Annotated in this window: 784 protein-coding genes, 10 tRNA genes, 3 rRNA genes, 7 pseudogenes and 2 riboswitches (2 of these 806 only partly in view); of the genes and pseudogenes, 358 read left to right on the top strand and 446 right to left on the bottom strand. The window is 69.3% G+C overall.

Features of this window, described 5'->3' with window-relative positions; translation table 11 throughout:
• From OHA77_RS32565 to OHA77_RS32545, 5 genes are all read right to left on the bottom strand, one after another.
• Nucleotides 1–230, bottom strand: the 5' end (the start) of a protein-coding gene (locus OHA77_RS32565; RefSeq protein ID WP_406313136.1) for an ROK family protein. Its footprint begins 688 nt before the window's first position; 230 of the gene's 918 nt are visible here — the first part of the coding sequence; it begins with the start codon at nucleotides 228–230; the stop codon falls past the left edge of the window.
• A gap of 110 nt (nucleotides 231–340) precedes the next feature.
• Entirely contained in the window at nucleotides 341–712 is a 372-nt protein-coding gene (locus tag OHA77_RS32560) for a hypothetical protein (protein WP_406313135.1), read from the bottom strand.
• Complete coding sequence (locus tag OHA77_RS32555; RefSeq protein WP_326824385.1) at nucleotides 713–1,171, bottom strand: peroxiredoxin; 459 nt, start codon at nucleotides 1,169–1,171, stop codon at nucleotides 713–715.
• A gap of 85 nt (nucleotides 1,172–1,256) precedes the next feature.
• A complete protein-coding gene (locus tag OHA77_RS32550) occupies nucleotides 1,257–1,685 on the bottom strand; it encodes a DUF3052 domain-containing protein (protein WP_184752577.1) in 429 nt (142 codons plus the stop codon).
• A gap of 123 nt (nucleotides 1,686–1,808) precedes the next feature.
• The gene (locus OHA77_RS32545) at nucleotides 1,809–2,237 is read right to left on the bottom strand and encodes a secondary thiamine-phosphate synthase enzyme YjbQ (protein WP_406319915.1); all 429 of its coding nucleotides are present in this window, start codon (nucleotides 2,235–2,237) and stop codon (nucleotides 1,809–1,811) included.
• A gap of 448 nt (nucleotides 2,238–2,685) precedes the next feature.
• Here OHA77_RS32545 and aceE point away from each other — a divergent pair, with 448 nt between their 5' ends.
• Both aceE and OHA77_RS32535 read left to right on the top strand, forming a co-directional pair.
• Nucleotides 2,686–5,433, top strand: a complete 2,748-nt coding sequence (gene aceE, locus OHA77_RS32540) for a pyruvate dehydrogenase (acetyl-transferring), homodimeric type (protein WP_406313134.1) — start codon at nucleotides 2,686–2,688, stop codon at nucleotides 5,431–5,433.
• Between the two features lie 88 nt (nucleotides 5,434–5,521).
• Entirely contained in the window at nucleotides 5,522–7,090 is a 1,569-nt protein-coding gene (locus OHA77_RS32535) for an alpha/beta hydrolase (protein WP_406313133.1), read from the top strand.
• 154 nt (nucleotides 7,091–7,244) lie between these two features.
• On the opposite strand, the gene OHA77_RS32530 is transcribed toward OHA77_RS32535, so the two are convergent.
• On the bottom strand, nucleotides 7,245–7,961 hold the full coding sequence (locus OHA77_RS32530) for a helix-turn-helix transcriptional regulator (protein ID WP_406313132.1): 717 nt from the start codon (nucleotides 7,959–7,961) through the stop codon (nucleotides 7,245–7,247).
• A 156-nt stretch (nucleotides 7,962–8,117) separates the two neighbouring features.
• Here OHA77_RS32530 and OHA77_RS32525 point away from each other — a divergent pair, with 156 nt between their 5' ends.
• The 9 genes from OHA77_RS32525 (at nucleotide 8,118) to OHA77_RS32485 (ending at nucleotide 16,699) form a co-directional block, all read left to right on the top strand.
• Nucleotides 8,118–8,510, top strand: coding sequence for a hypothetical protein (locus OHA77_RS32525; protein ID WP_406313130.1), 393 nt, complete (start codon nucleotides 8,118–8,120; stop codon nucleotides 8,508–8,510).
• A 10-nt stretch (nucleotides 8,511–8,520) separates the two neighbouring features.
• Nucleotides 8,521–9,681, top strand: coding sequence for a glutathionylspermidine synthase family protein (locus tag OHA77_RS32520; protein WP_326824390.1), 1,161 nt, complete (start codon nucleotides 8,521–8,523; stop codon nucleotides 9,679–9,681).
• A 16-nt stretch (nucleotides 9,682–9,697) separates the two neighbouring features.
• The gene (locus OHA77_RS32515; RefSeq protein WP_326824391.1) at nucleotides 9,698–10,183 is read left to right on the top strand and encodes a DUF350 domain-containing protein; all 486 of its coding nucleotides are present in this window, start codon (nucleotides 9,698–9,700) and stop codon (nucleotides 10,181–10,183) included.
• A gap of 298 nt (nucleotides 10,184–10,481) precedes the next feature.
• On the top strand, nucleotides 10,482–11,591 hold the full coding sequence (locus OHA77_RS32510) for a helix-turn-helix domain-containing protein (RefSeq protein ID WP_326826877.1): 1,110 nt from the start codon (nucleotides 10,482–10,484) through the stop codon (nucleotides 11,589–11,591).
• 117 nt (nucleotides 11,592–11,708) lie between these two features.
• Nucleotides 11,709–12,614: an ACP S-malonyltransferase gene (locus OHA77_RS32505; RefSeq protein ID WP_326824392.1), complete on the top strand. Its 906-nt coding sequence runs from the start codon at nucleotides 11,709–11,711 to the stop codon at nucleotides 12,612–12,614.
• Between the two features lie 74 nt (nucleotides 12,615–12,688).
• On the top strand, nucleotides 12,689–13,645 hold the full coding sequence (locus tag OHA77_RS32500) for a beta-ketoacyl-ACP synthase III (protein ID WP_406313129.1): 957 nt from the start codon (nucleotides 12,689–12,691) through the stop codon (nucleotides 13,643–13,645).
• A gap of 94 nt (nucleotides 13,646–13,739) precedes the next feature.
• Nucleotides 13,740–13,979, top strand: coding sequence for an acyl carrier protein (locus OHA77_RS32495; protein WP_184752598.1), 240 nt, complete (start codon nucleotides 13,740–13,742; stop codon nucleotides 13,977–13,979).
• A gap of 52 nt (nucleotides 13,980–14,031) precedes the next feature.
• Complete coding sequence (fabF, locus tag OHA77_RS32490) at nucleotides 14,032–15,264, top strand: beta-ketoacyl-ACP synthase II (RefSeq protein WP_406313128.1); 1,233 nt, start codon at nucleotides 14,032–14,034, stop codon at nucleotides 15,262–15,264.
• 34 nt (nucleotides 15,265–15,298) lie between these two features.
• Nucleotides 15,299–16,699: an acyl-CoA carboxylase subunit beta gene (locus tag OHA77_RS32485; protein WP_406319914.1), complete on the top strand. Its 1,401-nt coding sequence runs from the start codon at nucleotides 15,299–15,301 to the stop codon at nucleotides 16,697–16,699.
• Nucleotides 16,700–16,823: 124 nt separating this feature from the next.
• On the opposite strand, the gene OHA77_RS32480 is transcribed toward OHA77_RS32485, so the two are convergent.
• On the bottom strand, nucleotides 16,824–17,318 hold the full coding sequence (locus tag OHA77_RS32480) for a DUF3145 domain-containing protein (RefSeq protein ID WP_406313127.1): 495 nt from the start codon (nucleotides 17,316–17,318) through the stop codon (nucleotides 16,824–16,826).
• A 204-nt stretch (nucleotides 17,319–17,522) separates the two neighbouring features.
• Here OHA77_RS32480 and OHA77_RS32475 point away from each other — a divergent pair, with 204 nt between their 5' ends.
• From OHA77_RS32475 to OHA77_RS32460, 4 genes are read left to right on the top strand one after another with little or no spacing between them, the layout of a single operon-like run.
• Nucleotides 17,523–18,575, top strand: coding sequence for a S8 family peptidase (locus OHA77_RS32475; protein WP_406313126.1), 1,053 nt, complete (start codon nucleotides 17,523–17,525; stop codon nucleotides 18,573–18,575).
• A 34-nt stretch (nucleotides 18,576–18,609) separates the two neighbouring features.
• Complete coding sequence (locus tag OHA77_RS32470; protein ID WP_406313125.1) at nucleotides 18,610–19,200, top strand: RNA polymerase sigma factor; 591 nt, start codon at nucleotides 18,610–18,612, stop codon at nucleotides 19,198–19,200.
• Complete coding sequence (locus OHA77_RS32465; protein ID WP_326824397.1) at nucleotides 19,197–19,658, top strand: hypothetical protein; 462 nt, start codon at nucleotides 19,197–19,199, stop codon at nucleotides 19,656–19,658. The genes OHA77_RS32470 and OHA77_RS32465 overlap by 4 nt, the downstream gene beginning before the upstream one ends.
• A gap of 48 nt (nucleotides 19,659–19,706) precedes the next feature.
• Nucleotides 19,707–22,139: a CHAT domain-containing protein gene (locus OHA77_RS32460; RefSeq protein WP_406313124.1), complete on the top strand. Its 2,433-nt coding sequence runs from the start codon at nucleotides 19,707–19,709 to the stop codon at nucleotides 22,137–22,139.
• Here the strand turns inward: OHA77_RS32460 and OHA77_RS32455 are convergent.
• The 4 genes from OHA77_RS32455 to OHA77_RS32440 form a co-directional block, all read right to left on the bottom strand.
• Entirely contained in the window at nucleotides 22,079–22,891 is an 813-nt protein-coding gene (locus OHA77_RS32455; protein WP_406313123.1) for a sulfurtransferase, read from the bottom strand. The two genes, OHA77_RS32460 and OHA77_RS32455, sit on opposite strands and share 61 nt — an antisense overlap.
• 103 nt (nucleotides 22,892–22,994) lie before the next feature.
• On the bottom strand, nucleotides 22,995–24,110 hold the full coding sequence (locus OHA77_RS32450; RefSeq protein WP_406313122.1) for an alkaline phosphatase family protein: 1,116 nt from the start codon (nucleotides 24,108–24,110) through the stop codon (nucleotides 22,995–22,997).
• Nucleotides 24,107–24,697: a DUF5998 family protein gene (locus OHA77_RS32445; protein ID WP_326824401.1), complete on the bottom strand. Its 591-nt coding sequence runs from the start codon at nucleotides 24,695–24,697 to the stop codon at nucleotides 24,107–24,109. Before OHA77_RS32445 ends, OHA77_RS32450 begins: the two co-directional genes overlap by 4 nt.
• A gap of 259 nt (nucleotides 24,698–24,956) precedes the next feature.
• A complete protein-coding gene (locus OHA77_RS32440) occupies nucleotides 24,957–27,578 on the bottom strand; it encodes a GNAT family N-acetyltransferase (RefSeq protein ID WP_406313121.1) in 2,622 nt (873 codons plus the stop codon).
• Nucleotides 27,579–27,753: 175 nt separating this feature from the next.
• Here OHA77_RS32440 and OHA77_RS32435 point away from each other — a divergent pair, with 175 nt between their 5' ends.
• Entirely contained in the window at nucleotides 27,754–28,647 is an 894-nt protein-coding gene (locus OHA77_RS32435) for a sugar kinase (protein WP_326824403.1), read from the top strand.
• A 74-nt stretch (nucleotides 28,648–28,721) separates the two neighbouring features.
• Here the strand turns inward: OHA77_RS32435 and OHA77_RS32430 are convergent, their stop codons facing one another.
• The gene (locus OHA77_RS32430) at nucleotides 28,722–30,791 is read right to left on the bottom strand and encodes a RecQ family ATP-dependent DNA helicase (protein WP_406319913.1); all 2,070 of its coding nucleotides are present in this window, start codon (nucleotides 30,789–30,791) and stop codon (nucleotides 28,722–28,724) included.
• Between the two features lie 410 nt (nucleotides 30,792–31,201).
• Between OHA77_RS32430 and OHA77_RS32425 the strand changes: the two genes are divergently transcribed.
• Nucleotides 31,202–31,816 carry a GNAT family N-acetyltransferase gene (locus OHA77_RS32425; protein ID WP_406313119.1) on the top strand — a complete coding sequence of 205 codons (615 nt, stop codon included), beginning with the start codon at nucleotides 31,202–31,204 and terminating at the stop codon, nucleotides 31,814–31,816.
• Between the two features lie 308 nt (nucleotides 31,817–32,124).
• Entirely contained in the window at nucleotides 32,125–34,623 is a 2,499-nt protein-coding gene (locus tag OHA77_RS32420; protein ID WP_406313118.1) for a DNA topoisomerase (ATP-hydrolyzing) subunit A, read from the top strand.
• Nucleotides 34,624–34,712: 89 nt separating this feature from the next.
• Here OHA77_RS32420 and OHA77_RS32415 read toward each other — a convergent pair whose 3' ends face one another.
• Together OHA77_RS32415 and OHA77_RS32410 are read right to left on the bottom strand one after the other, a co-directional pair.
• Nucleotides 34,713–35,078: a VOC family protein gene (locus OHA77_RS32415; RefSeq protein WP_406313117.1), complete on the bottom strand. Its 366-nt coding sequence runs from the start codon at nucleotides 35,076–35,078 to the stop codon at nucleotides 34,713–34,715.
• A gap of 278 nt (nucleotides 35,079–35,356) precedes the next feature.
• Complete coding sequence (locus OHA77_RS32410) at nucleotides 35,357–35,674, bottom strand: hypothetical protein (protein WP_406313116.1); 318 nt, start codon at nucleotides 35,672–35,674, stop codon at nucleotides 35,357–35,359.
• Nucleotides 35,675–35,839: 165 nt separating this feature from the next.
• On the opposite strand from OHA77_RS32410, the gene OHA77_RS32405 reads away from it, so the two are divergent.
• Complete coding sequence (locus tag OHA77_RS32405) at nucleotides 35,840–36,370, top strand: carbonic anhydrase (protein ID WP_326824408.1); 531 nt, start codon at nucleotides 35,840–35,842, stop codon at nucleotides 36,368–36,370.
• Nucleotides 36,371–36,463: 93 nt separating this feature from the next.
• Here OHA77_RS32405 and OHA77_RS32400 read toward each other — a convergent pair whose 3' ends face one another.
• Entirely contained in the window at nucleotides 36,464–38,536 is a 2,073-nt protein-coding gene (locus tag OHA77_RS32400) for a DNA topoisomerase IV subunit B (protein ID WP_326824409.1), read from the bottom strand.
• 239 nt (nucleotides 38,537–38,775) lie between these two features.
• Here OHA77_RS32400 and OHA77_RS32395 point away from each other — a divergent pair, with 239 nt between their 5' ends.
• Nucleotides 38,776–39,006: a hypothetical protein gene (locus OHA77_RS32395; protein WP_326824410.1), complete on the top strand. Its 231-nt coding sequence runs from the start codon at nucleotides 38,776–38,778 to the stop codon at nucleotides 39,004–39,006.
• Between the two features lie 430 nt (nucleotides 39,007–39,436).
• Nucleotides 39,437–40,177 (top strand): YaaA family protein, encoded by a 741-nt coding sequence (locus OHA77_RS32390; protein ID WP_406313115.1) that lies wholly within the window; start codon nucleotides 39,437–39,439, stop codon nucleotides 40,175–40,177.
• A gap of 99 nt (nucleotides 40,178–40,276) precedes the next feature.
• Here the strand turns inward: OHA77_RS32390 and OHA77_RS32385 are convergent, their stop codons facing one another.
• Complete coding sequence (locus OHA77_RS32385; RefSeq protein WP_406313114.1) at nucleotides 40,277–41,917, bottom strand: RNA polymerase sigma factor; 1,641 nt, start codon at nucleotides 41,915–41,917, stop codon at nucleotides 40,277–40,279.
• A 242-nt stretch (nucleotides 41,918–42,159) separates the two neighbouring features.
• Entirely contained in the window at nucleotides 42,160–44,253 is a 2,094-nt protein-coding gene (locus OHA77_RS32380) for a SpoIIE family protein phosphatase (protein ID WP_406313113.1), read from the bottom strand.
• A gap of 737 nt (nucleotides 44,254–44,990) precedes the next feature.
• Here OHA77_RS32380 and OHA77_RS32375 point away from each other — a divergent pair.
• From OHA77_RS32375 to OHA77_RS32345, 7 genes are all read left to right on the top strand, one after another.
• Nucleotides 44,991–45,233, top strand: coding sequence for a hypothetical protein (locus OHA77_RS32375; protein ID WP_326824414.1), 243 nt, complete (start codon nucleotides 44,991–44,993; stop codon nucleotides 45,231–45,233).
• A gap of 197 nt (nucleotides 45,234–45,430) precedes the next feature.
• Nucleotides 45,431–46,942 (top strand): hypothetical protein, encoded by a 1,512-nt coding sequence (locus tag OHA77_RS32370; protein WP_406319912.1) that lies wholly within the window; start codon nucleotides 45,431–45,433, stop codon nucleotides 46,940–46,942.
• A 7-nt stretch (nucleotides 46,943–46,949) separates the two neighbouring features.
• The gene (locus tag OHA77_RS32365; RefSeq protein WP_406313112.1) at nucleotides 46,950–47,705 is read left to right on the top strand and encodes a LamB/YcsF family protein; all 756 of its coding nucleotides are present in this window, start codon (nucleotides 46,950–46,952) and stop codon (nucleotides 47,703–47,705) included.
• A 4-nt stretch (nucleotides 47,706–47,709) separates the two neighbouring features.
• Nucleotides 47,710–48,408: an allophanate hydrolase subunit 1 gene (locus OHA77_RS32360; protein ID WP_406313111.1), complete on the top strand. Its 699-nt coding sequence runs from the start codon at nucleotides 47,710–47,712 to the stop codon at nucleotides 48,406–48,408.
• A complete protein-coding gene (locus OHA77_RS32355; protein ID WP_406313110.1) occupies nucleotides 48,405–49,262 on the top strand; it encodes a biotin-dependent carboxyltransferase family protein in 858 nt (285 codons plus the stop codon). The genes OHA77_RS32360 and OHA77_RS32355 overlap by 4 nt, the downstream gene beginning before the upstream one ends.
• Nucleotides 49,263–49,300: 38 nt before the next feature.
• The gene (gene pnuC, locus OHA77_RS32350; RefSeq protein ID WP_326824418.1) at nucleotides 49,301–49,942 is read left to right on the top strand and encodes a nicotinamide riboside transporter PnuC; all 642 of its coding nucleotides are present in this window, start codon (nucleotides 49,301–49,303) and stop codon (nucleotides 49,940–49,942) included.
• Complete coding sequence (locus OHA77_RS32345; protein ID WP_406313109.1) at nucleotides 49,939–51,015, top strand: AAA family ATPase; 1,077 nt, start codon at nucleotides 49,939–49,941, stop codon at nucleotides 51,013–51,015. The genes pnuC and OHA77_RS32345 overlap by 4 nt, the downstream gene beginning before the upstream one ends.
• A 220-nt stretch (nucleotides 51,016–51,235) precedes the next feature.
• On the opposite strand, the gene OHA77_RS32340 is transcribed toward OHA77_RS32345, so the two are convergent.
• The 6 genes from OHA77_RS32340 to OHA77_RS32315 form a co-directional block, all read right to left on the bottom strand.
• Complete coding sequence (locus OHA77_RS32340) at nucleotides 51,236–52,969, bottom strand: ABC transporter family substrate-binding protein (protein ID WP_406313108.1); 1,734 nt, start codon at nucleotides 52,967–52,969, stop codon at nucleotides 51,236–51,238.
• Nucleotides 52,970–52,982: 13 nt separating this feature from the next.
• Nucleotides 52,983–55,115, bottom strand: a complete 2,133-nt coding sequence (locus tag OHA77_RS32335) for a dipeptide ABC transporter ATP-binding protein (protein ID WP_406313107.1) — start codon at nucleotides 55,113–55,115, stop codon at nucleotides 52,983–52,985.
• Complete coding sequence (locus tag OHA77_RS32330; protein ID WP_326826882.1) at nucleotides 55,112–56,023, bottom strand: ABC transporter permease; 912 nt, start codon at nucleotides 56,021–56,023, stop codon at nucleotides 55,112–55,114. Before OHA77_RS32330 ends, OHA77_RS32335 begins: the two co-directional genes overlap by 4 nt.
• 8 nt (nucleotides 56,024–56,031) lie before the next feature.
• Entirely contained in the window at nucleotides 56,032–57,015 is a 984-nt protein-coding gene (locus OHA77_RS32325) for an ABC transporter permease (protein WP_326824421.1), read from the bottom strand.
• Nucleotides 57,016–57,259: 244 nt separating this feature from the next.
• Entirely contained in the window at nucleotides 57,260–59,602 is a 2,343-nt protein-coding gene (locus OHA77_RS32320; protein ID WP_406313106.1) for an AAA family ATPase, read from the bottom strand.
• 357 nt (nucleotides 59,603–59,959) lie between these two features.
• Nucleotides 59,960–61,705 (bottom strand): hypothetical protein, encoded by a 1,746-nt coding sequence (locus OHA77_RS32315; protein ID WP_406313105.1) that lies wholly within the window; start codon nucleotides 61,703–61,705, stop codon nucleotides 59,960–59,962.
• A gap of 353 nt (nucleotides 61,706–62,058) precedes the next feature.
• On the opposite strand from OHA77_RS32315, the gene OHA77_RS32310 reads away from it, so the two are divergent.
• The 3 genes from OHA77_RS32310 to OHA77_RS32300 all read left to right on the top strand — a co-directional run bounded on the left by OHA77_RS32310 (nucleotide 62,059) and on the right by OHA77_RS32300 (nucleotide 67,417).
• On the top strand, nucleotides 62,059–63,666 hold the full coding sequence (locus tag OHA77_RS32310; RefSeq protein ID WP_406313104.1) for an MFS transporter: 1,608 nt from the start codon (nucleotides 62,059–62,061) through the stop codon (nucleotides 63,664–63,666).
• 169 nt (nucleotides 63,667–63,835) lie between these two features.
• Nucleotides 63,836–64,597, top strand: a complete 762-nt coding sequence (locus OHA77_RS32305; protein WP_406313103.1) for a DoxX family protein — start codon at nucleotides 63,836–63,838, stop codon at nucleotides 64,595–64,597.
• A 1,704-nt stretch (nucleotides 64,598–66,301) separates the two neighbouring features.
• Nucleotides 66,302–67,417 carry a hypothetical protein gene (locus tag OHA77_RS32300; protein WP_406313102.1) on the top strand — a complete coding sequence of 372 codons (1,116 nt, stop codon included), beginning with the start codon at nucleotides 66,302–66,304 and terminating at the stop codon, nucleotides 67,415–67,417.
• Between the two features lie 369 nt (nucleotides 67,418–67,786).
• Here OHA77_RS32300 and OHA77_RS32295 read toward each other — a convergent pair whose 3' ends face one another.
• Nucleotides 67,787–68,062, bottom strand: a complete 276-nt coding sequence (locus OHA77_RS32295; protein WP_326824427.1) for a hypothetical protein — start codon at nucleotides 68,060–68,062, stop codon at nucleotides 67,787–67,789.
• A gap of 300 nt (nucleotides 68,063–68,362) precedes the next feature.
• The gene (locus tag OHA77_RS32290; protein ID WP_406313101.1) at nucleotides 68,363–71,902 is read right to left on the bottom strand and encodes a protein kinase domain-containing protein; all 3,540 of its coding nucleotides are present in this window, start codon (nucleotides 71,900–71,902) and stop codon (nucleotides 68,363–68,365) included.
• Between the two features lie 91 nt (nucleotides 71,903–71,993).
• Here OHA77_RS32290 and sigJ point away from each other — a divergent pair, with 91 nt between their 5' ends.
• The 3 genes from sigJ to OHA77_RS32275 all read left to right on the top strand — a co-directional run bounded on the left by sigJ (nucleotide 71,994) and on the right by OHA77_RS32275 (nucleotide 73,806).
• The gene (gene sigJ, locus OHA77_RS32285) at nucleotides 71,994–72,860 is read left to right on the top strand and encodes an RNA polymerase sigma factor SigJ (RefSeq protein ID WP_406313100.1); all 867 of its coding nucleotides are present in this window, start codon (nucleotides 71,994–71,996) and stop codon (nucleotides 72,858–72,860) included.
• On the top strand, nucleotides 72,857–73,321 hold the full coding sequence (locus OHA77_RS32280; protein ID WP_406313099.1) for a carboxymuconolactone decarboxylase family protein: 465 nt from the start codon (nucleotides 72,857–72,859) through the stop codon (nucleotides 73,319–73,321). Before sigJ ends, OHA77_RS32280 begins: the two co-directional genes overlap by 4 nt.
• A 329-nt stretch (nucleotides 73,322–73,650) precedes the next feature.
• The gene (locus OHA77_RS32275; RefSeq protein WP_406313098.1) at nucleotides 73,651–73,806 is read left to right on the top strand and encodes a hypothetical protein; all 156 of its coding nucleotides are present in this window, start codon (nucleotides 73,651–73,653) and stop codon (nucleotides 73,804–73,806) included.
• Nucleotides 73,807–73,954: 148 nt separating this feature from the next.
• On the opposite strand, the gene OHA77_RS32270 is transcribed toward OHA77_RS32275, so the two are convergent.
• Nucleotides 73,955–75,271, bottom strand: a complete 1,317-nt coding sequence (locus tag OHA77_RS32270; protein WP_406313097.1) for an MFS transporter — start codon at nucleotides 75,269–75,271, stop codon at nucleotides 73,955–73,957.
• 81 nt (nucleotides 75,272–75,352) lie between these two features.
• Here OHA77_RS32270 and OHA77_RS32265 point away from each other — a divergent pair, with 81 nt between their 5' ends.
• From OHA77_RS32265 to OHA77_RS32250, 4 genes are all read left to right on the top strand, one after another.
• Complete coding sequence (locus OHA77_RS32265) at nucleotides 75,353–76,180, top strand: LysR family transcriptional regulator (RefSeq protein ID WP_326824433.1); 828 nt, start codon at nucleotides 75,353–75,355, stop codon at nucleotides 76,178–76,180.
• 266 nt (nucleotides 76,181–76,446) lie between these two features.
• Nucleotides 76,447–77,082, top strand: a complete 636-nt coding sequence (locus OHA77_RS32260; protein WP_406313096.1) for a TetR/AcrR family transcriptional regulator — start codon at nucleotides 76,447–76,449, stop codon at nucleotides 77,080–77,082.
• Nucleotides 77,083–77,202: 120 nt separating this feature from the next.
• Nucleotides 77,203–78,231 carry a DUF418 domain-containing protein gene (locus tag OHA77_RS32255; protein WP_406313095.1) on the top strand — a complete coding sequence of 343 codons (1,029 nt, stop codon included), beginning with the start codon at nucleotides 77,203–77,205 and terminating at the stop codon, nucleotides 78,229–78,231.
• Nucleotides 78,232–78,384: 153 nt separating this feature from the next.
• Complete coding sequence (locus OHA77_RS32250; protein WP_406313094.1) at nucleotides 78,385–79,857, top strand: AlkA N-terminal domain-containing protein; 1,473 nt, start codon at nucleotides 78,385–78,387, stop codon at nucleotides 79,855–79,857.
• Nucleotides 79,858–80,014: 157 nt separating this feature from the next.
• On the opposite strand, the gene OHA77_RS32245 is transcribed toward OHA77_RS32250, so the two are convergent.
• A complete protein-coding gene (locus tag OHA77_RS32245; RefSeq protein WP_406313093.1) occupies nucleotides 80,015–81,292 on the bottom strand; it encodes an MFS transporter in 1,278 nt (425 codons plus the stop codon).
• A 108-nt stretch (nucleotides 81,293–81,400) separates the two neighbouring features.
• Between OHA77_RS32245 and OHA77_RS32240 the strand changes: the two genes are divergently transcribed.
• On the top strand, nucleotides 81,401–81,787 hold the full coding sequence (locus OHA77_RS32240; protein ID WP_406313092.1) for an ArsR/SmtB family transcription factor: 387 nt from the start codon (nucleotides 81,401–81,403) through the stop codon (nucleotides 81,785–81,787).
• A 414-nt stretch (nucleotides 81,788–82,201) separates the two neighbouring features.
• On the opposite strand, the gene OHA77_RS32235 is transcribed toward OHA77_RS32240, so the two are convergent.
• The 5 genes from OHA77_RS32235 to OHA77_RS32215 form a co-directional block, all read right to left on the bottom strand.
• On the bottom strand, nucleotides 82,202–83,140 hold the full coding sequence (locus OHA77_RS32235; protein WP_406319911.1) for a PQQ-binding-like beta-propeller repeat protein: 939 nt from the start codon (nucleotides 83,138–83,140) through the stop codon (nucleotides 82,202–82,204).
• 329 nt (nucleotides 83,141–83,469) lie between these two features.
• Nucleotides 83,470–83,808 carry a hypothetical protein gene (locus tag OHA77_RS32230; protein WP_406313091.1) on the bottom strand — a complete coding sequence of 113 codons (339 nt, stop codon included), beginning with the start codon at nucleotides 83,806–83,808 and terminating at the stop codon, nucleotides 83,470–83,472.
• A 306-nt stretch (nucleotides 83,809–84,114) separates the two neighbouring features.
• Nucleotides 84,115–86,934: a vitamin B12-dependent ribonucleotide reductase gene (locus tag OHA77_RS32225; RefSeq protein ID WP_406313090.1), complete on the bottom strand. Its 2,820-nt coding sequence runs from the start codon at nucleotides 86,932–86,934 to the stop codon at nucleotides 84,115–84,117.
• Nucleotides 86,935–87,019: 85 nt separating this feature from the next.
• Nucleotides 87,020–87,481 (bottom strand): transcriptional regulator NrdR, encoded by a 462-nt coding sequence (gene nrdR, locus OHA77_RS32220; RefSeq protein WP_326826883.1) that lies wholly within the window; start codon nucleotides 87,479–87,481, stop codon nucleotides 87,020–87,022.
• Nucleotides 87,482–87,745: 264 nt separating this feature from the next.
• The gene (locus tag OHA77_RS32215; protein ID WP_406313089.1) at nucleotides 87,746–88,135 is read right to left on the bottom strand and encodes a LysM peptidoglycan-binding domain-containing protein; all 390 of its coding nucleotides are present in this window, start codon (nucleotides 88,133–88,135) and stop codon (nucleotides 87,746–87,748) included.
• Nucleotides 88,136–88,350: 215 nt separating this feature from the next.
• Here OHA77_RS32215 and lexA point away from each other — a divergent pair, with 215 nt between their 5' ends.
• The gene (gene lexA / locus OHA77_RS32210; protein WP_326824443.1) at nucleotides 88,351–89,061 is read left to right on the top strand and encodes a transcriptional repressor LexA; all 711 of its coding nucleotides are present in this window, start codon (nucleotides 88,351–88,353) and stop codon (nucleotides 89,059–89,061) included.
• 246 nt (nucleotides 89,062–89,307) lie between these two features.
• Here lexA and leuS read toward each other — a convergent pair whose 3' ends face one another.
• A complete protein-coding gene (gene leuS / locus OHA77_RS32205; RefSeq protein WP_406319910.1) occupies nucleotides 89,308–91,776 on the bottom strand; it encodes a leucine--tRNA ligase in 2,469 nt (822 codons plus the stop codon).
• Between the two features lie 556 nt (nucleotides 91,777–92,332).
• Here leuS and OHA77_RS32200 point away from each other — a divergent pair.
• Nucleotides 92,333–94,234, top strand: a complete 1,902-nt coding sequence (locus OHA77_RS32200; protein ID WP_406313088.1) for a hypothetical protein — start codon at nucleotides 92,333–92,335, stop codon at nucleotides 94,232–94,234.
• Nucleotides 94,235–94,285: 51 nt separating this feature from the next.
• On the opposite strand, the gene OHA77_RS32195 is transcribed toward OHA77_RS32200, so the two are convergent.
• The 3 genes from OHA77_RS32195 to OHA77_RS32185 form a co-directional block, all read right to left on the bottom strand.
• A complete protein-coding gene (locus OHA77_RS32195; protein WP_406313087.1) occupies nucleotides 94,286–95,560 on the bottom strand; it encodes a cytochrome P450 in 1,275 nt (424 codons plus the stop codon).
• A gap of 28 nt (nucleotides 95,561–95,588) precedes the next feature.
• Complete coding sequence (locus tag OHA77_RS32190; protein ID WP_406313085.1) at nucleotides 95,589–96,839, bottom strand: cytochrome P450; 1,251 nt, start codon at nucleotides 96,837–96,839, stop codon at nucleotides 95,589–95,591.
• Nucleotides 96,840–98,341: 1,502 nt separating this feature from the next.
• Nucleotides 98,342–99,886, bottom strand: coding sequence for a GMC family oxidoreductase (locus OHA77_RS32185; RefSeq protein WP_406313084.1), 1,545 nt, complete (start codon nucleotides 99,884–99,886; stop codon nucleotides 98,342–98,344).
• A 186-nt stretch (nucleotides 99,887–100,072) separates the two neighbouring features.
• Here OHA77_RS32185 and OHA77_RS32180 point away from each other — a divergent pair, with 186 nt between their 5' ends.
• A complete protein-coding gene (locus OHA77_RS32180; RefSeq protein ID WP_326824448.1) occupies nucleotides 100,073–101,608 on the top strand; it encodes a long-chain fatty acid--CoA ligase in 1,536 nt (511 codons plus the stop codon).
• Between the two features lie 62 nt (nucleotides 101,609–101,670).
• On the opposite strand, the gene OHA77_RS32175 is transcribed toward OHA77_RS32180, so the two are convergent.
• From OHA77_RS32175 to OHA77_RS32160, 4 genes are all read right to left on the bottom strand, one after another.
• Nucleotides 101,671–102,930 (bottom strand): cyclopropane-fatty-acyl-phospholipid synthase family protein, encoded by a 1,260-nt coding sequence (locus OHA77_RS32175; protein ID WP_326824449.1) that lies wholly within the window; start codon nucleotides 102,928–102,930, stop codon nucleotides 101,671–101,673.
• 12 nt (nucleotides 102,931–102,942) lie between these two features.
• A complete protein-coding gene (locus tag OHA77_RS32170) occupies nucleotides 102,943–104,292 on the bottom strand; it encodes an FAD-binding oxidoreductase (protein WP_406319909.1) in 1,350 nt (449 codons plus the stop codon).
• Between the two features lie 119 nt (nucleotides 104,293–104,411).
• Nucleotides 104,412–105,392: an NAD(P)-dependent oxidoreductase gene (locus OHA77_RS32165; RefSeq protein ID WP_406313083.1), complete on the bottom strand. Its 981-nt coding sequence runs from the start codon at nucleotides 105,390–105,392 to the stop codon at nucleotides 104,412–104,414.
• A gap of 1 nt (nucleotide 105,393) precedes the next feature.
• Nucleotides 105,394–106,962: a serine/threonine-protein kinase gene (locus OHA77_RS32160; protein ID WP_406313082.1), complete on the bottom strand. Its 1,569-nt coding sequence runs from the start codon at nucleotides 106,960–106,962 to the stop codon at nucleotides 105,394–105,396.
• A gap of 221 nt (nucleotides 106,963–107,183) precedes the next feature.
• Between OHA77_RS32160 and OHA77_RS32155 the strand changes: the two genes are divergently transcribed.
• The 5 genes from OHA77_RS32155 (at nucleotide 107,184) to OHA77_RS32135 (ending at nucleotide 110,966) form a co-directional block, all read left to right on the top strand.
• A complete protein-coding gene (locus OHA77_RS32155) occupies nucleotides 107,184–108,317 on the top strand; it encodes a CaiB/BaiF CoA transferase family protein (protein ID WP_406313081.1) in 1,134 nt (377 codons plus the stop codon).
• A gap of 100 nt (nucleotides 108,318–108,417) precedes the next feature.
• Complete coding sequence (locus OHA77_RS32150; protein WP_406313080.1) at nucleotides 108,418–109,263, top strand: ABC transporter ATP-binding protein; 846 nt, start codon at nucleotides 108,418–108,420, stop codon at nucleotides 109,261–109,263.
• Entirely contained in the window at nucleotides 109,260–110,093 is an 834-nt protein-coding gene (locus tag OHA77_RS32145) for an ABC transporter permease (protein WP_406313079.1), read from the top strand. Before OHA77_RS32150 ends, OHA77_RS32145 begins: the two co-directional genes overlap by 4 nt.
• 22 nt (nucleotides 110,094–110,115) lie before the next feature.
• On the top strand, nucleotides 110,116–110,352 hold the full coding sequence (locus OHA77_RS32140) for a helix-turn-helix transcriptional regulator (RefSeq protein WP_326824456.1): 237 nt from the start codon (nucleotides 110,116–110,118) through the stop codon (nucleotides 110,350–110,352).
• On the top strand, nucleotides 110,352–110,966 hold the full coding sequence (locus OHA77_RS32135) for a hypothetical protein (protein ID WP_406313078.1): 615 nt from the start codon (nucleotides 110,352–110,354) through the stop codon (nucleotides 110,964–110,966). The genes OHA77_RS32140 and OHA77_RS32135 overlap by 1 nt, the downstream gene beginning before the upstream one ends.
• On the opposite strand, the gene OHA77_RS32130 is transcribed toward OHA77_RS32135, so the two are convergent.
• A complete protein-coding gene (locus tag OHA77_RS32130; protein WP_406313077.1) occupies nucleotides 110,936–111,403 on the bottom strand; it encodes a GyrI-like domain-containing protein in 468 nt (155 codons plus the stop codon). The genes OHA77_RS32135 and OHA77_RS32130 overlap by 31 nt on opposite strands.
• Nucleotides 111,404–111,538: 135 nt before the next feature.
• On the opposite strand from OHA77_RS32130, the gene OHA77_RS32125 reads away from it, so the two are divergent.
• Entirely contained in the window at nucleotides 111,539–112,978 is a 1,440-nt protein-coding gene (locus tag OHA77_RS32125) for a GuaB1 family IMP dehydrogenase-related protein (protein ID WP_406313076.1), read from the top strand.
• Between the two features lie 100 nt (nucleotides 112,979–113,078).
• The gene (locus OHA77_RS32120) at nucleotides 113,079–113,825 is read left to right on the top strand and encodes a general stress protein (protein WP_406313075.1); all 747 of its coding nucleotides are present in this window, start codon (nucleotides 113,079–113,081) and stop codon (nucleotides 113,823–113,825) included.
• Here the strand turns inward: OHA77_RS32120 and OHA77_RS32115 are convergent.
• From OHA77_RS32115 to OHA77_RS32105, 3 genes are all read right to left on the bottom strand, one after another.
• On the bottom strand, nucleotides 113,783–114,733 hold the full coding sequence (locus OHA77_RS32115; protein ID WP_406313074.1) for a carbohydrate ABC transporter permease: 951 nt from the start codon (nucleotides 114,731–114,733) through the stop codon (nucleotides 113,783–113,785). The genes OHA77_RS32120 and OHA77_RS32115 overlap by 43 nt on opposite strands.
• Before the next feature lie 73 nt (nucleotides 114,734–114,806).
• The gene (locus OHA77_RS32110) at nucleotides 114,807–115,778 is read right to left on the bottom strand and encodes a sugar ABC transporter permease (RefSeq protein WP_326824462.1); all 972 of its coding nucleotides are present in this window, start codon (nucleotides 115,776–115,778) and stop codon (nucleotides 114,807–114,809) included.
• A gap of 86 nt (nucleotides 115,779–115,864) precedes the next feature.
• A complete protein-coding gene (locus OHA77_RS32105; protein WP_406313073.1) occupies nucleotides 115,865–117,223 on the bottom strand; it encodes an ABC transporter substrate-binding protein in 1,359 nt (452 codons plus the stop codon).
• Between the two features lie 193 nt (nucleotides 117,224–117,416).
• Here OHA77_RS32105 and OHA77_RS32100 point away from each other — a divergent pair, with 193 nt between their 5' ends.
• Together OHA77_RS32100 and OHA77_RS32095 are read left to right on the top strand one after the other, a co-directional pair.
• Entirely contained in the window at nucleotides 117,417–118,796 is a 1,380-nt protein-coding gene (locus OHA77_RS32100; protein WP_406313072.1) for a GH1 family beta-glucosidase, read from the top strand.
• Nucleotides 118,793–119,806 carry a LacI family DNA-binding transcriptional regulator gene (locus OHA77_RS32095; protein WP_406313070.1) on the top strand — a complete coding sequence of 338 codons (1,014 nt, stop codon included), beginning with the start codon at nucleotides 118,793–118,795 and terminating at the stop codon, nucleotides 119,804–119,806. Before OHA77_RS32100 ends, OHA77_RS32095 begins: the two co-directional genes overlap by 4 nt.
• On the opposite strand, the gene OHA77_RS32090 is transcribed toward OHA77_RS32095, so the two are convergent.
• The 5 genes from OHA77_RS32090 to OHA77_RS32070 all read right to left on the bottom strand — a co-directional run bounded on the left by OHA77_RS32090 (nucleotide 119,775) and on the right by OHA77_RS32070 (nucleotide 125,487).
• On the bottom strand, nucleotides 119,775–120,770 hold the full coding sequence (locus OHA77_RS32090; RefSeq protein WP_406313069.1) for a LacI family DNA-binding transcriptional regulator: 996 nt from the start codon (nucleotides 120,768–120,770) through the stop codon (nucleotides 119,775–119,777). The genes OHA77_RS32095 and OHA77_RS32090 overlap by 32 nt on opposite strands.
• Complete coding sequence (locus OHA77_RS32085) at nucleotides 120,767–122,194, bottom strand: GH1 family beta-glucosidase (RefSeq protein WP_326824467.1); 1,428 nt, start codon at nucleotides 122,192–122,194, stop codon at nucleotides 120,767–120,769. The genes OHA77_RS32090 and OHA77_RS32085 overlap by 4 nt, the downstream gene beginning before the upstream one ends.
• Nucleotides 122,195–122,252: 58 nt before the next feature.
• Nucleotides 122,253–123,035 carry a carbohydrate ABC transporter permease gene (locus OHA77_RS32080; protein WP_406319908.1) on the bottom strand — a complete coding sequence of 261 codons (783 nt, stop codon included), beginning with the start codon at nucleotides 123,033–123,035 and terminating at the stop codon, nucleotides 122,253–122,255.
• A gap of 101 nt (nucleotides 123,036–123,136) precedes the next feature.
• Nucleotides 123,137–124,102: a sugar ABC transporter permease gene (locus tag OHA77_RS32075; RefSeq protein ID WP_326824469.1), complete on the bottom strand. Its 966-nt coding sequence runs from the start codon at nucleotides 124,100–124,102 to the stop codon at nucleotides 123,137–123,139.
• Nucleotides 124,103–124,179: 77 nt separating this feature from the next.
• Nucleotides 124,180–125,487: an extracellular solute-binding protein gene (locus OHA77_RS32070; RefSeq protein ID WP_406313068.1), complete on the bottom strand. Its 1,308-nt coding sequence runs from the start codon at nucleotides 125,485–125,487 to the stop codon at nucleotides 124,180–124,182.
• Nucleotides 125,488–126,096: 609 nt separating this feature from the next.
• On the opposite strand from OHA77_RS32070, the gene OHA77_RS32065 reads away from it, so the two are divergent.
• From OHA77_RS32065 to OHA77_RS32055, 3 genes are all read left to right on the top strand, one after another.
• A complete protein-coding gene (locus OHA77_RS32065) occupies nucleotides 126,097–126,471 on the top strand; it encodes an FKBP-type peptidyl-prolyl cis-trans isomerase (protein ID WP_406313067.1) in 375 nt (124 codons plus the stop codon).
• A gap of 115 nt (nucleotides 126,472–126,586) precedes the next feature.
• Nucleotides 126,587–128,113, top strand: a complete 1,527-nt coding sequence (locus OHA77_RS32060) for an ATP-dependent DNA ligase (protein ID WP_406313065.1) — start codon at nucleotides 126,587–126,589, stop codon at nucleotides 128,111–128,113.
• Nucleotides 128,114–128,722: 609 nt separating this feature from the next.
• Complete coding sequence (locus OHA77_RS32055; RefSeq protein WP_406313063.1) at nucleotides 128,723–129,478, top strand: septal ring lytic transglycosylase RlpA family protein; 756 nt, start codon at nucleotides 128,723–128,725, stop codon at nucleotides 129,476–129,478.
• A gap of 180 nt (nucleotides 129,479–129,658) precedes the next feature.
• On the opposite strand, the gene OHA77_RS32050 is transcribed toward OHA77_RS32055, so the two are convergent.
• Nucleotides 129,659–130,207: a DUF1707 and DUF4870 domain-containing protein gene (locus OHA77_RS32050; RefSeq protein WP_406313062.1), complete on the bottom strand. Its 549-nt coding sequence runs from the start codon at nucleotides 130,205–130,207 to the stop codon at nucleotides 129,659–129,661.
• Nucleotides 130,208–130,442: 235 nt separating this feature from the next.
• Between OHA77_RS32050 and OHA77_RS32045 the strand changes: the two genes are divergently transcribed.
• Nucleotides 130,443–130,781 (top strand): hypothetical protein, encoded by a 339-nt coding sequence (locus OHA77_RS32045; RefSeq protein WP_326824475.1) that lies wholly within the window; start codon nucleotides 130,443–130,445, stop codon nucleotides 130,779–130,781.
• 4 nt (nucleotides 130,782–130,785) lie between these two features.
• Here the strand turns inward: OHA77_RS32045 and OHA77_RS32040 are convergent, their stop codons facing one another.
• The 6 genes from OHA77_RS32040 to OHA77_RS32015 all read right to left on the bottom strand — a co-directional run bounded on the left by OHA77_RS32040 (nucleotide 130,786) and on the right by OHA77_RS32015 (nucleotide 136,889).
• The gene (locus tag OHA77_RS32040) at nucleotides 130,786–131,895 is read right to left on the bottom strand and encodes a DUF4192 domain-containing protein (protein ID WP_406313061.1); all 1,110 of its coding nucleotides are present in this window, start codon (nucleotides 131,893–131,895) and stop codon (nucleotides 130,786–130,788) included.
• Between the two features lie 175 nt (nucleotides 131,896–132,070).
• Complete coding sequence (locus tag OHA77_RS32035) at nucleotides 132,071–132,820, bottom strand: EI24 domain-containing protein (protein WP_406313060.1); 750 nt, start codon at nucleotides 132,818–132,820, stop codon at nucleotides 132,071–132,073.
• Between the two features lie 101 nt (nucleotides 132,821–132,921).
• Nucleotides 132,922–133,515: a Maf family protein gene (locus OHA77_RS32030; RefSeq protein WP_406313059.1), complete on the bottom strand. Its 594-nt coding sequence runs from the start codon at nucleotides 133,513–133,515 to the stop codon at nucleotides 132,922–132,924.
• A gap of 124 nt (nucleotides 133,516–133,639) precedes the next feature.
• Nucleotides 133,640–134,599: a hypothetical protein gene (locus OHA77_RS32025; RefSeq protein WP_406313058.1), complete on the bottom strand. Its 960-nt coding sequence runs from the start codon at nucleotides 134,597–134,599 to the stop codon at nucleotides 133,640–133,642.
• 258 nt (nucleotides 134,600–134,857) lie between these two features.
• Entirely contained in the window at nucleotides 134,858–135,559 is a 702-nt protein-coding gene (locus OHA77_RS32020) for a peptidyl-tRNA hydrolase (protein WP_406313057.1), read from the bottom strand.
• 55 nt (nucleotides 135,560–135,614) lie between these two features.
• Nucleotides 135,615–136,889 (bottom strand): MFS transporter, encoded by a 1,275-nt coding sequence (locus OHA77_RS32015; protein ID WP_406313056.1) that lies wholly within the window; start codon nucleotides 136,887–136,889, stop codon nucleotides 135,615–135,617.
• Between the two features lie 717 nt (nucleotides 136,890–137,606).
• On the opposite strand from OHA77_RS32015, the gene OHA77_RS32010 reads away from it, so the two are divergent.
• From OHA77_RS32010 to OHA77_RS31985, 6 genes are all read left to right on the top strand, one after another.
• On the top strand, nucleotides 137,607–139,355 hold the full coding sequence (locus tag OHA77_RS32010; RefSeq protein ID WP_406313055.1) for an ABC transporter family substrate-binding protein: 1,749 nt from the start codon (nucleotides 137,607–137,609) through the stop codon (nucleotides 139,353–139,355).
• A gap of 140 nt (nucleotides 139,356–139,495) precedes the next feature.
• Nucleotides 139,496–141,004, top strand: a complete 1,509-nt coding sequence (locus OHA77_RS32005; RefSeq protein WP_406313054.1) for an ABC transporter permease — start codon at nucleotides 139,496–139,498, stop codon at nucleotides 141,002–141,004.
• A gap of 19 nt (nucleotides 141,005–141,023) precedes the next feature.
• The gene (locus OHA77_RS32000; RefSeq protein WP_406313053.1) at nucleotides 141,024–142,001 is read left to right on the top strand and encodes an ABC transporter permease; all 978 of its coding nucleotides are present in this window, start codon (nucleotides 141,024–141,026) and stop codon (nucleotides 141,999–142,001) included.
• Nucleotides 142,001–143,158, top strand: coding sequence for an ABC transporter ATP-binding protein (locus OHA77_RS31995; RefSeq protein ID WP_406313052.1), 1,158 nt, complete (start codon nucleotides 142,001–142,003; stop codon nucleotides 143,156–143,158). The genes OHA77_RS32000 and OHA77_RS31995 overlap by 1 nt, the downstream gene beginning before the upstream one ends.
• Nucleotides 143,155–144,189 (top strand): dipeptide ABC transporter ATP-binding protein, encoded by a 1,035-nt coding sequence (locus OHA77_RS31990; protein ID WP_326824486.1) that lies wholly within the window; start codon nucleotides 143,155–143,157, stop codon nucleotides 144,187–144,189. Before OHA77_RS31995 ends, OHA77_RS31990 begins: the two co-directional genes overlap by 4 nt.
• Nucleotides 144,190–144,394: 205 nt before the next feature.
• A complete protein-coding gene (locus OHA77_RS31985) occupies nucleotides 144,395–144,787 on the top strand; it encodes a DUF3224 domain-containing protein (protein WP_326824487.1) in 393 nt (130 codons plus the stop codon).
• A gap of 59 nt (nucleotides 144,788–144,846) precedes the next feature.
• Here the strand turns inward: OHA77_RS31985 and OHA77_RS31980 are convergent.
• Together OHA77_RS31980 and OHA77_RS31975 are read right to left on the bottom strand one after the other, a co-directional pair.
• A tRNA-Ala gene (locus tag OHA77_RS31980) sits at nucleotides 144,847–144,919 on the bottom strand.
• Between the two features lie 89 nt (nucleotides 144,920–145,008).
• Entirely contained in the window at nucleotides 145,009–146,487 is a 1,479-nt protein-coding gene (locus OHA77_RS31975) for a von Willebrand factor type A domain-containing protein (protein WP_326824488.1), read from the bottom strand.
• Nucleotides 146,488–146,706: 219 nt separating this feature from the next.
• Between OHA77_RS31975 and OHA77_RS31970 the strand changes: the two genes are divergently transcribed.
• Complete coding sequence (locus tag OHA77_RS31970) at nucleotides 146,707–148,476, top strand: asparagine synthase-related protein (protein ID WP_406313050.1); 1,770 nt, start codon at nucleotides 146,707–146,709, stop codon at nucleotides 148,474–148,476.
• Nucleotides 148,477–148,563: 87 nt separating this feature from the next.
• Here OHA77_RS31970 and OHA77_RS31965 read toward each other — a convergent pair whose 3' ends face one another.
• Entirely contained in the window at nucleotides 148,564–148,992 is a 429-nt protein-coding gene (locus OHA77_RS31965; protein ID WP_406313049.1) for a MarR family winged helix-turn-helix transcriptional regulator, read from the bottom strand.
• Nucleotides 148,993–149,121: 129 nt separating this feature from the next.
• On the opposite strand from OHA77_RS31965, the gene OHA77_RS31960 reads away from it, so the two are divergent.
• Nucleotides 149,122–150,012, top strand: coding sequence for an MBL fold metallo-hydrolase (locus tag OHA77_RS31960; RefSeq protein ID WP_406313047.1), 891 nt, complete (start codon nucleotides 149,122–149,124; stop codon nucleotides 150,010–150,012).
• A gap of 14 nt (nucleotides 150,013–150,026) precedes the next feature.
• Entirely contained in the window at nucleotides 150,027–151,283 is a 1,257-nt protein-coding gene (locus OHA77_RS31955) for an MFS transporter (protein WP_406313046.1), read from the top strand.
• 11 nt (nucleotides 151,284–151,294) lie between these two features.
• On the opposite strand, the gene OHA77_RS31950 is transcribed toward OHA77_RS31955, so the two are convergent.
• Nucleotides 151,295–151,756: a MarR family winged helix-turn-helix transcriptional regulator gene (locus OHA77_RS31950; RefSeq protein WP_406313045.1), complete on the bottom strand. Its 462-nt coding sequence runs from the start codon at nucleotides 151,754–151,756 to the stop codon at nucleotides 151,295–151,297.
• Nucleotides 151,757–152,372: 616 nt separating this feature from the next.
• Here OHA77_RS31950 and OHA77_RS31945 point away from each other — a divergent pair.
• The 4 genes from OHA77_RS31945 (at nucleotide 152,373) to OHA77_RS31930 (ending at nucleotide 158,412) form a co-directional block, all read left to right on the top strand.
• Nucleotides 152,373–153,857 (top strand): sulfatase, encoded by a 1,485-nt coding sequence (locus OHA77_RS31945; protein ID WP_406313044.1) that lies wholly within the window; start codon nucleotides 152,373–152,375, stop codon nucleotides 153,855–153,857.
• 739 nt (nucleotides 153,858–154,596) lie between these two features.
• Complete coding sequence (locus tag OHA77_RS31940; RefSeq protein ID WP_406313043.1) at nucleotides 154,597–155,793, top strand: hypothetical protein; 1,197 nt, start codon at nucleotides 154,597–154,599, stop codon at nucleotides 155,791–155,793.
• Between the two features lie 596 nt (nucleotides 155,794–156,389).
• On the top strand, nucleotides 156,390–157,775 hold the full coding sequence (locus OHA77_RS31935) for a selenium-binding protein SBP56-related protein (RefSeq protein WP_406313042.1): 1,386 nt from the start codon (nucleotides 156,390–156,392) through the stop codon (nucleotides 157,773–157,775).
• 37 nt (nucleotides 157,776–157,812) lie between these two features.
• On the top strand, nucleotides 157,813–158,412 hold the full coding sequence (locus tag OHA77_RS31930; RefSeq protein ID WP_406313041.1) for a hypothetical protein: 600 nt from the start codon (nucleotides 157,813–157,815) through the stop codon (nucleotides 158,410–158,412).
• Nucleotides 158,413–158,477: 65 nt separating this feature from the next.
• Here the strand turns inward: OHA77_RS31930 and OHA77_RS31925 are convergent, their stop codons facing one another.
• From OHA77_RS31925 to OHA77_RS31910, 4 genes are all read right to left on the bottom strand, one after another.
• Nucleotides 158,478–159,320: an SCO6745 family protein gene (locus OHA77_RS31925; RefSeq protein WP_406313040.1), complete on the bottom strand. Its 843-nt coding sequence runs from the start codon at nucleotides 159,318–159,320 to the stop codon at nucleotides 158,478–158,480.
• Nucleotides 159,320–160,111, bottom strand: coding sequence for an SDR family oxidoreductase (locus OHA77_RS31920; RefSeq protein ID WP_406313039.1), 792 nt, complete (start codon nucleotides 160,109–160,111; stop codon nucleotides 159,320–159,322). Before OHA77_RS31920 ends, OHA77_RS31925 begins: the two co-directional genes overlap by 1 nt.
• Before the next feature lie 61 nt (nucleotides 160,112–160,172).
• Nucleotides 160,173–160,913, bottom strand: coding sequence for an SAM-dependent methyltransferase (locus OHA77_RS31915; protein ID WP_406313038.1), 741 nt, complete (start codon nucleotides 160,911–160,913; stop codon nucleotides 160,173–160,175).
• Nucleotides 160,914–161,042: 129 nt separating this feature from the next.
• Entirely contained in the window at nucleotides 161,043–161,963 is a 921-nt protein-coding gene (locus OHA77_RS31910; protein WP_406313037.1) for a diacylglycerol/lipid kinase family protein, read from the bottom strand.
• Between the two features lie 274 nt (nucleotides 161,964–162,237).
• Here OHA77_RS31910 and OHA77_RS31905 point away from each other — a divergent pair, with 274 nt between their 5' ends.
• Both OHA77_RS31905 and OHA77_RS31900 read left to right on the top strand, forming a co-directional pair.
• Entirely contained in the window at nucleotides 162,238–163,605 is a 1,368-nt protein-coding gene (locus OHA77_RS31905; RefSeq protein ID WP_406313036.1) for a hypothetical protein, read from the top strand.
• 410 nt (nucleotides 163,606–164,015) lie between these two features.
• Nucleotides 164,016–164,822 (top strand): inositol monophosphatase family protein, encoded by an 807-nt coding sequence (locus OHA77_RS31900; RefSeq protein ID WP_406313035.1) that lies wholly within the window; start codon nucleotides 164,016–164,018, stop codon nucleotides 164,820–164,822.
• Between the two features lie 155 nt (nucleotides 164,823–164,977).
• Here the strand turns inward: OHA77_RS31900 and OHA77_RS31895 are convergent.
• The 7 genes from OHA77_RS31895 to OHA77_RS31865 all read right to left on the bottom strand — a co-directional run bounded on the left by OHA77_RS31895 (nucleotide 164,978) and on the right by OHA77_RS31865 (nucleotide 170,600).
• Nucleotides 164,978–165,050 (bottom strand) — tRNA-Ala (locus OHA77_RS31895).
• Between the two features lie 19 nt (nucleotides 165,051–165,069).
• Complete coding sequence (locus OHA77_RS31890; protein WP_406319907.1) at nucleotides 165,070–166,491, bottom strand: MFS transporter; 1,422 nt, start codon at nucleotides 166,489–166,491, stop codon at nucleotides 165,070–165,072.
• A gap of 294 nt (nucleotides 166,492–166,785) precedes the next feature.
• Nucleotides 166,786–167,628 carry a metal-dependent hydrolase gene (locus OHA77_RS31885; protein ID WP_406313034.1) on the bottom strand — a complete coding sequence of 281 codons (843 nt, stop codon included), beginning with the start codon at nucleotides 167,626–167,628 and terminating at the stop codon, nucleotides 166,786–166,788.
• 66 nt (nucleotides 167,629–167,694) lie between these two features.
• Nucleotides 167,695–168,924: an MFS transporter gene (locus tag OHA77_RS31880; protein ID WP_326824505.1), complete on the bottom strand. Its 1,230-nt coding sequence runs from the start codon at nucleotides 168,922–168,924 to the stop codon at nucleotides 167,695–167,697.
• 180 nt (nucleotides 168,925–169,104) lie between these two features.
• Entirely contained in the window at nucleotides 169,105–169,797 is a 693-nt protein-coding gene (locus OHA77_RS31875; protein ID WP_406313033.1) for an SRPBCC family protein, read from the bottom strand.
• Nucleotides 169,798–169,860: 63 nt separating this feature from the next.
• On the bottom strand, nucleotides 169,861–170,241 hold the full coding sequence (locus OHA77_RS31870; RefSeq protein ID WP_326824507.1) for a hypothetical protein: 381 nt from the start codon (nucleotides 170,239–170,241) through the stop codon (nucleotides 169,861–169,863).
• Nucleotides 170,238–170,600, bottom strand: a complete 363-nt coding sequence (locus OHA77_RS31865) for a hypothetical protein (protein ID WP_326824508.1) — start codon at nucleotides 170,598–170,600, stop codon at nucleotides 170,238–170,240. Before OHA77_RS31865 ends, OHA77_RS31870 begins: the two co-directional genes overlap by 4 nt.
• 86 nt (nucleotides 170,601–170,686) lie before the next feature.
• On the opposite strand from OHA77_RS31865, the gene OHA77_RS31860 reads away from it, so the two are divergent.
• Nucleotides 170,687–171,202 (top strand): DUF523 domain-containing protein, encoded by a 516-nt coding sequence (locus OHA77_RS31860; RefSeq protein ID WP_406313032.1) that lies wholly within the window; start codon nucleotides 170,687–170,689, stop codon nucleotides 171,200–171,202.
• A 127-nt stretch (nucleotides 171,203–171,329) separates the two neighbouring features.
• Here OHA77_RS31860 and OHA77_RS31855 read toward each other — a convergent pair.
• The 4 genes from OHA77_RS31855 to nadD form a co-directional block, all read right to left on the bottom strand.
• A tRNA-Ala gene (locus OHA77_RS31855) sits at nucleotides 171,330–171,402 on the bottom strand.
• A gap of 124 nt (nucleotides 171,403–171,526) precedes the next feature.
• The gene (locus tag OHA77_RS31850; RefSeq protein WP_406313031.1) at nucleotides 171,527–172,159 is read right to left on the bottom strand and encodes a histidine phosphatase family protein; all 633 of its coding nucleotides are present in this window, start codon (nucleotides 172,157–172,159) and stop codon (nucleotides 171,527–171,529) included.
• Entirely contained in the window at nucleotides 172,156–172,563 is a 408-nt protein-coding gene (rsfS, locus tag OHA77_RS31845; RefSeq protein WP_184752866.1) for a ribosome silencing factor, read from the bottom strand. Before rsfS ends, OHA77_RS31850 begins: the two co-directional genes overlap by 4 nt.
• Nucleotides 172,564–172,704: 141 nt before the next feature.
• Nucleotides 172,705–173,325: a nicotinate-nucleotide adenylyltransferase gene (gene nadD / locus OHA77_RS31840; RefSeq protein ID WP_406319906.1), complete on the bottom strand. Its 621-nt coding sequence runs from the start codon at nucleotides 173,323–173,325 to the stop codon at nucleotides 172,705–172,707.
• 77 nt (nucleotides 173,326–173,402) lie between these two features.
• Here nadD and OHA77_RS31835 point away from each other — a divergent pair, with 77 nt between their 5' ends.
• Nucleotides 173,403–174,428: a M48 family metallopeptidase gene (locus tag OHA77_RS31835; RefSeq protein WP_326824511.1), complete on the top strand. Its 1,026-nt coding sequence runs from the start codon at nucleotides 173,403–173,405 to the stop codon at nucleotides 174,426–174,428.
• A 64-nt stretch (nucleotides 174,429–174,492) separates the two neighbouring features.
• Here the strand turns inward: OHA77_RS31835 and OHA77_RS31830 are convergent, their stop codons facing one another.
• The 3 genes from OHA77_RS31830 to OHA77_RS31820 form a co-directional block, all read right to left on the bottom strand.
• Nucleotides 174,493–176,292: a protein kinase domain-containing protein gene (locus OHA77_RS31830; RefSeq protein WP_406313030.1), complete on the bottom strand. Its 1,800-nt coding sequence runs from the start codon at nucleotides 176,290–176,292 to the stop codon at nucleotides 174,493–174,495.
• Between the two features lie 151 nt (nucleotides 176,293–176,443).
• Nucleotides 176,444–177,040 carry a DoxX family protein gene (locus OHA77_RS31825; protein ID WP_406313029.1) on the bottom strand — a complete coding sequence of 199 codons (597 nt, stop codon included), beginning with the start codon at nucleotides 177,038–177,040 and terminating at the stop codon, nucleotides 176,444–176,446.
• Nucleotides 177,037–177,228 carry a hypothetical protein gene (locus OHA77_RS31820; RefSeq protein WP_326824514.1) on the bottom strand — a complete coding sequence of 64 codons (192 nt, stop codon included), beginning with the start codon at nucleotides 177,226–177,228 and terminating at the stop codon, nucleotides 177,037–177,039. Before OHA77_RS31820 ends, OHA77_RS31825 begins: the two co-directional genes overlap by 4 nt.
• 274 nt (nucleotides 177,229–177,502) lie before the next feature.
• On the opposite strand from OHA77_RS31820, the gene OHA77_RS31815 reads away from it, so the two are divergent.
• Nucleotides 177,503–178,486, top strand: a complete 984-nt coding sequence (locus OHA77_RS31815; RefSeq protein ID WP_406313028.1) for an ornithine cyclodeaminase family protein — start codon at nucleotides 177,503–177,505, stop codon at nucleotides 178,484–178,486.
• 166 nt (nucleotides 178,487–178,652) lie between these two features.
• Here OHA77_RS31815 and OHA77_RS31810 read toward each other — a convergent pair whose 3' ends face one another.
• The 27 genes from OHA77_RS31810 to OHA77_RS31680 all read right to left on the bottom strand — a co-directional run bounded on the left by OHA77_RS31810 (nucleotide 178,653) and on the right by OHA77_RS31680 (nucleotide 214,509).
• On the bottom strand, nucleotides 178,653–179,948 hold the full coding sequence (locus OHA77_RS31810; RefSeq protein ID WP_406313027.1) for a glutamate-5-semialdehyde dehydrogenase: 1,296 nt from the start codon (nucleotides 179,946–179,948) through the stop codon (nucleotides 178,653–178,655).
• 17 nt (nucleotides 179,949–179,965) lie between these two features.
• Nucleotides 179,966–181,090, bottom strand: a complete 1,125-nt coding sequence (proB, locus tag OHA77_RS31805) for a glutamate 5-kinase (RefSeq protein WP_406313025.1) — start codon at nucleotides 181,088–181,090, stop codon at nucleotides 179,966–179,968.
• Nucleotides 181,091–181,125: 35 nt separating this feature from the next.
• Nucleotides 181,126–182,478 carry a GTPase ObgE gene (gene obgE, locus OHA77_RS31800; RefSeq protein ID WP_326824518.1) on the bottom strand — a complete coding sequence of 451 codons (1,353 nt, stop codon included), beginning with the start codon at nucleotides 182,476–182,478 and terminating at the stop codon, nucleotides 181,126–181,128.
• Between the two features lie 103 nt (nucleotides 182,479–182,581).
• The gene (gene rpmA, locus OHA77_RS31795) at nucleotides 182,582–182,839 is read right to left on the bottom strand and encodes a 50S ribosomal protein L27 (protein ID WP_012893687.1); all 258 of its coding nucleotides are present in this window, start codon (nucleotides 182,837–182,839) and stop codon (nucleotides 182,582–182,584) included.
• A gap of 19 nt (nucleotides 182,840–182,858) precedes the next feature.
• Nucleotides 182,859–183,161, bottom strand: a complete 303-nt coding sequence (gene rplU, locus OHA77_RS31790) for a 50S ribosomal protein L21 (RefSeq protein WP_326824519.1) — start codon at nucleotides 183,159–183,161, stop codon at nucleotides 182,859–182,861.
• A gap of 216 nt (nucleotides 183,162–183,377) precedes the next feature.
• The gene (locus OHA77_RS31785; RefSeq protein WP_406313024.1) at nucleotides 183,378–186,110 is read right to left on the bottom strand and encodes an Rne/Rng family ribonuclease; all 2,733 of its coding nucleotides are present in this window, start codon (nucleotides 186,108–186,110) and stop codon (nucleotides 183,378–183,380) included.
• Between the two features lie 95 nt (nucleotides 186,111–186,205).
• On the bottom strand, nucleotides 186,206–186,985 hold the full coding sequence (locus tag OHA77_RS31780) for a TIGR03936 family radical SAM-associated protein (protein WP_326824521.1): 780 nt from the start codon (nucleotides 186,983–186,985) through the stop codon (nucleotides 186,206–186,208).
• A 103-nt stretch (nucleotides 186,986–187,088) separates the two neighbouring features.
• Entirely contained in the window at nucleotides 187,089–188,999 is a 1,911-nt protein-coding gene (locus OHA77_RS31775) for a TIGR03960 family B12-binding radical SAM protein (RefSeq protein ID WP_406313023.1), read from the bottom strand.
• A gap of 18 nt (nucleotides 189,000–189,017) precedes the next feature.
• A complete protein-coding gene (locus tag OHA77_RS31770) occupies nucleotides 189,018–189,932 on the bottom strand; it encodes a phosphotransferase family protein (RefSeq protein WP_406313022.1) in 915 nt (304 codons plus the stop codon).
• 10 nt (nucleotides 189,933–189,942) lie between these two features.
• Entirely contained in the window at nucleotides 189,943–191,106 is a 1,164-nt protein-coding gene (gene rodA, locus OHA77_RS31765) for a rod shape-determining protein RodA (protein WP_326824524.1), read from the bottom strand.
• 109 nt (nucleotides 191,107–191,215) lie between these two features.
• Nucleotides 191,216–193,279 (bottom strand): penicillin-binding protein 2, encoded by a 2,064-nt coding sequence (mrdA, locus tag OHA77_RS31760; RefSeq protein ID WP_406313021.1) that lies wholly within the window; start codon nucleotides 193,277–193,279, stop codon nucleotides 191,216–191,218.
• Between the two features lie 67 nt (nucleotides 193,280–193,346).
• On the bottom strand, nucleotides 193,347–193,877 hold the full coding sequence (gene mreD, locus OHA77_RS31755; protein ID WP_406313020.1) for a rod shape-determining protein MreD: 531 nt from the start codon (nucleotides 193,875–193,877) through the stop codon (nucleotides 193,347–193,349).
• A gap of 2 nt (nucleotides 193,878–193,879) precedes the next feature.
• Nucleotides 193,880–194,833, bottom strand: a complete 954-nt coding sequence (mreC, locus tag OHA77_RS31750; RefSeq protein WP_326824527.1) for a rod shape-determining protein MreC — start codon at nucleotides 194,831–194,833, stop codon at nucleotides 193,880–193,882.
• Entirely contained in the window at nucleotides 194,833–195,864 is a 1,032-nt protein-coding gene (locus OHA77_RS31745) for a rod shape-determining protein (protein WP_326824528.1), read from the bottom strand. The genes mreC and OHA77_RS31745 overlap by 1 nt, the downstream gene beginning before the upstream one ends.
• Nucleotides 195,865–196,055: 191 nt before the next feature.
• On the bottom strand, nucleotides 196,056–196,466 hold the full coding sequence (gene ndk, locus OHA77_RS31740) for a nucleoside-diphosphate kinase (RefSeq protein WP_326824529.1): 411 nt from the start codon (nucleotides 196,464–196,466) through the stop codon (nucleotides 196,056–196,058).
• A 91-nt stretch (nucleotides 196,467–196,557) separates the two neighbouring features.
• A complete protein-coding gene (locus OHA77_RS31735) occupies nucleotides 196,558–198,162 on the bottom strand; it encodes a hypothetical protein (RefSeq protein WP_406313019.1) in 1,605 nt (534 codons plus the stop codon).
• An 11-nt stretch (nucleotides 198,163–198,173) separates the two neighbouring features.
• Nucleotides 198,174–198,512 carry a DUF4233 domain-containing protein gene (locus tag OHA77_RS31730; protein WP_326824531.1) on the bottom strand — a complete coding sequence of 113 codons (339 nt, stop codon included), beginning with the start codon at nucleotides 198,510–198,512 and terminating at the stop codon, nucleotides 198,174–198,176.
• Between the two features lie 26 nt (nucleotides 198,513–198,538).
• The gene (locus OHA77_RS31725; RefSeq protein ID WP_406319905.1) at nucleotides 198,539–199,831 is read right to left on the bottom strand and encodes a bifunctional folylpolyglutamate synthase/dihydrofolate synthase; all 1,293 of its coding nucleotides are present in this window, start codon (nucleotides 199,829–199,831) and stop codon (nucleotides 198,539–198,541) included.
• A 315-nt stretch (nucleotides 199,832–200,146) separates the two neighbouring features.
• Nucleotides 200,147–200,263: ribosomal RNA gene (gene rrf / locus OHA77_RS31720) — 5S ribosomal RNA — on the bottom strand.
• Nucleotides 200,264–200,400: 137 nt separating this feature from the next.
• A 23S ribosomal RNA gene (locus tag OHA77_RS31715) occupies nucleotides 200,401–203,527 on the bottom strand.
• A 385-nt stretch (nucleotides 203,528–203,912) separates the two neighbouring features.
• Nucleotides 203,913–205,433 (bottom strand): 16S ribosomal RNA (locus tag OHA77_RS31710).
• The 16S, 23S and 5S rRNA genes sit together here, the layout of an rRNA operon.
• A gap of 569 nt (nucleotides 205,434–206,002) precedes the next feature.
• Entirely contained in the window at nucleotides 206,003–208,579 is a 2,577-nt protein-coding gene (locus OHA77_RS31705; RefSeq protein ID WP_406313018.1) for a valine--tRNA ligase, read from the bottom strand.
• 276 nt (nucleotides 208,580–208,855) lie between these two features.
• Nucleotides 208,856–210,136: an ATP-dependent Clp protease ATP-binding subunit ClpX gene (gene clpX / locus OHA77_RS31700; RefSeq protein WP_326824533.1), complete on the bottom strand. Its 1,281-nt coding sequence runs from the start codon at nucleotides 210,134–210,136 to the stop codon at nucleotides 208,856–208,858.
• Nucleotides 210,137–210,329: 193 nt separating this feature from the next.
• On the bottom strand, nucleotides 210,330–210,974 hold the full coding sequence (locus OHA77_RS31695) for an ATP-dependent Clp protease proteolytic subunit (protein WP_406313017.1): 645 nt from the start codon (nucleotides 210,972–210,974) through the stop codon (nucleotides 210,330–210,332).
• 11 nt (nucleotides 210,975–210,985) lie between these two features.
• Entirely contained in the window at nucleotides 210,986–211,630 is a 645-nt protein-coding gene (locus OHA77_RS31690) for an ATP-dependent Clp protease proteolytic subunit (RefSeq protein ID WP_312881951.1), read from the bottom strand.
• Between the two features lie 415 nt (nucleotides 211,631–212,045).
• On the bottom strand, nucleotides 212,046–213,434 hold the full coding sequence (gene tig, locus OHA77_RS31685; protein WP_406313016.1) for a trigger factor: 1,389 nt from the start codon (nucleotides 213,432–213,434) through the stop codon (nucleotides 212,046–212,048).
• A 208-nt stretch (nucleotides 213,435–213,642) separates the two neighbouring features.
• Entirely contained in the window at nucleotides 213,643–214,509 is an 867-nt protein-coding gene (locus OHA77_RS31680) for a helix-turn-helix domain-containing protein (RefSeq protein WP_406313015.1), read from the bottom strand.
• A 243-nt stretch (nucleotides 214,510–214,752) separates the two neighbouring features.
• On the opposite strand from OHA77_RS31680, the gene OHA77_RS31675 reads away from it, so the two are divergent.
• Nucleotides 214,753–215,262: an ATP-binding protein gene (locus OHA77_RS31675; RefSeq protein ID WP_326824536.1), complete on the top strand. Its 510-nt coding sequence runs from the start codon at nucleotides 214,753–214,755 to the stop codon at nucleotides 215,260–215,262.
• A 220-nt stretch (nucleotides 215,263–215,482) separates the two neighbouring features.
• Nucleotides 215,483–215,830, top strand: a complete 348-nt coding sequence (locus OHA77_RS31670; RefSeq protein WP_406313014.1) for a DoxX family protein — start codon at nucleotides 215,483–215,485, stop codon at nucleotides 215,828–215,830.
• A gap of 95 nt (nucleotides 215,831–215,925) precedes the next feature.
• Here the strand turns inward: OHA77_RS31670 and OHA77_RS31665 are convergent.
• Nucleotides 215,926–215,999: transfer RNA gene (locus OHA77_RS31665), tRNA-Pro, on the bottom strand.
• Nucleotides 216,000–216,087: 88 nt separating this feature from the next.
• Here OHA77_RS31665 and OHA77_RS31660 point away from each other — a divergent pair.
• From OHA77_RS31660 to OHA77_RS31640, 5 genes are all read left to right on the top strand, one after another.
• Nucleotides 216,088–216,158: transfer RNA gene (locus OHA77_RS31660), tRNA-Gly, on the top strand.
• Nucleotides 216,159–216,394: 236 nt separating this feature from the next.
• Nucleotides 216,395–217,234, top strand: coding sequence for an SMI1/KNR4 family protein (locus OHA77_RS31655; RefSeq protein ID WP_406313013.1), 840 nt, complete (start codon nucleotides 216,395–216,397; stop codon nucleotides 217,232–217,234).
• Nucleotides 217,235–217,655: 421 nt separating this feature from the next.
• Nucleotides 217,656–219,242 carry a phytoene desaturase family protein gene (locus OHA77_RS31650; RefSeq protein WP_406313012.1) on the top strand — a complete coding sequence of 529 codons (1,587 nt, stop codon included), beginning with the start codon at nucleotides 217,656–217,658 and terminating at the stop codon, nucleotides 219,240–219,242.
• The gene (locus OHA77_RS31645; protein WP_326824540.1) at nucleotides 219,239–220,960 is read left to right on the top strand and encodes a SpoIIE family protein phosphatase; all 1,722 of its coding nucleotides are present in this window, start codon (nucleotides 219,239–219,241) and stop codon (nucleotides 220,958–220,960) included. The genes OHA77_RS31650 and OHA77_RS31645 overlap by 4 nt, the downstream gene beginning before the upstream one ends.
• A gap of 94 nt (nucleotides 220,961–221,054) precedes the next feature.
• Nucleotides 221,055–221,627: a TIGR03086 family metal-binding protein gene (locus OHA77_RS31640; RefSeq protein ID WP_406313011.1), complete on the top strand. Its 573-nt coding sequence runs from the start codon at nucleotides 221,055–221,057 to the stop codon at nucleotides 221,625–221,627.
• Here the strand turns inward: OHA77_RS31640 and OHA77_RS31635 are convergent.
• A complete protein-coding gene (locus tag OHA77_RS31635) occupies nucleotides 221,624–221,701 on the bottom strand; it encodes a 50S ribosomal protein bL37 (RefSeq protein WP_406319904.1) in 78 nt (25 codons plus the stop codon). The two genes, OHA77_RS31640 and OHA77_RS31635, sit on opposite strands and share 4 nt — an antisense overlap.
• 191 nt (nucleotides 221,702–221,892) lie before the next feature.
• On the opposite strand from OHA77_RS31635, the gene OHA77_RS31630 reads away from it, so the two are divergent.
• The 4 genes from OHA77_RS31630 to OHA77_RS31615 all read left to right on the top strand — a co-directional run bounded on the left by OHA77_RS31630 (nucleotide 221,893) and on the right by OHA77_RS31615 (nucleotide 225,633).
• Nucleotides 221,893–222,489: an HD domain-containing protein gene (locus OHA77_RS31630; protein ID WP_406313010.1), complete on the top strand. Its 597-nt coding sequence runs from the start codon at nucleotides 221,893–221,895 to the stop codon at nucleotides 222,487–222,489.
• A gap of 83 nt (nucleotides 222,490–222,572) precedes the next feature.
• Nucleotides 222,573–223,373 carry a DeoR/GlpR family DNA-binding transcription regulator gene (locus OHA77_RS31625; RefSeq protein ID WP_406313009.1) on the top strand — a complete coding sequence of 267 codons (801 nt, stop codon included), beginning with the start codon at nucleotides 222,573–222,575 and terminating at the stop codon, nucleotides 223,371–223,373.
• Nucleotides 223,370–224,449 carry a galactose-1-phosphate uridylyltransferase gene (gene galT / locus OHA77_RS31620; RefSeq protein ID WP_406313008.1) on the top strand — a complete coding sequence of 360 codons (1,080 nt, stop codon included), beginning with the start codon at nucleotides 223,370–223,372 and terminating at the stop codon, nucleotides 224,447–224,449. The genes OHA77_RS31625 and galT overlap by 4 nt, the downstream gene beginning before the upstream one ends.
• Nucleotides 224,450–224,520: 71 nt before the next feature.
• Nucleotides 224,521–224,656: riboswitch (cyclic di-AMP (ydaO/yuaA leader) on the top strand.
• Nucleotides 224,657–224,697: 41 nt separating this feature from the next.
• Complete coding sequence (locus tag OHA77_RS31615) at nucleotides 224,698–225,633, top strand: coiled-coil domain-containing protein (RefSeq protein WP_406313007.1); 936 nt, start codon at nucleotides 224,698–224,700, stop codon at nucleotides 225,631–225,633.
• A gap of 260 nt (nucleotides 225,634–225,893) precedes the next feature.
• On the opposite strand, the gene OHA77_RS31610 is transcribed toward OHA77_RS31615, so the two are convergent.
• Genes OHA77_RS31610 through OHA77_RS31600 form a run of 3 tightly spaced genes read right to left on the bottom strand, consistent with a single transcriptional unit; the run spans nucleotide 225,894 to nucleotide 227,406 of the window.
• Entirely contained in the window at nucleotides 225,894–226,841 is a 948-nt protein-coding gene (locus tag OHA77_RS31610; protein ID WP_406313005.1) for a CU044_5270 family protein, read from the bottom strand.
• The gene (locus tag OHA77_RS31605; protein ID WP_406313004.1) at nucleotides 226,834–227,232 is read right to left on the bottom strand and encodes an RNA polymerase sigma factor; all 399 of its coding nucleotides are present in this window, start codon (nucleotides 227,230–227,232) and stop codon (nucleotides 226,834–226,836) included. Before OHA77_RS31605 ends, OHA77_RS31610 begins: the two co-directional genes overlap by 8 nt.
• Before the next feature lie 33 nt (nucleotides 227,233–227,265).
• Nucleotides 227,266–227,406: a hypothetical protein gene (locus OHA77_RS31600; protein WP_406313003.1), complete on the bottom strand. Its 141-nt coding sequence runs from the start codon at nucleotides 227,404–227,406 to the stop codon at nucleotides 227,266–227,268.
• Between the two features lie 373 nt (nucleotides 227,407–227,779).
• Here OHA77_RS31600 and OHA77_RS31595 point away from each other — a divergent pair, with 373 nt between their 5' ends.
• A complete protein-coding gene (locus OHA77_RS31595; protein WP_406313002.1) occupies nucleotides 227,780–228,286 on the top strand; it encodes a DinB family protein in 507 nt (168 codons plus the stop codon).
• Here the strand turns inward: OHA77_RS31595 and OHA77_RS31590 are convergent.
• Both OHA77_RS31590 and OHA77_RS31585 read right to left on the bottom strand, forming a co-directional pair.
• Nucleotides 228,273–228,803 (bottom strand): MarR family winged helix-turn-helix transcriptional regulator, encoded by a 531-nt coding sequence (locus tag OHA77_RS31590; protein ID WP_326824549.1) that lies wholly within the window; start codon nucleotides 228,801–228,803, stop codon nucleotides 228,273–228,275. The two genes, OHA77_RS31595 and OHA77_RS31590, sit on opposite strands and share 14 nt — an antisense overlap.
• A gap of 64 nt (nucleotides 228,804–228,867) precedes the next feature.
• Nucleotides 228,868–230,178, bottom strand: a complete 1,311-nt coding sequence (locus tag OHA77_RS31585) for a M50 family metallopeptidase (protein WP_326824550.1) — start codon at nucleotides 230,176–230,178, stop codon at nucleotides 228,868–228,870.
• 192 nt (nucleotides 230,179–230,370) lie between these two features.
• Here OHA77_RS31585 and OHA77_RS31580 point away from each other — a divergent pair, with 192 nt between their 5' ends.
• Nucleotides 230,371–230,976 (top strand): response regulator transcription factor, encoded by a 606-nt coding sequence (locus OHA77_RS31580; protein ID WP_326824551.1) that lies wholly within the window; start codon nucleotides 230,371–230,373, stop codon nucleotides 230,974–230,976.
• Nucleotides 230,977–231,060: 84 nt separating this feature from the next.
• Here the strand turns inward: OHA77_RS31580 and OHA77_RS31575 are convergent, their stop codons facing one another.
• On the bottom strand, nucleotides 231,061–232,176 hold the full coding sequence (locus tag OHA77_RS31575; RefSeq protein ID WP_326824552.1) for a PP2C family protein-serine/threonine phosphatase: 1,116 nt from the start codon (nucleotides 232,174–232,176) through the stop codon (nucleotides 231,061–231,063).
• Between the two features lie 139 nt (nucleotides 232,177–232,315).
• On the opposite strand from OHA77_RS31575, the gene OHA77_RS31570 reads away from it, so the two are divergent.
• Both OHA77_RS31570 and OHA77_RS31565 read left to right on the top strand, forming a co-directional pair.
• Entirely contained in the window at nucleotides 232,316–233,524 is a 1,209-nt protein-coding gene (locus OHA77_RS31570) for a GNAT family N-acetyltransferase (RefSeq protein ID WP_406313001.1), read from the top strand.
• 51 nt (nucleotides 233,525–233,575) lie between these two features.
• Nucleotides 233,576–233,752, top strand: a complete 177-nt coding sequence (locus OHA77_RS31565) for a hypothetical protein (RefSeq protein WP_406313000.1) — start codon at nucleotides 233,576–233,578, stop codon at nucleotides 233,750–233,752.
• 133 nt (nucleotides 233,753–233,885) lie between these two features.
• Here OHA77_RS31565 and OHA77_RS31560 read toward each other — a convergent pair whose 3' ends face one another.
• On the bottom strand, nucleotides 233,886–234,353 hold the full coding sequence (locus tag OHA77_RS31560; RefSeq protein ID WP_326824555.1) for a ribose-5-phosphate isomerase: 468 nt from the start codon (nucleotides 234,351–234,353) through the stop codon (nucleotides 233,886–233,888).
• Nucleotides 234,354–234,450: 97 nt separating this feature from the next.
• On the opposite strand from OHA77_RS31560, the gene def reads away from it, so the two are divergent.
• Complete coding sequence (gene def, locus OHA77_RS31555) at nucleotides 234,451–234,939, top strand: peptide deformylase (protein WP_326824556.1); 489 nt, start codon at nucleotides 234,451–234,453, stop codon at nucleotides 234,937–234,939.
• A 60-nt stretch (nucleotides 234,940–234,999) separates the two neighbouring features.
• On the opposite strand, the gene OHA77_RS31550 is transcribed toward def, so the two are convergent.
• The 3 genes from OHA77_RS31550 to OHA77_RS31540 all read right to left on the bottom strand — a co-directional run bounded on the left by OHA77_RS31550 (nucleotide 235,000) and on the right by OHA77_RS31540 (nucleotide 237,856).
• Nucleotides 235,000–235,428: a hypothetical protein gene (locus OHA77_RS31550; RefSeq protein WP_406312999.1), complete on the bottom strand. Its 429-nt coding sequence runs from the start codon at nucleotides 235,426–235,428 to the stop codon at nucleotides 235,000–235,002.
• Nucleotides 235,429–235,547: 119 nt separating this feature from the next.
• Nucleotides 235,548–236,957: an aldehyde dehydrogenase family protein gene (locus tag OHA77_RS31545; protein WP_406312998.1), complete on the bottom strand. Its 1,410-nt coding sequence runs from the start codon at nucleotides 236,955–236,957 to the stop codon at nucleotides 235,548–235,550.
• A gap of 278 nt (nucleotides 236,958–237,235) precedes the next feature.
• Nucleotides 237,236–237,856, bottom strand: coding sequence for a disulfide bond formation protein DsbA (locus tag OHA77_RS31540; protein WP_326824559.1), 621 nt, complete (start codon nucleotides 237,854–237,856; stop codon nucleotides 237,236–237,238).
• A 221-nt stretch (nucleotides 237,857–238,077) separates the two neighbouring features.
• On the opposite strand from OHA77_RS31540, the gene pepN reads away from it, so the two are divergent.
• The 4 genes from pepN (at nucleotide 238,078) to OHA77_RS31520 (ending at nucleotide 243,971) form a co-directional block, all read left to right on the top strand.
• Nucleotides 238,078–240,645: an aminopeptidase N gene (pepN, locus tag OHA77_RS31535; protein ID WP_406312997.1), complete on the top strand. Its 2,568-nt coding sequence runs from the start codon at nucleotides 238,078–238,080 to the stop codon at nucleotides 240,643–240,645.
• A 248-nt stretch (nucleotides 240,646–240,893) separates the two neighbouring features.
• Nucleotides 240,894–241,856: a hypothetical protein gene (locus OHA77_RS31530; protein ID WP_406312996.1), complete on the top strand. Its 963-nt coding sequence runs from the start codon at nucleotides 240,894–240,896 to the stop codon at nucleotides 241,854–241,856.
• 170 nt (nucleotides 241,857–242,026) lie between these two features.
• Nucleotides 242,027–242,623, top strand: a complete 597-nt coding sequence (locus tag OHA77_RS31525; protein WP_326824562.1) for a TetR/AcrR family transcriptional regulator — start codon at nucleotides 242,027–242,029, stop codon at nucleotides 242,621–242,623.
• Between the two features lie 154 nt (nucleotides 242,624–242,777).
• Complete coding sequence (locus OHA77_RS31520; RefSeq protein ID WP_406312995.1) at nucleotides 242,778–243,971, top strand: MFS transporter; 1,194 nt, start codon at nucleotides 242,778–242,780, stop codon at nucleotides 243,969–243,971.
• 112 nt (nucleotides 243,972–244,083) lie between these two features.
• Here the strand turns inward: OHA77_RS31520 and OHA77_RS31515 are convergent, their stop codons facing one another.
• From OHA77_RS31515 to OHA77_RS31505, 3 genes are all read right to left on the bottom strand, one after another.
• Entirely contained in the window at nucleotides 244,084–244,794 is a 711-nt protein-coding gene (locus OHA77_RS31515; RefSeq protein ID WP_326824564.1) for a hypothetical protein, read from the bottom strand.
• Nucleotides 244,795–244,898: 104 nt separating this feature from the next.
• On the bottom strand, nucleotides 244,899–245,261 hold the full coding sequence (locus OHA77_RS31510; RefSeq protein ID WP_326824565.1) for a DUF5130 family protein: 363 nt from the start codon (nucleotides 245,259–245,261) through the stop codon (nucleotides 244,899–244,901).
• Nucleotides 245,262–245,266: 5 nt separating this feature from the next.
• Nucleotides 245,267–245,563 (bottom strand): hypothetical protein, encoded by a 297-nt coding sequence (locus OHA77_RS31505; RefSeq protein ID WP_406312994.1) that lies wholly within the window; start codon nucleotides 245,561–245,563, stop codon nucleotides 245,267–245,269.
• Between the two features lie 575 nt (nucleotides 245,564–246,138).
• Between OHA77_RS31505 and OHA77_RS31500 the strand changes: the two genes are divergently transcribed.
• From OHA77_RS31500 to OHA77_RS31490, 3 genes are all read left to right on the top strand, one after another.
• Entirely contained in the window at nucleotides 246,139–246,750 is a 612-nt protein-coding gene (locus tag OHA77_RS31500) for a nuclease-related domain-containing protein (RefSeq protein ID WP_326826891.1), read from the top strand.
• 158 nt (nucleotides 246,751–246,908) lie between these two features.
• A complete protein-coding gene (gene ilvD / locus OHA77_RS31495) occupies nucleotides 246,909–248,747 on the top strand; it encodes a dihydroxy-acid dehydratase (RefSeq protein WP_326824567.1) in 1,839 nt (612 codons plus the stop codon).
• Nucleotides 248,748–248,831: 84 nt separating this feature from the next.
• The gene (locus OHA77_RS31490; RefSeq protein WP_326824568.1) at nucleotides 248,832–249,335 is read left to right on the top strand and encodes a WYL domain-containing protein; all 504 of its coding nucleotides are present in this window, start codon (nucleotides 248,832–248,834) and stop codon (nucleotides 249,333–249,335) included.
• Here the strand turns inward: OHA77_RS31490 and OHA77_RS31485 are convergent.
• The 3 genes from OHA77_RS31485 to OHA77_RS31475 all read right to left on the bottom strand — a co-directional run bounded on the left by OHA77_RS31485 (nucleotide 249,332) and on the right by OHA77_RS31475 (nucleotide 251,058).
• Nucleotides 249,332–249,544 carry a zinc ribbon domain-containing protein gene (locus tag OHA77_RS31485; protein WP_406312993.1) on the bottom strand — a complete coding sequence of 71 codons (213 nt, stop codon included), beginning with the start codon at nucleotides 249,542–249,544 and terminating at the stop codon, nucleotides 249,332–249,334. The genes OHA77_RS31490 and OHA77_RS31485 overlap by 4 nt on opposite strands.
• A 129-nt stretch (nucleotides 249,545–249,673) precedes the next feature.
• Nucleotides 249,674–250,495 (bottom strand): GNAT family N-acetyltransferase, encoded by an 822-nt coding sequence (locus OHA77_RS31480; RefSeq protein WP_406312992.1) that lies wholly within the window; start codon nucleotides 250,493–250,495, stop codon nucleotides 249,674–249,676.
• Between the two features lie 53 nt (nucleotides 250,496–250,548).
• Nucleotides 250,549–251,058, bottom strand: coding sequence for an HNH endonuclease (locus OHA77_RS31475; protein ID WP_326824570.1), 510 nt, complete (start codon nucleotides 251,056–251,058; stop codon nucleotides 250,549–250,551).
• A gap of 333 nt (nucleotides 251,059–251,391) precedes the next feature.
• Here OHA77_RS31475 and OHA77_RS31470 point away from each other — a divergent pair, with 333 nt between their 5' ends.
• The gene (locus OHA77_RS31470) at nucleotides 251,392–253,464 is read left to right on the top strand and encodes a prolyl oligopeptidase family protein (protein ID WP_406312991.1); all 2,073 of its coding nucleotides are present in this window, start codon (nucleotides 251,392–251,394) and stop codon (nucleotides 253,462–253,464) included.
• A 177-nt stretch (nucleotides 253,465–253,641) separates the two neighbouring features.
• Here the strand turns inward: OHA77_RS31470 and purU are convergent, their stop codons facing one another.
• A complete protein-coding gene (gene purU, locus OHA77_RS31465; protein ID WP_406312990.1) occupies nucleotides 253,642–254,496 on the bottom strand; it encodes a formyltetrahydrofolate deformylase in 855 nt (284 codons plus the stop codon).
• A 495-nt stretch (nucleotides 254,497–254,991) separates the two neighbouring features.
• Here purU and OHA77_RS31460 point away from each other — a divergent pair, with 495 nt between their 5' ends.
• Both OHA77_RS31460 and OHA77_RS31455 read left to right on the top strand, forming a co-directional pair.
• Nucleotides 254,992–255,930 carry an anion permease gene (locus OHA77_RS31460; RefSeq protein WP_406312989.1) on the top strand — a complete coding sequence of 313 codons (939 nt, stop codon included), beginning with the start codon at nucleotides 254,992–254,994 and terminating at the stop codon, nucleotides 255,928–255,930.
• Nucleotides 255,927–256,559: a DUF47 family protein gene (locus OHA77_RS31455; protein WP_326824574.1), complete on the top strand. Its 633-nt coding sequence runs from the start codon at nucleotides 255,927–255,929 to the stop codon at nucleotides 256,557–256,559. Before OHA77_RS31460 ends, OHA77_RS31455 begins: the two co-directional genes overlap by 4 nt.
• 91 nt (nucleotides 256,560–256,650) lie before the next feature.
• Here the strand turns inward: OHA77_RS31455 and OHA77_RS31450 are convergent, their stop codons facing one another.
• On the bottom strand, nucleotides 256,651–258,234 hold the full coding sequence (locus OHA77_RS31450; RefSeq protein ID WP_406312988.1) for an alkaline phosphatase family protein: 1,584 nt from the start codon (nucleotides 258,232–258,234) through the stop codon (nucleotides 256,651–256,653).
• Between the two features lie 168 nt (nucleotides 258,235–258,402).
• On the opposite strand from OHA77_RS31450, the gene OHA77_RS31445 reads away from it, so the two are divergent.
• Complete coding sequence (locus OHA77_RS31445) at nucleotides 258,403–258,897, top strand: NUDIX hydrolase (RefSeq protein ID WP_406312986.1); 495 nt, start codon at nucleotides 258,403–258,405, stop codon at nucleotides 258,895–258,897.
• A 276-nt stretch (nucleotides 258,898–259,173) separates the two neighbouring features.
• Here OHA77_RS31445 and OHA77_RS31440 read toward each other — a convergent pair whose 3' ends face one another.
• Together OHA77_RS31440 and OHA77_RS31435 are read right to left on the bottom strand one after the other, a co-directional pair.
• Nucleotides 259,174–259,668 (bottom strand): GNAT family N-acetyltransferase, encoded by a 495-nt coding sequence (locus OHA77_RS31440; RefSeq protein ID WP_326824577.1) that lies wholly within the window; start codon nucleotides 259,666–259,668, stop codon nucleotides 259,174–259,176.
• A complete protein-coding gene (locus OHA77_RS31435) occupies nucleotides 259,665–261,224 on the bottom strand; it encodes an XRE family transcriptional regulator (protein WP_326824578.1) in 1,560 nt (519 codons plus the stop codon). The genes OHA77_RS31440 and OHA77_RS31435 overlap by 4 nt, the downstream gene beginning before the upstream one ends.
• A gap of 340 nt (nucleotides 261,225–261,564) precedes the next feature.
• On the opposite strand from OHA77_RS31435, the gene OHA77_RS31430 reads away from it, so the two are divergent.
• From OHA77_RS31430 to OHA77_RS31415, 4 genes are all read left to right on the top strand, one after another.
• Nucleotides 261,565–261,849 carry a hypothetical protein gene (locus OHA77_RS31430; RefSeq protein WP_406312985.1) on the top strand — a complete coding sequence of 95 codons (285 nt, stop codon included), beginning with the start codon at nucleotides 261,565–261,567 and terminating at the stop codon, nucleotides 261,847–261,849.
• A gap of 514 nt (nucleotides 261,850–262,363) precedes the next feature.
• A complete protein-coding gene (locus OHA77_RS31425) occupies nucleotides 262,364–263,239 on the top strand; it encodes a mechanosensitive ion channel family protein (RefSeq protein ID WP_406312984.1) in 876 nt (291 codons plus the stop codon).
• A 123-nt stretch (nucleotides 263,240–263,362) separates the two neighbouring features.
• The gene (locus OHA77_RS31420; RefSeq protein WP_406312983.1) at nucleotides 263,363–263,761 is read left to right on the top strand and encodes a globin; all 399 of its coding nucleotides are present in this window, start codon (nucleotides 263,363–263,365) and stop codon (nucleotides 263,759–263,761) included.
• A gap of 23 nt (nucleotides 263,762–263,784) precedes the next feature.
• Entirely contained in the window at nucleotides 263,785–265,320 is a 1,536-nt protein-coding gene (locus OHA77_RS31415; protein ID WP_406312981.1) for a glycoside hydrolase family 13 protein, read from the top strand.
• 84 nt (nucleotides 265,321–265,404) lie between these two features.
• On the opposite strand, the gene ettA is transcribed toward OHA77_RS31415, so the two are convergent.
• From ettA to OHA77_RS31355, 12 genes and pseudogenes are all read right to left on the bottom strand, one after another.
• Entirely contained in the window at nucleotides 265,405–267,069 is a 1,665-nt protein-coding gene (gene ettA, locus OHA77_RS31410; RefSeq protein WP_326824582.1) for an energy-dependent translational throttle protein EttA, read from the bottom strand.
• A 26-nt stretch (nucleotides 267,070–267,095) separates the two neighbouring features.
• On the bottom strand, nucleotides 267,096–268,394 hold the full coding sequence (locus OHA77_RS31405; protein ID WP_326824583.1) for a GGDEF domain-containing protein: 1,299 nt from the start codon (nucleotides 268,392–268,394) through the stop codon (nucleotides 267,096–267,098).
• A gap of 358 nt (nucleotides 268,395–268,752) precedes the next feature.
• A complete protein-coding gene (locus OHA77_RS31400; protein ID WP_406312980.1) occupies nucleotides 268,753–269,448 on the bottom strand; it encodes a single-stranded DNA-binding protein in 696 nt (231 codons plus the stop codon).
• Nucleotides 269,449–269,584: 136 nt separating this feature from the next.
• Nucleotides 269,585–271,228: a GTP-binding protein gene (locus OHA77_RS31395; protein WP_406312979.1), complete on the bottom strand. Its 1,644-nt coding sequence runs from the start codon at nucleotides 271,226–271,228 to the stop codon at nucleotides 269,585–269,587.
• Nucleotides 271,229–271,414: 186 nt separating this feature from the next.
• A complete protein-coding gene (locus OHA77_RS31390) occupies nucleotides 271,415–273,775 on the bottom strand; it encodes a dynamin family protein (protein ID WP_406312978.1) in 2,361 nt (786 codons plus the stop codon).
• A gap of 761 nt (nucleotides 273,776–274,536) precedes the next feature.
• Nucleotides 274,537–275,769, bottom strand: coding sequence for a uroporphyrinogen-III C-methyltransferase (cobA, locus tag OHA77_RS31385; protein WP_326824587.1), 1,233 nt, complete (start codon nucleotides 275,767–275,769; stop codon nucleotides 274,537–274,539).
• Nucleotides 275,770–275,922: 153 nt separating this feature from the next.
• Nucleotides 275,923–277,041 carry a nicotinate-nucleotide--dimethylbenzimidazole phosphoribosyltransferase gene (cobT, locus tag OHA77_RS31380; protein WP_406312977.1) on the bottom strand — a complete coding sequence of 373 codons (1,119 nt, stop codon included), beginning with the start codon at nucleotides 277,039–277,041 and terminating at the stop codon, nucleotides 275,923–275,925.
• A gap of 40 nt (nucleotides 277,042–277,081) precedes the next feature.
• On the bottom strand, nucleotides 277,082–277,909 hold the full coding sequence (locus OHA77_RS31375; RefSeq protein WP_326824589.1) for a sirohydrochlorin chelatase: 828 nt from the start codon (nucleotides 277,907–277,909) through the stop codon (nucleotides 277,082–277,084).
• A gap of 149 nt (nucleotides 277,910–278,058) precedes the next feature.
• On the bottom strand, nucleotides 278,059–278,601 hold the full coding sequence (locus OHA77_RS31370; protein ID WP_326824590.1) for a GNAT family protein: 543 nt from the start codon (nucleotides 278,599–278,601) through the stop codon (nucleotides 278,059–278,061).
• Nucleotides 278,602–278,784: 183 nt separating this feature from the next.
• Nucleotides 278,785–279,090, bottom strand: a pseudogene (locus OHA77_RS31365) (lactate utilization protein C); the annotation flags it as partial.
• A 572-nt stretch (nucleotides 279,091–279,662) separates the two neighbouring features.
• Nucleotides 279,663–281,075, bottom strand: a complete 1,413-nt coding sequence (locus OHA77_RS31360) for a lactate utilization protein B (RefSeq protein ID WP_406312976.1) — start codon at nucleotides 281,073–281,075, stop codon at nucleotides 279,663–279,665.
• Nucleotides 281,076–281,154: 79 nt separating this feature from the next.
• Nucleotides 281,155–281,871 (bottom strand): (Fe-S)-binding protein, encoded by a 717-nt coding sequence (locus OHA77_RS31355; RefSeq protein ID WP_326824592.1) that lies wholly within the window; start codon nucleotides 281,869–281,871, stop codon nucleotides 281,155–281,157.
• Between the two features lie 69 nt (nucleotides 281,872–281,940).
• Here OHA77_RS31355 and OHA77_RS31350 point away from each other — a divergent pair, with 69 nt between their 5' ends.
• Complete coding sequence (locus tag OHA77_RS31350) at nucleotides 281,941–282,783, top strand: FadR/GntR family transcriptional regulator (RefSeq protein ID WP_406312975.1); 843 nt, start codon at nucleotides 281,941–281,943, stop codon at nucleotides 282,781–282,783.
• Between the two features lie 87 nt (nucleotides 282,784–282,870).
• On the opposite strand, the pseudogene OHA77_RS31345 reads toward OHA77_RS31350, so the two are convergent.
• Nucleotides 282,871–284,100: pseudogene (locus OHA77_RS31345) on the bottom strand (sulfatase); the annotation flags it as partial.
• Nucleotides 284,101–284,308: 208 nt separating this feature from the next.
• On the opposite strand from OHA77_RS31345, the gene OHA77_RS31340 reads away from it, so the two are divergent.
• Entirely contained in the window at nucleotides 284,309–285,328 is a 1,020-nt protein-coding gene (locus OHA77_RS31340) for an LLM class F420-dependent oxidoreductase (protein WP_406312974.1), read from the top strand.
• Nucleotides 285,329–285,366: 38 nt separating this feature from the next.
• Here OHA77_RS31340 and OHA77_RS31335 read toward each other — a convergent pair whose 3' ends face one another.
• On the bottom strand, nucleotides 285,367–286,044 hold the full coding sequence (locus OHA77_RS31335; RefSeq protein WP_406312973.1) for a TetR/AcrR family transcriptional regulator C-terminal domain-containing protein: 678 nt from the start codon (nucleotides 286,042–286,044) through the stop codon (nucleotides 285,367–285,369).
• A gap of 103 nt (nucleotides 286,045–286,147) precedes the next feature.
• On the opposite strand from OHA77_RS31335, the gene OHA77_RS31330 reads away from it, so the two are divergent.
• From OHA77_RS31330 to OHA77_RS31320, 3 genes are read left to right on the top strand one after another with little or no spacing between them, the layout of a single operon-like run.
• Entirely contained in the window at nucleotides 286,148–287,581 is a 1,434-nt protein-coding gene (locus OHA77_RS31330; protein WP_406312972.1) for an APC family permease, read from the top strand.
• Entirely contained in the window at nucleotides 287,574–287,792 is a 219-nt protein-coding gene (locus tag OHA77_RS31325) for a hypothetical protein (RefSeq protein WP_406312971.1), read from the top strand. Before OHA77_RS31330 ends, OHA77_RS31325 begins: the two co-directional genes overlap by 8 nt.
• A gap of 32 nt (nucleotides 287,793–287,824) precedes the next feature.
• Nucleotides 287,825–288,610 carry a sugar isomerase domain-containing protein gene (locus tag OHA77_RS31320; RefSeq protein ID WP_406312970.1) on the top strand — a complete coding sequence of 262 codons (786 nt, stop codon included), beginning with the start codon at nucleotides 287,825–287,827 and terminating at the stop codon, nucleotides 288,608–288,610.
• 90 nt (nucleotides 288,611–288,700) lie between these two features.
• On the opposite strand, the gene OHA77_RS31315 is transcribed toward OHA77_RS31320, so the two are convergent.
• Together OHA77_RS31315 and OHA77_RS31310 are read right to left on the bottom strand one after the other, a co-directional pair.
• Nucleotides 288,701–290,671, bottom strand: a complete 1,971-nt coding sequence (locus OHA77_RS31315; protein ID WP_406312969.1) for an FtsX-like permease family protein — start codon at nucleotides 290,669–290,671, stop codon at nucleotides 288,701–288,703.
• A complete protein-coding gene (locus OHA77_RS31310) occupies nucleotides 290,668–291,438 on the bottom strand; it encodes an ABC transporter ATP-binding protein (protein WP_406312968.1) in 771 nt (256 codons plus the stop codon). The genes OHA77_RS31315 and OHA77_RS31310 overlap by 4 nt, the downstream gene beginning before the upstream one ends.
• 114 nt (nucleotides 291,439–291,552) lie before the next feature.
• Here OHA77_RS31310 and OHA77_RS31305 point away from each other — a divergent pair, with 114 nt between their 5' ends.
• Both OHA77_RS31305 and OHA77_RS31300 read left to right on the top strand, forming a co-directional pair.
• A complete protein-coding gene (locus OHA77_RS31305; protein ID WP_406312966.1) occupies nucleotides 291,553–292,203 on the top strand; it encodes a response regulator in 651 nt (216 codons plus the stop codon).
• 88 nt (nucleotides 292,204–292,291) lie between these two features.
• A complete protein-coding gene (locus OHA77_RS31300; RefSeq protein ID WP_406312965.1) occupies nucleotides 292,292–293,029 on the top strand; it encodes a DUF4328 domain-containing protein in 738 nt (245 codons plus the stop codon).
• A 28-nt stretch (nucleotides 293,030–293,057) separates the two neighbouring features.
• Here the strand turns inward: OHA77_RS31300 and OHA77_RS31295 are convergent, their stop codons facing one another.
• Both OHA77_RS31295 and OHA77_RS31290 read right to left on the bottom strand, forming a co-directional pair.
• A complete protein-coding gene (locus tag OHA77_RS31295; protein WP_326824603.1) occupies nucleotides 293,058–293,312 on the bottom strand; it encodes a DUF6504 family protein in 255 nt (84 codons plus the stop codon).
• A gap of 130 nt (nucleotides 293,313–293,442) precedes the next feature.
• Nucleotides 293,443–293,736, bottom strand: coding sequence for a hypothetical protein (locus OHA77_RS31290; RefSeq protein ID WP_406312964.1), 294 nt, complete (start codon nucleotides 293,734–293,736; stop codon nucleotides 293,443–293,445).
• A 63-nt stretch (nucleotides 293,737–293,799) separates the two neighbouring features.
• On the opposite strand from OHA77_RS31290, the gene OHA77_RS31285 reads away from it, so the two are divergent.
• Nucleotides 293,800–295,503 carry a serine/threonine-protein kinase gene (locus tag OHA77_RS31285; RefSeq protein WP_406312963.1) on the top strand — a complete coding sequence of 568 codons (1,704 nt, stop codon included), beginning with the start codon at nucleotides 293,800–293,802 and terminating at the stop codon, nucleotides 295,501–295,503.
• Nucleotides 295,504–295,597: 94 nt separating this feature from the next.
• The gene (locus tag OHA77_RS31280) at nucleotides 295,598–296,557 is read left to right on the top strand and encodes a quinone oxidoreductase family protein (protein ID WP_406312962.1); all 960 of its coding nucleotides are present in this window, start codon (nucleotides 295,598–295,600) and stop codon (nucleotides 296,555–296,557) included.
• 159 nt (nucleotides 296,558–296,716) lie between these two features.
• Here OHA77_RS31280 and OHA77_RS31275 read toward each other — a convergent pair whose 3' ends face one another.
• From OHA77_RS31275 to OHA77_RS31260, 4 genes are all read right to left on the bottom strand, one after another.
• Nucleotides 296,717–297,757 (bottom strand): PucR family transcriptional regulator, encoded by a 1,041-nt coding sequence (locus OHA77_RS31275; protein ID WP_406312961.1) that lies wholly within the window; start codon nucleotides 297,755–297,757, stop codon nucleotides 296,717–296,719.
• Nucleotides 297,757–298,557, bottom strand: a complete 801-nt coding sequence (locus tag OHA77_RS31270; RefSeq protein WP_406312960.1) for an ABC transporter permease subunit — start codon at nucleotides 298,555–298,557, stop codon at nucleotides 297,757–297,759. Before OHA77_RS31270 ends, OHA77_RS31275 begins: the two co-directional genes overlap by 1 nt.
• Nucleotides 298,538–299,446, bottom strand: a complete 909-nt coding sequence (locus tag OHA77_RS31265; protein ID WP_406312959.1) for an ABC transporter ATP-binding protein — start codon at nucleotides 299,444–299,446, stop codon at nucleotides 298,538–298,540. Before OHA77_RS31265 ends, OHA77_RS31270 begins: the two co-directional genes overlap by 20 nt.
• A gap of 263 nt (nucleotides 299,447–299,709) precedes the next feature.
• Nucleotides 299,710–301,011, bottom strand: coding sequence for an FAD-dependent oxidoreductase (locus tag OHA77_RS31260; RefSeq protein ID WP_406312958.1), 1,302 nt, complete (start codon nucleotides 301,009–301,011; stop codon nucleotides 299,710–299,712).
• 121 nt (nucleotides 301,012–301,132) lie between these two features.
• Here OHA77_RS31260 and OHA77_RS31255 point away from each other — a divergent pair, with 121 nt between their 5' ends.
• Nucleotides 301,133–301,966, top strand: coding sequence for a patatin-like phospholipase family protein (locus OHA77_RS31255; RefSeq protein ID WP_406312957.1), 834 nt, complete (start codon nucleotides 301,133–301,135; stop codon nucleotides 301,964–301,966).
• Nucleotides 301,967–302,145: 179 nt separating this feature from the next.
• Nucleotides 302,146–303,180 carry a 1-acyl-sn-glycerol-3-phosphate acyltransferase gene (locus tag OHA77_RS31250; protein ID WP_326824613.1) on the top strand — a complete coding sequence of 345 codons (1,035 nt, stop codon included), beginning with the start codon at nucleotides 302,146–302,148 and terminating at the stop codon, nucleotides 303,178–303,180.
• Nucleotides 303,181–303,333: 153 nt separating this feature from the next.
• On the opposite strand, the gene OHA77_RS31245 is transcribed toward OHA77_RS31250, so the two are convergent.
• From OHA77_RS31245 to OHA77_RS31220, 6 genes are all read right to left on the bottom strand, one after another.
• Nucleotides 303,334–306,708 carry an NACHT domain-containing protein gene (locus OHA77_RS31245; RefSeq protein ID WP_406312956.1) on the bottom strand — a complete coding sequence of 1,125 codons (3,375 nt, stop codon included), beginning with the start codon at nucleotides 306,706–306,708 and terminating at the stop codon, nucleotides 303,334–303,336.
• Nucleotides 306,709–306,858: 150 nt separating this feature from the next.
• The gene (locus tag OHA77_RS31240; RefSeq protein WP_406312955.1) at nucleotides 306,859–307,062 is read right to left on the bottom strand and encodes an SHOCT domain-containing protein; all 204 of its coding nucleotides are present in this window, start codon (nucleotides 307,060–307,062) and stop codon (nucleotides 306,859–306,861) included.
• Entirely contained in the window at nucleotides 307,059–308,588 is a 1,530-nt protein-coding gene (locus OHA77_RS31235) for a cobyric acid synthase (RefSeq protein WP_406312954.1), read from the bottom strand. The genes OHA77_RS31240 and OHA77_RS31235 overlap by 4 nt, the downstream gene beginning before the upstream one ends.
• Nucleotides 308,585–308,812 carry a hypothetical protein gene (locus OHA77_RS31230; protein WP_406312953.1) on the bottom strand — a complete coding sequence of 76 codons (228 nt, stop codon included), beginning with the start codon at nucleotides 308,810–308,812 and terminating at the stop codon, nucleotides 308,585–308,587. The genes OHA77_RS31235 and OHA77_RS31230 overlap by 4 nt, the downstream gene beginning before the upstream one ends.
• A gap of 52 nt (nucleotides 308,813–308,864) precedes the next feature.
• Nucleotides 308,865–309,773 carry a cobalamin biosynthesis protein gene (locus OHA77_RS31225; RefSeq protein WP_406319903.1) on the bottom strand — a complete coding sequence of 303 codons (909 nt, stop codon included), beginning with the start codon at nucleotides 309,771–309,773 and terminating at the stop codon, nucleotides 308,865–308,867.
• A 76-nt stretch (nucleotides 309,774–309,849) separates the two neighbouring features.
• Nucleotides 309,850–310,650, bottom strand: a complete 801-nt coding sequence (locus OHA77_RS31220) for a phosphotransferase enzyme family protein (protein ID WP_406312952.1) — start codon at nucleotides 310,648–310,650, stop codon at nucleotides 309,850–309,852.
• 251 nt (nucleotides 310,651–310,901) lie between these two features.
• Between OHA77_RS31220 and OHA77_RS31215 the strand changes: the two genes are divergently transcribed.
• A tRNA-Arg gene (locus OHA77_RS31215) sits at nucleotides 310,902–310,978 on the top strand.
• A gap of 242 nt (nucleotides 310,979–311,220) precedes the next feature.
• Here the strand turns inward: OHA77_RS31215 and OHA77_RS31210 are convergent.
• Complete coding sequence (locus tag OHA77_RS31210) at nucleotides 311,221–312,126, bottom strand: tyrosine-type recombinase/integrase (protein WP_406312951.1); 906 nt, start codon at nucleotides 312,124–312,126, stop codon at nucleotides 311,221–311,223.
• 357 nt (nucleotides 312,127–312,483) lie between these two features.
• On the opposite strand from OHA77_RS31210, the gene OHA77_RS31205 reads away from it, so the two are divergent.
• Entirely contained in the window at nucleotides 312,484–313,026 is a 543-nt protein-coding gene (locus tag OHA77_RS31205; protein ID WP_406312950.1) for a hypothetical protein, read from the top strand.
• 162 nt (nucleotides 313,027–313,188) lie between these two features.
• Here OHA77_RS31205 and OHA77_RS31200 read toward each other — a convergent pair whose 3' ends face one another.
• A complete protein-coding gene (locus OHA77_RS31200; protein WP_406312949.1) occupies nucleotides 313,189–313,485 on the bottom strand; it encodes a hypothetical protein in 297 nt (98 codons plus the stop codon).
• An 81-nt stretch (nucleotides 313,486–313,566) separates the two neighbouring features.
• Nucleotides 313,567–314,502 carry an IS3 family transposase gene (locus OHA77_RS31195; RefSeq protein WP_406319902.1) on the bottom strand — a complete coding sequence of 312 codons (936 nt, stop codon included), beginning with the start codon at nucleotides 314,500–314,502 and terminating at the stop codon, nucleotides 313,567–313,569.
• A 143-nt stretch (nucleotides 314,503–314,645) separates the two neighbouring features.
• Here OHA77_RS31195 and OHA77_RS31190 point away from each other — a divergent pair, with 143 nt between their 5' ends.
• Nucleotides 314,646–315,950: an ISAs1 family transposase gene (locus tag OHA77_RS31190; RefSeq protein ID WP_406311517.1), complete on the top strand. Its 1,305-nt coding sequence runs from the start codon at nucleotides 314,646–314,648 to the stop codon at nucleotides 315,948–315,950.
• Between the two features lie 166 nt (nucleotides 315,951–316,116).
• Here the strand turns inward: OHA77_RS31190 and OHA77_RS31185 are convergent, their stop codons facing one another.
• From OHA77_RS31185 to OHA77_RS31175, 3 genes are all read right to left on the bottom strand, one after another.
• Nucleotides 316,117–316,293 (bottom strand): hypothetical protein, encoded by a 177-nt coding sequence (locus OHA77_RS31185; RefSeq protein WP_406312948.1) that lies wholly within the window; start codon nucleotides 316,291–316,293, stop codon nucleotides 316,117–316,119.
• A 346-nt stretch (nucleotides 316,294–316,639) separates the two neighbouring features.
• The gene (locus tag OHA77_RS31180; RefSeq protein ID WP_406312888.1) at nucleotides 316,640–317,464 is read right to left on the bottom strand and encodes an IS3 family transposase; all 825 of its coding nucleotides are present in this window, start codon (nucleotides 317,462–317,464) and stop codon (nucleotides 316,640–316,642) included.
• Between the two features lie 47 nt (nucleotides 317,465–317,511).
• Nucleotides 317,512–317,799 carry a transposase gene (locus OHA77_RS31175; RefSeq protein WP_406312792.1) on the bottom strand — a complete coding sequence of 96 codons (288 nt, stop codon included), beginning with the start codon at nucleotides 317,797–317,799 and terminating at the stop codon, nucleotides 317,512–317,514.
• Between the two features lie 213 nt (nucleotides 317,800–318,012).
• On the opposite strand from OHA77_RS31175, the gene OHA77_RS31170 reads away from it, so the two are divergent.
• Nucleotides 318,013–319,131, top strand: coding sequence for an IS630 family transposase (locus OHA77_RS31170; RefSeq protein WP_406311807.1), 1,119 nt, complete (start codon nucleotides 318,013–318,015; stop codon nucleotides 319,129–319,131).
• On the opposite strand, the gene OHA77_RS31165 is transcribed toward OHA77_RS31170, so the two are convergent.
• Nucleotides 319,132–319,365: a hypothetical protein gene (locus OHA77_RS31165; RefSeq protein WP_406311808.1), complete on the bottom strand. Its 234-nt coding sequence runs from the start codon at nucleotides 319,363–319,365 to the stop codon at nucleotides 319,132–319,134.
• A 414-nt stretch (nucleotides 319,366–319,779) separates the two neighbouring features.
• Complete coding sequence (locus OHA77_RS31160) at nucleotides 319,780–320,598, bottom strand: nucleotidyltransferase domain-containing protein (protein ID WP_406312947.1); 819 nt, start codon at nucleotides 320,596–320,598, stop codon at nucleotides 319,780–319,782.
• Nucleotides 320,599–320,742: 144 nt separating this feature from the next.
• On the opposite strand from OHA77_RS31160, the gene OHA77_RS31155 reads away from it, so the two are divergent.
• The 4 genes from OHA77_RS31155 to OHA77_RS31140 all read left to right on the top strand — a co-directional run bounded on the left by OHA77_RS31155 (nucleotide 320,743) and on the right by OHA77_RS31140 (nucleotide 324,283).
• Nucleotides 320,743–321,498, top strand: coding sequence for an SDR family oxidoreductase (locus tag OHA77_RS31155; protein ID WP_406312946.1), 756 nt, complete (start codon nucleotides 320,743–320,745; stop codon nucleotides 321,496–321,498).
• A gap of 26 nt (nucleotides 321,499–321,524) precedes the next feature.
• Nucleotides 321,525–322,070, top strand: coding sequence for a hypothetical protein (locus tag OHA77_RS31150; RefSeq protein ID WP_406312944.1), 546 nt, complete (start codon nucleotides 321,525–321,527; stop codon nucleotides 322,068–322,070).
• A 70-nt stretch (nucleotides 322,071–322,140) separates the two neighbouring features.
• The gene (locus tag OHA77_RS31145) at nucleotides 322,141–323,427 is read left to right on the top strand and encodes a low temperature requirement protein A (RefSeq protein WP_406312943.1); all 1,287 of its coding nucleotides are present in this window, start codon (nucleotides 322,141–322,143) and stop codon (nucleotides 323,425–323,427) included.
• A gap of 118 nt (nucleotides 323,428–323,545) precedes the next feature.
• Nucleotides 323,546–324,283: an SDR family NAD(P)-dependent oxidoreductase gene (locus OHA77_RS31140; RefSeq protein WP_406312942.1), complete on the top strand. Its 738-nt coding sequence runs from the start codon at nucleotides 323,546–323,548 to the stop codon at nucleotides 324,281–324,283.
• Between the two features lie 285 nt (nucleotides 324,284–324,568).
• Here the strand turns inward: OHA77_RS31140 and OHA77_RS31135 are convergent, their stop codons facing one another.
• The 5 genes from OHA77_RS31135 to OHA77_RS31115 all read right to left on the bottom strand — a co-directional run bounded on the left by OHA77_RS31135 (nucleotide 324,569) and on the right by OHA77_RS31115 (nucleotide 332,186).
• Nucleotides 324,569–325,228, bottom strand: coding sequence for a sigma-70 family RNA polymerase sigma factor (locus tag OHA77_RS31135; RefSeq protein ID WP_406319901.1), 660 nt, complete (start codon nucleotides 325,226–325,228; stop codon nucleotides 324,569–324,571).
• 503 nt (nucleotides 325,229–325,731) lie between these two features.
• Nucleotides 325,732–326,961: a cytochrome P450 gene (locus tag OHA77_RS31130; RefSeq protein ID WP_406312941.1), complete on the bottom strand. Its 1,230-nt coding sequence runs from the start codon at nucleotides 326,959–326,961 to the stop codon at nucleotides 325,732–325,734.
• Nucleotides 326,962–327,202: 241 nt separating this feature from the next.
• Nucleotides 327,203–327,970, bottom strand: a complete 768-nt coding sequence (locus OHA77_RS31125) for an SDR family NAD(P)-dependent oxidoreductase (RefSeq protein WP_406312940.1) — start codon at nucleotides 327,968–327,970, stop codon at nucleotides 327,203–327,205.
• A 645-nt stretch (nucleotides 327,971–328,615) separates the two neighbouring features.
• Nucleotides 328,616–331,381 carry an AAA family ATPase gene (locus OHA77_RS31120; RefSeq protein ID WP_406312939.1) on the bottom strand — a complete coding sequence of 922 codons (2,766 nt, stop codon included), beginning with the start codon at nucleotides 331,379–331,381 and terminating at the stop codon, nucleotides 328,616–328,618.
• A gap of 583 nt (nucleotides 331,382–331,964) precedes the next feature.
• Complete coding sequence (locus OHA77_RS31115; RefSeq protein WP_406312938.1) at nucleotides 331,965–332,186, bottom strand: hypothetical protein; 222 nt, start codon at nucleotides 332,184–332,186, stop codon at nucleotides 331,965–331,967.
• Between the two features lie 183 nt (nucleotides 332,187–332,369).
• On the opposite strand from OHA77_RS31115, the gene OHA77_RS31110 reads away from it, so the two are divergent.
• The 3 genes from OHA77_RS31110 to OHA77_RS31100 all read left to right on the top strand — a co-directional run bounded on the left by OHA77_RS31110 (nucleotide 332,370) and on the right by OHA77_RS31100 (nucleotide 337,069).
• Nucleotides 332,370–333,059: a GNAT family N-acetyltransferase gene (locus OHA77_RS31110; protein ID WP_406312937.1), complete on the top strand. Its 690-nt coding sequence runs from the start codon at nucleotides 332,370–332,372 to the stop codon at nucleotides 333,057–333,059.
• A 796-nt stretch (nucleotides 333,060–333,855) separates the two neighbouring features.
• Entirely contained in the window at nucleotides 333,856–334,284 is a 429-nt protein-coding gene (locus tag OHA77_RS31105) for a peptidase inhibitor family I36 protein (protein WP_406312935.1), read from the top strand.
• A 496-nt stretch (nucleotides 334,285–334,780) separates the two neighbouring features.
• Nucleotides 334,781–337,069 (top strand): exo-alpha-sialidase, encoded by a 2,289-nt coding sequence (locus tag OHA77_RS31100; RefSeq protein WP_406312934.1) that lies wholly within the window; start codon nucleotides 334,781–334,783, stop codon nucleotides 337,067–337,069.
• A gap of 142 nt (nucleotides 337,070–337,211) precedes the next feature.
• Here the strand turns inward: OHA77_RS31100 and OHA77_RS31095 are convergent, their stop codons facing one another.
• Entirely contained in the window at nucleotides 337,212–337,451 is a 240-nt protein-coding gene (locus tag OHA77_RS31095; RefSeq protein ID WP_406312933.1) for a transposase, read from the bottom strand.
• Nucleotides 337,452–337,487: 36 nt separating this feature from the next.
• Nucleotides 337,488–338,168, bottom strand: coding sequence for a TetR/AcrR family transcriptional regulator (locus OHA77_RS31090; RefSeq protein WP_406312932.1), 681 nt, complete (start codon nucleotides 338,166–338,168; stop codon nucleotides 337,488–337,490).
• Between the two features lie 114 nt (nucleotides 338,169–338,282).
• On the opposite strand from OHA77_RS31090, the gene OHA77_RS31085 reads away from it, so the two are divergent.
• The gene (locus OHA77_RS31085; RefSeq protein ID WP_406312931.1) at nucleotides 338,283–339,362 is read left to right on the top strand and encodes an amidohydrolase family protein; all 1,080 of its coding nucleotides are present in this window, start codon (nucleotides 338,283–338,285) and stop codon (nucleotides 339,360–339,362) included.
• Between the two features lie 849 nt (nucleotides 339,363–340,211).
• Nucleotides 340,212–341,609, top strand: coding sequence for a group II intron reverse transcriptase/maturase (gene ltrA / locus OHA77_RS31080; RefSeq protein ID WP_406312929.1), 1,398 nt, complete (start codon nucleotides 340,212–340,214; stop codon nucleotides 341,607–341,609).
• Between the two features lie 394 nt (nucleotides 341,610–342,003).
• Here ltrA and OHA77_RS31075 read toward each other — a convergent pair whose 3' ends face one another.
• The 3 genes from OHA77_RS31075 to OHA77_RS31065 all read right to left on the bottom strand — a co-directional run bounded on the left by OHA77_RS31075 (nucleotide 342,004) and on the right by OHA77_RS31065 (nucleotide 344,147).
• The gene (locus tag OHA77_RS31075; protein ID WP_406312928.1) at nucleotides 342,004–342,150 is read right to left on the bottom strand and encodes a hypothetical protein; all 147 of its coding nucleotides are present in this window, start codon (nucleotides 342,148–342,150) and stop codon (nucleotides 342,004–342,006) included.
• A gap of 88 nt (nucleotides 342,151–342,238) precedes the next feature.
• Nucleotides 342,239–343,234, bottom strand: coding sequence for a hypothetical protein (locus tag OHA77_RS31070; RefSeq protein WP_406312927.1), 996 nt, complete (start codon nucleotides 343,232–343,234; stop codon nucleotides 342,239–342,241).
• A gap of 220 nt (nucleotides 343,235–343,454) precedes the next feature.
• Complete coding sequence (locus tag OHA77_RS31065) at nucleotides 343,455–344,147, bottom strand: hypothetical protein (protein WP_406312926.1); 693 nt, start codon at nucleotides 344,145–344,147, stop codon at nucleotides 343,455–343,457.
• A gap of 117 nt (nucleotides 344,148–344,264) precedes the next feature.
• On the opposite strand from OHA77_RS31065, the gene OHA77_RS31060 reads away from it, so the two are divergent.
• Nucleotides 344,265–345,044, top strand: coding sequence for a TetR/AcrR family transcriptional regulator (locus OHA77_RS31060; RefSeq protein ID WP_406312925.1), 780 nt, complete (start codon nucleotides 344,265–344,267; stop codon nucleotides 345,042–345,044).
• 111 nt (nucleotides 345,045–345,155) lie between these two features.
• On the opposite strand, the gene OHA77_RS31055 is transcribed toward OHA77_RS31060, so the two are convergent.
• The 7 genes from OHA77_RS31055 to OHA77_RS31025 form a co-directional block, all read right to left on the bottom strand.
• A complete protein-coding gene (locus tag OHA77_RS31055; protein WP_406312924.1) occupies nucleotides 345,156–346,259 on the bottom strand; it encodes an SGNH/GDSL hydrolase family protein in 1,104 nt (367 codons plus the stop codon).
• Nucleotides 346,260–346,499: 240 nt separating this feature from the next.
• Nucleotides 346,500–346,997 (bottom strand): MarR family transcriptional regulator, encoded by a 498-nt coding sequence (locus OHA77_RS31050; protein WP_406312923.1) that lies wholly within the window; start codon nucleotides 346,995–346,997, stop codon nucleotides 346,500–346,502.
• An 86-nt stretch (nucleotides 346,998–347,083) separates the two neighbouring features.
• Nucleotides 347,084–347,929 carry an alpha/beta fold hydrolase gene (locus OHA77_RS31045; RefSeq protein ID WP_406312922.1) on the bottom strand — a complete coding sequence of 282 codons (846 nt, stop codon included), beginning with the start codon at nucleotides 347,927–347,929 and terminating at the stop codon, nucleotides 347,084–347,086.
• Nucleotides 347,926–348,486 (bottom strand): anthrone oxygenase family protein, encoded by a 561-nt coding sequence (locus tag OHA77_RS31040; RefSeq protein ID WP_406312921.1) that lies wholly within the window; start codon nucleotides 348,484–348,486, stop codon nucleotides 347,926–347,928. The genes OHA77_RS31045 and OHA77_RS31040 overlap by 4 nt, the downstream gene beginning before the upstream one ends.
• Nucleotides 348,487–348,523: 37 nt before the next feature.
• On the bottom strand, nucleotides 348,524–348,820 hold the full coding sequence (locus OHA77_RS31035; protein WP_406312920.1) for a hypothetical protein: 297 nt from the start codon (nucleotides 348,818–348,820) through the stop codon (nucleotides 348,524–348,526).
• Between the two features lie 27 nt (nucleotides 348,821–348,847).
• A complete protein-coding gene (locus OHA77_RS31030; protein WP_406312919.1) occupies nucleotides 348,848–349,702 on the bottom strand; it encodes an NAD(P)H-binding protein in 855 nt (284 codons plus the stop codon).
• A 277-nt stretch (nucleotides 349,703–349,979) separates the two neighbouring features.
• Complete coding sequence (locus OHA77_RS31025) at nucleotides 349,980–350,975, bottom strand: zinc-dependent alcohol dehydrogenase family protein (protein WP_406312918.1); 996 nt, start codon at nucleotides 350,973–350,975, stop codon at nucleotides 349,980–349,982.
• A gap of 105 nt (nucleotides 350,976–351,080) precedes the next feature.
• Here OHA77_RS31025 and OHA77_RS31020 point away from each other — a divergent pair, with 105 nt between their 5' ends.
• Nucleotides 351,081–352,088 (top strand): AraC family transcriptional regulator, encoded by a 1,008-nt coding sequence (locus tag OHA77_RS31020; protein WP_406312917.1) that lies wholly within the window; start codon nucleotides 351,081–351,083, stop codon nucleotides 352,086–352,088.
• Here OHA77_RS31020 and OHA77_RS31015 read toward each other — a convergent pair.
• Nucleotides 351,979–352,398 carry a TolB family protein gene (locus OHA77_RS31015; RefSeq protein WP_406312916.1) on the bottom strand — a complete coding sequence of 140 codons (420 nt, stop codon included), beginning with the start codon at nucleotides 352,396–352,398 and terminating at the stop codon, nucleotides 351,979–351,981. The genes OHA77_RS31020 and OHA77_RS31015 overlap by 110 nt on opposite strands.
• A 356-nt stretch (nucleotides 352,399–352,754) precedes the next feature.
• Here OHA77_RS31015 and OHA77_RS31010 point away from each other — a divergent pair, with 356 nt between their 5' ends.
• On the top strand, nucleotides 352,755–354,173 hold the full coding sequence (locus OHA77_RS31010; protein ID WP_406312915.1) for a hypothetical protein: 1,419 nt from the start codon (nucleotides 352,755–352,757) through the stop codon (nucleotides 354,171–354,173).
• Nucleotides 354,174–354,323: 150 nt separating this feature from the next.
• On the opposite strand, the gene OHA77_RS31005 is transcribed toward OHA77_RS31010, so the two are convergent.
• Nucleotides 354,324–354,944 carry an L-threonylcarbamoyladenylate synthase gene (locus OHA77_RS31005; RefSeq protein ID WP_406312914.1) on the bottom strand — a complete coding sequence of 207 codons (621 nt, stop codon included), beginning with the start codon at nucleotides 354,942–354,944 and terminating at the stop codon, nucleotides 354,324–354,326.
• 110 nt (nucleotides 354,945–355,054) lie between these two features.
• The gene (locus OHA77_RS31000; protein WP_406312913.1) at nucleotides 355,055–355,903 is read right to left on the bottom strand and encodes a hypothetical protein; all 849 of its coding nucleotides are present in this window, start codon (nucleotides 355,901–355,903) and stop codon (nucleotides 355,055–355,057) included.
• Nucleotides 355,904–356,404: 501 nt separating this feature from the next.
• Between OHA77_RS31000 and OHA77_RS30995 the strand changes: the two genes are divergently transcribed.
• Nucleotides 356,405–357,364 (top strand): helix-turn-helix domain-containing protein, encoded by a 960-nt coding sequence (locus OHA77_RS30995; RefSeq protein WP_406312912.1) that lies wholly within the window; start codon nucleotides 356,405–356,407, stop codon nucleotides 357,362–357,364.
• 736 nt (nucleotides 357,365–358,100) lie between these two features.
• Here the strand turns inward: OHA77_RS30995 and OHA77_RS30990 are convergent.
• Together OHA77_RS30990 and OHA77_RS30985 are read right to left on the bottom strand one after the other, a co-directional pair.
• Nucleotides 358,101–358,655: a hypothetical protein gene (locus OHA77_RS30990; protein ID WP_406312911.1), complete on the bottom strand. Its 555-nt coding sequence runs from the start codon at nucleotides 358,653–358,655 to the stop codon at nucleotides 358,101–358,103.
• A 46-nt stretch (nucleotides 358,656–358,701) separates the two neighbouring features.
• Nucleotides 358,702–359,280, bottom strand: a complete 579-nt coding sequence (locus OHA77_RS30985; RefSeq protein WP_406312909.1) for a hypothetical protein — start codon at nucleotides 359,278–359,280, stop codon at nucleotides 358,702–358,704.
• 43 nt (nucleotides 359,281–359,323) lie between these two features.
• Between OHA77_RS30985 and OHA77_RS30980 the strand changes: the two genes are divergently transcribed.
• The gene (locus tag OHA77_RS30980; RefSeq protein ID WP_406312908.1) at nucleotides 359,324–360,724 is read left to right on the top strand and encodes a hypothetical protein; all 1,401 of its coding nucleotides are present in this window, start codon (nucleotides 359,324–359,326) and stop codon (nucleotides 360,722–360,724) included.
• Between the two features lie 292 nt (nucleotides 360,725–361,016).
• On the opposite strand, the gene OHA77_RS30975 is transcribed toward OHA77_RS30980, so the two are convergent.
• From OHA77_RS30975 to OHA77_RS30950, 6 genes are all read right to left on the bottom strand, one after another.
• Nucleotides 361,017–363,065, bottom strand: coding sequence for a dipeptide ABC transporter ATP-binding protein (locus OHA77_RS30975; RefSeq protein ID WP_406312907.1), 2,049 nt, complete (start codon nucleotides 363,063–363,065; stop codon nucleotides 361,017–361,019).
• A gap of 29 nt (nucleotides 363,066–363,094) precedes the next feature.
• A complete protein-coding gene (locus tag OHA77_RS30970) occupies nucleotides 363,095–363,994 on the bottom strand; it encodes an ABC transporter permease (protein WP_326824642.1) in 900 nt (299 codons plus the stop codon).
• Complete coding sequence (locus OHA77_RS30965; RefSeq protein ID WP_326824643.1) at nucleotides 363,991–364,938, bottom strand: ABC transporter permease; 948 nt, start codon at nucleotides 364,936–364,938, stop codon at nucleotides 363,991–363,993. The genes OHA77_RS30970 and OHA77_RS30965 overlap by 4 nt, the downstream gene beginning before the upstream one ends.
• 30 nt (nucleotides 364,939–364,968) lie before the next feature.
• Nucleotides 364,969–366,870: an ABC transporter substrate-binding protein gene (locus OHA77_RS30960; protein ID WP_406312905.1), complete on the bottom strand. Its 1,902-nt coding sequence runs from the start codon at nucleotides 366,868–366,870 to the stop codon at nucleotides 364,969–364,971.
• 106 nt (nucleotides 366,871–366,976) lie between these two features.
• Nucleotides 366,977–368,047, bottom strand: a complete 1,071-nt coding sequence (locus tag OHA77_RS30955) for a membrane dipeptidase (RefSeq protein ID WP_326824645.1) — start codon at nucleotides 368,045–368,047, stop codon at nucleotides 366,977–366,979.
• Nucleotides 368,044–369,399, bottom strand: coding sequence for an amidohydrolase family protein (locus OHA77_RS30950; RefSeq protein WP_406312904.1), 1,356 nt, complete (start codon nucleotides 369,397–369,399; stop codon nucleotides 368,044–368,046). The genes OHA77_RS30955 and OHA77_RS30950 overlap by 4 nt, the downstream gene beginning before the upstream one ends.
• A 156-nt stretch (nucleotides 369,400–369,555) precedes the next feature.
• On the opposite strand from OHA77_RS30950, the gene OHA77_RS30945 reads away from it, so the two are divergent.
• Both OHA77_RS30945 and OHA77_RS30940 read left to right on the top strand, forming a co-directional pair.
• Nucleotides 369,556–370,320 (top strand): IclR family transcriptional regulator, encoded by a 765-nt coding sequence (locus OHA77_RS30945; protein WP_406312903.1) that lies wholly within the window; start codon nucleotides 369,556–369,558, stop codon nucleotides 370,318–370,320.
• Nucleotides 370,313–371,269, top strand: coding sequence for an ornithine cyclodeaminase family protein (locus tag OHA77_RS30940; protein WP_406312902.1), 957 nt, complete (start codon nucleotides 370,313–370,315; stop codon nucleotides 371,267–371,269). Before OHA77_RS30945 ends, OHA77_RS30940 begins: the two co-directional genes overlap by 8 nt.
• Nucleotides 371,270–371,288: 19 nt before the next feature.
• On the opposite strand, the gene OHA77_RS30935 is transcribed toward OHA77_RS30940, so the two are convergent.
• Nucleotides 371,289–371,726, bottom strand: a complete 438-nt coding sequence (locus OHA77_RS30935; RefSeq protein ID WP_326826895.1) for an Lrp/AsnC family transcriptional regulator — start codon at nucleotides 371,724–371,726, stop codon at nucleotides 371,289–371,291.
• Nucleotides 371,727–371,880: 154 nt separating this feature from the next.
• On the opposite strand from OHA77_RS30935, the gene OHA77_RS30930 reads away from it, so the two are divergent.
• A complete protein-coding gene (locus OHA77_RS30930; RefSeq protein ID WP_326824649.1) occupies nucleotides 371,881–372,756 on the top strand; it encodes a tryptophan 2,3-dioxygenase family protein in 876 nt (291 codons plus the stop codon).
• 77 nt (nucleotides 372,757–372,833) lie between these two features.
• Here the strand turns inward: OHA77_RS30930 and OHA77_RS30925 are convergent, their stop codons facing one another.
• Nucleotides 372,834–373,763: a LysR family transcriptional regulator gene (locus OHA77_RS30925; protein ID WP_406312901.1), complete on the bottom strand. Its 930-nt coding sequence runs from the start codon at nucleotides 373,761–373,763 to the stop codon at nucleotides 372,834–372,836.
• 70 nt (nucleotides 373,764–373,833) lie between these two features.
• Between OHA77_RS30925 and OHA77_RS30920 the strand changes: the two genes are divergently transcribed.
• Nucleotides 373,834–374,742 (top strand): NAD-dependent epimerase/dehydratase family protein, encoded by a 909-nt coding sequence (locus OHA77_RS30920; protein WP_406312900.1) that lies wholly within the window; start codon nucleotides 373,834–373,836, stop codon nucleotides 374,740–374,742.
• 1 nt (nucleotide 374,743) lies between these two features.
• Nucleotides 374,744–375,637: an aldo/keto reductase gene (locus OHA77_RS30915; RefSeq protein WP_406312899.1), complete on the top strand. Its 894-nt coding sequence runs from the start codon at nucleotides 374,744–374,746 to the stop codon at nucleotides 375,635–375,637.
• Nucleotides 375,638–375,748: 111 nt separating this feature from the next.
• On the opposite strand, the gene OHA77_RS30910 is transcribed toward OHA77_RS30915, so the two are convergent.
• A complete protein-coding gene (locus tag OHA77_RS30910) occupies nucleotides 375,749–376,798 on the bottom strand; it encodes a hypothetical protein (protein ID WP_406312898.1) in 1,050 nt (349 codons plus the stop codon).
• A 290-nt stretch (nucleotides 376,799–377,088) separates the two neighbouring features.
• Here OHA77_RS30910 and OHA77_RS30905 point away from each other — a divergent pair, with 290 nt between their 5' ends.
• From OHA77_RS30905 to OHA77_RS30875, 7 genes are all read left to right on the top strand, one after another.
• Nucleotides 377,089–377,829: a Mut7-C RNAse domain-containing protein gene (locus OHA77_RS30905; RefSeq protein ID WP_406312897.1), complete on the top strand. Its 741-nt coding sequence runs from the start codon at nucleotides 377,089–377,091 to the stop codon at nucleotides 377,827–377,829.
• A 173-nt stretch (nucleotides 377,830–378,002) separates the two neighbouring features.
• Nucleotides 378,003–378,407, top strand: a complete 405-nt coding sequence (locus OHA77_RS30900; protein ID WP_406312896.1) for a hypothetical protein — start codon at nucleotides 378,003–378,005, stop codon at nucleotides 378,405–378,407.
• A 192-nt stretch (nucleotides 378,408–378,599) separates the two neighbouring features.
• Nucleotides 378,600–379,553, top strand: coding sequence for a S41 family peptidase (locus tag OHA77_RS30895; RefSeq protein WP_406312895.1), 954 nt, complete (start codon nucleotides 378,600–378,602; stop codon nucleotides 379,551–379,553).
• A gap of 304 nt (nucleotides 379,554–379,857) precedes the next feature.
• The gene (locus OHA77_RS30890) at nucleotides 379,858–380,280 is read left to right on the top strand and encodes a PPOX class F420-dependent oxidoreductase (protein WP_326824658.1); all 423 of its coding nucleotides are present in this window, start codon (nucleotides 379,858–379,860) and stop codon (nucleotides 380,278–380,280) included.
• A 291-nt stretch (nucleotides 380,281–380,571) separates the two neighbouring features.
• Entirely contained in the window at nucleotides 380,572–381,303 is a 732-nt protein-coding gene (locus tag OHA77_RS30885; RefSeq protein ID WP_406312894.1) for a class I SAM-dependent methyltransferase, read from the top strand.
• Between the two features lie 183 nt (nucleotides 381,304–381,486).
• Entirely contained in the window at nucleotides 381,487–382,116 is a 630-nt protein-coding gene (locus tag OHA77_RS30880) for an HAD-IA family hydrolase (protein ID WP_406312893.1), read from the top strand.
• A gap of 574 nt (nucleotides 382,117–382,690) precedes the next feature.
• A complete protein-coding gene (locus tag OHA77_RS30875) occupies nucleotides 382,691–383,110 on the top strand; it encodes a DUF3291 domain-containing protein (RefSeq protein WP_326824662.1) in 420 nt (139 codons plus the stop codon).
• Nucleotides 383,111–383,319: 209 nt separating this feature from the next.
• Here OHA77_RS30875 and OHA77_RS30870 read toward each other — a convergent pair whose 3' ends face one another.
• On the bottom strand, nucleotides 383,320–383,904 hold the full coding sequence (locus OHA77_RS30870) for a TetR/AcrR family transcriptional regulator (protein ID WP_406312892.1): 585 nt from the start codon (nucleotides 383,902–383,904) through the stop codon (nucleotides 383,320–383,322).
• A gap of 84 nt (nucleotides 383,905–383,988) precedes the next feature.
• On the opposite strand from OHA77_RS30870, the gene OHA77_RS30865 reads away from it, so the two are divergent.
• The 5 genes from OHA77_RS30865 to OHA77_RS30845 all read left to right on the top strand — a co-directional run bounded on the left by OHA77_RS30865 (nucleotide 383,989) and on the right by OHA77_RS30845 (nucleotide 387,452).
• Nucleotides 383,989–384,450: a DoxX family protein gene (locus OHA77_RS30865; protein WP_406312891.1), complete on the top strand. Its 462-nt coding sequence runs from the start codon at nucleotides 383,989–383,991 to the stop codon at nucleotides 384,448–384,450.
• Between the two features lie 64 nt (nucleotides 384,451–384,514).
• Nucleotides 384,515–385,402 (top strand): VOC family protein, encoded by an 888-nt coding sequence (locus tag OHA77_RS30860; protein WP_406312890.1) that lies wholly within the window; start codon nucleotides 384,515–384,517, stop codon nucleotides 385,400–385,402.
• Between the two features lie 173 nt (nucleotides 385,403–385,575).
• Nucleotides 385,576–386,148 (top strand): hypothetical protein, encoded by a 573-nt coding sequence (locus tag OHA77_RS30855; protein ID WP_406312889.1) that lies wholly within the window; start codon nucleotides 385,576–385,578, stop codon nucleotides 386,146–386,148.
• Nucleotides 386,149–386,292: 144 nt separating this feature from the next.
• Entirely contained in the window at nucleotides 386,293–386,580 is a 288-nt protein-coding gene (locus OHA77_RS30850; protein ID WP_406312792.1) for a transposase, read from the top strand.
• Between the two features lie 47 nt (nucleotides 386,581–386,627).
• A complete protein-coding gene (locus OHA77_RS30845) occupies nucleotides 386,628–387,452 on the top strand; it encodes an IS3 family transposase (protein WP_406312888.1) in 825 nt (274 codons plus the stop codon).
• 42 nt (nucleotides 387,453–387,494) lie between these two features.
• On the opposite strand, the gene OHA77_RS30840 is transcribed toward OHA77_RS30845, so the two are convergent.
• Nucleotides 387,495–387,890, bottom strand: coding sequence for a hypothetical protein (locus OHA77_RS30840; RefSeq protein ID WP_406312887.1), 396 nt, complete (start codon nucleotides 387,888–387,890; stop codon nucleotides 387,495–387,497).
• 256 nt (nucleotides 387,891–388,146) lie between these two features.
• The gene (locus OHA77_RS30835; RefSeq protein WP_406312886.1) at nucleotides 388,147–389,361 is read right to left on the bottom strand and encodes an MFS transporter; all 1,215 of its coding nucleotides are present in this window, start codon (nucleotides 389,359–389,361) and stop codon (nucleotides 388,147–388,149) included.
• Between the two features lie 86 nt (nucleotides 389,362–389,447).
• Between OHA77_RS30835 and OHA77_RS30830 the strand changes: the two genes are divergently transcribed.
• Nucleotides 389,448–389,900 carry a helix-turn-helix domain-containing protein gene (locus OHA77_RS30830; protein WP_326824668.1) on the top strand — a complete coding sequence of 151 codons (453 nt, stop codon included), beginning with the start codon at nucleotides 389,448–389,450 and terminating at the stop codon, nucleotides 389,898–389,900.
• A gap of 45 nt (nucleotides 389,901–389,945) precedes the next feature.
• A complete protein-coding gene (locus OHA77_RS30825; protein ID WP_406312885.1) occupies nucleotides 389,946–390,494 on the top strand; it encodes a hypothetical protein in 549 nt (182 codons plus the stop codon).
• A 160-nt stretch (nucleotides 390,495–390,654) separates the two neighbouring features.
• Here the strand turns inward: OHA77_RS30825 and OHA77_RS30820 are convergent, their stop codons facing one another.
• From OHA77_RS30820 to OHA77_RS30810, 3 genes are all read right to left on the bottom strand, one after another.
• Complete coding sequence (locus tag OHA77_RS30820) at nucleotides 390,655–390,888, bottom strand: hypothetical protein (protein WP_326824669.1); 234 nt, start codon at nucleotides 390,886–390,888, stop codon at nucleotides 390,655–390,657.
• A gap of 29 nt (nucleotides 390,889–390,917) precedes the next feature.
• Nucleotides 390,918–391,358, bottom strand: coding sequence for a hypothetical protein (locus tag OHA77_RS30815; protein ID WP_406312884.1), 441 nt, complete (start codon nucleotides 391,356–391,358; stop codon nucleotides 390,918–390,920).
• A gap of 97 nt (nucleotides 391,359–391,455) precedes the next feature.
• Entirely contained in the window at nucleotides 391,456–392,676 is a 1,221-nt protein-coding gene (locus tag OHA77_RS30810; protein ID WP_406312883.1) for a helix-turn-helix domain-containing protein, read from the bottom strand.
• A gap of 193 nt (nucleotides 392,677–392,869) precedes the next feature.
• Between OHA77_RS30810 and OHA77_RS30805 the strand changes: the two genes are divergently transcribed.
• Nucleotides 392,870–393,214 (top strand): MmcQ/YjbR family DNA-binding protein, encoded by a 345-nt coding sequence (locus OHA77_RS30805; RefSeq protein WP_326824674.1) that lies wholly within the window; start codon nucleotides 392,870–392,872, stop codon nucleotides 393,212–393,214.
• Nucleotides 393,215–393,478: 264 nt separating this feature from the next.
• Here the strand turns inward: OHA77_RS30805 and OHA77_RS30800 are convergent, their stop codons facing one another.
• The 9 genes from OHA77_RS30800 to OHA77_RS30760 all read right to left on the bottom strand — a co-directional run bounded on the left by OHA77_RS30800 (nucleotide 393,479) and on the right by OHA77_RS30760 (nucleotide 405,053).
• Entirely contained in the window at nucleotides 393,479–394,618 is a 1,140-nt protein-coding gene (locus OHA77_RS30800) for an esterase-like activity of phytase family protein (RefSeq protein ID WP_406312882.1), read from the bottom strand.
• A gap of 272 nt (nucleotides 394,619–394,890) precedes the next feature.
• Nucleotides 394,891–395,574 carry a sulfotransferase gene (locus tag OHA77_RS30795; RefSeq protein WP_326824676.1) on the bottom strand — a complete coding sequence of 228 codons (684 nt, stop codon included), beginning with the start codon at nucleotides 395,572–395,574 and terminating at the stop codon, nucleotides 394,891–394,893.
• A gap of 156 nt (nucleotides 395,575–395,730) precedes the next feature.
• Nucleotides 395,731–397,092: an LLM class flavin-dependent oxidoreductase gene (locus OHA77_RS30790; protein WP_406312880.1), complete on the bottom strand. Its 1,362-nt coding sequence runs from the start codon at nucleotides 397,090–397,092 to the stop codon at nucleotides 395,731–395,733.
• Nucleotides 397,089–398,312 (bottom strand): SfnB family sulfur acquisition oxidoreductase, encoded by a 1,224-nt coding sequence (locus OHA77_RS30785; RefSeq protein ID WP_406312879.1) that lies wholly within the window; start codon nucleotides 398,310–398,312, stop codon nucleotides 397,089–397,091. Before OHA77_RS30785 ends, OHA77_RS30790 begins: the two co-directional genes overlap by 4 nt.
• 10 nt (nucleotides 398,313–398,322) lie before the next feature.
• Nucleotides 398,323–399,921: a dipeptide ABC transporter ATP-binding protein gene (locus tag OHA77_RS30780; RefSeq protein ID WP_406312878.1), complete on the bottom strand. Its 1,599-nt coding sequence runs from the start codon at nucleotides 399,919–399,921 to the stop codon at nucleotides 398,323–398,325.
• Nucleotides 399,918–400,760, bottom strand: a complete 843-nt coding sequence (locus tag OHA77_RS30775) for an ABC transporter permease (protein ID WP_406319900.1) — start codon at nucleotides 400,758–400,760, stop codon at nucleotides 399,918–399,920. Before OHA77_RS30775 ends, OHA77_RS30780 begins: the two co-directional genes overlap by 4 nt.
• Nucleotides 400,761–400,765: 5 nt before the next feature.
• The gene (locus tag OHA77_RS30770) at nucleotides 400,766–401,740 is read right to left on the bottom strand and encodes an ABC transporter permease (protein ID WP_406312877.1); all 975 of its coding nucleotides are present in this window, start codon (nucleotides 401,738–401,740) and stop codon (nucleotides 400,766–400,768) included.
• Nucleotides 401,737–403,377, bottom strand: coding sequence for an ABC transporter substrate-binding protein (locus OHA77_RS30765; RefSeq protein ID WP_406312876.1), 1,641 nt, complete (start codon nucleotides 403,375–403,377; stop codon nucleotides 401,737–401,739). The genes OHA77_RS30770 and OHA77_RS30765 overlap by 4 nt, the downstream gene beginning before the upstream one ends.
• Nucleotides 403,378–403,391: 14 nt before the next feature.
• Nucleotides 403,392–405,053, bottom strand: coding sequence for an ABC transporter substrate-binding protein (locus OHA77_RS30760; protein ID WP_406312875.1), 1,662 nt, complete (start codon nucleotides 405,051–405,053; stop codon nucleotides 403,392–403,394).
• Between the two features lie 244 nt (nucleotides 405,054–405,297).
• On the opposite strand from OHA77_RS30760, the gene OHA77_RS30755 reads away from it, so the two are divergent.
• The 4 genes from OHA77_RS30755 (at nucleotide 405,298) to OHA77_RS30740 (ending at nucleotide 410,441) form a co-directional block, all read left to right on the top strand.
• Nucleotides 405,298–406,521, top strand: a complete 1,224-nt coding sequence (locus OHA77_RS30755) for an SfnB family sulfur acquisition oxidoreductase (RefSeq protein WP_406312873.1) — start codon at nucleotides 405,298–405,300, stop codon at nucleotides 406,519–406,521.
• Nucleotides 406,522–406,595: 74 nt separating this feature from the next.
• Nucleotides 406,596–407,753 carry an LLM class flavin-dependent oxidoreductase gene (locus OHA77_RS30750; protein WP_406312872.1) on the top strand — a complete coding sequence of 386 codons (1,158 nt, stop codon included), beginning with the start codon at nucleotides 406,596–406,598 and terminating at the stop codon, nucleotides 407,751–407,753.
• A complete protein-coding gene (locus OHA77_RS30745; protein WP_406312871.1) occupies nucleotides 407,750–408,967 on the top strand; it encodes an acyl-CoA dehydrogenase family protein in 1,218 nt (405 codons plus the stop codon). Before OHA77_RS30750 ends, OHA77_RS30745 begins: the two co-directional genes overlap by 4 nt.
• Before the next feature lie 262 nt (nucleotides 408,968–409,229).
• On the top strand, nucleotides 409,230–410,441 hold the full coding sequence (locus OHA77_RS30740) for a cytochrome P450 (RefSeq protein ID WP_406312870.1): 1,212 nt from the start codon (nucleotides 409,230–409,232) through the stop codon (nucleotides 410,439–410,441).
• Nucleotides 410,442–410,470: 29 nt separating this feature from the next.
• On the opposite strand, the gene OHA77_RS30735 is transcribed toward OHA77_RS30740, so the two are convergent.
• Genes OHA77_RS30735 through OHA77_RS30725 form a run of 3 tightly spaced genes read right to left on the bottom strand, consistent with a single transcriptional unit; the run spans nucleotide 410,471 to nucleotide 414,190 of the window.
• Nucleotides 410,471–411,565: an ABC transporter permease gene (locus OHA77_RS30735; RefSeq protein ID WP_406312869.1), complete on the bottom strand. Its 1,095-nt coding sequence runs from the start codon at nucleotides 411,563–411,565 to the stop codon at nucleotides 410,471–410,473.
• Entirely contained in the window at nucleotides 411,558–413,156 is a 1,599-nt protein-coding gene (locus tag OHA77_RS30730) for a sugar ABC transporter ATP-binding protein (RefSeq protein WP_406312868.1), read from the bottom strand. The genes OHA77_RS30735 and OHA77_RS30730 overlap by 8 nt, the downstream gene beginning before the upstream one ends.
• Nucleotides 413,153–414,190: an ABC transporter substrate-binding protein gene (locus tag OHA77_RS30725; RefSeq protein ID WP_326824689.1), complete on the bottom strand. Its 1,038-nt coding sequence runs from the start codon at nucleotides 414,188–414,190 to the stop codon at nucleotides 413,153–413,155. Before OHA77_RS30725 ends, OHA77_RS30730 begins: the two co-directional genes overlap by 4 nt.
• A gap of 340 nt (nucleotides 414,191–414,530) precedes the next feature.
• On the opposite strand from OHA77_RS30725, the gene nhaA reads away from it, so the two are divergent.
• Nucleotides 414,531–416,423 carry a Na+/H+ antiporter NhaA gene (nhaA, locus tag OHA77_RS30720; protein ID WP_406312866.1) on the top strand — a complete coding sequence of 631 codons (1,893 nt, stop codon included), beginning with the start codon at nucleotides 414,531–414,533 and terminating at the stop codon, nucleotides 416,421–416,423.
• A 96-nt stretch (nucleotides 416,424–416,519) separates the two neighbouring features.
• Here nhaA and glpK (OHA77_RS30715) read toward each other — a convergent pair whose 3' ends face one another.
• Both glpK (OHA77_RS30715) and OHA77_RS30710 read right to left on the bottom strand, forming a co-directional pair.
• Nucleotides 416,520–418,037 (bottom strand): glycerol kinase GlpK, encoded by a 1,518-nt coding sequence (glpK, locus tag OHA77_RS30715; protein WP_406312864.1) that lies wholly within the window; start codon nucleotides 418,035–418,037, stop codon nucleotides 416,520–416,522.
• Between the two features lie 45 nt (nucleotides 418,038–418,082).
• Entirely contained in the window at nucleotides 418,083–418,910 is an 828-nt protein-coding gene (locus tag OHA77_RS30710) for an MIP/aquaporin family protein (RefSeq protein ID WP_406312862.1), read from the bottom strand.
• 319 nt (nucleotides 418,911–419,229) lie between these two features.
• Between OHA77_RS30710 and OHA77_RS30705 the strand changes: the two genes are divergently transcribed.
• Nucleotides 419,230–419,997: an IclR family transcriptional regulator gene (locus OHA77_RS30705; protein ID WP_406312861.1), complete on the top strand. Its 768-nt coding sequence runs from the start codon at nucleotides 419,230–419,232 to the stop codon at nucleotides 419,995–419,997.
• Nucleotides 419,998–420,034: 37 nt separating this feature from the next.
• A complete protein-coding gene (gene glpK / locus OHA77_RS30700) occupies nucleotides 420,035–421,552 on the top strand; it encodes a glycerol kinase GlpK (protein ID WP_406312860.1) in 1,518 nt (505 codons plus the stop codon).
• 143 nt (nucleotides 421,553–421,695) lie between these two features.
• Here glpK (OHA77_RS30700) and OHA77_RS30695 read toward each other — a convergent pair whose 3' ends face one another.
• The 5 genes from OHA77_RS30695 to OHA77_RS30675 all read right to left on the bottom strand — a co-directional run bounded on the left by OHA77_RS30695 (nucleotide 421,696) and on the right by OHA77_RS30675 (nucleotide 430,874).
• Entirely contained in the window at nucleotides 421,696–425,709 is a 4,014-nt protein-coding gene (locus tag OHA77_RS30695) for a S8 family peptidase (protein WP_406312859.1), read from the bottom strand.
• A gap of 100 nt (nucleotides 425,710–425,809) precedes the next feature.
• Nucleotides 425,810–425,935, bottom strand: a complete 126-nt coding sequence (locus tag OHA77_RS30690) for a hypothetical protein (protein WP_406312858.1) — start codon at nucleotides 425,933–425,935, stop codon at nucleotides 425,810–425,812.
• A gap of 73 nt (nucleotides 425,936–426,008) precedes the next feature.
• Complete coding sequence (locus OHA77_RS30685) at nucleotides 426,009–428,900, bottom strand: AAA family ATPase (protein ID WP_406312857.1); 2,892 nt, start codon at nucleotides 428,898–428,900, stop codon at nucleotides 426,009–426,011.
• 181 nt (nucleotides 428,901–429,081) lie between these two features.
• Complete coding sequence (locus OHA77_RS30680; protein ID WP_406312856.1) at nucleotides 429,082–429,900, bottom strand: SGNH/GDSL hydrolase family protein; 819 nt, start codon at nucleotides 429,898–429,900, stop codon at nucleotides 429,082–429,084.
• 137 nt (nucleotides 429,901–430,037) lie between these two features.
• Nucleotides 430,038–430,874 (bottom strand): TIGR03619 family F420-dependent LLM class oxidoreductase, encoded by an 837-nt coding sequence (locus OHA77_RS30675; protein ID WP_406312855.1) that lies wholly within the window; start codon nucleotides 430,872–430,874, stop codon nucleotides 430,038–430,040.
• 300 nt (nucleotides 430,875–431,174) lie between these two features.
• On the opposite strand from OHA77_RS30675, the gene OHA77_RS30670 reads away from it, so the two are divergent.
• Nucleotides 431,175–432,647, top strand: a complete 1,473-nt coding sequence (locus OHA77_RS30670) for a M48 family metalloprotease (protein ID WP_406312854.1) — start codon at nucleotides 431,175–431,177, stop codon at nucleotides 432,645–432,647.
• Between the two features lie 149 nt (nucleotides 432,648–432,796).
• Nucleotides 432,797–434,026, top strand: a complete 1,230-nt coding sequence (locus OHA77_RS30665; RefSeq protein ID WP_406312853.1) for a hypothetical protein — start codon at nucleotides 432,797–432,799, stop codon at nucleotides 434,024–434,026.
• Nucleotides 434,027–434,045: 19 nt separating this feature from the next.
• Here the strand turns inward: OHA77_RS30665 and OHA77_RS30660 are convergent, their stop codons facing one another.
• On the bottom strand, nucleotides 434,046–434,675 hold the full coding sequence (locus tag OHA77_RS30660) for a TetR/AcrR family transcriptional regulator (protein WP_406319899.1): 630 nt from the start codon (nucleotides 434,673–434,675) through the stop codon (nucleotides 434,046–434,048).
• Between the two features lie 154 nt (nucleotides 434,676–434,829).
• Here OHA77_RS30660 and abc-f point away from each other — a divergent pair, with 154 nt between their 5' ends.
• The 6 genes from abc-f to OHA77_RS30630 all read left to right on the top strand — a co-directional run bounded on the left by abc-f (nucleotide 434,830) and on the right by OHA77_RS30630 (nucleotide 441,441).
• On the top strand, nucleotides 434,830–436,422 hold the full coding sequence (abc-f, locus tag OHA77_RS30655; RefSeq protein WP_406319898.1) for a ribosomal protection-like ABC-F family protein: 1,593 nt from the start codon (nucleotides 434,830–434,832) through the stop codon (nucleotides 436,420–436,422).
• Nucleotides 436,423–436,488: 66 nt separating this feature from the next.
• Entirely contained in the window at nucleotides 436,489–437,394 is a 906-nt protein-coding gene (locus OHA77_RS30650) for a virginiamycin B lyase (protein ID WP_406312852.1), read from the top strand.
• Between the two features lie 292 nt (nucleotides 437,395–437,686).
• On the top strand, nucleotides 437,687–437,992 hold the full coding sequence (locus OHA77_RS30645) for a hypothetical protein (RefSeq protein WP_406312851.1): 306 nt from the start codon (nucleotides 437,687–437,689) through the stop codon (nucleotides 437,990–437,992).
• Between the two features lie 69 nt (nucleotides 437,993–438,061).
• Nucleotides 438,062–440,653 (top strand): hypothetical protein, encoded by a 2,592-nt coding sequence (locus OHA77_RS30640; protein WP_406312850.1) that lies wholly within the window; start codon nucleotides 438,062–438,064, stop codon nucleotides 440,651–440,653.
• A 153-nt stretch (nucleotides 440,654–440,806) separates the two neighbouring features.
• Entirely contained in the window at nucleotides 440,807–441,043 is a 237-nt protein-coding gene (locus OHA77_RS30635; RefSeq protein ID WP_406312849.1) for a hypothetical protein, read from the top strand.
• Between the two features lie 152 nt (nucleotides 441,044–441,195).
• Nucleotides 441,196–441,441 carry a hypothetical protein gene (locus tag OHA77_RS30630; protein WP_326824707.1) on the top strand — a complete coding sequence of 82 codons (246 nt, stop codon included), beginning with the start codon at nucleotides 441,196–441,198 and terminating at the stop codon, nucleotides 441,439–441,441.
• 81 nt (nucleotides 441,442–441,522) lie between these two features.
• On the opposite strand, the gene OHA77_RS30625 is transcribed toward OHA77_RS30630, so the two are convergent.
• The gene (locus tag OHA77_RS30625; RefSeq protein WP_406312848.1) at nucleotides 441,523–442,152 is read right to left on the bottom strand and encodes a uridine kinase; all 630 of its coding nucleotides are present in this window, start codon (nucleotides 442,150–442,152) and stop codon (nucleotides 441,523–441,525) included.
• A 426-nt stretch (nucleotides 442,153–442,578) separates the two neighbouring features.
• Between OHA77_RS30625 and OHA77_RS30620 the strand changes: the two genes are divergently transcribed.
• Entirely contained in the window at nucleotides 442,579–442,869 is a 291-nt protein-coding gene (locus OHA77_RS30620) for an isoamylase early set domain-containing protein (RefSeq protein WP_326824709.1), read from the top strand.
• 188 nt (nucleotides 442,870–443,057) lie between these two features.
• Here the strand turns inward: OHA77_RS30620 and OHA77_RS30615 are convergent, their stop codons facing one another.
• Nucleotides 443,058–443,507 (bottom strand): DUF6789 family protein, encoded by a 450-nt coding sequence (locus OHA77_RS30615; RefSeq protein WP_406312847.1) that lies wholly within the window; start codon nucleotides 443,505–443,507, stop codon nucleotides 443,058–443,060.
• A 27-nt stretch (nucleotides 443,508–443,534) separates the two neighbouring features.
• Nucleotides 443,535–444,674, bottom strand: coding sequence for an acetate/propionate family kinase (locus OHA77_RS30610; protein WP_406312846.1), 1,140 nt, complete (start codon nucleotides 444,672–444,674; stop codon nucleotides 443,535–443,537).
• 400 nt (nucleotides 444,675–445,074) lie between these two features.
• Here OHA77_RS30610 and OHA77_RS30605 point away from each other — a divergent pair, with 400 nt between their 5' ends.
• Both OHA77_RS30605 and OHA77_RS30600 read left to right on the top strand, forming a co-directional pair.
• The gene (locus OHA77_RS30605) at nucleotides 445,075–445,446 is read left to right on the top strand and encodes an STAS domain-containing protein (RefSeq protein WP_406312845.1); all 372 of its coding nucleotides are present in this window, start codon (nucleotides 445,075–445,077) and stop codon (nucleotides 445,444–445,446) included.
• A 236-nt stretch (nucleotides 445,447–445,682) separates the two neighbouring features.
• Nucleotides 445,683–445,955, top strand: coding sequence for a hypothetical protein (locus tag OHA77_RS30600; RefSeq protein WP_326824713.1), 273 nt, complete (start codon nucleotides 445,683–445,685; stop codon nucleotides 445,953–445,955).
• Nucleotides 445,956–446,197: 242 nt separating this feature from the next.
• Here OHA77_RS30600 and OHA77_RS30595 read toward each other — a convergent pair whose 3' ends face one another.
• Nucleotides 446,198–446,641, bottom strand: a complete 444-nt coding sequence (locus OHA77_RS30595) for an ATP-binding protein (RefSeq protein WP_406312844.1) — start codon at nucleotides 446,639–446,641, stop codon at nucleotides 446,198–446,200.
• Nucleotides 446,634–446,960: an STAS domain-containing protein gene (locus tag OHA77_RS30590; protein WP_406312843.1), complete on the bottom strand. Its 327-nt coding sequence runs from the start codon at nucleotides 446,958–446,960 to the stop codon at nucleotides 446,634–446,636. Before OHA77_RS30590 ends, OHA77_RS30595 begins: the two co-directional genes overlap by 8 nt.
• Before the next feature lie 65 nt (nucleotides 446,961–447,025).
• Here OHA77_RS30590 and OHA77_RS30585 point away from each other — a divergent pair, with 65 nt between their 5' ends.
• Entirely contained in the window at nucleotides 447,026–450,148 is a 3,123-nt protein-coding gene (locus tag OHA77_RS30585) for a SpoIIE family protein phosphatase (protein ID WP_406312842.1), read from the top strand.
• Between the two features lie 157 nt (nucleotides 450,149–450,305).
• Here the strand turns inward: OHA77_RS30585 and OHA77_RS30580 are convergent, their stop codons facing one another.
• Nucleotides 450,306–450,524 (bottom strand): EF-hand domain-containing protein, encoded by a 219-nt coding sequence (locus OHA77_RS30580; protein ID WP_326824717.1) that lies wholly within the window; start codon nucleotides 450,522–450,524, stop codon nucleotides 450,306–450,308.
• A 142-nt stretch (nucleotides 450,525–450,666) separates the two neighbouring features.
• Here OHA77_RS30580 and OHA77_RS30575 point away from each other — a divergent pair, with 142 nt between their 5' ends.
• From OHA77_RS30575 to OHA77_RS30545, 7 genes are all read left to right on the top strand, one after another.
• Entirely contained in the window at nucleotides 450,667–451,152 is a 486-nt protein-coding gene (locus OHA77_RS30575; protein ID WP_406312841.1) for a GNAT family N-acetyltransferase, read from the top strand.
• 106 nt (nucleotides 451,153–451,258) lie between these two features.
• Nucleotides 451,259–451,693: a Scr1 family TA system antitoxin-like transcriptional regulator gene (locus OHA77_RS30570; RefSeq protein ID WP_406312839.1), complete on the top strand. Its 435-nt coding sequence runs from the start codon at nucleotides 451,259–451,261 to the stop codon at nucleotides 451,691–451,693.
• 205 nt (nucleotides 451,694–451,898) lie between these two features.
• Nucleotides 451,899–453,128, top strand: a complete 1,230-nt coding sequence (locus OHA77_RS30565; RefSeq protein WP_406312838.1) for an AAA family ATPase — start codon at nucleotides 451,899–451,901, stop codon at nucleotides 453,126–453,128.
• Nucleotides 453,125–453,796 (top strand): hypothetical protein, encoded by a 672-nt coding sequence (locus OHA77_RS30560; RefSeq protein ID WP_406312837.1) that lies wholly within the window; start codon nucleotides 453,125–453,127, stop codon nucleotides 453,794–453,796. The genes OHA77_RS30565 and OHA77_RS30560 overlap by 4 nt, the downstream gene beginning before the upstream one ends.
• A gap of 427 nt (nucleotides 453,797–454,223) precedes the next feature.
• Nucleotides 454,224–455,318, top strand: coding sequence for a lytic polysaccharide monooxygenase (locus OHA77_RS30555; protein ID WP_406312836.1), 1,095 nt, complete (start codon nucleotides 454,224–454,226; stop codon nucleotides 455,316–455,318).
• Nucleotides 455,319–455,376: 58 nt separating this feature from the next.
• Nucleotides 455,377–455,883: a cellulose binding domain-containing protein gene (locus OHA77_RS30550; protein WP_406312835.1), complete on the top strand. Its 507-nt coding sequence runs from the start codon at nucleotides 455,377–455,379 to the stop codon at nucleotides 455,881–455,883.
• A gap of 248 nt (nucleotides 455,884–456,131) precedes the next feature.
• Complete coding sequence (locus OHA77_RS30545; protein WP_406312834.1) at nucleotides 456,132–457,283, top strand: hypothetical protein; 1,152 nt, start codon at nucleotides 456,132–456,134, stop codon at nucleotides 457,281–457,283.
• Between the two features lie 174 nt (nucleotides 457,284–457,457).
• Here OHA77_RS30545 and OHA77_RS30540 read toward each other — a convergent pair whose 3' ends face one another.
• The 4 genes from OHA77_RS30540 to OHA77_RS30525 all read right to left on the bottom strand — a co-directional run bounded on the left by OHA77_RS30540 (nucleotide 457,458) and on the right by OHA77_RS30525 (nucleotide 461,845).
• The gene (locus OHA77_RS30540) at nucleotides 457,458–457,739 is read right to left on the bottom strand and encodes a type B 50S ribosomal protein L31 (protein ID WP_406312833.1); all 282 of its coding nucleotides are present in this window, start codon (nucleotides 457,737–457,739) and stop codon (nucleotides 457,458–457,460) included.
• Nucleotides 457,740–457,741: 2 nt separating this feature from the next.
• On the bottom strand, nucleotides 457,742–457,906 hold the full coding sequence (gene rpmG / locus OHA77_RS30535; protein ID WP_326824724.1) for a 50S ribosomal protein L33: 165 nt from the start codon (nucleotides 457,904–457,906) through the stop codon (nucleotides 457,742–457,744).
• Nucleotides 457,907–458,037: 131 nt separating this feature from the next.
• The gene (locus tag OHA77_RS30530) at nucleotides 458,038–459,042 is read right to left on the bottom strand and encodes an NADPH:quinone reductase (protein ID WP_406319897.1); all 1,005 of its coding nucleotides are present in this window, start codon (nucleotides 459,040–459,042) and stop codon (nucleotides 458,038–458,040) included.
• Between the two features lie 235 nt (nucleotides 459,043–459,277).
• A complete protein-coding gene (locus OHA77_RS30525; protein WP_406312832.1) occupies nucleotides 459,278–461,845 on the bottom strand; it encodes a glycosyl hydrolase family 18 protein in 2,568 nt (855 codons plus the stop codon).
• Between the two features lie 221 nt (nucleotides 461,846–462,066).
• On the opposite strand from OHA77_RS30525, the gene OHA77_RS30520 reads away from it, so the two are divergent.
• The 4 genes from OHA77_RS30520 to OHA77_RS30505 all read left to right on the top strand — a co-directional run bounded on the left by OHA77_RS30520 (nucleotide 462,067) and on the right by OHA77_RS30505 (nucleotide 466,622).
• Nucleotides 462,067–462,582 (top strand): histidine kinase, encoded by a 516-nt coding sequence (locus tag OHA77_RS30520; RefSeq protein WP_326824726.1) that lies wholly within the window; start codon nucleotides 462,067–462,069, stop codon nucleotides 462,580–462,582.
• A 55-nt stretch (nucleotides 462,583–462,637) separates the two neighbouring features.
• The gene (locus tag OHA77_RS30515) at nucleotides 462,638–463,702 is read left to right on the top strand and encodes a DUF4097 family beta strand repeat-containing protein (RefSeq protein WP_406312831.1); all 1,065 of its coding nucleotides are present in this window, start codon (nucleotides 462,638–462,640) and stop codon (nucleotides 463,700–463,702) included.
• A 76-nt stretch (nucleotides 463,703–463,778) separates the two neighbouring features.
• Nucleotides 463,779–463,988 carry a hypothetical protein gene (locus OHA77_RS30510; protein ID WP_326824728.1) on the top strand — a complete coding sequence of 70 codons (210 nt, stop codon included), beginning with the start codon at nucleotides 463,779–463,781 and terminating at the stop codon, nucleotides 463,986–463,988.
• A 243-nt stretch (nucleotides 463,989–464,231) separates the two neighbouring features.
• Nucleotides 464,232–466,622: a Tex family protein gene (locus OHA77_RS30505; RefSeq protein WP_406312830.1), complete on the top strand. Its 2,391-nt coding sequence runs from the start codon at nucleotides 464,232–464,234 to the stop codon at nucleotides 466,620–466,622.
• A 73-nt stretch (nucleotides 466,623–466,695) separates the two neighbouring features.
• Here OHA77_RS30505 and OHA77_RS30500 read toward each other — a convergent pair whose 3' ends face one another.
• A complete protein-coding gene (locus OHA77_RS30500; protein ID WP_326824730.1) occupies nucleotides 466,696–467,769 on the bottom strand; it encodes an AI-2E family transporter in 1,074 nt (357 codons plus the stop codon).
• 26 nt (nucleotides 467,770–467,795) lie between these two features.
• Complete coding sequence (locus OHA77_RS30495; RefSeq protein ID WP_406312829.1) at nucleotides 467,796–468,431, bottom strand: DUF998 domain-containing protein; 636 nt, start codon at nucleotides 468,429–468,431, stop codon at nucleotides 467,796–467,798.
• Between the two features lie 267 nt (nucleotides 468,432–468,698).
• Here OHA77_RS30495 and OHA77_RS30490 point away from each other — a divergent pair, with 267 nt between their 5' ends.
• From OHA77_RS30490 to OHA77_RS30480, 3 genes are all read left to right on the top strand, one after another.
• Nucleotides 468,699–469,061, top strand: coding sequence for a MerR family transcriptional regulator (locus tag OHA77_RS30490; protein ID WP_406319896.1), 363 nt, complete (start codon nucleotides 468,699–468,701; stop codon nucleotides 469,059–469,061).
• The gene (locus OHA77_RS30485; RefSeq protein ID WP_406312828.1) at nucleotides 469,058–470,038 is read left to right on the top strand and encodes an aldo/keto reductase; all 981 of its coding nucleotides are present in this window, start codon (nucleotides 469,058–469,060) and stop codon (nucleotides 470,036–470,038) included. Before OHA77_RS30490 ends, OHA77_RS30485 begins: the two co-directional genes overlap by 4 nt.
• A 193-nt stretch (nucleotides 470,039–470,231) precedes the next feature.
• The gene (locus OHA77_RS30480; RefSeq protein WP_406312827.1) at nucleotides 470,232–471,989 is read left to right on the top strand and encodes a bifunctional metallophosphatase/5'-nucleotidase; all 1,758 of its coding nucleotides are present in this window, start codon (nucleotides 470,232–470,234) and stop codon (nucleotides 471,987–471,989) included.
• Between the two features lie 93 nt (nucleotides 471,990–472,082).
• Here the strand turns inward: OHA77_RS30480 and OHA77_RS30475 are convergent, their stop codons facing one another.
• Nucleotides 472,083–472,841: a hypothetical protein gene (locus OHA77_RS30475; protein ID WP_406312826.1), complete on the bottom strand. Its 759-nt coding sequence runs from the start codon at nucleotides 472,839–472,841 to the stop codon at nucleotides 472,083–472,085.
• A 21-nt stretch (nucleotides 472,842–472,862) separates the two neighbouring features.
• A complete protein-coding gene (locus OHA77_RS30470; RefSeq protein WP_406312824.1) occupies nucleotides 472,863–474,008 on the bottom strand; it encodes a branched-chain amino acid ABC transporter substrate-binding protein in 1,146 nt (381 codons plus the stop codon).
• Between the two features lie 343 nt (nucleotides 474,009–474,351).
• On the opposite strand from OHA77_RS30470, the gene OHA77_RS30465 reads away from it, so the two are divergent.
• Together OHA77_RS30465 and OHA77_RS30460 are read left to right on the top strand one after the other, a co-directional pair.
• A complete protein-coding gene (locus OHA77_RS30465; protein WP_326824739.1) occupies nucleotides 474,352–475,014 on the top strand; it encodes a response regulator transcription factor in 663 nt (220 codons plus the stop codon).
• 68 nt (nucleotides 475,015–475,082) lie between these two features.
• Nucleotides 475,083–476,336: a sensor histidine kinase gene (locus tag OHA77_RS30460; protein ID WP_406312823.1), complete on the top strand. Its 1,254-nt coding sequence runs from the start codon at nucleotides 475,083–475,085 to the stop codon at nucleotides 476,334–476,336.
• A 2-nt stretch (nucleotides 476,337–476,338) separates the two neighbouring features.
• On the opposite strand, the gene OHA77_RS30455 is transcribed toward OHA77_RS30460, so the two are convergent.
• The 3 genes from OHA77_RS30455 to OHA77_RS30445 form a co-directional block, all read right to left on the bottom strand.
• Nucleotides 476,339–476,854: a hypothetical protein gene (locus tag OHA77_RS30455; RefSeq protein ID WP_406312822.1), complete on the bottom strand. Its 516-nt coding sequence runs from the start codon at nucleotides 476,852–476,854 to the stop codon at nucleotides 476,339–476,341.
• Between the two features lie 159 nt (nucleotides 476,855–477,013).
• Nucleotides 477,014–477,919, bottom strand: coding sequence for an aminoglycoside phosphotransferase family protein (locus OHA77_RS30450; RefSeq protein ID WP_326824742.1), 906 nt, complete (start codon nucleotides 477,917–477,919; stop codon nucleotides 477,014–477,016).
• Nucleotides 477,919–479,352 (bottom strand): helix-turn-helix domain-containing protein, encoded by a 1,434-nt coding sequence (locus tag OHA77_RS30445; protein ID WP_406312821.1) that lies wholly within the window; start codon nucleotides 479,350–479,352, stop codon nucleotides 477,919–477,921. Before OHA77_RS30445 ends, OHA77_RS30450 begins: the two co-directional genes overlap by 1 nt.
• Before the next feature lie 227 nt (nucleotides 479,353–479,579).
• Here OHA77_RS30445 and OHA77_RS30440 point away from each other — a divergent pair, with 227 nt between their 5' ends.
• The 4 genes from OHA77_RS30440 (at nucleotide 479,580) to OHA77_RS30425 (ending at nucleotide 481,757) form a co-directional block, all read left to right on the top strand.
• A complete protein-coding gene (locus tag OHA77_RS30440) occupies nucleotides 479,580–479,864 on the top strand; it encodes a hypothetical protein (protein WP_326824744.1) in 285 nt (94 codons plus the stop codon).
• Nucleotides 479,865–480,220: 356 nt separating this feature from the next.
• Nucleotides 480,221–480,952, top strand: coding sequence for a glycosyltransferase family 2 protein (locus tag OHA77_RS30435; RefSeq protein ID WP_406312820.1), 732 nt, complete (start codon nucleotides 480,221–480,223; stop codon nucleotides 480,950–480,952).
• A gap of 131 nt (nucleotides 480,953–481,083) precedes the next feature.
• Entirely contained in the window at nucleotides 481,084–481,335 is a 252-nt protein-coding gene (locus OHA77_RS30430) for a type II toxin-antitoxin system Phd/YefM family antitoxin (protein WP_406312818.1), read from the top strand.
• A complete protein-coding gene (locus OHA77_RS30425) occupies nucleotides 481,335–481,757 on the top strand; it encodes a type II toxin-antitoxin system VapC family toxin (RefSeq protein ID WP_406312817.1) in 423 nt (140 codons plus the stop codon). Before OHA77_RS30430 ends, OHA77_RS30425 begins: the two co-directional genes overlap by 1 nt.
• On the opposite strand, the gene OHA77_RS30420 is transcribed toward OHA77_RS30425, so the two are convergent.
• The 4 genes from OHA77_RS30420 to OHA77_RS30405 all read right to left on the bottom strand — a co-directional run bounded on the left by OHA77_RS30420 (nucleotide 481,758) and on the right by OHA77_RS30405 (nucleotide 483,721).
• Nucleotides 481,758–481,907: a DUF427 domain-containing protein gene (locus tag OHA77_RS30420; RefSeq protein WP_406312816.1), complete on the bottom strand. Its 150-nt coding sequence runs from the start codon at nucleotides 481,905–481,907 to the stop codon at nucleotides 481,758–481,760. It lies immediately after the preceding gene.
• Nucleotides 481,908–481,974: 67 nt separating this feature from the next.
• On the bottom strand, nucleotides 481,975–482,457 hold the full coding sequence (locus OHA77_RS30415; protein WP_406312815.1) for a DUF6036 family nucleotidyltransferase: 483 nt from the start codon (nucleotides 482,455–482,457) through the stop codon (nucleotides 481,975–481,977).
• 70 nt (nucleotides 482,458–482,527) lie between these two features.
• Nucleotides 482,528–482,893: a hypothetical protein gene (locus OHA77_RS30410; protein WP_406312814.1), complete on the bottom strand. Its 366-nt coding sequence runs from the start codon at nucleotides 482,891–482,893 to the stop codon at nucleotides 482,528–482,530.
• Nucleotides 482,894–482,992: 99 nt separating this feature from the next.
• Nucleotides 482,993–483,721 (bottom strand): DUF427 domain-containing protein, encoded by a 729-nt coding sequence (locus OHA77_RS30405; protein WP_406312813.1) that lies wholly within the window; start codon nucleotides 483,719–483,721, stop codon nucleotides 482,993–482,995.
• Nucleotides 483,722–484,196: 475 nt separating this feature from the next.
• Here OHA77_RS30405 and OHA77_RS30400 point away from each other — a divergent pair, with 475 nt between their 5' ends.
• A complete protein-coding gene (locus tag OHA77_RS30400) occupies nucleotides 484,197–486,161 on the top strand; it encodes an FHA domain-containing protein (protein ID WP_406312812.1) in 1,965 nt (654 codons plus the stop codon).
• 45 nt (nucleotides 486,162–486,206) lie between these two features.
• Here the strand turns inward: OHA77_RS30400 and OHA77_RS30395 are convergent, their stop codons facing one another.
• Nucleotides 486,207–486,497, bottom strand: a complete 291-nt coding sequence (locus OHA77_RS30395) for a DUF1330 domain-containing protein (RefSeq protein ID WP_406312811.1) — start codon at nucleotides 486,495–486,497, stop codon at nucleotides 486,207–486,209.
• 193 nt (nucleotides 486,498–486,690) lie between these two features.
• Between OHA77_RS30395 and OHA77_RS30390 the strand changes: the two genes are divergently transcribed.
• The 5 genes from OHA77_RS30390 to OHA77_RS30370 all read left to right on the top strand — a co-directional run bounded on the left by OHA77_RS30390 (nucleotide 486,691) and on the right by OHA77_RS30370 (nucleotide 488,763).
• Nucleotides 486,691–487,101, top strand: a complete 411-nt coding sequence (locus OHA77_RS30390; protein ID WP_406312810.1) for a VOC family protein — start codon at nucleotides 486,691–486,693, stop codon at nucleotides 487,099–487,101.
• 83 nt (nucleotides 487,102–487,184) lie between these two features.
• Nucleotides 487,185–487,649 carry a helix-turn-helix transcriptional regulator gene (locus OHA77_RS30385; protein ID WP_406312809.1) on the top strand — a complete coding sequence of 155 codons (465 nt, stop codon included), beginning with the start codon at nucleotides 487,185–487,187 and terminating at the stop codon, nucleotides 487,647–487,649.
• Between the two features lie 5 nt (nucleotides 487,650–487,654).
• Nucleotides 487,655–487,969 (top strand): hypothetical protein, encoded by a 315-nt coding sequence (locus tag OHA77_RS30380; protein ID WP_406312808.1) that lies wholly within the window; start codon nucleotides 487,655–487,657, stop codon nucleotides 487,967–487,969.
• Between the two features lie 55 nt (nucleotides 487,970–488,024).
• Nucleotides 488,025–488,477 carry a pyridoxamine 5'-phosphate oxidase family protein gene (locus OHA77_RS30375; protein ID WP_406312807.1) on the top strand — a complete coding sequence of 151 codons (453 nt, stop codon included), beginning with the start codon at nucleotides 488,025–488,027 and terminating at the stop codon, nucleotides 488,475–488,477.
• Nucleotides 488,478–488,532: 55 nt separating this feature from the next.
• Nucleotides 488,533–488,763 (top strand): hypothetical protein, encoded by a 231-nt coding sequence (locus OHA77_RS30370; RefSeq protein WP_406312806.1) that lies wholly within the window; start codon nucleotides 488,533–488,535, stop codon nucleotides 488,761–488,763.
• On the opposite strand, the gene OHA77_RS30365 is transcribed toward OHA77_RS30370, so the two are convergent.
• Nucleotides 488,750–489,829 carry a LacI family DNA-binding transcriptional regulator gene (locus OHA77_RS30365; protein WP_406312805.1) on the bottom strand — a complete coding sequence of 360 codons (1,080 nt, stop codon included), beginning with the start codon at nucleotides 489,827–489,829 and terminating at the stop codon, nucleotides 488,750–488,752. The two genes, OHA77_RS30370 and OHA77_RS30365, sit on opposite strands and share 14 nt — an antisense overlap.
• Nucleotides 489,830–490,053: 224 nt before the next feature.
• Between OHA77_RS30365 and OHA77_RS30360 the strand changes: the two genes are divergently transcribed.
• From OHA77_RS30360 to OHA77_RS30335, 6 genes are all read left to right on the top strand, one after another.
• Nucleotides 490,054–491,355, top strand: a complete 1,302-nt coding sequence (locus OHA77_RS30360; RefSeq protein WP_406312804.1) for an ABC transporter substrate-binding protein — start codon at nucleotides 490,054–490,056, stop codon at nucleotides 491,353–491,355.
• A complete protein-coding gene (locus tag OHA77_RS30355; protein ID WP_406312803.1) occupies nucleotides 491,352–492,287 on the top strand; it encodes a carbohydrate ABC transporter permease in 936 nt (311 codons plus the stop codon). Before OHA77_RS30360 ends, OHA77_RS30355 begins: the two co-directional genes overlap by 4 nt.
• Nucleotides 492,284–493,111 carry a carbohydrate ABC transporter permease gene (locus OHA77_RS30350; RefSeq protein WP_406312802.1) on the top strand — a complete coding sequence of 276 codons (828 nt, stop codon included), beginning with the start codon at nucleotides 492,284–492,286 and terminating at the stop codon, nucleotides 493,109–493,111. Before OHA77_RS30355 ends, OHA77_RS30350 begins: the two co-directional genes overlap by 4 nt.
• A gap of 21 nt (nucleotides 493,112–493,132) precedes the next feature.
• Nucleotides 493,133–495,760: a family 78 glycoside hydrolase catalytic domain gene (locus tag OHA77_RS30345; RefSeq protein WP_406312801.1), complete on the top strand. Its 2,628-nt coding sequence runs from the start codon at nucleotides 493,133–493,135 to the stop codon at nucleotides 495,758–495,760.
• A gap of 427 nt (nucleotides 495,761–496,187) precedes the next feature.
• Nucleotides 496,188–496,748: an RNA polymerase sigma factor gene (locus tag OHA77_RS30340; RefSeq protein WP_406312800.1), complete on the top strand. Its 561-nt coding sequence runs from the start codon at nucleotides 496,188–496,190 to the stop codon at nucleotides 496,746–496,748.
• Complete coding sequence (locus OHA77_RS30335) at nucleotides 496,745–497,425, top strand: hypothetical protein (RefSeq protein ID WP_406312799.1); 681 nt, start codon at nucleotides 496,745–496,747, stop codon at nucleotides 497,423–497,425. The genes OHA77_RS30340 and OHA77_RS30335 overlap by 4 nt, the downstream gene beginning before the upstream one ends.
• A 613-nt stretch (nucleotides 497,426–498,038) precedes the next feature.
• Here the strand turns inward: OHA77_RS30335 and OHA77_RS30330 are convergent.
• Together OHA77_RS30330 and OHA77_RS30325 are read right to left on the bottom strand one after the other, a co-directional pair.
• Entirely contained in the window at nucleotides 498,039–498,593 is a 555-nt protein-coding gene (locus tag OHA77_RS30330; protein ID WP_406312798.1) for a putative toxin-antitoxin system toxin component, PIN family, read from the bottom strand.
• Between the two features lie 2 nt (nucleotides 498,594–498,595).
• Nucleotides 498,596–499,051, bottom strand: a complete 456-nt coding sequence (locus OHA77_RS30325; RefSeq protein WP_406312797.1) for an excisionase family DNA-binding protein — start codon at nucleotides 499,049–499,051, stop codon at nucleotides 498,596–498,598.
• Between the two features lie 248 nt (nucleotides 499,052–499,299).
• On the opposite strand from OHA77_RS30325, the gene OHA77_RS30320 reads away from it, so the two are divergent.
• On the top strand, nucleotides 499,300–500,418 hold the full coding sequence (locus OHA77_RS30320; RefSeq protein WP_406311807.1) for an IS630 family transposase: 1,119 nt from the start codon (nucleotides 499,300–499,302) through the stop codon (nucleotides 500,416–500,418).
• Here OHA77_RS30320 and OHA77_RS30315 read toward each other — a convergent pair whose 3' ends face one another.
• The 3 genes from OHA77_RS30315 to OHA77_RS30305 form a co-directional block, all read right to left on the bottom strand.
• Nucleotides 500,419–500,652, bottom strand: a complete 234-nt coding sequence (locus OHA77_RS30315) for a hypothetical protein (RefSeq protein WP_406311808.1) — start codon at nucleotides 500,650–500,652, stop codon at nucleotides 500,419–500,421.
• Between the two features lie 86 nt (nucleotides 500,653–500,738).
• Nucleotides 500,739–501,056, bottom strand: coding sequence for a type II toxin-antitoxin system VapC family toxin (locus tag OHA77_RS30310; RefSeq protein ID WP_406319895.1), 318 nt, complete (start codon nucleotides 501,054–501,056; stop codon nucleotides 500,739–500,741).
• 95 nt (nucleotides 501,057–501,151) lie between these two features.
• Nucleotides 501,152–501,358, bottom strand: a complete 207-nt coding sequence (locus OHA77_RS30305; protein WP_406312796.1) for a hypothetical protein — start codon at nucleotides 501,356–501,358, stop codon at nucleotides 501,152–501,154.
• 345 nt (nucleotides 501,359–501,703) lie between these two features.
• On the opposite strand from OHA77_RS30305, the gene OHA77_RS30300 reads away from it, so the two are divergent.
• Both OHA77_RS30300 and OHA77_RS30295 read left to right on the top strand, forming a co-directional pair.
• Nucleotides 501,704–502,843, top strand: coding sequence for a histidine kinase (locus OHA77_RS30300; RefSeq protein WP_406312795.1), 1,140 nt, complete (start codon nucleotides 501,704–501,706; stop codon nucleotides 502,841–502,843).
• Nucleotides 502,840–503,496, top strand: coding sequence for a response regulator transcription factor (locus tag OHA77_RS30295; protein WP_326824783.1), 657 nt, complete (start codon nucleotides 502,840–502,842; stop codon nucleotides 503,494–503,496). The genes OHA77_RS30300 and OHA77_RS30295 overlap by 4 nt, the downstream gene beginning before the upstream one ends.
• On the opposite strand, the gene OHA77_RS30290 is transcribed toward OHA77_RS30295, so the two are convergent.
• From OHA77_RS30290 to OHA77_RS30265, 6 genes are all read right to left on the bottom strand, one after another.
• Nucleotides 503,486–504,235, bottom strand: coding sequence for a DUF2306 domain-containing protein (locus OHA77_RS30290; RefSeq protein WP_406312794.1), 750 nt, complete (start codon nucleotides 504,233–504,235; stop codon nucleotides 503,486–503,488). The genes OHA77_RS30295 and OHA77_RS30290 overlap by 11 nt on opposite strands.
• A gap of 303 nt (nucleotides 504,236–504,538) precedes the next feature.
• Nucleotides 504,539–505,363 carry an IS3 family transposase gene (locus tag OHA77_RS30285; protein WP_406312793.1) on the bottom strand — a complete coding sequence of 275 codons (825 nt, stop codon included), beginning with the start codon at nucleotides 505,361–505,363 and terminating at the stop codon, nucleotides 504,539–504,541.
• Between the two features lie 47 nt (nucleotides 505,364–505,410).
• Nucleotides 505,411–505,698 (bottom strand): transposase, encoded by a 288-nt coding sequence (locus OHA77_RS30280; RefSeq protein WP_406312792.1) that lies wholly within the window; start codon nucleotides 505,696–505,698, stop codon nucleotides 505,411–505,413.
• Between the two features lie 247 nt (nucleotides 505,699–505,945).
• Nucleotides 505,946–506,749 (bottom strand): hypothetical protein, encoded by an 804-nt coding sequence (locus tag OHA77_RS30275; RefSeq protein ID WP_406312791.1) that lies wholly within the window; start codon nucleotides 506,747–506,749, stop codon nucleotides 505,946–505,948.
• Between the two features lie 626 nt (nucleotides 506,750–507,375).
• A complete protein-coding gene (locus OHA77_RS30270) occupies nucleotides 507,376–507,741 on the bottom strand; it encodes an STAS domain-containing protein (protein WP_406312790.1) in 366 nt (121 codons plus the stop codon).
• 248 nt (nucleotides 507,742–507,989) lie between these two features.
• Entirely contained in the window at nucleotides 507,990–509,360 is a 1,371-nt protein-coding gene (locus OHA77_RS30265) for an APC family permease (RefSeq protein WP_406312789.1), read from the bottom strand.
• 134 nt (nucleotides 509,361–509,494) lie between these two features.
• On the opposite strand from OHA77_RS30265, the gene OHA77_RS30260 reads away from it, so the two are divergent.
• Entirely contained in the window at nucleotides 509,495–509,878 is a 384-nt protein-coding gene (locus OHA77_RS30260) for a hypothetical protein (protein WP_406312788.1), read from the top strand.
• A gap of 199 nt (nucleotides 509,879–510,077) precedes the next feature.
• Here the strand turns inward: OHA77_RS30260 and OHA77_RS30255 are convergent, their stop codons facing one another.
• On the bottom strand, nucleotides 510,078–511,187 hold the full coding sequence (locus OHA77_RS30255; RefSeq protein WP_406312787.1) for a glycosyltransferase family 4 protein: 1,110 nt from the start codon (nucleotides 511,185–511,187) through the stop codon (nucleotides 510,078–510,080).
• A 109-nt stretch (nucleotides 511,188–511,296) separates the two neighbouring features.
• Here OHA77_RS30255 and OHA77_RS30250 point away from each other — a divergent pair, with 109 nt between their 5' ends.
• The 3 genes from OHA77_RS30250 to OHA77_RS30240 are packed head-to-tail and all read left to right on the top strand — an operon-like array spanning nucleotide 511,297 to nucleotide 516,609.
• On the top strand, nucleotides 511,297–512,088 hold the full coding sequence (locus tag OHA77_RS30250) for a PIG-L deacetylase family protein (RefSeq protein ID WP_406312786.1): 792 nt from the start codon (nucleotides 511,297–511,299) through the stop codon (nucleotides 512,086–512,088).
• A 34-nt stretch (nucleotides 512,089–512,122) separates the two neighbouring features.
• The gene (locus tag OHA77_RS30245; RefSeq protein ID WP_326824792.1) at nucleotides 512,123–513,184 is read left to right on the top strand and encodes a lysylphosphatidylglycerol synthase transmembrane domain-containing protein; all 1,062 of its coding nucleotides are present in this window, start codon (nucleotides 512,123–512,125) and stop codon (nucleotides 513,182–513,184) included.
• 41 nt (nucleotides 513,185–513,225) lie between these two features.
• On the top strand, nucleotides 513,226–516,609 hold the full coding sequence (locus OHA77_RS30240) for a BTAD domain-containing putative transcriptional regulator (protein WP_326824793.1): 3,384 nt from the start codon (nucleotides 513,226–513,228) through the stop codon (nucleotides 516,607–516,609).
• Here the strand turns inward: OHA77_RS30240 and OHA77_RS30235 are convergent.
• Complete coding sequence (locus tag OHA77_RS30235; protein ID WP_406312785.1) at nucleotides 516,599–517,129, bottom strand: hypothetical protein; 531 nt, start codon at nucleotides 517,127–517,129, stop codon at nucleotides 516,599–516,601. The two genes, OHA77_RS30240 and OHA77_RS30235, sit on opposite strands and share 11 nt — an antisense overlap.
• Nucleotides 517,130–517,277: 148 nt before the next feature.
• On the opposite strand from OHA77_RS30235, the gene OHA77_RS30230 reads away from it, so the two are divergent.
• Nucleotides 517,278–517,802 (top strand): DedA family protein, encoded by a 525-nt coding sequence (locus OHA77_RS30230; RefSeq protein ID WP_406312784.1) that lies wholly within the window; start codon nucleotides 517,278–517,280, stop codon nucleotides 517,800–517,802.
• A 210-nt stretch (nucleotides 517,803–518,012) separates the two neighbouring features.
• Nucleotides 518,013–518,912 (top strand): D-alanyl-D-alanine carboxypeptidase family protein, encoded by a 900-nt coding sequence (locus tag OHA77_RS30225; protein ID WP_406312783.1) that lies wholly within the window; start codon nucleotides 518,013–518,015, stop codon nucleotides 518,910–518,912.
• 172 nt (nucleotides 518,913–519,084) lie between these two features.
• On the opposite strand, the gene OHA77_RS30220 is transcribed toward OHA77_RS30225, so the two are convergent.
• The 3 genes from OHA77_RS30220 to OHA77_RS30210 all read right to left on the bottom strand — a co-directional run bounded on the left by OHA77_RS30220 (nucleotide 519,085) and on the right by OHA77_RS30210 (nucleotide 521,930).
• Nucleotides 519,085–520,176, bottom strand: a complete 1,092-nt coding sequence (locus OHA77_RS30220) for a winged helix DNA-binding domain-containing protein (RefSeq protein ID WP_406312782.1) — start codon at nucleotides 520,174–520,176, stop codon at nucleotides 519,085–519,087.
• A gap of 157 nt (nucleotides 520,177–520,333) precedes the next feature.
• Nucleotides 520,334–521,164: a TrmH family RNA methyltransferase gene (locus tag OHA77_RS30215; RefSeq protein ID WP_406312781.1), complete on the bottom strand. Its 831-nt coding sequence runs from the start codon at nucleotides 521,162–521,164 to the stop codon at nucleotides 520,334–520,336.
• A complete protein-coding gene (locus OHA77_RS30210) occupies nucleotides 521,157–521,930 on the bottom strand; it encodes a DUF4184 family protein (protein WP_406312780.1) in 774 nt (257 codons plus the stop codon). The genes OHA77_RS30215 and OHA77_RS30210 overlap by 8 nt, the downstream gene beginning before the upstream one ends.
• Nucleotides 521,931–522,237: 307 nt before the next feature.
• On the opposite strand from OHA77_RS30210, the gene OHA77_RS30205 reads away from it, so the two are divergent.
• From OHA77_RS30205 to OHA77_RS30140, 14 genes are all read left to right on the top strand, one after another.
• Nucleotides 522,238–524,049, top strand: coding sequence for a substrate-binding and VWA domain-containing protein (locus OHA77_RS30205; RefSeq protein WP_406312779.1), 1,812 nt, complete (start codon nucleotides 522,238–522,240; stop codon nucleotides 524,047–524,049).
• A gap of 187 nt (nucleotides 524,050–524,236) precedes the next feature.
• Entirely contained in the window at nucleotides 524,237–525,838 is a 1,602-nt protein-coding gene (locus OHA77_RS30200) for an RNA polymerase sigma factor (RefSeq protein WP_406312778.1), read from the top strand.
• Nucleotides 525,839–526,234: 396 nt separating this feature from the next.
• On the top strand, nucleotides 526,235–526,408 hold the full coding sequence (locus OHA77_RS30195) for a hypothetical protein (protein ID WP_406312777.1): 174 nt from the start codon (nucleotides 526,235–526,237) through the stop codon (nucleotides 526,406–526,408).
• A gap of 17 nt (nucleotides 526,409–526,425) precedes the next feature.
• On the top strand, nucleotides 526,426–527,529 hold the full coding sequence (locus OHA77_RS30190; protein WP_406312775.1) for a GNAT family N-acetyltransferase: 1,104 nt from the start codon (nucleotides 526,426–526,428) through the stop codon (nucleotides 527,527–527,529).
• A 181-nt stretch (nucleotides 527,530–527,710) separates the two neighbouring features.
• Nucleotides 527,711–528,541, top strand: a complete 831-nt coding sequence (locus tag OHA77_RS30185) for a glycosyltransferase family 2 protein (protein WP_406312774.1) — start codon at nucleotides 527,711–527,713, stop codon at nucleotides 528,539–528,541.
• Between the two features lie 2 nt (nucleotides 528,542–528,543).
• Nucleotides 528,544–529,485, top strand: a complete 942-nt coding sequence (locus OHA77_RS30180; protein WP_406312773.1) for a glycosyltransferase family 2 protein — start codon at nucleotides 528,544–528,546, stop codon at nucleotides 529,483–529,485.
• Nucleotides 529,482–530,306 (top strand): polysaccharide deacetylase family protein, encoded by an 825-nt coding sequence (locus OHA77_RS30175; RefSeq protein ID WP_406312772.1) that lies wholly within the window; start codon nucleotides 529,482–529,484, stop codon nucleotides 530,304–530,306. Before OHA77_RS30180 ends, OHA77_RS30175 begins: the two co-directional genes overlap by 4 nt.
• Nucleotides 530,299–532,413: a lipopolysaccharide biosynthesis protein gene (locus OHA77_RS30170; protein ID WP_406312771.1), complete on the top strand. Its 2,115-nt coding sequence runs from the start codon at nucleotides 530,299–530,301 to the stop codon at nucleotides 532,411–532,413. Before OHA77_RS30175 ends, OHA77_RS30170 begins: the two co-directional genes overlap by 8 nt.
• Nucleotides 532,414–532,480: 67 nt before the next feature.
• Nucleotides 532,481–533,392, top strand: coding sequence for a glycosyltransferase family 2 protein (locus OHA77_RS30165; RefSeq protein WP_406312770.1), 912 nt, complete (start codon nucleotides 532,481–532,483; stop codon nucleotides 533,390–533,392).
• The gene (locus OHA77_RS30160) at nucleotides 533,389–534,480 is read left to right on the top strand and encodes a GNAT family N-acetyltransferase (protein WP_406312769.1); all 1,092 of its coding nucleotides are present in this window, start codon (nucleotides 533,389–533,391) and stop codon (nucleotides 534,478–534,480) included. Before OHA77_RS30165 ends, OHA77_RS30160 begins: the two co-directional genes overlap by 4 nt.
• The gene (locus tag OHA77_RS30155; protein ID WP_406312768.1) at nucleotides 534,477–535,637 is read left to right on the top strand and encodes a DegT/DnrJ/EryC1/StrS family aminotransferase; all 1,161 of its coding nucleotides are present in this window, start codon (nucleotides 534,477–534,479) and stop codon (nucleotides 535,635–535,637) included. Before OHA77_RS30160 ends, OHA77_RS30155 begins: the two co-directional genes overlap by 4 nt.
• 168 nt (nucleotides 535,638–535,805) lie before the next feature.
• Nucleotides 535,806–536,906 (top strand): glycoside hydrolase family 26 protein, encoded by a 1,101-nt coding sequence (locus OHA77_RS30150; RefSeq protein WP_406312767.1) that lies wholly within the window; start codon nucleotides 535,806–535,808, stop codon nucleotides 536,904–536,906.
• A gap of 213 nt (nucleotides 536,907–537,119) precedes the next feature.
• A complete protein-coding gene (locus tag OHA77_RS30145) occupies nucleotides 537,120–540,659 on the top strand; it encodes a glycosyltransferase (protein ID WP_406312766.1) in 3,540 nt (1,179 codons plus the stop codon).
• Between the two features lie 14 nt (nucleotides 540,660–540,673).
• Nucleotides 540,674–541,096: a hypothetical protein gene (locus OHA77_RS30140; protein WP_326824813.1), complete on the top strand. Its 423-nt coding sequence runs from the start codon at nucleotides 540,674–540,676 to the stop codon at nucleotides 541,094–541,096.
• A 95-nt stretch (nucleotides 541,097–541,191) separates the two neighbouring features.
• Here the strand turns inward: OHA77_RS30140 and OHA77_RS30135 are convergent, their stop codons facing one another.
• Nucleotides 541,192–542,223, bottom strand: a complete 1,032-nt coding sequence (locus OHA77_RS30135; protein WP_406312765.1) for a phosphotransferase family protein — start codon at nucleotides 542,221–542,223, stop codon at nucleotides 541,192–541,194.
• A gap of 27 nt (nucleotides 542,224–542,250) precedes the next feature.
• A complete protein-coding gene (locus OHA77_RS30130) occupies nucleotides 542,251–543,750 on the bottom strand; it encodes a PLP-dependent aminotransferase family protein (protein WP_406312764.1) in 1,500 nt (499 codons plus the stop codon).
• Between the two features lie 67 nt (nucleotides 543,751–543,817).
• On the opposite strand from OHA77_RS30130, the gene OHA77_RS30125 reads away from it, so the two are divergent.
• The 7 genes and pseudogenes from OHA77_RS30125 to OHA77_RS30095 all read left to right on the top strand — a co-directional run.
• Entirely contained in the window at nucleotides 543,818–544,462 is a 645-nt protein-coding gene (locus OHA77_RS30125) for a pyridoxamine 5'-phosphate oxidase family protein (RefSeq protein ID WP_406312763.1), read from the top strand.
• A 274-nt stretch (nucleotides 544,463–544,736) separates the two neighbouring features.
• Nucleotides 544,737–546,587, top strand: a complete 1,851-nt coding sequence (locus tag OHA77_RS30120; RefSeq protein ID WP_406319894.1) for a serine/threonine-protein kinase — start codon at nucleotides 544,737–544,739, stop codon at nucleotides 546,585–546,587.
• 20 nt (nucleotides 546,588–546,607) lie between these two features.
• Nucleotides 546,608–547,993 (top strand): hypothetical protein, encoded by a 1,386-nt coding sequence (locus OHA77_RS30115; protein ID WP_406312762.1) that lies wholly within the window; start codon nucleotides 546,608–546,610, stop codon nucleotides 547,991–547,993.
• 58 nt (nucleotides 547,994–548,051) lie between these two features.
• Nucleotides 548,052–549,134, top strand: coding sequence for a DUF2510 domain-containing protein (locus OHA77_RS30110; RefSeq protein ID WP_406312761.1), 1,083 nt, complete (start codon nucleotides 548,052–548,054; stop codon nucleotides 549,132–549,134).
• A gap of 22 nt (nucleotides 549,135–549,156) precedes the next feature.
• Complete coding sequence (orn, locus tag OHA77_RS30105) at nucleotides 549,157–549,759, top strand: oligoribonuclease (protein ID WP_326824818.1); 603 nt, start codon at nucleotides 549,157–549,159, stop codon at nucleotides 549,757–549,759.
• Nucleotides 549,760–549,835: 76 nt separating this feature from the next.
• Nucleotides 549,836–549,911 (top strand) — tRNA-His (locus tag OHA77_RS30100).
• Between the two features lie 208 nt (nucleotides 549,912–550,119).
• Nucleotides 550,120–550,323, top strand: a pseudogene (locus OHA77_RS30095) (LuxR C-terminal-related transcriptional regulator); the annotation flags it as partial.
• Nucleotides 550,324–550,505: 182 nt separating this feature from the next.
• Here the strand turns inward: OHA77_RS30095 and OHA77_RS30090 are convergent.
• The 4 genes and pseudogenes from OHA77_RS30090 to OHA77_RS30075 all read right to left on the bottom strand — a co-directional run.
• Nucleotides 550,506–550,813, bottom strand: a pseudogene (locus OHA77_RS30090) (recombinase family protein); the annotation flags it as partial.
• Between the two features lie 283 nt (nucleotides 550,814–551,096).
• Nucleotides 551,097–551,951, bottom strand: a complete 855-nt coding sequence (locus tag OHA77_RS30085; RefSeq protein WP_406312760.1) for a haloalkane dehalogenase — start codon at nucleotides 551,949–551,951, stop codon at nucleotides 551,097–551,099.
• Between the two features lie 31 nt (nucleotides 551,952–551,982).
• A complete protein-coding gene (locus OHA77_RS30080; protein WP_406312759.1) occupies nucleotides 551,983–552,165 on the bottom strand; it encodes a hypothetical protein in 183 nt (60 codons plus the stop codon).
• A gap of 163 nt (nucleotides 552,166–552,328) precedes the next feature.
• Nucleotides 552,329–552,757, bottom strand: a complete 429-nt coding sequence (locus tag OHA77_RS30075) for a nuclear transport factor 2 family protein (RefSeq protein ID WP_406312758.1) — start codon at nucleotides 552,755–552,757, stop codon at nucleotides 552,329–552,331.
• A 91-nt stretch (nucleotides 552,758–552,848) separates the two neighbouring features.
• On the opposite strand from OHA77_RS30075, the gene OHA77_RS30070 reads away from it, so the two are divergent.
• Complete coding sequence (locus OHA77_RS30070; RefSeq protein ID WP_406312757.1) at nucleotides 552,849–553,352, top strand: MarR family winged helix-turn-helix transcriptional regulator; 504 nt, start codon at nucleotides 552,849–552,851, stop codon at nucleotides 553,350–553,352.
• A 291-nt stretch (nucleotides 553,353–553,643) separates the two neighbouring features.
• Here the strand turns inward: OHA77_RS30070 and lat are convergent, their stop codons facing one another.
• Nucleotides 553,644–554,945 (bottom strand): L-lysine 6-transaminase, encoded by a 1,302-nt coding sequence (lat, locus tag OHA77_RS30065; RefSeq protein WP_326824820.1) that lies wholly within the window; start codon nucleotides 554,943–554,945, stop codon nucleotides 553,644–553,646.
• Nucleotides 554,946–555,046: 101 nt separating this feature from the next.
• Nucleotides 555,047–555,640: an HdeD family acid-resistance protein gene (locus tag OHA77_RS30060; protein ID WP_406312755.1), complete on the bottom strand. Its 594-nt coding sequence runs from the start codon at nucleotides 555,638–555,640 to the stop codon at nucleotides 555,047–555,049.
• A gap of 135 nt (nucleotides 555,641–555,775) precedes the next feature.
• Here OHA77_RS30060 and OHA77_RS30055 point away from each other — a divergent pair, with 135 nt between their 5' ends.
• Nucleotides 555,776–556,972 (top strand): M20 family metallopeptidase, encoded by a 1,197-nt coding sequence (locus OHA77_RS30055; protein WP_406312754.1) that lies wholly within the window; start codon nucleotides 555,776–555,778, stop codon nucleotides 556,970–556,972.
• 13 nt (nucleotides 556,973–556,985) lie between these two features.
• On the opposite strand, the gene OHA77_RS30050 is transcribed toward OHA77_RS30055, so the two are convergent.
• Nucleotides 556,986–557,660 (bottom strand): hemolysin III family protein, encoded by a 675-nt coding sequence (locus OHA77_RS30050; protein WP_406312753.1) that lies wholly within the window; start codon nucleotides 557,658–557,660, stop codon nucleotides 556,986–556,988.
• Between the two features lie 199 nt (nucleotides 557,661–557,859).
• Here OHA77_RS30050 and OHA77_RS30045 point away from each other — a divergent pair, with 199 nt between their 5' ends.
• The 3 genes from OHA77_RS30045 (at nucleotide 557,860) to OHA77_RS30035 (ending at nucleotide 560,209) form a co-directional block, all read left to right on the top strand.
• Nucleotides 557,860–558,681 carry a fused MFS/spermidine synthase gene (locus tag OHA77_RS30045; protein ID WP_326824824.1) on the top strand — a complete coding sequence of 274 codons (822 nt, stop codon included), beginning with the start codon at nucleotides 557,860–557,862 and terminating at the stop codon, nucleotides 558,679–558,681.
• A gap of 284 nt (nucleotides 558,682–558,965) precedes the next feature.
• Nucleotides 558,966–559,271 carry a hypothetical protein gene (locus OHA77_RS30040; protein ID WP_406312752.1) on the top strand — a complete coding sequence of 102 codons (306 nt, stop codon included), beginning with the start codon at nucleotides 558,966–558,968 and terminating at the stop codon, nucleotides 559,269–559,271.
• Complete coding sequence (locus OHA77_RS30035) at nucleotides 559,268–560,209, top strand: hypothetical protein (RefSeq protein ID WP_406312751.1); 942 nt, start codon at nucleotides 559,268–559,270, stop codon at nucleotides 560,207–560,209. Before OHA77_RS30040 ends, OHA77_RS30035 begins: the two co-directional genes overlap by 4 nt.
• A gap of 53 nt (nucleotides 560,210–560,262) precedes the next feature.
• Here OHA77_RS30035 and OHA77_RS30030 read toward each other — a convergent pair whose 3' ends face one another.
• The gene (locus OHA77_RS30030) at nucleotides 560,263–562,029 is read right to left on the bottom strand and encodes a sensor histidine kinase (RefSeq protein WP_406312749.1); all 1,767 of its coding nucleotides are present in this window, start codon (nucleotides 562,027–562,029) and stop codon (nucleotides 560,263–560,265) included.
• Nucleotides 562,030–562,212: 183 nt separating this feature from the next.
• On the opposite strand from OHA77_RS30030, the gene OHA77_RS30025 reads away from it, so the two are divergent.
• The 4 genes from OHA77_RS30025 (at nucleotide 562,213) to OHA77_RS30010 (ending at nucleotide 566,080) form a co-directional block, all read left to right on the top strand.
• Nucleotides 562,213–563,571 carry a serine hydrolase gene (locus tag OHA77_RS30025; RefSeq protein WP_406312748.1) on the top strand — a complete coding sequence of 453 codons (1,359 nt, stop codon included), beginning with the start codon at nucleotides 562,213–562,215 and terminating at the stop codon, nucleotides 563,569–563,571.
• Nucleotides 563,572–563,865: 294 nt separating this feature from the next.
• Nucleotides 563,866–564,126, top strand: a complete 261-nt coding sequence (locus tag OHA77_RS30020) for a hypothetical protein (RefSeq protein ID WP_406312747.1) — start codon at nucleotides 563,866–563,868, stop codon at nucleotides 564,124–564,126.
• 34 nt (nucleotides 564,127–564,160) lie between these two features.
• Complete coding sequence (locus tag OHA77_RS30015) at nucleotides 564,161–565,132, top strand: pirin family protein (RefSeq protein ID WP_406312746.1); 972 nt, start codon at nucleotides 564,161–564,163, stop codon at nucleotides 565,130–565,132.
• A gap of 699 nt (nucleotides 565,133–565,831) precedes the next feature.
• Nucleotides 565,832–566,080, top strand: coding sequence for a hypothetical protein (locus tag OHA77_RS30010; protein WP_406312745.1), 249 nt, complete (start codon nucleotides 565,832–565,834; stop codon nucleotides 566,078–566,080).
• A 242-nt stretch (nucleotides 566,081–566,322) separates the two neighbouring features.
• Here OHA77_RS30010 and OHA77_RS30005 read toward each other — a convergent pair whose 3' ends face one another.
• Entirely contained in the window at nucleotides 566,323–568,101 is a 1,779-nt protein-coding gene (locus OHA77_RS30005) for a recombinase family protein (RefSeq protein ID WP_406312744.1), read from the bottom strand.
• 92 nt (nucleotides 568,102–568,193) lie between these two features.
• On the opposite strand from OHA77_RS30005, the gene OHA77_RS30000 reads away from it, so the two are divergent.
• Nucleotides 568,194–568,712 carry a pirin family protein gene (locus OHA77_RS30000; protein WP_406312743.1) on the top strand — a complete coding sequence of 173 codons (519 nt, stop codon included), beginning with the start codon at nucleotides 568,194–568,196 and terminating at the stop codon, nucleotides 568,710–568,712.
• Between the two features lie 21 nt (nucleotides 568,713–568,733).
• Here the strand turns inward: OHA77_RS30000 and OHA77_RS29995 are convergent, their stop codons facing one another.
• From OHA77_RS29995 to ngcE, 6 genes are all read right to left on the bottom strand, one after another.
• Nucleotides 568,734–568,898, bottom strand: coding sequence for a hypothetical protein (locus OHA77_RS29995; RefSeq protein ID WP_406312742.1), 165 nt, complete (start codon nucleotides 568,896–568,898; stop codon nucleotides 568,734–568,736).
• Between the two features lie 39 nt (nucleotides 568,899–568,937).
• Nucleotides 568,938–569,504, bottom strand: a complete 567-nt coding sequence (locus OHA77_RS29990) for a hypothetical protein (protein ID WP_406312741.1) — start codon at nucleotides 569,502–569,504, stop codon at nucleotides 568,938–568,940.
• Nucleotides 569,505–569,631: 127 nt separating this feature from the next.
• Complete coding sequence (locus OHA77_RS29985; RefSeq protein ID WP_326824832.1) at nucleotides 569,632–569,922, bottom strand: 4a-hydroxytetrahydrobiopterin dehydratase; 291 nt, start codon at nucleotides 569,920–569,922, stop codon at nucleotides 569,632–569,634.
• Between the two features lie 78 nt (nucleotides 569,923–570,000).
• The gene (locus OHA77_RS29980) at nucleotides 570,001–570,906 is read right to left on the bottom strand and encodes a carbohydrate ABC transporter permease (protein ID WP_406312740.1); all 906 of its coding nucleotides are present in this window, start codon (nucleotides 570,904–570,906) and stop codon (nucleotides 570,001–570,003) included.
• A complete protein-coding gene (locus tag OHA77_RS29975; RefSeq protein WP_406312739.1) occupies nucleotides 570,906–571,817 on the bottom strand; it encodes a carbohydrate ABC transporter permease in 912 nt (303 codons plus the stop codon). Before OHA77_RS29975 ends, OHA77_RS29980 begins: the two co-directional genes overlap by 1 nt.
• A 6-nt stretch (nucleotides 571,818–571,823) precedes the next feature.
• Nucleotides 571,824–573,278 carry an N-acetylglucosamine/diacetylchitobiose ABC transporter substrate-binding protein gene (ngcE, locus tag OHA77_RS29970; protein ID WP_406312738.1) on the bottom strand — a complete coding sequence of 485 codons (1,455 nt, stop codon included), beginning with the start codon at nucleotides 573,276–573,278 and terminating at the stop codon, nucleotides 571,824–571,826.
• A gap of 319 nt (nucleotides 573,279–573,597) precedes the next feature.
• Between ngcE and OHA77_RS29965 the strand changes: the two genes are divergently transcribed.
• The 6 genes from OHA77_RS29965 to OHA77_RS29940 all read left to right on the top strand — a co-directional run bounded on the left by OHA77_RS29965 (nucleotide 573,598) and on the right by OHA77_RS29940 (nucleotide 577,818).
• The gene (locus OHA77_RS29965) at nucleotides 573,598–574,251 is read left to right on the top strand and encodes a class II aldolase/adducin family protein (protein WP_406312737.1); all 654 of its coding nucleotides are present in this window, start codon (nucleotides 573,598–573,600) and stop codon (nucleotides 574,249–574,251) included.
• A 151-nt stretch (nucleotides 574,252–574,402) separates the two neighbouring features.
• Complete coding sequence (locus tag OHA77_RS29960; RefSeq protein ID WP_406312736.1) at nucleotides 574,403–575,614, top strand: DUF4032 domain-containing protein; 1,212 nt, start codon at nucleotides 574,403–574,405, stop codon at nucleotides 575,612–575,614.
• A gap of 153 nt (nucleotides 575,615–575,767) precedes the next feature.
• A complete protein-coding gene (locus OHA77_RS29955) occupies nucleotides 575,768–576,145 on the top strand; it encodes a roadblock/LC7 domain-containing protein (protein ID WP_406312735.1) in 378 nt (125 codons plus the stop codon).
• A gap of 3 nt (nucleotides 576,146–576,148) precedes the next feature.
• Nucleotides 576,149–576,994, top strand: coding sequence for a hypothetical protein (locus OHA77_RS29950; RefSeq protein WP_406312734.1), 846 nt, complete (start codon nucleotides 576,149–576,151; stop codon nucleotides 576,992–576,994).
• A gap of 10 nt (nucleotides 576,995–577,004) precedes the next feature.
• A complete protein-coding gene (locus OHA77_RS29945) occupies nucleotides 577,005–577,433 on the top strand; it encodes a roadblock/LC7 domain-containing protein (protein ID WP_406312733.1) in 429 nt (142 codons plus the stop codon).
• Nucleotides 577,434–577,446: 13 nt separating this feature from the next.
• A complete protein-coding gene (locus OHA77_RS29940; protein ID WP_326824841.1) occupies nucleotides 577,447–577,818 on the top strand; it encodes a hypothetical protein in 372 nt (123 codons plus the stop codon).
• Between the two features lie 50 nt (nucleotides 577,819–577,868).
• Here the strand turns inward: OHA77_RS29940 and OHA77_RS29935 are convergent, their stop codons facing one another.
• The 5 genes from OHA77_RS29935 to OHA77_RS29915 form a co-directional block, all read right to left on the bottom strand.
• Nucleotides 577,869–578,723, bottom strand: a complete 855-nt coding sequence (locus OHA77_RS29935) for an alpha/beta fold hydrolase (RefSeq protein WP_406312732.1) — start codon at nucleotides 578,721–578,723, stop codon at nucleotides 577,869–577,871.
• A gap of 161 nt (nucleotides 578,724–578,884) precedes the next feature.
• Nucleotides 578,885–579,556: a hypothetical protein gene (locus tag OHA77_RS29930; RefSeq protein WP_406312731.1), complete on the bottom strand. Its 672-nt coding sequence runs from the start codon at nucleotides 579,554–579,556 to the stop codon at nucleotides 578,885–578,887.
• Nucleotides 579,557–579,775: 219 nt separating this feature from the next.
• Nucleotides 579,776–579,925, bottom strand: a riboswitch (cyclic di-AMP (ydaO/yuaA leader).
• Between the two features lie 686 nt (nucleotides 579,926–580,611).
• Nucleotides 580,612–581,463, bottom strand: a complete 852-nt coding sequence (locus tag OHA77_RS29925; RefSeq protein WP_406312730.1) for a DUF4253 domain-containing protein — start codon at nucleotides 581,461–581,463, stop codon at nucleotides 580,612–580,614.
• Nucleotides 581,464–581,554: 91 nt separating this feature from the next.
• The gene (locus OHA77_RS29920; RefSeq protein WP_406312729.1) at nucleotides 581,555–582,187 is read right to left on the bottom strand and encodes a DUF4142 domain-containing protein; all 633 of its coding nucleotides are present in this window, start codon (nucleotides 582,185–582,187) and stop codon (nucleotides 581,555–581,557) included.
• Nucleotides 582,188–582,527: 340 nt separating this feature from the next.
• Entirely contained in the window at nucleotides 582,528–583,046 is a 519-nt protein-coding gene (locus OHA77_RS29915; RefSeq protein WP_326824846.1) for an SPW repeat protein, read from the bottom strand.
• 338 nt (nucleotides 583,047–583,384) lie between these two features.
• Here OHA77_RS29915 and OHA77_RS29910 point away from each other — a divergent pair, with 338 nt between their 5' ends.
• Entirely contained in the window at nucleotides 583,385–584,167 is a 783-nt protein-coding gene (locus OHA77_RS29910; protein WP_406312728.1) for a methylenetetrahydrofolate reductase, read from the top strand.
• A gap of 38 nt (nucleotides 584,168–584,205) precedes the next feature.
• On the opposite strand, the gene OHA77_RS29905 is transcribed toward OHA77_RS29910, so the two are convergent.
• Together OHA77_RS29905 and OHA77_RS29900 are read right to left on the bottom strand one after the other, a co-directional pair.
• Complete coding sequence (locus OHA77_RS29905) at nucleotides 584,206–584,643, bottom strand: ester cyclase (RefSeq protein WP_406312727.1); 438 nt, start codon at nucleotides 584,641–584,643, stop codon at nucleotides 584,206–584,208.
• Between the two features lie 183 nt (nucleotides 584,644–584,826).
• The gene (locus OHA77_RS29900) at nucleotides 584,827–585,702 is read right to left on the bottom strand and encodes a LysR family transcriptional regulator (RefSeq protein ID WP_406312726.1); all 876 of its coding nucleotides are present in this window, start codon (nucleotides 585,700–585,702) and stop codon (nucleotides 584,827–584,829) included.
• A gap of 98 nt (nucleotides 585,703–585,800) precedes the next feature.
• On the opposite strand from OHA77_RS29900, the gene OHA77_RS29895 reads away from it, so the two are divergent.
• The 3 genes from OHA77_RS29895 (at nucleotide 585,801) to OHA77_RS29885 (ending at nucleotide 587,234) form a co-directional block, all read left to right on the top strand.
• Nucleotides 585,801–586,166, top strand: a complete 366-nt coding sequence (locus OHA77_RS29895; protein ID WP_406312725.1) for a YybH family protein — start codon at nucleotides 585,801–585,803, stop codon at nucleotides 586,164–586,166.
• 152 nt (nucleotides 586,167–586,318) lie between these two features.
• Nucleotides 586,319–586,993: an alpha/beta fold hydrolase gene (locus tag OHA77_RS29890; RefSeq protein WP_406312724.1), complete on the top strand. Its 675-nt coding sequence runs from the start codon at nucleotides 586,319–586,321 to the stop codon at nucleotides 586,991–586,993.
• A complete protein-coding gene (locus tag OHA77_RS29885; RefSeq protein WP_406312723.1) occupies nucleotides 586,971–587,234 on the top strand; it encodes an iron chelate uptake ABC transporter family permease subunit in 264 nt (87 codons plus the stop codon). The genes OHA77_RS29890 and OHA77_RS29885 overlap by 23 nt, the downstream gene beginning before the upstream one ends.
• A 210-nt stretch (nucleotides 587,235–587,444) precedes the next feature.
• Here OHA77_RS29885 and OHA77_RS29880 read toward each other — a convergent pair whose 3' ends face one another.
• The 3 genes from OHA77_RS29880 to OHA77_RS29870 all read right to left on the bottom strand — a co-directional run bounded on the left by OHA77_RS29880 (nucleotide 587,445) and on the right by OHA77_RS29870 (nucleotide 589,923).
• On the bottom strand, nucleotides 587,445–587,840 hold the full coding sequence (locus OHA77_RS29880; RefSeq protein WP_406312722.1) for a PepSY domain-containing protein: 396 nt from the start codon (nucleotides 587,838–587,840) through the stop codon (nucleotides 587,445–587,447).
• 110 nt (nucleotides 587,841–587,950) lie between these two features.
• Nucleotides 587,951–589,228 carry a sensor histidine kinase gene (locus OHA77_RS29875; RefSeq protein ID WP_406312721.1) on the bottom strand — a complete coding sequence of 426 codons (1,278 nt, stop codon included), beginning with the start codon at nucleotides 589,226–589,228 and terminating at the stop codon, nucleotides 587,951–587,953.
• Nucleotides 589,225–589,923 (bottom strand): response regulator transcription factor, encoded by a 699-nt coding sequence (locus OHA77_RS29870; RefSeq protein WP_406312719.1) that lies wholly within the window; start codon nucleotides 589,921–589,923, stop codon nucleotides 589,225–589,227. The genes OHA77_RS29875 and OHA77_RS29870 overlap by 4 nt, the downstream gene beginning before the upstream one ends.
• 192 nt (nucleotides 589,924–590,115) lie before the next feature.
• On the opposite strand from OHA77_RS29870, the gene OHA77_RS29865 reads away from it, so the two are divergent.
• Complete coding sequence (locus tag OHA77_RS29865; protein WP_406312718.1) at nucleotides 590,116–590,568, top strand: hypothetical protein; 453 nt, start codon at nucleotides 590,116–590,118, stop codon at nucleotides 590,566–590,568.
• Between the two features lie 57 nt (nucleotides 590,569–590,625).
• Here the strand turns inward: OHA77_RS29865 and OHA77_RS29860 are convergent, their stop codons facing one another.
• Nucleotides 590,626–591,963, bottom strand: coding sequence for an FtsX-like permease family protein (locus tag OHA77_RS29860; protein ID WP_406312717.1), 1,338 nt, complete (start codon nucleotides 591,961–591,963; stop codon nucleotides 590,626–590,628).
• The gene (locus OHA77_RS29855; RefSeq protein WP_326824862.1) at nucleotides 591,960–592,784 is read right to left on the bottom strand and encodes an ABC transporter ATP-binding protein; all 825 of its coding nucleotides are present in this window, start codon (nucleotides 592,782–592,784) and stop codon (nucleotides 591,960–591,962) included. The genes OHA77_RS29860 and OHA77_RS29855 overlap by 4 nt, the downstream gene beginning before the upstream one ends.
• Nucleotides 592,785–592,931: 147 nt before the next feature.
• Here OHA77_RS29855 and OHA77_RS29850 point away from each other — a divergent pair, with 147 nt between their 5' ends.
• The 4 genes from OHA77_RS29850 to OHA77_RS29835 all read left to right on the top strand — a co-directional run bounded on the left by OHA77_RS29850 (nucleotide 592,932) and on the right by OHA77_RS29835 (nucleotide 595,853).
• A complete protein-coding gene (locus OHA77_RS29850) occupies nucleotides 592,932–593,855 on the top strand; it encodes a TetR/AcrR family transcriptional regulator (RefSeq protein ID WP_406312716.1) in 924 nt (307 codons plus the stop codon).
• Between the two features lie 155 nt (nucleotides 593,856–594,010).
• Nucleotides 594,011–594,460 carry a hypothetical protein gene (locus OHA77_RS29845; protein WP_326824864.1) on the top strand — a complete coding sequence of 150 codons (450 nt, stop codon included), beginning with the start codon at nucleotides 594,011–594,013 and terminating at the stop codon, nucleotides 594,458–594,460.
• 10 nt (nucleotides 594,461–594,470) lie between these two features.
• Complete coding sequence (locus OHA77_RS29840; RefSeq protein WP_326824865.1) at nucleotides 594,471–595,067, top strand: cell wall protein; 597 nt, start codon at nucleotides 594,471–594,473, stop codon at nucleotides 595,065–595,067.
• A gap of 9 nt (nucleotides 595,068–595,076) precedes the next feature.
• Nucleotides 595,077–595,853, top strand: coding sequence for a MauE/DoxX family redox-associated membrane protein (locus OHA77_RS29835; protein ID WP_406312715.1), 777 nt, complete (start codon nucleotides 595,077–595,079; stop codon nucleotides 595,851–595,853).
• 94 nt (nucleotides 595,854–595,947) lie between these two features.
• On the opposite strand, the gene OHA77_RS29830 is transcribed toward OHA77_RS29835, so the two are convergent.
• Together OHA77_RS29830 and OHA77_RS29825 are read right to left on the bottom strand one after the other, a co-directional pair.
• Nucleotides 595,948–597,474 (bottom strand): protein kinase domain-containing protein, encoded by a 1,527-nt coding sequence (locus OHA77_RS29830; RefSeq protein WP_406312714.1) that lies wholly within the window; start codon nucleotides 597,472–597,474, stop codon nucleotides 595,948–595,950.
• Nucleotides 597,475–597,483: 9 nt separating this feature from the next.
• A complete protein-coding gene (locus tag OHA77_RS29825; protein ID WP_406312713.1) occupies nucleotides 597,484–598,890 on the bottom strand; it encodes a DUF4407 domain-containing protein in 1,407 nt (468 codons plus the stop codon).
• A gap of 235 nt (nucleotides 598,891–599,125) precedes the next feature.
• Here OHA77_RS29825 and OHA77_RS29820 point away from each other — a divergent pair, with 235 nt between their 5' ends.
• The 4 genes from OHA77_RS29820 to OHA77_RS29805 are packed head-to-tail and all read left to right on the top strand — an operon-like array spanning nucleotide 599,126 to nucleotide 605,250.
• A complete protein-coding gene (locus tag OHA77_RS29820) occupies nucleotides 599,126–600,556 on the top strand; it encodes a hypothetical protein (RefSeq protein WP_406312712.1) in 1,431 nt (476 codons plus the stop codon).
• Between the two features lie 8 nt (nucleotides 600,557–600,564).
• On the top strand, nucleotides 600,565–601,575 hold the full coding sequence (locus OHA77_RS29815; protein ID WP_406312711.1) for a hypothetical protein: 1,011 nt from the start codon (nucleotides 600,565–600,567) through the stop codon (nucleotides 601,573–601,575).
• Nucleotides 601,572–604,097: a hypothetical protein gene (locus OHA77_RS29810; RefSeq protein WP_406312710.1), complete on the top strand. Its 2,526-nt coding sequence runs from the start codon at nucleotides 601,572–601,574 to the stop codon at nucleotides 604,095–604,097. The genes OHA77_RS29815 and OHA77_RS29810 overlap by 4 nt, the downstream gene beginning before the upstream one ends.
• A gap of 52 nt (nucleotides 604,098–604,149) precedes the next feature.
• Nucleotides 604,150–605,250 carry a PLP-dependent cysteine synthase family protein gene (locus OHA77_RS29805; RefSeq protein ID WP_406312709.1) on the top strand — a complete coding sequence of 367 codons (1,101 nt, stop codon included), beginning with the start codon at nucleotides 604,150–604,152 and terminating at the stop codon, nucleotides 605,248–605,250.
• 91 nt (nucleotides 605,251–605,341) lie between these two features.
• Here the strand turns inward: OHA77_RS29805 and OHA77_RS29800 are convergent, their stop codons facing one another.
• Nucleotides 605,342–605,938, bottom strand: coding sequence for a GNAT family N-acetyltransferase (locus tag OHA77_RS29800; protein ID WP_406312707.1), 597 nt, complete (start codon nucleotides 605,936–605,938; stop codon nucleotides 605,342–605,344).
• Between the two features lie 52 nt (nucleotides 605,939–605,990).
• On the opposite strand from OHA77_RS29800, the gene OHA77_RS29795 reads away from it, so the two are divergent.
• Nucleotides 605,991–606,596, top strand: a complete 606-nt coding sequence (locus OHA77_RS29795) for a TetR/AcrR family transcriptional regulator (RefSeq protein ID WP_406312706.1) — start codon at nucleotides 605,991–605,993, stop codon at nucleotides 606,594–606,596.
• Between the two features lie 74 nt (nucleotides 606,597–606,670).
• Here OHA77_RS29795 and OHA77_RS29790 read toward each other — a convergent pair.
• Nucleotides 606,671–606,744: transfer RNA gene (locus OHA77_RS29790), tRNA-Lys, on the bottom strand.
• A gap of 101 nt (nucleotides 606,745–606,845) precedes the next feature.
• Here OHA77_RS29790 and OHA77_RS29785 point away from each other — a divergent pair.
• From OHA77_RS29785 to OHA77_RS29770, 4 genes are all read left to right on the top strand, one after another.
• Nucleotides 606,846–607,697 carry a MoxR family ATPase gene (locus OHA77_RS29785; RefSeq protein ID WP_326824875.1) on the top strand — a complete coding sequence of 284 codons (852 nt, stop codon included), beginning with the start codon at nucleotides 606,846–606,848 and terminating at the stop codon, nucleotides 607,695–607,697.
• Nucleotides 607,694–609,067, top strand: coding sequence for a vWA domain-containing protein (locus OHA77_RS29780; protein WP_406312705.1), 1,374 nt, complete (start codon nucleotides 607,694–607,696; stop codon nucleotides 609,065–609,067). The genes OHA77_RS29785 and OHA77_RS29780 overlap by 4 nt, the downstream gene beginning before the upstream one ends.
• Nucleotides 609,068–609,202: 135 nt before the next feature.
• Entirely contained in the window at nucleotides 609,203–609,562 is a 360-nt protein-coding gene (locus OHA77_RS29775) for a hypothetical protein (RefSeq protein ID WP_406312704.1), read from the top strand.
• Between the two features lie 477 nt (nucleotides 609,563–610,039).
• Complete coding sequence (locus OHA77_RS29770) at nucleotides 610,040–610,867, top strand: SDR family NAD(P)-dependent oxidoreductase (RefSeq protein WP_406312703.1); 828 nt, start codon at nucleotides 610,040–610,042, stop codon at nucleotides 610,865–610,867.
• Nucleotides 610,868–610,988: 121 nt separating this feature from the next.
• Here OHA77_RS29770 and OHA77_RS29765 read toward each other — a convergent pair whose 3' ends face one another.
• The 7 genes from OHA77_RS29765 to OHA77_RS29735 form a co-directional block, all read right to left on the bottom strand.
• Nucleotides 610,989–612,107, bottom strand: coding sequence for a HEPN domain-containing protein (locus tag OHA77_RS29765; protein ID WP_406312701.1), 1,119 nt, complete (start codon nucleotides 612,105–612,107; stop codon nucleotides 610,989–610,991).
• A gap of 302 nt (nucleotides 612,108–612,409) precedes the next feature.
• Entirely contained in the window at nucleotides 612,410–613,987 is a 1,578-nt protein-coding gene (locus OHA77_RS29760; protein WP_406312700.1) for an N-6 DNA methylase, read from the bottom strand.
• Nucleotides 613,984–615,510 (bottom strand): restriction endonuclease subunit S, encoded by a 1,527-nt coding sequence (locus tag OHA77_RS29755; protein WP_406312699.1) that lies wholly within the window; start codon nucleotides 615,508–615,510, stop codon nucleotides 613,984–613,986. Before OHA77_RS29755 ends, OHA77_RS29760 begins: the two co-directional genes overlap by 4 nt.
• On the bottom strand, nucleotides 615,507–618,995 hold the full coding sequence (locus OHA77_RS29750) for a DEAD/DEAH box helicase family protein (protein ID WP_406312698.1): 3,489 nt from the start codon (nucleotides 618,993–618,995) through the stop codon (nucleotides 615,507–615,509). Before OHA77_RS29750 ends, OHA77_RS29755 begins: the two co-directional genes overlap by 4 nt.
• A 221-nt stretch (nucleotides 618,996–619,216) precedes the next feature.
• Nucleotides 619,217–619,423, bottom strand: a complete 207-nt coding sequence (locus OHA77_RS29745; protein WP_406312697.1) for a DUF397 domain-containing protein — start codon at nucleotides 619,421–619,423, stop codon at nucleotides 619,217–619,219.
• Nucleotides 619,424–619,452: 29 nt separating this feature from the next.
• Nucleotides 619,453–619,659, bottom strand: a complete 207-nt coding sequence (locus OHA77_RS29740; RefSeq protein ID WP_406312696.1) for a DUF397 domain-containing protein — start codon at nucleotides 619,657–619,659, stop codon at nucleotides 619,453–619,455.
• The gene (locus tag OHA77_RS29735) at nucleotides 619,650–620,477 is read right to left on the bottom strand and encodes a helix-turn-helix domain-containing protein (protein ID WP_406312695.1); all 828 of its coding nucleotides are present in this window, start codon (nucleotides 620,475–620,477) and stop codon (nucleotides 619,650–619,652) included. Before OHA77_RS29735 ends, OHA77_RS29740 begins: the two co-directional genes overlap by 10 nt.
• Before the next feature lie 222 nt (nucleotides 620,478–620,699).
• Here OHA77_RS29735 and OHA77_RS29730 point away from each other — a divergent pair, with 222 nt between their 5' ends.
• Together OHA77_RS29730 and OHA77_RS29725 are read left to right on the top strand one after the other, a co-directional pair.
• Nucleotides 620,700–621,047: a hypothetical protein gene (locus OHA77_RS29730; protein ID WP_326824889.1), complete on the top strand. Its 348-nt coding sequence runs from the start codon at nucleotides 620,700–620,702 to the stop codon at nucleotides 621,045–621,047.
• 86 nt (nucleotides 621,048–621,133) lie between these two features.
• Entirely contained in the window at nucleotides 621,134–621,499 is a 366-nt protein-coding gene (locus OHA77_RS29725) for an ATP-binding protein (protein WP_406312694.1), read from the top strand.
• 21 nt (nucleotides 621,500–621,520) lie between these two features.
• Here OHA77_RS29725 and OHA77_RS29720 read toward each other — a convergent pair whose 3' ends face one another.
• Nucleotides 621,521–621,781: a helix-turn-helix domain-containing protein gene (locus tag OHA77_RS29720; RefSeq protein WP_406312693.1), complete on the bottom strand. Its 261-nt coding sequence runs from the start codon at nucleotides 621,779–621,781 to the stop codon at nucleotides 621,521–621,523.
• Between the two features lie 514 nt (nucleotides 621,782–622,295).
• Between OHA77_RS29720 and OHA77_RS29715 the strand changes: the two genes are divergently transcribed.
• Nucleotides 622,296–624,074, top strand: a complete 1,779-nt coding sequence (locus tag OHA77_RS29715) for a hypothetical protein (RefSeq protein WP_406312692.1) — start codon at nucleotides 622,296–622,298, stop codon at nucleotides 624,072–624,074.
• Nucleotides 624,075–624,230: 156 nt separating this feature from the next.
• Here the strand turns inward: OHA77_RS29715 and OHA77_RS29710 are convergent, their stop codons facing one another.
• Nucleotides 624,231–624,992: a nuclease-related domain-containing protein gene (locus tag OHA77_RS29710; RefSeq protein WP_406312691.1), complete on the bottom strand. Its 762-nt coding sequence runs from the start codon at nucleotides 624,990–624,992 to the stop codon at nucleotides 624,231–624,233.
• 187 nt (nucleotides 624,993–625,179) lie between these two features.
• Between OHA77_RS29710 and OHA77_RS29705 the strand changes: the two genes are divergently transcribed.
• A complete protein-coding gene (locus tag OHA77_RS29705) occupies nucleotides 625,180–625,782 on the top strand; it encodes a TetR/AcrR family transcriptional regulator (RefSeq protein WP_406312690.1) in 603 nt (200 codons plus the stop codon).
• 122 nt (nucleotides 625,783–625,904) lie between these two features.
• On the opposite strand, the gene OHA77_RS29700 is transcribed toward OHA77_RS29705, so the two are convergent.
• Entirely contained in the window at nucleotides 625,905–626,861 is a 957-nt protein-coding gene (locus OHA77_RS29700; protein WP_406312689.1) for a helix-turn-helix transcriptional regulator, read from the bottom strand.
• Nucleotides 626,862–627,137: 276 nt separating this feature from the next.
• Here OHA77_RS29700 and OHA77_RS29695 point away from each other — a divergent pair, with 276 nt between their 5' ends.
• Nucleotides 627,138–628,580, top strand: coding sequence for an MFS transporter (locus tag OHA77_RS29695; protein WP_406312688.1), 1,443 nt, complete (start codon nucleotides 627,138–627,140; stop codon nucleotides 628,578–628,580).
• A gap of 174 nt (nucleotides 628,581–628,754) precedes the next feature.
• Here OHA77_RS29695 and OHA77_RS29690 read toward each other — a convergent pair whose 3' ends face one another.
• From OHA77_RS29690 to OHA77_RS29675, 4 genes are all read right to left on the bottom strand, one after another.
• Complete coding sequence (locus tag OHA77_RS29690) at nucleotides 628,755–629,849, bottom strand: acyl-CoA dehydrogenase family protein (RefSeq protein WP_406312687.1); 1,095 nt, start codon at nucleotides 629,847–629,849, stop codon at nucleotides 628,755–628,757.
• 42 nt (nucleotides 629,850–629,891) lie between these two features.
• Nucleotides 629,892–631,058 (bottom strand): acyl-CoA dehydrogenase family protein, encoded by a 1,167-nt coding sequence (locus OHA77_RS29685; RefSeq protein WP_326826902.1) that lies wholly within the window; start codon nucleotides 631,056–631,058, stop codon nucleotides 629,892–629,894.
• A gap of 99 nt (nucleotides 631,059–631,157) precedes the next feature.
• Nucleotides 631,158–632,363, bottom strand: a complete 1,206-nt coding sequence (locus OHA77_RS29680) for an acyl-CoA dehydrogenase family protein (RefSeq protein ID WP_406312685.1) — start codon at nucleotides 632,361–632,363, stop codon at nucleotides 631,158–631,160.
• A gap of 79 nt (nucleotides 632,364–632,442) precedes the next feature.
• Nucleotides 632,443–633,321: a hypothetical protein gene (locus tag OHA77_RS29675; RefSeq protein WP_406312684.1), complete on the bottom strand. Its 879-nt coding sequence runs from the start codon at nucleotides 633,319–633,321 to the stop codon at nucleotides 632,443–632,445.
• Nucleotides 633,322–633,451: 130 nt separating this feature from the next.
• Between OHA77_RS29675 and trpB the strand changes: the two genes are divergently transcribed.
• From trpB to OHA77_RS29655, 4 genes are all read left to right on the top strand, one after another.
• On the top strand, nucleotides 633,452–634,669 hold the full coding sequence (gene trpB, locus OHA77_RS29670; RefSeq protein ID WP_406312683.1) for a tryptophan synthase subunit beta: 1,218 nt from the start codon (nucleotides 633,452–633,454) through the stop codon (nucleotides 634,667–634,669).
• On the top strand, nucleotides 634,666–635,451 hold the full coding sequence (trpA, locus tag OHA77_RS29665; RefSeq protein WP_406312682.1) for a tryptophan synthase subunit alpha: 786 nt from the start codon (nucleotides 634,666–634,668) through the stop codon (nucleotides 635,449–635,451). Before trpB ends, trpA begins: the two co-directional genes overlap by 4 nt.
• Nucleotides 635,448–636,194, top strand: coding sequence for a GntR family transcriptional regulator (locus tag OHA77_RS29660; RefSeq protein WP_406312681.1), 747 nt, complete (start codon nucleotides 635,448–635,450; stop codon nucleotides 636,192–636,194). Before trpA ends, OHA77_RS29660 begins: the two co-directional genes overlap by 4 nt.
• A 126-nt stretch (nucleotides 636,195–636,320) precedes the next feature.
• On the top strand, nucleotides 636,321–636,905 hold the full coding sequence (locus OHA77_RS29655; RefSeq protein ID WP_406312680.1) for a GNAT family N-acetyltransferase: 585 nt from the start codon (nucleotides 636,321–636,323) through the stop codon (nucleotides 636,903–636,905).
• Nucleotides 636,906–637,044: 139 nt separating this feature from the next.
• Here OHA77_RS29655 and OHA77_RS29650 read toward each other — a convergent pair whose 3' ends face one another.
• On the bottom strand, nucleotides 637,045–637,707 hold the full coding sequence (locus OHA77_RS29650; RefSeq protein ID WP_406312679.1) for a TetR/AcrR family transcriptional regulator: 663 nt from the start codon (nucleotides 637,705–637,707) through the stop codon (nucleotides 637,045–637,047).
• Nucleotides 637,708–637,780: 73 nt separating this feature from the next.
• On the opposite strand from OHA77_RS29650, the gene OHA77_RS29645 reads away from it, so the two are divergent.
• Complete coding sequence (locus OHA77_RS29645) at nucleotides 637,781–639,166, top strand: FAD-dependent oxidoreductase (protein ID WP_406312678.1); 1,386 nt, start codon at nucleotides 637,781–637,783, stop codon at nucleotides 639,164–639,166.
• Here OHA77_RS29645 and OHA77_RS29640 read toward each other — a convergent pair.
• Nucleotides 639,132–640,040 carry a DMT family transporter gene (locus OHA77_RS29640; protein WP_326824912.1) on the bottom strand — a complete coding sequence of 303 codons (909 nt, stop codon included), beginning with the start codon at nucleotides 640,038–640,040 and terminating at the stop codon, nucleotides 639,132–639,134. The genes OHA77_RS29645 and OHA77_RS29640 overlap by 35 nt on opposite strands.
• A 177-nt stretch (nucleotides 640,041–640,217) precedes the next feature.
• Nucleotides 640,218–640,580: a VOC family protein gene (locus OHA77_RS29635; protein WP_406312677.1), complete on the bottom strand. Its 363-nt coding sequence runs from the start codon at nucleotides 640,578–640,580 to the stop codon at nucleotides 640,218–640,220.
• 368 nt (nucleotides 640,581–640,948) lie between these two features.
• On the opposite strand from OHA77_RS29635, the gene OHA77_RS29630 reads away from it, so the two are divergent.
• On the top strand, nucleotides 640,949–642,004 hold the full coding sequence (locus tag OHA77_RS29630) for a DMT family transporter (RefSeq protein ID WP_406312676.1): 1,056 nt from the start codon (nucleotides 640,949–640,951) through the stop codon (nucleotides 642,002–642,004).
• A gap of 194 nt (nucleotides 642,005–642,198) precedes the next feature.
• Nucleotides 642,199–642,558, top strand: coding sequence for a hypothetical protein (locus tag OHA77_RS29625; protein ID WP_406312675.1), 360 nt, complete (start codon nucleotides 642,199–642,201; stop codon nucleotides 642,556–642,558).
• Nucleotides 642,559–642,634: 76 nt separating this feature from the next.
• Here the strand turns inward: OHA77_RS29625 and OHA77_RS29620 are convergent, their stop codons facing one another.
• A complete protein-coding gene (locus OHA77_RS29620) occupies nucleotides 642,635–643,426 on the bottom strand; it encodes a class II aldolase/adducin family protein (RefSeq protein ID WP_406312674.1) in 792 nt (263 codons plus the stop codon).
• A gap of 335 nt (nucleotides 643,427–643,761) precedes the next feature.
• Here OHA77_RS29620 and secA2 point away from each other — a divergent pair, with 335 nt between their 5' ends.
• Nucleotides 643,762–645,975: an accessory Sec system translocase SecA2 gene (secA2, locus tag OHA77_RS29615; RefSeq protein ID WP_406312673.1), complete on the top strand. Its 2,214-nt coding sequence runs from the start codon at nucleotides 643,762–643,764 to the stop codon at nucleotides 645,973–645,975.
• A 24-nt stretch (nucleotides 645,976–645,999) separates the two neighbouring features.
• Here secA2 and OHA77_RS29610 read toward each other — a convergent pair whose 3' ends face one another.
• Nucleotides 646,000–646,275 (bottom strand): type II toxin-antitoxin system RelE/ParE family toxin, encoded by a 276-nt coding sequence (locus OHA77_RS29610; protein WP_406312672.1) that lies wholly within the window; start codon nucleotides 646,273–646,275, stop codon nucleotides 646,000–646,002.
• The gene (locus OHA77_RS29605) at nucleotides 646,272–646,550 is read right to left on the bottom strand and encodes a type II toxin-antitoxin system Phd/YefM family antitoxin (RefSeq protein ID WP_406312671.1); all 279 of its coding nucleotides are present in this window, start codon (nucleotides 646,548–646,550) and stop codon (nucleotides 646,272–646,274) included. The genes OHA77_RS29610 and OHA77_RS29605 overlap by 4 nt, the downstream gene beginning before the upstream one ends.
• Nucleotides 646,551–646,786: 236 nt before the next feature.
• Here OHA77_RS29605 and OHA77_RS29600 point away from each other — a divergent pair, with 236 nt between their 5' ends.
• Nucleotides 646,787–647,524 carry a transcriptional regulator gene (locus OHA77_RS29600; RefSeq protein WP_326824918.1) on the top strand — a complete coding sequence of 246 codons (738 nt, stop codon included), beginning with the start codon at nucleotides 646,787–646,789 and terminating at the stop codon, nucleotides 647,522–647,524.
• A 69-nt stretch (nucleotides 647,525–647,593) separates the two neighbouring features.
• Here the strand turns inward: OHA77_RS29600 and OHA77_RS29595 are convergent, their stop codons facing one another.
• Nucleotides 647,594–648,070, bottom strand: coding sequence for a MarR family winged helix-turn-helix transcriptional regulator (locus OHA77_RS29595; protein WP_406312670.1), 477 nt, complete (start codon nucleotides 648,068–648,070; stop codon nucleotides 647,594–647,596).
• Between the two features lie 68 nt (nucleotides 648,071–648,138).
• Between OHA77_RS29595 and OHA77_RS29590 the strand changes: the two genes are divergently transcribed.
• Complete coding sequence (locus OHA77_RS29590) at nucleotides 648,139–648,291, top strand: hypothetical protein (RefSeq protein WP_406312669.1); 153 nt, start codon at nucleotides 648,139–648,141, stop codon at nucleotides 648,289–648,291.
• A 12-nt stretch (nucleotides 648,292–648,303) separates the two neighbouring features.
• Nucleotides 648,304–648,951 (top strand): nitroreductase family protein, encoded by a 648-nt coding sequence (locus OHA77_RS29585; RefSeq protein ID WP_406312668.1) that lies wholly within the window; start codon nucleotides 648,304–648,306, stop codon nucleotides 648,949–648,951.
• 71 nt (nucleotides 648,952–649,022) lie between these two features.
• Here the strand turns inward: OHA77_RS29585 and OHA77_RS29580 are convergent, their stop codons facing one another.
• Both OHA77_RS29580 and OHA77_RS29575 read right to left on the bottom strand, forming a co-directional pair.
• The gene (locus OHA77_RS29580; protein WP_406312667.1) at nucleotides 649,023–649,901 is read right to left on the bottom strand and encodes an NADP-dependent oxidoreductase; all 879 of its coding nucleotides are present in this window, start codon (nucleotides 649,899–649,901) and stop codon (nucleotides 649,023–649,025) included.
• A 37-nt stretch (nucleotides 649,902–649,938) separates the two neighbouring features.
• Nucleotides 649,939–651,111, bottom strand: coding sequence for an MFS transporter (locus OHA77_RS29575; RefSeq protein WP_406312666.1), 1,173 nt, complete (start codon nucleotides 651,109–651,111; stop codon nucleotides 649,939–649,941).
• A gap of 59 nt (nucleotides 651,112–651,170) precedes the next feature.
• Here OHA77_RS29575 and OHA77_RS29570 point away from each other — a divergent pair, with 59 nt between their 5' ends.
• Nucleotides 651,171–651,572 carry a MerR family transcriptional regulator gene (locus tag OHA77_RS29570; RefSeq protein ID WP_406312665.1) on the top strand — a complete coding sequence of 134 codons (402 nt, stop codon included), beginning with the start codon at nucleotides 651,171–651,173 and terminating at the stop codon, nucleotides 651,570–651,572.
• 156 nt (nucleotides 651,573–651,728) lie between these two features.
• Here OHA77_RS29570 and OHA77_RS29565 read toward each other — a convergent pair whose 3' ends face one another.
• Nucleotides 651,729–652,364: a hypothetical protein gene (locus OHA77_RS29565; RefSeq protein ID WP_406312664.1), complete on the bottom strand. Its 636-nt coding sequence runs from the start codon at nucleotides 652,362–652,364 to the stop codon at nucleotides 651,729–651,731.
• A 137-nt stretch (nucleotides 652,365–652,501) separates the two neighbouring features.
• Here OHA77_RS29565 and OHA77_RS29560 point away from each other — a divergent pair, with 137 nt between their 5' ends.
• Both OHA77_RS29560 and OHA77_RS29555 read left to right on the top strand, forming a co-directional pair.
• Nucleotides 652,502–652,819 (top strand): hypothetical protein, encoded by a 318-nt coding sequence (locus tag OHA77_RS29560; RefSeq protein ID WP_406312663.1) that lies wholly within the window; start codon nucleotides 652,502–652,504, stop codon nucleotides 652,817–652,819.
• A gap of 129 nt (nucleotides 652,820–652,948) precedes the next feature.
• Nucleotides 652,949–654,016, top strand: coding sequence for an ADP-ribosylglycohydrolase family protein (locus tag OHA77_RS29555; RefSeq protein ID WP_406312662.1), 1,068 nt, complete (start codon nucleotides 652,949–652,951; stop codon nucleotides 654,014–654,016).
• A 3-nt stretch (nucleotides 654,017–654,019) separates the two neighbouring features.
• Here OHA77_RS29555 and OHA77_RS29550 read toward each other — a convergent pair whose 3' ends face one another.
• Together OHA77_RS29550 and OHA77_RS29545 are read right to left on the bottom strand one after the other, a co-directional pair.
• Nucleotides 654,020–655,870: an asparagine synthase-related protein gene (locus OHA77_RS29550; protein WP_406312661.1), complete on the bottom strand. Its 1,851-nt coding sequence runs from the start codon at nucleotides 655,868–655,870 to the stop codon at nucleotides 654,020–654,022.
• 113 nt (nucleotides 655,871–655,983) lie between these two features.
• Complete coding sequence (locus tag OHA77_RS29545; protein ID WP_406312660.1) at nucleotides 655,984–656,454, bottom strand: MarR family winged helix-turn-helix transcriptional regulator; 471 nt, start codon at nucleotides 656,452–656,454, stop codon at nucleotides 655,984–655,986.
• A 102-nt stretch (nucleotides 656,455–656,556) separates the two neighbouring features.
• Between OHA77_RS29545 and OHA77_RS29540 the strand changes: the two genes are divergently transcribed.
• Together OHA77_RS29540 and OHA77_RS29535 are read left to right on the top strand one after the other, a co-directional pair.
• A complete protein-coding gene (locus OHA77_RS29540) occupies nucleotides 656,557–657,993 on the top strand; it encodes an MFS transporter (protein ID WP_406312659.1) in 1,437 nt (478 codons plus the stop codon).
• Between the two features lie 114 nt (nucleotides 657,994–658,107).
• Complete coding sequence (locus OHA77_RS29535) at nucleotides 658,108–658,944, top strand: NAD(P)H-binding protein (protein ID WP_406312658.1); 837 nt, start codon at nucleotides 658,108–658,110, stop codon at nucleotides 658,942–658,944.
• A 92-nt stretch (nucleotides 658,945–659,036) separates the two neighbouring features.
• Here OHA77_RS29535 and OHA77_RS29530 read toward each other — a convergent pair whose 3' ends face one another.
• A complete protein-coding gene (locus OHA77_RS29530; RefSeq protein WP_406312657.1) occupies nucleotides 659,037–661,409 on the bottom strand; it encodes a hypothetical protein in 2,373 nt (790 codons plus the stop codon).
• Nucleotides 661,410–661,839: 430 nt separating this feature from the next.
• Complete coding sequence (locus tag OHA77_RS29525; protein ID WP_406312656.1) at nucleotides 661,840–662,565, bottom strand: SDR family NAD(P)-dependent oxidoreductase; 726 nt, start codon at nucleotides 662,563–662,565, stop codon at nucleotides 661,840–661,842.
• Between the two features lie 64 nt (nucleotides 662,566–662,629).
• Between OHA77_RS29525 and OHA77_RS29520 the strand changes: the two genes are divergently transcribed.
• The 4 genes from OHA77_RS29520 to OHA77_RS29505 all read left to right on the top strand — a co-directional run bounded on the left by OHA77_RS29520 (nucleotide 662,630) and on the right by OHA77_RS29505 (nucleotide 666,442).
• Complete coding sequence (locus OHA77_RS29520) at nucleotides 662,630–663,187, top strand: MarR family winged helix-turn-helix transcriptional regulator (RefSeq protein ID WP_406312655.1); 558 nt, start codon at nucleotides 662,630–662,632, stop codon at nucleotides 663,185–663,187.
• Nucleotides 663,188–663,385: 198 nt separating this feature from the next.
• Entirely contained in the window at nucleotides 663,386–664,315 is a 930-nt protein-coding gene (locus tag OHA77_RS29515; RefSeq protein ID WP_406319893.1) for an SGNH/GDSL hydrolase family protein, read from the top strand.
• Nucleotides 664,316–664,556: 241 nt separating this feature from the next.
• Nucleotides 664,557–665,729, top strand: a complete 1,173-nt coding sequence (locus OHA77_RS29510; RefSeq protein WP_406312654.1) for a hypothetical protein — start codon at nucleotides 664,557–664,559, stop codon at nucleotides 665,727–665,729.
• Nucleotides 665,726–666,442, top strand: a complete 717-nt coding sequence (locus OHA77_RS29505; RefSeq protein ID WP_406312653.1) for a hypothetical protein — start codon at nucleotides 665,726–665,728, stop codon at nucleotides 666,440–666,442. Before OHA77_RS29510 ends, OHA77_RS29505 begins: the two co-directional genes overlap by 4 nt.
• 109 nt (nucleotides 666,443–666,551) lie before the next feature.
• Here OHA77_RS29505 and OHA77_RS29500 read toward each other — a convergent pair whose 3' ends face one another.
• Nucleotides 666,552–666,995, bottom strand: coding sequence for a nuclear transport factor 2 family protein (locus OHA77_RS29500; protein WP_326824943.1), 444 nt, complete (start codon nucleotides 666,993–666,995; stop codon nucleotides 666,552–666,554).
• 86 nt (nucleotides 666,996–667,081) lie between these two features.
• Between OHA77_RS29500 and OHA77_RS29495 the strand changes: the two genes are divergently transcribed.
• Nucleotides 667,082–667,639 carry a PadR family transcriptional regulator gene (locus OHA77_RS29495; RefSeq protein WP_326824944.1) on the top strand — a complete coding sequence of 186 codons (558 nt, stop codon included), beginning with the start codon at nucleotides 667,082–667,084 and terminating at the stop codon, nucleotides 667,637–667,639.
• Between the two features lie 336 nt (nucleotides 667,640–667,975).
• Here the strand turns inward: OHA77_RS29495 and OHA77_RS29490 are convergent, their stop codons facing one another.
• Genes OHA77_RS29490 through OHA77_RS29455 form a run of 8 tightly spaced genes read right to left on the bottom strand, consistent with a single transcriptional unit; the run spans nucleotide 667,976 to nucleotide 677,691 of the window.
• Nucleotides 667,976–669,283, bottom strand: a complete 1,308-nt coding sequence (locus OHA77_RS29490) for an aminopeptidase P family protein (RefSeq protein ID WP_406312652.1) — start codon at nucleotides 669,281–669,283, stop codon at nucleotides 667,976–667,978.
• Nucleotides 669,276–670,541, bottom strand: a complete 1,266-nt coding sequence (locus OHA77_RS29485; protein WP_406312651.1) for an alpha/beta fold hydrolase — start codon at nucleotides 670,539–670,541, stop codon at nucleotides 669,276–669,278. The genes OHA77_RS29490 and OHA77_RS29485 overlap by 8 nt, the downstream gene beginning before the upstream one ends.
• Nucleotides 670,538–671,356 carry an ATP-binding cassette domain-containing protein gene (locus OHA77_RS29480; protein WP_406312649.1) on the bottom strand — a complete coding sequence of 273 codons (819 nt, stop codon included), beginning with the start codon at nucleotides 671,354–671,356 and terminating at the stop codon, nucleotides 670,538–670,540. The genes OHA77_RS29485 and OHA77_RS29480 overlap by 4 nt, the downstream gene beginning before the upstream one ends.
• A complete protein-coding gene (locus OHA77_RS29475; protein WP_406312648.1) occupies nucleotides 671,353–672,153 on the bottom strand; it encodes an ABC transporter ATP-binding protein in 801 nt (266 codons plus the stop codon). The genes OHA77_RS29480 and OHA77_RS29475 overlap by 4 nt, the downstream gene beginning before the upstream one ends.
• Nucleotides 672,150–673,139: an ABC transporter permease gene (locus OHA77_RS29470; RefSeq protein WP_406312647.1), complete on the bottom strand. Its 990-nt coding sequence runs from the start codon at nucleotides 673,137–673,139 to the stop codon at nucleotides 672,150–672,152. The genes OHA77_RS29475 and OHA77_RS29470 overlap by 4 nt, the downstream gene beginning before the upstream one ends.
• Nucleotides 673,139–674,095, bottom strand: a complete 957-nt coding sequence (locus OHA77_RS29465) for an ABC transporter permease (RefSeq protein WP_406312646.1) — start codon at nucleotides 674,093–674,095, stop codon at nucleotides 673,139–673,141. Before OHA77_RS29465 ends, OHA77_RS29470 begins: the two co-directional genes overlap by 1 nt.
• A 9-nt stretch (nucleotides 674,096–674,104) precedes the next feature.
• Nucleotides 674,105–675,802: an ABC transporter substrate-binding protein gene (locus OHA77_RS29460; protein ID WP_406312645.1), complete on the bottom strand. Its 1,698-nt coding sequence runs from the start codon at nucleotides 675,800–675,802 to the stop codon at nucleotides 674,105–674,107.
• 32 nt (nucleotides 675,803–675,834) lie between these two features.
• The gene (locus OHA77_RS29455; RefSeq protein ID WP_406312644.1) at nucleotides 675,835–677,691 is read right to left on the bottom strand and encodes a glycoside hydrolase family 127 protein; all 1,857 of its coding nucleotides are present in this window, start codon (nucleotides 677,689–677,691) and stop codon (nucleotides 675,835–675,837) included.
• A gap of 405 nt (nucleotides 677,692–678,096) precedes the next feature.
• On the opposite strand from OHA77_RS29455, the gene OHA77_RS29450 reads away from it, so the two are divergent.
• Entirely contained in the window at nucleotides 678,097–678,624 is a 528-nt protein-coding gene (locus tag OHA77_RS29450) for a calmodulin-binding protein (protein WP_406312643.1), read from the top strand.
• Between the two features lie 141 nt (nucleotides 678,625–678,765).
• Here OHA77_RS29450 and OHA77_RS29445 read toward each other — a convergent pair whose 3' ends face one another.
• The 4 genes from OHA77_RS29445 to OHA77_RS29430 form a co-directional block, all read right to left on the bottom strand.
• On the bottom strand, nucleotides 678,766–678,912 hold the full coding sequence (locus OHA77_RS29445) for a hypothetical protein (protein ID WP_406319892.1): 147 nt from the start codon (nucleotides 678,910–678,912) through the stop codon (nucleotides 678,766–678,768).
• Nucleotides 678,913–679,101: 189 nt separating this feature from the next.
• Nucleotides 679,102–681,183, bottom strand: coding sequence for a prolyl oligopeptidase family serine peptidase (locus OHA77_RS29440; protein WP_406312642.1), 2,082 nt, complete (start codon nucleotides 681,181–681,183; stop codon nucleotides 679,102–679,104).
• Nucleotides 681,180–681,518, bottom strand: a complete 339-nt coding sequence (locus OHA77_RS29435) for a hypothetical protein (protein WP_406312641.1) — start codon at nucleotides 681,516–681,518, stop codon at nucleotides 681,180–681,182. The genes OHA77_RS29440 and OHA77_RS29435 overlap by 4 nt, the downstream gene beginning before the upstream one ends.
• Nucleotides 681,518–681,658 (bottom strand): hypothetical protein, encoded by a 141-nt coding sequence (locus OHA77_RS29430; RefSeq protein ID WP_406312640.1) that lies wholly within the window; start codon nucleotides 681,656–681,658, stop codon nucleotides 681,518–681,520. Before OHA77_RS29430 ends, OHA77_RS29435 begins: the two co-directional genes overlap by 1 nt.
• Before the next feature lie 938 nt (nucleotides 681,659–682,596).
• Between OHA77_RS29430 and OHA77_RS29425 the strand changes: the two genes are divergently transcribed.
• Both OHA77_RS29425 and OHA77_RS29420 read left to right on the top strand, forming a co-directional pair.
• A complete protein-coding gene (locus tag OHA77_RS29425; RefSeq protein WP_326824955.1) occupies nucleotides 682,597–684,192 on the top strand; it encodes an alkaline phosphatase D family protein in 1,596 nt (531 codons plus the stop codon).
• Between the two features lie 27 nt (nucleotides 684,193–684,219).
• Nucleotides 684,220–685,104: a hypothetical protein gene (locus tag OHA77_RS29420; RefSeq protein ID WP_406312639.1), complete on the top strand. Its 885-nt coding sequence runs from the start codon at nucleotides 684,220–684,222 to the stop codon at nucleotides 685,102–685,104.
• Nucleotides 685,105–685,392: 288 nt separating this feature from the next.
• Here OHA77_RS29420 and OHA77_RS29415 read toward each other — a convergent pair whose 3' ends face one another.
• The 5 genes from OHA77_RS29415 to OHA77_RS29395 are packed head-to-tail and all read right to left on the bottom strand — an operon-like array spanning nucleotide 685,393 to nucleotide 691,591.
• Complete coding sequence (locus OHA77_RS29415; protein WP_406312638.1) at nucleotides 685,393–686,298, bottom strand: polysaccharide deacetylase family protein; 906 nt, start codon at nucleotides 686,296–686,298, stop codon at nucleotides 685,393–685,395.
• Nucleotides 686,282–687,301, bottom strand: a complete 1,020-nt coding sequence (locus OHA77_RS29410) for an asparaginase (protein ID WP_406312637.1) — start codon at nucleotides 687,299–687,301, stop codon at nucleotides 686,282–686,284. The genes OHA77_RS29415 and OHA77_RS29410 overlap by 17 nt, the downstream gene beginning before the upstream one ends.
• Nucleotides 687,298–688,623 carry an MmgE/PrpD family protein gene (locus OHA77_RS29405; protein WP_406312636.1) on the bottom strand — a complete coding sequence of 442 codons (1,326 nt, stop codon included), beginning with the start codon at nucleotides 688,621–688,623 and terminating at the stop codon, nucleotides 687,298–687,300. The genes OHA77_RS29410 and OHA77_RS29405 overlap by 4 nt, the downstream gene beginning before the upstream one ends.
• A gap of 8 nt (nucleotides 688,624–688,631) precedes the next feature.
• Nucleotides 688,632–689,957: an MFS transporter gene (locus OHA77_RS29400; protein ID WP_406312635.1), complete on the bottom strand. Its 1,326-nt coding sequence runs from the start codon at nucleotides 689,955–689,957 to the stop codon at nucleotides 688,632–688,634.
• Nucleotides 689,951–691,591 (bottom strand): thiamine pyrophosphate-binding protein, encoded by a 1,641-nt coding sequence (locus tag OHA77_RS29395; RefSeq protein WP_406312634.1) that lies wholly within the window; start codon nucleotides 691,589–691,591, stop codon nucleotides 689,951–689,953. Before OHA77_RS29395 ends, OHA77_RS29400 begins: the two co-directional genes overlap by 7 nt.
• A gap of 197 nt (nucleotides 691,592–691,788) precedes the next feature.
• Here OHA77_RS29395 and OHA77_RS29390 point away from each other — a divergent pair, with 197 nt between their 5' ends.
• The 3 genes from OHA77_RS29390 (at nucleotide 691,789) to OHA77_RS29380 (ending at nucleotide 694,332) form a co-directional block, all read left to right on the top strand.
• Entirely contained in the window at nucleotides 691,789–692,499 is a 711-nt protein-coding gene (locus tag OHA77_RS29390) for a GntR family transcriptional regulator (RefSeq protein ID WP_406312633.1), read from the top strand.
• A 33-nt stretch (nucleotides 692,500–692,532) separates the two neighbouring features.
• Entirely contained in the window at nucleotides 692,533–694,017 is a 1,485-nt protein-coding gene (tcuA, locus tag OHA77_RS29385) for an FAD-dependent tricarballylate dehydrogenase TcuA (RefSeq protein ID WP_406312632.1), read from the top strand.
• Nucleotides 694,018–694,101: 84 nt separating this feature from the next.
• Nucleotides 694,102–694,332, top strand: coding sequence for a hypothetical protein (locus OHA77_RS29380; protein WP_406312631.1), 231 nt, complete (start codon nucleotides 694,102–694,104; stop codon nucleotides 694,330–694,332).
• Nucleotides 694,333–694,360: 28 nt separating this feature from the next.
• Here OHA77_RS29380 and OHA77_RS29375 read toward each other — a convergent pair whose 3' ends face one another.
• Both OHA77_RS29375 and OHA77_RS29370 read right to left on the bottom strand, forming a co-directional pair.
• Nucleotides 694,361–695,329 (bottom strand): hypothetical protein, encoded by a 969-nt coding sequence (locus OHA77_RS29375; protein WP_406312630.1) that lies wholly within the window; start codon nucleotides 695,327–695,329, stop codon nucleotides 694,361–694,363.
• Between the two features lie 24 nt (nucleotides 695,330–695,353).
• A complete protein-coding gene (locus OHA77_RS29370; protein WP_406312629.1) occupies nucleotides 695,354–696,511 on the bottom strand; it encodes a LuxR C-terminal-related transcriptional regulator in 1,158 nt (385 codons plus the stop codon).
• 189 nt (nucleotides 696,512–696,700) lie between these two features.
• Between OHA77_RS29370 and OHA77_RS29365 the strand changes: the two genes are divergently transcribed.
• Nucleotides 696,701–698,140, top strand: coding sequence for an FAD/NAD(P)-binding protein (locus tag OHA77_RS29365; RefSeq protein ID WP_406312628.1), 1,440 nt, complete (start codon nucleotides 696,701–696,703; stop codon nucleotides 698,138–698,140).
• Between the two features lie 64 nt (nucleotides 698,141–698,204).
• Here the strand turns inward: OHA77_RS29365 and OHA77_RS29360 are convergent, their stop codons facing one another.
• Nucleotides 698,205–698,864, bottom strand: a complete 660-nt coding sequence (locus tag OHA77_RS29360; protein ID WP_406312627.1) for a helix-turn-helix domain-containing protein — start codon at nucleotides 698,862–698,864, stop codon at nucleotides 698,205–698,207.
• 198 nt (nucleotides 698,865–699,062) lie between these two features.
• Between OHA77_RS29360 and OHA77_RS29355 the strand changes: the two genes are divergently transcribed.
• From OHA77_RS29355 to OHA77_RS29320, 8 genes and pseudogenes are all read left to right on the top strand, one after another.
• Nucleotides 699,063–700,337: a serine hydrolase domain-containing protein gene (locus OHA77_RS29355; RefSeq protein ID WP_406312626.1), complete on the top strand. Its 1,275-nt coding sequence runs from the start codon at nucleotides 699,063–699,065 to the stop codon at nucleotides 700,335–700,337.
• Nucleotides 700,338–700,545: 208 nt separating this feature from the next.
• A pseudogene (locus tag OHA77_RS29350) lies at nucleotides 700,546–700,881 on the top strand (transposase); the annotation flags it as partial.
• 407 nt (nucleotides 700,882–701,288) lie between these two features.
• Nucleotides 701,289–702,134: a helix-turn-helix domain-containing protein gene (locus tag OHA77_RS29345; RefSeq protein WP_406312625.1), complete on the top strand. Its 846-nt coding sequence runs from the start codon at nucleotides 701,289–701,291 to the stop codon at nucleotides 702,132–702,134.
• A gap of 14 nt (nucleotides 702,135–702,148) precedes the next feature.
• The gene (locus tag OHA77_RS29340; protein WP_406312624.1) at nucleotides 702,149–702,358 is read left to right on the top strand and encodes a DUF397 domain-containing protein; all 210 of its coding nucleotides are present in this window, start codon (nucleotides 702,149–702,151) and stop codon (nucleotides 702,356–702,358) included.
• A gap of 62 nt (nucleotides 702,359–702,420) precedes the next feature.
• Nucleotides 702,421–702,750, top strand: a complete 330-nt coding sequence (locus OHA77_RS29335) for a type II toxin-antitoxin system Phd/YefM family antitoxin (protein WP_406312623.1) — start codon at nucleotides 702,421–702,423, stop codon at nucleotides 702,748–702,750.
• 53 nt (nucleotides 702,751–702,803) lie between these two features.
• The gene (locus OHA77_RS29330; RefSeq protein ID WP_406312622.1) at nucleotides 702,804–703,172 is read left to right on the top strand and encodes a hypothetical protein; all 369 of its coding nucleotides are present in this window, start codon (nucleotides 702,804–702,806) and stop codon (nucleotides 703,170–703,172) included.
• A gap of 143 nt (nucleotides 703,173–703,315) precedes the next feature.
• A complete protein-coding gene (locus tag OHA77_RS29325; RefSeq protein WP_406319891.1) occupies nucleotides 703,316–706,042 on the top strand; it encodes a MinD/ParA family protein in 2,727 nt (908 codons plus the stop codon).
• Nucleotides 706,043–706,392: 350 nt separating this feature from the next.
• Nucleotides 706,393–706,812, top strand: a complete 420-nt coding sequence (locus OHA77_RS29320; RefSeq protein WP_406312621.1) for a PPOX class F420-dependent oxidoreductase — start codon at nucleotides 706,393–706,395, stop codon at nucleotides 706,810–706,812.
• Nucleotides 706,813–706,825: 13 nt separating this feature from the next.
• Here the strand turns inward: OHA77_RS29320 and OHA77_RS29315 are convergent, their stop codons facing one another.
• On the bottom strand, nucleotides 706,826–708,385 hold the full coding sequence (locus OHA77_RS29315) for a protein kinase domain-containing protein (RefSeq protein ID WP_406312620.1): 1,560 nt from the start codon (nucleotides 708,383–708,385) through the stop codon (nucleotides 706,826–706,828).
• A 545-nt stretch (nucleotides 708,386–708,930) separates the two neighbouring features.
• On the opposite strand from OHA77_RS29315, the gene OHA77_RS29310 reads away from it, so the two are divergent.
• The 3 genes from OHA77_RS29310 to OHA77_RS29300 all read left to right on the top strand — a co-directional run bounded on the left by OHA77_RS29310 (nucleotide 708,931) and on the right by OHA77_RS29300 (nucleotide 711,806).
• A complete protein-coding gene (locus tag OHA77_RS29310) occupies nucleotides 708,931–709,317 on the top strand; it encodes a hypothetical protein (RefSeq protein WP_326824964.1) in 387 nt (128 codons plus the stop codon).
• Between the two features lie 43 nt (nucleotides 709,318–709,360).
• Nucleotides 709,361–710,641, top strand: coding sequence for a hypothetical protein (locus OHA77_RS29305; RefSeq protein ID WP_406312619.1), 1,281 nt, complete (start codon nucleotides 709,361–709,363; stop codon nucleotides 710,639–710,641).
• 526 nt (nucleotides 710,642–711,167) lie between these two features.
• Nucleotides 711,168–711,806, top strand: coding sequence for an LGFP repeat-containing protein (locus OHA77_RS29300; protein ID WP_406312618.1), 639 nt, complete (start codon nucleotides 711,168–711,170; stop codon nucleotides 711,804–711,806).
• A 191-nt stretch (nucleotides 711,807–711,997) separates the two neighbouring features.
• On the opposite strand, the gene OHA77_RS29295 is transcribed toward OHA77_RS29300, so the two are convergent.
• A complete protein-coding gene (locus OHA77_RS29295; RefSeq protein ID WP_406312617.1) occupies nucleotides 711,998–712,408 on the bottom strand; it encodes a spore-associated protein A in 411 nt (136 codons plus the stop codon).
• Between the two features lie 332 nt (nucleotides 712,409–712,740).
• Between OHA77_RS29295 and OHA77_RS29290 the strand changes: the two are divergent.
• A pseudogene (locus OHA77_RS29290) lies at nucleotides 712,741–713,103 on the top strand (response regulator transcription factor); the annotation flags it as partial.
• 24 nt (nucleotides 713,104–713,127) lie between these two features.
• Here OHA77_RS29290 and OHA77_RS29285 read toward each other — a convergent pair.
• The 4 genes from OHA77_RS29285 to OHA77_RS29270 form a co-directional block, all read right to left on the bottom strand.
• On the bottom strand, nucleotides 713,128–713,817 hold the full coding sequence (locus OHA77_RS29285) for a DUF4097 family beta strand repeat-containing protein (RefSeq protein WP_406312616.1): 690 nt from the start codon (nucleotides 713,815–713,817) through the stop codon (nucleotides 713,128–713,130).
• A 204-nt stretch (nucleotides 713,818–714,021) separates the two neighbouring features.
• On the bottom strand, nucleotides 714,022–714,426 hold the full coding sequence (locus tag OHA77_RS29280; protein ID WP_326824969.1) for a hypothetical protein: 405 nt from the start codon (nucleotides 714,424–714,426) through the stop codon (nucleotides 714,022–714,024).
• Between the two features lie 96 nt (nucleotides 714,427–714,522).
• Complete coding sequence (locus OHA77_RS29275; RefSeq protein WP_406312615.1) at nucleotides 714,523–715,122, bottom strand: RDD family protein; 600 nt, start codon at nucleotides 715,120–715,122, stop codon at nucleotides 714,523–714,525.
• 227 nt (nucleotides 715,123–715,349) lie between these two features.
• Nucleotides 715,350–716,288 (bottom strand): MerR family transcriptional regulator, encoded by a 939-nt coding sequence (locus OHA77_RS29270; protein ID WP_406312614.1) that lies wholly within the window; start codon nucleotides 716,286–716,288, stop codon nucleotides 715,350–715,352.
• Between the two features lie 238 nt (nucleotides 716,289–716,526).
• Between OHA77_RS29270 and OHA77_RS29265 the strand changes: the two genes are divergently transcribed.
• The 3 genes from OHA77_RS29265 to OHA77_RS29255 are packed head-to-tail and all read left to right on the top strand — an operon-like array spanning nucleotide 716,527 to nucleotide 717,904.
• Nucleotides 716,527–716,889 carry an ArsR/SmtB family transcription factor gene (locus OHA77_RS29265; RefSeq protein WP_406312613.1) on the top strand — a complete coding sequence of 121 codons (363 nt, stop codon included), beginning with the start codon at nucleotides 716,527–716,529 and terminating at the stop codon, nucleotides 716,887–716,889.
• Nucleotides 716,886–717,494, top strand: a complete 609-nt coding sequence (locus tag OHA77_RS29260) for an SRPBCC family protein (protein WP_406312612.1) — start codon at nucleotides 716,886–716,888, stop codon at nucleotides 717,492–717,494. Before OHA77_RS29265 ends, OHA77_RS29260 begins: the two co-directional genes overlap by 4 nt.
• A 14-nt stretch (nucleotides 717,495–717,508) precedes the next feature.
• Nucleotides 717,509–717,904, top strand: a complete 396-nt coding sequence (locus OHA77_RS29255; RefSeq protein ID WP_406312611.1) for a VOC family protein — start codon at nucleotides 717,509–717,511, stop codon at nucleotides 717,902–717,904.
• 319 nt (nucleotides 717,905–718,223) lie between these two features.
• On the opposite strand, the gene OHA77_RS29250 is transcribed toward OHA77_RS29255, so the two are convergent.
• Together OHA77_RS29250 and OHA77_RS29245 are read right to left on the bottom strand one after the other, a co-directional pair.
• Nucleotides 718,224–718,517, bottom strand: a complete 294-nt coding sequence (locus OHA77_RS29250) for a DUF397 domain-containing protein (RefSeq protein ID WP_406312609.1) — start codon at nucleotides 718,515–718,517, stop codon at nucleotides 718,224–718,226.
• A gap of 20 nt (nucleotides 718,518–718,537) precedes the next feature.
• Nucleotides 718,538–719,446, bottom strand: a complete 909-nt coding sequence (locus tag OHA77_RS29245) for a helix-turn-helix domain-containing protein (RefSeq protein WP_406312608.1) — start codon at nucleotides 719,444–719,446, stop codon at nucleotides 718,538–718,540.
• A 150-nt stretch (nucleotides 719,447–719,596) separates the two neighbouring features.
• Between OHA77_RS29245 and OHA77_RS29240 the strand changes: the two genes are divergently transcribed.
• Entirely contained in the window at nucleotides 719,597–719,902 is a 306-nt protein-coding gene (locus tag OHA77_RS29240) for a hypothetical protein (RefSeq protein ID WP_406312607.1), read from the top strand.
• On the top strand, nucleotides 719,899–720,306 hold the full coding sequence (locus OHA77_RS29235; protein WP_406312606.1) for an ATP-binding protein: 408 nt from the start codon (nucleotides 719,899–719,901) through the stop codon (nucleotides 720,304–720,306). Before OHA77_RS29240 ends, OHA77_RS29235 begins: the two co-directional genes overlap by 4 nt.
• A gap of 60 nt (nucleotides 720,307–720,366) precedes the next feature.
• Here the strand turns inward: OHA77_RS29235 and OHA77_RS29230 are convergent, their stop codons facing one another.
• From OHA77_RS29230 to OHA77_RS29220, 3 genes are read right to left on the bottom strand one after another with little or no spacing between them, the layout of a single operon-like run.
• Nucleotides 720,367–720,960: a hypothetical protein gene (locus tag OHA77_RS29230; protein ID WP_406312605.1), complete on the bottom strand. Its 594-nt coding sequence runs from the start codon at nucleotides 720,958–720,960 to the stop codon at nucleotides 720,367–720,369.
• Entirely contained in the window at nucleotides 720,957–723,185 is a 2,229-nt protein-coding gene (locus OHA77_RS29225) for a hypothetical protein (protein WP_406312604.1), read from the bottom strand. Before OHA77_RS29225 ends, OHA77_RS29230 begins: the two co-directional genes overlap by 4 nt.
• A complete protein-coding gene (locus OHA77_RS29220) occupies nucleotides 723,182–723,424 on the bottom strand; it encodes a hypothetical protein (protein ID WP_326824981.1) in 243 nt (80 codons plus the stop codon). Before OHA77_RS29220 ends, OHA77_RS29225 begins: the two co-directional genes overlap by 4 nt.
• Nucleotides 723,425–723,726: 302 nt before the next feature.
• Here OHA77_RS29220 and OHA77_RS29215 point away from each other — a divergent pair, with 302 nt between their 5' ends.
• The 3 genes from OHA77_RS29215 (at nucleotide 723,727) to OHA77_RS29205 (ending at nucleotide 725,740) form a co-directional block, all read left to right on the top strand.
• Nucleotides 723,727–724,692 (top strand): D-isomer specific 2-hydroxyacid dehydrogenase family protein, encoded by a 966-nt coding sequence (locus OHA77_RS29215; protein ID WP_406312603.1) that lies wholly within the window; start codon nucleotides 723,727–723,729, stop codon nucleotides 724,690–724,692.
• Between the two features lie 155 nt (nucleotides 724,693–724,847).
• Nucleotides 724,848–725,060: a hypothetical protein gene (locus OHA77_RS29210; protein WP_406312601.1), complete on the top strand. Its 213-nt coding sequence runs from the start codon at nucleotides 724,848–724,850 to the stop codon at nucleotides 725,058–725,060.
• Nucleotides 725,061–725,098: 38 nt separating this feature from the next.
• On the top strand, nucleotides 725,099–725,740 hold the full coding sequence (locus OHA77_RS29205) for a hypothetical protein (protein ID WP_406312600.1): 642 nt from the start codon (nucleotides 725,099–725,101) through the stop codon (nucleotides 725,738–725,740).
• 112 nt (nucleotides 725,741–725,852) lie between these two features.
• Here the strand turns inward: OHA77_RS29205 and OHA77_RS29200 are convergent, their stop codons facing one another.
• Nucleotides 725,853–726,704 carry a PHP domain-containing protein gene (locus OHA77_RS29200; RefSeq protein ID WP_406312599.1) on the bottom strand — a complete coding sequence of 284 codons (852 nt, stop codon included), beginning with the start codon at nucleotides 726,702–726,704 and terminating at the stop codon, nucleotides 725,853–725,855.
• Nucleotides 726,705–726,965: 261 nt separating this feature from the next.
• Between OHA77_RS29200 and OHA77_RS29195 the strand changes: the two genes are divergently transcribed.
• Nucleotides 726,966–727,433, top strand: coding sequence for an ATP-binding protein (locus OHA77_RS29195; protein ID WP_406312598.1), 468 nt, complete (start codon nucleotides 726,966–726,968; stop codon nucleotides 727,431–727,433).
• 186 nt (nucleotides 727,434–727,619) lie between these two features.
• Here the strand turns inward: OHA77_RS29195 and OHA77_RS29190 are convergent, their stop codons facing one another.
• Genes OHA77_RS29190 through OHA77_RS29180 form a run of 3 tightly spaced genes read right to left on the bottom strand, consistent with a single transcriptional unit; the run spans nucleotide 727,620 to nucleotide 729,605 of the window.
• The gene (locus tag OHA77_RS29190) at nucleotides 727,620–728,222 is read right to left on the bottom strand and encodes a response regulator transcription factor (RefSeq protein ID WP_326824986.1); all 603 of its coding nucleotides are present in this window, start codon (nucleotides 728,220–728,222) and stop codon (nucleotides 727,620–727,622) included.
• A 19-nt stretch (nucleotides 728,223–728,241) separates the two neighbouring features.
• The gene (locus OHA77_RS29185; RefSeq protein ID WP_406319890.1) at nucleotides 728,242–729,360 is read right to left on the bottom strand and encodes a sensor histidine kinase; all 1,119 of its coding nucleotides are present in this window, start codon (nucleotides 729,358–729,360) and stop codon (nucleotides 728,242–728,244) included.
• Between the two features lie 26 nt (nucleotides 729,361–729,386).
• On the bottom strand, nucleotides 729,387–729,605 hold the full coding sequence (locus OHA77_RS29180) for a hypothetical protein (protein ID WP_406312597.1): 219 nt from the start codon (nucleotides 729,603–729,605) through the stop codon (nucleotides 729,387–729,389).
• 162 nt (nucleotides 729,606–729,767) lie between these two features.
• Here OHA77_RS29180 and OHA77_RS29175 point away from each other — a divergent pair, with 162 nt between their 5' ends.
• Both OHA77_RS29175 and OHA77_RS29170 read left to right on the top strand, forming a co-directional pair.
• On the top strand, nucleotides 729,768–730,652 hold the full coding sequence (locus tag OHA77_RS29175; RefSeq protein WP_406319889.1) for an ABC transporter ATP-binding protein: 885 nt from the start codon (nucleotides 729,768–729,770) through the stop codon (nucleotides 730,650–730,652).
• Nucleotides 730,653–730,689: 37 nt separating this feature from the next.
• Nucleotides 730,690–731,409 carry an ABC transporter permease gene (locus tag OHA77_RS29170; RefSeq protein ID WP_406312596.1) on the top strand — a complete coding sequence of 240 codons (720 nt, stop codon included), beginning with the start codon at nucleotides 730,690–730,692 and terminating at the stop codon, nucleotides 731,407–731,409.
• 60 nt (nucleotides 731,410–731,469) lie between these two features.
• Here the strand turns inward: OHA77_RS29170 and OHA77_RS29165 are convergent, their stop codons facing one another.
• The 9 genes from OHA77_RS29165 to OHA77_RS29125 form a co-directional block, all read right to left on the bottom strand.
• Entirely contained in the window at nucleotides 731,470–732,666 is a 1,197-nt protein-coding gene (locus OHA77_RS29165) for a M20 family metallopeptidase (protein WP_406312595.1), read from the bottom strand.
• Between the two features lie 115 nt (nucleotides 732,667–732,781).
• Complete coding sequence (locus OHA77_RS29160) at nucleotides 732,782–733,942, bottom strand: amidohydrolase family protein (RefSeq protein ID WP_406312594.1); 1,161 nt, start codon at nucleotides 733,940–733,942, stop codon at nucleotides 732,782–732,784.
• 446 nt (nucleotides 733,943–734,388) lie between these two features.
• Nucleotides 734,389–734,535, bottom strand: a complete 147-nt coding sequence (locus OHA77_RS29155) for a hypothetical protein (protein ID WP_406312593.1) — start codon at nucleotides 734,533–734,535, stop codon at nucleotides 734,389–734,391.
• Nucleotides 734,536–734,564: 29 nt separating this feature from the next.
• The gene (locus OHA77_RS29150) at nucleotides 734,565–735,212 is read right to left on the bottom strand and encodes a response regulator transcription factor (RefSeq protein ID WP_326824991.1); all 648 of its coding nucleotides are present in this window, start codon (nucleotides 735,210–735,212) and stop codon (nucleotides 734,565–734,567) included.
• Complete coding sequence (locus OHA77_RS29145) at nucleotides 735,197–736,444, bottom strand: histidine kinase (RefSeq protein ID WP_406312592.1); 1,248 nt, start codon at nucleotides 736,442–736,444, stop codon at nucleotides 735,197–735,199. Before OHA77_RS29145 ends, OHA77_RS29150 begins: the two co-directional genes overlap by 16 nt.
• Nucleotides 736,445–736,844: 400 nt before the next feature.
• Nucleotides 736,845–740,678, bottom strand: a complete 3,834-nt coding sequence (locus OHA77_RS29140) for a S8 family peptidase (protein ID WP_406312591.1) — start codon at nucleotides 740,676–740,678, stop codon at nucleotides 736,845–736,847.
• Between the two features lie 70 nt (nucleotides 740,679–740,748).
• A complete protein-coding gene (locus OHA77_RS29135) occupies nucleotides 740,749–740,910 on the bottom strand; it encodes a hypothetical protein (protein ID WP_406312590.1) in 162 nt (53 codons plus the stop codon).
• A 29-nt stretch (nucleotides 740,911–740,939) separates the two neighbouring features.
• Nucleotides 740,940–743,861 (bottom strand): AAA family ATPase, encoded by a 2,922-nt coding sequence (locus tag OHA77_RS29130; protein ID WP_406312589.1) that lies wholly within the window; start codon nucleotides 743,859–743,861, stop codon nucleotides 740,940–740,942.
• A gap of 134 nt (nucleotides 743,862–743,995) precedes the next feature.
• Complete coding sequence (locus tag OHA77_RS29125; RefSeq protein ID WP_406312588.1) at nucleotides 743,996–745,222, bottom strand: MFS transporter; 1,227 nt, start codon at nucleotides 745,220–745,222, stop codon at nucleotides 743,996–743,998.
• 259 nt (nucleotides 745,223–745,481) lie between these two features.
• Here OHA77_RS29125 and OHA77_RS29120 point away from each other — a divergent pair, with 259 nt between their 5' ends.
• On the top strand, nucleotides 745,482–745,949 hold the full coding sequence (locus OHA77_RS29120; RefSeq protein WP_406312587.1) for a MarR family transcriptional regulator: 468 nt from the start codon (nucleotides 745,482–745,484) through the stop codon (nucleotides 745,947–745,949).
• Nucleotides 745,950–746,053: 104 nt separating this feature from the next.
• Here the strand turns inward: OHA77_RS29120 and OHA77_RS29115 are convergent, their stop codons facing one another.
• From OHA77_RS29115 to OHA77_RS29105, 3 genes are all read right to left on the bottom strand, one after another.
• Complete coding sequence (locus tag OHA77_RS29115) at nucleotides 746,054–746,692, bottom strand: hypothetical protein (RefSeq protein WP_406312585.1); 639 nt, start codon at nucleotides 746,690–746,692, stop codon at nucleotides 746,054–746,056.
• 66 nt (nucleotides 746,693–746,758) lie between these two features.
• Complete coding sequence (locus OHA77_RS29110; protein WP_406312584.1) at nucleotides 746,759–747,595, bottom strand: NucA/NucB deoxyribonuclease domain-containing protein; 837 nt, start codon at nucleotides 747,593–747,595, stop codon at nucleotides 746,759–746,761.
• A gap of 191 nt (nucleotides 747,596–747,786) precedes the next feature.
• Nucleotides 747,787–748,230: a LamG-like jellyroll fold domain-containing protein gene (locus OHA77_RS29105; protein ID WP_406312583.1), complete on the bottom strand. Its 444-nt coding sequence runs from the start codon at nucleotides 748,228–748,230 to the stop codon at nucleotides 747,787–747,789.
• A gap of 445 nt (nucleotides 748,231–748,675) precedes the next feature.
• Here OHA77_RS29105 and OHA77_RS29100 point away from each other — a divergent pair, with 445 nt between their 5' ends.
• Together OHA77_RS29100 and OHA77_RS29095 are read left to right on the top strand one after the other, a co-directional pair.
• On the top strand, nucleotides 748,676–749,638 hold the full coding sequence (locus tag OHA77_RS29100) for an NADP-dependent oxidoreductase (RefSeq protein ID WP_406312582.1): 963 nt from the start codon (nucleotides 748,676–748,678) through the stop codon (nucleotides 749,636–749,638).
• A 358-nt stretch (nucleotides 749,639–749,996) separates the two neighbouring features.
• Nucleotides 749,997–750,641 (top strand): helix-turn-helix domain-containing protein, encoded by a 645-nt coding sequence (locus OHA77_RS29095; protein WP_406312581.1) that lies wholly within the window; start codon nucleotides 749,997–749,999, stop codon nucleotides 750,639–750,641.
• Here the strand turns inward: OHA77_RS29095 and OHA77_RS29090 are convergent.
• Together OHA77_RS29090 and OHA77_RS29085 are read right to left on the bottom strand one after the other, a co-directional pair.
• Nucleotides 750,616–751,080, bottom strand: coding sequence for an ATP-binding protein (locus tag OHA77_RS29090; RefSeq protein WP_406312580.1), 465 nt, complete (start codon nucleotides 751,078–751,080; stop codon nucleotides 750,616–750,618). The genes OHA77_RS29095 and OHA77_RS29090 overlap by 26 nt on opposite strands.
• Before the next feature lie 194 nt (nucleotides 751,081–751,274).
• Complete coding sequence (locus tag OHA77_RS29085) at nucleotides 751,275–752,231, bottom strand: TIGR03885 family FMN-dependent LLM class oxidoreductase (protein ID WP_406312579.1); 957 nt, start codon at nucleotides 752,229–752,231, stop codon at nucleotides 751,275–751,277.
• A 360-nt stretch (nucleotides 752,232–752,591) separates the two neighbouring features.
• Here OHA77_RS29085 and OHA77_RS29080 point away from each other — a divergent pair, with 360 nt between their 5' ends.
• The gene (locus tag OHA77_RS29080) at nucleotides 752,592–754,121 is read left to right on the top strand and encodes an N-acetylmuramoyl-L-alanine amidase (protein WP_406312578.1); all 1,530 of its coding nucleotides are present in this window, start codon (nucleotides 752,592–752,594) and stop codon (nucleotides 754,119–754,121) included.
• A gap of 135 nt (nucleotides 754,122–754,256) precedes the next feature.
• Here the strand turns inward: OHA77_RS29080 and OHA77_RS29075 are convergent, their stop codons facing one another.
• The 4 genes from OHA77_RS29075 to OHA77_RS29060 all read right to left on the bottom strand — a co-directional run bounded on the left by OHA77_RS29075 (nucleotide 754,257) and on the right by OHA77_RS29060 (nucleotide 761,588).
• Nucleotides 754,257–755,438, bottom strand: a complete 1,182-nt coding sequence (locus OHA77_RS29075; protein WP_406312577.1) for a hypothetical protein — start codon at nucleotides 755,436–755,438, stop codon at nucleotides 754,257–754,259.
• 351 nt (nucleotides 755,439–755,789) lie between these two features.
• Nucleotides 755,790–756,167: an STAS domain-containing protein gene (locus OHA77_RS29070; RefSeq protein WP_406312576.1), complete on the bottom strand. Its 378-nt coding sequence runs from the start codon at nucleotides 756,165–756,167 to the stop codon at nucleotides 755,790–755,792.
• Nucleotides 756,168–756,355: 188 nt separating this feature from the next.
• On the bottom strand, nucleotides 756,356–758,275 hold the full coding sequence (locus tag OHA77_RS29065; protein ID WP_406312575.1) for an amino acid transporter: 1,920 nt from the start codon (nucleotides 758,273–758,275) through the stop codon (nucleotides 756,356–756,358).
• A gap of 361 nt (nucleotides 758,276–758,636) precedes the next feature.
• A complete protein-coding gene (locus OHA77_RS29060) occupies nucleotides 758,637–761,588 on the bottom strand; it encodes a glycosyl hydrolase (protein ID WP_406312574.1) in 2,952 nt (983 codons plus the stop codon).
• A gap of 413 nt (nucleotides 761,589–762,001) precedes the next feature.
• On the opposite strand from OHA77_RS29060, the gene OHA77_RS29055 reads away from it, so the two are divergent.
• Complete coding sequence (locus OHA77_RS29055; protein WP_406312573.1) at nucleotides 762,002–762,364, top strand: hypothetical protein; 363 nt, start codon at nucleotides 762,002–762,004, stop codon at nucleotides 762,362–762,364.
• Between the two features lie 175 nt (nucleotides 762,365–762,539).
• Here OHA77_RS29055 and OHA77_RS29050 read toward each other — a convergent pair whose 3' ends face one another.
• From OHA77_RS29050 to OHA77_RS29025, 6 genes are all read right to left on the bottom strand, one after another.
• The gene (locus tag OHA77_RS29050) at nucleotides 762,540–764,294 is read right to left on the bottom strand and encodes an acetyl/propionyl/methylcrotonyl-CoA carboxylase subunit alpha (protein ID WP_406312572.1); all 1,755 of its coding nucleotides are present in this window, start codon (nucleotides 764,292–764,294) and stop codon (nucleotides 762,540–762,542) included.
• 25 nt (nucleotides 764,295–764,319) lie between these two features.
• Nucleotides 764,320–764,508: an acyl-CoA carboxylase subunit epsilon gene (locus tag OHA77_RS29045; RefSeq protein ID WP_406312571.1), complete on the bottom strand. Its 189-nt coding sequence runs from the start codon at nucleotides 764,506–764,508 to the stop codon at nucleotides 764,320–764,322.
• Complete coding sequence (locus OHA77_RS29040) at nucleotides 764,508–766,052, bottom strand: acyl-CoA carboxylase subunit beta (RefSeq protein ID WP_326826907.1); 1,545 nt, start codon at nucleotides 766,050–766,052, stop codon at nucleotides 764,508–764,510. Before OHA77_RS29040 ends, OHA77_RS29045 begins: the two co-directional genes overlap by 1 nt.
• Nucleotides 766,053–766,233: 181 nt before the next feature.
• Nucleotides 766,234–769,041, bottom strand: a complete 2,808-nt coding sequence (locus OHA77_RS29035; protein ID WP_406312570.1) for an AAA family ATPase — start codon at nucleotides 769,039–769,041, stop codon at nucleotides 766,234–766,236.
• Between the two features lie 42 nt (nucleotides 769,042–769,083).
• Nucleotides 769,084–770,880 (bottom strand): 2-isopropylmalate synthase, encoded by a 1,797-nt coding sequence (locus tag OHA77_RS29030; protein ID WP_406312569.1) that lies wholly within the window; start codon nucleotides 770,878–770,880, stop codon nucleotides 769,084–769,086.
• 31 nt (nucleotides 770,881–770,911) lie between these two features.
• Complete coding sequence (locus OHA77_RS29025; protein WP_326825014.1) at nucleotides 770,912–771,250, bottom strand: hydroxyisourate hydrolase; 339 nt, start codon at nucleotides 771,248–771,250, stop codon at nucleotides 770,912–770,914.
• 361 nt (nucleotides 771,251–771,611) lie between these two features.
• On the opposite strand from OHA77_RS29025, the gene OHA77_RS29020 reads away from it, so the two are divergent.
• From OHA77_RS29020 to OHA77_RS28980, 9 genes are all read left to right on the top strand, one after another.
• Nucleotides 771,612–771,800 carry a hypothetical protein gene (locus OHA77_RS29020; RefSeq protein ID WP_406312568.1) on the top strand — a complete coding sequence of 63 codons (189 nt, stop codon included), beginning with the start codon at nucleotides 771,612–771,614 and terminating at the stop codon, nucleotides 771,798–771,800.
• Between the two features lie 417 nt (nucleotides 771,801–772,217).
• Entirely contained in the window at nucleotides 772,218–775,202 is a 2,985-nt protein-coding gene (locus tag OHA77_RS29015) for a BTAD domain-containing putative transcriptional regulator (RefSeq protein ID WP_406312567.1), read from the top strand.
• A gap of 108 nt (nucleotides 775,203–775,310) precedes the next feature.
• Nucleotides 775,311–776,165: a metallophosphoesterase gene (locus tag OHA77_RS29010; RefSeq protein WP_326825017.1), complete on the top strand. Its 855-nt coding sequence runs from the start codon at nucleotides 775,311–775,313 to the stop codon at nucleotides 776,163–776,165.
• A complete protein-coding gene (locus tag OHA77_RS29005) occupies nucleotides 776,162–776,872 on the top strand; it encodes a 4'-phosphopantetheinyl transferase (RefSeq protein ID WP_406312566.1) in 711 nt (236 codons plus the stop codon). The genes OHA77_RS29010 and OHA77_RS29005 overlap by 4 nt, the downstream gene beginning before the upstream one ends.
• Before the next feature lie 172 nt (nucleotides 776,873–777,044).
• On the top strand, nucleotides 777,045–777,620 hold the full coding sequence (locus OHA77_RS29000; RefSeq protein ID WP_406312565.1) for a sigma factor-like helix-turn-helix DNA-binding protein: 576 nt from the start codon (nucleotides 777,045–777,047) through the stop codon (nucleotides 777,618–777,620).
• A 123-nt stretch (nucleotides 777,621–777,743) separates the two neighbouring features.
• Nucleotides 777,744–778,508: a thioesterase II family protein gene (locus OHA77_RS28995; protein WP_406312564.1), complete on the top strand. Its 765-nt coding sequence runs from the start codon at nucleotides 777,744–777,746 to the stop codon at nucleotides 778,506–778,508.
• Between the two features lie 86 nt (nucleotides 778,509–778,594).
• Nucleotides 778,595–779,359 carry an ABC transporter ATP-binding protein gene (locus OHA77_RS28990; protein ID WP_406312563.1) on the top strand — a complete coding sequence of 255 codons (765 nt, stop codon included), beginning with the start codon at nucleotides 778,595–778,597 and terminating at the stop codon, nucleotides 779,357–779,359.
• Nucleotides 779,326–781,950, top strand: coding sequence for an FtsX-like permease family protein (locus OHA77_RS28985; protein WP_406312562.1), 2,625 nt, complete (start codon nucleotides 779,326–779,328; stop codon nucleotides 781,948–781,950). The genes OHA77_RS28990 and OHA77_RS28985 overlap by 34 nt, the downstream gene beginning before the upstream one ends.
• A gap of 1,107 nt (nucleotides 781,951–783,057) precedes the next feature.
• Nucleotides 783,058–784,386 (top strand): MFS transporter, encoded by a 1,329-nt coding sequence (locus OHA77_RS28980; RefSeq protein WP_406312561.1) that lies wholly within the window; start codon nucleotides 783,058–783,060, stop codon nucleotides 784,384–784,386.
• Nucleotides 784,387–784,578: 192 nt separating this feature from the next.
• On the opposite strand, the gene OHA77_RS28975 is transcribed toward OHA77_RS28980, so the two are convergent.
• Both OHA77_RS28975 and OHA77_RS28970 read right to left on the bottom strand, forming a co-directional pair.
• Nucleotides 784,579–786,261, bottom strand: coding sequence for an MFS transporter (locus OHA77_RS28975; protein WP_406312560.1), 1,683 nt, complete (start codon nucleotides 786,259–786,261; stop codon nucleotides 784,579–784,581).
• Between the two features lie 94 nt (nucleotides 786,262–786,355).
• Nucleotides 786,356–787,912 (bottom strand): AMP-binding protein, encoded by a 1,557-nt coding sequence (locus tag OHA77_RS28970; protein ID WP_406312559.1) that lies wholly within the window; start codon nucleotides 787,910–787,912, stop codon nucleotides 786,356–786,358.
• A gap of 108 nt (nucleotides 787,913–788,020) precedes the next feature.
• On the opposite strand from OHA77_RS28970, the gene OHA77_RS28965 reads away from it, so the two are divergent.
• On the top strand, nucleotides 788,021–788,269 hold the full coding sequence (locus OHA77_RS28965; RefSeq protein ID WP_326825028.1) for a phosphopantetheine-binding protein: 249 nt from the start codon (nucleotides 788,021–788,023) through the stop codon (nucleotides 788,267–788,269).
• A 65-nt stretch (nucleotides 788,270–788,334) separates the two neighbouring features.
• Here the strand turns inward: OHA77_RS28965 and OHA77_RS28960 are convergent, their stop codons facing one another.
• Nucleotides 788,335–789,276, bottom strand: coding sequence for an ACP S-malonyltransferase (locus OHA77_RS28960; RefSeq protein WP_406312557.1), 942 nt, complete (start codon nucleotides 789,274–789,276; stop codon nucleotides 788,335–788,337).
• A 284-nt stretch (nucleotides 789,277–789,560) separates the two neighbouring features.
• Between OHA77_RS28960 and OHA77_RS28955 the strand changes: the two genes are divergently transcribed.
• Nucleotides 789,561–790,775 (top strand): cytochrome P450, encoded by a 1,215-nt coding sequence (locus OHA77_RS28955; protein ID WP_406312556.1) that lies wholly within the window; start codon nucleotides 789,561–789,563, stop codon nucleotides 790,773–790,775.
• An 88-nt stretch (nucleotides 790,776–790,863) separates the two neighbouring features.
• Here the strand turns inward: OHA77_RS28955 and OHA77_RS28950 are convergent, their stop codons facing one another.
• The 16 genes and pseudogenes from OHA77_RS28950 to OHA77_RS28875 form a co-directional block, all read right to left on the bottom strand.
• Complete coding sequence (locus OHA77_RS28950; RefSeq protein WP_406312555.1) at nucleotides 790,864–792,120, bottom strand: pyridoxal phosphate-dependent aminotransferase; 1,257 nt, start codon at nucleotides 792,118–792,120, stop codon at nucleotides 790,864–790,866.
• Nucleotides 792,121–792,132: 12 nt separating this feature from the next.
• On the bottom strand, nucleotides 792,133–793,452 hold the full coding sequence (locus tag OHA77_RS28945; RefSeq protein ID WP_406312554.1) for a KamA family radical SAM protein: 1,320 nt from the start codon (nucleotides 793,450–793,452) through the stop codon (nucleotides 792,133–792,135).
• Nucleotides 793,453–793,477: 25 nt separating this feature from the next.
• On the bottom strand, nucleotides 793,478–795,022 hold the full coding sequence (locus tag OHA77_RS28940) for an AMP-binding protein (RefSeq protein WP_406312553.1): 1,545 nt from the start codon (nucleotides 795,020–795,022) through the stop codon (nucleotides 793,478–793,480).
• 20 nt (nucleotides 795,023–795,042) lie between these two features.
• A complete protein-coding gene (locus OHA77_RS28935; RefSeq protein ID WP_406312552.1) occupies nucleotides 795,043–800,325 on the bottom strand; it encodes a type I polyketide synthase in 5,283 nt (1,760 codons plus the stop codon).
• A 15-nt stretch (nucleotides 800,326–800,340) separates the two neighbouring features.
• Nucleotides 800,341–816,513 (bottom strand): SDR family NAD(P)-dependent oxidoreductase, encoded by a 16,173-nt coding sequence (locus OHA77_RS28930; protein ID WP_406312551.1) that lies wholly within the window; start codon nucleotides 816,511–816,513, stop codon nucleotides 800,341–800,343.
• Nucleotides 816,514–816,962: 449 nt separating this feature from the next.
• On the bottom strand, nucleotides 816,963–817,799 hold the full coding sequence (locus OHA77_RS28925; RefSeq protein WP_326825036.1) for a mycofactocin-coupled SDR family oxidoreductase: 837 nt from the start codon (nucleotides 817,797–817,799) through the stop codon (nucleotides 816,963–816,965).
• Nucleotides 817,800–817,904: 105 nt separating this feature from the next.
• Nucleotides 817,905–818,810: a proline iminopeptidase-family hydrolase gene (locus OHA77_RS28920; protein WP_406312550.1), complete on the bottom strand. Its 906-nt coding sequence runs from the start codon at nucleotides 818,808–818,810 to the stop codon at nucleotides 817,905–817,907.
• A gap of 23 nt (nucleotides 818,811–818,833) precedes the next feature.
• Complete coding sequence (locus tag OHA77_RS28915; RefSeq protein WP_406312549.1) at nucleotides 818,834–824,989, bottom strand: SDR family NAD(P)-dependent oxidoreductase; 6,156 nt, start codon at nucleotides 824,987–824,989, stop codon at nucleotides 818,834–818,836.
• Between the two features lie 6 nt (nucleotides 824,990–824,995).
• Nucleotides 824,996–846,088, bottom strand: a complete 21,093-nt coding sequence (locus OHA77_RS28910) for an SDR family NAD(P)-dependent oxidoreductase (protein WP_406312547.1) — start codon at nucleotides 846,086–846,088, stop codon at nucleotides 824,996–824,998.
• A 30-nt stretch (nucleotides 846,089–846,118) separates the two neighbouring features.
• Nucleotides 846,119–850,894: a type I polyketide synthase gene (locus tag OHA77_RS28905; protein WP_406312546.1), complete on the bottom strand. Its 4,776-nt coding sequence runs from the start codon at nucleotides 850,892–850,894 to the stop codon at nucleotides 846,119–846,121.
• Between the two features lie 31 nt (nucleotides 850,895–850,925).
• Nucleotides 850,926–854,219, bottom strand: a pseudogene (locus OHA77_RS28900) (type I polyketide synthase); the annotation flags it as partial.
• 51 nt (nucleotides 854,220–854,270) lie between these two features.
• Entirely contained in the window at nucleotides 854,271–855,731 is a 1,461-nt protein-coding gene (locus tag OHA77_RS28895) for an NAD(P)/FAD-dependent oxidoreductase (protein ID WP_406312545.1), read from the bottom strand.
• A complete protein-coding gene (locus OHA77_RS28890; protein ID WP_326825043.1) occupies nucleotides 855,728–856,180 on the bottom strand; it encodes an SRPBCC family protein in 453 nt (150 codons plus the stop codon). Before OHA77_RS28890 ends, OHA77_RS28895 begins: the two co-directional genes overlap by 4 nt.
• A gap of 20 nt (nucleotides 856,181–856,200) precedes the next feature.
• A complete protein-coding gene (locus OHA77_RS28885) occupies nucleotides 856,201–857,460 on the bottom strand; it encodes an LLM class flavin-dependent oxidoreductase (RefSeq protein WP_406312544.1) in 1,260 nt (419 codons plus the stop codon).
• A 208-nt stretch (nucleotides 857,461–857,668) separates the two neighbouring features.
• Nucleotides 857,669–858,178 (bottom strand): flavin reductase family protein, encoded by a 510-nt coding sequence (locus tag OHA77_RS28880; protein ID WP_406312543.1) that lies wholly within the window; start codon nucleotides 858,176–858,178, stop codon nucleotides 857,669–857,671.
• Between the two features lie 213 nt (nucleotides 858,179–858,391).
• Nucleotides 858,392–858,517: a hypothetical protein gene (locus tag OHA77_RS28875; protein WP_406312542.1), complete on the bottom strand. Its 126-nt coding sequence runs from the start codon at nucleotides 858,515–858,517 to the stop codon at nucleotides 858,392–858,394.
• Nucleotides 858,518–858,859: 342 nt separating this feature from the next.
• On the opposite strand from OHA77_RS28875, the gene OHA77_RS28870 reads away from it, so the two are divergent.
• Entirely contained in the window at nucleotides 858,860–859,438 is a 579-nt protein-coding gene (locus tag OHA77_RS28870) for an IS607 family transposase (protein ID WP_406312540.1), read from the top strand.
• Between the two features lie 627 nt (nucleotides 859,439–860,065).
• Here the strand turns inward: OHA77_RS28870 and OHA77_RS28865 are convergent.
• From OHA77_RS28865 to OHA77_RS28845, 5 genes are all read right to left on the bottom strand, one after another.
• Nucleotides 860,066–860,884: a hypothetical protein gene (locus OHA77_RS28865; protein WP_406312539.1), complete on the bottom strand. Its 819-nt coding sequence runs from the start codon at nucleotides 860,882–860,884 to the stop codon at nucleotides 860,066–860,068.
• Nucleotides 860,885–861,082: 198 nt separating this feature from the next.
• Nucleotides 861,083–861,523, bottom strand: coding sequence for a GNAT family N-acetyltransferase (locus OHA77_RS28860; protein WP_406312538.1), 441 nt, complete (start codon nucleotides 861,521–861,523; stop codon nucleotides 861,083–861,085).
• A 171-nt stretch (nucleotides 861,524–861,694) separates the two neighbouring features.
• Nucleotides 861,695–862,135 (bottom strand): VOC family protein, encoded by a 441-nt coding sequence (locus OHA77_RS28855; protein ID WP_326825047.1) that lies wholly within the window; start codon nucleotides 862,133–862,135, stop codon nucleotides 861,695–861,697.
• A 288-nt stretch (nucleotides 862,136–862,423) separates the two neighbouring features.
• Nucleotides 862,424–863,644, bottom strand: coding sequence for an FAD-dependent monooxygenase (locus OHA77_RS28850; protein WP_406312536.1), 1,221 nt, complete (start codon nucleotides 863,642–863,644; stop codon nucleotides 862,424–862,426).
• A gap of 8 nt (nucleotides 863,645–863,652) precedes the next feature.
• Nucleotides 863,653–864,579, bottom strand: a complete 927-nt coding sequence (locus OHA77_RS28845) for a zinc-binding alcohol dehydrogenase family protein (RefSeq protein WP_406312535.1) — start codon at nucleotides 864,577–864,579, stop codon at nucleotides 863,653–863,655.
• Nucleotides 864,580–864,743: 164 nt separating this feature from the next.
• Between OHA77_RS28845 and OHA77_RS28840 the strand changes: the two genes are divergently transcribed.
• Nucleotides 864,744–865,196: a MarR family winged helix-turn-helix transcriptional regulator gene (locus tag OHA77_RS28840; protein ID WP_406312533.1), complete on the top strand. Its 453-nt coding sequence runs from the start codon at nucleotides 864,744–864,746 to the stop codon at nucleotides 865,194–865,196.
• A 90-nt stretch (nucleotides 865,197–865,286) separates the two neighbouring features.
• Here OHA77_RS28840 and OHA77_RS28835 read toward each other — a convergent pair whose 3' ends face one another.
• Complete coding sequence (locus tag OHA77_RS28835) at nucleotides 865,287–865,913, bottom strand: TetR/AcrR family transcriptional regulator (protein WP_406312532.1); 627 nt, start codon at nucleotides 865,911–865,913, stop codon at nucleotides 865,287–865,289.
• 201 nt (nucleotides 865,914–866,114) lie between these two features.
• Between OHA77_RS28835 and OHA77_RS28830 the strand changes: the two genes are divergently transcribed.
• Entirely contained in the window at nucleotides 866,115–867,248 is a 1,134-nt protein-coding gene (locus tag OHA77_RS28830; RefSeq protein WP_406312531.1) for an FAD-dependent oxidoreductase, read from the top strand.
• A gap of 84 nt (nucleotides 867,249–867,332) precedes the next feature.
• Here OHA77_RS28830 and OHA77_RS28825 read toward each other — a convergent pair whose 3' ends face one another.
• The 4 genes from OHA77_RS28825 to OHA77_RS28810 form a co-directional block, all read right to left on the bottom strand.
• Complete coding sequence (locus tag OHA77_RS28825; protein WP_326825053.1) at nucleotides 867,333–867,992, bottom strand: response regulator transcription factor; 660 nt, start codon at nucleotides 867,990–867,992, stop codon at nucleotides 867,333–867,335.
• Nucleotides 867,989–869,146, bottom strand: coding sequence for a sensor histidine kinase (locus tag OHA77_RS28820; RefSeq protein ID WP_406312530.1), 1,158 nt, complete (start codon nucleotides 869,144–869,146; stop codon nucleotides 867,989–867,991). Before OHA77_RS28820 ends, OHA77_RS28825 begins: the two co-directional genes overlap by 4 nt.
• Complete coding sequence (locus OHA77_RS28815) at nucleotides 869,143–869,964, bottom strand: CPBP family intramembrane glutamic endopeptidase (RefSeq protein ID WP_406312529.1); 822 nt, start codon at nucleotides 869,962–869,964, stop codon at nucleotides 869,143–869,145. Before OHA77_RS28815 ends, OHA77_RS28820 begins: the two co-directional genes overlap by 4 nt.
• A 590-nt stretch (nucleotides 869,965–870,554) precedes the next feature.
• Complete coding sequence (locus tag OHA77_RS28810; RefSeq protein ID WP_406312528.1) at nucleotides 870,555–871,376, bottom strand: helix-turn-helix domain-containing protein; 822 nt, start codon at nucleotides 871,374–871,376, stop codon at nucleotides 870,555–870,557.
• A gap of 161 nt (nucleotides 871,377–871,537) precedes the next feature.
• Between OHA77_RS28810 and OHA77_RS28805 the strand changes: the two genes are divergently transcribed.
• Entirely contained in the window at nucleotides 871,538–872,263 is a 726-nt protein-coding gene (locus OHA77_RS28805) for an alpha/beta fold hydrolase (RefSeq protein WP_406312527.1), read from the top strand.
• 548 nt (nucleotides 872,264–872,811) lie between these two features.
• Here OHA77_RS28805 and OHA77_RS28800 read toward each other — a convergent pair.
• Nucleotides 872,812–872,885, bottom strand: a tRNA-Lys gene (locus tag OHA77_RS28800).
• Nucleotides 872,886–873,216: 331 nt separating this feature from the next.
• On the opposite strand from OHA77_RS28800, the gene OHA77_RS28795 reads away from it, so the two are divergent.
• Complete coding sequence (locus OHA77_RS28795) at nucleotides 873,217–873,591, top strand: PRC-barrel domain-containing protein (protein WP_326825066.1); 375 nt, start codon at nucleotides 873,217–873,219, stop codon at nucleotides 873,589–873,591.
• A gap of 399 nt (nucleotides 873,592–873,990) precedes the next feature.
• On the opposite strand, the gene OHA77_RS28790 is transcribed toward OHA77_RS28795, so the two are convergent.
• Entirely contained in the window at nucleotides 873,991–874,587 is a 597-nt protein-coding gene (locus OHA77_RS28790; protein ID WP_406312526.1) for a nucleotidyltransferase family protein, read from the bottom strand.
• A 108-nt stretch (nucleotides 874,588–874,695) separates the two neighbouring features.
• Here OHA77_RS28790 and OHA77_RS28785 point away from each other — a divergent pair, with 108 nt between their 5' ends.
• Entirely contained in the window at nucleotides 874,696–875,259 is a 564-nt protein-coding gene (locus OHA77_RS28785; RefSeq protein WP_406312525.1) for a DUF6328 family protein, read from the top strand.
• A gap of 22 nt (nucleotides 875,260–875,281) precedes the next feature.
• Nucleotides 875,282–875,431 (top strand): GPGG-motif small membrane protein, encoded by a 150-nt coding sequence (locus tag OHA77_RS28780; protein ID WP_175593845.1) that lies wholly within the window; start codon nucleotides 875,282–875,284, stop codon nucleotides 875,429–875,431.
• Nucleotides 875,432–875,836: 405 nt separating this feature from the next.
• Here the strand turns inward: OHA77_RS28780 and OHA77_RS28775 are convergent, their stop codons facing one another.
• Both OHA77_RS28775 and OHA77_RS28770 read right to left on the bottom strand, forming a co-directional pair.
• Nucleotides 875,837–876,550 (bottom strand): metallophosphoesterase, encoded by a 714-nt coding sequence (locus OHA77_RS28775; protein WP_326825069.1) that lies wholly within the window; start codon nucleotides 876,548–876,550, stop codon nucleotides 875,837–875,839.
• Entirely contained in the window at nucleotides 876,547–876,792 is a 246-nt protein-coding gene (locus tag OHA77_RS28770) for a BON domain-containing protein (RefSeq protein WP_406312524.1), read from the bottom strand. Before OHA77_RS28770 ends, OHA77_RS28775 begins: the two co-directional genes overlap by 4 nt.
• A 149-nt stretch (nucleotides 876,793–876,941) precedes the next feature.
• On the opposite strand from OHA77_RS28770, the gene OHA77_RS28765 reads away from it, so the two are divergent.
• Complete coding sequence (locus tag OHA77_RS28765) at nucleotides 876,942–878,162, top strand: glycosyltransferase (RefSeq protein WP_406312523.1); 1,221 nt, start codon at nucleotides 876,942–876,944, stop codon at nucleotides 878,160–878,162.
• Between the two features lie 75 nt (nucleotides 878,163–878,237).
• Here the strand turns inward: OHA77_RS28765 and OHA77_RS28760 are convergent, their stop codons facing one another.
• From OHA77_RS28760 to OHA77_RS28710, 11 genes are all read right to left on the bottom strand, one after another.
• Entirely contained in the window at nucleotides 878,238–878,489 is a 252-nt protein-coding gene (locus OHA77_RS28760; RefSeq protein ID WP_326825072.1) for a DUF4235 domain-containing protein, read from the bottom strand.
• Between the two features lie 139 nt (nucleotides 878,490–878,628).
• Nucleotides 878,629–878,892 carry a DUF6458 family protein gene (locus tag OHA77_RS28755; RefSeq protein ID WP_326825073.1) on the bottom strand — a complete coding sequence of 88 codons (264 nt, stop codon included), beginning with the start codon at nucleotides 878,890–878,892 and terminating at the stop codon, nucleotides 878,629–878,631.
• Between the two features lie 219 nt (nucleotides 878,893–879,111).
• Nucleotides 879,112–879,714: a DUF305 domain-containing protein gene (locus OHA77_RS28750; protein ID WP_406312522.1), complete on the bottom strand. Its 603-nt coding sequence runs from the start codon at nucleotides 879,712–879,714 to the stop codon at nucleotides 879,112–879,114.
• Nucleotides 879,715–879,799: 85 nt separating this feature from the next.
• Complete coding sequence (locus tag OHA77_RS28745; RefSeq protein ID WP_406312521.1) at nucleotides 879,800–880,666, bottom strand: lytic polysaccharide monooxygenase; 867 nt, start codon at nucleotides 880,664–880,666, stop codon at nucleotides 879,800–879,802.
• 293 nt (nucleotides 880,667–880,959) lie between these two features.
• Entirely contained in the window at nucleotides 880,960–881,325 is a 366-nt protein-coding gene (locus OHA77_RS28740; protein WP_406312520.1) for a hypothetical protein, read from the bottom strand.
• Between the two features lie 213 nt (nucleotides 881,326–881,538).
• Nucleotides 881,539–881,612 (bottom strand) — tRNA-Lys (locus OHA77_RS28735).
• A gap of 242 nt (nucleotides 881,613–881,854) precedes the next feature.
• A complete protein-coding gene (locus OHA77_RS28730) occupies nucleotides 881,855–882,763 on the bottom strand; it encodes an NADP-dependent oxidoreductase (RefSeq protein ID WP_406312519.1) in 909 nt (302 codons plus the stop codon).
• Between the two features lie 179 nt (nucleotides 882,764–882,942).
• Nucleotides 882,943–884,118: a ThuA domain-containing protein gene (locus OHA77_RS28725; protein WP_326825079.1), complete on the bottom strand. Its 1,176-nt coding sequence runs from the start codon at nucleotides 884,116–884,118 to the stop codon at nucleotides 882,943–882,945.
• The gene (locus OHA77_RS28720; protein WP_406312518.1) at nucleotides 884,111–886,912 is read right to left on the bottom strand and encodes a PQQ-dependent sugar dehydrogenase; all 2,802 of its coding nucleotides are present in this window, start codon (nucleotides 886,910–886,912) and stop codon (nucleotides 884,111–884,113) included. The genes OHA77_RS28725 and OHA77_RS28720 overlap by 8 nt, the downstream gene beginning before the upstream one ends.
• A 215-nt stretch (nucleotides 886,913–887,127) precedes the next feature.
• Nucleotides 887,128–888,888: a discoidin domain-containing protein gene (locus OHA77_RS28715; RefSeq protein WP_406312517.1), complete on the bottom strand. Its 1,761-nt coding sequence runs from the start codon at nucleotides 888,886–888,888 to the stop codon at nucleotides 887,128–887,130.
• 312 nt (nucleotides 888,889–889,200) lie between these two features.
• On the bottom strand, nucleotides 889,201–890,262 hold the full coding sequence (locus OHA77_RS28710; protein WP_406312516.1) for an ArsR/SmtB family transcription factor: 1,062 nt from the start codon (nucleotides 890,260–890,262) through the stop codon (nucleotides 889,201–889,203).
• 195 nt (nucleotides 890,263–890,457) lie between these two features.
• On the opposite strand from OHA77_RS28710, the gene OHA77_RS28705 reads away from it, so the two are divergent.
• Nucleotides 890,458–890,859 (top strand): hypothetical protein, encoded by a 402-nt coding sequence (locus OHA77_RS28705; protein ID WP_326825083.1) that lies wholly within the window; start codon nucleotides 890,458–890,460, stop codon nucleotides 890,857–890,859.
• A gap of 673 nt (nucleotides 890,860–891,532) precedes the next feature.
• On the opposite strand, the gene OHA77_RS28700 is transcribed toward OHA77_RS28705, so the two are convergent.
• From OHA77_RS28700 to OHA77_RS28690, 3 genes are read right to left on the bottom strand one after another with little or no spacing between them, the layout of a single operon-like run.
• The gene (locus tag OHA77_RS28700; RefSeq protein ID WP_406312515.1) at nucleotides 891,533–891,934 is read right to left on the bottom strand and encodes an OsmC family protein; all 402 of its coding nucleotides are present in this window, start codon (nucleotides 891,932–891,934) and stop codon (nucleotides 891,533–891,535) included.
• 59 nt (nucleotides 891,935–891,993) lie between these two features.
• Nucleotides 891,994–892,278 (bottom strand): hypothetical protein, encoded by a 285-nt coding sequence (locus OHA77_RS28695; protein WP_326825085.1) that lies wholly within the window; start codon nucleotides 892,276–892,278, stop codon nucleotides 891,994–891,996.
• A gap of 45 nt (nucleotides 892,279–892,323) precedes the next feature.
• A complete protein-coding gene (locus tag OHA77_RS28690) occupies nucleotides 892,324–893,373 on the bottom strand; it encodes an NADP-dependent oxidoreductase (protein ID WP_406312514.1) in 1,050 nt (349 codons plus the stop codon).
• A 256-nt stretch (nucleotides 893,374–893,629) separates the two neighbouring features.
• Between OHA77_RS28690 and OHA77_RS28685 the strand changes: the two genes are divergently transcribed.
• Together OHA77_RS28685 and OHA77_RS28680 are read left to right on the top strand one after the other, a co-directional pair.
• Entirely contained in the window at nucleotides 893,630–893,998 is a 369-nt protein-coding gene (locus OHA77_RS28685; protein WP_406312513.1) for a phage holin family protein, read from the top strand.
• Nucleotides 893,999–894,002: 4 nt separating this feature from the next.
• Nucleotides 894,003–895,391, top strand: coding sequence for an aromatic amino acid lyase (locus OHA77_RS28680; RefSeq protein ID WP_406312512.1), 1,389 nt, complete (start codon nucleotides 894,003–894,005; stop codon nucleotides 895,389–895,391).
• A 12-nt stretch (nucleotides 895,392–895,403) separates the two neighbouring features.
• On the opposite strand, the gene OHA77_RS28675 is transcribed toward OHA77_RS28680, so the two are convergent.
• A complete protein-coding gene (locus OHA77_RS28675) occupies nucleotides 895,404–896,393 on the bottom strand; it encodes a LacI family DNA-binding transcriptional regulator (RefSeq protein ID WP_406312511.1) in 990 nt (329 codons plus the stop codon).
• Between the two features lie 192 nt (nucleotides 896,394–896,585).
• On the opposite strand from OHA77_RS28675, the gene OHA77_RS28670 reads away from it, so the two are divergent.
• Nucleotides 896,586–897,476, top strand: a complete 891-nt coding sequence (locus OHA77_RS28670; protein ID WP_406312510.1) for an amidohydrolase family protein — start codon at nucleotides 896,586–896,588, stop codon at nucleotides 897,474–897,476.
• 52 nt (nucleotides 897,477–897,528) lie between these two features.
• Nucleotides 897,529–898,035: a cysteine dioxygenase gene (locus OHA77_RS28665; protein ID WP_406312509.1), complete on the top strand. Its 507-nt coding sequence runs from the start codon at nucleotides 897,529–897,531 to the stop codon at nucleotides 898,033–898,035.
• A gap of 216 nt (nucleotides 898,036–898,251) precedes the next feature.
• Here the strand turns inward: OHA77_RS28665 and OHA77_RS28660 are convergent, their stop codons facing one another.
• Nucleotides 898,252–899,889 carry a cytochrome bc complex cytochrome b subunit gene (locus OHA77_RS28660; protein WP_406312508.1) on the bottom strand — a complete coding sequence of 546 codons (1,638 nt, stop codon included), beginning with the start codon at nucleotides 899,887–899,889 and terminating at the stop codon, nucleotides 898,252–898,254.
• A gap of 271 nt (nucleotides 899,890–900,160) precedes the next feature.
• Complete coding sequence (locus OHA77_RS28655) at nucleotides 900,161–901,369, bottom strand: CynX/NimT family MFS transporter (protein ID WP_406312507.1); 1,209 nt, start codon at nucleotides 901,367–901,369, stop codon at nucleotides 900,161–900,163.
• 155 nt (nucleotides 901,370–901,524) lie between these two features.
• On the opposite strand from OHA77_RS28655, the gene OHA77_RS28650 reads away from it, so the two are divergent.
• Nucleotides 901,525–902,514: a LacI family DNA-binding transcriptional regulator gene (locus OHA77_RS28650; RefSeq protein ID WP_406312506.1), complete on the top strand. Its 990-nt coding sequence runs from the start codon at nucleotides 901,525–901,527 to the stop codon at nucleotides 902,512–902,514.
• Nucleotides 902,515–902,560: 46 nt separating this feature from the next.
• Here the strand turns inward: OHA77_RS28650 and OHA77_RS28645 are convergent, their stop codons facing one another.
• The 8 genes from OHA77_RS28645 to OHA77_RS28610 all read right to left on the bottom strand — a co-directional run bounded on the left by OHA77_RS28645 (nucleotide 902,561) and on the right by OHA77_RS28610 (nucleotide 908,966).
• Complete coding sequence (locus tag OHA77_RS28645; RefSeq protein ID WP_406312505.1) at nucleotides 902,561–903,043, bottom strand: hypothetical protein; 483 nt, start codon at nucleotides 903,041–903,043, stop codon at nucleotides 902,561–902,563.
• A gap of 12 nt (nucleotides 903,044–903,055) precedes the next feature.
• Nucleotides 903,056–903,376, bottom strand: coding sequence for a hypothetical protein (locus OHA77_RS28640; protein ID WP_406312504.1), 321 nt, complete (start codon nucleotides 903,374–903,376; stop codon nucleotides 903,056–903,058).
• Between the two features lie 44 nt (nucleotides 903,377–903,420).
• Nucleotides 903,421–904,131 (bottom strand): hypothetical protein, encoded by a 711-nt coding sequence (locus OHA77_RS28635; protein WP_406312503.1) that lies wholly within the window; start codon nucleotides 904,129–904,131, stop codon nucleotides 903,421–903,423.
• A 227-nt stretch (nucleotides 904,132–904,358) separates the two neighbouring features.
• Complete coding sequence (locus tag OHA77_RS28630) at nucleotides 904,359–904,961, bottom strand: GNAT family N-acetyltransferase (protein WP_406312502.1); 603 nt, start codon at nucleotides 904,959–904,961, stop codon at nucleotides 904,359–904,361.
• 279 nt (nucleotides 904,962–905,240) lie between these two features.
• The gene (locus OHA77_RS28625; RefSeq protein ID WP_406312500.1) at nucleotides 905,241–906,158 is read right to left on the bottom strand and encodes a carbohydrate ABC transporter permease; all 918 of its coding nucleotides are present in this window, start codon (nucleotides 906,156–906,158) and stop codon (nucleotides 905,241–905,243) included.
• Nucleotides 906,155–907,042, bottom strand: a complete 888-nt coding sequence (locus OHA77_RS28620) for a carbohydrate ABC transporter permease (protein ID WP_406319888.1) — start codon at nucleotides 907,040–907,042, stop codon at nucleotides 906,155–906,157. Before OHA77_RS28620 ends, OHA77_RS28625 begins: the two co-directional genes overlap by 4 nt.
• 61 nt (nucleotides 907,043–907,103) lie before the next feature.
• Entirely contained in the window at nucleotides 907,104–908,390 is a 1,287-nt protein-coding gene (locus OHA77_RS28615; RefSeq protein ID WP_406312499.1) for an ABC transporter substrate-binding protein, read from the bottom strand.
• A gap of 135 nt (nucleotides 908,391–908,525) precedes the next feature.
• On the bottom strand, nucleotides 908,526–908,966 hold the full coding sequence (locus tag OHA77_RS28610; RefSeq protein ID WP_406312498.1) for a winged helix-turn-helix transcriptional regulator: 441 nt from the start codon (nucleotides 908,964–908,966) through the stop codon (nucleotides 908,526–908,528).
• Nucleotides 908,967–909,045: 79 nt separating this feature from the next.
• Here OHA77_RS28610 and OHA77_RS28605 point away from each other — a divergent pair, with 79 nt between their 5' ends.
• Nucleotides 909,046–909,915 carry an NAD(P)H-binding protein gene (locus OHA77_RS28605; protein ID WP_406312497.1) on the top strand — a complete coding sequence of 290 codons (870 nt, stop codon included), beginning with the start codon at nucleotides 909,046–909,048 and terminating at the stop codon, nucleotides 909,913–909,915.
• Nucleotides 909,916–909,994: 79 nt separating this feature from the next.
• Here OHA77_RS28605 and OHA77_RS28600 read toward each other — a convergent pair whose 3' ends face one another.
• From OHA77_RS28600 to OHA77_RS28590, 3 genes are all read right to left on the bottom strand, one after another.
• Nucleotides 909,995–910,771, bottom strand: a complete 777-nt coding sequence (locus tag OHA77_RS28600; protein WP_326825105.1) for an AMP-binding protein — start codon at nucleotides 910,769–910,771, stop codon at nucleotides 909,995–909,997.
• A 168-nt stretch (nucleotides 910,772–910,939) separates the two neighbouring features.
• A complete protein-coding gene (locus tag OHA77_RS28595) occupies nucleotides 910,940–911,071 on the bottom strand; it encodes a hypothetical protein (protein ID WP_326825106.1) in 132 nt (43 codons plus the stop codon).
• 108 nt (nucleotides 911,072–911,179) lie between these two features.
• Nucleotides 911,180–913,672 (bottom strand): ATP-binding protein, encoded by a 2,493-nt coding sequence (locus OHA77_RS28590; RefSeq protein WP_406312496.1) that lies wholly within the window; start codon nucleotides 913,670–913,672, stop codon nucleotides 911,180–911,182.
• Nucleotides 913,673–913,991: 319 nt separating this feature from the next.
• Between OHA77_RS28590 and OHA77_RS28585 the strand changes: the two genes are divergently transcribed.
• The gene (locus OHA77_RS28585) at nucleotides 913,992–915,917 is read left to right on the top strand and encodes an ABC transporter ATP-binding protein (RefSeq protein ID WP_406312495.1); all 1,926 of its coding nucleotides are present in this window, start codon (nucleotides 913,992–913,994) and stop codon (nucleotides 915,915–915,917) included.
• Between the two features lie 141 nt (nucleotides 915,918–916,058).
• Here OHA77_RS28585 and OHA77_RS28580 read toward each other — a convergent pair whose 3' ends face one another.
• Together OHA77_RS28580 and OHA77_RS28575 are read right to left on the bottom strand one after the other, a co-directional pair.
• Nucleotides 916,059–917,525 (bottom strand): peptidoglycan D,D-transpeptidase FtsI family protein, encoded by a 1,467-nt coding sequence (locus OHA77_RS28580; RefSeq protein WP_406312493.1) that lies wholly within the window; start codon nucleotides 917,523–917,525, stop codon nucleotides 916,059–916,061.
• Nucleotides 917,526–917,623: 98 nt separating this feature from the next.
• Complete coding sequence (locus tag OHA77_RS28575) at nucleotides 917,624–917,998, bottom strand: MerR family transcriptional regulator (protein ID WP_326825110.1); 375 nt, start codon at nucleotides 917,996–917,998, stop codon at nucleotides 917,624–917,626.
• 79 nt (nucleotides 917,999–918,077) lie between these two features.
• Between OHA77_RS28575 and OHA77_RS28570 the strand changes: the two genes are divergently transcribed.
• The gene (locus tag OHA77_RS28570; protein ID WP_406312492.1) at nucleotides 918,078–919,016 is read left to right on the top strand and encodes an aldo/keto reductase; all 939 of its coding nucleotides are present in this window, start codon (nucleotides 918,078–918,080) and stop codon (nucleotides 919,014–919,016) included.
• A 29-nt stretch (nucleotides 919,017–919,045) separates the two neighbouring features.
• On the opposite strand, the gene OHA77_RS28565 is transcribed toward OHA77_RS28570, so the two are convergent.
• Nucleotides 919,046–919,702, bottom strand: coding sequence for a TetR family transcriptional regulator (locus OHA77_RS28565; RefSeq protein ID WP_326825112.1), 657 nt, complete (start codon nucleotides 919,700–919,702; stop codon nucleotides 919,046–919,048).
• 70 nt (nucleotides 919,703–919,772) lie between these two features.
• Here OHA77_RS28565 and OHA77_RS28560 point away from each other — a divergent pair, with 70 nt between their 5' ends.
• Nucleotides 919,773–921,086 carry a GH1 family beta-glucosidase gene (locus OHA77_RS28560; RefSeq protein WP_406312491.1) on the top strand — a complete coding sequence of 438 codons (1,314 nt, stop codon included), beginning with the start codon at nucleotides 919,773–919,775 and terminating at the stop codon, nucleotides 921,084–921,086.
• Between the two features lie 139 nt (nucleotides 921,087–921,225).
• On the opposite strand, the gene OHA77_RS28555 is transcribed toward OHA77_RS28560, so the two are convergent.
• Nucleotides 921,226–922,038, bottom strand: a complete 813-nt coding sequence (locus OHA77_RS28555) for an aldo/keto reductase (protein WP_406312490.1) — start codon at nucleotides 922,036–922,038, stop codon at nucleotides 921,226–921,228.
• A 355-nt stretch (nucleotides 922,039–922,393) separates the two neighbouring features.
• Nucleotides 922,394–922,746: the 3' portion of a hypothetical protein gene (locus OHA77_RS28550; protein ID WP_406312489.1), read on the bottom strand. The gene runs 97 nt beyond the window's last position; 353 of the gene's 450 nt are visible here — the last part of the coding sequence; its start codon lies off the right edge, out of view; the stop codon is at nucleotides 922,394–922,396.

Below are 922,746 nucleotides of genomic sequence, written 5' to 3'. Positions count from 1 at the left end.
GCGTCGGCGGTGACCAGCCCCGGCACGGCCAGGCCGACTCCGGCGGGGGTGCCGCCTCCCGCGACTGCGAGGTCGGCGATGAAGGACCTGATCACCTCGACGACGACGGCGGGTCCCTCGTCGCGCGGTGTCGCGCGGCGTTCGGCGAGCACGATCTCTCCCGAACGGGTGACGAGACCGCCCTTCATGGACGTGCCGCCGACGTCAAGGGCTACAACGAAGGAGCTCATGCACGCATCCAGCAGATCGAAGGGGCGGGATCGAGGCCGACCTTAGCGCACGGAAATATCGACAGATCACACCGTATGCCCCGAATGCGGCCAAAGCTGAGTTGTGGGGATCAATGGACCCGCCTCAGGACCCGGTTCAGTGCGGCTTCGACCTCGTCCGCCAGACCCGGGGCGCAGGAGACGGCGAGCTGCTCACCGGTCTGCGCCGGCCGTACCGACCCGCAGGACCGGCACTCCACCTCACCGAGCCGGCAGATGAGCGCGACGGAACCGCACGAGGAGCACGTGTCGAGGTCGAGATCGTGGGTGCGCTGGCAATCCGGGCAGATGAGCACCTGGGTCTCCCGGCGCACCCCTCGCTTCCAGGGGCTGGCGCCACGGACCGGGTCGGTCTGCCTGGCCCCGCAGGAGAAGCAGGGCATGAGCGCCTCCGGGAGATCCGAGACCGGCGGACGCTCGGTGAGCGTCCGCCGGGTCACCACTTAGGGAAGTTCGGCGAGCACCTTGCGGTACTCGGCGATGTCGCGCGGCTCTGGAATCGGGTTCACGACGTTCCAGCGGATCACGCCCTCGCCGTCGATGATGAAGGTGCCCCGCGTGGCGAGTCCCTTCTCCTCATCGAACACACCGTACGCCTGAGCGACCTGTCCATGTGGCCAAAAGTCGGAGAGCAGAGGGAATGTGTATCCCTCCTGATCGGCCCAGGCGCGGTGGGTGAACACCGAGTCGACCGAGACGGTCAGCACCTGGACGTCCTCGGGCGCGGTAGCGATGAACTCGTCGCGGATGGCGCAGAGCTCACCGTGACAGACGCCGCTGAACGCGAGGGGGTAGAAGATCAGTACGACCTTTTTGCCCTGGTAGTCCGAGAGCTTGACCGGAGTGCCGTGCTGATCCTTCAGCTCGAAGTCCGGAGCCGGGGAACCTACCTCGACTGCCATGTGAAAGGTCCTTTCGTCGGATGACCGGAACGCGTCATCATGCTGCCGTACGGCTCGCGCGAGCCGTACGGCAGAGCGGGAGCCCTCAGCGGCGCGCCTTGGGCGTGGCCAGCCTCGTTCCCGACCAGTCGGGGGCGGCACTGATACTGCTGGTCTGCGAGAGACCCGCGGTAGTGGCATCTTCCCCGATGTCGCTTGGCTCCACGTGCCCGTCCCGCCCGGCCTTGGGGGTCAGCAGCCAGATCTGGCCCCCCTCGCTCAGGTTGGTCAACACACCGCTCAGGGCGTCGAACAGATCGCCGTCACCGTCACGCCACCACAGCAGCACGATGTCGACGACGTCCTCGAAGTCCTCATCGACCAGCTCGTTGCCGGTCAGTTCCTCGATGGAGTCGCGCAGATCGTCGTCGGTGTCCTCATCCCATCCGATCTCCTGCACCACCTGACCCGGCTTGAGACCGAGTCGTTCGGCCAGGCCGCGTTCGCCCTGCGCCTGACCCGCGGTCGCGCTCACGTTTGTCCCTCCTGCTTGGATGGCCCCGTGATTACACGGTGCTCAAAGTGCTTCGGCACAGTCCACACGCTGTGACCCTCGGTCGTCAACGGTCGCCACGGCAACGACTGGGCTACGTATGAATTAGCCCGACAAAAATGACAAACGGACCTGGCGTTCCTGATTGTCGACGTTGAGATCCACAACGGCAATGGACTGCCAGGTGCCCAGTGCGAGCCGCCCGGACAGAACCGGGACGGTGGCGTACGGAGGTATGAGAGCAGGCATGACATGCGACCGGCCATGCCCTCTGGATCCGTGCGCATGCCTCCATCGCTCGTCGGCCGGAAGGAGCTCCTTCAAGGCCGCGATCAGGTCGTCGTCACTGCCCGAGCCGAGCTCGATCAGCGCGACCCCCGCGGTCGCGTGCGGCACGAAGACGTTCAGCAGACCGTCCCCCCCACACGACCGGACGAAGCTCTCGCACTCGGAGGTAATGTCGTGCACCCGCTCGCGGGAACCCGTTACCACCTCGATTGTCTGAGATCTCACATACCCGATCCTACGATCCATCCTGAGCTGGGACGACGACCGCGCGCGGTCCGCACGGCACCGGATGCGCACAACCACCGGCGAACCGCACCATATAAGGGGGTACATACTTTATGTCCCTCTGGCTGAATGATCTTTCTTTGCCGCCCCGGAGGGACTGGTTTCCGGTTTCGGCCGCGCCGCCGTACGGTCCGCCGGCTCGGCCGTACAGGGTCCTGCCGCACCCCCGGAGACCGGCCCGCACCAGGGATTACGGGATTCTTCCACCCCGGATCTCCAGAAACGGGGGAGAGACATGTACCCTTTGGTGGAAATTCGTCCTACCATCGGTGGTCTAGGCCACTTATATGCCCCTGCCAGCAGGGACCTCCTGGTTACCGGTCAGTAGAGATGCACTTTCCGGAGTAAGAGACCAGGATGGAAGACGACCTACACCAGACAAAAGTCCATCCTCGGAAGGCGAGACCCAGTGGCTTCCGGACGCCAGCGTTTCTCGGTCATCAGCGACGGCCTACCCAGCCAGCTCCCTGATGTCGATCCCAGTGAGACCCAGGAGTGGCTCGAGTCGCTCGACAACGTCATCAAGACGGAAGGCCGCACTCGGGCCCGTTATTTGATGCTTCGCCTGTTGGAGCGGGCCCGCGAAAACCAGGTCGGTGTGCCCGGCCTGCGCAGCACCGACTACATCAACACCATTCCGCCGGAACGTGAGCCCTGGTTCCCCGGCGACGAATACGTCGAGCGCCGGATCCGCGCCTACATCCGGTGGAACGCCGCCGTCATGGTGACCCGGGCCAACGCCCGCACCAACGTCGGCGGGCACATCGCCACCTACGCCTCGGCCGCATCGCTCTACGAGGTGGGCTTCAACCACTTCTTCCGCGGCAAGGATCACGGCGAGTCCGGCGACCAGGTCTTCATCCAGGGCCACGCCGCGCCGGGCATCTACGCCCGGGCATTCCTGGAGGGCCGCCTCAACGAGGCCCAGCTCGACGCCTTCCGGCAGGAGCTGTCGCACGGCTTCAAGGGCCTGCCCTCCTATCCGCACCCGCGCCTGATGCCGGACTTCTGGGAGTTCCCCACGGTCTCCATGGGCCTCGGCCCGATCGGTGCGATCTACCAGGCCCGGTTCAACCGCTACCTGCTGAACCGGAAGATCAAGGACACCAGCCGCAGTCATGTCTGGTGTTACCTGGGCGACGGCGAGATGGACGAGCCGGAGTCGCTCGGCGCGATCGGCGTGGCGGCCCGCGAGGAGCTCGACAACCTCACGTTCGTCATCAACTGCAACCTGCAGCGGCTCGACGGACCGGTGCGCGGCAACGGAAAGATCATCCAGGAGCTGGAGTCCTACTTCCGGGGCGCCGGCTGGAATGTCATCAAGGTCGTCTGGGGCCGCGACTGGGACCCGCTGCTGGCGGCCGACGTCGACGGTGTCCTGGTCAACAAGATGAACACCGTCCCCGACGGCCAGTTCCAGACATACTCCGTCGAGAGCGGCGAGTACATCCGCGAGGACTTCTTCGGCGGCGACCCCCGGCTGCGCAAGATGGTCGAGCACCTGTCGGACGAGGACATCCGCAAGCTGTCGCGCGGCGGCCACGACTACCGCAAGGTCTACGCGGCCTACAAGGCGGCCCGTGAGCACGTCGGCCAGCCGACGGTCATCCTCGCCCAGACCATCAAGGGCTGGACGCTGGGCAAGGACTTCGAGGCGCGCAACGCGACGCACCAGATGAAGAAGATGTCCAAGGCCGAGCTGAAGGAGTTCCGCGACCGGCTCTACCTGCCGATCCCGGACTCCGCGCTCGAGGCGGATCTGCCGCCCTACTTCCACCCGGGCGAGAACGACCCCGAGATCGAATACATGAAGGAGCGTCGCGCGGCTCTGGGCGGTTTCCTGCCCAAGCGCGTGATCCGCACCAAGCCGGTCAAGCTTCCGGGCGACGCGGCCTACGCTCAGCTCAAGAAGGGTTCGGGCAAGCAGAACGTCGCCACCACCATGGCGTTCGTCCGGCTGCTGAAGGACCTGATGCGCGATAAGGAGATCGGCCACCGGTTCGTACCGGTCATTCCGGACGAGGCGCGCACCTTCGGTCTTGACGCGATCTTCCCGACCGCCAAGATCTACTCGCCGCACGGCCAGACCTACGACGCCGTGGACCGGGATCTGCTGCTGTCCTACAAGGAGTCGACCGAGGGTCAGATCCTGCACGAGGGCATCAGCGAGTCGGGCTCGATGGCCTCGACGATCGCGGTGGGCTCGTCGTACGCCACGCACGGGGAGCACATGATCCCCGTCTACATCTTCTACTCGATGTTCGGCTGGCAGCGCACCGCCGACCAGATGTGGCAGCTCGCCGACCAGATGGGCCGGGGCTTCCTGCTCGGCGCCACCGCCGGCCGGACCACGCTGAACGGTGAGGGCCTGCAGCACGAGGACGGTCACACCCCGCTGATCGCCTCGACGAACCCGGCGGCGGTGTCCTACGACCCGTCGTGGGGTTTCGAGGTGGCCCACATCGTCAAGGACGGTCTGCGGAGGATGTACGGCGAGCAGCCGGAGAACGTCTTCTACTACCTGACCGTCTACAACGAGCCCTACCCGCAGCCGGCCGAACCCGCCGGCCTGGACGTGGAGGGCCTGCTCAAGGGCCTCTACCGGTTCGCCGCGGCTCCGGCCGCACCGGGCCCGAAGGCGAACATCCTGGTGTCCGGCGTCGCCGGCCCGTGGGCCATGGAGGCCCAGCGGATGCTGGCCGAGGAGTGGGGCGTGGCGGCCGAAGTCTGGTCGGCCACCTCCTGGGCGGAGCTGCGCCGCGAGGCGCTGGCAGCCGAGGAGCACAACCTGCTCAACCCCGACTCCGAGCAGCGCGTGCCGTACGTGACCCAGGCGCTGTCGGCGGCCCAGGGGCCGTTCGTGGGCGTCAGCGACTACATGCGCGCGGTGCAGGACCAGATCGCCCAGTGGGTTCCGGGTGACTGGACCTCGCTCGGCACCGACGGCTTCGGCCTGTCGGACACCCGGTCGGCGCTGCGCCGCCACTTCCATGTGGACGCGGCGTCCATCACGCTCGCCGTGCTGACCCAGCTCGTCAGGCGCGGTGAGCTCAACGCGACGGTGCTGAACGAGGCGATCGCCAAGTATCACCTGAAGAACGGTGTTACCGAGGCGGGCGGCGCGGAAAGCAACGACACTCAGTCCATGGGGCTGTGATCCTTGCCGGGTGGGTCCTTCTTTGGAAGGTCCCGCCCGGTTAGTGTTGAATCGCTTCCCCCGGTGAATGATTCGAGGGGAGCATTCCGTGCGAAAAATCCTGGCGGCCGCCAGCGCGACGGCGATCCTGGCCGGTGCGCTGGCCGCCTGCGGCAACGGTGCCGCGACCGACGGCTACGGTGCCGCGGGTGGCCCTTCCACCCCGGGTTCCGTGCAGAGCCCGGGGGCGAGTTCGGCCGAACCGGCGGGCCCGATCGCCTGGAGCACCTGCACGGACCTCGAGCGTCCGGACGGGCAGGCTCCCGCCAAACCCGACCCGAGCCTGCAGTGCGGAAAGCTGAAGGTCCCGCTCGACTACGCCAAACCCACCGGTGAGATGCTGGACATAGCCGTGATCAAGGTCAGGGCCACCGGCCCCGGCGAGCGGCTCGGTTCCCTGGTCTTCAACTTCGGCGGCCCCGGCGCGTCCGGCGTCGACACCATGGCCAGAGCCGCCAAGGTCTTCGACACGCTGCGCGCCCACTACGACCTGGTCAGCTTCGACCCTCGCGGAGTGGAGCGCAGCTCCGGCGTCAGGTGCGGCGACAACAAGATCATGGACAAGTTCACCTCGATGAACAGCCTGGCCACCACACCGGCGGAGCAGGCCGAGATGGACCGGACCATCAAGGAGTTCGCCGACGCCTGCGGGCAGACCTCCGGCAGGATCCTCCCCTATGTCGGCACGGTGAACGCCGCCCGGGACATGGACCGGCTCCGCGAGGCGGTGGGCGACAGACAGCTCAACTACTTCGGCATCTCGTACGGCACGCAGCTCGGCGCGGTCTACGCGACCCAGTTCGCCAAGAATGTGGGCCGTTTCGTGCTGGACTCGCCGCTCGACCCCAGCGTCGGCCTGGACAAGCGCACGCTGGTCCAGACCCGGGGGTTCCAGCACGCCTACGAGGCCTTCCTGAAGGACTGCGTCAAGGGGCCCGGCCCGTGCGAGATCGGCGCCGACACGACCATCGCGAACAAGAACGTCGACACGTTCCTGGCCGACCTGAGGAAGAAGCCGCTGCAGGTCGGTGCCCGCCAGGTCACCCAGGGGCTCGCCAGCACCGGTATCTCCGCCGCGCTGTACTCCGCCCTGACCTGGCCGCTGCTGGAGCAGGGCCTGACCCAGGGGTTCAAGGGTGACGGCCGGATCCTGCTGACCCTGGCCGACAGCTACAACGGCCGTAAACCCGACGGGTCCTACTCGACCCTCATGAGCAGTTTCCCCGCCATCAGCTGCGTGGACACCGCCGAACGACCGACTCCCCAGGAGCTGGCCGCGGTCCAGGCCGAGGCGGAGAAGATCTCCCCGCTCTTCGCCAGCCAGGGCATGGGCAGCATCTGCCGGGTGTGGCCGGTCCCGGGCAGCGACGAGGCCAGGAAGGTGAACGCCACCGGCTCCGGGCCGATCGTGGTGGTCGGCGGCACCGGCGATCCCGCCACGCCGTACGAGTGGGCGCCGAAGCTGACCGAGAAGCTCACGACCGGGGTGCTGATCACCTACAAGGGCGAGGGCCACGGCGCCTACCTGTCCGGTGACGCCTGCGTGAAGAAGGCCGTCGACAACTACCTGGTCGGCGGGAAGACTCCCGCGAAGGGCACCACCTGTCCCACGTCCTGACCGGCGGGAGACCCGCTGGGGAACCGGACTCCTGGCCGGCCGGGAAGGCGATGGAGGCCTGCCAGGAGCACCTGCCCGGCTACGGGCACGCCGTCCGCCGGGATCGCGCTCGCGAGCTGCGCGTCACGGACCGGCCGGCCCGGCGCTCCTGATCTCACTCGAGATCGGGGGCGCCGGTGAGCACCTGGGGAATCTGCGGGGAGAACCGCTCCGGCGGATGGTCCGGAGAGACCTCCTCGGTCTCCTCCGCCCAGCCGATGCGGTCGAGCCGGAAGATCCGCGCGTCCTGCCGGAGGCGGCACAGACCCACGAGATACCAGTGCCCGCCGCGCCCGCCCACGAAGACCGCCGGTTCCACCTCCCGTGTGGTGGTCCGGCCCTTGCGGTCCTCATACTCGATCCGCAGCACCCTGCGGTGCAGCAGGGCCTGCTCGATGACCCGCGACACCCGGGGATAGGGCTCCGGCTCGATGACCGCGCGCCCCCGGGTGGGCCACTCCCCGTCCCCGCCACCCCCGTCCCCGCCGCCCTCGGAGGGCGCCAGCGCGACGGTCAGCTTGCGCAGGGCGCTACGGGCATGGAGGGCGAGGGGATCCTTGCCCGACCGTTCGAGCGCCGTGGCCACCGCCACCGCCTCGGCCGGGGTGAAGTTGAGCGGAGGCAGGGACAGGCTCTTGTCGAGGACGTAGCAGCCGCGCCTGCCCGGCTCGGTGTGTATCGGCACCCCCGACCGCTGGAGCACCGACAGATCACGCTCGACCGTGCGGACGCTGACCTCGAACCTGGCGGCGAGCTCACGTGCCGACAGGGGCCGGGGCGAGATCGCGCGAAGCTCCTCGGCAAGGGCGTAAAGCCGGTCGGTGCGGTCCACATCTATGACGTTACGCGGCGATACCGACAGTCTCGATCCTTTTACCGTGGTTGAACAGACAAAACTACATCGATAGCCTGTGGCGACACATCTCATTGGAGTTCGATGGCCTCATGACAAGACCACCCAACGCCAGCAGGACGGAACCCCTCACCCATGCCTGAGTCCAAGTCCTCGGGCTTGAAGGCGTCCAAGGTCATCACGCTCACCGGGATCGGTGTCGTCTCGCTGCTCCTCATCGGCTACTGCGCCGCGCAGGACGACTACGAGGAGGTGGGAGCGGACTGCGTGGACCTCGACAGCCGCCAGCCCGACGGGTCCTACACGGTCGTGGACGATGATTACTGCGACGACGACTCCTCCTCCACTTCTCACTACTACGGCTCCCGCGGCGCCTACGGGTGGTACTACGGAGGCGTGAGGTCCGGAACGCGGATCGTGCACGGCACCACCGTCCGCCCCTCGGACGTCCACATCACCAGCCGCAAGGGCACCGTCATCCAGCGCGGCGGCTTCGGCGGGCGCAGCGGCTGGGGCAGCGGGAGCTGAGCCCGGACAGATGAGACGCGACACTTCACTCCCCCGGGACGGCTGGGAGAGCATCATCGAGGGCCACGGCCTGGCCTATCATCGTTCGGCCCATCCCGAGGGCCTCGACCGCCCCTACTGGGACGAGGGCGTGCAGTACGTCTTCTCCATGGACGAGGTCCTCGACCTGGAGAACCAGGTGGAAGACCTGCACCGGATGTGCCTGCACGCGGTCGAGCACGTCGTCGAGCACGGCCGCTACGCCGAGTTCGCCATTCCCGAATGGGTGGCGCCGGAGATCGCCCGTTCCTGGGAGCGGAACGATCCGCACCTGTTCGGCCGGTTCGACCTGCGCTACGACGGGACCGGCCCCGCCAAGCTGCTGGAGTACAACGCCGACACCCCGACGAGCCTGCTGGAGAGCTCGGTCGTGCAGTGGTTCTGGCTGCGGGACCGCTACCCGGACGACGACCAGTGGAACTCCATCCACGAGCGGCTGATCGCCCGATGGCAGCAGATCGCGGCCGCCCTGCCCACCGGACCGGCGCACTTCGCCTGGACCTCCATGGACGAGACCGGCGAGGAGGCGATGACCCTCGCCTACCTTCAGGAGACCGCCGACCAGGCCGGGCTGAAAACGATCGCCGTGGCCATGGAGGACATCGGCTGGGACGGGCTCAACCTGCGGTTCGTGGACATGGAGCGCCGGGTGATCCGCTCACTCTGCAAGCTGTACCCGTGGGAGTGGGCGGTCGCCGACCCGTTCGGCGCCCACGCCATCCGCCAGCAGCCCTCGATGACCTGGATCGAGCCGCTGTGGAAGATGCTGCTCTCCAACAAGGCGCTGCTCGCGGTGCTCTGGGAGCTGTACCCCGGCCATCCGAACCTGCTCCCGGCCTACCTCGACGGCCCCCGCGGCATGTCCTCCTACATCGTCAAGCCCCTGCTCGGCAGGGAGGGTGCGAGCATGCGGATCGTCACTCCGGGCGACCGGGTCGAGACCGCCGGCGGCTACGGCGCCGAGGGCCACGTCTACCAAGAGTTCCAAGCCCTTCCCGTCTTCGACGGCTGGCGTCCCGTGCTCGGCGCCTGGGTCGTCCACGACGAGGCTGCCGGGGTCGGCATCCGTGAGACCTCAGGGTTCATCACCGACGACACGTCGTCCTTCGTCCCCCACCGCATCGAACTGTGAACCTGGAGAGAACCCCATGAGCCCCACCCCCCTGCCCGCACCGCTTCCGAGCACCGTCGACACCGTGACGACCTCCCTGGCCGAGACCCTCGGGCGGGGCGCGCTCGCCGTCGTCTCCTACGCCGCACTCGGCGTGATCCTGCTGGTCATCGGTTTCTACGTGATCGACCTGGCCATCCCCGGCAAGCTCAGCCGGCTGATCAAGTCCGACCGCAATCCCAACGCCACCCTGCTCACCACCTCCGGTCTGGGCGCCGTCGGACTGATCGTCGCGGCCTCCATCTGGTCCTCGGGCGGAGCGCTGCACGAGGGCCTGCTCGCGACCGCGGTCTTCGGGCTGGTGGGCATCGCCGTACAGACGGTGGGGATGGTGGTGTTCGACAAGGTCGCCGGGATCTCGGTCCGCGAACTGGTCCAGGAGCCCGACCTCCAGCCCGGTGCCCGTCTGCTGGCGGTCACCCACCTGGCCATCGGCCTGATCACCGCGGTAGCCGTCATCTGACCCGGCACCGGCGAGCCGCGCCTCCCGCCGTACGGTCCGCGCACCCGTGCCGGCACGCCCCGGCCGTCCGGACCGTACGGCCCCGTCCGGACCGTCACCCGGACGCCCTGCGAGCTGGGCAGACCGGCGACGTTCGGGACAATGGCCGGCGCACCTCACGCGACCTGGCAGTCTTAGTGACGTGAGGGAGCGGAACGAGCGAGCCGGAAAACACAGCGACGTCGTGGTCAAGCTCGACGGAGAAGAGCTCGACCAGGATCGGATACGAGAAGACACCACGCTCAGGCTCGAACGGGCGATGGGCACGCTGGGCACGGCCGCCATGGCGAGGATGGACGAGCGGCTGATGTGGTTCCGTGCCCTGTCGGCCGAGGACAGATCCTGGGTCGGGCTGGTGGCCCAGGCGGGGATCGCCGCGTTCGTGGAGTGGTTCCAGCACGCCGGGGAGGGCCGTCCGACCCCGAGCATCGAGTTCTTCGGCACCGCCCCACGGGAACTGAAGCGCTCCATCTCGCTGCAGCAGACCGTGGACATCGTCCGGGTGGTGGTCGAGGTGGTCGAGGCGCAGACCGGAGATCTGGCCGCGCCTGGCGGGGACGACCAGCTCCAGCAGGCCATGCTCCGTTACACCCGAGACGTGGCGTTCGCCGCCGCCCAGGTCTACGCGCGTGAGGCCGAGGCACGCGGCGCCTGGGACGCGCGGCTGGAGGCGTTGATCGTCGACGCACTGGTCCGGGGTGAGGTCGACGACGGGCTGCACTCGTGGGCCGCCGCGCTCGGCTGGACCTCCTCCCCCATCGTGGTGCTGGCCGGGCAGGCGCCTGACGACGACCCGCAGGCGGTGGTCGACGGGCTGCGCGACCGGGGCCGCAGAACCGGGCTGGACATGCTGGCCGGGGTCCAGCACGACCGGCTGATCGTGATCGTGGGCGGTGCGGACAGCGTCAGCGCCGCCGCCCGGCACGTGCTGCCGCGCTTCGGTCCCGGCCCGGTCGTGATCGGGCCGGAGGTGAACGACCTGCAGGCGGCGGCGAGTTCGGCGCGGGCGGCGATCGCCGGTCTGCGGGCCGCCTCGGGGTGGCCGGACGCGCCCCGGCCGGTCCACGCCGAGGACCTGCTGGCCGAGCGGGCGATCGACGGCGACGCCGACGCCAGGGGGCAGCTGATCGAGAACGTCTACCTGCCGCTGGTGGGCACACCGCTCCTCGACACGCTCGCGACCTACCTTGAGCAGGGCACGTCCCTGGAGGCCACGGCCCGGCTGCTCTTCGTCCACCCGAACACGGTGCGCTACCGTCTCCGTAAGATCACCGAGCTGACCGGATACCAGCCCACAGAAGGACGGTCCGCCTTCACCCTGCAGGTCGGGCTCATCCTCGGCCGACTGTCCGAAACAACCGTAATCTAGAGCCCTCTACTTAACGTCCGTGAAACTCCCACTGTAGGTTTCCTACAAGAAGAAGTGGATAAAGTTCGTTCGTATCCTTATCCGGGTAGCGAACTTCTACAGGGCAGGCTTGATTTCGTGCTCGTCATCGTCGCTCCGGGCCAAGGCGCCCAGACTCCAGGCTTCCTCTCTCCATGGCTTGAACTGCCAGGCCTGGCAGACCGCCTGTCTGCCTGGTCCGACCTTGTCGGCCTCGACCTGATCACCTACGGGACCACCGCGGACGCGGACGAGATCCGTGACACCGCGGTCGCGCAACCACTGCTCGTAGCCACCGGGCTGGCCGTCGCCGAGGTCCTCGGCGCCTCGCCCGGCATCGTCGCCGGGCACAGCGTCGGGGAGCTGACCGCCGCCGCCCTGGCCGGAGTGCTCACCGCGGAGCAGGCCCTGACCTTCGTCCGCGAGCGCGGCCAGGCCATGGCCAAGGCCGCCGCGGTCACCGAGACCGGAATGGTCGCCGTGCTCGGCGGCGCCGAGGAGGACGTGCTGGCGGCCATCGGCAGGCACGGCCTCACCCCGGCCAACATCAACGGCGCCGGACAGATCGTGGCGGGTGGGACGCTGGCGCAGTTGGAGGCGTTCAAGGCGGAGCCGCCCGCGCGCGCCCGGCTGATCCCGCTCTCGGTCGCCGGCGCGTTCCACACCGTGCACATGGCCTCGGCGGTTCACCACCTGCGCGAGGTCGCCGCCGAAATCACGCCCCGCGACCCGTCCACCACCCTGCTGTCCAACGCGGACGGCGCGGTGGTCACCAGCGGCGCCGCGTTCGTGGAGCGTCTGATCGACCAGGTGGCCAGCCCGGTCCGCTGGGACGCCTGCATGGCCACCATGGCCGACCAGGGGGTCACCGCGATGATCGAACTGGTTCCCGGCGGCACACTGGCCGGCCTGGCCAAGCGCGCTCTGCGCGGGGTGACCACCGTTGCCCTGAAGACCCCCGACGATCTGGACGCCGCTCGTAAGGTTCTCCATGAACCGGCGTGAGCCCGACGCGGCAAGCGCCGCGGCCCGCAAGACACACCTGGCTTACGCAGCGAACGAGAAATGGTGAGCGACGGATGAAGACCCTGCAGGGCGCTCCTGGTGCCAAGATCCTGGCTCTCGGCCACTACCAGCCGTCCAGGGTGGTCACCAACGACGAGCTGTCGGCCACCATCGAGACCAACGACGAGTGGATCCAGAGCCGCGTCGGCATCAAGGAGCGCCGGATCGCCTCCGAGGGCGAGTCGGAGATCGACCTGGCCGTACAGGCCGGCGGCAAGGCCCTGGCCGCGAGCGGGCTGTCGGCCGACGACATCGACCTGGTGATCGTCGCCACCTGCACGCTGGAGACGCAGATCCCCAACGCGGCCGGCCGGGTGGCCAACCGGCTGGGCATCGACGCCCCCGGCGCGTTCGACGTGAACACCGCCTGCTCCGGCTTCTGCTACGCGCTCGCCGTCGCCGACGACGCGATCCGCGCGGGCTCGGCCACCAACGTACTGGTCGTCGGCACCGAGAAGCTCTCCCAGTGGATCGACTGGACCGACCGGACCACTGCGGTGATCTTCGCCGACGGCGCCGGCGCGGCGGTCGTCGGCCCGTCCGACGTCCCGCGCATCGGGCCGGTGGTGTGGGGCAGCGCGGGCGACAAGTCCGACGCGATCATCATCAAGGACCGTGACTCCTTCCTGCACCAGGAGGGTCAGACGGTGTTCCGCTGGGCCACCACCGCGCTTCACCCGGTGGCCAGGCAGATCTGCGAACGCGCCGGAGTGGACCCCGCCGACCTCGCGGCCTTCGTGCCCCACCAGGCCAATCTGCGCATCATCGAAGCCATCGCACGCAAGATCGGCGCCGACAACGCCGTCATCGCCAAGGACATCGTGCTGGCGGGAAACACCTCCGCCGCGTCGATCCCGCTGGCGCTGTCCCGGATGGTGGAACGCGCCGAGGTCCCCTCGGGCGGGCTCGCCCTGCTGCTGGGCTTCGGCGCCGGCCTGACCTACGCCGGTCAGATCGTCGAGATCCCCTGAGGTTCCGTACGGCGCGGCCGTACGGAACCCATGAAGCTTGTACGGCTCCGCCGTGCAGAACAAGAAGAAACCGAATTCAAGGAGAACACGCGACATGGCCCTGACCGAGCAGGAGATCCTCGCTGGTATCGGCAAGATCATCAACGAGATCACCGGCATCCCGGCATCCGAGGTCAGCCCGGAGAAGAACTTCGTGGACGACCTCGACATCGACTCGCTGTCCATGGTCGAGATCGCCGTCGCCGCCCAGGACGAGTTCGGCGTCGAGATCCCGGACGAGCAGCTCAAGCACCTCAAGACCGTCAAGGACGTCATCAACTTCATCCAGAGCTAGGACGTCTGAGATTTTCCCGGCTTTGACCCGCGAATCACAAGGAGCGCAGAACGTGAACACAGACCAGGTACGTGTCGTCGTCACCGGGCTCGGCGCGACGACGCCCCTCGGTGGAGACGTCGCCTCGACCTGGTCGGCGCTCCTCGCCGGTCAGTCGGGGGTCCGCACCCTCACCGAGGACTGGATCGACTCGGTCCCGGTGAAGTTCGCCGCCCGCGCCGCCGTGGACCCGACCGAGGTGCTCCCCCGGCCGGAGGCACGGCGGCTCGACCGGGCCGAGCAGTTCGCACTGGTCGCGGCCCGTGAGGCCTGGGCGCACGCCGCGATCGACAAGATCGACCCGGAGCGTCTCGGCGTGGTCGTGGGCAGCGGGATCGGCGGCATCACCACGATCCTCGCCGCCTACGACACCTTCAAGGAGAAGGGGTGGCAGCGGCTCTCGCCCTACACCGTCCCGATGCTGATGCCGAACGGCGCGGCGGGTTGGATCGGCATCGAGATCGGCGCCAGGGCCGGCGTGCACGCCACGGTGAGCGCCTGCGCCACCGGTGCCGAGTCGATCGGCTACGCCATCGAGATGATCCGCTCCGGGCGCGCCGACGTGGTCGTGGCCGGCGGCACCGAGGCGGCCATCCACCCGTTGAACGTCGGCTCCTTCGCCGCCATGCGTGCCATGTCCACCCGCAACGACGAGCCTGAGCTGGCCTCCCGCCCGTGGGACAAGGGCCGGGACGGCTTCGTCCTCGGTGAGGGCGCCGGCATCGTCGTGCTGGAGTCGGAGGAGCACGCCCGCGCACGCGGCGCCAAGATCTACGCGGTGGCCGCCGGCGTCGGATACTCGGCCGACGCCCACCACATCGCCCAGCCGGAGCCGACCGGTGCCGGGGTCATGCTGGCCATGCGCCGCGTCCTGGAGAACGCCGGTCTCACCGGCCAGGACATCAAGCACGTGAACGCGCACTCCACCTCCACCCCCGCGGGTGACGTGGTGGAGACCATCGCGATCAAGGAAGTCATCGGCGCCCACCCGCTGGTCAGCGGCACCAAGTCGATGACCGGTCACCTGCTCGGCGGCGCCGGCGGCATCGAGTCCGTCTTCACCGTCCTCGCGCTGCACGAGCGGATCGCACCGGGCACGATCAACGTGGACGACCTCGACGACGGCGTCGAGGTGGACATCGTGATCGGCGCGCCCCGAGCGCTGCCCGACGGCCAGATCGCCGCGATCAACAACTCTTTCGGGTTCGGTGGACACGACGTCGCTGTGGCCTTCACGAGCATCTGACAAGGAGCCGGTGACGACTGTGCTCGACAACGGGGTGGTGACCGACGCCTCCGGCAAGGAGGTTGTCGATCCTCGTGATCCTCAGGTGCGTCTCGCGGCCCTCTTCGACGAGGGCTCCGTCCGGCTGATCACTCCCGTGGACCGCAGCGGTGTGCTCTCCGCGATGGGCCGTGTCGAGGGCGTACCCACCGTGGCGTTCGTCAGTGACGCCCGCGTCCAGGGTGGCGCGATGGGCAGCGAGGGCTGCGAGCACATCGTGCACGCCTACGACGTCGCGGTCCGCGAGCGCGTTCCGGTCATCGGTGTGTGGCATTCGGGCGGTGCCCGGCTCGCCGAGGGCGTCGAGTCGTTGCACGCGGTCGGCCGCGTCTTCGCCGCGATGACCCGCGCCTCCGGCGTGATCCCGCAGCTGTCGGTGGTGGTCGGCCCCGCGGCCGGCGGCGCCGCCTACGGCCCGGCGCTGACCGACATCGTGATCCTGGCCGACGAGGGCCGCATCTTCGTCACCGGCCCCGACGTCGTCCGCAGCGTCACCGGCGAGCAGATCGACATGGCCGCCCTCGGCGGTCCCGAGCCGCACAGCAAGCGCAGCGGCGTGGTCCACGTGGTCACCAAGTCGGAGACCGAGGCCTATGTCCAGGCACGGCGCCTGACCGTGCTCCTCGGTCACCAGGGCCGGATCCGCACCACCGTCGACGAGGTCGACTTCGGAGACGTGCTGCCGGAGAACCCGCGCCGCGCCTACGACGTGAAGCCGCTGGTCAACGGCCTTCTCGACGAGCCGGGCGTCGAGCTGCACCCCAAATGGGCGCCGAACATCGTCACCACGCTGGGCCGTATCGGGGGCCGGACCGTCGGTGTGATCGCCAACAACCCCATGCGCCTGGGCGGCTGCCTGGATTCCACCTCCGCCGAGAAGGCCGCGCGGTTCGTCCGCATGTGCGACGCCCTGGGTGTCCCGCTGGTCGTCCTGGTGGACGTCCCGGGCTATCTTCCCGGCGTCGGCCAGGAGCACGGCGGTGTGGTCCGCCGCGGTGCCAAGCTCCTGCACGCCTTCGCCGAGGCCTCCGTGCCACGGGTCACGCTGGTGACCCGCAAGGCCTACGGCGGCGCGTACGTCGCGATGAACTCCCGCTCGCTGGGCGCCACCAAGGTCTTCGGCTGGCCGACCACGCAGATCGCGGTCATGGGGGCGGTCGCCGCCGTCCGCGTCCTCAAGCGCCGCGAGCTCGCGGCGGCGCCCGACGAGGAGCGCGCGGCTCTGGAGACCAGGCTCGCCGAGGAGCACGAGATCCTCGCCGGCGGCCTCGACCGGGCCATCGAGCTCGGCGTGGTGGACGAGGTCATCAAGCCCGGGGAGACCCGCGGGGCCATCGCCAGGGTCCTGGCGCAGGCCACCCCGGCCCGCGGCGCCCACGGGAACATCCCGCTCTGACCTGCTTCGACGAGGCCCCCGCCGGCTGCTGCCGGCGGGGGCCTCGTGATCTTCCCGGTCGCATGGTCGAAGCGCTTAACGAAGGGCCCCGGCAGCCCGATGGCGGGGCCCGGCGAAGTCCGGGTCAGACCGCGGCGTGCAACCAGCGGACCGGGGCGCCCTCACCCGCATAACGGAACGACTCAAGCTCCGCGTCCCACTGCTTGCCGAGAAGACGGTCCAGCTCCTCCTCCAGCACCACGCGACCCTGCCGCGCCATGAGCATGGCGGAGCGCAACCGGTCTTCGGGCACCAGGATGTCACCCGTGGCACCGATCACCGCCGTGAAGGCGCCAAGGGACGGTGTGTAGGCATGACGGGATCCGTCGGCGCCCGGCGAGGCGTCCTCGGTGACTTCAAAGCGGATCCGCTGCCAGCCCATCAACGACGAGGTGATGGCCGCCGCCGTCCCCTGACGTGCCTCCCACTCGGCTTGTGCGCGCACATGGCCGGGAGCGGCGGGCTGCGGAGTCCAGGTCAGGTCTACGGGCACGCCAAGGACACCCGCGACGGCCCATTCGATATGAGGGCACAGCGCAGGCTGAGCTGAGTGGACGTAAAGCACGCCACGAGCAGACACCGGACCTCCCGTTTCGTACGAGGTGCGCCTTCCCCAACGGCCTCGTCCCAGGATGATCACAAGTGACTGAAGGAGAGACTACCGTCGGTTGTGACGCGGCACCAGAGGGGGGTCATACCGAGATGTTGTGCGACCGACGCCCCGCTCGGGGCATGCTCGGATGGAAATACCCAGCGACCTGGTGATCACCTCCCGGAGGACCGGATGGACGCCGACATCAAGCGGGTGGAACCCGTTCCCGGAGCGCCTGCCCTGATCAGGCCGGGAGAACTTCTGACAGACGCCGCGGGGGCGGCCGCCGTCGCCCGGTGGACCACCGCCGTGAGCGAGGCCGACGGGATCTTCCGCGTACGGCTCTCGCCCGGGGTGGACGTCTGCGACCTGGCGACCACGGTACGCGCTCAGGGTAATCTCGCCTCTCCCAACCACATCCTGGTAGGGCAGCCGCTCTTCTTCGGCGGGCCCGCCTCCCGCCCCTTTCCGGCCGCTCCCCCTCCTCCTCCCGAGGCTCCTGAGAGCGCCGTGACCGTGGCGATACCCGATACCGGGCTGACCGCGCATCCCTGGTGGCAGGAGCGCCCCTGGTTCCTGGAGCAGCGGCGTGAGGCCGCCGGACCGCCCGACTCGGACGGCGACGGGAAGCTGGACGCCCAGGCCGGCCACGGCACGTTCGTCGCCGGGCTTGTCCTGCGGTCGGCCCCCGGCGTGCGGGTGCGTCCGATGCGGGTGCTGGACAGCCACGGCGTCGGAGACGAGGCGGGGGTGCTGCGGGCCCTGGCGCGGCTCGGTGACGACCCGCCCCAGGTGCTCAACATCTCCTTCGGCGGGCACACCTTCGACGATCGCCCGTCCCCGTTGATGGAGGCCGCGCTGGCGGGGCTGGCGGACACCGCCGTGGTCGCCTGCGCGGGCAACACGGCGTCGGACCGCCCGTTCTGGCCCGCGGCGCTACCCGAGGTGATCGCCGTCGGCGCGCTGGACGCGGCCGAGGAGGAGAGGGCCCCCTTCTCGGCACACGGCCCATGGGTGAACGCCTGCGCCCGAGGCGAGTGGCTGACCAGTTCCTTCATCGATTACGGGGCGTTCCGGGGTTACGCGCGCTGGAGCGGGACCTCCTTCGCCGCGGCCGTGGTCAGCGGGGCCGTCGCGGCGGCGGCCGGGGGCCGGACACCGAAGGAGGCCGCGGCGCACATCCTCGATCCGGCGCGGACCCGGCAAATTCCCGATCTGGGGGCTGTCGTGGCCATCCCAAGGTAAAGTCTCACCCAAAGTATTCACCCGGACGCTCAGCGTGTCCGACGTGACCTCGGGGGCGCCGGTGAGTGACCAGCACGGGATCAGCGCCGCACTGGCAGGTGATCAGGCGGCATGGGACATGCTGGTCAGCCGTTTCTCGGGGCTGCTGTGGTCCGCCGTACGGGCTTATGACCTGAGCGCGGCCGACGCGGCCGACGCGGTGCAGGGGACGTGGCTGCGGCTGATCGAGAGCCTGCACACCATCCGCGACCCGGACCGGATCGGCACCTGGCTGTTCACCACGGCCAAGCGCGAAGCCTCCCTGCTGAGCAGACGCAACCGGGGCGAACGGCTGGTGGCCGACGCCGAGCACGCCCATCCCGACCCGGCGCTGACCGGGCATGTCCACCCCGACCCCGCGGTAGCCGTGCTCACCGCCGACGAGGGCCGCCGGCTGTGGCGGGCTGTCGAGGAGATGCACGAGCCCTGCCGTTCACTTTTCCGGTTGATGGCGGCCGCGCCGGACGCGGGCGTCCACCAACTCGCGGGCCGTCTGGGTATGCCCAGCGGCAGTTACGGCCCCACCCGGGGCCGTTGCCTGAACCGGCTACGCACCATGCTCACCGCCCAGGAGGCGACGCAGTGACCCACCCTCCTTCGATCGACGACGAGTCCCTCATCGCCGCGCTCCGTCTGTCAGGGGGCCGCGACCCCGTGCCGGCCCACGTCGCCGCCGCGGCGCAGGCGGTCTTCGGGTTGCGGCTGCCGGAGGCCGTCACGGCCCGGTCGACGGTCACGACGGCCCCGGCGGGCATCCGATCCTCCGATGAGACACGGCTGCTCCGGTTCGCAGCGGCCGAGCTCACCGTGGACCTGGAGGTCACCTCCATGGACGGTCTGGTGGACCTGGCCGGGCAGGTGTCCCCTCCGCCGGAGGCGGGCGCGCGGGTGGAGGTGCGCACCCTGCATCTCACCGAGGCGCGCGAGCTCTCCCCGACCGGCCAGTTCGCCGTCACCGGCCTGCCCCCGGGCTGGTTCAGCGTGGTGTGCCACCGGCCGGAGCACTCCTCTGTCGCCACCAGCTGGACCCGTATCCGCCTGTAGGTCAACGCGCCCCGCCCTGAGGGAGGGGTCCCATGCTGGAGGCAGCTGGTGATCATTGACGCGGTCGCCGCCGCAGAGCACGCCGTGGACCTCTCCAGCAGGGCCCCGACACGTGCGCTGGCGCTGGCACGCAGTGTGCTCCGCCATGTGTCGGTGGGTGATCCGCACGGGGAGGCCGCCGTGATCGCCTACCGAGCGCTGGCGGTGGCCGCCCGTGAGCTGGGTGACCTGCCACTGGCCGAGGAGCACCTGCGCCAGGCCGTGAGCCTCGCCGTCTCGGCGGACCTGCCGCACCGGGCCGCCCAGGCACGGCTGTCACTGGTCCACATCCGCACCGAACTCGGCCACCCGCAGCAGGCTCTGACCATCGCCGACGCCGCCGAACCCCATCTCACCCCGGTCGAGGTGGCCAAGCTCGGCGTCCACCGGGCGGTGGCACTGGCCCGTCTCGGCAGATACGCCGAGGCCGTCGGCCACTGCGACCGCGCTGTGGAGGCCCTCGGCGACGACGTCGGATTCCTGGCAGGGGCGATGCTCAACCGAGGGCTGGCCCGGGTGTTCCTGGGCGAGTTCGAGGCGGCGGAGGCCGATCTCACCCGGTGCGCGGAGCTGGCGAGAGGGGCGGGCCTGGACCATGTCCTCACGCTCGCCGAGGGCAATCTGCCGTTTCTGGCAGCGAGGCGCGGCGATCTGCCCGCGGCGTTCACGGCCTACCGTCGTGCGGAGAGCAGTCTGTCCGGTTACCCGGAACGGCTTGCCACGATGCGCTGCGACCTGGCCGAGGCGCTGATCTCCGCGCACCTGCCCGGAGAGGCCCGGGTGCTGCTGGACCTGGCGGTGCCGGAGCTGGCCGCGGCGGGAGCGAACATCGCCTTGGCCGAGGCCCGCCTCCTGCTGGCTCAGGCCGAGCTGCACACCGGTGATCCGCATCTCGCGCGGCAGAGCGCGGAGCGGGCCGCCGTCGATCTGGCCGCGCAGGGCCGGACGGTCCTGGCGCCGCTCGCCGCCGAGATCCTGCTGCGTGCCCGGCTCATGCTCGGTCCGCCCAGCGGGGAACTGCTCGCCGAGCTGCTCCTGTGCGTGGAGGCCCTCGACGCCGCAGGCCACCGGCAGGTCTCCCGCGCGCTCAGATTCGCCGCCGCCGAGGTCGCGCTTCAGCTCGGCGCCCGCCCCACCGCCGACGAACAGCTCGCCCACCTGGCGTCCTCGGGTCCGGACGTGGTGACGCGCCAGGCGACGGCGCTGCGGCGGGCGCTGGCGGGAGACCGGCGCGGGGCCTTCGCGGCGGTCCGGGCCGGACTGGCGGAGGTGGGGGCGGGAGCGACGGCTTTCGAGGATCCGATGCTGCGCGCCCACGCCGTCCGGGCCGGTGAGCCGCTGGCGAGATTCGGGCTGGCCCTGGCCTTGAAGACCGGGCGCGGCCGTACGCTCCTGGCCTGGACGGAGCGGTGGCGGGCGGTTGCCGGAGGTCCCGGCAGGCCCGTCGCGCCCGACGTGGACGAGCTGTGTGCGGCGCTGGGGGACGCGGCGCTGGTGGAGTTCGTCCGGCACGCCGACGAACTGGTGGCCGTCGTGGTCACCCGGGACCGTGTCGCGCTACGCCGGCTCTGCCCCTTCCCCGCAGCCGCCGAGGCCACGGTCAGGCTCCGGTACGGCCTGCGCCGGGCGCATCTGCTCGACGGGAGGGCACCCGGGCTGGCCGGGGAGGCGGCGCTGCTGGAGCGGCTGCTCTTCGGCTCGATGCGCGGCCGGCTGGGCGATCGGCCGCTGGTGATCGTGCCGACCGGGGCGCTGCACACGCTGCCCTGGCCGATCCTGCCGATGAACGCCGGGCGTCCGGTGACCGTGGCCGCCGGAGCCGCCGCCTGGCTGGCCGGCCGCCGGACGCGAGCCGTACGGGAGGGTGGCGTCGTGGCCGTCGCCGGTCCCGGGCTGCGGTGCGCGGAGGCGGAGGCGGACATGGTCGGGAGCTGCCATCCGGGCGCGGAGCGGGTCACGGCGCAGCGGGGGGAGGTGCTGGCGGCACTGGACCGCGCCGGGGTGGTGCACCTGGCCGCGCACGGGACGTTCGCGCCGCGTAGCCCGCTGCTGTCCGGCATCGACCTCGACGACGGCCCGCTGATGGCCTACGACCTGTTACGGCTGCGCACCCCGCCGTCGCTGGTGGTGCTTTCGGCGTGTGACACGGGCATGGCGCGCGCGCCTGCCGACGGGGCACCGCTGGGGCTGGCGGGCACCTTCCTGTCGCTGGGCTCGCAGTGCGTGGTGGCCAGCCTGGTCCCGGTGCGCGACGAGGAGACCCTGACGTTGATGACGGTCTTCCACGGGCTGCTGGCCACCGGTCACCCACCGGCCCGAGCGCTGGCCATGGCGAGCGGGAAGACCGGTGTGGCGGGGTTCGTCTGTTTCGGCTACGGAGATCAGCCGGTGGCGACCGGCCGCGAGGAATCGGTGACCCAGTTGGACCAGGATCCGACGTAGAGGGCGGCCGGGATTCCGGCCACCTCCAGGGCCAGCACCTCGTGGGCCGCCGTCACGCCGGAACCGCAGTAGGCGCCGACCCGCACGCCGGGAACGGCGCCGAGGGTGTTGAACCGCTCACGGAGGAAGTCGGGCAGGTGAAAGCGCCCCGCCGGGTCCACGTTGTCGCTCGTGGGGGCGCTGACCGCACCGGGGATGTGTCCGGCGACGGGGTCGATCGGCTCGACCTCGCCCCGATAGCGCTCGGCGGCGCGGGCGTCCATGAGCACCCCGTCGGAGGCGAGCTCCAGGGCCTGCGCGGCTTCGAGCACGGGCATGCCCCCCGGGCGTGCCGTGAAGTCGCCGGGCGAGGTCGTCTGCCCTCCCTTGTCGACCGGCAGTCCTTCGGCGGTCCAGGCGCGGAGACCGCCGTCGAGCACCCGGACATCCGGGTGGCCGAAGTGGCGCAGCATCCACCAGGCACGGGCGGCGATGGTGGAGTCGGCCTCGTCGTAGACGACGACGGTCCGGGAGCCGGACACGCCCAGGCGGCGCATGGCCTCCTGGAACGGCTCGGCGGAGGGCAGCGGATGGCGGCCGCCCGCCCCCGCCGGGGCGGCGAGGTCGGTGTCGAGGTCGCAGAAGACGGCACCGGGGATGTGCCCCTCGCGGTAGGAGTCGATGCCGGGCGGGCCGCCGAGCTTCCAGCGCACGTCCAGGACGGTCGCGTCGGCCAGGCCGGCCAGGTCGGATGCGGTGATCAGCGGGCTCATCGGATCTCCTTGAGCGTGGCGGCCCCGGGGCTCGGCCCCGGGGAGGAAACACGGGACGGCGCCATGCCCTGGGTGCTCCGCAGGCGCCCGGACGGGAGTGGCCTCAACGGGTGCTCACCTCCAGCAAGGGGATGCGCTGCTCGGCAGGCGTGAGAGAGCCGTGGCAGCCGATGAACGATGACTCGTGGGGCTCGGCGACCGAGGCGGTGACGGCGCAGTCGGTGTACGGCACGGCGAGGACGTCGCCGATCCGGGGCAGCCATTCGGCGCGCACCCGCGGCCCGAACCAGCCTGACTCGACGGCCTCGTCCCGGGAGACCACCCATGCCTTTCCGTCCAGGATGTCGCGCCACGTTTCGAGGACGGTCCCCGTGGCGCCCGGGGCGGTGTAGACGTGCCGGGCGCGGGTCTCGCCGCCGAGCAGCGCGACGCCCTCGCGCAGCGCGGGCAGGGTGTCCGCATCGATCCGTTCGGTGACGTTGACCATGCCGTGGTCGGCGGTGACGTACATCACCGAGCCCGGCGGGAGCGTGGCCGCCAGCCGCTCAGCCATCCGGTCGACGACGGCGAGCTGGTCCAGCCACTGCGGGCTGCCCCAGCCGGTCCGGTGGCCGACGGCGTCGAGGTTGCCGTAGTAGACCGTGACGTGGGAGCGGGGCTCGGCCAGAGCGTGGCGTACCCCTTCGACGCGGTCGTCGATCCCGTCTGCGCCGACGAAGCGCACACCGCGGTAGACGGCCTGGTTGAATCCGGTGGTCTCGAACTTCGACGGGGCGACGTAGCTCGCGGAGACTCCCGCCGCCGTGGCGCGCTGGTAGACGGTCGGGGTGGGCTGCCATTCGTCCGGGAGGATCGGCGGGCCCGGGACGGTCCAGCGCAGGCAGTTGAGGAGGTAGCCGGCGCCGGGCACGGCGAGCTGGTAGCCGAGCATGCCGTGCTCTCCCGGCGGCCGGCCGGTGCCCAGGCTGCCCAGGCTGGTGGCGGTGGTCGCGGGGAAGCCCGCGGTGAGCACCCTGATCGGCCGGGCGGACAGGAACGGCGCGGCCTCCGGATGGGCGCGGAGCAGATCGGCGCCCAGGCCGTCGACGAGGAACAGCAGGACCCGCTCAGCCGGGGCCAGTCCCAGCGGGTTGTTCCCGTCCACCCCGACAACGGTGAGCAGGGAGGAGGACAGATCGGCGAGCGAGACCGTGCCGTACGCGGGGATCAGGGGGGTCACGAGGCGGCGCGCGCGGTAGCCTCCGACAGTGCCTTGGCGAAGGCGAGCACGTGGGAGACGGCCTCGGGGCCGTCGGCCGCCTCGCTCACCCGCAGGGAGAGGTCGTCGGCCGTCACGGCGCCGGTGTATCCGTGGTCGGCCTCGCAGTTCTCGTCACCACAGGTGGCCGGCTCCAGGTCGACGTGGGAGATGGCCCCCCAGCCGATGGTGAGCGTGACCTCCGTGGGGGGCACGCCCGGCACGTAGGAGGCGGGGTCGGGGACGACACGGGTGACGGCGACAGACTGGATGCGGCTGAGGCGCACGGCCTCGGTGGTCGTGGAGGCGTGGGAGGCCGACACCCCCTCCACCGGTGGATGCTCGTCGGTGTGGCAGACGAGGAGCCGGGTGGGTGAGAGCACGAGCACGGTGACGTGCCTGCGCACCTCCATCGCCGGGTCGAAGGTGGCTTCGTGGTGCACCACGTAGGCCCCCACCTGCTCCTTGCCCAGGGCGGAGTCAACCGCGTCGGCGACCAGGTCGGGATAGTAGCCACTGCGGTCGATGGCGTCACGCAGGCCGGCGGCCGAGAGTCGGGTTTCCCTCATGGGTCCATCCTGCCCTGTCCGGGGCAGCGCTTTCACCGTGTGCGCACCCGGTTCGGCCGTCGGCGCAAATCGTGACCCTGGCCGACTATGACTGCCTTTACCCGCCACAAGGATTTAATTCGATTCTTTATAGAAATATGTAGGTATTGGGCTGGTCATGAGCCTCTCCCAGGGGACCGGTTGACCGAACCGCGTCAAGCAGGTTCCGTACCCTCGGGCGTGTCCGGCCGGGCCGTCCACGACCGGAACGGGCCGGGCCTCAGCCGAGGCGGCGCGGCCCGCCGTCGCGCCGGGGCCCCTCCGGGCTGCTCAGTACGGCGCGCGCGCCCAGCACGATCACCCCGGTCTCTCCCACCAGCACCGGGTCGAGGTCGAGCCTGGCCACTTCGGGAAGGTCGTCCGCCAGCCGTCCAACCCGGATCAGCAGATCCTCCAGCGCCTCGACGGCGACCGGGGGGTAACCGTACTCGCCGAAGAGCAGGGGGGCCGCACGCGGCGAACCGACCAGTTCGGCGGCGTCCTCGCGGGTCAGCGGGGCAAGCCGGTAGGCCTCGTCACGCAGCAGCCTCGCGGTGACCTCACCGAGTCCGAAGGAGACGACCGCGCCGAACGCGGAGTCCTCGATGACGCCGACCACGGTGGGCACCGCGGGCTGGGGGGCCATCCGCTGCACCGCCAGCACGGCGTCGGGACCGAGCTGCTCCCTCAGACCCGCGAACGCCTCGCGGACCCCGTCGGGGCCGGAGAGCCCGAGACGTACGGTGCCCGCGCGTTTGGCCGCCTCCGGATCGGCCGCCTTCAGCACCACCGGCCAGCCCAGCCGCTCGGCCGCCCCGACCGCCTCCTCCGGGGAGTCCACCACCCGTGCCGGCCACACGGTCAGCCCGTAGCAGGCGAGCAGCTCCGAGGCGTCGATCTCGGCCGGGGCCTCCCCCTCCAGGCCGGCCAGCACGAGCCGCCGCGCCGCCGCCGTGTCGACGTCCTCGATCTCCTCGTGCACGCCGGCGGGCTGCTTGAGCCAGCGTGCGTACCGTACGACATGGGCCAGCGCGCGGACAGCCTCCTCCGGCGCCGCGTAGGACGGGATCGAACCGTGTTCGGGGACGGTGCCGACCTGCAGCTCCGGCAGCATGCCGATTCTGCCCTCGAAGGTGGCCAGCACCGGCTTGCCGCTGTCACGGGAGACGCGCAACAGCTCGGCGGCGACCTCGTCGGCCCCGCCGGGGATCGGCGGCATGTAGATCGCGACCACCGCGTCCACGTCCGGGATCAGCGAGGCGAGGGCCGTGCCGAACTCGGCGGCTCCGGCCCGCGCACCGAGGTTGACCGGCGGGCGTGGTTCGAGCCCGGCCCGCGCGCAGGCGTCGACCGCGAGCAGGGCCAGCGCGTCGGAATTGCTCACCAGGCCGACCCTGGACCCCTCGGGCAGCGGCTGGTAGGCCAGGAGTTGCGCCACGTCGAACTGCTGGATCAGGTCGTCGACCCTGATCACCCCCGCCTGCTCGAACAGCGAGCTCAGCACGGGGTCGGGCAGGCCCAGCACGGGCGCGGCATGGCCGAGGGGCACGCCCTGGGTGGTGCCCCCGCTCTTGACCACCACGATCGGCTTGCGCCGGGAGATCCGCCTGGACAGGCGGGCGAACTTGCGGGGGTTTCCCAGCGACTCCAGATAGAGCAGGATCACATCGGTCTGCGGGTCCTCCTCCCAGTACTGAAGCAGGTCGTTGCCGGAGACGTCGGCGCGGTTGCCCGCCGACACGAACGAGGAGATGCCCATGCCGCGCTGGGCCACCCGCTGCAGCAGCGCCGTCCCCAAGGCGCCGGACTGGCTGAAGAAGCCGACACGGCCCCGCCCGGGGACGGTCGCGGCGAGCGTGGCGTTCAGCCGCACCGCCGGGTCGGTGTTGGCGATGCCGAGGCAGTTGGGGCCGACGACGCGCAGGCCGTACGCGCGGGCGATGCGGACCAGCTCGTCCTGCCTGGCCCGCCCCTCCGCGCCGGTCTCACCGAAGCCGGAGGAGACCACGATCAGCCCGCGCACGCCCTTCTCCGCGCACTCCTTCACCACCTCGATCACCCCGTCGGCGGGTACGGCCAGCACAGCGAGGTCCACCTCACCGTCGATGGCCGTCACACTCGGGTAGGCCCGCACTCCGGCGACGGCCCGTACCTCGCGGTGGACCGGATAGACCGGACCGGTGAAGTCCGCGCCGAGCAGGTTGCGGAGAACGGTCTGGCCGACGCCACCCGGCTCCCGGCCCGCACCGACGACCGCCACCGAGCCCGGGGAGAGCAGCCGCTCGATCGAACGCGACTCGGCCCGGTGCTCCCGGGAGGCGGTCACCTCCTGGGCCGTCTCGGTCGGGGTGAGGTCGAGGGTCATCCGGACCACGCCGTCGGCGAAACGGCTCTGCGCGGTGTAGCCCGCCTGTTTGAGCACCGCCATCATCTTCTGGTTGGCGGGCAGCACGTCGGCGACGAACCGGCCGATCCCGTGCTCCCTGGCGGTCGCGGCCAGGTGCTCCAGCAGCACGGAGGCGACTCCGCGCCCCTGATGGGCATCCTCGACGAGGAAGGCCACCTCCGCCTCTCCGGCCTCGATCCGGTCGTAACGGATCACCGCCACCATCTCCGTGCCGATCGTCGCGATCAGCGCGACGCGGTCGACGTAGTCGACGTTGGTGAACCGGGAGATCTCCCGGTCCGACAGCCGGGGCCGGGGTCCGAAGAAGCGGAAGTAGATCGACTCCTCGGACAGCCGGGAATAGAAGGAGCGCAACCGGTCGGCGTCGGCGGACCGGATCGGGCGCACATGGGCGGTGCCGCCGTCCGACAGGACGACATCCGCCTCCCAGTGAGCAGGATACTGAGAAACCTCCACAGTCCCGAGAGTAAACGCGAATCCCACATGACGGACCAGCGGGGCAAGCTCACGCAACGCTTGTGCATCGACTATGGCCCGGTGTCCGATCCCGACCCCATACGCTTGTCGGAAGCTGTTAAGTTTTTCGCGGCTAGAGGCACGTCAGCATCGAAGGCAGCAAGGTGGTGACATCATGGCGCGGGTGGTCGTGGTGGGTGATCTCATGACCGACGCGGTTGCGCGGGCTCGCTACCCACTGGCCAGAGCCAGTGACACGCCGGCGATCGTCACCATGCACGGCGGGGGCTCGGGTGCCAACATCGCCTCCTGGCTCGCCGTCGAGGGCGCCGAGGTGGCCTTCATCGGACGTCGCGGCGCCGACATCACGGGACGCAACCGTGACATGGAGCTGATGGGCTACGGCGTCGACGCCCGCCTCGTCATGGACCCCGAGCGGCCGACGGGCACCTGCGTGGTGCTCGTGACCCACAAGGGCGAGCGCACCATGCTCTCCGACCCCGGGGCGAACGCCGCCCTGGCCCCCGAGGATCTGCCTCGTGACCTGTTCTCCCCGGGCGGTCACCTGCACCTTTCGGGATACACCCTGATCAACGAGGGTTCCCGCGATGCGGGTCTCGCCGCCCTGGAGATGGCGCGGCGCGCGGGGATGTCCGTCTCGGTCGACTGCTCCTCCTCGGCCCCTCTGGAGCGCACCGGGGCCGAGCCCTTCCTCGAGTGGACCCAGAACGTCAAGCTGCTGTTCGCCAACGCCGACCAGGCCAAGGTCCTGACGGGCCGCGACGATCCCGCCGCGGCCGCGAAGGTGCTCACTGCCTGGTTCCCCCAGGTCGTCGTCAAACTCAACGACGAGGGCGCCCTGTGGTACGCCAACAACCGCACCGATCCGGTCCGGGTCTCGGCGGAGAGCGTGGAACGCGTGGCCGACGGCACCGGTGCCGGTGACGCGTTCACCGCCGGTTTCCTGCCCGTCTGGCTGGACGGCAAGCCCCCCGCCGAGGCGCTGGCCTCCGGCTGCCGCCTGGCATCCAGGGCCATCTCCCACCTGGGCGCCCGCCCCCGCCTCTGATCTCCGTACGGCCCGCCTCTCCGGCTTCGGGTGGAGCCGGAGAGGGTGCCCATCGGCGCCACGGCCGACTACGGTCAGCTCGTCACCGCGAGGGCCAGCGGCAGTACGGCGGGAGCCCCGGCATGGCGGATCATGGCGGCGGCGAGCGTCATGCTCCAGCCGGTGTCGACGCGGTCGTCGACCAGCAGGACCGGACCGCCCGCCCCGGCGATCGCCGCGCCGAGCGCCGCGGGCATGGCGAGCGTGCCGCGGACGGCCTGCACCCGCTGAGCGCTGTTGAACTGGCGGCCGGGCGAGCCCGACCGGTAGCCGAGGTCTCCCAGATAGGTCAGCCGGCCGACCTCCGCCAGCCGCTCGGCCAGGCTGCGCACCAGCTGGGGGCGGCCCGCGGAGGGCATCGCGACCACGGCGACCGGGCGCTGCGCCCACTGCCAGGACGACAGCACGGTGACCACCGCGGCGAAGACGTCGTCGGGGACCGGGCCGTCCGGGGAGCCTTCGGCGAGGAGCCCGCGCAGCCGGTTGCCCCAGCCGATGTCGGTCAGCCGCCCCAGGACCCGGCCCGGCTCGGCGCCCAGCTCGGGCTTGATCCGGCCCTTGAGATCGGCCAGCCCGGTCGGCCACTGCCTGCGCGCCTCGATCTCCACTCCGGGCCGCTGCAGGCTCTCCGCGGCCCGCTCCACCGCCCGCGCCTCGACCTCTGGCGAGCGGTGCGTGCCCGTGCAGTTGTCGCAGCGCCCGCACGGAGTGGCGGTCTCGTCGTCCAGGCGGTGGCGGAGGAACATCTCCCGGCATTCGGTGGTGTCGAGATAGTCGAGCATGGCCCGCTGCTCGGCCTCGCGCTCCGCGGCGACCCGGGCATAGCGGTCGGCGTCGTAGGCCCACTCCTCCCCGGTGGCCTCCCAGCCGCCCTTGACCCGCCGGACCGCGCCGTCCACGTCGAGCACCTTGAGCATGCTCTCCAGCCGGGTGCGGCTGAGGTCCACCCTGTTCTCCAGGGCGGCCGTGGACAGCACTCCCCCTTCTTCCAGAGCGGCGAGCACGGTCCGCACGACCTGCTCGGGCGGAAAGGCCAGCGAGGCGAAATAGGCCCAGATCTCCCGGTCCTCGGCGCCGGGCAGCAGGATCACCTCGGCCCGCTCGACCCCGCGTCCCGCACGGCCGACCTGCTGGTAGTAGGCGACCGGCGACGGCGGCGCGCCGACATGGACGACGAATCCGAGGTCGGGCTTGTCATATCCCATGCCGAGCGCCGAGGTGGCGACCAGCGCCTTGATCTTGTTGTCGAGCAGGGCCTGCTCGGCGGCGAGCCGCTCTGCCTGCTCGGTCTGCCCGGAGTAGGCCGCCACCTCGTGTCCCTGCTCACGCAGGTAGGCGGCGATCTCCTGGGCGGCGGCCACGGTGAGTGTGTAGATGATCCCGGAGCCGGGCAGCTCGTGCAGGGTCTGGGCGAGCCAGGCCAGGCGCTGCTCGGCACCGCGTAGCCGTACCACCCCCAGATGGAGGCTCTCACGCTCCAGCGCGCCGCGCAGGACGAGCGTCTCCTCGCCCATCTGCTCGGCGACGTCGTGGGTGACGCGGGCGTTGGCCGTGGCGGTGGTGGCCAGAATCGGCACGCCTCCGGGCAGGTCCTCGAACATGGTCCGCAGCCGGCGGTAGTCGGGACGGAAGTCGTGGCCCCAGTCGGAGATGCAGTGCGCCTCGTCCACCACGACCAGGCCTGCGCTCTCGGCCAGCTCGGGCAGAACCTGGTCGCGGAAGTCGGGGTTGTTGAGCCGCTCGGGGCTGACCAGCAGCACGTCGACCATGCCCTCGGCGACCTGGCCGTAGACCTGCTCCCACTCCTCGGGATTGGCCGAGTTGATCGTCACCGCGTTGATCCCGGCCCGCTCGGCGGCGGCGATCTGGTTGCGCATCAGCGCCAGCAGCGGCGACACGATGACGGTCGGCCCCTCGCCCAGCTCGCGCAGGAGCGCGGTGGCGATGAAGTAGACCGCCGACTTGCCCCAGCCGGTCCGCTGCACCACGAGCACCCGGCGGCGGTCCATGACCAGTGCCTTGATGGCCGCCCACTGGTCCTCACGCAGCCGGGCGTGCTCACCGGCCAGCGCCCGCAGCCGTCCCTCGGCCTCTTCTCGCAGCATCTGCTCTTCGCTCACCGGTCATTGGTACCAGGTCCCGGCGACTGTTTCCTGCCGGTACGGCCCACCGGCCATAACGGATCGCGCATCGGCGACCGCCCGCGGCGCCCCGAACCCGGGATGAGCACCGTGACCGCGGAGCCGCCGGACGGGATACGGGCGAGCCGGGCGGCGGACCGTCATGCCGCCGACACCGAAAAGGCCGTACCGGCGGCGCATCCGGTTCAGGGTAGATCTTCCGCACCTTGTGGAAACCTGAGCCGCGCGGGCCCACCCGGCCGGCCCCGCGCGCCGTCGCCGGACCGGCTCGTCCTCCGTGCGACGGCCGACCTCCCAGGACGTGACCGGGATATGACCGGGACCTGAAGGGACGGACCGGTCAAGCTCCGCACCGTGGTTTGATGCATCTTTATATGGACGTCACGACGTGGTACCTGGAACAGACCTCACGCTCCGACCTGCTCCCCGCGAGACCACCGGAGGTCGAGGTCGACATCGTGCGTGCCGAGGTCGTCTCACCCGAGTTCAGCCGGTTCCTGAACACGGCCGTGGGCGGCGACTGGCACTGGACCAACAGGCTGCCGTGGACCTGGCAGCAGTGGGCCGACTGGCTGGACCGGGGCGTGGAGACCTGGGTGGCCTACCACCGGGGCACTCCGGCGGGCTACGCCGAGCTGCTGCCCGGCGACGACGCGGCGGTCGAGATCGCCTCCTTCGGCCTGCTGTCCTGGGCCGTCGGCAAGGGGGTGGGCGGCCACCTCCTCCAGGCCGGTACGGCCCGCGCCTGGGATCTCACCGAGCGGCAGCCGGACCGGGAGCCCACCCGGCGGGTGTGGCTGCACACCTGCTCCCTCGACAGCCCGGTCGCGCTCGCCAACTACCGGGCACGGGGGTTCCGGGTCTACGACAGCAGGATCAACGCGCCCGGCGACGAATACGAGGGCCCCGCCCCAGGCCCATGGCCGGGAGCCGGCCCCCGTCACCACCGGGCGTCCGATCTCCCGCCCGCGGACAGCAGGCGGTCCTGAACTGTCGGGCGGCGTGAGTATGGTATCCATTCGCGGCGCAGCATCCGATCATGGTGATCGGGGTTGAGCACGTGGATCAGCCCCGTCATCATCAAGGAGGTGTCCGGCGGCTCCGTTCCCCGCGCGTGAGCGCACAGGACGCGCCGCCGTACGCTACCGCATCGCCACCGGCACGGGATATACCGATACCCCGCCCACCGGCCTGACGCTCCTCCAGCGAGCCGACGACCACCGTTACACCACGCAGACAGAAGGAGGATGCGCTTACCTCTCGGCCTGAAAGCCGAGGTGCCCGCGCAGGAAATCAGATGGCCCGACGGACGACCACACCCCCGACTGACGAGGACTTCGAGGAGCGGATCGTCGACATCGACGTCTCCGCCGAGATGCGCACCAGCTTCCTCGAATACGCATATTCGGTCATCTACCAGCGTGCGCTGCCCGATGCCAGGGACGGCCTCAAGCCGGTCCAGCGCCGCATTCTCTACTCCATGAGCGAGATGGGCCTGCGGCCCGACCGGGGGCACGTCAAGTCGTCACGAGTCGTCGGCGATGTGATGGGCAAGCTGCATCCGCATGGTGACACCGCCATCTACGACGCGCTGGTTCGCATGGCCCAGCCGTTCTCGATGCGGCTGCCGCTGATCGACGGGCACGGCAACTTCGGCTCCCCCGACGACCTGCCCGCCGCGATGCGTTACACCGAGGCCCGGCTCGCCGCCGCGGCCATGGCCGTGGTGCAGTCGATCGACGAGGACACCGTCGACTTCAAGCCCAACTACGACGGCCAGGAGACCGAGCCCACGGTCATGCCGTCGGCGTTCCCGAACCTGCTGGTCAACGGTGCCACCGGTATCGCCGTCGGCATGGCGACCAACATGGCGCCGCACAACCTCGTCGAGGTCGTCGCCGCCGCCCGCCACCTGATCAAGAAGCCGGACGCCACGCTCGACGACCTGATGCGGTTCATCCCGGGTCCCGACCTGCCCACCGGCGGCACGATCATCGGCCTGGAGGGGGTGCGCGACGCCTACGCCAAGGGCCGCGGGACCTTCCGGATGCGTGCCAAGTGCTCGGTGGAGCAGGTCAGCCCCCGGCGTAAGGGCATCATCGTCACCGAGCTGCCGTTCAACGTCGGTCCCGAGCGCGTGGTCACCAAGATCAGAGAGCTGGTCACCGCCAAGAAGCTCCAGGGCATCTCCGACCTGAAGGATCTCAGCGACCGGCACCGGGGCCTGAACCTGGTCATCGAGATCAAGAACGGGTTCATCCCCGAGGCCGTCCTGGAGGAGCTCTACCGGCTGACGCCGATGGAGGAGACCTTCGGCATCAACAACGTGGCCCTGGTCGACGGCCAGCCGCGGACACTGGGCCTGCGCGAGTTGCTCCAGGTCTACGTGGACCACCGCCTCGACGTGGTCCGCCGCCGCTCCGCCTACCGTCGCCGCAGGCGGGAGGAGCGCCTGCACCTCGTCGAGGGCCTCATCATCGCCCTGCTCAGCATCGACGAGGTCATCCAGGTCATCCGCTCCTCGGACGACTCCTCCCAGGCGCGCGAGCGGCTGATGCAGGTCTTCGAGCTGTCGGACATCCAGGCCGCCTACATCCTGGACACCCCGCTGCGCCGCCTGACCCGCTTCGACAAGCTGGAGCTGGAGAAGGAGAAGGAGACCCTGGAGAACGAGATCGCCGAACTGACCGCGATCCTGTCCTCCGAGGACAAGCTCCGCAAGGTCGTCTCCGACGAGCTCGCCCAGATCTCCAAGACCTTCGGCACGCCCCGCCGTACGGTCCTGCTGGAGTCCTCCGGCGTCACCAGGAACGTCTCGGTGCCTCTGGAGGTAGCCGACGATCCGTGCCTGGTGCTGCTGTCGTCGACCGGTCTGCTGGCCCGTACGACCGACGCCTCCCCGCTGGCGGGCGAGGGCGAGCGCTCGGCCCACGACGTGCTGGTCTCCGTGGTGAACAGCACGGTCAGAGGCGAAGTGGGCGTGGTGACCAACCAGGGACGGATGGTCCGCGTCCAGGTGGTCGACCTGCCGACGCTTCCCCCGTCGGCCAACCCGCCGTCACTGGCCGGCGGTCATCCCGTCTCCGAACATGTCGCCCTGAACGCGGATGAGACGGTCGTGGGCATCGGTTCTCTCGATCCCGACGGCCCCGGTCTGGCTCTGGGCACCGCCCAGGGCGTGGTCAAGCGCGTCGTCCCCGACTATCCCGCGAACCGCGACGACTTCGAGGTCATCGGACTGAAGGAGGGCGACACCGTGATCGGGGCGGTGGAGCTGACCGCCGAGGACCACGACCTGGTCTTCATCACCTCCGACGCCCAGCTCCTGCGCTATCCCGCCGCCAACGTCCGCCCGCAGGGTCGCCCGGCGGGCGGCATGGCCGGCGTCCGGCTGGACGGTGCGACCACCGCGATCTGGTTCGGTGTGGTCGATCCGGCACAGGAGGCGCGGGTCGTGACGATCGCGGGTTCCTCGACCGCGCTGCCCGGCACCCAGGTCGGCGGCGCGAAGATCTCCGACTACGCCGAGTATCCCGCCAAGGGGCGCGCCACCGGCGGTGTCAGGGTTCAGCGCTTCCTCAAGGGCGAGGACGTGCTGCTGCTCGCCTGGGCCGGGCCGGCTCCGGCCCGGGCGGTCTCCACGGTGGGCAAGCCGGTCCCGCTCCCCGAGGAGCTGGGCCGCCGCGACGGCTCCGGTGTCCGCCTCACCCACACGGTGGCGGCCATCGGCGGTGCCCTCGGCGCGACCGGTGTGGCCGGCGAGACCGGCGGGGGACCGACTCCCGCGGAGCAGTAGTCCTCCGGGCCTCACGGAGCCCTCAGGTGCGCGGAACGCCCACCCCTCCGGGAGGCCCGGCCCATGCGGCTCGGCCTGTGCTGAGCCGTTCAGTCAACGCAGAGGCAGAACGGATGCCCCGCCGGGTCGAGAAAGACGCGGAAATCGTCCTTCTCGCTTGGTTGGTGCGTGTGCTTGACCGCGCCCAGCGCGAGCACCTCGGTCTCGGCCGTATCGAGGTCGTCCACCGTCACGTCGATGTGGAACTGCTGGGGCCGGTCCGGGTCGGGCCAGTCGGGCGCCTGGTAGTCCTCGGCGAGCTGAAAACAGAGCCGCCCAGGCTGCCCGTCGGTGACGACCACCCAGTCGTCCTCGACAGAGGTGACCTCCCAGCCGAGGAGCGCACTGTAGAAGCGGGCGAGACGACCGGGGTCGGGACAGTCGAGGACGATCGACCGCATCCGTGCGATTGCCATGATCAGCTTACCTCCTTGCAACACCACTGTTAAGTCAATGGCGGTGTTTCCCGAGGATTCAACGGGACACGGTGTCACGCCTTCGCACCGGCAAGGCCCCTCCTGGCCGGTGCCACCGCCAGGGCCTTGATCCCGTTTCCCCGACGGGCGGCCTCAAACCTCGTGCCACCGCGTCTTCCGACCCCGGCGCATCTCGGACGGCCACGGCGACCGGAGCGACACGTCAGGCCAGGTCACGCCAGTTCGGGTCAGTTCGGGTCAGATCAGGTCAGGTCAGGTCAGGTCAGCGAACCTTGCAGGGCGAAACGGATCGCCGCCAGCAACTGCCCGGGCTCACCGGACTCCCAGGATCGGATGAGCCCCACGATCCGCCGGTCCGGCCGGAAGCCGTCGAGACCAGGTGGGCCGAAACATCCGGCCTCAGCGAGAACGGCCACAAGCGGATCGTCGTCACCGAGCGACCGGGTGTAGGCCGCCGCATCGAGCAGAGCGAGCGCCGAACGCGCGTTACGCCCCCCGTCGCGGACTTCCACCCGGTCCAGTTTCCGCCTGCCCTCGGCACGCAGATAGTCGGCCAGGGATTCGATCCTGCTCATGACCCTCTCCAGTTTTCGCACTTTACGTCACACCATGATTACGTACAGCGCGCGGAGGCTGTGGGATCTTCCTCAAGTCGGGCCGGAGAGAGGCACCCAGCAACTCAGATGAAACGGGCATGCGGGATTATTAGCAGGTTGATCCGTTGACCGAGAGGTGTACCCGTGGGTTCCTTCGACGACCTGCTGGCCGCAAACGAAGAGTTCTCCGCCACGTTCACTGACGCCGCGCTGACCGGTAGGGCAGCACGCGGCCTGGCGGTGGTCACTTGCATGGACTCCCGCATCGATCCACTGGGGGTGTTCGGTCTGAAGGCCGGTGACGCCAAGATCCTGCGCAACGCCGGAGCCCGGGTGACCGACGACGTCCTGCGGACGCTCGTGCTGGCGGTCTATCTTCTGGATGTGAAACGAGTGCTGGTCATGCCGCACACCGACTGCGGCATGTCGAAAGCCACAGACGACGACGTACACGGACTCGCCGCCCAGCACGGCGTCGACACCCGGAGCCTGGAGTTTCACACCGTCCCCGACCAGAGGGCCGCCCTGCGCCATGACCTGACACGCATCAGGACCAGCCCGTTCCTCCCACCGGACCTGCCCGTCGGCGGTGCCATCTACGATGTCCGCACTGGCAGGATCATGCCGATCGACATACGGCGTCCTACCGACGATCGGAGCCCGGCGGAGCACTGACCGACCCGGCAATCGCCCACGGGCCTCGGACCCGTGGGCGGAAGCCGGCCCTCGCCCACGGGCGGGCAGCCGCGCACCCTCGCCGGGGCGAGGTCAGGCGTCGATGTGGTCGCGGTCGATCTCGGCCGCGCTGCCCACGATGAACTCCCTGCGCGGCGCCACATCACTGCCCATCAGGAGGGCGAAGATACGCTCGGCCTCCTCGATGTCCTCGATCCTGACCCGGCGCAGGGTTCTGTGGCGAGGCTCCATGGTCGTCTCGGCCAACTGGTCGGCGTCCATCTCCCCCAGCCCCTTGTAGCGCTGCACAGGGTCCTTCCAGCGCTTGCCACGGCGCTCCAGATCACGCAGGACTCGGTGCAGCTCGGCGTCGGAGTAGCAGTAGATGTATCTGCTCTGCCCACGGCCGGGGTTGGAGACCTCGATCCGGTGCAGCGGCGGGACGGCGGCGAAGACACGGCCGGCCTCGACCATCGGTTTCATGTAGCGGTGGAACAGGGTGAGCAGCAGGCAGCGGATGTGCGCGCCGTCGACATCGGCGTCGGCCATCAGGATGACCTTGCCGTAGCGTGCGGCCTCGATGTCGAACGAGCGGCCCGAACCCGCTCCGATGACCTGGATGATCGCAGCGCACTCGGCGTTCTTGAGCATGTCGGCGACGGACGCCTTCTGCACGTTCAGGATCTTGCCGCGGATCGGCAGGAGGGCCTGGAACTCCGAGTCACGCGCCGCACGGGCGGTGCCGAGCGCCGAGTCTCCCTCGACGATGAACAGTTCGCTGCGGTCCACGTCGTCACTGCGGCAGTCCACCAGCTTGGCCGGGAGCGCCGAGTTCTCCAGGGCGGTCTTACGTCGCTGATTGTCCCGGTGCTCACGGGCGGCGATGCGCGCCTTGGCCGCTGCGACGATCTTCTCCAGCGCCGCCCGTAGCTGCGGTTTGAGCACGCGCGACGGGTTGGAGAACAGCTCTTTGATCTCCCTGGAGACGACGTGGGCGACGATCCGGGACGCGGCCGAGGTGCCCAGGACCTCCTTGGTCTGGCCCTCGAACTGCGGCTCCGGCACTCGGACGGTCACCACACCGGTGAGGCCCTCCAAGATGTCCTCCCGGCTGACCGGGGCGTCGCCGTTCTTCAGCAGGCGGGTCTCGCGCAGTTGCTCGTTGAGCGTGCGGACCAGGGCCCGCTCGAACCCGTTGACGTGAGTGCCCCCCTTGGGGGTGGCGATCACGTTGACGAAGGAGCGGACGGTGGTGTCGTAGCCCTTGCCCCAGCGCAGCGCGACGTCCACGGTGAGCTCGCGCTGGACCTCGGTGGGGGTCATGTGCCCCAGGTCGTCGAGGACCGGCACGGTCTCGTGGAAGTGACCGACGCCCTGCAGCCGCAGCACCTGGCAGACGGCTTCGTCACGGGCGAGGAACTCGGTGAACTCCGAGATGCCGCCGTCGAAGTGGAACTCCTCTTCGACGGCCTCCTCACCGCGGCTGTCCCGCACGGCCAGGGTGAGACCGGGGACCAGGAAGGCGGTCTGGCGGAGGCGGACATGGATCTCGTCGAGGGAGACCTCGGCCTCGGGCAGGAAGATCTGGTGATCCACCCAGAAGCGGACCCGGGTGCCGGTGACCTTGCGGGCGAGCGTGCCACCGTCGCGCAGACCGGACTTCTTCTTGAACTTGGCAGTGGGCCCGTCTCCGTCGAAGACGCCCGGGACACCCCTGCGGAAGCTGATCTCATGGATCCGGCCGTCGCGGTCGACCTCGACGTCCAGCCGCGAGGACAGGGCGTTGACCACGGACGCGCCGACACCGTGCAGGCCGCCCGAGGCGCCGTAGGAGCCGCCGCCGAACTTACCGCCCGCGTGCAGCTTGGTGTAGACGAGCTCGACTCCGGCCAGGCCGCTCTTGGGCTCGACGTCGACCGGGATGCCGCGGCCGTTGTCGCGCACCTCGATGGACCCGTCGGGGTGCAGCTCGACCTCGATGCGGGTGCAGTAGCCGGCGAGGGCCTCATCGACCCCGTTGTCAACGATCTCCCAGAGGCAGTGCATGAGACCGCGACTGTCGGTTGACCCGATGTACATGCCCGGGCGCTTGCGGACGGCTTCGAGACCCTCCAGCACCGACAGATGACGGGCTGTATAACCCGTCTCCACGCTAACTGCGGTCACACCCACTCCCACTCTGCTCGAACACGTGTGCGCAGCCTACCGTTCTTCCCGCTGCACCGCGTACAAGCTTGCCATCAGGGAGCCAACGGCGTTACCTCCGGCGTGCTCACCGTTACTTCCGGACACTTTCCGCTCTCGGCGTAGCGGGGGGTCGGTTGGGAAGGTTCCCATGGGGTTAGATGTTCTCTCAAGTGACTGACGCCAGATCCTCCGCAAGGGGATGACCTGAAAGGCGATACGTGACTGGAACCCTCGCCCCCGCCAAGCAGCTGAAGGCCACGGACCGCTGTGACCGGTGTGGCGCCCAGGCCTACATCCGCGCGACCCTGCCCGTAGGTGGGGAGCTGCTCTTCTGCGCCCACCACGGGCGGCAGCACGTAGCTGTGCTGCGAGCCAAGGGCGCCGACATCCAGGACGAGTCGGCGCGCCTCAGCGACACCTCTTCAACAGCAGAAAACAACGAACGGTAGGAGTCATCGGACCCGATAGGGATATCGGCCTGACATCGTGAAGCCCCGCCGCTCCCAGAGCGGCCGGGTCGCGGTGTTTGACTCCACCACGATCAAATATGTCTTCCGTGCGCCTCGCTCTCACCTGTGTGAGAGCGGGGCGCACATCATGTCTCGCATGTCTGCGGCGCCATGACGATGCAGACGTGCTCGAAGCGCGCCATCCGCCTCGGGAGCGGTGCCGTCACGGGCGGAGCGTACATCGCGGCCCGCTGCCGGCGCACCTCATCGCGAGCGTGCCCAGACCTCCGGCCTGCGGTGACGGTCCTCCGGCCTTCGATGGCATCATCGCGGCATCCACCCGATCCCCGCTGTGCGGTCGGCCGGAAAGCCCCCCTCGATCACAGCCTGAGGATCCCGGGATCCGGCCCTCGCACTACGCTCGGCGACTGTGCTGATTCTGCTGCCTCCCTCAGAGGGAAAGGCCAAGCTGGGCGACGGCCCGCCTCTTGACCTGGACCGGATGAGTTTCCCGTCTCTGAACGCGCCCCGTGAGGCCGCTGTGAACGCGCTCGTCGCGCTCTGTGCGGGACCTCGGGCACAGGCCGTGCTCGGGCTGTCTCCAGGGCAACTCGGCGAGATCGGCAAGAACCGCGAGCTGCGAGCCGCTCCCACGTTGACCGCCGCCGAGCTCTACACCGGGGTCCTCTATGACAACCTCGACCTTTCCTCGCTGACCCCCGAGGCGGCCGAGCGGGCGGCGGAAAGTATCGTGATCTTCTCCGGGCTGTGGGGGCTGCTCCGGATCGGCGACCGGGTGCCGCCGTATCGCCTGTCCATGGGCGTGAGGCTGCCGCCTCTGGGCGGGCTGGGGGCCTACTGGCGCCGGACGGTCACCCCCGTGCTCGATGACCGAGCCGGTCTGGTGGTGGACCTGCGTTCCAGCACCTACACACCGGCCTGGCAGCCCGGCACCCGGGCGGTGGCGGTGCGGGTACTGAGGGACGGCAAGGTCGTCAGCCACATGGCGAAGGCCACCCGGGGAGTGATCGCCCGCTCCCTGCTGGAAGGGGACGGCGACCCGCGGACGCCGGAGGACCTGGTCAAGGCCCTGGACAGCCTGGGACACGCCGTCAGCCTCGGTCCGGCTCCCACCGGCAGGCGCCCGTGGACCCTGGACGTCATGGTGTGACCCGAAAGGACGCCCCCGTCCGATGACCTCGGTCGGGGGCTCCTCTCCCGATGATGAGGGGTCCGCACCGTACGGCGCGGACCCCTCATCGGGATGACCTCAGTCCAGATAGTCGCGCAGCACCTGGGACCGGGACGGGTGACGGAGCTTGGACATGGTCTTGGACTCGATCTGCCGGATACGCTCACGCGTCACCCCGTAGACCTTGCCGATCTCGTCCAGGGTCTTCGGCTGACCGTCGGTGAGACCGAACCGCATCGAGACCACACCCGCCTCGCGCTCGGACAACGTGTCCAGAACGGAGTGCAGCTGCTCCTGCAGGAGCGTGAAGCTGACCGCGTCAGCCGGGACGATCGCCTCGGAGTCCTCGATGAGGTCACCGAACTCGCTGTCTCCCTCCTCACCCAACGGGGTGTGCAGGGAGATCGGCTCACGGCCGTACTTCTGGACCTCGACGACCTTCTCCGGGGTCATGTCGAGCTCGCGGGCCAGCTCCTCGGGAGTGGGCTCACGACCGAGGTCCTGGAGCATCTGCCGCTGCACGCGAGCCAGCTTGTTGATCACTTCGACCATGTGGACCGGTATGCGGATGGTCCGCGCCTGGTCGGCCATGGCGCGGGTGATCGCCTGCCGGATCCACCACGTGGCGTAGGTGGAGAACTTGTAACCCTTGGTGTAGTCGAACTTCTCGACCGCACGGATCAGGCCCAGGTTGCCTTCCTGGATCAGGTCCAGGAAGAGCATGCCGCGGCCGGTGTAGCGCTTGGCCAGCGAGACCACCAGGCGGAGGTTGGCCTCCAGCAGGTGGTTCTTGGCACGGCGACCGTCCTCGGCGATCCATTCGAGCTCGGCCCGGACGTCCACCGGAAGCCTGGGCCCGTCGGTGCCGAGCTGCTCCTCGGCGAACAGACCCGCCTCGATGCGCTTGGCGAGCTCGACCTCCTGCTCGGCGTTGAGCAGCGGAACCTTGCCGATCTGCTTCAGGTAGTCCTTGACCGGGTCGGCGGTGGCACCGGCCGCCGCGACCTGCGCCACGGGAGCGTCGTCGTCATCGTCGGAGAGGATGAGGACCTCATCCTCGTTCTGCCCGACGACCTCGACCTTCGGCTCCTCTTCGGTCTCGGTCTCGGTCTCGGCTTCGGTCTCGACTTCGGCCTCCCCTTCGGTCTCGACCTCTACCTCGATTTCGAAGTCCTCGATCTCGACGTCGTCCTCAAGGTCGATGACCTCGTCGTCCTCGCCCCCGGCCGGCTTCGGCTTGGGGTCGGACGCGGCCGCGAGTGCGGGCGCCTCTGATCCCGCCTTCTTCGGCGGGCCGGGGATGGGCTTCTTGGCAGCCGGGGCGACCTTCTTGGCCGGAGCCGCCGGCTTCTTGGCCGCGGGCGCGGGATCGGAGCCGCTGACGACCGCGGTGACGGTCTCCGGCTGCTCCTTGGCCGCCGCGGCGGTCTTGGTCTTCTTGATTGTGGCGGGAGTGGCGGGGGTGCGGCGCTTGTTCGAAGTCCGGGACTTCTTGGGAGCCGCAGAGTCCTCAGCGGTCAGCCGTACGGTGATGCCCTCTTTGCTGAGGCTGCGCAGGATTCCAGCGACCTGCGCCATCGGAATGTCCGCTTCCTCGACGGCCTTGCGGACATCCTCGGACTCGAGGAACCCCTGCGAGCGCCCCCGCTCCATCAGCTGCTGAATGACGGGCTCGTTCAGCTCGGATGGCTTCGAGCGAGTCGAACTTGCAGGCGACACGAACACCTCTCGAAGGAAAGCGTGACGAGAATGGACCCAGATGCCCACTAGGGGCGGATACCTCTAGCTGTCATGATGAACAAGGCCGCGAACCGCGACGCACCTGTCCAGCATTGTGGCACGACACCGTGATCCATACGGCCGCCTCCTGGCGGTTGCCCTCCACCCTAGGCCGACCAAGAGAGTAGTGCGTACGGAAGCGAGGCACCGATACCCGAAAGCAACCCTTATGACTGTTTCATTCAGTCACTCTTCGTGGCTGGAGGAACATGAATCGCCAGCACCGTGACGTCGTCATCCTGCTCATACCCGGACAACATCCGATCTACAAGGAAATCCAGCAACATGTGCGGGCTTCCGACGACTTCGGGTGGCGCTTCGGTCACAACAGAGCAAAGTTCAGCGAGCCCGGCATCCAGCCCACGCTTCCGGTTCTCCACCAGACCATCCGAATACAGGACAGCGGTGTGGCCGGGCGGGACGCAGAACCGGAACTGCCTGCGGCTGGTCGGCCAGCCGAGCGGAGTGCCCGGCTCACCCTCGCACAGCAGCGGCACCCCCTGCGGCGAGACCAGCAGCGGCGGCGGGTGGCCGGCCAGCGCCAGCGTGCCCTCCCCCGTGCCGGGCTCCACGACCATGTAGGCGAGGGTCGTGACCTGCTCTTCTTCCTCCGTGGCCTCAAAGACCCTGTCCAGGCCGGTGAGAACGGCCGCAGGCGGCGGGTTGGTCAGTGCCAGGGCCCGCATGGCGTTGCGAATACGGCCCATTCCGGCTGCGGCCTTGACGCCCTTGCCCATGACGTCGCCGACGACCGCCGCGACCCGGCCGTCCTGCAGCACGAACGCGTCGTACCAGTCACCGCCGACCTGCACGTGGCGGCTTCCCGAGCGGAAGCGCTGAGCCAGCACGAGGCCGCGCACCACCGGCAGGCGGTCGGGCAGCAGGCTGCGTTGGAGCGTCTCGGCGGTGCGGTGCTCACGCTCGAACAAGGTGGCCCGTTCGACGGCCAGCGCGCACTGGCCGGCGAGCGCCTCCAGGAACACGCCGTCTTCCTGGGAGATCTTCTGCGAGCGGGTGAAGGAGAACCGCAGCGCGCCGAGCGCGCGCCCCGCGGCCAGCAGCGGCAGGCCGACCCAGGCCCGCTCATCGCTGTAGACGACGAAGTCGTTGACGGTCTCCTCGTCGCCTCCGGCGTCCACAAGCTGGGAACGCAGGCTTTCCGGTGATTCGGCGAAAACCGGGCGGCGGCTGTTCACCGCCATGGTCATCACGCTGGAGTGCGAGAGCGGGATCTCCTCACCGGGCGCGCCGGGAACATCCGGGATGCCACCGCTGTTGACCAGCTTCAGCACGGCCCGGTCGACATCGAGCAAGGCCACGGCCGAACGGTCGGCCGCCAGTGCCGTACGGCCCACATCGATGATGACCTGGACGACCTGCTCGACGGTCAGCGCCTCGGCAAGCAGCGCCGTGGCGCCCTGCAGCCGCGCTGTCCGCAGCGCGGCGGCGCCGAGCTGGTCGGTCAGCCGGCCGCGCATCTCCTCGGCCTCGCGCTGCGGGGTGACATCGGTGTTGGCACCCACCCACTCGACCACCCGGCCGTGCCGGATGATCGGGACCGCGCGCACCTCGAAGTGGCGGTAACCGCTGGCACGGGTGCGGACCCGGTAGTTCCACTCGAACATGATCCGGCCGCGCAGCGCCTCCCGCCAGGCCTCCTCCGCGTGCGGACGGTCGTCGGGGTGGACGGCCTCCAGCCAGCCGTGCGCGAGGTATTCCTCCAGGCCCTGGCCGGTGATGGCACGCCACTGCGGCGCGTCCTCCAGCACGGCCCCGCTCGGGGCGGTGATCCACACGAGCTGGGACTGGGCCTCGACCAGCGAGCGGTAACGCTCCTCGCTGCGCCGCAGGTCCTCCTCGATCTGCCTGCTCTCGGTGATGTCCACGCCGACCAGGCAGACCGCGCGGAGCGTGCCCTTCTCGTCGTGGATCGGGGAGAACGTCAGCGACCAGTGATGGGTCTGCCCGTCCGCGGTGCGCACCCGGATCCGCTGGTCCGTCTCGACGTGGCTGCCCTCGACGACGCCACGGACCGAGTCCTCCACGAGCGCGGTGAGGTCGGCGGAGAGCAGCTCGCCCGGGGCCCGGCCCACCAGGCGCTCGACCGGGAGGCCCACCACGTCGGCGAAGACCTCGTCGACCCGCTGGAAACGGCCGTCGGGGTCGAAGAACGCGAAGGCGAACGGCGACTGCGACAACAAGCCCTGCAACAGGCCAGGGTCTGAGATGTCCATACCCGACTCCCGGGGACGGGGCACGGAGGTCTCGGCGCTCATGGTCGGCACCTCCGTCGCGTGCCAGGGTCTCCCACGAGGCACATCTCCAAACTTGCGAATTGGCGTAGCGCGGCTCCGGGGGACCGGATCCTGCAGTACATCATCGGCGATGGGTGTGTGCGGACGGAAGCCCCGCCCATGATGCGGTCGGCGCATACTACGGACCTTCCCGGTCCGGAGGCCGGGAGTTCCGCGCTAACGCGCCAGGTTCCCGGTGTGGGCATCACCCGGCCACCGTTTCGCCGGAGCCGAACGGCGGCGCCGTCTCCCACCGTGTCCGCCCTCCTCCGAGGGTCGCGGCGGCACCCGCGCCGCGGTGCGGGTGGTCCGGTCCCTCCCGCGTGTCTCACGTCCTCGCCCTCGCCGACCTGCGCCGGCCCGAGCCCGACGCCGCTCCCACTGCCCTTTCGAAACGCCGGCATGATCGTCACCGACGCCATCGAACGTATGCGGCCAGGACCCTAGCAGGATCAAGCCGGACCGTCCCGACAACTGCCCACCTCGTCTCCGCCGGTGCCCCAAGCAAGATCAGGCTACTGACTGATTGGCGATTTGGCTCCCCCTTCGGGGACACTCGTTTACTTCGGAGTCGACAAATCGAGTCAGGATCGGGGTCAGCTTCGGACGTTACGCGCAGAAGGCTTGACACCCGCTTGATAAGTTGTGGAATGAGAACGCACGCCCCGCTGTCCATCCGGGGGATCGCTCCCCGGACAAACCGGAGGAATGCGACACACATGCCCGCTCTCGTCATCAGCTTCGCCGACGGCACAGCGACGTTCCACGACTCCGTGAACAGCGCTCTGACCGCTGAGTTCGTCACCGTTCCGCTCGACACCGTGGCACGGTGTGTGGCCGACGTACGAGCCTGCGCCGAGCATCTGGGGGTCGACGCGACGCCCGAGATAGTCGAGCGTGTCGCTCGCGAGCATCTGCTCGCCCTCGTGAACTCCGCGCCGCCGCCGCGAAGTCCCCGGTAACATCGGGGTCACCGGGCCGTGTTCTACGCACCGTTTGGCCCGGGAATGCGAGAAGGTTGGGGCGTGAGCGAGCAGAGCGAGCGAGCCAATCAGCGCAGCGGCACCAGGCTCATACGGCCGACGGAGGAGCCCGCTTGAGTCGGCGACACCGTCGAGATCCCAGAGAGAGCCAGTCCCCGGACGAGGTGTTCTCCGAGATGTTGGTCGCCGCCCGCGAACTGCTGGCCGTGCGCAGCCCGCTGGACGCCGAGCTCATGGTCTCCGACATGGTCGGAGCCTGGTGGGGGCGGCGTCTCCGGCGGGGGGACGCCGAGCAGGTTCTCGGCGAGGGACTGGTCGACTACGCGGCCAAGGCGGGCTCACCCGCCGCGCTGACCCTGCTGATCGCGCTGGCCTATCTCGGCACCGCCCGCCAGGCCGCCAAGGCCGAGGGAGCGGCGCTGGCGCTCATCGAACGCGACGTGGCCCGGCCCCGCTGGGCCGACCGGCTGGGCGCGGTCAAGCCGACCGGGTGCTTCGTCTCCCGCGACGCCTACGGCGACCAGGACACCGTGGTGTGCACCTTCGCCTACCGGGGCGCCGACAGCGGCGAGGACCGGCACGCGCTGGTCCTGGTCGTCGACTACAACATGCGGGGGATCGCCCGCGACGCCTGGGTCTCCTCGCACGTGGAGAAGCTGCTGGAGCAGGCCGGGGCCGAGGCCGGGGCCAACCCGATGCTGAGGTTCGAGGAGATCGAGCCGCAGCAGGCCAGGGCGCTGCTCGAATCGGCCATGAAGGCCACCCTGGAGTACGGCGACCGCAGGACGACCGCGCCGGTCAGCGACAGCTACAGCGCCTACCACGCCTTCGCCCGGTCCCGGATCAAGGCGCTGCCCCCCGGCCGCAAACGTCCGGCCCCGCTCCACAGTGAGGCTCCCTACAGCCGCGACCGCCGGGCGATGCTGGCGGCGGAGTTCCTCTCCTCGGACGCGGCCGAGCACCTGTCGGACCCCTCGGCGGCCTCGCGATGCGCCGACCACATCATCGACTACGGCTGTGACCAGGATTTCGGCCGCCCGCTGCGGGTGAGCCCGACCAAATGCCGGACGTTCCTGCTGGACTGGCTGCCGCGCAAGGTCATGCTCAGCCCGGCCGAGCAGGAAGCGGTGCCGTACGTGCTGGGAGCCTGGGCGCGCTTCGCCGCGCGCCGGACCGGGCTGGCCGACGAGGGCGTGCGGGCCACGCTTGACGCGATCTGGGAGGCGACGGCCGGTTTCGCCGAGGCCTATCGCGATCCGACCACCTTCGGCCTGGACCGCGACCTGCTGGAGCGGCTGCTGCCGGACGGCGACCTGTCGGCGCTGGCCCGGCGGGTGTTCGCCTTCCCTTTCCTGCTGGGCACCCACGGCGAGGTGAAGCTCGACCTGCTCAACCCGGCGGACGAGACCGACCGGCGGACCCTGCTCGGCATCGACCACGGGGCCGATCTCAACAGACCCGACTACGACGAGCATCTGGCCTGGCACGAGGAGATCGCCGGCCGGCTCTGGGAAGGTGACCCGCCGCAGCTCTGGGAGGCCGCCCAGCGGCTGCTGGATCTCGGTCACGACCGGCACGACGTGTTGCACGTGCTGATCGAGATCGCCGAACGGATCGGCGACGATCCCGAGGAGCTGGCCATCGCCCTTGATGACATAGCGGACATTCCCGACGAACCTCCGATGTAGGTGAGCCATGACGATCGATCTCAACGCCGACCTCGGCGAAGGTTTCGGTAACTGGCGGCTGGGTGACGACGCGGCCCTGCTCGCCGTCGTGACCAGCGCGAACGTCGCCTGCGGGTTCCACGCCGGCGATCCGCTGATCATCCGCCGCACCTGCGCGGCGGCGGTGGACCTGGGGGTGGCCATCGGCGCCCAGGTCTCCTACCGGGACCTGGCCGGATTCGGGCGGCGCGAGATGGAGGTGGACGCGGAGGAGCTCTGCGCCGAGGTGCTGTACCAACTGGCCGCGGTGGACGGGATCGCCAGGGCGATGGGCGGCCGGGTCTCCTACGTCAAGCCGCACGGTGCGCTCTACAACCGGATCTGCCGCGATCCCGAGCAGGCGGAGGCGGTGGTGGCGGCCGTGGTCGACTACGACCGCGGCCTGCCCGTGCTCACCCTGCCCGTCTCCGCCGTCCACGAGATCGCCGCCCGCGAGGGGCTCTCCACCGTCGTCGAGGCCTTCGCCGACCGCGCCTACACCCCCGCCGGGACTCTGGTGCCCCGCCGCTCCCCCGGCGCGGTGCTGCACGACCCCGCCGCGGTCGCCGCCCGCGCCGTACGCATGGCGACCTCCGGGACGGTGACCGCGGTGGACGGCTCCGAAATCGCAGTGAACGCGCGCTCGATCTGCGTGCACGGCGACACCCCGGACGCCGTACTGCTGGCGCGGACGGTCCGTGAGAGTCTGACGGCCGCCGGTGTGACGCTGAAAGCGTTCCGGTGAGGTCATGACGTTCCACCGGAACGACCCCGCCGAGGAGGGGACGACATCTTCCCCGGCCGCCGTCTCCGGCCACGGGACGGTGATCCGCCGGGCCGGAGACGGCGCCCTGCTGGTGGAGACCGGCTCGCTGGAGGTCTCCCATCGGCTGGACGCCCTCCTGCGGGCCCACCGTCCGGCCGGAGTGGTCGAGATCGTGCCCGGCCCGGCCACCGTTCTCGTCGCCGCGCCGGGTGCGGACCTGCCCCGGCTCCGTTCCCGGCTCTCCCATCTGCTGGTCACGGCGCATGACGCGGGTGGCGGTCCCCGCGCATCCGAAGAGATCGTGACAGTCCCGGTGGTCTACGACGGCGCGGATCTCGACGACGTGGCCACCCTGACCGGGCTGTCCGCGCGGGAGGTGGTCGAGCGGCACACCGGCAGGGAGCTCGTGGTGGGCTGGCTCGGCTTCGCACCCGGATTCGCCTACCTCACCGGGCTGGATCCGGCGCTGCACGTGCCCCGGCTGCCCACCCCCAGGATCGCTGTGCCGGCCGGGGCCGTGGCGGTCGCCGGCCCCTACTCGGCGGTCTACCCCTCGACCTCGCCGGGAGGCTGGCGGCTGCTCGGGCGTTCCCTGCTGACGGTGTGGGACGTGGCCGCCGATCCGCCGGCCGTGCTGACCCCGGGCACCCGGGTGCGTTTCCTGGCGGTCGCCGATTCATGATCGAGGTCATCGCGCCGGGCCCGTACGCCACCGTGCAGGATCTCGGCCGTCCCGGTTACGGCCATCTCGGCGTGCCCCGATCTGGCGCCGCCGACGCGCCGAGCCTGCGGCTGGCCAACCGGCTGGTCGGCAATCCGGAGAGTGCCGCCGGCATCGAGCTGACCTTCGGTGGCGCCCGCTTCCGCTTCACCACCGGGGCCTGGGTCGCCGTCACCGGAGCCCCCTGCCCGCTGGAACCGCTGTGGCCCGGCCGGGCGGCGGTGCCGGGAATGGGCGCGCCGTTCTGGGTGCCGGCGGGCGGTGAGATCCGCGCCGCGGCCCCCTCCGCCGGTCTGCGGACCTATGTCGCGGTCCGCGGAGGCGTCGACACGCCTGCCGTGATGGGCAGCCGGTCGACCGACTCGCTCTCCGGCCTGGGCCCTCCCCCGCTGCGCCCCGGCACGGTCCTGCCGGTGGGACCGACCGGCGGTCTGCCTCCCCTGACCGTGGACGCGGCACCGCCGCGCGCGGCCCCACCGGATGTGCTGCGGATCCTGCCCGGCCCCCGTGACGACTGGTTCGTCCCCGGGGCGCTGGCCGCCCTGTGCGCGCGGCCGTACCAGGTGAGCCAGAACAGCAACCGGGTCGGTGTGCGGCTGGAGGGCGCCCGGCTGGAACGCGCCCGCGAAGGAGAGCTGCCCAGCGAGGGCATGGTCGCCGGGGCCCTTCAGGTGCCGCCCGACGGTCAGCCGATCGTCTTTCTCGCCGATCACCCCCCGACAGGCGGCTACCCGGTCATCGCCGTGCTCGTCTCGGCCGACCTCGCCGGAGCCGCCCAGCTCCGCCCAGGTGATCGACTCCGATTCCACATGTGATCATTCGTTATCGTGATATCGCCGATCAGGGAGATCTCATGACGCTCACCGGGCTTCTGGCCCCCCTCCTTCAGCCCGCGTTCACCGTCGCGGGGGCGCCCACCAGCTGGGCCGAGTTACTGGGTTTCGCCACCGGGATCCTCACGGTCTGGCTGGTGGCCCGCCAGCACGTGTGGAACTGGCCGATCGGTGTCGCCAACGTCGTCCTGCTCGGGCTGGTCTTCATGGCCGTCGGACTCTACGCCGACGCGGCTCTCCAGGTGATCTACGTCATACTCGGCCTGTACGGCTGGTGGCAGTGGTTGTACGGCGGAGCGGGACGGACCCGGTTGACGGTCCGCCGGACCGGCCGCGCCGAGTGGGCGGTGCTGGCCGGCTCCGGCATCGTCACCGTCGCCGCCCTCACGTTCGCCCTTGCCGCCTGGACCGACTCGACCGTGCCCTTCTGGGACGCCCTGACCACCGCGCTCTCTCTGGTGGCCACCTACGGGCAGACCCGCAAACTGGTGGAGTCGTGGTGGCTGTGGATCGCCGCCGACCTGGTCTACATCCCCCTCTACGCCTACAAGGGTCTCTATCTCACCAGCGCCCTCTACGTGATCTTCCTCGCGCTCTGCGTCTCGGGGCTGCTGGCCTGGCGCAGCGAACTCACGGTCCGGCGGGTCCGGGTGGCGGCATGAACACGACCTTCGCTCACGGCCTGGTGATCGGGAAGTTCTACCCTCCCCATGCGGGCCACCACCATCTCATCGACACCGCGGCGGCACGGTGCGCCCGGGTGAGTGTGGTGGTCGCCGCCTCGACCGCCGAGAGCATCCCGCTGGCGCTGCGCGCCGCCTGGCTGCGCGAAGCGCATCCGCAGGCCGGGGTGACGATCGCCCCGGTGGTCGACGACGTCGAGATCGACTATGACGACCCGGAGATCTGGTCGGCGCACATCGAGGTGTTCCGGCACGCTCTCGCCCTCGCACACGGCGGCCCCCCGGAGATCGACGCGGTCTTCTCCTCCGAGAAGTACGGCCCGGAGCTGGCCCGCCGGTTCGGTGCCGTCCACGTCGACGTCGACCCGGACCGGGAGCGCTTCCCGGTGAGCGGGACGATGGTCAGGCACGACCCGGCCGCGTGCTGGCGGTGGCTCTCCCCCGGGGTCCGCGGCCATCTGGCGCGCCGCGTGGTGGTCGTCGGCGCGGAGTCCAGCGGGACCACCACCCTGGCCAGAGAGCTGGCCGGCCACTACTCCGCCCGGGGCGGGCCGTGGGCGGCGACCCGGTGGGTGCCGGAGTACGGCAGGACCTACTGCGAGGAGAAGCTCGCCCTGGCCCGCCGCCGTGCCAAGGCCGCGGGCCTGCCCGAACCATGGCTGGACGAGCTGGAGTGGGAGTCCGCGGAGTTCGCGACGATCGCCGAACGCCAGCTTCTCTGGGAGGACGCCGCCGCCCGCACCGGCTCTCCCCTGTTGGTGTGCGACACCGACGCGTTCGCCACCTCGCTGTGGCACGAGCGCTATCTCGGCGTGGCCTGCGCCGTGCATCCGCGGGCCCGGCACGATCTGTGGATTCACACCTCGGTGGAGGGCGTGCCGTTCGAGCAGGACGGCTGGCGGGACGGCGAGGCGGTCCGGCACGGGATGGACGTCCGCTTCCGGGAGGAGCTGGCCCGGCGGAGGCTGCCCCACCTGACCGTGTCCGGACCGCCACGCGCACGGCTGGAGCAGGCCGTCGAAGCGGTCGACGCCCTGCTCGCACGGTGCTAGGCGTTCGCCGCACCGCTCTGAACGGCCGGCGTCCCGGCGCGGAGGATCACCTGCCGTCCCGGACCACCGGCACCGCGCCGGGTCCGGCCGCCGGGCCGACGAACCGCCGCTTCAACCGCCGGACGAGCACCTGAGGCCAGGTCACCGCAGTAGTCATGCGCCGTTCTCGCCACCACCACCCCGGCAGGACCGTGGCAGCGGATCCGCCACCGGGTGAGGACTATTTGACGAAGCCGATGTCCTGGTACTTCAGGTCGTAGAAACCTCGGGCGCCGTAGTTGACGACGGTGTCCTTGACGGCGACGTTCTGCGGGCGCTGGTAGAGGGTCACCACGTTCACCGCCTGCCAGATCAGCCTGTCCGCGGCGTTGGTGTCGGCGATGGCCCGGGTGCCGTCGAGATCGGCGGTCGCCTTGCTCATGGCCGCGTCGATCTGCGGGGAGCCGATACGGCCGAGGTTGGCGTTCCACCGCGGCTGCCCCTTGGCGTCCCTGGTGGCGTCGGCGTACTGGCCGTAGCTGCTGGAGACGGGGAAGGGCGTGCCCACGTAGGCGAAGGCGGTGATGTCGTAGTTGCCGGGGATGATGTATCTGGTGAAGTAGTCGTCGCCGGGCACGGCATGGAGGGTCACCTTGACGCCGAGCTGGGACAGCATGCTCTGGGTGATCTCAGCCTCGGACTTGGTGAGCTGCAGACCGGACGGCATGACGAACCGCAGGGTCAGCTCCTTGCCGTCCTTCTTCCGGGTCTGTCCGGAGAGCCGCCAGCCGGCGGCATCGAGCAGTTGCCCGGCTTTCTGGACGTTGTAGACACCGATCTCGCCGGCGTTGTCCTGGTATCCCTCCTGGGTGTTCATGAAGAAGTGGTTGTTGAGCAGGACGATGGGCCAGTCCAGGCCCTGCAGGTCGGACTGGGCGATGGCCTGGCGGTTGATGCCCATCGCGATGGCCCGGCGGACGTTGACGTCGGAGAGCACCGCGCTCTCGCCGTTCATCGTGATGTGCCGGAAGTCGGGTCCGGCCGCCTGCCGTACGATCGCCCCCGGGGTGCTCTTGGCCCGCGTGTAGTCGGGTGCGGACGGGCCGACGTCGAAGGTGTCGAGTTCTCCGTTGCTGAAGGCGCCGACCAGCGCGTCGCTCTCCAGCGCCCGGTAGATGATCTGGTCCAGCTTGGCCTTCTCCCCCCACCAGGCGTCGTCCCTGACGATGGTGATGGTCTTGGCCGTCTGGTCGAAGGACGCGAACCTGAACGGGCCCGCGGTCACCGGGATCTTGTTCAGCCAGCCGTCGTTGAACGTGGCGGGGGTGGCGTTGGTCGCCTTGGGGTACAGCGGCCCGAACAGCGACTGCCAGTCGCCGAAGGGCTTGGCGAAGGTGACGACGACCTCGTAGGCGTCCTTGCCCTTCCGCACACTCTCGATGTCCTGGTAACCGGTGGTGCCCGCCACGCGGTAGTCGCCGTTCTTGCCGTTCAACGCCTGCCACTGGGCTCGGTAGTCCTCCCAGGTGATCGGTTTGCCGTCGGACCACCTGGCGCTCCGGTTGAGCGTCAGCCTGACGACCTGCTTGGGCCGGTCAGCCGTGATCTTCCCTTCCGACAGGTAGTCGGTGTTCGGCGAGATCTCCCCCTTCTCGTCGGACCGGAAGGCCGAGGGCATGAGCGCGTCGATGACCTTCTTGACCATCGCCAGGTTTCCGTCGACGTGGTTGAGGTTCCAGTTGGTCGGATACTCGTTGAGTCCCCAGCGGAGCAGCCCTCCGTCCCGGACCCGGTCCCGGGCGACCGGGTTGATGTCGTAGGCCTTGACGGCTGAGGCGGAACCGGTCGAGGACTCGTCTCCGTCGCTCGGCCCGCCTCCACCGCTCCCGCCCTGGCCGCCGCAGCCGGCCAGGGCCAACGCGCCGGCCACGCCCAGAGTGGCGGCGAACACGCCCACGCGCCGGATTGATGTCACAGTTCCTCCTGGGTCATACGACTTTTAGCTTCTCGGCGAAATGACATGCGGAGCCGTGGTCCTCCTCAAGCCGGCGGACCTGGGGCTCTTCGTGCACGCACCTTGCCCGGCCGGCCTCGTCGAGGGTCGTGAACAGGGGGCAGCGGGTGTGGAAGCGGCAGCCGGAGGGAGGCGCGGCCGGGCTGGGCAGGTCGCCTTCGAGCAGGATGCGCCTCCTAGAACGCTCCTTCTCGGGATCGGGCAACGGGATCGCCGACAGCAGCGCCTGCGTGTAGGGGTGCAGCGGGGTGTCGTACACCTGGCCGACCTGCCCGATCTCAGCGATCTTGCCGAGATACATGACCGCTACCCGGTCGGCGATATGCCGGACGACGGCCAGATCGTGCGCCACGAACAGATAGGACAGGCCCAGGCGGTCCTTCAGGCCCTCCAGCAGGTTGATCACACCTGCCTGGATGGACACGTCGAGCGCCGAGACCGGCTCGTCCAGCACGAGCAGCCGGGGTTCGAGCGCGAGCGCCCGGGCGATACCGATGCGCTGGCGCTGCCCGCCCGAGAAGTCCTGCGGGTAGCGGGCGGCGTGGCCGGGGTCGAGACCGACGAGATGGAGCAGCTCCCGGACTCTCGGGCCGGGATCCCTGGTCCCGTGTGTGCGCAGCGGCTCGGCGACGATGTCGTAAACGGTCATCCTCGGGTCCAGCGACGCCAGCGGATCCTGGAAGACCACCTGCATGTCCCGCCGGATCGCCATCCGGTCGCGGCGGCCGAGCCTCGCCGTGTCGTGTCCCAGCACCGTTATCGTGCCGCTCTGCGGTCTGGCCAGTTCCAGGATCTCCATCAGCGTGGTCGTCTTGCCACAGCCCGACTCACCGACCAGGCCGAGTGTCTCCATCCGGCGGATGTCGAAGCTGATGCCGTCCACCGCGTGGACCGTGCCGACCCGATGCCGCAGGACCGTCCCTTTCATCTGGGGGTAGTGCCTGGTCAGGTCCTTGACCTCCAGCACCACGTCACGCCCGTCACGCGGCGGCCGTACCGGCGGCGGCCCGGTCTCGTGCGCGTCCGGACCGCCGGACCCCGATCGGTAGATCCGCGCGGGCGTCCAGCCCTCCGCCTCGATCTCGGCCGAGCGGACGCAGGCGGCCCGGTGACCGGGGGAGCCCACCGGTTCCAGCGGCGGTTCCGCCTCGGCGCAGACCGGGACCGCCATCGGACAGCGCGGCTCGAACGGGCAGCCGGGCGGCAGCGCCGCCGGCGACGGAGGGTTTCCCTCGATCGGCACCAGCGGCTGCCCGGCGCCCCGGTCCAGGCGCGGGACCGAGGCGAGCAGCCCCATGGTGTACGGCATGCGCGGGCGGTAATAGACGTCGTCCACCGACCCGATCTCGACGGGCCGCCCGGCATACATGACCAGGACGCGGTCGACAGACCCGGCCACCACCCCGAGGTCATGGGTGATCATGACGATCGCCGCACCGGTCTCGCGCTGTGCCCTCTTCAGCACCTCCAGCACCTGGGCCTGGATGGTGACGTCGAGCGCGGTGGTCGGCTCGTCGCAGATGATCACGTCGGGGTCGTTGGCGATCGCCATCGCGATCATCACGCGCTGACGCATGCCGCCGGAGAACTCGTGCGGGAACGCCTTGGCGCGCTGGGCGGCGCTGGGGATGCCGACCAGGTCGAGCAGTTCGACGGCCCGCTCCGCGGCCCGCCTCCTGGTGACCTTCTGGTGGATCCGCACGGCCTCGGCGATCTGGTCCCCCACCCGGTAGACCGGGGTGAGCGCGGAGAGCGGGTCCTGGAAGATCATTGAGATCGTCTTGCCCCGGAAGGCGGCAAGGGTCTTCTCGGACGCCCCGAGGATCTCCCTGCCCCGCAACCGCACCGAGCCGGTGGCGTGGGCGTGCGGCGGGAGCAGGCCCATCACGGCCAGCGACGTGACCGACTTGCCGGACCCCGACTCCCCGACGACACCGAGCACCTCGCCGGGGCGGACGGTGTATCCCACCCCGCGGACGGCGCGCACCGCGGCGGGACCGGAGCCGAAGGTCACGTTGAGGTCGGTCACCTCGAGGACCGGGTCGGCCAGGGCCGCCGCACCGGACCGGGCCGCCGTGCCCGACCGGCGCTCGTCACACTCTCTCATCGTCCGTCCCTCTTCGCCCCGGGGTCGAAGGCGTCACGCAGGGAGTCGCCGACCAGGTTGACCGCGAGCACGGTGACGATCAGCAGTCCGGCGGAGAACCAGAACGTCCACGGGGCGTAGACGGCCGTCTTGGCACCGTCGGCGATGAGGCTGCCCAGCGAGACGTCGGGCGGCTGGATGCCGAAGCCGAAGTAGGACAGGGAGGTCTCGGTGAGGATCGCGGCGCTGACGTTCAGCGTGGCGTCCACGGCCAGCAGCGAGGACATGTTCGGGATGACGTGCCGGAAGATGATCGTGGCCGGGGGGACGCCCATGAACCTGGCCGCCTGGATGAACTCCCGCTCCTTCAGGGAGATAGTCATGCTTCGGACGATCTTCGAGGTGACCATCCAGAGGAAGAGCGCCAGCACGAACACGAACAGCACCCACTGCCCCTCGGCGAAGAGCGGCGACATGATCGCCAGGATCAGGAAGGCCGGGAGCACCAGCAACAGGTCGGTGACCCAGGTCAGCGCCCTGTCGGTCCAGCCCGTGAAGTATCCGGCGAAGGCACCGACCACCGCTGCCAGCGTGGTGCCGATCACCGCCGCGAGCAGGCCGACGACCAGTGACTTCTGCATGCCGCGCAATGTGACCGCGTACACGTCGGCGCCGGTCTGCAGGGTGCCCCACCAGTGCTCGGCGGAGGGGGGCTGCAGGAACGCCATGAAGTCCTTGTCGGTGTAGCCCCACCTGCCGAGGTAGGGGCCGACGAACGCCAGCAGGAACATCAGGGCCAGGAGCGCGGCCCCGATCCTGCCCTGGGTGGAACGGAGGAAGCGGCCGGCGACCACCCGCAGCCGCGACGGTGCCCTGATTCTGCCGACGGCCGCCGCCTGCTCGGCGAGCTCTTCGTCTGAGATGGTCAACTTCTCGCTCACCCCACCCTTACCCGGGGATCGAGGACGGCATGGAGCACATCGGAGGCCAGAGAGGCCACCAGCACGGCGAAGGCCGCGAAACAGCTGATCGCGGCCACGGTGTTGACGTCGTTGGTGGAGATGGAGTTGACGAGCTGCTCCCCCATGCCGTGCCAGCCGAAGATCTTCTCCGTGAAGGTCGTACCGACCAGCAGCGACCCGAAGGTGAAGGCGAAGTAGGTGACCGCCGGGATCAGCGCCGTGCGCAATGCGTGCCTGACCAGCGCGGTACGGCGGCGCAGCCCCTTGGCCATGGCCGTGCGGATGAAGTCGGCGCCGAGCACGTCGAGCATCATGTTGCGCTGGTAGCGGCTGTAGACGGCGACCAGTCCCAGCGAGAGCGAGAGCGTCGGCAGGATCAGATGCCGGCCCCGGTCCGTCAACTGGGTGAGAAGGCCCCCCTGCAGCCCGGGGGTCGCCTCACCGCTGACCAGGAAGACCTGGCCTCCGACCAGCTCGTTGAACCACACTCCGGTGATGATGAGGATGTTGGCCAGCACGACCGTGGGGACCGCGAGGACGACGAAGGAGGCACCGGTCGACAGCCGGTCGAACGCCCCGTACTGCCTGACCGCCGCACCGGCACCGATCAGTACACCGGCGACACTGCCCAGGACCAGTCCGATGGTGATCAGGCGCAGGGTGACACCGGCCCGTCGCGCGAGGTCGTCCCTGACCGAGTCACCGGTCACCGTCCGGCCGAAGTCACCGTGGGCGACACCACCCGCCCAGGTCAGGTAGCGCTCGAACAGCGGGGTCCGGTCGTTCAGGTTGAGCTCGGTGAGACGCGCGTCGACGACCGCCTGGGGGATCGGCGGGTTGCGGCCCTCGTAGTTCGACCGGGGATCGAGTGCGGCCGCCGCCAGCATGTAGGCCAGGCTCGTGGCGACGACGATCAGCACCAGGTAGTTGAGCAGCCTGCGAAGAAGGAATCCTGCCATCGTCTCCCCTCCGAGATCCTGCCGTCGATGGCCATCCTGCTACAAGTTGCGCCCGAACAACTACAGAGAGTCCTCAATCGGGGGTGCGATCTCGGTCAAGGGCCGTGTCCGCCACCCGCGCCGCGGTAGTCCGCCGGGCGGTGTACGGGTCACCCGCGACGGAACCGGCCGGGATGCGCCCGGTGGGCAGGGCCGTACGTCATGCGGGTCAACACCCGGCGGACAGGGCCGTACGTCACGCGGGTCAACGCCCGGCGAGCTCGTCCACGGCGGCGCGCAGGTCGGCGCTGGTGATCGTGGTCAGATCGGCGGCGCTGGCGGTGCCGCCTCCCAGGGCGGCCAGGCGCACGTCACGGCGCATCGCGGCCCGCTCGAACAGCGAGCGCGCGAACCGGCCGTTTCCAAGGCCGTCGATCAGGCCTTCGTCGCAGACCCAGGTGAAGACCTCGGTCAGATCCCGGTGGGCGGCCTCGTCGAAGCGGTCCCCCGACTGTTCGGCCAGCAGCCCCGCGATCTCGGCCAGCTCGCCCGGCTCGTAGGAAGGGAACAGCACGCGCTGGCTGAACCTGCTGGCCAGGCCGGGATTCGTCGCGAGGAACCCGTCCATCTCCCGCTCGTATCCGGCCAGGATGATCACCAGCCGGTCGCGGTCGTCCTCGGCCCGTTTGAGCAGCGTCTGCACGGCCTCGGAGCCGAAGGCGTCGCCCCCGGCGTAGCCGGTGTTGACCAGGCTGTAGGCCTCGTCGATGAACAGCACCCCGCCGAGCGCCCGGTTCACCAGCTCGTTCGTCTTGATCGCGGTGGCCCCGAGGTGCTGGCCGACCAGATCGGCCCGCTGGGCCTCCACCACGTCGGACTGGGTGAGCAGCCCCAGCGCCGCGAAGATGCGGCCGAGGATGCGGGCCACCGTGGTCTTGCCGGTGCCCGGCGGTCCGGCGAAGACGAAGTGCCGCATCTGCGGCGGGGTCGGCAGGCCCCGCTCCTGGCGCATCCTGGCCACCCTGAGCTGCGCGGTGATCGCGTGAACCTGCCGCTTGACCGGCTCCAGGCCGGCCATCCGGTCGAGGTCGGCGAGCGCCTCCTCCAGTGTGGGTGTGGCCTGGTAGGCGTGGAAACGGACGGTGAGCTCGTCGAAGGCCTTGACGACATCCTGCGCGGAGGTGGTCACCAGGTCCTCGGTCGTGGGTGAGCCGCCCGCACCCACCACCCGCACGTCCCGCGCCTGGGCCGCGGCCTCCACAAGGCTGCGGACGAACCGGGCGTTGCCCAGCTCGTCCACGATCGCGCGCCTGTGCACGTCCTCGAAACGTGCGAGCAGCGCGGGCCCGGCGTCCCCGGCCAGCCGGTCACCGCGCCGTCGCTGCAACAGCTCGGTGATCTGGAGCAGCTCCTCCGGTGCGTAGCTGGGGAAGCGGACCCGGCTGGCGAACCGGCTCGAAAGGCCGGGGTTGGAGGACAGGAAGGCGGACATCTCCTTCTCGTATCCGGCCAGGATGATGATCAGACGGTTGCGGTCGTCCTCGGCCCGTTTGAGCAGCGTCTGCACGGCCTCGGAGCCGAACCGGTCGGGCTGGCCGTCACCGGAGTTGATCAGACTGTAGGCCTCGTCGATGAACAGCACCCCGCCGAGCGCCCGGTCGATCAGCTCGTTCGTCTTGATCGCGGTGGCCCCGAGATACTCCCCGACGAGGTCGGCACGCTGGGCCTCCACCACGTACGGCGTCTCCAGCAGTCCGAACGCGTAGAAAATCTTCGCTACGGTCCTGGCCACGCTGGTCTTGCCGGTGCCCGGAGGGCCGACGAACACGAAGTGGCGCATCGGCGGATCGTTGGAGTATCCGGCCTCCCTGCGGAGACGGGAGGCCTCGATCGAGGCGGCGATGGAACGCACCTGCTCCTTCACCGGAGCCAGTCCGATCATGCTGTCGAGCTCGCCGAGGGCCTCCTCCACCGAGATCGGGGGCGGCGTGGTCCGGTCGCCGGTCACGGCGACCGGCTGGCCGCCCTCGCGGGCCCGCAGCCGGGCCGGTTGTTCCTCCCCACCCAGCGCGGCTCTGACCTGACGGGCCTGGACGAAACGGTAGACCAGCACCGCGGCGGCCACTCCGTACGCGGCCCACAGGACGCCGCCGGGCCACAGCGCGGCGCACACGGGGGCCACCAGGGCAGCCGGAGCCAGCGCCATGAGCGTGGTCAGCCACGGGGGGACCCAGCGGATGAGGTGGGCGGCACCGGCCACGGGCAGGGCGAGGAGCATCAGCCCCGCCGGGGGGGTCGGCTGCGTGCCGTACAGGCTGTGGAAGAGCAGCAGGAACAGCGGCCAGGCGGCCACCACCACCAGGGTCGCGGCGGCGCGGGGAAAGCGGAGGGTCAGGGACATGAAGGCGAGCAGGGTGAGCATGCCGAGGAACGCGTTCAGCGGCGACCAGCCCATGCCCAGTGCCAGGCCGACCGCGCCGATCAGCGGCACCACGTAGATCAGCCTGCGCAGGAAGGGTGACAGCTGGAAATAACGCAGCCTGACGTGTTCGAACGCATCCCGTGCCGCCGCGCGCCCCGCCGGCCGGGCCCTGTCGGGCTCCCGCATCACGCCTCCCCGGTCCGACCCCGGTTATACCGCACCGGGAAGACGTTTGCGCGTGCCTGGGCAACGCGCCACGCCGTCGGACGACACGATCAGATAAACGGATGAGACCGGATGAATCCTATGATCCTGACCGCGCCTTCCGGTGACCTGTCCCACCGTGGGAGGAAGCCGGCTCCCGCCGGGCCACTCGCACCGGTGGCCCGGCAGACCGGAGCGGGCTCGCCCGTCACGGTCCGCCGCCACGGCACCGGTTGCCGGGCATGGGAATGTCACCCGCGGGAAAGGGGTCGCCCGGGTCTCTCGGCCGAGGTCCGGGCGACCCTGGACGCGAGCCGGGATACCCACCTCACCCGGGCCTCACCCGGGCCGTGGGCGACCCTGATGACGGCCGGGATACTCGCCGACCACGACGTGTTCGGGAGTGACCCGGAGTACGGCGGCCTCGGTGTCGCCGACGGCGATGCCCCGCACCTCGGCCCAGAACCGGCGGTCCAGGGGATCCGCGACGAACACCGCCACCCTGGGGTCACGCTCGGCGGCCTCCCACGCGTCGTTGCCGGCGATGAGGCGGAGCTCGCCGTCCGGACCGACCGAGCTGACCGAGCCGACGGCCAGTGCTCGGGGCCCGGTGGAGTCGGCGTAGGCGAGCACCACCTCGCGGGCGTGGGTGAAGGCCCGGCGCACCTCTCCGCTGAGCCCCACCGGGGGCCTGACATCGCCCGGCAGGCGGCGGTCACCGCTCTCGGACATGATCAGGGATGCCCGCCACGGCCCCGGCACGCCCCGCCACCAGGCCCACGCCGACCTTGCGGCGAAGACCGCCACCAGCGCGGCCAGCATCCCGATCCCGATCAGCCGGAACCAGCCGCCGGCCGTTCCGGGAAGTCCCGGTCCGGGTACGGCGGCCGCCGCGCCGAGCGCCAGAGAGGCGGTCGTCAGGAGGGCCAGTGCCGCCTTGAGCCAGCGATCGGCGGCGAGCACCTGGTGGAGGCAGAGGGCAAGACCGCCCCGGGCTCGGGCCCAGCCGAGCGCGAGCGGGACGGCGAGCGCGGCAAAGGCCCATCCCGGCTCGTCCAGGACGACGGTCATCCCCACGATCAGGGCAAGCGCCGACCACGCACGACCCGCCATCAGCCAGAGGGTCACGTCGATGTCCCGCCGGGCCGTACGGTCCCCGTGCACCGCGGTGAACTCGGCCATCGCCCTGACCGGCCGTCCCCGCCACGCCTCGACCAGCACGCGCAGGACGATCACGAACGCGCCGTTGAAGACGACCAGCGCGGCGAGAGCCGCCCACACACCGTCCACCGGCTCCGGCGCGGGACCGAGGAGGGGTGGAAGGGCCGCCCGGGGAAGGGTGGTGATCGCAGCGACGTAGGCGGCGACGGCGAGCAGGGTGATCGAGACCGACACGCCGAGCCACGGATCACGGGAGAGCATGCCGGGGACATAGGGCCAGAGTCTGACCCGGTGGGCCTGCCGGAGGGTGATCACCAGGACGGCGGCCAGCATCGCCCCGCCGCCGATCCCCGCCTCGGTGGTGACACCGGCCCCGAGGACCACCGCGACGACCGCGGTGAGCGACACGGCGAGCAGGACACGGACCTGACGGGACCATACCTCCAGGGCTCGCCTGGCTCTGCCGGTCTCGCGAGGATCGACCGGCCAGGCGGGGTCGTGATGCCCTCGGGGACGTTTCCAGCGCAGGAAGGCCAGGCCGAGGTTGACCCTGGCACCCGGATGGTCGTCCAGGTGGCGTAGCGCGTTGCGGTAGGCGGCCTCCGCACGGCGGTGCTCGCCGCGCAGCAGTGCGAGATCCCCGATGAGTACGTGCGGATCGGGCTCCTCGGGCGCGTAACGGACAGCCCTGGTCGCCTGAGCCCACGACTCCCGCCAGCGTCCCGGTATCCGGCGGAGGGCCGCACCGAGGCGCAGCCGCGCGGTCCAGGAACCCGGCGCCAGCCGTACGGCCTCCTCTGCGGCGGCCACGGCCTCCGCGTCACGGCCGAGCCGTTCGAAGGCGAGGCTGGCGAGGCGGTATCCCCAGTCGGTTCCGGATCCGGCCTGTGGATCACGCTCCACCGCCTGACGGGCGGCTTCCAATGCGCTCTCCGGCCGGCCTCGGTCCAGCCATGCGGCGGCGACAGCACACCATTCACGGGGGTCGTCAGGATCCGGCGGGGCCGGGACCTGAGCGGAGTCCTGCCCGCTGGCACCGCTCACCACGATGGCTCATGGACCTTGCGCTGACTCACCACGACCGCAATGGTCCGTGCGAGATCGCCGTTTGCCTAGATGGCGGATATATGCCTGTATCTCTCTAGAGAGGTCGCCTCTGGCGCACGATGGAGGCGCGCGTCCGTACCAGCGGATCACCCAATGCCGTCTCGTGCAGTGCCCCACTTCGCCTAGGCTGCGACACATGTCCGTCAAGGCTGGTAACTTCTGAGCCGCCCATGACCACTACGGGGATCGTGAGCGGCCCGACTCGCGGCGGAATCGATCCGCAAGCGGGTGGGGCCGGCCGCTGGTCGGTTCTGACACTCCTCTGCTTCAGTCTGCTGCTGATCGCGGTGGACGCCACGGTGCTGCACATCGCGGTCCCGGCGCTGACCGCCGCCCTGGAGCCGAGTTCGGTCGAACTGCTGTGGATCATCGACGCCTACTCCTTGGTGGTGGCGCCGCTGCTGTTGACCTTCGGCACGCTCGGCGACCGCCACGGACGGAAACGGCTGGTGCTCGCCGGATACCTGGTGTTCGGTGCCGCCTCCGCGGCGGCCGCGTTCGCGCCGACTCCAACCACCCTGATCGCCGCCCGGGCGCTCCTCGGCATCGGCGGTGCGATGATCATGCCTGCCACGCTGTCCATCATCCGGCAGGTGTTCACCGACCGCCGGGAGCGCGCGCTCGCGCTGGGTGTGTGGAGCGCGGTCGCGGCTGCCGGAGCCGCCGTCGGGCCGCTCATCGGCGGCCTGCTCGTGGAGCACCTCTGGTGGGGCGCCGTCTTTCTGATCAACGTGCCGATTCTGCTGGTGCTGCTGCCCACCGCCGTCAGGATTCTGCCCGAGTCGCGCCCGCGCACCTCACAACCCTGGGACGCGCCCAGCGCGTTGCTGTCCGTGCTCGGCGTTCTCGCCCTGGCCTTCGGCCTCAAGGAGGCGGGATCCGGACAGCTGGGCGGGGTGGCCGCGTTTCTGTGCGGGGCCGGATTGCTGGTCTGGTTCGTGCGCAGACAGCGGCGGCTGCCCTTCCCCCTACTCGACCTCGGCCTGTTCAGGCAGCGGGCGTTCTCCGTCGGGGTGGCCGCCGTGCTGTTGACCGTCTTCGCGCTGGTCGGCCTGGAATTGATGCTCGCCCAGTATCTGCAGCTCGTGCTCGGTGACAGCCCGCTCGCCGCCGCGGTCCGCATGCTGCCGTTGATGATCGCCTCTGTCGCGGGCGGCCTCGCCGGGGCACGGCTGCTGCGCCGGGTCGGACTACGCGCCACCATGAGCGGCGGCCTCGCACTGACCACCCTGTCCCTGTTCCCCCCGCTGGGCTGGGGCACCGAGCCACATCCCCTGGTGCTCGCGCTCTGCTTCGTCGGCATCGGCTTCGGCATCCAGGTCACCCTGCTGGCGGCCTCCGACACGATCATGTCCTCCGCCCCGGAGTCGCGTGCGGGTTGCGCCGCGGCGATCGAGGAGACCGCCTACGAGCTCGGGGCCGGGCTCGGCGTGGCGGTCCTCGGCACTGTCACCACCATCGTCTATGCGCCCTCGCTGGCCTCGGTGCCCGGCGTGTCCCCCGATCTGATGAGTCTGGCCCGCCAGTCGCTCGCCGCCGCCGCGCATGCGGCGCAGGAACTCGGCGGCGCCGCCGGGACGGCCCTGCTCGGAGCCGCCCGTGTCGCGTTCGTCTCCGGGCTGCACTCCACGATCATCGTGAGCGTGCTCCTGCTGGGTGCGACGACCGTGGCGGTGGCGCTGCTGGTCCCCGGCGACCGGCCGACCCGGGCGGCTTCGGCTGACCGGACTCTTGCGGGGCGCACGCCCGGTCGTTCGGAGCGGATCGGCCCGGAGTGATCCCGTAGAGGCTGGACGGTGCGCTCGGCCACCACGACCGCCTGCCAGGCGTACCGGGCGGCACGGGGAATCCCGGTCCCTTGAGGGCCGGGTGGAGGTCAAGGGTTTGGACGGCCTCTGTTCGGTCAGCTATGGGCAACGACGGGGAATCTGACCAGAATGAGGAACCGTGCGACAGACTCTTCACGATCTCGCCACCTTCGCCGCCAGGCTTGGCGTGGGTGGAATCTTCTTCGCCAACGGCTGGCACAAACTGGAAGCGGGACTGACCGCCACCGGTGACCAGTTCGCGACTCTGGGCGCTCCGGCCCCTGGAGCCTGGGCGGCCACCACGATGTTGATGGAACTCATCGGCGGAGCCCTGCTTGTGGCGGGGCTCGCCGTACCAGCCTGCGGGCTGCTGTTGTTCGCCGAGGCCGTCGCCGTGTTCGTCGTGGCCAGCGGCGAGCAGGGGCTTCCCCTGACCGGCGGCGACGTCAATCTGATCGTGGCACTGGGTGCGGCCTCCATCCTTCTGGCAGTCGGCGGCGCGGGCCGCCTGTCGGTCGACCACATGGTGGTGATCAAACGGCGTGAGGCCGAGGCCGCCGAGGACTTCGCCGCCGATACCGAGGCCGACGACGTCATCGCCGCACTGCGCGAACCCGAATCCGGCGACCTCACCCGGGAGGGGCCGACGCAGGCCGAGAAGCCGGTCCGACGGGAAGACCCGGCCCAGACCACCAGGACGGGCAAGACCCCTCGGGCTGAGAAACCGGCCAGGGACGGCCGTGTGGAGACCTCCGAGACCGGAAAGGACACCGCGGAGTTCCCAGCCGTCCCGTCCCGGCCCCGCCGGAGCACGACGAGCGAGCAGGGGGCCACCTCGCGGCCGAGCAAGGACGCCGACGCCCTGGTAGCCGGCCGGAAAACCGAATCGGCCGACGACTGAACAGCACCGCCCGGCGGACATCCGTCGTACCGGAGAGGGCCGGAATACCCGGAGGCCCGCCGACCGCAGGGGTTGGGCCGATCAATCGCTAGCAATAGAACAGATGCTGCTATTTTCTGGCACTAGCGACATTCTACGGTCAGATTAAATTCTTGCAGGTATTCACCTGGTTTTAGGAAGCTTCACGTCGGCAACCCGCGCCCCGCACGGGTATCACGCGTTGATGGATCTTGAACTTCTGTTCACCATCACATTCTGGTCACTCACTTGCTTCTGGGTACGGAATTCCCTGGTGAAGACATTCGGCGGAGAGAACTGAACTCAACGGACATTCTTAGCGCATATGGGTGCTATCAGGCGTTGAGTGGCGATTCACCAATCCCATCATCAATTCATCTCACCGATCATTCACCAGTCAGATTTCGATCGAGACATGCAGAATTGAGACAAGAGTGGTACAGCAATCAAAAATCCTCCGGGGTAGCCGACTGCTTGCTGTCGCAGTCGCGATGGCGGCCGCCCAAGCCGGCGCCCTGACCGGCGCGACATCCGCGCTGGCCCAGCCGGCCACTACCGCAACGACGGTTTACGCCTGTGTGAAGGCCTACGGGCCTTCCCAGGGAAGGCCCCGCATTCTCGGCGCCGGGATCGCCCTGTGCTACATCGACGAAACGCTGATTCTGTGGAACATCGAAGGCCCCGAGGGCCAACCCGGTCCGCGAGGACCTCAGGGCCCCGTCGGCCCGCAGGGGCCCAAGGGTGACACCGGACCGCAGGGGGCCCGGGGCAGCACCGGACCACAGGGCTCCCGAGGCGACACCGGACCCCAAGGACCACAGGGATCCAATGGTGACACCGGACCACAGGGGGCCCGGGGCAGCACCGGACCACAGGGCTCCCGAGGCGACACCGGACCCCAAGGACCACAGGGACGCCAGGGGCCGCAGGGGGCTGAAGGCCCACGCGGCACCAAGGGCGACACCGGAGCCACCGGAGCCACCGGACCCCAAGGTGACACCGGCCCCCAAGGGCCCAAGGGCGACACCGGCGACACCGGGCCGCAGGGCGACACCGGCTCCCAGGGGCCGCAGGGCGACACTGGACCCCAAGGACCACAGGGTGACACCGGTGACACCGGACCCAGGGGCGACACCGGCGACATAGGACCCCAAGGCGTCCAAGGCGACACCGGACCCCAAGGACCTCAAGGTGACACCGGTGACACCGGACCCAGGGGCGACACCGGCGACATAGGACCCCAAGGCGTCCAAGGCGACACCGGACCCCAAGGACCTCAAGGTGACACCGGTGACACCGGACCCAGGGGCGACACCGGCGACATAGGACCCCAAGGCGTCCAAGGCGACACCGGACCCCAAGGACCCAAGGGCGACACCGGCGACACCGGATCCCAGGGACCGCAAGGCCCGCAGGGCGACACCGGACCTCAAGGCGACACCGGACCTCAAGGCGACACCGGACCTCAGGGGCCGCAGGGCGACACCGGACCCCAAGGGCCTCAAGGCGACACCGGTGACACCGGACCCAAGGGCGACACCGGCGACATAGGACCCCAAGGCGTCCAAGGCGACACCGGACCCCAAGGGCCTCAAGGCGACACCGGTGACACCGGACCCAAGGGCGACACCGGCGACATAGGACCCCAAGGCGTCCAAGGCGACACCGGACCCCAAGGACCGCAGGGTGACACCGGACCGGCAGGTGACACCGGACCAGCAGGACCGCAAGGCGACACCGGACCCGCAGGTGACACCGGAGCCACCGGACCAGCGGGACCGCAAGGCGACACCGGAGCCACCGGACCGGCAGGACCGGCAGGACCGCAAGGCGACACCGGACCCGCAGGTGACACCGGAGCCACCGGACCAGCGGGACCGCAAGGCGACACCGGAGCCGCCGGACCAGCGGGACCGCAAGGCGACACCGGACCCGCAGGTGACACCGGAGCCACCGGACCAGCGGGACCGCAAGGCGACACCGGACCCGCAGGTGACACCGGAGCCACCGGACCAGCGGGACCGCAAGGCGACACCGGACCCGCAGGTGACACCGGAGCCACCGGACCAGCGGGACCGCAAGGCGACACCGGAGCCGCCGGACCAGCGGGACCGCAAGGCGACACCGGACCCGCAGGTGACACCGGAGCCGCCGGACCAGCGGGACCGCAAGGCGACACCGGAGCCGCCGGACCAGCGGGACCGCAAGGCGACACCGGACCCGCAGGTGACACCGGAGCCACCGGACCAGCGGGACCGCAAGGCGACACCGGACCCGCAGGTGACACCGGAGCCACCGGACCAGCGGGACCGCAAGGCGACACCGGAGCCGCCGGACCAGCGGGACCGCAAGGCGACACCGGAGCCGCCGGACCAGCGGGACCGCAAGGCGACACCGGACCCGCAGGTGACACCGGAGCCGCCGGACCAGCGGGACCGCAAGGCGACACCGGAGCCGCCGGACCAGCGGGACCGCAAGGCGACACCGGACCCGCAGGTGACACCGGAGCCGCCGGACCAGCGGGACCGCAAGGCGACACCGGACCCGCAGGTGACACCGGAGCCACCGGACCAGCAGGACCGCAAGGCGACACCGGAGCCACCGGACCGGCAGGACCAGCAGGACCGCAAGGCGACACCGGACCCGCAGGTGACACCGGAGCCACCGGACCGGCAGGACCGCAAGGACCACAAGGAACGGCGGGGGTCGTCGTGGCCCCTCAGGATGTCAACGAGACCGTCGTCGTCGGAAGTGCTGACACCGGGACGGCCAGTGCCATATGCCCGATCAACACCACGCTGATCAATGGCGGATACGAGAACCCGGACAGCCTTCTTATCACCGGCAATCTCGCCAACCTGACCGGCAACTCCTGGACGGTGACAGCCAGGAACCCTGGTCTTCTACCTTCGCAGATCACCTCCCACGCCACCTGCTGGCCGCTGAGCTGATCTGAGTTTCCGATAGTCAACGGGCCCGGCGCGATCATTCGTGCCGGGCCCGCCGCCTGTGCGTCACCGTAAGGTCTGCCCCCGGAGTCCTGTCCCGGTCACACCCGACAGTGAACGGTGCACTTCCGGTAACGAGTGGCGAAGCGCCGTATGTTGCCGATGTGCTGCGACGATGACGAATTTCACCGCCGGAGACGCTCCCGTCCAGGCCGTCGACAGCCTAAGCGGTGGTCGTCTCCTGCGCACCCTGCTGGGTGGGAATTCCGGCCCGGTCGACGATCGCCTCCGCGCCCTCTCGGCGGGCGCAGTGCGCGCAGCAGAACCAGCGCCGGCCGGCCTGGACGCCGTGCCCGACGATACGGACCCCGCAGTGCTCGCATATCGGCGCCATGCGCTGGATGGCGCATTCGAAGCTGTCGAAGACATGCACGACCCCCTGGGCGTGCACCTCGAAGCTCATGTCATAGTCATTGCCACAGACTTCACATTGCGCCATGTCTCCCCCTAAAATCACGGCGACCTGCGGTGAGTCTTCCCAGGCCGGATGTGTCCTACCCCGGGTCGCAAGGGGCCGGGGTTCCCAGGCCGCCGGCACACCGTCTCGTGTGACGCGCAAAGCCCTGCGGGGCGGTCTGCGCCACTGGACGGCCGAGGGCCTCCACGCCCTGAGACGGCGGGCCCTGCCTCCTCGACACTTTTATCGTGTTCATAGGGGTATGCCCTCGATGTGTGCAGGAAACGCAGGCAGAGAACACGTGGCCTTCACGGATGTCGGACCCACCGTCCTCCAAAGGCTCTAGGCGGGACAGACATCGCGGTACGGAACATCGCCGAGGTAGGCACGCCACTCGTCCCGTGACAGGGTACGGCCGGCCCGCTCGCACACCGCGAGCGCCACCGCCTCCGGATCGACCGGCTGCTCGGTCAGGATGCCCGCGGAGTCGACCGCGACCAGTCTGGAGCCGTCGGCGCTGAACGCCAGGGATTGCAGATCCCCGGTCCCCGTGATGATCGGCTGGCCGAGACGGCGGGCGGTCGCGACGTCCCAGAGCGCCACCGACCGGCTGTCGATCCCGGCGGCGATCACATCGCTGTGTGGTGAGTAGGCCAGTTCCGCCCCGGCGCCGGCGCCACCACGGATCGGGGTGCCGACCGGCCTCCTGGAACCGGTCTCCCACACCGACATCCGCCCGACCTGGTCGGCGGTGACGAAGCGGGCACCGTCCGCGCTGAAGGCCAGTGCCTCCACCGGGGTGCCGACGGTCGGCGAACCGTACGCGTCTCCGAACGGTCTCCCGGTCGCCGTATCGAGGAGGCGCTGCTCTCCTCCGGCGACCCCGATGGCTCTGCCGTCCGGGGTGAACCTGAGCTCCTCGACGTAATCCTGGGGGCGGGACCAGCGGTGACGGCCACCGGGCACGTCCCACAGGTGGATCTCCCCGCCGGGTGCCTTCGTCGAGTCGTAGTACAGGACGTAGGAGGCCACGGCCGTGCCGTCGGCGTTCATCGCCAGGGCGGGCACCTGCCCCTCACGCACGGTCTGCACGGTGGCGAGCCGCCTGAATGTGGTGGTGTCCCAGATCGTCAGCCTGGAGCTCTCCCCGCCGGTGTTGACCGCCAGCCGTCCGCCGTCCCCGCTGAAGGCCATCGCGAAGTATCCGTCGGCGCCCTTGGGACCGATGGTCAGAGCCGCGAGGAGCCTGCGCCGCCGTACGTCCCAGAGGCGGACCTCGCTCGCCTGGCTGTCCCTGGAGGCGAGCAGACGTCCGTCCGGACTCAGCCGCGCCCAGCGGGTTCCAGCGCCTTTGAGCGGAACCGGCCGGGTCAGCGCGGTGATGTCGAGGGCGGTGACCGATCCTTCGGAGAGGTAGCGCAGCGTGCGCCCGTCCGGGTCGAAGGCCGTGACCGGCATGAACGCGTCGATCTGCTGAGTGAGCAGGAGTCTGCCGTCCTGAACGCGCCAGAGCTTGATGCTCGTGTCGTCCGTGGCGGACAGGAAACGGCCGTCGGGGCTGAAGCGCAGCTTCCCGCCGTTGCCCGCGGTGAACGGGCGTTCCAGGTCGGTCCCGGTGCGGGCGTCATGCAACCGGACTGTCTTCCCGCGGCTGACCGCGACGGTCCTGCCGTCGGGACTGTAGGCGACACGCGGCCCACAGGCCTTGCACCTGTCTCCCAGTGGGGTCCGGTCGAGGCCGTCCAGGACGAAGACCGCCGCGTCCCCGTCGAGGGTGCCCACCACGAGGCTCCGTCCGTCGGCGGCGGTGTCGAAGTCCAGGCCGGCGGCGGGCGGGAACCGCTTCTGGCCGGTCAGGGGGTTCCAGACGGTGAGGCCCTCCCCCTGGGTGACCAGCACCCGGTTCTCTGCCTGGCCGAAGAAGACCTGGGTGTCACCGCCGGCTTCACGCCCCTGAACGGCCAGGGTCGCGCCGGTCGGCCTGCCCCGGGCCACGTCCCAGATCGTGAGCTCCAGGCCGTTGACCACCGCGAGGGTCCTGCCGCTCGGGCTCAGCGCGATCCCTCGCAGGTCGTCCCCGATTCCCTTGAACCCGCCGACCCGCCGGCCCGTCCGCACATCCCAGATCCGCGCCTCGCCCCCGCCCGCGCTGACGAGTGTGCGCCCGTCGCGGCTCAGCGCCCGGAGCGTCTGGATGGCGGTGGCCGGGTCGTGGAAGGTGGTCGTCTCGCGCTGGGCGAGCGAGCCTGCCAGGCTCGCCCGGGCCTCCACCACCGGGGCCAGCCGCCAGGCCGCCACGCTGAGCAGCATGGCCTTGACCGGTTCGGCCACCCGGAGCGAGTCGGCCGTCGCGGCGAGCTGGCGGGCCTCCGCCTGGTCACGCTGAAGCGCGATGGTGACGCTGCGCGCGCCGGCCACTCTGTTCTGCTGTACGGCGAGCGCCCCGGCGGCCAGCGCGACCACCAGCAGCACGGCCAGCGTCATGGAGAGCAACCGTCCCCGGCGGGCGCGGAGCCTGGTGAGCGCGGCGCCCGCCTCTAGGAAGTCGCGCTCGACCGGGCTCAGGGTGATGGCGCGGCGGCCGGTGGCCGCCCAGTGCATGGCGTTCTCCAGGGTGTCGCCCTGGAACAGGTCACCGTCCCTGCGACCCTGGGACTGCCAGCGCCACGCGGCGGTGAGGATCCCCCGATGAACGGCCAGGCCGTCCCGGTTGGCCTGCACCCACAGGCGCAGCCGGGGCCATGCCTGTGGCAGGGCGGGCCGCGACAGCCAGACCTCTCTGTCGTCGTGGGCGACCAGATAGGCGAAGACCTGGACCACCCGGCGGATGGCGGCGGTCTCGTCCTCGTGCCGCCCGTCGAGGAGTTCGGCCCACTGTGCCCGCCGTACGGCCGGCTCGCCGTCGTCGGTCACGGTGACCAGCCGGAGGAAGACCTCGGGGGCGAGGTCCCGCTCGGCCGGACCGAGCGCGGCATAGGCGTCCTCGGCGAGGGTGCCGAGCGCCGGGTCGGCGGAGACGGCCCGGATCCGGGCTCCGGCATCGCTGCCCGCCGCGAGCAGGCGGGGTGTGTCGAGCCGGTTGTCGCCGCTGACAAGGGCGAGCAGCAGTTCCTTCGCCGACGGTCTGGCCTGCGGTTCCTTGGCGAGCGAGGCCGCGATGAACGGGCGGAGCCGCTCGGGCAGCATGTCCAGCTGGGGCTCGACGGAGAGCACCCGGTGCATGACCCCGCCCAGGCTCTCGGCCCGGAACGGGTCGACTCCGGTTGCGGCGAAGACCATGATCCCGCCCCAGGCGAACACGTCGGCCGGTGTGTCCGCACGCCGGCCCATGAACACCTCGGGGGCCATGTAGGTGGGGGTGCCCGCCACCATGCCGGTCGCGGTCAGCGACATGTCCACCGTGCGGGCGACGCCGAAGTCGATGACCCGGGGGCCGTCCGGGCCGAGCAGCACGTTGTCGGGTTTGAGATCGCGGTGGATGACTCCGGCGTCGTGGATGGCGGTCAGCGCGGTGGCGATCGCGGTCGCCAGGCGGTGCAGGTCGCCTCCGGTGAAGCGGCGCCCGTCGGCGACCGCTCTGCGCAGGCTGGGACCCTCGACGTATTCGGAGACGATGTAGGGCCTGGGCCCGTCGAGGTCGGCGTCGATCACGCCTGCCGTACAGAACGAGGCGACCCGCCGGGCGGCGGCCGCCTCACGTCCGAACCTGTCGCGCAGTTCGGGGTCGGTGCCCGCGTCGCCGTGCAGGACCTTGACCGCGACCCGCGTGCCCTCGGCGTCGTACGCCTCGTAGACCACTCCCTGACCGCCCGCGCCCAGCCGCCCGGCCAGCCAGTAGTCGCCCAGCCGCTGCGGATCCCCGTCGATCAGTCCGGTGCTCATCGAATCTCCGTTCACCGGCTTGTTGAACGTGCCGGTGGACACCATAGTTCGCCCGGTGTCACAGACTGGGAAGATGTCTCGTCCTTGTTGTGTGAACGGCGATGAAGATCTCGCAGCCGAGTTCGAGGCCATCCGGCCGCGGCTGGTGGGCGTGGCCTACGGCCTGCTCGGCAGTCTCGACGAGGCCGAGGACGTGGTCCAGGACGCCTGGTTCCGGTTGGGCCGGGCAGAGCGCGGGCAGCTCCAGGACGTCACCGGCTGGCTGGTGGTGACGGTGTCCAGGCTCGCGCTGGACGTACTGCGCTCGGCGCGGGTGCGCCGGGAGGAGTACGTCGGGCCGTGGCTTCCCGAGCCGGTGGTGGCCGAGGCCGACCCGGCGGACCGGGTGACGCTGACCGAGTCGATGAGCATGGCGATGCTGGTGGTGCTGGAGTCGCTCAGCCCGGCCGAGCGCACCGCGTTCGTGCTGCACGACGTGTTCGGGCTGTCGTTCGATGAGGTGGCCCAGGCGGTCGGGCGCTCCCCTGCGGCCTGCCGCCAGCTCGCCACCCGGGCCCGCAAGCACGTCGCGGCCCGGGCGCCCCGCTTCGAGGTGGACGCGACCGAGCACCGCAGGGTGGTCGAGGCGTTCGCCCGCGCCAGCACGGGCGACGACATCGACGCCTTGGTGGCGCTGCTCGATCCGGACGTGGTGCTCCGCAGCGACGGCGGCGGCGTGGTCCACGCGGCCAGACGGCCGATCCACGGTGCCGAGCAGGTGGCCCGCTTCCTGATCAGGGTGGCCGTTCGGCTCGGTGTCTCCAGCCGGTTCGCTCCGGCAACGGTCAACGGCTGGCCGGGGCTCCTGCGGTTCCGGAACGGCGAGCTGAGCGGCGTCTTCGGGCTGACCGTGGCCGACGGCCGGGTGACGGAGATCTTCATTGTGATGAACCCGGAGAAACTGAGGAGTGTGCGATGAAGGCACGGATCAACGTCGGGGAACTCGCCCCCGAGGGCTACCAGGCCATGCTCGGCCTGGAGAAATACCTGGCCACGTGCGGGCTGCCGCACGCCACGCTGGAACTGGTGAAGCTGCGGGACAGTCAGATCAACGGCTGTGGCTTCTGCGTGGACATGCACAGCCACGACGCCAAGAAGGCGGGCGAGAGCGACGAACGGCTGTTCTCGGTGGCCGCCTGGCGGGATGCCCCGTACTACACCGACGCGGAGCGGGCCGCGCTGGCCCTGGCGGAGGAGGCCACCCGGCTCAGCGACCGCGGGGAGACGGTGCCGGACCACGTGTGGGACGAGGCCGCCAGGCATTACGAGCCGGAGGCACTGGCCGCACTGGTGATCGCGATCGCGGCGATCAACGCATGGAACCGGATTGCCGTCACCACGCGTTCGGTCGCGGGTTCCTTGCGTAACCAAACCGGTTGATCGGCGTCGTGCCACCGGGCTAGGTTGGCTCGCACGGGCATCCGTGCGAGCCGATCGGCCGTACCTGCCCACAGCAGTGGATCATGATTGGCCCGGGGAACGGTGAGCACGAGAGAGCGGGAGAGCGCATCCATGCGACGAATCAGGATCAACCGGCCACAGAGCCGGCACCGTCCCGCCCGCACGCCCGGCCTGGACCTGCGGTCGCCGTCAGGCCGCCGCCTCCCTTACTGAGCGGAACTTTACAGCGGTTTTACGCGTCTCTCTGTAGAGATATCTCGCATAACGGATTCATCACGCCGGGGGGCCCAATGAGGAGATTCGCAGTCGTGCCGCCATATGTCACGCGGCTCAAGATCAGAGATATCCGTTCGGCGACCCGCCGGAAGTCGGTCACGGACGCCAAGGTCGTCGACCTGCGCGCCTACACCGGACGGAACATCCTGCGCTTCCCACTCGCCGGCGATCCCACCCCCGCCGCCTGACCTCACCCTGCGAAAGACCCGCCGCGCGCGGGTCTTTCCCCTTTTCCGGCCCCGGCCGGATGCCGACCGGGGCCGCGTCCGAGGCCGTCGGCCGGAGCCTGACCACGAGAGGGCCCACCTGATCCGGGACCCGGAACAGGGCTCTCGATCATGTCGACGGCTGTACGGGAACCCGGCCCTCCCGACCTGACGTACGGCGCCGGGCAGCGAGAGCAGAACCGGCGAGGCCCACGAGAACGAGCCCGGTGAGGCCCGCGGCCACGAGCAGGGCGTGGGAGGTGCCGTCGGCCGTACCGTGCGCGACGACGCCCATCACCGCCACTCCGAGGATCGCGCCGGTCTGACGTGCCGCGTTGAGCAGGCCGCCCGCCGTGCCCGCCGTACCCGGCGGGGCCATCGCGACGACGCCGGCCATCAGGGCGGGCAGGCAGCACGACAGCCCGAAACCTATAATGATCATTCCAACTATCGAGGGGGCCAGGAGCAGGCCTCCCGTCAGCAGGACGAGACCTGCCAGGATCGAGGGCCTCGGGCCGTACCGGGCGACGAGACGACCGGTGAAGAAGGCGTTGAAGGTCATCGGGACGGTCAGCGGCAGAAACGCCAGTCCCGCCTCCAGCGGGGTGAAGCCCCGTCCGTCCTGCAGCAGAAGGGTGATCACGAAGAGCGCGCCGGAGAAGGCGAAGTTCACCACCGCGCCGGCGAGCATAATCGTCCAGGAGGCTCGGAGCAGCCCGCCGGGCAGCGCGGGCACGGCGGCGCCCCGCTCCAGCAGGACCAGCACGGCGAGCGCCACCAGGGCGAGCGCCCCGGCGAGGACGGAGGCCTCGGTGATCGCCGCGGCGAGCAGTGCGAGAAAGGCGCAGGCCGCGGCCTGCGTCCGCCAGCCGATCCCGCGTGTCCCGGGGCCGGACACCAGCCCCCGGACCGCGACGAGACTCACGAGCGCGAGCGGCGGGTTGATGAGGAAGACCGCGCGCCAGCCGTAGGACTCCACGAGCAGGCCGCCGAGCAGCGGGCCCGCGGCGAGCGCGGTGCCGGTGAGGGCCGCCCACGTTCCCATGGCCCGCGCCCGCCGGGCGGGATCGGGATTGAGCTGGGCGATCAGTCCGAGGGAACTGCCCAGGCAGAGCGCGCCCGCCAGACCCAGCAGCGCCCGCAGGACGATGAGGATCTCCAGGCCGGGAGCGAACGCACAGATCAGGGACACGATCCCGAACCCGGCGACACCCACCCGGAACACCCGGGCCGCGCCGTACCGGTCGGAGATCGCACCACCGGTCAGCAGGGACGCGGCGAAGGCGACCGTGTATCCGTTGACGGCCCACTGCTGCCCGGCGAACGACCCGCCCAGTGAGGCGCGCAGGTCGGGCAGGGCGACGGTGAGCACGGTGGTGTCAAGGAGAACGAGGAAGTAGGCGAGAGAAATCCCGACGAGCCGCCGGGAGGATGATGTCGCGAGCATGCCGCAACTCTGCTGAATCAGACATTCCACCTCAACCGTCGCAGCCGTACAGGGCATTCGGGAAAACCGTATGCTTCACCCATGGATTTGCGACAGCTACGAGGTTTCGTCGCGGTGGCCGGGACGGGCACGATCACCGGGGCGGCGCAACTGCTCGACCTGGCTCCGGCGACGACATCGGAGCAGATCCGCAGGCTGGAGGGGTCTCTCGGGGTCACGCTCTTCGACCGCACCGCGCAGGGCATGCGGCTCACCGAAGCCGGACGGATCCTGCTCACCCAGGCCCGCGGACTGCTCGACCACGCCGAGTCGGTACGGCTCGCGGTGACCGGGCGGAGGCGGAAAGTTCGGGTGGGCGCGCTGGAGATGCTGGCGGCGACCCGGCTGCCCGGCATCATGCGACATCTGGCGGAGCTCCGCCCCGACATCGATTTCGACGTCATCGTGCTCACCCGGCAGCTGATGTTCGACGGGATCGCCCAGGGCACCCTCGACGCCGGTCTGCTGCTCGACTCCGGCGTACAGCTCGGCGCCCTCGGGTTCGCACCCCCGCCGGGACTGGACTTCCTCGATGTCGGAGACGTGCGGCTGGCCATGGTCGCGTCCCCGGCGGAACACGCCGACACACTGCTGACGACCGGTCCGGGCTGCTCGATCCGGATGGCCTGTGACCGGCTGACCGACCTCGGCACCGGACGGCGGGAGCTGTCCAGCGTCGTCGCCGTCAGGGAATGGGCCAAGCAAGGGCTGGGCATCGCCCTGCTTCCCGACTTCGCGATCGCCGAGGACCTGGCGGCCGGCGCCCTGGTGGAGCTCGAATGCCCCGCCCCCGCCCTGGCCCTGCGCCTGGTCTGGCTCGGCGATCGCGAGGAGGCTCTTCGTGACGTGCTCTACGCGTTGAGCTCCTGACCGATCATCGGACCGGCAGCCCGCGGGGCGGGCGTTCCTTCGGCCGCGCGTCTCCTCGCCCTGCTGCCCCATGGCTGCAAAACAGGCAGGCCCCTGATTGTCGACAACCCATCCGGGAGAGGAACGACGCCACGGGGACCCATCGACGACCGACGTGGCCCCGCGCAGGCTCGGCACCCAGACAGGGCGGTCGGCGCGATGGATTTTCTCAGGTTTTTGTTCATCAATAGAACGGAACATACTGTTCCATTGGTTATATTGGCGTGATGGAGACAACCACCACGCCCATGAACGGGCGCAGAGCCCAGGCCGCCCGTAACGACCAGGTGATCCTCGATGCCGCCCGCGCGGTCTTCGTCGCCGACCCGGGTGCCCCCATCGCGGCGGTGGCGGAGCGTGCCGGAGTGGGCATCAGCGCGCTCTACCGCCGTTACGCCGGCAAGGAGGACCTGCTGCGGCAGCTGTGCTCCGACGGCTTGGAAACCTTCGCCGCCGAGGCGGAGGCCGCCCTGGCCGAGGAGGGCGACCCATGGAACTCCTTCGCCGGCTTCATCCGCCGGATCGTGGACGCCGACGTCCACTCCCTGACGATCAATCTGGCGGGCACCTTCACCCCCGACGAGCACCTTCGCCGCGCGGCCGCCCACGCCTCCGATCTCGCCACGCGGGTCTTCGACCGCGCCGTCCAGGCCGGGGTGCTCCGCCCCGGTCTGGACGCCACCGACATGTCGATGATCTTCGAGCAGCTCGCCGCCCTGCATCTCGGCGACAAGGAGCGCACCTCGCAGATCAGACGGCGGTATCTGACCTTGATGCTCGACGCCCTGCGCCTGACCGAGGCCGCCTCCCCGCCCGGCCCGGCACCGAGCGCCGAGGAGATCGGCAGACGCTGGGTCGTCTGACCCGTCTTCTCCCGGGTCTTCCCGGACCGGCGGCCCGGCTTCTCCGCGTTGGTCGATCGACGGGCAAACTAACCGGAAGGAGGCGGCGGCGAACATCGGGGGACCACCAGGCTGTGGATCATGTCCTTGTCCCTTTCTCCGTCACGGCCCTCTCTCCGGCGGGCACGTGTCCAGGCTCTGGACGCGCTGCGCGGACTAGCGCTGGGCGGCATCCTGGTCGTCAACATCACCCAGCTCGCGCAGATGTACCGCTACGACGCCACCGTCTCGGGGCTCATCGTCGACGTCGGCTTCCACCAGCGGTTCTTCCCGATCTTCTCGTTCCTGTTCGGGATCGGATTCGCGCTCTTCCTGGAGTCGGCCCGAGGGCGGGCCAGACGGCCGAGGCTGGTGCTGCTGCGCAGGCTCGTCATCCTGGCCGGGTTCGGGATACCGCACCACCTCGCGCAGCCGGGTGAGGCGCTGCTGCCGTACGCCCTCTTCGGGATCCTCTTCCTGCTGCCGGCCTCCTACCTGCCGCGTACGGCGGTGCTCGTGCTCGGCGCCGTCGGTTCGGCGGCCGCACTGGTCGTGGCCGGGGGCGGCGTTCTCCTGGTCCCCGGCCTTTTCCTGCTCGGGATGGCCGCCGCCCGGTCCGGCCTGGTCCGGGACGTCGAGCGGCGGCCGGGAATGCTCACCGGGCTGCTGGTGGCCGGACTGGCCATCGCCGTCCCCCTGACGATCTGGTATCTCACGATGCCGCTCCGCGAACGCTTCGCCGGGTACGGCGGGCCGGTCGCCGCCGTCGCCGGACTGTCCGCGGCCATGGCCTACACCGGCGGATTCCTGCTGTGGCTGCGCACCCGGGCCGGAGCGGTCGCCTGCCGCGCCCTGGCGCCACTCGGCCGGATGGCCCTGACCAACTACGTGGTGGCCACCGCCCTCGTACTGCTCCTCATCGGACCGCTGGGGTTGGTGGGATCGGAGTCCTACGGGGTGGTCTTCGCCCTGGCCGCCTCGGTCATCGCGGCACAGGCCGGGTTCAGCGTCTGGTGGCTGGGCCGGTTCCGGTACGGGCCGCTGGAATGGCTGTGGAGATGCGGCACCTGGTGGCAGGCCGTACCACTCCGCGTGCCCGGTCCGGGGGAGCCTCCGGAGCCGGTCGGCTGAGGGCCCGCGCAACGGCTCGGGTCCGGTGCGGCGGCTCATCCGCGGCGGCCTCCGGACCCGGATGAGCTCGCGGATGAACCGGTGCCGGGCCGCCGCCGAGGTCATGTCGGTTTTCCGCCAGCACCCGGAGTGAGCACGGGGAATGCTGACGATATGCATGACGACGTGGCCCGGTGTATCCGGGCGGTGCAGTCCAAGGACGCCCGGTTCGACGGCTGGTTCTTCGGCGGGGTGATCACCACCGGGATCTACTGCAGGCCCAGCTGTCCGGTGGTACCTCCCAAGATCGAGAATATGCGCTTCTATCCCAGCGCCGCCGCGGCGCAGTCGGCCGGGTTCCGGGCGTGCAAGCGCTGCCGGCCCGACGCCAGTCCGGGCTCTCCGGAGTGGAACAGGCGCGCCGACGTCGTAGCACGGGCGATGCGCCTGATCGCCGACGGGGTCGTCGACCGCGAGGGGGTGTCCGGCCTGGCCGCGCGGCTCGGCTACAGCACCCGCCAGATCGAACGGCAACTGCTCACCGAACTCGGAGCGGGCCCGCTCGCACTGGCACGGGCACAACGGTCCCAGACCGCCCGGCTACTGATCGAGACCAGCGCCCTGCCCATGGGCGACGTCGCCTTCGCCGCCGGGTTCTCCAGCATCCGGGCCTTCAACGACACCGTGCTGCAGGTCTTCGCCCTGACCCCGACCCAGCTACGGGAGCGCGCCGCCCACGGACGTCCGGCGGTCACCCCCGGGATTCTGTCGCTGCGGCTGCCGTTCCGGGCCCCGCTCTGCCCGGACAACCTGTTCGGGCATCTCGCTGCGACCGCCGTACCCGGAGTGGAGGAGTGGCGGAGCGGTGCGTACCGCCGTACTCTGCGCCTGCCGCACGGCCACGGCATCGCCGATCTGCGCCCCCTGTCCGATCACGTCGGTTGCCGGCTGGCCCTCACCGACCTCCGCGATCTCTCCACCGCGATCGGCCGGTGCCGGCGGCTGCTCGACCTCGACGCCGATCCCGTCGCCGTCGACGGTCTTCTCTGCGGCGACCCGGTGCTCGCCCCCCTCGTGGAGGAGGCTCCCGGCCGCCGAGTGCCCCGCACCGTCGACCCGTCCGAGTTCGCGGTGCGCGCGGTGCTCGGTCAGCAGGTGTCCACCGCGGCCGCCCGCACCCACGCGGCCCGATTGGTCACCGCCCATGGCGAACCGATCACGGACCCCGCCGGAGCCCTCACCCATCTTTTCCCCGACCCTGCGGCACTCGCCTCGATGGACCCCGCGGCGCTCGCGCTCCCTCGGGCCCGCCGCACCACACTGGCCACGCTGATCGCCGCCTTGGCCGCCGACGAGATCGACCTCGGCGTCGGAGGCGACTGGCATCGAGCCCGCGCCCAGTTGTCGGCGCTGCCGGGGTTCGGGCCCTGGACCGTCGAGACCATCGCGATGCGCGCTCTCGGCGACCCCGACGCCTTCATACCCACCGACCTGGGGATCCGCGCCGCCGCCCGCGTGCTCGGCCTTCCCGTCACCCCTGCCGCGCTCATCCGCCGTGCCGCCGCATGGCGACCCTGGCGCGCCTACGCCGTCCAGCATCTCTGGGCCACCGGCGACCACGCCGTCAACCGGCTGCCTGCCGGCTGAACTCCCGTACCGGCCAGACCGACCCGAAGAATCTCCGATGTCCCAGGTGGGACACGGGCCGCACACCGTGGTGGCCGGCTCTGCCGACCCGTTCACCCACGTGGCGGCCAACCGGCCGCTATCTGTCCCGGTCCCAGCAGGGACCGGGACAGTGCGCTCATTCCTGGGGTGCGGCGTTCATCCGCTCCCGCCCTCGGGTACCGACGAAGGCAGCGCCTACGGCCGCCATGACGATCATGACTACGCCGAAGATCGTCGAGCTGGCCGTCAGCCCGACCGCGTCGCCGAGATACCCGGCGGTGACCGGAAGGAGCGCCGCCGGCACGTAGCCGCCGACGTTGAGAGCCGCGTTGGCCTCGGCCCGGCGGTGCGGCGGCACGGCCACGCCGATCAGCGACAGGCCACCGAACTGCCCAAGCCCCTGGGCGGCACCGGCCAGGACCGCGGCCACGATCAGCCAAGTCGCCGACTGGACGTGCACGGCGAGGATCAGTGCGGCCATCGACACGACGGTGGAGACGCTCCCGCCGAGCAGGACGGAGCGCACGCCCAGCCGTCGCGCGGCGAACTGCACGCCCGTCGCCGCCGCGAACATCACGAACGCCATCCCTCCGGCGACAAGCCGGCTGTCCGTGGCGAGGAGGTCGGCCAGCAGCGACGGCCCCAGCGACAGCACGAACGAGGTCGAGGTGATTCCCGGCGCGAACACCGCGATCCCCAGAGCCACCTGCACGCGGTTTCGCGGCGGCACCGACGGCAGCCGCAGCCATCCTCCGCCCGTATCCGTACCAGGTCGCGACAGCGGCAGCCAGAGCACCACCGCGACGGCGGAGAGCAACAGCACGATCTCCACCAGGAAGATCGTGACAGTCGGCCCCGGCAGTGCCTGCGACAGCAGACCCGCCGACAGGGGCCCCAGCCCGGCTCCGAGGACCATCGCCGTGGACGCCGCCAGGGTGGCCTGCCGGACCCGCGACGCTCCGCCCATGTCGACGACGGCCGCCATGCCCGCCGACACCGTTATGCCGATCGCGATACCGGTCAGCAGCCGCGCGACGGCCAGTTCGGGTACGGAGGTCGCCGTGGCGAAAGTGACGCACGCCGCGACCGCGAGCAGCAGTCCCGGCAGCAGCACGGGCTTGCGGCCGATGCGGTCCGACAGCCGTCCGGCCACCATCAACGCGGCGAGCAGTCCGACGATGTAGCAGGCGAAGATGACCGTCATCGTCCCGGCGGAGAAGCCCATCCGCTGTTTCCACAGCGGATACAGCGGAGTCGGCATGTTGGACAGTACGAAGACGCCGGTCACCGGCCATGCCGCCAGCCAGATCTTCCAGCGCGGCGGTTCGCCACCGGTGGCGACGGCCTTCGCCGCCCGCGCCTCCGGAGCGGGCCGGAGTGTGTCAACGTCTGATGTGCCGGAACCGGTCACCATGAGGTCCTCCCTCGTCCGACGATGTACGAAAAAACTCGAACTTGTACGAGCAAAGTCGAACTTAACACATGTACGACTGAAGTCGTACATGTGTGATTCAATGGGGGTATGGCAGCGAGCTACCGAACGACCATCGCCGGACGCGATACCGCGCCCCCGGACCTGCCCGAGCCGCTACCCGAGCCCGCGCGCGACGAGCTGCGCCTGGAAGTGGTCATGGGCGCGCTGAGCGACCCGCTGCGCATGACCATCGTGCGCAAGCTCCTCCTGGAGGCGGAAGACTTCGACCACACCTGCGGCTGGTTCGGACTGGACCGGCCGAAGTCCTCGCTCACCCATCACTTCCGGGCCCTCCGCGAGGCCGGGCTCACGCGCCAGCGCCAGTACGGCCTCGAACGACGGAGCCGGCTCCGTATCGACGACCTCAACGCCCGCTTCCCCGGCCTGCTGGACCTCGTCGCCGCCTGGACGCCCCCGCAACGCGCCGACCGCTAGAACCCAGCCCCGACCCGGAGCTCCGGTCGACGACCACTGCCCGCAGCGGACTACCGGGCCGGTGACCGGCCTGGGCTCGTGCGCAGGGAATGCGATGGGCGCGGTGCGGGACACGGGACTCTTCCGATAGCACCGCCGGGTATCTCCACGGGTCACCTGAAGCCCGCCGGACCTGCGGACCGCTCCGCACGCATGGATGACTCGACAGCGGTCGAGGAAGGATCCGGCACGGGCGTACATTCTCCGGCCACGGGCGGATACAACGGTTGCAGCACCTGCGACGACAGGCGAGGGACAACCCGAACGGGGCGCCGGCCTGTCGCCGACGCCCCGCCCTGACCAGATGTTTCGCGCCTGAAAGGCGCCCGGAATACTGGAGCAGTGCACTTATTCGAGAGGTGCAGTATTCCTGCGTCATTCACCTCGCTGGCATGGGTCGATGGCGATCATCCTCAGAGTTCCCTTGGTCACCATGAGCATTCCCCCCGCTCCGAGGTCTCGTAGTGCGGCCACCCGGGCGACCGATGATGGGGACCGCTCCAGAATGTGCCCGTCAGACCGCAGGCGGAAGAGCACGCCGCCTTCGCTGGCTACCACGAACCCCTCCCCGTCTCGAACCACCCCACGGACGAGTGGCTGCCTGACGTCCACCTTCCACAATGCCGATCCATCCGCAGGGTCGACAGCGAGATAACCGGCCCTTCGCTCGCGCAGCCACACCACACCACCGGTGAACTCGGCAGCCCAGGGCAAAAGGTCGGCGTCGTGACTGAAGAATTGATCAACGAACTCCGATGACAGTCGAATGCACATAACGGATCGCAGGCCGCACCGCACCAGGCAACGGCCAGAGTCGATCATGGTGAACGCCGGGACATCGTCTACGTCCGTCAATGGCTCCGGCAACCGCCGGCGGACCAGTTCCCGGCCGTCACGTGGATCGATCAGCCATGTTTCCGAACCGCTCCCCAACAGCACACCGCCACCCCACGGCAGAGGAAGCACCGTGGCCATGCGCCGCGGTGTCTGCCACAGAGGCCGTCCGTCCTTCAGGTTGAAAGCAGCCATAGGTGTGTAGCCACGCCAGCCGCCGACGACGACCGTCTCTCCGCTGGCCACGACATGCCCCGAGTACGGCCGCAACCCGGCGCACCACACCACAGATCCCGTCGCGAGATCAAGACAGGATAGTTGATCGGTGTTCTGCGCCACGACCAGGCAATAATCGCCGGCGACCACGACGGCACGCGGCCAGGTTCCTATCGGAATGTCCCAGCGGACCGAGCCGTCGTAACGATTCAGGCAGACGAGCCGGGAGTGACGCTCGTGAATGATGACGCGGTCTTCCGTCACCGCCAACGCCGAAGCGGAACCTCTCTGATGAAGCTGCCGCTCCCACAGTATGTTCCCGATCATCTGCCGAGCTCACCAGGAAAGCGCCGGTTGCACCAGTCGCATCAACAAGGAAAGCCACACCGGCCAAAGCAAGGATCGAAACTCAACCATCCCTGCTTGACCAGGAGCTACATGGCCTTCTGGACTCGTTCACGAAGACTTGGCTGGGTCCCGGCTGACTCCGACCAGTCGCCCCGACGACTTGCAGCATGGCGAACTCCCAGGTACGCGGCGGCTCCTTGCCGGGTAAGTACTCATGCCCGAGGTGTGCGGCGTTCCGCACGCGTTCACGCCAGCCAGATCGCACTGCGGCGATGGGTTGCCGGTGGGACGTCGAAATCTTCCACTGCCTCGACGGCAAGACGGCCGTCGACCCTGGCGTTGACCATCTGGCGGATCACTCCAGCGGAACGGCGAAGGAGCTGTCGTTCCCGACGCTCCTCGATGGCCGCCCATCGAGATACGAATCGATCACAGGGATCGGCCCTCGCCCAGGAGTAGACGACGGTCCTACGGCCGACGAGCGTCGGGTGCGGCCGGCGACCGTCCTGGACGGCCTCCTTCAGACACGCGTCGCCGTAGCGCAGATCGACGAGGGTGATCGACCGCCAAGGCCCACCGGACACATAACCGATGCCGGAACGCGAGCGGGAAACATGATGGACGGTGCGGGACATGGGGCTCCCCGGGTAACACCGCCAGGCATCTCCTGGCGGGCTACCTGAAGCCCGTCGGCCCCGTAGATCGCTCTTCGTTCATCGCCGATGACGATAACAGCCGGAGCAAGGACGATCACGCGACCGTTTCCCGGCGCCTGCGAGACCAGTTACGCCGAATACGACAGCAAGGCTGTAGACGGCACAGACAGGGAACCGAACCTTCGTCCGGTTCCCTGCCCTGACCAGCCGATATAGAGCTTTCAGCGCCTGAAATCAGCTGCAGCCGCTGGTGGAGCCGCAGCCCTCACAGACGTAGCAGCTACCGGCCGGGCGCATCTTGGTGCCACAGGTCATGCAGAGCGGCGCGTCGGCGGTGCGGCCCTGGTGGGACTCCAGGGAACCGACCCGTTCCGGCGCGGCCTGGACCGGAGCCTCCAGCTGCGGCTGCTCGATCGGCGCCGAGGTGGCCAGCTCGGCGATGACCTCGTCGGTCTGGATCGGGGTCGGGTCCTCGCCGCGCTGCTGGGCGGCGCGCTCGGAGGCGGAGAAGATCCCGAGGGCGGCCCGCTCGTCGTAGGGCAGATGATCCAGGGCCAGCCGACGGAAGATGTAGTCCATCACCGAGGCGGCCATGCGGATGTCCGGGTCGTCGGTCATGCCGGCCGGGTCGAAGCGCATGTTGACGAACTTGCCGACATAGGTCTCCAGCGGCACGCCGTACTGCAGGCCGATGGAGATGGCCACCGAGAAGGCGTCCATGACGCCCGCGAGGGTCGAGCCCTGCTTGGACATCTTCAGGAAGACCTCGCCGAGACCGTCGTCGGGGTAGGACGAGGCGGTCATGTAGCCCTTGGCCCCACCCACGGTGAAGCGGGTGGTGGTGCTGGGACGCTGGTTCGGCATCCGGCGACGGGTCGGGCGGCTGATCTCCACGACCTGGATCTCCGGCTCCGCGGGTGCGACCTTCTCCTCGGTCTTCTTACCGGCGACCGAGAGCGGCTGGCCCACCTTGCAGTTGTCACGGTAGACGGCCAGGGCCTTGAGGCCGAGCTTCCAGCCCTCCATGTAGACCTGCTCGATGTCCTCGACCGTCGCGGACTCGGGCAGGTTGACCGTCTTGGAGATGGCGCCGGACAGGAACGGCTGGGCGGCGGCCATCATGCGGACGTGGCCCATCGGGGCGATCGCCCGCTCCCCCATCGCGCAGTCGAACACCTCGTAGTGCTCGGGCCTGAGCCCGGGGGCGTCCACGACGTGGCCGTTGGCCGCGATGTACTCGACGATCGCCTCGACCTGCTCCTCCGGGTAGGACAGCTGCCGCAGTGCCCGGGGAATCGTCTGGTTGACGATCTGCATGGAGCCGCCGCCGACGAGCTTCTTGAACTTGACCAGGGCGAGGTCGGGCTCGATGCCGGTGGTGTCGCAGTCCATCATGAGCCCGATGGTCCCCGTGGGCGCCAGCAACGAGGCCTGCGCGTTCCGGTATCCGTTCTTGTCTCCGACGCGGAGGCATTCCTGCCACTGCTTGGAGGCCTCGGCGTGGATCGCCCCGTCGATCGCGTCCAGCGTGCGCAGGCCGTCGTTCGCCTCCGCGTGCTTGCGCATCACGCGCTTGTGCGCGTCGGCGTTGCGCGCGTAGCCGTCGTACGGACCGACGACTCCGGCCAGTTCGGCGCTGCGGCGGTAGGAGGCGCCGGTCATCAGCGAGGTGATGGCTCCGGCGACGGCCCGGCCGCCCTCGGAGTCGTAGGCGTGGCCGGTGGCCATGAGCAGCGCGCCGAGGTTGGCGTAACCGATGCCGAGCTGGCGGTAGGCGCGCGTGGTCTGCTCGATCTTCTCGGTCGGGAAGTCGGCGAAGGTGATGGAGACGTCCATCGCGGTGATGATCAGCTCAGTGATCTTCACGAAGTTCGCGATGTCGAAGGAGTTGTCGTCCTTCAGGAACTTCATCAGGTTGATGCTGGCCAGGTTGCAGGAGGAGTTGTCCAGGTGGAGATACTCCGAGCACGGGTTGCTGGCGGTGATGCGGCCCGTCTCCGGGCTGGTGTGCCAGTCGTTGATCGTGTCGTCGTACTGGACACCGGGGTCGGCGCACTCCCATGCGGCCGTCGCCATCTTACGGAACAGCGCCCTGGCGTCGATCTTCTCGATGACCTCGCCGGTGAGGCGGGCACGCAGGCCGAACTGGTCGCCCTTCTTCACCGCGTCCATGAACTCGTCGGAGACGCGCACGGAGTTGTTGGCGTTCTGGTACTGGACGGAGACGATGTCCTTGCCGCCCAGGTCCATGTCGAATCCGGCGTCGCGCAGCGCGCGGACCTTGTCCTCCTCACGCGCCTTGGTCTCGATGAACTCCTCGATGTCGGGGTGGTCCACATCCAGGACGACCATCTTGGCCGCGCGGCGGGTGGCGCCACCGGATTTGATGGTGCCCGCAGAGGCGTCCGCGCCACGCATGAAGGAGACCGGGCCGCTGGCTGTGCCGCCGCTGGAGAGCAGCTCCTTCGACGAACGGATCCGGGAGAGGTTGACACCGGACCCCGAACCGCCCTTGAAGATCACACCCTCTTCCTTGTACCAGTCGAGGATGGACTCCATCTGGTCGTCGACGGCCAAGATGAAGCAGGCGCTGACCTGCTGCGGCGAAGCCGTGCCCACGTTGAACCAGACCGGCGAGTTGAAGCTGAAGACCTGGTTGATCAGCGCATGCTTGAGCTCGTGGTCGAAGATTTCGGCATCCTCGTCGCCGGCGAAGTAGCCCTCCTCGATCGCGGTCCTGGTGTAGACGCCCACCACCCGGTCGACGAGCTGCTTCAGGCTCCACTCGCGCTGCGAGGTGCCGACCGCGCCACGGAAGTATTTGGTGGTCACGATGTTGGCGGCGTTGACCGACCAGGAGTCGGGAAACTCCACGTCCCGCTGCTCGAAGTTGATCGAGCCGTCCCGCCAGTTGGTCATCACGACGTCACGGCGCTCCCAGCGCACCTCGTCATAGGGATGCACCCCGGGGGTGGTGAAGATCCGCTTCATCTTCAACCCCTTGCGCAACCGCTTGCCCCCACGCGCGGCTGCGCCACTGACCGTCTCTGTCATGACTTCCCCCTTCCGGAGCTCCGCGGAGCCCTCGAGTCGGACCACATCAACGCGCCGCCTTGTCCCCCGGCGCTCGGGGTGTGATTCAGTCCTGCTCAGCGGGACGATCCGCCCGCAGTTGCATGATCTCGGTCTCGAAATCCGCCAGGGTCTCGAAACTCCGGTAGACCGAGGCGAATCTCAGGTAGGCCACCTCGTCCAGCTCGCGGAGCGGCCCCAGGATCGCCAGCCCGACCTCATGGGCCGCGATCTCCGCCGACCCGGTCGCCCGGATGCCCTCCTCCACTCGCTGGCCCAGCTGGGCCAGCGAGTCTTCACTGACCGGGCGTCCCTGGCATGCCCGCCGGACGCCCGCGATCACCTTTTCCCTGAAGAAGGGCTCGGTCACCCCACTGCGCTTGCTGACCATGAGCAGCACGGTCTCCTGAGTGGTGAACCTGCGCCCACACTCCGGACACGTGCGCCTGCGGCGGATGGCCCCGCCGTCCTCGGTGGACCGGCTGTCGATGACCCGCGTGTCAGGGTGCCTGCAGAACGGACAGTGCACGCGTGTCGCCTCCTTGGCCCGGCCAGCGGCCCACTTCCACAGCGTCCATGCCGAGATGCTCGTGCACACACCTCAAACGGTCGAGATGCGGTAATGGAAACACAATCTATGGTGAAGCGAGCAGATGTTGCCACTAGATGTTGTGGTCCAACGGTAGGAGGGTCGACCCATGAACGCAAGTTGAGAAGCCCCCGCCGAGCGAAGTCGCTGATCAGCGCGCCACATTCACCCGAGTCGGGCGTGTCGCGCCTGAAGGAGGCCACTTCAGGAGGAGGGACCGCCGGGGAGATAGAGCCGGGCCCCCGGCTGGATCACCGAGCCGGACAAGTCGTTGAGATCCATGATCCGGTTGACCGTCGGGGTGAGGTCATTCTCCTTGGTGACCGCGTCCGCGATCTCCCACAGCGTGTCACCGCCACGCACCACGACCCGCGGCAGCCCCGCCCGCCCCTTCTGCTCGACCGCCGAGGCGGCGTCGATGCGCGCGGCAGCCCAGAGCACCCCCAGGGCGATCAGCGCGAGAGCCGCCAGCACCACTCCCCTCCCCCGCCTGGTGAGCCGGAAGGGCGCACCAGCGTATCGGATGTTCCCCACCGGACCCGGCCGCCGGGCGCCCGCCCGCCCGGCTCCCCCTGCCGCCACAGCCGTTTTCATGATGGCCTCCCCCGAGCCTTCGACCTGGCCGAACACATATCGAAGAAAGATCAGCGAATCGAACACGATGTCGATCGAACTCCCGTACGATGTTGTACACCACGCCGCCGCCGATTTCCTGAACGACTCGAACAATTGTTTGAATATGATCTTCAACGGGAGTACGGTCGCCGTGTGCGACGGAAGAAACACAGGCCGGGAGGCGAGGAGATCGTATGAGCGAGCATGACAAGAACGGTTCGGCCGTCAGTGACCTGGCGGTGCGCAGGCGTGACTCCCTTGGCCTCACCCCCAGGCAGCGGAAGATCCTTGAAGTGATCCGCGATTCGGTGCAGCAGCGCGGCTACCCGCCCTCCATGCGAGAGATCGGCGAGGCGGTGCAGCTCACCAGCACCTCCAGCGTGTCACACCAGTTGACGGCGTTGCAGCGCAAGGGATATCTGCGCCGCGATCCGCACCGCCCCCGTGCGCTCGAGGTCCGCCTCCCCGGAGAGCCGGCGTTGTGGATGGATCCCGCCACGGGCGACGACGAGACCCCGATCAGCCGCCCGACCGCCGCCTACGTGCCGCTCGTCGGCCGGATCGCCGCCGGTGGCCCGATCCTCGCGGAGGAGAGCGTCGAGGACGTCTTCGCCCTCCCCAAGCAGCTCGTCGGTGAGGGCACGCTCTTCCTGCTCCAGGTGACCGGTGATTCGATGATCGAGGCTGCCATCGCCAACGGCGACTGGGTGGTCGTCCGCCAGCAGCCCGTCGCGGACAACGGCGACGTGGTCGCCGCCATGATCGACGGCGAGGCCACGGTCAAGACTTTCAAGCGCAAGGACGGCCACGTCTGGCTCGTCCCGCACAACCCGAACTACGACCCGATCCCCGGCGACGATGCCACCGTCCTGGGCAAGGTCGTGGCGGTGCTGCGCAAGCTCTGAGACGGCGCAGCGGAGTTCTCCGCCGTGCCCACCTTCCGGCGCTCCCGTGACGGCCGGTCGTCGCCTCTGAGCGACCAGGTATCGGTGTCGCCGGAGGACTCCCGCCGTCTGAAGGTGATTCCCAGTCCGGTCGCGGGTTCGATCCGCAGTCCGAGCGTTGCGAAGAAATCGTTGTGCCCCGGAGTTTCGAGTCGTCAAACGGGTGATCAGGCTCGGGGCGCCCGCCGTACGGGCGCCCCGGCATGACTACGGGACGATGTTGACCAGCTTGGGCGCGCGGACGACGACCTTGCGAGGGGCGCCGGACAGGAAGGCCCGGACCTTGTCCGAGGCGAGTGCCAGAGCCTCCAGGTCGGCGTCGGAGATCTCCGGAGAGACCTCCAGCCGGTCGCGGACCTTGCCCGCGACCTGGACGACGCAGGTGACGGAGTCCTGGACCAGCAGGGCCGGCTCGACGACCGGCCATCCGGCCCTGGCGACCGAGGCGGGGTGGCCCAGACGCTCCCAGCCCTCCTCCGCGGCGTACGGCGCGACCAGGGAGAGCATGACCGCCAGAGTCTCGGCGGCCTCGCGGACAGCCGGGTCGGCGGCGCCGGGACCGGAGTCGATGGCCTTGCGGGCCGCGCTCGTGAGCTCCATCATGCGGGCCACCGCAACGTTGAACCGGTGGGAGTCGACCAGCTTGGTGACCTCGTCGACGGTCCGGTGGACGACCTTGCGCAGTTCCAGGTCCCCGGTGGCGGCGTCCACACCCGGCGCGGAGGCCGCACCGGCCTCCGCCATCACGCGGAACGCGCGGGCCAGGAACTTCTGCGAGGCGGCCGGGGAGACGTCGGCCCAGTCGATGTCGTCCTCCGGCGGGCCGGCGAACACCATGGTCAGCCGGACGGCGTCCACACCGTAGGCGTCGATCTGCTCCCCCAGGTCCACACCGTTGCCCAGGGACTTGGACATCGCCTTGCCCTGGTTCACCACCTGGCCCTGGTTCAGCAGGCGGGTGAAGGGCTCGGTGAAGTCGACCATGCCCATGTCGTGCAGGACCTTGGTGAAGAACCGGGAGTACAGCAGGTGCAGCACCGCGTGCTCGACACCGCCGACGTACTGGTCGACGGGGCCCCACTGGCGGATCTTCTCCACGTCGAACGGGCCGTCCTCATAGGACGGGTCCGGGTAGCGCAGGAAGTACCACGAGGAGTCGACGAAGGTGTCCATCGTGTCGGTGTCGCGCCGGGCCGGGCCTCCGCACTTGGGGCAGGAGACGTTGACCCAGTCGTCGGCCGACGCCAGCGGGGAGACGCCCTTGGGAGCGAGCGCCTCACCGCGCAGGTCGGGCAGGGTGACGGGCAGTTGGTCGTCCGGGACGGGGACCTCGCCGCAGTCGGCGCAGTGGATGATCGGAATCGGGCAGCCCCAGAAGCGCTGGCGGGACAGCAGCCAGTCGCGCAGACGGAAGTTGACCGTCGGCTTGCCGGTGCCGCGCTGGGTCAGCACCTCGATGATCTTGGAGATCGCCTCGGCCTTGGGGAGGCCGTCCAGCGGGCCCGAGTTGACCAGGGAGCCCTCTCCGGTGGTCGCGACACCGGTCTCGCCCGGGTCGGCCAGACCGGTGTGGACCACGACCCGCACCGGCAGGCCGAAAGCGCGGGCGAAGTCCAGGTCGCGCTGGTCGTGCGCGGGGACCGCCATGATGGCGCCGTGGCCGTAGTCGGACAGGACGTAGTCGGCCGCCCAGATCGGCATCCGCTCGCCGTTGACCGGGTTGATCGCATAACGGCCCAGGAAGACGCCGGTCTTCTCCTTGTCGGTGGCCAGCCGGTCGATGTCGGACAGCTTGGACACCTCCGTCCGGTAGGCCTCGAAGGCCTCCAGCCGGTCGTCCGTGACGATCTCCTCGGCCAGCGGCGCGTCCGGAGCGACCACGAAGAAGGTCGCACCGTACAAGGTGTCGGGACGGGTGGTGTAGACGGTGACCGGCTCGTCGCGGCCCTCGATCACGAAGTCGACGTCGGCGCCCTCGGACCTGCCGATCCAGTTGCGCTGCATGGTCAGCACGCGCTCCGGCCAGCCGCCCTCCAACTGGGCCATGTCGTCCAGCAGCCGGTCGGCGTATTCAGTGATCTTGAAGTACCACTGGGTCAGTTCGCGGCGGACGACGACGGCCCCGCAGCGCTCACACTTACCGGCCACGACCTGTTCGTTGGCCAGCACGGTCTGGTCGTTGGGGCACCAGTTGACCAGACCGCCCTTGCGGTAGGCCAGACCGCGCTCGAAGAAGCGGGTGAACAGCCACTGGGTCCATCTGTAGTACGCGACGTCGCTGGTGTGCAGGCGCCGGGACCAGTCGACGGAGACCGCGTAGCGCTTGAAGGAGTTGGCCTGGGTCTCGATGTTGGCGTAGGTCCACTCGGCCGGGTGCGCGTTCCGGCGGATCGCGGCGTTCTCGGCGGGCAGTCCGAAGGAGTCCCACCCGATGGGGTGCAGGACGTTGTAACCCTTCTGGAACCAGTAGCGCGACAGAACGTCGCTGAGACCGAAGGCCTCGGCGTGCCCCATGTGCAGATCGCCCGAGGGATAGGCGAACATGTCGAGCAGATAGCGCCGCTCACGGGGGTCGGCGGGATCGTCGGAAGCCCGGAAGGGGTCGAGTTCCTCCCACCGCTGCTGCCACTTTACCTGCAGGACCTGCGGGTCGTAGTGCTGCTCGTCGCTCTGCATGTCGGCTCGCTCGCTCACGTCAATCTTCCCTCGGTATACGTCTGCGCAGATGATCTGGCTCATCCGACCCAATAGAAAAACCCTCCGCTCACGCGAAGGGCAGCCGCATCGGCGGGCGTCTAACGCCGGGAAGGCCGATGCGGCCCGATAAGCAGCAGGGTCTCGGCACGCATACGTCAAGACTATCGCAGTCCGCAAGCCGTATTCATGGCCTGGGGAAACAAGTCTGATCACGGTAAACCGGGGACACGGGCACCGGCAGGTCAGCACAATGGAAACCGGTGAGTCCGGGACAGATGGCGAGTCGACGGCGGTACGTCCGTTGTGAGCTCACATGTCTCATCAGTTTACTCTTTTCAACGTGGCACACTCAGTCGAGCCGGGGCAGGGCCCGGATCCATCGGAGGTCGGCCTGCCGATGCAGGACCCGCCCACCGACCCCACCGGGCTCCAGTTCAGGGGGGCGTTCTCCAGTTTCCCTGCAAACCCCCCCGTCTCACGTGAGACCATGCCCAATACCCCTAATTCGGGCGCTCGCCCGGGAGGTAAGGAAGCCATGGCCTCGGAGCAGTCCAGCCAATCCCACCTGCCTCCGGCATGGCCGGAGGCAGCCGATCCGCCGCCCGCCTGGGCGAGAGACTCTTCGGGCACCGGTCCACGGCTCCCCCTTCCTCCGGAGGAGCCCCCCGGAGGCGGCACCTCGTGGCAGGCCAGCGTTCCCGGCAACGGCTCCTGGCAACAGATCTTCGGGACATCGGCCTCCGCCTCCCCGCATCCGCGATCCCCGGATCGGCAGCCCGGCGGCGACTCCCCGCAGGCCGTACCGCAGGGCAGCCCCGACCCCTGGCCGTCTGCCCAGCCCTCCCCTCCGGCCGAGAACGGCGGCTGGGGCACGCCGCAGACCGCTGACAGCCAGGGCTGGAACACGGCTCCGGCCACCGAGAACGGCGGCTGGGGAGCGGCCCAGAACACCGGCAACGGAGGGTGGGACACCGCCTCGACGGCGAGCGGCGGCGGATGGAACGCCTCCTCGGCGACCGACAACGGGGGGTGGGGCAGCCCGCCGGCCGAGCCTCCGAACCACGCCTCCTCGCCTTCGTGGCCGGTCCCCCCGGGTGCCGGCCCGGCCCCCTTCACGGGCCCGGACCCCCTGACCAGCCCCAACCCCTTCGCGGGCCAAGGACACCCCAGCAGCCCCGCCAACCCCAACCCCTTCGCGAACCAAGACCCCCTCACCAGCCCCAACCCCTTCGCGGGCCAAGGACACCCCAGCAGCCCCGCCAACCCCAACCCCTTCGCGGGCCAGCAGGAGGCGTTCCGGAACCCGCTGGGTGACGGCGCCGGCCCGGACGGCCCGCCTGTGTGGACCACGGCGGGAGCAACAGCCCCTCCCGGCGCCCCGGCGCAGGCTCCGCCGTACGATCCCGCACAGGGGGCACCCACGCACGGCCAGCCCCATCCCGGGCAGCCCCATCCCGGGCAGCCCCATCCCGGGCAGCCCCATCCCGGGCAGCCCCATCCCGGGCAGCCCCATCCCGGGCAGCCTCCGATGCAGGGGCAGTCGGCTCCGCCGGGTGGCCATCTGAGCCGGGACCCCTCCGACCCCAACAGGCCCTTCGTCACCGCCGGTCAGATCAGCGGGCCGAAGACCCCTCCGCCGGAGCGTCAACAGGAGCTGTGGAATACGGTCTTCGGCGACAACTACCAGGCCATGGACGACGGACAGGACCTTGACGAACAGGGCAGACCGGTCTGGGTCTTCGCGCTCGCGGGTTCCGTGGCGATCGCCTTGGTCGGTGCCGTGCTCTGGGCCTTCCTGGCCGGTCCGCTGGCCTCCACCGAGGAGGAGGCCGCTCCTGCGGTGAAGCCCTCCGCGACCGCCAAGAAGCCCGCCAGGTCCCAGGCCGTGGGTCGCCTGCCGCGCTTCCCCGGCAAGGCCTCGGCGGTCGCGGGCACCCTGCCCGATCAGGCTGCGGCGATCAGTGTGGCGAGGCTCGGCACTCCCTGGCGCCAGGACCAGCGGCAGAGCATGTCCATCAGCTACGGTTTCACCACGCGTCAGTATGTCCCGGCCGGAACGGACTCCCTGGGCAAGGCCCAGTTCGCCCAGGTGATGTCGGGTGCGCTGTCGCCCCGGCTGAAGAGCAAGTACACCTCGCCGGACAAACTGGCCCCGGTGATCAACGCGGTTGCCTCCGCCGGACGCAAGAAATTCTTCCCCGAGGACAACACCGCGCGCAAGACCGCCCAGCAGACCCTGTCCGTCAACGGCCTGGCCGGGCAGCTCGCCGCCTACGAGATCACCTCCGGCACGTCCAAGACGACCATGGTCGTGGCGGCCGTGAACACCGGCGCCGAACTGCCCGTGATCGTCTACATGTCGGTCCCGGACAGCAAGAAGGAACTGCTGCCCGACATCAACACCGTGTTCAAGTCGATTCGGAAGACGACCACCTGACATCGTCCGGTTCCGAAGAACGGAACGTTCGCGCTCCGGATGCTTGACGGCTCAGAACGCACAGTCCATGTGCTTGATGCCGTTGATGAAACTGGAGTAGAGCCGCTCCGGCCTGCCGCCCTCGATCCGCGGTATGCGCCGGAGCAGCTCGCGGAACATCACGGTGATCTCCCGGCGGGCCAGGTGGGCGCCGAGACAGAAGTGCGGTCCCGGGCCGCCGAAGCCCACATGGGGCCCCTCAGTCCGCTGGATGTCGAACCGGTAGGGGTCGGTGAAGACCGCCTCGTCGCGGTTGGCCGCCCAGTAGTAAAGGACCACCTTCTGACCCTTGCGGTAGAGGTGACCGTTCATCTCGTGGTCGCGGGTCACCTTGCGGCGCATGAAGTTCACCGGGGAGGCCAGCCGGACGATCTCCTCGACCGCGCCGGGGAGGCGGCCGTCCAGATCGGCCAGGAGCAGCTCCCGCTGGTCCGGATTCTGGGTGAGCAAGCGCAGGCCGTAGGAGATGGCGTTGCGCGTGGTCTCGTTGCCCGCCACGACCAACAGGATGAAGAACGACCCGAGCTCCTGAGCGGTGAGCTGCTCCCCGTCGATGTTGGCGTTGACCAGCGACGAGGTGAGATCCCCCGTGGGCTGCTCGACCCGGTGCGCGGCAAGGTCCTGGACGAGCTGCTGCAGCTCCATGCCGGCGGTCAGCAGTTTCTCGGCGACCGTGGTCATGTCGTCGCCGCCGTATTCGGGATCGAACCCGCCGAGGATCACATTGGACCGGTCGAAGACGGAACCGTAGTCCTTCTCCGGGATCCCCATCATGTCGCAGATGATCTTCAAGGGCAGCTTGGCGGCGACCTCGGTGACGAAGTCGCAACCGGGTCCGGTCGCGACCAGGTCGTCCACGATCCGGATGGCCGCCGCATCGACGTCGGCCTCGAACTGCTTGATCATTTTTGGGGTGAACGCCCGGGAGACGATCCGGCGAAGCCGGGCGTGCCTCGGGTCGTCCATATTGATCATCGACCCGAAGTACTCGGTGAACTCCGGCGGCATGTCCGGGATGTTGGTGGCTCCGCCCTCTCCTGAGGAGAACACCTCGGGGTTACGGCTGGCTTCCAGGATGTCGGCGTGTTTGACCAGTGCGTAGTAACCGGGCCCCCGTGGCGCGAAGGAGATCTCCGCCTCCTCGTAGAAGGCGGGGCGGTCCAGGCCGCGCAGGAGCTGGAAGGCGTGTTCCCGTTCCGCCATGGGTCTGGCCCAGAAGTCGTAGTCCGACAGGTCGAAGTCGGCGACCGAGACGATGGGCTTCCGTTCGGCTGGCGTTACGCTCATATCGTCAATCATTTTCGCGAGCAGCCGCTCACGTCAATGGAGCGCTTCCGAAGTCGCAGTCAAGGTGCTTGATGCCGTTGATGAAGCTGGAGCGGAGGCGGTCGGGCTCGCCGACGGAGCGGATGTCCGGGATCCGGGTGAACAGCTCGCGGAACATCACGGTGATCTCCCGGCGGGCCAGGTGGGCGCCGAGACAGAAGTGCGGTCCCGGGCCGCCGAAGCCCACATGGGGCCCCTCGGTCCGCTGGATGTCGAACCGGTAGGGGTCGGTGAAGACCGCCTCGTCACGGTTGGCCGCCCAGTAGTAGAGCAGGACCTTGTCGCCCTTGCGGTAGAGGTGCCCGTTCATCTCGTGATCACGGGTGAGGGTGCGGCGCATCCAGGCAACCGGGGAGGCCAGCCGGACGATCTCCTCGACCGCGCCGGGGAGGCCGCCGTCCAGATCGGCCAGGAGCAGCTCCCGCTGGTCCGGATTCTCGGTGAACAGGTGCAGGCCATGCGAGATCGCGTTGCGCGTGGTCTCGTTGCCCGCCACGACCAACAGGATGAAGAACGACCCGAGCTCCTGCATCGTCAGCTTCTCGCCGTCGATGTTGGCGTTGGTCAGGGAGGTGATGAGGTTGTCGCCGCCTTCGGCGGCCAGGGAGACGACGAAATCCTGGAGGCGTTGCCCGGCGCCGAGGAGCAGCTCGGCCGCGCGGCTGATGTCCTGGATGAACTCCGGGTCGCCGCCGGACAGAATGATGTTGGAGGCGTCGAAGACCGTCTGGTAGTGCTCGGGGCCGATGCCCATCATGTCGCAGATGACCTTCAGCGGCAGCTTGGCGGCGACCTCGGTGACGAAGTCGCAGCCGGGTCCGGTCGCGATCAGGTCGTCCACGATCCGGGTGGCCTCGACCTGGACGTCGGCCTCGAACTGCTTGATCATCTTGGGGGTGAACGCCCGGGAGACGATCCGGCGGAGCCGGGCGTGCCTCGGGTCGTCCATATTGATCATCGACCCGAAGTATTCACCGAACTCCGAGCCCAGGTCCTGGATGGAGGTGGAGCCCCGGCCCGAGGAGAAGACCTCGGGGTTGCGGCTGGCCTCGATGATGTCGGCATGCCTCACCACGGCGTAGTAGCCCGGACCCGGAGGGGCGAAGCTGATCTCCGGCTCGGCGAACCGGACCGGAGCCGCCTGGGCGCGCAGCAAGGCGAAGGCCGCCTCACGCTCGGCCATCGGCCGCTCCCAGAAGGCGATGTCCGACAGATCGATGTCCGACAGTGAAACCGTCACACCAGCCCCCAGTAGAACCAAATTCGGTTTTTCTGATCCTGCCACAGGATCATCGACCTAACCAGTCCAGGATGAGGTCGTTGCCCTTGCGAGGCCGCTCCGGACGGAGAGGGTGATCCGCGCTCGGGGCGTGTGCCATCCTCGCGCGGACGACGCCGACACCGTTGGCGACCGAAGCTCCCTGGGGCGGAACCTAGCACCCGCTCGGCGAAAGGGTCGGCGGTACCCGGAAACCACTCGGGACAACAGAAGTCACCCTGTACGGCGACGCCCCATCCAACAGCGGCCCGTATCGCTCCCCGTGACCATTCACGGAGCTGTGAGGCATTCGTTCATATCTGTGGATGGTCGCGCTGCGGTGGGCTGTTCCGGAAGGGTGAAGGGCTGTTCGCGGTGGGCTGTTCCGGAAGGGTGAGTGGCCGTTCGCGCTGCGGTGGGTGGGTGTTCCGGCCGGCCGTCGCAGTCACCGTCTCGTTTTTCAGGCCTCCGGCCTGGCGGGCGCGACGGTTGCGCTTTTTTATAAGCCGGCCGGAACACCCACCCACCTCCGCGCCAGACGGCCCCGCCGTACGGCGTGCGGACCGTAGCCGCTCCCTTACCGGCCGCCCATGGATCTCACGGACGCTGAAGCAATCCGTACAGGACCGTTCAGGGCCGATCGCCGTAGCTGACGCGTTCCTCTCCGACCAGTGCAGGGCCGAGCAGCGCTCGGGAAGCACGTCTCACCATCGGAACATGATGATCGTCATCGCCGGACGTGGTCCCTGCCTTCCGCCGTTGTACTTCCGAGATCGACGCCTGGCGCGGCACCGGTCCCGAGCAGAGCCGCCGCGTGCTCACCAAGCATCTCAGCCGGATCGCCGACCAGAGGCTTCTCGATGTAGCAGACCTGGACAAAGCCACCCGCCATCTCACCACGCTCATCTGCGATCCGCCGCAGACTCTCGTTCTTTGGTGTCCTGCCCCTCGCCGAGGAGTGCACCCGACCGAGGAGTGACGGCCAAGCGTCCCTCTGCCGGAGCCTCTGATGCGGCGCCATGTGAGCAGCTCTTGACGACCCCGCCCGCACCGTGACGGTGATCGGCCCTGCACTGGTCGGAGAGGAACGCGTCAGCTACGGCGATCGGCTCTGAAGGGTCCTGTACGGATTGCTTCAGCGTCCGTGAGATCGCTGGGCGGTCGGAGAGTGAGCGGCTACGGTCCGCACGCCGTACGGCGGGGCCGTCTGGCGCGGAGGTGGGTGGGTGTTCCGGCCGGCTTATAAAAAAGCGCAACCGTCGCGCCCGCCAGGCCGGAGGCCTGAAACACCAGACGGCAACTGCGACGGCCGGCCGGAACACCCACCCACCGCAGCGCGAACGGCCACCCTGAGCTTCCCCAACACCGCAGCGCGCACGGCCACCCACCCTTCCGGAACACCCCACCGCGAACGGCCACCCACCCTTCCGGAACACCCCACCGCACGGCGACGACCAAGCAGCCCAAAACCCGAGAGCGGCCGTTCAGCGGGTGGAGGCGATGAGATCGGCGGCCCTTTCGGCGATCATCACGGTGGGAGCATGGGTGTGGCCCCGGTTGATGACCGGCATGATCGAGGCGTCGACGACCCGGAGGGCGTCGACGCCGCGGACCCTCAGCGCCGGATCCACCACCGCGTCCGCGTCCTCGCCCATCCGGCAGGTCCCCACCGGGTGGTAGAGGGTCTCGCTGCGCTCGCGAATCCAGCGGGCGAGCTCCTCGTCGCTCTCCGCACCCCAGTACGGATCCATCGGCGCCCCGGCGAACGGGCTGAGCGCTACGGTGGCGAACAGTTCCCTGGCCTTTCTCAGTCCGGCGACCTGCCGCCTGACATCGGCCGCCGCCGTCAGGTAACCGGGGTCGATCACCACGTCGCGGCCGGCGAGGAAGATGCGGCCACGGCTCTCGGGCCGGAGCAGGATCGAGGCGATGGTCAGTCCGTGACCGGGCGGCGGAGTGAGGCCGTGGTCGATGAAAGGCCCCGGAGCGAAGATCAACTCAATGTCAGGGGCGGGCTCGCCGGGAGAGGTGCGGACGAAGGCCACGGCCTCCCCGACGTTCGAGGTCAACATGCCGCTGCGGCCGACCAGAAATCGGAGCAGGTTTCCGGCCGACTCGGCGCCCGTGAGCGTGACCGGCCTGGGACAGTGCAGGATGATGCCCGAGGCCAGGTGGTCCTGAAGGTTTCTGCCGACCTGGGGCAGCTCGTGGACCGGCTCCACGCCCTCGGCACGCAGTTCGTCGGCCGCTCCGACGCCCGACAGCATCAACAGGTGCGGCGAGCCGATCGCCCCGGCCGACAGGATGACCTCCCTGCGCGCCCGAACCACTGTGCCGTCGCCGTAGCGTACGCCGATCGCACGCCCGTCCTCGATCAGCACCACGCTTACGTGCGAGGAGGTCAGCACGGTGAGGTTGGGCCGTTTCATGGCGGGCCGGAGGTAGGCGTCCGCGGAGCTCCAGCGGCGGCCCTGGTGCTGGGTGACAGGGGTCGGGGAACAGCCCTCGTTGGAGGGGCCGTTCAGCTCCTCCAACCGGGCGATTCCCAGTTCCTCGCACGCCCTGAGGAAGACCGCGGTGACCGGGTTCGGGGTGCGCAGCTCGGAGATGTGGATCGGGCCCGCGGTGCCGTACACGGCGGCGCGGTTGGAGCCGGCGCGGCGCTCGGCCCGCTGGAAGTAGGGGACGACCTCGTCGTAGGACCAGCCGGGCACGTCCCAGCCGTCGTAGTCGGCCCGGTGGCCGCGCACCCACATCTGGGCGTTCATCGAAGAGGAGCCGCCGAGCATCCGGCCACGTGGCCAGTAGAGCTCGCGGCCGGACAGTTCGGGCTGTTCGGCGGTGGTGAAGTTCCAGTCGCGGTCGGTCTTGAACAGTTTGGAGAAGCCGGCGGGCATCCTGACCTCCAGCCCGCCGTCGTGCCCTCCCGCCTCCAGGAGGACCACCGCCGTCGAAGGATCGGCTGAGAGCCGGTTGGCCAGCACGCATCCCGCCGAGCCCGCGCCCACGATCACATAGTCGTACTCCATATGGCCAACGACCCTTCGTCGTACGAACGCACCGACAGCCGGCCCACCCCCGTAAGCGAACTTTTATCTGATCTGCTTACTCCCCGCTGCTTTTCACGTCAATTCGTAACCTTAGTTACCTACCGGTAGGTATTTCGGGGCTGCGATTATGGGCGCGTCAGAGCTTGTCCGGAGGAGGACCCCACCATGCTCAACCTGTCGATCACGCTGGAGGACAGCGCCCGCGATCAGCCCGACCGCACCGCACTGGTCTTCGGCGATCTGCGGCTGTCTTACTCCCTGGTCAACACGGTCGCGAACCAGGTTGCCAACCTGCTGGTCTCCAGGGGCGTCGGCAAGGGCGACAAGGTCGCACTGGCCTGCCCGAACCTGCCCTACTTCCCCTTCGTGTACTACGGGATCCTCAAGGCCGGCGCCACGGTCGTACCGCTCAACGTGCTGCTGCAGCCCAGGGAGATCGCCTACCATCTGGCGGACTGCGAGGCCAAGGCGCTGTTCTGCTTCGAGGGCACCCCCGAACTGCCGCTGGGCGAGCGCGGGCGGGCGGGATTCGACCAGGCGGAGGCCACTGAGCACTTCTTCGTGCTGCCCGCCGCCGCGTTCGCCACCGAGTCCGAGCACGGCGAGACGCTGTGGGCGGCGCTGGACGGTGTGTCCGGCGAGTTCTCGACGGTGCAGACCGCACCGGACGACACCGCGGTGATCCTCTACACCAGCGGTACCACCGGCCAGCCCAAGGGCGCCGAGCTCAGTCATCTGAACATGCTGCTCAACGCCATGGTCTCGGATGAGATGTTCCCGCGTGGCGAGGACGGCGACGTCTTCCTGGCGGCGCTGCCGCTGTTCCACTCCTTCGGCCAGACCGTCGTCATGAACCTCGGCTTCCGCCGCGGGGCCACCGTCGTGCTCGTACCGCGCTTCGATCCGGGCCCCGCCCTGGAGTTGATGCGCACCGAGAACGTCACGTTCTTCGCGGGTGTGCCGACCATGTACTGGGCCATGCTGACGAAGATCCACGCCGATGGCGACGAGGTGCCCACCTCCCTCAGGGTCGCGTGTGCCGGCGGCGCCTCCTCACCGGTCGAGGTGCTCAGGGACTTCGAGGCCACCTTCGGCATCGGCATCCTTGAGGGCTACGGCCTGTCGGAGACCTCCCCGGTGGCCAGCTTCAACCAGCTGGGCAGGCCCACCAAACCCGGCACGATCGGCACCCCGCTCTGGGGAGTGGAGATGAAGCTGATCGACAGCGAGTGGAAGACGGTCGAGGGTCAGGGACCCGGCGAGATCGCGATCCGCGGGCACAACGTGATGAAGGGCTACTACAACCGCCCCGAGGCGACCGCCGAGGTCATGAACGACGGCTGGTTCCGGACCGGCGACATCGCCACCCGCGACGAGGACGGCTACTACGCCATCATCGACCGGGCCAAGGACATGATCATCCGTGGCGGTTTCAACGTTTACCCGCGCGAGTTGGAGGAAGTCCTGACAACCCACCCCGAGGTCTCCCTCGCCGCGGTGGTCGGGGTCTCCCACGAGTCACACGGTGAAGAGATCAAGGCCTACATCATCCGCACCCCCGGGGCGTCCGTCACCGAGGAGGAGCTGATTGGCTGGTGCAGGGAGAACATGGCGGCCTACAAGTATCCGCGGATCGTCGAGTTCCGCGACGCCCTGCCGATGACCGCCACCGGGAAGATCCTCAAGCGCGAGCTCAGGTAACCGTCCGGAACGCGGTACGGCCCGTGCCCACGAGGGGCCCGGGCCGTACCGCAGAACCTCGATCAGGGCCAGTCGAGGGAGGGGCGGAGCGGCATGTGCGCCGCGCCCCTGTCGTCGAGCTTCACACCGAGGACCTGGTGGAGCTGAATCTTGTTGCGTTCGAAGCCGACCACGCAGCCGGCCATGTAGAGCCGCCAGACTCTGGCCGTACCCTGACCGACCTCCTCGACCGCCTCGTCCCAGTGCTCGTCGAGGTTGGCGCACCAGTAACGGAGGGTCTGGGCGTAGTGCTCACGCAGATTCTCCTCGTGGCGGATCTCGAAACCGAGATCCTCCATCTGGCGGATCAGGTAACCGACCGACTCCAGCTCCCCGTCGGGGAAGACGTAGCGGTTGATGAAGCCGCCGGCGTTGATGGTCTTCTCGGTGCCGGTCGGCCGGGTGATGCAGTGGTTGAGGATCCGGCCGCCGGGGTTGAGCTTGTCGTAGAGGAACCGGAAGTAGAACGGCAGCTGTTCCTTACCGATGTGCTCGGTCAGGCCGATCGAGCTGACCGCGTCGAATCCGGTCTCCCGGACGTCCCGGTAGTCCATGTAACGGACCTCGGCCAGCTCGTTCAGCCCCGCGTCGGCGATGGCCTTCTGCGCCCACTCGGCCTGCTGGCGCGAGAGGGTGACCCCCAGCGCCTTCACACCGTACTCACGGGCCGCGTGGATGACCATGCCGCCCCAGCCGCAGCCCACGTCCAGCAGCCGCATCCCGGGCTTGAGGTCCAGTTTCCGGGCGACCAGGTCGAACTTGGCGTACTGCGCCTCCTCCAGCGAGGACTCCTCGCCGGGGAAGACCGCGCAGGTGTAGGCCATGGACGGGCCCAGCACCCACTCGTAGAACGCGTTGGAGACGTCGTAGTGGTGGTGGATCGCCTCGGCGTCGCGCTGCTTGGCGTGCCTGCTGCCCATCTTGGCCAGCATGCTGCGCCGCATCTCCTGGGGAGGCAGCGGCACCCGCATCAGCAGGGGCTTGACGCCGAGGGCACGGATGGCCGCCAGCTTCTCGCTCGCCGGGATGTCGTTGATGGTCAGCGACCACATCCGCGACAGCAGCTCGTACATGTCGCCCTGGACGTCGAGATGGCCGGAGACGTACGCCCGCGCGAGACCCAGTTCTCCGGGAGCCTGCGCCAAGTAGGCGACCGCGGCCGGGGACTTCACCTCAACGCTGATGTCCGCGTCTTCCGGACCGACCATGCTTCCGTCATAGGCGGTGAAACGGATGTCCGCTTCATTTCCTATGACCTTCTCGAAGATCTCTGCCAGCTTCACAGAAACAACCTCCTAACGCCCCCGTACACATTTGTCGTAGAGGTCGAGCAACCGGCCACCCGCGTCGTATGCCCGTTTGACCGACCAGTAGGCAATACCGTTATAAAACCGCCAGAAATCATCACGGGTGTAGAACGATGTCGAGTAGAGCGACTTGTGCCCGTCCAACTCGTGGACCTTGTTCTCGATGAGACGGTTGTAGTAGCCGTCGAACTGGCCCCGGGGCAGGGGAACCGTGCCCCAGAAACCGAAGTTAACGTACAGCCGTCCGGGCTCCAGCGGGTAGAGCGGCCACTCGCCGGTGGACTTCAGCGGGCACATCCACACCGGCTCCATGCCGACCTTGTCGTGGAAGAACTCCAGGAACTCCGCGCCGCGCTCCACGGGCACCTCGATGTCCTGGATGACCGACTCCTGGATCGGTTGCCCCCGCCACCGGTCCACTCGGGCGATCACCCCGTACTTGCGGTCCAGGCCGACGAGCTTGCGATAGACGTCCGAGCGCATCCACTTGCGCGGCATCAGGGAGCGCACCAGCGCACTCTGCACGCCGAACGCGCGCGAGCACCAGAACCAGTCGGTGTCCCAGCGCCACAGGTAGTCGCGGATGCTCAGCCAGTCGCGCGTCCTGGTCTGGATCGACCGGTAGTAGATGCGCATGCCGGTGTAGTCGGAGAGATAGGGAGCGCGCTCGGCGAACCGGCCGACGGTCACATAGAGCTCGCCGGGGCCGAAGAACGTGCCGTCCACGAAGTCGATCGGCTCACCGTCGTGCTCGCCGCTCTCGCAGATCTCCTTCATCGCGATCATGCACTTGTCGGCGTCGGTGAACGGGATGTGGGTGAGCCGGACGTACGGCTGCACGGGCTTGAGCTTGATCCGGATCCGGAGCGCGTAGCCGAGCGTGCCGTAGGAGTTGGGAAAAGCGCGGAACAGGTCGCGGTGCTCGTTGTCGTCGCGCGCCACGACGATCCGGCCGTCGCCGGTGAGGATCTCCAGCTCCTCCACGGACTCGTGCGGAAGTCCGTCACGGAAGCTGGTGGACTCGATGCCCAGCCCGGTCACCGCGCCGCCCAGCGTGATCGTCTTCAGCTGCGGCACGACGTACGGCATGAGCCCGTGCGGGAGCGTGGCGTCCACCAGATGCTCGTAGGTGGTCATGCCCTGAACCTCGGCGGTCATGGTCACCGGATCCACCTCGATGACCTGATCCAGGTCCCGGGCCGACAGCTTCGCTCCGGAAGCTCCGTCCCGGAAGCGGAACAGGTTGGTGGTGGCCTTGGCCAACCGGGGCACCGCGCCCTCGGGGATCGCGGCGTAGGACTCTCTGATCTGCTCCACGGCGCGCCGATGCGCCGACATCTGTGTCATCTGTTGCACAGGACCTCACCCCCAGAGCCCTCATAGTAAAGATCGCCCCTAGCACGTTATATCTCGGGTCTCTCCGGGGCCAGGTGGGACACGTTAAACGCGCGAAAACTCTACACGGGCCCCGTTCGAAGGCGACGGCGGGCCACCGGTTCCACTCCGTTGAGCACGCCGGCCACCGGCCTGCCCTCCACCGCCGCCGTCAGATTGTCCAGGACGCGGCGGATCAGACGGCCGGTGGACTGCGGGGTCACCCCGGCCACATGTGGTGACAGCAGCACCCGGGGGCTGTCGCGAAGCGGGTCGCCGGGCGGGAGCGGCTCGGTCGCGAACACGTCCAGTGCGGCGCCGCCCAGGTGCCCGGACCCCAGGGCGGCCAGCAGCGCGGTCTGCTCCACCACCTCCCCGCGGGCGGCGTTGACCAGCAGCGACCCCGCGGGCATCCGGGAGGGGTCGACCAGCCCCCGGGTCTCCTCCGACAGGGCGATCACCACCACGAGCACGTCGGAGCCGGCGACGAGCTCGGCCGGCTCACGGTAGGTGTAGGGCACCTCCCGGGGCCGCCTCGTCCAGTAGGAGACCTCGCAGCCGTGCCCGTGGAACATCCGGGCGCACGCCTCGCCGATCGGGCCGAGGCCGACGATGCCCACGCGTGAGCCGTACAGCTCCCTGGGCCCGAGGTCGAGCTGCGGCCAGCCGCCCGCGCGGACCGCGGCGTCGGCATCGAGCAGCCGCCGCGACAGCGCGAGCGCCGCCGTGAAGCACCACTCGGCCACCGCGACCGTGTTCACCCCGGCGGTGTTGGCGAGCGGCACTCCCGCGGCGGCCAGTGCGCCGAGATCGTGTCCGTCCACGCCCACCGAGGGCTGCTGCACGAACGCCAGGCGCGGAGCGACTCGGACGGCGTCGGCGTCCAGCGCGAGCCCGCCGCTCCAGTCGCCGAGCACGATCTCCGCCTCCGGCAGGGCGGCGAGCAGGGACGCGCGGTCCCGGCCGGCCGGGACGGACACGCTGACCCGATCGCCCAGCGGGCCGAGCAGGTTGCGCAGCGCCTTCTCGGGCAGCGGCGGTAACGCCAGCACCCTCCAGCTCATGTCACTCGCCGCCGCGCGGGTGGAAGCTCTTGAACGCCAGGTTCATCTGACCCAGCTGGCTCTTCCACTCGCTGTCGGTGGTGGTCCAGCTCAGCACCATGACCGTGTCGCCGACCCCGATGAACCGGCGCGTCTCGTGGTAGGTCACTCCGGGACGGGCCCACGGCGCGCCGCCGCCGTCCTTCATCGTCCAGGTGAACTCCCAGTCGAGTCCGGTGCCGTAGGGCAGGGGGACCCGCGCGGTGTCGTCGGAGGCGATCTCGCTCCACTGCTCCGCGTCGGCCTTGACGGTCTCCTGGAACGCGTTCAGGTCGTCGTACGGGCCGGGAAGCACCTCCACCGACAGGTGCGCGTTACCGTCGCGGCGCAGCCACTGGGTGTAGCCCGTCTCGGGGGCCCAGTCCCCCTTCCAGCCGGCCGGATACCGGATGGACCAGTTCTCCGGGGCCTTGGCCTGCCACGGCTTCCACTGCGGTGCGGACTCGGCCGGACGCTGGGATCTCGACGGACGGGGCGAAGGGGAGCGGCTCGGCGGTTCCGTCTCGGCGACCGAGGCCGCGGCGGTGGAGGTGTCCGAGGCGGGAGCGGCCTGCGCGGTGTCCGGCGTGTCGGGCTGTGTCATCGCCACGGCCGCCGCCGCGCCCCCGCCGGCCAGGACCACCACCGCGGCCACGATCAGCGGGATCCGGCCGCGGCTGCCGTCCCGGCGCCGCCGGGTGGGCATCGCCGAGGTGGGCGTCTCCTGCCTGCGGTGCCGCTCGGTACGGCGCGGCGCCTCCGTGGGAGCACCGCCCGCCTCCGCGAGGAGCCTGTCGGCCTGATCGGGACTCAGCCGGTGGGCGGGATCGCGCTGGAGCATGCCCGTGAGCACCTCCCGCATCGCGGGAGGCACCCGGCTGAAGTCGGGCTCCTCGGTGAGGAGGGCGCCGAGGGTGGCGATGGCGGTGGTGCGCTCGAAGGGGCCGTGGCCCAGCAGCGCCGCGTAGAGGGTGGCGCCGAGCGACCACAGATCGGACCAGGGACCGGCTTCGGTGCCCGTGGCGCGTTCGGGCGGCAGGAAGCTGGGCGAGCCCGTCACCATGCCGGTCTGGGTCAGCGAGGCATCGCCCTCCACGGTCGCGATGCCGAAGTCGGTCAGCACGGCCCGGCCGTCGGGGGTGACGAGGATGTTGCTGGGTTTGACGTCGCGGTGCAGGATCCCCGCCTCGTGCGCCGCCCGGAGCGCCGAAAGCACCTGACGGCCGATGTCGGCGGCCTGACCGACCTGCAGGGGGCCGAACTCGTCCAGTCCTCGGGCCCTGACCAGCTCCATGACGATCCAGGGGCGGCCGTCCTGCTCGGCGACGTCGTAGACCGCCACGATGCCCCGGTGGTTGAGCCGGGCCGCGGTCCGGGCCTCACGAGAGGTGCGGGCCAACTGACGCGCGTGCTCCTCCGGGTGGAGGTTCGGCGGGAGCAACACCTCTTTGACGGCGACGGGGCGGTCGAGGAGCGTGTCGTATCCCTCCCACACCACGCCCATGCCGCCCCGGCCGAGCTCCCTCAGCAGTCGGTACCGCCCAGCGACCACCCGTTCACTTTGCGGATATGTCATCGAGCAACCCCTCGGTCCCATTCGGCTAAGGCGCAAGTTTCCCATACACCCACGCGCCACGCGGCCGCATGCCGGATGTCTTGCCACCGAAAGCCGAATGTTGTTCTACTTGCCCCGTGGGGAGGTCGCATGACACCGAGCGATCGTCTGTCGAAGCCGCCCCGGACCGTGTCGAGACCGCACCCGAGGAGATGGCGATGGAGCGCGTGACCAGGAAGGGCCCACTGGCCGGAGTACGCGTGCTCGAACTGGCCGGCCTGGCCCCCGGGCCGTTCGCCGGGATGATGCTGGCCGACCACGGCGCGGAGGTGCTGAGGGTGGAGCGCACCGCCGCCGTCACCGCCGCCGGAGACCGGCCGCGCGCCGACGTGATGGACCGGGGCAAGCGGACGATCGGCCTCGACCTGAAGTCGCCCGAGGGCGTGTCGGCGTTCAAGAAGCTGGCCGGGAACGCCGACGCGGTCATCGAGGTCTACCGGCCGGGCGTGGCCGAGCGGCTCGGCATCGGCCCCGCCGACCTGCACGCGGTCAACCCGCGGCTGATCTACGGACGGATGACCGGCTGGGGCCAGGAGGGCCCGCTGGCGCCGACCGCCGGGCACGACATCGACTACATCGCGGTCTCCGGCATCCTGTCGATGCTGGGCCGCGAGGGCGACAGGCCCACTCCGCCGATCAACATCCTCGGCGACTTCGCGGGCGGCGGCTTGATGCTGGCGTACGGCGTGCTGCTGGCGCTCATCGAGCGGGAGCGGACCGGCGAGGGCCGGGTGGTCGACGCGGCCATGGTCGACGGGGCGGCGACCCTGTTCGCGATGTTCTACCAGGGCGTCCAGAGCGGTTTCTGGGGGCCTCGCGGGACCAACCTGCTCGACACCGGCGCGCCCATGTACGACACCTACGAGACCGCCGACGGCCGCTTCCTCGCGGTCGGGGCGCTGGAACCGCAGTTCTGGGCGGAGATGGTCACGCTGATGGGGCTGGCGGACCTGCCCGACCGGAACGACAGATCCCAGTGGCCCGCCCTGCGCGAGCGGCTGGCCGAGGCGTTCCGGTCCAGGACCCGCACCGAGTGGGAGGCGGTGTTCGACGGTTCGGACGCGTGCGTCTCCCCCGTGCTGGAGATGACCGAGGCCGCCGACCACCCGCACAACAAGGCGCGCGGCACCTTCGTCGAGGTCGGCGGCGTCCGGCAGCCCGCCCCCGCGCCACGCCTGCTCGGCACCGCCGAGCAGGACCTCTCCCCCGCGACCCGGCTGGCGGACCTGTCCTCCTGGGGGCTGCCTGAGGAGGTCGCCGCCGGGCTGCGCGCGGCGGGGGTGCTCGCGTGACCTGATCCTCGCAGCTCAAGGGCGGTACACCTGGCACAGGTGTACCGCCATTTGTCATAGATGTTGTTATGAATGTAGTAGATGTACTACATTCATACACATGAGTACTGCGGTGAGTGTTCGCGGACTGCGGATGACATACGGCGCGGCCGAAGTGTTACGAGGGGTCGACCTTGAGATCGAGCAGGGCGAGATCTTCACACTGCTGGGGCCCAACGGAGCGGGCAAGACCACCACGATCGAGATCCTGGAGGGTTTCCGGAACAGGACGGCGGGCGAGGTGAGCGTGCTGGGGACGGACCCCGCGGACGGCACCGACGTCTGGCGGGCCAGGCTCGGCATCGTGCTGCAGAGCTGGCGCGACCACCCCCGCTGGAGCGCCAGGGATCTCCTTGCCCATCTCGGCGAGTTCTACGACGACCCTCGCGATCCGGACGAGCTGCTGTCCGCACTCGGCCTGACCGCGCAGGCCGGGCAGCGGGTGAGCCGCCTGTCGGGCGGCCAGCGCCGCCGGCTGGACGTCGCACTGGGCATCGTGGGCCGCCCCGAACTGCTGTTCCTCGACGAACCCACCACCGGGTTCGACCCGGAGGCGCGCCGGGAGTTCCACCTGCTGATCGAGAAGCTGGCCGCCGACGAGGGCATCACGGTGCTGCTGACCACCCATGACCTCGTCGAGGCCGAGAAGCTGGCGCACCGGACCGCGATCCTGGTCGGCGGGGAGATCGCCGTGTGCGGGACCCCGGCCGAGCTGGCGGAGGCCGTACAGGCCCAGTCGCACGTCCGCTGGCTGGAGGACGGCCGGGAGCGGGTCGTGACCACCTCGGATCCGTCCCAGACGGCGTGGGAGCTGCACCGTAGGTTCGACGGTCCGGTGCCCGGCCTGGAGATCCGGCGCCCGTCGCTGGAGGAGAACTACCTGAGCCTCATCGGGAGGGCCGCATGAACGTCAAGGCACTGCGCATCGGGGTACGGCGAGGCTGGAGAGAGCAGCTGCACCTGATCAAGGACCGCAAGGAGCTGATCACCAACCTGGTCGGCACGGTGGGGGTCTTCGCCCTGCTGATCCTCTGGATCGGCGACGGCCCGGTGAAGGGGACCGGCGTCTCGCAGGGCACCTTCATAACGATCGGCTTCCTGGCCTTCACCGTCTTCTCCAACGGCCTGATGACGCTCCCGATGGCGATCGCCGCCGACCGTGAGGAGGGCACGCTCCTGCGGCTGCGGACCATTCCCGGCGGGATCCCGGCCTATCTCACCGGGCGGGCGGTGACCATCCTGTGCCAGATCGCCCTGCAGAGCGTGCTGATCCTGGGCACCGGCGTCGCCATGGGCGGGGTGACGCCGCCCCGCGACTGGCTCACCCTGGCGTGGGTGCTGCTGCTGGGCACGGTCGCCGTGGTACCGCTGGGAGCGGCGATCGGCTGCCTGGTTCCCGGGCCGAAGGCCGCGGCGGGGCTGCTGGGACTGCCGATGATGGTCCTGATGGTCACCTCGGGGGTCATGGTCCCCATCACGTTCATGCCCGAGGCCGTCCAGTGGATCTCCCAGGCGTTCCCGCTCTACTGGCAGGGGCTCGGCCTGCGGGCCGCGTTCATGCCCGACACCATGCTCGCCGCCGAGATCGGCCGGAGCTGGCGCCTGCCCTGGGTGGCCGTCGTGCTCGCGGCCTGGACGGTCGTCGGGATGCTGGCGGCGCCGGGACTGATCCGCCGGGTCACCCGCCGCGAGTCCGGCTCCAGGCTCGCCGAGCGGCAGCTCGTCGCCCAGGGCTAGTGAGTGCTGGGAGACTGCAGGGATGTCCGCGGAAGATGTGTACAACCGGATCTCGGTGCTGAGAGCCGAGCGCGGTGTCTCACGCAAGGATCTGGCGGCCGCGCTGGGGGTCCACTACCAGACGATCGGCTACCTGGAACGCGGCGAGTACAGCCCGAGCCTGTTCCTCGCCCTGCGCATCGCCGAGTACTTTGAGGTTCCGTTGGAGGTCGTTTTCTCGTTGCGGCCGTTCCCCCGGCTGGGCAGTGAGGTGAAGTGATGGGTGAGCTGAACCCCGAACGGCTGGAGACCCGCTATCGCGACTGGCCTCCGCGCTCCTGGTACGCCACCCGCAGGAGCCGCCGGATCCTGGTCGGAGCCGGCGCCTGCTCCGCCGGGCTGATCTGGGTCAGCGCGATCGTGTGCTGGTATCTGGCGCCGAGCGACCTCGCCATGTGGACCACCTTCGCCCTGGGAGGGTCCGCCCTGGCGATCTACATCGTGGTCTACTCGGCGCTGGTCGGAGCCACCCGCGGCGTGGTCGGCCTCGCCGAGCACTACCTGGACGAACGCCAGTCCCTCGAGCGTCAGAAGGTCCAGGCCGACGCCCGGCGGGGGACGACGGTGATCCTCGTGGTGCTCGGGGCGGTGTTGACATTCGCCGTGTCCGGGTCCGAGATGACCATCCGGATCCCGAGCGCGGCGATCGTCATGCTCACGTACGCCCTGGTCACGACGCATCTCATCCTGCCGTCGCTCCTGATGGGCTGGCGGATGCCCGACCCTCCGCCGGACGACGAAGACGACCGGGACGACGAGGGACAGGACCGGAGCGGCGAGGCCACCGGCCGGACCGGGAACGGTCAGCCCATCGACCCGAACACCGCCACGTAGAGGTCCACGCCCGCCGGGTGGTGGATCTCCACGTCGGTGGTGAAGGCACGGGGCGGGGTGCCGCCGGACTCGGTGTGCTTCCACACCCGCTGCCACGCCTCCTGGAGCGCTCCAGGCATCGGCCCACGGGCCTCCAGCTTCAGCGCCTGGCTCCTGGGCACCCGGACCGCGACCATGCCCTCGGGCAGCGCGGCGGCGGTCCGGACGGCCACCCCGACGATCTGGGTGTAGGCGCCGTGATGGTCGCTCTCGTAGTCGGTCAGCACGGCGTAGATGTTCTCGTCCACCCGTCCGGGGACATGGGCGAAGGCGCCGGGCACCCCCGCGCGCGCCCACAGCGCGCCGAGCCGTCCCCTGCCGGGCTCCGTCTCATCGGCGTTGGAGGTCCGTACGGCATGGCCGACGACAATCATCTCGGGCCGATCAACGACGATCACAGCGCCTCCTCATGGCCACCCATTGAATTCAAGCAAATGGGATCTTAGCCTCCGTTTCGACTGGTAGATCCCTCTTCGGCCCCCTGAAACAGGGAACGTTCACCATGGCCCATGCACCGGATAAGGTGGACGAACGTGAAATTCCTCAATGAGATGGCGCCCGCTCACGACCTGACCTACAGCGACGTGTTCATGGTTCCGTCGCGGTCCTCCGTCACCTCCCGGCTCGCCGTCGACCTCTCGACCGACGACGGCACCGGTACCACGATCCCGATCGTGGTCGCCAACATGACGGCGGTCGCGGGACGCCGGATGGCCGAGACCATCGCCAGGCGCGGCGGCATCGCCGTGATCCCGCAGGACATCCCGATCGACGTCGTCGCCGACGTCGTCAGCTGGGTCAAGGCGCGGGACCTGATCCACGACACCCCTCTCACGCTCACCCCGCACGACACCGTCGGCGAGGCGCTCAACCTGCTGCCCAAGCGCGCCCACGGCGCGATCATCATCGTCGACTGGGAGAACCGCCCGGTCGGCGTGGTGACCGAGGGCGACTGCAGTGGCGTGGACATGTACACCCAGCTCTCCCAGGTCATGTCCGACCACCTGCTCACCCTGCCCGCCGGCCTCGACCCGCGGGAGGCCTTCGACCGGCTCCACGGGGGCCGGCACCGGCTCGCCCCGATCGTCGACGGCGAAGGCCGCCTGGTCGGCATCCTGACCCGGACGGGCGCGCTGCGTGCCACGCTGTACCGGCCCGCGCTCGACGCCTCCGGCAGGCTGCGCGTCGCCGCGGCCGTCGGCGTCAACGGCGACGTGGCCGCCAAGGCCAAGGAGCTCCTCGAAGCCGGGATCGACTGCCTGGTCGTGGACACCGCCCACGGCCACCAGGAGAAAATGATCAGTGCGCTGCGGTCGGTCAGGGCACTCGACCCGGGCGTGCCGGTCGCGGCGGGCAACGTCGTCACCGCCGAGGGCGTGCGCGACCTGGCCGAGGCCGGGGCCGACATTCTCAAGGTCGGCGTCGGTCCGGGCGCGATGTGCACCACCCGGATGATGACCGGCGTCGGCCGCCCGCAGTTCTCGGCCGTCCTGGAGTGCTCCGCCGAGGCCCGCCGCCTCGGCCGTCACGTCTGGGCCGACGGCGGCGTCCGCCACCCCCGCGACGTGGCCCTCGCCCTGGCCGCCGGAGCGGCCAACGTGATGATCGGCTCCTGGTTCGCCGGGACCTACGAGTCGCCCGGCGACACCCGTACCGACGCCGACGGACGCAAGTACAAGGAGAACTACGGCATGGCCTCGGCCCGTGCGGTGAAACTGCGCACCTCCGAGGACTCCCCCTTCGAGCGGGCCCGCAAGGCGGTGTTCGAGGAGGGCATCTCCACCTCCCGGATGTATCTCGACCCGGTACGGCCCAGCGTCGAAGACCAGGTCGACGCCATCGTGGCCGGTCTGCGCTCCTCGTGCACCTACGCGGGCGCCTCCACCCTGCAGGAGTTCCACGAGCGCGCGGTGGTCGGCATCCAGAGCGCGTCCGGCTACACCGAGGGCATGCCGCTCCACCAGAGCTGGTAGTCCCCGCCAGGAAGATCTCTCCCGAAGTCCCGCATTGTCGGCGGGGTGGGGGGTAGTCGCCGGGCCGGATCACTCCCTACGCGTGGGAAGGCGAACGGACATGGCAGAGCTCTCCACCCCCCTGGCGGCGACTCAGGTCGTCGTGGACCGAAGAGTCCTGGTCGGTTACGACAACTATCTGGCCGCGCAGCGAGCCGTGGACTCGCTCTCCGACGCGGGCTTCCCCGTCGAGCACGTGGCGATCGTCGGCAGCGACCTGAAGCTGGAGGAGACCGTCACCGGCAGGATGACCAACGGACGCGCCGCGCTCGCCGGAGCCGGGAGCGGTGTGGCCTTCGGCGCCGTGGTGGGGATGTTCCTCGGGCTGTTCACCTCGACCACGATGTCGTTCGTCGTGCTCGTCCTCTGGGCGGCGCTCTGGGGCGCCGTGATGGGTGCCGCCTTCGGGTTCATCAACCACTTCTTCACCCGCGGCAAGCGCGACTTCGCCTCGCGCAGCGCCATCGTCGCCGGCCGCTACGACGTGCTGGTCGCGGCGTCCCACCTGGATCACGCCCGCGCCGTCATGGACGGGGCCCCCGGACCGGCCGACACCATGGTCGTCGAGGTCCCGCCGTCCGCCGGACCCTACGATCCGTCAGCGGTGCAGCCCACCGCCCCGAGCCAGCCCCCTCTCACCCAGCCCGGCGTCGCCGAGCAGGCACCCGCCGCTCAGCCGGCCGCGGCCCCCGGCCACGCCCCCGAGCAGAGCACGGGCCCGGTCCAGGCGGCAGCCCCGGAACAGACCTCCGCCGCACCGGAGGATCAGCCCTTGACGCTGCCCGCCAGCAGGCCGCGGACGAAGTAGCGCTGCATCGACAGGAAGACGGCCAACGGGATGACCACCGAGACGAACGCGCCCGAGGTCAGGCGCTGCCACTCGTTGCCCTTGGTGCCGGCCATCTGCGCCAGCCGTACCGTCATGGGTGCGGTCTCGGCGGTGCCGCCGGCGAAGATCAGGGCCACCAGCAGGTCGTTCCAGACCCAGAGGAACTGGAAGATGCCGAAGGTGGCCAGCGCGGGTCCGACCAGGGGCAGGACGAGCTTGCGCAGGATGGTGCCGTGGGTGGCGCCGTCCACCCTGGCGGCCTCCATCAGCTCACCGGGCAGTTCGGCCATGAAGTTGTGGATCAGGAAGATGCCCAGCGGGAGTGCGAAGCAGGTGTGGGCGAACCAGACCTGGACGAAGCGACCGGAGCCCTCCAGGTCCCAGGCGGGCAGGAGGTGGACGCCGAAGACGTCCACGCCCTGGGAGAAGAACGACAGCAGCGGGACCAGCGCCATCTGCAGCGGCACGATCTGGAGGGCGAAGATGCCGATGTAGATCCATTCGCGCCCCCGGAACGGCAGCCAGGCCAGCGCGTAGGCGGCGAAGGTGGCCAGGGCCAGCGGGAGGAGCACCGAGGGGACCGTGATGACGATGGAGTTGATCAGGAAGCTGGCCATCTGCCCGGAGGACGAGGAGGTGCCGAACAGCACCTGCTGGTAGTTCTCCAGGGTGAGCTGCGGGTCGGAGAAGAACGTCCACCAGCCGGTGGACTTGATCTGGTCCTCCGGGCGCAGCGAGGAGAGCAGCAGGCCGAAGGTCGGGGTGGTCCACAGGACCGCGATGACGATCGCCGCGGCACTGGCGACCTTGCCGCTGAGCCCCCGCCGGACGCGCTGCGGCGCGGTCGTGGCCCGGGGGCGCACCGCGGTCTGGGTCAATGTGGTCACGCGGACTCCTTCGCCGGCCACACTGCTGTGGCGCCGTGCATGTCGACCCGCCCGCGCATCCCGGCTCGCTCGCTCACCGGACCTCCCGGCGCTGGCGGATCTGGTAGATCACAATGGGCGTCACCAGGGCGAACAGGAAGACGGCGAGCGCCGCGCCCTTGCCGGTCTCGCCGTAGCGGAACGCCTGGTTGTACATCTCGTTGGCGATGACGCTGGTGTCGAACTGGCCGCCGGTCATCGTGCGCACGATGTCGAACAGCTTCAGCGTGGCGATCGACTGGGTGACCGCGACCACGACCACGGCCGAGCGGATGGAGGGCAGCGTCACGCGGAAGAACATCTGCGCCGGGCTCGCCCCGTCCAGCCGGGCGGCCTCGACGATCTCCGCCGGGATTCCCTTGATCGCGGCGGAGAGCACCACGGTGGCGAAGCCGGCCTGGATCCAGACCATCACCACGATCAGGAACAGCGTGTTCGTCGGAGATTCCTGCAGCCACTGCTGTGGTTCGCCGCCCATGGCGACCACGAGCTGGTTGAGCAGGCCGATCTGGTCCTGGTCGTCGGCGCGGTAGGCGTAGACGAAACGCCAGATGATGCCGGCGCCGACGAACGAGATCGCCATCGGCAGGAAGACCAGCGACTTGGCGAGCGACTCGAAGCGGGTGCGGTCCACCATGACGGCGTAGAGCAACCCGACGGAGGTCACCAGCAGCGGCACGAGCAGGACCCAGATGAGCGTGTTGCGCAGCACGGTCAGGGCTTCGGGCTGGGTGAACATCCAGGCGTAGTTGTCCAGGCCCACCCACCGCATGCCGTCGCCGCTCATGAACGACAGCAGGGTCGTCCGTACGGCGGGCACCACCAGGCCGATGGAGAGAAGGGCGACGGCGGGCAGGAGCAGGATCGTCGCGTGGGTCCAGGCCCGCCGCCGCATCGGGGCGCGGTCGACCAGCAACAGGATCACCGCGACCACCACGAGGAAGGCGGCGACGCCGATCAGCAACTGGACGAGTTTGGGCTGTTCGGCGGCGAAGTCGAAGTCCATCGGAGGGATCTCCCGGGATGATCATGCCGATACGGGCGATGCATCCGGTCGCGTGAGCTGCGCGCGACCGGATGCATCGTCACATATCAGGACTTGGGCCAGGAGGCATCGATGTAGTCGAGCACCGTCTTGGTGTCCTTGCCGTTGATCCAGTCGGTCATGCCCTTCCAGAAGGTGCCGGCGCCGACCGCGGCGGGCATCAGGTCCGAGCCGTCGAACCGGAAGACCGTGTCGGGGTTCTGCAGCATCTCCATGGAGAGCTTGTCGATCGGGTTCTGCGCCAGGGCCGGGTCCACGCCCTTGCGCGCGGTGACGTAGGTCGCCAGCTTCATCCGGGCCGCGGGGAACTCCGCCGAGGCGAGGTACGCCTGCACGGCCTGGACCTCCGGACGGTCGGCGAAGGCCGCCACGAACTCGCCCGCGCCGAGGACCGGCTTCTTGGCCGGGTCGTTGCCCGGCAGGTAGAAGGCGAACACGTCACCGTCCTCGGCCACCTTGGTGCCCTCCGGCCAGAAGTTGGCGTAGAAGGACGCCTGGCGGTGCAGCGCGCACTTGCCCTGCGTGATCGGGACGCCGCCCTCCTGGAAGGCGGTGCTGACGATCGACTTCACCGGACCGTAGCCGCCGTTGACGAACTTCTCGTTCTTGAGGATCGCACCGACCTTGTCCGCCGCGGCGACGACCTTGGGGTCGTTGAACGCGAGCTTGTGGCTCACCCAGTCGTCGTACCCCTCGGGGCCGACCTCGCGGAGGATGATGTCCTCGATCCAGTCCGTGGCCGGCCAGCCGGTCGCGTCACCGGACTCGAGGCCGACGCACCACGGCTTGACGCCGGAGGCCGCGATGGTGTTGGTGAGGGTCATCAGCTCGTCCCAGGTCGTGGGGACGGTCCAGCCCTTCTCCTTGAACATGCCCGGCGAGTACCAGACGAAGGACTTCACGCTGGCGCCCAGCGGCGCGCCGTAGAAGGTGCCGTCGACGGTCGAGTACTTGGCCCAGTCCGGCGACCAGCCCTCGTCGGCCAGTTTCTTCACCTCGGCCGAGGCGGGCTTGAGCTTGCCGGCCTTGGCGAAACGCTCCAGCAGGCCCGGCTGCGGGAAGAAGGCGATGTCCGGCGGATTTCCGCCGTCGGCGCGCACCTGGATCTGGGCCTCGAACTCGCCGGTGCCCTCATATGTGATCTTCATTCCCGTGCATTTCGCGAACGGCTTCCACGCCTGCTCGAACAGGTCGGCCTCGGTGTCGCGGATCGGGGAGTAGATGCTGACGGTCTTGCCGGCGTGGTTACCGTACTTGGTGAAGGCCGCGCAATCAGCCGACGTGCTGCTGCCGCCTCCGCCCGCCGACGGCTTGTTCTCCGTTGATGCGCAGGCGGTGGCGACCAGCGCCAGCCCAATGGTGCCCGCCACCAAGGTGACGCGGTTGGTCCGCGAGAGGAGCGACATGGACCTTCCTCCATATAAAGTTGCCGGGAAGCTTGAGAGCGCTCTCTGGAGAGAGTCGTCTGCGCACATCTCAATGTCAATAACTGTGATATTACGGTTACAGCCCCATTTTTCTTGACATGCAACTCCGACAGACGTGATTCTCAAGAGAGCGCTCTCACAGAACCGCGGAACAGAATGGAGCGGCGAGGATATGACCATCTCCGCTGAGAAATCCCCCGTCCTCAAGGACTCCAGCGCGCTGAGATTCCCCGAGGGATTCGTCTGGGGCGCCGCCACCGCGGCCTACCAGATCGAGGGCGCGGCCCGGGACGACGGCAGGGGTCCCTCCATCTGGGACACCTTCTCCCGGACTCCCGGCAAGGTGCATGCCGGGCACACCGGCGACGTGGCCTGCGACCACTACCACCGCTACCCCGAAGACATCCGCATCATGGGCGACCTCGGTCTGGCCGCCTACCGCTTCTCCGTCTCCTGGCCCCGTATCCAACCCGACGGCTCAGGCCCGGCCAACCCGCGCGGCCTGGACTTCTACGACCGCCTGGTGGACGGGCTGCACGGAGCCGGCATCACCCCGATCGTGACGCTCTACCACTGGGACCTGCCGCAGACCCTGGAGGATCGAGGCGGCTGGACCAACCGGGAGACCGCCGAACGGTTCGCCGAATACGCCGAGATAGTACACGCGCGGCTGGGTGATCGGGTCGAGACGTGGACCACACTGAACGAGCCCTGGTGCTCGGCCTTTCTCGGCTACGCCTCGGGCATCCACGCGCCGGGCCGTACCGAGCCGGAGCTGAGCTTCGCCGCCGTCCACCACCTGCTGCTCGGCCACGGGCTGGCGACCGGGGCGCTGCGCGCGGCGGGAGCGGGCCGGATCGGCATCACGCTCAACCTCTCGCCGGTGCTCGGTGACGACGCCGAGGCGGTGTCCGTCGTGGACGGCCTGCAGAACCGGATCTTCCTTGACCCGGTGCTGCGCGGGGAGTATCCCGCCGACGTGGTCGGGCGGGCCGGCCGCTTCACCGACTGGTCCTTCGTCAGGGAGGGCGATCTGGAGATCATCAGCCGGCCGATCGACCTGCTGGGGGTGAACTACTACAACCCGCAGACCGTGGCCGCCCGCACCGGCGAACCCGCCAACCCCGTCTACCCGGGCAGCGAGGGCATCTCCTTCCCCCGCCCCGACGTACCGAAGACCGCGATGGGCTGGCCGGTCCAGCCGTTCGGGCTGACCGACCTCCTGGTACGGCTGTCGCGGGACTACCCCGGCACTCCGCTGGTCATCACCGAGAACGGCGCGGCCTTCGACGACGTCGTGGAGGCCGGCCGGGTCCACGACACGGACCGCGTGTCCTACCTCGACGGGCACCTGCGCGCCGCCCACGCCGCCATCGAGGCGGGCGCCGACCTGCGCGGCTACCTGGTCTGGTCGCTGCTGGACAACTTCGAGTGGGCCGAGGGCTACGCCAAGCGGTTCGGCATCGTGCACGTCGACTACGCCACGCAGCACCGCACCCCCAAGGACAGCGCGCTCTGGTACCGCGAAGTCGTCGGCCGGAACGGCCTGTGAGGGTCCGGCCGACCCTGGAGAAGGTCGCCGCCCGGGCTGGGGTGTCCCGGGCGACCGCCTCCCGGGTGGTCAACGGGTCCTCCCGGGTCGCCCCGCAGATCCGTGAGGCGGTGAACCGCGCCGTGGAGGAGCTGGGCTACGTCCCCAACCAGGCGGCGCGGAGCCTGGTCACCCGGCGGGCCGACTCGATCGCCCTGGTGTTCCCCGAACCGGCGACCCGCGTCTTCTCCGACGACCCGACCTTCGCCGGGATCATCCGGGGGGTCAGCATGGAGATCGAGAAGGCCGACAAGCAGCTCGTGCTGATGCTCACCGGCCCGGACGGCGGCTATCACCGGGTCGAGCGCTACGCGACCAACGGGCACGTGGACGGTGTGATCATCGCATCGATGCACGGGACCGATCCGCTACCGGGCATCCTGTCCCGGCGGGGCGTCCCGGTGGTCTGCGGCGGCCGGCCCGGCGTGCCCAGCGAGCTGCCGTACGTGGACATGGACAACTCCGGTGGCGCCGAGCGCGCGGTCCAGCACCTGGTGGAACAGGGGCGCCGGCGGATCGCGACCATCGCCGGCCCGCAGGACATGATCGCCGGGATCGACCGGCTCTCCGGCTACCGCAACGTGCTGCGTGACTCCGACCGCCGCTCCATCGTCGCGGTCGGCGACTTCACCCGCGAGTCCGGTGCGATCGCCATGCGCCAGCTGCTGGCCGACGACCCGGAGCTGGACGCGGTGTTCGTGGCCAACGACCTGATGGCGCTGGGCGCGCTGCGGGCGCTGCGCCGGGCGGGCCGGAGGGTCCCCGACGACGTCGCCGTCGTCGGCTTCGACGACATCCCGGCCGCGGCCTATGCCGAGCCGCCGCTGACCACCGTCCGCCAGCCGACCGTGGAGATGGGGCAACGGCTGGCGCGCATGGTGCTGGACCCCGGGGAGAGGGCGCCACTGGTGCTCCCCACCGAACTGGTGGTGCGGGAATCTACGAAGACGCCCTTACGACGAGCTCCGTAGGCATGATCACCGGTTCGGTGGGGCCGTCCGCCAGGAGGCCGAGCAGCAGGCGGACCATGGCGGCGGCCTGCTTCGCGTGCGAGGTGTGGACAGTGGTGAGCGGCGGGTCGGTGTAGCGGGCGGCCTCTATGTCGTCGTAACCGACGACGGCGACGTCGTCGGGGATGCTGCGGCCGGCCTGCCGCAGCGCGTGCATGGCGCCGATCGCCATCAGGTCGTTGGCGGCGAACACCGCGTCCAGCTCCGGGTCGTCGGCCAGCAGCTGGCGCATGGCGATCGCACCGGACTCGCGGGTGAAGTCGCCGACCGCGATGATGGAACGGCGGTCGGAGTCCTGGAGCACCTGCCGGTACCCGGTCAGCCGGTCCTGCCCGCCGATCATGTCCAGTGGCCCGGCGATCGTCGCGATCCGCCGTCGCCCTTGCTCCAGCAGGTGACGTACGGCGACGGCCGCGCCGCCCACGTTGTCGTTGTCCACGTAGGGGATGTCGACCGGCACGGCCGGCCTGCCGTACGAGACGACCGGGACGCGCAGCCGGGTGAGCGCGACGGGCAGCGGATCGGCGCCGTGGCTTGACACGAGCATGACACCGTCCACGTGACCGCCGGCGATGTAGTTCTCCGCCCGCGCGTGACTCTGCGGAGACCCGGCCAGCAGGAGCACGACCTGCATGTTGACGGCCTCCAGCTCGATGCTGGCCGAGCGGATCACGGTGGAGAACATCGGATCGTCGGAGAACACCCGGTTCGGCGACTCCGAGACGACGAGCGCGACCGAGTTGGTCCGCTGGGTGACCAGGTTCCGTGCCGCCCCGTTGGGGACGTAGCCCAGCTCGTGCACCGCTCGCAGGACTATGTCGCGGATGTCCGGAGTCACTGTGGTCTGACCGTTCACCACCCGGGAGACGGTCGACCGGGAGACCCCGGCTCGGGCGGCGACCGCCTCCAAGGTGGGTCGTCTCATCTGGTCCCCCGTAGTCCGTTCCCCTTGATGACCTCGCGATACCACAGCGCGCTGTCCTTGAGCAGGCGGCGCTGGGTGGCGAAGTCGACGTGCACGATGCCGAACCTGCGCCGGTACCCCTCGGCCCATTCGAAATTATCCAGCAGAGACCAGACCAGATAGCCCCGCACATCCGCACCCTCGGCGATCGCCGCGTGTACGGCGCGCAGATGACCGTCCAGATAGCCGGTCCGGCCGGTGTCGTGGACCCGGCCGTCCTCCACGACGTCGTCGAAGGCCGCGCCGTTCTCGGTGACGATCAGACCCACCTCGGGATAGTCGTCGGCCAGCCGCAGGAGCAGCCGGGACAGCCCGTTGGGCACGATCGGCCAGCCCATGGCGGTGACCGGCGCGTCGACCGTGCAGAAGCGGACGTCCTCGCTGCCCGGCCACGCCGCGTCGGCCGCCTCCCCGGGACCGGACTCGACCACACACGGGTTGTAGTAGTTGATGCCGATCGCCTCGATCGGCTGGTTGATCGTTTGGAGGTCGCCGTCACGGATGTGGGCGAGACCGCCGTTGCGTTCGACGACCGCCAGCAGCTGCGCGGGATACTCCCCGCGCAGCGCGGGGTCGAGGAACTGCCGGACGAGCAGGGTGTCGATCCGGTCCACCGCCTCGGTGTCCGCCGCCGACGGCTCGGCCGCCGGGTCGCGCACCTGCTCAGGAGTGATCACCGGCGCGAGGTTGAGCACCAGCGCGACCTCCTCGGCTCCCCCGGCGCGGAGCGCCTGCGTCGCCAGCCCATGCCCCAGCAGCAGGTGGTGGGCCGCTCGCAGCGCGGCGGCGGGGTCCTGCCTGCCCGGCGCGTGGACCCCGTTCCCGTAGCCGAGGAAGGCCGACACCCACGGCTCGTTGAGGGTGCTCCAGTGCTGGACCCGATCCCCCAGCCGCTCGTGTACGGCCCGCGCGTAGTCGGCGAACCGGTGGGCGGTGTCCCGCGCGGGCCAGCCGCCGGCGTCCTCCAGCGTCTGGGGCAGGTCCCAGTGGTAGAGGGTGGCGTACGGCGTTATCCCGGCCTCCAGCAGCCTGTCGACCAGGCGGCTGTAGAAGTCCAGGCCCCGGGGGTTGATCCGGCCGGTGCCGTCGGGCTGGACGCGAGGCCAGGCGACGGAGAAACGGTAGGCGGCCAGGCCCAGCTCGCTCATCAGCCGGACGTCGTCGGCGTAGTGGAAATAGTGCTCGCAGGCCACGTCACCGGTGTCGCCCCCGGCGACCTTGCCCGGCGTACCGGAGAAGGTGTCCCAGATCGAGGGCTGCCTGCCGTCCTCCTTGACCGCGCCCTCGATCTGGTAGGACGCGGTGGCGGCGCCCCAGACGAAACCGGTGGGGAAGTCCGCGCGCCCCTGCGTGAGGGTCGCCCCCCGAATACCCGCGACGGTCATCGAATCTCCTTGAGCGTGGATACCCCCACCTCCGGGCGGGGGAGGAAACGGGAGGAGGTCAACCCTTTACAGCTCCTTGCATGATTCCTCCGATGATCTGTTTTCCGAGCAGTGCGAACACCGCGACCAGTGGCAGGGTGCCGAGCGTGGTGCCCGCCAGCCCGAGCACGTAGTCGTTGACGTATCCGCTGGCCAGTGTGGACAGGGCGACCTGCACCGTCGGGTCCTCCGGGGTCAGGACGACCAGCGGCCAGAAGTAGTCGTTCCAGGCCGACATGAAGGTGAGCATGCCGAGCACGGCCGCCGCGGGGCGGGCGACCGGGAGCACGACGTGCCAGAAGAGGCCCCAGGTGGTGCATCCGTCGACCCGGCCGGCCTCCAGCAGCTCGGTCGGCAGCGCCCGGGACAGATACTGGGTCATGAAGAACACGCCGAACGCGTTGACGAGCGCGGGCACGATCAGCGCGTACATGGTGCCGGTCCACTCCAGCTTCACCATCAGCATGTACAGCGGGATGATCCCGAGCTGGGCCGGCACCATCATGGTCGCCACGGTGAGCACCAGCAGGGCGTTCCTGCCGCGGAAGCGCAGCTTGGCGAAGGCGAACCCGGCCAGCGTGGAAAGGAACATCACCGCGAGCGCGATGGAACCGGAGACCAGGACGGAGTTGACCATCGCCAGGGCGAAGGGGACGGTGTCGAAGACGCGGGCGATATTGGCGAAGAGGTTGCCGCCGGGCAGCAGCGGGGGCGGGACCTCGGCCAGGGCCGCGTTGTCGCGGGAGGCCACCACGACGCTGTAGTAGAGCGGCAGTGCGGAGAAGAACGCCACTGCGACCAGGGTGAGGTAGGTGAGCCGGCGGGCGGCGCCGGAGCGGGGACGCCGGCCCGCGGGGACGGCGGCGCGATGACGCCGGTCGGTGCGGACGGCGGTGCGGGCGTTCACGTCAGCCCTCCCTTCGCGCGGCGGGTGAGCAGGTAGTTGACGCCCGCGACCAGGACGATGAAGGCGAACATCATCCAGGAGATGGCCGAGGCGTAGCCGAAGTCGAGCTTGGTGAAGTTCTCGTAGATGAACAGCGAGAGCGTCTGGTACTGCCGGTCCGGGCCGCCGGAGATGCTGTAGGAGCCGAACAGCAGCGGCTCGGCGAGGATCTGCATCGCACCGATCGTCGAGGTGATGACGACGAAGACGGTGGTGGGCCTGATCATCGGAATGGTGATCTTGCGGAGCTGGGTGAACCCGCTCGCACCGTCGAGGGTGGCCGCCTCGTACAGTTCGCGCGGTACGGCCTGCATGGCCGCCAGGAAGATCAGCGTGTTGTAGCCCGTCCACCGCCACATGATCATTACGGAGATGGCGGCGTGGGAGGTGGCCACCCCCTCGTTCCAGGCGACGCCGCCGACGCCGAACCAGGAAAGCATCCAGTTGATCATGCCGAAGTCGCGGCCGAACAGCTGGCTGAAGATGACCACCACCGCGACCACGCTGGTCACGTTGGGCAGCAGCAGCGTGATGCGGAAGAAGGTCTGCGCCCGCAGCGGCCGGTTCAGCAGGTGAGCCAGCCAGATGGCCAGCAGCAGTTGCGGCGCGGTGGACAGCACTCCGATGGACAGGGTGTTGAAGGTGGCGTTCCAGAAGTAGTCGTCGGCGAGCAGCGTCCTGAAGTTGTCCAGGCCGACGAAGGTCTGCTCATCTGACAGCAGGGTCCACTCATGCAGGCTCACCCAGGCGGTGTAGGCCAGGGGGAACAGCCCGAACGCGGAGAACAACAGGAAGAACGGGGCCACGTAGGCGTACGGCGAGCCTTTGACGTCGAGCTGGTGGACCAGATGGCGGCGGAGACGGCGGGATCGCACCGGCCTGTTCGGTGGGACCGCCAGGCGGTCCGGTGCGCGGGTGGCCATGGCAGCTCCTTTCGGCGATTCGTCGGGGAGGGCAGGTGGCCGGCCGGTGCGGGGCCGGCCGGCCGGGGAACGACGGGCTACTTGATCCTGCCGACGTCCTTCAGCGCCTGTGCCCAGGCCTCCTCGGCGTTCTGCTTGCCCTGCTCCACCCGCTGGAGGCCGTTGTTGAACGCCAGCAGGACGTCGCCGGCCTTGGGACCCACGTGCTGCGCCTTGAGCGCCTTCGCCGCACTGGTGAAGATCTTGCCGATCGGCGCGTTGCCGAAGTAGGGGTTGACGTAGTCCGCCACCGCGGGGTCGTCGTACAGGACGGGCAGCGAGGGCAGCGCGCTGGCCTCCTTGAAGAGCATGATCTGGCTCTCCTTGTTGGTCAGCAGGTCGATCAGCTCGGCGGCCTCCTTGGGGTGCTTGCCCTGCTTGGGCAGCATCAGGTGAGTGCCGCCCTGGTTGCCGCCGCCACCGGGCACCGCGGCGATGTCCCAGGTGCCCTCACCGGGCTTCTGGTCCTTGATCGTGCCGGTCTTCCAGGCCGGGCAGACCATGGTGGCGAAGGTGCCCTTGGCGATCCCGGTGTTCCACGGCGGGGTGAAGGCGGCGAGCTTGGCGGACAACCCCCCGTCAATGATGTTCACGGACATGTCGTAGGCCTTACGCACCTCCGGGTTGGTGCCGGCGACGATCTTGTACTGGTCGTCGTAGAACCCGACGGGGGCCTGCTCGACCATTGCGCGGAAGTGCTCACCGGGGCCGTCGGTGAACTTGGCGCCCGCGACCTTGGCCGCGACGAACTTCTTGCCGGTCTCGACGTAGGCGTCCCAGGTCGGCCAGAGCGCCGACACCCCTTCGCGGTCACTGGGCAGACCGGCCTTCTTGAACAGGTCGGGGCGGTAACACATGGCGAGTCCGCCGACGTCGGTGCCCAGCCCCATGAGCGAGGAGCCGTCGTTGGAGACGCCCAGCTGCCACTTCCAGTCGAGGTATTCGCTCTGGCGCTTGTCCAGGCCGTAGTCCTTGAGGTTGTAGAACTTGCCGGGTACGGGGGTGAAGGCGCCGACGTAGCCGCCCTCGACGGCGACGACGTCCGCGGCGCCCGCGCCGGTGGTCAGCTGCGTGATGAGGTTGGTGTGGTGGTCGTTGAACTGCGAGCGGCGCTCCACGATCTCCACGTTGGGGTGGGTCTTCTTGAACTCCTCATACAGCGGCGCGTAGTGGAAGTCGCTGAAGAGCGCGACGGTCAGCTTGATCTTCTCCCCTGGCTGGGAGGCCGCCGCGCTGCTTCCTGTGGTGCCGCCGCCGCCGTCGCCGCCGCCGCAGGCGGCGAGGCTCATGGCCAACGCCGACACGGCGACCATCGGGGTGAGGAACCGCTGACGTAGCTTGCGCATGGAACCCTCCTAGGGTCCTCATAAGTGATCATGGAGAGAGCGCTCCCTGAGCAGATTGATGGCAGTGGAGTTACCTGTCAACGACATCTCGGATAACGATCGCTGTTATCAATCGACCAAGAATTGGAGAGCGCTCTCCAAAAATGCGTCGGGTTTTCGCAGGTCAAATAGGCGCAGGGAGATCGTTTATGCAATTGTGGGAACGCTCCCATCAAAAAAGTCAGATGAACGTCGCGTGGCGGCCATATTTCGCGGCGGCGGTCCCGGCGCCGCCGACTCTGACCGTCGTCGCCGGCCTCTGATGCGGGGAGCGCTCCCCGTGTTTCTTCACCGGCTTGCCGCGGATCGGCCGACCACCCGCCCGGCTCACCGAACCAGCCGCATCCGCTTCGCGGTCAGCCGCCCGGCTCACCGCATCGCACGCAAGGGGATCCCGGCGGTGGAGCCGCGCCTCCGGGGTGCGGGACCGTACGTCCCCGCCACGGCCTACCTGGGAAGTGCGACGCCGGCCCCGGCGTGTCCCTCTGTCTCTCATCCGCCCGCCGGACCCCGTAGAGTCATCCGGCCGGTCGGAAACCAACCGGCGCGTATCCAACCAAGGAGAACCACGTGGCACTGGAGAAGCCGGAGATCGACTTCCCGGAGGGCGACGCGCCCGCGGAGCTGCAGATCGTCGACATCGTCGAGGGGAACGGCCAGGAGGCCAAACCCGGGCACAGGGTCAGCGTGCACTACGTCGGCGTTGCCTTCTCCACCGGCGAGGAGTTCGACGCGTCGTGGAACCGCGGTGACGCCTTCGACTTCCAGCTGGGCGGCGGTCAGGTCATCACGGGCTGGGACCAGGGGGTGGCGGGCATGAAGGTCGGCGGCCGCCGCCGTCTCACCATCCCGCCCCACCTCGGCTACGGCAGCCGCGGCGCGGGTGCCCGTATCAAGCCGGGCGAGACGCTCATCTTCGTCGTGGATCTGCTCGGCGTCAGCTGACGGGCCGCTGACGGGCCGTCCCTCCGAGGAGGGACGGCCCGTGTCTCCGAGGATCACTCCGAAAAGCGGGATCCGCACTCCCGGAATGTCACCCCCAGCTCTTAGGCTGGGCCTTGTGCTGTTGATCGATCTTGCCCGCACCTCCGCCGCCGTCGCCGCGGGCTCCGCCCGGCTGGCCAAGGTCGGCCATCTCGCGGAGTTGCTCGGCCGGGTCACCCCGGACGAGGCGGAGATCGCCATCGCCTATCTCTCCGGCGAGCTGCCACAGCGCCATATCGGTGTGGGCTGGGCCGGCCTGCAGGACCCGCCGGACCCGCGGCTGGCCGCGACCGCCACCCTGCGCCAGGTCAACGACCTCCTCGACCGGGTCAAGGCCCAGTCCGGTCCGGGCTCCCAGGCGGCGCGTAAGGTCCTGATCACCGAGCTGTTCGGAGCACTCACCCGCCAGGAGCAGACCTTCCTGTTCCGCCTGCTCCGCAGCGAATTGCGGCAGGGCGCGCTGGACGGGGTGATGGTCGAGGCCATCGCGAAGGCGGCCGCGGTGCCGGTGGCCGAGGTCCGCCGGGCACTGACCCTCCGCGGCTGGCTGCCCGCCGTCGGCGCCGCCGCGCTGAGCGGCGGGATCGAGGAGCTGCGCGCCTTCCACCTGGAGGTGGGCCGTCCCGTGTCACCGATGCTCGCGCAGAGCGCCACCTCCGTCGCCGCCGCCATGGGCAAGCTCGGCGGCCCGGTGGCGATCGAGTGGAAGCTCGACGGTGTCCGGGTGCAGGCGCACCGCTCCGGTGACGCGGTGCGTGTTTTCACCCGGACCCTCGACGACATCACCGCCCAGGTGCCCGAGCTGGTCGAGGCGGTCCGGGCGCTGCCCTCCGATGACCTCGTCCTGGACGGCGAGGTCATCGCGCTCCGTCCCGACGGCAGCCCCGAGCCCTTTCAGATCACCTCAGGCCGGGTGTCCAGCCGTATCGACGTGACCGGGGCGCGCGAGAAGACCCCGCTCCGGGTCTTCTTCTTCGACGCCCTCCGGGTGGACGGCGCCGATCTGCTCGAGCTGCCGGGCGAGACACGCCATTCGGCGCTGGTCGCGGCCGTCCCCCCGGAGCTGGTGACCCCCCGTCTGGTCACCGACGACGTCACGCACGGGGAGGCGTTCTTCAAGGAGGTCGTCAGGAGCGGTCACGAGGGCGTGGTGGTCAAGTCGCTGCACACGCCCTACGCCGCCGGACGACGCGGTGCCGGCTGGATCAAGGTGAAGCCCCGGCACACTCTCGATCTGGTCGTCCTCGCCGTCGAGTGGGGCAGCGGCCGCCGCGAGGGCAGGCTCTCCAACCTGCATCTGGGCGCCCGCGATCCGCAGAGCGGTGAGTTCGTCATGCTCGGCAAGACCTTCAAGGGGCTGACCGACGAGCTGCTCGCCTGGCAGACGGAACGCTTCCTGGAGCTTGCCGAGGGCCCCACCGACGGCTGGACCGTCGTCGTCCGCCCCGAGCTCGTCGTCGAGATCGCGTTCGACGGGGTCCAGCAGTCCAGCCGTTACCCCGGGGGAATGGCACTCCGCTTCGCGCGGGTGATCCGCTACCGCCCCGACAAGAGCACCGCCGAGGCCGACACCGTGGAGACGGTGCGCTCCCTCATGCTCTGATCTGCCCTGCCCTGTTTTGACCTGCGCTGCGCCGACCTTGTCCTGATCTGCGCTGCGCTTGCCCTGACCTGTGTCGACCTGGCCTTGCCTGCTCGGACTGCGCCGCCTTGCCCTGTTCTACTCTGCCCTGACCTGCGATGACCCGGTCTGTCCTGTTCTACTCTGACCTGCCCTGATCCGGCCCATGCCGCCCCGATCCGTCGGCCACGTACCGGACAGAAGGGCACGTCGACGTCTCACCCCGGGATCACGATCCAAGACCCGAGGCCGCATCTGCGCGACGTCCTGGATATGGGCCTTCACCGAAGTCTCAGGGGTGCGGTCCATCAATCCTGACCGGACCTCGACGTCGGGCCGCAGCCGCAAATGATCGACATTGCCGATTTTGGCGCGATTTGTCTGATCTTCTCCTAAATGATCCATTTCGTTGACAAAAGTGGTATAAGTCACCATCATTCCATTAACTTGCCTTTACTGATGGTTTGTCGCATATTGTCAACCGCATCGCTGCGGGGCACCCCTGTACCCCCGGCTGCTGAGGTCGGCCCTGGCACGCCCGTCTCCCCTGTGCCATACGGCCTTCCTCTGTCCTGTCCCCGACTTTGGACCGTGGTTTCCTTGGGCCTGCACTCCTCCCCCTCGTCCCCCGGCACCTCACCCTCGAAGAAGAAATCGCCGACGAACCGGCAACTCCTGGCCACACTGGCCGCCGGGGTCATGGTGGTGGCCGTGGCCTCGGCCACCATCTGGGCGCTCTCCGCCGACGGCGACACTTCGCGGACGACCGCCTCCGTCGGTCTGGCCGCCGCACGCTCTCCCCAGCTCGCCTCCCCTACCGGCTCCCCCTCCCTCCAGGAGGCGACGGCAGGGAGCACGACGGCCACCACCGACCAGATCGCCACCCCACCGCCCGGCCCCTCCGCCACCCCCACGGCGACACCGGGCGAGAGCCGTACCTCCCAGGCGAAGGACACACCGGGCGAGGCGGGGACCGCCACGCCGAAGACCAGGCCGAAAGCGGCGAAGCCCCACACCCCCAAGTCCCCCAAGTCCCCCGCCAAGCCGAAGGCCCACGTGGTCTCCACCGGGTCCTGCGGTGCTTCGTTCTACGACGAGGGGCAGATGACGGCCAGCGGCGAGCGCTTCAACCCCCAGGCGATGACCGCCGCTCACAAGTCCCTCCCCCTGGGGAGCAAGGTCCGGGTGACCAACCCCGCCACCGGCGAGTCGGTGACGGTCCGGATCAACGACCGCGGACCCTATGTGGGCGGCCGTTGCCTCGATCTGTCCAGGGCCGCCTTCTCCGCCATCGGCAGCACCGGCGCCGGTGTCATGCGGGTCAGATACGAGGTCCTCGGCACCTGAACGCGCCCCTCCGCCCCACGACATGAGCGGTGTCGAAGCAGCCGGACGCGTCCTCCGCCGTGCGGTATGAGCGGTGTCGAGCAGCCAGGCGCGTCCTCCGCCGTGCGGCATGAGCGGTATCAAGCCGCCAGGCGCGTCCTTCCGCCCTGCGGCATGAACCGATACCGGCCCCGGACCGGACTACTTCACCGGACGCAGCGTGAGCGGATAACGGAAATCGCCTTCGCCCAGGGCCGCCAGACCCCCCACTACGGACAGGACCACGCCTCCGATCCAGAGCACGGGCAGCAGCACGACGCCCACGAAGGTGATCGACAGCAGCACGGTGGCCCCGAGCAGGGTCAGTTGGAAGTTGAGCGCCTCCACCGCGTGCTTGCGGATGTAGGGCGAGGTCCTGCCCCCGGTGAGCATCATGATCAGCGGTCCGATCGCCAGCAGGCCGGTCAGCGGCAGCAGGTGTGCCGCCGCCGCTCCCAGGCGTTCTCCTCCCGTGTCCGCCCGCACCTGGTGGTGGCGGCCCGGTGCTGCCCAACCCGTCACCGGCGGATAGGGGGCGGGGGCGACCGGGCGCGAGCCGTAGAGCTCATGCATGATCGGCAGCAGGTCACCGTGGACGCGTGCCGTCATCGCGCGGTCCAGACGGTCGTCGAACTCGAACTTGTCGAACCGCCCCTCCGCGTAGGCGGCCTTGACATGCTCGACCACCTGCTCCCGATCCTGGTTGCTCACTCTGAGATCAACATGGTCGGGCCGGACACCGGGCGCCGACATGCTCCCGCCCCACGGGCTCCCCGATGGTCTCACTGCGCCTGCCATGGACCGACACCCCTTCTTCCGTCGCCGCTCTGTCTCCCATATTTGTCGACGACTTTCGTCCGGTCCATCCGGACTAACCCTTGGATGTCCCTTAGAGTCCACCCTGACCTTCTGCCATGAAACGTCCTGGAGATGTATACAAGTAGCCATGAGATGGCGGGATCGCTACGGGTTAAGACGTCTTCGCGGGCCGAAGATCGCCAAGTTCGACCGCGAGGCGACCGACGCGGACGTGGAGGCGCTCATCGCCTTCGCGAAGTCCCGTCGTGGTGTGGAGTTCTACGTCGAACCGGAGACATTCGCGACCGACACCACCGCGATGGCCGTCGCCGACGACGGCGAGTGGACCCGGCGGAGAGTCGGCTCACCCGCGGTGATCCGCAAGGTGGCCCGTGACCTGTCTCTTCCCGTCTATGACGTGCAGCTGACCGGTTACCCACCCCGGGTGCGCGCCTACAACGAGCGCCGCAAACGCGCCGAGAGCTGATCTCTCACTCCTCCGTGGCCTCCGGCTCCTCCAATAAGGCGATCATGGGAAGCAGCCATGCCATCCGGGGGCTGCCCATCTCCTCGTCCAGTTCCTCGGGGCTGGGCATCCTCGCTCTCAGCACGTGCGGTGGGAGCAGGTGGTGGAGTGCGTGCCTGAGCAGGTTCGCCATCGAATATCCCGGGGCGATCTCGCATGCGCGGATGACGGCGATGCCGGCCAGCGCGGAGTCGCCGTCACACCAGGCGGCCACGCCGAGCAGGGAGGCGGCCGGAGGCACGAATCTCGGCTCCAGCCGCCGGGTGAGGTCCTGCCAGAGCCTACGGTGGACGTCGTGGGTGTCGTCGGTGAGAAGGGCCCATGCCTCGTCCCTGACCCGGATCACCGCGAGGTCCAGTCCCAGCCTGGCCACCTGCTCGTCGTCGAGTCGCCCACCGCGGGCGTACACGGCGATCGCCCCGCGGACCCGGGCCACCCCGTCGGCGACGAACTCCGCGGCGAACCCTTCCAGGTCCGTGCAACCGGCGAGCCTGCCCCGCAACTCCTCCGTGACGCGGGCCGTGGCCTGGCGCATGGCCAGCCGTGCACTGCCGCCGACGGAGTCGAGCGAGTGCTCCAGGGTCTCTCGGTCGGGCAGGGCGACCAGTCCGTGCGCGACGGCCTCGGCGGCGATCATGGTGGCCTCCTGCTCGTATGGCGTGCCGTCGGCCGGGCAGCAGTCGGAGCGGGAGCAGATGAAGGACCAGTAGCGGCCGTTCTCCGCCCGGAGCGCGTCGACGATGGTGACGTCGCCCCGGCGCAGCAGCGTGAGGGCCGCGTCCATGGCAGGGGTCACCAGCGGACCCGGGCCATAGCCGATGACGATGACCTGACCGATCCGCTCCTTGCGGAGCAAGGTGATGATCTGGCCGAGCCCGGGGGCGACCAGCGGCAGATCCCACCGGACGGTCAGGTGGAGCCGCCCTCGGGGCGGGCTTCCCTTCAGCCCGATCACGATCAGGCTGTCAGCGGGATGGAAGCCCACGAGGTAGGGCACGGCGCCGAGGACGTCCTCGGTGGAGCCGAGAAGCAGATGGGGCTGCGGGTTGGCCGGGGCCGGGATGTCGGTTGTCATGGCCGAGAGCCTCGCCGGATTTCGGCCGGCTCATCGCGCCGAACCTCGATCTGTGGACGCCCGGTCCTTCATGCGGCGCCCCTGTGGAAATCGGCCCCCAGGCCGGCGGGGAAGGCGAGATTCCCCGCTCAGCGGGCACGCCGCCCGCTGAGCGGGCACAGCGGTACAGGGTCGGTCAGACGGGGGCCAGGCGCGTTCTGACCATGATCGTCCCACCTGCGACGGCGGCGGGCATCGCGACCACCGCGCCCAACGGGATGAGGAAGACCAGGAAGAGAAGCCCTCCGAAGCCGAGTGCCGCGGCCTTGTTCCCCCGGAGGACGGCGAAGCGGTTCTTGCGTGCCATTCCCCGGCGCTCCATGGCCAGCGTGGTGAGTTCGACCGTGAGGAAGAAACCCGAGACCAGGGCGCCCAGCACCGGCACCACCGTCTGCCCGATCACCGGCACGAAGCCGAGGAAGAACAGCGGGACGGTGAACAGCAGCACGTATCCGAGAGTGATCAGGCTGTCTCTGACGGACCTGGGAATCGACTTCCAGAGAGGGACTTCGTGCCCGCCCGGCACCTCGCCGTAGCTCTCCTCGACCTTTTCCGAGAGCTTCTCGTAGAAGGGGTCTCCGACGATCAGGGTCACCGCGGTGAAGGTCACCACGGCCAGTACCAGCCCGGCACCGACGATCAGCAGTCCGACCAGGGTCCGGAGGGTGTTCCGCGCCGCCTGGCCCCATCCGTCGGCGAACGGCGTCGCCCACTCGGCGAGGTCTCCCGCGTTGGTACCGAGGAGATAGAGGGCGACCACGTAGAGCACGGACACGATCAAGGCGGGGATCAGCCCGAACAGCCACCACCGAGGGGTGCGCGCGACCCAGCCCAGCCCCTGGAAGAAGAACCTCATGCCGTCCGTAAAGGAGCGGAAATGACCCATGTCCGGAAGATTAGCGGGATCGCAGGATCATCGCGCACGGTGCCGGAGAGCGCCGCACAGCGCTCCGCCGTACCCGGGTCGCGCGAGACGGCAGGGAGCGCTCAGCCGTTCCGCCAGAGAGTGGGCACGGAGACGTCGAGGGCGGCGAAGAGGCGGCGGAGGAGAGGGAGGGAGATGCCCAGCACGTTGCCGTGGTCACCCTCGATGCCGTCGACGAACCAGCCGCCCGCTCCGTCCAGGGTGAAGGCACCCGCGACCCGGAGGGGCTCGCCGGTGGCGACATAGGCGGCGATCTCGGCGTCGGTCGGGGAGCCGAAACGGACGACCGTGGCCCCCACCTCCGCCACCTCCCGCCCGCCGGCGACGTCGATCACACAGTGGCCGGTGAGCAGGCGCCCCGTACGGCCGCGCATGCTCTCCCAGCGTGAGACGGCCTCCTCGGCCGACAGGGGCTTGCCGTAGGCCTGACCGTCGAGCTCCAGCACCGAGTCGCAGCCGATGACCAGGCCGGCGGTCAGGTCCCGTGCCACCACCGCGGCCTTGGCGCGGGCCAGCGCGAGACAGAGTTCGCTCGGACTGTCGGCGACGACGGCCTCCTCGTCCACACCGCTGACGATCACCTTGGGATCGAGTCCGGCGCTGCGGAGCAGGGCGAGACGGGCGGGCGAGGCGGAGGCGAGAACGATCTGGGTCACGTCAATCGAGCCTAGGCCCTGTCCGGCGGACGGCGGACCATCCTGACGACACCGGGGAGGGAAGCCGTGGCCACCCGCTTCTGCCCGGCCCGAACGGCTGGGACGCTTCCGTACCGGGGCGGGGTCACTTCAACCGGATCGAGGTGACCGCGGTGTTGATGTCGCGCCAGTATGCCCGCTGGGTGTCGGGGATCGTCACGAAGACCATGGCGGGTTTGGCACCGGGGACCTCCGTCACGGCGACGGCGGCCATGGAGAAGCGGGACTTGGCCTTGATCTTGTATTTCACCCGGTAGGCCAGCAGCCAGCCGTCCTTGGTCGCCTGGGAGGCGGTCCAGGCGATCGTGCTGCCCTTGGGGTGGTGGTTGAGCGTCCAGCGAGCGGCCAGCAGCGCGGTCTCCTCCGGGCTCTCCTGCACCTTGATGGGCACCGGACAACTCACGACCATCGCCCGGGTGGCCCCGCCCTTCACCTTCGGCAACACCTGCTTGGTGGAGAACGGCGGGGCGCCGTAGGTCTTCCACGGCTTGGCGAGCCGGGCCAGTGAGACGCCCGACTTGGCGTCCTGCAGCCGGAGTTTGGTCTTGTGCTCCTTGCCGGGCAGCCGGGCCAGCCGCTTACCGGGCGGCATCCCGGGAACACGCGGGTCGGACAGGGCCACGACCACGGCCGCGCTCCGCTCCGGCGTCCGGGCCGCGCTCACCGTCGGCGAAGGCGCCGGGGAAGCCGACACCGACGCCGACGCCGACGAAGAGGGCGCCGGAGACGCCGAGGACGAGGACGCCGGGGAACCGAAACCGGGCGAGGGCATCGCGGCAGATGGCGCGGCGATCGGCCCCGACGCCTCCTCGCCCGGTTGATCTGAGGAGCCGGAGTACACGAGTCCGGCCACGGCCGCGACGGCCCCCACGACCACCACGGTGACCGCGGCCAGAATCCGGTAGATGACGCGCATCGGCAGGTCGCCGATGCGGGACCTCTTGACCGGTGATCCCAGCGGATTGATCGATGACTTCGGCGGGCCGTCGACGACCACCTTCGGCAACTCGGACGTATCCGCCTCAGCGGTCACATACGCCGGCACAGAACCCGCCCCCCGGGTCCCCGGAGTCCCACCCAACCCATCGAGCACGATCGGGAGCGTACGACAAATCCGGTTTTCCCGTGCGCGATCCCCATCACACTTCGGGAACGAGTGCCTTCCCAGATGGGGGTGGAACGCCGGTCTGCGCGGGCCCCGCGGTGCTCCTGCCGTACTCCCGGAGAATCCCTCCGGGAGTACGGCCGGGCAGCCCCTCCGCGGCCTGCCCGGCCGCCACGAGAGGAGCGTTCACCCGCACCGTCACGGCGACCTGAGCGGCCCGGAACCCGCGATCCGGAAACCGCCGTGCCGCAGCCACGGCGCGTCCGCGACGACCGTGCACGACCCGGGCTCGACCTCGGTGAACCCCGCGTCGCGGACCACCGGCAGGCCCGAGTCGACCAGCGCGGCCCACCCGGTGGGACCGGCGGTCCGTACGGCGGCCGCCCGCCCCCGGTCCCGCCACTCCTGCCGGGCCCGCTCGCCGCTCCCCCACCAGGCCAGCTGGGCCGCGTGCCCGGCCTGCGCCATCGCCTTGCCCGCCGACATCGCAAGCCCCGGGTTGATCCAGAGCACCACCTCTCCCGATGGCGCCGGGGCAACCGGTGGGACCGAATCGGTCAGGTCGGTGCCGGAGACCTGCAGCCTGGACAGGTCCCTGGGCCAGTCGTCGAGCGGCACCGGCGGGTGGACCCGGACCTCGGCGGTGCCGGAGACGACGGTGATGCCGGGCAGGTCGAGCACCCGGCGCCACTCGGCGCCGCGCGCCCGCCGGACGACCTTCCTGATCCCGATGCTCTCCCAGGAGCGGACCGGTTCGGCCCATTCGCCGTCGCCGAGGGCCCGGGGGTCGTCGAGGAGCGTCAGCACCGCGAGCGCGGCCGCCTCCAGGGCGTCGGTGCGCTCCGGTGGGGCCGCCCGCTCGATCCTGACCACGATCGGGAGCACCTTCTGCCCGGTCATGCGGCCTTCGCCCGCCGCGTGCTCCGGTGCCCGCCGGCTGTCTCTCTTCGCTCGTTCACGCTTTCAAGGATGCCTTCCTGGCGATGGCGACCGACATCAGGGCGGCGATCAGGCAGAGGAATCCGGCGGCGTACCAGGCGAGGTCGTAGGCGCCGAAGTGGTCACGGGTGAGACCCGCGCCCACTGCGGCGACGGCCGCGCCGATCTGGTGGGAGGCGAAGACCCAGCCGAACACCACCGCGCCGTCGGCGCCGTAGATCTGCCGGCACAGGGCCACGGTGGGCGGGACGGTGGCCACCCAGTCGAGGCCGTAGAAGACGATGAAGACGAGCATGCTGGGCTCGGTGGTCGCTCCGAACAGGCTGGGCAGAAGCATCAGCGACAGACCGCGCAGCCCGTAGTAGGCGCCGAGCAGGATCCGCGAGTCGACCTTGTCGCTCAGCCAGCCGGACGCGATGGTCCCGACGACGTCGAAGATCCCAACCAGTGCGAGGAGTCCCGCGGCGGTCGGCTCGGCCATCCCGTGGTCGTGGGCCGCTGGGATGAAGTGGGTGCCGACCAGGCCGTTGGTGCTCATACCGCAGATCGCGAACCCGCCCACGAGCAGCCAGAAGGGCCTGGTCCGCGCGGCGCTCCACAGCACGGTGAGTGCGTGGGCGGCGGCTCCGCCGGCCCTGGCGGGCGGGGGGACCGTGACCGCGGCCGGGTCGGCGCCCAGAGCGGTGGTGCCCACCTCCTCCGGGCGGTCACGCAGCAGGAACCAGACGAGGGGGACCACGACGAGCGCGGCGGCGGTGACCGTGACGGCCGCCGAACGCCACCCCTGGGCGACGGCCAGGTGGGCGAGGAGGGGCAGGAAGACGAGCTGCCCGGTGGCACCGCCCGCGGTGAGGACTCCGGTGACGAGGCCACGGTGGCGGACGAACCAGCGCTCGGTGAGTGTGGCGGCGAAGACCAGGGCCATCGACCCGGTGCCGAGACCGACCAGGACACCCCAGCAGAGGATGAGCTGCCAGGGTGCGTTCATCAGGATGGTGAACCCGCTGCCCGCCGCGACGAGCAGCAGCGCGCCGGACACCACCCGGCGCATGCCGAAACGGTTCATGAGGGCGGCGGCGAACGGGGCGGTCAGGCCGTAGAGCATGAGGTTGACCGAGACCGCCAGCGAGATCGTGCCGCGGGACCAGCCGAACTCCTCCTGGAGCGGGGTGATCAGCACCCCGGGAGTGGCCCGGAACCCCGCTGCGCCCAGGATGGCCACGAACGCGACTCCCGCCACGATCCAGGCGCGGTGCAACCCCCGCGTACGCGTCTGAAGAGTCGTTGTCATGCCGCCAATCATGGAGCCCGCCCCCGGGGGCTCACGAGTGGCCCGGATGCCATTATCCGCAAATATCGGGCCATGCGACAGCCGTACCGGACCCGCCGGCCGACGTACCTGAGACGCCTCCGTCAGGCACTCCTCGCCCTCGCCCGACGGACGGGCGGACGGGCGGCGCGGGGAACAGGGAAAAGAGCCACCCGGAACGGGTCTCCGCACAGAAGTTCCGCACGCGAGATGCGTCCGCAATCCGATATGCGGCGGAGAAAACCCTGCGAAAAAAGAATTCCCGTACAGCCCGCACCCCACAACCCCCACGAGACGGCCCGCGCCACTTCGGGAGAGCACGACGTGAAGGTTGCCGACGACGGGAAAAGCCGATCGGCCGACTACTCTGGGTGATATGGCTTGTGGGTTTCGGTGAGTTTCCCAGCAGGGACAGTCGTGGTTTTTCCACACATCCGAGCCCTTTTGATCACCCGCGCGACTACTCTCCGCTGTCTACCGTACTGGGACTATTCGGTCAAACGTTACGTTTTTCCTGATTTTCACTGATTGGGGAGTTTCGCGCTCTGCGCCCGACTTTGTTACAGCTTGGGGCGGCGCCGGTATCAGGTCTGCAACACCCCAGTCGCCCCACTTGTCCAAGGGAGAGTCCTGGTGCTCAGCTTTGTTCGACCAGTGCTTGCGGCTGACCTCAGACCGGACGATTAAAGGAGTACCGCCGTGTTCCATGCGCGGACATCTGGCAAGTTTCTAGCGGTGGTGGCGGGAGGTGCACTCCTGCTGACTGCCTGCGGGGGCAACGACTCGGCGAGCAAGCCGGCGGCGTCGGGCTCCGCCGCCGCCTCGGCCCCTGCCTCGGCGCAGAGCATCAACTACGCGTTCGACCAGGAGTTCAGCTCCTACAACGGCAACACCAGCGCGGAGAACGCGGCCCGTAACAACCAGCCGCTACAGCGCGTGCTGACCGGTTTCTGGTACTACGGCGGCGACGGCGCGGTGACGCCGGACACGGACTTCGGCACCTACGAGAAGGTCTCCGACGACCCGCTGACCGTCAAGTACACGATCAACCCCGCGGCCACCTGGTCGGACGGCACGCCGATCGACTGTGACGACCTGGCGCTGTCCTGGGCGGCGAACTCCGGAAAGGTCGAGGGCTTCTCCACCGCCGGCACCACCGGCTGGGAGCTCACCGACGCCCCCAAGTGTGACAAGGGCGGCAAGGAGATCACCCACGTCTACTCCGAGCCCTTCGCCGACTGGCGCGGCGGCCTCTACGCCCAGGGCCAGATCATGCCCGCCCACGTGGTGGAGAAGAAGGGCAACATCTCCGAGGAAGAGCTCATCGCCGCCGTCAAGGACGGCGACGCCAAGAAGCTCGCCGACGCGATCAAGTTCTACAACGACGGCTGGATCATGAAGGGCACGCTGCTCAGCGAGGACCTGATCCCCTCCTCCGGCCCGTACAAGCTCTCCAAGATCGACGCCGGTCAGTCGCTGACCCTGGTCGCCAACGACAAGTACTGGGGCGCCAAGCCGGCGATCCAGACGGTCGTCGAGCGCTACATCGCGCTGGACCAGCAGGCTCAGGCGCTGCAGAACGGTGAAGTCAACATCGCCGTCCCGCAGCCCGGCCCCGACGTCCTCAACCAGCTGAACGCCCTCGAAGCCGTCACGGTCAAGTCCGGTCCGCAGTATTTCTTCGACCACCTGGACTTCAACTTCGACTCCAGCCCGTTCAAGGACAAGACCCTGCGCGAGGCGTTCGCCAAGTGCGTGCCGCGGCAGCTGATCGTCGACAACCTGATCAAGCCGCTGAACCCCGAGGCGAAGATCCTGCAGGCCCGCATCACCTCCAGCGTGCAGGCCAGCTACGCCGACATCATCACCGGCCTGGCCGGCGAGGAGAAGAAGTACGACGCGGTCGACATCGACGGCGCCAAGGCCCTGCTGGAGAAGGCCGGCAAGACCGGACTCGAGGTCAAGATCGGCTACAACACCCCGAACCCGCGCCGCACCTCGGTCGTCCAGCTCATCAGCGACTCCTGCAACAAGGCCGGCTTCAAGGTCAAGGACAACGGCGCCGAGGACTTCTTCGGCACCGGCCTGGCCAACAACACCTACGACGTCGCCCTCTTCGGCTGGACCGGTTCCGCCCTGATCAGCGGCAGCACCTCGACCTACACCTCGGTCAAGAAGTGCGACTCCGAGCACAAGGGCAACAACAACGGCTGCTACGCGAACAAGAAGGTCGACGAGCTGCTGAAGAAGGCCAACGCCACGGTTGACGAGGCCGGCCAGACCCCGCTGCTCGCCGAGGCCGAGAAGATCATGTGGCAGGACCTGGCCACCATCCCGCTCTACGAGAACCCGAACCTGACCGCGTGGTCCGAGGGCGTCGGCAACATCGTTCCGAACCCGACCCAGGCGGGCATCGGCTGGAACATGGACAAGTGGACCATCAGCTGATCTCATCACCCCTGTCCGTCGACCGCCTCGGCGGTTGACGGACGCCATCCATGTCAGGGCCGGGACCGGCGAGGCCACGAGCCTCGCCGGTCCCGGCCCTGATCCACGCAGTCCCTCTTCCAAGAACGGGAGGTGACGAAGTGATCGTCTTCATCGCGCGGAGACTGGTCATCTCGTTCTTCGTCCTCCTGGCGGCGACCTTCATCATCTTCGTCCTCACGGCGCTCTCCGGCGACCCTCTTGAGGACCTCCGCCAGGATGCCAGCCCACAGAAGGCACTCAAGATCGCTGACCGCGTCGAGCGGATGCAGCTGGACCTCCCCGTCCTCCTGCGCTACGTAGGATGGCTCGGCAGAATCGCCCGCGGCGACCTCGGGGTGAACCGCGACGGGCAGGACGTCGCCACCTTGCTGGGCGACTCGCTGTCCTCCACCCTGCAACTCGTGCTTGCCGCCACCGTGCTGGCGATCACGGTCGGCATCGTGATCGGCATCGTCTCCGCGCTCCGTCAGTACAGCGGCTTCGACTACACCGTCACCTTCGCCGCCTTCGTCTGCTTCTCCCTGCCGCTCTTCTGGGTGGCGGTCATGCTCAAGCAGTACGTCGCGATCGAGTTCAACAACTGGTTGAAGGACCCGAACATCCCACCCATGGTGATCGGGCTCCTGGCGCTGCTCGGCGGTCTGACCTTCGGTGCGCTCACCATGGGCGAACGCAGACGGCGACTCATCGGCTTCGCCGTGGGACTCGTGGTCAGCGGCACGTTGTTCACCATCCTGTCGGTGACCCGCTGGTTCGCCGATCCGGGCCTGGGCACCCCGCTCATCCTGGCCTTCGGCCTCGCCGCCGCGGTCGGCTTCACCGTCCTGTCCGCCGGGCTGCAGTATCGCGGCCCGCTGTACGCGGCCCTCGGTGCTGCTCTGATCGGCGCACTGAGCTCGCAGGTGCTCGGCTCCGCGCTCACCGACCCGACCTGGCTGGAGATCGGTGGCCTGCTCCTGCTGACGATCGCGGTCTGCGTCGGTCTCGGCTACGCCTTCGGCGGCCTGCAGCGTCAGCAGGCGATCACCGCAACCGTGCTGACCGGCGTGTTCACCGGCGGCATGGTCTTCCTGGACCGGATGCTCCAGGCCTTCGCCACCTTCACCACCACCGTGCGCGGCCGTCCCATCTCGACGATCGGGGCCCGCACCCCCAACTACAACGGCGACTTCTGGCAGCTCAACCTCGACAGCGCCGGCCACCTGCTGCTGCCGACCATGGCTCTCATCCTGATCTCGCTGGCGACCTATACGCGCTACAGCCGGGCCAGCATGCTGGAGGTCATGAACCAGGACTACGTGCGCACCGCCCGGGCCAAGGGACTGCCCGAGCGCACCGTCGTGGTCAAGCACGCCTTCCGCAACGGCCTCATCCCGATCACCACCCTGATGGCCTTCGACCTCGCCGGAGTGATCGGCGGGGCGGTCGTCACGGAGAACGTCTTCGGCTGGCGGGGCATGGGCTTCATGTTCACCAAGGGGCTCCAGGAAGTGGACCCGGGGCCGGTCATGGCGTTCTTCCTCGTCACCGGGACGACGATCGTCGTCTTCAACATGCTCGCGGACATCCTCTACGCCTACCTCGACCCGCGTATCCGGTTGTCGTGAAAGCATCGGAGATCCACTCATGACACTCAGCGCACAAGCGCCGGCGCCGGACAGCGCCGCACAGGGCATAGCGATCGTCGCCCGCACCCAGGCCCAGATGGTCCGACGCCGGTTCTTCCGGCACCGGGCCGCGCTGGCCGGGATGATCGTCTTCGGTGCCGTCATCGTGCTGGCGTTCACCTCCATCGGCTTCGCCGGTATATCCGGCTGGTGGGGCCAGAGTTATCTGACCACCGGCGCGCTGGTGAACCAGGGCAAACCGACGCTCAGTGTGGTCCCCGAGTTCCTCGGCGGGTCCGGGATCCACTTCGGTGCCCACCCCTTCGGCCAGGACGACATCGGCGTCGACTACTTCGCCAAGACCATGCGCGGCGCCCAGCAGTCGATCATCGTCGCCTTCCTGGTGGGCATCGTGGCGACCACGGTCGGCGCCGTCATCGGCGCGCTGGCCGGCTACTACCGCGGCCGGACCGAAGCCGTCCTGATGCGTCTCACCGACGTCATGATCACCATTCCGGTTCTGATCATCGCGGCCGTCGTCGGCCGCCGGTTCGGCGACAGCGGCGTGGTGCTCCTCGGCATCGTCCTCGGTCTGGTGATCTGGCCGAGCATGGCCCGGCTGCTGCGCGGCGAATTCCTCTCCCTGCGGGAGAAGGAGTTCGTGGAGGCGGCCCGTGCGGTCGGTACCTCCGCAAGCCGGATCATCTTCCGGCACATCCTGCCGAACACCGTCGGCGTGATCATCGTCAGCGCGACGCTGGCCATCGCGAACGCGGTGCTGCTGGAGTCGGCGCTGTCGTTCCTCGGCCTGGGCGTGCAGGCTCCCGACACCTCTCTCGGCCAGCTGGTCAACGAGTACCGCAGCGCCTTCAGCACCCGTCCGTGGCTGTTCTGGTGGCCGGGCATCTTCATCATCGCCATCGCGTTGTCGATCAACTTCATCGGTGACGGCCTGCGTGACGCCTTCGACCCCCGACAGACCCGGGTGCGTGCCTAATGACGACTCCCAACGTGCCGATCGAACCCCGCAAGGGCGACGTGCACACCTACGACATCGCTCCCAACGTGCTCGACTCCGCCGGGGAGGTGCACGTCGGCCTGACCCTGGACGCCGTGCGGCCGCCCTCGGAGGAGGAGATCCTCAAGGTCGACAACCTGACCGTGGAGTTCCCCACGGAGGACGGCGTCGTCCACGCGGTCCGGGGCGTCTCCTACAGCCTGCGCGAGCGCGAGGTGCTGGGCATCGTCGGCGAGTCCGGCTCCGGCAAGTCGGTCTCCTCCCTGGCCGTCATGGGCCTGCTGCCCAGGGGCGCCCGGATCAAGGGGCAGATCCTCTTCCGCGGTGAGGACATGCTGAAGATGTCGCCCCGCAAGCAGCGCGGTCTGCGGGGCCGCAAGATCGCGATGGTCTTCCAGGACCCGATGACCGCGCTCAACCCGGTGCACACGATCGGCGACCAGCTCGCCGAGGCGGTGCTCGCCCACGAGCTGATGCCGCGCAAGGCCGCGCTGGCCCGGGCCAGGGAGATGCTCGACCTGGTCGGCATCCCGCAGGCCGAGGCGCGGCTGCGCAGCTACCCGCACGAGTTCTCCGGCGGCATGCGCCAGCGCGCGATGATCGCCATGGCGGTCATCAACAACCCGGACGTCATCCTCGCCGACGAGCCGACCACGGCCCTCGACGTGACCGTCCAGGCGCAGATCCTGGAGAAGCTCCTGGAGGTCAAGGACGCGGTCAACGCGGCCATCGTGCTCATCACACACGACCTGGGCGTCATCGCGGGCATGGCGCACCGGGTGCTGGTCATGTACGCCGGCCGCCCCGTCGAGATCGGTGACACCGATCCGGTGTTCGAGGAGCCCCGCATGCCGTACACGGCGGGCCTGCTCGGTTCGATCCCCTCCCTGGAGAACTCCAGCAGCGGCCGGCTGCGTCCGATCAAGGGCACTCCCCCGTCCCTGATCAACCTGCCGACCGGCTGCCCCTTCTCACCGCGCTGCCCGCTCGCCGACGACACCTGCAGAACGGCCGAGCCGGAGCTGACCGAGACCGACAGCGGCGGGCACTTCGCGGCCTGCCACCACTGGGACAGGCTGGCCGCGGTCGAGGACCCGACCGTGTTCTTCCGCACCGAGAGCGAGACCCTGGCATGAGCGCGACGACCGAGGAGACGCCCGCTCCGGAGCTGGAGCCGGTCGGCGGCGACCACCTGCTGGAGGTCAACGACCTGGTGATGAACTTCCCGGTCAGGGGCGGCGGTTTCCTGCGCCGGGTGGTGGCCCAGGTCCAGGCCGTCAGCGGGGTGTCCATGTACGTGGACGAGGGCGAGACCCTCGGCGTGGTGGGCGAGTCCGGCTGCGGCAAGTCGACGACCGGCCGGGCGATCCTGCAGCTGCACAAGCCCACGTCGGGCTCGGTGCGGTTCCAGGGCAAGGAGCTCACCACGCTGTCGTCCAAGCAGCTGCAGCCCGTACGGCGCGACATGCAGATCGTCTTCCAGGACCCCTATGCGTCGCTCAACCCGAAGATGCCGGTCAACGACATCATCGCCGAGCCGCTGAAGGTTCACGACCGCTGGAAGAACAACGGCGCGGAGCGGGTGGCCGAGCTGCTGCGGCTGGTCGGCCTGAGCCCCGAGCACGGCAACCGCTACCCGCACGAGTTCTCCGGCGGGCAGCGCCAGCGCGTCGGCATCGCCAGGGCACTGGCGCTGGAGCCGAAGCTGCTGGTGCTCGACGAGCCGGTGTCCGCGCTGGACGTGTCGGTCCAGGCAGGTGTGGTGAACCTGCTGGAGGACCTCCAGGAGTCGCTGGGGATCGCCTACATCTTCATCGCGCACGACCTGTCGGTGGTCCGCCACATCTCCGACCGGGTCGCGGTGATGTATCTGGGCAAGGTCATCGAGACCGGCCCCCGGGACGACCTCTACGACCGCCCCGCGCACCCCTACACCCAGGCGCTCCTGTCGGCCGCCCCCACGGCCAACCCGAAGGAGGAGCGCGCCAGGGAGCGCGTCATCCTCACCGGCGACGTGCCGAGCCCCCTGGACCCGCCGAGCGGCTGCCGCTTCCGCACCCGCTGCTGGAAGGCCCAGGAGATCTGTGCGGTCGAGGAGCCCCCGCTCGTCGACCGCGGCAACGGCCATCCGGTGGCCTGCCATTTCGCCGAGGTCACCGCGCGCTGATCGGACGGTCGAAGGCCGCAGGCCGTACGGGATCCATCTCCCGTGCGGCCTGCGGCGTCTCCGGGGCGGATGGGCACCGGCACCCTGACCGCCGATCCAGCGCCGGGCCATGCCGGACATCCATGAATGCCGAGACAACCTGACAACAGGTGACAGGTATGGGCGCGAGGATGGGACCAGATCCCGAATCTCGAGGAGAATCTCCATGCCCCGCGCCACCGGCACCTTCAGCATCGACAGCTGGGAACCCCAGCCCTACGACGAGGCCGAGGGAACCGCGCTCTCCCGTGTCCACATCACCAAGACCTTCGACGGCGACCTGCTGGGCACCAGCACCACCGACATCATCACCGCGATGGCCCAGGTCGAGGGCTCGGCGGCCTATGCCGGCTTCGAGCGCTTCACCGGCACCGTACACGGCCGCAAGGGCACCTTCGTGCTCCACCACACCGCCACCAGCCATGCCGGGGAATCAGCTCTGAGCTGGACGATCCTGCCCGACTCGGGAACCGGTGAGCTGCTCGGCATCCGGGGCGGCGGCCAGATCGTCAACGACGACGGCGCCCACTCCTTCCACCTCGACTACGAGCTCGGGTGACCGGCGCGTCCGCCGAAACGCGAGAAGGGCGACCGGATGGTCGCCCTTCTCGGGAAGAGTGGAGCTATGGGGATTCGAACCCCAGACCTCCTCCATGCCATGGAGGCGCGCTACCAGCTGCGCCATAGCCCCTTGCGGTGTTACGTGATGCCACTGGGTTTCACCCAGCGGCACCACGCCAGTGTATAGGACAACGCGCCCTACCCCGTAATCATCGGCGCCTATCCCAGCGAGGCCGCTCGGCCGATCAGACCGGCGAGATCGGTCACCGTGGCGTCCTCGGTGGAGGCGGCCAGGCGCGTGGCGTGCTCGGCGAGCTCTCCGGCCCCCACCCCGGCGATCTGCTCATGGGTGCGGAGATACTCGGCGAAGGCGGCCGCCACCACGTCCACCTGGAACCTCGGCGACGGCCCGCTCCACAGGGAGGCCGACAGGTCGGCCGACTCCAGGGAACGGCTGGCCTCACCGGGGTCGCGGGTGTCGGGGTCCTGCCAGCGTACGGTGGCCATGGCCAGCTGGCCGGAGGCCCCGCTGCGCAGCCGTACCTTGTAGAGGGCCGTCACCGAGTGCCCCGGGCCGATCTCGCCGCCGTCCTTGGCGTCGTCACGGAAGTCCTCGGTGGCGATCTGCCGGTTCTCGTAGCCGATCAGGTGGTAGGACTCCACAGCCGAGGGATTGAACACCACCTGCGCCTTGGCGTCACGGGCCCGGAGGTCGAGGTTGGTGGCGAGCTGTTCGACGAACACCTTGCGTGCGTCGTCGGCCGAGCCGACGTAGACCGCGGCGCCGTCGCCGTTGTCGGCGAGCTGCTCCATCAGCTGGTCGCCGTAGTCACGGCCGACGCCGACGCAGAGCAGGGTCACCTGCCGGCCGGCGAACTCCTTCACCCGGGTGAGGATGCCCTGCCAGCTGGTGTCGCCGGTGTTGGCCAGGCCGTCGGAGAGCAGGATGACCCGGTTGGTGGCCGCCGGGCGGAAGGCGCGCGACGCTTCGGCGTAGCCGGTGGTCAGCCCCGATTCCAGGTTTGTGGACTCCCGTGCGGCGAGGCGCTCTATGGCCGCGTGCAACGCGTCCCTGCCGTCGGCGGAGGTCATGGGGACGACCAGCTCGGCCTCGCCGCTGAAGGCGACGACGGAGACCTGGTCCCCCGGTCCGAGCTGGTCGACGAGCTTGTGCAGAGCCTCACGGACCAGGTCGAGCCGGCCGGGCTCACCCATCGAGCCGGACACATCCACGACGAAGGTCAGGTTCGCCGGACGCCGCGCCTCCGCGTCCGCCTTGCGGGTCTGCAGGCCGACCCGGACCAGCGCGGTGCCGTTCTCCGGCATGCGGGCGCCATCCAGGTGCACGGTGAACCCGTCGTCCCGGGGTTCCTCGTAGTCCTGGCGGAAGGAGTTGACGAACTCCTCCGGCCGGATCTGGCCCGGTTCGGGCAGCCGGCCCTCCTGGAGGACCCGCCTGGCGTAGCCGTAAGAGGCGGTGTCCACGTCGAGGGCGAAGGTGGAGATCTGGTCGGTGGTGGTGTCCCGCTCCTCAGTGGCGCCGGTGTCCCGGTCCTGCGCCTGGGACGGGGCCGCCTGTCCGGGACCGTTCCCCTGGTCGGTGGCAGGCTTGCTGCCACCGCCATCCGATCCGCCGCAGGCGGCGACGAGCAGCAGAGCGATCACGGTGAGGGCAATGGCGAGCGTGCGCGTGTTCATGTCGCCTCCGTAGGATGCGTGTCACCTCCTACGACGACTCCCCCCGAGAGCAAGTCGGGCACTTCACCCAAGCGACTGCAAACCGTGCTCAGCGCGTGATCAAGGCTTCCGATTCGGGTCGCGCCCGCCGAGGCCGAGCAGCCGGTCGAGCGACAGGACGCCCTCATTTCCGGCAAGCTCCCGGCTGTCTTGAAAACATGCACCATAAGATCCCTCAACATGCGCGTATATCTCGGCCTGGCGGCCAAAAACCCGGAAACCGGTATCCCGGACGCGATGCTGCACGCCGTCAGGGGCGCGATCGACGCCGCGTTCCCCGTCCCACCGGAGGTCATCAGGCCCCGCGAGTGGCATCGTCCCGGTGTCTCCCTGTTCGCCTGGACCAACGAGCCGGACGACTCCCGGCAGCCGGCCCTGCTGTCCGCCGGGCATGACCGGGTGACCGGGGTGAACGGCCATCTGGCCGCGCCCGGCGAGATCGACCGGCTGGCGGGCATGCCGGAGCTGAGCACCGAGGCGGTCGGCGGATGCTTCTCGGTGTTCCGCGCGGGCGGCCGCGAACTGTCGGCCGCCACCGCGATCCACCGGGTCTGCCCGGTCTACTACGCCGAGACCCCCGACGTGCACGTGATCGGCAGCCGTGCGCTGCTGGTCCACCTCGCCGCCCGCGGCGACCGGGTCGAGTGGGACGTACTCGCGCTGCAGTCGCTGATCCGGCAGGGCTACTTCCTCTCCGACGAGACGCCCTACCGGGGGGTGACCGCGCTGCCGCCTTCCTCGGCCGTCACCGTCACCGGCGGCCGCCGTACGATCACTCGGACTCCGCTCCCCACCGCGGCGCCGGCACCCACCACGCGCAGGCAGAAGAAGGCACTCGTCGAGGAACTGGCCGGCGCGCTGCTCGCGACCGTGGAGCCGCTGCGCGCGGCGGGGGAGCCGGTGAACCTGGCGCTGACGGGCGGCCGGGACAGCCGCCTGGTCGCCGCGGTGCTGCACGCCGCCAAGGTCCCGTTCCGAGCGACCACCAACGGCCTGGACGACCACCCCGACGTGGTCATCGCCGGCCGGATCGCCAGGGCACTCCGCGTCGAGCACACGGTCATCCCCCCGGTCCGCGCGGAGAAGAAGGACGCGATCCTGGTCGAGCACCCGCTGGCGCGGACCTACGAGACGCTGCGCGCCTGCGAGGGCATGACGTCGGCCTACGAGTCCATCGTCGGCTACCTCCCCTACAACGCCAGGCCGACCATGTCCGGGCAGAGTGGCGAGGTCCTGCGCGCGGGGACCTTCCTGCTGCTCCAGGCGGACCTGAGCGCCAAGGCGCTGGGCCGCCGGGTGGACGCCACGTTCCTGCGTGATCCGGCGCTGTTCGGCGAAGCGGCCAACGCGCACGCACGCGAACTGGCCCGGCCATGGAAGGAACGGCCGGGGCTGGAGGCGCTCGACCACATGTATGTCTCCTACCGGATCGGCCGCTGGCAGGCCGGCTCCCGGGCGGGAGCCCTGCGCCGGGGCGATCCGATCTGGCCCTTCCTCGACAACCGGGTGGTACGCGCGGCGCTGGGCCTCGACCAGACCTGGCGGCTGTCGGAGGAGGCGATCTACGAGCTCATCGCCGGGTTCGCACCGTCGCTCCGGAACATTCCGATCGAGGGCAAGCCGTGGCGCTTCACCGTGGGCAGGCGCTACCACCCCTGGCAGCGGAGACCGCAGTCTCTCACGGCGCCGAAGACCGGCGCCGGCTGGAACTGGCGGACCGGCCCCGGAGAGGCACTAACGGCCGTGCTCCGCGAGCATGTCCTCGACCACCTCGACCTGCTGACCCCGATCGTCGACCCTGACGAGGTCCGCAGGCTGTTCGCCGAACCGGTGCTCAAGAAGCCCACCCAGGCCTGGCATCTCTACACCGTGGCCACGATGCTGGCGGGCGCCTACCCCGGCAAGGCGCCCGAAGGACTCGCCCAGATCCGCGTGCCCATCCCCGCTTGATCTCCTCCCCACGGCTGACGCCGGGGATTCCCACCCTTGCCGGTCGGATCTCCTGCTGCACCGCCGGTCGCCCGGCAGGAGCTCAACTCACGGACGGGTGATGGCCTGCTCGATCAGGCCCTGGAGGACGCCCTGCTGCTCGGAGGTGAGGCCGGCCAGCGGTGAGTCCTGGGTGAGGAGTTCGAGGAGCCGTTCGCGGAGCGCGGTGCCCTCCGCGGTGAGGACGAGTTGCTTGGCGCGGCGGTCGGTGGGGTGCGCACGGCGCTCGATCAGGCGCTGTTTTTCGAGCTTGTCGACGACGAAGGTGGCGTTGGAAGGCTCGCAGCTCATGCGCTCGGCGAGTTCTCCCATGGTCATCGGCCCGGCCATCTCCCGCAGCGCGGTCCCCTGGGCCGCGGTGAGGCCCAAGGCGACGGCGCGTTCGCGCAGGTGATCGGCGATCTGCTGGGCCAGTCCGTTCACCAGACCGCACAGCCGCCGCTCGGCGATGGCCTGCGGCTCTGAGGACGTCGTCATGCATCCCATCCTAGCAAGTCCATCAAGCCATAATATTTACAGCTTGAACATTCCTAGCTTTATGCTTACTGTGGCCTGGTCGCCGCCGGGAGACGCGGCGACGACCTGACGACGAAGAGGAGAGGGACCATGGCGAACTCCGTGGTTGACCAGGACCAGCGACTGCGGCGGCCGGCGGGCATCCGCTCGGTATGGCTGGGCGACACGAAGGTGTCCTACGTGCCGGACGGGGCCGTGCAGGGGAGGCCGCGCGACTGGCTGCCGGACACCACCGATGAGACCTGGGCCGCTCATCCGGAGTACCTGGACGCCTCCGGCTATCTCGTGGCGAGTATCGGCGGCCTCCTGGTGGAGCGCGGCGACCGCGCCCTGCTGATCGATGCGGGATTCGGCCCGCAGTCGCTGCCGGCCGAGCCGGGAAGTCCGAACGGCGCCATTTACGGTGGTGCGCTGCTGGACAGTCTGGCCGAGCTCGGCCGCAGGCCGGCGGAGATCGAGGCGGTGGCCTTCACCCACTTGCACATCGATCACCTCGGCTGGGCCTGGCATTCGGTTCCGGGCGGTGACCGGCCGGTGTTCGCCCATGCCGAGTATGTGGTGGCCGAGCCGGAATGGGCCCAGCGTGACCTGCTGGAGGCGGGGGGTACGACCAAGGAGATCGTCGCCGCGCTGGCACCGCGCGTGCGTACGGTGACCGGCGACCAAGAGATCTTCCCCGGCGTCGAGATGCAGATCACCGGTGGTCACACGGCCGGACACGCGCAGTACGTCATCACCGGGGGCGGAACCCGGCTGATCGCCTTCGGCGACGCCCTGCACTCGCCGATCCAGGTGGACCACCCCGAATGGGGCTGCGTCTACGACGACGACCGTGCCAGGTCCGCCGAGCATCGCCGTCATCTCGTCGCCGAGTTGGAAGAGCCCGACACGATCGGTTTTGGCATCCATTTCGCCGATGTGGTGTTCGGGCAGGTCCGGCGGGATGGCGACGGCCCCGCCTGGCGGCCCCTGAACGCCTGATCCGGCGGGTTCCCGTGACAACGGCGATCACCTCCAACCCGTCCACCCGCTCGCCCGTACGGCACTGGCCGGGAGTTGTCGCGACCGCGCTGATCACGACCGTCGCAGTGATGCCCGGCTTCACCGTCGGCGCCCTCGCCCCGGCCATCGAACAGGACTTACATGTCTCCCGTACCGCCGTCGGACTGACGATCAGTGCCTTCTACGCTGCCACGGCCCTGGGCTCGCCCATCACCAAGCGGGCGGCGGCCCGCCTGCCCACACCCGTGGTGCTCGCCATCGCCGCAGTGGTCGCCTGCGCCGTGATGCTCATCGTCGCCCAGGCGAACGATCTGGCCGCGATGACGGCAGTCTTGGTGGCGGGCGGGCTGAGCAACGGCCTCGTCCAGCCTGCGGCGGGCAGACTGATCGCGGCACGCGTCCCCAGGCGCCGGCGTTCACTGGCCGCCGGCACGATCGGCGCGGCGCTGGGCGCTGCCACTCTCGTCCCTGGCCTGCTCGTCGCCATCGTCGTGCCGGCCTACGGATGGCGCACAGCCATGGTGATCGCCGGCCTGATCGCCCTCATCCCGGTCACGCTCACCCCGCTGACCCGCGGCCTGCTCGACCCGTACCGGGGGCGGGTCGAGCAGGCCGCCACCGCTCGAAGGACCAGCGGCGTGCTGGTGCTGTGGGCTCTGGCCGCCGCCCTATCGGCGACCGGCAACAACGCAGTGGCCACGTATTTCATTCAACTCGGCACCCACTCCGGGCTGCCTGCCACCGTCACCGGGAACCTGCTGTCGCTCAGCGCTCTGCTCGCCATCGCCGTACGACTCATCGCAGGCGCCCTCACCGATCGCGCCCCTCACCGCAACCCAGCGCTGATCACCGCGATGATGCTCACTGGAAGTCTCGGGCTCGTACTCATCGCGATCGGCACGCCGGCGACCTTCGTACTCGGCGCCGCGCTGGCATTCTCCGCCGGGTGGGGCTGGACCGGGCTCCTCCTCGCCACCACCTTGCGACTGGTGCCCCATAAAGCCGAGAACGCCGGCCACACCGTCCAGGTCGGCGTCTACACCGGCGCCACCATTGCCCCCTACACCTTCGCCGCGCTGTCCAGCACCTTCGGCTACGCCGGCGCCGCCCTCATCGCCGCCGTCGCCGCCTTCGCCGCAGCCGCGGCCATGATCACCGGAACGCTGCTGTCCCGACGCCTCGACGAAAGTCCCATCCGAAAGCGGCGATGCCCCCGAGGAGGAGCCGAGCAGGGCATGACTCTCAATTAAGGGTTCGACGGTCAGGGCAAGGCACCGGTCGATGCCGGACCCGTCTGAGCGATGCGGTCGAGAAAGCCGTTGATGAGTGCCAGTTCCGCGGAACTGTAGTCGGCGAGGACGGTCGCGAAGTGCCGGCCCTGCTCCGTGTACAGCGGCGCCAACTCCGTCTCGGACTTGCCCTGATCGAGAACGACGAGGACCTTACGGCGGTCGGCCGTATCGCGTTCGCGGTGGACGAAGCCTCTCCGCTCCAGCCGGTCGACGACTCCGGTCACCGCGCCGGTGCTGAAGCCCGTCAACCGGGACAGACATCCAGGGGTGAGAGGACCGTTCAACTCCAGCAGGTGGAGGAACTGCCCGTCACTCGGACTCAGTCCGATGGTGTCGGCGGTCCGGGCGTTGAAAAGCACCGTGTTCACGATCACCTGCCGCAACGACCGAGCGACCGCCTCCACCGCCGATCGCCGCTCCACATCACTCACAACGCGACAACTCTCTCTTGAAGCAAGACACTCTATAAACGAGTCATCCGTGAAAGTAAATTCTAGACGGTGGCGGCGCGGGTAGGTGCGTCCACCCGAAGGCATTCACGATCGACCGCGACCTCCCCGGCACCCCTACAGGCCCGCACTCCGGGCCGCCGAGTTCGGCCCCATCGGCGCGCGTGTCGACACGATCCCATCGGGTGCCATCCGTACGCCCACGGACGACGGGTCCGAAGAGCATGCGGCCGAGACGATGATGCGCGGCACAGCCGCCATGGCCTGATCGCCGCCCCCCATCCACAGACGGGACACGCAACCGACCTCCTTACAGGAAAAGAAAACCCGGTAATCCCACTTGTTAAGTAGGTATTGTGCGCATTGCACATAAATGTTTAGCTTCTGGTATGCCGACCGAGATCGATCTGACCAGACGGTTGCACATTGATCTGATGCGGGCCGGTGCCACCCGCCGCCTTACCGGCTGAGCACGCCGACGGCTCCCGCGCCTGACGCCGTCCTTCCCTTCGAGCCACGCAGCACGGTTCCGCTTCCACGGGTTCACGATGACCAGGGCCCTGTTCCGCCCTCGCTTCCACCCTTTCGAAGGAGTCGCATGCCCGCACGCCCGCTCCTACGTCAGCTCATTGCAACCCTGCTCGCTCTGACCGGTGTCACCGCACTGACGGCGGCCGCCGCCGCACCGGCCGGCGTACTGGCGGCCAAGCCCAACGTGGTCGTCATCATGGTCGACGACATGAACGCGGCCGCCCTGCAGTACCTGCCCAACGTACGGTCGCTCCTCGCCACGCCGGGTACGACCTTCGACAACAGCGTGGTGTCCTACTCGTTGTGCTGCCCGTCGCGCAGCACCTTCCTCACCGGGCAGTACGCGCACAACCACGGGGTGCTGGGGAACAAGTTGCCGGACGGCGGGTACGAGAAACTGCCCGCCGCGGAGACCCTGCCGGTCTGGTTGCGCCGGGCGGGCTACGCCACCGCGCACGTCGGCAAGTTCCTCAACGGCTACGGCCGCGAGCGACCCACGGAGATCCCGCCGGGCTGGGCCGAATGGTACGGCTCGGTAGACCCGAGCACCTACCGCATGTGGAACTACACGCTCAACGAGAACGGCACCCTGCACACCTACGGAGTGGCCGGAGCGGAGAATCCCGCGCTGTATCAGACCGACGTCTACGCCCGTAAGGCCGTCGACTACATCCAGCGCAAAGCGCCGGCCAACGAGCCGTTCTTCCTGTCCTTCGCACCGCTGGCGCCGCACGGTGAGGGGGCCGCCACCGGATCCGACCTGTCCCAGCGCAACCCCCGCCCCGCGCCCCGGCACCGTGGTGATCTGGAAAGCGTGAAGCTGCCCAAGCCACCCAGCTACGACGAGGCGGATGTCTCCGACAAGCCGGCAGCCATCCGCAGCAAGCCCCGGATCACCCCCGAGAACGAAGACCGGATCGAGAACGTACGGCTCAAGGGGCGGTTGGAGTCCCTGCTCTCCGTGGACGAAGCGGTCGCCGACATCGTGGCCGCGCTGCAGGCGTCCGGCGAGCTGGCCAACACGCTCATCGTGTTCACCTCCGACAACGGCTGGATGCAGGGCGAGCACCGAATCCAGAGCGGAAAGATCGTTCCCTACGAAGAGTCGATCAGGGTGCCACTGATCATCAGAGGACCCGGCCTCCCGGCCGGCGGACACGTCAGCACGCTCGCCGCCAACATCGACCTCGCACCGACGATTCTCGACGTCGCGGACGCGAGCGCCGGGGTGACCGTCGACGGTCGCTCGCTCCTGCCGATCGCCGCCGACCCCGCGTCATCGGCCCGGGGCATCGTGATCGAGACCGGTCCCAAACAGAGCGGCAAGTGGTACGCCGGTCTACGGACCCCACGGTGGAAGTACGTCGAGCACTCAACCGGCGAACGAGAGCTGTACGACCTGCAGCAGGACCCGTACGAGCTCGCAAGCGTGCACAACGACCCACGCTATGCCGCCACGCGGCGGGCACTGGCCGATCGGCTCGCGACCCTGCGGACGTGTGCCGGCGCCGTGTGCCGACAGTGGACCCCGGTGCCCGCGCCGACACTCTGACCGGCGCCACGTCGGCCGACTGCCCGGTCCGTGACAACTTCGCGCACGGGCCGGGCTGCTTACCGACCGAGACCGAGGCTGGTCTGCGGAACATGATGGACACGGTCCAAATAACCCACACACGACATTGTACGGATATAAGTCGCTTATTATAATCGATCGCAACGAAAAGAAAATTGGACACTAAATGGCGATTGAAATTCACGGCAAGTAAAGAAACGCGCATGCGTCGCCAATTATATTCACCATTCTCGAATGGCATTTCTTTCATTTTCGCCCGACCGTCAAAAGAATTATCGTGAGGCGTTTTCTTCGAATGCGATGGGATAGACAAGGCACGTGTCTACTCTCATGAAACGGACCCTTGCGGGCGGTGCTCTCGCCGGGGCCTTCCTTCTTCTGCACTCCCCTGTTCCTGCCTCTGCCTCTACAGATTCGCGACTTCTGGCATCGACGCAGACCCGTCACGGAGCAGCCGGATTCGTCGATTACTCATCGCCGGATCCCTGTGCCCCGCACTATCTCACCGTCTGCCAAAGCCTCGTCGCCGTGCCCCAGCTGGTTCACTCTTATAGCGTCTGGGACACCCAGGTAGTCACTCCTACCCCGTCGGCGCCATCGACGGAGCAGACGGGTTACATTCCGTTGTGCAAGCGACTGGGCTTGCCGATCTACCTCTGCAAGATTCCCCGAGGGCCGGCCGGACCTGCTGGTCCTGCAGGTCCGGCAGGACCGGCGGGTGCCAATGGTCTCCCCGGACCTGCAGGACCGGCAGGACCGGCAGGACCGGCAGGGGCCGACGGCCTCCCCGGACCCGCAGGACCGCAGGGACCGGCAGGGGCCGACGGCCTTCCTGGGGCTCAAGGACCGGCAGGCGCCGACGGCCTCCCCGGTGCTCAAGGACCGGCAGGACCGGCAGGGGCCGACGGCCTCCCCGGTGCCCAAGGACTGGAGGGACCGGCAGGACCCCAAGGACCCGAAGGACCGCAGGGACCGGCAGGACCGGCAGGGGCCGACGGCCTTCCCGGGGCTCAAGGACCGGCAGGCGCTGACGGCCTTCCTGGGGCTCAAGGACCGGCAGGGGCCGACGGCCTCCCCGGTGCTCAAGGACCGGCAGGCGCTGACGGCCTCCCCGGTGCCCAAGGACTGGAGGGACCGGCAGGACCCCAAGGACCCGAAGGACCGCAAGGACCGGCAGGACCGGCAGGACCGGCAGGGGCCGACGGCCTTCCCGGGGCTCAAGGACCGGCAGGCGCTGACGGCCTCCCCGGTGCCCAAGGACCGGCAGGGGCCGACGGCCTCCCCGGTGCCCAAGGACTGGACGGACCGGCAGGACCCCAAGGACCCGAAGGACCCCAAGGACCGGCAGGACCCGCAGGACCGGCAGGACCGGCAGGGGCCGACGGCCTTCCCGGGGCTCAAGGACCGGCAGGCGCTGACGGCCTCCCCGGTGCCCAAGGACCGGCAGGGGCCGACGGCCTCCCCGGTGCCCAAGGACTGGACGGACCGGCAGGCGCTGACGGCCTCCCCGGCGCCCAAGGACTGGACGGACCGGCAGGACCCGAAGGACCCCAAGGACCGGCAGGACCCGCAGGGGCCGGCCTCCCCGGACCTCAGGGACCGGAAGGACCGGCAGGACCCCAAGGACCCGAAGGACCGCAGGGACCGGCAGGACCCGCAGGGGCCGACGGCCTCCCCGGCGCCCAAGGACTGGAAGGACCGGCAGGACCCTCGGGCGCCGGCCTCCCCGGACCTCAGGGACCGGCAGGACCCCAAGGACCCGAAGGACCCCAAGGACCGCAGGGACCGGCAGGACCCGAAGGACCGGCAGGACCCTCGGGCGCCGGCCTCCCCGGGCTCACCGGACCGCAGGGGCCCGAAGGCCCCACCGGTCCCACGGGACCCCAGGGAGTTCCCGGACCGACAGGTGCCATAGGCGCCACGGGACCCGCCGGACCGGCAGGACCGCAGGGTCCGGCCGGAGCGACGGGCACACCGACCTCGACGGGCGCACCCACCTCGGGTGGCACGCCGACCTCGGGTGGCGTGGTAGGAGTACCGGTTTTCGGTCCTCTGAACATCTGCCCGACCGTAACGGTCTGCTCGCCCATGGCCGTCTGCGCTCCCACAAGGTTCTGCTGAGATCCTGGGAGGCCCGGTCGGCCTCCAGTCGGACACGCCGCTCCGGAGTCCTCTGAACCGGACCGCTGTCCGAACGGCTCAGCAGTACAGATGACAAGCAAGTAGGACACCGAGAGGTGCGGGGCGTCATCGCCCCGCACCTCTCCGTTTTTCCGGAACTCGCCGTCGGCACCCCGGTCCGTCACCGGCGCAGGGCCTGCCGGGTCATGGCGGATGTGCCCGTCAGGTCTCCAGGAGTGGTGAGGACCGTGACATCCGGCAGGGCCGGTGGCCGCGAACGTCCCGTCCGCCGGCGCGCATCGGTTACTTGATACGACCTATGGACAACAGAGAGTTTTCCCACAACATTGGTTGGGTACCGGTCCCGGCCTACAAGTCCAGGAGTCCACCGTGCCGCTCATTCAGCCCGACCCCACGTTCTACCCTTCGGCCCGTGAGGCCATGCTGGCCCCTCGGGAGGGGCTCGCCTACGTCGCCCTACTGGACGCCACCGGGGAAGGACGTCCCGACGGGCTCGCCACGATCGACCTGTCCGACGGGACGATCGTCGACGTACACGACATGTCCGTCCCAGGCGATGAGCTCCACCATTTCGGATGGAACGTGTGCAGTGCGGCGCTGTGCCCGTACGCCCCGCATCCGCACGTCGAGCGGCGCTATCTCGTCCTTCCGGGGCTGAGATCCAGCAGGATCTACATCTTCGACGTCAAGGACGACCCCCGGCACCCCAAGCTCGTCAAGACGATCGAACCGGAAACGATCTTCAAAAAGACCGGCTACAGCCGCCCGCACACCGTTCACTGCGGAACCGACGCGATCTACATCAGCGCGCTCGGCAACGTTGACGGTGACGCCCCCGGCGGGGTGTTCACGCTTGACCACGACACCTTCGAGCCGAAGGGCCGCTGGGAGGTGGACCGGGGCTCACAGGAGCTGCACTACGACTTCTGGTGGCACCTCGGCCACGACACGATGATCACCAGTGAGTGGGGCACCCCCAACCAGATCGAGGCGGGGCCGTCACTGGAGCTGCTGGTCGGCCGCCAGTACGGCCACAAGCTACACGTCTGGGACCTGTCCAAGCGCAGGCACCTACAGGAGATCGACCTGGGCGACCAGCACCAGATGGCCCTGGAACTGCGTCCCGCCCACGACCCGGCCAAGACCTATGGCTTCGTCAACACCGTGATCAGCGTCGAGGACCTGTCGGCGAACATCTTCACCTGGCATCTGGAGGACGGCCTCTGGAAGGCCCGCAAGATCATCACCATCCCGGCCGAGCCGGCCTCGGCCGATCTGCTGCCCGAGCCGCTCAAGCAGTTCGGTGCGGTGCCACCTCTGGTCAGTGACATCTCGCTGACCCTGGACGACCGGATCCTGCTGGTCTCCTGCTGGGGCACGGGCGAGCTGAAGGCCTACGACGTCTCCGACCCGTTCAGTCCCCGTGAGACCGGCTCGGTCCGGATCGGCGGCATCGCCGATCGCCGCCCTCATCCGGCCGACCCCGGGAGGGCGCTGAACGGCGGGCCCCAGATGGTCGAGGCCAGCAGGGACGGGCGGCGGGTCTACTTCACCAACTCGCTCTACCGCTCCTGGGACGACGCCTTCTATCCCGACGGAATCTCCGGATGGATGGCCAAGGTGGACATCGCCGACGACGGCTCGCTCTCCCTCGACCCCGGCTTCTTCGTCGATTTCGCCTCCGACGGCCGACGAGCCCACCAGGTCCGCCTGCAGGGCGGCGACTCCTCCTCCGACTCCTACTGCTTCTCTTGACCGCTGCTCGGCTCATGGCATCGGCGGGGCACGCGTCATGGATCTGACCTCCGCGCTGATCCTCGTCGGACTCGGCGCCTTCCATGGTCTGAACCCGGCCATGGGCTGGCTCTTCGCCGTCGCCCTCGGTCTGCAGGAGCGCTCACGGGCGGCGGTGCTGCGCGCACTGCCGCCCATCGTGCTCGGCCACGCGGGATCGGTGCTGATCACGCTCGCGCTGGTTTCGGTCGCGCGCCTGGCCGTACCACCCAAAATCATCTCGTTCGGCGTGGCGGCTCTGGTCTGCGGATTCGGGGTCTGGCGGCTGGTGCGGCGGCGCCATCCCCGCTGGGTCGGGATGAAGGTGACCCGATGGCAGCTGGCCGGCTGGTCGTTCCTGATGGCCACCGCCCACGGCGCCGGCCTGATGGTGGTCCCCATCACCCTGCACAACGGGCACGGCACCGCCGAACTGGCCTCGCAGAGCCTACTGGCCACCGCGATCCACACGCTGTCGATGCTCGCGACGACCACCGCCGTGGCCATGCTCGTCTATGAGCGGCTGGGAGTCGCGGTGCTCCGCAAGGCATGGTTCAACCTCGACTACGTGTGGGCCGTCGCCCTGATCGGCGCGGGGGTCTCCGCCGCCTTCACCTGATCACGGCGGGCCGGCGCCACCGTCGACGGCGCACACCGGAGACGGTGGGCCGGCCGGGACCGGCGTCAGAGGGAATCAGGGGAAAAGGTGAGCAGGCCCGCGTCGACCACAGCCCGGCCGAAGATCCGGGCCAGCTCGGCCAGCCGGGCGAGTTCGGCGTCCGAGAGCGTCGCGTAGGCGGGAAGGGCCAGTTCGTCGGTGCGGTCCTCGATCCGCTGCCGGAACGTCCGGCCCTCCTCGGTGAGCTCGCCGCCGTCCAGCAGACCGCGCCGGCGCAGCGACTCCTCGGCCGCCGCCCATTCCTCCTCCGGCCAGCCCCGGCTGGCCTTCAGGAAGACGGCCGGGGCGCTCCCGGTCGCCCCGTGCAGGATCAGCGCGTCCAATCCGCCGACGCCTTCGGCCAGCAGCGCCGCGACATGTCCGTCGCCGCGGAACTCGCGCAGCAGGGTCTGGGCGTGCCAGAGCTCTAGCACCGGGTGGTCCGGCCAGGGCAGTGCGGCGTGCGCGGCGAACAGCGGCCGGCCCGGCAGGTGCTCCACGGCCCTCTCCGCGGCCCTCCTGGCCAGCGCCGTGGTCTCGGCGAGTTCCGCGATCTCGTGGACACCCGCCCGGCGCAGGGCCGCGGCGGCGGCGTCGAGACGGGCCGCGACCACCTTCTCCGGGGTCGTGATCTCCCAGGCGGCCGGGAGCGCCTGCCGTACCAGGGTGGGGCAGAAGTTGTAGAAGGCCGCGATGACCAGTTCGGGCGAGGCGGCCCCGAAGGCGGCCCCGCGGGAGGCGAAGTAGCCCGCGCGGCCTTTCAGGCCGAGGGCCGCGTAACGCTCGGCGGCCTCGGGCACGAAGTAGATCATGCCGTGCAGTGGTTCCAGGCGGCGCCAGGCCTGACGGGCCAGGTGGACGTCGGACATCAGGCCTCCAATGAGTCGACGAAGCGGGCCATGCCGGCCAGCCAGCGATCCGGATCATCGGCCTTGCGCCGGACGAACTCGGCGACCTCCGGATGCGGGAGGATATGGAACCGTTCGGCGGCGAGGCCCTCGATCACCGTGCCGGCCACGGTGTCCGGATCGAGAATGGCGCCGGAGGCGCCCACCGCCCTGGCCGTGAGATGGTCCTCGGCGATCCCCTGCTGGAACATGCCGGTCCGCACGCCCTGCGGGCAGAGCACGCTGACCTTCACCCCCCTGGTCGCGTAGTGGATGGCCACCCACTCGGCGAAGGAGATCGCGGCCGACTTGGTCACCGCGTAGGGGGCGTCGCCGGGGCAGCTCACCAGCCCGGCCGCCGAACAGGTGCTGAGCAGGTAACCCTCACCGCGCTCCACCATTCCGGGGATGACCGCCCGCGCCGCGTAGACGTGGGCCAGGACGTTGACCGCGATGGTCCGGGTCCACTCCAGGTCGGTCGCGTCCAGCCCGTGGCCGGTGACGATCCCGGCGTTGGAGCAGAACAGGCCGATCGGTCCGAAGGCGCTCTCGGCCGCGGTGACCAGGTCGTGCACGTCGTCCTCGACGGACACGTCGGCCCGTACGGCCACCGCCCTGTCACCGATCTGCTTGGCCACCTCGGTCGCGCCCGTTTCGTCGAGATCTGCCACCACCACCCCGGCGGCGCCCTCGGCGGCGAACCTCAGGGCCATCGCCCGCCCGATTCCGCTCGCGGCCCCGGTCACCACGACGACCTTGTCCCGCACCCGCATTGCAGCTCCCTTAAACCGACCAGTCGGTATCTGGGAACCTATTCTTACCCGCGAGTAGCCGTCAACGGCGGCGCAGCACGAAGACACCCCAACCGAGGTACCGCCTGCCATACTCCACGTGAGAGCGGCGCTCGCGCTCCAGGAACGCGCGCACCTCCGCGGCGTCGGGGTCGGCCGGGTTGTCGCGCAGCCAGTCGCTCAACGTCCACCAGTGGCCCGCCACGTAGCGGTCCCAGCTGTCGGGGTCGGCGAGGACCATCTCCAGCACCTCGACCCCCGCCGCCTCGAACCGGTCGAAGGTCCCAGCCAGCGAGGTGAAATCCGCCGGCTCGGCGCCGAACGCCTCATAGGCCCCGGCAGGCGGTTCGGAGAGCCAGTACGGCTCGCCGACGAGGAGGACACCGTCCTCCTTCAGGGCGGGGAGCATCAGTTTGACGGTGCCCTCGAGACCTCCCCCGATCCAGGTCGCCCCGATGCAGGAGACCACGTCGAATGCCCCCGGATCCGCCCGGTGGGCCCCCGCGTCGCCCCGCTCGAAGCGCACCCGGTCCTCGACGCCCAGTTCGCGTGCCCGTTCCCCGGCCGCGTGCAGGAAGACCTCGCTGATGTCGACCCCGACACCCTCGATCCCGTGCCGCAGGGACCACTGGCAGAGCATCTCCGCCTTCCCGCAGGCCAGATCGAGCTGGCGCATGCCGGGTGCGAGCCGGGCGACCTCCCCCAGCAGCGTCAGCTTCTCGGCGGTGAACGGATTGAGGATGCGATGACCGCTCTCGGCGATCTCATGGAAGCGCAGTGACATGGCGACCATGATTTCGCGGCGTGCCGCTCCGGCCAACCGGTTAAATCATGGACGCCCACCGCGCCGCGGGCCGCTCAAGCCCCGCCGCCCAACTCTGCCATCCGGGCCTCACCGCTCATGCCCCGCCGCTCAAGCCCTGCCGTCCGGGCCGGTCGTTTCGGGAACGCGGACGGTGATGCCGCCGGGCACGACTTTGGCCTTGAGCTCGGTGACGGTGTCCTTGGCGCCGCCGTCCAGCTCGTAGGTCATCGGCGCGCCCAGCTTGACGTCGATCTTGCGGGCCCGGGTCATCCGGACGAAGGGCGACTCGTCCGAGCGCCCGGAACTCATCCGGCCGAGCACCCGCGCCCACTGGATCGGCCCCTTCGCCGTGGTCACGCCGATCTCCAGCCACCCGTCGTCGGGACGCGCGTCGTCGAAGGCCTCGATACCGCCGGTGATGGTCCCGACGTTGCCCAGCAGCAGGCAGCTCGCCTCCCCCTCGAACCACTTCGCCCCGTCGAGCTTGACCTCCATGTGGACGAGCTCTCCCCGGACATGCCGGAGCCCGGTCCAGACGTACGCGGCCCGGCCCAGCCTGTCCTTCAGCCCCCGGTCGGCATCCTTGATCATTTCTGCGTCGAAGCCGAGACCCGCCATGACGGCGAAGTGCTCTCCGTTGACCTTGCCCAGGTCGAGTTTCCTGCTCTCACCGTGGAAGGCGATCTTCACGGCCTCGGGGAGATCCTCGGGGATACCGAGGTTCTGCGCGAAGAGATTGGCCGTCCCGGCGGGGAGGATCCCCACGGTCACCCCGGAGCCGGCGAGCACGTCGACGCAGCGCTGCACCATGCCGTCTCCGCCCCAGATCAGGACCAGATCGGCGCCTTCCTTGATCGCTTTACGTACCTGCTTGGGGGCCTTCTTGCTCTTGGGCACCTCGTACCAGAGCAGCTTGCCGGGCTGCTCGTCGGCGAGGAGGCTGCGCAGCTCGTCCAGCCCGCCGCCGAACGACTTCTTCTGGTGGGCGATCACCGCGACCGTGCCGGGTCCGTTCTTCTCCCGCAGCATGGACATCCTCCTGTAGCGCCACCTTGGATACAGCGACGGCTGCCCCCACACCCGGGCCGCAAACGCCGGACCGCGTCCCCCGCTCCGACGCGCCCGCCCACAGCCGGCCCGGCTGCCAGGTCCCGGCCGCGACCAGGCGGGGCAGCCGCGCCACTTGCCCGACCTGGAGTGGTAAACGCAATTTGTGCGATAGGCGTCACATCTGATGCATGCGACATCTGTCGCAAGAGAACCCGCCGGACATGGAAAGGACCGCATGCTGCCATTACGCGGTGTGACCCAAGGTGAACCGTTCACCCACCCCCAACTCCCCCAGCCTCCGCTCCGCACGACACTGCACCGGTTGATACGACGTGCGTACGGCCGGGTCCAGGCGAACGACCTGGGCGCGTTGCGGGTCGCACTGAACAACGTCGGCGTGGCCACCTACGTCCAGGGCGCCACTCCGCTGAACTACACGACCGCGGCGGCCAACGACACCCTGGAGAAATTGATCGCGGTCTTCGAGGACAAGGTCCCGTACGTCATGCAGGCGGGAGCCCGGCAGCACCAGCCTCCGGCGGGCACCGGTCTGGCGGTGCTGAAGACCATGGTGGACGAGGTGACCACCGTTTTCGACCAGGTCGCGGCGGGCAGCGCCGACGCGCACATCGTCACCGTCTTCAACCTGCCGGACAACACCAAGGTGCCGGAGATCAAGAAGACGTTCACCGAAGCCTCGAAAGGGCTGAAACGTCTCCACGACGGCCGGAGGCTCCTACTGGACAACCGCGGCGAACTGGCCATCCAAGGTGCCGGTGCGGTGACCTCACCCGAGATATCGATCCTTCCCCATACGTTCACGGACGCCCGGACCGACGACCGGGTCCGCACCCTGCTGCACGAGTCCTTCCACATCGTCAGCGAGAAGATCACGGATCACAACTACTTCGGCGCACCGGGCTTCGCGGCGGCCGACTGGCCGACCATGAGCACCAACGCCGACCACTACGCCGAGGTGGCCAGGCGCCATGCGGGCCTGAACCTGCCCGCGCCCGCACCGCTCGCCGTGCTCGACCCGCCGGCCGGCCCGGCCCTGACGCTCGCGCAGCAGACCAAGGTGCGCCAGGCGATGACGGAGGCGCAGGAGCGGCTCACCCGGGGCTGGGCCCGGTCGTTGTGGGTGTGGCAGAACATGGGATACGTGCAGCGGTACCAGAACTCCTACCTGTGGCTGGGCGCCGCGCCGGGTGAGCTGCTGCTGCGGCAGCTCATGCTGGAGTCGGAGCAGGTCTCGATGACCCTGCACTACGGGGCCGGCGGCCGCGCCACCACCCGGGCCGACGTCCCGCCGGTGCTTCCCATGATCACCGCGTACGATCTGGCGGTGCTGGAGGAGGTCCTGGCCGACCTGCACCAGCTGGTGGGGTGGGGCCGCGGGCAGCACACCGTGCACGTGCTGCCGGCCGGGGCGGCCCTGCCCGCGGGGCACGCGGCCTACCTGTGGGCCGCGGACGTGACGAACGCGGCGACACCGATGACCAACCTCGCCGACCAACTCGTCGGTCAGGCCACCCAGTCGCCGGCCAGCCCCTGGCTGCCGACCCCCGCCGCGCTCAAGACCCTGGTGGACGGCATGCGCGTCCGCTACGCCCAGATCTAAAGGAGCAAGTCCGAACTCGTCCAAGCTGCGGACGCGACGAAGGGTGTTGAAGATCCGTCTGAGGCAACCGGCCCCGACGCCCTTCGTACCGTGCCCCACGTCAGGATCGACGACGGGCGGCGGTCCGGCACCTCCGCCGGTGACGCACCCGCTCGCACGAGCCCGTCGACGACCCCATCAGCCGGGGAAACGACGAGATCCCGCCCGATCAGGTCGATCGAGTAGGATCTCGTCAACTTCCTTCAAACCGTCCCGAGAACGGCCCCTCTGCGGGATGTTCACGAGTGGATCCGACCTGGAGATGAACCGAGGATTGGTTGATCGCTTCTCAGAGCCGGATGATCGCTTCTCAGAAGGGGTGAGCCGAAGGGCCTCCACTTACGCCGCAGAGACAGGGAACCATCATCGGCATGCTTGAAGCAGATCTCTCGCTCGCCCAGAAAGCTGCTGTCGCCGGCGCCGAGGTGGGGATGCGGTACTTCGCCCGCGTTCAGGAGCTCCCCCATGAGCAGAAGGTCGACGGTTCGGTGGTGACCAAGGCGGACCTCGCCGTGGAGGAGGAGGTACGCCGCGTCCTGCTCACCGAACGGCCACGGGATGCGTTCCTTGGGGAGGAGACCGGCGAACTCGGAGACGGGAGACGCCGGTGGATCCTTGACGGCATCGACGGGACGCTGGTCTTCGTCCAAGGCGACGATCGTTGGCAGACGCTGATCGCCCTGGAGGAGGACGGCCAGGTGGTCGTCGGGGTCGCAATCGTGCCGGCGCAACGCAGGATCTGGTATGCCGCGCGCAACCAGGGCGCGTTCGTCGCTGACGTGGTGAACGGGCGGATAACCGGCCGGCGGCGCTTACAGGTCGGCGAGCCCTCCTCAGGACTGGAGGCGTGCCGAGTGGGAGTCCTCCCACCGATCGAGATGATCCCCGCACGGTATCGAGCCGAGGTGGACCGATTGGCGAATGCCGCCGTGGTGAGCGACTGGTCAGTGCACGGTGCCTTGCTGGTGGCCTCAGGCGAGCTGGATATGGCGGTTCAGGTGGGTGGGAAGGTCTGGGACTACGCACCGCTGTCGTTAATCGTCACCGAGGCCGGTGGATGCTTCAGCGGAGATCGCGGCCAGCACCATCCAGTCACCGGCACCGCGGTGTTCTCCCGTGATGAGAGGGTGCACAAGGCCGCATGCGAGGTCCTGATCAGTGATGGCACCGGGAGCTGATCTGACGACCTGACCGACCCGGGAACCGGCTCGCCCGCGGCCCAACGAGCCTTCGGACGGCCACGCCAGCCGGGAAAACGGCGAATCCCGTCCGATCAAGCTGATCGGACGGGATCTCGTCGACATCCTTCGGCCATCTCAAGAACGGCTCTCTGTGGAGCTATGGGGATTCGAACCCCAGACCTCCTCCATGCCATGGAGGCGCGCTACCAGCTGCGCCATAGCCCCTTGCGATGCAGATGAAATCTTAGCCGACGTCGGACACCCCGCGCGCCATCATTCCGGCCACGAGGGCGACGGCGGCGGAGGCCACGGCGCTCACCGTGATGATCGCGAAGGACAGGACATAGGCGTCGTGTGACGGGACGGCGGTTCCGGCAATGGTGATCGAGGTCAGCAGCGCGGCGGTGACGGCACTGGAGACACTGCCTCCGATGGCGCGGACCAGGGAGTTGATGCCGCTGGCGATGCCGGTCGAGTCCATCGGCACGTGCTGTACGGCCAGCGCGCCCAGCGCCGCGTAGGCGATCCCGAAGCCCAGCCCCTGCAACGCGTTGGCACCGATCAGGTCGAGCACCGAGGCGTTGAAGAGAGTGAACCAGCCGAATCCGGCCGCGCACAGGGCCGCGCCGAGGGCGAGGGAGCGAGCCGGGCCCAGGCGGGCGGACAACCGCCCGGCCATGAATGAGGCCCCCAGCATGGTCACGGTGCTGGGGAGCGCGTAGAGGCCGACGTCGAGGACCGATCCGCCGAAACCGTATCCCGCGGACGCCGGTGTCTGGACGAAACCGGAGACCAGGGCGAACGAGCCGAACATCGCGAAGCCCAGCAGCAACGAGGCCAGGTTGGCGGGCAGGGAACGACGGCCGACGAGCAGATGGAGCCGGACCATCGGCGCTCGGAGGCGGAGCTGGCTGAACACCCAGACCGCGCAGAACACCGCCGCACCCGTGAACAGCCCGACGACCCGCCCGGAACTCCAGCCCCAGTCGTTGCCCTTGGATATCGCCAGCAGCAGGCAGACCAGCCAGGCGGAGAGCAGTACCGCGCCGACGAGGTCGGGCCGGCCGCCGGCCCGGGCCCCGGTGTCGTGAGCGCTCAGCGCGATGAGCACGAACGCCGCCGCGGCGAGCCCCGCGGTGATCCAGAAGACCGGGTGGTGGCTGGGGGTGCGATCGGCGATGATCCCGGTAACGATCATGCCGAGGTTTCCGCCGACTCCCATGGTGGCGCTCACCACGCCGATGGCCATCATCACCCGGGTGTGCGGGAAACTGTCCCTGATCATGCCGATGGCCAGCGGGATCAGCGCCGCCGACGCGCCCTGCAGAGCTCGGCCGGCGATCAGCACCGCCAGGGAACCGGACAGGGCGCAGATCACCGAACCCAGGACGAGCAGGCCCACGGTGAACAGGATCATCCGCTTCTTGCCGTACATGTCCCCGAGACGGGACAGCAACGGCGTGGCGACCGCGCCGGCGAGCAGCGAGGCGGTGAAGACCCAGGTGACCTCCGCGACCGGCACCCCGAAGGAGACCATCAACCGGGGCAGCAGCGGGATCACCACGGTCTGCTGGACGGAGACGACCATCCCGGCGATGGAGAGCGCCAGCAGGGTCAGCCAGAGCTGCCTGCCCTGACGCACCGTACGTCGTTCGGCGACGGCCATCCCTGTCACAGCCCACCCCTTTGCCGCCGACTTCCGCTATCAGATCGTAGATCATGCGGAGAAAACGTCACCGGCCGGATCATGTCACGCCATGGCCACCGTGATGCGTCTTTCTCCTATGGCCGTTGTGCGCTCGGGAGACACCGCGGCCTGCTGACCGGAGTCGCCTGCCGGACGCCTCACTCGCGCCTGCCGGGCACACCTGGTCCAGATCGGGTTGCCGGTAGGGCGGGGCGAAACCGGAGGGGGACGCGCACGGGCGTACGGCGGCCCGGCCCGCCGCGGCGGGGACTCCTAGCCCGCGGCTGTGTGCATGGTCAGCTCGGAGCCGTCGCCGGACAGCTCCAGGGTGACGGTGAGCGCGCCGAGCTCGGAGGTGCGCGACAGGTGCGTGCCGCCGCAAGGGATGGCGACCTCGCCGCCGGGCAGGCCGCAGTGCCAGGTTCGGCGGGCGGTCAGCTCCGGGCCGGGGCTGTCGATCCAGACGGGGGCGTCCGCGGCGACCCACTCCTTGAGCCGGTCGCCGGCCCGCTGGGCGATCTCCGGCAGTTCCTCGGCCAGTCCCTCGGCGGTGAAGCCCTTGCGCCGCAGGGACTTGCCCAGGCGGTAGACGTCGCGGCTGCCGCCGGGCAGGATCCGGGAGGAGGCGATGGCCGTCTGGTCGAAGTCGGGGTGGCCGAGCGCGTCGCATGGGACCTCCTTGCGCCACCGGCCGGCCAGCGCCGCGTTGAGCGCGAGCGCGGCCAGGTGGCAGGCGGTGTGCCCGGCCGACAGCGCGTGGCGGACCGCCGCGTCCACCACCAGCTCGACCTCTCGGTCCGGCACCGGCGCGTCGGTGACGTGGACGACCAGCCAACTCCAGCCGGGGGTGCCGCGACGCACCGGGATGTCCTCGCCCAGACGGACGGTCTCCCCGCCCTCCTCCACCGCCCCGGTAACGCAGTCGACGACCGCCAGCCCGCCGATCGTCCCGGTGTCGGCGGGCTGGTCCGGCCAGGTGTGGTCCAGCGGGTGGAACGGAGTCTCGGCCACGATCGTCCCGTGCCGGTCCCCCACCGGCACGGTCCCCACGACCGCCGACCGTCCCCGAACCTCACCCTCCGGATAGCTGACCAGCGTCGATCCACCGATATCCATCCCCACATCATGCCAGTACGGCCTGCGCCGCCCCCGAAGGGGCGCAGGCCGTACCGGCAGGGAGAGTCAGCCGGCGAGGACTCGCTCGTCCTCCAGATAGCGGGAGCGGCCGGCGTACCAGCCCGTCGCGAACTGCACGCCCACCACGACGAACAGGAGCAGGAACGGCAGCGTCCAGCCGCCGGTCGACTCATGCATCACGCCGACCACCAGGGGGCCGGCGCCCGCGATGAGGTAACCGGCGCTCTGCCCGAAGGCGGACAGTGCGGCGGTGGCCTCCGGAGTGCGGGTACGCAGGGCCAGCATGGTCAGCGCGAGCGGGAAGGAGCCCATCCCGACGCCGACCAGCATCGCGAAGACCCACGCCAGATCCGCTGGGGCCAGCCAGAGACCGAGGAAGCCGACCAGGTAGAAGACCACGAACGCCGCCACCACGGGCCGCTGGTCGGAGAACTTCGAGGCGATCCAGGGCACGACCATCGAGACCGGGATGCCGATCGCGGTGAAGACGCCCAGCACCAGCCCGGCCTGGCCGGTGGTGTAGCCGCCGTCGATGAGGATCTTGGGCAGGAAGCCGAACATGATGTAGGCGACCATGCTCTGCGTGCCGAAGTACGCGGCGACCGCCCAGGCGAGCTTGCTCCGGACCAGGGCCCGGGGCCCGAGATCCCTGCTGCCCGTGTCCCGCTCCGGCTCACTGCGCAACAGCGCAAGCCACGGAATGGCGGCGACAGCGGCCAGCGCCGCCCACACCCCGAGGGCAACATGCCAGTTGCCGTCGGTGGCCCGCTCGATCGGCACGGTCGCGGCGGCCGCGAGCATCGTGCCCACTGCGAGAGCGGTGGTGTAGACGGTGGTCATGGTCCCGGCCCGGGCCGGGAAGTGGCGCTTGATCAGGGTCGGGATGAGCACGTTGCCCACCGCACCTCCGGACAGCGCCAGGGCACTGCTGAACAGGAACACCCCCGCGGAACCCACCATCGCCCGGATCAGCAGGCCCGCGCCGAGAGTGATCAAGGCGAACAGCAGCAACCGGTGCTCGCCGACCTTCCTGGCCAGCGTCGGCGTCACCGCACCGACCGAAGCGAAAATGAGAACGGGTAGCGTGGTGAGAAGCCCGACGCCCACCCCCGACATGCCCAGACCGGACCTGATCTGGTCGAGGACCGGCCCCACGCTGGTGACGGCGGTGCGCAGGTTGAGCGCGGCGAGGACGATGCCCGCCACGAGCAACCAGGCCAGGGAGCCCGTCGTCTTACCGGTGCGGCCCCGCGTCTCCTGGGTTAGCACGGTCATAGGGGTGTCAGTCCTCCTTCAGTCCGGTCGCCCAATCGTAGGATGATTGGGCGACCGCAACTGTAACAGGAGGGCAATGCCGTTCTGTTCCCGCCCTCACGAAGCCCTGACATCATGCAAGCCGGGCCACGCCTCTCCTTACATGGCGTGACCCGGCTTTTTCGACGTCAGACGCGGCCGTCAGATGAGCGGCCCCGGCGCCGGCGGCGACTCCTCGCCCGGCCGGCGCCCGGCCGGCGGCAGCGGGCCGCTACCGGGCGGCGGCAGCGGGCTCTCCGGCGGATACTCCCCGCCGACCGTACGCGGGGGCGCCGGCTCGTCGAGACCGTAGCCGCTCCCCGTCCCGCCGAAGGGACGCTCGGCCCCGCCCAGGCCTCCACCGCCCGCACCCGCGCCCGGACCGTCCGCACCGCGGTCCTGCGGACCGGGCACGTCGCCGCGCCAGGCTCCGGTCTCACCGCCGCGCGACTCGATGAACGTCTTGAAACGCTCCAGGTCGCCGCGGACGCGCAGGCGGACCAACTGCAGCCAGTCCCCGACGGTCTCGACGACGCCCTCGGGCTCGTACTCCAGTTGGAGCGTGACCCGCGTGGTCTCGGGGCCGAGGTGGTGGAAGGTCACCACTCCGGCCTGGTGCGGCCGGTCGATGGACTTCCAGGCGACCCGCTCGTCCGGGTGCTGCTCGGTGATCTCGGCTTCGAACTCGCGACGGACTCCGGCGATCTCGGCGACCCAGGCAGTACGGGTGTCACTCAGTTGCTTGACCGACTCGACGCCTTCCATGAATTCGGGAAAGCTCTCGAACTGGGTCCACTGGTTGTACACCGTCCGGATCGGGATGTTCACATCGACGGACTGTTCGATGGTGCTCAAAACTCTGCCTCCCTCTCTCTGCGGGTTCGGGGAGCAGACCTGCCCGTGAGCCTCCGGCCCTAACTAGCGACGGCGCAAAAGCCAGTAAAGACCGAGGATCGGCAGCACCAGCGGGATGAACACGTAACCCCTGCCGTAGCCGGACCACACGGTGGCGTGCGGGAACGCCCCGGGGTCGACCATGCTCAGGGTGCCGACGACGAGCACCCCGGCCAGCTCTATGCCGCAGGCGGTCAGCGCCAGCCGCCGGTTTCCCCGCGCCAGTGCCACGGTGAGCACGATGTACACCACCGCGGCGAAGGCCGAGAGCGCGTAGGCCAGCGGAGCCTCACCGAACCGCGTCGCGATCTGCACGCCGGCACGCGCACCGGCGGCGAGGGCGAACACTCCGTATATCGCGACCAGTGCCCGTCCCGGCCCGCTGCCGATCGCCGGCTCGCTCATGCCGCCCCCTGCCAGATCTGCAACAGCCGCCCGACCATGACACAGACCGTGAAGCCCGCCACCGCGATCACGGCCGGTCCCCAGCGGGAGCGTTCACCGACCCCCCAGAAGGCCGCGGCCGGCGGGATCACCAGGGTGCCCGCGAGATAGCCGATGAAGGTCGCCATCTCATCCGGTCGCTCCCCCCGGACCAGCCCGGCGATCGCGAACCCGGCCTGGACCAGCAGGCCGACCTCCAGCACCCCGAGCACCACGAGGAGGACCGTTCCCATCGGCCTGTTACGGGCGGTGGTCACCAGGCTGATCGCCACGACCACCAGGGAGAGAACGATCACACCGGTCGCGAGCGGGCCGATCATCGAGACATCACCGGGACAACGGACATGAGCAGTAGGGTACTGCCCGCCCACCTCGCCCTCCCTTCCGCGGCACGTAGGCTGAGACCGTGGAGAAGATCATGGTCAGCGCCTGCCTGATGGGGAGGAAGGTCCGTTACGACGGAGCCGCCAAAACGAGCGGCGACGCACTGCTGGCCACCTGGCGGCAGGAGGGCCGCCTCGTCCCGTTCTGCCCGGAAGTCGAGGGTGGACTGCCCGTCCCCCGCCCGGCCGCCGAGATCGAGGGCGGCGCCGGTGGCGCGGCCGTGCTCGCCGGGACCGCCCGGGTGCTGGCCGCCGACGGGACCGACGTCACGCGGGCCTTCCTGTCCGGCGCCTGGGCGGCGCTCGCCACCGCCCAGTCCCTCGGCATCAGGGTGGCGATCCTGAAGGAGGGTAGCCCCTCCTGCGGAAGCCTGACCGTCTACGACGGCACCTTCGCCGGTCTCCGCCTGCCCGGCAGCGGCGTCACCACCGCGCTGCTCGAACGGCACGGCATCTCGGTGTTCGGCGAGGACCGCATCTCCGCCGCCGGGGTACGGCTCCGCGAACTCGAAGGAGATCGACTTCCTCCCCGGGGCTGAAGCCCGATGCCCCGGTACGGCGCCGCCGGCGGTGCGGCCCGCTGAAAAAGCAAAATCCCGCCCGATCAGAACGATCAGGCGGGATCCCGTCAGCCGCTCCCCAGCCAGCTCAGGAACGGTCTTGCTGTGGAGCTATGGGGATTCGAACCCCAGACCTCCTCCATGCCATGGAGGCGCGCTACCAGCTGCGCCATAGCCCCTGGTCACCGCTTCGAGTGCTCTCTCTGCGGCGCTCCGGAAGCATATAGGGACATCGACATGTTCACCTAATCGACGGCCGTACGGCTCGCGCCCGCCATTTCGAGCGCAAGCCGTGCCACCAGATCAGTCTTCCGTGGCCTCGGGACTGTCGTCGCTCTGGACCGGCTCGGGAAGCGTTCCGGCGTTGTGCTCAAGCAGGCGCCAGCCCTTACGCCCCTCCTCCAGCACCGACCAGGAGCAGTTTCCCAGTCCTCCCAGAGCGGGCCAGAGCTCCTCCGGAAGGCCCATCAGCCTGGCGATGCCGAGCCGGATCGCCGCCCCGTGGGAGGCGACCACCAGCAGGCCGTCGGAGTCGAGCTCGGCCGCCCAGCGGCGGATCGACGTCGACACCCTCTCGGCCACCTCGGCGACCTGCTCGCCGCCCGGAGCCTCCCAGGAGACGAACTCGCGGGGCCATCCGGCGGAGATCTCCTCACGGGTGAGGCCCTCCCACTCGCCGCCCCCGCGCTCACGCAGGTCCTTGTCCACGGTCACGTCAAGGCCGGCGACGCGGCCGAGCGCCGAGGCGGTGACCAGTGCCCGCTGCAGGTCGGAAGAGACGATCATGCTGGGGCGGAGCGAGGCCAGCAACGAGGCGGCACGGGCCGCCTGTGCCACACCGGTCTCGTCCAGCGGAATATCGCTGTGGCCCTGGAAACGGTGTTCGACGTTCCACAGGGTCTGCCCATGCCTCAGGCAGATGACACGGCGACTCACTCAGTTACCGCCTCGCGGGCACGCTGGGCGGCGGCCTGCCGCACGCTGTCCGGCAGGGAGATGGAAGGACAGTCCTTCCACAGCCGCTCAAGAGCGTAGAAGGTGCGGTCCTCCTCGTGCTGGACGTGCACGACGATGTCGATGTAGTCCAGGAGAACCCAGCGGCCCTCACGCTCCCCCTCACGGCGGACGGGCTTGGCGTCGGCCTCGATCCGCAGCCGGTCTTCGATTTCATCGACGATGGCACGGACCTGGCGGTCGTTGGTGGCGGAGCAGAGCACGAACGCGTCGGTGATGACGAGCTGCTCGCTCACGTCGTAGGCAAGGATGTCGTCGGCCAGCTTGTCCGCCGCGGCCTCGGCGGCAAGCCTGACGAGCTGTACGGATCTGTCGGTTGCGGTCACGGTGTCGGTTAGTCCTCCTGTAGTCGGCGCTGTCACCTATCAGAATGCCCGTTCGGGCACCTCTTGAAGAGGTGCCGTATAGGTATACAACGCCTGTCGTGTGCCACCCGATTCCATGCCGCAGACGGATCAGCGACCCGATCAGGGGCTCACGGAGCGGTAAAGACCGCGCTTGTTGATGTACTGAACGATACCGTCAGGCACCAGATACCAGATCGGCCGTCCGGTGACCACCCGCTCCCGGCATTCCGAGGACGAAATGGACAGTGCCGGGATCTCCACCAGGCTGACCCTGCCCTCCGGCAGCCCCGGATCGTGCAGAGGATGTCCGGGCCGGGTGGCGCCGACGAAATGGGCGATGGTGAACAGTTCGTCGACGTCGCGCCAGCTCAGAATCTGGGCGAGGGCGTCGGCTCCGGTGATGAAGTACAGCTCGACGTCCGGACCCCAGGCCGTGGCGATGTCGCGCAGGGTGTCGATGGTGAAGGTCGGACCCGGACGGTCGATGTCCACCCGGCTGACCGAGAAACGCGGGTTGGAGGCGGTCGCGATGACCGTCATCAGATAGCGGTCCTCGGGCGCGGACACCGTCTTGTCGGCCTTCTGCCATGGGCGTCCGGTCGGCACGAAGACCACCTCGTCAAGGTCGAAGTGGTGGGCGACCTCGCTGGCGGCGACCAGGTGCCCGTGGTGGATCGGGTCGAAAGTGCCGCCCATGACGCCCAGTCGTCGCTTCCCATGACCGGTAGGCGCGTTCATCATCACGAAAGGACCATACGCGTAAGCCGTGCGGGGGGTTTTGGCCACCCCCCGCGCGTGCCCGACAGACCCGACGTAGCATGCCGGTCATGACCACCACCCCGGATCGCAACCGCGTGCAGCTTCCCGGAATCAGCTCACGCGCCTACGAACATCCCACTGACCGGTCCGCGCTGGTCGCCCTGCGCTCGCTCAGCGGATTCGACACGGTGCTCAAGCAGATGTCCGGACTGATCAGCGAGCGCCGTCTGCGCCTGATCTATCTCGCCTCGGCCGTACGCACCAGCGACACCCAGTTCCGCGTCCTGCACGACATGGGCCGCGACGCCGCCTACACACTCGATCTCCACCGCATTCCGGAGATCTACGTCCAGCAGAACCCGCTGGCCCAGGCGAAGGCGATCGGCTTCGACGACCCGTTCATCGTCGTCTCCACCGGCCTGCTCGACCTGATGGACTCAGAGGAGCAGCGTTTCGTCATCGGGCACGAGACCGCGCACATCCTCTCCGGCCACGCCGTCTACCGCACCATGCTGGACATCCTCACCCGCCTGGCCACCCGGGTGGCCTGGATCCCGCTCGGCTACATCGGCCTGCGCGCGATCGTCGCCGGTCTGGAGGAGTGGCATCGCAAGTCCGAGCTCTCCGCCGACCGTGGTGGCCTGCTCTGCGGCCAGGACCCCGATGCCGCCCTGCGGGCGCTGATGAAGCTCGCCGGGGGGTCGCGCCTGCATGAGATGAACATCGAGGCCTTCCTCGACCAGGCACGGGAGTACGACACGGCGGGCGACGTCCGCGACGGCCTGCTCAAGGTTCTCAACCTGCTCGGCACCACCCATCCGTTCGCGGTCTCCCGGGTGGCCGAGCTGGACAAGTGGCGGCGCAGCGGCGAGTACGACACGATCATCGGTGGCGCCTATCCCCACCGCGCCGACGACGCGAACGCCAAGATCTCCGAAGAGGTCCGAGCCGCCGCCAGTTCCTACCGCGAGTCCTGGTCACAGTCCCAGGACCCCTTCATCGGCGTCCTGCGCGACGTGGCCGAGGGTGCGGTCAACGCCGGAGAGCGCATCTTCAACCGCTTCTCCCGCCGTGACGGTAACTAGACGCAACCCACGAAAAGGTCCAGAAGACCATCTTCTGGACCTTTCTGGCGACAGGCCGGCAGCCTCAGATCAGGAGAGCGATCGCACGTACGGCTGCCGCGCACAGGGCGACGAATCCGCCCAGCACGGCGAGTGCCCGCAGGCCCTCCTTGCGGAGTTCAGGGATCTCGGAGCTGATCCGCTCGACCTCACGCCCGATGATCCCGCCGCAGACGACCCCGAACACGATGCCGGCGGCGGCGACAGGCGCGGGGCGCAGCCACCACTCCGGTGGTAGGGATCCACCGAGGATCAGCCACAGCACACCGCCTGCGAGCCCCGCCGCCGGCAGTCCCGGCCAGGCCAGCGCGGCCAGCAACGACACCAGGAAGGTCAACGGGAAGCTCACGACCCGCAGGGCGCCGCGGACCCTGGCCGACGCGTGCTTCCTGACCAGCCAGTGCCCGACCCAGACCGTACGGGCCAGCACGGCGAAGACGCCGGTGACGGCGAAGGTGGCCAGCGGCCACAGCAGGGTGGCCACCACGCACGGCACGGACAGCACGGCCAGCAGGATCAGCGCCGCGCTCCCCGCGGGCAACGGTCCCGCCCGGCCGCCCGTCGCGGCCCCCGCGCCCTTCGCCTGCCGCCTCTTGGACACCTTCCGGACGGACTTGGCCCCCGCCCCCGCCCCCGCCGCGCCGGATCCCGGCCGGGCTCCCCGGGCCGGCTCGCCTGCCCCGGAGGCCGGTCGCCCACCGCGCGTGCCACCGTCCGTCCCGGTGGCGGATCGCCCCGCCCGTACGGCACCGTCGGTCCCGGCCGCGGTCCGCCCCGGCCGCGGCGGCTCACCGGCCAGGGTGGCAGCCGCCCGGCCGCTGCGGGACGTCCCGTCTCCACCGGCGGCCGGACGCGTCACGCGTTCGACCGCGGACGGCTTGGCAGCCGACCGGCCGCCCTTCGACGCCTCGTCCCCCGCCTCACCCCTGGCCCCGGCCCTGGCCCGCGCCTCCGGCTTCTTCGCGGCACCGGAGCCGGCCCGCTCCGCGAGCAGCCGGCCCGTCTTCGGCGGTGCCGGATCGGAGGCGGCGGCTCGGGCGAGACGGGTGAGGCGGGCGGCGAGGAGAGCCGCAGTGGGACGTTTGGCCGCCTCGCGATGGAGAGCGGCCCGGATCAGCGGGAGCAGGGATACCGGAATGCCCGTGAGATCGGCCTGACCGTTGAGGATGGCGTACATCTGCGCCTCAGCCGTACCGCGGCCGAACGTGGGACGACCGGTCGCGGCGAAGGCGACCGTGGCCGCCCACGCGTGCACGTCGGCGGGCTCGCCCACCGGCTCGTCCACGAAGAGCTCGGGAGCGGCGTAACTCGGCGTGCCGAGGAAGGTGCCGGTCATGGTGAGCCGGGTGGCGTCCAGGACCTGGGCGATGCCGAAGTCGATCAGGACAGGTTCGTCCTCGGCGTTGACCAGCACGTTGGCGGGCTTGAGGTCGCGATGGACGACCCCGGCGGCATGGATGATCGACAGGGCGGTGGCCAGTCCCTGGGCGAGGGTGACCAGAGCGGTCCCCTGGAGCGGTCCGTCGCGTCGCACGCGTTCGAGGAGAGTGTCTCCCTCGATGTGCTCCATGACCAGATAAGGCCGTTCGCACGCGAGATCGGCGTCGACGACACGCGCGACATAGGGGCTCTCGACCCTGCGGAGGGCCCGGACCTCACGCTCGAGCCGTATCCGGGCCTCCGAGTCGGCGTCGACGGCGTCATGGAGCATCTTGAGCGCGACGCCCTCACCTCGGCGGTTGGTGGCGAGATAGACATCCCCCATGCCGCCCCGTCCGAGGCGCTCCACCAACGTGTAGGAGCCGACGCGCCCGAGACGACCCACGTGACCTCCTGCGTCGGCCACATGGTCCAAGACCGCTGTGCCTATCGGGTTGCTCGCTCCCGCTCGCTTCCCTGCTCTCCAGCCATAGGAGACAACACCATAGCGGGCAGGTGTGACGAATTTCCGACGGCGCGCCGTACTCGCGGAAACATCAGCGTGACCGGCGTCCGGCGTCAGGCGGCTCGGGGCGGGTGCCCTCCGGTCCGATCGGCGGCTGCGGCTGAGTCGTGACCGCCGCGGCCGGTGGCGGCTGGGCCGCGCTCTGCGGACTCCGCGTCGCGGACTCGTCCTCGATGGGCGGTACGTACGCCGGCGCGTTCTCGCGGTCCCGGCGGCGCTGCCTGCGCCGGCCGAAGATGAGGTGGTCCAGGCTGATCCGGCCCGCGCCTGCGGCGGCCAGCAGCAGCGCGGCCGAGCCCAGTGCCCCGACCAGTTCGAACCCGCCCTCCGAGATGAACACGCCCTTGCGGGAGTGCACGAAGATGAACGCGCCGATCATGTCCACGGCGATCAGAAGACCGACGAGTGGGGTCAGCAGCCCCAGGATCAGCAGGATTCCCCCACCCAGTTCGACGGCCATGGCGAAACCGGCGGATATGCGGGGCATGGGCACACCCGTCGAGGCGAACATGGCGGCGGTGCCGTCCAGGCCCCCGTTGCGGATCTTCTGCCACCCGTGCGCGATGAGGATGACGCCGAGGACGATCCGCGCGATCAGCGCCGCCAGGTCGTACAGGGACCGCCTCATGACCGGCGCTCACGATCACGGAGCGGGCCGCCCAGCAGTGTGTCCAGCCCGGCGGTGGGCTCGGCCGACAGGGTCCGGCGGCGGGTGCGCCGCCAGCTCACATGTCCCCGCGACTCCAGCCAGAGCATCAGCCGATCGAAGCTGAACAACATAAGCGCGACAAGCAGGAACGTGATCACTATTTCCATGAAGCCCAGTCAAACCACAGAGGACCACCATTACATGGAGCGACACGCCGATACCCAGAGTAACCATCAAGGGGTGTGCCTCATCGGCCGCTCACGCCAGGGCGGCTCTCCTAGGACGAGTACGTCCTCAGTCGTCGGGGTGCGGGAACGACGAAGGGTGTTGACGATCGAGGTGTGCCGAACGACCTCAACACCCTTCTCACCGCCTGTATGTGGAGATCGACGACGAGACTCAGATCGGACTGATCCGCATCGAGCTGAAAGCATCATCCGCATGACTCGGATCCTCGCCCACCATGACTTGATCGCCCTACTCGACCCGAACGCCTGCATCGAGGCTTTGCGCGATGGCTTCACCCGAAGCGATGCCGTGGCCATCCCGGGGCAGCGTATCCGTACCGACCTGCCGTTCCCGGGCACCGCCACCGCACTGATCCCGGGACTGCTGCCCGGGATCGACGCCTACACGGTGAAGGTCAACGCCAAGTTCCCCGGAGCTCGGCCCGCTCTGCGCGGGGTCATCTGCCTGCACAGTGGCCAGGACGGCGAGCTGCTCGCACTGCTCGATTCGGCGACCATCACCGCTTGGCGCACCGGCCTGGCCGCGGCGCTCGGCACCCACGTCCTGGCCGCCGACGCAGGGGAAAGTGCCGTCCTCGGTGTCATCGGCGCGGGGGCCCAAGCCGAGCTGATGGTTCTCGGCCTGCGGCGGCTTCGTCGCGTGAGCGGACTGGTCGTGTACGACGTCGACCCGGCCCGCGCGGTTTCCTTCGCCACCCGCCACGGCGGCCACAGCGTCGGCTCGGCTGCCGAGGTCGCCGCCCGCGCCGACATCGTCTTGCTCGCTACGTGGTCGCGCACCCCGCTGCTCCACCTCGCCGACACCCGGCCAGGGCAGCACATCACCAGCCTGGGCGCCGATGAACCCGGCAAGCAGGAACTCGCCCGCGACGTGCTGGAGACCGCCCTGCTCGCCGTCGACGACCGGTCGCTCGCTGCCGCCATGGGCGTGCTCGCCGCGGCCGGACTTCCAGCGGAGGCCGCTCATGCCACTCTCGGCGAGATCTTGCGCGGGGAGTGTCCCGGCCGCACCGATCCCGGCCAGCGCACCGTCTACGCCCCCGTGGGGCTGCCGTGGCAGGACCTCGTCCTGGCCTGGCTCGCCTACCAGCAAGCCGAGCGTCGCGGTCTCGGTCTTGAGGTTGACCTCCTCGGCTCCTCATCCAGGTCAGTGTCGCCCGGGAAAAACCAGAGGTAGGTCCTGTCGGGTCAGTGGTCGTAGGCGATCAGTGATCGGGTGATGGACTGGCCGGTGGCGCGGTTGTGCCAGATCGCGGCGGTCAGCGCGAGGACGCGCTGGGCGACGCGGGCGGCGACGCCGCAACGGATCTCCGCACTCGTTCTGACCTTTAGGACGTACTCGTCTAGCCGCGGTCCCCGTCACCGGCCCTGGAGGCGATGACCGTACCCGCGCCGGTGCGCAGCTGCCCCTCTCCGGTGTAGACCCACTTGGTGGAGGTCAGCTCGGGGAGGCCCATGGGGCCGCGCGCGTGCAGCTTCTGGGTGGAGATGCCGATCTCGGCACCGAAGCCGAACTCACTGCCGTCGGTGAACCTGGTCGAGGCGTTGACCGCCACGGCGGCGGAGTCGACCAGGGCGACGAACCTGCGGGACGCGGTGACCGAGCGGGTGACGATCGCGTCGGTGTGGCCCGAGCCGTACTTCCTGATGTGCGCGACCGCGTCCTCCAGCGAGTCGACCACGGCGGCGGCGATGTCCAGCGAGAGGTACTCCTCGCGGAAGTCCTCCTCGCCTGCCGGCACCACGTCGCCGTAGCCCGAGATCCGGGCGTCTCCGTGCACTGTCACCCCCTCCTCGGCCAGGGCGGCCAGGGCGCGCGGCACGAAGGCGTCGGCCACGGCGGCATGCACCAGGAACGTCTCGGCGGCGTTGCACACCGAAGGCCGCTGGATCTTGGAGTTGAGCAGAATCGCGATCGCGAGGTCGATATCGGCGTCGGCGTCGACGTAGACGTGGCAGTTGCCCACCCCGGTCTCGATGACCGGGACCGTGGACTCCTCGACCACCGAGTCGATCAGAGATGCGCCTCCGCGCGGGATCAGCACGTCCACCAGGCCACGAGCCCGCATGAGCTCCTTGACCGAGTCGCGGGTCTGGCCGGGGACCAGCTGCACCGCTCCCGCCGGGACTTCCGTACCCGCCAGCGCGTCCTGCATGATCCTGACGAGGACCGTGTTCGACTCGTAGGCGCTGGACGATCCCCGCAGCAGGGTGGCGTTGCCGCTCTTCAGGCAGAGCGCGGCCGCGTCCACGGTCACATTGGGACGGCCCTCGTAGATGATGCCGATCACGCCGAGCGGCACCCGGAGCTGACGCAGCTCCAGGCCGTTGGGCAGCGTGTTGCCCCGGATCACCTCGCCCACCGGATCGGGCAGGTCGGCGACCTGGCGGACCGCCTCGGCGATCGCCCCGACCCGGTCCTCGTCGAGCCGGAGCCGGTCGATCATGTATGCGGAGACGCCGTTCTGCCGGGCCTTCTCCACGTCCAGCGCGTTGGCCGTGACGATCTCAGCCGATCGGGCCACCAGTGCGTCGGCGATCACCCGGAGCGCGATGTCCTTCGGAGCCCTCGGCAGCGGGGCCAGCTCGGCGGCGGCCTCTTTAGCCGCCCGGGCTACTTTCAGGAAGTCCTCGGACATCTCGCGCTCCAATGGAACTAGTGGTGGGACTCCAGTATGACGATGTCGTCACGGTGGATGAGCTCGCGTTCATATTCCGGACCGAGGCTGGTGGCCAGCTCGCGGGTGGAACGGCCGAGCAGCTCCGGGATCTCCGCCGCGTCGAAGTTGACCAGCCCGCGGGCGACCACCCGGCCCAGCGGCCCGCACAGGTCCACCGGGTCGCCGGCGGCGAACTCACCGTCGACGGCGGTGACTCCGGCGGGCAGCAGCGACTTGCGGCGGCCCACCACGGCCTCGACCGCACCGGGATCCAGGTGGAGCCGTCCACGGCCGGTGGTGGCGTGGGCCAGCCAGAGCAGGCGGGTGCCGGGGTGGCGGCCGTCCGGATGGAAGTAGGTGCCGACGTCGTTGCCCGCGAGGGCATGGGCGGCGTGCGCGGCCGCGGTCAGGACGACGGGCACTCCGGCGCCGGTGGCGATCCTGGCCGCCTGCACCTTGGTGACCATCCCGCCGGTGCCGACCGCTCCGCCCTTCCCCAACTCGACCCCGACCAGATCGTCCGGCCCGCGTACGTCGCCGAGCCTGCGGGCACCGGGGCGCCGCGGATCGCCGTCGTAGAGGGCGTCCACGTCGGACAGGAGCACCAGCGCGTCCGCGCGGATCAGGTGCGCGACCAGAGCCGCGAGCCGGTCGTTGTCGCCGAAACGGATCTCGTCGGTGGCCACGGTGTCGTTCTCGTTGACCACCGGGACGATGCCCAGCTCCAGCAGCCGGCCCAGAGTGCGCTGGGCGTTGGCGTGGTGCGAGCGGCGCATCATGTCGTCGGCGGTCAGCAGCACCTGGCCGACGCGCAGGCCGTACCGGGCGAAGGAGGAGGTGTATCGGGCGACCAGGACTCCCTGGCCGACCGAGGCGGCTGCCTGCTGGGTGGCGAGGTCACGCGGCCGGGCAGGCAGGCCCAGCGGGCCGAGACCGGCTGCGATCGCCCCGGAGGAGACCAGCACGACCTGCGTCCCGGTCCGGCGCCGGGTGGCGAGCACGTCGACCAGGGCGTCCACCCGGTCGACGTCGATCGTCCCCTGTGCGGTGGTGAGCGAGGACGAACCCACCTTCACGACGAGGCGTGAGGCCGTACGGATCCGATCGCGCACAGACTCCACAACACACACCTTTCTCCCGAGAGCCGGGTGAGCAGTTATCCGAGCCGGTTGTCGGTGCCCCGCGGCCCCTGGTGGACCGCTTCGGCGTTGAGCGTCGGCTGCCAGTCGAAGATGTAGCCGTTCTCCATGGACCCGATGATCACCTCGGCCCCGGCGGTGGCCCCGGCCTTGGTGAGCTCCTCCTCGACGCCGAGCCGTTCCAGCCGGTCGGCCAGGTAGCCGACCGCCTCGTCGTTGGTGAAGTCGGTCTGGCGGATCCAGCGCTCCGGCTTGACCCCGGTGACCTGGAAGGTGTTGTCGTCGACCCGGCGCACGGTGAAGCCCGCGTCGCCGAGCTGCCTGGGCCTGATGACCAGGCGGGTCGGCTCGACCACCGGCGCGGCGGCCCGGGCGGCGGCGACCATCTCGCCCATGGCGTAGGTCAGCTCCTTGAGGCCCTCGTGAGTGGCCGCGGAGATCGAGAAGACCCGCAGTCCCCGCTCTTCGAGCATCGGCCGGACGATGTCGGCCAGGTCGCGGGCATCGGGCACGTCGGACTTGTTGAGAACGGCCAGACGCGGACGGTCCTCCAGCTTGCCGTACGCCTTGAGCTCGGTCTCGATCGCCTCGTAGTCGCTGATCGGATCGCGGCCGGGCTCCATGGTGGCGCAGTCGATCACGTGCACGAGCGTGTTGCACCGCTCGACGTGCCGCAGGAACTCGTGGCCCAGGCCCTTGCCCTCCGACGCGCCGGGGATGAGACCGGGCACGTCGGCCACGGTGAAGATGGTGTCACCCGCGGTCACCACACCGAGGTTGGGCACCAGGGTGGTGAAGGGGTAGTCGGCGATCTTCGGCCGGGCCGCGGAGAGCGCGGCGATGAGGGACGACTTACCCGCGCTCGGGAAGCCCACCAGCGCCACGTCCGCGACGCTCTTCATCTCCAGCATCACGTCGAGCTCGTCACCGGGCTCGCCGAGCAGCGCGAAGCCGGGGGCCTTGCGCTTGGCGGAGGCCAGGGCGGCGTTGCCGAGCCCGCCGTGCCCGCCTTCGGCGATCACGTAGCGGGTGCCGGCGCCGACCAGGTCGATCAGGACCTCGCCGGTGTCGGCGTCCTTGACCACGGTGCCGTCGGGCACCGGAAGGATGATGTCACCGCCGTTGGCACCGTCCCGGTTGGCGCCCGAGCCCTGCTTGCCGTTGTCCGCCTTGCGGTGCGGACGGCGGTGGTACTCCAGCAACGTGGCGGTGTTCGGGGCGACTTCCAGGATCACATCGCCGCCGCGACCGCCGTTGCCGCCGTCGGGGCCACCCAGCGGCTTGAACTTCTCCCGATGCACAGAGGCGCAGCCATGTCCCCCGTCACCGGCCTTGATGTGCAGGACCACCTGGTCCACAAAGTCCGGCATGTCTGCCCTCCTACCCGTCTGCGGAAATATCCGCTTACAACACCAACAGGGGTGGACCGCTGTATGCGATCCACCCCTGCCGTTAACGTCTGTCGGTGCGGATCTACTCCGCGACCGGGACGATGCTCACTGCGCGACGACCGCGCTTGACACCGAACTGCACGTGACCCGCGGCCAGTGCGAACAGCGTGTCATCGCCACCGCGGCCGACATTGTCGCCCGGGTGGAAGTGGGTGCCGCGCTGGCGGACGATGATCTCACCGGCGTTGACCAGCTGACCGCCGAAGCGCTTCACGCCGAGCCGCTGTGCGTTGGAGTCACGGCCGTTCCGAGTGGACGACGCGCCCTTCTTGTGTGCCATCTCGCAAAACTCCCGAAACTCAGGCCTGGTCGATGCCGGTGATCTTCACCTGCGTGTACCGCTGGCGGTGACCCTGGCGCTTCTTGTAGCCGCTCTTGTTCTTGTACTTGAGGATCCGGATCTTCGGACCCTTGGTCTCACCGAGGATCTCGGCGGCAACCATGAACTTGCCCGCCTCGGTGGTCACGTCGCCATCGTTGACGACGAGCACCGTCGGCAGCGAAACCGTGGAACCGACCTCACCGGCGACCTTGTCCACCTCGAGGACGTCACCGACGGAGACCTTCTGCTGCCTGCCGCCGCAACGAACGATCGCGTACACCGCGGAACCCTTCTTCTGACTACTTGCTCGCCGGATGCTGCGCCCCGCAGCCGACTATGGTCACTGATTGACCGACGGACCAGGTAGGCGCGCGAACAGGGCACGCCACGAGCGCACCGGTTCACCAGAGTACCGGATTACCGGTGCCCTGGTCGAACCGGGCGGAACGTCGGAGGTCGCCGACCTGACGGTCGGCTAGGTCTTACCTGTGCCGACCTAGTCGGCCGACTTGGCCTTGCGGGAACGTCGCCGCCCCCGGCCAGAAGCCTGTATGGCCTGCGCGTCCTCAACTGGAACGTCATCAAGCGCATCGGTCACCGTATCACGGCCAGACTGGCCGCTGGCCGCAACCGCATGGCCCGGGTCCTTACCGAGCCTTTCGGCGACCGCCTTCTCCACGGCCATCTTGCCCTGGGTGCCCCGCGGCTCCGGCTTGCTCTCGACCGGCTCGGCCGAGACGTGGAGTCCCCGGCCGTTGCAGCACTCACAGACGGTCGAGAAGGCCTCCAGGAGGCCCTGTCCGACCCGTTTGCGGGTCATCTGCACCAGACCGAGGGAGGTGACCTCGGCCACCTGGTGCTTGGTCCGGTCGCGGGCCAGGCACTCCAGCAGCCGCCGCAGCACCAGATCCCGGTTGTTCTCCAGCACCATGTCGATGAAGTCGATGACGATGATGCCGCCGATGTCCCGCAACCTCAGCTGGCGGACGATCTCCTCGGCCGCCTCCAGGTTGTTGCGGGTGACGGTCTCCTCGAGGTTGCCGCCCTGGCCGGTGAATTTACCGGTGTTGACGTCGACCACGGTCATGGCCTCGGTCCGGTCGATCACCAGCGAACCACCGCTGGGCAGCCAGACCTTGCGCTCCATCGCCTTGGCGATCTGCTCGTCGATCCGGTAGGCGGCGAACACGTCGGCGCCGTCCTCCCACTTGGAGAGCCGGTCGGCCAGATGCGGGGCGACATAGCGGACATACTCGTCAACCGTCTCCCACACGTCGTCGCCCGCCACGACCAGCGAGGCGAAGTCCTCGTTGAAGACGTCGCGGACCACCCGGACGGTCAGGTCAGGCTCGGAGGACAGCAGCTCCGGCGCACTGGCCGACTTGGCCTTGCGCTGGATGTTCTCCCACTGGGCCGACAGCCTGGCCACGTCACGCCCGAGCTCCTCCTCCGACGCGCCCTCGGCCGCCGTGCGGACGATGACCCCGGCGTTCTCCGGCATCACCTTCTTCAGGATGCTCTTGAGACGGGTGCGCTCCTTGTCGGGAAGCTTGCGGCTGATACCGGTCATCGAGCCGTCGGGCACGTAGACCAGGTAACGGCCGGGAAGGCTGATCTGCGAGGTGAGCCGCGCGCCCTTGTGCCCGATCGGATCCTTGGTGACCTGTACCAGCACCGACTGGCCGGACTTCAGCGCCACCTCGATCCGCTTGGGCTGACCCTCCAGCCCGGCAGTGTCGAAGTTGACCTCACCGGCGTACAGGACTGCGTTGCGCCCCTTGCCGATGTCGACGAACGCCGCCTCCATGCTCGGCAGGACGTTCTGCACCTTGCCGAGATAGACGTTGCCCACGTAGGACTGACTCGCCTCACGGTTGACGTAGTGCTCGACGAGGACGCCGTCCTCCAGCACCGCCATCTGGGTCCGGCCACCGGTGCGGCGGACCACCATCATGCGCTCGACGGACTCCCGGCGGGCCAGGAACTCCGACTCGGTGATGATCGGCGGACGTCTCCGGCCGAGCTCGCGACCCTCACGACGGCGCTGCTTCTTGGCCTCCAGGCGGGTTGAGCCACGCACACTCTGGACCTCGTCCACCGAGGTGCTGCGCCCGGCCCTGGGGGCACGGATCCGCACCACCGTGTTCGGCGGGTCGTCCGGGACCTCGCCCTGCTCCTCGGTGCCCCTGCGCCGCCGGCGGCGACGGCGACGCGAGTTACCGCCCTCCGCCTCCTCCTCCTGGTCGGCATCGGAGGTCGTGTCCTCGGACTGCTCGGAGTCGTCCTCCGCCTCGTCCAGGTCACGCGTCTTACCCCGGCCGCGACCGCCTCTGCGGCGGCGACGACGACGGCCACCGGCCTCGTCGTCACCGTCGACGTCGTCATCGTCCTCGGGCTCCTCGGCCTCGGCGGCCTCCGGTTCGGGCTGCTGCACCGCGGGAGGCTGCTGCACCGGCGCGGCGGGCCGGGAGACGGGCTGCTCGGCCCGGTGCGGGTCGGGAGCCTGGAACAGCGGCTGGAACACCGCCGCCGGCGCCTGGAAGGTCACCGAGGGAGCCTCGGCACGCTCCTGCCCGGCCAGCCCGAACGGGTTGACGAACAGTCCCGGCCGTTCCTCGGCGACGTCCTCACCGGCCGGCTCGTCGTCCAGCGGCTCGTTGGCGGGCATCGTGAGCAGCAGCGCCGCCGCGACCTCCTTGGCCTCGGCCGTGGTGATGTCACCGATCGCCTCCGCCTCGACCGGCTCCTCCTGCGGGACGGCCTTCTTGCGGGTACGGCTGCGCTTGACCGGCGCGGGAGCCTCCTCGGCGACCGGCTCCGACCCGGTGACCGGTTCCGACACCGCCGCGCTCTCCGCGATCGGCTCGGAGGCGACCTCGGCGACCGCCTCGGTCTTCTTGGCGCGGCTACGCCGGGTGGTGGTCGTGGACTCCGTCGTGGCCGTCTTACGCCGGGTGGCACGCTTGGGCGCCGGTTCCCGAACCGGCTCGGGCTCGGATTCCACGGTCACCGCGGGGTTCCCGGGCCCCGTGGTCACCTCCGCGGTGACGTCAGGCGCGACGGTCACCGCGGAAGGCGGCTCCGCCACCGGCGGCGGGGCCGACTCGGGCTCCTCCGGCGGAGGTCCCGCGGGCCGGCTGGCAGCCCGCCGCCGACGTGTCGGCTCTGTCTTTTCCTTCATGTCCCCATCAGGGCCATTGACCCCGACGTTGGGCTCGTTGTCGAGCATGCGGGCGTTCTCCCGTCAGCTCCCGGGCGCGTCTCCGCGCCGCGCGGGAGCTCTCGTCTCTCGCTGTACGCCGGGCCTGAGCCCGGCGCCAAGTCCTATAGGTCGCCGCCGATGTACGGGCCCACCGGTTCCGTTTCGCCGCCGCGCGTAATGTCGCGGTCCAGGTCGAACGGGTCGGTGGGCTTACCGGTGTGCACGTCCAGTGGTCCCTGCGCCAGCCTGGTTACCTCGGGGGGCACCGGCGGCGCGAAGTCAGCCACAAGACGCATTCCAGTAAGAACATCGTCGGGTCGAACGGCAGGAGTTGCGTGCCGTACAACCATGCGAAGTATGACACATGGCTGACTGGTCGCCTGACCTGCTGTTGTCTCACTTCCCTCAATAACCTCAAGGCTCAGCACCGCCTCGCGCGCATCGAAGCGGCGCGGCCCTTTTTTGGTCAGGCGCTCCACCTCGATCCGCTCGGTGGTGACGAACCGCTCGACCGCCGCCCGGGCGAGGGCAGGGTCGGCTTCCGGCAGCCGCAACTCCCAGGAGGAGCACTCCAGCCGGTCGGCCAGGCTCCCACTACCCGCCTCGACGACGTCGAGCACGTCGAGACCGGGTGGGAGCGAGGTGTCCAGCGCGGCGCGGAGCCGATCGGGATCACACGCGCGCGTCACGCCGATCTCGAGGTATTCGGCCTCGCTGGCGACTCCGGTGGGTGCCACCGCGCCCACATAGGAGATCCTGGGATGAGGCGAGAAGCCCGCGCTGAAGGCCACCGGCACATCGGCACGCCGGACCGCGCGTTCCACGGCCCGGGAGATGTCGCGGTGGCTGGTGAAGCGCAGGCGCCCGCGTTTGGCGTAGTGGACGCGCAGGCGCTGCGCCACGGGCGCGGGCGGAGGCCCGTCGGGAGCGGGTTTCAGGGTGGTGTCGTCCTTCCCAAGTCGTGGTCGTCGTTTCGGTGCGAACCGCGCTCACGCACGGCCTATCTCAGACAACCGTCAGTGGCAGCAGCTTCTTCCCGGTCGGCCCGATCTGGATCTCCGTACCCATGGTGGGGCAGACACCGCAGTCGTAGCACGGGGTCCATCGGCAGTCCTCGACCTCGACGTCGTTGACGGCGTCCCGCCAGTCCTGCCAGAGCCACTCGCGGTCGAGGCCGGCGTCGAGGTGGTCCCAGGGCAGGACCTCGTTCTCCTCGCGCTCCCGCGTGGTGTACCAGTCGACGTCGATGCCGGCCTTGACGGTGGCGTCCATCCAGCGCTGGTAGGAGAAGTGCTCGCTCCAGCCGTCGAAACGGCCACCGTCCTCCCACACCGCGCGGATGACGTCACCCACCCGGCGGTCACCCCGGGAGAGCAGGCCCTCGATGATCGAGGGCTTGCCGTCGTGATAGCGCAGGCCGATGGCCTTGCCGTACTCCTTGTCGCCGCGCAGTGCGTCCTTCAACGCCTTGAGCCTGCGGTCCACGGTCTCGTGGTCGGCCTGGCCCGCCCATTGGAACGGGGTGTGCGGCTTGGGCACGAACCCGCCGATGGAGACGGTGCAGCGGACGTCCCGCGATCCGGTGGCCTCCCGACCGGCCTTGATGACCTTCTTGGCCAGGTCCGCGATGCCCAGGACGTCGATGTCCTCCTCCGTGGGCAGGCCGCACATGAAGTAGAGCTTCACCTGCCGCCAGCCCTGGGTGTAGGCGGTGGAGACGGTCCTGATCAGGTCTTCCTCGGTGACCATCTTGTTGATCACCTTGCGCATCCGCTCCGAACCGCCCTCCGGGGCGAACGTCAGGCCCGAGCGGCGGCCGTTGCGGGAGAACTCGTTGGCCAGATCGATGTTGAAGGCGTCGACCCGGGTCGAGGGCAGCGACAGCGAGGTGTTGGTGCCCTCGTAACGATCGGCCAGCCCCTTGGCGACCTCGCCGATCTCGGAGTGATCCGCCGACGAGAGCGACAGCAGGCCGACCTCGTTGAACCCGGACGCCTTGACGCCCGCGTCGACCATGTCGCCGATCGTGGTGATCGAACGCTCCCGGACCGGCCGGGTGATCATCCCTGCCTGGCAGAACCGGCAGCCACGGGTGCAGCCGCGGAAGATCTCCACGCTGAACCGCTCGTGCACGGTCTCCGCCAGCGGAACCAGCGGCTTCTTCGGATAGGGCCACTCGTCCAGGTCCATGACCGTGTGCTTGTGGACCCGCCAGGGCACGCCCGACCGGTTCGGCGCGACGCGCCGGATCCGGCCGTCGGCGTGGTAATCGACGTCGTAGAACTTGGGCACGTAGACCCCGCCGGACTCGGCCAGCCGCATCAGCAGCTCGTCGCGTCCGCCGGGCGAGCCCTCGGCCTTCCACTCACGGATGACCTCGGTGATCGCAATGGCGATCTGCTCCCCGTCGCCCAGCACCGCGGCGTCGAGGAAATCGGCGACCGGCTCGGGATTGAAGGCCGCATGGCCGCCGGCGAGGACGATCGGATCGTCATCGCCTCGGTCCACGGCCGCCAGCGGGATACCCGCCAGGTCCAGAGCGGTCAGCATGTTGGTGTAACCCAGCTCGGTCGAGAACGAGAGCCCGAGCACATCGAACGCCCGCACCGGCCGGTGCGCGTCGACCGTGAACTGGGGAACGCCCTCGGACCGCATGAGCGCCTCAAGATCGGGCCAGACCGCGTAGGTCCGCTCGGCCAGTGTCTCCGGCAACTCGTTGAGGATCTCGTAGAGAATCTGAACGCCCTGGTTGGGCAGGCCCACCTCGTAGGCGTCCGGGTACATCAGCGCCCAGCGGACCGAGGTCTCGTCCCAGTTCTTGACGGTCGAGTTGAGCTCACCTCCGACATACTGGATCGGCTTCTGCACCTTGGGCAGGAGCGCTTCCAGGCGGGGAAACAGCGACTCGACAGACATACGGTCAAGCCTATCCGTCTAGAAGAGGTGCCACAGGCGGTCGTCCCCCGCCCGCAGCGAGTCGAGCCGGTTCCGCAACTCCTCGCGGGCGCCGGGATCGTGGTGGGCATTGCGCAACACGGCGCTGAGCGTCTGTAGTTCACGCACGTCACGCAGCACCGGGTAGCCCGCCCAACGGGTCACGTCGTAGCCGTAAGCCTCGCTGAAATTGGACCGCTGCCGCTCGGTGAGCCCGAAACGCGCCCCATGCAGGGTCGGGACCAGGTCGATCTCCCGGGGCCCCGTGCACACCTCGTCCCAATCGCACAGCAGGAAGCCGCCAAGGGTGCGGATCATGTTCCGGTGGTGGGCGTCTCCGTGCGTGAGCCCGTACGGCAGGGCGAACTCCACCCGCTCGTAGTAGGCCTCGGCAAGCGAGTCACACCGGTCGAGCAGCCAGTGGCGGTCGTCCTCGTCGAGCGTCTGCCCGGCCAGAATCGCCTGGCGCACCGCCCCGAACGGGTCGTGGGCCGGCAATTCGAACGGTACGGGCGGCAGGTCGTGCAATCTCCGCAGCAACGGGCCCAGCTGCGCGGGATCGGGAAGCGGTCCGATGTGCTCCTCATGGCGCCAGAAGCTCGCCAGGAACCCCTCCGCGACGACCGGTTGCTTGACGTTCAGCGGCCTGACGGCGGGGAACCCCTGCTCCGCCAGCCATCGGGTGACCCGGACCGACGTCGCCAGCCGGTCGAACCTGCCCGGCGTGGCCGCCTGCGCCAGCCGTACCACCACACCCTGGGCGGGCAGGTGGTAGACGGTGCCGGCGAAGTCACGCAGCAGTACGGGGCCGGCGTCGTCGAGACCGACCTCCCGGCATGCATGGCCGAGGGCGACGGCCGCCTGGGTGAGAAGCGAGCCGGGGCCCTGGCTCACGGACATGCGGGCGGCTCTCATGTCGGCCTGCCTAGAACTGCTGTTCACGGATGTGGATGGCTTGGAGCAACCCCACGGCGATCATGTTGGCGAAGGTCGCGGTGCCGCCGTATGAGACGAACGGCAGGGGAAGACCGGTGATCGGCATGATCCCGATCGTCATCCCGATGTTGACGAAGGACTGGAAGGCCAGCCAGCAGACGATCGCACCGGCGGTCAGCGCGCCGAACCGGTCGTCGCACTGCCGCGCGATCCGCATCCCCCGGAGCAGGACCACACCGAGCAGGGCCACCACGGCGACCGAGCCCAGGAAGCCGAACTCCTCCCCCGCCACGGTGAAGATGAAGTCGGTGTGCTGCTCGGGAACGAACCGGCCGGTGGTCTGCCCGCCGTCGAACAGCCCCTTGCCGAACACTCCTCCCGACCCGATGGCGATCAGCGACTGGGTGCTGTTGTAGCCCACACCGCGCGGATCACTGGCGGGGTTGAGGAAGGCGGTGAACCGGGCGATCTGGTACGGCTCCAGCACATCGAGGAACCAGACGGCCACTCCCGCACCGATCACGCCGAGGGCCAGACCGCAGATCCAGCGTTTGCGGACTCCTGCGATGACGAGCGCGGCAGCCGTGATCACTCCGAGGACCATCGTGGTGCCCAGGTCGGGCTGGAGCATCACCAGGCCCATGGTGAAAGCGGCCACCGCCAGCGCTATCCCGATGTCCAGACCCCGTGGCCTGTCGGCGCCCGTGGCGGACGGGGCCAGCAGCATGGCCAGCATCAGCAGCAGACCGAGCTTGGCGAACTCCGACGGCTGGAAGGCGAAGCCTCCACCCACCATGATCCACGAATGGGCCCCGTTCACGCTGGAGCCGAGGGGCGTGATCACCAGGAACAGCCCGAGCAGGGACAGGCCGTACAGCAGCGGCGCGTAGGCCCGCAGCCTCCGGTGGTTCACCATCGACGCCAAGCCGGTCAGGGCGGTTCCGATGCAGAGGTTGAGGATGTGCTTCTTGACCAGCCCGGTGGCTCCGGGCGCCCAGGTCCTGGTGGACGACCAGACGAGCATCGTGCCGATCACCGCCAGGGCCGCTACGGAGACCAGCATGACCCCGTCCATCCGGCGCACCGCCGAGGACGCCGTGGCCGCCCTGCGGGCGAAGGCTCCTCGCTGCGGTGCCGTCATCGTGCGGGTCATCGCGCCGTCACCGTCGCATACCGGTGAGAACGGCTCCGCCGCTTCGTCGTGCGGGTCCACGGCGTCGTCCCGATGTGACGGAAACGGCTCCACGGTCCCGCTGCGCGGATCATCGGGCCACCGTGCCGTCCCGTTTGATCATCGGTGGTTCGGAGGCGGGACGCCTTGCCGGTAGTGCCGCCGCGGCAGGCCCTCCGGTGGGAGTGAAACCGTAGATGCCTTCGTAGATCTTCCGGGCGGCCGGAGCCGCGGTCTCGGCTCCCATCCCTCCCTGGGAGACCATGACGACGACCACGAAGCGGGGCCTTTCGGTCGGTGCGAACGAGGCGAACCAGGAGGTGTCCGCCTTGCCGTAGACCTCGGCGGTCCCGGTCTTACCGCCGATCCTCACCTTGTCCATGGGGAAACCGACGAATGCTCCGGCAGCCGTGCCGTCGGAGGGAACATCGCTCAGCGCCTTCTTGATGTAGGCCCGCTCCGTGGTGGAGATCGGCAGTCTGCGCACCACCGGCGCCTTGATCTCCTTGACCATGCTGCCGTCCGGCCGCACCAGCGCCCAGCCCAGCCGGGGGCTGCGCAGCTTGCCGTCTCCGACCAGTGCCGCGTAGGCCGCCGCGAGCTGCAACGGGGTCACCAGGACGTCGCCCTGGCCGATGGAGAAGTTGGCCGCGTCACCCGGCCGCCACTGGTAACCCTCGACGCAGTTCTCGTACGCCAGTTGCTTGAGGAAGGCGGCCCGGCTGGGATCGCCCTTGGCGACCTCCGGATATCCGGACTTGGCCCGCTTGCAGTTGTCCGCTCTGGTGACCGCCCACAGGTCCTTCTTCCACCGCCGGTCGGGGATCCGCCCCGCCGACTCGCCCGGCAGGTCGATGCCGGTGGGATGACCGAAGCCGAAGGAGCGCGCCATGTTCGCCATCGGCTCCTTGATCTTCGTCTTCCCCTTCAGCCCGCCGTCGCGCAGCCACTGCTCGTAGGCCGCCCGGTAGAAGATCGTGTCGCAGGACTTCACCAGCGCCGTATGCAGGGTCATCGTGCCCAGCCCGATGCCCCTGAAGTTGTTGAACGGCCGGCTGCCGACCATGAAGGAACCCGGGCAGTCGTACTGGCCGTGCAGGGGATAGCCGTCTTTGAGCATCGCCGACACCGACGAGACCTTGAACGTCGAGCCCGGCGCGAACTCGCCCTTGATGGCGCGCGACACCAGCGGCTTACCGGCCTTGCCGGACAGCAGGCGCTGGTAGTCCTTCTCCGAGATGCCCCCAGTCCAGATCGCCGGGTTGTAGGTCGGCGCGCTGGCCAACGCGATCACCCGGCTGGTCCGCACGTCGAGCACGACCGCCGCCGCACCGTCGGCCCGCGGAGCGGACTTCATGGCCTCGGCCAGTGCCTTCTCCGCCACGCCCTGCACCTTGGCGTCGATGCTGGTGATGAGCGTGTCCCCAGAGGTGGGCGGCACCTGCCGCTCCACTCCGATCACCTTGCCGAGCCGGTCCACCTGCACTCGCCGCAGACCGGGCACGCCCCGGAGCGCGCCGTCGTACACCGACTCCAGCCCGTCCCTGCCGACCAGGTCCACTCCGGAGAACACCGTTCTGGATCCGGCCCGTTTCTCCATCTCGGCCTGGGTGATCGGCTGCAGGTAACCGAGCGCCTGCGCGCCCGCGGTGCTGCCCGGATACTCCCGGACCGCCTGCACCTCGGCGGTCACCCCGGGAAACTCCTCCTGACGCTCCAGTATCTGCAGGGCCTCGCGGGTCGTGACGTGGTCGTCGATCGGGATCGGCTGGTACGGCGATCCCGGCCAGCAGGGCCTGGCGACCCCAGGACCGCATGCCCTGATGCGTTCGCGCAGGTCCGCGGGCCGTCGGTCCAGGACCGCGGCCAGCCGCTGGAGCACGGACCGGCCGTTGCCCTCCATCCGGTTCAGGCTCGTGCGGTCCACCGAGACCACCAGCCGGGTGCGGTTACGCACCAGCGGCCGTCCCGCCGAGTCGAGGATCTGCCCGCGCACCGCGGGCACCACCACGTCGCGGGTGCGCGTCTCCATCGCGGCCGTCACGAACTCCTTACCGCGTACGACCTGCACCTGCCAGAGCCGTACGGACAGCAATACCAGCAGTGAGACCACCAGCACCTGCAGCACGACCAACCGGCCCCGTATCCGGATCATGTCCGCTCCTCGCCTGACGGCGGGTTCGAGCATGAGGGGAAGACGTCGTGCTCGCCGACTCGCCCGTTCATGTGCGGCTCCGCGCCGGATACCTCGTCAGCTGCAAGGCCCGCGTCCGGGGTCCTCGGACGACTCTCGTCACCGCCCACACGATCAGCGGTGCGGCCAGCACGTTGTACAGGACCATCTGGGGCAGCACCGTCGTGAGCATGGACTGGCTGATCCGCTCGTCCCCGAGCAGCCCACCCACCGCCACGGCGACCACCGGACCGACGGCCGCACAGGTCAACGCCGTGATCTGCATGGTTTCGGGGTAGTTTTCAACCATTCGACCGGCCATGAACCCGATCAGGCACAGCACCAGCGCATACTGCCCGAGCACATGCGCGGCGGGTGGCAGTATGTCGCTGAGCAGCCCCCCGCAGAAGCCCATGACCGCTCCGGCCACGGCCCCGCGGACCAGTGCGTAACCCACCACGGTGAGCAGCACCAGATCAGGCGCACCCAGCCCCGGAAGCGGCAGCCGGTTCACGACCGTCATCTGGACGACCATGACCAGCAGGAGCATGCCCACCGAGACCACATCGCGGCCGCCCACCGTCAGACCCCCTTCCGCGGCAGGTCGAGCCTGCGCGACGCCTCGGGTTTCCGCGACGCCTCGGGGCTGTCCGGCTGGTCGGGCCTGCCCGGGGTGTCGGGCCGCACCGCGTCACGCGGATCGCGTCGCGGCGCCTGAACCACCACACCGACCACATCCAGCGCGGTGAGGTCCGCGTACGGCCGCGCGTAGGCCATCCGGGTCAACTCCCCAGGCGTGGCCTCCACCCGCTCCACCACCCCGATCGGCACTCCCGCGACGTACGGCACGCCACGCTGGGAACCGAAGCTCACGATCCTGCGGCCTGGAGCGACCTGAGCGGTCGAGTCGAGCAGCCGGAAACGGACCAGACGGCCGTTCTCCCCTACTCCGTGCACCACTCCGATCTCGTTGCTTCCCTCCAGCCGGGCCCCGACCGCCGAAGCGGGATCACTGAGCAGGACCACGGTCGAGGTGGAGGCCCCCACATGGACCACCCGGCCTACCAGGCCGGCGCCGTTCAACACGGTCATCTCCGACCGCACCCCGTCGGCGCTGCCCACGTCGAGCTCGACGGCCTCCTCGAACCCGGGTGTGCCACGCCGGGCGATCACCTGAGCGGACACGATCCTGTATCCGGCGGTCCCGGCGACCCGGAGCAGGCGTCTCAGCTCGGCTGAGTGCCGCCGATCCATGCTCTGTGCCATCAGATCATGCTTGAGCCGCTGGTTCTCCGCGTTCAGCGCGTCGATGCGGCGCTGCGCGTCGGGCGCTCCCACCATTGCCTCAAAGAACTGCCCGACCGGCCGGACGACACCGGCCCCCGCGCTCTCCGCGGTGCCGAACAGCGCTGTTCCCGCCCCCCGGAGAGAGCTGAGGGGAGAGTCGTCTCCTGCCCGATGGTCCACGGTCATGAGCACGAGTGCCGCGGCCAGCAGCAGCCCTAGGCTCATCCGTGCCCGACGCGTGTCTTTCATCAGTGCCGCGGCTCCGGAACCAGGACCTGCTGCAGGGCGTCGAAGTCCTCGACGCACTTACCCGAGCCGAGAGCGACGGAGTCGAGTGCGTTGTCCACCAGATGAATCGGCATACCGGTCTCGTCCTTGAGCCGCTCGTCCATTCCTTTGAGGAGTGCGCCGCCCCCGGTGAGCGCGATGCCCCGGTCCATCAGATCCCCGGAAAGCTCCGGCGGGCACTTGTCCAAGGTGGTCTTGACCGCGTCCACGATCGCGTTCACCGACTCCTCGGTAGCCTTACGGATCTCATGGGCCGACACGATGATCGTCTTTGGCAGGCCGCTGACCAGGTCACGGCCCCGGATCTCGGCATGCCCCTCATCCGGGAGGACACAGGCGGAGCCGATCGCCATCTTGATCTCCTCAGCGGTCCGCTCGCCGAGCATGAGGGAGTATTCCTTCTTCGCGAAGCTGATGATCGCCTGATCCAGCTCGTCGCCGCCCACCCGGATCGATTGGCTGGTCACCACACCGCCCATCGAGATGATGGCCACCTCCGTGGTGCCTCCGCCGACGTCGACCACCATGTTGCCGGTCGGCTCGTGCACGGGGAGGCCGGCACCGATCGCCGCGGCCATCGGCTCCTCGATGATGAAGACCTGACGCGCTCCCGCCTGGTAACCGGCTTCCTTGACCGCGCGCTGCTCGACCCCGGTGATCCCGCTCGGCACCGCGATGATGATGCGGGGCTTGGCGAAGTGGCGACGCTTGTGCACACGCTGGATGAAGTAGCGCAGCATGCGCTCGGTGACGTCGAAGTCGGCGATGACGCCGTCCTTGAGCGGCCTGATCGCCACAATGTTGCCCGGTGTCCGGCCGATCATGCGCTTGGCCTCGATACCGATGGCGACGATCTTCCCTGAAGTCGTGTTGATCGCGACGACGGACGGCTCGTTGAGCACGATGCCGCGACCTCGGACATAGACGAGTGTGTTGGCGGTGCCGAGGTCGACTGCCATGTCGCGGCCGAGAAAAGAAAGCATGCTGCTCATGGGGAAGGCGGCCCTCCTTCCGTGAGGTCGTCGGCGAAAACTACAGAACGCACTCGAATCGTAACGTGACGTACCCACACTTGAGCGCAATGAGCCCGTCAGTTCCAGGAAAATCTTAAGACGTGCCAAATACGTCGAGCCTCGTCACTCCCTGAGTGACGAGGCTCGACGGCGTCAGAGGCCGATAAGACCTAGAAACGGTCCGGGAAGAAGATCTTGATTTCGCGAGCGGCGGACTCCGGCGAGTCGGAGCCGTGGACCACGTTCTCACCGATCTCCAGGGCATGGTCGCCGCGGATGGTGCCGGGGGCGGACTTGACCGGGTCGGTCAGGCCGGCGAGGGCGCGGAAGGCCTCGATGGCACGAGGTCCCTCCAGAACCAGCGCGACCAGCGGACCGGAGGTGATGAACTCGACCAGCTCCCCGAAGAACGGCCGCTCGGAGTGCTCCGCGTAGTGGGTCTTGGCGGTCTCGACGTCCAGAGTGCGCAGTTCCAGCGCCGCGACCTTCAGGCCCTTGCGCTCGACCCGGGCGATCACATCGCCGATGAGACCACGCGCGACACCGTCGGGCTTGATCAGGACAAGAGTGCGCTCGGACACTGAAGTTCTCCTTTAAGCAAATATGGTTCGTGAACGGTGTTGACCGCGCGAAGTTTACCGTCCTCCACCCGATTCTCCGTGGTCGACGACATCACGGGCGGGCGGGGCCCTCTTCCGGTGTGTCCTCCGGAGAGGGGGCGGGTGGTGGCACCACCAGCGACGTGCCGGTCTTAACCGGCCGCGGGTCCGGCTGTGGCTCCGCTCGGCCCAGCCCGCCGGATCCTTCCGTGGAGGACGGTCCGCCCCAGGGGTCGCCGCCTCCAGCCACCGGTGTCCTCACTCCATCGGATCCGACACCGGAAGAACGACGGCTCAGGACCGCGCAGAGCACGATCGTCACGACCACCAGGCCGCCGCCGATCAGCGCCCACAGATGGAGTGCGCCCACGAACCCGTCGACCAGCGCCTGAGGGGTCTTCGCGTCCTTCAGCCAGATGAACTGGACACCGCCGCCCAGCAGGAAGCCGGAAAGCACCCCGGGGAAGAGCAGCGACAACCCGAAGAGGGCCACACCGGAGCCGCACGAGCGCAACGCGGAGGTGAGGGCCACCGAGGCGCCGACCCCGACCAGAACGAACGGGAGGATCAGCACGGGTCCGTCGGAGGTGGGAAGGAGCAGCCGGACGGCGCACAACCCCGCCACCACGGTCACCAGACCTCCCGCGCCGACCAGAAGCATGCCGCCGTCGCCCATCCGGCTCACCAGCACCGCGGCGACAACACCGATTGCTCCGGCGACCGCGAAAGCGGGCCACAGACCGGACAGGCCAGGCCCGCCCAGACCGCCGAGCTCGACATAGGTGACCTGGGCCGCGGTGGGCAGGACGACGACGCCCACCACGAGCATCGTGTAGGCGGGGGTCCTGCCGCCGGCACCGTCGAGAGCGACCAGGGAAGCGGATCCGAAAAGCGCGAGAACCGACAGCAGCGCCGCGAGGACCAGCAGAGGCGACGGCCAGTCGAAGGTGCTTCCCAGCGCCAGAAGGGCGATGCCCGCAGCGGGCAGGGCCGCCATCAGCAGCGGCCCGCGCTCCGCGGTGCCCGCCCCGCTGCCGCTCCCCGCGCCCTCGCCGCTCCTCATCCAGAGCACAAGGTAGAGAGCGGCCAGGACGAGCGCGGCTCCCGTGAGCATCGGGTACGGCTGGAGCGTGACCCTCCAGGACCTCACCTCGTCAAGCGGCCACAGGGCGAGTGCCTGCGCGGCCAGGAGGCTCAGCGCGAGCACGCCTCCCCACACCGCGCGCAGGAACGGCGACCTCTCCCAGACCGCCATCAGCGTGGCGGGCACCAACAGTCCCGCTCCGATCCCGTGCAGGACCCGCAGGATTCCCACCATCGGCGCGGAGTCCGCATAACCCCCCGCGGCATCGGCCACCGCGAGCAGGGCCAGGCCGACGACCAGGGCCGGCGCCGCCCGCATCCGGCGCACGGCGAGGACAGCCAGTGGCACGGTGAGCACCATCGCGGGCAGCGCCAGCCCATGTGCCCGCACCATCGCGACCTGCGAGATCTCAGGCGGCAGCAGAGCGGCCACCACCGAGATGGTGTTGGGGATGGCGACGACCGCCAGGGGAAGCACCACCGCGACGAGCAACCCGAGAACGACATCGAGCGCCACGGGGACACCGAGCGTGCGCGACAGGCCCTTGGGCCCGGCGGTCACCGCCCGAGTCGGCTGAATGGGAGGCACGGCCATGTTGGCCGACTTTAGCGGGAAGTCACGCCCTCGACACGGCGAGCGACGAATATCGCCGTGATCCACAGCGCGGTGAAGATCACCCCAAGGAAGAACATGGTGGGGACCAGGAAACCCGCGGCAATGGCGAGCACCTGGATCAGACTTCCCAGAACGTAGGCGAAGGGGCGCTTCAACATACCGGCGGCCAGGACGCACAGGACCGCCAGACCGATCCCGACGGTTACCGCCACAGCCGGTTCGATGTCCTGGGTGTTGATCGCCACCGGGGTGAACAGCCCGATGACGATCGCCTCCATGCCCAGCACACTGGCGCAGAGCCGCCGCATGCCCGGAGTAACTGTGATCATCTCTCGCCTTTCCGCTGTCACCCGGCTCACGTGGCCCTGTCGGCCTTGAGCAGCAACCGTGCGTCTCCCGCGGTCACCACCGAACCGGTGATCAACACCCCTGCTCCGCTGAACTCTCCCAAGGCGTCCACCATTTCAATCGCCCGGTCGATGGCACCGTCCAACCGCTCGACCTGGTGGACCCGGTCCATCCCGAAGATCTCCTCGGCGAGCGCCGCGAGCTCGTCCACATCCATGGATCTGGGCGAGGAATTGCGGGTCACCACGATCTCGTCCATCAGCGGCTCCATCAACTCCAGGATGCCCTGGACGTCCTTGTCCTCGAACACCGCGACCACACCGATGAGCTTGGCGAAGTCGAACGACTCCTGAACGGCCTCCAGAGTGGCCTGAATCCCGCCCGGATTGTGCGCGGCGTCTACCAGCACCGTGGGCCCCCGCCGGACGACTTCGAGCCTGCCCGGCGAACTCACCTGAAGGAACGCCTGCCGGACCAACTCGGGATCGAGCGGGTCCTCCCCCACGCTCAGTGCCTCGACCGCGGCGAGCGCGCAGGCGGCGTTACTCGCTTGGTGTGCACCGTACAGCGGGAGCATGATGTCGTCGTAGGTGCCCTTGAGGGTCTGGAGACGGAGCGACTGCCCGCCGATCGCGATCTCTCTGCTGAGCACGCCGAACTCCAGTCCCTCACGCGCCACCGTGGCCCCCATCTCGGCCACCCTGCGCATCAGTACCTCGGCTGCGGGAAGTTGCTGTTGAGCGAGTATCGCCGTCGCACCTGGTTTGATGATGCCAGCCTTCTTCTCCGCGATCGTCGCGATGTCGGGGCCGAGATAGTCAACATGGTCCAGGGAGATGGGGGTGATGACGGCCACCGCGCCGTCTGCGACGTTCGTGGCGTCGAAGTCGCCGCCCATCCCGGTCTCGATGACGGCGACGTCGACGGGGGCGTCGGCGAAGGCCGCGAAGGCCATCGCGGTGAGGACCTCGAAGAAGGAGAGCCGGCGTCCCCGGGCATCGATCATCCCAAAGTAGGGGGCGATGTCCTCGTACACCTCGACGAAGCGCTCCTCGCTCAGCGGGGCACCGTCCACGGAGATGCGCTCCCGCATGGAGACGAGATGCGGGCTGGTGAAACGGCCGACGCGTAGGTTACGCTCGCGCAGAATCGTCTCGATCATGCGGGTCGTGCTCGATTTGCCGTTGGTCCCGGCGACGTGCACGACCGGATAGGAATGCTGTGGGGAACCGAGCAGGTCCATAAGCGCGGCGATCCTGTCGAGAGTGGGCTCGAAGTTCCACTCGACGCCGCGTTCCATGATCGCCCGCTCAACCGCTTGATAGTCCACACCTCAAGCCTACTGACCCCGCCTGCGGGTCCTTGACAGGCCTGGGAAACGTGACCTGCCCGGGAACAGGCCCAAGCCGGGAAATGTGATCAGTCACGGGGAACGCGGCCGGCCCAAGAACAGGCCCGGGAAACGTGACCTGCTCGGGAAACCGCCGGGGGAACGTGGCCGGCTCAGGAACGTGGCCGGGCCGGTAAACGTGACCGGGCCGGGGGAAGGTGACCGGACCCGGGAAAACAGAAAAGGCCACCCCAACCGGGATGGCCTCAACTGCGACAAAAAATTGTCCGGCGGCGACCTACTCTCCCACACCGTCCCCGGTGCAGTACCATCGGCGCTGAAGAGCTTAACTTCCGGGTTCGGAATGTAACCGGGTGTTTCCCCTTCGCCATAACCGCCGTAACCCTATGAAACTGTCAAACACGAGAACGTGTCTGCTGTCTCAGAATCGCATAGTGGACGCGGGCAACAACCTTGGTCTCGCGCTGCTCCGGACCCGGCGAAGGGACAGAGCGCTGCAGAAACCAAGCTTATGCTTTGTGGTCAAGTCCTCGGCCTATTAGTACCGGTCAGCTCCACACGTTACCGTGCTTCCACCTCCGGCCTATCAACCCAATCGTCTATTGGGAGCCTTACCCACTCTCGTGGTGGGAGACCTCATCTCAAGGCGAGCTTCCCGCTTAGATGCTTTCAGCGGTTATCCCTTCCGAACGTAGCCAACCAGCCGTGCTCCTGGCGGAACAACTGGCACACCAGAGGTTCGTCCGTCCCGGTCCTCTCGTACTAGGGACAGCTCCTTTCAAGTCTCCTGCGCGCGCAGCGGATAGGGACCGAACTGTCTCGCGACGTTCTAAACCCAGCTCGCGTACCGCTTTAATGGGCGAACAGCCCAACCCTTGGGACCTACTCCAGCCCCAGGATGCGACGAGCCGACATCGAGGTGCCAAACCATCCCGTCGATATGGACTCTTGGGGAAGATCAGCCTGTTATCCCCGGGGTACCTTTTAGCCGTTGAGCGACGGCGCTTCCACAAGCCACCGCCGGATCACTAGTCCCAGCTTTCGCTCCTGCTCGACCCGTCGGTCTCACAGTCAAGCTCCCTTGTGCACTTACACTCGACACCTGATTACCAACCAGGCTGAGGGAACCTTTGGGCGCCTCCGTTACTCTTTAGGAGGCAACCGCCCCAGTTAAACTACCCACCAGACACTGTCCCTGATCCGGATCACGGACCGAAGTTAGACGTTCAAAACGACCAGAGTGGTATTTCACCAATGACTCCACCACCACTAGCGTGACAGCTTCACCGTCTCCCACCTATCCTACACAAGACGTTCCAAACGCCAATGTCAAGCTATAGTGAAGGTCCCGGGGTCTTTCCGTCCTGCTGCGCGTAACGAGCATCTTTACTCGTAGTGCAATTTCGCCGGGTCTGCGGTTGAGACAGCGGGGAAGTCGTTACGCCATTCGTGCAGGTCGGAACTTACCCGACAAGGAATTTCGCTACCTTAGGATGGTTATAGTTACCACCGCCGTTTACTGGCGCTTAAGTTCTCAGCTTCGCCACACACGTGCGACTAACCGGTCCCCTTAACGTTCCAGCACCGGGCAGGCGTCAGTCCGTATACATCGTCTTACGACTTCGCACGGACCTGTGTTTTTAGTAAACAGTCGCTTCCCCCTGGCCTCTGCGACCCCCACCAGCTCACAGAGCAAGTCTGATCACCAGCGAAGGCCCCCTTCTCCCGAAGTTACGGGGGCAATTTGCCGAGTTCCTTAACCACAGTTCACCCGATCGCCTTAGTATTCTCTACCTGACCACCTGAGTCGGTTTGGGGTACGGGCCGCCACGGCACTCACTAGAGGCTTTTCTCGGCAGCATAGGATCACCCACTTCGCCACAATCGGCTCGGCATCACGTCTCAGGCTCAATGTGCCGCGGATTTGCCTACGACACGCCCTACACGCTTACCCCAGGACTACCATCGCCTGGGCTGGACTACCTTCCTGCGTCACCCCATCGCTTACCTACTACCAGATCAGGCCAGGCGTTCACCCTCACCCCAAGCCCGAAGGCTTTAGGGGGGTTAAGGACCCTTAGTATCACTGGATTCAGTATTGGCGCACCATAGCGGGTACGGGAATATCAACCCGTTGTCCATCGACTACGCCTGTCGGCCTCGCCTTAGGTCCCGACTTACCCTGGGCGGATTAGCCTGGCCCAGGAACCCTTGGTCATCCGGCGCAGAAGTTTCTCACTTCTGATTCGCTACTCATGCCTGCATTCTCACTCGCACAGCCTCCACAACTAGATCACTCTGCTGCTTCGCCGGCTGCACGACGCTCCCCTACCCATCCACACACCTAGACAGACAAGCTGCCAAGCTAACGTGTGAATGCCACGACTTCGGCGGTGTACTTGAGCCCCGCTACATTGTCGGCGCGGAATCACTTGACCAGTGAGCTATTACGCACTCTTTCAAGGGTGGCTGCTTCTAAGCCAACCTCCTGGTTGTCACTGCGACTCCACATCCTTTCCCACTTAGCACACGCTTAGGGGCCTTAGTCGGTGGTCTGGGCTGTTTCCCTCTCGACTACGGAGCTTATCCCCCGCAGTCTCACTGCTACGCTCTCACTTACCGGCATTCGGAGTTTGGCTGACGTCAGTAACCTTGTCGGGCCCATTAGCCATCCAGTGCTCTACCTCCGGCAAGAAACACGTAACGCTGCACCTAAATGCATTTCGGGGAGAACCAGCTATCACGGAGTTTGATTGGCCTTTCACCCCTAAACACAGGTCATCCCCCAGGTTTTCAACCCTGGTGGGTTCGGTCCTCCACGCGGTCTTACCCGCGCTTCAACCTGCCCATGCCTAGATCACTCCGCTTCGGGTCTACAGCATGCGACTAACAACGCCCTATTCAGACTCGCTTTCGCTACGGCTACCCCACACGGGTTAACCTCGCCACACACCATAACTCGCAGGCTCATTCTTCAAAAGGCACGCAGTCACATCACAAACAGGCAAGCCTGCTTACGCTCCTACGGCTTGTAGGCACACGGTTTCAGGTACTATTTCACGACCCCTCACCGGGGCGCTTTTCACCTTTCCCTCACGGTACTTGTTCACTATCGGTCATCAGGGAGTATTTAGGCTTACCAGGTGGTCCTGGCAGATTCACACAGGATTTCTCGGGCCCCGTGCTACTTGGGATCCCCTCAAACAGTCGACAAGATTTCGCCTACCCGGCTCTCACGGTCTACGGCGCAACTTCCCAGAAACTTCGACTATCCCATCGATTTCTCACTGTCTGGAAAAACGGCAGTTCCTCCCAGAGGGTCCCACAACCCCGCACACGCAACGCCTGCCGGCTATCACACGCATACGGTTTAGCCTCTTCCGCTTTCGCTCACCACTACTCACGGAATCACTATTTGTTTTCTCTTCCTACGGGTACTGAGATGTTTCACTTCCCCGCGTTACCACCAACCGCCCTATACATTCAGGCGGAGGCAACACCACATGACTGGTGCTAGGTTTCCCCATTCGGACATCCCCGGATCAAAGTCAGGTTGGCGACTCCCCGGGGCTTAACGCAGCCTCCCACGTCCTTCATCGGCTCCTGATGCCAAGGCATCCACCGTGTGCCCTAAAAAACTTGGCCACAAAGATGCTCGCGTCCACTATGCAAATCTCAAACAACAAACAGCAACCACACCCACCCCACCACCAACACCCACCAAAGGCGAGCTGGTATGACAGGAGGCTGGTCCCGCACGAGGTCAAACAGACAGCAAGCCCGCCACAGCGGGCCCACCAATGTCCGTTTCCTCAGGACCCAACAGTGTGTCCGAACCCATCCGCGCCCCCCAGCCGGCGTTCCCACTCCCGTCCCCCGCGAAGGGTTCAGGCGGTACCAACCGACCCGGGCAGACCCAGATCATCCGATTAACCAGTGCTCCACTAATGAGCGCGCCGAGCGTGAGACATTCGCCCACGGACACGGCTGGACCACGAACCACCAGGTGGCCGCAGTCGATGCTCCTTAGAAAGGAGGTGATCCAGCCGCACCTTCCGGTACGGCTACCTTGTTACGACTTCGTCCCAATCGCCAGCCCCACCTTCGACCGCTCCCCCCAGCAAGCTGGTTGGGCCACGGGCTTCGGGTGTTGCCGACTTTCGTGACGTGACGGGCGGTGTGTACAAGGCCCGGGAACGTATTCACCGCAGCGTTGCTGATCTGCGATTACTAGCGACTCCGACTTCATGGGGTCGAGTTGCAGACCCCAATCCGAACTGAGACCGGCTTTTTGGGATTCGCTCCACCTTACGGTATCGCAGCCCTCTGTACCGGCCATTGTAGCATGTTTGCAGCCCAAGACATAAGGGGCATGATGACTTGACGTCATCCCCACCTTCCTCCGAGTTGACCCCGGCAGTCTCCAATGAGTCCCCACCACCCCGAAGAGCGTGCTGGCAACATTGAACAAGGGTTGCGCTCGTTGCGGGACTTAACCCAACATCTCACGACACGAGCTGACGACAGCCATGCACCACCTGTCACCCGATCCGAAGAGGCACCCATCTCTGAGTGTTTCCGGGCGATGTCAAGCCTTGGTAAGGTTCTTCGCGTTGCGTCGAATTAAGCAACATGCTCCGCCGCTTGTGCGGGCCCCCGTCAATTCCTTTGAGTTTTAGCCTTGCGGCCGTACTCCCCAGGCGGGGCGCTTAATGCGTTAGCTACGGCGCGGAAACCGTGGAAGGTCCCCACACCTAGCGCCCAACGTTTACAGCGTGGACTACCAGGGTATCTAATCCTGTTCGCTCCCCACGCTTTCGCTCCTCAGCGTCAGGTAAGGCCCAGAGAACCGCCTTCGCCACCGGTGTTCCTCCTGATATCTGCGCATTTCACCGCTACACCAGGAATTCCGTTCTCCCCTACCTACCTCTAGCCAGCCCGTATCGAATGCAGACCTGGAGTTAAGCCCCAAGCTTTCACACCCGACGTGACAAGCCACCTACGAGCTCTTTACGCCCAATAATTCCGGACAACGCTTGCGCCCTACGTATTACCGCGGCTGCTGGCACGTAGTTAGCCGGCGCTTCTTCTGCAGGTACACGTCAACTTCGTCCCTGCTGAAAGAGGTTTACAACCCGAAGGCCGTCATCCCCCACGCGGCGTCGCTGCGTCAGGCTTTCGCCCATTGCGCAATATTCCCCACTGCTGCCTCCCGTAGGAGTCTGGGCCGTGTCTCAGTCCCAGTGTGGCCGGTCGCCCTCTCAGGCCGGCTACCCGTCGTCGCCTTGGTAGGCCGTTACCCCACCAACAAGCTGATAGGCCGCGAGTCCATCCCCAACCGAAAAACTTTCCACCACCATCCCATGCGAGAAGTGGTCGTATCCGGTATTAGACCCAGTTTCCCGGGCTTATCCCAGAGTCAGGGGCAGGTTACTCACGTGTTACTCACCCGTTCGCCGCTCGAGTACCCCGAAGGGCCTTTCCGCTCGACTTGCATGTGTTAAGCACGCCGCCAGCGTTCGTCCTGAGCCAGGATCAAACTCTCCAAACAATGTTTGAGAAGTTCTCCCGGCTGAAAGCACCCGGCACCAAATGCCGGATGTTCAACCAAAGGAATCCGTCCTCCCACCAGAAGATGGGTGGGACGGGAGTTGTGCTTCATGCACTGGCTTTTAACACACTGTTGAGTTCTCAAGAAACGGACGCGTTCTCCGTCTTCCCGGCCAGTAGGCCCGGTGTCGGGGCGTTTCGTTCGTTCCGTTGTGCCTTTATTCTTTCAGGCCCGCGTTTTCGTGTCAAACCGGCCCGTTTCGAACCACTTGACTTGATCTCGCCTGCCTTACCGGAATTCCGGCCGCCCCGTTTCCGGAGCAACCCTTCTAACTTACTCCGACATCCCGTTGTTGTCCAATCGATCGGACGCAACCGGATATTTCGGTGATCTTTTAGAGAGGCTGCAGGAACTCGTCCTGCTTGAAGAACTGTAGCAGTCCACTCGAGCTGCCATGACCCAATCGGCGGTAACAACTAGGTCTTCCCTGAGTCAGCGACCTCCAAACGCAAGAGTCCGGAGCCGATGGGCTCCGGACTCTTGATCAAATCTCTGCCTCAGATGCGTGATCAGCCGGCCGGGAGCGCGGCAAGCTGAGCGGCCAGGCGGGCGATGTCCTGGTCTGCCTGTTCCGCACGAGCGCGCACCTTGGTCACCACATCGTCGGGCGCCTTCGCCATGAACTGCTCGTTCCCAAGCTTGGCGGCCACCTGAGCGGCCTCCTTACGCGCCACGGCGAGATCCTTCTCCAGACGCTTACGCTCGGCGGCCACGTCGATCGTCCCCGCAGTGTCGATCTCCACAACGATCCCGCCCACATCAAGGCGTGCGGTGGCGGAGAACGACTCCAAAGGCGGATCAAGCCGGAGAAGCGACCGGATGGCTCCCTCCTGGGAGGCGAGAGCGGTACCCGCGAGTGACAGCTGGGCGGCGACACGCTGGCCGGGCTTGAGTCCCTGATCGGAGCGGAACCTGCGGACTTCGGTGATCAGGCCCTGAACCGCGAGAATCTCCTCCTCGGCCGGAGTGTTCCGCAACGATTCCTGGACCGTGGGCCACGGCGCGACCACGATCGACTCGCCTCCGGTGACCGCCCGCCACAGCTCTTCGGTGACGAATGGCACGAGCGGATGGAGCAGCCGCAGAAGCGAGTCGAAGACATGGCCCAGCACCAACCGGGTGTGCTCCTGGCCGGAAGCAATCTGGATCTTGGCAAGCTCCACGTACCAGTCGCAGACCTCGTCCCAGGCAAAGTGATAGAGCAGGTCGGAGACCTTGGCGAACTCGAATTCGGCGAAGGCCGCGTCCACCGACGAGACGATCTCCTGGAGCCGGGAAAGGATCCATCGATCGGCCGCGGTCAGCTCCTCGACCGGAAGCTCACCGACCGCGGCGCCGTTCATCAGCGCGAAGCGGGTGGCGTTCCAGATCTTGTTGCAGAAGTTGCGGGAGCCACCGGCCCACTCCTCGCTGATCGCGACATCCGAGCCCGGATTGGCGCCGCGCAGCAGCGTGAAACGGGTCGCGTCGGCGCCGAAACGATCGACCCAGTCGAGCGGGTCCACAACGTTGCCGAACGACTTGGACATCTTCTTGCCGTACTGGTCGCGGACCATGCCGTGCAGGGCCACGGTTTGGAACGGGGGCTGACCGTCCATCGCGTAGATGCCGAACATCATCATTCGCGCCACCCAGAAGAACAGGATGTCGTAGCCGGTGACCAGAACGGATGTCGGGTAGAACTTGGCCAGCTCCGGTGTCTTGTCCGGCCAGCCCAGAGTGGAGAAGGGCCACAGCCCAGAGGAGAACCAGGTGTCGAGGACATCCGGATCCTGGACATAACCGGCGGGCGGCTCCTCGTCCGGACCGACGCAGACGACCTCACCGGCCGGGCCGTACCAGACCGGGATCCGATGTCCCCACCACAGCTGCCGCGAGATGCACCAGTCATGCATGTCGTCGACCCAGTCGAAGTAGCGCTTGGCCAGCTCCGGCGGATGGATCTTCGTCTGGCCGTCACGGACGGCGTCGCCGGCGGCTTTGGCGAGTGGGGAGACATTGACGAACCACTGGAGCGAGAGCCGGGGCTCCACCACGGTCTTGCAGCGCGAACAGTGACCGACCGAGTGGAGGTAAGGCCGCTTCTCGGCGACGATCCGGCCCTCTTGGCGCAGGGCGGCCACGACCGCGGGCCTGGCCTCGAAGCGATCGAGCCCCTGGAACGGGCCGTGAGCGGTGATCACTCCGCGCTCGTCCATGACTGTCAGGGACGGCAGGGAGTGGCGACGGCCGATCTCGAAGTCGTTCGGGTCGTGCGCGGGGGTGACCTTGACCGCGCCGGTGCCGAAGGCAGGGTCGACGTGCTCGTCGGCGACGACCGGGACCCGACGCCCGGTGAGCGGGATCTCCACCTCTCGGCCGATCAGGTGTGTGTAGCGCTCATCGGAGGGGTGCACCGCCACGGCGGTGTCACCGAGCATGGTCTCGGCCCGGGTCGTCGCGACGACGATGGAGTCCTCGCCGTCGCCGTACCGGATAGAGACGAGTTCACCCTCGTCCTCACTGTGCTCCACCTCGATGTCCGAGAGCGCGGTCAGGCAGCGCGGGCACCAGTTGATGATGCGCTCGGCACGGTAGATGAGCCCGTCGTCGAAGAGCTTTTTGAAGATCGTCTGAACGGCGCGGGAGAGCCCGGGGTCCATGGTGAAACGCTCGCGGGACCAGTCGACCCCGTCGCCGAGCTTTCTCATCTGGCCGAGGATCCGGCCGCCGGACTCCTCCTTCCACTGCCACACGCGCTCGATGAAGGTCTCCCGGCCCAGGTCGTGCCGGGAGAGACCCTCTTTGGCGATCTCCCGCTCAACGACGTTCTGGGTGGCGATGCCCGCGTGGTCCATACCCGGCAGCCAGAGCGTCTCCTGACCGCGCATGCGGGCTCGACGGGTCAGGGCGTCCTGAATCGAGTGGTCGAGGGCGTGGCCGATGTGCAGGACACCGGTCACGTTCGGCGGGGGCAGGACGATGCTGTACGGCTCGCGTTCGCTGCTCGGGTCCGCGGTGAAGTATCCCTCCGATACCCAGTGCTCGTAGCTCCGGGTCTCCACGTCGGCGGGTGTGTACTGGGTGGGCAGCTCTGGCGTCGTCACGGTGTCCAATTCTAGGGACGTCCGGGTAGTCGATGTCCCATGGTCTCGGGACTTGCGGAAAGGGGGCCCGTACCGCTGGTTGCGCACCCGGTGCCCTCGCGGGGCCGCAGACCCTGTCGCACCCCTGTTACGGGACCGATGAAAGTTCTGGGTGCCGGTCGGCGGCGCGGGGCCGAGAGGAGACGGCACGGCTGACGGCGATGCCGCCGGGTCGGTGCCTGAGAACGGCGGCGCCCCCGCGAGATCCTCGCGGGGGCGCCAGCCGTACGAACAGATTTATGCGGACTTCTCACGCGGCGTGCGCTGCTGCTTGTTGAGCTGGTCGCGCGGCACCAGCGTCGGGTTGACATGCTCCAGCACCGACTCGCGGGTGATGACGACACGCGCCACGTCCTGACGGGAAGGCACTTCGTACATCACGGACAGGAGGACCTCCTCCAGGATGGCTCGCAGGCCACGGGCACCTGTGCCACGGAGGATCCCCTGATCGGCGATCGCCTCAAGGGCGTCGTCGGTGAACTCCAACTCGACGTTGTCCAACTCGAACAGCCGGCGATACTGCTTCACCAGGGCGTTGCGAGGCTCGGTGAGAATCTGGATGAGAGCCTCACGGTCGAGGTTCTGCACACTCGTGATGGCCGGAAGACGACCGACGAACTCGGGGATCATGCCGAACTTCAGCAGATCCTCCGGCATGACGTCGCCGAAGATGTCGGAGGTGTCGAGGTCTTCCTTCGAGTGGATGATGGCGTTGAAGCCGATGCCCTTCCTGCCGACCCGGGACTCGATGATCTTTTCGAGGCCGGCGAAGGCACCACCACAGATGAAGAGCACATTGGTGGTGTCGATCTGGATGAACTCCTGGTGGGGATGCTTGCGTCCGCCCTGAGGCGGCACACTCGCGGTGGTGCCCTCCAGTATCTTCAGCAGGGCTTGCTGCACGCCCTCGCCGGAGACATCCCTGGTGATCGAGGGGTTCTCGCTCTTACGAGCGATCTTGTCCACCTCGTCGATGTAGATGATGCCGGTCTCGGCCTTCTTGACGTCGTAGTCAGCGGCCTGGATCAGCTTGAGCAGAATATTCTCGACGTCCTCGCCCACGTAGCCCGCCTCCGTCAGGGCGGTGGCGTCGGCGATGGCGAACGGTACGTTCAGCATCTTCGCCAGCGTCTGGGCGAGCAGTGTCTTGCCGGAGCCGGTCGGGCCCAGGAGCAGGATGTTGGACTTGGCCAGTTCGAGGCCGTCGTCGCGCCCGCGCTCACCGGACTGCACACGCTTGTAGTGGTTGTAGACCGCCACGGAGAGAGCCTTCTTCGCCTGGTCCTGACCGATGACGTAGGCGTCGAGGAACTCGTAGATCTCTCTCGGCTTGGGCAGACTGTCCCACTTGAGCTCGGAGGACTCACTGAGCTCCTCTTCGATGATCTCGTTGCAGAGATCGATGCACTCATCGCAGATGTATACGCCGGGTCCGGCGATGAGCTTCTTGACTTGCTTCTGACTCTTTCCACAGAAAGAGCACTTCAGCAGGTCTCCCCCGTCGCCGATGCGTGCCACCCCAGATACTCCTTTGCGTGGGACCGCCCTGGCTGTCGCGGTCCGTTTCTTCCGACCGGCCCGATACCCGGTACGAAAAGTCATCCCGCTCAGGTTTCGACGTTACCGTCTTCTGGGCCCTCAGTGAGCCCCCTAGCGGCGAGTCGCACCGGAACGTGCCCAATTGGGCACCGTTCCGGTGCGATAGGCCTCGTTAAGAGGCTATGGCCTTGGCGAGCTTCTTGCGGGACGGGATGATGTCGTCGATCAGCCCGTACGCCTTCGCCTCCTCGGAGTCGAGGATCTTGTCGCGCTCGATGTCCTTGCGGATCGCCGCGGGGTCCTTGCCCGAGTGCCTTGCCAGCATCGCCTCCAGTTGCGCGCGCATCCGCAGGATCTCGCGCGCCTGGATCTCGATGTCGCTTCCCTGGCCGCCGCCCTCGGTGGAGGGCTGATGGATCAGGATGCGGGCGTTCGGCAGGGCGAACCTCTTGCCCGGGGTGCCACCGGCCAGCAGCACCGCCGCAGCGGAGGCCGCCTGGCCCAGGCAGACCGTCTGGATCTCCGGCCGGACGAACTGCATCGTGTCGTAGATCGCCGTCATGGCGGTGAACGAACCGCCCGGCGAGTTGATGTAGATGCTGATGTCGCGGTCGGGGTCGAGTGACTCCAACGTCAGCAGCTGAGCCATGACGTCGTTGGCCGAGGCGTCGTCCACCTGAACGCCGAGGAAGATGATGCGGTCCTCGAACAACTTGGCGTACGGGTTCATCTCCCGCATGCCGTACGACGTGCGTTCGGTGAAGGACGGAAGAACATAGCGGCCGTTGATGTCTCCCGGCCGGATCAACTCACTCACCTTGTGCCCCTTCAGGAGACGGCGCCCGAAGAGGGCACCTGTCGAGCGCTGCGCACGACCTGGTCGATGAAACCGTAGTCCTTGGCCTCCTCGGCCGTGAACCAACGGTCACGGTCGGAGTCGGCCTCGATCTGGTCGAGGTTCTGGCCGGTATGGAAGGCGATGCGCTCGGCAAGAGTCTTCTTGACGTAGAGCATCTGCTCCGCCTGGATGGCGATGTCGGCGGCGGTGCCGCCGATGCCTCCGGACGGCTGGTGCATCATGATGCGGGCGTGCGGCAGGGCGTAACGCTTGCCCCGCTCGCCGGCGCAGAGGAGGAACTGGCCCATGGAGGCGGCCAGGCCCATCGCGACCGTGCACACATTGTTAGGCACGTATTCCATCATGTCGTAGATCGCCATACCGGCGGTCACCGATCCACCTGGCGAGTTGATGTAGAGCCAGATGTCCCGGTCGGGGTCGTCCGCGGCGAGCAGGAGCAGCTCGGCACAGATCCGGTTGGCGATCTCGTCGTTGACCTGAGTGCCCAGCACGATGATGCGCTCACGCAGCAGCCGCTGGTAGAGCTGGTCTTCGAGCCTGAACGAGCCGTTCGGCTGGCTCATCGACTCGGGCCCGGAGCCGGTCGGCTGGTAGAAGGTCGGCGGGCTGGTCACAGCGTCACCTTCCGATGCGTCGTAATCGATTGGCTTTGCTTGTGACCTTAACGCGCGCCGCCTACCGGACATGCCCCCTCAACGTACTGTTCGCTGACGGCGCATGCTCACCACCTCGCCCCAAGCCCGTTCCGCCGCCCCTTCGAGCCCCTTTTTCGCCCGTGCCGTCCAGCGTGTCGGCGCTCATCTCGGCCTTCGGACCCGGCCTCCGAAGCCGGACCTCATGCTTGACCGACTTTTTCCCGTCTCTCGCCGTTCCCGGGAGGAAACCGCCTTCCGGCAGGCGCACCGGCCCCTCGGGGGCCCAGACGACCGCGCACGCCTCGCCACCGGGACGGGGCGCCACAGGCCGGAAAACGACGACGACGTCCCCGCCACAGCCGCGGCGGGGACGTCGTACGCGTCGGAGCTGAGCCTACTTCGCGGCCTCAGCTGTCTCCTCTGCCGACTCCTCGGTCGGCTCCTCGCCGGCCTCTTCACCGTTGATCTCGGTGTAGATGGCCTTGAGGTCCACCTCGTTGCCGGCTTCGTCGGTCACCTTGGCGGCGTCGCCGACAACGCCCTTGGCCTTGTCACGGACGATCTCGACCATGGCCAGCGTGAGCTGGTCGTTGTCGGCCAGGTGCTGGGCGAGCGTGTTCGGAGCCACGTTCATCTGCATGGCGCGGCGCACCACGAAGTTGGTCAGCTCCTGCTCGCTGACACCGAGCTCCTCGGCCTTGACGATCTTGTCGAGGACGAAGCCGGTCTTGAGCGCCTTGGCCGCACTGTCGTCGAACTCGGCGTAACGCTCTTCCTCGGTGGTCTGGTAGAGGCGGAAGTACGCCTCCTTGCTCAGTCCACTCTCGGCGATCTGGTGCTCAAGGTTGTGCCTGCGGTTGTCGACCTCGACCTTGAGCGCGCTGTCCGGCAGCGGAATGTCGATCTTGGCGAGGAGGGCGTCGAGGGCGTTCTCGCGGGCCTGGACGACCTGGTCGATCAGCTTGTTGCGGCGGGCCTGCTCCCGGACGCTGTCCTTGAGCTCATCGAGGCTGTCGAACTCACTGGCGAGCTGGGCGAACTCATCGTCGAGCTCAGGGAGGACCTTCTCCTTGACGCTCTTGATGGTGATGGTGACCACGGCCTCTTCGCCGGCGTTCTCGCCGCCGACCAGGCTGGTGGTGAACTCCTTGGTGTCACCGGCGGACATGCCGACCAGCGCGTCGTCCAGGCCCTGCAGCACCGAGCCGGCGCCGACCTCGTAGGAGACGTCGTTGGCCTGCTGCTCCTCGATGTTCACACCGTCGATCGCGGCGGCGAGGTCCATGACGACGTAGTCGGCGTTGGCGGCGGCGCGCTCGACGCCGGTCAGCGTCGCGAAACGCTGGCGCAGGCCGTCCAGCTGGGCGTCGATGTCCTCGTCGGACACCTCGGCGGCCGGAACCGTGACCTCAAGGCCCTGGTAGTCGGGAACGTCGAAGTTGGGGCGGACGTCCACCTCGGCGGTGAACTCGACCTGCTCGCCGTCCTCGATCTTGGTGACCTCGATCTCCGGCTGGCTGACCGGGAAGATGTCGCTCGCGTCGACGGCCTGGCCGTAGAGCTTGGGCACGGCGTCGTTGAGGGTCTCCTCCAGCACCACCGCGCGGCCGAAGCGCTGCTCGATGATCCGGGCCGGAACCTTGCCCGGCCGGAAGCCGGGCACGCGCACCTGCTGCGCGACCTTCTTGTACGCCGCCTGCAGGCTCTCGCCGAGCTCCTCGAACGGCACCTCGACAGTGAGCTTGACCCGAGTCGGGCTGAGCTCCTCCACAGCGGTCTTCACGGGGTGGTCTCCTTGATCAAGCTTCGAGTGATCGCGGGCGCGTCAAGTCGTACGGCTACCGCGGCAAGCTCGCGCGCCGCGCCCACATGAGCGGCACCGGGCACAGCCGTCGAGACATGCGAGATTAGGGCATGCTCCACTGTGGCGGGTGTCCAGCGCCGCTGGCCAGTCTAGGGCAGACCTACACCTCGGAGCGACCGCTGCCTGTTCAGTTCTCCTTGATAATGCGCCGCAGGATGTCGATGGTCTCCTCCGGGGTGGTGCTTACCGCGCACAGCCGTTCCATGACCTCGCTGTAGCGGTCGACTTCCTCGCGTTTGTCCAGGTAGAGGGCACTGGCCAACTGCTCCACGTAGACCACGTCGGGCAGTTCGTGGTCGTGGAAGCGCAATATGCTGAAGGCGCCGCCCTCGGCGTTGTGGCCGCCGAAACTGAACGGCATCACCTGGATCGTGACATTGGGCCGGCGCATGAGGTCCATCAGGTGCTCCAGTTGGGCCTGCATGACCTCGGTGCCGCCGATGGGACGCCGCAGTGCCGCCTCGTCGATGACCGCCCAGAAGAACGGTCCGTCGGCCCGATTGAGCACCTGCTGGCGCTCCATCCGCAGGTCGACGCGGCGGGCGATCTCCTCGGGGGCGATCCCGGCGCTTCCCGCGGTGATGACCGCCCTGGCGTAATCCTCCGTCTGGAGCAGGCCGGGCACGAACTGCACCTCGTAGGTGCGGATCCGGGACGCCCCCTCCTCCAGACCGACGTAGGTCTGGAACCATGAGGGCAGCAGGTCGTTGAAGCGGTGCCACCAGCCAGGTTCGTTCGCCCTGAGCAGGAGGTCCATCACCGCCGACCGCGCCGCCTCGTCCTCGACCCCGTAGAAGGTCAGCAGGTCCGCGACATCGCGCTCTCTCAGGCCGACCCTGCCGAGCTCCATCCTGCTGATCTTGGATTCGGAGCCGCGGATCAGGTGGCCCGCCTCTTCCCGGGTCAGCCCCTTGGCCTCACGCAGCCGCCGCAGCTGGGAACCCAAGAGGATACGCAGTGCTGTGGGACCTGATCCCGGTTGAACCTGCGTCACTTCGGCTCCCTCTTGACTTGGGCCAGCGCACACAGTGTCACTACTTCCGGCCTCGATGACAAGGTCTCAAAACCGTGGCCGATTCACTAACTCGGCGCTGCAACCGCCCATGCGGTTGCACATTGCACCTGCACGTGCATTTGGGCCTTGCAGCAGACGTTCCAGTGACCCATGATGGCCTAGTGCATATTGGGCTTATGGTGCACAGGCTCTGAAAACTCACAATTGGCACGGAGACTCACGATGGCAGCGGGAGGTACCGGCAGGATGGTGGAGGAGCCACAATCGGCTGTCGACTACCTGCAGGTGACCCGCGACATCGGCTTCGACGACCTCCTCGTGGCCAATCATTCCGACGCCACGGCGTGCCCGCTCCCCAGACAGGCCGACTCGGTGAAAACCGCCCGGGACGTGACCAGGGCGACGCTGAGCGACTGGGGCCTGTCGGAACTGAGCGATGACGCAGCGCTAGTGGTTTCGGAGCTTGTCACGAACGCGGTCCGCTACGCACTGTGCCCGCCCAGCCAGATCGAGACCACCCCGATCACCCTGATGCTGCTGCGTCTGAGCCCCCATGTGCTTCTCGCCGTGGCCGACCCCAGCAACGAGGCCCCCACTCCCAAGAAGCCGGACTTCGTCTCCGAGCACGGCCGGGGACTCTACATCGTGGAGACCTACAGCCAGTGCTGGGGCTGGGACCACCTCAACCGGGGCGGCAAGGCCGTCTGGGCACTCTTCCGCGGCACCGTCTGAGCCGCTCGTCCCACGGACTGCTCACAAGGCCGTTCCCCGTCGTATGACCGGTCGCCCGAGACGTCGGGGGCCGCCTCCGAACATCGGAGACGGCCCCCGACGGTCCTCCGCCGGGTCAGAGGTCGGCCGGGAAGCCGCGCATCGTGAACGCATCGCGGAGCTATCAACCAGGGCTCGCAGGATCGGTGTCACAAGAAAGCACCAGATAGGGAGTGTTCCCATGTCCACCACCGCCACCGTCGTCACCATCCTGGCCGCCCTCTGGGTGGGTTTCTCGGCCTTCTCTCTCCTTCGCCGCGCCGAGTGGGTCGTGAAGCCGCTGATGGACTACGGCGTCCCCCGCTCGTGGTGGACCTGGCTCGGCGCGGCCAAGGCCGCAGGGTCCGTGGGCCTGCTGGTCGGCCTGTTCGTGCCGGTCATCGGCGTCCTGGCCGGGATCTGCCTGATGCTGTACTTCGCCGGGGCCGTCGTCACCGTGCTTCGGGCACGCTCGTACTCGACCGTCGTCTTTCCCCTGCTGTACCTGGGCCCGGTGATCGCCGCCCTGATGCTGGGACACGTCGCCTGACAGCAACGCGGAAGCGTAGTCACGCAGTCGGTCACTCAGAAGCCGGAAGGGGCCGCTTCCGAAGATCGGAAACGGCCCCTAGCTGGCACTACATGTCGGGGTGACAGGATTTGAACCTGCGGCCCCCTGCTCCCAAAGCAGGTGCGCTACCAAGCTGCGCCACACCCCGGTCCGTCGAGTACGCGCACGCTCCGGAACTCCGGTACGATTACGCCCTGACGCCGGATGAAGTCTAGACCAGACGGAGACCGGCTCGCGCGGACGTAGCTCAATGGTAGAGCCCCAGTCTTCCAAACTGGCTACGCGGGTTCGATTCCCGTCGTCCGCTCAGATGGCAGAAGGCCAGGTCAACCGAGTTCGGGAGACCTGGCCTTCTGCTTTCCACATAAACTTTATGATCTTTCGTGCCCGTGGCGTACCCGATGGTTTCTGTGCCCGTCGGCCCGCGTCTTTTCGAAGGCTTGCCCGAGTGCCCGCGCGACGGCCTCGTCCCGGTCCTTGCTCGCGTGCCGGTGGATCAGCGCCGTCCGGGTCGTCCGCGTCGGCTAGCTATAGTCGCGGGCCGTGACGACGATCGACGAATTGATCCGCCTCGTGCCGCCGCCCACGGAACCGGTCGACGCGCAAGGCGACTGGCGTGAGGTCGAGGCCGCCCTCGGGCTTGGGTTGCCCACCGACTTCAAGACACTCATCGAGCGATACGGGCGCGGCCAGTTCGTTGACCTCATCACACCGCTGACTCCGTTCGGCGCTCATGACCTGCTGATCCAGCGTGCTCAGCGGCTGCTGGACAGAGAGCGGTCTTTCCGCGAGAAGCATCCCGACGAATGCCCTTACCCGTTCCATCCGGAGCCCGGTGGTCTGCTGGAGTGGGCCGGCACCGACAACGGCGACTCGCTCTGCTGGCTGACCAAGGGGGAACCGGACGGCTGGGGCGTCGTGGTCTGGAATCCGCGCAGCGTCGCCTACCACGCGTATGACGTCGGCGCGGTGGAGTTCCTCCACGGCTGGTTGAGCGGGCGGATCACCACGCCGATATTGCCCGACGAGGTCGAGATGTCGCCGTGGTTCGAGCCGTTTCGCGAGCGTGAACACGTCTACATCAAGCTGTCCGAGGGTGAGTCGCCCTACCTCGACAGGCTGTGGATCCTGCGCGACGCGCTCGCGCCCACGGCGGACCGAGGCGGCTGCCGCGACGAAGACGGCGAGCGGCAGGACCATTTCGCCGCCACGGACCTCGGCTGGTCGCTGACCTACGAGACGGTCTACGATCATCAGATCCGGGTCGCCTTCCCGCCTGAGGACGAAGAACGGGTTCGCGTCACCCTGTTCGACGCGGCCCGCCGCATGGGCTGCCAGGTGTTGTCGACGACGACGCGCCTCGGAGAGCCTGTCTGGACCTAGGATCCGCTCCTCCGCTCCTCCGGTTCTCCTGCCCGCCTCCGTCCGCTTCGGGACCGTCACCATCTTGATCATCCGGCTCCGCAGCCGGGCCGCGGTGCCCACGCGCCGTGCGGACGGCTTTCATCGTTTGCGTAGGCATATCCATAGTCGTGGGCGTTGCCGCGGCTGACGGTCGGAGAAGTCGCGGGGTTTCGGGAATTCGACGCGGGAGGCCGATCGATCCAGCCGTGACAGAGGGTGGCTCCCTTGCGGTGGAGGCGCGATGAGTGCGAAAGCCTACGATTTCTACACAAACCTCACATATCGGTACATCATCACGAGATCGACAAATATTTAGAAATCTCCGTCAAATGCGGGCTTCGGCATAGATCGTTCTTTACGATTCTCCAGGAAGGGCAGTCAAGTCGCACTGGAGGAGAACGTGACGGAGTTCGACGGCGTCATCATCGGTGGCGGTCACAACGGGCTCACGTGCGCCGCCTATCTCGCCAGGGCGGGTCTGTCCGTCGCGGTCGTCGAGCGCAACGACGAGGCGGGCGGCGGCTGCAGCACTCAGGAGCTGACCCTTCCCGGATTCCGGCACAACACCCACAGCAGCTACCACTTCCTGGAAGAGGGACCGGTCCCGGCCGATCTCGAACTCCAGCGGTACGGCCTGCGTTACGTCTATCCCGAGACCCAGCACTCCACGATCTTCAGGGACGGCCGGGCGATCACGGTCTACACCGACGCCAAGCGCACCGCCGAGTCCTTCGCCCGATTCTCCCGCGCAGACGCGGACCGGTGGCTGGAACTGCACGAGCGCTACGCCGAGGCAGCCCGGGATCTGATGAACGGTTTCCTGTACTCCAGACCGCTGCCGCCTCCTGTGCTCGCCGAACGGCTCCAGGGCGAGTTAGGCCGGGAGCTGTTGAGCTACATGCCCCTGTCGCTGTATGAGGCGGTGGACAGGAACTTCGAGAGCGAGCAGGTCAGGGTGCTGTTCAAGTCCTTCCTACATGCCATCTCGATCGAGAACGTGCCCGGGACCGGCGGTTTCTTCCCTCGCCTGCTCTCCCGGATCGCCAGGCTCGGCGTGCCCGTGGGCGGCGCCGTGAACGTGGCGAACGCGCTGCGGGGCGTCATCGAGGAGCACGGCGGCACAGTGATCACCGGAGCGCACGCCGAGCGGATCCTCGTCGACGACGGCCGGGCGGTCGGAGTCAAGCTGGCCACCGGTCCCCTTCTCCGTGCACGGCGGTTCGTGGCCAGTGCCGTGGACGCCCCCCAGACGGTACGGCTGGCGGGCCCGGAGAACTTCGGCGCCGAGATCGCGGCCAAGGTCGAGGACTACAGATGGGCCGGGCACAGTCTCGTCACCCTGCATCTCGCCCTGGAGGAGGCGCCGCGCTATCGGGCGGCCGAGTTCGAGCCCGATGTGGACCGGGCCTTCCTCGTCGTCCTCGGCGCCGACGACAGCGAGCAGCTCGGCCGTACCTTCGACCAGATCCACCAGGGACGACTCCCCAACCGGCTGGCGGGCAACGGCGCGTGTCCCTCGCTGTTCGACCCCTCCTACGCTCCGGACGGCAAGCATGTGGCCTTCTGGTGGCCGTGGGCCCCCTACGACCTCGACGGTGATCCGGAGAACTGGGACCGCCAACGCGTGGAGGTGGGTGAGCGGCTGCTGTCGGAGTGGGCCGAGTACGCGCCCAACCTCGCCAAAGGCGCGGTGCTCGGCAAACGGGTCTTCTCCCCGCTCGACATCGAGCGGCACTGCGTCAACATGGTCCGCGGCAGCCACCACGTCGGTGCCTACGAACCCGTCCAGCTTGGCGGCAACCGGCCGGTCCCCGAGCTCGGGCAGTATCGCACCCCGATCGACGGCCTCTATCTCTGCGGCGCGAGCAGCCACCCCGGCGGCTCGGTCTCCGCTGCCCCCGGGTACAACGGCGCCAACGCCATCGCCGAGGACCTCGGCCTCACCACCTGGTGGACTCCCGTCCCGGCCCCGCGGTGGAGCGAATGAACCGTCAATTCGTCACCAAGGACCCGGCCGCCGCGGCACCTCGGATGAGCAGCCCCGCCACCATGCACGAGCAGCTGTCCCTGCTCAACGCGGCGAGTAAGCGGATCGGCAGCACCCTCGACATGTTCGAGACCGGCAGGGAGCTGATGGACGTCGCCGTGCCGCGCTTCGCGGACGCGGCGGGCATCCTGGTCCAGGACCGGCTCATGACCGACGGGGAGTTCCCGCAGCGCAGTACCGACGGCACGGCACTGGTGCGGCGGATCGCGGTCGGCGTGTCCGACCCCGAGCCCGGCGAGTACGCCAGGGCGTTCCCAGTCGACGAGGTCGCCGTCTACGAGGCGTGGACGCCCTATGCCCGGTGCATGGCCACCGGCAATCCGATCCTCTACCCCCGGCTGGGCCGCCGGACCGCCGAGGAGATCGGGCGGTTCTGGAAGCGCGACTCGGTGTCCCGGGTGCTGGAAGACAGCTCGTTCCTGGTGGTTCCGCTGAAGGCGCGCGGCCAGGTGCTGGGATTCGTCATCTTCACCCGCAGGCCCGACACGGAGCCGTTCGAGGAACAGGACATCGCCCTCGCCGAGGAACTGGCGGCCAGGACCGCGGTCTGCCTGGACAACGCCCGGCTCTACAACCGCGAGCGCCGTACCGCGCTGACCCTGCAGAGCAGCCTGCTCCCGGCCGACCTCTACCATCCGCTGGGTCTGACGATCGCCTCCCGCTACCTGCCCGCCAGCGACCTGGTGGGGGTGGGCGGCGACTGGTACGACGTGATCCCGCTGCCCGGCTGCCGGGTCGCCCTCGTGGTCGGCGACGTCATGGGGCACGGCATCAGGGCGGCCGCCACGATGGGCCAGCTCCGCACGGCCGCCCGCACCCTGGCCAGCCTCGACCTCAGCCCGGCCGAGGTGCTGTTCCGGCTCAACCGGATGAGCCAGGACCTGGACGCCACCCAGATCGCGACATGTGTCTACGCCACCTACGACCCGGTCACCAGGAGCTGCGCGATCGCCTCCGCGGGGCACATGCCACCGATTCTGGTACGGCCGGGTGAACGGCCCGAACGGTTGGAGCTGCCCCCCGGGCTCCCGCTGGGCATCGGCAACGAGACGGTCGAGATGCACGAGCTCGTCCTTCCGCACGACGCCCTCCTGGCCTTCTACACCGACGGCCTGGTGGAGAGCCGGGAGCGTGACATCGACGAGGGCATCGGCATGGTGTGCGATCTGCTCGCCGACCGGAACCAGGACCTGGAGGAGGTCTGCGACCGTACGATCGACGCGCAGCGCCCGGGGCACGAACGCGACGACATCGCGCTGCTGCTGGCCCGGGTACGAGAGCTGGGCGAGGACGACATCGTCGAGATCACGCTCGACCCGGACCCCCGTTCCGCCTCGACGGCCCGCCGCTCCGTCCGCGCCACGCTGACCGAGTGGCGGCTGGACGCGATCGCCGACGCCACCGAGCTCATGATCAGCGAACTGGTGACCAACGCGATCAAGCATGGTTCGGGCACGGTCGGACTGCGCCTGCTCCGCGGTCCCACACTCGTGTGCGAGGTGACCGACCACTCTCTCGTGATGCCGGTCATGCGTGAGGCCGGCAGCGAGGACGACACCGGTCGCGGACTCCACCTCATCAACTGGCTGGCCCACCGCTGGGGCTCCCGCGTCACGCCGAAGGGCAAGGTCGTCTGGGTGGAGCAGAGCCTGCCGTGAGACCAAGCGCCGAAGGCGCCGAGCATGCCACTTGGGCACGATGACGACGCTCCTCCCAGGAGTTACGGTCGAAATGACGACTCGGGAGGACATGATGACTATCGATGCCCGTGAGGCCTACCGACGCGCGCTGGACCACTTCGGCGCCCTCGTACACCAGATCAGGCCCGAGCACTGGGACAACCGGACACCCTGCGTGGACTGGGATGTGCGCGCCCTGGTCAACCATGTGGTCGGGGAGAGTCGATGGGCCTCCCACCTGCTTGCCGGACGGCCCGTCGCGGACGTCGGTGACGCCTTCGATGGCGACCTGCTCGGTGACGACCCCGTGAAGGCGTTCGACATCTCGGCGATAGCCGCCGTCCAGGCGATGGGCGAGGAACGATCGCTGACACGCGTCGTCCATCTGTCGTTCGGTGACGTGTCCGGCGAGGAGTACATCAACGAACTGTTCGCCGACGCCCTCATCCACACCTGGGACCTCGCACGCGCCATCGGCGCCGACGAGCGGCTCGACCCTGAGCTTGTCGAGGCCTGCGCCATCTGGTCCGCCGATGCGAAGGAGACGGGCGACCGCCCGACCGCGACCACCGGAGAGCCCCGGTCCGCGGCCTCGGCCGCCGACCTCCAGACCAGGTTGCTCGCCTCATGGGACCGGCACGGCTAGTGGGCCGCCGGCCGCCTGCCGTGGTTGGCCTTCCGTTTCCTCCGTGCCCGGCTCTTACGCGCCCGCCTGCCCATGCCGACCGCCCTTCTTCCAAGGTCCGGCCTTCACATTCCTCCCTGCCTGCCCGCCGTACAAGGCCTTGGATAGATCTGTACGGTTATGGCCCATTCATATTGGTTTTCTGGGGTTTTCCTGCCGACCGGATCCCCGCCGGCCCCGGCAGAGCGGTCGACACGACCACCGGCCATGGTTTTAGGGTTCGCACATGAGTACGGAACTGATGGACCGCTGGAGAGCCCTGGCCGGACCCGAGGCGGAGAATCTCGGCCGGGAACTGATCGCCCGGTACGGCGAGCCGCACCGCAGCTATCACACCGCCGACCACTTGAAGGCCACCCTGGCCCACATCGACATGCTGGCCCAAAACGCCGCGGACCCCGACCTCGTACGGCTCGCGGCCTGGTTCCACGACGCCGTCTACGATCCGCGGCGCGACGACAACGAGGAGCGCAGTGCCCGGCTGGCGGAGCGCGCGCTGCCCGAGATGGGGCTGCCCGCCGATGCGGTGGCCACGGTGGCACGGCTTGTCAGGCTCACCGCCACCCACGACCCCGCACCCGACGATCCGGACGGCGCCGTGCTGTGCGACGCCGATCTGGCGATCCTGGCCACCTCGCCCGAGATCTACACGGCCTATGCGGCGGCCGTACGTCAGGAGTACTCCTTCGTCCCGGACGACGCCTTCCGGGAGGGCCGGGCGGCCGTGCTGCGCTCGCTGCTTGACCGGCCTGCGATCTTCCGGATCGCGGATCTGGAGGCGCAGGCCAGAGCGAACATCCATGCCGAGCTTGACCGGCTGTGAACAGCTATTCACCAGGATTCAACACCGGCAACCGATGGGACTTGTGATAATTTGGTGGAATCTGTTTGATTAGGGAGTGGTCAATGCTCGCCCAGCAGCGGCAGCAGGCGATTCTGGACCGGGTTCGCAACAGTGGCGGGGTCAGGGTCGCCGACCTCGTCCGCGAGTTCGGCGTGTCCGACATGACGATCCGTAGGGACCTCGAAGTACTGGCCGAACGCGGGCAGGTGGCGAAGGTGCACGGCGGAGCCACCGCCGCCGGGCCCGGTTCGACCGAGGAGCCGGGATTCGCCGTCAAGTCGATGCGCCAGCAACCGGAGAAGGAGGCGATCGCCCGGCACGCCGCCCGGCTTGTCCGGCCCGGCACGGCGATCGCGCTGTCGGCGGGGACGACGACCTGGACACTGGCCCACTTCCTGGTCGACGTGCCCGATTTGACGGTGATCACCAATTCGATCTGGATCGCCGACGTCTTTCACCGCTCGCCCCGCGCCGACCGCACCGTCGTACTGACCGGCGGCGTCCGCACCCCCTCCGACGCGCTGGTCGGCCCGGTCGCCGTGGCGGCGATCCGCCGGCTCCACGTGGACACCCTTTTCCTCGGCGTACACGGAATGAGCGCCCGCGCCGGGTTCACCACCCCCAACCTGCTGGAGGCGGAGACCGACCACGAGCTGGTCGCCTCCGCGCACCGCCTGGTGGTGCTCACCGACCACACCAAGTGGGGAACGGTCGGGATCAGCACGATCGCCGAACTGGCCCGGGCCCACGTGGTGATCACCGACCCGGGCCTGCCGGACGAGGCCCGCGACGAGCTCGCCGCCCAGGTGGGAGAGCTGATCATCGCTCAGCCGCAGCCAGAGAACGAGGCCCTCATCCGATGAAGCGCACGATCACCCACCTGGCGGACGGCCGGGAACTGTTCTACTTCGACCGGAACGACGACGCCGACCGCGGCGCGCTCGACGAGCGCGATCTTCCGCCCCGCCCACCGGCCTCCGAACTGCGCTACGACCCGCTCACCGAGGAGTGGATCGCGGTGGCCGGACATCGCCAGGGCCGCACCTTCCTCCCACCGGCAAGCGAATGCCCGCTCTGCCCGTCCACTCCCGGCCACCCGACCGAGATCCCTTCGGGGGCCTACGACGTGGCCGTCTTCGAGAACCGCTTCCCCTCTTTCTCCTTCCAGACGGGTGAACACATCGAGGTCGGAGGGCTGAGCGAGGTCCGCCCGGGGATCGGCCGATGCGAGGTGGTCTGCTTCACCTCCGATCACGACTCGTCCTTCTCCCGCCTGTCCGCCGACCAGGTCGAGCTGGTCATGGAGGCCTGGATCGACCGTACGGCGGAGCTGTCCGCGCTTCCCGGCGTGGAGCAGGTGTTCTGCTTCGAGAACCGGGGCGCGGAGATCGGCATCACCCTGGCCCACCCGCATGGCCAGATCTACGCCTACCCCTACGTGACCCCGCGCACCAGGCTGTCCCTCGGCGCGGCCGGGCGACATCGGGAGCGGACGGGCGGCAACCTGTTCGCCGACGTGCTCGCCGCCGAACGCGAGGCGGAGGTCCGGGTGGTGGCGTCGAACGAGCACTGGACGGCCTTCGTCCCCGCCGCGGCGCGCTGGCCCGTGGAGGTCCACCTCTACCCGCATCGGCAGGTCCCGGATCTGTGCGCGCTGGAGGCCGCCGAGCGGGCGGCGTTCGGCCCGCTCTACACGGACGTGCTCCGCCGTCTGGACGGATTGTTCGGTGTGGCCATGCCGTACGTCGCGGCCTGGCACCAGGCGCCGGCGCGTGTCGGCCGCGACCTTTCCTACGCGCATCTGGAACTGTTCAGCATCCGCCGGGCGCCGGACAAGCTGAAGTATCTCGCCGGATCGGAGGCCGCCATGGGCGCCTTCGTGAACGACGTCCTGCCGGAGGAGACGGCACGCCTGCTGCGATCGATTGTCACAGGATGATCACTGATTGATCTCGGATTAAGGTCGCATTACCTCGTATTTACCACTACCATCCTCACCCATCGGACCTTGTGTCCGATATGCCTAATTCCGGGCGCGTCGCCCGGGAGCCGGGGAACCACCGCATCTGGGGTGAACCACTTCGGTGGAAGGGCTTCCTCCAGCCCGAACCCGTCAGCTAACCCGGCAGGCGTAAGGAGAGGAGAGTCGTGGCGGCTCTGTCCCCCACGTTCCGTCGCCATGCGGCCTTGACCGTTTCCGTGATTTCGGCCCTCACGTTCACCCTGGGCACCGTGTCCACCGGCAACGCGGCCCCCAAACCGGACGAGTCCCAGCTCCGTGCCGAACTGACAACGTTGAACAAGAAGGTCGACAAGCTCATCGAGGCCTACGCGGCCAAGCGCGAATCCCTCAAGAAGGCCCAGGACGCCGAGGGAACGGCCAAGACGGACCTGCGCAAGGCCGAGGAGGCCTACGCCGAAGCCGAGCAGCGGGTCGACTCCATCGCACAGCTCAGCTATCAGAGCAACACAGGCGACCTGCCCTCGCTGCTGTTCTCCACCGACCTGAGCGGTGCTGTGATCATGGAGCAGTTCGCCGCCCAGGAGAGCGCCTCCCTGCAGGGCTTCGCCCGGAGCCGGGACCTCAGGAAACAGGCGGCGGACAGGGCGTCCCTGCTCACCAAGCAGATCACCGAGGAGGCCGGAGCGGTGGAGGTTCAGCGCAAGGAGGCCGAGAAGGTGATCGGCGACATCGAGAAGAAGCTCGACGCGCTCGTCCCCACCGGCTCCGGCCGCCGTGCCGACGGCACCTGGTCTCCCCAGTTGCCCACGGGTGCCGACAACATCACCGACCGCACCCGGATCATGCGCGGAGCCGTTCAGAACCGCTTTCCCCTCCCCTACGAGATCGGCTGCTACCGGGCCGAGAACGACGGCGGCGAACATCCGCTCGGCCGGGCCTGCGACTTCATGATGAGCACCGGCGGGTCGATGCCCTCCGCGGCCCACGTCGCCCTCGGCGACGAGATCGCCGCCTGGGCCATCAAGAACAGGGCCACCCTCGGGGTCAAATACGTGATCTGGCGCCAGCGCATCAACTCCGGCTCCGGTTGGAGCTCAATGTCCGACCGCGGCAGCGTCACCGCCAACCATTTCGACCATGTCCACATCTCGATGCTCTGAGAAGGGGTCGAACAGCATCTGATGCGCGATGGTGTCCAGGGTGAAACAGGTCTCGGTGAGAGATGCCGCACACCTGGTGCTCGCGAACGGCGTGGTGCCGCTGCATCCGCAGGACGCGGTGTTGACCGTACGGCGCGGCACGCGCCGGCAGTGGACTCCGACCTGCCCAGGCGAGATGACTCCATCTCATGGATCGGAGCTGACCGAGGCGGACGACGGCCGCACCGAGATCAACCCCTCGCCCTCGCCCCGGTCAGGCCTCAGCGGGGCCGCTTGTCCGTCCATTCGGTCTGCATTGTGACGGTCCCCTTCGTGGCGTGCGTCAGACCGCCGCTCCAGGGGATATAGAAGCTGGTGTCCCGCAACTGCGCGGCCTCCGGGTCCACGACCAGCTCGACCTGACTGGACGACAGGGTGACCTGAAGCCTCTGCCCACCGCCGTCCGTCTCGCCCAGGCTCCGCACGTTCGGCAACGACGCGATCGCCCGGAACGCGGCGGCGCGGAGGTCCGGTTCGACGGGTGCTTGGCTGATCAGCGAGGTCAGCGCGTAGAAGACATAGTCGTCCTGGTCGCCGTCGGACGGCCGCCCGGCGCTCGTCCTGATATCGCCGCTGTCGACAGCGTCGGCGATCCCCGTCCGCAGCCGCTCCACCAGCGCGTCTGGATCGGCCGGGAGCCGACGCAGTTCCTCATAGCTCATTTCCAGGGGACCGAGCCGGAACGGCCGCAGACCGGTGAAACGTAGTATGGTCTCCTTCCGGCTCAGGGACGGTAGCTTGGCCCAGCTCCGACCGTCTCGCCGGAACCAGTACTCCGCCTGCTTGTCTGCGATCACCTGGCCGCTGTCGTCCTTGTACACCTCGGTGACGTGCCAGTATGCGCCGGACGGTTCGGGCAGGTTCTCGGCGGTGGTGGCGGCTACGAGCAGGACATGTGCGGCGGACAGCGCGGACGCGGGAGACTGCGTGGGTTGCGTGGACTGCGCCGATGGCGCCGGGGCGGTGGGGGACATCGAGCCGGTGACGACCACGATCACGGCCGCCGTCGTGGCCGCCACAGCCAGGCCGCCCGCCAGCCAGCCCGGCCGCCGCCGGGACGGGGTGCGGCCGCGCATCGTGCCTTGGAGCCGGCGCCTACCGCGATCGACCGCCTCTCGCGGTGGCTCCGGCTTGGCCAGGAGAGTACCGATCTCGCGCAGCTCATCCATGGAAGGCCTCCTGATCGAGGGAATCGTTGATCTTCTTGCGGGCCCGGCTGAGCCGGGAACCGACCGTCCCGTAGGAGACGCCGAGCGCCTCGGCCACCTCCTGGTGGGTCAGCTGGCCCAGGGAGACGAGCGTGATGACGTCGCGCTCACCCTTGTTCAGAGTGGCGAGAGCCTTGGCGAGCTGCGGCTTCATGCGCTGGGCGGCCACCGAGTCGACGACCGAGTCCTCGTGGCCACCGGCCTCCGGCTCGGCCGACACGCGGGCCAGTGCCCGATAGTGACGGGTCTCCTGGCGCCGGTGCCGGGCCATCAGGTTCGTGGCTATGCCGAACAGCCACGGGCGCAAACCACCGCGTGCAGGGTCGAACCGGTCACGGTCTCGGAATGCCAAGCAGAACGTCTCCGCTGCTATGTCCTCGCCCGCCTACACGTCCAGCCGTCCGGCGACGTACAGGTAGATGTCGCGGAAATAGCGGTCGTAAACGGCCGTGAACAGTTCCGGATCGGCTCGGAACCAGTGCACGAGCTGGGCGTCGCTCACTTCCTCGCGGGTTTCGGCGGTCATGTGCTGATTTCTGTCATACGGGCATCTCCGGCACAGGGCTCAATCTCGGGTATCACGAATGCTGTCACCGGTACTTCGCCGTAACGCGAGATCTCTTTCCCGCTCATCACGCTGACGGCGCTGCGCGCTCGTCGCGCACATGGACGAGGAACTCACCGAGCTTTTCGGCACCGTCCTACGACGCGGCGGGCGCCCGGTCGGCAACGTCTGGAGCTTCGGTCCCTGACAACATGCCGCCCGGTGGGTTCAACCGGACCGAGGCCGATCCTGATGGCTGCCATTCACACACGCTGAAAAGACCCCCCGCCACCAAAGGCGCATCCGGCAGATAACGATGTGACAGTGACCATGCACCCGGTCATGATGGGGCCTCATGACCGACCTCCGCATTGATCCCCCCTATGTCGCCGACGAGCTCCCCATGCTGCACTCCTGGCTGGACTGGCATCGGGAGACCCTGGCCACCAAGTGCGCCGGCCTGTCCGAGGAGCAGCTCCGGCTACGCGCGATCGCACCGTCGACGCTCTCCCTGCTGGGGCTGGTCCGCCACCTGACCGAGGTGGAACGCTACTGGTTCGGCGACATCCTCAACGGCGAGAACAACCCGGCGCTCTACTGGACCGAACAGGAGCCGGACGGCGACTTCGACCTCGTGGACACCGCCTCCGCCGAGGAGGCGTTCGCCCGCTGGCAGGCCGAGATCGACCGCGCCCGTGAGCTCTCCGCCGGCCTGCCCTCCGAGGCCGTGGGCAAGCAGCAGCGCAAGGGAGAGAACGTCTCACTGCGCTGGATCCTCATCCACATGATCGAGGAGTATGCCCGGCACAACGGCCACGCCGACGTCATCCGCGAGCAGATCGACGGCGTCACCGGGGAGTAGTGGGCTCCGAGGTCCCCTCGACCGCCTCGGCGATCATCTGGTCGAGGTTGACCAGGTCTGCCGGATGGGCCACGGCCGCTTTGGCGAAACGGGTGAGCAACCGGGCGAAGATCTCACGATCCGCCTCATCCCAGTCGGCGATCAACCCGTCCAGGTAGATACGCCGGTGCCGGACGACCACATCCAGCACCCGACGCCCCCGGTCGCTCAGCACCAGCCGGGCGCGCCGGGCGTCCACTTCCGACTCCTCGCGTTCCACGAACCCCGCGCCGATCGCATCGTTGACCAGCCTGCTGGCCGTGGACGGATCCACGTCCAACTGCTCGGCGACGGCACCGACGGTCACCTCGGGCAGGTCCAGGCTTAGTTTGTGTACGGCGTGGACGACCATCACGTTCGACAGCTGCACCGGCCGCTGTGGCTCTCCCGGCTTGCGGGAACGCAGTGGCCGCGCCCAGATCCGGCGCAGGCGGAACAGCGCCACGTCGATCGCCGCTCCCGGCGTCCCGTCCCTCACGAGCAAACCCTACCGGTGGGGACGGTCCGGCCCGTGCCCGTCGCGGCCCGGCAGGCCGGCCGGGTCAGCCCGCGAGGCGGATCGGGTTCACCAGGTCGGCGTAGAGAAGCAGGCCGAACAGGATCATCATCGTGAAGGCCAGCGCATAGGTCAGCGGGAGCACCTTGGCGATGTCCACGTGCGCCGGCTCCGGCCTGCGGGTGACACGGGCGAAGGCCCGCTTGATCCCCTCCCAGAGCCCACCCGCGATGTGGCCGCCGTCGAGAGGCAGCAGGGGGATCAGGTTGAACATGCCGATGGCCAGGTTGAATCCGGCGAGCAGGCTCAGCAGGGCGACGAACTTGTTCTCGGCGGGGGCGGCGGAGGCGGCGATCTCACCGCCGATCCGGCCCGCTCCGACCACGCCGACCGGGCCGTTGGGGTCACGTTCGTCCCCGGAGAAGGCGGCGTTCCAGACGCCGACCATCTTCTGCGGCAGATCGACCATCGACTCGGCGACCCTGCCGGTGAGATCCACCATGTGGCCGACCACGTAGCCGAAGTTCTGTCTCTCCATGACCTGCGTGGGCGCGACACCCAGGAAACCGACGTTCTTCTCGATCTTCTCCGGGTCGTCGAGCGTCGGCCGGTCCTGGGAGATCAGGGTGACGTTCAGCGTCTGCGGTCTCCCGTCCCGCACGATGCCGAGGGTGATCGCCCCGGCCCCGTTCGCCCTGATCTTCTTGGTGGCCTCCTCCCAGGAGGAGACCGGCACACCGTCGAACGCCACGATCCTGTCGCCGGGCTTGACACCCGCCTGCGCCGCGGGCGTCGGCGGGTCGGCGGGGGTGCACGACCGGCCCGGCTTCAGCGACTCGCTGTAGGGGATGACGCACTTGGTCATCCCCGAAACGACCGGCTTCAGCACCGGGACGCCGAAGCCCATGATGACGATGGCGAAGATGACGAACGCCAGCACGAAGTTCATCGCCGGGCCGCCGCTCATGATGATGACCTTCTGCCACCAGGGCTTGCGGTAGAAGACCCGGTCCTCGTCACCCGGCCGGACCTCCTCCAGCGCGACCTCGCGGGCGTTCTCGATCAGGCCCTGCCACGGTCCGGTGGCGGTCGAGCGCACCTTGCCCGGAGCGTCGGTGGGCCGGGGCGGGAGCATGCCGATCATGCGGATGTAGCCGCCGAACGGGATCCACTTCACGCCGTACTCGGTCTCGCCCCTGCGCCACGACCACATGGTCGGCCCGAAGCCGATCATGTACTGGGTGACCTTGACGCCGAACCGCTTCGCGGGCACCAGGTGGCCGATCTCGTGCAGCCCGATCGACACCACCAATCCCAGGGCGAAGACGATGACCCCGATCAGGAAGAGCCAGCTCACAGGTCCATACCCCCGGTTGCGGATTATCGACGACGCCCCATACGAGATTAGCCGAAGTATTCGGGACCGGAACCCCCCGGCGGCAAGGCCTGTCGATCGCGCCACTTGCGCGAACTTTGCGAAATGGAGACACTTTGTTTACGTTACGCAGTCGTTTGATCACCCATAGATGACGAGAGTGCGAGGAGTGCTTTGATCGGGATCCTGGTGGCCGAGCACATTCCACTGGTACGGCGAGGCCTGGTGGCGGCGCTGGAGTGTGAGGCCGACCTGAAAGTCGTCGCCGACGTGGACAGCGGAAAAGACGTCGTGCCCTCCGTTCTGGAGCACGGGCCCGATGCGGCGGTCATCAACCTAGATCTCCCCGGGGTCGACGGGTTCACCGCGGCCCTCCGGCTGCACGAGAGCGCCCCCGGCTGCCGGGTCCTGCTGCTGTCGCGAGACCCCAACCCCGGTCAGGTCCGCCGGGCGTTCGCCGTCCACGCGCTCGGATTCATGAGCCTGAACGTGGGGCCCGAGCAGCTGGCCGAAGGCGTCCGCCAGGTCGCGGCCGGCCGGCGGACGGTGGACTCGGAGCTCGCGGTGGCCGCCCTGGAGTCGGCCGAGAACCCGCTGACCCCCCGAGAGCTGGACGTCCTGCGGCTGACCGCCCAGGGGGCGCGCTCCAACGAGATCGCCGACCAGCTGTTCCTGTCGGTGGGAACGGTCCGGAACCACATGTCACGGATCATGTGCAAGACGCACGCCCGCAACCGCCTCGACGCCGTGCGGATCGCCGGCGACTCCGGCTGGCTGTGACGGCGCGCGGATCCACGCCCTCAGGGAGGGCGGACGTGCTCGCTGTGACGGCGCGCGGATCCACACCCTCAGGGGCGGTCGTGCTCAGGGACGCCAGATGAGGATCAGGGCGCAGTCGTCGTTGTGCCCCGCCGACATCGAGGTGACCAGCTCGCGGGCACCTTCGCGGAACCCGGAGGGCAGCATCCGTTCGGCCTCGCCCAGCAGACGGTCGAGGCCCGCGTCGATGTCACGGCCGGGCTGCTCGATCAGCCCGTCGGTGTAGAGCATGAGCGCCTCGCCCTTGCGGAGCGTGCCGCGGTCCGGCTCACAGTGCAGGTCGGGGACGATGCCCAGAACCACGCCCTTGGCCGGAGAGACCCGCCAGGTGCCGGCGCCCGCCTCGAACTTGACCACTGGCGGGTGCCCGGCCGAGGTGATCACGTATTCGCCCGTGACGAGGTTGAGCCGCACATGGACGGCTGTGACGAAGCCCTCGGCCTCGCGCAGACGGTGCAGGTAGGTGTTGCAGGCGGGCAGGAAGTCGGTGACCGAGCCGAGCAGCCCGCCGAAGGTGCCTGACAGCATCAGGGCCCTGGTGCCCGCGTCGACGCCCTTTCCGGACACGTCGACCAGGGCGAGCTCCACCGTGTCGCCCTCGCGCATGGAGACCAGGAAGTCACCGCCGAAGGAGGAGCCGCCGGCCTGTTCGAGCACCACCCGCGAGTCCCAGTCCTTGGGCAGCGGGGGCAGCTCGCTCTGGCTCTTGAGCCGGTCACGCAGCTCCAGCAGCATGACGTCGCCGCGCAGTCCCTGCACGCCGAGCTTGCCCCGGGTGCGGGCCATCAGCGCCGCCAACACGGTGGTGAACCCGAATGTGGCCAGCAGGCCCGGACCGATGTGTCCCACTCCGCGCACGATGCCCACATAGAGCAGGGCGGCCGCGACCGCGCACAGCAGCTTGGCCAGGCTGCGCAGCCTGAGCTGGAGACCACCGACGAGAGTGATCGGGATCATGAGCGCCGGTGAGAACCACTCCATGGAGAACCGGGCGGCCAGGCCGCCGAGCACCAGGCTCAGCACGATCAGCGTGATGAGCAGGTTGCGGTCGCGGGCCAGTGGCCCACGGCGCAGGAAGCGCACGATGGGCACCAGGAGGGGGACCCGCACCAGGAACGCACGGAGCCCCGGAGGGATCAGCGGCACGGGACGGGAACTCATGATGGGTTCGACTGTATAGGGCCGCTCCCCGTTTGGGCAGCCCACTTGACCAATGCCTTGATCATTAAGGGCGGATATTGAATGGCCGGAACGGTTTGCCCCATCTACCGTAGGAAAAATGAGCCTTAATCTGCGCCCGATGACCGAGAACGAGTGGTCCGACTGGATGGCGCTGGACGAGGAGGCGTTCGGCAACGCCGTACCCCCGCACAGGGCGGAGCTGTACCGGGGCACGACCGAGTTCGACCGTTCGCTGGGCGCATTCGAGGACGATCTGCTCGTGGGCGTCACCGCGGTCTGCAGTTTCACCATGACGGTCCCCGGCGGGCCGATCCCGGTCGGCGGCGTCACCGCGGTCGGCGTGCTGCCCTCGCACCGCCGCAGGGGAATCCTGTCCGCGCTGATGACCCGCCAGCTCAACGACCTGCACGAGCGGGGCGAGGCGGTGGCCGCGCTCTATGCCTCCGAGGCGGCGATCTACGGACGCTTCGGCTACGGCAGGGCCGCCGACAACCTCTTCTTCGACATTCCCACGCGGGGTGCGACCTTCGCCGGCCACGCCCCGACCGACCCGGCGCTACGGCTGCGCGTCGTCAGGCCCGCCGAGACCAGGGCGGTCTTCGAGAAGGTCTTCGAGGCCGCGCTCGACAGCCGTCCGGGACTCTACGCACGCACGCCCGGACGCTGGGACGTGGTGCTCTCGGACCACGAGGCCGACCACAGGGGCGCCGGGCCGCTGCGCGCCGTGGTCGTCGAGGACCACGGGGGTCCTCGCGGCTACGCGCTGTTCCGGATCAAGGCGGGTGCCACCGAACACGACATGCCCGACGGCGAGCTGCGGCTCAGGGAGCTGTTCGGCCTGGACCAGGCCGCCTACGCGCTGCTCTGGCGGCACCTGCTCGACCGCGACCTGGTCGTGCGCGTCCGGGCCGCGCAGCGTCCCGTCGACGATCCGCTCATCCACCTGCTGGCCGAACCGCGCCGGCTCAACGCGGGGTGGCTGGACGACCTGTGGGTCCGTGTCGTGGACGTCGAGCGGGCGCTGCCCGCGCGCCGCTACTCGGCACCCGTGGACGTGGTGATCGAGGTCGAGGACGCGCTCTGTCCGTGGAACGCCCGCCGTTGGCGGCTGTCGGCCGACACCTCCGGTGCCCGGTGCGTGCCCACCGAGGAGCCGGCGGACCTGACGCTGCCGGTCGACGCGCTGGGCGCGGCCTACCTGGGCGGCCGTCCGCTCACGCCGCTGCTGGCGGCGGGTGCGGTGCGCGAGGCGCGGGCGGGAGCCGTACGGGAGCTGTCCGTCGCGATGTCGTGGGAGCCCGCTCCCTGGGCCGGTCTGGTCTTCTGACCGGACCGGCGGTGAGCGTGGCACGCGGGGCCGGCGGGTAAGGGTGACGGCATGGCGTTGCAGAGCTTGCAGATAAGCGCGATCACCGCGATGCGGGCCAGGGATGTCTCCCGGCCCACGCAGGAGCAGCAGGACGGCGCCGACCGGCGCCCACTCCGTGACGAGACACCACGCCGGGAGCCCGCACGCAGGGAACCGCCCCGCCCCAGGCCGGCCCCCTCCTCCTGAAGCCCGCCGGGGGAAAGGCCCGGCCGTCGAACCGCCTGCCCGACCGCGACGGGCGAGCGGGCGGGTTCCGGCGGAGGGGCCGGTCCGGGCCTACGGCGAGCGGGCGGGTTCCGGCGGAGGGGCCGGTCCGGGCCTACGGCAGCGAGGGGAGCTGGCCGATGGTCTCGTAGGAGGTGAGCTGCGCGATCCGGCGGTTGTGCCGCTCGGCGCCCGAGTAGGCGGTGCCCAGGAAGACCTCGACGAACCGGGTCGCGTCCTGCTGCGTGTGCATCCGCGAGCCGACGCTGACGACGTTGGCGTTGTTGTGCTCGCGGGCGAGCGTGGCGGTCTCCTCGCTCCACGCCAGGGCGGCGCGGACGCCGCGCACCTTGTTGGCCGCGATCTGCTCCCCGTTGCCCGAGCCGCCGATGACGACTCCCAGGCTGCCGGGGTCCTCCGCGACGCCTTCGGCCGCCCGTAGGACGAACGGCGGATAGTCGTCCTCGGGGTCGTAGACGAACGGCCCGCAGTCCGTCACCTCGTGGCCGTGCTCCTTCAGCCAGGAGACGATGTGATTCTTGAGCTCATAGCCGGCATGGTCGGCACCGATGTAGACGCGCACCCGCCCAGTTTCGCAGGTGTGTGTGGACGGCTCGACCCCCACCCCCACTAGAGTAACGACCGGCATGCCATTCCAACCCTTACAAGAGAGAGTCCCCATGCGTGACATCCGAGTGGTCGGGGATCCGGTCCTGCGCACGCCCGCCGAGCCGATCGTCGACTTCGACCGTGACCTGCGCCGCCTGATCGACGAGATGTTCGCCGCCATGTACGCCGCGCAGGGCGTCGGCCTGGCCGGTCCGCAGGTCGGCGTGGCGAAGCGGGTCTTCGTCTACGACTGCAGCAACCGCAAGGGTCATCTGATCAATCCCGTGCTGACGGTCGACGACGACACGGAGGTCCTCGACGAGGAGGGCTGCCTGTCCGTGCCCGGCCGCGAGACCGGCACACCGATCTACGCCAGGACTCCCCGGGCCGCCGGGGTCACCGTCCGCGGTTTCGACCGTCTGGGCCGGCCGGTCCAGCACAAGGCGCGGGGCCTGCTGGCGCGCTGTTTCCAGCACGAGAGCGACCACCTCGACGGGCGGCTCTACGTCGACCGCCTCGCCAAGGACGCCGCCCGGAAGGTCCTCCTCCAGGCTCCCTGACCGGGCGCCCGGAAGGTCCTCTTCCGGGCTCCCTGAGCGGGCGGGCCGGGCGCCGCGCCCTCAGCCGGCTGGAGCCGCGGCGGTGCTCCGGCGCAGCGGCCAGGCCGCCAGGCCGAGCCCGGCCACGAGGAGCAACGCGATCATGACCCACTCGTTCGAGCCGCCGGGACCGTAGACGTGCCCCCGGCGGCCGGTGTCGAAGGCCCTGACCACCTGCCCCGGGACGAGTGTCCCCCGGTCGGTGCCGTAGAGCGCGACCTCCGGGCGCGACTGCCGGCCGCTCCGAAACTCCCCCAGCCAGCTGCACTGCTCGTGGCCGGGATGCTGGACGCACTCGACCTGACGGGCGGTGAAGGTGCCCCAGGTGCCCTCACCGCGCAGTGCCGCCAGGGCCGGCCCGAGGTTCTGTACGGCGAGCAGCACCAGCGCCAGCCCACCCACGATGATCACCAGGTCGAACGCGCCCAGACGTTTGGTGCCCAGTTTCATTCGGCGCCCTTCGGAGAGGCAGAACATTCCTCAGGACTGGTTTACCCGGAACCTCCCGCGACGGCCATCCCTGCGGCGTCGCTCAGCACTTTCGAAGAAACCGGCAGTGGCCTCCCGGGTCACAACTGAATCGACTTGATCTCCAGATACTCCTCGAGTCCGAACTCGCCCAGCTCACGTCCCAGGCCCGACTGCTTGTAGCCACCGAACGGGGCCAGGGGGTTGAACTGGCCCCCGTTGACGGCCACCTGGCCGGTGCGCAGTCGTCGCGCGACGGAGATCGCGTGCTCCTCGTCGCCCGCCCACACCGCACCGGCCAGGCCGTAGGGAGTGCCGTTGGCGATGGTGACGGCCTCGTCCTCGCCGCGGGTGTAGGGGATGATCGTCAGGACCGGGCCGAAGATCTCCTCCTGCTCGATCACCATTCCCGGCTCCACCCCGGCGAAGACCGTGGGCTCCACGTAGAAGCCCCGGTCCAGGGGCCGGTCGGTGCCTCCGGCGACCAGCCGGGCGCCCTCCTCCTGGCCCCGGTTGATGTAGCGGACGACCCGGTCGCGCTGCGCGGCGGAGACCAGCGGGCCAAGGCGGGTGAGCTCGTCGAAGGGATCACCCACGGTGTATTTTCCGGCGGCCTCGACGGCGAGCCCGACGGCGTCGTCGTACTGGTCCCGATGGACGATCATGCGCGTCCATGCCGAGCAGGTCTGGCCCGAGTTGAGGAAGGCGTTGGCCACGGTCACCTTGGCCGCCACGGCCAGGTCCGCGTCCGGCAGGACCACACTGGCCGACTTGCCGCCGAGTTCCAGGGCCACCCGTTTGACGGTCTCGGCGGCGAGCGAGGCGACCCGCCGGCCGGCGCTCGTGGAGCCGGTGAACGACACCATGTCCACATCGGGGTGGGTGACCAGCGCCTCCCCCGTCACCGGACCGTAGCCGCTCACCATGTTGAACACCCCGGCGGGCAGCCCGACCTCGTCGAAGATCCCGGCGAGCGCGAAAGCCGCCAGCGGCGCCACCTCACTGGGCTTGAGCACCACCGTGCAGCCTGCGGCGAGAGCCGGACCCACCTTGCACACGATCTGGTGGAGCGGGTAGTTCCACGGCGTGATGGCGGCGACCACACCGACCGGTTCGCGGAAGACGCGGGAGTTGCCGACCCGGCCGCCCTCGAAGTCGTAGGTCTCGGCCAGCTGGCCGTAGGAGGCCAGCACCCCGGCCGGCATCAGCGTCTGCACCTTCATCGCCACGCCGTACGGTGCACCCATGTCCGTGGCGATGATCCTGGCTATCTGGTCGGAGCGTTCTCGGATCAGCTCGGCGGCCGCGGCGAGGAGTTTGCCCCGCTCGGCGGAGGGCGTGCTCGACCACGAGGGCAGGGCGGCACGGGCCGCCGCCACGGCGGCCTCGACGTCGGCCGGCGAGCCCGCGGGCACCCTGTCGATCGTCTCCTCGGTCGCGGGGTTGACGACGTCGATGCTCTCGCCCGACGCCGACGCCCGCCAGGCTCCGTTCAGATAAAGGTGACGCATGACTCTCATCCTTGCGTGTGAACTGTCATAAGGCGAGAGCCCAGCAGGTCACGGAAGACCGACTCGACCGCATCGAGATCGCAATTTGGCCGAATACGGCTTTCCCGCTTCGAGTCTGTGGCCGCCCTCCGCGAGGAGGGTACGGCGAAGCACCCTTATAAGTAACAAATTACCGAGATACTTAAAAAGTTGTAATATTCGGATAAGAGTGAATGATCACCTTCACCGAGAACCCGTCCCACCCGGTCAGGCGTTCCAGGAAGGACGGGTCCCGCAGGTCAGTCGAAGATCGGTCCCCGGGTGCGGGAACGCTTGAGCTCGAAGAAGCCGTCGACGCCGGCCACCAGGCGGACACCGTCCCAGAGCCTGCCGGCCTCCTCGCCCTTGGGCGCGGGTGAAACGACCGGGCCGAAGAACGCCACGTCCTCAACCGAGATCACCGGGGTGCCGACCTCCTGGCCGACCCGGTCGATGCCGTCGTTGTGCGAGGCGCGCAGAGCCTCGTCGAACTCCTCGGAGTCCATCGCGTCGGCGAACGCGCGGTCGAGCCCCGCGGCCTCCAGCGCCTCCTCGACGGTCTCGCGGAGCGTGTCGAGCTGCTTGAGCCGGCCCTGGTTGTGGAAACGGGTGCCGAGCTCGGTGTAGAGCCGGCCGACGGTCGCGGAGTCGTACTTCTGCTGCACGGCGGTGACCACGCGGACCGGGCCGAGAGCCTTGCCGATCATCTCGCGGTAGCTCTCGGGCACGTCCTTGCCCTCGTTGAGCACGTTCAGGCTCATGATGTGCCAGCGCGGCTCGATCGGCCGCACCTTCTCCACTTCCAGCAGCCAGCGGGAGGTCATCCACGCCCAGGGGCAGAAGGGGTCGAACCAGAGGTCGACCGGGGTGCGCTCAGTCATCTCTCAGCTTTCTGATCGTGAAGTTTCTTCACGTAACGACAACCCACGGCGCCGAGTTTCCTATTCCGCTTATCGGTTATCCCGTTGACTGGCCGCTTTATCCCCAGATGAAGTGATCTGCTCGTCTCAGGGCCTTCCGGGCGACGATCTTCTGTCTCACGTGGCAAGATTCAGGAACCCCTTCGCAACGGAGCGGGGGAAGTTGTGACGAGGGAGCGGTAGTGGCAGGCAATCTGACCCGTGACGAGGCTCGTGCGCGCGCGCGTCTGCTCAGTGTGCAGTCCTATGCGGTGGAGCTCGACCTGACCGAGGGTGAGGAGCGCTTCGAAAGCGTCACCACGGTCCGGTTCACCAGCACCCGGCCGGGCGCTGACACGTTCATCGACCTAGCCGACGCCAAGGTGCGCAAGGTCGTGCTCAACGGCACCGAGCTGGACGTGAGCGCCTACGACCAGGAAACGGGGCGGCTGCCGCTGCCCGGACTGGCCGAGACCAACGAGCTGCGCGTCGACGCCGACTGCTCCTACACCCGCACCGGTGAGGGCCTGCACCGCTTCGTCGACCCGGTCGACAAGAGCGTCTATCTGCACAGCCAGTTCGAGACGGCCGACGCCCACAGGATGTACGCCTGCTTCGACCAGCCCGATCTGAAGGCCACCTTCGAGCTGACGGTGCTCGCGCCCTCCTACTGGGAGGTCATCTCCAACTCCGCGCCCGACTCCGCCGAGGAGCTGGTGGAGCACCGCGGCCGTCACGGTGCGCTCCAGGCCGCCAAGCGCTGGCACTTCCCCGCCACCCCGGTGCTGTCCACCTACATCACCGCCCTGTGCGCCGGGCCGTACCACAAGGTGACCTCCGAGCACGACGGCATCCCGCTCGGCCTCTACTGCCGGGCCTCGCTCGCCGAGCATCTCGACGCCGACAACCTCTTCGAGATCACCCGGCAGGGTTTCGACTTCTTCCACAAGGTCTTCGGCGTCCGCTACCCGTTCAAGAAGTACGACCAGCTGTTCGTGCCCGAGTTCAACGCGGGCGCGATGGAGAACGCCGGCTGCGTGACCTTCCTGGAGGACTACGTCTTCCGCTCCCGCGTCACCGACGCGATCATCGAGCGGCGCGCCGAGACGATCCTGCACGAGATGGCGCACATGTGGTTCGGTGACCTGGTCACCATGCGCTGGTGGGACGACCTGTGGCTGAACGAGTCGTTCGCCACCTACGCGTCGGTGCTCTGCCAGGCCGAGGCCACCCGCTGGGGCCAAGGCGCATGGACGACCTTCGCCAACGTGGAGAAGTCCTGGGCCTACCGCCAGGACCAGCTGCCCTCGACCCACCCGATCGCCGCCGACATCGTCGACATGCACGCGGTCGAGGTCAACTTCGACGGCATCACCTACGCCAAGGGCGCCTCGGTGCTCAAGCAGCTCGTCGCCTACGTGGGGCTGGACAACTTCCTGGCCGGCGTCCGCGACTACTTCAACGAGCACGCCTGGGGCAACACCACCCTCGCGGACCTGCTGGCCGCGCTGGAGCGCACCTCGGGCCGCGACCTGTCGTCGTGGTCCAAGGAATGGCTGGAGACCTCCTGGGTCAACACACTGCGCCCGTCGTTCACCACCGACGCGGAAGGCCGTTTCCTGGAGTTCGAGGTGCTGCAGGAGGCTCCGGCCGACTACCCGACGCTGCGCTCGCACCGTGTCGCCATCGGCCTGTACTCCATGCAGGGGGACGCGCTGGTCCGCACCAGGCGGGTCGAGCTCGACGTGGTCGGCGCGCGTACGGCGGTGGCCGAGCTGGTCGGCGAGGTCCAGCCCGATCTTGTTCTGATCAACGACGACGACCTCACCTACGCCAAGATCCGGCTCGACGAGCGTTCGCTGCGGACACTGGTGGACGGTGGCATCGCCCGGTTCACCGAGTCGCTGCCGCGCGCCCTGTGCTGGTCGGCCGCCTGGGACATGACCCGTGACGCCGAGATGTCCACCCGCGACTACGTCGCCCTGACCGTCTCCGGCATCGCGTCGGTCAAGGACATCACCGTCGTGCAGTCGGTGCTCCGCCAGGCCCGCCTGGCCGTCCAGCAGTATGCCGACCCGGCCTGGCGTGCCCAGGGGCTGGCCCTGCTGACCTCCTCCCTGCGCTCCCTGGTCGCCGGGGCCGAGCCCGGCTCCGACCACCAGCTCGCCTACGTCAACGCCCTGTCCGCCGCGGCGACCTCCGCCGAGGACCTGACGTTCCTGGCGGGCCTGCTGGACGGCTCGACCGTGCTCGACGGCCTGACCGTGGACACCGACCTGCGCTGGACACTCATCCAGGCCCTGGTCTCCGGCGGCGTGCTCGGCGAGGACGACATCGCCGAGGAGCTCCTGCGCGACGCCACCGCCACCGGTGAGCGCTCCGCCGCGCTGTCGCGGGCGGCGATCCCGACGGCCGAGGGCAAGGCGAAGGCCTGGGCCGCGATGACCGAGGGCAAGCTGAGCGGCGCCGTGCTCCGCTCGACCATCCTCGGATTCATGGACCCGCGTCACCCGGACCTGCTGGAGCCGTACGCCACGGAGTACTTCGAGGCGATCGGCCGGATCTGGAAGACCTGGACCTTCGACAGCGCCCAGAACTTCGCCATCGGCTGCTATCCGGCCCTGGCCATCTCCCCGGCGACCGTCGCCAGGACCCAGGACCTCATCTCCGCCGAGGAGCCCCCGCACGCCCTCAGGCGCCTCCTGCTGGAAGGCGCCGACGGCATCGGCCGCGCCCTGCGCGCACAGGCCAAAGACATCTCTGCGGCCTGACACCCACACTCCGAGCGCCCTCCGCCGCCAGGCGGGGGGCGCTCGCGTGTTCACCGGCCCCGGAGCGACCGAGCCGGTCAAGAGGAGCACGACGCGCATCGCCGCCGTCGTCATCGCACCCTTCGCCCGGTACGGCGACCACCCGCCGATCGGTGGTAAAAATATGCTTTACCTGGGAGAACGGATTAAATCCGTACTATGCGTTGATAGCGCTATTTGCCATTCGGACGCCATGAGAAGGTGATCAAGTGGAATCCGCACGTGATCTACTCGTCTCCCTGGCGCGCCGGTATGCCTTCGGCGACCTCGGAGCGCTCGCCCCGGGCATCGTCGAGGACGCGGGCGAGATCGAGGCGGTGTGCGAGTTCGGGCAGCGACTGCTCTCGCTCGACGCCGAGGACTTCGCCGTCGAGGCGCGGGCCGTACCCAACGACCTGAGGCGCCGGGCACGGGCGTGCACCATGCCGCAGACCCCGCGAGAGCAGCCGCGTGGCGCACTGGAGTCGCTGCGGCCCGCCTACGGGCTGCTGCTGGAGACGATCGCGGTCCGGTGGCACCGGCGGGAGCTGAGCCCCATGGTCGCCGCCGTGCACATCGCCAGCGAATATCTGCCGCTGCTCGCCTTCGAGCCGGTGCTCGGCCACGCGGGCGACCCGGTGCGCTGGCCCCCGGGTCTCAGCGCGCCGGACAGCAGGTTCGGCGTGATCGGCGACCGCGCGTGCGACCACACGAAGTCGGAGCAGTCGGCCGCCAACCGGACCCTGCGGGTGGCCGGGGAACCCGCCGAGGGCTGGCGGGCCTACCTGGACCGACAACACAGCCAGGCCTCGGGCGCGTTCGCCACCTGCGTGGCCACCTGCCGCAACCCCTGCGCCGCGATGGACTGGGTGGAACCCGGCCGCCGCGAAGACCTCTCCGTACGCGCCCGGGTGGCGCTGACCTTCGCCGACACCCCGCTGGTACGGCTGCGCCACGCGGCACCGGTGGGCCACGGATTCGGTGTGCCCTCCCCCGAGGAGGTCCTCGAAGCCTGGCAGCGCAGCCAGACGATCCTGAGTAAGAACGAGGTGGGCAACGAGGCGAGCAGGGACGACGGCTTTCCCCTGCCGGGCCTGCCCAGCCTGTTCTCCGCCATCGCGGCCGCACCCGTGCTCCCCTCGACGGTCCTGAAGGACACCACCGCCCATCTGGTGAAGCTCCTGCGGTCCTGAGGGACCGGGGACCGGAACGTCCGCCGCCGCGGACCTGAGACCGGAGACCGGAGCGTCCGCCGCCGCGGACAGCACGACCATCCGCCCCCACCGGAACGGACACCGCATCTCGACGGGGAGAGCGGGGCACAGTTTTGCATTGATCGATGTAAAACGTGTAGCGTGCCCCCATGGCTCGACCGAGGACATTCGACGAGGAACGGGTGCTGGACGCGGCGATGCGCGCCTTCTGGGCCAACGGCTACGAGGCCACGTCGACCCGGGACCTGTGTGACGCCGTCGGCCTGGACCGCAGCAGCGTCTACAACGCCTTCACCAGCAAGCACGAGCTGTTCAAACGCGCGCTGATCCGTTATATCGACACCATGACCACCGCCCAGCTGGAGATCCTGGAGGACCGGGGGCGGCCGGCCACCGAACGGATCCGCGCGCTGTTCGCCAAGATCATCAATGACGAGTCCGAGAACCGGCGGAACGGCCGCGGTTTCGGCTGCCTGACCGTCAACACCACGGTGGAGCTCGCCGGACGCGACGCGGAGATCACCCGACTGCTGGATCGCGACATGACCAGGCGGCTGGAGTCCTTCCGGGCCGTCATCGAGGCGGGGCAGCGCGACGGCGACATCGCCTCCACCCGGGACCCGGACGCCCTCGCCCGGTTCGTCAACACCGTGATCGCCGGAATCCGGGTGGCCGCCCAGGGCGGCGCGGACCGCGCCGCCCTGGAATCCGTCGCGGAAACGGCACTGGACGCCCTGACCCACTGACCCACCGACCCACCGACCCACCGACCCACCGACCCACCGACCCACCGACCCACCGACCGGTCGGTCCACTGCGGACGCCCCGCGGCGCATCCGCATGCCCGAATTTTGCATCGATCGATGCAAAACAATGGCCACGAACACAGGAGTACCCCTCATGCCCCGTGCTGTCTATGTGCTGGCTCTTGGCATCTTCGCCTTGGTGACCAGCGAGTTCGCCGTCGCCGGACTGATGCCGCAGATGGCCGTCGGACTGGACGCCACCATCCCGCAGATCGGTTATCTGATCACCTATTTCGCGGTGGCCATGGCCGTCGGCGGGCCGTTCCTGACCATCGCGGTGCTCAAACTGCACCCCAGACCCGCGCTGACGGTCCTGTTCGCGATCTTCCTCGCGGGCAACCTGCTGGCCGCCACGGCGCCCTCCTATTCGGTCATGGTCGTGGCCCGCGCCATCACCGGTGTCGCCTCCCAGGCGTTCTTCGGAGTCGCCATCTCGCTGGCGGTCCAGCTGTCACGTCCGCAGGCCCGCGGCCGGGCGATCGCGGTGGTCATGAACGGGTTGATGGTGGGCACCCTGCTGGGGCTGCCGCTGTCCACCCTGATCGGAGAGCAGCTGGGCTGGCGGGCCGCCTTCTGGGCGGTCAGCGCCCTCACCGTACTCGCCGCGCTCGCCACGATGATCGGTGTGCCCCGGCTGGAGCGCGCCGAAGGCCACGGCGGCGGCTTCCGGCAGGAGGTCGCCGTCTTCCGGAACCGCAGGCTGTGGCTGGTGTTCTCGACCAGCACCCTCATCATCGGCGCGACCTTCTCCGCCTTCAGCTACTTCAACCCGATCCTCACCCAGCTCACCGGCTTCAGCGCCGGAACCGTCCCGCTGCTGCTCATCGCCTACGGCGCCGCCACCGTGATCGGAAACCACATCGTCGGGCGCCTCGCCGACCGGCACACCGTCGGCGTCCAACTGTGCGGTCTGGCCCTGAACGTGGTCTTCCTCGTCGGCTTCGCCCTGCTCGCCCACCTCGGCGCCCCGTCCGTGGTGTTCATGCTGGGCATCGGCCTGGTCGGTGTCACCATGAACCCCGCGATGGCCACCCGCGTCCAGCGCACCGGCAACGCCGGGCCACTGGTCAACACCGTCCACTCCTCCTTCATCACCCTGGGCATCATCATCGGCTCCTCGGTCGGCGGAATGGCCATCGACGGCTTCGGCCTGCGGGCCCCGCTCTGGCTCGGCGCCGCCCTGGCCGTACTCGGGCTCCTCACACTCCTTCCCGAACTCGCCCGCCACTCCGTTCCCACCCCCGCGGCCGACGGGCCCGTCCCCGACAGGGCGGAGCAGACGGCCTGAGACCTCCACCCGGGACGGCCGGGCACGACGGCACCCGCCCGGCTCCTCACGCTTCGAGGTGGCCGCCGGAGGCGTGCCCGCCTTTCACCGCCGGAAACCGGCGGCCGGCCGGTCAGGAGCCACCACAGGCGCCGGAAGGGGCGCAGGGGCCCGCCGCGGGCACCGGCTGGACGGCCGGGGCCATCGGCCTGCCGAAGAAGTCCCACACGGTGATGGCCTGGCCGACGGCCAGTGAGAGTGCGCAGCAGGCCACGGAGATCGTCAGCAGGACCGTCCCCCTCCGGACGTAGCGCTTCTTGGCGTCGGCGACGGCGCTGAGGGCCCTGATCCGCAACACGAGCCGATCGGCCCGGATGCGGGTGTCCTGGCCGGCCGTGCGCGCTCGCAGTTCGGCGAGCGCGCTGCGGGCGAAGGCACCGGCCCGGGAGTCCTCGGGTCCGGTGTCATCGGCTTCCACACTCTCGGCGGGCGTACCGGCGGTATAGGAGCGACGGCGCTCCACCGCCCGTCCGGCGAGCCGGGCGCTGTGCGGATAGAGGGCTCCGACCAGCATCAGGATTCCCGTCACGCAGAAGAAGACGCCCGTCCACCAGAGCCACTCCACCTCGCTGGGCAGCCTGTCCGGCCGCCAGCCGTTACCCAGCAGCAGACCGGCGACGGCCGCCGTCAGGAGCACGGCGGCCTTCCGGTTCGCCGTACCGATGTCGGCCCGCACGTCGGCGAGCACCGCTGTGATGTAGGCCGAGGTCTCGTCCTGGCCCTCCTCCACCATGCCTCCCTCCGAGCTCCGGCCCGCCGGCGTGTCCCGTACGGTTTTCAGCACTACCCGATTATGCGAGAAGACGGCCTGCCACGGGCCCCGAGGGAATCGCGGTCCCCGCCGCCGGCCCCATGCGCCGCACCGGACGCGGGGCTTTGCGAGACGGCTCACCGGGAGCGGGCGGCCAGGTCGGCGAGCAGTCCCACGCCGACGACGAGTCCGCCCGCCAGGTCTCCCGCGCCAAGGGCGTGCGCCATCCTCGTGGCGGCCAGACGGCACTCCCCGTCCGGCAGCCTCCATCTGGCCAGCGGCCCTGTGACGATCTCCAGGGCTCTCCCGACCGGGTCGACGAAGACGAGCACGGCCCGTGCGGCCTCCTCGCCCAGTGCGGCGTGCAGCCGTTCGGAGAAGTGGCGGCGCGGGCCGACGGCCGACCCGAGGTAGGCGGCGAAGCGCAGACCGCTGCGATGTTCGGCGACGCGGAGTGCCTCACGGACGCTCTCGGCCTGGGTCGGGCTCAGTGCCCCCATCGCCCTCACCATCCGGCCGACGCCCCGCCGACATGCCGGCCCGGCTCGGAGAGCTCCGCCAGCGAGACCCAGTCCACCTGCGACTCCCGCGACCGGAGGTCGTCGCCGTCCACCGGCATCGGGGCGCCGGCGCTCTCGCTCCGCTCGCTGCGGAACGGGCCGCCGAACCACACCACCCCCACCGAGGTGGTCCGGGCCGCGTTCCGGCGCGCCCTGCCGGGAAGGACCACCAGCAAGGTGATGAGCAGGAACAGGCCCGCCGAGGCTCCGACGAGGAAGCCGAGGACCTGGATCGCGTCCACACCACCAACGGTAGACCTGCGGTGAGGACGCGTCGAGGGCGCTACCGGGCAGCGGGCCGGCGCTCCCCGGAAACCACCGCGCACCGCCTCCGGTGTGGCGCCTCCGGGCTGCGGCCCCGGAGCGGAAACACGGCGCGGTGCCGCGCGGTTTGGTAGGTTCGGGCCCGTCCGGCTGCGGCTGTGGAGAGGAAGTCGCGTACGTGAGTCACGCCCCCGCAGGGCAGGCGCAGGCGGCCCGGTTCTCTAGAGAGGAAATGCGTAGATACCCGGATCAGAACGGCGCCATGCGAGTGATGGTGGTCACAAAAGTATGAGATACCCAATACTAGGCACCCCCGAGGACGTCAGCTACCGTGAGTGACGTGGATTCCGGTCAGGTACCAGAAGACGGTAACACTACGTCACCTATTTGGGTCAATGACCGACCGGCCGAGGACAGGCCGCCGTCTCGACCCACCGCACCCGCGTCTACTTACGCACCCGTTGAGCGCGCCTCGCTGCGCAGCCTGCTCGACCATCCCAAATACCTTCACCTGCGCCGCCGCCTCCTGATCGCGGTCGGTGTGGGCGTGGTCATGGGCATCCTGCTGTCGAGTTGGCGGCTGGGGGTGACCGCCGCCGTCCTGGCCGCGATCGTCGACACGGTGTTACGCGCCCGTACCACCTCGACCGTGCCGGCCTGGCGGCGCGCCTCAGTCGCGGAGCGGCGGACGGAAGCCCAGCTCAAGAGGCTGGAGCGAGGTGGCTACCGCACCCTGCACGCCCGTGCGATCCCCGACAGCGAGGCCCAGATCGACCACCTGGTCGTGGGCCCCACCGGCGTGTACGCCGTGGACTCGGAGAAATGGGACAAGCGACTGCCGGTCCGCGTCCAGTCGCATCGCAAGCTGTTCCACGGGCCGTTCAACCAGAAGCCCCGCCTCGACGAGGCACGCTGGGAGGCGTCCCAGGCGGCCGAGCTGATCGGCACGGCGCTCGGCCACGAGGTGACGATCGTCCCGTCCCTGGCGATCTACGGGCCGGCGATCCCCTGGAAGATCCTCAACGTCCGCGAGGTCGATGTCTTCGACGGCAGTCGCGTCCGTAAATGGATCACCAAGCGGGAGCGGTCACTCACCGACACCGAGATCCAGCGGATTTACGAGGCGGCCGAGCGGGTCCTGCCCGCCCGCTACCCCGAGTCCTGACGCCGCGCCGTCTTCGAACTCCGGCGGGAGCCGTCCTGCGGGACGGCTCCCGCCGGAGTGTCCACGCCCCGAACATCTCGCGTCGTGGACAGACGTCTCACGCACCGGGCGGTGGCCGTACCATTTGAGGACACGGTTTCAATGATGGGAGAAGCCTCATGCCCGCCCTCAGGTCGCGTACGGTCACCCACGGCAGAAACATGGCCGGAGCCAGAGCCCTGCTCCGGGCGACGGGCGTAGCCGGCGGTGACTTCGGCAAACCCATCATCGCGGTGGCCAACAGCTTCACCCAGTTCGTCCCCGGGCACGTCCATCTCCGCGAAGTGGGCGACGTGGTCGCCGGGGCGATCCGCGAGGCGGGCGCGATCCCGCGCGAGTTCAACACGATCGCGGTCGACGACGGCATCGCGATGGGCCACGGCGGCATGCTCTACTCGCTGCCCAGCCGCGAGCTGATCGCCGACGCGGTCGAATACATGGTGAACGCGCACTGCGCCGACGCCCTCATCTGCGTCTCCAACTGCGACAAGATCACCCCGGGTATGCTGCTGGCCGCCTTCCGGCTCAACATCCCCACGGTCTTCGTCTCCGGCGGTCCCATGGAGGCCGGCAAGACGCCCAACGGCAAGCTCGACCTGATCGACCCGATGATCGCCGCGGCCGACGACTCCGTCTCCGACGCGGAGCTGCTGGAGATGGAGGAGAACGCCTGCCCGACCTGCGGTTCGTGCAGCGGGATGTTCACCGCCAACTCGATGAACTGCCTCGCCGAGGCCATCGGCCTGGCGCTGCCGGGCAACGGCACGATCCTGGCCACGCACAAGGCACGCAAGAAGCTGTTCCAGGACGCCGGGCGCCAGCTCGTGGAGATCACCCGCCGCTACTACGAGCAGGACGACGAGACGGTCCTGCCGCGGAGCATCGCCACCAAGGACGCGTTCGAGAACGCCATGACGCTGGACGTGGCGATGGGCGGCTCGACGAACACGATCCTGCACATCCTCGCCGCGGCCCGCGAGGCCGAGGTGGACTTCGGCCTCAAGGAGATCAACGAGATCTCGCTGCGGGTGCCGTGCCTGTGCAAGGTCGCCCCGGCCACCGCGAAGTACCACGTGGAGGACGTCCACCGGGCCGGCGGCATCCCCGCCATCCTCGGCGAGCTCGACCGGGGCGGTCTGATCCACCGCGACGCCTTCACCGTCAACGGCGGCACGATGGGCGACTACCTCGCCGCCTGGGATCCGCAGTCGGCCACCGCGCTGCCCGAGGCGCTGGACCTCTGGCACGCCGCTCCCGGCAACGTCCGGACCGTCAAGCCCTACTCCCAGGAGGCCCGCTGGGAGTCGCTCGACCTCGACCGGTCCGAGGGCTGCGTGCGCGACGTCGAGCACGCCTACACCCGCGACGGCGGCCTGGCCGTCCTCTACGGCAACATCGCCACGGAGGGCTGCATCGTCAAGACCGCCGGGGTCGACGAGTCGGTCTGGAGGTTCTCCGGGCCCGCCGTGGTCTTCGAGTCCCAGGACGACGCGGTCGAGGGCATCCTGAACAACAAGGTCGCGGCCGGTGACGTCGTGGTGATCCGTTACGAGGGGCCGAAGGGCGGGCCGGGCATGCAGGAGATGCTCTACCCGACCTCCTTCCTCAAGGGCAAGGGGCTGGGCAAGGCCTGCGCGCTGGTCACCGACGGGCGCTTCTCCGGGGGCACGAGCGGGCTGTCCATCGGCCACGCCTCGCCCGAGGCCGCCGAGGGCGGCACCATCGCTCTGGTCGAGGACGGCGACACCGTGGAGATCGACATCCCGGGCCGTTCGATCGAGCTGAAGGTCTCCGAGGAGGAACTGGCCGCCCGCCGCGAGCGGCTCGTGGCCGAGCTGGGCGGTTACCGGCCGCGTGACCGCCAGCGACCGGTGAGCGCCGCGCTGCAGGCCTACGCCGCACTGACCACTTCGGCCTCCACCGGCGCCTCCCGGGACCTGTCTCAGCTCTCCCGCTGACGCCCGTCAACCTGTCGGGTACGGCATGCCCCGTACCCGACAGGATTTTCGAAAAATGTCGGTGCTGAGACGTAATATCAGAGTATGGCTACCGTCTTGAAGCCCTCCGCCAGCCCGCTGACAACCGCCGAGATCGCCGCCCTCGCCCTGTCCCTGGCACATCTGGGTTCGGGCCCGCAGGCCACCGCCGCCCGCAGCGGCCTGCGCCACGCGTTCGAGCATCTGGAGCTCGACGACGACGTCATCCTCTCCACCCTGTCGACCCTCACCGACCCGATGCCCGGCCCGGTCGCCGACCGGGCCCGGACCATCGCCGGCGCGATCACCTCGCGTCTCGTGATCCGCCTGCACTACCGGGACGTGTCCGGCCGGATCACCGTCCGCGACGTCGACCCGGTGACGTGCATGGTCCACCGTGACTACTGGTATCTCGTGGGGATGTGCCGCATGCGCGGTGCCATCCGGGCCTTCCGGTTCGACCGGATCGTCGCCACCGAACCCACCTTCATGCCCGCCCAGCAGCATCTGGCCGACCACTTCCTGCCCTTCCAGGGCAAGCGCGCCGTCCAGAGCAGGCACGCGGCCTAGCCGCAGCAGCCTCCACCGCAACATCCGCCGCCATCGGCCGGCCGGGGAGCCGGAGCACCGGACCCGCCGGTGACGGCGACCGTGGACAGCAGCTTGACGGTGTCGTCATGGCCCTGCGGGCAGAGCGCCGGGTCGCCGGATCTGGCCATCGGGCGGGAGAGTTCGAAGGTGGATCCACAGGCACGGCAGCGGAAGTCATAGCGCGGCATGACACCCAGGTTACCCAGGTTGCCGAAGATCCGCCGACCATCTCGGGCCTCAGGGCCCCGCCGGCCGATCCGCCTGATCGTCATCACCCGGATCGGCCGGCGGGGCCGTTCGCGGCGGGAGGACGTCGATCAGGTGAAGCGGATGAAGGCGTAGTCGGCCACCGGCCGGTAGCCGATCGCCTGGTAGATGGAGTTGGAGGTGGGATTGGACAGGTCGGTGAAGAGAAGCACGTCCGTTGCTCCGTCCGCCAGCGCCTTGGCCGTCGCGGCGTGGGTGACCGCCGCGCCGTAGCCCTTCCTTCGAGACTCGCGCGGTGTGTAGACCGGGCCGATCCGGGACATGCCCCCGATGGGTGCGGAGACTCCGGCGAACGCGACGGGCCGCCCGTCCGCCTCCCACAGGACGAGCTCCTCACGGCCGATCCTGCTGGCCACCAGCGGGGTCAGGTTGACGGGAGCGACTCCGCCGGCCTCGACCTGGAAGTCGTTGGACCACTCGACCAGCCGTTCGAGGTCGGCCGGGACGGCCGTCCGCGCGGCCTCCCCCGGCCAGGCGGGAGGCGGCACGAGTGCGTCAAGCCGGTAGAGCCGTTCGGAGCGGCGCTCCGCCTCGGGCCGCCACCAGGCACCGGCGAACGCCTCCGCCTGCGCGAGGGGCCCGGAGACGCCGGAGACCACCCGTTCGGACTCGATCAGCCGGGTGGCGAGGTCGCGGACGGTCTCGGCCGGGATGTCGGCGAGCAGCAGGGGATGCGGGGGCGTCTGGCTCGCCGCCGCGACGGTCTCGCCGTCCCGTTCCAGCCAGGCCAGCAGCACGTCGTCGCCCCACAGTCCGTTGCGGATCCCGCGCAGGACGGTGAGCGGGGCGGTGTTGCGGACCGGATCCTTCAGGAGCCACGGCTCCGCCGCCCCGGCATACACCTCGACATCGGAGGTGAACATCCATCCCATACGTCGATTGTGCCGAACGGGATGGGCCGGGGCGAACGGATGTCGCTCCGCGGTCAGGCCGCGCTCTCCACCAGGTAAGGCGCCCATAGGGGATCGCCGACGCCGTGCGCGCCGATGAGCCGCCAGTGGACGCCGCGTGGCACCACCGGGACGACGCTCAGCGTCCATCCCAGTTCCTCCAGCATCCGGTCCGCCTTACGGTGGTTGCACGTTGTGCACGAGGCGACGCAGTTCTCCCACGTGTGGGGGCCGCCTCGTGAGCGCGGGATCACATGGTCGATGGTCTCGGCCCGCTGGCCGCAGTAGGCGCACCGGTAGTCGTCCCGGCGCATCAACGCGTTACGGGTCAGTGGGATCCGTGACCGGTAGGGGATACGGACATATCGGCGAAGCCTGATCACCGACGGCACGTCGAGCGTGCGGCTCGCCGAGCGGAACACGGCGCCCCGCCCGTCGCGATGCACGACATCCGCCTTCTCCCTGAGCACGAGCACGACCGCGCGGTGCAGGGAGAGGGTGGTCAGGGGTTCGTAGGTGGCGTTCAACAGCAGGACCTGGCGCATCAGCGGGCCCTTCCCGCTGCACTACGCGTCAATTGAGGGGGCACGCTGCCACGTGCCCCGGTTGGCGGCCCCTCCTGGGGCCCGGATGCTTCCGTCACAAGGACCTCCGCCGGACGGCCCAGCGGATGGTCACCACGGCACCGTCCTCAACCAATTTTGGCTTCTGCATCGTCGTTCCCGCCACCCATAAACGAGCCACCCATACATGACTGAAGGGAGGCCTGGTACGTTTTATGCCCGCATTACTGGTTTTTAACTCCTCTGGTGGCGGATCGGACGCACCCCATGCGCAATGGGCCCGTGCTGTCGTCCGGAGGTCGTAGGGTTCCTGCCATGACGCGACAGCCATACCCTCTTGCCGGCCGCGACGGACTCGTCGAGAACCTGCACGGCACCCCGGTCCCCGACCCCTACCGGTGGCTGGAGGATCCCGACGACCCGGCGACCAAGTCGTGGCTGGCCGATGAGGAACAGCTGTTCACCGCCGAGATGGACGCTCTCCCGGGGAGGGAGGGGTTCAAGGCGCGGATCGCCGAACTCCTGCGGTCCGGCTCGATCGGCGCACCGGTGTGGCGCGGTGAACGGCGGTTCTTCATGCGCCGCACCCCCGAGCAGGAGCACGCCGTGCTCTACACCGTCGACCCCGACGGCACCGAGCGAGCGCTGCTGGACCCCATGGCGCTCGACCCGACCGGCCTCACCACCCTCGACTCCTGGCAGCCCGACAAGGAGGGCCGCCTGCTCGCCTACCAGGTGTCGGTGGGCGGCGACGAGGAGTCGAGCCTCTACCTGATGGACGTCGCACTCGGCCACCGGATCGAGGGCCCGATCGACCGATGCCGCTACTCCCCCGTGGCCTGGCTCCCCGGCGGAGACGCCTTCTACTACGTGCGCAGGCTGCCCTCCACCGAGGTGCCCGAGGGAGAGGACCAGTTCCACCGCCGGGTCTACCTGCACAGGGTCGGCACCTCCACCGAGGACGACTTCCTGATCTTCGGTGACGGTCTGGAGAAGACCAACTACTACGGCGTCGCGGTCTCCCGCGACGGCCGCTGGCTGCAGATCTCCGCCTCCCGCGGCACGGCCCCGCGCAACGACCTGTGGGTGGCCGACCTGTCGGTCTCCTCCCTCTCCTCGCCGGAGCTCGTCGTCGTCCAGGAGGACGTGGACGCCCAGAGCGCCCTGCACTTCGGGCGTGACGGCAGGCTCTACGTGTTCACCGACCGCGACGCCCCGCGCGGGCGGGTCTGCGTGACCGACCCCGCCACCCCTCAGTTCGAGCACTGGCGCGACCTGGTCCCGCAGGACCCGGAGGCCGTGCTGTCGGACTTCGCGATCCTCGACGACCTGGACCGGCCGGTCATGCTGGTCGGCTGGACCCGTCATGCGATCAGTGAGATCTCCATCCACGACCTGGTCACCGGCGAGCGTTCCGGGGAGGTGCCGACGCCCGGCCTGGGCACGATCGGCGGCATCAGCGAACGCCCCGAGGGCGGTCACGAGGCCTGGTTCGGTTACACCGACAACACCACCCCGCCCACCATCCAGCGCTACGACGCCCGCACCGGTGAGACCACCCTGTGGGCCGCCTCCCCCGGCGCGGTCGAGGTGCCCGCCGTCGCCACCGAGCAGGTGACCTACCGCTCGGCGGACGGCAGCGAGGTCCACATGCTGGTGATCTCCAAGCCCGGTTCCGAGGGACCGCGGCCGACCATCCTGTACGGCTACGGCGGCTTCGGCATCTCGATGACCCCCGGTTACTCGGCGTCGATCCTGACCTGGGTCGAGGCGGGCGGCGTCTACGCCATCGCCCAGTTGCGCGGCGGCGGCGAGCAGGGCGAGGAGTGGCACCGGGCCGGAATGCTGGCCAACAAGCAGAACGTCTACGACGACCTGCACGCGGCGGCCGAACACCTGATCGCCACCGGTGTCACCACGGCCTCTCAGCTGGCCATCTCCGGCGGTTCCAACGGCGGCCTGCTGGTCGGCGCGGCGCTGACCCAGCGACCCGAACTGTACGCGGCCGTCGTCTGCTCGGCCCCGCTGCTCGACATGGTCCGCTACGAGCTGTTCGGCCTCGGCGCCACCTGGAACGTCGAGTACGGCTCCGCCGAGAAGCCCGACGAGTTCGCATGGCTGTACGCCTACTCGCCCTACCATCGGGTCCGCGAGGGCGTCTCCTACCCGGCGACGCTCTTCACCGTCTTCCAGTCCGACACCCGGGTTCACCCGCTGCACGCCTGGAAGATGTGCGCGGCGCTCCAGCACGCCCAGGCCGGAGACAGGCCGATCCTGCTGCGCACCGAGACCGAGGTGGGTCACGGCGCCCGCGCGGTCAGCAAGACCGTCGAGCTCGCCGCCGACCAGCTCACCTTCCTCGCCCGTCACACCGGCCTGACCGCGTAGCCGGAGACGGTCCGGCTCCCGGGGACCTTGCTTCCTGTCCCGGGAGCCGGACCGGCGCGGCGCGGCGACCTGACGGTCCCCGAAGCGCGGTGACCACGAACGTTCACCGGTGTCCGGGACGGCCCCCGCCGAAATCGTCTCCGGGGCGGCGTGCCGTCGAACCCGGTGAACGCCTCGCTAGCGCGGAAAGACGATGGTCTTGTGGCCGTCCAGCAGGACGCGCTGCTCGGTGTGCCACCGTACGGCGCGGGCCAGCGCCTGGCACTCGACGTCGCGGCCGATGGCGGCCAGGTCCTCGGCCGAGTGGGTGTGGTTGACCCGGGCGACCTCCTGCTCGATGATCGGGCCTTCGTCGAGATCGGCGGTCACGTAGTGGGCAGTCGCCCCGATCAGCTTCACCCCGCGGGAATGGGCCTGGTGGTACGGCTTGGCCCCCTTGAACGACGGCAGGAACGAGTGGTGAATGTTGATCACGTTCCCGGCGAGCTTGACGCAGAGGTCCTCCGACAGCACCTGCATGTAACGCGCGAGCACCACCAGATCGGCCCGGTAGTGATCGACCAGAGCAACGATCTCCGCCTCCTGCCGCGGCTTGGTCTCGGCGGTGACCGGCAGGTGGTGGTAATCGATGCCGTATGACTGGGTCAGCGGGCGCATGTCGGGGTGGTTGGAGGCCACCGCGACGATCTCGATGTCGAGCAGGCCGGAGCGCGTCCGGTAGAGCAGGTCGTTGAGACAGTGCCCGAACTTGCTGACCAGCACCAGCACACGCGGCTTGACGGCCAGGTCCCGCAGCTTGACGTCCATGCCGAAGTCGGGGGCGAGCGCGGCGAAGGCCGTATGGAGTTCTCCGTCGGAGAGGGTGGAGGAGAACTGCACCCTCATGAAGAACCTCTCGGCGATGGGGTCTCCGAACTGCTGGCTCTCGATGATGTTGCAGCCCCGCGCGGCCAGGAGACCGGAGACGGCGGCCACCACGCCCGGCCGGTCCGGGCAGGACAGCGTCAGCACATACTGGGTGACGGGGTTCATACGGCCTCCTCGTCCGACAGCCCGGAGGCCGCGCCCGGCCTGCTGACTCGCTCACTCATCGATTACCTCCAACATGGAGACCTCCGCCTTCGAGGGGTTTGATGACGTATTCACCCTCGGCGCGGTCGGATCTTAGGGTACTTTCAGGCTGACCTGGGCAGGGTACAGCGCGCCGGCCGCCCCTGCCCGCACCCTGTCACGCTGGGTCAGCAGTCGATCACCAGGAGGTCGCATGGCCGGTTCGAATGGCGCGGTCCGGCCAGGACGGCACATTCCCGGCCACGAGGCCTGCCCGGCAGACAGGACACCCGGCGCACCCCGGCCCGGAAACCGGGAGCTCACCGTCCATCATCCGGCCGGTCTCTGGGTAGGCCTCTCCATAGTCGGTGCACGGGGACGCGATTCCCCGGCACCACGAGCGAGGCAGCCGTCCGCCTGTGAGGTCATGGCCGGACCACCCCGTCCTTCGCCCGCTGTCCGGTGGGAGGTGGAAGCGTGAGCGCGGTCGCCCTGTCATCACTTGCCGGACTTTTCGCGATCGTCACCGGGGTCAACGACGGCGGTGCGCTGCTGGCGACCGGCCTGAAGATCTCCAGCATCCCTCCGCTCGCCGGCGTGCTCGTGATGACGGTCATGGTCGCGTTGGTCCCCCTCCTGACCCACCAGGTCGCCACGACCTTCACCACCGGGCTGGCGAGCGCGGAAGGGCCTTCCGGACAGGGCGTGCTGGCCGTCGCCGTGCTCGCCGCGCTGGCCGTCGTCGCGATCCTCAACAACCGGGGGCTGCCCACCAGCCTGACCCTCGCCATCGTGGGCGCCCTCACCGGCGCGGGCCTGGGCTGGGGTCTGCCCGTCTCCGGCGGAACGGTGCTGTTCGTGCTCGTGGTCGCACTGGCGGCGCCGTTCGTGGGAGCCTTGCTGGCGATCCTGGTGCGCCGGTGGCTCATCCACCGGACGCACGGCCGCATGCTGCGGCAGTGGCACCGGGCCGGGTTCACCCTGCAGTGCCTGGCCTACGCGGCCAACGACGGTCAGAAGATGCCCGCCGTCTTCATGCTCGCCCTCGGCCTCTACGCCCCTCCGCTCTCCGTCTGCCTGATCGTGGCGGTGCTGTTCGGGATCGGCGCCCTGTACGGCCTGCCGCGCGCCGGCCGTACCCTCAGCCGGACGATCATCGCCTCGCACCCGCTGGACGGGGTGACCGCCGAACTGGCCAGCGGAGCCGCCGTGGTCGGCTGCGCCGCGATCGGCGCGCCGGTGAGTATGACCCAGACGATCGCTGGCGCCCTCGTCGGAGCGGGGACGGCCAAGGGCTCGGGCCGGGTGCGCTGGCACTCCGCCACGAAGATAGCTCTGGCCTGGACACTGACGCTGCCGGTGAGCGGGCTGCTCGCCGCGACGGCGGCACTCGTCATCCGGGGGGTGACCGCGTGAAACGACTGCGGCGTGTGCGGGATCTCCTGGCGGGCCGGATGGACAGCGCGCTCACCGAGGCACTGATCGGACAGCTTGAGGCCACGAAGGAGGGTGCCTGGCTGGCCATGGCCATGATCGGCGGGGACACCGCCCGCACCGACGCCCACGAGCAGATGCGGGCCATCGAACACCGCGGCGACACCGAACGGGCACGCCTGGTGGAGGAGCTGTCCGAGTCACTGGTGACGCCGATCGACCGTGAGGACCTGTTCCGGCTGTCCCGCTCGATCGACGACGTGCTCGACTCCCTCCGGGACTTCGTCCGGGAGTCGCATCTCTACCGTGTCCGCGACCAGCAGCGTTTCGCCCCCATGCTCGATCAGGTGATCGTCGGTATCGAGGCCCTGGAAACCGCGGTCCGCGACCTGGCGTCCCGTCCTTCCGTGATCACCCACGACGCACTGGAGGCGAAGAAGGCCGGCGGTACCCTCCGGCGCATGTACCAGTACGAGATCGCCCGGATCTTCTCCGGCACGATCAGCGCGGAGACCATGAAGGAACGGGAACTGGTCCGCCGTCTGGAGATCGTCGGCGTCGCGATCGGTGAGGCGGCCGACGCCATCGCCGACGGCGCGATGAAACGCTGATCCCCGCCCGTCCGGTGCCCCGCTTCACCGGCGGGATCCAGAGCGGTCGGAGCCGGGTGCGGGCCGTCCGGTACGGTCCGCACCCGGCGGGTCAGGTGACGCGGAGGTCGTCGATGGCCCAGTACCAGTCGTTGTCGGCATTGGAGTAGCGAAAACGGACGGTCATCCGGGTGGCACCAACCGGGACGGCAACGGGGATGGACTCGACCTTGGAGACGGCGTCGGCGGTGTACGCCTTCACGACCTTGGTGCGACCACGGTCGAAGGAGACCAGGACCTGGGCTTTCTGGGCGCCGCCCTGCCGGTAGTGGGTGACGTAGCCGATCCTCGCCGAGCGACGGTCCGCCAACGGATACGGTGCGCTGGCAAGGGTGGAGCCGAAGGTGCCGGTGCCGTGGGGGCGGTCGTCCCACTCGTCGGAGTCGGCCACCGCGAACACGCCGCGACCGCGGACGAACAGCTCCCGCCACTGGTCCCGCTGGGCGCGTGACCAGAACTCGTCCGTCGTGAACGACCAGCCGCGCCACTCCTCGACGCCGCCGGAGGGCAGCCCCCGGTTGTCCACCGACCAGCCGGGCGGCGCGGTGTGCGTGAATCCCCTGATCCCGGCCGGGACGCCGGTCTCCTGGACCCGTCTGCGGAGCGGGAGCCGGTCGAACGGATCGGTCGAGCGGAACGCGATGGACCTTCCGTCCAGGCCCGCCGGACGCGCAAGCCCCAATTGGCCGAAGACCGTGGCGGCCACGTCGACCAGGCGGATGCCCGCGGGGGTGGCTCCGGCGGGGATGCCGGGCCCGGCCGCCAGGACGAAGGTGCGGCGCTCCTCGACGGTGGAGCCGCCGTGGCCGCCGGCGTCGGTGTGGCCGTGGTCGGTGGTGACGATCACCGTCCATCGCTCGTCATGGTAGGTGGAGCGGCTCTGGACCGCGGCGAGGAGCCGGCCGACATAGGTGTCGACGGTCGCGATCGCGTTCAGGTAGGCCTGGTCGGCGGCACCACTGTCGTGTCCGGCGATGTCGACGTTGCCCAGGGAGACGAAGGCGACGTCCGGGTTGCGGTCACGGAGCACCTTCTCGGAGACCGCGATGATCCGCCCGTCCTCGACGGGGTATCCGTCGGAGTCCCCGTCGAGGACGATCCGCGCGTCGATGCCGCTGCCGAAGGTGCCCTGGTCGCCGAGAGACCGCCAGTCCATGGCGGCGTAGGTGGAGTAGGACGGATCGATCTTCTCCAACCTGGCGAGGAAGCCGGGGTAGAGGTCGTAGCGCTTCCCCGCGAAGGTGTTGTTCCTGACCTTGTGCTTGTCCGGCCAGGTGCCGGTGGCGATCGTGGACCAGCCGGGACCGCTGGAGGTGGCCGCCATCGGTGCGGTGTAGAGCAGGCTGGTGCCGAAGGTGCCGTGGGCGATCAGCGCGTCGAGATTCGGCGCGTCGGCTGCGGCGATGCGGTCGTGACGCAGACCGTCCAATCCGATCACCAGGACCTTGTCGGCGCTGGTGCCGTCCGGGACGGCCGGCACCGGAACAGGTTCGGCCTGGGCGGCCGTGGTGTTCACGGCCTTCGCGGAGACGAGGGCAGGGCGGCTGGGCGTCGGAGCGCCGGATCCGGCCAGAGCGGCCGTCGGGATCAGGATCATGACCGCGACCGCCGCCCCCATCGCGTTGCGTAGACGCATGGAACGTCCTTCCTCACTGGCCGGAGCACTCCGGCTCTACGCGAGGACCTCCGGCACGGTTGACCGCGTAAAGGCTGCCAGGACGAGGGCGTCTCCGCAGGTCATCAGGCTTTTTGGCAGTCGTTATGGAGGCGTTGGAGCAATAGATGGTGATAGCGTCCCAGGCCTATGAGTGACTCACAGGCGAGCGCGAACGACTCACCGGCGAGCGACTCCCCGGCGAGCGACCGGGCAGCGGCACGAGTGGTCTGCGTGAACGGCGAGGGCCGGGTGCTGCTGATGCACTGGCGTGATCCGGTCAGCGACACAACCCTGTGGGAACCGCCCGGTGGCGGGATCGATCCGGGCGAAACGCCCTTCGAGGCGGCGCGACGGGAACTGGCCGAGGAGACCGGCCTGCCGGGTGGGGCGGTTCTGAACCGGTGGCTGCCGGTGCGCCGGGAGTTCGACTGGCTCGGCACCCACTACGTGAAGACCGAGCGGTTCTATCTGGCCAGGTTCGAAGACACCCCCGAGGTGATCCCCACCGCGTTCACCACCGAGGAGGAGGACACCTGCCTGGGATCCGGCTGGTTCTCTCCTACGGAGATGGCGGAGCTTCCCGGCAGGCTGGAGCCGACAGACCTGGCGGAGGTCGTCTCCCGGCTCTCCCGGCTGGCGTAACCTGCCGAAAGTCCCTGACCGACCGGCCGGGGACGGTGGGGACCAGGCGACCGCCGGACGCCGCCGATGCCGGGGCAGCGGATCCGTACGGTCGCGAGGAGGGCCCTCTCACCCCTTGTGGATGACGCTGGATGCCCCTCTCAGCCGGGTGGTGCCAGGTTTGTGAACAATGATCTTCTTCATCGCACCCCCACGGGAAAATGACAACAGGTACGAAGAATAAATACTCTGGTATTTCACTAGATCGCAATGTTTAACTATAAATAATCAGTGAAATCACTCAAACTGACCATTATGCGACATGGCTGCGACGAGATCTTTTTCTCCGTAAAGCACGACGCATCCGCCGCGCTCTTCTCTGCTGATCTCACGCCAGCCGTACTTGCGGTAGAGCTCGATCGCGGCCGGCTGGTTCAGCGTGGTGTCCCCGCAGAGCCGTACGTAACCCAGCTCGATGGCCCGCGCCTCCAGTGCCCCGATCATCTGAGCGCCGAATCCGCGCCGCTGAAACTCCGGATGAACCCGCATACGGCACATCTCGGCGGTCTGGTCGTCGATGCGGCGGAGCCCGCCCATGACGACGACACGCCCGCCGGAAACCTCTCCGACGAGGAAGTCGCCCCGGTTGGCGAGGTAGATCTCGTTGATCCGCGGGAAGTCGTCCTCGTAGTAGACGCCGTCCCCCGGAGCCAGACCGACCTGGGCGAGACAGATCTGGTGCAGTGCCCAGACAGACTCCAGGTCGGACCAGCGATAGCGCCGTATCCTCATATATCGACCTCGGCCGGATCCGCCACCGGTGGGGTGCGCAGCGCTTCCTGATAGACCTTGAGCTCGGGGTGGCCGGGATCCTTGGCCTCCACCGCCTTGGCCACCTCGTGGGCACGCTGCATGAGAATGTCGGGCCGGCAGCCGTCGGCCAGGCCGGCAAGCGCGAGTTTGGCGATGGACAGCGCCTCGTCGAGGTCACCCTCGAGGAGCTTGCACGTCGCCCTGTCGAAGTTGATGAAGGTCGGGTCGAGCCAGTCTGCCGGGCCGTACTTGGTGAGGGCCTGCTCCAAAATGAGATCGGCCTCCATCGCCTGCCCCAGCTTCACCAGGGCGTCACCCTGATGGAAGTAGAGCTGGCGCTCGGTGTAGCCGAAGGTCGAGTCGTCCTGGTCGGCCGCGGCCATCTGGGAGAACGCCGCCCGGGCCCGGGACAGTGCCCGCTTGGCCTGGTCGACCACTTCCTTCTTGCCGGAATTCGACATCATCGCCAGCGCACGGGCCTCCACGACCGGGGCCATGGCCTGAGCCGCACAGGGCGTCTGACCGGCCAGGTCACGGCTCTTCCTGGCGAGGTTGAGCGCCTCGCGCGGGTCTCCGTAGTAGAGCGGGACGAGGGCCTCCCTGGCGATGACCCAGGCCCGCAGCGCCCGGTCCCCGGTGTCGTCGGCGGCCGTCCGGCCGGTCCTGAAGAAGGACCGGGCCATCCGGTGATCGCCGAGGTTCACCATGATCATGCCGCTGAGTCCGGAGAGCTGGGCCGCCATCCGGCACAACCGCTCCTGCAGGTCCACCGGCTGGCGTCGCTCCATGGCCTTGCGCACGGCGCTGAACTCCAGCAGCACGTCGCAGAGCAGCCGCAGCGGCGGGGTGTTCATGTACTGCCGGCCGAAGCCGATGGTGGCTTCCTCCCACTGGTCGAGCATCGCGGGCGAAACGGTGGCCGACACCAGGGTCTCGTCCATCCTTCTGCGGATGTTCTCCACAGATCCGAGCACCTGTCCGTCCAGCGCGATGCCGGTGCCGGCCAGGAGCTGTAAAAGCGTCCTCCGTAGCACGTTCTCGTCCTCCTCACCCCTGTCCGCGGAGGGGTCGCCGCCGGTCGGCTGGATCGACAGCTCGCGCGAACCAGGGGAAGTGTCAGGTCTTCCATCCTGGAGATCGCCTCGGACGACACCGGGCATCTTGTGGCCGTGACCGCAGATGCAGGGGCCGACGTAACCGAGGGAGGCGGGCTCGACCCGGTAGGCGGTGCACAGGTAGTGGAGGTATTCGGGACCCGGTCTCTTGAGCCCGCTCTCGTAAGCGGACAGGAGCGTCTCCCCGATGCCGGGGGCCGCCTTGCCGTCGCGCTCGAACAACGCCCTTATCTGCTCGATCACGTCGGCGAGAGCGACGCCGTGCGCGAGGCGGTGACCCTTGATCCGCGTGGTCCCGAACTGCGGACCGCACTTCTCATAGATCTCCTCGGCTATCTGCGCCGAACCACGCCCCGCAGCCAGGCCTCTGGCCCGGATCTGCCTCGCTAACTCCGTCTCCCTGTGTTGCCTGCCGGACATACCGGCCCCTCTCTCGTGACCAGCTGGGCTGCCTGGCACACTGGTTCCTGACCGGTTCGGTCCCGCTGACTCAGTGTGACGCTAATGTCGCACTGTGCCTACCGAGAATGATGGACCAACTTTGGCTTATCCGGAACGCATGAATAGTGCTATCGGCTAAGGATCGTCCACCACCGGACTGTTTCTTTCAACCCACATGGGAGAAGGCATACCCCAATCTCGATTTTCCCTCCGTTGACCCGCCGGGCCAAGTGAGTCATCTTTGGCCAACCAGCATCGATTCACGCAATGAAGCGAACACGATTCGGTGCGGGAGCAGGCGACTAAGAGGAGGGGCGAGGTGGGGGAAGACGACTTCGGGCACCTGGAGCGACTGGTGTCGGAACTTGACTCTCATGGGCTGCATGCCCGAGTGGTGCGGACCCAGTCAGGCCGTGCCTTCGTGCGCGTGATAAATCCGAACGCGACCAGTCTGGCGGAGAACGTCACCTGCCGAGCACAGGCCGCCCCCAACCCCCGGGATTGGTACTACTGGTGGTCCTGGGGAGAGCGGATGCACACGGCGCACGACCCCGCCGGTGCCGCTACCAAGGTCGCACGCGTGCTTGCCGCGGTGGGGGAGTGAGATAGCGGCGGCCCGGAGGGGGTCGCAGCCATCCGGGCCCGCCGCACTCACTGCGGCTCAAAGGGCCGGCGGGGTGTCCGGTGCGGAGCGTCCTCGGACGCTGGACACCCCGCCGAGTCCGAGACAGCTCACCACAGTCTGCCGTCCGGACCCGTCCGGACGGTGATCGGAGGGATTCCTCTCGGAACGGCACGGGACAGGCTTCCGGGTGCGTGTCCCGTGCCGAGCCGTCTGTCACCGGGGCATCCGGACCCACCCCCGCGGCCCGGGTCCGGATGTCCCCGTCTTCCCCGGCGTGATGTGACGGCGGCCGGTTCGGTCGGCAATATGTATAGGCAAGGTAACTTGCCCCCATGCCGGCTGCCCCGATCCGAGAGGGATCCACTCCGTGTTCCTGTTCGCGTCCGCCCCCACTCCCCCTCCCACCGGTGATTCCGGGTTTGATGAGCTCATCAGAACAGGTGTGGGCTTAACCAGGGGGTGTGAGAACGGGGGTGGGGTAATCTGCGGCCTCATGCAGTCCTTCCTGCCGGACGCCTGGGCACCCGCGATCGCCGGCGCGCTCGCCATCTTGCTCATCGTGGTCATCGCGCTGATCCTGCGTAAGATCGCCAATCGGCTGATCACGAGGGTCGTGCGGCGTGCCTCCTCCTCCAGTGGCGGCTCGATCGCCGGACGGCTGCGCGGCAAGCAGACGACGACGCTGGAAGGACTCGACGCGGTCGCCGCCGAGCGGCGCAGGCAGCGCGCGGAGACCATCGGCTCGGTGCTGCGGCCCGTCGCCTCGATCGTCATCCTCGGCACGGCGGTCCTTACCGTCCTGGACCGGCTCTCCATTCCCATCGCTCCCCTGCTGACCAGCGTCGGCATCGTCGGCGTGGCCGTCGGCTTCGGTGCCCAGGAGCTGGTGAAGGACTTCATCGCCGGCATGTTCATGCTCCTGGAGGACCAGTACGGCGTGGGCGACGTGATCGACGCGGGCGCCGCGGTCGGCACCGTCGAGGCGGTCACCCTGCGCATCACCCAGCTGCGCGACGTCGACGGCCGGGTCTGGTACGTCCGCAACGGCACCATCACCCGCGTCGGCAACGAGTCGCAGGGCTGGTCCCGCGCCACCGTGGACGTCCCGGTGGCCTACGCCTCCGACATCCCCGCGGTCCGCGACCTGCTCAAGGACGTGGTCGAGGAGATGTGGAACGACCGCTCCTACCGCGACAGCGTCATGGTGGAGGAGCCCCAGGTCTGGGGGATCGAGCAGATCTCCGACACGGCCATCGTGTTCCGGATAAGCGCCAAGACGATCCCCGCCCGGCAGGCCGAGGTCGCCCGCGAGCTGCGCGTCCGGATCAAGTTCGCCCTCGACCGGGCCTCCATCCCGATCGTGGGTTGACCTGGATCCCCGGGGCTGAAGCCCGGGGTTTCCACGCTCGTGGAGGCCCCGGGCTTCGGTCCCGTCGCATCGGACGGGGCGGGCCCGGAGCGGTGAGGAGGCCGAGTCGCTTAGGCTTGGGGCGTGTCCGCCATCCCCGAGGAACCCCAGTCCTTCTACGACGCCGTCGGTGGCGAGGTGGCCTTCCGGCATCTCGTCCACCGCTTCTACCAAGGCGTCGTAGGTGACCCGTTGCTGCGACCGCTCTACCCCGAGGACGACCTCGCCGGAGCCGAAGACCGGTTGCGCCTCTTCCTGATCCAATACTGGGGCGGTCCCGGCACCTACAGCGCCCAACGGGGGCATCCGCGGCTACGGATGCGGCACAATCCTTTCGTCATCGGCGCGGCCGAGCGCGACGCCTGGCTGAAGCACATGCACGACGCGGTGGTCTCGCTGCAGCTCCCCGACGACCTGGAGAAGCGCCTGTGGGACTACCTCGTCTACGCGGCGCACAGCATGGTCAACGCCCCTGACGCATAAACCCCGCCGGCTGGGGGCAATCCATGCACATGGAAACCCCCTGGTGGCGTGATGCCGTCGTCTACGAGATCTATGTTCGCAGCTTCGCCGACGCCTCAGGAGACGGCGTCGGCGATCTGACCGGTGTCCGGCAGCGTCTGCCCTACCTCGCCGAGCTGGGCGTGGACGCGATCTGGCTGACCCCTTTCTACCGCTCCCCCATGGCCGACGGCGGCTACGACGTCGCCGACTACCGCGACGTCGATCCGCTGTTCGGCACATTGGCCGACTTCGACGCGCTCGTCGCCGACGCCCACGGTCTCGGACTACGGGTGATCGTGGACATCGTGCCCAACCACAGCTCTTCCGAGCACGAGTGGTTCAAGGCGGCGCTGCGGGGCGAGGGGCGTGACCGCTACCTCTTCCGCGACGGCGGGGACCTGCCGCCCAACAACTGGCAGTCCACTTTCAGCGGTCCGGCCTGGACGAAGGCACCCGACGGGCAGTGGTACCTGCACCTGTTCGCCCCCGAACAGCCCGACTTCAACTGGCGCAATCCCGAGGTGCGGGACGAGTTCCTCGATGTGCTGAGGTTCTGGCTGGACCGGGGGGTGGACGGGTTCAGGATCGACGTGGCGATGGGTCTCTACAAGGCCGAGGGCTTGCCCGACACCCCTCCGGAGGACCAGGCGTTCAAGGCCGAGTCGCCGATCTGGGGGCAGCCGGAGGTGCATGAGGTGTACCGGGATTGGCGCAAGGTGCTCGACTCCTATCCCGGTGAGCGGATGGCCGTCGGCGAGGTGTGGACCGACTCTCCCGAGGATCTCGCCCGCTACGTCCGTCCCGACGAGCTGCATCAGAGCTTCAACTTCTCCTGGTTGGAGGCTCCCTGGTCCGCCCAGGCGTTCCGGACGGTCATTGACGACACCCTGGCCACCGTCACCGCTCCGACCTGGGTGCTCTCCAACCACGACGTGGTCCGCCACGTCACCCGGTACGGCGAGGGCCTGGTCAACTCCACGACGGGCCTGGCCCGTGCCCGGGCGGCTCTGCTGGCCATGCTCGCCCTGCCGGGCTCGGCGTATCTCTACCAGGGGGAGGAACTCGGCCTGCCCGAGGTGCGGGAACTGCCCCCGGAGGCACGCCAGGACCCCATCTTCGCGCGCTCCGAGGGCACTCTGCCCGGCCGGGACGGCTGCCGGGTCCCCATTCCCTGGTCGGGGATCGCCGAGCCGTACGGCTTCTCACCCGACGGCACCCGGCCCTGGCTGCCCCAGCCGGCCGAATGGGTCCCGCTGACCGCCGAGCACCAGGCGAGCGACCCCGGTTCGACGCTGGGCTTCTACCAGGAGGCCCTGCGTGCCCGCCGTGAACTGCGCGGCTCGCTCAGCGACGAGATCACCTGGTTGGACTCCGCGGAGGGCGCGCTCTTCTTCAGCCGCGGGCCGTTGACCTGCGTCATCAACTGCGGCTCCGAGCCGGTACAGCTTCCGCCGCACGACCGGGTCCTGCTCGGCAGCTCCCCCGTGGACGGCTACCTGCTCCCTCCGGACACCGCGGCCTGGCTCCTCACTCCGTAAGGGCCCTCCTGCTCCCGGCAAACGGCAGCGAGTGCCCGGCTCCCACCGGACGGTGGGAGCCGGGCACTCGCTGTGCGGGCCGCGTCAGTCGCGGGTGAGCTTGCGGTAGGTGACGCGGTGCGGACGGGCCGCGTCGGCACCCAGCCGCTCGATCTTGTTCTTCTCGTAGTCCGCGAAGTTACCCTCGAACCAGAACCAGTTCGAGCCTTCCTCCCACGCGAGGATGTGGGTGGCGATGCGGTCGAGGAACCACCGGTCGTGCGAGGTGATGACCGCGCAGCCCGGGAACTCCAAGAGGGCGTTCTCCAGGCTGGAGAGCGTCTCGGTGTCGAGGTCGTTGGTCGGCTCGTCGAGCAGCAGCACGTTGCCGCCCTGCTTGAGGGTCAGCGCCAGGTTGAGCCGGTTGCGCTCGCCGCCGGACAGGATGCCCGACTTCTTCTGCTGGTCCGGGCCCTTGAACCCGAACGCGGCGATGTAGGCGCGGGACGGCATCTCGACCTGGCCGACCTTGATGTAGTCGAGCCCGTCGGAGACGACTTCCCAGACGTTCTTGGCCGGGTCGATACCACCACGGCTCTGGTCGGCATAGGAGATCTTGACGGTGTCACCGACGACGATCCCACCGTCGTCGGGGGTCTCGCTACCGGTGATCATCCGGAACATCGTGGTCTTGCCGACGCCGTTGGGGCCGATGACGCCGACGATGCCGTTACGCGGCAGGTCGAAGGAGAGACTGTCCATGAGGACCCGGTCCTCGAAGCCCTTGGTGAGCTTCTCCGCACGGATGACCGTGGTGCCCAGGCGCGGGCCCGGCGGGATCTGGATCTCCTCGAAGTCGAGCTTGCGGTGCTTGTCGGCTTCGGCGGCCATCTCGTCGTAGCGCTGCAGACGTGCCCGGCTCTTGGTCTGGCGGGCTCGGGCGTTGGAGCGGACCCACTCCAGCTCCTCCTCCAGCCGCTTCTTGCGCTTGGCGTCCTTCTGGCCCTCCAGCTTGAGCCGTGCCGACTTGGCCTCCAGGTAGGTGGAGTAGTTTCCCTCGTAGGCGTGGCAGCGGCCACGGTCGAGCTCCAGGATCCACCCGGCCACGTTGTCCAGGAAGTAACGGTCGTGGGTGACCGCCAGGACGGTGCCGGGGTATTTCTCCAGATGAGACTCCAGCCACTGGACACTCTCGGCGTCCAGGTGGTTGGTGGGCTCGTCGAGCAGGAGGAGGTCGGGCTGCTCGAGCAGCAGCTTGCACAGTGCGACCCGGCGCCGCTCACCACCGGAGAGCTGGGTGACGTCGGCATCGGGCGGCGGGCAGCGGAGCGCGTCCATCGCCTGCTCAAGCTGGCTGTCGAGATCCCATCCGTTGCGGTGGTCCAGCGCGTCCTGCAGCTTGCCCATCTCGTTGAGCAGTTCGTCGCTGTAGTCGGTGGCCATCAGCTCGGCGATCTCGTTGAATCGATCGAGCATGGCCTTGGTCTCGGCGACGCCCTCTTCGACGTTGCCGAGCACGGTCTTGGATTCGTTGAGCGGGGGCTCCTGCTGAAGCATGCCGACGGTGAAGCCGGGCATGAGCCGGGCGTCGCCGTTGGACGGCTGCTCCAGACCCGCCATCATCTTCAGCAGCGTCGACTTTCCGGTGCCGTTGGGGCCCAGGACGCCGATCTTGGCGCCCGGCAGGAACGACAGCGTCACGTCGTCGAGGACGACCTTGTCGCCGTGCGCCTTGCGCACGCGCTGCAGTGTGTAGATGTACTCCGGCATACCGTCTAGCTTAGGGCCTGTCGAGCTTAGCTAGGGGCGGCCTCGGAGCCGGGCCTGCGAGCCGGGGGCACAACCGTCGCGGGCAGGCAGATCCGGTCGCGGCCAAGCTCCTTCGCACGGTAGAGGGCCAGGTCCGCCGCGGCGAGCAGCTCTATCAGGTCGTCGCCGTGCATGCTCATGACCGCCACTCCGACCGAGATGGTCACAGTGATCAGGTTGTCGTCCGCCGGAACCGCCATCCGGCCGATGCGGGACCGCAGCCGCTCGGCGACCCTGCGCGCCTCGGTCACGTCGGCCCGGGGCAGCAGGACGACGAACTCTTCGCCGCCGAACCGGCCCACCACGTCGTAGTCACGGAGCTGGCTGCGGATGGTGGCGGCCACCCCGATCAGGACCTGGTCGCCGATCAGGTGGCCGTAGGTGTCGTTGACCCGCTTGAAATGGTCGATGTCCACGATCAGCAGGGCCAGCGTCTCGCCGGTGCGGCGCGCTCTGACGATCTCGGTGTCCGCTTCGCGCTGCCAGGCCGCGGCGTTGAGCAGGCCCGTCTTGGAGTCGGTGCGGGCCGCCGCCTGGAGCTGGGCGTGCAGCAGACTCCGCTGGAGCAGGACCACCGGGGGCAGCGCCAGCACCAGCAATGCCGGGTTCAGCCCGCAGGTGATGGCGACGAGGACCCCGAGGCAGAGCTCGACCACGTCGAGCAGCAGGCTCTCCCGGTTCCACAGCACCTCCCGCCAGCGGCTGTCGGGGGCGGCGGTGTGCGCGGCGACGGCGATCAGCGCGGTGTTGAGCACGGTGAACAGCACGGCGGCGCCGACGGCGGCGGCGATCGTCAGGCCGTCGCCCGCGGTCAGCGCGGCCAGGTCTCCGGCGACCGTGTGGAACAGCACCGAAGCGGCGCATCCGGCCAGGCCGATCGCGGCGGAGCTGAACACCCGCCGGTAGAGGACGGTCTCCCGCACCCGTTTCTGCAGGAGGATCTGGAGCGGGATGGGGGCGAGAAGCGCGTAGACGGGTGGCAGGAGCAGCGCGGCGGGCAACCACCAGGCGGACAGCAGGTCACGGGAGACACCGGCCGGCATGCCGAGCCTGCGGGTCGCCTCGATGCAGACGGCGCCGCATGCCATCAACGCGGCGAAGGTCGCCAGATCATGCCAGCGAAAATCAGTCGACAGGGCGAAAAGCCCGATCGCGACGAGATCCAGCGCCACGATTCCGCAGAAGTAGACGACCAGTGCGCGACGTTGCCCAAGCAAGGGCCACCGATCGACCAGGACGGTCACACCGCTGCGGGGTTTGACCGAGGTGTGAATGGGTGCCGCCATGTCGCCCCCTTCTCCGACTAACGATGTGTAACACGATAGTTGCGGAGTGTGCGGCGCGCGACGGTAACCGCTACCTTTGGCAGGGTGGGCCTCCTCATCAGGTGGCTCACCACTGGGAATCGCTCACTCTACGAGCGGACCATGAGGGAAGGAGCAGCCATGCTGCGGGGCGTGACCTGGACCTGACAGATGCTCCGAGCATCTGACACAGGCAAGATGACCATCGGCCTGTTTTCTCGGCGTCGCCGCCTTCCTGGCGGGGCACCGACCGCGCTCGGCCGATGCCCCCTCCTCTTTTCGGCCCTCTCCGGAGACCTGCGCACAGCTCGTGTCCGGTGCCGCGCCACTGATGGCCGTCTCAGGCCACCATGTGCGCCTCTGCCGGCCACGGCGTCTCGTCTCTGGATTCTCCGTCTCTCGTCGTCTTCCCGTCGATCATCTTCTCCTGTCCGGCGTCCGTCTCCCTCTCGGACACGCCGTGATCTTCTATGTTGACTCCGTTTCCAGCGGTGCCCTCCTGCGGCAGGCCGCTCCCCGCCTCATCCGTCTCCCCGTCGCCCGTCCCCGCCTTCACCAGGCTCAGGACACCGGAACCGCTCGCCGCGGCGGAGGCGGCGCCGCCCAGCGCCCAGTCGTGGGTCTCGCGGTCGAGCTCGGTCCGCTCCCTGCGACCCAGCGCGGGGGCCGCGCCTCCCCGCTGGGGTTTGCTGAAGCTTCCCAGGCCCCAGCGCAGGTCGTGCCCGAGCGAGTTGGCCTCCACCTCTGGCATGAAACGGCGCTCACCCTCGTGGGTGAACTCGCGGATCCGCAGCCGGCCCTGGACGACGATCGGCTGGCCCACCTGGATCGACTGGGCGACGTTGTCGGCGAGGCCGCGGAAGCAGCGGACGCCGAAGTAGGTCGTCTCGCCGTTGCACCACTGCTGGTTCTCCCTGTCGAAGTAACGGCTTGTGGAGGCGACCTTGAGTGAGGTGACCCGTGACCCGTCGGGGAAGGTGTGCTGGCGCGGCGGAGCCGCGACGTTGCCGGTCAGCGTGACGTGGATGTCGTTCATCGTGTCTCCCTTGAAAGCGGGCGGACTGCCCGTGACATGGAGGACACGATGGCCCGTGCCGTCGCTGGCAGGAGCCGCCGAACCACGCTCTGTGGATTACCTCACGCGGATGCCGCAGAGCTGTGGACGGCAGGGACTAAGCCCGCACACCCCGTAGCGCGGAAGAGAACTCGTTGTATCTGGCCAGTTCGCGCTCCACCGGTTCGATGACCATGGTCGCGGCCACCCCGCCGACCCTGCGGCGCATCTCCCGTTCGAGCCGGTCCCGCTCGTTCCCCGCGCCGAGCGCGACGAAGTTGCGGCTGGCCACCGCCGTGAGCAGGCCGAGCCCGAGGACCGAGCACACCATCAGCACCACCCACGGCAGCGAGGCCACCTCACCGAACACCGCCAGGCCCTCCGGCAGCGTCCCCGCGCCGAACACGCCGTAGGCGAGAGCCGTACCGATCCAGGCGAGCCCCGCGACGGACAGCAGGACCAGCAGGTACTGCCAGACGAGGAGCAGCCGCCACCAGCCGGGAACCCGGTCCAGGCGTGGCGCGATCTCCGACAGTTCCTCGGAGAGCACCTGGGGGAGCTGGACCGAGCGCGAGCGCGCGGCCTCCTTGATCCCGTTGCGCCAGGACTCGTGCATGCCGGAGGTCAGCCCGTCGGCGAGGGCCTGCACCGCGTTGTCCACCTCGGCCGGCTGCGCGCTGACCGAGCCGCCGGCGACGCCCCGGATCTCGTCCCGGAGGTCACCCAGACGCAGGCTGTTGAGCGGGTCGGACCGGAACCTGGCGACCCATCGGGTGTACGGCCAGCCGACCCACTCCATGGATCGCACGCCGTACACGTTCTCCATCGCCTCACCGACGGCAGGCACCCCGACCGCGTCGCAGAGCGCGTCGGTCAGGCCGATCCGGCGGGCGTCGTCGATCGAGGTGGAAACGGCGGGGGTGCCGTCCGCGGGCACGGCCTTCGTCAGGCGGAGCGTGAGCCGGTCGAGGTCGGCTTCCAGACGCTGGACGGCCGCCCTGCGCCTGACCACGGTCTGGGCGAGGACCGCCTTGAGACCGTCCACCCCCCTGCCGGTGATCGCGGAGGTGGTGACGATGACGGGCTTTTCGACACCCTCGCGGCGGAGCAGATCCTCCAGGTCCGCGACGCACTCGACCAGCTCCTCCGGCTCCAGGCGGTCGGCCTGGTTGAGCACGAAGATGGTCACCGCTTCCTGCCCGGCCAGTTCGGTCACATAGCGGCGGTGCGTGGAGGCGTCGGCGTACTTCTGCGGGTCGAGCACCCATACGACCAGGTCGGCGACCTGGATCAGCCGGTCGGCCTCGGTGTCGGTGAGCGCCCGGATGGAGTCGTGGTCGGGCAGGTCGAGCAGGATCAGCCCGTGGAGCTGGCTCTCTCCCCTGTCCAGGGCACTGGCCCTCGCGAAGCGGTGCCGCCACTGGATCTGCAGCCAGTCGAGCAGCGGGCCCGCGCCGTCCAGCCCCCAGACGCAGGCGTGGGTGCGCGCCGTGGTGGGGCGGCGGACCCCGGTCGGCGACAGCTCCAGCCCGGAGATCGAGTTGAACAGCGTCGACTTGCCGCTTCCGGTTCCTCCGGCGAGGGCGACGACGGTGTGCTCGGAGGAGAGCTTGAGCCGGTCACCGGCACGGAGCAGCAGCTTTCCCGACTCCGCCAGGAGCTTGGGGTCGACTCGGCCCGGCCCCATTTCCACGATCCGTGCCAGCGCGGCGAGCCGGCTGCCGAGACCTTGACGGGTCTGGGTGGTGCCAACAGTGGTCATGGCTCGCTTACCGTTCCTTTTTTGCTGCGCGGATCGCTCGGCCCCCGCGGGCCGTGATACCGGGGACACGCCCGGTGAAGGCCGTGCTCGCCACGTCGGCTCCGCCCCCTGCCCTCGATCGCCGCCCCCCGCCCGCCGGTGACGGGCGTGCGGAGAACACCGCGCCCGTCACGGCGGATCCATCCGTCATCGGGCGACCTCAAGGTTGTAGGTCGCCCGATGAAGGCGGGTGGCGGCGGACTCGTCGGGGATGCCCGAGCCGTCGAGGGCCTGGACGTAGCGCGACATCTCATCGTCGAACAGCATGCCGATCCGGGCCCGCAGATCGCTGCGGACCTTGGCGCCGATGGTGCGGAGCGACTCGGCGCCGAGGAGCGCATGAACCAGCCGCTGCGGCAGTGCGCCGGTGACGACCCCCTCGCCCTCGGTGGCGCCGTCTCCGAGAAGCCCGATCGCGAAGATCAGCGACAGGGACTCGACGTCGAACGACACCAGCCTGGCGACCGCCCGTTTGGTGACGCCCTCGGTGCGGATCAGCTCGATGATGTGGTCCTGCCAGGCCGCAACGGTCCGGCCGGTCCTGCGCAGGAGCTCGTCGGAGGCGTGGCCGAGGCCCGGGACGGCCGCCAGAGTCTCTCCGGCGCCGGAACGGTGCAGCCAGCGTGAGACGCTCTCCTCCGCGGCCCGCTGCGCCGCCGAGACGATGAGGGACTCCACCGCGGCCCGGAGGGCGGACTTCAGCGCGCTGAGCCGCTCGGGAGCCTGGTGACTCGCCTTGCCCGCGAATCGGCCGGGCTTGCGCAGGTGCAGTGTCCGCATGAGGTCGCCTGAGGCGGCGAAGTCCTGCCACCGGGCGAGCACCTCACCGCGGAGCAGCGAGCCGTTCCCGGTCGCCTGCTCGATCTCGGCGAGCGCGGCGGCGTAGGCGGCGTCCACGTCACCGCGGAGCTCACTTCTGAGGACCACCTGGGCCTCCAGCTGCCTGGCCAGGGCGGGGATCCGGGTGCGGAAGCTGTCCAGCACCCCGGACAGGGTGGCCTGTACGGCCTGCGCCCGGCGCTGGTCGTCGACCGACAACTCGGTCAGCCACAGCCGGAGCTCGGTGACCTCGTGGTCGGGGAGCATGCCGTCGGTGACCTTGCTCTCATTGATGACGAAGCGGTCGGCATCGCCGAGGCCGTACTCGGTGAGCATCCTGAAGAAGTGCTTGGTGACGACGTCCCGGGACTTGGGCGGCACCCGGGAGAGCACGATGACCAGCCGGGCTCCGCGCTCCTTGGCCAGGCGGAGGAGCCGCCAGGCGGGGGCGTCGGCGTAACGGGCGGCGGTGGTGACGAAGATCCACAGATCGGCCGTGTCAAGCATCCGGTGGGCGATCTCGTGGTGCTCCTCGACGACCGAGTCGATGTCGGGGGTGTCGAGCAGAGCCACGCCCGGAGGGAGGCGTTCGGTGGAGACGAGCACGAGACTGCCGGGAGCCGCCTTGGGATCGGGCTCGGCCTGCCGCCGCAGGCTGCCGAGCAGGTCACCGTCGGCGAACCACTCGTGGTCGTCGGGGTGGCAGGCGAGGACCGGGGTGCCGGTGGTCGGGCGGCGTACGCCGGTGGCGCTGACCTTGGCGTTGGCCAGGGTGTTGAGGAGCGTGGACTTGCCCGCCCCGGTGGACCCGGCGACCACGACGAGCGCCGGCGCGGTGCTGGTGCGGATCCGCGGGATCACGTAGTCGTCGAGCTGAGCCAGGATCTCGCTCTGGGTCCGTCTGGCCTCCTCCGCACCGGGGAGGTCCAGGCCGAAGCGGAGGTCGGTGACGCTGGTGCGGAGAACGGCGAGCGCACCGGTCAGGGCTTCGGAGACGACGTACGGCAGCGGCGTCTCCCGTACTCGGCCACGCCGCGTCCATTCGGCCTGCTCGCCTGGGTAGGCGTCGTCTCCGGCGTCGTCTTCGGCGGTGTCTTTGGCGTTGTCGTCGGCGGCGGGCTCGAAGGCACCTCGGTCCGTGCCCGCGTAGGCTCCGGCCGGGGCCGCCTCAGGATCTTCCTCCCGGTCCGCGTGGATGGGAGGAGCACTCGCACCGGCCTGGGAAGCGGCGGAGGCGTCGTCAGCAGACGGGCTGTCAGGCCTCTCTCCGCGCTGCGGGGGGAGGGCGGGGCCGTCGGCATCCGCCTGGAAGGCGGCGAAGGCGGAACCGGGGGACGGAACGCCCGCGCCGGCCGGCGGAGAGGGGACTGTGGTGCTGTCCGGGGCGGAGCCGGGGGCGTCGTCCTCCTCGTGGGAGCCGGCCGCGTCACCGGTCAGCGACGCGATGGTCGCCTCCGCCGCAGCGGCGGCCGCACGGAAAGCGGCGAAAGCGTCATCCTGCGACCCGCCCGCACCCTCCGCCCCCCGCGAAGCGGCAGCGGAACCCGAAGCAGCACCACCACCCGGCCACGCGGACGAGGACGAGACCCCACCGGCACGGGAAGGACCAACCCCACCCTCCGGAGACGGGTCGGCACCACGCTCACGAGAAGAGGACCCACCAAGTCCACCAGGTCCAGCGGTCCTCAACGACGGAGCGGCATCACCACTCCCGACCGCACCACCCGCACGACCAACTGAAGAAGAGGCGGACCCATCACCCGAAGGAGAAGCGGCCCCACCACCGGTCAGCGACGCGATGGTCGCCTCCGCCGCAGCGGCGGCCGCACGGAAAGCGGCGAAAGCGTCATCCTGCGACCCGCCCGCACCCTCCGCCCCCCGCGAAGCGGCAGCGGAACCCGAAGCAGCACCACCACCCGGCCACGCGGACGAGGACGAGACCCCACCGGCACGGGAAGGACCAACCCCACCCTCCGGAGACGGGTCGGCACCACGCTCACGAGAAGAGGACCCACCAAGTCCACCAGGTCCAGCGGTCCTCAACGACGGAGCGGCATCACCACTCCCGACCGCACCACCCGCACGACCACCCGAAGAAGAAGCCGCCCCACCACCCGCACCACCACCCGAAGGAGAAGCCGCCGCACCATCGGCGCGACCACCCGCACCACCACCCGAAGGAGAAGCCGCCGCACCACCCGTCAACGACGCGATGGTCGCCTCCGCCGCAGCGGCGGCCGCACGGAAAGCGGCGAGAGGGTCGTCCGGAGCCGTGGCGGTCTCCTCACCGGCGGCCGGCGGGCGGGACGCCGAGGCCGCATCGTCGTCGGAACGGATGGCCCTGAACGTAACCGTCTGTTCGTCCGGGAACTCGGTGTCGCCCGACGGGGTGCCGCCGGGCGCCCCCTGGGGGGAGCCGGCGGGGTGGGTGGGCCTGTTGGCAGCCGACTTCACGGTACCCGCTCCGCTCGAACCATCTCGACCTCCTGGCCGACCTTCACGACATCGCCAACGATCACGATCGCAGGTGGCCGGATCCCAGCCGCGGTCACGCGCTCCGCCACGGTGGAGAGCGTGGCGTAAAGAGCGCGTTGGGTGGGAAGAGTACCGTCCTGTACCACCATTACGGGAGTTTCTGGCGAACGTCCGTCACGGATAAGCGTTTCGGCAATCGTTTCGATCCGTTCGACGGCCATCATGAGCACCAGGGTTCCACCGGAACGTGCCAGATTCGGCCAGTCGACGGTGGATCGGTCATCACCGGGTGGGACGTGGACGGAGATCACGTGGAACTCCTGGCTCACGCCACGATGGGTCACCGGCACGCCGGCCGCCGCAGGCACCGCGACCGGGCTGGTGATCCCGGGGACGACGGTCACCGGGATGCCCTCACGGGCGCAGGCGAGCATCTCCTCACCGCCCCTGCCGAAGACGAACGGGTCACCGCCCTTGAGCCGGACCACGAACCTGCCCTTTTTCGCATGCTCGACCAGCAATTCGTTGATCCTCTCCTGGGCCATGTAACGGCCGTAGGGGATCTTCGCCGCGTCGATCAGCTCGACGTCCGGGGAGAGCTCGTCGAGCAGGGCCTGCGGTGCGAGGCGGTCGGCGATGACCACGTCCGCCTGGGCGAGCAGTTGACGCCCTCTGACGGTGATCAGGCCGGGGTCGCCGGGACCGCCGCCGACCAGGGCGACACCGACCGGCTTGGTGCGGTTACGCCGGGCGTCCACCGTCCCGTCACGCAGTGCCTCCACGACGGCGTCCCTGATCCCGGCCGCCCGGCGGGGATCACCACCCGCGGTGACGGCCACGCCGACCTCTCCCACGCGCCCCGTGGCCGGGGTCCAGGCCGCCGACGCGTCCTTGTCGTCGGCGCGTACGCACCAGATCCGCTTGGCCTCGGCCTCGGCGGCCACCGCGGTGTTCACCGCCCGGTCATCGGTGCAGGCCTGGACGAGCCATGCCCCGTCCACGTCACCGACCTGGTACGGCCTAGCCTGCCAGATCACCCGTCCGGTCGCGATGAGATCGTCGAGGGCATGCGTGACACTCGTGGAGACGACGGTGACCAGAGCCCCCGCCTCAAGCAGCGCCGGAACCCGCCGCTGAGCGACGCGCCCTCCGCCCACGACGAGCACCCGCCGCCCGGAAAGGTGCAAACCGAGCAGATAGGGCGACATGGTGACAGATCTCCCGTTCGAGATTAATCGTGAAGCACGACGTGTTAAGAGGTAAACCTACCGGCTAATGGTCCACTGTTTGCTGCCCCCGTGTTAACAGCGTAAAGAAGCGCCTGACCACAATTCACCGGCAGGGTCGTAACCTTTGGCGGATCACGCCTCCTTGTCGGTGACTCCGGCGGAATCAAAGGTCGCCACCTCATGCATCACCCTGACCGCGGCGCAGACGAGCGGGTGGGCGAGCAGCCCTCCGCTGCCCTCTCCGAGCCGGAGCTCCAGATCGACCAGAGGACGCAGGCCCAGGTGGTCGAGCGCTGCGCCGTGGCCGGGCTCGGCCGAGCGGTGCCCGGCCACGCAGTGGTCCACCACGCCGGGGGCCAGCGCGGCCGCCGCCAGCGCGGCCGAGCCCGCGATGACACCGTCGAGGATGACCGGCACCCGCAACGCCGCTCCCCCCAGGATGAATCCGGCGATCGCCGCGTGCTCCAACCCGCCGACCGCGGCCAGCGTCTCCAGCGCCGACATGGCCCCACCGGTCGCCGCGCGCTCCCGCTCCGGCGTCTCGGAGCCGTTCTCCACTCCGCCGTCCAGGCCGTTCACCCGTAGCGCCCGCCGGACCACCTCGATCTTCCGGCTCAGGGTCTCATCGTCGATCCCGGTGCCCCTACCGGTCACACCGGCCGCGTCCAGGCCGGTGAACGCGCAGATCAGGGCGGCGGATGCGGTGGTGTTGGCGATGCCCATGTCCCCGGTGACCAGGCAGCGGGCCCCCTGGTCGACGAGCCTGCGGGCCACCTCGATCCCGGTCTCCAGCGCCGCGACCACCTGCCGGGCGGTCATCGCCGGCCCGCAGGACAGGTCGGCCGTGCCGTACGCGACCTTGCTGACCGTCAGACCCGGCGCGGGGGGCAGGTCGGCGGCCACCCCGACGTCGACGACGGTCACCGAGGCACCGATCTGGGCGGCGAAGGCGTTGGCCACGGCACCGCCCGCGAGGAAGTTGGCGACCATCTGCACGGTGACCTCCTGCGGCCACGGGCTCACCCCTTGAGCATGGACGCCGTGGTCGGCGGCGAAGATCGCCAGAGCCGCGGGGACCGGGAGCGGCGGCGGGCTGACGGCCGCGGCTCCGGCCAGCCGTACGGCCACCTCCTCCAGCACGCCGAGGGCGCCTCGGGGCTTGGTCAGGCTGTCCTGGTGGGCCCGGGCGGCGGCGAGGGCCACCGGATCCGCGGGCCGGATCGCGGCGACGGTCTGCTCAAGAACGGTCATACCACCCAGTGTCCCCTGAGAACGGCGCCGCCAGGGAAGATCACCAGGTGATCCCGCTGAGCGCCTCCTCGTAGCGTTCGACGACCACGTCGGCCAGGCCCTCGCAGTCGCCGATGACCTCGGCGCAGCGGACGTCGAGATCCGGGTGGCCCGCGGCGTAGGCCATGGCCTGGGCCCAGACGCGATCCAGCACGCCACCGGCGAACAGCAGGTAGGGGACGACGATCACGCGCTTGGCGCCCAGGCGGCGGCAGCGCTCGATGCCGCCGGGCACACCGGGCGGGGTGAGGGAGACGAAGGCGGTCTCCACGGTCATGTACTCGTGGGCGTGGGTCTCCCAGAACAGGCGGGAGACCCGGTGCACGTCGGCGTTCGTCTCGGGGCTGGTGGAACCGTCGCCGACCAGGACCACCGCGGTCTCGCCGATCTCGATGCGCTCGGGCTCGTCGTCGAACGGCACGGCGGCCGCGGGGACCAGGCGGAGACTGGCGACCTCGGCCGCGGCGTCGGCCAGGCGCTCGGCGAGCAGGGCCAGCACGCGGGGGTCCGCACCCAGGGGGCGGCCGTAGTCGCAGGTGAGCATGGGATGACGCTCATGCTCGCGGGCCATCGCACCGAGGACGTCGGCGCCGAGCCGCGCGTCCCCGGTGAGACTCAACGACAGCGCCACCATGCGGTGGTGTCCCCGCGCCACCAGCGAGGCGACCGAGTCACTGAGGCGTGGCCTGGCCTTGGAGATGTATCCCCCGGAGACCTCGGCCGCCGTCTGGTCGAGACGGCAGCGGAGCCTATGGACGAACCTGCCGAATTCAGCAGATCCATTGTCATCGTGTGAGCCCTGCCCGATGAGCAGCAGCGGCGGTTTCATCGAAACAGGACTCCAATGACCTTGACCTGGGGATACGCAACGGCGAATCGCGAGGATATCCGATAACGGCACGGCATGGACAGGTAACGGTTCTGCAAAGGTGTGGCCGGTCGCGGCCATGGGCACCGTACGACGCGGACGGCCCATGGTCAGGGGAGGTCGGTTCTGAGCAGGCCGAACACGACGACGTCATGAGGGCCGTCGTCCTCCAGTTCGGCGGCGCGCAGCACCCCCTCCCTGACGAACCCGGCCTTCTCGGCCACCCGGAGTGAGGCGGTGTTGTCCAGGTTGGCGCGGAGCTCGATCCGGCGCAGGGAGGTGGTCGCGAACACCCAGCGGGTCAGGCCGCGCACGGCCTCGGGGGCGTAGCCGCGTCCCCGGTGCAGCGGGTGCACGCCGTACCCGACCTCGGTGGTTCCGGCTCCCCACAGTGTTTTGAAGAGGCTGATCGCGCCCACGACGAGCCCGTCGGCGACCATCGCCAGGTGCACGCCCTGGCCGGAGCGGTGCAACTCGTGCACACCGCGGGCGAGCCACTGGGTGATGCCGGACCGATGGCGGGGCGCGCCCGGCGGGAGGAAGACGTGGCGTGCCTCGATCACGGAGCGGATCCGGTCGGCGTCGGCCGGGGCGAAGGGGCGGAGCGCGAGCCGTGCGGTTGTGACGGATGGATCGGGCATTGACGCGGTCACACGCTCTCCTGACACGGAAACGGGTGACGCACAGCTCACCCCAGCGGGGCATGCCCGCGCAACCCGAGCTCACCCCAGCGGAGCGCGCCCGCGCAACCCGGCGGTTCGACCTCGGGAGCACGGAGTGACAGGCGCGACCTCGGGAGCACGGGGTGACGGACGCGCGGGGTGACGGGCGCGGTCTCAGCGGACGATCACGACCTCCAGCGTGCGGGGGCCGTGCACGCCCTCGACCCGGTTCAGCTCGATGTCGCTGGTCGCCGAGGGGCCGCTGATCCAGGTCAGCGGCCGGGCCGGGTCCAGTCTCCGTACGGCCTCGGGCACGCCCGCGACGATCTGGCCGGCCCGCACCACGCACAGGTGGTAGTCCGGCACCAGGGTCAGCGCCCGCCGTCCCTGGCCGGGGCCGGCGTCCAGCACGATCGTGCCGGTCTCGGCGATCCCCAGCGCGCACCCCGTGACCACACCGTCGGCCGCGTCCAGCGCCGCCGCACTCAGTGCGGGCTCGTCCCCCATGACCGCGGGGGCTCCGGGCCCGGCGGATCCGTCTCGCGTGGCCCCATCGGGTCCGGAGTCGGGGTCGGGTCCGAGATCGGTGTCAGGTCCGGAGTCGGGGTCGGGTCCGAGATCGGTGTCAGGTCCGAGATCGGTGTCAGGTCCGAGATCGGTGTCAGGTCCGGGGTCGGGTCCGGGATCGGGTCCGAGGTCGGGTGCCACGTGCCCGGGCCGGCCGGCCGCCGCCTCGACGACCGCTCGCACGGCTCGCGCCCACTCCTCCGGCAGCCCGCCGGGGACGACCAGCCGGGTCGCCCCCCGGCGGCGCAGCGCCGCCGCGATCGCCTCCGCTGCTTCGCCCTCGTCCACCAGGTGGACGACGGCCCGGTAGTCGGCCACCCGCTCGGCGAACAGCTCCACCACGCCGTCCGTGTCCGGCGACGTGCGGTAGGCGCGGGTGATCGCGACATCGGGGGCGCCGGCCACAGCCGCGCGGATCCGCGACAGGATCAGCTCCCTGGCTCCGGTGGCCGCGCCCGTCCGCGCGTCCCGCGCCTCTCGTCCGTTCATCGGGCGCCTCCGTCGGTACGGTTCCACCAGCCGCGGAAGGACTCGGCGGGGATGTCGGGGATGTCGCGGGTGTCGGTCCAGGCGGACAGCGGACCGGGCAGGTGGCCGGGGACGAACCTGCGCAGCCGGCCGCTGAGACGCTGGGCGCCGGCCAGCCGTGCCGGGCGGTCGAGCACCCAGCCGGCGGCGCGCATGCCCAGGCGTTCGGCACGCGGATGCCGGGCCTTGCCGCGCAGGTGGACCAGCACCTCGGGGATGTCGATCGCCACCGGACAGGCCTCGAAGCAGGCACCGCAGAGGGTGGAGGCGTACGGCAGGGAGGCGTCCAGCTCCGAGCTCATGCCGCGGAGCTGCGGGGTGAGGATCGCGCCGATCGGGCCGGGGTAGACGGAGCCGTAGGCGTGACCGCCCGCACGCTCGTAGACCGGGCAGACGTTCAGGCAGGCCGAGCAGCGGATGCAGCGCAGCGCCTGACGGCCGACCTCGTCGGCGAGGACCCGCGTGCGGCCGTTGTCGAGCAGGACCAGATGGAACTCCTGCCCTTCGACCGCACCGGTCCAGGTGGAGGTGTAGGGGTTCATCCGCTCACCGGTCGAGCTCCGGGGCAGCAGTTGGAGGAAGACCTCCAGGTCCTGCCAGGTCGGCAGCAGTTTCTCGATGCCGACCACGCTGATCAGCGTCTCGGGAAGGGTCAGGCACATCCGGCCGTTCCCCTCGGACTCCAGCACGACCAGTGTGCCGGTCTCAGCGATCATGAAGTTCGCACCGGAGATCGCGACCTTGGTGGACAGGAAGCGTTCTCTCAGGTGGAGCCGGGCGGCCTCGGCGAGGGCACGCGGCTCGTCGGTCAGCCCCTCGGGGGCCGCGCGGCCGTAGGAGGCCATCTTCTCCTGGAAGATCTCGCGGATCTCCGAGCGGTTCCGGTGGATCGCGGGGACCAGGATGTGCGAGGGCCAGTCGTCGCCGAGTTGCACGATCAGCTCGGCGAGGTCGGTCTCGTAGGCGGAGATACCCTGTTCCGCAAGTGCCTCGTTGAGGCCGATCTCCTGGGTGGCCATCGACTTGACCTTGACCACGGTGGTCTCGCCGGTCGCCTTGACGAGGTCGGCGACGATCCGGTTGGCCTCATCGGCGTCGGCCGCCCAGTGGACGTGCCCGCCGGCCGCGGTGACCGCCTCCTCCAGCTGGAGGAGGTAGCGCTCCAGGTTGCGCAGGGTGTGGTCCTTGATCTCCTTGCCCGCGGTCCGGAGCTCCGCCCAGTCGGGCAGTTCGGCCACCACGGAGGCCCGCTTGCCGCGGATCGTGTGCGTGGCCTTGCGCAGGTTGAACCTGAGCTGGGAGTCCTGTACGGCCGCCGCGGCGTTCTGGGGGAACGCGGGCATACCCAGGAACGTGTTGCCGCCGCTCATCGGGCGACCCCCGCCCCGGATGCCTTCTGGCTGTGCGGGGCCCGGTCCGCGGGACGGACCGGGCCGCGCGGGACGTCGATCATCGGGTGGCCTCCGTGGTGGCGAGGATCTCGGCGAGGTGCATGATCCGGACACCGGCGCGCTGGCGTCTGAGGGTGCCGCCGATGTGCATCAGGCAGGAGTTGTCCGCCGCGCAGAGCACCTCGGCTCCGGTGGCCATGATGTTGCCCACCTTGTCGCCGCACATGGCCGCGGAGACGGCCGGGTTCTTCACCGCGAAGGTGCCGCCGAACCCGCAGCACTCCTCGGCGCCGGGGAGCGGGACCAGTTCCAGCCCTCTGACCTGCTCCAGCAGGCGGGTGGGCCGGTCGCCCAGGTGGAGGCCGCGCAGGGAGTGGCAGGTCGGGTGGTAGGTCACCCGGTGCGGGAAGGACGCGCCGACGTCGGTGACGCCGAGGACGTCGACGAGGAACTCGGAGAGTTCGTGGACCTTCGGCACCGTCGCGGCGGCCTCGTCGGCCCCCACCAGCCGGGGGTACTGCTCCCGGACCATCGCGGCACACGACCCCGACGGCGCGACGACCGCGTCGTATCCGGCGAAGACGTCCAGGAAGTGCCGCGCCAGCCGTCTCCCCTCCTCGGGGTATCCGGTGTTGACGTGCATCTGGCCGCAGCAGGTCTGCGCCTGCGGGAACTCGACGTCGCATCCGAGGCGGCGCAGCAGCGTCACGACCGCCCGCCCGGTGCCGGGGAACAACGTGTCGTTCACACACGTGATGAACAGGGCGACGCGCACGGTACTCCTTCCTCTGTTTGGTCAGACCACAGTATGGTCTGACCATATTTCGCCACAAGAGGAGGTCCCTTGAGCGGATGGCAGCCCGTCCGGCGCACCCGGGCGTTCGAGGACGTGATCGCCCGGATCGAGGAGCGCATCGCGGGTGACGGGCTCACGGTCGGCGACCGCCTGCCGGGCGAACGCCAGCTCGCCGAGCAGCTCCAGGTCAGCCGGTCGTCGGTGCGCGAGGCGATGCGCGTGCTGGAGACGCTGGGCGTGGTGTCCTCACAGGCCGGACGGGGCCCCGACGCGGGAGCCGTACTCACCTCCCGGCCCGCCGGGGCCCTGACCGACCTGCTCCGGCTGCACCTCGGCCTGTCGAGCCTCTCCCTTGAGGAGGTCATCGACGCCCGGCTGATGATCGAGCAGTGGTCCGCCGCGCGCGCCGCCGCCCAGCGGGCCGATCCGTCGGCCCTGCGCGACGCGCTGGAGCGGATGGACGGCGCGGCGACGGCCGAGGATTTCGTGGAACACGACACCGCCTTCCACGTCGCCGTCGCCGAGGCCTCGGGGAACCGCCTGATCGCCGCCATGATGCGTTCCCTGCGCGACTCGGTCCGCCGCTACGCCATCGAGGCGGTCGAACGCCTCGGCGACACGAGCGGGCTCAGAGCCGACCATCATCGGATCCATCGGGCCATCGTCTCCGGGGACCACGCGGAGGCGGCGGCCGCCGTCGAGATCCACCTGCGGCGCGCCTATCCGGACATCTCACCCACCCCGGTACCCCCGCGGATTCCGGAGGCCGAAGACCGGGGGCCCGAAGACCGAGGACCCGAAGACCGACTCGGGGCCGAAGAAGGGCGCGGCGGGCGGCACGAGGAACGGCGGCGGCGCGACGAACGGCGGCGGCCGGACGGAGTCGGCTGAACGGCAGGTCGCGCCGGAGCAGACCGCCAGGGCGTCGAGCTGCTGCTCGAACTGGGCGATCACGGCGGGCGCGACCGTGGCCGCGAGGTTGTACAGCTGGTACGGGTCCCTGGTGAGGTCGTAGAGCTGGTACTCACCGGTCGAGTAGCGGACGAAGGTGTGCTGGGAGGTGCGCATGCCCTGGTAGGCGGGGACCGGCGTCTGCCGGCCCGACTCCTCGCTGGTCGGCCGGTAGAACTCCAGCAGGACGTTCTGCCGCCAGGGGGAGGGCGGCCGGCCACGCAGGAGCGGGAGCAGGGACCGGCCCTCGGTGAAGTCGGGCAGCCGGACCCCGGCGAGCTGGGCGAAGGTCGGGGAGAGATCGACGTTGGCGCCCATCTCGCTGACGACGCCGAGCGGCTTGATCCCCGGCCCGCGGACCACGAGGGGCACTTTGATCGACTCGTCAAACGGGGTCGTCTTGCCCTGGGCGAGGCGGTGCTGACCCAGATGGAACCCGTTATCGGAGCTGAAGAATATGTAGGTGTTCTCCAGTTTCCCCGTCACCCGCAGCGTCTCCATCAGGGCGCCGACCATGTCGTCCACGCCGAGCATGGCCCGGAGCCGGCGACGGTAGCGCTCGTCGATCTTCTGGACCGTCCGGGGGGTGAACCTCGGGCGCGAGCTCAGCCAGCGGGGCTCGCCGCTCACGTCCGGCTGGTCGAAGGACGGGGGCCGGGGGGCGAACTCGTCGGCGAAGGCCCCGGCGTGCCGGGGCGCGTAGTTGGCCGGGTTGTGCGGGGCGATCGGGGCGAGATAGAGGAAGAACGGCTCGGTGCTCGCCTGGGAGACGAACGCGCCGGCCTTCTGGCTGAGCACGTCCTCCAGATAGTCCTCCGGCTCGTAGCCGTGGGCGCGCAGCAGTCCGTTCTCATTGAGCGTGTAGCCGTACTCGTTGTAGAGCTGGCGGACCGGAACGTCCCACTCGTCCCAGCCCGGCGGCACATACGTGGCGCCGGCGGCCCCTCCGGGATAGTGATTCAGATATTTGCCCATCAGTCCGGTGCGATAGCCGGCCGACTTCATCCATGTGCCAAGGGTAGAACGTTCCAAATCGGAATTATGGAACTTTGTGAACCCTCCCTCGGGTGCCGTGTTGGTCAGTACGCCATGGCTGTGTACGTACTGGGAACGCAGGATCGACGAACGCGAGGGGCAGCACCAGGAGTTCGACACGAAGAACTGCTCGAAGCTGGTGCCTTGCAGGGCTATTTGGTTCCATATATTTGGAAATTTACTTAAATCGCCGGCCTCCAGATCGTCGACGAGGATGAACACGATGTTCGGGCGTTCGACGTCCTGCGCAACGGCGGGAGCCACCCCCGAAGCCGCGAAAACAGCCAGCAACAGCAGACACAGGGATTTGCGGACAGCATTGAGCACAAAGGCTCGTTTCCCAGAAGCCCGAATATCGACACCTCCCTCTCGACCGGCCAAGGTAGAACGTGTTCTAATCAAGGTGCGTTCATCCGTCTGGAGGCCCCCTGTGAGCACTGACCTGAAGCTCGGCCTGAACCTCGGTTACTGGCAGCGGAACGCCGACGACGCCACCGAGACCGTCCAGGCCGCGGAACGGCTGGGCTACGACTCCGTCTGGACCGCGGAGGCCTACGGCAGCGACGCCTTCACCCCACTGACCTGGTACGGCGCACGCACCTCCCGCATCAAACTGGGCACCTCCGTGGCGCAGATCTCGGCCAGGACGCCGGCCGCGACCGCGATGACCGCGATGACCCTCGACCATCTGACCGGCGGACGACTGCTCCTGGGCATCGGCGCCTCCGGACCGCAGGTGGTCGAGGGCTGGTACGGCATGCCGTTCCCCGGCCCGCTCGCCCGGACCCGCGAGTACGTCGAGATCATGCGCAAGGTCTGGCGCCGTGAGGAGCCGGTGACCAGCGACGGCGGTCACTACCCCCTCCCCTACCCGGGCGGCGCGAACCTCGGCAAGCCGTTGAAGCTGATCACCCACCCGCTGCGCGCGGAGATCCCGCTCTACCTCGGCGCCGAAGGCCCCCGGAACGTGGCGCTCGCCGGCGAGATCGCCGACGGCTGGTTGCCGCTCTTCGCGCTCCCGGAGAAGGTCGAGCAGATGTACGGCCCGTCGCTGGCCGGCGTCAGGCACGGCTTCGACATCGCCGCCATGGTCATGGTGATGATCACCGATGACGTCCGGGGCGCGCTGGACGGGGTGAAGATGATGCTGACGCTCTACATCGGCGGCATGGGCGCCAAGAGCCGCAACTTCCACGCCGACATCATCGGCAGGATGGGATACGCCGAGGCGGCCCAGGAGATCCAGGCGCTCTATCTGGCCGGGCGCAGGGACGAGGCGTTCAACGCGATCCCGGACGAACTGGCCGACGGCATCTCGCTGGTGGGCCCGGTGGACCGGATCCGCGAGCGTCTGGAGCCGTGGCGCAAGAGCCCGGTCACCAGCCTGCTGGTGATGGGGCCGCGCGACGAGGCCTCCCTGCGGACGGTCCGCGACCTCGTCCTGGGCTGACCCGGAGCGGCTCCCGCCCCGGTGCGGCCCCGCCGCCCCTACCGGCCCTGGTGCGAGCCGTCGGCGGGCGGGGCACCGAGGGGCCCGGCCCCGTCGCGGACGGTTTCCCGGCGGAGCACCACCAGACCGCTGAGCAGAGCGGTCAGACCCAGCTCGAAGGTCTCCTTGGCCCGGTCGGGGCGGTCCCCCTTGAGCGCCGCGGCCAGTCGGGGCACGGAGTTGCTCTGCTCGGCCGGATCGATCATGATGCTGGGCGCGACCAGGTCGAGGGCGGAACCGATCGCGAACGACTCGATCACCGTGAACACGGAGACCACCTGGTCCCTCGGCCAGCCCGCGTCTTCCAGCAGGATCACCACCCGTTCGTACATCTCCAGCGACAAGGGTGTCCGGATCGTCGTCGTGGCCAGCAGCTTGGCCGTGTTGGGATGCCGGGCCAGGGCGGCCATGTAGGACCTGGCCCAGGTGGCGAGCGACTCCTGCCACGGGCCACCGCCGAGGACCGCGATGTCCATCTCGGAGACGACCAGCCACCGGATGCCTTCGACGATCTCGTCGCGCCCCGTCACGTGGTTGTAGAGGGAGGCGGCCTGGACGCCCAGCCGCCCGGCCAGCCTCGCCATGCTCAGCGCGTCGGCGCCTTTCTCATCCACCAGGGCCAACGCCTCGGCGAAGATGCGCTCCCGGCTCAGGAGGGACTGGCGAGGCCTGCCCACTCAAACCCCCTACCTCCAGATTTTACCCTTATGGGATTTTTCCGGTCCGAACTCGGCACTACGTTCATGAGAACAAACTAACGCAATTAGTTTAGGAGTGTCCATGGGTGAGAGCCGGAGCTTGGCCCGCAACGCGATCGGCACCGCCGACCTGACCTTCCTCGTCGTGGCGGCCGCGGCGCCTCTCACCGTGATGGCCGGAGTCGCCCCGCTGGCGATCAGCATCGGCGGGATCGCCGCCCCACTCGGCTATCTGCTGTCAGGCGTGGTCGTGGGGCTGTTCGCCGCCGGATTCACCGCGATGAGCGGGCACGTGCGCAACGCCGGCGCCTTCTACGCCTACGTCGGCCGGGGCCTCGGCCGGCCGGCCGGACTCGGCGCGGCCTATGTGGCCGTCATCTCCTACAACCTCATCGGCATCGGCCTGACGGCCGTCTTCGGCGTCTTCGCCGCCTCCACGGCAGCCGACGTCTTCCATCTCAGCGTGCCGTGGCAGGTCTGGACTCTGCTCTGCGTGGCCGTCGTCGGTGTGCTCGGCTACCTGAAGATCGCCTTGAGCGCCAAGGTGCTCGGCATCGCCCTGGCCCTGGAAGTGCTGATCCTGCTCGTCTTCGAGGCGGCGGTCCTGGCCGACGGGGCCCCGTTGTCCGGACAGTCGTTCAACCCGGCGGGACTCCTCTCCGGCGGTGCGGGCGGCATGTTCGTCCTGTCCATCGGAGCCTTCATCGGGTTCGAGGCCACGGCCATCTACGCCGAAGAGGCCCGCGACCCGCAGCGCACCGTACCCCGTGCCACCTACGCCGCCGTCGCCTTCCTCGCGATCTTCTACACCTTCACCGTCTGGATGATCATCAATGCCGTCGGCGCCGGCAGAGCCGTCTCGGTCGCGAGCGGCGCCGGCGGCGCGGACATGGTGTTCGCCTCCACCGCGGACTTCGCGGGCAGATGGGCGGCCGACGTCATGCACCTGCTGATCGTGACCAGCTGTTTCGCCGCCGCCCTGGCCTTCCACAACGCCTCGACACGCTACTTCTACGTCCTCGGCCGCGAAGGCGTCCTGCCGCGCCCGCTCGCCAGGATCTCCCCCCGGCAGGGCTCGCCCGCCGCGGCGGTGGCTCTGCAGTGCGCCCTCACTCTGATCGTCATCATGACCGGGATCATCATCGGATCCGACCCCTACACCGTGATCTTCCTATGGACCAACGGCACCGGGATCGTCGGTGTCATGGCGTTGCAGGCATTGACGGCACTGTCCGTCGTGGCCTTCTTCCGCGGCGACCGCAGGGGGTACGGCGCCGCACGGGTGGTGGTGATGCCCGCCGCCGCATTCCTTCTCCTCATCGCGATCATCTGCCTCGTCCTGGCCGACTTCACCCTGCTGACCAACGCCGCAACGGCCGTCAACGTGCTGCTCGTCGCGCCCATCCCGCTGGTGTTCGGCATCGGCGTGGTGCTCGCCGCGCGGATCCACCGCCGCGACCCCGCCCGCTACGCCGTACTCACCGGCACCGACCTGGAAGAGCCCGTTCATGTCTGACCTGCTGTTCGCCAATGGCACGAGCTGGACCGGGACCGTGACCACCGACGTGCCGGCCGTCTCCGGCGGCCGTGTCACAGCCCTGGGGAAGCAGGCGCTACGGCGAGGTGGCCGCCTCGCCGATCTCGACAGCGGTGCTGCGCGCGTACGACCACCACACCGTCTGGTGCAACACCGCGGGACGTGGATGGCCGGCGAGCGCATCCACTGACACCTCTCCGCACCACCGATGAAAGGTCGATCATGGACTGGATTCAGCAAGCGATCTGGCTGCTCGAGGAGATCGAACGCACGCAGTCGGCGGCCGTCGCCGCGGCGGCCCGACTGTGTGCCGAGACGGTCGCGCGCGGCGGTTCGGTGCACGTCTTCGCCGCCGGACACCCGCACGGACGGTTCGAGGAGATGTTCCCCGACCGCGACGAGCCCCCGGCCGCCCGGCCGGTGGCCACGCCGCCGGGGGTCTCCTGCTCCCGGGCGATGAACACCGCCACCCATCGCACGGTCATGTCCGCGGGGCCGTCCGGGGGATCGGCTGCGGAGATCTGGGCCGGTCTCAGGCTGCGCGACACCGACACGATCATGGTGTGCGGCGCCGGCGAGTCCACCCTGCCGGCCGAGTTGGCGGCGCTCGCGCGCGAGCGGGGCCTTCCGGTGATCGCCGCGATCAGCCCGGCCGAAGCCGGGACCGGCCGGAGCCGGGACGCTTCCGGCGTCCGGCTGCGCGACCACGCGGACATCGTGATCGACCTCTGCGTTCCGGAGCCCGACGCACTGTGTGTGGTGGACGGTGTCGACGCCCCCGTCGGGCCCGGGTCCACGCTGGCGGGCATCGCCGTCGTCAGCGAGATCAAGGTCGAGGCCACCGCGCTCCTCGCGGCCGCCGGTGCCCTTCCACCCGGGACGAACGACGCGGAATGCCCGCAGGAACCGCCCTGCCCGCCCGCCGGGAGCACGGCCTGTCATGCCCCGCAGCCACTGCGGAAGACCGGCGGCCGGCAATCGCTCGGTGCGTTCTTCTCGCGCCGTTGAGCGGACGGACCACAACTATGCCGTCCTCTTCGGCGTCCTGCGTCCCGGCCGGTGCGGAGCCGAGGTCCCCCGCGGCCTGGCGGGGCATCGCTAGTCCGGGCGGGGGGCGGGGTCGGTCGTGACGGAACGCAGCAGCGGGGCACTCGCCGCACCGGCCCCGATCACCCCGGCGAAACCGAGCACCACGCAGCCGAGCAGAGTGATCACGCCGGTGAGGTTCATCACGGAGTACGCGAACGGCAGCGCGCAGAACACCCCGATCGCGATGGCACCGCCGCCCATGACCGTCAGCGGGATCAGCGTCTCGGCGCGCCGGGCCCTGTTCAGCACCTCCAGCGGGGTCCCCGCCAGGCGGAGCAGGGCGTAGGTCTGCCTGCGGTCCAGGATCGAGGAGGCCGCGGTGATCCCGGCGCTGGCGATGGCGACCAGGAACGAGACCGCGAGCACGGTGACCGTCCCGGTGCCGATGTCGCCGAGGAGCCGGTTCGACCGCTCCTCGTCCGCGGCCGAGGTGGCGGCGTGCCCCGGCACGAGGCCGTCGAGCGCGGTGCGGGCCCGGTCGACCGTCTCCGTGTCGCGCTCCTGGAGTGAGGCGGTGAGCACCCTGGTCCTCCCGTCGCCGCGGACATCGACGCCGGCGAGGATCCCCGCCGAGGACAGGCGCTCACGGGCCTCGGTGGTCGCCGCGGCCACCTGGGACGAGGGGACGGACAGGTGCAGGTCGGTGGCGTTCGCGGCGCCGAACAGACCGCTGTCCGGGCTGAGGAAACCGATGAACCCGGCCACGAACCCGGTCATGGCGACGCCGCTCACGGTCCGCCAGGCGGCCCTCGGATCGTCCATCAGGCGCCGCCCGGCCAGCAGGCGGGCCGGGCGGCGGGCCGTACGCGCGGTGATCCGGCCGATCAGGGCGACCACCCACGGGCCCACCAGGTTGACGGCCAGGAAGGCGAGGCCCAGGACGACGGCGATCATCCCGGCTCCGGCGCCCACGCCGAGCGAGGGCACCACGGCGAGGATCGCCAGCAGCGCGACGACCCTGACGAAGCGCATCGCCGGAGGCGTCTCCCGTCTGGCGACGCCGAGCGGGCTGACCACGACCCGGCGCAGGCCGATCACCGCCGACAGGCCGACGAGCAGCGGCACGGCCACCAGGGCGGCGAGTACGGGGAGCACCCCGGGCCACGCGTCGGAGACGAACCAGGTGCCACCGGCGATCTCGATCCCGGTGATCAGCGGGATCGACAGGCCGTAGAGCACGGTGCCGAGCACCGCGCCGCCGAACGCGGTGATCACCGCCTCCGTGACGGTCATCGTGACCACCTGGCCGGGGGTCGCGCCCACCAGCCGGAGCGCGGCCAGGCGCTGGTCCCGGCGGGCCACGGTGAGCCTGGCCGCCGCGCCGCCGAACACCAGCAGCGGCACGACCATGAGAACACTCGCGACCAGCCCCAGCGCCTGGTACGCCGCCGCCGTGCCCGTCGGCTCCCCGGTGAAATCGGAGATCTTCGTCGGTGGGACGGCGGCACCGGCGGGCGCGGTGGTACCGGCGATTCTGCCGTCCGACCCGGTCATCGGCCGGGAGTCCGGCCGCTGCCCGCGGACCGCGACCAGCTCGCCGGGGTGGACCAGCGCCTCGTCGCCGACCGTCCCGCCGACCTTCGCGGGGAACCGGGCGGCGAGCTGGTCGGCCGGGAGCCTTCCGGCGAGCTCGGCCAGCCCGGGAGAGAACCAGACCTCACCCGGGGCGGGGAAGCGGGCCAGTCCCGGGGGCGGGGGCGCCCCCGGCTCCAGCGCCGCCAGGTCCACCACCGTGATCGTCTGGTCGCGTACGTAGTCCGTGTGCACGGCTTCGATCGCCACGGCCTTCCCGGTGGCCCCGACCGGGTTGCGCCACGCCTCCCGGTCGGCCCGGCCCTGGAAGGCGAAGTTGGCCGTCACGGCGAAGAGCAGCAAGGCGGTGGAGACCGCCACCGCGATCACGGTCAGCGCCGCCCCCAGCAGGCCACGGCGGCCCCCGCCGCGCAGCAGCCGCCAGGTCAGACCCATCAGCCCGCTCATCCCGTCATCCCGGGAGTACCGGGAGCCCTCAGCGCACCGGGAAGGAGGGGGGCGGCCGGCGGCCGCGCGGCGTCGCGGCCGGGAGGCGGCGGCTCGCCGTACCCGGCGGGGATGATCTGACCGTCGCGGACCTCGACCACCCGGTCACACCAGCGGGCCACCTCCACGTCGTGGGTGACGACCACCAGCGAGGCGCCGTTGTGCTTGGTGGCCTCCACCAGCAGGCGCATCGTGTCGTGGCCGGTGCTCTGGTCGAGCGCGCCGGTCGGCTCGTCGGCGAAGATCACCGCCGGTCGGGTGACCAGCGCGCGGGCGATCGCCACCCGCTGCGCCTGGCCGCCGGAGAGCTCCCCGGGCCGGCGTCCCTCCATGCCGCCGAGGCCGAGCGGGCCGAACCATTCGCGGGCCCGCCGTACGGCGTCGGCCCGGGACACCTTGCCGAGCATCAGGGGCAGCGCGACGTTCTCCTCGGCCGGAAGCTCCGGCAGGAGCTGGCCGAACTGGAAGACGAACCCGAACCGGCTGCGGCGCAGGGCGCTGCGCTCCCGTTCCCCCATCGTGTCGACGCGCCCACCGAGCAGGTTCACCTCACCCGCGTCCGGCTTCATGATCCCGGCGAGGCAGTGCAGCAGGGTCGACTTGCCCGACCCGCTCGGCCCCATGATCGCCACGGCCTCGCCGGCGTGGACGGCCAGGCCGACGCCGCCCAGCGCCACGGTCGGACCGAACCGCTTGACCAGGCCGGCTCCTTCAAGAACAACGCTCATGCCGCCGACCCTCCCGCGCGGGAGCGGTCCGGCAGATCGGCCGACCGTCCGATTGATCGGGGCCGGTATCGTCCGAAAGTCCGAGAACCATGACGAGCTGGCAGAATCCGTCAGGTGACGATTCGGGTGCTCATCGCTGACGACCAGGAGCTGGTCCGGACCGGTTTCCGGATGATCCTGGATGCCCAGGAGGACATGGAGGTCGTGGCGACCGCCGGGAACGGTGCCGAGGCGGTCGAACACGCTCGGAGGCTCCGGCCCGACGTGTGCCTGCTCGACATCCGGATGCCCAAGCTGGACGGCCTTGAGGTCACCCGGCTCCTGGCCGGTCCGGGCGTGGCCGATCCGCTGCGGGTGGTCATCGTCACGACCTTCGACCTCGACGAGTACGTCTACGGCGCGCTGCGCGCGGGCGCGACCGGGTTCCTGCTCAAGGACAGCGGTCCGGCACTGCTGATCGAGGCGATCCGGGCCGCCGCCGCCGGGGACGCACTGGTGTCGCCGTCGGTGACCGTGCGCCTGCTCGAACAGCTGGCCCACCCCCGGGTCGGCGCCGGCCGGCCGCTCGCCGATCCGCTCACCGAGCGCGAACTGGACGTCGTCCGCCTGGTGGCCAGAGGCCGGACCAACCAGGAGGTCGCCGCGGAGCTGTTCGTCTCACTGTCCACGGTCAAGACGCACCTGGGGAGCATCCAGGCGAAACTCGGCGCCAGGAACCGGGTGGAGATCGCGGCATGGGCCTGGGAGTCGGGCGTGGTGAGCTGAACCGCCGAGTCCGGGGAGCGGATTAGCGGAGGAGCGGACGGGATAGAAAAAGGGCAAGTCCTTCAGCGCATGCCGGGGGGAGACACACATGCGCTTCATCCCATCTCTGCAAAAGTCCGTTGCGACCGTCTATCTGACCCTTTCCGGCCAGGTGACGGCCGCTGCCGCGTTGACGGTCTTCGAACAGGCCCGCGGCCGCCGGCTGGCCCAGGAGATCTCGACGCTCGGAGGCGACCCCCACGCCCCCGGTGCGCAGGCCGTCGTCGGCGCGGTCACCCTCTTCGCCGTCCTGATCATGCTCGTCGCCGTGACCACGGTGGCGGCCGTCGCGGCCTATCTCACCTGGCTGGTCCAGGCCCGCCAGAACGCCGACCCCCGGGTGCGGACGGCGCCGGCCCTGGCCGCATGGCTCGTGCCGGGGGTCAACCTGGTCGCCCCGCCGCTGCTGATGTATCGCCTCTGGTGGGCCTCACGTCCGCCCGCCGACCGTCATGGCCGCTGGGTGGCGCTGCTCGCCGCCTGGTGGCTGAGCTGGCTGGCCGCGCTCGTCCTGGTCCCCGTACGGCTGTCGCTCGACAGCGTTCCGGGGGAGGCCAGCCTGACCGGCCTCGGTCTGCTCGAACTGGCCGCCGTCGCGGTCTCCGCCCTGTTGTGCGCGGCGACCGTCCGGCAGATCACCCGGATCCAGACCGCGGGCACCCGCTACCCACGCCCGGCGCAGGAGGATCCGGTCACTCCGTGGGCCGACCCGGCCGCGCCGCAAAGTGTCCCGCAGCTTCTCACCAGGCAGGTCCCCGCGCAGCAGGCTCCGCACATCGGGCGCTGACCACGCGGGCACCGGCACGGCCGGGGCGTCAGTCCCACGCCCTCATCAGCAGCCAGCCCTCACCGGCGGTGTCGAAACGGAGCTCGTAGGTGCCGGGGTCGGCCTCGACCCGCCAGAACCGGCGCTCCCCCGGATCGGTCTCGGAGAGCTTCCACCCCTCCCGCGCGACGACCCAGTGGTCCAGCACCCGCCGGACGGCGTGCAACCGGTCGCGCCAGAGGAACTGGACCGGCCGGCCCTCCTGGGTCCACACCTGGATCGGATCCCCGTAAAGTCTGCTCAAAACCTGCTTCTCTCCCGTGGCCTTCAATTGGGCACCCGGGGGAAGACGGGCTCTGCGTATCGAACATACGTTCTCACAGGGTCGGGCGCAAGTCCCCCACCCGCCGCACCAATAGACCGGCGTCCAGTTCTCACGGAGTCGGGCGCAAGTCCCCCACCCGCCGCACCGATGGACCGGCGTCCACGGAGTCGCGGATCCCGAAGATCACGCCACCCGCGCGGCAGTGGCCGTCGGACCACTCGACCGGACGGTCCTCGCGAGTGATGGTGACCCGCCCCTGCCGCACCGCGGGCCGCCGGATGGCGGCGGTGGCGGGCGATGCGGCGGCGCCGTACGGCGTGCTGACCGTCGGCAGCCGTGAGAAAGTGAATCTCACACTGTTGCGGCTGCTGACGGCGGGGAAGATCTCGGTAAGCTGAGCCACTTCATCATGTGACGGTATATGCGGTTAGGTAAGACGGTGGACGACCTCACTTCGGATGATCCCGTGCAAATCGGGCGATACCGCGTGCTGAGCAGGCTGGGCCGGGGCGGGATGGGCACGGTCTACCTCGGCGACTCCCCGGAGGGGCAGCGGGTCGCCATCAAGGTGATCAATCCGGAGTACAGCCAGCACGACCAGTTCAGGATGCGTTTTCGCCGGGAGGCGGACGCCGCCCAGCGGGTCCGCCGGTTCTGCACCGCCGCCGTCATCGAGGCAGCGCTCGACGGGGACCAGCTCTACGTCGTCACCGAATACGTCACCGGGCCCAACCTTGAGGAGGCCGTGCAGTCGGGGGGGCCGCTCCGCGGCTCCAGCCTCGACGCGCTGGCGGTCGGTGTGGCGACCGCCCTCACCGCCATCCACGCCGCCGGGGTCGTGCACCGCGACCTCAAGCCGTCCAACGTGCTGCTCTCCCCGTTCGGCCCCCGGGTGATCGACTTCGGCATCGCCCGCGCGCTGGACACGCTCAGCGGGATCACCGGCACCGGGGAGGTCGTCGGCACGCCCCGCTACATGGCACCCGAGGTCCTGCGCGGCGAGCCGGTCTCCCCCGCGTGCGACGTGTTCTCCTGGGGCTGCCTCATCGCCTTCGCCGCGAGCGGCAGGCCGCCGTTCGGCGGGGAGGCGCTGGCCTCGGTGGTGTACCAGGTGATGAACACCGAGCCCTCCCTGGAGAACCTGGAGCCCGCTCTGCGCGAGCTGGTCACCTACGCCATCGCCAAGGACCCTCGGAACCGGCCCACCTCCCAGCAGCTCCTAGACCATCTCGTCGGCCGTTCCGCCGCCCCCGAGCAGACCGCCCACTCGGTCCAGACCGTCTGGCAGCAGAGCCCGCCCACGGTCCACGGGACCGGCTCGTGGGCGGAGGCCCTGGCTGCGGGGCAGCACACCGGTCCGGGTCTGGGAGCCTCCTTCGCGGCCGGACTCGCCGGACGGTCGGCACGGAGGAGGAAACTGATCGCCGGAGCGGCGGTGGCCGGCCTGGTCACGGTGGGCGGCGCCCTCGCCCTCTACCTCGCGCTGTCTCCTCCCGGCCCGCCGGAAGGCCTCTCCTCGATGTACCAGGACGACTTCACCCAGAGCCGGAGCGGCTGGAGCGGCGGCATCTACGACGGGAGCGGCCCCCAGGGCTACGCCCCCGAGGGTTACTACGCCGTCGACGTGGACGGTGACGATCCCGTCGTGCGGCAGAAGGCGCCGATCCCCTTCCTGACCGCTCCGCCCGCCACCCCCGACCCCACGGCCAGCCCCACCCCGGTCATACCGGGACGGCTGCTGCTCGGCGTCGATGTCGGGATCCGGGACGGCAGCAGCGGCCTGGGCGAGTACGGGCTGTTCTGCCGGGGCGAGGACGCCTATGACGCGACCCGCTACGAGTTCCTGCTCGACACCTCCGGCGGCGCCCGCATCCGCAAGAGCGTGAAGAACGCCGGAGGGGAGCTCACCAAGGCCGTCCAGATCGATCTGCCCAAGGGCGAGCCCGCCCGCCTGCAGGCCGAGTGCTCCGGCACTCCTGACGGCGTGCAGCTGACCATGTGGGTCAACGGCGAGCAGGTTCAGTCGGTGCTGGACACCGGCCCGCTGCCCCCGGGCGAGGTCGGCCTGCTCGCCCGGGTCGGCGAGAACGGCAGATCCCAGCTCAGGGCGTCCTTCGACAACTTCACCCTGCATGGCGCGCTTGACGGCGCGGCCTCCACGAATCCCTGAACCGAGAACGCGACCCGCCGACCGGGAACAGCGAGTGACCGCCGCGAGGTTGGGGAAGATCGAAGCACCCGACTGAGCGAAGGAGTCCAGCACGATGCGCGCCATAGTCGTCTCCGCCACCGGCGGTCCCGAGGTCCTCGTCTACACCGACCATCCGGATCCCGAACTGAACCCCGGTGAGGTGCTGGTCGACATCGCGGCCGGCGGGGTGAACTTCGTCGACGTCTACCAGCGGATGGGCCGCTACCCGCTCTCCCTCCCCTTCGTCCCCGGCAACGAGGGGGCGGGCACCGTCGCCGCGGTCGGCGAGGACGTGCGGGGGATCTCCGTGGGATCCACGGTGGCCTGGGCGAACGTGATGGGCAGCTACGCGGAGAAAGCCGTGGTGCCCGCGTCCCACCTGGTCGCCGTGCCCGACGGTGTCACGGCGGACACCGCGGCGGCCCTGATGCTCCAGGGGATGACCGCGCACTACCTGACCCATTCCACCTACGAGGTGAAACCGGGCGACGACGTGCTGGTGCACGCCGCGGCCGGAGGCATGGGCCTGCTGCTCACCCAGATCGCCAAGCTGCGCGGCGCCCGGGTGATCGGCACGGTCTCCACCGAGGAGAAGGAGCAGCTGGCCCGGCAGGCGGGCGCCGACGAGGTGATCCGCTACGGCGGCTTCGCCGAGGCGGTCCACGAACTGGCCGGCTCCGGCGTGCACGTGGTCTACGACGGCGTGGGCGCCGCCACCTTCGAGGGCAGCCTCGCCGCCCTGCGCCCGCGCGGCATGATGGCCCTGTACGGCCAGGCCAGCGGCCCGGTCCCGCCCGTCGACCCGCAGGTCCTCAACAAGGGCGGCTCCCTCTTCCTGACCCGGCCCACCCTCGTCCACTACATCGCCACCCGCGACGAGCTGACCTGGCGGGCCTCCGACCTCTTCAACTGGGTCGCCTCGGGACAGCTCAAGGTGCACATCTCACACCGCTACCCCCTGGCCGAGGCCGCCCGCGCCCACGAGGACCTGGAGGCGCGCCGGACCACGGGCAAGCTCCTGCTCATCCCCTGAGCCGCCACCCCCGCGTACGGCGGTGGGCTGATCTTCAGGACCGTGAACCCGAGCTGGGCCGCCGGAGTGGCGAGCAGAGCCGTCTCGCTGAATGACCGGGCAGCGGACAAGGCGGCCCCGGCCCGGGCCGATCGTCAGACGATCCACCCAGGCGGATGATCAGGACAGCGGGTGGGCGGGCCAGTCCAGCAGCCGGGCGCCCAGCACCGCGGTCTCCAGGGTGAACCGCTGGGTGGGGTCGTCGGGTGAGAATCCGGTGAGGCGGCGGATCCGCTCCAGCCGGTAGGTCACCGCCCGGGTGCTGACGCCGAGCCTGCGCGCGGCGGCGGTCTGGTTGCCCTGGGAGGCGAAGACGGCCTCCAGCGTGCCGAGCAGCGACTCCGGTCCGCCCCGGGTCTCCAGCAACGGGCTGAGCACGGTCGTCACCAGATCCTCGATCGCCGCCCTGTCCCGCAGGAGCACCGGGAAGACCAGCAGGTCGGCGGCCTTGAGCACGGAGGCCCGCAGGCCCAGCCGGTCACCGAGCTCGATGGCGCCGGCGGCCTCCCGGTAGGAGGTGACCACCCCACCGGGCCCCCGGTGGGGCCGCCCCAGCCCGACCCGCCAGCCGGGCGCGAACAGCTGCCTCACGTGGTGGGTGAACTCCCCCGTCGCGACGGTGAGGCTGCCCGGCACGACGCACACCAGCCCGCCGTCGCGGACCGCGACCAGCACGTTGTGCGAGCCGAACCGGGAGACCATCGCCTCCTCGATCCGCCGGGCCGTCGTGTCGCCGTCGCCCGGCGGGCCCGAGGGGCGGGCGACCGCGACCACGTAGGCCTCGGCCAGCCGGAGGCCGAAGTGCTCGGCCCGTTCGGCGAGCCGGTCGGCCCGGCCCTGGAGCAGGTCGTCGACGAACTCCCGGCGCGCGGTCTCCTCCTGGCGCAGGGCCAGCCGCTGGGCGTTCTCGTAGCCCTCCATCAGGGCCGAGACCGTCCGTCTGAGCGCGGGGAGCGGGACCGGGGCCACGGATTCGGCCATGAGCAGGGCGGCCTCGACGAGGGCGCGCAGCGGCACGCCCGACTCGGCGGCCCGGGTGCCGGCGGCGCGGTAGTCGTCCAGCGCGTCACGGTCGGGCAGCCACCCGGTCGCGGCGGCGGCCTTCAGCACACGGAGGTGCCCGCCGAGCAGGTCGGCGGGCACCCCCGGGACCTCGTCCATCAGACTCCTACGTCACGCCGATCGAAGGCGAGGATCGCGGTCAGCAGCAGCACCACCGTCGCTCCCGCGAGAATCAGGTAATCACCGGTGGGGAAGCCCTGGTGGAGAGGCCTGCCGTCGAGGTAGTAGTGGAACGGCGAGACCCACCGGAGCCAGGCGATCGCGTCCACGTCCCTGCCCAGGGTCTCGATGACGTAGCCGCCCACCACGGCCACCCCCACCACGGCCATGGCGATGTTCCTGCGCCCCGCCGCGGCGCCCACCGTGAGGGCCAGCGTGCCGAAGAACAGACCGAGCAGGAGGATCCCGGTGTGACCGGCGAGGATCCGGTCGGGCGCCACGTTCAGCCCGACGGCGGCCGTCAGCGCCCACACCACGAGGAACGTCACCACCGCCAGGCCCAGCAGGCCGAGGGCGAGGGCGGCGAAGCGCTCGAAGACCAGCCGCCTGCGGTCGATCGGCAGCGTGAGGGTCAGTTCCAGCGTGCCGGACTCCTCCGGCTGCGCGAGGGCCCGGTTGCCGAGGATCGCGGCGCAGACGACGAACAGCATCGGCCCGAACAGCTGGTAGACCACGCTGTGCAGATAGCCCACTCCGCTGGTGAAGTCCTCCATACCTCCCATCAGGTCGCGCATGGCACCGGGGAACTTGGCCAGCGCGGCCTGGCCGTACACCTCGGGGTTCCTGGTCATGCTGGGATAGAACGACAGGTACATCCCGCAGAACGCGGTGATGCCGATGGCCCAGCCCACCAGCGCCCTCCGGTAGTCCCGCAGGCTCTTAGACACCAGTACGGGCATGGCGCTCCCCCTCCTCGCTGTAGTAGGTGAGGAAGATCTCCTCAAGATCGGGATCGGCGCTGACCATGTGCACCACCGTGAACCGCGCCGCCGCCTTCACCAGCGCGTCGGGACGGCCGTCGATCGTACAGCGGACGCTCGCGCCCTCCACCCGCAGGTCCCGCACGCCCGGGAGGTTCTCGAACGCCTCGCGGGGCACCGGCGCGTCGAAGTGGAACTCCACCAGCCGCACCGCCTTCTCCCGCAGCGCGGCGATGTCCTCCACCGCCACCAGCCGTCCGGCGCGGACGATCCCCACCCGGTCGGAGACGTCCTCCACCTCGGCGAGCACGTGTGAGGACATCAGCACGGTCCGGCCCGAGGCGCGGACCTCCCGGACCATCGCCAGGAACTCCTGCTGCACCAGCGGGTCCAGGCCGCTGGTCGGCTCGTCCAGGATCAGGAACTCCGGCTCGTGCATGAAGGCCTGGATCAGGCCCACCTTCTGCTTGTTGCCCTTGGAGAGCTTGCCCATGGGCACCGACAGGTCGGCTTCCAGCCGTTCGGCCAGCCTGGTGATCCGCTCCCTGGGCACGCCGCCGCGCATCCCGCCCAGGAAGGCGAGATAGTCCTTCGCCTTCTCCCTGCCCTCCAGGGTCAGCTCCCCGGGCAGGTAGCCGATCCGGCTGCGCACCCTCGCGTCGCGCGGGTCGACGCCGAGCACGGTCACCCGGCCGGCGGTCGGCCTGATCACGTCGAGGAGCAACCTGATCGTGGTCGTCTTCCCCGCACCGTTCGGGCCGAGGTACCCGAACACCTCTCCGGGATGGATCACGAGGTTGAGATCCTCGAGTCCCCGGCGCCTACCGTAGAACTTGGTAAGTCCCTCGGTCTCCACTACCGCTGTCATGCCGTCGATGGTGCCCGCCCGTCCCTGCCCCGGCCATTACCGGAGTCGGACAGTTGGCCGCCCGTTCGTTGCCCGTATCCGGAGCCCACCGCCCGATCTCCGGCCGCACGGCGCCGCCGCACGGCCCGCACGACCGGGTGGCCCGGCCGTACGCGGCCGCGGTACGCGGTATGACCCGCCACGCGGCCGTGCACGGCCGTACGGCTACACGGCCCGCCGTACGCACCGCCGCACGCGGTACGGCACCGCGACGTGGCCGGGGGTCAGCCCCGCATGGCCCGCCACACCACGGCCGGCCGCATCAGCGCCGAGGGCGGGTCGAGCAGGCCGCTCACCCGGCTGAAGGCGACCGCGACCCGCGGATCGCGCGCGGCGACCCGCTGCAGCCTGCGGATGTAGGCGTTGAGCGCCCGGACCTGCAGGGGCCGCGCCCCCTCGGCCTCGCGCAAGGCCAAGTCGGCGCCGGTGGAGAGTTGCCAGGCGGGGTCCAGGGCCCTGGCGACCGCCGCGAAGTAACGGTGGGCGAGGTCACGGGTGCCCTCACGCAGGCAGTCACGGAGTGCGAGCGCGTCCAGCGCGCCGACCGACATGCCCTGGCCGTAGATCGGGTTGAAGTTGCAGATCGCGTCCCCGGTGACGAGCAGTCCCTCGGGGAAGCGGCTCAGCCGTTCGTACCGGCGGCGCACGCTGGTCGGGATCCTGGCCGTGCCGATCTCGCCGAGAGGTTCGGCCGCGCGGACCGCGGCGGCCACGTCGGCGGGTGCCACCTCGTCGATCCAGCCGAAGAACCCCTCCGGATCGGTCGGCGGGCGCACCCCCGCGTTGCCGCCCAGCGTCACCAGCCAGCGGTCGCCCTCCACCGCGCAGAGCGCGGCCCCCTTGGGCTGACCCCGGTAGGTGCCCACGAGGACCATGCGATCCTCCCCCAGGGCGCCCTCGGCGAGCCTGAGATACCAGGTGGCGTAGGCCACCTCGACCTTGACGGTCTCCTCCTCCGGCCGGTCGAGCCCCATGGACTCCAGCCAGGCGAGGGTCCGGCCGCCCCGGCCCATCGCGTCGACGACGAGGTCGGCGGGCAGCTCCCGCTCACCGTCCTCGTCGGCGATCCGCGCTCCGGTGACCGCGCCCTCCCCGGTCAGGATCCCGGTGACCTGGCTGCGGTCCGCCGTCACCAGACCCGGCAGGTCGCGCACCCTGCGCAGGACATGACTCTCCAGGAACGGCCGGGTCGCCGACACCCCCTTCTCGCCGGTCGGCATCCGCGCGAACTCGTGACCCCCCATGATCATCCGAAGCTGCACGATCATCTCGTACGGCATGGCGCCCCCGGCGACCAGTTCCCCGGTGAGGCCGGGGAACAGCTCCTCCAGGATCTGCAGGCCGCGCGGGAGCAGGGCGTGCGCGTGGAAGCCCTGCGGCACCCCCTTGCGGGGGAGGCCCACCCCCAGCGCGTCGCGTTCGACGAGGGTCACCCGGCCGTAGAAGTCCGTCAGCACCCGGGCGGCGAGCAGGCCGCTGATCCCGGCCCCGAGGACGATCGCGTGCTCTCCGACTTTACGGATCATTCGGGCCTCCACGGCGGCGGGGATGGTGCCTTGCAATCTGCCGCAAAGAACGAGAAAGATCGAGACTTGACGATCTCCACGATGTGGGGGCGGCCGGGCAGACCGGGTCTATCGTGAAGTCATGAACGTGGATACGGCCTTCGTGCTCGGCGGTGGGGGGGTGCTCGGCGCGCACGAGGTGGGCATGCTGCGCGCGCTGGACGAGGCGGGCATCAAGCCGGACGTGATCGTCGGTACGTCCGTGGGCGCGCTGAACGGCGTCATGCTCGCGGCCGCCCCCGGTGACGCGGTCACCGCCCTGACCGAACTGTGGAGCTCCGACGTGGTCCGCACGGCCTTCGGCGGGTCGTGGATGACCCGGCTGTCCACCCTCGCCAGGAGCGGCACCCACCTGCACTCCCCCAGCCCGCTGCGCGACCTGCTGACCGGGATGCTCCCGGTCTCCCGCATCGAGGACCTGGCCGTGCCGTTCCAGTGCGTGGCCGCCTCCATCGAGCGCGCGACCGCCCACTGGTTCACCGAAGGCCCCCTCGTCGACGCGGTCCTCGCCTCCTGCGCCGTCCCCGGGCTGCTGCCCCCCATCCGCATCGGCGACGACCACTTCCTCGACGGCGGCCTGGTCCACAGCATCCCGGTCGGCCGCGCCGTGGCCCTCGGCGCCCGCCGCGTCTACGTCCTGCACGTCGGCCGGATCGAGCGGCCCCTGGTCGCCCCGCGCCGCCCGTGGGAGGTCGGCCTGATCGCCTTCGAGATCGCCCGCCGTCACCGTTTCGCCGAGGAGATGGCCACGCTGCCCGCTGACATCGAGGTCCACGTCATGCCCACCGGCGGCGAGACCCGTCCCGGAGTGGATCTCTCCCAACTGCGCTACCGGGATTCATCGCGTATATCTGGATATATAGAGCGTGCCTATCAGGCTTCGTCCCACTACCTGGCCCAGCATTCGCCCGGCTGAGCCAGTCCGACCGGAGACCGGGCCGCCACCGGGACCTGCCGAGCCGTCAGGTCCGCCGGGCCGTCAGGGCGTACACCGCTCGCCGGCCCACCCAAGCTCCGCCGGGCCGTACGGCGCAGGCAGACCTCACCGGGTCCGCCGGCCGGGCCTGCCGGGCAACGTCCAGGAAGGAGAGGCCCGTGCTCCCTCCACGTTTCCTGCGCCGCCTGATCCTCGCACCGCTCGTCATCGTGCTCGCCGTGGCCGTGGTGATCACACTCCCCGTCTGGCTGCTGGTGGTGGCCGCGGCCTCCCTGCGCCTGCCGCCCCCGCAGCGGCGCGGCACCCGGCTGGTCTGGTTCGCGGTGGCGTGGCTGACGCTGGAGACGATGGCGCTGGTCGCCTGCTTCGGCATCTGGGTGACCTCCGGATTCGGCGGGCGGCTCAGCCGGGACGAGTACGAGGAGCGGCAGTACGCCCTCATCCGGTGGTTCCTCGCCAAGGTGTACGCGGCGGCCGAACGGATCTTCGGCCTGCGCGTCGAGGTCGACGGTCCGCCGCCGGTCCCGGACGAGCTCGCCCGGCGCCTGGCCCGTCCGGTCATCGTCCTGTCCCGCCACGCGGGTCCGGGCGACTCCGTCCTGCTGGTCCACCATCTCCTCAGCGTGTACGGCAGGCGCCCCAGGATCGTGATGAAGGCGGCCCTGCAGCTCGACCCCTCCCTGGACGTGCTGACCAACCGGCTGCCCAACGCCTTCGTGCCCCGCAACGTCGATACGAGGGGCATCATCGCCGAGATCCGCCGGCTGGCCTCCGACATGGACGCCGACGACGCTCTGGTGATCTTCCCCGAGGGGGGCAACTTCACTCCCCGGCGGCAGGCGCGGGCCATCCGCCGGCTGGAGCGCAAGGGCCTGGCCAAGGAGGCCGCCCGCGCCCGCCGGCTGAACCATCTGCTCGCCCCCCACCCCGGCGGGGCCGTCGCCGCCATCGACGCCTGCCCCGCCGCCGACGTGGTCTTCGTCGCCCACACCGGCCTGGACGACCTGGTGACCCTCGGCGACCTCTGGCGCAAACTGCCCGTGCGCGCCGAGGTCAGGGCCACCTGGTGGCGGGTCGACGCGGCCGACGTGCCCCGCGACGAGGAGGGCCGGATCCGCTGGCTCTACGACCACTGGGAGCGGATCGACGCCTGGATCACCGAGAACCACCGCACCCCGGCCACCGAAGCCTGAGAGCCGTCTCCCCGCCGGGGGCACACCGTGCCGTCCGACCCCACTCCGACCACCGGCCGGCGAAGCCTGCGAACCGTCTCCCCTACCGGGGCCGCGAGCGGCCGGAACCGCCTGGGCCGCCGGGAACGGCCGCAGCCCCGTGCCCCGGCTGCCCTACACGCGCGTGACCTTCGTGGTCGGGTGGAGCAGGTGGACGTTGTGCAGCTCCTGATGGGAATCGGCCAGTATCTGCAGTCTCCGCTTGCCCGCGAGCGGGGCCAGATCGAGCACGGGAGCCGTCCCCAGCAGGTACAGGAGCCGCAGCGAGTCCAGGTCCGCGAGCGGCGACAGGTCCGCCACCTGCCGCGATCCGTCGAGGGAGAGGTGGCTGAGCTTCGGAAGACCGGACAGCGGGCCGAGATCGGCGACGGCGGACCCATGGAGGATCAGCGCTTCGAGGTTGCGCTGACGGGCGAGAGACGCCAGGTCGGTCACCCTCGGGCACCGGGTCAGTCCCAGCACGGTGAGGTCGAGGGCGTCCAGTGAGGCCAGGTCGTCGAGCCGGTCCGTGTCCCGGAGCCGGAGTCGCCGCACCCCCCGGCTGTGCTCGACGAGAGCGGCGAGGCCACCGTGGATGTCCACCTCGCTGAGAGTGATCTGCTCCAGGTGGGGAAGACCGGCCAGGAGCGCGGCGTCCTTCAGCTGACGCGCTCCGAAGAGGGACAGGCCGCGGAGCGTGGCGTGCCGGGCGATCGGGCCGAAGTCCCGGACCGAGTCGACCTCGCCGAGAGCGAGCGAGTCGAGCGGAGGGAGCGCGTCGAGGAAAACGAGGCTCCCCGCGAAGTCGACATTCCCCAGGCTCAGTTCCCGCAGCTCGGGCAGGTGGGCGAGGAAGCCGAGGTCGGCCCGGCGGCGTGCCGTCATCTGGATGTACAGCCACCTCAGCTCCGGCAGAAGTCCCAGGTCGGCGAGGTCGGCGTCGCCCACGTGGTGCAGGGAGAGCCTGCGCAGCGGCGGTGCGGACCGGAAGAACCGGACGTCCCCGATGACGGGGCAGCTCACGAACAGATTTCGCACGTGCCCGAGGTGGCGGAGGCCGCCCAGCAGGCGCGGGTTGTCCACATCCAGCGTCCCGCCGGGCAGAGGCGCGTCCGCGAGGACCCGGGTGGCGTACTCGTCCCGGCCGAAGTACTCCCACCCGGTGACCAGCTCCCGCTGGACGTCCAGGCGGGGATCCCGCGAGTATCCGGCGAGTTTCCGCAATGCCTCGGCCCCGTTGATCAGCCAGCAGGCCCGCACCGTCGCCGCCGCCCGTGCCTCCGACAGGTCACCCAGGTCGTCGGGGAGGCGGCGGAGCACCTCCTCACCGGCGAGCGCCAGCACTCTCGCCTCGGCCATGTTCCTGGGCGGAATCACCGTGGCGAGGCAGCCCTCGACGCGGTCGCGCAGGTCGCGGGGGAACTCCTGGATCGTCTCCAGGCAGCCGGCGACCAGCAGCCGCAGCTTGCGGCCGTGCCGGTCTCCCCCGTCGATCCGGTCGAGCAGCCCGTGCAGCAGCTCCCGCCGTACGGGCGCGTTGGCGTGGCCGGCGGCCATCACCACCGTCTCGCGCCACTGGTCCAGATGCGCCCGCTCGACCAGCGGCTCCATGTCGGCGTCGTCGGCGGCCTGCTTGGCCGCGAGATACTCCTGCACCGTACGGTGCACGAAGTCGACCCGGCCCGGTGCCGGTTCCCGGATCACCCCGCTCCGCTGCAGCAGATGGTCGAGCACGGCCTCGGCCGTCGCGTCCACCCGGGGCATGGTCCGGATCTTCTCCTCGACCCGTTTCAGCGCCGTGGCCTTGGACAGCTCCGACCGCCCCCATACGGCGAGCTGCCAGGCCAGGTCCTGCAGCACCCGCACCTTCTGCTCGGGTTCGAGGGCGACCTCGGCGGCGATCCCGCGCTCGGCGTCGCGACGTTCCAGCAGGAGCTCCAGCGCCGCCGCGTACAGCCCCATGCGGCTGCGCGGCAACTGCTTGCCGCGGTCCAGGTTCAGCGCGCACAGCATCGCCGCGAGCAGCGGCGCCGAGGCGAGCATCTGCAGGTGCGGACTGCTCTCGAACCGGGCGAGCAACGCGCCCTCGTACTCGTCCAGTCTCTCGGGGGCGCACGGCAGGCTCGGTGACCCGCGCATCGCCGCGTGCCACTGCCGTACGAGCTCGCGCAGGTCGGTCGGGGTCATCGGCTCCAGCGTCACCGGCGAGAAATCCTCCTCGGCTAGCCAGCGCGTGTCGGCCGCCGCCGGGCGGGAGGTGACGACGGTCCGGGTCCCGGGGTAGGCGGCGAGCAGGTCGCCCAGCCACTTCCTGACCGCGGGCCGGTGCCGTACGGCCAGCTCGTCCACCCCGTCGACGAGCAGCAGCGCCCGGCCCGCGTCGAGCACCCGGTGCACCCACCCGGCCGGCATCCGCCCGGCCATCGGTCCCGCGACGTCGGCGAGGAAATCCTCTGGGTCGGGGAGGCCGCACGAGGGGTGGCTGCGGAGCTTGACGACGAACGGTACGGAACCGTTCCACGCGGCCAGGTCGCCGGAGAAGCCGCCACGCGCCACGGTCACCGACAGCCAGCGCAGCAGCGTGCTCTTGCCCGATCCGGCGTCGCCGCGCAGCAGGGTCCGCCGGGAGCGGCCGAGGGCGCTCTCGACGCGCAGGGTGGCCGGCTCGTACTCCACGCCCGTCTCGCCGGCGTCGGGACCGGTCAGCCCGGCGAGGCGCATCCGCTCGGGGGCGCGGGGGCGCGCCGGTCCCTGCGTCGAGACGCTCAGGCTGATGTAGGCCACACTCAGCGTCGCGCGGGGACGGTAGTTCTCCACCCGGACGCCGAACAACTCGACCTCGTCGAGGGTGCGGCTGAGGTGTTCCAGATAGCGGCGTTCGAACTCCTCGTCGTCCTGGGTGCCGACGGGCGCGTCGAGCGAGCGGACCGGGAGACGGCCGAGCGCCGCGGAGACCTGCTGCCCGAGTGCGGCGATCCGCTCTTCGACGGACGACAGGCGGCCGAGGACCTCGGTGGCGGCCCGGGGCAGATACTGCGGGAGCTGCTGGAGGATCCGGACCAGGCAGTCGAGGCACTCGTCCAGCAGCACGTCGTACAGCCGTGCCCCGGCCTCCCCGAGCTGCCGGGCGGGGTCGGGCAGGCCGGACCGGATCTCCTTCGCGAGCTTGATCGTGTCCATGTCGGCGGCCAGCACGGCCCGGTCGGAGAGGTCGGCGGCCTCAAGGACCGCCACGACCTCGTGCAGGACCGCCGCCCGGTCGTTCTCGGCGAGCCCGCCGTACTCCCGCTCGACGAGCACCGCGAGCCGCCGTTCCACCCCGTCGGCGACGGCCGCCAGTTGGCGTTCGAGGCTGCGCCGGACGAAACGGTCGGGGAACCCGCTCCGGATCAGCGTCGCGAGGTCCGCGGTCCGCTCCTCCCTCGCCGCCCGGACGGCGAGCCCCTCCCGCAGGGCACGGCCCGCCACGGCCTTTCCCGCTGCGGCGACGACGGCTTCCAGTCCGGACATCCTGCTCCTCGGCGCGCGGCGACGTTCGCCTCCAATGATCACCGAAAAAGCCCTGAAGTACGGAGAAATCCATCAATCGAGGAGCGCCGGGTCGGGGTCGTGACATGATCCGCGACCGGGAGCGCCGGGCCGAGGCCGTGACGCGATCCGCTACCAGTCCTGGGAGAGGCCGGACATGCGGCGGAGGTATTCGTCCTCGTCGATCTCACCGGCGGCGTAACGGCGCCGGAGAATCTCACGGGGGTCGTCGGAGACGGGCTTGGGCCTCCTGGACGCGCGCAGCACCAGGGCGACGCCGAGGACCACCGCGGCGACCACGGCGATGATGAAGAGGAACAGCACGATCCGGGTCATCGTCCACCTTCCATGGCTCCATTGTGCGAGAAATCCGGTGCTCCGCGCGGCGCTCCACCGGGAGGCAGGAGGGGCAGGCCCGCGGGGGCACCGCCCTCCAGCAGTCGTAGCAGGGCATCGGTGTCCACATGCCGTTCGATCAGATCGCCGAGGGCGTCCAGCCGTTCCTCGCGCGACGCGGCGAAGGAGACGCCGGGGGCGGGGACGAAGTCACGTCCGGAGACGGCCGCCACGTCGGCGAGGAACGCCCGGCGGAAGTCGTCGTTCTCCAGTGCCCCGTGCCAGGTGGTGCCCCAGACGGGACCGGACCGGCAGCCGTCCAGGAACGGGTCGCCGCCCTCGGCCGTCACGACGCCGTGATGGATCTCGTAGGCCGCGACGCGGCAGCCGTACGCCTCGCCGACCGGGCGGCCCAGCGTCTTGGCCGCGGCGAACTCCACCGTCGCGGGCAGCAGGCCGAGCCCCTCGACCAGTCCCGCTCCGGACTCGACGTCGTCCCGGATCGTCCGGGCGAGCATCTGGTAACCGCCGCAGATGCCCAGTACGGCCCGGCCCGGCAGGGCGTCGGCCAGGCCGGTGGCGCGCAGCCAGGCCAGGTCGGAGACCGTCGCGCGCGAGCCGGGCAGCACCACCAGGTCGGCGTCGTCCAGTTCGGCCGGCGAGGTCACGTAGCGGACCAGCACACCCGGCTCGCAGGCCAGGGCGTCCAGGTCGGTGAAGTTGGAGATGCGCGGCAGCCTGACCACCGCGACCCGCAGGCTCTGCCCGCCGTACGGTGGACGCGCCCCGATCGCGGGCCGGTTGTCCAGGGCGAGGGAGTCCTCGACGTCCAGCCAGAGGCCGTCCAGCCAGGGCAGCACGCCGTACACCTCGCGGCCGGTCAGCTCCCTGATCATGTCGAGGCCGGGTTCGAGGAGCTCGCGCGCCCCACGGAACTTGTTGACCACGAACCCGGCGATCAGCGCCTGGTCGGCGGGCTCCAGCAGCGCCACCGTCCCGTACAGCGAGGCGAACACCCCGCCGCGGTCGATGTCGCCGACCACGACGACCGGCAGGCCGGCGGCGCGGGCCAGGCCCATGTTGGCGATGTCGCTCCGGCGCAGGTTGATCTCCGCCGGGCTGCCCGCGCCCTCGCAGACCACCACGTCGTAGGTGTCGCGCAGCCTTTCCAGCGCGTCCACCGCGACCTGGCGGAGGTGCTCCTTGACGTCCCAGTACTCCATGGCGTCGACGTCGGCCAGCGGCCTGCCCATGACCACGACCTGGCTGCGCCGGTCGCTGCCCGGCTTGAGCAGGATCGGGTTCATGTCGGCGGTGGGCTCCAGGCCGCAGGCGGCGGCCTGCATCGCCTGGGCCCGGCCGATCTCGGCGCCGTCGGCGGTGACGAAGGAGTTCAGTGACATGTTCTGCGCCTTGTACGGCGCGACCTTCACACCCTGCCGGGCCAGCCAGCGGCAGATCCCGGCGGTGACGACACTCTTGCCGGCGTCGGAGGTGGTCCCGGCGACCAGCAGGGAGCCCCTCACACGCCCCTCACCGGATACGGCCGGGCGGAGATGGTTCCGGCAACGGCGGAGACGGTTCCGGCGTCAGCGGAGGCGGTTCCCGCGACAGCGAAGACGGTTTCAGCACCGGCGGAGGCGGTTCCGGCGTCGGCGAAGACGGTTCCCGCGACGGCGGAGACGGCGGGCCCGGTGGCACCGGGACCGGACAGGATCACGGGCGACTCCCCGGACGGATCGACAATCATGGTGACCAGCATGACGCGCCCCATGCCCGACGGCCACCCGGGCCCCGCACCCCTACCGGCGCGGGCGGCGGAACGCCGCGAGCACGGCCAGGCCGGCGGCGGCCAGGCCCACCGCCCGTGCCAGCCGTACGGACCTGCGGATGTCGGCGACCGACGGTCCGGGCCCGTCGCCCATCTCGGGCCGGTGCTCGACGCGGTGGCCGTAGACGTTGGTGCCGCCGAGCGTGACGTCCAGCGCACCGGCGAAGGCCGCCTCGCAGCGGCCCGCGTTGGGGCTCGGGTGGCGGTGACCGTCCCTGCGCAGTACGGCGGCCGCCCGGCGGGCCGAGCCGCCGGCCAGGGGGGCGGCGAGGGCCGTCAGCGCTCCGGTGATCCGCGCGGGGACGTAGTTGGCCACGTCGTCGAGGCGCGCCGAAGCCCAGCCGAACCGCTCGTAGCGGGCGTTGCGGTGGCCGACCATCGCGTCCAGCGTGTTGACCGCCCGATAGGCCAGCAGTCCCGGCACCCCGGCCACCGCGCCCCAGAACAGCGGTGCCACCACGGCGTCGGAGGTGTTCTCCGCGATCGACTCGACGGTCGCCCTGGCCAGTCCGGGGGTGTCGAGCAGGGCGGGGTCACGCCCGCACAGGTGCGACAGCCTTCCGCGCGCCCCGGTGAGGTCGCCGGCCTCCAGGAACCGCGCCATGGCCACACCTTCGCGCCCCAGCGTGGTGCCGCCCAGCACCGACCAGGTCGCCATCGCGCTCAGCGCCCCCCGCGCCACCGGGTTCCCTGTCCGGGTCGCGGCGAGGCCGAGCAGAGCCACCGGACCGACGCACAGTGCCGTGTAGAGAACCCCCTTGGGCCGGGCGTCGCCGTACACCCGCTGTTCCAGGGCTGCGGCGGCCCGTCCGAACAGCGCCACCGGATGCCCGCGCCGGGGGTCGGCGAGCACGGCGTCGACGGCCACCCCGGCGAGCATGCCAAGCGCCTCGGCCCGTCTCGACGCGGATCGGCCAGGATGGGTCCGTCCGGTCGCCTGCCGGGGAGCGGAGCGGTCAGATGAGATGCGCATGGAGCTCATCCTGGTGGGTCTCCAGCCAGGCGCAGGCCCGGCGGATGCGCTCCCCCGCGCCGCCCGCCCACATACGGGCCCAGCCGCCGCCCGCGGTGGCGGCCTTGACGCGCATGGCGTGGTAGGAACGGTCGAAGCGGAGCCGGGCGAGATCGAGCAGGCGGCGGCGCTCGCGCGGGGTCAGCCCGTAGGCGTCGCAGAACAGCCGCAGCCGCGCACCGACCGCCAGATCACGCCGGATCGGCTCCAGGTCGAGGGGGTCGGCGATCGGGGCCCAGTGCCGCAGGGCGGTCACCACGTCGAACAGCCGGGTCGTCGGCCGGGCCATGTCGAAGTCGATCAACGCGAAGGGGAGCCCGTCACGGAAGATCACGTTGTCGAGGGTGATGTCGCAGTGACCGACCAGCTCAGGAGCCGCGTCGTCGTTGGACCCGGCCTCCCATGCGGCGTCCGGCGGCGGAACGAAGCTCGCCGAGGCGTCGTGGAAGCGACGCAGCAGCGACGCCAGAGCGGCCAGCGACTCATCGGTGACCGCCCATGACGTCAGCGGAGCGGTCGCGGAGTCACCGTCGACGTAGGTCAGGATCTCCCGGCCCTGGCCGTCCAGGCCCACCACACGGGGCGCACCGTCGAACCCCGCCGCCTCAAGGTGGCGCAGCAGCGCGTGCACGGACGGTGTGGAGGGCCGGACGGGCCTGCGGACGGTGTCACCGACCCGCACCACCCCGTCGGTCACGTCACCGCCCAGCAGGGGAATCTCCTCTGAGGCGGTGACGGCGGACATGGCATCCGAGCCTAGACCGACTTCGGATGGTCCGTCTGCGCTCTTGCAGATCTCCGGACTATCCGTAAAGCAGTCCTGCCATGAAGGTTCCACAGTGCCGGCTCCCGGCCATCGGCGCCGGTCAGCCGCCGGAGAGACGCTCCTGTCACCCTGTTCACACGGCCGGCCGCAGGCACCGTAGAGTGATCCTCGCGACACCCGTGCCGATCCGTTGCATGGACACTCCCCGGATCATGCACAATTAGGCGGGAGCGCCCTTAGCTCAGCTGGATAGAGCATCGGACTTCTAATCCGACGGTCGCAGGTTCGAATCCTGCAGGGCGCACCACCGAGACCAGGTCATCCGTACGCTGACCTGGTCTTTTGCATGTGTACGGCCCGCATGCCTCATGCAGCCGCAGGCAGCGAAAAGCAGCCGTATGCCAGTGGTTGCGGAACATACGCGGAATGCTCACGGCCTCGTTTCCCCAGGTGGGGCCGGGAGTTTTGGAGGACTGCGGAACGATTCCTGGGCCGAAACGACGAAGGACCCCGAGGGTCCCGGGGTCCTGTCGTTGTGCGGTGCCGATGTCATGCGGCGAGCGCATCCAGGATGCGCTGGTTGGCCACGTCACGTTGGCCGTCGATGCACTTGGCGTAGACCTTGAGCATCACGTCCACCCCGTGGCCGGCCCGTTCGGCCGCTTCCGGCGCATGGACTCCGGCGTTGAGCCAGAGGGAGACCGCCGCGTGCCGCAGGTCGTACGGCCTGCCCGCCAGAGGTGAGGCGACCTGGTCAGGTGTGAAGGCGTAGGTCCGGGCCTCCTTCCAGACCTTGGCGTACGCCGATCCGGAGATCAGGCCACCCGTGCGAGTCCGGAACAGCCGGCCGTCCTCGCCGGCCCCGTGCTTGTCGATGTGTTCCCGGAGGATGGCCACCAGCTCCGGCGGGACCGGGACCTCTCGGGTCTCCTTCGTATGCCGGTGCTTGAGGCCACGATCGTCATGGGTCTTCCCCGAGTCGGTGAACCGCTTGTTGCTCTGCGGCTTGGTCTTCTCCAGGGTGAGCAGGCCCCAGCCGGTCGCCGGAAGGTGACAGTCCTTCTTACGGAGCCCCGCGGCCTCAGCCGGACGCAGACCTCCGAAGTACATGCAGGCGAACATGGCCGCCAGCATCAGCCCCCGCGACCGGCCCACGTAGGTCACGGCGGTGAGCAGCTCACGGGCTTGAACCGGGTTGACCACCGAGCGCCGGTCGATCTCCCCGTCGGACTTGGCCTTGCGGAGCTTCACCTTGTGCAGCGTATTCGCCGAAAGCTCCTCCAGTTCCACCGCATACTCCAGCACGTGATGGAACACCGCTCGCTTGCGCCGGTAGGTCGAGGTGGCCGCCGCCTTGCCGTCCAGGAGCAGCGTTAGGCCCTCCAGAGCCGCCCGCGTGTGCTTGGCCTCCTCCAGCGCCTTGAGAGGCAGCGAGGCCGCTTCCAGCCACCGCACCGCACGAGCGACCTCCGGCGAGAGGGCCGGGCGACGGTCCTCGGGGAGGAAGGAGAACTCACGCTGAGGTTCCCCCTACAGGACGGATAAAGGCGCTACTGATCCGCGCCCAAGAGGACGGTTGGTGGCACTTCGAGTGCTTCCTGCGTCATTGATGCTTGGCGTAACGCCTAGCGCCGCCTCAGGCAACGTTCGCCCTGTCGACGATGTGTAGGCGCCGGTCGCCGGCATGGTTGTTGTGCCAGATGCTGCAATGGCGGATCCGGCGGATTGAGCGGTCTTTGCCACAGGGGCAGTTTTCACGCACCGTCGAGGGGTTGCGACCACAACGTGATCTTTGTCTCCGAAGATAGCCGGATGGATATAGACAAGGTGCGTCTCCGAGTTGAGGAGTTGTCCCAGCGGTTTGATGTCAACCCGCCTGACGTGATCTACGGTGAACCGCCCCAGGGGGCGGACTGCACGCTGAAGAGACGCGGGAAGAACTCGCTGATCGTCATCGGAGCCACTTTTGACGTTCTGCCGGAGCATATGCAGGACGCGGATCTCGCATGGGCGGTTGCGGCATCCGATCGCACGCGCCTTCGTAAGGAGGGGGCATCAACTCAAACCGCGGCTGGCATCGGCGCTGCGGCTGGCACCGTGGTGGCCTTTCTGTTCGACTTGCCCGTTCCGGTTGTGGTGGCCATGCTGGCACTTCTCTGTGTGGCCGTAGTGCCGATCATCGGCAGACAGCAGATTTATGGGATGGACCGCCGGGTGGCTGAAGTCTGCGGAGAAGAGACAATCCATTGCGCCCTGAAGTACTACCAGGAGCATCCGCCTCAGATGCGAGGTCTCTACCAACTCGCGATGAAGATACAGCCCTCCATGGTAAAACGAGCTGCCCGGATAGGCTGATCCTCCCCTCGTACTGTGGAGATCCGACCTCCCCTTTAGGTCAGATCTCCACAGTACGAGGGGAGGGTCACCCAACATCCCCGACGTACACGGGCATCAGTATGGAGCTACACCTACTGGAGAAGACAACGGGATCGCACCACAGATGATCGGAAGCATCGGCTACGAGCGGCCAGCTCCGAGGGCCCTCATCAGGATGAGCGGCACCGAGCCGGGTTCAATCTCAGCAGGCAGATCATCCAGATCGTGAGCGTAACCCGGAGGCACATCGGATCCTGCCAGCGATAACAACTGCACCGCTAAGCCACGCAGACCGGCTGGATCGCCTTCGATCGTCACATAGTCATCATCAACCAGGACCTGCAGAAAGTAGTCATCCGGCCACAGCCGAGGCAGCCCCCGGTTCGCAGAGTACTTCGGCACCTCAAGCGTGATCGGCTTCGTTTCTATCTCATCCATCACCATACGATGCCGGACACCACGAACAACCCGCACATCATCTGAGGTTCCCCCCGTACGACAGCCACCGATGGTGTGGGATCACGAGGTTGCGTCTGAGGGCTTGTAGAGCTCCTCGAACGTGATTGGGCTGTTCATGTCGATGCTGGAATGACGCCTATACGGGTTATACCAGCACTCGATCCATTCAAACATCGCGCTGGCCAACTCGGCTCTTGTTGACCATTTATTAACGTCGAGCAGTTCGAGCTGCATCGTTCCCCAGAACGATTCCATCATGGCATTGTCGTAGCAATCGCCGACGGTTCCCATCGAGCCGAGGAGTTCAGCATCGCGGAGCCGTTTCCCGTACGAGAACGATGTGTACTGTGTTCCGTGGTCAGAATGCAGGATCGTCTTCCTGCTGGGCGGGTTACGGCGGGCGACGGCCATGACCATCGCGTCGACGACCAGAGCGCTGGTCTGGCGTATGTCGATAGAATGGCCGATGATGCGACGAGAATAGGCGTCCATGACAGCGGCGCAATACAGTTTCCCTTCGTCGGTGGGGTGCTCGGTGATGTCGCTGACCCACAGCCGGTCCGGCGCTTGCACCGTGAAGGCCCGGCGGACCAGATCCTCCTCGGTGGCGGCGTTGACGAGGTTGCGGCGGCCCTTGCGCCGGTAGATGCCCTGGATGCCGGCCTCACGCATGAGCCGCTCGACGCGCTTGCGGTTGACCTCCAGGTCCAGGCCGAGCGTCAGCTCCGCGTGGATCCGCGGCGAGCCGTAGCTGTAACGTGACGTCTCATGGATGTCACGGATCAGCTTCAGTAGTTCGGTGTTTCTTTGGTCGCGTGGTGACTGCGGCCGGCCAACCCAGTCTTTGTAGCCCGATCTGGAAATGTTCAACACCCGGCAGGCCACCGCGACAGGAAAGTCGTCATCGGCGAGTTCACGGACCAGCGCGTACCCTATTTTGGGAGCACGTTCTCCCGGGCGAAATACGCAGCCGCCCGCTTGACAGGGCCCCGGCAAGTTGATGTTTTGAACGGATTCGTTCGTATTCGTCCAGCGGCGTAAGTAGGGGCGGGTAAGGAAATACCAAGCCCGCAACGACGGAAAGGCACGGCTCCCGAAGATCAGAGGTGTCTAAAGCCGCCTGATCGAATGAGGAAACCGTGCCTGTCGCGCCATCATCGCTGATCAACGCTGTCGGCTGCGAGCAAGTTGGGCAAACGGATACCGATTCTTCCGCCCGGCTGAAGCTCACCGACCGGTTCGCCCTGATTTCCGACCCACGCTCAGCGCGAGGGCGACGCCACTCGCTGGCCTCGATCCTGGCGATCGTGGCATGTGCCACCGTGGCGGTGGGCGGCGACTGCCTGACCGCGATCGAACAGTGGGCCGACAACGCCCCCCAGCAGGTCCTGGCCGACCTGCACATCTGGCGCGATCCATTCACCGGCCTGCACCAGCCGCCCAGCGAACGCACCATCCGCCGCGTCCTGGCCGGCTTGGACGGTGACGAACTCGACGCCTGCCTGGCAACCTTCCTCGGCCAGCCGCCCACCGTCGAACCGCACGAGCGCGCCCCAGCACCGGTGAGCCGGCGCACCGAGCGCGAAGCCCGCCGCGCCGCTCGCCGATCTCCCGCGCAGACGCCGGGCCTATTGCCGGCCTACGCCGTCGACGGCAAGCGCCTCAAAGGTGCCCACCACCCCGGCGGCGGCCGCGTTCACTTGATCAGCCTGGCCGCCCACCTCGACGCCACCGTCCACGCACAACGCCAGATCCCCGCCAAAAGCAGCGAGATCAGCGCCCTGGACGCGCTGCTGCGTCAGGCCACCGACACCGAACTGACCGGCGCTGTCATCACCGCCGACGCCCTGCACACCCAGCGCGCCTCCGCACGACTGCTGATCGACGACCATCACGCGCACTACGTCATGATCGTCAAAGCCAATCAGCCCACTCTGCGCGCCGCCGCCATCACCGCACTGACCGGCCCCGACGCCAACTTCATTACCGTCACCCACCGCGAGTTCGACCGCGGACACGGCCGCACCGAGCACCGCATCCTTCGCACAGCCCCGGCCGGCGACATCGATTTCCCCCATGCCGCTCAGGTCTTTCGCATCCTGCGCCATCGAGGTGGCCTGGACGGCATACGTCACAGCAAGGAAGTCTGCTACGGCATCACCGATCTGACTCCGCGGCAGGCCGGACCGGCCCAGCTCGCCGCCTACGTCCGCGGCCACTGGAAGGCCATCGAAAACGGCGTCCATCACGTCCGCGACGTCACCTTCGCCGAGGACGCCTGCCAAGCGCGGACCGCCACCTTGCCCCGCGCCTTGGCTGCTTTCCGCAACCTCGCCACCGGCACCCTACGCCGAGCGGGCCATGTCAATATCGCCCATGCCCGCCGCGATTACGGCTACGACCACCAGCGCGTCCTTGACCTGTTCAACCTCGGACCGAAGTGATCACACCGACCAAATCACAAACTTGCCGGGGCCCTGACCCGGAACCGGCTCGGGTTTGCCCTGGCCGAGGAGATGAGCATGCGGGAACGGCGCGCCAGCGCGGACCCAGCGGCCCCCGCTGCTCCGCAGCCGTCGCGCGCCAGTCCGGCTGTGACGTGTCGTCAGGTCAGCTGGATTCGCACAGCCTCTTGAGTTCCGCGACGTCTGTATTGATATCCGCGATCACCTGGTTGGGATCGCCGCCGGTCATGCCGATCAAGCGGAAGTTCAGTTCCTGGAATTCGACGCCCAGCCGACTGATCGTCGCCCCCACCACTCCTTGCGCGTCGAGGACTGCGCCCATCAGGTCGAGGTATGTCTGGTGAGCCGCGGCTGCCTGGCTGCTGCGGGTAGTTCCGGCGTTCCGGCGGTATGCGGTCAGCGCCGCCGCCGCCTCGTCACAGCCTCCGGGCCGGACCGCTGACAGCAGTGGGGAGGAAACCGGGACCGCTCGCGTGGGGCTTGGCACCGGTCGCTGGGGCGTGCTGGACTCAGGCGACGGACTCGGAGTCGGCGGTTCGGGTCGGATGGTGACCTGATCTGGTGACGATGACTGCGAGGCCGAGGTGGTGACTGCCGGGTCGGTGTGGGGCTGCGGAGACGGAGCCGGCTGAGGTTCCCCCCGTACTACAGCCACCGATGGTGTGGGATCACGAGGTTGCGTCTGAGGGCTTGTAGAGCTCCTCGAACGCGATTGGGCTGTTCATGTCGATGCTGGAATGACGCCTATACGGGTTATACCAGCACTCGATCCATTCAAACATCGCGCTGGCCAACTCGGCTCTTGTTGACCATTTGTTAACGTCGAGCAGTTCGAGCTGCATCGTTCCCCAGAACGATTCCATCATGGCATTGTCGTAGCAATCGCCGACGGTTCCCATCGAGCCGAGGAGTTCAGCATCACGGAGCCGTTTCCCGTACGAGAACGATGTGTACTGTGTTCCGTGGTCAGAATGCAGGATCGTCTTCCTGCTGGGCGGGTTACGGCGGGCGACGGCCATGACCATCGCGTCGACGACCAGAGCGCTGGTCTGGCGTATGTCGATAGAATGGCCGATGATGCGACGAGAATAGGCGTCCATGACAGCGGCGCAATACAGTTTCCCTTCGTCGGTGGGGTGCTCGGTGATGTCGCTGACCCACAGCCGGTCCGGCGCTTGCACCGTGAAGGCCCGGCGGACCAGATCCTCCTCGGTGGCGGCGTTGACGAGGTTGCGGCGGCCCTTGCGCCGGTAGATGCCCTGGATGCCGGCCTCACGCATGAGCCGCTCGACGCGCTTGCGGTTGACCTCCAGGTCCAGGCCGAGCGTCAGCTCCGCGTGGATCCGCGGCGAGCCGTAGCTGTAACGTGACGTCTCATGGATGTCACGGATCAGCTTCAGTAGTTCGGTGTTTCTTTGGTCGCGTGGTGACTGCGGCCGGCCAACCCAGTCTTTGTAGCCCGATCTGGAAATGTTCAACACCCGGCAGGCCACCGCGACAGGAAAGTCGTCATCGGCGAGTTCACGGACCAGCGCGTACCCTATTTTGGGAGCACGTTCTCCCGGGCGAAATACGCAGCCGCCCGCTTGAGGATCTCATTTTCCAGCTCAAGCTGCCGGGTTCGGCGCCGTAGATCGGAGAGTTCCTTCTTCTCCGCGCTGGTCAGCTGCGCACCGCCGTTGTCATCGGTGTCGGCCTGGCGCATCCAACTCCGCAGACAGGAATCGCTGATACCCAGGTTTTCAGCAAGGACAGAGACCGGTTTATCACCCTTACGGGCAAGTTCGACGGCACGCTGACGGAACTCGATCGGGTGAGGTGCAGGCACGAAGCACTTCCTTCCCAGCCGACACAGGGTCAACTCAGGTGAGGTGGCCGTGCTACGGGGGGAAGCTCAGCGGGGCCGGCGGCAACAGGTAGGCGATCAGCGCGACCACAGCGGCAACCGCCCCCGCTAGTGCTGTGACCGGATTGGTTCGCCGGGTTGGTGGTCGGGGCGGTTGGATGTGCGGTGACGTCCGATCCGACCCGTGGAGGTGCGGTGGCCGAGCCTGTCCGTGTGCGCAGACTGACCGACCAGGAAGGGCAGAAGCTGCAGCAGATCGTGCGCCGGGGTAGCACCAGTTCGGTTCGCTACCGGCGGGCGATGATGCTGCTGGCCTCGGCCGGCGGGAACCGCGTCCCGGTCATCGCCCAGCTGGTGCAGGCGGACGAGGACACCGTCCGCGACGTGATCCACCGGTTCAACAAGATCGGCCTGGCCTGTCTGGACCCTCGCTGGGCGGGAGGCCGTCCCCGCCAGCTCACTCCTGACGACGAGGACTTCGTCGTCGCGACGGCCACCACCCGCCCGACCAAGCTCGGCCAGCCCTTCACCCGCTGGTCCATCCGCAAGCTCGTCATTTACCTGCACCGGGTCCATGGCCGCGTCATCCGGATCGGCCGCGAGGCGTTACGGTGCCTGCTGGCCCGCCGCGGCGTCACCTTCCAGCGCACGAAGACCTGGAAGGAGTCGCCCGACCCAGACCGTGACACCAAGCTCGACCGGATCGAGCACGTCCTGGACCGCTTCCCCGACCGCGTTTTCGCGTTCGACGAGTTCGGTCCGCTGGGAATCCGGCCGACCGGCGGCTCGGGGTGGGCAGCTGCCGGGCACCCTGAACGGCACCCCGCGACCTACCACCGCACCCACGGGGTCCGGTACTTCCACGGCTGCTACTCGGTCGGTGACGACACGCTCTGGGGCATCAACCGGCGAAAGAAGGGCGCCGGCAACACGCTGGCCGCCCTCAGGTCGATCCGGGCGGTCCGCCCAGACGGCGCCCCCATCTACGTGATCTTGGACAACCTGTCCGCGCACAAGGGCGAGAAGATCCGCGCCTGGGCCAAAAAGCACCAGGTCGAACTGTGCTTCACACCGACCTACGCGTCCTGGGCAAATCCGATCGAGGCGCACTTCGGGCCGCTGCGGCAGTTCACCATCGCCAACTCCAACCACCCCAACCACACGGTCCAGACCCGGGCTCTGCACGCCTACCTGCGCTGGCGCAACGCCAACGCCCGCCATCGAGATGTCCTGGCGGCCGAACGCCGCGAACGCGCCCGTGTCCGCAGCGAGAAGGGCGTCCGCTGGGGCGGACGAGCGCAGATGGCAGCCTGATCACTCGCTGACATCCAAGGTCGCGTGGTCCGCGACTCCCAGTTCAGACAGCACAGCCCAGAGCCGCTCCAGGACCGCGGTCGCGTCCGAGCCCTCCGCGATCTCAAGGTCAAGATGGCAACGACCCATGCCGCTGCCCGCGCCCGTGATCTCGCCGTCGAGCTCGAACGCCGCTTCCAATGCCTCCTCGACCTCATCACGGTCGATCGGCAGCCCCACGAAGACGATCTCCACAAACACCACGGTCCTCCGTCTCAACCCGGCGAACCATAGCGGTCACGGCACTAGAGCGCTCGCTGCCGTCCAGTTCAGGCGTGAGCCTGCTCCTCCGCCCGCCGCCGGCGGCTGCGCTGATCTGTTCTCCGTCATGCCCTCATCGTGGCCGAGCCGCCGAGCTCGGTCCAGAATGCCTCCTGCTGATCTTCTTGAACAGAACTCACCTATAAAGGCGGGGGCGGTGAAGGGCTTCGGCGGCGGAAGGGATCGGTGGGAAGAACGGCGACGCCCTGTAAAACCGTCGCCATTGGGCGTGCGTGCCCGTTGCATGTGGCAATCCCCTCGTACCGTGGAGGTCCGACCTCCCCCTCGGGTCAGATCTCCGCAGTACGAGGGGAGGGTCAGTTCGGGAAGGTGGCGCGCGGGCTGCGGTCAGCGGTCGACGGCTGCCTGTACCTCCCCTAGCAGGGCGGCCGCATCGGCGACGGTCTGCTCGATCTGCTGCGTTGACCCGCCAACGTGGCCAAGCAGCCTCAGCGCCCGTACGGCGAAGTCCTGCGGAGCCATGGGCAGGCGGTCGGCCGAGGCCACCATGCCCTTCTCGTTGATCAGCCACTGGCCTGCGTGACCGTGCAAGGCCTGGCAGGCGACGCCGATGGCGCGAAACAGGCAGCCGGCCGCGTAAGCGGGGTCGGTGCCGACCGCTCCGTACCGCGCCAGCGCTACAGAGAAGTCCGCCTCCCACAGCCCGTCCACCAGCGCAGCGCTCAGCGCCGCAGGGTACGTGCGGGTACTTTCCCGCAGGTCGGTAAGCTCCCCGCTGGGATCGGCCAGCACCCGGCACAGCGCCACCTCGCCGGCATAGGCGTGGGAGTAGAAACCCAACGGATGCCCGGCCTGGGCTCCGACTTCGTAGCGGCCTTCCTGGCAGTCGGTCCAGACCCGGTGGACCCGGTCCAGATCGCGGTAGATCCAGTCGACCCGCCAGCCGTCGATGGTCAGCCAGCCGCCGCCGTTGACCCATGGCCCCCAGCCACCCGGCGCGGTCATCTCGGCCCGTTCGCCAGCCTCCTGCACGGCCAGCGCCCGCAGCGCCGTCACGTCCAGATCACCTCGGTAGTACAGCCCCAGATCGATGTCCGAATCTGGGCGGTGCGTGCCACGGGCCCGACTACCGCCGAGCACCACCGCGACCACTCCGGGGATATCTACCAGCCGCTGCGCGAGCGCCCCCAGCGCCACATCGTCCACAAGTGGATATTGGATCACACCCGATGTCTCCGCTTACGTGGTCTGAAAGGAATTTCGCCGCAGCTGTCACAAGCCCAGGGGCTGTCCGGTCTTAGCTGGCGGCCGGGTGGCAACGAGATGGCCCGGCGGACGAAAGGGATTGCGATGAAGATCGTGGTAATCGGCGGGACGGGCCTGATCGGGTCGAAGCTGGTGACGAAGCTGGGCGAGCATGGTCACGAGGCGGTGGCGGCGGCGCCGAACACCGGCGTCAACACGCTGACCGGCGAGGGGTTGGCCGAGGTACTGGCGGGTGCGCAGGTGGTGGTCGACGTGTCGAACTCGCCGTCGTTCGAGAGGGCTGCGGTGCTGAAGTTCTTCGAGACCTCCACGGGCAACCTGCTGGCGGCGGAGGCGGCTGCGGGCGTAGGCCATCACGTCGCGGTGTCGATCGTGGGCACGGAGCGGATGCCGGACAACGGCTACTTCGCGGCGAAGATCGCTCAGGAGCAGCTGATCGAGAAGTCAGGGATTCCGTTCTCACTCGTGCACTCGACCCAGTTCTTCGAGTTTGCCCGTGGCATCGCCGACGAGGCCACAGTGGACGGCAAGGTGCACATGGCGCCCGTACTGTTCCAGCCGATCGCGGGTGACGACGTGGCCCAGGCGGTCGGCCGGACTGCGGTCGGGTCGCCGCTGAACGGCAGGGTCGAGATCGCCGGGCCCGAGCAGCTCCGGATGGATGAGTTCTTCCGCCAGGCGCTGACCGTCTGGGGCGACCCGCGCGAAGTGGTCACCGACCCGCACGCGCGCTACTTCGGCAGCGAGTTGAGCGAGCGGTCGCTGGTTCCGGGTGACGGCGCCACCCTCGGCACGATCCGCTACCGCGACTGGCCCGGCCGGAACGTGACCGGAAAGTAGCCCTGGGCGCTCGTAGCTCACCAGAGGTGGCTTCTATTCCCGCTCCGGACGGCGACCACTTTCCCACCCAGCGAGAACTCATCGCGCTGCTCGCCGACGCCGGGTGCAAGCAGATCGAGCAGCCCAGCCAGACGCCGCTGTCGTGGTCGCGACGTGCCCAGCAGGTAGCGGCCCCAGCAGGTAGCGGCGGTCGTCGTGACCGCCACCGAGCCCACCCGGCCTACGAACTGGTGGCTCACCAGGATGCGCGCTTCACCCGCCTGTTCGCCGCCGGCCAGATCAGCGTGCAACCGATCCACGTGGCCGGCCGGACATCCACCCAAACCACGTATGGAGGAATGATGAGCACTCCGAGCGGCGAGAACGACTCTCTGCACGAGCTCGAAGTCGAGATCAAGGCGGAAGTGACCCTGGCCGAGTCCAGTCATCCGGAGGAGTTCGCCAGCCTGTCGGTCACCGAGTGGCTGTTCGATCCGACGGATGTCGAACGCGAGGAGATCGGCCTGCGGGGTCTGCTCGACGCGGTCGAAGTGCTGGAGGACGGCTCAAGGCCGGACGATCATGCCGCGTGAGACGCGGATCGACACGCTCGACAGTCTGCGTGAGCACCTGAAGTGAGCGGTCGAGCTGGAACACGCGACGTTGCCGCCGTGCCTGATGGACCGTACGTTGCGAAGCTACAGGAGCGAGACCTTGCCACCACCCGGCACCACCATCCGGATCCGAGTACGGATGAGCGCGCGCCCCATCGATGAGCCGCACCGCGTTTCGAGCCAGCTCGAGCTGTTGTTCGATCTCACCTTCGTGATCGCGGTCGCGGCCGTCACCGCTCAGTTCGCGCACGGCATCGCCGACGGTCATGGCCTGGCCGGGCTGGTGCCGTTCCTTCAGGTGTTCTTCGCGATCTGGTGGGCGTGGATGAACTTCACGTGGTTCGCCTCGTCCTATGACACCGACGATGTCGCCTACCGGCTGCTGACCATGGTGCAGATGGCCGGCGTACTGGTGCTGGCCGCCGGCGTGCCCGCCGCGGCGGGCCATTCCGACTACGGGATCATCACGCTGGGCTACCTCATCATGAGGATCGGTCTCGTCGCGCAATGGCTGCGGGCCGGTTTGGAAGACCCGGCGAGCCGCCGTACCGCGCTTCGCTACGCCGCCGGCATCGCCATCCTGCAGATGGGCTGGCTGTTTCGGCTCGTCCTCGTGGAGACGGGCGCCTTGCCCTCGTCCTTCGGTCTGCCGTTCTTCGTCTGCCTGGCCGTCCTGGAACTCGCGGTGCCACGGTGGGCGGAGCGGACCAGACCCACCAACTGGCACCCACACCACATCGCCGAGCGTTACGGCCTGTTCACGATCATCCTGCTCGGCGAGAGCGTCCTGGCTGCCAGCCGGGGAGTCGAAGGAGCGCTCGAAACGGGCGAGATCAGCGGCCCCTTCGTCGTCATCGCCGGCTCGGGTCTCGTCCTGCTGTTCGCTCTTTGGTGGCTGTACTTCCTCGGACCAGCGGGGGACGGTCTCAGTGACCGCCGTCATCGGTCCTACCTGTGGGGATACGGCCACTATGGCATCTTCGCAGCCCTGGCTGCCCTCGGCGCCGGGCTCGAAGTGGCGGTGGAGCAGAGCGGGCACGGCGGTGCGGCGTCACCGCTGGCACTCGGCTACGCGGTCGCGGTTCCGGTCGGCGTGTATCTTGCCCTGCTGTGGGTGGTACATGTGCTTGTCAGTGCAGAGCCCGTCATATTTCCCGCCGCGGTTCTGGGATGCGTCATCGTCGTCATGCTGTTGCCACTGGCGACGCCTTGGATCGGTGTGGCCGCCGTGGTCGCGGCGATCGCAGCCGGTTGTGTGCTGCTGGTCGCCGTCACGATCTGGACGGCAGCCGCCCGGCGTGGCTCGGGACGGGTTGACCTACCCGGCTATCCGTGACGCGCCTCCCCACCGGGAAACGAGCGGCGCGCACGACGCCGCCGCCGGCGCCGCCCGGCACGGCGTTCTGGGAGCCTGGCGGCGACGTCACCTGTGAGTCCCTGCGGAAAGGAAGCACATGAGCAACACGTTGAATGGAAAAGTCATCCTTGTCACCGGAGCGTCGTCGGGCATCGGCGAGGCCACTGCGCTGGCGTTCTCAGCGGAGGGGGCCCGTGTCGCGGTCGGGGCCCGACGCGCCGACCGGCTGGAGGCTCTGGTGGGCAAGGCGCCCGGCGAGATGCTGGCCCTCGAACTGGACGTGACCGACCAAGGGTCGGTGCGGGCGGCGGTCGCCAAGACCGTCGAGTACTTCGGCGCACTGGACATCCTGGTGAACAACGCCGGGGTGATGCTCGCCGGTCCGATCGCAGGTGCGGACACCGCGGAATGGACGCGCATGATCGACACCAACCTGCTCGGGTCGATGTACATGGTCCACGCGGCGCTGCCGCACCTGCTGGAGCGCAAGGGCGCCGTCGTACAGGTCTCCTCGACCTCGGGCCGGGTCGCGTCGGCCGGAAACGGCGCCTACGCCGCGACCAAGTTCGGCATCACCGCCTTCTCCGAGGCGCTGCGGCAGGAGGTCACCACCCAGGGCATGCGTGTCGTGGTCGTCGAGCCCGGCTTCGTCGCCACCGAACTGACCGACCACATCACGGACCCCACGATGCAGGCCGCCGCGCAGAACATAGCCGCCTCCATGCGGACCCTGCAGCCCGAAGACATCGCCAATGCCGTCGTGTATGCCGTCACCCAGCCGGAGCACGTCGCGGTCAACGAGATCCTCATCCGCCCCACCGACCAGACTCGGTAGGCGAGCGACACCGGTCCGGCACGGCGAGCTTCGCCGCGCCGGACCCACCACGGCCCGGCACGGCCTCGACGAGTACGCAGCCTCTCCAACCGCAGGTCGATCACCACACGGACTGCTCACTCCGATCTCGTCTGCTGCCGGCCCGCCCGTATCGACATACGCGTGGCTGCGCCGTTGACGCCGTTCACGGTGATGCTGAGGGTTCTCGCCGACCAGCCGATGATGCGGCGAATGCTGCTGGGGATCCCGAGCGGGGCCGAAGCCCGACGCTGACGGCCGGACGACCTAGCGGGTGACGTCGGCGGCGAGCAGTTCTTCCAATTCGGCGAGGTCGCCGGTCTGTGCGGCGGCGAGGAACGTCCGTACGAGGCGCCGGTGTGCGGTGGTGCTCACCTGGTGGCGTCGCTCGGTGGCGAGGTGGTCGCGGGCGCGTCGCACGAGTTGCCGTGCGTGGTCTTCACCCAGGTGGAGGATCTCGGAGATCCGGCGGTAGGGGTAGTCGAAGGCCATGCGCAGGAGATAGACCGCTCGTTCGGCGGGGGTCAGTCTCTCCGACAGCAGCCGGATCGCGGTGTCGACCGCCTCGCGTCGTGCGGCTGCCGTCTCGGGGCTGACAGAGGGGTCGGTCGTCTCGGGAAGCCAGGGGCCGGCGGAGGTCTCGCGGCGCCTGCGGGCGGACTGGGTGACATTGATGGCGAGCCTCGTCGCGGTCAGCGCGAGGAATGCGGGCGGACTGACGACGATCGAGCGGTCGGCACGGGCCCAGCGCAGCCATGTCTCCTGCACCACGTCCTCAGCCTCGTCCGCGTCGTGCAGGACGCGCAGACCAATCGCGAAGAGCCGGGGTGCGGCACTGACGAACACCGAAGTGGCTCCGTCCCATCTTCTGATCGAATGGTCATCGGTCTGCTCCGCGTGGTCTCTGTGTGACTCCAGCAGGTTCATGGTCACGATCGGCTCCGTTCACCCCCAGCATCCGGCGATGCCACTGCGATCACATTCGTTCGTTGAGCCCTTCCATCGCGCCCAGGGAAGAGCCTGGTCGATACCCTGGGCCGGACCACCAGGGTTCCGGGTAGGAACCCGGGACCGGACCATCAGGGTTCCGGGTAGGTACCCGGGCCGTAGGCACCAACCGCTCCACTCATCGAGGTCCACGGCGGTGCCACCGGAAACCTCAGCCGGCAGCCGGCACGTCGCGTTCAGGGACCGACGGTCATCGTCCCCGTGATCACGAAAGTCCGCCGAGGGGCGGGCGCGAGGCGGCGCCGCACACTGTCCGCCGGTGTGGACCTGCTCGGCAAGCAGGGTCTGCCAAGGCGCTGACGGCACTTGCCCAGGTCTTCGCGAAGCTCGACATTGTGTCCCGCGAACAGATCAGCACGACGCTGCTCGACGGCACGGCGACCACGGCCTGAGGCTCTGTGGCCTGCCGGCGGTCGGCTGTGCTACTCGACGGCGCGCAGGTAAACGGGGAGTTCCTGGTGACCGTTGCTGATGAGAGTGGATACCGGCCGCAACGCGTCGGCCGGTGCCGCGAGTGACATGGCAGGGAAACGCTCGAAGAGCTGACGCAGGGCTTCCGCGACTTCGAGGCGGGCCAGGGGAGCGCCGAGGCAGAAGTGCACGCCGTAGCCGAACGCCAGGTGGTCCTTCACCTTTCGGGTGACGTCGAAGGCGTCGGCGTCCGGCCCGTGCCAGTCCGGATGACGGTTGGCGGCCCCGTACGCGGCGAGGATGGGGTCTCCCGCCGCGATGACCTGCCCGTCGGGCAGCTTGATGTCGGTCACGGCGAAGCGCAACGGCAAGTACTTGATGGCGGGCTCGGCGCGCAGGGTTTCCTCCACCACGTCCTCCCAGGTGGCCCGGCCGGTACGGACGAGGTGGAGCTGGTCGGGGGACGCCAGCATCGCAAAGACGGCCTGGTCGATGACGTTGACGGTCGTTTCGTACCCGGCGTTGATCATCAGAATCATCGTGTCGCGCAGTTCGACATCGGTGAAGCCGGTGCCGTCCGACTCCTCGTCGCGTGCCGCGATGAGGAGGGAGGTCATGTCGTCGCCGGGGTTGCTGCGCTTGATGGCGATCAACTGGTCGGTGGTCTCGAAAAGGCGTGCGGTGTTGGCCGTGGCCTGCTCAGGCGTGAGCGTGCTGTCGAAGACGTTGTCGACGAGCTGTCGGAAATCGTCCCGCTGGTCTTCCGGTACGCCCATCAGGTGGCCGATCACGGCGATGGGCAGCGGGTAGGCCAGTCGCTCGCGCAGGTCCACCACCTGGCCGGGGGGCACCGCGGCCAGGTCGTCGATCAACTCGGTGACCAGGGATCGGATGGTCGGCTTCAGCTCGGCGATGCGGCGGGCGCTGAAGGCGGGAGCGACCATCCGCCGTAACCTGCGGTGGTGGGCGCCGTATGCGGTGAGCATGCTCTGCACTTCGATCCACAGGGCGAGCGGCCACGTACCGATCGTCTGCTGAAAGGCCGGGTAGTGAGTGCGGCCGTTCTTAGAGACATCGGGGCTGGTGAGCAGAGTCTTGAGAAGGGCAGGGTCGGTAACCGCCCAGGCGCGCAGGCCGAGGATGTCCACGGGGGTGGCCGGGCCACGAGCCCGCAGGGCTTGGTATTCGGCATGCCGGTCGGCACCGGTGGGATCGATGACGAACGGGAAAGACTGGGACATGTTTCTTCTCCTTGAGGTTGCGGCAATGAAGCGGAGATGAAGGGTCCTCACGGGCGTGCAGGATCGCTCTGGCTCACCACGTCGGTCCTGCTGCTCGTTTCGGTAGGAGATATGCGATGCCGTCCGGTGTTCACGATCGCAGCTGAGCACCGTTCTCCGGTCGGTCCTCAGCGGTGCCGGCGATGAGATACGGGACGTCGCCGGCACCGGCCTTCGTGGACTCACACTCGATCAGGCGCGGCTACCATGTTTGGTCGCCGGCCCGAACCAGCATCTCGTTGACGGCGATCCGCCGCTCTCGCGTGACGATGTAGCTGATTGCGTCCGCGATGTCCTCCGGCCGCAGCGCTTCGATTCCGCCGATCTGTCGGCGGGCCGCGTCCCGGGTGGTGTCGCTGAGGTGGTTCACCAGTTCGGTGTCCACGGTGCCGGGCTCCACCACGCTGACCCGGACGCGTTCGCTGAGCAGTTCCTGGCGAAGCGATTCGGTGAACGCGTTCAGGCCGAACTTGGTCAGGCCGTAGACGCTGCTCCCCGGCCGGGCGACTCGCCCGGCCGTCGAGCTGACGTTCACCAGATCCGCCACCTGCCGCGGGGATGTCGACGCCGCGTAGATCAGGTGCGGGATGGCGGCGTGCGTGACGTGCAACAGCGCCGCCACGTTGAGCGAGATCATCCGATCCCACTCCTCGATGGTGGTGTGCAGCGCTGAGTCGAGCAGCATGATCCCGGCGTTGTTGACCAGGATGTCCAGGCGCCCGAACCGATCCAGCGTGTCCTGCACCATGTCGTCGGCGCGCTCCGGTTCGGTGATGTCGGCCTCCAACACGACCGCCTCTCCGCCCAGCTTCGCGATGTCGCCCGCGACCTGGTCCAGGCGGTCGCGGCGACGGGCGACCAGGACTACCGCCGCACCCTCGCGGGCGAGGCGGCGCGCGGTCGCCGCGCCGATTCCGCTGCTGGCGCCGGTGACGAGCGCGACGGCTCCGTCCAACGGCTGGTCGTGCATGACTGCCTCATTCCCTCGGGTCGAGGACGACGCGGAAGCGGGCGTCCCCGCGGATCATTTGCTGACAGGCCTTGGGCGCCACACTGACCGAAGCACGGCACCGGCGGCGGCATCGACGCGCCCGACGTGGCGACGACCGCCGCCGACGAGCCGGGCTTCGGTCACCTGCGCCACCCGGAGGTCCTCACCGGCGCTGATGTCGGCATCGAGCCGCCGGCCCAGGCCGTGTAGAAGTTCTCAGCCCGGCCACGACGACTTCAAGCTTCGTATCCATGACAGCTCTTCCTGCGCTCGGACGAAATGCCGACACGATGAGACTCGCGCAGCCGGCCGCCACGTCGCACCAGGGACTCTCACTGGTCAACCGGGGCCAGGGAAGGCCACGGGTCCGAATGGCCGTCCGTCGGCCCGATCCTGAACGGGCTGACAGCTCAGGAGGAACGACATGAAGTACCTGGTCACCATGGCCCGCGGCTGCCGGACAGAACATCGACGCACGGTGTGGACGGCATCCAGACACGTGAAGCCGCGCATATACGTGACCTGACCGCACCGGTTCTGCACCGAACGGCCTGCGCCGGTCGGCCACGTGCCGGTCGGCTGGGGGCGGCCCGATCTACGGCTTATTCCCTGGCCTTCACTGCGTCATGGATACCCGCCACGGGACAGGGCGTCACCGAGCTGCTTCCGGGAGCTGATCCTGAGCTTGACGAAGATCTTGCGGAGGTGCCATTCGACCGTACGCGGGCTCAGGAAGAGACGAGCTCCGATCTCCGGGTTGGAGAGGCCGTCCCGTACGAGCAGGGCGATCTGTTTCTCCTGCGCCGTCAACTCGTCGCTCGTCGAGGCCTCGTTCCTGCGCTTGCGGACGGTCTCGCCCGTGGCGAGAAGCTCGCGGCGGGCACGCTCGGCGAACGCCTCCATCCCGATCGACACGAACATCTCGTACGCGGTACGCAGGTGAGCCCGCGCCTCGGCCCGCTGACGGTTCCGGCGCAACCACTCGCCGTACAGCAGGTGAGCGCGCGCCAGTTCGGGGCGCAGGATCGTCCGGCCCAACCGCTCGATCGCCTCGCGGTAGAGGTCGTCCGCGGCATCGTCGTCGCTCAGCAGTGCGCGGCAGCGAGCCAGGATTCCCTGTGCCCAGTCCGTGTCGCACGGTTCTGCCGCGTCCGCCAAACCTTCGAGCGCCCCCCGGGCGGCCGTGTCGTCTCCGACGCGTGCCGCCGCCTCGACGAGCTCGGGCAGCGCCCATTGGGAGACAATCAGGTTGGCGCTCCGGGTGGTGTCCTGGGCCGCCGGCAGCGCGAGCCCATAGCGGGCGAGGCCGTTGTAGAGGACCGCGGCCGCCCAGTGGGCGGACGCGACGCCGTTCAACTGACCGCTGGCACCGGCCTCCTCGATCGTGGCGGCGATCAGCGCCGAGGCCTCGGCCTCCTTACCCTGCATTGCCGCCAGCAGGAGCTGGGTGTGCTGCGTCATGGGCACGCCTGTCGCGTCGGCGACGGCTTGGGACTGGGCGACGAGCGCGGCTGCGGTGGCGAATTCGCCGCTCAGCGAGATCGGTACCCCCAACGCGTGGAGATAGATGGGAAGCTCGGACAGAGCGCCGGCCGTGCGCACCTCCTCAAGCGCCCTGGCGGGCGTCTCGGGCATGATCCGGTCCTCCCAGAGGAGCGCGCTCACGCCACAGGCCGCCCAGCCCCATTTCAGGAGGTCCCGCACGGGATAGTCCGCGAGCGCGGTCTTCGCCCTTCGCAACGTGGGAAGCGCGGCGCTCCTGCCGTCGGTGATGAGCAGCGCGTAGCCATCGAGCACGAGATCAAGGGCACGCGGACTGCCTTCGGGAGAGGGGAGTTTCCTCATCGCCCGGGAGATGGCCATGAGGCTGTCCCGGTTTCCGGCACCGAATGACGCGGAACCCCAGGCGATGAAATACGTCTCCCGCGCCAGGTCCATGTCGAAGGGCTCCAGCCGCTGCGCGGCTGTCAGCAACATCAGCGGCGCCTCGTTGTTGAAGCCGGCCGCGAACGTGATGTGACCGCGTGCCAGGTGGGCTCGCACCCGTTGGAACTCGCTCTGGGCATCCCGGTCGGCGATGTCGACGAATCGGCGCGCGGCTTCGATGTCGCCCGCCCGAAGGCTGGCGTCCGCGGCCGTCAAGGCACGTTCGGCACGCCGCGAAGTGTCGATGGTCAGCGCCACGGATCGCTGCAGGAACGCCGCTGCGGCGGCCAGCCCGCCGCGGGCCTGTGCCCGGTCGGCAGACCGTTCCAGTTCGGCGGCGACGGTCTCATCGGGCACGGCCGTCGCCGACGCGAGGTGCCAGGCACGACGGTCCGGGTCGATCTGCGCGTCGGTGACCTCCGCCAACGCGAGATGGACCGCCCGGCGGTCCCTCTCCTTCGCCGAGCCGTACACGGCCGACCGCACGAGCGGGTGACGGAAGATCACCCGTACGTCGAATTCCAGCAGCCCGTCCGTCCCGCTCGCCAGGACCGTCGCCGGTGTGACGCCGAGCCGTTCGGCGGCACTCCACACCAACGAGGGGTCGCCGACCGGCTCGGCGGCGGCGATCAGCAGGAGCAACCGGGTCTGCTCGGGCAAGCCTTCGATCCGGGCCAGGAAGCTCTGCTCGATCCGGCTCGGCAGCGTGTCGGCGTCCAGGAGGCCGAATCCGCCCGCCATCTGGGTCACGGCCAGCTCACGCGGTAGCTCCAGCAAGGCAAGGGGGTTGCCCCTGGTCTCGGCCACGAACCGATTGCGGATGTCTTGATCGATCTGGACGTGCGTCACCGAGCTCAGCAGAGCGTGTGCGTCTGCGGCCTTCAGCCCGGTGACCTCCAGCTCCGGTAGTCCGAGCAAGTCCTGGGCCCGCCGGCGAGAGCCGAAGACGAGGGCGACTGACTCCGCCAGCAGCCGCCGTGCGACGAAGCCGAGGACTTGCGCCGAGGCCCGGTCCATCCACTGCGCGTCATCGACCACACAGAGCAGGGAAGCTCCCTCTGAGGCGGCCGACAGCAGACTCAGTACTGCCAGCCCGACCAGGAAACGTTCTGGCGGCGTTCCCCCTCGCATCCCGAACACCGTCTCGAGCGCATCGCGCTGCGGCGCGGGAAGGGTCACCAGCCGATCCAGCAGCGGCGCACATAACTGATGCAATGTGGCGAAAGCCAACTCCATCTCGGACTCGACACCGACCGCACGTAGCACCCGCATGCCGGTCGCCGAGTTCGCCGCGTACTCCAGCAGCGCTGACTTTCCGACTCCCGGCGCGCCGTGCAGCACGAGCACGCGGCTCTCCCCCATGCGGACGGCCGCGATCATCTGATCGAGGAGGGCGCACTCCGACTCCCGCCCGAGCAGCCCGACGTTCCTACCGTGCCCGGCGCCCCGCTTGCGTTGGTCCACGCTCCCCCGCTTTTGTCTTGATTGCACAAATTTAAATACACCCAAGACGCTCGCCAGGCCAAGCTTCCGGACACGTTGACAAGATCGATGTGACGATGGCTGCGGCCTTCAATCCACGGGTGGTTCAACGATGCCGGGCCGATCTCGTGAAGGGCAGGCCGCGCGGGTGGTTCACACGCATGGGCTGACATTCGCCGGATCCGTGTTCACCAAGCGATATGCATCGTAGAACCGCACCGAACACCACTGGAGTGGATGTCCGCCCACGGGTCGAGCTGCCCGAGAATCGGTAATCTGCCGCCCCGGCACTGTTCACCAGTGGCAACAGTTTCTCTACCTCCATGCCCAGCAGCCAACCGCGCTGCTGAGCGATCTCCCACTCCTCAGCGTCGGCACGGCGGTGCTCACGGCGCTGGGCCCGAGTAGCCCGACGTAGGCCCTTCGGATGAGCCTGTGGAGGACGCAACACCAACAGCAGGCCCATGCCGATGAAGGTACTCGCAAGATCCGGCACATGCTCGGAATGATCTTTATCAGGTCGCAGGTGCCTGAAGGCCATGCGCAGGTCAGCAGGCAGACTGCCCTAGGAGAATTTCCAGAGTGCCGCGGTGGCGTCGTCGTGGGCCTTGCTCCGAGGCCACCGGGAGCCGTCCGGATCACCGTGCTCGGCCTCGCGGACGTGGCGGATCAGTTCGGCCGGGCCGGAGCCGTCGAGCAGGTCGAGGGCTTGGCGCCAGGCAGCCAGGTGGAATCGGTCGACGAGCCGGGAGGCTCCGTCGTTGAGCAGCGCGGCGCGCCGCCGCACGGCCCTCCGCTCACCCGCCGTCCGAGCGTGCGGCGTGGGCGCCGGTCCCGAACCTCTTTGAACGCCTGCTTGAGCGATGACCCTCTTCCCTCTCCGTTCCCCGAGGGAAGAGGGACCCCTTATTGCGTAAGACTTGCAATAAAGTATTCAGGGCATCTGTGAAGCTCGTGAAAGAAGTGACCCATGCTTGATGCCCCGGTCAACACCAACGAGGACGATGGAGCCCTGCCGGAAGTGGCCGAGGCCTGGGTACAAGGATGGACGCTCTCCCGCGCGACCGCGCCACCGGTGGCGGTGCCTGGCGGTTACCGAGTCGATGTGGGACTGCCGGGCCATCTCATCCGCTACGTACTGCCTCGATTCGATCCAGCGGTCCTCCGCTGCCTGATGGGGGAACCGGCCGCGCCGGGAACCTGGCTCAAGGTCTGCGCCAGACCGGAGACCGTGGCCGCCGTGCTGCCGACCGGATGGACGGTAAAGGACCCTGAATACATGATGACGGCGTCCCTGCGCTTCACCGAGTTCCCCACACCGTCCGGTTACAGACTGCAGGTCACGACACAAGGCGCCATTACCGATGCAGAGGTCCTTGACACCGACGAACAAGTGGCCGCCAGAGGCCGGATCGCGCGAACCGGGTCGTTCGCAGTCATCGATCAGGTGGAGACCAGCCCATCACATCGCCGTCGTGGGTTGGGTCGCCTCGTCATGGGCGCCCTTGGCCACCGTGCCGCGACCCAGGGAGCGCGAACTGGCGTCCTTGTCGCGACTCGGGACGGACGCGGGCTCTACCAATCCCTGGACTGGACACTGCATGCGCCTGTCACCGCAGCCGTCTTCCGCCCCGAAGAGGTCGCACCTCCAGCGCGCTGATCCGGACGGCCCCCGACAGATGACCGCACAGGACGAAAGGAATCCCGTTGCACTTCCAGTTACAGTCGAGGCCGTTTCAGACCGTTCAGGATGAACCGCATATACCCGCTGACAGCATTGAACTGTTTGGAATCGCTCAAGATCGATCTTCTAATCCGACGGTCGCAGGTTCGAATCCTGTCCCGCTCGGAAACACGATTTCGTGCTCTGAACTGGGGTTTTGCTGCATGATCAGGGCGGCGGCTGCGACCATCACGGGTGTTGTCGCTGGTCTACCGGTTGGCGAGGTGCTTGTTCAGCTTGCTGGCGGTGCTGGTCCGCGCTGATCTGTCGAAGGACGTCGAACTGCTGGCGCTCCGTCACGGGACGACCTCAACGGCCAGCGATCCATCCGCCGAAAACCCGTCGTTGCCGACATGATCAGCGAATATCACCACGCCGCTTAACCGCAGCTCAGGTCACGTAACTCAATATTCGAGCGGTACACGATCACATGCCCTGCCGGATGGCCTGATAGGGAACACGTAACCCCACCTCTGTTCCGCCGGGCGCACGCAAAGGGCTCTGTGTACGAGCAACCATCTCGTCGAGACGATCACTTGCGCATTCAAGACGATCACTTATTGGCCACCTCTTCCACTCCCCATAGCGTTTGCCTTGGCTGTGAGAGGTCATTGGCCGCGATGCCTCACCGGTGGTGATGTTGAGTCATATTCCCCGGGTCGGCAGAACTTGCGTCATTTGGCTTATCTCTCAGTGTGCAGGTCAACAAGACATCAACCGGAAGGTCTGCAAAATGCGCTTGAAGAATCGCTGGACGGCAACGTTTGCCGTGGCCGCCGCACTCACCATGGCAGGGACGATGTCGGCTTCCGCCAGTACGGCTCAGGCCGAGACGTCGACGGCCATCATGCGGGTACGTGACCTGAGCGACTGCCCTGTCCACTGGGTCTGCATCTGGGAATGGCCGCAGTACTCGGGTGCCGGAACCAGGTACATCGGAGCGGGAACGAGGAATCTGGGCGATTACGATTGGCGGGACCGCGTGAGCAGTGTCTACAACCGTACGGACGCAACGGTGACGCTGGTCGACAGCCGCTCCTTCTTGGAGTCGGACAAAACACTCGCCGTCCATGCGGGATCGCTCATTCCGGACCTCGGGAACGTCTCCTATCCCGGGGGCGGGACCTGGAACAACAAAGTCGACAAGATCGAGCTTGGCTGATCGTACCGATCGTCGGTCGAGGGTGGATGCCGAACCATCCATAGCGGATACCGAAGCAACCGAGCATTGAATTCTGGCCGCTTCACGAAAGTGACGTGTTTCCTGCCGCGGACAGCGCGTGGGATGCCGGCACGGTGTTCGGCTACGGCAGGGCACCGGTCCTGAGCCCTGCCGTAGCCGGTCGCCGTACATGCCGCTGCCCCGGACGCTGGAATCTTCAGCCCTCTGCGGTAGCGGCGTGTACGGACGGCACGTCCAGGAGTTCTTTTTCCATATGCCGTCGCGGGGCCCATCGGTCTTCACCGAGGGCTTCTACGAAGTTGTCGCAAACGTTCGTCCCCCGGCGAGGTAGTGGTCGATACGCGTCCGGTCAGCGTGTTCTCCAACGGGTCGGGCGACTGGCCGGGCGACCACGGATCAGTGCGGCCTCGGCTCTTCGGAGAGAAAGCCAGCAGGATGAAATCCCGGCCCTCCCGGGTGAATGGAGAACGAACTGATGAAAAGCACAATCCAGTGGAGCAGCCGGTCATATCGCGCCGCCTTCTGGAAAGCCGCCTTCTGGAAAGCCGCCTTCTGGAAAATGGTCACCGTGCTGATGGTCGCGGCATCATCGATGGTGGCACCACCGTTCATCGCGGCAGCCGCCACCATCCCCGATGGACACGCGGTGTTCACCAACGGGGAACGGGAGGATGGCGCCGCGGCCGCGTACGTCTGCTTCCGGGCCCCCGCCGTGGTGAAGGCCGGCGATGGAGGCCTGCTGGCCTTCGCCGGAGCGCACCTCGATGATTGCGGCGACTCCAGCCCGGGCGACATCGTGCTGAAGCGGTCTCTTGACGGGGGCAGGAGCTGGGGCCCATTGCGAGTGCTCGCCAGACACAGCGCGACGCCGCGGGTGTTCGCGCACAACCCCGTGCCGATCGTGGACACCACAACAGACCCGCATCGGATCGTGCTGCTGTACACCGAGAACCATGACCGGGTTTATGTCCGTACCAGCGATGACCATGGCGCCACGTGGGAAACCCGGAAGGCGATCACGAAGGAGATCTGGAAGCCCGCTTGGGGAACCTGGCAGGAAGGGTCGGAGGATACTCCGGGACAGATCGGCACGGGCCCCGCGCATGGCATCCAGCTCACCAGGGGCGCCGACGCCGGCCGCCTGGTGGTGGGCGTTACGGTTCGCGTCGCCCCGGGAATCTACAAGCAGTCCGCACTCGGCGGAGCACTGATCTACAGCGACGACAACGGCGCCACATGGCGCGCCGGTGCGTCCTCGCACGGCGCCGAGCCCGCGATCGGAGCGCAGGAGCTCAGCCTTTTCGAGCGGGGTGACGGCAGCGTGTTCGTGACGGCGCGTAACGAGGAGGGCACCGCGGCGACAGTGAACAGGGCCGCATACGCGATCTCTCGTGACCAGGGCAAGACGTTCGAGGCCGACTTCGCGTTGCTTCCGCCGCTGGGGCTGCCCGACATCGGCACCCAGGCATCCACCCTGGCCATCAGGGCCAAGGACCACGACGGCTACGACCGGGCGCTGCTGGCCGCTCCGGCCGGCTCGACCCGGGCGCACCTCACCATTCGTTCCTCCTTCGACGGAGGCCACACCTGGCAGGCGCCCCAGGACGGATTCCTGGTGTACGACGACATCTCTGCGTACTCCGACATGATGGACTTAGGTGGCGGAAGGTACGGCGTCATCTACGAGGGCGGAATCACCGATCAACACGAATTCGTCAACTTCGCCACCTTCACCGAGGCCGACCTCGACATGCCGGACAACCCGACCAGCCTGACGGCCGCTCAGTACACCGGCGCGCTGGCCACCACAACCCCGAATCAGCTACACCTCTTCGCCCCCGCACCCGGTGGCGCCCTCGGCCACTGGTTCGAGGAGCCCGACGGCACGGTCAAGCGCGGGACCTGGGGTACGGCCGTCGCCGGTGAAACGGTCGCCTACCTTGCCGGTGCCCAGCAGCACGTTCTGGTGCGCGGCACGGATGGGAGCCTGCGGCACCGCTTCTGGGACACGGGCCGCGGCGGGTTGGTTCAGGAAACCTGGCTCCCCGCCGGCACCGTGTCAGGAGCGCCCGCGGCCGTCACGACGCCGGGTCAGCAGCACGCCTTCGTCCGTACGCCGGACGGCCGGTTGCTGCATACCTGGTGGGACTCCGGTGCCGAGTCCCGCCGGGAGCAGACCTGGACGGCGGCGGGCACCGTGGCCGGTGATCCGGTCGCGGTGGTCTTCGGCGACCAGCAGCATGTCTGGGCCACGGGAACCGATGGCCAACTGCACCACTGGTGGTGGACCAAGGGGCCTGGCGTGCGGCACGAGACCTGGGCGGGGACCGCGCACGGCACCCCGGCGGCGTTCGTGCACCGTGGTCAGCTCCACGTTTTCGCGGCCGACGCGCAGCGCCGGCTGTCGCACTGGTGGTGGGACTCCGGCACCCAGATGGTCGAGCGGCAGACGTGGGCCGGTCCGGTCCCGCTAGGCGGACGCCCCTCCGCGTTCGTGTACGGCGCCCAGCAGCACGTCTTCGCCCGCACGAGCGACGACACCTTGGCGCACTGGTGGTGGGATCCCGCCTACGACGAGCCCCGTTACGCTGTGTGGCCTGGGGCGCTGCACTCCGATCCGGTGACGAACATGGCCGGTGAAGCTCAGCACGTCTATGGGGCGTCCGCCGCCGACGGAGGGGTCACCCACTGGTGGTGGGACCGTATCGGTGGCGTCCAGCAGGAGAACTGGGGCGGTCAGATCGCCTCCACTCCGCGCTGGTGACCTGACACCACGGCTCCGCCGTGGCCTCAGGAGAGCGATAGTCGCCGGGTCGGACGGAGGTGTACAGGTCCGCCTCCATCCGACCGGCGATCGTCACCGGCCGGAAGCCACGGAGCGGACGGCACTCCCAGACTCCGGCCCGCTACCAGTCGCGCAACCGGCACCAGCAGGTCATCCCCGAGCCGAAGCTCAGCTCCTGGGGCAGGAAATCCCACGGGATCGCGGTGTAGAGCACGAACAAGATGCCGCACGAAGCCTTGCGGTCATCGAACCGCTTGCGTCCGGGATGTCGATAGCGGCGCTCGATCTTCGGCAGCAGCGGCTCGATTCGCTCCCACAGCTCGTCCGAGACGATCCAGGGCAGCTGTCCACCCTTCCTCATACAAGGAACAACACGTACGCGACACAATTCATTCTGTTAGGACTTCCATTGCCGCGGCGCGGTCAAAGGCAGCAGGACCTCATCCACGATCGCCTGGACCTCTGCCTGGTCGACGGCGTCTTTCTCCAGGGATTCGGCGATGATCAAGCGGGGGCCCACGGAGGCGACACGCGGTGTGACGCATTGAGGGGCCGCCTCGCCGCGCTCGGCCGCGGCCCGCAGGGCGGCCAGGAGGATCTGCTGGTGCGGCCAGACGACCAGGCGATGGACTTCGTCGAAGATTTTGGGATGGCGGGGGCGCTGGATCACCAAGGGCCGCAGAGCTCGGCCGCGCGACTCGTCCAGGACGCGGGCGAGGCGGCCGAGCAGGTCGATCAGGTCTGCGCGCAGGGAACCGGTGTCGGGAGGAGCGGGAGGAGCGCCGAAGCCGGTGGACGGATCGGTCAGGGCGGCGAGGACCAGTTGCGCGGGAGTGGACCAGCGACGGTAGAGGGCCGACTTCCCGGTACCCGCCAGCGGCGCGATCTTGTCGAAGGTGAGCTCTTCGAGACTGGTGCGGGCCAGTTCCTCCAGAGTGGCCTGGTAGATCGCCCGGGTCAGGGTCTCACCGCGACGTCGGGTGGCTCTGGGGGCCGCGCGGTCCCCGGGACGCGGGCCAGCCGTGGTCTCGGTCGCACGGGCGGGTGTGGGGCCGGGAGGTATGGCAGAAGGGGACATGGCGGTCACCTTTCCGGTTAGAGCGGCCCAGCGACAGGTGCGTCGAGCAGGAAACAGGGTGTACGGTCCCCATAGTGTACAAAACTGTTCCTTATTGGGGAAGGTGTCCGCCTCATGACAACGCCTGCCAAGACCGCCCTGACCAATGTCCGCGTTTTCGACGGCAACCGGCTCACCGAGCCCCGCACCGTCGTCATCGACGGTCGGCTGATCGGCATCGACCCTGCCGACGCGCGGGAAATCGATGCTGCCGGCGCGGTGCTCCTGCCCGGCCTGATCGATGCCCACGTCCACCTGAACAGCCCGCAGAACCTGCACGCGCTGGCCGCCTGGGGCGTGACCACCGGGCTGGACATGGCCTGCTGGCCGACCGAGCTGGTCGCCTCCCTCCGCCAGGTCACCGGATCGGCCGACTTCCGCACCGCGGGCGTTCCGGCGATCGGCCCCGAAGGCAACCACGCCCGCCACATGCTGAGCCTGCCGACAGAGGCGGTCATCCGCGTCCCCGACGACGCCCGTAGGCACGTCGCGGCCCGAGCCGCCGAGGGCAGCGACTACATCAAAGTCGCCGCCGAGGCTCCCGGCGCCGGTGGGCCCGCTCAAGAGACCCTGCGGACCTTGGTCACCACCGCCCAGGAGCACGGCCTCAAGACCATCGTGCACGCCGCCACCGCTGGCGCGTACGCGATGGCCGTCGACTCCGGCGCCGAGTTCATCACCCACATCCCCCTCGACGGCGTCGTCCCGCCCGAAGACATCGCCGCGATGAAGGCCGTCGGACAGGTGGCCATCCCCACGATCACCATGATGGAAGGCATCCTGGCCGGCAAGGCGCCCCTCACTCATCTCCTGGCCAGTGTCACCGCCCTGCACCAAGCGGGCATCGAGATCCTGGCCGGCACCGACGCCAACACCCAGCCCGACTCGGTCAACGCCGTTGCGCACGGCGAAAGCCTGCACCACGAGCTCGAGCTCATGGCCCGCGCCGGCATCGGCGCAGTCGACATCCTGCGCTCGGCGACCATCCTGCCGGCCCGCGCCTTCGGCCTGAGCGACCGCGGCGCCGTCGAACCCGGCCTACGCGCCGACCTCGTCCTCATCGACGGCGACCCGACCACTGATATCACCGACACCCGCAAGATCCGCGCCATCTGGTGCGCAGGCCACCCCATCACCCCGGCCACCAGCGCCTGACCATCCATTCGATTTGATCACCGAGACGGGGACGCCAAGCCCGCCTCGTAGGCGAGGATGACGAGCTGGACCCTTAAGACTTGCAGATGATTGACTCGCTGAGCTGATCTCTTGTGAGTAGGCATCGCTGAGCTGGACGAACTCAATGGCGTGTACCTGGTTGCGCGAGTCTTAGTGCGCCACGAGGCGCTGTTGTTCCGAATGGAGGTGAAAGACCGTCCATCTCCTCGCCGTCGTAGCGGTGGGGTGAAGCTGGAGGCAGCCTGAGCCGGGAGTCGCCGGGGAGGGTGGGAGCAGCCTCGACAAAGTCGCGTCGGTCCAGCACTACCGGATGGGCCGGGCGCGGTGAGCGAGACGGGAAGGCATACGCGAGGAACCGGTGTCATTACGCCTCTTGACTTGCTACCAGCTCTAACCCGGTGGATTCGGGCTGGGAAGCGGCGCGCACTCGCCCTCCTCCTGACGAGGGCGGGGAACTCCGAGCAGGGTCTTAAGCGCCTGCGCTCGGAGGTCACGGTGAAGGACTACGGCGTAGCCGTGACGATGCCGCAGGGGCAGAGCCGGGTGCCTAACCCGTCGATCGGACAGCAGTGAACGTGGGAACCCTCCGTGATCGGTCCCGCCCGAACGCCCTGGCCAGGGGCGTGGGGCGGGATAGGCCCGACGTCGGCCGAAGACGCGGAGGGGGCGGAGCCGCCGTAGTACTCCGAGCGCGGGAGAGCCGCGTGCATGGGGAAGGGCGGCAGCGTGTCAGTCGATGAAGGGAATGCAATGTCCGAAGACGCGCCGGTGAATACCGGTGCCAGCGGTTGGCCCGACCCGTGGTCGGCCGAGCGTGCGGTACGGAGGATGCAGACCAAGTTGCACCGTTGGGCGACCGATGATCCCGGCCGCCGGTTCGGTGACCTGTTCAACCTCGTCCACGACCCGGCGTTCCTGAGACACGCGTGGGAGCGGGTCTCGCGGAATGTCGGGGCGAGGACTCCGGGGATCGACCGGGCCACGGTGGTCTGGATCGAGACCGTGATCGGGGTCGAGGACTTCCTGGGCCAGCTCCGGAACGCGCTGAAGTCGGGCGAGTTCCGGCCGGTCGAGGTGCGGCAGGTGATGATCCCCAAGGCGAGCGGCAAGCTTCGCAAGCTGGGGATCCCCACCGTCGCCGACCGGGTAGTCCAAGCGGCCCTGAAGCAGGTTCTCGAACCCATCTTCGAGGCGGACTTCAAACCGTGCTCCTATGGGTTCCGCCCCAACCGGCGAGCGCACGACGCGATCTCCGAGATCCATCACTTCGCCTCCGAGCCGGTCAACTACCGGTGGGTGTTCGAGGCGGACATCAAGGCGTGTTTCGACGAGATCGACCACACCGCCCTGATGGACCGTCTCCGGGCGAGGATCAAGGACAAGCACGTGAACTCGCTGGTCAAGGCGTTCCTGAAATCCGGGGTCATGACGGCCGACGGAAACCGGGAGGAGACCTGGACCGGAACCCCGCAAGGCGGGATCCTCTCCCCGCTGCTGGCGAACATCGCCCTGTCTGCGCTGGACGATCATTTCGACCGGCAATGGCACGAGGAGATGGGCACCAAGCGGCAGCGGCGCAGACGCAAGGACCAAGGCCAGGGCAACTGGAGATTCGTCAGGTTCGCCGACGACTTCGTCCTGATGGTGGCGGGCGACCGCCATCACGCCGAGGCCTTGCGCGAAGTGGTGGCCGGCGTGCTCGCCCCCTTGGGACTGCGCCTGGCCGAGGAGAAGACCCGTGTGGTCCATATCGACGAGGGGTTCGACTTCCTCGGGCACCACATCCGCCGCCAGCGGAAACGAGGAACGAACAAGTATTTCGTCTACACCATGCCGTCCAAGAAGGCCGTTCAGGCGATCAAGGACAAGGTGAAGGCGAAGACGCACAGGTCGACCCGCAACCAGGATCTGGCCGAGCTGATCCTCAGCTTGAACCGGATGCTGCGCGGGTGGGCGACCTACTTCCGGCACGGAGTATCCAAGGCGATCTTCGGCGCGATCGACGCCCACGCGTGGGGCCGGTTGATGCGGTGGATCCGCCGGAAATATGCGGGCAAGGCCCGCCTCGGCATGCCCGAGTTCAAGCGTCGCTTCTGCGACCGAGACTGGAGGATCGCCCACCAGGGGACCGCTTTCACAGGCGCGTCACCGGTCAAGATCGAACGCTACCGCTATCGCGGAACCAAGATCCCGACCCCCTGGACCACCGAACCCGCAGGAACCTGACCAGCGGGAAAGGCACGTGGAGCGCCCGGTGCGTGGAGACGCGCACGCCGGGTGCGGCGGGCGGGCCGGGGAAACCCACCGTGAGCAATCACGGCAGGGCACCCCGGTCCGACCCAACCCGAAGCTCTACCTGGTCAGACCCCTTATCGCGACTTTTCGGTCCAATGCCGGTCGAGCTCCGTCGCGGCGCGTTCATGGGGCGCCGTTAAGAAACGCGCCATGAGCCACAAACGGTAACCTCTCCGCTGGTCAGGCAAGATGTCTTCCGTAGGGGCATCGACTCGCAGGGACTGCCATGACTCTCAGACGCAAGCCGCAGACCTGCGTCTTCTCGCCCGTTTGAGCCTGGTAACAGGTTTCTTGACAGCACTCCAATTCCTTGCCGAGCTCCACGCTACCAGCGATCATCTTCCGAAACTTTGACTGCGGCCGGAAGAGAGCCGAGCTCAAAACCCGGCCCCGTTACGGCCTCATCGTTCCCATCGCGCTGGTGACGCCGCGCCTCGGACAGATCGCTGGGATAAGGCTTGCGCTTGCCCATGCCGCCGGTCCATCGCAGCCGTATCGGATGTCAACTCTCCGTCATGAGATCCTCACTCCGGGGGAATCTCATACGAGAACAATCCCTCTCAAACGGTGGGGGCGTTGTGGTGGACGGCGATGGAGCACTGGCCACGCTGGTCGGCGAGGAGGGCGAGGGCGACACCGATGACGACCCAGGCCGTGAGCACCAGGACGGGGAAGCCGGCGTCTGTGCCGTCGAAGAAGGCGTTGGCTCGTAGCAGGCTGCCGGAGGCGCCTGGGGGGAGGAGTTGGCCGAAGGTGGCCCAGCCGTTGGGGAGCCAGTGGGGGCCGGTGGCGAGGCCCGAGAGGGGATTACCCAGCAGCATCATCAGTGCGCCGCCGAGAGCGAACCCGGCCATGCCGAAGAAGGCTTGGAGGCCCAGGAGGGTCGTCGACATGGCGGCTATGCCGAGGATGACTCCCAGGGCGGTGAGCCAGTAGTTGCCGTCGATCGAGTGGGTGGCGAACTGGAGGACGGCAGCGACGGCGGCGCCCGCCACGACGGAGAACATCAGGGCTCCTACGAGGCGGGTCCGCAGTCCGCGGTGGCCGGGGAAGACGCTGCTGAGGATCAGGACGGGGAAGATGCCGCCGAAGATCATGGGCAGGAGTGCTGAGGTCAGCCCGGTTCCATGGGGGTCGTCCTGGGTGAACGGCACCAGGTCGTGGACGGATGCTTCTGTCATGTGCTGTGCGGCGACGCCGTCGCCCAGCGCGGTGAGGGCGCTGGTTGCGGAGGGGCCGCCGGCGTTGGCGGTGTAGACGTCGACGCCGTGATCGGTGACCGCGAGGCCACCCGCTATCGCACGATCTTTGACCGCGGACTGGACGGCGGCGGGGGTCTCGTAGACGCGGACGTCCCACGCGTCTTTGTCGGCGTTCTCCCGGAGAGCGTCGGTGGTCTGCTGGGGCCCGGTGACGCCGACGGGGACGTGGCGTGGGCCGCTGTGGAGCGAGGGCAGCGCGAAAGCACACAGCATCGTAGTGATCAGGGCTGCCAGGCCGAGAACGACCAGGGCCAGTTTGCGTCGCGTACCGGGCAGGGCGAGGTGGTTCGACATCGTAAGGCTTTCTTTGCTTCGTGCCGTACGTGGAGAGGGCGGAGCCCCTTCTCGGCTGGGGTGGTGGAGAAGCCGGATGGGCGCTGCGCGCCCGAGACCGCGTACGCCGAAGCGGGTGGTCTGTGTCGCCTTGATGCGGTCGGCAGCCGCGCGGCTGCCGACCAGACGTCGGGCCGCATGGCCCACCGGGGCCGAGTTGCCTGACGTCTGGTCGAAGACCTCAGACGCGGGCCGCCGCGGCCGCGATGATCCAGTTCCTGAACTCGACAGCGTAGTGCCGGAGGTGGTGCTCCAGGATGTCCGGCGGGCACGTGGAGGGCATATAGATCGTCAGGTTTGCGGTGAAACCGTCAGCGGTGTCACCGAACTGGATCAGCGCCCGCCCGACAACGGTGCCGTCAGCCAGGAAGAGGTTCGAGGACATCTTGTGCGGAAACTCGGACTCCGGGAGGAGTTCGTTCGCATCCGCGGCCCAGGCCATCGCGTCCGTTCCCCAGCCGCCCATATAGAAGGAGCAGACATGGGGGCCGATGTTCTCCACCACATTGGCCGATCCGTCGGTGGTCATCACGTAGTGCTCGGGGTGCGCCGCGAGAAGCGCGTTCTCGTCTCCGGCGAAGGCCTTCTCCATCCAGGCTAGGAACGCGCCCGAGGTGAGGCCTCGCGTCGCGAGCACCGTCGTGCCTGCCTTGAAGCTGCCGTCGGAGGCGCGCGCGCTGTCTCGTAGGAAGGCGTTGCCTTCCTCGATGTCCGCGGCCAGGAGGTCGAGCAGGCCCTGGCGTCCCAGCCGCGTCCGGAAGCGGTCCAGGGCACGGCGGGCGTAGAACAGCTCGAAGTCGTCGATGCTCCTGGCGCCGGTGGGCCCTGACTCGAGCGTCACGGTCACGGGCGGGGAAGTCTGGTTGTCGGTCATGGTCGAACCTCCGGTAAGATGTGAATGTGAATTCATGTTCGCTTTATGAGCTTACCCAAAGGAGCGCACCACTTGTCAAAAGGACCTGCTGAGAGCGCCGCGGATACCATGCAAGACATGACTGACGAGCCGGACCGCCCACTGCGCTACCGGGAACCCCAGCAGGCACGTAGCGCCGCGACACTGGCTCGCGTGCTGCGGGCGGCTGAGGAAATCGCCTCCTCGTCCGGCCTGGAGGAGATGACGATGACCGGCGTCGCAGAGCGCGCCGGCGTCTCGGTCGGCACGATCTACCGCCGCTTCGAAGACAAAGAGCAGCTGATCACCGCCCTGACCGAGCGGATGCTGGAACGGCGCGAGGACTACGTCGCCGAGCAGCTGCGTACGGCCGAGCCGTCACTCTCCGGCGTCATGGACGCCTACGCGCACGCCCTGCTGCAGTCCTTCGCCGACAGCAGCAACCTCTTCCCCGAGCTGCTGCGCGCCCGGGGAACCAAGTCACTGGACCGCGGGGCCAGCACCATCACCAAGATCCACCGCATCCTGCTCGAAGCGGCAGCCCCCTACGCCGACCAGATCCGGCGCTCCGACTCGGAAACGGCGCTGGACACCGCGGCGCGCGCGATCCTCGGCGCCTGCTTCCACAACTCCATACGCCCCGACCCCGCCACCGGCGAGGCGGCCCAACGCCAGTACGCGGACGAACTCAGCGACATGGCGATCGCCTACCTCCTCACCCCTGACCACCGCCGCACCGCCCCTGAGCCCCCCGCGCTGCCAGGTGATCTTCACGGTGCGGATGCCGCCTACTCCTCCTCGTCGTCGAGTTCTGGGGCGTCCGGGTCGCGCAGCGGCCGCAGGCCGCCGCCGGCCGGGGTGGAGGCGGTGAAGCTGTAGCGGCCGAGCACGTTGAGGTTGCGGTGCTTGGGCGGGGACAGCCGGGCGATGTCCTCATCCCGGATTTCGTGGCTCTCCGCGCGCAGCTGGACAACCGCCGCGTCACAGGCCCTAGAGGGCGAGGGTTTCCGGGTCTACGGCGTTGGCCATGGCCTGGGCGCCTTTGTCGTTGAGGTGCACGCCGTCGCCGCTGTCCAGGGCGGGGTGGATGTAATCGGGCGCTTCAGGGTTCTCGACGGCTCGGGCCACATCGAAGACGGCGTCGAAAGTGTCGGTGGTACGGATCCAGTCGTTCACCTCGCGTCGGGCGGCGAGGCCCTCGGGGGTGCTGATCCCGGGGTAGATGGCGCCCGCGAAGGGGCCGATGGTGGCGGCGAGCATCTTCAGGTCGGCCGCGTGGGCGCGGTGGGCCAGGGTCTTGAAGCCTTCGATGAGGGCGTCGGAGGTGACGGGAGACTCACCGGACATGCCGGGGAGGCCGAGGTCGTTGATGCCGAAGTGCACCAGGACATGGGTCAGGCCGGGAATCGAGAGGACGTCGCGGTCGAAGCGCGCCAGCGCGTGCTCGCCGACCTCGTCCCGCAGCAGGCGGTTTCCGGCGATGCCCTGGTTGACGACCCATCCCCGCTTGAGGCGCCGGTTGAGGACGTCCACGGAGCGGTTGTTCGCGCCGACGGTGGAGCCGACCCCTTCGAACCAGGAGTCGCCGAACGCCACGGCGATCGCGGTGTCGTCCGGGGTGAGCACGTCGACGCCCGAGACGTAGAACCTGGCTTCTACCTGCTCGGCCTCAGGAAGCGCGGGAGAGGTGACGTGGTTCCCGCCGACGATGTGAGCGGTCTCCATGGGCTGGTGGGAATAGGTGGCCAGGCCTGTCTCCTCAGGGAGATAGAGGCTGAGGAACAGGTCGGCACCGGAGGCAACGGGGAGACTTACCGGGTCGCCGGCGGCCTCTTCTCCCGGCGGGATGGTGAGCTTCTCGGCGCCATTGAAGGTGAGGACGGCCTGCCCGTGCTCGGTGGCGGCCGTCGCGGCGGCGATGGTCAAGGGGGTGCGGCCGTAGAGGTTCGTCAGGCGTACGCGGAGGCGTTCTCCACCGCCGGCCATGTGGAGCACCTGGCGCACTGTCTGGTTGGCGAAGCCACGCGGTTCGGTGAACTGGATCTGCTCGTAGGGACTGATCACGGCGGTGCGGAAGCCGGCTGTCCAGATCATGATCGCTCCTTGACTGCTATGGGGAACGGTGTCGCTCAGGCGGTGACCAGGACGGTCTTTCCGACCGTCCGGCGGTGGCCTCGTCGTGGACGGCGGCCAGGTCGTTCAGGAGGTGCCGCTCGACTGCCTCGATCTTCAACCCATCGGCGTCGACGCGGGCGATCAACTCGATGAGCTGGGTGGCGTCGCTGCGCGCGAATTTCAGCGCGCGGCGCGGGCGGGCGATGGACGTCGCGGCTGTTACTCGCGGGCCAGTTCGCTGGTGGCGTCCTGGCCGGCGGTGGTGGTGCGGCGGAGAAAGTCGACGAACAGGTCGAGTTCGGGGTCGGTGTACCGGTCACAGATCTGGTCCATGACCGAGTTCATGCCGGTATAGAGCGCGAACAGTTCCGCGTTGCGATCGCGGAGGGCGCGGACCTCGACGGCGCGGCGGTCGGACGCCTGCGGGTCGCGGTCGCGGGTGACCCAGCCGTCGCGCTGGAGTCGATCCAGAATGCCGGTGATGGTGGCGGGGTGCAGGCCGGCGCGGCGTGCCAGCGCGGTGGGGCTGAGCGGGCCGTACCGGTTGATGATGTCCAGGCAGGACAGATCGACGTCCTTGAGGTCGACGTGCGCGCTGACCTGACGGTTGAGCAAGGACAACTGGATGCTCAGTTCGCGCAGCGACTCCTTTATCGCGTTCGTCGCCCGGCGCCGACGCCGTGCCGACTCGGCCTCTTCGAGGGCGGAGGACGTCATGCGATAGGCCTTCCCGAGATCAGGTATGGCCATCGTATTATACGCAGTTCAAATGACGGGGGCGGTGAAGAGAGCCGACGTGATCGCTAGGACACGTCGCACGGGTGGATGAACTCTCGGATGATCTGAGCGAGCCTGGTCGGCTGGTCCAGAGGGATCAGCGTGCAACTGTCGTCCACCTCGACCAGTTGTCCTCGTGGGAGGAGTTCGGCGAGGCGCCGGCCGTGTTCGGGCGGCATCACCCGGTCTCCCTTCGCCCAGACCACGAGGGCGCGACGGTCGAAGCCCGGCAGTCGTTCGGCCGCGGCGAGCAAGGAGCCGGCGCCGTTCACCGCCGCGCGGAGTGCGCGTACGGCGTCGCGGCGGATCTCCGGCTGCGTCAGGACCGGCTTCAGCCAGCGGGCGGTGGCGGCGTCTCCGCGCAGCGTCAGCCACCCGAACGCGAGCGGGAGCCGCCGGAGCATCCGGATCCGCATCTGCTGCATGAACAGCCCGAACATCTGGGGCGGGAGCTTGCCGGCCAGCACGAGCGTCCTGCCTGTCAGCCCTGGTGGGAAGTTGTCGAACGCATCGCATGAGGCGAGCACGACCCGCTCCACGCGTGCGGCGCCGTCACCCATGAGCAGTTGGACGAGTGCTCCGCCGGTGTCGTTGCCGACGAGGGTGACGTCATGCAGATCGAGGCGCTCAAGGAACTCCGCGACCAGCCGCGAGACCCCGGCAAGCGACAGGTCGGCGTCGGCGTGCACGGCGTGACGGTGGGCCCCCAGGGGCAGCGTCGGTGCCACGCATCGGTGGTCGGCGGACAGGTCGGCGATCACGTTCTCCCACAGCGAGGCGTCCATCATCAGCCCGTGCAACAGCACGAGCGTGGGCCCCTCGCCGGTGTCCTCGTATGCGATCGTCCCGGCGGACAGCTCGATCTCCTTCACCTGCGTCCGCCCTCGTACGTGCGGGCGGGGGCGGAGTGGTCCGCCTGCGACCGATCGAGCAGGTGCCGGTGCAGGAAGGACTGCTTGGCATTGACGACGGTGGCCGCGACCAGCAGGGCGAAGGCGAGTACGGCCGCGACCGTGCGCACCGCGTGGGCGATCTGCCAGCGATCACGGATGTCGGCCCAATCGGCGGGAGGCGCCGTGACGCTCCAGCCGACCTGAACGCCGTTGATGGGGAGGTTGACGATGAGCGTCGTGACGAAAACGGCCACCAGCAGGACGAGCGCCGCCGCCGTCAGCCAGAAGGCACGGCCTCTCCCCCTGACCGCGAGGGCGACCAGGATCGCGGTGGTGATCAGTGCCGGAATCAGGGTGACGGAGGCGAGGATGTCCAGGCGGTCGAGTTCGATCTGCCGGACCTGGGTGTACACGGATCCGCCGTGGTTGCGCAGGGACAGCTCGAAGACGAGAACCCCGTTGACGAATCCGGCGAACAGCCCGGCGAAGGTCAGGCTCAGGAAGCGTATGTATCCGGTGAGCGAATCCATCCTCATGATCGGTTTTCCTTCTGCGAGCAGAGGTGAGCCTGACTCAGCGTGTCGAGTGGATGATGGCGGCGGGTTCCGGTCCCTTGTCCTCCTGGACGAAGTGGCCGGGGTTCTCGATGGTGGTGTGCGCCTGTCCCGCGGCCCCCGCGACGCGGTTCCGCAGGCTGTCCGGGCTGCCACCTCCTCCGAAGTCCCTGTCGCTGAACGCGACCGGGAACGGGATAGGGAGGCTCTCCAGCACCTCCCACGCCGTACGGTTCGCGGGCGCCGCCTCGAAGCACGTCTTCGGCGTGCGCGACATCTGGATGCCCTGCTGCGAACTGTGCTCTGCGTCGACCATGGTCTTCTCCTCGGTCTCTGGACGGTGTCAGTTCTGGAAGGCGGCAGCGTGGTCGGCGACCCACGCGCTGAAGGTGCGCGCCGGGCGGCCGAGGATCTTCTCCACCTCGCCGGTGACGCCCTCGGCGGGCCCGGCGCCCCGGGCGTACCTGGCCATGAGGGCCTCGACGAACGGCTTCGGGAGGCCGCGCTGGATCATGCTCTGCGCGAATGCCTCCGGTGGGATCTCCTGATAGCGCAGCGGCCGGCCGATCACCTCGCCGATGGCCGCCGTCAACTCTTCGTGGGACAGGGACCGCGGACCGGTGAGCCGTACCTTCTGGAAGGTCAACTCGGTGCTGAGCAGCGCGCGAGCGGCGACCTCCGCCAGATCCCCTTCGTGGATCAAGGGCTCGGCGAACGCGGCGTACGGGCCGCGGACGACGTCACCGGCACGGACCTGAGGGGCCCACGTGCGGAGGGTGTTGACGGCGAAGGAGGCGGACCGCAGGCTGACCCAGTCCAGGCCGCTCGCGACGGCGGCGTCCTCGGCCTCCTTGTTCCTATCCCCCTGGAAGCGGGACGGCTGGTCGGCCAGGTCGTCGTCGACGTTGACGGCCGAGAGCGCCACCACTCTCCCGACGCCGCGCTCCTTGGCGAGCGCCAGCAGGTCGGCGGCCGCTTCTCCCACGGCGCGCGGGTGGAAGAAGACGGAAGTGACGCCCTCCAGGACCGCGCTCATGGTGTCCGGCCGCGACGGGTCGCCCACGACGACCTCGACGCCGGTGGGCAGGCCGGCCGCCTGCGGGTCGCGGGTGACGGCACGCACTTTGACGCCTTCGCCGGCGAGCACGCCGACCAGGGGGCGTCCGACGGTGCCGGTGGCACCGGTTACCAGGATCATGACAGGCCTTCCTCGATCGGACTTTCTATGAGATTCATATTATATGAACCAGATACAGAGTGCGCGGCGAGGATCGGCTCGTCGCGTTGGCGGACGGGTTGCACCGCTGGGGCGTGAACCCGGTGGCGATGGATGGCACCGGCGATCACCGGACGGCGCCCTTCTCCGATTGGAGGTCGAAGGATTCGCCTGCGACCTGCTGGACGCCACGCAGACCAAGGCGCTACCCGGCTGTCCCAAGACCGACCGGGCCCGCCGGACGGCAATGAGTGGGGGTTCAGTGCCGGACGGTGAGGACGATCTTGCCGATCTGGGCGTTGGATTCCAGGTGACGGTGGGCCTGGACGACGTCGTCGAGGTCGAACGTCCGGTCGATCATCGGCGAGAGGGTCCCGGCGCGCAGGCCCGCGTTGATGAAGTGCTCGGCGCGGCGCAGCTGCGGCCGGTCCATGGTGAGCTCGAAGAAGGAGTACCAGTGGACGGCCCGGCCACGCAGGTCGGCGGCGATCGGCATCGGGATGGGGACGGGGTCGAGGGCGCCGTACATGATCAGGGTGCCGCCGGGGACCACCGCCGTGGCGACCTTGTGGATGGCCTCGCCCGCGACAGAGTCCACGGCCAGCGCGGTGCCGCTGCCGCCGGTGAGGGCGTGGACCTGCTCGACGACGTCGTCCTCCTCGGTCGCGATGACGTGTGCGGCGCCGGCCTGGAGCAGGCGTTCCTTCTTGGCACCCGTCCGGGTGGTCGCGATGGGGATCGCGCCGAGGTGTCTGGCGATCTGGATCGCGGCCAGGCCGACGCTGCTGGAGGCGGCCGTGATGAGCACGGTGTCACCGGAACGGATCCGGCCGATCTCCACCAGCATGCCGTAGGCGGTGGTGTAGGCCATCCACGTCGAAGCGCCGGTCACCGCGTCGATGCCGTCCGGGCGGCGGACGATGGCGGAGGCGGGCAGGATCGCCTGCTGGCCGTAGGTGCCGTATTCGTTCATCAGGAATGCCGGGACGGAGCCGACCAGGTCGCCCGGGGCGAACCCGTCCACTCCCTCGCCGACGGCCTCCACCATGCCGGCCGCCTCGTATCCGAGTCCGGCGGAGGGGAAGGACGGCTGGTAGAAGTAGCGGCCCGCCCGGAACAGGGCTTCCGCGCGGTTCAGGCCGATCGCGTCCACCCGGATGCGCAGCTCGCCCTTCCCCGGCTCGCCGACCGCCACGTCTTCGACCCTGAGCACCTCCGGTCCGCCGAGTTCGTCGAAGACCACTTTCTTCGTCATGAGCAATGCCTTTCTCACGGTTGAGGCAACCGTATGGCTGGCAACTGAGATGGCCAATGAGCAATCGTCTTACATATGCAAGTGATCGTCTCGTCGAGTAGGGATATGTACACTCTGACTATGGACGTGCTCAGCGACGCGGTCACCGCCATGCGCGTCGGCAGGCCGCACTCGACCTGCCATCGGCTCTACGCGCCCTGGGGCATGGGCTTCCCCCCGATCGAGGGTGGGGGCTTCCACATCGTCCTGCAGGGATCGTGCTGGCTCATCCCGCCGCGGCCGGACCCGCCACTCGCACTGAGTGCGGGTGATGTGGTGTTCATCCGCGGGCGGCACTCCCACGGCCTGGCCGACAGCCCGTCCACCCCACTCACCGCGCTCGAGTCCCTCACCGGCGAGACGCCCTTCGGGCGGGTGCGGGGCGAGGGGTCTGGCGCGGCCGCCACCCTGCTGTGCGGCGCGTACATGCTCGACCAGAGCAAGGCGCATCCGCTGATGTCGCACGTCCCGCAGATCGTCCACCTGCCGGCGCAGGTCGGGCGCCACCCGTCCCTGCGCACCGCCGTCGAACTACTGGGCAGCGAACTCGCGCGGCCACAGCCCGGGGCCGGCGCCGTCATCCCCGCGCTGCTCGACACGTTGCTGCTCTACATCCTGCGGGCCTGGATGGAGCGAGAGTCCCGGCACGGCAGGACGACCGGGTGGATCGCGGCGCTGAACGACTCTTCGATCGCGGCCGCGCTGACCGCGATCCACCAAGATCCCGCTCACCCGTGGACGGTCGAGGAACTCGGCACCCGGGCCGGACTGTCCCGGGCGGCGTTCGCCCGGCGGTTCACCGCGCTGATCGGGCAGCCGCCGCTGACATACCTGACATGGTGGCGGATGACCACCGCCGCCCGGCTGCTACGCGAGTCCGACGCACCGCTGCGGATCATCGCCGCGCAGGCCGGATACTCCTCGGAGATCGCCTTCGCCGCCGCGTTCAAACGACAGTACGGCCTCACGCCGGGGCGTTACCGACATCGCCCCGGCACGTCGGCGGGTGAGGCGAACCGGTTCCCTGCCGTCCGTCGGCCGTCAGCGGCGCCCGCACCGTTGAGTTCGCCCTGACCGCCAGGCCGGCGGAGGTGTTGTCGTACAGCGCCGCCTCTTGCCGGAAGCCGTACATGCCGCTGTTGTACAGGATGCGCCCGTCGTGGTTCCAGACGGCGTGGCCTTCGTTCGAGCCGCTGCTGGTCAGGCGCCGGAAGCCGGTTCCGTCGGGGCGGATGGTGCACACGTCGAAATTGGTGGCGCTCGTTTTGCGGGTGAAGAGGATGAGCCTGCCGTCCGGGGACCAGTCGGGCAGGTTGTCGTACTCGCCGGTGAGGACGCGCGCCACCCTTCCGATGACCGTCCCGGCGTGGCCTGGCCGCACCACCGAGTCACCCTTCCGAGGTGCCCTCGTACCGCAGGGTGAAGTACGCCGCGGCGGTATCGGCGGACGCTCATGCACACGATGCAAGGTCATGGCGGAGGAGACAGGGGGCCCTGGACAGATCCTCGATAAATCCGGAACATGATCTACATTCAGAAGTCGTTCCCCAACGAGCCCAGTTCCACAACGAACCCAGCGGGCGGACGTCTGGCGCTTCAGCGGAGGACGCCGGGCGTCGGTGAGCGGCTCGTCACCGGCCGCCGCTCAGGACCGGCCAAGCCCCCAACCCGGCTCTGATTCCGCCCCCACGGCCCGGCACACCCTCATCAGCACCATCCCCCCAACGTGAGGATCCGAGGATGACCCGTTCAAGGGCCCGGCTTTCCGTGCTCGCCATGACCGCGTCCATGCTGCTGATCAGCGGAAACGCCCGGGCGGACACGGACGTGCCGTTACCGTCGGCGATCTTCCGTGCCACGCACAACAGCTATTCCGGCAACCTCGACGGTGCCAGGAACTCCATCACCCACCAACTCGACCACGGCGTTCGCTTCATCGAGCTCGACGTCCATGACAACGGGTACGCGACAGCGCACGACTACGCCATCGGCCACGACTCGCCCGGTGATCTGGTCGACCACTCCGGCAACCCGGCTTCGAACCTTCTGCGCGACTGGCTGAACGTGATCAACACGTGGTCCGAGCAGCATCCGACCGCCGCACCGCTCGTCGTCATGCTCGACCTCAAGGACGACCTGACCGACAACCCGTCGTTCGCCGCCGGCAACCTGGCCGCGCTCAACCAGGAGCTCGTTTCCGTCTTCGGGCCGCGGCTGCTGGCGGCCGAGGACTACCCGGCGAGCCCGCCGCCGCTGGACACGGTGCGTGGCCGCGTGCTGCCGCTGCTTTCCGGCAACGGGAAGAGCCGCACGGAGTACAGACGCGACCTCGGCCGTGACCCGGCGATCGCACTCAACGCGAACGGGCAGATCGTCGAGGTGCACGACTCCGGTTCGGGGGTGCTCTGGTACTGGACCGGCACGTACGACGACGGCCGGGTGACCTGGCTCCGCCACGGGAGGTACGACAACGGCCGGACGCCCGCTGTCGCGCTGAACGACAACGGCGACCTGGTCGAGGTCCACCAGTCCCAGAACGCGACCACGCTGTGGTATCGCGTCGGCCGTCTCGGCACGGACGGCGAGATCAGCTGGTCCTCCAGCCGCCAATACGACAACGGTGTCCTGCCGTCGGTCGCGTTCACGGACCCGGCCGGCACGCGGCTGCGCGAGATCCACCGTAGCCAGGGCAGCAGTCAGAACTGGAACTGGGACGGCGTACTGGACACCGGCACGTCGACGGTTTCGTGGAGCGGGAACGCGAAGACCTCCGACGCCCGCTTCGACAGAACCACCTCGGTCCGCGGCACGTCGAGCGTGCACGTGTGGACCGGGGCGGACGGCCCGACCCCGGCGCAGACCCTGCGCGTGGACACCGACCGGTTCGCCGGCGATCGCATCCGCTACCGGCAGACAGCCTTCGACGAGTTCCAGAAGGGCGACAGCGCGGAGCTCCAGCAGGGCGCCCTGTTCTACGCCGCACCGGCGACCGAGTCCGCCTTCATCACGTCAGCGCGGCAGTCAGGGCGGCTCGTGCGCGGCTGGGACTTCGACACGGCGGCCCTGGCGACGACCCCGCCGGCCACCTATCCGGCGACCAACCATCCCTACGACGCCTGGTACGAGAACCTTCTCACCCAATCCGGCGCCGTCCGGTAGCGCCCCTGTCGGCCCCGAACACCACAGGTCCCGTCTGCCGGCACCAGGCCGCCAAGGTGGGACCTGTGGCGGCATTCGGATTACCTGGCGGCCGGAGTAGCCGCCGTCGTCTCAAGGCGGCGGCGCGGCGCGGCGCGCGGTTCCGGTCGCCTACTCGAAGAGGGACGGGTCTCCGGTGCCTCGGCGGAGGATCTCAGGCTCGCCCTGCGAGAAGTCGACGACCGTCGTCGGGGTGGCGCCGGACTCGCCGGAGTCGATGACGGCGTCCACCACGTGGTCGAGCCTCTCCTTGATCTCCCAGCCCTGCGTCAGGGGCTCGGTCTCATCGGGCAGCAGCAGGGTGCTCGACACCAGCGGTTCGCCGAGTTCGGCCAGCAGCGCCTGGGTGACGACGTGATCGGGGATCCGGACGCCGATCGTCTTCTTCCGGGGATGCAGCAGCCGACGCGGCACCTCCTTGGTCGCGGGCAGGATGAACGTGTACCCGCCGGGGGTCGCCGCCTTGACCGAGCGGAACAGCGCATTGCTTACACGTACGAACTGGCCGAACTGGGCGAAGTCCCTGCAAACCAGGGTGAAGTGGTGGTCACTGTCGAGGCTGCGGATCTCCCTGATCCGGTCGATGCCCTCCTTGTTGCCCAGCCGGCACCCCAGCGCGTAGCACGAGTCCGTCGGGTACGCGATCAGCCCGTCCGCATGCAGAAGCTCGACCACCTGGCTGATCAACCGAGGCTGAGGACTGTCCGGATGCACATCGAAGTACTTCGCCATACCTCAGAGCTTAGAAGCGGACACTCCACCCCATGACACACGGCCCGCGAAGACGGCCCACAGGTGCCGGGTGAGGTGAAACCTTCGTCCCGGTCACTGTCGCGGTGATGTCATCGAGGGCGAGCCGGACGATGCCCGGAGGTCGAACCTGCCAGGCCCTCCCCCGGGCCCTGAGGTTCAGCCTTGGGGTAGATGATCAGAACGTCCTCGCTCGACTTGAGCCGGATGGGTTCCCTGGGGACGGCCAGGACGAACGTGTCGCCTTCGCGCCTTCCTGCCAGTACATAGAAGCAGTCAGGGCGCTCAGTCAAGATCCAGACATCCCTGTATCTCATGGTGTAAGTGCTGTTCTTCACCTCCTCGGCTCTGAACCTGCTGGGAAGGATCTTACCTTTGGCCCGTATCTCGACTACCTGGTCGGTCGGAGGGTCGGCCAGCAGTCGGCGTCCGTGCTGTTGACCGGCGAAGGCTCCGTACAAGGCCATTGTGGCGATCAGGAAAATCGTCGCTACGACCGCGGACATGCCGAAGAGAAGGCGCTGTTTCGCCCGGGACGGCCACACGATGCAGACCATTCCGAGGCCCAGCAGCGCAAGAACCAGGGCGCTGTTCAAGTCACCGAGTGCACTTCGGTGGCCTAATCCTCGCATCAGCAGGATTACCAGGCCCGACGCAAACAGTAGTCCGCCGAGCAATCTTGAGTTGCAAAACGCTCCTATCATCGGGAATCGGCCGATCACTCGCCTGCGAATGCCGGGCAAGAACGTCGCGATGACCATCAGAATCGCGAGTACCGGCAAAACCGGTCCAGGAATGGCGCTCAGTCCGAAAAACGCATACTCGTGCGGGCCGAATCCCATACGGATGGCTGCTAGATGAAACGGCTTCAGCATCCCGGTCATGTATTCCCAGCCGGTATAGATCAGGCCGCCCAGTCCCGCGGTGATTGCGAGTCCCACCACGGCCACCTGGCCCTCGTGGATTTCCGTACCGGTCGGAGGGGCCGCAGGATCGGGAGAAAAGCTGCGGTGCAGCCGGCTCCGAAACCGCCGGCTTATGGTCTGGCCATCGAGGCCCCCGGCGTCGGTCACTGCGTCGCCCACTCGTCGCTGCCATCGACGCCGGACGGCCAGGCCGAACCGAGATCCGAGAACCAACCGTCGTCTGATCCTCCGCCGCCTGATCCTCCGCCGTCTGCAGAGGAATCGTCGCCGCAGCCCGCAGACAGCGCTACGAGCAGTGCGAGCACCAACGCACCCACGCCGAAGCGAGTTTTCTTACGCATCAGCCACCCCCTGCCGACCCTGGCGTCGGCGTTCGATGAACTCCGGTAGATAACGCCGCGCAAAGCGCCGCAGTTCCTATATAGGCGGCAGGAAAGCTGTCCGGCTGGCCTTGGTGGTGTCCGGCCTGAGAAACTGCGGACGTCCGAGGTGTCCGGCAGGCTCGCCGTCCCAGGGGTGGTCACGCTGAAGGCAAACAGATGGGGTCAGTTGCGCGGGGAAACCGTCGAGGGCCGCGACCTCGCCAAGGCCTTGCGGGATCTGTTGGAGGAACGCAACCTGTCGACGCGGGATCTGGCTGCGAAGATCCATCACAGTAAGACCAAGATCTCCGACAATCTGAGCGGAAGACACCGCCCGGACTGGGAGTTCGTCAAAGCGCTGATAACGGCATGTGCAGGCGAGGACGCCCAGGCACGGCTCATCCTCGTGGCCCGGTTCAAGCGCCTGTGGGAGGCTGCGGATCCGGCTCACGCGACACTCATCACACCCGATGATCCAGTCGAGTCAATCGAAAGTCAGCCGGAGGATCCGGCACCGGACGCCATCGATGCCACGCAAGAAATACCCGTGGTCCCGCCCATCGGTAGGCGAAAAACCAGAGGCACGGCAGTACTCGCGCTGCTCGCGGTCGCGGTATCGGTGACCCTGGTCATGCTCTTTTGGCCCGTTGACGCTACCAGCGAGGTACGGGGGTGCCTGACCGGGGTGTGGATACTGGACAAGGCAACATCCACGGGACCCGATCACGGGCACGTTGTCAGCTACCACATCAAAGGAGGGAAAGCCCTGATAACGTTCAACGACGACGGCAGTGGAAACGTCAAATACCACGGCCTGCAAATTGAAACAGCCTACAGCGGAGACCCTCCATGGGCTCCGATCCTGGACGGCTTCGAAGGCGTGAGCACATTCCGCTACACCGTCAACAGGGATCGAGAGGACCGCACCAGGATCTCCTACGAGGAGATCAAAAACTCCGTCGCGACCGGTAGCGAAGGGGTCGGCATCTCGGGCACCTCCGCACACCGGCCGCCGGTCTGGCTTACCAGCAGCTACGTCACCTGCACCAGAGAGTCCCTCACCCTGCGGGCACCGGATGAAGGCCGGACGGATAGCTACATTCCTGACAAATAGGCGCCAGGCCCAAAGCGATGGCCAACCACAGGTTCAGGCGCGGCGGAGTTCGTGGCGGCCTGGGCGGGCACGCTCCGGCACCCGGTCATGGTGCGGTTCGACCACGTCGGTAATGCCGATGAGACCATCTGTGAACTGCCGGACGCGCTGACCCGCCGGATCGGGTCGTCACTTCTCATCCGGCGATCGCAGGTCTGCGGGTACCGTCGTCGGCTGTGCAAACCATTCGCTTCGATCACGGAACGCGTATCACCGTCTACGACGGCAGTGACGAACTCCCGCCTCATGTCGAGCCTGTTCCGGTGTGGCTGGCGGACGAGCCTTGCCACCGCCCAGCCACTTACCGGATCGACCGGTTCGGGAATGAGGAGCGAGGATGCATTGCGGTGTGGCCGAGCGGAATCGAGCCACCCAGCGCGGCCGACGAGATCGAGGCTTGGACGGTTGGAGATCTACAAGGTGTCGTACTAGCGGTTAATCGTCTTCACTGTTGTTTCGCCTGCCGCGCATGGCACGAAGTGCTTTACGTAGAGGTCGGTGTCATGCCTCAGACGATGGAAGGAGGGCCGCATCGGCACTCCTACGAGTCAGGATGCCCAACGTGCGGAGCCGGGTTTGTGACATCACGACTCGGAGGGCTCAGGATCAACCCGTCCAGGGCTCGATGAGCTGCACACGATGGGTGCGGTACCCGGCGGCCCACTCGCGATCTGGCCACAGGCGGGATCACACATACCTAACTCGCCATGGGTTCCCATATGGGGGAGAGGTACGGCAGGCGGGCCGAGCGGTAGAGCACGACAATCAGGGCCGCGATGGCCGCGAACCAGGCGATGAGCGGGACAAGTCCCAGGTTGGCATAGCCGTACCCGGCCAGTATGCCGAGCGTGCCCAGGCCGACCACGGCCCAGCGCAGCACGTCGAGGAGGGCGGCTCTGGAGGTGTCTCCGCACGGACGGATCCGTCTGATGATGGCGTCGACAGACAGCCAGACGGCGATCAAGGCACCGGCTGTGTTGGCGAGGCCGATAACGTGCTTGACGGGGAAAACCATCAGGGGGTAGTTCCAGGGCACGACGGACGCGAACATGGGGCCAAACGAGACGCAGACCATGACGATGGCAAAGGTCCTGGCACGGCCGAAGGGGTCGTCGACGGACCGCTGCAGCTGAGCCAGCCCGGACGCGCACAAACCCCATCCGACGGGATCGAGCAGCAGGTCGAAGCCGTTGAAACGGAGGGCGCCGAAGGCGAAGACGAAACCGGTGGCGATCTTCGTGACGGGCCGCATGCATCACAACCTTCCAAATTTGTCATTGTCCACGGATAGCCGGCTGTCACCACTTCGGGCTCACCGCGTCATTGCAGACCTTGCCGGCGAGAGCTCGCTGCCAGGCGATCGGGAGACTCCCCGCAGGTCCTGTCAGCCGCGCTGAGTCCCACGTCACCTCCGCCGCCCCTGAGCCCATCCAGGTCCGGTAGGTGAAACTGACCGGCTGGGGCTCGTGTGGCACCGCCGCGCAGTCGGTGATGACGATGCGCCCCTCCAGGGTCCCGTGACCGCCGCCCGCCACGATGACCACGGGATGCTCCTCTTTCGCCTCGTCGGCTGGTAGCAAGCGGAGCCCCGGCATTTCTGCCGAGATACCGGTGATGGCGAAAGAGGCCAGCCCGTCGTTTTCAAGCTCGATAGGCAAGGTGGTGGACAGGACGCCGTTCTCGTCCACCTCGGCTCGGAGGAAGAAACCGACAGTGCTCCAGCGGATATTCGGGGTTATCGCCCCTGAAAACCACAAGACTGCTGTAACAACCACCAGCGCCAGGCAAATGGACATCACGATCCTGGGCAGCGACCGCGCATGCTGGGCGCGCCAGGTAGCGACGCCGAATTGCTGCCATATATCGCCTGAATTCACGAGATAAAATCATATATGGTGGCACTTCGTGACGATACCCCCGATGGTTTTTGGGATAGCCGCTGTGATCAGCGTGCTCGCAGCAGCCGTGCCGGTCACACAGGAGCGGCTCACCAGATTCGCCACACTGGTTGACCTTTCCGTCACAGCGGCCAACGCCCGCCAGGTCATTGACCATTTCGCCGACCTGCGCCGGTGGCGGCTGATCGCCCTCATCATCGCCGCTCCCCTGACTTGCTTTACCAATGACCCGTTTTATCTGGTCCTGGGCTGGTGTTCCGTTTCCATTCTTCGCGATGTACGGCTGCCGACCCGGGTGCCGCATACTCACGACGACGCGAAAATCTATCGGGGGGTATGGCTGCTCGGTCTGGGCGGCGCTGTGGTGGCAGGCGTCTATCTGCTGACGGACCAGGGCGTTTCTCCGACGCGTCTGGCTCATGCCGTCATCGTGATCGTGGTGGCTGCAGCCGTACCGCTCGCGGCTCGGAACCTGACCGCCAGGCCGACACCCGAAGCATCGGATGAGACGACCCAGGCCGAGTCGGCCATCCGCCGATGGTCAGTACGGAACCTCTACCTTGCGGGGACCGCGGTCGTGCTATCGGGCGCGCTGCTGACTCCCGGGCAGCCGCAGTCCGAACTGCCCGAATACTCGATGCCCAGGTCGTTCCCGGAGCACATGGCCGTCTTCACGACGGTGAACGAATTTAAAGGGCCTACCTGTCCATGGTTCGATCAGATGGACGACCCCTGCCGGTCGTGGCTGGTGAACAAGCAGCCGTTCCCACAGGCCGCGCCGTACGTCATCGGGAAAGGTGGCGCACCTCAGCGGGCGCCGTTCGTGCGCAGCCCCGACAAGAAGGCCGTCGTCTACCTGGACAGGCACGATCGCCGCATGGTGTACCAAGACACCGAGGGCATCCACCATCTCACCGGCAGTCTGGCCGACACCGAGGTGCCCACGCCCACGTTCGCCCGCCAGGGCAGGTATGTCGCCCTGGCCAAGGACGGCGCGCAGATCACCGACACCAAGAACTGGACCACGGTGTCGATCCCCGGGGCTCGACAGGTTCATGACCTCAACGAGAGCGGGATCGTGGTCACGACGGCCTCGCAGGTGCTCGTGCTCGACCGCCGAGGAAAGACGCGGATGAGCCTTCCCCTCAGGAAGATCAAAGATGCTCCCGAGGACACCTATCACCTCCGGCCGGACGGAAGGCGCTTCGTGGTCATCCGAAGCCGTGAGATGGGTGTCGAAACCTTCAACCCAGAGACCGGCAGGCGTGTCTCCAGCGTCATTCCCACGTTCCCCGGCGACGACTACCTTGACATCGGCCTCGGCTGGTCGAAGCGGGGCCCCTTCCTGGTTCGCGGCTACGAGAGCGAACGTGTCTACTACCTCGACCTGGCGACGGGCAAGCTCTGGAGACGGGAGAGGTGAACCACAGGCAGTGGACTGCCGAGGACGGGCACGCCCGGTGAACGCCGACAGACGTTGCCGGGCCATCCCCCAGTGCTGGAGCTCCGGCGGCCCAGCGTCTTCGGCGGGGACGAGACCTCGCCCGAGTTCGTTCTCCTGCACGGGCTTCCCCTCGACGGGGAGTCCTGGCAGGGAGTGCTCGGCGAACTGGACGAAGCACCCGCCCTCGTCGCCGACCTGCCGGGACTCGGCTGTTCGACCGCACCGGCGCCGCCTGACGGCCACGGGTGTCCGTCAAGCGGCGGCGAGGCGGTCAGCCGACCTGCGCGACAGCCTGCGGCTCTCGGAGCGGGAAGTGGCACGCGGCCGAGTGCCCGGGATCGAACCCGAGCAGCACCGGCTCCTCCTCAGCGCACCGGGCCTGCGCGCGTGGGCACCGGGTGCGGAAGCGGCACCCGGACGGCGGATCGAACTGGCTGGGCAGTTCGCCGGTGATGTCGACCCGGTCGTCGGCCTCTCCCGCGCCCGGGTCCGGCTCCGGGATCGCGGCCATCAGGCCGGCGGTGTACGGGTGCACGGCACGGAGATAGATGTCGTCCGCAGACCCGATCTCGACCAGCTTGCCGAGATACATCACCCCGACCGTGTCCGCCATGTACCGCACGACAGTCAGATCATGAGAAATGATGACGTAGGTGAGCGCGTGTTTGGCCTGGAGCCGCTTCATCAGATTGAGCACCTGGGACCGGACCGAGACGTCCAGCGCGCTCACCGGCTCGTCGGCCACGATCACGCGCGGGTTGAGCGCCAGCGCCCTGGCGAGCGCGATGCGTTGCCGCTGGCCGCCGGAGAACTCGTGCGGGTAGCGTTCCAGCACGCTGTGCGGCAGTCCGACCTCGTCGAGCAGCTCCCGGATCGCCTCCAGCTGCTCCGCGGCCGTGCCGATGCCCTGGGCCTCGAACGGCTCACGCAGGATGGCGCCGATGCGCATGCGCGGATCGAGCGCGTCGAGCGGATCCTGGAACATCATCTGCAGGTTGCGCCGCTGCCGGCGCAGACTCCGCCCGCGCAGCTCGTTCAGCTTGCTGCCGAGGGCCGTGACGCTGCCCGAGGAGGGCGTCTCCAACGCGACGATCATCCTGGCCAGGGTGCTCTTGCCGCAGCCGCTCTCGCCGACCAGCCCGAAGGTCTGGCCCGGCTGGACCGAGAACGACACCCCGGACACGGCCTTGACGCTGCGCGCCGAGCGGCGGAACGTGAAGCGCCCGGCCGCGCCGTACTCCTTGACGAGGTCGTCGACGGCCAGCACCGTGTCGGCCGGGCCGGCGAGCCGGTCCTCCGCCTTCGAGGCGGTCGCCGCCGGATGTGTGTCCGGGCCGAGCGGGCCTTCGACCGGGTGCCAGCAGGCCAGCGGGTGTCCCGGCCGTGAGTCGGTGAGCGGGGGCGCCTCGCGCTCGCAGCGGTCGGTGGCGTGCGCGCAGCGGTCGGCGAAGCGGCATCCGGCCGGTGGGTTGGCCAGGTCCGGAGGGGACCCGGGAATGGTGAAGAGGGTGTGCTCGCGCTGCTGGGTCAACCGCGGCGTGCACGCCAGCAGCGCCTGCGTGTACGGGTGCCGCATGCTCGTGAAGAGCTCGTCGGTGCGGGCGCTCTCCACGATGCTTCCGGCGTACATGACGCTGACCCGGTCGGCCCATCGCGCGATCACGCCCATGTCGTGGGTGATCAGCAGCATGGCCATCCCCAGGCGGTCCTTGAGGTCGTGGAGCAGCCGCAGGACCTGTGCCTGGACGGTCACGTCGAGCGCCGTCGTCGGCTCGTCGGCGATCAGCACCTTCGGCTCGCAGGACAGGGACATGGCGATCATGACCCGCTGCCGCAGCCCGCCGGAGAGCTGGTGCGGGTAGTTGCCGAACCTTTCGGCGGGACGGGCGATGCCCACCAGCGCGAGCATCTCGAGTGCCCGCTCACGCGCCTCCTTCGGGCTCGCGCCGAGGTGCAGCCTGATCGGCTCGGCGACCTGCTCCCCGATGGTCTTGGTGGGGTTGAGCGAGGTCATCGGGTCCTGGAAGACCATCGCGATCTCGTTGCCGCGGATCCGCTGGTAGTCCCGCTCGGGCAGGCCGACCAGCTCCCGGCCCTCAAGCTTGATCGACCCCTCGGTGACATGTCCGCCGGGCGGGAGCAGGCCCATGATCGACAGACCGGTCATCGACTTCCCGCTGCCGGACTCGCCCACCAGCCCGAGGGTTTCGCCCCGGCGCAGGCGCAGGTCGACGTTGTTGACAACGTCGACGGCCGACTTCCTCAGCTGGATGCTGGTGGACAGTCCTTCGATGGCCAGAACGTCACCGTCGTCGGGCATCGCTTCGCCCCTTTCCGTGCGAGCGGCCATCAGCGCCGCCTCAGCCGTACGTCGATCGAGTCGCGCAGCGCGTCTCCGACGAAGTTGAACGCCATGACGACCAGGACCAGGCAGCCGCCGACCGGGTAGATCAGCCACCAGGCGCCTTCGAACAGGTAGCTCACCCCGTTGGAGAGCTGCGTCCCCCATTCGACGTTCGGGTAGTTGAGCCCGAAGCCGAGGAAGCCCAGCAGCGACACCGCGATGATCGCGTCGGCGACCTGGAAGGTGATGTTCACGATCACGACACCCAGCGCGTTCGGGATCAGGTGCCGGGTGATGATCCGCAGTTTCGTCGCCCCCATCACGGTCGAGGCCGCGACGAACCCCCGGGAGCGCAGGGAGAGGACCTCGGCCCTGACCAGCCGGGCGGGTGCGAGCCAGGAGAACGCGCCCAGGATCAGGCTGAGCGACAGGACCGTGGAGCTGAACCGGGTGGCGGCGATCAGCACGATGAACAGGAAGGGGATCGACAGCAGCGTGTCGACCACGCGCATCATGATCCCGTCCACCACGCCGCCGATGAGGCCGGCGACCGTGCCGTACAGCGTGCCGATCGCGGTGGCGATCAATGCCGCGAACAGTCCGATCTGCAGCGACGCCTGGCCACCCTTCATGATCCGCCCGAGCACGTCGAACCCCTGCGCGTCGGTGCCGAGCGGATGACCGCCGTCCGGCGGCAGCAGGCTGCTGACCGGATCGACGGAGACCTGGTCGGTGACGTAGAGGTGGGGGCCGACGAAGCAGAAGAGGGCGAGCAGGACGATGGTGCCGAGGCCGATGACGGCGAGCCGGTTCTGCACGAACGACCGCATGGCGAGTCGCCATCCGCTCGTGGCCTCCGGCATGATCAGCGCCGGTGTCTTCTGGTCCGTTACCGTCTCGGTCATGCGCGCTGCGTCCTCGGGTCGCTGGCCGCCACCAGCAGGTCGGCCAGGAGATTGCCCAGTACGGTCAAGGTCGAGGCGACCAAGGTGTAACCGAGCAGGACCGGGTAGTCCTGGTTGTTCAGACTGTTGAAGAACAGCAGTCCCAGGCCCGGGTAGTTGAAGACCGACTCGACCACGAGGTTGCCCGCGAGCAACAACGGGATCGTCATGCCGATCAGGGTCACCAGCGGCAGGCAGGCGTTGCGCAGCAGGTGGCGGGTGAGAACCATACGCGTCGACAGCCCTTTCGCCCGCGCCACCCTGATGTAGTCCTGCGCGAGCTGGTCCAGCGCCGCGGAGCGCTGGTACCTGGAGTACAGCGCGACCGTGACGCCGGTCAGCGTCAGCACCGGCAGCAGCATGGCGCGTGGCTCGGTGAAGATCACGAATGTGGAGCTTGACTGCGAGGCCTGAGCGGGAAGGATGCCCAGCCCCAGCGCGAAGACCTGGATCAGCAGCATCGCGAAGAGGAAGACGGGCATCGAGTAGGCGACGAAGGTGAGGGTGGTCACCACGTTGTCGCCGACGCTGTTGCGCTTCACCGCCTGGAACACACCCAGCGGAACCGCTATGACGATCGCCAGAAGGAGGGCCACGCCGGCCAGCATCGCGGTCCGCCCGGCGTTCTCGGCCAGCAGCGCGTTCACGCTCTGGTTCAGCTTGTACGAGTAACCGAGGTCACCGTGAAGGAGCTTCCCCAGATAGCTGAAGTACTGCACGACGATCGAATCGTCGTAGCCGTTCTCCCGGTTGAAGGCGGCCACCGCTTCCGCGCTCGCCTGCACGCCGAGGATCGCCCGGCCGGGTGATCCGGACATCCCATGCAATATGATAAAAGTGATCACTGAGACGCCCAGGACCACGATGGCCGACGTCGCCAGCCGTCGCAGCACATACTGGATCACGCTGCCCCTCCTTCCTGTCGTTCTGTCGTGCTACTTGAGGTACCAGTACTCCGGGGTCAGCACCGTCGTCGGCAGGGCGGCGAAGGTGTCCTGCGGACCGGACAGCGTGTTCTTCCAGGCCCAGATGGTGTGCGCGTTCGGCAGCCAGAGCACGGGCAGGTCGGTCCGCAGGTGCTCGATCTCGGCCTGGACGGCCTGGCGGTCCTCGCCGTGCACCGAGGCCTGGATCAGCTCGTCGGTCTTGGGGTCGTCGTAGGCGCCCACATTGCCCGAGCCCTTGGAGTCGAACGTCCCGGTCATGGTCGGGTACGGAGTGGTGCTGAAACCACCCCAGGTCGACATGGCCCACTCACCGGCCTTCGACGGAGCCGCCGGTACGTTGTAGTTCTGGATCAGGAAGCTGAACGTCTTCGGCGCGACCGTGATCGTCATGCCCAGCTTGCGGGCTTCCGAGGCGAACGCGGTGCTCACCGCGCTGTGCAGTTGCGGCTCGCTGCGGTGGAAGAGGTTGAACTTGATCGTCTGTCCCTGCGGGATCCCCTCGCCGCACTCCGTCGCTCCGGTGCCGGGGCGTTCGCACGTCGTGGCGCCGTTCGGCACCACCTTCCACCCGTGGTCTTCGAGCAGCTTGCGTGCGGCGTTCGGGTCGTAGGGGTACGGCGCGGTGGCGACGGTGTCCGACGCGTACGGCGAGCTCGCCGGCGCCGTGCCGTAGCTCTCCGCGGCCGCGCCGTTGTACATGCCCTTGCTGGCGATGTAACCGGGCTGGTCGATCAGATGCTGCAACGCCTGCCGGATGTAGAGCTGGCCGATGAGCTTGTCGACGTTGTCAGTCGTGTCCTTGAAGTTGAGCATGATGAAGTTGAAGCCCATCCGGGGCGCGCCGTAGACGTTGTAGCCGGCGGCCTTGAGGGCCGACACCTGCCCCACGTGGCTCTGGTCCACCGTGGCCATCGTCAGGTTGCCGCTCAGGAGCTGGTTGAACTTCGCGGTCTCGGAGGTGAACGGCCGGAAGTTCAGCGTCTTGATGCGGGGCTTCTGCGAACCGGTGTACGCCTCGTTGGCGGTCATCGAGTAGAAGTTCGTGGTCACGTCGAAGCCGCTCAGCCGGTATGGGCCGTTCACCGTCTGCCAGAGCGGGTTCGTCGCGAAGCTGGCGGGATCCCGCGACGCCTTGTCGAGGTAGGTGTAGATCGCTTCGGCGTTCTTCGGCGAATTGTGGTCGAGGATCGGCCCGTCGGCCGACGCCCGGGCCCACTGCTTGGCCGGCAGCGGGATGACCGAGGTCAGCTCGTCGGCGGTGAACCACTCGGGGTTGTACGCCTCTTTCAGCTTCAACGTCAGGACGTTCGCCGAGGTCGCCTTCGCGCTCGTGACGTTGTCGGGGAACTGGCCGGGCGTGTAGCCGCCCCAGTTCGCCGCGTTCTTCTTGAGCGCCGCCTTCAGCAGGTTGATGAAGAAGACCACGTCGCCGGCCTCGACCGCGGAACCGTCGGACCAGGTGTAGCCCGGCCGCAGCTTGATGGTCACCGTCTTGTTGTCGTCGGAGAACTCCGGCAGCTCGGCCAGGCTGAGCGCCGGGTTGACCTTGGGGCTGGCGCCCTCAGGGAACCAGTAGAGCGGCCGGTACATGAGCCGCTGGAACTGGTACGTCACGTAGGTCGAGTTGAACGCGCCGGGCACGATCGGCAGCACGTAGTACGGCCCGGCTCCCGGCTGCTGCGCGATGTCGATGGTGCCGCCGTCCTTGGGCGTACCCGACTCGGCCGGCAGTTCGCCGAAGGTCTGGGATCCGGACTTGCCGCCGGCCGGGGCGCCGTTGCCGCCGGCGGCGGCCTTGCCGTCGTCGCTGCCGCCGCTGCACGCCGCGAGCGGCAGGATGGCGGCCAGTGTCGCCGTGACGAGTGCACGCCGGGTGCGACTGCTGCTCATACTTGCCTCATCGCGGCTTGATATCCGTTGTATCGATCGGTGTTCACGTCGCCCGCTCCTCTTGCCGTGTGCGGGGGGAATGTCACGACTCGCTGGTTGGCGGCCGTCAGCTCCCCCAGACCGCCTTTGCGTAGGTGTAAAAGTTCCGGCCGAGGATCTTCTCGATCCTGGCCGACGAATAGCCGCGCTTCTCCAGCAGGCGTGCCAGCTCTCGGAACTGGTCGACTCCGCGCAGGTCGACGACGAACGGGTAGGTGTCGCTCCGCTCCCCGGCCGCGGACGCTCCGGCCTGGCGGCGCTGTGCCACATGCTCGGCGAGCCGGTCCCGGTAGGCGTCCAGGTCGTCGATGGCGGTGATCGTCCCGTCGGTGCCGATGCCGACCTGGTCTTCGCCGCACACGTTGACCGCGTGCACGATGTGCTCCACCACGTCCGCGGCCCGGGCGTGCCCGGAGGCGTTGAGGAACGGCATGAAGTAGATGCCGACGAAACCGCCCTGCGAGGCGACCAGCCGCAGCTCCTCATCGGTCTTGTTGCGCGGCAGGTCGACGAGCGCCCGGCAGCCCGTGTGGTTGATCGAGACGGGCTGCCGGGACACCCGCGCGGCCTCCAGGCAGGTCTGCTCCCCGCTGTGCGACAGGTCGACCATGACGCGCTGCTCGTTGAGGGCCTCCACGACCTCTCGCCCGAGCGGCGTCAGGCCCCGGTTGCCCGGCGCCATCGAGCCGTCGCCGATCTGGTTCGCCTGGTTGTAGGTCAGCTGGATGACCCGGACGCCCCGGTCGGCGAAGGTGGCGATCCGCTCGGCCCGGTCCTCGACCGCGGCGGCGTTCTGGAAGCCGTAGATGATGCCGATCTTGCCCTGCCGCTTGGCCTCGAGGATGTCCTCGGCCGTGCGGATCTGCACCAGGTGCTCGTGGTGGGTGCGGATGATCCCGTCCCAGGTCTCGATCTCGTCGAGGGTGTGCTGGTAGGGCGGGAAGTCGCCCATCGTGTAGCCCAGGGTGACGTTGATCGCGGTCACGCCCGAGGCGTGCGCCTCCGCCAGGGTGCGCGCGTCGATGGTCAGCTGGTCGCTGGTCTGGATGAGCGCGCCGGACGCGGACGCGAGGACGTTCGGGTTGTCCAGCCCGCCGAGCGCGTTGACGACGATGTGGTCCAAGATGTCGACGCTCATCCTCGCGTCCCTTCCTTGATGATCGCGGCGGATGCCCGGTCGTAGTCCGCCCGGTCGTGGCGCCGCCCGCGCTTGACCGTCGTGACGATCTGGCGGAGGTTGTCGATGTCCTCGTACGGGTCGGCGGCGACGATCAGCAGGTTGGCCAGCTTGCCGGCCTGGACACTGCCCGTCGTGGCCTCCAGCCCCAGGCTGGCCGCACCCGCGAGCGTGGCCGCGCGGATGACCTCCTGGGGCGGCATGCCCATGGCGTGGACAAGGTAGTGGAGCTCGTCGTGGAGCGAAGGGTACCTGTCGCCGGAGGGTGCTTCGTAATCGGTTCCGGTGCAGATCGTGACGCCCGCATGGCGTGCCCGGTCGATCAGCCGCCGCAGCACGTCCTGCGCGATCCCGGCCGCGCCGGGCGGGCTGAGCGAGATCCTGGACACGACGCTCGCGGTGGCGTCGAGGATCGTGCCGTGGCGCCGCATGTCGTCGAACAGCGCGTCGACGTCTTCCACCGGCGCGTCCAGGAAGCGCTGGTAGACCACCGCGTGGTGGTCGCGCTGCCCCCGGTACACCGAAGGCTGCACGCCGGCGAGGTGGTAGGCGAGCATATGGGCGTGCGACACCACGTCGACGCCGGCCGCCACGACCTCTCCGGGCATGGCGGGGAACACCGTCGCGTGCGCCCACACCTGCATTCCCTGCCGATGCGCCTCGGCGGTGATCCGGGCGACCATCGAGGCCTCGAGATCGGCGTAGATCTTGATGGCCACGGCTCCGGTGCCCCGGGCCCTCGCGACAGCCAGTGGGAGGTCGGTCTCCTCGTCGATCGCCTGCATCCACGGCGCGGTGCCGGGTGTCGTTCCCTGCGTCACCTGCCAGGTGCGCGGATCGCTGAAGAAGCTCGGGCCGGCCATCAGCGCGGCGGAGTAGATGTCGGGGCCGGCGATCTCGCCGATCAGCGCGGCGCGTTCCAGGTCCGCCATCTGCCGCAGGTCGCCGGCCATCTCACGGATCGCGGTGACGCCGCCGTACAGCTGCCGCCGCATCGTCTCCTCCGCCTGGTCGCGGTTGGGCGGGGTGGAGAGATGCTGATGGGTGTCGATGAGGCCCGGCAGCAGGAACGCCCCCGCGATGTCGACCACCTCGGCGCCGGACAGATCCGACGAGCCCAGCTCGGCATCCGGGACGACCGCTTTGATCGTCGGCCCGTCGGTCACCACTGCCATGCCGCGCCGCACGGGCGCACCGGTCCCATCGATCAACGACACGTCGCGGTAGACCGTCACCTGTCCCGGCGCGGCGGCCGCGAACGGGGTGGGGGCCGGGTCGGTGCCCGCGATCGGTCGTTCTTCTCTGTCTGCCATGGCGATCGCTCGGTCTCCGTTCCAGAACTTCGCGGGGCGGGGGATCCCCCCAAGTCACTCTGTTACATACAACGTAACAACTGTTGCAACAGTAGCAACGTCTGATAACATGCGTCAAGCATGGAATGATGACCTCAGTGACCGTGGAGGGGGACGTTGCCCAGACCGGCCAGCTCTGCCGTAGACAAAGCCCTGGACCTGATTGAGATCGTCGTCCAGGCGAACCGCCCACTGCGCCTCAGCGAGCTGGCGAACCAGGCGGGGATGCACCGCGCCACCGCCTACCGCATCCTGGTGGACCTGGTCCGCCGCGGCTGGATCATGCGCAGCCAAGACCACTACCTGCCCGGGACCATCGTGCTGCAGTTCTCCCAGGCCGCGGCCTCGAACTCGCTCGTGGTCCTGAGCCGCCCCGTGCTCCAAACGCTGTCCGACCAGACAGCGATGATGGTGAACCTGCAGGTCCTGGAGCCCGAAGGCGGGCGGGTGATCGACGTCGTACGGCCACCGCGGCTGGCGATGATCACGGACCTGGCGGGAGAGCTGCTGCCCATCCACAAGTTCGCCGGCCCCATGGCGCTGGTCTCCGCACTGGATGACACCGCCCGGATCCCCTACCTGCGCGTCGCCGAGCAGCAGGGCCATCCCCCGGCGGCCAGGGCGGAGCTGCTCAAGGACATCGACCTGGCCCGGCGCACCGGCTTCGCGCTGGAGCGCGGGCGCAACGAAGAGGTGATCGCCTCGCTGAGCCGCGCGGTGCTCACCGGCAACGACCGGCCGATCTGCGCGCTCACGATCGTCGGCCTGGACAGCGAATTCGACGATCCCACGCTGGCGAAACTGAAAGACCACCTCACCGCCGCCACAGACGAACTGCAACGCACCCTGAGCGGCATGACCCCCGGAGCCGACCTTGACTGACACCGCAGTGAGCGGAGTTCTCGTCCTCGACCGGAACCAGACCAGGGCGGCGTTACCACCCGACGAGCTCCTCGCGGCGGTGCGCACCGCTCTGATCTCCATCAGCCGCGGCGACGCCTCCGTCCCGCCGCGCGTCGCGGCCCGCGCGCCGCAGGGACTGCTGGGTGCGATGCCGGGCTACGTCCCCCGGCTCGGACTGGCCGCCAAGCTCGTGACGGTCTTCTCCGCCGTCACGGCGGGGGGGCACGGCGCCCACCGCGGCATCGTCGCCTACTTCGACGAGGAGAACGGCCGGCCGCTGGCGGTCATGGACGCCGAGACGATCACCGCGGTCCGCACCGCGGTCACCGCGACCATCGCCATGCGGGCTCTCGCGCGACCGGACGTCACCCGGATCGCGGTGATCGGCACCGGCACGCAGGCTCGCGCCCAGATCGACCTCATCGCGTCGATGACGTCCGCGGAGCTGCTGGTCGGCGCACGTAACCGGTACAACGCCGAGCGCCTCGTCGGGGGGCTGGCCTCGGGCACCGCGACCAGCATCGAGGCGGCGGCCAAGGACGCGGATGTCGTCTTCTGCTGCACCTCCAGCCGGGAGCCGGTGCTGCACCGGTCCTGGCTCGCCGACGGCGTGCACCTCAGCTCGGTCGGCGGCTCCGACGGCCCGGAGTTCGACGCCGACACCCTGCGGGCGTCATCGCTGTTCGTGGAGTGGCAGGGCGCCGTCACCGAACCACCGCCAGCCGGCGCCTGGGAGCTCCAGGGCACCGACCCGGCGGACGCCAGCCTGATCGGAGCCGTGCTCGACGGAGGGCACCCGGGCCGACGCCTGGCCGAGGAGATGACGATCTTCAAGTCCACCGGGCACGCGGCGCTCGACGTCGCGGCGGCGTCGGTGGCTTATCAGGTGGCCCGCGAGCGCGGGCTGGGGTTCAGCGTCGACCTGTGATCCCCTATGGTGCCCCCCGTCAGACGGCGGGCGGCACCGCGGTGACCGGCCGGTTGGCCAACGGACTAGAAAAGATCATCGTGCTCGACGGCTTGCCGTAGGCGGCCAGACGATCGATCAGGGACTCGAACGCCGCCATCGAGGGCACCGCGATCTTGAGTACGCTGCACACATCCCCGGTGACCCGGTGGATCTCCCGGATCTCCGGCCAGGTCTGCACCTGAGGATCACGGAGCACACAGGTCGGCCCGTAGCAGGTCATCTGCACGAACGCGGACACCGCCCAGCCGGCCCGCCCGAGATCCACCGCCGCGTGATAGCCGGTGATCACTCCGGACTCCTCCAGACGCCGGACCCGATCGGCCACCGCGGGTGGTGACAGGTGGACCCGGCGCGACAGTTCGTTGAAGGAGAGCCGCGCGTTCTCCTGGAGTTCACGCAGCAGCTCCCAGTCCATGACGTCCACCAGGGGATCCTTTCACCCGAAACCGATATGACCGATATCGATACCAGATATAAGGCTTTTCAGGAAAAGGCCGTTGAACTGGTATTCCTTCTACCCCTATCACCGCATCATCATGAAGTGTTAACGCGTGAGAGGAGTGCGACACATGGAACCGACGGGACGGGTACGGCCGACCTCGGCCAGCGAGCGAGCCGAGCGGGCCAGGGCGGGGGGCGGGCTGCCGACCCTCGAATTCGAGCAGGAGGTCCCCTACGACGCCTACGTCCGCACCGACATCCTGCACGATCTGCAGCGTCCGCTGAGCGACGCTCCCGGCGAGATGTCGTTCCTGGTGATCACCCAGGTGATGGAGCTCTACTTCAAGCTCATCACCTTCGAGCTGAGCGCCGCCCAGGAGTCACTGCGCGCCGACCGGGTGCGGGACGCGCTCGCGGCGCTGCGCCGTACGGCCCTGCATCTGGAGGGGCTGAACGCCAGCTGGCGCAGCCTGCGCTGGATGACGCCCTCGGACTTCAACAGGTTCCGCGACCAGCTCGGAGAGGCTTCCGGGCTGCAGTCGAGCATGTACCGGCTGGTGGAGTTCCGGCTGGGGCTGAAGAACGAGGCACTGATCCGGCCGTTCAAGCGCAGTTCGAAGGGCGATGTCCTGCATCGCGTGTTCGCCGAGCCGAGCGTCTGGGACGACACCATCGCGCTGCTCGCCCGGCACGGCTACCACCTCCCGGACGAGGTGCTCAACCGGGACTTCGGCACCGAGTACGAACCGCACGAGGCGGTCGAGCGCGCCTGGGTGGAGGTCTACCGTGACGACTCGGCGAAGAACGACCTGGTGGCGCTCGGCGACGCGCTGACCGAGGTCTCCGAGCTGTTCGGCGACTGGCGCTACCAGCACGTGGCGGCGGTGCGCAGGTCGATGGGCGCGAAGCCGGGCAGCGGCGGTTCCAACGGCCTGGCCTGGCTCGAACGCAGCATGGCGAGAGTGGTCTTCCCCGAGCTCTGGTCGGCCCGTACCCACATGTGAGGAGGCACCCTCTCCGAGGACATGCGGCGGCGGGACGCCGAAGACCCCGGACATCGATCCCGACGGCTTCGCCGTGGTCACCCGCGCGCGCCGGAGTCGTCCTCCCGGAGTTCGGCATCATCGGCCGACCCCCCGCACAGGGCCGCCACCAACGCGTCGACGTGGGGTTGGGGGCGCCGCCTGAGGACGGTGGCCACGCCGATGTACCGGGTGGGCCGGGGCGGCCGGATCGGCAGGCTGAGAGCGGCCGGGTCGAGGGAGACCCGGGGCACGAGTGAGACGCCGACTCCCGCGGTCACCAGCGTCTGGGCGAAGAAGTAATCGGTGGTGCTGCCGGAGATCTGCAGTTCGAATCCGGCACGGGTGGCATACCGCCGCAGGAAGGCTTCGGTCTTCAGGCAGCCCATCACCCACCGCTCACCGGCCAGTTCGGTCAGGTCGACCGATTCGCGGCCGGCGAGGCGATGCCCCGGCGGCAGGACGACCGACATGCCGTCCTCCATCAGCGGCGTCCACACCAGGCCGGATCGATCGCCGGGCCCGACCGGAAGCGGTCCGTCGAAGTGGTAGGCGAGCGCGAGATCGGCCTGCCCCTGCCGGACCATCGGCACGCTGTCCTCCGGTTCCCGCTCCACCACGTTGACCTCCACATCGGGCCGCTCGGCGACGAACCGGGCGAGCGCCCGCGGCAGGAGGTGGCGTCCGCCGCTGGTGAACGTGGCGACCGTCAGCCTCGTCCGGCCGGCCGTCAGCCGTCCGATCTGCTCCTGCGCGTGATGCAGCTCGGCGAAGACGGCCTCGGCCGCCTCCACGAGAAGGCGGCCCGGTTCGGTCAGCACGACACCGCGGGTGCTGCGCTCGACGACGGCGGCTCCGACGCCGCGCTCCAGGGCGGCGATCTGCTGCGACACCGCCGAGGGGGTGAAGCGCAGCACGGCCGCGGCTCTGCTGAAGCTCCCGTGCCGGGCCACCTCGCGCAGGACGCGCAGCCGCTGTGTGTCGATCATCAGTTTTCCTAACAGCCGGTTAAGCAACGAGCCACTTCTGCTAACGATCGTAGCCGGGCAGGCTGAGCGCATGAGAAACGTGTGCGTCATCGGCGGCAGCCGCTACTTCGGAAGACACCTGATCGAGTTGCTGCGCGCCTCCGGGGCCCGGGTCACGGTCGTCAACCGAGGTTCGAGTGCCCCGCCGGACGGGGTCGACCACGTCATCGCCGACCGTGACGACGAGGACGGCTTCAGCGCGGCCCTCGCGGGCCGGACCTTCGACGTGGTGCTCGACCAGGTCTGTTACCGGCCGCAGCAGGCCGCCATCGCGCGGCGCGTCTTCGCGGGGCGCACCGGACGCTATGTGATGACCTCGACCATGGAGGTGTACGACCCGGCCACCTCCGACCTGCTACGGCCCTCCCGGCCGGGCGTCGCGGTCACCGAGCGGTCCGTGGACCCCGGTGTCTGGCCCGCCCGGCCCGTCCACACCGCGGACGAGGCCGTCGACTACGCCGAGGGAAAGCGCCAGGCCGAGGCGGTCTTCACCCGCGATCCCGTTTTCCCGTACGTCAGCGTGCGCAGCGCGCACGTCCTCGGCGGCGGCGGCCGGGACTTCACCGGACGGCTCACGCACTATGTGCGGCGCGTCGCGGCGGGCGAGCCGGTCGTCATCCACCGTGACCCGTTCCCGACCTCGTTCGTCAACGACCGGGAGATCGCCGAACTGCTGTACTGGGCGGCCGGCGCCGAGTTCACCGGGCCGGTCAACGCCTGCTCCGACGGCGAGCTGAGCGTGACCGAGCTGTGCTCGCTCGTCGCGGCACGCGTGGGCAGGGAGCCTGTCTACCAGGTGTCCGGCGACGGGCACGCCTCGCCGTACTCCTTCGACCGTTACTACGCCATGGACAACGGCCGGGCCACCCGGCTGGGATTCACCTTCTCGAAGGCGGCCGAGTGGCTGCCGGACGCCATCACCGAAAGCCTGGAGGCCTGACATGCGGAACCGTCGGATCGGCGACATCCGGACAGGCGCGATCGGCCTGGGCGCCATGCCGCTGTCCATCGAAGGGCGACCCGATGAGGCCCGGGCCATCGCCACGATCCACGCCGCGCTCGATGCCGGGGTGACCCTCATCGACACGGCCGACTCCTACCAGTGGCACGCGGACGAAGTCGGCCACAACGAGGAGCTGATCGCGCGGGCACTGGCCGCCTACGGTCCCGGCGCGGCCTCGGTCCTGGTCGCGACCAAGGGGGGACGCGGGCGTCCGGGCGACGGTTCGTGGACCGTGACCGGAACCCCCGACCATCTCAAGCGCGCCTGCGAGGGTTCGCTCAGGCGGCTCGGTGTGGAGTCCCTCGGCCTCTACCAGCTCCACAAGCCGGACCCGGCGGTGCCGTGGGCCGAGTCCGTCGGGGCGCTGCGCGACCTGCTCGACACGGGCAAGATCCGGATGGCCGGGCTGTCGAACGTCACCACCGAGCAGATCCGGCAGGCCCGCCTGATCCTCGGCGACCGGCTCGTGTCGGTGCAGAACCGCTACTCCCCCGCCGTCCGCGACAGCGCGCCGGAGCTGCGGCTCTGCGAGGAGCTCGGGATCGCCTTCCTGCCGTGGAGCCCGCTGGGCGGTGTCTCCCGCAGTGCCCTCGACGGTCCCTCCCGGCTCGCCTCCCCGGACACCGCCTTCCACGCGGTCGCCGCCGAACGCGCCGTGAGCCCGCAGCGGGTCGCGCTCGCCTGGCTGCTCGCCCGGTCCCCGGTGGTCGTCCCGATTCCGGGTGCCAGCCGTCCGGAGACGATCCGCGACTCCGCTGCGGCGGCGGAACTGCTCCTCACCCCTGACGAGCTGGCCCGGCTGTCCGGTGATCACGTCCCGGCCTCCCGGTGACAGGCGGCCGGCGCCGACCGGCCGGCCGCCCCGTCCACGGCCCGTCAGATCACCACGGCCCGTGGACCTTCTGACGGCGCATCCGGTTCACCGGACACCCCCGCTCCGGTTTCACTGACCGCAGCGCCAGACCGTCGGCCGGGTGTTGGTGGTGTTCGGGATGGGCTGGGAACCGCTGATCGTTTCGTCGTTCCCGACGACGTATGCGTTGCTGTCGGCGTCGCCGAGGATGGAGTCGAACGTCCAGAGCCGCCAGATGCTGTTGTAGTAGCTGTAGTTCGCCCCCTCGTCGGAGCTGGCCTTGATCAGGCCGTTCCGGTTGATGCTTTCGGCGGAACTGGTGCCGGGCAGCAGGTGCAGGCTCCTGTCCCTGTCCCACATCACGCCGTCGGAGTAGTACTTGCCCGCGGAATCCTGGCGGGTGACGTCGCCGACCACCCGGCCGTTGGAGATGTCGCGCACGATGGTGCGCGTCGCCCCCGGCACCGTGGGCAGGTAGGTGGTCACGCCGTCGCGCAGCAGCCCCACCGCGTACGTCCCCTGGCTGCCGTTGAAGTTGAGCAGCATCGTGCCGTCATCGTCGATCCCCACGAGGACGCCGTCCTGGGGAAGGGCGGGCAGCGCTTCGAACTTGTCCGGCTGGCCACCGGGCCAGCGCACCTGGATGGTCTGGTAGACACCGTCGATGTTGCCCCAGACCCAGCCGATGATGTCGCCGTTGTCCTTGATGGCCCTGGGAGTGGAGACGTACGTACCGGGCGGCTTCGGCAGCGGCTCCATCTTGCCGTTACGGGTGCGCCAGCCCTCGCTGCTGGGGAGCGTGCTGCCACTGGGGTTGACGCCGATGACGGTCCCGGCGGGATTCTGCCCCACCACAACGGTCCGGACGGTCCCCGTCCCGTAATCGGTGGTCGTCCCGTTCTTCCACGCCACCACCCGGCGCTTCCCGTCGGCGCCCTGTGCCGTACCGGCGTAGCCGCCCTGATCGTCCGTCACCGAGACCGTGCCCGACGTCGTGCCGGCGGGCAGCGGCAGCGCGCTCGCCTGCCATACGCATCCCACGGCGGCGACCGCCGGAGCGGCCGTGGCGGCCGGGGCGTACAGGACGCCGGACAACAGCGCCACGGACAGCGCCGCGCCTCCCAGAACTCTGGATCTCACGGTAATCCTTCCCACGTCGCGGTGGGCACGGTCGTGCCCACCGCTAACTCTGGGCGCGTGCCACGCCTTCCTCGACCCCGGCGACACCCCTGCCCGTCCCCGGCTCCGGCCGGCTACGGCCACCGCCTCGGTGACCGGATCACCGTGACCGCCGGAGAACTCCGGCGATCCTCCCCCGGAGCGGCCTCTGCTCGCCGCCGGAGGGGTACGCCACGGCCGGGAGGCCGCCGCCCTCGAAACGCCCGGCCTTCGAGGAGGGCCGGATCCCGCCGGGATGGCATGCTGACAGGGTGGTCGAACCTGACGTGTGCCTGCGTATCGACAGCGAACTGCTACTGTTCCTGCCCACGAGCCGCCGACATGAGTGGCAGCGGGTGGCGTCCGACGGGACGTCGACGCTGGGGCACGTCGTGCAGTCGGTCGGCGTCCCGCTGCCGGAGGTGGGGTCCATGACCGTCGACGGCGTGCTGACCGGCCCGTCCTACCAGCCGGCCGCCGGTGACGTGGTCCATGTTCACGCCGTACCCCGCCCCCAGCGGGTGCCCCTCGAACCCGGGCAGCTCGCGCCCCGCTTCCTGCTCGACGTCCATCTCGGCACCCTCGCCCGGCGGCTCCGGCTGCTGGGCATCGACGCGAGCTACCACAACGACATGGACGATCCCTCACTGGTCGTCGAGGCGAACGCCGAACGCCGCGTGCTGCTGACCCAGGACCACGGCCTGCTGCGCCGCCGGGCGCTCTGGTTCGGCGCCTACGTGCGGGGCATCAGGCCGGATGACCAGCTCGGCGACCTGCTGGAACGGTTCGCGCCGCCGTTGCGGCCGTGGACCCGCTGCACGGCCTGCAACGGGGAGCTGACGCCCGTCGACAAGGGCGAGATCGAGCGCCGGTTGGAGGCCGGCACCCGGCGCTCCTACGACGCCTACGGCCGGTGCCCGGAGTGCGGCCGGATCTACTGGCGAGGCGCGCACAGCGAACATCTGGAAGAGATCGTGCGGTCGGCGGTGCGGGCGGTCGGCTCTCCATCCTGAAGGTGGGACCGGGCGCCCGCCGGTCCGCGTGGGTGTACGGCTTCCGCCCGCCGGGGCGGAAGCCGTACCGACTCACGGCCTGGAGAGGTGGACCGGCCCGCCGCCGGAACGCCTGCGCCCGTCCCGGACAAATAGGAAATCAGCCTGCAAGCGGCCGGTCGTACGGTCACGCCATGACGACCAAGAAATGCTTCATCGTATCGGCCCTCGGTCTCACCCTTCTGTCATCCGGCTGCGGTGGCGGATCCGACGCCACGTCGGCACCGGACGGTCAGGTCCAGGACCGTCAGACGGTGACGGCGTCACCGGCTCGGGACTCCTGCGGCGGGATCGCCGGCACGGTCGAGCAGCACATCCGGCGAGCCGCGGTCGAATCGGTGACCGTGGCGGGCCAGTGCACGTCGGTGTCGGTCGAGACCGGCCTCGACGACGGGGAGACCGCCGCGGCCAAGCGGATATGCGAGGCCGCAGCCGAAGTGGCCTACTCCGGCGACACCAACGCCATCCGCGTGCTGGGCAGGTCGGGCAAGGAGCTCGCGATAGGGGTCGCCGGCGCCGGGTGCCTGGTGGAACCGTAGGCTCTCGCTCCGCCGGTGCCCGGAAACGGCGCGCGGTGCCCGGGAAACGGTGCGCGCGGTGCCCGGGAAACGGTGCGCGTGGTGCCCGGGAAACACCGTGCGGCGGCCGTCCGGCCCGGCGGACCGTCCGGGTGGTCCGCGACCTCGACCTGGAAGTCCGGAATCGTGGTCGGGACACTAAAGTCCGTGGCTATGAACTGGTCCCCACAGATTGAGGCGCTCTGCGCGCAACTGGTCGAGCGCTACGTCTTCCCCGAGGTCGGGACGGAGGTCGCGGAGATCCTGCGGAAGCGGCTGAACGCAGGCGCCTATGACGAGATCGCAGGAGACGAGGCCTTCGCCGCGGCGGTGACCGAGGATCTCCAGTCGGTCAACGGCGACAAGCACCTACGGCTGATCTACAGCATCGACGAGGTGCCGGTCGACGACCCGGTCGACGCCGCCCTGTACCGGGCGGAGATCTCGCTGTCCGGGTACGGCTTCGCCCGCGTGGAGTGCCTGCCGGGAAACATCGGATACATCGACACGACGACGTTCTGCCTGCCCGAACTGGCCGGCGACCGGGCGGTGGCGGCGATGACGCTGGTGGCCGACACCGACGCGCTCGTGTTCGACGTACGCCGCAACCTGGGCGGCTCGCCCGGCATGGTGGCGTTGATCTGCAGCTACCTCTTCGGCTTCGACGAGCCCACCCACCTCAACTCCATCTACTGGCGCGCGACCGGCGAAAACCACCAGTCCTGGACCCTGCCCTACGTCCCCGGCCCGCGCTTCGGCCCCGACAAACCGATCTACGTCCTGACCGGCCCGCTGACGTTCTCCGGAGCCGAGGAATTCGCCTACAACCTGCAGACCCGTGAGCGTGCCACGATCGTCGGCGAGCGCACCAGAGGCGGCGCCAACCCCGGCACCCGCTACCGCGTCGGCCCGCACCTGAAGTCGGCCGTCCCCTCGGGCCGCGCCGTCAACCCGGTCAGGGGTGACAACTGGGAGGGCGTCGGCGTGGCGCCGGACATCGAGACGACGGCCGAGGACGCGTTCGGCCGGGCCTACGGCCTGGCGTTGCGACACGTCCTCACGCTGGGCGAGGACGGCGCCCGCCGCGCGGTGGCCGCCGAGGCCCGCGAGGCCCTCGCCGCCCTCTAGAGCAGCGCGTACGAGCATCACACCCGGTCGTTCGATCTTCCCAGCTCGACTCCGGACGTGGCCTGGCCGGTCCCGCCGCTCATCCGCTGACCCGGTTGAGCACGTCAAGGATCGTGCAGGCCTCCGCGCTGTTGACCTGGTCGGGCACACAGATGTTCCGCTGGTACATAAAACTGCCTCCTTCCGCCGGCACTCCCTGGTCACAGACGATGGTCCCCGTAACAAATGATCCTCTGAGGGCACGTTTGACGACTGCAGGCGTTTGAACACTCCGGCCGGACCGCGCCCTCAAGGAAGGTCGATCATGAAAGTTCAAGAGAAGGACCAGGCTGTGACAGTCACGTTCAACGAAACGACGCGCAAGCTGCTCGACGGCAGGAACTTCGCAACGGTCGCCACTCTCAACCCGGACGGCGGACCTCAGTCCTCGGTGGTGTGGATCCTGCGCGAAGACGACACGGTGCTGTTCTCCACCACCACCGGGCGGCGAAAAGCACGCAACCTCGCCAAGGACCCGCGGATCAGCGTCTCGGTTTTCGAGACCGAGAACCCGTACAACTCCGTGGAGATCCGTGGCACCGCCGAACTGGTCGAGGACGGAGACAAGGCGTTGCCGCACAGGCTCTCGCACAAATACCTCGGCGAGGACCCGCCGCCGGAGCCCGACGACGTGATCCGCCTGATCGTCCGCGTGGTGCCGGAGCGCGTCATCAATTTCTCCATCTGAGGCCCCGTCGGCGATCCCGGCCGGCCGCCACCGCAATCCGGGTGAGCTGAATTACGCGGTCAACGGGCACTACGCCACGGGGTTCACCGTCCATCGCCCAGGAGAGCGGTGGGGCAGCGTGCCTGACGTATCGATCTTGGCGCTGGTCGGCCGGGTGACGGGCCGGGAACTGGACAGGGAGTGGATGAACGGGGAGCACACTCGCTACGTGGTTCGCGAGTAGTACGCCGCCACGCGGGATCGATCAGGAACTCAGATGCGGGTCATCGGCCGTTCGTGGATACTGCGGGAATGTTCTCCGACGCCGACGCAGCCGAGCTGTACGACCTGCTGAATCCGTGGGATGCCGTGCGGCATCCCGGCGATGCGTTCTACAACGATCTCGTGATGGCCGCGGACGCCGTACTGGACGTGGGCTGTGGCACCGGCAGCATGCTGCACCAGGCGCGCGAGTACGGGCATTCCGGGCGGCTCGTCGGGCTGGATCCGGACCGGGCGGCGCTTGAGCGGGCTCGGCGGCGCACCGACATCGAGTGGGTCGTCGGCGTTGCCGCCGAAGTGGCCTGGAAGCGAGAGTTCGACCTGGTGACCATGGTCAGTCACGCGTTCCAATGCCTCGTGGGCGACGACGAGCTGCGCACGTCGCTTGCCGCGATCCGGGCGGCGCTGCGTGACGGTGGCCTGTTCGCCTTCGAGACGCGCCACCCTCAGGCTCGCGCGTGGGAGGAGTGGAATCCGTCGAACGCGTCCGAGGTCATGGACGCGGCCGGCCGCAAACTGCATGTGGCGCACCACGTCGAGTCGGTCCTCGGCGACGTCGTGACGTTCACCGAGACGACCAGCGACTCGGACGGTACCGTCCTGCGTGTCGACCGCGCGAGCCTGCGTTTTCTGGACGTGCCGACGCTGGGGGCGTTCCTGGCCGAGGCCGGCTTCGCCATCGAGGCGCAATACGGCGATTGGCACCGCGGCCCTGTCACCGACACCAGTCGCGAGATCATCGTCCTCGCGCGCCGCGTCTAGATCAGACTTCCGGTCATCTCGGCTCCTCGTCGCAGTCGCGCGGCGTCTCACCATAACTTCCTGCCCAGCTCAAAGAAGTGGACATTCTCCAACCGGCTACCGCACAGGGTTGGGGGTGATCGACGATCTGGTGCTTTGTTCTCACCGAGCTTCGTCCCGGCTGCCTATGACACCCTCTGATCCATGGCGATCAAAGCTTTCCTGTTCGATGTCGACGGAGTGTTGCTGGATTCCGGCGCGACGCACCGGCGAATCTGGGACGCCTGGTCTGACATGCGCGGGCTGGACCGAGACCGGGTGTGGAGTCTCACCCACGGCCGTCGGCCCGAAGACACCATTCTCGATGTCGCACCCACCTTCGATCCCGTCGCCGAGCGCCAGGTGTTGAATGATCTGATGGTCAGGGAAGGTGATGCCTTCCCGGCGGCGCAGGGGGCTGCAAGCCTGTTGGGCAAGCTGGATCAGCACCTTTGGGCATTGGTCACTTCAGGCAGCCAAAGCCCGGTTCACCGCCGCTTCAGGCTCGCCTCGCTCCCGTTGCCCACGGTGCAGATCTATGGCGAGGACGTCAAACGGTCAAAGCCTCATCCCGAGGGTTACCTCAAGGCGGCCGGACTTCTCTCAGTGGATCCAGCCGACTGCGCCGTGATCGAAGACGCACCTCATGGGATAACCGCCGGAAAAGCGGCCGGATGCACCGTGATCGCTGTGGCCACCACCCACACACGTGATGATCTGAGCAAGGCGGATGCATGCTTCTCCTCGCTGGAAGAGGCGACGCCGCACCTTCTTACGATGATCAGGAATCACTGAATACCGCGACCGAGGCACACGATCGCTCACGTCCACACCCGCCCAGCGCGACTTCCAGTCCTCGGAGAGGCTCCGGAATCCGCCGACAGGTCCGTATGGACCGGCGAACCGGTTTTCTGGCCGAGGGATGGAAACGCGTCAGCTGTGATGCGGTCCGCTCAGCACCGATCATGCGTTTGAGCGCCTTGTCATGATCATTGGCCTACAGATGGGCCCACGCCATATCCGGCTCATGGTGCGCCGCAGGTTGCCGTGATGGTAGCTCGGCTGGTTGATCGTCTCACCTCCGCGCTCGATCAGCCCCTGTGACGACCCTCACCCTATCTTGGCGTTGACAAGATAGGGAACTTCCTCCAATCTTGGCGATGACAAGATTAGAGGAGGGAATAGTTCCCTCCATTGCCCTGATCGCCGGCTTCGAGGTCTTTTTGCGCTGTGCGGCGCTCCCGGCCTGATGTCCGTCGTCAATCGAGCAGACGGTCGCGCTACCGCACTGGTTCCACCGGCCGCTGATCGACACGCGGCCACCCCACCCCGTGCGACCTCTTTGTTCTTCGCCGTGAAAGGTCCCCTTATGCCCACCATTCCATGGATCCGCGTCGAACCCCCCGTCGCTCCCGAGGCCCTGGTCATGGCCTCCCGCCTGGAAGTGAAGTCGCTGCGCCAGGTTCCGGGTTTCCTGATGGCCTCCGTGACATTGTTGCGTCAAGCCCGTCGATCGCCGGGTGCGCTGGGCGTCGCCTTGAAGGCGGAGTTGTTCAAGCGCACCTTCTGGACGGTCTCCGCCTGGACAGACAGAGCGGCCGTGCAGGCCTACGCCGTTACCGAGCCGCACAAGTCGACCATGCGCCGTAAGCGCGCCGTGATGCGTGAGTCCACGTTCGTCTTCTGGACGGTGCCCACCGGGGAGTTGCCCATCACGTGGGATCAGGTGCGCCACCGCCTCGCCCGGGAACGTGACGCGGACCGCGGATCCACCCCCGCGAGCAGGTGAACGCAGATCCGGCCCATTCGACGATCAGCCATGAACCGGCGGCGCGCAGGTGGCCGCACTGGAACCCCGGCCAGGTCAGGGACATCGCACTGTTGGAGATCTTCCTACGGCCGCAGAGCCGAGCCGGACTCCCGTCGAGCATGGCGGGACGCCCCGGATCGTCGGGGGCTGGATCACGAGGCGGGGCGCCTCAGGCCGCGTGACCCTTCTTACTCCGACACGTTTCCGCCCAGCGGGCCGAAGACAAGCTGGATGAGCGAGCGGGCAATCTCCTCCGGATCGCCCTGGGCGCTTTCGGAAAGGGAGCCACTGAGCCACAAGCCGGCGAAACCGTGGGCCAGCGACCACGCGGCGATCGTGGTCAGCCTGTCCTGCGCCGGGCTCGGCGACAGTCTGCCGGCGCTGGTGACGAGCACATGGGCGGCACGATCGCGCGCGGATTGCATGCCGGGATCGTCCGCGCGATACAGCTCCGGACGGAACATCACCTCGAAATAGGGCCTGTGGTCGATGGCGAAGCGCACGTACGCCACCCCCACCGCCAAGATGTCCCCGGTCGCGCGTTCCAGGCTGTCGGCGAACAGCTCGAACCCCTCGGCGGCCACGGCCGTCAACAGCCCCGCCTTGTCACCGAAGTGGTGAGCGGGCGCGGCATGTGAGACGCCCGCGCGCCGGGCCAGCTCACGCAGGCTCCATCCGGCGGGACCGGACTCGCCGATGGCTTGAAGGGCAGCGGCGACGATGGCCGATCGCAGGTTGCCGTGGTGGTAGGCCGATTGATTGATCTTCCTCACCTCCGCGCTGCACGACCTTCTGGGTAACGTGCCCTCACCATATCTGGACATTGACAAGATGGCGAACCTCCTCCAATCTTGTCGATGACAAGATTGGAGGAGGAGATGGTCTCGTTCATCGCCCTGATCGGGGGCTTTGTCGCCTTGCGACTGCTGGGCCTGGTCGGCCTCGACATGCTGGACGGCTGGCAGCCCGCGCTGCGCGGCGCCCTGGCCCTGATGTTCGTCGTCACCGGCGTACCGCATTTCCTGCCCTCATGGCGGCGTGACTTCGCCGCCATGATCCCCGCGGCGTTCCCGCAGCCCGCCCTGCTGGTCAGCATCACCGGGGTGCTGGAACTGGCCGGCGCCGCCGGACTGCTGCTGCCGCCGCTCGCGCCGTTCGCCGCGATCGGGCTCGCGCTGCTCCTGATCGCCATGTTCCCGGCCAACGTCTCGGCGGCGCGCCGCGGCCTCACCCTGGCGGGAAAGCCGGTGCTCCCGCTCCCCGCCCGCACAGCCATGCAGTTGCTCTTCGTCGCCGCCGCCATCGCAGCGGCCACGTGACCAGAGCCGATCACTTCTCGGCACACCGTACCCGCACGTCATCGACCCCGAGAGGGGAACGACCATGAACGCGTCCGGCACGACCCCCGACATCGACTACATCGATCACACCGTGCTCATCACCACCGACCTCGCCGCGACCTCGGCCCGTTATGAGGCCCTCGGCTTCACACTCAGCCCGATCTCCCCCCACCTGCTGGCCGAACGGCCCGGCGGGCCCCTCCTGCCCACCTGCACCGCCAACCGGTGCGCCTACTTCGGGCAGTCGTTCATCGAACTACTCGGCGTCGTCGACCCCGCCGCACCCGACCCCTGGGGCGTCCACCAACTGCGGGAAACCTACCGCGGGCTGCTGATGACCCTCGGCTCCAGCGACATCCAGGCCACCGCTCATCGGCTGCGCACCGCAGGTCTGGCCTCCACCGGAATCCGCGCGCTGGAGCGCGAGGTGCCAACCCCCGAGGGCCCGCGGACCGTCCGCGCCGACAGCGTTCGCATCGACCCCGTCCACACTCCCGAGGGCGCGCTGCAGGCCACCCAGCATTTCACCCCCCAGTACGTCCACCAGCCCCACTACCTCAACCACCCCAACGGCGCGGTCGGCCTGCACAGCGTGCTGCTGGTCGTCCCGGACGACGAGGTGGACACCCACGAGGAGCACTACGCGCAGCTGCTCGACACCGACGTATGGTTCGAGGGCCCCAAGCACGTACTGCCCCTGCGGCACGGCCAAGTGGAGATCGTCCCGCAATCCGCGCTCGACGACCTGCTGCCCGGACACACCCTGCCCGCCCTGCCCCTGCTGGCCGCCCACACCATCGCCGTGACCGACCTGGCCGCCGCGCGCAAGCTCATCGAAACCAACGAGATCCCCACCCACGCCACGCCGGACGGCTTCTACGTCGCCGCCCAGGACGCTTGCGGCGTCCCGCTCGCCTTCACCCAGAGCTGACGCCCCCGCCCACCGCCGTGCTCCGCTCGGTGGTACGCCACACTGGGCCGCAAACCGTCAACACAGCCGATCACGAGCGACAGGATCACGCCCGGCCTGCCGGCCCGCGAGCGCTTCACCAGCCCGGGCGCAGCGGACAAGGAGGCGACCGGGGTGTGCCCGACAATGAACCCATGGATCTCCAGCACGCGGTAACGCACTACCGGCGCCTGATCAAAGAGGTCGGATGGCTGGAGGAGGGGATGGCATGGACCGTCATCCTGCCCATCTCGGGGAGAGTCTCTCCGCAGGAGGCCGCTACACGCCTGATCGGCGGTAGCCGTCCCGAACTCGGCGAACTCGACCCGGGCTTACCCGATGTCGTCTCCTTCGGCCGGGCAGGGGCGGCAACGATGCTCTTCGAGGCGACCGGTTTCAGCCACGCCGAAGATACCCACGTTCTGGAGCGGCTCAGCGAGAACGCCCGCGTGTGGCATGTGTCCTGGAACATCACCGGCAGACGCATACTCGTTCATGCCGCCCAGGGGAAGGTGCTGGCCCAGATGCTCGATTTCGACCCCGACTGGCTGCATGGCATCGACCCCGGCTCCTTGCGGGAAGAGGCGGCGATTCTCCGTGGCATCGGCCGGCACAGGCCGCCGACCAGGTACAAGACCAGGGTGATGGCGATGGTGGAACACCGCACCGGAGCACGCCTCGACAAGCAATGGCTCGACCGGCCTCAGCCGGCCCTACCCCTCGGCTGACCACCCACCGAAGGCATCCAGCTCACCTGATGCGGACACATTGCGCCAGATCTCATGAGCTTGCTCCGCTCCGGCTGAGCTTCCCCCCGTAGCACGGCCACCTCACCTGAGTTGACCCTGTGTCGGCTGGGAAGGAAGTGCTTCGTGCCTGCACCTCACCCGATCGAGTTCCGTCAGCGTGCCGTCGAACTTGCCCGTAAGGGTGATAAACCGGTCTCTGTCCTTGCTGAAAACCTGGGTATCAGCGATTCCTGTCTGCGGAGTTGGATGCGCCAGGCCGACACCGATGACAACGGCGGTGCGCAGCTGACCAGCGCGGAGAAGAAGGAACTCTCCGATCTACGGCGCCGAACCCGGCAGCTTGAGCTGGAAAATGAGATCCTCAAGCGGGCGGCTGCGTATTTCGCCCGGGAGAACGTGCTCCCAAAATAGGGTACGCGCTGGTCCGTGAACTCGCCGATGACGACTTTCCTGTCGCGGTGGCCTGCCGGGTGTTGAACATTTCCAGATCGGGCTACAAAGACTGGGTTGGCCGGCCGCAGTCACCACGCGACCAAAGAAACACCGAACTACTGAAGCTGATCCGTGACATCCATGAGACGTCACGTTACAGCTACGGCTCGCCGCGGATCCACGCGGAGCTGACGCTCGGCCTGGACCTGGAGGTCAACCGCAAGCGCGTCGAGCGGCTCATGCGTGAGGCCGGCATCCAGGGCATCTACCGGCGCAAGGGCCGCCGCAACCTCGTCAACGCCGCCACCGAGGAGGATCTGGTCCGCCGGGCCTTCACGGTGCAAGCGCCGGACCGGCTGTGGGTCAGCGACATCACCGAGCACCCCACCGACGAAGGGAAACTGTATTGCGCCGCTGTCATGGACGCCTATTCTCGTCGCATCATCGGCCATTCTATCGACATACGCCAGACCAGCGCTCTGGTCGTCGACGCGATGGTCATGGCCGTCGCCCGCCGTAACCCGCCCAGCAGGAAGACGATCCTGCATTCTGACCACGGAACACAGTACACATCGTTCTCGTACGGGAAACGGCTCCGTGATGCTGAACTCCTCGGCTCGATGGGAACCGTCGGCGATTGCTACGACAATGCCATGATGGAATCGTTCTGGGGAACGATGCAGCTCGAACTGCTCGACGTTAACAAATGGTCAACAAGAGCCGAGTTGGCCAGCGCGATGTTTGAATGGATCGAGTGCTGGTATAACCCGTATAGGCGTCATTCCAGCATCGACATGAACAGCCCAATCGCGTTCGAGGAGCTCTACAAGCCCTCAGACGCAACCTCGTGATCCCACACCATCGGTGGCTGTAGTACGGGGGGAACCTCAGGCTCACCGAACACCGTGTGAGCTTGATGTCTCGGCCATAATGGTGGCAGTGACATAGAAGTCGTTCAGAGCGATCTGCGTTATCACGTCAAGCTGTACTCGCCCCTCTGCCAGAGTGACCATGTGGGCCTCGAAGTACCGGTAGCTGAGATCCTGTAACCAGACCTGTTCAAGGCCGGCCCCGATCTCCGCCTCCGAGTGTCCGCAAACAGGGACGCAGGTGGCCACGATCAGGCTGTTCGTGTCACCGGTATGGCGGACCTTCACTTCCCTGACCACAGGTGAGTGCCACAGATAGGCATCAAAATCCATCGACATACCGTCGAGGTCGTCTCCACTGCTGGGGAACGCCTCACGCATCAGGCGCTGCTTCGCCGCGAGGAACTCGGAAGACTCCATCGGCATAGCCTGTCACCTCCGCGCCCAGACATGATCACCCGAGGACAGGGCTCCAGCTCTGATCGCAATCCAGCGTCGTCCCGTTCCTGATGGACCACCGAGCCCTGCCTCTGTCGCGGCGGTCGAGTCGTGCCGCGGCCGGGCCGGACATCGCTCACCCAAATCGGGAACCCGTCCCGGGGTGGAGACGACCTGGATGTTTCCGCTGTCCGGTCGACGGTGCTCGCTCGGCGCTGTGTGCTCGCGCCACCGAGTGTCAGCGGGACGTAGCCGATACGGACGCACTTGGTTGTTGCGCCCGAGGTAGGGCGGTAAAACGCCGGGTCGAGATGGCCACGAGGAGTCCGAGTGCGGCGTAGGCCGCGCCGAGCAGGCTGGCGGCCGACCATCCCGCGGTGCTGTAGGCCCAGGTGGTGGTGATCGCGCCGAGCGCGGAGCCGAGGGAGTAGAAGGCCATGTAGGCGCCGATGACGCTGCTGCTCTGGTCGGGGCGGGCAGTGGTGAGCAGGTGCTGGCTGCTGACGTGAACGGCTTGCACGGCGAAGTCCAGGACGATGACGCCGACGATCAGCAGCCACAGCGATGACCTCGCTTGGGCGATCAGCAGCCACGAGGCGGTGAGCAGGGCCAGCGACCAGCCGGTGACCGAGGGCGCCAGGCCCCGGTCGGCCCATCGGCCGGCCCGGGCCGCGCCCAGCGCCCCGGTGAGGCCGGCGAGTCCGAACAATCCGATCTCGGTAGTGCCGAAGTGCCACGGCGCGTCGCCAAGCGGGAGCGCCAGTCCGCTCCACAGCGTGCCGAAGGAGGCGAACAGGAAGAACGTGACCAGTCCGCGGCTGAGGAAGAGCCGGTCGCCGACGACCAGACGGCCCAGCGATGACAGCAGCTGCCCGTACCGGGCTCGGGGGCGGCGGATGTCGGCCTTGAGGGTGACTCGGGTGGCGAGCGCGAGCACCGCGCAGAGCCCGGCGAGTACGAGGTAGACCATGCGCCAGTCGGCCAGCTCGCCCAGTGTGCCCGCGACCACCCGCACTCCGAGGATCCCGATGACCACGCCTGAGGTGACCGCTCCGATGTTGCGGCCGCGCTCGCCGGCCGGTGAGACGGCGGCGACATAGGCCACCGTGACCTGGACGACCACGGCGAACAGTCCGGCCAGGGCCAGGCCCGCGATCGCGATGCCACCGCCGGGTGCGGCGGCGACCACCCCCGCACCTACCGCAGTGAGCAGCAAGTGCACCGTGATGAGCCTGCGGCGGTCGAACAGGTCACCGAGCGGGACCAGCAGCACCAGCCCCGCGAGATAGCCGACCTGGCCGGCGGCGACCAGCCACCCCAGTGCTCCTTCCCTCAGCCCGAGGTCCTCGCCCGCGGTCTCGAGGACCGGCTGGATGCCGTAGATGGTCGACACCGCCACCGCGCACACCAGCGCGAGCACGACCCGCTGCCTCCCGGTCAATCCTGACGACATATCACCCTCCAATGAGTTGCAAAATGCAACCTATCTGAAGCTAGGGCATACTGGTTTCACATTGCAACTCATCACGGAGGGGGCCGGTGGACGTCACACTCGCTGCAGGAAGCGCTTGGACCGACCCGGCCTGCCCGGTCGCACGGACCGTCGACCTGGTAGGCGACCGGTGGAGCCTGCTGATCATCCGCGACGCGATGGACGGGGCGACGGCCTTCACCGAGTTCCATCAGCGACTGGGGATCGCCCGCAACATCCTCACCGACCGGCTCCGCAAGCTCGTCGAGCACGGCATCCTCGACAAGGGCGCCGCCACCGACGGCAGACGACACACCTACCGGCTCACCGAAGCCGGGCAGGACCTCTTCACGACCGTCGTCGCCCTCCGCCAGTGGGGCGAGCGCCACGCCTTCGCCCCAGACGAGCCGCACTCCACTCTCGTCGACGGCCAAGGGCGGGAGCTTCCCGAACTCCACCCGCTCGGCCAAGACGGCGTGCCGCTCTCCGCCGAGGCGTCGCACGTTCGGAAAACCACCTGAGCCCGGCCGCGCCGGAACCCGTCCCGTCGAGGCCGGTACTGTGCCATGGTGCTCGCCGTCCGGATGAACGAAACAGCGGCATCCGCGCTTCAACCGCCGGCAATCGTCGATCCACCACCCGCCGTTCCCCGTCTCAGCCAGGGACTCCGTGACAAGCTCGCCGGAGGGCTCGCCTACAACGAGGGCGCCTGGATATTCGCTGAGCACGTCGGTCAATGGGTGGCCGCGCCGGCTTCCGCTTCGGCGGCGATCGCCGAGATGGGTTGGCAGGATCTGTCCGGCTACGAGTGGCACGTCAACGCTTTCCACCTGGAGGACCACGCGCCGGTACAGGTGGCGGACCTCGACGGGCAGCCTCGGATCAGCCATGAAGATCAGATCGTGTTGCTACGGCTCGGCCTGGTTGTAGCCGACGGTGTGTTCGGTCTCGTCCGGGTGCTACCGGAGCCGGTTCCCGTCCGATGCGTCATCGGTGCGAACGAGACCTGTGCCGTGTTTCGCTTTCACCAGATTCGCTCAGGGGACGATTGGATCGACGGCCCTTTGAAGCAGGACGGGCCGGACATGATGGTCGTCGTTGACCGTCATCCCTGATAAGGGATCGGCTCCCTGGTGGTGGGCCCGTTGCAGGCCCGTTGGAAGGGGGGATCAAAGGAGACTCGCGGGTGATTGGCTCTACCGGTGCGATGACTCCTGGTAGGCGTGGCGACGCCGTCCCTCCGGTTGGATTCACGCCGCCACGCCCGTCCATGGGCTACGACCCCAGCCGGGCAGGGGCACGTATCCAGGTCTGGTTTTCAAGCCGGATTTCGGCTTCCAGGTTGCGCGCCAGTTCGACGAGGGTCGCTCCGCAGCGGACATCGGACAGGCCGCGCTCGCGTCCGTGAGTCGAGACCGCCACGCGCCGCACGGCATACCAGCCGCCTCCGATCGCGTCGGAGACCACCCACGTTCGCCCGTGGCGCGTCTTCAACTCGGCAAGGGTCACCGCACCGTTCCCTTGTGAGGACTCGGTGCTCACCGGGTCTCTTGATCCGGCTGAGCGGCAAGGATCAGATCGACCACCTGTTCCGGGTGCTCGCTCCGCACGATCTGGGGGTCGGTCGTGCTGCGCAGAGACACCAGGTAACAGCCGGACCGCGGACCCATGGTCACCGTGACATCGCAGCAGCCCTGAGGACCGATCACCGTCAGTTCAGGCGGATACCGGTCCAGCCACGATCGAAACGCTGGACGGTCGGGCCAGGTGACCTCATCGGTGCGGTCGGCGAAGAGCCCGAGGCTGATCGTGTGCTGACACCAGGCACGGATTCCCCGCTCCCTGAGAAGCCGCTGCACCATGGCAAGCGCCTTGCCCTGATCCTCCGCCGTGGCTTCGTCGATCGCCCCCGGAGTTCCAGCCGTTACCGTGTGCCGTGTCACCCGTCCTCCAAGGTCGGAATCATCGGATTCGGACAACGATGACCGTGGCTCTCGCTGCCACGGTGACCTTAGAAACGGTCAAGGGGACTGGTGTGCACGAGTTGTGCACACCAGCCCCCTTGACAAGTTGCCGTTAGAGAACCATGCGGCTTTCCAGTCCTCGGAGAGGCTCCGGAATCCGCCGATAGGTCCGCACGAGTTGACGAACCGTTTCTCTGGCCGAGGGATGGAAACGCGTCATCTGCGGTGCGGTCCGCTCAGCACTGATCATGCGCTTGAGTGCCTTGTCATGATCGTTGGCCCACAGATGAGCCCGCGCCATATCCAGCTCATGGTGCGCCCGACGTTCGTTGGAGATGTCTCGCCGGGACAGGTCGACTCCTTGATCCAGCCGTGTCGCTTGATCGGAGTCACCCAGTTCGACAGCCACCGCGCATCCGTGGATGGAAGCGTTCCCCGGATTCATCTGCAGGCCGTACGGGTCACGCAGATCTCTCGGATTGACCCGCGCCGCCGCCTCGGTCGCGGTCCCATGGTGCTCCCACGCATCCGCCGCCTTCCCCGCTCGTGCGGCGGCGATGGCCGCACTGAGATGAAGCGAGCCGAAGACTTCTGTTGACACCGGGTTGTCCTGGTCGATGCCGTCGGCAGCTTTCTTGATCATCTTTACCGCGACGTCCCATGAGCCGAGCGTCATCAGCAGCCGCGCCCGGCCCAGAGTGACCAGATGCGGCAGGTAAGGATCTTCGGCGCGCTGGGCGGAGATCGATGTCCGCTCCACGACGACCTGCGCCAGGTCGTTGTAGCCCAGCCGTCGCGCCAGGGAACCGGCGAGACTCTGAGCACGGTTGAGCATGCGCCAGGCACGAGGAGCGTCCGATTCCATGACATGTACGGCCAGTTCCTCCAGAACCGCAGAGAGGAAAGCACCGAGCAAGGCATGGGATGCGGCTTTCTGAAGCTTCTGAAGCTTGACGAGCTCAGTGGCCAGTTCGTCGAGCGTCCGAGGAGGCATGTCCAACTCGGGTGCGACCTCTACATACGCCAAGGCCATCCGGATGGCGGGGATCGTTGCGTGCACGGCATCACTGCGCTTGTCCGTGCCCCGGTACGGCTGGCCGTTGATCTCCGCCGGGTCCACGGAACAGGCCCGTGCGACAGCGGCGACGAGAGAAGGGGTCGCCGGTTTCGAGCCGGATTCGACCTTGGCGATGAGGCTCCGAGAGACGTTCGCCAGGGTGGCCAGGCCCTCCTGGCTGAGATTGCGGAGCTTCCGCACTCTGGCTATCCGCTGCCCGGTGTGCTCACTGCGATCGGTGTGCGCTAGATCAGGATTCCAGTCATGCCCAGTCATCTCGACTCCTCGTCGCAGTCGCGCGGCATCTCACCATAACTTCCTGCCCAGCTCAAGGAGGTGGACATTCCTCAGAGGCGATATCTGCCCGCTGTGGGGAAAGCCGCTCACGATCGGCATGCCGGCTCCCGAACGGGCGATCCGGGACCGCTTTCCGGGGATAACTGTCGGGGCGCTCTGGTACATGTGGGCCATGGGTGTGAACGTCGATGAGTTCTTGGACATGTTGGACAGGCTTCCCGAGGTCCAGCAGAGCGAGGGCGGCAACTGGGTCTCGCTGAAAGTGCGCGGCAAGGGCTTCGGCTATCTGTGGCAGGAGACGCAGACCGTGGGGCTCAAAGCGACGATCGACGAGCAGATCGCGCTGGTGGCGGAGCGCCCGGAGGTGTTCGAGGTCCAGTTCACCACGGGCCGGTTCGGCTGGGTCGTGGTGCACCTTGCGAAGATCGATCCGGACGAGCTGTTCGAGCTGGTCACCGAGGCGTGGTGCCTGACGGCGCCCAAACGGCTGGTCGACGCCCACGAGACCGGGCGATAGCCGTCCGGCGAGCGGCCAGGCCGGAGATCGGGCGGGTGTGTTCACGGCTCCATCCGTGCCGACCCGCTCCGCACACCGTGAAGGCCGTACGCGCGGCCGGCGTGCCGGCCGCGCGTCGCCCCGTCGACCCGTCGACCCGTACGGGTCACAGCGCCGGAACGGGCCTTCCCGGATGTCACCGGACGGCGTCGCCCCGTCGACCCGGGCGGATCACGGCACCGGAACGGGCCCTCCCTGATGTCACCGGAGGGCATCGTCCCGCGGTCAGCAGCCCCGGACGGCGAAGGCCAGGAACTGCGTGATCTCCCGGTCGTCGAAGTTGTCATCGGAGCCGATCACCAGCGTGCACTCGCCCGTGGTGAGGCGCGGCCCCCAGGCGAGGCTCTCCAGGTTCTGCACCGGCGGGTGGAACGAGCCGAGATCGTAGAGGAGACGCTTGGAGACCGAGCGGTACGGCACACCTGCTGACAGGCTGTCCCTGGACAGCACGTTCGTGGCGCCGCGCAGGTCGATCTCGTACAGCTTGACCCGGTAGCCGATGCCTTCGATCCAGGAGCGTTCGAGTGCGAGATACCGGTGGTCGTCGATCGCCAGGATCTCCGACACTCCGCTGTCGGTGATCCCGGACGGCGGGACGGGTGCCGCCGGCAGCGGATCGACCGGATAGGCGTACTGCCCGCGCAGTTGTCCATGGCGGTCCCACACGGTGATGCGGGCCGGCGCGCCGTGCTCGACGGTCGGGGTGTCCCCGTCCTCGTACCGCGGGCCCTCCACGATGGCCGCGATGCCGTGCGGGGTGAAGGTCAGGCCCTCGAACCCGAAGTTGCGCCGGGGACCGGCGGCGGTCGCGGTCAGCTTCAGGTTGCCGGGGATCGGCAGCTCGCCGAGGTGTTTGCCGCTGCGGTCGGCCCAGCGGACGGACGGGTCGGAGACCGGAATGGTGGAGTGCGTCTCATCCGGCCGGTCCCCTTCGTCCCCCCACAGGACGCGACGGCCCCACCGGTCGAAGCGGATGGTCTCGGGATCCGCGGAGTCGGGCTGACCGTACGCCGGGTAGGGGCTTCCGTCGGGACGCAGGAAGGTGGTGACCCCGGTGAGCTTCACCCCGCTGAACTTCCCCGTCACCCGATCGATGTCCAGCCGGCCGGTGTAGAAGCGGGCCGGGTTGTAACGCCACCGGTCGTCGGAGATGAAGTACCAGGTGCCGGTGCGCGGGTCACGGTCGATGCCGGACAGGCCGCCGACGGTGGTCCCGGCGAACTGCGCCTTGTACGGCAGGCGCTGCTCACCGAGGAACCGGGTGATCCGGAGCTCCTCCGGCGGCATCGCCCCCGCCGCCGAGAGCCGTACGTCGATGATCCCGAGGCCTATTGTCGCCGTGAGCGCGACGGCGATTCTCAGCATTCTTCGCGAATTTGTCATGCGTTTCTCACATCCCGCGATGGGTCCACAAGGGACTGGCGGGAATATGAGACCGCAGATCAAAGTGAATGTCCACGGAAATCGACGCCACGGCGCTTTTTGACCTGTACAAAGGACAGAGTCGACCAGCCGGTGAGCACTTTATCGATAAAGCCGACAATGGCCGGGAACAAGCATTTGATACAAAAAATCAGCACCCCGAACCAGCACTCGGCGGGATGCTCCGAGATGAGGCCCCGCCCAAGCAGAGGCTCCTACCGGCTGCGGCGCAGGAGCATGGGGACGATCCTCGCGCGGGCGTTCTTCGCGAAGTCGGCGGTGTCGTTGATTCTCGGGAAGGGCTCGTCGGGCACCGGCACCCCGAGGAACCCGCAGAGCGGCTCCCAGCCCTGGCGGACCTCGTAGACGAGCAGCCGTTCGGGCGGGATCACCGCGGTCACCTCATTGGTGTGCGCCCGGAAGCTCTTCAGCAGGTGCTCGGGGTCGTATCCGCCGCCGCCGAAGGACCGGCCGTCGACGGTCAGGCCGGTCATCTTGACGAACGCGGCGAAGTCGGTGCCCAGCAGGGCCGAGAGCCGGTACATCGCGCGACCCCGGAACCTGCCACCACGGCCGCGCTGCTTGAGGATGGTGGCCTGCATGCTGGCCAGCCACCGTTCGGGATCCCGTACGGTGAGGACGACCTTCGCCTCGGGATAGTGCTCGGACAGCTCGCGCCAGTAGGCGGCGGACGGCCAGTCCACACAGGAGTCGTAGCCGCCCAGCAGGTCGTCCCAGTCCACCGGCCGCCCCTCCCCCAGCGCGATCCACCGGCGGATCTGCTCCGGCCGCTCCATCACCTCCGTCATGTGGTGGCACGGCCCGAAGCCGAGCCGCTCCAGAGCGGTCTTGAGAGAGAGGGTTCCCGTACGGCCGAAGCCTGCCCCGATGACCCGCATTATCCCCACCATTTCGATCGGGAACTGCCGAATACCTACATCGGCAATGTTTCACCGCGGGCGGGAACCGGCAAGGATGCCGGGTGACCGGTGGTGCTCGTGTCCGTACCGAATGCGGGCATCAGGCGGGGCGGCAGCGCGCGACCATGCTCCTTGTCACCTGCGGAAGGCCGCCCCGGGGTGGCTCTCCGGCAGCCGGTGGACGCCCTCTCCCAGCAGACGCTCCCGCAGCGTGCCGTCGTCGTAGGACGTCCGGTAGCGACCGCGCCGCTGGAGCTCGGGCACGACGAGCTCGATGAAGTCCTCGGCCGTGCCGGGGGACAGATACTGCATCAGGTTGAATCCGGCCGCGCCCGTCTCGTCGGCCCAGCGCTCGATCTCGTCGGCCACCCGCTCCGGCGTGCCCGCCACGAAGAACGGCCCGCCCTGGCCGATCCTGCCCACGGAGTCGAGCACGTCTCCCACCCGCAGGCCTCTGCCCACCAGGTGGCGTACGGCCCGCTCGGTGAAGTCGCCGCCGCGTGCCACGATGTCGTCGATGCTGTCCGCGGGGTCGTAGGCGGCCAGGTCGATGCCGCTGCCCCGCTGGGCGAGGAAGCCCTGCGCCCTGATGTGGCTCTGCAGGTCCGCGACCTTCGCGTCGGCCTCCTCCTGGGTCCTGCCGACGATGACCGAGGCCCCGGGGAAGACCTTGACGTGCTCGGGGTCGCGCCCGTGTGCCGCCGCCCGCCGTTTGACGTCGGCGATCTCCTCCCGCAGCGCCTCGATCGACGGGGCGCCGGTGAAGATCGCCTCGGCGTGCCTGGCGGCGAAGTCCTTCCCGCGTTCGGAGTTACCCGCCTGGTAGATCACCGGGGTGCGCTGCGGGGAGGGCTCGGACAGGTGGGGTCCGGCGACCCTGAAGTGCTTTCCGACGTGGTCGATCGGATGGACCTTCGACGGATCCGTGTAGACGTGCCGCTCCCGGTCGCGGACCACGGCGTCGTCCTCCCAGCTGCCCTCCCAGAGCTTGTAGAGCACCTCGAGGTACTCCTCGGCGATCTCGTAGCGCAGGTCGTGCTCGATCTCGTCGTCCAGCCCGAAGTTCCTGGCGGCGCTGCGGAGGTAGGAGGTCACCACGTTCCACGCCACCCGGCCCTTGGTGAGGTGGTCGAGCGTGGACATCCGGCGGGCGTGCGCGAACGGTGGCTCGTAGGTGGTGGAGAACGTCACGGCGAAGCCCAGGTGCCGGGTGACGGCGGCCATCGCGGGCACCACGAGCAGCGGGTCGTTCGCCGGAATCTGCACCGCCTCGCTGATGGCGGTCTCGGGCCCGCCCCGGTAACGGTCGTACGCCCCCACCACGTCCGCCAGGAAGACCGCGTCGAACAGGCCGCGCTCCAGCAGTTCGGCCAGCTCGGTCCAGTATTCGATGTCGGTGTAGCGGTGCCGGTTGTTGTCCGGATGCGCCCATAGCCCGTGCTGGATGTGGCCGACGCAGTTCATCTCGAAGAGGTTGAAGTGGATGATGCCGGTCAACTTTCTCTACTCCTGGAATCGAAGGGGCGGGCGGGGGCGATGCCGTTGAGGTGGAAGTTGCCGACGTCGTGCACCTTCGTCCGGCGTGGGTCGTGCATGGTGTGCGTGCGCGCGTTGCGCCAGTGCCGGTCCAGGTTGTGCGAGCGCAGCGAGGCGCTCGCACCCGCGAGTTCGAACCACTCGCTGGTGACCCGGTTCGCGGCGGTGTCGGCCTGGGCGCGGGCCGCCGCCATCGCCACGGCCGCCGCGGTCTCCCAGCGGGCGGCCTCCTCGGGGTCGTCGGTGCCCGCGATTGCCGCGCGAGCCTCGTCGACCACGTTCCCCGCGCTCTCCAGCAGCGCGCGGGCGGCCCTGGTCAGTACGGCCAGCTCGCCGAACCGCTGCACCACGACGGGGTCGTCGACGACCCGTGCAGCCTCGTTGCCCGGCCAGCCGCCCTTGACGTAGCCGCGCAGGAAGGCGGCGGCGTCGGCGAGGGCGCCCTCCGCGATGCCGGTGTCGATCGCCGCGTGGATCAGCAGGCCGAAGCTGCGGAACGTGCTGGGCCGCTCGTTGCCGCGGTGGCCGGCGATGATCCGGTCGGCGGGCACGTGGACCTCGTCCAGCAGCACGGTGCCGCTCGCCGTGGTGCGCTGGCCCATGCCGTCCCAGTCGTCGACGACGGTCAGGCCGGGCGCGTCGCGCGGGACGAACGCCGTGCGGTGCCGCTCCTCGTCGTCGAGGGCGATCACCGGGATCCAGTGCGCGAAGAGCGCTCCGGTGGAGTAGATCTTGCGACCGGAGATCAGGAAGCCGCCGTCCCGCCCCGGGCGCAGCCGGGCGTGCTCACGCGACCCGTCGGGCGCGCGGCCGTCCACCGCGGCGTTGCCGAACTGCCTGCCCGCCAGCACTTCGCGGTAGAAGAACGCCAGCTGGTCGGGGGTGCCGTTCTCCCTGAGCGCGTCCACGTACCAGAAGTGGTTCTGCGGGATCTGGCCGATGCTGCCGTCGGCCGCGGCCAGCTCCCTGATGACGGCGCCGAGCGTCGCCGTACGCACCCCGGCACCGCCGTGGTCGGCCGGCACGGTGATGCCGAGCAGGCCGCTCTCCGACAGCGCCTCGAGCTCCGCGACGGGCAGGATCCGCTCGGCGTCCCGCCGCGCCGCGCCCTCGGCGAACCGCCGGGCCAGGGCGCGGGCGACCTCGACGGCCTCATCGTCTGTCTTGATCACATGAACCATGGTCGACTCCTCATGCCGCCGTCAGTTTGGGGATGGCCGCGATGAGCTCCCGGGTGTACGGATGTCCGGGCGAGCGGAACACCTTCTCCACGGTGCCCTCCTCGACCGCCTGGCCGTCCTTCATCACCAGGACGCGGTCGCAGGCGTGGTAGATCACGCCGAGGTCGTGGGAGACGAACAGGTACGCGACCCCCGTCTCCTGCTGCACGTCCTCCAGCAGGTCGAGCACCTGCGCCTGTACGGACACGTCCAGCGCGGAGACCGGCTCGTCGCAGACGATCACCGCGGGTTCGGGCGCCAGCGCCCGTGCGATGGCGACGCGCTGGCGCTGGCCGCCCGACAGTTGCAACGGCCGCCGCTCCAGGTGCTGCGCGCCGAGTCCGACCAGTTCGAGCAGCTCCACCGCACGCCGTCGCCGCCGGTCACGGGGCACCCCGGACACCGCCAGCGCCTCGCCGAGCACCTTCGCCACGGTGTAGCGGGGATCGAAGGCGGCCAGTGTGTCCTGGTAGACGACCTGGATGTCCCGGCGCAGCGCCCTGCGGGTGGTGGAGTCGAGCCCCGCCCAACCCTGGCCGTGCACCTCCACCGACCCGCTGTCCGGTTCGGTCAGTCCGAGCGCGATCCTGGCGGTCGTGGTCTTGCCTGATCCCGACTCGCCCACGATGCCCACCGTCTCGGCGGCCCGCAGGGAGAACGACACATCCCGGACGGCCGCGCGGACCCGGCCGTCCGGTCCGCGGAAGGACTTGCCGACCCCCTCGGCGCGCACCACGACGTCACCGGGCGTGCGGCGCCTTCGAGGCGCGGAGCCGGCGCCCGAGAGCCGGGTGCCCTTGGTGTGTTCGGCGGGGATCGCCGCCAGCAGCTGCCTGGTGTACTCGTGCTCCGGCCGGGAAAGCACCCGGTGGGTGGGGCCGTGCTCGACGATGCGGCCGTCCTTCATCACGGCGACCCGGTCGGCGAGCCTGGCCACCACGGCCAGGTCGTGACTGATGATCAGCAGCGCCCTGTCCTGGCTCTTGAGACCGGCCAGCAGGTCGAGCACCTGCGCCTGGATCGTCACGTCCAGCGCGGTGGTCGGCTCGTCCGCGATGATCAGCTCGGGGTCGCCGGCGATGGCCGTCGCGATCAGCGCCCGCTGCCTGAGACCGCCGGACAGCTCGTGCGGCAGTTGCTCGGCGCGCAGTTCCGGCTCGGGTACGCCGACCTCGGCCAGCAGCTCGACGACCCGGTTCCGGCGCTCGGTGCCGGACAGCCGGGTGTGCGCGGCCAGGACCTCGGCGATCTCCTTGCCGACCTTGCGCAGCGGGTCGAGGGAGACCAGGGCGTCCTGGAGGACGAAGCCGATCCTGCCACCGCGGATGCTCCGCCAGCCCCGCTCGCGCAGCCCGGTCAGGTCCTCGCCCGCGAAGGTCAGCTCGTCCGCGTGGACCTCGGAGCCGGAGCCGGTGAGCCCGACGATGGTCCGGGCGGTGACGCTCTTGCCGGAGCCCGACTCGCCGACCAGGGCCAGGCACTCGCCCCGCCCGACCTCGAAGGAGATGCCGTCCACCACGGGCGGCCCGCCGAAGCCGACCCGTAGGTTCTCCACTCGCAGGACCGTCACCAGGTCCTCCCCTCTGATCGCAGTCTGAGCGCCCGGCCGACGACGGTCACGCTGATCACCGTCAGTGTGATGGCCGCGCCGGGGAACACGCCGTACCACCAGGCGCGTGAGATGAAGTTCCGCGCGGTCGACAGCATCGATCCCCACTCGGGTTCCGGCGGGGGCGTGCCGAGGCCGAGGAAGCTCAGCGCCGATCCGGCGACCAGGGCGGAGCCGACACCGATGGTGGCCAGGATCAGTACGGGCTTCACCGCGTTCGGCAGCACGTGCCGCAGCACCACCCTGGATGTGGAGAGGCCCAGGGCGTGGGCCGCCTCGACGTAGCTTGACCGGCGGATCGACAGGGTCTGCGCGCGCACCACTCTGGCGTAGCCCGGGATGTTGGCGACACCGATCGCGAGCAGCGCGTTCGACGTGCCGCCGCCGGCGACGGTGATCACCACCAGGGCCAGCAGCAGTTCGGGGAAGGCGAGCCCGATGTCGGAGACCCTCATGATCAGGTTGTCCACGACCCGGTTGCCCAGGCCCGCCGCGACGCCCAGCAGGCCGCCGCCCACCAGGGCGATCGCGATCGCGCCGAAGCCGAGCAGCAGCGAGGTCCTGGTGCCGAAGACGATCCGGCTGAACACGTCCCGGCCGTTCTCGTCGGTGCCCAGCAGGTGGCCGGCGCTCGGCGGGCTGAGGGTCCGGGCGCTGTCGACGGCGAGCGGGTCCTGCGCGGTGAACAGCTGCGGCGCCAGGGCGGCGAGGACCAGCAGCAGGAGAACGGCCGCGGCGACGTAGGTGCCGGGCCTGGTGCCCAGCCGGAACCTGAGGCGCCGGGCGGTCACCGGGGTCATGGTCGTCACGCGGCACCCTCCGCAGCCGGGCGGGCGATCGCGGGCACGTCCCGCAACCGGGGGTCGATGACCAGGTAGAGCAGGTCGACGACGAGGTTCACCAGCACGTAGACCCCGGCTGAGAGGAGCACGACGCCGAGCACGACCGGCAGGTCCTTGGCGTTGACGGCGCTCAGCAGCAGCCGGCCGATGCCCTGCCGGGTGAACAGCGTCTCGGTGATGACCGCGCCGCCGAGCAGGGCGCCCACCCAGTAGCCGCTCATCGTGACGAGCGGCACCAGCGCGTGGCGCAGTGCGTGCCGCAGCCGGACGGTCAGGTCGGGGAGCCCGCGGGTGCGGGCGCTGACGATGAACGGCTCGTCGAGCACCTCCTCAAGCGCCTCGCGCAGCACGTGGCCGAGCACTCCCGCGATCGGCAGGGCCAGCGCGAGAGCGGGCAGGACCAGCGACGAGAACCCGTGGCTGCCGGTGGCGGGGAACAGGCGCAGCCCGAAGGAGAAGACCGTCAGCAGCAGGATGCCGAGCCAGAACGACGGCGTCGACGCGATCGTCAGCTCGGAGCCGGAGGCGATGCCCCGGATCCAGCGGCGGCGCTTGGCCGTCGCCAGCGCGACGGTCACCGCCAGCGCGAGACCGACGACCGCCGCGGCCACCGCCAGTTCGACGGTCGCGCCGGCCTGCTCGCCGACCGCCTGGGTCACCGGCGTGTGCAGCCGGTAGGACGTGCCGAGGTCGCCGCGGAGCACCCGCCCCAGATGGGACAGGTACTGCGCGTACCAGGGCCGGTCCAGGCCGTACTCCGCGGTGACCTGGGCGATGACCTCGGGGGTGGGGGCCGCGTTCTCCCCGCCGACGATCGCCTGGGCCGGGTCGCCGGGGGTGAGGTAGAGGACCAGGAACGTCAGGGTCGCCGCACCCCACAGCACGCCGACCCCGGCGACCAGACGCCACCCGATCAGGCGGAGGACCGTGTTCCTCATCCGTCCAGCCAGGTGTCGTAGAAGTAGGGCGACGGGTAGGCGGGGGTGAAGGCCAGGTCGCGGACCTTCTTCTGGAAGGACACCGGCCGCGGGTCGTTGTAGAAGGGGACGGCGGGCGCCAGTTCGATCAGCCTGGCCTGCGCCTGGTTGTACAGCTCGGCCCGCTCCGCCGCGTCGGTGGTCTCCCTGGCGTCCTGGAGCAGCTCGTCCACCTTGTCGTCGGACAGCCGGGCGACGTTCTGGCCGCGCCGCTTGTCGGTGGTGATGTTCTTCGACGAATACTGGATCCACAGCACGTCGGCGGTGTTGGTGGCCCACAGGCCCGAGGCCAGGTCGTAGTCGCCGGTGAGGGAGCGGTCGCTGACCTCCTGGGTGGAAGGGGTCTGGATCCGGATGTCGATGCCGGCCTTCTTGGCCGCCGCCTGCGTCTGTACGGCGATCTGCATCCGCTGGGCGGGGAAGCTCGGATCGATGGGGAAGTACGCGGTCAGGCGTCTGCCGTCCTTGGTGCGGATGCCGTCGGCGTCCTTGGCCGTCCAACCGGCCTCGTCGAGCAGCCGGTCGGCCTTGGCCGGGTCGTAGGCGATCGTGCCTTCGAGGCCGGCGGCGTAGCCCGGCGTGGACGAGGTGACGAAGCCCTGTGCCACCTCGTACTGGCCGAACGAGATCCCCTTGATGATCGTCGGGCGGTCCACCGAGGCCAGCAGCGCCTGCCGTACCTTGACGTCGTCGAAGGGGGCGCGCGAGGTGTTCAGCCAGAACGACATCGGGTGGCCGGGCCGTACGGCGGTGAGGAAGCCGAGGTCCGGGTTGGCCTTCACCTCCTCGACGTTCTGCGGCGGGGTGAAGTCGATCGCGTTCACCTCGCCCGCGACCAGCGCGTTGTAGCGGGTGGCGTCCTCGCCCAGGAAGCGGATCTCCAGGCCGTCCAGGTAGGCGGGCCCGGTGTGCTTGGCCCCCTTGGGCCCCCAGTTGTAGTCCGGGTTCTTGTGGTAGGTGATGCTCTGGCCCTTGGTCCACTTGTCGAAGACGAACGGCCCCGAGCCGATCGGGTGCTCGCAGACGGTCTGCGGGGCCTCCTTGATCTGCTTGGGCGAGATCATGCCGAGATAGCCCTGGGCGAGGATGTCCAGGAACGGTGAGTACGCCGAGGACAGGTGGACCTCGAGGGTGTGCTCGTCGATGACCTTGCTGTCCTCATACGGCGCGATGTAGGCCGCCGCCAGCGGCGACTTCGTCGCCGGGTCCTTCATGTGCTCGAAGTTGGTCTTGAGCGCCTCGGCGTCCCAGCGGGCGCCGTCGTGGAACTTCACCCCCTCGCGCAGCGTGAAGGTGTAGGTCAGCCCGTCGTCGGAGACCTTCCAGCGCTCCGCCAGCCACGGCTGGAGCTTGCCGTCCGCGCCGAACCAGACCAGCGAGTCCGCCACGGGGACGGTGGTCACCGGCCCGTCGGAGCTGGCGTTGCCGTGCGGGTCGAGGCAGGTCGGCTCCTGGCCGTTCTCGCCGAGGATCAGGGTGCCGCCGGCCTTGGGTGTGCTCTCGCCGCCGGCGGCGGTGGTGGTGGTGGTGCCGTCGCTGGTTCCGCACCCGGCGAGCAGGAGCGCGGCACCGAGTACGGCGGCGGCCATGCGTGTCATCGTCGTCGTCATCGTCAGCCCAGCCAGGTGTCGTAGAAGGTGACCGCGCCGTACGCGTGGTCCCAGCCCAGGCCCTGGACCTTCTTCTGGAAGGACACCAGGCTCGGCCGGTTGTACAGCGGGACGGCCGGCGCGAGCTCGATCAGCCGTGCCTGCGCCTGGGCGTAGAGATCGGCTCTCGCCTTGCCGTCGGTGGTCTCCCGGGCCTGCTTGAGGAGCTTGTCGAGCGGGCCGTCGGACAGCCGGGTGGTGTTCTGGCCGCGCCGCTTGTCGGTGGTGATGTTGTCCGAGGCGTACTGGATCCACAGCACGTCGGCGGTGTTCGTGGTCCAGATGCCGACCGAGATGTCGAAGTCACCGGTGGCCGTGCGGTCCGAGGCGACCTGGGCGGTGACGTTCTGGATCTGGATGTCGATGCCGGCCTTGGCCGCGGCGGCCTGGGTCTGCACCAGGATCTGGGTGTTCTGCGGGTTGACGCCGGTGTCGAGGGCGATCGCGGTCAGGCGTCTGCCGTCCTTGGTGCGGATGCCGTCGGCGCCCTTGGCCGTCCAGCCGGCCTCGTCGAGCAGCCGGCCGGCCTCGGCCGGGTCGTAGCCGATCCGGCCTTCGAGAGCGCTGGCGTAGTCGGGTGTCGACGGCGTGACGAACCCGGTCGCGATCTTCCACTGGCCGAACGAGACGCTGTCGATGATCGCCTTGCGGTCGACGGCGAGCGTCAGCGCCTGCCGTACCTTGACGTCGTCGAAGGGCGCCCGGCCGGTGTTGCGCCAGATGGAGAACGGGTGCCCGGGACGGTCGACGGTGCTGAAACCGAGGTCCGGGTTGGCCTTGACGTCCTCGACGTTGGAGGGCGGGGTGTTGTCGATGACGTTCACCTCACCGGACAGCAGGGCGTTGTAGCGGGTGGCGTCCTCGCCCAGGAAGCGGATCTCCAGGCCGTCCAGGTAGGCGGGCCCGGTGTGCCCGGCGCCGGGCGGCCCCCAGTTGTAGTCCGGGTTCTTGTGGTAGGTGATGCTCTGGCCCTTGGTCCACTTGTCGAAGACGAACGGCCCCGAGCCGATCGGGTGCTCGCAGGTGCTCTGCGGGGCCTCCTTGAGCTGCTTGGGCGAGATCATCGCCAGGTATGACTGGGCGAGCACGTTCAGGAACGGTGAGTACGGCGCAGACAGGCGGACCTCGAGGGTGTGCTCGTCGATGACCTTGCTGTCCTCATACGGCGCGATGTAGGCCGCCGCCAGCGGCGACTTCGTCGCCGGGTCCTTCATGTGCTCGAAGTTGGTCTTGAGCGCCTCGGCGTCCCAGCGGGCGCCGTCGTGGAACTTCACCCCCTCGCGCAGCGTGAAGGTGTAGGTCAGCCCGTCATCGGAGACCTTCCAGCTCTCCGCCAGCCACGGCTGGAGCTTGCCGGTGGCGTCCTGCCAGAGCAGGGAGTCGAAGATCGGGCGGTCGATGACGGTGGTGTTGGTGGTGCTGAGCTGATGCGGGTCGAGGCAGGTCGGCTCGTCGGCGTTCTCGCCGAGCACGAGGCTGCCGCCGGGTCTGGGGGCGCCGCCGCCCGGGGCGGCGGCGGCGGAGACGTCGCCGGAGCCGGAGGCGTTGTCGGAACCGCAGGCGGTCAGCGCCACCAGGGACGCGAGGAGCGTCGCGGCGAGCAACGGTTTCGGACTGGTGAACATGGAGGTCCTTCGTCGGGGGGGACTAGTGGCGTCGCGTGGGATGCGTGCGTCAACAGCGGCCGCTGGCCGTCCGGAGGAAGTCCACGACGCGGCGCCGGACCAGCTGTGTGCCTCGGCTCATGGCGACCGACTTTAAGCACCGAATGTCATATGTGTCATGGCATTGTGAGACGAATCACATATTGCCTACCTGTTTTGCAGGGATTAGGTTGACCCTAACGTAACGAGCAGAACGGACGGCATCATGAGCATCGACAGCGCGCACTCGCGCGCTCCAGGCAGACCGGCCGCGCATGTGATCACCGACGACGCCGAGGCACTGGCCGTGGCCCGCGAGCTGGCGGAGGAGTTCGCCGTGGAGGCGGCCCTGCGCGACGCGGAACGCCGCCTGCCGGGGCCGGAGCTCGACCGGCTGTCGGCCAGCGGCCTGCTCGGGGTCACCGTGCCGCGCGAGTACGGCGGAGCCGACGTCGCCGCACGGACCATCGCGGAGGTGTTCCGGCTGCTGGCCGCCGCCGACCCGAATATCGCGCAGATCCCGCAGAGCCACATCGTCTACGTCAACGTGCTGCGGCAGCAGGGCACCGGGGAGCAGCAGGAGTTCTTCTTCGGCGAGGTGCTGGCGGGCAGGCGGTTCGGCAACGCCCAGTCGGAGGCCGGCACGAAGCACGTCCAGGACTACCGGACCCGGCTGGTCCCCGACGGGGCCGGCGGCTACCTGCTGAACGGGACCAAGAACTACAGCACCGGCGCGCTGTTCGCCGACTGGATCCCGGTCCTCGCCCGGCACCAGGACGACACCCTGCACGTCGCGTACGTGCCGCGCGACGCCTCCGGGCTGACCGTGATCGACGACTGGGCCGGCATGGGACAGCGCACCACCGCCAGCGGCACCGTACGCCTTGACGACGTGCCCGTACCCGCCTCCCGCGTGGTGCCCCACCACCTGACCTTCACCGGTCCGCAGCTGCACGGGGCGCTGGCGCAGCTGCTGCACACCGCGATCGACGTGGGCATCGCCGGCGGCGCGCTGGAGGAGGCGGCCGCGTTCGTGCGGACCAAGGCCCGGCCGTGGTTCGAGAGCGGCGTGGCGAACGCCGCCGACGACCCCCTCGTCATCCAGCGGGTCGGCGAACTCGCCGTCAAGGTGCGCGCCGCCGAGGCGTTGCTGGACGCGGCGGGCAGCGCGGTCGACGCGGCCCGGGCGGACCTGACCGACGCCTCGGCCGCCGCCGCCTCGATCGCGGTGGCCACCGCGAAGGCGTACGCCGACCCGGTCGCGGTCGAGCTGGGTGGCGCCGTCTTCGAACTGGGCGGCACCCGATCCAGCCTGGACGGGCTCAACCTGAACCGTTACTGGCGCAACGCCCGGACCCACACCCTGCACGACCCGGCCCGCTGGAAGATCCAGCACATCGGACGGTACGTCCTCAACGGACAGCTGCCTCCCCGGCACGGCCTTCTCTGACCCGGCCTTCGCCGACCGGCACGGCCTTCTCTGACCTTCTCCACCGGCACGGCCTTCTCCAAAAGGAAACACCGATGACTCTGACGTTCCACTGGTTCCTGCCCACCTACGGCGACAGCCGTGACATCGTCGGCGGCGGCCACGGGCTCCCCGCGGGATCGGCCGGCGGCGCCCGGCCCGCCACCCTGGCCTACCTGCGGCAGATCGTGCACGCCGCCGAGCAGCTCGGCTTCGTCGGGGCGCTGACCCCCACCGGCGCCTGGTGCGAGGACGCCTGGCTGACGACCGCGATGCTCGCCGAGACCACCGAGCGGCTGAAATTCCTGGTCGCCTTCCGGCCGGGCCTGATCACCCCGACGCTCGCCGCCCAGATGGCCGCCACCTTCCAGCGGCACTCCGAGGGGCGGCTGCTGCTCAACGTCGTCACCGGCGGGGAGAGCCACGAGCAGCGCGCATACGGCGACTTCCTGGACAAGGACGCGCGGTACGCGCGGGCCGACGAGTTCCTGCACATCGTGCGGGCGCTGTGGCGGGGCGAGACGGTCGACTTCACCGGCGAGCACCTGCGGGTCGAGGAGGCGCGGCTGAACCGGCTGCCCGACCCGGTGCCCGACATCTACTTCGGCGGTTCCTCCGCCGCGGCGGGACGGGTCGCCGCCCGCCACGTCGACACCTACCTCACCTGGGGCGAGCCGCCCACCGCGGTGGCCGAGAAGATCGCCTGGGTGAACGGGCTGGCCGCGGCCGAGGGCCGTACCCTCAGGCAGGGCATCCGGCTGCACGTGATCAGCAGGGACACCAGCGAGCAGGCGTGGGCGCAGGCGGGCCGGCTCCTCGACGGCATCGACTCCGCCACCCTCGAAAACGTGCAGGCCGGGCTTGCCCGCAGCGAGTCCGAGGGACAGAAGCGGATGCTCGCGCTGCACGGCGGCAGCCGCGACAAGCTGGAGATCTATCCCAACCTCTGGGCGGGCGTGGGCCTGGTCCGGGGTGGAGCGGGCACCGCGCTCGTGGGCAGCCACACCGAGGTCGCCGACCGCATCGAGGAGTACCACCGCCTCGGCATCACCGAGTTCGTCCTCTCCGGCCACCCGCACATCGAGGAGGCCTACTGGTTCGGCGAGGGCGTCCTGCCCATCCTGCGCAGCCGGGGACTCTGGCAGCACCCGCAGGCGTCGCAGGACGGCGGCGAGCCGGCCTCCGTCCCGTTCGCCCCGGCCGCCGCCCGATGAGCACGCCGAACGCGGGCGCTCCCAGCCCCGGTGCGACGGACGCGGGCACCGCCGGCCCGAATGTGACGGACCTTTACCGGCGTGCCGCCGAGATCCTGCCCGAGCTCGCCGACGGCGCCGCCGAACGCGAGCGCGAGCGGGTACTGCCGCACGCGCAGATCCGCAGGATCGCGGCCGCGGGGCTGTTCACCTTCAGGATCCCCCGCGAGTACGGCGGGGCGGGCTCGTCGGCGCAGGAGCTGTTCCGCTTCCTCATCGACCTGGCCACGGCCGACTCGAACATCGCGCAGGCGGTCCGCTCGTCCTTCGGACGGGTGGAGAGCCTGCTGGCGGGATCGGAGCACGAGCGGGAGAAGTGGTACCCGCGCTTCCTGGCCGGCGACGTCTTCGGCAACGCGGGCTGGGAGGTCGGCGGGGCCAACGGGGCCGTCCGTTCACGGATCACCCGGCACCGTGACCACTTCAGGGTCAACGGCAGCAAGTACTACAGCACGGGCGCGCTGTACGCCGACTGGATCGGCGCCGCCGCCCTCGACGACGACGGGGAGAAGGTGTTCTTCACGCTGCCCCGCGACCGGGAGGGGCTGCGGCTCGTCGACGACTTCGACGGCATCGGGCAGCGGCTGACCGCCAGCGGCACGACGGACCTCCACGACGTGACCGTCTATCCGGACGAGATCATCAAGCCTGACGGCCGGGCGGGACGCTCCCCCGTCACGCCCTTCCTGCAGCTGTATCTCGCCGCGGTCGAGGCGGGCATCGCCAGGAACGCGCTCGCCGACGCGGTGGCCTTCGCCCGGGAACGTGCCAGGCCCATCGTGCACAGCAGCGCGGAGCGCTCGGTGGACGATCCGTACGTCCAGCTCGCGGTGGGAGAGATCTCCGCGAGAGGTTACGCCGCCGAGGCCGCGGTGCTGCGCGCGGCGGCCGCGATCGACCGGGCCTGGGAGTCCGGGCTACGGCCCGACCTGCTGACGGAGGCGTCCGTGGAGGCCGCCCAGGCGCAGTTCTTCGCCGTGGAGTCCGCGCTGAAGGCGGCCGAGCTGCTTTTCGACGTCGGTGGCGGCTCGGCCGTCGCCCGTGGTCACAACCTCGACCGGCACTGGCGCAACGCGCGCACGGTCGCCAACCACAACCCGCGTCACTGGAAGGCGGGGGTGGTCGGCGCCTACCGGCTCAACGGCACCGAACCACCGGTGAACGGGCTGTTCTAGCTCCCCGGCGGCCGTCCGCCCAGGCCCGTGGCACCGCTGCGGTCCGCGGGGGCGTGGTCAGCGGCGGACGATCATCGTGCCGGTGTTCTCGCCCCGCGGCACCCGGGGAAGGCCTGCGGCGCGTTCTCCGGCCGTCTCCTTCCCGTCCGCGGGACGGAAGTTCAAGGGACGTATGGGGCCGTGGTGTCTTGCCGAATGCGCCCGCAGATGGCACGTTCGAAGGTGGCTCTGCCGATGAAGTCTTGGGGGTGCTTTCCCGGCCATGGACGACCACACCACCGGAATCAGCGACCACACCGACGATGACCTGCCGAAACTGCCGTTCGTGCGAGACAGTCCGCTCCGGGTGCCGGAGGCGTACCGCGCGCTGCGGGCCGCCCGGCCGGTGACCCGGGTCCGGACCCGGGTGGGCGACGTCGTCTGGCTGGTCTCCGGATACGAGGAGGCCAGGCAGGCCTTCGCCGATCAGCGTCTCGGCCGTTCGGCCCCCTTCCCGGAGCGGGCCGCCCGGATCTCCGACTCGGTCCTGATCGGCGGGCCGCGCGGCGACATCGCGACGGAGAAGGCCGATCACGACCGGATGCGCCGGATGCTCGTGCCGGCCTTCTCGGCCCGCCGGATGACCGCGATGGAACCCCACGTCCAGCAGCTCGTCGACGGTCTGCTGGACCAGATGGCGGAGCTGCCGCGCCCGGCGGACCTGCGGCAGGAGCTCTCCCTGCCGCTGCCGGTGCTGGTGATCTGCGAGCTGCTCGGCGTGCCGTACGACGACCGCGCGCACTTCAGGAAGCTGGCCGACGCGATCACCGACCTGAGCGACCCGGAGCGCGCCGGGACGGCGATGGACGGGCTGACCGACTACACCCGCGCCCTCCTGATCGGCAAGCGGGCGCAACCGGCCGAGGACGTGTTCTCCGACCTGGCCACCATGGACGCGCCCGACGAGGAGGTCGCCAGGCTCGCCGCCGGGCTGCTGTTCGCCGGGCACGAGACGACGGCCAACCAGATCGACTACGGCACGCTGCTGCTGCTCACCAACCCGGAGCAGCGCGACGCCCTGCGCGCCAACCCGTCGCTGGCGGGGACGGCGGTGGAGGAGATAGTGCGGATGTCCGCACCAGGCGATCACGGCCTGCCCCGGTACGCCCACGAGGACGTGACCATCGGCGGCGTGACGATCCGGCGCGGTGAGGCGGTGCTGATCTCCACCGCGGCGGCCAACCGCGACGAGCGGGCGTTCCCCGAGCCCGAGCGTTTCGACATCGGCCGCGCCCTCGGCGACCCGCATCTCGGGTTCGGCTACGCGGGCCGCTACTGCATCGGGGCGAGCCTGGCCCGGGTGGAGCTCCGGACCGTGTTCGGCACCCTGTTCCGCCGCTTCCCGGACCTGGCGCTCGCCGTGCCCGCCGAGGAGCTGGTGGAGCGTGAGGCCTCCCTCACCGGAGGCTTCACCCGCATCCCGATCACCTGGTAGCGGGACACCGGACGTCGGGCGGCCGCGGATCAGGCGTTCGTGGCCGCCCTCCTGGTGTTCAGCTGGTCGAACCCGACCGCGACGAGGATGAGCACACCGATGGCGATCTGGAGGTAGAAGGCGTTGATCGCCAGGAGGTTGCCGCCGTTGTTGAGGACTCCCATGATCAGTGCTCCGGTGGCGGCGCCGAGTGCGCTGCCCTTGGCGCCGAACAGGCTCGCGCCGCCGATGACGCAGGCGGCGATCGCGTTGAGCTCGAAACCGGTGCCGGCGGTGGGGATGCCCGCCCCCAGCCGGGAGGCGAGCAGCACCCCGCCGAGCCCCGCGAGCAGACCGGAGATCGCATAGACCGAGATCGTCACCAGGCGCACGGGCACACCCGCCAGGCGGGCCGACTCCGGGTTGGAGCCGACAGCGTAGATGTAGCGGCCGAAGACCGTGCGGGCGAGCACGAACCACATCGCGCCGGTGACCAGTGCCGCGATGAGCAGCAGGTTGGGGATGCCGAGGATCGTGCCGTTGGCGATGTCCTGGAACGCGGTCGGCAGGCCCTGCACGGTCTGGGCGTCGGTGGTGACCAGCACGATCCCACGGGCGATGCCGAGCATGCCCAGGGTCGCGATGAACGGTGGCAGCTTGGCCTGGGTCACCAGCAGGCCGTTGACGATCCCGAGCACGGTGCCGATCCCCACCCCGAGCAGCAGCGCGGGCCAGATGGGCATCCCGGCGACCAGGAACTGCGCGGTGGACGCGCCGGCCAGGCCGAGGACCGAACCGACCGACAGGTCGATCCCGGCGGTCAGGATGACCACGAGCTGGCCGACCGCGATGATTCCGAAGATCGCGACCTGCCGGGCCAGGTTGGCCAGGTTGTTGCCGGTGAGGAACTCGTCGCTGGCGAGCGTGAGCGCGCCGACCGCCACGAGCAGCACGACGAGGCCGCCGCTCTCCCGTCCCGCGATGTCCCCCAGTGTGACGACCCGGCGCGGGGCCTCGGCTCTCGCCTTCGGTTCGGGCTCCGGCTCCCTGGCTCTGGGCACCGCGTCCGGCCCCGGCCCCTCACCCGCCGCCCGGCTGGTGATCGTGGTTGTGGTGATCGGCTCACGCCAGATCAGCTTAGGCATCTCGGCTCACCTCTCCTGGGCCGTCCGCGGGCGCCGCGGTCTCCTGCGTCCCCTGCCGGGGAGGGGGCACCTGTTCTTCCAGCGCGGAGGGCTCGCCGCCCCGCCCGCCGCTCGCCAGCCGGAGCACGTCCTCCTCGGTGGCGGTTCCGGGGAGCTCGCCCGCGATCGCGCCGTCCCGCAGTACGAGGATGCGGTCGGCGAGTCCCAGCAGTTCGGGAAGGTAGGACGAGACCACGATGATGCCCAGTCCCTCTGCCGCCAGATCCCCGATCACGGCGTAGAGCTCGCCCTTGGCCCCGACGTCGATGCCCTTCGTCGGCTCGTCGAAGATCAGGACTTTCGGCTTGGTCAGCAGCCACCGGGCGAGCAGGACCTTCTGCTGGTTGCCGCCGGACAGCGTCGACACCGGCTGGTCGTAGGAACCGGCCCGCAGCCGCAGGCTGTCGAGCAGCCGGTCGGCCTCCTCGCCCTGCTCGCGGCCGGGCAGGAGACCGCGCCGGGAGCCGCTGCGAAGGCTGGCTATGGTGACGTTCTCCCTGATCGACAGCTCCGGCAGCAGCCCCAGCACCTTGCGGTCCTCGGTGAGCAGCCCCACCCCGGCGTTCATCATGACGCGCGGCCCGGACGGTTTCACCGGCCTGCCCTGGACCTCCAGCTCTCCGGCCACGATGGGGTCGGCGCCGAAGATGGACAGCAGCAGCTCGCTCCGCCCCGACCCGAGCAGACCGCCGATGCCGAGGATCTCCCCGGAACCGACGTCGAGATCGATGCTCGGCGAGTCCGCCGTCCGGCGCAGTCCCCGGACCCGCAGCGCGGGCGTTCCGGGGTGCCGGTGGGTCTGCGGATAGAGCGAGCTGATCTCCCGCCCGACCATCGCGGTGATCAGGCGGTCCTCGTCGTAGTCGCCGATCGGCCCGGCCTCGGACAGGCTCCCGTCCCGCAGCACGGTCACCCAGTCGCCGATCTCGAACATCTCCTCCAGCCGGTGGGTCACGTACAGCATCGCGATGCCGCGCCCGCGCAGCCGCAGGATGTGTTCGAGGAGCCGCGCCGACTCCGCCTCGGTGAGTGCCGTGGTGGGCTCGTCGAACACGATCGCCTTGACGGAGTCGGCGGTCAGCACCTTGGCGATCTCCACGAGCTGGCGGGTGGCCGCCGGGAGCCGTTCCACGATCGCGTCGGGGCGCAGGTCCGTCAGGCCGACCTCGTTCAGGGCCTCCCTGGCGCGGGCCCGCAGCCTGCTCCTGGCGATGATCCCGCTACGCGCGGGGAGGCGGCCCATGAACAGGTTCTCCGCGACCGACAGGTGCGGGAGCAGGCTGAGCTCCTGGTAGACGGCCTGGACCCCGGCCGCGCGCACCGATGCGGGGGTGGGCGCGGTGACCGGCCGGCCGTCGATCTCGTAGGAGCCGCCGTCCCGGCGCAGCGCGCCCGTCAGCACCCGGATCAGCGTCGACTTTCCCGCGCCGTTCTCCCCCGCCAGGCAGTTCACCTGGCCGGGGACCAGGCGGAGCGAGACGTCGGTGAGTGCCTGGACCGGGCCGAAGGCCTTGGAGACGTCACGCAGTTCGACGACGGGCCGGTCCATCATTCCGCCTTCATTGTCGGCGGGTTGAGCAGCAGCTTCACATCGGGGGCGGTCATGTTCTGCTTGTCCGCCACGACCGCGCCGGGGTCGATGTCACGCGGCGGGATCCGGTCGACCGTGGCCATTCCGGCCGCCAGGACGCCCTGGTAGCCGAAGAAGTACGGGTTCTGCACCACCAGCGCGTCGATGGTGCCGGCGGTGAGCGCGGCGTTCTCCTGCGGGTCGGAGTCGAACGCCACCACGGGGACGGTGGCGGTCGCCTTGTTGTCCTGGATCGCCCGGGCCGCGCCGACACCGGAGGTGTTGTTGTCGGCGAACACCCCGGCCAGTTCCCGGTTGGCGGTCAGCGCGTCGTTGACCTGCGACGCCGCGGTGTTGATGTCGTTGTTGTTGTAGCGCTGCAGTGCCACCTTGACCTGCGGGCAGTTGTTCGCGAGGCCCTGCTTGAAGCCTGAGTCCCGGTCGACCAGCGACTGGATGCCGGCCACGGATGACTCGATCATGACACTGCCGCTCGTCTTGTTCTGGGCCTTGAGCAGCTCGCACATGCGCTTGCCCGCCTGCGTCCCGGCCTTGACGTTGTCGGTGCCGATGAACCCCTCCGAGGGGGTGGTCACGCGGCTGTCCACGGTGATGACCTTCAGGCCCGCCTTGCGCGCCCGGTCGATCGCCGAGTTCAGGGCGCTGGAGGAGTTGGGCGCGATGACGAGGCCGTCGACGCCTCGGGAGATGGAGTTCTCCACCAACTGCACCTGCTGGTCGATGTTCGTCTCCGAGGTGGGACCGAAGGTGCTCACCTTGAGGCCGAAGTCCCCGCCGGCCTGCTTCGCTCCGGCGATCATCGTCTGCCAGAACGAGGAGTCGCTCGCCTTGATGATCACATCGATCTTCTTGCCGCTCACCGCTCCGGCCGCGCCGCCCCCCTTCGACTGGCTGGCCGAACTCGTCGCCCGGCCGCCCACCACTCCGAGCACCAGCGCCACCAGCGCGATGGCCGCGACGAGCGAGAGGGAGAAGACGATACGTGAGCGGGCCATGACGACCTCCTGAACACGGCTCAGGGGGGATCGCGGCAGACGCCTCGGGCGGCTGCCGCTGCGGATCTACAGATATTGACGGCCGCATGGAAGGTCGTTGAAGAACCTTTTCGTTCGGCAATGACGCATGACAGCCGGTTGTTTCCAGTAACGCCCCGGAAGTGTTTCGGCGGAAACCAGCAAAGGGGAAAGAAGTCATTACCTGGGCGCCTGCCTTCTCCCCACCGGGGCGGGGCTTCCCCGGCGGGACCGTCCGCCCGGTCCCGTCAGGGAAAAGGTTCTTCCTGACACGCGCGGCGCCGCCGAAACGGGAACGGTCCAGGAAGGGTTACCGTCAGGAATGGCAGAACCCGGGGAAGCCGGTGGGGCGTCCTGTGCACAGACCACCTCGGCACACCGTCTCAGGACGCCGCTGCGCGCGTTCCTGCGCACCGAGACCGGCAGTGCCGTCGCCCTGCTCGCCGCGACGCTGGCCGCTCTCGTCTGGGCGAACCTCGGCCCGTCGTACGACGCCGTCTGGGGGACTCCGCTGTCCGTCAGCACCGGCGGGTTCGGCATCTCCCTGAGCCTGCGCCAGTGGGTCAACAGCGGCCTGATGACGTTCTTCTTCTTCGTCGTCGGCCTGGAGGCGCGTCGCGAGTTCGACATGGGAGAGCTCCGGGACCGGCGGCGGCTCGTGCTGCCGCTCGCCGCGGGGCTCGGCGGGATGATCGTGCCCGTCGCGATCTATCTCACCATGAACGCGGGCACCCCAGCCGCGCACGGCTGGGGTGCGGCGATGTCGACGGACACGGCGTTCGCACTCGGCATGCTCGCACTGTTCGGGTCCCGCTTCCCGGCACGGCTACGGACCTACCTGCTCACGATCACCGTGGTCGACGACCTCGCCGCGCTCGGGGTCATCACGATCTTCTACAGCGAGCAGGTCAGGCTGGGGGCGCTGCTGGCCGGGGCCGGGATCTTCTGCCTGATCCTGCTCGTCCGCATGGCCGGTGTGCTCCGCGGGCTCCCCTACGCGCTGCTCGGAGCCGCGGCGTGGGTGGCACTCCTCGAATCCGGCGTCGAACCCATCGTCATCGGCCTTGCCATGGGACTGCTCACCTACGCGTCCCCGGCCGCACGCGATGACCTCGAACGCGCGACGGACCTCTTCCGGCTCTTCCGCGAGCAGCCGACACCGCAACTGGCCCGTTCGGCGAGCATGGGACTGGCCTCGACGATCTCACCGAACGAACGTCTGCAGCAGCTCTACCACCCGTGGGTGAGCTACCTGGCCGTACCGCTCTTCGCGCTCTCGAACGCGGGGATAACGATCAGCGGCGAGTTCCTGACGCGGGCCTTCACCTCACCCGTCACGCTGGGAATCCTGCTGGCCTATGTCGTGGGCAAGCCGATCGGGATCATCGGATCCTCCATGCTCGTCACAGGGCTGAGCCGTGGCCGCATCCGCCCGCCCGTCGGCTGGGCCGCCGTCACGGCCACCGGCACGATCGCCGGCATCGGCTTCACCGTGTCCCTGCTGATCGCCGCTCTCGCCTTCCGCGGCCCGCAACTGGAGGAGGCGAAACTCGGCATCCTCACGGCGGCGCTCTGCGCGCCCGTACTCACCTGGATCGTCTACCGGGTGACCGCGCTGCTTCCCAAACGGCGCCGGATCCGGGCGCTGCTGGGCACCGCCGAGAGCATCGTCGACCTCGCCGCCCCCGTCGATCCGGACCGCGACCACCTGCGCGGCCCCGAGGAGGCGCCGGTGACCGTGGTCGAGTACGGGGACTTCGAGTGCCCCTACTGCGGCCAGGCGGAGTCGGTCGTCCGTGAGCTGCTCGCCGACCTCGGCGACGTCCGTTACGTGTGGCGGCACCTGCCGCTGAACGACGTCCACCCCCACGCCCAGCTCGCCGCCGAGGCGGCGGAGGCGGCGGCCGAGCAGGGGGCCTTCTGGGAGATGCACGACCTCCTGCTCGACCACCCGAACGCTCTACGGGTCCGCGATCTGATCGGCTACGCCGAGGAGCTCGGGCTCGACGTCGGACGGTTCCGCGACAGCCTCCGCGACGGCGCCGGAGCCTCCCGGATCGCCGAGGACGTCGACTCCGCCGACCTGAGCGGGGTGTCCGGGACCCCGACGTTCTTCGTCAACGGACGACGGCACCACGGCGCCTACGACGTCGCCACCCTCTCCTCGGCTGTCCGGGCCGCCCGGGCGCGCGCAGCCCTGAAGTCATGGTCATGACCTCGGAGGACCACGCTCCGGTCAGGCCGGGCCTGGCGTCTTCCGGTGCGGCCAGGCCGGTGCGGTCGCGGTCCGAACGGGGCCCGGCCTGGCCGGTCAGTCGACGTCGACCCAGTCGAGGGTGCGCTCGACGGCCTTCTTCCACCCGGCATACCCCTCGGCCCGCTGCTCGTCGGACCACTGCGGCTGCCAGCGCCGATCCTCGTTCCAGTTCTGCTTCAACTCCTCGGTCGACTTCCAGAACCCGACCGCCAACCCCGCCGCGTACGCCGCGCCCAGCGCCGTGGTCTCGGCCACCACCGGCTTCGACACCGCCACCCCCAGCACATCGGCCTGGATCTGCATGCACAGCTCGTTGGCGGTGACCCCGCCGTCGACCCGCAACACATCCAGCGCCACCCCCGAATCCCGCCGCATCGCCTCCACCACATCCCGGCTCTGATAACAGATCGCCTCCAGCGTGGCCCGCGCGATATGCGCGTTGGTGTTGAACCGCGACAGCCCGACGATCGCCCCCCGCGCGTCCGACCGCCAATACGGCGCGAACAACCCCGAAAAAGCCGGCACGAAGTACACCCCGCCGTTGTCGGCCACCTGCCGGGCCAGCGCCTCACTCTCGGCCGCCCCCGAGATGATCCCCAGCTGGTCACGCAGCCACTGCACCGCCGAACCGGTCACCGCGATCGACCCCTCCAGCGCGTACACCGGCCGATCCGCCCCGAACTGGTAGCAGACCGTGGTCAGCAGCCCGCTTTCCGAGCGCACCGGCTCATGACCGGTGTTCAGCAGCAGGAAGTTGCCCGTGCCGTAGGTGTTCTTGGCCTCCCCCACCTCGAAACACACCTGCCCCACGGTGGCCGCCTGCTGGTCACCGAGATCACCCGACAGCGGCACCTCCCCCCGCAACGGACCGTTGCTCCTGGTCAGGCCGTAGAAGCCGGGGTTGGAGGAGGGTTGGATGTCGGGCAGCATCCGCCGGGGGATGCCGAAGAAGGACAGCAGCTCCTCATCCCAGTCCAGCGTCTCCAGGTCCATCAGCATCGTCCGGCTGGCGTTCGTCGGATCCGTGACGTGCACGCCACCGTCGATCCCGCCGGTGAGGTTCCACAGCAGCCACGTGTCGGTGTTGCCGAAGATCGCCTCCCCCGCCTCGGCCGCCTTCCGCACCCCGTCGACGTTCTCCAGGATCCACTGGATCTTGCCCGCCGAGAAGTAGGTGGCCGGCGGGAGCCCCGCCCGGCGGCGGATGACGTCGCCTTTGCCCTCCCGGTCGAGTGCGGAGGCGATGCGGTCGGTCCGGGTGTCCTGCCAGACGATGGCGTTGTAGTAGGGGCGCCCGGTGATCCGGTTCCAGACCACGGCCGTCTCGCGCTGGTTGGTGACACCGAGCGCGGCGAGGTCGGACGCCGACAGGTCCGCCCTGTTCAGCGTCGTCTCGATCACCGCGCGGGTGCGCTCCCAGATCTCCAGCGGGTTGTGCTCGACCCAGCCGGCCCGCGGCAGGATCTGCTCGTGTTCGAGCTGGTAGCGGGCGATCTCGTTGCCACCGTGATCGAAGATCATGAAACGGGTGCTCGTGGTTCCCTGGTCGACGGCTCCGACGAAGTCAGCCATGGGTGCTCTCCTTCAAGCGTGGGTCGGCTGCGGGGGCAGCGCCTGTCAGGCGTTCTCGTGATCGGCCGGTGACGGCACCCGGCCCGCTCCGGGGTCCTCTTCCGGGGGCAGGAAACGGGCCACCAGGACCTGGTAGAGGCCCGCCCCGAGCAGCCCGCCGATCACCGGTGCCACGATGGGTACCCAGAAATAGAGCTGGCCGTACTGATCCTGCCAGGCCGTTTCGTAACCGGTGAGGAACGACGCGAGCCGGGGCCCGAAGTCACGCGCCGGGTTGATCGCGTAGCCCGCGTCGGTGCCCCAGGCCATGCCGATCGCCACCACGATCAGGCCGACGATGAAAGGGGCGAGGTTGGCGGCGGGAGCGGAGTTGCGCGCGTCGGTGACGGCCAGGATGAGGAACAGCAGGATCGCGGTACCGATGATCTGGTCGCGGAACCCGCCCCAGGTGCCGACCGGCAGTTCTCCGTTGCCTGGCAGGGTGGAGAAGACGCCCTGGGTTTTGACGGTGAACCCGGGGTCGACTTTGGCGAGCACCTCGGAGTAGTTCCACCGCACGATGAGGGCCGCCACGAACGCGCCCGCGGTCTGCGCCAGGGAGTACGGCAGCACCTTGCGCCAGGAGAAGCCCTTGAAGGCCGCGAGGGCGATGGTGACCGCCGGGTTGAGATGCGCCCCGCTGATCCGGGCCGCCACGTAGACGCCCAGGGTGACACCCAGTCCCCACGCCCACGCGATGCTGTCGTGGTCGCCGAGTCCGCCGGCGACCACCTGGGCGACGACGCCCACGCCGAACAGAATCAGAATCATGGTCCCCGCGAACTCGGCGGCCAGCTCACCGAGCAGTCCTCTGGCTTTCAGTCGTTCCGCCACGTCTCCTCCTCACGGTGCCGTACTGCTTCACCAGCTCGCGCCGGGGCTCCATGGAGAGCCGGGTGCCGGCGGGTGGCCGTGCGGGAAACCGCCTGAGGAGGCGGTCCTCTCGGCTGTTCGGGACGTTAGGCGCGAAGCAGGAGCGGGTCAACGGCAGGCTGACGACAATGTCGAACACTGGTCAGGAATACCTGTCGGTAGTAAAATCGGCGGGCTCTGAGACAGCGCTCGAAACCCGGTGACGCCGGAAGAGCGAAGCCCGTCTCCCGAGAGGCGCCGACCTTGCCTGACGACCGCCGTCCCGTTCACCTCCGTCCTCATGCCCGGCTCCGTTCAGTCGATTGAGCGCGCGGCGGCCATCCTGCGGCTGCTCGCCCGGAGCCCTGGACAGCTGGGCATCGGGGAGATCGCCGGCTCCCTGGGCCTGGCCAGGAGCACCGCCCACGGCCTCGTGCGCACCCTCCAGCGCGTCGGTTTCGTGGAGCAGGACCGGGCGACGGCCAAATACCAGCTGGGCGCGGCGCTGCTCCACCTCGGCACCAGCTACCTCGACGTCAACGAGCTGCGTTCACGCGCGATCAACTGGGCCGACGCCCTGGCCGCGCGGAGCGGTGAGGCGGTCAGGATCGGGACGGTCCTCGACGGCCAGGTCCTCGTGGTCCACCATGTCTTCCGGCCCGACGACACCCTTCAGACGCTCGACGTCGGATCGCTGCTGCCCATGCACGCCACCGCGCTCGGCAAGGTGCTGCTGGCCTACGACTCCGGGGCCGCCGCCGCGCTGCGGGACGGCGACCTGGAGGCCCGCACCCGCCGGACCATCACCACGCCCCGGGCTCTGGCCAGAGCTCTGGCCAGAGCCCGGGAGGTGGGCTGGGTGACCGAGGTCGAGGAGATGACCGTCGGGGAGGCCGGGGTCGCCGCGCCGATCCGCGGTTACGGCGGCCTGGTCGTGGGGGCCATGGGCGTCTCCGGCGCGGTCGAGCGGATCTGTGACGGCAGAGGGCAGCCGAATCCTGTTCTGGTGACCTATGTTCGAGATGCGGCCCGCGCCGTGTCCCGGGACCTCGGGGCGTCCCGGTACTGATCGTCCCGCAGCCGCCCACGTTCCGGATAAGGACGCCATGCCCACGCGCTACGTGATGGCCATCGACCAGGGCACGACGTCGACGCGGTGCATCCTCTTCGACCATCGGGGACATCTCGTCTCGGTGACCCAGCGAGAACACCGGCAGTACTTCCCCCGGCCGGGATGGGTCGAGCACGACGCCGTCGAGATCTGGCGCAACCTGGAGCGCATCGGGCCCCAGGCGCTCGCCCAGGCCGGGGCCGGTCCCGAGCAGGTGGCGGCCATCGGCATCGCCAACCAGCGGGAGACGACCGTCCTGTGGGACAGGCGGACCGGTGTCCCGGTGGGCCGGGCCGTCGTGTGGCAGGACACCCGGACCGACGCCCTGGTGGAGGAGCTCTCCCACCGGCCGGACGCGGAGACGGTGCCGGACCGCTGCGGCCTGCCGCTCGCCGCCTACTTCTCCGCGCCGCGCATCCGCTGGCTCCTCGACCACACCCCGGGGCTGCGGGAGCGCGCCGAACGCGGCGAGGTGCTCTTCGGCACGATGGAGAGCTGGCTCATCTGGAACCTGACCGGCGGCCCGGACGGCGGCGTCCACGTCACCGACGTCACCAATGCCAGCCGTACCCTGCTGATGGACCTGGCCACCCTGGAGTGGGACGAGGGGCTTCTCGCCTTCTTCGACGTCCCCCGCCGGATGCTGCCGCGGATCCGGCCGTCGGTGGAGACGTACGGCACCGCCCGGCGGATCTTCCCCGGGGTGCGCATCGCCGCCGCGCTCGGCGACCAGCAGGCGGCGCTGTTCGGGCAGAACTGCTTCGCCTCCGGTGAGGCCAAGTGCACCTACGGCACGGGCGGCTTCCTGCTGCTCAACACCGGGACCGTACCGGTCCGCTCGGCCCACGGCCTGCTGACCACCGTCGGCTACCGGATCGGCGAGGAACCGGCGGTGTACGCGCTGGAGGGGCCGATCGCCGTCACCGGCGCGCTCGTGCAGTGGTTCCGCGACGGGCTGGGCCTGATCAGCAGCGCCCCGGAGATCGAGACGCTGGCCCGGACCGTGCAGGACAACGGCGGCTGCTACATCGTTCCCGCGTTCGCCGGGCTCTTCGCACCGCACTGGCGCAGCGAGGCCCGCGGGGTCATCGTGGGGCTGACCTCCTACGTCACCAAGGGGCATCTGGCGCGGGCCGTGCTGGAGGCGACCGCGTGGCAGACCCGTGAGGTGGTCGACGCGATGAACGCCGACTCCGGGCTGGCGTTGAAGACGCTCAAGGTCGACGGCGGCATGACCGCCGACAACCTCCTCATGCAGATCGTCGCCAATGTGCTGGACGTGCCCGTCGAGCGTCCGATGGCGGTGGAGACCGTGTCCCTGGGCGCGGCCTACGCGGCGGGGCTCGCCGTCGGATACTGGCCGGACCTCGAGGTGCTCCGGCGCAACTGGCACCGGGCCGCGCAGTGGAGCCCGCGGATGGATCCCCGGCTCCGGGTCGAGGAGCACGACAACTGGCAGCGGGCCGTCGAACGCGCCCTGGGGTGGGTCAGACCGGTGTCCGGCCCCGGCTGACCGCCGCCCCGAACCGCCGAGGCCCGTGTCGCCGGGCATTGGGCGCCGTTCCGTGCCCGGCGGCCGGGGTCCGTCCGGTCACCTGACACCGCCGGGTGGGCGGGGAGTTCCCCGTCCACCCGGCGGCTTGCGGATGTCTTCGATCAGCGCAGGTTGAAGAGCCTGGTGCTGGTCTGCTTGAGGGTGTTGCCGTCGGCGTCCCAGGCTTCGACCTTCAGGCTGACCGCGCCCTTGGTCTCACGCAGGGACGGGTAGCGGGTGTTGGCGGTGTAGGTGCCGTCACGGTCGCGCTTGACCGAGACGGGGGTCCACCTGGCGCCGTCGTCGGTGCTCATCCACAGCTTGAGCCCGGCGATCTTCGGCATCTTCGCCGCGGACGGCGAGTGGTAGGCCTCGACGGTGAACTTGTGGGATCGGCCGGCGCGGACGGTGTTGTCCAGCGCCAGGGTGTCGCCCAGGTCGTAGCCGGCGAAGACGACCGGGGTGGGCCGGCACTGCTCGGTGACGCCCTCGATGATCCAGTACTTGCAGAACGATCCCGGCAGCGTGTGCTCCTTGGCCGGCGGAGCGCGGAACGTCCACTCGGTGTCGTGCTGGGCGTTCTTCGCGGTCAGCCGGTAGGTTCCGGAGCCCTTGGGCAGGGTGAACGCGGGGAGCTTGTCCAGGCCGGGCACCGTGACGCGCGGGATCTCCTTGCTGTCCCGATAGAGGTGGAGGTCGTAGTCCGGGGTGAGGAGCTGGCCGGTCTTCCAGAATCCGCTGCTGGTCGGATGGTTGTCGGTCGTGCCCGCCGGGACGAACTCGGCCCAGAGGGTGTCACCCTGCACACAGATCGCGCACACCAGGTCGATGCCCTGCGTGGTGAGGGGCGGCGCGTCCTTGTCGGCGAGCGCGTAGACCTTCTCCGACGCGGTCTGGGCGCCCGGCGTCAGGCCCGCGGTGAACCACTGCTGCCGGGTGCGGCCGGGCCGGTCGAACACCTCGACGCGGAACAGGGTGTCGTAGAAGGACGTCCGGTCGAGGTTGGACGAGGACATGCCGTGCGAGTGGATGACCGTGGGATCGACCGGCCCGATCCATTCGGTACGGCTGGTCGGTCCGGTGAAGCCCATCGCCCCGAAGTCCGAGGTGGACGTCATCGTGGCCAGGACGTCGTCCTGCTTGTAGACGGTGCGCCAGTTGTTGAACCTGGCCGGCTGGGAAGCGTGGACGTCCAGGTCGACTTGGGCGAGCTGCCTGTCGGTGAAGGTGTAGTGCATGGACTTCGGCATGCTGCCCTCGGCGTACGGCTTGAGGACGTAGGTGTAGGGCGTCTCCGGCGTGCCTGTCACCCGGACGGAGACCGGCTCGCTCGCGAGCAGCGCGCGCAGCTTCAGCCCCTCCTTGTTCGACAGGGAGACGTTCGGGATGCTGATGGGCTTGGGATCACCGGTGTTGATCTCCTGCTCGACACCGATCGGAAGGGTGCACAGGCCGCCCGTCGACGGGAAGATGGCCAGTCCGGCCGCACCCGCTTCGCGGATGGGGATGATCCGGCTGATCCAGGCCCAGCAGTTCACGGTGCCGTCCGGCGCGAACCCCGTCTCCATGAGGATCAGCTTGCCGCGCAGGTCCTTCCCGGCGATGTCCTCGGCCCGGCCCGCGCCGACGTCGACGAGCGGCAGGTTCCGCGTTCCGGTGAACGGCTTCCAGTCGGGCTGGTTGCCCTGGATGAGCCCGGTCCCGAAGTCGATGTGCTGGGGGGCGACCGGGTTCAGAGTGATCGGCTTGTGCCTGCCCGCGGTCATGGTGACCTGGGCCTGGCCGAGCGTCCATTGGCCGGCGAAGCGGAACTTGCCCTTGGTGACCGGCTTGGTGGGGATGGCCCACACCTTCGCCCACGCGCCGTGCTGCACGCCCGAGGACACGGTGCCGCCGTACGTCTGGCCGTTGGCGATGGTCCGCTGGGTGGTGACGACCCAGATGTTGTTGAGCGGCTCGGCCGGTTTCGGAGTGCTGAAGCGGACCTGGGAGGCCTGCCGGGCGTCGAGCGTGATCTCGGTGTCACCGGTGACGGTGACCTCCGGGTTGATCAGGAACACCTCGTTGGACCGGTCATCGGAGTCCACCCAGTTCAGCAACTGCATCACCGAGTGCGTGCCGACCGGAACCCGGGTGACCGTGGTCCCCTCCCGCGCCACGATGGTGCCGTCGAGGTATCCCTTCGCGCCGTCGACGTCGAGGGTCTGCTGGTACCACGGTGTGGCGGGCTTGCCGTCCCTGCCGATGGTGTGGACGGTGAGCTGGACGAGCGGAGCCTCGCGCACCATGCCCACCGGGGTGGTCAGCCGGACACCGTCGGCCTCGGCCGTCACGGAGCCGGAGTAGTCGCCGAACTCCAGGCCGGTCGTGTCGAGGGTGACGGTCGCCGAGGCGGTGCCGCCCGCGGGCACGGTGAGGGTCGGGCCGGTGCTCAGCCTGCCTTCCACCGCGGTCCCGCCGACGGTGCGCAGGGCCGGGGTGAGGGTGAGCGTGACCGGCTGGTCGGTGAGGTTGGTGTAGGCGAGCTCCCGCTGCAGGGTCTTGCCCTCCTCGGTCACCGAGGCGAAGTCGATCCCGGCGGTGGTGGCGAAGACCCGCTGGGTGTACGCCTTGGCGAGGTCCACCCGCCCGGCGCCCTGCTCGTACACGGTGAAGCCGTCGTCCTTGGCGGTGGATATCAGCGCGGACTTGAGCAGCGGCCCCTTCCAGTCGGGGTGCAGCTGGGCCATGATCGCCGCCGCGCCCGCGACGTGCGGTGTGGCCATCGAGGTGCCGGACGCCCCGGTGTAGTGGTCGTCGACGGGGGTGCCCATCACGGTGCCCGCCGCACGGGCGGCGGCGATGTCCACGCCGGGCGCGGCGATGTCGGGCTTGAGCCCCGAGTCGCCGAACCGCGGACCCCGGCTGGAGAATTCGGCCAGCCCGTCCTGCTTGTCGACCGCGGCGACGGTGAGCGCGGCGTCGGCCGTCCCGGGGCTGCCCACGGTCCTGGCAGCGGCGCCGGCGTTGCCGGCGGCGATGACGAACAGGACTCCGGTGGAGGCGCTCAGGTTGTCGACCGTCTGGCTGAGCGGGTCGGTGCCGTCGGTGGGCCCGTCGCCCAGGCTCATGCTGACGACCTTGGCGCCGCTGGCGGCGGCCCACTCCATGCCTTCGATGACCCCGGAGTCGGTGCCGGAACCGCTGTCGCTCAGCACCTTGCCGATGACCAGCTGCGCGCCCGGAGCGACACCCTTGTACTTGCCGCCGGACGCCGCTCCGGAACCGGCGATGGTGGAGGCCACGTGGGTGCCGTGGCCATGGCCGTCCTTGACTGACGCGTCGGGGACGAAGGACCTGGAGTCGGCGATCTTCCCTGCGAGGTCGGGGTGGGTGGCGTCGACGCCGGTGTCCAGCACCGCGACCTTCACCCCGGTGCCGTCGTGGCCCCCGGCCCAGGCCTGCGGCGCGCCGATCATCGCCACGCTCTTGTCCAGGACGGCCTTGACCTTGCCGTCCAGCCACACCTTGGCGATCCCGCCGCGCAAGGTGTCGGGCATCGCTCTCATGCCTTCGCCCGGGCCGGTGGGCACGGCGCGCACGGCGTTCCAGAACGCTCCGGACTCGGCCTTGGCGACGTTGAGGGCGGAGGCGTGGATGCTCTCCAGGTCGTGGGTGGGGACGCTCGCCGGGATCGCGTCGGCGGCGCTTCTGGCCGCGGCGAGGCCCTGCTTCTCCGGGTACTGGACGATGACCGGGACCTGCTTGGTCCGGTCGTCGGCGTAGCCGTTCTCCGCCAGATACTTGACGTTGAACAGCCGCATGTCCAGCCGCCCCGCCTGGATGGCGGGCATCGCGTCGGTCGGGAGGACGAAGACGCCCTCGGGAGTGGTCCGGGTGAGCAGCTTCGGCCGGTGGCCGTCCTGGCGGACGGCGGGTTCGGTCTGTACGTTGAAGCGGCTGGCCGCGGCCTGGGTGAGCGTGACCTTGTCGCCGGTGATCAGGGTGATGACGTGCGGGCCCGGGCCGATGCCCTGGAGGGCGACGGGAGCCGCCGGGGGCGGCTGCGCGGGCTCGGCCGCCAGTGCCGCCGACGTCGGCGGCAGCGCGGTCGCGGCCAGCGCGAGAAGCGAGGTCAGCAGGACGGCGCGCCTCACGCGGTCCTCCCAGTGGATAACGGCCGGAATCCGTTCTCGGACATGGCGGGGCACTGCCTTTCTGCGTGATCTCGATGAGGGGTGAGCGGGGAGAGCCGGATCACAGAGGCTCGAACCCCTCGGGGAGCCGGGGTACCACGGTGACCGGTTGGGTCACCTCCTCGGGCTGCGCCTCGTGGCCGGGGCCCTCATCCGATGTGGGTTCGGGCGCATCCTGGTCAGACATGAGGCAAGCATCGCCGCCACCCCCTCCGGGGGGTATGGGGTGACAGATGGGGTAAACGCCCCAACTTTCCCGATCAAGGTCCTGCGGGGTGGTCCAGGTGGCGGGCGAGCTCCGTGCGCGAACGCGCGCCGAACTTGCGCATCGCCGCGCCGAGATGCTTGTCGACGGTCTTCGGCGACAGGAACATCTCTCTGGCGATCTCCTGGTTGGTGAGTCCAGCCGCGGCCAGCCGCGCCACCTGCTGTTGCCGTGCCGACAGGGAGTCGTTCGCCCCGTCGCGCGACGGGGCGGGAGGAGCCGGGCGCAGGCCCCATCGCCGGGCCAGCCGGGTGGCCCGATCCAGGTCCCATCGCGCGCCCATCCCGCCGTACACGGTGATGGCCGCCTTGAGGGTGGGTTCCGCGGCGGGGTCGCCGAGAGCGAAGAGGCAGGCCGCGGCCTGCTCGTCCGCCTGGGCCGCCTCGTAGGGGGCCGGTAGCCGCCGGAAGTCGGCGGCGGCGGCCGTGAAGTGCTCCGCGGCCTCGCGCCACCGCTGCTCCGCGGCGGCCATGAGCCCGCGGGCCTGCCGCAGCCCCGCCGGAGCCAGCGGCGCGTCCAGCCCCAGCAGCCGGGACTCGTACCGATCCACCACCTCGGCCGCCTCCGCGGGCCTGCCCGCCGCCAGCAGCGCCTCGACCAGCGCGGGAACCGCCCGGACCCCCACCGGCCAGAACCCCTTGGTCTCCCACAGGGCGGCGGCCTCCGTGATCTCCACGATGGCCTTGCCGGCCTCACCGCGGGCGGTGGCCACCCGCAGCAGCATGCTCACCGGGAACGGGAGCAGATCGACGTCCCCCATGCCCAGCACTCGTTGGACGACCTCGCGGAGCAGGTCCTGGGCGGCGTCGAGCCGGCCGGGAGCGGGCGCCAGGCAGGCCGCCACGGCATCCAGGAGGGTCAGCTCGACGGGGCGGTCGCTGCGCCTGTGACGCAGCATGTCGATCGTCTCGCCCAGTCCGTCCCAGTCGCCTCGGCAGTAGGCCACCATCGCCAGCGAGGCATGGCAGCGGAACTCCGCCCCGCCGGTGACGTCGTAGCTCGACGCGCCCTCCCGCGCGATGGTCAGCAGCCGTTGCGCCACCTCGTGGTGCCCACTGAAACAGGCTTCGCCACCGATGGAGCGGTAGGCGTTGACCTCCCCGCGGCGCCGGGCGAGACCACCGGTCTCCTGCACGACGCGTTCGGTCAACCCGGCCCAGCGCGGGTCGCCGACCGCGGTGAACACCATCGCCACCTTGCCCAGCACGAGGAGACGGGTGGCGGGATCGTCGATCGCCGGCAGCGTCTCCAGCGCCTGATCCAGCCACGCCAGGTGCTCGGGCAACGGCACATCCGGCACGGTCGGCAGCCCCAGGGCCACCATGGCCCACGCCGCCAGCTCGGGCCGGTCGGCCAGATCCCCGAGCGCGTCGGCGAACATCCGATACCTGGCCATCAGATCGGTCCGGGTCACTTCGAGATGCATCCCGAGCAGGAACCGCAGCTCACCGCGGACCGGCGTGGGGAGGACGTGTTCGAGCGCCTCCGAGAGCAGGCCGGTGACGTCGGGCACATGCAGCAGCTCCGAGACCGCCCACCCCAGCCTGATCGCCAGGATCGCCCGGCGCTCGGGTTCCAGGTCCGCATGGCGCAGTACGTCTTCGAGCAATCGTGCCGCCTCGACGTCGTTGCCCAGCTCGAAGGCCCGGTCGGCGGCCTCCGCGGCGACGTCCACCCATTCCCCGAGGCGGCCGGCCTGCCGGAGATGGTGTGCCACCCTCCCCAGCGGCACCGGGCGCAGGCCTTGGACCGCGGTCGCGGCGGCGGCGTGCAGTGCCCGCCTGCGCCCCAGCGAGACGCTCTCGTGGACCGCCTGGGCCGCCAGCACGTGCCGGAACCTCACCACCCCGTCCCGCTCGGTGAGCAGCCCGGCCTCCAGGACCTCGTCCACCGCGGCCATCGCATCGGCCTCGGGCAGCCCCGCGACCTCGGTGAGCACCGCGACCGGCACCGCCAGGTGCAACACCGCGGCCGCCTCCGCCGCCGCCCGCGCCCCGGCCGACATACGGGCCACCCGCTCCTGCACCGAGGCCCGCACCCCGATCGGCACGTCCAGAGAGTCGAGGGCGCGGCGTGCCCAGCCGCCCTCCCACCGGATCAGCGTCCCCCGTGACCGCAGCAGCGCCAGCAGTTCCTGGATCGCCAGCGGCAGGCCGGAGGCCCGCGTGCACAGGTGCGCGGCGAACTCCGCGGAGATCTCCGCACCGTCCAGGATCGCGGCCGCGAGCGCGCGGGTCTGCGTCTCGTCCAGCGTCGCCAGCGCGATGTGCTCATGGACGACCGTGTCAGCCGGGCGCGCGGTCAGCGCCCGTACCCCGGCCGGCGCCTCCTCGCCCCGATAGGTCAGCACGACCGACAGCGCACCCGGCGGATTCGCCAGCAGGTACGCCAGGAATTCGACGGTCTGCTCGTCGGCCCAGTGCAGGTCCTCGACCACGAGTACGGCGGGACCGAGCGCGGCCAGCACCGCGCCGAGTCCGCGGAACAGCCGATGCCGCTCGGCCGCCCGATCGTCCAGCGGTTCGGGCGCTCCGGGAAGGACGTCCGCCAACTCGGGAAACAGGGATCTCAGCGCACCGGCCACCGGCGACAGCGCCACTCCGGCCAGGTCGCCGCCGCTGGACCGCAGCGCCTCGACGAGCGGCCCGAGCGGGAACGGTTCCCTGATCTGGCTGCACCCGCCGTGCAGAAACCGCAGCCCCGCCGTCTCCGGCCGCGCCGCCAGCTCCGCGACCAGGCGGGACTTGCCGATGCCCGCCTCGCCCTCGACCACGACCACCGAAGGCGGCGCGGCCACCGCGGCGGCCAGCCGTGCCAGCGGAGCCTCACGCCCGACCAGAATCGGAGAGACCACCCGGCCCACGACCCTACGCTCGTCCGCGCTCATCGCTCCGCATTCAGCCCCCGGTCCCGCCATTTGGTCCTCGCCGTAACCAAGCGATATCTAAGTCCCTAATGCCACAAAAGTCACTATTGCCAGGACCTCCCGCCGGTCAGAGCGGGAGATCCGCGCACGATCGAGGCGGCCGGTCGCCCGTACGGCGAGGGCGGCGGTGGCCGGTGCCGTGCTACACGGCGAAGACGGCGTTGTAGGTGACCTCCGCGAGCACCTGCTGGCCGGAGGCGTTGGGGTGGAAGTAGTCCCAGGTGCTGATCTGGGAGAGGGCGAACGGGTAGCCGAAGACGGCGCCGCCGTCGTAGCGGCAGGTGATCTGCTCGGCGCAGACGGCGGCCAGCACCGCGTTGAACTCGGTCACCCGCGTGCGTACCCGCTCACGCCTGTCGACGTCGGCCTGGGCGGTGGAGCGGGGGTTGGCCAGCATCGACTTGCAGATGCCGAGGGTCGCCCAGGCGGCGCGGGCCGAGGAACTGTCCTTGCCGACCTCCCAGAGCCGCTTGATGTCGGGGATGCTGGAGACGAAGATCTCCGCGGTGGGCAGGCCGGTGGCGAGTGTCTGCATCGCCGTACGGAACCTGGCCTCGAAGTCGGCGACCGAGGTCATCCCCGACTCCGACGAGGTGCAGGCGTCGTTGGCGCCGATCAGGATCGTGACGTAGCCGGCCCCCTGGGAGACGGCCTGCTGGGCCTGCCCGGCCAGGTCGGCGACCTTGGCGCCCGACCGGGCGTCGTTGTGGGCGACGACGGAGGGGTTGTCGGCCCGCAGGCGCCGGTAGTGGCTGTCGACCGCCGAGTTGGACCCGGTGGACCAGGATCGGGAGGGGCAGTCGAGATAGAAGCCGCAGGCGTTGAACCCGCGGGTGATGGAGTCGCCCATCGAGGCCATGGCGCCGATGGCGGCCGACGAGGTGTCCGCCACCGCGGTCGCCGGGACGGACGTGAGGATCGCTGCCGCGATGAGCGTGAGGGTGCGGCGGGGGACGTTCAATCTGGCCTCCAGGGTTTTCCCCCGATCGACTCTGCTGACCAGAATGTCGGCCCGTTGCACCGGTCTGACAAGAAGCCATTACATGTTACTGACGAGTTAGTAAGGACTCTTTTCGGCCACGCCCGGACGTGGGCGGGTCATTCCCCCCGCATCCGGGCGAGCGCCGCCTCGAAGGCGTCCATCTCACGCTCGACGCGGCCCAGCCCCGCCGAGGGCAACCACGGCAGCACGACGGCCACCCCGGCCTTCTCGCACTCCTCGAGAACCGCGGGGTCCGAGGGCACCGACATCATCACCACCTGGACGGACCGGCCCACCTCGTCGGCGCGCCTGAACAGCTCCGCCGCGCGCTCCAGGACGCCGGGGCCGTAGTTCGGCAGCCAGCCGTCGCCGTAGGACAGCACGCGGTCGAAGACCGTGGGTCCGGTGCCGCCGACCAGCACGGGCGGGTAGGGCCGCTGGGCCGGCTTGGGCCATGACCAGATCGGGCCGAAGGACACGAAGTCACCGCGGTAGTCGGCCTCGTCCCGGGTCCAGATCCGCTGCGCCGCCTCGACGTGCTCCTTCATCACCGCGAACCGGCGTGCCGGATCGACCCCGTGGTGACGGATCTCGGGTTCGAGCCAGCCGGCGCCCACGCCGAAGACGAACCGCCCACCGGTGAGAGCGTCGACGCTCGCCACCGACTTCGCGAGGGTGATCGGATGGTGCTGGGGGACCAGGCAGATGCCGGTGCCCACCCGCAGCCGTGTCGTGGCCAGGCCGGCGGCGGTGCACGCCACGAACGGGTCGTAGGTGTGCCGGTACTTACGGGGCAGCGGGCCGCTCTCGGGCCGCTGGGGCGGCGCACCGACCGGGATGTGGGTGTGCTCGCTGAACAGCAGCATCGCATGGCCACGCTGCTCGATCATCCGGGCGATCTGGGCCGGATCGACCGCGTCATGGGTCGCGAAGTAGCCAAAACCGGAGTCCATCGCCCCAACGTATCCCGGCACGGCCGCATGTTCCGGGCGACACTCCCGCAGGGGAGCGACCGAGGACACGCGGTCCCGTCGAGGTCCTCCGTCAGGAGGACCACCCGTGGGGAGGCGACGGCCCGAGGACAGGCGGCCCCGTCGAGGCCCTCCGCCAGAAAGACCGCCCGTGGGGAGGTGACGGACCGAGGAAACGCGATCTTGTCGAGGTCCTCCGTTGCGAGGATCACCCGTGGGGAGGCATGGGGCTCCACTAGGGTCTTGCACACTTATACGCCTCATCACGGAGTTTCTCCTCATATGACCACCGCGTTCCGGGCCACGCTGGCCTTCGCCCTCCTCGCCGGCTTCTATGTCCTGGTCGGACTCGTCCTGGCGGCCGCCGTGTTCTTGGACGTCTCACTGTTCGTCGACTTCCACGCCCGCGCGCTGCAGTTCGGCGCGCTGCTGACCCTCGCGGCCGGCGCGCTCGTCCGCGCGCTGTGGATGGTCAGCCGCAGAAAGAACGGCGAGCAGCCCGGCGTGGCGGTCTCCCGGGAGCAGGAGCCGGAACTGTGGCGGACGGTCGAGGAGCTGGCCCAGCGCGTGCAGACCTCGCCGCCCGACGAGATCCGCCTCGTCGCCGAGGTGAACGCCGCGGTCTCCGAGGACACCCGCCTGCTCGGCCTGCGCGCCACCGGGCGTCGCATGTACATCGGCCTGCCGCTGCTGCAGATCCTCACCGTCGACGAGATGCGCGCCGTACTCGGCCATGAGCTGGGCCACTACAGCGGGGCGCACACCCGTCTCGGCGCGCCCGTCTACCGGGGCAGGGTCGCGCTGGTCGCGGCCGTCCAGGGACTGGGCGGCCATCCTCTGGTGCAACGGCTGTTCTTCACCTACGCGAAGCTCTACCTGCGCGTCTCACAGGCCGTCTCGCGTAAGCAGGAGCTGGAGGCCGACGGATTCGCGGTCGCCATCGCGGGCCGGAAGGCGATGGCGGGCGCGCTGCGCGAGATCCACATCGCCGCGCTGGCCTGGGAGCGGTTCATGGACCGCTACATGGCCCTGGCCGGAGCGGGCGGCAACCGTCCGGCGGAGGTGCTGGCGGGCTTCCGCGCCCTGCTGAACGACCCCGCCGGGCAGGCCGAGCTGGCGAGGGCCGGCGAGGCGCCCGAGGAGACCTCCCCCTACGACTCCCACCCCAGCCTGCGCGAGCGGCTCGCCGCGATCGCCCTGCTGCCCGAACCGGGGCACCCGCCCGACCCCCGCCAGGCGACCGCGCTCCTGGTCGACCCGGCGATCGCCGCGGCGGCCGTCGAACTGACCGTCTGGAGCCCCGAGGCGCTGGCCAGGCTGCGGCCGGTGTCCTGGGATGACCTCGTCGCGCAGGGGATGTACGGCATGCGCAACGCCGAGGCGCTGCACGACCTGTCCGTCGCCGGCCAGCGGGTCATGGGAACTCCCCGGCCCTACCTCGACGCCGCCTTCGAGGCACTCGCCCGGGGACGGCACGCCGCACTGGAGGCCGAGCTGCGGCAGCTCGGCTGGAAGCCCTCCGACGCACTGCTGGCAGACGTGCTGGGAAAGGCGCTGGAGGCGACGCTGATCCAGCATGGCCAGGCGCGGTGGACGCTCTCCTGGTCGACTCCCGCCCGGCTGCTGTTCGCGGACGGCGAGGAGGTCACGGTGACCGCGTATGCGGCCAAGGTGGCCGCCGAACCCTCGGAGGTCCCCGGGATGCGCGCCTGGCTGGCGGAGCTGGGCGTCGCGCCCGACTACGCCCCCGCCTGAGGCGACAACCCCTTTCCGGGGACCACGGGATCCTCACCCGAGTTTTTAGCATCCTTGTGACAGCCGACGGCGGTGGACGGAGGAGAATAAGGACAGATGCCGCAAAGTGGGCGAAACATATCTTTTCGCCACGCCGAGAGGACGCACCGATGATCACCATCGATATTCCGAACTGGGCTGCTCGGATGCGCGCCTGGAGGCGTGGCCGCCTGTGGAGCCGGAGCGAACTCGGGGAACGGCTGGCCGGCACCGCGGACGAGGCGACCCGCGACCGCCTGCCCGCCCAGGAGGAACTCGCCGGGATGGTCCGCTCCTGGGAGGCCGGAGAGCAGCGACCCGACGAGCTGTACGCGGAGCTGCTGTGCCGCGCGTTCGACATGAACGAGGCGGAGCTGTTCAGCGGAGAGGCGGCCGGCACGACGCTCTGGCATCACCTGACCGGCATCCCGCTGCTGGCGGGGGCGTTCTCGGCCGAGGACGAGGAGCGCGCCGGCCGGGCGATCGAGAATCCCCACCGGGCCGACGACCAGACCGTGGCCTACTTCCAGACCGTCCTGCGGGCCTACTCACGATCGGATCTGCGCCCCGCCCGCGCGGTCGGCGCCCTGTCCCCGCTCTTCACCGCGGTCGACGGGCTGCACCGCGACGCGGGATCGGGTGTCCGCCAGGCCCTGCTCATGCTCAGCGCGGAGGACGCCGAGCAGATCAGCCGCATGCACTACGAGGCCGGCGACCTCGACGAGGCGCTGGCCTGGTCGGACCGGGCCATACTCGCGGCGCACCAGGCCGGGGACGAACGGCTCGTGGCGTACACGCTCGCCCGCCGAGCCGGTCTCCAGGACGCCCGGAGCAACCCCGAGCAGGTGATCGGCCTCGCCGTCGCCGCCCGTGAGCACCTTGACTCCCCGCATCCGCTCGGCCGTTCTCCGCATCCGCTCGACGCCATGGCACGCAGCCACGAGGCGCAGGGCCACGCCCTGGCCGGAGCCGAGGACATGTGCCACCGCCGCCTGGAGGAGTCCGCCGAGGAGTCCGGACAGGTGCCCGAGGAGAGCACGGAGGACGACACGCTCAAGGTGTCCGACCAGCTTGCCGGGCTCCACAACACCCTGGCCGCCGGATGTCTCATCCAGCTCCACCATCCCGCCGACGCGATCGAACTCCTGGAACGGGATCTCCACGAGGCTCCGTCCACCTACCTCACGGCCTACACCATGGCCTGTCTCGCCCACGCCTACGCCGACGCGCACGAAGCCGAGCGTTCGGCCGGAATCGCCCGCCAGGCCCTGACGCTGTCCCGCCGGACCGGTGCGCGCCGGGCCCTGGAAGAGCTCCGCCTCGTCCGGGGCGGCCTCTACCAGCGGCCGCACCCGCGGTGACGGCCGTCCGGCGGCACGCTCAGTCGGGACGGTCCGGCGAGACCTCCCGGGACGACCGGAACACCCCGGCACGGGCCGCGGCGAGGGCCGCGGCGGCGGCACGGTCGGCCACCTCCTCGTCCACCGGCTCCCCGCTGATGAACAGCCGGTAGTACACCGGTGCGACGGCGGTCCGGACCAGGTCGGCGGCATCGGTCCCGTCGGGCAGTTCGCGGCGCTCGATCGCCCGGGCGACGAGGATGGCCGACTGCTCGTGACGGGCGGCGAAGAAGGCGTGCAACGCCCCGGCCACGACCGGGTTCCGCGATGAGGCCGCGATGAACGCCGTCGAGACCGGACCCGCCTCGGGGTCGGCGAAGCCGGTCACCACCAGGCGGGTGAGCTCCCGCAGGTCCCCTTCGATCGTGCCGGTGTCGGGAACCGGCCACGGCTCGCCGCCCGCCAGGTCGAGGGCGTCCGCGGCGAGCCCCTCCACGCTGCCCCAACGCCGGTAGACCGTGGTCTTGTGCACGCCGGAGCGCAGGGCGACGCCCTCCACGGTCAGGCCATCGAACCCCTTCTCGGCCAGCTCCGCGAGGGTGGCCTCGCGCACGGCTCCGCGCACCCGGGCGGTGCGCCCGCCGGGCCGTGCCGTCCCGTGTGATGTCACGTTCACCTCCGGTTGCATGAGTTGCGGCACATCAGGCATACTCCATCTTAATGCAACTCGGTAGCATTAAGAAGAGAGCAAAGGAGCGCAGCGGCCATGGACCTTCTGTCCGGCACCACCACGACCTGTTCACCTCGTCTTCCGGAGGACCGTCCTGTCCACTCAGCTCACCCTGCAAGGAATCTCCAAGTCGTACGGCGAGCGGCCGGTTCTCGACCACGTCTCCTTCTCCGTCAGACCCGGTGAGCGCGCCGGGGTCGTCGGCGAGAACGGGTCGGGCAAGTCCACCCTGCTGCGGCTGATCGCCGGTGCCGAGACGGCGGACGACGGCGAGATCACCGTCGCCGCCGCCGGGGGGATCGGCCACCTCGGACAGAGCATCGGCCTGCCCGCCGACCAGACCGTCCAGCACGCCGTCGACGCCGCGCTCGCGGAGCTGCGGTCCATGGAACGGCGCATGCGCGCCCTGGAGGAGGACCTCACCGAGGACCGGCTGGCCGAGTACGGCGACCTGCTGAGCGCCTACGAGACGCGTGGCGGTTACGAGGCGGACACCCACGTGGACAAGGCGCTGCACGGCCTCGGGCTCGGGCACGTCGGCCGCGACCGTCCGCTGGGCGGACTGTCCGGCGGGGAGCAGGCCAGGCTCGGACTCGCCTGCCTGCTGGCCGCCTCCCCGGAGATCCTGCTGCTCGACGAGCCCACCAACCACCTCGACGCGGCCGGGACGGCCTGGCTGGAGGAGCGGCTGCGGAAGCACCGGGGCACGGTCGTCGTGGTCTCCCACGACCGGTTCTTCCTTGACCGGGTGGCCACCTCGATCCTGGAGGTCGAGGAGGGCAAGGTGACTCGGTTCGGCGGCGGCTACGCGGGGTTTCTGGCCGAGCAGGCGGCGGCCCGGCAGCGGTGGGAGCAGGCCTACGCCGACTGGTGCGAGGAGATCAGGCGGGTGGAGACCTTCGCGGCGACCACGGCGCACCGCGTCGCACCCGGGCGGGCCATGAAGGACGGCAACAAGATGGCCTACGACCGGGACGCGGGCCGGGTGCAGAGCTCCGTCGCCGGCCGGGTCCGCCAGGCTCAGGAACGCCTGCGCCGACTGCGGGCCGATCCCGTGCCCGAGCCGCCCGCGCCGCTGCGCTTCGGCGGCGTCTTCGGGCGCGGCACGGCCGACGGACCGGTCGCCGAACTGCACGCCGTACGGGTTGGAGCCCGGCTGGCCGTGGACTCCTTCGCCGTCGAGCCAGGACAGCGGCTGCTGGTCCACGGCTCCAATGGCGCGGGCAAGTCCACTCTCCTGCGAGTCCTGGCCGGCGACCTGCGGCCCGACGGCGGTGCCGTACGGCGCCGGGGACGGATCGGCTACCTGCCGCAGGAGTCGCCCCCGGTCCGGCCGGGGCTGAGCGTGCTCGACGCGTTCGCCGAGGGCCGGGCGGGCCACCGGGAGGAGCACGGCGCGCGGCTGCTGTCGATGGGCCTGTTCCGGCCCGACGACCTCAGGACGCCGGCCGAAGCCCTGTCGGTCGGTCAGCGACGGCGGCTCTCCCTGGCCAGACTGCTGGTCGGCGAGGCCGATCTGCTACTGCTCGACGAACCGACCAACCATCTCTCGCTCACCCTCGTCGAGGAGTTGGAGGAGGCCCTCGACGCCTATCGGGGCGCCCTCGTGATCGTCTCCCACGACCGGACGCTGCGCGGCCGCTTCACCGGTACCGAGATCGGGATGCGCGACGGCCGTCTCGTCTGACGTCCGCTCGCCAAGCCCGTCACAGACGACCTCGGCCCCGGCGGCCGAGCCCAGGAAGGATTCACCATGTCACACGACCTGACCGTCTCACTCGAAGAGCTCTCCGTGTCCGGTCCGGACGCCGGGCCGTACGGGATCACCGCCGGCCCCGACGGGGGGATGTGGTTCACCATGAACCAGGCGAACGCCATCGGCCGGATCGGCATGGACGGAGAGATCGGCTCGCATCGACTCGATCCGGGCTCCGGGCCGACGGTCATCACCTCCGGCCCCGACGGCGCGCTGTGGTTCACCGAGACCGGGAGCCACCGGATCGGCCGGATCACCACGGACGGGGAGATCGGCTCGTTCGCGCTGCCGACGCCGGACGCCGGGCCGTACGGGATCGCGACGGGAGCCGACGGCGCGCTGTGGTTCACCGAGATCAACGCCGGTCGGATCGGCCGGATCACGACCGAAGGCACGGTCGCGGAGTTCCCGCTGCCGGTTGCGGGGGCGTTTCCGTCCGCGATCGTCACCGGTCCGGACGGGGGGATGTGGTTCACCATGAACCAGGCGGACGCGATCGGCCGGATCGGCGTGGACGGCGGCATCGCCGTTCACCCGCTGCCGACCGCCGGGGCCGCTCCCGTGGGCATCGCCGCCGGGACGGACGGCGCCCTCTGGTTCGTCGAGATCGGCGCGGGCCAGATCGGGCGGATCGAACCGGGCGGCCGGATCGACGAGTTCCCGCTCCCCGACCGTGGAGCACGTCCCCACGCCATCGCCGCCGATCCGCACGGCGACCTCTGGTTCACCGAATGGGGGGCCAACCGCGTCGGACGGATCACTCCCGGCGGCCGGATCGACGAGCACGAGCTGCCGACCCCGTCCTCGGAGCCACACGGCATCGCGGCCGGGCCGGACGGCACGCTGTGGGTGGCACTGGAGATCGGAGCGCTCGCCCGGATCATTCCCGCCACTCTCCATTGAGCGGGCCGTATCGAGTTTTCCCCGATTGCCGACACGGTTCTCCGTAACATCCATCACAACAATTCTCAAATTGTGTGAAGCATGGGCACATGGGACAGTTGATCTAAATGATGTTGTAGAGGGTTGGAGTGACCGCGTTGGGCGCCGACAGGGCGGGAGACCAGAGGACTACCCATGAGGGTGGAGCTCCAAGGCTCACTCGGGGAGCGTTGGAGGGCGATCGGCGGGCGGCACGGCTTCGGAGCCGTCGTTCGACCGGACGACCGCCTCTGACCGAGCAGGAGGTGCATAGGTGACGGAGCCCGGCTACTCCGTGGAGCGTTCGGCGCTGGACCGGAGGGCCGCGATCGCCGGGGAACAGCGCGATAACGTGATCCGGGCACGGGAGGTGCTGCGTGCGGCCTTCGACCGGGATCGGCGCACCCTCGGAAACGATCAGTACGGGGCCGAGCTGGAGAAGCAGCTGCCCGAAATCGAAGCCGGGATCTTCGGCGCCTTCGACGTCTGCATCTACGGGCAAGATGAAAGGGCCGCCGGGCTGCGTGCCAGTGCCGGAAGGTACGGGCAGGCCGATGACCCCGGTGGCAGTGGCGGCTGATCGCCTGTGGGGTTCGATGGGATTCTGACCCCGGATTGGGCCAAGCCGTATATCGGCTGGGTGGTCGGGATGGACTGGCCCGAGGGGGACGAGGAGGGGTGTTTCCGGCTCGCCGACGCCTGTGTGATCGCCGCGCATGAGGTCGTTGCGGGCACCTGGGCCGACCTGCCGCGGAGTGCGGACAAGATCGGCCAGGCGTGGGACGGTGCGGCGCACACCGCTTTCGCCGAGCATGTCACCCGGGTCGCGGGCGGGCAGGTGGCCGATCTGGTCAACCGGCTGATCGGCGCCGCCGTCAGGTTGAACAACGTCGGGGTGCAGATCCAGTACGCCAGGTACATGATCGAGGCCACCGTGTGGCTGCTGATCGTGCAGGTGGGCTACCTGCTGGCCATGGCGGTGGCCAGCGGGGGCGCGAGTCTGGCGTTCATCCCGGTCCGGGTGCGACTGGCCCGGCTGGCGGTCGGGCAGATCGTCCGGCGGGCGCTGGCCAACATGGTGCTGTTCGCCGCCATCGTCGGCGGGATGGAGGGCGGGGTCCAGGCCCTGCAGATCGCCCGGGGCCGCCGCGACGACTTCGATGAACGGCAGCTGCTGATCTCCGCGGTGACCGGCGGGGCGATGGGCTTCCTGATGGGCGGGTTGTCGGGTGGGCTGACCCATCTGGCCTCCCCGGCCCTGCGGGCGGGGTTGTCGCGGGCGGAGATGAGCGTGGCCGAGAAGTTGCTGGCCGCCGCCACCAGTTCCCTGTTCGGGCAGGCCGTGCAGTACGCGCTGACCGGTGGCCTCACCACCGCGGGCGGCATGTTCATCAGCGGCGACTTCGACTGGGACCTGCTCGCCAAGGCCGTCACCTCCAGCGCGCTGGGCGCCGACGGCCAGCATTTCACCACGACCCTCCCCCACGGCAGCCCCCCACATGGTGGCCCCCCACCGCCGCCCGGAAGCTCCCCGCCACCCGGAGGCCCCCCGCCTCCACCCAGTGCAAGCACGCCCGGCGGTCCTCCCCACAGCGGCCCCCTACCCGGCGATGGCCCGTCTCCATTCGCCCATCCCGAACCCCCCGCCCCTGACTCCCCGCCCGGCCCCGGTCCCCTGCCCGGTCTCGAACCGTCCAGGGTTTCCGAACCCCCCAGGAGGGACCCCGAACCGTCCAGGGATTCCGAACCGTCCGGGAGGGGTTTCGACCCCCTCACGGGCACCGCCCGTGACACCACGTTGAGCAACGCCACCACCCCGGAGACGACGTCCTTCTCCTCCGCTGCTCACGACGGCCCGCACCCTGACCGTCCTCATCACGACGGCCCCGCGAGCACCAGTACGACCACCGTGGCCGCAGGACCGCTGAACACCCACTCCGGCGGTGCCGCCGAACCCGGGACCAGCCCACGCGCCCCCGGCGACACGGGCACGACCAGTCGCGAACAGCGGCCCGCCACCGCGCCCGCACGCCCCACCGACCAACCCGCCGCATCCCACCAGCCGTCGGCGGCCCCACCCCGGGACCCGGCACCTCCTGCGGGCAAGCCCGACGAGGTGCTCTCCCCCTCCCGCACGGCGGACGCTCCACGAGACCTCGATGCGACGACCCCGCCGGCACGGGCCGGTGGGGACGCCCCGCCGGTGTCCCGTCACAGAACCTCCGGTGACGAGGCTCCGGCCGGCCGGATCGAGCGGCTGCTCAACCCCACCGCGAAGCCCCCGGCCACCGCGCTCTCCGACAGTGCCGGACCGCCCGCGCCCGCCCACCCGCACGTGCCCGGCACATCCGGCGGGGCCGAACCCGCCGGCCCGGTTTCGAAGGGGACTCCACCGGCCGCCGAGATGGCCATCACGCGCGTGTGGGGGGCCGACGGTGCGGTTCCGGAGCAGGTCGTGCGGCAGCTCGCCGATCTACGCCAGACACCTGAGCGCCTGGAGGAGGTGGCCCACCGGATCGACGCCCAGGCCCACGCCGCCGATCCGCACCGGGTCGCCGCACTGATCGACGCACAGCACGCGGCGTGGTTCGCCGACTCCCGGGGCCGAGCCGTCGTCGAGGCCGGAGAGGGACGACTCGGCCACTTCAGCTGGGTGCCGAGCGGACCCGACAGGGCGGATGGACTGATATGGGTAGACAGGCCTGGCTATCCGAGAAACGACTTCGCCGCGTGGATCCGCGGGATCGGGCCCGAGCCGGGGCCGCGGGCCAGGATGAGCTGCTGGGAGGCCGCCATGTTCATCGCCTACCTGGCCGGTGGGATCGACAAGGCCTGGCTGGAACGCATTCATGCCGAGGCGGCCGCCGCCAGATGGCCCGATGGCGGCGGAAACTACTACGGCACAATGATGGATCGCCTTGTCCCCGGCTCGCGCGAGCCTTACGTGATCGATCCGGCCACCGGGATCGGCGGACCCGACATTCCGGCGGGACATGTGATCTTCCTTGATGACATGTTCCATGTCGTGACCAGCGCCGGCACCCGTGACGCGCAGGGCCGGCAGGAGGTCCTCAGCCACTGGTTCGGCCCGGAGACGGGCCCGAACCCCGACGGCATGATGGAGCGGACGACGCTGGAAGAGCTGCTGCCGAAAATGAAAGAGGAAAAAGAGCTGGCGCGGAATTTCACCGAGACCGTCGTTGAATCCGGGATGCCACCGTGGTTGTTCGAGGGGCGGTAGGCCACGGCATGGACGATGGGCATCCTCACCAGGGCGAGAATCGCGTCGCCCCGCCCGACTGGACGGCACCCGACGCCGACGAGCGGCAGCGCCACGACGTCCGACCGGACCGGTGACGGGAATCGGTGCCCGATGCACGGGTATGGATACCGGATGAGCATTCAGCAGGAACTTCATCAAGTCGAAGAGGATCTGAAGAGGCTCCGGGACGAGGTGGCCGAGATGCGCGGGCAGGTCGGCGATCTCGGGCCGACGGACCCCGCCGAACGGTCTGCACTGATCAACATGGCCGACGAGCAGGAGAATCTGGCCAACGAGCTGGAGGCCCGGCGCGACGGGCTGCTCAAACGGATCGGCGACAGCGGTCGCATCGACTCCCAGCGCCCCTGACCCGGTCCGTCCGGATTCGATACGGCGGGCAGCTTTTTCGGACATCCGGTTACATGTGACACCGAATGGTAACGATAACAACGAACCATCATCGGGGGGATGAAATGATCAACAAGCTTCACAAAATGGGCCTGAGATCCAGCACGATGTACATGGCTGGACTCGTGTCGATCGGCATGTCGGTCGCGGCATGGCTGGGCTCGGAGTCGCTCGAACACGCCGGAAGAGACCGGGCGGACCGGTGGGGAATCTTCATCGGCGAGTGGGCACCGACGTTCTTCGCGATCGGGGTCGCCCTGCGGATCGAGGAGACGCACGCCGACACCCAGGCGGTGAGCGGGGAGATGATGGAGGAGACCTACAGCGAGGGCCGGATGCCGTCCCGCGCCGGTGTCTGACCGGACGAACACGGGCGAGCGGGTCGCGATCCGGGGGACGCGGCCCGCTCATCCACACCCACTCCCGGCCGGTGGCCGGTCTCACGGCCTCCTGACGATCGCCGGATGCCTGGGATCGTCGACGCGGACCACGACGTCAGCGGTGCCGACCGGCTCCGCCTCACGCTCATAGCGCGCATAGGCGGGCAGCGTCCACTGCTGTTCCGCACCGGTCCGCCGGGCCAGCGCGCCCGGCGAGAGCCACAGGTGAACGGTCAGATCGAAGGGCAGCCCCCGCCCCAGCAACAGCGCCCCGTCCAGTAGCAGCACCCCACCCCGAGGCACGGTGACGTACGGCGCGCGTGTCGCCCTATCGACGACGCTGTCCCACAACGTGGGCAGGATCTTGCCGGAGCGGCCCGGTTCGAGCGGGCCGAGCACTTCGCGGACCAGGGCTCCGGAGTCGAGCCAGTCGGTGTAGAAGGCGTCCGGATCGGTTCGGCCGTATTCGTAGCGCAGCGACGCCGGGCGCAGGAAGTCTCCGGAGGAGACCCGGAGGACCTCGCGACCACGGAGGCGGAGCGGGTCCACCAGCGCGTCCGCGAACTGCTCCGGCCGCGCCGCCGGAGCGCCGTCGAAGGCCACCCGAACCCAGGAGCCCGGAGCCGCCGAGGCGACCCGGTCGGCCAGTTCTTCGACCAGCAGGGCGGGGGAGATGGGCCGTATGTCCATAAAGCCCATCTTCCACCGACACCCTCGGACGTCGCGGTGCCTCGGGCGCGGAGCGTCCCCGGCGAGTCACAAGAGCCCCTCCGGACGCCTCCCCGCCGACGGCCCGTGCCCCCATTCCGGTACGGCTCGGCCGAAAGCGGAAGGGAGAAAAAGCTCCGTTCACGCGATATGGGTCAGTCAATCATCATGATCCAGTCAAATTCGGGCGTTATCCGGCTCAAAAGTTGGCGCAGCGTGTTGTCAGTCGATTACTGGCGGTAACGATTCCAGTGGATCGTACTGGCGTGGCCGCGACGGAACGTCGGCCTTCCGATCGTGGACCGCCTCCAGGGCGCACATTCGGGAAGTCGGCGGAACCTCCGCGCCCTCTCTTCACAACGATCTCGGCAGGCCACTCATGGAGACAGTGATGTCAGGAGAACTTCAATGATCAAACGCGGTAAACCCACCAAGAACGGGCAGGTAAAGATCACCTTCACCGTGCCGGCCGAGCAGCCTCTGGGCGGGATCTCGCTCGTCGGCGACTTCAACGACTGGGATCCCTACGCCCACCCGATGCAACGCAAGAACAACGGCACCTACCAGGTGAGTCTGACCGTTCCGTCGCAGCAGCCCATCCGCTTCCGCTATCTGGCGGACGGCGGTGTGTGGTTCGACGACGCCGACGCCGATCAGCACGACGAGCACGGCGGGCACCTGAATCCGGTGGCCCGATAGGACCAACGGAGGAAGCGTCGCAGCATCCGCCTCGCGAAGATCGCCACCACGGCCATCCGCGGTTCCGGCGGACCGCGCCGCAGGACAGAGTTCCGCCGTCTCCACGATCGCCATTCGCCGGGACGGCCTCCCCCCTCCTGTCCTGCACGACCTGGAGACGGTCTCCATCACGCGGTTCCCGCCCAGCCTCACGTCCGGGCGGCGTCGTTGAGGTGGTTCACCGCGAGGACGAGCACGGCGCCGTACACCACATGACCGGCCGCCATCACCACGGGACGGCCCGGCCGATCCGCTGAGATCGGCGGCAGGATGCCCATCCGTGGCACCCACCCCTGGTAGCTGACAAGCCAGATGGCCAGCCCGTAGCCGACCCCGAGGAGCGCAGGCGGACGTCGTCGCCGGCAGACCAGGGCGAGCAGGGTGCCGCACGCCGCACCGAAACCGACATGGGTGACCGCGCCCAGCACGCCCTCGCCCGGCTTGGACCGGTGTTTGCGGCCCGGCAGGAAAGCACGCGCAATCCGCTTCGGCGGCTGGTCCGGCATCAGGCCCACCCGGCTTCCGGCGAGCATCACCGCACTCATGGCCGCGGTGGCGAGCGCACCCCCGACGGCCCCGTTCGTCAGTTCACGCACCATGACCTCACCCCCGTACAAATCTTCGCGTCACCCGGACACGTCTGCGGACGTCCCGCCGATCGCGGCGGTGGTGTCCCGGGCGAGCTGCAACTCCTCGCGTGGCCGTACCACCAGCACCGGCACGGCGGCATCCGGCGAGCTCACCGCCCCGTCGGTCTCCGGGTCGGCCCCCGGAGCGGCACGGGCGGGCGGATCGACGCCGAGAAGTCCGAGCCTGCGGCAGACGGCCTCCCGGACCTCCGGCTGGTCCCAGCCGATCTCCCCGGTGAACACCAGCGCGTCCAGCCGATCCAGACTGGTCGCGGCGGCGGCGATCTCCCGGCTCACCCGGTGGGCGAACACCTCCAGCGCCAGCGCGGAGGCCCGGTCACCGGCGCTCACCAGGTCCCGTGTGTCACCGGATCTGCCGTCCGACAGCCCGAGCAGCCCGGACCGGTGCTCCAGCCCGTCGCGCAGTTCCTCAAGGGAGAGCCGGTCGTCGGAGAGGAGCCACAGCAGCATGCCGGGATCGACACTCCCCGATCGCTTACTCATCGGCACCCCCTCAAGGGGCGTGAAGCCCATGGAGGTGTCCACGCTGCGGCCCTCCCGGACCGCGCAGACCGAGGCGCCCCCGCCGAGGTGGGTCAGCACGAGGTGCAAGGTGCCGGCGGGTCGTCCCAGCAGTTCCGCCGCCCGCCCCAGCGCCCAGGAGTAGGACAGCCCGTGGAATCCGTAACGACGCAGGCCGTAGCGGCTCCTCCACTCCGACGGCAGCGCGTAGGTCGCGGCGCTCTCGGGCAGGGCGGCGTGGAAGGCGGTGTCCGGGCAGAGCACGTGCGGGATCCCGGGCAGCAGGCGCCGGCAGGCCTCGACGAGCGCGAGGGCGGGCGGCACGTGCAGCGGAGCGAGATCGGCGTACCCGCGCACCGCAGCCAGCACATCGTCGTCGACGACCGTCGGCCGCCGTACGGCGTCGCCACCGTGCACCAGGCGATGACCGACCGCCACCGGCTCACAGCCGGGCTCGGCGTCGAGGAATTCCGACACCGCCCGTTCGACACCGGCCGGATCGGGACTCTTCTCACTGTGCGCGGTGCGCAGGACCTGGCCGTTTCGGGCCAGGTGGAGCTGGAGGCTCGATGATCCCGCGTTGACGGTGAGCACCGCCGGACCGATGGTTGCCATGGTTTCCGGGTGCCCGCAACGGCACGAGGCAAACGACCCACCGGATTCGGATGACCGGTCCGGGCCTTCCTCGGGGAGATCGTCTCTCCCGCCGGACACGAGACGTGCGCTCGAACGATTACTCATAGTAACTATTTTCGGCCGGTCATCGGGGCACGGACGCGAGCGCCCGGCTCCCGGCCGCCACCCGGGCCGGCCGCCCCCTCCGGAGAACGCGCCACCGGCGCCCCGCGGGAAGGATCTCCGAACGGTGGCGGCCACCCCCGAACAGCCTGGCCGGAGCATTCCCCTCGCCCCGTTGAAGCACCCCGAACCATCGGCGTACGGTGGTGACAGTGGTTTCCGTTTCGCGGCTCCCCACAGGGGTGCTGTCTCCAACAGCCGTGGACAGCGGGGCATCATGACTCGACTTTCCATCACGGTGAGCGACCACCCGCGGTTCTCGGTGGTGTCGCTCACCGGCGATCTGGACAAACCGGCGGCGCCGCCGCTTGAGGAGGCGCTCACCGCGCTGCTGACACGCGGACACGTCAGGATCATCATCGATACGACGGAGCTGGGTTTCTGCGACTCCACGGGAGTCTGGGTGCTCCTGGCGACCATGCGCCGCGCCTACGAGCAGAACGGCTGGCTCCGCCTTGCCGGGGTCAACGGGTTTCTCGGCCGGATTCTGGAGCTGACCCGGCTGCGCGCGGCGTTCCCCATCGACCGGGATGTGGACGAGGCGCTGCGGCGGCTCGCGGAGAAGAGAGACGTCCCGGTCCCCCGATGACCTCCGGAGCCATCGCAGGCTCCCATCCACCGCGACCACTCGGATGACCTCCGGAACCGCCACGGCCCCGTACATACCGCGACCACTCGGATGACCCCGGAACCGTCACCGGCTCCCGCACACCGCGATCACTCGTCCGGCCGAGCCGGAGACACGTCCCCGCACGGTGCGTGACCAGCGGCTCCGCGCCTCCTAGTCTGATCGCACAGGTATGCCGATCCCGGGGGGAACCGAGGATGTCCCGCGTCCGTATCACCATGGACAACGCCGCCCTGCGCGACGTGGCCATGCGCGCCGCCACCGGGAAGAGACCGCGGTTCGACGCCCGCACCACCCAGGTGGTGCAGCGGATCATGGCCTCCCACGGCGGCGCACCGGTCGACGAGGTGGACAGGGCACTGCGGGCGGCGCTGCTGCAGCTTCCCGGGATCCAGCAGTTCGACGGAGCGCAGATCCGTGGGTGGGCCATCCAGATCAGCCTCCGGCAGGACCCGCTGGCAGAGACCTGACCTCCTCCCCGGCCCGAGGTCCGAAATTCTCCCGTCGCGTCGCGGTTGGGCAGCGCGCGAGGGTGGCCGGGCATCGGCCGCGAAGGAGGGCGGACCGTGCAGGGCTGCCGGCCGCCAAGGAGGACGGGCCGTGCAGAGCTGCGGCCACGAAAGAGGGCGGGCCGTGGCGACGTCAGCCGGGCAACGCGGCGGACCGCGGCGACGTCAGCCGGATAAGGCGGCGGACCGGACCGTGACGGGAGTCACCCGCGCATGATGGTGAGCCGGACCGTGGAACCGGCCGGATCACACAGGATCTCCACCTCGTCGCACATCTGGCGCATCAGCCAGAGCCCGTAACCGCGACGGGATCCGACCGGCGGCGGGGTCATGCCAGCCTTGGTGTCGGTGAGCCGTCCCGCCTGATCGCTGATCTCCGCGACCACCTGATCGGCGGTGCGGCGCAGGGTGACGGCGCCGGCCGTACCGGCGTGGTCGAGCACGTTGTTGATGGCCTCGCTGACGGCCAGGAGGAAGTTCATCTCACGCATCTCGTCGAGCCCTGCGGGCTTCAGGAAAGCACGCACCTGGCCACGGAGCTCCGCGAGGCCGCCGACGATCGGGAAGGACAGGGTATGAACGCCCTCCGCATCGGACCATGCGACCTCCGAAGCCGTCCCGGTGTGCTCCGTACCGGCCTCAGCCACGAGACTCTTCGACAATCCGGATGACCTGGTCGAGGGCGGAGACCTGAAAGAGCGCCCGCAGATGCCGGCTGACGCCGGAGAGGACGAGCTCCGTGTCCAGGCGCGCCGCGTCGGCGTGCGCGTCGAGCAGGGCGACGATGCCGGAGGAGTCACAGAACCGCACGTCGGTCAGATGGATCACCAATTTGCCGGATGGGGAAGCGAGGCTCTCACCCACCGCCGCGGCCAGAGCCTCCGTCGCCTCGCGGTCAAGATCTCCGGTCGGGACGAGAACCGGGGAACCGTCGGGATCCGTCCGTCTGTCAAGGCGAATGCCCATGTCCTCACCGTTGGATCTCGTTGCGAACCAGGTATCGTCAGATTACCTGATACGCGGGGAGTGAGATGCAGAAGGAGACCCCCTTCGGCGGGGAGATGGGCGAGCGGATCCGCGCATACGACTGGGCCGCAACTTCCCTGGGAGCGATGGATCAGTGGTCCACTCCCCTCAGGGGCGCCGTCGACATGGCGCTCTCCTCCCGCATGCAGATCGTCCTGTTCTGGGGACCGGACTACATCGCCGTCTACAACGACTCCTACATCCCCACCATCGGCGCGAAGCACCCGGCCGCTCTCGGCCGCCCGGCCGTGGAGAACTGGCAGGAGACCTGGGACGTGCTGCGTCCGCTGCTCGACCGGGTCCGTGAGACGGGCGAACCCTTCTGGCACCAGGACCACCCTTTCCTCCTGGTACGGCACGGCTTCCTGGAACAGACCTACTTCGACATCTCCTACGGTCCCATACGGCTGGCCGACGGAACGGTCGGCGGGGTGCTGTGCCTGGTCAGCGAGACGACCGGCCGGGTTCTCAGCGAGCGCAGGCTGCGCGTACTGAGCCGGGTCGGCGCGGCGACCAGTGGCATGGTCACCCGGCAGGAGGTGGCGCAGGCCGTCGTCGCGACCCTCGGCGAGGCACCCGACGACGTACCGCTCGCCCTCGTATATCTCCTCGGCGACGACGGTGAGCTGCGGCTGGCCGTACCCCATGACACGGCTCCAGCACGGATCGGCCAGGACGACCTCCGGTGGCCCGCCGGCAGCCGGGACACCGTCACGGAGCTCCCCGGCGAGCGTTTCGGGGTGCCCGGCCAGGTGATCGCCCTGCCCCTCACCTCGGGAACCGGCGTTCTGGGCGCGCTCGTATGCGGCACGAATCCGCTGCTGCAACCGCACGGGGGCTACCAGGAGTTCTTCGAAGTGCTCGCGACGAGCGTGGCGCGGGCGCTGTCCTCCGCCGAGACCCACGAACAGGGGCGCCACCAGGCGCAGGCGCTCACCGAGCTCGACAACGCCAAGACCGCGTTCTTCGCCAACATCAGCCATGAGCTGCGCACTCCGCTGGCGCTGATCCTCGGCCCGCTGCAGGAACTGCTCGACGACTCCTCCCTCTCCGCCGAGCACCACACGGTCCTGCGTGTGGCCCGCCGCAACGCGCTGCGGCTGCTCACACTGGTCAACGACGTGCTCGACTTCACCAGCATCGACTCCGGCCGCGCCCGCGCCCGCTACCAGCCGACCGATCTGGCCGAACAGACCGCCGAGCTGACCAGCCTGTTCCGCTCGTCGATGGAGAAGATCGGGCTCACTCTGCGCCTGGAGGGCGGACGGCTGCCGGAGCCGGTCCACGTCGACCGGCGCATGTGGGAGAGGATCGTCTTCAACCTGCTCTCCAACGCGTTGAAGCACACGTTCACGGGCGGCGTCACGGTCGGCGTCCGGTCCAGCGCGGGCCACGCCGTGGTCACGGTCTCCGACACCGGGGTCGGCATACCCGACCACGAGCTCCCGCACCTCTTCGAACGCTTCCACCAGGTCGGCAACTCGCCGTCGCGCGACCACGAGGGGACGGGCATCGGCCTGGCCCTCGTACGCGAGCTGATCACCCTGCACGGGGGGCGGATCGAGGCCGACAGCCGGGTCGGCGGGGGGACGACCTTCACGATCACCCTGCCGTACGGGTCGGCTCACCTCCCCCACGACCAGATCGACGACGCGGCGACGCCGTACCGGCCGGGACAGAGCGAGACGGTGTGGCTGCCCGTCCCGGACGAGCCGGCGGTGGTCCGGGGACCGGCCGCCGCGCCCGAGACGGAGCCCGGCGCCGGCCGTCCCGCCCGTGAGCGGATACTCGTGGCCGACGACAACGCCGACCTGCGCGGATACCTCGTCCGCCTGCTCAGCCCGCACTGGACGGTGACGGCGGTCGCCGACGGCGCCGCCGCGCTGGACGCGGCCAGGGAGCAGACCCCCGACCTGGTCATCGCCGATGTGATGATGCCCGGCATGGACGGGCTGGAGCTGGTGCGCAGGCTGCGCGCCGACCCCGGCACGCGGAGTGTGTCGATCATGCTGCTGTCGGCGCGGGCCGGTCAGGAGGAGTCCCTGACGGGTCTCACCGCGGGGGCCGACGAATACCTGGTGAAGCCGTTCTCCGCCCGGGAGCTGCTCACCCGGGTGCGCGGCGTCCTACGGCTGGCCGCCGCGCGTTCCCGGCACAACCGCCAGCTGCGCGAGCTGACCGAAGCCGCGCTCGCGATCAACGAGGCGTCGACGGTGCGTGAGGTGCTGGCTCTCACGGAGAAGTACAGCCGGCTGCTGACCGACTCCCCCCAGGCGAGGGCGGCACTCGGCGACCTGCCGGCCGAACCACCGGGCATCGCCGTCCCAGCCGAGACCGCCGATGCCGACGACACGGTCCTGCGGCAGCTCTCCCAGCTCACCACCGCGCGCCTGGAGAATCTGGAGCAGCTGGAGGTGGAGCACCGGATCGCGACCACGCTGCAGCACGCTCTGCTGCCCGAGGTTCCCGCCATCGACGGTGCGGAGATCGTCGGCCGCTACCTCCCGGGCAACGACGACTCCAGCGTCGGCGGCGACTGGTACGACGTCATCCGCGTCTCCGACGACGAGGTCGTGCTGGTGATCGGCGACATCGTCGGCAAGGGGGTCAAGGCCGCCGCGAGCATGGGCCAGATGCGCAACGCGCTGCGCGCCTACGCCCTGGAGGATCCCGACCCCGGCCGGACTCTCGGCCGTCTCAACCGGATGACGACCGGCCGCTACGACCGCATGCACGGAACGGTGCTGTGCGTGCAGCTCTGGCTGTCGACCGGGCGTCTGCGGTATTCCAGTGCGGGTCATCCACCCGTCCTGATCTGCAGGGCGAATGGCGAGGCCGACTACCTCGACGGCGCGCTGGCCCCGCTGATCGGCGCGAAACCGTCCACGGTCTTCTCCACCGCCGAGACCCGCCTGACCCCCGGCGACCGGCTGCTCCTCTACACCGACGGCATCGTCGAGAAGCGGTCCGCGGACATCCTGACCGGCATGGCCAGACTCCGCGACGAGATGGCGAGAGCAGCCGGCCTCGGCCTCGACGCCCAACTGGAGTCGCTGCTCGCCCTGATCGACGGCGAGGACCACCGCGACGACGTGGCCCTGCTCGGCCTCGCCCTCGCCCTCGCGTGAGAACCCGCCCGGCGGAACGGCTCTCCCACCGGTGAGAGCCGCGCGGAGTGGTCGCCGAGCGGCCGTCCGGCCGCGTCCTCGCCCGTCCCCCTCCGCTGTCCCCGCCTGGCCCCGCGTCCCACTCCCGCCCCGGCCTCGCCGAGGCGAACCGCCGGGCTCAGTTCTGCGGCACGATCCGGACGAACTCCTCGAAGGAGAGACGTCCGTCACCGTCCGCGTCGACATCCCGGCTCAGTGCCCCGATCGCCTCGGCTGTCAGGTCGGGGAAGCGGTCGGTGAACTCCTGCTCGGTGATGAAGCCGTCGCCGTCGGTGTCGATGACGGCGAAAACCTGCCTCAGCTCGGTCAGCCGCTCACCGGTGGGCTCTGTGGACATGGGAACCGCCTTCCTCAATGATCTGTGTTCGCTCGTCGGACAACCTACGGGAGCCCACTCCCACGCGGCCAACCGGTGTTTTCGGTGGTGGTCGGGGCCCATCCGTGCCGGACCGCATACCCCGAAACCATAAACTTTCACTATGATCCGCCCCGCAACGCCGGATGACGTCCCGGCCATCATCCACATGATCCGCGAGCTCGCCGAGTACGAGAAGGCACTGGACCAGGTCGAGACCACCGAGGAGCAGCTCCGCGAGGCGCTCTTCGGTCCCGCTCCCGCCGTGTTCTGCCACATCGCCACCGACGGGGACGGCGGGGTGGCGGGGTTCGCGCTCTGGTTCGTCACCTACTCCACCTGGCTGGGCAGGCACGGGATCCATCTCGAAGATCTCTTCGTCCACCCCGGCCATCGGGGAGCGGGACACGGGAAGCAGCTCCTGATCGAGCTTGCCCGCGTCTGCGTCGAGCGTGGTTACGGCCGGTTCGAATGGTCGGTCCTCGACTGGAACACCCCGTCCATCGAGTTCTACCGGGCTCTCGGTGCGGAGCCGCTCGACGAATGGGACATGTACCGGCTCACCGGATCGGCACTGGAGAAGCTCGCCGCAACCGAGAGCCCGCGATAGGACCGGTGGCGGGTAGCTCAACCACCGGGCGGTGGCCAGGCGGCTGTCGGGGCCGGCGTCCGTGCAGACTCGGGGCTGTTTCCGGCCGACCGGAGACGCAGAGACGATGCGAGACCAGCCCCAGCGCTTGATCCTCCTCTCGGAAACGAACCAGGTCATGCCTTTTGCGGCTGCCGTCCATCCCACGATGGACGGCGGATTCACAATCCTGAGTTTTCCCAAGTCGCCCGATCCAGACACCGCGTACGTTGAATATTGGCAGGGAAGCGGCTATTTGGAAGACCCGTCGGAAGCAGACGCATATGTCCTGCTTTCAAGTATCTGCGCGCGAGTTCTCGGGCCGGCTCTGACGCCGCCGGACGAGCCAGTGGTTCAGTGGCGTCCACGTCCACGCACGACCACCGGTTGCCGCACCTTCGGGGGACCGCTCGTTGGCGAAGGCCTCCATCTGCTTGATCACGAGGTCCACGACCGAGAAGAACGCCGACCATTCACCACTGCCTGGGACCACAGCCGCCCGGCGGAGTCGGGTCAGAGTTGATGTCACCGTATGACGCCATGCGGCCAATGCGTGTCCGTTCGATAGGGCAGCCGACTCTTCAAGATCGATGTCGAGGCCATGCCGTACGAGTAGGACGCGCAGACGCCCGCCGTACAGGGGCATGGTGGTGTAAGTAAGTCTCTGTAGATCCTGTTGAGTAGCCGCGACCGTCTCACGGCGATCATGAGTGGTGGGGATGTGGACCGTGGAGAAACGGCTCATCGAGCTTGAGGTGGAGAATTTTCGGAGCTTGCGGAGCATCAAGCTCCCTCTGGGGCCGGTAAACGTGCTCATCGGCCCGAACGGCGCCGGCAAGACAAACGTGCTGAAAGTCTTCCGGTTCCTCGCCGACATGATCCGCACCGATCTGATTCCGGCGATGGATGAGCACGGCGGCTTCGACGAGATCCTGTTCCGAGGGGGTGGGAGCATCCCTGACCACTTCCGGATCAAGCTGAAGGCGGCGTGGACTCCACATGCCACCTTTGAGGATCCTGATGAGTATGAACTGGCCGTTACTCTGAACGACCCCGCGCCTCAGGGACAGCTCACCAGATTTGAGCGATTCAAATTCCCGGGGCCTCAGGGCGGTAACGAGATCCTCGTCAGCAGCGACGCAGTCGAGGTGCGAGCCGTCTCAGTGCGTCACACTCCGTCCGTCCTTGATGTCGTTCGACCCGACGCGCACATGCGCACCACGGGGATCAGCAGCCTCAGCAGTGGCCTGTCGACCTTGCCGCGGCTTTCGGAAGAAGCCGGAGCTCGGGAGGTCCGTGCCCTGTCCTCGCGGCTCGGCGAGTTCCGAGTCTTCGATGTGAACGTCGACGCCGCACGGCGACCGTCCAGGCTTCTCCGGAAGGGTGGTGATCCTCTCGAAGACGACGCAGCCAACCTCGCCGCCTTCCTGCTCATGCTCCGAAAGGATGACAGCGACGCCTGGAGTCGCCTTGAGGAAGATGCCGTCACAGTGCTTCCCCAGCTTGAGTCCATCGACTTCGAGTATCCGTCGGGCGCGGCACGAGAGGTCGTCGTCGTTCTCCACGAACGCGGGCTCCGCCGACCTACCCAACTCGCTGACGCCTCTTACGGCACGATCCGGCTTCTTGGTCTCCTGGCACTGCTCTACGATCCGAGGCCCCCTGCGCTGACCTGCGTGGAGGAGATCGACCACGGCCTCCATCCGCAAGCACTCGAACTACTCGTGGAGAGGCTCCGCGAGGCAAGCGAGCGGACCCAGTTTCTCATCGCCACCCACTCTCCGGCCTTCGCCGACCGCCTGAAGCCTGAAGAGCTGGTGATCTGCCAGCGGCAGGACGACGGATCCTCCGCGATCCCGGCACTCTCCGCCCAGCGCATCATCGAGATCGTGCAGGCGAGCGAGGGAGAACCGCTGGGCGAGCTGTGGTTCGCCGGAGCGCTGGGGGGCGATCTGTGAGGCGGAAGGGCGGCACACGGATAGCGGCGACCAAGTGGCCGATCGTGGTGCTCGCCGGAGAGGACAGCAACGACCGCAAGTGCCTGCGCATTCTCCTGGAGGCGTACTGCCCTGACATGCATGGCCGCCTCGTGGAGATCAACGGCACGCTGCGACTCTGCGACGCGACGGGCGCCGAACTTGAACGGCGGGTCGAAAGGCTCCGAAGGCTCGTGAACGCGCGAGCCGCGAGAGACAACGCCGAGGTCGCGTGCGTGTTCATTCACGAAGACCTCGATAGGACAGACGGGACTGATTACCATCCCATCCGAGAGCGTGTGGAAAAGGCACTCGGGAAGGCGTTCGGCTCCGCTCATCACGTTCTGGCCGTTTGGGAGACAGAGGCGTGGCTCCTGCTGTTTCCCGATGCTCTGGCGGCGCTGGTAGCGGGATGGAAGCTTCCACAGAAATACTGGGGAAAGGATACCGGCAGGCTCACCGATCCCAAGCGGATTCTGATGGAAGAAATCAGCAGGTCGGGCCGGAAGTATCGGGAGTCCGACGCGCCTGATGTCCTGGAGAAGGCCATCGCCCTCGGTAAGCTCGGCAATCCTCTGGGCTCGAATCGTTCCTGGAGTCAGCTACGGGATGACGTCGAACGTTGCTGCTCAGAGCACATCTCAGTCTGAAGGCCCTGCGCCGACGGAGCGACAGATCACTTGTTCGCCTGGGGCATGGGAAGGCCGTGCACGGACCTCTGCTCTGATCGACGATCTTCATGGAGAAAACGACGGCCCGCCAGGGCGCTGGGCCATACCTCCGCCTCGCCCCCTGGATCCGCCCTGTCATGAGCGCTCCTCCCCGAGGTGACGGCATCGCACCGAGATCCTTTTCTCCGTCAGGGGCATCTGCCGGTCAGGACCCGGCGGGACTCCTGAATGTTTCATGCGCCGTATCCCTTTGGCGCCTTTCTGACCTGCACGGACGCCTGGTGGCCCAGCATCGGAAAAGCGTGCCGTTTACACCTCGTTAACAGCGACCTAGAGTTCGTCTCGCGTGAGCGCCTCACCGCCATTGATCAGTAATTCCTCATCCTCCGAAAGGGAGGGTAGTTCTGTGAGTAAATGGCGAAGTATCGCTGTCGCCGCCGCGATCGCGCTCATGTCCACCCTGCTCGCCGTCGTCCTTGTGCCCGGCCCGGCCTCGGCGCACGGCGCCATGATGGTGCCGGGCAGTCGCACCTACTTCTGCTGGCAGGACGGCCTGTCGTCGACGGGGCAGATCATCCCCATCAACCCCGCCTGCCAGGCGGCGGTGGCCCAGAGCGGGCCCAACTCGCTCTACAACTGGTTCAGCGTCCTGCGGTCCGACGGTGCCGGGCGGACCTCGGGGTTCATCCCCGACGGTCAGGCGTGCAGTGGCGGCAACACCGGCTACAGCGGGTTCGACCTGCCGAACGCCGACTGGCCGGTGACCCACCTGACCGCCGGATCTCAGATCCAGTTCAAGTACAACAAGTGGGCCGCCCACCCCGGCTGGTTCTACCTCTACATCACCAAGGACGGCTGGAACCCCAACCGGGCGCTCACCTGGGGCGACCTTGAGTCGCAGCCCTTCCACACCGCCGACCACCCGGACAGCGTCGGCTCCCCCGGCACCAACGACGCCCACTACTACTGGAACGCCACGTTGCCCTCGGGCAAGTCCGGCCGCCACCTCGTCTACTCGGTCTGGAAGCGCTCCGACTCCAACGAGACGTTCTACAACTGCTCCGACGTCGTCTTCGACGGCGGCAACGGAGAGGTGACCGGCGTCGGCCGGCCGGGGCCGACCCCGACACCCACCCCCACCGTGACCCCGACGGCGACCCCGACACCCACGGTGACCCCGACCTCGACGCCGACTCCGGGCGGGAGCGGTTGCTCCGCCACCTATCGGACCGTCGGCTCCTGGCAGGGCGGTTACCAGGGCGAGGTGACCGTGGCCAACCAAGGTGCGTCCAGCCTCAACGGCTGGACGGTGAAGTGGACGCTCGGTAGCGGCAGCACCATCACCAGCCTGTGGAACGGCACGTACACCACGTCAGGATCCGCGGTAACCGCCAAGAACGCCGACTGGAACCGCACCATAGCGGGTGGCGGCTCGACCACCTTCGGATTCACCGGCGGGGGGACCAGCGGTTCTCCCACTCTCACCTGCACCAGCCCCTAGCAAGAGCGGGGCCCGGCCGGTCGGCCGGGCCCCCGGCCTCTCACGGAAGGGATCTCCCGTGGCGTCCGGAAAGAGGGTCGCGTCAGTGCTGGGGCTCCTGTCGATGGGAGCCGCGGTGGCCCTGGTCGCGGCGGCCTGCCTCGGCGGGACATCCGCACCCCGGCACGCCGCCGCGCACCCGGCGGTCCCCACCTCCGTGCGACCAGTGGTCCCCACCTCCGCGCACCCGGGGGTTCCCACCTCCGTGCGACCGACGGTCCCCGCCTCCGGGTGCACCGCGACGGTCACCCTCGTCGAGTCGTGGCCGGGCGGCTACCGGGGCGCCGCGACCATCAGCAACGTCACCGACCGGCCGATGAACGACTGGTACATCCAGTGGATCCTGCCGCCAGAGGTGCGGCTCACCCAGGCCTGGAACGGAACCCTCATGCAGAGCGGCCCCGTCGCGATGATCCACGCACCTGTCGAAAAATCTTCACTTCCCGCGGGCTCCACGGTCTCCGACATCGGCTTCGTGGGCGCCGCCGCATCCCCGCCGGCCTTCACCCAGATCACCTGTGGCTGAGAAGAACCTGTCGACTTTCCGGCTACGCGGTCGCCCATGAACGGAAACGGTCATCGACCGTGGACCACGAGCCGTACTCGGCAGGCGGGTCCCGCCACGGACGCCGACGCGGAAATGCCACCTCGCGGCGTTGAACCGCCGCCGCAGATCCGGGATCGGCCCCCGCTCGCCCAGCGGGTGACTCCCAGCTCACAGCGCGAGCCCGCGTTTCTGCGCAGGACACCGACTGATCATGAAATGATCAACTTGTGGCCGACCATCTGAACGCAAGCGTGCATGGGATCAAGCGTGTCGCAGCCGATCTTGATCCGATTCTCGAGCAACTCAGACTACTCAAGGAAAAGGTGCCCGAGACCGGGCTCTCGTGGCATGCGCTGGGCGTGGTCGGCGTACCCGCCGCTTTGCGTTACGGCTCCGTCGTGGACGGGTTCGGCGGCAAGGTGGGCGACCGCATCACGCAACTGGAGAAGCTGGCAAGCGATCTTGTGACCACGGCGGACGGCTATGTGAAAACCGAGAACGCCAACCTCCGGATACTTCTCAACCAGTTTAGAACTGCGTTAAATGACTCCCGAGTCAATGCCCACGGGCAGGAGGGATGGAACGAGCCGGGGATCTCCGACGACATGCTCTCACCGCATCACCTCCTGGATATCCGAAGCTTAGGGCTCTTCGGCGGAATGGCGCTCGGGACCAGTGGCGGAATGCTTTCCTATCCCATGATCAACGACCGCGCCAACGCCCTGCATTTCGCAAGAGAGCGCGCTCAGCGAGCGCGAAGCTTCGGCTTCGTCAACGACAAGGCTGAGGGGGAACTCTCCAAAGCGGCGAAGCTAAGCGCCCGCTCCAACGCCGTCTTCTCGGGCGCCAGTAAGCTCACCGTCTCCGCGCTGCTGGGTTTGGCGCTCTCGCTCGCCACCGCCATCCCTGACGACTACGTCCTCGACACGGCGATCGACCGGTGGACCGAGATCGCCGACGAACTCGATGACATCTTCGGCGCCAACGGCCTGAGCCAACGGGAGGCGCTCGCCCAGGCGTGGGAGAGCGAAGCGCTATCACCCGCAGACAAGAAACTGCGTGACTTCTTTACCGTTGGGTACCATCTGGCCGATGAGGCGGTGGCACAGGCCAACGCGCTACAGGATCTCGTAAAGGCGCAGAACCGCCTCCACGACATCGCATTGGTCGTGTCCTACACGGAGTTCATCATCATGCTCGGATTGTCCGTCGTCAGCTTCTTCAATCCTGCGGGGAAAATCGCGCTGGCCGTGGAAGGTACCAAGCTGACCAACTTCATGATCTTTATTCACGCGGCGATCGCGGCGGCCGGCGCGGCGTATCTCGCCACCATCGTCAAGGGAAACCCCGGCGACGCACCACCCGCCGTCGAGGTTTGACGAGTCCGGCGCGTTCGCAGCCGATGGTGTGGACCGCCGCGTGTCCCCTGCCCGCACTGATGATCTACTTGTCGATGGGTGGTGATGAGGAAGACCACCGGCAGGGCGAGCGAGAGAGCGCCTCAGAAAGGCTGGAGGTGAGGCCGGCGTCCACAGCGCCCGGGATGACGAGCATCACGCCGTTGTCGGTGACCTCCTGGAACGGCTGACCCCGGAGGAACCGTAGCGCTGCTTGAAGCGCTCCACCCGGCCGGCGGTGTCGAGCACCCTGCCGCGGCCGGTGTAGAAGGGGTGACTCGCGGACGAGACGTCGACGTCGACCACCGGGTAGACGTTGCCGTCCTCCCACTCGACGGTCCGGTCACCGGTCACCGTCGAACGGGTGAGGAAGGAGAAGTCCGCACTCGGATCGCGGAAGACGACCGGGCGGTAACCGGGGTGGATTGCCTGCTTCATGGTTATCGGTCCTCTCGGAACGGGACGTGCTCGCGGATGATCGGGTCGTACTTGGTGAGCGTGAGCCGGTCAGGGTCGTTCCGCCGGTTCTTGCGGGTCACGTAGGTGTAGCCGGTGCCCGCGGTCGACCTCAGCTTGATCACGGGGCGTAGCTCGTTCCTGGCCATCTCTGGCTCCTCACTGGTTGGCGGACCACCTGATGGGGTCGATAACCGTTTCCACCCCTGCGGCATTCCCGCCCGGAGGACCCGGGTTCGCTCTTCCGGTGCCTTCCCCGTACCCGTGGCCTCCCTCTCCTTCAAGGTCGCAGGATGAGGCGTCCCCGTACCCCGCCCGACTCGATCCGCCGATGGGCGTCCGCGGTGGCCGACAGCGGCAGCTCCTGCGCGATCCGTGTGGTGAGGGTGCCGGCCCGGAGCATCCGATTGATCAGCTCGGCGGCCTCGGCGAGGTCGTCGGCACGGGCCCTGCTGATCACGAAGCCGAGCATGCTCATGTCCCGGACGTAGAACGCGCGGACCGGCAACTCGGTCGTGTCGTCGGTCGCCGCCGACAGCAGGACTTTCCCCCCGGTGGCGACGACCCGTACCGCCAGATCCAGGTCATGCCGTCCGGAGGTGTTCCAGAACACGTCGACACCGCGCGGCGCCAGCCCGGCGAGCCGGTCCGCGAGACCGGCGTCCCGGTAGTCGACGGCGTGTTCGGCCCCGGCGGCGAGGCAGTCTCGGTGATCGGCGGTCCGGGCACCGGCGAGGACCCGGGCACCCGCGGCCACGGCCAGCTGGACCGCGGCCCGGCCGACGTTTCCGGCGGCCCCCGCGACGTACACGGTCTGGCCGGGGCGCAGCCGGGCGTGTACGAACCAGCCGAGGTAGGCGGTGGCGGCCGGGTGCGCGATCGCCACCGCGGTGACCGGGTCCGCCTCCGGCGGCAGCGGGTAGAGACGGTCGGCGGGCACGACGGCGAACCCCGCGAACGATCCCTGCCGGCCGTCGTGGCCGAGACTGTTGCACCAGACCCGGTCACCAGGCCGGAAGGGTGACTCCGGCGAGCTGGCGAGGCGTACGGTGCCGGCCAGATCCCGGCCGACCACGAACGGGAAAGGGGTCGGGGTCGGATAGCGTCCCGACCGGACCAGCGTGTCCACCGGGTTGACCGTGAGGACTTCGACCTCGACCAGCACCTCGCCGGGGCCCGGAACAGGGACCGGAAGCTCGCCGAATGTGATCAGCTCCGGTCCGCCCAGCGCGGTGACGTAGGCCGCCGGCATGACCTCGGGAAGTTGCGACGGGACACTCTTCATCACGACCACCAGTGTGGCAAGCGCCCGGACGCGCCGGGAAACCGACGCGCCACCCGATGAAGGCCCGGCCGTACGGCATCGCCTTCCGGCCGGAACGGCTCGACGTCCTCCACCCCCGCGCCCGGTGCGGCCGATGAACACGGGTTCGATTCCCGCACCCGCCATCGGCTCTCATAGCCCGTAGCCGGGCGCGGCCGGGTCCCTGTGCCGTGCGGCGGGACCCGGCCGCCAGGGTTTACCTCAGGCCGGCGTCCACGGCGCCGGTCAGGGTGCCGGGGTCACCGGACATCTCCCAGATCATCACCCCGAGCAGGCCCTTGCTCCGCAGCCACGCGGTCTTCTTGCCGATCGACCAGGTGTCGTCGAAGGTCCACCACTGGCCACCGTTGCCGGTGAAGCAGAAGGTCGCCACCGACTGCTCGTCGTGCTTGACGGTGCATCCCGGGACCCCGGCCACCAGGTTGGCGTAGCCGCGGGTGCCCGCCTCGTCCGGGAACTGCCCCGGCGCCGCGCCGGTGGCCGGCTGCCACTCGCCGGACCTGCCGCCGTCGGCGACACCCTGCCATCCCCGCCCGTAGTAGGCGAGGCCAATGGTGATCTTGCGCGGGTTCACACCGGCCTGCAGGTAGGCGTCTACCGCGTTCTCGACGCTGAAGTGGAAGGAGTAGGGGTCGTCGGTGTCGGTGTACAGGTTGCCCTGGTGACCGGCCCGGTTCGGCTCCCACGAGTTGTCGCTGCCGGCGCCGTGGAAGTCGTAGCCCTGCACGTTGAAGATGTCCAGGGACTTGGCGACCTCCGGCAGGTCCCAGCCGGCGGCGATCTTCGCCGGGTCGGCCGGGGTGAACGCGGTGAGCTGGTAGCGCTTACCGGTCTCCTGGGTCAGGGCGTCGAGCTGCCTGCGGAACTCGGCGATCAGCAGCGTGTTGTTCGCCTTGTCGCCTGCGCCGATGTGGTTGCCCGGGTGGCCTTCGGAACCCGGCCACTCCCAGTCCAGGTCGATGCCGTCGAAGATCCCGGCTGCGCTGCCCGGACCGCCCGCGGCGTTGTAGACCGGCAGGTTTCCCTTGATGTAGGTGTCGATGCAGGAGCTCACGAACTTCTTCCGGGCGGCGTCGGTGGCCGCCACGTCGGAGAAGTACTTCGAGTAGGTCCAGCCGCCGAGCGAGATCAGCACCTTCAGGTTCGGATACTTCGCCTTGAGCTTGCGGAGCTGGTTGTAGTTGCCGCGCAGCTTCTCCCAGCCGGTGTCGGCGACGCCGTCCACCGACTGTCCCGCGCTCATCGGCCTGCCGTAGTCGGCGTCCGCGTCGCCCGCGCCGTCGCCCTGGTTCGGATCCTGGGGGTTGGCCGTGGTTCCCTTGGTGACGCCGTGCAGGCAGGTCAGATTCACCGGGTCGATGTTGCCGAAGGCGTAGTTGAGGTGGGTCAGCTTCGCCGCGACGCCGGTCGTGTCGAGGTTGCGCACGAAGTACTGCCTGCCGTAGATGCCCCACTGCACGAAGTAGCCGACCCTGGCGTAGCCGCTGCCGACGATGTCGTCGGTGCTCACCTTCAGCGCGCCGCTCGCGGCCGAGAGGTTGTCGTACAGGTCGCGGGCCTTGACGGTGAAGGTGTACTCGGTGGACGGCGACAGCCCGTTCACCGTGGCCGAGGTGTCGGTGACCGTCGCCGCCAGGGTCGTGCCGGCGTAGACCTCGTATCCGGCGATGCCCTTGTTGTCGGTCGAGGCACCCCACGCGAGGGAGACGCTCGATGAGCTCTTGCCGGTGCTGCGCAGGCCGGTGGGGGCGGTGGGCGGCTGGGTGTCGTCACCGGCGTTGTTGGTCGTCACCTTCAACGCCGCACCGACCGGGGAGAGGGTCCCCTTCCGGTCCCTGGTCCTGACGGTGAAGGTGTATTCGGTGTTCGAGGTCAGGCCGGTGAGGGTCGCGGCCGTCCCGGTGACCGTCGCGGCGAGGGTGGCGCCGTTGTAGACCTGGTAGCCGGTGATCGGGAGGCTTCCCGGGGTCGCGGCGTCCCATGCCAGCGAGACGGTCCTGGTGGTCTTGACCGGTGAGCGCAGGTTCCCCGGCGCGGCGGGTGGCGTGTCGGCCGAACCGTCGCACCGTACGTCGTTGATCCGGCAGTTCGCCGGTTCGGCGGACGCGCTGCTGAGCGTGAACGAGGGGCTGTACGGCTCGGTGGACCCGTGTGCCGCCACCGTCGTGTTGTAGTGGGCCGGGCTCAGCGTGACCTGGCGCCCGCTCTGGCTGAGTGAGGCGTTCTGGGCTCCGCTCGCGGTGACCCCGGTGGGCAGGTCGAAGGTGATCGACCAGCCGTTGAGGGCCGTGTCGGTGTTGTTGGCGACGACGAACGTTCCCTGCGTCCCGCTGCCCGAGTAGGTGGCGGTGACGGGCGCGTCCGGCGGCGGCGGATCGCCGCTGCCGTCGCAGTTGGCGCCGTTGATCGTGCAGTTCGTCGGCTGGGCCGCCGCACTGAGGGTGAACCTGGGACTGTACGGCTCGGTGGTGCCGTTCGCCCGCACGGTGTTGATGTAGAAGGCGGGAGTCAGCTTGACCCGGGTTCCGCTCTGCGAGGTGGTGGCGTTCTGGGCCCCGCTGACAGTGATCCCGGGGGGCAGATCGAAGGTGATCGACCACCCGGTGACCGGAGCGGTGCCGGGATTGCTCACCACGAACGTGCCTTGGTTGCCGGTCAGGGTGAAGGCGGCCGTCAGGCGGGCGGCGGCGTTGGCGGGAGCGCTGATGGCGGCGAGGGCGGTCGCCAGGACGAGAACCAACAGCACAGCGGCGGTTCGGCGCATGCGGGGACTCTTTCTTAAAGGAAAGTTTCCTAACAATTACGCGGATCGTAAACCTGGCATCTCCCACCGGCAAGGCCCAAAACGACAGGGGCCAACGGCCGCCGACACACCGGGCGCAGCATGGCGTGACGCCTCGGACGACCCACTATGACGTCACATGAATTTATCGATGACGTCATTCAGGGTTGCGCTGACGTCAAAGTGACGTCATAGTGATGCTTATGGACGTCACGCCCTTCGTCGAGAACCTCCGCCGCGCGCTGGCCGCGTCGGCGGCGGTCGCCGACCCGGAGACCCGAGCCGCCGTGGAGAACCTCACGACGGCACTGGACTCCGCTGTCAGACTCACCCTCATCGACGCGCTCTCCGCAGCCGCCGACGAGGTCACCCGCGAGCTCGCCCCGGGCTCCGTCGAGGTACGGATCCGCAGCCGCGAACTCGAGTTCGTGGTGACGCCGCCCCCGGCGGCGGACGTCTTCACCTCACCCGTACCGCCCCTGCCCCCCGGCCCGCCGCCGCTTCCCGAACCGCCCTCGCCACCCGGCGACGCGGGCACCGCACGCGTCACGCTGCGACTGCCCGAGCCGCTCAAGGGCCGGATCGAGGAGGCCGCGGGCATGGAGGGCGTCTCCGTCAACGCCTGGCTGGTCAGAGCGGTCTCGACGGCCCTGACCGCACCACAGCGCGAGCCCCGCACGCCCGTCGCGGGAAAGCGCATCAGCGGCTGGGTCCGCTGACCCAGCCTCTCCCACAACCTCGTACACCCCCGCAACCCGCAAGGGAGATCTCGTCATGCCCGCATTCCCGGCCGAAGGTCCCGTCACCCTCCACGTGCAGTTCCCCGCAGGCGACCTCGACATCGCGGCCACCCGGCGCGAGGACGCCGTGGTCGAGGTACGGCCCGCCAACCCCTCCCGGTCCGCCGACGTCCAGTTCGCCGAGAAGACCTACGTCGAATACGTCAACGGCACCATCCACATCGAGGCTCCCGAGCGTCCCCTGTCGCTGGGCCGCGGCCCCAGGCTGAAGATCCTCATCGGTCTGCCGGAGAGGTCGCGGGTCGAGTTCGCCACCTCCTCTGCCAACGCCCGGATGACCGGCCCCCTGGGCGATGTCTCCGTCAGCACGTCTTCCGGCCACACGCGGGTCAGCCACTGCGCCACATTCGACGTCAATACCGCCAGTGGTGACGTCACCTGTGACGTCATCGAGGGCGACGCCCGGCTGAAGTCCTCCTCCGGAGACATCGAACTGAGCGAGGTGTACGGCACGGCGACGGTCGGCCTCGCCTCGGGCACCCTTGATCTCGGCATGGTCGGTGGCGCCGCCAGCGTCAAGACGTCCTCGGGGAACGTCCGGATCGGCCAGGCCGACGGATCGGTTCAGGTCAAGTCCACATCGGCTCGGGTCACCATCGAGACGATCACCGCCGGGGACGTCTCGGTGACCAGTTCCTCGGGGAACGTCCGGATCGGCCGGGCCAGTGGGTCCGTCCAGGTCAAGTCCACCTCGGCCGGAGTCACCATCGAGACGATGACCGCCGGGGACGTCTCGGTGACTAGTTCCTCGGGGAACGTCCGGATCGGCCGGGCCAGTGGGTCCGTCCAGGTCAAGTCCACCTCGGCCGGAGTCACCATCGACTCGATCACCGCCGGGGACGTCTCGGTGACCAGCGACTCGGGGAACGTCAGAGTCGGCGTGGCCGAGGGCACCAGTGCCTGGCTGGACGTCTCCTCGACCTCCGGCAAGGTCGCCTCCTCCCTCGAACAGACCGACAAGCCCGACGACGGTGAGCGGGCGGAGATCCACGTCCAGACCATGTCCGGCTCCGTCTCCATCACCCGCGCCCACGCATAGCGCACCCGCGAAAGCGATCCACGGTGACTTCCTCCCCAGAGCTGAAGCCCGGGACCTCCACGCGCAAGGAGATTCGATGAACGACTTTCAGACCTACACCTTCTTCCGCTCGCGGCACGCCGAGTTGATCGCCGAGGCGGAGATCCGGCGCAACCTGCCGAAGCATCCCGGTGCCTCGCGCCGGCGGATGGCCGAGGCCCTCCACGGGCTCGCCGACCGGATCAGCCCGGCGGCCCCCGGCGGCCACGGCCGCCGCTCCACCCCCCGCATGCCGACGACCGCCTGAGCGTCGCCCGGTGCCGACCTGCCCTCCGGACTCCTGCACCGTCCGCGCGGCAGCACGCGAGACCGCGACAGGGGATGCGGTGCCCGGCACGCATTCCCCGTCCCACCTCGCCCGCCGGCCCGCTCGATGTTCCCGTCCGGATGACAGCCGGGGCTCCCCGTCCATCACGTCGGCCCGATGTCAGGGCGACGCGGTAGCTTGGTCCCTGCTCACCGCGGCTGCCCACCACGGCTGCCCGACCATATGGGAAGAGAGACAGTGACGACGTCTATTCATCAGCGGATCGCCGAAGAGCTGGGCGTGCGCGAGCGGCAGGTGCAGGCGGCCGTGGATCTGCTCGACGGTGGGGCCACCGTGCCGTTCATCGCCCGCTACCGCAAGGAAGCCACCGAGATGCTCGACGACGCGCAGCTGCGCACGCTCGAGGAGCGGCTGCGCTACCTGCGGGAGCTGGAGGAGCGGCGGGCCGCGATCCTGGAGTCGATCCGCGGTCAGGGCAAGCTCGACGACGCTCTCCAGGCGCAGATCGCCGCTGCCGACTCCAAGGCCCGGCTGGAGGACATCTACCTTCCCTACAAGCCCAAGCGGCGGACCAAGGCGCAGATCGCCAGGGAGGCGGGGCTCGAACCCCTCGCCGACGGCCTGCTCGGCGACCCGTCGGTCGACCCGCAGGCCGCCGCGGCCGCCTTCGTCGGCGAGGGGGTGGCCGACACCGCCGCCGCGCTGGACGGGGCCCGGGCGATCCTGGTCGAGCGGTTCGGCGAGGACGCCGACCTGGTCGGGGAGCTGCGCGAGCGGATGTGGGGCAAGGGCCGTCTGGTGGCGGCGGTCCGCGAGGGCAAGGAGGAGGAGGGCGCCAAGTTCTCCGACTACTTCGACTTCGCCGAGCCGTTCACCAAGCTGCCCTCCCACCGGATCCTGGCGATGTTCCGAGGGGAGAAGGAGGAGATCCTCACCCTCACCCTGGAGCCGGAGGCCGAGCCCACCGGCACCTACGAGGGGCGCATCGCCCACCGGTTCGGCATCTCCGACCAGGGGCGTCCCGCCGACAGATGGCTGGCCGACACCGTCCGGTGGGCCTGGCGCACCCGCATCCTCGTCCACCTCGGCATCGACCTGCGGATGCGCATGTGGCAGGCCGCAGAGGACGAGGCGGTGCGGGTGTTCGCCGCCAACCTGCGCGACCTGCTGCTCGCCGCCCCCGCGGGCAGCCGCGCGACCATGGGGCTCGACCCCGGCCTGCGCACCGGGGTGAAGGTCGCCGTGGTCGACGCCACCGGCAAGGTGCTGGCCACCGACACGATCTACCCCCACGAGCCGCGCCGCCAGTGGGACCAGTCGCTGGCCACCCTGGCCGCGCTGGCCAAGAAGCACGACGTGGAGCTGGTCTCGATCGGCAACGGCACCGCGTCGCGGGAGACCGACAAGCTCGCCGGCGAGCTGGTGAAACTGGTCCCCGGACTGACCAAGATCGTGGTTTCGGAGGCGGGGGCGTCGGTCTACTCCGCCTCCGCGTTCGCCTCCCAGGAGCTGCCCGGCATGGACGTGTCGCTACGCGGCGCCGTGTCGATCGCGCGCCGGCTCCAGGACCCGCTGGCCGAGCTCGTCAAGATCGATCCCAAGTCGATCGGCGTCGGCCAGTACCAGCACGACCTCGCCGAGACCAAGCTGTCGCGCTCACTCGACGCGGTGGTCGAGGACTGCGTGAACGCGGTGGGCGTGGACGTCAACACCGCCTCCGCGCCGCTGCTGACCCGTGTCTCGGGCATCGGCTCCGGCCTGGCCGAGAACATCGTCCTGCACCGCGACACCAACGGCCCGTTCCGCTCCCGGAAGGCGCTCAAGGACGTGGCCAGGCTCGGCCCCAAGGCCTTCGAGCAGTGCGCGGGCTTCCTGCGCATCCCCGGCGGCGACGACCCGCTCGACGCCTCCAGCGTGCACCCGGAGGCCTACCCCGTGGTGCGCCGCATCCTGTCGGCCGCCGGCGGCGACATCAGGAAGGTGATCGGCAATGGCACGGTCCTGCGGACCCTGCGCCCGCAGGACTTCGTGGACGACACCTTCGGCCTGCCGACCGTCACCGACATCCTGTCCGAGCTGGAGAAACCCGGCCGCGACCCGCGTCCGGCCTTCAAGACCGCGACCTTCAAGGAGGGCGTGGAGAAGCTCTCCGACCTCCAGCCGGGCATGCTGCTGGAGGGCGTGGTCACCAACGTCGCCGCCTTCGGCGCGTTCGTCGACGTCGGCGTGCACCAGGACGGTCTCGTCCATGTCTCGGCCCTGTCCCACACCTTCGTCAAGGACCCTCGCGAGGTGGTCAAGCCCGGTGACATCGTCCGGGTGAAGGTGCTCGACGTCGACATCCCCCGCAAGCGCATCTCGCTCACCCTCCGACTGGAGGACGAGCCGGCCAAGGGCTCCGGCCGGCGCGACCAGCCGGACGGCGGGCGGCGTGACGGCGGCGACGGCAGGCGGGGCGGCCGGCAGGACGGCGGCGGCCAGCAGCAGGGACGCGGCGGCCAGCAACGGCAGAACCGCGGCGGCCAGCAGCAGGGACGCGGCAACGCGCCGAGCGGCGCGATGGCCGACGCGCTGCGCCGCGCCGGCCTCGACGGTTCCGGCGGCAACCGCTAGACGCCTCCCACGGCCGCCGCCCTCACCGGCGGCGGCCGTACGGTCCCCTGAGCGAGGGCCGGTCCGAGCGGCGTCACGGCCCTGCGGGCGCCGTACCCGCCTCCTCCCTGTGGTGACGGATCAGCGCTACGGCGACCGACGCCACCGGGGCTGCCAGGAAGGCTCCGACGATCCCGCCGAGGACGCTGCCCAGCGCGATGATGATCAGAATGACCGCACTGGGCAGTTCCAGCGCCCTGCCGTAGATCTGTGGTGCGAGCACGTGCCCTTCGAGCTGCTGGACCAGGACGGTGACCGCGACCACGATCAACGCCACCCCCCAGCCCTTGGCGACGAAAGCCACGACCGCCGCCAGCAGACCCGCCGCGAACGCGCCCACGACCGGCAGGAACGCTCCGGCGAACGTCAGCACCGCCAGCGGCAGCGCGATCGGCACACCCAGGATCCACAGCGCGATACCGATGAAGAAGCCGTCGACCAGGCCGACGACCGCCACTCCGCGGATGTAGCGGCTGACGACATCGAAGATCACTCGGGCGCTCTCCCGCAGGGGACGCCTGATCCGGGCGGGCGCAAGGTCGGTGATCCACCAGACGAGACGGTCACCGCCGTGCACGAAGTAGATGGACAGGATCATGGCCAGTATCAGGCCGACCAGCAGCTCCCCCACCGTGCGCGCGCCCGCCAGCGCACCGCTGGCGATCTGCCCGCCTTGTTTGCTCAGGTACTGCTTCGCCTGCTCGAACAGCTCCGCGGCCTTCTCTTGGCTCAGGCCGAAGGACGTCGCCACCGACTGCAGATCGGCGGTCGCCTTGCCGAAACTCCGCCCCAGTTCGGCGACGCCGGCGATCGTGGGCGGCACGAGCAGCGCGCCGAACGCGACCAGGAAGAGGAAGCCGCTGAGGCACACGACGACGGTGGCGAGCATCCGGCTCAGCCCGCGTCTTCTGAGCCATTGGTAGGGCGGCATCAAGAGTGTGGTGATGGCCACCCCGAGGATGATGGGGATGGCCACCGTCTGAACCAGGTAGAGAACCCACAGAACCACCGCGGCCAGGGCGATGACCCCGAGCATCAGCCAGGCCGCGCTACCCGCTCTCCACAGCCTGCCGTCGTCCTCGGCGGCTGGGCCGATCCGCTCCCCCATGCTGGGCCTCTTCCCAGCGCGGATCATCAGCAACCGCTTTGAGCTGGGCGGATACGGCCCCGACGGCGGGTAGGAGCGCAGCCGGTGGCCAGCACCAGGCCGAGCACGACCAGCACCGCCACCTCGAAGACCACCACCAGCCGCTGGGTGACCCCGGCGGGAATGTCGTCGTTGGTCAGGTCGAGGCCCGCCATCCGCATGACGTACGGCAGGACCACCAGGACCAGCACCCCCAGAGAGGCCATGCTCAGCAGCCGCACCGTCCGGGCGTAGGGGCTGGTGGCGTAGCGCCGGGCCAGCATCAGGCCCGCCACCGGCATCGTCAGGAAAGCGATGAATGCCGCGTACCGGTGGATGCCACCGGACATCGACAGCGGCACCCCGGGTTCGTCGGTGGGAAAGGCGCCGATCAGCAGCATGCACAGCCCCCAGACCACGACCAGCAGCGCGGCCTTGCGGTTCTCGCCGCGCCGGGCCAGCGCGGTCCCGAAGACCGTCGCGCCCACCGCGAAGAACGTGAGCGAGACGGGCAGCAGCCACCCGTCCGGCTCGAACGCGTACTCACTGATCACGGTGTGCACCGGATCGAGGCCCGCGGCCAGGTGCAGCCCGAGCATCGCGACGGCCCCCGCGCCGATCGCCGCGTAGCCGCCTATGATCACCTTGGTTCCTGAAGAAACCCGACTCTCCATGGCTCAACCATGGCGACGGGCCACCTCTCGGAGTACCGGAAATGATCCCCACTCGCCCCTGACTGATCCCGGAGAGGTCCCAGGGCCGGGTAGTGCCCGCACCCCCGGGGGACGGCCCGCCATCACGGCCGTGAACTGGGTAAAGGCGGTGGATGGTAGAGCCTGCCCCCTCAGGGTCGCGGCTTCCGGGGGACCCCGCTTGACTTGGAGCGTGCTCTAAGGAGCAAAGTGGTGTCCATGGGGATCACCATCCAGGAGGCCTCGCGCAAGTCGGGGCTGAGCGCGCACACGTTGCGCTACTACGAGCGCATCGGGCTCATCCACGAGGTGGACCGGGGCCCGAACGGGCACCGCAGCTACGCGGCACCCGACCTGAACTGGCTCGACTTCCTCACCAAACTACGCGCGACCGGCATGCCGATCGCGGCCATGTGCCGCTACGCCGAGCTGCGCAGGCAGGGCTCGAAGAGCTTCGCCGAGCGGCGGCGGCTGCTGCAGGCCCATCGTGAGCGGGTCAAGGCGCAGATCGCACAGCTCACCGGGGATCTCGCGGTCCTCGACCACAAGATCGACTTCTACACCGCACAGGAGAATGAATGAACAGGCGTCATCTCGGTCAGGGCGGCCCGGAGGTCTCCGCCGTCGGACTCGGCTGCATGGGGATGTCGGAGTTCTACGGCGCGGCCGACGAGACCGAGTCGATCGCGGTCATCCACCGGGCACTCGACCTGGGAGTGAACTTCCTCGACACCGCCGACGCGTACGGCCGGGGCCACAACGAGGAGCTGGTCGGCCGGGCGATCGCCGGCCGCAGGGACGAGGTCGTGCTGGCCACCAAGTTCGGCATCATCAGGAGCGACGACCCGGCCTTCCGCGGCGTCGACGGCAGCCCCGCCTATGTGAAGCAGGCGGCCGAGGCCTCGCTCAAGCGGCTGGGACTGGACCACATCGACCTCTACTACCTGCACCGCCGCGACCCGAAGGTGGCCATCGAGGAGACCGTCGGAGCGATGGCGGAACTGGTCGCCGAGGGCAAGGTCGGCCGGATCGGCCTGTCGGAGGTGAACGCCGAGACGTTGCGGAAGGCGCACGCCACACACCCGATCTCCGCGCTGCAGAGCGAGTACTCGCTGTTCACCCGGGGGCTGGAGGAGGAGATCCTGCCGACCGCCCGCGAGCTGGGCATCGCCCTGGTGGCCTACTCACCGATCAGCCGGGGACTGCTCGGCGGCACCATGACCTCCGCCGAGGAGCTGCCCGACGGCGACTTCCGCAAGCACCTGCCCCGGTTCACCGGGGAGAGCGGGGCCCGCAACGAGACACTCGTCGGCGAGGTCCGCAGGATCGCCGGGGAGGTGGGCTGCACCCCGGCCCAGCTCTCCCTGGCCTGGCTGCTGTCCCGGGGTGAGGACGTCATCCCGATCCCGGGCACCAAGCGGCTGCGCTATCTGGAGGAGAACACGGCGGCGGCCGACATCACGCTGACCCCCAGCCAGCTCGCCGCGCTCGAAGCCGCCGTACCGGCCGGAGCGGTCATGGGGCAGCGCTACCCGGACATGTCCACCATCGAGCGCTGAGCCGTGCGGGGCCGTACCGCACGCCGTACCCGCGGCTCTGACGGGTCCGGCGTGCGGGCCCCTCTCCCACTGGGCGCGGGCAGACGGGCGGGCCCGGCAGCAGAAAGTCACAAAACCCATGGAACGGACAGATAAGCGGGCGATAAGGATTCCGTAACCCTAAGGCAACCTCGAATGGTTACTCTGCCGTCACATGCACAGTAAGAAGCTCGCCATCGTCGGCATGGCCACCCTGGCGGCCATGGCCGTCCCGGCGGTGGCGTACGCCTCCCCCGATCCGTCGGTGACGGTGACCGTGATGGGCACCTCGGACCTGCACGGCAACACCCTGAACTGGGACTACTTCAAGAACAGCGAGTTCACCGACGGCAAGGGCAACGTCGTCGGCCTGGCCAGGGTCTCGACGCTGGTGAACAAGATCCGCGCCGAGCGCGGAGCCGACCGGACCCTGCTGTTCGACTCCGGCGACACCATCCAGGGCACCCCGCTGGCCTACTACTACGCCAAGATGGAGCCGGTCAACGAGACGGGCGAGGTCCACCCGATGGCCCGCGCGATGAACGCCATCGGATACGACGCGGTGACCCTGGGCAACCACGAGTTCAACTACGGTCTGCCGCTGCTGTCCACGTGGGTGAAGCAGATGAAGGCCCCGGTGCTCGGCGCCAACGCGGTGAACGCCAGGACGGGCCTGCCCGCCTACCAGCCCTTCACCATCAAGACGATGAAGATCAAGGGCGAGAAGCCGGTCCGGGTCGGCGTGCTCGGCCTGACCAACCCGGGCGTGGCGATCTGGGACAAGGCCAACGTCGAGGGCAAACTCCGCTTCACCGACCTGATCAAGAGCGCCAAGAAGTGGGTGCCGGTCATCCGCGGGCTGGGTGCGGACGTGGTCGTGGTCACCGCGCACGCGGGCGACAGCGGGATGTCCTCCTACGGCGGCGATCTGCCCGTCGAGAACGCCTCGGCCATGGTCGCCGAGGAGGTGCCGGGCGTGGACGCGGTGCTGTTCGGGCACGCGCACAACGAGGTGGCCCAGCGGTTCGTCACCAACAAGGCCACCGGCAAGCAGGTGCTGCTCACCGAGCCCGGCAAGTGGGGCCAGCGGCTGAGCGTGATGGACTTCCGGCTCACCAGGAAGCACGGCGCCTGGGCGGTCACCGGTGCGTCCTCCGCCACGCTGAACACCAACACGGTGGCCGAAGACCCGAAGATCGTCGCGCTCATGAAGGAGCAGCACGACACCACGGTCACGTACGTCAACACGGTGGTGGCCCAGTCCAAGGAGGAGCTGCTGGCGGCCGAGTCGCCCTACAAGGACACCCCGATCCTGGACTACATCCAGAAGGTCCAGACCGAGACGGTGAAGAAGGCCCTGGAGGGTACGGCGGACGCCGGACTGCCGGTGCTGTCGATCGCCGCGCCGTTCAGCAGGACCGCGACCTTCCCGGCCGGGCCGGTGAGCGTGCGTGACATGGCGGGTCTTTACATCTACGACAACACGCTGATGGCGGTGAAACTCACCGGCGCCCAGCTCAAGGACTACCTGGAGTACTCGGCGAGGTACTACAACCAGCTCGCCGCGGACGCCCCGGTCGACCTGGCCGCGCTGACCAACGCCGGCAACACCCCCGACTACAACTACGACCAGTTCTCCGGCGTCACCTACGACGTGGACGTGGCCAAGCCCGCCGGCCAGCGGATCGCCGCCCTGTCCTACCAGGGGCAGCCGGTCGCCGCCGACCAGCAGTTCGTGGTCGCGATCAACAACTACCGCCAGTCGGGCGGAGGCGGCTTCCCGCACGTCACGACCGCTCCGGTGGTCTACAACGCGCAGGTGGAGATCCGCCAGGCGCTGATCGACTACGCCACGGCGACCGGGACCATCGACCCCGCCCAGTTCGCCGAGTCCGGCTGGAAGCTGACCCGCGACGGCAAGCCGCTCTTCTGACGACGGGCCGCGCCGCAGGCGTCTTCGGGGAACGGCCGGAAGCCCGGCCGCTCCCGTCTCAGGAAGGCACCTCGCAACCCCGATCACGGACCGCTACCTGAGCAGCCTGGCGGGACGGCTTACGCGCGTCCGCACGGTGCCCGCGCCTCCCGCCTCCGCCTTCGTGAGCAGCCAGTGCACCTCACCGGGATGGTGGAGGGTGACCGCCGGGCCGCTCTGGGAGTGATCCGTGATCGGGGCGAGGCCGAGGCGCCTGGCCGCCGTCTCCAGTACCTCGGCCACCATGGAGGTACCGGTGTGCAGGTAGATCATGTTGTGGCTGTTGCCGAGCCCGGAGAGGAGAATGCCCATGCGCCACAGTGCGACGGCCGCCTCGGCGTCCATCTCGGTGTTCGGATTACGCGGATCGAACTGTCGCCGGGCGTCCCGCCATGCGTTGGCCAGTGCTCGCAGGACCAGGTGGTACAGCCCTCTCGGCACCTCGACGCGTACGCCCGGCGCCCGGCCGGGACCGGTCTCGACCGGGGTGACGATGGCCCAGGCCAGCCCCGACAGCAGCCGGGCGATCCGCGCCGCCACCGCCTCACTGCGCGTCTCCACGACGGGCAGGTGGCGCGGCACCGCGGCGCCTGCCCCTTCACCGGTGTTCGCGCGCTCGGCGGGCCGCAGCAGCTGCCAGGCGAGCGCCGCCTCCAGCATGGCGTGGCCGCCGACGGGAGCCTCCGCGAGCGTGTGGTGGATGGTGGCGCCCCCGCGGCCGGAGCGTCCGGCGTACGGTGACCGCACCGGCATCGTGGAAGGGCGCGACGCGACCGGACGATGGACACGGTCGGCGGTCGGGGTGGTCGTCATGGTCTCTGTTCTCCTGCGCGGTCAGTTTCTGGGGATCGGCTTGTCATCGGCGACGATCTGACCGTTGTGGATTCGATAGGCCCACACCGTGACCGACGGATCGACGAGCTCGCCGTCGTCGTTGAATCGGATCTCTGTGGTGATGCCGGTACCGGAGTAGTCGTCGACGAACTTCTCCATGTCGGGGCGCCGTGTGCTGCCGGCGTCGATCCCCCGGAGGAAGACGGTCGCGGCGTCGTAGGCCTCCGCGCTGTAGGTACCCGGCTCGTGGCCGAAGCGGGCCCGGTACTGCCGGGCGAACTCGGGGTCCTTCTCCGGCGGCCGGCATGGGCAGATGAGGACCGCGCCCTCGGCGGCCGCGGCTCCTGCCGTACGGACGAACCCGTCCTCCTTGACCGCGTCCCCCGAGACGAACGTGGCGGTCACCCCCGCGTCGCGCAGCTCGCGCAGGAGCTGGCCGGCCTGGGCGTAGTAGCCGCCGAAGAACACCACATCGGGCGCGGCCGACTCGACCTCGGCGGCCAGTCCGTGGAAGTCGACCAGATTCAGCTGGATCGAGGAGCTCTGCACCACCAGCGGGCCGAGCTCCTTCATGACCAGCTCGCTGAGGCCGTGCCCGTAGGGACTGGCGTCGTCGATGACGAACACCTTCCGCGCGCGCAGCGTCTCTCTGATGTACGAACCGGCGGCCGGTCCCTGCGCGGCGTCACTGCCCATGATGCGGTGGAACACCGACCACTCCCGGTCGCTGAGCCTGGGTTCGGTGGCCGCCGGAGTGATGGTGCTGACCCCGCCCTGATTGAGGATCGGGTTGCCGGCCTGTGACTCGCCGGAGAACGCCGGCCCGACGACACCGACGATCGTCGGATCGGCGACGACCCGCTGGGCAAGCTCGGGCGCCTGTTTCGGGTCGCCCTGGGAGTCGACGGCGACGAGTCCGACGGTGCAGGCCGGATTCCCGGCGTTGTGCCGCTCGACGGCGAGCAGCGCGCCCTCGTGCATGTTACGCCCGAGATTCATGGACTCACCGGTGAGCGGACCGAAGAAAGCGATGCGCAGGCCGCAGCGGCCGGGCTCCGGAACGAGAGCTCCGGTGCCGCCGCAGCCTGACGCCGCTGCCAGCAGCGCCGTCACGGCGAGAGCGGTCAGCCGGCGGACGCCGCGCATCGATCACCTCCAGGCACCTGACTTGCCCGGCCGCCGGGTGACGGATGCCGCGGCATCGGGATGCGCGCCTTACCGCACACCTTCACGACGAATTCTGCAATGATGATCATGAGGATTAGATGAGAAACGAAATAGGAGACATACAGTGATCCCGCCTGGGTCCAGGCTCTAAATAAGGAACCCAGGACATGAACCTTTTCGCATGATTTGCGAAATTTCACAATTGATTTATGCAATCAGATATGCGCGAACGGTATCCAGCCGGTGCGCGGACACCGGGGTGCCCGCGCGATCGGTTCCGCGGCGGCTGGTTGAGCCTCGTGGAGATCGCTACTCTCACCCCATGCGTGTACTCGTTGTCGACGACGATCCCGACGTGCGCGGTGCGGTGGTCACCGCGCTGCGTTCGGCTGGTTTCGCCGTCGACGAGGCAGCCGACTGGAGCCAGGCCGACCTCAGCATGAGTGTCAACGACTACGACTGCCTGGTCCTCGACCGGATACTCCCGGAAGGCGATTCCGCCGACCAGCTCTACCGGCGCCGCCAGGCCGGCATGGCCGTACCCGCGATCATGTTGACCGCGCTCGACGACATCAGCCACCGGGTGGCGGGCCTGGAAGCCGGTGCCGACGACTACCTGACCAAGCCGTTCTTCACCGACGAGCTGGTCCTGCGGGTACGCGCCCTGTGCCGGCGCCGCACCACGATGATCCCGCCGATCCTGTGCGTCGACGACGTCGAGCTCGACGTGGCCCGCCGCGAGGTCCGCCGGGCGGGGGTGCTGCAGACCCTCACGCCCAAGGAGTTCGCGGTCCTTGAGACCCTGCTGGCCCGTCAGCCGGCCGTCGTCACCCGCACCGAGCTCATCGAGCACTGCTGGGACGAGCGAGCCGATCCGGCGTCCAACGTGGTGGATGTCGTCGTCAACCAGCTGAGGCGCAAATTCGGCGAGCCCGCAGTGATCTTCACGGCGCGGGGCGCCGGCTACTGGGTCGGGTCCCCATAGCCGTGAAACCGCTACGCCGGCGAGGCCGCGGGCCCGGCGGGGGCCGGAAGCGCACCCAGCCCGCACCGTTGCAGACGGCCAGGCGCCTCAGCACGCTGCGGGGCCGTCTGGCCCTGCTGCTGATAGCCCTCAACATGGTGGGACTGGCCGGCATGGGAGCCGTCGCGCTGATCGTCGACCAGCGGCAGCGCGACGATCTCGTCGAAATGGAGCTGGACCGCACGGCACGGACGGCAAAAGCCCTGCTGCACTACGAGTCCGGTGTCCTGCAGTTGGACCGGCTCTTCACCGATCCGGCGTCGGAGGGCCCGACCGGGGTGTACGTGTACGAGGGCACCCGCACCGACATCCGCCTCGTTTTCGGCTACCCGTCCAGCCTGCCGGTGATCGCACCAGAGGTCCTGCGCGGTCCCGCCCGGCTCGTGTGGCGGGGCCGCGGCGAGTTCGCCACGACCGTGGCCGCCGAAGGGCGTCGCGCCCGGCTGCTCGCGGTGCCGTTCGCGCACGCCGTCACCGGAGCCGTGGCGGGCACGGTCGTGGCCGTGGTCGACCTCGGGCCGGTTCAGCAGGCCCATCAGAAGCTGGGGTGGGCCCTGTTCACCGGGGGAACGGTGTTCACGCTCCTCGTCGGCCTGGGCGGATACCTGCTGGTCCGGCGGGGCACCCAGCCCGCTGTCGAGGCGCTCGGCCAGCAGGAGCAGTTCGTCGCCGACGCGGCGCACGAGCTGCGTACCCCCCTGACGGTCATCCGGGCGCTGTCGGAGGCCGCGCTCAAGGATCCCGGCCGGCAGCGCCAGGCGTTACGGCAGGTGCTGCGCTCCACCGAGCGGCTGGCCGACTCGGTGGAGGCGCTGCTCATGCGGGCACGGCTCGTCGCCGGGCTGCGGGAGCTCCAGCGGCAGCCGTTCCGCCTTGACCAGCTGGCCGAGGATGTGGTGGCCGAGACCGTGCAACCGCCGCATACCGCGGAGGTATCGGTCTCACCCACGGTGGCGAGCGGCGACCCGGCCCTGGTCAGCATCGCCATCCGCAATCTCGTCCACAACGCCGTCCGGCACGGCCGGATCGGTGCCGAACCCGCGGCGGTCACCCTCATCGTCGAGACCGGCATGATCACGATCAGGGACACCGGTCCGGGCTTGGACGACCGGCCCGCGCAGCGATTCCGCAGCAGCGTGGCGGACGGCACCGGTCTCGGACTGACCATCGCCCAGTGGGTGGCGGAGCTGCACGGCGGGGCGCTGCGGCTGCACCCGGCGCCCGGCGGGGGGACCGCCGCGGTCATGACCCTGCCCGACCCGCCGGCGTCGGATGGGCGGTGACGTCAGGGGGCGGGGTGACCGGCCTTGGCACCGGCAGGGGAGATCACGGACCAGCCGTCCCGGCCGTGCCCGTTGACGTCGCCGGGCATGCGGTCACCGGCGTAGCCGTACAGCGGCCATCCCGCAAGGGTGAGCTGCTCGATGCCGTCGGGTCTGACGACCTTGCCCACCTTTCCCCGGTCTATACCGACGATCCGCAGTCTCCCGATGTCGCCGGCCGGCATCGGACGCCACATCTTGACGCACTCGCCGACGCAGGCCGGACGCGACGGATTCACACCGTCGGCGTCGTTGCGGTAGAGGACATACCCCTGGACGTCGATGACGATGGGGCCGTCGAGTCCCTGCGAGTTGACGGCGAACAGGCCGGGACCGCGCGCGGGATCGGTGGGGTTCGGCACGCCGGCCGGCTTTCCGCCGGGCTGGAGGACCCCGTAGCCGACGGTGCAGCCCACCGCCGCCACCAAGGCGGCGACGGGCGCCGCCAGAAGTGCCGCCCGTCGTGGCCATCGCTTCATTGGCACAGTGTGCCCGGTCAGGCTGCCGGCCGCGATCCCTGACCGGGTGCTCTCTCCGGGGCGCGCTGCGCCTCGCAGGCCTTCCTCGCCGGGTGGCCCCGCGACGGACCGTTCCACGGGTGCACCACGTGGATGCCCGCCGCCCCGGTATGAAGATCTTTACGGGGAGACGGTGACGGGTTCGGCCATGTACCAGCGGGCGTGTTGCTCGCCCCGGGTGAGGGAGTCGAGCCTGCGGGGCAGCTCACGGCGGGAGAACGGGTCGGCTCCGGCGTTACGGATGTGGATGCCCACCGCGTACATGTCCCGGACCTCCATGAGGGTGGAGTAACCGGGCCAGGAGCGCAGATCGCTGCCGTAGGCGTCGGCGAAGGCGTCCACGTCGGCGGCGGTCAGGCCGAAACGGCGCTGGCCGTGGTAGGTGTGGACCAGATCCCACTCGCGGGGGCCGACCGAGACGCCGTCCCAGTCGCAGAGCACCACGTGGCCGTCGGCGCAGCGCAGCAGGTTGTCGATCCAGGCGTCACCGTGCAGCAGCACCGGGGAGCCGTCCACGTCGAGGTCCGACCAGCGCTCGGTCAGCTCGGCGATGCGGTCACGCAGCCAGGCCCGCTGGCAGGAGGTGAGCACCGCGGACCGGTCCACCGCGCGGCGGATCTCGGCGAGCGGGTCGGCGAACCGGTTCAGCGCCACCGGCGGCACCGGCAGCAGGTGCAGGCTCCGCAGGATCTCGCCCAGCTCGGTGGTGGTGGGACGGCCGCTGGCCGGGACGTAGTGCCAGAAGGTCACCACCCTGCCCTCGTGCACCACGGGCTGGTCGGAGATCTCATCGGCCGGGCGGACCGCGGGGAACCCCTGCTCGGCCAGCCAGCGGGCCACCGCGAGCACCATCGGCAGGCGGGTCAGCGCGTTGGGCGCGGTGGCGATCCGCACCACGATCTCGCTGCGCAGCTTGAAGACCGCGTTGCTGCGCACCCGCAGCAGTTCGGCGTCGCGGTGGTCGATCCCGAGGTCGTCGCAGACTTCACGCAGGACCGTGAAAGCCTCCTCCGCGAGCGACCCCATCAGCTGGCCGGCGTGGCGTCGACGAGTAGCTCGGTCAGGCGACGCACCGCCGCCGCCTTGTGCCGGGCGGCCGGCACCTCCGACAGCAGCGCCCGGGCCCGGTTGAGCACGATGGAGGTGCGGTGCTCCGGCGGCACCTGGAGCAGGGCCTTCTGCGCCAGGTCGCAGGCGTCCTCGACCTTGCCGTCCCGGATCAGGTGCGCGGCCTGGTCGAGCAGGATGAGCACCGGGTCGATGGCGTAGGGGCCGGATGGGCCGGGCGTCCAGTCGACCTCCTCCCCCAGCTCGATCAGGGTGCCGATCCGGTAGAACTGCAACCGCCGTTCCGAGAAGCGGAACGCCAGATGGTCGTGGCCCTCCGGCGGCATCCTGGAGAAGATCCGCTCAGCCTCGGCCAGCGCGACCCTGGCGGCCTTGTGCTCGCCCATCCTCGCCAGCGCCCGCGCCTCCGCCGCCGCGCCGAGCGCCGCCGGGGAACTGGGCGCGCTCCCGGCGAGCATCCGGGCCTCACGCGCGAGCCGTACGGTCTCGGCCAGATCGCCGTAGTAGTACGGGAGCATCGCCTCCTGCGCCCGGACCAGGGCGCGCAGCCGCAGGTCGCCCATGTCGTCGGAGGCGATGCGCGCGGTGCCGTACCAGGCGTGCGCCTGACGGGTGTCGCCGAGCTTCATCAGCGCGTCGGCCGACAGCAGGGCGAGCATCACAGTGGCGCTGAGCAGGCGGCGCTGGGACATCGCGGGCTGCCGGGTCGCCGACAGCGCCCGCACGTCGGACAGCTCCAGCATCAGCCGGTAGAGCATCGGCAGGGGCGCGCTGGTGATGTACTCACGGCGGTAACGGAGCACCTGCTCGTCGAGCCGGTCGAGCTGGTCCTCGGAGACGGTGGCCAGGGCGAGCGTGCGGTCCAGGTCCTGGCGGGTCCGCTCGACCTCGGCGAGCAGCCGCCCGCTCATCGCGGACCGCGAGCCGATCAGCGCGTGGTGGAACAGCGCGCGCCGCTCGATGTCGTCGTCGATCCGCTCCTCCGCCTGGTACGGCGAGCGGCCCTCGACGCCGGAGACGACCACGACCTTGGTCCCGCCGTCGTCCTCGCAGTAGTCGCCGGAGAGACCGAGCCGCACCGCGTTGGCACGGTAGAGCCGCGCCAGCAGATCGATGGTCTGCGGCCGGGGCCGGGCCCGGTTGTTCTCCCACGCGTTGAGCAGGTCGATGCTGGCCCGCGCCTCCCCCAGGCCCTGACGCTCGCACAGCTCCTCCAACTCCTGGACGGACTGCCTGGCCGACCATCCCCGTGCCAGCCGGTGCGCCTTGAGCAGGCTCACCCCGCAGCAGCCGTGGACGGCCTGCGTGGTCTGCCAGAGCGTCCACTGACGGGCCGCGGCCTGCTCCCGCCAGCCTCGCGCACACGCGGGGGAATGCTCACCTCGGGCCATGCTGCCCTCCCGTCGCTGTTTACACAAGATTAATGAGAGCGCACCACAGCGTAAGCGTGCCTGTGCATTGCATTCCCTTTAATCGCGGGTTTTCCACGGAACATCGGTGACTTTCCGGTCTATTCCACTGATCCCACCCCCTGGCCGGACGGAGACCGATTGCCTGACCTGCCACGAAACCCCACTCTGCAGAGTGAAAGCATCGTCGTCTTCCAGGAGCAAGCCGGATGAGGACAGACCACGGCGACGCCGCCGATCACCTACGGCGGCTGGCCGTCCAACTGGAGGCGCACTCCTTCCAGGTGCGCCTCAAAGCACCCGCGGGGCTGTTCCCGCGTCTCCACGTGATCAACCCGATGGTCCCGGCCATGACAGAGGACGTCCTCGCCGCCCACGAGGCGGACGGCGAATGGTGGTTCTGGCTGTCATGGGCCGGTCGTATAGGACATGCCGAAGATGTCGCCACAGCTGCGGAACGTGTGGCTAGTGTGCTTCATGTGATACGCAGATAGGTGATTCTTGGGCTTCACATGGGTAACACCCGATGATCAAGCCCTCGAGAGGAGCAGGATCGTGAAAAGGATCCAGGTCATCCAACGCCCGCGTCCACCGCGTGAGCCTGCGCCGCTCGACCTGCGGAGCCCGTCCGGCAGGCAGTTGCCTTTCTGACGGACGCCACCGCCGGAAAGGCCGTCTGCACAGCGCCGGACGGCTTCTTCGGCACGTGTGCGCCGACCCGTGAATCCGGGTCGCACGTGTTGTGCACCCACCTGGGAATCCGGATCGCACCCGTTGTGCACCGACCCGGGAATCCGGGTTGTAAGAGCCCGTCAAGCATCCTGCAGGTGCCCCGGGCGACTTTGTAGCCATGACCGATGCCTCTTTCCCCGTCAGCGTCAGCGTGGTGGTTCCCGCACTCAACGAAGCCGCCAACCTGCCTCACGTCTTCGCGACTCTGCCCGCCTGGATCGACGAGGTCGTCCTCGTCGACGGCAACTCCGTGGACGACACCGTCGCCGTCGCCAGAGCCCTCCGCCCCGGGCTGCGTGTCGTCACCCAGACCCGCAGGGGCAAGGGCAACGCTCTCACCGAGGGGTTCGCCGCGGCCACCGGCGACATCATCGTCATGATCGACGCCGACGGGTCCACCGACGGCCGGGAGATCATCGCCTTCGTGACCGCACTGGTCGAGGGCGCCGACTTCGCCAAGGGCTCCCGCTACGCCCCCGGCGGCGGATCCGACGACCTCAGCCCGATCCGCTCGCTCGGCAACAAGGTGCTCACCATGGTGACCAATCGGCTGTACGGCACCCGCTACACCGACCTCTGCTACGGCTACAACGCCTTCTGGGCCCGTCACCTCGACGTCATGGCCCTCGACTGCGACGGCTTCGAGATCGAGACCTTGATGAACGTCCGCGCCGCCCAGGCCGGCCTCGTGATCCGCGAGGTCCCCAGCCACGAACACAGCCGCATCCACGGCGTCAGCAACCTGCACGCCGTACGGGACGGACTGCGCGTGCTGCGGACCATCCTGCGCGAGCGCACCCGCCGGGCGGACCGGCCCGTCACCATCCTGCAGGAGCCCGCCACCGCCTGATTCAGGCGGACTGCAACAGTCTCGGGTCATGCGATCACGCCGCGAACCAGGCGATCAGGGAGCGGAAAGTACTCGCACGATCTCACCCTGAAGCCAGTCTGGGTCTAGACAGACCAGACAGAAGGTGACTCATGAACGAATGGCAGGTTCAAGAGGCGAAACAGCGCTTCAGCGAGGTCGTACGGCGTGCGGTGAGCGAAGGCCCCCAAGTGGTCACCCGGCACGGGGAGGAGGTGGCCGTCGTCATCGACATCGCCGAATACCACCGCATCAAAGGCGACGCCCCCGACTTCAGGCAGTTCCTTCTCGCCGACCCCGACTGGGATGACGACCTCGAATTCCCACGGAACCAGGACCTTCCCCGAGAGATCGACTTCGGCTGATGGGCATCGGCTGTCTGCTCGACACGAACGTGGTCTCCGAAGCACGCAAGAGGAACGGCAGCTCCCAGGTCAAGGACTGGATCAGCGCAACGCACGGACCCACTCTCCATCTCAGCAGCCTGACGGTCGGCGAGATCCGCTGCGGAGTCGAACGCTGTAGACGCCGGGACCCCGTACAGGCGATCTCTCTGGAGCGCTGGCTCCACGACCTTCACCGGCAATTCGGTGATCGCATCGTCCCCGTCACCTCGGAGGTCGCCGAGGAGTGGGGGCGGCTGAACGCCGTACGCCCGCTCCCGACGGCGGACGCTCTGATCGCCGCGACGGCCCGGGTGAACGGCTGGACCCTGGTCAGCCGGAACGTCAAGGACTTCGATGGCACGGGGGTGTCCGTCGTCAACCCGTTCGATGTGCCGAACTGATCAGGCGAACTTCGACTTCGGGCGATCCTGCAGAACTCCGTCGATGTAGACGTCGACCTTCTCGTCGTAGAAGGAGACCAGCCCGGCGATGCGGCGGCTCTCCTCCAGCGGGGTCCGGTAGGACCACGCCAGGTCTACGCGACCGTTCACCGACCAGTATTCGGCCGTTCCCTTGTACGGGTAAAACCTTCACTGAGGCTGTCATTTCAAACGGTGCTTATTCTGAGGAGGAGATCAGCATCGGGCTCAGCCGAACAGGTCGACCAGCACCGCCCATGCTCTGGGGGAAGGCTCCTCCCCGGGAAAAAAACTGCGCACACAGGCGGATCGCGTCCTCCGCGGATACGACGTTGGCCAGCTCTGCCAGATGTCGGAGATCGTCAACATCGCGTGTCCGTGCCGCCATCGCCTTCATCGCGAAGATGTGCTCCGGTGAAGCCGCCATCACGCGGAGGCCCGGATGGTCGAAGACTCTTCGCTTCCCCGGATCGTCTTTCCCGGAGATGTAGACGCTGGCCTGCTCGTTCAACCACCATGGAGGTAAGCCGAGGTCCTCAGCGACCCGGCGGGCCTCTTCCAGAACCACTCCGTGCGGTACGAAGAGTGCGTCCACGTCACGGGTGACTCGGACCGCGTCGTAAGCGAGCGCCATTGCGGCTCCGCCCACGACGAAGAGATCCGCGACGACGCCCCGGCGCATCAGTCGCTCCCCCAGTGCAGTGAAGCCCGTTCAAGCTCCGCCCGGCCAAGCAGTCCGTCGTCTGTCCCGCTCATGCCGCCTCGAGATCCTTACTCGAAAGGTAGACACCGTGCTTGCGGAAGGCTGCAGGAGCCCAGACCAGCGCATCCACGCGCTGACTGGCCAACTCGGCAGGGAACCAAGGGTGGCGCAACACCCGCAGTGCCGTCCATAGAGGGGGGGCAAGATCATGCTTCGCGGCGAGATGCTCCGCGAGCGCGGCCAGCAAGGCATCCCACCGTTCGTCACCCACGGATTCCGGCTCGGATCTGAGCAACGCCGGCTGGGCATCGGACGTCTCCCAGCGATATTCCTCGAGGAACTCCCACACGAGCTTCCAGCGAATCTTTTCGTTGGAATTCGCTTTCATGCGCGCGGCGAGATCGACGAGGGTCATCGGGCGATAAACCATGTCATCCCTCCCGTTCGCTCAGACAGAGTTCGATGCTATCGCTACATGCCAGCCCGGTTCAGACCAGACGCCGCAGGTCGCGAGTCAGGCGAACTTCGTCTTCGGGCGGTCCTGCAGGACTCCGTCGATGTAGACGTCGACCTTCTCGTCGTAGAAGGAGACCAGCCCGGCGATGCGGCGGCTCTCCTCCAGCGGGGTCCGGTAGGACCACGCCAGATCCGCGCGACCGTTCACCGACCAGTATTCGGCCGTCCCCTTGTACGGGCAGTGGGTCACGGTGCCGGTGGGGGTGAGCAGGTCCAGGCGGATGTCGGTCTTGGGCAAGTAATAGCGTGGTGGCAGACCGGTCTCGAACAGGATCCGGGGGCTGTGGGAGTCGGCGACCGTCACCCCGTCGACCTCGACGCGCACATGGCGGGAGGAGGGCAGCACGTCCACCCGGGTGTAAGGATCACGAGCGTGCACGTAGACCTCCTCGTCCTCCTCGAACCAGGCGTCCACCGCCTCCCACTCGAACCGCACATGATCGCGCAACTCCTCGATCGGGGAGCCGGGATAGGCCAGCGCCGCGTCAGCCACGCCCTCGACGTCGAACAGCACCGCCTCACCGCGGCTGGGCGAGTGCACGGTCCGGCCGCTGGGCTTCAACTCGACGGCGACGTCCTGCCGGGGGAAGTAGTAGGTCGGATAGTAGGGCACCTCCCAGACCAGCAACGCCCGGACGGTGTCGGCGATCGCCCGGCCGCCCAGGAAAACCCGCACCCTCTTGGCGGCCCGCTCGATGCGGACCCGCCCACGCGTGACCGGCTCCATAACCGCGCCAACCCCACTCCCCCACGACGCTATTCCCTGGCTGCGGCCAAGAAGGGCCGGGTCGCGCCGCCGGCCGCCAGCCGAGCCGGGGGTGAGGACGGCGGAGCCGATCATTCAGCCGACCGAGGTCGACGGCCCTCCAGGTGTGACGGGCCGCATCGACTCGCCCGCGAGGCGGCCGCCCTGACCGTCTCCCTGGTTCTGATCACCTCGGGACCGGAGATCCCCGCCGGAGGCATGCCTCCACCTGCCGCCGCCCGCGACCTGTGCGGGATTCGGCGGCAAGCGGTTTATACGGCTGCGGACCATTTCCTATGGACGCCGAGCATGGCACGATAAGTGATCGCGTGAAGTTTTCCGAAGCAAGAGAAAGACCTGCGGTAAACCTGGTCGACCCGGCACACGACGCAACGCACGGCGCCTCTGCTATCGATGATCGCATCAGTTCTACGACCTGCGGAAAGGGGTGCGACCCATGCCACCTGCAATCGTCGGGCGTGAAGGCCCTCTCACCGGACAACGGTTTCCGATCAGCGATGTGCCGATCACCTTCGGTCGCAGGGACGACAACAGTGTGGTGATCGCCAGCGGGAGAGCCTCGCGCTTTCACGCGGAGGTGCGTCACGAGGCCGGCGGTTACGTACTGTACGACCGGGGAAGCCGTAACGGGACGCTGGTCAACGGGAGCCGGGTGAAATCACACGTGCTCCGGCCGGGTGATCTGATCACGATCGGCGATGAAACATTCTGTTTCGAGGCATCCACCGAGATGGAGACGATCGTGGATGCCCTCGTGCTTCAGTCGTTCATCAAATCCGCTGTGTGCGTCGAACCGGGCCAGGTCTTGCATGTCACGATTTCGGGCGGCGGCCCTGTCGGGCTGAGTTTTGCCCTGCTGCTCGAAAACCTCATGGGCCGGCGAGTGGCCATCACATTGTATGACGGCCGCTGGATTCAGGACGGGGCGCGCGTCATATGGAAGAACGAAGCGCAGGGCAACATCCGGCGGCAGCAGGTGGTGACGGTCCAGAGCCGCCAATACCTCAATCTCCCCGAGGAGGTCCAGGCGCGGCTGTTCAGCCCCGGATCGTACTCCGAGATGTGGCCGACCGGTCCCGATTCCATCCGTGGCTACAGCCCGCGGAACATCCGGGTCGCCTATATAGAAGACAAGCTGCTTGAAATAGCGAACGAGAAATCCGACTGCATCCGACTCGTTCCTGCCAACTTCGACCCGACCGAGCACCGTGAGGCTGTGGTCAAGGACCATGTGCTCGCCATCTGCGAGGGAGGACGCTCGCGAACGCGGGAGTTCTTCACCGACAAGTTCGGCAACGCCGACAAATCGATCTACTCGCTGAACGGTCAGCACGTGCAGGATGTCGTGCTGGGCCTGCGGGTGAAGTCCGACCTGTCAGACCCCATGACCGTCTTGCTGACGGTGGCCCAGAATCGTTTTCTCTTGAACGCCTTACGCGGTGAAGGCTTTCTGAACATGCGCCTGACCGATGCCGAGGCTGAGGAGGTCATCGGGATCGACCCCGTCCGGCATGTGTTCGAAGAGTGTATCGCCTCCCGTCCATGCCTGATGGGAAGGACCGACCAAGGCGAGTTTCACTGCTCCACCCACAGCACACTGTTTCTGCCCGCCCTGGTCAAAAGCTCGGCACTGTGGAAACGGGTGATGGAGGGGTTGGTGTTCTTCGGCGTCACGGAAGAGAACCTGAGCGCCGTCACCGCATTTCGACTGGACATGGTGCAGCGGCCGCGGTTCAGTGCCCAACTGTATTCCGCGACGTCGACCACCCCGGGCACCTATGGGTTTCTGCTCGGGGACGCCGCCAATTCGATCCACTTCTGGCCGGGACGCGGGCTCAACAGCGGTTTGGCGTCGGCCATCTCACTGGCGCGGTCTCTCCACCACGGCTGGCGCGGGAGAGCCTTTCGTGATGCGAACTTCCTCCGCCACGAAGCGGCGATGTCGATGCTCCAATACCGGCATAAGAGCCGCGCCTGGAAATCAATGGTGACCACCGACGAACACGGGGTCACCTGTACGATCAAAGACAAAATCGTCCAGGGCATCGAGGAAGGGGGTAAGAGTCCGGACAAGGATGCGGACATCGACGCGCTCATGGAACAGCTGCGACAGATCCGGAGCCGCCTGTCGCCACGTATTCCCGGCATGCCCGACGACGCGACCCTCGACAATCATCTGCGAAAGCTACAGGCCGAGACGGTGCGAACCCTGCTGGTGAGCGGAGCATGGGACACATTGATCGTCGGAGGCGAAGAGGTCGATATCGATATCTTCCACCGGCACGACTCGCCGGACGCACCCGTACTGAAAACACCCCGAGCCACGGCGCACGTCGAAGAACTGCACGAACATACCAAGTTCATCCCCAGAGGATCGAGCGATTCGATAGCGCCGGGATGACACGGACGCCCGCCCGCGCTCACGGCCGCACCAGGGCGACGGACGTCACAGACCTTCGACGATCAATCGTCTGCTGTCGGTATTGCGGCTGCGCAACGGTGCGATCTCCTGGTAGGCCGCTGACTCGTTCCAGGAACGCGCGGCCTCGACGGTCGGAAACTCGACCACGACAAGCTGTCCGGGCTCCCAGTCGCCCTCGACAACCGTGACCGGCCCGCCGCGCGCAAGATACTTCCCGCCGTACGGCTCAAGCGTCGCGATCACCTTGGAACGGTACTCGGCCAGTTCGTCCGCATCTCCGGTCAGCCTCACATCTGCGATCACATAGGCAGTCATGTCAGATGACACTACTCACCATCCTCAGCGCAGCCGGAGGCCGTACCCGGTGAACGTTCATGGTCATCACATGGTGACGCGGCGCCAGGCGGTGCGCGCAACGGCGGGGATGCGACCGTGCGCGGCGAACAGGTGGACAGATCGATCAGAAATCGAGAAGCACAGGTCACGGAGCCGCCCCTAGCCTGAGGTCATGGACATCACCATTCACACGAGCTTCCTCCCGCATGACGACCCGGACGCGTCCCTGGCTTTCTACCGCGACGCCCTCGGCTTCGAGGTCCGCAGCGACATCGGACAGGGCAGGATGCGCTGGATCACGGTCGGCCCCGTCGGCCAGCCCGGCACGTCCATCCTCCTGGCGCCGCCGGCCGCCGACCCTGGGATCACCGAGGACGAGCGCCGCACCATCGTCGAGATGATGGCCAAGGGCACCTACGGCTGGATCCTGCTGGCCACCCGGGACCTCGACGGCACTTTCGAGAAGCTGCAGGCCGGCGACGCCGAGGTCGTCCAGGAGCCGACCGAGCAGCCGTACGGCATCCGTGACTGCGCCTTCCGCGATCCCGCGGGCAACCTGATCCGCATCCAGGAGTTCCGCTGAGCCGTCCGGTCATCGAGCACCTCGCCGCCCGCGTCGGCATACGACCCAGGTGCTCGCGGACATCGATGAAAAGGAGTTCTCTCATGTGTCACCCTTCGTGGGCGCACGCACGCATCGCGGCGCAGCGCCTGAGCGACCTCGCGCGACTGCGCCGCGTCCGCGACCGGATCGATCGGGAGTACGCGCAGCCGCTGAACGTCGAGGCGCTCGCCCGCGACGCGCACATGTCCGCCGGGCACCTCAGCCGCCAGTTCCGGGTGGCCTACGGCGAGTCGCCGTACGCGTATCTGATGACGCGTCGCATCGAGCGCGCCACGGCGCTGCTGCGCCGTGGCGACCTCAGCGTCACCGAGGTCTGCTTCGCGGTCGGCTGCTCGTCGCTGGGCACTTTCAGCACCCGCTTCACCGAGCTGGTCGGCATGCCGCCCAGCGTCTACCGGCGCCGTGCAGCGGGAGCTGTGGCGGGGATGCCGCCGTGTGTGGCGAAACAGGTGACACGACCGATCAGAAATCAAGAAGCGCCGGTCGCCGAGCCGCAACCAGCGTGACGACCATGACATCCATCGAATCCGTCACCCTCGACGTGGCCGACCCCACGGCCGCCAAGCGCTTCTACACCGCCGCCTTCGGTCTGGAAACGCAGATACGCCTGCGGACCTCGGAGGCACCCACAACCGGCTTCCGCGGGTTCACGCCGACGCTCACGGTGTCCCAGCCGGCCAACGTCGGCAGCCTCATCGGCGCCGCCCTCGATGCCGGCGCCACGACGCTGAAGCCTGCCGCGAAGTCGCTCTGGGCTACGGCGGGGTCGTACAAGCCCCGGACGGAACGATCTGGAAGATCGCGACCTCGGCGAACCGACCGATGACCGACGGAGCCCGTCCCATGGGGGAAGGGCTCTCCACCAAGTGACTGGAGGAAGCATGACGGACGCGCCGCCGCGTGGACCCGAGGAGAGGCTGCGGGACACTCGCGCGAAACTGGAGAGCGACGTCGATCTCTGGGTCGCGACGTCGGGCTCCCCGGGCGGCGTTCACCTCATCCCGCTCTCGTACCTCTGGGACGGGACCGCGTTCCTCATCTCGACGCCGCGCGCCTCGGTCACCGGCCGCAACCTGCTGGCGGACGGCCGGGTGCGACTCAGCCTCGGGCCGACCCGCGACGTCGTCATCGTCGAGGGCACCGCCGAGCCGGTGGACCTCGCCGACCTCGCCCCTGAGACGGGCGACGCGTTCGCGACCACGACCGGTTTCGACCCGCGCGAACTCAACGGCTACCAGTACTTCCTGATCCGGCCGTGGCACATCCAGGCCTGGCGTGAGGCGAACGAACTGCGGGGACGCGACCTCATGCGCGACGGCCGCTGGCTCGGCTGACCGCCGCACCGTAAGGTCCCGCCGGGCCACCGGGATCAGCCTCGCGGCGCTCTTCGTGCTGCTGCTGCCGGCCAACGTCTACGCCGCCCTCGCCGATGTGCCGTTCAACGGCGGCGAGGCGTCCCCGCTCTGGTTCAGGATCCCCGAGCAGGCCCTGTACATCGCCGTCGCACTCTGGGGGACCCGGTCGGCGCCGCACGGATGGCCGGCTTTCTCAGGGTCACGTCGTACGTGGCCGGAGTCGGCGGGTCTGCGCGGGCCCGAAAGGGACCTCACCTCTCGTTGACCTGAGATTCGACCGGCACAGCGTCCTGCGCGCAGTCGTACGGAGCCGCGGTGGAGCGGCGCTCGACCAGGGTCGGGGCGACGGAGAAGCGCACCGACGACGTACGGCCGCCGATGCGTTCCAGCAGCAGGCGTCCGGCGGTACGGCCCATGACGGAGCCGTCCTGGTCGACGCTGGTCAGCGAGACGTTGGGCAGGGCGGTGATCCGGATGTTGTCGTAGCCGGCGACCGAGACGTCACCGGGAACGGACAGGCCGGCCTCGTGGACGGCCGCCAGCGCGCCGAAGGCGGCCAGGTCCGCCCCGGCGAAGATCGCCGTCGGACGTGGTGAGCGGCTCAGCAGCTCACGGGCACCGGCATAGCCGCCGTCCTCGGTGTAGGAGGTCGTGCTGACCGCGATCTCCTCGTCCAGGCCGTGCTCGCGCATCACGCGCCGGTAGGTCTCCGCCCTGATCGTGTGCAGCAGGTCCGCGGGGTGGCCCCGGCTGGCGTCCTTCTGCCCGATGTGTGCGATGCGGCGGTGGCCGAGCGCGATCAAGTGCTGAACGACGAGTTCGGCGCCCGCTTCGTCGTCGTCGAAGACCGAGTCGTAGACGGCCGATCGCTCATGTCGTCCGAACACGACCGTGGGCATGTCTTTCGCCACCTCCTCCAGGACCGTCTTGGAGGTGAGCGGGGCGACCATGAGGATGCCGTCCACCTGCCGGTCCACCAGGGCGTCGATGGCCCGCGCCTCGGCCTTCGGGGTGGACCCGCCATGGATCATGATCGCCTGATAGTCGGTGTCGGCGAACTGCTCCGTGACGCCGTCGAGGATGTCGGCGAAGAACGGGTTCCTGATGTGCGGCAGCAGCACGCCGATGGTGAACGTGCGTCCGCGCATCGCCCGGGCCGCGGCCTGGGGCCGGTAGCCGAGCTCCTCGATGGCCGCCTTCACACGATCGCGCATGGCCGGGCTGGCCCCGTAGGCGTTGCGCAACACCTTCGACACGGCGGTGGTGGAGACCTGAGCGTGGTTGGCCACGTCGACGATCGTCACCCGGCGCCGCCGATCGTGCGTGCCCATCGCTCCCCCTTCGTCGTGACGAGATCCAATTGTACGAGCTTCAAGCATCGACAAGGTGGGTAACGTTACCCATTTGGACTGGGAAGATCTTGTTATTTCTCGTGCTGACAGCGATAACAATCGAGGACCGTTGCCCAAACCGCCTCTTGACGCTCTCCAATGTGACGCCTACGTTAACCCGCATCGGGGGCCCTAAAACGATTCAACGGACCCGGAGGGGCACCATGAGAACCTCTCACCGCATGCTGGGAACGGCCGTGGCCGTTCTCGCGATGGCGGCCCTGACCTCCTGCGGCTCGGGCTCGGAGCCCGCCGCCGACGGCACGGTCACCCTGTCCTTGCTCGTGGACAACAGCCAGGCGAGTGTGGACACGGCCAAGGCGCTCACGGACGCCTTCATGCAGGCCAACCCCACTGTCAAGATCGATACGGAGACGCGGCCGGGAGGCAGCGAGGGCGACAACATCGTCAAGACCCGGCTGTCCACCGGCGACATGTCGGATGTCTTCTGGTACAACTCGGGGTCGCTGCTGCAGGCGCTCAACCCGGCCCAGACCATGGTCGACCTCACCGGTGACCCGGTGTTGGCCAACGTCCAGAAGGACTACCTGCCGGTGGTGACGCAGGGCGGCAAGGTCTACGGCGTCCCCGTCGGGAGCGTGAACGGGGGCGGCATCCTCTACAACCGCAAGGTCTACGAGAAGCTCGGCCTGCAGCCGCCCAAGACGTGGGCCGATTTCACGGCCAACAACGAGAAGATCAAAGCAGCGAAGATCACCCCGGTGATCACGACGTTCAAGGACACCTGGACCTCGCAGCTGTTCGTGCTGGGCGACTACTACAACGTGCAGACCACCGTGCCGGGCTTCGCGCAGGACTACACGGCCAACAAGGTCAAGTTCGCCACCACGCCGGCCGCCCGCGCGGGCTTCGACCACCTGGCCGAGGTGCATGCCAAGGGCTACGTCAACGAGGGCTTCGGCACGGCCACCTACGACCAGGGCCTCAAGATGCTGATCGAAGGCGAGGGCGCGCACTACGCGATGCTCAGCGGCAACGTGCCGCCGCTGCTGGCCACCCACCCGCAGGCGGCCACCGATGTGGGCTTCTTCGGCATCCCCGGCGACGATCCCGCCAAGCACGGCGCCACCGTCTGGGAGCCCGGCGGCCTCTACATCGCCAAGACCACCGAGCGCCTCGACGCGGCCAAGAAGTTCCTCGCCTTCGCGGCCTCACCCGCCGCCGCCGACGCGATCAACAAGGTCGTCCAGCCATCCGGCCCGTACCGCATCCAGGGGGCCAAGCTGCCCGACAACGCGATCCAGGTGGCCAAGGACCTGCAGGCCTACATCGACAAGGGCGCCAGCGCGCCCGCGCTGGAGTTCGTCTCCCCGGTCAAGGGCCCGTCCCTGGAGCAGATCACCGTCGCGGTGGGCTCCGGGCTGACACCACCCGCCGAGGGCGCCACCCAGTACGACCGGGACGTCGAGAAGCAGGCCAAGCAGCTGGGGCTCGCGGGGTGGTGACCAAGCAGGAGGCCGAGCCCCGCTCGGGGCCCGGCCCGGCACCCGAACGGCGACCCGCTCGCGCCGCCGGTTCCCGACCGCAGACCGCCTACCCGTACACGCTCTACCTGCCAGCCGCCGTCGTCTACACCGTGATCTTCCTGGTGCCGACGGTGATGGCGTTCTACTTCGCGCTGACCCGCTGGACGCTGTTCGACAGCACCTTCGTCGGTCTGGACAACTTCCGCGACTTCCTGGCCGAGCAGAACCTGCGCATCGGCTTCCAGAACACGATCGTCTACGCGGTGGTCACCAGCGGCCTGAAGGTCGTGCTCGGACTGCTGCTGGGTGTGCTGCTGACCTCGAAACTGCGCCTGCGCGGCTTCCTGCGCTCGGTGGTGTTCTTCCCCGTCCTGGTCAGCACGGTCGCGGTCGGCATCACCTTCAGCGTGCTGCTCAAGCCCGACACCGGCCTGGTCGACCAGGCCCTGGCCGTGGTCGGGGTCTCCGGCCCCGACTGGCTCGGCGACGCCACCACCGCGCTGCTGTCGGTGGCGCTGGTGGACGTGTGGAAGGGCGTGGGCCTGGCCACCGTCATCTACATCGCCGGGATCCTGTCCATCCCGCAGGACTACTACCAGGCCGTCGCCGTGGACGGCGGCACCGCCTGGCACCGCTTCCGGCACGTCACGCTACCGCTTTCCTGGCCGGCGACCTACTCGGTGATCATCCTGTCGTTCATCGGGGGCCTGCGCTCGTTCGACCTGATCTGGACGATGACCCGCGGCGGTCCCGGCTTCACCAGCGACACCATCGCCTCGATCATCTACAAGCAGTACCAGGCCGGCTTCTTCGGCCTGTCCACCGCGGGAAACGTGCTGCTGTTCATCGTCGTCACCGTCATCGTCGTCCCCCTCAACCACTTCCTCGGCAAGAGGCAGGTCACCGCATGAGAACGCTGAGAAGGCTCGGCGCCGAGACCGTCGCGCTCGTCGTGGCCACGGTCGTCTTCCTCATCCCCTTCTCCTTCATGCTGCTGACCGCGATCAAGGGCGAGTCCCAGGCGGCCGACCTGGACTTCGCCTGGCCCACCGAATGGCCGATCGTGCAGAACCTGACGGAGGTGATCGAGGCGCGCGACTACGTACTGCTGCGCGCCTACCTCAACAGCACGATCCTGACCATCGTCTCCGTCGCGCTGATCGTGGTCTTCGCCGCGATGGCCGCCTTCGTCCTGCAGCGCCGGGCCGGCAGGATCGGCGCTCTGGCCAACTTCCTGGTGCTGTCCGGGCTCATCATCCCACCGGCGATCGTGCCGACCATCTGGCTGCTGCAGGCGATCGGCCTGTTCAAGACCATGCCCGGGCTCATCCTGGTCGAGGTCGCCTTCAACCTGTCGTTCGCGGTGATGCTGTTCCGCGCCTTCATCGCCGCCATCCCCCGGGAGCTGGACGAGGCCGCCATGATCGACGGCTGCAGCGGCCTGCAGCTGTTCTTCCGGGTGGTCTTCCCGCTGCTGCGACCGGTGACGATCACCGTCATCCTGACCGGCTCGGTGGCCGTCTTCAACGACTTCGTCAACCCGCTGTACTTCCTGCCCGGCGACGACAACGCCACCGTGCAGGTCACCCTCTACAACTTCTCCAGCCAGTACAGCACCCAGTGGAACCTGCTGTTCATGGACATCGTGCTGATCACCGTTCCGCCGCTGCTGGCCTTCGTCTTCTTCAACCGCAAGATCGTTGCTGGTATGACCGGCGGCGCCATCAAGGGCTGACCGACAAGGAGCACCACGACCGTGACCTTCCTGCGTGCCGAACCACCTACCTTCGAACACCACCTCCTTCCCTTCGGGATCGGCGAGAGCGCACCCCGGCTGTCCTGGACTGTCACCACCGACATCCCCGGGTGGACCCAGCAGGCATACGAGATCGAGCTCAGCGACGGAACGTGCACCGGCCGCGTCGAGTCACCGGAATCAGTGCTTCTTCCCTGGCCGGGCGGGGAACTGGGCTCACGCGAGCGGCGGGCCGTACGGGTCCGCGTGCACGGCCGCGACGGCTCGGCCGGCGACTGGAGCCCCTGGTCCTGGGCCGAGACCGGGCTGCTGGACGCCACCGACTGGCAGGCGGGCGCGGCGGCACCGCCGCTGGAGCTGCTCGGCCCGCCCGACGGCCCCGCCTTCCTGCTGCGCCGCGACTTCACCCTGCGAGGCCCGGTCGGTCGGGCCCGCCTGTACGTCACCGCGCACGGCCTGCACGAGACCGAGATCAACGGCCGGGTCGTCGGCGACGAGGTCCTGGCTCCCGGCTGGACCAGCTACGGCCACCGGCTGCGTTACCGCACCCACGACGTCACCCATCTCCTGCGCGAGGGCGCCAACACCGTCGGCGCCACCCTCGCCGACGGCTGGTACCGGGGCCGGATCGGCTTCCGCGGCGGCAAGTCCGACGTCTACGGCGAGCGCACCGCGCTCATCGCCCAGTTGGAGATCACCTATGCCGACGGCACGACCGACATCGTGGTCACCGACGGGACCTGGCGGTGCGCGCCCGGCCCGGTCACCGCCGCGAGCCTGTACGAGGGCGAGAAGTACGACGCCCGCCTACTGCCGGCCGGCTGGTCGCGGCCCGGCTTCGACGACGCCACCTGGCTGCCCGCCGACGCGCTGCCGCACGACCCGGCCCTGCTCGTCGCGCCCACCGGGCCTCAGGTGCGCCGGGTCGAGACGCTCGACCCGGTCGAGACGATCACCGGGCCGGACGGGGAGACCATCCTCGACTTCGGCCAGAACATCTCCGGCCGCCTGCGCATCCGCGTCCAGGGCCCGGCCGGCCACACCGTCACGCTCCGCCACGCCGAGGTCCTGGAGAACGGCGCCCTGGGCGTACGGCCGCTTCGCACGGCCCTCGCACTCGACACCTACACCCTGCGCGGCGACGGCACGGCCGAGGTGTGGGAGCCCCGCTTCACCGTTCACGGCTTCCGCTACGCCCAGATCGACGGCTGGCCCGGCGAGCTGGACCTCGCTGCCGTCCAAGCCGTCGTCTGCCACACCGACATGCGCCGCACCGGCGACTTCACCTGCTCCGACCCGCTGCTGACCCGGCTGCACGACAACGTCGTGTGGAGCATGCGCGGCAACTTCGTCGACATCCCCACCGACTGCCCGCAACGCGACGAGCGCCTGGGCTGGACCGGTGACATCCAGGTCTTCGGCCCGGCCGCGGCCTTCCTCTACGACTGCACCGGCATGCTGAGCTCCTGGCTGCAGGACCTGGCCGCCGAGCAGCGCCAGTACGGCACCGTTCCCCTCTACGTGCCCTGGGTGGATCTGGGGCCCTTCACCAACGACGAGCCGACGGCCGTCTGGGGGGACGCCGCCGTCGTCCTGCCCTGGACCCTCTACCGGCGCACCGGCGACCTCGACGTGCTGCGCAGGCAGTACCCGAGCATGACAGCCTGGGTGGATCAGATCGCCGAGCTGGTGGGCGAGTCCTTCCTGTGGGACGAAGGCTTCCAGCTCGGGGACTGGCTCGACCCCACCGCCCCGCCGGACCGTCCCTTCGACGCGCAGACGGATCCGGGCCTGGTCGCCACCGCCTACCTGGCGTACTCCGCCCGGCTCCTCGCCGAGACCGCCGCGCTGCTCGGGCACGCCGAGGACGAACGCCGTTACCAGGAGCTCGCCGGGCGTGTCCGTGCCGCCTTCGACGCCGCGTACGTCTCACTCGAAGGAAAGGTGGCCGGCGACTCGCAGACGGGCTACGCCCTGGCCCTGCGGTTCGGGCTCATCGACGGTGCGGAGCGCCGCGCCCATGCGGGCGAGCGCCTCGTCGAGCTGGTACGGGCGAACGGCCACCGCATCGGCACCGGCTTCGTGGGCACCCCGCTCATCTGCGACGCCTTGGCCGAAGCCGGGGCCTGCGACGATGCCTACCGGCTGCTGCTGCAGACCGAATGCCCCTCCTGGCTGTACGCGGTGACGATGGGTGCCACCACCGTCTGGGAGCGCTGGGACAGCATGCTGCCCGACGGGGCGATCAACCCCGGCGAGATGACCTCCTTCAACCACTACGCCCTCGGTGCGGTCGCCGACTGGATGCACCGCACCCTGGCCGGCCTGGCCCCAGCCGCTCCCGGTTACCGCCGGATGCTGGTGCGTCCCCGCCCCGGCGGTGGCCTCACCCACGCCCGTGCCACGCACGTCACCCCGTACGGCCGGGCGGAGGTGAGCTGGGAGCGTTCCAGCGGACGGCTGACCCTGCACGTCCTGGTCCCGCCGAGCACCATTGCCACCGTTCACCTGCCCGGAGAGCCGGACGAGCCCATCGAGGCCGGCCCGGGACGGCACGTCTTCCATTGCGCGTTCAGGAACCCCAGCGACGACCCGGTCTCCGGCCCCGGCGGAATACGCCGCGACTGACCCGGAACACGGGTCCACCGGGACCAGGAGGTGGGCTTCCTCCCGGTCACCCGGCCGGTGCTCTTGTCGCTCGCGGCCGGGACCACTCAGGTGTACACCTCCGGCCGAGAAAAGGAGCAACGACAGCCGTACCTGCCACCGTGCATCCAGGTGACCCATGCGACGATCCGCGATCTACTGCCGGATCAGCCAGGACCGCGAGGGCGCAGGATCGGGCGTCGCCCGCCAGGAGGCCGACTGCCGGGCGTTGGTCGAACGAAAAGAGCGGACCGTGGTGGACGCCTACCCCGGCAACGACGTCAGCGCCTACTCGGAAGCACCATGTCCCGCCTCCCAGCGGAAACAGTTGGCCCCATCTGCTCACACTCATAACGTTTTCCCGGCCGCTGACCAAGAAGGGATGTAATCGACGAAGGGAGCACGGCCGGTGCGTCGCAGACAGGCGAACATCGCTACGGATCCGGAGGCTTTCGAGGCCTTCTACCGGCGCCACGTCGACGCGATCACGTGGTTCCTCGCCCGCCGGGTCGATGATCCGAACACGGTCGCCGACCTGGTGGCGGAGGTTTTCGTCGCGGTGCTCGACTCCGCCCACACCTACCGGCCCGGACTCGGTAGCGAGATCGCGTGGTTGTACGGCGTGGCTCGCAACACCCTCTCGGCCGAGCGGCGGCGGGCGTTCAAGGAGACGAAGCTGGCCGATCGCGTAGGCGGACGAAGGCCGCTCGACTCCGACGACGTCGCCCAGCTCGAAGAGCGGATCGACGCGGAGAGCGTGGCCAGGCGGGCCTTCCAGGCCATGGCCGGACTACCAGACGGTGATCGCGCGATGCTCGAACTGGTCGTCATCGACCAGCTCACGATCAGCGAGGCGGCCACCGCTCTGGGCATCCGGCAGGGAGCCGCCAGGGCCAGGCTGCACCGCGCCCGCCGCACGCTCAGGAATGTGCCGGGGATAGATCCCTTCGTCATGGAAGGAATGCGATGAAATTCAAGGAGCACGTGCTGATGGAGCTCAAAGCCGAGATCGTCACCCGGAACAAGGCTCGACGCCTGCTCGTCAGGCGGCGCCTGCTCGCCGGAGCGGCGGTGGCCGGGATCGCGGCGGCGGCGGCCGTCGCGGTGCCGTTCCTGAACGGGTCGGGGACCCCGGCCTACGCGGTCACCAAAAACACCGACGGCACGATCACCCTGAAGATCAACGAGCTCAGGGACCCCGCTCAGGTGGAGAAGGACCTGGCGGCACTCGGCCTGGCCGCCGATGTCTCCTACGTCAAGCCCGGCACCCGGTGTGCCCCCGACCGCGGCCACACCGACGCCGGCCCCTCGTTCTCCAAGGAGGAGCTCAACAGCAAGGATCCCGAGGTCCGGAAGAGGATCAGGGAAGCCATCGACAACTCGCCGAACAGCAAGGCGTTCAGGATCGGCGGCGGCGAGGTGCGGATCAGTCCGCAGCACATCAAGCCGGGGCAGACAGCCGTCATGGAGTTCACCGAGAACGAGGACCAGACCTCGGGCCCGGAGAAGCCCAGAGCCCTGTGGCAGTTCGGCGGCTACCTCGTCACCGGTCCGGTCAAGCCCTGCAAGGTCGTCGACGACCCGTCCTGGAGCAGGATGCCCGACCCCAGGACGAACCCCGGGGCATACCCGCCGCCCGGTAGCTGACCTCACCGGACAGGAGCACGGCAGACGCCACCTGATCCGCCGGGGCGAGCGACTGAATCAGGGAACGTTGTCACTGGAGACGATTTCCTCCAGGACCGCCGGCCACGCCGGATCGTCAACGGCGACGAGCTCTTCCACCGTTCGCACCCCGGCATGGTGCACGGAGGATCTGGTGGAGCGGGATCGACGCAGCGGCGCCGTACAGCAACCGCCTTATACGATCACCCGCCACCAACCCGCATCCACCGCCCGACCGGGGCACGAGTCCACCGACCTGAGACGTGCCGTTGACTCGTGATGAAGGGGTGCACGACGACATCAGGACGGTTGTTTCGTCCAAGATGCGGAAAATGAGCAACTTGGCCACGTCTGGCGGCAGGACAGCTCACGCTCGGAAGATGATCGTGAGCTGTCCTGCTGAAGCCGGGAGTGCTCCTCCTCGGTCGGGACCAGGCCCGTCTGGCAGGCGCCCCACCGGGACGGGTCACTCAGCTTGACGTCGGTGCCGCCGATGCCGCAGTAGCCGCCGGGTTTCTTGAAGATGTACCGCCGGTGGTAGCGGTTCGCTTTAGCCGGCAAACCATTCTCACCGTCACCCAGCCTCGGCGACCCGCTAACCAGCTCGGAGGGCGGCGACCGACTCGACCAGACCTGCTTTCTCCAAAGCATCGAGCACATCGTCTATGGCCTCCGGCGGGTTCACCCGCGAGTCCGCGATCTGCTGAACACAGGACCAGACCACTCGTCCATCACGATCGATCTGGTCCAGCACGAAGTCATCGGGAGACTTGGCCTCAATCTCCCAGGGCGCCAAGCACTCTGAAGGAAAGTCCCTGAGATTTGACGTGACGATGACCTGTGCTCCTACTTTGATCGCCGCAGCAAGCACATGCCGGTCATCCGGGTCGGGTAGCTTCAGGCCCTCGATAAGGGGTTCGTACCCCTCGACCAGGCAGTCTCGGACTGCGGAGTTCATGAGCAGGCGAAGCTTGCCCAGCTTCTCCTCCGGAATGTCTGGACGATCGGCGGCAAGATTACGCTGCATTTCGTCGAGAATCCTGCTGGTCCACTTGGCCTGGAACCGTCCCGTCATGGCCAGGCGGATGAGCAGATCGCGAAGTGTGTTGCCATAAAGCACGTTCGCGTCATAGACCACCACAAAGCTCATGCTCAGATGCCCAGCTCCTGGCCTAGCGCAGCAAGTTGATCGGCAGCCGTACGGCGCTTGGCATCATCGCGACGTCTGTACTCCTGAAGGTCTTCGTACGTAACACGCCTGTGCTTGCCAACCAAGCGGAAGGGGATCTTTCCTTCCTCCAGAAGCTTGATCAGATGGGGGCGTGAGACGTTCAGCATGTTCGCCGCCTGCTGGGTCGTCAGCTCGGCATGAGAAGGGATGACCGTCACCCCTCGCCCTTCAGCCGCCTGGGCAAGGATGAAGGCCAACAGGCTCACAGCTTCCCTAGGCAAGATCAATGGCTCCTCAGCACCGTGTTCCCCCACAACACGGATGGCCGATTGCTCGTGAGACCGCATGAGGTAGTCCTTGATGCGGCGCACAGCACGGCTGGCCATCTCAGCATCAATGCTTCCCGGCTGTATCCGTTTGGCCTGCACATCTGTCATCGCCATGCCTCCTTCTTGCAGTATCCGCAACAAACGAAATAAACGCAAGCGATGACGGCAGGTAGTGGAGTTACTCCTCGGGCGGAACCAGGCCCGTCTGGCAGGCACCCCACCAGGACAGGTCACTCAGCTTGACGTCGGTGCCGCCGTAGCCAGTCCGTCTAGTGCTGTGACCGGATTGGTTCGCCGGGTTGGTGGTCGGGGCGGTTGGATGTGCGGTGACGTCCGATCCGACCCGTGGAGGTGCGGTGGCCGAGCCTGTCCGTGTGCGCAGACTGACCGACCAGGAAGGGCAGAAGCTGCAGCAGATCGTGCGCCGGGGTAGCACCAGTTCGGTTCGCTACCGGCGGGCGATGATGCTGCTGGCCTCGGCCGGCGGGAACCGCGTCCCGGTCATCGCCCAGCTGGTGCAGGCGGACGAGGACACCGTCCGCGACGTGATCCACCGGTTCAACAAGATCGGCCTGGCCTGTCTGGACCCTCGCTGGGCGGGAGGCCGTCCCCGCCAGCTCACTCCTGACGACGAGGACTTCGTCGTCGCGACGGCCACCACCCGCCCGACCAAGCTCGGCCAGCCCTTCACCCGCTGGTCCATCCGCAAGCTCGTCATTTACCTGCACCGGGTCCATGGCCGCGTCATCCGGATCGGCCGCGAGGCGTTACGGTGCCTGCTGGCCCGCCGCGGCGTCACCTTCCAGCGCACGAAGACCTGGAAGGAGTCGCCCGACCCAGACCGTGACACCAAGCTCGACCGGATCGAGCACGTCCTGGACCGCTTCCCCGACCGCGTTTTCGCGTTCGACGAGTTCGGTCCGCTGGGAATCCGGCCGACCGGCGGCTCGGGGTGGGCAGCTGCCGGGCACCCTGAACGGCACCCCGCGACCTACCACCGCACCCACGGGGTCCGGTACTTCCACGGCTGCTACTCGGTCGGTGACGACACGCTCTGGGGCATCAACCGGCGAAAGAAGGGCGCCGGCAACACGCTGGCCGCCCTCAGGTCGATCCGGGCGGTCCGCCCAGACGGCGCCCCCATCTACGTGATCTTGGACAACCTGTCCGCGCACAAGGGCGAGAAGATCCGCGCCTGGGCCAAAAAGCACCAGGTCGAACTGTGCTTCACACCGACCTACGCGTCCTGGGCAAATCCGATCGAGGCGCACTTCGGGCCGCTGCGGCAGTTCACCATCGCCAACTCCAACCACCCCAACCACACGGTCCAGACCCGGGCTCTGCACGCCTACCTGCGCTGGCGCAACGCCAACGCCCGCCATCGAGATGTCCTGGCGGCCGAACGCCGCGAACGCGCCCGTGTCCGCAGCGAGAAGGGCGTCCGCTGGGGCGGACGAGCGCAGATGGCAGCCTGATCACTCGCTGACATCCAAGGTCGCGTGGTCCGCGACTCCCAGTTCAGACAGCACAGCCCAGAGCCGCTCCAGGACCGCGGTCGCGTCCGAGCCCTCCGCGATCTCAAGGTCAAGATGGCAACGACCCATGCCGCTGCCCGCGCCCGTGATCTCGCCGTCGAGCTCGAACGCCGCTTCCAATGCCTCCTCGACCTCATCACGGTCGATCGGCAGCCCCACGAAGACGATCTCCACAAACACCACGGTCCTCCGTCTCAACCCGGCGAACCATAGCGGTCACGGCACTAGACAGCGCCGGATACGAGCCTGCGGTTCCACGCTCAAAGTCGTTCGGGTAAGAGGGTGAACGCACCTACATGCCGGGGCCGTACAACGGTGAAATGACGACGATCGAGCGTGGCCACCTCGGCCAGTCCAAGCCTCTCAGCCACTGCGATCACAGAGGCGTCGACCGCACCCAGCGGAAGGTCGGCATAGACCTCCACCAGATCGCTCATCCGGTACAGATCCTCGTCGGTGACATCGACCAGAACCAGGCCGGACCGGAAAGAGCCCAGGAACGCCGCTTCCGCCTTGCTTTCCTGACGTTTCTCGACGAGCTGGCAGACTTCCGTGACGACCGTCACGGGAACGAGCAGCGGACCCGGATGGCTCCGCAGCAGTGTGTCGCAGGATTCGTGGTGTTTGTCCCGGATATTTATCGCTGCGACCGAAGGCCCCTAATCAATGACTATCACGAAGAGTGATTGTCCTCCGAGCGCAAGATCTCTTCATAGCGTTCCGCGAAATCCGGCTCAGCCTCCAGCATTCCGATGAACGGCAGGTCACGGCCAGCAGGCTGTTCGTCGAGCTGATCTCGCACAAGGCGAAGCAGAGGCGCCACTTTCTCCTCGGGCAGGCGATCCACCAAATGGTGCAGCTCCTCGCGCATCACACTCATGCATTGAGTGTAACCAGACATCGGTTCAGCACACCCGGCCGAGCCACGACGCAGACCGTCGCGACGAAACGGCCCATGGCTGAGAGATCGGCTTGCGTGCTACGACTGCCACTCGACGAGGGCCACCCTGGCCGTGACCAGATCCGCCTGACAGGTGCCCCACTCGGACGGGTCACCCAGCTTGACGTCGGTGCCGCCGATCACGCGGTGGCCGGTCGGTAATTCGAAGAGCCGTTGACGTGGCAGTGCCCCTCGGGAGACAACTCGCTTCCCGCATGTCGGCGGAGGGTGCGTCCCCGTGCTTTGGGCCGTCCCGAGCGGCACCGGCTCTCGTACCATGTTCATGTGCCCTCCGTTCTTCGCTCCGTGTGGGACGAGCCCGGTCCCCCCGACCCTCCGCCGCGGGTATGGCGGGACTGGGTGCTCGTGGGAGTGCTCGTGCCGGTCGCGGTGCTCGAAGGGCTTCTGCGGCCGGAACTTCCGTGGCGGACCGTCTCGGTGATCCTCACTGTCGGCCTGGTGCCCACGTTGTTGTGGCGCCGGACCAGGCCGCTGCCGATGGTCGCGATCGCCTTCGCCACCACCAGCCTGGCCCCGCTGCTGACGGGCGGCGACTCCGCAGAGACGTACACGATGGCGTACCTGCTGATCCTGGTGTACTCGCTGTTCCGGTGGGGGTCGGGACGCGAGGTCACGCTCGGGTTGACGATCATGATCGTCGCGGTCTCCCTCTCACTGCTCTTCGGCCGACTCACCCCCGGCGACATGGTCGGCGCGTTCGCCGTCCTGTTCTCGGCCGTCGCCCTGGGCGGAGCACTCCGGTACCGGGCCAGGGCGAGGACGCGCGAGCTCGACCAGATCAAACTGCTCGAACGCGAACAGCTCGCCCGCGACCTGCACGACACCGTCGCCCATCACGTCTCGGCGATGGCGATCCGCGCCCAGGCGGGCCTCGCCACGTCGGAGTCGCGACCGAACGCCGCCACCGACGCGCTCCGCGTGATCGAGGTCGAGGCGGCACGCGCCCTCGACGAGATGCGCGCCATGGTCCGCATCCTGCGCCGGGACCAACCCGCGGACCTGGTGCCCGGCCGACGCGTCACCGATCTCGAACAGCTCGCGAGCCGAGGCCGTTCCGGCCCCTCGGTCGAGGTGGAGATCTCCGGCGACGTCGACGGCCTCCCCCCGCCGGTCGAGGCCGCGATCTACCGTCTCGCCCAGGAGTCGGTCACCAACGCCCAGCGGCACGCCCGGCACGCCACCCGCATCGAGGTCCGCGTCACCGCCGACGACACATCGGTGCACCTGCGTGTGAGCGACGACGGCGACAGCGGCCCCATACGCCCGGCCGCACCGCCGGGATACGGGCTCATCGGCATGGTCGAACGCGCCGACCTGCTCGGTGGCACCTGCGAAGCAGGCCCCAACCCCGACCGAGGCTGGACCGTGACCGCCGTACTGCCCCGGAGCGGAGCGGCGACATGAGCATCCGAGTGATCGTCGCCGACGACCAGGAGATCGCCCGCACCGGGCTGGTGATGATCCTCGACGCCCAACCGGGCATCGAGGTCGTCGGCGAGGCCGCCGACGGACGGCGAGCCGTCGAACTCGCGCGGCGCCTGCGCCCCGACGTGTGCCTGTTCGACATTCGCATGCCCGTCCTCGACGGCATCGAGGCCACCCGCTCCCTCGCCGGACCGAACGTCGCCGACCCGCTCGCCGTCGTCGTCATCACCACCTTCGACCTCGATGACTACGTCTACGCCGCCCTGCGAGCCGGTGCCCGGGGTTTTCTGCTCAAGAACGCCGGCGCCGCCATGCTCTCCCAGGCCATCCACGCCGCCGCCACCGGCGACGCGCTCATCGCCCCGAGTGTCACCGCACGGCTGCTCAGCGCCTTCGCCGGCGCCGGGCCCGTCTCACCGCCGGCGCACCCCGTCGAGACACTCACGGACCGGGAAGAGCAGATCCTGGCCACCGTGGCACGCGGACGGACCAACAACGAGATCGCCGATGCGCTCCACATCTCCCTCAGCACCGTCAAGTCCCACATCGCCAGCCTGATGGCCAAGCTCGGTGCCCGCAACCGCGTCGAGATCGCCATGTGGGCCTATGAGACCAACCGCGTCAAGAACTGAGCCGGGTACGGGGCCGGACGGCCGATCGCCTACGAATGATCCATTCGGCCACGGCGAGGTTGATCACCCAGCCCGCGCCCACGAGCAGCGCTCTGGGGAACTCTCCGGGCGTGCCGAAGAACAGGAACCAGAACAGGTGGGTCAGCGCCTGCGTACCCGCACCCAGGCCGATCGCATAACCGCGGATCATCCAGGCGCGGTGCCGGGCGACGTTCCGCCGCCGGATCGCGGCGAAACCGAGAACAAGGGCCAGGACCATGGCCGAGCCGAACAGGAGCCGGAAGACGGCGAGGAGATCGCCGTCACCGTCAGGGCGGGGATAGAACAGGGTCATCCACAGCCCCGAAAGCGCTGCGACGAGTCCGCAGGGGACCAGGACCCGCCCGGCGAGGCGGTGCCAGCCGGGCCGGCGGCGGCGGAAACGGGGGACGAACTGAAAGGCCCCCAGCACGCCGTACAAGGTGGCGCTGATGATGTGCAGCACCACGGGCAGGGGCACCGCGAAGAACCGCGCGTTCTCCGGCGTGATCTCCGCGCCGCCCGTCAGCTCGGTCAGGCGGACGGCACCGGCGATCACAGGAACGGCGCTGAGCACGATCAGCGCCGCGGGCACGAGCCACTCCGCCCTGGTGGAGGAGGCTACGGCGGACGTTCCTGCCGTGTTCCGGTCATCCGCCGGCCGGCCGCTCCGCGGCGACTGCGGAGACCGGAGCTGTCCTGTCACGCTCTCATCGGTCATGACCTGATCGTGGCGGCTGAGACGGCGGCGGCCCATCGGCAGAACGGTCTGACCTGAGTCGGCCGATCATCCACCGATCAGGCGTACTTTCGGCTGATGGGTCCTCTGCGCAGGCCTTCTCCGCTGATTTTTCGTGGCTCGGGACACACGTGCCGCTGTCCGGTCGGCGATACCTCCGTCTTCTCACTGTCACAGGTGCTCACGAGGAGGCCGGTGTAGGCACTCAGCGGGCCGAGGCGGTCTGTCCGGTGAGTGAAGCTCGGGTGAGGTTCCCCCCGTACTACAGCCACCGATGGTGTGGGATCACGAGGTTGCGTCTGAGGGCTTGTAGAGCTCCTCGAACGCGATTGGGCTGTTCATGCCGATGCTGGAATGACGCCTATACGGGTTATACCAGCACTCGATCCATTCAAACATCGCGCTGGCCAACTCGGCTCTTGTTGACCATTTGTCAACGTCGAGCAGTTCGAGCTGCATCGTTCCCCAGAACGATTCCATCATGGCATTGTCGTAGCAATCGCCGACGGTTCCCATCGAGCCGAGGAGTTCAGCATCACGGAGCCGTTTCCCATACGAGAACGATGTGTACTGTGTTCCATGGTCAGAATGCAGGATCGTCTTCCTGCTGGGCGGGTTACGGCGGGCGACGGCCATGACCATCGCGTCGACGACCAGAGCGCTGGTCTGGCGTATGTCGATAGAATGGCCGATGATGCGACGAGAATAGGCGTCCATGACAGCGGCGCAATACAGTTTCCCTTCGTCGGTGGGGTGCTCGGTGATGTCGCTGACCCACAGCCGGTCCGGCGCTTGCACCGTGAAGGCCCGGCGGACCAGATCCTCCTCGGTGGCGGCGTTGACGAGGTTGCGGCGGCCCTTGCGCCGGTAGATGCCCTGGATGCCGGCCTCACGCATGAGCCGCTCGACGCGCTTGCGGTTGACCTCCAGGTCCAGGCCGAGCGTCAGCTCCGCGTGGATCCGCGGCGAGCCGTAGCTGTAACGTGACGTCTCATGGATGTCACGGATCAGCTTCAGTAGTTCGGTGTTTCTTTGGTCGCGTGGTGACTGCGGCCGGCCAACCCAGTCTTTGTAGCCCGATCTGGAAATGTTCAACACCCGGCAGGCCACCGCGACAGGAAAGTCGTCATCGGCGAGTTCACGGACCAGCGCGTACCCTATTTTGGGAGCACGTTCTCCCGGGCGAAATACGCAGCCGCCCGCTTGAGGATCTCATTCTCCAGCTCAAGCTGCCGGGTTCGGCGCCGCAGATCGGAGAGCTCCTTCTTCTCCGCGCTGGTCAGCTGCGCACCGCCGTTGTCATCGGTGTCGGCCTGGCGCATCCAACTCCGCAGACAGGAATCGCTGATACCCAGGTTTTCAGCAAGGACAGAGACCGGTTTATCACCCTTACGGGCAAGCTCGACGGCACGCTGACGGAACTCGATCGGGTGAGGTGCAGGCACGAAGCACTTCCTTCCCAGCCGACACAGGGTCAACTCAGGTGAGGTGGCCGTGCTACGGGGGGAAGCTCACGGGATGCTCAAGGCCTCCCTCAGCTCTCCCCCACCGCGGACGCCGACGGTCATCGCCACGTGGCCCGTAAGCCTCAGACTCCGACGACCTTGACGGTTTTCCCGCAGAGCCTGGCCATGTCGTCCTCGTCGGAGGTGAGCACGTCTGCGTTCACGGCTTCACCAAGCAGCCCTGGACTCAGTTCCCCTTCGAGGGAGCTTCGATCTTCATCGGCGACTCCTCGAACAAGCTGCCCGACCTGGGAAGGTCGTCGGCCTCGATGACCAGATCCTCGGGCGGCGGCTCGATGGTCACCTGGGCGCCCCAGCCGGTGAAGCGCAGGTCGGAACTGAGACCCAGCTCGTAGTTGTCATTCGTCCGCTGAGAGGTCGTGGTGGTCAGGCGGGTGACCCTGCCCTTGGCATCGAACCAGAGCGCCCAGGCAACCTTCTCGCCGCGTCCCGACCACCCACCGAAAGGCCGACCGGGGATCTTGGAGGTATAGATGGTGCCCTTGGCTGCGCGCGAGCCGATGGAGGAGGCGGTGGCGAGCAGCGCCCGCAGCGTACCCGGCTCGAAGAGATCGACCGTGGCATCCATGGGACTGGACTCGGGCCATCGACTGCGCACCCACTTCTTGCCCGGTGGCAGCTTGCCGATCAACTCGCCGCCCGAGGTGTAGTACGCACCTTCGACTTTAATGAGCAGTGTCGGGAAGAGAGCGTCTGCTTCCAGACTCTCGGAGAGAACCGGCGAGTAAAACGTGCTGATGTCATCCGTTTCCACCAACCCTCCCTTACGGAATCCGGCGACGCGCGTAGTCCGGATGGTGGCGAATTGCTTACCGTCGGCCGACATACGGGTGATCAGAGAGACGGTGACGCCCCTGCCGGGCACGATCTGCGTGCGGAGCGCTTTGATCGGATCGGGAGTATCAGCACGGGCGGGCAGCGGCGTGAGCAGGATGAGGCTCACGACGAGACCGGTGGCGATCCTTCTCATTCGATTTCCTTCGGTGTCCGGAGAAAAAGGAGATCTTTTCAGTCGAAGATCACGCTGTCGTCTCAAATATGAGCCCGGCTTATAAGATCCTTCCCGGAGATCGACGAGTTGCGAGAGGCCCGCTCCCTGCTCGCCCATCTCCTGCCTCAGGAGTTTCCCCGGCAGCGGGCGACGTCCCCAGGAGGGAACCGACGGGCAGCGTGACGATCCGGGACACCGCCCACCGGGTGCGGCGGGGCGGCGTCGGCGGCGTCGGCGGCGTCGAACTGTGGTCGTACGCACTGCCCGTCGAACCGGTCGGGTGAAAGGCGTTCGGGCCCGGAGGCCGGCGGAGCAGCGCCCGGCGCAGCACGGCCACCCGTTCGGCGGCGGCCCGCCGGCTGACCTCCGCGTCGGGCACCATCACGTCGAAGCCATGGAAGGCCCCGGGGTAGAGGTGGAACTCGGTGGAGACGCGGTCCCCTCGCAACAGCCGGGCAACCCCACTGTCACCGGAGGCCGCACTCGGCCTGTCGGAGAGCGGCGATGGCCGCCCGAGCCGGAAGGCAGGGGCAGGACGGCTCCCCGTGGTGACCGCACCCGCTCCGCCGGGCGGTCCGCGGTTCCCCTAAGCGGCTTCGAGTCCCCTAAGCGGCTTCGAGCGCCTCGGCGACGGAGGGGAACACCTCGAACACCTGGGTCAGGCCGGCGAGGTTGAGCCGTCGTGCCAGGTTGCCCTGGATGCCGGTCAGGATGAACCGGACCCTTCTGACCTGGCCCTGATGACGTGCCTGGAGCAGCTCCCCGATGCCCGAGGAGTCACAGAAGGTGAGTGCCGAGAGATCGAGGATCAGGGTCTGCGACTGCAGGGCGGCCCAGGCCCTGTTCATCTCCGCCCGTAGGATGGGGGTGTGGTAATGATCCAGCTCGCCACTGGCCCGCACGACGAGCGTCGTACCGTGCAGGCCGGATGTGGCGGCGAAACTCGGCTCCGGCTCGTTTCCGACTAACATGATCAACCCTCTACCCCGGCCTCTCCCAGCCATGTAACTTTCTCACACGGCACAGGTCCCCTTGACAGGCCGGGTATGGAGGCGGCGGCCTCACGACCTCACCAGGGCCGAGGACGTACAGAGTTGTCGGTGAGCTGACGTAGTCTCTCTCAAACTCCAACAAAAAGGAGTATGAGGTGAAAAGAGTACGGATCGTTCATAGGCCCCGACCGCCCCGGAAGCCCGTCCCTCTTGACCTCCGCACGCCCTCAGGGCGCCATCTTCCGTTCTGAGTCTCCCTCGGGACGGTCGCCCTGTCCCACCAGAAACAGCCGGTTCACGAACCAGAGAACCACACCTACGGCGATCAGCCCACCCGCCCGGAGATAGACGTCGCCGGCGCGCCCCGTGAAGGGCAGCGCCAGGACAAGGCAGACCACCGCGCCCAGCACCGGCATCCAGCTCGGCGCCCGGTAGTGGCCGTGCTCCACCCGGTCCTTGCGGAGGACCAGCACGGCCACGTTGACCATGGCGAACACACACAGCAGCAGGAGCACCGTCGTGTCCGCCAGGTTGCCCACATCACCCGTGGCGACCAGCACCGCGGCGATGCCCACGGTGAACACGATGGCGACCCACGGGGATGACCTCGTGGGATGGACCGCCGCGAAGACCTTCGGCACGATCCCCTCACGCGCCATGCCGTACACCAGACGTGAGGCCATGAGCATGTTGATCAGCGCGGTGTTGCCCACCGCGAGCAGCGCGATCAGCGCGAACAGCTTGGGTGGGAAGGCCAGCCCCGCGACCTTGACGACCTCCAGGAGCGGGCCGGTCGAACGCTTCAGCGTCTCGGTGTCCACCAGCATGGTCGCGGTGAACGCGACCGCCAGGTAGATCACCGCGGCCACGATCAGGCCACCGAAGAGCGCACGCGGATAGTCGCCCTGCGGGTCCTTCGACTCCTCCGCCAGGTTGACCGAGTCCTCGAAGCCGAGCAGCGCGTAGAAGGCGAGGGCGGTGCCGCCGAGGACACCGAGGAACGCGCCGTTGACCGGATGGAACGAAAGTGCCCTGGCGGGATCGCCCGCGCCCGACAGCAGCGCGTAGATCCCGATCGCGATGACGACCAGCAGGCCGAACGCCTCGATGACGGTCAGGACGACGTTGACCTTGATCGACTCGGAGATCCCGGCGAAGTTCACCAGCGCCACGACGCCGAGGAAGATGAGCGCGCCGACGACGACCGGCAGGGTGACGAACTCCCCCAGGTAGTCGCCGCCGAACGCCCGAGCCGCGGCGCTCGCCGAGGTGATGCCGCTCATCAGTACGGCGAAAGCCACGATGAAGGTGACAAAGGGTATGTTGAACGCCTTGTTCGCATAAAGCGCCGCTCCGGCGGCCTGCGGATATTTCCCGACAAGCTCGGCATAGGCCGACGCGGTCAGCGCGGCCAGCACGAAGGCGACGAGGAACGGTGCCCACAGGGCCCCGCCGACGTATCCGGCGACCTTCCCGACCAGGGCGTATATCCCCGCGCCGAGGATGTCGCCTATCACGAACAGCAGGAGGACCCGGCGTCCGATCACCCGCTTGAGCGAGTGCTGGGCAGGACCAGGACCAACGATCGCCTCAGCCATACATCCCTCTTACCCCACGCACATCAGGAATTACCCTGAGTCACAAGAATCTCTTTCTGTAAGCGTGCTGAAAGTGATCCGCAAGGACGGCTGCCTACTGTCCCCTCTGTCACGAAATGCAATGAAAGGCAGAAATGCTCACCGCTCTCACCTCCCGCCGTATCGCCGTCGCCGTCGCGGGGGTCGCTCTTCTCTCGATGACCGCCGCCTGCGGCTCCGGCAACGCCGCGCTCTGCACCGAGGCGCAGCAGCTCATCACGGGCTACACCTCGTCCATGGCGGCCAACGTCGGCGACCTGGAGAAGTTCAACCAGGCGAACCAGAAGCTCGGCGAGGACCTGAAGGCACTGGCCGCCAAGTCCGACGGCGACGTGGCCTCCGCGCTGAACGACGTCGCCACCTCCATGGGCGGCCTGAAGATCGACGCCAAGGACCCGTCCGCGGCCGCCGCCGCGGTGCCGGAGTTCAGCAAGAAGCTGACCGAGGCCGGCGTCAAGCTCCAGACCTCCTGTTCCTAGCGAAGCCCGTGCCTCCCAGGAACGGGAGGCACCTCCCGGTACGGCCGCCGCTCCGCCTGCGGGGGGCAGCGCGGCGCGGCGGCCGTACCGGCCAAAGCGGAGAGCTCCTGCCACCGCGGCAGGAGCTCTCCGCTTTCCCGCCCGCACCGTACGACCCACCCGCGCCGTACGACCCGGCCGACGACCGGGACGGCCGGCGTCAGCCCCGGCCCGTGCGAGCCTGCCGGTAGCACTGCTCGAAGCCCTCCAGCACCGCCGGCCACGAACTGCGGACGGGCTCGGTCTCCCGGTTGTGCGCCGCGATCGACTCGCGCAGCTCGCGGTCGCCGACCAGCCTGGCCACCGACGCGACCAGATCGTCGAAACTCCGCCCGAGCAGCCCCTCCTTGCCAGGACGGACGAAGTCGGCCACCCCGCTCTGAGCCCGCGCGACCACCGGGATGCCCGCCGCCCTGGCCTCCAGTGCGGCCAGGCCGAAGGACTCGCGGGGCGCCGGGGCCACGAACACGTCGGCCGAGGCGAGCAGCTCGCGGATCCGGTCACGGCTGTAGCGGCCGGGCAGCGAGACCCAGTCGCTCATCCCGTTGGCCCGCAGATAGCGCTCCATCTGCGAGCGCGCCGGGCCGTCCCCGACGACGGTGGCCCGCATCCGCGTCTCCTGCGGCACCCGGGCGCGGGCCTCCTTCAGCAGCCGGAGCAGCCGGACGGGCTGCTTGCGGGGGGCCAGCCGCCCCACCGCGACGACGTGGACGGCCCCGTCACCGGGCTCTCGACGGACCAGGGCGGCGGAACGCCAGCCGGAGACGTCGAGGCCGTTGGAGACCACGTGCACCGGCACCCGGCGCCCGGCCACCCCGCGGATCGGCAGCGCCGCGGCTTCGCTCACCGCGGTGCCCACCAATCCCCAGCGGTGCCACTCGAACACCAGCCGCAGCCCCCGGTAGAGCGCCCGGGTGACCGGATCCCACATGCTGTGCACGGTCACGACCACGGGCAGGCCCATCCGCACGGCCGCGCGGACACCCATCCAGGCGAACGGCGAGACCGCCCCGGTGTGCACGTGCACCACATCGGGGCGCCGCGCTCTCATCAACCGCAGCAGGTGCCCCACCCCGAACGGATGGACCGGCAGGTCAGCGGGGAGCTTGGCGACGATCCGGTAGACACCGGACAGGGGCTCTCCGGGAGTCGCGGTCGCCACCTCGACCTCGTGACCCGCCTCCCTCTGCATCCGGACCAGATCGCCGACCTGCACCTCGATCCCGCCGAGACGCGGCAGGTAACAGTCACTGACGTGGAGGATCCTCACCGTGCCAGCGTAGCCCCGCGTGAGATCATGCCTGCGTGCCCATAAGGGCGGACCCCTCCCCAGATGACACGAACGGAAGTGAGCCGCGATCAACACCGTCAAAACAGCCGTGTTCTTCCATGCCCATCCCGACGACGAGGCCCTGCTGACCGCGGGCACCATGGCGATGCTCGCCGCCGAGGGACACCGCGTGGTGCTCGTCGTGGCGACCTCCGGCGAACGCGGTCAGGCCGACCTCGAACCCGGCGAGGCCCTGGCCGCCGCGCGCATCGCCGAGCTCTACAAGTCGGCGGCGGCGCTCGGCTGCGCCCGGGTGGTCAACCTCGGCTACGGAGACTCCGGGCTGGCACCCGGCGGCGGGATCGCCGACGACCGGCCGGACAACGCGTTCATCGACGCCGACGCCGAGAACGCCGCCCGGCGGCTCGCCGCGATCCTCACCGAGGAGGACGCCGACCTGCTGACGACCTACGATCCCGCCGGAGGCTACGGGCACCCCGACCACGTCCAGGTGCACCGGGTCGGTGGCCGGGCCGCCGAGCTCGCCGGCACCCCGATCGTGCTGGAGGCCACGGTCAACCGCAACCCCCTGCTCAAAGGGCTCCGGCTGGTCCGCAGGTTCTACCCCCAGTTGGACATCCGCGCCTTCGAGCAGGCCTACTCTCCCGGTGAGGAGATCACCCACCGGGTCGGCGTGCGGCGTTTCGCCCGCCAGAAGCGGGCGAGCATGGCCGCCCACGCGTCCCAGGCCACCGGCGCGGACACCCGCACGCTCGGTGTCATGCTCAAGGTGCCGCATCCCCTCTACCGTCTCGTCTTCGGCACCGAGTGGTACGTCCGGCGCGACCTGCCGCCCGGCACCAGGATGAGCCACCCCTTCGATGTTCCTTCCAAAGGTTGAGCCGCCAACCGGCAAACTGGTGTGAGGAGGTTACATGAAGAACAAATGGGTCCAGATCGGGCTGTCGGTCGTGTCCCTGGCACTGGCCGCCACACTCGTGCGCTTCCTGCCGCAGATCGTGGCGGCGCTGACCGGCAAGCACGTCTCCTGGTCGCAGATCGGCGCCCAGTTCTCCAGCCTGAGCTGGCAGACGGTCGCGCTGATGACCGTCGTCTGGCTGGCCAGCCTGATGGCCTACACGTTCGTGCTGACCGCCTCCCTGCCCGGCCTGACCCATCCGCAGGCGCTGGCGCTGAACGCGGCCGGCAGCGCGGTGAGCAACCTGCTCCCGTTCGGCGGCGCGGCCGGAGTGGCGATGACGATCGCGATGACCAAGGGATGGGGTTTCCCGCTCCGGGCCGTGGTGGTCTCCACACTCTCCAGCGGCATCTGGAACACCTTGTTCCGGTTCGTCCTGCCCGCCGTGGGCATCGTGGCCCTGCTGGTCAGCGGCCAGCGGCTCAGCCCGGCCGTGACCAACGCCGGCTGGGTGGGCTCGCTGTCCCTGCTGGCCCTGGTCGCCGTGGTGGCCGCCGCCCTCTACTGGGACCGCGCCGCCACCGCACTCGGCCGCGCCCTCGACGCCGCGGTCCGGCCGCTCCCGCACCGGTTCCGCCCCGCCGAGCACGCCCTCTCCGGGGCGCTGGCGAAGTTGCGCGCCGACACCTCCGAAGTCGTACGGCACCGCTGGCCGGGTCTGACCCTGGGCATGATCTTCTTCCTCGGGCTGCAGTGGCTGATACTGGTCTGTTGCCTGCAGGCCACCGGCGCCTATCCGGGGCTGGCGCAGTCGATCGCCGTGTTCGCTCTGTCCAGGGTGCTGACCAGCGCTCTCGTGACCCCGAGCGGTGCCGGGATCATGGAGGCGGGGACCGTCGGCGCGTTGGTCTTCTTCGGCGCGCCACTCGATTCCGCAACCGCCGCGGCACTGCTTTTCGGCTTCTGGACCTACACTGTCGAAATCCCCTTCGGCGGCCTGGCGCTCGGTGCGTGGGCGCTCCTGCGCCGGCGTGAGAACGCCGCTTCGGCCTCGGCGAAGGAGCCGATCAGCCGCTAGATTGGGAAATACCTTGTGCGTGATCCGAAGGCCCGCATAGCGTGGCGGCTGACATGGTGGCGTTCCGGGTTCTCGGTCCGGTCGAGGCGCATTCCAGCGATGACGAGCTCGACCTAGGCGGGTTGCGGCAGCGTGCTGTCCTGGCCCGGCTGCTGGTGGCACGCGGGCAGGTGGTGCCCGTCGACTCCCTCCTCTACGACCTGTGGGCCGATGACTCCGCCAAGGGCGCGCAGTCGGGCCTGCAGGTCTACATCTCCCGCCTGCGCCGGGTCCTCGAACCCGGCCGTCCGCGCGGGGGGCCCAACCGGCTGCTGGTGACGGTGGCCTCCGGCTACGCGCTCCGGGTCGCTCCCGAGCAGGTCGACGCCCTCCGCTTCGAGGTGCTGGTCCGCATGGCCGGAGAGCATCTGGAGAACGACGACCCCTCGTCGGCGCGAGGCCGCCTGGGGAAGGCCCTGGGGCTGTGGCGCGGCACCCCCTACTCCGACTTCGCCGACCAGCCGTGGGCCGAGGCCGAGGTCAACCGGCTGGCCGAGCTGCGTCTGGTGGCCCGCGAGCGGCACGCCGACAGCGGTCTGCGCCTGGGCATGGCCGCCGAGGCGGTGCCCGATCTGGAGGCGTTGACCACCGAGCACCCGCTCCGCGAGGAGGGCTGGCGGCTGCTGGCCCTCGGCCTCTACCGGTGCGGGCGGCAGGGTGACGCGCTGGCCGCGCTGCGCAGGGCCCGCACGATCCTCGCCGAGGAGCTGGGCATCGACCCGGGGCCGGCGCTGCGCAGACTGGAGTCCGACATCCTGGCCCAGGATCCGGGCCTGCAGCTCGCCACCCCGCCGACCGGCCGGCAGCGCCCTCCGGTGTCCGCCGACACCTGGCCGCCCCGGCCCACGACCGCACCGGTGGAGCTGCCGCCGCTGGAGCCCGAGCCGTTCGTCGGCCGGGACGCCGAACTGAACCGGCTGACCACGGCCGCAGCCCGGACCGGCCGCTTCACGGTCGCGGTGATCGGCGGCGACGCGGGCGCGGGCAAGACCACGCTGGTCCGCCAGCTCACCAAACGGCTCTCCGACGACGGCTGGGGCACCGCCTCCGGTGCCTGCCCCGACAGCAGCGCCACCCCTCCCGGCTGGGCCTGGGTGGAGATCCTGCGCACCCTGGTGAACGCGGCCGGGCCCGGAGAGTACGCCCCGCTGCTCGCCCCGCTGCTGGACGACGCCGCTCCCGCACCCGACGACGACCAGGTCTCCGGCGGTTTCCGGCTGCACCGGGCGGTGGGCGGCTACCTGGCGGCCGTCGCCAAGGACATCCCGATCCTGCTCACCCTGGAGGATCTGCACTGGGCCGACGACCAGACCCTCGCGCTGCTGCGCGCGCTGCCGAGCCTGCTGGCCACCAGCAGGGTGCTGCTGGTGGTGACCTGCCGTGACAGCGAGCTGAGCGACCAGCAGGCCGACGTACTGGCGGCGCTGGCCCGGCTCGGGCCCGTCCGGGTGGGCCTGACCGGTCTCGACCCCAAGGCGGTGGCCGAGCTGGTCCGGGCGACCTGTGTGCGTGAGGTGGACGAGGAGGCGGTCAACAGCATCGTCGAACGGACCGGCGGCAACCCCTTCTTCGTCCGGGAGACGGTGCGCCTGCTCGACGCCGAGGCCGTGAGCGACCGTGCCACGGCCGCCGAGGTGATCTCCGGGGTGCCATCCGGCGTGCGCGACGTGCTGCGGCGGCGGATCTCCCGGCTGCCCTCCGCGGCCCAGCAGACCCTGCTGCAGGCTGCGGTGATCGGCCGTGACGTCGACGTGGACGTGCTGGTGGAGGTGACGGGCGACGAGGACGCCGTGGTCGACGCGGTGGAGGCGGCGCTGCTCGCCGGGCTGGTCACCGAGCCGGGGCCCGGCATGCTCCGCTTCGACCACGACCTGGTCCGCGACACCCTTTACTCCGACGCCTCCCGGCTGCGCCGCTCCCGGCTGCACGCCTCGGTGGCAGCGGTGATCGAGCGCCGGAACCCCGGTGACGTGGCCGCCCTCGCCCACCACTACGACGCGGCGGGCACCGCCGAGACGGCCATCAAGGCGGTGCACTACGCCGGGCTGGCCGCCGAGCAGGCCGAGCGCCGTTTCGCCCACCGGGAGGCCGCCTCGTTGTGGGAGCAGGCCATCGCCGCCTTCGACCGGTCCGGCATCACCCACACCCCTGACAGCACCAGGGAACGGCTGCTGCTGACCCTGAGCCTGATCAAGGCGCTGGCGCTCTGCGGTGACATGGCCGCGGCCCGCGGGCGGCGGCGCGAGGCGATGGACGCCGCCCTGCCGCTGGGCAACCTGGAGCTCACCGCCCGGGTGGCGGCCTCGCTGGCCGTACCGCACAAGGGCATGGCCCGCGACTTCACCCGCACCGCGTGGGAGATCGTCGACGTCGCCGAGCAGGCGCTGGTCGAGCTGCCCGCCGCCGAGCAGTCGCTGCGCGCGAGCCTGCTGGCCACGCTCGCACTGGAACTGGAGGGCTCGGCCACCCCCCGTGGCGAGCAGGCCTCGCTGGAGGCCGAGGAGCTAGCCCGGCGCAGCGGTGACCCGGCGCTGCTGGCGACCGCGCTGAGCGGCCGGCTACGGCAGTCCTACGGCATCACCCCGGTGGGCGAACGCGAGGTCATCGGCAGGGAGCTGCTGGAGGTCGGCAAGCGGACCGGCCAGGTCGCGGTCCAGGCACTGGCCCACCTCGTGCTGATGGAGTGCGCGGCCGCCTCGGGCGCGTTCGCCGACGCCGACGCGCACGTGGCCGCCGCCGAGCGGCTCGCCCGGCAGTACGGCCTGCCCGCACCGGCCGCCGTCTGCACCTGGTACGCCGGGCAGCGCCTGATGATCGCCGGTGACTTCACCGGCGCGGAGGGCGCCTACCGCGACGCCGCCCGGCTGACGGCCCGGGCCGGAATGCTGGAGGGCCGCCAGGACCTGCCGCTGATCACGACCTTCTGCCTGCGCCTGGTCAACGGCCGGGCCGCCGACATGGTGGAGCCCCTCGCCGAGGCCCACCAGCGCGGGGCCAAGTGGACCCTCGACGCCTACGCGGTGGCCCTGGCCTCGGCCGGGCACACCCGCGACGCGCGGGCGGTCATCGCGGTGAAGACCCCGGTCCGCCCCGACTTCCTCTACGAGCTGGCGATGATCTGGCGGGCTCTGGCGGGCATGCTGCTGGACGATCGGGAGCGGATGGTCGAGGCCTACGACACCCTGAAGCCGTTCTCCGAGCGGATCGCCGGAGCGGGCACCGGTGTGGTGGCGCTGTGGCCGGTGGCACTGACCCTCGGTGACCTGGCTCTCCGACTCGGCTTCACCGAGGCGGTGAAGCCCCATTACGAGAAGGCTCTCTCGGTGGCCCAGCGGGTCGGCGTGGCCCGCTGGGTGGAGGCGGCGCAGCGGGCTCTCAGCAGCTGACGAGAAACTTCTCGCTGCGCAGCCGGGCACCGCCGGAGACCGACAGCTCGGCCCGGTACCAACCGGGGTTGTCGATCACACTCGGCCGCCACCTGGCGGTCTGGCTCGGGCCGGCGAAGCCTGCGTTCCTGGTCAGGTAGGTCCGCCAGTTCCGGGTGGCCGCGCTCCAGCGCTGCAGGCGCCAGCCGTAGGAGACGACGCTCTCCGGGTGGGGATTGTCGACCATGCCCTGGATCAGGTAGGACTTCTCACACGGCCGCAGAGCGGCGAGCGTGTCCACGGTGATCGTGCCGGCGGCCGGTGCCTCCGCGGTGACGAGTGGTGCCGACTTCGACGACAGGCTGACCGTCCGCACCGGGGCGCTCCGCGCGCTCACGCCCGCCCGGGCCGGGGCAGAGGCGCTGTGGGAGACCTCCACCCCCAGGTAGGCGCCGGTGAAGGCCAGCGTGGCCACCAGCAGCTTCACGACGCTCGCGGTCCCACTCGCCACCACCGGCGCCACACTGCTTCGCGGACTCATGACACACACCCTTCTTCGTTGCTACAGGTGTATGCCTCGATGGTTGATCTCCGGTTGCCGTCCGCTTGCAGGGGCGTGTCACCCCCTCAGGTAAGCCTGACCTAATATTGAAGTCGGGCAGGCCGAACGATGTGGCGGTGGTGGTCAGGTGCGACTCCTTGTGGCGGACATCCCCGACCCCACATCCGCCTCCTTCCTGGGGATGCCGCTGTGGCTCTGGGTCATCCTCGGCGGGATCGCCCTTTTCGGTGTCTTCCAGGTCTACTACTGGATCGGCTACAAGCTGGGGCCCCGGCTCTACGCGTCCCGGCTGGGCCGGAAGATCGGCGAGAAGAACATCCTCACGGTGGAGAACGCCGTCAGGAGATGGGGTGCGCTCGCCGTCTACGGCTGCTTCTGGGTTCCGGGGCTGCGGCACACGCTGCCGTGGGTCGCGGGGGTGCTCCGGGTCTCCTATCCCTGGTACGTCGTGGCCAGCGCGCTCGGCTGTTTGACCTGGGTGCCGGTGACGTCCTTCGGCCTCTATTCGCTGATCTGGGGCTGGCTGAAGCTGGCCGCCGAGTCCCCGATCCTGGCGGGCACGGCCGCCGTGGCCGTGGTGGCCGTGATCGCCGTTCTCGTCCACCGCCGCAGGGTCTCGCGGCGGGCGGAAGGCGAATTCACCAACGTGTGAGCTCCTGTACCGCCGGCCGGACACGGAACTCGCCGCGCTTGTCCTTGGTGATCACGAACTTCCCTGGCATGTCTTTCCCCCGAATCCGACAAAGGCCCGACGGGGCTGATTTCCAGCCCGACATTGTCCATACGACTCGGATGTCAACGTTTTAATAGCCAAAACGCCAAGATCCGCATATCGACGGTCGGCTCTGCCACCATGTCCCTCATGCAAAACGGGGGATTTCGCCTCATCATCTGCGCCACTCTGGCCGCCCTGGCCCCTCTGGCCACCGGGCTCGCCACGCCCGCCCACGCCCAGCAGGACGCTCGGCAGCTCTTCCGGAACGTCGCCCGGCAGGACGCTCCGGCGGTGGCCGCCCGGGCCGCCTACCTGGTCGACACCACCACCGGAACGGTCCGTTTCAGCAAACGGGCGACCCAGCGGCTGCCGGTGGCCAGCCTGACGAAGGTCATGACGGCGTACGTGGTCCTGCGGGAGGCGGAGCTGGACGACGTGGTCACGGTCAACTCGAGCGACGTACGGCACGCGACGGCGAACGGCGCGACGACCGCGGCCCTGCGCGCGGGTGAGCGCCTGACCGTCAGGGATCTGCTGTACGGCGCGATGCTCCCCTCCGGGGCGGACGCCACCCATGCGCTGGCCCGCGTCTACGGCCCGGGTGACAGCAGGTTCGTGGCGAAGATGAACGCCGCGGCCCGCTCCCTCGGCCTGACCGGCACCCGCTACGGCAATCCCGACGGGCTGCCCAAGCCGAGTCCGGGCTATTCCACCGCCCAGGACCAGGCCAAGCTGACCGAGACGGCACTCGGTGACCCGGTGCTGCTGGCCATCGCCTCCACCGCGCGCTACACCGTGCCGGCGTCGAAGGTGCACCGGGCCCATGTCTGGACCAACAGCAACAAGCTGCTCGGCAAGTCGGCCGGGGCCGTGGGCCTCAAGACCGGTTACACCCGGGCCGCCGGTTACTGCCTGTCCTTCGCCGCCGACCGCGACGGCCACCGGATCGTCGGGGTGATCCTCGGCGAGTCCAACGCCGACCGGCGCTTCCAGACCGCCGGCCGCCTGCTGAACTGGGCCGGTGAGCAGCCGACCAGTGACGTCTGACCGCCGAGGACGCGTTCCACGGCCAGGTCGGGTCCGGGCACCCGCCGCACGCCGGCACAGCGGGGACCGTCGTGGTCGGCCCCGCGCCGGTGCGGCACCGGGCCACCGGCGACCCGGTCCCGATTAACCGGTCTCCGGCGGAGAGGTCTCCGAGACCTCGCCAGGTGTCACGTCAGAGGTCGTCGATCCGGATCTCCAGGGTTTCGGCGTCCGGTTCGGCGAAGCGCAGCAGGGCGTCGGCCTCCCGGGTCAGGTCGGAGACCGCGCTCTCGGACAGGGATTCGAAGGGTGTCAGCCGCAGGACCGCTGCCTTGCGCCTCCGCTCCACCTGCCAGGTGCCGCGCACGGAGCCGTCCCAGAGGAACGTGGCCCGCACACGCAGGTTCTTGGTGACGACCTTCTCCCGATACTCGTCGGCGATCACGCGGGTGCGGTCGGCGTGCGCGAGCACCAGGTTGTCGAAGTCGGGCAGGAACCGCGCGGGCGCCGGGACGTCCTCGTCGGGGCGCGGGGCGTCGGGGAGGTCGAACAGCTCACGGCCCTGCTCGTCACGGAAGACCCGCAACCGGGGGCGGAGACCGTCCAGTACGGCGCGCAGTCCCTTGATCCCGGACCAGGTCTGCGCGTCCGCCGAGGTGGCAGGGCCGAAGGCGGCCAGGTAGCGCAGCACCAGCCGCTCGACCGGCTCGCTCGACAGCTCCGAGCCCAGCCAGTCGTCCGCCGGGGTGAAGGCCGCCGTCCGGGGAAACGCCCACCGGTCCTCGGTGGGCACCATGACCAGCGGTAGCTGAGTCCGTACGGCATACCCCAGCCCCCGCTCGTTGGCCTCCGGAAACTCCTTCTGGAGCAGGCCACGCAGCGTGGTGAAGTCGCGGGGTCGCTCCAGGAGGAGCCGGTGGGCCACCGGGAGCAGCCTGTCGAGGTCCAGGCCGTCGAACAGGCCGGTGCGTCCGGTCACCGCGGCGGCGAGCGCGGGCCCCAGCGTCAGGCGGAACGCCATATAGTCGGCCGCGCTCATCAGGTGCAGCGTCGCGCGCATCATCGTGGCCCGCACGAGGAGGCGGTCGTGCAGGGCCCGGTGCAGGTCCTCCCGCCGGAACCCGTCGACCCTTGACCACAGGCCGGTGAACGGGTGCCTGGCCTCCTGCGCCTGCATGCCCCCGAGGCGCTCCACGGCCGCGACGACATCGGTCTTCTCCCGCTGGAGCAGCATCTGGCGGGCCAGCGTCGCGCGGTTGAGGCGCCGGGTCGTGAGGATGTCCATGCGCCCATGCTGGCAGCCATACCTGACAGCTAATGTCAGATACGAACGGCCGGATGGGCCGCCGCAGCCGATCGCCCGGCACCCGAGAGCGCCGCCTCCTGACGGATTCGGGACACCGACCACCGCAGGGGAGGCGCGGGCGGGCTCGGTGCCGCGGTCAGCCGCGCCGGTGGGCCGGGTCTGCCGAGCTGCCGCGCATCAGGCCGTGACAGGCGATCGCGGCGGCGGCGACCACGTTGAGGGAGTCGACGCCGAGGTCCATCGCGGCCGGGCTCATCGGGATGCAGACCGGATGGTCGGCCTCGTGCAGCCAGCGCGAGGAGAGCCCGTCGCCCTCGGAGCCGAGCAGCAGGGCGACCCGGGCGGCCATGGCGACCTCGTCCATGGGCACCGCGGACTGGTCGGGAGTCAGCGCGAGCGTCTGGAAGCCCGCCGCGCGGAGCTCGGCCAGGCCGTCGTACCAGTTGGTCATCCGCGCGTACGGGACGGCGAAGACGGCGCCCATCGACACCTTGACCGACCGCCGGTAGAGAGGGTCGGCGCAGCGGGGCGACAGGATCACGGCCTCGACGCCCAGCGCGGCGGCGCATCGGAAGATCGCTCCGACGTTGCCGTGGTCGACGAGGTCTTCCAGGACGAGGACCCGCCGGGAGGCTCCGCGCAGGATCTCGTCCGTCCCGGTCAGCTCACGCCGCTCCATGGCGGCCAGCGCGCCCCGGTGCACGGGGAAGCCCGCGATCTCCTCCATGACGTCGTCGTCCACCACATGGACGCGGTCGCCGAGCGGGTCCAGCAGGTCGGCGAGCGGGTCGGCCCAGCGCCGGGTCAGCAGCACCGAGCGCACCGGGTAACCGGCCGCGACGGCCCGGCGGATCACCTTCTCCCCCTCGGCGATGAAGAGGCCGTGCTCGGCCTCCAGGCTTTTGCGCAGCTCGACGTCGCGCAGGTTGGCGTAGTCGGCGAGGCACGGATCTGAGGCGTTAGACACCTTCGAATACTGCCATGGCCCGCCTGAGCTGCCACATCAGCGCGTAGAGGAGCAGCAGGGCGCAGCAGCCGGCCACCACTCCGGCGCCCACTCTGGTGATCGTCTGGGCCCAGCCGACGGCCGGGAAGGCGACCGGCCAGACCGCCGCGCCCAGCGCGGTGCCGGCCAGGACCGCCAGGATCACGCCGCGCCGCACCCCGGCGGGGAGCGTCAGCCGCTCCGGCACCGCCGTCGGCTCCATCCGCGACAGCCCGCGCCAGGCCCACCAGGCGACGACGGCCAGGCCGGCCACCGTGGACAGATACTGCAGCAGGCGGAACACGGGGAGTGGGCCGACCGCCGGGGCGGCCAGCCACTCCCAGCCCCATATGCCCTGGCTGTAGTGGTGGGTGAAGGAGTCCCACAGCTTGTGGGTGCAGGCGCCGACGATGCCGCCCGCGAGCACGGCGGGCAGCCGCCGCACGCCGTATCTCCCGGGCGCCAGCGAGGCGACCCTGCCTGCCAGTGCGGGAGGGAGCAGCGCGGTCAGCGGGTCGCGGAGCAGGCCGTGGAAGGCGGCGAGCAGGATGACGACGGCGAGCGGGGCGATCGTGAAGACGCCCCGCAGGGAGTGCCAGACCATGTAGTCCGGCAGAAAAGGCAGGAAGATCGCCAGGTCGGGCACCATCGAGCCCAGGGCGAGGGCCCAGGGGTCGAGCAGCCGTCGCATCCGCGCCGAGGAGACCAGCGGCAGCACCGCGGCGACGTGACTGGGGGTGAACGGCACGGACTCTCCCTTGTGGATCTACCGGTCTCTTTCCCGGGAGACTACGTGGCGGCGGCTGCCGTCGAGCGCTTTCCCCTCCCCTCCTCACCACGTGGAGAGGCGGTCCATCGCCGGGGTCGCGACGGCCGTACGGGACGGCCGGAAGGCGGGCGCGGGCGCTTCCGCCACCCCGGATCCGGCGTTCTCCACCGGAACACAGATGTTGCTTACCGACGCGTACAGTGATCGTCGTACCAAAAGGAATGTTTTGCCACGGTAAGTCTTCCCAGTACAGTTCCCTGAACATTGCGGAGAACCTCCCTGTAAGGTGACCCGCTGGCTCCAGGACATCGAGACCGAAGAGGGCATCGTGGGCGGACGTCACCGGACGGATGAACTCGACGACGGCTATGCCTCCTATCAGGAGACGCCCCGGCGGCGGCGCAACGGACCGGGCACGGTGCTCGTCCCGCTGGCCGGTTCCGTCGCCCTCGCGGTGCTGCTCGGTGTCGCCGCTTTTGTGATCATCAACCGGGACCGGGGATGCGCCGGGGACGAGGTCTCCCTCCGGGTCACCGCCTCTCCCGACATCCAGCCCGCGGTGTCGCAGATCGCCGATCGCTTCAACAAGGCCGGCCACGACACCGGCGGGGGGTGCGCCACCGTCACGGTGACCAAGGGCGCACCGGCGACCGTGGCCTCCGGGCTGGCCGCCGGCAAGGCCGGCGCGATGGACGTGTGGATCCCCGACTCGACCCTGTGGGTGGCCAACCTGCGGGTCAAGCATCCCGAACTGCCCGCGCCCGGCGCGTCCGTGGCCCAGTCCCCCATCGTCATGGCGGCCTCCGGCTCGGTGATCCCGAACCTGCGGAAGAGCTTCGGTGCGGCCAGCTGGGACGGCATGATCAACGCCGCGAACGTGGCGAACGTCGAGGGTCCGGGCCGCAAGGTGCGCGTGCTGGCACTGGACCCCTCCTTCAACGCCGCGGGACTCGGCGCCCTCCTGGCCGCCGCCGGGACGGCCACGGCCTCGGGCGCCGGCCAGGAGCAACTGGTCGGCGCGCTCAAGGCGCTGTCCGGATCGACGGTCCGCGACCAGGACGCACTGCTGTCCAGCCTCGGCGTCAAAGGCAGCCGCGCCCCGCTCGGCATCGCCTCGGAGCAGGGCGTCTGGGCGTTCAACACCGTAAAGAAGCCGGAGGTGCCGGCCGTACCGCTCTATCCGGCCGAGGGCACCCTCAACCTCGACTACCCGGTGGTGGTCACCGCCGAGGACGCCGCAGTCCGCAAGGCCGCCGAGGCGTTCCAGCGGGAGTTCGCCACCGACGCCGCCAGGAAGACGCTCCACGACCAGGGCTTCCGCACTCCGGACGGCAAGGGCGGCAAGGCGGTCGCCGACTCCGGCGGCTTCCAGGCCAAGGCTCCCCGTGCGCTGAAGACCCCCGACGCCAAGACCGTCGCGGGGATGGCGCAGTCCTGGTCCCGGCTCAACCTCGGCACCCGGCTGCTGGCGCTGCTGGACGTCTCCGGCACGATGGCCCTGCCGGTCCCCGGCACCGGATCGGACCGGATGCGGGTGATCTCCAGAATCGCCACCGAGGGCATGCGGCTGTTCCCGGCCAAGAGCGAGATCGGCGTATGGGAGTACTCCACGCACCTCACCGCCGACGGCACGGACTTCCGCAAGACCGTCCCCGTCGGCCCGCTGGCGGAGAGCATCGGCGGCGTCCTCCGCAAGGACCTGCTGGCCCAGAAGTTCGCCGCCATCCGGGCCAAGCCCACCGGCGACACCGGCCTGAACGACACGCTCAAGGCGGCCTACGGGCAGATGACCAAGGAGTACCAGGGCGACAAGATCAACACGGTGCTGGTCCTCACCGACGGAGCCGGCAACGACGACCCGGACGGCGGTGTCTCCGACGCGGAGATCCTGCGGTACCTGAAGAAGACCTACAACCCGGAGAAGCCGGTCAGCATCCTGCTCATCGCCTTCGGCCCCGAGGCCGTGAAGGGCAGGAAGCAGATGGACGCGCTGGCCAAGGCGACGGGCGGAGAGGCATTCATCGCCACCGACATCCTTCAGGTCCGCAAGTTCTTCCTGAAGGGCATGGAGCGCCGCCTCTGCACGCCCAACTGCTGATCGCCGGCCGTTCCGCACCGTACGGCCGGCGCCCCACAGGCCCCAGCCGTTTCATTCTTACCAGTTAATACCCGTCCGGCATGGTATCGACCGGTTAGGACAACCCGTCCCGGCCAGGTGGCGTCCTACGTGTGTGGGGTCTCGGGCATGGCCCGTGAACGCGCTTGTCCTGCGGGGAGGAATGTCCGTGCCCGGATGGCCGGCCGTCGGCCGAACCGACGACCAACAACTCCTGGAGGCGCTCCGGCGTACCGACGCCGCGGCGCCCGCGAGCCTCTACGACTCCTATGCCGAACGTCTCAACGACTACGCCTACGCACTGCTGGGGGACCGGGACGGCGCGGCCGAGGCCGTACACGACGCCCTGGTCACCGCGCACGGGTGCGTCGACCGGCTACCCGAACCGGCCCGGCTGCGCCCCTGGCTGTACGCGCTCACCCGCTCCCGGTGCGCGGCCGGGACGCCGGGGTCACGGGGACCGCGGGGTCCGGCGGCCGCGCCGGACTCCGGCGACTACGACACCCCCGAGGAGCGCGAGCTGGCCGCGCTGGTGCACGAGACGCTGGCGGAGCTGAGTGGGCCGGAGCGCGAGGTGCTGGAGCTGTCGCTCCGGCACGACCTCGGCACCGGTGAGGCCGGCGCGGTGCTCGGGCTGACCTCGCGCCAGGCCACGACGCGGCTCGGCCACGCCCGCGAACACCTGGAGAACTCGGCCGCCGCCGTGATACTGGCCAAGGTCGGCCGGGCGCACTGCCCCGACCTGTCGGCGATGGTCGACTCGTGGGAGGGCCCGCTCACCACGATCCTGCGCAGGCGGCTCTCCGGCCACATCAGCCGCTGCGAGGTCTGCCTCGAACGGCGGAAGCACCATGTGTCGGCCGACCGGCTGCTCGCCATGGTGCCCATGGCCTTCCCCCCGCTCTCCCTGCGCCGCCGGGTCATCGAGACCTGCGTGAACCCCGGCCGGGCCGGGGAACGCGCCGCCATCGTCGAGGCGGGTGGCCGCTTCGACCGGACCGGGTTCCCCACCGCGGCCGACCGGCGCGGGAGGGGACGCCGGGCGGGCTCACCGCCGCGACGGCGCAGACCCTCCCGGCGGACGGCTCCAGTGATCGCGGCCGTCGCGTGCGTGCTGGCGGCCGTCGGGGCCATGGCCGTGATCACCGGTAGGGACGCGGGCGGCGGACAGGTGACGCGGGCCGAGGCCGCACCGGACCGGGAGCCCGCGTTGATCACCCTGGAGCCCGGGCCGGAGCCCTCGCCGCCGGAGCCCTCGCCGTCGGACCCGGAGCCGTCTCCGACGGCGACCCCGGCCGGCGAGCGGAAGAAGGAGGTCGGGAAGACCGGGTCTCCCGCCCCGGCCCGATCGACGCCGGCCCGGCGGCCGGTGCCCACCCGGCCGCGCGCCACCCGTGCCCCGGCCCCTCCGCCGCCGGCCGGGCGGCTGGCCGTCTCTTGCCCCACCGACATCGGAGAGGGGGCGGGCACGATCCGGCTCTCCGCGCGCAACGCCGCGGTCTCCTGGTCGGCGACCACCTCGGGTGGCCTGAACGTCCACCCTCAGCACGGGCGGCTCAAGGCCGGCGCCAGTGGCGTGATCTGGGTCACCGCCGCCGACCCCGGAGAGAGCGGGAGCGGGCGGGTGGCCTTCAAGTCCGTCGGAGGCAACTCCAGTTGCGCGATCTCCTGGGAGACCGCCGAGCCCGAGGTCACGGACCCACCGGAGGACCCGCCTCCGCTGCCAACATCAACACCAACATCAACACCTTCCTCTACCTTCGGAACATAACTAGCAAAATAGGATATTTAGTACATAGAGCGATTTTTACAAGTCCGAAAATGACATTTTGAATCGACCCATAAGAAACCCTGACTTGATTTTTGCAACCGGGTAAACCATCGACTGATGCCAAGCGTCGGCGTTGACGTATCGCGAAGTGGTTGGTCACATGGATATGTGATCAACCACTTGATCATCAGCGGGGAGTCAGTGATGTTCACCGGCCGCGGAACAGCACGATGGGGGCTCGTTCTGGCGTGTGCAGCGGGAGTTCTGCCTGCGCTCGCTGACGTCGACACTCCCCTTCGGGCAATTTTTACCCCTTTGTTCCTTTTGGCGGTTCCTGGGATCGCCGCAGGGGGACTGTTGCGTGATCGTGACCCTCTTACTGCAATATCAGTAGGGGTGGCGACAAGTCTTCTGGCAAACGTTCTCCTTGCCACCGCGATGCTCATTTTCGGCGCATGGTCGCCCCGAGCCGGAGTGGTGACCATCGCGATGCTCGGCGGCTTCATATATGTCCTGGGCCTGCTGTACCGGGGGAACGGAAGCCTGCTGGCCGGACAGGGGGGCGGTTGAGGGTGAAGATCGGCGTTGTGCGCCCACGAGATCTCGGCGAGTCCGAGATCTTCCGATGGCGTGAGATCCAGAAAGCCTCTCCCAGCCTCGACAACCCCTTCCTGTCCGTGGACTTCACCCTGGCCATGGGAAGGCTGCGCGACTACGTCAGGGTGGCGGTGATCGAGGACGGCGGCGAGACCGTGGGGTTCTTCCCCTACGAACGGCACGGCTTCGGCATCGGCAAGCCCCTGGGCGGATTCCTCACCACCTGCCACGGGTTGATCTCGGTGCCCGAGCTGAAGATCGACCCACGCGACCTGCTCCGGGCCTGCAGGTTGTCGGCCATCGACTTCGACCACCTCGTCGCGGGCCAGCCCACATTCGCACCGTACGAGACAGACGTCCGGCCGGCGCCCCTCATGGACCTCAGCGGCGGGTTCGACGCCTACCTTGAACAGGTGCGCGCCGCCTCGGCGAAAAACTACAAGACCGTCCGCTACAAGGAGCGCAAACTCGGCCGCGAGCAGGGCGAGATCCGCTTCGCGTGGGACTCGCCGGACATCGGGGCACTGCGCACGCTCCTGGACTGGAAGTCCGACCAGTACCAGCGGACCGGGCGGGTCGACCGCTTCGCCCAACCGTGGATCGTACGGCTCGTCGAGGAGATGCACTCCCACCGGTCCGACGACTTCGCCGGCGTGCTCACCATGGTCTACGCCGGAGACACCCCCGTCGCCGGGCACTTCGGGCTCCGTACGGCACACACCCTGGTGGGCTGGTTCCCCGCCTACGACCCGGCCTTCGCCCGCTACTCCCCCGGGATCATGCACCACCTGCACATGGCCGAACACGCCGCGAGCGCGGGGTTGCACCAGGTGGACATGGGCAAGGGGGGCCGGGAATACAAGGAGTGGCTCAAAACCGGCGCCCTGATGGTCGCCGAGGCCCGCGTCGCGCGGCCGTCCCCGGTGGCCGCCGCCCAGTGGCTGGGCCGGGTCCCGGTCAACAGGCTCCGCACCGCCGTAGTGGACAACCCCACCCTTTTCCGAGCCGCGGACCGGCTTCTCAAGGGTTACGGCAGGGCGAGATCGGCCATCCAGTCACGCTCCGGCTCCGAACAACCGTCGAAGACGCGGTAACCGCATCCTTCTCCGCACGACCGTTCTCCCTCAGGCCACGTCCCCGCAGACCATGTCCCTCAGACCGTGTTCCCGACAGCCCATCCAGTCCCCGACGCAAGGCATTCCTCGATCACAGTCGCGCCGTTCTCCTCGCACCCGAGAGCACGCGCACGGAAGGACCAAAGGAATATCCGCCATCATGAATCCCGAGACCGTCAGGCAGAACGGTAAGCAGCTCGGCGTGTTGCGCTCCATGCCGCCGATCGAGCGGTTCACACCGCTCACCCCTCACATGGCCATTTCCCCGACCGTCAGTGTCGTCGTGCCCGCGATGAACGAGGCGGAGAACCTCCCGCACGTCTTCGCCACCCTCCCGCAGTGGATCGACGAGATCGTGCTCGTCGACGGCAACTCGGTGGACGACACCGTCGCCGTCGCCAAGCGGCTGCGGCCCAACGTACGGATCGTCACCCAGCGCGGCAAGGGCAAGGGCGACGCGCTGTCCGCCGGTTTCGCCGCGTGCACCGGCGACATCATCGTGATGATCGACGCCGACGGGTCCACCGACGGCCGTGAGATCATCCAGTTCGTGGGCGCCCTGGTCACCGGGGCGGACTTCGTCAAGGGGTCCCGCTACGCCGCCGGCGGGGGCAGCGACGACCTGACCTTCAGCCGCCGGGCCGGCAACAAGGTCCTCACCACCCTGGTGAACATGATCTACGGCACCCGCTACAGCGACCTGTGTTACGGCTACAACGCCTTCTGGGCCCGGCACCTGGAGGCGCTCGATCTCGACTGCGAGGGTTTCGAAGTCGAGACGCTGATGAACATCCGCGCCGCCAAGGCCGGGCTCCGCGTGCACGAGGTGCCCAGCCACGAACGGTGCCGGATTCACGGCGAGAGCAACCTGCGCGCGGTCCGTGACGGCCTGCGCGTGCTGCGGACCATCATCCGCGAGCGGCGTCAGCGGCCGGTCGCGCTCACACCCGAGCCGGCGGCCACTCCGGCTGCGGATCAGGGCGCGGCGTAACCATGAAGAGCAGTGTCGTCATATGCGTCTACACCGAGGAACGCTGGGAGGACATCCGGGCGGCCGTCGAATCGGTCGAGAACCAGCGGCGCAGGCCGTACGAGATCATTCTGGTCGTCGACTACAACACGGACCTGCACCTGAGGCTCAAGCAGGAGTATCCCGGCGTCACCGTGGTGGAGAACACGAACGAGAAGGGGCTGTCCGGCGGCAAGAACACCGGGGCGGCGACCGCCTCGGGTGACATCGTGGCCTACCTCGACGACGACGCGGTGGCCGAACCTGGCTGGCTGGAGGCTTTGGAGGAGGGTTTCCAGGACCCGACCATCGTGGGGGTGGGCGGGCAGACCAGGCCGCTGTGGGCCACGGGGCGACGTCCCCGCTGGTTCCCGCACGAGTTCGACTGGACCGTGGGGTGCACCTATCGGGGCATGCCCACGGTCCGGGCGCCGATCCGCAACGTCATGGGCGGCAACGCCGCCTTCCGCAGGGAGGCCGTCGGCGCCGTCGGCGGCTTCCACACCGGGATAGGCCGAAGCGTCCAGGGACGCAAGAGCCGCCCGCTCGGCTGTGAGGAGACGGAGTTCTGCATCCGGCTGTCCCAGAGCCGGCCCGGCGCGGTGATGCTGTTCGAGCCGGACGCGGTGATCGGGCACAAGGTCTCCGCACAGCGGGCGGGATTCGCCTACTTCAGGTCACGGTGCTATGCCGAGGGCCTGTCCAAGGCCCTGGTCGCGTCGAGCGTCGGCACCGACGACGGCCTGTCGAGCGAACGGGCCCACGCGATGAAGGCCCTGCCGCTGGGGGCGCTGCGCGGTGTCGGCGAGGCACTGCGCGGCGACCTCCCCGGGCTCGGCCGCGCCGCCGCCATCGTGATCGGCCTGGCCTGGACCACCTGGGGTTACCTGGTCGGTACGGCACGTCTGAAGCTGGGGCGATCATGATCCGTGTCCCCATCCTGATGTACCACTCGGTGAGCGACCACCCGAACGACGAGACGCGCCCGCTCGCGGTCTCGCCGGGACGGTTCGCCGACCAACTGGGCATGCTCCGCGACCGGGGTTTCACCCCGATGACCCTGTCCGACCTGGTCGCGGGGATGCACAGGACCTCGGCGATGCCCGACAGACCGGTGGCCATCACCTTCGACGACGGGTACGCCGACTTCCACACCGAGGCACTGCCCGTCCTGGAGCGGTTCGGCTATCCGGCGACGGTCTTCGTGACCAGCGGCTGGGTGCAGGACTCCGGCCCCGCCGAGGCCGGACGACGACTGGCTCCCATGCTGACCTGGAGCCAGGTGCGCGAGGCGGTCTCCTGCGGAGTGGAGATCGGCGGTCACAGCCACAGCCACCCGCAGCTCGACCAGCTCCCGGGCGGAGAGCTCCGCAACGAACTGCGCACCAACAAGGCCATGCTCGAAGACCAGATCGGCCGTCCGGTGGCCACCATGGCCTATCCCTACGGCTACTCCAGCGCTCGGGTCCGCCGGGAGGTGCGCAAGGCGGGCTACTGGACCGCGTGCGCGGTGGCCAACGACACCGTCCGCGAGGACGACGAGATGCTCGCGTTGCCCCGCCTGACCGTTACCGAGCAGACCTCGATGGCCAAGTTCAGCAAGGCCATCGACGGGCAAAGTCTCTCTATGATCTACCTGAAGGAACGAGCCCTGACCAAGGGATACGCGGTCGTACGGCGGACCCGTTACGGACTGCGGCGAATCTCTTCAAAGTACACATCTGGTCAGGCATCGGGCAGTGACTGACACGGATCTCCGCAGAGGGGCGGCGGGCCGGCGACAGGGGACGCTGCACACCCTGTGGAGCCGTCTTCCCAAAGATCTGAACGATCCCCTGTTGCGCAACGCCTACTCGCTGATCGTCAATGCGGGGGCCGCCGGAGTGCTCGGCCTGGCCTACTGGACGATCGCGGTGCGGTTCTACAGCGAGGGCGACTACGGCCGCTCCTCCGCGCTGATCGCCGCGATGCGCCTGCTCGCGGCGTTGACCGCGTTCGGGTTCGTCGGCGCGCTGACCCGCTTCCTCCCCGAGGGGGGCAGGGCGACCGGGCGCCTGGTCGGCTACGCCTACCTGGTGGGCGGCGGCGCGGCGTCGGTCGCGACCGTGGTCTTCCTGGCCACGCTGGACATGTGGGGTGCCAACTACGACGGGCTGAACGGGCTCGGCATGGCCGGCTGGTTCCTGCTGTCGGTCTTCCTGTGGTGCGTGTTCACGGTCCAGGACGTGGTGCTCACCGCGCTGGGCAAGGCCACCTGGGTGCCGCTCATCGGAATAGCCGTCGGACTGTCGAAGATCGTGTTGCTGGTGGTGCTGGCCCCGGTCTTCCCCGGCGCGGGGATCTTCCTGGCCTGGACGATCCCGGTCGCCGTGACGGTCGTCCCGATCAGTATCGCGATCTTCGGCAGGCTGGCCCCGCTGGCCGCCATGCGCAACGCCCATCAGGCCCCGCCCCGGTTCCGGCGGATAGGCCGCTTCCTCGCCGGGGACTATCCCGGCACCCTGTTCATCCTGGCCAGCGTCTACCTCATGCCGGTGCTGGTGTTCGCGGGAGTGGACGCGCGGACTGCGGGTTACTACGCCGCGGCGGTCACCCTTGTCGGCGTCTTCGACATGCTCGCGCTCAACATGGCCATCTCCCTGACCATCGAGGGCTCGGGGGATCCGTCACTTCTCGCGGGCAAGTGCATGCTGGCGCTCCGGCGGACCATGATGCTCCTGGTCCCGGTGGTGCTGCTGGCCGCGCTGGCCGCGCCGCTCATCCTGCGGCTCGGCTGGGGTCCGTCATTCGCCGAGCACGGTGCGAACGTGCTGCGGCTGCTGGCCCTGGCCTCCATCCCGCACGCGGTCATCGAGATCTATCTGGGGGTGCTCCGCGCCCGCAGCAGGGTGCGGGCGCTGCTCGCGCTCCAGGCGCTGCTGTGTGTCCTGGTCGTGGGCCTGTCGTTCGTCCTCTTCCGGTTCTACGGCATCACCGGTGTCGGCATGGGCACCTTCGCGGCCCAGGTGATCGTCATGGTCGTCGTCGCACCGGGCCTGGTGAAGGTGCTGCGCGGAGCGCGGGCGACGGGCGTCGAGCTCTCCCCGGACGAGACTCCGACGTTGGTGATGATGATCGTCGACGCGCAGCCCACCCTGGCCTCCGCCCCCGCCAGGAGGCCTCCCACCGAGGCCGCGGCACCCGCTCGGCCCCGCGCACCGTGGCTGGCGCAGGCGGCGCGTTGGCTGCCACCGCTGATCACCGCCGAGGGCCTGCTCGTCGTCATACTCGGCTCCGTCGCCTCGGGACCGTCCGCCTTCCCACCGGCCGCCGTGCCGGCCCTCGGCGGTGTCGGACTGATCGTCGTGGCCTTCGCCGCGGAACTGGCCATGGCGCGCAGGCAGGCGATGCTGTGGACGCAGCTCCTCGCCGTGACCGTCTGCCTGCACGGGACGGAGGCTCTGAGCGGCTCAGTCGGGAGCCTCGCCGCAAAGGTGACGCAGATCATGGCCACCGGGAAGGCCCCCGACGGCGACTGGCTCCTCGCCCTGCCCGCCTTCTTCGCCCGTGCCATGGGGATCGCCGACCCTACCCCGGTGCTGGTGTGGGCCCCGGTCCTCTTCGCCGTGACGGCGCTCGTCCCGGCGCTGCTGGCGGCCAGAGCCGTCCACCGCGACGAGCGGTTCCACTGGCCGCCGGTCATGGTGGTGACGGTGGGGCTCTGGATCGCGCCCGCCGAGCGCGTCCAGACGTCTCTGCTCTGCCTGCTCGGCCTCTGCGCCCTCGCCCTCGCCCTGGTGCTGGCGCGCAAAGGGCGTCGGCGCTCCGAGACGGCGGCGGCGGACGACGACCGGACGCTGAGAACGGCGGCCTAGCTGGACACGCCGACGATTTTCACCGCCTGACCTCCGACTTCGGAAAGCCTTAGAGAAAGGACCCGCCGTGGACCACTGGCCGGCGATCACCGCTGTGATCCCGACCCGCAACCGCACCGGACTGCTCCAGGAGACGATCGACTCGATCCTCGGCCAGGACTATCCGGGCGAGCTGACCTGTGTCGCCGTCTTCGACCAGAGTCCGCCGGACGGGTCGTTCGCCCGCGAGGCCCCGGGACGCAGGGTCGTGGTGACCGCGAACACGCGCAATCCCGGGATCGCCGGGGCGCGCAACACCGGCGTGCTCTCAGACGACGGCGAACTGGTCGCCTTCTGCGACGACACCGACCTGTGGCTGCCGCACAAGCTCCGGTCGCAGGTGACCGCTCTGGGCACCGGCCACTTCGTGACGTGCGGGGTGGAGCTGTTCAACGACGAGGTCTCCTTCGCCAGATCCGTGGCCGCGCCGTCGGTGACCCTGGAGGACCTGCTGCGCAAGCAGCTTCCCTCGATGCACCCCTCCACCTACCTGATGCGCCGGGACGCGATGGTCAACGGGTTCGGGCTGGTCAGCGAGGAACTGCCCGGCGGGTACGGCGAGGACTACGAACTGCTGCTGCGGGCCGCCCGATTCGGGCCGATCACCAACCTGGCCGAGACGGGGGTGCGGCTCAGGCTGCACAACAGCTCCTACTTCTCCATCGTCAAGACCTGCGGAACGATCTCCTCCGCGCTGCGCTGGATGCTGGAGCGCTACCCGGAGTTCGCGGGGGCGCCGGGCGGCTACGCCCAGCTCTCCGGGAAGATCGCCTTCGCCGAGGCCACCCTGGGACACACCTCGCAGGCGTTGCGCTGGATAGGCAGGACCGTGCGTCGCCGCCCCTGGGAACCCCGCGCCTACCTGGCGCTGGCCGTCGCCGCCGGAGTGCCGGCCGACGCGATCGTCAGCCGGCTGCACCGGATGGGCCGCGGCATATGAGGGTGGACGTCATCCGGCCGCAGGAACTCGGCCCGTCCGACGTCGCGGCATGGCGCGAGATGCAGCGTGCCACCCCGCACCTGGGCAACCCCTTTCTCAGCCCGGACTTCGCGGTCGCGATGGGCGAGGTCAGGGCCGAGGCACGGGTCGCGGTTCTCTCCGAGGAGAGCGGGCGGGTCGGATTCTTCCCCTTCGAACGGCACACCGGTGGGGTGGGCACCGCGCTGGGCGCCTGGGTGTCGCTCTGCCAGGGGGTCGTCCACGCGCCCGGCGCGCAGTTCGACGCGGAGACCCTGTTACGCAGATGCGGACTGCACGTGTGGGAGTTCGGCTGCATGGTCGACGGGCAGCCGTGGTTCCAGCCGTTCGAGGTCCTGCGCCAGGAGGCGGTGATCCTCGACCTCGCCGACGGCTACCCGGCCTACCTGGAGGGGCTGCGCGAACGTTCCCCCAAGTTCCTCAAGTCCACCCTGTACAAGGAGCGGAAGCTCGGCCGCGACATCGGCGAGCTGACCTTCGACTTCGCGGTCCGCGACGAGGAGCAGTTCCGCCTGCTGCGCCGCTGGAAGTCGGACCAGTACCTGAAGATGGGCCGGCCTGACCGGTTCGGCAGGCCGTGGGTGGTGGAGCTCGCCGAGCGGCTGAACGCGATCGACACCGACGACTTCGCGGGCCCGTTGTCGATGCTCTACTGCGACGGCAAGCCGGTCGCGGGCCACTTCGGCCTGCGCTCGGACACGACCCTGGTCGGCTGGTTCCCGGCCTACGACCCCGCCTTCGCGAAATACTCCCCCGGCCTGATCCAGCACCTGAAGATGGCCGAGGCCGCCGCGGCGATCGGGCTCCGGGCGATGGACCTTGGGGTCGGGACCGGTTCGGAGTACAAGGAGTCGCTGCGCAGCCGGGGTGAGCCGGTGACCGAGGGATGCGTGCGGCGCCGGTCGGCGGGCGCGGCGGCGCACTGGCTGCGCACCACGCCGATACGGCGGGCGCGGCAGTTCATCCTCGACAGCCCCGCCCTGTACGGCGCGGCGGACCGCGCCATGAAGCGCTACGGCGACCTGCGGACCAGGACGAAGGCACGATGAGCAGCACACTTGAGTCGATCATGCGTGACCGCGTGGGGGCTCCGTGCCTGCACGTGCCGTCGGCCAGATTCGGGCTCTACCTCGCCCTGCGGCACTGGTTCGGTGCGGGCGACCGGGTGCTGATCTCCCCGACCAACTGTGAGACCGTGCTGTTCATCGCGCTCGCGGCGGGTCTGCGGCCGGTCATGGCGCCGGTGTCCCCCCTCGACGGCAACATCGACCTGCCCCGGGTGGACTGGAGCGGTCTGTCCGGTGTGCTCACCACACACCTGTACGGCCAGCCCGACCGGGTCGCCGGATTGCGGGCCGAATGCGACCGCCGCGGCCTGACCCTGATCGACGACGCCGCACACGCCATGCTGACGACGGTGGACGGCCGCCCGGCGGGCACCTTCGGCACGGCCGGGGTGTTCAGCCTGGCCAAGCACGGCAGGGCGATGTCGGGCGGGTTCCTGGTCGTCGCGGATCCCGCCGCGCTGCCGGAGCTGGTGAAGCGGCGTGACGAACTGCTGCTCGACGGCGGAGCGCGCGGGCAGATCCTCGGCACGCTCCGCCCGATGCTCCGGGAGACGATCTACCGGACCGGGCTGGTCGGGCCGATGTGGCGGGCGCTGAGAGCGCTCGGTGTGATCGAGTGGACAGGTCACCGCTGCGCCCCCCGCGAGGACGAGCTGCGGACCGCCGTGAAGCCGCCGGCGGAGCTCGCGGCACTCGACTACTGGCTGAAGATCGACCTCGACGACTGGCGGATGCGGCAGGGCCCGCTGCTGGAGCGTTACCTCCGTTCCCGGTTCCGGGTGATCGACCGGGAGCGGGAACGCCGACTGGCCGGCGTCGAGCTGCTTCGCGGCACCCCCTGGGCGGCCCGGGGCGTGCGTGAGGCGCCGCCCCAGCCGCTGCTGCGGGTGCCATTGATGGTGAAGGACCGCGACGAGGTCATCACCCGGTTGGAAAGGCACGGCATCGTGCCCGGATTCGTTTACGACCCGCCGCTGGACGACTATCTCGATTTCGTTCCCGCCGGGCCCACTCCCGAAATCGCGCGCTGGTGGACGAGCCACGTGCTCCCGGTCGATCCGCTCCGTGCCAAGCGTGTCGCCACACTTTTGACCAGGCTAGAGGTTCGTACGGCCGTCGAGCCGGGGCCGGAAGCGTAGGGTCACAGAAAGCTGGCAATCCGTAGCGCGGACGCCTCTTTTTATGTTGACCATAGCTTTTTCCAGCCATGATTCTGTAGAAAAATTAATTAAATTTCAAACAAACGGAAAGTCGCGCCTCATGCTGGTCCTAACGACTCCACCGGCACCGAACGCCTGGATGATCACATGACTACGCCAGACAAGAGACGGAACGCCCGGCATGCGGCGAGGTTCCCGACATCGCGATGGATCATCATCGGCCTGGTCATCGCTCTCGTGGCCGTGGCCGGTATCTACGCGTACACCTATGTGGGACGGCAGACCCCCGGCGCCCAGGCGCCGGTGGTGCCGGGGGGCGAGGCCACGCCCAGGTCGTGCACACCGACCGACAAACTCGTGCCGCCCTGCGGAGCTTGGTGGGGCATGCACGTGCCGACCGGTGAGAACCGCAACATGAACGCCGACGTGATCGCGATGGAGCAGAAGATCGGCCGCAAGCTCGACATCACCATCAGCTACCACGACATGTCCAACAGCGACTCCGGACGGTTCTTCCGCAGCGACGAGAACAAGATCGCTGCCGACCGTGTCCTTCTCCTGGCCTGGGAGTCGTCGATCTGGCAGGAGAACCTCGACATCACCTGGCGTGACATCGCGGCCGGGCACTACGACCAGGCGATCACCGACCAGGCGGCGCAGGTGAAGACCTACGGCAAGCCCGTCCTGGTCGGCTTCGACGGGGAGAAGGACCGCGACGAGAGTGGCCAGACCCCGGCGGAGTACGTCGCGGCCTACAAGCGCATCGTCGACGGTTTCCGGAAGGCGGGCGCGACCAACGCGCTCTGGGTCTGGGGAGTCACCGGCTACTACCCGTTCCGGGACAGGTGGAAGGCCTACTACCCGGGCGACTCCTACGTCGACTGGATCAGTTACGACCCCTACAACTTCGCGGTCTGCCGCGGCGCCCAGTGGCAGGACTTCAAGCAGACCGTGGGCCCCACCTACGAGTGGTTCCAGCAGAACGGCTTCGCCGACAAGCCCCTGATCCTCGCCGAGTACGGCACGGAGAGCCACAAGAGCGACACCTCCGCACGCGCCGACTGGTATCTCGACATCCCCGACGCGATGCGGACGATGCCCAACCTCAAGGCGATCATCCAGTGGAACAACACCGACGCGGACAGGTGCGACTTCTCGCTCACCGGTCCCGGTGTCCTGGACGCGTTCGCCAAGGCCGGCAAGGATCCCTACTTCCAGCAGCCCATGGTCCGGCAGTCGACCGGCTGAGACCCGGATCGGGCACCCGCCCGCCCACCCTCCTCGCCTGATCGGTAGAGGAGGAACACCCGGCCTGGCCGGGTCCGTTCTCCGCTGTCCGCGCCGGAGAACGGACCCGGAGACGGGCCGGTCGACATGCCGCTACTTTGAGCCCTTCCCGCCCGCACGCGGAGTAAAGTCTGGCCCAGGCATTCGCATCGACCAGACCTGGAAAGGGTGCGTGTGGAGGGCAGGAAGGCCGAAGAGGTAATCGACGAATCGATCACCCGCCCCACAGGTCGATCGGCCACCGGCCCGGCCCGGCATCCAGAAGACGCCCGGCCCGCGGCGAGCGGCGCATCCGAGGCCCCCGAGAGCGCGAGCGGAGCGTCCGGGGCCCCCGAAAGCACAGAGAGCGGAGCGTCCGAGGCCCCCGAAAGCACGGAGGAGCCCGAAGACCCGTCCGGCGGCGAGGAGGTCACCGAGGCCGCGGCTCCCGGCGTCCCCCAGGAGTTCACCGGCACGGAGGACACCGAGGACATCGAGGACACCAGGGACTTCAGGATTCCCGCGTCATGGCGGACCCTGGAGGAAGCCGAGGACTCCCTCGCCCGGCCGACACCGATCACCCGGCCCCTCAGTCCGGAGGGGCCGGAGGGGCCGGAGGGGCCGGAGGGGCCGGAGGGGCCGGAGGGGCCGGAGGGGCCGGAGCAGTTGGAGCAGCCGGAGCTCGACGCTTCAGCGGAGTCCGGAGCCGACGGTCCGGAACGGGCCGAGACCGACGGCGCGGGGGCCGTCGCAGGCGCCGAGAACACCGGTGCGGGCACCGCGCCGACGGCCGGAACCGCCCCGGAGACGACGGCGGACGAGACCGTACGGGAGATCGGGACCGCCCCGGAGGAGCCGGACGCGGACACCGGCCCGGAGGAGCCGGACGCGGACACCAAGGAAGTGGTGCTCGCCCTGCCGATCGCCAAGGAGGTCTCCTCCGTCACCACCTGGCGCATCCCGGACCAGGACGAGGAGACTCCCGCGGCGGAGACCGCTCTCCCGTCCCTGTCGGTCGTCATCGTCAGCGGCTCTCCCGACGCACGCCCCCGCCTCTCCGCCACGGTCGAGGCCCTCCGTGCCCAGCAGCCGGCTCCGGAGGAGATCGTGCTGGCCGTCGTCGACTGTCCCGAACTGGTCGCCTGGGCCGGGAGCACTCTCGACGACGTCGTGGTCGTACACGGCGCGGAGGTCACCGGCGTCGCCTCGGCGCGCAACCTGAGTCTGGCGAACGTGCACGGCGACGTGGTCGCGTTTCTCGACGACTGCTCCTCCCCCGAGCCCGGCTGGTCCGCGTCCCTGCTGTCCGCCTACGTCGACGACGACGTGACAGGAGTGCGCGGCCGTCTCGCGGTGCGGTGGAGTACCGGCAAACCCGACTGGTTCCCCATCCAGCTGGCTTGGGTGCTGGGAGTGCCGTACACCGGCGCATCGGTCGAGGCGGGCCCGATCGACGACCTGTACGGCGGGGCCATGTCGTTCCGCCGGGAGGCGCTGGCCGAGGCGGGGGGCTTCCCCGAAGAGCCCGAAGCCGTGCCCGGCGACGCCATGGCCGAACCCTCGGGCGGGGCCGCGAACGAGCTCCGTACCCGGCTGCGCGAGCTGAGACCTGACGCGAAGCTGCTCCAGCAGCCCTCGGCGGTCGTACGGCTGGACGTGCCCGCGCGGCGGGCCCGGCTCTCCTCCTTCCTGGCCCGATGCGTGGCCGAGGGGCGGTCACAGGCCGGCGTGCCGCGGCGGACCAGCGGACGGGAAGGGCTGTCGGCCCGTCTCACCCCGCTCAGGAGGGGACTGCCCAGGGCCGTCTTCCGGGCCGTGACCTTCACCGGACCCGCCGACGTGAAGGGCTGGAAGGCCCTGCTGGTCATGCTCGCCGGTCTGATGGCGCTCGGCCTCGGCTACGCGACCGGACGGCTGCGCACGACGCGGACCGAAGGGACGGCCCGGCAGGCGTCCGTCGTGACGTGGTTCCTCGCCCGCACGGCGCTGCCGGCCGCCGCCGTGCTCTGGGGACTCTCGCTGCGCCAGGTCAACCTGGGCGGGATGACCGACCTGGGACTGCTCACCGTCCTGCCCGCCACATTCTGGATCGCGATCGTCGTCATGGTGGTCGGGTTCGTCGCCCTGCTCGGCGACCGGCGGGCCCTCGAACTCTGGCACGCGGGTTACGCCCTCGTGCTCATCGCCGTACTGCACGCGACCCCCGCGCTGCTCTACCCGTCCCTCCGCTACTCGTGGGCCTGGAAGCACGTCTCGGTCATCGACTACCTGATCCGGCACGGCGCGACCGACCCCGAGATCAGCCCGCTGTCCGCCTACCACCAGTGGCCGGGGTTCTTCTCGTTCTTCTCCCTGATGACCGAGATGACCGGCCTGGACGACTCACTGAGCATCGCCGTCTGGGGTCCGGCCGCCTTCAACGCCGCGATGCTGCTGCCGCTGCTGCTGCTCTTCCGGACGGTGACCCGCAACCGCCAGCTCGTCTGGGGCGCGGTGTGGGTCTACTTCTCCTGTTCCTGGGTCGGCCAGGACTACTTCTCCCCGCAGGCCACCACGCTGGTGCTCTACCTGACCGTGCTCGCGGTCGTGGTGCGGCGCTTCCGGCGGGGGCCGATCAGGGCGGGCGACGATCCGCGGGGCCTGGCCGCGGAGCCGCCCCCCGTCTCCGGGAGGTTCACCCGCCTGGTCTGGACGTGCCTGCTGATCGTCCCGATCGTCGCCATCGCCTCGTCCCACCAGCTCACGCCGCTGGTGCTGACGGCCGGGCTCTTCGCCCTGTTCCTGATCCGCCGCCATCGCAACCTGGGCATCCTGCTCGTCACCGGTATCGCCGTGGTGACGTGGGACATGGTGGCCGCCTGGCAGTTGCTGGAGAGCAGGTTCAGCGACATCATCGAGTCGCTCGGCGACGCGGGCGGCAACCTGGACGACGGCTTCATCACCCTCGGCGCGGCCTCCCCGGGCCAGGTGATCGTCGCCTACGCCGACCGTGCCCTCTCCGGCGGGCTGTGGTTGCTCGCCATCGCCGGTGCCTTCGTGCGCCGCGACTGGCTCAGGCGTCCGGGCCTGCCACTGCTCATGATCGGGCTGAGCCCGCTGCTGTTCCTCGCCGCGGGGAGCTACGGCGGCGAGATCATCTTCCGTGTCTACCTGTTCACCCTGCCGCTCACGGCGTTCCTGGCCGCGGCCCTCTTCCTGCCCTCCCGCCGGGTCTGGGTCCGCGCCCTGGTCCTGCCCCTGGTCTTCCTGCTCATGGTCACGGGCTTCTTCTTCGGCAACTACGGCAAGGAGCAGACCAACTACTTCACCGCGGACGAGGTCCGGCTCGTCCAGCAGCTCTACCGCGTGGCGCCGACCGGCTCGGTGATCGTGGCACCGACGTTCTTCCTTCCTGGAGCGTACGACTACTACGAGCGCTACGACCACGCCTGGCTGGACGAGCTGCCGCCGTCGCGCACCGCCGTACGCGGTCTGCCGAAGTTCGTTCCCACCCTGCCGGAACTGATCAAGAACCCGCTGCCGTCGTTGATCAACCTCATGTCGGTGGTGCCGCCGGGCGGGAAGTCGTACCTGGTGATCAACCGGGTGCAGAAGATCGCCACCGAGACCACGGGCATCTTCCCCAAGGGGACGATCGACCGGCTGAGCCGCGAGGTCGCCGCGTCGGCCCGTTTCAAGGTGCTGACCCGCAACCCGGGCGGCACCGTCTACGAACTCATCCCGAAGACCCCGTGAGCTCCGAGGACATCATGAGCAGATCACGCTGGCCGCTGCTGCTGCCGCTCGCCGTCTCCGGATGGCTCACACTGCTGGTCACGCAGGGCGTGGAGGCCGGCCCGCTGCGCATCACCGTTTCGGTGGTCTTCCTGCTCACCTGCCCGGGTGCCGCCCTGCTGGCCCTGGTACGTCCGCTGCTGGACCGGCGCGACCATACGGGGGACGCCATGGAGAGCCTGGCGCTCACGGTGGCGCTCAGCGTCTCCACCGGCATCATCGTGAGCGAGGCGTTCTTCATGAGCGGCACGTTCACGATGCGCGCCGCGGTGACGGCACTGGCCGCCGTCACCTCGGCCGCGGCCCTGGGCGCGCTGTTCACCGGGTGGCTCGCCCGGCGCAGCCCCACCGGACGCCGCGCGCGTAAGGAGCCGGCCGACGCACCGGGCGCCGTCTGACCCCGTCGATCATCGCCGCTCGGGCGAGCCGGCCGGTGGATTCCCGGGGTTCCGAGCCGTCCGGGGCTCCCCCGGGATCTCCGGTGTCTGCTCCCTCACCGCTCGTCCAGCGCCCGGTGTGCCCTCTCGATCAGGGTCGGCACGGAGGCGCCGATCTCCTCGAAGCCCTCGCCGACGGTCTTGCCCTGGGTGAACCGGGCGTGGATGCCCTCCACGATGACCGCGAGCTTGAAGTTGCCGAACGCCAGGTAGAAGTCCAGGTCGGCCAGATCGGCCCCGGAGACCTGCGCGTAGTGGGCGGCGAACTCCTTGGCGGTGAGGAAGCCCGGGGTCAGCGTGATGTCACCCGCCACCGGGATGGAGGCGCGCTCGATGTCGTCCGGGTCCTGCCAGTAGGTCAGGGTGAGGCCGAGGTCCGCGACCGGATTTCCGAGGGTCGACATCTCCCAGTCGACCACCGCGCGGATCTCGGGAACGGCGCCCGGTGCCAGCCGTACCAGTGTGTTGTCGAGGCGGTAGTCGCCGTGCACGAGAGCGGCCGGGGAGCTGTCGGGCAGCCGCCGTCGCAGCCGGTCGGCGAGCCGGTCGTACTCGGGGAGTTCACGGGGGCTGGAACGTGTCCACTGCTGACCCCACCGTTCGAGCTGACGGGCCATGTAGCCGTCGGGGCGGCCGAAGTCGCCCAGGCCGACCGCGTCGTAGTCCACCGCGTGGATGGCCGCCAGCACCTCGGCGAGCCGTTCCGACAGCGCCCTGGCCTGGTCCGGCGACAGCTCCGCGTCCTCACGGTTGCGTACGGCCTCGCCTTCGACGTGGCCCATCAAGTAGAAGGGCGCTCCGATCACGTCCTCGTCGGTGCAGAGTGCGACCGGCTCCGGCACCGGCACCGCCGTCTCGGCCAGCGCCGAGATGACCCGCCACTCCCGGCGCATGTCGTGCGCCGTGGGCAGGACATGACCGAGCGGGGGGCGGCGCAGCACCAGCGGGCGGCTCGGCGTTTCGATCCGGTAGGTCAGGTTGGACCGGCCACCGGAGATGAGGGCGATCCCGGTGGGCTCCCCCACCTCGGCGACGTTGGCGGCCATCCAGGCGACGAGGCGGGACCAGTCGATACCAGGCGTACTCATAGCCCACTATTAGAACGCCACTCGGCTTTAGTTGGCCAGCCGGGAGCCGATCAGATCGGCGATCACCGTGATCCCGCGCCGGACGTCGGCCAGCGAGGCGGAGCCGTACCCGATCACCAGCCCGTGCCGGCGCACCTCGCCGTGATGGTGCCGGGCCGTCGAGTCCAGCAGCACACCGCGCTCCGCCGCCTCCGTGAGGAGGGACGGGATGATTCCGGCCGGGAGCTCGATCATGACGTGCAGTCCTGCGGTGTCGCCCATCACCCTGGGGCCGAGGACGTCCACGATGGCGGCGCGGCGGCGGGCGTACTCCAGCCGCATGCGGCGCAGGTGCCGGTCCAGGTCCCCGCCCTCCAGCATGACGGCCACCGCCTGCTGGGCCGGCCCGCTGGTGCGGTCGCTCAGCCGCGCACGGGTCGCGGCGACGGCGGCGAGCAGGTCCGGCGGGGCGACCAGCCAGCCGACACCGATGTCGGGGGCGAGCGACTTGGAGAGCGTGCCGAGCAGGACCACCCGGCCCGGGTCGAGGCCGTGCAGGGCGGGCAGCGGAGCGACGTCGTAGCGGAACTCGGCGTCGTAGTCGTCCTCCACGATGATCGCGCCGGTACGGCGGGCCCAGTCGAGAAGGCGTTCTCTGCGCGGGACGGGCAGACGCCCTCCCAGCGGGTACTGGTGGGCGGGCGTGGTGTAGAGGACGCGCAGGCCGTCGGGGAGCCGGTCGACGACGACACCGTCCTCGTCGACCGGGCAGGGCACGATCTCGGCGCCCCGCGCGGCGAAGACGTGCCTGGCGACGCGGTAGCCGGGGTCCTCCACGCCCGCCCGGTGCCCGGGGCGGAGGAGCGTGGCGGCGACGAGGTCGAGACCGTTGCCGGTGCCCCGGGTGACCATGATGTTCTCCGGCCCGACGGCGATCGCCCGGGTCCTGCGCAGGTGTACGGCCAGGGCCTCACGGAGGGCCGGGAGACCGTAAGGGTCCGGGCTGTCTCCCGGTGGCAGGTCGGCCGCCCTCCGCCACGCCCTGCGCCAGGCCGCCTGGTCGTAGTCGCGGACCCACGGTTGCCCGGGCCGCAGGTCGACCGGCTGCCCGCCGCGCCCGCCGGCCGCGGGCGCCCCGGCGGGACCGTCCGGTCGCCCTGGGCGGACGCCCTCACCCCGCCGGCCGGAAGAGGACAGGCCCGGTAGGGCGGAGCCGTCGGCCGGGCCGGGGCCGGAGGCGGTGTCCCCGGAACCGGGAGGACGGGGAGCCGCGGACGGGGTGTGGATGACCAGGTCCGCCACGTAGGTGCCGGAGCCGTGGCGGCCGTCGAGCCAGCCCTCGGCGTAGAGCTGCTGGTACGCCTCGGTGACGACGGTGCGGCTGATGGACAGCTGGCGGGCGAGGGCGCGGGTGGAGGGCAGGCGTTCGCCGGATTTGAGGGTGCCGTCACGCATGGCGGTGCGGAGCCGGTCGCCGAGCTGGACCGTGAGGGCCATGGGAGCCGCACGGTCCACCGATACGGGCAGGTCAACAGGGATGCGTGGCAAAGTGGTCTCCTGGAAGCAGGAAGAAGTGGATGTGTTCTCGATATCCACTTCTTCCTAGGGTAGAGCCATGCTCTCCATGACTTCCCGCACCACGCTCAACCGCTCCAAGAACCGGGGCCGGACCGATCGCGAAGATCTGTACGCGGTGCTCGACGCCGGCCTGATCTGCCACCTGGGTGTCGTGGTCGACGGATCCCCGAGGGTCGTCCCCACCGGCTACGGCCGGATCGGCGACACCCTCTACCTGCACGGATCCACCGGCGCCAGCTCTCTGCGGGACAGCGGCGACGTCTGCGTCACGGTGACCCACCTGGACGGCGTCGTGCTGGCCCGCTCGGTATTCAACCACTCGCTCAACTACCGCTCGGCCATGATCTACGGCCGGCCCCGTCGCGTCGAGGAGGAGGGAGAGCACCTGGCCGGCCTGCGTGCGATCACCGAGCAACTCGCCCCGGGCCAGTGGAACACCGCCCGCCTGCCGAGCAGGAAGGAGCTCGCGGCGACCGCCGTGCTCGCCCTCTCCCTTGCCGAGGCGTCGGTGAAGGTGCGGCAGGGCCCGCCGCTCGACGACGAGGAGGACTACGCGCTGCCGGTCTGGGCCGGGGTGCTGCCGCTCCACTCGTCCTGGGGGACTCCGCAGGCCGACCCCGCCATGACCGTGGACCTGGAGGTCCCTGGGCACATCGCGTCCCGAACCATGACCCTCGGCTGACGTTTTCCCGGTGTGGGCGCCGGAGACTCCGGCCCTACACCGACTCAAGGGACAAAGCTCGCAAAACCGTACATATGATGACAATTCCCCTGGTATGAGACCGTTTACAGAATGATGAGCAAAAGTTGATTGGCCGTCGCTAAGCTACGGTCCGTCTGTTATGGGTGGGGGCCCAGACCTAGGAGACCGTATGTACGGCATGCCATCAGCCTGGCGAGTCCCTGGATACACCGAGATTCGCGAGTTGGGCGCAGGAGCCGCCGGGCGCGTGGTGATGGCACGGCACGACGCCGATGACATCCTGGTAGCGATCAAGTACCTGTCCGACGAGCTCAGGAACGACGTCGGCTTCGTCGCGCGCTTCCGGCACGAGGCACGGGTGCTCAACACACTCGACAGCCCGCACGCCGTCCGGCTCTACGACTACGTCGAGGCCGGCGAGGGCGCGGCCATCGTCATGGAACTGGTGGACGGCGTCGCCCTGCGCACGCTCCTGCGGTCGGAGGGACCGACCGGCCCCGAGGCGGCGCTGCTCGTGCTCAAGGGCGCCCTGCTCGGCCTGGCGACGGCGCACACGGCCGGCATCGTGCACCGCGACTTCAAACCAGAGAACGTGATGGTCGAGGCCGACGGCACGAGCAGGCTCGTCGACTTCGGCATCGCGGTCCGCTCGGGTGACGGGGACACTCCCGCGGGCACGCCGCCCTACATGGCCCCCGAGCAGTGGGCGGGCGCCCCGGCCGGACCGTCCACCGATGTCTACGCCGCGACCGTCGTGTTCTTCGAGTGCCTGACGGGCACCAGGCCGTTCCGCGCGACGAACCTCGCCGCGCTGGCCCGGCAGCACCAGGCCACGCCGCCGCCGGTCGAGGAGGTGCCGCCGGCCCTGCAAGGCCTGGTGGAGCGGGGCCTGGCCAAACATCCGGCCGACCGGCCGCCGACCGCCACCGCCTTCCTCACCGAACTGGAGGCGGTCGCCGCCGACGCCTACGGGCCGGAGTGGCAGGAGCGGGGCCGCCGCCGTCTGGCCGGGCTCGTCGCGATCCTGGCGTCGCTGCTTCCACTGGAGATCCACGAGCCCGAGTCCAGCACCTCGCTGGCCCAGACGGATCTCGGCGGACACGATGCCACGTCGACGTCCGGCGGTGGTCGCGCCACGCACGCATCCGGCAGGACGTCGGTGCTCCGCAAGAGCAGCACCAAGTTCCTGATCGCCCTCGGCTGCGTCGCGGTGATCAGCGGGGTGAGCGCGGTGCTGGTCAACACCGGCGACAGCACCGTGATCCGGACGCAGGGCGTGGCCGGCACCCCGAGCGCGTCCCCCTCGGAGCCGGTGGAGTCGGTCTTCTCGACCGACGAGCCCGACGAGCTCACGCAGGAACCGACTGCGGAGACCACACCCTCGCCGACCACGAGCCCCTCCGCCGGCCCGCCGGCCGTACCCAGCGGCGAGCCGACCTCGGCACCCACCTCCTCACCGACGGCCACCGGGAAACCGACGAAGAAGCCAGCAAAGAAGCCGACGAAGAAGCCGTCCTCACCGACCTCGTCGGCGGAGGAGAGCTCTCCTTCCGACACCGTGAACGCCACTCCGTCCAGGCGCCCGTCGACGCGGCCGACCCCCACCCCGACGGCCGGCCCCACGCGGACCGCGCAGCCCACGGCACAGCCGACAACACGGCCTACGACACGGCCTCCGACACCGCAGCCGACGGACACCGGCTCCCCCTCGGCGTCGACCAGCCCGACGAGCAACCCCACCCCCTCGGACTCGGAGGGCGGAGGGAATTCCAACACGCCCTCACGCTCGGCGGACAGGGAGAACCCCGACACCCCCGCACGCTCGGCGAGCGTGGGGAATTCCGACACCGCCTCGCGCTCGGCGGACAAGGAAAACCCCGACACCCCCTCGCGCTCGGAAGGCAGGGGGAACTCCCACACCCCCGCGCACTCAGCGGACAGGGAAAACCCCGGTGACGAGGGATCGTCGGCACCGGCCCGTACGTCCCGCGTCGAGACGCTTCCCTCGGCGGTCCTGCTCCTGGGACTGGTGACGGGCGGTGCCGTTCCGTTCACACTGACGGTGAAGGGCGGGGTGGCCGGACGCCACCGAAGGCGGCTTTAGACGGCGGAACGGGCGCGACGATGAACAACGACCCAGGAGGCTTAGCCGGATTCCGGCTCACCCACCGGACCAGGACGGACGAGCTGGGCACCTGGTCGTCGGCGGTCGCGGCCGATGGGCGGCCGGGCAGCGCCCTCAACTTCGACCCACGGCTGGTCGCCGATCCGGCGACGCGTGAACGCCTGGTCGCGGCCGTGGTCTCCGACCGCCGGTTGGCCCAGGGCGGCGTGACCGGGCTGGTCCCGGTCGCCGACCTGGTCGCCGCCCAGGGCGAGGTCTGGCTGCTCACCACCGAACCGGTCAGCCCCGCGGTGACCGATCTGCTGTCGCGGACGCCCGGCGTTCCCCGGCCCGACGCGGGCAGCGCGGCCACCGTCCTGGCGGAGGTCGCGCAGACGCTGCTGGCCGTACACGCCGCCGGGCTCGCCCACGGTGCGCTCCACCCCGGCACCGTGGTGATCGCTCCGGACGGGTCCGCGCTGCTCGCCGAACGGGGCCTGGCCGATGCGATACACGGGCGACCCCCGGCTCCGGAGCGTGACGTCGCGGCCTGGGCCTCGCTCGCCCGGGGCCTGGCGGCGAGCTGGAGCGCCGCCTCACCGGGAGCGGCCGGGCTGTTCGACCGGGCGGCGTCGACGGCATCCACCCATGGGCTCGCCGCGGCCCGTGACGTCCTGCTCGCCGGAGGCGACCTGCTGCCGCCGGGGTTCGCCACCCGGGACAGGCTGGTGGAGACCATCCACCGGTGGTCCTCGGACGGCCTGCGGACCGGGGGCGGACAGCTCGCCCCGGCGCCGCCGGTCCCGGCCGCTCCGGACGAGGGTGACATCGTCACGCTGCTGCACCCGCCGAAGAGCGGCGACGACGTGGTCATGCGGTTCGGCCCCGGCGTCCCGGTGGAGTCCACGGCCGTGCGGCTCTGGCGGGCCGGCCGGGACTCCCCGCTGACCGAGCCCCCCTCCGGGAGGCTCCGGGTGCCGGCTGCCCGGGCCAGGCGACGGCGTCGCCGTACGGCTCTGTCCTCGGCGATCCTCGCGCTGATGGTCGTGGCCGCCCTACTGGCCTGGCTGCTCCGTTCCTCGCCGGCCCCGCTGGAGGTGACGGCGATGAAGGTGATCGCACCGAAGAAGACCCAGGGATGCGGCACGGCCGTCAGGATCAGGGGCGTGCTCACCACCAACGGCTCGGCCGGGGAGATCCACTACCAGTGGAAACGGAGCGATCGCAAGGAGGCGATCAAGCAGACGGACACCGTGGCGGCCGGGAAGTCCTCGCACGAGGTGGTCCTCCTGTGGTCGGCCAAGGGCGAGGGAAGTTTCACGGCAACGGCCACGTTACGGGTGCTCTCTCCGTTGCCCAAGGGGAAGAAGCTCCAGGACAGAGCGACTTTCACCTTCAAATGCTGATAGATGACCATCAAGGTCAATAATGCACAGCAAACCGGTTCTTACTACTCTGGCGGCCATGACCACGCAGACCCCCTCCGGGTGGTATCCCGACCCCTACGGTTCACCCCAGTTGCGATGGTGGGACGGCAACCAGTGGACCGATGCCACCCACCCGGCGGACGTGACTGCCGAGCAGGCCCTACCTCAGGCTCAGCAGACCGGGCCGTCACCTCAGCCCGCGCCCCCGCCCGCAGGAGCCCCCGGTGCCACCGGGCCGTGGAGCCGGCCCGTTCCCCCGGGAACGGGCCCGCACTGGGCCGCCGGCCCGCCCAGCGGGGCGACGATGCAGATGCCCGCCGAGGGGTACGGCCTCCCCACCGGCCCCCCGCCCGGCAAGAACAGCCCATGGCCGTGGATCCTGGGCGGCGGCGCGGCGGTGGTCGTGATCGTCGGGATCGTGATCGCCGCGATGTTCCTGATCGATCCCGACGGCAGGCCGGTCGCGAGCGACCCCAGCCCCGTCCCGACGGTGACCACGCAGGATCCGACCTTCGAACCGACCCCCGAGCCGTCGGACCCGCCGTCCGACGAGCCGGACAGCCGCACCACCGACCTGCCCCAGCCGCAGGGCGGGCGCCTGAAGGACCCGGTGACCGGCCTGTCCTTCGCGTTCCCCGGTCCCCCCTGGAAGGTTCCGCCCGGGATCGGCGGCGGTGTGCTCGACTTCACCTGGTCCAGCGCGGCCGTGGCGGTCTCCCAGGAGGACTACGACGGCCAGGGCAACGACTGGGTCGGCAACATCTTCGCCGGAGAGCTCCCCGACAGGTTCGGCTACAACGGGGTCGCCACCATGCAGAAGACCGCCGCCTCGCTGCTGCTCGCGACCGAGGAGAACTTCTACAGCCCCGGGCACGGGCGGAAGGTCGTGAGGAACAAGGCCGTCAAGGTGAGCGGCAAGGACGCCTGGGTGCTCATGTTCGATCTGGACTTCTCCAAGGAGTCCGCGGCCAAAAACTGGAAGTGGAAGAAGGAACGGGGCGCCTTCGTGATCGTGGACCGGGGAGAGGGCGCACGTCCGGCACTGGTTTACGTGTCCGTGCCCGACAATCTGGACGTCTCGGTGGCCAATCGAGTCGTCGACTCGCTCAAGCTCTCCTGAAGGGAGGACTACCCTGAAGGCTATGAGTGACCTGCTGGTCTGGATCGACTGTGAGATGACCGGGCTCGACCTCGGCCGCGACGCGCTCGTCGAGGTGGCCTGCGTGGTCACCGACGGCGAGCTGAACCAGCTCGACAAGGGTGTGGACGTGGTCATCAAGCCACCGCCCGAGGCGCTGGAGCAGATGTCGGAGGTGGTCAGGGAGATGCACACCGCCTCCGGGCTGCTCGACGTGCTGGGCGGCGGCGTCACGCTGGCCGAGGCCGAGACCCTCGTGCTCGACTACATCAGAAGCCACATCCGGGAGCCGAAGAAGGCACCGCTGTGCGGCAACTCCATCTCCACCGACCGGTCGTTCATCTCGCGTGACATGCCGGCCGTGGACACGTTCCTGCACTACCGGATGATCGACGTGTCCTCGGTGAAGGAACTCGCCCGCCGGTGGTATCCACGGGTCTACTTCGCCTCGCCCGAGAAGCAGGGCGGCCACCGGGCGCTGGCCGACATCGTCGAGAGCATCCGCGAGCTGCGCTACTACCGCGCGGCGGTCTTCGTGGCCCAGCCGGGGCCCGACTCGGCCACCGCCCGTGAACTGGCCGAGGGCGTCTCCACCCCGGCGTCCTGAGACCACGCCGAAAACCGAGTACGAACCGACTCCCGGAAACCGCTATACTTTTCCATGTGCTGCTGCGGCGGACATGGTGGGCGTAGCTCAGTTGGCAGAGCGCTAGGTTGTGATCCTAGATGCCGGGGGTTCAAGTCCCCTCGCTCACCCCAGAAGAGGGGCCGGTCCTACGGGACCGGCCCTTCTGTTTTCTCATCACTTCCGACTTATCCACCAAAAGTGGATATTGCGAGTTATGCTCGCTGCTATCGCTACGCCGTAAGTCCGGGGGTTTCGGCGACCTGACTGTGTTGCAGCCACGGAGGCCGGATGAGAGTCGACAACGCCCCCTTCGACGCGGAGCCCAGGGTCGAGACGGTCCTGAGCAGGCGGGAGGCCGAGGTCATGGAGCTGATCGCCACTGGCCGCTCCAACGGGCAGATCGCCCAGCACCTGTTCCTCAGCGAGAAGACCGTGAAGAACCACGTGAACCGGATCTACGCCAAACTCGGCGTGGACTCCCGGGTCGACGCGATCGGACTCTGGCAGCGCCGGGCCGACCGTGAGGACCCTTCGCGGCTCTGAAGCCGGCCGGTGGCTTCGAGCGTCTCCCCTCCGGCCAGGAGAAACGGCCTGACCTGGGTGCCGGTGGCCGTCCCCTCGGCCGCCAGGACGGCCCCACTGCCCCTTGGAGGCCCTCCACTCGGGTCGGCGCCATCAGGGGCAAAGTAGCTGCGGATAAGCGTGGCTACGGATTGTGATCGGACTCAGCCTGTGCCATTCGCGGGGCTTGTGGCTCGCAGGTAGCTGTAGGCGTTTCGCGGCTGATGCCGAACTCCTTGGCCAGCGCGGATTTGCGCTCACCGGCGGCGGCGCGCTCCCGCAACCGGCGGGCCTGGTCGGGGTGAGGGCGGGTTTACGGCCGGTGTAGACGCCGCGCTGCTTGGCCGCGGCGCTGCCCTCCTTCTGGCGCTCCAGGATCATGGGCGCGTTCGAACTCGGCGAACGCGCCCATGACCGACAGCAGCAGAGTGGCCATCGGCGAGTCCTCGCCGGTGAAGGCGAGCACGGGCTTGCACGGTGACTCCAACTCGGTGAACTGGACGACCCGCCCCCAGTGGCCATCTCGGCCTTGTTCCGGGTATGCCTGCGTTGCTCAACGGGAAGCCATTGGGTGTTCGGTCTGGGAGGGGCCGTCTCTCGATCGGGGCAGTCGGAATGAGGTTGCCGGGCAGGCAGACGTCCTGGTGGTCCTGGAACTCCTCACAACTCGGTGAGCCGCCCGGCTTGAACAGGTGTTCGGCACGCGGGTAGGGGTATGGCGCGTGTCCTGCCCGGTGCTTGGGTGGCGGGGCGGCCTATCGGAGGTTCTGCTGGTCCAACCAGGTGGAGATCGCTGCGGCGATCGTTTCTGGCTGGTCTTCGGAGGCGTGGTGACCGGCTGGGCCGCAGTGTTCGATCCGGAGGCCGGCGATGTTGTCCTTGCACCAGGCGGCGAGTTCCGGGGTGATGAGCAAGGTCGGTGAGGAGTCGAAGGTAAGCAGGAGTTTGGGGACGTCCTGGCTGTCGGCCAGCCAGGCGCCGTAGGCGTCGATCCGGGCGGTCACGTCGGCGGGGTCACCGTCGATCGGCAGCGAGCGGGTCCAGTTCAGCAGCGGACGACGGCTTTCTCGGCTGGGGTACGGCGCTCGGTAGAGGTCGAGTTCCTCGTCGCTGAGCGGGTTCAGCACACCCCCGGTGTAGGCGGTGTCGATGAGGAAGTGTGAATCGAGCACCAGGGGCTCGCCCTCGGTGGTGCGCAGCTTCGCGGTATGGGCGCGTGCCTGCTCGGAGAGTTCGTTCGAGGCGATCGGACGCACGATCGTCTCGAAGAAGACGAGACTGCGCACCCGATCGGGGTACCGGGCCGCCCAGTCGAAGGCGAACGAGCCGCCCCAGTCGTGGCCGACGAGCACGACCTCGTCCAGACCGAGCGCGTCGAAGAACGCCTCGAGGTAGCGGGCGTGGTCGGCGAACCGGTAGTCGCTGACGGGCTTGCCCGAGCGGCCCATGCCGATCAGGTCGGGGGCGATCACCCGTCCCGCTCCGACCAGGGGCAGCACCTTGCGCCACATGTGTGAGGAGGAGGGATTGCCGTGCAGGAAGACGACGGTGGCTCCGCTGCCGTGGTCTTCGTAGTGAATCGTCGAGTCGAGAACGTCGATCGTGGGCATGAGGTGGATTCCTTGTGTGAGATGAGGGGTTTCAGGCGCCGGCTGGCACGGCGTTGGCCCTGCCCAGGGCAATGCTCAGGACGCGGCCGTCGCGTAGGAGACCCGTGGCGGTCACCTCGGTGATGCGCTCGGCCACCGATGTTTCGCCGAACTTCGTGGCACCGCCGACCCGGTGGATGAGCTCAGCACGGTCGATGGTCCCGCCGTGGACCACGGGTCAACGTGAGGGGCACCCACTGGGGAGCATTCGACCTGGTTGTGAGGTCGCTATTGAACTGTCGAAGTTTCTTCCTGCCGGTGGCCGGGGGCAGGGGCCAGGTGGAGCCGCATGACGACAAGGTCGCCTGCTCCCCGGCGTGTCCCCGGCCTCCCGGAGGTCAGTTCTCGCGGATCCAGGCGGGCGTGATCCGCTGCTCACGGAATCGCCAGCCCGCCGACGTCCGCACCACGGTGCCCGCCATTCGCAGGCCGCCTGTGAAGTGGGGTGCTTGGCCGTCGCGGTAGTAGTACACGAGCGAATACGCCGAAGCAGCCGCCTGATCGCCGTCGACGTCCACCAGCAGGTCAGTGGTGATGTGCTGGGCTTGCTGCCCCTCGACCTCACTCTGTCGCATAAAGCCGACGACCTTGTCGATGCCGCGGAGTTCGCCCCCGCGCGGCGAGTGCACCGCCACATCTTCGGTGAAGACGGTGCCTGCATCCTCCCATCGCTTCTCGTCGAGCAGCCGCGCGAAGCGGGCGAACAGGTCGGCGATCTCGATGCGGTCGGCGATCAGAGTATCCGTGGACATGGCGCCCTCTTTCATTCGCTGTTTTAACGTTTATCTCTCTAACGTTTATGTCATGAACGAATCTATATCGTTAGTCGGACTAACGCAACAGGGTAGGATCAGCGTCATGAGCAGCAGAGCCGAAGCCGCGGACATGCCGCACGACGGCGAGACGAAGACGCCGGACAGACTGCGCCGACGGGCCAGTCGCCTGCTGTCAGGCATGACCGCACAGTCGGACCGGCTGATGAACGAGGGGCTGACCCGGGTCGACGCCCGCAAGTGGCACTACGCCGTGCTCGCCTCATTGCAGGAGCACGGCCCGGGCAGCCAGGCGACGCTGAGCCGACGCACCGGCATCTACCGCAGCGACATGGTCGGCGTCCTCAACGAACTGGCCGCGCGCGGCCTCGTCGAGCGGATGCCGGATCCCGACGACCGCCGCCGCAACGTCATCACGATCACCGCCCAGGGCCGCCGGCACCTGCGCCGCCTCGACAAGGTCCTGGACGACCTCCACGACGAGTTGCTCGCCCCGCTGGCCCCTGCCGAACGCGACCAGTTCGTGCAGCTGCTCACCCGCCTGTTGGACCACCACACCCAGCAGACACCACACCCCCCAATCTCCTGACACGAAACCGACCCTCGGCCACGCGCGCGGCAGCTCCTGCCCATCCAGCGTCCAGCAGTCGAGGAGGTCTTCCAGTTCCCACTCGCGCCGCATCTCGGCACCCTTCCTCTGATGCACCCCGAAGGCCAGAAGAACGATGATTCGTAGTCATACGGCTACCGAACGATATCTGCGAGTCGCGATAGTCGCGTATCGAATTTTTAACGTAACTCTCAGTTGCTTTTCCCCTGGTGGCGTCAACCCGAGCGGTGGGCCCTGGATCCGGCCGCCCGCTCTGGAGAAAACACGGCGTCAGGCGGAGATCCGCAGATCCCGGGAGGCCTCCAGGGCACGGCCGATGGCGTCCGCGCCCTCCTGCAACTCCTCGGAGGTGACCGAGAGCGCGGGGCGCAGCCGTACCGACCGCTCGCCGCAGGGCAGCACGAGCACGCCCTCGTCGTGCATGAGCCGGGCCACCACGCGGTCGCGTTCGACCGGATCCGCCAGGTCGAACGCGCACATGAAGCCACGCCCCCGGGCGTTCTGCACCGTTTCCGGGAACCGGGCCTGGATCTCCAGCAGCGCGGTGAGCAGCTCGTGACCGAGCTTCCGGGCACGCGGGATCAGGCCGTCGCGCTCCACGATCTCCATGATCCGCCGGGAACGGACCATGTCGACCAGCCCGCCGCCCCAGGTGGAGTTGATCCGGCCGCTGATCTGGAACACGTTGTCGGCGATCAGGTCCACCCTCCGGCCCGCCATGATCCCGCCGACCTGCACCTTCTTCGCGAAGGCCACGACATCCGGGCGGAGGCCGAGCTGCTGGTAGGCCCAGGGGGTGCCCGTGGTCCCGGCGCCGGTCTGCACCTCGTCCATGACGAACAGCGCGTCGTGCTCGTGACAGAGCGCCTCCATGGCCTGCAGGAACTCGGCACGCATGTGGTTGTCGCCCCCCTCCCCCTGGATGGGCTCGGCGATGAAGCAGGCGATGTCGTGCGGATGGCGCTCGAAGGCCGCTCTCGCCTGGGCCAGCGCCCGCTCCTCGGCCGCCTCGACGTCGCCGAAGTGGATGGCCGGCACCTCGATCCGCGGCCAGCCGAACGTCGGGAAACGGTCGGTCTTGACCGGGTCGGTGTTGGTCAGTGAGAGGGTGTAGCCGCTGCGGCCGTGGAAGGCACGAGTGAGGTGGAGCACCTTGGTGCCGAGCTCCGGGGAACGGCCGTGCGCCTCGTTGTGCCGGCTCTTCCAGTCGAAGGCGCACTTCAGCGCGTTCTCGACGGCCAGCGCGCCGCCCTCCACGAAGAACAGGTGCGGCAGCTCGGGGTCGCCGAGGACCCGGCTGAACGTCTCGACGAAGTCGGCGAGGTGGGCGGTGTAGAGGTCGGAGTTGGCAGGCTTGTTCGCGGCGACCCGGCCGAGCACGGCCAGGAAGTCAGGCTCGTCGTCGAACGGGTTCACGCCGAGCGGCGCCGACGCGAAGAAGGTGTAGAAGTCCAGGTAGCTCCGGCCGGTGCGGGAGTCGACGAGCCGGGAACCCCGGCTCCGTTCGAGGTCCAGCACCAGCCGGTAGCCGTCGACGAGTAGGTGACGGGTAAGGCGGCCGTGCACGTCCATGTCCCCTCCACAGTGAGTCGGACAGATGATTCCCCGCCGATGAGGCATCTATATGGAGACATTACGCATGCAGTCTTATTCTTGTGAAGATTCTTCGGCATTTACCCGATGTGCGGAACGGTGCCCGACCCTCCGGGCCTGCGGGAGCCCAGCGCCTTGACCCGGAAGGCCAGCACCACCAGGGCGACGCCGTACACGATGGCCATGGTGGCGATGAGCCAGACGACGGCCAGCGCGCCCGAGGCGGGCCAGACGAACAGCAGGATGCCGAACAGCACCGACAGCACGCCGCTGACGATGAACATCCACTCTCCCGTCATCTCCTTGCGGAGCCTGATCGCCGCCACGATCTCGACGATGCCGGTGACGACGGCCCAGCTCGCGATGACGAAGAGCAGGGCGAGCGCGGTCATGCCCGGCCAGACGAAGGCCAGAATGCCGGCCAGGACGCTGAGGACACCGTAGACGATCATCCATGTCCGCGAAGCCGAGCGCCCCGAGCCGAAGATCGCGAACACGCCGTTGAGAATGGCGTAGGCGCCGAAGACGATGACCAGGGCAAGGACCGTGATGGCCGGCCAGAAGACGGCCAGCAGACCGAACAGGATGGCGCACCCCCCGCGGACCAGATGCACCCACCAGGTACGGGACAGCCTCTCCCTCGCGATCTCCCCCGTGCGAGGCACCTCTTCCATGCGCCCTCCCCTCCGTCACGCGCCTTTCCGATGTGGTCGATTCCTTTCCAGAAGATCGCCAACACGAGACCGCAATTCGGTCAAATCAGGGTTATTGTCGGCCTTAGGTTGCATATCCCTCCATAAGGAGCTTTCGTGTCCCTCCGCGAATCCGCTGCCGACATGCGGGACGAGCTGGTCCGTCTCCGCCACGCACTGCATCGTCAGCCCGAACTCGGTCTCGACCTGCCACGGACCCAGGAGAAGGTGCTGACCGCGCTGTCGGACCTCCCCCTTGAGGTACGGCTCGGCGAGCGGCTGAGCTCGGTCACCGCCGTGCTGCGGGGGGCACGGCCGGGCCCGACCGTGCTGCTCCGAGGCGACATGGACGCCCTGCCGGTCGCCGAGCGCGGCGGGGAGGTCGTCTCACAGGTGGACGGCCGGATGCACGCGTGCGGCCACGACCTGCACACCACCATGCTGGCCGGAGCCGCGCATCTGCTGGCGGCCGGACGTGACCGGCTCGCCGGGAACGTGATCTTCATGTTCCAGCCGGGCGAGGAGGGGCCGGGCGGCGCGAAGATCATGATCGACGAGGGCGTGCTGGACGCGGCGGGCGAGCGCCCGGTCGCGGCCTACGCCCTGCACGTGATCAGCTCGGTGCTCCCCCAGGGAATGTTCGTCACCAGGGGCGGCCCGATGATGGCCGCCGCCGACCGGCTCGTGGTGACCGTGCGCGGCGCGGGCGGCCACGGCTCGACCCCGCACCTCGCCAAGGACCCGATCCCCGCCGCATGCGAGATGGTCACCGCGCTGCAGGCCATGGTCACGCGGGGGTTCGACGTGTTCGACCCGGTGGTCGTCACCGTCGGCAGCTTCCACGCGGGCACCGTCGACAACGTGATCCCGGACGAGGCCCGGTTCGAGGCGACGATCCGGTCGTTCTCGGCGACCTCCCACGCTCTCGTCCAGGAGCGGGCGGTAGCCCTGGTCAGGGGTATCGCGGCGGCCCACGGGCTGGACGTGGACGCCGACTACACGGTGAACTACCCGGTCACCGTCAACGACGGCGCCGAGGCCGACTTCGTCGGCGGAGTCGTCCGCGAGGCGTACGGCGAGGAGCGGTTCGTCACGGCTCCCCAGCCGTTCACCGGTTCGGAGGACTTCTCGTTCGTCTGCGACCAGGTGCCGTCGGCCTTCGTGGCGCTCGGCGCGTGCCCGGCGGACACGGATCCCGCCAAGGCCGCCTACAACCACTCCGCCGAGGCGCGGTTCGACGACGCCGTGCTGCCGGACGGCGCCGCGCTCTATGCGGAGCTCGCGACGCGCCGCCTCGGGCTCGCGGCGAGCTGACCCGTCCGGGACGCTACGCCGCCGCGTAGACCACCAGGGACACCGCGACGTACTGGGCCACGTAGGCGGCCACGGTGAGGGCGTGGAAGACCTCGTGGAAGCCGAACCAGCGGGGCGAGGGGTCGGGGCGGCGCAGGCCGTACACGACCCCGCCGGCCGTGTAGAGCAGCCCGCCCACGAAGATCAGGGCCACCGCCGCCACCCCGGCGCCCTCCAGCAGCTGGGGCAGCACGAAGACGGCCGTCCAGCCGAGGCCGATGTAGAGCGCGGTGGACAGCCAGCGGGGGGCACCGATCCACAGCACCCGGAACAGCACCCCGGCGACCGCGCCGCCCCAGATCACGCCGAGGACCACCGCCCTGGCCGGTCCGGACAGGGCGAGCATCGCGAAGGGGGTGTAGGTGCCCGCGATGATCAGGTAGATGTTGGCGTGGTCCAGGCGTCGCAGCACCTCCCCGGCACGCGGGGAGAGCGTGCCCCGATGGTAGGTGGCCGAGATGCCGAAGAGCAGGCCCGAGCTGATCGCGTAGATCACGGCGGCGAGCCGCGCCTGCAGGGTGGGCCCCAGGGCGACCAGGACGAACCCGGCGACGAGCGCGACGGGCAGGGTCCCGGCGTGCAGCCAGCCACGGAGGCGGGGCTTGATCGACTCTGGGAGTGTGAAACTCTCCGGGGAGGTCGTGGTCATGAACCTACGCTAGCGTAACTTACGCCAGCGTAGGTAGTGATCTGCCCTACAGCCGCCGGCGATGACGGCGAGCACGACAGAGGCGAGTACGAGGACCGCTCGACTACGCATACGGTTTCTCCCTGGGACATCCCCCAGCGTTACCCATCCAAGGGAAGAGGAATCAACGGTGATGGTCAGGCGGGAACCACCGAGGCCGATGCCAGGCCGCTATCCGGTGACCTTCGGGGAGGTCGACCTGCTGGGCGATCTCGACCGGCCCTCCGGCTGGGTGATCTCCAAGGACGGGGTGCCCCAGTCCTACGTCGACCTGGACGACCCCACCTATCTCGACTTCGAGTACGTCCAGCTGATGGCCCTCGTGATCGACCTTCTCGACGAGGGCCCGCTGGACGCCGTGCACATCGGGGGCTGCGGCTGCACCCTCCCCCGCTACGTGGCGGCGACCCGCCCCGGGTCGCGGCAGATCGTCGCCGAGCCGGACGGGGGGCTCGTCCAGCTCGTCAGGGACCAGCTCCGGCTGAAGTCGGTCGCCCGGCTCAAGGTCAAGATCCTCGACGGCCGTACGGCCACCGCCGCGCTCCAGGACGCCTCGGCCGATCTGGTGGTGCTGGACGCCTTCAGTGGCGCCACGATGCCGCTGGACCTGGCCACCACCGAGTACATGGGCGAGGTCGCCCGCGTCCTGCGCCCGGCCGGGACACTGCTGGTCAACGTCGCCGACGGCAAGGGGCTGGCCTTCGCCCGCCGGGTGCTCGCCACGGTCGGCGCCACCTTCCCCCACATGGCACTGCTCGCCGACCCCGGCGTCATGCGGGGCCGCCGCTTCGGCAACCTGATCGTCGCCGCCTCCCGCACCGGCCTTCCCCTCCCGGGCCTGACCCGCCGGGCCGCCGGTGGCCTCGCCCAGGCCCGGTGCGTGTACGGCGAGGACCTGACCAGGTTCGTCGCCGGCGCCCTCCCGCTCAACGACGGCACCCCCGTCCTCGTCCCCGTGCCGCCTCCGGGGGTGTTCGGCTGAGGAGCCGCACCCCGGCCCCATAGGCCGTACCGCCGGAATCCCGCGCGCGAAAGATCCCCCGCTCTCCGCCACCGGGTGGCCCCGTCGATATATTCTAGATATTTCCTACTTGCAATGAATGATATTCCTGACACGCCGGGTACCGCCGACGTGCCATGTCCACGGTTCACCGTGCGGGGGTGCACATGTCCGAGGCTCCGTCCTATGGTTTCCCAGGCGTGTCCGGAGGGAGATCCGCCGGGTGGCAGAGGCCACCCGCCGAGCTGGCGATGTCTCCGGACGACATGAAGTCGTCCATCACGAAGGCGTTCGACACCGAGAGCACCGACCTCACCGGCGCGCTCATCAAGAGGGTGAACGAACTGATCGCGGTGGGTGACTTCTGGGGCGGCGACGAGGCGGGCATGAAGTTCTACCACGGCGATGCCGACGTGCCCGGCTACGCGGCGGCGGCCGAAGCGGTCATGACCGAGGCGAGCGCCGTCTCGTCCTTCTACACCGGTGTCGCGGCCCGCCTTCACACCATGGGGAGAAACGTGGAGGACGCCGACTGGGCGAGCATGGCCGAGATGCCCAGGATCCTCCAGTGAGGCTCAACCGCTCGGCGCTGTTCCCGCTGGGAGCGGCGGGCATGATGGCGATCGTCCTCAACGACATCTACCAGCGGTGGCCGGAGGGCGATCCGGACGGGGCACGCCAGGCCGCCGCCGTCTGGAGGTCGATCGGCACACTGGTGGCGACATCCCAGGAAGACATGGAATCGCAGGCCATGCGCGTGTGGCGGGACAACCCCGGCGAGGGCAGCGATGCGTTCCGCGCCTTCTGGTCGGGCGGCCTCTTCAGTCCCCTGCCCTCCGGTGCCCAGGGTCCGACGGCCCGTTTCTCCTTCCCCGACTACGCCGAGGCGGTCACCGCCCACTGCGAGCGCACCGCCGAGGGATGCGAGGAGTACGCCGAGGGGGTGGAGGCCACCCAGCACGCGCTCACGGTCATCGCGGCGACCGAGATCGCACAGCTGACGTTCGCCGGAGCCTGGCCGCTGGTGGGCGGCCCCGGCACCGCCGCCATCAAATGGGCGGCGGACAAACTGCGCAGGCAGTACCAGATCGAGTATCTGATGATGCTCTTCCAGAGATACGTCGCGAAGATCGTTCGGGAGAAGCTGGCGAACTACGCCGCCGGAAGCGCCTTCTTCGCCCTCGCCGACACCACCATCTCGATCGGCACCAAGGCGGCGTTCGGCGACGGTCCCGGATCGTTCCAGGACAACGCCGCGATGACCATGAAGGACTTCGCCGCCTGCCTGGTCTTCTTCGGCGTCTGGGACCTCACCAGGGTCGGCCCGCTGGGGAAGGCGCTCGACAACGACGCGGGCAACTTCGCCTCCTTCTACATAGGCTCGAACTCCTACACCGTGGCGTACAACGCGATGGACGGGAAGAGCGGAACGGACCTGTTGCCCACGTTGAAACAGCTGATGGCCAAGGCCGCGGTCGGCACCATGCAGGGGGCCAAGACGCCGGGGTGAGCCGCACCGTGCAGGAGAACGGGACACCGGGCGGGGCTCGCCGGACGGCTCCCTCAGCCGGGCATCGGCACCCAGGCCCGGAGCCGGGTGCCCTCCCCCGGCCCGCCGGCCAGGTCCAGTCCCCCGCCGAGGGCGGACATCCGATCGGCCAGCGGGCCCAGCCCCCCGCGGCCGGCCGCCGCCGGGTCGAACCCCTTCCCGTCGTCGGAGACCACCACCTGCAACCGCCCACCGGCCTGCGTCAGCCGTACCTCGATCCGGGAGGCCGCGGCGTGCTTGAGCGCGTTGGCGATCGCCTCGCTCACCGTGAAGTACAGCGCGCCCTCGATCTCGTCGGGAAAGCGCCGTGCCCGCAACCCCGTATCGGCGGTCACCGTCGTGGCCACCGGCAGGCGCGAGCAGCGCTCCTCGACCGCCTCCACCAGCCCAGCCTGGCTGAGCACGGACGGGTGGATGCCCGCCGCGAGCTCCCGCAGATCGGTGAGGGTCTGCCGGGCCTGCTCGCGCAGGAGTGCCAGGGCGTCGGGACCGCCACCGGTCGCCCGGGCCAGCTCCAGCCCGGCGATCAGCGCCACGAGCTGCTGCTGCGCCCCGTCGTGGATGTTGCGCTCGATCCGCCGCCGCTCGGCCTCCTCCGCGTTGACCAGCCGGGCCGCCAGCCCGGCGCTCTGGATCGCCAGCCCCACCGGCACCGCCAGCGCCCGGAGCAGACGGCGGTCCTCGGCGGTGAAACGCCCCGCCGTCCTGGGACCGCACGCGATGTGCCCCAGCCCGGCCGGCACGGTCAGCACGGCCGCACCGTCCTCGTCGCCCGACACCACCCGGGTGCCGTCCGCGAGCGCGACGGCCGCCCAACGGGCCTCCAACCCGGCCCGTACGGCTCCCGCCAGCCTGCCCAGCTGTTCCGCCGGCTCGGCCTCCTCCAGTGCCGGCCCCAGCTCCGTCAGCAGCTCGTCCACCGTCGGCCGGAGGTCGAAGACCAGGAAGATCCGGGAGCCCCTGATCCCCACCCCGATGTCGAGGAGATTGTGCCGGAACACGGTCGCGATGATCGCGACGGCCGGCGAGGCCATGGCGCCCAGCAGGCCGAGCCAGGCGCCCAGAGCGAGACCGGTCAGCCCGTAGGCCGCCACCAGCACGGCCCCGCCGAGGGTTCCCACGACTCCGGCGATCATCCAGCGGAGCCTGCGGCGCTCGGTCGCGGCGCCACGCCGCAGGCGCAGGACCAGGGAGACCAGCACCGACAGCGCCACCAGGAAGGCCACGATCTGTCCCAGACCGCCCACGGACGCGGCGACCAGCCCGGCCGGCCCGCTGAGCCCGAGCGGGTTGCCGCCCGGTACGGCGGCGTAGACCTCGTCAGGGCTGAGCAGTACCCCCGCCCACTGCGCGGCCATGGCCGCCCCGGCGACCCAGACACCGGCCCGCCAGCGGCGAGAGGGCAGCCGCCCGTCGGGGAAGAGGAGGGGGATGAAAATCCAGGTCAGGCCGTAGAAAACGGGGAACAACGAGGCAAGCAGGGCGGCGAGGATCGCGAAAGGGCCGTGGCCGGTGGCGTCCCTGATCAGGAGACCGACGCCGAGGATGCCGAGCCCCAGGCAGTCGGCGGCGGCCAGGAGCAGCCAGCCGTAGACGTTGTCGGGACGCCGGACCGCGACGAGCCAGCCGATCGCGGGCAGCGCCAGGCACACCACGATGAACAGCCACTGGCCGAACGGCGCGGGCAGGCCGCTCTCCAGCAACGCTCCCGCGGTGATACCGGCCATGGCCACCACGGCCGCCGACGCGGCCGGCACACGGGGGAAGAGCGCGGGGGACATGAAACGCAGCCTGACCTGCCAGGGAGTCACCGTCTATGGGGTTGTCCGCAAACCTAGTGCAGTCGGCCGCACCGTGCGGAACGGAGGGTGGCCGGATGGTACGGCGGTGCGGCCCTGCCTAGTTTGGAGATCACGGCCACCGCAGGAGACGGCGGTGACGCCCGATCCGACAGAGGAGCTCCCATGCGACTTCCGTTCCGGCAGACCCGCGTCCTGGCCCTCGGCCTCGCCATGGCGGCCGTCCCCACGGCCGCACTCGTGAGCGGTGCCCCGGCGACGACGGCCGCCGTGGTCACCGCGGCCCCGCAAATCCCCGACAGTCCGGTCGGCCGACAGCTGAGCTGGTTCCTCGACGCGGTGCCGAGGGCCCCCGTCCCGGTCGCCGAGCTGGAGGAGCACCTCAACGCGGAGTTCCTCAAAGCCATCCCGGCCGACGACTTCAACGCGTTCGTCAAGGGCCTGAAGGGTCTGACGCTGGAGAAGCTGACCACCGTCCAGCCCACGACACTGGTCGGCCTGGCGTCGGTCGGCGGGCACACCTACGTCCTCACCATCGCGGTGGACGGCGAGGGCAGGATCAACGCGCTCCGCCTGGACCCCGGGCCGGCGCCCGTCCCTCCGGCTCCGTCGAGCTGGACCCGGTTCGACGCCCGGCTGAAGAAGGCCGCGCCCGAGACCGGCTCCGTCACCGCCGAGATCGACACCCGGGGCCGCTGCGAGGTCGTCCACGGCAAGGCCGTGGACAAGCCCCGGCCGCTGGCCTCGATCTTCAAGCTCTACGTGCTGGGCGCGGTGGCCGAGAAGATCCGCGACGGCGGGCTGAGCTGGGACACCAAACTCACGATCAAGCCCGAATGGAAGAGCATCGGCCAGGGCGGCCTGGTCGACCGGCCCGACAACAGCACCACCACGGTCCACGAGGCGGCGAAGCTGATGATCTCGATCAGTGACAACACCGCCGCCGACATCCTCATCCACACGGTCGGGCGCAAGGCCGTCGAGGCCAAGGTGCGCGCGTGGTCCGGCCACGCCAAGGAGAACATCCCCTTCCTCACCACGCGCGAGTTGTTCCTGCTCAAGGGTGTGAACTATCCCGCGCAGGCCAAGGCCTACCTCGCGCTCAGCCCCGCGAGGAAGCTCGACTATCTCCAGAAGACGGTCGCCGGGCAGTCGCTGTCGGACATCAAGGTGTGGACCACGCCTCGCGAGAACGACACGCTGGAGTGGTTCGGCTCCCCGCGTGACGTCTGCCGCGCCTACGCAGGCCTGGTGAAACTGAACTCCAAGCAGCTGAACGAGACCCTGGCGGCCAACGACGGCAGCCTCAAGCTCAACCCGGCGAGGTGGCCGACCGTCTGGTTCAAGGGAGGCTCCGAGGTCGGACTGCTGAACATGAGTTACCTCGCCCGCTCCGCCAAGGGGAGGGTCTACGTCGTCACCACCCTGACCGCCGACCCCAAGGCCGCGATCGACGAGAACACGGCGGCTCCCGAGCTCATCTCGCTGAGCCGGGGCGCGTTCGCACTGGTAAAGACGGGATAGCCGGACGGGCTCCGGGACGCGTCCCACCGGCTCCGGGCTGTTCCGGGAGTGCGTGGCTCCGGGACGCGTCCTGACAGCTCAGCCGTGACTCCGGGCCACGTCCTGACAGCTCGGCCGTGACTCCGGGCCGCTCCGGGAGCACGTGTCTTTGGGCCGGAGTCGAGAGCGCGTGGCCCGGCCTGGAGTCGGGGCCCGCGGCGTCCCTGGCGCCGCGGCCTCTCGGCGATGGAATAGTTGAAGAATCAACTGAGTTGACGTCAACGAATTCCACAGAAGGAGCCTCAGATGCCCGCCGTGACCGTAGAGAACCCGCTGACCCTGCCCCGCCTGCCCCAGCCGCTCGACGCGGGGCGCGAGCGCGAGGTGCTGACCGTGACGACCGCGCCCAGCGGCTTCGAGGGCGAGGGCTTCCCCGTCCGCAAGGCCCTGGCGACGATCAAGCCCCAGTATCTCGACCCGTTCATCATGATGGACCAGATGGGCGAGGTGGACTACGCGCCGGGCGATTCCAAGGACTCTACCAGTTGGGGGAGTATCTCGACGGATGCTCGCTGACCTGCGGAAACTTCTACCTAAAGGAGTCGGACCCATGCCTGCTGTAACCGTCGACAACCCCTTGTCCCTCCCGCGCGTGGCCGCGTCGGCCGACGCCGTGGCTCGTCCCGTGCTCGGTGTGACAACCGCGCCGAGCGGGTTCGAAGGTGAGGGTTTCCCTGTTCGCCGGGCGTTCGCGGGGATCCACTACCGCCGTCTGGACCCGTTCATCATGATGGATCAGATGGGTGAGGTGGAGTATCAGCCTGGGGAGCCGAAAGGGACCCCGTGGCACCCGCACCGCGGCTTCGAGACCGTCACGTACATCATCGACGGGATCTTCGACCACCAGGACAGCCAGGGCGGTGGCGGCACCATCACCAACGGCGACACCCAGTGGATGACGGCCGGCTTTGGTCTGCTCCACATCGAGGCGCCGCCGGAGTCGCTGGTCATGTCCGGCGGTCTCTTCCACGGCCTCCAGCTGTGGGTGAACCTGCCGGCCAAGGACAAGATGATGGCGCCGCGCTACCAGGACATCCGCGGCGGACACGTCCAGTTCCTCACCACCCCCGACGGCGGCGCGCTGCTGCGCGTCATCGCCGGCGAGCTGGACGGGCACACGGGACCCGGCATCACCCACACCCCGATCACCATGGTCCACGCGACCCTCGCGCCGGGTGCGGAACTCACTCTTCCGTGGCGCGAGGACTTCAACGGCCTCGCGTACGTCCTCGCAGGCAAGGGCGCGGTCGGCGCAGAGCGCCGCCCGATCCACCCGGGCCAGACCGCGGTCTTCGGCGCGGGCTCCTCGCTGACGGTCCGCGCGGACGAGAAGCAGGACGCGAACACGCCGGACATGGAGGTCGTGCTGCTCGGCGGACAGCCGATCCGTGAGCCGATGGCACACTACGGCCCATTCGTCATGAATACCAAGGACGAGCTCCAGCAGGCGTTCGAGGACTTCCGAAAGGGCCGTCTGGGCACGATCCCGGCGGTGCACGGGATGTCTGAAGGCGGAATCTAGAGTCCTCCGGGGGCTGGAACAGCCGATGGCTCAACGGCCCACTGCTGAGCCCAGCCAGGACCGCCGTGTACAAGGGCTCAGTGTTGGACCGCCTTCTTGGTTTCCTAGTAACGGGGCGGGTCGGTAGCCTGCGGCGATGAGTGCCGCAGGTCGCTGGTCTGGCCTTTTGCTGCTGGCTTGCGATGGGGCGCGATGGTCCTGATTGGGTGTCTTGCGGACTGTGTGCGAGCTGGGCAGGGGCTGATGCGATCTCACTGCACGGTTCTCGGCGCAACGCTACGGTGAGCCGTACGGCCGCTGACAGCACGATGCCACCGAGGAACACATGAACGAGTCTGTTGCACCGGATGCTGCTGCTCGATCCGAGGGTGAGACGACATCTGGACCCGCCGCTGCTCCCCAGGATGCGACCGCCGGAATCATCTCCTCGCGCCAGCGAGCCCGTATCGCGACCACCCGGAATTTGCGCACGACGAAGTCCGGAGGTACGCAACCGCCATCCTTCTCGTCCGTGGCCAGAGCCCGACCGAGTTGTTACAGGCAGCTGGTGCGCCCCGGTGGGCGCTATCGGCCGCCACTCTTGCGCGCAAGGGACTGTTGAAAGCACCAGATGCTCGACCTGTTCGGAAGTTCATCGAACTGCGCTCGCAATTTGAGGTGTATGCGGCAGCACACGGACTTCGATGGACTGACGTTCCAGTGGAGGCGGTTCTGGAGACGCCATTCACGTATGAATGCCTGAAGTCAGCTACCCGTGGCGTGCATTGGGTTTCCGAGCTCTGCATTCAAGATGGACGTGTCACGGTCAAGCAGTCGTGGCTCTCGAACAGCTGGCTCAAGGAAATTCGTAGGACGGCCGAGGAGCTCGGTGAATTGGACGAGTGGCAGATGCTCGTCGACTCCTTGGTCGTCGCCGGAAATGAGGGGCTGACACCGTACAGCAGGTGATGCCTCAGGGGCTCGCCCGACCTCTCGTGAGACTTCCGGATCGTGGCATTATCTGGCCGATCATGTGAGTACATTGCGCCGGAAGCGAACGAGGCAGTAAGTCGCGCGGGTTGCATTCGGTGAGCGGGACGCGCGATGGCATTGGACAGAGAGGCAACGGCCTTGGTGCCTTCATGACGCGCGAACGACCGTGGCTGGCGTATGCCTGTTATGAACGGTCGCCCTGGCAAATAGTCGTGCCGCTATTGCCAGCCGCCAAGGGAGACCTCTGAGCCTCCCCCTAGATAATGGTGGAGGGCGCTTGAGGTCTGTTCCGATCGTACGAACTCGACCGCCGCCCGCTTCTCGACGGGAGTCGACCTTCCCGCACCGGTCGCCTTGGTGACTGTGACCCTGCGCACGAACAACTTGACGAAGTCCCGACGCTCCTGGGTCGTAGCCGCCTCCCACCACGAACCCTCGCTTACCGGATCGACGTCCCCCGCGTCCAGGGGCAGCCACAGGTGGATCGGGAGCGTCGACGTCGCAGCCTCTTCCAACTCGATGAGACGGGCCTCCGCCCGCTCCATACGGTCGAGGAGCCGTTCCCTGCGCTCCCGGAACCGGCGCCGTCCGACGGGGTCGTCGTAGTCGCCGGCCTCCTCCCTGTCGTACAGCTCTTCCAACGCGTGCTTGGCATCGGCCCGTTCGGTGACGAGGCTTCGGCGTTCGCCCACGATCTCCGGCTGTTCCGTTTGCGCCGCGTACCGCCGAGCAGCCTCGGCGAGAATGACCGCCGTCTCGGGGTCGTCCTCGGCCGTCTGGATGAGGGCGAAGATCCGCCGGGCGACGTACAGGTCCAGGGTCTGCATGCTGATCGTGCACTCGCCCTCGTGCTGGCCTGGCAGCGCTTTCCGACGGCGGCAGCGGTACGCGGCCTTGTTGGGAGTGGTGGCACGGTGCGACGTCATCACCGCCTCGCAGTCGCAGAACAGGACGTCCATGGCGGAGAGGACGGCGTGTCCGCGCGACAGGCCCTTGCCCTGGCCCCGCCCGTCGAGCCATTTCTGCAGTTCGTGCCAGTCGTCCGGCGGGATGATCGGCGGGTACGCCTGAACTGGCATCATAGTCTCGGGGTCGCGCTCGATGCGGTAGCTCTCGATGGTGCTGGTCAGCTTGCCGTCCTCCCGGCGCTTGTACACCGAGGTCGCCGCATAGCCCGCGATGCGTGGGTCCCGGAGGATGCGCATGGCTGTCTTCGGATCCCAGACGCTGTCCTTCGTCTTTTTGCCGACCCGCTGCCCCTTCGTCGGCACGCCGTCGGCGATCATCTGCGCACAGATGCCCGTGAGGGAGCCCGGGTGTCGGCGTCCCCCTCCGGGCCTGTAGGGCATGTCCTTGTGCTCCTTGATCCGCGCCCACATGTCCTGAATCACCGGCACCTCGTCGGGATCGTGCTCCAAGATATGGACTACGACGGGCCTGCCCTCGGGCGTCATGCGGATCACCGGCACCATGCGGAAGCCGTACGGCGGCTTGCCGCCCACATAGCCACCGAGTTCGCGAGCCGTCTTCTTCGCGCCCCGCACCGCGTCGCTTTTGTTCTTGCTCTCGCTGTGGGCTGCATCGAGCCGCAGAATCAGATGGATCAGATCCATCAGGTTGCCCTTGCGGAACTCGCCCTCGGTGAGGCTGACGATCGTCACGCCAAGGTTGAGCAGCTCCGTGACGATGGGGATGGCGTCGAGCGGATCCATCCGGGACAGGCGGCTGATGTAGTAGACGACGATGAGGTTGATCCGGCCCTCGTGGCAGTCCTTGATCAGCCGGTCGAAGTCCGGGCGTCCGTCGCCCGTGAACGCGGATATGCCGAGGTCCTCGTACTCGGTGATACTGACGGCACCGCGCCGCTTCGCCTCGGCCACACCCGCCGCGCGCTGCGTGACCGTGCTGACCTCGGATTTGTTGGCCCGCCCCACGGACTGACGTCCATAGACCCCTGCATGGATGTCCATGCCGGTCACCACCCCTGGCCTGATCATAGGAGGACTCTAGCTGATTTTTTAGCCCCCCAACTGGTTTCACCCAGGGCAATCCCTGGCACCCGCACCGGGGCTTCGAGACCGTCACTTACATGATCGACGGCGTGATGGACCATGCCGACTCCCATGGCGGCGGCGGCACGAGCTCCGACGGCGACACTCAGTGGATGACCGCCGGCGGCGGCATTTTGCATAAAGAGGCACCCCCGGAGTGGCTGGTCCAGAAGGGCGGCCTGTTCCACGGCATTCAGCTCTGGGTCAATCTGCCGGGCAAGGAGAAGATGGTCGAGCCGAAATATCAGGACATCGGCAGGTCCAACGTCGTCCTGCTCAGCAGCCACGACGGCGGAGCACTGGTCCGGCTGATCGCGGGCGAGGTCGGCGAGTTCAGCGGCCCCGGAAGCACCCGGACGCCGATCACCCTGTGGGCGTCCGGGACCCAAGAGAGCCGCAGCCCCAACCTGGAGGTCATCGTGCTCGGCGGCCGTCCGATCGGCGAGCCGGTCGCACACTACGGCCCGTTCGTGATGAACACCCAGGAGGAGCTCGTCAAGGCGTTCGAGGATTACCAGGCAGGACGTCTCGGCACCGTCCCCGCCGGCCACGCCTGATCCCGGCCGCCTCGGGCCAGGTCACAGCAGCCCGTGATACAGCCGCAGCGCGTCGTCCAACGCGTCCAGTTCGTCGTCTTCGAGAACGCCGACCCACTGTGTGAGCCTGGCGACCTCCACCGCCAGTGTCTGCTCAAGCAGAATCCGGCATTTGCGGCCGTCGATCTCCGCTTCCGGGCGGGTCAAACTCGCCCTTACAGCCGACGCGCGCCGGAACGGGTCGGCCTACTGTTCGGCGAGGGAGACGCAGGCGACGCGGGGGCCCGCGGTGCCCGCGTCGGCTCCGGTCTTCACGGTCGGCTGGGCGTGGATCACCAGAGAATGGGGCACCCGGCCGGGAGCGAACGCCCAGTCCTGCTTGGCGGTGGCGGTGGCGGTGCCCTGGTCGTCGGTGGTGAAGTCCAGCCACACCTCGTTGGTGGCGCTCGCGTGGCTGTGGACATGCTGGTAGTGCGGGCCCGAGTCGTCGGGCTTGAGCCCGCAGGGGTCGACGTGCAGGTGCGCGCCGTAGGTCCGGTTGGGCAGCAGCCCCCCGACCGTGACCGTGGAATTGGCGAGCACCGCCCCCGACTCGGCCACGACCTCGGCCGAGGCTCCCAGCGGCGCCAGCTTGGCGTTGTAGGTGACGGCCGACGCCTTGGGCATCGGCTTGGTGAGCGTGCCGCCTCCGGCGAGGCGGACGCCGGTGGGGCTCGGATCATGTGCGACCGGATGGGTGGTGACCGTCGTCGACTGGCCACCACAGGCCACACTCAGCAGACCGACGGCGGCGAGAGCCACGAGAACGCGCATCCAACATCTCCTTGACCAGACATGGACCAGACACGGCGAGCAGGAATCCACTGTAACGAGTGATCAAGCGATCACAGTGGGTATTCGCATTGTCGGATTCGTGCGAGTCCCGTGGCCCTCGGGTCGGTCAGGTGTGGGATGCGGCGATCTCGTCGATGCGGGCGGCGAGGGTGAAGTCCATTTCGGTCAGGCCGCCTGCGTCGTGGGTGGAAAGGGCCAGGTGGAGGGTGCGCCAGCGGATGTCGATGTCGGGGTGGTGGTTGAGCTTCTCCGCCTCGACGGCGATCTCGTCGACGATGCGGATCGCGGTCGGGAAGTCGGAGGCTTTGATCGTGCGGCGGATCTCGTCGCCTTCGCGTCGCCATTCGGGCACGTCGGCCAGGCTCCGGTCCACCGCGGAGTCGTCAAGCAGGTCCATCGGTCCAGGACATCACGTCTCCCGCCGACACGCCAGGCAGAGTCGGCCCGCCGCGCCGCGTCACCAGCCGGGCGGTGCTCACTTCACCGCGCCGGAGGTGAGACCCGACTGGATCTGGCGCTGGAAGATGATGTAGACGATCATGACTGGGATGATCGACATGCTCAGCGCGGCGAACATGCCCGGCCAGTCGGCCTCGTAGCCGGCGTTGGTGGAGATGTTCGCGACCCCCTGGGTGATCAGCCACTTGTCCTCGACGTTGCCGGACAGCAGCACGATCGGCAGCAGGTACTGGTTCCACTGGCCCAGGATGTTGAAGATCGTGATGCTGATCAGGCCGGGCCGGGCCATCGGCACCATGATCTGGAAGAACGTCCGGGTGTGGGAGCAGCCGTCCATCATCGCCGCCTCGGCCACCGAGGTGGGCAGCGTCTTGAAGAACGCCGACAGGAAGAAGACGGTGAACGGCAGCGAGTAGGCGGTGTAGACCAGGATCACCCCGAGGTGGGTGTCGATCAGGCCGAGGTTCTTGACCACGAAGAACAGCGGGACCAGGGCGAGGAAGACCGGGAAGGTCATACCCGAGACGAACAGGAAGTAGATCGCCCGGTTGCCGGGGAAGGTGTACCGGGCCAGGACGTAGGCGGCCATCGAGCCCAGCAGCATGGTCGCGGCCGTGCTGCACACCACGACGAAGACGGTGTTCAGCATGTACTGGCCGATGTGGGCCTTCTCCCAGGCCCGGCCCCAGGCGTCCCAGCCCAAGGAGGCCGGCAGCGTGATGGGGTCGCCGAAGATCTCGGTGTTGGTCTTGAAGGAGGCCAGGAACGTCCACAGGATCGGGCCGATGATCAGGATCGCCCAGACCAGCAGCGCGAGGTGGGACAGGGAGCCGAAGACGCCCAGCGGGCTCCTCCGCCTCTTCGGCCGGCCGTGGGCGGTGCCCGGCCGGGTGACCGGCTTGCCAGCCGTGTCCGTTGCCATCAGAACTCGATCCTCTCGCGCCGGGTCACGCGCAGGGTGAGCGCCGCGAACGTGATGGTCATGAAGAACAGCGCCACGCCCATCGCCGACGCGTAGCCGAACTTGGAGAAGTTGAACGCGGTCCGCCAGATCTCCATCGGGAGCACCGTCGTGGAGTTGTCGGGGCCGCCGCGGTCGACCGAGAGCACCTGGACCAGCGCGAAGCAGTCGAAGGCGGCGATGCCCAGGTAGACCCAGGCGACTTGCATGGTGTCCCACAGCAGCGGGAGTGTGATCTTGAAGAACAGGGTGAAGCGGCCCGCGCCGTCCAGCGCTGCGGCCTCGAACACGTCGCTGGGGATCGAGGACATGCCCGCCGAGAACAGGACCACGTAGAAGCCGACGGCCTGCCAGACGACCACGCCGATGATCGACCACAGGGCGAGGCCGGGCTCGATGAGCCAGCCGACCGGCTCGATTCCGATCTTGCCGAGCAGGCCGTTGATCACGCCGGACCCGTCCGGGCGGTAGATCGTCTGGAAGAGCACGCCGACGATGGCGACGGCCAGGACCTGGGGCAGGAAGAAGATCACGCGGTAGACCTTCGAGCCGCCGATCCCGGTCATCCTGCCGCCCCGCTGCCCGCCGCTCAGATTGAGCAGGAAGGAGAAGAACAACGCGATCACGATGGTGACCAGCGGCATGGCGAGTAGCAGGACACCGTGGTGACGCACCGCTGCCCAAAAGACCTCATCGTCCAGCAGACGGGAGAAGTTCTCCAGGCCGATGAAGCGGGGATTCGCCGAGACGCCCTTCCAGTCGGTCAGCGAGATGTAGAAAGCCTGGAGGTACGGGCTGACCACGAAGACGACGTAGAGGAGCACCGGCGCGGCGAGAAAGCCGATGATGAACGGATACCTGCCATGCCGCATCGGGACCTACACCGTCCGGTTCTGCTTGGTGATGGACGAGTCGGCCTTGCTCTTGTCGGCTGCCTTCTGCATCCTGTCGCAGAACTCGTCGGCGGAGATGCGGCCGAACATCAGCGCGTTGGTGTGCTTGCGGAGCTCGGTCTCGAGCTCCTTGTACCAGTTCTCGAAGCTGCTGTAGGTGACGATGTTCACGCCCGCGGCGGTCTGCGCTGCGCTGAGGCTCGCGTTGCCCGGCGACAGCTCCAGGCCGTCGGCGGCACCGGTCACCACGGTGATGTTGCCCGACTTCTGGGTGAAGCCCCTCGCGCCCTCCTTGGAGAGCATGATGCGCAGATACTCCAGGCCGCCCTTGGGGTTCTTGGCCTTGGCGGGGACGATGTAGGCCTCACCGGCGGCGGCGCGGATGGCCTCGAACGGCATCGCGTCGGCCGCGGTGACGCTGGGGGTGGGCGTCAGGGCGTACTTGAACTCCTTGGGGGTCTGGCTGCTCTGCTCGTTCTCCAGCCAGGAGCCCGACGGGTAGAGGGCGATCTTCCCCTGGTTCTGCCGGGTCTGCACATCGGTGTGGATCAGGCCCTCGAAGGACTTGTCCATGTACTTGCCGATCTCGGCCCAGGCGGCGGCGGACTGCTTGACCGAATCCCGCTTCCAGACGCCGTCGACGAGGTTGTCGATGTCGACCAGGAGCTGGTTGCCCTCGATCTTGGCGGCGGAGATGAGGATCATCCAGTAGGCGTAGTAGGAGGCGTTCTTGCCCGCGTAGGCGAACGGGACGATCCCGGCGGCCTTGACCTTCTCACAGAAGGTCTTGAACTCCTCGAAGGTCTTCGGCGGGGTCCAGCCGTTCTTCTCGAACAGGGCGGAGTCGTACCAGAGACCGTAGGCCGAGAAGACGTAGTTCATCAGGTAGGGCTTGTTCGCGATGAGGCCCGACTCGACGGTGCCCGGCGCGACCATGTCGCGCACCTTCTTGCTCGGGTCGTCGATGGAGGGGGCGTCCCACAGCTCGGTGAGCTCCAGGAGCTGTCCCTCCTGTTGCAGGGCGCCGTTGTCCATCAGGTCGGTGCCCGAGTTGGCGATCATGTCCGGGACCTCGCCGCTGGCGAAGCGCGGCTGCAGGGTCTGTGCGATCTGCTGGGTGGCGACGTGCTTGACCGTGGCCTTGGGGAAGGCCTTCTTGTACAGCGGCTCGTGGACCTCGGTGGCGTAGCTGTCGCCGAGGCCTCCCTTGAAGATGACGACCTCGAGCGGGGCGTCGGTGGCGACACCGAAGGGGTTGGCGGCGGAGACCGCACCGCTCGCCGACGGAGCGGCGGAGGTGGCGGGCGCGGGGGAGGTGCCGCTGGTGGCGCAGGCGCTGAGCAGCCCGGCGCCGGGACCGGCGACCAGAGCGGTCAGACCGATCCGGCGGAGCATCTGCCGCCGGGTGATATCTCCTGGCGTGCCGGCCATGTTGGACATCGCAACCCTCCTGAGCGGGGGACAAGTTAGGAAAGTTTCCTAAATGTTGGCCCGAAGGTACGTATCCCCGAAGTCCACCGTCAAGAGGTCATAGCCGGTCTAGACCGAGCCGTGATGTCCGCGCGACATATCAGAGGCAAAGCAACGTCAAAAAAGGTCCTTCACCTCACATATTGGCATATATCTCTCTGAATACCCAGCGAGGTCGGCGACGGACGGCTCCCTCGGGAGCGGAGATCACCGCCTCCTGATGACCACCGGTCTAGACCAGCTGACGAAAGTTTGCCGCATACCACCACAAGCCCATACTTTTACTGACATGTTGCTGGCGGAGCAGCGCCGTCTGCTGTGTGAATACGGCCGCAGGGCCGCCGAGACCGGACTGGTCGTCGGCACGGCTGGAAATCTGAGCGCCCGCGTCGGCGAGCTGGTCGCGGTGACGCCCAGCGGAGTCCCCCTCGACCGGCTGGAGCCCGAGGCCTGCCCGGTGGTCGACGTGGCGGGCCACCTGGTCGAGGGAGAATCGCAGCCGTCCTCCGAGACGCCCATGCACCTGGCGGTCTACACGGCCACCGGCGTCCAGGCCGTCGTGCACACCCATTCCACCTTCGGCACCGTCGTCGCCACCACCATGACCGAACTGCCGCCGATCCACTACACCGCGCTGCTGCTCGGCGGCACCGTCCGGGTCGCCGACTACGCCACCTTCGGCACCCCCGAGCTGGCCGCCTCCGCCATGGCCGCCCTCAAGGACAGGCGTGCCGCGCTGCTGGCCAACCACGGCGGGGTCACCGTCGGCGACGACCTGGACGGGGCGTTCGAGGCGACCCGGCTGCTGGAGTGGCTCTGCGAGGTCTACGTGCGGGCCAAGGCCGTCGGGGAGCCCCGGGTGCTCACCGAGGAGCAGCTCTCCGCGGTGGTTCAGCGCGCCTTCTCCCCTCCCGTCTTCCCCCGCCGGCCCCCGGTCTCGTGAGAACCGCCCCGCGCCCCTCCCCCGGTCTCGCGAAAACCGTCCCGCACCCCTCCCCCGGTCCCTTGAGGACCGCTCCGCACCCCTCCCCCGGTCCCTTGAGGACCGCCCCGCACCGCACTCCCCCGACTCCCGAACTCGTGAGGACCGACCCATGCCCCTGCAGCTCACCGGCACCCCCGGCGACCCGGACCTGCTCCGCCTGCCCTGGGACGTCCCCCTTGAGCAGTGGCCGGCGCACCACCTGGTCTCGTTGCCGCGCGGCATCTCCCGTCACGTGGTGCGCTTCGCCCGGCTCGCCGGCCGGGTCTACGCGATCAAGGAGATCAGCGAGTACTACGCCAAGCGCGAATATCGCCTGCTGTGGGACCTGCACCGGCTCGACACCCCCTCGGTGGAGCCGGTGGCCGTGGTCACCGGACGGACCGGCGCGGACGGGGAGCCGCTGGACTCCGCGCTGATCACCCAGCACCTGCAGTTCTCCCTGCCCTACCGGGCCGTCATGTCGGGCACGCTCCGGCCCGACACGCTCAACCGGCTGCTCGACGCGCTGGCCGTACTGCTGGTCCGGCTGCACCTGGGCGGTTTCTACTGGGGTGACTGCTCGCTGTCGAACGTCCTGTTCCGCCGGGACGCGGGCTCCTTCGCCGCCTACCTGGTGGACGCCGAGACCGGCGAGCTCCACCCCATGATCAGCGAAGGCCAGCGGCTGTACGACATCGACGTCGCACACACCAACATCTTCGGTGAGATGCTCGACCTGGAGGCCGGCGGCCTGATCCACCCCTCCATCGACCCCGAGGAGGTCGCCGACTCGGTCTGCTCGCGCTATCACGCGCTCTGGAACGAGCTCACCTCCGACGAGATCATCGAGGAGGTCGACTGGCACATGATCGACCAGCGGATCCGCCGGCTGAACTCCCTCGGCTTCGACGTGGCGGAGATGATGGTCCGCCGCAAGGCGGGGACGGGACGGCTGATCGTCCGTCCGAAGGTCGTGGACGCCGGTCACCACCAGCGCAGGCTGCTCCGGCTCACCGGGCTGGACGTGGAGGAGAACCAGGCCAGGCGGCTGCTCAACGACCTCGACTCCTTCCGGGTGTCGTACGGCCTGCGTTACGAGGACGAGGCGATCGTGGCGCACCGCTGGCTGGCGGAGGTCTTCCATCCGACGGTGGAGGCCGTCCCGGAGGATCTGCGACGCAAGCTGGAGCCGGCCCAGGTCTTCCATGAGGTGCTCGACCATCGCTGGTTCATGTCCGAGACCGCTGGGAACGACGTCGGACTCCCCGCCGCCGTGGAGTCTTACGTGAAGAACGTTCTCGTCTTCAAGCCGGACGAAAAGGCACTTATCACCGAAGATTGATGGACGTTTCCCCTCCCAGGGGATAAATCCTTATACGCGGTTATTAAATCATTCACCTCCGCGCGCATCAGTTTCAAATGGGGCGCATGGTTCCTTCGGGTTATCCCTACGCTGGCCGGGCGACGTCGTGAAGTCGTTGGCGAGGGAGCCCCCGTGCTTGGAATTGAAGACTGCCTCACCGAGGTCATGGCCATCCCCGGAGCGCTGGACGCGATCCTGATCGACCAGACCAGCGGGACGGCCGTGGGAGTCGGCGGTGACCACCAGGCCGACACGGAGCAGTCGGCCGCAGGGCTGAGCGAGACCCTGCGGGCAACCCTGGACGGACTCGCCGCAACCTCCCCCGGCGGAACGGTCCGGATCAGCGACATGATCATAACCACGGATAACGGACATCATTTATTAAAGCCATTGGAGACGGTTTTCGATGGCCCCTTGGTAATTTATGTCCGGCTCGATCTGGAGCGATCGAATCTGGCCTTGGCCCGGCATCGTCTTCAGTCGCTTTCCGGCCGCCTGATAACGATGTGAGCCATGCCGACCACGGAGAACGTACTCAGTGGACTGGCCGGCGACCGCGCCACCGGCGTGCTGCGGCTGGGCAAGGCAGGGGCGCTCTACCTCACCGGCGGCCGGGTGACCTATGCGGAGAGTCCGGCCGCCCCCCGGGTGGAGGATCTCCTGACCTCCGGCCGCAGGATCTCCGCCCAGGCCGTACGGCAGGCCAGGCAGGCCGCCACCGAGGACCGGTGGGGCGGCGAGCTACTGGTCGCCCAGGGCGTTCTCACCCGGGGCGAGCTGGAGTTCTGCGTGCTGAGCTCGGTGCTCGACGCCGCGTACTTCCTGTTCGAGGCCACCGGTCACCGGCCCAGGTTCCGGCCGGGCGACCGGCACTGGCTCGGACCCCAGTGGTATTTCGACGTGACCGGTCTGCTCCGGGAGTGCAGGCGAAGGAGGGCACAGTTGAACCAGGCCTGGCCGTCTGAGGAACTGGACGCGCTCCCGGTCGTCCCGGTGGGGCGCGTCACCGCCCAGCGGGTGGTGCTGACCTCGCTCCAGTGGGAGGTGCTGGTCGGCGCCGACGCCACGGCGACCCCGGGGGACCTGGCACGCAAGCTCGGCCGCCCGGCCTACTCCGTACTGCTCGCCGTACGGCAGCTCGCCGCGGCGGGACTGCTGCACATGCCGCAGGCCGGCGCGGACGCCACGCCCGGTGCGCTGCCCAAGCGGGTGAAGAACGGCGCGGAAGGCCCCAGAGAGCCGCCGGACACCGCGGCGGGTCCCGCCCGGCCGTCGGCGGTGCTCCCCCTGGCGACGGGGGACCCCACCGACATCAACCTGCTCATCCGGCTCAGGAACGCATTGGAGGCATTGACGTGAGCCTGGTCCGATGCCGATAAGGCTGCGGACGTTGAAGCTGCTCGGAAAGAGGGTGCCAGTGGAACTGCGTGACGAGATACGGCAGGAGATGGCGCTGCTGCGCGAGCGCATACCCGATGTGAACGGGAGCATCGCCTGCAGTGTCGACGGCCTGACGATAGCCAGCGATCTGAGGGACGACGTCGAGCAGACCGGTGCGCTCTCCTCTGCGGTCCTGGCCCTCAGCCGCCGGCTGGTGAGCATGGCCGGCAAGGGCACTTTCGAGGAGACGTTGATCTCCGGCACCAACGGTTACGCGGCCTTCTACGCCGCAGGCCCAAAGATCGTCCTCACAGTGCTCGCCCGCCCTGGCACCAATCTCGGGCTGTTGCGACTGGAGGGCCGCAGAACGGCGGCGAACCTGGCCGCCATCACCTCCCGTATGTCGATATCTCAGTGAATCGGAGACACAAATGGGCAACATGGATATCTCGCTCAAAGAGATGATGGCAATCGACGGCGCCCTCGGCGCGGTGGTCGTCGACTACAACAGCGGCATGGCGCTCGGCGCCCTCGGCGGCTCCAAGGACCTCGACCTCCAGATCGCCGCGGCCGGCAACACCGAGGTCGTCAAGGCCAAGCTGCGGACGATGGAGTCGCTGGGTCTCAAAGACGGCATCGAGGACATCCTCATCACGCTCAGCGGTCAGTACCACGTGATCCGCCCGGTCGCCGGCCGGGGCGGCAAGGGACTCTTCCTCTACGTGGCGTTCGACCGCGCCCGGGCCAACCTGGCGCTCGCGCGGCACACCATGCGCGGCATCGAAGAGCGGCTCGAGGTCTGATCCTCCGGTACGGCCCGCGCCCCGGGAGGCGCGGGCCGTACCGGAGCCCGTCATCCCGCGGCGGTGAGCTCGTCGATCGCGTCGACGAACTCGGGCCAGAGCGGGCGGGGCAGGTCGTGGCCCATGCCGGGAAAGGTGATCAGTCTGGCCTCGGGGATCGCCTCGGCCGTGGCGATCCCACCGGACAGCGGCACGAGCTGGTCGGCCTCTCCGTGCAGGACGAGAGCGCGCACCGCGAGCTCCTTGAGCAGCGGGGCGCGGTCACCGGAGGCCATGATCGCGGTGAGTTGCCGGGCCGTTCCGGCCGGGTCGTGGCACCGGTCATAGCTCAGCGCGGCGACCCGGGCGATGCGCTCCCGGTCGAGCGGGTATCCCGGCGAACCGATGGTCTCCCAGGTCAGCAGCGCCTGCCGGATCACGCTCTCGCGGTCGGCGGCGCCCCGCGTCATGAGCACCGTCATCGCGGCCTCGGTCGGCGGGGCGGCGCGCGGGCTGGGAGTGGACATGATGGAGGTGAGGCTGCGCACCCGGTGCGGGTGACGGATCGCCAGCGACTGGGCGATCATGCCGCCCATCGAGGCGCCCACCACGTGGGCGGACTCCCAGCCGAGCGCGTCGAGCAGCCCGGCGGTGTCGTCGGCCATGTCGTCCAGCAGGTAGGGGGCCGGCCTTCTCGCACCGGAGGCGGGCACCGCGGCCTCGCGGAAATGGGTGGACTCGCCGGCGTCCCGGTTGTCGAAGCGGACCACGTGGTGCCCGCGATCGGCGAGCAGCGCGCAGAAATCGTCGTCCCAGTGGATGCGCTGGGCGCCCAGTCCCATGATCAGAAGAAGCGGACGCTCTCCGGGCGGGCCGAAGGTGTCGTAGGCGAGCTCGATGCCGTTCGCCGGAGCGCGCAGGGTCATGGCACCCCTCCCCCGCCGGTGCTGTCGGATACCACGCTGGTCATGCGCAACAGAATGTCATTCGGTAGAAACGACGGCAAGAGCGGCCCCTGCACGGGACCGCTCCAGTCCACGGCCGGCGGACGGGCCGGCCGATGCCCACGGGGAGGGGCTCGTACCGACTACTTGTTGACCACCTTGGGCGGGGTGGCCGGGTTGTTGTCGATGCGGCCCCACGCGCCGGCGGAGAACGGCACGGGGCGGTTCTTCTTGCCGGGGCCGGTGCCCCACTTCGTGATCACGTAGTCGACGTCGATGTGGCCGGCGCCGCCGTTGCCGTCCACCCCGAGCGTCTCGGAGTTGAACGTGCCGCCGGTCAGCTCGGCGAAGGTCTTGGCGTCCAGGTCGATCATGACGCCGCTGCTGGAGGGCACGCCGGGACCGCGGTCACCGACGAAGAACTTGGCCTTCTTGCCCTTGTAGACGACGTAGCCCTCGGTCATCAGCGGCCAGCTCGGGCTGGCGATCATGCCCTTCTGCATCGGCTTGCCGCTCGCGGGCAGGCCAGTGTCGCCGGCGCGGCCGGAGGAGTCGTCCCAGAAGTAGGAGGCCTTGGTCGAGCCGTTCAGCAGGACGACCTCGGAACCGGACTCGGAGCCGGGGGTCGAGGAGCCGGACTTGACCAGGGTGGAGGTCGCCAGGGACGCGCCCTTGACCGCGATGGGGAGGGTCGCGGAGGCGGTTTCGGCCGTGGCGGGGAGCATCGAGACGACGCCCGTGGAGGTGAGGACGCTCGCACCGAGCAGGGCGGCGGCGATGTAACGGTTCTTGCGTATGCCAAGGGAGAGGCGCATGGGAGAGAGACTCTTTCGCGAGGGAACGGGGAAGCGCGGGTGCCACGCAGATGGGCACAGGCGGATACGCGCTCACAGAGAGAGAGGAGTGCCGGCGATCCCGGGCACTACGCGAGGCGCGTTGGGGGGCGCCGCGTTCTAGCGCGGCAAGGAAGTCTTAGCGGGCTGATACGGATGAGGCGGGTACCAGCGGGAAGGGAGCACAGCGTCCCATGAGTGATGTCCTCTCCATCTCGTCTACCGGGTTAGCTGACGGATTCGGGCGGTGGAGTTGCCCTACCGCCGCATGGTCGCGGCGGATTCACCCCAAGAAGTGGGTCCCCGGTTCCCCTGGCCGTGGCGGCTTCCGGGATTCGACGTCGGCCGGCCGCTCCTTCTGCTGAAGGGCAGGTCGCCAACCGAACACAAATAGGACACTAGCGCCCATTCGAGGACAAAGCAAAACAAAACCCATGACAGACCCAGAAGATCTACCTTTATCGGCCAAGAAAGCCCTATTAGCCGTCACTTGACCTTCCGACCGGCGTGTCGGATCGGCCGCGACCGTCGGGGGGACCAATGGGCGACATCCGCCGATCAAGCCTCCGACCTGGGCATTCTTCCCGAGAATAGCCAAAGGAGGGATGATTCGACGAATATTTCCACGATCGATATGAGGACCACGGAGATCGGTGCACCGACTCCTGGGTCAACGGTTCTTTTTACCTCCTCACCGGCCCATCGATCAGCCGAATGACACATCAGCGGGTTGATCCAGGCTTTTGAGAAGATCCACAAGCGCCGGAGGGGCCCCGTGCAAAGCCACGGTCATGGAGGTCCGCTCCCGCCCCGAGCCCCGCCACGCCCCCTCGTCCCGACCCCGCTGCGTCCCCCTCGGCTCGCCCCCGCCACACTCCCTCGTCCCGACCCTGCCAGTCCCCCTCGCCTCGACCCCGCCACGGCCCGGTTCCCGCCGTGGCCCCGTCCGGCGCCCTGGACCCCCGCCGAGTCCGCGGACCCCGCACGATCTCCCTCGCCCGCCACCCGGAGCGGCCCTCGGGACACCGCGTGGGCGGTCAGTCCCACCAGAACGACCAGGCGTTCCTGCCTCTGATCTGCTCCGCGTAGTCGACCAGCGTCCCCGCGCTGTAGATGACGCTGTCGGGGCAGAACGTCCAGTGCTCGGCGGCGACGTGCAGGGCGTGTTCCGGGGTGACCGGAGGAGCGGCGACGCTCAGGTCCAGGGTGTTGAAGCCCATGCCGACCACCCGCACGCCGAACCTGTCCTCCCAGCTCCGCACCACGGCCGCGAGCGGGACCATCCACTCGTTGTGGTTCAGTGCGCCCTGCCAGCCCATGACGGCCAGCGCGTCCGCCCCTCGCTCCGCCGCGACCAGCCCGAGCGGGGTCCTGCGCTCGGCGACCATCCCGGCGTACCAGTCGGCGACCACGCCGGGATCGGCGGCGAGTTGGCCGGACGGAGCCGGGCCGGGGCACCGGGGGCCGAACGGGTCCAGCAGCTCCAGCTGGTCGGCATGGACCTTCTCCGTCCAGTCGGCCCACACCTCGGCCATGAACGCGGCAGGATGGTAGTTGTCGATCTCGGCGACCGCGTCCGGAGCGATCTGTCCAGCCGACCACGGCTGGACGGAGTCCTCAAGCAGCACCGGCCACAGGCCCGAACGCCCGTGCTCGCCCCGCAGTTCGGTCCAGAGCTCACCGGCGACCGCCTCGTCGCTCAGCCAGAACGCCGGACGTTGGCCGGCCGTCGGCCCCGCGTAATCGGGATCGGCCCACACCACGTCTCCGGGCGGCAACGCGGTCGTAAGCGTGCGCCCCTCACCGCCGTCGGGGAACAGCAGGCCCAGCACCGGCGGAAGTTGCCCGCGCTCACAATCGCCCATCCCTACCGATCCGATCCTGACCACGGACCAATTTTGGCGTGTCGGCGCCCCGAGCGACAGTTAGCCCCCGAGACCAGGCGGAAATCGACGGTATCCGGCCGGACGGGTGAGGCGGTCACCTCGTCGCCGACGGCAGGGAGATCCTCAGGATCGTTTCCGGCCGGTCCCGCCTCAGGGCCCCGACGGTCTTCTGTACGGCGAGCAGCCGGTTCAGATCGGCCTGGAAGATCGGTTCTGCGGCCTTGGCGAGCGCCTTGACCTGTGGCACCGACCCTTTGTCGATCTCTTTCCTGGTCGCGACCAGGGCCGTGCGGTGGCTGTAGATCATCCACTTGGTCCAGGCCCTGTCGAACTCCGCGCCGGACAGGGCGTCCAACTCCTTGGACTTGGCCTGCTGGCGCGCCGTGGGCTGCGTGGGCAGGGTCGCCTTCAGGCGTTGTGCGACCTGCTGGAGCCCGCTGTCGAGCTTGGTGTGGTCGGCGGCGAGAAGGGCCCCGGCCGAGCGGACCTCCTTCGACTTCCCTTTGCCCTGCGCGGACCTGCCCGCGGCGATCTCGGTGAGGTTGCTCTGGTGCGCCTGGATCAGGTACTTCATGTCCTGCTCCGCCACCCGGTGTCCGTCCGAGGAGGTCGGCGTCGGCTTCGGCACGGGTGTCGGCGCCAGGGCCGCCACCGGCGAGCCGCTCATCAGCGCCAGCGCGGCGACGGAGGCCGCCGTGATCGCCGCGGGCGGAGTGGGTGGTGTCATCGCTGCCTCCTGGAACGCGTCGGGCGGATTTTCCGCCGCCACTTACGCCCTTCCCGGCCCGGAAGGTTCCATGTGGACAAAAACCCACAAGAGCCCCAAACACCTCAAACGCATTACATTACCCACCAGTCCCCCTTCCGACCCGGCAAACGAACCAGGCCGGCCCGCACCCGGCTTCCGGCCCGGCATGCGGACCAGGTCGGCCCGTGCCCGGCACGGTGATCGCACCCGGACGGGGCGACGGCGGAGATCCGGGCATCGCATCGGTAGAGGCGTCCCGGCACCCGGACACACGGCGGCGGTGTGGCGATCACTACTCGCCACACCGCCCCGCACCGGACTACGGCCTGCCCGGCATGTCCCCTCTACCTGGCATGTCGGATCTCCCCGGCATGTCAGGCCTGCCTGGCATGTCGCCTCGGCCAGGCATATCAGATCTACCTGACATGTCGCCCCGACCAGGCATGCTGTCATGGCCTCCTGGCAGCTTGGGCATCTTCCGGGCGGCCAGCGCCATCGCCGCCAGACCGAGCAGCAGGATGACGAGGCCGGTGATGACGTTGTTCCAGATCGTCGCCCTCGTCGCCGAGCCCGTGAGCCAGGGAGCCAGGATGGTCCAGATCCCGATGATCGGCACGATCCAGCTCAGCCCGTAGGTCCGGCCGTAGGCCGAAGCGAACCCCGTGGCCAGAGCGGCAAGCGCCACACCGGTGACCAGGTTGCTCACAGAGAGCCTGGACAGGCCGTTGAAGCCGACCACCCAGGGAGAGATCGCCAGGTACAGCCCCGCGAGCATGGTGAGCCCTTCGGTCACCTGGGCCGGCCTGCTGGAGCCCGCCCGCTCGTACCTCTCTCGCATCTCGATGAGATCAGGATGGTGTTCTAGGCTTGCGGGTCTGCTCATGACCCATGCCCCCTTCCGACATACGTACGGAATGGATTTATACCCATATACCCGACACAAGCCGACAAATAGTGCACAGCACTATAAATCTCACCATTCCGGAGATTCTTTCCCTGCTTGGGCTACGCCTCGCGTCCCGCCGCCCCGCTGCAGATCGTGTGGGGCCTCTGCTCCCCCGGTCGTCCTTCACCTACCCCGGCGGCGAGTCGGTGCCGGGGCGAGGACGGGGTCGAAGGCGCGGACCGGACGCCCCCGGTGGGAACGTCCGCCGGCTGCCGATCTAGATTACCTCCGTGATCGAGCACCGGTTTGAAGTCATCTGCGAGGTCGAGCCGCCGACCCGGCCCGACCTGAAGCACGTCCGGCACCAGATCGGAACACTGGCCAAGGTCTCCGACGCGTTCCTGATCCCCGACAACCACATCGGCCGGGCCACCGTCTCCAGCGTCGCCGTGGCACACGAGGTCGAGGCGATGGGAGGCCGGAGCATCGCCTGTCTCAACTCCCGCGACCGCAACCTGCTGGGCTTCCGCCGGGACCTGCTGACCGCCGCCGCCTATGGGGTCGACCAGTTCCTTTTCGTCTACGGCGACAAACCCACCTCCGGCGGGCGGACCGGCGAACTGAACGTGCGCGCGATGATCGAGGAGGTCCGCGCCACCGCGCGGGATGCCGCGTTCGCCGGGACCCGGCCGTTCCGGGTCGGCACGGCGGCGGCTCTGCGCCCGCTGCCCACCTGGAAACGGGCGGCGGACTTCGTCTTCGTCCAGGTCAGCTTCTCCACGGAGGCCCTGCTGCGGTGGCGTGAGGCCACCCCGCTGGACGCGCCGGTGTACGCCGGGGTGATGGTCCTCGCCAGCGAGGCCCACGCCCGCCGGCTCGCCGCGGCCATCCCGGACATCGACATCCCCCGGGACCTGGTGGAAAAGGTGTCCGGAGACCGGAACGCCGGGGTCGAGGCCGCCTGCGAGCAGGTGCTGCGGATCAGGGAGTCCGGGGCCTTCGCCGGGGTCCACCTCATCCCGGTGGCCCGTTACCGCGAGGTGGCGGCGCGGCTGGAGTCCATGCTCGGCTGACCGGGCGGGCGAAGCGTCATCGGCCGTTTTGTTGCCGCTCAGGCCTCTGGTACGTCGGCATTGAGCCGGACCCCGAGGGCGGCGAACAGCTCCAGCTGGTCGAAGTAGAACTGGTGGGTGACGATGAGGTCACCGTCCATATTGGCCGTGCTGCACCCGCGCACCGTGATGCCTCGGCCGGTCGCATCGAGTGTGCCGCCGCCGGGCACGAGGAAAGGGCCAAGGTGGGTGCCGGTCAGCGTCCATTCGAGCATTGTCACGCCACCAGTGGTGATCTTTCTCCAGAGCGTGGCACGTACGTCCGGAAAGCCGTTGAACATGTGCTCGTAGTAGGCGGCGATCTGCTCGCGGCCCTCGGCGATGCCTCCTGGGGCCACAAAGACGGCCTGCGGGCTGTAGAACCGTACTATCTCTTCCAATGTGTGATCGTTGATGGCGTCGGTCAGCGCATCACCGATCTGGCTGCCCTCTGACATCGCCCCTCCTTTAGCCAGATATTCAGATATTCAGATAAGGGCGACGCTATCGAATCACTGGCGCTGACCTCGGCATCCGCCCGACAGACACGCTCATCCATTCGGGCTGTCGGCTCAGTGGAACTGCTCGGATGCCGATCAGGAGACAGGTCCGGCTCCGGCGGTCGGGCGAGCCGGTCGTAGTCAGCGAAACGCCCGCCGGCTGTGCGCGAGCAGCTCGCGCACCGCCGGGCCGTACGTGCTCTTCCAGACCAGGGCGAGCAGGGCGGGTGTTTCGACGTCGTCGATGACGCGGGCGGTGAGCCGGTCACGGTGACTCGCGGCCATCGAGTCGCTGAGAACGGCGATGGCGAGCCCGCGGGCGGCGAGGTCGGCGACGGCATCCGCGGCGCTGGCCTGAAACGCGATCACCGGTTGCAGGCCCTGCGCCGCGCAGGCCTGGTCGAACACCGTGCGCAGGCCGGTGCCGGGCGGCATGCACACGATCGGATAGGCCACCAGATCACGCAGGGTGACCCGGGGCCGCTCCGCCAGGGGGTGCCCGGCCGGGACCGCCGCGACGAGCCGCTCGCTGATGATCGTCAGTGCGCCCAGCCCTGCGGGGGTGGCGGTCGCGGTCCCGATGAGGGCCAGGTCGATCGTGCCGCCGCGCACCCCTTCGACGAGCCGGTCGGAGTTGTCCTCCACCAGTGAGATCTCCACACCGGGATGGGCCCGGTGGAACGCGGCCAGGGCGTCGAACAGCGGTGTGACGGTGCAGCCGATGACCATCCCGACGGTGAGCCGGCCCCGGATCAGGTCGGTCACCTCGCCCACCGCCTGGCTGACCGCCCCGGCGGCGGCGAGCGCGGCGCGGGCGTGTTCGAGCGCGGCCTTTCCCGCGACGGTGAGGGTGGCGGCGCGCGCCGACCGGTCGAACAGCTCGGCACCGAGCTCGCGTTCCAGCTGGCGGATCTGGGCGCTGACGCCGGACTGGCTGATGTGCACCCGCTCGGCCGCCCGGGTGAAGTTCTGCTCCTCGGCCACCGCGACGAAGTATTCCAGCTGCCTCAGGTCCATGACTGGAAATTCTAGCTCCTATCAGATCCATCTGTTGGACTTCTGGATGGTGGTCGGCCACGCTGGAACGCATCGAAGTCCGACGACCGGAGGAATCCATGCCGGAGTACGAGAAGGCCATGCGGCCCGAAGACATCACCCGCCTGTTCGTCGAACGGTCCAACGCCGGCGACGCGGCCGGCGTCGCCGCCCTCTACGAGCAGGACGCGGTGCTGGCCTACCCGCCGGGCGGCCAGACGGTGGGCCGGGAGGCGATCCGCGCGCTCTGGGAGAAGGTGCTGGCCAACCGTCCCCGCTTCGAGCAGGAACAACCGCTGCCGACGCTGGTGAGCGGCGACATCGCCCTCACCTCGACCCCGCCGAAGGACGGGACCGGCGCCCGCGCGCAGGTCGTCCGGCGCCAGCCCGACGGAAGCTGGCTCCGCCTGCTCGACCAGCCCGAGTTCGTTCCCCCCGCCCCCTGAACCGTCCGCGACCGCCGTGGCCGGCCACCGCCGACGGCGGTCCGCCCGAACACCTCCATGCCGCTCGGGCAGCCCGTCGCAACCGGCCGGCGCGGCACCACTCACCTGTCGACGCGGCGATGCCGCTGGCAGCCGATACCAGGAGCACGACTTTGGCGACCTTCGTTTTCATTCCCGGCATGTGCCACGGTGGCTGGACCTACGAGCCGCTCACCGAACAGCTCCGGGCCCACGGCCACCGGGTCTACCCGCTGACGTTGACCGGGCTCAGCGAGCGCGGCCATCTGCTGAACGCGGGAGTGAACCTCGAAACGCATGTCCAGGATGTGGTCGGCGTGCTGGTGGCCGAAGAGATCGAGGAGGCGGTGCTGGTCGGCCACAGCTACGGGGGGATGGTGATCACCGGGACCGCGGACCGCGTGCCGGAACGGGTGGCCTCCCTGGTCTACCTGGACTCCGTCGTGCCGCAGCACGGCGACTCCTTCTGGACCCTGGTCTCCGACCAGGAACGGAAATGGTTCATGGACGTGACGGAGACCGGCCATTCGGTGCGGCCGCTGCCGTTCTTCGACTCCCGTGCCACGCCCCATCCGCTCGCCTCGCTGCTCCAGCCGATCCGGCTCACCGGCGACCTCGCGAGGTTCCGGAGCAGGGACTACGTGTACGCGGCGGGGTGGGACGGCGAGTCGCCGTTCACCTCCATCTACCAGCGGTTGCGCGACGACCCGCAGTGGACGGCACACGCACTGGACAGCAGGCACAACCTCATGCGGGACGCGCCGGACGACCTGCTGAAGATCCTCCTTGGGGTCGTCCAACCCGGCTGATCACCGCTCGGCCCGATCCCTCGCCGCACCCCAGATCGGGCGGCTGCTGACGGGCGCGGCCAGCGTGGCCCTGGTGCCGGCCGCGCTGTCGGGAGCGGTGCTTCTGCTAGCCGCCGACCTGACCGCGCAGCTCCTCCTGGCGCCGGTCGCGCTACCGGTGGGCGTCGTAACGACGGTCATCGGCGGGTGCTACCTCATCGGCCTGCTCGTGAGGAGGACCTGGCGGAATGGGCGGGGATGAGCCAGGCTGCGGGAGAGCCCCGGCAGGATGCCGCGAAGCCGGGCCGCCGCCCGCGCACGAAAGCCGTCGTGCATCGGGGGCGACGGCGGGTCACGACCTGCTCTCGCCCGGGCCGTGGCGGCGGGTTGACGTGCGGGACGAGGCCCCGCGGGGCCTCGTCCGCAACGCGCACGTCACCGGAGAACCGATCGCGACGATCGGCTCGGCCGGTCAGTCGTCGTCCTGGCCGTCCTTCTCCTGGGCGTCGTCGGCGTCGGTGTCGGCCGCCTCGGAGGTGATCTTTCCGGTGGTCGCGTCGATGACGATCTCCCGCTCGGCCCCCTTGCCGTCGGCGACCTCGACCTCCCACGAGGCCGTGCCGCCCTCGGTCTCCAGGTCGGAGGAGACGATCCACCCTCCGCTCACCCGGGACAGCGCGGTCTGCTGCGCCTGCTCCGCCAGTACGGCGGGCTTGCGCGCGGTGCTCGTGCCGTCGCCGGTACCGGGGGTGGCGGTGGCCGTCGGGGAGACCGGGTCGGCCTCGTTCTGGTCGGCGAAGGCAACGCCGCCACCGGCCGCGAGCCCGGCGAGGGCGAGTCCGGCAAGGATGATCACTGGCTTGCGCATCAGCTGTTCTCCATATCCGTGAGGAGTCGCGATTCCGGGGGATCCGCGATGACTCCTCGAGAATGCCCGCCCGGGTGATAGCGAGATGCTGCAAGATTCCTAAGGAATGGTTAAGCCTGGCCGGGGCCGAGGTCGAGGATGACTTCGGCCCCTCCCGACGGCGGCGTGCGCACGTGCAGCCGGCCGTTCGCGTCCTCCGCCGTACGGCGTGCGATGTCGAGACCGAGCCCGGTGGAGGCCCCGCCGCTCGCCCCGCGGTCGACGAGTGCCGGATGAGCGAAACCGGGCCCCTGATCGGCGATGACCAGGCGGGCTCCGCCCTCGGGCCGGGCCGTCAGCTCGACGGTGAACGGCGTGCCGTCGGGAGTGTGCGCGAACACGTTCTCCAGCAGCAGGTCGACGCAGGCCGCCAGCTCGGGCCCGCTCACTCCTACCGTGATGGGACCGTCCGCGAGGGTCAGCCGCAGCGGCCGGTCCTGGTCTTCGGCCAGTGCCGACCAGAAGGCGACCCGGTCGCCGACCACCTGGGTGGCATCGCAGCTCGGCACGGCGTCCCGGTCGAACCGGCGTGCCTCCCGGATGATCTGGTCGACCATGCGCTCGACGCTGTCGACGGCCTGCCCCACCCGGGTGGCCTCGCCCCGGTCGCGCATGCCGTCGACCTCCAGCCGGAGCGCCGTGACCGGGGTACGCAACCGGTGGGAGAGGTCGGCGACCGCCTCACGCTCGCGGGTGAGCAGCTCGCGGATGCGGGCGGCCAGATGGTTGAGCGCGGTGCCGACCTCGCGGATCTCCGGCGGGCCCGCCGGGTCCACCCGTGCGTCCAGATCACCACGGGCCAGCCGCCGGGAGACCTCGGCGACCTGCCCCACCGGCTGGATCAGCGAACGGGCGAGCCGGTCGGTGACGGCGATGCCGACGGTGAGCAGCACCAGCCCGATCAGGCCGAGTACCAGCCAGGCCCACCCGACGCCCTGGCGCAGCCGTTCGGTGCCGACGAACGCGCGCACGACCAGGGTGCCGCGCTCCCCGCCTTGGACGGCCACCAGGATCTCCCGGCCCGCAGGCGTCTCGACGGTGATGCTGCGCCCCCGCGCGGCCAGCTCGACGCCGGCTCCACGAGCCGCCGGCGCGCCGAGGAATCGGTGGCCGGGCAGGAAGACCGTGATCGGTGTCCCGCCGGAGCCGTTGGCCTGCCGTACGGTGGCGTCCAGGATCTTCTGATCGTCCAGGGCCGCCGCGGTGGCGACCGACTGCGTCCAGATGGTGGCGGCGGCCGTGGCCCGCTCGGCGGCCAGCGTCCTCACCAGTACGGCGAGCGGCACGAGGAAGGCGATCAGGACCAGCGAGGTGGTCGCCACCGCGAGCAGGGCCAGGCGTCGTCTCATCCGGGCTCCGCACGGCCCGGGTCAACGATCTTCACACCGACCCCGTGGACGGTCTGCAGGTAGCGAGAGCGTTGGGCGCTCTCGCCGAGCTTGCGGCGCAGCCAGGACAGGTGGACGTCGACGGTCTTGTCCGCCCCGCCGTACGCCATCCGCCACACCTCCGCCAGCAGTTCCCGCTTGGAGACGACCTGGCCGGGGCGGACCGCGAGGTAGTGCAGCAGGTCGAACTCCTTGGGCGTCAGGTCGAGGAGGGCCCCGTCGAGGAACGCCTCCCTGCCCGCCGGCTCGATGAGCAGCCCGCCGACCCGTACCGGCGCCGCCTCGGTGCCGGCATCGCGGCCACGGCGCAGCACGGCCCGGATCCGCGCGTCCAGCTGGGCCGCGCTGAACGGCTTGACCACGTAGTCGTCGGCACCGGCGTCCAGCGCCCGGACGATCTCCGGCTCGGCGTCACGCGCGGTCGCCACGATGACCGGGACGGCGCTGACGGCCCGGAGCATGCGCAGCACCTCGCAGCCGTCGAGGTCGGGAAGGCCGAGATCGAGCACGACCAGGTCGGGCCGGTCCTCCAGCGCCCGGGTCAGCCCCGGCATGCCCGCAGCGGCTGAGATCACGGCATGACCGTGGTCGGTGAGCGCGCGGCTCAGCGCGGAGCGCACCTGAGCGTCGTCCTCGACGAGAAGCAGGTGAGCCACGGTGAAGCGCCGACCCTTCGTGGATGGGTAGTGATGCCGAGATGGTGGAAGGTTCCCCGCAGAACGCGAAAGACACCGGAGGACGGGTGACCGATGCCGGTGGGCGGGCAGGTGGTCCCGGCCCGGGGGCGCCGGCGGTCCCCGGCCACCGACCGACCACCGACCGGCTACCGGCCGAGGGAGGGGGCAGTGGTGAACCGACGCACGCTGCTGGGGGTGGGAGGCTGGCTCGCGGCCGCCGTCCTCACCACGCTCGGCGCCACCTGGGCGGTCTCCCTGATCGGCACCGACATCACCGGCCAGGCCGTCCGCTCCATGACCCTGGAAGAGGTCGAGCGATCCCTGGCCACCGCCTCCGCGGTCCCGACCGTCGCGCCGCCCGCCCGGTCCGGCCCCTATGGGGAGACCGGCAATTTCTCCTACGCCGCGGGATCGGTGACCGCCGCCTGCGACACCGGCCGCGCTCTCCTGCTGTCCTGGACACCCGCCCCCGGATACGGCGTCGACGAGGTCGAGCGCGGCCCCGCCCCCACCGCCTCGGTGGTCTTCGAGTCGGACGACCGGAAAACCACGATCAAGCTGACCTGCCCCTCCGGAGCACCCGTCGCCACGGTCCGCTCCGTGGCCGAGCACGACGACGACTGATCCGGAGCGGTACGGCCTGCCTCACCCCCCAGTGGCGGAAGGCCGGCTGTCCGGCGGCTATGCCGCGGAGAGGGCGTCGACCGGCCGGGTGCGCAGGGCGCCCATGGTCGTCGGGATCGTGGCCACCATCACGAGCAGGAAGGCGCCGCCGACGATGGCGAGATACATCCACACCGGACCGGAGGCGATCGGCGAGCCGGTTTTGACCAGGCTGTACGGCACCGTCGTGGCCGCGGCGGCCACGGTGCCCAGCACGACGGCGATGCAGGCGGTCACGACGGCCTCGACGGTGACCATCTTCAGCACCTGGCCACGGGTGGCGGCGGACAGCCGCAGGAGGCCGAACTCGCGGCGCCGCCGGCGGGTGGCCGCGACGAGAGTGTTGATCACCACGATCGCCGAGAAACCGATGATCATGATGACGATCAGGTAGTTCACCGGAGCGAGCTGCCCGCTGACGTCGCCCGCGGCGACGGGTCCGCGATGGATGCTGTCCTCCGTGCTCTGCATGTACAGGGTTCCGGCCGCGATGCCGACCAGGAGGATCAGCGGCGACGCCACGCCTGCGCTGTGCTTCGCCCGCACGTGGGCGTTGCGGGTGGCCAGCCGGGCGGTGGCTCCGATCCGGGCCTGGGAGAGCCACCGGACGGGCAGCAGGGCCACCGGGCTCAGCAGGGCGAGCCCGACCGCGACGGCGACGCCCGCCGGGCCCGCGGTACTGGAGAGCAGCGGGCCGTTCTCCATGAAGAGGGTCGTCGCCGCCAGGCTCAGACCGACGGCCAGCAACCCCAGGCCGCTGATCGCCCGAACGCGGGTGAGCGCCCGGGTCGCCGACGGCGACGCCTCGCTCAGCGCACGTACCGGCGGAATGGACGCGGCCCGTCTGCTGGAGATCAGGGCGGCACCGACCGCCGCGACCAGGGAGGTGCCCGCGCCGATCGCGACGCAGAGCCAGCCCGCGGTCAACTCGACGGAAGCCTCGACCAGGGTGGCGTCCACCAGCCGCCCGAGGACGATCGCCCCGAGCCCGACCCCGGGCAGCAGGCCCACGGCGACCGCGGGCAGTGCCACGATCACCGTCTCCAGCACGACGCTCTGCCGGATCTGCCGCGGGGTGGCGGCGATCGACCGTAGCAGCGCGAGCTCCTGCTCCCGGTGCTGGATCGTCAGGGAGATGGTGGAGACCACGCCGAAGGCCACGATCGCCACCGTCCACCCACCCAGGATGGCAGGCAGCATGATCAGGAATCCGGAGCTGCGGCCGGTCTCCAGGCCGGTCTCCAGCAGGCTCGCGAACGCGGTGAGCAGGGCGGTCCCCGCGGCCAGCACGGCGGCCGAGGCGAGGTACGACCCGAGGTGGGCGCGGACGGTGCGGAAAGGCAGTCGCCACATCATCGGACGCCACCGTCCCGGTGGCCCTGCCCGGCGGCGGCCGTTCCGGCGGATCGGGCCGCCGCGGACAGCTGGGCCATCCGTGCGGCCACCGCCTCGGGATTCGGCCGCGACATGTTGTCCACGATCTGCCCGTCGGCGAAGAACACCACCGTGTCGGCATAGGAGGCGGCGACCGGGTCGTGGGTCACCATGACGATCGTCTGCCCGCTCAGGCTCACCGCCTCCCGCAGGATGCCGAGCACTTCGCGCGCGGACTGGGTGTCCAGCGCACCGGTCGGCTCGTCCGCGAAGACGACGGCGGGCTGGGAGAGCACGGCGCGGGCGATGGCCACCCGTTGCTGCTGGCCGCCGGACAGCTCCGCCGGTCGATGGTCGATCCGTTCGGCGAGCCCCAACCGGGCGAGCAGCGCCCGTACGGCCCGCCCGTCGGGACGGCGGCCGGCGAACTCAAGGGGGAGGACCACATTCTGCGCCACCGTCAGCGTCGGGACGAGGTTGAACGACTGGAAAATGAACCCCATGCGATCGCGTCGCAGCCGGGTCAGCGCCGTTTCGTCCAGGTCGCTCAGCTCGTGACCGTCCAGCACCACGGATCCGGCCGTCGGCCGGTCGAGTCCGGCGGCGCAGTGCAGCAGGGTGCTCTTCCCCGAGCCCGACGGGCCCATCACCGCGGTGAAGGTGCCCCGGGGGATGTACATCGTCACCCCGTCCAGCGCGGTCACGACGGCATCGCCATGCCCGTGGCGCTTGATCACTTTATGCAGTTCAAGGGCGTATTGCGAGGTTTTCTGCGGTGCGTTTGAGTACGCCGTACGAGTCATAAATACACCGTACTACATTCCGGGACAAATAGCAGATTGGTAACAAAATAGCAGGTCAGAGCAGATATAAAGATCACACACGCGTTCATCGCTATACTTTCGTCACGAAATGCGTTTTGTGACGAAAATCAGAGGAGGCCGTCGAGCGTGCCGACATGTGAGATGTGTGGACGGACGTTGCGCCCCGCCGTACGGGGGCGGCCGCCGCGATACTGCTCGCGCGCGTGCCGGGCACGCGCCTACCGCATGCGGGTCGCGGACCGTTCGGCGGACGACGCCGGAGCCGATGTCCAGGCCCAAACCCAGACCCAGACCCAGGCCCAGGCCCAGGATCGAGTCCGGGACCGGGTCGAGGATCGGCGGGTGCCCGAGCGGGACGAGGCCGGTGCCCCGGAGGGAAGTCTGGATCGGCCGCTCATCGTGCGCACCGCGATCGAACTCGCCGACCACGACGGCGTCGCCGCGGTGTCCATGCGGCGCATCGCCACGGAACTCCGGGTGGGCGTGATGTCGCTGTACCGCTATGTCGCAAGCCGCGAGGAACTCAACGATCTGATGGTGGACACCGTCTTCGGGGAACGGCCGCTCCCCGAACCGGGCCCGGACGGCTGGCGGGCAAAGCTGGAGCTCTCCGCCCGTGAGGAGTGGGCGCTCTACCGGGACCATCCCTGGGTGTCGCATCTCGTCGCGGCCACCACCCGGCCGCCCATCGCCCCGAACCTGATGGCGTACACGGACTGGCGCATGCGGGCCGTGGCCGGTCACCGGCTGGACTTCACCACCATGGTCCAGGTCGCCATCATGATCGGCACGTACCTGCAGAGCGCGGCCATGCCCCTCGCCCACGAGACACAGGCGGCGCGGGCGTCCCGCCACACCCGGCAGCAGTGGGCGGACGCCCGGCAGGACGCGCTGCACCGCACCATGCGCACCGCGCGGCTTCCCATGGTGTCGGAGTTCGGCAGCGAGGCGTTTCAGGCATCCGAGCCGGAGAACATCTTCGAGTTCGGTCTCCACCGCATGCTCGACGGCGTCGCCACTCTGCTCGAATCGGGCAAAAGCGGCAGGTGAGGCGTCATCGGAGTCTCCCGTGGGGCTGGAGCACCGACAGGTCGGGCATTGACGAAATTTAATTACATGTTATTCATGTGAAAGGTCAGGAAATTTCGTGTAATCGCACCACCTGACCGGGGACCGTCGGAGCCCACCCCCCAAGGAGGATGCGCATGGCGCGCAACCAGCCCACCGACCCGCCCATCGACTTACTCGCAGCCGTCCGAGGAGAGGTCTCCTGGTTCTGCTGCGGCACGGCCTGGGGGCCGTGCAGCAGCACAGGCAAGGGTGCCTGCGGCACCTGCAACTCCGGGAACCTGCAACACGCCTGGCCCAACACGTCCGACGCCTGCTGGGCGATCACCCGACCGGACAGCTGCGGTTTCGCACTGAGCCGGCGGACCTGTGGTTTCCAGCACCGGATCACGGCACTGTGCAGCGGCACCAGCGTCGTCACCGCCATCGCCGACTGCGGTCCGCAGACGGACCTGTTCTGCGGCGAGCGCAGCTGCTGCGGCGCGACCTGCGCCACCGACCGCCTGATCGACCTGACCCCGGCCGCCTACAGCCGGATCGCCAGCCTTTCGACCGGCCTCCGGCCATGCGAGATCTCGACCCCTTAGGAGGCCGTCGATGACCAGCAGAAGACAACTGCTCAAGTCCGCCGTTCTCGGGGGCGGGGTCGGCATCGTCGCCGCGACCGCGCTGGGATCACTCGGCCCGGAGGCGGCCTTCGGCGCCACCGCACCCGACGTCGAGCCCGGCGCGCCCGACCCCAACTTCGCCGAGGGCCGGATCCGTTCCATCAAGGACAACACGCTCCTCGTCCTGGGGTCGAACCTGGTGTTCCACAACATCAGGGTCGTCGACGGCACGAGCCTGTGGAAGCTGGGCCCCACCACCTTCGACCAGGCCAAGCCCGGTGACGGCCTCTACGCCCGGGGTGTTCGCATGCCGGACGGGGTGCTGGCCGCCGAGTCGGTGTGGCTCAACATCGTCAACCTCAAGGGCCACGTCAGCAACATCACCAGCGAGAAGCTCCATCTCGACCACAACGGGCAGGAGGTCCTCTGCCACCGCGTGGCGGGCAAGTCGATCGCCGTCTACTCCGACGCACCGCCCTCCGCCGACCTGTCGCCGCTGCGCGTGGGTCAGCACGTGCAGATCCTGGGCGCCTGGCGGCCGGGCACCAACGAAGTCGACATCGCCACGGTCTTCTCCCCTCACTAGGAGCGACAGATGTATGGGATCGCCGCGCTGCAGCCGTACGTGATCGGCCTCTTCCTGCTCTGGGCCGCCCTGATGAAACTGCTCGACCGGCGGATGCGGGCGCAGGCCGGGCAGACCGCCCTGGGCCGGCTGGTCGGCTCGGCGCGCGCGGTCCCGGCTCTCCGGCTCGTCGGAGTGCTGGAGCTCGCGGTGGCGGCCGCGCTGCTGCTGCCACCCGCGCTCCCCGTGGAGGGTGCGGCCGCCACCGTGCTCTCCGCGGGATTCCTCGCCTATCTCAGCTACGCGCACCTGGCCGCGCCCACCTCGTCATGCGGCTGCCTGGGCGCGCACTCGCGGCCGGTGAACTGGCGCGGTTTCACCCGGGCGGGCCTCCTGCTCGCCATGAGCCTCGCGGCGGTCTGGGCACGGCCGTATCCGGCGGACCCGTGGCTCGTGGCGCTGGGCCTGGCGGAGGCCGTCGCCCTGCTGGGGCTCTCGGCCGAACTGGACCGCCACTGGCTGATGCCCCTGCGCCGGCTTCTCGTACGGCTGCGCAAGCCGCTCGCCGTACCCTCACCTCAGGAGATCCCGCTGGAGGTCACCATGCGCCTCCTCTATCTCAGCCCCGCCTACTGCTCGGCGTCCGTGCAGCTCACCTCGGACGTCCAGGACGTGTGGGACGAGGACGGCCTGCGGTTCGTGGTCTACGCGGCCGGAGAACGCACGGCGGTGTTCGCCGTTCCGGTCCCCGGCGACGATCCGTCGGCCGTCCGTGTCGCCCTCACCGACGAGCCCGCACTCATCTGACCTGCCGCCGACCTGCCGCCCGTCCGGCGAGACCGCCGGTCTGCTCGTCTCCCCGGTCCCGCCCGACGCACCGTTCGGGGCGGGGCCGGCGCCGTCACGCTCCGCCGGCCAGGCGGGCGATCTCGTCGCGTACGGCGCGGCTGAGCCCGTCGAGGAGCCGATCGGCACGGCCGTCCGAGGTCGCGGACAGCAGTTCCGCGACGACGGCGGGCGGCACGTATCCGAGCACCCGGCAGGCGCGCCGCATCGTCATCGCCTCCACCAGGCGGACCGCGGCGGGGACGATGCCGAGCGCGCCGAGGACGGCGGCCATGACCCGGTCATCCGTGTGCGCCAGGATGCTCGCGCTCCGGCTGGGGGGCATCGCGCCCACCAGCCGGGCCGCCCGGTGCGGGGTCATGTGGTCGATCACCCGCGCGGCTCGCGGCAGCGGCAGCAGTGCCAGCACCTCGGCCGCCGCGCCCGCCGCCTCCGCCGCCCCGTCCAGGAGCCGCCCGGCGGCCTTCGGCTCCATCGAGCCGAGCAGGGCGGCGGCCTCCTGGCGGGGCCGATCAAGCAGCGGGTTTCCACCGTCGCGGCCTTCCCCCGCCCGACCCGGCCCTGAATCGCGCGCACCGTTTCCGCGCCGCGCCTCCCGACCCGGTCCTGAATCGTGCACATCGTTTCCGCGCCGCACCTCCCGACCCGGATCCCGGACCGGGCCCGAGTCGTGCACATCGTTTCCGCGCCGCACCTCCCGGCCCGCTCCCGAGCCGGGGCGCCTCTTCGGCTCCTCCCGTTCGCGGGGCCGCGGATCCCGTCCTCGGGGCCGTGACGCCGGGCCCGCGAGGATCGTGTCCAGCCGCCACCCCAACTCGGCCGCTTCCATCCGCCGGGCGGGGACGGTGACGAGCAGGCCGGTGATCGCGTCGGCGAGCGGACCCGGTCGCCGGAAGCGCGGAGGACGCCCGGCGGTGACCGCCCGCGTCGTTTCGATCAGGCTGTCACGGAGGAACGGCGAGTAGCCCTCCAGCGCGCAGAACAGTGTCACTCCCAGCGACCACAGGTCCGACGCCGGCCCCACCGCGTGCCCGTCGATCCGTTCCGGCGCCATGAACTCGACGGTTCCGAGCAGCATGTTGGCCGAAGTGAGGCCGCTCTCCCCGGAGATCCGCGCGATTCCGAAATCGACCAGGAAGACCCGGTCGCCGGGATCGACGATGATGTTGGCCGGTTTCACGTCCCGGTGGAGCACCTGTGCGTCGTGTACGGCGGCCAACCCGGCCAGCACCTCGCGCCCCACCCGGGCGATCTCCCGCTCGGAGAGGATCTGCCGCTCGATCCGGCGGTTCAGCGCCGTGCCCTCGATGTACGCCATGACGATCCACGGCGATTCGTCGTCCATGAAGGCGTCGTAGATGTCGACGACCGCCGGATGCCGGATCCGCGCGGCGGCACGCGCTTCGAGCATCGCCCTCTCCCGCCGCACGACCATGTCCTCGCCGTGCGGCGCCAGCACGACCTCTTTGAGCGCGACGGATCGCCGCAGCGTCCGGTCCCAGGCGAGCCACACCGTGCCCATGCCGCCTCTGCCGAGCCGGGACCTCAGCTCGTACCGGTCTTGGATGATTCGTGCCGTCATCCGGTGACCTCAGTCCTCGTCGGGGAGCAGCTCGATCCCGCCCGAGCGCTCCGCACCCGGTCCCGTCCTCCGCAGGATGTGGGTCTCCGTCATGCCACGCAGGGCCTGGTCTTCCAGGGGCCCGTACTCGTAGCCGGGTTCGGTCGGCTCGGCCTGGGTGCCGTCCGGTCCCCGGGGTGGCTGCGCCTCCGCCCCGAAGGTGGCGCCGGGCCGTCGCGGCGCGTCCTCTCGGGGCGACCAGATGCGCCAGACGCTGTCCGACCCGCCGGGCTCCGTCGACCGGGACCGGGACCGGGACCCGGCGCGGACGCCGAACTCCTCGCGTATGCCGTCCAGCTCACGGCGCTCGGCGAGCGCGAGCGCCTTGTCGTAGATGCCGGGCCGCTGCATGAGCTTCACCGCGACCGGCAGGCATTCGATGAGCAGGAACAGTGCGAACAGCAGCAGCCGGGCCATGCTGAGCGTGAGGTCCTTGCCGGTCAGCTCGTTGAGCGCCCGGAGCCGGGTGAGCAGCCCGTCGGTGGCCAGGTTGTCCTCGTCGAAGGACCGCTGGATCCAGGTCTGCTGCTCGACCGCGGCGTCGAGCTGGCGCTGGACCTTGGGCAGCGCCTCCTTCGCGGCGGCGAGCCGGGTCTCCTTGGCCTGTTCCCCGGTCGCGTTCAGCTCCCGCTTTCGGTTCTCGATCTGCCGGGTGAGCAGCGCGATGCGCTCCTTGTCCTTTTCGTAGGAACGCCGGCTCTCCTGAGCGAGTGGACCCGGCCCCTTTTTGGGACAGTTTGCACCACCATAGAGCTGACACTGCCACTCTTTGTAGTGTTTGTCCGCTTGCTTCTGCTCATCGGCGCGCTGGGCTGACAGCGCCTTTATCTTCGGGTCCTGTTCCATGTCAAGGGGAATGTCGCCGCCGGAGGAAATCACCTGCTGCAGATCGGCCACCTCCTTGCGGAGCTGGTCGACACCCTTCCCCACCGCGCCCTGCTCCTGCCGTACGGCGAAGGTGTCGGCGCGCTGCTGTTTCATCTCGGCGATCTGGGTGTCGATCTCGGCCTTGAAAACCTGCAGCACCAGCGGAGTGGAGATCACCAGGCCGAGCACGAGGGCGATGAGGATGCGCGGCACGGCCAGCGCCCAGCGGTTCGGCGCGTCAGCCCTGATGGTGGAGACAAGCCACCGGTCAAGGCTGAGGATCGCCAGGCCCCACAGCAGGGCGATGGCGACGGCGACGACGATGTTGACGCCGAGCGCGCTGTTCAGGGCGAACGTCATGGAGACGACGGCGAGCACGCTCGTGGTGAGGACGGCGCCCCCGATGCCCTCGAATTTGCCGCGTTCGGTCGGGCACGTCCGGAGAACCTCGGGGCGCGCTCCTGACAGCGCGATCAAACCCGCAGACAGCGCGCTCAGGAAACCTCTCATGCTCCTCCTTGGGAAAGGGACCCCACCGCGTCAGCGTCGATTGGAACAGCGCCGGGCCACCGAAGGGGTTATCATAAGCGCCCAATGTCGCTTTTACCGATACCCACTCGAATTTCATCGAGGAAGCCCGACACGACACCTCCCCCCAGCAGCCCTCATAGCGTTATATACGCTGACTAATCGGAATTCTGGGGACATAGCGCAGCTAATACGACATACCTATGGAGAACTCCTCGTGCCGGAGCCCGACAGGGATCTGAACAGGAAGGCGATCGCCCAGGCCCTGGCCGACCTCGCCGACACCGACAGCCTCATCCTGGTGGAGGTCGCCGCCGACGGCATCACCACGTTCCTGCTCCACCGGGACGACAACGGTCGCCCCCGCGGCCGGAGCTGGTCGGTGACCTGGCCGGGCCTCGCGGGCGAACGCGGATGGGACGCCGATCCGGCCAGGGCCCGGGAGGCCGTGCTCCGCACGGCCCGCGCCTCCTCGACCTCCGCCGACGTGATCCTGGTAGCCGAGTCCTCCGCCGATCCGAGGGTCGAGCAGGCCCTCGCCTGGCTGCGCGCGGCGCATCCCGCCTCGCAGGTGCTGCAAACCGGCGCCCCGATCGCCGCACGGATCCGGGAGGTCATGGCGGACGACCCGCTGACCAGGTCGTACGAGCTGGTCGTCCTCGTCGACCCGGGCACCGGCCGGCCCCGGCTGACCAGCAGGCAGCTCTTCCCCCTCGGCTCCCGCCCGGGGGCCCGGAGCCTGGTCTCCCTCCGCTGCGAGGCCGCGGGCGCGCACGGCACCGCGTTCGCCGTGGTCACCTGGCAGGGTCCGGAGCCGCGGCTGCTGTCCGTCCAGTCCGCCCCGGTCACACCCGGCCGGTATGAGGTGACCGCCGAGCTGGTCCGGCCCGGCCGAGTACGGTTCACCGGCCTGCCCGCGCTCTCGCCCGACCCCCGGGACTGGAATCAGCTCGTCGCCGCGCTCCCGGATCGGCTGGCGAGGGGCACCGGCCCGGCGCATCTCGTCTGCGCGGTGGAGGTCTGCGGAGCGGACGACCAGGTCGCGGAGCGGCTGGGCCGGGCACGCCAGATGATCAGCTCTGCCTCCGGCGCGCTCGGCGGCCTGCTCCGGGTCTCCCTCCTCTCCTACGCGGCGCACTCCTACGACCCGTCGGCACCGGAGTTCCCGGTGCGGGTCGCGGCCTGGGAGGCCGGCGCGGGAGAGGCCCTGGACGCGCTCGGCACGCTGGAGGAGCAGGGAGCGATGGCCAGGGGATATCCGTACCATCCCCATGCGGCGCAGCTTGAGGACATGCTCGCTGTGGTGGTCGAACGGCTCGGCCGGGCGGATCCGGCGTCCGCCGTCATCCTCACGGTCGGCGGCCGCCCGCCGCACCCGGCCCGCACCGACCAGTCCAGGATCCTGCCCTGCCCGCACCGGCACGACTGGCGGAAGCTGCTCGCCGCCCTGCGGCAGCGGCAGGGCACGGTGCTGGGCGCGATCTGCGACCAGCCTGCCGACCAGGCGCACCAGGCGTGGCACCGGATCGGCGCGACGGCCCTGGCTCATCTGGAGGCGGTGGACGTGCGCGGCCTGGCCGCCGAGCTCGGCCTGGTCGCCCCCTCCCCCGTTCACCTCCCGTTCCCCCTGCTCGACGAGAAGGAGTGACGACGCGCATGCAGCCCGATCCGAGCCGGGGACGTCCCGATCACAACATCGTCATGTGGGGTGCTCCCGGCAGCGGCAAAACCACCCTGCTGGCGGCGTTGTTCATCGCCCTGACCAGGAGTGACAACGACTGGAAGATCATCGGATCCGACCCCGCGTCGTCGGACTACCTGATCGAGAAGACCAATGCCCTGTTGCGGGGCAAGGTGTTCCCCGAGGCGAACATGGCCATGGAGCGCTATCACTGGACGCTGATCGGCCCCGCTCTCCGGAAGCTCGGCTTCTGGGGCAGGAAGGCCAAGCCACGGCCGCCGACCCGGATAGGAATCGGCATGACCGACGCTCCCGGCGGGTGGTTCGGCACGGGACGGCGCCCGGCGGGCGGCCCGAGCGCTCCGGACGGCTCGGGAGACCCGCGTCGGCAGGAGCTGCTGGACAACCTTGAGCGGAGCCGGGGCCTCGTCTTCCTCTTCGACCCGATCAGGGAGTTCATCTTCGGGGACGCCTTCGACCACATGCACGCCCCGCTCACCCTGCTCGCCGAGCGGATGCTCGCCGCCGGCGAGTTCGCCGACGGGAAGCTGCCGCACCACATCGCCGTGTGCGTCACCAAGTTCGACGACCCCCGGGTGCTGGAGACGGCCGAGAAGCGAGGGCTGCTCACCGTGGACGTCGACGATCCGTACGGGCTGCCCCGAGTGACCAGCGAGGACACCCGGGAACTGTTCCACGAGCTGTGCCAGGTGTCGGCCAGCGGCAACGCCGACATGGTGCTCAAGTCGCTCGACCAGTTCTTCCACCCGGATCGGATCCGCTTCTTCGCCACGTCCTCGATCGGCTTCTATGTGGATCGGCGCACGAAGCACTTCGACTGGGACGACTTCCAGAACATGGTCCCCGGAGAGGCGGACGAGGACTCACGCATCCGGGGGCAGTTGCATCCGATCAACGTGGTGGAGCCCATGCTCTGGCTGGGGCAGCGGCTCGCCGCGGCCCGGGCGGCGACGGAGGGCTCGTGACCGGCCGCGAGATCGGATTCGAGTGGGCACTGGAGGGGAAGCGGCCCGGCGCCCATCACGACTACGAACTGCTCTCCTGGAGCGACGACCGCCTCGGGCCTGAGGTGTTCGAGGAGATCAGGAGCAGATATGCCATGGGTCTCTCGGCGGATCTGCCGCAGGTGACGATCGCGGTCGCGGCGACCAGGGAGCGCGAACGGGTGTCGCGCCACATCGTGCTCGCGGTCCAGAAATGGTCCGGGCACCGGGACGCCACCAACCGCAAGATCGTCCACACCCACTGGTTCTACGTCCCGTACCAGGAACTGGCCGCCCATCAGGTGTCCTACGAGGCGCTCTACCACGCCCTCGCGAACCTGCCGGTGACCCCGTCCCCTCCGCTGACCGTACGCGTGCCGGAGCTCGACCCCACGGCTCTCGGCCCCGGGCCGGACGCGCGGTGCGCCGCCGCGCTCCTGCTGACCGGGCGGCCCGTCTGCGTGGTGGGCGCGGACCGGGTCCCCATGATCGAACGGTTGCGCTTTCTGGACACCGTCGCCGCGCTCCTGCCGTACGGCATGCGGTCCAGGCTGACCGCGGCGACCTGGACCAGCAGCACGGCCCGGCACAAGATCAGGCTGTCCTTCGCGCGGCACGCGCCGGAGAACGCCCACGAGGTGCGATGGGGTCACGGAGCGGAGATCACCCGGCGGGACAGCCTGGCGAACGTGTGCCTGGACCTGCTGACCCGGCCCGATGTCCGGCTCCCGGACATGCTGCGGAGGCTCGCCGGGCTGACCGATCCGCTGTCGTTCGGTCCCGAGGACGTACCGGTCGCCGTACGGCTGCTCGAACACGCCGGCTATCCCGAACTGCTGCCCCCCGCCGCCACCGGCGCGTCGCGGGGGCCGGAGCACGTCGACTCGAAGGCCCCCCGGACAGGGAGTTCCAGTGCGGACACGGTCGTCGCGGCGGGGCGGCGAAAGGCCTTGCCCGGCCCCGCTGCGTCCGGTCCCGAGAACCGCGGGCCGGTTCCGGGCGGAGGCGGCGGCGTTCCGGGAAGAGGAGGCGGCGTCCCCGGAGGAGGCGTTCCGGGCGGAGGCGGCACCCCAGGAAGAGGAGGCGGCGTTCCCGGAGGAGGCGTCCCGGGCGGAGGCGTCCCGGGCGGAGGCGTCCCGGGCGGAGGCGGCATCCCCGGAGGAGCCGGCGGCGTTCCGGGTCCCGAGATAGTCCCACCCGCGCCGGGACCGGTTGAGCGGTGGCTGACCTCGCCCGTACGCCGGCTGCGGAAGCGGCTGCGCCCGGGCGCCGGTGAGGGGCCGGCCGTACCCGCACCCGGTGTGACGCCCGGCGCCGTGCCCGAGAGCCGGGGCACGCCCGCCGCGGCGACCGTGCCCTACCGGCCGACGGCCGCCGCGGGCCCGAGCGCCGTACCGCCCTCGATGCAGACCGCGCTCGGCGGGCTGGAACCGGCCGACCGCGGGAGACGGTTCCGGCCTGGCTGGGGGCTGAACGGCAAGGCCACCGTGGTCGTGGCTTGCACGGCACTGGCCCTCACCCTGATCGGCACCGGTGTCGTCGCGATGCTGCGCGCTCCCGGCGGCGGTCCCCCCGCCGAGGGGGACGCGGCTGGAATGGCACCGGGCACGGTCGTCGTCCAGGCCCCGTCCGGGCAGGAGGACGCGTTCGCCGGCAATGTCGTGACCGAGGTCGTCCGGCAGATGGGCTACCGGTTCGAGCTCCGGCTGAGCGAGGCTCCCACCGTGACCGCGCCCGTCGCGGAGCCGGCCGTGGTCCTCGTGGAGATCCCTCCTGCGGATCCCGGCCTCTCGGGTGCCCAGCCGGCGCAGCCCGCTGATCCGCTGGCGGCGCAGGGATACTCCACGGTCGCCGCCATCCCGGTCCCGAACCGGGACGTCCTGGTCTACGACGCCGGTCTGATCGGGCCGGACAGGTTGACGGCGGCCTTCGCACGTCCGGACGACGAGATCCGGATCTCGGTGCCGGACGCCGCCGAGGAGGGGCCCGCCCGGGAGGGGACCGAGCAGATCCTGCGGCAGCGCCATCCCTGGCTGCGGCTGAAGACCGTCCCGGCGCTCGACCCGCTGCGCGCCCTCCGGGACAAGGAGGTGCAGGCCGCCGTCGTGCCCCGCGAGGCCGCCCGTGACAGCGGTTACCAACGATCGGAAGCGCTCGCCGGGCTGCCGGGCCGCTCGCTGCTCATTCTGTGCAACCAGGCCGACGGCCACCCGCTGCGCGACGCGCTGGCCACGGTCGCCCGCTCCGTCGACCCCGGCAGGCTGGTATCGGAGGACTTCGATTCCCCGGTGACGGCGGCCGCCCGGCTGGTCGAGTCGGCCTTGCCACCGCCGTCCGTCCCCCAAGCCGGGGACCGGGGGCGGGGCTCCATCTGGCCCGCCCTCTCCCTGATCGCCGCCGGGGGCGCCGCCGGGTTCCTGGCCCTCCTGCTGGCGGTACGGCTGCCGGCCAGGATCGAGCCGCACCGGCACCCGCCGCGCCCGCCGTCCGCGCCGGGCGCCTGACCTCGGCGGCCTGCCGGATGAGGCTGCGTGACCGGGCCATTAGCCTGTGCTGGTGCCCAAGACATCGACCGAAGACCGTGAGTGGATCGCCGAGGCCATCCGCCGGGTGGAAGCGGACACCAACCGCAGCGCCGACACCCACCTGCACGTCGTCAACCTGCCCGGCCCACCCGGAATCGACCTTTACCTCAAGGACGAGTCGGTGCACCCGACGGGCAGTCTCAAGCACCGGCTGGCCCGCTCACTGTTCCTGTACGCCCTGTGCAACGGCTGGATCCACCGCGACAGCACGGTCGTCGAGGCGTCCAGCGGCTCGACGGCGGTCAGCGAGGCCTATTTCGCCAGGCTGCTCGGCCTGCCGTTCATCGCCGTGATGCCGGAGGCGACCAGCAAGGAGAAGGTCACGCTGATCGAGTGGCACGGCGGCCACTGCCACTTCGTGAAACGCTCCTCGGAGGTGTACGACGAGGCCCGCCGCGTCGCCGCCGAACGCGGCGGCCACTACATGGACCAGTTCACCTACGCCGAACGGGCGACCGACTGGCGCGGCAACAACAACATCGCCGAGTCCATCTTCGAGCAGATGGCCGCCGAACCGCACCCGGTACCGTCCTGGATCGTGGTCAGCGCGGGCACCGGCGGCACCTCGGCCACGATCGGCCGTTACGTCCGCTACCGCCGCCACCCGACCCGGGTGCTCGTCGCCGACCCCGAGGGCTCGGCCTTCTACCAGGGCTGGAGCCGCGGCACCTCCGACGTCACCATGTCCGCCCAGTCACGCATCGAGGGCATCGGCCGCCCGCGCGTCGAGCCGTCCTTCGTCGGCGGGGTCATCGACGACATGGAGCAGGTGCCCGACGCCGCCTCGATCGCCACGATGCGCTGGCTGTCGGCCCGGATGGGCCGGATGGTCGGCGCCTCCACCGGCACCAACGTCTGGGCCGCCCTGTGCCTCATCGAACGCATGCGCCACGCCGGTGAGCAGGGCAGCGTCGTCACGTTGCTGTGCGACGCCGGCGAACGGTACCTGAGCACCTACTTCGACGACGGCTGGCTCGCCGGGCACGGCATCGACATCGCCCCCTACGCGCGCCTGCTGGACGCCTATGACGCGACGGGCGAACTCCTCCCTGCCACGGCGGTCCGCCTCTGACGATGTTTCCCCGGGACGAGGAGCCGGCGGATCGCCCCGACGTCCGGGCGAGCGCCGCCCGCATCGGCGAACAGGCGGAAGAAGCCCGCCGTCAGCTCACCGACAGCCCGCCGATCTCGGCCTGGTCCGCCTCGCTCCGCGCCCCGCGGGCGCGCCACTCGTCGGCGAGCACCGACCAGACCGCGATGTCGATGCGCCGGCTCTCGCCCGGGTAGGCCTGCCGCAGGGTGCCGTCGTGGGTCATGCCCAGCCGCTTGGCGACGTTGATGCTGCGCACGTTTTCGGCGTTGGCACGCCACTCGACGCGCTGGATGCCGCGCTCTCTCACCGCCCAGTCGACGATCCGCTCGACGGCGCGGGTGATCAGCCCGTTCCCCTCCGCACCGGGTTCGAGCCAGCAGCCCGCCTCGCAGACGCCCAGCGCGGGGTCGAACGACACGAACATCACGCCACCGACGAGTGTGCCCTCCAGCCAGATCCCCCAGATGCCGCCCGCGTCCTGTGACCACTTGTTGGCGTAGCGCCGCAGCACCGCACCGGCCTCGGCGAGGTCGGTGGCGACGAATGTCGGCGACACCCACGGCGAGATGTGCTCGCGTGCCCGGTCGAGATGGGCGAGGAACTCCTCGGCCGACCACGGCTCAAGCGGCCGCAGTTCGGCGCGGGCGGTGAGGGGAAGGGCGAACATCGGGCCTCCGCAAAAGTTCATAACAAACGTTCGGTATGTAGACTAGTAGGTCATGAGCCCCGCGCGCACCGACCATGAGGCACGCCGCCACGACGTCTCCGAGGCGGTCTGGCGGGTCCTCGCCGAGCACGGGTTCGCCGGCCTCACCCTGCGCGCGGTCGCGGCGGCCATGGGGGCTTCCACCGGGCTCGTCACGCACTACTTCGCGGGCAAACACGAGCTGATCGCCCATGCCCTCGCCATTCTGGAGGCACGCACCCAGCAGCGTCCGCGCCTGAAGGCGCCCGCGATCGGACTGCCCACGCTGCGCACCCGCCTGCTCGACATGCTCCCGCTGACACCGGAGGGTGTGGCGATGAACCGGATCTGGGTCGGCTCCTGGGACGTGGCGCTCTCCGACCCCGCGCTCTTCAGCGCGCAGGCCACCCGGTATGAGCGCATCCGCGCGGGGCTGTGCACCGCGATCGAAGACGCGCGGCACCGGGGCGAGCTGCCCGCTCGGGCCGATGCGCAGCGGCTGGCGACGACTGCGCTGTCCTTCACGCACGGCCTGGTGGTGCAGGCGCTCTTCGCCCCGGAAAGATTCCCGGCGGAGCACCAGATCGAGCTCGTCGACGACTTCCTCGCCACGCTCACCGCCGAACGCGACCACGAATGACCGACGGACCCGCCAGAGTGCCCGTGAAAGCAAGAAAGCCCAGGTCAGCTGGACTGACCTGGGCTTTCTGCCGGTGCGCCGCCAGGGACTCGAACCCCGGACCCGCTGATTAAGAGTCAGCTGCTCTAACCAACTGAGCTAGCGGCGCTTGAAGCTCTTGAAGGATAGCGCATTTCGCCGGACGCTTCGAAATCAGCGGAGATCAGCGACTAAGGTAGAACAACATTCTGTCCTGTACTGGGAGTGCACATGTGGTTCGCCTCGCCCGCCGACGTCCGGGAGCGGCTCAGCGCCGTGGACTACCTCACGGATGACTCCATCGCGACCTCGGTCTTCCTGGCCGGCGCGCTCGGCAAACCGCTCCTCGCCGAGGGGCCGGCGGGGGTGGGCAAGACCCAGCTCGCCAAGGCCGTGGCGGCGGCGACCGGGGCACAGCTCGTCCGGCTGCAGTGCTACGAGGGGCTCGACGAGGCCAGGGCGCTGTACGAGTGGAACTACAAGAAGCAGCTCCTGCGCATCCAGGCCGGGAACGGCGAGGACTGGGACGCCACCCACGACGACATCTTCACCGAGGAGTTCCTGCTGGAGCGGCCGCTGCTGCGGGCCATCCGGTCGCAGGAACCGACGGTCCTGCTGATCGACGAGACCGACAAGGCCGACGTGGAGGTGGAGGGCCTGCTGCTGGAGATCCTCTCCGACTACCAGGTCACGATCCCCGAACTGGGCACGATCACCGCCGTACGGCGGCCGTACGTGGTGCTGACCTCCAACGCGACCCGCGAGCTGTCGGAGGCCCTGAAGCGGCGCTGTCTCTACCTGCACCTGGAGTACCCGACGCCGGAGCGCGAGCGCGACATCGTGCTGGCCCAGGTGCCCGCGATCGAGGCGGGCCTGGCCGAGCAGCTCGCCCGTACGGTCGCCACCCTGCGCACCCTTGAGCTGAAGAAGTCCCCCTCGATCGCCGAGACCGTCGACTGGGCCCACACGCTGCTCGCACTGGGCCGGACCGAGCTGGACGGAGCGACGGTCGGCGCAACCCTCGGCGTGGTGCTCAAGCACGCCTCCGACCAGACCCGCGCCCGCAAGGAACTGGCGCTGTGAGTCTTCTCGACCGGCATGTCGGCTTCGTGCACGCGCTGCGCGAGGCCGGGCTGCCGGTGTCGCTGGCCGAGGGGCTGGACGCGGCGCGGGCGCTGCAGGTGATCGACCTGGCCGAGCGGGAGTCGCTGCGCGCCGCCTACGCCGCGACCCTGGTCAAGCGGCCCTCATACCGGCCGGGTTTCGACACGCTCTTCGACCTGTGGTTCCCCGCTTCGACCACCGGCCTCTCCCGCCCGCGCCCGGAAGTCCCGGGAGACGGCCCGGACGTCGTCGACCTGGAGACCGCCGGGGTGCCCGAGCTCCGGGACCGGCTGGCCGAGCTGCTGCTGGGCGCCGACGGGATGAACGAGTTCGCGCGGGCCATGGTGGAGCGGTTCGGACGCCAGGCCGCCGGGCCGGGACGGCAGAACTGGTTCTCCTACCCCGTACTGCGGGCGCTCTCCCCCGAGACGCTCATGGCCCGGCTGCTGGCGGAGGTGCTGGCCGGTCAGGAGCGCGGCGGCCTGGCCGAGAAGGTCGCCCGGCAGCGGATCGGGGAGAACACCAGGCGGTTCACCGACGCCGTCTCCACCGATGTACGCCGCCGGATCGCCGAGGACTCCGGCATCGAGCGGATCGCCCGCTCCGCCGTACGGTCTCCGCTGGAGCAGCTCGACTTCCTCCGGGTGACGAAGGCCGACCTGGCCAGGCTGCGGCGGGAGGTCCACCCGCTCGCCCGCCGGCTGGCCACCCGGCTGACCGTCAAGCACCGGCTCGGCCACCGGGGCCGCCTGGACTTCCGCCGGACCGTGCGGGCCTCGCTGTCCAGCGGCGGCGTGCCGCTGACCGTCTTCAACAAGCCGCGCCGCCCGCACCGGCCCGAACTGGTCGTCCTCTGCGACACCAGCGACTCGGTCGCCTCCTTCGCCCACTTCACACTGCTGCTGACCTACGCGCTGCGCGAGCAGTTCGCGAAGGTCCGCGCGTTCGGCTTCGTGGACACCGTGGACGAGATCACCCGGTTCTTCGTCCCCGGCGCCGATGTGGCCGAGGCGATGACCAAGCTGGCCGCCGAGGCCGACATGGTGCGCTTCGGCCGGACCAACTACGGCAACGCGTTCGAGAAATTCGCCGAGCGGTACGGCGACGCCGTCGGACCGAAGACGTCGCTGCTGATCCTGGGCGACGCGCGCTCCAACTACCAGCCGCCCGCGCTGGAGACGCTGAAGCGGCTGACCAAGGAGGCCCGGCACGCCTACTGGCTCAACCCCGAACCGGTGAGCCAGTGGGACACCGGCGACTCACTGGCCACCGCTTACGGCGGGGTGGTCCCGATGCACGAGTGCCGCAACGTCGTCCAACTCGCCGCCTTCATCGAGGAACTCGCCTGACGGTGCGAACCGGCCGTCACACGATCCTCTGCGACACCGGCGACTCGCCGGCCACCGCCCACGGCAAGACCGCCCCGATGCCGGGCGTGCCAAAATCGATCAACAGCCGCCGGGGGGCGCGGATATCATTTGCGCATGTGCACATACGCGATGGTCACCTACAAGGTGCACTACGTGTGCGTTCCCTGCCGCCAGAGTCACAAGTTCCTGTGGGACGGGGCAGGGCACCTCTGCACGCGCTGCCGTACACCGATGGTCTACGCGGGCCACGACTTCGCCGCACCGCGTAAGACCGATGGCCGCCGGTGGGCGGCAGTGGCCGCCGTCCTGGGGGCAGGCCTGAGGTACGACGGATTCGAGCTCTGCGGCTGTTCCAAAGATCCGAAGTACCGTCCACGCACCAGTGCACAGGTCCGGGCACGCCGCCGGATGGCGGCTCGTAAAGGGCTGACCGAGGCCGAAGCGCTCGCGCTACGCGACCCCGCAGACGCGTAGGTGTGACCAGGCCCATGCCCGGCGAACTCTGAGCCGGCTTGGTGGCAGCCGGCCATCCCCGCGGATGCCGCCAGAGACGACCACTTACCCTGGGGCCGTGGAGTTCGATGACCGCGCCCCAGGTGGTGCTTCCGAGGAGCACCACGACGAGCCTCGGCTTCCCAGACACCTTGCAGCACTCGTAGGCGCGCTTCAGGGGCCACCGGAGCTCGGCGCACACCATGACAGATATCTGATGCATCCCCATGGGGAAGAGCCCGGCGGAGTGGCAACCGCGTGATCCTCTGCGGTACCGGGCCACGGGAGATCGCTCGCCCCTGTGTCGCCGAGGTCTTCGCTCCGCTCATCCCGCCACCGTAACCACCCGCATCCCCTACCGCACCGGCCAGCGCCGGCAACTGCCCTCATTCGTTGCCAACGTACCAACTTGGCCAATAAAGTTTACTCATCAGTACAATTCTCTCAAGGAGACCCCGGGTGAAGACTGTCGTGATCACGGGCGGTACGGACGGGATCGGGAAGGCGCTCGCCGCCCTCCGCCTGCAGCGAGGTGACACCGTCGTCGTCATCGGCCGCAGTGCGGAAAAGGGTCAGGCGTTCCTCGGCGCCGCCCGGGAACTGGGCGCGGGAGAGCGGGCCTTCTTCGTCCGAGCGGACCTGAGCCTGACGGCGGAGAGCAGCAGGGCCGTCGCGGAGATCACGGCCCGATTCCCGGTGGTGGACACGCTGGTGCTGTGCGCGCGGCACTACCGCACGGAACGCGTGGAGACGGCCGAGGGGTTCGAGGAGAACTTCGCGCTGTTCTACCTGAGCCGCTATCTGCTCGGGCACGGTCTCGCCGCGTCGCTGGAGAAGGCGGACAACCCGGTCGTCGTGAACGTGGCCGGACCCGGTGCGAGCCTGTCCGTGGTCAACTGGGACGACCTCGAACTCAGGCGCGGCTACCACGGCGGCACGGCGCTCGGGCAGGGAGGCAAGCTGAACGACCTGCTCGGCGTCGCCTTCGCCGAGAAGTACGGGGCGAGCGGCATCCGATACGTGCTGATCCATCCGGGCGTCACGGCGACCGGCTTCTCCGGCGTGTACGACGCGAGGACGCTGGAGCACATCAACGCGATGAAGAAGTCCGCGAAGCCGGTGGAGGCGGCCCTTCCCCCGATCACCACCGCCCTCGACGCGCCGCCCGCGCAACCGCTGAGCGCCTTCGTGGAGGGACGGCGGATCAGCGTGGAGGACAGGTCCTTCGACCCGAGCGCGGCGAGGCGGCTTCAGGCCATCACCGAGAAACTCCTCCCGGCACGCTGACGGACCGCCTACACCTCTGGGATCGGCCCGCCACAACGACAATGCAGGCCGGTCGATCTGGTTCCAGATGGCGGAACAGTGATCCGGTGGAGTCCGTGCGGATCACATCCACCACCGGCCTCTAGGAGAGGTTCAAATACTTGTCCCGCAGCACCTCTAACGGAACCCATGCACCTTCAAACTGGATCTTCCAGAAGGTCCATCCGTTGCAGGACTGGCGCTTGAGAACGACCTGCCCGGCTTTGGAAGGGGACGTGCAGAGTTGACCGGAGGCCAGGCGGACACGTCCGTCAGGTGCGACTGTCGCGGAGAACCGCTCGTTGCCACGTGTCCCCCGTATTTCGGCACCTGCCTCGATGAGCTTCCGCTCGATCAGATCGCGCATGTGGACACCGTAAGGCTTCGTGCCGAACTCCCAATCGCCAAGCGGGGACTCGATGGATTCTCCTCCTCCGTCTACAACGATCTCAGGCTCTTGGTCAGTGAGTTCCTCACTGATCCTGGGAGCAGGCCCTTCCGCAGTGAGTGCTCCTTCGGGAGACTCCTGAAGGGCGATGAGAATCGCCTCGCACGTCTGCTCCACCGTCGCAACCGCATCGGTTACTTCTTCGGCTGTGATGTCGGTCTTGCGACTAGCGTCATCCGCGACCCGGTCGGCTTCGTGGGCGATCCTGTTTCTACGGGCCACAACCTGGTGCAGTTGTTCTTTGGCCTTGCCGGCATCCAGCTTCAGGTCACCGGCTGATTGCTTCTGATTGATGATCTCAGCGACTCTGTCCCAGAGCGTGATACTCGTGACGATCGCCAGGCCGTCCTTGATGCCGTCCGGCTGCTGAAAGGTGTTCTTGGTGACAAACTTTCGCAGGTGTCCCCCCAGGGCCTCCTCAAGGGGAATGCGATGGTGGTGCACATCCTCGAAGACTGCCATGGGGATGGCGAAATCCCGGAACTTCTTCGGCTTCTCGATGCCGGGCTCCCGGGCGAGGCGGATCGCGCGAGAGTAGATCTCCTGACTGACCCAGTAATCCAACGCGGCGACCGCCTGCACCCATGCCGCCCGGTACAGGTCTCCCACGTCGAGATTCGCGGGCTTGAACGTGGCCAGGCTCCTTCCTGCGCTGATGAGCTGGTGCACGTACTCCAGATTGCGCTCGAAGTTGTGGAACGCGGGGGTCTTCACGACGTCGGAGTCAGACACGACTGTCCTCACAAAGGTGCTGGCTAGCTTTAGAATGATCACATTGTGCACGATATGATCGCTCTTAGCGCCGATATTTCATACAAAAAACTGGATGGTAAGAACAGCTCTGCCATCAAGCACGGTCTAGGCCAGACGGATCGAATTTCCCGCGCCAGGTTCTACTGATCACTTGGCAGTGATCTCTCATCTCGAATAGAGCGACCCGTACTGCGCGGCCCGGTGACGATCCTCTCACCTGGCCGGGAAACGGTGCCCCGCCGCTCCTTGGTGATCGGCGGCGGGGCGGCAAGGCCGGCTTGTCCGGGGCGGGCCCTGGACCGCGACCTACAAAGGCGCGTCGATCAAAGGGCTTCGCTGGACGGGTTGCCGGGATCCCGCGACGCCGCGCGGTTCTGCAGGGCCTCCGCGATGGCGGCGAACTCGCTTAGCGCCGCCTCCAGGTCGTCGACGATCTCCTGTGCGATGATCTCGGGCGGCTGGAGCGCGTCGGCGTCCTCCAGGCTCGGGTCCTTGAGCCAGAAGATGTCCAAGTTGCACTTGTCCCGCGCGACCAGCTCGTCATAGGTGAACTTCCGGAACCGTTCAGTCTCCACCCGCTCGTCGGGCGACCTGCCCGGCAGGTAGGAGTCGACGAAGTCCTGCAGGTGCTCACGGCGGAGCGGGTTCTGCTTGAGCGTGAAGTGCTGGCCGGTACGGAAGTCGTACACCCAGAGGTTCCTGGTCCACGGCTCCTCGCTGGCCGGTTTCCGGTCGAAGAAGAGCACGTTCGCCTTGACCCCGCCCGCGTAGAAGATCCCGGTGGGCAGCCGGAGCAGGGTGTGCACGTCGTACTCCATGAGCAGCGCACGGCGGATCCCCTCCCCCGCGCCGCCCTCGAAAAGCACGTTGTCGGGGAGGACCACGGCCGCGCGGCCGGGGATCGCCATCAGCCGGGCGATGTGCTGGACGAAGTTGAGCTGCTTGTTGGTGGTGGTCTGCCAGAAGTCCTGCCGGTCGTAGGCGACGTCGTCCCGAGTCGCCTTGCCGTCCAGGCCGATCACGGTGATCGCGGACTTCTTGCCGAACGGCGGGTTGGCCAGCACCAGGGAGGCGCGGACCGCGGGGGAGGTGGCGAGCGCGTCCTCGGCGGCGATGGGCGACTCGCCGTCCGCCTGGCACATGCCGTGCAGCAGCATGTTCATCGCGGCGAGCCGGGCTGTGCCGTCCACCAGCTCGGTCCCCAGGAACGCCTCCCCGTGCGTCAGGCGGTGCCGCTGGCCGGGCGTCAGCTCCGTGTGATGCCTGCGGATGTAGTCGTTGGCGGCCAGCAGGAAGCCGCCGGTGCCGCAGGCCGGGTCGATGATCGTGTCCCCGGGGGTCGGCTGCGCGCAGTCGACGATCGCGTTGATGAGCGGGCGCGGGGTGAAGTACTGCCCAGCCCCGGACTTGACGTCGGTGGCGCTGCGCGCAAGGAGCTGCTCGTAGGCATCACCCTTGACATCGGTGCCCTGACGTCCCCAGGTCTCGTTGTCCATGAGGTCAACGATTAGCTTCCTGAGCAGCGCGGGCTCCTGCACCCTGTTCTGCGCCTTGCGGAAGACGACCCCAAGGATGCCCTTCTCCTTGCCCAGCTCGGTCAGCGCCTCCCGGTAGGCCTCCTCCAGCTCCGCGCCGGTCAGCTTCTTCAGCGTCTCCCAGCTGATCTCCTTGGGCAGGATGCGCCCCCCGCCGAGGCTCTCCGGGAGCTTGGCCCGCTCATCGGCCATCTTGAGGAAGAGCAGGTAGGTCAGCTGCTCGACATAGTCGATCGCCGACACCCCCGCGTCGCGGAGCACGTCGCAGTAGCTCCACATCTTGTCCGCGAGCCGCCGCGCCTCCGCATGCCGCGCCGCCTCGGCCGACCGCTCGGCCTGCTCGCTGTCGGGCACGGTCGTCGTCACAGCAGTTCTCCCTGCTCGTAGGTGGTGGGGGTACGGCTCGCATCGGGCCATTCGGTACGGCTCGCGGCCGGTGATTCAGCGGGGCTCGCGGCCGACGATTCCTTGGGCTTGGTACGACGTGCACGCTGGGGTTTGGGTTGTGCGGCCCGTTCGGCCTTGATGCGCGCCAGCAGCTCGGAGGCAGGCTCATCAGTCGGATCTTGCTGGACTAACCGCCCGGAAAACGCCTCTACTAAGAGAGACCTACGAAGAGAGGTCGCCCAAATCAAAGACTTTCGAATTAAAGCTTCACTGCGATCCAGAGCAGAAAGTCGATCTTCGGCCGTCGACACAAGTTTTTCCTGTAGCGCTCGCGGAGGAACAGGCACAGGGAACATTTTTATCTTTGATAGGCTAATGGAGGCGAGGTTAACACTCTGCTTCCCGTTTACCTCAAACCACTTCCGCCCCGATCCATTGGCATGCCAAGCCAATAGTTTAGGATGAAGGATGTCATTTTTAATGCGCGCCCGGAAAACATGATTCTGATGTATGCAGCAATCGATTTGCTCCTCCCAGATCCATCCTCGCCCTAGCTTGTCACGGTCACCTCCTTCATTGAGAAGCACATCGCCGCGTTTCAGCATAAGCTTTTCTGCCTTCTCTGCGGGGACCCTTATGTAGCTCACTTCTGACAATTCGAGACGGCCACGCTGAACATTGGCAACACGAAGGTAGGGAACCAGCGGGATGTTCGGGTCCGATTGCTTCTTAGCGTCCTTTGTTATGCCGCCTACCACTTCGGCCAAATCTCCTAGACGGACCCATAGCCACGAACCTGGCAGGGCAGGAAGGTCACCATCGGCTGCTCCAACACCAACAGGCTCATCAGCAGATGACCCATCCGATTCAACATCCAGACTTCCCTCGCATGCCGCCGCCATTATGCGCTCACGCATGCCTTCTATCCTCAACAACAATTTCTGCATCTGAGCCATACCAGAGTCAAGTCGGGAAGAATGACCTTCAAGGGCCGCGACTATCCGCAGTTGCTCGCTCAGCGGAGGTAAGGGGATCGGCAGCTTCTTGATGGCATCAAGTCCGAGTCTTGGGCGGCCCACACCTTTAATTAGCGAAACGGATCGATTACGACTCTCGGGCGACATAAGCGCATAGAGAACCCATCGGGTATCAACTTCTGGATGAATACGAGCTCGAATGCAATCGGCCTTAACGATGGCTGGCCCTATGTCCGGAACGATACAGGCGCGAGGAAGGATCTCCCCTAGGGACGCCAAAACAAGGTCGCCCCTCTTAACCTCATGAGCACGAAGCTCTTCAAAGTAATCAGCGCTAATGTAAGCATGCTCATCACGGAATACACCGTCTCCAATATTTTGGAGACGGATAACGCGAGCCCCATGCGCTGTGTAGTGCTTTGATGCCAGCTTAGAGCCGAAAGGACCATCAGTGATCGCTCGGTCTTCCGCAGCGAGCAAGTCTTCCAGTGTGGCCCATTCCCAACCGAGGGGGAGATCGGTCACGCGGTCAGCTCCTTGTTGAGTTCTTCGAGAATGGATTCCGCGCGGTCGCCGAAGGCGTCGGCGAAGCCGTAGATGCCGCCGCGCTGGTCGAACGGCATGCCGTGCAGGTCTTTCACGGTGACCTCGACGCTCGTGGCGATCACGCCCACGATGCGGTCGAGATACCAGCGCTGCTCCGAGGTGAAGGTCACCCCGGCACGCTCCTGGCTCGCGCGCCAGGTGGCGTAGCGCTCCTCGATGATCGACCGGAAGGGACGGACCTTCTGGTCCACGCCGAGTTCGCGGCGGAGCAGGGAGACCAGGTCCGTGACGGTGGCCTCCCCCTCCCCGAGGGGCGGTGCCTCGCCGAGCACCTCGTACGACTTCCAGAGGAAGTCGACGTTGTAGACCTTCGGCAGCCGCTTCACCCGGCCGGCCAGGTCCTGGAGTTGCGCGTACGTCAGTCTCGGACCGCTGCCGTGGCGGAGCTGCTGGACAATCACCTCGTCCTGGTGCTCCTTCAGGAACTGGCGGAACGACTGGACCGCCTCTTTGGCGACGTCCACCCCCTCGGCCGAGATCAGCTCGTCGGCCGAGTGCACGTCGATGACCGTGTCGCGGTCGTGGCGGATGTCGAGGATGCGCCGGCGCAGGTCGGGATTCGCGGTGAGGGGGGCGACGGCCTCGCGCAGCCGTCGCTGGACCGCCCTGTCCCCACCCACGTCCTGGACTGCGATCAGCTCGTCGGTGTCGACGGCGTCAACGAGCCGCCGGACGATGTCGCGCAGTGTGGTGCCCTCGGAGACCCGCGCGATCTCCTCGCGATCGGCGTCGGTCATGTCGAGGTCGAGGCGGGCGAGCCGGGACGCGAGAGAAGCGATCTCGTGCTCGTCGATCGAGAGGTTGGCCGCCTTGGCCAGCAACTGTTTCAGGCTGAGCGACGGCGTCCGTTCGAGCGGGCGCGCGTCGCACAGCGGGCTGTCGGTGACCCCGACCGCGTCGATCAACAGGAAGCGGTCCTTGCGGCGAGCCGACCGGTCGGGGTTGACCTGACGGAACTCCGTCTCGTCGACGGTACGGGCACCGCGGCCCTTCATCTGCTCGAAGTAGACCGCGCTCTGCACACCGCGCATGAAGAACACGATTTCGAGCGGTCGCACGTCCGTCCCGGTCGCGATCATGTCGACGGTGACGGCGATCCGCAGGGCCGCGCTGGTGCGGAAGAGCTGCAGCAGTTTCTTCGGGTCGTCACCCACGTCCTTCGACTTGTAGGTGATCTTCGCGGCGAAGTCGTTGCCCTTACCGAAGACCTCCCGGACGATCTGCACGATGTCGTCGGCGTGCTCGTCGCTCTTGGCGAAGATGAGCGTCTTGGGGACAATGGTCCGCTTGCCGTACTGCTCGGGGAGGACCTTGTCGCGGAAAGTCTTGAGGACCAGCCGGATCTGGTCCTTGGCCAGCACCGAGCGGCCGATCTGCTCGCCGGAGTAGGTGAAGTCCTCCTGCAGCTCCTCGTAGCGCTGCATTCGCGTGCGACGGTCCCGGAACGGGACGACCGTGCGGGTGCCCTCCTCGTCGAGGGCCGGGATGCGGCTGCCGCTCTCGCTGATCTTCGTACGGATCCGGTAGACGTCGTAGTCGACGTTGACCCCGTCGGCCACGGCCTGCTCGTAGGTGTATGCCGAGGCGACGTTCTGGTCGAAGAAGCCGAGCGTCTGGGCGGTCGGCGTCGCGGTGAGGCCGAGGATGGGCGCGTCGAAGTAGTCGAGCACCGCCCGCCACTTGCCGTAGATCGACCGGTGGCACTCGTCGACGATGATCAAATCGAAGGTCTCGGGTGGGAGCTGCGGGTTGTACTGCGCGTCCACCGGCCGGTCGGGCACGTAGTCGTCGACTCCCTGGTCGTCGTCGTCCGGCGGAAGCTGCTCACCACGGAGCGCGAGGCTGAGCCGCTGGATCGTGGTGATCACGACATTCGTCGACTCCAGGACGGTCCCACCGGCCAGCCGCTGAATGTTGTACAGCTCCGAGAGCTTCCGGCCGTCGTCAGGCGTGATGTAGTTGCGGAACTCCGCCGTCGCCTGGTCGCCGAGGTTGTTCCGGTCGACCAGGAACAGCACCCGCTTCGCGCCTGCATGCTTGATCAGCCGGTACGTCTGGGTGACGGCGGCGAACGTCTTTCCGGCACCGGTGGCCATCTGGACGAGAGCGCGGGGAAGGTTCCGGCAGAGGGAGCTCTCGACGCCCTTGACCGCGTCAATCTGGGCAGGACGCAGCCCCGTCTCGACGAGTGCGGGCATCTGCCGTACCCGTGTGCGGAGGGTCGGCGCGGCCGGCCGGTCGTCGGCCTCGGTCATCCAGGCGGCTACGGTCTCGGGCCGGTGGAACGAGAAGACGCCACGCGACCGGGGATCGGGATCGAGGCCGTTGGTGAAGCGGGTCTCCACCCCCGTGCTCTCGTAGCGGAACGGCAGCGGGATGTCCCTGCGCCAGGTGGCCAGGGCATACGCCTTGGGGAGCGCGGCGGCATATCCGGCGCTCTGCCACTCCACCCCGGTCAGCGAGGTGCCCTCCCGCTTGGCCTCGATGACGCCGACGAGCATGCCATCGACGTAGAGGGCGTAGTCCGACCTGCCGTGGGCGAAGGCGAACTCCCGTACGGCCACACCCGTGCCGGCCAAGGGGTTGAGCTGAGCCAGGTCCTGCACGACCCAGCCGGCCTCGCGGAGCATCCGGTCGATCTCGCGGCGTGCCTGCGCCTCGGTGAGCGGTTCCGGCGCCCGCGCCTGCTCGATGAAGAGCCTGCGCCTGGAGATCGGGACCTTGTCCGGCGTCCGCTCGTCGAACTCCGATCTGAGCTGTTGTGCGGTGCCCTGCAACGCCTTTAGCTGCTCGGTCAGCCGGTCGCGTTCGCGTAGCACGCGGCTGAGCTCGTCCTCGGCCTTCGCCCTGGCCTCGGAAACCGCCTCCGCGTGCGATCGCTTGCCGTCCAGGATGAGCCGGGCCTCGGTGAGCTCGCGCTTGTAGCGTTCGAGGTCCTCACGGAGTCGACCGGTCACGTCGACGGGCGGCTGGGGCGGAACGAAGGTGATGACCTGGCGGTCGCCCGTGATGGCACGGTGCAGGAGCAGGCCGAGTTGGAAGCACTTGTTCACCGAGTCGAGAGCGGCCCTGGTGTCGGCGTAGTGCTCGTGGACGGCCTTGTTTCCGACCCTCCGGATCTCATGAAAGGCGTCGGCTCCATCTCGGAGGATGACACCGTTGTCGGAAAGGGCATGGATCCGGGTCCCCAACCGACTGTCACCAGCCACTGTGATGCCGGTGCGGCGCATCATGACGGTCGCCAGGACCTCGATGAACTGACGGCATTTGACCAGGGCGCCATTGGGGTCGGTGAAGACGGACGTCTCAGCGCCTGTTCCGTACACCACGAGCAGCGGCTCATGGGCGAGCAGGAATCCGAAGTTGGGAGACCCGCCGGCCAGCCCACCGACCCCATCACTCATTCATCCTCACAGACGTCACGCCGGATTCAACAAAGCCTTGCAGAATACATCAAATCGCACAGCGCGAAACAGGAATTCTCAGACTTCTATCCCAGGACCGCTCAGCACCGTTACGGAGACGCAGAAAACCCCCGATCGGTTGTCCGATCGGGGGTTGAAGACAAAAAGGATTGAACGGTGTCCCAATTAAGGACAGACCGAAACCAGCTTAATTCCGACAGTCAGGACGAATGGTCGAAATCTCCGGCTCTGATGCCGCCGACGAAGGACCGCCACTCGGCAGGGGTGAAGAGCAGCGCGGGACCGTCAGGGTTCTTGCTGTCACGGACCGCGACCGCACCCGGCAGGTTCGAAGCGACCTCGATGCACTGCCCACCGTTGTCCGAAGACCGCGACGACTTCCGCCATATGGCGGCGCTCAGGTCCATCCCGTCTCGATTCCTCGGTTGTGGAGAGATCAGGTCAGCCGGTCGAACGCACCCGACTTGACGCCGCCGACGAAGGACCGCCACTCGGCGGGGGTGAAGAGCAGCGCGGGACCGTCGGAGTCCTTGCTGTCACGGACCGCAACCGCACCCGGAAGATCGGAAGCGACCTCGACGCACTGACCGCCGTTCGGGCCGGAAAGCGATGACTTCCGCCACACGGCATTACTCAAGTCCATCGCTGCCTCGCTTCCTCGATCATTTTGAGAGACATATGTTCAGGATAAGCATGTCGACGTAGTGCCTCATATTGGTTTCTGACCGAAACCACGAATTCACGCTCGGCCGTAACCTGCCCCTGAACTGAGGAATCCGCGTGAATGACGTCCGGCTGCCCGTGTGGGAGTTCAGCGATCATGAAAGCACCTGACATGCCCGATAGACACTGCGGATCGACGACTTGTACGGAAATAGCCGATCGCTGAACTATCTCCAACAGATGATCGAACTGCTCGCGCATCACTTCTGGGCCTCCAACCTCACGGCGCAGCACCCCCTCATCGATAAGGGCCGTGAATAAGGGGGGATTCTCCCTGTCGAGAACTTTTCCCCGCTGCATGCGCGACTGCACGCGCTCCTCCACCTCACTCGGAGTGATACGGGCGCTATGGCTGAGCACATGCCGAGCATAAGACTCGGTCTGGAGGAGGCCAGGGACGAGTAGAGGATCCCAGGATTGCAGGACCAGGGCAGTGGGTTCGATCTCCTCTGCCCAGCTCGTGAACCAGTCCGGGCTGCCCGGCCGGGCGAGGATGCGCCGGTGCAGCCCGGCAAAAAGCGTGCCGCCGCCCGCGCCGAAGAGCCGGTCCAGCCGCTCGGCGTCGGACTTCGACGGGGTCCGGGTGGCGGCCTCCAGGCGGCTCACCTGGGTCTGCGTGCATCCCAGCCGGGCGGCCACGGCACCTTGAGAGAGCTGGGCCTCCTCGCGCAGGCGGCGCATCTCGGCACCGAACCGCACCCGCGGGGAATCGGGGCCGGAAAAAGGATCGACATTCATCGCATCCCTCCCCAAAAGAGAAAAACGGACTTTCTACTCCGACGGCAATACCAGCGGCCGGTTTCGACAGTCCGGTACCTGACATTCCCTGCCATCCCTCAGTCCACCTTTCCGGCCATTGTCTCACCTGCCGCAAGGGCAATCTAAGCACACGCCTTCTCTTTCCGACAGGAAGGAAAAGAAAGCGGGAAGAGCCCCCTTCCGACAGGAGAAAAACGAGCGATGCACGATCAGGAAAACGGCCTTTCCCGTTCTGCTGACGGTCGCCGGAGGCCGCCGGGTCCCACGACCGCCGAGCAGCAGGAGCGGTTCATCCATCTGGTGCGGCTCGGCTGGGACCTGCGCACGCTCGGGGTGCGCACCTCGCTGGTCCTGCCGGTGACCGGGCAGCCCATCCTGGAGATCCACTCAGCGGCCGGCATTCTGGCCCGGATCACGGTCGTCCGGCGCTACTGCGGCTGGGTGTTCACCTGGCGGCCGTGGTGGGCGCGGCTGTGGCGGCGGAGCGAATGGGTGCTGGCCGAGGCCGACAACGCGGCCGACATCGTGATGGCCGAGGTGACCCCATGAGATCGCAGGAGCAGACCGGCCCTCACGACGACGCACCCTCGGGATCATCCGACCCATGCGCATGGCACAGGGAATTTCCCGGCGAGGTGTCCTCCGTACCGGCCGCCCGCGCCTGGGCACACGGACTGCTGGCCGTACGGCTCGCCCCCACGGCGCTCGACGACGTCCTGCTGCTGCTCAGCGAGGTCGTCACCAACGCGGTCACCCACTCCGACTCCGGCCGTACGGCGGGCGGCCGGGTGACCGTCCACCTGACCTACGGCCCAGAAGCCGTCCATGTGGAGGTCACCGACGACGGCTCGGCCACCAGCACCCCGGCCGTGCATGTGCCGGACGCCGATGCCGACGGCGGCCGGGGCCTGTGGCTGGTCGACCTGCTCGCCACCGCCTGGGGATCGTCACGCCACGACGACGAGGCGGGCCGATCGGTCTGGTTCCAGGTGGCGGGGTGACCTCTCATCTTCAGAAGTCGCTCAGACCATGAGATCTTCAACCCTGGCTCCCAACGCCTTGAGAAGGCTCAAAATGGTGAAATACCCCGGCTCGACCACCGCCGCTGTTTCCATCTTCCTGAGAGTCGACAGCTCTATTTCCGCGCTGGTCGCCAGTTGCTGCTGCGTGTAACCCCTTTTTAGGCGAAGTTCCCTCAGTTTTGGCCCCAGGCGTGCCGCCTGTTCGGCATACCTGCTCTCAGCTCGCTTTCTCCGCCCAGAAGTCACCGCACCACCGCTCAAAGCGATAAATTAATACCGCTCAAAATTTGTCACCTCTGTGACGCGAACCCGACTCCCCAGCATGCCGGGGTCAAGGGAGGCACCGTCATGGCCAACACGTACCGTTCTTTTCAAACAGTGGGGGCGTACCCCGAAAGCAGGTGGTCGACTGCTCGACGGGCGCACCTGGGACGAACTCCCCTCCCAGCAGCAGCCATCCGGCTTGCCGAAGTCTCACGTCGTGGCAACCTGACCATTATTGGATAGATGGATCGGTGGACCGCTCCGCAAAGACGGGTGGAAAGTGAAACATGCCTACCCCCAAGGCCCCCCCTATGGCTCTGCCGCCCCCACACTCAAGCCAAACATGAGCTGTTACGCCGATGCCTGGAGGCATGACTCCCCATATTGCTCCAGGGAACTCACGCGCGCGAGTGTGTGACATACGCGGAAGCTTCGCGTCTGATCGGCGGGGCGGGACCGCTCATTCCGCTGTGTCCGCCGGTACGGCGGTGCCGCGCTAAGATCACGTCCCGTGCCTTCGAATGGTTTCTGGCGAATTATCAGGATTGGATTAGTAGGCCTGGTTCTTGCGGCGGCGGTCGCGGGCCTGGTTTTCGACGACGCCTGGCTCTGGATGGCCGTCGAATGGTCGCCGCCGGCCTATGCGGAGTTCTATGCGCGCAGCGGGTTTGACACCCCGACGACTGTGGTGCTGATCATGGCCGCCCTGGTGAAGGCCGCGCTCCTGTGGCTGATCCTGCGTGCCCCCGCGCCGGGACCGCTGGACCGCCGGGCGAAGGCGCTGCGCCGACTGCTGTATCTGGCAGTGGCGTACACCCTCGTGCTGTGGTATCCGATCGCGCTGCTCCCCGACGCGGTCGACATGGCATTCCAGCTTGCGCTGTGGACCGCGATCGACGTCCTCTACCTGCTCGTTATCCGCTGGCGGTCCCGCATACTGCGCGCGGCGGCCGGAGCGATGTTCGCGATCGAGCTGGCCGGGATGGCCAACGAACTGCTCGACGAACTCGACCTCCCAGAGTTCGGATCGGGCGACATCGTCGAATCGGGCTTGATACTGGGTGGAGTGGCGGCGACCATCATCACGGTCGTCGGGCAGCGGCGCGACGGCCGGTGGAGCCGCGGCACGCAGGTCGCCGGATGGTTGTCGCTGGGTGTCTACGCGCTGGTGATCCCGCTCAACATTCTCTTCGGAAGGATCTCCAGCGGCAGTCTGGCGATTCTGGTCATGATTGACGCGGTAGGGCTCATCACCACCGTGTGGATTGCGGCGACCGCCCGTGAACTGCCCGCTGAGGGCCGCCCGGCGGACCTTCCGCCCGCGCGGCGGCGCGTGATCCGCGTCGCGGTGGCGGCCGTGGCCGTACTGCCGATCATCGCACTGATCCACCCGGAGCAGACCCCGCACCTCACCTACACCGGCTGGTCGATGGACTGCTATGACCGGCCCAGCTTCGGCGACCTGAAACCTGCGGAACGCGACGCCGCATTCCTGTGCCAGGCGCGGAGCACAGAGGGCGGGGTCCCGCCCATGTTCCCGGACAGCCTGTCGGACCAGGGAATCCTCGCGTACGGGCGGGCGCTGTGCCGTACAAAGGGCCGCGACGAGCAGGAGGCGATCCTGACGCGGGCCGGGAGCGCGCGGCCCGCCTGGGGCGCGGACCCGTGGGACCTCGTCTACGTCTGCCCGGAGATCGTCGGCGCAACCCATCCCGAGTTGCTGCGGTCGACCACGGAGACGGAGGAGGCCAACACCGCCTATATCGCCGAGGAGAACGCGAAGTGCCGCGACCCGTGGCCCCGGACGAAGGGTGTCGTCCAGGCCACGGCCAAATACTTCCTGTTCGTCGACGGCGATCCCGGCTATTCGATCTACGACCCCGAAGACGAAGCGGCCGAGGAGGCGGCGGAGCAGGCGATGGACAAGGCCTACGACGACAGCGCCCTCATCGGGGTGGCCGGCAGTTCGGTGCTCATCGGGCACGTCGAAGACGTCGTTGATCTGTGCCTTACAGTGAAGGCCTTCCGCACCGCGCCGCCACAGCGGACGGCCGGGTGGGATCAGGTCAACGAGGTGCCGATCATCAGCCGCAGCGGCCGGCTCACCGTGCCGGAGATGGGCGAGGGCGGAGACGTGGGCGCGGGTGCCCCGATGCCGAACCTGGCGATCGCGGGGAAGGGCCGCTACCGGCTCCGTGTCTACGTGCGGGTCGACGACGCAGGGGAGGAGCAGCACCTGGTCGTCGTGTTCCCGGGTGCGTCGAAGAAGCGGCTTAAGCTGAAGCCATGAGCGGTGGCGGGGCGCGTACGACTTCCGCGACCCCGGAAACCAGCGGTCACGCACCCGCCGCGCCACCACTCGGAAGAGCCGTGGATGCCTCAACCCCGCTTGACTTCGAAGAGCCCCGATCCCGGTCCTGCCGTACAGCGGGGCGACGCAGGCCGGTCAGCCCATCCGGCGCAGCACCCGGGCGGCGGTCCGGACGAGCAGTTCCACCTGCTGCTCGTCGAACTCCGCCCGGGGCCCCTGTGTGATCCAGCGGGCCACCAGGCGCGGCTTGAGCAGCGTGAGCCCCTCGGCGGTGACCGTCCGCCGGATCTTCCCGCCGTGTACGGCGAGCAGCGGTTCGATCGTGACGGGGATGCCGGACTCGCGGGAGAGCACCTGGGCCAGTGCGTCGGAGGCGTCGACGAGCGCCTTGGCCACCTTGGTGCCGTACTTCTCGCCGAGGAACAGCCGCTCGCCGTACCGGGCGATCTCGGTGTCCGGGTCCCACGCCTCGTTGTCGACGACCCAGATGCCGCCGGGGCCGATGACGAGGTGGTCGATCGACGCCTGGCCGGGCACGGCACGGCCGTCGAGGACCTGGTAGCCGCGCCTGCGGAGTTTGCGGCGGAGCAGCTTGCCGGTGATGTTCTCGCCGCGGCGCCTGCCCCGCCAGACCGCGGTGGCCTCGTAGGAGTGCCAGGCCCAGAACGCGTCGGCCGCGCCGACCAGCAGACCGGCCAGGATCCCGATCACCGGGGGGCTGGGCAGCGCGAACCGGTAGGCGAGCACCAGCCCCACCACCAGGCCCACCGCGGCCTTGACCATGCGCATCTTCCGGCGCTGGTCGGCGTCTTTGATCCAGAACTGCTCGTACATGACCTGGGGTGACAGCCCGTGAACCTGGTCGTCGGGCGTCACGTAGATTGATCCGCCGGGCACAGCGAACTCCCCAAGGGTCGGTGGGTGCAAGAAGACGGATCTGCGACGCTGAAGATCCCTGACTATGAAATACCCGAGTGGGGGCTCCAAGCATCCGAAGGTGATGCAACTAACACACCTCGGATACCCGTCCATGGGTTAACCGACCAGTCGGTATGCTATCCGCACCACATTTTGGGGGAGACCGATGACTCAGGACCAGGAGCCGGTACGGCAGCGCCTGCTCGCCGAGGCCACCCGCCTGTTCGCCGAGCGGGGCTTCGAGAGCACCTCGGTGCAGGAGATCGTGACGGCGGCCGGCGTCACCAAGGGCGCCATGTACCACTACTTCGACTCCAAGGACGACCTGCTCCACGAGATCTACGGGCGGGTGCTGCGCATGCAGATGGAGCGGCTCACCCACTTCGCCGACGGCCCCGGCCCGCTGGCCGAACGCCTGCACGCCGCCGCCGCCGACGTCGTGCGGACCACGGTGGAGAACCTGGACGACTCCAAGGTTTTCTTCCGTTCCATGCACTCGCTCGCCCCCGACACCTACAAGAGCGTCCGAGCCGAGCGCCGCCGCTACCACGAGTGCTTCCGCGACCTCGTCACCGAGGGCCAGCGTGCGGGCACCTTCAGAGACGACACCCCCGCCGAGATCGTCGTCGACTTCTTCTTCGGCTCGGTCCACCACCTGGGCACCTGGTACAGCGCGGAGGGCCCGCTCTCGGGCGCCGAGGTCGGCGGGCACTTCGCCGACCTGCTGCTCACCTCACTGCGACCGGATCGGCCGGCGCCCCCCGGGTGACCCTCCGCCCGACCCCGACCCCGGCTCTGGCCCCGGCTCCAACCCCGGCTCCGGCTCCGGCTCTGGCGCGCTCGCCGTCCGGATCGTCGACACCCTGATGTACGTCGGGCCGGCCCGACGGGCTACCCGCCGGCGGCGCGGGTGAAGCGGGCGCCCAGCTCGCGAAGGTGGTCGGCGAACTCGGGCGGGCCGAGCACCTCGAACTCCACGCCGATGCCGCCCAGGGCCTGCGCCGGCCAGTCGAGCACCTCGGTGGCCATCCGCACCCGGCATCGCCGGTCGTCGACCTCCTCGACCGTCCCCCACCGGCCGACCATGGAACGGACCGTCGCCGCGGGCGCGTGCACCAGCGCCTCGACGGTGTAGGCCGGGGAGACGTTGTCGTTCCCGGCCCGGACGAACGCCGCGGCGTCGGTGGCGGGCAGTTCGCGCGGCCGGAACCGCTCCCCGGTGCTGCGCGGATCGTCGAGCCGGTCGAGCCGGAAGCTGCGCCAGTCGTGGCGGACCAGGTCGTAGGCGACCAGATACCAGCGGCGCCCGAGTGAGACCAGCCGGTGGGGCTCGACATGGCGCGCCGTCTGCGCGCCGTCCCGCGCCGTGTAGGAGAACCGCAGCCGCTCCTCGTCCCGGCAGGCCTGGGCGACGGCCGTCAGTGCCTCCGCGCCGACGGTCGAGCCGGGCCCCGAGGGGGCGGGCACCGTCACCGCGCGCAGCGCGTCGACCCGCCGGCGCAGCCTCGGCGGCATGACCTGCACGACCTTGGTGAGCGCGCTGATCGAGAACTCCTCGATCCCGGCGACCGCCCCCTGGGCGGCGGCCTGCAGCCCGATGGTGAGTGCGACCGCCTCGTCGTCGTCGAGCACCAGCGGGGGAAGCACGGCACCGGCGGCGAGCTGGTAGCCGCCGTCGACGCCCCGGTGGGCCTCCACCGGGTAACCCAGCTCGCGCAGCCGGTCGACGTCGCGGCGCAGGGTGCGGACCGACACCTCAAGCCGGTCGGCCAACTCGCCGCCCGGCCAGTAGCGGTGCGTCTGCAGCAGGGAGAGCAGCCGCAGCGTCCGTGAACTCGTGTTCGCCATGTCCTCACGATCCCGGCTATTCAGGTCAGAAACTGACCTTTGTCGACCCTAACGTGGTTCTCACGGCCGGAACGAGGGTCCGGATCGCGGACCATCGACCGGAGAGACGACCTCAGGCCAGAAAGACAGCTCATTGCGGAATGAAGCATTCCGTTCTGATATTATGGAACAGCTCGAATCGTTCCGCCAAAAAAAAACCCCGAACGCACCAACGATCGCGGGAGTACCGCTCCCCCGTGGCGCCGCGTCCCCCATCCGATCTGCTCTGGAGGAGCGATGACGACCCTCGACACCCACCCGGCGCAAGCCCCCGGAGGCGCCGAGGTCGCGCCGTACAGGTGGCGCTGGCCGGCCCTCTTCGTGATCCTCGCCGGCTCGGTGATGGAGCTCCTCGACGCCACCGTCACCAGCATCGCCGGTCCGACCATGCAGGCCGACCTCGGCGGCGGGAGTTCGATGATCCAGTGGCTCGGCGTGGCCTACACGCTGGCCATGACGGCCGGGCTGCTCACCGGCGGGCGGCTGGGTGACATCGTCGGCCGCAAGCGGATGTTCCTCATCGGCGCGACCGGCTTCGTGGTCGGCTCGCTGCTCTGCGCCGTCGCCGTCTCACCGGAGACCGTGATCGCCGCCCGGGTGGTCCAGGGCCTGTTCGGAGCCGCGATGGTCCCGCAGGGGCTCGGCATGATGAAGGAGATGTTCCCGCCCAAGGAGCTGCAGTCGGCCTTCGCGGCGTTCGGCCCGATCATGGGACTGTCCGCGATCGGCGGGCCGATCCTGGCGGGCTGGCTGGTCGACGCCGACTTCTTCGGCACCGGCTGGCGCATGATCTTCCTGATCAACCTGCCGATCGGCCTGGTCACGGTGCTGGCCGCGATGAGGTTCCTGCCCGCCACCGGCCGGTCCCGGACGGTCCGGCTCGACCTGCCCGGCGCGCTGCTGGCCTCCCTCGGCTCGCTGCTGATCGTCTTCCCGCTCGTCCAGGGCCGCGAGCACGGCTGGCCGGTCTGGACGTTCGCGATGATGGCCGCTTCGGTGGCGGTGTTCGCCTTCTTCGGCTGGTACGAGTCGCGCCGGAGCCGCCAGGGCGGTGACCCGCTGATCGCGCCGAGTCTGTTCCGCAAGCGCGCGTTCATCGGCGGCATGTTCGTCGGCACGATCTACTTCTCCGCGTTCACCGGGTTCGGCCTGGTCTTCAACCTCTACACCCAGCTCGGCCTCGGCTACACCCCGCTGAAGGCCGGTCTGGCCGGTGTCCCGCTCTCCGCGGGCATGATCGTCGGAATGGGCGTCATGCAGGCGGTCAAGCGGCACGGCCGCAAGGTGCTGCTGGCGGGCGCCGTGATCATGACGGCCGGAGTCGTCGCCCTCCTGCTGCTGCTCGGCCCCGGGACCGGTCCCTGGCAGCTCGCCCCCGCCCTGCTCGTCACCGGCCTGGGGTCGGGCCTGGTCATGGGCCCGTACTTCCAGATCGCGCTGTCCGGCGTCGACCCGCACGAGACCGGCTCCGCCTCCGGCACGCTGACCGCGCTCCAGCAGCTCGGTGCCGCCCTCGGGGTGGCCCTGCTCGGCACGGTCTTCTTCGGCGCGCTGGGCGGTGACCCCACCGTCGCGGCGCAGCACACCTTCTGGGTCGTCGCCGGGATGGTCGCGCTGACCTTCCTGGCCGGTTTCCTCCTCCCCCGGTACGCCCGGGAGGACACCGAGCCCGTGCACTGACCTTCCCGGGAGGTACGGCCGGCACTCGGGTGCCGGCCGTACCTCTTTGCGGTCACGATGACCGGCTCGGCCGCGAGCAGCCCATCCCCACCGCGCAGAACGGGACCGTCTCGCAGGAAAGCCACGAGACGCGGGCGGGTTGCCCCGGTCGCGTCACTCCTCGCCGGAGAACCGTCAGGCGGGGGCGGGCAGGTCCGCGAGGACGGCTAGGGCGTCCCGGTGGGCGCCGGGGGTTCCGAGCGCGATCCCGGTGGACTTCGCCCGCTTGAGATACAGGTGGAGGGGGTGCTCCCAGGTCATCCCGGTCCCGCCGTGGAGCTGCACGCCCTCCTCGGCGACGTGCACCACCGTCTCCGAACACCAGGACTTCGCCACCGCCGACGCCGCCTCGATCTCCACGGCCGCCGCCGCGTCCGGGGCAGGAGGGGCCGCCAGCAGGTCCGCGGCGTTCCTGGCCGCCGCACGGGCACGCACCACGTCCAGCCAGAGGTCGGCCATCCGATGCTTGATCGCCTGGAAGGAACCGACCGGCCGGGCGAACTGGTGACGCTCCTTGATGTAGGCGAGCGTCGTGTCCAGGCACCACTCGGCGACCCCGAGCTGCTCGGAGGCGAGCAGCCCCGCGCCGAAGGACAGCACCTTCCGCGCGTCGAGATGGCCGATCACCTCACCGGGGGTGTCGGAGAACGTGACGGTGGCGATCGGCCGGGTCAGGTCGAGCGACGGCACGACCTCGATCCGGACGTGCTCCGCCGCCACCCGGTAGAGCGCCGTGCCGACGGGGACGAGCAGCACGTCGGCCACGTCCGCGCCGGCCACCGCCCTGACCTCCCCGCTCAGCGTCCCCCGGTCGGTGACCGTGACGGTCGCCGGCAGCGGCCGGTACGGCGAGGCCGCCAGCGAGACGGCCAGCGCCGCCGTGGTCTCACCGGAGGCGAGCTCCCGGATGAGGTCCTTCTCGCCGGCCTGGAGCAGGGCCTGGGTCGCGAGCACCGAGCTGGTGAGGAACGGCACCGGCGCCACCGCCCGGCCCAGCTCCTCCAGCACCACCGCGGCCTCCCGCGCCGACGCCCCCGCGCCGCCGTACTCCTCGGGCACGAGCAGCCCCGCCACCCCGATCTCCCGCGACAGCGTCTTCCACAGATCCATGTCGTATGGCGAGGCGGACTCGACCCGCTTCAGCACGGCGTCGGGCCCGCAGCGGTCGGCGAGCAGGTCGCGCACGGAAGCCCGGAGCTCCTCTTCGACCTCGGTGTACAGCAGTGTCATCGGTCGCTCACCACTCCTCATTCGCCACGCGGGCCACCGCGCTCAACGGGGCAGGTCCTTCCAGGGCACGTCCTTGTCGACGCGGGGTTCGGACGGCAGGCCGAGGACCCGCTCGGCGACGATGTTGCGCAGGATCTCCGAGGTACCGCCCTCGATCGAGTTCCCCTTGGCGCGCAGATAGCGGTATCCGGGGCCACGGCCGAAGAAGTCGACGCTGTCGGAGCGGCGGAACGTCCAGTCGTCGTAGCCGAGTCCCTCCTCGCCGCGCAGCTCGACGTCCAGCCCGGACAGCGCCTGGTTGAGCGAGGCGAAGGAGAGCTTCATGCCCGAGCCCTCCGGTCCCGGCTGGCCGGCCGAGAGCTGCTCGCGCAGCCGGGCGCCGGCCAGCCGCGTCACATCGGCCTCCACCCAGAGCCGGAGCAGCCGCTGGTGCAGGTCGTGGGTGCGCAGTTCGGGGCGGGACCGCCAGGTGTCGGCGACCAGGCCGATCATGCCGCCGCCCCGCCGTACCGGCGCGCCGCCGATCGCCACCCGCTCGTTCATGAGCGTGGTCTGCGCGACCCGCCACCCGTCGCCCACTTCGCCGAGCCGCAGGGAGTCGGCGAGCCGTACGCCGGTGAGGAAGACCTCGTTGAACTCGGCCTCGCCGGTGATCTGCCGCAGCGGCCTGACATCGACGCCGGGGGCGTGCATGTCGCACACGAAGTAGGTGAGGCCCCGGTGCTTGGGCACGTCCACGTCGGTCCGGGCGACCAGGATCGCCCAGCGGGCGTGGTGGGCGCCGGAGGTCCACACCTTCTGCCCGTCGACGACCCACTCGTCACCGTCCCGGACCGCCCGCGTGCCGAGGGTCGCCAGGTCCGATCCGGCGCCGGGCTCGCTGAAGAGCTGGCACCAGATCTCCTCCCCCGTCCACAGCGGGCGCAGGAACCGTTTCTTCTGCTCCTCGGTGCCGAACGTCAGGATCGTCGGCGCGGCCATGCCCAGCCCGATCGCCTGTACCCCGGTGTCGAGCTGCGGGGTTCCGGCGAGCTCCCGCTCCACCACCTGCTGCAGCTCCCGGGGGGCGCCGAGCCCGCCGAGCCCTTCGGGGAAGTGCACCCAGGCCAGGCCCGCGTCGAACCGGGCCCGCAGGAACTCCAGCCGGTCGGCCGGGTCGTGCCCGGCCAGGAGCGCGGCTACGCGCTCCCCGATCGTCTCTCCGTCCACCACGAACGAACACTCCTTCCGTCGAAGATCTGGCCCCGCCCGGACACGGGAACGCCGAGGTGCCACCGGCCGCGGCGAGGCGACCGGAGGCATGCGAGCTCAGGTCATGTACTTCTTGAGCTCGCGGTAGGCCAGCGAGCGCTTGTGCACCTCGTCGGGCCCGTCGGCGAGCCGCAGGGACCGCGCGCCCGCCCAGAGGCCGGCTAGCGGGAAGTCCTGGCTGACGCCTCCGGCGCCGTGGGCCTGGATGGCCTTGTCCAGGATCCACTCCACGTCGCGCGGAGTGGCGATCTTGATGGCCTGGATCTCGGTGTGGGCGCCGCGGTTGCCGACGGTGTCCATCAGCCAGGCGGTCTTCAGCACCAGCAGGCGGAGCTGCTCGATCTTCACCCTGGACTCGGCGATCCAGTCCTGGACGACCCCCTGCTGGGCGATCGGCCTGCCGAACGTGGTCCGCGACAGGGTGCGTGTACACATCAGCTCGACGGCCCGCTCGGCCATGCCGATCAGCCGCATGCAGTGGTGGATGCGGCCGGGGCCGAGGCGTGCCTGGGCGATCGCGAAGCCGCCGCCCTCCTCGCCGATCAGGTTGTCCACCGGCACCCTGACGTCGTCGAACGCGATCTCGGCGTGGCCGCCGTGGTCGGCGTCGGAGTAGCCGAACACGCGCATGCCCCGCCGGATGTCCAGGCCGGGCGTGTCACGCGGCACCAGGACCATGGACTGCTGCCGGTGCGAGGACGCCTCCGGATCGGTCTTGCCCATCACGATGAGGATCCTGCAGTTGGGATTCATCGCGCCGGAGGCGAACCACTTGCGGCCGTTGATCACGTATTCGGAGCCGTCCCGGACGATCGACAGCGCGATGTTCGTGGCGTCCGACGACGCGGAGTCCGGCTCGGTCATCGCGAACGCCGACCGGATCTCCCCGCGCAGCAGCGGCTCCAGCCACTGCTCGCGCTGCCACTCGTTGCCGAACATGGACAGCACTTCCATGTTGCCGGTGTCCGGGGCGGCGCAGTTGGTGGCGGTGGGGGCGATCCTCGGGGAACGGCCCATGATCTCGGCCAGCGGGGCGTACTGCAGGTTGGTCAGCCCCGCGCCGTGCCCGCCGGGCAGGAACAGGTTCCACAGCCCCCGTTTGCGCGCTTCCTGTTTGAGGTCCTCCAGCAGCGGGGGGCTGGCCCATCCGCTCTCGGCCGCCTGGGCCTCGAAGGCCTCCTCCGCCGGGTGGACGCACTCTTCCATGAAGTCGAGCAGTTGCCCGCGCAGCTTCTCGGTCGTGGCGTCGAACGCGAAATCCATGGGTTCTCCTCACGGTCTCCCAGGAGCGTACCGACCGGACGGTATGAGTGTCGACAGCTCTCCCGAACCTGACGCCGCGTCATCCGTGCCGCCGCGCCCCCGAAGGGCGTCCGTGCGGCTCAGGAGGGGGAGCCTCGCCGAGCAGGCCGTGCAGGGACGCCTTCAGGTTCGCGACGAAGGCGTCCCTGACCTCGGGGGCCACCAGGTCCAGGGACAGGTAGGGGTTGAGGTCCTCCAACTCGACCAGCAGGAGCTCGCCGTCCTGGGTACGGCAGGCGTCCACGCGCTGGATGCCGTGCCCGATGTCGTTCCAGTCGACGAAACGCTGCGCGAAGACCAGGTCCGGCGCGGTGGCCTCGTACGGTTCCAGCTCCCACCGCTGATCGGGCCGGGGCGCGTAGAGGGCGTACTGGAAGGCATGGTCGATGAAGTAGAACGAGATCTCGTGCCGGAAGCGGATGCGCGGCTGGATGAGGACGCCGTCGTGGGTCAGGCTCCCCAGCCGGTCCCGGGGAACGAATTCCAGGCCGATGGAGTCCGCGCCGAACGTGGGCTTGACCACGTACTCGTCCGACTCGGGCAGGCGGCCGACGTCCTGGGGGCGGTCCACGGTCGGGATGACCGGATACCCCGCGGCGCTCAGGTCCGCGAGGTACTGCTTGCCGACCATGTCGGCCTTGCCCGTCAGCTGGTTGTAGACGCGCACGCCGCCGCCGAGCGCCCGGTCGCGGAAGGCGTCGTACGCCGCCCGGTAGTTCAGCACGGGCCCGCTGTTGCGGACCACGACCGCGTCGAAGGCGTCCATCAGCGCGACCGCGTCCAGCGGATGGCACAGGGCGACGTCGAACTCCGCACGCAGCTCCGAGGTCAGGAAGATGTCCTCGTCGCAGTATCGGCGTCCGCGGGCCTGGTAGGCCAGGTCGCTGACGTACAGAAGGCGGGACTGGGCGGCCGGCATGTCTCTCCTGGAAAGTCGAGTGCTCGCCAAATTACCGCCCCTCCGGCACAGACCGCTCCGCGCCCCCGGGGTTCGCCGACCGGCGATCCTGGGCTACTGTTCTAGAACAGTCGAGAGAGAGAAGACGGTCATGGACGAGATGTCCTGGTCCGGCCGGCAGGGCGTCATGGTGCCCGCCGCCGCCCGCGCGATGAGCGACCCCGGCGCCACCGGCCGGTTCGGCACCTATGGCGGGCGGTACGTGCCGGAGTCGCTGATCCCGGCCTGCCACGAGATCGAGACGGCGTTCCGTGAGGCCTGGAGCGACCCCGAGTTCCGCGGCAGGCTCGACACCCTGCTCACGGTCTACGCCGGCCGCCCCACTCCGTTGACCCCCGCCTGGCGGCTCTCCCGTGAGCTCGGCATCACCCTGTTCCTCAAACGCGAGGATCTCGCGCACACCGGCTCACACAAGATCAACAATGTGATCGGCCAGGCGCTGCTCGCTCACCGGATGGGCAAGGAACGGCTGCTGGCCGAGACCGGCGCGGGCCAGCACGGCGTCGCCACGGCCACCGCCGCGGCGCTCCTGGGCCTCAAGGCGACCGTGTTCATGGGCGAGCGCGACATCGAACGGCAGGAGCTCAACGTTCTGCGGATGAACGTGCTGGGCGCGGAGGTCGTGCCGGTCACGACCGGGAGCCGCACCCTCAAGGACGCCTGCAACGAGGCGATGCGGCACTGGGTGTCGTCGGTGGACGACTCCTACTACTGCATCGGGTCGGTGATGGGCCCGCATCCCTATCCGTGGATGGTGCGCGAGTTCCAGCGGGTGATCGGTGAGGAGGCCCGCGCCCAGTGCGCCGCCGAACTCCCCGTCGGTGTGCCCGACTACGTGGTCGCCTGCGTCGGCGGCGGCTCCAACGCCGCGGGCACGTTCGCCGGCTTCGTCGACACCACCGCCCGGCTCGTCGGAGTCGAGGCCGAGGGCGGTGCGGCGGCGACCTTCGGCAGGGCCGGGGTGCTGCACGGCTTCCGCTCGCTGGTCCTCCAGGACGAGGACGGCCAGGTGACGGAGGCCCATTCGGTCGCGGCCGGCCTCGACTATCCGGGGATCGGCCCCGAGCACGCCCAGCTGCGCGACGGGGGACGCGCCCGCTACGAGACCGTGAACGACGAAGAGGTCGTCCAGGCGCTGCTGCGCCTGGCCCGCACCGAGGGGATCCTGGCCGCGCTGGAGTCCTCGCACGCCGTGGCCTGGGTGATCCGGGCCGCCGAGTCCGGCGGGATCGCGCCGGGGTCGACCGTGATGCTGACTCTCTCCGGCAGGGGAGACAAGGACATCGCCTCCATCAAGGAGCTGCTGTGACCGGGTCCCTGGAAGAATTCCTGATCGCACGCCGTGGCATGGGGCGTCCCCTGCTGGTGCCCTATGTCACCGCCGGGGTCACCCCCGGGTGGACGGACGTCGTCCGTGCCTACGCCGACGCCGGAGCCGACGCCGTCGAGCTGGGCTTCCCCTTCTCCGATCCCATGCTGGACGGCGTCACGATCCAGGAGGCCGCAGACCGGGCGATCGCGGCCGGGACCACGGTCAAGGGGATCCTCCAGGAGGTCGCGACGCTCGACGTCGACGTGCCGCTCATCGCGATGACCTACAGCAATCTGGTGGTGCAGCAGAGCACCGCGGAGTTCTGTGCGGCGCTCACCGCGAGCGGGCTGCGCGGGCTGATCGTGCCCGACTCGCCCCTGGAGGAGGTCGGGGAGCTGGCGGACGCCGCGGCGGCCGAGGGCCTGGATCTCGTGCTGCTCGCCGCTCCGTCCTCCTCCCGGGCCAGACTGCGCGAGATCACCGAGCGCAGCCGGGGCTTCGTCTACGCCCTGACCCGCATGGGCACCACCGGCGAGCGCGGCGAGATTCCCGAGCAGGCCGCCCGGCTCGGCCGCGAGCTCAAGGGACTCACCGACCGGCCGGTCCTGTTCGGTTTCGGGGTCTCCAACCCGGCGCAGGCCGCCGATCTGGCGGGGCACGCCGACGGCGTCGTGGTGGCTTCGGCGCTGATGCGCAAGCTCCTCGACGGCGCCCGGCCACGCGAGTTGGGAGAATATGTGGCGAGCATGCGACGCGCACTCGACCAGGGAGCCAGATGAGCAGTACGCCCCGCTACCGCGCCATCGCCGACGACCTGACCCACAAGATCAAGTCGGGCCGCTACCGCGCGGGCGAGGCGCTGCCCGCGCAGCGTGAGCTCAGCGCCTTCTACGGCGTGACGATGATGACGCTGCGGCAGGCGTTGCAGGTCCTCAGCGGCGAGGGTCTGATCGTCCAGCGGGCCGGCCGCGGCACTTATGTGACGCCGGCCAGCGCGGAGTACCCCCTCGACACGCTGCGCAGTCTCGGCGACGACCTGCGCAGGCAGGGTTACCCCCTGCGGACCGAGGTGCTGTCGGCCGCGATCCGGCAGGCCCCGCGCTCGCTCACCCGGCTGCTGGGCGACGCGCCGGCCGGCCGCCGGGCCCTCCGGCTGGCACGCGTACGGCATCTGCTGGGCCGACCCGCCGTCCACCAGATCTCCTGGATCGTCGAACCGTACGCGTCGGCGATCAAGGGGATCGATTTCACCGAGACCCCGTTGTACACCGCGCTCACCGACGTCGGCGCGCGAGTGCACCGGGCGACCGAACGGGTCAGGCCGGCCCTGCTCACCACCCTGGTCGCGGCGCGGCTGCAGCACCCGGCGGGCAGCCCGGTCTTCGTCAGCGAACGGGCGACCTATGACGACCAGGGCGCCCTGGTCGTCATGGACCACGCCACGATCCTCGGCGAGTGGATGGAGATCAGGGCCGAGCGCAAGGCCACGGACCTGTCGCTGCACTGGGTCTCCCAGCACTGACCGTTCGCGGTCTGAGGAGAAGATCCAGACGGCGGCCCCCGGGCGGGCATCCCGCGGAGTGGCCTCCGAGGACCCGCCCGAAGTGGACCTTCCGACCTGTCCACCATCAGCCCTAGGGTCACTTCCATGACCGCGAACATGCCCGATCCCGTCACCCTCGAAGGCGATGCCGTACGGCTTGAGCCGCTGACCCTCGCCCACGTTCCCGACCTGTTCCTGGCCGGCGGTGCCGACGAGGAGGTGTGGCGCTGGCTGCCGACCGCCGCACCGCAGAGCGAGGACGAGCTGGCGGCGACGGCGGAGCGGCTGATCGGCGACCCGGAGCATGTGCCGTTCGCGGTGATCCTCAAGGAGACCGGCCGCGCGGTCGGCTGGACCACCTACATCGCCACGCCGGGATACGCCGACAGCATCGAGATCGGCTGGACCTGGTACGGCAGGGCCGTGTGGCGCTCGGCCGTGAACACCACCTGCAAGATCCTGCTGATCGACCACGCCTTCGACAAGCTCGGCGTGAACCGGGTCCAGCTCAAGACCGACAACCTCAACACCCGCTCGCAGGCCGCGGTCCGGCGCATCGGCGGCGTCCCCGAAGGCGTTCTGCGCCGCCAGCGCCGGCGCACGGACGGCACCTGGCGCGACACCGCCTACTTCAGCATCCTCGACGACGAGTGGCCCGCCCACCGCGCCCGCCTCACCGGGTCCGCCTGACCCGATCCGCGACCACCGCAGAACCGGGGCCGCGGGTGAGTTCCTCCCCCATAGCGCCCAACGGTTTTCCGCACCGGGGTGACGTGCGTCACAGAGGGTTCCGGCCTGCATCCGGAAAGGGACTCCCCGGGGTGCAGGCTCAGGGCGTGCCCAGCATGCCTCTCAGCAGTTCCTCGACCCCGCGTCTCAGGTCGTCCGGGGTCGGCTCCGTGCCGGCCCCGGCGATGGCGTCGAACATCACGCCCTCGCCGAAGGCGACCAGTTGGCGGCCGTGCCGTACCGGGTCGGCGGACCCGGCCGCGGCGAGGAGCTCGACCGCGAGCGCGCGGAAACGCGCCCCCGCCTCGTCGTAGATCTTGCGCAGCTCGGGACGGCGGGTGGCCTCCAGGGCCAGCTCGTAGCGGGCGACCGTCCGGCGGCGGTCGACGGTGAGCTGCACCCACAGCATCCGGGCGGTCATCTCGGCGAGCGCCCCGAGCGCGACCTGCTCCGCGAGCCCTGCTCCGGGCACGACCTGCTCCGCGAGCCCTGCTCCGGGCACGACCTGCTCCCCGAGTCCCGCTTCGGTCGCGACCCGCCCGCCGGCCCCGGCGAGCGGGTCGAAGACGGCGATCTCCAGCTCGGTGAGCCGTTCGAGGGCCAGCTCCAGCAGTGCCAGGCGAGTACGGGCCAGGTTGGACGCGGAACCCGGTGGCAGCCCGGCCGCCTCGTCCACCGCCCGGTGGGTCAGGCCGCGCATGCCCCGCTCGGCCAGCAGGGTGACGGCAGCCTCGGCGACGACTTCGGCACGTGGGGACTTCACCCATGAATACTACATTTGTAGTTAGACTACGAGCGTAGTAACGTCCACTACATCCGTAGTGAGGGAGAAGGTCATGGCGCGCGCAGTGGTCATCGGGGCGGGGATCGGCGGGCTGACGGCAGCGGTGGCGCTGCAGCGGCGCGGCTGGGAGGTGACGGTGTTCGAGCGGGCGCCGTCCCTGGAGCCGGTCGGGTCCGGACTGGCCGTCGCCGCCAACGCGCTCAGAGCCCTGGACACGATCGGCGCCGGCGACGAGATTCGTAAGCTGTCGGCGGTCCAGGGTGAGGCCGGCGTACGGCGTGCGGACGGCAGATGGCTGATGAGGACCACCGAGGAGGCCACCTCCGCCGAGTACGGCGACTCCGTGGTGCTGCTGCGCCGCACGGAGCTGGTCGACGCGCTGTGCGCGCGGCTCGCCCCCGGAACGGTCCGGCTTAACACCACCGTGGCGAAGGTGGACCCGGACAGCGGCCGGGTGACCGTCCGGGCCGCGAGCCCGTGGCCCGATCCGGCGGACGGCCCGGGAACAGGGTTGGAGCCGGACGCCGGAGTGGCCCCGGCAGGCGACCGGGGAACCAGCTCCGGAGCGGCCCCGATGGCCGGCCGAGAAACAGGCTCCGAGACGGTTCCGACGGCCGACCGGGAAACAGGCTCCGGAGCGGCCCCGGCGGACGGCGCGGAGGCCGTGGGAGTGAGTGAGGTGACGGCCGACCTGGTGGTGGCCGCCGACGGCATCCACTCCCCCACCAGGTCCGCGCTGTTCCCCGGACACCCCGGACCGCGCTACTCCGGGGTGACGAGCTGGCGGCTGCTCATCCCCGGCGGTGGCCGTCCCGGCCAGACCTTCGAGAGCTGGGGCGACGGCAAGGTCTTCGGAGTCATGCCGCTGGCGGGCGGCGTGGCCTACTGCTACGCCACCGACACCGTCCCGGCGGGCGGGGGCGGCGGGGACCAGCGGGCCGAGCTGCTCCGCCTGTTCGGAAAGTGGCACGACCCGATCCCGGCGCTGCTCGCCGAGGTCCCGCCGGAGAACGTGCTCAGGAACGACGTCCACTACCTCGCGACCCCGCCGCCCGCCATGCACCGGGGCAGGGTCGCGCTGCTCGGAGACGCGGCCCACGCCATGACGCCCAACCTGGGGCAGGGCGCCTGCCAGGCGATCGAGGACGCGGTGGTGCTGGCCCACATCGTGGGAGACGGTGAGGCGGCGGGCACCGTGGACGGCCTGAACCTGGACGGCTACACCGCCGCCCGGCTGGAGCGGACCGCGAGGATCGTGGCCCGGTCCGCGGGGATCTGCCGGGCCACCCGGATCCGCAACCCGCTGGCCGTACGGCTGCGCGACGCGATGATGGCGCTCACCTGGCGGCTGGCGCCCACACGGCTGAACGGCGCGATGGACGAGGTGCTCGGCTGGGCGCCGCCTACACCGACCGCGACGACTGCGACGCCGGAGTGACCGGCGGGATCTCGGGGACGGGGGTGCGGCCGTGGTCCGGGGAGAGCCGGCCCAGGGTGACGGTCCCCCAGATGAGCAGGGCGGCTGCGAAGATCGCCGGGATCACGTCTGCCAACCTGGTGGGCATCGCCTCGTCGAGCAGCAGCACTCCGGCGAGGATCGAGGTGGCCGGGTCCACCACCTGCACCGCCGCGTAGGCGATGCCGAAGTAGCCGACCTCGTAGGATTTCTGCAGCAGCACCACCGCGCAGATCAGCAGCACCGGGATGGCCAGCGTGAACCAGCTCAGCAGCCTGCTTAAATCACCCTGAAGTCCGCCGCCCACCACGCGGACGAAGGTGGACACGCTGGCCGTCACCGCGCCCGCGCCGACCGACAGCAGCAGCGCCTTGGCCGGTCCCCCCACCTTCCGCGCGGCCAGATGGGCCACCAGCACGACCAGTCCGACGCAGCCGAGGAAGCCGAACGCCTCCTGGCCGGTCATGTGCGGTGTCACGTTGTGCGTGGGGACGAGCAGCATCAGGCCGAGCAGTCCGATGGCCACCGCGATCGACCCGAGGATCTCCGCCCGGTGCGGCCGCCTGCCGTGCAGCATCGCGGCGAGCGGCACGGCGAACACCAGCGTCGCCACGCTGATCGGTTGTATCGCCACCAGCGGCGCGAAGCTCAGCGCCACGGCGTGCATGGACGCCCCGGCGAATCCGATCACGCCGCCCAGCCACCAGCGGGGTCGCTTCATCAATTTGAGCGAGGCACCCGCGGACACCGCCTCGAACTGCTGGAGCGCGGCGCCCAGTGCGTAGCCCAGCGCGCCGACCAGGGCGATGGACATCCCGACCCACATCATCGCCGCCCATGGGGGGCGCGCAGGCATGGGTAAAGAAACGACAGTTGGGTCATCCCGCAAGCTTAGAGTGCCCGGCGAGTGGGTAACGGGCGGTCCAAGCCGGAGCCGGCAGCCCCCAGGGGAATGAACCTCCTCCCGGCCGCCTCTGTGGTCGGCCGGGGTGAAGGGTTTTCCCGCACCGCGGCGAAGGGCCGCGTGCGGTGTCTAATCCCGGGTCGGGCAGACGCAGAACAGGTGACCCTCGGGGTCGGCGAGCACCACCCAGCCGCCCTCGCCGGGCTGGAAGTCGGGCTTGGTGGCTCCGAGCTTCAGGTACTCCTGGACCGCGGCCTCCACGTCGGGGACGCGGGTGTCCAGGTGGAACTGCTTGCCGGCCCCCGGCCAGGCGGCCGGCTTGCGGTCGAGGTTCTGCTGGAAGTAGATGCTCATGGTGCCGTCGCCGATCCCGGCGTAGGTGTCCTCGGCGTACTGGACCTCGTAACCGAAGACGGCAGCGTAGAACTCCGCGAGCTTCTTCGGCTCGGCGCAGTCGATGTTGATGGCGAGAAACTTCGCGATCGTGGTCATGAATCTCATCCTTCCGCCCATACCTGTCAGGTGACGTCAGGTATATCGACGGAGTCGGATTCCGGACGGTCCGAAGCCTCGACGAGGCCCCGCCGCGCCGGCCTCCAGGACAGCAACCGGCCGCCTGCCAGATCGGCGGCCGACTCGCCCGCCGGCCACGGTGACGAGGGACGCCCGGCCGATAACCGTTGGCCGAGGTGCCGGTCGCCGGGCTAGGGTCGGCCCGTGACGATACTCATCATGTCCCCGCCGACCGCCCGCTAGCGGGCGCTCCTCTCTCCTGACAGACCGGATCGAGCGATCCGGTGGGTGGCTGCCGCCCGCATACGTGCGGACTGACGACAACCACCTCATCTGGAGAGATATCCATGACGCACGTCTCCGTACGGCGGGGCCTGCTGTACGTGTCGATCGCGGCGACCGCCTGGGGCACCGGGGGTGCCGCCGGGGCACTGCTCCACCGGGCGGGCGCCCTCGGCCCCGTCCCGGTCTCGTTCTGGCGGTTCGCCTCCGGCGCGGTGCTGCTCCTGCTGGCGTCCCGCCTCCTCGGCCTCGGACGCGCCACCGATCGCGGACGCACCGGCCCCGGACGGCCCACCGACCTCGGACGGATCAGTCCTGGACGCCCTGCCGACCTTGAGCGGATCGATCCCGGACGCCCTGCCGACCTTGAGCGGACCAGTCCCGGACGCTCCGCCGGCCTCGGACGGATCAGTCTCAAACGGCCCGCCGACCTCTGGCGGATCGTGGTCACGGGTGTGGCGATGGCCGTCTACCAGACGGCCTACTTCTCATCGATCGCCGAATCCGGCCTGGCCGTGGCGACCGTGATCACGATAGGCGCGACCCCGGTCTTCGTGGCCGCCGGTGCGCGTCTGCTGCTGGGTGAACGGCCCGGTGCGACCGGACTGGGCGCGGTGGCGCTCGCCCTGACCGGTCTGGCCATGCTGACCCTCGACGGCGGATCGGCCACCTTCTCGGTGGCCGGCATCGGCTGGGCGCTGCTCTCGGCGGCCGGCTATGCGGGGGTGACCCTGCTCAACCGGGCCCGTCCCGGCGAGCCGTACACCACGGCCATGGGCGGATTCGTCGTCGGCGGGCTCTGCCTGCTGCCCGTCGCGCTGGCCCAGGGCCTGTTGCCGCAGGGCGACCCGCTCGCGTCCTGGTCGGCCATCCTCTATCTCGGCGCGGTCCCGACGGCTCTGGCCTACGGCCTCTTCTTCACCGGCCTGGCCGCGGTACGGGCCACCACGGCGTCGGTGATCTCCCTGGTCGAGCCGGTCGGCGCGGCGGCCATCGGGGTGCTCCTCCTCGGCGAGCGGCTCACCCCGCAGGCCGTCGCGGGCGCGGTCCTGCTGCTTGCCGCCGTGGGCCTGCTGGCCCTCGGCGAGAGACGCGGAGCCGTGGAACCGGTCGCCCTGTGAGGCGGCTTCAGGATTTTCCCCATGGCCGAGAAATAAACCATACGGAAAGGAAAACCCGCCCGCCAACATTTCATTCAAGGAAAAGACAATAACCAAACAATTGCTTATTCAATAATAATCCTGCTCATATCGTGGCTGTAGAGACCCGGCCGCCGCGCGGTCTCCGCCGGCGGCCCGACCAGAGAGGAGGCGCCATGGACGGTGAACGGCGCCTGGCGCTCATCGGCTCGGCATTTCTCCTCGCCTCCGCCCTCGGACCGGCCGCGATCTCCCTGTCCCCGGCCGCATCGGCCTCGGGCCGGGCGGTCGTGGCAGAAATTCCGTACGGTGGGGCGGCGGGGAGCGAGACGGCCACGGTCGGGGCCCTGACTCCGATCTCCGACGAAAAACCGGAGGCGTACCGGAAGGCATACCAGAAGGGTTACGACGAGGCCGGCCGGGACTGCGGCAAGGGAGAGGGTTTCTCCTACGGCCAGTCGGCGGACTGGGACAGAAAGGGCTGGGTGGACGGATACAACGCCGGTCACGCCCGGTTCTGCGAGAAGGACCGCTGAATCCCGGCCGACCCGGAAAAGGCCGGAGAGGCCCGGGGTTCCGACCCCGGGCCTGCGGCGGGAAAGGGAGAGGTATTCAGCCGAACATGTCGGGCTCGGCGGCGGTGATCTGGTCGTAGAGGGGCTGGAAGTTGATCCAGCCGACCAGGTCGTTGCCGATCTGGCCGTGGGTGAGCTTGGCGTTCTCGTGCTCGATCGGCACCGTCGGCCCGGCGGCCTTGGCCAGGAGCTGGGCCTGGCACGAACGCTCCATCGTGATGAACCACCAGGCGGCGGCGTCCACGCTGTCGCCCACCGTCAGCAGGCCGTGGTTGCGCAGGATGACCGCCTTGTGTGAGCCGAGGGCCGTGGCGATGCGACGGCCCTCCTCGGTCTCCACGACCACACCGGTGTAGTCGTCGAACAGGCCGTGGTCCTCGTAGAAGGCGCAGGCGTCCTGGGTCAGCGGCTCCAGGAGCGTACCCAGCGACGACAGGGCCTTGCCGTGCACCGAGTGGCTGTGCGCGGCGGCGACCGCGTCCGGCCTGGCCTGGTGGACCATCGCGTGGATCGCGAACGCGGCCTGGTTGACGTGGTGGCGCCCCTCGACGACCTGCCCCTGGTGGTTGACGAGGATGAGGTCGCTGACCCGGATCTGCTTGAACGACATGCCGAACGGGTTCACCCAGAAGTGGTCGGTGTGCTCGGGGTCGCGGGCGGTGATGTGCCCGGCCACGCCCTCCTCGAAGCCGAACCGGCCGAACAGCCGCAGCGCGGCCACCAGCCGTTCCTGGCGGTGGCGGCGTTCGTCGGCCACGTCGTCGAACTTCTGCGGCAGCCGGAAGACGAGCTGGTCGGTGGGGATCGGCTGCAGGTCGGACAGGCTCATCGTGCCTCCAGGGCGGAAGGGTCGAGGGCGGCGGGTGTCCGGCACGTCCATCTACCACCAGAATATCGTTCGGCGGGGCCGGAGGGTTTCTTCCGGAGGACTTCGGATCGTCCCCACGGCGGCTCCCGCAGCCGCTCCCGGTCCCGCGTCCGGCCCGCTCCCGGCGCCGGGAGCGGGCCGGACGCGGCCGACCGCGGGCGGACGCGGCCGGTGGAGCGGTACCGGACCGTCTGGGGCGCGGTTGCCCGGCGGTCCCCCGGGGCGGATGATCTATCCGGTCGGTACCGTGATGTGACAGCGGGAACGTGTTCCCGAGAACGGGCGTTGGAGGAAACGTGGCCTCGATAACTCAGCTTTTCAGGCGTTTCCTGGAGCGTCCCGGCTCCATCGACCTGGCGCCGTTCGAACGCACCGTGACCGCCGCCGGGACCCGGGAGAAGCGGCTTGAGGAGCTTGAGGAGCTGCCCCGGCCCTCGGGGGACGACCTGGTCGAGCTCTGCGCGATCATGCGAGAGACCGCACGCCGCACCCTGAGCCTGAGGCCGTACGACGTGCAGCTCGTGGGCATGCTCGCCCTGTTGTCCGGCAACGTGGCGGAGATGGCCACCGGTGAGGGCAAGACGCTGTCCGGGGCGATGGCCGCCGCCGGATACGCCCTGCAGGGCAAGCGAGTGCACGTGATCTCGGTCAACGACTATCTGGCCCAGCGGGACGCCGAGTGGATGGGCCCGCTGTACGACGCGCTGGGCGTCTCGGTCGGCTGGATCGCGGAGAGCTCCACCCCGGACGAGCGCCGGGCCGCCTACGCCAAGGACGTCACGTACGGGGCGGTCAGCGAGATCGGCTTCGACGTGCTCCGGGACCGGACCCGCACCGACCCGGCCGACCTGGTCGTGCCGGAGCCGGGGGTGGCGCTGGTCGACGAGGCCGACTCGGTACTGGTGGACGAGGCCAGGGTGCCGCTGGTGCTGGCGGGGGCCACCGACCCGGGTGACGCCGTGCCGGAGATGGCCGCACTGGTCCGCCAGCTGGTCAAGGGCTACCACTACGAGCTCGACGACCAGGCGCGCAACGTCCACCTGACCACCAAGGGCATCGACACCGTCGAGCAGGCCCTGGGCCTGGAGCTCTACGACGACGCCGCCACACTGACCGAGGTCAACCTGGCCCTGCACGCGCACGCCCTGCTGACCAAGGACGTCGACTACATCGTGCGCGACGGCAAGGTCCACCTGATCAACCCGTCCCGGGGCCGGGTGGCGCTGCTGCAGCGCTGGCCGGACGGCCTGCAGGCCGCGGTCGAGGCCAAGGAGAAGCTGGCCCCGTCGGAGACCGGTGAGATCCTCGACTCGATCACCGTCCAGGGACTGATCACCCGTTATCCCGAGAAGTGCGGCATGACGGGCACGGCGGTCGCGGTCGGCGACCAGCTCCGCGAGTTCTACGACCTCAAGGTGGCCGTGGTCCCCTCCAACCGGCCGTGCGTGCGGACCGACGAGCCCGACCGGCTCTTCGAGTACGCCATGGACCGGGACCACGCGCTCGTCGACGAGATCGTCGAGGTGCACGAGTCCGGGCGGCCGATCCTGATCGGCACGCTGAACGTGGCCGAGTCCGAGCGGCTCTCCCTGACCCTGGCCGGACGCGGCCTGGAGTGCGTGGTCCTCAACGCCAAGAACGACGCCGAGGAGGCGTCGATCATCGCCAGGGCCGGGGAACGCGGCGCGATCACCGTCTCCACCCAGATGGCGGGGCGCGGCACCGACATCCGCCTCGGCGAGGGCGTGGACGAGCTCGGCGGGCTGTACGTCATCGGCTCCGGCCGGCACACCAGCAGCCGCCTGGACGACCAGCTCCGCGGCCGCGCCGGCCGCCAGGGCGACCCCGGCGGGTCGGTCTTCTTCGTGAGCGGCGAAGACGAGCTGATCACCCACTACGTCGCCGACGAGTACGCCAAGGGCGTGCCCGACCGTGCCCTCGTGGGCCACGCCCAGCGCGTCGCCGAGGGCGTCAACATGGAGATCCACCGCAACACCTGGCGCTACACCCGTCTCCTCGAAGACCACCGGAGCAAGGTCCTCGGCCTGCGCGAGAAGGTCCTGCGCGGCCACTCGGCCGGTGACGCGCTCGCCGGGGCCCTTCCCGAACGATGGTCGGAGCTGGTGGACACCGCAGGCGAGGAGGTGCTCCAGGAGGCCGCCCGGCAGATCGTGCTGTTCCATCTCGACCGCGGCTGGGCCGAGCACCTCGCCTTCCTGGCCGAACTCCGCGAGGGGATCCACCTGCGTGCCCTCGGCCGTCTCAGCCCGATCGAGGAGTTCAACAAGGAGGCCAAGCTCACCTTCGAGCGCCTGCTGGCCGAGATCGAGTCCCGCTCGATCGCCACCTTCGAGACCGCCGCCATCACCGCCGATGGTCTCGACCACGACGGCGCGGGCCTCCGGCGCCCCACCGCCACCTGGACCTACCTCGTCCAGGACAACCCCTTCGGCACCGAGTGGGAGCGCATCCTCAACCGCCTCAGCACCAAGGTCCGCCGCCGCCGCTGACTCCACGGTCCCGGCCGAACGCGTCTAACGCGACCGGTAGGCGTCCGCCCGGTGCTGAACGGTGATCACCTGAACCACGATCCGGCCGTCGTCGATCAGATACAGAACCCGGTAGTCGCCACGGCGGGCGGACCATTGGGGGGCGAGAGGTTCGTCAAGAGGTTTGCCGACCCGGCGAGGGGTGTCCAGCAGTGGCCCGGTGATGAACTCCCAGACCGCGGGCACGACCTTCGCGGGCAGGCGCTCGGCGAGGTCCTGTTTGGCACGGCGGGTGAGGTGAAGTTCGTAGCGCCCGGTCACAGGCGGCCGGTCCGGCGCAGCTCGGCCTCCACCTCCGCCGAGGAGTGGGTGCGCCCCGCTTCCAGGTCGGCGAGCCCCTCGTGGATGGCTGACACGGTCTCTTCGGAGGCGAGTATCTCGATCATCTCGCGCATCGTCTCGTAGTCGTCCGCCGCCAGCAGCACGGCTGCGGGCAGACCATTGCGAGTGATCTCAAACCGCTCGTGGGTGCTGACAGCGGACTCGATGATGCCGGACAGCCGGGCACGTGCGTCGGCCAGCGGAAGAACTGTCATGTACATAATTATAGTCATCGATGGCGGGAGATGGCAGATCCTCGCCGAACGCGGGCGAGCGGGACGCCTGCCCCGGCTCCGCCGCGACAGAGCCGGGCCGGTGACATCACGGCGTTCGTTACGTGACCGGTAATGGTTTCACCAAGCCGTAGCCGGTTATCGTGTGATTTGTGACCTCCACCAGCGTGGCCCGACCAGTCGGTGAACTTCTGCGCCAATGGAGGGAGCGCCGGCGGATGAGCCAGATGGACCTCGCCATCCAGGCGGACATCTCCACCCGGCATCTGAGCTTCGTGGAGACCGGCCGGTCCAAGCCGAGCCGGGACATGATCCTGCGCCTCGCCGAAGAGCTGGAGCTTCCCCTCCGCGAGCGCAACCATCTGCTGCTGGCCGGCGGGTTCGCACCGGTCTACGCGGAGACGCCGCTCAACTCACCGCAGATGTCCTCGGTCAGAGAGGCCCTCGGCCAGGTGCTGAGCGGGCACGAGCCGTACCCGGCCGTGGTCGTGGACCAGCGCTGGAACCTGGTGGACCGCAACGCCGCCACCGGCGTGCTGCTGCGCGGCGTCGCGCCGGAACTGCTCGTCCCGCCGGTCAACGTGCTCCGGCTGAGCCTGCACCCCAAGGGGATGGCCCAGCGGATCATCAACCTGGGTGAGTGGCGCGCCCACCTGCTCCACCGGCTGCGCCGCCAGATGAGCCTCACCGCCGACCCCGAGCTGGCCGCGCTCTGGCACGAACTCGACGAATACCCCTGCGACCAGCCGGAGCCCGAGATAGAACGGCCGGGCCCCGGGGACATCGTGATCCCACTGCGGCTGCGGCGGGGCTACCGGGAACTCGCCTTCTTCAGCACGATGGCCACCTTCGGCACCCCGCTGGACATCACCGTCGCCGAACTGGCCATCGAGGCCTACTTCCCGGCCAACCCCGAGACCGCCGCCTACCTGCAGCACCAGCACCACCCGGACTGACCTCCCGGCACGTGACCGGTTCGGCGTCGAGAGCCTGAACAGGCGGCCCTCCTTCAGAGCCGGACGGCTTCAAGAGCCGCCGATGCCGGCCTGCAGGAGTTTGGCGAGGATCGCGCTCAGTTGGCCGCGCTCGTCGTCGGTGAGGGCGTGGAAGGTGTCCGCGAGGAAGGCGGGGACCGCGGCCTGGGCCTCGGCGAGCCGCCGGCGGCCTGAGTCGGTGATGGTGACGGCGTAGGAGCGCCGGTCGCGGGGGTTGCGCTCCCTGCGGACGTGGCCTGCCCGCTCCAGGTCGTCGCAGACGCCGACCATGACGCTGCGGTCGATCCGGAGCTCCTCGCTGAGCGTCTGCTGAGAGCAGGGGCCGACGGCGCCGAGCATCTGGAGCACGAGGTGCTGCCCGACTCCGATCCCTTCTCTGGTGGCGTGCGCGTCGGCGGCGCGGGCCACGGCGGCCGAGGCCCGGCACAGCGCGATGTCCAGCCGCTCCGCGGCGAGCTGCGGAAAGTAGGCCGTCCCGCGGTCCGTCGTTCTGGTCGTTGCCGCCATCGCTCTCCTCTTGCGTTCAGCCGTCAGCCTACCGCAGGTCCATCTCCAGAAATACTGTTTGACGACAGATGATTTCTCGGCATACGGTCTCCTACGGCGGGCTCCTGCTGCTCGGCCGCCGGATCGCGTTCCTGACAGCGTGTGGCTTCTCCCTGCTCGGCGCCCTCGTCGCCGCCTTCGGCCTGCGCTCCCGCCGCTCCGCACCCGTACTCACCGCCTGAAGGAGACATGTCATGACACTGGATCTCGCCCCCGACGAACTGCTGAGCACGACCCGTGCCGTACGCAAGCGTCTCGACTTCACCCGCCCGGTGCCGCGCGAGCTGATCGAGGAGTGCGTGGACCTGGCCGTGCAGGCACCGACCGGGCGAAACCGGCAGCGCTGGCACTTCCTCGTCGTCACCGAGCCCGCTCAGCGCCGGGCCGTGGCCGACATCTTCCTGCGCGCCCTGGCCGTGGCCGGCGACCAGCCGCTGACCGAACGCGACCTGTGGCGGATGAACTACCATTCCGGCTCCACCGAGCGGGTCTTCGACGGCCTGCGGCACCTGGCCGCCAACATCCACCGGGTGCCCGCGTTCGTCATCCCGGGCGTGGAGGGACGCACCGACCACGCCCCGGTGACCGTGCAGGCGGGAGCGTGGGGATCGATCCTGCCCGCCGTGTGGAGCTTCATGCTGGCCGCCCGGGCGCGCGGCCTGGGCACAGTGTGGACCACCGCGCAGGGACCACTCGAACGCGAGCTGGCCCAGGTGCTCGGCGTGCCGTACGAGGAGGTCATGCTGGCCGCGTTCATCCCGCTGGCCTTCACCCTCGGCACCGACTTCAAACCCGCTCCCCGCATTCCGCGGGAGGAGGTCCTGCACTGGGACCGGTGGTGAGCACGCTCCCGGCCTCCCGGGCATGCCCCGGACCGTCCCCGGCGGTCGCCTGATCGGTCCGGACGGCACGCTCAGAAGGTGAGGACGACCTTGCCGAGCAGACCCCCGCGCTCGAAGCGTTCATGGGCATGCCGTACGGCGTGCACGGGGTGGTGCTCGGCGACGCGCAGGCGGAGCTCTCCCGAGTCCACGAGGGCGGCCAGCTCCGCGAGCGCCCGGCCGTCCTCCTGGACGTAGCTCTTCGCCGCTCCGGGTACGTCCGGCAGCGGATCATCGGAGATGGCGACATACCGGCCGCCCGGCGCGAGCGCATGTTCCACGGCCGCACCCGCCGTGTCGAACACCGCATGGTAGACGCCGCTTTCCAGCATGCCGGGGTCGTGGACGACCGTCTCCGCGCCCAGACTCCGTACCTCCGGAACGTGCGCCGCGGTGGAGACCAGACCGTCGACGACGGCGCCCGAACGTCGAGCGAGCTGTACGGCGAGCCCGCCCACCCCTCCGGCGGCACCGGTGACCAGCAGCCTGTCGCCGCGCGCCGGGCGGATCCGGGCCAGGGCCTGCAGGGCGGTGAGCCCGGCCAGGGGAAGGGTGGCCGCCTCGGTGAGGCTCGTGGCGGCCGGGGCGGGTGCCAGCAGACCCTCGGGCAGGGCAACCAGATCGGCCCAGGTGCCCAGGCCGGTGGCGACCTGTGCGGACATGGCGATCACCCGGTCACCGGGCCGGTAGCCGGAGGTGCCGGCGGAGATCACGATCCCGGCGAGGTCCCAGCCCAGCGTCATCGGAAACGCGGGCCCGATGTCCCAGGCGCGGGTCTTCCAGTCGACGGGGTTGAGACTGCTCGCGACGGTACGGACCAGGACCGTCCCGGGGGCGGCGACGGGTTCGGGCACCTCACGGAGGGTGAGGGCCTCCGGGCCGCCATGGCGGTCGATCTGGATGGCACGCATGGGCCGTTCCTCTTCTTTCGTCGGTTCCGGATGGATCTCAGGTGGCGGGGACGGCCGCGGCCGGGTGAGCGGTACGGCGGGGCACCGCGAGGTAGGACAGCCCGAGGCCGAGCGCGCTGAGCACCGCGCCGGCCAGACCGGTCCAGCGCAGCCCGCCGCCGGCGACGATGACCCCGGCGACGACCGAACCGAACGCGATGGCGAGGTTGAACGCGCCGACGTTGACGGAGACCGCCAGCATGGGCGCCTCACCGGCGTGCCGCAGGATGATGCCCTGCAACGGGGTGATGGTGGCGGTGGCCAGCAGACCGAGGGCGAGTACGGCCGGCACCGCCGCCGGCTTCCAGAGCACGGCGAACGGGGTGAGGACGAGCAGCACCGTGAGGGAGCCGAAGACTCCCCGGAGGGTGGCGCTGGGGAAGCGGTCGGTGAGCCGCCCGGCGGCCAGGTTGCCCAGGACGCTGCCCATTCCGTAGGCCAGCAGCAGCGCGGAGACGACCGGTGGGGCGAACCCGGTGATCTCGGTCAGCATCGGTGCGATGTAGGTGAAGACCGCGGCCACTCCGGAGTAGCCGACGGCCGTCGTGACGATCGCCATGATGACGGGCCTTCTGGCGAGCACCCCGATCTCCCGCCGGAGGTCGGTCACCGTGGCGGGCTGCCGGGGCAGGGTCAGGGCCAGCAGGACGATGCCGGCCCCGGCCAGCACGACCAGCACCGCGAAGGGGGCCCGCCAGCCCGCCTGCTGCCCGAGCAGCGTGCCCAGCGGCACTCCCAGCAGCGTGGCGACCGTCATGCCCGAGATGACGAAGGCCATCGCCCGACCGGCGCGTTCGGCGGGCACGGCGCTGACGGCCACCACCAGGGAGAGCGCGAGGAAGGCGGCGTGGCTCAGCGAGGACATCACCCGGCCGGCCAGCAGGATCTCGTAGGACGGGGCGAGGGCGCAGACGGCGCTGCCTGCGGCGAACAGCGCCATCAGCCCCAGGGCGAGCCCTTTACGCGGCAGCCGTACGGTCAGGATGGTCACGATCGGACCGCCGATGACGACGCCGAGCGCGTAGGCCGTGACCGCCTGCCCGGCGGCGCCTACGGATATGTGCAGGTCGGACGCGACCTGCGGGAGAAGCCCGGCGATGATGTACTCCGCGGTGCCGACCACGAAGGCGCTCACGCTGAGGGCGAGGAGAACGAGATGACTGCGTCGCATGCCGGTGACGCTAAACTCTCACATCTGTGTGAGAGTCAAGCCTGTGTGATGGAGGCCACATGAGGATCGGAGAGCTGTCCCGGCGGACCGGGGCGAGTGAGCGGCTGCTGCGCTACTACGAGGAGCAGGGGCTGCTGCGTCCGGCCCGGCTGCCCAGCGGCTATCGCGTGTACACCCAGGCCGATGCGGACACGGTGCGCCGGATCCGCACCCTGCTCGTCGCCGGGCTCAACACCGCCACGATCGCCCAGGTCCTGCCGTGCGTCCGCGACGACGGCGAACGCCTCGTCCCCACCTGCTCCGACCTGCTTGCGGACCTGCACAGAGAACGGGACCGCATCACCCGTGCGATGGAGGACCTAGAGTCCTCCCGCGCCATGCTCGACACCGTCATCGCCGCCGCGCCGCCGCGTGTCGCCGAGGGGGCGGGAAACGTTCCCCGCCCCCTGCGGTCTGTCTGAACCGAGGCGATATCCGAGCGGGTGCTCGCACCGCAGACGGCGGTGAGCACGGTGAGCGACGGCGCCACGACCGCGGCACACGTCCGTCGACGACCCGCCCGCGAAGGCCCTGCCCGGCCGACGCGGCCGGGGCAGGGAGGCATTGTCAGAAGGGCTTCAGCCGCAGTGCCGGTTCGTCTGGTATTCCGACACGCGATCCTTGCTCTTCAGGAATTTCTTCATGGCGTCGCTCATCCCCCCGATCGCGCCCGCTCCCCCTCCGATCCCCCCGATCGCGCCCCCTCCGATCCCTCCGCCGATCCCCGCCCCGGAGGAACGCAGTCGATCGGCTCCCGCCCCGGTGGAACGCATTTCACCATAGAAGTTGATGCAGCTGCCCTTCGCGTATACATAGACCGGCCCTGCGTACTGGGTGTAGTTCTTACCGGGCCCGTCCCATTCCCAGCGATTGGATCCGCTCTTGCTCAGTGCGGCGGTGATGTGGTGGAACGTGCCCCGCGGGTAGCGGGCGTTCGGGGACACGATGATGCAGTTCTGTCCGGTGGAGTTGCTGTAGTAGACGTCGATGCCGCCTACCTCGATTCCCGCCTGCCGGATCGGCCAGGTCTTGACGAGGCCGAAGGAGCTTCCGCAGAGGTTCTGCTGCGTGGCGGCGTCCGCTCCTGCCGGGGAGAGCACGATAAGGCCGGCGGCGGCCAGCACGGCGGCGTGGGTCAGGGCCGCGGCGCGGCGCGACCAGGTGGGCGCACGGTGTCCGCCCGAGACCGGGCGGTTGGACAAGAGGGAGATCACGGCAGCCTCCGGAGGGTGTGGGAAACCTGTGGAGACCACGCTGCGCCGGGCCCGATTGTCCGTCAACAATCTCGCCGGAAATTGCGTCTAAACAGCGGACAATACGTTTATCGCGGACAATCGAGGAGGTGCGGCGTATGGGTACTCCGGGGCGTCCACAGGGAAATCCGAAAGGCGAGACGGAACAGGCCAACGCGCTGGCGGATTTCCTGCGTGAGCTCACCGTCGGCGTCACCGTCCGCCAGTTGGGCGAACGGTACAGAAGCGGAAAGACCAGCTGGGGCGAATACCGGTCCGGCGCCAAAGCCATCCCGTTCCACCTGCTGGAGCGGATCATCAACGACCGCGAACACGATCCCCGTCTCCGTACCACCCTGCTGGCCAGGGCCAGGCACCTGCACGACGAGGCCGAGGCCGCCGGGAATGGCCCCCGCCCCTGCGGCTCGACCGGCTGACGCCCTTCCCGCCCATGGTCCGGCCCCGGGAGCCGTCTCGCATGCGCCACCGGACGCCGTACTAGCCTGGGCGTTCGAACATCCCCGGGCGGTCACGGATGCCCTCACCGCAGTCGAAGGAGTGTGATCGTGCCCCTTTCCACCGACGATCTGCCGGAGTACCGCAGCCGGGTGAGAGGCTGCCTGCTAGGCGGCGCGCTCGGCGACGCGCTGGGAGCGCCCGTCGAGTTCGAGTCGATCCGCAGGATCCGGGAGCGGTACGGCCCGGAGGGCCTGACCGGACTGGCCGCCGACTGGCGCGGCAAGCTCGGCCTGATCACCGACGACACGCAGATGACACTGTTCACCGTGGAGGGCCTGATCCGCCGGCCGGAGGTCGCCGGCCTGCGCCGGGCCTACCTGCGCTGGCTGGACACCCAGCAGCACCCCGCCCCTCCCCCGGCCAACGGGGTGATCCGCACCGGCTGGCTCCGCGAGCAGACCTGGCTCTACTCCCGGCGGGCTCCCGGCAACGCCTGCCTGTCGGGGCTGCGCAACGGGCAGGCCACCGCCCCCGCGCCGTTCGGCGAGCGGGGGCCGGTCAACCCCGACTCCAAGGGCTGCGGGACCGTCATGCGCTCGGCCCCCTTCGGCCTGCGCGCGCCGAGTCCTCAGCACGCCTTCGAGCTGGCGGCCCGGTGCGCCCAGATCACCCATGGCCACCCCACCGGCTATCTCGCCGCCGGCGCCCTCGCCGCCGTCGTCCACTTCCTGGTGGCGGGCGAGCCGCTCGCGGAGGCCGTACGGCGGGCGGCGGATCTGCTGCTGACCTATCCCCGCCATGAGGAGACCACCCGGGCGCTGCGCGCCGCCGTGGACCTGGTGGCGACGGGCGCTCCCGGCCCGGAGAAGGTCGAGTCGCTCGGCGGGGCGTGGGTGGCGGAGGAGGCCCTGGCCATCGCGGTCTACTGCGCCCTGGCGTATCCGGAGGCCGGCGACCTCCCGCAGGCGTTGCTCCTCGCGGTCAACCACTCCGGCGACAGCGACTCCACCGGAGCGATCTGCGGCAACCTGCTGGGAGCCCTGCACGGTGAGACGGCGCTCCCCGTCGGATGGCTCGCCCAGTTGGAGGGCCGCGACGTCATCGCCGAACTGGCCGACGACTTCACCGCGCAGCCGGCCAGGGGGCCGGGGCACGAGAAGTATCCCCGCGACTGACGCCTACCGGGGCGCCGGGGCGGGAACGCGCAGCGGTGGGAGGCTGGGCGGCGTGGCGGTGGAGAAGGCGCCCGTCAGCATCGTGGAGACCGTGTACACGTTCCAGACGGCGTCCATCCGCCGTTCGGGGAAGGCCGCCGACAGGGTCGCCGCGCCGGTCTCGTCGAAGACGTGGGCGAGTTCACCGGCCGTGTCCGGACCGGCGATGCCCGCCCACAACAGGTCGGCCAGCTCTCGCGAAGGGCTCAGCCGCCAGTTCCAGGGTTTCCCGCCCGCCCCGGGCAGATCGCCCACGGCAGGACGGCCGAGCGCCCGCCACCGCAGGCGGAGCCGGTCCATCAGCGTGCGGTCGGGATGCTCGGTTTCGAAGCGCCACGAGCTGCCCTCCACGGGGACGCCGCGCAGCTGCGGCGCGAAAGCGGTGATCACGTCGTGGACGACCTCCTCCGAGCGCCGCCACAGCGGGTCGATGCCCAACGCGGCCCGGACGACCAGGTTGTCGAGGAACGGCGGGACGGGATTGCCGGTGCGCAGCAGCGACGCGCGTGACGCGGCGTGCCAGCGGCCGACCCGGTACGTCAGATACAGGTGGTCGAGCACCCGCACGCCGTCCGCACGGCAGCGGTCCTGCCACGGGGCGGCCAGCGCACGGCCGTGCTCCCCGGCCTTCCGCGTCAGCAGGTCGGCGTTCTTACCGAAGAGGGTGTCCACCCGGCGCAGGACGGCCCCCGGGTCCAGTTCGGCCTGGTTGTACAGAAAGCCTCCCCGCAGGATCTCCCCGCCGTGCCCGGACATCCGGGGCGTGGGATCGAACCGCGCGGCACCGGGGACGTTCTCGTACGCCGAGATCATGCCCTCGCCGGCGGCCAGCGCGTTGTGACTGCGGACGAGGGGATGGGGGACGATCAGATCGGCGCCGTCCTCGGACCGTTTCGGCTCGGCGGCGCGGTGCTCGACACCGAGCGCCGCCGCCACCCGCCGGGCGATCACCACGTCCGGGTGGCCGTCGGGCCCGGAGGTCGCCGTGGTGAACGGGATGCCGGCGCTGTGCAGCAGCGCGGCGAGCAGCCGGCTGTCCCGGCCGCCGGTGAGCGAGAGCCGTACCGGCTCCGGGGTGTCCCGCAGTGGTCGCACCGCGGTGAGCAGCGCGTCGGCGAGCTCGGCGACCTGGGCCCGCTTCCCCTGCTTGGAGGCCGGTTTCGGACGCGCCTCGGGGAGTGGGGCCACCGTGATGGTACGGCGGCCCGCCGCGATCCTTATCTCCGCCGCCGGCGGCAGCGCACCGACCCGGTCGAACGGCGTCTCGTCGGAGAGGAAGTAGCCGATCCGCACCATCGACTGCAGCGCGGGCAGGTCCCAGACGATCCCGGGCCTGCTCGACGCGGTCTCGGTGGCGCGGGCGACGAGGTGGACGAGTAGCGCCCGGCTGCCGACGACGTGCACGTCCGAGGTCTCGGTGTGGAAGACCGGGCACGCCCGGGTGAACCCGGTGGCCGCGCTCAGCTCCTCGTCATCGGCCCGGAAGATCGAGAAACAGCCGCCGGTACGGAGGACGGCCGCACCCAGCCGGGGGGCGGCCAGCAGCCGGTCCGCCTCGGACGGTTCGGCCAGATGCCCGGTGAGGCCCGCCACCCGGCCGCCGGCCGAGCTGATGATCGGCGGCCCGTGGCCTTCGGGTTCGTTGGACCAGGAGAGCAGCGCCGTGCCGCCGGTGGCGGAGTGCCACTCGCGTGCGGTCACGGTCGCGGCCGGTACCGGGAAGGCCCGCGTGATCGCCTCGCGGGCCACGGCGAGCACCGTGGGAGGCAGCGGGGTGCCCGGACGTTTGACCGTGACTGCCAGATGGACGCGCAACGGGGACTCCAGTTCTGTGGCCTACCCCCTTACTCCGCCGTTGCCGCGATCCTCTTTCACGCCTCACCATGATCCGCCGGTCGAGCGCGGCACGGCCACCCGCTCTCAGCCGATCACACGGAGGGCCCCCGCCGGTGGTCGTGGTACTCCAGGACCCGGGCGAGCAGCCGGGTCAGCTGGTCCCGCTCCTCGGACGACAGGGGGGCGAAGATCGCGTCCTGGACCCCGGCGAGGATCTCGTCGAGCTCTCGCAGCCGCTCGCCCCCGGCGGGGGTGAGCGTGATGACGTTGCGTCTGCGGTCCGCCGGGTCGGGGTCGCGCTCGACGAGTCCCCAGGCGGCGAGTTCGTTGATCGCCCCGACGATGTAGCTGCGGTCGATGCCGCAGCGGCGCCCCAGGCTCGCCTGGCTGGCGGGACCGAACTCCTCCAGTGCGGCGAGCAGGGCGTAGTGGTAACGACGGGCGTCGGTGGTGCTGAAGGCCTCCCAAAGCAGCCGGCCGGCGTGGGTCGCGGTGTGCGTGAGAACCCAGCTCGGAGTGCCTTTCAGCCGGGCGGGGGTGGCGTCGTCGGCCGTCGTCTCCATGCGTTCCAGCCTAACAAACTTGTTGGCCGCACCTACGACTGTTACCGTTGGCCTCAACAACGTTGGCGACGCCAACATTAAGTCGTTCCCCTGAGGTGTTCCATGAGTACAGCCGTCACGGCACCGGCCCCACCCGACTCGCGACGCTGGCGGGCGCTGGGCGCGATCGCCGTCGGCCAGTTCATGATCGCGGTCGATGCCACGATCATGAACATCTCGCTGCCCTCCGCGCAGCGGGCCCTGCACCTGTCCGACTCCGGCGCGCAGTGGGTGATCACCGTCTTCGCCCTCTGCTACGGCGGGCTCCTCCTGCTCGGCGGCAGGCTGTCCGACCTGATCGGCCGCAGGAACTGCCTGCTGATCGGGCTGGCCGGGTTCGCCGCGGCCTCGATCCTGGGCGGGGCCGCCGTCAACCCGGCCATGCTCCTGCTCTCCCGGGCGCTGCAGGGAGTGTTCGGCGCCCTGTTCACCCCCTCCGCCCTCGCCCTGCTCGGCACCACGTTCACCACCCCCGCCGAGCGCGGCAAGGCCTTCGGGATCTACGGAACCGTGATGGGCAGCAGTTCCGGCATCGGCCTGATGCTCGGCGGGGTCCTCACCGACACCCTCGGCTGGCGCTGGAGCATGTACGTGAGTGTTCCCATCGCGGTCGCCGCGGCGGCCGGCATCGCCCATGCCGTCCGGCCCGCCCCCCGCCTGGCCGGAACCCGGGTGGACGTCGCCGGCGCGGTCCTGGCCACCTCCGGGTTCATGGCACTGGTCTTCGGGCTCACCCGGGCCGGCGCAGACGGCTGGTCCGCGCCCCTCACCCTCGGCTGCCTCGCGGCGGGCGTGGCCCTGCTGGCACTGTTCGTCCTCCTTGAGAGCCGGGTCGCCCAGCCGCTGCTGCCGCTGCGCGTCGTCCTGGACCGCAGCCGGGGCAGCGCCTACCTCGCGGTCCTGTGCATGGCGGTGGGCAACTTCGCCGCGTTCTTCTTCCTCACCTTCTTCATGCAGACCGTCCTGAAACTCTCCCCCCTCGTGACAGGACTCGCCTTCCTGCCGTACACCGCCGCAATCATGCTCGCCGTACGCCTCGCCAGAAGGCTCCTGGAACGCGCCCCGGTGCGGCTGCTGCTCTGCTCGGGACTGCTGTCGACCGCCCTCGCGCTCGCGCTGTTCGGCCTGCTCCGTCTCGACAGCGGCTACGCGTTCCCGCTGCTGCCGATCCTCGTACTGCTCGGAGCCGGCAACGGCTGGGTGCTGGTGCCCGCCAACGGGACCGCGACCCTCAACGCGGGGCCGGACACCGCGGTGGCCGGGGCCACCGTGATGACCTCGATGCAGATCGGCGCCTCACTAGGCATCGCGCTGCTCGGCACCGCCGCCGGTACGGCGACCGCCGCCTTCCTCGGCTCCCACCCCGCGGCCACCGACCTGGCCGGACGCGCCACCGTGCACGGCTACGGCGTCGCCGGCATGGCGGGCGCCGCCTTCCTCTGCCTGGCGGCCCTCACCGTCTTCCTCGTCGCCGGACCGAAGGGATCCGCCGGGCGATGAACCGGCGGGCCGCGGAACGGACCCCGCAACCCGTCAGCGATCATGGAAACAGACTTTCCGCTTTCGACCCGACGGTCCCGCACCCGGGACCCGTCCACCAAGGAGACAACAATCATGATTCTGGTAACCGGCGCGACCGGAAACGTCGGCCGCAACGTGGTACGGCAACTGCTCGACGCGGGCGAGAAGGTACGGACGATCACCCGCAACCCGGAGAGCGCCGGGCTGCCGGACGGCGTCGAGGTGCTCCCCGGCGACCTGACCCGGCCCGAGACGCTGCCCGCCGCGCTGCGCGGGGTCGAGCAGGCCTTCCTCTTCCCCGTGTTCGGCTCGCTGGACGACTTCCTCCGGATCGGGAAGGAGTCCGGGCTGGAGCAGGTCGTGCTGCTGTCCTCGGCGGCGGTGACCTTCCCGACGTCCAACTGGATCGGGGACCGGCACCTTGAGTGCGAGCGGGCGGTTGAGGAGTCCGGCCTGTCGTGGACCCATGTGCGGCCGGGCATGTTCATGGCCAACGACCTCGCGTGGGCCGCGCAGATCGCGACCGGCGACGTGGTCCGCGCGCCGTACGGGGACGCGGCCGCGGCGCCGATCGACGAGCGCGACATCGCCGCGGTCATCGTCCGCGCCCTGCTCGACCGGCAGGCCGGGGAGGCGCACCTGATCGGCGGGACGGAGTCGCTGACCCAGATCGAGCGGGTGCGGATCCTCGGCGAGGCGATCGGCCGCCCGCTGCGGTTCGAGGAGCTGCCGAGGGAGCAGGCCAGGGAGCACATGATCGGCCATCTCCCCCCGCAGGCGGTCGACTTCATGCTCGACGGGCTCGCCTCGGCGGTCGGCCGGCCGGCGGAGGTGTCGTCCGTCGTCGAGAAGGTCACCGGGCGCCCGGCGCACACCTACGCCCAGTGGGCCGCCCACCACGCGGACGACTTCCGCCGCACCTCGGCCTGAGGACCGCCGAACGCCCTGGCGGGCTCCCCCGGCCCGGTCAGCCGAGGGAGCCGCCGGGGCGCCGTGGCGGACGCACACCCGCTCTCCTGTGCCTACCGCCCCTCGAACAACCACGGGGGCATCCCGAACTCGATGACAAGTTTTGTGTACCTCCCCTCCTTGTTCGCCATCGCCACCCACTCTTCCAGAGTCGTCTGCGGCCTCATGCCGTCGGGGACTGGGCCCGTCTGCGGGCCGTCCGAGTGGTTGAGGATCTCCTGCCGGCCCTGCGTGTCACGGGTGCCGGCGCTGGTCACGACATGGACTGCGCCATTAATGAAGATCACATACCCTGCCGGGATGTCGGGTCCGCCGACTCCGGTGATCGGATCGATCACGTAGGGCTCGCGCGGGCCGGGGACAAGGTGGCCCATCAGCGTTTCGTAGTAGTTTCCGGAGCCGGTCCGACTGGCGGTGGCCGCCTCGGCATGAATGTATTCCAGCCAGGCCTTGTCGATCCCACCTGCCAGGTAGGCACTGAACATGGCGGCCTCCCAGCAGCTCATCGTGGCCGTGAGCCCCGGCTCGGGCCCGACCCCGCGGAGCCACGCGGCGAAGTCGTTTCTCGGATAGTCAGACCTGTCCATACGTATCTGCCAATCCCTCCTGTCGAGTCCGCTCGGCGTCCAGCGGAGGTTATCGATCAGTCTCTTTCCGGCCTCGACGACGGCTCGGCCCCGGGAGTCGGCGAACCACGCCGCGTGCTGTGCGTCGATCAGTGCGGCGACCCGGTGCGGATCGGCGGCGTGGGCCTGGGCATCGATCCGGTGGGCCACCTCCTCCAGGCGCTCAGGTGTCTGGCGCAGATCGGCGAGCTGCCGCACGACCTGCTCCGGAACCGCACCGTCGGCCCCCCACACGCGCGTGATGGCCGTCTCGGCGGCCGGTGGAGTCCCCTTCGCAACCGGGCCGGCGGGTTCGGCCCCGCCGGATGTGCCGGGCACGTGCGGGTGGGTGGGCGCGGGCGGTCCGGCACTGTCGGAGAGCGCGGTGGCCGGGGGCTTCGCGGTGGGGTTGAGCAGCTGCTCGATCCGGCCGGCCGGAGTCTCGTCACCGGAGGTTCTGTGACGGGACACCGGCGGGGCGTCCCCACCGGCCCGTGCCGGCGGAACCGACTCAGGCAAGTCCCGCGGAGCATCCGCCGCGCGGGAGAGGGAGACCGGATCACTGGTGCTCGCGGGGCCGTCGTGATGAGGACGGTCAGGGTGCGGGCCGTCGTGAGCAGCGGAGGAGAAGGACGTCGCTTCCGGGGTGGTGGCGTTGCTCAACGTGGTGTCACGGGCGGTGCCCGTGAGGGGGTCGAAACCCCTCCTGGGCGGTTCGGAATCCCCGGGCGGTTCGGAATCCCTGGACGGTTCGGGGCCCCTCCTGGGGGGTTCGGAAACCCTGGACGGTTCGAGACCGGGCAGGGGGCCGGGGCCGGGCGGGGCGTCAGGGGCAGGGGGCACGGGATGGGCGAATGGAGACGGGCCACCACCAGGCGTGCTGCCACCGGGCGGAGCGCCACCGTGGGGAGCGCTGCCGGGCGGGGGGCCTCCGGGTGGCGGGCTGCCGGGTGGCGGGGAGCTTCCGGGTGGCGGGGGGCTGCCGTGGGGGAGGGTCGTGGTGAAATGCTGGCCGTCGGCGCCCAGCGCGCTGGAGGTGACGGCCTTGGCGAGCAGGTCCCAGTCGAAGTCGCCGCTGATGATCATGCCGCCCGCGGTGGTGATACCACCGGTCAGCGCGTACTGCACGGCCTGCCCGTACAGGGAGCTGGTGGCGGCGGCCAGCAGTTTTTCGGCCACGCTCATCTCTGCCCGCGACAACCCCGCCTGCAGGGCCGGGGTGGCCAGATGGGTCAGTCCACCCGACAACCCGCCCATCAGGGCGCCCATCGCCCCGCCGGTCACCGCGGAGATCAGCAGCTGCCGTTCGTCGAAGTCGTCGCGGCGGCCCCGGGCGATCTGCAGGGCCTGGACCCCGCCCTCCATCCCGCCGACGATGGCGGCGAACAGCACCATGTTGTCCCGCACCCGCAAGGCGATCTGCCCGACCATCAGCCGGGCCAACTGCACCCGGACCGGGATGAACGCCAGACTCGCGCCCCCGCTGGCCACCGCCATGGCCCGCAGGTAGCCCACCTGCACGATCAGCAGCCACACGGTGGCCTCGATCATGTACCTGGCGTACTGGATCTGCACCCCGACGTTGTTCAACCTGACGGCGGCGCCGATCAGCCGGTTGACCAGATCGGCCACCTGCCCGCCCGCGACCCGGGTGACATGCTCGGCGAAAGCGGTGTGCGCCGCACCGTCCCACGCCTGGCCGATCTTGTCCGCACTCCGCGGCAGGTCGGCCCAGGTGCCCGCAACGACCTCATGCGCAGCGGTCACACAGGCGTCGGCGAGCCGGAAACACCCCTCCTCGTCCCCCTCGGGCCAGTCCATCCCGACCACCCAGCCGATATACGGCTTGGCCCAATCCGGGGTCAGAATCCCGTCAAACCCCACAGGCGATCACGGGCCGGCATCGCCCGCATGCTCTACCCCTCATGGGCCTGCCGATCCTGACGGCTACGCCGTTCAGAGACGTGTTCGATCCCCGCACGGAACACATCGGCCGCCACGGCCACCCCATCCGTCATTCCAGTTCCTGCCGCACCTCACATTATTTTAAAGCGCCCAAATTGCTCAGGATCCCGACATGCGTACCCTCTCGGCACAGGCGCCGGCCCAGTCGAGCAGGGAGTGCACACTTCCTGCTGCCGGATGCCGTCCCTGGCTTGACCCCCGGTCTCGCCCTGCTTTGCAGCAAAGTACTTATACGTCCTATGTCTCACGAGAGGCTGACAGAGAGGGCTCCGGAACATCGGGATCGCTACCGCGTCGTGAAGGCGCCGCCGTTGACATGGATGGTCTGACCGGTGATGTGCCTGGCACCGCGGGAGGCGAGGAAGTAGACGGTCTCGGTGATGTCGTCCAGCGTGCCCGGCCGCTTGTTGTGGGTCTCATGAACGAGCGCGCTGTGACGTTCGTCCGTCATCTGCCCGCGGAAGAAGTCGGTGCCCGCGACATAGCCGGCGGAGATCACGTTGCTGGTGATGCCGCGTGGGCCGACCTCGGCGGAGAGCGAGGCGTTCCAAGCGGCGAGGGCGGCCTTGGCGGCACCGTACGAGCCGCCGCGGCGCTCCGCTCCGATCGAACCGATGCTGATGATCGAGCCGCCGGAGGTGAACCTGTCCTGGACCGACGCGGTGGTCAGGACGGCGCTGAGCAGATTCTGGGCCAGACTGACCTGCCACTGGACGGACAGCGCCTCCAGCGGCGAGGCGTCAGCGGGCGCGGGTTCCGAGCCGGCCAGGCCGCCGGCCGCGTTGACGAGCACGTCGAGCGTCTCGCCGAGTCGTACGCCCAGCTCCGCGACCTGCCCGGGGTCGGTCGCGTCGCAGACGACGCCGTGCACGCCCAGCTCCTTTGCGGTCCTCTCGACGGAGTCGGCGTGCCGTCCGGTGATGAAAACCTCGGCCTGGTCGGCGGCGAACCTCGCGGCGACGGCTCTGCCGATGCCGCTGGTGCCTCCGGTGATGAGCACGCTGCGGGTCAAGGTTCCTCCTGCTCGTCAGTTATGTTTAGACCTAAACATAACTGACGCCGACAGAGGACGCACCATGGTCGAAACCGTTCCGCCGGCGGAGGACGCCGTGCCCGCCCCCTATCCCGTCGCGGAGATCGCGGCGGCCTGGCGACGGGAACGGCCGGGCACACCGACCGAGTCGATCGAGATCGTGACACCCATCTGGCGCCTGGCGAAGCTGTTCGCGGACGACCGCAACCGAGTCCTGCGAGCGGCGGGGATCGACGCCGCGACCCTCGATCTCCTGTCCGTCATCCGCCGCTCCGGGCCGCCCTACACCCTCAGCACCCGCGAGATCGCGCAGCGGACACTGGTGACCGCCGGAGCGATCTCCCAGCGTGTCGCCCGAGCCGAACGCGACGGACTCGTACGGCGGAGGCCGGGGACGACCGGGCGGCGAACCGTCCTGGTGTCGTTGACGCCCGAGGGGCACGCGCTCATCGAACGCTCCGTCGACATGGTGCTCGGCCGCGAGGCGACACTCGTCAGCTGCCTGTCCGGGCCCGAGCGCACCTCCCTCATGGAGTTGCTAGAGAAGCTGACCGTCGACGCCAGACGCCGCACGACCGGCCCGCCTGCGGACGGCGGGTGACCTGCCGGCCGACCGGCGCGTCATGACCACGCAGAGTCACTGATCGAATATCTTCTGCGACATGATCTTCTTCGGCTCCGGTATCACCTCAGCCGTCGGTGTCTCCCCGTCACCTCATCGTCCCGTGAACGGTGCACCCAGGCTCAGCGCGGCCCGGCCTTTTCCCGCCAGGCAGACAGGAAGGCGAACCCCTTGAAAATGATCCCCGCAGCCATGACGGCCGCGATGCTGGTCACCGCCGTAGCGGCTCCCGCCCAGGCCGCACCGCAGCCGCTGGAGTGGGTGGCCCTCGGTGACTCCTACACCGCCGGAGCCATCGACGCGGCCGGGCCGGAATACGAGACACCACGTGACGGCTGTGTGCGCACCACGCTGTCCTACCCGCGGGTGGTCGAGGCCGAGCTGGCCGAGCAGGTCCACCTGCGCAACGTCAGCTGCGGCAACGCCACCATCGCCGACATCGCCGAAACGCAGCAGGTCCCGATCGGTCACCACCTGCCGCCCTTCTCCACCGACCCCGACCACCCCTTCAAGGCGGTGGCCCTGCAACTGGACGCGGTGAGCCCGGACACCGACGTGGTCACCGTCGGCATCGGCGGCAACAGCCTGGGCTTCGGAGAGATCATCTTCACCTGCGTCCAGCTGGGCATCGGTTCCAAGGGCGAAGGCACTCCCTGCAAGGACCAGCTCGGGAGCGGGATGGCGGCCCGGCTGGAGAGGGTGAGCGACGAGTACGAGCGGATGCTCACCGCGATCCACGGCAAGGCGGCCGACGCCAGGGTGATCACCGTCGGCTACCCGCGCATCGTCCCCGACGACGCCACCGCATGCCGTTTCGACAACCTCGCGGACTTCTCCACCGTCACCCCCGGCGACCTGGACTGGCTGCGCACCAGTGTCCTGGAACCGCTCAACACCGTGATCAAGTCCCGCGCCACCGCCCGCGGCGACGCCTACGTCGACCTGTACGCCTCCAGCCAGGGCCACAGCGTCTGCGACAAGGCCGACGGCGGCAACTGGGTGGAGGGTCTCCTCGACACCTCCGGCCGCTTCGCCCTGGTCCACCCCAACGCCAAGGGCCACGCCAACGCCGCCGCCCGGGTCAAGGAGGCCATCCTCGGCCAGTGACCGGTGCCGCCCCGGCGGCGACGCCGGAGCCTGTAAAGGCTGCGGATCCCCGGTGCTCAGCGGGCCGGGTACGGGCTCATCGGTGGGGAACCTCCCTGGGATTCCCACCGGTGAGCCCGTCTCCCTTCCTTCGTTCTTTGACAGATACGTCTTATACCGAAATGATCACGCCTCCCCGCGGCATGAATCGGTCCAACGGACCGTCGGACAATGCCCAGCATCATTGAGGAGAGGACGGCGATTGTCCGTGACGGACCAGGAGCTTGTCACCGAGCTTCGCGAGCTCGCCGATCACCCTCGTTTGGCGGCTCGCCAGGACCAGTTGCGTGACCTAACGGACGCGATCGCCGACCCCGGCAAGGCCGGACGCTGGTGCGAGGTCGACCTGTTCTCCGCCTTCTCCCCCGACGACATCGTCCTCGTGGCGGGCGGACCGGCGGGGACCGCATCCCCGCCGGGAAATCCGGGACGGCGTCACAGGTTCGGCACCGCCATCGGCCCCGTCCTCGTCTTCGTGCCGATCCTCATCACCTGGCTCGGGCTGATGATGGCCACGGGCGCCTACGGCGACGTCCTCGCCGCCGACGGGCTGGACGCGGCCCGGCGGCCTTTTCTCGAGATGTGGCAGCAGGGCTTCGACGGCAGGCTGCCGGGGTTCTTCAAGTTCGACAACATCGCGTTCTGCACCCTCGCGGCCATCTTCTGCCTCATCTTCTGGACGGTGTTCGAGAACATCACCAGGAGCAGCAGGGAAGAGGCCTCGGACCGGGACCTGGCGGCCCTCCGGAGCCGGCTTCGCCGGGCACTGACCCAGGCGAGCCTGATACTCGGCGGAGTCCGGCTCTCCTCCCCCGCCCGGTTCGGGACCGAGCTCACCAAGGTGGCGGCCGATATCGGCTCCGTCGGCACCATGGCGCGCAAGGTGCACACCGAACTGGTCGAGGCGCTCACCCTGGCCCTGGAGGCCACCGGAAAAGCCACCGACAAACTGGCCGCCAGCGCGATCGACGTGGGCAACGCCGTCGAACTCCTCGGCGAGCACCTGGCGGCCATCAACAGCACCTGCGACGACCTCACCACCGTGGTGGCGCGGGCCTCAGTCATGATCGACAGCGCCGGATCCAGGACCGGTCAGGCCGTGACCCGCGCGGGGAACCAGTTGTCGACGACCATCTCGCAGACCACCCTCGACATGCGGCGTGCGTTCAACGACGAGCTCGTGCGATCCATGAAGTCGGTCCAGGGCGCCGTCTCCCGCCTGGACAGCCGGGTCGACAAGCTGGTCGACGCGACGGTGGACGTCGGCTACGCGGTCGACCGCGCGGCCGGTGCCCTCAGGGTCCCGGCGCCCGTTGACGGTCCCGGGGACGACGAAGGCAACGGCCGGGACTCCCAGCAGAGGGCCCTGCGGTGACCAGCCGTCAACGGACCTCGACCCTGCTGGCCGGCTGGCTCTTCGCCGACCTGCTGCTCGGACTCACGATCATCATGCTGGGAGCGCAGGCACCGTCCCCCTCACCCCCCCGGACCCCGGCGGACGCCGCCCGGCCCCGGCCCGACACCGCTCACCCCTCGCCCCGGCCCGACACCGCTCACCCCTCGCCCCGGCCCGACACCGCTCACCCCTCGCCCCGGCCTGACACCGCTCACCCCTCGTCGGACACCGCCCGGCCGTCACCCGAGAACACCCGGCCGTCGCCGGAAACCGTCCGGTCCCCTGCGGAGGAAAGCCCCGCATCCGCCCGTCCACGTCCCTCCCCGAGTCCTTCGGCGACGCCGTCCACCTGCGTCGGAGGCGTCCGGGCGAAGCCGGTCACGCTCTCGTTCCGGGTCGTGCCCGGCGCCGATGACGACGCGCTGGCCACGCAGGTCCGACAGGAACTGCGCAAGCACCGGGATCGCCTGACCGGACGGCACGCCGGCATGGTCCTGACCTTCGGCGCCGACGGCGGTGCCGGAAACGGTGTCCGCCTGGCCACACGGGTCAACACGGCCATCCGCGCGGCGTACCCGCGCATCTTCGGGACCGCCGTGACCCGGAACTTCCACGACCTCGCCGCCCCGAGCGGGTCGATCTCCATGGAGATCTACTTCGTGACCTACGGCTGCTCCCCCGCCCCCGAATGAGATTTCACCTGTAGCCCTTTGCGAGCACCGTCGCGGTATCGCGGGTGACCAGGGGGCGAGAGCGGGGAGCACGGCGGGCGGCGGGCGCAAGGGTTTCGGTCGTTGATCTTCAGTCGTTGTAGAAGGGCCGTCCGGCTCTTCCGCCGGAGACCGACCAGACCTCGGTGATGAGGCCGTCTTCGATGCGAAGCATGTCGATCCCGCTGATGCACAGGTCGCGCCCGGTCTCGTCGGTGAAGCGCGCCAGATAGGGCCGGGCGATCTTGCCGTGAGCGACACCGTCGATGAGGCGGACATCTGCAACGGCCTCGCCGTCGGGGGCGAAGTGCAGCCCGGAACGGGCCGCCTGGAACTGGGTGATCATCTCGGCCAGTTGTGCGGGATGCCGGATCTGGTCGAAGGCGTCCGTGCCCGGCTGGGCGTAGCGGAGCCGGAACTGCGGCGCCATGATCTGCTCGGCCAGGCCCAGCTCGCCGTTCCACAGCGCGGACCACAACTCGAAGATGCGGACGTTGAACTCCTCGACATCAACGGCCTGAATGTCGGTACTCATCGCATTCCAATCATCTCATTGATACGGTATCGATGGGACTGAAGATATCCTCTCGATGAGACGATGTCAATGGAAGGATGTGACGGGTGCCAGAGCTCACCTCGCCCGAGTGCGTGGTGCTCGGGCTGATCGCGCGCCACGGCGCGATGACGCCGTACGAGCTGAAGGCCAAGACGCAGGAGTCGGTCGACTACTTCTGGCCGATCCCGCACGCGCAGCTCTACCGGATCCCGGCGCGGCTGGCCGAACTCGGCCTGCTGCAGGAGGAGACCGAGCACACCGGCCGCCGTCGCCGCGTCTTCCACCTCACCGACGCCGGCCAGACCGCGCTGAAGCAGTGGCTGGCCGACCCGCACGCCCCCGAGCCGGAGACCCGCGACCCGGCGCAGCTCAAGCTTTTCTTCGCCGACCTGGGCGAGGCCGGCGACGTGGTGGCCCTCGCCAGGGAGCAGGTAGCGCAGCACCGCCACTGGCTTGAGCTCTACCGCTCACGGCACGCGGAGATGAACCCTTCCGACAAGGTGGGCCTGGTGTCGCGGGCCCGCATCCTCAGGCTCGCGATCCTGCACGAGCAGGCATACGTGGACTTCTGGGAGTCCCTCTCCGCCGACTCCGCCCCACTCGACCCGGCGGACACCGACTGAGCAAGGCCTGGCCCGAGACTATGCGGAGCCTGTCGAGAACCGCAACCAGAGGTCGGAAGACAAGCGGCGCGGCGGCGCGCGATTCGGTGACGTGTTCGGCGGTGGCGATGACCAAGCCGCTGCCTGCGTGATCGGCGACACCCCCGCCGCCGGGCCGGCGGCGAGGTGAAACGCCGGTGGAGCCGGGATAGGACCCCGATGGACATCCCGCCGGGCGAGCGGCGGTGAAACAGGAAACCTCACGGGCGGCCGTGGGAGCCTCCTCCCCTCGGGAAGGGGAGGAGGTCACGTCAGTTCTCCTGATCAACCGACAGCACGCATGAAAGGTCACATTTTTTAACGGAGCATCCAGCGTTCGAGACCATCCGCGTCGAGCGGCAGCTCCGCGGACAGCACCTCGGCGCCGTCCTCCGTGACCAGGAGGTCGTCCTCGATGCGGACGCCGATCCCGCGCAGCTCCGGCGGGACCGTCAGGTCGTGGGCGTGGAAGTACAGACCGGGTTCGACCGTGAGCACCATGCCGGGGGCCATGAGCGCGCCCTGGTACGCCTCCGGGCGGGACTGGGCGCAGTCGTGCACATCGAGGCCCAGGTGGTGCCCGATGCCGCAGACGAGGTAGCGGCGGTGGTGCTGGCCGTGTTCCGACAGCGCCTCGTCCACGGAGACGGGCAGCAGGCCCCAGTCGTGGAGCCCCCGGGCGATGACCTCCATCGCGGCATGGTGGAAGTCGGTGAACCGGCGGCCGGGAGCCACCTGGGCGAGTGCCGCCCGATGGGCCTTCTCCACCAGGTCGTGCACCTGCCGCTGCGCCGGGGAGAACCGGCCCGAGGCGGGGAAGGTCCTGGTGACGTCGGCGGTGTAGTGGCTGCGGACCTCCACGCCGAGGTCGAGCAGCAGCAACTCGTCCGGCAGGACGGGGCCGTCGCAGCGCACCCAGTGGAGCGTGGGGGCGTGCTTGCCGCTGCCCACGATGCTGGCGTAGCCGGGGCCGTTGCCGTACGTCCTGGCGTGCCGGTCGAACGTGCCCTGCAGCCAGCGCTCGCCCCGCCCCTCGACGGCCGCGGGGATCTCCGCGAGAACTGCGGCGAAGCCCTCGACCGTGCGGTCCACGGCCTCGCGGAGCCGTTCGACCTCCCAGCCGTCCTTGATCATGCGCAGCTCGGCCAGGACACGGCGCAGCTCTTCGGGGTTCTCCACGGAAGGCGCCTCGTCGAGCGGGCGCACCTCGATCCCGAGGGCAGCCGACCAGTCGGCCAGTCCCGGTGCGGCGCCGACCCACAGCTCGCCGTACGTGCCGTCGCTGAAGAAACCCGGCTCGCCGGGATACGCCGGCGGCGGCAGGTACAGGGTCGCGTCACCGCCGCGCAGCACCACCACGCCGCCTTCGACCGGGCAGCCGGTGAGCCAGTAGAAGTCGCTGTCGGGCCGGAAGTCGTACGAGGTGTCGTTGCTCCGGACCGGGGCGTGACCCGCGGCGACCGTCACGTCCCGGCCGGGCAGCGCGGCCGCGAGCCGCGCCCGGTGTGCGGCGGCGGCCTCGGGAGCGCCCGGGACGACGGGCGGTGTCCGATCCGGGGTCCCCCATCCCTGTCCCATGTACGCGTTGAATGCCGGGATCTCGGCGAGCCTGGGGAGCTTACTCACCTGTTCCTCCTCCTATGTCGTGGACAAGCCCGGTAAGGCGGGCGAAGACGCGGTCATCGCCGATGCCGTCGTGTTCGTACTCGTTGGTCACCCAGACCTGGGTGTTGCCGACCCGGGCCGCCGTCTCCAGTTGCAGGCCCGCGTCCACGTACATGTCGTCGAAGTAGACGGCGGCGGCGACCGGAACCTCGTTGGCGGCCAGCCGGTCCACGTCGTACAGCGGCGGCCAGTCGTCGCGCCCCTCAAGCGCCTCCAGCGCGGGACGGAACGGCCGCAGCTCGCGGATCTCCTCGAACATCCAGGGATAGATCATCTCGCCGGTGAACAGCAGCGGCCTGGCGGCCTCCGCGAACCGGGGATGCCGGGAGCGTTCCCGCTCGGCCGCCGCCCAGGAGCCGCGGCCGTAGATGGCCTCCTGCAGCGCCGCGAACAGCGGGTTGTCGCTGTAGGACGAGCGCGCGAGCACCTGGTGCAGGAAACCCGACGACAGTTCGCCCTCGTTGAAGGCCTCGTCGAGCAGCCAGTGCATCCGTTCGTATCCGGGTTTCATGCCGAAGTCGATGCCCAGCGACTGCAGCCGGCGGACCGTGAGCACGTCGCCGTCGGGCAGCAGGACGTCGCCTTCGGCCAGCCGGTCCGCGATCCGCGCGACCAGCTCCACGTGCTGCGGATAGCGCCGGTAGAACTCGGCGTTCTTCGCCTCGACGCGGGGATAGGTGCGCCGGTAGACCTCGGCCGCGTCCGGGTCCAGGCTGGGCAGGCCACCGGTGACGTAGCACGCGCTCAGGCCCTCCGGCGCGTACGACAGGTAGGTCATCGTGAGGAAGCCGCCGTAGCTCTGCCCGAGCGTCGCCCAGCGCCGCCCGCCGAAGACGGACTTCCGCAGGTGCTCGGCGTCGGCCACGATCGAGTCGGCGCGGAAGCAGGCAAGGTGGTCGGCGGCCTTCGCCGCGTCGTCGAACCTGCCCATCGTGCGGCCGTCGACCCGGGTGCTGCGGCCGGTGCCGCGCTGGTCGAGCAGGACGACCCGGTGGGTCCGCAGTGCCTGCCCGATCCACCCGTCCGCCCTGAGCGGGCGCGGCCCCTTGCCGCCGGGACCGCCCTGCAGGTAGAGCAGGCACGGCAGGTCCTCTCCCCGCCGCGCCGGGTCGACCAGTTCGCGGGCGAAGACGGAGATCGTCTCCTTGGGGTCCGCCCAGTCGAGCGGCACCTCCACCACGTGCTCGCGCACGTGCATGCCCGGGATCGTGTAGTTCACCTGGCGGCCCTCCTCCGCTGGTCCCACTCGGGGTTGATCCGGGGGATCGCGGCCAGCAGCGTCTTGGTGTACGGGTCCTGGGGGCCGTCGAAGACCTGGGCGCACGGGCCCTGCTCGACGACCCGCCCCTTGCTCATGACCGCCACCCGGTGGGCGATCTGGCGGACGACGGCGAGATCGTGGGCGATGAAGATGTAACTGAAGCCGCTCTCCCGCTGGAGGCGCCGCAGCAGCTCGATCACCTGCGCCTGCACCGACACGTCGAGCGCGGAGACGGCCTCGTCGCAGATCACCAGCTTGGGGTTGACGGCGAGGGCTCGGGCGATCCCGATGCGCTGCGCCTGCCCTCCGGAGAACTGCGCGGGATAGCGCTGCGAGTGATCGGGGTTGAGCCCGACCCGCTCCATCAGCTCCTTGGTGAGCACCCGCTTCCCGCCTCTGGGCTCGATCCCCTGGTAGACGAGGGGCGCCATCAGGATGCGCTCGACGGTGTGCCGGGGATTGAGCGAGGAGAAGGGGTCCTGGAAGACCACTTGGACGTTGCTCCGGAACCCGGCCAGGTCGACGCCCCTCACCTGGGTCACGTCCCGGCCCTCGAACTCCAGGGTGCCCGAGGTGGGCTCCATCAGCTTGGCCACCATCCGGGCCGTGGTGGACTTGCCGCAACCCGACTCCCCCACCACCGCCAGGGTCTCGCCGAGTTCCAGGTCGAAGCTCACCGTGTCGACGGCGGTGAACTCCGCCTTCCGCCCGAGCGGGCCGCGCACGGCGAACCGCTTGGTCAGGTCACGGGCGCGCAGCAGAGGTTCACTCATGACACCACCTCGTCGTCGATCCGCGGGATGCTCTCCAGGAGCATCCGGGTGTACTCGTGCCGTGGCTCGGCGAAGACCTGCTCGGCGGTGCCGTACTCGACCTGCTCGCCCCGGCACATCACGAGCACCCGGGTGGCGATCGAGCTGATCACCGCGAGGTCGTGGGTGATGAAGACCATCCCGGTGCCGGTCTGCCGCTGCAGGTCGGCGAGCAGGCGCAGGATCTGCGCCTGGACGGTCACGTCGAGGGCGGTCGTCGGCTCGTCGGCGATGAGCAGCGCGGGAGAGCAGACCAGCGCCATCGCGATCATGATGCGCTGGCGCTGGCCACCGGAGAACTGGTGGGGGTAGTAGCCCGCCCGCTGGTCCGGCTCGGGGATGCCGACCTGCGCCAGCGCCTCGACGACGACCCTCCTGGCCGCCTTCCGCGAGCCTCCCCGGTGGGTCCGGTACATCTCCTCGATCTGCAGGCCGACGGTGTAGTACGGGTTCAGCGACGACAGCGGGTCCTGGAAGATCATCGAGGCCTGCTCGCCCCGAATCCCGCGCATCTCCCGGTCCGTACGGCCGAGCAGCTCGACGCCGTCCAGCCGGATGCTGCCCTTGGTCACGCCTCCGCGCGGCAGCAGGCCCATGATGGCCAGACTGGTCATCGACTTGCCCGAGCCGGACTCGCCGACGATGCCGACGGTCTCGTCCCGGCCGACCGTGAACGACACGTCCTTGACCACGTCCACGGGACCGCGCGTCGTCGGGAAGGTCACCGTGAGGTTCTCCACGACAAGCAGTTCGCTCAACGGATCCTCACTCTCGGGTCGAGTCCGGTGTAGACGAGGTCGACCACGACGTTGCCGACCACCACGAAGAACGCCGCCAGGAGGGTGACCGCCATGATCACCGGCTGGTCGTTCTTGGCGATCGAGTCGGCGGCCATCTTGCCGACGCCGTTGAGGCCGAAGACGGTCTCGGTGATCAGCGCGCCACCCAGCAGCGCGGCGAAGTCCATGCCGAAGATCGTGGTGACCGGCGTGAGCGCGGGCCGCAACGCGTGCCGCCGCATCGTCAGCACGGGGTGCAGGCCCTTGGCGCGGGCCGTGCGCATGAAGTTCTCAGCCAGCGTGTCGATGACGTTGGCCCTGGTCAGCCGGGCGTAGAGGCAGGCGTACCCGGTCGCCAGGACGATCCATGGCATCAGGTACGACTGGAACCACAGGGCCGGGCCGTCGGAGAACGCCACGGCCGAGGGGAACGGCAGCACCTGCAGCTTGACCACCAGGACGTACTGCAGAGCCAGCGCGAGCACGTAGTTGGGGATGCTGGCGCCGCCCAGGGCGAGGTTCATCAGGGTCCGGTCCCACCAGGTGCCCTCCTTGACCGCGCTGAACAGGCCGGCGCCGATGCCGACGAGCAGCCAGAGCACGGCCGCGCCCACCGCGACGGTGGCGCTGACCGGGAGCCGGTCCAGGATCATCTCCCACACCGACTGGTTGGTCTGGAACGAGTATCCGAGGCAGGGCGCCTGGCAGTGGATGAGGTTCACGCCCGACCCGTAGTCCCGCCCGGCGAACAGCCCGCTCAGGAAGTCCCAGAACTGCGTGAGGAACGGCTCGTCCAGCCCGAGAACCGTGCGGATCTGCAGGATCCGTTCCGGCGTGCAGGTCTTGCCGCAGATCATCACCGCCGGGTCCGGGGACAGCTTGAAGAAGATCAGGTAGGTGAACAGGCAGACCAGGAAGAGGATCAGCACGAGCCCGGCGATCCGGCCTGCGAGATAACGGGCCATCAGGAGGCCTCCCCCGCGTCGGTGACGGCTCGGATCCGGTCCCCGAGCACGGTGAGGGACAGCACGGTGAGGAAGAGGAAGAGCCCGGGGACCGCGAAGTACATCGGGTCCACCGCGTACCAGCCCACCGAGCTGGAGATCATCTGACCCCACGAGGGGGTCGGCGGGGTGACGCCCACGCCCAGGAAGGACAGCCCGGCCTCGGTGCCGATGTAGCCGGGCACCGACAGGGTCGTCATGACGATGAGCGAGTTGCGCAGGTTGGGGAGGATCTCCTTGAACACCAGGGCGCCCGTGGAGGCACCCGACGCGCGGGCCGCCTCGACGAACTCCCGGTTCACCAGCGTCAGCGTCTGCCCGCGCACCACCCGCGCGAGGTACGGCCAGCCGAACACGCTGATCACCACGACCAGCAGGATCGACCGGTTCCCCGACGGCAGCGACGACAGAATCGCGATCATGAAAATCAGCGACGGGAAGGCCATCAGGAAGTCCATCACCCGGGAGATCACCTGGTCGACCCAGCCCTGGTAGAACCCGGCGAGCATGCCGAAGACCACCCCGAGCAGGGTGGTCAGCACGGTCGCCGAGATCGCGATCAGGAACGACACGCGAGCGCCGTACACGATGCGGGCCAGGACGTCGCGGCCGTTCTGCGGCTCGACGCCGAACAGGTGCTCGGCGCCGATGCCGCCGAACGAGCCCCGCGGCACGCCGCCGAGGTCGGTGTTGACGGCGGCCGGGTCGAACTCGTTCGGCCCGTGGCCGGTGAGGGCGGTGATCAGCGGCGCGCAGACCGCCATCAGGATGACCAGGACGAGGAATGCCGTACTGAGGGCGGCGGCCCAGTCGTGCAGCAGCGCGCCCGCGATCCGGCGTCCCGCGGAGGCGGGCACACCGGGTGTGCCCGCCTTCGGACCTGCCTTCGCATCACGTGAGGGTGCGGCAGTGGTCATTACGTGTGCCTACTTGCTCGGGTCTTTGAGCCCGACGGAGACCAGGTCGATGCCGCCGGAGAACGAGTCGTTCAGGTAGGCCCCGGCGATGTTGCCGCCGATGACCGTCACGTTCTTCTCGTACACGAGAGGCACGATCGGCGCCTTCTCCATGATCTGCTTGTCCAGCTCGCTGTACGCGGCGTTGGCGGCGTCGATGTCGGTCATCTCAGCGATCTCGTCGATCCGCTTGTTGATGGCCTCGTCGTCGATCTGCGCCAGGTTCGAGTTGCCCTTGGCGACGATGTTGCGGCCGTCGAACAGCGGCGGCAGGAAGGTCGCGCCGGACAGCCAGTCCGGGCACCAGCCGGTGAGGGCCGCGTCGTGCTGCTGCGCCGGGGTGCCGATCACTTCGTAGAAGGTGGAGGTGTCGATATTGTTGATCTTGACGTCGATCTTCAGCGGCTTCAGCGCCTCCTGGATCGCGACCGCCATGCCCTGCTGGCGGGCCACCGGCCGGACGTCCAGGGTCAGCTCGAACCCGCCGCCGAGCCCGGCGTCGTTGAGCAGCTGCTGCGCCTTGGCCATGTCGGTCGGGTAGGGGTCGTAGTCCACCCGGCCGACGATGGTCGGCGGCTGGATCGAGGTCGCCTTGACGGCGAGCGTCGTCCCGCCGTCCCCGGCGACCACGGTGTCCTTGTTGACCGCGTAGTTGATCGCCTGCCGGACCCGTACGTCACCGAGTTCCTTCTTGGTGGTGTTCAGGCTCATGTACGTGGTGCAGCCCATGTAGCCGGAGAGCGTGCGTTCCTTGATCTGCGGGGTCTGGATCCGGGCCACCGTGGCCGCCTGGATCGCTCCCGCGATAGCGTTCGCGTCGGCGCCCTGCCCGGCGAGCATGCGCTCGTCGATGGTCGCGCCGTCAAGCCCGAAGGTGAACTCGAACGCGTCCGGCTTGGCCGCGCGGACGGTGTCGGAGGCGGCCTTCCAGTGCGGGTTGCGGACCAGCTTCAGCGACGCGCCGCGCCGGTAGCTCTCCACCTTGTACGGTCCCGACGCGATCGGCTTGCTGTCGAACGCGTCGGCCGCCCCGGTGCCCTTCGGGAAGGGGACGAAGTTGGGCTGCACGAGCGCACTGGCGAAGTCCGCGTACGGCTTCTTCAGATGGAAGACGACCGTCTTGGCGTCCGGGGTCTCGATCGTGTCGAGGTCGCCCGACACGTACGGGCCCTTGTAGTCCTTGGGCGCGTCGATGAGCAGCTTGGCGTACGGCGAGCCGATCCCGGCCTCCGGGTCCCAGGCGCGTTCGACGCCGAACTTCACGGCCTCGCTGGTGATCGGCTTGCCGTCCTCGAAGAAGATGTCGTCCTTGAGGGTGAACGTCCACGTCTTGTTGTCGTCGGACGGGGTGCCGGTGGTGGTGGCGAGGTCGGGGACGACCTTCGTGCCCTCCGTTCCCGGGCCCGCGCCGAACGTCGTCAGTCCCCGGTAGATGAGCCGGTAGAAGTTGTTGACGCCGCCGTCCCAGCCCCGGACCGGGTCCAGGTGGGAGTAGTCGGAGCTGAGCAGGAAGTGGACGGTGCCACCCGTGCCCGCGCCGGCGGCGGCCGGGTCCCCGGCCCCGGCCCCGGCCCCGGCCCCGGAGACCGGGGTGGAAGCGCCGCCACACCCGGTGAGCGCCAGCGCGGTGAACACCGCGACGGTGGCGAGAACTGCCGATCTCCTCATTTCGCCTTCTTTCAATAAGTGAAATCGAAGGGTCACGCGTTGCGGACCCACACGCGCATGGCCTCAGGCCGGCGGTTGCCCCAGAGGAAGTGGGCGACGAAGGTCACCGGAACCGTCCTGCCGGGTGCCGTCTGTTCGGCCGGCAACTCGGGGTAGAGCTCGGCGGACGGCGGCGGCGCCACCCCGCCCGTCACCCGGAGGACGACCGCGCCCGGCGTCCCGACCTCCGGCTTCGCGATGTTTGCGTTAACAATTTGCTGCCGAGAAAGGATGAGGTCGTCCACCGAGACCGGGCAGTCCTGTTGCTCGACGCAGTAGACGAGCGGGCCGCGGGCGACGCCGACCGCACCGCGGGTCGCGTCCAGGTGGGGGTGCGAGCCGTGCGCCCTGACCGGCATCGGCAGGTCGAACCGGAGCTCGTCGCCGGCCGCCCAGACACGCTCGACGGTGAGCCAGCCGTCCTCGGCCCCTTCGACCGGCCGGCCGTTCACGGACGCCGTCGCCGATCGGGCCCACGCGGGGACGCGCAGCCGGATCGCGTACGGCTCGTTCGACGCCCGCTCGACGACGATGCGCACGGCGCCGTCCCAGGGGTACTCCGTCTCCATCGTCAGCGCGATCGCATCGGTCTCGATCAGCGCCCCGGCATAGGTCGCGATGTGCAGCGCGCCGTCCCGCTCGGCGGCGACGTAGTCGCCGAGCTGCGCCATCCATCGGACGATGTTCGGCGGGCAGCAGGGGCAGCCGAACCAGGACCGGCGCAGCATCTCGCCGCCGGTCTCCGCGCCGCTGCGCTGCTCGTGGTCGGGGCGGCGCTGCAGCGGGTTGTCGTAGAAGAATGCCCTGCCGTCGGCGGACAGGCCCACCGCGTACGCGTTGAACAGCACCTGCTCGAACACGTCGAGGTACTTCGCGCCGCCGGTCGCCTGGAACATCCGCCAGGCCCACTGCATGGTGGCGATCGCGGCGCAGGTCTCGGCGTAGGCGCGCTCCGACGGCAGCTCGTAGCGGTCGCCGATCGCCTCGTCGGAGTGGCGGCTGCCGAGGCCGCCGGTGATGTAGAGCTTGGTGGCGACCATGTCGTCCCAGAGCCGGTCGAGCGTCTCGAACAGCGAGCGGTCGCCGGTCTCCAGGTAGATGTCGGCCGCACCCGCCGCGAGGTAGGTCATCCGTACGGCGTGCCCGGTGACCGTGGGCAGCTCACGGAAGGGCAGGTGGTCCTGGAAGTACTCGGGGGGAAAGATCGTGTGCTTCAGCTTGCCCCGGCCCCGCCGGTCCACGAACAGGCCCGCCTGGACGAGATAGGCGCGGTCGCCGGTCTCCCGGTACAGCTCGACCAGGGCCATCTCGACCTCGGGGTGGCCGCAGACGGCCTCTTCCTTGCCGGGCCCGAATTTCTCCACCACCAGGTCGGCGAACTTCACCGCCACCGAGAGCAGCCGCCCGTCGCCCATCCGCCGCCTGGCGGCGACTGCGGCCTGGATGAGGTGGCCCAGGTTGTAGAGCTCGTGGCCCCAGGAGAGGTCTTCCCACGGCTTCTTCGCACACGCCGGGTCCTGGAAGAAGGAGTTCAGGTAGCCGTCTTCGGCCTGCACGCGCGCAAGCAGCTCAACGACCTCGTCGAAGAACTCCCGCGCCTCATCCGGCGCGGTGCCGGCGCCGATCTCGTACGCCACCCCCTCAAGGGTCTTGTACAGGTCGGTGTCCAGGAACGGATAGCGCCCCCGGTACGGTGGGGCGTCCGCCACCAGGAGACGCTTCAGGTTGTCCACATTGCCGGCGGAGCGCAGCTGCTCGATGGTGTGCGGCACCGTCGCCGTGCGGTTGCGGACCTGCCATTCGTGCAGCAGACCACCGATGATCTCCGTTTTGACCTGCTCAAACGTCATTGAATCCCTCTGTGCTATGTAGCATTGCACTGCACCTTAGGGGTATTACGGAGAAGCCGCCAAGGGCGCGAAAATATTTAAGTGGCGATCCGTATCTGAATAGTTGCCAAACCGTAATGTGGACGACCGTCGGCGTCAACGTGTGCCGCGGCCGCCACGGGAGCCGGTTCCGCCACCGATGTCATTGGCGATCGCCTCGATCGAGGCCTCGGGCCCGTCGCGGGCGAACGCCCGCTCGGCCGCCTCCGGCGACGGTCCCGATCGAGCTGCGAGTCGGCCCGCAGGGGAAAATTTCGGCAGGCGCAGGGATGTGTTGATCAAGAACGGTGTGTGGCAGGAGTGACCGGCCGAGGAAGTGGATGAGAGTCGTGACGGTCATAACCCAGCAAGGCACCGGAGGAAACCGTGGCACGCTTCTTCACCAGGACCGGCGGCCTGACCGCCATCGCACTGCTCACCTCAGCGATGCTCGCCCCCATGACGGCCGCGCCCGTCCAGGCCGCCGCGGTGCGCCCGTGCGCGATGCCCGCGTCCGCCCCCGCCGTACCCGCCGACGCCGCTTCGGCCTCGCGGACCGCCGCGGCCGAGCCGGTCTACTTCAAGATGACGACCGTCGGCTCCGGCGAACCGTTCATCATCGAACTCACCGACCCCGCGCTGATCGAGCACGCCAGGAAGATCCTCCGGGGCGAGGAGACCGAGAAGACCCATGTCATGGGCCGGATCATCAAGCGGCCGGCCCCCTACAACCCGCGCTACAGCTTCTACCTCGACCCGAAGACGATCAACTTCTTCCAGGTGGCCATCGAGGTCTGCGACGCGACGCTGAGCTACACCGAAGACCACCTCGACGAGGCCTGCGGCGCCTTCCTGCCCGGCTGCTACTTCTGCCCCTGGACCTCCAAGCTGGTCGGCGAGGTCTCCGCGCCCTGACCTCTGACCTCCGCCCGGCTACCCGGGTGGAGGGCCGTCTGGACCTGTCCGGCGTCGCCTGAACGCAACTTCTGGTCCTCCTGGCCCTCGTCACCGCCCGGCCGCCGCCCGAGCGCCCGCCACCACGACCCTTTGACGGTTTTACCGCGGTAGACGACGTCGTGACGGCGCGCCGCCACCCACGCGGTGGCGGCCCGCTCGACCTTGTCGCGCGGATACGTCGTCGTAGGCGCTGCCGAAGATGCGGCTCTCCCAGCGCCACCGGTCCCCGCCGGGATGGGCGGTCAGGCCGCCGTTGCTGGTCCCGGTGACGAACTGGGAGAGGTAGGCGCCGTCCTTGCCGGCCGCTCGAGGATCGCCGGCTCGCCCACCAGGCGGTCGGGATGGAAGTTGAGCGTCATGTGCAGGCCGGGATCGACCGGGCCGCGACGTGGCTGAGGGCGGGTGTGCGTGCCGTACCCGACATGTCTGTCGTCATCATGACCCGTCGGTCGCGTGCAGGACGAAAGCCAGCACATCGGCGAGCAGTGCCTGCTCCTGGTCTCGGGTCGAGCCGGCGCCGTGACCGCCGTGCTCCTCGACGCGCAGCAGCACCGGCCGGCCGGAGTCCGTGGCCGCCTGAAGGCGGGCGGCCAGCTTCGCCGGCTGCCACGGCGGCACCCGCGCGTCGCGCAGGCCGGTGGTCAGCAGCACCGCCGGGTACGGCACGCCGTCCCGGACCCGCAGGTAGGCGTCGATGATCAGCAGGGCACGCAGGCCCTCCTCAGTGGTGACGCTGCCGTACTCGGGCACGTTGATCGGCCCGCTCTCGCCGAACTCGTTGCGCGTGGCGTTCACCGTCGGCACGTGCATCGCCATGGCCGCCCACAGATCGGGGCGGCGCACCAGCGCGCCGCCGGTGGGGATGCCGCCGCTGCTGGCGCCCTCGGCGGCCAGCCGCCCCGGACGGGTATAGCCCAGGGCGATGAGATGCTCGGCGCAGTCGATGAAGTCCGTGATGGTGGCCTCCTTGCGCTCGCCGCGCCCGGCCTCATGCCACTCCCGGCCGTAGGCGCCGCCGCCGCGTAGGTGCGCCACGGCGTAGACGCCGCCACGCTCGTACCAGGCGAGCATCTCGGGATGGAACTCCGCCCAGTCGGTGAGCCCGTGGGAGCCGTAGCCGGTGAGCACGGCCGGGTTGTCGCCGTTCAGCTCCAGGTCCTTGTGGTGGATGACGGTGAGCGGGATCGGCGTCCCGTCCCGCGCGGGCGCGTGCAGGGTGCGGGCGTGCACATCGCCGAAGTCCACCGGTGAGCGGGGCGCCAGCCCGGTGTCCTGGAGAGACTGGCTGTCGTAGTCGTAGCGGTAGAGCCGTGGCGCGTCGGTCCAGCCGGCCATCAGCAGCAGGGCTTCGGGCCGCTCGGGGTGGGTGGTCCACTCCAGGATGGTGCCGTCCACCGGCAGTGGGAGGTCGGCGGGCTCGCCGCCGGACAGGGGCACGTGCCGCATCCGGCTGACGCCACCGTCGAGATCGCGCACCAGCAGCCGGTCGCCGACCACCCGCACCCCCTCCACCGCCCGTTCACCCGCGGGCACGACCACCCGGGCGCGGGACAGATCTGGTTCGGCAAGCGGAACGGCCAGCACGCGGGAGCGGGGCGCGTCCCGGTGGGAGACCAGGTAGAGGGTGTCGTGGCTGGTGGCGAAGGCGGTCACGCCGTCCGCCACGCCTGCTACCTTCCGCCACGAGCAGGTGGCCGGGTCGGCCAGTCCGGTCCGCGGCGCCACGTACACCGTGCAGTCGCTCAACTGCTCGCTGGTCCAGGGGCCGAGCGCGCCGTGGGAGATGATCGCCAGCATCCATTCGCCGTGCGGCACCACCAGGAAGGGCCGGTCCTGCGGGGTCAGCTCGACGTGGGGGTTGAGGCCCCGGGCCAGCACCACCGTGTCCTGCGCCGGATCGGCGCCCAGCTGATGCAGGAAGGAGCGGCTGTCCAAGCGGTGCTGCTCCACGTAGCGGTGATAGACGAACGACCGGCCATCTTCCAGCCAGCTCAGGAAGGCGAAACGCGTCGTGGGCGGGATCGTCTCCCGCAGGGCTCCCGAGTCGGCGTCGATCACGTGGATGGAGCTGTCCTCCGACCCGGAGGCGGAGACGGCGCAGGCGACGTGGCGGCCGTCGGGGGAGGGCACGTACCAGTCGATGGCGTGGTGCCCGTCGCCGGGCACCGTACCGGGGTCGAACAGGACCCTGCTCGCTCCGTCGGCCTCGGTCACCGTCAGCACCGGCACGCGGGCGTCCGGCTCACGTACCAGGGCGAAGACCCTGTCGGCTGCCATCGCGAGGCCGAAGTACCGCGTGAGCTCACCGCCCAGTTCGCGGATCCGGGTCAGCAGGCCGGCGCGGTGCGGCAGGGCGTCCAGGTGCTCGCGGGCGTGCCCGGCCTGGCCGTCCAGCCAGTGGTGGAACTCCTCGCCTTCGGCTTCCATCCACCGGTAGGGGTCCTCGAGTGTGATGCCGTGCAGGGTCTCGCGCACGACGTCCACCCGGGCGGTCGGAGGTTCGATGAGGTCGCTCATATGCGCATGATCATATGCCGGAGATCCAGCGACTTGTCGGACGTTGGATCACGCGTCCCTCCGCCGGACTCGGCGTGGGTGAGTTTCAGGCAGCGCCGGCAGGTGACCGCGCCCCGGTCGGGATGGGCCGCGCCGGGGTCCCAGCCGCTGACCCCGACCATGCAGGCCGGGCCGGGCATGCGCTCATCGGCGAACCAGCGGGTCATCGCGACGTCGTGCACGATGCCCGACGACCGGACCCGCAGATTGAAGCCGTCGGCGTAGGCGGCCCGCGCCGCGGCGGCGATCGTGGCCAGCGCCTCGTGCAGGCTCGGCGTCGAGCCGGGTTCCTGCATCAGGCGCCCCCGCCGAGGATGGATGCCATCCGGTAGGCGGCGTGACCGTCCAGCTTGCGGCGGCCGCGGTTGTAGCGCTGGGTGGTGACCGGGGAGGCGTGCCCGAGGAGCTCCTGGACGGACGGCTTAACGATCTTCAACCGACTGACCAGCAGGTTCGCTTGACAACCCCAGACAACAATCGAGCCAGCCACCGCGCATCCCTGTCAGCAATCACACGAAAACGCCAGGTGAGCGATCGAGCCTCCGGGTGCTGCTACTTCTCACCGACATTCCGGGCCCGATCAGCCCCCGAGTGCTGTCCAAACTGACCGACAAGCGCTGCTGCTACTCACCAGCAAAATCACTGCCCGGACCGCCTCCGACCGGTTGTGTCGACGACGGGGGTCCCGATAGCGACGGCGAAGAAAACAAGGGATACGCCGCGTTCGCCAAGCTGCCGCGTGCCGTCGCCCAAGACAGCCGCCTGTCCTACCGGGCCCAGGGGCTACTGGGTGAGCTGTGGTGCGACCAGCCCGGTTGGACGTTCACCATCGAGCACCTGGCCCGCACCCGGGGCGCCGGGGTCGAGGGCCACAGCGCGATCACCGGCGCCGTGCGGCACTGGCTCATCGGGCCGGAATCCAGCGGGGAATCAATGCCCGTCCTGCGATTCCGAATCGACGACGGAGTGAAAGCAAGCGGATACCGAGAGTGCCGCTTCCGCTGGAATCCGAAAGTGACATCGCCCCCCCCCGATGGAATCCGGAGCCCGGCACCTGCGCTTTCTCCGGCCCCTGCAGAAATTTGGCACGTTCCAAAAACAACGGTCACTACCGCTGAGCTCTGCCCAGCCGTTCGGTCACATCCACACGGCAAAGAATGTTAAAACGAATGGTGTTATATCAATCAAGATATCGATACCCTTTACCCGCGCGTCCGGGAGTGATCTTCAGGTCGGTGTCAGTGACGTGACGGTCGCCGCCCCCAGGCTCATGCGGCCGAAAGCCCTCGGCCGCAACCGTCTTGGACGCGTGTTCACGAACTCGACTATTCCTATTGGGGATGTGGTCATCAGGTGTCGATTTCATCTGGCTTCATGAGATCAACCCAGGCCGGCCTCGCGGCTGCCGTCGCGACCAGACGCAGATTCCTGACGGTGACCGGCACGGCCGCCGCCTTGGCCTTGACGGGCAACCTTCCCGGCATTCGCAGTGCCCACGCGGAGTCCGCGACGAAGGCGGACCGTCAACCCCTCTTCACCCTGGGGATCGCTTCCGGCGACCCGCTGCCCGACGCGGTGGTGATCTGGACGCGGCTGGCGCCGGAACCACTGGCGCCGTTCGGCGGGATGGACCAGCGCCCGGTAACGGTCCAGTGGCAGGTGGCCGAGGATGAGGCGTTCCACCGTGTCGTGCGCCGCGGCACTGCGACCGCCCGGCCCGAGTACTCCCACACCGTCCATGTCGATGTCCAGGGCCTGCGCCCGTGGCGGCACTACTTCTACCGTTTCCGGGTCGGGGGGCAGATCAGCCCTGTCGGCCGCACCCGTACCGCTCCGGCCCCCGGCGACACCATCTCCGCGATGTCCTTCGCCTTCGCGTCCTGCCAGGCGTGGTTCGAGGGCTACTACACCGCCCTCGCCGACATGGCCCGCCGCGACCACGACGTGGTCCTCTTCCTCGGTGACTACATCTACGAGTTCGGCGCGGACAAGGGTGTACGCCCCGACTCCGCGGAACCTCACGCCATGCGCCAGACGGTGACACTCGACGACTACCGGGAGCGGTACGCCCTGTACAAGATCGACCCGGATCTGCAGGCCGCGCATGCCGCCGCGCCCTGGGTCGTCACGCTCGACGACCACGAAGTCGTCGACAACTGGGCCGACGACGCGCACCCGAGCGCCCCGCCGGCCAGTTTTCTGGTCCGGCGCGCCAACGCCTTCAGGGCCTATTGGGAACACATGCCGCTGCGCCTGTCACAGCTGCCGAACGGGCCGGACATGCAGCTGTACCGGCGCCTGCGCTATGGCACCTTGGCTGAGTTCAGCATTCTCGACACCCGGCAGTACCGCTCGGACCAGGCCGGCGGCGACGGCGAGAAGCCGCCCAACCCGGGATCGCTGGACCCCAGCCGCACCATCACGGGCGAGGAGCAGGAACGATGGCTGCTCGACGGGCTGGCCGCCTCCGGAACACGATGGAACGTCATCGGGCAGCAGAACGCCATGGCCCAGCTCGATGTCCAGGCCGGGCCGGGCATGGTGGTGCCGATGGACACCTGGGACGGTTACGTCGGCTCTCGCAACCGGGTGCTCGGCGGCGCCCACGAACGCGGCATCAAGAACCTTGTCTCCTTGGGTGGAGACCTCCACCGCAGCGTGGCCTCCGACCTCAAACTCGACTTCGCCGATCCCGCATCGCCCACCGTGGGTGCCGAGTTCGTCGGGACCTCCATCACCTCCGGGCTTGACGGCGCCGACCACGACCAGGTCGGCCTGACACTGCTCGCCGAGAACCCGCACATCAAGTACCACAACTTCCAGCGAGGCTACGTCACCTGCACCGTGACCGAAAAGGAGTGGACCTCGGACTACCGGGTGGCCGACCGTGTCACGACCCCGGGAGGCACCGTGACGACCCGTGCGAAGCTCGTCGTCGAAGACGGCCGAGCCGGCATCCAGACCACCTGAGTCTCCGCAACGGACAGGATCTCCATCATGCTGAAGCAGCGCATCACGCGGACCGCTCTGCCATCCCTGGCTCTGTGCACCGCCATGGTCGCCGCGCTGGCCATGGCGTCTCCGGCGAACGGGGCCTCCGGCGGCTCGAAGCCGAAGGACCAGATCACCGTGGCGGCCAATCCGGCCGCGCTCGACGTCATCCCGCTGCCATGCTTTTCCGGCAGCTTCCAGGCCACCATGACCAACACCGGACCACAGGCTCAGTTCGCCGATATGACACTGAGCGCCCAAAAACCGATCACGCTGTCCCGGGACATCTTCTCCAGCTACCTTCCGGCCGCCGATCCCGACCAGCCGGTGAGCATTCCGGTCGAGGTTCGCGCCCCCCGGGACACTCCACCGGGCACCTATGACGTCCAGCTGGCCATGAACAAGCAGGAGCTCCGCGTGCCGGTTCGGGTGCAGGAGCCTCCGACCAAGGGGCCCGGCGACAACGTGGCGCTGGGAGAGCAGGCGTTCGCCTCATCTTCTCATGGTAATTTCCCAGTCTGCGGTGGTGTCGATGGGAACAAGGACCATGCCCAGTGGGGCACCCGCACCGGATGGAACGACGCCACTCCGACGATCTTTCCCGACAGCTACGGAGTCCGTTTCCCGACACCGCAGCGGATCGACCAGGTCGAGCTCCTGACCATAGACAGTGCCGGGTCCCCGGCCGCTCGCTTCGGGGTGAAGGACTGGGACGTCCAGGTCCTCACGGACGGCCAGTGGCAGACGGTCGCCCAGGTACGTGGCAACACCGCTGGACTGGTGACCTCGCAGTTCGCCGCGACCACCGCCGAGGCCGTACAGGTCGTCATCTACGCCTCGAACGACGCCAGGTACTCGCGCATCATGGAGTTGGAGGTCCGCGGAGCGTAACCCCGGGCCCGGTCGATCCGGGATCCTGGTCATACGAGTCCGAGAACGGGGTCCGGGCCGGCCGGCCCGGACCCCGTTCTCGGAAGTACTGAGCCGGGTGCCGGGACCGGTCCGTGCCGTGTTCCCGGAAACCGGTGAGCTGAGGGCTTCCGGGAACACGGTCTTCTCAGAGGTTGGCGCGAGGTGGTGTGGACACCTCGGCCCAACCCGATCTCCCGTGCAGCGGCCGGCGGGTGCCGGGCCGTCCCAGACGTCAAGATCGAGATACACCACTGACTGGACACACCCTCAGGCTGCGCTCCCGGCAGGGGGAAAACGTTCTTGCCAAAAGTCGGCGATGGCGTCCCGTCCCGTGATCCAGATGTCGTCGCGCGCGCTGATCCGGTCGAGCACCCGTAGCAGGCCCGCCAGCCGGGCCGGTCTCCCGATGATCCTGGGGTGGAGCCCGATCGACATCATCCGTGGATGCCGCGCACTCTCGGCGAGCAGGACGTCGAAGCAGTCGATGGCATAGCGGGCGAAGTCGTCCGCGGTGAAGAACTGCCCCTTGTAGAACTTGGTGTCGTTGACGTCCAGCGAGTAGGGGACGATGAGGAACGGCCGCCCGTCGACCTGGTCCCAGTACGGCAGGTCGTCGCTGACCGAGCCGGCGTCGTAGGCCAGGCCGGCCTGTGCCAGCAACGAACGGGTGTGCACGGTGTTCGGCGGCCGGGTGAACCAGCCCTTGACGGGTCGGCGGATGAGACGCTCCAGTACGGCGACGCAGTTCTCGATGTTGCGGCGTTCCTCATCGACGGTCATGCCGGTGTGCGGGATCCACCGGTAGCCGTGCCCGACCACGTCGCACCCCCGCTTGATGATCGCCTCTGTCACGGGCGCGTTCCGCTCCAATGCGAGGGCCGAGGCGAACACGGTGGGGGTGACGCCGTGATCGTCCAGCGCCTGGAGTATCCGCCAGATGCCGACGCGGCTGCCGTACTCGAAGGTCGACTCGGCGAAGAGCTCCCGCTCCCCCTCGGGGACGTCGTACTTCGCCTCGACCAGGGTCTCGCGGGTGGTGTCGCCGTCGAGCGCGTTGCGCTCCGCGCCCTCCTCGTAGTTGATCACGAAGTTGACGGCGAGCCGGGCGCCGTTCGGCCAGCTGAACTCCGGCGGGTTCTGGCCGTATCCGACGAAGTCACGTGATGCGGTCACGGTCGGCTCCTTCATCGCCATGGGGCGTGGTGGGTGAGGTGCGAGGAGGGAAGAGGTCCTCGGCGGACAGGCCGGCGGACAGGCCGAAGAGCAGTCTGAGCCGTGCCTTGGCCGGCGACAGAGTCCGTGCTGCGAGCACTCCTTCGCCGAGCAGGTGCGTCTCCGATCCGGGGCCGCCGTAAGTGCGCCGAAGGATCGGGCCGTCGCCGCAGCGGCTGGTCAGGACGGTGGACCGGCCCGACCGCACCGAACGCACGACCGCTTCGGCCAGCGCCGGGGAGAGATGCCCGGCGCCGGTGCCCGCGACGACGAGCCCGGCCACGTCGCCGGCGATCGCGTCGACCAGCGTCCCGTCGGAACCGGCCACCGCCGTGACGAGCTCCACCTTCACGTTCGGCGGAGCCGTGGCCGTCAGCCGGTCGGGCTCCGGTGGGGGGCCGAGCAGGAGCTCGACCTCGTTCTCGATCACGAATCCGACAGGCCCGGCTGACGGGGAGGAGAACGCCGCGACCCGGGCGCTGTGCTGTTTGGTCACCAGCCGGGCCACGTGGATCTCGTCCTGGAACACCACCACCGGGCCGTACCGGGCCAGGGGCCTGTGGAGCGCCGCGACGACGGCGGCGACGAGGTTGGCCGGCCCGTCAGCACCGGGGAGATGCGGGGCACGCATGGCCCCGGTGACCACGATGGGAACGGCGGTGTCCACGAGCAGGGCCAGCGCGTAGGCCGTCTCCTCCAGAGTGTCCGTGCCGTGTGTGATCACGACGCCGTCGGCGCCGGCGGAGATCTGACGGCGTACGGCCTCGGCGAGCGTCCACATGTCCGCCGGCGTGACGGCCCGGCTGGAGATGGTGCGCACGTCGCTCGCCCGGATGTCGACCGGCAGGGCTCCGAGCATGCCCGCGAGATCGGCGGCTCCGTGGTGCGGGGTGGCCCTGCCCGCGGTGGGTGCGGTGGCGATGGTGCCGCCCATGGCCAGCAGGCTCACCACTGCCCTGGTCATGGCCCTTCCTCGAACAGGTCGGCGCAGTCGGCGACCGCGAGCAGCCCGTCGAACCGTTCCCACCATGCCGTCGCTGTCCGCCGGTCGCCGACGAGCATGGCGAACTTCTCCTGGTGCTCGGCCTCGGTGAGGGGGCGCGTGTGGTGACCGCGCGGATTCTGTACGGTCGCGGCCGCGGAGCCGTCATCAGTCACCACGGTCACCCGCGCCGGGGCGGACTCCGGCCACTGGGCCTCGAACTCGGGCAGTACGCTCACCTGCACCTTCTCGGCCACGGCGGCGACCTCGGGGCGGAAGCGGAACGCCGCCACGTCGCTGCGGCCGAGGACGAGCGCCGTCGCCACCGCGTAGGGCAGCGAGAACCGGCCGGACAGGTCGTTCGCGGCCGGCTGCCGGTCGATCTTCAGGTTGACGGCTACCGTGTCGACCCGCACCTGGCGGATCTCCTCCGGGCGAACGGGCGTGATGGCCAGTGCCGCCTCCACGGCGCTGTGCGACAGGGCGCAGGCACTGTGGACCTTGAAGTAGTTACGAGAGATGCCGAGGTCGTCATAGCGCAACGGCTCGGTGAGCACCGACCCGTCCACGATCTCGCCCGCTATCTGGCCGAACGCCACCTCCAACGCGTCGGCTGAGCCGGTGAACTCGGCGCGGGCCAGGGCGGAGGCTCGCACCCCGCTCTGTGCGGCGTATCCGGTGTAGGCGTTGCGCGCCGTCGCGCCGTCATAGCAGGCCTGCCACACGGACAACAGCGGACTGGTCGCCGCGATCGTGGCCGCTGTCACCGGATCGGTCCCGTCGAGAAGTGCCACGGCGACCGCGGCGCCGACCGCGCCGATGTGCCCGTGCGGGTGGACGCCCTGCCGCAGGCGGAACGCGCGGAAGAGCCGGCTGCTGACCTCATACCCGGCGAGGACCGCTCGCACGAGGTCGGCGCCCGGCGCGTGCACACGTTCGGCGACAGCGAGGGCCGCTGGGACCACGTGCATTCCGGGATGGCCCGTGGGCCGCATGCCCTCGTCGAGTTCGAGGCTGGTGCCCGCGGTCGCGTTGAGGAACGCGGCGTACGCCGGATGGGCCCGCAGGCGCGGTGTCGTGAGCACCGTCGCCGTGTGCCCCGCGCCGGCCCGATCCGCCGGGGTTACCAGCGCGTCGTGCTGGTCGAGGGCCACCAGTGCGGCGATCTCCGCCGTCCTGGCCCCGGCGGTGGCGACCGCGACGGTGTCGGCGATGACGAGCCGGGCGCGGCGCAACGTCTGCTCGGGGACATGGGCGAGGTCCAGCTCACTTGCCGCCCGAACGGCGGTATCGATGCTGAGCACGGTTCTCCTCACCGCTCAAGGTTCAGGTGCCGGGTCTCACCGAGGGCCCACACCGCGGCGGCACTGATGATCGTGACCAGCGCCACGTAGGCGCCGACCGCGTACATGCCGACCGCGCTGAACAGCGCGATGGCGATGAACGGGGCCACCGCCGCGCCCAGCAGCGATCCGCCCTGGTTGGCGGCGGTGATGCCCGAGTAGCGGGTCGCGGTGGGGAACAGCTCCGCGAAGTAGACGCCGATCGGGGCGTAGGCACAGCCCACGGGAAAGGCCAGGAGCGCGAGACCGACGGTGAACAGGACGGGTGAGCCGGTCTCGATGAGAGCGATCGAGGGGAAGACGACGACCAGGATCCCGCAGAATCCCATCAGCAGCGCCGTCCGACGGCCGCGCTTGTCGGCCACCCCGGCGGACAGTCGCAGACCGATGCTGTACGCCCCCGCCGAGAGCAGCACCGCGGTGAGCGCCGCCGCCTGGCTGATCTCCAACGGCCCCGTGGCATGGGAGAGCAGGAAGACGAAGGCGACGTAGAAGGTCGCGCTCACGGTCACGTACGCGAGGGTCGCGAGGACCACGACGCGCCGTGACTCGCGCAGCAGGGTCGCGATCGGAAGACGCGTGCCGGCCGTGTCGCCGGTCTTCTTGCCGGCCTGGAACACCGGCGACTCATCGAGGCGCAGCCGCATCACCAGCCCGACGACGATCAGTACGGCACTGGACAGGAAGGGCAGCCGCCAGACCCACTCCACGTAGGTCTCCTTGGGGACCAGAAGGGTCACGGCCAGCAGGACGGCCGTCGACAACGCGAGACCGGCGGTGACGCCCTGCTGCGCCCAACTCGACAGACGAGCCCTCCTGCCGGGCGGCGCGAACTCGGTGGCCATCAGGATGGCGCCACCCCATTCGCCGCCCACCGCGGCACCCTGCACGAAGCGGAGCAGGACGAGCAGGGCTGGAGCCAGCGCACCGGCGGTGGCATAGGTCGGCAGCACGCCCACGAGCATCGTGCTGATGCCCATCAGCATCAGGGACGCGATCAGCGTCGTCTTCCGGCCGATCCGGTCGCCGTAGTGGGCGAAGATCAGGCCGCCGATCGGCCTGGCGATGAAGGCCACCGCGATGGTCGCGAACGAGGCGAGCGTCGCCGCGACCGGGGACATCGCGGGAAAGAACTGCGTGCCGAACACGAGCGTCGCGGTGCTCGCGTAGATGTAGAAGTCGTACCACTCGATCGTGGTCCCGATGAACGCCGCCTTGGCGACCCGGGAGGCCTCCGCCGGAGTCGGGGTTGCGGTGTCGGGGCCACCGTCACTTGCATCTATCCGCGTCAACATTCGTCTCCTTCAACAACCGGCGAGGACCCTCGCAGCCGAGCGGCTATGTCGGCGAACGCCCGATTCTGGGCGTCCGGGTCGATGTGCACGTCGAACAGAACCGGCCCGGTCTCCTCGGCCAGCACCCGCGGCAGGATGGCGAGATCCGCGGTGCGTCCGATGGAGTGGGCGGGTATTCCGAAACCCCGGGCGATGTCGGCGATGTCCGGCCACGCATGCTCGGACTCCGTGACGGGGAGCCCCTTGGCCTTGAGGCTGTGACGCTCCTGGCCGTAGCCCCCGTCATTCATGACCACCACGGTCAGCGGAAGCCCGTAACGCCGCACGGTGGCGAGCTCGTTGAGGCTCATCATCAGGCATCCGTCGCCGAGCACCACCGTGACCCGCTCGCCCTCCCTGGCGAAGGCCGCGCCGATGCTCACGCCCAGGGCCTGGCCGATCGCGCCGAAGTCGTGCGTGAAGGCGTATCGGCGGGGATCCCAGCTGCGCAACGTCTGCTGCGCGTATGAGCCGAAGTGACCGGCGTCGACGACCAGCAGACGATCCTCGGGCAGCGCCGCGTCGAGAGCGTCGACGACGTCCTGCGGGTGGACCGGTGAGGTGTCGGCCGCGGAACCGGTCCGGCCGTTCTCCTCGGCGGGAGGTGTCCAGCCGGTGCGCGCACCGGTGGCGGTCAACCGGTCGCGCAGGACGGCTGCGGTCTTGGCGGCATCGCCGACGACGGCGACGGCCGCCCGCGAGTGCCTGCCCATCGCTTCGGCATCGTGATCGACGTGGACGATCACGCCGCCGTTCAGGCCGCCGTCGGTCGTCCACGGGTTCGCGGTGGCGCCCAGCACGAGAACGCAGTCGGCGTCCGCCAGCGCGCGGGAGGCGGGGCCTGCGCCGAGCCCGCCGGCCACGCCGAGGCTGCGCGGGTGGGTGGCGAGCAGCCCTTTGGCCTTGAGCGAGGTGGTGATCGGGGCTCCCAGCAGGTCGGCGAGCTCACCGACCGGCGCGGCGGCGTCCCCGGGCGGCACGCCACGGCCGACGAGGATCACCGGCCTGCGCGCGGCGGTGAGCGCCGCCACCGCGGCATCGACGGCCGCGGGGTCCGCCGCCGGTCCTGCCGGTGGTTCGGCCGCCGGCTGGTAGGGCGCCGTGTCGGGCGGCAGCGGGGCGAGCAGCACGTCGGTAGGGGCGTTCAGCACCGCAGGACCCTTGCCGAACCGGGCATGCCGGAACACCGCGCCGGTGTCGGCGTGCACCGTGTCGGGCCGGTGGAGCGGCCGGAACATGGCGCCCGTCGACCGGATGAACGACTGCTGGTCGAACCGCTGCGGATGGTTCAGGTCTCCGGTCGGGGTGTCGGGGGCGATGAGCACCACGGCGGAGTGAGCGGCCACCGCGGTCAGCAGCGACGTGGCCGTATTGCTCAGACCAGGACCGTGGGTCACGCTCGCGACTCCGGGTTTCCCGGAGAAACGGGCGTAGCCGTCGGCCATCGCGACCGCGCCCTGCTCATGGCAGGCGTGCACCAGCTTGATCCGCCCGGTCATCGAGACCTTCGTGAGCAGGTCCAGGTTTCCGTCACCCATCAGCGCGAAGACCACCTCGGTGCCTTCGGCGACGAGCGCTGCTGTGACAGCATCCACAACCGTTCTATCTCGCATGGAATTCGACTGTACTCGACCGCATTCCTTCTCACAAGGATGAGTTTCTCCCGACGCCATAGGCTCTCTACGTGCGGAAACAGTTCGATCCATAGCCCGACTTCCGCCTCGCGCGAGTCCGAGAGCAACGATGAAGAGCCACTTGGAATACAAAGGTATTCACATGTATTCTCTGATGCATGGACGAACCCTTCGAGGCTCCCGTCGACGCGTCGGCGATCACGCTGCCCGGCAACAGGCCCATTGCCGATGAGCTGTACGACTACCTGCGGCACGCGATCATCCGGGGCGAGCTGCCCGAGGGCATACGCGTGGTCGAGGGCGACATCGCGACGCGGGCCAACGTGAGCCGCACGCCTGCGGGGCAGGCGCTGCGCCGTCTCCAGTCGGACGGCCTGCTGCGCGCGTCGCAGCACGGACTGCTCGTCAACGAGCTCTCCGCGGACGAGCTGTCCGATACGTGCACCGTCCGCGACTCGCTGGAGGCGCTGGCCGCCCGGCTCGCCGCCTCCACCCGCACCGATCTTGACGTCGCGCTGATGGAGGAGCTCACCGAGCGGTTCGAAGCGGCCATCGGCGGCGACGTCTCCGAGATCGTCGAGCTCAACCACGCCTTCCACGACGCGGTCTGGGACGCGGCCCGCAACTCCGCGCTCAGGCGTTTCCTGCTGCAGACGCGCTCCCTGATCGAACGGCTGAACTCCACCACCCTGAGCTCAGAGGCCCGCCAGAGACAGGCCCTCGACGAGCACCGGGCGATTCTCGCGGCGATCACCGCACGCGACGCCGACAGGGCGGAGAGCGTCGCACTGCAGCACTTCCACAAGGCGACGGCCATCCGGATCCTCTCCAAACGAGTTCATACGCGGACGAATCCGACTGCCGGCTGACCCATCCCACCAAGACCAGGAGGATCTTCATCCATGGATTTCCACGCGGACGTGATCGTCGTCGGCACAGGCAACGCAGGGTTCTGCGCCGCGCACGCGGCCGCCGAACGGGGCGCGCGGGTCCTGATGCTCGAAAAGGGTCCCGAGGGGACCATCGGCGGCAACACCTACTTCACAGCCGGAGCGATCCGCACCACCTACCAGGACATCGAAGACCTCGCGGACGTCATCGACGACCCCGACGAACGCCTGCCGTACACCGACATCGATCCCTACGGTCCTGCCGACTTCGCAGCGGACATGCGCCGAGTGACGCTCGGACGGTGTGATCCCACACTGACCGACGCGATGGTGCACGGCGTCGCGGACACCGTGCGGTGGATGCGCGGCCACGGAGTGCGCTTCCGCCTGCAGTACGAGCGCCAGGCCTACGAGGTGGAAAACCGCTTCCGGTTCTGGGGCGGCCTGCCGCTGGCCACCGTCGACGGCGGGAAGGGACTGGTGGCGCAGCACCTGGCGGCGGCCGAACGTGCCGGTGTACGGGTCCGCTGCGACACCGCCGTCGACCGCATCCTGCGCGATCCCGACGGACGTGTCGTCGGCGTGGCGGCGGGCACGACGGAGTTCAGGGCGGGCGCCGTGGTGCTGGCCGCCGGAGGGTTTCAGGCCAGCAGGATGATGCGCGCGCAGTATCTCGGGCCCAACTGGGATCTCGCGAAGGTGCGCGGCACCCCGCACAACACCGGCGGCGTGCTCACGGCCGCCCTGCGCGCGGGCGCGCAGCCGGCGGGTCACTGGAGTGGCTGCCACGCCGTGGCATGGGACGCCAAAGCGCCCGAGAGCGGCGACCTCGAGCTCACGAACCGCTTGACCAAGCAGTCATATCCGCTGAGCATCGTGGTCAACACGGCGGGCCGGCGCTTCCTCGACGAGGGGGCCGAGATCCGCAACTACACCTACGCCAAGTACGGCGCGGAGATTCTGCGCCAGCCGGGCGCCCTCGCGTTCCAGATCTTCGACGCGAAGACGGCGCCCCTGCTGCGCGTGGCCGAGTACGAAGCGCCCGGCGTCTCCCGCTTCCAGGCGGATTCGATCGCCGAGCTCGCCGAGCAGGCCGGCATCGACGCCGCCGGGCTGACCGCCACGGTCGAGGAGTACAACGCGGCCACCCGCCCCGGCCCGTTCAACCCGGCCGTCAAGGACGGGCTCGGCACGACCGGACTCACCCTGCCGAAGAGCAACTGGGCCCAGCCCCTCGACCAGCCTCCCTACCTCGCGTTCGCCGTGACCTGCGGCATCACGTTCACCTTCGGAGGCGTGAAGATCGACACCTCCGGTCGCGTCATCGACGAGGCCGACGAGGTGATCCCCGGGCTGTTCGCCGCCGGGGAGATGGCGGGCGGGCTGTTCTTCCACAACTACCCCGGCGGCAGCGGCCTCGCCGCCGGCTCGGTATTCGGCCGCCGGGCAGGCGCCGAAGCCGCCGCACTCGCGTCGACCGGCGTCCTGACCTCCTGACGCACCTGGCGAATCCCGGCACGGCGACGCGGCCATCAGGCGACGCGGGTCGCGACGATCTCGATCGCGACCCTGAGCCGTCTGGTGGCCATGCCCGCCTTTCGTCGGGCCGAAGGCCGGCGCACGGCGCGGGCAGGCGACCTGCCGATGGTGCGAGCGCTTTTGAAGCTGGGAGCTGACCGGTCACTACAGGACCACGATTACGACGCCACCCCGCTGGAGTGGGTGCAGTTCGGCGGCCTCAGCGCTCACGGCCTGCATCAACTGCTCGAAGACGCCGGCCGGCTCCCGGTGCCGCTCGCGGCAGACATGTAAGAGCGAGGCTCTCCGCAGGAATCGTCGATCACCATTTGTCGGTGATGAGGTGCTTGGGCGGGGCCGTGATCCTGACGGGGGTTCCCCATCCTCGATAGATGATGTTCATCGTCATGGCCTCGACGTCACCACCCTCCGGCCGGGTGAACCTCATGACGGCGTGGAAACGTCTCGGCAGGTTGTCCGGACCCACCCAGAGTTTCCAGGTGATCCGCCCGCCCCATACCCCACGGCCCTCCTCGGTCCCGAAGAACATCCCGGTCTGCCTCTCCCCCAACTCGGGAACCGTCACGGTTCCGCTGTGGAGGGTCGTGGTAACTCCCTCGAAGGTTCCGCCGTCAGCGCTGGTCGCACCGCGGGAGGCGACCAGCTTGAGAAAGCCCGGGTTGATCCCGTTGACCAGGTCCTCTCTCCATATGACTCCGCTCAGGTTCCGCGCCGCGATCCATTTCCCCACCGCCGACGGTGTCTTCGAGATGTACTTGCCGTCCTTGGAACGCACGACGTTCTGCGTATAGCAGTCCCGGCCGATGCTGATCACTCGGTACCGGCCCGTCCCCCATTTGTACTGAGAGGTCTCCGTGGTATCGGCGGCGAACACACCTGAAGCCGTAAAACGGTACGCACCGGACGTCGAGATCACCTCCGCGACCTCGGAGGGCCCACCGCGCCGCTTGACGGAGAAGCGCACGCTGCTCTTCTTCACGAACTGCTTTTTGACTGCTCTGACGACGGAGTCGAGAGAGCTCGATTCGGGGGCCGCGTGAACGGCGCCGCCGGGAATCGCAACGCTCAGCAGACCGGCTACCACCAGCACGACGCTCATGCGTTTCATGCGCCGATCATCACGGATGATCATCTCGATCTCGTTACGGCAAGTCCCTCGCCCAGCCTGATCGGCCGGATCAGAGAGAAGCCGGTGATGGTCTACCCAACTCTCGGGAGACCTGGGACGCGGAGAACCGACGACCGCCTTACTGACGGCATCGCGTATCACGGTGTCGTGAGTTGGTTGGTTGGTCTAGCGCTGGTGGGAGGTATCGGTAGCCCAGGAGCGCGCCCATGCGCTGGGGGCGAGAACTGCGGCTGTCTTCGGAACCAGAGGCCAGTAGTGCTCGGCGAACAGCCGTGCGACGAGTTCGCCCCGGCTGGCGACCTCTGCCTTGCCGAAGACGGCCTTGAGATGGTCGCGCACGGTGTGCGGGGAGATGAAAAGCGTTGCAGCGATCTCGGCGGTGGGTTGCCCGCGCGCGATGAGCTGGGTGACCTCGAGTTCGCGCGGCGTCAGGCCGTAGGCCTCGGCGATCATGACCGCCAGGTCGGCCGCTGCCGCGTGTTCGATGACGAGCGCCACTGGACCGGGTCGCCCGGCGGGACCGCTGAGACAGGAGGCGTGGCAGGTCAGCCAGCGGCCGTCAACGGTTTGGATGCGCACCCGCGCGCCGCCTCGGTCGCGGCCCGCGGCGATCGCCCGCGCCTGCAGCGCTGTGGCGACCATCCAGATGGGCAGCCGCAGGCCCAGCGAGGAGGGGATGGACGGGCCGTCCGGGAGCAGCGACAGGTAATGCCGCGCCTCCTCATTGACGGACGTCGCCTCGCCGGAGGGATCGAAGAGCATCAGTCCGGGCGTGGGCGCGTCGGCTCCGCCGCCAGGCGCGGACGGGCGGGCGAACCGGCGCAGCCGCGCGGCCAGCGGACCGGACAGACCGGCGAGCAACGCGATCTCGTCTGGGCCGAACGGGGCGCCATTGCCCGTACGGAAAAGGCTCACCACCGCCCATGGCCGGTCGCCGACCCGCAGCACGGCCCGTAGCTCGTCGTCCACGCCCTGGTGCCCGAGCAGCCGTCGGAAGCGCGCGCTGCGTTCGGGCAGGTCGCCGGTGGCCGCGCGCAGGCCGGCCGCCGGGACGGCGGCGCGGGCGAGGTCCCGGAACGGGACGACGTTCTCCTCCAGGAGCTCGTTCTCCCAGTAGTCGGCGCAGCCTTCGCCGGAGCCGAGGTTCTCCACCAGCATCGGCGCGGTAATGAGGCCGGTCTCCGGGTCGGTGGCCGCCCACACGGCCGAGTCGAACGGCATGAGCCGCCGCAGCTTGGCGGACGTCCGGCTGAAGAGTTCGAGTGCGTCGGTGACCCGCTCCGCACCTGACATCACCTCGGCGCGGCGACGCGGGTCGATCATCGAGATCCCTCCTGCGGTCTGGATGCCGGTCAGCCTGCCCGGTCTCCTCTCCTGTGCCAACCCCTCGTTTGAGGGGGTCATTCCCGGCCGATCACCCGCACGCGGGGGATGGGGCTCGGCTCTGGCGGCGGTCAGGCTCAGAAAGGCCCTGGACCCTTTCCGGTGGCGACCTGGAAGACGAAGGAAAACATGGACATCGCAATCGTTGGAGCAGGCGCGGCCGCGGTCGGCCTGCTGGACGCGCTGGCGGCCACCGCCAGCAGGCCCGGCGAGATCACGATATTCGAGCCGTCCCCGCACCTGTGGCGAGGCCGCCCGTACGGCCCGGACCTGGACACGGTGCTGGTCAACTCACCACCCGCCCTCATGTCGATCCGCCACCAGGACTTCGGGCACTACGCGGCCTGGCTGGGCGCGCGTGGCGCTGCCCGTCTGGACGAACTGCTGGGGCAGCCGTTGGTTCCGCGCGCGCTCTACGGCCAGTACCTGGCGCACACCGCCGAGACAGCGTTGGCCACTCTGCGCGAGGACGGCTGGCGCGTGCACATCGTCGCCGCCCGCGTCACCGGGGTAGCCCGATCCGGGGCCCGCCTGGTGCTTCGCACCGAGGACGGACGTGGGCATGATGCCGACCACGTGGCCCTGTGCGTGGGCGGGGGGACGCCCCAAGACCACTACGGTCTCGGTCGATCCTCCGGTTTCGTGGGCGATCCGTACCCGCTGGTACGCACGCTCGATCGGGTCCCGCCCGGCAGCGACATCGCGGTTATCGGGAGCGGCCTGACTGCGGTCGACGTCGTCGTGTCGCTCGCCGCACGGGGGCACACCGGGCAGATCACGTTGTTGTCGCGCAGCGGTGTGCTGCCCCACGTCTGGCAGCGCCCGGTCGGCCACCGGCCGCAACACGTGACCGCCGAACGGGTGGCGGCGCTGTACCGGGAACACGGTGTCGTCACACTCGACGACCTCATCGGGCTGCTGCGCGCCGAACTGGCGGAGGCGGGGGAGGACTTCGAGGAATTCGTGGCCGAACTGCTGGCGACCGAGACCGAGGAGCCGGTCCGGCGGTTGCGGGCGCAACTGGCCGCCACGGCCGGCCCAAGGATCGGCCGCCGGTTCCTGCAGGAGACGGCGCACAGCGTAGGTCCGTACGCGTGGCGGCTGCTGCCCGAGGCCGACCGCATACGGCTGCGGCGTCATTTCCGCGTGGCATCCAGCATCGCCTCGCCGATGGTCCCGGTGAACGCGTCCGCCATGATGCGGCTGTTCGACTCCGGGCAACTCACCGTCGCCCCGGGCATCCGCAAGATCGAGGCGGCGAACGGGCTGTTCCACGTGCACTGCGACGACGGCGAACGCACGGTCGGCGTCGTCATCAACGCCATCAATCCGCAGCCGCAAGCGATACCCCGCGCGGCCGAGAAACTGGTCGAATCCTTGCTGGCAGACGGCTCGGCCACGCTTCACCCGTCCGGTGGTCTGGTCCCGGCTGACCCACGCCTGCACGTGGTCGGAGACCTCGCCGGAGGCGGCCCGTTCATCACCTCAAGCATTCCGGGCATCGCCGCCCAAGCCGCGCGGGCCGTTCAGGCGGTCCTCGCCGCACAAGACGCAGCGCGGGTCACCTGACCTAGACGGCGAGCAGGCACTCTCTTCTCCCCCGGATACCTCACCATGACTCGGCTGAGACCCATCATGTCAGGAGGGCGCGCCAGCGGTCGGCCGACTCGATCATGTCCAGGCTGACCCGCTCCAGGAACGCCCCTGCCTTGGCCAGCCGTTGTCCCACCGGGCTGTCGAGCCCGAACGTCTCAACTGCCGCCATCGTGGCCTGCACCGTCTCGAGTGTCTGCCGCCTGCCGGTCACGATCGAGTTGTACCAGGCCTCGTCGTCGACCACGTAGATGTCGCGACGCCGCTGCGGATCGCGCTCGCGCCGAATGAACCCCTGCTCGACCAGGTAGTTCACGGCTACGGAGACGGAGGCCGGGCTGATCTTCAGTCTCTGGGCCAGCTCGGCCGCGGTGCGCCTGCCGGCCTCGGACAGTAGCAGGTCGAGGTGCACGCGCGCGGTCATCCTCGGCAGCCCCGACCTGACCACTACCTCGATGAGTTCCTCTGTCATCGTGCCGCCCAGCGATCCGGCCGCGCGCGGGGGTGCCGGTATGCCGCGCCGCGCCCGCTGGGTCGTCGCCTGGTGCGCCTGCTGGGGCCGGTAGCCGCTGGGGCCGCCGTTGCGTCCGATCTCCCGGGTGATCGTCGAGGTCGGCCGGTCGAGTCGCCTGGCGATCTCGGCGTAGGAGAGCCCGTCGGCGAGTCCGGCCGCGATGCGCTCGCGTTCCTGCTGGGTCAATCGTCCTCCTGGCATGCCGCCAGTATTGCCTTCGCTGTCACCCATTGCAACTCGTCATTGCATTCGAGTCCAGCGTCATTGCATCAATTTGCCGCTATTTACCTGGGCAGAAGCGTTTCGATGGATTGACGGAATTTCGAATGCAACATAGCTTTCGAGTTGCTCCAAACACGTACTGTCGCGAAGCGAGGAACAACCATGAGTGAATCCCTCCCCATTGCCAAGAACACCAGGGCCCGAACACCGCGGGTCTCCCGCCGCGTGGCGGTCGCGGCGCTGGCGGCCGCCCTGGTGGCCGGGGCGGCCACACCTGCGGCGGCCACCCCGGCCAGCACCGCGGCCAGCGGGGCCGTGCCGAAGGCCGCTGCCGGGCAGGGTCGCCCGGAGCTGCAGAAGGCCATCCAGGAGTGGGTCGATTCCGGTCTCGCCGCCGGGATGCAGCTGCGCGTGCACGATGAGCGGGGCGAATGGGTCGGCAGCGCGGGGGTGCGCAAGCTGGGCGCGGCCGCGAAGCCGCCGACGAACGGGCGGTTCTGGACGGGTAGCGTCGCCAAGACCTTCACCGCGACCCTGGTGCTTCAACTGGTGGCGAAGCACAAGATCGGGCTGGACGCCCGGGTGGCCGACTACCTGCCCCAGTACAAGCTGGATCGGCGGATCACGGTGCGGATGCTGCTGCAGCACACCAGCGGGCTGTTCAACTACACCGGCGAGTTCTACGACGACGGGACGTACGTGCCGGGGGTCCCCGGCGCGGGCAAGGAATGGGTGGACAACCGGTTCAAGTCCTACCGGCCGGAGGAGCTGGTGCGGCTGGCATTGTCCAAGCCAGCTAAGTTCGAGCCGGGGACGGGCTGGAGCTACGCCAACACCAACTACGTGCTGGCCGCGCTGCTGATCGAGAAGGTCACCGGCCACTCCTATGCCGAGGAGATGAAGCAGCGGATCCTGCGGCCGCTCGGGCTGTCGGGCACCGAGGTGCCGGGCACCCGGACGGACATCGTCGGGCCGCACGCCTACGGCTACTACCGGTATGAGGACGCCGGCCAGTGGAAGGTAGTCAACGTCACCCGCCAGAACCCCTCCATACTGGGCGCCGCCGGTGGCATGATCTCGACCACCGAGGATCTCCACACGTTCTTCTCCGCGCTGCAGGGCGGCAAGCTCGTGCCGGCCCCGCTGCTGGCCGAGATGCGCAAGCCGCACCCCAAGAGCGGCGGCATCTACGGCCGCTACGGCCTCGGGACATACGTGCAGGACACCGGCCCGGACTGCGTCGGCACCATCCTCAACCACAACGGCAGCGCCCCCGGGGGCTACGCGGCGCTGATGTACAGCACGCCCGACGGCAAGAAGACCCTGACCGCCTCGATCACCACCGGGGACGCCGCAGTCGACCAAGCGCAGGTGTTCCCGAAGGCGCTGGACAAGCTCGTCAAGCAGGTGTTCTGCAGCGGGAAGACCGCGGGCTGACGGGGCCGTCTTCTCTAGGTCCTGTTCTGGGTCGTGATCACGAGTTCGGTGGATCGCCTGCGCGGCACGGGGCGTTCTTGATAAGCCATCAGGCATGGCGCGGGGCGATCTCACCGACGAGCAGTGGGCCCTGGTCGAGCCCCACCTTCCCCTGAGAGCCTTCGGCCCCATCCCCGACCTGCGAAAACAGTTCAACGGGGCGATGTGGCGGTCCCGCACCCGTCCAGCAGCGGTCGCTGCCGACAAGGCGTACTCCTCCCGGCGCAACCGCAACTACCTGCGGCGACGCAGAATCCAGGCGGTGATCCCGGAGAAAGCGGACCAGGCGGCCAACCGCAAGAAGCGAGGCTCGAAGGGCGGCCGCTCGGTCAGCCACGACGCCGAGCTGTACAAGGAGCGCAACACGGTGGAGCGCTGCATCAACCGGCTGCGGAACTGGCGCGGTATCGCCACCCGCTACGACAAGACCCCGGACAGCTACCTGGCGGGACTCCGTCTGTGCGGCACGATGCTATGGCTGGGCAGCATCACCAGACGAGGATGATCCAGACTTCGAACAGGACCTAGTACGCGCTGGACGTGCACGCGGGCGTAGTAGGGCGAGGCCGGGAAGACGGAGAGCTCCAGGTGGTGCTTTCCGGTGGTGACGTCGATCATCGTTCACCCGCTCCTGGTCGGCGCGTCAGGTGTCAGGGCATAGGACCGGCACCGTTCGCAGACGGGGGCGGCTGCTCTCCCCGCACGGGGGCGGCGGGGGCACGGTGCCGGTCCTACGGAAGGCACGACCGGGGAGCGGCAGGGGGCTGCCGGGGGTCGTACCGCTTGCGCCGGGCGGACACCCGACAGGGGTGGGCCGCGTCGGGAGGGAAGATCGTCCGCCCTGCCGACTGGGGAAATCATGCGTTTCGCCATCCGGAAGGCGCCCGATCCGAAAAGCTTGACTCTCAGAGCATGCGGCAGCCCCCTACGGTGCGCCTGCGACGCCTGGCAGCCGAACTGCGCCGTCTCCGGCAGAAAGCCGGTCTGTCCCAGGACGACGTCGCGGAGAAGACCAACGTCAACAACGTCACGCTCTACCGGATCGAGACGGCCAAGACCAAGCCCCAGTTGCGCACCCTCATCGCCCTGCTCGACGCCTACGGCGCCACAGGGGAGGAACACGACAACCTGATAGTCCTCCAGAAGGAGGCCAAGCAGCGCGGCTGGCTGCACAGCTTCGAGGCCGACCTCCCCGACCAGTACACCGCCCTCATCAGCCTGGAGGCCGAGGCCCAGCAGGCCATCAACTACGATTCACTGTTCATCCCGGGGCTGCTGCAAACCGAGGACTACGCACGGGCGGTGATTCGGGGTGTGCTGCCGACCGCTCCCGAGGCAGAGGTCGAGAACTTCGTCACCGCCAGGATGCAGCGCCAAGCCTTGTTGGAGAACGAGACGCCGTTGCGGCTATGGGCGATCATCGACCAGGCCGCCCTGTGCCGGATAGTCGGTGGCGAGGTGGTCATGCGCGCCCAGCTTGACCACCTCATTCGGCAGGCTCAACGTCCGCACATCACCGTTCAGGTGATCCCGTTCCCAGCCGGAGCCCACCCGGGGATGCCTGGCAGCTTCATCGTCTTGAAGTTCCCTCTGGACGATCCCGACGTGATCTACATCGACAGTATGGCGAGTGATCTATTTCTTGAGAAAGAAGGCGAAATTCAGCTGTATAACGATATTTGTGAGCATCTTCGCGCGATAGCGCTCAGCCCCACCGACACCGCCGCGCTACTCGCATCCCTACGCGAAGATCACTAGCGGAAGGAAGCAGGATGCAGGAGCTCGACCTCTCCAGCGCGCGCTGGCGCAAGAGCAGCCTCAGCGGTGACGGCCCGAGCTGCGTTGAGGTGGCCTTCGTCAACGACGCTGTCGCCGTACGCGACACCAAGGACCGCGACGGCGGCACCCTTCTCTTCGGCCGCGGCGAGTGGGCGAACTTCATCGGAGGAATCAAGGCCGGCGGCTTCGACGGTCTCTCCTAAGCGCGACAGCTACTTGTACAACTAGTTGTACAAGTAGCTGTGTGTAATGCTATCTTCACAGCATGACGAAATTCGTGCACGTTGAACCGATCTCCTCGGCTCGCGCCCAGTTGAGCGAGACCATCGCCCGCATCGGGGAGCAGGGACTTCACGCCGAGCCGGTCGTCATCGGCCGCCGCTACAAGCCCGAGGCCGTTCTCATCAGCTTCGAGCTCTATGAGCGACTCGCCGACCTCATCGATGAAATCCAACTCGCCCCCCTCGTCCGGGAACGACTCGCCAACTCGGCGGCCAGCCCCGATCTCACACTGGAGGAAGTCGCCGACTCTCTCGGAATAGAGATCAAGGAGCGTGGCACTGGCCCTTCGGGCGGACACGAGTCGGCCGCATAACGCGATATCGCGATAACACCTCCCGAGAGTAGTCATCCGACTACTCTTCGGCCATGTCTCCCCGTGAACGTATCTTCGAGGCCCGTCTGAGGCCCGAGGTCCACGACGACCTCAAGAATCTTCCGACGCACCGCCTCCGCAAGATCGCAGTCCTTCGGATCCAAAACCTCATGTACGGCGACGAGCGCGGCAGGGAACTCATCGGCACGGCCGAGCCGGACCTCACCGGGTGCCGCCGTCTCTACTTCGACGAAATCCCCAAGCTCGCACGATGGCGCATCGTCTACCGCGAACTACCTGCTCACCGAGCTGGCATGCTTCCGGTCATCCAGATCCTCGCCGTGGGCCCTCGTGCCCAGATGGACGTCTACGAACGTGCGGCTCTCCGCCTCGGGCTGCTCAGCCCGGATGACCTGACATGAGATCTGCTTGCCGTATGGCAGGGGCCACGTTGGTACGGCTGGGCGAGCTTGCGCTGAATGGGTGAGTGGCTCCCGAGCCGGCCGGAAGCAGCCGGGGGAACGGATGACCTCCGGAGACCTCCACCAGGATTGAGAGTGTGATCATGCTGGAGCAGGAGATCAGGACCCCCGAGCACATCTACACCTGGGTCGATGTGGACGCCCATCTCGCGGCCCTGGCGGCCGACGGCCAGTGGCCGGACTGGCTCCACGAGTGCGACGCCTTCTGGGACGGCCTCGATGTGACGATCGCTCCGCACGCGCTGCCGCAGGAGGCCCTGTCGTGGCTGGGTGACGTGTTCGGGGTCGGCTCGACGATGTCCCATGAGGGTGAGAACGTTCTCCGGCTCGACGACGTCCCCGGTCACCCTTCCGCCAGGCTGCTCCCGATCTCGGTGCGTCAGCAGGAGTTCGAAACGCCCCGGCGGGAACCCCGGTGGCGGGAGCGGCGCATCGTCCGCAGCCTCGGTGAGCCGCTCCCCCGGCCGGAGGCCCCGTTCCCCGGCAACGTGCGGATCGCGGCGCTGCACTCCTTCAAGGGCGGGGTGGGGCGGACTCTTCACGGGGTGGCTCTCGCCGACGCCGTCGCCCAGCGCGGCGATCGGGTGCTGCTGGTCGACGCCGACTTGGAGGCCCCGGGGATCACCTGGATGTTCGGCGCGCACGGCAGGCGTGTCGACTTCGGCTACGAGGACTTCCTGGCGCTGCTCCACTCCTCCGAGGACGGCCGCCCCGGCGACGCGGTGACGCTGGGCGCGGCCTACCTGCCGAACCAGATGATCGGCAACGTGGTCGTCATGCCCACTCGGCGCTCGCTGCGGGACATCGCCCCGCCCCGGCTCGAACCCACCGACCTGCTGACCCCGGATCGCTCGATCTACTACCTGACCGAATCCCTCGCCGAGCTCGCCGACCGGCTCGGCGCCCGGACGGTCCTGATCGACCTGCGTGCGGGAAGCAGCGAGCTCGCGGCTCCCGTACTGCTCGACCCGCGCGTCCAGCGGATCTTCGTCACCACCGTCAGCGACCAGGCGTTGTACGGCACCGTCCGCACCATCCAGGAGCTCGGCCGGCGCGCGCCGACGCGGGCCGACGACCCGGCGAGCGTGGCCGTCATCACCCAGTTCCGGCAGGAGGGCCACCGGGAGCTGGCGACCTCGGCCGCGACCATGCTCCGTGACGCGATCTCCGGGACACTCGAACAGACCGCCCCGGAGGACGAGGACCGGACCGTCGACCGTGACGTCACGCTGGAGCCCATCTTCAGCGTGTTCCAGGATCGGCTGCTGGCGTTGCCCGCCTCCTGGGAGGCCGTCGTCGACGTGGTCCGCCGCCAGCAGCTCGCGCAGACGCTCGCACCGCTCGTCGAAGGGCTGACACCCCGGGAGGAGATGAGTCTCAGCGAGGGAGCGCCCCTCATGGGCGCGGTGCCTTTGACGGAACCCGATGACCTCGCCTACCGGCGCGGGATCCTGAGCGATTTCGCGGGTCGGCTGGCGTACGCCGAGACGGCGGACGACACGGACTTCCTGCCGACCGAGTCCCTGCGGAACATGCTCGCCTCCCACCGGACCGAGCCGCCGCTGTGTGCGGTCACCGGAGCCAAAGGGTCGGGGAAGACCTTCACCCAGCTCCAGATGTGCTTCCGGAAGACCTGGCGCGAGTACGCCCAGGACGTCGGCGTCGAGAGCGTGACCCTGGACGCCCTCCTCACGCCGGTGCTGGTCTCCAAGAACCTCAGCGACTCCGCACGTGAGCGGATCAACAAGATCCAGCGGGATGCTGCCGTCTCCCCGGAGGCCGAGCCCGCACCCCAGCTCGAACTGCTCGATCTGATCGACGGCGCGCTGCGTTCGAAGCTGACCAACGTGCAGTGGCGGCGGATCTGGCTGACCTGCATGGCCCGGGCCGTGGGGATCGATGCCTCCCCCGACGACGTCGAGGAGAAACTGGTCGACTTCGGCTCCGCGAACACCAGGATCTTCCTGTTCGACGGGCTTGAGGATCTTCTTCAGGATCTCCTCGACAGCGACGTCCAGCGGCAGGCGCTCCGCGTCCTGCTCATCGACTGTCTCGACTGGCTGCGCAGCCTTCGGGGCAGACCGCTCGGTCTGGTGATCTTCGTCCGGCGCGATCTCGTCCAGTCGGCCATCCGGCAGAACTACGAGCACTTCTTCGCCCGGTACAGAGACTACGAGCTCAAGTGGAACCATTCCGAGGCACTGCGGCTGGCCCTATGGGTGGCGCAGCGTTCCGGAGCTCTTCAGGGCCTCACCCCCGAGGAGGTGGCCGCGGTGAAACCTCAGGGTCTCAGCGCGATGCTCCACCCGCTCTGGGGAGAGAAGATGGGCTCTCCCAAGTCACGCGAGGCCCGCTCGGACGGGTGGTTCCTGGCGGCGCTCTCCGACTTCACCGAGCAGATCCAGGCACGCGACATCGTGATCTTCATCAAGGAGTCGGCCGCCTTCTCGGTGGAGGACAGCCGCTGGCCGACCCGTCTGCTCGCCCCGGCGGCGATGCGGAAGGCGCTCGTCCAGTGCAGCCTGGTGAAGATCCGCGCCATCACCGAGGAGAGCCCCCAAGTGGGCGAGCTGCTCAAACACCTCGACGGCCTCACCTGGGAGAAGAAGAGGATCCCCTTCAGCCCCGAGACGGTCGAACTGTCCAGCCAGAGCCTGGAACTCCTCGCGGCCAACGGAGTCGTCTTCCGCGAGGAGGACCAATACTGGATCCCCGAGATCTTCCGCCACGGCCTCTCCTTCAAGGCCACCGGCCGGCCGAAGATCCTGGCGATCGCCAACCTCGTCCGCCAGCAGAACAACCTCGACTGACAGACGGAGCCTCTGTGGCCGTACTACGGGGGGAAGCTCACTCCTGACCAGGGGGCTGGCAAGTGTCGTCCTGTACGCCGTCGATCCTGAGACCCAGGAGTTCCTTGGTGGGCGGCAGGCCGAGATCCGGGACCTGAGGCGAACCAACCTCACGACCACCGACCAGACGGTGAAACACCCGTGAAAGACATGATCGCGAGTCTCGGCGACCGTGATCGCTTCAGAGCCGCCTGCGCACCGGGAGGGGTGCGGGAACCGCCACTACGTGGGGTGTGACACCGTGGACATATATCTCGTTGACCGCATACGCCACCTCCACCACGGGGGCGCCGACGCGAAGAGGAGAGGTCATGTCGAAACCGCCGCTTCCCGAGGAAGCAATCGCCATGCTGAGGAAGCCGAATCCCGCCGTCATCGCGACGCTCCGGCCTGACGGCCAGCCGGTGTCCACGGCCACCTGGTATCTCTGGGACGACGGCCGAATCCTGGTCAACATGGACGAGGGCCGAAAACGGCTGGACCACCTGCGCGACGACCCCCGGGTCACGCTCACCGTGCTCGACAAGGACGGCTGGTACACGCACCTCAGCGTCATCGGGCATATCGCCGACATACGCGACGACAAGGATCTGACCGACATCGACCGGCTGGCCCGGCAGTACACCGGGAACCCTTACGGGCAGCGGGACCGCGACCGGGTCAGCGCCTGGATCGAGATAGACAGCTGGCACGGCTGGGGCGCGCTCAAGGACAACAGCCAGCCCGGCTGACGCCCACAGCGGGTCACTGGTCGCCGAGGCCCGCGAGGATCGCCCGCACCTCCGCCACGTCCGTGTGCTGCGAGCCGTACATCCGCTCCAGGTCCGGCAGCAGGCCGACCAACGTGCCCTTCGCCCGTGCCCTGTTGCCGGAGCCGAACTCCATCAGCCCGATCTGGCAGCGCAGTTCGAGGACCCGCTCCCGGTCGGCGCCGAACCGTATCTCGTCGGCCAGCAGCCTGCGGAGCTGGGCCAGGGCGAGATCGGTCTCCCCCACCGCCGCGTGGCAGTTGGCCTCCATCAGCCGGCAGCGCAGGGCAAGGTTGTTGTCCGGGCCCTCCACCGCGGCGACGTCGGCCGCCAGCCGCTGGAACTCGGGCACCGCGCGGCGGTAGTCCCCGGCGAGGAAGAGCGCCTCGGCGAGCTCGATCCGCAGGTCGACCACGTCGGAGCTCGTCGGTCCGAACCAGCCGGCGGCCAGGCCCACGATCTCGGCCAGCACGTCCGCCGCCTGGCCGAAACGGGAGGCCGCCTTGAGCGCCTCGGCCTCCTCGCGGGCGCGCTGGACGTCCTCGCGCCCGATCTGTGCCAGCCCCCCGGCCTGCCTGATCCGCGCCGGCCGTACCGGATGGGCGGGCCGCCGGTTGCCGACCGGCGGCGGGGAGGTCATGCGCCCGACGACGGTGGCGTACATGCGCACCGGGTGGGGCGCGTCCAGGTTCACGTAGCCGGGGAAGGTCGGCAGTTCGTGGCAGAAGTCCAGCAGCCGCTCGTAGACGACGTCCGCGCTGCGGGGCCGCTTCTCCGGTTTCTTGGCGAGCAACCACAGGACGAGCCGTTCCAGCCCTTCGGGGACGTCGCGCCGTCTCGTGCGCAGCGGCCGGGGCGTGGCGTCGGTGTGGTTGCGCATCGTGGCGAGCGCCGTGGGGGCGGCGAACTGGTTGTCCCCCGCGAGCATCTCGTCCAGGATCACACCGAGGGAGTAGAGGTCGCTCTGCGGGCCGGCCATCCCGGTCATGGCCTGCTCGGGGGCCATGTACGACGGCGTGCCGAGCACCTCGCCCGTCCTGGTGAGCGTCGTCGTGTCCGTCGTGGCGAGCGCGGCGGCGATGCCGAAGTCGAGGACCTTGACCGTGCCGTCGGGGCAGAGCATCAGGTTGCCCGGCTTCAGATCCCGGTGGACCAGTGAGTTGGCGTGGGCCACGGCCAGAACCGAGCACACCTGGGCGGCGATCGCCACGGCCCAGGCGACGGGCACCCGGGTCTCGTCGAGCAGCGCCGAGACGGGGCATCCCTTGACGAGCTGCATGACCATGTAGAGATCCTCGCCGTACGGCCCGCAGTCGTAGACGGTGGGAACCCCCGGATGTTCCAGCCGGGCCGTGATGCGCGACTCGCGCACGAACCGTCTGGCCAGGTCCTCGTCCGGCCGGCCATCGGGAAATCTATCGGCTCTGATGAATTTGATGGCGATCTGCCGATCCAGACGGTTGTCGTAGCCGAACCAGACCTCCCCCATTCCGCCGGAGCGACGGGAGTGGGGATCCAACTCGTAACGGCCGTCAATGATCGTCCCTCTGCCCAAAACGACTCGCCTTCCACAAAGGCTTCGACTTCTCGGAAAATCCAGAGAGCCCCCGGGAAGAAAATACCGCCTTGTGCGGCAGACCGCGGACCAGGCCTCATCAATGATGATTTACCGTTATACCTCTGGCGGCCGGGCGCCCGGCTTCTCCTGTGCCGACGGCGCCGCCGGGACCTCTTCGGCGAAACCATCGTGGTCGGCATGAAAAACGACAACCGCCTCTTCCTCAGGGCAGACGGCCTGCCGGGACGGGCCGGCTGCGACTTCCGCCCGCCATTCGCATACCATCCGCCGTCGCGCGGTACAACCCTTCGCAACCGCAGCCGGCGGACTTACCGGAATCGACGGAACGGCCGGCACGATTGTTTTCACCAATATCCGACTCCTATCCGCCGCGTGGAATTCCTCGAATAGCGCCTGTCCGCACTGAGCGTCGAGTTCGGCGCTGAGCCGGTATGCGGGTACCGGGACCACCCGATGGGCCGCTCGATGACCTCTTGATCAACAGCCGGGAACCGGCCACAATGTTGGGAACTATGGTGCATATGGGGCCTGCGGGAGAACTGGGCGAGGGGGAACTCCAGGTCGACAGGAGGGCCCTGGCCAACGCCGCCTGGGACCTGTGGGAGGCGGCCGACCTGCTGGAGCGTCACACCGACACCTTGCTCGCCTCCTTGGCCCCGAGCGGGCGCTCGCCGTGGGGCCTGGGCATGATCGGCATGGTCATGGACCAGGTCAACGAAATGGTCGGTCAGGCGTGCCGCCACATGCACGCCAACATCGGCCAGACGGGTACCGGCCTCCAGGAGATGGCCGACCTGCATGGCGCCGTGGAGCACGCGCTGTCCGATGCCATCCGCCCCGGCGACGCCGTCCCGCCCTGGCACGGGCAGCGACCGTCCGGCTCCGCCGAGCCGCACGTGCCTCGATGACCGGTCGGCCGCCGGTCGTGGACCTGGGCGGGAGCTCCGTCTGATGGCGATAATGCTGCCGGCCGAGCTGGAGACGGCGTTCGGGGCGCTGGGCGTGCCCTGGCCCACCGAGGACGAGGACGGGCTCCACGACTGCGCCGCCGCCTACCGCATGTGCGCGGCCACCCTGGTCGGCGAGGTCATCCCGCTCGCGCACGGCGCCATCCAGCATGCCGCGACCGGTAACCACGGCCTCGGCATGGACGCCGCCACCGCCTCCTGGGCCGACTACAACCAGGAGGACGGCGACGACGGCCATCTGCCGAGCCTGGCCGCCGTACTGAACGCGCTCGCCAACGCGCACGACGTGATCGCCGATATGGTCACCGCACTCAAGAAGCTGCTCATCGTCCTGGCCGGGTATGCGGCGGTCGTCTTGGCCTGGGCGGCCACTGCGGCCGTGGTCACGGGCGGCACGGCCGCGATCCAGGGGCGCCTCGCCCTCACCGAGCTGCGCGTCGGCGCCGGACGCGCCGTGACCGCCTTCCGCCGCGAGCTCGAACGCTTCTTCAGCAAGGCCCTGGTCAACGGTGTCGAGACGCGCCTGCGCCGTATCCTCGGCGCCGTCGCGCCCGTGACGCGCCGAGCCAAAGGACCCGTGATCGTCGACCCGTCGGGCTATCGGAACACCTCTCGAGAGCGCGCGTTCGCCGGGGCGTCGCGCAAGCAACTGCGGGACATGCGCAGGCATCGCACGCCCCTGGGCATGGAGCCCAAGTCGTGGCAGACCGCCGTGGCCGAACTGCGGGAGGCGCTCGCGGCCGAGAACATCCTGGACGGCGACGTACGACTGAAGGGGACGTCGGCCCGCTTCTTCTCGGGCGACCCCGCGAAGACCTTCCCCCAGACGGAGGACGAACTGCGCGCGACAGTCGCCCGAACCCATGGTGACCTCGCACCGGCCGAACGGGCGCGTCGCGTCGAAGACGCCATCGCGGCCTACCGCCAGGCCGGATACGGTGCGAACGGCGCCAAGCCCGCCGTGGCCTTCTTCGACAGCCGCCACAAGCTCGGCCTGTCGCAATGGCCCAGCGACTACGACTTCCAGCTGTCCAGCGACGTTCTGGCCGAACGCTTCAAGTGCTTCGGCGAAGCGAATCCGGGCGTCAATGTGCATACGAAAGGCGACTGGTACAACCCCTACCTTCTCGACCGGGTCGCCCCCAAGCTGAACGACTGGGTGAAGCGCTGGGAGGAGGCGGCGGGGCGATGGGTCAGCATCGCCACCTACGACCGCGCGTATCTGGAGCGCACCGCGCAGCCCGACGACTGGGTCGTGCTGTGACGAAACCGCTGACCCGCGGCGCGGATGTCCGCCGAGCCGCCCTCCGGGCCGGCAGCCGGCAGAGCCCGCCATTCCCTTCTCCTGCCCCTGAGCATCCAGGCCGATATTCCGGCCCGCCACGTTGAAGCCGCCGGAAGCCTGTGTAAATGACGCCAAAAGATCTTGAATTACCAAAGTCCTACTAGCTCCAGACGGCCTTTCTGAGAGTCTTCTCCAGACCGGGAGTTCTCCGCCGGACGAAGACCTCGTCCTGCACCGGTCACACCGGCGACGCCGCCCCCAAGCCCGCGCCTGCCAATGCCACTACCAGGGACGACACCTCAAAAGATCGATACGCGTTGCTGGAGTGACGGGGTGGCGAAGACTACGATCACGTACGTTGCAGCGCCCGCAGCAATTCCGGCCAAGCGCCTTTGTTCGGAATACGCGTCCTACAAGCCATTCTCAAGTCGTCGACGCTCGGGTGAAAGCGGCCCGCCATACACATGAGACGCAACAGCGAACCTCGCGTGAAAGGACCATTTCCATGGGCCGCGCTTCCCGTTCACTCCTCGGCCTCGCCGCCGCCGTCGCGACGGCCGCCGCGGCCTTCGCCGTACCGGCCGCCGCGCAGGCCTCCACCGCCGGCCGCGCGTGCAACGCCTCCCTGGTGGCACCTGAAGGCAGCCTCATCGGCGGCCTGTGGCGCTCCAACGGCGGCGAGAACAGCGTCTACGGCTGCCCCGTCACCAAGGAGTTCGGCTACCCCGACAAGCGCGGCTCCTGGCAGGAATTCCGCAACGGAAAGATCGTCTGGTCTCCGAACCTCGGCAACGGCACCCTGGTGCGCGTCTACGAATCGGGGCAGAAGATCGTCTTCAAGTGGAGCGGCCTGGGCCGCGACTGGGACTTCTTCAACGTCCGCTGGAGCAAGGACGCCGACCTGGGCAACAGGACCGTCCAGGTGCGGGTCGCCCGGCAGACCCCGTGGAGCGGCATCCTGTCGTTCCACAAGGACCTGAGGGACGTGGCGTTCAAACCCGGTGAGCCGGAGATGCTCGACGACCACGTCAGCCACGGCAGGTCGACGGACCGGTGGAGCTTCACCGTCCAGGGCTGCGACCGCGGCGTCTTCAGCTCCGACTGCGGCCCGTGGAGCATCACCAACATCTACATCGACAAGTAGCAGAGCGTGTGCAGGCGTACAGGTCGCGGCCGTCACCGAAGACGTCGAACACATCGGCGACGGACGCGTCCTGGTCGGCTCCGATCAGGCGGCCACCTGGGGAACGGCCCAAGAACACCTGCCCCATCCCGCCCACGCCCAGCCACCCCACCAAGACGGCAGGATCGAACGTTCCTCCGCGTCAGAGGCGATCAGCCACAGTGCTCCCACGGGCTCTCATAGGAGGAGCTCCCGTAGGCGCCGCCCCATTTGATGCATTTCCCCGGGGCCTTGGCCTTGGCCGGACCGGCGTAGTAACGGTAATTACCGGCGTCGAACGCGCCCGGAGTGTTCCACACGTTCAGTACGGCGTCAACGTAGGTGGTGTTGCCCGCGTACGAGCCCTTCTTCCAGGTGACCACGCAGTTGGTGGAGCCGTTGTAGAGCAGGTAGACGGTGGCGTATCCGCCCAGGGCGTGGCTGTCGATGACGTGGTAGCTGCCGCCGCCACAGGCCGCGGCCGGCGACGACGCCGCCATGGCCGGGGCGCTCAGAGCCACAGACGCGGCCAGCGTGGCTGCCATACCGAGTGCGAGCGCCGCAGCCCGCTTGACTTTACTCATTCGGCACTATCTCCCATGATCGTTTGAGGGGGAGTGTAACAGCGGAAAACCCCCAAAACGGCGCACTCCATAAGTTGTCGCAGCCCAGTTGATTGACTGGCTGTCGCCAGACAGCTTGGCGAGACGCTCGGCCGGAGTGTCCCAGTCGAGCGTCTCCCGTGGGCGGCCGTTGAGTTCAGCCGGACCGGGCGGTCGTCAGGCGTCCCTCCGGCTGATCGCGACCGCTCCGACGGCCACCGCGACGGCCGCGTAGCCCAGCAGCACGAGCAGTGCCACGGCCGGTGGGAGCACCCCGTCGCCGAGTCGCGAGGAGATGCGCTCGCCGGCGATCTAAGGACACCCCGCCGGCCGACATGCTGGCCGCGATCAGGGTGGTGGCCGCCGGGGAGGCGCTGCTCGCGCCGACCGTGACGCGCAGGCTGATCGAGCAGTTCGCCCGCATCCCCGTCCAGCCGGTCGTCCGCGGGCTCGACGGGGTGACCGAGCGGGAGCGGGAGGTGCTCACGCTGATCGCCCGCGGCCTCTCCAACACCGAGCTCGCCGCCCACCTGCGCCTGAGCCTCGCGACGGTCAAGACCCACATCGGCCGCCTGCTCACCAAGCTCGACACCCGCGATCGCGCCCAGCTCGTCATCGCCGCCTACGAGAGCGGCCTCGTCACCGCGCGGGGCAGCCGATCCGTCCCGCCGCCCTGACCTCACATCATCCGTGGGAAGAGGTCAACCGGGCAGCACGTTGATGTCGCCGGAGCCCGTGGTCATCGTCACCTTGTGCGGGGAACTCGCGACGTTCTGCACCGAAACCTGGATTTCGCCCGATCCCGCCCTGGTGCTCACTTCGTACGGCCCGTCGGGGACGTGGAGGGTCGCGTTGCCCGAACCGGTCCTCACGTCGACGCTGCCGGGGACGGCGGCGTACTTCAACTCGGCATCGCCCGAACCGGTCTTGACGGAGACCTTCTCTCCCGCCAGCCCCGTGCCGTTCACATTGCCCGATCCCATGAAGACGCCGATCGGCCCTGTCAGGGACGTCAGCGTGATGTCACCCGAGCCGCTGTCCAGGTCCACCCGCAGCCCCTTGGGGATCTCAATCTTGTAGTCGACGCCGCAGTTGTCCCACTTGGCCGGGCAGTTGTAGGACATGGACAGCAGGTCGCCGTCGACCCTGTGCTCGGTCTCGGGCTTCTCGTCGCTCCACCGGAGCGTTTCGACGACCCGGACGGCGTTCCCACCGGTCTCGGTGATGTCCGTGTCACCGGACCCGCTCTTGAGCTTCAGCCCGGTTACCTTGTCCGTCACCCGGTAGGTCACGGTGTCCTGGTTGGCGGGGCCGCCGATGTTCGCCAGCCCGCATCCCGTCAGCAGCGCCGCGGAGACCAGCAGGCCGCCTGCCATCACGATCGTCTTCATGATGTGGATCATTCCGCGGACGCCGCCTCCGCACATCGGGGGACATCCCTGAAGGGCCCCTCGGGGAACCCTGAACGTGCGCCCGAGCCGCCGGGCGCGACGGGTGCCACAGCCGCCTGCCGGAGGCCCTGGTATCAGGGCCTCCGGCAGGACTGTCCTCACCCGCTTTCACCCCGGATGAGCACGGCTCTCGCCCAAGGCGCCTCAGCCGCAGTGGACCCCGTACACATCGCGCTTGGACTTGCCGATCCACCCCGAGACGTTGATGCACTTGTGCTTGGCCGAGAGGTACACCGGGCCCGCGTACTGCGAGAACTGCCCGTAGTCATGGTCGGCGAAGGTGCCCTTGGAGAGGCTGATGGTCACCGACTTGTAGGTCACGCCGACCTTGGAGCCCCGCGCGATGGCGCAGTTCTTGCCGTTGGCGGCGTTGTAGTAGAGCTCGATGACGCCCTTCTTCGGGCCGCTCTTGGGGATGTTGTAGGTGTCGATCAGGCGGTAGCCGCCGCAGGGGACGGCCGCGTTCGCCGCCGGGGCCGCACCCGCCACCAGACAGGTGGAGACCATCACTGCGCCCGCCAGAGCCGCGAACCTGCTCCGAGTGTTCATGCGTTCCTTTCCGATCATCGACGTCCCACCGAAGCCCTGGGGCTCCGCGAGGACCGAAGGAACCAGTGATCCTATAGGGGTATTTGTCAGGACGGACTACCTCGCCATCAGCACGGAGACGAGGGCAACGGCGACACCGAGGGCGAGGATGGCACCCAGGCCGAGCAGGAAGCCAGGTCCTCCGAACCCCTTCCTGCCGGGACCTTCAAGATCGACCACGATGGTTCCGGCGACCACGTCGTGCAGGCATCGGCGTTTCGGATCCCCGAATATCCACAGCGTGTCGACCACGTTGAGGAACACTCCGAGATAGGGCGCCGACGTCAGGACGGGGTAGACAAGAGCACGGATTCCCGCGTGACGGAGACCCGGCGGTTCTCCGGTCGCGCCGGACACCACCTTCAGACGGCAGAGCCGCTTGCCGGGCGTCTGACCCCACAGCGCGTGTTGCAACCAGAAGTAGACGGCGAGGAGGACCGTGACCGCCACCTCGATCGGCCAGTTCGGGTCTCCTGCGTAAGGGTTGAGGTAATCGGCGAGGATCGACCCGCCGGATGCCTCGACTTCCTCAGCGGGTAGCAGATAGATCGGCGAGGCCATCACGTAAAAGATCAGGCTGTCGATAAGAAAAGCCGAAAAACGATGACGTCTCGCGGCAAGAGTCGGCGTCGCCTGGATTTGGGGGGTGATCGTCATGCCAGTCAGTGTGACGGATGATCTTGGCGCTTGAGATCGGAGCGGTCAGGAGAACAGGAGATTCCGAAACAGCCTCCGATCTTTGTCTTCGTTCTCCGTCTCCGGTCAGCCGGTCGATCCGGCCGGGCAATGCCCAAGGCTCGCGGGTCGGCCTTTGCGAGCGCGCGGAGGGCGTGTTTTCCCGAATGACGTGAACTGGTCCGGCAGCGCCGCCTCGCGAACGGCCGCTATTCCGGTATCCGGGCACGCAGCGCCTGAATGAACCAGTCGAACACCGGGGCCAGGCTTTCCGGGGCCGGCCAGCCGTTGATCACCGCGAGCAGCCGAAGGTACCGCTCCCTGCGAGGGTCGTTCGCGGTCTCCAACCGGGTCAGCAGCCGACGCCGGAGGCCGACGTCGTCAGGGCAGGCGAAGATGTGCGCGTACTGGGCGGTGACCGCCGCGACGACCGGATCGGCCTGGGGCGAGGCCGGGTCGACGCCGGCCGCCAGGGCGGGACCGGCCTGGTCACGAACGATCGCGGCGGAGTCACGGCGCAGGGTCGTGGTGTCGCCCTGGGCGCGCTCGGCCGCATGGTGCTCAGCCACGCGCCGCATGACGGCGCGGAACTCCGGGTCCTGGGACAGTTCGGCCAACTCCACCCACGCCTCGACCTGCTCGGCCTCGGGGTTGTCAGGCAGTTCGGGGGTCATCGAGCGCCTGATCCCCGCGAATCCGGCGTCGTCCTCCAAGTCGTCGAAGGCGGTGTCGAGGAAATCGCCGATCAGACGTCGGCGTTCATCCTCGGAGAGCTTGGCCAGCTTGTGCATGAGATCCATCTCCTCAGGGGTGGACCCGCGCCTGGCCACCGCCGTCAGCACCGCGCGCCGCAGGCGCAAAGTCCGGATCTGCACCGCCAGTGCCTCGGCGTGCGCCGCGGCGACCTCGGGAAGCGAGATCTCCCGGTCCACGACCTTCCGGACCGTGGGGAGGTCCAGCCCCAGGTCGCGCAGCGTCCGTACGAGATCCAGCCGTGCGACGGCGTCGATGCCGTAGAGGCGGTAGCCGGCCGGGCTACGGTCGGCCGGCGGCACGATCCCGCAATCGGAGTAGAACCGGATGGCCTTGACCGTCAGTCCGGTCCGCCGGGCCAGATCACCGATCGAGTAGAGCGTGCCGCCGTCCATGCCCCCACCCTCGCACCTCCCCTTACGGGAGACTCAAACCCATCCACCTGCCGGCGGCGGACCACGCCTCGTCCAATCGCGACCCGGGCCGGTGAGCTGAACTACCTGGTCACCACGGCCTTGGACGTGCGGGACGGTCCGGCCACGACCTTGGCCGAGAATTGCCATCAGCGCGCGGTCGCCCTTTCGTCGTTATATGCGTATTTACTTATATAAGCAGAAGGTGAATAATCCTGGGGTGCACGCATTCGATGTTCTCGGTGATCCGGTGCGGCGCCGGATCCTGGAACTGCTCGCCGAGGGCGAGCGGAGTTCCGGTGAGGTGACCGCGGTGATCCGGCAGGAGTTCGGCATCTCCCAGCCGGGGGTCTCGCAGCATCTACGCGTGCTGCGCGACAACGGGTTCGCCAGCGTGCGGGTCGAGGGCACTCGGCGGCTGTACGCCGTAGACGCGGCACCGTTGCGGGAGGTCGACATATGGCTGGAGCGCTTCCGCCGGTTCTGGGAGCAGCACTTGGACGCACTCTCCACCGAGTTGGCCCGAGGCAGACGCGCCCGCCGGACCGAGAAGGAGTCCCATCCGAGAAGTGAGGGTTCATGAGAGACATCGTCGACGAGATCGACCGGGTCCACCGCGAGGTGGGCACGGACGGCGAGGCCAGGACGGTCCTGGTACGGCGCCGCTACGACGCCGAGCCGGCGGACGTCTGGGACGCCTGCACCACCCCCGAGCGGGTCGCCCGTTGGTTCTATCCGGTCACTGGTGACTTCCGGGTGGGAGGCCGTTACCAGCTCGAAGGCAACGCGGGCGGTGAGATCATCGCCTGCGAGCCGCCCACCCACCTGAAACTCACCTGGGACTTCGGTGGCGGCACCTCCCAGGTCGAGGTACGGCTGGCCGAGGACGGCGACGGCACACTGTTGGAGCTCCTGCACACCGCGGTCGTCCCGCCCGCCATGTGGGACGAGTACGGTCCCGGCGCGGTCGGCGTCGGCTGGGACCTGACCCTGCTGGGTCTTGGCCTGCACCTGGAGACCGGCGAGGCGAAACCTGACGACGCCGACGCCTTCGCCCGGTCCGCCGAGGGCGCGGGCTTCATCACCGCCAGCGGCCGGGCCTGGGGCGATGCCCACCTGGCCGCCGGAGCCACCGCGAGACAGGCCGCCTCGACGACCGAGAAGACCATCGCCTTCTACACCCCCTGACAGGAGTTCACGTCATGTCGCAGAAGATAACCACTTTCCTGATGTTCGAAGGTGCCGCCGAGGAGGCGATGACCTTCTACATCTCGCTGTTCGACGACGCCAAAATCCTCGCCGTCACCCGTTACGGCCCCGAGGGCCCCGGCGCGGAGGGCAGCGTGCAGCACGCCACCTTCACCCTGGCCGGGCAGGAGTACATGGCCATCGACAGTTCCATGCCGCACGCGTTCACCTTCACCCCGGCGATCTCGCTGTACGTCCAGTGCGACTCGGAGGAGGAGATCGAGCGCCTGTACGCGGCGTTGTCGGAGAAGGGCGGGCCGCTGATGCCGCTCGACTCCTACGGCTTCAGCAGGCGCTTCGGCTGGGTCGCCGACCGCTTCGGCGTCACCTGGCAGCTCAACCTCCCCTGACCGGCCTCACCCCGCCGTACCGGATTCCATGACGCACGATCCCGGTACGGCCGGCCGACAGGGCCAGTAGGCAGGATCCCGGCGACGGCGCGGAGGCCGCCGCCGGAACCCGCGGTCGAGGAAGGCGTCCGGACCCGTAGGCGAAGAAGAGGCGGGCCACCGCGTCCACCGAGCGGAGGCGGGCCGCTTCACCTACCGAGCGCCGGTCGCACTCCGTACGCCGGGCGGCTGCGCAGCGCCTCCGGCAGCACCCGGCCAGCCGACTGGGTGACCGTTTTCGCCGGGCCGGGGATGCGGCGCATGTGCTTGTTCAGCGGCGTCAGAGCACCCGGTTCGCCGTGAGAGTGCCGTCCTTGACGGTGGTGAGGAAGGCGTCCCACTCGGCGGGGGTGAAGGAGAGGACCGGGCCGTCGGGGTCCTTGGAGTCACGGACCAGGAAGAGGCGATCGGGGTCAGTTCCGGGGTTGGGGGTGTCGGTTAGGGCGACTTCGACGCAGTTGGAACCGTTGCCGCTGAGGGAACTCTTGTTCCAGACACCGACCTCAACGCATTGGCCACCGTTGGCGTTGCTTCTGCTGGACTTTCGCCAGATCACATGGGAAAGATCCATCATGGACGTGCTTCTCCATCCACTCATGCTTCCCGTATAGCCTGCGCGATCAGGCTCCGAGTCTGATCCGGTCCGAGAGCTCGCGCGCGCAGATGGTTAAAAAGCAGGACGTATGCGTCTATTTCCGACGGATCTTCCAAATAGACACTTCCCTGCCAATATTCAACGTACACGGTGTCTGGATCGGACGGCTTGGGAAAACTCAGGATTGTGAATCCGCCGTCCATCGCGGGATGGACGCCAGCCGCAAAAGGCATGATCTGGATCGTGACGTGGTTCGTTTCCGAGAGATGGATCAAGCGCTGGAGCTGATCTCGCATCGTCTCCGCGTCTCCAACCGGCCGACGAACGACCGACTCGTTGAGGATGAACCACATCTCAGGCGGGTTCGCGCGCTCAAGCACTCGCTCCTGCCGCTTCATCCGGATCGAGAGCCGTCGCTCCAGCTCACCTTCGGGTGGCAACACGGGTGCGGATCGCATGACGGCCCGCGCATAGCCGCTGGTCTGGAGCAGTCCGGGCACGAACTCTGACTGGTATTCCTGGAAGGTTGCCGCCTCTTCCTCCAGACCTACATAGCTTTGGACCCACTCGGGGATCGCCTCGGACACCTTGTACCACCAGCCGCGCTTGCGCGCGTCGCGGGCGAGTTGCAGCAGCGCTTCACGGCGTTCATCAGTGACTTCATAGAGATCGAGCATCATGGCCACGAGAGCAACCGTGGCAGCGCTGGCGGCCGATTCAATTCGGGTGACGGTGACAGGCGAGCATCCAGCATGCTCGGCCACCTGGTCCCGTGTCAGCCCTGACTCCTTGCGGAGGCGGTGCAATTCCGCAGCAAGACGGCGCCTACGGACCGAAGGACTTCGCTGTGCACCCACACGACTCCTCTTTGTAGTCAATCCCGGCAAGTCTGCCGCAGTGATCTTCATGCAGCAAGGTGCACAAAGTTCATTCTGATTCTTGTTGCCAGAGGAGCAAGGGGCGTGCAAACTGAGCACGCAGCGTGATTGCTTGGCTGTGAAATGTGACGGTGCGACTTGCCGCTGGACGACTCCGAATCCGCGAAGGGCAGGCGAGGGATGAGAGTGCGCGATCTTGAGGGGTGGGGCGGGGAGTTGGTGGAGCTGGCCTGGGAGTTGAACGATCTCGGGTTCGACTCCGTGGTCAGGCTCGCTCCCGGCCGACGGCCGAGTGTGGAGATCTTCGTCCCACCGGGGGCGCGGGTCACCACCACGCAGCGGGGCCGTACCTCGGTGTTCACCTGGGACCGGCACCACAGCCGGGCGAGCCCTGACCGGCGAGACCGCAATCAGCCGAGCCGCGGCCAGCCCGGCCGCAGCAGGATGCGGGAGGCGGCCGAGCGGCTCATGGAGGTGGCCCGGTGAGACCGCCCTGCCTGCTGGGACAGATCTGCTTACCCGCCCAGGTCGACTCCGTCCCCATCGCCCGACAGTACGTCCGCCTCCTGCTACAGGTGGTGGAACACCCCCAAACCGACGACGCGCTCCTGCTCGTCAGCGAACTCGTCACCAACGCGGTGCGCCACTCCGACTCCGGACGCCTCCCCGACGGACGGGTCGCCGTGGCCGTCGCCAACCATGATGGAACGCTCCACATCGACGTGATCGACGCCGGATCGACCGGAAACCAGCCCCGAGTCTGTACGGACGCCGGCCCCGACAGCAGCGGGGGACGCGGCCTCTGGCTGGTCCAGGAGTTGGCATCGGCCTGGGGCTGGCAGGAGACCCCGACCGGCCGCGTCGTCTGGTTCCAACTGACGGGACCGTGAAACGGCTTTCCCTATGACGCCGGGGAACGGACCGAGTCACCGCGCACTCGGCTCGTCCCGTCACTTACCGGGCGTGCAGGCGTAGAGCTGGCCGTAGCGCTTCTGCGCGATCCGCATCAACTCGATCATGTCCCTGATCCCATCCCTGCCCTGGGCGACCTGGGCCAGGTAGAGAGTGATGATCCTCTGCTTGCCACTGCAGGAAAACCTGGCAACCACCTGATATGGCTGTTCATCAACTCCTGCATATGCAAGGTGTACCGCTAGACCCTCACCAAGCTCAGCGGGCAAAGTAGCTGCTCCATGCCTGGTAAACACCTTGCGTCTGTCATCCATGACTCCGTCCAAGTACTCACGCGTCGATTCGGGAGCCTCCCTCATCCATGCGACGTCCAATGCTTTGGGTATGGCCCCCGGGATCCCACAGTCGCCGTTCGCTTCATTGCCATTCGTCTTCTCGCCCAGAAAGCCTTTTACGCCGCTGACCAGCCTGAACGCCTGGTCAGGCACAAGCTTGCAGACATAGGGAGGCGAATCAACGAGCACGCCTGTGTTGACCGACGCCGGCGTAGAGAGAGCCGCGTCCCCTGGAGTGCATGCCCCGGCGAACACCATGGCAACGGTGAGCACAACCAGGATGTTATAGAGCCTCACTTGCTCCCTCCCGAAGAGGAAGGAATATGGAGGTTGAGATAGTCATCTACCTCGCTAGTTATGCGGAAGGTGCCCCTAAAGCGGTCATGCAAGTCCTTGCCTCTGCCGTTTTCGTGGACCCACGTAAGAAATTGACTGTACTCAGCCGGGCTCATCTCGGCGAAGGGCTTGATCGTCGGCGGAGTCCCGGTCGTGAAGGGTTGGCCTTTCAGGTCGACCTCATCGAGCATGCCCTTGTTCAGCATGGCGGTGGCGATCATCTGCTCTGCCAGTCTCTCCGTGGCGAGCCGGTTGTCGGCCAGGCTCTGGTACGTCTCGTCCAGATTCAGCCCCTTCTTCGACACCTGCCCGGCAACCCACTTGGCAGCCGTGTCATATCCGGCCCCGGTCGCCTTGTCGTACTGGTTGGTGAGCAGCGACCCGAAAGCACCAGTGGCCAGTTCACCCACCTGTTTGGCACCCGGCACCGGGATCAGTCCGACCGTGTCACGGACCATGGTCTGCAACGCCTCGCTCACCTTCTTGTCGTCCAGCCCCTCGGCGATCAACGCCTGGCGGCGGATCTCCACGATGTGCGAGAAGGGGCGTGCCTCCCCCACGATGTTGTCGACGAGGAACTGCCCGACGTCGGCCTTGCCGATCCGGCCGTCCTCGTCGAAGTCGAACGTCTTGAGGTCGGCCTTGGTGAAGCCGAGCTGCTTGAGGTTGGAGCTGTCGAGGCCCACCGGGGGCATACTGTCGAGCGCCGCCTTCATGTGCTCGGTCTGCGCCCGCATCAGCGCCTCGAACCCGGCGTCGTCGCGGGTCGCCAGGGCCAGCGCGTAGGACAGGTCCGTGGCGTCGGCTCTGCCGAAGGTGGCGTGGTTGAGCAGCAGGTTGGAGACCTGGTCGATGTTGGCCGCCACCGCGCGGGCCAGCGGGTAGCGCAGCGGGGCGAGCCGATCGAGCACGGCCCTGTCGGTGACCTCCAGGTTCCCGTCGCCGGCCTTGCCGAAGGCGCCCCGGACCTGGTCGGCCAGGGACTTGGTGAGTTCGGCGGCCAGCTTCTTGGACGTGGCGTCCTGGCCAGTCGTGCCGGCCAGCAGCACCGTGCTGAACGATCCGTAGCCACCGGTGTAGTCGAAGGCGCCCAGCCTGGCGGTCAGCAGGTGGTCGAGCACCGGCTCCTTCCACCCCGCCGGAGTGTGGCTCAGCAGCGCCTGGGATGCCTCCTTGCCGTACTCGGCCGCGTGGAGCAGGTCCTCCACGACTGCTGCCTTGACCGGCTTGACCCACTTGCCGGAGCCCGTGGCCGTCCCCGCGCCCGGTCTCAGCAGCGATCCCAGCCCCAGCGTGGCGGCCAGGTCGAACAGGGGGACCTGGCTGCCGCCGACGGCCTTGCCGAGCGCGTCCTGACTCGCCGCCCACCTGTCCTTGTACTGCTCCTTCTCGTAGGCGACCGCGTCGCCGCCGACGGTCTGCATGAACGTCGCGGAGAACGGCGTCTTGCCGTCATGCGCGCCCCAGACCAGCGCCTGGGCTTGATACCCCGCATACGTCACGTCGCCGACGACATGGTCCGCGCGGCCCTGCTCGGTGAGCTCCTTGAGGAACCCGGCACCCACATAAGCCGTGTTCTTCGGATCGGTTCCGGCGGCCAGCGCCGTACTCAGCAGGCGCAGGGTCTGCTTGCCCTGGGTGGAGAGGTCGTTCACCCGCGCCGACTCCCCGCGCTTCGCGGCGTCCCGGATCCGCGCCGCGAGCGTGCCGGGCAGCTCGGTGACCCCCTTGGCCCCCAGCTTCTTCAAAAACACCCCGGCGAACTCCGGATCGGCCGCCCGATCGGCGTATTTTCGCAGTTGGGCGAGGGCCTTGGCATCCCCGTCCGCGGCACCGCGCGCGAGCCGGGCGGCCAGAGTCCCGTCCAGCAGCCCCTGGGCGGCGTCCAGCCCGTCGGGCATCTCCAGGAAGGACCCGGCGGTCGTGGAGGTCCCGAAGCTGATCTTCTGCTGCTCCATCTCGCGGATCAGTGCCTGCCGCCGCCGCAGGTCCTCAGCCTGCTTGCCGACCCGGTCGGCCAGCTCGCGCAGGCGCAGCGCCGGAGCGGTGTCCAGCCCCGCACCGCGCAGCTCGCCGTACAGGCTCTCTGCGAGTTGCTCGATCCGCCCGGCCGCCTGGGTGTGCCGACCGGTCATCGTGTCGAACTCGGGCTGCCTGACCCCGCTGAACTCCGCGCTGCCGGTCATACCGTGCCCGGCAGCGAGGCCAGCCTGCCCTGCGCGCTGTGCACCGCCCTGGCGAGCAGGTCTCGCAGCTCCCGCTGGTCGGCGTGGATCTGGGTGCCGAACCGGGCGCCGGTGGGCCCCACCCACGCGTCGCCCTCCATCAGACGGCAGGAGGGGTCGAGTGCCCACCAGTGCTCGTCCGACAGCCGCTGAATCCGCTCCACCACCGCCCGCATCGCCTCGCGATCGAGGTCAGCCACCACGAACTCCTCGTATGGCGCGCCGTACAGAAACAGATGCCGCACAGAAACAGATCAAGAGGCGACGTCCCCCGTGCCCGTCACAGATTAAACAACGGCGGACCGATAAAACAACCCTGCAAATGGATGAATGACGGAACACGTCTAATGCGGTAAACGAAATTTCATATTACGAAAATCCGGCAACTCATCCGATTACCCCGGCGCCTTCCAGTGACGCTCCTGGTCCCTCGGCCGGAGGCGCCAGGGACGGCGGCACCCCTGGGCGCCTCCGGCCGAGAGGCCGCGACAGAATGTCCGTCATGGAAGCCCGCATCGCGATCGCCCCATCCGCCGAGGTGGGACAGGCCTACGGCCGTGCCAACTCCCCCGACATCGACCACCTGCGTTCGGAGATCGAGAAGGCCGTGGCCGCCGGGGGCGGTGCCAACGTCCCGCTCGACGAGGCCAACGGTCTGGTCTGGCTCATCCCCGGTGAGCCGGAACAGCTCCGGCAGGCACTGGACGATCACCCCGGGATCGGGTGGGTGCAGTTCCCGTGGGCGGGGGTGGAGAAGTTCGCGCCATCCGGCCTCTTCCGCCGCCCGGCCGTCTTCACCTGCGCCAAGGGCTCGTTCGCCGGGCAGGTCGCCGAGCACGCGCTGATGCTGACGCTGGCCTGCCTGCGCAGTGTCGTACGGCAGGCGCGGACGCCCCGCTGGCATGCGGTGGATCCCCGGTCGCTGCACGGTCTGCGGGTGACGATCCTCGGCGGCGGCGGCATCGCCGCGGAACTCGTCCGGATCCTGCAACCCTTCGGCTGCCGGATCCGGGTGATCCGCCGCCGGGACGAGAAGGTCGAGGGCGCCGAGGAGACGCTGCCGCCGACGGCGTTGCACGCCACACTTCCCGAGACCGACGTCCTGGTGGTGGCCCTCGCCCTGACCCCCGAGACCAGGCACGTCATCGGCGCCGCCGAGCTGGCGTCGCTGCCGCCGCAGGCCGTCGTCGTCAACGTCGCGCGCGGCGCGCACATCCAGACCGACGCGCTCGCCGAGGCTCTGCGCGCGGGGACGATCTCCGCCGCCGGTCTGGACGTGACGGATCCCGAACCGCTCCCCGAGGGGCACCCCCTGTGGGACGACCCCAGGGCTCTCATCACCTCGCACTGCGCGGACTCCGCCGAGTACGTCCTGCGGATGCTCTGCGAGCGGGTCGAGCGGAACGTGCACCACCTGCGGGAGGGCCTGCCACTGGAGGGAGTGATCGATCCCGCCACGGGATACTGACACCCGGCCGTAGGGACGGCCGGATCACCGCACCGCCGCAGCACTGGAAGTCGCGCCACTCGTCAAACCAGGCGGCCGTCTCGGAGTCCGGGACACCAGCGCGCCGCGCCGGCTCGAAGAACGCGTCTGCGGCCTCCTCCCGCCTGACCGTGTCGATGATCTCGTGGCGTTCGTCGATCGCGTTGAGTCTCTCGACGAGGTCCCAGAGGATCGGCCGCGCGCCGGCCGCCACGATCGCGCCGCCGCTCGTGCAGCCGGTCGCGCCCGCGGACGTGGCCGACGTCCTCGCCGAGATCGCGGAGGGCATCGTCGTGCTCCTGCAAGACGGTCGGGCACCGAGGTTTCTCAATCACGGGGACATGCGATAAAAGATCGTTTGTTCTTATCATCTCTTCTTGAGGTACATGTGAAGCTCCTTCGACTTCTTGCTGCCCCGCTGTTCGCCGCGGCCCTCGTTCTCACCGCCTTCTCCGGCCCCGTCCACGCCGACGTCCCCGAGAGCGATGCCGAACTCGCCGTCGAGTGGCAGGCCGCGTGGGACACCTACAGGTTCTACGACTCCACACCTCCCCTTCCGGGGTCGGGGCGGAGCCGGGACAAGGCCCGCATCTCCATCGAGATCGACGCCCCGGTGGAACACGTGTTCGCAGCGTATTCGGATATCAACCATCACATCGGCATGCATTCGTTCCTGAAGCGAGTCGTCACCCACGACGACCGGTCTCAGGCCTGCATACGCACCATCAACTTCACGGCCGTCGAGGAGATCCCGTACCAGGGCACGATCGTCACCAGCAACACGCACGCGCAACAGCGCATTGACCACGACGGCCTCAGGTACGAGACGGACACCTGGTCGCTGCCCGGCGTTGTCACGCACCAGAAAATCCTCTTCGAGGAGCTGGCCAACGGGAAGACCGAGGTCACCGAGTATCTCGTCTTCGATGCGGACACCTCGCTGATCGATTTCGTCGTCACGAACGGCGTCGCCTCCCACGAGGCGACGCAGGCGGCACTCAAGCAAGCGATCGAAAGCGGCGAGCTCTGATCCACCGCCGGGCGGGGCTCGCTCCTCGGACGCGCCCCGCCCGGCCCGCCGGGCCTGTCGGACAGGGTGACGGAAGAACCGCACCGCCGGGTCGCGCGGTGTGCTCCGGTCGTCATCCGGTGAGGGGTACGGTGCCCGTCGCGGTGGAGATCATTTCCTGGTAGACGAGCGGGTCGGTGGTGGAGGCGCCGAGCCGTACGGTCTTGTTGACGCCGTGATAGTCGCTGGATCCGGTGACCCGGAGGCCGAGGTCACGGGCGAGGGCGCGCACGTGCGCGCGGTCGGCGGGCGGGTGGTCCATGTGGTCGGCCTCGATGCCCCACATTCCCGCCTCCGCCAGCTCGGCGATCAGCGTGTCGGGCACGATGTGGCCGCGGCTGCTCGCCCTCGGATGTGCCAGCACCGAGACGCCACCGGCCTCGTTCACCAGCCGGACCGCGGTGAACACGTCGATGTCGGCCTTGGGCAGCCGGTAGCGGTGGCCCAGCCATTCCGGGGCGAAGGCCTCGCTGACGGTCGCGACCAGGCCACGTCTGATGAGAGCCTGGGCGAGGTGGGGACGGCCCACCGTGCCACCGGCCGCGTACTCGCGGATCTCGGGGACCGTGACGTCGATGCCGTCGGCGTTCAGCAACGCCACGATCTTGTCCGCCCGCTGCTCACGGGATCGGCGTACCCGGGCCAGCTCCGCGGTCAGCGGCCCGTGGCCGGGGTCGAACAGGTAGGCCAGCAGGTGCAGTCCCACCGTCGGCTCGGCACCGTACCACCGGCCGGACAGCTCGGCACCGCGCACCAGTGTCCGGCCGGGGGGCAGCGCGGCGGAGGCGGCCTCCCATCCGGCGGTCGTGTCGTGGTCGGTGATCGCCACCACGTCCAGCCCGGCCGCGTCCGCGACCTCCATCAGCGCCCCGGGAGAGTCGGTGCCGTCGCTGGCGGTCGAATGGGCGTGCAGATCGATGCGCATACGACCACCCTTCCAGCAATCCGATCGGCATGGGAAAGATCCGGCCGGAGGCCGCCGCAGAGCCCTCCCCGCCTCCCGATCCTCCGGCTCCAGCCGATGGGAGAGAACCGGCCGGAGGCCACCGCAGGACCCTTCCCACCTCCCGATCCTCCGTCTCCGGCCGATGCGCTATGCGGGATTCCGCCGGTTTCCGTGACGACTTTCACGGAAACCGGGCCGGATCAGGGGCATGGTGACGTGAATAGCGGGGACGGTGACGCGATGAAGTCATCGGAGCCACTCGGGCACGTCGCACTCCCCGGAGACGCCGCATCCGTTCCGCAGGCCCGGCGATACGTCCGCGGCCTGCTGGAACCCACCGACCATCCGCGGACGGACGACGCACTTCTTCTGGTCACCGAACTGGTGAGCAACGCGGTGAGACACTCCGACTCCGGCCGCCGCCCCGGCGGGAAGATCACGGTGATAGTCGTCCACCGCGCCAGGTCGATCCTGGTCAACGTGATCGACGACGGTTCGGCCGGCAGCATCCCCCGCGTCCGGCGCGACGTCGACGCCGACAGCGGTGGGGGACGGGGATTATGGCTGGTGCGGGAGTTGGCCACGGCGTGGGGATGGCACGACAGCCCAGCAGGACGGGTGGTCTGGTTCCAGATGGCGGAGGAAGCGCCGGAACATCCCGTGCTGGCGGCATCAGGAGGGCTGAGCATCGGTTTACGAGGTCGCTGACACGCGTCGGGGTCCCGTACCGGTGGGCTCGCCCGTTCAACGGTCGCGAATCGCGGGTGCAGGCACGCTCGATGGAGAACGAACTCGTCACGGTGCGTGCTCAGGCGATGCGAACCCTCGATGCCAACGCCTGGTCAGGCGGCCCGACGTTCATTCGCGCGGGACGTCGTCCCCCGTCGTCGGCGCTCACAGCCAGTCGTGTTCACGCGCGTACCGCGCCGCTTCGTGCCGGGTCCTGGTCTGGGTCTTCTGCATCGCATTCGAGAGGTAGTTGCGCACCGTGCCCGCTGCCAGGTGGAGTCGGGTGGCGATGTCGGCGACCGAATAGCCTTCGCCGGTCACCCGCAGCACATCGATCTCGCGGTCGGTGAGCGGGCAGTCGTCGACGACGGCGAGCGCGGAGACATCCGGGTCGATCCATCGCTTGCCCTCGTGCAGGGTTTTGATGACCGAAACGATGTGCGCCGGTTCCGCGGACTTGCTGACGAAGCCCTGGACTCCGAGCTTCAGCGCCTTGCGCAGCACTCCGGGCCTGGCATGGCGGGTCAGCATGAGGATCACCTGCTCCGGCCGCGCACGGCGGATCTCCGCGACGGCGCCGAGTCCATCCATACCGGGCATCTCCAGATCGATGACGAGCACATCGGGCAGGTGCCGCAGCGTGGCCCGGACGGCCGCCGCACCCTCTTCTGCTTCGGCGAGCACGGTGATCTCGCCCTCCAGTGGGAGCAACGACGCCAACGCCTTGCGGAGGAGCACCTCGTCGTCGGCGAGCACCACGGTGGTCATCGGTCGTCCTTCCCGCTTTTCAGAGAGCAGCGTCTGACCGACCGTGCGGGAATGCCGCAGCCGTCAGGAAACGCCCGTCTTTCTGCTCCACCGTCAGCTCGCCTCCGTTGCCCACCACTCGTTCCCTGAGCGTAGCGAGCCCCCGCAGTTCGGGAAGCGGAGCCTCCCGCACGCCGTCGTTGACGATGGCGATGCCCGACTCCGAGAGGGTGATGCGCACCTGCTCGGCCTGTGCGTGCCGCAGGATGTTGGTCGTCGTCTCCCGCAGTACCTGGCCGAGCAGCTCGCCTGCGCGCGCGTCAACCTCGGCCGTACGGTCGACGCGTACGCGGATGCCCGCGGCCTCGAAGAGGTTCTTCGCGTTCTCCAGTTCCGCGGACAGGTTGAGCCGCCGCTGCGCGTAGGCGAGCTCCTTGGTCTGGGTGATGGTGTCGCTGACCAAGGCATGCACCTCGCGCAGTTCCTGCTCCACTCGTTCGGTGTCGCTGTGCACCAGCTTCTGGGCCAGCGCGATCTTCAGCTTCACCACATGCAGCGTGTGGCCCTGGATATCGTGCAGATCACTGGCGAAACGCATGCGCTCCCGGATGACGGCCAGCTCCGCGTCGCGTTCTCGTGCCTCCTCCAGCTCCGCGACGAGGCCGTAGAACCTCTGGTTGGGGAACATAAAGCCGGTCAGCACCGCTGTGACGCCCGCGGGGACGATGACGTATGCGATCAGAACATCGGAGACGTCTTCCTGTGTGACCAGCAGTCTCGCCGCACCTGCCACGGCGACGTAGGCGATCAGCCCCAGGGCTGCCGCGCTCCGGTGGCGCGGCAGCTGGGGGACGGCGAGGGAGCCCACGATCGAAATGCCGTAGAACGCCGTGTCACTGCCCACCACCAGCGCTCCGAGGGCCCATACGGCCGCGGCGACGATCAGGCAGGGAAGTGCGACGCGGGAGATGTCACGCGCCGCCCACCGCACGAAGGCCACCAGGGCCGCGACCACGCCCAGGCTCAGGACTGCGACGTGCCACCAGGTCCGGGCATCGATCGCCACCAGCAGCGCCCCTACGGCAGCGAGCAGCGGGAGGAACATGGTGAGGTTGAGGCTGCGCAGCCGTCCCCGCGTCGCCTGGGTGTGCTCGGGCATCGTGTGCGCCGCTGCCCGGGTCAGCCTCACCGGTCCTCGCCCGGCCGCTGAGCCGTCAGGCTGAGCGGCGGGACCGCCGCGGCGCCCGCCGTGGTGAGGACCGCGGCTGTCCACGTCGGCCACCGGTTGTTCGCACCGTCAGGCAGGAGACCGGCGCCGGGGCGATGGCGGAGGAACGCTGCGCAGACCAGCAGGAAGACGGTCATGTCGACTGCCGGCAGCATGCGCAGGGGTTCGGTGTCCATGGGTGGCTCTCCGGAATCGAACAGCAGAGACTGCCCAGTATTCTTCCGGTTCCGTGGTGGCACCACTGACGCTGCGTCATACGTTCACCCGAGAAATGTCATGGCGAGGTCATGACGTGGTCGCACTGCCCGGTGAGCGCGGCGGCTGCTGAGATCGACGGCATGTCCTCGACACCGGTCATCGACGTTGAACGCCTGAACCTCTCCTACGGCGACTTCCCTGCCGTGAAGGACCTGTCCTTCCAGGTGCAGCGCGGGGAGCTCTACGCTCTGCTCGGCACGAACGGGGCGGGGAAGACCTCGACCCTGGAGACCGTCGAAGGCCACCGTACGGCCGACTCGGGCACCGTGCGGGTCTTCGGGCAGAGCCCACGCGACCGGCAGGCCGTGCGGCCCAGGATGGGCATCATGCTGCAGGACAGCGGGTTCTCCCCGGACCTGACGGTGCAGGAATCGGTCCGGCTGATCGGAAAGCTCACCCGGCGCACGGACACGGCCGAACGCGTGCTCGGCGTGGTGAATCTCACTCGCCAGGCCGGCACCAAGGTGTCCCGGCTCTCCGGCGGCGAGAAACGACGGCTGGACTTCGCCACCGCCGTGTACGGAACGCCTGAGCTGATCTTCCTGGACGAGCCCACCACCGGCTTGGACATCCAGTCCCGGGACGAGCTGTGGGACACCGTGGACAAGCTGCGCGAAGACGGCTGCACCGTCGTTCTCACCACGCACTACCTGGAAGAGGCGCAGCAGCACGCCGACCGCATCGGTCTCATGCACAGAGGCACCCTCTACCGGGAGGGGACCGTCTCCGAACTGACGCAGACCCTGCCGGCCGCCATCCGCTTCTCCCTTGCGGCCCCCGCACCGGTGCCACCGCTGCAGGCCACGCGCGAGAGTGACGGAACGTTCCTCATCGAGACCTTCGGCCTGCAGAAGGACCTGCACACCCTGCTCCGCTGGGCGCAGGACCACGCGGTGGAACTGCGGGAACTCCAAGCCGGACCGACCCGGCTCGACGACGTCTTCCGCGCCATCGGCAGCGACTAGCCCCGCTCCCGGAACTTTCCAAGAAAGGACCTTCGCCATGCTCTCGATCGCTCTCAGCGAGCTGGTCCAGATCTTCCGGAACCGGCTGGTTCTGGTCACCAGTCTCGTCATGCCCGCAGCGGTCAGCGCGTTGTTCATCTACCAGCACGAAATCTTCGCGGCCTTGGGCAGCCTCGGATACATCGCGGCGATAGTGATGTTCACCGTGGGGGCGTTCGGGCTCTACACCACCACGGTGACCACGCTGGCCGCACGCCGGCAGAACCTCTTCCTCAAGCGGCTGCGCTCCACCGCGGCGGGCGACACCGGCATCCTCTTCGGGCTGCTCCTCCCGATCACCGTCATCTCACTGGTCCAGGTGGCCGTGATCATGACCGTGCTGGCCGTGATCACCGGCGAGCCGGACAATATCCTCCTCCTGGCTGCGGCCGTCCTCTCGATGGTGATCATGATGCTCGGCCTGGGCCTGGCGACGGCGGGACTGACGAACTCCCCCGAACACGCCCAGGTGACCACGCTGCCCATCAGCGTCGGCACCATCCTCGTGGCCAGTTGGGTGGGGACCACCGGCACCGAGGAACTCACCCTGCTCAAACGGCTGCTTCCCGGCGGCTCGGCCACCGAACTGGTGGTCAACGCCTGGAACGGCGGCGTTCCCGTCACGGACTCCCTGGTTCTCCTGGTGCCCACACTGAGCTGGGTCGTCGTCGCCGTCGCGCTGGCCTCCCGGATCTTCCGCTGGGAGCCGCGCCGATGACGACTCTCGGCGTGGGTCATCCATGTCGAACACGCGAGCGCACCGGACCGGGACTCCGCGTCAGGGCACGCCGGTGCCGCCGATCACGTGCGCGGCGGCGAGGTAGGCGGCGAGCAGGCTCTCGGCGACCGCCGTCACGGCCTCGTCGTCAGGCAGGAACTCCGGAGTATGCAGGCCTGACGACGTGTCGACCCCCACGAACATCATCAGGGACGGTACGACCGAGGTGTAGCGGGCGAAGTCGTCGGCTCCGCAGGAACGCAGCGTGGCGGGGGCGTGGTGGCCGTACTCGGTGTCCAGCTCGGGTCCGGTGAGCCGGGCGAGCAGGTAGGCGGTCTCCTCGGCGAGGCGGGCGTCGTTGACGAGCACCGGCTCCCCTCGCGAGATGAGCACCTCCGCCTCGCAGCCGTGGGCGCGGGCGATCCCGTCGGCGATCACCCGGAGCCGTTCGTGGAGCTGGCCGCGCCAGGTCTCCGACATCGTGCGGAGGGTGCCCCGCACCACGGCGTCGGCGGGGGTGACGTTGGGGGCGGTGCCCGCGGTGACCGTGCCGAAGGTGACCACGGTCGGCGTCATCGGGTCGGAGTTGCGGCTGACGAGCTGCTGCGCGGCCACGATGACCTGGGCGACGGCCAGGACCGGGTCGCGGGAGAACTGGGGGTAGGCGGCGTGCCCGCTCTGCCCCCGGATGGTGAGGGTGAACTCGTCGGCGGAGGCGTTGACCGCGCCGGACGTGCAGGCCGTCTCACCGGCGCCGAGCACCGGCTGGACGTGTGCGGCGACCATCGCGCCGACCTGGAGCCGGTCGAGCGCGCCGGACTCGATGATGTCGAGGGCTCCGGAGGGGTGGGTCTCCTCACGCGGCTGCAGCACCGCGACCATCGGTGCGGGCGCGCCCACCCGGTCGACCGCCCTGGTCAGCGCCACCAGCGCGGCGAGGTGGACGTCATGGCCGCAGGCGTGCATGGCGCCGTTGCGCGCGGCCCACGAGACGCCCGTCCTCTCGGCGATCGGCAGGGCGTCCAGTTCCCCGCGTACGCCGACGGCCGGGCCGTCGCCGCCGACGCGCAGCAGCGCGCCGGTGCCGGCCACCTGCTCCAGCGCGGCGCCCTCGGGCAGCGCCTCCAGCACGCGTCTGAGCGTCGGCTCCTCCTTGCCGGAGACGCACGGTTCGGCGTGCAGTTCGCGGCGCAGGAGGTGGGCGGTGGGCAGTTCGGCACGGAGCGCGGCGTGGAGTCGCTCATGGACACCGTTCACGTGACCTCCCGGGCCCGGTCTCCACCGGGAACGCGGCCCCGGACGGAAGCGCCGTTCACGCGGCGTCCCCCGGGCCGGTCTCCACTCGGGACGCGGCCCCGGACGGAAGCGCCGTTCACGCGGCCTCCCCGAGGCCGTAGACCCGGCGGGCGTTCTCCGCGCCGATCATCGTGGCGACCCGTACGGCCTGCGCCTCACTCCACTCCCCGTCCGCGACGAAACCCGACAGGACACGGGTCATCGCGCGACGCCAGAGCAGAGCGCCGAGGTGGTGGAGTTCGGCGGGACCCCAGGCGTCCGAGGAGAAGAGGATCTTGGCGAACGGCGCCGTCTCCAGGCTCTCGGCCACGACGGCGGTGCTGCGCGCCCCGGTGTGGTTCACCGCCAGCCCGACGTCGAAGTGGACATGCGGATAGGCCTGCGCGAGGAACCCGGCGTTGCGGTGGAAGGGGTAGCAGTGCAGCAGGACGAAGGGGACGCCCCTGGGCTCGGCCAGCTCGATGAGACCGCGTAGCAGCAGCGGGTCGGAGCGGCGGAGGTCGACGTCGGGGTCGCCGTAGCCGGCGTGGAACTGCAGCGGCAGACCACGCTCGATCCCCTTCCAGATCAGGTGGCGCAGCAGCACCGGGTCGTCGACGCGGACCTTCTCGGCCTCCTCGGACCTCCACAGCCAGCGGTCGGCGGCCGCCGTCACCTCCGCCAGGGTGGGCGGGCCGGGCTCGAAGTCGAACCCGTGGCGGTAGGCGACGACGGTCTTCAGGCCGCGTGCCGTACGGCTGCGCTCCCACAGGGCCGTCTCGAAGGCTGCGGCGAACCCGGCGGCTTCGACCCCCTCGGCGGCGACCGCCTCTGCGACCGCCTCCAGCCGGACGATCTCGTCGGCGGGCCTGCCGGTGACGGCGGCCATCCGCGCCGGGTCGAGGATCTCGTCCCCCCGGTGGCCCGTCTCCACCAGGAAGTGGCCGACCCCGCCGGCGGTCAGCAGCCGCCTGTTGACCTCGTCGGCCCCGAGCCGGTTACGGCGGGCGAGGTAGGTGTCCGGTTCGGGGTGCGGGTCGAGGCCGAGCACGGGCGCGCAGTGGCGCAGGACGGCGAACCCGAGCTGGGAGTCGAAGAAGGTCATCCAGGAGGGCACCGGCCGGTCGGACTCGGTGATCATCTCCTCGAACTCCCGCCGCGACACATCCCCGGCCAGCGCGCCGTGAACATGGTGATCCACCAGCGCGATCGCCTCGACCGCCCGCTCCAGGGACTCACCCCGACGCGAGGAAGCCACCGTCTCCACCCGTTCCCCTCCCGATCCCCCGGCCCCGCCGCCGTCCCGGGCTTCCGGACATGTCCCCGACCCCGTCCTCCTACCCACCGACAGGTCACCGGCATCCGGTACGGCATGCCGGAGGCCTTTCCCGGACCGCCCTCGCCTGGGCCGGCGCCACCGGAAGACCCCGTACGGCGAAGTCATGAAAGCGTGAAGGGTGTTCGCCTCCCACGTCCGATGTCAGCTCTGTTCACCTCCAGGCTGCCAGGTTCCGGCCGGTCACCTCGCAGCGCCCCGTCAACGCCGGCGACCGGGTCACCCCCGACGGCCTGAGGTTAGCCGGTGGGTCCAGGGAAACACCGCCTACGCCGGATGGGAGCCGCCGAATGTCCCCGCTCGGTGGCGGCGCGTCTGATCCGACGGCGCCGCGTCACCCGTCGACGGGATGGGAGTCGATCGAGCGGTCAGGCCAGGCTCGCGAGCGCGACATCAAGACCGAGCAGGGGTGCGTGCGTGCGGGTTTGCGCCCACAGCGTCACGGCGGTAAGCCCGCCCGCACCGGCGAGTACGCTCGCCACGGCGATGGGGCGCGGGGGCCGGATCCTGCTCATCAGCCCAGGCTGGCCCCGTTTTCCGCACGTCAGGGATTGTTCAGGTAGGTGAGGACGGCGAGGACGCGGCGGTTGTTGGTGTCGTCATCGGTGATGCCGAGTTTGCCGAACAAAGAGGTGGTGTACTTGCTGATGGCGCTTTCGCTGAGGAAAAGCCGCTGGCCGATGGCCTGATTGGACAATCCCTCCGCCATGAGGCCGAGCACGGAGTGTTCGCGTTCGGTGAGCTGTCCGAGCCGTCGATTCGAAGACCCGCTGGACAGCAGTTTGGCGATGACGGCCGGGTCCATGGCGGTCCCGCCGTCGGCCACGCGTTCCAGGGCATCGACGAACTGGTCGGCGTCGAACACGCTGTCTTTAAGGAAATAGCCGATGCCACCGGAGCCGTCGGCCAGGAGTTCGCGGGCATACAGCTGTTCGACGTGCTGGGAAAGAATCAAGATCGGCAGTCCGGGAACCTCGCGGCGGGCGGCAAGAGCCGCCTGCAGGCCCTCATCCGACTGGGTCGGCGGCATGCGGACGTCGACGACGGCAACGTCCGGCCGCCAGGTCAGCAGCGCCTCCAGCGTCTCGGGTCCGGTGGTCGCCGTCGCCACCACCTGGTGCCCGTACGCCTGGAGGAGGCGGACCATCCCGTCGCGCAGGAGGTAGAGGTCTTCGGCTACAACGATTCGCATGGGACCATCATTCTCACACGGGTCGGACCGCCTGCCGGGCTGGTGATCTCCACGGTGCCGTCGAAGACCGCCAAGCGGCGGCGTAGCCCATCGAGCCCACCGCCGGCTCGCTCGTCGACCCCGCCCCGGCCGTTGTCTTCGACCTCCACGACGATGCCGGTGTCGTCCCGGGCGATGGAGATTCGTACTCGGGTCGCGTGGGCGTGCTTGGCCGCGTTGGTCAGCAGTTCGGCGATTCCGAAGTACATGGCGGACTCGATCGGCGGGTCCAGGCGTAACTGAAGGTCGGCGTCGACCATCGCTTCGAGCGGGCTGTCCAAGGCGAGAGCGCGGACGGCGTCAATGAGCCCTCGTTCGGTCAGCACCGGCGGGCTGATTCCCTTGACCAGGTCGCGCAGTTCGGTCAGTGACGTGGTGGCGCCGGCTCGCGCCTCCCGCATCAACGCCCTGGCCTGGTCGGGGTCGGTTTCCATCAGCTTCTCCGCGGTCGCCAACGACAGCCCGAGCGCGACGAGTCGGGCCTGCGCTCCATCGTGGAGGTCCCGCTCGATCCGGCGGATCTCGGCGGCCTGCGCGACCGTGGTATCGGCGCGCTGGGCCGTCAGCTCGTCGACCCGGTCGGCCATTGTCATCGCAGGCGACGGGCGCAGGAAACGGACAGCTACCGGCTCGAGGGACCGCCAGGTGTACGGGGCTCCGCCAATCGCCACGGCCAAGCCGAGCACTCCGATCAGGCGCGCGGGGAGCGCCGGCTGGGACAATCCGAGGACCGCCGCCGCGACTCCGGTGAGCGGGATCGCGCAGATCACTCCCGCGGTGACCGGTGCGATCGCGGTGAACCGCAGGTCCCGCCAGGTGGCGGGATCGCGCCACCTGGTTCGCCATTGCTGATCTAGGTGGGCGTCCCGGCTGGTGCGCTCGTAGGAGTAGCCGTTCCACCAGTACCCGGTTGACATCCGTGCCACTGGCCCGGCCTGCCGATATCCGGTGGGAATGACGGTGCCCGTCCACTTCGCGACGAGGGAGCGGACCGTCCGGCAGACCGGGCGGGACAGGGCGAGCGTGCCGATACACGCCCACATGAACGGCACTATCCCCGACCACGGGTCTCCGTCCCACCACCACATCCACAGCGCCACGGCGGCGGCCCACACGGCCGGAACCAGCATGGTGACGACCACCACGACGCACGCTCGCGCGAATCCCATGCCGGCGCTTGCCAGCTGCCTCATGATTCTCCTTATTCCATGACCCGACCGTGGACATCCGCGGGTTCCCGCGCTGTGCCGAACCGACCGAAAACGGTGTGGTGAGTCCACTGTGCAGCGCACGAAGCCCGATTCTCATCAGATCGGCGCTGAAGTAGGTCTAGACCCACCCAAACGTACGTCCAGGCACATACCGCCCCACCCGTGCCCTCCCCAACTTCGCGATCATCGCCATCGACAGCATCCCCGGCGCCCTCCCACCGTGGTTCGTCGCGATGCGGATCGCAGGTGCTCTCACCCGATCCTGACGCGGATGACCTGCGGCTTCACACGGGCCTGTACCCGCGCCCCGTGGCGCCCCGCAGACGAACGGCGCCATCCGCGGGGTGGTCCCGCGAATGGCGCCGACGTGCCGCTCTCCCACCTACCTCCGCTCGACCTTCCAAGCCTTGGTGACGGTCTGGTCGATCGTGTTGCCGGCGGAGTCGGTGGCCTGCACCCGCAGGGTCACGAACTCGCCCTTGCGTGGCGCCTTGGCCTCGTACCCGGCCGTCTTGCCGCCGTCGACCTTGCGGCTGCCCAGATCGGTCCACGTGACCCCATCGTCACCGCTGACCCAGGCGCGCACGTTGAACTTGTCCGATCCGCTGTATCCGCTCTGGTGGGCGGGGAGCAGCTTGATCGAGTACTCCGACCCGGCCCGGACCGAGTTGTTCGGGGTCAGCGCCACGTCGTAGTGCACGTCGACCATGGGCAGGACCTCGTTGCCCTCTTTGCCGTCCGCCCCCTGATTGTTGAATCGGACGGCGAACTCCCAGGCCGTACGGCTGGCCGTGGACAGCGGCCTGAGCGACTGCTTCGTGTCGAGCTCGATCCGGTACCGGCCGGGCGTCGTCGGCGTCTGCAGGGTGCAACTGCCGAGGTACGCCGTTTCGCAGAGCACGTTGCCGTCCTTCAGGAACCGGAGGTGCGTTTCCGGCCACTCAGGCACGTAGTGGTACCCACTGCCGATCCGGAGCGGGAGCAGGTCGAACGAGAGATAGCCATACCCCCATTGCGGGAACGACGACGCCGTCAGGCTCGGCACCTTGCCGGGCCCGGGCGCCATCGGCGCGGCGAAGTAGTCCTCGGTGACGCGGGCACCGGCCACGTAATCGGTCGAGCTCTCCTCGCGGAGCATGTTCGTCTGGCTGACGAACTGCCGGCGCACGCCCGGCGAGACGTACTCCGTGCGGGTGAACGGAGCGGCGACCTTGGTGACTGCCTTGATCATTTGGTTGGGAGTGATGCCGTCGACGTTGTACAGCATGCCAGGGGTGTCCGCGTGGTACCGGGCCGTGATGGTGGCCAGATCCTTCGGGCCCGTCTCGAAGACCGTGTCCGTCGGCATCTTGTCCTTGACGGTGAAGGACAGGTCGTACAGGTAAGGAGAGACCGGGGTCCCGCCGGTGGTCACGGTGGTCCGGCCCTTGGCGATGGTCGCGCCCAGGCGCTCGCCCTCGTCGTGGGTGAGCACCGCCACCGGCACCGTGGTCGGCTTCTCCACGGCGCGGCGGGCCGGCCCGTCCTCGGTCACGGCGACCAGCACCCCGGCCGCGCCTGCCGCCGCGGCGTCGGCCGCCGGCTGGTCGACCAGCGTGATCGGACCGAGTTCGTCTATGACGACGGTCGCGTCGATCAGCGCCAGCTTGCCCCGGACGCCGGCCGCGGCCAGCTCGGCCGGGCTGCCCTTGCCGGCGTCCACCACCTGGTACGACCCGGGTGACCGGAACGTGGCCGTGCATCGCAGGATAGCGGTGCAGGTGATGGAGGACTCCAGCGGATAGGCGGGATGCAGCTCGGGCGCCCGCGGGCCGGTGACCTTCATGGTCAGGGTGGGAGCGACCAGCGCCGTGCCGAATCCCATCGTGAAGGTGCCGGTGGTGGCCTTGGTCGTGCCGGGCAGCACGTAGACGTCGGCCGAGCCGGTGGCGCCGTAGAAACTCTGCCCGATCCGGCCGAATTCGTGGCCGGTCGTTCCGACGCGCCGGAGCCAGTTCACGGCCATCAGGTCGACCGGCTCGGTCGGCTGCCGGGTGGGGTATTTCACGCGCTGGGCCTTCCGCGCGTCGAACACCAGCTCCCGGGGGCCGTCCATGAGCAGTTCCGGCTCACCGGCGATGGTCTCCGACAGCTTGAAGACCGGCTCCTCGGCGGTCCAGTCCGAGATGTTGGTCATCAGCGCGTACCGGTGGCCGAGCACCAGCATCGGGTCGTAGCCGAGCCCGACGAAGTACGCCGAGCCCTTGTCGTACAGGCCGAGCCAATCCTGGCCGGTCTCCAGGTCCATCAGGCTCAGCAACGAGCAGCACGTGGTGTGCGCCGGGGCGCCGGTGCGGTCGATGCCGCGGACCTTCAACGGGGCACGCTTGGGGTCCTTGGTCCAGCCGAGCGTGGTCCGGACCACCGTGTCACCGGATCGGGCCTCAAGGAAGCCGTAGTAGGACCCGAGCTCCAGAGTCCCCGGGTCGACCGTGACCGTGACCGTGGCGGTGCCACCGGCCGGCACGTCCACCGCGGACGGGGTCACCGTGACCGCGTCGCCGGGCGTGAACGCGGTCGCCTGAAGCATCCGCTCGTCCATCTTGGTCAGCGTGAGACCGAGGGTGGCGTGCACGGCTTCGGCGCCGGTATTGCGCAGGGTCACCGTCTTGCCGGTCACCGGGTACGGATCTTTGATCATCCCCAGGTTCAGGGTGCCGGTCGCGGTCAGACCACCGGCTACGGCCTGAGCCAGGTCCATCATGCCGCCGCCCTCGCGGGTCACCTCGCCTTCCTTGCCCGGGTTGGCCGTGCTGACCAGCGCGTCCCGGATCTGCTCGCGGCTCCAGTCCGGATGCTGCTGCGCCAGCAGCGCGACGCCGCCGGCCACGTGCGGCGTGGCCATCGAGGTGCCCGACATCGACTGGTAGTCGCCGTCGTCGACGTCGTTTCCGAGTTTCGAGCCAGCCGCCCTGGCGGCGGCGATGTCCGCCCCTGGCGCGGTGATCTCCGGTTTGACCGCGTTGTCGCCCAGCCGCGGGCCCCAGCTGGAGAAGAAGCTGCGATCGTACGGGGCGGTCTTGTCCACGCTTCCCACGGTCAGCGCCTGGTCCGCGCTCCCCGGGCTGCCGATCCAGTACGGCGCGTAGGTGTCGCCGTCGTTGCCCGCCGCGACGACGAACAGCGCGCCGGTGGCCTCCGAGATCCGGTTGACCGCCTGCGACAGCGGGTCGGTCCCGTCGCTCGCCCGGCCGCCCAGGCTCATGTTGATCACCTTGGCGCCTTGGTTCGCCGTCCACTCCATGCCGGCGATGATCTCGGAGTCGTAGCCGGCGCCTCCGTCGTCGAGCACCTTCGCGACCACCAGCTCGGCATCCGGTGCGACGCCCCGGTACTTGCCGTCGGACGCCGCGCCGGACCCGGCTGCGATCGACGCGACGTGCGTGCCGTGCCCGTTGCCGTCAGCCGCGGAGGACACGCCGGTCACGAAGCTCTGCGACGCGGCGATCCGGCCGGCGAAGTCCGGGTGGTTCGAGTCGATGCCGGTGTCCACCACACCGATCTTCACGCCCTTGCCGGTCAGCCCCGCCGACCAGGCGGCAGGCGCGCCGGTCGCGGGCACGCTCACGTCCAGGGACGCCTTCGCCCGGCCGTCCAGCCAGACCTTCTGCGTGTCTCCGCCCTTGAGCGCCGCCCACGCGTCGGCCGTCTTGGTCTTGTCGACCGCGAGCGCTTGGCCCTTGACGCTGTTCAGCGTCCGCTTGCGGGACGTGCCCTTCGGCGCGGCGGGCACCGCGGCCCGCCCCTGCGCCGACGTGTCCTTGTAGGTGGCGATGACCGGCAACTGCTTGGTGTGCGCGTCGTCGTAGCCGTACTCGGCGAGCCTGGTCAGGTTGAACAGCTCGCGGTCCAGCTTGCCCGCGGCGATCTGGCGGATCGTGTCGCCGGTCAGCGCGTAGAGGCCACCGGACATCTGCTGGAAGGTGACGTCGCTCCGGGGGGCGACATCCTTGACGACCTCACCGATCGCGCTGCCGTCGGCCGCGGTCCGCAACCGGACCACGTCACCGGTCAGCAGGGTGAAGGTCTTCTCCTCCGGCGGCTTGGCGGCGGCCGAACTCGCAGGGGGCGACGGCGGCGTGGAGGCGGGGGGCACCGCAGCCGCGGCAGGCCCGGCGACCGCGGCCATCAACACGCCCGCTAAAACAACGGGCGCCCTGAAACGGAGAACGCGCATGGAAACCCTTTCGGTGCTTTGCATGATCTGGGGAGGGAGATCGGTCCTCAGACGTGGTACCTACGGCAGCTCACAGCGGCACCCACCCGTCCTCGTCCGGGTCGACGGGTTCGGCGGCGGTGGGTTCGGCCGGCATCGCAGCCGCCGGCTCCGCTGACGGCAGCCGCCCGTCCCGGTCGCGATCGGTCGGTCCGATCTCGTCGTCCGGCGCTGATGATCTGTCCACTTCCACACGGACATGATGGGAGAACGGGTGAACCGCTAGCTATTGGGGAATCCCCCATCTTTGCTCGCCGCGTCCCCCAGCAGGCGCTCCAGCTCCGTGCGTGAGCGGGCTCGCAACTTGCGCATCACCGCAGCGAGGTGCTTCTCCACCGTCTTGGCCGAGACGAACAGCGCCTGCGCGATCTCCTTGTTGGTCCGCCCGTGGGCGGCCAGCTCCGCCACCTGACGCTCGCGGGGGGACAGCTCCGCACCGTAGCCCTGACGCCCGCCACGATGGCGGGCCGGGAGCGCGACCCCGTACCGCCGGGCGACGCCGGCCGCCCGGCCGTGGTCCCATGAGGCGCCGAGCCGCTCATAGACGGCCACGGCGTCCCGCAGCACCGGGCCGCCCCGCGGGTCGCCGCCTTCGAGCAGCAGACCGGCCGCGCGTTCGCTCGCCCGCGCCGCCTCGTACGGGGCGGACGCGTTCTGGTACTTCACGACCGCCGCCAGGAAGTCGTCGGCGCGGCCGTCCAGCACACCCTGGGCGTAACACAAGGCGGCGGAAGCCAGCGGCGCGTCCAGGTGGCGGAGCTCTCGCTCCACCCGCTCGGTGAACCGCCGCGCCTCATCGTGCTCGCCGGCCGCCGTCCACACCTCGACGGCCGACGGCAGCGCCCAGCCGACCGAGGGCCAGTAACCCCACTTGTCGAGCTCGTGTCGCAGCAGCCGGAGGCAGTGGAGCGCGCCTTGCGTGTCACCACGTGCCAGCCTGGCCCGTGCCCAATTGCCGGCCGCCGCCGGCACGACCTCGTACGCCCCGATCTCCACCGCCAGCTCGGTGACCTGCCGCAGCCGCTCATCCGCCTGGTCCACCGCACCGTCCGCCAGGTTGAGGCAACCCCCGGCCAGCTCGACGTCCATGCGGCTCGGCGCGTAGTGGGCGACGTCGGCGAGGAGGTCGTCGACCTCGCCGCGCAATCCATCCCAGCTGCCGCGGCAGTACCGCGACAGCGTGAGTCCGCTGCGGAGCATGACCTCCAGCCGCCGGTTCTGCTGCACGGCCGACGCGCGCAGCCCACTGGTCAGCATCGATTCGGCCGTGTCGAAATGGCCGGCGTAACAGGCGGAGACACCGACCGAGTAATGGGCGTTCGCCTCGCGACGCTGCTGAGGGGAGCCGCCGGTGATCTTCAGCATGCGATCGGCCACGTCACGCCACACCGGGTCGCCGATGTCCAGGAAGACGGAACCGGCCTTGCCCAGCACGAACACCTCAAGGAGACGGTCGTCGACCTCGTCGACCAGTTCGAGCGCGCGGCTCAGCCACCGCACGTTCTCACGGATCGGTTCGTGCGGACGGGGCGTGACGCCCAGGCCCACCAGCGCCCACGCCAGCAGATCCGGGCGGTCCTGGAGGTCGTCGATCGCGGCCATGAACAGCTCCCGCTGCCGGGCCGGGTCCCGGCCCGCCTGGCCCAGGGCGACGGCGACCAGGAACCGCAACTCCCCGCGCACCGGCCCGGCCAGGTCATCGTCCAGAACGTGGTCCAGCAGCGGGATGACCTCCCGCGCGCGCAGCGTGTCCAGCGCGGCCCGCCCGAGCTTGACCGCGACCCGGCCGCGCCGCTCGCCGGTCATCGGCGCATGCCGTACGACATCTGCGAGCAGGCGGACGACCTCGTCCTCGTGCCCCAGCGCGACGGCCTGCCCGGCCGCCTGCTCCACGGCCACGACCCACTCGGCGAGCCGGTCCGCCTGCTTGAGGTGATGGGCCACCTGACCGAGCGGAACGGGGTCGAGGGCCCGCAACGCGTCCGCCGCCCGGCCGTGCAGCCGGCGCCGGCGGCGACCGCTCAGGGTCTCGTAGACCGCCTGGGCCGCCAGCGTGTGGCGGAACCCGAACGCTTCGCCGTCTTCGATCAGCAGGCCGGAGCCGACTGCTTCCTCCAGCCCCTCGATTCCACCCACGTCCTCGGCGACGGACAGCAGAACCGGTAGCGCGACGGGGGTCTGCAGCACGGCCGCGGCCTCGGTCAGCCGGTGAGCGCCGGCCGGCAGCCGGGCGACCCGTTCCAGCGTCGAGTCCCGGACCCCCCGGGGAACCTCGAGCTCCTCCAGTGCCCTGCGGGTCCAGTAGTCACCGCGGCGTACCAGTAAACCGCGCTCACGCACCAGAGCCAGCACTTCCTCCACCGCGAACGGCAGCCCGGCGGTGCGTTCCCACAGATACCGGGCGAACTCCTCCGACATTCGGTCGGTGTCCAGGATCGCGGTCGCCAGCGCACCGGTCTCGCCCTGGTTCAACGGCGCCAGCACAAGATGGGCCTGACTCGTACCGGGCGGCAGCCTGACCGTCGACGCCCGCACCGCCGCGCTGACCTCCGCACCCCGATACGTGAGCACCACCGTCAGCCCAGGCGGTGCACCGCCCAGCAGATAGGCCACGAAATCGGTGGTCTGCTCCTCCGCCCAGTGCAGGTCCTCCAGCACCAGCACCGCCGGCGAAGCCGCCACCAGGACATCCATCAGCCCCCGGAAGACCCGGTGACGCTCGGCCATCCGATCGTCCAGCGGATCGGGTGCGGCCGGCAGCACCTCCGCCAGTTCGGGCAACAACGGCCGCAACGCTCCGGCCACTCCGCTGAGACGCAACCCCCGCAGCTCATCCCCGATGCCACGCACCGCCTCGATCACCGGGCCCAGCGGGAACGACTCACGAAGCGGGTGGCACCGGCCCAGCAGCACCCGGCGGCCGGCGACCTCGGGCCGGCCGAGCAGCTCCGACACCAGCCTGGTCTTGCCGACCCCCGCCTCGCCCTCGACCGACACCACCGCCGGCGGACCGGTCACCGCCGCCACCAGTGTCGCCAGTTCCTCGACGCGCCCGACCAGCGTCGGCGACACGACTCGCTTCCCGGCGGTGCTCCGCGCCGCCTGCACCAGCGGGCGATCCGACGAGTCATGCGGCGGTGTCATCCTCACACCCCTACAAAACCCGCTTTATGATCATTTTAGGTGAATTTCCGGTAAAAATGGACTACCGATGGGCTGGCGCCTTGGTGTGCTCGCGCGTGAGCGCCGCGAGCCTTCATCGCTCGGCTGACCTGGGACTACGGCCGCCTCGCGCCTCGACGCGATGACGCCGCTCCGGGTACGGCCCGGCTGACCGTGGCCGTCAGCACCATGAGGACCGCGATCGCGCCGCCGCACACCATGACGGCGGACGGGGAGGAGGCGTCCACCACGACGCCCCCGAGCAGGGCTCCGACGGCGATGGTGGCCTGGAAGGACGAGGTGAAGAGGATCGAGGCCGCCTCGGTCGCGTGCGGGGCCGAGGTGGCGAACCAGGTCTGCGAGCAGACCGGGACGGCGCCGTAGGCCAGCCCCCACACGATGAGCAGCACGATCGCGCCGACATCTCCCCCGCCGAAGACCGGAAGCAGCAGGGTCGCGCCGGCGATCATGCAGCCGACGACGACGAATGTGGCCCGCAGGCCGCGTGTCACCGTCGCACCCGCGACGAAATTGCCGACGATGCCGGCGACGCCGTACACGAGCAGGAAGGTGGTGACCAGACCCGGGCTTACCCGGGTGACCTGCTGAAGGAAGGGGGTCACATAGGTATAAGTCCCGAAATGGGCCACCACTATGAGAAACGTCAGAACGAGTCCAACTCGAACGCCGACGTTGCGGAACAGGCCGACGAGGACGTCCAGCCGCGTCGCCTGGACGGCGGGCAGCGGCGGCACCAGCACGATCAGCGCGAGGAGCACCCCCACCGTCATCACTCCCATGACGACGAAGGCCGTCCGCCAGCCCGCGAGGTGCCCGATGAGGGTGCCCGCGGGTACGCCGAGCACGGACCCCAACGGGACGGCCGAGAAGATCACCGCGGTCGCCGTGCCGACCCGCTCCGGCCGCACCAGCCGTACGGCGAGGCCGGCGCCGATCGACCAGAAGCCGCCGATGACCAGCCCGACCAGCACCCTGGAGATCGCCATGACCCAGTAGGCCGGTGCGGCGGCCGCGAGGAAGTCCGCGACGGCCAGCAGGAGCATCAGGGCGCACAGCATCAGGCGCCGGTCGAGTCGCCCGGTCGCGACGGTGACCACCGGCGCGGCGATCGCGGCCAGGATGCCGGGCACGGTCAGCATCAGGCCCGCCGCGCCGTCGGAGACGTCGAAGCCGGCTCCGATGGACGTCAGCAGGCCGATCGGCAGAATCTCGGCGGTGACGATCGAGAAGATCCCGAGCATCACCGAACCGACGGCCAGCCAGCCGATCAGCGGTGATCTCGTCGGCGCGACAGGGATGGTGGAGGTGGCGACGGTGGACATGCGCTCAGTCCAACAGCCGTCACCGCCGTGCGCTGGCGGGTTTAGGACCTCACCACCGCACTCCGGAGCCGGGTGGACAGGGACGCTTTTCCCGGACGGGCAGGCGGAACCGCCCCGCCGCAGAGCGTTCCCGGGCGCATGGAGACGGCGAGCCGTTTCCCGGCGCACCGTGCCGAGCAGCATGCCGGTGGAGTGACCACGGCACGATCGGCAGGATGCATCAAACTTGATACATATCTTCTGATGTATTGTCATGGACATGAACGGAGTCGAGCTGTTCCTGCTGGGACGGACCCTGATGAAGATCGGCGAAGAGGCCCTCCCCACCGAGGGGCTCGACGCACAGCCCGGCGGCCATCGGTCGGTCCTCATCGTGGCGAGCGACATCCGCGAGCATCCCGACAGCTCCGTCGGCGAGATCGCCGTGCGGACCGGCCTCCCGCAGAGCCAGGTGTCCACCTGCGTCGCCCGGCTCCGCGAGGCGGGCTCCATTGTGACGGCGGCCGACCCCAAGGACCGCCGGCGCCTTCTCGTACGGCAGGCCCCCGAGATCTCCGAACGGGTGGCCGCGGTCCGCGCGGCCCCCATCGACAGCGCGCTGACCGCCGCACTGGGCACCGACGACCCGCAGCGGGTCGGCGAGGTCACCGCCGCCCTGGAGACACTCGCACGGCACCTGTCCCCGCAGGCGCTGACCCGCCTGCATTCGGGAGACCCCGGCCAGTAGGAGGCGGCCGGCCGATCCCCCTGTGACGGATGGTGGCTGGAAGGGGCGTCACAGAGAGCGCGGAATCCGAACTCGAACCCGTGGCCGTACTCGACCAGCAAGTCCTACTGGTTTTCTGTGGGAAGCACCTGCTCCATATTAAATTTCTCCCGGGACCCGTCAGGTATGCGGTAGAAAGTGCGGGTCGACGTCCACCATTCCCGGTCGGCGAAGCGTCCCGTGATGCGGCCCATCATGCAGAAAAAAAGATGCACGTCCCAGTGCATGCCTTTCCTGCCAAGTTCCAGCCCTGCCGTATAGGGTCGGTAGTCGGCGAGGTCCATGTCTCCGCCTTCCTCGAACGGCGGGGTGACATCACCGAGTCGTTCTCCGTCATAGTTGAGGTACAGCGGCTCAAGCCCCTCGCCCACTTCTCCCGCGAAGTAGATCTCGAAAACGCGTCGCTTTCCCAGATTGCGGATCGCGGGATGGAACGAGTACGCGCCAAAGGCGAAGATGTGCGTCCAGCCGGGCGCGTGCGCGCTCATCCAGATGCCCACCTCACTCGGGCTGCCATCCATACAGGCCAGCGTTTTAAGATCGCATTCCAGGCGCGAGCCCGGATCCACCTTAAGCAGCCGGGCCAATTCCTCTTGATCGTCGCCTTCCACCCAGAGGGCGTGGAACCCGAGCTCGATCCAGTGCCCGTACTCGACCAGCAGGTCCCACTGATTCTCTGCGGGAAGCACCTGTTCCGTATTCATTATTCTCTTCCTCACATCGAACGGGAAATGCGGGGCCGCACTCGGCGACCCCGCATTAAAAATCCATTAATCCGCGATTTTCACCCAGAACGGACTGTCGCTGACCTTGGTGATAGTGTTGACAGGGTCATAGGTAAGAAGGCGATAATGGCCATAAAACGCCTTGAGCGCATCTCCATGTTTCCAGTTATGATCTGCCCGGACTCCCCGAACAGAGTAGTTAATCTTATCTTTAGCCGCCCCCTCTTGAGTGGAGGCGAAGGGATACTCGTCACACTGCACTTCTGTGTAGCCGTATTTTATATAGACATCCGAAGTGTAGTACTTGCAATAGTTCGAACTGTAGTAGTTACCCAGGCGGAAATTGTCCTGGGGTACCTCGAATGCATGCTGGGAGAAGATCTTCCGGTTGTCCTCGTAGCCCGTATCCGCTCCCCTCCACAGCGGGGCGCCCTCAGGTGTTTTCGGTGGCTTCGCGTAATTGCCCGGGATGACCTTCGGCAGTTCGTTGCCCAGCGGCCCCTTGACCAGCGGGAGGTTGATATCCCGTCCAGCGGTGGTGTCTCCGGGGCGGTACGGCGGGTAGGTACCGGCGTTCGTCGCCGGGTTCAGCGCCTTCTCGATGTGGAGGATGACGTCCAGGAATTCACTACCCCTGCTCTTGGACATCGTGAACACCCGGCCGGCTCTGATGTAGATACAGCCGCCGGTATTCCCACCCCCCTTCTTGCCAACTCCAAGCTTCTTCCAGTCGCAGCGGAAGCTGGGGGACCACAGGCTGTTGCTCGGGGTGCCCTGTCCCCATCGCACCACGCCGAGCCGCTTGCCTCCACTGCCCAGAAGTTCCTGGTCCCATAGGGGAAGCCTGCCCTTGTTCTCCTTGTACTGGGTGATGGCGGGCATGATGGAGCAGACTTCTCGGTCGTGTGCCGCCGGCTTGGACGTATTGATCAGATACTCGAGATACGGCGTCGCGCGCCGGCCCGCGACCGTCTTGAGCTGGGTGGGATTCCCCTGCTCGATTTGGCATCCTTGCGTGGCCCCGGCCTGAGACGCGGACGCCCCAGCCCGGGAGGACTGGGCGGCCGGGATCGTCAGGAGAGCAAGAACCTGCACTGCGTCGAGCGGCCGTGGTAAACCTGGACCTCATCCAGGTCGCCCTGCACCCTGCTGCCCAACGCCATGGCAGTGTCCGCGTGCCACACCGTGAAGCTCACCGGCTCGGTCTTGACCAGGCTCCCATTGAGGTAAAGCGAGGCCGTCTTGGTCTCCGCGTCGTACACGCCGGCGAGGTGGAACCATTCGCCCGTCGGTGGTTCGACGTCGGAGAGCACGCCCTCGGTCGTCGCGTCGGCGGTGTCGGCGCTGGTGAGGGTGAACACCAGCCCGCGGTCCGGGGTGTTTCCTAGCCGGAAGGGCGCCTGGTGGGTGCCCTTCTGCTCGATGACGGAATAGTCGCCGTCCTTGTCGCTCCAGCGCAGCCAGACGGTGGCGGCCAGTTGCGGGGTGAGTGAGGTAACCGTGGTGACGCCGGACACGACCTGGGCCGGGGTGACGGTCAGGGCGTTGATCGTCGGCGCGGAGACCGGGCCGGTGCTGGTGACGGTCAGCTTAGTGGTCGGCTCCGTAAGTTCTTCCGGGGGTCGACTGTGGAACCGGTCGTGTGCGTTGGCCGGTCAGATGCCGGGGGTGGTGAGGTAGAGGCCGTAGGCGCAGTCCGGAATGTCTTCGGGGTGCCGGCGAAGCCGCCGCTAGGAAAATCTCCAGCGATGCTTCGTCCTCGCTCGGTTGCTGCGGGCAACAGCGGGCAGTGAGGTGGTGGTCGGCTACCGCCGATGAAGCCACGTTCTGAAGTCCTCATCGTCGCCGGGCACGTTTTAGCCCATGCCCGGGACCTGCCCCGTGTTACTGGCCACCACCGAGATGGCAAACGCCTCCCCATCGGCTCTGGGACGCGTTGAACAGCGGCAGGGTGGGAATCTCGTGATCGCTGAAGGTGTTGCACCGCCCATCAGTAGCAGTCGTGTGAAGGGCTCTCCCGTGCGTGCCATACAGATCGATCGCTTCGGCACACCCGACGTTCTCAGTCTCGTCGAGGCTTCCCAGCCTGAACCAGGTCCTGAGGAGGTGGTGATCCGGACAGTCGCGACCAGCATCAATCCGGTCGACGACAAGACGCGGGAGGGCGCCATCGGCGAGGGAACACCCCCGCTGCCGATGACGCTCGGATGGGACCTGGCCGGCATCGTGGTCGACGGCGGCAGCAGCGATCTGCGCGCCGGGGAACGCGTCATCGCGATGTCGCACCAGCTCAGTTCCGGCCGGGGAACCTGGGCCGATCTGGTCTCGCTTCCGGCGCGGGCGGTAGCCGCCGCGCCGGAGGCGGTCAGCCTGGTCGAGGCAGCCACCTTGCCGCTTCCCGGGCTGACGGCCTTGCAGACACTGGACTGGCTTGCGGTGTCTGCTGGAGAGCGGCTGCTGGTCGCCGGTGCCGCAGGTGCGGTTGGAGGGCTGGCCCTGCAGATCGCTCGCGCACGCGGCGTCGAAGTCGACGCTCTTGTCTCCAGGGACGCGCAGGTCGCGTTCGCCCATGGCCACGGCGCGGGCCTCGTCACCACCGACAGTCGCGATCTTCAAGAGCGCAGCTATGACGCGGTTTTCGACACCTTCGGGGCTTTTGTGACCGAGGCTGTGGCTGACGGCGGCCGATATGCGTCGATCGCCACTCAAGCCGGACCGGTCCCCGACCTGTCCGCACGCGGTGTCCGTACCACCGTCAACCAAGTGCAGGAGGATGGCGCGGGACTGAACGAGCTCACCAAGCTCGTCGACTGCGGCTCTTTGCATCTGCGTGTGCACTCCACCTTCGGCCTGCACGAGATTCAAGCCGCACACGAACGCTTCCTCCAAGGCAGCCTGGCAGGAAAGATCGCTGTGACCTTCTGAGTCTTCTGATCCTCCGGCGTACCCCCTAGCCGGAGGATCAGGGCAAGGTACTCACCCCGGACGGCTCACCCGGCCCCTGATCCCAGACTGGTTATCGGGCAGCCATCCCCATGACACCGGCCCGTTGGACGGCGGCCGATGCGTGAGGAAACAAGGCGAGCAGGGCTGAGGAGTCCCTGAGTAAGGGATATTGAAGAGCACAGTCAAGCGCGGCAGGTGGACCCGCCCCCGTAGCGGCCGGGACAGGCTGCGGCTTGCCAGTGATCCACTTTGGCCGATCGGTTCGCCCGCCATGCCCGTTGGCCGCACTGCTTGTCCGATAGCCCTGAGCGCCGCCGAACGCGTGCGGTTGAAGAAGATGGCCTACGGCCATAAGACCGAGCAACGGTTGCGGGTGCGTGCGCATGTGGTGCTGCATGCCGCGCGCGGACGCTCCAACGCGCGCATCGCTCGGGAGACGGGGCTGCACCTGGACACCGTGCGCCGCTGGCTGGCCGAGGACGCCCTCAAGCCCTGGCGACACCGCTCCTGGATCTTCATCACCGATCCGCAGTTCCGCCCCAAGGCCCAGCGCGTGCTCGACCCATACGCCCGTACCTGGCAGGGCGAGCCCCTTGGCGAGGGCGAATACGTCATCAGCGCGGACGAGAAGACCTCCATCCAAGCCCGCTGCCGCTGCCACCCCGCCCTCGCCCCCGGCCAGGCCCGCGCCATGCGCGTCAATCACCCCTACGGACGCGGCGGCGCCCTGGCCTACCTGACCGCCTACGACGTCCACCACGCCAAGGTGTTCGGCCGGTGCGAACCCCGCACCGGCATCAACCCGTTCATGAATCTGGTCGCCCAGGTCATGGCGCAGGAACCCTACGCCAGCGCCAAACGCGTGTTCTGGATCGTCGACAACGGCTCCTCCCACCGTGGCCAGAAGGCCGCCGACCTCTCCGGCCGGCGGGGCGTGGATCACGACCGGGACGGTTTCACCGGAACTCCAGGACCGGCCTGAGCACGGGGCACCGGCGCGGAGCGGGGAGGGCGATGGTGAACCAGACGACCTTGCCGCCCGCGGGGGGCCAGGTGACGCCCCAGTCGTCGGCGAGGGTGTCGACGATCTGCAATCCCCTGCCGCCGGTGGCCTCCGGGCCGGCCTCGCACACCGCGGGCGTCCCCGCGCCCGGATCGAAGAGCTCGCCGTACACGTGGTGCCCGCTGCCGCTGATCCTGAGCGCACAGGCGGCGCCACCGTGGCGGACGGCGTTGGTGACCAGCTCGCTGACGACGAGCACGCAGTCGTCGATGAGGTCGTCGGCACCCCAGAGGGAGAGCTCGCGGCGGACCATCGAGCGGGCGTCGCGCACGCTCGTGGGGACCGCGGGCAGCAGGCGCTCGGCCGCGCACTCGGGGGCGGCGTTGAGAACCGCGGGTGAGTTGTGGTGGAGAGTCAACTGCGCCTCCTGTCGATGGGAGCGCTCCCACAGACCAATGTAGAACATTCCCCCCAGGCGTGTGAATTGATTGGGAGATAATTGTTTCCACCACATGTCTCGGAAATGAGGAAAATTCACTTCTTTCCAGGTCGAAACGGCCCGGCGACGCCCGCCCCGGGCCGCGGACCGGCCCGGGGCTGATCACGGGGGCGTCAGCGGAGCTGGGGAAGGACCTTCGCGCCGAAGGCGTCGATGTAGGCGTTCTGCTCCTGGCCGACGTGGTGCAGATAGATCTCGTCGAAGCCCAGTTCCGCGTACTCGTTGATCCAGGCCGCGTGCCGGCCCAGGTCCGCGGAGACGTTGACCCCCTCGGCCACCTTCGACGGCGGGATATCGGCGGTGACCGTGTCGAAGAGTTCGGCGGTGTCGAGGTCCCAGCTCACCGGCGGGCCGAAGACGTTGCTCCGCCACTGGTCGTGTGCGATCGCCAGAGCCTCGTCCTCCCTCTCGGCCCAGCTCAGATGGACCTGGAGGGCGGCCTTCCCGCGTCCGCCCGCGTCCCGGTAGGCCTCGATGACCTCGCGCAGCGTCTCGATCGGGGCGTTGACGGTGATCAGACCGTCGGCCCACTCCGCGCACCAGCGGGCGGTCCGGGCGGTCACGGCGGCCCCGACCAGCTTGGGCGGGACGTCCGGCCGGGTCCACAGCCGGGCGCGGTCCACGGTCACCAGGCCGTCATGGCTGACCTCCTCCCCCGCCAGCAGCGCCCGGATGACGTCGACGCACTCCCGCAGGCGTGCCGTACGGACGTCCTTGCGCGGCCACCGGTCGCCGGTGATGTGCTCGTTGCTCGCCTCCCCGGTGCCCAGGGCCGCCCAGAACCGGCCGGGGAACATCGCCCCCAGGGTGCCGATCGCCTGGGCGATGATCGCGGGGTGGTAGCGCTGGCCGGGTGCGTTGACCACGCCGAAGGGCAGCTCCGTGGCCTGGAGGGCGGCGCCCAGCCAGGACCAGGCGAAGCCGGACTGACCCTGCCGCTTGCTCCACGGAGAGAAGTGGTCGGACGACATCGCCGCCGCGAAGCCCGCCTGCTCCGCCCGCGTCACCGCCTTCAGGAGCTCGGCCGGGTGGATCTGCTCGTGTGATGAGTGAAAGCCATAGGTCGCCATGGCCTCCGGCTACCCGGTCTGTGGCGTTCCACGCAGGACGCCCCGTCCGGGCACTCGATGATCTCTCCGTAGGGGCGGACGGGGAGCGTGCCGGCCGCGAGAGGCGGGGGACGGCCGCCTCCGCACTTCGCCGGAACGCTCCAGAAAAGAGCCGGAACCGATGGGCCGCGCCATAAACGGATGGCCGTTTCCCCATGTGAGGACGGGATTTTTACGACGATTCCGGGAGGCGAAGGAGAAAATCTTCATCGCGTCCCCGTCTTTTGTCAAATGTCTTTACATGACCAGATTTCATTACTTACCGTGTCAAATCTCCGGGCTTTCCGATCACCGGAAGGCTTCCCCCCTGGAGGAGGATCCATGGTTTCTGTCCAGGTACGCCGGTCGTACCGCCTCGCGGTGGCGTCCGCCGGCCTGCTCGCCGTCATGCTGGGCACGCTCAGCCCGCCGGCCAGCGCCGCTCCGGCCGAACCGCTGGCCGACGCCTTCACCCATGCGGCCGCGACCTACGACGTGCCCCGTGACCTGCTGGTCGCGGTCGGCTACGCCGAGACCCATCTCGACGGGCACCGGGGCGAGCCGAGCGCCAGCGGCGGCTACGGGGTGATGCACCTGGTCAGCAACCCGACCGTGCACGCCCTGGAACAGGCCGCGGAACTGACCGCCCAGCCGGTGGAGACGCTCAAGAGCGACGACGCGGCCAACGTCGCCGGCGGCGCTGCGGTGCTGCGCGCCCACGCCGATGAGCTCGGACTGGACGCGACCGCCCGCAAGGACGCCGGGAAGTGGTACGCGGCGGTGGCCGAATACGGCAACGCCTCCTCCCCCGAGGTGGCCCGGCTGTACGCCGACACCGTCTACGACCTGCTCGCCAAGGGCGTCACGGCGGCCACCCCGAGCGGCACCGTGACCGTGCAGGCGCAGGCCGTGACACCCGAGCGCGGCACCTACGCCCAGGCCCCCGACCTGAACGCCCCCCGCCTGGCGGCGGCCGTGGACTACCCGGGAGCCAAATGGGTGGCCGCCAGTTCCAGCAACTACACCGTCTCCAACCGGCCGACCAGCAACGCGATCGACCGCATCGTCATCCACGTGACCCAGGGCTCCTACGCCGGCACGATCTCCTGGTTCCAGAACCCCGCCGCCCAGGTCTCGGCGCACTACGTCGTCCGCTCCTCCGACGGTGACATCACCCAGATGGTCCGCGAGAAGGACCGGGCCTGGCACGCCCGCGACTGGAACAGCCGCTCCGTCGGCATCGAGCACGAAGGCTACGTCGACAACGCCTCCTGGTTCACCGACGCGATGTACCGCGCCTCGGCCGCGCTGACCCGCAACATCGCCGACCGCTACAACATCCCCAAGGACCGCACCCACATCGTCGGGCACGTCGAGGTGCCGGGCAACGACCACACCGACCCGGGCCCGCACTGGAACTGGACCACGTACATGCAGTACGTCACCGGTGACACTCCCCCCACCTGGTCCACCATCGTCGACAACGGCACGGCGGGGAAGTTCACCGCCAGCGCCAACTGGGGCACCTCGACCTACTCCACCCAGCGCTACGGCACCGACTACCGGTTCGCCGACCCGGTGAGCCTCAGTGACACCTCCTGGTACCGGGCCACCATCCCCAGCGCGGGCTCCTACCGCGTCGAGGCCTGGTATCCGGCCCTCTCCGGTTACAACAGCGCCGCGCCGTACATCGTCGCCACCTCCGCGGGCAACACGACGGTCTACGTCGACCAGCGCACCGGCGGCGGGTCCTGGCGCAGCCTCGGCACCTTCACGCTGAACGCCGGGGACCAGAATGTCGTCGGCGTGAGCCGGTGGACGTCCGGCACGGGGCTCGTCATCGCCGACGCGGTCCGGATCACCCGCCTCTGACGGCACGTCGGCGCCCCCGGCGAGGGTTCGCCGGGGGCGCCGACGGCCGCCGGTCCGGTACGGCGCGCCGTACCGGACCGGCGGTGGGCGGTGGGCGGTGGGCGGTGGGCGGTGGGCCTCAGCGGCCCCCGACCCTCAGAAGGCCGAGGTGTAGGTGCTCAGGGAGGGCTGGTCCACGCGGGTGCCGCCGTTGTAGCAGACGACGTTGCGGACGATCGCGACGTTGCCGGAGGTGTTCCAGAGGGTCACCAGGTTGCAGAACTCGGGGCCGGTCCCGTAGGCGGTCACCTGGACGTGGTCCTGCAGGACGCCGACCTTCGGGAAGGTCACCAGGCGCTGGCCGAGCCCGGCGGTCTGCACCGTGTTGGTCCCGCCCTGGGAGTTGTAGTTGACCTGCGGCGGCACCGGCGCGTAGGGGCCCGGGTTGGCCGGGGTGTTGTCGAAGGTGTAGGCGAAGTTCTTCGGCGGGACCGCCGCCCCTGTGATGGCCCGCTCACGCTGGTAGGTCAGCGTCCAGCCGGTGGCGAGCGGGACGTTCGTCGCGTTGTGGCAGCGCACCTGGACCGTCTGCGCACCGAGCGCCGAACTCCATCCGCCGACCTTGCAGCGGGCGGGCTGGTTCGAGTTGACCGCGGTCACCTGGACGTTCCCGGCGAGTCCCGACGAACCCAGCCCCGGCAGGGTGACATTCCAGACCCCCGCCACCACGGGGAGGACACTGTTGGCCGGTCCGGCCGAGTTGAACTGGGTGACGATCGAAGAGCCGTCGTGGTGGACGTAACCGAACGCCTGCGGTGCGGGCAGGATGCCCGTGCTCTGCTCGAAGACGATGCTGTACGGGGTGAACACCGGTCCCCCGCCGTACTTGTAGCACTGCACCACCGCGACCAGGTCGGCTCCCACCGGGCCCCACTTCTGCGCCTGGCACCAGTAGGCGGTCTGGGCGATGGCCGTGACGTGCACGACGCCGCCGTCGATCGCGAGCTGGGGGAACGTCACATAGGTCTGACCCACCCCACCCGGAGCGACCGAGACGTTGAATCCGGGCGCCCAGCTCCCCGCCTGGTGGGCGGGGTCGGGGATGCCCGAGGTGAGGTTGACGTGGGCGAACCCCCACCGGTTCGGGACGGAGGCCTGCGCGCCGGTGGCCACGGCGGTGAGCCCTGCGGCGAGCACGCTCAGCACACAGAGGATTCGAATGATCGCTTTTCGTAACCGGTGCACGTCGGCCTCGTTCCACTCGGGGGGCATGAAGAACCGGACACGCCCGCGACGCCGTACGGCATGCGGGTCGCGGCGCTGGGATGCCTGGTTCACAACTGGTTCTGAGCTCTTGATAGCTCGCCCGCCACCCCTTGAGAAGACCCAACCTTTCTTACGGCCATGACCGAACCGGGTCCCGGGAAGTCAGTATTCGGCCCGCATCGGCACCATGGACCGCGAAATCCGTTGAACCCCCTTCGAGGGCCTCCGCCCCGTACCGCTCCCGACTGTGAACGGACCTCGAAGATCGCCGCCGACGGACCCTGAAGATCCCGAACGGACTGTGGAGATCGGCAAAAAGTACCGTAATGAGAGCTTTGTGATCAACTGTTCCGAAGGTGCTAAATCAGAGTTAATACGGGTTAATGCGTGGCTGGTAGGTGCGGGCAGCACCATCTCCAGCCCTCATCCGGAGGCTTGGGAGCCTCCGCGGGAGGCGTGTTTCAGCGAGCCGAGCACGTCGGCGTCGATGGAGAAGAAGGTGTAGAGATCGGTCATCCGCAGCAGCCGCTCGAAGTGGCCCCGGACGCCCGCCAGCCGGAGCCATCCGCCCGCCTCGAAGACCGTGGTCATTCCACTGAGAAACGTCCGCAGGCCGTTGGAGTCACAGAAGGTCATCTCCCCCACGTCGAGCACGATCTGGACGTGCCCGTCGTCGACCAGTCCGCGGATGCTCTCCCTGAGGAGCGGGCTGGAGTTACGGTCGATATCGCCCATGACAGTGATGACGGCGCACCCTGCCTCCTCATGATGGGTGACGCGAATGACCAGGTCTCTACTCATCGCTTGACATCTCCCATGCGGCAACGGCCCGGCCGTCGTCTGGACTGATCAAGGTATACCCGCCGAGCCTGGCAGGTTCGGCGACGGTCAGGAGACATGTGCGTAACGGCCGCGCGTCGTGAGCCGTGCCGCCGGACCCGCCCGGGTCAGGCGGCACGGCTCACGACGCGCGGCCGGACCCGCCCGGGTCAGCCGACGTGGACCAGGGGGCGGCGTTCCGCCACGGGCTCGGCCTGGCGGAGGACCTCCCGGGTGAGCGGGGGGACGTCTCCGCCGCCGAAGACCAGGTAGCGCAGGAGCGCCCCGATGGGGTTGCCCTCGGCCCAGTGGAAGTAGACGTTCGGCAGCTTCCCCGTCTCATCGCGCAACTGGAGGAGGATGGCCGCGATCGCGTTGGGGATGGTGGCGCTCTCCACCCGCAGGATGCGGAAGCCGTACCGCTCCTCGCCGATCACCCGGAGTTCCGAGGTGAACTCGGACGCGTCGGGGACCGTCACCTCCAGAAAGATCAGCCCCTCGGCGCGCCGGAGCCGGTGGCGCTCCCAGCCCTCCCGCGCCTTGTCGACGTACTCCCTGCAGTCGCGCACGTTCGGCTCGTTGGCGATCAGGTGGATCTCGGCGGCCTCGTTGATGTATCGGCGCGCCTCGTCGTTCATGGTGATCCGCGTGACCCGCAGCTCGGTCGAGCGGGTGGCCCGGGAGACCAGCGAGGTGACGACGATCGCCAGGACGAAGAAGAGCGCGATCACCAGGCCGTCGGGGCGCTCGATGATGTTGGCCACCGTCGCGTAGGCGAAGATCAGCGTGATGATCCCGAACGGCACGGCGACCTTGGTCCGGCCGTGCTTCAGCGCGGACAGCGTGACGGCGACCGCGGCCGACAGGATGAGGGCCAGCACGCCGGTGGCGTAGGCGCCGCCCTGCGACTCTACGTCCGCGCCGAAGAAGAGGGTGATCGCGAAGGAGACGAGCGTGAAGACCAGCACCATCGGCCGGGCGGCACGTGACCAGTCGGGGGCCATGCCGTACCGGGGCAGGTAGCGCGGCACGATGTTGAGCAGGCCGGCCAGTGCGGAGGCTCCGGCGAACCACAGGATGGCGATCGTGCTGACGTCGTAGACGGTGCCGAACCAGTCGCCGAGGTAGCCGTGGGCCAGGTAGGCCAGGGCGCGCCCGTTGGCCTTTCCGCCCTCCTGGAACTCCTGCGCCGGGATCAGCAGGGTGGTGGCGAAGCTGGAGGTGATCAGGAAGACGCTCATGATGAGCGCGGCCGTGGTCAGCAGCTTCTTCGCGCCCTTGATCCGCTCCGGCAGCTCGCCTCTGACCAGCGGCATCACCGCCACGCCGGTCTCGAACCCGGACAGGCCCAGGGCGAGCTTGGGCATCACGTACAGGGAGACGGCGACCATCGCGATCGGGCTGGAGTGCTCGGCGGTGAGCGCCGTCCGCCAGTCGGTGATCAGCTCGGGATCGGCGGCGACCCGCTGGACGGCCACGGCCAGCACGACCACGTTGAGGAGCAGGTAGACCACGACCAGCACGACCGCGATGGAGATCGCCTCGCTGAACCCGATGAGGAACACCCCGCCGAGCAGGGCGATCAGCACCAGGGTGACCGGCACCTGCCAGCTCTGCCAGGCGGCGGGGACGAACGGGTTGTGCAGGATGTGGGCGGTGGCGTCGGCGGCCGACAGGGTGATCGTCACGATGAAGGCGGTGGCGACGAACCCGAGCAGGAACAGCACCAGCAGTTTGCCTCGCCAGCCGGGCAGCAGGCTCTCCAGCATCGACAGCGAGCCCAGGCCATTGGGGCTCTCCCTGGCGACCGCGCGATAGGTGGGCAGCGCGCCGAACATCGTCAGGGCGACGAGCAGCAGGGTGGCGACGGGACTGAGGGTCCCGGCCGCGAGGGCGGCGATGCCGGGCTGGTAACCCAGGGTGGAGAAGTAGTCGACGCCGGTGAGGCACATGACCTGCCACCAGGCGTGCTGCCGGTGCGGTGTCTCCTCCTGGTGCGGTCCCGGCGTTTTGAGGTCCGGCCGGTGCAGGCCGTCCAGTAACCATTTTCGGATTCCGGACCCGGTATCCGACGAGGTCGACGTGGTCAACCTGGGCTCCCCTGCGTTTGAAAAACGTCAATAGCCGTCAAGAACAGAGGAACACTACCCAAACCGATTGAGGGGCCCCTTACCAGCCGCCTCCTTTCTTGTGTTCACGGCCGTGACCTGTGAGAACCCTTCGCGCACCGGCATGCGAAGGGTGGCCGGGATCGTCACTCCCGGCCACCCTGTCTGTTGACCTGTCCCGGTACGGCATGGCCCCGGCCGGTCACGCGCGGTCCGGCCGGCGGTGCCGGCCTGCACGCCCGTCTCCCACCCGGTCGCCTCGCGAGCCGGCCGACCCGGCGGCTCAGCCGAACGGCAACCGCACCCCGGTGGCTCAGCCGAACGGCAACCGCACCCCGGTGGCTCAGCCGAACGGCAACCGCACCAGCGAGCGGTCACCGGTGCCGAGGGTGGTGGTCCCGCCGCCGATGGCGTTCCAGACCTCCACTCTCACCCGGCCGCCGGACAGGTTGCCGTACGCCCCGGACGAGGACTGCGGCCCCGCCGCCTGGGTGTAGTGCTCCCAGCCGGTCACCGGATCGGTGGCGAAGTAGCGGTAGGTCTCCACCCGGTCCCAACTGCCGTCGCCGGTCAGGTCGTAGGAGATCCGGGCCTGGGTGCCGTTGGCGACCGTGGTGCCCGCGTCCAGGAAGAGGTCGAAAGCGGTGGTCCCGCCGTTGTGGGTGGCGGTCAGCCCGGTCGCCGTGAAGACCTGCGCGTTCACCGGTGTGCCGTCGTGGTTGCCGTTGGCCGCGGCCAGTACGGCGGTGCCCGCCGTACCCGAGGTGCCCGGCAGCGCCCCGCCCGTCTGCAGGTAGCGCGTCGCGGCGAAGGGCCCCGTGGTCGGGGTGGGGGTGGGTGTGGGTGTGGGCGTCGGGGTGACGGTCGGCGTGACGGTGGGGGTGGGGGTCGGGTTGGCGCCGCCGCCGGCGTTTCCTCCGCTCCAGCTCTGCGCACCCGAGGCGACCGTCTTGCCCGCCGGCACGTTGAGCGTGGTGCCGTTGGAGAAGGTCACCATGATCGCGGCGCCGGTGATGTTGGACGCCACGTAGGTGCGGGCGCCGTTCTTACTGAACACCTTGGCCAGCGGGTGGTTGGCGGTGACGGAGGTGTCCACCGTGCCCAGCGCGGCCAGGTTGCGGATCCAGTGGAAGGTGTGCGCCCTGCTCTCCCCCTCCTCCGGGGTGAAGCCGCCCGCCGCGCGGAGGTTGGCCAGCGCGGTGTCCCCGTTGCCCAGGGCGAGGAACTCCCAGATGATGTCCTGCCACACCGTGGGCGGCCCACCGTTGTTCCTGGTCAGCTCGGTGTAGTTGGTGGTCACATAGGCCGGGTTGTCGCCCAGGTAGAAGTGGCCGCCGGTGACCGGGAGCATGTTGATGCCCTGGATCATCTCCGGCTCGCCGCTGAACCAGGTGGCGTAGGCGGCGCCGTCGCCCCAGACCATGCCGACCGTGCTGTGCCCGAAGGCCGCGGGGAAGTTCTGGTTGCGCACGTCGAACCAGTACTCCTGGATCGCCGCCGCCTGGGTCGTGTAGATGTAGACGCCCGCGTCGCGGACCGCGGTGTTCCCGGTGGCCTGGCCCCACTGGATGAGGGCGTTTGCGAAGTTCATGCCCTCCGACGAGGACTCCTGGTTGTTGCCCGCGCCGAACGCGCCGTGGCCCGAGGCCCAGTCGTGGCCGGCGTAGATGTCGAAGTCACGCAGGTAGGGGAAGCGCGTGTCGGCGCGGTCGTAGTTGTTGGCGTCGCGGATCAGCAGGTCGACCATGCCGCCGTACTGGCTCGCCTTCGCCCAGTTCGGGTCGAACTTGGCCAGGGTCGCGGCGGCCGCCACGTAGTAGCCGTAGTGGAAGTGGTGGTCGTTGAGCTCCTGGTCCGAGCCGTAGGAGGCGGGGTAGCCGATCAGCGTGCCCCAGGTGGGGTTGAGGTAGAAGACCCGGGAGGTCTTGCCCGGCGAGGCGGTGAACCAGTCGTTGAGCCGGGTGCGGATGGCGTTCAGCGCCGAGTCGCGGACCGAGGTGAGGTTGAGCTGGTCGGCGATCTCCGCGATCCGGGCGGCACGGCCCAGCCCCTTGCCGGTCCAGTAGGTGTCGTCGCCCCGGATGTCCATCGGGTTGGCCAGTTCGGCGTTGAGCAGGCCGGTGACCGTGGCGAGGTCGGCGCCGGAGCCGTCGCCGACGGCGGGCACCTCGGGCAGCACGCCGGTGTACTTCATCGACGTGGTGAACTGCGTCCCGGTGACGATCTTCATCTGGCCGCGTGCGGAGGTGTAGGTCTGCGCGAGTGGAGTGGAACCGGTCAGATGGTTCCACTGGTGCGGGTAGAGCGCGATGACGGTACCGGTCGCGCTGCCCTGCCGGGCGGTGGTGGTGAAGGCGTACGTCGTGCTCAGCGTGCTGCTGCCCGGGTTGTAGGAATAGGAGACCCGGGTGCCGGTGACGTGCGCGTGGGCGTACTGGCCGTAGGTGCTCGCCAGGGCGGCCCGGTCGCCGCCGGCCGGCAGCACCGCCACCGAGAAGAAGCCCCTGCCCGCCAGGGACGAGCTGATCGTCGTCCCGCCGACCGTCCAGGTCGCGCCCGTCGGGGCGTAGGCGACGTAGTCGTGGCCACCCGCGGTGAAGCCGATGGTGGCGCCGTTGTTGGACCACACCGCCGGGGTGCCCGAGGTGGTGATCTGCGCGTCCCCGCCGGTGATCTGGAAGTAGCCGAACGGCAGGCCGTGGCCGATGGTGGCCTTCATGGTCCGGCCGCCGCCGCTCCAGTACGGCGTGACGGTCCAGTCGCTCCAGCCGTCGACCTTGACGTCGGGCGAGTTCAGGCCGGCGACGCCGACCAGGATGTCCTGGACGTAGGGGTAGTGGTACTCCCCGACCCCGGTCGCCGTGCCGCTGATCGCGGGGGTGGTGGTGTAGGAGAAGCCGAGGCCGCCCGCGAGGGTGTCGTAGGAGATCGGGTGGGCGTGGAGCGGCTCGCCGTACGAGCAGTCGGTCTTCTTGTAGAGGATCGACGACCACCAGTCGTTGGTCGGGACGGCTCCCGAGGGCGCGTTGGCGGTCACCCACTGGCGCGGGTTGGTGGAGACGGAGCCGCAGCCGGTCGGCAGCGAGCGGCCGGCGGGCAGTGTGTCGGCGTAGCTGCCGGCGCCGACCGTGGCCGCCTCGGCGGAACGGGCCAGGCCGGCGCCGAACAGGGCGCCCACCAGCGCGAGGGCCACGCCGACGGCGAGGGCGCGCACGCGGGGGCGGGAACGGTGGGTGAGTCGTCTTTCGCGGGGCTGCGGACTGTCCGGACCCGTGGTCGGGATCGAGGGATCCATGGGGGTGCCTCCGGGGGAGGGGTTGCGGATCTGCGGCGGACCGATTGAGAGAGCGCTCTCTGACCGCGAAAGTAACAGCCCCCGTCATGAACATCAATGTTTCACGTCGATAACAAAAAGGTAACTCGCCGAGACCAAGGCGGAAGGGAATCTCCGTGAAAACCAGGGATTTCTTCACGGGAGCCACCCATCCACAGCGCGCAACCGCTCCAGCCTGGCGGATACGCCATCCGTACCGCGTTGTGAGAGCGCTCTCTCTATCACGTCGCGTACTGCGGTCGCGATGACTCCCTGCACAGAGTGCCCGACCGGCGCAACCCACTCCGGGGTGACAGAACCAAGGCTGGACACTCAAAGTAGCGGACTGTTTACTTTGCGTGACCATTCCTGCATCTTCTGTCATAGGAGAAAGCATGCGAAGCAAGAGGCTCACGACCATCGCACTGGCCGCCCTCGTCGGCTGCGCGGGCCTGACGACCCTGGCCACGACGTCGGCCTCCGCCTCGGCCCCCGGTACGGCCGCCGCGGCCGACTTCTCCGGCTACCAGATCGTCAAGCTGCCCAACGCCAACGTCCCCAACTTCAGCCGGCGCACGGTCCGGTGCCCGGCCGGCAAGAAGGCGGTCGGCGGCGGTGCCGAGGCCCAGGGGAACGGCGCGATCCTGGTCGGGTCCTTCCCCACCGATGACGGGGCCGGCTGGATCGGCCTCGGCCGGCAGATCGGCTACAACGACGTCGGCATCAGCGTCTACGCGATCTGCGCCAACGTCAGCTAGCCCCCTCCCCCCTGGCCAGACCCCCGCCGGGTCCGGCCAGGGGTTTTTCATGGGTGGACCCGCCGAGCCGGCCGTGGCCGGCGGCCTTCCCGCCGTGCCCGGCACCCCCGCCGCCGCCCGTCGGGCTACGTCACCGGAACGGCGGAATCCCCCGGACCCCGTCGTGGGGAGCGCTTCAGGACGAGGCGTCCTTGATCTCGCAGATGGCGGCACCGGCGGTGACGGTCTGGCCGACCGCGGCGGTCAGCCCGGTGACGGTCCCGGCCTTGTGCGCGGTGAGCGACTGCTCCATCTTCATCGCCTCCAGCACCACGACGACGTCGCCTGCGGCGACGGTGTCCCCGTCGGCGGCCACCACCTTGACGATGGTGCCCTGCATCGGACTGATGAGGGTGTCACCGCCCGCGGCGGGGGTGCCGTTGGCCCTGTTGGAGCGGCGGGGGGCGCGGGGAGCAGGGTCCGCGGACCCGGCCCTCGCCCCCACCCCGGCGGGGAGGGTGATTTCGAGGCGTTTGCCGGCGACTTCGACGGTGATGGTGTCGCGTTCGGTGGGTGGGGGGGTGTCGGTGGGGGTGGGGTAGGGGGGGATCTGGTTGTCGTATTCGGTTTCGATCCAGCGGGTGTGGATGGTGAAGGGTTCGCCGGTGAAGGCGGGGTCGGTCAGGACGGCCTGGTGGAAGGGGATGACGGTGGGCATGCCGTCGATGGTGAGTTCGCTCAGGGCGCGGCGGGAGCGTTCGATGGCTTCTTGGCGGGTGCGGCCGGTGATGATGAGTTTGGCGATGAGGGAGTCGAAGGCTCCGGGGACGGTCATGCCGGTGTCGTAGCCGGTGTCGAGGCGGACGCCGGGGCCGGTGGGGGTGCGCATCGCGGTGATGGTGCCGGGGGCGGGCAGGAAGCCGCGTCCGGGGTCTTCGGCGTTGAGGCGGAATTCGATGCTGTGGCCGCGGGGGGTGGGGTCGTCGTAGCCGAGGGGTTCGCCGGCGGCGATGCGGAACTGTTCGCGGACCAGGTCGATGCCGGTGACTTCTTCGGTGACGGGGTGTTCGACTTGGAGGCGGGTGTTGACTTCGAGGAAGGAGATGGTGCCGTCTTGGCCGATGAGGAATTCGCAGGTGCCGGCGCCGGTGTAGCCGGCGTGGCGCAGGATGGCTTTGGAGCTGGTGATGAGGAGGTCGTGCTGGGTGGGGGTGAGGAAGGGGGCGGGGGCTTCTTCGATGAGTTTTTGGTGGCGGCGTTGCAGGGAGCAGTCGCGGGTGGAGATGACGACGATGTTGCCGTGGGTGTCGGCCAGGCATTGGGTTTCTACGTGGCGGGGGCGGTCGAGGTAGCGTTCGACGAAGCATTCGCCGCGGCCGAAGGCGGTGAGGGCTTCGCGGACGGCGGAGTCGTAGAGGTCGGGGATCTCCTCCAGGGTGCGGGCGACTTTGAGGCCGCGTCCGCCGCCGCCGTAGGCGGCTTTGATGGCGATGGGCAGGCCGTGTTGGTGGGCGAAGGCGGTGATTTGGTCGGGGCCGGTGACGGGGTCGGGGGTGCCGGGGACGAGGGGGGCGCCGACGGTGTGGGCGATGTGGCGGGCTTGGACTTTGTCGCCGAGGGCGGTGATCGCGGTGGGGGGTGGGCCGATCCAGGTGAGGCCGGCGTCGATGACGGTTTGGGCGAAGGTGGCGTTTTCGGCGAGGAAGCCGTAGCCGGGGTGGATGGCGTCGGCGCCGGTGGTGCGGGCGATGCGCAGGAGTTTGGTGATGTCGAGGTAGGTGTCGGCGGGGGTGGTGCCGCCGAGGGCGTGGGCTTCGTCGGCGACGCGGACGTGCAGGGCGTCGAGGTCCTGGTCGGCGTAGACGGCGACGCTGGTCAGTCCGGCGTCTTTGCATGCGCGGGCGATCCGGACGGCGATCTCACCACGATTGGCGATCAGAATCTTTTTCATTGTTTGATGTGATCCGTCCGGGCGGTCAGCGGATAAGGGTGGAAGACCAGGAGAGAGGGGACTGGTAGCCCGTCGGCTTCCAGTCGGACGCCGGCACCCGCGTCCCGTCGTCCTCCGGCTCTCGTGCCGCGATGAGGTGGAGCACCCCGACGAGCGCGACCAGTTCTTCGTCCGTCGGGTCGCCGGACACGATCCGGAGCAGGTCGCCGTCCATCACATCGGGGGGTTTCCGTGCTTGCGCTGCGGCGCGGGGGCGTGCTTGGCCCGTAGCAGGCCGAGCGAGCGGATCAGCGTGATCCGTGTCTCGCATGGATCGATGACATCGTCGACCAGGCCGCGCTCCGCGGCGTAATAGGGATGCATGAGCGTCCTCCGGTAGTCCTCGACCCGCCTGGCCCGCATCTCCGCGGGGTCGTCCGCGGCGGCGATCTCCCTGCGGAAGATGATGTTGGCTGCTCCCTCGGCGCCCATGACCGCGATCTCGTTCGTGGGCCACGCGAAGGACAGGTCGGCGCCGATCGATCGCGAGTCCATCACGATGTAGGCGCCGCCGTACGCCTTGCGCACGATCACTTGGATGCGCGGTACGGTGGCCGCGCAGTAGGCGTAGAGCAGTTTGGCCCCGTGCCTGATGATCCCGTTGTGCTCCTGGTCGGACCCCGGGAGGAAGCCCGGTACGTCGACGAGGCTGACGAGCGGGATGTTGAAGGAATCACACATCTGGATGAACCGGGCGCCCTTCTCGGACGCCTCGATGTCCAGCACCCCCGCCAGGTATGCCGGTTGGTTCGCCACGATGCCGGTCACATGGCCGTCGAAGGTGGCCAGCCCACAGATCAGGTTGGCCGCCCACCCCGCGTGGAACTCGAAGAACTCCCCGTCGTCCACGAGCTCCCTGATGAGCTCCAGCATGTCGTAGGACTGCGTGGGATTGGCGGGGACGAGGTCGAGCAGCGCCTCGTTGCGCCGTCCGGGGTGGTCGGTGGTCGGCACCTTCGGGGGCAGCTCGCGGTTGTTGGCGGGCAGCAGCGAGACCAGGTAGCGCACGTCCTCCAGGCAGGAGACCTCGTCCTGGTGCACGAACCCGGCGACGCCGGAACGCGTGCCGTGCACCGAGGCGCCGCCCAGGTCGTCGTGGCTGATGTCCTCGCCGGTCACCGCCCTGACCACGTCGGGCCCGGTGATGAACATCTGCGAGATGTTCTGCACCATGAACACGAAGTCGGTGAGGGCCGGGGAGTAGGCAGCTCCCCCGGCGCACGGCCCGAGCATCACGCTGATCTGCGGGATCACTCCGGAGACACGCACATTGCGCTGAAAAATCCCGCCATATCCGGCGAGCGCGGTGACACCCTCCTGGATCCGGGCTCCCGCACCGTCGTTGAGACTGATCAGCGGCACGCCGGCCGCCTCCGCCATGTCCATCACCTTGTGGATCTTCTCGGCGTGCGCCTCACCCAGCGCACCGCCGAACATCCGGAAGTCATGGGCGTAGACCATGACCTCACGCCCGTAGATCTTCCCCCATCCGGCCACGACTCCGTCGGTGTGCGGACGGCGCTGCTCCAGGCCGAATCCGGTCGCCCGGTGCCTCCGGAACGCCTCCACCTCCACGAACGAGTCGACGTCGAGCAGGATGTCGAGCCGCTCGCGCGCGGTCAGTTTGCCCTTGGTGTGCTGCCTGATCGTTGCCTCGGGATCGGGCCCCTGGTGTGCGCTCTCTCTGACGAGCCGCAGTTCCGTCACCCGATCACGCATGGTCTCACGTGGCAGGTCGGTCACCGGTGTCGGGACCATCTCCGCCTCCTTCTGCACGTGCATGCGATCTCCTCGCGCCGGGTCTACTCCTTTAGGGCACGGTAAGACCGGTAAAACGGTCAGGACATCCCCCTAATCACCCCGGAGGCCGGACGCGCGCCGCCCCGCCCGGCCGGTGTTCCTAGGGGTCGACCCGGTTCAGCTGGGAACGGGAGCCACCGAGGTCGAGACTCGACGGAAGGTCCGCGCGGCGGGTGATGTTGAGCTTGCGGTAGGTCCGCGTGAGGTGCTGCTCGACGGTGCTGACCGTGAGATAGAGCTTGCCGGCGATCTCCCGGTTGGTGTAGTCGGAAGCCGCGAGTATGGCGACCCTGCGTTCGGCGTCACTCAGCACGGCGGCCAGGCCTTCCGTCTCCGACAGCGCCGCGACGACCTCACCCCCGCTGTCGCCGTTGCGGGAGAGCACCCTGGTCAGCGGGTCCGCCTGACATTCCTGGGCGACGGCCTCGGCCCGGCTGCTGATCATCCTGGCCCGCCTGAACTCACCGAGCTCCTGGTAGGCCGCGGCGAGGTCGCACAGCGTCTTCGCCATCTCATAGCGGTCTCCGCCCGCCTGGAGCAGGTCGGCCGCCTGGCGGAGCAGCATCGGCCGGTGCCGTACCTCACCGGTCGCCGCGAACAGGCGCATGGCCATGCCGTGCACCCTGGGTGTGGCGGGCCCGCACCGCTTGAGCTGGTCCTCCGCGAACCGGCGTGCCTGCTCGGGCTGCCCCAGGCGCAGGCAGGCCTCGGCCGCGTCGACCCGCCACGGCACCAGGCCGGGAGCGTCGATCCCCCAGGTGCTCATCAGCTCGCCGCAGAGCCGGAAGTCGCGCAGCGCCGGGCCGGGATAGTCGGTCGCCAGGTTGTAGCGGCCCCTGGCGTACAGGTAGTGCAGGCCGTACCTGCTCTGGAAGATGGCCTCGGGCACCGGGTGGGAGAGGTGCTCGTGCACGACGTCGTGCTTCCCCATCGCGGTCGCCGCGATGATCAGGCTGCTCAGCGGCCCGCCGACGGCGACACCCCAGCTGCTCATCGGGATGATCTCAAGGGCGGTGCGCGCGTGGTGCTCGGCCCCCGGCATGTCACCCTGGCGCAGCGCTATCTCCGCCCGGATGGCGGCGAGTCTCGCCTGCCGGCTCGGTGCGTGCCGCATACCGGCCTCCGCCATGAAGAAGTCGCACCAGGGGGCGGCCTGTTCCGACCACCCGCCGTAGGTGAGCGCCAGCAGCGCACTCTCCACCGTTCCCATGGACATCTCGTCGAGGTGGCACTCGCGGAGGATCCGCTCGGCCGTCTCCACGAGCCGGCCGTTCCGCTCGCCCACCAGCACACCCGCCAGCGCGAGGGTGGCCTCCAGCCGACGGTCGGCGGCGACCGAGGCGATCACCGGCCGGGGCTTCTCACCCAGCGTCCGGCGGAGGTGGGCGTGGAAGGGAGGATAGGTGCAGCGTAGCCACGGGCGGGCGATGAGGAGCTCCGTCCCGGTCTCCAGGTCGCCGTCGTTGCCCGATTCCTTCAGGTATTCCAGCACCTCCCGCGCGTCGTCGAAACGGCCGTGCCACAGCAGGGCCTGCGCCAGCACGATCGCGTCGCTCCCCCGCAGGCTGCCTCGTTGCAGACCGTCGGTGAGGTCGGCGAGGTGCCCGGCGGGCGCGCCCGGGTTGATCCGCCACTCGGCCCGCATCAGCGTTGTGGTGATCTTCATGCGCTGCTGCTCGTCGGCGCACTCCCGCCAGGCCAGCCGGAGATAGGCCACCGCGGAGTCGACGCGCCCCTCACGCAGCACGAGCCGGGCCGCGTCCTCCAGCAGGGGGACGACCCAGGGCGCCTCGATCCGGCTCCCCTCCAGCAGGTGATCCGCGATCACCTCGGGAGAGGCCCCGCTCTCGTGCGCCAGTTCGGCGGCCCTGCGGTGCAGGTCCATCCGCCTGTCCACGTCGACATCGCCCAGCACCGCCGCGCGGGCCACCTCGTGCCGGAAGCAACCCACCCTGAGCAGGCCGGTCAGGGTGAGCGAGTGCAGCGCCTGGGACACATGGGCGGCCCCGCCGGCAAGCAGCCGATCCAGCATGGCGGGATCCCCGAGGACCGCGAGCCCGCGCGCCACCTGGAGCGTCTGCGGCTCACCGCGCTGCAGGCAGGACACCACGGCCTGGCCGTACCGGTCGCCGACGACCGGCTCGGCCGGGGACTCGCCGGAGGCGCGGACGAAGTCCTGGTAGTCCTCGATCAGAGCGCCGACCAGCAGCGGGTTTCCTCCGCTCAGCCCGTGCCACTCCGCGGCGAAGCGAGCGGCCGGCTCCTTGCCCACCCGCTCGGCGGCCAGGGTCGCCACGCCCTCCTCCGAGAGCAGGGCGAGCTGGACGCGCCGGCAGTGGGGCTGGCGCATCAATTCGGTCTCGAGGAACGTCTCGACGTACCGGCCGTTGTCGGAGTGGCTGAAGACGGCGGCGATCCTGGCGAACCTCAACCGCCGCAACAGGTAGGCCAGGCAGAGCTGGGAGGCCCGGTCCGCGAGGTGGATGTCGTCCACGACGACCAGCAGCGGATAGCGCTCGGAGAGTTCGAGGAGCACCGTGCACAGCGCGTGGACGACCTGGGCGTCGACCGGTTCCAGGGTCTCGGCTCGGGGGTCGCCCGACATGACCGTACGGGCGCCCTCCTCCAGCAGGGCGAGGGCCCGGTCCCGCTCCTCCGCGACCAGCGGCGCGTCGTGGATCAGCTGCCCGAGCACGCCCATCGGCAGGTCCCGCTCGACGCGGGACCCGGTGGCGGTGATGGGCAGGGCACCCAGCTCGATCGCCTGCTCGGCGAAGGAGTGCAGCAACTCACTCTTGCCGCTCGCGACCGTGCCGCTGATCAGCACCGCCCTGCCCTTGCCCGTCACCGCGCTGGTGAGCAGGCCTTCCAAGGAGGCCAGTGCCTCATCTCTTTCGACCAGGCCCATGATCAGCCTCCCTTTCCTCGACGGACGCCGTCTCGGTACCGGCTACACGTATGACGCTAGGTTCCGCTCACTTCGGTTTCTTATCGAGCCGCTATCAGCGGCCTCCGACGGACTCCGGCCTGCTCGGAGCCCTGCCGGGGCGACGCCCGTGGACACGACGGGCAGCCGGGCGAGCGTCGCCCTGACCACGGCGGACCGCACCGCCGCCACCGAGGCCGCCTCGACGTCGGCCTCCAGGCCCGCGCCCCAGAACACCCGCCCGTCCATCACGCACTCCGCGTAGACGGCGACGTCCGACCGGCCGGTGCCGGGCCGGGCCGTCGCCAGTCCGGTACGGTGCACCGCGCGGACCTCGAATCCCCTGGCGGTGAGCACCGACCTGACGGACTGGATCGAGTCGGCCCGCGCCGCGCCGACGTCGAACCCGCCGCCGTCGATATACAGCGAGGTCCGCACCGGCTGCTCGCCGCGCGGCAGCGGCACGGCGGAGTCCGTCATGTACTCGTCCTCGAAGAGCCGCCTGACCCGGCTCGGGGTGATCTCCTCGCCGTCGGCGTCGGCCCGCGACTGGACCACCTTCGCGAAGTCGACCTGCAGGTCGCGCGGCAGGCTCAGGCCGTACCACGCGCTCATGATGTAGGCCACGCCCCCCTTGCCCGACTGGCTGTTGATCCGCACGACGGCCTCGTAGGTGCGGCCGAGGTCGGCGGGGTCGATCGGGAGGTAGGGCATCTCCCACGGCAGTTCGCCCACCGGGACGCCCTCTTCCGCGGCTCTGCGCTCAAGCGCGTCGAAGCCCTTCTTGATCGCGTCCTGGTGCGAGCCGGCGAAGGAGGTGTGCACGAGGTCGCCGCCGTACGGATGCCGGGGGTGGACGGCGATCCCGTTGCAGTCCTCCACCACCCGGCGGACCGTGTTGATGTCGGAGAAGTCGATGCCGGGGTCGACGCCGTGGGTCAGCATGTTCAGCCCCAGCGTGACCAGGCAGACGTTGCCGGCCCGCTCGCCGTTGCCGAAGAGGCATCCCTCGATGCGGTCGGCCCCGGCGAGCAGTGCCAGCTCCGAGGACGCGACGCCGGTCCCGCGATCGTTGTGCGGATGGATGGACAGGCAGACGTGCTCACGCCTGGACAGGTTGCGGTGCAGCCACTCGATCTGGTCGGCGAAGACGTTGGGCAGCGAACGCTCCACGGTGGTCGGGAAGTTGAGGATGATCTCGCGGCCCGGCTCCGGCTGCCAGACGTCCATGACGGCCTCGCAGACCTCCAGGGAGAAGTCCGCCTCGGTGTCGTTGAACAGCTCGGGAGAATACTGGAAGCCCAGGTCGCAGTCCCGGAGGGTGCGTTCGGCGTACTTCATCATCAGCTGGGTGCCGCGCACGGCGAGATCCTTGCACTCATCCCTGCTCATGTCGAAGACCACACGCCGGAACAGCGGAGAGGTGGCGTTGTACAGGTGGATCGTGGCCCGGGGTGCCCCTTCGAGGCTCTCCACCGTGCGCCTGATCAGCTCGTCGCGGGCCTGCACCAGCACGGAGATCCGCACGTCGTCGGGGATGCGGTCCTGCTCGATCAGCACACGCAGGAAATCGTGGTCGTCCTGGCTCGCGACAGGGAACCCGACCTCTATCTCCCGGTAGCCCATGCCCACGAGCAGCTCGAACATCGCCAGCTTGCGCTCGGGGGTCATCGGGGCGGCCAGTGACTGGTTTCCGTCGCGAAGGTCTGTCGAGAGCCAGCGCGGCGCCGAGGTGATCGTGTTGTCCGGCCACGAACGGTCGGTGACGATTATCGGTCTGAACGGACGGTACCGCCCGGCCGAGGTTCTTTTGGTCTGCACTACCGGATTCCCTTCACTACCATCCTGCACATCAATTGGATGACCCGAGGTAGGCCGAATAGGAATGAGGAGAGAGCAGCACCTGGATCTGGTAGGTGTCGACCTCGTTCTCAATCCGGAAAACCACGCTGATCTCGGGGTAGGCGGCGCTGAGGCCCAGGCCCACAAAGTAGTAACCACTGTCCAAGACGATTCGATAGAGACCACGCTTGAGCTGCCGGCCGCCCCACTCCTTGATGTAGCCGTCACGGTCGGTGACGGCGTCGACCGTGGCCTGCCAGTGTCCGTTGTCGACCTGCTCCAGAGTCGCCCGTACGCCGGCGGCGGCCCGGCCATAGACACTGTCCAATGCCTGCACGGTGATAGCCATGTAAAAACACCAATCTGCCGGGCGATCGCATACCCGGGCACCGATATCCGCCCGGAGAGGCCGGCGCCCTTCTGGAGGGGACGTACGCATCCATCCGGGTGGACACTCCCGGCCGCTGGCCGTTCTCGCCTCATGCCAGGTTGCCGGAAGGCGCTATTCATTCGCCTTCCGCACGCTATCGGCCGCCCATCGATTCACCGGGAGGTTTTCCGAGTTCTGATTCGACCGCTTTACGGGATCAACCGGAAAAGCGGACCGATAGAAATCCACCGACGGTTCGATAATGAGTGGATGGCAGCGGTTCCTACGTTGAGAACAGATCGGCCGACCGGCTGGTTCGCACCAGTGAAGGGGACCCACAATGAGCTACGTCAGCCGCCGTTTCATCCGGATCGTCACCTCTGTGATCATCGCCGCAGCCGGCACCGCCACCATGTGCGTCTCTCTCGGGCACGGTTCCGCCATGGCCGATACCTACGAGCCGGGCGCCTCCACCCCGACGCCGACCCCGACGCCGACCCCCCAGGGGGGCCACAACCCTTGGGGGTGATCACCATTAGGGGGCAATCCCGCGATCGGAGGCCTGGCCTCCGATCGCGTTCTTTCTTGGTTTTCCTGCAGGTTACAGGCAGTTTTCCGCAAGGATGACTGGGCGACAAACCAGCCAACAAATCGTCATTTTTAATGATCTACTATGGCAAAGCACCTATGCAAAGTAGTACCATCGCGGACGTGACATAGGGTACGCACGGCGTACTATGACGGGGCGCTGTTGCATTGCACACCCACGGAGGTCACATGCAACTCGGGGGCCGGATGACCGATACTTCTCCCATCTCGCAAAGCAGGCTTTCGCATGACCGCGAGTTTCTGACGAGGGAATGCGGTGGAGTTTTACATCCTGGGTCTACTTGAAGCCGTCCGGACCAACGAACGATTAGATCTTGGGGGTATCAGGCAGCAGACGGTGCTGGCCGCCCTTCTGCTGGATCCCAACAGGGTCGTCACCACCAGAAGGCTGATGGAGGCGATCTACGGGGACGATCCTCCCTCCACTTCCCGGGCGCAGGTGCAGATCTGCATCAGCGCACTGCGCAAGCTGTTCGCCGGCCACGGCGACAGTGACCTCATCTCCACTCATCCGCAGGGCTACTCCATCCGCGTGCCCGAGGAGCAGATCGACGCCAAGCGCTTCGAGTCGCTCCTCCTGGCGGCTCAGCTCGCCCGCAGGACCGAGAACCTGGCGGAGGCCGTACGGCTCTACCGGCAGGCGCTGTCCCTGTGGCGCGGACCCGCGCTCGACGGCATCGACAGCAGGCTCGTGCAGTCCGCGGCGGGCCGGCTCGCCGAGCACCGCATCACCGCGAACGAGGACTGCGTCCAGCTCGAACTCGACCTCGGCAGGCACCATGAGGTGATCGCCGAGCTCACCGAGCTGATCGAGGCCTACCCGCTGCGCGAACGGCTCCGCGGCCAGCTGATGACGGCCCTGTACCGGAGCGGACGGCAGGCCGAGGCCCTGCAGGTCTACCGGCAGACCCGGCAGGCGCTGATCGAGGAGCTGGGGATCGAGCCCAACGAGCGGCTCCAGCAGCTCGAGCACGCCATCCTCACCTCGGACGAGAGCCTCGGCGCGCCGGCCCAGCACACCGTCGAGGTGACCGCCGCCGTGCCGAAGGTGCCGGGCATGCTCCCCACCGACATCGCCGACTTCACCGGACGCTCGGACCAGATCAGGGACCTGCGCCGGCACCTGCTGCGCGGCCCCGAGGGACGCACCGGCTTCGCCGTGCCCATCGCCGTGATCGGCGGCAAGGCGGGGATCGGCAAGACCACCGTCGCCATCCACGTCTCGCACAGCGTCGCCGCGCACTTCCCCGACGGCCAGCTCTTCGCCGACCTGCACGCGGACGCCTACCGCCCGGTGAGCCCGATGCAGGTGCTCGAACGGTTCCTGCGCGTGCTGGGCGTGCACGGCGCCGCGCTACCCGACTCCCTGGAGGAGCGGGCCGAGATGTACCGCGCCCAGCTCTCCGGGCGCACGATGCTGATCGTGCTGGACAACGCGGCCTCGGAGAGCCAGATCCTGCCGCTGCTCCCCGGCAATCCGGACGCCGCCGTCATCATCACCAGCCGCAGCAGGCTCGCCGGGCTCGCCGGCGCGCTCCACGTCAGCGTGGACAGCTTCGACTCCGAGCAGTCGGTGGCCCTCCTCTCCAGCATCGCGGGCACCGAGCGGATGCAGTCGGAGCCCGACGCCACCGCCGCACTGGCCGAGCTCTGCGGGCGCCTGCCGCTCGCGCTGCGCATCGCGGGCGCCCGGCTGTCCGCACGCCCCCACTGGAGCATCGAGCAACTGGTGGAACGGCTGGAGGACGAGACCCGCCGCCTCGACGAGCTCAAGCACGGCGACATGGCGATCAGGGCCAGCATCTCGCTGACCTACGACAGCGTCGGCGAGGACGCACGGCGGCTGTTCCGCCGGCTCGCGATCCTGGACTGTCAGGTGTTCTCGGCGTGGGTCGGCGCACCGCTGCTGGACCAGACCTTCACCGACGCCCAGGACCTCCTCGACGACCTCGCCGACGCCCAGCTCCTGGAGACCACGGGCATCGGGCGGGGAGTGCACACGCAGTACCGCTTCCACGACCTCATCCAGGTGTTCGCCAGGGAACGCCTGGCCGCGGAGGAGTCGGTCGACGAGCGCAACGCGGCACTCTCCCGGGTGCTCGGCTCCCTGCTCTTCCTCGCGCAGTCGGCGAGCCAGCGGGAGTACGGCGCGGACGCCCTCATCCAAAGCGAGATCTCCTCCAGCCCGCTGCCGGCGCGGCTGGTCGACCAGCTCATCTCCGCACCGCTGGCGTGGTTCGAGCGGGAACGCCCACTGGTCGTCTCCGGCATCCGCCAGGCGGCCCAGGCCGGTTACGTGGACCTCTGCTGGGGCCTCGCCATCTCGGCCGTGACCTTCTTCGAGTCGCGGGTCTACCTCGACGACTGGCGGGAGACCCATCAGATCGCGCTCGTCGCCGCGCAGCAGGGCGACGACAGGCGGGGCCAGGCGGCGATGCTCTACTCCATGGGCTCGCTCGCCATCACCGAGCAGCGCTTCAACGACGCACGCTGCTCCTTCGAGTCGGCCGTCGAACTGTTCAGCGAGATCGGCGACGCCCAGGGGATGGCCGTGGCCATCCGCAGCATCGGGTTCCTCGACCGGCTGGGCGGTGACTTCGAGGAGGCGGCGGCGAACTACAGCCAGGCGCTGGAGATCTTCCGTGACGCCGGGAACGAGGTCGCGGCCGGCTATGTGCTGCACAACCTGGCCCAGCTCAGACTGGAGTGCGACGAGCCCGCCGAGGCCAAGCGGTTGCTCATCGAGGCGCTGGACCTCAGCAAGGAGGGCGGCGGCAGGCGGGTCGAGGCACAGGTACTGCACCGGATGGGCCACGCGCATCTCTCACTGAACGAACCGGATCTCGCCGCCGAGGTGTTCGAGCAGGCGCTGGAGATCGTGCGGGCCATCGGGGACTCCACCGGGGAGGCGCACACGCTCCACGGGCTGGGCATCGCCCGGCTGCGGAACGGCGACCTCACCGGGGCGGGCACCGCACTGGACCATGCCCTCACCCTGGCGGCCAGCTCCAGCCAGCGCCTCGTCGAGGCATGGGTGTTGAGCGGGCTCGGCGAGATGGCCCTCCTGGACGGTGACCCGGAGCTGGCCGTGGCCCACCTCCAGCAGGCGATGACGGTCTTCCACGGACTGCACACGCCGCTGAACGAGGCGCGCGCGCTGATAACGCTCGGCGACGCGCACTTCGCCGCGGGTGACGCCGGGGCGGCGGGTGAGGCACTGACCAGGGCACTCGCCCTCACCGACAAGATCGGCCCACCGATGGGGGACCGGATACGCATCCAGGTCGCCGCCAGACTGGGGGAAGAGGAAATCGCGCCCTGAATACGCCGTCCCCTAGCCGGGCACCTAGGGCCCTTATGCCGGTCCCGCAGGCCCGAGACATTCCGCCGGATCATTCACCTGTAAATAGGCCGGTCATACCATCGCATTGTGACTAATGGCCAGAAAAACGGCGGAAGGCTGCTCGCAGTCAGTGACCTGCACGTGGCCCACCAGGAGAACCGGCAGATCGTGAAAGACCTCCGGCCCGGGTCGGAGGCCGACTGGCTACTGGTCGCCGGTGACGTCGGCGAACTCGCCTCCGACATCGAGTGGACGCTCACCCTGCTCAAGGAGCGTTTCTCCACCGTGATATGGACGCCGGGCAATCACGAACTCTGGACGCCTCCCTACGATTCCGTCGACCTGCGCGGTGAACAGCGCTACCGATATCTCGTCGAAATGTGCCGGCGGCTCGGAGTCGTCACACCCGAGGACGACTACCCCGTCTGGACGGGAGCGGGCGGCCCGGTGACCATCGCCCCGCTGTTCCTCCTCTACGACTACACCTTCCGTCCTCCCGGCATGTCTCAGGAGGAGGCCATGAAGTGGGCGCACGAGTCGGGTGTCGTCTGCACCGACGAGTATCTCCTCCATCCCGAGCCGTACCCGCACCGGGCGGCCTGGTGTCACGCCCGGATCCGGGAGTCCCAGCGCCGCCTCGCCGAGCGCGACACGGACATCCCCACGATCCTCGTCAACCACTGGCCGTTGACGAGCGAGCCCACCAGGGTGCTGCGCTACCCGCAGTTCGCCCAGTGGTGCGGCACCGAGCACACGTACGACTGGCATCGGCGCTACGACGCGTTGGCCGTGGTCTACGGCCATCTGCACATCCCGCGCACCACATGGCAGGACGGCGTGCGATTCGAAGAAGTCTCCCTCGGCTACCCACGCGAGTGGCGCCGGTGGAACCGGACAGGGTCTCCCATCAGATCCGTGCTGCCCTATCGGGAAATATCATGATCAGAGCAATCCTGCCGCCGAACGTCGTGGCCGTCGACACCGTAGAAGACTCACTCGAAGGAACGCTGTTCCCCGCCGAGGAGCAGGTGATCAGCCAGGCGGTCGACAAGCGCCGCCGGGAGTTCACCACGGCACGGCTGTGCGCGAGGAGAGCGCTCCGCATGCTCGGCAAGCCGGAGGCGCCGATCCTGCCCGGCCTGCGCGGTGAGCCGCAGTGGCCGGTCGGGGTGGTCGGCAGCATCACCCACTGCGCCGGCTACCGCGGGGCCGTCCTGGGCGACTCCACGCTCATCTCCTCGATCGGCATCGACGCGGAGCCGGACGAGGAGCTGCCCTACGGCGTCCTCGACGCCATAGGGCTGCCGTCGGAGCGTGCCGCGGTGCAGACCCTCCTGCGCCGTCACCCCGGCGTGCGCTGGGACCGCCTGCTGTTCTGCGCCAAGGAGTCGGTGTACAAGACCTGGTTCCCGCTGACCCACCGATGGCTGAGTTTCGAGCACGCCTCGGTGACCATCGACCCCGTCAAAGGCACCTTCACCGCGCGTCTCCTCGTGGAGGCCCCCGTCATCTACGGGCAGCGGCTCAAGAGCCTCACCGGCCACTGGCTGGCCGCCGACGGCCTCCTCATCACCGCGATCGTCCTGCCCACCCCCGTGGTGCCCCCCGCGGCCCCGGTGCAGCAGCGACGCGCCGACGCGCGGACCTGAGCCGCCGTCCCGTACGGCGGGCCGGGCCCGGTCCAGGGCGCCGGTAGGGATCGCCTCGGCGCGATGGTAGGGACAGCCCCCGGAGAAGTGTCGTGTCCCCGTGACTGCCCGCGGACCCTCAACACGCGAGAGTCATGGGTGTAGCTCCTCACGACACCCCCTGGAGGATCCCATGAATGCAGCACTGCGAACCGTGACGGTCCCGGCGGGCGCGGCCGTACTCGGACGGCTCTCGCCGACCGAGCGAGCGGTCTTCGTCCTGCGTGAGTCCTTCTCCTACGGTTTCCGCGAGATCGCCGGCATGCTCGATCTCTCCGAGGCCTCGTGCCGGCGGATCCACCGGGCCGCCCGCCGTCCCGGCGTGCGGAGCCCGGAGCCCCGGCGCCACCGGCTCGCCCCGCTCGACGGACGGCACGACGAGATCGTCGACCGTTTCCTGGCCGCCGCGGCGAAGGGCGACCTGGACGGTCTGGAGCCCATCCTGGCCGACGAGGTCGTGGCCCGCGCCGACGGCGAGGAGACCACTCTGATCCACGACCGCAAGGCCGCCGCCCGCCGCGCGGCGGGGCTGCTCGCCGGCTTCGGCACCCGCGCCGAGGTGGAGCGCGGCGAGGTGAACGGGCAGCCGGCCCTGGTCGCCCGGGTCGACGGCGAACTGGCGGGCGTGATCATCATGGAGATCGCCGAGGGCCGGGTCAGCGCGCTCTGGTCGGTGCTCAGCCCCGCCCGGCTCGCCCCGCTCCGCTGACGGATAGGGGTGGCCCGGACGACTCTAGGGGGTGAATCACCTGCCGGAGCCCGTGCCGCTGTGCCTTTAATGAAGGACGGACGTGAACTCTCCTCCTCACCGCGTGAAAGGCGTCAGGTAAAGATGGCTGACACACATGCAGCGGTCGGCTCGTGGATACGACGATTCCACCCGGCACCGGACGCCCCGAGCCGCCTGGTGTGCCTCCCCCATGCAGGAGGATCGGCCCCGTTCTTCTTCCCCGTCTCGCGGACGCTGTCCCCGGCGATCGACGTGCTCGCGGTCCAGTATCCCGGCAGGCAGGACCGGCGCGCCGAACCGTGCGTCGACGACCTGGGCGAGCTCGCCGACCTGGTGACCCGCGAGCTGCGCGGGTGGCTCGACCGGCCGATCATGCTCTTCGGCCACAGCATGGGCGCGACGCTGGCGTTCGAGGTCGCGAGGAGGCTGGAGCAGGAGGGCACCGTACCGCTCGGGCTGTTCGCCTCCGGCCGGCGCGCGCCGTCCCGTCACCGCGACGAGCGGGTGCACCTCGCCGACGACGACGGCCTGCTCGCCGACCTGAAACGGCTGAGCGGGACCAACTCCCAGGTGCTCGGAGACGACGAGATGGTGCGGATGATCCTCCCCGCCGTGCGGAGCGACTACCGGGCCGCGGAGACCTACCGCTACCGGCCCGGACCGCCGCTGAGCTGCCCGATCGTGGCGCTGACCGGCGACGACGACCCTCACGTGACGATGGAGGAGGCACGGGCCTGGAGTGAGCACACCGCCGCGGACTTCTCGCTGCGGGTGTACCCCGGGGGGCACTTCTACCTCAACACCCACGCGGCCGCCGTCATCGGCGTGATCTCCGGCCACATCGCCGGGCGGGTCGCCACCGGCTGACAGACCTTCCACAACGACGGGGGCACCCCCGAACCAGGAGCCATCGCGTGCCGACGCGGTGGCTCTCATCACGAAAGGGAGCGGTAGTGAACAGAGCCGATGATGTGGTTCAGCTGCATTCGGTACGGAAGGTCTACGGTCGCAGCGGCGGAGCCGTCGTGGCGCTGGACGGGGTCACGATCGGATTCCGCAAGGGCACCATGTCCGCGGTCATGGGGCCGTCCGGATCGGGCAAGAGCACGTTCCTGCAGTGCGCGGCCGGGCTCGACAAGCCGACATCGGGCTCGATCTCCTTCGAGGGGCAGGAGATCACCGGGCTGGACGAGGTGCGGCTGACCAAGCTGCGACGGGAGCGGATCGGCTTCATCTTCCAGGCGTTCAACCTCCTGCCGGCGCTGACCGTGCTGCAGAACGTCACGCTGCCGCTGCGGCTGGCGGGCCGTACCCCCGACGACGGCAAGGTCGCCGAGGTGATCTCACGGGTCGGGCTCACCGAGCGCAGGAACCACCGGCCGCACGAGCTGTCCGGCGGGCAGCAGCAGCGGGTCGCCATCGCGCGGGCACTGGTCACCGAGCCCGCCGCGATCTTCGCCGACGAGCCGACCGGCGCGCTGGACACCCGCACCGCGCTCGACGTGCTGGAGCTGCTGCGCGAGTCGGTCGAGGGGGCCGGCCAGACGGTCGTGATGGTCACCCACGATCCGGTCGCCGCCTCCTACGCGGACCGCGTCGTGTTCCTGGCCGACGGTCACTTCGTGGACGAGCTGGCGCAGCCGACGGCGGAGCAGGTCGCGGACCGGATGACCCATCTGGGCGCATGGGACGCGTTGAAGGTAAGGGGGCGGTACTGATGTGGCGGCTGGCACTGAGCAGTCTGCAACACCGGCTGGGCGCGTTCACCGCGACGTTCGTGGCGATGGCGCTCGGCGTCGCGATCGTCTCGGCCTGCGGCGGCCTGATGGAGACCGGTATCCGCCTCGACATCCCGCCGCAGCGGCTCGCCTCGGCCCCGATCGTGGTCACCGGCGACCAGTCCTACATCCTGCCACGTGCCCCGGCAGCACCGGTGAGCAGGACAGACGAGGACGAAGACGAGGAGGAAGACGAGACCGAGTGGGGGACCCTCACCGAGCGGGTCCGGCTGGACGCCGGCCTGACCGCCGTGATCGCGGCGGTGCCGGGGGTGGCCAAGGCCGTCGGTGACGTGTCGTTCCCGGCCATGACCATCAAGGACGAGGAGCAGGCGAACGGTCACGGCTGGGCCTCCGCCGAGCTCGGGCCGTACCGGATCGGACCGGGTACGGCACCGGCCCAGCCGGGCGACGTCGTGCTCGACGCGGGCCTGGCCGAGCGTTCGGGCGCGCGGGTCGGCGACCGGATCCCGATCGCGGTCGGCGGGACGACCAAGACGTTCAGGGTCACCGGCGTCGCCGCCCTCGCCGGAGAGGTCGAGACCACCGAGGCCGCCATGTTCTTCACCCCCGCGGAGGCCGACGCCCTCTCGGGTCACAGCGGCCGGCTGGACGCCATCGGCGTCGTGCCCGCGGCGGGAGTCGCCCTGGAGGATCTCCAGCGGCGGGTCGGGGACGCGCTGCGCGGCAAGTCGGCGGTCCTGCTCACCGGCGACCAGCGCGGCCTGGCGGAGTTCCCGCAGGCGACCAACAGCAGCGAGGACTTGATCACCCTGGCGGCGGTGTTCGGCGGCCTGCTGATCATCGTCGTCATGTTCGTGGTCGCCAGCACCCTCGGCCTGTCCATCCAGCAGCGCCGGCGTGAGATGGCGCTGCTCCAGGCGATCGGCGCGACACCGGGCCAGATGCGCCGGATGGTGCTGGGCGAGGCGGCGACGATCGCCGTGTTCGCCACGGCCGCCGGCTGCCTGTTCGGACCCTACCTGAGCGGGTGGCTGTTCGACCGGCTGGTGGGGACCGGCATGGTCCCGGGGGTGGTGGAGTTCCGCCAGGGCTTCGTCCCAGCCATCGTCGCGGCGGGCGTGTCCGTGATCACCACACTGGTGGCGGCCATGATCTCGGCCAGGGAGGCGACCCGCAGCAGGCCGTCGGAGGCGCTCGTCGAGGCCGCCGCCCAGCGGAGCACGGTCGGCCCGCTGCGGATCTCGCTCGCCCTGCTGTGCTTCGCCGGCGGTCTGGCGCTGGCCATGGTGACCGTGCTCGTGATGAGCGGTCCCGAGTCCGCCGCCACCGCAGGACCGGCGGTGCTGCTGTGGGCCATCGGGCTCGCGTTCATCTCCCCCGCCGTCACCAAGGGCCTGATCGCCGTCTTCAGCAGGCTGATCGACAGGTTCTCCGGACCGCCCGGATACCTCGCGATGCTCAACGCGCGCGCCAGGACCGCCCAGATGGCGGCCGCGGTGACGCCCATCATGCTCGCGACCGGCATGGCCACCGCGAACCTCTACGTCCAGACGACCCAGGTGGACGCGGCCAAGGCCGCCTACGTCGAGAACCTCCGCGCGGACGCCGTCCTCGCCTCGGCCACCGGCGGTCTCGCCCCCGGCCTCCTCGACGGCGTCCGGCGCATACCCGGCGTGGCCGGCGCCTCGGAGTTCGTCACCAGCACGGGCTTCGTGGAGAAGCCCTACGACCCTTCCCAGTCTGAGGAGGGCTGGACGCTGCAGGGCATCACCGGTGACGGCGCGCAGCAGACCACGGCGGTGTCCGTGACCGCCGGCGCGCTCGCCGACCTGCGGGGGGACACCGTCGCGCTGGCCGCCCGGCACGCGCGCGAACTGGGACGCAAGGTGGGCGACACGATCACGATGCGGCTCGGCGACCGCGCCGCGGTGCAGTTGCGGATCGTCGCGCTGGTGGCCGCGGAGCCGGACGCGCAGACCGTCCTGATGCCCGCGGACGTGCTGGCCGCGCACACCGCGGCCGGACGGCCGCCCCAGATCCTGGTGCGCGCCGCGCCGGACGCCGACACCGGCGAGCTGACCGACGCGCTGACCGCGTTCGTCGCGAAGCGGCCCGACGTGCGGGTGACCGACCGCGACGCGCTCACCGCGGAGTACGGCCGGCGGCAGGACACCGGCGCGTGGGTCAACTACCTGCTGGTCGCGATGATCATCGCCTACACCGCGATCTCCGTGGTGAACACCCAGGTGATGGGTACCACCGACCGGCGCAGGGAACTGGCCCTGCAAAGGCTCACCGGCTCCACGCCCGAGCAGGTGATGCGGATGATGGGCGCCGAGGCGCTGCTGATCGCCGGCGTCGGGATCCTGCTCGGCACATTGGCGTCGATGATCAGCCTGATCCCCTTCAGCATCGCGGTCAGCGGGACGCCGTTCCCGTCCGGCCCGGTGTGGATCTACCTCACCGTGGTCGCCTTCGGCTTCCTGCTGACCCTCGGTGCGACCTGGGCACCGACCTGGACGACCCTGCGGTCCCAGCAGGCGAGCGCGGTGCTCGCGGCCCGCTAGGTGTGGTGACCGCAGCGGTCGAGCACGGGGGGATGTCCGTGGTTTGAGGGAGGGTCTCCGGGTTCGGTGTGGATCGCGACATCTCCACCGAGCGGACGGAGGCCCTCCTGCACCGCGATGCCTCGTTGAGCCAGAGCGGGAACTGTCGGTAGGACACCGAGTCGGCGGTCGGGCTGGCGTGCTCCCGGCGATCCGCGACCTTCTCGGCAAGTGATCACGGAGGGCTCTCGGTCCGTCGTGAGCCGGTCTCGTAACCGAATGTGACCACGAAGAGGTTGTCGAGATTCGAGGGTTCGGCGTGTCACGGGCATGCTGACTCTTGAGACCCGGCTCACGACGGGCGTGGGCGATGTCGGCGCGGCCGGGCGGGCGGTGCTGATCGCCAGGTTTCCGAAGTCGGCGAGCGCTCGGGGTGCGGTTCCCGTCCCGACTTTTCGCCGTGCGCGCTGCGGTGGGTGGGTGTTCCGGCCGGCCGTCGCAGTCACCGTCTCGTTTTTCAGGCCTCCGGCCTGACGGGCGCGGTGGTCGCGCTTTTTTATAAGCCGGCCGGAACACCCACCCACCTCCGCGCCAGGCTGCCTGACCGTACGGCGTGCGGACCGTAGTCGCTTGCTTTCGGGCCGCCCGGCGGGCTCTTTGATGCTGAAGCGATCCGTGCGGGGCCGCTCGGGGCCGGTCGCCGTTGCTGACGCGTTCCTCTCCGACCAGTGCAGGGCCGAGCGCCGCAGAGAGGAGGATCGGGAGGGAAGTGCGGGCTCGCCGATTGGTGATCGTTCGTTGGGAAGTGCCAGGGCGCCCAGGCGGTCGGCCCCGCCGCGCGCCTGGTTGAGCTCGGCAGAATCCGGCCGCCGGAGCCATATGGCGACGACGGCGTCCCGAACGTGATCGTTCATGTGGTCATCTGCCCAGCACCTGGTCCACCCAGCTTGTATAAGCACTATTATATAAGTGCTGTTATATTGACGCCATGACGTCCTCGGACCCCGCCGCGCCACCCGGCCGACGCCAGGCGTTTCGTGTCATGCGAGACCGGATCCTCGCCCACCGCGACGGGCCTCGTGCCGACCCGGCGCCCGCGACTGCTTCCCCATCGGCGGAGCGGTGCTCGTGACCTGGCGCGAACGGCTGATCGACCTCCGCCCTCTCCACACCAGCAGGCCGTTCCGCGATCTGTGGATCGGGTCCTCCCTCGCCTCACTCGGTCAGCAACTCGCCGTTGTCGCCGTCCTCCTGCAGGTCTGGGACCTCACTCACAGCTCGCTCTGGACCGGTGCCATCGGGCTTGCCACCGCCGTACCCCTGCTCGTCCTCGGGCTGGTCGGCGGATCACTGGCCGACGCCGTCGACCGCAGGACCCTGGTCCGTGCCACCACCGCGGGCCAGGTCCTGACAGCGGCAGGCCTCGTGGCGCAGGCCGCCGCGGGCAACCGGTCGGTCCTGCTGCTGCTCGCCCTGGTCGCCGCACAGTCCGGCTGCGCGGCACTCGGAGCACCGGCACGGCGCACCTTCCCCGTCCGGTTGCTCCCCGCCGACCAGGTCGCCGCCGGGCTCGCCCTGCAGAACGTCGCCTTCCAGGCCGCCATGCTCGCCGGACCCGCCCTCGCCGGCGTCGTGCTCGCCCAGTGGGGATATCCCACCGCGTACGCGATCCAGGCCCTCGCCGGTGTCGCGTCGCTGATCGCCGTGGTCCGGCTGCCTCCGATGCCCGCCCAGCGCACCACCGGCGACCGGCAGCCCGTGGACGGCGCGCGGCGACGTCGCGGTCCGACCCGAGGGGGCTGGCGGATCATCTTTCAGCGCCCCACCCTGTGGGGTTCCTTCGCCACCGACCTGGCCGCCACCGTGCTGGCCATGCCGATCGCGATCTTCCCCCTGATCAACGAGATCCGCTTCGAAGGCAGCCCGCGGACCCTGGGGCTCTTCCTGTCCGCGGTCGCGGTCGGCGGGCTCAGTGCCGGTCTGCTCTCCGGAACCGTCACCCGGCTGCACCGCAGCGGTCTCGTCCAGCTTGTCGCAGCCACGGTCTGGGGCCTCGCCCTCGCCGGCTTCGGACTGGCCGGACCTCTCTGGCTCGCCCTCTGCTGCCTCGCGGTCGCCGGTGCGGCCGACACCGTCTCCGTGGTCACCCGAGGCGCACTGGTCCAGCTTGAGGCACCCGACCACTACCGCGGGCGGGTCTCCTCGGTCGAGCACGTCATCGGCATCGCCGGTCCTGAGGTCGGCAACTTCCGTGGAGGACTTCTCGCCTCTCTGACGTCCGCACCCACGGCGCTCATCGCGGGCGGCCTGGGGGCCGCGCTCTCCGTTGTCGCCGTCGGCCTGGTCAACCGTCCCCTGCGCGATTACCGAACCCCGTCCGGAGACGGAGGCCCGCCCCCACCCGACGTGCCATCGGCGCCACCCGCACAGGAGACCGTTCTCGACGAGACACGCTGACTTCCTCCGTACGGCTGAAGCCCGGCGTCCCCACGTCCAAGGAGATTCGATGAGGCAACGGCTCCCTCGTCCGGTGACCGGTCGGGCCGTGACCGTAAGGGGAGCACCGGGACGCGGATGAGCGGGTACGGCCGGCGGCCGTACCCGCTCATCCGCGTCCGGTTCGTCGCGCCGCCGGGGCGGAGCGGCGTCTCACCGGGTGACGCCGTTGCCCCTGCTCTCCGCGTCGGCGACCGGGACCGGCTCCTGCGCCGCCTCCTGCTCGCCCTTTTCCGAGCCGTCCGCCGATCCCTTCTCCGGGCCGTCCGCCGAGCCGCCTTCCGAGCCGTCCGTTGAGCCGTCCGTTGAGCCGTTCTCCGCGTAGGAGATGTGGCGCAGCCGTACGACGGTGACGACGGCGGCGACCAGGGCCACACCCACTCCCACCAGGGCGGCGGTGGTGAGCGACGCGGTGAACGCCGCGCGGGCCGCGGTGAGCAGCGCCGCTCCCTGCTCGCCGCCCAGCCGTCCGGCGGCGGCGGTGGCCGCGCCGATCGTCTCGCGCGCCGCCTCCGGGACCACCGCGGCGACACCCTTCGGCAGGTCCGTGATGAGCGCGCTGCCGTAGACGGCGGCCCCGATGCTGCCGAAGACGGCGATGCCGAAAGCGCCGCCGAGCTCCTGCGCGGTCCGCTGCAGCGCCGCCACGGAACCCGCCCGTTCGGCCGGGGCGACCGAGACGACCATGTCGGTGAGCAGCGGAAGGACGACCGAACTGCTGACGCCGATGGCGGCGGCGCCGCCGAGCACCAGCAGCAGGTTCCGGTCCACCGTGAGCTGCGTCATGGCGGCGAACCCCCCGACGCCGATGAGGAACATCACCGCGATCACGTAGGCCGGGCGGACCGTGTTGACCAGGTTGGTGGCGATCGGCGCGAAGACACCGGCCAGCACGGGTGTGATCAGCAGCCACAGTCCGGCCTCCATCGGGCTCATGCCGAGCACCTCAAGGAGGTACTGCGTGGTGAACATGCCGAAGCCGACCACGCAGAAGAAGGACGCCAGAGTGAGAAAGAGCGTCGGTCCGAAGCCGCGGGACCTGAACAGCCCGGGGTCGATCATCGGATGGGACAGGTGTGTCTGGCGGAGGACGAACACCGCCGCGACGACCAGACCGATGACGATGGATCCGGCCGAGAACGTGCCGATGCCGCTGGTGGCGGCCTCCTTCAGTCCCCACACCAGGGCGAGCGCGGCGACGAGCGACAGCAGCGAGCTGAGCACGTCGAATGAGCCGATCTTGGCCTTGGGCGTGCGGACCTCCGAGACCAGCAGCGGGATGGCGACCAGCAGGACCGCGATGACGGGCACGTTGATCAGGAAGACCGAGCCCCACCAGAAGTTGCTCAGCAGCACGCCGCCGACCACCGGCCCGAGGCTGACGCCCATCGCCGAGCCGATCGAGAAGACGGCGATCGCCGAACGGCGCTGCTTCTCGTCGTGGAAGGTGTTGCGGACCAGCCCGAGCGCGGACGGCATCAGCGTCGATCCCGCGAGTCCCTGCAGGGCGCGGGCGACGATGAGCATCTCGGGGCTCGTCGAGAACGCGGCCAGGGCCGAGGCCAGGCCGAAGAGGGCGGAACCTATCATGATCAACCGTCGCCGGCCGATGATGTCACCGATGTTGCCCATGGTGATCAACATTCCGGCCAGCACGAACCCGTAGATGTCGATCATCCACAGCTGCTCGACGCCGGTGGGCTGGAGTGCTCCCGCTATGGAGGGGACCGCGAAGTAGAGGACCGTGATGTCCATGGCCACCAGGAGCGGCGAAAGGGTGAGCGCGGCGAGCGCGAACCATTCCCTCCGGCCGGCCGAAGCGTTTGACGAAGTCATACGACCACCGTTATCTCAATTGACAGAAGCGTTAAAGGCATGTGCGTGAGATCGGGCATTCTGATCGGCTTCAAAAAGGAGATCGCGGTGTCCGTCAGCCGCGTTTCCCCACCGCGAGGAGCATGTCGGCCGCCTCACCCGCCAGCCGTCCCCTGTCCACCTTCCGGTTGGAGTTCAGCGGGAACTCCTCGACGTGCCGGTAGTGCCTGGGCTGCATTCCCCGGGGAAGGAGCTTGCCGACCTGGCGGGCGAGTTCGGCCGGGGCGGCGGGAACCCCGGTGTAGAAGACGACGAGCTCGGTTCCGTTCTCGGTCTCCCTGGTCACGGTGACCGCGTCGTCCACGCCCTGGCACTGGCTGATCGCGTGGTCGACCTCGGCGAGCTCGACCCGCCAGCCCTGGACCTGGACCTGGGCGTCCAGGCGGCCGAGGTAGAGGAGCTCGCCGTTCGCGAGGCGCCGGACCCGGTCCCCGGTGCGGTACCAGGTGCGCCCGTCGTACGGGAGGAACCTGCCCTCGTCGTCGGCCGGGTCGAGATATCCGGCGGTCATCTGCGGGCCCGTGATGCACAGCTCGCCTTCGGCCTCGGCGACCTGCCCGTCCGGGGCCACCAGGATGTGGTCGTGGCCCCCGTGCACCGACCCGATGGGGACGAGGCCGTTCACGCCCAGCTCGGGGGAGGTCTCCGCGGCCCAGCGGTGCCCGGTCACGGTGATGGTCAGCTCCGTCGGGCCGTACAGGTTCTCCACGGCCGAGCCGCTCGCCGCCGCCTGCCAGTCCGCCGCGTCCGAGGACTTCAGCGCCTCCCCGGCGAACAGGCTCCAGCGCAGCGTCGGCAGCGATCCGGGGGCGAGGCCGCCCAGCCTGCGCACCAGTGAGATCGCGATCGGTGTGGAGAACCACACCGTCATCCCCCTCTCCGCGAAGAAGGCGGGCATGTCCCGGTAGGCCTGCGCCGGCACCGAGTGCACGCTCGCCCCCGCGCCCCAGGCGCAGAACAGGTCGAACATCGCGCAGTCGAAGTTCAGGTCGAAGGTCTGGGAGAAGACGTCGTCGGCGGTGAAGTCGTAGCGCTCGTCCAGCAGCCGGAAGTAGTGATCGGTGCTGCCGTGCGTGATCGGCACGCCCTTGGGACGGCCCGTCGAACCCGAGGTGAACAGCACATACGCGACGTCGGACGCCTGGACGGGCCGGGGCTCGCCGAGGGAGTCCGCCGGTGAGATCGGGACGGTGCGGAACGGCCCGCCGTCGGCACCGCCGATCGGGAGCACCGGGACCTCCGGCCACGGGCCGGAGAGCTCCGACAGCGTGGCCAGTCCCTGGCCGTCGGCCAGCAGCGCGGAGACCCCCGCCGCCTCCAGCATCCGCTGGGTGCGCGCCGCCGGGAAGTCCGCGTGCAGCGGCACGACCGTGACGCCGGCGTAGAGCCCGGCGAGGATGGCGACGTAGGTGTCGATCCCCCTGCCGGCCAGCACGCCGACGGCCCCGGATGGCTCACCCGGACCGGCGAGCAGCGAACCCGCCCACTGCAGCGCCTTCTCATGGGCCGCCTCGTAAGTGATCGTCTCGGCGCCGACGCGGACGGCGGGGCGTCCCGCCGACACGGCGAGTCCGCGCAGGAAACGCGCGTAAAGCGCGTTCTCAGTCGCCACGTTCATCATTCCTCCGAGAAAAGGGGTGCGACAACGACTTGTCTTCTGCGTTGAACCAAGCTTATCTTTCTCATCGGAGAAAGAATCCCGATATAGTTTGGAGCCACTATGTGGGACGATGAGTTCGAACAAATCCTGCGCACCTCCCTGCCGTTTCTGGGAGATGACGAAGAGCTGAAGGAGGACACTGACCTGCGGTCTCTCGGCCTGGACTCCATGGGCACGGTCGACCTGCTCGCAAAGCTGGAGAAGAAATACGACGTGCGATTCCTCGACGAGGCCCTGAGCATGGAAACGTTCGCCACACCACGCAGCCTGTGGACGACCCTCTCAACAATGACCGGGTCGACAGTCTGAAATGGAGCGGAACTGCCCTCCGAGCAATCGGACGGCATTTCCGCTCTATATTCATGTCACCACGCTCAGGCGACGGCACGGCGTGGCCGCAGGGCCGCCCTGGGGTCGATCGGGACGATCTCGAAGTCCCGGGTCGCGCACTCCACGCGTCCGAAGAGCCGGTCAGGGCCTGATATGTAGAGCGTGCCGACGTTCAGCCGCTTGAAGGTGGCCAGGACGTCCGGCCAGCACACCGGCCTGACGAACCCGTCCAGCAGCATGGTCCGCACGTCGTCGCCGGTGGTGAGCACCGCGCCGTCCTGGTCCGCCACGACGGGGATCCGCGGGTCGGCGAACCGGAGGCCGGCGAGGACCTCCTTCTCCATCAGGTCGCGCAGCGGGGCCAGCGCCCTGGTGTGCATGGGGGGGCGCATGGGGTAAAGGGGCAGGCCGCCGTGGGCCCGCAGCCGTTCCTTGAACCATTCCAGCCGGTCCTCGCGCAGGGTGACCATCGAGAAGTCGTGGTCCACCCGGCACGAGATGTCGTACCACTCGCCCTGCTCCTCCAGCTCGTCGAGCACCCGCCGGAGCACGTCCTGCGGGGTCCTCGCGAAGGACTGCGTCACCAGGTCGCGGCACTCGCGGCCGGCGAACTCGTCCAGGCCGCGGGCGAGGAGGGACGTCATCGAGACGGCGTCCTCGAAGGTCAGGGCGCCGGAGTAGGCCGCCGCGACCTTCCCGCCGAAACTGGTGCCGGCGCAGACCGCGGGCTGGACGCCGAACCGGTCCGCGGACCACTCGGCCAGCGCGAGGCAGACCACCAGGAACGCCACCTGCGCGTGTTCGGTGTAGTCCCCCTTCGCCTCCCGGTAGCTGTCGAAGAGCGAATATCCGAGCACCTCGTCCGCGTCGGCCAGCAGCCTGCGCGCCACGGGGTTGATGAGTAGGAATCTGGCCACACCGTCGAAATCCGACGGGCCCATGCCGGGAAAGACGATCGCGGGATCCGGCCGAAGATCGGTTTCCATCGTGGTATCTCCCTTCGCCTGTCTCCCTCAGGACTGGGTCGCAACTGCCACCCAAGCAAGTCTGTGTGGGAGGCGGCCTGTTCCAGAACCCCTAACGGCCCTTACTTCCACCTCGCGACAAGCACATTTCTCTCGTGCGCGCTTCTTCGAATAAGGGGACCAAGGGGATCGGACAGGGGATGACAGGGAGCCCGTTCCACATTGAGATGGTTTAGTGCCAGTACTTCACCGGCAGGATTATGCCTGTTCTGGAATCGTTCAGGCGATCGAAGGGCGACCATCGCATGACTGAAAACAGCAACGAGCCCCCTGTCTTCCCCATGGCCAGGAAGTGCCCGTTCGACCCGCCACCCGAGTACGCGAAGATGCGTGCCGAAGACCCGGTCACCAAGGTGAAACTCCAGTGGTCGCAAAAAGAATTCTGGGTGGTCACCCGGCAGGAGCACGTACGGCAGGTCCTCAGCGACTCGACGATGAGCTCGAATTGGAAACTGCCGCATTATCCGCTTCAGGTCCCCGTTCCCGATGAAATGCTCCAGCAATTGGAGCTGCCGCTGGTCGGCACGGACCCGCCGGAGCACAGCCCCCGGCGCCGCATGCTCATCCCGGAGCTGACCGCCAAGCGGGTCCAGGCCCTGCGTCCCCGCATCCAGGAGATCGTGGACGATCACATCGACGCGATGCTGAAGGCCGGCGGACCGGTCGACCTGGTGACGGCCCTGGCCTTCCCGGTGCCGGCCCTGCTCTTCTGCGAACTGCTCGGCGTCCCGGCCGAGGACAGCGACTTCTTCCGGTCGGCGGCCGAGACGCTGGTCAGGACCGACGTGGAGCAGGACGAGATGATCCGGTCGCAGATCGCGCTGGAGGCCTACCTCGACAAGCTCGTCACGCGGAAGGAGACCGAGGAGGGCGACGACCTGCTCCGCAGGATCGTCGTCAAGAACCGCGAGACTCCGACGATCGAGCGGCGTGACATCGTCAACCTGGCCAAGAACCTGCTGTTCGGCGGGTTCGACACCACCTCCAACATGATCGCGCTGGGCGTGCTCGTCCTGCTGGAGAACCCCGACCAGCTCGCCGCGGTCAGGGAGGACCCCTCGCTGCTCCCCCAGGCGATCGAGGAGCTGATCCGCTACCTCAGCATCGCCGACTCCAGCCCGGCCAGGGCCGTGCGGCAGGACATCGAGGTCGGCGGGGTCCTCATCCGCGAGGGTGAGGGCATCATCGCGCTCACCGCCTCCGCCAACCGCGACGAGTCGGTCTGGGAGGACGCCGACACGTTCGACATCTACCGCAAACCCATCATGCACTCCGCCTTCGGCCACGGGATCCACCAGTGCCCCGGCGCCAACCTCGTGCGCTACGAACTGGAGATCGTGTTCGGGACCCTGATCAGCCGCATCCCCGGCCTGCGGCTCGCGGTGCCGCTGGACGAGATCGCCTTCAAGAGCGGCACCCTCGTCCAGGGCGTACACGGCGAACTGCCCGTCACCTGGTGAGGCCGGGCGGACCCGCCCGGACACAGAGCGAAGGGATTGCCGAGGCACCGGCAATCCCTTCTTCCGTATGCCGAGGACGACCCCGGCCTCACGCACACAACTTGGTGAAACTCTCCTCGATCCTGGTCAGCAGGTCGACGATGTGGGGCAGCCGCAACGGGTCGGCGGCGCGCAGCGCCTGCCGCTGCTCCTTCGCCGTGTCGCCGTAGAGGATGCCCGTCGCGATCTTGACGCGTAGCGCCTTCTCGCTGTCGCCGAGGTGGTGGCCGCCGAGCACCGCGATGCCGTACGAGTCCAGGAGGTGCTGGGTCAGCGAGGCGGAGTCCGTGACGCCGCGCCGGGTCAGCCGCTCACGGACCGGCTCGAAGTCGGGATAGATGTAGAACCCGCCGGTCGGCTGCCGGCACGAGGCCCCGGCGCCGACCACGATCTCGTGCATCGCCCGGGCCATGGCGCCGTGCAGCCGCGCGCAGTCCGCCAGGTGTGCGCGGATCTCGGGCGGTTCGGACAGCGCGTACGCCGCGACGTCCTGCATGGGGGTGGCCAGGGCGGACCACACCTCGCTCGCGAACGAGGTGACGCCCGCCTGGATCCGGCGCCCCCACGCCCCCGAGGGGAAGCGCGCCAGGCCGATCCGCCAGCCGCCGACCGCGAGGCTCTTGCTGAGTCCCGTGGTGACGACGGTGCGTTTCGGCACCACCTCGGCCGGGCTGAGCACGGGATGGTAGGGGTCGTGGACGATGTCCCGGTAGATCTCGTCGGAGACGATGAGCAGATCCTCCTCCTCGGCGATCGCGCAGAGTTCGCGCACGAGCGCCGGTGAGGCGATGGTCCCGGTCGGGTTGTCGGGGAGGGTCATGACCAAGATCCTCGGATCGTGGTCGAGCACCCGGGCCGCGTCGATCGCCTCCCTGAGCGCCTCGGGTTCCGGCACGCCGCCGCACTCGTCGGGGATCGGCACGCTGATCGCCGTCTTACCCGCGAGATGGGCCTGCGGTGCGTAGCTGTTCCAACTCGGGCGGGGCAGCAGCACGTCACCGGGGACGACCATGTTCAACGCCATCAGCAGCGGTTTGCTGCCGGGGGCGACGATCACCTGGTCCGGTCCGGTGGGCATGCGGCGGCGGGTGAAGTAACCCGCCGCCGCCTCGCGGACCGCCACGTCACCGGCGACGGGGCCGTAGGCGTTGCGCCCCGCGCTGGTGACGAGCCGGTCGATCAGAGCAGGGTGAACGGGCAGGCGCGCCTCGCCGAACCCGAGGTGGACGATCTGTTCACCTCGGGCCTTGCGTTCCGCGACAAGCTGATTGAGGGCTAAATTGGGCGAGATTCTTCCACTGGCCAATGCGAGATCCCTTCATGGGTGCCGTCTGACGGCCGCCGTCAGGTCGGCATCGGTCGCCGGGTCGAGTTCGAGGTCGTCGAGCCACGAAGCGCTGCTGGAGAATCGCGCTCGGAACGGCCGGCCGACCAGCGACGGGTCACGCGCCTGCAGGAAGCGGAGCTGGAAGAAACGCCCTTCGGACGTCTCCTCCACCCCGTCCACGGCGACCTTGCCCGGCGTGGCCGACATGACCGGCCCGCGCACGGTGCGCGCCAGGCCGGGAAGCCTCTGGTACGCCTCGCGGAAGATCTCCTGCGAGCGGGCCAGCGGAACCTTGAAGTAGCCGTGCGGGCCCGTGTCCCGCTCCACGAACATGTAGTAGGGCACCGCTCCGGCCGCCAGTTCCGCGCGCCACAGCTCGCTCCAGACATCTGGATCGTCGTTGACGTGAGCGATGATCGGCGCCTGGCAGTAGACCAGCGCGCCGGTCGTCCTGATGCGGGCCACCGCCTGCCGGGCCGGTCCGGTCGCGAGTTCGCGCGGATGGCTGAAGTGCGCCATCACCGCGAGGTTGCGCCCCGAGGCCACCACCTCCTCATAGAGCCGCAGGACGTCGTCGGCGTCCTTGTCCGTGACGAAGCGGTGCGGCCAGTAGGCGACCGACTTCGTGCCGATGCGGATGGTGCGGACCGTGTCGATCGCGAGCAGCGGCTCCAGGTGGCTGCGCAGCCGCTCGGTGGACATCACCATGGGGTCGCCGCCGGTGACCAGCACGTCGCTGACCTCCGGATGCCGGCGCAGGTAGGAGACCAGCTGCTCGGGACCGGGCGCCGCGAAGCGCAGGTCCGCGTCCCCGACGAACTGCGCCCACCGGAAGCAGTAGGTGCAGTACGTGTGACAGGTCTGGCCCTGGCCGGGGAAGTACAGCACGGTCTCGCGGTACTTGTGCTGCATCCCCGGCAGCGCGGCACCGTCGTCGGTGGGCACGTTGAGCTCGCGCTGGCCGGACGGATGCGGGTTCAGGGTCTCCCTGATCCGCTGCACCTCCGCCTTGAGCCCGGCCCGGTCGCCGGCCGCGTCCGCCGCGGCGAGGCGCCGGAGATCGTCGTCCGCCAGCATGCCCCGCTGGGGGAAGACCAGCTGGAAGACGGGATCCTCGGGGATCCGCCGCCAGTCGATGAGTTCTGACAGGACGTACTCGTTCACCCGGAACGGCAGCACCATCGAGATCAGCCGTACGGCCTCCCGGACGTCGTCGGGGAGCCCGTACCTCTGGGCGATCTCGTTGATGTGCCGCGGCCCGTAGGCGCGGAAGCGAGTAGTCTCGGTGGGATCGAGGGTCAGCAGGGACATCCGACCAGTCCTCCGGTCTTGTGGATCATGTGGTCACCTGTGCCGCCAGTGCCACGCGGTCGAGCTTTCCGTTGTCGGTGACCGGCAGCTCGTCGAGGACGTGCAACTGCTGGGGCACCATGTACTCGGGCAGGGTCTGCGAGCAGAAGTCACGCAGCTTCAACTTGTCCAGCGCCCCGGCTGAGACGACGAACGCGTTCAGCACCGGGTCCCCGCCCTGCCGGGGCACGACCAGCGCGGCCGCGGCCGCGACGCCGGGGAACTCCCGCATCCGGTGTTCCACCTCGCCGAGCTCGACCCGGTTACCGCGGATCTGCACCTGCGAGTCGACGCGGCCGCAGTAGTAGAGCTCGCCTTCCGGGCCCCGGTAGGCGAGGTCACCGGTACGGAACACCACCTGTCCCGACCGGGGGTCGTGGGGATCGGGCACCAGTGCGGCCCGGGTCAGCTCCGGATCGCCCCAGTAGCCGTTGAACAGCGACGGGGTGCGCAGGTGGATCACGCCGACGGCACCCGGTTCCTCGACGCTCGCACCCGCCTCGTCGATGAGCACCATCTCCGAGCCCGGGTAGCCGGAGCCGATCGAGAGCCTCTCCATGTCGTCGGGGATGGGATCGGGGACGTAGGTCAGCGAGGCCGCCATCACCTCGGTGGGCCCGTAGCAGTTGACCACGCGCAGCTCGGGGAGCAGGCTCCGCAGTCGGCGCAGCTCGGCGAGCGGGAACTCCTCGCCGGAGAACAGGATGCCGCGCAGCTGGTCGAGCCCGGCCAGCTCCTCGGGCTCGTGCCTGAGCACCGGCCGCCAGATCGAGGGAACCCCGTCCACCTGGGTCGCCCGGGTGTCCCGCAGGAAGCGCAGGAACTTTCTGGGCCAGCGCAGCGAGGCCCGCGGCACCGGCATGATCGTCGCGCCGCTCCCCAGCGCGAGTCCGATGTCGAGCAGGGAGAAGTCGAACTGCAGCGGCGAGGTGGTCGCCACCCGGTCGTCCGGGGTGACGATCCCCCGGCGCAGCATCCCCCGGTAGAAGGAGAGCACGCCGCGGTGGCTCATCACCACGCCCTTGGGGCGGCCGGTCGTGCCCGAGGTGAAGATGATGTAAGCGGGATCGGTGGTGATGGCCTCCCGTCTGAGGCGGGGCCGGGCGGCGGGCCGGCGTTCGACGTCCAGCCCCGCCGGGCCGAACCTCCCGGTGCCGATGTGCCCGGGGATCCCCTCACGGCGCCCGGCGGGAGTCTGGACGTGCAGGGCGGGCTCGGCGGAGGACAGGATCCACTGCAACCGGCCGGACGGCGTCTCCGGGCTCACCGGGATGAACGGCAGTCCCAGCGCGGAGCAGGCGGCCAGCATCGCGATCGCGGAACCGGAGTTGTCGGATTCGATGACGACCCGGTCACCGGCGTTCAGCCCCAGTTCGGCGAGCGCCGCCCGGTAGTCGTCGACCTGGTTCTCAAGCTGCCGGTAGGTGACGACGCGGAGACCGTCGTTCTCTCCCTGCTCGATCACCGCGGGCTTGTCGGGAGTCGACCCCGCAGCCGACAGCAGGAACGTGTGCATTTTGTCGAAGTGCATCAACGTCTCACCTTCACCAGCTACTCGGAGGTTTCGAGTTCGTTGTCGAGGATGTCGAAGAGCTCGGCCGCGGAGACGTCGATCAGGTCGTCGTCGATGACCGGCTTTCCCTTGTCGAAGAGCTCCGCCCGCAGGTGCCCGGCGACCGCCGAGACCGACGGGTAGTCGAAGACCAGCATCGGGATGAGGCGGCGCCCGGTGACGGCGACCATCCGGTTGCGCAGCTCCAGCGCGCTGAGCGAGTCGAACCCCATGTCCAGGAAGCCCCGGTCGACGTCGACCGCCTCTGGACGGTCGTGCCCGAGGACCGCGGCCGTGTGGCTGCGCACGATCTCCAGCAGGGCCCGGTCGCGTTCGGCCGCCGGCATGTCGGCCAGGCGCCGCATCACGTCGGTGCCGCCCGCCGTACCGGCCGCGGCGGCCTGCCTGGCGGGTAGCCGCACCAGACCGCGGAGCAGGGCCGGGATCTCGTCCGCGCGGGTGCGCAGCGCGGCGGCGTCGACGCGCATCGGCACCGTCACGGCACGGTCGGCGTGCAGCGCCGCGTCGAACGCCGCCAGGGCCTCCTGCGCGGTGAACGCGGGCAGCCCCTGGCGCCGCATCCGGGCCAGGTCGGTGTCGCTCAGCCAGCGGCTCATACCGGTCTTGACGGCCCAGGCCCCGAACGCCAGCGAGGTGGCGGGCAGTCCCCGCGCCCGGCGGTGTACGGCGAGCGCGTCGAGGAACACGTTCGCCGCCGAGTATCCGGCCTGCCCGGCGGCGAGCACCATGCCGCCCGCCGAGGAGAGCAGCACGAAGGCGGAGAGGTCGAGGTCCGCGGTCAGCTCGTGCAGGTGCCAGGCGGCGTCGGCCTTGGGCGCGAGCACCGCGTCCACCCGTTCCGGTGTCCAGGAACCGACCAGGCCGTTGTCCACCAGGCCCGCCACGTGCACGATCCCGGTCAGTGAGGGGATCGTGCCCAGCAGCTCGGCGAGCGCGTCCCGGTCCGCGACGTCACACGCGGCGATCTCCACCTCCGCGCCGAAGCCCGCCAGCTCCTCGCGCAGCTCCGTCGCCCCCGGGGCGTCCTGGCCGCTCCGGCTGGTCAGCAGGAGGCGCCGCACCCCGTGCTCGGTCACCAGATGACGGGCCACCAGGGCGCCGATACCGCCGGTGCCGCCGGTGACGAGCACCGTGCCCGTTCCCCAGTCCGGTGTCCCCGAGGCCGTCACCGCCGCCCTGGTCAGGCGGGGTACGCGGGGCTCGCCCCGGCGGACCGCGACCTCGGGCTCGCCCAGGGCGATCACCCCGGGCAGCGCCCGCGCGGACTCCTCCGTCCCGTCGACGTCCACCAGCACGAACCGGCCCGGATTCTCCGCCTGAGCCGCACGGACCAGACCCCACACCGGCGCCTGCCGCACATCGAGGTCGTCTCCGTCGTCCACCGCTCCCCTGGTCACGACGACCAGCCGCGAGGTGGCGAACCGCTCGTCGGCCAGCCACTCCTGGACGGCGCCCAGCACCCCGCCGAGCGCCGACCGCACGCCGGAGAGGACGTCCCCGGACGGGGTGGCGGCCTCGACGACCACCGCGTCGGGCACCTCGGCGCCCGCCGCGACGGCCCTGCCCAGGGTGGCCAGGTCCGGGTAGGCGTCGGCGTCGAGGCCGAACTCGTCCACCCCGGCCACCACCCACGACGGCCCGGCCTCGGCTGGCAGGTCGCCCGGCGACACCCACTCCACACCGAACACCGGCTCGTGCCGGCGGGAGGCGCCGAGCTGCTCGGCCGAGACCTCACGGAAGGTCAGCGACTCCACCGACGCCACCGGCGCCCCGGACAGGTCGGCCAGCCGCATCGACACGGTGTTCTCGTTCAGCCACGACAGGTGGACCCGCAGTCCCGTCGCACCGGCCGCGTGCAGCGACGCGCCTGCCCAGGAGAAGGGCAGCAGGGTCCGTTCGTCGGTGGGCTCGCCGGGCGCCTGCGCAGCGACGCTCAGCGCGTGCATCGAGCTGTCGAGCAGCGCCGGGTGCACCCCGAACCGTCCGGCCTCCTCATGCCCTCGCTCCGGCAGGGTGACCTCGGCGAACACCTCGTCCCCCGATTTCCAGGCGGCGGTGAGCCCCTGGAACATCGGGCCGTAGCCGTACCCCTGCTGGAGGAGCAGGTCGTAGGCGTCCCGCACGTCCAGCTCGGTGGCGCCCTCCGGCGGCCACGCGCGGAGGTCGAAGGACGGCGCCGGGTCGCCGGGGGCGAGCACACCGTCGCCGTGCAGCGTCCACGGCACGTCCGAGGGGGCCTCCTGGTCGCGGGAGTAGATGCGGAGCAGCCGCCGTCCGGAGTCGTCGGGGCCGCCGACGGCGACCTGCAGCGCGATCCCGCCGCGCTCCGGCAGCACCAGCGGCGCCTGGAGCGTCAGCTCCTCGACGACCTCGCAGCCGGTCTGCGCACCGGCCCGCAGCGCCAGCTCCAGGAAGCCGGTGCCGGGGAGCAGCAGGCTGCCGAGCACGTCGTGGTCGGCGATCCACTGCTGGCCCTCAAGTGAGAGCCGGCCCGTCAGCACCGCGCCGTCGGTGTCCGGCAGCGCGACGACCGCACTGAGCAGCGGATGTTCCGCCGGTTGCTGGCCGTGGTCGGTGGCCCTGCCCGTCACCTGCGAGATGACCCAGTACGGCCGGCGTTGGAAGGCGTAGGTGGGCAGATCCACCCGGCCGACCCCGAACCCGGCGTAGAACGCCCCCCAGTCCACCCGCACACCACCGACGTACAACCGGGCCAGCGCACCCAGCAGCGTCGCGGCCTCCCCACGCCCCTTACGCAACCCGGAGACCACCGTCACCGCATCCGGATCCACGATCTGCTGAGTCAGCGCGGTCAACACCCCGTCCGGACCCACCTCCACGAACCGGGCCACCCCCCGCTCCGCCAACCAGCCCACCCGATCGGTGAACCGGACCGCGTCACGGACGTGCCGCACCCAGTACTCCGGATCCTGCGCCTCCGCCAGGGCGATCGGGACCGTCGGCGGGTGGTAGGTCAACCCTTCGGCCACCGCCCGGAACTCCGCCAGCATCGGCTCCATCAGAACCGAGTGGAACGCATGGGAGACCTTGAGCCGGGTGGTCTTACGGCCTTCGGCGGTGAACCGGGCGGCGATCTCCACCACCGCGTCCTCCACCCCCGAGATCACGACGGACCGCGGGCCGTTGACCGCCGCGATGCTCACCTTCTCGGTCACCAGCGGAAGGACTTCCTCCTCGGTGGCCTGGATCGCGACCATCGCACCCCCCGCCGGCAACGCCTGCATCAACCGGCCCCGAGCCGCCACGAGTGTGCACGCGTCCGGCAGGGACAGCACCCCGGCCACATGCGCCGCCGCCAGCTCCCCGATGGAATGCCCGGCCAGATAGTCCGGCCGCACCCCCCACGATTCGACGAGCCGGAACAGCGCCACCTCGACCGCGAACGTCGCCGTCTGGGTATAGACCGTCTGGTTCAGCAGGTCGGCGTCGTGCCCCCACATCACCTCACGCAGCGGGACATCCAGGTGACCGTCGAGCTCGGCGAGCACCGCGTCCAACGCCTGCGCGAACACCGGGAAGGCCGCATACAGCTCCCGGCCCATGCCCAGCCGCTGCGCACCTTGCCCGGTGAACAGGAACGCCGTCGAACCCTTGGCCCGCGCCAACCCCCGCACCACACCCGGACCATCGCCGGCCACCGCCGCCAGACCATCCAGCAACTCCTGCCGATCACCGGCCACCACCACCGCCCGCTGCTCCAACGCCGCCCGCGTCGTCGCCAGCGAAAACCCCAGATCACCCAGACCAAGACCCGGCCGCTCCCGCACAAAATCAACCAACCGCCGCGCCTGCGCCGCCAACGCCTCAGGACTACGAGCCGACACCACCACCGGCACCACCGACAACCCCGGCAGCTCTGGCAGCACCGTGCCATCAGATCCCGGCTCCGGCTCCGGCTCGGCCGCCTCGATGATCACATGCGCGTTGGTACCGCTCAGCCCGAACGACGACACCGCCGCACGACGCGGACGATCACTCTCCGGCCACGAGACCGGCTCTCTGAGCAGTTCGACCGCGCCGGATTCCCAGTCCACCTGCCGCGTCGGTTCCTCGATGTGCAGGGTGCGGGGCAGCACTCCGTACCGGATGGCCTGGACCATCTTGATGATGCCCGCCACTCCGGCCGCCGCCTGGGTGTGCCCGACGTTGGACTTGATGGAGCCCAGCCAGAGCGGCCGGTCTTCGGGCCGGTCCTGGCCGTAGGTCGCCAGCAGCGCCTGCGCCTCGATCGGGTCGCCCAGCTTCGTCCCGGTGCCGTGCGCCTCCACCGCGTCCACGTCGGCGGGAGTGAGTCCGGCGTTGGCGAGGGCCTGGCGGATCACCCGCTGCTGCGACGGGCCGTTCGGCGTCGTCAGGCCGCTCGACGCGCCGTCCTGGTTGACGGCGCTGCCGCGCACGACCGCGAGCACCGGGTGGCCGTTGCGCCGCGCGTCCGACAGGCGTTCCAGGACCAGCATGCCGACGCCCTCGGAGCAGCCCGTCCCGTCGGCCTCGACCGAGAACGACTTGCACCGCCCGTCGGCGGCGAGGCCCCGCTGCGTACTGAAGTAGACGAACATGTCCGGCTCGGTCATCACGGTCACCCCGCCGGCCAGCGCCAGCGAGCACTCGCCCGAGCGCAGCGCCTGCGCCGCCAGGTGCACCGCGACCAGCGAGGACGAGCAGGCCGTGTCCACCGTGACCGCGGGCCCCTCCAGACCGAGGGTGAACGCCACCCGCCCGGTGACCAGGCTGCCGTCGCTCGTGCCGAACCCGTAGTCGTGGTACATCACCCCGGCGTAGACGCCGGTCCTGCTGCCCTTGAGCGAGGCCGGGTCGATGCCCGCCCGCTCGACGGCCTCCCACGACGCTTCCAGCAGCAGCCGCTGCTGGGGGTCCATCCCGAGCGCCTCGCGGGGGGAGATGCCGAAGAAGTCGGGGTCGAACTCGGCCGCGTCGTAGAGGAAGCCCCCTTCGCGGGCGATGCTCTTGCCCGGCTTGCCCGGTTCGGGGTCGTACAGCCCGTCGAGGTCCCAGCCGCGGTCACCGGGGAACCCCGAGACCGCGTCCACCCCGTCGGCCACCAGCCGCCACAGGTCCTCCGGCGAGCTGACCCCGCCCGGATAGCGGCAGGCCATGCCCACGACCGCGATCGGCTCGCCGGCCGCCGCGACGAGTTTGCTGTTCTGGCCGCGCAGCCGCTCGTTCTCGAGCATGGCCGCGCGGAGCGCCTCGACTATCTGGTCTACTGATGCGTTCACGGGTCAGCCTCTCGCTCAGTTGGAGTCGCCGGTCGCGAGGGCCGCGCGGACGAGGTCGTCGATCGCCATGTTCCTGATCGCGTCGCTCTGGTCGGCGGCCGGTCGACTCGGCTGGGCCTGGTCGGGTGTGGCGAGTCCGAGGAGCGCGTCAAGCAGCCCGGCCTCGCGCAACCTGGTGATCGGGATCCCCTCGATGGCCGCGCGGATCTCGCTCTCCTCCATGTCCACGGCCGGTGCGTCCTCGATGTCGGGCAGGAGCTCGGCGAGCAGGAAGGCGGCCAGCGCGGACGGGTTGGGGTAGTCGAACATCAGCGTCGCGGGCAGCCGGAGCCCGGTGGCGGTCTGCAGCCGGTTGCGCAGCTCGATCCCGGCCAGCGAGTCGAGTCCCATCTCGGTGAACCCGCGGTCGGGCTCGATCGCGTCGGGCTCGTCGTGACGCACCGCCGCGACGTGCGTCCGGACCAGGTCGAGCAGGACCCTGTCCCGCTCGGCCCGGCCGAGCCCGGCGAGACGCTGCTCCAGCGGCACCGGGCTCGCGGAGGCCGCGGCCTGGGGTGCCCGCCGGGGTGCGGACCGCGTAGGACGGCGGCTGTTCGTCCGGACGATGTCGCGGAACATGGCGGACACCTCGGCTCCCGAGGCGGCGAGCTTCTCCGCGTCCAGCCGCATCGGGACCAGTAGCGCCTCGCCGAGACCGATGGCCTCGTCGAAGAGCACCAGCCCCTCGGCCGACGAGATCGGCGGCATGCCCTGCCCGGCCATCCGCTGCTCCTCCGTCCCGGCGTCGACCGCCGTCCCGCCGAGCCCGGTCTGCGTCGTCCACAGTCCGTAGGCCAGTGCGGTGGCCGGGAGACCCGCGGCCCGGCGCTGCCAGGCCAGCGCGTCGCCGAACCTGTTGGCCGCCCCGTAGTTCGCCTGCCCCGCCCCCATCACCAGTCCGGAGACGGAGGAGAACAGCACGAACGCCGACAGGTCGAGACCGGCGGTCAGCTCGTGCAGGTTCCAGGCGCCCGCGACCTTGGGGGCGAGGACGTCGTCGAACTGCCGGGAGGTGAGCGATTCGAGCAGGCCGTTGTCCATGACGCCGGCGGCGTGCACCACGCCGCGCAGCGGGTGCGCGTCCGGGATCGACGCCAGCGTCTCCGCCAGGGCGTCCCGGTCGGCGACGTCGCACGCGGCCACGGTGACGCTCGCGCCCAGCCCGCCCAGTTCCTCGCGCAGCTCCGCGACCCCGGCGGCGTCGGGGCCCCGGCGGCTGGTCAGCAGCAGATGCCTGACTCCGTGCACGGACACGAGGTGCCGGGCCACCAGGGCGCCCAGTCCGCTCGTCCCCCCGGTGACCAGGACCGTGCCGGAACCGTCCCACGGCGCGGCGCTCTCCACGTCGCTCGCCGGCACCCCGGCCAGGCGTGGCACCCGTACGTCGATGCCACGCACCGCGATCTCCGGTTCGCCGAGTGAGGGCAGGTAGGACGGCATCCGGTCGTCGTCGAGGTCCACCAGCAGGAACCGGCCGGGATTCTCCGCCTGGGCGCCGCGGACCAGGCCCCACACCGGCGCGAGCCGTACGTCGACCTCGTCCTCCTCCGCCACGCCGACGGCGCCACGGGTGACGACCACCAGCCGGGAGGAGGCGAACCGCGGTTCGGTGAGCCAGGACTTCAGCGTGCCGAGCACCCGATCCAGCACCGAGCGCACGGCCGCGGACATCTCGCCGGCGGGCGCGGGGCAGGGCAACGCCACCAGTTCCGGTACGGCGGCGCCGCCGTCGACGGCTGTGACCAGCGCGTCGAGGTCCGGGAACACGGCCGCGCCGTCGAGGCCGAGGCCGTCGGTGCCGAGCACCGCCCAGGCGCCGGGCGCGGCCTCCGCGGCGGTGCCGACCGGCAGATGACTCCAGCCGACCTGGTACAGCGACTCCCGCTGCCTGGTGCCGGTGGAGGCCGCCGCCGCGGCGGCGATCCTGTCCGGTGTGACGGGCCGGACCACCAGCGACTCCACGGTCGCGACGGGCGCGCCCGTGCTGTCCGCGAGTTCCAGCCGCACCGAGTCCGGCCCGATGCCGGTGATCCGTACCCGCATCCGCGGCGCACCGCCGGAGTGCAGCGTGACGCCGGTCCAGGCGAAGGGGAGCTGCGAGGCTCCGATGTCCTGCGGCATGCGCCCGCCGAGGAAGTCGGTGGCGCTCAGCGCGGCGTCGAGCAGCGACGGGTGCACGCGGAACTCGGCCGCGTCGGTCCACGCCTCGTCGGGGAGCGCGACCTCGGCGAAGACCTCCTCACCCCGCCGCCAGACCGAGCGCAGGCCGCGGAACATCGGGCCGTAGTGGTAGCCCTGGCTGGTGAGGTAGTCGTAGACGTCGCTGATGTCCACCGCCTCGGACCCGGCGGGCGGCCAGACGCCGGACCCGAGCTGGAACGACGCGGGGGTCACCGGCGTGTCCTCTCCGGCGGCGAGGACACCCGACGCGTGCCGGGTCCACGGCACGTGCGGTGGCGCGTCCTCCACTCTGGAGTACACCGTCAGGGGGCGCCTGCCGGAGCCGTCCGCCTCGCCGACGACGACCTGGATCGCGGTGCCGCCGGTCTCGGTGAGCGTCATCAGCGCCTCGATCGTGAGCTCCTCGACCAGGTCGCAGCCCACCTCCTCACCGGCACGCAGCGCCAGCTCCACGTATCCGGTGCCGGGCAGCAGGAGGGTGCCCTGCACGGCGTGGTCGGCCAGCCACGTCTGCGTGTCGATGGCCAGCCGGCCGGTGAGCACCACGCCGCCCGCCTCCGGTGCGGCGACCACCGCGCTCAGCAGCGGGTGCTCCGCCGCCTGCTGGCCGCTCATGACCACGTCGCCGCCGGTCGTGGGCAGGGCGTCCAGCCAGTAGCGGCGCTTCTCGAACGCGTACGTCGGCAGTTCGACCCGGCCGGGGCTCCATCCGGCGAAGAACCTCCCCCAGTCGGGGCTCGCGCCCGTCCCGTGCAGCCGGGCGACCGCGGTGACCGCGGTCTCGGCCTCCGGCCTGTCCCGGCGCAGCACGGGAACCAGCGTCCGGCCGGACCCGGTGAGGCAGCTCTCGGCCATCGCGGTGAGCACGCCGTCGGGGCCCAGCTCGACGAACCAGGTCACCCCTTCCGACTCCAGGTGGCGCACGCCGTCGGCGAAGCGGACCGCCTCACGCACGTGCCGCACCCAGTAGTCCGCGTCCTGCGTCTCGGCCAGGCCGCCGGTCAGGTTGGACACCACGCGGATCCTCGGCTCGTGGTAGGCGAGCCGCCGGGCGACGTTCCCGAACTCCTCCAGCATCGGCTCCATCAGCACCGAGTGGAACGCGTGCGAGACCCGCAGCCGGGTGGTCTTGCGGCCCTCGGCGGTCAGCCGTGCCGCGATCTCCTCGACCACGTCCGCCACCCCGGACACGACCACCGAGCGCGGCCCGTTCACCGCCGCGATACTCACCCGATCGGTCACCAGCGGCAGGACCTCCTCCTCGGTGGCCTGCACCGCGATCATCGCGCCCCCCTGCGGAAGCGCCTGCATCAACCGGCCGCGAGCCGCCACCAGGGTGCAGGCGTCCGGCAGGGACAGCACCCCCGCCACATGGGACGCCGCCAACTCCCCGATCGAGTGGCCCATCACGACGTCGGGGGCCAGCCCCCACGACTCGACGAGCCGGAACAGCGCGACCTCGACCGCGAACAGTCCGGCCTGGGTGTACACCGTCTGGTTCAGCAGGTCGGCGTCGTGCCCCCACATCACCTCGCGCAACGGCTGCGGGAGATGCGGGTCCAGGTGTCCGCACACGGTGTCCAGCGCGTCGGCGAACACCGGGAAGGTCTCGTACAGCTCCCGGCCCATGCCCAGCCGCTGCGCGCCCTGGCCGGTGAACAGGAACGCGGTCAGCCCCGTGGCGGAGGCCGATCCCCGCACCACGTCCGCCGGTTCCTCGTCCCGTGCGAGCGCGGTGAGCGCGCGCAGCGCGGCCTCGTGATCGGAGGCGAGCACCACCGCGCGGTGCTCCAGCGCGGCCCGGGTCGTCGCCAGTGAGAAGCCGACGTCGACCAGGCGCGAGCCGGGGTCCGCGGTGAGGTGCTCCCGCAGCCGTTCCGCCTGCGCGGGCAGGGCCTTCGCGGTCTTCGCCGACAGCACCAGCGGCACGAGCGGCGGTTCCGGTACGGCGTCCGCCGGCTCGGTGTGGTCCGCCCGTGGCGCCTGCTCGACGATCACGTGCGCGTTGGTGCCGCTCAGCCCGAACGACGAGACGCCCGCCCGCCTCGGGTGGCCGTTCTCCGGCCACGAGACCGCCTCGGTGAGCAGCTTCACGTTCCCCGCCGCCCAGTCCACCTGCGGCGACGGCTCCTCGGCGTACAGGGTCGGAGGCAGCGTCCCGTTCCGGATGGCCTCGACCATCTTGATCACACCGGCCACGCCCGCCGCCGCCTGCGCGTGACCCATGTTCGACTTGATCGAGCCCAGCCAGAGCGGCCGGTCCTCGGGCCGGTCCTGACCGTAGGTGGCCAGCAGCGCCTGGGCCTCGATCGGGTCACCCAGCCGGGTGCCGGTGCCGTGCGCCTCCACCGCGTCCACCTCGGAGGTCGTCAGCCCGGAGGCGGCCAGCGCCCGCTGGATCACCCGCTGCTGGGACGGCCCGTTGGGAGCCGTCAGCCCGTTCGACGCGCCGTCCTGGTTGATCGCCGAGCCGCGCACGACGGCCAGCACGGGGTGGCCGTTGCGCTCCGCGTCCGACAGCCGTTCGAGCAGCAGGACACCGATGCCCTCGCTCCAGCCCGTGCCGTCCGCCCCGGAGCCGAACGACCTGCACCGGCCGTCCGCCGACAGGCCGCGCTGGCGGCTGAAGTCCACGAACACATCCGGCGTCGGCAGCACCGTCACGCCGCCTGCGAGCGCCATGGAGATCTCGTTCTGGCGCAGCGCCTGGCAGGCCAGGTGGATGGCCACCAGCGAGGACGAGCAGGCCGTGTCCACGGTGACCGCAGGGCCTTCGAGGCCGAGCGTGTAGGCGACCCGTCCCGAGGCGATGCTCGCCGCGCTGCCGTTGCTGAGGTAGCCGGCCAGGTCGTCCGGCACACTCGACAGCCGGCTGCCGTACTCGTGGTACATCACACCCGCGTAGACACCGGTCTGGCTGCCGCGCATCGACTCGGGGTCGATCCCGCCCAGCTCGAACGCCTCCCATGCCGCCTGGAGCAGCAACCGCTGCTGCGGGTCCATGGCCAGTGCCTCGCGCGGCATGATGCCGAAGAACTCGGGGTCGAACTCCGTCGCGTCGTGCAGGAACCCACCGCGGCGCGCGTAGGTCTTGCCCGGTGTGCCGGGCTCGGGGTCGTAGACGCCGTCGACGTCCCAGCCGCGGTCGGCGGGGAAGTCCGAGGTCGCGTCCACCCCGTCGGCCACCAGCCGCCACAGGTCCTCCGCGGAGCGCACGCCGCCGGGGAACCGGCAGCTGATCGCGACGATCGCGATCGGCTCGTCCGGCGACACCGTGGCGGTCGTCGTGGCGGCCGGCACGGGTGCCGTGACGGCCACGCCGGAGAGCTTCGTCTTGAGGTGGTCGGCAGCCGCACGCGTGGTCGGGTAGTCGAACACCAGTGTGGCGGGCAGCTGCAGGCCGGTGGCCGATCTCAACGCGTTGCGCAGTTCCACCGCGGCCAGCGAGTCGAACCCGAGTTCCTTGAAAGCCCGGTCGGGACCGACCGCTCCGGCATCGGCGTGGCCCAGCACGGTCGCGACGTGGGTGCGCACCAGTTCCAGCAGCGCGCGGTCGCGCTCCGCCTCGGTGAGCCCGGCGAGCCGGCGGGCCAGCGCGTCGCCCTCCCCTTCCTGGCCCGCGCCGCTCGCCATCCGGCGGGCCGGGCCGCGCACGAGTCCGCGCAGCAGCGCGGGGATCTCGTCGGCCCTGGCCCGGAGGGTGGCCTGGTCCACGTTGACGGACACCACCGCGGCCTCTCCGGTGGCGAGCGCCGCGTCGAACGACGCCAGTCCCTCTGCCACGGTCAGCGCGGGCAGCCCCAGCCGCCGCATCCGGTCCAGGTCGGAGCCGGTCAGCTCGCCACCGAGGCCGGTGTTCACCTCCCAGAGGCCGAAGGCCATCGCGGTCGCGGGCAACCCCGACGCCCTGCGATGCGCCGCCAACCCATCCAGGAACACATTCGCCGCCGCGTAATTACCCTGCCCCGCGGCCAGCACCAGACCACCCGCCGAAGAGAACAACACGAACGCCGACAACCCCAGATCCGCCGTCAACTCATGCAGATGCCACGCCGCGTCCGCCTTCGGCGCCAGCACCGCATCCAACCGCTCCACCGTCAACGCACCGACCAACCCGTTGTCAGCCACCCCCGCCGCATGCACCACACCGGTCAACGAACCAATCCCCGCCAGCAACTCCGCAAGCGCCTCCCGGTCCGCCACATCACACGCCGCGACCGTGACCTCGGCACCCAACCCGGACAGCTCCCGCTGCAACTCCACCGCACCCGGAGCACCCAGCCCCCGACGACTGGTCAACACCAACTCCCGCACCCCGTGCTCCACCACCAGATGACGAGCCACCAAAGCACCCAGACCACCCGTACCACCCGTGACCAGCACCGCACCCGTCCCCCAGTCCGGGACCGCCGCCGTCACCGCCACCCTGGTCAGACGCGGCACCCGCACCTCACCCCGGCGCACCGCCACCTCGGGCTCATCACCCAGCACGCCCACCAACCGGGAGAGATCCTCCGTCCCGTCGACGTCCACCAGCACGAACCGGCCCGGATTCTCCGCCTGAGCCGCACGGACCAGACCCCACACCGGCGCCTGCCGCACATCGACGTCCTCATCCGGCCCCACCGCGACCGCACCCCGGGTCACCACCACCAACCGCGAAGCAGCAAACCGCTCCTCAGCCAACCACTCCTGAACCACACTCAGCGCGTGACCACCCACCGTGCGCACATCGGACAGAACCTCACCCGACGGCGCAGCACACTCCACAACCACCACCCCGGGCACCACACCACCCAGCGAGGACAACTCCTCACCCGCCCCCACCACGACCCAGCCATCCACCTGAGCCGTGGGTGCGGCTATCTCGGTCCAGTCCACCTTGAACGGTGACCGGCGCTGATCGCCCTGCGCGGCGTTGAGCTGTTCGGCCGAGACGGGCAGCGAGACCAGCGAGCCGACCGACAGCACCGGCCGGCCGGTCGCGTCGGCCACGTCGATGGCGGAGACCTCCTCGCCGCGGATCCGGCGGATGCGTACCCGCAGCTCGGTCGCCCCCGCCGCGTGCAGGGTCACCCCGGCCCAGGTGAAGGGCAACAGGGTCCGGCCCGCCTCGGCGAGCAGGTCGGCGTGCATCGCCGTGTCCAGCAGCGCCGGGTGCAGCCCGAACCGCCGGGCCTCGTCGTGTGCCTCTTCGGGGAGGGCGACCTCGGCGAACACGTCGTCGCCCGACTTCCAGGCCGCCTTCAGCCCCTGGAACAGCGGCCCGTAGCCGTAACCCCGGGCGGCCAGGTGCTCATAGGCGCCCTCGACCTCGATCGCGGTCGCGCCACGCGGCGGCCACTGTGCCAGGTCGAAGGTGGGAACCTCCGCGTCGCGGGCGAGGGCACCGGTAGCGTGCCGGGTCCACGGGCGGTCCCCTTCGTCATCCCTGGAGTAGATGTTGATCGGTCGCAGGCCCGTCGTGTCCGGCTCGCCGACGACGACCTGCAGGGCGAGGCCGCCGCGCTCGGGCAGCACCAGCGGCGCCTCCAGGGTCAGCTCGTCGATGCGCCCGCAGCCCACCTGGTCGCCCGCCCGCGCCGCCAGCTCGACGAATCCGGTGCCGGGCAGCAGGATCCGGCCGAGCACGCCGTGGTCGGCGATCCACGCCTGGGCGTCCAGCGACAGGCGCCCGGTCAGCACCACTCCGCCCGAGTCCGGGGCCACGAGTGCGGCGCTGAGCAGCGGGTGCTCGACCGGCTCCAGGCCGGCCGAGCCGACGTCGCCGGTCTGCCTGCCCGCGACGTCCAGCCAGTACCTCTTCCGCTGGAAGGCGTAGGTGGGCAGGTCGATCCCGGTGACGGCGGCTCCGGAGAAGAAGGCCTTCCAGTCGAGCGCGATGCCACGGGCATAGGCCCGGCCCAGCGCCGAAAGCAACTCACGCCGCTCGTCACGGCCCCGACGCAGCACGGAGACGAACGCCATACCGTCCTCATCGGCGACGCCACCGGCGGCCATCGCCGACAGCACCGCGTCCGGACCCAGCTCGACGAACGTCACGGCCCCGCGCTCCGCCAGCCACGCCACCCGATCGGTGAACCGGACCGCGTCACGGACGTGCCGCACCCAGTACTCCGGATCCTGCGCCTCCGCCAGGGCGATCGGGACCGTCGGCGGGTGGTAGGTCAACCCTTCGGCGACCGCCCGGAACTCCGCCAGCATCGGCTCCATCAGAACCGAGTGGAAGGCGTGGGAGACCTTGAGCCGGGTCGTCTTACGGCCCTCGGCGGTGAACCGGGCGGCGATCTCCACCACCGCGTCCTCCACCCCCGAGATCACGACGGACCGCGGGCCGTTGACCGCCGCGATGCTCACCTTCTCGGTCACCAGCGGAAGCACTTCCTCCTCGGTCGCCTGGATCGCGACCATCGCACCCCCGGCCGGGAGCGCCTGCATCAACCGGCCCCGAGCCGCCACCAACCGAGCCGCATCCTTTAAGGACAGCACCCCGGCCACATGCGCCGCGGCCAGCTCCCCGATCGAGTGCCCCGCCAGATAATCCGGCCGCACGCCCCACGATTCGACGAGCCGGAACAGCGCCACCTCGACCGCGAACGTCGCCGTCTGGGTATAGACCGTCTGATTCAGCAGCTCAGCGTCCTGCCCCCACATCACCTCACGCAGCGGGAGATCCAGGTGCCCGTCGAGCTCGGCGAGCACCGCGTCCAGCACGTCGGCGAACACCGGGAAGGCCTCGTACAACTCTCGGCCCATGCCGAGCCGTTGGGCACCCTGACCGGTGAACAGGAACGCGAGCCTGCCCGACCGGACCGAGTCCTGGACCACACCCTCGCCCGCCGACACCCCGGTAGACCCCTCGGCCAACACCGCCAGACCGTCCAGCATCGCCGCACGATCCTCGCCCACCAGCACCGCCCGATACTCCAACGCTGCCCGCGTCGTGACGAGCGCAGAACCCACCGCCGCCAGCCGCTCCTCCGGCAACGACTCCACATGGGAACGAAGCTTCCCCGCCTGCGCCCGCAACGCCTGCGGCGACTTACCCGACACCACCCACGGCATGAGCGACCCGTTCGTGACAGGCAACCCGGAAGCCTCGACCGCCGGCGCCTCCTCAACGATCACATGCGCGTTGGTACCACTGATACCGAACGACGAGACGCCCGCCCGGCGGGGACGGCCGGTCTCCCGCCACTCGACCGGTTCCCGCAGCAGTTCGACCGCTCCGAAGGACCAGTCCACCTGCGGCGAGGGCTCCTCGACGTGCAGGGTGCGGGGCAGCACGCCGTGCCGCATCGCCTGGACCATCTTGATCACACCGGCCACGCCCGCCGCCGCCTGCGCGTGTCCCATGTTCGACTTGATCGACCCCAGCCAGAGCGGCCGGTCCTCCGGCCGGTCCTGCCCGTAGGTCGCCAGCAGCGCCTGCGCCTCGATCGGGTCGCCCAGCGTGGTGCCCGTACCGTGTCCTTCGACGGCGTCCACGTCGGCGCCGGTCAGACCGCCGCTGGCGAGGGCCTGGCGGATCACCCGCTGCTGCGACGGGCCGTTCGGCGCGGTCAGCCCGTTGGACGCGCCGTCGGAGTTGACCGCGGACCCACGGACGACGGCGAGGATCCGGTGGCCGTTGCGCTCCGCGTCCGACAGTCGCTCAAGCAGCAGCATGCCGACGCCCTCGCCCCAGCCCGTGCCGTCCGCGCCCGAGCCGAACGACTTGCACCGCCCATCCGCCGCCAGGCCACCCTGCCTGGCCATGTCCACGAAGGTGTCGGGGGTCGACATGACGGTCACGCCGCCGGCCAGCGCCAGCCCGCACTCGCCCCGGCGCAGGGCCTGCATCGCCCAGTGCATGGCGACGAGCGAGGAGGAGCAGGCCGTGTCCACCGTCACGGCCGGTCCTTCGAGACCGAGGGCGTAGGCGACGCGGCCGGACACGACACTGGCCAGGCTGCCGTTGCCGTGGTAGCCGGCGACGTCCTCCGGCAGCGGCCCCAGCCGCAGTCCCCAGTCGTGGTACATCACGCCGGCGAAGACGCCGGTGTCGCTGCCCTTCATGGACGCGGGGTCGATGCCCGCCCGTTCGAAGGTCTCCCAGGAGATCTCCAGCAGCAGCCGCTGCTGCGGGTCCATGGCCTGGGCCTCACGCGGGCTGATCCCGAAGAAGTCGGCGTCGAACTCGCCCGCGTCGTAGAGGAAGCCGCCCTCGCGGGTGTAGCTCCTGCCCGGCTTGCCCGGCTCGGGGTCGTACAGGTCCCTGCCCCAGCCGCGGTCCTCGGGGAACGGCGAGACCACGTCGGCGCCCTCGGCGACCATCCGCCACAGGTCCTCGGGGGAGGTCACTCCGCCGGGGTAGCGGCACGCCATGCCGACGATCACGATCGGTTCGTCGTCGGTGGCCACGGCGGGCCTCGCGGGCCGGGACGTGTCCTCGCGGACGCTGAGCACCTTGGCGGCCAGGTGCCTGGCCAGCGCGTCCGGGGTCGGGTAGTCGAAGGTGAGGGTCGCGCTCAGCCGGAGGCCGGTGGCGGAGTTGAGCCGGTTGCGCAGCTCCACGGCGGCCAGGGAGTCGAAGCCGATCTCGTTGAACACCCTGGTCGCGTCCACGGCGTCCGGTCCGTCGTGCCCGAGTACGGCCGCGGCCTGCGTGCGGACGAGTTCCAGGAACGCCTCGTCGCGTTCGGTGTCCGGCAGGCCGGCGAACTGCTGCGCCAGCGACAGCTCCACGGAGACCGGCCCGCCGGTGGCGGACCGGCGGGCGGGCGGCCGTACCAGGCCGCGCAGCATCCCCGGGATCTCCCCGGTACGGCCGCGCAGTGCCTGGAGGTTCACCCGCACGGGCACGACGGCGGGCTCGTCACCGGCCAGTGCCCTGTCGAAGAGGGCGAGGTGCTCGTCGGACGACAACAGGTCGAGACCCAGCCGCTCGACGCGCCGGATGGCGGCCTCGTCGAGCTGGTCTCCCATGCCGCCGTCACCGGTCCAGACGCCCCAGGCCAGCGAGGTGGCGGGCAGTCCGGCGGCGGCCCGGCCGGCGGCCAGGGCGTCGAGGAAGGCGTTCGCGGCCGCGTAGTTGCTCTGTCCCGCGCCGTCGAGGATCGTCGCCGTCGAGGAGTACGTGACGAACGCCGAGAGACCGAGGCCGGCGGTGAGCTCGTGCAGGTTCCAGGTCGCGTCCACCTTCGGGCGGAACACGGTGTCCAGCCGCCCGGGGGTCATCGACCCGATCACGCCGTCGTCCAGCACGCCCGCCGTGTGCACCACCCCGGCCAGCGGGTGCTCGGCAGGGATCCCGGCCAGCACCTCGGCGAGGGCGTCCCGGTCGGCCACGTCACACGCGGCCACCGTGACGGACGCGCCGAGCGCGGTGAGTTCGGCCGACAGCTCGGCCGTTCCCGGGGCGTCGCCGCCGCGCCGGCTGGTCAGCAGCAGATGCCGCACGCCGTGCCCGGTGACCAGATGCCTCGCGACGAGCGCGCCGAGGGCACCGGTGCCGCCGGTGATCAGGACGGTCCCGTCCGGGCCCCACGGGGACGGCTTCTCCGACGCCGGGACCGGGACCGTCACCAGCCGCGGCACGCGCGGTTCCCCGCCGCGGACCGCCAGTTCGGGTTCGCCGGAGGCGACCGCGGCGGTGAGGGCGGTGTCGTCGAGGGGCTCGCCGGGAGCGCCCTCGACGTCGACGATGACGAGACGGCCGGGGTTCTCCACCTGGGCCGCGCGGATCAGGCCCCACACCGGCGCCTGCCGTATGTCGACCTCCTCGCCCGGCTCGGCGGCGACCGCGCCGCGGGTCACGACCACCAGCCGGGAGTCGGCGGTCCGCTCGTCGGCCAGCCAGCCCTGGACCGTCGCCAACACCTCCTCCGCGACCGCGCGGACGGCCGCGGGGACGTCGCCCTCGGGTCCGTCGGGGCACCGGTACAGCACGGCGCCGGAGATCTCACCGGTGAGGTCCCCGAGGTCGGCCAGGGCGGCCGGGCCGTCCTGCGCGGTGGCCTCAGTGGCGAGCCGGGTCCACCGCACCTGGTACAGCGGCTCGTTTCCGCTGCGGGCGGCGCGCAGCTCCTCCGCCGACACCGAGCGCACGACGAAGGATTCGACCGACGCGACCGGCTCGCCTCTCATGTCGGAGATGGTGAGCGAGATCTCACCGGGGCCGGTCGCGACGATGTGCGCGCGTACGGCGGCGGCGCCCGTCGAGTGCAGCGTCACACCGTTCCAGGTGAACGGCAGGCGGACGCCGTCCGCCGGCGGCTCCTCCTCGGCGAAGTCCATGGCGTGCAGGACGGCGTCGAGGAGGGCGGGGTGCAGGCCGAAGGAGGCGGCCTCCGCCTTGTTCTGCTCGGGCAGCGCCACCTCGGCGAAGACCTCGTTGCCGCGCTTCCACACGGCACGCACCCCGTGGAAGGCCGGGCCGTATCCGTAGCCCTGGCGGGCCATGTCGTCGTAGAGACCGGTGACGTCCACCGGCTGCGCGCCCTGCGGCGGCCAGACCTGTCCGGCCGCGACCGTCACCGGCTCACCGCGCCGCGCCAGCACACCACTGGCGTGCCGGACCCAGGGGGCGTCCTCGGGGGCGTCGTCGGCGCGCGAGTAGAACTCGACCAGGCTGCGCTCCTCCTCGTCGGCCGCCTCGACGACGACCTGCAGCGCGACGCCTCCACTCGCGGGCAGCACGAGGGGGGTCTCCAGGGTCAGCTCGTCCAGCAGGTCGCAGCCGATCTGGTCGCCGGCCCGCAGGGCGAGCTCCACGTAGGCGGTGCCGGGCAGCAGGACCGTGTCGGAGATCACGTGGTCGCCCAGCCACGGCTGCGAGCGCACCGAGATCCGGCCGGTCAGCACCGTCCCGCCGGAGTCGGCGAGGTCCACCACGGCACCGAGCAGCGGGTGCCTGGCGGCGATCTGGCCGAGTGCCGGGGCACCGCCGCCGGCCGCCGAGGGGCTCAGCCAGAACGGGCGGCGCTGGAAGGCGTAGGTGGGAAGGTCGATCCTGCGGGCTCCGCTTCCGGCGAAGACCGCCTGCCAGGTGAGCCTGGCGCCGCGCGCGTGGGCGAGGGCGACCGCGGAGACCAGCTCGCGCCGCTCGTCGCGGTCCCTGCGCAGCGCCGGGACGAACGCGATGTCCGCCGCGTGCTCGGCCAGGCAGTCCTGGCCCATCGCCGAGAGGACGCCGTCCGGGCCGAGTTCGACGAACGTCTCGACGCCGTTGCCGGCCAGCCACCGGACGCCGTCGTGGAACCGCACGGGCGCGGACACGTGCTCGACCCAGTACTCCGGCGAGCACAGCTCCTCGGCGGTGGCCAGCCGGCCGGTGACGTTCGACACGACGGGGATGCGCGGCGGGGAGTACTTCAGGATCTGCGCGATCCGGCGGAACTCCTCGATCATCGGGTCCATCAGCGGCGAGTGGAACGCGTGACTGACCCGGAGCCGCTTGACCCTGCGTCCCCGCTCCGCGAAGCCGGCCGCGATCCGGAGCACGAGGTCCTCGTCGCCCGAGACGACCACCGAGTCGGCGGAGTTGATCGCCGCGATGCCCACCCGCCCGGCGAGCAGCGGCCGGACCTCGTCCTCCGTCGCCTGCACCGCGACCATCGCCCCGCCGGGGGGAAGCTCCTGCATCAGCCGGCCGCGTGCGGCCACCAGCGTCGCCGCGTCCTCCAACGAGAGCACCCCGGCCACGTGCGCGGCGGCCAGTTCGCCGATCGAGTGGCCGGCGACGAAGTCCGGCCGCAGTCCCCACGACTCGACGAGGCGGAACAGCGCCACCTCGACGGCGAACAGGGCCGCCTGCGCGTACACCGTCTGGTCGAGGAGGCTTCCGTCGTCGCCCCAGAGCACGTCCTGGAGCGGCTGGTCGAGCTGGATGCCGAGGTGCCCGGCCGCATCGTCGAAGGCGCGGGCGAAGACCGGGAACGCGGCGTGCAGCTCGCGGCCCATCGCGAGGCGCTGGCTCCCCTGGCCGGTGAACAGGAACGCGAGCCTGCCCCCCGCCACGCCCTGGGACACACCCGGCACGGTCTCGCCCCCGGCGACCGCGGACAGGCCGCGCACCAGTTCTCCGTGGTCGGCGGCGACGATGACGGCCCGGTGCCGCATGGCGGCGCGGGCGGTGCCGAGCGTGTGGCCCAGGTCCGCCAGGTCGGTCTCCGGACGGGCCGCGACGAAGGACAGCAGCCGCTCGGCCTGGGCCCGGAGGGCGGGTCCGGTCCTGGCCGAGATCGTCAGCGGGACGCAGCCCGCCACCCCGTCCCGGGGGCCCGCGGGCTCCTCCTCGGCGGGGTCCGCCTCCTCGATGATGACGTGGGCGTTGGTGCCGCTGATGCCGAACGCGGACACGCCCGCCCGCCTGGGGTGGCCGTTGCCCTCCCAGGGGACCGGCTCGGTGAGCAGCCGCACGTTGCCCGCCGACCAGTCGACGTTCGGCGTCGGCTCGTCCACGTGCAGGGTCCGGGGAAGGACGCCGTGCCGCATCGCCATGATCATTTTGATCAGGCCGGCGGCGCCCGCGGCGGCCTGCGCGTGCCCGAGGTTGGACTTCACCGAGCCGAGCCAGAGCGGCGCCTCCGGCGCGCGTCCCTGGCCGTAGGTGGCGATCAGAGCCTGCGCCTCGATCGGGTCGCCGAGCATGGTGCCGGTGCCGTGCGCCTCGACCGCGTCCACCTCGCCGGGGGTGAGGCCCGCGCCGGCCAGGGCCTGCTGGATGAGGCGCCGCTGGGAGGGGCCGCTCGGCGCGGTCAGGCCGTTGCTCGCGCCGTCCTGGTTGACCGCGGACGCGCGCACCAGGGCCAGCACCGAGTGACCGTTGCGGCGGGCGTCGGAGAGGCGTTCGAGCACGAACAGGCCGATGCCCTCGGAGAAGCCGGTGCCGTCGGCCGAGGCGGCGAACGCCTTGATGCGGCCGTCGGGGGCGAGCCCGCGCTGCCGGCTGAACGCGGTGAAGGTGCCCGGCGTCCCCATGACGGCGACGCCGCCGGCGATGGCGAGCGAGCACTCGCCCGTGCGCAGCGCCTGGCCCGCCAGGTGCAGGGAGACGAGCGAGCCCGAGCACGCGGTGTCCACGGTCGCCGCGGGGCCCTCCAGGCCCAGCACGTAGGCGACGCGGCCCGAGATGACGCTGGGCGGGCTGCCGGTCATCAGGTAGCCGTCGAGTCCGTCGGGGGCCTCGTGCACCCGCACGCCGTACTCGTGCACCTCGGCGCCGACGAACACGGCGGTCTTGCTGCCGCGCAGCGAGGTCGGGTCGATGCCGGCCCGCTCCAGCGCCTCCCATGCCGTCTCCAGCATCAGGCGCTGCTGCGGGTCCATCGCCAGCGCCTCGCGCGGGCCGATGCCGAAGAAGTCGGCGTCGAACGTGGTGGCGGTGTCGAGGAATCCGCCCTTGTCGACGTAGGTCGTACCGGGGGCGTCCGGGTCGGGGTCGAACAGGCCGGCGAGGTCCCAGCCGCGGTCGTCGGGAAAGTCCCCGAGCGTCGTCCTGCCCTCGGCGACCAGGTCCCAGAGGTCCTCCGGTGAGAAGACCCCGCCGGGGAAACGGCAGGCGACGCCCACGATGGCGAGCGGCTCGTCGTCCGTGACGGGGGCGGGCACCGGCGCCGCGGTCTCCTCGGGCAGGCCGAGGACCTCGGTCCGCAGATAGGCGGCCAGCAGCTCCGGGGTGGGATGGTCGAAGGCGACCGTCGGCGTCAGGGCCAGCCCGGTGGCCGCGTTCAACCGCTTGTGCAGGTCCACCAGGGCAAGGGAGTCCAGGCCCAGCTCGCGGAAGGCGCTGCCCGCGTCGAGCGCCGCCGCGTCTCCCCCGGCCTGGCGCAGAGCGGCGAGAGCCTGCTCGGAGACCAGATCGAGGAGCACGTGCGCCTGCTCGGGAGCCGGCAGCCCCGCCAGCCGACTCAGCAGCCGCTGGGCGGCGCCGTCGTCACCGGAATCGCCAGAAACGAAACGTCCACTCTCGCTCACATGTGTCATTTCTGTCCTTTCGGGCAGACACCGTCCAGAGTCGGCCACGACATTAGATCGCACGATATATGGGGAAAAATAATGGCAAAAACCCCTAGCGTTCCCCTAGGGCCGCTCTTTCCACCCGCCCCGCCATACCGCGACAAATAATTTGTTCATTCCGTACGGCGGGCACGCCGACAAAGGGGGGCGCCATTGTTTTCCGGCACCGCGAGGATGCGCACTGTCGGCCGTTGGGCCCGCCGGTTCGATCGACCGGCGGGGTCCGGCGCGAGGGAGAGGTCTGTCCGGTCCGCTGACCTGTGAGTCCGAGGGCTGCCGGGACGCGGGGGCAGCACCGGGGATACGACGGATGGCCTGGTCGACGTCGCCGGCTCCGGTGAGTCCGGCGAGGAACCAGGCCATGTCCGTCGTGAGTGCCGGCCGTCCACGTCAGGGACGGCGGGCCGAGCGGACGCTCACATGCCTTGCTTGACGACGGCGCCGCCGTCGACCTTGAGGTGCTGCCCGGTGACGTAGCGGGACTCGTCGGAGGCGAAGTAGGTGACCGCGTGCGTCACGTCGCTCGGCTCGACGTACGGGATCGGCATCGCCTGGACCATGGGGAAGCTCAGCTCGGCGTCCTCCCTCGTCGGGCTCTCCAGGTCGGGCCGCCAGATCCGGTAGATGTCGTCGTTCTGGATCATCGCGGTGTTGACGTACCCGGGGTGCACGGCGTTGATCCGCCGCTTCGTCGGGGCCAGGAACGGCGCCATCCAGTTGACGTAGTCCACCATGGCCTGCTTGGCGTAGGCGTACCCGGAGCCGCCCGGGCCCATCGGGCCGGGCTCGCCGTACTTGGTGATGAAGGGGGCGATCGATCCGATGATGACGATCGAGGTGCCGTCCTCCAGGTGGGGCAGGGCCGCGTGCACCGTGTTGAGCGTGCCGCTCAGGTTGACGTCGACGGTGTCGGTGAAGGCGCTGAGCGGGCGGTCTCCGGCCGGGAAGATCCCGGCGTTGGCGACCACCACGTCCAGCCGGCCCAGCTCGGCCACGCCCTCGTCGACGGCGGCCTTCAGGGCCACCCGGTCGCGCACGTCGGCGTACTTGAACACGATCCTGCGACCGGTCTTGCCCACCAGGCGGGCCGTCTCCTCGGCGTCCTCGCTGCCGGCCAGCGGGTAGGTGGCGGTGTCGAGGTTCTGGCCGAGGTCGACCGCGATGATGTCGGCGCCCTCTTCGGCCAGCCGTACGGCGTGGCTGCGTCCCTGCCCGCGCGCCGCACCGGTGATCAGAATCACTTTGTCTTGCACCCGGCCCATGAGGCCCTCCGATGTCTGAATTCCGCGCATTTAATCGCATATCAACGATTTCTTTGTAACGGCTACCCAGGGAAAAGGAGACCCCTAACCCGGTTGTTAGGGGAGCCCGTCCAGGTATTCGCGGACGACCGCGATAAAACGCTCGGGCTCCTCGAGATTCGGCATGTGGCTGGATTCGGCGAACATCTCCCAGCGCACGTCGGGGATGAGGTCCTGGAAGGGCTGCACCGTCACCGGGGTCGCCTCGTCGTGCGCACCACTGATCAGCAGGGTGGGCACCTCGATGTCGGCGACGCAGTCCACCACCGACCAGTCACGCAACGTGCCGATCACGTGGAACTCGCTCGGGCCGTTCATCGTGTAGTAGACGGTCGGGTCGTTGTACACCTCGTAGAACGACGCGAGATAGTCGCGCGGCCACGGCTTGAGCCGGCACACGTGCTTCTCGTAGAAGACGCGCATGGCCTCGAAATACTCCTCGCTGCCGGTCGTACCGGCCGCCTCGTGGCGCAGGAGCGTCTCGTTGACCCCCTCGGGAAGACGGTCCCTGAGCACCTTCATCTCCTGCAGCCACAGCGGGTAGGAGGCCGGGGAGTTGGCGATGATCAGGCCGCGCAGACCGGCCGGCCGCGCGGAGGCGTGCTTGGCCGCCAGCAGCCCTCCCCAGGACTGGCCGAGCAGCACGTAGCCGTCGTCGATCCGCAGGTGCCGCAGGAGGTTGGCGAGCTCGTCGAGGAACAGCTCGACCGTCCAGAAGTCCGCACCCCGGTCGGGCAGGTGGCTGGATCCGCCGTTGCCGATCTGGTCGTAGTGCACGACCGGATGGCCGTGCTCCGCGAGCTTCGCGATGTTCAGCAGGTAGTCGTGCGTGCTGCCGGGACCTCCGTGCACGACGACGAGCGGCGGGCGCCCGCAGTTCAGGTCGCCCGTGACGCGGTACCACGTCTCGTGTTCGCCGTACGGGACGGTCCCCTTGGCGCTCGGCCTCGGTGACTGGGACAAAGTAACCACCTCTATCTGGGTTCTCAGGCCACGGTCCGCAGCCATTCGTCGATGACCCCGGCGGTGGCCTCCGCCTTGCCCTCCAGCATGCTGAAGTGGTTGGCCTGGACTGTGCGCACCGCGTGGGACGGATCCCAGGGGGCGGCGCGCCAGTCGCCGGGCCCGCCCCCGAATGCCTCCTGGCACTGGATGAAGAGGACCGGCGCCTCGACACTCTCCGGAACCATGTCGATGAGCAGTTCGCCGTAGCGGCCCATCGTGGTGAGCCGGGCGCTGTCGAAGCCGCCGAACGTGGGCTCCATTTCGAACATGCCCAGCACCAGCTCCTTGGCCAGGCCGGCCTTGCCCCCGCCTTCGCTCCGGTAGGTGTCCAGCAGGACCACCCCGGCCGGTCGGACGCCCGCCGCCTCGAGATACCGGGCGGTCGCCATGGCGAAGACGCCTCCCGCCGAGTAGCCGACCAGGACGAAGGGCTCGCCCTCCGCGGCCAGGATCGTGCTCTCGGCGACGACCGCCACCGCCGCCTCGATGGTGGTGGGCAGGCTGTCGGCCGGGTCGAACCCGGACAGCGGCACCGCCGAGACCGGTCGTACGCCCCGGAAGTAGGCGGCCAGGCGGGCGTGCTGGTACACGCCGCCGGTCGCCATCGGCGTGCTGAGACAGATCAGCCGGGGGCGCGCCGGGCCGTCCGCGAGCGTCAGCGGGACGGGGACGCGTTCCAGGTCGGCGGGTGACGAGAAGCTCGGCCGGATCTTCGCCGCCGCGGTGAGCAGGTCGAAGCCGCGCTCCAGCCGGTCCGCGAGGACGGCCCCCCTGAACAGGTCGCTCAGTGTGTCCCCGGATCGCGTCGCGGAGACGGTCCGCTCCGGCCCGGCCGCGCTCACCCGCGCGGCGAGTTCGGCCCGGATGGAGCGGGTCAGCTCGGCGGGGGTCTTGTTGGAGAAGACCACCATCGGGGGCAGCCGCAGCCCGGTCGCCCGGTTGAGGCCGTTACGCAGCTCCATCGCGGCGAGGGAGTCGAACCCCGACTCCAGGAAGTCGCGCTCGGGGTCGACGTCCTCCGGGCCGTCGTAGCCGAGCAGCGAGGCGGCCTGCCTCAGGACGAGGTCCAGCAGCACCTTCTCCTGGTCCTGCTCGTCGAGTCCGGTGAGTCGCCGGAGCAGGGTGTCGGCATCGACCTCACCAGCAGAACTACGGCGGCGCACCACAGGCACCAGACTCCGATAGATCGGCGGCAACTCCTCCCCCGCCTGACCCAGAACCTTCAGATCCAACCGCACCGGCACCACCGCCGCCGCATCCAACCCGACCGCGGCATCGAACAACGACAAACCCTGCTCAACCGACAGCGCACCGACCCCGATACGACCCATCCGCTGCAACTCCACCTCACCCAGCGAACCCGCCATACCACCACCCTGCGCCCACAACCCCCAAGCCAGCGACTGACCCGCCAACCCCCGCGCCCGCCGATGCACCGCCAACGCATCCAGATAAGCATTCGCCGCCGCGTAATTACCCTGACCCGCGTTACCCAGCACCCCCGCCACCGAGGAGAACACCACGAACGCCGACAGATCCATCCCCGCCGTCAACTCGTGCAGGTTCCACGCCGCATCCACCTTCGGCCGCAACACCACATCCATCCGCTCCGGCGTCAACGACCCGACCATCCCGTCATCCAGCACGCCCGCGGTGTGCACCACCCCGCCCAACTCCCGGCCCGCCAGCAACCCCGCGAGCGCCTCCCGATCAGCCACGTCACACGCGGCGACCGTGACCTCGGCACCCAGCCCGGCCAGCTCCCGCACCAGACCCGATGCCCCGGGCGCATCCAACCCCCGCCGGCTCACCAGCAGCAGCTCCCGCACCCCGTGCTCCACCACCAGATGCCGGGCCACCAGAGCACCCAGACCACCCGTCCCGCCGGTCACCAGCACCCGGCCCGCGAACCGCGACACCGGCCCATCACCCGCCGGCACCGCCCGCACCAACCGCGCACCATGCGTGATGCCCTCGCGCACCACGACCTGCGGCTCACCACAGGACACGATCGCGGCGACGTCCGGCTCGGAATCAAGGCCGGCGGCATCGTCAAGGTCGGCCAGCACGAACCGATCGGGGTTCTCGACCTGCGCGGCCCGCACCAGACCCCACACCGCCGCACCGGCCAGATCACTCACACCCTCACCCGGCAGCGCCACCGCACCCCGGGTCAGCACCAACAACCGCGAAGCGGCGAACCGCTCCTCCGCCAACCACTCCTGAACCACACCCAGCACCCGATGCGCCTCGGCATGCACCCCGGCCACATCCCCGGCCGACCCGCACTCCAGCACCAGCACCTCCGGCGCCTCCGTACCCGGCGCTTCCCAGAAGGCCCACGACACCGGCACCGATGACACCGGCACCGGCGACCACGCCACCTCGAACAACGACTCGGCCGACGACGACCCCACCGCCGCCAGCTGCTCCACCGAGACCGGCCGTGACACGACCGACCCGACCGAGAGCACCGGACGGCCCGCCGTGTCGGCCACCGCCAGCCCGATGGACTCCGGTCCCGAGCGGGAGATCCGCACCCGGACCACCGACGCGCCCGCCGCGTGCAGGGTCACCCCCGACCACGCGAAGGGCAGGACCGCCTGGTCACCGCCCTCGCCGTCGACCAGCACCGCGTGCATCGCCGCGTCCAGCAGCGCCGGATGCACCCCGAACCGCCCGGCCGCCTCCTGGGCGTGCTCGGGCAGGGCGACCTCGGCGAAGATCTCATCCGAGTCGCCCGATCTCCAGGCCGCCTTCAGCCCCTGGAACGCCGGGCCGTAGCCGTACCCCTGATCGCGCAGGACATCGTAGGCGTCCGTCACGTCCAGCGGGATCGCGCCGGCGGGCGGCCACGGGACCGGCTCGAACGGCACCGCCGCACCACCCGAGGCCAGCACACCCTCAGCATGCAACGTCCACGGAACCGACTCCCCACCACGCGAATGAACCGTCAACCTCCGCGCACCCGACTCCTCGACACCCCCCACCAACACCTGAACCTGAACCCCACCACGCACCGGCACCACCAACGGCGCCCGCAACGTCAACTCCTCCAACACATCACAACCGACCTGATCCCCCGCCCGAATCGCCAACTCGACGAACCCGGCACCGGGGAAGATGACGGTCTCCCCTACCGTGTGGTCGGCCAGCCAGGGCTGGTCGTCCAGTGAGAGCCGGCCCGTCAGCACCGCGCCGTCGGTGTCCGGCAGCGGGATGACCGCGCCGAGCAGCGGGTGCTCCGCAGACTCCTGTCCGAGGTCGGCGACGTTCCCCGCGACCGGCATGGTCAGCCAGTACGGCCGGCGTTGGAAGGCGTAGGTGGGCAGATCCACCCGGCCGACCCCGAACCCGGCGTAGAACGCCCCCCAGTCCACCCGCACACCACCGACGTACAACCGGGCCAGCGCACCCAGCAGCGTCGCGGCCTCTCCACGACCCTTACGCAACCCGGAGACCACCGTCACCGCATCCGGATCCACGATCTGCTGAGTCAGCGCGGTCAACACCCCGTCCGGACCCACCTCCACGAACCGGGCCACCCCCCGCTCCGCCAGCCACGCCACCCGATCGGTGAACCGGACCGCGTCACGGACGTGCCGCACCCAGTACTCCGGATCCTGCGCCTCCGCCAGGGCGATCGGGACCGTCGGCGGGTGGTAGGTCAACCCTTCGGCCACCGCCCGGAACTCGGCCAGCATCGGCTCCATCAGAACCGAGTGGAACGCGTGGGAGACCTTGAGCCGGGTGGTCTTACGGCCCTCGGCGGTGAACCGGGCGGCGATCTCCACCACCGCGTCCTCCACCCCCGACACCACCACCGACCGCGGACCGTTCACCGCCGCGACACTCACCTGGCCGGCGAACCCAACCCCCGAAACGACCACCGACTGCGGACCGTCAGCAGTCGCAGCACTCACCCGGACGGCGACCTCCGTCCCCGAGACGACCGTCGACTGCGGACCGTTGGCCGCCACGGTGCTCACCCGCCCGACAGCCTCCACCCCCGGACCCGCCTCGCCATCGATCAGGGCGAGCACTTCCTCCTCGGTCGCCTGGATCGCGACCATCGCACCCCCGGCCGGGAGCGCCTGCATCAACCGGCCCCGAGCCGCCACCAGCGCGCACGCATCCGACAGCGACAACACCCCCGCCACATGCGCCGCCGCCAGCTCCCCGATCGAATGCCCCGCCAGATAATCCGGCCGCACCCCCCACGACTCCACCAACCGGAACAGCGCCACCTCAACCGCGAACGTCGCCGTCTGAGTGAACACCGTCTGATTCAGCAACTCCGCGTCGGCGCCCCACATCACCTCACGCAGCGGAACATCCAGGTGCCCGTCCAACTCGGCCAGCACCGCGTCCAACGCCTGCGCGAACACCGGGAAAGCCGCATACAGCTCCCGGCCCATCCCCAACCGCTGCGCACCCTGACCGGTGAACAGGAACGCCGTCGAACCCTTGGCCCGCGCCAACCCCCGCACCACACCCGGACCATCACCGGCCACCGCCGCCAGACCATCCAGCAACTCCTGCCGATCACCGGCCACCACCACCGCCCGCTGCTCCAACGCCGCCCGCGTCGTCGCCAGCGAAAACCCCAGATCACCCAGACCAAGACCCGGCCGCTCCCGCACAAAATCAACCAACCGCCGCGCCTGCGCCGCCAACGCCTCAGGACTACGAGCCGACACCACCACCGGCACCACCGACAACCCCGGCAGCCCCGTGCCATCAGACCCCGACCCCGACCCCGGCCCCGAGCCCGATTCCGGCTCCGGCTCCGGCTCGGCCGCCTCGATGATCACATGCGCGTTGGTACCGCTCAGCCCGAACGACGACACCGCCGCACGACGCGGACGATCACTCTCCGGCCACGAGACCGCCTCGGTCAGCAGTTTCACGTTCCCCGCCGACCAGTCCACCTGCGGCGTCGGCTCGTCCACATGTAGCGTCCTGGGCAGCACGCCGTTCCGCATGGCCTGGACCATCTTGATGATGCCCGCCACCCCGGCCGCCGCCTGGGTGTGACCCATGTTCGACTTGATCGACCCCAGCCAGAGCGGCCGGTCCTCCGGCCGGTCCTGGCCGTAGGTCGCCAGCAGCGCCTGCGCCTCGATCGGATCGCCCAGCTTCGTCCCGGTGCCGTGCGCCTCCACCGCGTCCACATCCGCCGACGTGAGTCCGGCGTTGGTCAGCGCCTGGCGGATCACCCGCTGCTGCGACGGGCCGTTCGGCGCGGTCAACCCGTTGGACGCGCCGTCCTGGTTGATCGCCGTACTGCGGACGATCGCCAGCACCGGGTGGCCGTTGCGCCGCGCGTCCGACAGGCGCTCCACCAGCAGCAGACCCGCGCCCTCTCCCCAGCCCGTGCCGTCCGCGGCGGCGGCGAACGACTTGCACCGGCCGTCGACGGCGAGACCCCGCTGACGGCTGAACTCGACGAACACCTCAAGCGTGCCCATCACGGCCACGCCACCGGCCAGCGCCAGCGAGCACTCCCCCGAGCGCAGCGCCTGGCAGGCCAGGTGCAGCGCCACCAGCGAGGACGAGCAGGCCGTGTCCACGGTCATCGACGGGCCCTCGAAGCCGTGCACGTAGGAGATCCGGCCCGACGCGATGGCACCGGCGGCGCTGTTCAGCGCGTAGTCGTGGTACATCATCCCGGCGAAGACGCCCGTCTTCCCGCCCTTGAGCGAGGCCGGGTCGATGCCCGCCCGCTCGAACGCCTCCCAGGACAGCTCCAGCAGCAGCCGCTGCTGCGGGTCCATGTACAGCGCCTCGTTCGGGCTGATCCCGAAGAAGACCGGGTCGAACTCCGCCGCGTCGTAGAGCCATCCGCCCTCACGCGTGTACGTCTTGCCCTCGACACCCGGTTCGGGGTCGTACACGCCGTCGACGTCCCAGCCACGGTCGCCGGGGAACCCCGAGACCGCGTCCACCCCGTCGGCCACGACCCGCCACAGATCGTCGGGTGAGGCCACGCCGCCCGGATAGCGGCAGGCCATGCCCACGATCGCGATCGGCTCGCGTGGCGCGGCCAGGAGTTTCCGGTTCTGCTGGCGCAGCCGCTCGGTCTCCTTCAGAGCCGAGCGGAGCGCCTTTACCAGCGTTTCGTCAGGGTTGGCCATCTCGATTCACGCTTCCTGTGTCGCGTCGTCGGAGTCGAAGCCGTTGAGCGCCATGCTGATCAGGCTCTCGGTGTCCATCGTGTCGATCGATTCCTGCTCTTCGTCCGCGTCTTCCGACGGTGGTGCGCCGGCGCCGCCGAGTTCGAGGATCACGTCCATCAACCCCGCCTCACGCAGCCGGCTGAGCGGGATGGCCTGCAGGATCCGCCTGATCTGCTCCTCTCCGGTCTCGTGCTCACCGCCGGTGCCCGGTTCGGGGGACAGCTCCGTTCCGAGGTGCTCCGCCAGGGCCACGGCGTTCGGGTAGTCGAACACCAGGGTCGGCGGCAGGCGCAGCCCGGTGGCCGCGTTGAGCCGGTTGCGGAACTCCACCGCGGTGAGCGAGTCGAAGCCCAGCTCGCTGAAGGCCCGCTCGGGCTCGATCGCGTCGGATCCGCTGTGGCCGAGGATCGCGGCCACGTGAGTGACCACCAGGTCCAGCAGTACCGCTCCGCGCTCGTCCGCGTCGAGTCCGGTGAGTCGCCGGAGCAGGGTGTCGGCATCGACCTCACCAGCAGAACTACGGCGGCGCACCACAGGCACCAGACTCCGATAGATCGGCGGCAACTCCTCCCCCGCCTGACCCAGAACCTTCAGATCCAACCGCACCGGCACCACCGCCGCCGCATCCAACCCGACCGCGGCATCGAACAACGACAAACCCTGCTCAACCGACAGCGCACCGACCCCGATACGACCCATCCGCTGCAACTCCACCTCACCCAGCGAACCCGCCATACCACCACCCTGCGCCCACAACCCCCAAGCCAGCGACTGACCCGCCAACCCCCGCGCCCGCCGATGCACCGCCAACGCATCCAGATAAGCATTCGCCGCCGCGTAATTACCCTGACCCGCGTTACCCAGCACCCCCGCCACCGAGGAGAACACCACGAACGCCGACAGATCCATCCCCGCCGTCAACTCGTGCAGGTTCCACGCCGCATCCACCTTCGGCCGCAACACCACATCCATCCGCTCCGGCGTCAACGACCCGACCATCCCGTCATCCAGCACGCCCGCGGTGTGCACCACCCCGCCCAACTCCCGGCCCGCCAGCAACCCCGCGAGCGCCTCCCGATCAGCCACGTCACACGCGGCGACCGTGACCTCGGCACCCAGCCCGGCCAGCTCCCGCACCAGACCCGATGCCCCGGGCGCATCCAACCCCCGCCGGCTCACCAGCAGCAGCTCCCGCACCCCGTGCTCCACCACCAGATGCCGGGCCACGACCGCACCGAGCGCGCCGGTGCCGCCGGTGACCAGGACGGTGCCCTCGGGGCCGAAGGCGGTGGCGGGTGTGCCCTCTTCCGCCCGCGCCGACGCCCGGGCGAGCCGTACGGCATGCACCACGCCCCCGCGGATCGCGACCTGCGGCTCACCGGAGGCCATGATCGCGGCGACGTCCGGCTCGGCGTCGAGGTCGGCCAGCAGCAGCCGGCCCGGGTTCTCCAGTTGCGCGGCCCGCACCAGACCCCACACCGCCGCACCGGCCAGATCACTCACATCCTCACCCGGCAGCGCCACCGCACCCCGGGTCAGCACCAGCAACCGCGAAGCAGCGAACCGCTCCTCCGCCAGCCACTCCTGAAGCACACCCAGCACCCGATGCGCCTCGGCATGCACCCCGGCCGCATCCCTGGCCCCATCCCCGGCCGGCCCGCACTCCAGCACCAGCACCTCCGGCACCTCCGTACCCGGCGCCTCCCAGAAGGCCCACGACACCGGCACCGATGACACCGGTCCCCGGGTCGGCGCCCAGGTCACCTCGAACAGCCAGTCGTGGGCCGCGGTTCCAGCCGCCGCCAGTTGTTCGACGGACACCGGCCGGGAGACCAGCGAGCCGACCGACAGCACCGGACGGCCCGCCGTGTCGGCCACCGCCAGCCCGATGGACTCCGGTCCGGAACGGGAGATCCGCACCCGGACCGCCGACGCGCCCGCCGCGTGCAGGGTCACCCCGGTCCAGGCGAACGGGAGTACCGCGGGGCCGTCACCCGCGCCCTCGACGAGCACCGCGTGCATCGCGGCGTCCAGCAGAGCGGGGTGCAGCCCGAAGCGGGCCGCGTCCTCATGTGCCTCCTCGGGCAGGACCACCTCGGCGAACACGTCGTCGGCCGAGGTCCAGGCCGCCTTCAGCCCCTGGAAGATCGGGCCGTAGCCGTACCCCCGTCCCCGCAGGACCTCGTAGGCGTCCGTCACGTCCACCGGGGTCGCACCCGCCGGGGGCCACGCGGTCAGGTCGGCCCGGGGCTCGGGGGCGCCGGGCGCGAGCACACCCTCGGCGTGCAGGGTCCACGGCGCCGACTCCTCGCCGCGGGAGTGGACCGTCAGCCGTCGTGTGCCGGAGTCGTCGGCGGCACCGACCGCCACCTGGAGCTGGACCGCGCCGCGGGCGGGCACCACCAGCGGTGCCTGGAGCGTCAGCTCCTCGATCACCTCGCAGCCGACCTGGTCACCGGCCCGGATCGCCAGGTCCACGAAGCCGGTGCCGGGGAAGACGATCGTCTCGCCCACCTTGTGGTCGGCCAGCCAGGGATGCGTCGCCACCGACAGCCGGCCGGTGAACACCGTCCCGCCGCTGTCTGCCAGCGTCACCGCCGCACCGAGCAGCGGGTGGTCGGCCGCGCTCAGCCCGGCGGACGTGACGTCGCCCACCGCGCGCTGCGCGTCCAGCCAGAACCTCTGCCGCTGGAAGGCGTAGGTGGGCAGTTCCACCCGGCGTGCGCCGCTCCCGGTGAAGAACGCCTCCCAGTTCACCGGCACGCCGTTCGCGTACAGCCGGGAGATCGCCACGACCAGCTCGTGCTCCTCGGAGCGGTCGCGCCGCGTGGCGGGGACGAACAGCGCGCCGACGTCGTCACCGACGCAGCCGTGGCCCATCGCGCTCAGCACGCCGTCGGGGCCCAGCTCCAGGAAGCGGGTCACGCCCCGGTCGGTCAGCCACCGCACACCGTCGGCGAAGCGGACCGCCTCACGCACGTGCCGCACCCAGTAGTCCGCGTCCTGCGTCTCGGCCAGGCCGCCGGTCAGGTTCGAGACCACCGGGATCCGGGGCACGCCGTACGAGAGCCCTTCGGCGACCTGCCGGAACTCGGCCAGCATCGGCTCCATCAGCACCGAGTGGAACGCGTGCGAGACCCGCAGCCGGGTGGTCTTGCGGCCCTCGGCGGTCAGCCGTGCCGCGATCTCCTCGACCACGTCCGCCACCCCGGACACGACCACCGAGCGCGGCCCGTTCACCGCCGCGATACTCACCCGCTCGGTCACCAGCGGCAGGACCTCCTCCTCGGTCGCCTGCACCGCGATCATCGCGCCCCCCTGCGGAAGCGCCTGCATCAACCGGCCGCGGGCCGCCACCAGGGTGCAGGCGTCCGGCAGGGACAGCACCCCCGCCACATGGGACGCCGCCAACTCCCCGATCGAGTGGCCGGCCAGGTAGTCCGGCCGTACACCCAGCGATTCGACGAGCCGGAACAGCGCGACCTCGACCGCGAACAGCGCGGTCTGGGTGTACGCCGTCTGGTTCAGCAGGTCGGCGTCGTGCCCCCACATCACCTCGCGCAGCGGGAGATCCAGGTGCCCGTCCAGCTCGGCGAGCACCTCGTCCAGCGCGTCGGCGAACACTGGGAAGGTCTCGTACAGCTCCCGGCCCATGCCCAGCCGCTGCGCGCCCTGACCGGTGAACAGGAACGCCACCGATCCCTTGCCGCGGGCGAGTCCCCGCACCGTGCCGGGCCCGCCCTCGGCCACCTCGGCCAGGCCGTCCAGCAGTCCCTGCCGGTCACCGGCCACCACCACCGCGCGATGCTCCAGCACCGAGCGCGACGTGGCCAGCGAGAGGGCCACATCGGCCAGGCCCAACTCCGGTCGCTGCCCGACGTGGTCGAGCAGCCGCTCCGCCTGCTCACGCAGGGCCTCCGGGGTCTTGCCCGACAGCGCCCACGGCACGAGTGCCCCGTCCGCGGACGGCTGCGGCACCGGCTCGGTGGCCTCCGGCCCGGCGGGGGCCTCCTCCACGATCACGTGGGCGTTGGTGCCGCTCAGCCCGAAGGAGGAGATGCCCGCCCGCCGGGGGTGGCCGTTCCTGGGCCACCCGACCGGCTCCCTGAGCAGCTCGACCGCGCCGGAGGCCCAGTCCACCTGGGTGGACGGCTCGTCCACGTGCAGGGTGCGGGGCAGCGTGCCGTACCGGATGGCCTGGACCATCTTGATGATGCCCGCCACCCCGGCCGCCGCCTGGGTGTGACCCATGTTCGACTTGATCGAGCCCAGCCGGAGCGGCCGGTCTTCGGGCCGGTCCTGCCCGTAGGTCGCCAGCAGCGCCTGCGCCTCGATCGGGTCACCCAGCTTCGTCCCGGTGCCGTGCGCCTCCACCGCGTCCACGTCGGCGGAAGTGAGTCCGGCGTTGGCGAGGGCCTGGCGGATCACCCGCTGCTGCGACGGACCGCTGGGCGCGGTCATGCCGTTGCTCGCGCCGTCCTGGTTGACGGCCGAACCGCGGACCACGGCGAGTACGGTGTGGCCGTTGCGCTCCGCGTCCGACAGCCGTTCCAGGACCAGCATGCCGACGCCCTCGGAGCAGCCGGTGCCGTCGGCCGCGGCGGCGAACGACTTGCACCGGCCGTCTGCGGCGAGACCGCGCTGGGTGCTGAAGTAGACGAACATGTCCGGCGTGGACATGACGGTCACGCCGCCGGCCAGCGCCAGCGAGCACTCGCCCAACCGCAGCGCCTGCGACGCCATGTGCAGCGCCACCAGGGAGGAGGAGCAGGCCGTGTCCACCGAGACGGACGGGCCCTCCAGCCCGAGCGTGTAGGAGACCCGGCCGGTGACCAGGCTGCCCGCACTGGTACTGCCGGCTTCCCTGCCCAGGCCGTAGTCGTGGTACATCACCCCGGCGAACACGCCGGTCCTGCTGCCCTTCAGCGCGGCCGGGTCGATGCCGGCCCGCTCGATCGCCTCCCAGGACGTCTCCAGCAGCAACCGCTGCTGCGGGTCCATGTACAGCGCCTCACCCGGGCTGATCCCGAAGAAGCCCGGATCGAACTCCGCCGCGTCGTAGAGGAACCCGCCCTCACGCGCGTAGGTCCTGCCCGCCGCCCCGGGCTCGGGGTCGTAGACCGCCTCGTCCCAGCCGCGGTCGGCGGGAAACTCCGAGATAGCGTCCACACCGCCGTCCACCAGCCGCCACAGGTCCTCGGGCGTCGCGATCCCGCCCGGGTAACGGCAGGCCATCCCCACGATCGCGATCGCGTCGTCGTCCACCGGGGTCCGTACGGTGGCCACGGTCTCCACCGTCCGCACCGTGCCGGTGAAGGCGGCGCCGAGGTGATCGGCCACCGCCTCGGAGCTCGGGTAGTCGAAGACCAGCGTCGCGGGCAGCCGCAGACCGGTCGCCTCGTTGAGCCGGTTGCGCAGCTCCACGGCGGTCAGCGAGTCGAACCCGAGCTCCTGGAACGCGCGGTCCGACTCGACCGCCTCTATCGAGGCGTGCCCGAGCACCGCCGCCACCTGCCTGCGGACCAGGTCCAGCAGCACACGGGCGCGCTCGTCCTCACCCAGTCCCGCGAGCCGTCGCTCCAACTCGCCGCCGCCGGCCGCGGCACCCGCCCGCGCCACCTGGCGGGACGGCAGCCGCACCAGGCCGCGCAGCAGCGCCGGTATCGCGTCGGTTCTCGTACGCAGCGCCGCCGGGTCGATGCGGATCGGCGCGAGCGCGGCCTCTCCTGAGGCCAGTGCCGCGTCGAACAGGGCAAGACCTTCCTCTCCGGTGAACGCGGGGAGCCCCTGACGCTTCATCCGCGCGAGGTCGGCCTCGCTCAGCCAGCGGCTCAGGCCGGTGCCGACGCCCCAGAGGCCGAAGGCCATCGCGGTCGCGGGCAACCCCGACGCCCTGCGATGCGCCGCCAACCCATCCAGGAACACATTCGCCGCCGCGTAATTACCCTGCCCCGCGGCCAGCACCAGACCACCCGCCGAAGAGAACAACACGAACGCCGACAACCCCAGATCCGCCGTCAACTCATGCAGATGCCACGCCGCGTCCGCCTTCGGCGCCAGCACCGCATCCAACCGCTCCACCGTCAACGCACCGACCAACCCGTTGTCAGCCACCCCCGCCGCATGCACCACACCGGTCAACGAACCAATCCCCGCCAGCAACTCCGCAAGCGCCTCCCGGTCCGCCACATCACACGCCGCGACCGTGACCTCGGCACCCAACCCGGACAGCTCCCGCTGCAACTCCACCGCACCCGGAGCACCCAGCCCCCGACGACTGGTCAGCACCAACTCCCGCACCCCGTGCTCCACCACCAGATGACGAGCCACCAAAGCACCCAGACCACCCGTACCACCCGTGACCAGCACCGCACCCGTCCCCCAGTCCGGGACCGCCGCCGTCACCGCCACCCTGCTCAGACGCGGCACCCGCACCTCACCCCGGCGCACCGCCAGCTCGGGCTCCCCCGAGCCGGCGATCCGGGGCAGGACCCGGGCGGAGTCCTCCGTCCCGTCGACGTCGACGAGCACGATCCGGCCGGGGTTCTCCGCCTGAGCCGCACGGACCAGACCCCACACCGGCGCCTGCCGCACATCGACGTCCTCGTCCGGCTCCACCGCGACCGCACCCCGGGTCACCACCACCAACCGCGAAGCAGCAAACCGCTCCTCGGCCAGCCAGCCCTGGATCGCCGCCAGCGCGTGACCGCCCACCGTGCGCACATCGGACAGGACCTCACCTGACGGGGCGACGCACTCGGCGACCACCACGTCCGGCACCGGATGTCCCGCGCCGACCGCCTCGCCCAGTGCCGCCATGTCGGCGAGCACCGTGATCTCGTCACCGAGGCCGAGCCCGCCGGGCCCCACCGCGACCCAGACGTCTTCCACGGCCTCCTGCGGGGACAGCGCGGGGACCTCGATCCAGTCCACCTTGAACAGCGACTGGCTCCGGCCGTCCCGCGTGGCGGTGAGTTGCTCGGCCGAGACCTGCCTGGACACCAGCGAGCCGATCGACAGGACCGGCCGGCCGGTGCCGTCGGCCACCTCCATCGAGAGGCTGTCCGGTCCGGCGGGGATGTTGCGCACACGCAGTTCGGTGGCGCCGACGGCGTGCAGGGCGACCGCGTTCCACACGAAGGGGAGCACGGTCTCGCCGTCGCGGCGGCCGTCGTCGTCGAACAGGCCCACGTGCATGGCCGCGTCGAGCAGGGCGGGATGCAGCCCGAACCGCCCGGCGTCCGCCCGTGCGTTCTCGGGCAGGGCCACCTCGGCGTACAGTTCGTCGCCGCGCCGCCAGGCCGCCTTCAGTCCCTGGAACGTCGGACCGTAGCCGTAGTCCTGGGCGAGCAGGACGTCGTAGGCGCCCTCCAGGTCGATCGCGGTGGCACCCTCCGGCGGCCAGGCGGTCAGGTCGAACCCCGGAGTCAGAGCGCCGGTGGCGAGCAGGCCCTCGGCGTGCAACGTCCACGGCAGATCCGCCTCGTCGTCCCTGCGGGAGTGGATGGTCACGGTTCGCGCACCCGAGCCGTCGTCGGAGCCGACGGCCACCCGCACCTGCACGCCGCCGCGCTCGGGCAGCACCAGTGGCGCCTGGAGGGTGAGCTCCTCCAGCACCTCGCAGCCGACGTGGTCACCCGCGTGGATGGCCAGCTCCACGTGGCCGGTGCCGGGGAAGACGACGGTCTCGCCCACCTTGTGGTCGGCCAGCCAGGGATGCGTCGCGAGCGACAGCCGGCCGGTGAAGGCCACTCCGTCGGACTCCGGCGAGGCCAGCACCGCGGCCAGCAGCGGGTGCTCCACCGAGCCGAGCCCGATGGACGCCGGATCCCCGCCGCCCGTGGCCTCCGGCAGCCAGAAGTGCTCGCGCTGGAAGGCGTAGGTGGGCAGGTCGATCCCAGTGACGGCGGCTCCGGAGAAGAAGGCCTTCCAGTCGAGCGCGATGCCACGGGCATAGGCCCGGCCCAGCGCCGAAAGCAGCTCACGCCGCTCGTCACGGCCCCGACGCAGCACGGAGACGAACGCCATACCGTCCTCATCGGCGACGCCACCGGCGGCCATCGCCGACAGCACCGCATCCGGACCCAGCTCGACGAACGTCACAGCCCCGCGCTCCGCCAGCCACGCCACCCGATCGGTGAACCGGACCGCGTCACGGACATGCCGCACCCAGTACTCCGGGTCCCGCACCTCGGCCAACGCCACCGGGATCGCGGGCGGGTGGTAGGTCAACCCTTCGGCCACCGCCCGGAACTCGGCCAGCATCGGCTCCATCAGAACCGAATGGAACGCGTGGGAGACCTTCAGCCGGGTCGTCTTACGGCCCTCGGCGGTGAACCGGGCGGCGATCTCCACCACCGCGTCCTCCACCCCCGACACCACCACCGACCGCGGACCGTTCACCGCCGCGACACTCACCCGCCCGGCGAACCCAACCCCCGAGACGACCGCCGACTGCGGACCGTTGGCCGCCACGGTGCTCACCCGCCCGGCAGCCTCCGCCACCGGACCCGCCTCGCCATCGATCAGCGCGAGCACTTCCTCCTCGGTCGCCTGAATCGCGACCATCGCCCCACCCGCCGGGAGCGCCTGCATCAACCGGCCCCGAGCCGCCACCAACCGAGCCGCATCCGGCAGAGACAACACCCCGGCCACATGCGCCGCCGCCAACTCCCCGATCGAATGCCCCGCCAGGTAGTCCGGCCGCACGCCCAGCGATTCGACGAGCCGGAACAGCGCCACCTCAACCGCGAACGTCGCCGTCTGGGTATAGACGGTCTGGTTCAGCAGCTCAGCGTCGGCGCCCCACATCACCGTACGCAGCGGGACATCCAACAGCGGATCAAGCTCGGCCAGCACCGCGTCCAACGCGTCGGCGAACACCGGGAAGGCCGCATACAACTCCCGGCCCATACCGAGCCGTTGGGCACCCTGACCGGTGAACAGGAACGCGAGCCGACCCGACCGGACCGAGTCCTGGACCACACCCTCACCCGCCGACACCCCGGTGGACCCCTCGGCCAACACCGCCAGAGCATCCAGCATCGCCGTACGATCCTCGCCCAGCAGCACCGCCCGATACTCCAACGCCGCACGGGTCGTGACGAGCGCAGAACCCACCGCCGCCAGCCGGTCCTCCGGCAACGACTCCACATGGGAACGGAGCTTCCCCGCCTGTGCCCGCAACGCCTGCGGCGACTTACCCGACACCACCCACGGCCCGAACGACCCGTCCGTGACAGGCAACTCGGGAGCCTCGACCGCCGGCGCCTCCTCCACGATCACATGCGCATTGGTGCCACTGATACCGAACGAGGAGACTGCCGCCCGCCGAGGACGGCCGGTCTCCGGCCAGGAGACCGGCTCGGCCAGCAGCCGCACGTTGCCCGCCGACCAGTCCACCTGCGGCGTCGGCTCGTCCAGGTGCAGGGTCTTGGGGAGCAGGCCGTTCCGGATGGCCTGGACCATCTTGATCACACCGGCCACGCCCGCCGCCGCCTGCGCGTGTCCCATGTTCGACTTGATCGACCCCAGCCAGAGCGGCCGGTCCTCCGGGCGGTCCTGCCCGTAGGTGGCGATGACGGCCTGCGCCTCGATCGGGTCGCCGAGCGTCGTCCCGGTGCCGTGCGCCTCCACCGCGTCCACGTCCGCCGTGGTGAGCCCCGCGTTGGCGAGGGCCTGGCGGATCACCCGCTGCTGGGAGGGGCCGTTCGGCGCGGACATGCCGTTGCTCGCGCCGTCCTGGTTGACCGCCGTGCTCCGGACGATCGCCAGGACCGGGTGGCCGTTGCGCCGCGCGTCCGACAGGCGCTCCACCAGCAGCAGGCCCGCGCCCTCCGCCCAGCCCGTGCCGTCGGCGGAGGCGGCGAACGACTTGCACCGGCCGTCGGCGGCGAGGCCGCGCTGGCGGCTGAACTCGACGAACATGTCCGGCGTGCCCATCACGGCCACGCCGCCCGCGAGGGCCAGCTCACACTCACCCGTGCGCAGCGCCTGGATGGCCAGGTGCAGTGCCACCAGCGAGGACGAGCAGGCCGTGTCCACCGAGACGGACGGGCCCTCCAGCCCGAGCGTGTAGGAGACCCGGCCGGACACCAGACTGCCGCCGCTGGTGGTGCCGGCCTCCTTGCCCAGGCCGTAGTCGTGGTACATCACCCCGGCGAACACGCCGGTCCTGCTGCCCTTCAGCGCGGCCGGGTCGATGCCGGCCCGCTCGATCGCCTCCCAGGACGTCTCCAGCAGCAACCGCTGCTGCGGGTCCATGTACAGCGCATCGTTGGGGCTGATCCCGAAGAAGCCCGGGTCGAAGTACGCCGCGTCGTAGAGGAACCCGCCCTCGCAGGCGTAGGACTTGCCCTCGATGCCGGGTTCGGGGTCGTAGACGCCGTCGACGTCCCAGTCCCGGTCGGTGGGGAAGCCGGAGACGGCGTCCACCCCGTCGGCCACCAGCCGCCACAGCTCCTCGGGGGTGGTGACCCCGCCCGGGTAACGGCAGGCCATGCCGACGATGGCGATCGGGTCGTCGTCCACCGGGGTCCGTACGGCGACGGCGGCCGAGACGCCGCTCGCCGTCCCGGACAGGGTGGCGCCGATGTGGTCGGCCACCGCCTGGGAGCTCGGGTAGTCGAAGATCAGCGTCGCCGGCAGCCGCAGGCCGGTCGCCGTGTTGAGCCCGTTGCGCAGTTCCACGGCGGTCAGCGAGTCGAACCCGAGCTCCTTGAAGGCGCGATCTGACTCGACCGCATCCGTGGAAGCGTGCCCGAGCACCGCCGCCACCTGGCCGCGCACCAGGTCCAGCAGCACCCGGGCACGCTCGTCCTCATCCAGCCCCGCAAGCCGGCGTTCCAGCTCGCCGCCGCCACTGCCACTGGCTGCGGCGCTCGCCCGCGCCACCTGCCGTGCGGGCAGCCGTACCAGGCCGCGCAGCAGGGCGGGGAGCTCGTCGCCCCGGTTGCGCAGGAGCGAGGTGTCCACCCGTAGGGGCACCAGGGCCGCATGCTCCGCCCCCACTGCGGCGTCGAACATGGCCAGGCCCTCTTCCGCGGGGAGCGCGGGCAGGCCCAGGCGCCGCATCCGCTCCTCCGCCTCGGTGAGAAGCTGGGTCAGCCCGGTCTCGACGCCCCAGAGGCCGAAGGCCATCGCGGTCGCGGGCAACCCCGACGCCCTGCGATGCGCCGCCAACCCATCCAGGAACACATTCGCCGCCGCGTAATTACCCTGCCCCGCGGCCAGCACCAGACCACCCGCCGAAGAGAACAACACGAACGCCGACAACCCCAGATCCGCCGTCAACTCATGCAAATGCCACGCCGCGTCCGCCTTCGGCGCCAGCACCGCATCCAACCGCTCCGCCGTCAACGCACCGACCAACCCGTTGTCAGCCACCCCCGCCGCATGCACCACACCGGTCAAAGAACCAATCCCCGCCACCAGCGCGGCCACCGCATCCCGGTCCGCCACATCACACGCCACCACCGTGACCTCGGCACCCAACCCGGACAGCTCCCGCTGCAACTCCACCGCACCCGGAGCACCCAGCCCCCGACGACTGGTCAGCACCAACTCCCGCACCCCGTGCTCCACCACCAGATGACGAGCCACCAAAGCACCCAGACCACCCGTACCACCCGTGACCAGCACCGCACCCGAGGGATCCCACACCGGGACCGCCTCCGTCACCGCCACCCTGGTCAGACGCGGCACCCGCACCTCACCCCGGCGCACCGCCGCCTCGGACTCGCCCAGAGCGATCACCCCGGGCAGCGCCCGCGCGGACTCCTCCGTCCCGTCGACGTCCACCAGCACGAACCGGCCCGGATTCTCCGCCTGAGCCGCACGCACCAGACCCCACACCGGCGCCTGCCGCACATCGACGTCATCCCCGTCATCCACCGCGACCGCACCCCGGGTCACCACCACCAACCGCGAAGCAGCAAACCGCTCCTCAGCCAGCCAGCCCTGGATCGCCGCCAGCGCGTGACCACCCACCGTGCGCACATCGGACAGAACCTCACCCGACGGCGCAGCACACTCCACAACCACCACCCCGGGCACCACACCACCCAGCGAGGACAGCTCCTCACCCGCCCCGACCACGACCCAGCCATCCACCTGAGCCGTGGGTGCGGGCAGACCGGTCGGTGCGGACCACTCGATCCTGAACAGGGACTCGTGGCGCCGTGCGGAGTCGAGTTGCTCGACTGACACGGGGCGGCCCACCAGGCGGTCGACCGACAGCACCGGCCAGCCGGTCGCGTCCGCGACGGTCAGCGCGATGTCGCCCTCTCCCACGGACGCGATGCGGACCCGCAGCTCCGAGGCGCCGGCCGCGTACAACGACACCCCGTTCCACACGAAGGGCAGGACGGTCTCACCGCCCCGGCGGCCATCGTCGTCGAAGAGGGCGGCGTGCATGGCCGCGTCGAGCAGGGCGGGGTGCAGCCCGAACCGGGCGGCGTCCTCGTGCGCCTGCTCGGGCAGCGCCACCTCGGCGAACACCTCTTCACCGCGCCGCCAGGCGGCCTTGAGCCCCTGGAAGGCCGGGCCGTAGCCGTAGCCCTGGCCGTGCAGGAAGTCGTAGGCGTCCGTCACATTCAGCGGGGTCGAGCCCTCCGGAGGCCAGACGGCCAGATCGGCCTGCGGCTCCGTGGCACCGGTCGCGAGCACACCCTCGGCGTGCAACGTCCACGGCAGGTCCGACTCGTCGTCGCCCCGGGAGTAGACGCTGACCGAACGCCTGCCGGAGGTGTCCGGCGCGTCCACGATCACCTGCACCTGCCTGCCGACCGGCGCCGTCAACACCAGCGGCGCACGCAGCGCCAGCTCCTCGAGGACGTCGCAGCCGACGTGGTCGCCCGCACGGATCGCCAGCTCCACGAAGCCGGTACCCGGCAGGAGCACGCTGCCGAGCACGTCGTGGTCGGCGATCCACGACTGGACGTCGAGCGACAGCCTGCCGGTGAACACCACCTTGTCCGAGTCCGGCGAGGTCACCACGGCACCGAGAAGCGGGTGGGCGACCGCTTCGAGCCCGGCCGAAGCCACGTTGCCGGCGTCCTCACCGAACCACGAGCTGATCAGGTAATCCCGGGCGTCCAGCCAGTACGGCTGGCGCTGGAAGGCGTAAGTGGGCAGGTCGATCCGGCGTGCCCCACTCCCGGCGAAGAACGCCCGCCAGTCCACCCGCGTGCCGTGGACGTGCAGCCGGGCGAGTCCGCCGACGAGCATCCGGGCCTCATCACGGTCACGGCGCAGGGCGGGGACGAAGGTCACGCCCTCGTCGTCGGTGACGCAGTCGGCGGCCATCGCCGACAGCACCGCGTCCGGACCCAGCTCGACGAACGTCGTGACACCGGAGGACTCCAGCCACGCCACCCGATCGGTGAACCGGACCGCATCCCGGACGTGCCGCACCCAGTACTCCGAGTCCCGCACCTCCGCCAACGCGATCGGGACCGTCGGCGGGTGATAGGTCAACCCTTCGGCCACCGCCCGGAACTCCGCCAGCATCGGCTCCATCAACACCGAATGGAACGCGTGGGACACCTTCAACCGGGTCGTCTTACGGCCTTCGGCGGTGAACCGGGCGGCGATCTCCACCACCGCGTCCTCCACCCCCGACACCACCACCGACCGCGGACCGTTCACCGCCGCGACACTCACCCGCCCGGCAAACTCAACCCCCGAAACGACCACCGGTTGCGGACCGTTAGCAGTCGTGGCACTCACCCGCCCGGCAGCCTCCACCCCCGGACCCGCCCCGCCATCGATCAGGGCGAACACTTCCTCCTCGGTCGCCTGAATCGCGACCATCGCCCCACCCGCCGGGAGCGCCTGCATCAACCGGCCCCGCGCCGCCACCAGCGCGCACGCATCCGACAGAGACAACACCCCCGCGACATGCGCCGCGGCCAACTCCCCGATCGAATGCCCGGCCAGGTAGTCCGGCCGCACCCCCCACGATTCGACGAGCCGGAACAGCGCCACCTCGACCGCGAACGTCGCCGTCTGAGTGAACACCGTCTGATTCAGCAACTCGACGTCGGCGCCCCACATCACCTCACGCAGCGGAACATCCAACAGCGGATCAAGCTCGGCCAGCACCGCGTCCAACGCCTGCGCGAACACTGGGAAGGCCGCGTACAACTCCCGGCCCATCCCCAACCGCTGCGCACCCTGACCGGTGAACAGGAACGCCGTAGAACCCTTGGCCCGCGCCAACCCCCGCACCACACCCGGACCATCACCGGCCACCGCCGCCAGACCATCCAGCAACTCCTGCCGATCACCGGCCACCACCACCGCCCGCTGCTCCAACGCAACACGGGTCGTGGCCAGCGAGAAGGCGACGTCCGTCAGGCTCAGCTCAGAGCTCTGGCCGATGTGCTCCAGCAGCCGTACGGCCTGCTCCCGCAGCGCCTCGGGGGTCTTGCCGGACAGCACCCACGGCAGAGGCGCACCGTCGGCGGACTGAGGAGGCTCAGGCTCGTCCTCGGCCGGAGGCTGCTCCAGGATCACGTGGGCGTTGGTGCCGCTCAGCCCGAACGACGAGATGCCCGCCCGCCGGGGGTGACCGTTCCGCGACCACTCGACCGCCTCGGTCAGCAGCTTCACGTTCCCCGCCGACCAGTCCACCTGCGGCGTCGGCTCGTCCACGTGCAACGTCCTGGGCAGCACCCCATGACGCATGGCCATGACCATCTTGATGATCCCGGCCACACCCGCCGCCGCCTGGGTGTGACCCATGTTCGACTTGATCGACCCCAGCCAGAGCGGCCGGTCTTCGGGCCGGTCCTGACCGTAGGTCGCCAGCAGCGCCTGCGCCTCGATCGGATCGCCCAGCGTGGTGCCCGTACCGTGCGCCTCCACCGCGTCCACACCCGCCGACGTGAGTCCGGCGTTGGCGAGGGCCTGACGGATCACCCGCTGCTGTGACGGGCCGTTCGGGGCGGTCAGCCCGTTGGACGCGCCGTCCTGGTTCACCGCGCTGCCCTTGACGATCGCGAACACCGGGTGCCCGTTGCGGCGGGCGTCCGACAGCCGCTCCACCAGCAGCATGCCGACGCCCTCGCCCCAGCTCGTGCCGTCGGTCGAGGCGGCGAACGACTTCGCGCGGCCGTCGGGCGAGAGTCCGCGCTGCCGGCTGAACTCGACGAACACCTCGGGGCTCGCCATGACGGCCACGCCACCGGCCAGCGCCAGCGAGCACTCGCCCGAGCGCAGCGCCTGGATGGCCAGGTGCAGTGCCACCAATGAGGACGAGCAGGCCGTGTCCACCGAGACGGAAGGCCCTTCGAGCCCGAACACGTACGACACCCGGCCGGACGCGATCGCGCCCGTGCTGCTGTTGGCCGCGTAGTCGTGGTACATCATCCCGGCGAACACGCCGGTGGTACTGCCCTTCAGGGTCGCCGGGTCGATGCCCGCCCGCTCGAACGCCTCCCAGGAGGTCTCCAGCAGCAACCGCTGCTGCGGGTCCATGACCAGGGCCTCGTTCGGGCTGATCCCGAAGAAGGCGGGGTCGAACTCGTCCGCGTCGTGCAGGAAGCCGCCCTCACGCGTGTAGCTCGTGTTGGGACGTTCCGCGGTCGGGTCGTAGAGCTGCTCGACGTCCCATCCGCGGTTCACCGGGAACTCGGAGATCGCGTCCACCCCGCCGGCCACCAGCCGCCACAGGTCCTCCGGGGACGTGACCCCGCCCGGATAACGGCAGGCCATGCCCACGATCGCGATCGGTTCGTCGGTCGCGGTCGTGGTCGCGGTGACCACCGCGGCCCGCACCTCCGCACCCGATACCTGGCTGAGCAGGAAGTTCGCCAGGACCACCGGCGCCGGGTAGTCGAACACCAGGGTCGGCGGCAGGCGCAGCCCGGTGGCCGCGTTGAGCTGGTTGCGGAACTCCACCGCGGTGAGCGAGTCGAAGCCCAGCTCGCTGAAGGCCCGCTCGGCCTCCACCGTCTCCGGCCCCGCGTGCCCGAGGACCGCGGCCACCTGGATCAGCACCAGCTCCAGCAGCGCCGCCTCCCACTCCTCCTCGGGGAGGGCCGCGAGCTTCTGCCGCAGGGCGCTCGGCCCGGCCTGACCCGGCTGGCCGGCCACGCTGCGCCGCCGTACGGAGGGGACCAGGGCGTGGAACAGCTTGGGCAGGTGCTCGCCCTGCGCGCGCAGCGCGGCGAGGTTGAGTTTGGCGGGGACCACCACGGACGCGCCCACGCCCGGGGCAGCGTCGAACAGCGCCAGGCCCTCATCGGTGGGCAGGGGGATCACGCCACCCTGGGAGATCCTCGACCGGTCACCGGCCGACAGCGTGTGCGCCATTCCTCCACCGGCCTGTGCCCACAGGCCCCAGGCCAGCGATTGACCCGCCAACCCCCGCGCCCGCCGGTGTACGGCCAGCGCGTCCAGGTAGGCGTTCGCCGCCGCGTAGTTACCCTGGCCGGCGTTGCCCAGCACACCTGTCAGCGAGGAGAACACCACGAACGCTGACAGATCCATTCCCGCGGTCAGCTCGTGCAGGTTCCACGCCGCGTCCACCTTCGGCCGCAACACCGCGGCCACCCGCTCCGGCGTCAGCGACCCGACCACTCCGTCATCCAGCACGCCCGCGGTGTGCACCACCCCGCCCAACTCCACCCCCGCCAGCAACCCCGCGAGCGCCTCCCGATCAGCCACGTCACACGCGGCGACCGTGACCTCGGCACCCAGCCCGGCCAGCTCCCGCACCAGACCCGACGCCCCGGGCGCATCCAGACCCCGCCGGCTGACCAGCAGCAGCTCCCGCACCCCGTGCTCCACCACCAGATGCCGGGCCACCAGAGCACCCAGACCACCCGTCCCGCCGGTCACCAGCACCCGGCCCGCGAACCGCGACACCGGCCCATCACCCGCCGGCACCGCCCGCACCAACCGCGCACCATGCGTGATGCCCCCACGCACCACGACCTGCGGCTCACCACAGGACACGATCGCGGCGACGTCCGGCTCGGCGTCGAGATCGGCGTCGAGATCGGCCAGCAGCAACCGGCCCGGGTTCTCCAGTTGCGCGGCCCGCACCAGACCCCACACCGCCGCACCGGCCAGATCACCGACATCCTCACCCGGCAGCGCCACCGCACCCCGGGTCAGCACCAGCAACCGCGAAGCGGCGAACCGCTCCTCCGCCAACCACTCCTGAACCACACCCAGCACCCGGACCACCCCGGCATGCACCCCGGCCACATCCCCGGCCGGTCCACACTCCAGCACCACCACCTCCGGCACCAGCCCACCCTCGGCCGACGCCTCCCAGGAGGCCCACGACACCGGCACGGATGGCACCGGCGCCTGCACCGGCGACCACGCCACCTCGAACAACGACTCGGCCGACGACGACCCCACCGCCGCCAGTTGCTCCACCGAGACCGGCCGGAGGGCCAGGGACCGCACGGTGGCCACCGGCCTACCGTCGCCGTCGGCCACGCTCATCGCGAGGCCACCGGCTTCCGAGGGCGACAGCCGTACCCGTGCGGTGGAAGCACCGCTGGCGTGCAGGGTCACCCCCGACCAGGCGAAGGGCAGGACAGCCTGGTCACCGAGCAGTCCGGTGAAGGTCGCGCCGTGGATGCAGGCGTCCAGCAGCGCGGGGTGCAGCCCCAGCCGCTCGGCGTGCGAGACCGCCTGCTCGGGCAGGGCGACCTCGGCGAAGACCTCATCCGAGTCGCCCGACCTCCAGGCCGCCTTCAGCCCCTGGAAGACCGGACCGTAGGTGAGGCCGCCCTCGGCGAAGCCGGCGTAGAGCCCGTCGAGGTCGATCGCGGTCGCGCCGGCGGGCGGCCACGGGACCGGATCGAACGGCACCGCCGCACCACCCGAGGCCAGCACACCCTCAGCATGCAACGTCCACGGAACCGACTCCCCACCACGCGAATGAACCGTCAACCTCCGCGCACCCGACTCCTCAACACCCCCCACCAACACCTGAACCTGAACCCCACCACGCACCGGCACCACCAACGGCGCCCGCAACGTCAACTCCTCCAACACATCACAACCGACCTGATCCCCCGCCCGAATCGCCAACTCGACGAACCCGGTGCCAGGGAACACGACAGCGTTGCCGACCACGTGGTCGGCCAGCCACGGATGAGTCGCCAGCGACAACCGGCCGGTGAGCACCACCCCGTCAGAATCGGCCAGCATCACGGCGGCGCCGAGCAACGGATGATCGGCCGAGGTCAGGCCCGCCGCTGTCACATCTCCAGCCTTGGACGGCGCGTCCAGCCAGAACCGCTGCCGCTGGAAGGCGTAGGTGGGCAGCTCGACCTGCTCGGCCCCGCTCCCGGCGAAGATCGTCTGCCAGTTCACGGCCACGCCGTCCGCGTGCAGCCGGGCGAGCGCGGTGAGCAGTTCGGGCTCCTCGTCGCGATTACGGCGCAGCACCGACACGGAGGTCACGTCCTCGCCGGTCACACAGCCGGCGGCCATCGCCGAGAGCACCGCGTCCGGACCCAGCTCGACGAACGTCGTGACACCGGAGGACTCCAGCCACGCCACCCGATCGGTGAACCGGACCGCGTCACGGACGTGCCGCACCCAGTACTCCGGATCCTGCACCTCCGCCAGAGCGATCGGGACCGTCGGCGGGTGGTAGGTCAACCCTTCGGCCACCGCCCGGAACTCGGCCAGCATCGGCTCCATCAGAACCGAGTGGAACGCATGGGACACCTTCAGCCGGGTGGTCTTACGGCCTTCGGCGGTGAACCGGGCGGCGATCTCCACCACCGCGTCCTCCACCCCCGACACCACCACCGACCGCGGACCGTTCACCGCCGCGACACTCACCCGCCCGGCAAACTCAACCCCCGAAACGACCACCGGTTGCGGACCGTTAGCAGTCGTGGCACTCACCCGCCCGGCAGCCTCCACCCCCGGACCCGCCCCGCCATCGATCAGCGCGAACACTTCCTCCTCGGTCGCCTGAATCGCGACCATCGCCCCACCCGCCGGCAACGCCTGCATCAACCGGCCCCGCGCCGCCACCAGCGCGCACGCATCCGACAGCGACAGCACCCCCGCCACATGGGACGCCGCCAACTCCCCGATCGAATGCCCCGCCAGATAATCCGGCCGCACCCCCCACGACTCGAACAGCCGGAACAGCGCCACCTCGACCGCGAACGTCGCCGTCTGAGTGAACACCGTCTGATTCAGCAACTCCGCGTCGGCGCCCCACATCACCTCACGCAGCGGAACATCCAACAGCGGATCAAGCTCGGCCAGCACCGCATCCAACGCGTCGGCGAACACCGGGAAGGCCGCATACAACTCCCGGCCCATCCCCAACCGCTGCGCACCCTGACCGGTGAACAGGAACGCCGTCGAACCGGTCGTGGCCACCCCACGCACCACACCCGGACCATCCTCGGCCACTGCCGCCAGACCATCCAGCAGCTCCTGCCGATCACCGCCCATCACCACCGCACGGTGCTCCAGCGCCGCCCGGCCCGTCGCCAGCGAGAACCCGACGTCGAGGGGGCGGAGCTCCGGTCGCTGCTCCAGGTGCGCCAGCAGCCGTCCGGCCTGGGCGCGCAGGCCCGCGGCGCTCCGCCCGGAGACGAGCCAGGGCAGCGGCGCACCGGCCGATCGGCCCGCCGGGACTACGGGTGCATCCGTCTCCTCCGTCGGAGCGTCGTCCTCGACGACCTCTTCGATGATCACGTGCGCGTTGGTGCCGCTGACGCCGAACGACGAGACACCCGCGCGGCGCGGGTGGTCGTTCTCCGGCCACGGGACCGCCTCGGTCAGCAGCTTCACGCTCCCCGCCGACCAGTCGACGTGCGAGGAGGGTGTCTCGGCATGGAGCGTCTTCGGCAGCACCCCGTGGCGGATGGCCATGACCATCTTGATGATCCCGCCGACGCCCGCCGCGGCCTGGGCGTGGCCGATGTTCGACTTGATGGAGCCCAGCCAGAGCGGCCGGTCCGCCGGCCGGTCCTGGCCGTAGGTGGCCAGCAGCGCCTGCGCCTCAATCGGGTCGCCCAGCGTCGTTCCGGTGCCGTGCCCCTCGACCGCGTCGATCTGCCCGGCGGGCACGCGCGCGTTGGCGAGGGCCTGGCGGATCACCCGCTGCTGCGACGGACCGTTCGGCGCGGTCAACCCGTTGGACGCGCCGTCCTGGTTGATCGCCGAACCGCGGACCACGGCGAGCACCGGGTGCCCGTTGCGCCGCGCGTCCGAGAGCCGCTCAAGCAGCAGCACCCCGGCTCCCTCCGACCAGCCCGTGCCGTCCGCGTCCTCGGAGAACGCCTTGCAGCGACCGTCGGGGGCCAGTCCGCGCTGGCGGCTGAACGCGACGAACGGCGCCGGGGTGGACATCACCATCACCCCACCGGCCAGGGCCATCGTGCACTCCCGCTGCCGCAGCGCGTGCGCGGCCAGGTGGAGGGCCACCAGGGAGGAGGAGCAGGCGGTGTCCACCGTCACGGCCGGGCCCTGAAGGCCCATTGTGTAGGACACCCGGCCGGAGATCACCGCGGCGGCGCTACCCGTGCTCATGTACGCCTCGGCCTCCGCGGGAGAGGCGTCCATCAGGTCGGCGTAGTCCTGGATGCCGGAACCGGCGAACACCCCGACCTGGCCGCCGCGCATGGAGTCGGGGTCGATGCCCGCCCGCTCGAACGCCTCCCAGGACAGCTCCAGCATGAGGCGCTGCTGCGGGTCGGTCGCGAGGGCCTCGCGCGGACTCATCCCGAAGAAGCCGGGGTCGAAGTCCGCGACACCCTCCACGAACCCGCCCTCGCGCACGTAGCTCGTACCGGACTGGTCCGGGTCGGCGGCGTGCAGCCGTTCGAGATCCCAGCCCCGGTCGGCCGGGAACTCGGAGATCGCGTCCACCCCGCCGGCCACCAACCGCCACAGATCCTCCGGGGACGTGACCCCGCCCGGATAGCGGCAGCTCATCGCGACGATCGCGATCGGCTCCAGATCCTCGCTCTCCACCTCACGCAGTCGCCGCCGAGTCTGGTGGAGGTCCGCGGTGACCTTCTTCAAATAATCGAGGAGCTTCTCGTCGTTCGCCATGTCAGCTCACGAGGTCCTTTCGTTACGAGGTCAGGCGAGCCCAAGTTCACGGTCGATGAAGTCGAAGACGTCGTCGGCGGACGCGGCGTCGAACCGGACGGCGGCGTCGGCGTCAGGGGTGTCGTTGAGCCTGGCCAGCAGAGCCTGCAGGCGTCCGGAGATCCGGGTGCGCTCGATCTCGACCTGGTCCGGCTGGAGCGCGGCCACCGCCTGTTCCAGCCGGTCCAGTTCGGCGAGCACGGGGAGGACCTGCGCCCCGCCGTCCTGGCAGAGCTCCGAGCGGAGATACTCGGCGAGCGCGGTGGGGGTCGCGTGGTCGAACACCATGGTGGTGGGCAGTTTCCTGCCGGTCGCGGCGCTCAGCCTGGTGCGCAGGTCGACCGCGGCCACCGAGTCGAACCCGAGGTCGTCGAAGGCCCGGGCGGGGTCGACGGTCGCCGGGTCGTCGTAGCCGAGCAGGACCGCCACGTGCGAGCGGACCAGGTCGAGCAGCGCGTGGCCCTGCTCCGCGGGAGCCATGCCGGCCAGGCGTGACGCCAGTTCCTCCCCGCCGGACGCGCCGGACTCGGTATCGCCGTCGAGGACCGCACGGGCCTCGGACAGGGCGTCCAGCAGCGGGCGAGGACGGGCGAGCGTGTAGGTGGGCACGAAGCGCGGCCAGTCGAAGTCGGCCACCACCGGGTGGCTCTCGTCACGGCCGAGCACCTGCTCCAGGGCGCCGATCGCCAGCCTGGGCGGCATGGCGGGGGCTCCGATCCGCCGCATGACGGCGCTGAGCTCGGCGTCGACCATGCCGCCCTCCCAGGAGCCCCAGGCGATGGAGGTCGCCACGAGTCCACGTGATCTACGCAGGTGAGCGAGGCCGTCCAGGTAGGCGTTCGCGCTGGCGTAGGCGCTCTGTCCGGCGCTGCCCCAGATCGCGGCGCCGGAGGAGAACAGCACGAAGGCGTCGAGCGGCCGGTCGGCGAGTAGCTCGTGCAGATGGGCGGCTCCGAGGATCTTGGCCTGGCCGACCTCGGCGAACTCCTCCAGCGTGAGTTCGGGCAGCGAGGCGATCCGCTGCGACACACCGGCGGCGTGCACGACGGCCGTCAGCGGCAGGTCCTCGGGCACGGAGCCGAGCAGCCCGGCCAGCGCGTCGCGGTCGGCGACGTCGCATGCCGCCACCGTGACCCGGGTGCCGAGCGCGGACAGCTCGTCGGCCAGTTCCGCGGCGCCGGGGGCGGCGAGCCCCCGCCTGCTGGTGAGCACCAGATGTTCCGCGCCGTTGCCCGCCAGCATGCGTGCCACGTGGGCACCCAGTCCGCCGGTCCCCCCGGTGATCAGGACCGTCCCGCGCGGTCGCCAGGATCCTGCCCGGCCGGCCGGCGCGCGCACCAGCCGGCGGGCGAAGACACCGTCCGGGCGGATCGCGAGCTGGTCCTCGCGGCCGGCCCCGGACAGGACGTCGCACAGCCGGTTCACGGCCTGTCCGTCGGGGGCGACGGGCAGGTCGACGATCCCGCCCCAGGTGTCGGGGCTTTCCAGGGCGAGTCCGGTGGCCAGGCCCCAGATCGAGGTCAGGGAGGGGTCGACCGGCTCTCCGTCCACGGCCACCGCGGCGGAGGTGACACACCACAGGGGTGCGGTGATCCCGGCTTCCCCGAGTGCCTGCGCCAACGTGACCGTGTCGGCGCAGCCTCGGGTCAGCTCCGGGTGGTGCGGGTGCGGGCGATCGTCGAAGGCGAGCAGGGAGAGAACCCCCGCCGGGGCCTCCTGCGCCGCCAGCCGTACGGCGAGCTCCGCGCGGTCGTCACCGGCCACCTCGACGGGCACGACCCGTGCCCCCTGCGCGGCGAGTGCCTCCGTGATCGCGGCTATCGGCCGGTCCTCGCCTCCACCGGTGGGAACGGCGACGAGCCATGCCCCGTCGAGCCGTTCCCGTGGCGGCTCGGCCACCGGCTGCCACTCCACGCGGTACCGCCAGGAGTCGAGGACGGTCTGCTCCCGGTGCCGCAGCCGCCAGGCCGTCATCGCGGGTGCGACCTGGCCGAGCACGGACGCGTCGACGTCCATCTCGCCGGCCAGCGCGGCCACGTCCTCGCGGGCCAGTGCGGCCCAGAAGGCCGCGTCCGCCGGGTCTGCGGCCGGCTGTTCGGTGCTGTCCGCCCAGTAGTGGCGCCGCTGGAAGGCGTAGGCGGGCAGGTCCGCCCGTACGGCCCCGCTCCCGGCGAAGAACGCCCGCCAGTCCACCCGTGTGCCGTGGGCGTAGGCGAGGGCGAGCGCGGTGAGCAGTTCGGGCTCCTCGTCGCGATTACGGCGCAGCACCGACACGGAGGTCACGTCCTCGCCGGTCACACAGCCGGCGGCCATCGCCGAGAGCACCGCGTCCGGACCCAGCTCGACGAACGTCGTGACACCGGAGGACTCCAGCCACGCCACCCGATCGGTGAACCGGACCGCGTCCCGGACGTGCCGCACCCAGTACTCCGGATCCCGCGCCTCCGCCAGAGCGATCGGGACCGTCGGCGGGTGGTAGGTCAGCCCTTCGGCGACCGCCCGGAACTCCGCCAGCATCGGCTCCATCAGCACCGAATGGAACGCATGGGAGACCTTCAGCCGGGTCGTCTTACGGCCCTCGGCGGTGAACCGGGCGGCGATCTCCACCACCGCGTCCTCCACCCCCGAGATCACGACGGACCGCGGGCCGTTGACCGCCGCGATGCTCACCTTCTCGGTCACCAGCGGAAGCACTTCCTCCTCGGTGGCCTGGAGCGCGACCATCGCACCCCCGGCCGGGAGCGCCTGCATCAACCGGCCCCGAGCCGCCACCAACCGAGCCGCATCCTTTAAGGACAGCACCCCGGCCACATGCGCCGCGGCCAGCTCCCCGATCGAGTGGCCGGCCAGGTAGTCCGGCCGCACCCCCCACGATTCGACGAGCCGGAACAGCGCCACCTCGACCGCGAACGTCGCCGTCTGAGTGAACACCGTCTGATTCAGCAGCTCCGCGTCGGCGCCCCACATCACCTCACGCAGCGGGAGATCCAGGTGCCCGTCCAGCTCGGCGAGCACCTCGTCCAGCGCGTCGGCGAACACCGGGAAGGCCGCATACAACTCCCGGCCCATCCCCAACCGCTGCGCACCCTGACCGGTGAACAGAAAAGCCGTCAGCGCGTCCGGCCGTGCGACGCCCGTCGGCACGGAGGAGCTCTCAGCCGAGCCGTCGGCCAGCGCCCGCAGCCCGCGGAGGAGCTCATCGCGATCACGGGCGACCAGCACGGCGCGGTTCTCCAGCGGAGCCCGCGTGGTCGCCAGCGAGAATCCGATGTCGAGCGGGCGGAGCTCCGGCCGGGTCTCGACGTGCGCCACCAGCCTGGCCGCCTGATCGCGCAGGGCGGCGGCACTCCTTGCCGCGAGGGGCATCGGCACGACCGTGTCCCGAGCCGGCCCCGGGTCCACGGCGGCCTCGACCGGCGGGGCCTCCTCCACGATCACGTGGGCGTTGGTGCCGCTGAGGCCGAAGGAGGAGATGCCGGCGCGGCGGGGGCGCCCGAGTTCGGGCCAGGGGACCGCCTCGGTGAGCAGCCTGATGTTCCCGGCGGACCAGTCCACCTGCGGGGTCGGCTCGTCCACGTGCAGCGTCATGGGCAGCACCCCGTGGCGGATGGCCATGACCATCTTGATGATCCCGCCGACGCCCGCCGCGGCCTGCGCGTGGCCGATGTTCGACTTGAACGAGCCCAGCCAGAGCGGCCGGTCCTCCGGCCGGTCCTGACCATAGGTCGCCAGCAACGCCTGCGCCTCGATCGGATCGCCCAACCTCGTCCCCGTGCCGTGCGCCTCGACCGTGTCGATCTGGTCGGCGGACAGCTGGGCGCTCGCCAGTGCCTGCCGGATCACCCGCTGCTGCGACGGGCCGTTCGGCGCGGTCAGCCCGTTGGACGCGCCGTCGGAGTTCACCGCGCTGCCGCGGATGACGGCCAGCACCGGGTGCCCGTTGCGCTGGGCATCCGACAGCCGCTCGACGACCAGCACGCCGACGCCCTCGCTCCATCCGGTGCCGTCGGCCGCCGCGGCGAAGGACTTGCACCGGCCGTCGGGGGCCATCCCCCGTTCCTGGCTGAAACCGACGAAGGACACCGGGGTGGCCATCACGGTCACCCCGCCGGCCAGCGCAAGCGAGCACTCCTCCGCCCGAAGCGCCTGGATCGCCCAGTGCAGCGCGACCAGCGACGACGAGCACGCCGTATCGACGGTGACCGCAGGCCCCTCCAGGCCGAGGTTGTAGGCGACCCGGCCCGAGGCGACGCTGGCCAGACTGCCGATGTCCCCGCTCGCCGAGTAGTCGTGGTAGACGATCCCGGTGAAGACCCCGGTCCTGCTGCCCTTGAGCGACGTCGGGTCGATGCCCGCCCGCTCGATCGCCTCCCACGACGCCTCCAGCATCAGCCGCTGCTGGGGATCGGTCCCCTTTGCGTCCTTGGGGCTGATCTTGAAGAAGTCGGCGTCGAACTCGCCGGCGTCGTGCAGGAACCCGCCCTCTCTGGCGTACGTCTTGCCCGGTGTCGCCGGCTCGGGGTCGTACAGCGCCTCGACGTCCCAGCCACGGTCGTCAGGGAAGGGTGTGACGCCCTCCCTGCCCGAGGCGACCAGATCCCACAGCTCCTCCGGCGAGCTGATGCCGCCGGGGAAGCGGCAGCTCATCGAGACGATCGCGATCGGCTCGTGCTGCCTGTCCTCCACATCGCGCAGCCGCCGCCGGGTCTGCTGGAGTTCCGTGGTGGCGCGCTTGAGGTATTCCCGCAGCTTCTCGTCGTTCCCCATCGAATCCCTCAACCCATCTCTGGCGTTCGTACTACGAGATTCCGAGTTCACTGTCGAGAACCTCGAACAGCTCGTCGTCGGTGGCCGATCCGTAGTCGTGATCGGGCTCTTCCTGCGTGGACCCGCCGTGCGCGTCACGCCATCCGCGCAGCAGCGCCTCCAGCCTCGCGGTGACCCTGGTGAGGTCGGCCTCGGCCGGCGAGAGCTCGGACAGCGCCGCCTCCAGTCGCTCGACCTCTCCGAGCACCGGCTGGAGCGGGTCGGCGGACTCCGGGTCGAGCGCGGCGGCGATGTGCTCCGCTACCACCCGAGACGTCGGGTAGTCGAAGATCAGGGTCACCGGGAGCGTGACCCCCGTGACGGCCTCCAGCCGTTTGCGCAGTTCCACTGCGGAGAGCGAGTCGAAGCCCAGCTCCTGGAAGGCGCGGTCGGGTTCCACCTCGTCCACGGACGCATGTCCGAGGACCCCCACGACGTATGTCCGCACGACCTCCAGCAGGATCCTGTCGCGCTCGTCCCCGGTACGCCCGGCCAGACGTTCGCGGAGATCGGCGGCGGCCTGGGCGAACCGGTCGGCGCCCGGCTCCGTGCCGTCGGTGCCAGGCGGCGGATACTCCGCCGGCACCTGGGCGAGGTCCGACATGCCCGCCGGCGACAACGCCGTGAGCCAGTACGGCCGGCGCTGGAAGGCGTAGGTGGGCAGGTCCACCACGCGCGCCGCGCTGCCGTCGTAGAACGCCTCCCAGTCCACGGAGGTGCCGCGGGCGTGAGCACGGGCCAGCGCGGAGACCAGTTCGTGTTTCTCGTCGCGGTTGCGGCGCAGCACCGGGACGAAGGCCGTGCTCTCGCCGGTGGCGCTGTCGGCGGCCATCGCCGACAGCACCGCGTCCGGACCCAGCTCGACGAACGTCACAGCCCCGCGCTCCGCCAGCCACGCCACCCGATCGGTGAACCGGACCGCGTCACGGACATGCCGCACCCAGTACTCCGGATCCCGCACCTCCGCCAACGCGATCGGGACCGTCGGCGGGTGATAGGTCAACCCTTCGGCCACCGCCCGGAACTCGGCCAGCATCGGCTCCATCAGAACCGAATGGAACGCGTGGGAGACCTTCAGCCGGGTCGTCTTACGGCCCTCGGCGGTGAACCGGGCGGCGATCTCCACCACCGCGTCCTCCACCCCCGAGATCACGACGGACCGCGGGCCGTTGACCGCCGCGATGCTCACCTTCTCGGTCACCAGCGGAAGCACTTCCTCCTCGGTCGCCTGGATCGCGACCATCGCACCCCCGGCCGGGAGCGCCTGCATCAACCGGCCCCGAGCCGCCACCAGCGCGCACGCATCCGGCAGCGACAACACCCCCGCCACATGGGACGCCGCCAACTCCCCGATCGAATGCCCCGCCAGATAATCCGGCCGCACGCCCCACGACTCGAACAGCCGGAACAGCGCCACCTCGACCGCGAACGTCGCCGTCTGGGTATAGACCGTCTGATTCAGCAGCTCAGCGTCCTGCCCCCACATCACCTCACGCAGCGGGAGATCCAGGTGCCCGTCGAGCTCGGCCAGCACCGCGTCCAACGCCTGGGCAAAAGCCGGGAAGTGCGCGTGAAGGTCCTGGCCCATGCCGAGCCGTTGGGCACCCTGGCCGGTGAACAGGAACGCCGTCCGCCCGCCCGTGGCCACACCGGACACCGCACCGGGTCCGCCGTCGCGGGCCACGGCCAGGCCGTCCAGCAGCTCCTGCCGGTCACCGGCCACCACCACCGCACGGTGCTCCAGCGCGGCACGGGTCGTGGCGAGCGAGAGGCCGACGTCGGTCAGGCCCAGCTCCGGCCGCCGTTCGAGATGCGTCAGCATCCGATCGAGCTGCGCCGTCAGCCCGGCCGCGCTCTTGGCCGAGACCACCACCGGCACCACCGGCAGAGCCACGCCCGCGGTCTCCCGCTCCGGCTCCGGCTCGTCCTCGGGATCCTCGATGATCACGTGGGCGTTGGTGCCGCTCAGCCCGAACGACGAGATGCCCGCCCGCCGGGGCCGACCGGTCTCGGGCCAGGGGACCGCCTCGGTGAGCAGCTTCACGTTCCCCGCCGACCAGTCCACCTGCGGCGTCGGCTCGTCCACGTGCAACGTCCTGGGCAGCACCCCATGACGCATGGCCATGACCATCTTGATGATCCCGGCCACACCCGCCGCCGCCTGGGTGTGACCCATGTTCGACTTGATCGACCCCAGCCAGAGCGGCCGGTCCTCGGGCCGGTCCTGCCCGTAGGTCCCCACCAGCGCCTGCGCCTCGATCGGGTCGCCCAGCTTCGTACCGGTGCCGTGCGCCTCGACCGCGTCGATCTCCGACGCCGACAGTCGGGCACTGGAGAGCGCCTGGCGGATCACCCGCTGCTGCGACGGGCCGTTCGGTGCGGTGAACCCGCTCGACGCGCCGTCCTGGTTGATCGCGCTGCCCTTGATGACCGCGAGCACGGGATGTCCCTTGCGCCGGGCGTCGGACAGCCGTTCCAGGACCAGCATGCCGGCGCCCTCGGAGCAGCCCATGCCGTCCGTCGCCGCCGAGAAGGACTTGCACCGGCCGTCTCTGGCGAGACCGCCCTGCGTACTGAAATAGACGAACATCTCCGGCAGCGACATGACGGTCACGCCACCGGCCAGCGCCAGCGTGCAGTCTCCTCGGCCGATCGCCTGGCAGGCCATGTGCAGGGCCACCAGGGAGGAGGAGCAGGCCGTGTCCACCGACACCGCCGGCCCCTCCAGCCCCAGCGTGTAGGAGACCCGGCCGGTGACCAGACTGCCCGCACTGGTACTGCCGGCCTCCTTGCCCAGGCCGTAGTCGTGGTACATCACCCCGGCGAACACGCCCGTCCTGCTGCCCTTCAGCGACGACGGGTCGATACCGGCCCGCTCGATCGCCTCCCAGGACGTCTCCAGCAGCAACCGCTGCTGGGGATCCATGACCAGGGCCTCGTTCGGGCTGATCCCGAAGAAGCCCGGGTCGAACTCCGCCGCGTCGTGCAGGAAGCCGCCCTCACGCGCGTAGGTCTTGCCCGGCCTGCCGGGCTCGGGGTCGTAGACCGCCTCGTCCCAGCCGCGGTCGGCGGGAAACTCCGAGACGGCGTCCACGCCGCCGTCCACCAGCCGCCACAGGTCCTCGGGTGAGGTCACTCCACCCGGATACCGGCAGGCCATCCCCACGATCGCGATCGCGTCGTCGTCCGGTTTCCGTGCGGCTTCGGCAAGACACCTGCGAGCCTCGCGCAGGTCGGCGAGTGTTCGCTTGAGGTACTTGAGCAGCCTTTCCTCTTCTTCGGTCACCGACGACCATCCCTTACTCAGTCGGCACTTGAACGGACGCGCACACCACCGTCACGTGCGGTCGGGTGCGTCCACGCGTTGTCCGGGAACGGGCGGGAACGCGGGGACCGGGTTGAGCAGGTCCCCGAGTTCCGGGTACTGCGCGAGCGCCTCTTCCGCGCTGAGCGGAGGCCGGCGCGGACCGCGCATGACGGCCCACATGATCGGGGGCGCCATCATCTCGCTGGGCTGCGCGCTCAGTGCGGTGACCGCGTAGGTCGCCGACGCGACCATGGGGTTCTCCGCCGCGGTGCGCGCGAAGCGCACGTTGAAGCGTCGCATCATCGAATCCGTCATGCCGGCGACGTCGAGGCCCAGCACGCGCTTGCCGGTCAGGTTGGTCTCGACCTGCGGGAACCACCGGTCGTTGCCGATGGCCATCTGCCAGGGCCACTCCCCTGCCTTGATCACGGCCGTCTGCACGGAGCGGGACAGCCCGGGCCTGAGCCCGCCGCCCTCCAGCCCTTCGTGCAGCGCCTGCGCGCCGAAGGCGGCCATGGACATGCCGGTCGCGTAGTTCGGGCTGAGCACCATCGCCGCGTCACCGATGGCCACGAATCCCTCGGGCACCGGCAGGCGGTCGAAGTACTTGCGCCGGTCCGCCATGGCCCGCGACGCCCTGATCGGGGTGAGCGGGCGGGCGAGGGACAGCAGGTCGGCGATGATGGGGTGGCGCAGCCGCTTGGCGTACGCCATGAACCCTTCCTCGTCGCTCGGCGGGGTGTCGCCGCGGGTGCCCATGAGCGTGACGATCCAGCGACGGCCCTCCTGGAGCATCAGCGCGGCGCCGCGTCCGGGTTGGCCGGTGCCGGGCTCGGTCTGCATCAGGACCCCGGGGAAGTCCTCCCGGGTGCCCTCGGGAACCTCGTAGAACCGCCCCGCGTAGGAGAGCCCGGCGTCGACGAACTCCTCCTCGACCGCGGGCAGGCCCAGTTCGGCGAGCCACTGGGGGGCCTTGGACCGGCTCCCGGTGGCGTCCACCACGAAATCGGCGGTGATCTCCGCCGGGCTCTCCTGGCCCTGCTCGAACCGGACACCGCGCACCCGGCCGGCGTCGCCGACGAGCCCGACGACCTTGGCCGACTCGATGACCTTGATCTTCTCGTCGCGGAACGCCTGGGCGCGGACCACGTGGTCGACCAGCGGCCGGGTGCAGTTGATCACGTAGGCGTCGCTGTCCACCCGCCGGAACCAGCCCTGCGCGGACAGCGTCACCAGCTGGCCGATCTTCCGGTGGTAGGCACCGGCCGCGTAGAGCAGCGCCGTGGTTCCGGGCAGCAGCTCGTCGATCGCGGCGGCCCCGCCGCCCATCAGCATGTGGTTGTGCTGCGCCTGCGGCACACCCTTGCGTGAACGCGGCGAGTCGGGATAGCGGTCGCCTTCCAGGATGACGACCTCGTCCACGTACCTGGCGAGTACCGACGCGGCCAGGGCCCCCGCCAACCCGCCACCGAGCACAACGGCGCGTGTCATCGGTTGCTACCTGCCTCCGCGGCGCGCCGCTGGGCCTCCTGAGCCAGCGCGGCGAAGGTGTGGTGCATGTCGCGGCGCATGGACTTCAGCCAGAACAGCCGGAACACCGGACCGAACGGACCGTGCACCTGCACGCTCTTGCCGACCCGCACCTGACCGGCCCCCACCGGCTCGAACGTGGCGGTGATGCACATCTTGCCGAACGGCATCGCGGACTCGGTGGCATAGGACCGCTCGTGCTCGACCTTCGTGACTGTGAACGGGCCCTTGGTGCTCTTGGGTGTGTTGGGCAGGATGGTCCAGCCGGACGAACCGGGCGCGAAGGGACCCTCGAAGCCGGAGTCCACCAGGTGCGGGTCCCATGCCGACCAGGACGCCGCATCGATCGCCGTCTGCCAGATCGATGACAGCTCGCCGTTGATCGTGGCTGATTCGGAAAACGCCAACATCGGAATCTCCTGTGTGCTCGTTACCGCCCGGGGGCGGGGGCGGGGGGCGCTTGCATGTCGGTCATGATCACGTAGTCGGAGACATCCGTGGTGTTCGGCTCGATCCGTCCCAGCGCTTCCTTGATCGGTACGGCCAGCCGCTCCTGCTTGGCGGCGTCGCCGGCCTCGCGGCGTCCGGCGAACTCGGGGATGACCTCGCTGCCGAACAGCTCCAGCGCCTCGCAGATGTGCTCGTGCTTGGTGGTGCCGATCTGCGTCTGGAAGATGATCTGGTCGACGCCCGCGTCCTCGTAGGCCCGGATCATGTCCTTGAGCTGGCTGGGCGTTCCGATGCCCATGCGGAGCGAGTCGATCCTGGCCTTGAGCTCCGGGTTCAGGTCGACGTTCGAATTCCTGGTCAGGCCGACCATTTCCCGGGCCTGCGCGAATTCCGCGGCGAGGTCCGTCTTTCCCGGGTAGTGCTGGCCGTTGAGGTAGTAATGCATGAATCCGTAGAAGAGGGAATAGGCTCCGTCGAGGCCCCGGTCGAGTGCCGTCTCCGCGTCGGAGTGGCACATGAACGGCATGACCACACTGAAGTTCGGGTTCACCGCCTTGCCGATGGGCACGCACTCGTCGGAGGCGATCAGCTCGTAATAGGAGCGGACCCATTCCGCGGCCTCTTCGACGGTGATGAACGCCAGGGAAAGGGCGCCCATCCCGTAGCGGGCGGCCGCCGCGATGGTCTCCGGGGAACTGCACGCGACCCAGAGCGGGGGGTGCGGCTTCTGCTTGGGCTTGGGGAGCACGTTACGCGGCGGCATGTCGATCCACTGGCCCTGGTGGCCGGTGAACGGCACCTCCGTGAGCATGCGGGTGATGACGGTGATCGCCTCGCGCCACTGCTCGCGCTTGGTGGCCCGCTCGACCCCGAAGCCACCGAGTTCGTGCTGCGTGCTGCCCTGCCCGGAGCCGAAGTCGACCCGGCCGCCCGAGACGAGGTCCAGCATGGCCAGCCGCTCGGCGACGCGGGCCGGGTGGTTCACGGCCGGCGGGAGGGTGACGATGCCGTGGGCCAGCCGGATCCTCTCGGTCTTGGCGGCCGCCGCGGCGAGGAGCACCTCGGGGGCCGAGGAGTGTGAGTACTCGTCCAGGAAGTGGTGCTCGGTCGCCCAGACGTAGTCGAAGCCCACCCGGTCGGCCAGCTCGATCTGCTCCAGCGCCTCACGGATGACCTTTTCCTCGCTGCCCTCCGTCCACGGACGGGGAACCTGGAGGTGGTAGAGAAGTCCAAATCGCATATTAACTCCCGTGTCGCCTGATCTACCCGCGGTGCCCGAGATGGCGCCTTAGTGAGTATTTGTTTGTGGGATATGTCGGCACAAGGGCCGAGCGGATTGCTAGGACGATGGGGCGGGAATGTTAGGGGCCGGTAGGGGTTATTTCCTGCCCACGCGAATTCGGGCGCCAAGAAGCGCCGGCGTGATTCCCGCGAAAAAGCCGGTTGTTTCAGCGGATGGGTGTGTGAAAACCTCGCTGGTACCAGAGCAGGGCGTCGCGCGGCCTCCCCATCCGCACCTCGGCAAGCGCGCCGACGAGCAGGTCGTGGTCGCCGATCGGCACCGCGTCCCAGGTGATGCAGCGGAACGAGGCGTTCGCGTCGGGCAGGCACGGCAGCGCCGAGCCCGGCCACTCGTCGAAGTCGCCGTCCGCGAACCGGTCCACCCCGTGGGTGGCGAACTTCTGTGCGAGGTCCCGGTGCCGGTCGCCGAGCACGTTGATCACGAACTCGCGGGAGGAGAGCAGGGCCTGGTGGCAGCTCGACGTTCGCGCCACCCCGACCAGCACGAGTGGGGGGTCCATCGAGCCCGAGGTCACCGAACTGGCGGTGAACCCCCAGCGGCGGCCGTCTTGGTCCAGTGTGGTGATGATGGTGATGGGCGCGGCGATCAGCGTCATCGCGTCACGGAACTGCTGCCCATCGACCAGTGATTCGGTGTGTGGCGCCGGTATGGTCACGAGTCGCCTTCCGTCCGGGTTGGTATGCGGCTCAACGGAAACTGCCGCGCCGCCGTACCGGGTGGCATCCCGCCACCCCCGCAGGGGAGAGCGGGACACGACGCCGGCATGGCTACGGCCCGGCAAGGTCGCCGTTGATCCCACCGGGCACATTGAGTGTCATCTGGGGCATCCTGCGCAAATAACCCCTTCTCCTCCCCTATGCGGACCCGGCTACCTGGAGCCGTGCGAGGGCCGCACCGTTGCCCCGGTCTGGGGACAGGTCAGCCCACCGCGGCCGGCCTGCCCGCCGAGCAGGGAGACCGTCGATCGGAGCACCCCGGCCGTGAACGTCGCCACCGGCCCCTGCTCGCGCGGTCGCCTCCGAGGCCGAGAGGATCGCGATGGTGGTGGTTGTGCAGCGCGGGACGTTGCCGAAGGAGGTACGGGTGACCTTCTCGCCTGCGACGCCGCGAACAGGCCGACGATCTTGATCTGCGGCAACCACCCCCTCTTCCCCTGACCAACCGGACGTTCCTGCGGCGACGCTCGTGGCAGAGGGCACGTGTGGCGGATGGCGGAGGAGTGCAGGGGCGGCTGTACCGACGTGCGGAGAACAGGCCGGGTGGGGTTGGTAACTGCTCAGGGTTGAGTTGACTCTAGTGTGCGTTGCAGCCGCTGAGCGGGTGTTACGTTCACTGTGTGAACCTCAAGGAAGGGGCGGTGGCGAACGGGGTGCACCCGCATACCGCCTATCGCTGGTTCCGTGAGGGCACGCTGCCGGTGCCCGCCGAGCGGGTACAGCGCATGATCCTGGTGAACATCGAGGCGAACTCTTCCTCACCGCCCGTGACGGGTGGTGTGGGGTTGTATGCCCGGGTGTCGTCGCATGATCAGAAGTCGGATCTTGAGCGGCAGGTCTCCCGGTTGGCCCAGTGGGCCGCGCGGGGCGGTCACCGGGTGGTGCGGATCGAGGCTGAGACCGGCTCCGGGATGAACGGCGGCCGTGCGAAGGCGAAGCGGCTGCTGGCCGATCCGGACGTGACCACGGTGGTCGTGGAGCACAAGGACCGGCTCGGGCGGATGAACGTAGAGCTGATCGAAGCCGCCCTGTCGGCCACGGGCCGGCGCCTGGTCGTGCTGGATGACGGTGAGGTCGAAGACGATCTGGTGCGCGACATGGTGGAGGTCTTGACCTTGTTCTGTGTCCGCCTGTACGGCCGCCGCTCCGCGAAGAACCGGGCCCGGGCCGCTCTGGAAGCAGCGGCGGCCGGTGGCTGAGCCCAGTAGGCGACTTCGCACCGTCGCGCCGTCGTTCGTCGCTGTCGGCCCGTCGGGTGTGTCGATACGCGACCGCCTCAAGAACCTGACCCCGCAGGATGAGAAGGTACTGAGTCTGCTCGGCGCGCATCTGGGGTCGCTGGCGTCGAAGGACCTCAAGGCGCGCTGTGCTGATGGGCTGGAGCACTCCGCCACCACGTGGGCGGGACGCAAGCGGGATTTGACCGCCGTGTCGTCGTCTCGCTGGGCCGGGAGCATCACGAAGGCGACACACGATCAGTGGGCGCTCGCCCGGCGCGGGCAGGCCGCGCATCTGCAGGTGCTGGAGGCCGGTGCCGCGACTGTCGCGCACCGCCTGTCGTTACCCATCGGCTCCAAGGGCTCCAAGCGGGCCCCGGTGGTTACCGGTCCAAGGGCGAGTGGTTCCACAAGAGGCGTCGTCTGCACATCCTCCAGGGTCGCCTCGCCGAGGTTTCGGCGGAGCGTGAGGCCGGTGTCGTGCACGTGGCGCGGGGTGGGCGCAAGCTGCTCAACACCCGGCACAACCTGGATGCGGCCCGGCTCACCGAGCCCCAGTGGCGTGAGAAGTGGGAGACGGTTCGCTGGTTTTTGTCCGCTGAGGGGGAGTCAGGCAAGCGGTTCGGCAACGAGACGATCCGGATCACGCCCGAAGGTGAGGTCAGCATCAAGCTGCCCGCGCCGCTCGCTGATCTGGCGAACGCCAAGCACGGCCGGTACACGCTGGCCGCGAAGGTGTCGTTTTCGCACCGGGGCACCGAGTGGGCCGACCGGGTGGAAGCCAACCGGGCTGTGGCCTACCGCATCCACCATGACGTGGCCCGGCAGCGCTGGTATGTGGACGCGTCCTGGACTTTCCCCGTCGTCGCCGATGTCTCGATGCAGAGCGCGCTCGCTCGGGGCGTGATCGGCGTGGACACCAATGCCGACCACCTCGCCGCCTGGCGGCTCGACCCGCGTGGCAACCCGGTCGGGCAGCCCCGCCGGTTCTTCTACGACCTGTCTGGCACCGCCGATCACCGTGACGCCCAAGTGCGGCACGCCCTGTCTCGGCTGCTGAACTGGGCACGGACCTGCGGCGTTGCCGCCATCGCGGTCGAGGATCTGGACTTCGATGACGCCAAGACACGGGAAAAGCACGGCCGTAAACGCCGCTTCCGACAGCTCATCTCCGGCATGCCCACGGGTAAGCTCCGCGCTCGCCTCATCTCGATGGCCGATGCCATCGGTATCGCGATCATCGCCGTCGATCCGGCGTACACCAGCAGGTGGGGAGCGCAGCACTGGCAAAAACCCATGCACACCCCCACCCGAAAGACCAGCCGGCACGATGCTGCGAGCATCGCCATCGGCCGGCGCGCCCAAGGGCACCCGATCCGGCGACGGACGGCACCGCCCCGTAACGACCAGAGCGATCGTTGCGGGCATCGGACCGTCCAGGCCCGACCGGAGACTCTTGGGCGTGAGGAAACCCGCCGCCCCGTCACGGACCGTGCACACGATGCACACGCCCGGACGGGGACACAACCACGTACGCGGGCGACCAGTGCATCCACAACCGTTCGGGATGCGCGCAGCGATCAGGGAGGGGTCCACGACTCACTCCTGCTTACTGATCAGGAACGGTTAAAGGCTCCGCAGGTCGCGCACCCGCAGGCCGAAGGCGGACAGGCCCTGCTCGTGGTGCTCGATCAGGTCGAGACGGCGGTAGAAGGCGTGGTTCGCGGGGCCTTCCGGGGTGGATTCGTGGTCGGTGGTAAGAACGAAGTAGCGGCAATGCGCGTATCGGTCCTTGAGGTGCTCCAGCAACCGGCGGCCGATGCCTTCGCCGTGGTGTCGGGCGTTGACCAGCAACTCCTGCACATAGCAGACGATCTCGTCGTCGGACACCGTCCGCGCCAGGCCGAGCAGCCTGCCCGACTCGTCCCTGGCGGTGATGACCAGGTGCGAGTTGGCCAGGCTCCGGCACACCCGGGCGACGTCGCGCGTCCAAGGGTGCCAGCCGACCGAGTCGTAGAGCTCAAACACCTCGTCCTCGTCGAACGACGTCTCCTGCGTGATGATCACCAATTACGGGGTTCCCTGATGTTCTCGGCGTGGAGTGACGCGTCCGAGCCTATTCAGTGGAGGGCCCACCCGCAGGGGACTCGCGGATGCGTACGCGACCGGCAGTCCGGCCTACCTCCCGGGCGCGGGCGCCCCGATGGTTCTTCGGGCGCACGGTCCCTTCGGCGGCCTTCAGCTGAGCTGTTCGGCCAGTCCGACGATGATGCCCTCGGGGCCGCGGACATAGCAGAGCCGGTAGCTGTCCTCGTACTGCGCCAGCTCGCCGACGAGTTCGGCGCCGTGGGTGCGCAGGCGGGCAACGACGTCCTCGATGTCGTCGACGGCGAACATGATGCGACGGATGCCCAGCGTGTTCACCGGTGCGTCCTTCGGCTCGGCGCTGATCGCCTTCGGCGTGTGGAACATCGCCAGTTCGATTCGGCCGTGGCCGTCCGGGGTCCGCAGCATTGCGACGTCCTGTCGGACGTCGTCGATCCCGATGACATGTTCCACCCAACGTCCCTCGATCGGCATCTTTCCCTCCAGCTCCATGCCAAGTTCGACGAAGAATGAAATGACAGCGTCAAGGTCGTCGACAACGATGAGGACGTTGTCCATCCGCTGGATCGTCATGCTGGGTTCTCCTTGGTGCGGTACGGCCACGGCGGCCGCATCCATTCTGAGACGGAGCTGCCAGGCCGTTCTCGACATCCTCCGCACCATCTTCTTCGAGGGCACCGGCCAGTGCGGTGATCGCGGAACGCATGCCCTCGGGTGAGCTGGAACGGCCACGGAAGAGGGCGACCATCTGGCTGGCACCTGGTGGAGGCCGCCGGTGGCCGGGCAGGACCACCGCCCTGCCCGGCCACCGACGTGCCCATGTGGACATGCCGCCATGGACTGCTACCGGCGCGGCTCGTGTCAGTCGGTGCGGGCGATGTCCAGTTCCCGTTCCCGGATGGACTTGCTGCTGCTTCGCAGGGAGCGCAAGGCACCGCCGATCACCGGGAGCCGGAGGCCGCGCGCCATGACCGGCCGGAGAGCGATCTGCCGCTGGTTGCCGGGGGTGAAGAAATACCGTTGTTCGACGCCGTTGGCCTGGTAGTAGGTCATGTGCGGGCGGAGCTGTGCCTCCCAGGCGTGCAGCGCGCCGCGGATGTCGCCGGGGTGACGGTGCAGCATGCCGGCGAGCAGGTCGGCTCCGGCGAGGGCGGCGGAGATCCCCATGGCCGCGTACAGGCTGGGGCACCACGCGGAGTCGCCGACCAGCACGACCCGGCCGTGCGACCAGGCGTCCATGCGGGATTGCTCCACTGAGTCGAACAAGAACTCGCCGGCGGTGTCGAGCGCGTCAAGCGCCTCGCCGAGCAACCGGCCCATGGGCTGAGGTCCGTACGCGGCGCGGACCTGTTCGGCGGGCCGGCCGGTGAACTCGGCGTCGATGTCGTCGGTGCGGTACGAGAAGAGCACGGTGGGCGGGTGGTCGGCGAACGGAAAGACCCACATGGCCCGGCCGGGCTCGAAGAGGCTCGCTCCTTCGTGCGGGAGGAGACCGCCGATCGGGCCCGGCAGCATCGTCGCCGCGATCATGTAGCCGAGCCGATGCAGATATCTGTGGTGCGGGCCGAAGACGAGACGCCGGACCGTGGACCGCAACCCGTCGGCGCCCACGACGAGGTCGAATCGCTCGGTCACGGATCCACCGTCGTGTTCGAGCGTCACGTCGACGCCGGAGGCGTCCTGCTCGATGCGGGTGGGGGTCGTCGCGTAGCGGATCTCCACGTCGTGCGGGAGCGCGGCGAAGGCGGCCCGTTCCACGTCGCCACGCAGCATCGTACGAGGTGAGACCGGCAGATCCTCCAACCCCAGGCCGGGTTTGCGGACGCCGGCGCGATCCACCGTGTAGGTGATGCCGCCGGGCGGCGATCGGTCGGGGAGGGCGTCGAGAATGCCGAGCCGCCGCGCCGCGGCCTGGCCGGCGCCGAACAACATGACGAAGTAACCACCCGATCGACGGCCCGGCGCTCTTTCCACGATCACCGGATCCCAGCCGATGCGCTGGAGGCCGATCGCCGTGGCGATGCCGCTGACGCCGAGACCCACGACCAGGGCCCGTCTCCTGCCGCTGCTCAACGAAGTCATGATTTCCTTCAGGGGACGAAAACGATGCGGTCGTCGGTCTGGGCGGTCCACGCCTGCGTGACCTGGGCGAGGGGTATGGCGCGGGCCCGTACGTCGATCGCGCCCGCGGCCACTGCCGAGGCCAGCTCCGGCAGCTCGGCGAGGAAGTCCCGGGCGGGGACCGAGCCGATGCCGCTGCCGACGATCTGCAGGCGGGCCGAGCGCAGCGCCGCGGAGGGGATCGACGCGCTCTGGCCGGCGACGGATCCGAGCTGGATCCAGGCCAGCGGGGCGGTGCGGTCGGCGCGGGCGGTGAGCAGCGGGATCATGGCGCCGGCGGTGGGTTCACCCCACACGTAGTCGATGACCACGTCGACGTCGGCCGCGCGGCCGATCTGATCGAAGGTGATCGTCTCGTCGGCGCCGAGCGCGGTCAGCGCCTTCAGGCGGGTGGCGTCTCGGCCGGCGGCGATGACCTGGGCGGCGCCGAACAGCTTGGCGATCTGGACCGCCATCCGTCCGGCGTTGCCGGTGGCGCCGAGGACGAGGACGCGCTGGCCGGCGTGGAAGCCGACGCGCCGGCGCAGCGCGACCCAGGACGACATGGCCGGGTTCATCGCGGCGGCGATCCGCACCGGGTCGATGTCGTCGGGCAGGATCACGCTGCGGCGGGGGTCGATGAGGGTGCGGTCGGCGAACGTCCCCAGGGCTGTGTCGTCCAGGACCGCGTAGCGGAGGTTGCCCTCCTTGTCGCGTACGACGCCGTCGACGCCGGGGACCAGCGGATACATCCCATTGCTGGAGTAGTGCGAGCCGTTCGCCTTGGACCTGGTCAGATGGTGCAGGCCGGCCGCGAGGACCTCGACGACCAGCTCGTCGCCGTGGCGTGGCGCGGGATCGGGATGGTCGCGATAGACCGGCGGGGCATCGGCCGCTGATATGACGGCAGCGTGCATGGTGGCCTCCAAAGATGGTTGGAACTTCCAACAACCATAATGGTTGGAAGTTCCAACCATGTCAACCACACAGGGCGCGCTCGGGATCGGGTCGCGAGGCGTCTCCGGCCTTCCTCGCTCCGACATGGTTGGCGATTCCAACCATGTCGAACTAGCATGACGGCATGACCACCACCGACGATGTCCTGGACGCCCTCGTCCGGACCACCTTCGAGGTGGCAGGCGTACTGACCCGCATCGGTGGCGAGCACGACCTGTCGCTCACCCAGCTACGGGTGCTCGGCATCCTCCGCGACCGCCGCGCCCGCATCACCGAACTGGCCGCCTACCTCGGCCTGGACAAGTCCACGATGTCCACCCTCATCGCCCGCGCCGAGCGCCGGGGGCTGCTGACGCGCGGCAAGAATCCCGATGACGGCCGGGTCGTGGAGGTGTACATGACCCCAGCCGGGCTCGAACTCGCCAAACGCGTGGAGGACGACATCCGGCGCGCCCTGGCGCCCGCGACCGGTCGCCTGGACCCGGAGCAGTTCGCCCGGCTCGTCAACCTGCTCGACGTCGTCTCGGCCCGCTCGTCGCGTACACACGCCGTACCGGAGCCGACGGCCACGCGCTGACGGGCGAACAGGGCCACGCCCGCTGCGGCGGGCGGCCCAGCGTGGCGAGGGGCGCCCAGGCGTGCGCCGTTCCGCGGCAAGGCACTTGCCTCACGCCTTGATCTCGGCGAGCGCGCTCCAGCCGTGTTCCAGGAGGTCGAAGGCCCGAGTGATGGCCTCGCGGGGGTTGTCGTGGGCGTAGGCCGCACGGGGGGCTTCGAGGGCGAAGTGGGCCAGGGCGGCGCAGATGGGGTCGCCCACGGCGAAACCGCTCTCCTCGGCGATGGCCTGGGCGAGTGCGGCGGCGTGGCGCAGCCACATGTTCTGGGCATAGTCCCGCAACGCGGGGGTGCCGGCCACCAGGTTGGTGAAGGCGGTGAAGGCGGCGTCGCCGTCGGCGGCGGCCAGCCGGGTGGTCAGCGCGTGTTCGCGCAGCGCGGCGGGGATGGACCGGCCTTTGGGCCGCTTGAGGACGGCGGCGAGCAGGCGGGTCTCCTGGTCGGAGTCCTCGTCGAAGACGAGAGCTTCCTTGACCGGGAAGTGCTTGAACAGCGTGGTGGTGGACACGTCGGCGGCGTCCGCGATCTCGCGGATGCCGACCTCGTCGTATCCCCGCTCCAGGAACAGGCGCAGCGCGGCGTCGGCGATGGCCTGGCGGGTGGCGGCCTTCTTGCGCTCGCGGCGCCCCACCGGCGCGGGAGAGGGACCTGTCGCGGTGTCGGTTGTGGTGCCGGGCATACCGGCACCCTACCTCTTCGGTTAATCGACTTCAAAAGTTGACTTGTTGCACTTATTGAGTTGGTGTGTTTTTCTGGTGCGGCGGTTTTGAGGCATCGCCTGATCGCCTCTTCTCGTCGAGGCCCCGCCCTCCCCACGACCCAGGCACCCCCTTCAGCACGGCAGCCACGTACTGCCGCACGAACCGAACGGAGCTCCACCATGAACACCACTCCGACACCCCGCATCGCCATCATCGGAGCCGGCCCCGGCGGCCTGACCTGCGCTCGCATCCTCCAGCAGCACGGCATCACCGCCGCCGTCTACGACCGCGAAGCCGGCCCCGCCGCCCGTGACCAGGGCGGCACCCTCGACCTGCACGCCGACAACGGCCAGATCGCCCTACGCGAAGCCGGCCTCCTGGAGGAGTTCTTCCAACTGGCCCGGCCCGAGGGCCAGGAGATGCGCCAGATGGACCCGGCCGGCACGATCCTCTTCCATCACGTCCCTGAGCAGGGCGAGCGCTTCAAACCGGAAATCGACCGCGGCCATCTGCGCGACCTGCTGCTCAACTCGCTTCAGCCCGGCACCGTGCGCTGGGGCCACGCCCTGCAGACCGTCGGCGGCCCCGCCGAAGGCCCCCGGCAGCTGCACTTCACCGGCGGCACCACCATCGAAGCCGACCTCGTCGTCGGCGCCGACGGCGCCTGGTCCAAGGTCCGCCATGCCGTCTCCCAGGCCACCCCCCGCTACAGCGGCGTAAGCTTCCTGGAAGCCTGGTTCCACGACGTCGCGACCCAGCACCCCGACATCGCCGAGCTCGTCGGCCAAGGCAGCGCCGCCGCAGCCGACGGCGACCGCGGCCTGTTCGCCCAGCGCAACAGCGGCGACCACATCCGCGTCTACATCATTCAGCGCGTCCCAACCGACTGGATCACCGCCGGCGGTCTCATCCCCCAGTCCACCGGGAGCATCCGCGCCCTTCTCCTGGAGCGCTACCGCGACTGGTCTCCCCGCCTGCGCCGGCTGATCACCGACAACGACGGCTCCTACGTCGACCGCCCGATCTTCGTTCTGCCCGTCCCGCATGCCTGGGAGCACAACCCCACGGTGACCCTGCTCGGCGACGCCGCCCACCTCATGCCCCCGCTCGGCGTCGGCGTCAACCTCGCCATGCTGGACGCATGTGAACTCGCCCTCGCCATCGCCCACCACGACACCATCGACGAAGCCATCCACGCCTACGAGAAGACCATGCTTCCCCGCTCCACGGAGATGGCCCAGCTCCTCGACGGCGCCGCCGAAGAGCTGCTGTCCACCGAGCTACCCGACTTCGCCACCGCCGACGACCACTGATCGTCCCTCACAGGGGAGTCGGATGCCGGCACGCTCCACCGCAAACCCTCCCCGGCGAACTGGGCCGGACGATGAAGAACAAGGTCAGGTCACCAGGCCCTTGCGATAGGCGTAGACCACCGCCTGCACGCGGTCACGCAGGTCGAGCTTGGTCAGGATGCGCGACACGTAGGTCTTGACGGTCTCCTGGCTGATCACCAGCGTTGCGGCGATCTCGCTGTTGGATAGGCCAGCGGCGATGAGGCGCAGCACGTCCAGCTCTCGCGGGGTCAGCGGGACGTCCTCCGCAGCGCCCTCGGCGGGGCGGATGCGCGCCGCGTACCTGCCGACGAGCCGCCGCGTCACCTCCGGCGCCAGCAACGCCGCGCCCGCCGCCACGGTGCGGATGCCGTGCAGGAGCTGCGCCGGTGGGGCGTCCTTGAGCAGGAAGCCGCTCGCCCCGGCGCGCAGCGCCTCGTAGACGTACTCGTCCAGATTGAACGTGGTCACCACGAGCACCTTGACGGGGTCCGCCACCCCGGCGCCGGCCAGCAGGCGGGTCGCCTCGATACCGTCGAGCACCGGCATCCGCACGTCCATCACCACCATGTCCGGCTTCAGCCGGCGGGCCAGGTCGACCGCGGCGCGGCCGTCGCCGCACTCGCCCACCACCTCCAGGTCGGGCTGCGCATCGATGATCGTTGCCAAGCCGGTGCGGATCAGCGCCTGGTCATCGCAGACCAGGACCCGGACCGACGCGCTCACGACGGGCGCCCCGCGGGGATGCGGGCCCGTACGACGAAGCCGCCGCCCGCCTGCCGGTCGGCCTGGAACTCGCCGCCCAGGGCGTCCACCCGCTCGCGGAGCCCGGCCAGGCCCCGCCCGCTCCCGCTGGGGGAGGCGGCGGCCCGGGAGCCGGAGCCGTCGGTGCTCACCACCACGCTGATCTCCTTCTCGCCGTAGCGCACCCCGATCACGGTGCGACTGCCGTGGGCGTATTTGAGCGCGTTCGTCAGGGCTTCCTGGACGACCCTATAGGTCACGAACTCCGCGCTGCCCGCCGATTCCGCCGGGCTGCCCTCCTCGGTGAGCTCCACCGGCTGCCCGGCCTGGCGGGTCTGCTCCACGAGCGTGCGGAGCTCACCGGCGGAGGACATGCTGACATCGGAGTCGTGGTCGGCTTTGAGCAGGTCGAGCATGTGCCGCAGGTCGGTGATGGCCCGCCGGCCGGTGTCGGTGACGGCGCTCAGCGTCGCGTCCAGGCGATCGGGGGCGGCGGTCAGGTAGCGTGCGGCCTCGGCCTGGATGACCATCGCCGTCACGTGGTGCGTCACCACGTCGTGGAGCTCGCGGGCGATGCGGGTGCGTTCGGCGGCGCGGGTGGCCTCGGCGATGTGGCGGCGGCGTTCGGCCTCGGCGGCCCGGGTGGAGCGCAGCCAGGCCCCGATGCCCCACGCGAGGGCCAGGGCCAGGTAGAACACCACGTAACCCTCCACCCTCTCGGTCGCGCCGACCCTGCCGAGCGTGAGTGCCAGCGGCAGGTACGCCATGGAGAGCAGGACCACGGTGACGCGCCGGTGACGCTCCAGATGGGCGCCCGCGCTGATGAGCGCGATGGGCATCGCGTTGCTCGCGAACACGTGGTAGCCGCGGAGCTGGTCGAGGACGAAGCCGAGCGACACCAGAGCCAGACACACGGCCGGCCACCGCCGTCGCACGGTGAGCGGAAGAGACTCCAAAGCGATCACCACGAACGCCAGCGCGTCGAAGGGGCGGACCGGCAGGTCGCCGACCTGCGTCCCCTTGCCATAGAGCGCCGGCAGGAGCGATGCGACGGCCAGCAGCAGCCCCAACGGTAAGTCCCGGACCACGACGTCGCACCGCCGCCACAGGTCCGTGACCCGCCGTAGATCGATCATCGGGCGAGCGTAGCGGTCACGCCGCGCCGGAACGGGACCACGTTGCCGCGCCGGCGGGCCAGCCACATGAAACCGACCATCAGCAGCAGGCCGAACACCACCGCGTACGGGCTCGCTTCCGGCCCGAACTCGCCGCCCGTCAGCAGGGCGGGACCAGACGTCACGCCGTGCAGCAGACCCTGCGTCGCGCCGTTGCCCGAGACCTCGGTGCCGAAGATGCCGGCCGCCGCGAAGTTCCAGCCGAAGTGCACGCCGATCGGCACCCACAGGGTACGGGTGGCGGCGTAGGCGGCGGCGAGCATGCCGCCCGCCTCGATCGCGATGGCGATCGCACCCCACAGGTTGGCATGCGGGTTGAACAGGTGCGACAGGCCGAACAGCAGGCCGGTCAGCGTCAGCGCGATCCACGTCCCCGTACGTTCTTCGACGATCCTGAACAGGATGCCGCGAAACAGCAGCTCCTCCGTCACCGCGGCGGCGGCCATGAAGCCGAACAGCCCGGCCGCGCCCGCCGGCGAACCCAGGCCGTCGACTCGGTAGCCGCCCACGAGAGCGATGTTCACGATGACGGCCGCGAACAGCGCGACCCCGATCAGCGCCCCTCGTGCGATGGCACGGGAGGCGCCTTGCGCTGCCACCTCCACCGGTGTGCGGCGCTCGGACCACCGCACCACGCGGGCGTACACGAGTACGGCGAGCACGGCCGTCGCGACGCCGAGCAGCAGGGTGAGGAGCGGGCTTTCCTGCACCGCGCCCATGACCGTGCTGCCGGCGAAGGCGACCACCGCGACGGGCACGAACTGTTTCAACAACCGCATGACGGCTCCTTATGTGGGGGCTCCGCGACGGGACACCGCCGCTATGTCCAGCAACGCTAGGGATTCGGCGGTCTGGAATCGTCCCCGCACGGTGGACATTCGCGGGTAGCTCGCACGGGGGACAGGCGCGCATGCGATTCGTCGTACGACGCCGCTGCGTTCGACGTCGCCGTGGATCGCATACAGCTCCGGCAACGTCCGCACCGCACGATCAGAGCGCGGTGATCGCGGCCCTCACCGGCAGACCGCACTCGTCCCCCGCACGAGCTACCGGCGAATGTCCATCGTGCGGGGACGATTCCGGCCCGCCCGATCCGTAGCGTTACGGCCCAGTCACGGCGCTCCGTCTGCTTTACCGCTACACCGCCGTGCGCATCATCCCGGCGCCGACTCCCTCACGGGAGGACCTCATGCTCCGCAAGCTCAAGACATCCGTTGCAGGTCTGCCGCTTAGATCGCGGTGAACCTGCCGTCCGCCGCGACCACGGCGCCCGTGATGAAACCTGGAGCGCGGCCAGGCGAGGAAGCAGAGCACCTCGGCGATCTCCTCAGGCTGGGCCACCCGGCCGGGTGGCTGAGCATGGGCGGGGTCATGTCCGCATGACGGAGGCGAGGAGCGCCAGCTTGTCAGCACTGTCGGTGCCGGGGTCCGGGTGGAGGACGACGAGCGTCTGGCCTGTCGCGCCGCTGACGCCCAGTCTCTCCCGGTTCAGCCACAGGCCACCGACCTGGGGGTGGTCGATGTGCTTGGGTGTGCCTTCGCACGTGTTCACGTCGTGGCGGGCCCAGAGCCTGCTGAAGTGAGGGCTGGCGAGAGAGAGCTCGCCGACGAGCTCGATGAATCGGGGGTCGTCCGTGTCGGTGCCGACGGACTCGCGGAAGCCGGCGACCATGCCCTGCGCGGCGTCCTCCCAGTCCGGGTAGAGGGCCTGCTCGGCGGGGTCGAGGAACACGTCCCGCAGGCGGTTGCCCCCCGCCACGAGTCGCGGCGACAGAGCGGTCGCCAGCGCGTTGGCGGCGAGGACGTCGAAGTAGCGACCCTCCATGTACGCGGGGAGCGGAAGCGTGACGATGAGCTTGGCGACGCCCGGAGGGACGGTCTCCTTCCGGGACCGCCGCCGTCGCCGCCGGGGTTTTCCCGCCCCGAGGCGTAGCAGGTAGGCCGTTGCGTCGTCGTCGAGCTGCAGCACGCGGGCGAGGGACTCGAGGACCTGCGCGGAGGGGTTGCGGTCGCGGCCCTGCTCCAGGCGCAGGTAGTAGTCGGCGCTGATGCCGGCGAGCATCGCGACCTCCTCCCGGCGCAGGCCCGACACGCGCCGTACGCCCACGGAGGGGATGCCGGCCTGTGCAGGAGTGACGAGCTCCCGGCGGGCGCGTACGTAATCGCCCAGAAGGTTGAATTCGCCGCTCATGTCCCCACTGTAATCCGCGCACCTTCGTGCGTGCCTGGTCCTGTCACCCCCAGGAGCGCGGGGGCTCTGGCTCCGTCAGCGGGTGAGCGGAAACCTCACTTCCAGGACGAACATCGGCGAAATCGGTCGGTGGTTCCCTTCCGCGAGCAAGGAGCTACACCATGTCAACATATTTGCTGGTACACGGGGCCTGGCACAGCGGGCAAAGCTGGGAGCGGGTGGTCCCGTCGCTGGCATCGGCCGGGCATCGGGTGGTCGCGCCGTCGCTGACCGGCTTCGGCGACAAGGCGCATCTGCTCGGCCCCGAGGTAGGGCTGGACACGCATGTCGACGACATCGTCAGGCTGATCACCGAGGAGGACCTCACCGACGTGATCCTGGTGGGCCACAGCTACGCCGGGCTGGTCATCTCGTCCGCCGCCAACCGAATCCCGGATCGGATCGCCCATCTGGTCTATCTCGACGCGATGGTCCCGGAGGACGGCGAGAGCGCGGTGGATGTCCATCCCGTGACCCAGGCCCTCATCGACCACGCCGCGGAGTCCGAGATCGGCTGGCGGATCCCTCCGATGCCCGAGTTGCCGCCGCCCCTGGGCCTGTTCGGGGTCACCGACCCGGCGGACGTGGCGTGGCTGCGGGCGATGTTGTCGGATCAGCCGGTGCTCTGCCTCACGCAACCGGTCCGGCTCGACAACCCCGCCGTACGCACGATTCCGCAGACGCACATTCACTGCGTCGCAGGCGTACCGGAGGGCATCGAGCGGCGGCCCGTCCCAGCGGTACAGCCCAACGGCAGCCCGGCACAGGTGTGGGAACTGGAGACGGGCCACGACTGCATGATCACCATGCCGGCCGAGCTCACCGAGCTGCTGCTCAAGCTCGGCTGACCCGCCCACCTGAGCGCGCGGGGCTGCTCCCGGCAGCCCCGCGGCTCGGTAGCGGGCCACCGAAGTGACGGCTACGCTTCCGGTCCAGCGAGGCCCGGAAGTGTCTGATCTCCGGTGGAGCTGATCTCGGTCTGACCGGCCGAGCGTGATGGTTCGGGAGAAGGCACCACATGCCCGCGGCGGCAGCGGTCAGCAGCCCGGCCACGGCCACGGCCAGACGTCCTCGGCGGACATACGGGGCACGGCGCCCATGCCGTCGGCGGCGAAGGGAATCCACTGGGATGCCACCAGTTCCCGAAGGCCCAGCCGTTGTCGCGCCCTTCGAGGATTCTGGTGAGCATCCGGTAATAGCTGTCAATCTCCTCAGGGGGCGACAACCATTCGTGCCGCGGGATGAAGGTGGCTCCCGGCCGGATGATCGTTCCGGCGCTACGACAGCATTCGAGCAGCCATGAAGTCAGCATCGGGAACGAACCGGCACAAAATAAAACGTCCGAAACGCGACCAGCGCACCCACGGAAATCGTGGATGCGCTGGTCGCAGTGGTGTGCGCCGCCAGGGACTCGAACCCCGGACCCGCTGATTAAGAGTCAGCTGCTCTAACCAACTGAGCTAGCGGCGCTTGACCTCGACAACACTACCGGATCCGGGCCCGTGGTCCGTCCATGAGACGACATATGCGGATAACTTCACGGCAAGGGCGCTGTGGCCGGTGCGTCACCGGTGTAGCGGGCCCCGATGCCGGACGGCCGCCACCGGCGACGGCTCCATGACCAGGAGAGGCGGGGCCGTACCGGACGGTCCGGGCCCGCCGGACGCCCCTTGATCGGTCACCCCCCGACGGGCACAGGTCGCGGCGCGAATCCCCTGCGGATAGGCGCATCCCGTTTAGGCCCGCTGTCTCGGGTACGAGGAGTGAGCCCGGAGAATCAACCCAAAGGGAGATACGAATCATGTCGTCAGAGCTCTGGACCTATCGAACGGATGTCCACAACACCAACACGAGCCTCGACATCGCGGGCTACCACGTCGAAGCCACCGACGGAAAGATCGGTTCCGTCGACGAGGCGACCTACGACGTGGGTGAGAGCTACATCGTGGTCGACACCGGCCCCTGGATCTTCGGTAAGAAGGTCATGCTGCCGGCGAGCACGGTGACCCGGATCGACCCGCAGGAGCGCAAGGTCTACGTCGCGCGCACCAAGGACGAGATCAAGCACGCTCCGGAGTTCGACGAGGCCACCTTCAAGGAGCCTGCCTACCGCGACACCGTTGGCGACTACTACAACCGCTTCCCCCTCGGCGGCGGTCCTGGCGCCGCATACTGACCTCGCGCGGTGAGTAGGAAGGGCCCCGCCTCGGCGGGGCCCTTCTCCTTGTGTACGGTCCCTGCACTCGTACGCGGCCCTTGGGCTTGTATGCGGTCCCTGAATACAGCTCTCCTTGTCCGCGCCTCCGCGCCTCCGCGCCTCCGCGCCTCCGCGCCCGACCGGCCCTTCCCCTTCCCCGGAAGCCGGCGCCGATCGATGATCCTCCCGCTACGTCCCCGCACCGCGAACGTCGCGGGCCCGGACCTTCCGGCATGCCGTTGATCCCGCCGTACGGCGAACGGCTCACCGCCAGGGGTTTTCGCCCTGGCGGTGAGCCGGCCCGCGCAACCGGTGGAAAATACAGGCCCGCGACGTTCAGGCAAGCACGGATCGGTGGAAGATCCGGGCCCGCGACGCTCAGGGCCAGGACGGATCGCCCACCGGTTTGACCGGGCCGGGGATCACTTCAAGGCGCTCCAGCAGGGTCAGGAAGGTGAACGCGTACGGCGAATCCTGCACGACCGCGGCGACCCGTTCCCAGTCGACCTGCTCGCGCAGCGCCCGCACCTGGGGCAGCAGCGAGCCGTAGTCGCAGCTGTGCTCCGAGAGCGGCAGCAGCCACGAGATGACCAGGTCGGTGGCCTCCAGAACGGGCAGGATCACGGCGGAGGCCTTCATCGGCTCGGCCCGGTCCAGCAACGCCGGCGTGACGGGGTGGTCGCAGATGGAGAAGATCAGGTCCACCAGCCTGCCTTCGTCGTAGGCCTTGACCAGCCAGTCCTCCGGAGGCTTGGCCGTTTGGAAGCCGAGTTCGCGTAGTGCCGCAAGGGCGGTTGGCACGTCCTCCTGCGGGAGGACGAAGTCCACGTCGTGCAGCGACGGCGCCGCACCGCGCGCGTATGCGGCGCAGCCGCCGGCGAGCGCGAACCTGACGTCCGCGTCCTTCAGCCCGCTACTCGCCCGCTTCAGCGTTTCCAGGATCGCGTCGGTTACCTCATGGCTGTGGCTTCCCATGAACCTCGCTTACCCTCCAGATTCCCAGGTAGGCATAGCAGCCCAGGCCCCGGGTAATTGGGGCTCATGATTCAGCCCAAAAAGGTGCAAAAACAACCGGAGTCAGCCGTGCCTCGAAATGAGGGGGAGCTGGAGGTGCCCGATGAGTCCCCACCTGACGGAGTACCGGACCAGTCCGGCGCGAGCGACCTCAGGGAGGAAGCGGAGCCCGGCGAGAGCCACAAGGAACGGGTGGACCGTGAGCTCGGCGAGCTACTTCAGGGGTTGCGGGTCGCCGTCACCGGCGTTCAGGTCCTTTTCGCCTTCCTGCTGACACTGCCGTTCGCGGCCGGCTTCCACAAGGTGGACTCCCTCGGTCGCTGGCTCTTCTTCGTCGCGCTGCTGAGTGCCGCGCTGGCCTCCGTCTGCTTCATCACCCCCGCCGCTCAGCACCGCCTGCTGTTCCGGACCGGGCTGAAGGAGAAGATGCTGCACCGCGCCAACGAACTCGGCGTCGCCGGGGCCGTCGGGCTCGCGATCGCGATGACCAGCTCGGTGGCACTCGTCGCGGAGACGGTCATCAACGCGTGGCCGGCCGCGATCTTCGGCGGGGTGATTGCGCTGGCCAGCGGGTGGCTCTGGATCCTGCAACCCATTGTCGATCTATATAAGACCAAGGATGTTAAGTCTTGAATTGTGAGGGCAGGGGCTACTCATGGCTACTTTGCTTTGGATCATCGCAGTCGTTCTCGTCATCGCCGGGATTTACGTCATCCTGGCCCGCCGCGACCTCCTCTGGGGGATCGTCCTGATCGTCCTCGGTTTCCTCGTCGGCCCCGGGGGTGTGAGCATCTTCAATGTCTGACGCGGGCTGATGCCCCGCGGAAAGCACCGTCAGAATTCACATCGCATTTCAAGTCGCCCCGAATCATCACCAGAAGCCTCAGCGGGCCGGGTCTCCCCGGCCCGCTTCTTCGTTGTCCGCACGCCTCTGTGTTCGTGTGTTCTCACGGGTCGGTTTCCAGACGACGTCCCTCCGACATCCATACGCCGGTGCCGGTGCCGGTGCCGGTGCCGGTGCCGGTGCCGGTGCCGGTGCCGGTGCCGGGACCGGCTGACCCGACCTTCTGACCGGCCTGACCCGATCCGACCCGGCCCGGCCCGACCTGACTCAGCCTGACCCGGCCCGGCCCGACCCGGCCTGAACCGACCCGGCCCGACCCGGCCTGAACCGACCCGGCCGGTCCGACCCGGCCGGGCCCGACCCGCCCTAAAGGCAGTAGACCCCGTATGCCCGTCCCAGCACCGGCAACGCCGCGTTGCGCACCCTGATGCCCCCGGGTGTCACGCCCTTCTCCGTCCCCGCGTGCGCGTGGCCGTGGATGATCAGATCGGCCCCCTCCGCGTCCACCGCCTCGGCCAGCAGGTAGCTGCCCAGGAAGGGATAGATCTCCAGCGGCTCCCCGTGCAGGGTGTCCTTGACCGGTGAGTAGTGCGACAGCACGACCCGCCGGTCGGCCTGGAGCTCCTTGAGCGCCACCCGCCAGCGATCGGCGATCCGCTTGGTGTGCCCGATGAACGCCTTGATCTCAGGTTCACCGAAGTCGCTGGCGCACTTGCCCGCATACCCTCCGCCGAAGCCCTTGCCCCCGACCACGCCGAGCCGTACTCCGTCGATGTCGAGCACGGTCGCGTCGTCGTGCAGGACCGTGATCCCGGCGTCGGACAGCAGGGCCGCGATCTCCGCGGGCAGGTCGGAGTGGTGGTCGTGGTTGCCGAGCACGGCGACCACCGGGATCGGCAGGCCGCGGAACTCGTCCGCCACCACCCGTCCCTCCTCAAGGGTGCCGTGCCGGGTCAGGTCTCCGGCCAGCAGCAGCACGTCCGCGTGCTCATCGATGCCGTCCAGCTGTTCGCGGTAGCGTCCCCTGAGGCTCTCGTCCAGGTGAACGTCTCCGACCGCCGCTATCCGCAGCTCTCTCACAGCTTCTCCTCCCTTCCGGGGCCCCTGACCTCCATGACGGTGATCTCGTTGCGGACCGTCAGGCCGGGAGCGGCTTCACTCGCCACGTCAGCGATCAGCGCACGGCGCTCGTCGCCGGGCACCTGACCACGCAGGAAGAGCTGCTCACCCCGGACGTCCACCCGGATGCCGAGTTCGTTGGTCCTCTCGTCCTCGGCCAGCGCGCGTTGCACGCGCGCGGCGACGTACTGCGGAGCCTCCATCGTCGAACTCCTCTCGCTCAAAACGGTCGCGTTCCCGAGAAACCCGAGGTCAAACGCGTTTAAAGCGTCTCCTGAGGGAAGAAGACTGCATTGGATGCCTAAGACGCAGGCACGGTGTTGTCGCATGTCACGTCACGGAGCCGTGCCTTATGAAGATCGCTATGGTGTCCGAACACGCCAGCCCCCTGGCGACCGTCGGCGGCGCCGACGCCGGCGGACAGAACGTCCACGTCGCCGCCCTCTCCCGTGCACTCGCCGCGCGGGGACACGAGGTGACCGTCTACACCCGCAGGGAGGACCCCGGTCAGCCGGACGAGGTCCCCTTCGCCCCCGGGGTGACCGTGTCCCACGTCCCGGCCGGTCCCGCGGTGACGATGGCCAAGGACGACCTGCTCCCCTGGATCCCGGACTTCAGCCGGTGGCTCGCACAGCGCTGGCACGCCGACCCGCCCGACATCGCGCACAGCCACTTCTGGATGAGCGGCCTGGCCACCCTGGCCGCCACCCGGGACACCGCGGTGCCGATGGCGCACACCTTCCACGCCCTGGGCATGGTCAAGCGCCGTCACCAGGGGCAGGCCGACACCAGCCCGCGCGAGCGCGTCGAGACCGAGGCACTCGTCGCCCGCCAGGCGGACATGGTCATCGCGACCTGCGCCGACGAGGTGGCCGAGCTGGGCCGGATGCGGATGCCCGGCAACTCCGTGAGCATCGTCCCCTGCGGCGTCGACCCGGACGCCTTCACCCCGGCCGGTCCGAAACTGGACCTCGGCCCCGGGCCGATCCTGCTCGCCATCGGCCGGGCGGTCCCGCGCAAGGGTGTGGAGACCACGATCCGGGCCCTGCGCCACGTGCCGGAGGCCACCCTCGTGATCGCGGGCGGCTCCCCGGGTGAGCCGGAGCCGGCCCGGCTGGCGCGGATCGCCGGAATGTACGGCGTCGCGGACCGTGTCCGGTTCCTCGGCAGGGTGGCCAGGGAGGACGTCCCGACGCTGATGCGCTCGGCGGACCTCGTGGTCAGCGTGCCGTGGTACGAACCGTTCGGCATCGTGCCGCTGGAGGCCATGGCCTGCGGCGTTCCGGTGGTCGCCTCGGCGGTCGGCGGCCACCTGGACACGGTCGTCCCCGGCCGCACCGGCCTGCTGGTCCCCCCGCGCAAGGCGGCGGTCCTCGGCCGCGCCCTGCGCGGGCTGCTCGCCGACCCGGCCCTGCTCACCTCGTACGGCCTCGCCGCCGCGGAGCGGGCGAGATCCCGCTACACCTGGGACCGGGTCGCCGCCCGGACCCTCGCCGTCTACACGGACGTGCTCACCTCTCGCGGCCGGTCATCCGGCCTGACCCGCGCCTGCCCGGGTACGGACGCCGCCTGAGGCGATCGGCTCCCTGCGGACATGAGGAACCCCCGCCCCTTCGAACGCATCGGGGCGGGGGTTCCTGCCGCCGGATCACTTGCCGGTGGCTCTGTGGATGCTCCGTGCCGCGGACCTGTCGATCGCGGCCCTGACCACGCCGAAGATCGCTCCTTGGATGGCCGACGCGACCAGGATCTCCTTCCAGCCATACTCGTCGGAGTTCGCCTGGGGCGCGTCGTCCTTGCCCGACGCGAGCTTCCAGACCTGCTTGAAGATGGCTCCGGCGATGACACCGCCGAGCATTCCGCTTACGGCGCTCGTCCCTCGGGATACGGCCCTGCTCAACGTCCCGTCCTCCGTTCACATGGTGACTGAAAGACCCCACCTACCCGACACGATCAGGCGTTAACCGATGCGGCCTGATCAGGGCGGATGGGCAGGGCCTTTCACGGCTCCGGCGCCGGGCGCCGGACGGCGACCCGGGTCAGACGACCGGCGGGTCGTTGTAGCCACGCTCCTCGTAGACACGGCGGTGGGTGACCGGGTCCTCGACCACGGTGGTCGTGGTGGGTGCCACGGCCCGGCGGGCGATGCTGATCCGGTAGATCGCGAACACCAGCCACACAAGACCGCCGAGCATCAGGATGACGCCGACGATGTTGATATCGAACCCGGCGATGTCGAACTCGACCGCCCAGGTAAGAATGGCGCCGAGCATGATGAGAACAATTCCACCTGCGATGGTCATGGGGGTTCCCTCCTTCGAGCCAACCCCCCTTCCCTATCCCCCACACGGATCTCAAACGTCGAACCGGGCAGCGACCGTACGGCGCGGCCCCTGACCGTCGCCACAGCGCCGTCACCACAGAGGGAAACGTCCGGCGAGAGGTCTTTTCCCGCCGACCGCCAGGGACGGTCACCGGCGGGCGGACCGGACCGCTGCCCCGTGTCCGTCCTGGCCGGCCGGTCACTGGCCCAGCAGCGCCAGCATCTGCTCGATCTGCGCCGCACGTGAGGCCTCGATCCGCGCTGCCAGCGCCTTGACCTCGGGGTTTCGCCCGTCGGCCGTCTCCGCTCTGGCCATCTGGACGGCGTCGTCCTGCTGGGCGATCAGCATGTTGAGAAACGCGGTCTCGAAGTCGGCCGGGACGGCGTCCGCGACCGCGGCGATCTCCACCTCGCTCAGCCCCGGCATGCCCCCGTGGGCGGCGTGCTCGCCGGCCTCCGCGGTGACGGGCCGCCCCCAGCCGATCAGCCGGTCGGTCATCGACGTGGTCTCCGCCTCCTGGGTCGTTGCGATCGCCGCGGCCAGCGTCCGGACCTCCGGACGGGCGGGCCGGTCCGACACCAGCCGTACCAGCTCCACGCCCTGGCCGTTGTGGGCCGCCATCATCTGCAGGAACATCACGTCGGCGGGGTTGAAGTCCGCGCCCGCGCCGGGCACCGCAGGCGCGGCGTGCCCGGCACCGTGCGCTCCGGGCCCGGCACCGTGGAGCTCCTGGATGCTGTGGGCCCCGCAGCCGGAGAGGAGGAGGACTCCCAGCACGACCAGGGCGGCGCGCTTCACCATGGACTCCTTTCCGAGGATGGTGCGACCGGGACTTTCCGAGGATGGTGCGACCGGGACGGCAACGGCCGCCCCGGTCGCACCGGGATCAGACGCGCTGCCAGAGTGCGGGGACGTTCGGCGGCTCCCAGCCCGGCAGCGCGGTGTGCGGCTGCAGGCACTGGTAGGTCAGACCGCCGTAGGTCACACGTGCGCCCGCCGCGTAGACGGTGCCCGCGGTCCAGCTGCCACCCGGCTGGGTCGGTGTGGAAGTCGGGGTCGGCGTGGCGGTCGGCGTGGGAGTCGGGGTGGGCGTGGGGGTCGGGGTCGGGGTCGGGGTGGTGGTGCCGCCGAAGTCCACGTCGGAGCAGGTGTAGAAGGCCTCGGTGCTGCCGACCACGCGCTGCCAGATGGAGTAGATGAGCTGGCGGCCGCTGCGCTGCGGGATGTTGATCGTCCAGTTGGTGAACGTCGTGGGGTTCTGGTTGTTGAACGTCTTGATGGGTTCCAGGTCCGACCAGCGCAGCGGCTGGGTCGGATTCCAGCTCTGCTTGGTGATGTAGAACTCGAAGTTGCTGTTCGAGTGGGGTGCGGTCGCGTGATAGGTGATCGTCAGCGGCCCCGGGGAGACACGTGTGGCGGGCCAGTCGGCCCTGGTGAGGTCGAGGCCCCGATACTTGTCGCGCCCGGCGCTGCACAGCTTGCCGTCGGGGATGATCGCGCGGTGGTTGCCGCCCGCCTCAAGCCGGGAGACCTCGTTCCAGTCGTAGAACGCCTGGGTGCCGCCGGCTGCGACGGCCGCCTTGCACGCCGCCGAGGAGGGGTTCTCCGGGCCTTCCGTCTTGCAGACGTAGGCACGACTGGGGGGGTTCGACATGGTTCCATGGGCGGCTGCCGGCGCGGACGGCAGCAGGGCGAGCAGGGAACCGACGGTGAGCGCGGCGGCGGCGGTGGCCACCTTCTGTCGTAGGTGCACGCGGACTCCTCCTGCAGGGGGTGGAGGGAGGGACATGTCCAACGGCCGACGGATAGCACGTTATTAATAAGAAACCTTACTAAGAATTAGGCCTCCAATGCCATACCTCACAGCGCATCACCAGAAGAAACCCGCATTCAGCCGCAAATGATCATCAACCGCCGTCGGCCGGAGCCTGCGAGGCTCTCGCCGTACAGCCGGCGACACGGCGGCACCGACCCCGCTCCCGGCCCCGCACCGTTCCCGCGATGGAGCCAGGTCACCCCGGCGGAGGCGGGCACCCCGCGGCGAGGTCAGTAGAACACGTAGCACTCGACTTCGGACCGGCGCCGCGTCAGCCCCTCCTTCACCGAGTGCTGGACGCACGCGGCCTCCCGCTTGCTGAGCGTCAGCTCCCCGCAGACCGTGACCCCGGAATACGTCCGGCAGTCCAGGGCGGAGTCCCCCTCCCCGACGCGGTAGGTATTCCTGACCGCGGCCCGGCACTCGCTGCGCAACCGCGCCGAGTCGGCGTACCTGCACTGGTTGATCAGAGCCCGGTACTGGTCCCGGTCCACCGGCGTCTGCCTGTCCGACGCCTGTGCCGACACCCCCATGACGACGATTCCCAGAACGGCGATCACGGCCAGCACCGCCGCATACATGAGTTTTCTCACCATGGCTCCCCCCGCCATACGGCCCCCTAGAACGGACTTTACAGGGGAAATGTCACTTTTTGTGCTCGTACCACCTACTTATCGTGGTCAAACCTCGGAGCCCGAAGCAGTCCCGGACGATGGACACCGAGCCGACCGAGCCACCGTCGAGGGTCGGAAACGACTGCGGGCGCCTCCACCATCGGTGGAGGCGCCCGCAGTCGTTGTGAATCACGGTGCGCCGCCAGGGACTCGAACCCCGGACCCGCTGATTAAGAGTCAGCTGCTCTAACCAACTGAGCTAGCGGCGCTTGCAACGGAGATAACTCTAGCAGCAGCCCCGGCGGCGGCGCACCTCAGACGGTTGCCCGGCGGCTCCCGGAGACGGCCTTCCGGATCTTCCGGACCGGACGCGGGACCGGGCGGTTCTTCGGAAGATCTCCACGCACATCGGGAACGGCGCCGCCGCGCCGGCGGGTACGGCGGGGCCTGCGTCCCAACGGGGGCCCGCGCCTCAACGGCGGAGCCCACGTCTCAACGGCGGGCCCGCGGCTCAGGGGACGACCAGGACGACCTTGCCGCGGCCGTGGCGGGTCTCAAGCTCGCGATGGGCGTCGGCGGCCCGCTCCAGCGGATAGGTCCGGCGGACGTGGAAGGTGAGCCTGCCGTCGGCGTAGAGCTCGGCGAGTTCGGCGAGCCGGGAGGCCAGTCGCACCCCCCGGGTCAGCTGGACGCCCAGTTCCTCCGCCCTGTCGTGCTCGACCAGCGTGACGATGCGGTCGCCCTTCACCAGTTGCAGCGAGACGTCGAGCGCCGCACCGCCCGCACCGTCCAGAACCATGTCGACCCCGCCGGGGGCCAGGGCGCGCACCCGCTCCAGCAGGCCCTCGCCGTACGCGACGGGGATCGCGCCGAGCGAGGCCAGGTAGTCGTGGTTCTCCTCGCGCGCGGTGCCGATGACCGTCGCCCCCCGCAGCCGGGCGAGCTGCACCGCCGCGGTGCCGACCGAGCCGGCGGCGGCGTGGATCAGGATCGTGTCGCCCTCCCCCACCTCCAGCTGCGCCAGGGCGATGTGGGCCGTCTGGGTGCCCGCGGTGAAGCCGCCCGCCACCTCCCAGGGCATGTTCGCGGGCTTGGCCGTGACACTGTCGGCGGGGACCACGACGTATTCGGCATAGGACCCCAGCAGCTGGAAGCCCAGCACCTCGTCGCCGACGGAGACCTCGTTCACCCCCTCCCCCACCTGGTCGACGACCCCGGCGAACTCGTTACCGGGGATGCGGGGCAGGTCCCCGGTCGCTCCCGCCGGAGTCCATCCCTCGCGCACGGCCAGGTCGAACGGCTGCACCCCGGCCGCCTTCACCCGCACCCGCACCTGGCCCGCACCGGCCTCGGGGGTCTCCAACTCCATGACCCGCAACACCTCGGGCCCGCCGAACGTGGAAAAAGCAGCGGCTTTCATGGAAATCCCTTCGATTGTTCCGTCGAACCTCACTGTGCAACCTCGACCATGATTGAGGTCAACCGGTGCGAAGGGATCGGTGCGCTCCGGCCGGCGACCGGACCGCGATGGGAATCCCAGGCCGGCGGCGCGACCTGGGGTTCCCGTCCGCGGGCCCCGCCGCTGCGGGCCCGCGGGGCCTATCTGCCGTAGACCTCCGTTTCCCAGAGGGAGTAGCCCCAGGCGGTGGCACGCTGCGTGCCGTACACCCGCACGTGACGGGCGCTCACCGCCGGGAAGGTGATGTCGTCCACCCCGCCGTCACTCGCGGTGGTGGAGTAGGCCGACGACCAGGTCACCCCGTCGGCCGACGTCTCGACCCGGTACGCCCTGCCGTAGGCCGTCTCCCACTGCAGCCTCACCCTGCTGACCTGCTTGGCCGAGCCCAGGTCCACCGAGATCCACTGCGGGTCGGAGAACGCCGACGACCAGCGCGTCCCGGCGTTGCCGTCCACCGCGTTGCTCCCGGCGAACCCCGCGTTCTCCGTCGAGGAGACCGAGACCGGACGGCCCGCCGACAGCAGCACGACTCCCGGTGTCGGGGTGGGCGTGGGGGTGGGCGTGGAGCCGCAGTCGGCGGGGGCCACCCCCGCCGCGTAGCGGACGCCGCCGTACAGGTGCGCCCGGAAGTTCGGCTCGGTGTAGGAGTCGGCGGTGTGGCCGAGACCGGTGTACCAGGCCCGGCCTCCCTGGTACGGCTTGCACCAGGCGATCGGGTGATCGGCTCCCATCGACCCGCCGGAGTAGGTCGACTCGTCCAGCGTGGCCAGCACGTGGGCGGTGGAGCGGGGGTTGGTGCGGTAGTTGTACAGCTCGTCGGTACGCACCCAGGCCCTCGGCAGGTGGGCCGTCGAGGGATGCGCGGTGTCCTCGACCCGCACGGTCGCCTGCTGGATGGCCGGGTGGGAGGCGAAGTAGGCGCCGACGAGGCCGCCGTAGAAGGGCCAGTCGTACTCGGTGTCGGCGGCGGCGTGGACGCCCACGTATCCGCCCCCGCCCGCGATGTAGGACTCGAACGCCGTCTGCTGGGTGGCGTTGAGCACGTCGCCGGTGGTCATCAGGAAGACCACCGCCCGGTATCCGGCGAGGTTGGCCGTGGTGAAGGCGCCGGCGTCCTCGGTGGTGTCGACGGTGAAGCCGTTCTCGGTCGCCAGGCCCCGCAGCGCGGTGATGCCCGCGGGGATGGCGTCGTGGCGGAACCCGGCCGTCTTGGAGAAGACGAGCACCTTGTAGGCCGGGTCGGCCGCCATCGCCGGCAGCCCGAACCCGAGCACGACGACGAGCAGCGCGGTCGCGACCGCGATGACGTTACGCACCGTAGACCTCCATTTCCCATAGGGAGTAGCCGTACTGGGTGGCACGCTGCGTGCCGTACACCCGCACGTAGCGGGCGTTCACCGCGGTGAGGGCGAGGTCGTCCACGCCGCCGTCGCTCGCGGTCGTGGTGTAGGCCTGCGTCCAGGTGGTGCCGTCGGTCGAGGTCTCGATCCGGTAGGCCTTGCCGTAGGCGGCCTCCCACTGCAGCTTCACCCGGTTGACCTGCTTGGCCGAGCCCAGGTCCACGGAGATCCACTGCGGGTCGGAGAACGCCGACGACCAGCGGGTGCCGAGGTTGCCGTCCACCACGTTGGACGCGGCGGTTCCGGCGTTCTCCACCGAGGAGGCCGTGACCGGGCGGCCCGCCGACAGCAGCGAGCCCGTCGGCGGCGTCGATCCGGTGGTCAGGGTGAAGTCGTCGACGTCGAACAGCGCGCCCGCGCCGCCGGTGAAGACGAGATAGAGCTTCGTGGTGCCGGACGGCGCGCCCGACAGCGTGGCGGAGACGTCGGTGAAGGTCTCCCAGCCGCCGGTGGGCGCCACGGCCGCGCTACCCAGCAGCGTCCCGGTCGGCGACCCGGCCCTGACCTGGATGGTCCCGCCGGCCCCGCCCGAGGAGACCCGGGCGGTGAGCTTGGTGACGCCGGCGAGGACGTAGGGGTCGAACGCGATCCAGTCCCCGTTCTCGATGTTGCCGACGGTCTTGGCACCGTGCGCGGTGGGCTTGTCGAACAGCCCGACGCCCTGGGCGGTGGTGTAGTGCTCGGCCTGCCGGTTCTTCGGCTGGGTGACGTGCTGGGTGTGGGTGGTGAGGCCGCCGGTGTCGGTGTACTCGGCGTCCCAGACGCCGAACAGGTTGGCGGCGCCGTCGTGCTCGCCGTTCGGGGGCGTCTGGATGGTGCCGCTGCAGCCGTTGGCGGTGGCGAGCGGGTGGCCGTGGGTGTCGTGACCCAGGATGTAGGTCATCTTCACCTTCGTGCAGTCGATCGTCGTGTCCTCCGGGTCGGTGGCGGTGATCCGGTACGGCACGGCGTCGTTGAAGTTGAAGACCTGCCCGTTGAGCGGGAGGTCGATCTTCACGGTGGGCGCGGTGTTACCGACGTTGATCTCGACGTTGGCCGTCGCGGTCAGGCCGGTGGCGTCCCGGACGGTCAGTGTGACGACCCGCCTGCCGTCGGTGGTGTAGGTGTGGCTGGGGTTGGCGGCCGTGGAGGTGCCGCCGTCGCCGAACGTCCAGGAGTAGGTGAGGGCGCCGCCGTCCGGGTCGGAACTGCCCGCCGAGGAGAACGCCACGGTCAGCGGCGCCTTGCCGGACACGCGGTCGGCGGCGGCCTTGGCGATGGGCGCCCGTCCGCCGGTCCCGATGTGCTCGATCCGGTAGAGCGCGGAGTGCTCGTTGCCGTTGAACCAGCCGGTGCCGTAGTCGAGCACGTAGAGGGCGCCGTCCGGGCCGAAGGCCATGTCCATCACCAGCGTGCCCGCCCACGGGAAGGGCTGGATGGTGCCGCGGCTGCCGTCGGCGTTGACCTCGATGTCCTTGATCCACTGGCGTTGCAGCTCACCGGCGAGGAAGTGCCCGTGCAGCGCCTGCGGGAACTTGATCGGCGAGTTCAGGGCGGCGTCGTAGCGGTAGACGACGCCGCCCATCGGCGACTCGGCGCCGCAGCCGAACTCCGGCAGCCCGCAGCCGTCGTAGGTGATCCAGGCGGGCTTGGCCGCAGGCAGCTTGACCTGGCCCGTGTTGTTGCGCGAGGTGTTCTCGGGCCCGCCCGCGCAGTCGTACTTCGCGCCGACCGTCGCGGTGGCGTAGTTGTAGCGGGCGTAGGTCTCGGCGGGCGTGTTGTTGCCGGTGCAGTACGGCCAGCCGTAGAAGCCCGGTCCGGTGATCCGGTCGAACTCGACCTGCCCGCCCGGCCCCCGGGGACCGGCCGCGCCCGCGTCGGGCCCGTAGTCGCCGAGGTAGACCACGCCGGTGGCCTTGTCGACGCTCATCCGGAACGGGTTGCGGAAGCCCATCGCGTAGATCTCCGGACGGGTGTTCGCCGTTCCCTGCGGAAACATGTTCCCGGCCGGGATCGAGTACGAGCCGTCGGCGTTGACCTTGATGCGCAGGACCTTGCCGCGCAGGTCGTTGGTGTTGGCGGCGCCGCGCTGCGCGTCGAGGAAGGGGTTGCGGCCTGCCCGGTCGTCCAGCGGCGCGTAGCCGTCGTTGAAGCCGGGCTCGGAGTCGTCCCCGGTGGTCAGGTAGAGGTTGCCCGCGGCGTCGAAGTCGATGTCGCCGCCGACGTGGCAGCAGGCGCCGCGGCTGGTCTTGACGTCCAGGACGGCCTTCTCGCTGGTGAGGTCGAGGGTGCCGTCGACGTTCAGCCGGAAGCGCGACAGCCGGTTGACGCCGTCGAAGCGGGCGATGTCGGCCGCGGTGCCGTCGAGCGGGGCGTTTCCCGGGGGTGTGGACAGCGGCGGCGCGTAGTAGAGGTAGACGAACCTGTTGGTGGCGAAGCCGGGATCGACGCCGACGCCCTGCATGCCCTCCTCGTCGTTGAAGTAGACGGAGAGCTTGCCCGAGACCTTGGTGGTCCCGGCGGCGTCGGTGATCCGGACCGTGCCGTCGCGGGCGGTGTGCAGGACCGAGCGGTCCGGCAGCACGGCCATCGACATGGGTTCACCCACCTCGGCCACGCCCTTGGCCAGCGTCACCTGCTGGAAGGCGGCGGGGTCGACGGGCGGGGCGGCGGCGGCCGGGAACGGGTGCAGAATCGTGGTGAGGGTCAGCAGGGCGGACAGAGGTGCCAACCATCGGCGGATCGAGGCCATGGCGAGACTCCAGGACTCTGGGGGGTGGACCGGTGCTCGGGTCGGTGCTGTCTTCTCGTCGGAGCCGTCCACGGGCTGTGGTGTCCGGCAAGGGTGCTCGTGGGCGGTGCTTTTCGGGGTGGTGCCGTCGCGGATCCAGGACTTCCCGCGGAGGCCGGCGGCATGGGCGGGGAGCCCGCGCCGCCGGCCGGGTGTCACTGGTAGACGCGCACGTAGTCGACGAGCATCTTCTGCGGGAAGACCGTGCTCGCGTCCGGCGGGCCTGGCCAGTCACCGCCCACCGCGTTGTTCAGGATGATGAAGAACGGGTGGTCGAAGACCCACGGGCCACGGGTGGCCTCCAGCGTCGCGCGGTCGACCTCGTGGATGAGGTTGCCGTCAACGGTGAACCTCATGCCCTTGCTGTTCCAGTCCACGGCGAAGACGTGGAAGGCGTCGTTGAAGTTGCCGGGGATCGTGTACGCCTTGCCGAACCCGCCGGCGCCGAAGTAGGCCGGGGCGTGGATCGTGGAGTAGACGTTGTGCGGCTCCTTGCCGATGTGCTCCATGATGTCGATCTCACCCACGTACGGCCAGGGCCTGCCCTGGTCGAAGAAGTCGGCGCCCAGCAGCCAGAACGCGGGCCAGATGCCCTTGGTGCCCGACGGCTTGATCCGGGCCTCGACCCGGCCGTAGGTGAAGCTGAACTTGCCGTAGGTGTTGAGCCGCGAGGAGGTGTACTGGCAGGTGGTGCTGCCGCCGCTCAGCGGGTCGGGCGGGCAGGCCGAGCCGGGCGTGGCCTGCCTGCGGGCCTCCATCACGAGGTTGCCGGCGCCGTCGGTGGAGGCGTTGTCGTTGTTGGTGTAGTACTGCAGCTCGTTGTTGACGCCCGGACCGATCTCGGGCTTCCACTTGGCCGCGTCGGGCTTGGTGCCCGCGGCGCCGTTGAACTCGTCGCTCCAGACGAGCCTGGGCGGGACGGCGGGGTCGGGCGGCAGCGGGGGCGGGGTGATCGGGGCGCCGCCGGTGCCGTAGACCTGGAACTCCCACAGCGAGTAGCCGTACGGCGTGCCGCGCTGCGTGCCGTACATCCGCACGTACCGGCCGGTGCCGGTGACGTTCAGGGTCTGCTTGAAGCCGGTGCCGGTGGTCGTGGAGTAGATCGAGGTCCAGTTGGCCGCGTCGGGTGAGACCTGGATCTGGAACGCCTTGGCGTAGGCCGGGTCCCACTGCAGGACGACCTTGCTGAGCTGCGCGGTCGCGCCGAGGTCGACGTAGATCCAGCCCGGGTCCACCCAGCCGGTGGTGGAGCTGGTGGCCCAGCGGGAGGCCGGGTCCCGGTCGAAGGCGCGCGCCGGGGTGCACTCCCAGCAGTTGCCGTCGCTCTGCGAGGTCGAGGCGACGCCCTGCCTGCCGTAGGACAGCAGCTTCTCACCCGGCGGGTTCGTCACCGTGGGGGTGGGGGTGGGGGTGGGGGTGCCGCCGATGGTGCCGTAGACCTGGAACTCCCACAGTGAGTAGCCGTACTGGGTGGAGCGCTGCGTGCCGTACATCCGCACGTACCGGCCGGACCCGCTGACATCGAGGGTCTGCGTGCCACCCGTTCCGGTGGTGGTGGAGTGGATCGGGGTCCAGTCCGAGCCGTTGGCCGAGACCTGGATCTGGAACGCCGTGCCGTAGGCGGTCTCCCAGTTCAGCACCACCCTGGTGACGCCGGCGACGGCGCCGAGGTCGACCTGGATCCACTGCGGGTCGCTGAAGGCGCTGGACCAGCGCGTGCCGGGGTTGCCGTCGACCGCGGCGGTCGCGGGGAAGGCCACGTTCTCCGCCGACGACGCCGTGACCGGCCTGCCCGCCGACAGCAGGGTGTCGGCGGCCATCGCGGCCGGGACGGTGAACAGGGACAGGACAAGGGTGGCCGCCGCGGCGACCAGCAGGATCAGACGGTGCCGGCCGGGGCTTCGGGACGAGTGCATCGCGTCTCCTCGCGAGGTGGGGGATGCCGGGGCAACAAGTCGGAGAGCGCTCTCTCAAGCAGAGATTGCTCTTGTCGGGAAGGACTGTCAAGAGCCCGGTTAACCTCATGGAAACAGCGCGAACATTGGCGGAAAACTGTCTGCTTCCATCAGGGAGCGCTCCCTGATAGACGAGTTAAAACGAAACAACCGCCTTTGAGCTGTAGCTATGAAGATCTGTTTAAGGGAGCGCTCTCCCAGCTACGAACGGCGCTGGCCGCCGGATGCGGCAGACCTTTACCGGGTGGGACGGCGGCAGGCACGGCGAACGAATCACCCCCAAGCAGGGAGCGCTCTCTCCCAATGGGTGTCCGCGGCCCCGCGGAGACTGGGCTCCGGGCGGGTTTGGTGGCGGATCAGGCCGGTGCCCAGGCGGGTGATCTGGTGGATGACCATGTTGGTGTGGCGAGTGCTGGTGATCAGCCCACTGCGGTGCAGCACCTGGGCGTGAGCACTGGCCGTCGATAGCGAGGTGCCGGTTCGGCGGGCGAGTTCGCTGGTGGTGCAGCCGGTGGTGGCGGCGATGCAGCGCAGGATGCGGACTCTGGTGGTGCCGAGCAGGTCGGGCAGCGCGTCGGGGTCGAGGTGGGCGTCGGCCGGTGGGCGGAGTTTGGGGAAGATCAGGACGGGGGGCAGTCCATAGTCAGCCAGCGCGACCGGGGCGTCCCGGCAGAAGGAGGAGGGGATGAGGGTCAGGCCGCGTCCGCGCAGGTGGAGCTCGTATCGGCCGGCGGCGTAGCAGGCCTCCAGGACGGGAGGCCGCCAGCGCATCGACGGTCCCAGGCCGGCGAGCATCGCATCCACGCCGTGGTCGGTGAGCAGCCGGGCCAGGCGGGCGCGTTCGCGTCCCAGGGTGTCTTCCATCGTGGTGCGGTGGGGGGCGAAGGCGATCTGGCAGTATTGGCGGGTCAGGCCGGCCAGGGCGCGGATGGAGCGGTTGTTGCCCCGGGCGAGATCGTCGAGGGTGGCGGGCACGGCGACATGCGGACGCAACTGGTCGACCTCGCGCCGCACCCGTGACGGCGGGGTGTCGGCCAGCGCGTCGATGCCGTGCTGCAGTCCGGCTTGACCTTCGGGCGGGGTCAGGAAGTCGGGGAAGTAGGCCTTGACGGGGACCAGCGGTACCAGCGTCTCCCGGACGGCCTTCAACAGGCCCGCCTCGGCCAGGTCATCGCGGACCTGCCGCCGCCAGCCGGTCATGGCCGGGCCGCCGCCGCGTTCTTGCAGGCGGCACAGGCTCATCGCCATCTCCCACAGCTCATCGACGCGCGAGGCGATGCGCACCCGGGCCAGATCCTCACCGGTAAAGATGATCTTCAAGATTCCCCTGGTCATATCCGCATGCTCCGTCGTACGGATCACAAAGCAATCAACGACCACTCGACGGCGCCGGGTGCGGGGGGCTGCGAGCTGGGTGTTCCGGCTCAGGCTGGAACACGGTGACGGGCGGGGGCTGCGCACTGTGAACTGACCTGGACCGACCGCCGACAGCAGAAGAAGGCACCCCTCAATGATCGAAAAGGAGCATCCATGACCACGAAGAGAGTCACCACTGCCGCAACCGCTCTGTGCGCTGCCGCGACGGCCGCTCTGGCACTGGTGGCAGCGTCCCCGGCGTCGGCCGGAGAGACCACTTACCATGGATGCAAGGCGGGCAATGTCTGCCTGTACAACGGCAACCTGACCGAGGACTACCTGTCCTACCAGACCCCTGGGAACGTCCCGGATGGGAAATGGTTCTGGGTGCTCGTCAACAACGGGCGTGAGCAGCCAGGCGGCGACCATGTGTACTTCGAATACCAGCTCGGCGGCACCTCGACGTGGTACTCGAAGTGCCTGCACTTCTACCCCGGCAGCGGCTTCAAGCTCGACCTGCGCGACGGGGCGGTGCCTGCGAAGATCAGAAACATGTACTGGGGCGGCGAGTGCTAGCCGACCGGTGACATCAAGGTCATTGCATGGTGATGCGTTCGCCCCTTGAGACCGCCATCGAGACAGCGCTGGCCAAGAGCGACTTCGAGCTTGCCCTTGAGGCCCTGCAGCGCGGCGGCTCGCTGTAGCTCTCCGGCCGGTGCACAGATATAGCTGGGCCGCTCCTGGGAACGCAACCTTCTCATAACTGATTTGGGACAGAGCCGGAGCCACGGTTGCGCGCTGGGATTCTGGCCACTGCCCTGGAGCTGGCGATGCCAGAACATGGCTCGTTCTTACCGAATAAGGCAGAGGTCTCCCGGACATGAGCCGGGGCCGGACGGTGCTTCACGTCCGACCCCGGGCCTTTGCACAAGACTCGGGGCCAGGCAGTCCCCCAACTGCCTGGCCCCGGCCTCCTCGCGGGCCTATCCTTCGTCTCCCCCAAGACTCCGGTGGCACCGCTCAGTGACGCGATCCCCCTCGCGTCCTGTATCCGGTGAAAGTCTCTGCAATGCTCCCCCCGGGCCTCGCAGAACCCCTTGACCTGCTTCAACACTACATAACCAAATGTAACGAGCACGCCATCCGCGGGTTGATTTTGGCCCTACACCCAGGCTTGACCCATTATTGCCAGACCAAAGGCAGGGAATGCCCGGACAAGGACGAAGCGGCCGACTGACCCGGCAGAGCGCTATTGGAGCGGCAGTTCGAGCCGGACCTCGCTTTTCTCCCTCAGGGCCCGGCTCACCGTGCAGTATTTCTCCTCCACCCGCTGGGCCACCGCGCGGAAGACCTCGGCCGCCTTCTCGTCCCCCTCCGGCAGCTCCACGTCGTAGGTGACGGTGATGGGCCCGAGCAACGTGGGCTCGGCCTTCTCGGCCTGGACGGTCATCGCCAGGCGGACCAGCCGATGGCCACGCTGCGCGGTGAGCGGCTCCACGGTGACGATGTTGCAGCCTCCGAGTGCCGCGAGGAGCAGCTCGACAGGGGTGAACACCCCCTGCTCGTCACCGCCGCCCATGGCGACTTCGGCCCCGCGGTCGTTGCGCGCCACATACCCGTCGTCGGTCCGCTCGACTCTCACCTGTGCCATGACGCTCCTCCCGTGACGTTGCCGGTCAGACTATCGACACGGGCAGAGCGGTCGAGAACCTAGGCTTCGGGATGTTTCGAGAGATAGTCGATGTAGAACGGGCGCAGTGCCTCGCCGAGTCGTCCCTCACCGGCCGCCATGGCGTCGCTGAGCAGGGCCGAGACCCTGCTGAGGTCGTTCGCCGTCTCACTCTCGTTCCCGGCGGACGCCTCAGCCGCGGGAATCACCTTGAGCAGTTCCCACAGGAAGGCGAAATCCCCGTGGTGTACGGCGTAGCGGACCGCGCGATCGTGTAGCTCCTGGGCGGGCAACCTCTCGAGTTCATCCGTCTCCAACTGACCCACCTCCTTTCGCCCCTCCTGCCCCAAAATTGTGACGATCATGCACAATCAGTGAACCAACCGGACGATCATCTTGCCGGTGTTGGCCCCGCGGAGCATGTCGATGAAAGCCTTCGGGGCGTTCTCCAGGCCGTCGACGACGGTCTCCTCGAAGGTGATCCTGCCGTCGCGGAGCCAGGCGCCCACCTCTTTCACCATGTCGGGCATCCGGTCGGAGTGGTCACCCACGATGAACCCCCGCAGGGTGAGCCTCTTGCCCACGGCCAGAAAGAGGTTGCTCGGCCCGGGGACCGGCTCGGCGGCGTTGTAGACGGAGACCGCCCCGCACATCGCGGTCCTGCCGTACGGCTTGAACGCGTCGAGGGCCGCCTCCAGGTGGTCGCCGCCGACGTTGTCGAAGTAGACGTCGATCCCGTCGGGCGCCACCTGGGCGAGTTGCCTGCGGACCGGGCCCGTCTTGTAGTTGAAGGCGGCGTCGAAGCCGAGCTTGCCGGTCAGGTAAGCGATCTTCTCCTGCGAGCCGGCGCTGCCCACGACCCGTGCGGCGCCCTTCAGCCGGGCGATCTGCCCGACCAGGCTGCCCACCGCACCCGCCGCGCCGGAGACGAACACCACGTCGCCCTCCTTGAAAGCGGCGATGTCCAACAGGCCCACGTAGGCGGTGAGGCCGGGCATGCCGAGCACGCCGAGGTAGGCCGAGAGCGGGACGCCGGGGATCTCCTCGATCTTGCGGGCCTCGCCGGCGTCCATGACGGCGTACTCCCGCCAGCCGTACCCGTGCAGGACGAGGTCGCCGGCGGCGAGGCCGGGCGCGTTCGACTCGACGACCTGGCCGACCGCGCCGCCGGCGAGGGGCGCGCCGAGTTCGAAGGGCGGCACGTAGGACTTGCCCGCGTTCATCCGTCCCCGCATGTACGGATCGACGCTCATGTACAGGTTGCGGACGAGCACCTGACCTTCACCGGGAGCGGGCGGCTCCGTCTCGGCCAGCTCGAAGTTCTCCGCCGTAGGCCATCCGGAGGGCCGCGAGGCGAGCCGGATCTCCCGCGACACCGTACGGCCGGCGGGTCCGGAGTGGTTGGACGTGTCATCGGACATGGTGAAGCTCCCTAGGCAGCGCGCACTCTCTTCCGAAGCCATTCCCCGCCGACGGTAGGGCGACGGACCATGGACGAAAGCTTTAACATCCGTGTCCACCGAGGTCGCCGGGAAAGGCGTGCCGCTCTCTTTCCGGGTCCGGCCGACCACCATTCCGGCGAGTCCCGTGACATAGCGTGTTTAGTGTCCCTATATATCCGCTTTTAGCGGAGTCAATCTATCGCCCATCCGATCTTCCATGCGAGGATGCCAAGCTGTGAAAATCATCGTCAAGATCCTGGCCGTGGCAGCCGCCCTCTGGGTGGCCACCCAGCTCGTCGCGGGCATCACGGTGTCCGCGGAGACCACCGTCAAGCAGATCGGCACCCTCCTCGTGGTCGCCCTCCTGTTCGGCGCCGTCAACGCGGTCCTCAAGCCGATCATCAAGACCCTGGGCTGCGCCTTCTACATCCTGACTCTCGGCCTGTTCGCGCTGGTGGTGAACGCCGGCCTGCTCCTGCTCACGAGCTGGCTCGCCGCCCAGTTCCACCTGCCCTTCCACGTGGAGGGTTTCTGGGCCGCCTTCTGGGGGGCGATCGTCGTCGGCCTGGTGAGCTGGCTGCTCGACCTGGTGCTCGGCGACTAGCCCGATGACCGTTGTCCTCGACGGCACGCGCCTGACCTGCGAGCAGGTCCACCTGGCGGCACACGGCTCCGGAGTCCTGCTGGGCTCCACCGACCGCGCGGAGACCTCCTGGCAGACGGCCCGTGCGCTGAGCGGGCCGCGGTACGGCCAGACCACCGGAGTGGGCGCCAACAAGGACGTCACGGTCGAGGCCACCGGCCTGGACCTGCTCCGCAGCCACGCCGGCGGCGGTGGCCCCCTCGTCGGGGAGGCACGCGCCCGCGCCACCCTCGTGGTCCGTCTCAACCAGCTCCTCGTCGGCGGCTCCGGACTCAACCCCGGCCTGCTGCCGGTGCTCGCCTCCGCCGTCAACCGGGGGTTCACTCCCCCGATCCGCACCTACGGCGCCATCGGCACCGGTGACCTCACCGCGCTGGCCACCACCGCCCTCTGCCTACTCGGCGAGCATCCCTGGAACGCGCCCTCCGGACCGGGAGACGGCGTCGCGCCCCGGTTCCCTCTGACCTCCGGCGACGCGCTCCCCTTCATCAGCTCGGGCGCGGCGACCCTGGCCGACGCCGCACTGGCCTGCCACCACCTGAGAGTCGTGTTCACCGCCATGACAGCCGTCGCGGCCCACTCCTTCCGGGCCGTCGACGCCTCGCTCGAACCGCTGGCGCACGCCGTACAGCTCCGGCCGGAGCAGGCGGCGGTCGCGGCCGACCTGCGTGCGCTGGTCGGCGTCACCGCCCCGCGCCGGGTCCAGGACCCGTACGGCTTCCGCGCCTTCCCCCAGGTTCACGGGGCCGCCCTGGCCGCCCTGGAGCGGGCGGAGCAGGTCGTCGGCGAGGAGCTCAACATCGCCCCGGAGAATCCGCTGATCACCGGGGGCCGGGCGTGGCACAACGGCAACTTCCACTCGGCACGGGTGGCGCTCGCCCTCGACGCCCTCAGGGCGGCTCTCGTGCAGACCGCGTCACTGAGCGCCGCCCGGCTCGCCACCATGACCGACCCCGCCCACACCGGCCTGCTGCCCTTCCTCGCCGAGCGGCCCGGCCTGTCCGGCGTGATGATCCTCGAATACGTCGCCCACTCCGCCCTGGCCGACCTCCGCCAGCTGGCCACCCCCGTCACCCTCGGCAGTGCCGTGCTCTCCCTGGGGACCGAGGACCACGCGAGCTTCACCCCCCAGGCCGCGCGGTCCACGCTCGGCGCCGCCGAACCGCTGGAGACGGTGCTGGCGTGCGAGCTGGTCACGGCCGTCCGGGCACTGCGCCAGCGCGGCCTCCCCTGCGACGTCGACCTGGACCCCCGGATGACCGACCGCCCCCTGGACGGCGACCTGGACGCGGCACGCGGGCTGCTGCCCGGCCTCGCCGGCCCGCTCCCGGCATGGGCCGGCGGAGGACGGTGAAAGCGGTGCCGCTCAGCCCACCGAGCCGCGTTCGCGGAGTTCGGGGGCCTGGACGATCCGCCGACGGCGGGTGTTCCCGTCGACGGCGGCCACGACCGCGCGGACGGCCGCGCGGACGATGCCGTCGATGTCCCAGTCGACCGTGGTCAGCCCGGGGCTGAGCAGCCCCGACATCGGGTGGTCGTCGTAGCCCATCACGGACACGTCGGCGGGGATCCGCAGGCCCTGTTCGGCGGAGGCCGCATAAACCCCGTAGGCGATGGAGTCGGCGAAGCAGAAGAACGCCCGGTGGCCGCCGGCCAGCAGGTGCCGGGCGACGTCCGTGGCGGCGGCGAGCGCCTGGGGCGCGGTGATCACCTCGATGTCCAGCCCCAGCCGCCCCGCCTCGGCCAGGACGTGCACGTCGGCCGGACGGTCGGGGGTGCTGGCCTGGGTGGGGGTGAGGACGGCGATGCGGCGGTGACCGCGCTCGCGCAGGTGCTCCAGAGCCAGGGTCACCCCGGCCCGGTTGTCGAACACGACCTCTCCCGCCGTGCGCGCCCCGGCCAGCGCGTCGCCGATCGACACCACCGGCAGGCTCTCGCACAGCTCGGCCCAGAACGACGCCGCCGGGTCCACCGGCTGCACGATCAGGGCGTCCACCCGCTGGTCGCGGAGCTGCCTGGCCAGTGTGCGCTCCCGGCCCGGGTCGCCGGCGGCGTCCAGGATGAGCGCGTAGCGGTCGTTGTCCTTCAGCGCCCGCCCGATGCCGACGGCCAGGGCCTGCTGCCAGAGGTCCTCCAGGGAGCCGCAGAGCAGGCCGATCATCCCGGTACGGCCGCTGGCCAGCGCGCGGGCGATGGGATCGGCTTCGTACCCGAGCTCGGCCGCCACCTTGCGAACCCGAACGATGGTCTCCTCGGAGACCTGCATGCCTCGCAGGGCATACGAGACGGAGGCCGGGGAGAGACCGGTGGCCTTCGCCACCTCGCGTATCGTCGCTCGCTTCCGTGGCTGCGGCATCCGACCAGCTTATGCCTCTGAGCCGCCCGAAGAGCGTTATCCACCGTATGACGGCGATTCAGGGCATTGACAACCGCAGAGGTGAAGCGGTTCACTGAAACGGTTCACTGAAACGCGTCACGTGGAAACGTGACAAGGTCAGGCCAGTTACCTATATTGTAGGTAGGAAATACCCCGAAGGGAGGTGGGGAAGTGACCGTTGACGTGCACCAGCACCTGTGGACGCCCGCGTTCGTGGACGCGCTCCGGCGTCGCACGGCCCCGCCGCGCCTCGACGGCTGGACCCTTCACCTGGACGGTGAGCCTCCCTACGAGGTCGATCCCGGTGATCACGACCTCGCCAGGCGCCTGGAGCTGAACGGCGGACTGGAGAAGGCCCTGGTGTCACTGTCCAGCCCGCTCGGCATCGAGTCGCTGGACCCCTCGGACGCCTGGCCGATCATCGACGCCTACCATGAGGACGCTCTCGCCCTGCCCGCCCCGTTCGGAGTCTGGGCCGCGACCTGCCTCAGTGAGATAGACCCGGCCAGACTCGCCAAGGCCCTCGACCAGGGGCCGGTCGGGCTGCAGTTGCCCGCGACGGCCGTACGGAACGGAGACGACCTCGCCAGGGTCGCCCCGCTGCTCGACGTCCTCACCGACCGCGACCTGCCGCTGTTCGTGCACCCCGGGCCGGCGGCCGAGGTCCGGGGGCCCGGCTGGTGGCCGGCCGTCGTCTCCTACGTGCAGCAGATGCACGCCTCCTGGTACGCATTCTCGACCTTCGGCCGTCCCCGCCACCCCGGGCTGCGGGTCTGCTTCGCGCTGCTGGCCGGACTGGCCCCGCTCCACTCCGAGCGGGTGATCAACCGCAGTGGCGAGGGCCGGGGTCTGGTGGACCCGGACCTGTTCCTGGAGACCTCCTCCTACGGCCCGCGCGCCATCGACGCGGTGGTCCGCGAGCTCGGCATCGACGTCGTGGTCAACGGCTCCGACGAGCCGTACGCCAGGGCCCCTGACCCCGCGCTCGGCGATGCCGCCCGGCACGCCGTCGCGGTCACCAATCCATATCGCCTGCTGAACCGGAAGGAGTCGCGCAAATGAACGTGAACCAATACCTGGGCCGTGAGCGCTGTGCGCTCCAGGGAGGCCGGCGATGAGCTACGAGACCCTGCCCGCCCGCGCCCTCGACCGTCGCGAGCTGCGCGACCTGGTCGACGAACTGGCCGCCGACCCGTCCCGCTGGGAGGCGGAGGTGGACTTTCCCGAAGATGGCGGCCGCCACTACGCCTCCCTCTATCGGGACGCCTACGTCGACATCTGGCTGCTGTGCTGGCGGCCGGAGGACGACACCGGCTGGCACGACCACGACATCTCCTCGGGCGCGGTCCGGGTGGTGGCCGGGACGTTGCTGGAGTGCAACCCCCGGATCGGCGGCGAGCACCTGGAGAACCTGGTCTCGGCGGGCGAGTCCTTCTCCTTCGGCCCCGACCACATCCACCGGCTGAACGGCGCCGTCGACCACAGCGTCTCGATCCACGCCTACTCGCCGCCGCTCTGGCGTCTGGGCCAGTACTCCATCAGCGACAGCGGCGTGATGCGCCGCGTCTCGGTCAGCTACGCCGACGAGCTGCGTCCCATGGACGAGGCCGCCCTCGTCTGACCGGACGACCGTCGGCTCCACCGGGGCGTTCCCGCGGCACGGCCCTGTTCCAGTGCCGGAACAGGGCCGTGTCGGCGTCACGGCTACCGTCTGTGGCTTTCCAGGGCTCCGAGGCCGGGCGTCCCGGAGCGCCCGGCCTCGGCCGTGAGTGGTCAGGGCACCGGGACATATCACCCTCCCGCTCCATCCCGGCGGCCGCGTGCTCGCCGTGCCCGGTCAGGGTCGCGGAGCCGTGTCGTCCTTCGCGCCCGAGCCGATGGCTGCGTGCTCGTCGTGGCCGTGGTCGCCGTCGAGCGGGATCTTCTCGCCGCCGTAGACCTTGCTCAGCTTGGCGCGGAGCCTGCCGAGCGGGCCACGCGCCTCGTCCGACGGGACGCCGTCGGCGCCGGCGCCGGTTTCTGCGATCATCGGGACCGGCTGCTTGCCGCGCACGTGGGCCTCGATGCCCGCGTCCTGTGGGACGTGGACCTCGATGTACTCACCGTTGGGCAGGCGCTTGATCACACCGGACTCCACGCCGTGCCCGATCACCGCGGCGTCGCTGCGCTGCAGGCCCAGGCAGATCCGGTAGGTGATGAAGTAGGCCACCGCCGGGCCGACGAAGATCAGCACCCGGCCGATGTAGGTCGTCCAGTTCAGCGAGACGTGGAAGAACGCGGCGATCTCGTCGTTCGCCCCCATCAGCCACAGAATGCCGTAGAACGTGACCGCGGAGATGCCGATCGAGGTGCGGTGCGGGTTGTTGCGGGGGCGCTCGGCGACGTGGTGCTCGCTGCGATCCCCGGTGACCCACCGCTCGATGAAGGGATACAGGGCCAGGCCCGTCATGATGATCCCCATCGGGACCAGCGCCGGGATCAGCACGCTCATCGGCAGCGTGAAGCCCAGGAAATTGATCTCCCATGCGGGCATCAGGCGGAGTGAACCCTCCAGGAAGCCCATGTAGAAGTCGGGCTGCGAACCCGCCGAGATGTCGGACGGCGTGTAGGGGCCGAACAGCCAGATCGGGTTGATCTGCGCGAAGGTGCCCAGCAGCGCGATGACGCCGAACGTGAACATGAAGTACGCGCCCGACTTGGCCATGAAGGACGGATACATCGGGGCGCCCACCACGTTGGTGTTCGTGCGGCCAGGACCCGGCATCTGGGTGTGCTTCTGCACCCACATCAGCATGAGATGAGCGGTGATGAGCGCCAGCAGGATGCCCGGGATGAGCAGGATGTGCATCGCGTAGAACCGCGAGACCACGTCCTCGCCGGGGTATTCGCCGCCGAACAGGAAGAAGGTGATCCAGGTGCCGACCAGCGGCAGCGAGATCATCACACCCTCGGTGATCCGCAGACCGGCGCCGGAGAGCAGGTCGTCGGGGAGGGAGTAGCCGGTCAGACCTTCGAGCAGGGCCAGCGTCAGCAGCCCGACGCCGATCAGCCAGTTGAACTCACGCGGCTTGCGGTACGCACCGGTGAAGAACACCCGGAGCATGTGCACCATCATGCCGGCGACGAACAGCAGGGCGGCCCAGTGGTGCATCTGCCGCATCAGCAGACCGCCGCGCACGTCGAAGCTGATGTGCAGCGACGAGGCGTAGGCCTCGGACATCATGACGCCCCTGAGCGGCTCGTAGGAGCCGTCGTAGACGACCTCACCCATGCTGGGCTTGAAGAAGAAGGTCAGGAAGGTGCCGGTCAGCAGCAGGATGACGAAGGAGTACAGCGCGATCTCGCCCAGCAGGAACGACCAGTGGTCGGGGAAGATCTTGCGCAGGTTGCGCTTGAGGAAGTTTCCCGCACCGATGCGGTCGTCGATGAAGCTGCTCGTGCTCGCTATGGGCTTCGGAATGGTTCCGCGGCTCACGCGTGGCCTCCGTTCTCACGGGCCTCGACCTCGGCGGCACCATGCTCCTGGCAACCAGAACTGACAGGACGACACAGCACATTGAGGATAATTAGCCGTCTTCCATCATCTACGGCGAACCACAGGCTCAGGCAAAGGCCGGACGACCGAACAGAAGATAAATCTGTCGATGTCAAAACTGCCGGGGTGGCGCAGTCCCGGGCCGCTCCGCCGAGGTGACCGGACGGCGGCCCTGCCTGTTCGAGCGGCCCGGCCTGTTCTGCGGCCCGGCCTATTCGGCGGCGGTCACGCGATGCGCCCGCTCCGCGCCCACCGGCGCCGGACGTCCCGCCAGGAACCCGGCGACCGACTGGAGCACGCACGCGCCGAACCCGGCCAGCAGCGGCAGCGTCCAGCCGCCCGAACTCTGGTGGAGTGCGCCGATCAGGAACGGCCCGAGCGCCGCCAGCACGTATCCGGCGGACTGCGCGACGGCCGACAGCGCGGTGACCGAGGTGGGGTCGGGGGCGCGCAGCGCGATGATCAGCAGGGCGAGCGCGATCGAGGCTCCCTGCCCTAGGCCCAGCACGATCATCCACAGCCAGGGGACGGCGGTCGGCGCGACCATCATGCCGACGTATCCCACGATGGTGAGCAGGACCGCGGCCGTCACATGCGGCACCTGCGACCGTGCCCTGCCCGCGAGGACCGGGACCGTGAGGGTGGCGGCGATCTGCGCCAGGTTGGTGAGGCCGAGCAGGTAGCCCGCCTGGTCCGCGGGGAGTCCCGCGTCACGGAAGATCGTGGGTATCCAGGCCAGCATGATGTAGAAGGTCAGCGACTGAAGGCCCATGTAGGCGGTGACGGCCCAGGTCATCCGGGCGCGCAGCAGCGCGCGGAACGGCCTGGGCGCGTTCCCGGCCCGCGCGGGGGGCCGTAGCGTTTGGGGCAGCCAGAGTACGGCCGCCGCCACGGCCGGGATCGCGGCCATCGCGGTCACCTCGCGCCAGCCGTACCCGGTGGCGTGCTCCAACGGCACCGTCAGTCCCGACGCGACGGCGGCCCCGAGCACCAGGCCGGAGACGTAGACCGAGGTGAACAGGCCGACCTGCGAGGGGAAGTGCTGTTTGACCACGCCCGGCATCACCACGTTCATGATGGCGATGGCCGTACCCGCCACGGCCGCTCCCACGTAGAGGGCGGGGATGCTGCCGGCGGCACGCAGTACCACCCCTGCGGCGAGGACCACCAGCCCGGCCAGCAGCGTGCGGTCCAATCCGAACCGGCGGGCCAGCAGCGGAGCGAGCGGGGCCAGGACGCCCAGGCAGACCACCATCACCGTGGTGATCGCGCCGCCACCGGCCGCGCTCAGCCCGAGGTCGGACATGATCTCGCCCAGCACCGGTGAGATCCCCGCCAGGGCGGGCCTGAGGTTGAGTGAGGCGAGTATCAACCCCGCGATCAGCAGGATCCGCGACGCTCTGATTCCCCGATCGGTCATTGCCTTACCTTCCCACAGCCCGGATATCGATGATCAGAGAGGTATCGAGCGACATATCGTCATATGGGACTGACAGACGTTCCGGTCTGCGCGGCAGGGCCCGGCACGCCGATGACAACGTTGTCGGCAGGCCGTACTTGGGCGATGATCGGATCGTGACCGACAGTGTCCGCGGACGCCCCACCATGAAAGACGTCGCGGCGGCGGCCGGGGTGGCGCTCAAAACCGTCTCCCGGGTCGTCAACGAGGAGCCGGGGGTCAACCCCGCCACCGCCGAACGGGTGCTGTCCGCCATCGAACGGCTCGGCTACCGGCGCAACGAGAGCGCCCGCGTGCTGCGCCGGGGCCGGACCGCGACCATCGGCCTGGTGATCGAGGACGTGGGCGACCCGTTCTACTCCGGGATCAGCCGCGCGGTCGAGGAGGTGGCGCTCCGGCACGGCTCGCTGGTGCTCAGCGGGTCCTCCGGGGAGGAGCCGCTACGCGAGCGGGAACTCGTCCTCACCTTCTGCTCCCGCCGGGTGGACGGTCTGATCATCGTGCCGGCCGGGACCGACCACGGATACCTCGGACCCGAGCTTGACGCGGGCGTCGCCGCCGTCTTCGCCGACCGTCCGGGTGGGCTGGACGTGGACACCGTGTTCTGCGACAACCGGAACGGGGCGCGCACCGGGGTGACCCACCTGATCCGGCACGGCCACCGCCGCATCGCCTTTCTCGGCGACCGGGCGTCCATCTTCACCGCGGCCGAGCGCCTGTACGGCTACCGCCGTGCCCTGACCGACGCGGGCCTGCCCGCCGACGAGTCCCTGGTCGCGATGGGCCCGCCGGAGCAGGCCGGGCCCGCGCTGGAGCTGATGCTCTCCGGCGAGGACCCGCCCACCGCGGTGTTCACCGGCAACGGCCGGATCACCGTGGCCGTGCTGCGCAGCGGGCACCGGCTCGCCATGGTCGGTTTCGACGACTTCGAGCTCGCCGACCTGCTGGTGCCCGGAGTGACCGTGGTGGCCCAGAATCCCTCCCGGCTCGGCCGGACCGCGGCCGAGCTGCTCTTCCGCCGCATCGACGGCGAACCGGGTCCCGCCCGCCGGATCGAGCTGCCGACCCGCCTCATCCCCCGTGGCTCGGGCGAGCTCGGCCCGTAGAGCACCCTTTCCCCGTCAGGTCAGGACGGCTTCCACCGCTTCCCCGTCAGGTCAGGACGGCTTCCACCGCGGCGTCCGTTCCCTTGTCGAGCGCGCGCCGACCGGCCTGCTGGATGCCGGGAACCAATGCGGCGCCGGCCCCGCCTGCGACGGCGGCCCTGGCGAGCGCGGCGGCGACAAGGCCATACTGCAGAAGCGTGACGCCTTTGTGCGCGAGCACGATCCCTGCGCTCACCTGGAGGCCGAGCCCGGCCACCCGGATCCCGCTGACGGCGTCCCCGATGTTCCTGTTCGCCCCTTCGGGATGGTGGAAATTCTGTACGAAGGCGGTGACACCGGCTCCGCGGCTGGTGGCGGCGACGGCTTCCGAACTCCCGGTTCCGTCGGCCAGGTGCTCCCGCAGACGATCGGCGTGCCGGTCGTGCCCCCCGCCCATGGCCACGAGACCGTTCACGTCGCCGTCCGGGAAGAGATGCCCCAGGAAATCCCCCACCGCGGAGAGCGGCCCCTCGGGAAGCTCAAGACCCACTCGGCATCACCCTCACGTGAGAAGACCGTCGACGTGTTCACCGGAGAGCTTCTCACCCGACCGGTACGTGGCGGTCATCGCCTGCAAACCGCCCGCATAGGCGCGGTACTCGTCCAGATTGCTCTGCACGCAGTCTTTGATCGCTTCGTACGCGCTTCCGTAGCACATGCCGATCGCCTCACCGACGGCGTTGTTGACGCCCCATGGCTGGCCGTAGGACACCACCCCTTCGAGAAAGGCCAGGGTCTCGGCCTGAGCCCGCGCATGGGCATCGGCGATCCCTTCTCCCGAACGCCGCAGTTGCGCGTAGTCGACCTCCAGTTCGGCGCCCACGCCACCCTCCTGTCTCCCCGCCGTCGATCCCGATCTCCCCGCCGTCAATCCCGAGGCCGGATACTCCCCATGAACGCATTCAACGCCTGCCCGTACACCCGCAGCTGCGTGACACCCGACTCCTGGAGCTCCCCGATCCGAGCCATGATCTCGTCAGGGCCGGCTCCGCGGCGCTCCTGGAGCTCCTGGAGTCCGTCGACGGCCTGGTTGACCGCACTCACCAGGTGGTCGCACAGCTCCGCCGTCCCGCGCATCGCCCGCTGCTGGATCGTCACCGACACGAGCCTGGGGCCGGGCCCGCAGACCACCCGGACCATCTGCCGGGCGGCGAGTCCTTCTCCCAGCGGTTCCTCCGCCTCGTCATGGGACGCTCCGCCGACGGCCTCCAGCACGTCGATCAGCTGATCGAACATCTGCCGGAAGTCCAGGCTCGGCACCTCGGCGGCGACGTCCGCCTCCTGCCGGAGTTTCCGGGCGCTCGCCTGTATCGAGCCGGTGACATGGCCCATCTGCACGTCGAAATCATCTCGGATCTCCCGGAACTGCCGGGCCAGGGCCAGCGGATCGACCGCCGGGAAGGGATCCGGACCCGACTGGTCGACGATGTCGTCCAACGCCGCGTTCACGGCCGCCAGCACGTGACCGGCAAGCTTCTCCGGGGTCAGGGACAACGATCGCGCGTCCATGGTGAGCGATGCCAGCCGTCCATCGACGACGACCGCCCGGACCGGGCCCGCCTCACCGCTGCCGCGCACCCCGAACTCCCACCCTGAACCCGCGTCGATCCCGGCAACACCTGATCGCTCGGCTGACCGCGGCCGACCCTTCGGTCGCCCCCTGCGAGGACCGCGCCCACGAGCCTGATGTCCGGGAAGATGCCTCTTGACCGCCTGATATTCAAGCAGTAATCGCATCGACTGTCATGGAAACGTGCCATATCTCCCAGTGTCGACACCGGTCACCGCTCACCGCGCAGATCACACTACGGTGTGGTGATTTTCATGCCTACCATCGGGAGTTTCAACCCGGCTCGGCGTAGTGGGTCCGGAGTCGGGAGGACCTCACCGGCTTTGAAACCGAGATGTTCGTAGAATCCGACCGCGGGTGTGTTCAGCGCCACCTGTAGGTCCACGCTCGTCGAGCGGGGAAGGCCGGTCAAGCCTCTTTCGAGCAGTTGCCGCCCTATACCGAGGCCCTGGACTTCTGGATGGACGTACAGGCCGCTGACCGTTGCTCCGGTCTTGTGCCGCGTGACCTCGCAGAACCCGACGACGTTCTGGCCGGACCGGGCGACAAGCAGGCCCTCGCCACGCGCCGCCCGCTCCCAGTCACCCTTCTTGCGAGGCGCGAGGTCGTCTCTGACGAACCGGGCGAGGGCTTCACCGTCCATCCCCGGCACCCCGGCGTAGGCGTCCTGAAAGGCATCCAGGTGGACCCGCAGGATGCCCGCCGCGTCATCGGGTCTTACCGGGGCTATCTGTATACCGGCCGCCCTGCTGCCGCCGGCCCGTTTCGCGGGCAGCCGCAGAAACCCTCCGACGACCGCGAAGAGGCCTCTGTGGCCGCCGACCGGAAACCTAGGCATCGGCGACGACCATGGTGATCGCGGTGGTGCGGAGCAGGTCGGCGGCCTTCGGCACCGCCCCCGTGACCGCCGTGAGGCGGGAATCGACGACGTGGGACACCCTGGCTCCCGTCCTTCTCATCATCCGACGTGGCCGGCTCCGGGACCGGACCACACGTCGCACCCGCCCGCAGAGCCACGCCCTGCGCACCGCAGATCGTCCGGCCCCGTTGAGATCCGACGGTCCGCGTACTTTATCGAAGACCTCCGGCGTTGATCCGCAGCCATGTCGGCCGCCGGTCAGCCCTTCAGCGCTCCGGCCATGAGACCGCGCATGAAGAACCGGCCGAGCAGGACGTAGATCACCATGGTGGGGACGGAGGCGAGCAGGGCCGCGGCCATCTGCTGGCTGTAGGGGACGGTCTGGGCTCCGGCGATGTTGTTGAGCATCACCGTGGTGGGCCAGCTCTGCGGTCCGGTGAGGAAGACGGCGAACAGGAAGTCGTTCCACATCGAGGTGAACTGCCAGATGATCACCACCGCGAAGGCGGGCCCGGAGACCGGCAGCACCACCGACCGGTAGGTCCGCAGCATCCCCGCGCCGTCCACCCGGGCCGCCTCGATGAGCTCGTCCGGGATGGTGACGTAGTAGTTGCGGAAGATCAGCGTGCAGATCGGGATGCCGTAGACCACGTGGGTGAGGAGCAGCCCCGGGATCGCGCCGTAGAAGACGCCCGGCACCCCGGTGAGGTCCTGGGTGATCTCGTTGAACTTCACCAGGAGCTGGACCAGCGGGATCATGACGCCCTGGTAGGGGATGAACATGCCGAACAGGAACAGCGTGAACAGCACGTCGGCGCCGGGGAAGCGCCACTTCGACAGCACGTAGCCGTTCATGGAGCCCAGCGCGGCGGAGATCAGCGCACCTGGTACGGCCAGCAGCACGCTGTTCCATATACCGGGTGCGAGCTTCTCCCACGCCACCCGCCACGGCTGCAGCGTCCACACCTCCGGCAGTGCCCAGGCCCGGCCGGGGTCGGCCTCGGTCAGCGGCTTGAAGCTGGTGACCAGCAGCACGTAGACCGGGATCAGGAAGATCACCAGAAAGGCGACCAGCAGCGTCAGCCGGACGCCGCGCGTCCAGCCCGCCCGCCGTCTGGCCCGCTCCCCGGACGCCTGTGCCCCCACCGGAGGGATCCGGGTCTCGGTGACCGTCATGACCGCTTCTCCTTGCGAAGGGTCCAGACGAGATAGGGGATGACGAAGAGGCTCACCGCGAGCACGATGTAGGACGCGATGGTGGCCCCCTTGGCCGGGTCGTGGGAGTCGAAGACCGCGACCCACATGAACACGGCGGGGACGTCGGTGATGATCTGCTTGCCGGAGACCGCCATGATCAGGTCGAAGACCTTCAGCGAGATGTGGCCGAGGATGATCAGCGCGGACAGCGTCACCGGCCGGAGCAGCGGCAGCACGATGTGCTGGTAGACCTGCCACTCGGTGCAGCCGTCCACCCGGGCGGCCTCCCGGAGGTCCTCGGGGACACCCCGGAAGCCCGCCAGGAACAATGCCATGACATATCCAGACATTTGCCAGATTGCTGGGATGGCCATGGCCGCCATCCCCCAGTCCGGGTTCCGGAACCACTCCCACTGCAGGAAGTCCAGGCCCAAATTATCGAAGAGCCGGTTCAGCCCGACCGCCCGCTCGTCCTGGCCGGAGTTCATCAGCCAGCGCCAGACCACCCCGGTCGCCACGAATGAGATCGCCATCGGGAACAGGTAGATCGTCCGGAAGGTCCCCTCGCCCCTGATCCCCTTCTCCATCAGGAACGCCAGCAGCCAGCCCAGCACCAGCGCCCCGGCCACGAACACCACGGTGAAGACGATCGCGTGGTCGACCGAGATGCCCCACCGCTTCTGGTCCCAGAGCGAGACGAAGTTCTCCAGGCCGACGAAGCTCCCCTCGGAGACCTCGTCGTGCTTGTCGGTCATGGCCAGCCGGAAGTTCCAGCCGAGCATGCCGTACACGAAGACCGCGATGGCGATGATCGACGGCGTGACCAGCAGCAACCCCGGAAGCCACCTGCGCACCCGTGTCACTTGCACCCTTTCTCCGGATTGGGGGAGGTACGGCCCGCGGCACCGCGGGCCGTACCGGGTATCACTGACCCGAGCTCTTGGCGGCCTCGGCCAGTGCGGCCTGGAGCGCCGCCACGTCCTTGTCCCCGTGGAACAGGCCGACCGCCTCGTTGATCGAGACGCGCCAGGCGTCGTTGACGTTGACGCCGTGCTGGATGGACCCGGCGAGCTTGTTGCTCCCCCAGTCCTTCAGCGCGTCGGCGAGGTAGTCGGTGTAGAGGGAGGTGTCGGCGTCCTTACGGGCCGGGATAGACCCCTTCTTGGGGTTGAAGGCGTCCTGGCCCTCCTTGCTCGCCGCCACCTTCAGCCAGGCCACCGCCCCGTCGCGGTTCGGTGCGCCCTTGGGCAGGGTGAAGCTGTCCGACAGCCACATGAAGGTGCCGCCGGTGCCGGGCGAGGGCGCCCAGTCGAAGTCGGTCTTGGACGTCTTGCCCAGGCCGCCGTCCGGCGGGTTGTGGAAGTAGCCGTAGGCCCAGTCGCCCATGATCGTGAACGCGGCCTCACCGTCGGCCACCTGCTTGGCGGCGGGCTGCCAGTCGTCGGCCGGGTCGCCGGCGTAGGACAGGACCGTCTTGAAGTCGTTCAGCGCCTTGGTCATGGCCGGACCCGACCAGTCGGAACCCGCGGTCCAGAGCCGGTTGTAGGCGTCGGTGCCGAGGGAGCCGAGCAGCACACTCTCCAGCAGGTGCACCATGGTCCACTCGGAGCCGATCGCGAGCGGGATCTTGCCCGTCTTCTTGACCTTCTCCAGGGCCGCGACGAACTCCTCGATCGTCTTGGGGACCTCGGCGACACCCGCCTCCTTGAGCACGCCGGGGTTGAACCACATCACGTTGGAGCGGTGGATGTTGACCGGGACGGAGTAGATCTTCCCTGCCACACTGATCTGATCGATCAACTGCTGCGGGAAGACGTCCTTCAGCTTGAGCTCGTCGTAGAGGAAGTTGACCGGCTCCAGGTCGCCGGCCTTGATGTAGCCCTGCAGTTCCGCGCCCGCGTGCCCCTGGAAGGTGTCCGGCGGCGTGTCGGCCTGCAGTTTGGTGGCCAGCAGCGCACGGGCCTTGTCGCCGGAACCACCCGCCACGGCCGCGTCGAAGAAGGTCAGACCGGTGTTCTGCTTCTCGAAGATCTCTTTCATGGCCTTCAGGCCGTCGGCCTCGCCTGGTCCGGTCCACCAGGAGAAGACCTCGACCTTCTTCTTCGCGTCAGCTTGCGGGCTCTGCGCGGCACCACCGCCGTCACCACAGGCGGTCAGGGTGAGCAGGCCTGCCACGGTGACCGCGACGGCCGCCATCCACCGTCGTCGCATAGCTTCCCGTCCCTTCGGGGTCGAGGTTTCACAGATTCCCCCCGAGAAAGATGACAACGTTGTCAGCATTGCTATCAACCCACTTCACACCGAGCGACGTCAAGGTGCGCGCGGATAACTTCTCCGCATTTTGATCTAGGCCGTACCCCGTGAGGCAGAGGGGATCCCGGGCTGCACGTGGGTGGCGTCGTAGCCGGCCCGGGCCGCCCGCAGATCGTCGTCGTGGACGACCGCCCATCGGCTCAGCACGAGCAGCGACTCCCGTAACGAGTGGCCCAGATGGGTGAGCGTGTACTCCACCCGCGCCGCGGCACCCGGGTGGGCGGTACGGCTGACCAGGCCGTCCCGTTCCAGGGTGCGGAGCGTGCGGGTGAGCATCCGCCGGCTGAGGCCCTCCACCGAGCGGTCCAGCTCGTTGAAGCCGCGGCTCCCCCCGGCCAGCAGAGACAGGACCACCGGGGTCCACTTGTCGCCGACCCGGCGCAGCACGGCGGTCGCCGGGCAGCTCTCGTGCTCGTCCGGCGTGACCGGAACGGCGACGCCGACATCGGTCGGGTGGTCGTGGGGAGGGGACATCAATGTGCCTTCTTTCGCGGACGGCCTCTGCACGTCGATGCTCAAGGCTACGTATCACCCCATAATCGAGGAGCTTCATATGATCGTGGTGAGCGGAGCGTCAGGAAACCTGGGCCGCCGCATTGTCGAACACCTTCTCCAGCGCGTCGACGCCTCCCGGGTGACGGCGCTGTCGCGTACCCCCGACAAGGCCGCCGATCTCGGGGTCGGGACCCGGTTCGCCGACCTCGCCGATCCCGGCAGCCTGATCGGCGCGTTCGACGGTGCGGAACGCCTGCTCATCATGAGTCTCGGGCCCGTCCCGCAGCGGCTGAGCCTGCAGACCGAAGCGATCGACGCCGCGGTCAAGGCGGGCGTCGGCCATGTCGTCTACACCTCGATCGTCCGGGCCGGCGAGCCGGGCAATCCCGTGCGGGTCGCGGCCGACCACCGCGATACAGAGCGGATCCTGATGGAGTCGGGGCTGCCGTTCACCGTGCTGCGCTTCAACACCTGGCCGGAGATGTGGACCCTGGCGGGGATAGCACCATGTGCGGTCGCCGCCGGTGTCCTGCCCAGCAACACCGGGCAGGGCCGAGTCGGCTACATCACCCGCGACGACAGTGCCGCCGTGGCCGCCGCCGTGCTCGCCGAGGGTGGCAGCAGCGGGCAACTGCTGGAGGTCACCGGACCGGAGGCGGTGACCGACGCCGACATCGCCGCCGCGCTGACCGAGGCCACCGGCCGGCGGGTCCGCCACCAGCCGGTCAGTGACGAGGAAATGGCTCCGGCGCTCCTCGCACAGGGCGTACCGGAACCCATTGCCCTCGGTTGGAGCGCGACAGGAGCCACGAAACGGGATGGATGGTTTGATATCACCACGCACGCGGTCCAGCGCCTGACCGGCCGGTCACCCGCGTCGATCACCGAGTTCTTCACCTCGCATCGCGAGGAGCTGCTCGGCGACTGAACCTCTCCCCCCGCGCGGAGCGGCCCGGCGGCTGAACCTCTCGCCCCGCGCGGAGCGGCCCGGCCGGTCCACGCGATGCCTAGACGCGCTGGACCGCTCCGTCGAGCAGGGCCATCACGGTGACGCCGAAGTCGTGGATGGTCGACGACAGTTCGAGAGGCGAGAGGCCGGGGGCCACCACGACCAGGGCGCCGCGCATCAGGGCCAGCCCGACCAGGGTCGTCATGGCCAGGGTGTTGCCCGCCAGAGGCCAGGTCACCAGCAGGACGTCCGACTTCTCCAGCACGGCGAGCCTGTCCAGCTCCCGCATCCGGACGATCAGATCATGGTGGGTGAGCAGCCCCTCGTCCTCGGTCAGCAGGGCGGGCTGCACGGACGGATCGAACAGGGGCAGCGGGCCGGGTTCGAGCAGCAGCAGATCGGCGAAGTCGACGGTGTCACGGGCCGGGCCGAAGGCGATCACCTGCCGGACCCTGGAGTCCTCGGCGGCCTGCAACGACGCCTCCGCCAGATCAGGGGTCGTGATGAGCAGCCGGGCGTCCCACCGGACCAGCAGCCCGGCCATCTCGCCGCTGCCGAACCCCACCGGGGCCGCCACCCCGCCGGCCGCGATGACGGTGTGCACCGCCAGGGTCTGCGCGGCGGCGTTGTCCACGTGGATCCCCGCCACCTGACGGCGCCGGGCACCCCGCCGGACCAGACCCGATGCCCCTCGCGTCACCTCGTCGGCCAGGCGGCGGTGGCCGTACACCACTCCCGCGTCGAGATCGATCAGCGCGGGCCGGTCACCCCGCTCGTACGCGTAACCGAACACCGCCTCGGTGAGGGTGCCCTTGATGGACGAGGTGGGTCTCATACCGCCGACGGTATGGGCGGCCCCTTCGCCCAGGCATCGGCAGATGTATGTAGATGGGTATGTATTCGAAAACCCGCTCCGCCGGGGAAGGCGGGCTCGAGCCCTGCGCGACTCGAGCCCGCTGCCACGTGCTCCCTGGCCTTCGGTCCCCACCCCTCCGAGGAGACCTCAGCCGTCGGCGGGACACGCGACGTTCCCGGCGTGCTCGACCGAGACGCCGGGGATGGTGTGGGCCTGCCGACACCGGGCCGCCGCTGCGGCGAGCACGGTGCGGAAGGCTGGGCGCCTTCGGTCGAACACCAGGGAAACGTACGGCGGCAGCCGGTCCCGGCGCATGCTCCGGAGTGCGTATCCCGAGATGTATCTATGCGGCCCCTGATGTGTAGACACAATATGTAGCAGGGCGTCTCAACTGCGGTTCTGCTCGATCACCCAGGTGGCCACCTGGGTGCGTGAGGAGAAGCCGAGCTTGGCCAGGATGTTGGCCACGTGCCGGGCCGCGGTCGCGGGACTGATCACCAGTTCGTCGGCGATGGCCTTGTTGCTCAGCCCCCTGGCGATCAGCCCGGCGATCTCCCACTCCCTGCCGGTGAGCGTGGTGAGCGGAGCCGCGGCCGGGTGCCTGCCTGTCATCATGGGCACGTCCGACTGCTCGTCGCCCTGCAGCGCGTAACGGACCGCCTGCTCCTGGGACATCTCCTGCCCGTGCGCCCAGAGCTGGGCGACCAGCGCCTCACCGAGCCGCATCCGGGCCGGCTGGAGCAGCTCCTCCATTCGCGCGCCGAAGCCGGAGGGGAGAACGGCACCGCTCATCGCGCTCCGGATCGCGGCGGAGGCCCCCGCCAGGCGCACCGCCCGGCGGTCGTCCTCCTCGGCCAGCGCGAGCTGCGCGAGTGTCTCGATCCGCCGGGCCACGCCGAGGCGCTGGCCCGTCCCCTGGCAGAGCCGCAGGCTCTCGATCAACCTGACACGCGCGGTGGCGAGGTCGCCCTGGGCCAGGGCGATCCGGCCCAGACCCGACAGGCAGGTGATGGCCTGCCAGTGCGCGGTGATGTCCTGGAGCAGGTCGAGGGCCTGTTCGTAGTAGGCGCGGGCCTCCGCCAGATCACCCCGCAGCCAGGCGACCTGGGCCAGGCCGATGAGCGCGACCGGGGCGGCCCAGTGGTTGTCCAGCTCGTGCGCGATGGCCAGGGCGGCCTCGAAGGAGCGCCGTGACTCCTTGGCCCGTCCCTCGGACAGGGCGAACGTCCCCTCCATGGAGCGGATCACCATCTCGTGCCACGGGTCGTCGACCCTGTGCACGGCCTCCAGCGCCTCGTCCAGGAAGGACCTGGCCCGCTCGGGCCGGCGCTGGTAGATGGCCACCCAGGCGAGGATGGCGAGCGCCCCGCTCAGCGGTCCGTGCAGGCCCGTCTTCCGGCACAGTTCGGCCGCGGCCGTGCAGGCGACCTGCGCGGTGCCGGGATCCCCCTGCCCGAAGGCCACCTGCCCGCGCAGCACGAGGGCGTTGGCCCGCACGCTCGGCGTCAGCTCCGCCATCTCCATCGCGAGGAGGCGGTCCAGCCACTCGTCCGCCGGGGTGAACCTGCCACTGGCGATGATCGGCCAGCGGAGCAGCACCAGCAGACTGAGCGCGCTCTCCGGATCGTCCGCCTCGGCCGACCAGCGCACTGCGGCCCACACGTTGGACTGCAGCTCGTCCAGCATGACCAGCATCGGGGAGATCTCCGCCCAGGTCGGACGGGGGCGCCGGACGATGGTCTGATGGATGCGCCCGGCGACCTCGATCATGTGGTCCCGGTGCCGCCGCCGCAGCGCGGCCTCCTCCCCGGAGGTGTCGAGCTGCTCGGCGGCGTACTGGCGGATCGTCTCCAGCATCCGGTAGCGCGTCTCGCCGGCGACCTCCGCGTCGGCCAGCACCAGCGACTTGTCGACCAGGTCGCAGAGCACGCTCAGGACGTCCTCGGCCCACAGCCCGTCGCCCGCGCACACCTGCTCGGCCATGTCCAGCGTCCATCCTCCGGTGAACGCCGCCAGCCTGCGCAGCAGGATCCGCTCGGGCTCCTTGAGCTGCTGGTAGCTCCAGTCGACGGTCGCCCGGAGCGTCTGATGCCTGGCCGGGGCCATCCGGTCACCGGCGGACAGCAGGCGGAAACGGTCTCTGAGCCGGGCGTGGATCTGCTCCACGGTCAGCACCCTGCACAGCGCGGCGGCCAGCTCGATGGCCAGGGGCATCCCGTCGAGCGCCTCGCACAGGCTCGCGATGTCGCCGGTGTTCTGGTCGGTGACGGCGAAGCCGCGCGAGGCGGCGGTGGCACGGTCGACGAAAAGGCGCACGGCCTCGCCGCCGGTGGGGTCGTGGGCGTCGGTCCGGGGCAGCGTGAGGGGCGGGACCCGCCACACGGTCTCCCCCGCCACCCGCAGCGGCTCCCGGCTGGTGGTGAGCACCCGCACCCGCGGGCAGACAGTGAGCACCGCCCGGCAGAAGCGGGCCGACTCGTCGATGAGCGACTCGCAGTTGTCGATGATCAACAGCAGGTTCCGGTTGCCGAGCGCGTCGATCAGCGTGTCGGCCAGCGGGCGCGAGGGCTCGGCCTTCACCCCGAGCACGGCGGCGACCCGGGGGGCGATCAGATCGCCGCGTACGGTCTCCGCCAGCTCCACCAGCCAGACCCCACCGGGGAACTCCGCCGTCACCTGGGCGGCCACCCGGATCGCCAGCCTGCTCTTGCCGATGCCGCCCGCACCGCACAGGGTCACCAGCCTGGCGACGCCCAGCAACTCGACAAGCTCCTCCACGTCACCCTCACGGCCGACGAAGGCGTTGGGCTCAAGAGGAAGATTGCCACCGGTAAGGGCGGCACTGCCGGGAAGGGGCACGTGTGCGGTGTCCTGTGTCATCGGCTCTTTGGGGGGAGGTCGCGGGCTGGCCGTCACGGAAAGTGTGGCACCAATTACCGTGCCGTGCCCAGTCTTAGCCCCATTTCGCACGCCCGGATTACCCGGACCGCGTCCAACGCGTCGTCGCGACGGGCTCGCATGGGCGCCGGGGAGGCCGCCGCCCGCGGCTCCGCCGCGGCCCGCCCCCGAAGCCGGCCACTACCGGAACCCGCGACCGGCCCGGCGACGACGGGCAGGCGACCCGGGGCTCCACCGACCGCCGTGACCTTACGTGGTCAACCGATGGCAGATTGTCAGTGCCGCGGTTCACACTGCGTCCATGGCCGACACTCCCCCGAAACCCGCGTCTCCCACCACACCCAAGCAGGGCGCCTCTCCCGACCCCTCCCCCGCTGCCGAACTCGGCGAGCTCAGCCTCTCCGAGTGGCACGCCCATATAGGAAAGATGACCGGCATCGGCTTCCTGACCATCGCGCGCCGGCTGCCCGCCCTGGTGTCCCAGGCCATCCGGCTGGCGTGGCTGGCCAGTCCCCGTGACACCGTCATCACGATCGTCCTGAGCCTGCTCGCCGGTGTGTTCACCGCGTTCGGGCTGCTGGCCACCACCGGCGTCCTGTCGGCCCTGTTCGCGGCAGGACCGACCCCGGATCGGGTGGTGGCCGCCCTGCCCGCTCTGGTCCTGGTGGGTGCGGCCGGCACCCTGCGCACGCTGACGCAGGCGGGCGCGGGCTGGGCGCAGTCACGACTGGATCCCCAGGTGAGCCGGATCGCCGAGGAGCGGCTGTACGGGCTGACCAGCCAGGTCGGCCTGGCCGCCTTCGACGACCCCGACTTCCACGACGCGCTCCAGCGCGCCAGGTCGCGTGGAGTGGCCATGGCGGACGTGGTGGTCGGCACCACGGTCAACGTGCTGACGGCGATCATCGGGATCCTCGCCGCCGCGGGTGTGCTCGGGGTGCTCCACCCGGTGCTCGTGCCGTTGCTGGTGCTGGCGGTCCTGCCGGACGCGTGGGCCGCGATCCGCTCGGCGCGGATGCGCTACACCACGATGTACGCGCTGATCCCCGCCAGCCGCCGCAAGTGGATCATCGCGGAGCTGCTGGCGGAGCGTGAGGCGGCCGCGGAGGTGCGTTCGTTCACCATGCGGGGCTTCCTGATGCGGATGTACGACGCGGTGGCCACCGCCGAGCAGTCCATCCTGTTGAGCCTGGCGCGGCGGCAGACGTTCACGAAGATCGTGGGAGAGGGGCTCGGCGGGGTCGGGACGGCTCTGGTCTACGTCGCCCTCGGCCTGCTGCTCGCCCTGGGCGCGATGCCACTGGCCGTGGCGGGCACGGCGGTGCTGGCCATCCGGTCAGGTCAGACATATCTGGCCAATCTCATGTATGCCACCAACCGCCTCTACGAGGAAGGCCTCTACTTCACCGACTTCCTCGACTTCTGTGCCGACGCGGAGGGCCGGCTGCGGTCGGAATACCCCGGCCAGGCTCCGGAGACGTTCGAGCGGATCACCGCCGAGGATGTCGTCTTCACCTACCCCGGGTCCGGCACCCCCGCGCTCCAGGGGGTGTCGATCCGCATCGACCGGGGCGAGGTGATCGCCCTCGTCGGTGAGAACGGTTCGGGCAAGACGACACTGGCCAAGATCCTGTCCGGTCTCTACGGACCGGACAGCGGGAGCGTCCGGTGGGACGGAACCGATCTGGCCGACGTCGACCCCGACCGGCTCCGGCACCACATCGCGGTCATCGCCCAGGACCACACGCGCTGGCCGCTGACGGCCCGACACAACATCAGCATGGGCACCGACAAGGGGGAGGCGGCGCTGATCTCGGCAGCCGAGGTGGCGGGCGCCGACCAGGTCGTCGCCGAGCTGCCCCACGGCTACAGCACCCTGCTCGACCGGCGGTTCAAGGACGGTCAGGAGCTGTCCGGCGGCCAGTGGCAGCGGATCGCCGTCGCCCGTGGATTCCACCGGGACGCGCCGCTGCTGATCTGCGACGAGCCCACCGCCGCCCTCGACGCCCGTGCCGAGCACGCCCTCTTCGAGCGCATCCGGCGGCACGCCGACGGCCGCACCGTCCTGCTGATCACCCACCGGCTGGCCAGCGTCCGCTATGCCGATCGGATCTATGTCCTGGACCACGGCAAGGTCATCGAGGAGGGCACCCACGACCGGCTGATGGAGGTCGACGGCCTGTATGCAGACCTCTACGGCCTCCAGGCCGCCGCCTACTCGGCCTGAGCCCCGCCCCGACCGGAACGACCGTACGGCGGGCGCACCCGGCCCGAGCGTCCACGCACCATACAGGGCAGGTGCCTACCCGGCCCGCGTACCCACACCCCATACGGCCCCGCGGCCGGCGGAGCACGCCGTACGGTCCCGTCAGCCGGCGTCTCCCAGCAGGGCGCGCATGACGGCCCTCCCCACGGGGGCAGCCACCTGGCCGCCCGCTCCGCCGCCCTCCACGAGGACCCCCACGGCCACCCGGGGGTCGGCGGCCGGGGCGAAGCCGGTGAAGACCGCGTGGTCGCGCCCGGAGGCGGTGCTCTCCGCGGTGCCGGTCTTGGCCGCGACATCGATGCCGGGGAGGGTGGCGGCCTCGCCGGTGCCGCCGGGCCGGGTGACGGTGACCATCATCGTGGTGAGGCGGTTGGCCTCGCTCTCGTCGAGTGTCCGGCGATAGCGCGACGGCTCGGTGTCGCTGACCACCGTGCCGTCGGCGAGGCGGGTCTCCGCCACGAGGTAGGGACGCATCAGCACGCCGTCGTTGGCGATCGCCGCCGACATCATCGCGATCATGAGCGGGGTGACCCGGTCGTCGAACTGCCCGATCGCCGACATCGCGGTCTGCGCCCGGTCCATTCCCCGCGGATAGACGCTCCTGGCCACGGGCATGGGGACGGTGAGGTCGCCGTCGTTGAATCCGAACGCCTCGGCCTGCTCGCGCAGCGCGTCCTGGCCGAGGTCGATGCCGATCTTCGCGAACGGGGTGTTGCACGAGACCTTGAAGGCGTAGGCCAGCGGCGGGTTGCCGTCGCCGCAGGTCGCTCCGCCGGAGTTGCGCAGGTAGGTGTCGGTGCCGGGGAGCCGGAGCTCGGGCGGTGCGCCGACCTTGACGGTCGGGGTGTACTTCCCCGAGCTGAGCGCGGCCGCGCTGGTGACGACCTTGAAGGTGGAGCCCGGTGGGTAGTTCTGCTGGAGCGCCCGGTTCAGCAGCGGATCGGCCGGATCGCCTCGCAGTCGCCGGTCCGCCCTGTCCAGCCGGGTGCCGTCGAAGGTGGTGTAGACGTTCGGGTCGTAGGTGGGGAAGGACGCCATCGCCAGGATCGCGCCGGTGGCGGGGTCGATCGCGACGGCGGCCCCGGGCCTGCCGGTGGCGCGCAGCGCCTCGTAGGCGGCCCGCTGCGCCCGGCTGTCGAGGGTGAGTTCGAGCGTGGCCCCGCCCTCGATACCGTTCACCAGCGAACGGACCTTCACCGGGGGGTCGTCTCCGGACAGCGCGGCGTCCTCGGCCTCCTCGACGCCGGTCTGGCCGTACAGCGAGACATAGCCGGTCACCGCGGCGTAGAGCGGGCCCTGGGGGTAGGTCCTCCGGTATCTGAACCGGCCGTCGTCGTTCCTGAGGCTGGCCGCGATGAGGGTGCCGTCGCCGAGCACGATCTCGCCTCTGGGGCCGTCGAATCGCGCCATCATGATCCGGTGGTTGCGCGGGTTCTCGTTGAGCCGATCGACCTGGAACACCTGGATGTAGGTCACCTTGGCGAGGAGGGCGAACAGCATGACACCGCAGATCACGGCGGTGCGCCGGAGGGGGATGTTGATCCGGCGCGCCCGTGGTGCGGCGGCCATGAGCCCCTCCCCGATCCCGCTGCCGGTCACTGGCCTACCGGTCTAACAGCCGGACCGGAAAGGGGGGGCCGCCCGGGGGCAAAGCGGTCGTGCGGTTTCTAGCCGGCCACCGTACGGTAGTACCCGATCTTTTTCTGGATCGCCGTCTGCTGTTCGCGCAGGTTGTCCACCTGGGCCTGCACCCGCCGGTCATGGGCTTCGAGCAGGGCGATCCGGTCCCGGATCGTGTGGTCGCCGGCCCGGACCAGCTCGGCGAAGCGGAGCATCTCCGCGATCGGCATCCCGGTGTCGCGCAGGCAGCGGATCGTGCCGAGCCAGCCGACGTCGTCCTGGGTGAACCTGCGCTGCCCGGCCGCGTTGCGGCCGACCCGCTCCAGCAACCCGATCCGCTCGTAGTAGCGCAGGGTGTCAAGACTGAAGCCGGTCTCCTCGGCCACCTGCCCCGGTGTGTACACGCTCACGTCCGGCAGCATCCCACCTGGAGCCCACTCCAGGTCAAGCGAAATATCAGCACTTGACCTGGAGTGAGCTCCAGCCTGCAGGGTGATGCCCATGACACGACTTCCGCTGGCACTGGGCACCATTCCGTTCGGCACCGTCCTGGACGACAGGGCGACCTTCGCGATCCTCGACCGGTTCGCCGACGCCGGAGGCTCCCTGCTGGACACCGCGAACAACTATCCCTTCTGGAAAGACGGCGCCACCGGCGACGAGAGCGAGCTGGCCATCGGCCGGTGGCTGGCCGCCCGGGGCAACCGCGACCGGGTCGTGCTGAGCACCAAGTGCGGCGCCCGGCCGACGGTCCCCGGCGACCGGACACTGGGCTCCGCCGAAGGGCTGTCCGCCGCCGCGATCGGCCTGGCCGCCGAGGGCAGCCTGCGGAGGCTGGGGACCGACCACATCGACGTGTACTGGGCCCACATCGAGGACCGGTCGGTCCCCCTGGAGGAGACCCTCGGCGCGTTCGCCGAGCTGGCCGGTGCGGGCAAGGTGCGCGAGATCGGGGCGAGCAACATCGCAACCTGGCGCCTGGAGCGCGCCCGCGCCCTGTCCAGGGCCAACGGCTGGCCCGCCTACACCAACGTGCAGCTCCGGCACACCTACCTGCGGCCCCGGCCGGGAGCACGGCCGGCAGAAGGAGGCCATGTCCTCGTGCAGGACGAGACGATCGACTACCTGCGCTCCGAGTCCGGCATCACCCTGTGGGCCTACAACACGCTCATGTCCGGGGCCTACACCCGGCGTGACCGGCCGATCCCGGAGATCTACGATCACCCCGGCACCACCCGCGGGCTCGCCGTACTGCGCGAGGTGGCCGGTGAGCTGGGGGTGACCGTCAACCAGGTGGTGCTGGCCTGGCTGACCGGCGGTGACCACCCGGTCGTCCCGATCGTCGGGGTGAGCTCCCTCGCCCAGCTGGAGGAGGCCTTGGGCGCCGTGGACCTCAAGCTCGACGAGGAGCTCCGCACCCGTCTGGACTCCGTCCGATGACGTCGGCCGGGTAGCCGGCGGACCGGGCGTCAGCTCTGAGGGAGGTGATCGGAGAGGTAGCGGCGGACCAGGTGCTTGCACTCGGCGATCAGCTCGGGGTCCCCGTCGGGCCGGGCACGGAAGGCGAGCTTGAGCACGGCGTCGGCCGCCTCGACCGCGACGACCAGCGCCCGGTCCAGGGCGGGGCCGATCGGGGCGCCGAGCAGTTCGATGGTGATCGCGCGGAGCCGGTCGGCCACGATGGCGTTGTTCTCCAGCGCGGCGTCGAGCATCCGCTCGGTCCCCTTGAGCGCCGGACCGCCCGGCGAGGTGAGCACCTCACCGAAGTCGACGACGGCGAACCCCGGGGTGGTCCGCTTCATGGCGACGAACTCGTTGATCGACAGGTCCACCACCTCGGTCCAGTCCGAGAGCCGTACGGCCGAGAGCCGGGTGGTGACCCGGCCGAGGAAGGCCTCCAGGTTGCGCAGTGCCAGGGCGCGTACCAGCCCCTGCTTGTCGGGGAAGAACTGGTAGAAGGTGCCGATCGGCACCTGTGCGCGCCGCGCGACCTCCTTGGTGGTCAGCGCCTCGTATCCCACCTCGTCCAGCAGCCCCGCGCACTCGTCCAGCATGCGCTCGACCCGCTCCAGGCTCCGTCGCTGGGCGGGGCGGCGGCGGAGCGTCCCCCCGGAAACGTTCGTCATCGCTCCATCATCGCCTACGCGGCTCCGCCGAAGATTAACATGAGCTGTACTCATACCATTGGGAGGTCACATGTTCCTCTGGGGTACGGCCACCGCGTCCTACCAGATCGAGGGCGCCGTCACCGCCGACGGCCGGGGCGTCTCGATCTGGGACACCTTCACCCGCGAGCCCGGCCGGGTCCGGGACGGGCACACCGGCGACGTGGCCTGCGACCACTACCGCCGCTGGCCCGAGGACGTCGCGCTGATGGCCGGGCTCGGGGTGACCTCCTACCGCTTCTCCATCGCCTGGCCCCGCGTCCAGCCCGACGGCGGCGGCCGGGTCAACCAGGCGGGCCTGGACTTCTACGACCGGCTGACGGACGCGCTGTGCGAGCGGGGCATCGTCCCGGCGGCCACCCTGTTCCACTGGGACCTGCCCCAGCCCTTGGAGGACGCGGGCGGCTGGCTGAACCGCGACACCTCCTACCGGTTCGCCGAGTACGCCGCCGTGCTGGCCGACCGGCTGGCCGACCGGATCCCCATGTGGATCACCTTGAACGAGCCCTTCGTGCACATGGTCTTCGGTTACGCCCTGGGCAGCCACGCGCCGGGACGGGCTCTGCTCCTGGACGCCCTCCCCGTGGCCCACCACCAGTTGCTCGGGCACGGCCTCGCCGCGGCGGCCCTGCGCGAGCGGGGTGCGGAGAAGGTCCTGATCACCAACAACTGCACGCCCGTCTGGCCGGCCTCCGCCGACCCCGCCGACCTGGCCGCCGCCGACGCCTACGACACCCTGCACAACCGCCTGTTCAACGATCCCGTGCTCCTTGGGAAATACCCTGATTTATCGGCTTATGGGGTAGGTCTGGACTGCGTCCGGGACGGTGACCTCGAACTGATCGGCAGCCGCCTCGACGGTCTCGGCGTCAACTACTACAACCCCACCCGGATCGCCGCCCCCACCGCCGAGGGCCTCCCCTTCACCGACACCGGGATCACCGGCCACCCCACCACCGCCTTCGGCTGGCCGGTCGTCCCCGACGGCCTGCGCGAGCTCCTCACCGGCCTGAAGGCCCGGTACGGCGACGCCCTCCCACCCGTCTACGTCACCGAGAACGGCTGCTCCCAGCCCGACGTGCCCGGTCCGGACGGAGTGGTCGACGACCAGGACCGCATCGCCTATCTCGACGGGCACATCGGAGCCGTCGAGCGGGCCCGGGCCGAGGGCGTGGACGTGCGCGGCTACTACGTCTGGTCCCTGCTGGACAACTTCGAGTGGGCCGAGGGCTACCACCAGCGCTTCGGCCTCGTCCACGTCGACTTCGCCACCGGGGAACGCACCCCGAAGGCCTCCTACCACTGGCTCGCGGAGCAGATCGCGGAACGCGGCGGAACCCGGTAGGGCGGACATGGAACCCGGTCGGACCGGCGTGGAGCACGGCGAGACCCGGTCCGGTCGGCACGGAACGTGGCAGAACCCGGTCGGACGGCGCGGAGCACGGCGAGACCCGGTCGGACCGGCCTCGGCGGGCGTCGCGCGCTCAGCCGTTGAAGGTGTCGGGATCCGGGCCAGTGCGGTGGCCCTCGTCCAGCCGGGCGATCGCCGCCATGTCGTCCTCGGTGAGGGCGAAGTCGAAGACGTCGATGTTCTCCTTGATCCGTGCGGGGGTGACCGACTTGGGGATCACCACGTTTCCGAGCTGGACGTGCCAGCGCAGGACGACCTGGGCCGGGCTCTTGCCGTACCGGTCGGCGATGCCGGTGATCAGCGGGTCCTTGAGCGAGGCCCCCTGGGCCAGCGGGCTCCACGCCTCGGTGACGATGCCGTGCCGGGCGTGGAAGTCGCGCAGCTCGGCCTGCTGCAGGCCCGGGTGGAGCTCGATCTGGTTGACCGCCGGGACGACACCGCCCTCATCGAGGAGACGCGTCAGGTGGGCGGGCTGGAAGTTGGACACGCCGATGGCCCGGACCCGGCCGTCGACCAGCAGTTTCTCCATCGCCTTCCAGGTCTCGACGTACAGGTCCCTGGCCGGTGTGGGCCAGTGGATGAGATACAGGTCGAGCTGGTCCAGGCCCAGCTTGGCGAGGCTCGTGTCGAAGGCGGCCAGAGTGGAGTCGTAGCCCTGGTCGCTGTTCCACAGCTTGGTGGTGACGAACAACTCCTCGCGGGGCAGGCCGGAGGCGGCCAGCGCCTGGCCCACGGCACGCTCGTTGCCGTAGGCCGCGGCGGTGTCGACGCTCCGGTAACCGGCTTCGAGTGCGGTGGTCACCGCCTGGGCGGTCTCCTCCTCGGGCACCTGGAACACCCCGAAACCGAGCTGCGGCATCGGGACACCGTTGTTCAGGGTGATCATCTGCAGTCCTCCGTTCCGGGCGGCGCCCGCGGACAGCGACCCGTTCAACGGTTGCGGGCGCCCACCAGTGGCGCGTACCGCACTGAGAGTGCCCCGACATGGCGTGGACTACCACCCGCCACAGCACTCCGATAGCCAAATATCAGGAAATTTCATTACATGATCAGGCACAACGGCGTACGGTACGACCGCCTGGAGCTGCCGGAACCGGGCCCCGCGCCGACGCGGGACCGGTGACCCGATCCGGATGCACCGCAGTCCCCCATCAGACCGGGGCGACCATCATGAGAGCAGTCGGGTGGACCCCCGACACCCGCACCGCCCGGTGTGCAATGACCGTTCAGTCCGGAGTTTGTCAGCTTGGGCGCTTACGCCGACGAGGCGGCTTGGCGAGATCACGACAGCGAATCACCAGATCATCTATTTCCGGCAGGTTCGGGTCCGCGCCACCGTCGTCACAACAGGCGGGTTTGGTACGTTCACCCACCGGTGGTGCGTTCAGCCCGCATACCTCCCACAGCGAGGTGTAGACATCGTGCGTCCGGTTGCGCTCATCATGAGGTCCCAGCATCAGAACCCATGCATGACCCGGCTCTTTGAAGGCGACCACAACGCGCATGGCGTCTCTCAAATGCTTGACGCACAGCCGGCTCACCGGGAGTTCCCCCGTGAGCCGATATCCAAGGGCCGCACAACCCCGCGCTTCCA

The sequence above is a fragment of the Streptosporangium sp. NBC_01639 genome (assembly GCF_045209755.1).
Classification (GTDB): Bacteria; Actinomycetota; Actinomycetes; order Streptosporangiales; family Streptosporangiaceae; genus Streptosporangium.
The sequence above is the reverse complement of the archived record's forward strand: the minus strand, read 5'-3'. Positions and strand labels throughout refer to the sequence as shown.

What these genes read in the sequence shown, in the direction of transcription:
- OHA77_RS32555 (WP_326824385.1), bottom strand. Translation starts at nt 1,171, where the DNA reads ATGGCAGTCGAGGTAGGTTCCCCGGCTCCGGACTTCGAGCTGAAGGAT.
- OHA77_RS32545 (WP_406319915.1), bottom strand. Translation starts at nt 2,237, where the DNA reads ATGGATCGTAGGATCGGGTATGTGAGATCTCAGACAATCGAGGTGGTA.
- OHA77_RS32525 (WP_406313130.1), top strand. Translation starts at nt 8,118, where the DNA reads ATGCCTGAGTCCAAGTCCTCGGGCTTGAAGGCGTCCAAGGTCATCACG.
- OHA77_RS32520 (WP_326824390.1), top strand. Translation starts at nt 8,521, where the DNA reads ATGAGACGCGACACTTCACTCCCCCGGGACGGCTGGGAGAGCATCATC.
- OHA77_RS32515 (WP_326824391.1), top strand. Translation starts at nt 9,698, where the DNA reads ATGAGCCCCACCCCCCTGCCCGCACCGCTTCCGAGCACCGTCGACACC.
- OHA77_RS32510 (WP_326826877.1), top strand. Translation starts at nt 10,482, where the DNA reads ATGGGCACGCTGGGCACGGCCGCCATGGCGAGGATGGACGAGCGGCTG.
- OHA77_RS32500 (WP_406313129.1), top strand. Translation starts at nt 12,689, where the DNA reads ATGAAGACCCTGCAGGGCGCTCCTGGTGCCAAGATCCTGGCTCTCGGC.
- OHA77_RS32495 (WP_184752598.1), top strand. Translation starts at nt 13,740, where the DNA reads ATGGCCCTGACCGAGCAGGAGATCCTCGCTGGTATCGGCAAGATCATC.
- OHA77_RS32475 (WP_406313126.1), top strand. Translation starts at nt 17,523, where the DNA reads ATGGACGCCGACATCAAGCGGGTGGAACCCGTTCCCGGAGCGCCTGCC.
- OHA77_RS32455 (WP_406313123.1), bottom strand. Translation starts at nt 22,891, where the DNA reads ATGAGCCCGCTGATCACCGCATCCGACCTGGCCGGCCTGGCCGACGCG.
- OHA77_RS32445 (WP_326824401.1), bottom strand. Translation starts at nt 24,697, where the DNA reads ATGAGGGAAACCCGACTCTCGGCCGCCGGCCTGCGTGACGCCATCGAC.
- OHA77_RS32435 (WP_326824403.1), top strand. Translation starts at nt 27,754, where the DNA reads ATGGCGCGGGTGGTCGTGGTGGGTGATCTCATGACCGACGCGGTTGCG.
- OHA77_RS32430 (WP_406319913.1), bottom strand. Translation starts at nt 30,791, where the DNA reads ATGCTGCGAGAAGAGGCCGAGGGACGGCTGCGGGCGCTGGCCGGTGAG.
- OHA77_RS32425 (WP_406313119.1), top strand. Translation starts at nt 31,202, where the DNA reads ATGGACGTCACGACGTGGTACCTGGAACAGACCTCACGCTCCGACCTG.
- OHA77_RS32420 (WP_406313118.1), top strand. Translation starts at nt 32,125, where the DNA reads ATGGCCCGACGGACGACCACACCCCCGACTGACGAGGACTTCGAGGAG.
- OHA77_RS32415 (WP_406313117.1), bottom strand. Translation starts at nt 35,078, where the DNA reads ATGGCAATCGCACGGATGCGGTCGATCGTCCTCGACTGTCCCGACCCC.
- OHA77_RS32410 (WP_406313116.1), bottom strand. Translation starts at nt 35,674, where the DNA reads ATGAGCAGGATCGAATCCCTGGCCGACTATCTGCGTGCCGAGGGCAGG.
- OHA77_RS32380 (WP_406313113.1), bottom strand. Translation starts at nt 44,253, where the DNA reads ATGAGCGCCGAGACCTCCGTGCCCCGTCCCCGGGAGTCGGGTATGGAC.
- OHA77_RS32375 (WP_326824414.1), top strand. Translation starts at nt 44,991, where the DNA reads ATGCCCGCTCTCGTCATCAGCTTCGCCGACGGCACAGCGACGTTCCAC.
- OHA77_RS32370 (WP_406319912.1), top strand. Translation starts at nt 45,431, where the DNA reads ATGTTGGTCGCCGCCCGCGAACTGCTGGCCGTGCGCAGCCCGCTGGAC.
- OHA77_RS32365 (WP_406313112.1), top strand. Translation starts at nt 46,950, where the DNA reads ATGACGATCGATCTCAACGCCGACCTCGGCGAAGGTTTCGGTAACTGG.
- OHA77_RS32360 (WP_406313111.1), top strand. Translation starts at nt 47,710, where the DNA reads ATGACGTTCCACCGGAACGACCCCGCCGAGGAGGGGACGACATCTTCC.
- OHA77_RS32355 (WP_406313110.1), top strand. Translation starts at nt 48,405, where the DNA reads ATGATCGAGGTCATCGCGCCGGGCCCGTACGCCACCGTGCAGGATCTC.
- pnuC (WP_326824418.1), top strand. Translation starts at nt 49,301, where the DNA reads ATGACGCTCACCGGGCTTCTGGCCCCCCTCCTTCAGCCCGCGTTCACC.
- OHA77_RS32345 (WP_406313109.1), top strand. Translation starts at nt 49,939, where the DNA reads ATGAACACGACCTTCGCTCACGGCCTGGTGATCGGGAAGTTCTACCCT.
- OHA77_RS32335 (WP_406313107.1), bottom strand. Translation starts at nt 55,115, where the DNA reads ATGAGAGAGTGTGACGAGCGCCGGTCGGGCACGGCGGCCCGGTCCGGT.
- OHA77_RS32325 (WP_326824421.1), bottom strand. Translation starts at nt 57,015, where the DNA reads ATGGCAGGATTCCTTCTTCGCAGGCTGCTCAACTACCTGGTGCTGATC.
- OHA77_RS32320 (WP_406313106.1), bottom strand. Translation starts at nt 59,602, where the DNA reads ATGCGGGAGCCCGACAGGGCCCGGCCGGCGGGGCGCGCGGCGGCACGG.
- OHA77_RS32310 (WP_406313104.1), top strand. Translation starts at nt 62,059, where the DNA reads ATGACCACTACGGGGATCGTGAGCGGCCCGACTCGCGGCGGAATCGAT.
- OHA77_RS32295 (WP_326824427.1), bottom strand. Translation starts at nt 68,062, where the DNA reads ATGGCGCAATGTGAAGTCTGTGGCAATGACTATGACATGAGCTTCGAG.
- OHA77_RS32290 (WP_406313101.1), bottom strand. Translation starts at nt 71,902, where the DNA reads ATGAGCACCGGACTGATCGACGGGGATCCGCAGCGGCTGGGCGACTAC.
- OHA77_RS32280 (WP_406313099.1), top strand. Translation starts at nt 72,857, where the DNA reads ATGAAGGCACGGATCAACGTCGGGGAACTCGCCCCCGAGGGCTACCAG.
- OHA77_RS32270 (WP_406313097.1), bottom strand. Translation starts at nt 75,271, where the DNA reads ATGCTCGCGACATCATCCTCCCGGCGGCTCGTCGGGATTTCTCTCGCC.
- OHA77_RS32265 (WP_326824433.1), top strand. Translation starts at nt 75,353, where the DNA reads ATGGATTTGCGACAGCTACGAGGTTTCGTCGCGGTGGCCGGGACGGGC.
- OHA77_RS32260 (WP_406313096.1), top strand. Translation starts at nt 76,447, where the DNA reads ATGGAGACAACCACCACGCCCATGAACGGGCGCAGAGCCCAGGCCGCC.
- OHA77_RS32255 (WP_406313095.1), top strand. Translation starts at nt 77,203, where the DNA reads ATGTCCTTGTCCCTTTCTCCGTCACGGCCCTCTCTCCGGCGGGCACGT.
- OHA77_RS32250 (WP_406313094.1), top strand. Translation starts at nt 78,385, where the DNA reads ATGCATGACGACGTGGCCCGGTGTATCCGGGCGGTGCAGTCCAAGGAC.
- OHA77_RS32245 (WP_406313093.1), bottom strand. Translation starts at nt 81,292, where the DNA reads ATGGTGACCGGTTCCGGCACATCAGACGTTGACACACTCCGGCCCGCT.
- OHA77_RS32240 (WP_406313092.1), top strand. Translation starts at nt 81,401, where the DNA reads ATGGCAGCGAGCTACCGAACGACCATCGCCGGACGCGATACCGCGCCC.
- OHA77_RS32225 (WP_406313090.1), bottom strand. Translation starts at nt 86,934, where the DNA reads ATGACAGAGACGGTCAGTGGCGCAGCCGCGCGTGGGGGCAAGCGGTTG.
- OHA77_RS32215 (WP_406313089.1), bottom strand. Translation starts at nt 88,135, where the DNA reads ATGAAAACGGCTGTGGCGGCAGGGGGAGCCGGGCGGGCGGGCGCCCGG.
- lexA (WP_326824443.1), top strand. Translation starts at nt 88,351, where the DNA reads ATGAGCGAGCATGACAAGAACGGTTCGGCCGTCAGTGACCTGGCGGTG.
- leuS (WP_406319910.1), bottom strand. Translation starts at nt 91,776, where the DNA reads ATGCAGAGCGACGAGCAGCACTACGACCCGCAGGTCCTGCAGGTAAAG.
- OHA77_RS32200 (WP_406313088.1), top strand. Translation starts at nt 92,333, where the DNA reads ATGGCCTCGGAGCAGTCCAGCCAATCCCACCTGCCTCCGGCATGGCCG.
- OHA77_RS32195 (WP_406313087.1), bottom strand. Translation starts at nt 95,560, where the DNA reads ATGAGCGTAACGCCAGCCGAACGGAAGCCCATCGTCTCGGTCGCCGAC.
- OHA77_RS32185 (WP_406313084.1), bottom strand. Translation starts at nt 99,886, where the DNA reads ATGGAGTACGACTATGTGATCGTGGGCGCGGGCTCGGCGGGATGCGTG.
- OHA77_RS32180 (WP_326824448.1), top strand. Translation starts at nt 100,073, where the DNA reads ATGCTCAACCTGTCGATCACGCTGGAGGACAGCGCCCGCGATCAGCCC.
- OHA77_RS32170 (WP_406319909.1), bottom strand. Translation starts at nt 104,292, where the DNA reads ATGTCGGCGCATCGGCGCGCCGTGGAGCAGATCAGAGAGTCCTACGCC.
- OHA77_RS32165 (WP_406313083.1), bottom strand. Translation starts at nt 105,392, where the DNA reads ATGAGCTGGAGGGTGCTGGCGTTACCGCCGCTGCCCGAGAAGGCGCTG.
- OHA77_RS32155 (WP_406313081.1), top strand. Translation starts at nt 107,184, where the DNA reads ATGGAGCGCGTGACCAGGAAGGGCCCACTGGCCGGAGTACGCGTGCTC.
- OHA77_RS32150 (WP_406313080.1), top strand. Translation starts at nt 108,418, where the DNA reads ATGAGTACTGCGGTGAGTGTTCGCGGACTGCGGATGACATACGGCGCG.
- OHA77_RS32145 (WP_406313079.1), top strand. Translation starts at nt 109,260, where the DNA reads ATGAACGTCAAGGCACTGCGCATCGGGGTACGGCGAGGCTGGAGAGAG.
- OHA77_RS32140 (WP_326824456.1), top strand. Translation starts at nt 110,116, where the DNA reads ATGTCCGCGGAAGATGTGTACAACCGGATCTCGGTGCTGAGAGCCGAG.
- OHA77_RS32135 (WP_406313078.1), top strand. Translation starts at nt 110,352, where the DNA reads ATGGGTGAGCTGAACCCCGAACGGCTGGAGACCCGCTATCGCGACTGG.
- OHA77_RS32120 (WP_406313075.1), top strand. Translation starts at nt 113,079, where the DNA reads ATGGCAGAGCTCTCCACCCCCCTGGCGGCGACTCAGGTCGTCGTGGAC.
- OHA77_RS32110 (WP_326824462.1), bottom strand. Translation starts at nt 115,778, where the DNA reads ATGGACTTCGACTTCGCCGCCGAACAGCCCAAACTCGTCCAGTTGCTG.
- OHA77_RS32105 (WP_406313073.1), bottom strand. Translation starts at nt 117,223, where the DNA reads ATGTCGCTCCTCTCGCGGACCAACCGCGTCACCTTGGTGGCGGGCACC.
- OHA77_RS32100 (WP_406313072.1), top strand. Translation starts at nt 117,417, where the DNA reads ATGACCATCTCCGCTGAGAAATCCCCCGTCCTCAAGGACTCCAGCGCG.
- OHA77_RS32090 (WP_406313069.1), bottom strand. Translation starts at nt 120,770, where the DNA reads ATGAGACGACCCACCTTGGAGGCGGTCGCCGCCCGAGCCGGGGTCTCC.
- OHA77_RS32085 (WP_326824467.1), bottom strand. Translation starts at nt 122,194, where the DNA reads ATGACCGTCGCGGGTATTCGGGGGGCGACCCTCACGCAGGGGCGCGCG.
- OHA77_RS32075 (WP_326824469.1), bottom strand. Translation starts at nt 124,102, where the DNA reads ATGGCCACCCGCGCACCGGACCGCCTGGCGGTCCCACCGAACAGGCCG.
- OHA77_RS32070 (WP_406313068.1), bottom strand. Translation starts at nt 125,487, where the DNA reads ATGCGCAAGCTACGTCAGCGGTTCCTCACCCCGATGGTCGCCGTGTCG.
- OHA77_RS32045 (WP_326824475.1), top strand. Translation starts at nt 130,443, where the DNA reads ATGAGATGGCGGGATCGCTACGGGTTAAGACGTCTTCGCGGGCCGAAG.
- OHA77_RS32040 (WP_406313061.1), bottom strand. Translation starts at nt 131,895, where the DNA reads ATGACAACCGACATCCCGGCCCCGGCCAACCCGCAGCCCCATCTGCTT.
- OHA77_RS32035 (WP_406313060.1), bottom strand. Translation starts at nt 132,820, where the DNA reads ATGGGTCATTTCCGCTCCTTTACGGACGGCATGAGGTTCTTCTTCCAG.
- OHA77_RS32020 (WP_406313057.1), bottom strand. Translation starts at nt 135,559, where the DNA reads ATGACCGGGCAGAAGGTGCTCCCGATCGTGGTCAGGATCGAGCGGGCG.
- OHA77_RS32015 (WP_406313056.1), bottom strand. Translation starts at nt 136,889, where the DNA reads ATGACAACGACTCTTCAGACGCGTACGCGGGGGTTGCACCGCGCCTGG.
- OHA77_RS32000 (WP_406313053.1), top strand. Translation starts at nt 141,024, where the DNA reads ATGACACTCAGCGCACAAGCGCCGGCGCCGGACAGCGCCGCACAGGGC.
- OHA77_RS31995 (WP_406313052.1), top strand. Translation starts at nt 142,001, where the DNA reads ATGACGACTCCCAACGTGCCGATCGAACCCCGCAAGGGCGACGTGCAC.
- OHA77_RS31990 (WP_326824486.1), top strand. Translation starts at nt 143,155, where the DNA reads ATGAGCGCGACGACCGAGGAGACGCCCGCTCCGGAGCTGGAGCCGGTC.
- OHA77_RS31985 (WP_326824487.1), top strand. Translation starts at nt 144,395, where the DNA reads ATGCCCCGCGCCACCGGCACCTTCAGCATCGACAGCTGGGAACCCCAG.
- OHA77_RS31975 (WP_326824488.1), bottom strand. Translation starts at nt 146,487, where the DNA reads ATGAACACGCGCACGCTCGCCATTGCCCTCACCGTGATCGCTCTGCTG.
- OHA77_RS31970 (WP_406313050.1), top strand. Translation starts at nt 146,707, where the DNA reads ATGCGCGTATATCTCGGCCTGGCGGCCAAAAACCCGGAAACCGGTATC.
- OHA77_RS31965 (WP_406313049.1), bottom strand. Translation starts at nt 148,992, where the DNA reads ATGACGACGTCCTCAGAGCCGCAGGCCATCGCCGAGCGGCGGCTGTGC.
- OHA77_RS31960 (WP_406313047.1), top strand. Translation starts at nt 149,122, where the DNA reads ATGGCGAACTCCGTGGTTGACCAGGACCAGCGACTGCGGCGGCCGGCG.
- OHA77_RS31945 (WP_406313044.1), top strand. Translation starts at nt 152,373, where the DNA reads ATGCCCGCACGCCCGCTCCTACGTCAGCTCATTGCAACCCTGCTCGCT.
- OHA77_RS31930 (WP_406313041.1), top strand. Translation starts at nt 157,813, where the DNA reads ATGGATCTGACCTCCGCGCTGATCCTCGTCGGACTCGGCGCCTTCCAT.
- OHA77_RS31925 (WP_406313040.1), bottom strand. Translation starts at nt 159,320, where the DNA reads ATGTCCGACGTCCACCTGGCCCGTCAGGCCTGGCGCCGCCTGGAACCA.
- OHA77_RS31920 (WP_406313039.1), bottom strand. Translation starts at nt 160,111, where the DNA reads ATGCGGGTGCGGGACAAGGTCGTCGTGGTGACCGGGGCCGCGAGCGGA.
- OHA77_RS31915 (WP_406313038.1), bottom strand. Translation starts at nt 160,913, where the DNA reads ATGTCACTGCGCTTCCATGAGATCGCCGAGAGCGGTCATCGCATCCTC.
- OHA77_RS31910 (WP_406313037.1), bottom strand. Translation starts at nt 161,963, where the DNA reads ATGCTGCGGGAGAAGAACGGACCCGGCACGGTCGCGGTGATCGCCCAC.
- OHA77_RS31900 (WP_406313035.1), top strand. Translation starts at nt 164,016, where the DNA reads ATGCTTGAAGCAGATCTCTCGCTCGCCCAGAAAGCTGCTGTCGCCGGC.
- OHA77_RS31890 (WP_406319907.1), bottom strand. Translation starts at nt 166,491, where the DNA reads ATGGCCGTCGCCGAACGACGTACGGTGCGTCAGGGCAGGCAGCTCTGG.
- OHA77_RS31885 (WP_406313034.1), bottom strand. Translation starts at nt 167,628, where the DNA reads ATGGATATCGGTGGATCGACGCTGGTCAGCTATCCGGAGGGTGAGGTT.
- OHA77_RS31880 (WP_326824505.1), bottom strand. Translation starts at nt 168,924, where the DNA reads ATGACCGTGCTAACCCAGGAGACGCGGGGCCGCACCGGTAAGACGACG.
- OHA77_RS31870 (WP_326824507.1), bottom strand. Translation starts at nt 170,241, where the DNA reads ATGAGCGAGCCGGCGATCGGCAGCGGGCCGGGACGGGCACTGGTCGCG.
- OHA77_RS31865 (WP_326824508.1), bottom strand. Translation starts at nt 170,600, where the DNA reads ATGATCGGCCCGCTCGCGACCGGTGTGATCGTTCTCTCCCTGGTGGTC.
- nadD (WP_406319906.1), bottom strand. Translation starts at nt 173,325, where the DNA reads ATGATGAACGCGCCTACCGGTCATGGGAAGCGACGACTGGGCGTCATG.
- OHA77_RS31835 (WP_326824511.1), top strand. Translation starts at nt 173,403, where the DNA reads ATGCCGGTCATGACCACCACCCCGGATCGCAACCGCGTGCAGCTTCCC.
- OHA77_RS31825 (WP_406313029.1), bottom strand. Translation starts at nt 177,040, where the DNA reads ATGAGGCGGTCCCTGTACGACCTGGCGGCGCTGATCGCGCGGATCGTC.
- OHA77_RS31820 (WP_326824514.1), bottom strand. Translation starts at nt 177,228, where the DNA reads ATGGAAATAGTGATCACGTTCCTGCTTGTCGCGCTTATGTTGTTCAGC.
- OHA77_RS31815 (WP_406313028.1), top strand. Translation starts at nt 177,503, where the DNA reads ATGACTCGGATCCTCGCCCACCATGACTTGATCGCCCTACTCGACCCG.
- OHA77_RS31810 (WP_406313027.1), bottom strand. Translation starts at nt 179,948, where the DNA reads ATGTCCGAGGACTTCCTGAAAGTAGCCCGGGCGGCTAAAGAGGCCGCC.
- obgE (WP_326824518.1), bottom strand. Translation starts at nt 182,478, where the DNA reads ATGCCGGACTTTGTGGACCAGGTGGTCCTGCACATCAAGGCCGGTGAC.
- rpmA (WP_012893687.1), bottom strand. Translation starts at nt 182,839, where the DNA reads ATGGCACACAAGAAGGGCGCGTCGTCCACTCGGAACGGCCGTGACTCC.
- OHA77_RS31785 (WP_406313024.1), bottom strand. Translation starts at nt 186,110, where the DNA reads ATGCTCGACAACGAGCCCAACGTCGGGGTCAATGGCCCTGATGGGGAC.
- OHA77_RS31775 (WP_406313023.1), bottom strand. Translation starts at nt 188,999, where the DNA reads ATGTCTGTCGAGTCGCTGTTTCCCCGCCTGGAAGCGCTCCTGCCCAAG.
- OHA77_RS31770 (WP_406313022.1), bottom strand. Translation starts at nt 189,932, where the DNA reads ATGAGAGCCGCCCGCATGTCCGTGAGCCAGGGCCCCGGCTCGCTTCTC.
- rodA (WP_326824524.1), bottom strand. Translation starts at nt 191,106, where the DNA reads ATGACCCGCACGATGACGGCACCGCAGCGAGGAGCCTTCGCCCGCAGG.
- mrdA (WP_406313021.1), bottom strand. Translation starts at nt 193,279, where the DNA reads ATGATCCGGATACGGGGCCGGTTGGTCGTGCTGCAGGTGCTGGTGGTC.
- mreC (WP_326824527.1), bottom strand. Translation starts at nt 194,833, where the DNA reads ATGAAAGACACGCGTCGGGCACGGATGAGCCTAGGGCTGCTGCTGGCC.
- OHA77_RS31745 (WP_326824528.1), bottom strand. Translation starts at nt 195,864, where the DNA reads ATGAGCAGCATGCTTTCTTTTCTCGGCCGCGACATGGCAGTCGACCTC.
- OHA77_RS31735 (WP_406313019.1), bottom strand. Translation starts at nt 198,162, where the DNA reads ATGGCCGTGCCTCCCATTCAGCCGACTCGGGCGGTGACCGCCGGGCCC.
- OHA77_RS31730 (WP_326824531.1), bottom strand. Translation starts at nt 198,512, where the DNA reads ATGATCACAGTTACTCCGGGCATGCGGCGGCTCTGCGCCAGTGTGCTG.
- OHA77_RS31725 (WP_406319905.1), bottom strand. Translation starts at nt 199,831, where the DNA reads ATGGAACGCGGCGTCGAGTGGAACTTCGAGCCCACTCTCGACAGGATC.
- OHA77_RS31675 (WP_326824536.1), top strand. Translation starts at nt 214,753, where the DNA reads ATGGCAGCGGGAGGTACCGGCAGGATGGTGGAGGAGCCACAATCGGCT.
- OHA77_RS31670 (WP_406313014.1), top strand. Translation starts at nt 215,483, where the DNA reads ATGTCCACCACCGCCACCGTCGTCACCATCCTGGCCGCCCTCTGGGTG.
- OHA77_RS31645 (WP_326824540.1), top strand. Translation starts at nt 219,239, where the DNA reads ATGAACCGTCAATTCGTCACCAAGGACCCGGCCGCCGCGGCACCTCGG.
- OHA77_RS31640 (WP_406313011.1), top strand. Translation starts at nt 221,055, where the DNA reads ATGACTATCGATGCCCGTGAGGCCTACCGACGCGCGCTGGACCACTTC.
- OHA77_RS31635 (WP_406319904.1), bottom strand. Translation starts at nt 221,701, where the DNA reads ATGGGCAGGCGGGCGCGTAAGAGCCGGGCACGGAGGAAACGGAAGGCC.
- OHA77_RS31630 (WP_406313010.1), top strand. Translation starts at nt 221,893, where the DNA reads ATGAGTACGGAACTGATGGACCGCTGGAGAGCCCTGGCCGGACCCGAG.
- OHA77_RS31625 (WP_406313009.1), top strand. Translation starts at nt 222,573, where the DNA reads ATGCTCGCCCAGCAGCGGCAGCAGGCGATTCTGGACCGGGTTCGCAAC.
- galT (WP_406313008.1), top strand. Translation starts at nt 223,370, where the DNA reads ATGAAGCGCACGATCACCCACCTGGCGGACGGCCGGGAACTGTTCTAC.
- OHA77_RS31610 (WP_406313005.1), bottom strand. Translation starts at nt 226,841, where the DNA reads ATGGATGAGCTGCGCGAGATCGGTACTCTCCTGGCCAAGCCGGAGCCA.
- OHA77_RS31600 (WP_406313003.1), bottom strand. Translation starts at nt 227,406, where the DNA reads ATGACCGCCGAAACCCGCGAGGAAGTGAGCGACGCCCAGCTCGTGCAC.
- OHA77_RS31595 (WP_406313002.1), top strand. Translation starts at nt 227,780, where the DNA reads ATGACCGACCTCCGCATTGATCCCCCCTATGTCGCCGACGAGCTCCCC.
- OHA77_RS31575 (WP_326824552.1), bottom strand. Translation starts at nt 232,176, where the DNA reads ATGAGTTCCCGTCCCGTGCCGCTGATCCCTCCGGGGCTCCGTGCGTTC.
- OHA77_RS31570 (WP_406313001.1), top strand. Translation starts at nt 232,316, where the DNA reads ATGACCGAGAACGAGTGGTCCGACTGGATGGCGCTGGACGAGGAGGCG.
- OHA77_RS31565 (WP_406313000.1), top strand. Translation starts at nt 233,576, where the DNA reads ATGGCGTTGCAGAGCTTGCAGATAAGCGCGATCACCGCGATGCGGGCC.
- def (WP_326824556.1), top strand. Translation starts at nt 234,451, where the DNA reads ATGCGTGACATCCGAGTGGTCGGGGATCCGGTCCTGCGCACGCCCGCC.
- OHA77_RS31550 (WP_406312999.1), bottom strand. Translation starts at nt 235,428, where the DNA reads ATGAAACTGGGCACCAAACGTCTGGGCGCGTTCGACCTGGTGATCATC.
- OHA77_RS31545 (WP_406312998.1), bottom strand. Translation starts at nt 236,957, where the DNA reads ATGCGTCACCTTTATCTGAACGGAGCCTGGCGGGCGTCGGCGTCGGGC.
- OHA77_RS31540 (WP_326824559.1), bottom strand. Translation starts at nt 237,856, where the DNA reads ATGACTGAGCGCACCCCGGTCGACCTCTGGTTCGACCCCTTCTGCCCC.
- OHA77_RS31525 (WP_326824562.1), top strand. Translation starts at nt 242,027, where the DNA reads ATGGCTCGACCGAGGACATTCGACGAGGAACGGGTGCTGGACGCGGCG.
- OHA77_RS31520 (WP_406312995.1), top strand. Translation starts at nt 242,778, where the DNA reads ATGCCCCGTGCTGTCTATGTGCTGGCTCTTGGCATCTTCGCCTTGGTG.
- OHA77_RS31510 (WP_326824565.1), bottom strand. Translation starts at nt 245,261, where the DNA reads ATGGGGGCACTGAGCCCGACCCAGGCCGAGAGCGTCCGTGAGGCACTC.
- OHA77_RS31500 (WP_326826891.1), top strand. Translation starts at nt 246,139, where the DNA reads ATGGGCATCCTGCTGTCGAGTTGGCGGCTGGGGGTGACCGCCGCCGTC.
- ilvD (WP_326824567.1), top strand. Translation starts at nt 246,909, where the DNA reads ATGCCCGCCCTCAGGTCGCGTACGGTCACCCACGGCAGAAACATGGCC.
- OHA77_RS31490 (WP_326824568.1), top strand. Translation starts at nt 248,832, where the DNA reads ATGGCTACCGTCTTGAAGCCCTCCGCCAGCCCGCTGACAACCGCCGAG.
- OHA77_RS31485 (WP_406312993.1), bottom strand. Translation starts at nt 249,544, where the DNA reads ATGCCGCGCTATGACTTCCGCTGCCGTGCCTGTGGATCCACCTTCGAA.
- OHA77_RS31480 (WP_406312992.1), bottom strand. Translation starts at nt 250,495, where the DNA reads ATGGGATGGATGTTCACCTCCGATGTCGAGGTGTATGCCGGGGCGGCG.
- OHA77_RS31475 (WP_326824570.1), bottom strand. Translation starts at nt 251,058, where the DNA reads ATGCGCCAGGTCCTGCTGTTGAACGCCACCTACGAACCCCTGACCACC.
- OHA77_RS31470 (WP_406312991.1), top strand. Translation starts at nt 251,392, where the DNA reads ATGACGCGACAGCCATACCCTCTTGCCGGCCGCGACGGACTCGTCGAG.
- purU (WP_406312990.1), bottom strand. Translation starts at nt 254,496, where the DNA reads ATGAACCCCGTCACCCAGTATGTGCTGACGCTGTCCTGCCCGGACCGG.
- OHA77_RS31450 (WP_406312988.1), bottom strand. Translation starts at nt 258,234, where the DNA reads ATGCGTCTACGCAACGCGATGGGGGCGGCGGTCGCGGTCATGATCCTG.
- OHA77_RS31445 (WP_406312986.1), top strand. Translation starts at nt 258,403, where the DNA reads ATGAGTGACTCACAGGCGAGCGCGAACGACTCACCGGCGAGCGACTCC.
- OHA77_RS31440 (WP_326824577.1), bottom strand. Translation starts at nt 259,668, where the DNA reads ATGAGGATACGGCGCTATCGCTGGTCCGACCTGGAGTCTGTCTGGGCA.
- OHA77_RS31435 (WP_326824578.1), bottom strand. Translation starts at nt 261,224, where the DNA reads ATGTCCGGCAGGCAACACAGGGAGACGGAGTTAGCGAGGCAGATCCGG.
- OHA77_RS31425 (WP_406312984.1), top strand. Translation starts at nt 262,364, where the DNA reads ATGCAGTCCTTCCTGCCGGACGCCTGGGCACCCGCGATCGCCGGCGCG.
- OHA77_RS31415 (WP_406312981.1), top strand. Translation starts at nt 263,785, where the DNA reads ATGCACATGGAAACCCCCTGGTGGCGTGATGCCGTCGTCTACGAGATC.
- ettA (WP_326824582.1), bottom strand. Translation starts at nt 267,069, where the DNA reads ATGCCGGAGTACATCTACACACTGCAGCGCGTGCGCAAGGCGCACGGC.
- OHA77_RS31405 (WP_326824583.1), bottom strand. Translation starts at nt 268,394, where the DNA reads ATGGCGGCACCCATTCACACCTCGGTCAAACCCCGCAGCGGTGTGACC.
- OHA77_RS31400 (WP_406312980.1), bottom strand. Translation starts at nt 269,448, where the DNA reads ATGAACGACATCCACGTCACGCTGACCGGCAACGTCGCGGCTCCGCCG.
- OHA77_RS31395 (WP_406312979.1), bottom strand. Translation starts at nt 271,228, where the DNA reads ATGACCACTGTTGGCACCACCCAGACCCGTCAAGGTCTCGGCAGCCGG.
- cobA (WP_326824587.1), bottom strand. Translation starts at nt 275,769, where the DNA reads ATGTCGCCCTATCTGCTCGGTTTGCACCTTTCCGGGCGGCGGGTGCTC.
- cobT (WP_406312977.1), bottom strand. Translation starts at nt 277,041, where the DNA reads ATGACCGTTCTTGAGCAGACCGTCGCCGCGATCCGGCCCGCGGATCCG.
- OHA77_RS31375 (WP_326824589.1), bottom strand. Translation starts at nt 277,909, where the DNA reads ATGAAACCGCCGCTGCTGCTCATCGGGCAGGGCTCACACGATGACAAT.
- OHA77_RS31360 (WP_406312976.1), bottom strand. Translation starts at nt 281,075, where the DNA reads ATGAGCGGCGGCAACACGTTCCTGGGTATGCCCGCGTTCCCCCAGAAC.
- OHA77_RS31330 (WP_406312972.1), top strand. Translation starts at nt 286,148, where the DNA reads ATGGGTGAGAGCCGGAGCTTGGCCCGCAACGCGATCGGCACCGCCGAC.
- OHA77_RS31325 (WP_406312971.1), top strand. Translation starts at nt 287,574, where the DNA reads ATGTCTGACCTGCTGTTCGCCAATGGCACGAGCTGGACCGGGACCGTG.
- OHA77_RS31320 (WP_406312970.1), top strand. Translation starts at nt 287,825, where the DNA reads ATGGACTGGATTCAGCAAGCGATCTGGCTGCTCGAGGAGATCGAACGC.
- OHA77_RS31315 (WP_406312969.1), bottom strand. Translation starts at nt 290,671, where the DNA reads ATGAGCGGGCTGATGGGTCTGACCTGGCGGCTGCTGCGCGGCGGGGGC.
- OHA77_RS31310 (WP_406312968.1), bottom strand. Translation starts at nt 291,438, where the DNA reads ATGAGCGTTGTTCTTGAAGGAGCCGGCCTGGTCAAGCGGTTCGGTCCG.
- OHA77_RS31300 (WP_406312965.1), top strand. Translation starts at nt 292,292, where the DNA reads ATGCGCTTCATCCCATCTCTGCAAAAGTCCGTTGCGACCGTCTATCTG.
- OHA77_RS31280 (WP_406312962.1), top strand. Translation starts at nt 295,598, where the DNA reads ATGCGCGCCATAGTCGTCTCCGCCACCGGCGGTCCCGAGGTCCTCGTC.
- OHA77_RS31275 (WP_406312961.1), bottom strand. Translation starts at nt 297,757, where the DNA reads ATGGACGAGGTCCCGGGGGTGCCCGCCGACCTGCTCGGCGGGCACCTC.
- OHA77_RS31270 (WP_406312960.1), bottom strand. Translation starts at nt 298,557, where the DNA reads ATGCCCGTACTGGTGTCTAAGAGCCTGCGGGACTACCGGAGGGCGCTG.
- OHA77_RS31265 (WP_406312959.1), bottom strand. Translation starts at nt 299,446, where the DNA reads ATGACAGCGGTAGTGGAGACCGAGGGACTTACCAAGTTCTACGGTAGG.
- OHA77_RS31260 (WP_406312958.1), bottom strand. Translation starts at nt 301,011, where the DNA reads ATGATCCGTAAAGTCGGAGAGCACGCGATCGTCCTCGGGGCCGGGATC.
- OHA77_RS31255 (WP_406312957.1), top strand. Translation starts at nt 301,133, where the DNA reads ATGAACGTGGATACGGCCTTCGTGCTCGGCGGTGGGGGGGTGCTCGGC.
- OHA77_RS31245 (WP_406312956.1), bottom strand. Translation starts at nt 306,708, where the DNA reads ATGTCCGGACTGGAAGCCGTCGTCGCCGCAGCGGGAAAGGCCGTGGCG.
- OHA77_RS31240 (WP_406312955.1), bottom strand. Translation starts at nt 307,062, where the DNA reads ATGACCCGGATCGTGCTGTTCCTCTTCATCATCGCCGTGGTCGCCGCG.
- OHA77_RS31230 (WP_406312953.1), bottom strand. Translation starts at nt 308,812, where the DNA reads ATGATTGTCGATCCGTCCGGGGAGTCGCCCGTGATCCTGTCCGGTCCC.
- OHA77_RS31225 (WP_406319903.1), bottom strand. Translation starts at nt 309,773, where the DNA reads ATGCTCGCCGGGGTGGCCGTCGACGCCGTGCTCGCCGACCCCCGGCGC.
- OHA77_RS31220 (WP_406312952.1), bottom strand. Translation starts at nt 310,650, where the DNA reads ATGTCCGCCGTCACCGCCTCAGAGGAGATTCCCCTGCTGGGCGGTGAC.
- OHA77_RS31205 (WP_406312950.1), top strand. Translation starts at nt 312,484, where the DNA reads ATGGATATAGACAAGGTGCGTCTCCGAGTTGAGGAGTTGTCCCAGCGG.
- OHA77_RS31200 (WP_406312949.1), bottom strand. Translation starts at nt 313,485, where the DNA reads ATGGATGAGATAGAAACGAAGCCGATCACGCTTGAGGTGCCGAAGTAC.
- OHA77_RS31185 (WP_406312948.1), bottom strand. Translation starts at nt 316,293, where the DNA reads ATGGGCGCAGTCCTCGACGCGCAAGGAGTGGTGGGGGCGACGATCAGT.
- OHA77_RS31155 (WP_406312946.1), top strand. Translation starts at nt 320,743, where the DNA reads ATGAAGATCGTGGTAATCGGCGGGACGGGCCTGATCGGGTCGAAGCTG.
- OHA77_RS31140 (WP_406312942.1), top strand. Translation starts at nt 323,546, where the DNA reads ATGAGCAACACGTTGAATGGAAAAGTCATCCTTGTCACCGGAGCGTCG.
- OHA77_RS31135 (WP_406319901.1), bottom strand. Translation starts at nt 325,228, where the DNA reads ATGAACCTGCTGGAGTCACACAGAGACCACGCGGAGCAGACCGATGAC.
- OHA77_RS31130 (WP_406312941.1), bottom strand. Translation starts at nt 326,961, where the DNA reads ATGTCCCAGTCTTTCCCGTTCGTCATCGATCCCACCGGTGCCGACCGG.
- OHA77_RS31125 (WP_406312940.1), bottom strand. Translation starts at nt 327,970, where the DNA reads ATGCACGACCAGCCGTTGGACGGAGCCGTCGCGCTCGTCACCGGCGCC.
- OHA77_RS31110 (WP_406312937.1), top strand. Translation starts at nt 332,370, where the DNA reads ATGCTTGATGCCCCGGTCAACACCAACGAGGACGATGGAGCCCTGCCG.
- OHA77_RS31105 (WP_406312935.1), top strand. Translation starts at nt 333,856, where the DNA reads ATGCGCTTGAAGAATCGCTGGACGGCAACGTTTGCCGTGGCCGCCGCA.
- OHA77_RS31100 (WP_406312934.1), top strand. Translation starts at nt 334,781, where the DNA reads ATGAAAAGCACAATCCAGTGGAGCAGCCGGTCATATCGCGCCGCCTTC.
- OHA77_RS31095 (WP_406312933.1), bottom strand. Translation starts at nt 337,451, where the DNA reads ATGAGGAAGGGTGGACAGCTGCCCTGGATCGTCTCGGACGAGCTGTGG.
- OHA77_RS31090 (WP_406312932.1), bottom strand. Translation starts at nt 338,168, where the DNA reads ATGTCCCCTTCTGCCATACCTCCCGGCCCCACACCCGCCCGTGCGACC.
- OHA77_RS31085 (WP_406312931.1), top strand. Translation starts at nt 338,283, where the DNA reads ATGACAACGCCTGCCAAGACCGCCCTGACCAATGTCCGCGTTTTCGAC.
- ltrA (WP_406312929.1), top strand. Translation starts at nt 340,212, where the DNA reads ATGCAGACCAAGTTGCACCGTTGGGCGACCGATGATCCCGGCCGCCGG.
- OHA77_RS31075 (WP_406312928.1), bottom strand. Translation starts at nt 342,150, where the DNA reads ATGGGCAAGCGCAAGCCTTATCCCAGCGATCTGTCCGAGGCGCGGCGT.
- OHA77_RS31070 (WP_406312927.1), bottom strand. Translation starts at nt 343,234, where the DNA reads ATGTCGAACCACCTCGCCCTGCCCGGTACGCGACGCAAACTGGCCCTG.
- OHA77_RS31065 (WP_406312926.1), bottom strand. Translation starts at nt 344,147, where the DNA reads ATGACCGACAACCAGACTTCCCCGCCCGTGACCGTGACGCTCGAGTCA.
- OHA77_RS31060 (WP_406312925.1), top strand. Translation starts at nt 344,265, where the DNA reads ATGACTGACGAGCCGGACCGCCCACTGCGCTACCGGGAACCCCAGCAG.
- OHA77_RS31055 (WP_406312924.1), bottom strand. Translation starts at nt 346,259, where the DNA reads ATGATCTGGACAGCCGGCTTCCGCACCGCCGTGATCAGTCCCTACGAG.
- OHA77_RS31050 (WP_406312923.1), bottom strand. Translation starts at nt 346,997, where the DNA reads ATGACGTCCTCCGCCCTCGAAGAGGCCGAGTCGGCACGGCGTCGGCGC.
- OHA77_RS31040 (WP_406312921.1), bottom strand. Translation starts at nt 348,486, where the DNA reads ATGAGGATGGATTCGCTCACCGGATACATACGCTTCCTGAGCCTGACC.
- OHA77_RS31035 (WP_406312920.1), bottom strand. Translation starts at nt 348,820, where the DNA reads ATGGTCGACGCAGAGCACAGTTCGCAGCAGGGCATCCAGATGTCGCGC.
- OHA77_RS31030 (WP_406312919.1), bottom strand. Translation starts at nt 349,702, where the DNA reads ATGATCCTGGTAACCGGTGCCACCGGCACCGTCGGACGCCCCCTGGTC.
- OHA77_RS31025 (WP_406312918.1), bottom strand. Translation starts at nt 350,975, where the DNA reads ATGACGAAGAAAGTGGTCTTCGACGAACTCGGCGGACCGGAGGTGCTC.
- OHA77_RS31020 (WP_406312917.1), top strand. Translation starts at nt 351,081, where the DNA reads ATGTACACTCTGACTATGGACGTGCTCAGCGACGCGGTCACCGCCATG.
- OHA77_RS31010 (WP_406312915.1), top strand. Translation starts at nt 352,755, where the DNA reads ATGACCCGTTCAAGGGCCCGGCTTTCCGTGCTCGCCATGACCGCGTCC.
- OHA77_RS31005 (WP_406312914.1), bottom strand. Translation starts at nt 354,944, where the DNA reads ATGGCGAAGTACTTCGATGTGCATCCGGACAGTCCTCAGCCTCGGTTG.
- OHA77_RS30990 (WP_406312911.1), bottom strand. Translation starts at nt 358,655, where the DNA reads ATGCGGCCCGTCACGAAGATCGCCACCGGTTTCGTCTTCGCCTTCGGC.
- OHA77_RS30980 (WP_406312908.1), top strand. Translation starts at nt 359,324, where the DNA reads ATGGTTTTTGGGATAGCCGCTGTGATCAGCGTGCTCGCAGCAGCCGTG.
- OHA77_RS30975 (WP_406312907.1), bottom strand. Translation starts at nt 363,065, where the DNA reads ATGCCCGACGACGGTGACGTTCTGGCCATCGAAGGACTGTCCACCAGC.
- OHA77_RS30970 (WP_326824642.1), bottom strand. Translation starts at nt 363,994, where the DNA reads ATGACCGAGACGGTAACGGACCAGAAGACACCGGCGCTGATCATGCCG.
- OHA77_RS30960 (WP_406312905.1), bottom strand. Translation starts at nt 366,870, where the DNA reads ATGAGCAGCAGTCGCACCCGGCGTGCACTCGTCACGGCGACACTGGCC.
- OHA77_RS30955 (WP_326824645.1), bottom strand. Translation starts at nt 368,047, where the DNA reads ATGAGCGTCGACATCTTGGACCACATCGTCGTCAACGCGCTCGGCGGG.
- OHA77_RS30950 (WP_406312904.1), bottom strand. Translation starts at nt 369,399, where the DNA reads ATGGCAGACAGAGAAGAACGACCGATCGCGGGCACCGACCCGGCCCCC.
- OHA77_RS30935 (WP_326826895.1), bottom strand. Translation starts at nt 371,726, where the DNA reads ATGGACTGGGAGCTGCTGCGTGAACTCCAGGAGAACGCGCGGCTCTCC.
- OHA77_RS30930 (WP_326824649.1), top strand. Translation starts at nt 371,881, where the DNA reads ATGGAACCGACGGGACGGGTACGGCCGACCTCGGCCAGCGAGCGAGCC.
- OHA77_RS30925 (WP_406312901.1), bottom strand. Translation starts at nt 373,763, where the DNA reads ATGATCGACACACAGCGGCTGCGCGTCCTGCGCGAGGTGGCCCGGCAC.
- OHA77_RS30920 (WP_406312900.1), top strand. Translation starts at nt 373,834, where the DNA reads ATGAGAAACGTGTGCGTCATCGGCGGCAGCCGCTACTTCGGAAGACAC.
- OHA77_RS30915 (WP_406312899.1), top strand. Translation starts at nt 374,744, where the DNA reads ATGCGGAACCGTCGGATCGGCGACATCCGGACAGGCGCGATCGGCCTG.
- OHA77_RS30900 (WP_406312896.1), top strand. Translation starts at nt 378,003, where the DNA reads ATGACGACCAAGAAATGCTTCATCGTATCGGCCCTCGGTCTCACCCTT.
- OHA77_RS30895 (WP_406312895.1), top strand. Translation starts at nt 378,600, where the DNA reads ATGAACTGGTCCCCACAGATTGAGGCGCTCTGCGCGCAACTGGTCGAG.
- OHA77_RS30890 (WP_326824658.1), top strand. Translation starts at nt 379,858, where the DNA reads ATGAAAGTTCAAGAGAAGGACCAGGCTGTGACAGTCACGTTCAACGAA.
- OHA77_RS30885 (WP_406312894.1), top strand. Translation starts at nt 380,572, where the DNA reads ATGTTCTCCGACGCCGACGCAGCCGAGCTGTACGACCTGCTGAATCCG.
- OHA77_RS30880 (WP_406312893.1), top strand. Translation starts at nt 381,487, where the DNA reads ATGGCGATCAAAGCTTTCCTGTTCGATGTCGACGGAGTGTTGCTGGAT.
- OHA77_RS30875 (WP_326824662.1), top strand. Translation starts at nt 382,691, where the DNA reads ATGCCCACCATTCCATGGATCCGCGTCGAACCCCCCGTCGCTCCCGAG.
- OHA77_RS30865 (WP_406312891.1), top strand. Translation starts at nt 383,989, where the DNA reads ATGACAAGATTGGAGGAGGAGATGGTCTCGTTCATCGCCCTGATCGGG.
- OHA77_RS30860 (WP_406312890.1), top strand. Translation starts at nt 384,515, where the DNA reads ATGAACGCGTCCGGCACGACCCCCGACATCGACTACATCGATCACACC.
- OHA77_RS30855 (WP_406312889.1), top strand. Translation starts at nt 385,576, where the DNA reads ATGGATCTCCAGCACGCGGTAACGCACTACCGGCGCCTGATCAAAGAG.
- OHA77_RS30840 (WP_406312887.1), bottom strand. Translation starts at nt 387,890, where the DNA reads ATGGAGTCTTCCGAGTTCCTCGCGGCGAAGCAGCGCCTGATGCGTGAG.
- OHA77_RS30835 (WP_406312886.1), bottom strand. Translation starts at nt 389,361, where the DNA reads ATGTCGTCAGGATTGACCGGGAGGCAGCGGGTCGTGCTCGCGCTGGTG.
- OHA77_RS30825 (WP_406312885.1), top strand. Translation starts at nt 389,946, where the DNA reads ATGGTGCTCGCCGTCCGGATGAACGAAACAGCGGCATCCGCGCTTCAA.
- OHA77_RS30810 (WP_406312883.1), bottom strand. Translation starts at nt 392,676, where the DNA reads ATGACTGGGCATGACTGGAATCCTGATCTAGCGCACACCGATCGCAGT.
- OHA77_RS30805 (WP_326824674.1), top strand. Translation starts at nt 392,870, where the DNA reads ATGGGTGTGAACGTCGATGAGTTCTTGGACATGTTGGACAGGCTTCCC.
- OHA77_RS30800 (WP_406312882.1), bottom strand. Translation starts at nt 394,618, where the DNA reads ATGCTGAGAATCGCCGTCGCGCTCACGGCGACAATAGGCCTCGGGATC.
- OHA77_RS30795 (WP_326824676.1), bottom strand. Translation starts at nt 395,574, where the DNA reads ATGCGGGTCATCGGGGCAGGCTTCGGCCGTACGGGAACCCTCTCTCTC.
- OHA77_RS30785 (WP_406312879.1), bottom strand. Translation starts at nt 398,312, where the DNA reads ATGGTTCATGTGATCAAGACAGACGATGAGGCCGTCGAGGTCGCCCGC.
- OHA77_RS30775 (WP_406319900.1), bottom strand. Translation starts at nt 400,760, where the DNA reads ATGACCCCGGTGACCGCCCGGCGCCTCAGGTTCCGGCTGGGCACCAGG.
- OHA77_RS30770 (WP_406312877.1), bottom strand. Translation starts at nt 401,740, where the DNA reads ATGAGGAACACGGTCCTCCGCCTGATCGGGTGGCGTCTGGTCGCCGGG.
- OHA77_RS30765 (WP_406312876.1), bottom strand. Translation starts at nt 403,377, where the DNA reads ATGACACGCATGGCCGCCGCCGTACTCGGTGCCGCGCTCCTGCTCGCC.
- OHA77_RS30760 (WP_406312875.1), bottom strand. Translation starts at nt 405,053, where the DNA reads ATGTTCACCAGTCCGAAACCGTTGCTCGCCGCGACGCTCCTCGCGTCC.
- OHA77_RS30755 (WP_406312873.1), top strand. Translation starts at nt 405,298, where the DNA reads ATGAGCATCGACAGCGCGCACTCGCGCGCTCCAGGCAGACCGGCCGCG.
- OHA77_RS30750 (WP_406312872.1), top strand. Translation starts at nt 406,596, where the DNA reads ATGACTCTGACGTTCCACTGGTTCCTGCCCACCTACGGCGACAGCCGT.
- OHA77_RS30745 (WP_406312871.1), top strand. Translation starts at nt 407,750, where the DNA reads ATGAGCACGCCGAACGCGGGCGCTCCCAGCCCCGGTGCGACGGACGCG.
- OHA77_RS30740 (WP_406312870.1), top strand. Translation starts at nt 409,230, where the DNA reads ATGGACGACCACACCACCGGAATCAGCGACCACACCGACGATGACCTG.
- OHA77_RS30735 (WP_406312869.1), bottom strand. Translation starts at nt 411,565, where the DNA reads ATGCCTAAGCTGATCTGGCGTGAGCCGATCACCACAACCACGATCACC.
- OHA77_RS30730 (WP_406312868.1), bottom strand. Translation starts at nt 413,156, where the DNA reads ATGATGGACCGGCCCGTCGTCGAACTGCGTGACGTCTCCAAGGCCTTC.
- OHA77_RS30725 (WP_326824689.1), bottom strand. Translation starts at nt 414,190, where the DNA reads ATGGCCCGCTCACGTATCGTCTTCTCCCTCTCGCTCGTCGCGGCCATC.
- nhaA (WP_406312866.1), top strand. Translation starts at nt 414,531, where the DNA reads ATGGCAGAACCCGGGGAAGCCGGTGGGGCGTCCTGTGCACAGACCACC.
- glpK (WP_406312864.1), bottom strand. Translation starts at nt 418,037, where the DNA reads ATGGCTGACTTCGTCGGAGCCGTCGACCAGGGAACCACGAGCACCCGT.
- OHA77_RS30705 (WP_406312861.1), top strand. Translation starts at nt 419,230, where the DNA reads ATGCCCGGCTCCGTTCAGTCGATTGAGCGCGCGGCGGCCATCCTGCGG.
- glpK (WP_406312860.1), top strand. Translation starts at nt 420,035, where the DNA reads ATGCCCACGCGCTACGTGATGGCCATCGACCAGGGCACGACGTCGACG.
- OHA77_RS30690 (WP_406312858.1), bottom strand. Translation starts at nt 425,935, where the DNA reads ATGTCTGACCAGGATGCGCCCGAACCCACATCGGATGAGGGCCCCGGC.
- OHA77_RS30685 (WP_406312857.1), bottom strand. Translation starts at nt 428,900, where the DNA reads ATGAGCGCGGACGAGCGTAGGGTCGTGGGCCGGGTGGTCTCTCCGATT.
- OHA77_RS30675 (WP_406312855.1), bottom strand. Translation starts at nt 430,874, where the DNA reads ATGGACTCCGGTTTTGGCTACTTCGCGACCCATGACGCGGTCGATCCG.
- OHA77_RS30670 (WP_406312854.1), top strand. Translation starts at nt 431,175, where the DNA reads ATGACCACCGCGTTCCGGGCCACGCTGGCCTTCGCCCTCCTCGCCGGC.
- OHA77_RS30665 (WP_406312853.1), top strand. Translation starts at nt 432,797, where the DNA reads ATGATCACCATCGATATTCCGAACTGGGCTGCTCGGATGCGCGCCTGG.
- OHA77_RS30650 (WP_406312852.1), top strand. Translation starts at nt 436,489, where the DNA reads ATGTCACACGACCTGACCGTCTCACTCGAAGAGCTCTCCGTGTCCGGT.
- OHA77_RS30640 (WP_406312850.1), top strand. Translation starts at nt 438,062, where the DNA reads ATGGACTGGCCCGAGGGGGACGAGGAGGGGTGTTTCCGGCTCGCCGAC.
- OHA77_RS30635 (WP_406312849.1), top strand. Translation starts at nt 440,807, where the DNA reads ATGAGCATTCAGCAGGAACTTCATCAAGTCGAAGAGGATCTGAAGAGG.
- OHA77_RS30630 (WP_326824707.1), top strand. Translation starts at nt 441,196, where the DNA reads ATGGCTGGACTCGTGTCGATCGGCATGTCGGTCGCGGCATGGCTGGGC.
- OHA77_RS30625 (WP_406312848.1), bottom strand. Translation starts at nt 442,152, where the DNA reads ATGGACATACGGCCCATCTCCCCCGCCCTGCTGGTCGAAGAACTGGCC.
- OHA77_RS30620 (WP_326824709.1), top strand. Translation starts at nt 442,579, where the DNA reads ATGATCAAACGCGGTAAACCCACCAAGAACGGGCAGGTAAAGATCACC.
- OHA77_RS30615 (WP_406312847.1), bottom strand. Translation starts at nt 443,507, where the DNA reads ATGGTGCGTGAACTGACGAACGGGGCCGTCGGGGGTGCGCTCGCCACC.
- OHA77_RS30610 (WP_406312846.1), bottom strand. Translation starts at nt 444,674, where the DNA reads ATGGCAACCATCGGTCCGGCGGTGCTCACCGTCAACGCGGGATCATCG.
- OHA77_RS30605 (WP_406312845.1), top strand. Translation starts at nt 445,075, where the DNA reads ATGACTCGACTTTCCATCACGGTGAGCGACCACCCGCGGTTCTCGGTG.
- OHA77_RS30600 (WP_326824713.1), top strand. Translation starts at nt 445,683, where the DNA reads ATGTCCCGCGTCCGTATCACCATGGACAACGCCGCCCTGCGCGACGTG.
- OHA77_RS30590 (WP_406312843.1), bottom strand. Translation starts at nt 446,960, where the DNA reads ATGGGCATTCGCCTTGACAGACGGACGGATCCCGACGGTTCCCCGGTT.
- OHA77_RS30585 (WP_406312842.1), top strand. Translation starts at nt 447,026, where the DNA reads ATGCAGAAGGAGACCCCCTTCGGCGGGGAGATGGGCGAGCGGATCCGC.
- OHA77_RS30580 (WP_326824717.1), bottom strand. Translation starts at nt 450,524, where the DNA reads ATGTCCACAGAGCCCACCGGTGAGCGGCTGACCGAGCTGAGGCAGGTT.
- OHA77_RS30575 (WP_406312841.1), top strand. Translation starts at nt 450,667, where the DNA reads ATGATCCGCCCCGCAACGCCGGATGACGTCCCGGCCATCATCCACATG.
- OHA77_RS30570 (WP_406312839.1), top strand. Translation starts at nt 451,259, where the DNA reads ATGCGAGACCAGCCCCAGCGCTTGATCCTCCTCTCGGAAACGAACCAG.
- OHA77_RS30540 (WP_406312833.1), bottom strand. Translation starts at nt 457,739, where the DNA reads ATGAAGCAGGCAATCCACCCCGGTTACCGCCCGGTCGTCTTCCGCGAT.
- rpmG (WP_326824724.1), bottom strand. Translation starts at nt 457,906, where the DNA reads ATGGCCAGGAACGAGCTACGCCCCGTGATCAAGCTGAGGTCGACCGCG.
- OHA77_RS30530 (WP_406319897.1), bottom strand. Translation starts at nt 459,042, where the DNA reads ATGAAGAGTGTCCCGTCGCAACTTCCCGAGGTCATGCCGGCGGCCTAC.
- OHA77_RS30525 (WP_406312832.1), bottom strand. Translation starts at nt 461,845, where the DNA reads ATGCGCCGAACCGCCGCTGTGCTGTTGGTTCTCGTCCTGGCGACCGCC.
- OHA77_RS30520 (WP_326824726.1), top strand. Translation starts at nt 462,067, where the DNA reads ATGGACGTCACGCCCTTCGTCGAGAACCTCCGCCGCGCGCTGGCCGCG.
- OHA77_RS30515 (WP_406312831.1), top strand. Translation starts at nt 462,638, where the DNA reads ATGCCCGCATTCCCGGCCGAAGGTCCCGTCACCCTCCACGTGCAGTTC.
- OHA77_RS30510 (WP_326824728.1), top strand. Translation starts at nt 463,779, where the DNA reads ATGAACGACTTTCAGACCTACACCTTCTTCCGCTCGCGGCACGCCGAG.
- OHA77_RS30505 (WP_406312830.1), top strand. Translation starts at nt 464,232, where the DNA reads ATGGGAAGAGAGACAGTGACGACGTCTATTCATCAGCGGATCGCCGAA.
- OHA77_RS30500 (WP_326824730.1), bottom strand. Translation starts at nt 467,769, where the DNA reads ATGGGGGAGCGGATCGGCCCAGCCGCCGAGGACGACGGCAGGCTGTGG.
- OHA77_RS30490 (WP_406319896.1), top strand. Translation starts at nt 468,699, where the DNA reads ATGGGGATCACCATCCAGGAGGCCTCGCGCAAGTCGGGGCTGAGCGCG.
- OHA77_RS30485 (WP_406312828.1), top strand. Translation starts at nt 469,058, where the DNA reads ATGAACAGGCGTCATCTCGGTCAGGGCGGCCCGGAGGTCTCCGCCGTC.
- OHA77_RS30480 (WP_406312827.1), top strand. Translation starts at nt 470,232, where the DNA reads ATGCACAGTAAGAAGCTCGCCATCGTCGGCATGGCCACCCTGGCGGCC.
- OHA77_RS30475 (WP_406312826.1), bottom strand. Translation starts at nt 472,841, where the DNA reads ATGACGACCACCCCGACCGCCGACCGTGTCCATCGTCCGGTCGCGTCG.
- OHA77_RS30470 (WP_406312824.1), bottom strand. Translation starts at nt 474,008, where the DNA reads ATGCGCGGCGTCCGCCGGCTGACCGCTCTCGCCGTGACGGCGCTGCTG.
- OHA77_RS30465 (WP_326824739.1), top strand. Translation starts at nt 474,352, where the DNA reads ATGCGTGTACTCGTTGTCGACGACGATCCCGACGTGCGCGGTGCGGTG.
- OHA77_RS30455 (WP_406312822.1), bottom strand. Translation starts at nt 476,854, where the DNA reads ATGAAGCGATGGCCACGACGGGCGGCACTTCTGGCGGCGCCCGTCGCC.
- OHA77_RS30450 (WP_326824742.1), bottom strand. Translation starts at nt 477,919, where the DNA reads ATGGGGTCGCTCGCGGAGGAGGCTTTCACGGTCCTGCGTGAAGTCTGC.
- OHA77_RS30445 (WP_406312821.1), bottom strand. Translation starts at nt 479,352, where the DNA reads ATGGCCCGAGGTGAGCATTCCCCCGCGTGTGCGCGAGGCTGGCGGGAG.
- OHA77_RS30440 (WP_326824744.1), top strand. Translation starts at nt 479,580, where the DNA reads ATGAGGACAGACCACGGCGACGCCGCCGATCACCTACGGCGGCTGGCC.
- OHA77_RS30435 (WP_406312820.1), top strand. Translation starts at nt 480,221, where the DNA reads ATGACCGATGCCTCTTTCCCCGTCAGCGTCAGCGTGGTGGTTCCCGCA.
- OHA77_RS30430 (WP_406312818.1), top strand. Translation starts at nt 481,084, where the DNA reads ATGAACGAATGGCAGGTTCAAGAGGCGAAACAGCGCTTCAGCGAGGTC.
- OHA77_RS30425 (WP_406312817.1), top strand. Translation starts at nt 481,335, where the DNA reads ATGGGCATCGGCTGTCTGCTCGACACGAACGTGGTCTCCGAAGCACGC.
- OHA77_RS30415 (WP_406312815.1), bottom strand. Translation starts at nt 482,457, where the DNA reads ATGCGCCGGGGCGTCGTCGCGGATCTCTTCGTCGTGGGCGGAGCCGCA.
- OHA77_RS30410 (WP_406312814.1), bottom strand. Translation starts at nt 482,893, where the DNA reads ATGACCCTCGTCGATCTCGCCGCGCGCATGAAAGCGAATTCCAACGAA.
- OHA77_RS30405 (WP_406312813.1), bottom strand. Translation starts at nt 483,721, where the DNA reads ATGGAGCCGGTCACGCGTGGGCGGGTCCGCATCGAGCGGGCCGCCAAG.
- OHA77_RS30400 (WP_406312812.1), top strand. Translation starts at nt 484,197, where the DNA reads ATGCCACCTGCAATCGTCGGGCGTGAAGGCCCTCTCACCGGACAACGG.
- OHA77_RS30395 (WP_406312811.1), bottom strand. Translation starts at nt 486,497, where the DNA reads ATGACTGCCTATGTGATCGCAGATGTGAGGCTGACCGGAGATGCGGAC.
- OHA77_RS30390 (WP_406312810.1), top strand. Translation starts at nt 486,691, where the DNA reads ATGGACATCACCATTCACACGAGCTTCCTCCCGCATGACGACCCGGAC.
- OHA77_RS30385 (WP_406312809.1), top strand. Translation starts at nt 487,185, where the DNA reads ATGTGTCACCCTTCGTGGGCGCACGCACGCATCGCGGCGCAGCGCCTG.
- OHA77_RS30380 (WP_406312808.1), top strand. Translation starts at nt 487,655, where the DNA reads ATGACATCCATCGAATCCGTCACCCTCGACGTGGCCGACCCCACGGCC.
- OHA77_RS30375 (WP_406312807.1), top strand. Translation starts at nt 488,025, where the DNA reads ATGACGGACGCGCCGCCGCGTGGACCCGAGGAGAGGCTGCGGGACACT.
- OHA77_RS30365 (WP_406312805.1), bottom strand. Translation starts at nt 489,829, where the DNA reads ATGGGCACGCACGATCGGCGGCGCCGGGTGACGATCGTCGACGTGGCC.
- OHA77_RS30360 (WP_406312804.1), top strand. Translation starts at nt 490,054, where the DNA reads ATGAGAACCTCTCACCGCATGCTGGGAACGGCCGTGGCCGTTCTCGCG.
- OHA77_RS30350 (WP_406312802.1), top strand. Translation starts at nt 492,284, where the DNA reads ATGAGAACGCTGAGAAGGCTCGGCGCCGAGACCGTCGCGCTCGTCGTG.
- OHA77_RS30335 (WP_406312799.1), top strand. Translation starts at nt 496,745, where the DNA reads ATGAAATTCAAGGAGCACGTGCTGATGGAGCTCAAAGCCGAGATCGTC.
- OHA77_RS30330 (WP_406312798.1), bottom strand. Translation starts at nt 498,593, where the DNA reads ATGAGCTTTGTGGTGGTCTATGACGCGAACGTGCTTTATGGCAACACA.
- OHA77_RS30325 (WP_406312797.1), bottom strand. Translation starts at nt 499,051, where the DNA reads ATGACAGATGTGCAGGCCAAACGGATACAGCCGGGAAGCATTGATGCT.
- OHA77_RS30305 (WP_406312796.1), bottom strand. Translation starts at nt 501,358, where the DNA reads ATGAGTGTGATGCGCGAGGAGCTGCACCATTTGGTGGATCGCCTGCCC.
- OHA77_RS30295 (WP_326824783.1), top strand. Translation starts at nt 502,840, where the DNA reads ATGAGCATCCGAGTGATCGTCGCCGACGACCAGGAGATCGCCCGCACC.
- OHA77_RS30290 (WP_406312794.1), bottom strand. Translation starts at nt 504,235, where the DNA reads ATGACCGATGAGAGCGTGACAGGACAGCTCCGGTCTCCGCAGTCGCCG.
- OHA77_RS30275 (WP_406312791.1), bottom strand. Translation starts at nt 506,749, where the DNA reads ATGAGAAGGATCGCCACCGGTCTCGTCGTGAGCCTCATCCTGCTCACG.
- OHA77_RS30270 (WP_406312790.1), bottom strand. Translation starts at nt 507,741, where the DNA reads ATGTTAGTCGGAAACGAGCCGGAGCCGAGTTTCGCCGCCACATCCGGC.
- OHA77_RS30265 (WP_406312789.1), bottom strand. Translation starts at nt 509,360, where the DNA reads ATGGCTGAGGCGATCGTTGGTCCTGGTCCTGCCCAGCACTCGCTCAAG.
- OHA77_RS30260 (WP_406312788.1), top strand. Translation starts at nt 509,495, where the DNA reads ATGCTCACCGCTCTCACCTCCCGCCGTATCGCCGTCGCCGTCGCGGGG.
- OHA77_RS30245 (WP_326824792.1), top strand. Translation starts at nt 512,123, where the DNA reads ATGAAGAACAAATGGGTCCAGATCGGGCTGTCGGTCGTGTCCCTGGCA.
- OHA77_RS30235 (WP_406312785.1), bottom strand. Translation starts at nt 517,129, where the DNA reads ATGAGTCCGCGAAGCAGTGTGGCGCCGGTGGTGGCGAGTGGGACCGCG.
- OHA77_RS30225 (WP_406312783.1), top strand. Translation starts at nt 518,013, where the DNA reads ATGCAAAACGGGGGATTTCGCCTCATCATCTGCGCCACTCTGGCCGCC.
- OHA77_RS30220 (WP_406312782.1), bottom strand. Translation starts at nt 520,176, where the DNA reads ATGGACATCCTCACGACCCGGCGCCTCAACCGCGCGACGCTGGCCCGC.
- OHA77_RS30185 (WP_406312774.1), top strand. Translation starts at nt 527,711, where the DNA reads ATGAATCCCGAGACCGTCAGGCAGAACGGTAAGCAGCTCGGCGTGTTG.
- OHA77_RS30180 (WP_406312773.1), top strand. Translation starts at nt 528,544, where the DNA reads ATGAAGAGCAGTGTCGTCATATGCGTCTACACCGAGGAACGCTGGGAG.
- OHA77_RS30175 (WP_406312772.1), top strand. Translation starts at nt 529,482, where the DNA reads ATGATCCGTGTCCCCATCCTGATGTACCACTCGGTGAGCGACCACCCG.
- OHA77_RS30160 (WP_406312769.1), top strand. Translation starts at nt 533,389, where the DNA reads ATGAGGGTGGACGTCATCCGGCCGCAGGAACTCGGCCCGTCCGACGTC.
- OHA77_RS30155 (WP_406312768.1), top strand. Translation starts at nt 534,477, where the DNA reads ATGAGCAGCACACTTGAGTCGATCATGCGTGACCGCGTGGGGGCTCCG.
- OHA77_RS30150 (WP_406312767.1), top strand. Translation starts at nt 535,806, where the DNA reads ATGACTACGCCAGACAAGAGACGGAACGCCCGGCATGCGGCGAGGTTC.
- OHA77_RS30140 (WP_326824813.1), top strand. Translation starts at nt 540,674, where the DNA reads ATGAGCAGATCACGCTGGCCGCTGCTGCTGCCGCTCGCCGTCTCCGGA.
- OHA77_RS30135 (WP_406312765.1), bottom strand. Translation starts at nt 542,223, where the DNA reads ATGAGTACGCCTGGTATCGACTGGTCCCGCCTCGTCGCCTGGATGGCC.
- OHA77_RS30125 (WP_406312763.1), top strand. Translation starts at nt 543,818, where the DNA reads ATGCTCTCCATGACTTCCCGCACCACGCTCAACCGCTCCAAGAACCGG.
- OHA77_RS30120 (WP_406319894.1), top strand. Translation starts at nt 544,737, where the DNA reads ATGGCACGGCACGACGCCGATGACATCCTGGTAGCGATCAAGTACCTG.
- OHA77_RS30115 (WP_406312762.1), top strand. Translation starts at nt 546,608, where the DNA reads ATGAACAACGACCCAGGAGGCTTAGCCGGATTCCGGCTCACCCACCGG.
- OHA77_RS30110 (WP_406312761.1), top strand. Translation starts at nt 548,052, where the DNA reads ATGACCACGCAGACCCCCTCCGGGTGGTATCCCGACCCCTACGGTTCA.
- orn (WP_326824818.1), top strand. Translation starts at nt 549,157, where the DNA reads ATGAGTGACCTGCTGGTCTGGATCGACTGTGAGATGACCGGGCTCGAC.
- OHA77_RS30085 (WP_406312760.1), bottom strand. Translation starts at nt 551,951, where the DNA reads ATGCCCACGATCGACGTTCTCGACTCGACGATTCACTACGAAGACCAC.
- OHA77_RS30075 (WP_406312758.1), bottom strand. Translation starts at nt 552,757, where the DNA reads ATGAAAGAGGGCGCCATGTCCACGGATACTCTGATCGCCGACCGCATC.
- OHA77_RS30070 (WP_406312757.1), top strand. Translation starts at nt 552,849, where the DNA reads ATGAGCAGCAGAGCCGAAGCCGCGGACATGCCGCACGACGGCGAGACG.
- lat (WP_326824820.1), bottom strand. Translation starts at nt 554,945, where the DNA reads ATGGACGTGCACGGCCGCCTTACCCGTCACCTACTCGTCGACGGCTAC.
- OHA77_RS30060 (WP_406312755.1), bottom strand. Translation starts at nt 555,640, where the DNA reads ATGGAAGAGGTGCCTCGCACGGGGGAGATCGCGAGGGAGAGGCTGTCC.
- OHA77_RS30050 (WP_406312753.1), bottom strand. Translation starts at nt 557,660, where the DNA reads ATGACCACGACCTCCCCGGAGAGTTTCACACTCCCAGAGTCGATCAAG.
- OHA77_RS30045 (WP_326824824.1), top strand. Translation starts at nt 557,860, where the DNA reads ATGCCAGGCCGCTATCCGGTGACCTTCGGGGAGGTCGACCTGCTGGGC.
- OHA77_RS30040 (WP_406312752.1), top strand. Translation starts at nt 558,966, where the DNA reads ATGAAGTCGTCCATCACGAAGGCGTTCGACACCGAGAGCACCGACCTC.
- OHA77_RS30030 (WP_406312749.1), bottom strand. Translation starts at nt 562,029, where the DNA reads ATGTCCCCCGCGCTCTTCCCCCGTGTGCCGGCCGCGTCGGCGGCCGTG.
- OHA77_RS30025 (WP_406312748.1), top strand. Translation starts at nt 562,213, where the DNA reads ATGCGACTTCCGTTCCGGCAGACCCGCGTCCTGGCCCTCGGCCTCGCC.
- OHA77_RS30015 (WP_406312746.1), top strand. Translation starts at nt 564,161, where the DNA reads ATGCCTGCTGTAACCGTCGACAACCCCTTGTCCCTCCCGCGCGTGGCC.
- OHA77_RS30005 (WP_406312744.1), bottom strand. Translation starts at nt 568,101, where the DNA reads ATGATCAGGCCAGGGGTGGTGACCGGCATGGACATCCATGCAGGGGTC.
- OHA77_RS30000 (WP_406312743.1), top strand. Translation starts at nt 568,194, where the DNA reads ATGATCGACGGCGTGATGGACCATGCCGACTCCCATGGCGGCGGCGGC.
- OHA77_RS29990 (WP_406312741.1), bottom strand. Translation starts at nt 569,504, where the DNA reads ATGCGCGTTCTCGTGGCTCTCGCCGCCGTCGGTCTGCTGAGTGTGGCC.
- OHA77_RS29985 (WP_326824832.1), bottom strand. Translation starts at nt 569,922, where the DNA reads ATGGACCTGCTTGACGACTCCGCGGTGGACCGGAGCCTGGCCGACGTG.
- OHA77_RS29980 (WP_406312740.1), bottom strand. Translation starts at nt 570,906, where the DNA reads ATGGCAACGGACACGGCTGGCAAGCCGGTCACCCGGCCGGGCACCGCC.
- OHA77_RS29975 (WP_406312739.1), bottom strand. Translation starts at nt 571,817, where the DNA reads ATGCGGCATGGCAGGTATCCGTTCATCATCGGCTTTCTCGCCGCGCCG.
- ngcE (WP_406312738.1), bottom strand. Translation starts at nt 573,278, where the DNA reads ATGTCCAACATGGCCGGCACGCCAGGAGATATCACCCGGCGGCAGATG.
- OHA77_RS29965 (WP_406312737.1), top strand. Translation starts at nt 573,598, where the DNA reads ATGTTGCTGGCGGAGCAGCGCCGTCTGCTGTGTGAATACGGCCGCAGG.
- OHA77_RS29960 (WP_406312736.1), top strand. Translation starts at nt 574,403, where the DNA reads ATGCCCCTGCAGCTCACCGGCACCCCCGGCGACCCGGACCTGCTCCGC.
- OHA77_RS29950 (WP_406312734.1), top strand. Translation starts at nt 576,149, where the DNA reads ATGCCGACCACGGAGAACGTACTCAGTGGACTGGCCGGCGACCGCGCC.
- OHA77_RS29945 (WP_406312733.1), top strand. Translation starts at nt 577,005, where the DNA reads ATGCCGATAAGGCTGCGGACGTTGAAGCTGCTCGGAAAGAGGGTGCCA.
- OHA77_RS29940 (WP_326824841.1), top strand. Translation starts at nt 577,447, where the DNA reads ATGGGCAACATGGATATCTCGCTCAAAGAGATGATGGCAATCGACGGC.
- OHA77_RS29935 (WP_406312732.1), bottom strand. Translation starts at nt 578,723, where the DNA reads ATGACCCTGCGCGCTCCGGCGAACGGCATCGAGCTCGCCTACGACACC.
- OHA77_RS29930 (WP_406312731.1), bottom strand. Translation starts at nt 579,556, where the DNA reads ATGCGCCTCTCCCTTGGCATACGCAAGAACCGTTACATCGCCGCCGCC.
- OHA77_RS29920 (WP_406312729.1), bottom strand. Translation starts at nt 582,187, where the DNA reads ATGACACCACCCACTCCGCCCGCGGCGATCACGGCGGCCTCCGTCGCC.
- OHA77_RS29915 (WP_326824846.1), bottom strand. Translation starts at nt 583,046, where the DNA reads ATGCGAGAGAGGTACGAGCGGGCGGGCTCCAGCAGGCCGGCCCAGGTG.
- OHA77_RS29905 (WP_406312727.1), bottom strand. Translation starts at nt 584,643, where the DNA reads ATGTCAGAGGGCAGCCAGATCGGTGATGCGCTGACCGACGCCATCAAC.
- OHA77_RS29900 (WP_406312726.1), bottom strand. Translation starts at nt 585,702, where the DNA reads ATGGACCTGAGGCAGCTGGAATACTTCGTCGCGGTGGCCGAGGAGCAG.
- OHA77_RS29895 (WP_406312725.1), top strand. Translation starts at nt 585,801, where the DNA reads ATGCCGGAGTACGAGAAGGCCATGCGGCCCGAAGACATCACCCGCCTG.
- OHA77_RS29880 (WP_406312722.1), bottom strand. Translation starts at nt 587,840, where the DNA reads ATGCGCAAGCCAGTGATCATCCTTGCCGGACTCGCCCTCGCCGGGCTC.
- OHA77_RS29875 (WP_406312721.1), bottom strand. Translation starts at nt 589,228, where the DNA reads ATGAGACGACGCCTGGCCCTGCTCGCGGTGGCGACCACCTCGCTGGTC.
- OHA77_RS29860 (WP_406312717.1), bottom strand. Translation starts at nt 591,963, where the DNA reads ATGATGTGGCGACTGCCTTTCCGCACCGTCCGCGCCCACCTCGGGTCG.
- OHA77_RS29855 (WP_326824862.1), bottom strand. Translation starts at nt 592,784, where the DNA reads ATGACTCGTACGGCGTACTCAAACGCACCGCAGAAAACCTCGCAATAC.
- OHA77_RS29845 (WP_326824864.1), top strand. Translation starts at nt 594,011, where the DNA reads ATGGCGCGCAACCAGCCCACCGACCCGCCCATCGACTTACTCGCAGCC.
- OHA77_RS29840 (WP_326824865.1), top strand. Translation starts at nt 594,471, where the DNA reads ATGACCAGCAGAAGACAACTGCTCAAGTCCGCCGTTCTCGGGGGCGGG.
- OHA77_RS29835 (WP_406312715.1), top strand. Translation starts at nt 595,077, where the DNA reads ATGTATGGGATCGCCGCGCTGCAGCCGTACGTGATCGGCCTCTTCCTG.
- OHA77_RS29830 (WP_406312714.1), bottom strand. Translation starts at nt 597,474, where the DNA reads ATGACGGCACGAATCATCCAAGACCGGTACGAGCTGAGGTCCCGGCTC.
- OHA77_RS29825 (WP_406312713.1), bottom strand. Translation starts at nt 598,890, where the DNA reads ATGAGAGGTTTCCTGAGCGCGCTGTCTGCGGGTTTGATCGCGCTGTCA.
- OHA77_RS29815 (WP_406312711.1), top strand. Translation starts at nt 600,565, where the DNA reads ATGCAGCCCGATCCGAGCCGGGGACGTCCCGATCACAACATCGTCATG.
- OHA77_RS29800 (WP_406312707.1), bottom strand. Translation starts at nt 605,938, where the DNA reads ATGTTCGCCCTTCCCCTCACCGCCCGCGCCGAACTGCGGCCGCTTGAG.
- OHA77_RS29795 (WP_406312706.1), top strand. Translation starts at nt 605,991, where the DNA reads ATGAGCCCCGCGCGCACCGACCATGAGGCACGCCGCCACGACGTCTCC.
- OHA77_RS29785 (WP_326824875.1), top strand. Translation starts at nt 606,846, where the DNA reads ATGTGGTTCGCCTCGCCCGCCGACGTCCGGGAGCGGCTCAGCGCCGTG.
- OHA77_RS29775 (WP_406312704.1), top strand. Translation starts at nt 609,203, where the DNA reads ATGTGCACATACGCGATGGTCACCTACAAGGTGCACTACGTGTGCGTT.
- OHA77_RS29750 (WP_406312698.1), bottom strand. Translation starts at nt 618,995, where the DNA reads ATGAGTGATGGGGTCGGTGGGCTGGCCGGCGGGTCTCCCAACTTCGGA.
- OHA77_RS29745 (WP_406312697.1), bottom strand. Translation starts at nt 619,423, where the DNA reads ATGGACCTGAGCGCCGCCATATGGCGGAAGTCGTCGCGGTCTTCGGAC.
- OHA77_RS29740 (WP_406312696.1), bottom strand. Translation starts at nt 619,659, where the DNA reads ATGGACTTGAGTAATGCCGTGTGGCGGAAGTCATCGCTTTCCGGCCCG.
- OHA77_RS29735 (WP_406312695.1), bottom strand. Translation starts at nt 620,477, where the DNA reads ATGAATGTCGATCCTTTTTCCGGCCCCGATTCCCCGCGGGTGCGGTTC.
- OHA77_RS29730 (WP_326824889.1), top strand. Translation starts at nt 620,700, where the DNA reads ATGCACGATCAGGAAAACGGCCTTTCCCGTTCTGCTGACGGTCGCCGG.
- OHA77_RS29705 (WP_406312690.1), top strand. Translation starts at nt 625,180, where the DNA reads ATGACTCAGGACCAGGAGCCGGTACGGCAGCGCCTGCTCGCCGAGGCC.
- OHA77_RS29700 (WP_406312689.1), bottom strand. Translation starts at nt 626,861, where the DNA reads ATGGCGAACACGAGTTCACGGACGCTGCGGCTGCTCTCCCTGCTGCAG.
- OHA77_RS29695 (WP_406312688.1), top strand. Translation starts at nt 627,138, where the DNA reads ATGACGACCCTCGACACCCACCCGGCGCAAGCCCCCGGAGGCGCCGAG.
- OHA77_RS29690 (WP_406312687.1), bottom strand. Translation starts at nt 629,849, where the DNA reads ATGACACTGCTGTACACCGAGGTCGAAGAGGAGCTCCGGGCTTCCGTG.
- OHA77_RS29680 (WP_406312685.1), bottom strand. Translation starts at nt 632,363, where the DNA reads ATGGATTTCGCGTTCGACGCCACGACCGAGAAGCTGCGCGGGCAACTG.
- OHA77_RS29675 (WP_406312684.1), bottom strand. Translation starts at nt 633,321, where the DNA reads ATGCCGGCCGCCCAGTCCCGCCTTCTGTACGTCAGCGACCTGGCCTAC.
- trpB (WP_406312683.1), top strand. Translation starts at nt 633,452, where the DNA reads ATGGACGAGATGTCCTGGTCCGGCCGGCAGGGCGTCATGGTGCCCGCC.
- OHA77_RS29660 (WP_406312681.1), top strand. Translation starts at nt 635,448, where the DNA reads ATGAGCAGTACGCCCCGCTACCGCGCCATCGCCGACGACCTGACCCAC.
- OHA77_RS29655 (WP_406312680.1), top strand. Translation starts at nt 636,321, where the DNA reads ATGACCGCGAACATGCCCGATCCCGTCACCCTCGAAGGCGATGCCGTA.
- OHA77_RS29645 (WP_406312678.1), top strand. Translation starts at nt 637,781, where the DNA reads ATGGCGCGCGCAGTGGTCATCGGGGCGGGGATCGGCGGGCTGACGGCA.
- OHA77_RS29640 (WP_326824912.1), bottom strand. Translation starts at nt 640,040, where the DNA reads ATGCCTGCGCGCCCCCCATGGGCGGCGATGATGTGGGTCGGGATGTCC.
- OHA77_RS29635 (WP_406312677.1), bottom strand. Translation starts at nt 640,580, where the DNA reads ATGACCACGATCGCGAAGTTTCTCGCCATCAACATCGACTGCGCCGAG.
- OHA77_RS29630 (WP_406312676.1), top strand. Translation starts at nt 640,949, where the DNA reads ATGACGCACGTCTCCGTACGGCGGGGCCTGCTGTACGTGTCGATCGCG.
- OHA77_RS29625 (WP_406312675.1), top strand. Translation starts at nt 642,199, where the DNA reads ATGGACGGTGAACGGCGCCTGGCGCTCATCGGCTCGGCATTTCTCCTC.
- OHA77_RS29620 (WP_406312674.1), bottom strand. Translation starts at nt 643,426, where the DNA reads ATGAGCCTGTCCGACCTGCAGCCGATCCCCACCGACCAGCTCGTCTTC.
- OHA77_RS29605 (WP_406312671.1), bottom strand. Translation starts at nt 646,550, where the DNA reads ATGACAGTTCTTCCGCTGGCCGACGCACGTGCCCGGCTGTCCGGCATC.
- OHA77_RS29600 (WP_326824918.1), top strand. Translation starts at nt 646,787, where the DNA reads ATGAGCCAGATGGACCTCGCCATCCAGGCGGACATCTCCACCCGGCAT.
- OHA77_RS29595 (WP_406312670.1), bottom strand. Translation starts at nt 648,070, where the DNA reads ATGGCGGCAACGACCAGAACGACGGACCGCGGGACGGCCTACTTTCCG.
- OHA77_RS29590 (WP_406312669.1), top strand. Translation starts at nt 648,139, where the DNA reads ATGATTTCTCGGCATACGGTCTCCTACGGCGGGCTCCTGCTGCTCGGC.
- OHA77_RS29585 (WP_406312668.1), top strand. Translation starts at nt 648,304, where the DNA reads ATGACACTGGATCTCGCCCCCGACGAACTGCTGAGCACGACCCGTGCC.
- OHA77_RS29580 (WP_406312667.1), bottom strand. Translation starts at nt 649,901, where the DNA reads ATGCGTGCCATCCAGATCGACCGCCATGGCGGCCCGGAGGCCCTCACC.
- OHA77_RS29575 (WP_406312666.1), bottom strand. Translation starts at nt 651,111, where the DNA reads ATGCGACGCAGTCATCTCGTTCTCCTCGCCCTCAGCGTGAGCGCCTTC.
- OHA77_RS29570 (WP_406312665.1), top strand. Translation starts at nt 651,171, where the DNA reads ATGAGGATCGGAGAGCTGTCCCGGCGGACCGGGGCGAGTGAGCGGCTG.
- OHA77_RS29560 (WP_406312663.1), top strand. Translation starts at nt 652,502, where the DNA reads ATGGGTACTCCGGGGCGTCCACAGGGAAATCCGAAAGGCGAGACGGAA.
- OHA77_RS29545 (WP_406312660.1), bottom strand. Translation starts at nt 656,454, where the DNA reads ATGGAGACGACGGCCGACGACGCCACCCCCGCCCGGCTGAAAGGCACT.
- OHA77_RS29540 (WP_406312659.1), top strand. Translation starts at nt 656,557, where the DNA reads ATGAGTACAGCCGTCACGGCACCGGCCCCACCCGACTCGCGACGCTGG.
- OHA77_RS29535 (WP_406312658.1), top strand. Translation starts at nt 658,108, where the DNA reads ATGATTCTGGTAACCGGCGCGACCGGAAACGTCGGCCGCAACGTGGTA.
- OHA77_RS29530 (WP_406312657.1), bottom strand. Translation starts at nt 661,409, where the DNA reads ATGGACTGGCCCGAGGGGGACGAGGAGGGGTGTTTCCGGCTCGCCGAC.
- OHA77_RS29520 (WP_406312655.1), top strand. Translation starts at nt 662,630, where the DNA reads ATGGTCGAAACCGTTCCGCCGGCGGAGGACGCCGTGCCCGCCCCCTAT.
- OHA77_RS29515 (WP_406319893.1), top strand. Translation starts at nt 663,386, where the DNA reads ATGATCCCCGCAGCCATGACGGCCGCGATGCTGGTCACCGCCGTAGCG.
- OHA77_RS29500 (WP_326824943.1), bottom strand. Translation starts at nt 666,995, where the DNA reads ATGAGTACCGACATTCAGGCCGTTGATGTCGAGGAGTTCAACGTCCGC.
- OHA77_RS29480 (WP_406312649.1), bottom strand. Translation starts at nt 671,356, where the DNA reads ATGAGTGAACCTCTGCTGCGCGCCCGTGACCTGACCAAGCGGTTCGCC.
- OHA77_RS29470 (WP_406312647.1), bottom strand. Translation starts at nt 673,139, where the DNA reads ATGGCCCGTTATCTCGCAGGCCGGATCGCCGGGCTCGTGCTGATCCTC.
- OHA77_RS29465 (WP_406312646.1), bottom strand. Translation starts at nt 674,095, where the DNA reads ATGACCACTGCCGCACCCTCACGTGATGCGAAGGCAGGTCCGAAGGCG.
- OHA77_RS29460 (WP_406312645.1), bottom strand. Translation starts at nt 675,802, where the DNA reads ATGAGGAGATCGGCAGTTCTCGCCACCGTCGCGGTGTTCACCGCGCTG.
- OHA77_RS29455 (WP_406312644.1), bottom strand. Translation starts at nt 677,691, where the DNA reads ATGACGTTTGAGCAGGTCAAAACGGAGATCATCGGTGGTCTGCTGCAC.
- OHA77_RS29440 (WP_406312642.1), bottom strand. Translation starts at nt 681,183, where the DNA reads ATGAGCGACCTCATCGAACCTCCGACCGCCCGGGTGGACGTCGTGCGC.
- OHA77_RS29435 (WP_406312641.1), bottom strand. Translation starts at nt 681,518, where the DNA reads ATGCAGGAACCCGGCTCGACGCCGAGCCTGCACGAGGCGCTGGCCACG.
- OHA77_RS29425 (WP_326824955.1), top strand. Translation starts at nt 682,597, where the DNA reads ATGAGATCAACCCAGGCCGGCCTCGCGGCTGCCGTCGCGACCAGACGC.
- OHA77_RS29420 (WP_406312639.1), top strand. Translation starts at nt 684,220, where the DNA reads ATGCTGAAGCAGCGCATCACGCGGACCGCTCTGCCATCCCTGGCTCTG.
- OHA77_RS29410 (WP_406312637.1), bottom strand. Translation starts at nt 687,301, where the DNA reads ATGACCAGGGCAGTGGTGAGCCTGCTGGCCATGGGCGGCACCATCGCC.
- OHA77_RS29400 (WP_406312635.1), bottom strand. Translation starts at nt 689,957, where the DNA reads ATGTTGACGCGGATAGATGCAAGTGACGGTGGCCCCGACACCGCAACC.
- OHA77_RS29390 (WP_406312633.1), top strand. Translation starts at nt 691,789, where the DNA reads ATGGACGAACCCTTCGAGGCTCCCGTCGACGCGTCGGCGATCACGCTG.
- tcuA (WP_406312632.1), top strand. Translation starts at nt 692,533, where the DNA reads ATGGATTTCCACGCGGACGTGATCGTCGTCGGCACAGGCAACGCAGGG.
- OHA77_RS29370 (WP_406312629.1), bottom strand. Translation starts at nt 696,511, where the DNA reads ATGATCGACCCGCGTCGCCGCGCCGAGGTGATGTCAGGTGCGGAGCGG.
- OHA77_RS29365 (WP_406312628.1), top strand. Translation starts at nt 696,701, where the DNA reads ATGGACATCGCAATCGTTGGAGCAGGCGCGGCCGCGGTCGGCCTGCTG.
- OHA77_RS29355 (WP_406312626.1), top strand. Translation starts at nt 699,063, where the DNA reads ATGAGTGAATCCCTCCCCATTGCCAAGAACACCAGGGCCCGAACACCG.
- OHA77_RS29345 (WP_406312625.1), top strand. Translation starts at nt 701,289, where the DNA reads ATGCGGCAGCCCCCTACGGTGCGCCTGCGACGCCTGGCAGCCGAACTG.
- OHA77_RS29340 (WP_406312624.1), top strand. Translation starts at nt 702,149, where the DNA reads ATGCAGGAGCTCGACCTCTCCAGCGCGCGCTGGCGCAAGAGCAGCCTC.
- OHA77_RS29335 (WP_406312623.1), top strand. Translation starts at nt 702,421, where the DNA reads ATGACGAAATTCGTGCACGTTGAACCGATCTCCTCGGCTCGCGCCCAG.
- OHA77_RS29330 (WP_406312622.1), top strand. Translation starts at nt 702,804, where the DNA reads ATGTCTCCCCGTGAACGTATCTTCGAGGCCCGTCTGAGGCCCGAGGTC.
- OHA77_RS29325 (WP_406319891.1), top strand. Translation starts at nt 703,316, where the DNA reads ATGCTGGAGCAGGAGATCAGGACCCCCGAGCACATCTACACCTGGGTC.
- OHA77_RS29320 (WP_406312621.1), top strand. Translation starts at nt 706,393, where the DNA reads ATGTCGAAACCGCCGCTTCCCGAGGAAGCAATCGCCATGCTGAGGAAG.
- OHA77_RS29310 (WP_326824964.1), top strand. Translation starts at nt 708,931, where the DNA reads ATGGGGCCTGCGGGAGAACTGGGCGAGGGGGAACTCCAGGTCGACAGG.
- OHA77_RS29305 (WP_406312619.1), top strand. Translation starts at nt 709,361, where the DNA reads ATGGCGATAATGCTGCCGGCCGAGCTGGAGACGGCGTTCGGGGCGCTG.
- OHA77_RS29300 (WP_406312618.1), top strand. Translation starts at nt 711,168, where the DNA reads ATGGGCCGCGCTTCCCGTTCACTCCTCGGCCTCGCCGCCGCCGTCGCG.
- OHA77_RS29295 (WP_406312617.1), bottom strand. Translation starts at nt 712,408, where the DNA reads ATGAGTAAAGTCAAGCGGGCTGCGGCGCTCGCACTCGGTATGGCAGCC.
- OHA77_RS29285 (WP_406312616.1), bottom strand. Translation starts at nt 713,817, where the DNA reads ATGAAGACGATCGTGATGGCAGGCGGCCTGCTGGTCTCCGCGGCGCTG.
- OHA77_RS29280 (WP_326824969.1), bottom strand. Translation starts at nt 714,426, where the DNA reads ATGAACACTCGGAGCAGGTTCGCGGCTCTGGCGGGCGCAGTGATGGTC.
- OHA77_RS29275 (WP_406312615.1), bottom strand. Translation starts at nt 715,122, where the DNA reads ATGACGATCACCCCCCAAATCCAGGCGACGCCGACTCTTGCCGCGAGA.
- OHA77_RS29270 (WP_406312614.1), bottom strand. Translation starts at nt 716,288, where the DNA reads ATGGACGGCGGCACGCTCTACTCGATCGGTGATCTGGCCCGGCGGACC.
- OHA77_RS29260 (WP_406312612.1), top strand. Translation starts at nt 716,886, where the DNA reads ATGAGAGACATCGTCGACGAGATCGACCGGGTCCACCGCGAGGTGGGC.
- OHA77_RS29255 (WP_406312611.1), top strand. Translation starts at nt 717,509, where the DNA reads ATGTCGCAGAAGATAACCACTTTCCTGATGTTCGAAGGTGCCGCCGAG.
- OHA77_RS29250 (WP_406312609.1), bottom strand. Translation starts at nt 718,517, where the DNA reads ATGATGGATCTTTCCCATGTGATCTGGCGAAAGTCCAGCAGAAGCAAC.
- OHA77_RS29245 (WP_406312608.1), bottom strand. Translation starts at nt 719,446, where the DNA reads ATGAAGATCACTGCGGCAGACTTGCCGGGATTGACTACAAAGAGGAGT.
- OHA77_RS29240 (WP_406312607.1), top strand. Translation starts at nt 719,597, where the DNA reads ATGAGAGTGCGCGATCTTGAGGGGTGGGGCGGGGAGTTGGTGGAGCTG.
- OHA77_RS29225 (WP_406312604.1), bottom strand. Translation starts at nt 723,185, where the DNA reads ATGACCGGCAGCGCGGAGTTCAGCGGGGTCAGGCAGCCCGAGTTCGAC.
- OHA77_RS29215 (WP_406312603.1), top strand. Translation starts at nt 723,727, where the DNA reads ATGGAAGCCCGCATCGCGATCGCCCCATCCGCCGAGGTGGGACAGGCC.
- OHA77_RS29210 (WP_406312601.1), top strand. Translation starts at nt 724,848, where the DNA reads ATGATCTCGTGGCGTTCGTCGATCGCGTTGAGTCTCTCGACGAGGTCC.
- OHA77_RS29200 (WP_406312599.1), bottom strand. Translation starts at nt 726,704, where the DNA reads ATGCGCATCGATCTGCACGCCCATTCGACCGCCAGCGACGGCACCGAC.
- OHA77_RS29195 (WP_406312598.1), top strand. Translation starts at nt 726,966, where the DNA reads ATGAAGTCATCGGAGCCACTCGGGCACGTCGCACTCCCCGGAGACGCC.
- OHA77_RS29190 (WP_326824986.1), bottom strand. Translation starts at nt 728,222, where the DNA reads ATGACCACCGTGGTGCTCGCCGACGACGAGGTGCTCCTCCGCAAGGCG.
- OHA77_RS29185 (WP_406319890.1), bottom strand. Translation starts at nt 729,360, where the DNA reads ATGCCCGAGCACACCCAGGCGACGCGGGGACGGCTGCGCAGCCTCAAC.
- OHA77_RS29180 (WP_406312597.1), bottom strand. Translation starts at nt 729,605, where the DNA reads ATGGACACCGAACCCCTGCGCATGCTGCCGGCAGTCGACATGACCGTC.
- OHA77_RS29175 (WP_406319889.1), top strand. Translation starts at nt 729,768, where the DNA reads ATGTCCTCGACACCGGTCATCGACGTTGAACGCCTGAACCTCTCCTAC.
- OHA77_RS29170 (WP_406312596.1), top strand. Translation starts at nt 730,690, where the DNA reads ATGCTCTCGATCGCTCTCAGCGAGCTGGTCCAGATCTTCCGGAACCGG.
- OHA77_RS29155 (WP_406312593.1), bottom strand. Translation starts at nt 734,535, where the DNA reads ATGAGCAGGATCCGGCCCCCGCGCCCCATCGCCGTGGCGAGCGTACTC.
- OHA77_RS29150 (WP_326824991.1), bottom strand. Translation starts at nt 735,212, where the DNA reads ATGCGAATCGTTGTAGCCGAAGACCTCTACCTCCTGCGCGACGGGATG.
- OHA77_RS29145 (WP_406312592.1), bottom strand. Translation starts at nt 736,444, where the DNA reads ATGAGGCAGCTGGCAAGCGCCGGCATGGGATTCGCGCGAGCGTGCGTC.
- OHA77_RS29140 (WP_406312591.1), bottom strand. Translation starts at nt 740,678, where the DNA reads ATGCGCGTTCTCCGTTTCAGGGCGCCCGTTGTTTTAGCGGGCGTGTTG.
- OHA77_RS29130 (WP_406312589.1), bottom strand. Translation starts at nt 743,861, where the DNA reads ATGACACCGCCGCATGACTCGTCGGATCGCCCGCTGGTGCAGGCGGCG.
- OHA77_RS29125 (WP_406312588.1), bottom strand. Translation starts at nt 745,222, where the DNA reads ATGTCCACCGTCGCCACCTCCACCATCCCTGTCGCGCCGACGAGATCA.
- OHA77_RS29120 (WP_406312587.1), top strand. Translation starts at nt 745,482, where the DNA reads ATGAACGGAGTCGAGCTGTTCCTGCTGGGACGGACCCTGATGAAGATC.
- OHA77_RS29115 (WP_406312585.1), bottom strand. Translation starts at nt 746,692, where the DNA reads ATGAATACGGAACAGGTGCTTCCCGCAGAGAATCAGTGGGACCTGCTG.
- OHA77_RS29110 (WP_406312584.1), bottom strand. Translation starts at nt 747,595, where the DNA reads ATGCCCGCCATCACCCAGTACAAGGAGAACAAGGGCAGGCTTCCCCTA.
- OHA77_RS29095 (WP_406312581.1), top strand. Translation starts at nt 749,997, where the DNA reads ATGGCCTACGGCCATAAGACCGAGCAACGGTTGCGGGTGCGTGCGCAT.
- OHA77_RS29085 (WP_406312579.1), bottom strand. Translation starts at nt 752,231, where the DNA reads ATGGCGACCTATGGCTTTCACTCATCACACGAGCAGATCCACCCGGCC.
- OHA77_RS29080 (WP_406312578.1), top strand. Translation starts at nt 752,592, where the DNA reads ATGGTTTCTGTCCAGGTACGCCGGTCGTACCGCCTCGCGGTGGCGTCC.
- OHA77_RS29070 (WP_406312576.1), bottom strand. Translation starts at nt 756,167, where the DNA reads ATGAGTAGAGACCTGGTCATTCGCGTCACCCATCATGAGGAGGCAGGG.
- OHA77_RS29060 (WP_406312574.1), bottom strand. Translation starts at nt 761,588, where the DNA reads ATGGATCCCTCGATCCCGACCACGGGTCCGGACAGTCCGCAGCCCCGC.
- OHA77_RS29055 (WP_406312573.1), top strand. Translation starts at nt 762,002, where the DNA reads ATGCGAAGCAAGAGGCTCACGACCATCGCACTGGCCGCCCTCGTCGGC.
- OHA77_RS29050 (WP_406312572.1), bottom strand. Translation starts at nt 764,294, where the DNA reads ATGAAAAAGATTCTGATCGCCAATCGTGGTGAGATCGCCGTCCGGATC.
- OHA77_RS29045 (WP_406312571.1), bottom strand. Translation starts at nt 764,508, where the DNA reads ATGGACGGCGACCTGCTCCGGATCGTGTCCGGCGACCCGACGGACGAA.
- OHA77_RS29040 (WP_326826907.1), bottom strand. Translation starts at nt 766,052, where the DNA reads ATGCGTGATCGGGTGACGGAACTGCGGCTCGTCAGAGAGAGCGCACAC.
- OHA77_RS29035 (WP_406312570.1), bottom strand. Translation starts at nt 769,041, where the DNA reads ATGGGCCTGGTCGAAAGAGATGAGGCACTGGCCTCCTTGGAAGGCCTG.
- OHA77_RS29025 (WP_326825014.1), bottom strand. Translation starts at nt 771,250, where the DNA reads ATGGCTATCACCGTGCAGGCATTGGACAGTGTCTATGGCCGGGCCGCC.
- OHA77_RS29020 (WP_406312568.1), top strand. Translation starts at nt 771,612, where the DNA reads ATGAGCTACGTCAGCCGCCGTTTCATCCGGATCGTCACCTCTGTGATC.
- OHA77_RS29005 (WP_406312566.1), top strand. Translation starts at nt 776,162, where the DNA reads ATGATCAGAGCAATCCTGCCGCCGAACGTCGTGGCCGTCGACACCGTA.
- OHA77_RS29000 (WP_406312565.1), top strand. Translation starts at nt 777,045, where the DNA reads ATGAATGCAGCACTGCGAACCGTGACGGTCCCGGCGGGCGCGGCCGTA.
- OHA77_RS28995 (WP_406312564.1), top strand. Translation starts at nt 777,744, where the DNA reads ATGGCTGACACACATGCAGCGGTCGGCTCGTGGATACGACGATTCCAC.
- OHA77_RS28985 (WP_406312562.1), top strand. Translation starts at nt 779,326, where the DNA reads ATGGGACGCGTTGAAGGTAAGGGGGCGGTACTGATGTGGCGGCTGGCA.
- OHA77_RS28975 (WP_406312560.1), bottom strand. Translation starts at nt 786,261, where the DNA reads ATGACTTCGTCAAACGCTTCGGCCGGCCGGAGGGAATGGTTCGCGCTC.
- OHA77_RS28965 (WP_326825028.1), top strand. Translation starts at nt 788,021, where the DNA reads ATGTGGGACGATGAGTTCGAACAAATCCTGCGCACCTCCCTGCCGTTT.
- OHA77_RS28960 (WP_406312557.1), bottom strand. Translation starts at nt 789,276, where the DNA reads ATGGAAACCGATCTTCGGCCGGATCCCGCGATCGTCTTTCCCGGCATG.
- OHA77_RS28955 (WP_406312556.1), top strand. Translation starts at nt 789,561, where the DNA reads ATGACTGAAAACAGCAACGAGCCCCCTGTCTTCCCCATGGCCAGGAAG.
- OHA77_RS28945 (WP_406312554.1), bottom strand. Translation starts at nt 793,452, where the DNA reads ATGTCCCTGCTGACCCTCGATCCCACCGAGACTACTCGCTTCCGCGCC.
- OHA77_RS28940 (WP_406312553.1), bottom strand. Translation starts at nt 795,022, where the DNA reads ATGCACTTCGACAAAATGCACACGTTCCTGCTGTCGGCTGCGGGGTCG.
- OHA77_RS28930 (WP_406312551.1), bottom strand. Translation starts at nt 816,513, where the DNA reads ATGACACATGTGAGCGAGAGTGGACGTTTCGTTTCTGGCGATTCCGGT.
- OHA77_RS28915 (WP_406312549.1), bottom strand. Translation starts at nt 824,989, where the DNA reads ATGGCCAACCCTGACGAAACGCTGGTAAAGGCGCTCCGCTCGGCTCTG.
- OHA77_RS28910 (WP_406312547.1), bottom strand. Translation starts at nt 846,088, where the DNA reads ATGGCGAACGACGAGAAGCTCCTCGATTATTTGAAGAAGGTCACCGCG.
- OHA77_RS28905 (WP_406312546.1), bottom strand. Translation starts at nt 850,894, where the DNA reads ATGGGGAACGACGAGAAGCTGCGGGAATACCTCAAGCGCGCCACCACG.
- OHA77_RS28895 (WP_406312545.1), bottom strand. Translation starts at nt 855,731, where the DNA reads ATGACACGCGCCGTTGTGCTCGGTGGCGGGTTGGCGGGGGCCCTGGCC.
- OHA77_RS28890 (WP_326825043.1), bottom strand. Translation starts at nt 856,180, where the DNA reads ATGTTGGCGTTTTCCGAATCAGCCACGATCAACGGCGAGCTGTCATCG.
- OHA77_RS28885 (WP_406312544.1), bottom strand. Translation starts at nt 857,460, where the DNA reads ATGCGATTTGGACTTCTCTACCACCTCCAGGTTCCCCGTCCGTGGACG.
- OHA77_RS28865 (WP_406312539.1), bottom strand. Translation starts at nt 860,884, where the DNA reads ATGCCCGCAACGATCGCTCTGGTCGTTACGGGGCGGTGCCGTCCGTCG.
- OHA77_RS28855 (WP_326825047.1), bottom strand. Translation starts at nt 862,135, where the DNA reads ATGACGATCCAGCGGATGGACAACGTCCTCATCGTTGTCGACGACCTT.
- OHA77_RS28850 (WP_406312536.1), bottom strand. Translation starts at nt 863,644, where the DNA reads ATGACTTCGTTGAGCAGCGGCAGGAGACGGGCCCTGGTCGTGGGTCTC.
- OHA77_RS28845 (WP_406312535.1), bottom strand. Translation starts at nt 864,579, where the DNA reads ATGCACGCTGCCGTCATATCAGCGGCCGATGCCCCGCCGGTCTATCGC.
- OHA77_RS28840 (WP_406312533.1), top strand. Translation starts at nt 864,744, where the DNA reads ATGACCACCACCGACGATGTCCTGGACGCCCTCGTCCGGACCACCTTC.
- OHA77_RS28835 (WP_406312532.1), bottom strand. Translation starts at nt 865,913, where the DNA reads ATGCCCGGCACCACAACCGACACCGCGACAGGTCCCTCTCCCGCGCCG.
- OHA77_RS28830 (WP_406312531.1), top strand. Translation starts at nt 866,115, where the DNA reads ATGAACACCACTCCGACACCCCGCATCGCCATCATCGGAGCCGGCCCC.
- OHA77_RS28820 (WP_406312530.1), bottom strand. Translation starts at nt 869,146, where the DNA reads ATGATCGATCTACGGCGGGTCACGGACCTGTGGCGGCGGTGCGACGTC.
- OHA77_RS28815 (WP_406312529.1), bottom strand. Translation starts at nt 869,964, where the DNA reads ATGCGGTTGTTGAAACAGTTCGTGCCCGTCGCGGTGGTCGCCTTCGCC.
- OHA77_RS28810 (WP_406312528.1), bottom strand. Translation starts at nt 871,376, where the DNA reads ATGAGCGGCGAATTCAACCTTCTGGGCGATTACGTACGCGCCCGCCGG.
- OHA77_RS28805 (WP_406312527.1), top strand. Translation starts at nt 871,538, where the DNA reads ATGTCAACATATTTGCTGGTACACGGGGCCTGGCACAGCGGGCAAAGC.
- OHA77_RS28795 (WP_326825066.1), top strand. Translation starts at nt 873,217, where the DNA reads ATGTCGTCAGAGCTCTGGACCTATCGAACGGATGTCCACAACACCAAC.
- OHA77_RS28790 (WP_406312526.1), bottom strand. Translation starts at nt 874,587, where the DNA reads ATGGGAAGCCACAGCCATGAGGTAACCGACGCGATCCTGGAAACGCTG.
- OHA77_RS28780 (WP_175593845.1), top strand. Translation starts at nt 875,282, where the DNA reads ATGGCTACTTTGCTTTGGATCATCGCAGTCGTTCTCGTCATCGCCGGG.
- OHA77_RS28770 (WP_406312524.1), bottom strand. Translation starts at nt 876,792, where the DNA reads ATGGAGGCTCCGCAGTACGTCGCCGCGCGCGTGCAACGCGCGCTGGCC.
- OHA77_RS28765 (WP_406312523.1), top strand. Translation starts at nt 876,942, where the DNA reads ATGAAGATCGCTATGGTGTCCGAACACGCCAGCCCCCTGGCGACCGTC.
- OHA77_RS28755 (WP_326825073.1), bottom strand. Translation starts at nt 878,892, where the DNA reads ATGACCATCGCAGGTGGAATTGTTCTCATCATGCTCGGCGCCATTCTT.
- OHA77_RS28750 (WP_406312522.1), bottom strand. Translation starts at nt 879,714, where the DNA reads ATGGTGAAGCGCGCCGCCCTGGTCGTGCTGGGAGTCCTCCTCCTCTCC.
- OHA77_RS28740 (WP_406312520.1), bottom strand. Translation starts at nt 881,325, where the DNA reads ATGGTGAGAAAACTCATGTATGCGGCGGTGCTGGCCGTGATCGCCGTT.
- OHA77_RS28730 (WP_406312519.1), bottom strand. Translation starts at nt 882,763, where the DNA reads ATGAAAGCCGCTGCTTTTTCCACGTTCGGCGGGCCCGAGGTGTTGCGG.
- OHA77_RS28715 (WP_406312517.1), bottom strand. Translation starts at nt 888,888, where the DNA reads ATGCACTCGTCCCGAAGCCCCGGCCGGCACCGTCTGATCCTGCTGGTC.
- OHA77_RS28710 (WP_406312516.1), bottom strand. Translation starts at nt 890,262, where the DNA reads ATGACCAGGGGAATCTTGAAGATCATCTTTACCGGTGAGGATCTGGCC.
- OHA77_RS28705 (WP_326825083.1), top strand. Translation starts at nt 890,458, where the DNA reads ATGACCACGAAGAGAGTCACCACTGCCGCAACCGCTCTGTGCGCTGCC.
- OHA77_RS28700 (WP_406312515.1), bottom strand. Translation starts at nt 891,934, where the DNA reads ATGGCACAGGTGAGAGTCGAGCGGACCGACGACGGGTATGTGGCGCGC.
- OHA77_RS28690 (WP_406312514.1), bottom strand. Translation starts at nt 893,373, where the DNA reads ATGTCCGATGACACGTCCAACCACTCCGGACCCGCCGGCCGTACGGTG.
- OHA77_RS28680 (WP_406312512.1), top strand. Translation starts at nt 894,003, where the DNA reads ATGACCGTTGTCCTCGACGGCACGCGCCTGACCTGCGAGCAGGTCCAC.
- OHA77_RS28675 (WP_406312511.1), bottom strand. Translation starts at nt 896,393, where the DNA reads ATGCCGCAGCCACGGAAGCGAGCGACGATACGCGAGGTGGCGAAGGCC.
- OHA77_RS28665 (WP_406312509.1), top strand. Translation starts at nt 897,529, where the DNA reads ATGAGCTACGAGACCCTGCCCGCCCGCGCCCTCGACCGTCGCGAGCTG.
- OHA77_RS28655 (WP_406312507.1), bottom strand. Translation starts at nt 901,369, where the DNA reads ATGACCGATCGGGGAATCAGAGCGTCGCGGATCCTGCTGATCGCGGGG.
- OHA77_RS28630 (WP_406312502.1), bottom strand. Translation starts at nt 904,961, where the DNA reads ATGCCTAGGTTTCCGGTCGGCGGCCACAGAGGCCTCTTCGCGGTCGTC.
- OHA77_RS28625 (WP_406312500.1), bottom strand. Translation starts at nt 906,158, where the DNA reads ATGACGGTCACCGAGACCCGGATCCCTCCGGTGGGGGCACAGGCGTCC.
- OHA77_RS28615 (WP_406312499.1), bottom strand. Translation starts at nt 908,390, where the DNA reads ATGCGACGACGGTGGATGGCGGCCGTCGCGGTCACCGTGGCAGGCCTG.
- OHA77_RS28610 (WP_406312498.1), bottom strand. Translation starts at nt 908,966, where the DNA reads ATGTCCCCTCCCCACGACCACCCGACCGATGTCGGCGTCGCCGTTCCG.
- OHA77_RS28605 (WP_406312497.1), top strand. Translation starts at nt 909,046, where the DNA reads ATGATCGTGGTGAGCGGAGCGTCAGGAAACCTGGGCCGCCGCATTGTC.
- OHA77_RS28600 (WP_326825105.1), bottom strand. Translation starts at nt 910,771, where the DNA reads ATGAGACCCACCTCGTCCATCAAGGGCACCCTCACCGAGGCGGTGTTC.
- OHA77_RS28590 (WP_406312496.1), bottom strand. Translation starts at nt 913,672, where the DNA reads ATGACACAGGACACCGCACACGTGCCCCTTCCCGGCAGTGCCGCCCTT.
- OHA77_RS28585 (WP_406312495.1), top strand. Translation starts at nt 913,992, where the DNA reads ATGGCCGACACTCCCCCGAAACCCGCGTCTCCCACCACACCCAAGCAG.
- OHA77_RS28580 (WP_406312493.1), bottom strand. Translation starts at nt 917,525, where the DNA reads ATGGCCGCCGCACCACGGGCGCGCCGGATCAACATCCCCCTCCGGCGC.
- OHA77_RS28575 (WP_326825110.1), bottom strand. Translation starts at nt 917,998, where the DNA reads ATGCTGCCGGACGTGAGCGTGTACACACCGGGGCAGGTGGCCGAGGAG.
- OHA77_RS28570 (WP_406312492.1), top strand. Translation starts at nt 918,078, where the DNA reads ATGACACGACTTCCGCTGGCACTGGGCACCATTCCGTTCGGCACCGTC.
- OHA77_RS28565 (WP_326825112.1), bottom strand. Translation starts at nt 919,702, where the DNA reads ATGACGAACGTTTCCGGGGGGACGCTCCGCCGCCGCCCCGCCCAGCGA.
- OHA77_RS28560 (WP_406312491.1), top strand. Translation starts at nt 919,773, where the DNA reads ATGTTCCTCTGGGGTACGGCCACCGCGTCCTACCAGATCGAGGGCGCC.
- OHA77_RS28555 (WP_406312490.1), bottom strand. Translation starts at nt 922,038, where the DNA reads ATGATCACCCTGAACAACGGTGTCCCGATGCCGCAGCTCGGTTTCGGG.